This is a genomic window from Janibacter zhangyanbonis (assembly GCF_050507325.1).
Lineage (GTDB): Bacteria > Actinomycetota > Actinomycetes > Actinomycetales > Dermatophilaceae > Janibacter.
In genome coordinates, this window is record NZ_CP191481.1 from 2,356,756 (window position 1) to 3,251,847 (window position 895,092).

The window sequence follows — 895,092 nt, forward strand, 5'->3', positions numbered from 1 at the left end:
GCGCACCGCAGCGGGGTTCATCGAGCCCGACAGCGACTGGGGCCTCGCCGTCGAGGTGCGCTCCACGGGCGTCATCGGCTGGGCCGGCGGGCTCGGCACCATCGGTTACGCCGATCCGGCGACGGGCCGGGCGGCCTTCCTCGCCACGGCGGTCACGGTCGAGTCCCCCGCGACGATCACGGCCTTCGACGGCTTCTGGAGCCTCTTCGGCTGAGCGGCATGGCATCCTTCACAGGCATGGGCCGCGCACTCGTCCTCGTCGACATCCAGAACGACTTCTGCGAAGGGGGCTCCCTCGCCGTGACGGGTGGAGCCGCAGTCGCCGCACGGGCGGCTGAGCGCGTGCTCGACGACTGGCAGGGCCACGACCTCGGGCACCGCGACTACGCGGCCGTGGTCGCCACGGCCGACTGGCACCACGACCCCGGCGAGCACTGGGCCACCGACGGCGAGCCCGACTACGCGACGACCTGGCCGGTCCACTGCGCTGCCGACACCCCGGGCGCCGACTTCCACCCCGCGCTCGAGCCCGCGCTGGCCCACGTCGACGAGGTCTTCCGCAAGGGGATGACGGACGCGGCCTACAGCGGCTTCGAGGGCATCAGCGCCGGCGACGGTCGCACCGGCCTGAGCGCGTGGCTGCGCCACCACGGCATCACCGACCTCGACGTGGCCGGCATCGCGACCGACCACTGCGTGCGGGCCACGGTCCTGGACGCGCTGCGCGAGGGATTCGCCGTGCGGCTGCTCACCGACGCCATCGCCGGCGTCGCCCCCGAGACGACCCGGGCGGCCCTCGCCGAGATGGCGGCCGCCGGGGCCACGACGGACGGCTCGTGAGCGGCCTCCCCCCGGTCATGGCCGGGCGCACCGTCCTGATCACCGCCGACCGCCGCAGCGACGACCTCGCCGATGCCTTCGCCCGGCGGGGCGCAACGATCCACCACGCACCCGCGATGACGATCGTCCACCACAGCGACGACGAGCAGCTCGTCGACGACACCCGCGCCCTGGTCGCCGACCCGCCCGACACCCTCGTCATCACGACGGGTGCGGGTCTGCGTGGCTGGATGGAGGCCGCCGAGGTCGCCGGGCTCGACGAGGACCTGCGCCGGGCCCTGGCCGATGCCTACGTCGTCGCGCGCGGGCCGAAGGCCAAGGGCGCGCTCATCTCCCGCGGTCTGCGCGCCGACTGGGTCGCCGAGTCCGAGACGGCCGCCGAGATCATCGAGCACCTGCTCGAGCGGGGCGTCGCCGGCACGACCGTGGCGGTCCAGCACCACGGCAGCGGCTCCGACGGCATCGACGACGCCCTGGCACAGGCCGGGGCCAAGGTCGCTCCCTTCGTCGTCTACCGCTGGGGTCCCGCGCCGAACCCCGCGGCGGTGACGGCCTCGACCCGGGACGCGGCGGACGGCCGGGTCGACGTCGTGGTCTTCACCTCGGCACCGGCCGTCGCCTCGTGGTGGGCCGCCGCCGAGGAGGCCGGGGTCGCCGACGAGATCGTGCGCCGCACCCGCGAGGAGGATCTGCTCGTCGCGGCCGTCGGTCCGGTCACCGCCGCGCCGCTACGAGCGAAGGGGGTCGAGCCGCTCGTCCCCGAGCGCAGCCGCATGGGCGCGCTGATCCGCGCGGTCCTGCTGCACTACGGCGACGGCGCCGACGCCGCTCAGCGCGGCTGACGCCCCCGCACGACCTGGGTGCCGGCGATCTTGTCGTGCAGCGCCTGCCGACGCGGGTCCCGCAGCGGCCACAGCAGGTCGGCGAGCGTGACGAAGAAGACGAGATAGCTCAGCAGGGGCACCATCGACAGCAGTCCCACGCCCAGGGGCAGCAGCATCCGCATGAAGGCCGTGCCCACCGCGAGGCGCCCGGGCTGGTCGACGCGGCGCACCGACAGCCCGAGCATCATCTTGCCGGGCGTCGCGTTGCGCGCCCTGAGGAAGCCGACGTGGTAGACGCACTGGACCAGGAGCGACAGTCCGGTTGCGATGAAGAAGTAGGTCCAGTCGAACATCGCGGTGAGCTCACCGGGGGTCAGGCCCTCGATGGCGCCCTGGTCGCCGCGCAAGGCGGCGTCGTAGACGAAGTTCCAGTAGTCCGCCAGCCACAGCCACCAGGCCCAGCCGGCGACGAGCAGGTTGAGCACCGCGACGATCAGGCCGTCGACGATGTAGGCGCCGACTCGCGGACCATAGCTCGCCAGCGGCTGCCCGTCGGCCGTCGTCGGCTCGGGCTGGGCGTAGCCGTGGGCAGCGGGCGGGTGGCCACCGTGGCCCGGCCACTGGTGCTGCCCCTGCCGCTGGCCGTGACCCTGCCACTGACCGTGGGTCTCGGTCGGGGTGGGCCGGCCGAAGACGTCGGTCCCGGGTCGAGGCTGCCCGGCCGCCGGGCCGCCCGATGCGCCGGCGTACGGTCCTCCGGCCGGGTCACCACCGGTCGTGGGCTCCGCCGGGGGCCGCGGCTGCCGGGTCTGCTTGGGCTCGGTCCGGTCGCTCCAGATGATGCCGTCGAAGTACCTCAGCCGGGAGTCGTCGTCGGGGTCGTCGTACCAGCCGGCGCGCTCGGGGGTGCTCATGCCCTCACGATCTCATGGCGCTCGACTCGTCCCGCAGCACGCCCGAGTCGGCGGTGTGGGACGAGTCGACGCGATGGCGTCGGCTGCGGGCCCAGACGATCGCGACCACCGCGAGGACGACCGCGACGGCGGCGAGCGTGGCGCCGACCGGCGAGCGGGCCGCAGCCGCGAGCCATGCCCGCGCCGCAGCCAGGCCGATGGTCGCGTAGATCGTCGCCCAGACGATCGACCCGAGGGTCACTGCGGGCAGGTAGCGGCGCAGGGGCATGCGCGTGAAGCCCGCGGTCGCGTTGACCGCGGTCTGGATGCCGACCGTGAAGAAGCACAGGACGACGGCAATCGGGCCCCAGCGGTTGACGAGCTCGCGGGCCTTCCGCCATGCGGGAGCGGCCTCGCGCTCGGCCCCACTCCAGCGGCGGCCACCGGCGGCGGCACCACGTCCGAGCCAGTAGGTGGCATTGGCCCGCAGCATGACGATGACGAAGAGCCCGCCGAAGGTGGGCAGGAACTGAGACCAGGTCACGTGGGGGCACCGGCGGCAGCATGCTCCGGGGCACGCGCCGCACCCAGGTCCGCGAAGACCCGCCGGTTGAGCTCGAAGCTGTCGACCGCCGCGTCGAGGATGCGCCGGCGGGTCGGCTCGTCGACCTCGAGGGAGTCGAGGGCGGCCCGATAGGCGTCCTTGTAGGGCTTGGGCTTGGGGACTTGCTCGAAGTGGTAGAAGTTCAGCCCCTCGGGCGCTATGCCGTAGTGGCGCTGGACCATCCGCGCGATGATCTGCCCGCCCGAGAGGTCACCGAGGTAGCGCACGTAGTGGTGGGCGAGCATCGCCTCCGGGGTGTGCCCCTCACGCAGCCCGGTCGCGTAGTCCGCCGCCGCCGGCACGACGTGGATCTCCCCCGTCGCCAGCCGCGCCTCGAAGCCGTCTCCGGCGAAAAAGCGCATGTCCTGCTCGAGGGAGGGCACGCGGTCGGGGCGGTGGTCCATGACCGGCGACAGCAGGGGGTGGTCGGCGTACTCCGACCAGAGCACCTCCTCCAGCGCGCGGTAGATGACCAGCTGCTGCGCCACCAGGGCGACGAAGGCCGGGCGACAGGCGAGTCCGCCCATGAGCTGCTCGACGAAGGCCGACCCCTCGGCGTCCTCGTGGGCCGACGCGGTCTCGGTCCGCAGGGCCGTCGACAAGGGCTGGTCCATGAGGTCTCCCGGGTGAGGTGAGGGTTACCTCATCATATCCGCGCGGTCTCGGCGACAACAGTGCGGGAGCGGGGGGTGGACCAACCACTCCCCGCTCCCGCACCAGCGACGTCCGGTGACGACTCAGAGGTTGCCGCGCTTGTCCTGCTCGCGCTCGATGGACTCGAAGAGCGCCTTGAAGTTGCCCTTGCCGAAGCCGAGCGAGCCGTGCCGCTCGATGATCTCGAAGAAGACCGTCGGCCGGTCCCCCAGCGGCTTGGTGAAGATCTGCAGCAGGTAGCCGTCCTCGTCGCGGTCGACGAGGATCTTGCGCGCCTTCAGCTCCTCGATCGGCACGCGGACCTCACCGATGCGCGCACGCATCTCGGGGTCGTCGTAGTAGGCGTCGGGGGTGTCGAGGAACTCGACGCCCTCCTTGGTCAGCTCGTCGACCGTGCGCAGGATGTCGTTCGTCGCGAGCGCCAGGTGCTGCGCGCCGGGGCCGGTGTAGAACTCGAGGTACTCGTCGATCTGCGACTTCTTCTTCGCGATCGCGGGCTCGTTGAGGGGGAACTTCACGCGGTGGTTGCCGTTGGCGACGACCTTCGACATCAGCGCCGAGTACTCGGTCGCGATGTCGTCACCGACGAACTCGGCCATGTTCACGAAGCCCATGACCCGGTTGTAGAAGGCGACCCACTCGTCCATCTTGCCCAGCTCGACGTTGCCGACGATGTGGTCGAGGGCCTGGAAGAGCCGCTTGGGGGCGCCATCGCGCTTGACGAAGGCCGAGGAGCGCTCGACGTAGCCCGGCAGGTAGGCCCCGCCGTAGGTCTGGCCGTCGACGGTGCGCTGCACGAGGGTGTGCCGGGTCTCGCCGTAGGTCGCGATCGCGCCGATGCGCACCGAGCCGTGCTCGTCGCTCACCGTCTCGGGCTCCTGCAGGACGGTGGCGCCGGCCGCCTTGGCCTGGGCGATGCACTTGTCGACGTCGGGCACCTCGAGGGAGATGTCGACGACGCCGTCGCCGTGCTTGGCGTGGTGGGCGATGAGCGGGCTGTCGGGGCTGACCGCGCCCTTGACGACGAAGCGGATCGAGCCGGACTTGAGGACGAAGGCCTTGTGGTCGCGGTTGCCGTGCTCGGGGCCGGAGTAGCCGACGAGCTCCATGCCCCAAGCGCTCTGGTAGTAGTGCGCCGTCTGCGTCGCGTTGCCAACGACGAAGACGATCGCGTCCCACCCCGTGACGGGGAAGGGATCGCGCTCCTCGTCGTACTCGACGAGCCCGACGAGCTGCTTGAGCTGGTCGAGGTCGAGCTCGGCCTCGCGCTCCTGCCTGGTGAGTTCAACCGCGGTGTTGGACATGGCGTCAGGATGACGGCGTCGCGGAGGGTGTGCAACGGCACCTCATCCGTCTGCACACGCTGCGCAATATGTTGCTAGTCCACGATGACTCACGGGACAATCTGCACATGAGCACCGTGCCCAGCCCGTCCCGGGTCGTCGACGACCTCGACGCCCGCCTCATCGCCCTGCTGTCCGCGAGCCCGACGATCGGTGTCCTCGGCGCCTCCCGTGAGCTCGGGGTGGCCCGCGGGACGGTCCAGGCCCGTCTCGACCGCCTCAGGACGAAGGGGGTGATCCGCACCCTGGCCCCGACGATCGACCCGGCGGCCCTGGGCTATCCGGTCACCGCCCTGTGCACCCTCGAGATCCGCCAGCGCCTCGGCCACCAGGCCGTGGTCGACCACCTGACGGCGATCCCGGAGGTCCTCGAGATCCACAGCACGACGGGCGTCGGCGACCTCATCATCCGCATCGTCGCGACGGACAACGCCGACCTGGGGCGGGTCATCGACATGATCATCGACGACGTGCATGTCGTGCGGGCGAGCACCTCGATCTGCCTCGTGACCCACATGGAGATGCGCACCGGCCCCCTCGTCGAGGCGGCCGCGCACCGGCAGTGAGCGCGGGCCGGCCGTGGGCTGCGCTCTCTCAGATCTTGTCGGCGAGCAGCATCCAGGCGAGGATGATCGTCCCGACCATCACCCCGATGTGCGCGATCTGCGACAGCCAGGGCCCGCGGGTCCACGAGTCTCCCTGGAAGGCCTCGGAGTGCCGCGAGCCGGTCCGACGCCACCGGCCGAGGAAGCTCAGGCCGATGAGCGAGGCGGTGACCATGCAGATGATGGCCAGCCAGGCCGCGGCCGTCGACGTGTGCACGTCGAGCAGCCGGAGCGAGATGAGCCCCAGGCCGATGAAGAGCGTGATCGAGTGGGCGTTGAGCACCCACCCGGAGAAGTCGGTCATCCCGCGCTCGCCCTTCGAGCGCCGCAGCCGGAGCGGGGTCAGGACGAGCACGAGCACGCCCAGGGCCACGAGGATCCACGCGAAGACGGTCATGTCCCCATGATGCCCGCGCCGCCGCCCGGATAGGGGGACGTCGGGTGGTCAGAAGGACAGGAGGCAGACGACCACGCCGCCGACCATGAGCGCCGCGGGCAGCAGCATCGGCCGGGTCGGGGTGAGGTCCACGTCGCCCCCGGGCGCCGCCCTTCGCGCCCTGCCGATCATCACGACCCACGCGAGGACCCACCCCGCGAAGGCCATCACGGCGCCGCCGAGCATCGTCCAGATCGTGCCCGGCGCCATGAGGGCGATGGCTCCGAAGAGCAGCGGCCCGAACCAGAAGACGCACATGCCCAGGACGAAGGCGAACCCGTGCCGGTCGTCGGCCCACACGCCGCGCCAGAAGCTGCGAGCCGTCATGCCAGCGCGTTCGCCGTCATGAAGGCGGCCCAGATCGAGCCGACGACCAGCGCGATGCCGGCCGCGCTGAGCCATCCCTGGCCGTCGGGCTCGGCCATGCGGTGCCAGCGCACCTGCGCGAGCGTGAGGAGGCCGGTGCCGGCGAGCGCGACCGGCACGCCGGCGAGGAGCCCGGGTATCGCGTTGTCGAGCGCCAGCCAGACGTAGGCCGCGGCGAAGATCGGACCGAGCACGAGGAAGAACCACGTGCCGGCGCGCCCCCTGGCCGCCGGGGTCATGTCAGCGCCGCCCGACGAACCAGCGGCGGATCCGCTCGATCCGCTCGGTCACCTGCTCGCTCGTCGCCTGGGCGAGCTCGGGCCCGCCGCACGCCCGCCGCAGGTCCATGTGGATGTTGGCGTGCGGGGAGCCGGTCTTCGTCGCATAGGCGGCCACCAGCTTGTTGAGCTCCTTGCGCTGGGCCGCGAGCGCCCGGTGGGCAGCGATCGGGGCGTCCTGGTCCTGGCGGGTGCGGCCGGTCTTCTTGGACTGCTTCGTCTGCCGCTCGCTGAGCAGGGCGTGCACCTGGTCGGGCTCGAGCAGCCCGGGCAGCCCGAGGTAGTCCTGCTCGTCCTCGGAGCCGACCTCGGCGTGCAGGCCGAACTGCTGCTTGTCGTAGAGCACGTGGTCGAAGTGCGCGTCCGACTCCAGCGCCTCGAAGCTGCCGAGCAGGTCGTCGCTGGCGCCCTCGTCGCGGTTGGCCGCGGCGAGCATGCCCTCCTCCTCGGACCACAGCGGCGCCTCGTCCTGCGCCGCCTCGGGCCGGTCGAGGGCGTGGTCGCGCTGCTCCTCGAGGGTGCCCGCGTGGGCGAGGATCACCGGAACGCTCGGCAGGAAGACGCTCGCGGTCTCGCCGCGGGCACGGGCCCGCACGAAGCGCCCGACCGCCTGCGCGAAGAAGAGCGGCGTCGACGTCGAGGTCGCGTAGACGCCGACGCACAGCCGGGGCACGTCCACCCCTTCGCTCACCATGCGCACGGCGACCAGCCAGCGCGAGGTGCTCGCGGAGTAGTCCTCGATCTTCTGCGAGGCGCCGTTGTCGTCGGAGAGGACGACGGTCGGCTTCTCCCCCGTGAGCTCGGTGAGGATGCGGGCATAGGCGCGGGCCTGGGTCTGGTTGGTCGCGATGACCATGGCGCCGGCGTCGGGCACGCCGCGGCGGATCTCGGTCAGGCGCTTGTCGGCGGCGGCGAGGACCGAGGGGATCCACTCCCCCTTCGGGTCGAGCGCGGTGCGCCAGGCCTGGGCCACGAGGTCCTTGGTCATCGGCTCGCCGAGCTGTGCGGCCACCTCGTCGCCGGCGCGGGTGCGCCAGCGCATCGCCCCGCCGTAGGCCATGAAGAGCACCGGTCGGACGACGCCGTCGCGCAGCGCGTCGGAGTAGCCGTAGGCGTAGTCGCTGCTGGAGCGCAGGATCCCGTCCTCGCCGTACTCGTAGCCGACGAAGGGGATGGGGTTGGTGTCGGAGCGGAAGGGCGTCCCCGTCAGGGAGAGCCGCCGCGTGGCCGGCTCGAAGGCCTGCCGGATCCCGTCGCCCCACGACTTGTTGTCGCCGCCGTGGTGGATCTCGTCGAGGATGACGAGCGTGCGCTCGGCCTTCGTCCGGTCCTCGTGGACCGAAGGGCGGGACGCCACCTGCGCGTAGGTGACGGCCACGCCGTCGTAGTCGCTCGACGTCACCGCGGTGGTGTTGGAGAACTTCGGGTCGAGGTGGATGCCGACGCGGGCGGCCGCGTCGGCCCACTGGGTCTTGAGGTGCTCGGTCGGTGCCACGACGGTCACGGCGGTGACCTCTCCGGCGGTGAGCAGCTCGGTCGCCACCCGCAGGGCGAAGGTCGTCTTGCCGGCGCCGGGCGTCGCGACGGCGAGGAAGTCGGGTGCGCCCGAGGAGAGGTACTTCTTCAGGGCGTCGGCCTGCCAGGCGCGCAGCGCTCCGGCGGTACCCCACGCGGCCCTCCGGGGGAAGGCGGGTGACAGGTGGGACGCAGCAGACTGACTCATCGCAGGGTCACCTTAGATCGCCGGGGTGACGACCTCCCAAACGGCCGGGGTCAGGACCGCGCGTCCTGGAGCACCATCGTCTGCACCCCGGTGCCCAGGTCACCGTGCTGGTCCGCGAGCGTCGTGTGGACGGTGCCGCCGTGGCCGGGGTTCGCGAGCGCCTGGGAGCTCATGCGCACCCACTCCCCGTCGGGGTCGCGGTCGAGCACGACGTGCAGGTCGCAGTTGATGTAGGTGTGCCGCCGCGGGTCGACGGTCAGGGTGATGCCGCCACCGGAGTCGGCGAGGACGAGGGCCCGCTCCCACGGGCTCGGCTCCTCGTCGGGCAGCAGCGGGACCAGCTGCCGGCCCCAGGCCACGGCGGTGCCGCCGGTGCCCACTCCCCCGGAGACGAAGCGCCACTCGATGGCGCTGAGGTAGCCGTCGGCGTGCATGCCGGGCAGCTCCAGCCGCGAGGAGTCGTCAGTGGCCCCGGGTACCGGCTCGATGCCGCTCTCGCGCAGACCGGTGAGACGCGGGAAGTCGTCGGGGGCCCGCACGATGCGCCAGGCGCGGGCGATCGCCGCGGGTCGACCGTCGGCGCTGGCCGTCGCCTCGAGCAGCTGCATCGAGCGGCCGCCGCGGAGCACGGTGACGTCGACGGTCAGCGGCTCGACCGGGATCGGGCCGAGGATGTCCAGGCGGACGTCCGCGAGCCGCGTCCCCGGCGCGGGCTCGTGGCGCTCCATCGCCCGCGCGAGCAGCGCGGCTGGTGGGCCGGCGTGCTGGGCGTGCGGCGACCACGGACCGGCCGTGGCGCGAAGGGAGTCGAAGGTGCGCTCGTCGACCTGCCGGTAGAAGGAGCCCACGTCGCCGATCAGTCCTCGCCGTCCTGGGGGTCGCGCAGACCGTCGTAGATCTCCTTGCAGATCGGGCAGACGGGGAACTTCTCCGGGTCGCGCCCGGGCACCCACGTCTTGCCGCACAGCGCCTTGACCGGCTCGCCGGAGAGGGCGCTCTCGAGGATCTTCTCCTTGCGCACGTAGTGGCTGAACCGCTCGTGGTCACCCGGCTCGGCCAGCTCCGGCGTCGGCTCGGTGCGCTCGAGGACCGAGGTCGACGTCGAGGGGCCACCGGGCTCGGCGATCGGGCCTCCGGGCTGGCTGGGGTCGGCAGGCGTGCTCATGCCTCCATCGTAGGACGCGCTCCGCTCCACTCCCCCTGCGAGGGCCCTCTCCCGCTGCGCGCGCGTCTCCCGGTCAGCCTGACGGCGTTGGTGTCACCTGGTCCCCCTTATCCGGGCAACCAGGTGGCGCCAAGGCCGACGGGTGACATCAACGCTGCCGAACCGTCCCTGGCCGTCTTCCCCGCTCCCTGAGGAGGTCGCGCAGCGACCGTCTCGAGGGGTCAGTTGAGGTCGGGGTCCGAGGGATAGGTCGAGACCCAGCCGAGCGAGCCACCCTGGCGTCGCAGCACGCGGCGCCACAGCGTGGCCGGCTCGCCGTCGAAGACGTCACCGACCTCGGCGTCGACGACGTACCAGCCGCCGCGCGCCCGCTCGCCGGCGAGCTGGTCGGCGCTCCAGCCGGAGTACCCGGCGAAGATGCGCAGGGCGCTCACCTGCGGCCAGACGATCTCCTGCGGGGAGTCGAGGTCGACGAGCGAGATCGCACCGAAGAGACGCTTCATGCCCGGCGGCGGCTCCTCGTCGCCGGGCAGCCCGGCGATGCCGATCGCCGAGTCGAGCTGGACCGGGCCGCCCTGGAAGACGCGCTGGGGCGCGCTCGCCCCGGCCTGCCAGCCCGGCAGGACGTCGTCGACGGGGGTGTCGAGCGGACGGTTGAGGATGATGCCCTCGGCCGTCTCGTCGTCGTGCTGCAGGACGAGCACGACGCTGCGGGCGAAGAGGTCGTCCGTCAGGTCGGGCGTCGCCACGAGCAGCTTGCCGGCGAGCGAGGAGTCCATGGTCCGACCCTAGTCGCGCGGGCGACCCCGGTGACCACCCTGTCGGCCACCACGACCGCCGCCGGCACCGCCACGTCCTCCGCGGCCGCCGCCACGGTGGTCGCGTGCGCCGCGGGGACCACGGGTGCCCGAGTGGCGACGCGCCGGCTTGGGGTCGACGAGCTTGCGGAAGTCGGCGTCGGAGATCGGCTCGCCGCTGGGCTCGGTGGCACCCATCGCGGTGAGGGACTCGTCGTCGAGCGCGGTCTTCGTGGGCCGCGCCTCGATGCCGGCCTGCTCGGCCATCCGGATGACCTCCTTGCGCTGGTGCGGCAGGACCAGCGTCACGACGACGCCGGCCTCGCCGGCCCGCGCGGTGCGGCCCGCGCGGTGGAGGTAGTCCTTGTGGTCGCCGGGCGGGTCGACCTGCATGACGAGCGACACGTTGTCGACGTGGATGCCGCGCGCGGCGACATCGGTCGCGACGAGCACGGGCAGCGCCCCGGTGCGGAAGGCACCGATCGTCTTGTTGCGCTGCGACTGGCTCAGCCCGCCGTGCAGCGGCGCCGCGGCCACACCGGCGTCGCGCAGCTCGCCGGCGATCCGCTCGCAGCCGAGCTTGGTCCGGGCGAAGATCACCGTGCGGCCGGGGCGCGAGGCGATCCGGGCGGTGATCTGCTTCTTGATGCTCGGCTCGATGAGCAGCAGGTGGTGGTCCATCGTCGAGACACTCGCCGCGGCCTCGTCGGTGCTGTGGGTCACCGGGTCGTCCATGTAGCGCTCGACGAGGTCGCCGACACCACGGTCGAGGGTCGCCGAGAAGAGCAGCCGCTGACCGTCGGGCGCGCAGTCGTCGAGGATGCGGGTGACGTCGGGCAGGAAGCCCATGTCGGCCATGTGGTCGGCCTCGTCGAGCACCGCGACCTCGACCTCGTCGAGGGTCAGGGCGCCGCGGTCGAGCAGGTCGACGAGGCGGCCCGGGGTGGCGATGAGGACGTCGACGCCCTTGTCGAGCGCCGCGGTCTGACCGGTGTAGGACAGGCCACCGGCGACGAGCTTGATCCGCAGCCCGCTCACGTGGACGAGCGGCTCGAGCGAGTCGCTCACCTGCATGGCCAGCTCACGGGTCGGCACGAGGACGAGGCCGCGCGGCTTGCGGCTGCGGGCCCGACCGCCGGCGAGGCGGGCGAGCATCGGCAGGCCGAAGGCGAGCGTCTTGCCCGAGCCGGTCTGGCCACGGCCGAGGACGTCCTTGCCCGCGAGGGCGTCGGGGATCGCAGCGGCCTGGATGGCGAAGGGGGTGGTGATGGCATCGCGGGCGAGCCGCTCCACGAGCACCTCGGGCAGACCGAGCGCGGCGAAGCCGTTGTCCTCGGCGATCGCGACGGGTCCGCTCAGCGAGGTGCGGGCGGACGAGGTCCAGGTGTCGGCCTCCTGGCGCAGCACGTCCGGGTCCTCGACCTGCTCGACGCGCGGCGCGAAGCCGCGACGCTGCTGCTCGCGCTCGAAGCGCGGGGCCGCTCCCCGGCGCCGCTCACCCCGGTCGTCACGACGCTGGTAGCCACCACGGTCATCACGGTCACGACGCTGGAAGCCGCGGTCACCGCGCTCGTCACGACGCTGGTAGCCGCCCCGGTCGTCACGGTCCCGGCGCTGGTAGCCACCGCGGTCATCACGGTCACGACGCTCGAAGCCGCGCTCGCCCCGGTCCTCACGACGCTGGAAGCCGCGGTCACCGCGGTCATCGCGACGCTGGTAGCCGCCCCGGTCGTCTCGCCGACCGCCGCGGTCCTCGCGGCGCTCCCAGGTGCGCTGGCCCCGGTCCTCGGTGCCGTCGCGGCGCACCCGCTTGGGGCGGTCGCCGGCGGGCACGTCGTCGCGGTCGCGCCAGCGGTCCTTGGCCCGGGGGGCCTCGGTCGGGGCCTGGCCGCGGTGATAGGGCTTCTTCGGGCCCTTGGTCACGGCCTTCTTCTTGGCAGCATTCTTCTGGGCAGTGGTCCAGCGGGGCTTCTTCTTCGCAGGCACAGGTCGACTCTCTCGCTCAGGGGGAGGTGGATGGGCGAACACGCAACGCAGGCGCGGGCGACATCCGAGGTCGAGTGCGATCGTGCGAGTTCCTAGAGGCGGCGACGACGCGGTCGCCGAACCACTAATAGTACCCCTATTGAGGCGGCGCCGACGCCGGCGAGATCCGCGGCGACGTCCCCGGAGTCACCGGAGCGGTGCGGCAGCACGACGTGCTGGATGATCTCGCTCACAGGGGCGTGCAGGGCGCACAGCAGCGCGACGAGGGGCCACCACCCCCTTCGTCCCAGACCGGCGACGAGCACCGGCAGGGCGAAGACCAGCGCGTGGACCGCCTTGTCCCCGTGGGGAATCGGCGACGGAGGGCCGGGCGCCTCGGGTGCGTAGAGCACGGCGACCTGCAGGGCGAGGGCGGCCACGAGCATCGCCGGCACGATCAGCCGGCGCGTGGGCGTGGAGGTCATCGGGCCAGCACAGCACACGGCCGATGGGGCCTCGCACGCCGGACCGTCCTACAGTGGAAGTCATGAGCAAGATCACCGATCTGGATCTCGAGAGCTTCCGCTCCGCCGTCACCGGCGAGGGAACGGTCATCGTCGACTTCTGGGCGAGCTGGTGCGGCCCGTGCCGTCAGTTCGCCCCGGTCTTCGAGGCTGCGGCGGACACCCGGGAGGACATCACCTTCGGCAAGGTCGACATCGACGACAACCCGGAGTTGGCCTCGATGGCCAATGTCTCCTCCGTGCCGACCCTCATGGCCTTCCGCGACGGCATCCTGCTGCACCAGAGCGCCGGCGCGCTGCCCAAGGCGCAGTTCGACCAGCTCCTCGACGCCGTCCAGGACGTCGACATGGACGAGGTCAAGGCGCAGGTCGCCGCCCGCGAGACCTCGCAGGGCTGATCCCGCGAGGTCACCTCCCTTCGCCCTGATCCGGCGCGAAGGGGGTGGTGCGCACCCTCGATCTGTGGTGGGCTGGAGGACCACCCACCACATCAGGAGGACGCATGGGCATCGGCGACAAGATCGAGAACGCCAAGGACCAGCTCGTCGGCAAGGCCAAGGGTGCCGCGGGCGACGCCACCGACAACGAGGACCTGCAGGCCGAGGGCCAGGTCCAGGAGAGCAAGGGCGACCTCAAGGCCGCCGGCGAGAAGGTCAAGGACGCCTTCAAGTGACCTGCTGACCACAGACATGACGAAGGGCGGGACCGTGACGGTCCCGCCCTTCGTCATTCCACACGCGTGTGTGATGGATCGAGTCCCGTGCTGAGCGTGCGAAGCACGGGACGTACGTGACGTGCCCAATGTGGTGGAGGTGGCGGGAATCGAACCCGCGTCCACTGGCAGACAAACAGGGCTTCTCCGGGTGCAGTGCGCTATGGATTTTCTCGGCCCCGGGGCTCGCGCGCACACGTTCCCCGACAGGCCCAGTCACGTAGGAGTCCCGCGATGTCCCGTGACCTGACATCGCAGCAAGATCTCTAGCTGACGCTGGGATCTAGGTCGAGATCACACCTAGGCCAACGGACTTCGGGCTCGCTCAGGCGGCGAGGGCGAAGTCGGTGCGCTTGGAATTGGCACCTATTGGGTTTGCACGGGGCGTTGACGAGATGACCGTGCATCCTCGACCCGCTTCCCCTGAAGGACCGGCCAATGTCGAAACCGATCACCCCCATGGGATGGACACGTCACGCTGTTCAGTTGTGGTCACTCAGTATGGACTCAACGGTGGCCGGGTCCAAACACATTCCCTAGCGGCGACGCTTGAACTGGTCGGACATCGCCCGATCGGCCTCGCGGCGATCCTGCCGCTCGCGCAGCGTGTGCCGCTTGTCGTACGCCTTCTTACCCGTCGCAAGGGCGATCTCGACCTTGACCCGGCCGTTCTTGAAGTACAGCGACAGCGGCACGATGGTCCGCCCGCTCCCCTGCGCCTTGACCATGATCTTGTCGAGCTCGGCCCGGTGGAGCAGGAGCTTGCGGCGGCGGCGCGGCGTGTGGTTGGTCCACGTGCCCTGGACGTACTCGGGGATGTGCACGCCCTCGAGCCACAGCTCGTCGCCGTAGAAGATCGCGAAGCCGTCGACGAGGCTGGCCCGGCCCATGCGCAGCGCCTTGACCTCGGTGCCCATGAGGGCGAGACCCGCCTCGTAGGTGTCCTCGATGTGGTAGTCGTGGCGTGCCTTGCGGTTGCGCGCGACGACGAGCTCGCCCTGCTCGGTCTTCTTGGCCATGGTGGTCTCCCCCTTCGCTGCTCGTGGTGGTCGAGGGGTCACGGTACCCCGAGGGGACAACCGGTCCACCACCGGATTTGTGCCCGAAGGGAAGTCAGAGCCAGCCGCGGGGGTCGACCGGGGTGCCGTTGGCCCGGGTCTCGAAGTGCAGGTGGCAGCCGGTGGACGTGCCGGTCGTGCCGACGTAGCCGATGACCTGGCCGCGCGAGACGTGACCGCTGCGGACCGCGAAGGACTGCAGGTGGTTGTAGGTCGTCGCGAGCGAGGTGCCCCGCTTGACGCCGTGGTCGATGACGATCTGGTTGCCGTAGCCACCGGTCGAGCTCGGCGGCAGGGCGGAGATGATCGTGCCGCTGTCGGCGGCGTAGACCGGCGAGCCGCAGGACCCCGCGTAGTCACGGCCCGCGTGCAGGCGCCAGGTCTGGTGGATCGGGTGGAATCGCAGGCCGAACTCCGAGCTCACCGGGGCATTGCTCGGCGCCTGGAGGACGCCGCTGCTCGTCGGGGCCGGCGGGTTGGGGTCGGGCGCGGAGTCGCCCCCGGAGTCGGAGCTCGTGTCGTCGGAGGTCGTGTCGGTCGAGGGTGCCGACCGTGCGGCGCGGGCCCGGGCATCGGCCTCGCGCTGGGCCTGCTCCTCGCGGGCCTTGCGGATCGCGGCCTCGCGGATGCGCTGCTTGCGGGCCCGCTCCTCGAGGATCTTGGTGAGCTTGTCCGACTGCGCCTGGAGGCTGTCGACCTGCCGCTGGTCCTCGCGCTTGGCGTCGCGCAGGTCGGCGGCGGCGCTCGTCTGGTCGCTCTCGAGGGTCTCGAGGGTGCGCTGCTTGCGGTCGGCGCGGTCGCTCGCGGTCCGGGCGGCGGAGAGCTTGCTCTCCTTGGTCGCCTTGGCGTCACTGGTCTTCTTGCGCAGGGCCGACAGCTTGTCGCCGGTCGAGACGAGGTTGGCCCGCGAGGTGCTCAGCTCCTCGAGAGCCGAGCTCTGCGTGTCGCCGACGGACTCGGCCATGATCATCTTGTCGACGAAGGCTCCCGGGTCCTCGCTGCCCACGGCCACCGACATGCTGCCCAGCCCCTGCTGCTGGTAGACCTCGCCGGCGAAGCCGGCGACCGCGCGCCGGGAGCTGGTGATCTTGGAGCTGGTCTCCTTGAGGTCCTTCTCCGCCTTGTCCTCGTTGGCCTTGGCGAGGTCATAGGCGGCGACCGCGTCGTCGTACTCCCCCTTCGCCGTCGTCTCGGCGTCCTCCGCGGCCTTGGCGGCACTGCGGGCGCCGGGCAGCTTGGCCCGGGTCGACTTCAGGCGGGTGTAGGCGCTGACGAGGTCCTGCGAGGTCTCGTGCAGGTCGACGCGGGCGTCGGAGAGCTTGCCGTCGACGGCCTTCTTCTGGTCCTGCGGGTCGGGGTCCGCGGCGAAGGCGTAGCCCGCACCGGACGCGAGGCACACGACGAGGGCCGCACCGGTGAGGGCGCGGGCTCGGCGAGAGACAAGGCGACGGGCAGGGCGAGGCATCGAGGCCAACGGTAGACGCGAAGTCCCCCGGTGAACAGCACCCCGGGGGACCTCGGCGTGGCCCGACTCAGACCTTGAGATAGCGCCAGAGGGTGACGGTCGACGTGCCGACCGCCAGGACGACGACGCCGACGAGCAGGAAGGGGGCGATGACCCAGACGTCGTTGGACGAGATGAACGCCGTCCCGGAGTTCTCCTGCAGGAGATATCTGTCGAAGAGGGCCCAGGCCGACACCCAGAGCAGGCCGATCGCCATCACCGCCCCGATGAGGCCGGACGCGACCGTCTCGATGATGAAGGGTGTGCGGATGGTGCGGTTCGACGCACCCACGAGCTTCATGATCGCGATCTCGCGGCGACGGGTGAAGGCCGCCTGCCGGATGGTCGTCGCCATGAGCAGCACGGCGGAGACGAGGGTCAGTGCCGCGAGCCCGACCATGACGGCGGTGATGATGTTGATCGCCCGGAAGAGCGGGGAGAAGACCTCGCGCAGGTTGGGCACGCTCGCCACACCCGGGGCGCCCTCGAAGGCCGAGGCGACGGTCTCGAACTCCTCCGGGTCGGACAGCTGCACGCGATAGCTCGGCGGGATGTCACCGACGCGGATGTGCCCCGCGAGCGGGGAGTTCTTGTAGTCCTGCTTGAAGCGCTTGTACGCCTCCTCCTCGGACTCGTAGTAGACGTCCTTGACGAGGGGGCGCATCTCCTCGAGCTGGGCGGCGACGGACTCCTTCTGGTCCTGGGTGGCCGCGCCGGTCGAGCAGTTGGGCTGCGCGCTGGTGTCGGTGCACATGTAGACCGAGACCTGCACGCGGTCGTACCAGTAGCCCTTCATCGCATCGACCTGGCGCTGCGCGAGCAGGCCGACGCCGAGGAGGTAGAGCGAGATCATGGTCACGAGGATCACCGACACGGCGATCGACTTGTTGCGCCGCAGGCCCTCCCAGGCGTCGGCGAAGACGGAGGGCTTCATCGCAGCAGGTCCTCCGCGTCGTCGTCCCAGTCGTCCATCGCATGCACCTCACCGATCGGGCGGTCGTCGGGAGGCGGGACCTCCCCTTCGTCGTGGTGGTCGTCGTGGCGCTCGGCCTCACGCTCGTCGCGGTCACGGGAGTCGACGACCTTGGGCACGTAGCTGCCACCCTCCTCGTCGCGGATGATGATCCCGTCCTCGAGCTCGACGACGCGCTTCTGCATCTCGTCGACGATGACGTTGTCGTGCGTGGCCATGACGATCGTCGTGCCGGAGTCGTGGATGCGACGCAGCAGCTTGACGATCTCGAGGCTCGTCGCGGGGTCGAGGTTGCCCGTGGGCTCGTCCGCGAGGAGCACCGGCGGCTTGTTGACCACGGCCCGGGCGATCGCGACGCGCTGCTGCTCACCGCCGGAGAGCTCGTGCGGCATGCGCTTCTCCATCCCGGCGAGGCCGACGAGCTCGAGGGTCTCGGGGACGAGGGCGCGGATCGCTCGGCGCGGGCGGCCGATGACCTGCAGGGCGAAGGCGACGTTTTGCTGCACCGTCTTGTTGGGCAGCAGGCGGAAGTCCTGGAAGATCGTGCCCACCTGGCGGCGCAGCTGCGGCACCTTGCGCTGCGGCATGCGGCGCAGGTCGTGGCCGCCGACGAGCAGACGCCCCGAGCTGACGACCTCCTCGCGGATCGCCAGGCGCATGAGCGTGGACTTGCCCGAGCCGCTGGCACCGACGATGAAGACGAACTCCCCGCGGTCGATGTTGAGATCGATCTCGTCGAGCGCGGGGTGGCTCTGGTTGGGATATCTCTTGGTGACGTTCTCGAAACGGATCATCAGGTGCTCGGGGCCTTACGCGGACGAAGGGGGGCAAACGGCCGCCTGCAGGATATGTCGCTTCGCTGCGAGCCCGTGACACCCGCGTGACCTCGGCGCGTTAGGTGGCGGTCAGGCAGGTCGTGGTCGTCCTGCGGACGTCCGTGCCTCGGTGGGTCAGTCCTCGGACTTGGCCTGCTCGATGCGCCAGCGGATGCCGGCCTCGATGAAGCCGTCGATGTCACCGTCGAAGACGGCGGAGGGGTTGCCGGTCTCGTGCTCGGTCCGCAGGTCCTTGACCATCTGGTAGGGGTTGAGGACGTAGGAGCGCATCTGGTCGCCCCAGCTGGCCTTGACGTCGCCGGCGAGCTCCTTGCGCTCGGCGGCCTCCTCGGCCTTCTTCTGCAGGAGCAGTCGCGACTGCATGACGCGCAGTGCGGCGGCGCGGTTCTGGATCTGCGACTTCTCGTTCTGCATCGACACGACGATGCCCGTCGGGATGTGCGTCATGCGCACGGCGGAGTCGGTCGTGTTGACCGACTGGCCGCCGGGACCGGAGGAGCGGAAGACGTCGATCTTCAGCTCGTTGTCCGGGATCTCGATGGAGTCGGTGCCCTCGATGAGCGGGATGACCTCGACCGCGGCGAAGGAGGTCTGGCGCCGGCCCTGGTTGTCGAAGGGAGAGATGCGCACCAGGCGGTGGGTCCCCCCTTCGACCGAGAGGTTGCCGTAGGCATAGGGGACGTTGACCTCGAAGGTGGCCGACTTCAGGCCCGCCTCCTCGGCGTAGGAGGTGTCCATGACCTTGGTCGGGTATCCGTGGCGCTCGGCCCAGCGCAGGTACATGCGCATGAGCATCTCGGCGAAGTCGGCGGCGTCGACGCCACCGGCGCCGGCGCGGATCGTCACGACGGCCTCGCGCTCGTCGTACTCGCCAGACAGCAGAGTGCGCACCTCGAGCTGGCCGACCGCCTTGGCGACCTTGGCCAACTCACCCTCGGCCTCGGTGAGGGTGTCGGCGTCGCCCTCCTCGGTCCCGAGCTCGACGAGCGCCTCGAGGTCGTCGATGCGCGCGTCCATCGCATTGATCCGGTCGAGCTCGGCGTTCGCCCGGGAGAGCTTGGAGGTGACGACCTGGGCGGACTCGGGGTCGTCCCAGAGGTCGGGGGCGGCGGCCTGCTGCTCGAGCTCGGCGATCTGCGCCTCGAGGGCGGGCACGTCGGACACCTCCCGCACGGACGCCATGGTCGTGCGCAGGTGCTTGATCTCGGTCTCGAAGTCGACAGCCACGACAGGTCACCTTACGGCAGGGGTGGCCCGCTCCCCTACGTCGGCTGGGCGCTGCGTCGCTCGCGCGGGTCGCTGGCGATGAACTGGTTGATCCAGCGGGCCCTGGGGTCGCGATCGATGAGCAGGCTCTTGACCAGCAGGGTGCACGGGATGGCGAGCAGCGCGCCGAGGGCGCCGAAGACGTAGGCCCAGAAGACGAGCGAGAGGAAGGCGGTTGTCGCATTGATTCCGACGGCGTCACCGGTGAACTTCGGCTGGAAGATCGACTGGATGACGAAGTTGACGACGCAGTAGATCGCGATGACCCAGATCATCGTCGACACCCCGCCCGACAGCAGCGCGATGAAGGCCGGTGGGATGAGGCCGAGGACGAAGCCGATGTTGGGGATGTAGTTGGTGACGAAGGCGAGCAGACCGAAGGTCATCGCCAACGGCACCCCCAGCCAGACGAGCGCGAAGTAGTCGATGACGGCGACGATGATGCCGAAGACGGTCGAGACGATCCAGTACTTGCGCACCCGGTAGCCGAAGTCGACGAGGGCGTCGGCGACGTCGGGCTTGTGCCGGTGCATGGCCGACAGGCGCCCCTTGAAGCCGCCGGCGTCCATGACGAGGAAGATCATCACCGTCAGCAGGAAGAGCATCGTCGTCGTCAGGCCGGTGATCGTGTTGGCGAGCGACGTCGCCAGACCGGTGAGGTTGCGCAGGTCGAAGTTCGAGATCGCCTCGTCGATCTCCTGGGCCTCGATGCCCTGCTCGAGCAGCAGATCGCGTCCGTCGCGCACCAGCCCGGTGAAGGTGCTCGTGTACTCCGGCCTGGCCAGCTCGGTCGCGAAGCGGCTCGCCGCCAGGCCGATGGACGCTCCGAGGAAGGCGAGGATCCCGTAGAGCATGACGATGAGCAGCAGCCCGGAGATGATCGAGCCGAGGAAGCGGCGCAGCACCTTGTAGACCGGGTAGACGGCGATGATCAGGGTCATCGCGAGGAAGGTCGGCGCGATGATGCCCGACACCTCCCGCAGACCGGAGATCGCCACGGCTCCGGCGGCCAGGCCGAGCAGGATCGTCAGGGTCGGCGACAGCGACACCCGCACCCGCGACTCCTCCTCGGGCGCCTCGTGCTCATGGGTCGGGTCGGGTGTGCGCGTCTCGGCGACGGGGATGGTCTCGGGGTCGTCGTCGGCCTCGTCGGCCTGCCGCACCTGCCCGTCGGTCGTCTGGACGACCTCCTCCGCGCCATCCCGGTCGCTGAGGAGCTCGCTCTGCGAGTCCCCATCCCGGTCGCTGAGGAGCTCGCTCTGCGAGCGTCTCGAAGCGACATCCGAAGGGGGGTCCGTCACCTTTTCCGGCTCCGGCTCCGCGTCGGGCTCCTCGTGAACGGGCGCCTCGACGACATCGGCCTCGGCACCGTCCGGCTGCGCGTCCTCCCCCGACCGTTCCTGCTCCACGCGTGCATCCTCCTGGACGAGATGGTGCGGTCTGCCCGCCGGCTCATCGTGTCACCTCAAGGTGCGGCGTGGGGGCACGCACCTCAGCCGTCGACGAGCTCCACGAGGTGACCGTGGTCGAGGTACCACCGCACCGGGTGCTCCGCGACGATCATCGCCCCACCACCCGGCTGCCCGAACCACGCGACCGCCGTGCCCTCCCGGGCATCGGGCAACCCGTCGACCACGCGGTAGCGGTGGTACTCCACCCCCACCATGTCCGGCGGCTGCGACCGCATCGCGAAGGGAGTGCCCAGCGCAAACAGCTGCGACCCCGACTCGTGGCCGACCCGGTCCAGGACATCCCCCGGCCCCACACCCGGCTCACCCGCAGTGCCCCGCTGCCGGGTCCGCTCGACGATCCCCTGGCCCGTGACCTGCCCCCGCCGAGCCAGCTCCTGCGGATCAGGAGCCAGCTCGACCGGCCCCCGTCCCTGCACCAACCGCTGCAGCACATCCACCGCCAACCGCGCGTCCTCGAAAGACTCGTAGTGCCGGAACCGGCCCATCGTCATCCCACCCACGTGGAAGGCCCCCTCCGACACGACCACCACCCAGCGCCCCTCGGACGGGATCGGACCGTCCGCTGAGGTCGCCTTGACGACCTCCACAGACTCGGTGAGCCCTCGGTCTGAAAGTTCAAGCCGCAACTCGTCTGCAAGGTGGTCATTGACGAACACCTGCACCGCGGCTCGAAGATTGGGCTGCACCGTCGACGAGGTCTGATTGCCCCGATCCCAGCCGGTCACCTCAACGCGGCCGTCCGACAGTTGCTCGAAAAGGACCGTCCCGTCTGTCATGTAGACGTCGGAGTCACCCCTCCATCCGAAGGTGTACCAATCCCTACCTGCCTCCTTGAGAAAGGTGTGCAAGTCCTCCACACTGGCGACCTCGACGGCCTTCATCGAACCTCCGTCAAATATCCGTTGTCTACATACCATTTGATCGGGCGATCAAATTTGTACTGGACTGCCCCACCGGGTTGCTCGAACCAAGGCTGGATCCTTCCCTCCGTGACCGACTCAGGCAATTCCTTGAGCACCTTGTAGCGGTGGTACTCACGACCCACATCGCTCGGCGGAAGCGCCCTCTGATCGAAGGGCGTTCCGGAGGGGGCAGCGAACTTCCCGTCAGGCCCCCCAAGACGATCGATCACCGCGCCTGGTTGGATGGCGTTCCGGCGAGGCGGCTCGGCGAAACCGTCATCGTATGGAGCACCGTTCTCCTTGCTGGGGTACCGCCAGTTCTTGGTCTCCGGGTCGTACCACTTGTCGTAGAACTCCTGCTTGTCCATGCCGGCGAACCGGTCAAAGTCGGGATCGTAGGCACGCCCCTCGGGCCCGTCCGTCGGGATCGGGTCCTCCTTGACGTGATAGTCCGGGAGCTCGTCGAAGTCCACGTGCTGTCCCGGAGGAAGGGACTTCGACGGCGCGTCCGGAACCGCATCCGGCGTGACGTGCTTGCCGCGATAGCCGTCGTCACCCCACCTGCCGACCTTCGACACCTGGTCGAGGACTTCGTCGGTGGCCTTGGTGGCGGCTTTGCCAAGGAGTCCGGCGGCGGGGATGACCGTGGCAACTGCGCCGGCCTGATCAAGGCCGGAGGCCTGGTCCCACCAGGCTTTGGGGTCATCGAGGATGGCGCTGGTCTCGTTGACGGTGTCTTTGAGGATGGAGAAGGGGACGCCGGGGCCGATCGGTCCCAGATTCGTTTTGGTGAAGGGCGCCATGAACAGGTCTGCGAACTCGAGGCCATCGTTGGCTTTGTGGAGTGCCCAGCGCGTGTGCCTGAGCCCGGGCAGGTTCCTGAGGTGGTCCTTGTAGACGTCGTTGGCCCAGTCGGTGGACTGATCGGCGATGTCAAGGTACTTGTTGCGCCACTTCTCGGGCCACATCCAGGGAACGAAAAGGCCTTCGAACCACGTCAGGTCCGTTTCCCTCCAGCGGTCGTAGGACTCAAGGAGGAGGGGGCCGAGTAGTGGGGCGCCGGGGACGTTCGGGAAGGCGGCACCGGTGCGGATGCCGTTTCGGACGCCCTTCTTCCACCAGTCGATGGGGTTCCCGTCGGGCAGGTCGAGACCGGCGAAGGTCATGCGGGGGTCCGGCCAGAAGGGACCAGGTCGGTCCAAGCCGCGGGGATGGTCGAGCGGCCGGGGCAGGGACGGACGTGGCGGCGTGTTGGTGCCGTTGGAGGCGTTGTCTTGGTGGTCGGCCTGTTCGTGGAGTTGGCGGGCGAAGGTGGTGAGTCGGTCGGCCGCGGTCGCGAGTTGTGGCGCGGCGGTCTGCCAGTCGCCGGCGAACTGGTCGGTGTCTGGTCCGAGCCAGGCGTCGAGAAGGGTGTTGAGCTGGGTGGTGCCGGTTTGCTCGAGGTCGTGGAGATCGCGGGCGGTCTGGGCGAGGGTATCGGCGATGTGCCTCAAGCGTCTGGTGTCAGCGCCGTGGGTGAGCGAGGTGGACACTAGAAGGTCGGTTTCTTCGTGGGGGGTGTGCCGTTGATGACTTGGCTTTCACCGATGGAGATGTCCGCGGTGTCGGTCATCGGGGCGTCGAACGTGCCGGATTGACCTCCGCCGCGCCAGTCGATGACCCAGTGGGCGGTGGCGGTGACGGTGTAGTTGCCGGGCTTCTTGTACGTGTACAGACAGGCGCCCGGGGGTGGCTGGTCGGCGTACTCCTCCTCGAACGGGACCCCCGGGGAGGGGCAGGTGATGGTGTCGCGGGTGCCGCGTTCGCCGAAGTCATAGGTCAAGGACTTCACGCGTGCACTCAGGCGCACGGTCAGGCCTCGTTCGGACGCAGAGGATGTCAGAGGGCCAGTGTGTTTGCTGGTGGCATCGTCGATCCACACCCAGGTGGGGACGCCGACGATGCCCATGCCGTCGGTGGTGGGTGCGGAGGCGATGGTGGGGTGTTTGATGCCGAGGCGGGCGACGAGCCTGCGGGCGAGTTGTTCGGGGTTGATGGGTGCGGCGGGGCCGGCGGGTGGGTTGCGCGACCAGGCGGCATAGGAGGCCTGGTAGCCGTCGGCGCCGTGCGCGGAGACGCCGGGTTCGAGGGTGCAGGTGTAGATCGCGCCCTCTTCATTGCCCTTCCACGCGGGGTCAGACTTGGGCGGTTGGGGGTCGGCGAGCTGGACGCGGCAGTTCCATTCGTCGGACCACCAGCCGTCGGAGTTCTCGCAGGGGACCTTCTTGGAACCTTGGGAGCCGGTGGCGGTGCACACGCGTGGCGCGGCGGGGGTGTCCGAGGCAGGTTGGGTCGCGCCGTCCGACGGGTCACCGGTCGGGTCGCCCGTGGGGTCGCCGGTGGTCGGCTCTTCGGTGTCGTCGGCGGTGGCGATGCACGCGTTGGCGACGTTGTCGAAGAAGGTGCCTTCGGGGCAGTCCTTGGTGCGCGTGGCGGCCGACGAGGTGCCGGTGGCGTGGATGCTGGCGAGCAGTAGGAGCGCGGTTAGCAGTCCGCTCGCTCGTTGGATTCCTCGCTGACGTACCACTTGTCCCCCCACTGCTGCACGGTGTACTTCGCTCGGCTGGTGCGTTTGCCTTCGCCGGTGCGCTTGCCCTTGGCGTCCTTGACGACGAACTTGCTCGCGTCGGCGCACACGTCGACTTCGATCGTGGCGCGGTCCTTACCCTGCACGGACTGCGACGTCAGGTCCCGGTAGGACATCGTGCCTTTGCCGGTCATCCCGTTGCCGCGTGCTGCTTGCATCCGTTGCTTGACCTGCAGGCTGGCAGGGTCCATGGCGACGGCGTCGATGTCGTTGAGGGACTTGTTCGGGTTGGTCCACAGGTCTTCGACGACCTTCTGGTACCGGCTGACGGCTTGTTCGGCCTCGACGAGGTCAGGGTCCTTGGCCGGTGTCGAGGTCTGCGCGGAGCTCGGGGTGCGTTCGGGCTCGACTGTTTCGCTGGGATCGGGGTCATTGCCGCAACCGGCAATGACGAGTGCCGCGGCAGCCCAGACTGCGCATGTTCGCGTCTTCACGCGCTGTTCTCCCATTGTCGTTGGTCAGGTCGCGGGCTCCAGAGCAACACATTTCGTCCAGCACCGCATCTTGAGCGCTGGGAGCCAGGTTCGCGGGGTGATCGTCAGCGCGGTCGCCCTCGGCCCGGGCCGAGGGCGGCGCAACAGGCTCACCATTCTGGGAGCTCGTCCGCCGCCAGAGCCACGGCTCGACCGACATCTCCGAGAGTCGCCTGCTGCGGCACGTGCCGAGCGGACTGGTCGGCGGGCACATCCCATGCTTCCGTGTCCCCGCTGATCGCCTGTGGGTAGATGGTCAAACCATGCCCGACCGCCTCGACGAGGACCTGACGCTCGCCCCCAACGCGTTCGGCCTCGCCTGGCTGTGGGCGGCGCCCCGTGGCCAGGGCCAGGACCTCCACGACGACTCGCCCCAGCTCGTCCGCCGCAGCATCCCGCCGGACGCACTCGACGGTCGAGGACACCTTCCCGGACTGGCCACCGCCACCAGCGTCGATTCGCGCTGTGACCATCCACGATTCACCAGCACGACGGACGGTCACAGCTCCACTTGTGGGCAGTGCCAGAGGAGTGTGCATTTCTGTGCGCCACGAGCCCGCCGGACGAAGAACGCTCGCACTGGCTTCCGCCGCGAGGTCTGCACACTCCCGGACACTCGCGCCAACAATGGCGGCGTCTGTGCCCTCGTTGAGTTCCAGCGTCGCGAGATCCCCGCCGAAGCCCCCACCTGCGCCTTCGGAGACCATGGGCTCCAGCAGCAATCGGCCGCCGCGACGAGTCACGCTGACAAGCACCGTCTCCGTCGACAGCACGGCGTCGGACGGCAGACCCAATCTGGCGGCAACGTACGACCGTCCGGGCTCGCCCTTCGCGCTCAGCCTGGGGTCCAAGACGCCGGACTCGCCCAGGAGCTGCAACACCGCACGCCCCATGGCCTCGTCCGACGGCGCCGACAAGATTTCCGAGATGGAGGTGTCGGTCGACCCCGGGTGGGAGGCGAAGAAGGTGTCGACACCGACGTAGTGCTCCACACCGTGCCGGTAGACGCTCACTCGCTGTTTCATGGCCTTCCTTGACCTCCACCTAGATTCCCGTAGGCCCTCCCCGAGACGGGCAGTCCCTGACCGCCCCGGCTACCCGGGTGTCACCCCTGCCCGAGCCCGGGACTCGACGGTCACCGTCACCGACCCACCCAGCTCCTGCAGGAGCCCGCCGATGAGCGGCAGGTCCGCCTCGCCGGTCAGCCGGACCACGGCCGTCCTCCCGTCGGGGCTACCGGTCCCGTCGGCCACCTGCCAGCTCTCGAGGCCGTGCGGCAGCGGCCGGCTGGCGAGGTGCTCGGCGGCGCTCTCCTGCACGGTCGCGTCGTCGAGTGGCAGGTCGGAGTCGAGGCCGCGCTCGTAGACCAGCTCGGCGCTGTCGTCGGTCGCGCCGAGCGCGGCGGAGTCAGCGGCGTCGAGCAGCCGCATCCGGGAGATGTGGACCGAGGTGACAGCGAGCGCGCCGACGATCAGGGTGAGCGCGATGACGGTCAGCCCCATGATGAGCAGGCTCAGCTGCCCGCTGTCGTCACGAGCCCGGGAGCGAAGGGAGGTCATCGCGCCTCGTACCTGGGCACGGGCGCGGTCTGCGTCGCCGAGACCGGGATCTCGAGCGGGACAACCTCGCGGAAGAAGGCGGGCACGAGCGGCATCGGCACCTGCACCCGGGCACGCGAGGTCACCGACTCCCCCGGGGTCAGGCACGGGGTCGCCGCGCAGTCGACGGCGATCGTCCCCTGCCCCGGGAAGCCCTGGTCCTCGAAGGCGATGTCGGCCGCAGCCCGGGACCGGGCCGTCGCCGAGGCGTCGTCCTCGGCGGTGACGAACGCCCTCGCCGACTCGCGAGCGGCCTGGGTCACGGCGTAGGAGCCGGCCTGCACGCGGGCGAGGCACATGACGAGGTAGATCAGGGGGACGAGGAGCAGGATCGCCAGCCAGACGAACTCGATGACGGCCGTACCCCCTTCGTCCGCCAAGCGGTCTCGCACACCGGGCCGGCCCACCGTGGCTCCCCCGACGGTCACTGGCTCTCCTCGAAGGCCCGCCCGGTCACCTCGAGCTGCTTGCCGGGGCCGAAGGGCCCCACGACGGGCAGCGGCGCCGTGACGTCGACGACGACGACCTCGACGCCTGCGTCGGTGCGATCGACACGCGCGGTGACGTCCTGCGCGAAGCGCCCGGACAGGCTGCGGCCGATGAGGTCACGCGCTCGGCCGGCCCCCTCCTGCGGCGTCGAACCCTCGCGGGCGCCGTAGCGGGCCCCCTCGGACGCGCACGAGATGAGCGTGTTGCGCACGTGGAGAGTCAGCCCGAGCTGGAAGACGCCGAGGAAGACGAAGAGCAGCAGCACGGAGGTCAGCGTGAAGTCGACGACGGCCGATCCCCGGTCGTCGTGCAGCCTCGCGGCTGGGATCAATTGTGGACCTGGTCGGGGCCGGTGACGCCTTCGAGGGCGCTCTTGAACATGGACTGCAGCTGCTCCCCCGCGATCGCCCAGATGCCGGTGACGAGGGCGGCCGTCATCAGGGTGATGAGGACCCACCCGGGCACGTCGCCCGTCTCGTCGTCGAGCCGGGCGGTGGCCCGACGCACGGCGTCGGTGAGGTGGATGTGTGCCTTGACGAGCTGGTCGCTCATGTGTGTCTCCTTCGTGGCGTGCTGGTTGGTCACATCTGGAACTGGAAGAACCCGAGGCCCGGGAAGAGGGCGAAGAGGATGGTGACGGGCAGCACGCCGAAGACGACCGGGACCATCATCGCGATCTCCTTCTTGCCACCCGCCTCCATGATCAGGCGGCGCCCCTCCTCGCGGACGTCCTGCGCCTGGGCGCGCAGGACCTCCGCGAGCGGGGTGCCCCGCTCGACCGCGACGACGATGCCGTCGACGAAGCGCGCGAGCGAGGCAAGACCGGTGCGGTCGGCGAGCCCTTGCAGCGCCGCCGGGAGGCTGGCTCCCGCGCGAGCGTCGGCGAGGCAGCGACCGAGCTCGTCCGACAGCTCGCCGTCGGACAGGCGGACGACCCGCTCGAGGGCACCGGCAGCACCTTCGCCGGCACCCACCGCGAGTGCGAGCAGCTCTGCGACGGTGGGGAACTCGGCGAGCATGCGCGCCTCGCGCCGATCGGCCTCGTGGCTGAGCAGGGTGTCGCGGACGACGACGCCGATGGCGAAGCCGAGCAGGACGAGCACGAGCAGGAAGAGCGGCGAACGCCCCTGCCCCGTCACGTAGACGACACCCAGGACCCCGCCGAGCACCGCGCCGACGAAGCCGTAGACGACCTGCTCGGCGCGGAAGTGGTCGGTGTCGGGAACGCGTCCGGCGCGCAGCAGCCGGCGGCGCACCGACGCCGTCCCGCCGAGGACCCGCTCGACGCGCTGGGCCAGGTCGGTGACGACCGGCCGCAGGACGGCCGGGATGACGGCCGTCAGGGAGACGTCGTCAACCGCGAGCAACCGCGAAGGGCGTGGTGTGTCCCGCAGGTAGGGAGCCAGCCGGTCGTCGAGAGTCGCCCGACGGTGCCGCGGCAGCCCCTGGTGGACCAGGACGAGCCCGAGGGCGAGCACGAGACCGAGCAGCGCCCCGCTGCGGGCCAGGCCGATGTCGTGGAGGAGGTCGGTCATCGCAGCACCCGCTCCTCCTCCGGCAGGCGCCCGATGCGCACCATGACCCGGTAGGCGACGACGGTGGCGACGGCACCGCCGGCGAGGACGAGCACCCCGGTCGCCGTGTTGTAGGCCTGCACGGACTCGGGGCGGGTCGAGAGCATCGCGAGGACGAGCCACGGAGCGGCGACGGCCAGCCGGGCGGCGTTGACCGTCCACGACTGGCGGGTCTCGAGCTCGGCGCGGGTGCGCGCGTCCTCGCGCAGGAAGGTCGACAGGGTCCGCAGCAGCGAGCCGAGGTCGGACCCGCCGACCTCACGGGCGATGCGCAGGGACTCGACGAGCCGGTCCCCCACCGGGTCGGCCAGTCGCGTCTTGAGCCGGTCGAGGCAGTCGTTGAAGCGGCCCGTCGTGCGGTAGTCGCTCGCGAAGTCGGCGAAGGCAGGGCGCAGCTCCTCGGGTCCGCGGACGGACAGCTGGGCGAGCGCCTCGGGCAGGGCGAGCCCGGCCCGCACCGCCGAGGTGACGTTGTCGACCGCGTCGGGCCACAGGTCGCGCAGGTGCGCCCGTCGCGAGCGCGCCCGCACCCGCACGACGGCGACCGGCACCCACCCGGCCATGACGGCGAAGCAGAGGGCGATGGCCGGTACCCCGGTGAGCGCGGTGACCGTCAGGAAAATCAGCAGGAAGGCGATGCCGCACGCGGACAGGAGCAGCCGGGGGCCGATGCCGCGGTAGCCGGCCTGAGCGAGGTCGTCCCCGAGCCGACGCATGACGCGGCTCTCCCGATGGACCCGTTCGCGCTCCTCCCGCGGCCACGCGGACCACCAGATGAGGAAGAGACCGGCGCCGAGGAGGGCACCGAGCAGGACACCGGTCATGCCGTGCCCCCGGCGAGGATCGCGGCCACGTCGTAGCCAGCGCGCTGGAAGCGATCGCGGTGCGGCGGGTAGCCGTCGGCCCGCACGAGCTTGCCGTCGCGGGTGGTGAAGATGTCGCTGATCTCGACGACGTCGTTCTCGATCCGGCCCGGCAGGGCGACGATCTCGCGCACCCGACGCACGCCATCGGACTCCAGGGCGGCGTGCACGACGAGGTCGATGGAGCCGGCGACGGTCGGCACGACGAAGCGCGAGCCGACGTTCTCGCCCGCCAGCAGCGGCAGGGTGCACATCTTCGTCACCGCCTCGCGCGCGGAGTTGGCGTGGATGGTGCACATGCCCGGCAGACCCGAGTTGAGCGCGATGAGCAGGTCGAGGCTCTCGGCCTGACGCACCTCGCCGACGATGATCCGCGAGGGCCGCATCCGCAGCGCCTCCTTGACGAGGCGGCGCAGCGGCACCTCGCCCAGACCCTCGAGGTTGGACTGGCGACACTGCATCGACACGACGTCACGCAGCGGGATCTTCAGCTCGAAGACCTCCTCGCAGGTCACGACCCGCTCTCTCGGCGGGATCGCCGCGGACAGGCAGTTGAGGAGCGTGGTCTTGCCCGCCTGTGTTCCTCCCGCGACCAGGACGTTGAGCCCCGAGGCCACGGCGGCCTGCAGGAAGGTCGCTGCCTCCTTGGTCAGCGTGCCCAGCCGCACGAGGTCGTCGAGGTGGTCGGCCTTGACGACGAACTTGCGGATGTTGACGACCCAGTGTTCCCGGGTGATGTCGGGGATGACGACGTGCAGCCGCGAGCCGTCGGGCAGCGTTGCGTCGACGAAGGGAGAGGACAGGTCGATCCGTCGCCCCGAGGACTTGAGCATCTTCTCCACGAGGTCGCGGACCTCGTCGGAGGTCAGCACCGTCGAGGTCAGCTCGGCAACACCGTTGCGCGCGACGAAGACCTGGCTCGGGCTGTTGATCCAGATCTCCTCGACCTGGGGGTCGTCGAAGTAGCGCTGGAGCGGCCCGAAGCCGGCGACCGTGTCGAGCACGGACTTGACCGCGTCCTCGAGGTTGCCGAGCATCGGCAGCCCGCCGAGGGTGCTGCGCTCGTCGTAGTCGGAGACGGCGGCGCGCACGAGGTCGGCGACCTCGGCCGTCTCGCGGATCGGGTCGAGCCCGGATCGGCGGATGAGCTCGCGGACCTCGGTCTCGACCGTCTTGACAGCATCCATCGGCTGATCCCCCCTTCGTCGTGTGGCGTCGTGCTCGTGAACCTCCCCGGTCCACTGGGCCACGACGGTACTGAAATCAGGGCGATCCGCATCTCGAGAATCCACAGGCCCGCCCGCACCGCTTGCTGAACGGTGTTCAGAAATCGCTCGGAACCGTGCCATGATCGGCGCCGAACCCCGACCGAGAGGCCCACCGTGTCCACCCAGCGCTCCACCGGCCGTGACCTGGCGCAGGTCGCCGTCTTCGCCGGCATCATCGCCGTCCTCGGCCTGATCCCGGCCATCGCCCCCTTCGGCAATGCCGTCCCGATCACCGCGCAGTCGCTGGGCATCATGCTCGCCGGCGCGATCCTCGGCGCCCGCCGCGGCGCCCTGGCCGTCCTCGTCCTGCTCGCCCTCGTCGCCCTCGGCCTGCCGCTGCTCGCCGGTGGCCGCGGCGGACTGGCGGTCTTCGCCGGGCCGAGCGTCGGCTACCTGATCGGCTGGCCGATCGCGGCGTGGGCGGTCGGTGCGATGACCCAGGCGATGGGCACGCCCTATCGCACCGCCGTCGGCATCGGGATCAACGTCCTCGGCGGCGTCCTCCTGCTCAACCTCCTCGGCGTCATCGGCATGGTCCTGCGCGCCGACCTGTCCGTGAGCGCCGCGCTCGTGGCCGCCGCCCCCTTCGTCCCGGGTGACCTCGCCAAGGCCGTCATCGCCGCCGTCGTCGCGAAGGGGGTGCACGCGGCCTACCCGGGTCTGATCCGCGCCCGACGCACGGCCCGAGAGGATGCCGTCGCCTGAGGTCCACGTCCTGGCGGCGGCGGACCCGGTCGCGGCCTTCGTCGAGGCCGACCAGCAGGGGCGGCTCGTCGCCCTGCCGACCTCCGGCACGTCCGGTCGCCCCCGGACCGTCGTGCGGACGACGGCGTCGTGGACCGACTCCTTCGCCTCGCTCGCCGGGCTCACCGGCATCACCGCTGCGAGCCGGGTGTGGGTGCCCGGCCCGGCCACCGCGACGATGAACCTCTTCGCCACCGTCCACGCCCGCTGGGCCGGCGCGCGCCTCGCCCCGAGCCTCGCCGAGGCGACCCATGCGCACCTGACGCCGACCTCCCTTCGTCGGCTGCTGGCGGACGGGGCCGACCTCGCCGGCCGCACCCTCGTCGTCGCCGGTGACCGCGTCGACGAGGCGACCGCCGCGGCGGTGACGACCGCGGGTGGGCGGCTGCACCACTACTACGGGGCGGCGGAGCTGTCCTTCGTCGCGTGGGGCGAGCACGCGGGCGACCTGCGGCCCTTCCCGGGCGTCGACGTGCAGGCGCGCGACGGCGAGCTGTGGGTCCGCTCCCCCTATGTCAGCGCCGGCTACCTCGAGCCGGGCCACGAGCTGCGAGGCGAAGGGGGCTGGGTCACCGTCGGCGACCGCGGCGAGGTCGTCGACGGTCGCGTCGTCGTCCACGGACGTGCCGGCGGGATCACGACGGCCGGTGCCACCGTGCGGGTCGCCGACATCGAGGGCGTGCTGCGTCCCCTGACGCGCGGTGACGTGGTCGTCGTCGGGCTGCCGCACCCCGACCTCGGTGAGGTCGTCGCCGCAGCCGTGACCGATGCTGGTGACGTGCAGCGCCTCACCTCCCTCGCCCGCGAGCACCTCGCTCCCGCCCAGCGGCCGCGCCGCTGGCTGCACCTGCCCGCCCTCCCCCGCACCCGTCACGACAAGGTCGACCGCGACGCCGTCCGCGAGGCTCTGGAGGCGGCCCGATGAGCGCCCCAGTCATCATCGCCGCGGCCCGCTCGGCCATCGGCACCGCCGGGCGCTCACTCGCCGGGGTCACCGCCGACCGGCTCGCCGGCCCCGTCCTCGCCGCGACCCTCGCCCGCTCCGGCCTGGCGCCGGAGGAGATCACCGACGTCGTGCTCGGCAACTGCATGGGCCCCGGGGGCGACGTGGCCCGCTCCGCGTCGCTGGCGGCCGGTCTGCCCGTCACCGTCCCCGCGCTCACCGTCGACCGGCAGTGCGCGAGCGGCCTGGCCGCGATCGACGTCGCCGCCTCGCTCGTGCGCGGGGGCGCCAGCGCCGTGCTCGCGGGCGGCGTGGAGTCGGTGAGCACGGCCCCGTGGCGGCACTGGCCGCCCGTCGACGGTGCCGATCCGGTGCGCTACGAGCGGGCTCCCTTCGCGCCGGCGGGGTGGGATGACCCCGAGATGGGCGTGGCCAACGACCTGCTCGCGCAGGAGGCCTGCGTCACCCGCGAGCGCCAGGACGAGTACGCAGCCCGGTCGCACGCGCGTGCGGTGGCCGCCCGGGATGCGGGGGCCTTCGACGCGGAGGTCGTCGCCGTCGCCGGCGTGACCCGCGACGACCGGCCCAGGGCGACGCTCACGGTCGACAAGCTGGCGCGGCTGCGGCCGGCCTTCCGCGACGAAGGGAGCGTGACCGCCGGCAACTCCTGCGGCATCAGCGACGGCGCCGCCGCCGTCGCGGTCGTCGACGCGGCGACCCACGAACGACTGGGCGTGCCCGGGCTGCGCATCCTCGCCACGGCGACGGCCGGCGTCGAGCCGAGCCGACCCGGCCGCGGGCTCGTCCCCGCGACGCGGGCAGCCCTGCAGCGCAGCGGGATCGGGCTCGACGACCTCGACGCCATCGAGATCAACGAAGCCTTCGCCGGGCAGGTCCTCGCGTGCTGCGACGAGCTGGGGGTCGACCCCCTTCGCGTGTGTGCGCAGGGTGGGGCGCTGGCGCTGGGCCACCCGTGGGGCGCCTCCGGGGCCGTGCTCGTCGTGCGGCTCTTCCACCAGCTGGTGGGATCTTCGTTCCCTGAGGTGCGGAGCCTCGAAGGGCGACTCGGCCTCGCGGCGATCGCCGCCGGCGGCGGGCAGGGAGTGGCGATGGTGGTGCAGGCATGCTGATCGACGTGCGCGACGTGACGCACGGCTTCGACGGCGGCGCGCCGGTGCTGCGCGACGTGACCGTGCGGCTGACCGAGCAGCGGGTCGGGGTCATCGGGGCCAACGGGTCCGGCAAGTCGACCTTCGCCCGGATGCTCAACGGGCTCGTCGTGCCCGAGCAGGGCACGGTTACGCTCGACGGTCTCGACACCGCGCGGCAGGGCAAGGAGGTGCGGCGGCGGGTCGGCTTCTGCTTCACCGACCCCGACGCGCAGATCGTCATGCCGACCGTTGCCGAGGACGTCGCCTTCAGCCTCCGACGAAGGGGGCTGACCCGCGCCGAGGTCGACACCCGGGTCGAGGCCGCCCTGGCCGCCCACGGCCTCGCCGGTCGCGGCGACCACCCGGCGCACCTGCTGAGCGGCGGGCAGAAGCAGCTGCTCGCCCTGGCCGCCGTACTCGTCACCGAGCCCGACCTGCTCGTCATGGACGAGCCGACGACGCTGCTCGACATCCGCAACGCGCGCCGGGTCGCCGACGTCGTGCGGGGCCTGCCCCAGCAGGTCGTCCTCGTGACCCACCACCTCGACCTGCTCGCGGACTTCGACCGGGTGCTCGTCTTCGACCGCAGCCGCCTCGTGCACGACGGCCCGCCCGCCGACGCGATCGCCCACTACCTCGGGCTCATGGACGACGACCGGTGATCGGGCTCTACCGCGAGGGCGACTCCCTCCTGCACCGGCTGCCGGCCGGGGCGAAGCTCCTCGCGCTGCTGCTCGTGGGTGTGGCCTCCCCCTTCGTCCGCTCGCCGCTGGTCACCGGCGGCGCGCTGCTCGTGGTGCTGGTCGGCTACGCCGTGGCGCGGATGCCGGTGCGGGTGCTGCTGCAGATGCTGCGGCCGCTGCTGCTCGTCATGGTGCCGCTGGCGGTCTTCCAGACGGTCGTGGCGGGGTGGCAGCGGGCCGTCGTCATCGTCGGGGTGCTCGTCGCGCTCGTGCTGCTGGCCAACCTCGTGACGCTGACGACCCGCACCACCGACCTCATCGACGTCGTCGTGCGGGCGAGCGGCCCGCTGCGGCGGGTCGGGGTCAACCCCGAGCGGGTGGGCCTGATGCTGCAGCTGGCGATCCGCGCCGTGCCGCAGGTCATCGACCTGGGGCGGCGGGTGCGCGAGGCGCAGCACGCGCGGGGTCTGGCCGCCAGCCCCCGGGCCTTCGCCGTGCCGCTCATCGTCGGCGCGTTGCGGCGGGCGGATGCGATGGGTGATGCGCTGGCCGCGCGGGGCCTCGACGACTGACCCTGTGGACAACTCTCGGCGGCGCTGACCCGGATCGACCTACGGTGCCGTCATGCAGCTGCGGATGACGATCATCGACACCGGCAGCGGGGGGCCCGAGACGATCGACGTGCGCGCCGAGGCGCACCACACGCTCAGCGACCTGCTCGCTGCGACCGGGCACGCCGCCGCGACCGCCACCGTCCGCGGCGAGGCCCTCGCGCCCGATGCTCCGCTCGGGCTGCCACCCCTGCTCGACGGGGCCGAGCTCATCGTCGGCGCCGCGGATCCCGCTGCGGCAGAGGCGAGCCGCTCCCCCCTTCGCCTGGTGTCGGTGAGCGGACCCGACGCCGGACGCACCCTGGAGCTCACGCCCGGGCGGCACACCATCGGCCGGGGCGATGCCGCGACGATGCGGGTCGCCGACGACGCGCTCTCCCGGGAGCACGTCGAGCTGACCGTCGACCGCGACGGCGTCCACGTCCGCGACCTCGGCACGACGAACGGCACCACCGTCGACGACGCGCCCCTGCCCAGCGACGGCGCCCGCGTCCGCTCCGGCAGCCGGGTGGTCGCCGGGCACACGACCTTCGCCGTCGAGGCCCACCGCCCCCGACCCGCCCGACGCACCCCGAGCGGCGACGGGACCCTCGCGGTCAACCCCACGCCCCACCTGCCCCAGCCGACGGCACCCGCGACCATCCGGGTCCCGCTCGAGCCGACCGCCGGCGCGCGCCGCCGCATCCCGTGGCTCATGGTGCTGCTGCCGCTGCCCTTCGCCGGGCTGCTCGCGGTCTTCTTCGGGCCGCGGATGCTGCTCTTCGGCCTGCTCTCACCGCTGCTCGTCCTCGGCTCCACCCTGTCCGACCGCACGACCTCGCGCCGCGAGCACCGCGAGGCCCACGCCCAGTGGGTCCGCGACCGGGCCGTCACGGGTAAGCGCCTCGCCGCCGCCCTGCGCGCCGAACGACGCCACCGCCTGCGGTCGGCACCCGACGCGTCGGCGCTGCTCGACGCAGCCCGCGGGGACTCGGCACGCCTGTGGGAGAGGCGCCCCCAGCACGACGAGCACCTGTGCCTGCGGCTCGGTCTCGGCGCCCTGCCCGCGACGATCGAGGTCGAGCACCGCGCCGGTGCCCGCGAGCACCCCGTGCTCGACGACGTGCCCCTGTGCGTCGACCTCGCCGAGGTCGGCGTGCTCGGCATCGCCGGCCCGCGGGCCACCCGCGACCGGCTCGCCCGGCACCTGCTCGGCCAGCTCACCACGCTCCACTCGCACCACGACGTGCAGGTGAGCGTCGTCGGGGACGACGACGGGTGGTGGTCCCCCTTCGCCGGGCTGGTCCACCTGCGGGCCCACGACGACGTGCCCGGGTCGGCACGCGTCGCCACCGGCCGCGAGTCCGGGGCCGCGCTGCTCGCCGGCCTGGCCCACGTCGCCGCCGAACGTGCCGCCACCGCACCCGAGCGCCGTCGCGAGGGCGACCCGGTGCCCGTGGCCCACGTCGTCGTGGTCGACGGTGTCGGTGACCGGCGCACCGACCCCGGCCTGCGCACGATCATGAGCGAAGGGGGTCCCGCCCGCGTCCTCGTCATCGCCCTCGCCGACACCCTCGACCAGCTGCCGCACGAGGCCCGCGCTGTCGCCGCCCTGGACGGCGACCGGGTGCGGCTGCTCGTCGCCGGTCAGGAGGCGGCGAGCGGTGTCGTCGACGGCACCGGTGATGCGTGGGCACGGCGCCTCGCCGCGGCCCTGACCCCGCTGCGCGACGCCACCCCCGACGCGCAGGGCGGGGCGCTGCCCGGCGGCGCACGGCTGGTCGACCTGCTCGACCTCTCCCCCGACGACGCGGATGCGATTCGAGACAGGTGGCACGGACCCTTCGAGACGGCCGCGGGCGGCCTCCGGGCCCTGAGGAACGAGTCCGCGCAGCGGGCGAGTGTCTCGAAGGGCAGGGAACGACGTGTGGATCTCGAGGTCACCGTCGGGGCGGCGGGCGACGGGGACTTCCGCATCGACCTGCGTCGCGACGGGCCGCACGCGCTCGTCGCGGGCACGACCGGATCGGGCAAGTCCGAGTTCCTCCAGAGCTGGGTCGCCTCCCTCGCGGCGCACCTGTCGCCGCAGGAGATGACCTTCGTCCTCGTCGACTACAAGGGCGGGGCGGCCTTCGCCGAGTGCGCGCGGCTGCCGCACACGGTCGGCATGCTCACCGACCTCGACCCGGCCGCGGCCGAACGCGCCCTGACCAGCCTCGACGCCGAGCTGACCCGCCGCGAGCACGTCCTCGCCGCGTCGGGGGCCAAGGACATCGACGACCACCGGGGCGACCCGCTGCCCCGGCTGATGATCGTCATCGACGAGTTCCGCATGCTCGCCGAGGAGCAGCCCGACGTCATGGCCCACCTCATGCGCATCGCTGCCGTCGGCCGCTCGCTCGGCGTGCACCTCGTGCTCGCCACCCAGCGCCCCGGCGGCATCGTCTCGGCGGACATCAAGGCCAACGTCAACCTGCGCATCGCGCTGCGCGTGCGCGACCGCGCCGACAGCGACGACGTCATCGGTTGCCCCGACGCGGCCGAGATCCCCGAGACTGCCCCCGGCCGGGCCCTGGCGAGTACCGGTGGTGGTCCGCCGCGCGCCTTCCAGACCGGCCGGGTCGCCGGGCACGCCGCCGGTGTCGGCGGTGCGCTGCTCGTGCGCCTCCCCGGCGAGGCCTGGCCTACGCCGCCCGTCGTCGACGACCTCGGGCCGACCGACCTGCAGCGTCTCGTGCGCACGATGACCCGGGTGGCGCAGTCGCTGGCCATCCCGGCACCCCACCGACCCTGGCTGCCGCCGCTGCCGGAGAGCATCGAGGCGGCGCGGCTGCCCGACGACGAGGTGACGGGGGCTCCCTTCGGCCTCGTGGACCTGCCGGCGCAGCAGCGCCAGTCACCGCTGGAGTGGGCGACCACCGACGGTCACTGGATGCTCGTCGGCGGTCCCGGCTCCGGTCGGACCACGGCCCTCGCCTCGCTCGTCACCGCTGCCACGCAACGGTGGTCGGCGGACCGGCTGCAGGTGCAGGTCGTCGGTGACGGGTCCGCGCGGCTGGCCGGGCTGTCCGCCTTGCCGCACGTCGGGAGCATCGTCGACGGGGAGGAGGCGACAGTCGTGGGCCGCTTCCTCGAGCGCCTCGCGTCCGACCTCTCGGCGCGGCGAGCAGCGTTGCGGGCCAGCGGTCACCCGACCCTCGACGCGTGGTGGGCCACCCACGAGCGCGAAGGGGGTCCGCCTCCCCCGCCGCACCTGCTCCTGGCGATCGACGGCTGGGGCCGGGTGACGCGGCCGCGGGGCTCGCTCGACCTCGGTGAGACGGCCGAGACCCTCGAGACGCTCATGCGCGACGGCGTCGCCCTCGGGCTGCGCGTCGTCGTCGCAGGTGGCCGCGAGCTGCTGTCCGGCCGGGTCTCCTCCCTCGTCGGCACCCGCCTCGTGCTGCACCTGAGCGACCGGGGCGATGCCGCCCTGGCCGGACTCACCCGCAACGAGGTCTCGGACCGGCTCGTCCCCGGTCGGGCTCGGCTCCAGCCGGGCGGCGACCTCGTGCAGGTGGCGCTGCCGTCACTTGCCCCCTCTGGAGGGGGCGAAGCGGCCGCACCCCCGTGGGTCGTCGAGGAGCTGCCCGGGTCGGTGCCGCTCGACGTGCTGCCCGCAGCGCCGCGGGAGCGGATCCCGCTCGGGCTCGGCGGCTCCGGTCGCGACCCGGTGGTGTGGCGCACCGACGGCGCGCGGCGGTTCCTCGTCTGCGGCCCGCCGCGCAGCGGTCGCTCGACGGCGCTGTCACTGCTCGCCCGCCAGGTGGTCGCCTCCGGGCAGCCACTCGTCGTCATCGGCTCGGGGGCGATCGCCGACGGGCTCGACTGCCCGGTCCTCGGTGCGGATGACCGGGACGAGCTGATCGCCCTGCGCCAGCAGCACCCCGACCTCGCGGTCATCGCCGACGACCTCGACCGGCTCGAGGGCGCACCCGTCGCCGACGTGCTCAAGGAGATCCTGCGTCGTCTCGACGCCGACCGCGGGCTGGTCATCGGCGCGACGGCCACCCAGACGGCCGTCGGCCAGGTGCGCGGGCTGGTCTCCGACCTCGCGCGCACCCGCACCGGCCTGCTCCTCCAGCCGTCGGCCCGGTCAGACGGCGACGCGCTCGGCCTGCGGGTCCCGCCCCTGCCGCGCGTGGCCGGTCGGGGATACCTCGTCGTCGACGGGCGAGCGGATGAGGTGCAGGTCGCGCTTCCGCGGGTCGAGGTAACAGCGACCGGATAGACGGTCGGGGATACCTCCACCCGCCTGCTAGGGCGCTCGGGGCACCTACCAGTCGAGGTGCCAGCGACCGGATAGACGGTCGGGGATACCTCGACCCACTCAGCCGGGGGCCGGCGCGCTCACTCCAGCCGCGGCGTGCGCGGGGGCTCGGTGCGCCGCTGGCCCGTCGACTCGAAGGCCGCAGCGATCGCCAGCAGGCGGTTGTCGTCCCAGCCGCGACCGGCGAAGGTCAGCCCGATCGGCATGCCGATGTCGCTCATCGTGCCCATCGGCACGGTGACCGTCGGGATCCCGAGGTGACGGGGCACGAGGTTGCCGTTGGCCACCCACACGCCATTGCGCCACGCGAGGTCTGCCGACTCCTCACGCACGTCCGCATCGGCCGGCCCGACATCGGCCACCGCCGGGAAGATCACCGCGTCGAGCCCCAGGTCGTCCATCCACGCCTCGAGGTCGACGCGGCGCGTCTCCTCCAGGCCACGCAGACCCCCTTCGAGCAGGGGCAGGGCCGTGACGTCCTCGACCACCCCTGCCTGCCGCGCCCGGGTGACGTAGTCGGCGAGGTCGAAGTCGAGCTCGCCGTAGCGGTCGGGCAGCGCGCCCTCGGGGTGCGGGAAGATCCGCGGGCCGTCGACGTCGGCGAGCCGGTGCAGGGCGGGGTCGCCGTTGGCCCGCAGGAAGGTCTCCCACCCCCACATCGACTGCTCCCAGATCTCCTCCTCGAGATAGCCCTCCGGCAGCAGCCCACGCGTCGCGATCGTCGGCGCACCGGCACGGTCGCCGTCGTAGTTGGACACCACGGGGAAGTCGGTCTCGACGACCTCCGCCCCCGCCGCCTCGAGATCCGCCCTCGCCGCCGCGAAGAGCTCCAGCGAGCTCGGTCGCGGCACGATCCGCTCGCCGATCGGCCCGCCGAAGCCGACGCCGGTGCCCGCCTCCTCGTCGGTGCCGAGGTACATCCGCGGCACGCCGAGCCGCAGCCCACGCAGCGGCGCGGCACCATCCGCGGCGAGCGCCCGATAGGACGCCGGCCGCACCTGCGAGGCCGCGGGCACCTCGACCCACGGCTGGGTCCGCCACAGGTCACCCGTGGTGTCCGGGTCGTCTGCGACGACGACGTCGAGCACCTCGAGCAGGTCGGCCATCGTGCGCGCGTGCGGCACGACGACGTCCATCGACGGCACGAGCGGCCAGTTGCCCCGCACCGAGATCACGCCCCGCGAGGGCGTGTAGGCGCACAGCGCGTTGTTGCTCGCCGGCGCCCGCCCGGAGGACCAGGTTTCCTCCCCCAGGCCGAAGGCCGCGAAGCTCGCCGCCGTCGCCGTCCCCGAGCCGTTGGAGCTGCCGGAGCCGAAGGCCGCGGTGAGGTAGTCGCCGTTGTAGGGGCTCTCGGCCCGGCCGTAGACCCCGCGCTGCATGCCGCCGTTGGCCATCGGCGGCATGTTCGTCAGGCCGATGAGCACCGCACCGACGCCGCGCAGCCGCTCGATGGTGAAGGCATCGCGCTGAGCGACGAGGTCGGCGAAGGCCGGCGACCCGCTGGCACAGGTGAGCCCGGTGGCCAGGTAGGAGTCCTTGGCCGTGTACGGGATGCCGTCGAGCGGGCCGAGGGTCTCCCCCTGCGCCCGGCGGGCATCGCTGGCGCGGGCATCGTCGAGGGCCGCGGGGTTGGGCACGACGACGGCGTTGAGCCGTGGGCCGGCGGAGTCGTAGGCCTCGATGCGGGCCAGGTAGGCGCGGACGAGCTCCTCGCTCGTCGTCTCCCCCGACTCCAGCGCAGCACGAAGGGAGGCGATGCTCGCCTCGACGACGTCGAAGCCCATCACGCCACCCCGTCCGGCAGGTGCGGCGAGGGCGCCATGAGCGCCGCGACGGCCCCGGCGAGCGCCAGGGCCGCGAGCCCGAGGCCGAACCACAGGCCGTTGGTCTGGGCCAGGGTCCAGGCGGCGGGCAGGAGCAGGACGTTCCACACGATCGTCGGGCTGCGGGGCCACAGCGCGCCCTTGACCCATGCCCCGGCGAGGACGGCGAGCAGGATCGCGAAGATGATCGCGACGACCATCGACATCGACGCGGTGCTCGGGTCCTCGGCCCGCCCGTCGGCCAGCTCGAGCCCGTAGATCGCGGCCGTCGCGAGGAGCAGAAGGGCCTCGACGGCGCTCACCGCGGCGGCGGCGAGGGCAGGTGGTGTGGGGCGCGAAGGGGGGTTGCTCGGGGTCACGTCCTGCAGCGTAGGTGACCCAACACACGCCGTGCGGGAACAAAGCCGTCGTCCCACACTGTTGGCATACGCCGCAGTAGCGTGAACAATGATGTGTGTTTTGGGTCGTGGACGCCCCGGCGGGCATGACCCAACGTCGGCCCCGGCCAGCAACACACAGCGTGCACGACCTCCCCGACGACAAGGAGCACCACCCCCATGGATTGGCGCGACCGCGCAGCGTGTCTCGACGAAGATCCCGAGCTCTTCTTCCCCATCGGCAACACCGGCCCAGCGATCGCGCAGATCGAAGAGGCCAAGAAGGTGTGCCGCCGGTGCGAGGTCGTCGACACCTGCCTGAAGTGGGCCATCGAGTCCGGCCAGGACGCCGGCGTCTGGGGTGGCCTCTCCGAGGACGAGCGCCGCGCGCTCAAGCGTCGCAAGGCCCGCGCCCGCCGCGCCGGCTGACGTCCACCCCCTGACCGCGCCGTCTCCGAGCACCCGCTCGGGGGCGGTTTCGTCATGTCCGCGACGGTGCCAGGTCAGCCGTCGACCGGCCGCAGCCGCGCGCTGAAGCGCACCCGGGTGCCGCGGGGCTCGGCATCGTCCCAGCGAATCTGCCCGCCGAGGTCGTGGACCATCGAGGTGACGATGCGCGTGCCCAGGCCCGCCTTGCTCGGGCGAAATCCCGTCGGCAGACCCTGCCCGTCGTCGACGACGGTGACCCGCAGGATATCGACGTCGCCCTCGGTGCTGCGCTCGGCCTCGACCGAGACCGTTCCGCCCTCGGGCACCCCGTGCTCGACGGCGTTCTGGATCAGCTCGCTGAGGATCAGCCCGACGGCCGTCGCGTCCTCGGCCCGCATCATCCCGAAGGACCCCGCGAAGCGGGAGTCGATCGCCCCCGTCGTGCGCGCCACCTCGACGATCGCACGCAGACCGCGCACCGCGACGTCGTCGAAGTCCAGCGCCTCGGCGAATCCGGTGCTCAGCGCCTCGTAGATCATGGCGATCACCCCGACCCGACGGACCGCCTCGTCCAGGGCCGTGCGGGCGACCCCGTCGGGCACCCGTCGCGACTGCATCCGCAGCAGGGCGGCGACGGTCTGCAGGTTGTTCTTGACCCGGTGGTGGATCTCCCGGATCGTCTGGTCCTTGGTCATCAGCTCGTCGCCGCGCCGCCGCAGCTCGGAGACGTCGCGCGCGAGGACGATCGCGCCGTGCCGCTCGCGGCCGTGCATGAGCGGCACCGCCCGCAGCGCGAGCGCAGCGCCGTTGGCGGCGAGATCGGAGCGCCACGCGGCCCGACCCATGGCGACGAGGGCCAGCCCCTCGTCGAGCTGCCCCGGCTGCCCGGCGACACCGCTGATCACCTGGAGCAGGACCTCGCCCTCGATCGGGCCCTGGTGACCGAGCTTGCGGATCGCGCTGAGCGCATTGGGCGAGGCGTAGTGCACGACACCCGCGACGTCGAGCCGCATGACGCCGTCACCGACGCGGGGTGCGCCCCGGCGGGCAGCGCTCGGTGACCCGGTCGTCGGCCACGTGCCCTCGGCGACCATGAGGAAGAGCTCGTCGCTCATGTGACCGTAGCTCTCCTCGAGGCGCGTCTGCGGCCGACCGCTGTCGAGCTGGTCGTGCACGCTGAGCACGCCGATCATGCGACCGGCCCGACGCACCGGGCGAGCCCGCTCGTGGAGCAGGTCCTGCCCGCGCTCGCGCACGTGCTCGCTCTGCCCGTCGCGCACCGCCCGGCTCACGAGGTCCCCGAAGACCGCCGCCTCACCCTGGCCGACGATGTCCTCGACGAAGACCATCGGGCCGGTCATGGGGCGGGTGTGCGCGGCGGCGACCCACCCCTCCTCGCGCGGGAGCCACAGCACGAGGTCGCTGAAGGACAGGTCGGCGAGCAGGTGCCAGTCCTCGACGAGCAGGTGGAGCCACTCGGTGTCCGCAGCCTCGAGGCCGGGGGTGGTCCGCAGGAAGTCCGACAGTGTCCGCACGTCGCGATCCTAGTGACGTGCGGACACTGCCGGACCGGGTGATCAGCGGGTGACCGAGCGCAGCGTGCGCAGCGCGACCGAGAGCGCGGCGACCCCCGGCGAGGGCAGCTGGCGGATCCCGGCGAGCTGGGTCTGCACGCGCTCGACGGCCTCGTCGTGCTCGCGCGACCACTCCGCGAGCCGGGCCGAGGCGTCGCCGCCCTCACGCTCGAGCACGGCACTCGTCAGCGACTGGAGGGTCGCGTAGAGGTCGTCGCGCAGGGCGCCGCGGGCCATGGCATCCCACTGCTCATCACGGGGCAGGCGGGTGACCATGATGAGCAGCTCGTCGATGCCGAAGGTCTCGGAGACCTGGTAGTAGGTCTCGGCGACCTCGAGCAGCTCGCGGCCGCTCTCGTGCGCCATGTCGACGATGTCGAGCACGGAGTAGAGGTCGAGCAGGATCGCGGTGCGCCGGGCGAGGTCGCTCGGCACGCCCGCGTCGACGAGGTCCTGCGTCTTGCGCCCGAGACGCTCCGCCTGGGAGCCGCGCAGCAGGTCGGGGATCTGCGGCGCCAGCGTCGAGACCGGCTCGCCGAAGCGCTCGATCTCGCCGGTCACGTCGAGCTTGCCCGCGCGGTTGGCGAGGAACCACCGCACCGCGCGGTCCATGAGCCGGCGCAGCTCGAGGTAGAGCCGGGTCTGGGTCTGCGTCGGCACGACGTTGTCGAGCGCCTCGACTCGGGCGACGAAGTCGTCGAGGCCGAAGATCCGCCGGGCCACGAGGAAGGCTCGCGCCACCTGCGCTGACGTCGCGCTCGTCTCCTCGACGGCCCGCTGGACGAAGGTGATGCCGCCCCGGTTGACGAGGTCGTTGGCGACGGCGGTCGTCACGATCTCCCGACGAAGGGGGTGTGCCTGCAGCTCGTCGTGGAAGCGCTCGCGCAGCGGCGTCGGGAAGTAGTCCGTCAGCTGTCGCTCGGTCGCCGGGTCGTCGGGCAGGTCGGAGTCGAGCAGGTCGGACTTGAGCGCCAGCTTCGAGTAGGCGAGCAGGACCGACAGCTCCGGCGAGGACAGGCCCTGACCGGCGTCGAGGCGGTCGTGCACCTCGGAGCTGCTCGGGAGGAACTCCAGCTCGCGGTCGAGCTCGCCCCGCTCGGTGAGGGACTCCATGAGCCGCTCGTGGACGACGAGCATGTCGCCGTGCTGGGCGCGGGCATTGCCGAGCAGCACGTTCTGCTCGTAGTTGTCGCGCAGGACCTGGTCGGCGACCTCGTCGGTCATCGACGCGAGCAGCTCGACGCGGGCGTCCTCGTCGAGGGAGCCGCGGCGGATCGCCTCGCCGAGCAGGATCTTGATGTTGACCTCGTGGTCGGAGGTGTCGACGCCGGCGGAGTTGTCGACGGCGTCGGTGTTGACGCGCACGCCCGCCCCGGCCGCCTCGATCCGGCCGCGCTGGGTGGCACCCAGGTTGCCCCCTTCGCCGATGACGCGGGCACGGACCTGCCCGCCGTCGACGCGGATGGCGTCGTTGGCCCGGTCCCCCACCTCGGCGTGGGACTCGTCGGCGGCCTTGACATAGGTGCCGATGCCGCCGTTCCACAGCAGGTCGACGGGCGCCTGGAGGATGAGGTGGATCAGCTCGGTGGGCGTCATCGACGTCGCCCCGTCGAGTCCGAGCGCGGCCGCTGCCTGCTCGCTCACGGGGATCGCCTTCGCGCTGCGCGACCAGACCCCGCCGCCCTCGCTGATCAGGGAGCGGTCGTAGTCGTCCCACGTGCTGCGCGGCAGGTCGAAGAGCCGGCGGCGCTCGGCGAAGGAGGCCGCCGCGTCGGGCTGCGGGTCGATGAAGACGTGCAGGTGGTTGAAGGCCGCGACGAGGCGGATGTGCTCGGACAGCAGCATGCCGTTGCCGAAGACGTCACCGCTCATGTCGCCGATGCCGACGACGGTGAAGTCCTCGGTCTGCGTGTCGTGGCCGAGCTCGCGGAAGTGCCGCTTGACCGACTCCCACGCGCCGCGCGCGGTGATGCCCATGCCCTTGTGGTCGTAGCCGACCGAGCCGCCGGAGGCGAAGGCGTCGTCGAGCCAGAAGCCGTACTCACGGGCGATCGAGTTGGCCAGGTCGGAGAAGGTCGCCGTGCCCTTGTCGGCGGCGACGACGAGGTAGGAGTCGTCACCGTCGTGCCGCACGACCCGCTCGGGCGGCACGATCGCGCCGTCGACGCGGTTGTCGGTCACGTCGAGCAGGCCGGAGATGAAGGCCCGGTAGGCCGAACGGCCCGCCTCCATCCACGCCTCGCGGTCGACCGACGGGTCGGGCAGCTGCTTGCCGAAGAAGCCGCCCTTGCTGCCCGTCGGGACGATGACGGCATTCTTGACCATCTGCGCCTTGACGAGGCCGAGGACCTCGGTGCGGAAGTCGTCGCGCCGGTCGCTCCAGCGCAGGCCGCCGCGGGCCACCGCGCCGAAGCGCAGGTGGACGCCCTCGACCTGCGGGCTGTGCACCCAGATCTCGAAGGCCGGGTGCGGCTTGGGCATGTCGGGCACGCGGGCCGGCTCGAGCTTGAGCGAGATCCGCGGCAGCGGCTCCCCCTGCGCGTCCCGGACGAAGTAGCTCGTGCGCAGCGTCGCGGCCATGACGCCGACGAAGGCCCGGATGATCCGGTCGTGCTCGAGGGAGGTGACCTCCTCGAGCGCGTCGTGGATGCGCTGGGTCACCTCGGCCTCGGCAGCGGTCCGCTCGTCATCGGCGAGGCCGCCGTAGCGCTCGGGGTCGAAGCGGGTCTCGAAGAGCTCGACGAGGTCGCGGGCGATCTCGTGGTTGTCGACGAGCGCGGCCTCGAGGCTGGTCTGCCCCCAGCTGCCGCCGGCCTGGCGCAGGTAGCGGCCGATGGCCCGCAGCAGCGCCACCTGCCGCCAGGTGAGCCCGGCACGGATGACGAGCGCGTTGAAGCCGTCGGACTCGGTGCGCCCGGCGCGCACGGCGATGACCGTGGACTCGACGAGCTCGCGCAGGTCCTCGTGGCTGCGCGACTCCCACAGGGCGGCGTCGGGCACCCGCAGGCTCATGTCGTAGACGCCGGCGGTGACCCCGTCGGCACGGGTGAGCGTGTAGGGCTCCTCCTCGATGACCTGGGTGCCGAGGTCGCGGAAGATCGGCATGAGGTCGTCGAGGATCAGCTCGTCGAGGCTGAAGAGCTTGATCCGGCGGATGCGCGGGTCCTCGCCGCCGCCGTGGCCGCGACGGGGGTCGTAGAGAGCACAGGCGAAGGGGGTGTCCGTACCGAGGCGGACGAGGTTCTTCAGGTCCGCCACGGCCTGGGCGGCGTCGAAGTCGTCCTCGTAGTCGACGGGGAATCCGCCGGCCCACGGGGCGATGAGCTCGCCCGCGACCTCGGACCCGACGAGCTCGTCGGCGCGCCGCACGAGGCGCTCCTCCCACGTCAGGGTCGCGTCGGCGACCGCACGCTCGAGGTGGCGCTGGGCCTCGCCGATGGGCATGTGGACGCCCTGCGAGCCGCGCAGGATGTAGTAGAGCCGGGCCATCGGCTCCTCGGAGACGTGCGCGGTGAAGCTGACCTCGTCCGCGCCCGTCGCCTCGCGCAGCTCGTCCTCGACGCGGTGCCGCACCGTCGTCGTGTAGCGGTCGCGGGGCAGGTAGATGATCGCGGAGACGAACTGCCTGCCGGTGTCGAGCCGCAGGAAGGTCGCCGTGCGCATCCGGTGGACCATCTTGAGGATCGAGGTGACGACCTGGCTGAGGTGCGCGACCGGCGCCTGGAAGAGCTCGTCGCGGGGGAAGGTCTCGAAGAGGCGCATCGCGAAGGCACCCGAGTGGCTGTCGCGGGCCCAGCCGGAGTCGGCGAGGATCTGCTGCACCTTGTCGGAGATGAGCGGGATCGTCAGCACCGAGCTCGTGTAGGCGGTGGACGCGAAGAGCCCGGCGAGACGGCGTTCGACGAGCCGGCCCTCGGCGTCGCGGAAGCGCACGGCGATGAGGTCGGGGTGGGCGACGCGGTGCACCGGCAGCACGGCGTGCGACTTGCCGATCGCGAGGCAGTCGACGTCCTCGCCGCCGCCCCCGAGCGGCGTGATCGCCTCGGCGGTCGTGTCCTCGCGCAGCACGCCCAGGCCGCTGCCGGCCATGGGAGTGATCTCGCCGCCGTCGATGGTGTGGTCGCGCGAGCCGATGAAGGTGAAGTGGTCGTCGACGAGCCAGCGCAGGAACTCCGCGGCCGCGGTCTGCGACTCGCTGCTGCCGACGCCGCGCCCCTCGTCGAGCGCGGTCACGAGCTCCCCCACCGCCGCCGACATCTGGTCCCAGTCGTCGACCGCGGCGGCGACCGCGTCGACGACCTCGGAGACGCGGTCCTCGACGATCGCCATGTCGCAGCGGTCGGCGAGCTCGATCCGGATCCACGACTCGTCGTGCAGGTCGGCGTCGGGGTGCGGCGTGCGCGGGTCGGCGTCGAGCACCTCGACGAGTCGACCCTCGGCGTCGCGGCGGACGACGAAGAGCGGGTGGATGAGCAGGGAGACCCCGATGCCCTCGGCCCCGAGCTCACCCAGGACCGAGTCGACGAGGAAGGGCCGGTCGGAGGTCACGATGTGCAGCACGCCGTCGGCGGCCCGGACGATCGACTCACCCGGCGCCCGCGTCGCCGCCACCTCACGATGGCTGGTGGCCATCGCCACCAGGTCGTCGACGGAGCGGCCACCCAGGGCCGTCGCGTCGACATGTCGCAGGTACCGCTCGACGAAGGGGGCGTCCGCGCCGGCCGCGGTGGCGGCGTCGGCAAGAGGGCCTTCGGTGTCGGTGGCGGGGTGGGCAGGCAACTGTGCCATGGATGGGCGTCCTCGGTCGCGTCGTCACGTGTCGCGGGACCTCGTCGTCCCGCTCACGACGAGCGTAGCCCCCTATGACACGCGTCACGTGCACCCCCCACAGCGGGTCCGGCAGGGGCGGCGCGCGGCCCCTGTGGACGGCCTCCGACCCCGGGACCACGCCCGTCGCTAGGCTGACCGGACCATGCCCCCTTCGCACCCTCGCCCCGAGGACATCCAGGTGCTCGCCGACGCCCTGTCCGCCACGGGCGAGCACACTGCGGCCGCCGGCGAGCTGCTGCTCGACCACCTCGTGACCGTCGGGGACCACGCGACCCAGCAGGCGCTCGACGCCATGGTCGACGACGCCGTCGACGGCCTCCGCGAGATCTCGGCGGGCTGCCGCGAGCTGGCGCTCTCCCTCGGACCAGTGGCCACCCGGGCCAGCGCCTCCGACCGTGCCACGGGCACCGGGACCCGACCACAGGTGCGGGAGCTGCGATGAGCCACCCCCTGCTGGGCGACCCCGGCTCGCTGAGCGCTCTGGCGGCCTCCCTGCGGAGCCGCGCCGTGGTGCTGCACGCCGATGCGCAGGCCCTGCGCCTGGCTCTGGCCGATGCCTCGGCGGGCTGGCGCGGTCCGACCGCCCTCGAGCGACGCCGGCGGGCCGAGCAGCTCGCCGAGGCCACGTCGGCCACGGCCGACGCCATGGACGCGTGCGGCCGCAGCCTGCACTCGACCGCCACCGAGTTCGCCGAGGCGATCGCCCGCCTGCGGGCGATCGAGGAGGAGGCACAGGCCGCTGGCCTGGCCGTGCGTGACGGCTCGGTCGAGCGTGGCTGGGGCATCGCGGGCGTCGCCGACGCCCGCTCGGTCGAGCAGTCCGAGCGACTGCGCGAGTCCCTGCAGGAGCGCATCCACCAGGTCGTGTCGGTCCTCGGCCGCCACCGCGCGCTGCTCGCTGCCGAGTGCGCTCGGGCGAGCGAGCTGCTGCGCTCGACGAGCACAGCGCTGCGCTCCTGACTCCGGGGCCCGCAGCGCTAGCGTGTGCCCATGAGGATCACCCGTGAGGCCGCCCTGCCCGCCGGCGTCGAGGACGCCTTCGCCGTCGTCGAGTCGCAGGACTACCAGGAGGCCAAGGTCGAGCCGCTCCCCGGATCGACGGCGACGGTGACGCGCACCGGTGACGACGTCGTCGTGCAGACCACCCGGGTGCTGCCGACGGCCGGCATGCCGGGCCCGGTCGTCTCGATGGTCGGCGACACGCTGCGGATCGACGAGCAGCAGACCTGGCACCCGCCGACCGCCGACGGCTCGCGGCGCGCCGACGTCGACCTCACGGTCGCCGGGGTGCCGCTGCGCATGCGCGGCACCATCGACCTCTCCCCCGACGGCGCCGGGTCGCGCCTGGCCTTCGCCGGCGACCTGACCTGCTCGATCCCGCTCATGGGCAAGAAGGTCGAGCAGGCGGCCCAGCCGGCCGTCGTCGACTCGATCGACGCCGAGGTCCGCCTGCTGACCGAGCGCCTCGCCTGACTCGCCCGCGCCACACGATGGCGAAACCCTGCAAGACCCTAGGGTTTTGCAGGGTTTCGCCGTCGCGCGGGGGGCCTACTCGGCGGCGAGGTCGGCGAGCTCGGTGACGTCGTACCAGAGCAGGTCGTCGTAGCCGGCGCCGACCTCCCCTTCGTCCTCCTCGACGTGGAAGCTCACGACGTCGGCGAGGTCGACGACGACGGCCGTGTCGAGCCGGCCGGTGTCACCGGTGCCCGGCGCGTCCGGCAGGTCCGCCGAGGCGACGACGCGACGCCCGGCACCGAGGTCGCGGGCGGCGTCGAGCGCCTGGCACATCGCCTCGAACTCGAGGTCCTCCTCGTCGGCCGTCGGGTCGAGGGCGCGGACCGCGTCCGTCACGGCGAAGGGGGTGCGCTCCGGCAGTCGTCCCGGGGCCGGCACCGCCGCGAGCTCACCAAGGAGCATCGGCACGTAGACGCGCATCAGGCACGCCCCCTCGGGGCCGAGCGCAGCTCGGCGAGCGCGTCGTCGATGGAGCGGGCGAGCACGTCGAGGTCGGCCATCGAGTCACGGTCACCCGTGAGCCCGTAGTAGACCTTGCCGTCGTAGGAGGTCAGGCCGATCGACAGGCCCTGGCCGCGACCGAGCGGCATGACCGGATAGGTCTCGATGAGCTGGCAGCCCTCGACCTCCAGTGACTGCTGGGGGCCGGGGACGTTGGTGATGACGAGGTTGAAGAGCCGTCGGCTCATGGCACTGCCGAGCCGGGCCCCGAGCGTGTGCAGGGTCGGCGGGGCGAAGCCTCCGATGCCGGCCAGCGACGTCGCACCGACCCCCTCGACGGAGGTCGACTCGATCTGCTGGCGCATGGCGAAGGCGATCTGGTGCAGCCGCATCGACGGCGTGTTCTCCCCGATCGGCAGGTCGATGAAGCACGCGGCCATGGCGTTGTCGGTGAGCGGGTCGCCGGACCCGTCGACGATGCTCAGCGGCACCATGACCCGCAGGGTCGTCGTCGCGGTGACCGGCAGACCGCGGGTCTGCATCCAGGCGCGCAGGGCGCCGGTGATCGTCGCGAGGACGACGTCGTTGATCGACACGTCGTCGACGTAGCGGCCGCGGGTGAGGCGGCTGCGGATCTTGCGGTAGTCGTCGAGGTCGGTCTGCACCATGACATAGCGCCGAGCAGCCCCGACGGTGGTGCGCAGCGGTGAGCTCGGGGCGGGACGGGTCCCGACGCGGGCGAGGGTCGAGGCGACCCGGCCGGCCGTCGCGGTGAGGTCCCGACCGGTCTGGGAGACGTCGCGGAGGCCGGAGCCGATGCCGCGCACGACACGTGCGGGGTTGAGGACCGAGCCGAGCAGCGCGTCGGTCACCATGCGCACGTCGGAGGGGGCCTTGCGCGGCTCGCCGGCCCGATCGTCGACGGGCACGGCGTCGGGGTCGATGAGCAGCTGGGCGAGGTCGACCGCGTGGATGCCGTCGACCATCGCCTGGTGCGCCTTCGTCACGACGGCGAAGCGGCCACCCTCGAGGCCCTCGACGAAGTAGGCCTCCCAGAGCGGACGGTCACGGTCGAGCGGTCGGGCCATGATCCGGCCGATGAAGTCCTCGAGGTCGGCCGCGCCACCCGGCGCCGGGATCGCCGAGCGACGCACGTGGTAGCCGATGTCGAAGTGCGCGTCGTCGACCCACACGGGGTTGTCGATCCTCGCCGGCACCTCGCGGATGTGCTGGCGGTAGCGCGAGTGCCCGGCGATGCGGTCCCCGACCACGGCGACGAAGCGGTCGTAGTCGAAGCCCTCGGCGGACGGCTCGAAGACCATGACCGACCCCACGTGCATGGGCAGTGTCGGCTCCTCCAGGTAGAGGAAGGACGCGTCGAGGGCTCCGAGTCTGTTCACCACGGGCTCATCGTGGCACGTGCGCCGCACCGGTGGCAGGCCCGACCACGACGAGTGATCCGCGTCGTGCCCCCGCGCGGCTCGGGCGGACCGACCTCGCGTGCGGCCGCACTCAGGCGCGTCGCAGCAGCCGACGCCGCGGACCGGCGGGGGCCGAGGGTGCCGCGACGCCGAGCAGGTCGGCCGCGAGCCCGGCGATCGCTGCCCGCAGCGGACTGCCCGGGGCGGCCTCGACGAGGGTGTGCCCGGCGAGCACGGCGGCGTCGACCGCCGCCTGGTCGTCGGGCAGGAAGGTGATGTCCTCCAGCCCCGCGAAGCGCTCCATCGACTCGGCGACCCGGCGCCGCGGGTCGGGGCCAACGGATCCGGCGCGCAGCCGGTTGACCACCGGCCGCGGTGTCGGCGAGGCCACCTGACCGACGGCCTGCACGGCCCGCACCATGCGCTGCAGGCCGACCGGGTCGGCGGCACCGACGAGCAGCAGCTCGTCGGCCTCCGCGAGCGCGGTCAGCGTCGTCGCGTTGCGACGTGGCGCGGTGGTGTCGTAGCTGAGCTCCTCGTCGTCCTCGATGCCGAAGCCGCAGTCGAGCACGACGACGGGCGCCAGCGACCGGCACAGCTCGATGATCTGCTCGACCGCCGCGGCCCGCACCTCGGGCCAGCGGCTCGGGGTCGGGATGCCGGTGACGACGCGAAACCGTGGCGAGACCTCGACCGCGAGCCGGGCCAGGGCGGGCAGGTCGAGCGTGCCGAGCTCCGAGGCGCGGGCCGCGGCCGCGATGCCGGGCGCCTCGTCGAGCACGCTGAGCAGCTGGGCGACGGCGGCGCCGTAGGTGTCGAGGTCGACGAGCACGACCGGTCGGCCGAGGGCGGCCAGCTCGCTGGCGAGGTTGACAGCGAGCGTGCTGCGACCGGGTGCCCCGGTCGGCCCCCAGACCGCGACGACGCGGCCGCGCGCGGGCGGCGCCTGCGGGTCGGGCGTCGCGTCGGTGACCGGGGCGATGGGGGCGGTCGGCGGGTCCTCCCCCGGCCAGGTCTCCTGCGCACCACCGGCGAAGGGAGCGCCCGTCACCGCGGCCGAGGTGAGGACGTCGACGAGGTCCTCGCGCGGGGTGCCCACGTGCACGTATCGCTCGATGCCGAGCTGGCGCAGGTGCCGCTCGGGAGCCTCCTGCCCGTCGGGGCCGGCGCCGACGACGGCCACGCCCGCCGCCCGCAGGTGGGCCAGCGCGTCGCGGTCGAGGCCGCGCAGGTCGGCCGAGACGAGGGCGACGTCGCCCAGTCCGGCGGAGGCGGCGGCGAGCAGGTCGGCGAGGTCGACGCAGCGCCGACCGACGGTGACGCCGGGCAGCTGGCCGACGACCTCGACCATGCGGCCCTCCCAGTCGTGGCCGAGGGCGGTGAGGACCGTGGTCGCCATCAGTCGCGGGCCTCGGGGCTGCCGGCCTCGATCGCGAGGCGGATCGGGGTGTCCCGGGTGTCGCGGGAGAGCAGGTCGGTGACCTTGTCCGCCGGCACGACGATGATCACCGACGAGCGCGACCCGCTGCTCATGACGCCGCCGCTGCGCGGCAGCTCGTGGACCGTGGCGCGACGGATGAACTCCTCGTACTCCGGCTCGTCGCTGCCAGCCGGCGCGTCCTCCCCCTTCGCCCGCGGGGTGGCGGTGAAGACGGTCACCCGCGACCCCTTGACGAGGTTGCTCAGGTAGGCGGGGTCGACGTGGACCGCGACCCGCTGCACGTCGAGCTCGGTGGGGTTGACCACCGCCGCGCGCGGCACGAGCTCGCCCTCGCGGACCTCGCGGTCGACGACGGCGCCGTTGGGCAGGCGTTCGTTGGACATCAGGTAGTCGCCCTGGGCGTCGCCGAGCTGGACGTCGACCCGCTGGAGGTCGCTCTCCTCGATCGTCTGGCCGGGGGTGAGCGGACCGGCGGCGGCCCACATGCCGACGCGGTCGTCGGCCGCGCTCATGGCCACGGCGCCGATGACGATCGAGAGCAGCACGAGCAGGATCCCGACGAGCAGGCGGGTGTCCTTCCACGAGGGCTTGGTCAGGCGGCGCGCGGTGGGTGTGGGCAGGGCGCTCACGGTGGTCCTTCGGCTCGGGGTGGCGGGCTGCCAGCATCATGCCCCGGGAGGGCCGACCTCGCCCGTCGGCTGTCCACAGGGGGTGCGGGGAGGTGCGCCTCGGCGGTGGCAGACTGGTCCGCATGCCACGCAAGTTCGTCCCGCTCACCGAGGTCTCCGAGGTCCTCGGGGTCTCCGCCGCACAGGCCTATGCCCTCGTGCGCAGCGGTGAGCTGCCGGCGATCAAGGTCGGTGGCCGCGGGCAGTGGCGGGTCGAGGTCGACGAGCTCGACGCCTACATCGAGCGGATGTACGCGCAGACCCGCGAGTTCGTCGCCAAGGGCGGCCGCGAGGCCTGATCGGTCAGGCCGACCCGACGAGGGCGACGGCCGCGAAGGGGACGACCCGCTCCCCCAGCACGTGCTCGGCCCGCCGCGGGCTGTCCACCGGGTGCTCGGCGATCTCGAAGGCGTCGGCGCCCACCGCATCGATCGTGCCCTGCACGGTGCCACCGTCGACGTCGACGACGACCACCGCACGACGGTCCCGGCTGATCCCCCGCAGCGCGGAGCCGATGCCAAATCGCCGCGCCCGGGTGTCGTCGCGGGGCCGCCCGAGCCCGGAGATGCCCAAGACGGCGCCGGTCGCGACGAGCCTCTGGCGGCCGGTCGGCTCGACGAGCAGCAGCCAGCCGTCACCACTGTCCTCGAGGACCCCGCGGACCACCGTGCCGCCACGCAGCCGCACGACGAGAGCCGATCCGGTGGCACCGACGACCCGCTCGCCGAGGGTGATCTTCGAACGCTCGGTGCGGGTCCGCTCGGCGACCTCGGCGTCGAGCTCGAGCCGCGCCCGGGCAGCCAGCTGCGCCTCGAGGTCGTCGAAGAGCCGGTCCCAGCGCACGCGCCCAATCTAGGTCGCCCTCCGGCGCACCGCAGCCCGACCTGTTGCCAGGTGCCGTTTGCCATGGTTTGCTGTCGTTCGACAGCAAACAACACCAAACGACATCAATGAGCATCGGATGAGACGTTCCGACATCGATGTCGATGACGAAGGGGGACGACCGTGGACGCAGTGCACGGATCGACGGGCACGAGGGCGAGGGGCCCGCGGGCGGGCGTGCCCGGCGACGGGGTGGACGAGGCCGGAGGCAGCCGCGCCGGCAGCGCGCCCGGTGGTGCCCGGGCCGCGGTACGCGGGGTGCTCGGCGCCCTGGTGACGGTTGCCGCGCTGCCGGGCGGCATCACCCTCACCGTCGCCACCTCAACCGGGGGCTGGCGCCTCGTCATCGGGGCGAGCGGCCCCGGCGGTGACCCGGCCGCTGCGATCGCCGGGCTCGCGGCCCTCATCGCCGCGATCATCGCCGGGTGGCTCACCCTCTCGCTCGCGCTCGTCCTGCTGGCCGGCCTGCCCGGTCGCGCCGGCGCCCTGGCCCGCATCGCCCGCGACCGGGTGACCCCGGCGATCGTGCGGCGCTGGGCGGCGATCGTCCTCGGCGCGTCCGTCACGGCGACCGTCGTCCCCGGCACCGCCGTCGCCGCCGTCCGGGTCGTCGAGGCGAGCGAGCCGCCCGCCCCGGGTTGGCGCCCCGCAGCGGCACCGTCGGCGTCATCCACGGCGTCGCCCACGTCGCCGTCCGCCGCGCCTTCCGCCTCGCCTTCCGCGTCGCCGTCCGGGCCGACGGGGACCACGTCCCCCGGGCCCGCCTCCGGGTCGGCCGCGACGGCGCCGACCCCGGGCTGGGCCACGCGTCCGACGGTCATGCCCTCCCCCACGAGCACGGGGGCCACCTCGCCGTCGACGACACCGACGGCCCCGCCGACGACGACCTCGGGCACGCAGGTGACGGTGACACCCCCTTCGCCTGGATGGACCCCGAGCCGACCGCCGACCCGCCAGCGCACCGACCCCACGCTGCTCACGGGGCGACCGCGACCGGCGAGCTCGTCCGAGGTCGTCGTGCGGCGTGGCGACACCCTGTGGAGCATCGTCGCCGCCCGCCTGGGCCCCGGGGCGACAGCTGCCGAGATCGCCGCCACCTGGCCCCGCTGGCACGCGGCCAATGCGGCCGTCATCGGCCCCGACCCGCACCTGCTCCTGCCCGGCGTCCGCCTGGCACCACCGACCGACCACGACGCCCCGGGCACCGTCCCGGCCACCGAGGGGACCCGATGACCACCACCGCCAGCCCGCTGCAGGTACTGCCCGCACCGCGCCACACCCCGCCGGGCGTGCCGCTGCCGACGCACGCGCAGGGCGGCCGGTCCACGCGCACGGCCGCGACGCCGTACGTGCAGGACGCCCTCGCCGTCGACTTCGCGGCGGCGAGCGACGAGCAGGTCTTCGGACCGCAGGTCACCCGCGCGCACGAGCTGCCCGACCCGCGCCTGTGGGCCGCCCACATCGCCCAGGGGCTCGTCGAGGTCATGCACGGCGTGCGCCCGCCGAGCCAGGTGATGCGGTGGACCACGCCCGAGGTCTACGCCGTCGTCGCGCGACGCGGGAGTCGCGCCGCGCGGCGGCGCACCTCGAGCGGTGCCGCCCACCGCACCCGGGTGCTGCGCGTCCACGTGTGCGAGCCCGCCGACGACGTCGTCGAGGCCGCGGTCGTGCTCGTCGACGGCGGTCGGGTGCGCGCCCTCGCCCTGCGTCTCGTCGGACGGGACCACCGCTGGGTCGTCGAGGCGCTGCAGATCGGCTGAGGCGAGGTCACCGCCGGCGGCCCCCACCCCCGAGCACACATGGAGGTGCCCCCGACCGGAGATCCGGTCGGGGGCACCTCCAGGTGTCGCCGCTGGCGTGCGGCGACGGTCAGCGACCCTTCTTGGCCGCCTTCTTCGACTTCTTGGCCGCGGCGCGACGCTCGGCGCGGGTGCCCCCAGTGGGGCTCCCTTCGTCGTGCTCGTCGACCCCGCCGTCCTCCGACGGTGCGGAGTAGTGCAGGTTGCGCTGGCGGGAGCCGTCTTGGAGTCCCTTGGCCGTCACCTGCGGGCGGGCGCCCTCGCTCGGCTCGCCGAACATCTCGGCGGCGCTGCGCGGCTGGGTCGCCGACTGCGGCACCTCCGGCACCTGGACCTCGCTGTTGAAGAGGTAGCCGACCGACTCCTCCTTGATGGCGTCGTTCATCGCCTCGAAGAGCTGGAAGCCCTCGCGCTGGTACTCGACGAGCGGGTCGCGCTGGGCCATCGCGCGCAGACCGATGCCCTCCTTGAGGTAGTCCATCTCGTAGAGGTGCTCGCGCCACTTGCGGTCGAGGACCGACAGCACGACGCGGCGCTCGAGCTCGCGGGCGACCGGCTCGCCGAGCTCGGCCACGCGACGGTCGTAGGCCTCGTGGATGTCGGTGACGACCTCCTCGCGCAGGCCGGCAGCGGTCAGGCCGGCACGCGACCCGGCGCCGTCGATGAGCGCCTCGGGCGTGATCGTCGTCGGGTAGACCGCCTTGAGCGCGGTGAAGAGACGCTCGAGGTCCCAGTCCTCGGAGAAGCCGCCCGCCGTCTCGGCGTCGACGTAGCCGCCGACGACATCGGTCATGAAGTGGCGGATCTGCTCCTCGAGGTCCTCACCCTTGAGCACCCGGCGACGCTCGTCGTAGACGACCGTGCGCTGACGGTTGAGCACGTCGTCGTACTTGAGCACGTTCTTGCGGGTCTCGTAGTTCTGACCCTCGAGCTGGCTCTGCGCGCCCTCGATCGACCGCGTGAGCATCTTGCCGGCGATGGGCGTCTCGTCGTCGATCTTCGCCGTCTGCATGACACGGTCGACGAAGCCGGCGTTGAAGAGGCGCATCAGGCTGTCCTCGAGGGAGAGGTAGAAGCGCGACTCCCCCGGGTCACCCTGACGGCCGGAGCGACCACGCAGCTGGTTGTCGATGCGGCGCGACTCGTGGCGCTCGGTGCCCAGGACGTAGAGACCACCGAGCTCGGTGACCTCCTCGTGCTCGGCCTTGACCGCCTCCTCGGCGGCGGCGAGCGCGTCGTCCCACGCGGCCTCGTACTCCTCCGGGGTCTCCTCGGGGTCCAGGCCTCGCTTGCGCAGCTCGGCGACCGCGCGGAACTCGGGGTTGCCACCGAGCATGATGTCGGTGCCTCGACCGGCCATGTTGGTCGCGACGGTGACCGCGCCCTTGCGACCCGCGTCGGCGACGATCGCGGCCTCGCTCTCGTGGTGCTTGGCGTTGAGCACCGCGTGCTTGATCTTGCGCTTCTTCAGCTCCTGCGAGAGGTACTCGCTCTTCTCGACGCTCGTCGTGCCGACGAGGACCGGCTGGCCGGTCTCGTGACGCTCGGCGATGTCGTCGACGACGGCGTTGAACTTCGCCTTCTCGGTGCGGTAGACGAGGTCGGCCTGGTCCTTGCGGATCATCGGGCGGTTGGTGCGGATCGGCACGACGCCGAGGCCGTAGATGGAGTTGAGCTCGCCCGCCTCGGTCTGGGCCGTACCCGTCATGCCCGAGAGGGTGTCGTACATGCGGAAGTAGTTCTGCAGGGTGATCGTCGCGAGGGTCTGGTTCTCGTTCTTGATCTCCACACCCTCCTTCGCCTCGATCGCCTGGTGCATGCCCTCGTTGTAGCGACGGCCGGCCAGCATGCGGCCGGTGTGCTCGTCGACGATGAGGACCTCGCCGTTCATGACGACGTAGTCCTTGTCGCGGGTGAAGAGCTCCTTGGCCTTGATCGCGTTGTTGAGGTAGCCGATGAGCGGGGTGTTGACGCTCTCGTAGAGGTTGTCGATGCCGAGCAGGTCCTCGATCTTCTCGATGCCCGGCTCGAGGATGCCGACGGTGCGCTTCTTCTCGTCGACCTCGTAGTCGCCCTCGGCCTGGATGCCCTTCATCAGGTCGGCGCCGTGGCCGCGCTCGAGCTTGCGCACCATCTTGGCGAACTCGACGTACCACTTCGTCGGCTGGTCGGCCGGGCCGGAGATGATCAGCGGCGTGCGGGCCTCGTCGATGAGGATCGAGTCGACCTCGTCGACGATCGCGAAGTTGTGGCCGCGCTGGACGAGCTCCTCGGTGTTCCACGCCATGTTGTCGCGCAGGTAGTCGAAGCCGAACTCGTTGTTGGTGCCGTAGGTGATGTCCTTGAGGTACTCGGCACGACGCTGCTCGGGGTTCATCGACGAGAGGATGACGCCCGTCTCCAGACCGAGCGCGCGGTGCACGCGGCCCATGAGCTCGGCCTGGTACTCGGCGAGGTAGTCGTTGACCGTGACGACGTGCACGCCCTTGCCCTCGATGGCGTTGAGGTACGAAGGGAGGGTCGCGACGAGGGTCTTGCCCTCACCGGTCTTCATCTCGGCGACATTGCCCATGTGCAGCGCGGCGCCACCCATGATCTGCACGTCGAAGTGCCGCTTGCCGATGGTGCGACGGCTCGCCTCACGGACCGCGGCGAAGGCCTCGGGGAGGATGTCGTCGAGGGTCTCGCCGTCCTTGAGCCGCTTGCGGAAGACATCGGTCTCGGCCCGCAGCTCGGCGTCGGTGAGCTTCTCGAAGTCCTCCTCGATGGCGTTGACCTGGGCGGCGATGCCTTCGAGCCGCTTGACGGTGCGGCCCTCTCCGGCGCGGAGGATGCGCTCGACGATCTTCACGAACCTGAACTCCTGACGTGGTCGATCCGGGCACGGCACAGCGTCGCCGCCCCGGAGCAGTCTGCCCACAGGCTAATCGTTTGCGGGCCCGATCACGGACCGGGCACTCTGACCCGGTGAACGAGCACCCCGCCGACGAGGTTCCGCACGGCGTCTTCCCCGGCATCGTGCCGGTGCTCGAGGACTCCACCGCGCGGCTGCGCGCGATGACCGCAGCGGACCTCCCCTTCGTCGTGGAGATGTGCGGTGATGCCGAGAGCGCCCGCTGGACCACGGTCCCGCAGCCCTACGGGCTCGCGGACGCGCTCCTTCCTCGAGGAGCACGCCGCGGGCTGGGCGAGAGCCCGTGGTCGGCGCTACTGGGCCATCGAGCCGGTCGACGACGCTGCCGGCCCGCCCTGCGCCGGGGTCCTCGACCTGCGGCCCGGCGAACGGGCGGAGCTGCCGTGGGAGGTCGGTTTCGCCCTGCACCTTGCGGCCCGTGGGCGGGGCATCATGTCGGCCGCGCTGCGGCTGGGCGCCCGGTGGGCCTTCGAGCACGGCGCGCCGAGCCTCTACTGGTACGCCGCCCGCGGCAATCTCGCCTCGTGGCGGGTCGCCCACTCGTGCGGGTTCACCCACCACGGCACCCTCCCCCAGCGGGTGCCGGTACGCCACGGCACGGCCGACGCGTGGTGCGCCTCGCTGCTGCCCGACGACGCGTTGAGCCCCCGGCAGCCGTGGGTCGTGCCGCCCGTCGTCGAGGCCGACGGCCTGCGCCTGCGCCCGCTGCGCGACGACGACACGGCGATCGCCGAGCCGCACGACCACCCGCCGCACCACCTGCCGGCGCGCGCCGTGCCGACCCCCGAGACCTTCGACGACTGGCTGCTGCGCCGCCGAGAGTCGATGTCGATCGGCCGCGGCAGCAACTGGTGCATCGCCGACGCCGACTCCGACGAGCCGCTCGGCGAGGTCCTCGTCTTCGTCCGCGACGGCGGCCTCGCCGTGGGCGGGACGGCCGAGCTCGGCTACTCCGTGCGGCCGAGCGCCCGTGGGCGCGGTGTCGCGGGCCGGGCCGCCCGGCTGGCGGCGGACCTGGCCCTGCGGCCGGTCGACGACGGCGGCTTCGGGCTGCGACGGCTGGTCGCCGAGACGGCGGCCGACAACACCGCGAGCAACCGGGCCCTCGCCGGCGCCGGCTTCACCGAGTGGGGCCGTGAGGCCGCTGCGGACGCCCCCGACGGATCGGTCGGGCCGGCGGTCCACTGGGAGCGGCTGGCCTGACCCGCGACCTCGGACGGCTCAGGCGCCGACGACCTGCGTCAGCCCCAGCCAGGTCGCCATCCGGCCGAGCTCCTCGCCCAGCTCGCGTCGGTCGTCGGCTCCCCCGCGCCCCGGCTCCCAGGTGACCTGCCGGGCGAGCAGGGCGCCGGCGGCGCGGTCGGCCTTGAGGTCGACCCGCCCGACGAGGGCGTCGCCGAGGAGGAAGGGCAGCACGTAGTAGCCGTGGACCCGCTGCTCCGCGGGCGTGTAGATCTCGATGCGGTAGTGGAAGTCGAAGATCCGCTCCACGCGCGGTCGGCACCAGACGAGGCTGTCGAAGGGGGACAACAGAGCCCGCGCGTCGACGGCTCGGGGACGTCGCGCGCCGGCGTGCAGCCACGCTGGCTGCCCCCACCCGCGCACCTCGACCGCCTCGAGCTCGCCGGCGGCGACGAGACGCTCGATCGCGGGGCGCACGTGGACTCGCTTGAGCCTGAAGTAGTCGGCGAGGTCGGCCTCGGTCGCCACACCCGTCGCACGGGCGGAGATGCGCACCAGCTCGGTGTAGGCCGCCTCCTCGGACCGTCGGGCGCTCGGGTCGAGCCACGGGGTGGCCTCGCGGGGAGGGACGACGCGCGCCAGGGCGGCATAACGACGCTCGAACTGCTGGGTCCGGCCCGCCGAGCTGATCGCACCGGCCCAGAAGAGGTGCTCGAGGGCGTGCTTGACGAGCGACCAGTTCCACCCCCAGTGCTCCTTGTCGCCGCTGCGCTCGTGCCCGAGCGCGGCCTCGATCTCGCGGGCGGTGCGCGGGCGTCCGGCCTCGACCTCCTCGCGCACCGCCGCGACGAGCTCGGGGTGCTCGCGCGCCACGCGCTGGATGCCACCCCAGGAGTCGTCGAGCGCCCGGCGCATGCGTGGGTGCTCCATGAGGGGCCAGGTGCTCGGCGGCAGCAGGCTCGCCTCGTGGGCCCAGTACTCGACGAGCCGGCGCGGCGCTCGGTCGCGCATCCGGTCCAGCAGTGCGGGGTCGTAGGGCCCGAGCCGGGAGAAGAAGGGCAGGTAATGGCTGCGGGTCACCACGTTGACGCTGTCGATCTGCACGAGTCCGACCGTGTCGACGACCCGCTGCAGGTCGCGCATCGTCGGGGCCCTCTCGGGACGCGCCCGGCCGAAGCCCTGCGCAGCGAGCGCGATCCGTCGGGCCGCAGCCGGCGTCAGTGTGCGCATCACCCCAGCCTGCCCTACCCCACCGACAGACAGCACGACCCGCACGGCGCGGAGGCCGTGCGGGTCGTGCTCGACGGTGGAGCGTCAGCGGACGGAGACGGGCTCCTCGACGCTGGTGCCGTTGACGGCGGTGCCGTTGACGTCGTCCTGGACGTCGAGGTGGATGACGCCGTAGGACCAGCCGCGTCGGCGGTAGACGACGCTCGGCCGGTCGTTGTCGGAGTCGTGGAAGAGGAAGAAGTCGTGGCCGACGAGCTCCATGCGGCGCACGGCCTCGGCGAGCGGCATCGGGGCGCTCTCGTGGACCTTTTCGCGGACCTCGACCGGGCTGTCGCCGATGGTGCCGAACTGGTCGGTCTCCTCGGCCCCGCTCTCGTTCGTGAGGTCCGTGGCCAGCGGCTCGGTGAGGTCGGCGGTCGCTGCCGCGACGGACGTGCGGCGCCGACCGCGCAGCACGTGCCTCTTGTCGTGGGCTCGGCGCAGGCGCTCGAGCAGCTTGTCGACGGCGAGGTCGACGGCGGCCTGCCGGTCGTCGTGGCAGGCCTCGGCGCGGATGACCGGTCCCTTGGACCGGCACGTGATCTCGACGCGCTCGCTGACCTTCGACTGACGGGGGTTGGGCTCGTGACTCACCATGACCTCGATCCGCTGGACGCGCGGGTCGAGCTGCGGGACCTTCGACAGCTTGCTGTCGAGGTACTCACGCAGTCGATCGGAGACGTTGACATGGCGTCCGGTGATGGCAATTTCCACGGAGTCCTCCTGGGGACGTCGGGTGGTGCTGGGTAGACCGCCTGGCGAGGGCGTCACAGCCGGGGCACCACCTCCCGTCGCGGGCCGAGGTCGTCGTCGGGCCGCCGCCCGAGGACGCGGAAGGCCCCTGCGTCACGCCGGCTGTGCCGGTCGAACGAGGGACCCATGACGACACGTTAGTCCGCGGGCGGACGGAAAGATAGGTGAACGCCCGGCGACCTGCGCGGGGTGACCATCACGGCCGCCATCGTCACCGTCGCGGCCCCCGCCGAGAGCAGCGCGCGCTGCCCCTCGGACAGGGTCGCGCCGGAGGTGAGCACGTCGTCGACGATCAGGCAGTGCCGTCCGACGACCCGGCCCGAGCGGGGCACGACCATCGCCCGCCGCAGATTGGCCAGGCGGCCGAGACGGTCCAGACCGGCCTGGTCGGCGGTCCGTCGCACCATCGAGAGCACCGGAGCCACCTCGACCGCCGGGCCGACGTGACGCGCGGCGTGGCGGGCCAGCAGCAGCATGGGCCGGTCTCCCCGGCGCCGGACCGCCGCTGAGGACGACGGGACCGGCACGAGCAGCACCGGACGCTCCCGGGCGTGGCCGGAGGCGAGCAGGGCGCGGGCGACGGCATCGGCGAGCAGCCGGCCCAGCGGACCGGCGAGGTCTCGGCGCTCCTCGTCCTTGAAGGCCGTCGCCAGCCGCGTCGCGACCCCCTCGTAGCGCACGGTGGCGTGACACCCCGGCCAGCCGGGCGGCACCGGCGACGGCGCCACCGGACCGCGCACACCGAGCGCCAGGCCGGCGAGCTCCGCCCGGCAGCGCAGGCACAGACCGACGTCGGGTGCACCGCAGCCGGCGCAGGCACGGGTGAGGACGAGACCACGTGCCGCCCCGAGTGCTCCGGCCAGACCACGTGTCATGCCGCCAGCCTGGGCGAGCTGGCCACCACGTGGGCCTCACGGCGGCCACCTGTGGACGGTGCGGGTCACCCCCTTCGGGCTGTGGACGAAGGGGGTCGACGTCACGTCCCGCCGGTGGCCACCCCGGTGAGCGCCGGCAGCTCCTGCCAGCGGCCACCGGAGCGCTGGAAGACGCGCTCGCCCTTGGTGATGAGCACGACGTCGCGCTCGTCACCGGTCGTCGTGACGCGGACGGCGCCCGGCCGCTCGGCCATCGTCTCGACGGCACCGCCGACGTGGACGAGATGGGGCTGGAGCACCGACTGCTTGTCCCGTCGGCCGATGACGGCCAGGGTGCTCTGGCCGACCCAGACGGCGTCGACCATCTCGACGAGCGAGGCGCCGATGCGGAAGGTCTGGGGCGAGGTCTTCAGCGGCAGGCCGTTGGCCCGGCGGACGACTCCGGCGACCTCGAGGATGCTGCCCGTGCCGGGGCTCTCCTCGGAGATGACCGCGATCCGGCTGCCCTCCGGGGAGACGACCGCGGACCGCACGTAGCGACGCCCGAGCCACGGGGTCGGCACGTGCTTGGGGGCCGACGCCGTCGCGTCGTCCGTGTCGGCCGTGGCGTTGATCCCCCACAGGCGACGGCCGGCCTCGCGGCCGAGGCCGGAGCCACCGACCCACAGGACACCGAAGTAGTCGTAGCAGGGGCGGGTCAGGTCGGCGGCGAAGGGCGCGACGTCGACGTGCGTGCCGTCGTCGCGGTAGCGGGCGAGCTCGCGCCCGAGCCGGTCGACCACCGCGAGCTCCTTGCCGTCGGCCCGCAGCCCCATGCTCGGGGCGTCCGAGGGCACGGGCGCGAACTGCGTGGCGGCCGCCTCCATGTGCTGCGCCGACACCGACGAGAGCCGGTCGCCGACCCGCACGACCTTGGTCCCGGCGCGGGCGAGGATCTCCGGTTCGCCCTGGCTGCGGTCGACGAAGCCGAGCTGCTCGGGCGACGTGAGCGCCCCGTCGATGCCGAGCTCGAGGGGGTTGCCCGAGAGGGTGATGACCACCTCGGTCACCTGCGGCAGCGACATGAGCGTGGCGACGAGCTGGGCGGCCAGCTGCTTGCGGGTCGTCTGGTCGTCGGCGACCGACTCCGAGTCGAGGTCCACCCGCGCGGCGCCCTCGCGGACCGGGACCGCGTCGACGACCAGTCGCGCGCCGTTGTCCGTCGAGACCGCGTCCTCGAGGTACTCGGGAACCCGGCCGAGCTGGGCGCGCACGAGACGCGTGGCGAGCTGGTCCTGCGGGAACCATCGCTGGTCGACGACGAGGGTGTTCCACCCGATCGCCGGGTAGTGGACCGGGAAGTCGCGGAAGATGTAGCCGACCTCCTGCTCCTGCAGCAGCCGGCCGAAGCCCTCGTCGAGCGTGTCGATGCGCCACTGCCCGTCCTCCCGGGTGACGCGGAACTCGAAGGTCTGCCAGAGGTTGGGCGGCGCGACCGAGTAGCGCCCCTCGCTGTCGATGACCGCCGCGACGTGCACCTTGAGCCGGTAGAGCCGCGGCGTCCCCTTGACCGCGCGCACGCGGGGCTCGGCGTCGTCGTAGATGACCGTGCTGCTGTCGGGGATCCACCCGCGCGCCATGTCGTCGGTCAGGTAGGAGCGGGTGATGTCGAGCCGCTCGCCGCTCGTCGCCCCGGCGTGGAGGAAGCCGAGGATGATCTCCTGCGGCGTGGCGCCGTCCTCGGGGCGGTTGGGGATGCGGTTGAGCGGCGCGGGCGGCTCACCGTCGACGGCGAGGCCCGGTCGGATCGTCGGGTCGGAGCCGAGCCCGCAGCCGGCGAGCGCGCCGGCCGCCGCGATGCCGAGGAAGCCGCGCCGGGTGACGTCGCGTGACGTGCCGCCTCGTGACGTGCCGCCGCGACGGCTCGCACCGTCCGGCTCCCACCCGCGCGAGCTCACCGCGAGCTCCCCGGCAGGTCCCCCTCCCGGGGGGTCAGCGGCAGGGGCGAGGAGCTGAGCGGGCCGCCGGCGGAGCGGGGCACGGTCAGGCGGAAGCGGGATCCCTCACCGGTCTCTCCCCAGGCCTGCAGCCACCCGTGGTGGAGCCGGGCGTCCTCGAGGGCGATGGCCAGCCCGAGGCCGGACCCGCCGGTCGTGCGGGTCCGGGCCGGGTCGGCGCGCCAGAAGCGGTTGAAGACGAGCGAGGCCTCGCCGGCCTTGAGCCCGACGCCGTGGTCCTCGACGAGCACCGCGGCCGCCTCGTCGTCGGCGTCGACCCAGATGTCGACGGGGCGGCCCTCGCCGTGCTCGATGGCATTGACCACGAGGTTGCGCAGGACGCGCTCGATGCGGCGCGCGTCGACCTCGGCGACGGCCGTCTGACCCGGGGACCGGTGGACGGTGACCTCGCTCCCCCGGGCGTCGGCGATCGACGCCGTCGAGTCGACGACCCGGTCGACGATGGCGAAGAGGTCGACGGGGTCCTGCTCGAGCACCGCCGCACCCGCGTCGTAGCGGCTGATCTCGAGCAGGTCGGCGAGCAGCTCCTCGAAGCGGTCGAGCTCGTCGTGGAGGAGCTCCGCGGAGCGCCCGGCGACCGGGTCCATCTCGTCGCGCGAGGAGTGCAGCAGGTCGGCGGCCATGCGGATCGTCGTCAGCGGGGTGCGCAGCTCGTGCGAGACGTCGGAGACGAAGCGCTGCTGAACCCGGGAGAGGCCCTCGAGCTGGCGGATCTGGGTCTGGAGGTTGTCGGCCATGTCGTTGAAGGACTGACCGAGCAGGGCGAGGTCGTCGTGGCCGCGCGCGGACATGCGCTCGTTGAGGTGGCCGGAGGAGAGCCGCTCGGCGGCTGCCGCCGCCCGGCGCACCGGGGTGACGATCATGCTCGTCACGATGTAGGCGATCGCGGAGACCAGGGCGATGAGGAAGAGCGCACCGAGGATGAAGGAGCGCGAGATCGTCGCGAGCGTCGACTGCTCCTGGTCCATCGGGTAGATGAGGTAGATGTCGTAGGGCCCGGCGCTCGGCACCTCGACCTGCGACCCGACGACGACCGCCGGCACGACGTCGGACCGGGGCTGCGCTCCGGGCAGCTCGGAGCCGACCCCGTCCTGGGGGGCGCGCTCGAGGTCGATGGTCATCGTCGACTGCCGGGAGGGGTCTGCGGAGACGGACTGGCGCAGCGAGCTCGGGATCGCCTCGAGCGAGACGTCGTCCGACTCCTCGCTGGGGATGCGCAGGTCGGTCGTGTTGTCGAGGCTGCGGGTGAAGACGACGTAGCGGCTGTCGTCACCGGCCGGCGCCTTGAGCGTCGTGTTGACGACGGTGTTGGCGAAGACCGACAGCTCCGGCGCCGCCGGGGTCCCGGCATAGCTGTTGAAGCGGGACTGGGCGTCGTTGGTCAGGTCGCGCGATTCCGCCTGGGCACGGTCGATCCGGTCGTCGACGAGCCCGTCGGCGATCGAGCGGTACATCGTCAGGCTGATGATCGAGACGACGACGAGACCGAGGATGAGGGTGCTCGTGACGACCCGGAAGCGCAGCGAGCGCCGCCACAGGTCGACGAGCGCGCGCACCCACCGGACCAGCCACCACTCGCCGGGACGGTCGTCCTCGCCGGTCGCCCCGTCGCTGACCGACTCCTGGGCCCCGGCGTCCTCGGTCTCGAGGGCCGAGGTCATCGTCAGGACGGCCCTGCCTTGTAGCCGACGCCGCGGACGGTGACGACGATCTGGGGGTTCTCGGGGTCGTGCTCGATCTTCGAGCGGAGGCGCTGGACGTGGACGTTGACCAGTCGCGTGTCACCGGCGTGCCGGTAGCCCCAGACCTGCTCGAGGAGGACCTCACGGCTGAAGACCTGCCAGGGCTTGCGGGCGAGGGCGACGAGCAGGTCGAACTCGAGCGGGGTCAGGCCGAGGGCCTGGTCGCCCCGCTTGACGGAGTGGCCGGCGACGTCGATCGTCAGGTCGCCGATCGTCAGGCGCTCCGGCTCCGGCTCGTCGCCGCGGCGCAGGCGCGCGCGCAGGCGGGCGATGAGCTCCTGCGGCTTGAAGGGCTTGACGATGTAGTCGTCGGCACCCGACTCGAGGCCGACGACGACGTCGACGGTGTCGGTGCGGGCGGTGAGCATGACGATCGGCACGCCCGACTCCTGGCGCAGGCGGCGGCAGATCTCGATGCCGTCCATCCCGGGGAGCATGACGTCGAGCAGGACGAGGTCGGGTCGTGTCTCGTGGAAGGCGTCGATGGCGCGGGCGCCGTCGGCGACGTGCGCCACGTCGAGACCCTCCTTGCGCAGGACGATCCCGAGCATCTCCGCCAGCGCCTGGTCGTCGTCGACGACGAGGACACGTCCCTTCACGGTCTTGCCTTCCCACGGGGTGTGCAACTGCCCGCTCATCATCACACAGGGACGGTGCGACACCCGGGAGACACCGCGGTTACGCTGGGTGACGAGGCCCCGGTCCGGGGCCTGCGGACGAGGGAGCCGTACCCGCACCACGACAAGACGGACTCATCGGAGGAGTCCCGTGTCCTGGATCGTGCTCATCGTCTCGGGGATGCTCGAGGCCGTCTGGGCGGCAGCCCTGTCCGCGTCGCACGGCTTCACCCGCCTGCGCCCCACCCTGCTCTTCGCCGCGGCGCTCGTCGCCAGCATGGCCGGACTGGCCTGGGCGATGACGACCATCCCGACCGGCACGGCCTATGCGGTGTGGGTCGGCATCGGCGCCAGCCTCACCGTCGTGTGGTCCATGGCGAAGGGGGACGAGGTCGCCTCCCGCAGCCGGATCGCCCTCGTCGTCCTGCTCGTCGCCTGCGTCGCGGGCCTGAAGGCGGTGTCCTGACATGCCCTGGGTCCTGCTCCTCGTCAGTGCCGTCCTCGAGGCCGTGTGGGCGACCGCTCTGGGCCGCTCCGCAGGCCTCACCGACCCCGTGCCGACGATCGTCTTCCTCGTCGCCCTCGCCCTGAGCATGGGCGGCCTCGCCCTCGCCGTGCGCACGATCCCGATCGGCACGGGCTATGCCATCTGGACCGGTGTCGGCGCCGCCCTCACCGTCGTGTGGGCGATGGCGACCGGCGCCGAGCCCTGGTCGCCGGTCAAGGCACTGCTCATCGCGGGCATCGTCGCGGCCGTCGTGGGGCTCAAGCTCCTCCCTTCGCCCGACCCCGACGACGACGCATCTGCCTAAGGTCGTGCGGGTGAGCACTCTCCCCGTCCCGATCAGCCTGCTCGACCGCTCGCGCACGCGTGCCGGCGACGACGCGGGGACCGCTCTGCACGACACGGTGGCGCGGGCGCGGCGGGCCGAGGAGCTCGGCTACCGCCGCATCTGGGTGGCCGAGCACCACGCCGTCCCCGGCATCGCCAGCGGCAGCCCGCCGCTGCTCATGGCGGCGATCGCAGCCCGCACCGAGCGGATCCGGGTGGGCTCCGCCGGGGTCATGCTGCCCAACCACCGACCGATCGTCGTGGCCGAGCAGGCGAAGATGCTCGCGGCCCTCCACCCCGGCCGCATCGACCTCGGCGTGGGCCGGTCGCTCGGCTTCACCGCGCCCGTGCGCGACGCGCTCGGCGTGCACGACTACGGGCCGGAGCACTTCGCCCGCGACCTGGAGGAGCTCACCGCCCTGCTCGCGGGCACCGCGCCCGTCACGGCCATGCCGAAGGGAGTGCCCGCTCCCCCGGTCCTGGTGCTGGCGACCGGCTCCGGGCTGGCCGTCGCGGCCCGCCTCGGCCTGCCGGCGGTCGTCGGTGGCCCCCTCCTGCGCGGCGACCTCGGTCCGCTCGAGGACTACCGCGCGGGCTTCCGCCCGCAGCGCCCCGGCGACGTCCCGCGCGTGCTCGTCAGCGTCGACGTCCTCGTCGCCGACACCCGCGAGCGGGCCCGCGAGCTGGCGCTGCCGGAGGCCTGGGCCATGGTGGAGTCACGGACGACGGGTGCCTTCCCTCCCCTTCGTCCCGAGCCGGCGATGCGCCTCACCGCCCGCCAGCAGGCCCGGGTCGAGGAGCACCTCGCCGCCACGGTCCACGGCACGAGCGAGGACGTCGCCGAGCAGCTCACCGGCCTCGTCGAGCGCACCGGCGCCGACGAGCTCGTCGTCTTCGCCTCCACCCACGACCGCGCCGCCCTCGCCGACAGCGACGCCGCCCTCGCCTCACTCCACCCCTGAGCGGCCGGGGCTCCGAGGCTCCTACGTCGCACCTCAGCCACCGGGGAAGCGTCGGGGACGCAGCGAGGTCCGGAGACCATGGCGGCGCGAGTCAAGGAAAAGCCCGGATCCAGCACCTCTCAGGACGAGCGAGTGCAAGGGTCCGGGCTTTTCCCCAGCGCCGCCGTGGTCCTCCGGACCGCGCGACGACAGGCGAGCGGTGGGCTCACCGCGAAGGGTCAGTAGCGGTAGTGCTCCGGCTTGTACGGCCCGGCGACGTCGACGCCGAGGTACTCGGCCTGACCCTTGGTCAGCTCGGTCAGCTCGACGCCGAGGGCGTCGAGGTGGAGGCGGGCGACCTTCTCGTCGAGGTGCTTGGGCAGCGTGGTGACCGTCGGCTTGCCGTCGTCGTCGACGTAGTCCTCGGCCTTGTCGAAGAGCTCGATCTGGGCGATCGTCTGGTTGGCGAAGGAGTTCGACATGACGAAGCTCGGGTGGCCGGTGGCGTTGCCGAGGTTCATCAGGCGGCCCTCGGACAGCACGATGATCGAGTGACCGTCGGCGAAGGTCCACTCGTGGACCTGCGGCTTGATCTCGGTCTTGGTGATGCCCTCGGTGCGGGCGAGGCCGGCCATGTCGATCTCGTTGTCGAAGTGACCGATGTTGGACACGATCGCCTTGTTCTTCATCGACGACATGTGCTCGGCGGTGATGACGTCGTAGCAGCCGGTCGTCGTGACGAAGATGTCGCCGTAGGTCGCGGCCTTGTCCATCGTCGTGACCTCGAAGCCCTCCATCGCGGCCTGCAGCGCGCAGATGGGGTCGACCTCGGTGACGACGACGCGGGCTCCCTGGCCGGCGAGCGCGCTGGCGACGCCCTTGCCGACGTCGCCGTAGCCCGCGACGACGGCGACCTTGCCGCCGACGAGCACGTCGGTGGCGCGGTTGAGGCCGTCGAGGACGGAGTGGCGGGTGCCGTACTTGTTGTCGAACTTGCTCTTGGTGACCGCGTCGTTGACGTTGATCGCCGGGAAGAGCAGCTCGCCGGCCTCGGCGAGCTGGTAGAGGCGGTGCACGCCGGTCGTGGTCTCCTCGGTGACGCCCTTGATGCCGGCGGCGACCGTGGTCCACTTCTGCGGGTCGGTCTCGAGGGTGCGACGCACGAGCGCCTTGAAGACGCCGAACTCCTCGGAGTCCTCGTCGGTCGTGGGCGGCACCTGACCGGCGGCCTCCCACTCCTTGCCCTTGTGGACGAGCATCGTGGCGTCGCCACCGTCGTCGAGGATCATGTTGGGCCCGCCGTCGGCCCAGGTGAGGATCTGCTCGGTGCAGTCCCAGTACTCCTCGAGGCTCTCACCCTTCCACGCGAAGACCGGGACACCCTTCGGGTCCTCGGGGGTGCCGGCGCCGACGACGATCGCCGCGGCGGCCTCGTCCTGCGTCGAGTAGATGTTGCAGCTGGCCCAGCGGACCTCGGCGCCCAGCGCGGTGAGGGTCTCGATGAGGACGGCGGTCTGCACGGTCATGTGCAGCGAGCCGGCGATGCGCGCGCCCTTGAGCGGCTGCGACTCGCCGAACTCCTCGCGCAGGCTCATCAGGCCGGGCATCTCGTGCTCGGCGAGGCGGATCTGGTGACGGCCGGCCTCGGCGAGGCCCAGGTCGGCGACCTTGTAGTCGAAGGACATGCGTACTCCTGTGACAGGTGTGGGATCGGACCCGGCGCGACCCTTCTGGGTCTGTCGCGGGGTATCACCCACGCCGGCACCCGCCAGTGTAGGCGGCGTGGCCGTCGACGACGGCCCCTGGGGAGTCGGGCGGGGTGGGTCGAAGAAGAATCGCCCGCATCTCCGGGCGCTTCTTCTTCGACCCATCGCCACGCCGCTCAGACCCCTCGAACCATGCGCAGGTCGTCGGCCCCGACCGCATCGTCGTGCTCCGTCACGCCGTCCGGGACGAACCCCAACTTGCGGTAGAAGGAGATGGCCCGGTCGTTGCCCACGAGGACCCACAGGTGAGCGGCCTGCGCGTCCGGGAGTGCCGCTGCCACGAGCGCCAGGGCGATGCCTCGTCCGTGGTGCTCCGCAGCGACGTAGAGGGACCACAGCTCGACGGGTGTGGGGGGCGACGCATCACGTGGGAGCCCGACGGTGGCCCAGCCGATCGGCGCACCTGCCCGGTCGTGCGCGACCAGGGTCCGGCCCCCTTCGCGCGAGACACCCGACTCCTCGTGGGCCCGGGCCCGCTCCTGCCACCGGCGCACGTTGCTCGCGTCGTCCCGCGCGGCAAGGACCTCGGCGGACAGCAGACCCGCGTAGGTGGAGCGCCACAGGGCGTTGTGCAGCCGGCCGAGGACGGCGGCATCGTCGAGCACGAGGGGCGCGATGGTGGTGACCATCAGTGGGCCCCGGCGGTCTCCCCTTCGTCCTTGCCGAAGGGGAGCACGTGCATGACCGCGACGACGATCGCGCCGACGACCAGGCCGAGGATCGCGGAGGCGACGGTGTTGGTCAGCCAGCCGAGGACGCCGCCGAGGGCGCCGGTCGCGTGGTGGACCTGCTCCTCGAGGTGGTGGACGAACTCGTAGGGCTGCGGCAGCCAGCCGGTCTCCTCGAGGCCGACGAGGATGATGTGGCCACCGACCCAGAGCATCGCGGCGACGCCGACGACGGACAGCACGGTGAGCAGCTTGGGCATGCCGGTGACCAGGCCCTGGCCGATGGTCTGCGACAGGCCGGACTCGCGCTTCGACAGGGCCAGGCCGATGTCGTCCATCTTCACGATGAGGCCGACCGTCCCGTAGACGACGAGCGTGATGACGATGGCGACGACGACCATCACCGCGAGCAGGTACCAGAAGGAGTCGTCGAGTCCCTCGTCGAGCACGGCCTTGAGCGAGATGACCATGATCTCGGCGGAGAGGATGAAGTCGGTCGTCACCGCGCCCTTGACGATCGCGTCCTCGTCGCCGACCTGCTCCTCGTCACCGGCGTGGTGGCCGTGCCCAGACACCTTCTCCCAGATCTTCTCGGCTCCCTCGAAGCACAGGTAGGTGCCGCCGAGCATGAGCAGCGGCGACAGCGCCCACGGTAGGAAGGCGTTGAGCAGCAGGATCGCCGGCACGATGAAGACGAGCTTGTTGCGCAGCGACCCGATGGTGATCCGCTTGATGATCGGGAGCTCACGCTTGGGGTCGAGCCCCTCGACGTAGCGCGGGGTCACGGCGGTGTCGTCGACGACGACCCCTGCCGCCTTGACGCTCGCGCGCCCGGAGGCGGCCGCGACGTCGTCGACGGAGGCCGCCGCTGCGCGGGCGAGCACGGAGATGTCGTCGAGGAGCGCGAAGAGGCCGCCACTCATCGCAGGGGCCCGGTGGTCTCGTGGGTCGTCAGCACGGGGACAGCGTATGGGAGCAGGGCGGCCCGTGCGCTCAGGCGAGCGGCGGCGACTCGACGTAGTCCTCGCTGGGGTTGAGGTCGAGGCCGAGCAGGGCATTTTCGACGACCTCGGTCAGCGCCGGGTGGATCCAGTACTGGCCGCGGACCATCTCGGCGATCGGCTGGTCGAAGGCCATCATCTGGATGAGCGGCTGGACGAGGGTGGACGCCTGGGGCCCGAGGAGGTGACCGCCGACGAGGCGACCGGTGGCGCGGTCGGCGATGACCTTGCAGATGCTCGTCGTGTCCTCCATCGCCCAGCCGTAGGCGGTGTCGCCGTACTGCTGCACCTTGACGCGGACGTCGAGCCCCTGCTCGCGGGCCTCCTCCTCGGTGAGGCCGACGGAGGCGATCTGCGGGTGGGTGAAGACCGCGGCCGGCACCGCCGTGTGGGTGAAGGACTGCAGGTCGTCGGGGTGGGCGAGGTTGTGGGCGACGATGCGCGCCTCGTGGTTGGCGACGTGCTTGAGCTGGAAGGGGGAGCTGGCGTCCCCGAGGGACCACACCCCGTCGGCGGTGGTGCGGCCGTGCTCGTCGACGACGACGCGGTCGTCGTCGTGCACCTGCACGCCGGCGAGGTCGAGGCCCATGTCCTGGGTGCTGGGTCGGCGGCCGGTCGCGACGAGCACGACGTCGGTCTCCACGGTCGACCCGTCGGTGAGGGTGGCCGTGATGCCGGTGTCGCCGCGGTGCAGGTCGGTGACCTGCGTGCCGAGCCGCACGTCCCACTGCTCGGTGGCGGCCGTGGTGAAGGCGGCCGAGATGTCGTCGTCGAGGTGGCGCAGGAGCCGGTCGCCGCGGGCGGTGACGACGACCTGCGTGCCGAAGGCCGAGAAGACGTGCGCCATCTCCATGGCGATGTAGCCACCGCCGACGACGAGCATCCGCTCCGGCTGCTCGTCGAGCCGCATGACGGTGTCGGAGGTGTGCAGCGTGATGCCCTCGCGCTGTGCCGCGGCCGCGAGGTCGTCGGGGATGACGGCGTGCGACCCGGTGGCGACGACGACCTGCCCGGCCCGCACCCGCTCGGTGCCGCCGTCGAGCAGGTCGACCTCGAGCTCGCGCGGCCCGGTGAAGCGGGCCCGTCCACGCAGCAGGTGCACCCCCTCGCCGTCGCGCCGGTAGGCCTCGCCGGCGGCGGAGATCGGGTCGATCCGGCCGAAGACGCGGTCACGCACGTCGGTGAAGCGCACCCGCTCGAGCGTGGCGTCAACACCGAGCCGGCCCCCTTCGCGCACGGAGGTGGCCACCTCGGCGACGTGGACGTACATCTTCGTCGGGATGCACCCGACGTTGAGGCACGTGCCGCCGAAGACGGCACCCCCTTCGATCATCGCGAAGGTGCGGTCCGACAGGTCGTCGGTGAGCAGGCTGTTGCCGGATCCGCTGCCGATGACAGCGATGTCGACGTCGATCACTCTGGGGCCTTCCTGGGCAGGTGGAGGTCGGAGATGCCGGGGACGGTCGCGGGGTCGAGCCCGTGGCCGATGGCGAGGTAGGTCGCGGCGAAGTCGGTGAGCGCGACGAGCTCGGCGAGGCGCTCGAGGGGGTGCCCGGGCGAGGCCGTGTGCTCGAGGAGCCGCACGCCGGTGGCCTCGGCGTGGTCGGCGACCGACTGCGCGGTGTTGTGCCGCTCGAGCTCCGCCGGGTCGTCGCCGACCTCCGGCACGGGGTCGCGCAGCAGGAGCAGCCCGAGCTGAGGACCAGCCGGGCCGTCGAGGTAGGGGTCGGCGAAGACGTCGCGCTCGCCGTCGGCGGTCCGCGGCCCCCCGGCCAGGGGGCCGGAGAGGCAGGCGACGACCTGGGCGGCGGCATCGGGCAGCCTCCCCCACGTCGCGGGCGTGCGCGCCGTGCGGGCGAGCATCGCGCTCGTGCGGTGGGCGGCGACCCCGGTGACCGGGCCGTCGCCGAGCGCCACCGGCGCGACCTGCGACAGGTCGAGCGCGAGGGTCTTGGCGGGGTTGACGAAGTACTCGGCGTCGGGGCGGAACCGCTCCGCCTGCTCGTCGAGGCGGTCGGCGACGCCGGCCATCACCTCGGGACGCACGTCGGTGATGCGGGCGGCGCTCGTCGCCAGGACGGCTGCGGTCACCAGACCCCACATGGCGGTGCGCGAGTGACCACCGGGCACCTCGACCGGCAGGTGGACCCCGCGGGCGTGCGCCGCGGCGTCGGCGAGCGGGCTGTCGGGGGCGCCGATCGTCACCAGGCGGGCGCCGCGGCGGCCGGCCTCGCGGGCCTGTCGCACCGGCCCCTCGGCACGCCCCGACAGGGAGACCGCGATGACGAGGTCGAGCGTGCCCACCCAGCCCGGCAGCGGGCCCGAGCCCTCGGCGGAGAGCAGCACGGGGCCGCCCCGGGAGACGAGCATGCGCAGGACCGCGCCGACGGCCTCCGCTCCCCCGACGGCGGCGACGTGCACCGCCCGCGGCCGGTCACGGGTCAGGTCGGTCAGGTCGCTCTCGGCGACCGTCGTGACCGCGCGGCGCACCTGGGCGCCGGCACCGGCGAGCGCACGGAGCATGTCCGTGCTGTCGACGGCGCGGCGCTGCCCCTCGTCGTCGAGCAGCGTCTCGTCGAAGGGGGACATGGTCGCCTCAGGCCCGCGGCCGGGCCTCGTCCACGAGGAGCACGGGGATGCCGTCCTCCACGCGGTAGGCGAGGCCGCAGGTGCCGCTCGTGCACACGAGCTCGGGGCCCGCGGAGCCGGTCTCGTCCCGCAGCTCGCTGCGGCAGGCGGGGCAGCGCAGGATCTCGCGGAGCCAGGGCTCGATCGTGGTGTCGCTCATCTCAGGCCTCTCGGATCGTCGTCAGGACATCGTCGCGCACCCGCGCCATGGTCGCCTCGTCGGCGGCCTCGACGTTGAGCCGCAGCAGCGGCTCGGTGTTGCTCGGGCGCAGGTTGAACCACCACATCGGCGTCGTGTCGTCGCCGGCGTGCGTCAGGGTCAGGCCGTCGAGCTCGTCGACGTCGACCCCGTCGGTCGCCCAGCGCTGCCGGACGACCTCGGTGACGGCCGGGGCGTCCGCGACGGTGGAGTTGATCTCGCCGGAGGCGACGTAGCGCTCGTAGGGCGCCATGACCTCGCTGAGCGGGGCGTCGGTCTCGCCGAGGGCGGCGAGCACGTGCATCGCCGCGAGCATCCCGGTGTCGGCGAACCAGAAGTCGCGGAAGTAGTAGTGCGCGGAGTGCTCGCCGCCGAAGACGGCGTCGTGCTCGCTCATGACCGCCTTGACGTAGGAGTGACCGACGCGGGTGCGCACGGGCCGGGCACCCCCTTCGGCGATGATCTGCGGCACCGCGGCGGAGGTGATGGCGTTGTGCACGATCGCGACCTCGCCGGCGTCGCGCCCGGCGGCGACCTCGCGGTCGATCTCGCGGCGGGCGATCATCGCGGTGATCGCGCTCGGGCTGACCGGCTCGCCCCGCTCGTCGACGACGAAGCAGCGGTCGGCGTCACCGTCGAAGGCGATGCCGATGTCGGCGCCGTGGCTGCGCACCCGCTCCTGCAGGTCGACGAGGTTCTTGGGGTCGAGGGGGTTGGCCTCGTGGTTGGGGAAGGTGCCGTCGAGCTCGAAGTACATCGGGTCGATGGTGAGCGGCAGCTGCGGCAGGCCGCTGCCGGTGCCGAGCACGGCGGGGACGGTGAGCCCACCCATGCCGTTGCCCGCGTCGACCGTGACGCGAAGGGGGCGGCTGCCCGACAGGTCGACGAGGCCGCGGAGGAAGGCCGCGTAGTCGACGAGGACGTCGCGCTGGGTGATCTTGCCGGGGCGCACCCCGTCGAAGGCGGACACTCCTCCGTCGAGGTGGCTCTGGGCCAGGTCGCGGATGTCGGCCAGGCCGCTGTCCTGCCCGACGGGGCGGGCGCCGGCGCGGCAGAATTTGATGCCGTTGTAGCGGGCGGGGTTGTGGCTGGCGGTGAACATCGCGCCGGGCAGGCCGAGCGCGCCGCTCGCGTAGTAGAGCCCGTCGGTGCTCGCGAGACCGATGAGGATCGCGTCGACGCCGCGGGCGGTGATGCCGCGGGCGAGGGCGTCGACGAGCTCGGGCGAGCTGGGCCGCATGTCGTGGCCGATGACGACCGCCGGCGCGCCCTCGGCGAGCGCGATGACCTCGGCGAAGGCGGCCCCCAGGGCGTGGGCGACGTCGATGTTGAGCTGGTCCGGGACGAGGCCGCGGACGTCGTAGGCCTTGACGAAGTCAGAGAGCGTGATGGTCACCGAGCCAGCCTATGCCGCGCAGGGGCGGGCGGCGGATGCGGGATCAGTCGCGGTCGCGGAGCACGCGCAGGTGGCCGCGGCGCCCCGTCTCGGTGATGCTCGTCGGCTCGGGGCGGGCGTTCGTCGCGACGTGGCGGGTGCGCTCTGAGTCGGTCGTCGGCCCGGGCCGGCGACGCACGACCTCGGCGAGCGCGACGAGGTCGTCGTGCGTCGCGGGCGCGGGCTGGTCGGCGGCCAGGCGCACGACGTCCCAGCCGCGCGGGGCGGTGAGGCGGGCGGCGTGGTCGTCGCACAGGTCGTAGGCGTGGGGCTCCGCATAGGTCGCGAGCGGGCCGAGGACCACCGTGGAGTCGGAGTAGACGTAGGTCAGGGTCCGGGCCGCCGGTCGCGGGCACGCGGCACGGGAGCACTGGCGAGAGACGGACACCCGTGCAGGCTAGGCCACGATCGGCCCGATGTGCGACGCCACGCCGTCGCCCGACACCTACGATCGGGAGGGTGAGCCGTCATCGTGATCGTCGTGGCCGGGGCCTGCGCGGGCCCCTGGCCCACCCCGTCGTCCCGGCGATGGCGACCCGCGCCGAGGCCTTCGACGACCTCGTCATCGACACGGCGCAGCGCTTCCGTGGGGTGCTCGGTCGCCGGTGGGGCGATGTCGAGTTCGCCGTCGAGGACATCCCGCCGTCCGACCCGCAGGGCTGGGAGGAAGGTGTCCCGCTCGCCCGGCTGTGGCCCCAGCAGGGCCTGCTGCCGGCGCGCATCGTCGTCTACCGCCGCCCGGTCGAGACGATCTCCCGTGGCGCCGACCAGGCCGAGGTCGTCCACGAGGTGATGGTCGAGCAGGTGGCCCGGCTCCTCGGCGTCGACCCCGATGAGGTCGACCCGCCCCGCTGACCCCGCGGCGGCGGCTGGGTCGATGTATCCGGGTGGGCCCCAGCGCACCCCCATACATCGACCCAGCGCCGAGAGCCGCGGGCGCGCGGGTCAGCGGGCGCGGACGACGGGGACGTCGCGGACGGCGACGCGCGAGGGCAGCAGCGGCACGGACGCCGCGCCGACGGTCTGGGCCCCGGGCGGGCTGAGGTAGAGCACGGCGGCGTGGACCCGGCCTTCGTCCGGCCGCACCCACACGGCGTCCGCGTCACCCAGGGGCAGCGCCTGGCTGTGCGCGTCGTCGAGCTCGAGCTCCTCGGTCGTCACCTCGCCGTCGCGGGAGACGAGCACGTCGACCTGCGCCTGCCCGTCCGCGGCGGTCACCTCGACGAAGCGCCGCGAGACGTCCTCTGGCACCCGGGGCAGGGCCGCCCCGCCGAGCGAGCCGAAGGCCGGTGTCGCCACCGACCAGGCCATGTCCCGGCGCTCTCCCGCACCGGTGGTCTCGGTCCACGCCGCGGCCACGACCGGCTCGTCGGACTCGACGACCCACGAGCGCATGCCGTCGGCGAGCGGCAGCTCGACGTCGACGGCCTCGCCCGCCGGCACCGTCACGACCTTGGCGCTGCGTGCCGGGTCCTCGCTCAGCCGGCGGACCTGCACGACGGCCTCCCGGTCGCCGGGTGCGGCGACGACGATGCCGCGCCCGGAGCCGTTGGCATTGCCCGGCAGGACGAGTCGGCGCGCCGGCGCCGCCGTGGGGCCGACGACGTCGAGCCCCGCCGGCGTCAGGCCGTCGAGGTGGTGGTCGACGATCGCGGGCGAGACGAGCCCGCCCGTGCTCGTCACGTGCACGGCCTGGGGCGCGGCCGTCCCACCGATGCTGTCGAGGAGGACGACGTTGCGTCCGCCCGCGGGGACGACGACGGAGCGGCCGGGACCGTCGGAGCCGCCCCCCTTCGCGCCCACGACGTCGACCTGCACGGTGATGGCATTGCCGCCGGGGTTGGTCAGGACGAGCCGCTCCTGGCGCCCCTTGTCCCCGCCGCCGGCGACGAGCCAGGCGTCGGCGGTCGGCGCGGTGCACGGGAGCGCGGCGAGGCCCTGGACGTCGCCGTCGGTCGCGGTGAGGCTCTGCGTCGCGACGAGCCCGGGCGCCCGCTCGCCGGTGCCACGGACACGAAGGGGGTCGGACCCCAGGTCGTCGTCGGAGACGTCGGTCGGGCCGCTCGTCGAGGAGTCGCGCGGGACGCCGCTGGACGCCTTGGACAGCGGGTCGATGGTGATCCGGCCGGGGTCGTCGGCGGGCCGCACGACGCCCTCGAGCACGTCCGCCGGTGCGGCGTGGGCGTCGACGGACCCGCTGACGTCGACGTCAGGGGTCTCGTCGTCACCACCGGCGAAGGGGTCGCCCGGGCAGTAGCTCGTCGTCAGGGTCGTCGCCGCGCTGGACGCGCCGCCGGACGGTGGGGTGGCGTCCGGCGCGGAGCCGAGTCGGTCGGCGCCGACGACGAGGCCGGCGGCGGCAGCCGCCACGACGACTCCTCGGGCCACGGGGGCGGCCCACGGTCGGGACTCGCTCATCGCTCGTCCTCCTCCTCGGGGTCGGGACGGCGCTCGGTCGGCAGGGCGAGGTAGAGGGCCAGGAGCAGGGCCAGGCCCTGGGCGGCCTTCCACCACGGGTGTCCGGCCCCGACCGCGACGCTCATCTCGTCGGTGCCCTCGGGCAGCTCGTAGGTCGGGACGGCGCTGTGGGTCTGCGCCCGCAGCAGTCGACCATCGGCGCGCACCTGGACCCGGTCGCTCCAGTCGAGCGACTCGGCGACGGTGAGGGTGTCGGCCTTCGGGATCGCGACGTCGCCACCGGTGTCGCCGTGCGGACCCTCGACGGCCACGGCGTCGCTCGTGCGCGCGGTCGTCACGCGCACCCGCGAGGGCACCGACTCGTGGGTGACCTCGGAGCGCACGGCCCAGGTCGTCGTGCCGGCGCTCGAGCCGAGCCGGCTCAGGCCGGGCGAGGCGTCGACGAGGCGGCGCTGGGCCTGCGTCGGGTCCACGACGACGAGGTGCGAGACGGCGTGCTCGGCGAGGACGTCGCTCGCGGCACGCGTGCCCTCCCCCGCGCCCAGGAGCTGGGCCACCGCAGCGGCGACCTCCTCCTCCCCGGGGACCGGTTCGCCGACCACGGGCAGGTCGCGCACGAGGGCGCCGGGCTCGTCGCCGACGAGGCGGTAGACCACGCCCTCGTCGGTCGGCTCGACGACGAGCGCGCGCGACCCGAGCGGCCCCTCGGCGGAGGCGACGGCCACGAGCGGCCGCGGCTCGCGCCACGTGGTCAGGTCGTCGCCGTAGGAGTGCTGGCCGACGACGACACCACTGCCGACGGCGGCGACGAGCAGCGCGAGGGCCGGCAGGGCCAGCCAGGCGCGAGCACCGCTGCCGCGCAGTCGGTCCGGGAGCGTGTCGGAGGCGATGAGCACCGCGACGAGGGCAGCACCGACGAGGACGATCTGCCCGAGGCCGGCCCAGGCGGTGAGCGCTGCGCCCGGGTCGGGTGCCCCAGCCGGGCGGTGGCCGAGGACGAGGTGGGGCGCTCCGAGGGCCCAGCCGAGGCCGAGCAGGCCGACGAGACCCGCGAGCCACGACCCGGCACGACGACCGGGCACGAGCAGGGCGAGCAGGCCGATCGCGAGGACGGCCGCGGTCCACCACGTGGTCGGGGCGCCACCGGACAGCTGGCCCAGGGCCAGGTCGGTCGCGGAGGTGCTCAGCTGCACGTCGGTCATGCCCCACCCGGTGAGCAGCCGGCGCGGCTGCTCCTGCAGGGCGAGCAGCCACGGCCCGGCGAGGGCGAGCGGCACGACGGCGAGCGTGATCCCGCGGGCCCGGCGACGCGAGTCACCGCCGACGAGCAGGACGAGACCGACGGCGACGAGCACCACTCCCACGACCGGGACGACGGTCGCGAGCAGGGTGCCCCACAGGGCGGTGCGCACGGTGTCGCTGTAGGTGGTCGTGCGTCGGCCGGCCCGCACGAGACCGGCCGCGATCCGCGGCAGCAGCACGAGGGCGAGGAGCGCGCCGATCCGCCCTTCGCCCACGGCGAGTGCGGCAGGCGCGGTCGTCACCCAGGCGAGTGCGGCGGCCGCGCGCACCCAGCGGTGCGTCGACCAGGTGCGGCTCGCCGTCCAGGCGGTGGCCGCGGCGAGCGGCAGGGCGGTGACGACGAGGAGAGCCAGCACGACGCCGGCCGGCGAGTGGCTGGCCCCGAGACCGGGGATCCACGACACGAGGCGCGAGAGCAGCGAGAGCACGACGAGCGCGGGGCTCTGCTCCGTGCCGGAGCCCCAGCCCTGGCCGTGCCAGGCCATCCACCAGCTGTCCCACAGCTGACCCGCCGTCGCGCGCCCGCCGAGGAGCTCGCCGCCGACGAGGCCGAAGTCGGTGCGGTGGCGCAGCTCGCCGGTGATGTGCCGTGCCGACCACATCGACAGGCCGCCGGCGAGGAGCACGAGCCACGGGAGGGGGTGGGTCAGCCAGCCGCCCTTGCGCTCGACCTCGAGCGAGCGGGCGTCGACGACGGGGTCGCGGCCGACACCGCTGCGGGCGTCGTCGACGATGCGTCGTCGGGCGTCGGCCGGGGTGACGAAGAGCGCGTCGAGGTCGCTGCGGGAGACCTCGCGGGGGGCCCGCCCACGCAGCCGCGAGCGCAGCGTGCGCAGGTCGAGGGCGGCCGGCAGCGAGGCGAGCTCGTCGGCGCCCATGCCGGGACGCTTGAGCACGACGAGGCCGAGGCCGATGACGAGGCTGGACAGGGCGATCCACAGCGCGAGGAAGGGCGCGGTCGCCACGTGCGCGCGGGTGAGTGCGGCCCGTCGCGCCTGGCGACGGTGCTCGGTCGTCGGGCGGCGCTCCGCGGCAGTCGGTCGCACCGCGACCTTGGCCTCCGGGACGACGACGACTCGTCGACCCGCGCGCTGCGAGCGCCAGCCGAGGTCGAGGTCGCCCCCGAGGTCGCCGAGTGCGGGGTCGTGCCCGTCGAGGCGCTCGTAGGTCTCGCGGTCGAGCAGCAGCCCGTCGAGCGGGGCGGCGATCGCGTCGATGTCGGCGTCGTGCTGACCCTGGTCGGTCGTCCCGGCGACCGGGTGCGGGACGATCCGCCCGGCGCGGGTCACCTGCAGACCCATCCGCACGATGCGGCTCGGGTCGCGCTCGTCGACGAGCTTGGGAGCAGTCATGCCGACCCCTCGGCCGGTCGCCGCGACGAGGCGGCGCAGCGCCTCCGGGTGGGGGCGGGCTCGCGAGGTGAGCACCCAGACGAGGTCACGTCCGATGTCTGCCCTGGGGAGCCGGTCGATCATCGCGGGGAGGATGCGCCGCAGACCGCGGCGGGGGCCCAGCGTCGTCGTCAGGACGTCGATGCCGGCCTCGTCGACCGGAGCGAGGAGGTCGCTCGTGTCACCGAGCCCGTCGATGGCGCCGTCGACGAGGAGGAGTCGGTCCGGCAGTCGGTCCTGGGCGAGGAGGGCGCTCAGGACCTGGCCGGTGGCTTCACGGGTGCGTGCGACGACGACCGCGGTGACGGTCGCCGGTGGGGCCGTCGTCCGCCGAGAGGGGGTGGCGGGGGTTGACGTGGGGCTGGGCTGCGTCACGACCTCGCCGACGGTCAGACCGCGCGCTTCTTGAGCTTGCGGCGCTCTCGCTCCGACAGGCCGCCCCAGATGCCGAAGCGCTCGTCGTGCTCGAGGGCGTACTCGAGGCACTCCTGGCGCACCTCGCACCCGACGCAGACCTTCTTGGCCTCGCGGGTGGAGCCGCCCTTCTCCGGGAAGAAGGCCTCCGGGTCCGTCTGGGCGCAGAGCGAACGCTCCTGCCAGGACAGCTCCGTGGACTCGTCGTCGATGTCACCACCGGTGATCAGCTGAAGTTCGTGCATGGTCCCTCCTCGACCTCGGCACTCGACCCTGTACTTCACGTCACACCGTCTGGCGGCCTGACATGTCTGTAATTACATGCGTGTCATGCGTGCGTCGTCAAGCCGAGCAGGCTATGGAGCGGCGAACGGTCCACCGCTGCACCGGCCTCCGACGCCTGGCTGAGAACATGTCTCCCATGCGCATCACCGTGATCTCCGGCGGGCCCGCCGGCGCCCCGTTCGTCCGCGGCCTCGCCGACCACCTCGCCGCCTCGCCCGGCGCCGACGAGGTGACCGTGGTGGCCAACACCGGCGACGACATCTCGCTCGGCGGGCTGCGCCTGTCCCCCGACGTCGACGGCCTGCTCGCCGCGCTCTCCGACGCCCCGGTGGCCGCGCCCGACACCTCCGTGGTCACCGACGAGCTCGGCGCCCTCGGCGTCCTGCCGGCGTGGTTCCCGGTCGCCGACCGCGAGATCGCCACCCACCTCGCCCGCACCGCCTGGCTGGGCCGGGGCGCCACCCCGAGCGAGGTCACCGCACGCCTGGCCGAGCGGAACGGCCTCCCGGCGAAGGGGGTCCGGCTGCTGCCGATGAGCGACGTCCCCGTCGAGACGCACGTCGTCCTCGACGACGAGGAGGGCCAGAGCGCGGTCCACGTGCAGCAGTGGCGTCACGAGCTCGGCCGCCCCGCCGCCACGCGCTTCGTCGTCGCGGGCATGGACCGCGCCGCCGCGGCCCCCGGCGTCCTCGACGCCGTCCGCGAGGCCGACCTCGTCGTCCTCGCCCCCGGCGACCCCGTGCTGTCGATCGGCATCGTCCTCGGTGTCCCCGGCGTCCGCGATGCCCTGCGCGGCACCTCGGCGAAGATCGTCGGCGTCACCCCCGACCTCACCGACCTCGGCCCCTCCCTCGCCGCCGTCGGTCTGGACCCCACCCCGGCGGCCGTCTCCGGCCTCTACCGCGACCTGCGCGCCACCTGGCTCCCCGCCGACGCCTCGCCCGCCGACGTCCTCACGCACGCCTGACCCGCGGGTGCAGCTGAAGGAGCGGACGACACCGGGGTGGCCCGACTCATGGGCGAAGCCGGCCGACGGACCGACGCACGCTGCGGGGAGACCCGCCGGCTTCGTCCTTAGGGCCACCCCGGTCGTCGTCCGCGACGGAGACCGATCCGACCCGGGCTCAGAAGCGCGTCGGGAGGTGCGTGGGCAGGGAGCGGCGCGGGCCGCGTCGGGGTCGGTGGCCGGCGGTGGCGGTGATGACGACCTGGGCCCGGTAGCGCTGACCGGCGTAGGGCTCGAGGAGCTCGGCCATGCGGGCGTCGTCGCCGACGACGCCGTCGAGGGCGAGGGTGACGTCCTTGGCGACGTGGTAGTCGCCGAAGCTCGGTGAGTCGGCGTCGCCCAGTGCCCGCTGGGCGACCTCCGCAGCGGTCCAGACGCCGACGCCGGGGAGCGAGCGCATCCGCGCGTGGGCCTGCTCCAGCGGCAGGTCGGCGCACTCGTCGAGGCGACCGGCGACCCGCATCGCGGTGACGACGACCCGCGAGCGGGCGCCGTCGACGCCGGCGCGCAGCCACGCCCACGACGGGATCCGGGCCCACTCCGCGGCGGTCGGCGGGCAGACCAGACCGAGCTCCTCCCCCGGCCCGGGCGCCGGCGAGCCGAAGCGCCGCACCAGCTGCCGCTGGCTGCTGAACGCCTCGCGACCGGTGACCTTCTGCTCGAGGACGGAGCACACGAGCATCTGGGCGACGAGCCCGTTGGCCGGGACCCGCCAGGTGCGCAGCCGCGGCCACCCACGCGCGACGAGGTCGTGGTGCGGGACGAAGCCGCTCGGGTCGTCGCGCCCCCCGACGAGGTCCGGCAGCCGGTCGAGGATCCAGTCGGCACCGTCTCCCCACGCCGAGGCGACGACCTCACCCCCTTCGTCGGTCAGGAGCAGGGTCACCGTGCCCGCCGGCGTCGTCCACGCGAACCACCAGTCGCGGCCCGCCCGGTGGCTCGTCGGGTCACCGCCACCCCGGACGAAGGGGGGCAGCACCAGTCCGAGGTCGACGGGCACGGGCGGGCGGTGGCACCGCGTCGTCGGGTCGGGGTGGCTGGTCACGCCGACGATTGTGCCGGTCGCAGGTGACATAGCGTGAGGCCATGCGACCGACCGAGCACGTGCTCGACATGTTCGCGGTGCCGGGCGCCCTCGAGCCCGTGGCCGGCGGGCAGGGCCGCAGCGTGCGTGCCGGGGACCTGCTCCTCACCCCCGGCCGTGATCCGCGCGTGCAGGACCGGCTCAGCCCGCCGCTCGCCCGGCTCGCCGTCGAGCTCGACACCCGGCCCGGGCGGGACCACCGGGACCTGCGGATCGCGATGCCGGTACCCGCGCGGGACGGCAGCTGGGTCGTCGACGGCTGGGCCGCCACACGCTACGAGCCCGGAACCCTCCCGCTCACCGACCTCACGGCCACGCTCGCGGTCGGTGCCGTGCTGCACGCGGAGCTCGCCCGGGCGGTCACCGCGTGGCCACTCGCCGACGAGTCACCGATCGGACGCTGGGCCGTGGCCGAGCGGGTGGCCTTCGGCGAGCGCCCGCTGCCCGACGACGCCCTCGACGCAGGGGGCCGTGACCTGCTCGCCCGCCTGGCCGCGGCCCGTGACGACACCGACCTCGGGCCCGCGCAGCTCGTCCACGGCGACCTCGCAGGCAACGTCCTGCTCGACCCGCAGGGGGCCCCGGTCGTCATCGACGTCGCGCCCTACTGGCGGCCGGCGCTGTGGGCGCAGGCCGTCGCGGTGCTCGACGCGGTCATGTGCTCCCTCGCACCCGCACACGTCATGGACGAGTGGGCCACCGGTCGGCGCGGGCAGGCGATGCTGCGGGCGGCGATCTTCCGCCTCCTCAGCGACCGACCGGCGGACCTGCCCGCCTACGAGTCGGCACTCGGCCCGCTGCTCGCGAGGAGTGCGCGCTGACCTGTGTCACCCCGTGCACGCCCGGGTCACCCCATACGGTGACGCGGGCGCGCAGAGGGTGACACGGGACGGGCTGGTCAGCGCTTGCGGAAGGTCAGCAGGATGAAGGTGTAGTCGAGGTTGACCCTCGACCAGTGCACCGGGCGCTCGCTGTGCGCCAGCGTCGCGTCGTCGACGGTGCCGACGAGCTCGAGACCGTGGCGGTCGGCGAGCGCGACGAGCTCGCGGATCTCCTCCGGCGAGAAGATGTGCACCTGCGAGCCGTAGATGACCTTGCCCGTCGTGTCCGGCGGGTCCTGGTCGTAGTCGGTCGAGACGACGAGCACGCCACCGGGGCGCAGCAGCCGCGCCGACTCGGCGACGAAGCCCTCGAGCGGCACGCCGTGCTCGATGACCGACATGCACGTGATCGCGTCGAGGTGGCCCGTCGGCAGACCCGTGTCGGTGACGTCGCCGTAGCGGAAGGCCACCCCGTCGCGGGTCACCTGCGACCCGAACTCGAGGTTGATGCCGATGAGCGAGCCGGGCGCGGCGCCGAAACCGTAGAGCCGCAGCCACGGCAGCACCGGCGAGTAGCGGGCGCTGCCGGCGTCCATGACCCGCGCGCTGCGGGTGCCGTCGTCGGCGAGGTCGAGGACGGCGGCGACGGCACCGAGGGCGTCCCAGTTCTTCGGCAGGTCACGGTGCAGCGGCAGGCGCAGCCGCTTGGCTTCGGCGACGGCCCGCCGCCACGTCGCGCCGTCGGTGAGCACGGCGGTCGGCGGCACGGTCGTCGGCGCGGGACGAGCCCCCTTCGCCCGGGCCTCGAGCCGTCGCTGGACGGCGACCCGACCCCACAGGAGGTGCTCGGCCCCGCGCTTGGCGACGGCCAGCAGACGCCCGCCGGGGGGCGCCGCGACCTGGCCGGAGGTCGTGGGATCGGACATGGTCAGTCTCCTTGCGGGGAGGGTGTCGGGTCGGGGCCCGCCGTCCCGGGGGACGAAGGGAGCAGATGGTGCGTCTTCGCCCAGAGCCAGCCGATGGCCGCCCACACGACGTCCGCGACGACGGTGAGGAATCGGGCGACGACGACGACGGCCGTCGCCGCGGACACCGGCATCGTCGTCGCCAGCAGCACGACGAGGACGACGTCGCGCACGCCGACGCCGGCGGGCACGACGATGCTGAACATCCCGATCCCGGCCGCGAGCAGGTAGCCCGAGACGGCGACGAGGAGCAGGCGGGAGGCGTCGGCGTCGTCGGGCGCGAGGTTGCGCGCCATGACCCACACCGACAGGCCGCCGACGATCCACGAGGTGGCGAACCACAGGCTCGACAGGCCGACCGCAGCGTGGGTGAGGTCGTGCTCGAGCGGGTCGCGGCGCAGCAGGCGCAGCATCGTGCGGATGCCGAGGTTGAGCACCGGGGGCCACAGCAGCACCCCGAGGACGGCGATGATCGCCAGCAGGACCCACCACGGCACGACCGCGTCGCCGCGGGTGAGCAGCACCGGCAGTGCCGGCAGGCCGAGGATCATGCCGGTGAGCGCGGAGAGGGCGATCGTCAGCAGGCCGACGATCGCCGTGCGTCGCCGGGGCACGCCGAGCCGGTGGGCCATGTCGGTCTGGACGACGACCGACCACACCGAGCCGGGCAGGTACTTGCCGAGCTGGCCGACGAAGAAGACCCCGCTCGCCGGCGCGATGTGCAGCCGTGAGCCGAGGTCGGCGAGCAGCACCCGCCACCCGAGCACCGTGAAGAAGGGCGAGAGCATCGCCAGGCCGGTCGCGGCGAGGAGGGTCACGGGTCCGATGCGCCCGAGGTCGCCGCGCACCTCGGCCCAGTTGCGCCACAGCGCGATGCCGACGGCGACGAGGACGAGGACGAGGAAGCCGATGCGCAGCACGTCGAGCGCGCGCTTGCGCGTCGTGCGCCCGGGCGCCGGGGGCGCCCCCGCCTCGTCGTGGCTCATCGGCGTCGCAGGGTGAGCCGGACGAGGGCGTGCGCGGCGTCGGGGTCGGCGCTCACGCGCGAGGCGTGCCGCAGCCGGGCCGTGAGGTCGCCGTCGACGTCGCCGACGAGGGTGAATCCGACGTCGGCCGCGCGGGCGATGACCGCCCGCAGGTCGGCCGCTCCGCCGATGACGTCGTCGCCCTGACCGCCCACGGGCAGGGTCAGGCACAGCAGGCCGCCGGAGCGCAGCGCCCACCCGGCCTGGGTGAAGGTCTCGTCGATGTCGGCGGCGGACGCGTCGTCGGGGTGCAGCCGGGTGACGACGTCGAGGGTCGCGGTGTCGACGTCGAGCAGCGTCATCGACGAGCGGGCGCCGGTGAGCTCGACCTCGACCGGCGCGTAGCCGGCGGCCCGGGCCCAGCGGCCGAAAGGGGACCCGCTGCCGGATGCGTCGATGATCAGGGCCTCGCGCCGGCCCTCGTCGCGCATGCCGATGAGCACCTCGAGGGCACCGAGCGCGGCCCACTCGCTGATCTCGTCGGCGCCGCGCGGCAGGCCGAGGTCGCGGGCCAGCTCGCGGGCGCGGCGGGCCTCGTCGTCGTGGGCGAGGACGTCGGTGGCGCGCAGCCACGAGGGGAAGTCGCCGGGGGTCAGCTCGAGGCGCGGGCGCCGCCGGTCGCGGGCGAGCCGGGCGAGGGCGACGACGTCCTCGGCGCGGTCGGCGACGCGCCCCAGGCGCGACTGGCGTCGCACGGGCGCGGCGAGCGTCGGGTCGGCGAGGACGTCGGGGGCGCTCAGGGCCTCGAGGGTGCCGACGTAGCGGGCCCAGGGGGCCTGCAGGTCGGGTGGGGTGACCCCGGCGCGCAGGCGGGCGACCTCGTCGGGGTCGCGCAGCCGCTCGAGCACGGCGACGATCGCGTCCTCGTCCTCGGGCGGCACGAGGTGCCCGTCGACGCCGTCGTCGACCTGGTCGCCGAAGGTCCCCACGTCGGAGGCGAGGACGGCCAGCCCGTGCTGGTGCGCGAGCAGGACATTTTGGCTCGCGGTGGCGCTGCGATAGGTGAGGGAGAGCACGTCGTGCTGCGCGAGCAGCGGGGCGATCCGCTCGGCGGGGACGTAGCCGCTGTGGATCTGCACCCGGTCGCGCAGGCTGCGGTGCTCGGCCAGCCGCCGGATCTCGTCGCCGGCGTCGCCCCAGATCTCCCCTGCGACGGTGAGCGTCACGTCGGGCACGCGGAGCATCGCCCGCATGAGGACGTCGATGCCCTTGTAGCCCCGCACGAGGCCGAGGGCGAGCAGCCGGGCCGGGCCGCGGTGCTCGGGGCGCTCGACGGGCTCGCCGCCCGGCAGGTGCGGCGGCAGGTCGGTGACGACGACGTGCTCGGCGTCGAGCTCTCGGGCGAGCCGGGACTGCTCGGCGGAGTGGACGACGACCGCGTCGACCCGGCGGAAGAAGGTGCGCATGAGCGCCGCGTCACCGGGGTGCGGCTCGTGCGGCAGGACGTTGTGCGCGATGACGACGCTGCGCGGCCCGCGCCCGGTCATCGCGGTGCGCCCGACGCCGGCGGCCCGCAGCAGGGTGAGGTGCAGCGGCACGACGGGCGGGATGACGTGCACGACGACGATGATGTCGACGTCGCGCAGCCGCCGCCCGGCCCGCACGAGCGAGTCGGGGCGGGCCCACGACAGCGCCCGCACCGTGCGGGGGAAGGGCGGCACGTCCGGGTCCCCCGAGCTCGGCACGGACTGCTCGCCGGGGTAGAAGAAGCTCGGGTAGAGGTGGCTCCACGACACGAGCGTCACGTCGTGACCGGCCGCCTCGAGCTCGTGGGCGAGGGTCGTCGTGTGCGAGGCGACGCCGCCCTTGTAGGGATGCGTCGGCCCGACGACCGCGATCTTCAACGTGGCGTCATCCATGTCGTGGGCAGCCTATGCGACGGTCCCCCGGGTCACCGGGCGACACGACCCGTCCACACGGTGAGGTGCAGCGGGTCCAGCCGCTCGGGGCGGGTCGTCAGCACGTGGGGGTCCTCCATGAGGGTCGTGTCGAGCACCGTGCGCACGTCCGTCGCGCCGATGTCGTCCAGGCTGGCGCGCTCCCGGTGGGCCACGAGGAGCAGCCGGCCACCCCGCTCGCGCACCCGCTCGTCGAGCCGCTCGGCTGCGGCCCGCACCTGCTGCGGGTCGTCGCGCAGCCGGCCCGTCGTCGCGATGCTCGGCACGCCGCACATGCCGCGGGTGATCTGGGTCCAGTGGTTGACCGCCCAGTCGTCGACGGCGAGGACGACATCGCCCGGCGCGAGGGCGTCACAGTAGGTCCGGGCGGCCGCCAGTCCCCCGTCCTCGACGCGCTCCGTGCGGTGCGGCCAGGTCGCCAGGGCCGTGGGCACGGCGGTGACGGCGAGCGCGACGGCGAGGACCGCGCCGCCGATGGCTCGCCCGTGCCGGGCACCGGCCCACCGTCCGGCCCACACGGCGCCGGCGACGGCCAGGACGATCGCGAGCGGCAGCGCGACGAGCAGGCGCCGGTCCGCCCACGGGTGGTCGGGGGTGATCCCCGGGCGCCACAGCGTGAGCAGCGTCGAGCCGGTCGTGACGACGAGGGCCGGACCCCACGACGGGAGGGGTCCCCCCTTCGCCCACCAGGTGCCGAGGGCACGCCACAGGCCGGCGAGGACGACGAGCGAGATGACCACGGCCGCGGGTCCGACCCACCAGGCGAGCCAGTCGACGGAGTGCTCGGCATAGGTGCGGCCGCCGTCGACGGGCAGGCCCAGCTCGGCCTGCATCCGGGCGACGTACATCGCGCCGGGGTCGCGGGGGTCCTGCCGCACCGTCATGACGAGCGGGCGAAGGGAGAGCCCCACCCCGACGAGGACCACGAGGGCCGGGAGGAGCACCGGCAGGCTCGACGTCACCGCGACCGGCAGCGACCAGCCGCGCCGCGAGCGCCGTAGCAGCCACCAGCACAGCAGGGACATGAGGACGACGAGCCCGACGAGCGGGACGAGGGAGGCGCCGATCTCGCCGAGGTAGCGCCAGCTCATCGCCCCGGCGACGGCGAAGCCGGCGAGCGTCGTGCCGATGGCGCCGACGAGCAGGTGCCGCCCCCAGCCACGCCCACGGGCGAGGAGGGCGGCGGCGACGGGGATGAGCAGCATCGTCTCGCGCAGGGCGTCGATGCGCACGATCGAGGTGCCGCCGACGAGCGCGCCCGCGAGCACCGCCGCTCCGGCCCACGCCCCCGAACCCCGCAAGACCCTAGGGTTTTGCGATGTCGTGGTCCCGGAACGTCGCAAGACCCTGGGGTCTTGCGACGTGTGGGGCTCGTCGGCGGCGCGGGCGAGGAGCGTCAGGGCGAGGAAGCCCGCGGCCAGGGTCAGCCCCGCCAGCGGCTCGGAGTAGGTCGAGCGCGAGGTGTGCAACCACGGGAAGCAGAGCCCGACGAGCACCGCGGCCACCGGCGCCGCCCACGGCGCGACCGTCCGGGCGACGAGCAGCCCGATCGCGAGCAGGGCGAGACCTCCGAGGACGGCCGGCGCCCACAGGGTCGGGGTCGCTCCCCCGGCCCACCACGGCAGCGAGTAGACGAGCGCGGGGCCGGGCATGAACTGCGGCTGGACCGTCGGGTCCTGCGGCGACCCGGTCTCGTAGAAGGCCGGCGACTCCAGGGTCAGCCCCTCGTCGGCGAGCGTCTGCGGTCCGCCGATCGTCTCGGGGTCGATCGCGACCGGCCGCACCCCCGTCTCGGCGAGGTAGATCGTCGCCTGCAGATAGCTCGCGGAGTCGCGCCGCGGCATGACCTGCTCGGAGTGCGTCACGCCGGTCCACACGGTGACGGCGAGCACCCCGACGACGAGGGCCGCGGCCGGCGCAGGACGAAGGGGGGTCCCCCCGGGCCGCGGGAGCAGCGCCGACAGGCGCCAGGCGAGGGCCGCGGCGATGAGCGCGGTGAGCAGGCCCACGAGCGGCACCCAGGCACCCAGCCAGGCGATGACCGCCCCGGCGAAGCCGAGGAGGAGGACCCACAGCGCCGCGGTGACGACGAGACGCTCGAGCGGCGGGGCGAGATCACGCGGGGCGGGGTCCACGGCGGCCACGCTATCCGGCGCGGGTGGGCGCGGTTCGTAGGCTGGGCGCATGCCCACTCCCGCAGAGGTCCTCGCCACCGTCAACCGCACCGACTCCGCCGCCCCGCGGATCACCTGCTACGACGACCAGCCGGGCCCGACGGCCGGAGAGCGGGTCGAGCTGTCGGGCCGCGTGCTCGGCACCTGGGTGAGCAAGGCGGCCAATGCGATGCAGGAGGAGTGGGACCTCGAGCCCGGCTCGGTCGTGCGGCTCGCGATGCGCCCGCACTGGCGCCTCCTCTACTGGGCGTGGGCCGCGTGGTCCGTCGGCGCGGTCGTCGACCTCGAGGGCGCCGGCCCCGCCGACCTCGTCGTCACCGATGACCCCGAGCGGCTGCCCGACGACGCACCCGCAGTGCTCGTGACCCGGGCAGCCCTGGCCCGCCGCGCGGACGCGCCGGTCCCCGACGGGGTGATGGACGAGGCCGCCGACCTCGCGACCCACGGCGACCTCTTCACGCCCTGGGCCGAGCCCGAGGGCGACGACACCGCCCTTCGTCTGGCCGACGAGGAGACCTCCTACGCGGACGTCGTCGACATGGCCCGCTCCGGCTCGACGATCGACGACGGCGCCCGGGTGCAGCTCGTCGACCCCTCGGCCCAGGCCCTGCTCGTCACGGCCCTGGCGGTGTGGTCCGCCGGCGGCTCGCTCGTCGTCCACCTCGGTGCGGTCGACGAGGAGACCCTCGCCCGCCGGGCGCAGACGGAGGGCGTCACCGCCTGAGCGGTGACGCCCTCCGTCGGGGTGCCGTGCCGTGGCTCAGCCGCGACGCGCGCGGACCTCGCGCTCGAGGGCCTGCCACGTGACGGCCCCGACGTAGCCGGTGCGGGAGAGCCCGTGGCGGCCCTGCAGGGCACGCACGGCGTCCTGGGTGGCGGTGCCGAACTTCCCGTCCGCGGGCAGTCCGAGGTAGCGCTGCACGAGCTCGACGGGGTAGCCGGTCGAGCCGGGCTTGAGCACCGTGCGGCGGTAGGAGAGGAAGGGGTACTGCCTCGCCTCGAGGGCTGCCCAGGTGCGCTCCTCGACGATGCCCGTCTCGCGCAGGCCCGCCGACTTCTGGAAGCTGCGGACCGCCCGCTCCGTCCCGCTGCCGAAGGCGCCGTCGACGGCCACGCCGCCGAGAGCGCGCTGCAGCACCTTGACCGCGGCGCCGCGCGCGCCGGTGGCCAGGACCGTCGAGCGCAGGTCGGCGAACTCGGTCCTGGTGACGACGACCGCCGAGGCCGGCGGCGCCGAGCCCTTGGGCGTGGTGATCTTCGGGTGCTCGGTCGTGTCCTCGGTGGCCGGGGGCGTGCCGTTCTTCGTGTAGGGGACGCCGGCGAGCGCCTTCCACACGTTGTTGGTGACGATGCCGTCGACGCGCAGCTGCTTGTCGGTCTGGAAGTTGCGCACGGCCTTCTCCGTCGCGGGCCCGAAGGCGCCGTCGACGGTGATCCGCAGGGTGCGCTGCAGGGCCTTGACCGCCTCGCCCGTCGACCCGAGGCGGATCGAGGTGTTCATGTGCTCCGCGAGGTCGCCGCCCTTGTCGTCGCCGCGGGCGGGGATCTTGCCGAGCAGGACCATGCGGTTCCACGTCGCCTCGTCGAGGACGCCGGTGACGGGCACGCCGTTGGCCTTCTGCCAGGTCTTGAGGGCCGACTCGGTCGCCGGGCCGAAGACACCGTCGGCGGTGACGCCGATGACGCCCTGGGCCAGCTGCACGTCGGGGCCGGAGGCGCCCACCCTCAGGGTCGGGTAGGAGTCCGGGTCGACGACCGGGCCGGCGGGGCCACCCGGGGTCGTCGTCACCCCGGTCCAGGCCTTGCCGGTCCACCACGACGTGCGCTGCATCGCGCCGTCCCAGCTGAAGGAGAAGTGGATGTGGTCGGTGTGCGGGCTGACGCCGTTGTAGGCACGCCAGCCGGCGCTCATGTTGTAGGTCCCCCAGATCTGGCGGTTCCAGATGATGTACATGATCCCGAAGCGGCGCGCCATGGCCGCCGGGCGACCCTCGGCGTCGGGCGCGAGCAGCCAGGTGATGACGCCGTCGGCGACCGCCCGCTCGTGGGGGTCGTAGGCGTTGAGCATCCAGTCGAGGGCACGGCCCTCGGAGTGCTCGGTCAGGCCGTAGTTGCAGGCCCGGGAGATGCCGTAGTTGAACTCGTCGTAGTGGTTGGCCATGAGCCGGGCGAAGGCGGTGACGCCGGGCTTGGGGTCCGGGTCGCACACCGACTGCGGGATGTATGGCGAGGCGACATCCAGCTCCTTCGGCAGGTTGTTGTTGACGGGAGGCTCCGGGACGGCGCTGGTCCGGGCGGTGGCCGCAGTGGCCGCGGGCAGGGTGAAGGCCGGGATGAGAGCGGCACCGACCAGGCGGACGGAACGTGACACGCGGAGGCTCCTTGGGTGGGAAGCGGGCAGGGGAACCCGACGGGCGGTGGCGTGGTGTCTCGTCCCGACCGTCTCGTCACACTCGTCACAGCGATCCCAGACATCACAGCCAGTCACTCTTATTCCACGAGTCACACAAGACACGCCAGCCCCACTGAGCTAATTACGTCCCTGTGGTTTGGGTGCGGCGGCGACCCCGGCCGTCGACGACGAGTGGCGCGGGAGCCCCCTTCGCCCCGGGATCGGTGTGGCGGGGCCCCATCCGTGGCCACGTGGCGAGGGACTACGGTCGGGACCATGGACAAGGTCGTCTCCTCACCAGCCGAGGCCGTCGCGGACATCCCCGACGGTGCCACCCTCGCGGTGGGCGGCTTCGGGCTCTGCGGGATCCCGAGCGTGCTCATCGCCCAGCTGCAGGCGAAGGGGGTGAAGGAGCTCGAGTGCGTCTCCAACAACTGCGGCGTCGACGACTGGGGCCTGGGCCTGCTCCTCCAGGGCGGCCAGATCCGCCGGATGGTCTCCTCCTACGTCGGGGAGAACAAGGAGTTCGCCCGGCAGTACCTCTCCGGTGAGCTCGAGGTCGAGCTGACCCCCCAGGGCACCCTGGCCGAGAAGCTGCGCGCCGGCGGCGCCGGCATCGCCGGCTTCTGGACCCGCACGGGCGTCGGCACCCAGATCGCCGACGGCGGCCTGCCGTGGCGCTACGACGACGCGGGCAACATCGCGATCGCCTCCCCCGCCAAGGAGACCCGCAGCTTCGCCGTCGCCTCGCGTCAGGCCGACGGCACGACGGTGACCGAGGACCACGAGTTCGTCCTCGAGGAGGCCATCGCCACCGACTTCGCCCTCGTGCGCGCCTGGAAGGGCGACCGTCACGGCAACCTCGTCTTCCGGACGACCTCGCGCAACTTCAACCCCCTGTGCGCCATGGCCGGGCGGGTGACGGTCGCCGAGGTCGAGGAGCTCGTCGAGCCGGGCGAGCTCGACCCCGACGCGATCCACCTGCCCGGCATCTACGTCCAGCGGGTCGTGCCCCTGACCCCTGAGCAGGCCGCCGACAAGCGCATCGAGAAGCGCACCGTGACGACGAAGACCGACGCGACGAAGGAAGGTGCCTGACATGGCGCGCACCCGTGAGCAGATGGCCGCCCGCGCCGCCGCGGAGCTGTCCGACGGCGACTACGTCAACCTCGGCATCGGGCTGCCCACGCTCGTGCCCAACTACGTGCCCGACGACGTCGAGATCGTCCTGCAGTCCGAGAACGGGATCCTCGGGGTCGGGGCCTACCCCGCCGACGAGGACGTCGACGCCGACCTCATCAACGCGGGCAAGGAGACGGTGACCCTGCGCAAGGGCGCCTCGATCTTCGACTCCGCCACGAGCTTCGGCATGATCCGCGGCGGCAAGGTCGACGCGGCGATCCTCGGCGCGATGCAGGTGGCCGCCAACGGCGACATCGCCAACTGGATGATCCCCGGCAAGATGGTCAAGGGCATGGGCGGCGCGATGGACCTCGTCCACGGCGCCCGCAAGGTCTTCGTCCTCATGGAGCACGTCGCCAAGGACGGCTCGCACAAGATCCTGCAGGAGTGCGAGCTGCCCCTCACCGGCAAGGGCGTCGTCCAGCGGATCATCACCGACCTCGCCGTCATCGACGTCACGCCCGACGGGCTCGTGCTGCGCGAGGTCGCCGAGGGCGTCACCGTCGACGAGGTCGTCGAGCGCACGGGCGCCCCCCTGCGCATCGAGCTCGACTGACGAGCCACCGACACACCGCGGGTCGCACCCGCACGGCGGGCACGGCCCGCGCCACGCTCACCCGGGTCAGGCATCCCTGACCCGGGTGAGCGTCGTCGATCCCACCCGAGCGCTCGGACCGAAGGCCACGACGGTGGGCCACTGAGGCTGGCGCTGGACGAGGGTGGTGACCGACGCTCCCGGAGCGGTCGTGACGACGAGGACCGGCGCGCGGTAGCCCGCCGCGAGCGCGGCATCGCTCGTGCGGTCCGACGAGGTGCGGGCGAGCACGACGCGGGTGCCGGTGTAGGAGTTGCGGAAGTACTCGGCCAGCTCCGCGGAGACGTCGCCGTGCCCGGCGCCGGCAAAGCGCATGATCCGCAGCCCGTGACCCGTGAGGTCCTGGGCGACCGCGGTGGAGATCCGGCTCGACGGGCCGAGCAGACGCACCGTCGTCACCCCGGCGCGGCGCAGCGCCGCCCGCGACTGCCACCCGACGCGGGTGGCGCCCGCCCACACGACCGGCTCGCGCCGCGGCCCCGCGACGGCGCCGAAGGCTCCGGCAGCCGGCACGCTCGCCTGCGTCGAGACGCCCGCGACGGTGATCGGCCCCTGCTGGCGCATGAGGTCGACGACGGCCGCACCCGTGGCGTCCTTGTCCGCCTGGCCGACCCGGGTGACGGTGATGCCGCGCGCCCGCAGCTGGCTGACGACGGGCGACCCGACGAGGGTCGATCCCCCGACGACGTAGGCGCGGGTGATCCGCGAGCCGCGACGGTCGAGCTCGCGGACCGTCGCCGAGGTCAGCTGCCCCCGCCCCGAGAGCAGGAGCGGCGCCCGCAGGGCACCGGCCAGGGGCCGGGCCATGACGAGGTGGGCGACGTCCTCCTCGTAGGTGCTGGCGATGACGACCGTCGACGCCGTGCTCGGCGCCGCCCGCCCGGTGGCCGCGGCGAGGTCGCTCGCGCTGCTGCCGCCCACCCGCTCGGTCGCCCGGTGGATCGACGAGGAGGACAGGCCGAGCGCCCGGCGCAGCGCCTCACCGCCGAGGCTGCGCACGGCACCGGTCGACGAGGTCGCGACGGCCGTGCGCACGGTCCCTGCCGAGGTGCGCTGGGACAGGTCGAGCCGCACGACGTCGGTCAGCCCGAAGGCCCGGGCGAGCTGGGCCCCGGTCACCGTCGTCGTCCAGCGGCGCCGGGGGTTGTCCGCGGTCGTGCTCCACGGGTCGCTCACCGAGCGCAGGTAGGGCACGGGCGTCGCGCCGGGGAAGGCGTCCTCGTTGTTGACGGTGCGGCCTCCGGAGGAGGACGAGTAGAGCGCCTCGATGAGTTGCCCGCCGTAGCGGGGGACGAAGCCGGTCGTCGCGCTGCCGCCCGCCCGCACCGCCGTCTGCCAGCGGGGCCAGAAGGAGGCCTCGCTGCCCTCGGGCACGGGTCCGTAGACCTGGTCACCGACGCCGTCGACGACGTGGCAGGCGCACTCCGCTCGCACGCCGGCCTGGACCTTGCGCAGGGCATAGCTGCGGGCCGCGGCCGCCTGCGCCTCGAGGGCCGCCTCGGGCCAGGCCCACGGCACCTCGCGCACCTGGTCGAGGTACTCGTCGGCCAGCCGCAGCTGCAGCACACCCTGGATCGTGGCCGCACCCGGTGTCGGCGTGACGACGAAGGGGGCGTGACGGTACCTCCTCGTGCCGAGCCCGAGGTCGGTGCGTGACTGGTCCCAGGTCACCTGCACCGAGGTCCCGCTCACCGAGGTCGTCGAGCAGGTCGAGCACGTGGCGGCGACCGCGCTGCCGCTGCGGCGCAGCGTGACCGACTGGCCCGCGGGCGCGGTGAGCGTGCGCCCGCCGGCGGTGACGGTCAGCTTCCCGCCGTTGGTGCCGGTGGACAGGCCGCTCACGGTCGTCGTCGTCGCCCCGCTGACGATGTTGACGAGGATCGTCTGGGTGTCGGGCACCTGGTCGTAGGTCGTGCCGGTGTAGTAGCTCGCGAGGATCTGCCCTGCACTGCGGCCGGCCTTGGCCTGGGCGAGCGCGCCGTACTGGCTCATGCCGACCCCGTGGCCGAAGCCGCTGCCCGACAGCGTCCAGGACGCGGGGGCCGCCGAGGTCGCGGCGCTCCCGGCAGCAGCCGAGCCGGCCGCGCCGGTCGCGGCACCAGTCGGACGTGCGGAAGCCACGACCGGGGTCGCGAGCACGGCGGTCATCACGAGTGACCCCACCGCCGCGACCACGGAGCGTGCCGTGCGCCGGGCGCCGAGCCTGTCCATGGACCGAGTGTCCTCTCCTCAGGCCCGGGGCGGAAGACCCTCGGACAGGTGCGCGGGGCTCGTGAGGAAGCCGATGCCCCACGACCAGTGCATCGTCGCGATGGCGGCCGGGACCCGCACGCGCACGGCGGGGTCCTCCCCCTTCGAGATGATCCATCCGCCGATGGTCACGGCCGCGGCGTACCCGGCCGGCACGAGCCAGGCGGGACGCCACGCGGCACCGAGCGCCGTCGCCGCGAGGGTGCCGGCGACCATCGTCGGCGGCGCGAGATAGCGGGCACTGGCCGTGCCGGGGTGGCGGCGGGCGACGACCCGGCGCCAGCGGCCGTAGTTGAGGTACTGGTCGGCCAGCCGGCGAAGGGAGGACCGCGGGCGATAGGTGACGACGAGGTCGGGGGTGAACCACACCCGCCCGCCGCTCTCGCGGATGCGGTGGTTCATCTCCCAGTCCTGGGCCCGGGCGAAGTGCGGGTCGTAACCACCCACCCGCTCCAGGGCGGACCGACGGAAGACGCCGAGGTAGACCGTGTCGGCCTCGCCGGCGCCACCGCCGGTGTGGAAGCGCGCTCCCCCGACGCCGAGCGGGCTCTTCATCGCGCAGGCGATCGCCCGCTCGAGCGGGGTGGTGCCGACGGCATCCATGATCCCGCCGACGTTGTCGGCGCCCGTCTCCTCGAGGGCGGCGACAGCCCGGCTCAGGTAGTCGACGGGGATCTCGGCGTGCGCGTCGACCCGGGCGACGACCTCACCGGTCGATACGCCGATCGCCGCGTTGAGCGCGTCCGGGGTGCGGCCACTGGGGTTGGCGACGGTGCGCACCCGCGCATCGGCCGCCGCCAGCCCGGCCGCGACCTCGTCCGTGCGGTCGGAGGAGGGCCCGAGCGCGAGGACGACCTCGAGCTCGCCGGGCCAGTCCTGACCGAGGACCATCCGGACCGAGTCGGCGAGATGACGCTCCTCGTTGAGCACGGGCATGACGACGCTGACTCGGGGGGACACGCGCTCCAGTATGAAGGTCGTCACCGTCGCTTCATCTCGGACTCGCCGCTCTCGTCCGGCGACCTGCCAGCCTTTGCTCCTATCCTCGTCGGCATGCCTGAACGCCCCTCCCGCCCGCGTCGGCCCTCCGGCGACCGCTCGTCCGGCCGTCGGCCCGACGACGACGCGATGACCTTCGACGTCCGTCGCGGCCGTGCCGACGACGAGACCGCGCGGGCCATCCCGACCGGCAAGCGGCGCGCACCCGGCCGCCCCTCCCCCGCCTCCGGCGAGCGCCCCGCCCGCCAGCAGCGCCCCCGCCAGCAGCCGGCTGCCCAGGGACGCCCCCGCCCGGCCGCGGCCTCGTCCCGCCGGCCCGTCGAGGAGCCCCGGACGCGGGTCATGCCCGCCGGCACGCCCCCTTCGCGCCCCGCGGCGGAGCGCCCCCGTCGTCCGGCCAGCGGTGGTCCCGCCGGCCCGAAGGCACCCGGAGGTCCCCGCCGCCCGGCAGCCCGCCCCGCCGACACCGGCGGACCCGGCCGACGGCGCCGCCCGCTGCGCACCCTGGGCATCTGCGTCCTCGTCCTCGCCCTCGTGTGGGGCGGCGCGATGGTCTGGGCGGTCAACAGCGCCTGGTCCAACGTCGCGAAGGTCGACGCCACCCCGCCCGGGCCGCACCCCGACAGCGAGGGGCGCAATGTCCTGCTCGTCGGCAGCGACTCCCGCGCCGGTCTGACCGACGAGGAGCGTCGCGAGCTCGGCACCGGCTCCGACACCGGCGGAGCCCGCACCGACTCGATCCTCGTGCTGCACACCGGCGGCGGGAAGTCGACGCTGCTGTCGATCCCCCGCGACTCCTACGTCGAGATCCCGGGCAACGGCATGAACAAGATCAACGCCGCCTTCAGCATCGGCGGGCCCAAGCTGCTCAGCCAGACCATCGAGCACAACACCGGGCTGAAGATGGACGGCTACATGGAGATCGGCTTCGGGGGCTTCGCGCAGGTCGTCGACGCGGTCGACGGGGTCAACATCTGCGTCAAGAACGACATGGACGACCCCAAGGCGCACATCAACCTCAAGAAGGGCTGCCAGGACATGGACGGCAAGACCGCCCTGGGCTATGTGCGCGCCCGCTACTCCGACCCCGAGGGTGACCTCGGGCGGGCGAAGCGGCAGCGGCAGTTCCTCGGTGCCCTCATGGGCAAGATCGCCACGCCCTCGACGGTGCTGCAGCCGTGGAAGATCCACTCCCTCGGCAAGGACAGCGCCGGCGCCCTCACCGTCGGCGAGGACGACTCGATGTTCGGCACGGCGCGTGCCTTCTGGGCCTTCCGCAGCATCGCCAAGGGCGACGGCAACTCGGTGACCGTGCCGATCTCCAACAACAACCTGCCCACGCCCGTCGGCTCGGCGGTGCAGTGGGACGAGGAGCAGGCGCCGAAGCTCTTCGACGACCTGAAGAACGACCGGTCGATCACCGTCGAGCCCGACGACAGCTGAGCCCACTCGCTCCCTGAGGAGGCCGCCCGCGGCCGTCTCGAAGGGAGACCTCAGTCGCCGACGAGAAGGACGACGAGGGTGCGCGGCCCGTGCACACCCTCGACCCGACTGAGCTCGATGTCGCTGGTGGCGCTCGGCCCGCTGATCCACGTCTGCGGGCGAAGGGGGTCCAGGCGCCGCACGGCGTGGGGCACGTCGGGGACGACCTGGCTGGCGCGCACGATGACGACGTGCCGGTCGGGCAGCAGGGTGAGCGCCCGACGCCCCTGGCCCTCGCCGTGGTCGAGCACGACGGTGCCGGTCGCGGCGATGCCGGCGGCGCACGTCGTGACGACGCTGTCGAAGCCCTCGACGTCGTGGTCGTCGACATCTCCCGTCGACACCGCGTCCTCGCCCAGCCGGCCGACGACCGCCTCACGGACGGCGTCGGGGACCCCGTCGGGGACGAGGACCCGCTCGGCGCCGCGCAACGCGGTGAGCACCTGCACGGGCACGTCGTGGGAGCGGCAGCGCACGACGGTCGCCCGGTAGTCGCTCACCAGCTCGGCGAAGCGGTCGAGCATCTGCCCCGGGTCGGGCGGCGGCAGGGTCGGCTGCGGCTCGGGGGCCTCGACCTGCTCGGCCCCGCGGACCGCGTCACGCACCGCGGCCAGGATCTCCTCACGTGCGCTGCTCATCGCGACCTCCCCTTCCACCACTGCCGGAAGGACTGCCGGGGCGGGACCGGCATGTCCCGTGACTGCGTCCACTTGTGCCCCACCGAGGGCAGCCAGCCGAGCATCGGTCTGCCGGAGGCGTTGTCGCGTCGGCTGACCCGGTCGAGCACCCGGCCGGCGAGCCCGCTCGCGCGCTGCCCGAGCGAGAGCCGGCGAGCATCGGAGAAGGCCCAGGCCGTGGCCTTCATCGCGGCCGCCTCGGGACCCGGGATCCGATCCTCCCGGTGGGCGTCGACGACCTGCGCGCGCAGGTCGACGAGGACGCTCGGGATGTCGATCTTCACCGGGCAGACCTCGTAGCAGGCACCGCACAGGCTGGAGGCGAAGGGGAGGGAGTCCACCTGCTCGCTCTCGCCGACCCCCTTGAGCAGCGGGTTGAGGATCGCGCCGATCGGCCCCGGGTAGACGGAGCCGTAGGCGTGGCCGCCGGTGCGCTCGTAGACGGGGCAGATGTTGAGGCAGGCCGAGCAGCGGATGCAGCGCAGGGCCTGCCGGCCGACCTCGTCGGCGAGCGCCCGGGTGCGGCCGTTGTCGAGCAGCACGACGTGACACTGCTGCGGGCCGTCGCCCTCGGTGACCCCCGACCAGGTCGAGGTGTAGGGGTTCATCCGCTCACCCGTGCTCGAGCGCGGCAGCAGCTGGAGGAAGACGTCGAGGTCGTCCCAGGTGGGCACGACCTTTTCGATCCCCACGACGCTGACGAGGACCTCGGGCAGCGTGAGGCACATCCGTCCGTTGCCCTCGGACTCGACGACGACGAGCGAGCCCGTCTCCGCGACAGCGAAGTTGGCGCCGGAGACGGCGACCTTGGCCCGCAGGAACTTCTCCCGCAGGTGCAGCCGGCTGGCCTCGGCGAGCGCGGCCGGGTCGTCGGTGAGGTCGTCGGGGGCGGGCCGGCCGACCTGCCCCATCTCGCGGGTGAAGATGTCGCGGATCTCGGTGCGGTTGCGGTGGATCGCGGGCACGAGTATGTGGCTCGGCAGGTCGTGCCCGAGCTGGACGATGAGCTCGGCGAGGTCGGTCTCCCAGGCCGAGATCCCGCGGGCCTCGAGGGCTTCGTTGAGCTGGATCTCCTGGGTGGCCATCGACTTGACCTTGACGACCTCGTCGACGCCGTGGCCCTCGGCGATGTCGCCGACGATCCGGCAGGCCTCCTCGGCGTCGCGGGCCCAGTGCACAGTCACCCCGCGCTCGGTGAGCCGCTCCTCGAGCCGCACGAGCTGGGTGTCGAGGTCGTGCAGGGCGCGGTCCTTGAGGCTCGCGGCCCGCGTGCGCAGGCCCTCCCAGTCGTCGAGCTCGCCGATGACGTCGGCGCGCTTGTCACGGATGGTATGGGTGGCCTTGTGCAGGTTGCGCCGCAGCTGGTCGTCGGCCAGCGCGTCGACGGCCGCCTCCGGGAAGGGCGGCATCCCGAGGAAGGTGGCGCTCATGCGGGCACCTCCTCGGTCGCGGCGAGCACCTCGGCGAGGTGCATCGTGCGCACCGGCGACCCCTGACGGGAGAGGATCCCGCCGATCTGCATGAGGCAGGAGGAGTCCCCGGCGACGAGCACCTCGGCGCCGGACTCGATGGCGTGGGCCGCCTTGTCCTGCCCCATGGCGGCGGAGACGTCGGCATTCTTCACGGCGAAGGTGCCGCCGAAGCCGCAGCACTCCCGCTCCTGCGGCAGCTCGCGCAGCTCGAGGCCGCGGACCGCCTCGAGGAGCCGTCGTGGCCGGTCCCCGACCCCGAGCATCCGCAGCGAGTGGCAGGTCGGGTGGTAGGCGACCGAGTGCGGGAAGGACGCTCCGACGTCGGTGACCCCGAGGACGTCGACGAGGAACTCCGACAGCTCGTGGGCACGCGGTCCGTGGCGCTCCACCGCGGCGACGAGCTCCGCGTCGCCGGAGCGCCGCGCGATGATCTCGTGCTGGTGGCGGACGCTTCCGGCGCAGGAGCCCGAAGGGAGGACGACGGCGTCGTAGTCGGCGAAGGTGCTCGCGTAGGAGCGCACGACGGGCTCGGCCTCGTCGAAGTAGCCGGTGTTGATCATCGGCTGGCCGCAGCAGGTCTGCCCCGGTGGCACGTCGACCTCCACTCCCAACCTTTCCAGCAGTCGGACGGTGGCCTTCGCGACGTCCGGGAACATCGTGTCCCCGATGCACGTGGCCATGAGGGCGACTCTCATCTGACCTCCTCGACGGTGGTGACCTCCCCTGCAGGCTATGCCCGGATCCCGGTGGGTGAGGGGTGTCACACACCGGATACCGTGAGCGCATGGACAACACGCTGCAGAAGGTCGGGGTGGTCGGGTGCGGCCTCATGGGTGCCGGCATCGCCGAGGTGTGCGCCCGAGCCGGCTCCGACGTCGTCGTCGTCGAGTCGGACCAGGAGCGGGCGGACGCCGGGCGCGGCCGCCTCGAGAAGTCGCTGCGACGCGCGCAGGAGCGCGGCCGCATCGAGTCGGCCGACGAGGTGCTGGGCCGGATCCGGGTCGTCACCGAGCTCACCGAGCTCGCCGACCGCGAGATGGTCGTCGAGGCGATCCTCGAGGACGAGGCGGCCAAGGTCGAGCTCTTCAAGCAGCTCGACGAGATCGTCTCCTCGCCCGAGGCGATCCTCGCGTCCAACACCAGCTCGATCCCGATCATGAAGCTCGCGACGGTCACCAAGCGCCCGGCCAACGTGCTCGGCGTCCACTTCTTCAACCCCGTGCCGGTCCTCAAGCTCGTCGAGCTCGTGCCCTCGCTCATGACGGCCGACGAGACGGTCGAGCGGGCCCGCGCCTACGTCGACGGTGACCTCGGCAAGCACGCCATCACCTGCCAGGACCGCGCCGGCTTCGTCGTCAACAGCCTGCTCATCCCCTTCATCCTCAGCGCGATCCGCATGTACGAGTCGGGCTTCGCCACCGCCGAGGACATCGACCAGGGCTTCGTGCTCGGTGCCGCGCACCCTCAGGGCCCGCTCGCCCTCGCCGACCTCATCGGTCTCGACACGACGATGGCCGTCGCCCAGTCGCTCTACGAGGAGTTCAAGGAGCCGCTCTACGCTCCCCCGCCGCTCTTGCAGCGCATGGTCGACGCCAACCTCCTCGGCCGCAAGGCCGGTCGCGGCTTCTACACCTACGAAGGCTGAGCCCCGCCCACACCGTCAGACCGACGAAGGCGCGCGGTGGGCAGGCCCTTGAGCAGCTGGCGCGCCATGACGACCCGCTGCACCTGGTTGGTGCCCTCGTAGATCTGGGTGATCTTGGCGTCGCGCATCATCCGCTCGAGCGGGAAGTCGCGGGTGTAGCCCGCCCCGCCGAGCAGCTGGACGGCGTCGGTCGTGACCTTCATGGCGACGTCCGAGGCGAAGCACTTCGCCGCGGCACCGAAGAAGGACAGGTCGGCGTCGTGGCGCTCGGACTTCGCCGCCGCGACGTAGACCATCTGGCGGGCGGCCTCGAGCTCCATCGCCATGTCGGCGAGCATGAACTGGATGCCCTGGAAGTCGGCGATGTGCTTGCCGAACTGCTGACGCTCCTTGACGTAGGCCAGCGCCTCGTCGAGCGCGCCCTGGGCGATGCCGACGGCCTGGGCGCCGATCGTCACGCGGGTGTGGTCGAGGGTGCGCAGGGCGATCTTCAGGCCCTCGCCCTCGGCGCCGACGATGCGGTCGCCGGGGATGCGGCAGTTGTCGAAGTGCAGCTCACGCGTCGGGCTACCCTTGATGCCGAGCTTGCGCTCCTTCTCCGAGAAGCCGAAGCCCTCGTCCGACTTCTCGACGACGAAGGCCGAGATGTTGTTGCCGCGCGGGCCGTCGGGGTCGGTGACCGCGAGGACCGTGTAGAGCTCGGACTCGCCGGCATTGGTGATCCAGGCCTTCTGGCCGTTGAGGATCCAGTCGTCGCCGTCCTTGGTGGCCTTGCACTTCATGCCCGCGGTGTCGGAGCCGGCCTCACGCTCGGAGAGGCCGTAGCTGAAGCCCTCCCCCTTCGCCAGGCGCGGCATGTAGCGGGCGTTGATCTCCTCGGACCCGCCGAGGATCACCGGCATCGAGCCGAGCTTGTTGACCGCGGGGATGAGCGAGGACGACGCACAGACGCGGGCGACCTCCTCGATGATGATGCACACGGCGAGGGCGTCGGCACCGACGCCGCCGTGCTCCTCCGCCACGTGGGCGGCGTGGAAGTCGCTCGCGATGAGGGCCTCGTTGGCCTCCTTCGGGAAGCGGGACTCCTCGTCGACCTCGGCTGCGAAGGGCTTGATCTTCGCCTCCGCGACGGCCCTGACGGCCTCACGGATCGCCTCGTGGTCCTCGGAGGTACGGAACATGTCGAAGTCGGGATTCGCGCTCACGGCCGTGATGCTACCGGCCGCCCGATCGGCCTTGCACAGGTGTTCAACGACAAGACCCACGACGACGTCTGTCGCCTACCCACAACACGCCGACGCCAGTCATGATCAGGCGCAGGCCGAAGGGGGATGGCTGCGCACATCAAGCCGCAGTCAGTCACGCCACCGTGAGGCATGTACGCAACGCAGGACTTCGGCGGGCGCAGCCGTCCCCCCTTCGACCGGAGCAACCGGAGCGAAGGGGGGACGGCGAAACGGCTCAGCTGTCGGTGCCGAAGAGGTCGCGGGTGTAGACCTTGTCGGCGACGTCCTCGAGGTCCGCGGTGCGGCGGTTGGCGATGATGACGTCGGAGACGGACTTGAAGTCCTCGAGGTCGCGGTAGACCTTCGACCCGAAGAACTCGTCCTCCTGCAGGGCGGGCTCGAAGATGACGACCTGCACGCCCTTGCCCTTGAGGCGCTTCATGATCCCCTGGATCGAGGAGGCGCGGAAGTTGTCCGAGCCGGACTTCATGATCAGGCGGTGCACGCCGACGACCTTGGGCTGGCGACGCAGGATGTCCTCGGCGACGAAGTCCTTGCGGGTGCGGTTGGAGTCGACGACCGCCTGCATGAGGTTCTGCGGGACGTCCTGGTAGTTGGCCAGCAGCTGCTTGGTGTCCTTGGGCAGGCAGTAGCCGCCGTAGCCGAAGGACGGGTTGTTGTAGTGCGTGCCGATGCGCGGGTCGTGGCCGACGCCGTCGATGATCTGGCGGGTGTTGAGCCCGTGCGTCGCGGCGAAGGTGTCGAGCTCGTTGAAGTAGGCGACGCGCATCGCGAGGTAGGTGTTGGCGAAGAGCTTGATCGCCTCGGCCTCAGTGGAATCGGTGAGCAGCACCGGGGTGTCGGTGTCCTCGGCGCCCTCGACGAGCAGGTCGGCGAAGCGCTGCGCGCGGTCGCTCACCTCGCCGACGACGATGCGGCTGGGGTAGAGGTTGTCCTCCAGGGCCTTGCCCTCGCGCAGGAACTCCGGGCTGAAGATCAGGTTGTCGGTCCCGAGCCGCTCGCGCAGGCCGGCGGTGAAGCCGACGGGGATCGTCGACTTGACGACCATGACGGCGTCGGGGTTGATCTCCATGACGTCGCGCACGACGCCCTCGACGGAGCCGGTGTTGAAGTAGTTGGTGTCCGGGTCGTAGTCCGTCGGCGTCGCGATGACGACGAAGTCGGCGCCCGCGTAGGCCTGCTCCTTGTCGAGGGTGAAGGTCAGGTCGAGCTCACGGTGGGCGAGGAAGTCGATGATCTTCTCGTCCTGGATCGGGCTGGTGCCGGCATTGAGCATCTCGACGCGGCGGGCGTCGATGTCGAAACCGACCACCTCGTTGTGCTGGGCCAGCAGGACGGCCATGGACAGGCCGACATAACCGGTCCCGACGACGGCGATCTTGGTAGTCACGTGATTCCTCACTGCGCTCGGGTCTGGGGTGTACTCCCGGGCGCATTATGTCCGACCGGCATGACATTCCGCGTCCCGGCGTGGCGTGGGCCGTTGATTCCCCCGGCGCGGGGGCGTTGGATGGGTCACATGAGCCTGACGCACAAGAACGACACGGAGATCATGCGGCGCCTCATCGCGGACCCGGGCACCTGGGTGGTCGTGGGCCTGAGCAGCAACACCGACCGCGATGCCTACCGCGTGGCCCGCTGGCTGAAGTACGAGATGCACAAGGCGATCATCCCCGTGCACCACTCGGCCGAGGCGGTCGACGGCGACCAGGGATATGCCTCGATCTCCGACATCCCCGACGGCGACGTCAAGGTCATCGACCTCTTCGTCAACAGCGGCGAGGTCGGCGCCCTCGTCGACGAGGCGATCGCCAACAAGGACCGCCTCCAGATCGACGCCATCTGGATGCAGCTCGGCGTCGAGGACCCGGCCGCGGCCGACCGCGCCAAGGAGGCCGGCCTGCAGGTCGTCATGAACACCTGCCCCAAGATCGAGTGGCGCCAGCTGCGCAACGAGGGCGCCGCGCGCTGACCGACCCGAGCGAAGGGGGTCAGGCCCGCTCTGGGGTCTCCGGCGCCGTCGCACGAGCGGCGGCCACCCGCTGACGCAGGCGCTCCCCCTTCGCATGGGCCTGGGCCGACAGGTCCGCGGCGAAGTTCGCCAGGGCCGATCGCAGACGCTGCGCCTCCTCGCCCTCGCCGGCGGCGAGGATGCGCACGGCCATCAGCCCCGCGTTGCGGGCTCCCCCGACGGCCATCGTCGCCACGGGGATGCCGGCCGGCATCTGCACGATCGACAGCAGCGAGTCCATGCCGTCGAGGTGCTTGAGGGGCACGGGCACGCCGACGACCGGCAGGGTCGTCACCGACGCGAGCATGCCGGGCAGGTGCGCGGCGCCGCCGGCGCCGGCGATGATCACCCGCAGGCCCCTCCCTTCGGCCTGCTGCCCGTACTCGACCATCTCGGTGGGCATGCGGTGCGCGGAGACGACATCGGCCTCGAAGGCGATGCCGAAGTCCTCGAGCACCTCGGCGGCCGCCTCCATCGTCGGCCAGTCGCTGTCGCTGCCCATGACGAGACCGACGCGCGGGCTGCTGCTGTCACTGGTCATTCGGTGATCACTCCCTGGATGTAGTCGGCCGCGTGACGGGCCCGCTCGCGCAGGTCCGCCAGGTCGGTGCCGCTGACGTTGACGTGGCCGATCTTGCGGCCGGGGCGCACGGCCTTGCCGTAGAGGTGCACCTTGAGCTCCGGGTCGCGGGCCATGAGGTGCCGGTAGGTCGGGTAGAGGTCGGTGGGCTCGCCACCGAGGACATTGCCCATGACGGTCCACGGCTCGCGGGCACGCGGCGAGCCGAGCGGCAGGTCGAGCACGGCCCGCAGGTGCTGCTCGAACTGCCCCGTCACCGCCCCGTCCATGCTCCAGTGGCCGGAGTTGTGCGGGCGCATCGCGAGCTCGTTGACGACGACCGAGCCGTCGGCGAGCTCGAAGAGCTCGACGGCCATGACCCCGGTGACGCCCAGGGCCGCGGCGATGTCGAGCCCGACGAGGGTGGCCGCCTCGGCGGCATCGGCCGGCAGGTCCGGCGCCGGGGCGATGACCTCGGTGCAGATCCCGTCGGTCTGCACGGTCTCGACGACGGGCCAGGCGGCGGCCTGACCGGAGGGGCTGCGGGCGAGGAGCACCGCCAGCTCACGGACGAAGGGGACGGCCTCCTCGAGCAGCAGCTGCTCGCCGCGCTCGGCCGCGGCGGCGAGCCAGTCGCGCACGTCGTCGATGCCGTCGGCGACGAGCACGCCCTTGCCGTCGTAGCCGCCGCGGGGGGTCTTGACGACGACCGGCCAGCCGACCTCCTCCGCGAAGGCGAGGACCTCTCCTTCGCTCTCCGCCGGGGCCCACCGCGGGCAGGGGACGCCGGCGTCGGTGAGAGCCCGCCGCATGACGAGCTTGTCCTGCGCGTGCACGAGGGCCTCGGGGGCCGGGTGGACGGCGACGCCGTCGGCGACGAGGGCCTGCAGCACCGGCGCGGGCACGTGCTCGTGGTCGAAGGTGACCACGTCGCAGTGGCGGGCGAAGTCGCGGACCGTCTCGACGTCGGTGTGGTCCCCGACCGGGGCGAAGGGGGTGACGAGCGCCGCCGAGGCATCGCTCGCCTCGGCGAGGACCGCCAGCGTCACGCCGAGCTCGGCCGCGGGGCCGGCGCACATCCGCGCCAGCTGACCACCACCGATCACACCGACGACGGGGAAACCTCCGGGGGCACGTGGGGGGATCGACACGTGCCGAGGATACGGTGCCGCCAATTGTCACCGTCGCGGATTACCCTGCACGAGATGCCCGACTCCACCCAGGCGGCCCCCGACACCGCGGACGACGTGACCCCGGTACGCCGCCGTGGCGGCCTCGGGCGCCTCGTCGACACGATCTGGCACGAGGTCGCGAAGTTCGGCCTCGTCGGCGCGATCTCCTTCGTCATCGACCTCGGTGGGATGAACCTGCTGACCCACACCGTCCTCGAGGGCAAGCCGACGACGGCCCGCCTCCTCAGCGGCGTCGCGGCGACCCTCTTCGCGTGGTTCGGCAACCGCAGCTGGACCTTCGCGCACCGGCGCTCCCGCCCGGTCCACCACGAGGTGACGCTCTTCTTCGTCGTCAACGGCCTGGCCCTGGTCATCTCGACGGCCTGCCTCGTCATCTCGCACTACGTCCTGGGCTTCGAGACCCGGCTCGCGGACAACATCGCGACGGTCATCGGCATCGGCCTGGGCACGCTCTTCCGCTTCTGGACCTACCGGCGCTTCGTCTTCGCCAACGAACCGATGGACGTCGACACCTCACCCCTCGAGAGCGACGACTCCCCCACCTGACGCCTCTGCAAGACCCTAGGGTTTTGCAGAGTTCACCGGGCCCAACTTCGCAAGACCCTAGGGTTTTGCGGAGTCTTGCGGCTTCGGGCCTGTCAGCGGCTGCCGGGGCCGGAGAGGAAGACGCAGAAGACGGCCGGCTGGGCCTGGACGAGCTCGAGACGGCCACCGTTGCGCTCGGCGAGCTGGCGCGCGAGGCCGAGCCCGAGGCCCGAGCCGTGCGAGGTCACCGAGCGCTCGAAGATGTGCGGCGCGATCGCCGCAGGGATCCCCTCTCCCTCGTCGCTCACCTCGATGACCACGGAGGTCCCCGAGCTGCGGATCTCGATCTCGACCCGACCGGCGCCGTGGGCCAGCGCATTTTCGATCAGGGTCTGCAGGATCTGCGACAGGTCGACCGGCGAGGCGCGCACGGCGAGCCCGGGCGGACCGTCGACGCGCATGGCGCGACGAGCGGCGGTGAAGGCCGGCTGGTACTCGCGCTGCAGGCCGGCGAGGACGGAGTCGAGGGAGATCTCGGGCAGCTGGGCCTCCTCCCCCTTCGACCTCGTGCGCATCGTGTCGACGACGCCGGTGAGGCGCTCGACCTGGGTGACGGCGACGGCCGCCTCGTCGCGGATCGCGGCGAGGTCGTCGGTCTGGCCGATCTCCTCCAGCCGCATGAGCAGTGCCGTCAGCGGCGTGCGCAGCTGGTGCGAGGCGTCGGCGGCGAAGTCGCGGTCGAGGGCCCGCTGCCGCGCCAGCTCGCCGGCGAGCCGGGCGAGGTCGCCGGTGACCTGGTCGATGTCGCGCAGCCCGACGACCGAGCGCGGCAGCGCTCCGTCACCGTCGCGGATCGCCGCCACCTGGCGCTGGATGAAGGCCATGCCCTCCGCCCGGCGCCGCTCGAGGACCCGCAGGACGAGGAAGGCGCCGCCACCGACGGTGACGACCCCGACGAAGGGGGCGACGACCGTCCAGCCGACGAGGTCGAGACCGAGGACGTGCTCGCCCCCGTCACCGGAGACCAGCGCCACGCTCCCGAGCACGAGAGCCGTGACGACAGCGACCCCGATGACCGCCGCGAGGAGGAGCCGACGGGCCTGACCCGCGAAGGTCACGAGTCGAAGCGGAAGCCGACGCCACGCACCGTCGCGATGTGGCGCGGGTCGGCGACGTCGTCACCGAGCTTCCGGCGCAGGACGGAGATGTGCATGTCGAGCGCCTTCGTCGAGCCGTACCACTCGGTCTCCCAGACCTCACCCATGAGCTGCTCACGGGTGACGACCCGGCCGGCCTCCCGGACGAGGACGCTGAGGACCGCGAACTCCTTGGCCGTCAGGGCCAGCTCCTCGCCGTGGAACCACACGCGTCGGCTGTCGACGTCGATGCGCAGCGGACCGGTCGGCTCGACGGTGTCGTCGGAGCGACGACGCAGCAGCGCACGCACCCGCGCCATGAGCTCGGCGAGGCGGAAGGGCTTGGTGACGTAGTCGTCGGCGCCGGCGTCCAGACCCACGACGGTGTCGACCTCGTCGGCCCGCGCGGTGAGGATGAGCACCGGCACGTCGGAGCCGGTGGCGCGCATCCGACGGCACACCTCGAGGCCGTCGAGCGTGGGCAGCCCGAGGTCGAGGACCAGCAGGTCGGGCGGGGTGCCGATCGCCGCATCGAGCGCATCGCGCCCGTCCTCGTGGACCGTCACCTCGTAGCCCTCGCGGACGAGGGCCCGGGCCAAGGGGTCGGAGATGGCAGCGTCGTCCTCGGCCAGCAGCACTCGTGTCATGGGTCGGATCATAGGAACTGCAGCTCAGACGTGCGCGGTGACATGCGCAGGGCCGCGCACACCGGTGACCCGCACGAGCCGGCTCGGGGCGACCTCGCCGATGCCACGCAGCGAGCGCGGGCGGGTCGGCAGGGTCGAAAATCCGCTGAGCGGCTCCAGCAGGCGGGCCAGCGCGTCGTCGACGAAGACACCACCGGGCGGCGCGACCGCGGTGAGCCGGCTGGCGCGGTTGACCGTCGTTCCGAAGACGTCGCCCAGACGCCGCACGACCGGCCCGTGGGCCATGCCGACGCGCGCCGACGGGAGCAGGTCGTCCTCGCTCATCGCCTCGACGAGGTCGAGCGAGATGGCCGCGGCGGGCGCGACCTCGAAGGTCTGGAAGAGCACCTCGTCGCCCACGGTCTTGACGACGCGGCCACCGTGGGCGGTGACGACGTCGGTGCACAGGTCCTCGAAGCGCTGGACCATGCGGGCGAGGTCGCGCTCGGTGAGTCGACGCACGACGGACGTGAAGTTGACCAGGTCGGCGAAGCCGATGACCGAGGCACGGCTGCCGTCCTCCTCGACGGTCAGCAGGCGCTGGATCGTCGCCGTGAGCTGGCGGCGCCACACGTAGACGACGAGCGGCTCGAGCTGGTCGGACAGGTCGGCGAGCCAGGTGGCGGCGGCCTCGGCATCGCGGGTCGACGCGGCGGCCGCACCGAGCGGGGTCGCGTCGTCCTCGGCGTCCGGCGGGGCGAGGCGGTGGCCGTCGTCCTGCTCGTCGTCACCCTGCCGCTGGCGGGCGATCTCCTCGCTGACGAGCTGCCCCTGCCAGGCGGCGAGCCGGTCCATGGTGCGCGCGATCGCCCGGGTCATGGCGAGCGCGAACTCCTCGGGGATGTCGTCCTCGCGGACCATCGTGGCGACCCGGGTGAGCGCCTCGAGATCGGCCTCGGTGAACATCGTGTCGCCCTCCTGGACGACCGGAAAGCCCATGGCGTGCCAGAACTTGCGAGCCGAGCGGATCGAGACGCCCGCCTCGCGGGAGACCTCGCGTCGCCCCATGCTCGCGGGCCGACCGAGCATCGCCCGCTCGAAGGCCTCGAGCGCCGGGTCGTACCCGTCGGCGTGCGCCGCCGCCGCGGCGGTGGGGTCGTCAGTGGGATCGCTCGACACTGCCACCTCCACGCTCCGGGGGACGCGTGACCGGCCCCCGGTCACGGACGAGGCGACGTGCCCGCGGGGCGGATGTGCTGCACGTCACCTGCCGCCACCGTATCCGAGCGCCCGTCGGCGCTGACGACCAGCCTCCCGTCGTCGTCGACACCGGTGGCCGTCGCGGTGACCACAGAGCCGTCGGGCCGGTGGACGTCGACGAGGCGACCGATGGTGCCGCAGGCCTCGCGATAGGCGAGGTGGACCCCCTTCGCCCGCTCGTCGCCTGCCGCGAGGTCGGCATGCAGCCCGCGGAGCCCGCGGAGGACGGAGGCGGCGAGGTCGGTGCGGTCGACCTGCGCACCGACGAGGCGAAGGGAGGTCGCCGTCGCCACGGGCAGCTGGTCGCGCTCGTGGTGCACGTTGATCCCGATGCCGACGACCACGCCGGTGCCGGACGGGAGCATCTGGCACAGGACGCCGCAGACCTTGCGGTCACCGTCGGCGGGCACGAGGACGTCGTTGGGCCACTTGAGCTCGGCGGCCACGCCGACCTCGGTCAGCGCGGAACGCACGGCGAGCCCGGCGGCCAGGGGCAGCCAGCCGGGTGCAGGGACGGTCGGGACGAGCACCGACATCGCCAGCCCGGCACCGGGGACCTCCTGCCAGGCGCGACCGAGACGTCCGCGGCCGGCCGTCTGCAGGTCGGCGAGCACCGGGGACCACGGCACCGCGCGCTCGAGGACGTCGGCATTGGTCGATCCGGTGACCTCGCGGTGCACGACCGCACCCCACCCCTGTGAGGTGGGTAACGCCGTGGTCAGACGCTGGACGTCGATCGGAGGGAGCATGCGCGCAAGGCTAGGCTGCGCGTCATGTCCCAGAGCACCGAGACCACTGACGCTCAGGCGATCGGTGGCACCGACGTCCCCGACGGCATCGACATCCACACGACGGCCGGCAAGCTCGCCGACCTGAAGCGTCGGGTGGCCGAGGTCGCGCATGCCGGATCCGAGCGTGCCATCGAGAAGCAGCACGCCCGCGGCAAGAAGACCGCCCGAGAGCGGATCGCGCTCCTCCTCGACGAGGACAGCTTCGTCGAGATGGACAAGTACGCGCGCCACCGCTCGACCGCCTTCGGCCAGGAGGCCAACCGCCCCTACGGCGACGGCGTCGTCACCGGCTACGGCACGGTCGACGGTCGTCAGGTCGCGGTCTTCGCGCAGGACTTCACGGTCTTCGGCGGGTCCCTCGGTGAGGTCTTCGGCGAGAAGATCACCAAGGTCATGGACTTCGCGATGAAGATCGGCTGCCCCGTCGTCGGGCTCAACGACTCCGGCGGCGCGCGCATCCAGGAGGGTGTCGTCTCCCTCGGTCTCTACGGCGAGATCTTCAAGCGCAACGTGCACGCCTCGGGCGTCATCCCGCAGATCTCGCTCATCATGGGCCCCTGCGCCGGCGGCGCCGTCTACTCCCCCGCCGTCACCGACTTCACCGTCATGGTCGACCAGACCTCGCACATGTTCATCACCGGCCCCGACGTCATCAAGACCGTCACCGGTGAGGACGTGGAGTTCGAGGACCTCGGTGGCGCCCGCTCGCACAACACCAAGTCCGGTGTCGCGCACTACATGGGCACCGACGAGGAGGACGCCATCGACTACGTCAAGGCGCTCCTGTCGTACCTGCCGAGCAACAACCTCGAGACGGCGCCCGTCTTCGGCGGCGAGCTCGACCTCGCGGTCAACGACACCGACCTGGCGCTCGACACGATCATCCCCGACTCGGCGAACATGCCCTACGACATGAAGGCCGTCATCGAGACCGTCGTCGACGACGGCGAGTTCCTCGAGGTGCACCCGCTCTTCGCGCCCAACATCATCTGCGGCTTCGCCCGCGTCGAGGGCCAGTCGGTCGGCATCGTCGCCAACAACCCGATGCAGTTCGCCGGCACCCTCGACATCGACGCCTCGGAGAAGGCCGCCCGCTTCGTGCGCACCTGCGACGCCTTCAACGTCCCGGTCCTCACCTTCGTCGACGTCCCCGGCTTCCTCCCCGGCACCGACCAGGAGTGGAACGGCATCATCCGCCGCGGCGCGAAGCTCATCTACGCCTACGCCGAGGCGACCGTCCCGCTCGTCACGGTCATCACCCGCAAGGCCTACGGCGGCGCCTACGACGTCATGGGCTCCAAGCACCTCGGCGCCGACATCAACCTCGCGTGGCCGACCGCCCAGATCGCCGTCATGGGCGCGCAGGGCGCGGTCAACATCCTCTACCGCAAGCAGATCGCCGCGGCCGAGTCCGAGGGGCGCGACGTCGAGGCGGCCCGGCAGGAGTTCATCACCGCCTACGAGGACGCCCTCGCCAACCCCTACGTCGCCGCCGAGCGTGGCTACATCGACACCGTCATCACGCCGAGCAACACGCGGATGAACGTCTCCAAGGCGCTGCGGGCCCTGCGCACCAAGCGGGAGACCCTGCCGCCCAAGAAGCACGGGAACATTCCGCTGTGATGGCTTCGCAGGAGCAGTCGTCCGAGCAGGGCGAGCAGCCCGAGGCTGCGGCGCCCGCGGGCCCGCGCATCGAGGTCCTCGGCGACGCCTCGCCGGAGCAGGTCGCGGCGCTCGTCGCGGTCCTGTCCGGGCTGGGTGGCGGCGAGGAGGAGGCCCCGGCGGGTCCCCCTTCGCGCTGGTCCTCGCCCGAGCGGCTGGTCCGCCCGGCGGTGCACCCCTCGCGGGGTGGCTGGGCGGCCTCCGCCCTCCCCCGCTGACCTGACACCCGATTCACCCGGGCCGCTGCTGCCCAGGGGCCGCGCATTCGAAGAAGGAACGCCCGCTCGAGCGGGCGTTCCTTCTTCGATTCAGGCACTCCTGCGCGACCGCTCCCTGAGCATCCGGTAGGCCTCAACCACCTGGTCGAGGAACTCCTCGCGGACGACGCGCAGCCCGATCAGACTCATTCGCAGGACGAGGTGGTCATCCATGACCAGCGAGTTCTGCCGCAGATGGTCGTGCGCCACCTCCAGGCCCTCGGTGTGGGCCGCGCCGTCGATCTCGAGCGCCAACCCCACGTCGTCCCAGCACACGTCGAGGTACCTGGTGCGGCCCCCGACCGCACGCACGGACTGCCGGCTGGGCATCGGCAGACCCCGAGCGCGCAGCCACGGCCCGATGTCGAGCTCCCCCAGGGAGTGGGCGCCGTCGGCGATGTCGGCGACGAGGTCGCGGATGACCGCGCACCGGCGCCTGCCCCGGTAGAGCTCCGCGGCGGCGACGAGGTGGCCACCCGTGATGATGCGCTGCTGCACGGGCATCACGAGGAAGAGAGCCGCCTGCCGGTCCGAGGCAGCCCAGCTCGCAGCGCGAACGGCCGCCAGGGCCGGTGGCGTCCGAGGGACACCGGCGCTCACCCCTTCGCCCTCGACCCGTCGGGACACCTTGTGCTGGACGACACCCGCGATCTGCCGCGTCTGGCACAGGTGGTGCAACGAGACGTGGACGGCCTCATCGGTCGGTCCCCGCACACCGGCCAGCTGCAAGCTGGTGACCCCGTCGACGAGGGCATCTCCTCCGCTCTCGTACACGGCCGACCACGCTCGCGCCGTCGTGGAGAGCTCGCCCGTGTGCACGGCCACCGACTGCCGCCCGTGCAGGCGCCACCGCCCGGCGGACACCTCACGCGCCACGCGGTTGCGGTCGATCCCGAGCTCTCGCAGCTGCGCACGCGAGAGCAGCCCGTCGCTGGCGAGGGCAGCATCGCAGGCGGCCGCCCGCAGCGCGGCCGCGGTCTCCGTCCGGCTCGCTGGCTTGTCTCCCACAGCCGCCACGATGGCGCCCCGGCACGCACCGAGTCCTCCACGGGGACCAACCTGTGGATGTCGCCCGGCCCTCGATCCGGGCTGTGGATCCCCCTTCGACCCGGAGGCGAGGTCGGGCCGGGACGGCGACCGCCCGAGACGTAGGCTCCACGGGTGCCCCTCCCCCGCGTCCTGAGCGTCAACGTCGGCCGACCCATGCTCCAGCGCGTGCCGAAGGGGAGGCCCACCGGCATCGGCAAGCAGCCCGTCGACGTCATCACCGTCGCCGACCCCGGGCCCAAGCGCGTCGAGGACGGCGCGGGAGTCTCCGGCGTCGAGGGCGACCACATCGGCGACGGACGCCACCACGGCGGGAGCGACCAGGCCGTCTATGCCTTCGCCCGCGAGGAGCTCGACGCCTGGGCGGCAGCCCTGGGGCGCGAGCTGCCCGACGGCATGTTCGGCGAGAACCTCACGACGAGCGGCCTCGACGTCGACGCGAGCGAGATCGGCGACCGCTGGAACGTGGGCTCCGCCGTGCTCGAGGTGCGCGGGCCCCGCGTGCCCTGCGCGACCTTCGCCGAGCGGATGGGCGAGCGGGGCTGGGTCAAGCGCTTCGCCGCGCACGGCCGCAGCGGCGCCTACCTTCAGGTCGTGCAATCCGGCGAGATCCGACCGGGCGACCAGATCACCGTGACCCCGTCGGGCTCGGGCCTCGACGTGCCGACCCTGCTGCGCGCCTTCCTCGGTGACCGGGACGCCACCCGGCTCGCCATCGACTCCGGCGCCCTCGCCGAACACCGCCGCGAGGAGCTGCTCGGCCGGCTCTGACCCCGGGCCCTCAGAAGAGCGACAGCGGCTCGTCCGGCTCCTGCGCGACGGGCTGGGCCGAGGGAGCCGGCGTCGCAGGACCCGACCCGGCGCCCGGGATGCCGGGGCCGGGCTCGGGGGCAGCCCCCTTCGACCATGCCGCGGCGGCGCTCGTGGCGAGCCGGTCGGCGTGCTCGTTGAGCTCGTGGCCGGCGTGCCCCTTGACCCACTCGAAGCTCACCCGGCGCCCCTGCATCGCCGCGTCGAGCGCCTGCATGATCTCGACGTTGAGGACCGGCTTGCCGTCCTTCTTGCGCCAACCCTTGCGCTTCCAGCCGGGCATCCACTGGGTGATCGAGTTGATGACGTACTTGCTGTCGCAGATGACGTGCAGCTCCTCGTCGAGGTGCGCCGTCTGCTGGAGCAGGTCGAGGACGGCGGTCAGCTCGCCCATGTTGTTGGTGCCGTGCGGCCAGCCGCCGCACGCCCAGCGCTCGTCGTCGATGTACCAGCCCCAGCCAGCGGGGCCGGGGTTGCCGAGGGCGGAGCCGTCAGCGGCGGCGGTGATCGTCATGCAGGCACTCCAGGCGAAGGGGGGTCACGGGCGGCCCCGAGTATCGCACCGGGGTCGTCACCCGGCGGCAGGCACCCGGGCGAGCACCTCACCGTGCACGACGACGAACCAGCCGTCGGGCGAGTGCGTCCACGCCCGCCACCCCTCGACGACGTCGGCGATGCCCCCTTCGTCGGACAGACCCTGCCGGATCACCTCGTCGTGGAAGCCCGACTCGACGGCCCGCCGCTGCCACTGCCCGCCCCACCACTCACGCGCCTCGTCGTCGGCGTAGCACCATACCGAGGCCGTCGCGGTGACGTCGGTGAGGCCGGCGGCGTGCGCCCACCCGAGCAGGTGGCGGCCGGCGTCGGGCTCGGCCCCGGTCCCCCGCGCTGCCGCCCGGTAGAGCTCGAGCCAGCGGGTGAGCCCCGGGTGCGCCGGCGCCCAGGTCATCGCCTCGTAGTCCGCGTCGCGCGCGGCGACGAGACCACCCGGTCGGGTCACCCGCGCCATCTCGCGCAGCAGCCCCACGGGGTCGGCGACGTGCTGGAGCACCTGGTGGGCGTGGACGACGTCGAAGGAGTCGTCCGCCCAGGGCAAGGCCATCGCGTCCGCCACCTCGAAGGTCGTGAGCTCGTCCCCGGCCTCGCGAGCCGCGGCCCGGGCGGCCTCGACCACCTCGGCCGACGCGTCGACGCCGACGACCTCGCCCGGCGCCACCCGCTGCGCGAGGTCGAGGGTGATCGTGCCCGGCCCGCAGCCGACGTCGAGGACCCGCTGGCCCGGCTGCAGGTGCGGCAGGAGGTAGCCGGCGGAGGTCTCGGCGGTGCGGGCCGCGTGCGAGGACACGACCGGAGCGGCATGGCCGTGGAGGTAGCGGGTCATCCAGCGATCGTGGCACCGGTCCGGCGACGGCCCGAGGCGCCGTCGCATCCCGAGACGCCCTCCGGAGGACGACAATGCCTTCGTGGACCTCGCCCTCACCCTCCTCGCCGTCGCCGTCGCCTCCCTGCTGGTCCACGGGTTGGCCTCGCGGCTCGGCGCGCTCTCCCCGCTGCTGCTCCTCGCCGCCGGCGCGGCGGCCTCCTTCGTCCCGTGGGTCCCCGAGGTCACCCTCTCGTCCGAGGTCGTCCTCATCGGGCTGCTGCCCCCGCTGCTCTACGCGACGGCGATCTCGACATCGCTCGTCGACCTCAAGGCGCAGCGGGTGGCGATCGCGGGCCTGTCGGTGGGGCTCGTGCTCTTCACGGCGCTCGGCGTCGCGGTCGTCGCGAGCGCGCTGCTGCCGATCTCCTTCGCCCTGGCCTTCGCGCTCGGCGCGATCGTCGCCCCGCCCGACGCGGTCGCCGCGACGGCGGTCGCCCGGGCGATCGGGCTGCCGCGCCGGGCCGTCACCCTCCTCGAGGGCGAGTCCCTCCTCAACGACGCGACCGCCCTCGTCTCGCTGCGCACCGCGCTGGCCGCCGCCGGCCTGGCCGCGGGCCACGGCAGCCATGGCGCCTTCGAGGTCACGGTGACCTCGGTGGGCATCGACTTCGTGCGCGCCGCCGTCGGCGGCGTGCTCATCGGCATGGTCGCCTACAAGGTCCTCGCCGTCGTGCGCAAGCACGTCAACGCACCGGTGGCCGACACGACGCTGAGCTTCATCGCCCCCTTCGCCGCCTACCTGCCCGCCGAGCTGCTGCACTCCTCCGGGGTCCTGTCGGTCGTCACGACCGGCCTGCTGCTCGGCCACCGCGCCCCGGTCCTGCAGAATGCCCGCTCCCGCCTCGCCGAGCGGTGGAACTGGGCGAGCGTGCAGTTCATCCTCGAAAATGCCGTCTTCCTCGTCATCGGCCTCCAGCTGAGCTCGCTCGTCACCGACGTGCAGGACTCGCAGCTCGGCCTCGGCCGGACCCTCCTCGTGGGCCTGGCGATCCTCGTCACCGTGCTGGTGCTGCGACCCCTGTGGGTCTTTCCCTTCCGCTGGCTGCGCGCCATGGCCTCCCGCCGGGAGCGCGACCGGCTCGCCCCGGCCGGCGAGGGCGCGGTCGTCAGCTGGGCCGGCATGCGAGGGGTCGTCACCCTGGCCGCCGCCCTGCTCCTGCCCCCGGACACCCCGCACCGCCCGACCCTCGTGCTCATCGCCATGGTCGTCACCATCGGCACGCTGCTCATCCAGGGCACGACCCTGCCCGCCCTCGCCCGGGCCCTCGGCGTCAGCGGCCCCGACCCGCGCGAGGACGCGCTGCAGGAGGCCACGGTGACCCAGGCCGCCGTCGGCGCCGGGCTGCGTCGTCTCGACGAGCTGCCCGACGTCGACCGGGACGTCGCCGACCGCCTGCGCGAGCAGGCCCGCATGCGGGTCAACCGGGTGTGGGAACGCCTCGGCCACGGCGACGCGGAGTCGCCGAGCGACACCTATCGGCGGCTGCGGCTGCCGATGCTCCAGGCCGAGCGCGCCGAGCTGCTGCGCATCCGCGACGAGGGGCTCGTCGACCACGAGGTGCTCACGACGGTCCTGGCCGCCCTCGACGTCGAGGAGTCCACCCTCGAGTCGATCGGCGCCCGGGCCGAGGCGCTGCGCGGCACGCAGCTCGTCGCGCCCCCGAGCGTCACCGGCGAGTGCACCCACCAGCAGCAGCTGCCCGAGTGCGTCGTCCCCCGCGAGCCCGAGGGATGCGAGGAGTGCCTGCTCGAGGGCACGACCTGGCTGCACCTGCGGGTGTGCCTCACCTGCGGCCACGTCGGCTGCTGCGACTCCTCGCACGGGCACGCGACGACGCACTTCGAGCGCACCGGGCACCCCGTCATGCGCTCCCTCGAGCCGGGCGAGGCGTGGCGCTGGTGCTTCGTCGACGAGACCCTCGTGCAGTGAGCCCACCCCCGGCCGAAGGGAGGTAGCGTCGCGGTGTGACCGCCGAGACGCACCGCCCGCAGACCGACGTCGACCGCATCGCCGAGGCCCACCTCGACGCGGAGGTGGCCCTCTCCCCCATCTCCGCGACCCACCTCGGGCTGCCCGGCCACGACGCCGACCTCGACGACCTGTCCCCCGACGGCTACGCCGCGCACTCGCGCCTGCGCCGGCAGACCCTCGCCGCCCTCGCCGACGCCACACCCGTCGACGACGTCGACCGGGTGACCGTCGAGGCGATGCAAGAGCGCCTCGGCCTCGCCGAGGAGATCCACGAGGCCGGCCTCGACCTCGGGGAGCTCAACGTCATCGCCTCGCCGCTGCAGGGCGTGCGCGACGTCTTCGACATCATGCCGACGGCGACGACCGACGACTGGGCGACCTTCGCCAGCCGGATGGCCAAGGTGCCCGCCGCCCTCGGGCAGTGGGTGCAGTCGCTCACCGTCGCCGCCGACCGGGGGCAGGTCTCCCCCCTTCGTCAGTACGACCGGTGCATCGAGCAGTGCGCCGACCTCACCGCACCCGACGGCTACTTCGCCGGGGTGCTCGCCGGCGCGAGCGTCGACGGCGCTCCCCTGCCCGAGGCCCTCACCACCGACCTGCGCCGCTCCGTCGAGGCCGCCGCCGGCGCCTACCGCGACCTGGCCACGCAGCTGACGCCCCTGCGGGAGCGGGCGCCCGAGGCCGACGCGTGCGGACGCGAGCACTACCAGCTGTACTCGCGCTCCTTCCTCGGCGCGACGATCGACCTCGAGGAGACCTATGCCTGGGGGCAGGAGGAGCTCGCCCGGATCACCGCCGAGATGGCCGCCGTCGCCGAGCAGGTGCGACCCGGCGCCACCGTCCGCGAGGCGGTCGAGGCCCTCGACGCCGACCCGCGCTACCAGCTGCACGGCACCGACGCGCTGCGCGAGTGGATGCAGGGCAAGGCCGACGAGGCCATCGAGCTGCTCGACGGCCACCTTGACATCCCCGAGCCGGTGCGCACCATCGAGTGCCGCATCGCGCCGACCGAGACCGGCGGCATCTACTACACCGGGCCGAGCGACGACTTCTCCCGGCCCGGGCGCATGTGGTGGTCGGTGCCCAAGGGGGTCACCGACTTCGGCACCTGGCGCGAGCTGACGACCGTCTACCACGAGGGCGTCCCCGGCCACCACCTCCAGATCGGCCAGACCGTCCACCGCAAGGAGCTGCTCAACCGGTGGCGCCGCCTCGCGTCGTGGACCTCCGGACACGGCGAGGGCTGGGCGCTCTACGCGGAGTGGCTCATGGCCGAGCTCGGGCACATGGACGACCCGGGCAACCGCATGGGTCTGCTCGACGGGCAGTCGCTGCGCGCCGCCCGCGTCGTCCTCGACGTCGGCGTCCACTGCGGCTTCGAGGCGCCCGCCGAGGTCGGTGGTGGCGCGTGGACCTACGACAAGGCCTGGGAATTCCTCTCGGCGCACGCCAACATGGACGAGGGCTTCCTGCGCTTCGAGCTCGACCGCTACCTCGGGTGGCCCGGCCAGGCGCCGAGCTACAAGATCGGCGAGCGGCTGTGGCTGCAGCTGCGGGAGGAGACCGCCCGGCGCGAGGGCGCCGACTTCGACCTGCGCGCCTTCCACCGCCGCGCCCTCGACATCGGCGGCGTCGGACTCGACACCCTGCGCGCTGCCGTCCTGCGCTGAGCACGGCTACCCATCCACGAGCCCGCGCGGTGGGCCTACCATGCTTCGCGTGAAGCACATCAGGGGGACCGTGTCCGTCGTCGCCGCCGCGGCGCTGCTCACCGCCTGCTCGTCGGGACCCGACGAGCGCGAGGCGTCCAGCACCGTGACGGTGACCTACTCCAGCTCGACGAGCAATGCACCGACGACCCAGACGGTGACCAGCTCGCCCTCCCCCGGCGGGGGCCGGGGCACCTCGCCCGACGCGGCGAGCACGAGCGGCACGCCCGGCGGCCCATCGGTCACGAGCACCGGCGGGCCCGACGCGCAGCCCGGCGGGCCCGACGCGCAGCCCGGCGGGCCGACGAGCACCGATGCCCCATCCTCCCCGCCCAAGGACATCGGCGCCTATGCCGACACCTTCGTGCGGGCGTGGGGTCGAGGTGACCGGGCCGTCGCCTCGACCTACGGCACCCCCACCGCCGTGAGCTCGCTCTTCGGTCAGCGCTCCTCGGGCGGGGGCGGCTGGCAGCGTCGGGGCATGTCCGGTGACGGCGGCTCGATGGTCGTCACCTACGGCGACGGCTCCGACGTGCTCACCGTGCGGATCGACGCGGGCACCGCCGCCTCCGGCGGCGAGCACGCCGTCACCAGCGCCTCCCTCGACGTGACCGACGGTGGCGAGAACGGCGACGACACCTCCGGCGCCGGGCTGCCGACGTCGACCACCGCCTACGCCGATGCCTTCGTGCGCGCCTGGGGCAAGGGCGACTCGAGCGCGTGGACCTATGCCACCGATGGCGTCGAGTCCGGCTTCGGCGCAGCCCACCCCTCCGGCGGCCCCCGTTGGTCGCGGACCTCGAGCACCGCGACGAGCGCCACCTACACCGACCGCGAGGGCGGCACGCTCGTGCTCACCCTCGACCCGTCACGTGTCTCCTTCGGCGCCGAGGACGGCATCACCGGGGCCTCGCTCACCTGACGGCACGACGAAGGGGGTGGGACCGGTCGACCGGTCCCACCCCCTTCGCCGTGCGTGGCGCTGATCAGAGGCGCCAGCAGCTGCTCGCCTGGTTGAGACCGGCGAAGCGGGCCTCGAAGAAGAGCATCGACTTCTCCACGTGCGGGAGGAAGCCACCGACGTGGGTGGGGGTCACGCCGGCGTTGAAGGAGACGCGGGTGCCCTTGTCGCACCAGTCGCTGGCCAGCTGCTTGCCGACCGCGTAGGGGATGACGTCGTCACCCAGCGAGTGGTTGATCTGCACCGGCGCGTTGGGCTTGCGCTTGCCGATCCGCTGCTCGGCGATCGCCGACTTGAAGGGCTCCTCGTCGAGCAGCTCCGAGAGCTTCTTGCCGCTCGTCGTGTACTTCGAGGAGTCGAGATTGGCGTAGGAGAAGAGGTCGAAGACGCAGGCGCTCTCCACCTTGCTCGCGAGCTCCAGACCCTGCGCGTTGAGGAAGGGCTTGGGGTCGACGTGCTCCGTCGTGGCCACGCCGAGGGTGGCGAAGAGGGCGAAGAGCGAGTAGGTCGTGCCGTCGATGTTGGCCCCGACCTTGGCCAGGTCCGCCGGCGGGGCGCCGATGGCCGAGCCCTTGATGTTCAGCTCCGGAGCGTAGCTCGGCGCCAGCTCGGCCGCAGCAGCCGCGGCGCCGCCACCCTGGGAGTAGCCCATGAGGCCGATCGGGGTCTTGTTGTCGAGGCCGCTGCCCTGCAGGTTCTTGGCGGCGCGAGCCATGTCGAGGGTCGCGCGGCCCTGGGGCTCGCGGGCCATGTAGGTGTGCGAGCCGGGCGTGCCGAGGCCCTGGAAGTCGGTGATGCCGACCGCGTAGCCACGGGCGACGGCCCGGCCGACACCGATGCCCTCGTACTCGAAGAAGCTCTCCATCTGCCGCGACGGGGCGCAGGAGTCGCCCATGCCCTGGGTGCCGGGCGCATAGGAGATCAGGGGGCGCTGGGAGGCGCCGACGTAGCTCGTCTTGGGGACGAAGACCGTGCCCGTGACGGCGATCGGGGTGCCGTCGGCGTCGGTGGAGGAGTACATGATGCGGGTCGCGGTGACGACCGACGAGGACAGGTCGAAGGGGTCGAGCAGCAGCGGGGCCGGCTCGCTGCGGATGATCGTGCCGGGCGTGCTCGGGATCGTCGCCGGCGGCTCGTAGAAGGCGGGGCGAGCGGCCTCGGGGGTGTCGGTCAGGGTCTTGGCCCCAGCGGTGCCCGGGACGTCGTGGGGTCCGGCGACGGCATTGCCGGCCAGCGGGAGGCCGACGGCGACGGCGAGTGCCGCAGCCGCAACGGCACGCTTCTTCTTTGAAAACATGCGAGTCCTGTCGTGGGAAGGGAAGGGACGAGACCTTCCCCAGCCGACGATGGCGCGCCTGACCGGGATGGCCTCGGGTGTGGCGACGACCATGGTTACCTACGAGTCACATCCCGGCAACCGGTGCATGCTGTGGGCATGGTCTCCCTCGTCCTCGCGTCCGCCTCCCCCGCCCGTCTGGGACTCTTGCGTGCCAGCGGCATGGCCCCTGATGTCGTCGTCAGCGATGTCGACGAGCACGCGGTGGAGTCCCTTGCGCGGCAACGGGATCCGCAGCTGTCTCCGGTGCAGCTGGCGCAGCTGCTGGCCGAGGCGAAGGGAGCGGCCGTCGCCTCGCGCCTGGCCGGGCAGACCCCCTTCGTCCTCGCCTGCGACTCGGTCCTCGAGGTCGACGGGCAGGTCCACGGCAAGCCGGGCACGCCCGAGGTCGCCCGCGAGCGGTGGCAGCAGGTGCGTGGCCGCTCGGCGGTGCTGCACACCGGCCACCACCTCGTCGACATGCGGGACGGCCGCACCGCCGGGGCTCCGGCGAGTGCGACCGTCCACTTCGCGTCCGTGAGCGACGCCGAGATCGACGGCTACGTCGCGACGGGCGAGCCGCTCCACGTGGCCGGCGGGTTCACCCTCGACGGGCTGGGCGCTCCCTTCGTCGAGTCGATCGAGGGCCACCCGAGCACCGTCGTCGGGCTGTGCCTGCCCCTGCTGCGTCGGCTGCTCACCGACCTTGGCACCGACTGGTGGTTGGTGGCTCAGTCGCGGGCGTAGGCCACCGCGGCCTCGGCGTCGACGATGCCGCGGCCGTAGAGCGCGCTGTAGCCGCCGCGGGTGCCGAGCAGCGGGTGCCGCGAGGTCGACAGGATCGCCTGCTCGACGTTGGCCATGCTGCGGCCCTGGCCGAAGAGGATCGCGGCGACCCCGGCGACGTGCGGGGTGGCCATCGAGGTGCCGGCGAAGGCCGCGTAGTCCTTGCCCTCACCGCACTCGTCGGTGCCGGTGCCACGCGGCACGGTGGAGATGATGTCCTCGGAGCAGTCGCCGCCGAGGAGTCGGCCGGAGCCACCCGGGGCGGCGACGCCCGTGCCGCTGAGCTTGACAGGCAGCTCGGAGAAGTAGGACTTCATCTCGTTCTTGTCCGTGGCCCCGACGCAGATCGAGTCGCTGCTGAAGGCCGGGTCGTTGCACAGCAGGGTCGAGGTGTTGCCCGCCGCGGCCACCGTGAGGGTGCCCTTGTCGCGGGCGTACTGGATCGCGTCCTTCATCGTCGTGTCGAGACCGAGGATGGAGAAGATCTGGGTGCCCGGCAGGCCACCCAGGCTGAGGTTGATGACGTCGGCACCGTTGTCCGCCGCGTAGCGGATGCCCTCGGCGATGTCCTCGGCGGTGCCCGACCCGTCCTCGAGGACCTTGATCGGCATGACCTTGGCGTCGGGGGCGACACCGGCGACGCCGATCCCGTTGTCAGCGGTGGCGGCGATGGTGCCCGCGACGTGGGTGCCGTGGACGTCGGGGTCCTGGCCCTCGCCGTCCTGGCCCTTCCAGCTGCCGTCGCCGCACGAGCCGGCCTGCTCGCCGCAGACGAAGTCGGCGCCCGGCACGAGCCTGCCCTGCAGGTCGGGGTGACCGAGGTCGACACCGGTATCGACGACGGCGACGACGGTGCCGGCACCGCGGCTGCTCGACCAGGCCTGCTCGGCATGGACCTGGTCCAGCCCGTAGAGCTTGTCGCGCAGCGGATCGTCGGTGGCGGCACCGGCCGAGCCGGCGGTGACGACGAGGCCGACCGCACAGGCAGCGGCGGCGAAGGGGGCGGTCCAGGTCTTCATCGAGGTGTCCTTCGTCAGGGAACGTTGGTTACCCCAAGGTAACGACGAGGGGGCGCCTCCGCAGCGCGAGCGGGGTGGGAGACGGGTCACGCCCCCTTCGCCCCGCCTCGTCCGTCAGACCGGAGGGATCCCCCGACGACGCTCGGAGAAGCGGCGATCGCGACCGCGGGCGTGCCGCAGGCGGGCGAGCAGCTCCTCGCGCAGGGCCTCGGGCTCGATGACCTGGTCGATGACGAGGTCCGCGGCCAGCCGCTCGAGGTCGACGTCCTCGAGGTACTCGGCGCGACGCGCGGCGATGAACTCGTCGCGGGCGGCCTCCCCTTCGTCGGCCTCGATCTGCGCGATCTTGTTGGCGTAGACGGCGTTGACCGCGGCCTCCGGGCCCATGACCGCGACGCGGGCGGTGGGCAGCGCGATCGTCGCGTCGGGGGCGAAGCCGGGCCCGCCCATGGCGTAGAGACCGGCGCCGTAGGCCTTGCGCACGATGACGCAGAACTGCGGGACGGTCGCCGAGGCGACGGCCGAGACCATCTTCGCGCCGTGGCGGATGATCCCGCCGCGCTCGACCTCGGAGCCGATCATGAAGCCCGGGACGTCGGCGAGGTAGATCAGCGGGATCGAGTAGGCATCGCACAGCCAGATGAAGCGCGCGGCCTTGTCGGCACTGTCGGTGAAGAGCACGCCGCCCTTGGCCATCGAGTTGTTGGCGACGATGCCGACGGTCTCCCCCGCCATCCGGCCGAGGCCGACGACCAGCTCGGTCGCGAAGAGCTCCTTGACCTCGAAGAAGGAGTCGTCGTCGACGAGGCCGTCGATGACGTCGTGCACGTCGAAGGGCTGCGACTCGCGCTCGGGGATGGTCGCGGCGGTGAGCGGCGCGGCCGGCTCCTCCGGCTGGTACGAAGGGAGGTCGCTGTGCCAGTTCTGCGGCAGATAGCTCAGCCACAGGCGGGCCGCCTCGATGGCCTCGGTGTCGTCGGCGACGAGCACGTCACCGACACCGCTCACGGTGCAGTGCATGCGGGCGCCGCCCATCTCCTCGAGGGAAACCCGCTCGCCGACGACCATCTCGGCCATGCGCGGGCTGCCGAGGTACATCGACGCATTGCCCTCGACCATGATCACGAGGTCGGTGAAGGAGGGGATGTAGGCGCCGCCGGCGGCGCTCGGGCCGAAGAGGCAGCAGATCTGCGGGACCTTGCCCGACAGGGCGACCTGGTTGTGGAAGATGTGCCCGGCGCCGCGGCGTCCCGGGAACATCTCGACCTGGTCGGTGATGCGCGCGCCCGCGGAGTCGACGAGCCAGAAGACCGGCAGCTCCTCGCGCAGCGCGCTCTCGGTGGCGCGCACGATCTTCTCCACCGTGCGGGCGCCCCACGAGCCGGCCTTGACCGTCGGGTCGTTGGCGATGACGATGACCGGCCGGTCGTCGACGAGCCCGCGGCCGGTGACGACGCCGTCGGCCGGCAGCCCGGGCGCGAGCGCATTGGCATAGCGCCCGTCCTCGACGAAGCTGCCCTCGTCGACGAGCAGTGCGATGCGGTCGCGGACGTAGAGCTTGCCCTGGGACTCGAGCTTCGCCGCGGCCTTGTCGGTCGGGCGCTCGGAGGCCTCGTGTGCCTCACGGATACGGCGGCGGATGTCCTCGACCGCGGGGTCGAGCGGATAGCTGCTCACTGGGACTCTCCTTCGTCCGGGCGGCTCAGACCGGCAGGCCGAGGTGGCGGGCGATGACCATGCGCTGCACCTCGGAGGTGCCCTCGCCGATCTCGAGGATCTTGGCGTCGCGGTAGAAGCGCGCGACGGGGTACTCCTCCATGAAGCCGTTGCCGCCGAAGACCTGCGTGGCGATGCGCGTCGCGCTCACCGCGGCCTCGGAGGTGTAGAGCTTGGCGATCGAGGCGGCCTTGGCGACCTCCTGCGTCGAGCGACGACCGCGGTCGGCCTCGTCCTTGAGCCAGGCGGCCTTGTAGGTGAGCACGCGGGAGGTCTCGGCCATGACGGCGAGGTCGGAGACCTGGAAGCTCACGCCCTGGTTGACGCCGATCGGCCTGCCGAATGCGGTGCGGGTCTGCGCGTAGTCGGTGGCCAGCTCGAGCATCCGCTGGGTCAGGCCGGTGGCGAGCGCCGAGATGGCGATGCGGCCGTCGTCGAGCGTCTTGAGGAACTGACGGAAACCCTGCCCCTCCTGCCCGACGAGGTGGTCGGCGGGGACGCGGCAGCCGGCGAAGCTCAGCCCGTGGGTGTCGGAGATGTTCCACCCGAGCTTGTCGTAGGGCGCCTCGACGGTGAAGCCGGGCGTGCCGCTGGGGACGATGATCGCGGAGATCTGCGGGCGACCCTCCGCGCTCGTGCCGGTGCGGGCGGTCACCGTCACGAGCGAGGTGATGTCGGTGCCGGAGTTGGTGATGAAGGACTTCGCGCCGTCGATGACCCACTCGTCGCCGTCGCGCTTCGCCGTCGTGCGGGTGCCACCGGCGTCGGAGCCGGCGTCGGGCTCGGTGAGACCGAAGCCGGCGAGCGCGCGCCCGGCGACGAGGTCGGGGAGCCAGCGGTCGCGCTGCTCGTCGGTGCCGTAGGTGAGGATCGGGTTGATGCCCAGGCCGACGCCGGCGGAGAGCGTGATGCCGATGGACTGGTCCACGCGGCCGAGCTCCTCGATCGCGACGCACAGGGCGGTGAAGTCGGACTGGACGACGCCGTCGACGGTCTCGGCCGACCCGCCCCAGCGCTCGGGGACGACGAGCCCGAAGAGGCCGAGGTCGCCCATGCGGTGCACGACCTCGAGCGGCAGGTGGTGGTCCTTGTCCCACTGGGCCACGTGCGGCTCCACCTCGCGCTCGGCGAAGTCGCGCACGCTCGCGCGGAAGTCCTCGTGGTCCTGCGACAGCTCGAACATGCCCGACCTCTCCCGGCGCCCCGGGGTCACCGGCAGCACCATTGCTTGACGTTGACGTCAACGTAAAGCATCATCTCGGGTCATGACAAGCCGGACGAAGGGGGCGACTCCCCCGAGCGCGGATGCTCCCGACGAGCACGCGCGGACGTGGACGATCCGCGAGGTCGCCGACGAGTTCGGCATCACCACGCGCACGGTCCGGCACTACGAGGACATCGGGCTCATCTCGCCCGAGCGGCAGGGCACGACGCGCCTCTTCCACCGGCGCGACCGCACCCGGCTGTCTCTGGTGCTGCGCGGCAAGCGGCTCGGCTTCCCGCTCGACGAGATCGCCAAGATCATCGACCTCTACGACGCACCGCGCGGTCGCCGCAGCCAGCTCGAGTACGTGCTCGGCCAGATCGACGAGCGCCGCGCGGACCTGGAGCAGCGGCGGCGTGACATCGACGAGGCGCTCGCCGAGCTCGACACCTTCGAGCAGCGCTGCCGCACCGAGCTCCGCACGCGCTGACCCATCCGTTCCTCCCTTCGCCCCGAACTCCTGCCACGAGGCCTCCGGTCATCCGAGATCGGCCGGCCACGACGAAGGAGTCAGGTATGCACACCCTCACCAAGGCCGCCCTCGCCACCCCGGCCGCGTGCGCGATCCTCCTCGCGGGAGCCAACGGCGCGAGCGCCGACGAGAAGTGGACGATGAAGCTCACCGACACGATGGGCAACGACAGCGGGTCCTCGTCGACCGCACAGCTGTCGCTCGCCGGCGACCAGCTGACGGTCGACATCACGGGCACGGGGTTCACCCCCAACTCGCCCCACGCCCAGCACTTCCACGGGTCCTTCGACGAGAACAAGGACTTCACCTGCCCGACGTCGGCTGCCGACGCGGACGGCGACGGCCAGGTCAACACCGAGGAGGGCCTGCCGACCTACGGCGACATCATGATCTCGCTGACGACGAAGGGGGACACGAGCCCTGACAGCGGTCTCGCCGTCGACCGCATGCCGACCGCCGACGCGAACGGCAACCTGTCGTACTCGCGCACGATCACCCTGCCCGAGGGCGCCGGCGCCAAGCTGAAGAACCTGCACATCGTGCAGCACGGCCTCGACGCCAACGGCAACGACAAGTACGACCTCGACGCGCTCGGCGAGTCGAGCTTCGCGAAGTCCGTCGGGGTCAAGGGCATCCCCGAGGAGGCCACCAACCCGGCGACGTGCGGAACGGTCACCGGCGCGGCCGTCGGCGCTCCGCCCACGGGTGGCGTCGAGACGGGCGGCGGGAGCACCGAGGGTGTCGAGGCGAAGGGCGCCCTGGGCGCCGGCGCCTTCGCCATGGTCGGCGCGGTCGGCCTGCTCGCCTACCGCCGTCGCCTGACGCGGGAGAGCTGAGCCGGTCGTGCGTGAGCGCACCCGAGGCCGCGGCCGTCGCGCGCAGGTCGTGACGGTCGCGGTCGTGGCCCTCGCCGTCGCCGGGGGCGGCCTGACGGCCTTCGGCCTGTCGCAGCAGGAGACCCGCATGCCCCCGCCGGCCGCCGTGTCCGAGGGCGGGCACGCCGGGCACGGCCGCTCGAGCACGAGCTCGTTACCGTCGGCCAGCCCGACCTCCGGGTCCGGCCACGCGGGGCACCACATGGGCCCGGGGACGAGCAGCCCGGCGAGCCCGAGCGCGGCCGCACCGGCCACCACCGCACGGATGGCCCGCTCGCGGCCGACGTCGGTGTCCATCCCCTCGCTGGGGGTCACCAGCTCGGTCATCGACCTCGGCCTGCAACCGGACGACACCATGGAGGTGCCCCAGGACGCCACGAGCACCGGGTGGTTCACCGGCAGCCCCACCCCCGGGGAGCTCGGTCCGGCCGTCCTCGCCGGTCACGTCACGTGGGACAAGCGGCCCGCGGTCTTCTTCGAGCTGGGCTCGATGCGCGACGGGCAGCGGGTCGAGGTCTCCCGCGCGGACGGGTCGACCGCGGTCTTCGAGGTGACCGACGTCGGCCAGTACCCCAAGACGGACTTTCCCACCGACGAGGTCTACGGGGAGGTCGACCACGCCGCACTGCGGCTGATCACCTGCGGCGGTCACTTCGACGGCGAGACGGGTCACCACGTCGACAATGTCGTGGTCTACGCCGAGCTCGTCGACGAGCGCTGAGCCAACGGCGGTCGGGGCCACACCCTCGCGCCGGTCGAGGAGCGTGCGCAGCACGCGTCTCGAGACCCGCGCTCAGCCCCGCTGGGCGAGGTAGGCGTCGATCTCCGCCGCGGTGGGGGCGGTCGTCGGGCCCTTGCGGGTGACCTTGATGGCCCCGGCCGCATTGGCCCGGCGGCAGGCATCGGGCCAGGCCACCCCCTTCGCCACCTCCGCGAGCAGGACTCCGGTGTGGGTGTCGCCGGCGCCATTGGTGTCAACCGGCGTCTCGGGGTACCCGGGCACGACGGTCGTCACGCCGTCGGTGTGCACCGCACACCCCTGCTCACCGTCACGGACGACGGCGACGGCACCCGGCTTCAGCAGTGCGGCCACGGCCTCGGCGGCCGGCCCCATCCCCTTCGCCCCGCCGAAGTCCTCGGACTCCTCGGCGTTGCCGGTCCACACGTCGGTGAGCGCGACGACCCGGGAGCGAAGGGAGGGCTCCAGCTCGGCGAAGACCGCACCGGGGTCGAGGACGACGAGGACCTCGTCGGGCAGCGACTCCAGCCAGGCGAGGAGCGGGTCGCGGGTGCGGCCGACGAGGCTGTAGCCGCTGACGCACACGAGGTCGCCGGCGACCGGTGCGCTCGTCGCGAGCGACTCGACGGTGATGCGCCGCTCGGCCTCCTGCGTCGTGACGAAGGTCCGCTCCGCGGAGGGCTCGACCATGACGATGCAGACACCCGTGTCGAGGTCCTCGACGACGGGGGCCGAGAGCGTGACGCCGTCGGCGGTGAGGGTCTCGCGGACGAGGTCACCGTTCGGGCCGCGCCCGTGGGCCCCCGCATGGACGGCCGCGGCGCCGGAGCGCACGGCCGCGAGCAGGATCGTCACCGCTCCCCCGGCGTAGCGCGCCACGGAGGTGGCCATCGAGTTGCCGCCGCGGCGGGGCAGGTCGGGCACCTCGACGACGACGTCGACGAGCGCCTGTGCGGTGTGGATCACCCTCGGGCTCATGGGGGCACACGCTACCGACGGACGCGGTCCGGCAGACTGCGGGCATGACGCACACCCCCCGCTTCGCCTCGGTCGACGACGTCACGGAGCGCCTGGCCGAGCACGGCTACCTCGCCTCCGACGAGATCGCGACGACCGTCTACCTCGCCGACCAGCTCGGCAAGCCGCTGCTCATCGAGGGTCCGGCGGGTGTCGGCAAGACCGCGCTCTCCGCGGCCGTCTCGGCGGCGACGGACGGCGAGCTCGTGCGCCTGCAGTGCTACGAGGGCGTCGACGAGGCCCGTGCGCTCTACGAGTGGAACCACGCCAAGCAGCTGCTGCGCATCACCGCGGCCGGCGCCCACCACGACTCCGCCGGCGCCGACGAGGCGGACTGGACGTCGGTCAAGGAGGACATCTTCACCGACGAGTTCCTCCTCTCCCGGCCGCTGCTCACCGCGATCCGCAACGAGCACCCGACGGTGCTGCTCATCGACGAGCTCGACAAGGCCGACGTCGAGATCGAGGGGCTGCTGCTCGAGGTGCTCTCCGACTTCCAGGTGACCGTGCCCGAGCTCGGGACGATCCGGGCGAGCCAGACCCCCTTCGTCGTCCTGACCTCCAACGCCACCCGTGAGCTGTCCGAGGCCTTGCGCCGACGCTGCCTCTACCTGCACATCGACTACCCCGAGTCCGACCTCGAGCTGCGGATCGTGCGGCTGACCGTGCCCGACCTCGACGAGACGCTCGCCGCCTCCGTCGTGCGGCTCGTCGGCGCGCTGCGCGAGATGCGGCTGCGCAAGTCACCCTCGGTCGCCGAGACCATCGACTGGGCCCGCACGCTCGTCAGCCTGGGCACCGACGGCGAGCTGCAGCCCGAGCTCGTGCGCTCGACCCTCGGCGTCGTCCTCAAGCACCGCGAGGACATCGAGCTCGCGGTGCAGACCCTGGACCTGGACCGTGCCCTCGCCTGACCCGCTCGGCGAGCGCCTCGTCGACCTCGCCCGGGCGCTGCGCCGGCACGGCGTGACGGTCGGGACCTCAGAGGTGGCCGACGCCGCCTCTGCCGCAAGGGCGCTCGGCCTCGACGACCGCGAGCGCCTGCGCACCGGGCTCGCCGCGACGATGATGCGACGGTCCGCGGACCGGGCCGTCTTCGACCAGCTCTTCGACATCCACTTCCCCCCTGCCGTGGGTCACCGCACCGGCGACGCGGCCGACCTCGCGCCGACGGACACCGCGGGCGCCCGCGAGCGCGCGGCCGCGATCCGCGAGGAGCTCGTCGAGGCCCTCGCGCGCGGTGACCAGCAGGAGCTCGACCGGCTCGCCGCGCGGGCGGTCGGCGAGCTCGGGCGGCTGGCCAACGAGTCGTCGACCGGCGGCTGGTCGGCCAACCAGACCATCGAGCGGCTCGCCCCGCAGACCGCGATCGCGGCGGCCCTGCAGCGGGCCCGCGACGCCGGCGACGTCACCGGCGGGTCCGGCGAGGGCTCGGGCGGATCGGGCGAAGGGAGCGGCGGCGCCACCGGCAGCGGTGGCGGCGGCGCGGGCAGCGCCTGGCGGCCAGAGCAGCTGAGCGACCGCTACGACCGCGACGAGATCCGGCGCCGGGTCGGCGCCTTCCGTCGCAAGATCGAGACCGAGTCGGCGCGACGCAATGCCGAGGTCCGCGGACGGGACCGCATCTCGCGCTACGGCGTGCGAGACCCCTTGGAGCGCAAGGACTTCCTGCTCACCGGCAAGACCGAGGCGGCCGAGCTGCACGCGGTCATCGCTCCCCTGTCGCGCAAGCTCGCGGCCAAGCTCGCCGCCCGCCAGCGGCGGCACTCGCGGGGCACCATCGACATCCGGCGCACCCTGCGCGCGGCGATGTCGACCGGTGGGGTGCCGGTGCGCCCGGCCTACAAGCGCCGCACCCGCAGCCGGGCCGACATCGTCCTGCTGTGCGACATGTCCGGGTCGGTGGCGGGCTTCTCCCGGTTCACGATGCTGCTGCTCCAGTCGCTCGCGGGGACCTTCCGCCGGGTGCGGTTCATCGGCTTCGTCAACACGTGCGACGACATCACCGAGCTGGTGCGCGAGGCGCAGTTCGGCGAGGACATCAGCGAGCGCGTCGCCCGCGAGGCGCAGATGACGCGCTGGCACGGGTCGAGCGACTACGGCGCCGCCTTCGTCGACGCCGTCGACCACCACCTCGACGCCATCGGTCCGCGGTCGACGGTCCTCGTGCTCGGCGACGCCCGGACCAACGGCACCAACCCGCAGGTCGACGCCCTGCGCGAGCTCGTCTCCCGTGCCCGCTACTCCGCCTGGCTCAACCCCGAGTCCGCCCGCATGTGGGACACGGGCGACTCCGTGGCCAGTCGCTACGCCGAGGTCGTCGACATGCACGAGGTGCGCAACATCGAGCAGCTGCGGCAGTTCGTCTCCCGCCTGCCGGTGGGCTGACCTCCCTTCGCACGACCTTGAGGAAATACGAACCGAGCGCGCACGACCTCAGGGAAATGCGATCGGGGGGCGCCGAGATCTGCAGAGGATCTCCAGATCTCCCACCGGGGATCCACCGGTGGGGCTCCCTAGCCTGATCCCATGACCGCTCCCGCACCGTGCGTGCTCGTCGTCGAGGACGACCCGACGATCAACCAGGCCCTGGCCGACCGCTTCACGGCGGAGGGCTTCGAGGTGGTGCAGGCGCACGACGGGCCGGGGGCGGTCGCCGCCCACGCCGAGCACGACCCCGCGGTCGTCGTGCTCGACCTCATGCTGCCCGGCTTCGACGGGCTCGAGGTGTGCCGCCGGATCCAGACCGACCGCCCCGTGCCGGTGCTCATGCTCACCGCCCGCGACGACGAGAGCGACATCATCGTCGGGCTCGGGGTGGGCGCCGACGACTACCTCACCAAGCCATTTCGCATGCGCGAGGTCGTCGCCCGGGTGCGGGCCCTGCTGCGCCGCGTCGAGCGCGCCGCCGAGCTCGGGCGCCCCGACGAGACGATCACCCACCACGCCGGCCTCACCCTCGACGAGCGCACCCGGCGCTGCACCGTCGACGGCCACGCCGTGCACCTCACGCCGACGGAGTTCGACCTGCTCGCCCTGCTCGCCCGCGAGCCCGGCGCGGTGCTGCGCCGCGAGCGGATCGTCGCCGACCTGTGGGGCTGGGACGACGGCCTGGGCCGCCGCAGCCTCGACAGCCACGTGAAATCGCTGCGGGCCAAGGTCGGCAGCCACCGCATCCGCACGGTCCACGGCGTCGGCTACGCCCTCGACGACGGGATCGACCGATGAACCGCTCCGCTCCCCTGCTCGAGCTCACCTCGATCCGCACCCGGCTCGCCGTCCTCGTCGGCGTGAGCGTCGTCGTCGCGGCCGTCGTCGGCACGGTCGGCACCGACGCCGGGGTCCCCCTGTGGCTCGGCCTGCCCGCGACGATCGGCCTCGCCCTCGTCGTCACCCGCTGGCTAGCGACCGGCATGACGACCCCGCTCACCCAGATGACCGATGCCGCACGGCGGATGGCGAAGGGGGACTACGGCGCCCGGATCACGACGTCGAGCCAGGACGAGGTCGGTGAGCTGGCCCGTGCCTTCGCGAGCATGGCCGCCGAGCTGGAGCAGGGCGAGGAGCACCGGCGGCGTCTCGTCGCCACCGTCGCCCACGAGCTGCGCACGCCCCTGTCGGCGCAGCAGGCCCTGCTCGAGAACCTCGCCGACGGCGTCACCACCCCCGACGAGGCGACCCTGCGCGCAGCGCTCGCCCAGTCGGAACGCCTCGGCTCGCTCGTCACCGACCTGCTCGACCTCTCCCGCCCCGACAGCAGAGGAATCCCCCTCTCCCCCAGCCGGATCCGCGTCGGTGACCTGCTCGACGACGCCATCGGCGAGACCACCCTCCAGGGTCGGGACGTCGCACTCGTCGCCGATGTCGAGCCCGCCGACCTCGTCGTCACCGGCGACCGCGCGCGCCTCGCCCAGGTCACCGCCAACCTCCTCGACAACGCGGTGCGGCACAGCCCGAGCGGCGGAACCGTCACCCTCACCGCCCGCGCCACCGACGACGCGTGGACCCTCACCGTCGCCGACGACGGACCCGGTCTGACCCCGGAGCGGGCGGAGCGGCTCTTCCACCGCTTCGGCCCCGGCGCGGACGAAGGGGGTGGCACCGGCCTCGGCCTGGCCATCGCCGCGTGGGTCGCCTCGATGCACGGCGGCACGATCCGGGCGCTGCCCACCCCGCTCCCTGAGGAGCGAGTCCGCGCAGCGGGCGAGCGTCTCGAAGGGTCAGGCGCCCGGCTCCAGCTCCGGCTGCCGCTCACCCCGCCGACCTCCCCTTCGCCCGCACCGCTCACCACGACCACCACCTCGCCCTCCCTTCGAGACGGTCGCTTCGCGACCTCCTCAGGGAGCGTGGACAAGGAGACCGTCATGACTGCTGCAGAATCCGCTCCCTCCCTTCGAGACAGTCGCTTCGCGACTTCCTCAGGGAGCGAAGGAGGCCAGGGAGCGGGGGTGTCGCTGTCGCGGTGGTGGCCCGAGCGGGTCACGCAGGGGCAGCCGCGGCTGCTGCTCGCCGCACTCGCCGTCGGCCTGCTCGCCGCGATCCTGCTGCCGGGCAACGCGATCGGGCTCGGGCTGCTCGTCGTCCTCACCGCCGGTGGTGCGGCCCTGTGGCTCGCCTCGGCTCGCCGGGCGAAGCCGTGGTCGTGGGTCACCGCGGCCCTGGCCCTCCCCCTCGGCCTGACGACGATCCTGCGCGACGACCCGGTGATGAGCTTCTTCGCCGTCGCCGTCGCCGGGGTGCTCGCCGCCGCCGCGTGCACCGACGCGCGCACGGTCACCGGGATGATCGCCTCGGTCATCGCCTGGCCGCTCTCCGCGCTGCGCGGGCTCCCCCTGCTCGACCGGACGATCCGCACGCTCGCCCGTCGCGGCAGCGCGTGGTCGGTGCTGCGCACCGGGGTCGTCAGCCTCGCGCTGCTCCTCGTCTTCGGCGGGCTGCTCTCCTCGGCCGACGCCGTCCTCGGCTCCTGGGCCTCGGCCCTCGTCCCCGACATCAGCGACATGGCGATCTTCCGCGTCTTCGTGCTCGTCTTCTTCGCCGGCGTCACGCTCGCCGGTCTCTACCTCGCGATCAACCCGCCGACCGTCGACGGGGCACGCCTGTCGCCTCGCATCCCGGAGCGCGAGTGGCAGGTCCCGCTCGGCGTCGTCATCGCGATCTTCGTCGCCTTCGTCGTCGCCCAGGCCGCGGCGGTCGTCGGCGGGCACGACTACGTCGTGCGCACGGCGGGCGTGACCTATGCCGAGTCGGCCCGGCAGGGCTTCGGCCAGCTCACCGTCGCCACCGCGCTCGTCCTGCTGCTCGTCGCCGGGGTTCGAGCGCTCGGCCGCACGAGCACCGACCGCGACCGCCGGGTCATGACCGCGATGAACGCGACCCTGTGCGTCCTCACCCTGCTCGTCGTCGCCTCCGCGCTGCGCCGCATGGCGCTCTACCAGGACGCCTACGGCTACACGACGCTGCGGATCAACGCCGACCTCTTCGAGATCTGGCTCGGGCTCGTCGTCCTCGCGGTGCTCGTCTCCCTCGTCACCCCGACCCGGCGCTGGCTCGGCCGCACGGTCCTCGTCGCGGCCGCCGTGCTCACGATCGTCGGCACCGTCGGCAACACGAGCGCCTGGGTCGCCGACCGCAACATCGAGCGGTGGCAGGCCACGGGCAAGCTCGACACCTGGTACCTCAGCAGCCTGCCCGCCGACGCCGTGCCGACCATCGAGTCGAGCGCCCTGCCCGCGCACATCAAGCAGTGCGCGCTGTCGATGCACCAGGTGTACGGCGCGGGCGACGAGGACACCCTCGCCGGATGGAACCTCGCCCGCTCCCGCGCCGACGAGATCCGGCAGCGCTATGACGACCCGACCCAGTGCACCGACTCCCGCGGCTGGTCGAGGTGACGGGCACCCCCTTCGCCTCCGCAGGGGGTGGGCGAAGGGGGTGTGCGGCGCCACGATGCGGGCGACCCGCCGGGGGTGGCAGGCACGCAGTAGTCTGCGGCCCATGGCCATCAGCAAAGTCCTCATCGCGAACCGCGGCGAGATCGCCGTCCGTATCGCCCGTGCCTGCGCCGACGCCGGCATCGGCTCCGTCGCCGTCTACGCCGAGCCCGACCGTGACGCCCTGCACGTCAAGGTCGCCGACGAGGCTTACGCCCTCGGCGGCCAGACGCCCGCCGACAGCTACCTGCTCCAGGACAAGCTCCTGCAGGTCGCCCAGGACGCCGGCGCCGACGCGGTCCACCCGGGCTACGGCTTCCTCGCGGAGAATGCCGACTTCGCCCAGGCCGTCCTCGACGCCGGGCTGATCTGGATCGGCCCCAGCCCCCAGGCCATCGACGCGCTGGGTGACAAGGCCAAGGCCAAGCACATCGCCGTCAAGGCCAACGCGCCCCTCGCCCCCGGCACCAACGACCCGGTCAAGGACGCCGACGAGGTCGTCGCCCTCGCCGAGGAGTTCGGCCTGCCGATCGCCATCAAGGCGGTCTACGGCGGTGGCGGTCGCGGGCTCAAGGTCGCCTACACGATGGAGGAGATCCCCGAGCTCTACGAGTCGGCCGTCCGCGAGGCCGTCACGGCCTTCGGCCGCGGCGAGTGCCTCGTCGAGAAGTTCCTCGACAAGCCGCGCCACGTCGAGACCCAGTGCCTCGCCGACCAGCACGGCAACGTCGTCGTCGTCTCGACGCGTGACTGCTCTCTGCAGCGCCGCAACCAGAAGCTCGTCGAGGAGGCCCCCGCACCCTTCCTCACCGAGGAGCAGCACGCCGAGCTCGTCCGCGCCTCCAAGGCGATCCTCAAGGAGGCCGGCTACGTCGGCGCCGGCACCTGCGAGTACCTGGTCGCCCAGGACGGCACGATCTCCTTCCTCGAGGTCAACACCCGCCTGCAGGTCGAGCACCCCGTGACCGAGGAGGTCACCGGCATCGACCTCGTCCGCGAGATGCTGCGCATCGCCGACGGCGAGGAGCTCGGCTACGACGACCCGATCGCCCGCGGCCACTCCTTCGAGTTCCGCATCAACGGCGAGGACGCCGGGCGCAACTTCATGCCGGCCCCCGGCACCGTGACCAAGATGCGCGTCCCCCACGGCCCCGGTGTCCGCTGGGACGCCGGCATCGAGGAGGGCGACACCGTCGCCGGTGCCTTCGACTCGATGATCGCCAAGCTCATCGTCACCGGCGCCACCCGGCAGCAGGCGCTCGAGCGCTCCCGCCGCGCCCTCGACGAGCTCGTCGTCGACGGCATGCCGACGGTCGTGCCCTTCCACCAGGCGATCGTCCGCGACCCGGCCTTCGCTCCCGAGGGTGACGCGCCCTTCTCCGTCTACACCCGCTGGATCGAGACCGAGTTCGACAACCAGATCGCCCCCTACGGCGGCGAGGTCGGCGAGGCGGCCGAGGACGACGGCGAGCGCCAGAAGATCACCGTCGAGGTCGGCGGCAAGCGCCTCGAGGTCGTCCTGCCCGGTGGCCTCTCGCTCGGTGGCGGCGGTGGCGCCGCGGCCAAGAAGAAGGCCCCCAAGCGCTCCGGCGGGGGTGGCGGCGGCGCCGCGGCCTCCGGCGACAGCCTCACCGCCCCCATGCAGGGCACGATCGTCAAGCTCGCCGTCGAGGAGGGCCAGGAGGTCGCCGAGGGTGACCTCGTCGTCGTCCTCGAGGCGATGAAGATGGAGCAGCCGATCAACGCCCACAAGGCCGGCACGATCACCGGCCTGCAGGCCGAGGTCGGGGCCACCGTGAGCAACGGTGCGGTCCTCGCCGAGATCAAGGACTGATCATCAGCACGGACCTCACCACCGACGCCGCCCCCGGCACGCCCTCCCGGCGTGCCGGGGGCGGCGTCGTCATCGCCGTCCTCGCCCTCTGCGGCACCGTCGTCTCGCTCCAGCAGACGATGGTGCTGCCGCTCGTCCCCGAGCTGCCCGACCTCATCGGCACGACCGCGGGCAATGCCTCGTGGATGGTCACCGCCACGCTCGTCGCCGGGGCGGTCGCGACGCCGGTCATCTCCCGCATGGCCGACATGTACGGCAAGCGACGGATGATCCTCGTGACGCTCGGCATCGTCTCGCTCGGCGCCCTCGTCGGGGCTTTCGCCCCCTCGCTGCCCTTCCTCATCCTCGCCCGCGCCCTGCAAGGCATGGGCATGGCGCTCGTGCCGGTCGGCATCGCCACGATGCGCGACGAGCTCGAGCCGGAGCAGGTGCCGCTCGCCGTCGCCCTGATGAGCGCGACCCTGGCGATCGGCGCCGGCGTCGGGCTGCCGCTCGGCGGCTACCTCGCCGAGGCCTTCGACTGGCACGTCGTGCTCTGGCTGCCCGGTGTCCTCGCGCTGCTGATGATCGCGCTCGTCCTGCTGACGGTCTCGGAGTCGAGCGTGCGCACCGCGGGCGCCTTCGACGTGCGCGGCGCGGTCCTGCTCAGCCTGGCGCTCGTGCTGCTGCTCCTCGCCGTCACCAAGGGGAGCGACTGGGGCTGGCTCGACGTGCGCACGCTCGGCTGCTTCGCCGCGGGTCTGCTGCTGCTCGGCCTCTTCGTCCCGCTCGAGCTGCGCATCCCCAACCCGCTCGTCGACATCCGCACCGCCTCGCAGCCGGTCGTCATCGCGGCCAACACGATCTCGGTCTTCATGGGCTTCGCGATGTTCGTCAACATGCTCGTGTCGACACAGCTGCTGCAGACCCCCGAGGAGACCGGCTACGGACTGGGGCTCGACGCGCTGCACGCCGGGCTGTGGATGGCCCCGTCCGCCGTGGCCTTCGGCCTGCTCGCGCCGCTCTCGGGCTGGGTGATCCGCCGCTTCGGCCCCGAGATGGCGATCGGTGCCGGCGCGGCGATCATGGCGGTCTCCTACCTCGCGCGCATCCCCTTCAGCCACTCGATCGGGCTCGTCGTGCTCGGCACGATCACCGTGACCATCGGCACCGCGCTGGCCTACTCGGCGCTGCCGACCCTCATCATGCGCTCGGTGCCGGTCACCGAGACCGCGGCGGCCAACGGGCTCAACACGCTGCTCCGCTCCGTCGGCACGTCCACGGCGAGTGCGGTGACCACCGCCGTGCTCGCGGCGACGATCACGGCCACCGGGTTCCCGACCTACACCGGCATGGCCACCGTCTTCGGCCTGGCGACGGCCGCCTCGCTCATCAGCCTCGGGCTGATCCTGCCCTTCCTGCGGCAGCGCTCCGCCGAGGCGCCGGCCCGCCCCGACGTCGAGGAGCAGAAGGCCGACCACGTCGTCCACGGCCGGATCACCGACGCGGCCGGGCAGCCGCTCGCCGGGGCCGTCGTCACCGTGCTCGGTGGCCAGGGCTCGCACGTCGACTGGTCGCACACGGACTCGGCCGGCGACTACTCGGTGGCGACGGGCGGCCCGATCAAGCACCTCTTCGTCGTCACCGCACCGGGCTGGGCGCCCGTGAGCGCCTACGTCGACCTGGAGCAGGGCCGGCAGGTGCCGCCCCTCGTCCTGCGCGACCGGATGAGCATCTCGGGCACCGTGACCGGAGTCGACGGGCAGCCCGCGTGCGACGTCTCCGTCGTCGTGACCCGCCGCGCCGGCGGGTCGGTCGACTGGATGCGCACCGGCCCCGACGGGCGCTACGACCTGCCGGTGCCCAAGGAGGGCGCCTATGTCGTCACGGCCGTCGACCGGACGACCAGCGCCATCGTCACCCGGACCGTCGTGGTCGGTGGGTCGGCCGTGCGCACCGATCTGCAGCTGCAGGCGGCGACGGTGACCGCGCCGGCCGACTGACCGGAGCCAGCGCGGCCGGCGCGCCCGTCGGATCAGCCGGGCAGGGCCCCGCCGCTGGTCGAGCCGTCGCCCTGCGGCCCCGCGTCCGCCTTGGGTGCCGGGTCGGCCTTCGGTGCCGGGTCCGCCTTGGGTGCGGCATCCCCCTTCGGCTCCGGGTCGGCCTTGGGGCTGGCGTCGCCCTTGGGCTCCGCCTTCTTCTCCTCCGACAGGCCGAGCTTGTCCTCGACGAAGTCACCAGCCTTGTCGATGATCGACGTGAACTTGCCGCCGGTGCGCTTGTCGACGGCCTCCTGGACCTTGTCGATCGCACCGCGCGCCTGGTCCGGGTGGTCCCGGGCCGCGTCGCGTGCCTTGTCGACGTACTCGCCGCCGTTGAACTGCTGCGGGCTGTTGCTCATCCTCGGCTCCTTCGTCGCGGGCCGCGGATCGGCCCCCTTCGACCCTAGCGGCGGCAGCGCACCGGCGCCCCGGCCGCGCTCACTCCCCGTGCAGGGGGTGCAGCCGTCGGGCTGCCTCGGCGAGGGTGCCGGTGAGCGAGGGGTAGACGGTGAAGGTCGAGGCGACCTGGTCGACGGAGAGCCTGTTCTGCACGGCGATGGCCACGGGGAAGATCAGCTCCGAGGCGCGCGGCGCGACGACGACACCGCCGAGCAGCGTGCCGGTCCCCCGGTAGGCGAAGAGCTTGACGAAGCCCTCCTCGATGCCGAGCATCTTGGCCCGCGGGTTGCGCGAGAGCGGCATCATCACGGCCTCCACGTCGGAGTTGTCGGCCGCGTCGGCGGCGCTCATGCCGACCGTCGCGATCTCGGGATCGGTGAAGACATTGGCCGACACCGCCGAGAGCCGAAGGGGGGTCACCGCGTCGCCCAGAGCGTGCGCCATGGCCGTGCGGCCCTGCATCGCCGCGACGGAGGCGAGCGCGAAGACGCCGGTGCAGTCGCCCGCCGCGTAGATGCCGCGGACCGAGGTCCGCGAGACACGGTCGGTGACGATGTGGCCGGAGTCGCTGAGCTCGACGCCGACCTCCTCGAGACCGATGTCGCGGGTGTTGGGCACGGCGCCGACGGCGATGAGCACGTGGCTGCCCTCGACCTCACGGCCGTCCTCGAGGGTGACGACGACGCCGTCGCCGCGCCGCTCGGCGGAGGCCATGCGCGAGCGGTTGAGCACCGTCATGCCCCGGCGGCGGAAGACGTCCTCGATGACCGCGGCCGCGTCCTGGTCCTCGCCCGGCAGGACGAGCTCGCGCGAGGAGATCAGCGTGACGTCGGTGCCCAGGCCGAGGTAGGCCTGCGCGAGCTCGGCGCCGGTGACGCCCGAGCCGACGACGATGAGCTTGTCGGGGATCTCGGGCAGCTCGTAGATCTGCTGCCAGGTGAGGATCCGCTCGCCGTCGGGCTGCGCCGTCGGCAGCACCCGCGGGGTGGCGCCCGTGCTCAGCAGGACGACGTCGGCGGCGATCGTCTCGGTGCCCCCGTCGGGACCCTCGACGACGACCTCGCTCGGCGAGGCGAGCCGGCCGGTGCCGGGCACGACCCGCACCCCGACCTCCTGCAGCCGGGCGGTGATGTCGGCGGACTGCGCGGCCGCGAGGTTGCGCACCCGGCGGTTGATCGCGTCGAGCTCGGCGACCGTCTCGGTCGCGACGTCGCCCTCGTGGTCCTCGAGGTGCACGCCGAGGTCGGAGGCGGTCTCGATGCCGCCGAGGTAGTCGGCCGTCGCGATGAGGGTCTTGCTCGGGACGCAGTCGGTGAGCACCGCGGCCCCGCCGATGCCGTCCCGGTCGACGACGGTGACCGACGCCCCCAGGTGCGCGGCCACGAGGGCCGCCTCGTAGCCGCCCGGGCCGCCGCCGAGGATCACAACAGAGTTCGTTCGAGTCACGCCTCCCATCCAACCACCCTTGTAGATTGCGCCTGTGACCCAGACCGCTGACACCCAGGACCCCTTCGCCCTCGCCCGCGACGCGGCGGCCGTCATCGCCGAGCGCACCGGCGTCGCGACCCACGACGTCGCCCTCGTCCTCGGCTCCGGCTGGGGCCAGACCGCAGACCGGGTCGGCCGCACCGTCGCCACCGTCGAGCAGGCCGAGGTGCCCGGCTTCACCGCGGCGGCAGTCGCCGGCCACTCCGGGCAGCTGCGCTCCGTCGAGATCGCCGACACCGGCGGGCGGGCGCTCGTCTTCGGCACCCGCACGCACTTCTACGAGGGCCGCGGCGTGCGCGCCGTCGTCCACGCGGTGCGCACGGCGGCGGCCGCCGGCTGCCGCGCGATCGTGCTGACCAACGGCTGCGGCGGCCTGCGGCCGGAGTGGGGCCCGGGCACCCCGGTCCTCATCAGCGACCACATCAACCTCACGGCGACCTCGCCGATCGAGGGCGCCAACTTCGTCGACCTCACCGACCTCTACTCCCCCCGCCTGCGCGAGCTGGCTCGCGAGGTCGACGCCGACCTCGACGAGGGCGTCTACGCGCAGTTCCGCGGACCGCACTACGAGACCCCCGCCGAGGTGCGCATGGCCGGCATCCTCGGCGCCGACCTCGTCGGCATGTCGACGACGCTCGAGGCGATCGCCGCCCGCGAGGCCGGGCTCGAGGTCCTCGGCGTCTCGCTCGTCACCAATGCCGCCGCCGGCATCAGCGAGACCCCGCTGGCGCACGACGAGGTCGTCGCCGCCGGTCAGGCCGCTGCCGAGCGGTGCGGCACCCTCCTCGCCAGCATCGTCGCCAAGATCTGAGGACGCCCATGAGCTACACCTCCCGCCACGCCGCCGACGTCTCCGACGACCTGCTCACCGCCGCGCGCGAGTGGGCTGCCGACGACCCCGACCCGGCGACCCGGGAGGAGCTCCTGGCGGTCGTCGCCGCTGCCGAAGGGGGTGACCCGGCTGCCGTCGCCGACCTCGCCGACCGCTTCGCCGGGCTGCTCCAGTTCGGCACCGCCGGCCTGCGCGGCGCCCTCGGCGCCGGCCCCCACCGCATGAACCGGGCCGTCGTCATCCGCGCCGCCGCGGGCCTCGTGGCCCATCTGCAGGAGGCGAGCGACTCCCCCTTCGTCGTCATCGGCCGCGACGCGCGGTACAACTCCGACGCCTTTGCCATCGACACGGCGGCGGTCGTCACCGCCGCCGGCGGACGGTCGGTGCTGCTGCCGGAGCCGCTGCCGACGCCGGTGCTCGCCTTCGCCATCCGTCACCTCGGTGCCGACGCGGGCGTCATGGTCACCGCCAGCCACAACCCGCCGCAGGACAACGGCTACAAGGTCTACCTCGGCGACGGCAGCCAGATCGTGCCGCCGAGCGACGCGCAGATCGCGGCGAAGATTGACCAGGTCGCGAGCGTCGCGTCGGTGCCGCGCGCCGAGTCCGGCTGGGAGGTCCTCGGCGACGAGGTGCTCGAGGCCTACCTCGACGCCGTCTCGGGAGTCGTCGGCCTCGACACCCCGCGCGATCTCGCCGTGCTGCACACCGCGCTCCACGGGGTCGGCGACACGACGGTTGAGCGGGCCTTCGAGCGGGCCGGCTTCGCCGCGCCGGCGAAGGTCGCCGAGCAGGCCGCGCCGGACCCCGACTTCCCCACCGTCGCCTTCCCCAACCCCGAGGAGGACGGCGCGCTCGACGCCGCCCTGGCGGCTGCCCGCGCGACCTCGCCAGACCTCGTCATCGCCAACGACCCCGATGCCGACCGCTGCGCCGTGGCCGTGCCCGACCCCGCGGTCGACGGCGGCTGGCGGCTGCTGCGCGGCGACGAGCTCGGCGTCCTGCTCGCCTCGCACCTGATCATGCGCGGCGTGCCCGAGGGCCGCCGCATGGCCAACTCGATCGTCAGCTCCCGGCTGCTCGCCGCGATGTGCCGGCTGTCCGGGGTGGCGCACGAGGAGACGCTCACCGGCTTCAAGTGGATCGCCCGGGTCGAGGGGCTGCACTACGGCTACGAGGAGGCACTCGGCTACTGCGTCGCCCCCGACCTGGTGCGCGACAAGGACGGCGTCTCGGCCGCGCTGCTCGTCGCCGAGCTCGCCGCGATCCTCAAGGCCGAGGGGCGCACCCTGCTCGACGTCCTCGACGACCTGCACCGCCAGCTCGGGGTGCACGCGACCGATGCCTTCTCGATTCGCGTCGAGGACCTCGCCGACATCGGGCGGATCATGGACCGGCTGCGCCAGGAGCCGCCCACCGAGGTCGCCGACTCCCCCGTCGCGAGCGCAGAGGACCTCTCGGTCGGCGCCGGGGGGCTGCCCCCGACCGACGGGCTGCGCTACCTGCTCGACGACGACTCGCGGATCATCGTGCGCCCCTCCGGCACCGAGCCGAAGCTCAAGGTCTATCTCGAGGCGATCGAGCCGGTCGCCTCCCCCGACGACCTGTCGGCGGCACGTGAGCGGGCCGCCGAGCGCCTCGGCAGGGTGCGGGCGGCGATGGAGTCGCTCACGGCGCTCTAGGGTCTCGAGGGGTCTCGAGGCTCGTTCCTCGCACCTCGACCAACGGTGGGACCCGCACCTCGACCAACGGAGGGACCCGCACCTCGACCCACGTATTGTTGGCTCTCGTGCCGACGCCAGCCCAGCCCCCTTCGACCGGACGTGTCGTCGTCCTCGCCGGGCCGAGCGGCTCCGGCAAGTCCCGACTCGCCGCCCGCCTGCACCGTGACCACGGCTGGCCGGTCGTGCGGCTCGACGACTTCTACAAGGACCTCGACGCCCCCGACCTGCCCCGCAGCGAAGAGCTCGGGATGGTCGACTGGGACCACCCCGACAGCTGGGACGAGGCGGCGGCCGTCGCCGCGCTGAGCACCCTCCTGGCGACCGGGACGGCGGCGATGCCGATCTATGACATCAGCGTCTCGCGGGCCACGGGCGAGCACACCGTGACCGCGCGGCCGGACGACCTCGTCGTCGCCGAGGGGATCTTCGCGGCCGAGGCAATCCCCGCCCTGCGCGAGGCCGGGCTGCTCCACTCCGCGTGGTGCATCCGTCACCACCGGCTCAAGACCTTCGTCCTGCGGCTGCTCCGCGACCTCAAGGAGCGCCGCAAGCCGCCGCTGACCCTCGTGCGCCGCGGCCTGGTCCTCATGCGGGACGAGCCGCGCGTCGTCGCCCGGCACGTCGAGCTCGGCGCCCGCTGCGCCACCCCGCGCCAGGCCGAGCGCGAGCTCGCCGGCGCCTGAGGTCGGCGATGGCCACGACGTCCTACCTCACCGTCGCCCGCGACGGCGAGGTCGAGATCGAGGTCAAGCGGTCGCGCTTCCTGTGCACCCTCCAGCGGGTCGAGGACGAAGGGAGCGCCCGTGCCGTCGTCGAGCGGCTGCGCAAGCAGCACTGGGACGCCCGGCACCACTGCTCGGCCTTCGTCCTGGGGCCGGACCGCGGGGTGGCCCGCTCGTCGGACGACGGCGAGCCGTCGGGCACGGCCGGCGCCCCGATGCTCGAGGTCCTCACCGGGCACGAGGTGAGCGATGTCGTCGCGGTCGTCACCCGGTGGTTCGGCGGGGTGCTGCTCGGCACCGGCGGTCTCGTGCGGGCCTACGGCGACGCGGTGCGCGCCGGGCTGGAGTCGGTGGGCACGCTGCGGCGCGAGCTCGTCGTCGAGCACGAGCTCGTCGTGTCGCACGTCGAGGCGGGGCGCGTGGACAACGAGCTTCGCTCGCGGGGCGTGCACGTCGTCGACGCCGACTACGCCGCCGAGGTCACCCTGACGCTCGGGGTCCCGGCCACCGAGGTCGACGGGCTCACGCCCCTCGTCGCGGAGCTGACCGCCGGCTCCGGGCGGCTGCGCGAGGTGGGGTCGCGCTGGGTCGACGCCCTAGGCTGAGGACATGACTCGCCGTCCCCCCTTCGCCCCCGGCACGACGCTCACCGTCCAGGACGTCGCCGACCTCGTCGACCACGCGCTGCTCAAGCCGGAGCTGACCCCCGACGAGGTGGCCGCCTCCGTTCGCGAGCTCGCGGCCCAGCGCATCTGGAGCGTCTGCGTGCGCCCGAGCGACGTCGCCCTCGCCGCGGAGACCATCGCGGCGGTCGACGGCAGCCCGACCCGGGTGTGCACGGTCATCGGCTTCCCCCACGGCACGACGTCGACGGCCGCCAAGGTCGCCGAGTCGCGGCAGGCCCTGGCGGACGGCGCGACCGAGCTCGACATGGTGCTCAACATCGGCCGGCTGCGCGGCGGTGACGTCACCGCGGTGCGCGACGACATCGCGGCCGTCGTCGAGGTCGGTCACGAGGCGGGGGCACTGGTCAAGGTCATCTTCGAGACCGCGCTGCTCGACGAGCGGGCCAAGATCGACGCCTGCCGGGCGAGCGCCGACGCGGGGGCCGACTTCACGAAGACGTCCACGGGCTTCGCCGGCGGGGGCGCGACCCTGGCCGACGTCGCGCTCATGCGGGCCAACACCCCCGAGACCATGGAGGTCAAGGCCTCCGGCGGCGTGCGCGACATCCCCACGCTCCTCGCGATGCTCGCCGAGGGCGTCACCCGCATCGGCACCTCGAGCACGGCGGCCCTGCTGGCCGGCGCCGAGCAGGTCGGGCCCGCGGGCCTCGTCGTGCCGCAGCCGGGTCAGACCGCTGACGCGGGCCCGAGCGACACCTACTGAGCCGCGGCGGGTGTCGCTGTGCGCACCCAACGTCGTTGATGCCACCTGGTTGCCCGTCTCGGGGCAGCCAAGTGGCCTCAACGCAACCAGGCGCCGCCGCCGCCGCCCAGCGGACTCAGGCCAGGGCCGCGTAGGCGGGCTTGATCCGCCCCTCGATGAGCTCCAGCCTCTCGTCGAAGGGGAGGAAGGCGGACTTCATCGCGTTCGTCGTCACCCAGCGCAGGTCCTCGAGGTCCCAGCCGGCCTCGGTGACCAGGGCGAGCATCTCCCGGGTCATCGAGGTGTCCGACATCAGCCGGTTGTCGGTGTTGAGCGTGACCCGGTAGCGCAGCCGCGCGAGGAGGGTGATCGGGTGCGCTGCGATCGAGGGCGCCGCGCCGGTCTGCACATTGCTGTGGGGGCACATCTCGAGCGGCACCCGGGTGTCGCGGACATAGGCGGCGAGCCGCCCCAGCCGCAGCTGCGAGGGGTCCTCGCGCGCCGCCTGGTTCGCCGCGAGCGGGTCGTCGGTGACGGTCGCCCCGCGGAAGCCGATGTCGTCGACGATCCGCACCCCGTGCCCGAGCCGGTCGGCGCCGCACCACTGCAGCGCCTCCCAGATGCTCGGCAGGCCGAAGGCCTCGCCGGCGTGGATCGTGAAGTGCGCATTTTCGCGGCGCAGGTACTCGAAGGCGTCGAGGTGCCGACTCGGCGGGTGCCCCGCCTCGGCCCCCGCGATGTCGAATCCGGCCACCCCGCGGTCGCGGTAGCGCACCGCGAGCTCGGCGATCTCCCGGGACTTCGCGGCGTGCCGCATCGCGGTGAGCAGGCCCCGCACGACGATCGGGTGTCCCTCCGCCGCGGCCTCCTCCTCCCCTTCGCGGAAGCCGGCGTCGACCTCCTCGACGACCTGCTCGAGGCTCAGGCCGGCGCCCAGGTGCTGCTCGGGGGCATAGCGCGACTCGGCGTAGACGACGCCGTCGCGGGCGAGGTCGAGGACCGACTCGCGCGCCACGCGGCGCAGCGCGGGTGCCGTCTGCATGACGCCGACGGTGTGCTCGAAGGTCTCGAGGTAGCGCACGAGCGAGCCGGAGTCGGCCGACTCGCGGAACCACCGCGCCAGTCCCTCGGCCGACCGGTCGGCACTGCTCACCGGCAGCTCGTGACCGACCTCGTCGGCGATCTCGAGGACGGTCTGGGGGCGCACGCCGCCGTCGAGGTGGTCGTGAAGGACCACCTTGGGCAGCGCGCGGATGCTCGCCTCGTCGAGGCTCACTCGTCGTCCTCCCGGTGGACCGTCTCGGGGGCGAAGGCGGGCGTGCAGATGGCGACGTACTCGGCGCCGGCGTCCCCGGTCGAGTAGCGCACCCGCTCCCCCGCCCTGGTCACGATGCTCTGGCCGGCGTGCACCTCGGTGGTGCCGCCGTCGTGCTCGACGAGGACCGTCCCCGCGACCACGAGCGTCACCTCGTCGAAGTCGGGCCGCTGGGCCGGCTCGGACCAGCCGGCCGGCGCCTTCATGTGGGCGACCGACATCGCCGCGTTGCCGGTCGCGACCCGGCCGACGTGCTCGGCGATGACCTTGCCGCCCGGCACGTCGATGATCGACGGGGCGTCGTTGAGCTCGGGCACGTCAGGCCTCCTGGGCGGTGATCCGGTCGAGCACGACCTCGCGCGGCGCCGGGGCCGCGTCGCTGATCCGCCAGGCGCCGGTGAGCGACTCCTGGGCCCTCGCGAAGCGCTCGGGGGTGTCGGTGTGCAGCGTCATGAGCGGCTGCCCGGCGGTGACGCGGTCACCGGGCCGGGCGTGCAGCTCGACACCGGCCCCGGCCTGCACCGGGTCCTCCTTGCGGGCGCGCCCGGCGCCGAGGCGCCACGCGGCGACGCCGACCGCGAGCGCGTCGACGTGCTCGAGGTAGCCGTCGGCGTCCGCCGTGACGGTCTCGGTCTCTGCGGCGGTGGGCAGCTCGGCGTCGGGGTCGCCGCCCTGGGCGGAGATCATCCGGCGCCACACGTCCATCGCCCGGCCGTCGCCGAGGGCGGCGCGCAGCTCGTCGGCTCCCACGTCCTTGCCCGCGGCGCGGGTCATCTCGTCGGCGAGGGCGACGGTGAGGTCGACGACGTCCTGCGGACCGCCGCCGGAGAGGACCTCGACCGACTCGCGCACCTCGAGGGCATTGCCCGCCGTCAGGCCGAGCGGGACGGACATGTCGGTGATGAGCGCGACGGTGTTGACCCCCGCGTCGGTCCCGAGGTCGACCATGGTGCGGGCGAGCTCGGTCGCGTCCTCCCGGGTCTTCATGAAGGCACCCGACCCGACCTTGACGTCGAGGACGAGCGCGCCGGTGCCCTCGGCGATCTTCTTGCTCATGATCGAGCTGGCGATGAGCGGAATCGCCTCGACGGTGCCGGTGACGTCGCGCAGGGCGTAGAGCTTCTTGTCCGCGGGGGCCAGCCCGGCACCGGCCGCGCAGATGACCGCCCCGACGTCGTCGAGCTGGGCGAGCATCGCCTCGTTGGTCAGGTCGGCCTGCCAGCCGGGGATCGACTCGAGCTTGTCGAGGGTGCCGCCGGTGTGGCCGAGCCCGCGACCGGAGAGCTGCGGCACGGCGACGTCGAAGACGGCGACGAGGGGCGCGAGCGGCAGCGTGATCTTGTCGCCCACTCCACCCGTCGAGTGCTTGTCGGAGGTCGGCCGGCTCAGCGAGGAGAAATCCATGCGCTCACCGCTGGCGATCATCGCCGCGGTCCACCGGGCGATCTCCGGGCGGGTCATGCCGTTGAGCAGGATCGCCATCGCGAGCGATGACATCTGCTCGTCGGCGACGACCCCGCGGGTGTAGGCGTCGATGACCCAATCGATCTGCTCGGGGCTCAGCTCCCCCCGGTCCCGCTTCGTGCGGATGATGTCGACGGCGTCGTGCTGCTCGGTCACGGTGCTCCCTTCGTCAGGTCGTCGGCACCGAAGGCCTGGGGCAGGATCTCGGCGAGACCCCGCTCGCCCTCCGGCGTCTGGATGCGGCACTGCGCGCCGCCGTGCTCCCACAGCAGCTGGCGGCACCGGCCGCACGGCATGAGCGTCTCACCCCGGGCGTCGACGCACCACACGGCGACGAGCCGGCCGCCCCCGGTGCGCACGAGGTCGCTGATCAGGCCGCACTCGGCGCACAGGCCGACCGCGTACGAGGCATTTTCGACATTGCAGCCGCTCAGCAGGCGCCCGTCGTCGGCGAGGCCGGCGACCCCCACGGGGAAGTGGGAGTAGGGCGCATAGGCCCGCCCCATCGCCTCGACCGCGCTCTCGCGCAAGCGCTCCCAGTCGGCTGCGGCGATGGGGCCGGCCATGTCAGTGCCCCCCGCCTCGTCGGTAGACCTTGCCGTTGGCCGCCGGCATCCGCAGCCGTTGGCTGGCGAAGGCGAGGACGAGCAGCGTCGTCAGGTGCGGGGCGAAGGGGGTGACCTCGCTGGGGACCTGGTCGGAGAGGAACCAGTAGACGACGACGAGGATGCCGACGACGACCGCGAAGGTGCCCTGGACGTAGGCCTGGCGGCGCAGGATCTGCCAGATCCCGATGCCGAGCAGGAGCAGCGCGACGAGCAGGAGCAGCGCGTGCAGCGCCGCGCCACCGCCTCGCAGCTGGAGGGCGTCCATGTAGCCGAAGAGACCCGAGCCCATGAGCACGCCACCGGGGCGCCAGTTGCCGAAGATCATCGCGGCGAGACCGATGTAGCCGCGGCCGCCGGTCTGGCCCTCGCGGTAGGTGTCGGAGGCGACCATCGCGAGGAATCCGCCACCGAGGCCGGCGAGGGCGCCGGAGGTGACGACGGCGATGTACTTGTAGAGGTAGACGTTGACGCCGAGGGTCTCGGCGGCCACCGGCGACTCACCACAGCTGCGCACCCGCAGGCCGAAGGGGGTGCGCCACAGCACCCACCACGTGCCGACGAAGAGCAGCAGGCCGAGGACGGTGAGCGCGGACAGCCCGGTCGTCGCCGCCTTGAGCAGCGCGGCGAGCTCGGAGACGAAGAACCAGTCCTTGTCCTCGATCGTCGCGAGCGGGTCCGCGATGCCGGGGATGCCGATGCTCGGCAGGTGCGGCAGGGCCGGGGACTGCACGTCGCTGCCGCCCTCGAGGCCGCCGAAGAAGCGGGCGGCGAGATAGCTGGCCACACCGACGGCGACGATGTTGAGCGCCACACCGGAGACGATGTGGTCGACGCCGAAGGTCACCGTGGCCAGGGCGTGGACGAGGCCACCGAGGGCGCCGCACACGAGCGCGCCGACGACACCCATCCACGGGCCGCCGTGGAGGGCGCCGAAGGCGGCGCCCCACGTGCCGAGGATCATCATGCCCTCGAGCCCGATGTTGATGACTCCCGCACGCTCTGCCCACAGGCCGCCGAGACCGGCGAGGGCCAGGGGCATCGCCCAGGCGAGGGCCGCGCTGAGCGTGCCGGAGGAGGCGATGTCCCCCTGGCCGGTGACGATGCGGATGACGGACAGGACCACGAGGATCGCGGCGAGCGCGAGCGGCCACACCCAGAAGGGGATGCGGCGGGTGGGCCGCGTGGGGGCGACCTCGGTCTCGGTACCGACGCTGAGGGTCATGCCGAGGCTCCTTCGATGGTGACGCCGGCATCGAGCTCGCGGGCGACCTGCCGCTGCTCCATGCGCTGCTCGATGCGGTGGACGACCTCGTAGGCGATGACGACCGCGAGGAGGATGACGCCCTGGATGATGAAGACGAGGGCGGGCGAGACGTCGGCGCGCAGCTGCAGACCGTCACTCGCCTTCTCCAACCACGACCACAGCAGCGCGGCGAAGGCGATGCCGACCGGGTGGTTGCGCCCGAGGAGCGCGACACCGATGCCGATGAAGCCGACACCGGACTGGAAGTTGAGCCCGTAGGAGTGGTCGGCCCCGAAGAAGGCCGGCATGCCGATGAGGCCAGCGACCGCGCCCGAGAGCACCATCGCGGTCAGCACCATGCGGGGGACCTTGACGCCGCTGGCGACGGCCGCGGACTCGGACTCACCGGTGGCCCGCACGTCGAAGCCGAAGCGGGTGCGGTTGACGATGAACCAGTAGAGCAGCCCGAGCACGACCGCCAGGATCAGCAGGGTGTAGACGCGGTTGGTGGCGTCGGGGACGAGCGAGAGGCCCTCGAGCTGGCTCGAGGCCGGGATCTCCTGCGTGCTGCGGGTGTTGCTGCCCTCGGCCCGCTCGCCCCAGCTGCGCAGCCCCCAGGCGACCAGGCCGCCGGAGATCGCGTTGAGCATGATCGTCGAGATGACCTCGGAGACACCGCGGGTGACCTTGAGCCAGCCGGCGATGCCGGCCCAGACACCACCGACGAGCATGGCGACGAGCAGCGCGAGGACGATGTTGAGCGGGCCCGGGAGCCAGCCGTGACCGGCGATGATCGCCGCGGCGAAGGTCGCGATGCGGTACTGCCCGTCGACACCGATGTTGAAGAGCTTCATCTTGAAGCCGATGGCGACGGCGATCGCGGCGATGTAGTAGGTGATGCCGCTGTTGATGATGTTGACCATCGTGCGCGGCTTCGGCTCCGACAGCAGGGTCTCCCAGACGAGCCCCACCGGGTCGCCGACGGCGATGAGCACCGCAGACGTGACGACGAAGGCCACGAGCACGGCCAGCAGCGGCGCCGCGAGGGTGAGCGCCAGACGGCGCAGGGTCAGCTTCATGATGCGTCCTTCCCGGCGCCGGTCATCGCGCTGCCGAGCTCCTGGCTGGTCACGGAGTCGGGGTCGAACTCGCCGGTGATCCGCCCTCGCAGGATGACCTTGATCGTGTCGGAGAGCCCGATGAGCTCCTCGAGGTCGGCGCTGATGAGCAGCACGGCCAGGCCCTCGCGGCGGGCCTCGCGGATGAGGTCCCAGATCGCCGCCTGGGCGCCGACGTCGACGCCGCGGGTCGGGTGCGAGGCGATGAGCACCTTGGGGTCGTGACTCATCTCGCGGCCGACGATGAGCTTCTGCTGGTTGCCGCCGGAGAGCGAGCCGACGGAGACGTGGATGCTCGGGGTGCGCACGTCGTAGTCGCGCACGATCCGCTCGGTGTCCGCCTTGGCGGCCGACGAGGTGAGCAGACCCCGGCGGGAAGCGGGAGCCTGGGTCTGGTGACCGAGCATCCGGTTCTCCCACAGCGGTGCGTCGAGCAGCAGGCCCTGACGGTGGCGGTCCTCGGGGATGTAGCCGACGCCGGCCTCGCGGATGCGCCGCACGTCCCAGTCGGAGATGTCGTCACCCTCGAGGTGCACCGTGCCGGAGACCGGCTCGATCATGCCCATGATGACCTCGACGAGCTCCGCCTGGCCGTTGCCCTCGACGCCGGCGATGCCGAGGACCTCGCCCGCGTGGATGTCGAGGCTGATGTCCTCGAGGACGCTGCGCCCCGACCCGCCGAGGGTGATGCCGCGCATCGAGAGCACGACCCGGTCGGTGACCGTCGACTCCTCGGTCTCGGGGGTCGGCAGCTCGGAGCCGACCATGAGCTCGGCGAGCTGGCGCGCGGTGACGTCCTGGGGCAGCACGGTGTCGATCGTCGTGCCGCGACGGATCACGGTGACCGTGTCGGCGACGGAGAGCACCTCGTCGAGCTTGTGCGAGATGAAGAGCACGGTGATGCCCTCGCGCTTGAGCTCGCGCAGGTTGTCGAAGAGCTCGTCGACCTCTTGGGGCACGAGGACCGCGGTCGGCTCGTCGAGGATGATCGTGCGGGCACCGCGGTAGAGCACCTTGAGGATCTCGACCCGCTGGCGCGCGCCGACGCCGAGGTCGGCGACGAGCGAGTCCGGGTCGACGTCGAGGCCGTACTCGTCGGAGATGCGGCGGATCTCCGTGCGCGCACCCCCGCCGATGCCGTGGAGCTTCTCGGCGCCGAGCACGACGTTCTCGGCCACGGTGAGGTTGTCGGCGAGCATGAAGTGCTGGAAGACCATGCCGACGCCGTGCTTGATCGCGTCGGAGGGGCTCGACATCGACACGGCCTGCCCGTCGATGCGGATCGTGCCCTCGTCCGGCTTCTGCACGCCGTAGAGCATCTTCATCAGGGTCGACTTGCCGGCGCCGTTCTCCCCGACGATCGCGTGGACCGTGCCGCGGCGCACGCCGAAGGTGACGTCGCGGTTGGCGACGACGCCCGGGAACCTCTTGGTGATGCCCTCGACCTCGACCGCGAGATCGCCCGCCGAGGGGGTCGCCGCGGGAGGGCGGTGCGGATCGGTGCTGCTCATGATTCCTCCGGTGTGCGTCCACGGCCCGTCAGGGCACGCAGGCGAAGACTAACGCCCCGGACGGCCACGAGGCCCGGTCCGCGCGAGGTGCGCGACCGGGCCTCGTGGGTGGGGCTGCGTCACTTGGCGGGAACGGTGATCTTCCCGTCGATGATCTGCTTCTTGTAGTCGTCGAGCTTGTCGGTGATGTCGTCGATCTTGCCGCCGGTCGTCGAGTAGCCGACGCCGTCGTCCTTGAGACCGAAGACGGTCGGGCCGGAGATCGGGTCACCCTCGGTCGCGGACTTGATGTAGTCGAAGACGGCGACGTCGACGTTCTTGACCATCGAGGTGATGATGACGTCGCGGACGCTCGCGTCGGCGGTCTTGGCCTGGTCGGAGTCGACACCGATGGCCATCTTCTTGTCCGCCGCGGCGGCCTTGAAGACGCCGCTGCCGGAGGCGCCGGCGGCGTGGTAGACGACGTCCGCGCCCTTGTCGTACATGCCCTCGGCGGCGGTCTGGCCCTTGGCCGGGTCGGCGAAGCCGGAGCCGTCCTCGGCGAGGTACTTCGTCTGGATGTCGATCTTGGGGTCGACTGCCTTGGCGCCGGCCTTGAAGCCCGCCTCGAACTTGTTGATCAGCGGGACGTCGACGCCACCGATGAAGCCGACCTTGCCGCTCTTCGACTTCAGCGCGGCAGCCGCACCGACGAGGAAGGAGCCCTCCTGCTCGGAGAAGGTCAGCTGGGCGACGTTGTCACCCTTCGAGTCGTCGGAGGCGTCGTCGATGATCGCGAAGCTGATGTCGGGGTTGTCCTTGGCCGCGGCGCCGATCGCCTTGGCGTAGATGTAGCCGACGCCGATGACGTTGGTGCAGCCGGCGTCGACGAGCTGGTTGAGACGGTCCTCGCGGGCCGCGTCGTTCTCGCCCTGGCTGGCCTCGACCTCGTCGGTCTCGATGCCGAGCTCGTCCTTGGCCTGGTCCAGGCCCTTGGCGGCGGAGTCGTTGAACGACTGGTCGCCACGGCCACCCACGTCGTAGGCGAGGCAGGCCTTGACGTCGCTGCCGCCCTCGGCGGACGTGGAGTCGCCACCGGAGTCGCTGCTGCCGCAGGCGGTCAGGGCCAGAGCGGCGACGGACATGATCGATGCGACCTTCACGGTGTGACGCAAGGCGCTCTCCTTCTCAACAGGGGTATCGGGGCACCTTCGTGCCATCGGGGGATGCTACGTCCGAGTAGGGGTGCCCACAGAACCCCGGGCGGCAACTGTTATGAGACCGCGACCGAAGGGGGAAAACCCTCACCCGGGTGCAGGGTCGGTCAGGCGTCCTCGACGCGGGTCCACTCCCCCGCCGCGGCGAGGGTGAGCAGGGCGGTCCCGTTGCGTACCGCGCCCTCGTCGACGACGAGGTCGCCCTGGTGCAGGTCGAAGGTGCGCCCGCCGTGGGTGCGGGTGCCCAGGCGCGCCATGGCGCCCTCGGCCTCGTGGAGCATCCACGCGAAGTCCTCGCCGCCGAGGCTGTGCGGCGTCGGCACCGGGCGCAGGCCCGCGGCCATGCTCGCCCGACCGAGCGCGGCGACCGCGGCGGAGTCGTTGACGACCGGCGGCACGCCACGGATGTGGTCGACGGCGGCCGTCACTCCGTAGGGACGCACGACGTCGGCGACGACCTCGTGGAGCAGCGGGCCGATCTCCTCCCAGAGGCCGACGTCGAGCATGCGCAGCGTGCCCTGCGCGACACCGGTGGAGGGGATGACGTTGATCGCCTCGCCGGCGGAGACCCGGCCCCACACGACGACCAGCCCGGCCCGCGGGTCGACCCGCCGGCTGAGGACCGCGGGCACGTCGGTGACGACCTTGCCCAGGGCATAGGTGAGGTCCTCGGTGAGGAAGGGCCGCGAGGTGTGGCCGCCGCGGCCGCGGAGGGTCACCGTCACCTGGTCGGCGGCCGCCGTGAGCGGCCCCTCGCGCAGGCCGATCTCGCCGACGTCGAGCGAGGGGTCGCAGTGCACGGCGTAGACGGTGTCGACGCCCGACATGACGCCGGCCTTGACGAAGGCGAGCGCGCCGCCGGGCATCTGCTCCTCGGCGGGCTGAAAGATCAGCCGGACGCCGACGTGGCGGGCGGCGAGCTCGTCGGCGACCTCGGCGAGCGCCAGGCCGGCGCCGAGCAGGGCGGTCGTGTGGACGTCGTGCCCGCAGGCGTGGCAGACACCGTCGTTGGTCGAGGTCCAGTCGAGGCCGCTGCGCTCGCGGACCGGCAGCGCGTCGATGTCACCGCGCAGGGCGACGCGGCGGCGCGGCTCGCTCGCGCCGAGGTCGACGACGAGCCCGGTCTCGCTCAGCGACCGCGGCTCGAGCCCGGCGGCCTCGAGCCGCTCGCGCAGCCGCGCGGTCGTGCGATGCTCCTGGAAGGAGATCTCCGGGTGGGCGTGCAGGTCCCGCCGGAAGTCGATCAGCTCGGGCAGCAGCCGGTCGATGACGCGCAGCAGCGTCGGGGCGAGAGGTGCAGTCATGGCGGTGCGACTCTACCGAGGCGACCGCCTGCGGACGTGGAGGCGCCCACCGGATGAACGCTCGACGTCAGACGAGGTCGGTGCGCCCGGCCGCCTTGAGGGCCTCGACGACGAGCTTGACGTCCTGGGCCCGCTCCCGGCTGGCGACGAGCAGGGCGTCGTCGGTCTCGACGACGACGACGTCCTCGAGACCCACGACGGCGACCATGCGGCCGGACTCGGAGACGACGAGGCCGCCGGAGTCGATGGCCTGGACCTGGGCGGGGTCGCCGACGACGGTCATCGCCCCCTCGGCGGGGGGCAGCAGGCAGGAGAGGGACTTGAAGTCGCCGACGTCGTCCCAGTCGAAGCTGCCGGGCACGACGGCCACGAGACCCTCGTCGGCGGCGGGCTCGGCGACGGCGTGGTCGATGGCGATCTTCTCCAGCCCCTCCCAGCGGCTCTCGAGCAGGTCGGGGTCGGCCGCGATCTCGCGCAGCCCGGCGGCCAGGTCTGGGTGCCACTGGGCCAGCAGGTCGAGCAGGGTCGCGGCGCGGACGACGAACATGCCGGCGTTCCAGCGGAACTCGCCAGTCGCCAGGTAGGACGCGGCGCGGCGGGCGTCGGGCTTCTCGACGAACTGGCGGACCCGGGCGGCGCTCGGGTGGGCGCGCAGCCGCGGACCCATCTGGATGTAGCCGAAGCCGGTCGAGGGGAAGGTCGGCTCGATGCCGATCGTCACGACGAGGTCGTCGCGGCGGGCGACGCCGACGGCCTCGACGACGGCGGCGCCGAAGGCCTCCTGGTCGGCAATGACGTGGTCGGCGGCGAAGGACCCGATGATCGCGTCGGGGTCGCGCCGCTCGAGCACGGCCGCGGCGAGGCCGATCGCCGCCATCGAGTCACGCGGCGAGGGCTCGGCGATCAGCAGGTCGTCGGGCAGGTCGGGCACCTGCTCGTGGACCGCGGCGGCGTGCGCGGCGCCGGTGACGACGAGGACCCGCTCTCCGGCGAGGACCCGCAGGCGGTCGACCGTGGCCTGGATGAGGGTGCGGCCGCTGCCGGTCAGGTCGTGGAGGAACTTCGGCGAGCCGGCCCGCGACACCGGCCACAGCCGTGTGCCCGCTCCCCCGGCGGGCACCACGGCCCAGAAGCGGTCGAGATCCCCTGTCGTCGTCATGTCGTGCACCGTACCCGGCACGCCCGAGGAGACCGCCTCGTGACGGGGGGCGGGTCCCCCCTTCGACCAAGTCGTCACCTGATGATCACCGGACACCCCCCTCGACGACACCGAAGGGGGGTGTCCGCACCTCCACATTGGAGACCGTGCGAGTGGCTATTGCGACCGAGTCCTTCCTGCCCAGCCTCAACGGCGTCACGACGAGCGTCTGCCGCGTGGCCGAGAACCTGCGCGAGCAGGGCCACAAGGCGATGATCATCGCCCCCGGCCCCGCGCCGGCCACCTATGCGGGGCACGTCGTGCGGACGCTGCCGGCGGTGCCCGTCCGCGGCTTCCGCGCCGGCCTGCCGACGGGTGCCGTGCGCCGGGCGCTGCGCGACTTCCGGCCCGACGTCGTGCACGTCGCCTCCCCCTTCCTCGTCGGGGCGCGGGGGCTGCACAACGCCGAGACCTTCGACCTGCCGACGGTCGCGATCTACCAGACCGACATGCCCAACTACGTCAAGCAGCACGGCCCCGGAGCCATCGGCCGGGGCGCCTCCTCGCTGACGTGGGAGTGGGTGCGCCGGCTGCACGAGCGGGCCGATCTCACGCTCGCGCCTAGCCGCCCGACGCTCGAGGAGCTGCGCGAGCACCGCATCCCGCGCACCGACCTGTGGGGCCGGGGCGTCGACACCGCGCTCTTCCGCCCGGAGTGGAAGGACGACCCGGAGACGCTCGCCCTCAAGCACGCGCTCGCCCCCAACGGCGAGGTCCTCCTCGGCTACGTCGGCCGGCTCGCGCCGGAGAAGGAGCTGCACCGCCTCGCCGAGCTGGCCCAGCTGCCGGGCACCCGGCTCGTCCTCGTCGGAGAGGGCCCGAGCCGCAACGAGCTCGGTGCGCGGCTCGCCGAGGCCGTCGCCGCGAGCTCCGGCCGACCCAACCTGCCGCCGGCCTTCCTCGGCCCGCGCACGGGTGCCGACCTGGCCCGCGCCTACGCGACCTTCGACGTCTTCGTGCACACGGGGACCAAGGAGACCTTCGGCCAGACGCTGCAGGAGGCCGCGGCCGCCGGGCTGCCGGTCGTCGCCCCCGCCGTCGGCGGCCCGCTCGACCTCGTCGACCACGGCCGCTCGGGATACCTCTTCGACCCGCAGGTGCGCGGCGACCTCGCCCGCTGGGTCGCCGAGCTCGTCGACTCGCCGAGCCTGCGGGCGTCGATGGCCGCCGCCGGTCCCGAGATGGTCGCCCACCGATCGTGGAACAGCCTCACCGAGCAGCTCGTCGGCCACTACGAGCGCGCGGCCTCGGCCCACGCCGCCTGAGGCAGGCCGGGCCCGACCGGTCTCCGGCCGTCCGGTCTGGGAGACTGCGGCCATGGAACCCCGCTGGCTCACCGACGACGAGCTGACGGCGTGGCTGCGCCTCATCGCCCTGGCGGAGCTGCTGCCGTCGCGACTGGACGCCCAGCTGCGCCGCGACGCGGAGCTGACGCACTTCGAGTACCAAGTCCTCGCGATGCTCTCGGAGGCGCCCGAGCGAACCCTGCGCATGTCGTGGCTCGCCCAGCGCACCCAGGCGACGCTCCCCCGGCTCTCGCACGTCGCCCGCCGCCTCGAGGGGCGCGGCCTGCTCGTGCGGCGCCCGAGCCAGACGGACGCGCGGGCCACCGATGCGACGCTCACCGACGCCGGCATGGAGGTCATCGTCGCTGCGGCCCCCGGGCACGTGACGCTCGTGCGCGAGGAGGTCTTCGACGCCCTGACGCCCGAGCAGGTGGGTCAGCTCTCCGAGATCTGCACCGCGGTCCTCGACCGGCTCGACCCGGAGGGGCACCTCACGATGAAGGCCGCAGAGGCTCCCCACTGAGCTCGAAGCCCGTCTGCGGGCGCCACACGCCGTCGGCGCCGTGGTCGTAGAGGTGGAAGCTGGTCACCTCGAAGGACGCGTCGAAGGTCGCCAGGTCGCCGAAGGCGCGGTCGAGCTGGGCGTCGCTCACCTGGTGGGCGATCGTCACGTGCGGGTGGTAGGGGAACTCGAGGTCGCGCACGACCGGACCGCGACGCACGGCCTGCTCCAGCCGCTCGCACATCGGGATGCCCTGGGCGACCTGCACGAAGACGACCGGGCTCACCGGCCGGAAGGTGCCGGTGCCGCGCAGCTGCATCATGAAGGGCCCGTGCGCGGCAGCCACCGACTCGAGGTGGTGGACGAAGACGGGCAGCTCGGCCTCGGGCACCTCCGTCGGCGGCATGAGCGTGACGTGCGGCGGGATCGCCCGCGCCATCGGGTCACCGACGTCCTCCCGCTGCTGCTGCAGCTGCGACCCCCAGGGCTCGGGGATCTCGATGGACACGCCGTGGACGGGCACGATCAGGCCCGGGGGGTGAGCAGGCCGACGCGGTCGTAGACGCGGTCGCGGGTCGCGGAGGCGATCTCGGCGGCGCGGGCCGCGCCCTTGGCGAGGATGCTGTCGAGCTCGGCCGGGTCGGACATCAGCTCGTCCATGCGGCGCTGGTAGGGCTCGATGGCGCTGACGACGACGTCGGCGACCTCCTGCTTGAGGACGCCGTAGCCCTGACCGGCGAAGTGGGCCTCGAGGTCGGCGATCGACGTGCCCGACAGTGCCGAGTGGATCGACAGCAGGTTGGACACCCCCGGCTTGGCGTCGACGTCGTAGCGGATCTCGCCGTCGACGTCGGTGACGGCGGAGCGGATCTTCTTCGCGATGCGCTTGGGGTCGTCGAGCAGCGAGATCAGGCCCTTGTCCGAGGAGCTCGACTTGCTCATCTTGCCGGTGGGCTCCTGCAGGTCCATGATCCGCGCCGACTCCTTGAGGATGTGCGGCTCGGGCACGACGAGGGTGTCGCCGAAGCGGGCGTTGAAGCGCTCGGCGAGGTCGCGGGTGATCTCGAGGTGCTGGCGCTGGTCGTCGCCGACGGGCACGCGGGCCGCGTCGTAGATGAGGATGTCGGCGGCCATGAGGATCGGGTAGGTGAAGAGGCCGACGTTGGCGTTGTGCCCCTTGGCCGTCTTGTCCTTGAACTGCGTCATCCGGCTCGCCTCGCCGAAGGCCGTCTGGCAGGCGAGGACCCACATGAGCTCGGTGTGCTCGCGCACGTGGCTCTGGCAGAAGATCGCCGAGCGCTCGGGGTCGACGCCGCCGGCGATGTACTGAGCGGCGGTCACGCGGCTGCGGCGGGTGATGTCGGCCGGATCGGTCGGCACGGTGAGCGCGTGCAGGTCGGCGACGAAGTAGTAGGCGTCGAAGTCCTCCTGCAGACCGACCCAGTTGACGAGCGCCCCGAGGTAGTTGCCGAGGTGGAGGGAGTCGCTCGTGGGCTGCATCCCGGAGAGGATCCGGGGCCGGTCAGGTGCAGGGCTGGTCATGGGGGTCATGATGCCAGCCGGGCCGCGGCGGCTCGTACGCGCTCGACGAATCGACTGGGAGAGAAGGCCTCCACGTGGGCGCGGATCGCGGTCACGTCCCACGTGGTGTCGCGGTCGGCGACGACGGCGGCCCGGATGGCCTCTGCGGTCGGCTCGTCGAAGAAGACGCCGTTGACCCCGTCGGCGATGGTGTCGAGGTAGCCGCCGGCGCGCAGCGCGAGCGTGGGCCGGCCGAAGGCGCCCGCCTCGAGCGGGGTGAGGCCGAAGTCCTCGTGGCTCGCGGCGACGAGCGCGCGGGCGTGGGCATAGGCCCAGCGCATCTGGGCGTCGGTGAGGTCGGTCGCGATGCGCACGTTGTCCGGCGCGGCGGCCCGCAGCGGCGCGAGCAGCGGGCCGGCGCCGATGACGAGCAGGCGCTCGGGCAGCCCGCGGAATGCCTCGACCACCTGGTCGACGTTTTTGTACGGCAGCAGGCGGGAGACGACGAGGTGGTAGCCCTCGCCCCAGTCGGCGGCCTCGGGCACCGCCTCCTGCTCCCCGGTCGTGTCGACGGCGAAGGGGGGCGGCAGCACCTCGGCGTCGATGCCGTAGGCCTCACCGATGCGCTCGCGCACGACGTGGCTGTTGGCGAGGTAGGCATCGGCGCGGGCGGCGGCACGGCGGTCCCAGCGGCGAAGGGGGGCGCGCAGCGCGAGCAGCGCCAGCCCGGTCGGGGAGCGCCGCGGGTCGCCGCCGAGATAGCGCTCGCTCTGGTAGAGCCAGCGGGCGGGCGCGTGGCAGTAGACGAGGGTGCGGCCGGTCGTGGGGAACCCGTGTGCCCAGCCGCTGCTGCTCGCGACGACGAGGTCGGCGTCGATGCGCAGTGCGCTCGAGGCGAAGGGGAGGAAGGGCAGCGCCGCGCGGTGGTGGCGTCGCAGCAGGCCGACGTGGTTGAGCGGGCTGACTCTGATGTCGACGTCGCGGAACTCGGGAAAGGTGCCCTCGGGGTCGTAGAGCGTCGTGTGGACCGTCGCGTCGGGGAAGGCCTGCAGCAGGGCGAGCACGACCCGCTCCGCTCCCCCGCGCTGGGTGAGGTAGTCGTGGGCGATCGCCACGCGCGGGCGCGGGTGCGTCCTCGTGCCGGGCCGGCCGGCCACCTCGCGCCACACCCCCACGATGGTGTCGGTGCTCGGGCCGATGCCGAGGTCGGTGCGCGCCCGCTGCCAGCCGGCGGCGCCGCGGCGCTCGGCCCCGTCGGGGTCGTCGAAGGCTGCGGTGATGGCGGCGGCCAGGGCGTCGACGTCACCGGGCGGGACGAGCCAGCCGACGGACGCCGGGCCACCGGTGACGATCTCGGGCACTCCCCCGGCGTCGGTCGCGACGACCGGCACCCCGCGGGCCATCGCCTCGGCGACGACCTGGCCGTAGGGCTCGGGCACCGGCGACGCGTGGACGGCCACGGTCATCGCGTCGAGCTCTGCGGCCGGGTCGTCGGTGAAGCCGACGAGCTCGACGTGGTCGTCGAGACCCAGCCGGGCGATCTCGCGACGGACCTCCCCTTCGTGCTCCTCGTGGCCGAACATCGGCGAGCCGATGATGCGGAAGGTCGCCTCCGGGTGGCGGCGCACGACGTGCGCGGCGGCGCGGACGAGCTCGAGCTGGCCCTTCGTGGGGCTGATCCGGCCGAGGAGGCCGACGACCGGCCGCGTCGGCAGCGGGCGCGGCGTGACCCCGATCTGCGCGGGCACGAGCCCGGGGTGGGCGACGGTGACGTCGACGCCCGGCAGCGTCGCGGCCGTGGCGCGGGAGTTGGCGATGACTCGCTGCGGACCCCACGTGGCGACCTGGCGCATGAGGCGCACGAGCGGCCCGGGCAGGTAGTCGGGGGCGATGCGGTCACGGATGTGCCAGACGAGCGGGCGGCGGGCCAGGCGTGCGGCAGGCACCCCGAGCAGGTCGGCCTTCAGGGTCGTGGTGTGGACGACGTCGACGTCGAGCTCGCGCAGCCGTGCCGCCAGCCTCCGGACGAAGGGGGCGGCCCCCACCGCGGACCGTGCTGCAGTGCGCAGCCCCGCCGCCTGCTCACGGGTCGTCGTGCCGATGCCTTCGTCAAGGGGCAGCACCTCGACCGCGTGCCCCCGCTCCCGCAGGCGGCCGACGAGCGGGCCGTCGGCGAAGAGCAGGACGCGCACGTCGACGTCGTCGCGCGTGGCGAGGGTGTCCATGAGGCGCACGAGCGCCAGCTCGACCCCGCCGAGCTGAGCGGTGTGGTCGAGGATCGCGACGCGGACCGGTCTGTGCTGCTCCCCCATGCGGCGGAGTCTATTGACCGGCTCGGACAGTCGTTCCACCGTCGTCCGACCGTTACCTTTCACCCATGACCGCGGGTGGGCCGAGGTGGCCGGGGCTGGACGGGCTGCGCGGCATCGCGGCAGTGGCCGTCCTGTTCTTCCACGCCCAGCTGGGCTTCGCGGACAACGGCTATGTCGGTGTCGACGTCTTCTTCGCCCTCTCCGGCTTCCTCATCACCTCGATCCTGCTGGGTGAGATCGACCGGACCGGCCGGGTCCGCTTTCGACGCTTCTACATCCGCCGCGCGCTGCGGCTGCTCCCAGCGCTCGCTGCCGCCTGCATGGCCGTCTTCCTCATCGGCCTCGCCGCTGGCCGAGCCGGCGAGTTCGGTCGAGGTGCGCTCGCCGCCTTCGTCTACGTCGCGAACTGGTGGATGTACACCGGCCGACCGGCACCGTTGCTCGATCACACCTGGACCCTGGCCATCGAGGAGCACTTCTACGCCGTGTGGCCAGTCCTGCTCGTCGGGCTCTGCGCAGGCCGGCGCTGGACCCGCATCATGACCGCGCTCGTCGCCCTCGCGATCGTCGCGGTCGTCCTCACGCCCTGGCCCGATCCGATCGCTGACGTCCGCGGCACCTACCTGCGAGGCTTCCCCATCATCTGGGGGTCGCTGCTCGCCGCCATGACACGGCGACGGGCCGTCCAGGAGCACGGCCACCTCCTGCACTGGCCCGCGACCGGCGCCCTCGTCGCCCTCCTTGCCGTCTTGTGCGCGCCCTGGCAGCTGCCCGAAGGATGGCTCACCGGACCCACCAGCGCGGCAGGCCTGCTCGCGCTCCTCGTCCTGGGTGGCATCGTCCTGGCGCCCTCGTCACCCGCTGCCGCGCTGCTCTCCGGGCGGGTGATGCGGTGGGCCGGCACCCGCTCCTACGGCCTGTACCTCTACCACTTCCCGATCCTGCAGATCCTGCGCCACCAGGTGGACGTCGGTCCGGAGTGGGCCCGGATGGTCCTCGGGATCTTGCTGAGCATCGCGGTGACGGAGGCATCCTTCCGCTGGCTCGAGTCGCCCTTCCTCCGGCTCAAGGACCACTTGGGTCCGTCAGCGACTGACCGCCCCGCCCGACTCGGCCCAGCTGGATGAGGAGCGCGCCAGCGGCCGCGCACCCCCAAGGCACTAGGGTGACCGGCATGGCGGGGACGGGCGGCAAGGCCATGGGGAACACGGCACATCGAGCGCACTGGGTGACGCTCCACACGGCCGTCCCGATGGGCCAGCAGACCTACGAGTCGAGCATCCAGCAGGCGATCCTCGACCTCGACGAGCCCGGGTGGGACTTCCGCTCGTCGAGCGTGGGCGGAGGTCGCAGCGAGGCGACGGTCCGGGTGCCGCACCGCGTCCTCAACCACGGCGCCGGTGCCACCCTCGTCGGTTCTGCCCTGGCGCTGCGCCACGACCTCGTCCACCGCTTCGACCTGCGGGTCCCCGGCCCACGACGCCCCCACGTGCTCACGATGCACGACCTGCCGCCGGCACGCTTCCCGGACGAAGGGAGCCTGCCGCCCTGGTGCATGAGGCCCCTGCGTGACGACGTGCAGGTGATCTGCCCGTCGGAGTTCGCCGCCAGCGAGGTGACCGAGCTCCTCCACGCCCGCCGGGTGACGGTCATCCCCTACGGCGTGCGGCCGAGCTTCCGCCAGCCGCAGCCGCTGCCGACGCAGGACCTGCAGGACCTCGGGATCACGCGCCCCTTCTTCGTCCACGCCGCGGGTGTCACCCGCCGCAAGAACCTCGAAGGTCTGGCCGACGCCTGGACCAAGGCCGCACCGCAGCTGCCCGACCACGAGCTCGTGCTCCTCGGCCCACCCCACGGCCGCCGCGAGGAGCTCTTCGGCCACCTGCCGCGCGTCGTGCTCGCCGGCAAGGTCGACCTCGACCGGGTCGGTCGGGTCATGGCCGCCGCCGAGGCCGTCGTCGTGCCGAGCATCTACGAGGGCTTCGGCCTGCCGACCCTCGAGGGGATGGCCGTCGGCACCCCGGTCGTCGCCGTCGACCGAGGCGCGACCCCCGAGGTGGCCGACGGCAATGCCCTGATGACCGAGCCCGACGGGGCCTCCATCGCCGAGGCTCTCGTCGCCGTCGGGCGCCGCGAGGTCGACCTCGAGGGCCTCGTGCGCCGCGGCCTCGCGCGGGCCTCGACCTTCGCCTGGGACACCGCGGCCCGGGCGCACCTCGACGTCTATCGCAAGGTCGTCGGATGACCAGCCACGAGCGCCCCCGGCGGATCTGGTTGGCGCCCAGTGCCTTCCACCCCTCACGCGGCGGCGTGGAGGAGCTCACCCTCCAGCTGGCCCGCGAGTACATCGCCCGCGGGCACGACGTCACTGTGGTCGTGCACCGCCACCCCGCGGACCTGCCGGCGACCGATGTCGTCGAAGGTGTGCCGGTGCGACGCGTCGGCTTCGACCTGCCCGGGTCGGACCCGCGACGTCTGGCGGTCTTCCCCTTCGCCCTGCTTCGGCAGCTCCGACAGCTCGACGCCCTCGGACCACGACCCGACGCCGTCCATGTCCAGTGCGCCGCCAACCAGGTGCTCGCTCTCTCCCTGTGGACCGCCCTGAGACGGATCCCTCTGGTGCTCACCACGCAGGGCGAGGTGACCATGGACGCCGGCCGCATCTACCAGCGCAGCGCACAGATCAGGCAGGTGCTGCGGTTGGGCAGTCGCCGCGCCGCCGTGCTCACTGCGTGCTCGCGCCGCGCGGGTGACGACGCCGCAACCGTCGCGAGCCGCTTCGCCGGGTGCACCGTCGTGCCCAACGGCGTCGACCCCGGCCAGTGGAGTGTCACCCCGCTCCCCGACGCCCCGATCTTCGCGGCCTGGGGCCGGCACGTCCCGCAAAAGGGTCTCGACCTGCTCGTCGAGGCCTTCGCGATCGTCCGTGAGCAGCTGCCCGACGCCACCCTGCTCATCGGCGGCGACGGCCCCGAGCACGAACGACTGCGCACGCTCGCCGGTCCCGGTGTCGAGCTGCTCGGCCCACTCGACCGCGACGGCGTGCAGGCGCTGCTGTCGAGTGCCCGGGTCGCGGTCGTCCCCAGCCGGCTCGAGCCCTTCGGCATCGTCGCCGTCGAGGCCATGGCCGCTGGCCGCGGCGTCGTGTGGAGCACCAACGGCGGCCTCGCGGACGCGACGGGTCGACTGGGATTCGGTGCCGATCCCACCGACACCCACGCCCTCGCACAGGCGATGCTCGCCGCGCACCGCGACCCGGTCGACCCGATGGCTGCGCGAGCCCACGCGGAGTCCCTGCGGTGGACGCAGATCGCCGACCGCTACCTCTACCTCTACCCACAGGTGCAGGCGTGAAGGTCCTCATGTGGCTCAACCGGGGCGCCGAGATCCCCGGCGGCCACCGCGTGCAGATGGAGCGGACGGCGGCCGCCCTGCGTGACCTCGGGGTCGAGGTGCAGGAGCACCTGGGCCCGGACGAACCCGAGGGGACCTGGGACGTCGTGCACGGCTTCCAGCTCGGCCCGCACGAGGTCGCGGCGATGCGGGCTCGGGGCATCCCGGTCGTGATCTCGACGATCTACGTGGGCCTGTCGTACACGAGCTCGCACGGTGCCGAGCGCGTGACTGCGCGTGACGCCCTCGGGCGTGGCCGGCGGGGACTGCGTTACCTCGGCGCGAGCCTGCGCGGTCGCGAGGACCTGACCCGCCTCTCCCTGCAGGAGGCCGCCGACGACCTCGACCGCCTCCGCGCGTGGTCCATGGCCGAGATGCTCCTGCCCAATGCCGAAGGGGAAGCCCGTCACGTCCGTGAGGACCTGGGAGTCCTCACCGAGTGCGTCGTCGTCCCCAACGCGATAGTCGTCGACCTCTTCGCTCCCGGTGTCGGCCGACCACGTCCGGCAGGCTCGGTCCTGTGCGTGGGGCGGGTCGAGCCACACAAGAACCAGCTCGGCACGATCCGGGCCCTCGCTGGTGTCCCCGGCGTCACGCTGACCGTCGTCGGTCCGCCGCACCCCCACCACCCCGGTTACCTCGAGGAGTGCCGACGGGCCGCTGCTGAGGCGGGCAATGTCACGCTCCTGCCGGGGGTCGACCACGACGAGCTCCCGGCCCTGTACGCGCGCCACCGCACCCACGTCCTGGCCACCTGGTACGAGACGACCGGTCTCGTCTCGCTCGAGGCTGCTGCATCGGGCTGCACGGTCGTCACCACCGACCGCGGCCACGCCCGCGAGTACTTCGAGGGCGATGCGCGCTACTGCGACCCGGCTGATCCCGAGTCCATCCGGCGGGCCGTTGGCGAGGCCCTGGCGGACCTCCCTTCGGCCGGTCTGCGCGCCCGGATCACCGACCGGTACACCTGGGCAGAGACGGCCCGGCACACCCTCGCTGCCTACGAGCGCGTGCTCGAGCGCCGCGCGCCACGCACGTCGGGCAGTGACGCACGTGGCTGACGCACCCTCCACCGCCGCGCCCCAACAACCACTGGTCACGATCGTCATCCCCACCTACGACGACGACCCCCAGCACCTGCGTGAGGCCGTGGCATCCGCGCTCTCTCAGACTCATCCGCGCGTCGAGGTCATCGTCGTCGACGACGGGTCGAGTCGGCCGGAGACCAGAGCTGCGCTGGACGCGCTCACGTCCGTCACGGTCGTGCGACAGGACAACAGGGGTCCGTCCGCGGCCCGCAACGTCGGCATCGCGGTCGGCCACGGCGACTACGTCATCTGCCTCGACGCCGACGACCGGATCTCGCGCGAGTTCGTCGCGCAGGCCGTCGCAGTCCTCGCCGGCGACGGGCGAGTGCGGGTGGCCTACCCACGGATGGAGCCCTTCGGCAGCGCCTGGGCGGCGTGGCCCACCCGCGGTGAGCTGACGGTGAGGGACTTCGCACAGCGGTCGGCCGTCCCGGGTTGCTCGGCCTTCCACCGCGACGACTGGGCGACAGTGGGCGGCTGTGACGAGGAGATGCGGCTGGGCATGGAGGACCACGAGTGGTGGGTCCGACTCCTTGGCTGCACTGGTGGGGTTGCTGCACCCATGCCGTCAGCCGTACTCCACTATCGGGTGCGCCCCGGCTCACGCTCGCGGACCCGGCCCTATGCCGATGACCTCGCCATCACCCGCCAGCGCATCCTCGCCAACAACCCGCCAGAAGTGCTCACCGAGCTCCTCCGCGGCGCGTGGGAGGCAACCGACGCCGCAGAGGCCGAGGCAGCGCGCACTTGGTCGGACCCGTGGCAGCTTCGGCGATGGGGCAGGGCTCTGCGCCGGCGCGCGGTGCGGGCGACGCGACGCGTGACGGGTCGCTAGCGACGCGCTGCGTCACCTCTCTCGCGCAGTGACCAGACCCAGCACTGCGGAACACCCGCGGCGGCCCCGGGCTGGCATGAAGCCCACGAGAGCGTCCCGATCCGCTGCCAGCAGGCCCACCCCCACCGTGCGCAGCAATACGACATAGGCCACGACGGCCGCTACGGCCCCCAGCGCCCCACGAGCGGCGGGCGATGCATCAACCACCTGACCGAGCCCGAACCACGCGAGGAGGGCCAGGGCGATGGCGACCAGCACGGGCGCCTGGGCAGCGACCATGCGACGCACCCGGATCTGGTGATGACGCATCTCGATGCAGGTCATCAACGACGCTCGCACGACCGTCCCGCACACCATCGACGCCACGGCCCCCCACGCACCTGCCGGCGGGATGAGGGCGAACGCGACCCCCGCCATGACGACCAGCGACGCGAGGTTGACCCACAGATAGGTGCGGCCGCGCAGTCGTGACATGAGCGAGGCGAAGGCACCGGACCCCACGACGACCACTGACGCGGCGCAGGTCATCACGAGGAAGTAGTCGCCGCTGGGGGCGAACTGCGCGCCATAGATCGACGGGACCAGCCCGGCCAGGACGGGCACCGCCAGCACCAGCACTCCGCCGGTCGTCACGGCAGACACCCGGGTCACCCGCAGCAGGCCCTCCCTGGCGGCCTCGGCTCCTCGCTCCTGCAGTGCGGCAAAGGCCGGCAGGAGGGGGCCCACTGCAGCCTGCACCGGCGTCAGCACCTGCGCGGCGAGGCCGAACCCCAGCGCGAAGAGGCCGACGGCCACCGGGTCGCCGAGCCACTGCAGGAAGAAGACCTGCACGCGGTCGGTGACGAGCTGACTCACGAGTGTCGCCAACCCGGTGGGGATCGCGAAGGCCCAGAAGGTCCTAGGCAGACCCCAGGGGGACGTCGGCCGGAGGGCCGGGCGTCGCAAGCGCCTCGGCAGCGCGAGGAAGGGCAGCACCATGAGCGCTCCCGTGACGACGATGCGGGCCACCCACACCGACGTCGCGACCGGGTGGAGGAGCACGGTGACCACGACGGCGGTCTGGATGCCGAGGTTGCTCACCATGGCGAGCTGGGCCGCGCGGTCCGACCGGTGCTCGGTCGACAGCAGGATCGGGCCGGTCTGGAAGGCTGCCGGGGCGAAGACCCCGAAGACGACAGCGAGGGCGAGCAGCGGCCAGGGGACGTCGACGAAGAGGGCGACGGCCAGGGCGACGAGTGGCGCCGCGACGAAGACGTTGTATCCCTGGGCGCCCGAGATCGTCCGCTCGACGTCGGCCCGGCGGCCTGCTTCAGAGGCCTTCGTGACGAACTGCACGAGCGCTGCACCGACGCCCATCGAGGCGGCCGCGGTCGCCAGGCTGAGCACCATGGTGAGGACGGCGAGCTGGCCGTAGTCGACGACCCCCAGCCGCCGGGCGACGACGACATTGACGAGGAAGGCGATGGGCACGGACACGAGGACGTGGAGCACCGTCCACGCCGTCCCGCTGATGAGCCCTTCGCTGACCCGACGTCGTTCCGGCTCGGCCTGCTCGACGCCCTCGCTCACGTCCCGGAGAGCTCGGAGAAGTAGGCGATCGTCTGCTCGAGGCCAGCGCGCAGCTGCGCCTTCGGCTCCCACCCGAGAGTCTCCCGGGCACGCGAGATGTCGGGACGACGACGAGTCGGGTCGTCCTGGGGCAGGGGCCGGTGCTCGATCTGCGAGCTGCTGCCGGTGAGCTCGAGGACGAGCTCGGCGAGCTCGATCATCGTGAACTCCACGGGGTTTCCGATGTTGATCGGCCCGGTGACCTCGTGCGGCGTCGCCATGAGCGCCATGAGCCCGTCGACGAGGTCGTCGACGAAGCAGAAGGAGCGGGTCTGGCTGCCGTCGCCGTAGATGGTCAGCGGCTCCCCGGCGAGGGCCTGGACGATGAAGTTGGAGACCACCCGGCCGTCGTCCGGCTGCATGCGCGGGCCATAGGTGTTGAAGATGCGCGCGACCTTGATCGCGAGGTCGTGCTGGCGGCGGTAGTCGAAGAAGAGCGTCTCCGCGCAGCGCTTGCCCTCGTCGTAGCAGGAGCGGATGCCGATGGGGTTGACGTTGCCCCAGTAGTCCTCGGTCTGCGGGTGCACCTGCGGGTCGCCGTAGACCTCCGACGTCGACGACAGCAGGATCTTCGCCTTGGTCCGCTTGGCCAGACCGAGCATGTTGATCGATCCGTGGACGCTCGTCTTCGTCGTCTGGACGGGGTCACGCTGGTAGAAGATCGGGCTCGCCGGGCAGGCGAGGTGGTAGATCTCGTCGACCTCGACGTAGAGGGGGAAGGTCACGTCGTGGCGCATGACCTCGAGGTTCGGGTGGTCGAGCAGGTGCGTGAGGTTGCGCCGGGTGCTCGAGTAGTAGTTGTCGACGACGAGCACCTCGTGCCCCTGGCCGAGCAGCCGCTCGGTGATGTGCGAGCCGATGAAGCCGGCACCTCCGGTCACCATGACCCGCTTGGGCACCATCGCCTCCACCAGTCCTGCAGTCACTGCGTCTCCTTGTCCGTGGCTCCCCCGCGTGCGGCAGAGCGCCGCCGACGTTTCCCGGGTCAGCGTATCCGTCTGGCCTCGTCCGACCGGGTGGAGACGGAAGTGGGTTCGGGCACCTCGCGGGCGGGGACGGCCAGCACCGTGCCCGCAACGGCTCCGACGAGGAGGACCGATGCCACGACGTCGCTCGGCCGGTGCGCGTACCCGAAGACGCTGCCGACGCATGCCACCCACACGAGCACGAGCCCCACCAGCCCCAGCCATGAAGGACGACGGGTCGGCCACATGATGAGCACGGCCACCACGCAGGCGGCCACGAGCGCCACATGGGTCGAAGGGAGCGTGTTGGCGTCGTAGGAGTAGCCGTGGTCGGGGCGCGGCAGCACGACCCGCAGACCGCGGGCAAGGGCGACGCCCAGGACGACCACGGCGACCGCTCGGCCGACCTGCATCCACCGACGCGCCATCAGTGCCCACACCCCGACACCCGCGACGACGGCCAGCCCCACGACGGGCACGACCTGCCTTCCGAGTGTCGGCAGGATCGGCCGCAGCGGGGCGAAGGGGAGGTCCTGGGCGAGGCCGAAGACCTCGTCGTCCAGCCACTGGCCCGGCACGGTGAGCACGGCCGTCACGTAGACGAGGACCAGCCCGACGACGCACCCCGCGGCAAGCCTCCCCGGGCGCTGCACGACCCCCTCGTCCACGATGTCGCTCCCCTGCGTACCGGTCCCTGGAATCCGACCGTCAGCATATTGCCAATATCACAGGTTCATCAGTAAGGTTTTGGTCAACGTGCGGGGGAGGTCCAACTCCGGCACTTCACACTGAGGGGAACGTCCATGACCGAGGCAACGAGCAAGCCCATCTCGCGCAGGACGGTGGCCAAGGGTGCCGCCTGGACCGCGCCGGTGATCCTCGGCGGTGTCGCCGCACCTGCCTACGCAGCCTCGGGTGGCAAGCCGACCATCGTCCCGGGTTCCGCCTGCAAGCAGCCCGGCAACAGCTGCAACTCCGGCTCCAAGCCCTATGGCATCAACAAGGGCTACGTCATGAAGTTCACCATCACCAACACCAGCGCCAAGGACATCTGGCTCTACACGGGTGGGACCTACCCCAACTACGGCCCGCAGATCACCAACACCGCGGGTCTGCCGCTCGTCTACTCCGGTGGCCGGATCGGCGGCACCTACTACGCGCCGGGCACGCACATCCCGGTGCCCGCGGGCGGCACCGTCATCTTCCTCCTCGGGGTCAGCGGGCAGGACGACAGCGCCAACCTCGTCTTCGACCTCACCGTCCGCTTCCAGTGGGGCCACACCGCGAACCCTGCGGGCGACCGGGAGCACGTCAGCGACCCGCTGGTCTCGACCATCCACATCGACGGCACCATCCCCTGCGACAACTGCAACCCGCCCGCCGACCCGGCTGCGGCCAAGGCGGCCGCCGCCAAGGAAGAGGCGGCCAAGAGCTCCTCCTCGAGCTCGACGTCCTCCTCGTCCACGTCGACGTCGACCACCACGTCGGCCAAGAAGACCGCCACCGCGCCGACGCCCATGGAGACCACCTCGCCCGCTGCGGAGCCGGCCCCCACGTCGACCACCGCACCGTGACCGACTGACGCCACGCACGAAGGGCGCCACCCGAGATTCTCTCGGGTGGCGCCCTTCGTCGTCCGGCGGCGTGGTGACCGGCGCTCCGGCCCGTCAGGAACGGGAGCCGGCCCGCTGGCGCGACTTCCCCCGCGACTTGACCTGCTCGCGCCGTGCGCTGCGCCGGTCCTTGGTGACCTGCTCCTCGTAGGAGTGGTAGCCGTAGCGGTAGTCGCTGCCCTTGCTCACGACGAAGTTGCGCGCAAAGCCGGACACGTGGGCACCGACGGTGCCCAGCTGCTTGAGCGCCGCGGTGAGGTCCTTCTTCTTCGTCCGGTCGACACCGACGACCATGAGCAGGCCGCCGGTGAGGCGCTCGATGACGACCGCGTCGATGACCGGCACGACCGGCGGCGAGTCGATGAGCACGAAGTCGTACTCCTGCACCAGGCGCGTGATCAGCGCCTCCATGGGAGCGGAGCCGAGCAGCTCGCTCGGGTTGGGCGGGATCTGACCTGCGGGCAGCACGTCCATGCCCGCGCTGCCCCACGTCTGGATGACGTCGTGGACGTCGGCGTCGCCGAGAAGCACGGTCGTCAGGCCGACGCTGCCCTCCATGCCGAGGGTCTTGGCGACCGACGGGTTGCGCAGGTCGGCGTCGACGAGCAGGGTGCGGCGGCCGGAGTCGGCCATCGCGAGCGCGAGGTTGACGGCCGTCGTCGTCTTGCCCTCGCCGGGCACCGCCGAGGTGACGACGAAGGAGTGCCGGCCGGTCGTGACGTCGACGAACATCAGGTTGGTCCGCAGGCGGCGCACGGCCTCGGCGTGCCGCCCGTGGGGGTCCTCCTCGACGCTGATCAGGCCGCGCTTGGACCCGCGGCTCTCGAGGGGCAGCCCCGCGAGCATCGGCGCGTCCGAGTGCGCCCGGATGTCCTCCTCCCCGCGGACCTTGGTGTCGAGGGCGTGGCGAATGAAGGCGAGCCCCAGGCCGAGGACGAGCCCGGCGAGCAGGCCGAGGCCGATGTTGCGCACGGGGTCCGGAGAGACCGGTCGCGAGGGCGCGGTCGCCGGCTGGATCGGCGTCGAGACGACCTTCTGCCCCGACGACTTCAGCAGGGTGGAGAACTCGCCGGCGACCTTGCCGAGCTGCGGGCCGACCTCGTTGGCCACGTCCGCAGCCTCCTCCCCGTCGGAGGCGCGCGCGGTGATGTTGAGGATCGACGTCGACCCGGAGGTCTGGGCGCTCACCTGGATCGGGTGGCCGGGCTCGAGGCCGAGCTCCTTGCGCAGCGGGCCGAGGACCGCCGGGGTGTCGAGGATCGAGACATAGGTGTCGAGGTCCTCCGAGGTGAGGACGAAGACGCTGCCGTTGGAGCTCCCGCTCGTGCGCTCGGCGCTCATGTAGATCCGCGCCCGTGCCTCGTAGACGGGGGTGGTCGTGAGGGTCACCGCGACCGCCGCGGCCACGGCGAGCACGACGCAGGCGACGATGAGCCGCCACCGCTGCCTGATGACGCCCAACAACTCGCTGAACTGCACTGTCGACTCCTGACCCGCCGGCGGACGACGTACCCCCTCGGTGCGCCGAAGGTAAGGTCCGATGTGACGTCCCCCACCCGCTGCGAGGAGTGTATAAGGTGCGCGTCCTGCGGATCTCCCACAGCGGTGTCGTGGATGCCTGGCGCGAGCGCGAGCGGGTCGCGCGCCGCCTCGGCCACGAGGTCACGTCGGTCACGGCGCAGGTCTGGGACGAAGGGGGGCGCGACGTCCCCCTCGAGCCCCGTCCGGGCGAGGACGTCGTCGGTGTGCGCACCCTGGGCCGTCACCCCGCCCTCTTCGTCTACGCCCCCCTCCCCCTGTGGCGGCTGCTCGGGCAGGACTGGGACGTGCTCGACCTGCACGAGGAGCCCTTCGCCCTCGCCACGGCCGAGGTCCTGCTGCTGCGGGCCGTGAGGCGGTCACGCGCGCCCTACTGCCTCTACTCGGCGCAGAACATCGACAAGCGCTACCCGATCCCCTTCCGCTGGCTGGAGCGCTGGTCGCTGCGCCACGCCGCCGCGGTGAGCGCCTGCAACTCGCAGGCGGCCGAGATCGTCACCCGCAAGGGGCTCGGCGGTCGTGCCGTCGTCATCGGCCTGGGCATCGACCCCGAGGCCTTCTCCCCCGGACCGGTGCGGCCCCCTTCGCCCACCGGAACCGTCCGGGTCGGCTACGCCGGGCGGCTCGCGGCCCACAAGGGCGTCGACGTGCTGCTCGAGGCTGCCGCTGCCGACGCGCGGCTGCACGTGGCGATCGCGGGCGCGGGCCCTCAGGAGGAGGACCTGCGCCGACGGGCGGCGGCCCCCGACCTCGCGGGCCGCGTCGAGCTGCTCGGTCCGGTCGACAAGGCGGCCCTGCCCGACTTCTACCGCGGGCTCGACGTCCTCGCGGTGCCCTCGCTGACGACCCCGGGCTGGATCGAGCAGTTCGGCCGGGTGGTCGTCGAGGCGATGGCCTGCGGCACGCCGGTCGTCGCCAGCGACAGCGGCGCCCTGCCCGACGTGGTGCGCGGCGCCGGCCTGCTCGTCCCGCCCGGCGACCCGGCGGCCCTGGCCGAGGCCCTCGGACGTGCTGGCACCGACCCCGACCTGTCGGCCACAATGCGCTCGGAGGGGATCGCGCGTGCGCGCGAGTTCGACTGGGACGTGATCGGCGGGGACTACGTGGAGCTGTACGAGGAGATGGCGGCGCGCGGTCCTGACGCGCCCACCGGCCCCCCGGAGGTCGTCGTCGTCGCCTACCACCGGCCCGATCTGGTGCGCGAGAGCCTCACCCAGATCGCGCACCTGCCCGTCACGGTCGTCGACAACTCCTCCGACCCCGAGGTGCGCGCGGTCTGCGAGGACCTCGGCGTGCGCTACCTCGACCCGGGCCGCAACGGTGGCTTCGCAGCCGGCGTCAACCACGCCCTCGCTGACCGTGCCGCGCCCGGGGCCGACGTGCTCCTGCTCAACCCCGACGCGGTGATCGGCGAGACCGGCATCCGCGAGCTGCACACCGCCCTTCGCGCCGACCCGCGGCTGGCCAGTGTCGGCCCGCGACAGGTCGACGGCGAGGGTCGCCCCGGCCGCGTCGCTTGGCCCTTCCCGACCCCGTGGGGCGCGGTCGTCGAGGCCGTCGGTCTAGGCCGGCTCCGGCGGGCCGAGGACTTCGTCATCGGGTCCGTCCTGCTCCTGCGGGCCGAGGCACTGGAGCAGGTCGGTGGCCTCGACGAGTCCTTCTTCCTCTACGCCGAGGAGACCGACTGGGCGAGACGTGCCGCCGACCTCGGGTGGCGCCACGCGCTCGTGCCCACCGTCACCGCCCAGCACCTCGGCGGCGCCACGAGCTCCGACTCGACGCTGCGCGAGACCTACTTCCACGCCTCGCAGGAGCGCTACCACCGCAAGCACTTCGGTGCGTCCGGCTGGGCGGTCACGCGCGCGGCGGTCATCGTCGGCTCGGCCATCCGCTGGCTCGTGCTGCGTAGCCAGCGGGGCCACGACGCCAAGGCGCGGCTCGTGCGCTACGTGCGCGGCCCCCTTCGCCTGGAGCAGTCCGTCCGCCGAGAGCGTGCGTCGTGACCTCCGTACCGGGTCGCCTCGGACGTGGCCTGCCGGTCGTGCTCCTCTACGCAGCGCTGGCGGCCCTTGCCCTCCTCGTCGGAGCGGCGGCCGTGCGCCAGCCCGTGCCCGCCCTGGTCGTCGCCGTCGCCGTGCTCGCCATCGGGCTCAGCGCCCTCCGCCCGATGGTGATCCCGCTGCTGGCCCTGCCCACGCTGCTGGTGGTGGCGCGGCTCGACCTGGGCGGGGTCGACGTGTCCGTGTCCGACGCCGCCCTGGCCGCCGCGGTCCTGCCCGCCGCTCTCCTCGGGGTTCGCCCCTACTCCCCGTCGATGCGCAACCTCATGTGGTTGACCGTGGTCTACCAGGCCAGCACCCTCTTCACGGTCATCGCCAACGCCTACGCCGCCAATCTCGTCGAGTGGGTGCACGCCTGGTTCCTCACCGGCGGAGCCCTCGTCGTCGGATGGGGTGTGGGGCGCGCAGGGTGGGCTCGAACCGCCATGGCGCTCGTCGCGACCGTCGCCAGCCTGATCGGCCTGGCGGTCGTCGTCCAGTTCGTCATCAACGTCGGGCAGGGGTCCTTCGAGGCCGTCTACGTGCAGTGGCCCTACCCCATGCACAAGAACTTCACGGGCACGACCCTCGGCATCGTCGCAGCCGTGGCCTTCGCCGCTCCCCCTTGGCTCATCCCGCGGCGGGCCATCGCCACGGCTCTCTTCTGGTGGTGCACCCTCGCGGTGCTGCTCAGCCAGTCCGGTCAGGCCATCATCGCCCTGGCCGTCGCGGTCGGTGTCATCGTCGTGAGCTCCGGCCAGGCACGACGTCGATCGAAGCTGATCCTGCTCGCCGCAGTGCCCGCGGTCTGGGTCGTCATCTCGCTCGCGCGCAGCGAGCTGGCAAGCGGCAACGTCCACAACTCGACGAGCCAGCGGCTCACCTGGTTTGCGGAGTCCTGGGACCTGTGGTTGAGCAGCCCCATCACGGGCATAGGTCTGCGCTGGTGGTACACCGACCGCGCCGCCGAGCGGTTCCAACCGCCCAATGCCGAGCTGGAGGTCCTCACCTCGGCGGGCCTGCTCGGTCTCGCCGGCTTCATCGTCCTCATGGTCGGGACCCTCGTCATCCTCTGGCGCGTGGAGCCGCTCTACGGCACCGTCGCCTTCGTCGCGGTCCTCAGCCGCTTCGTCCAGGGCCAGTTCGACCTCTTCTGGGTGGCCGTCCAGATCTCCCTCGCCTTCGCCGTCGTCGGGATCTGCCTGGGTGCCAAGGCGTCGGCGGACGCGGAATCCGCCCCACGCGGATCTCTCGTGGGAGAGGACGCACCGGCCGCATGAAGACCATCATCCAGATCGCTCCTGTCATCGAGGAGGGCAGCGGAGTCGCTGCCGTGGCAGCCAACCTCGAGCGGGAGTGGCAGCAGCTCGGCATCGCCACCGAGCGCTTCACGATGACCGAGGCGCACGGGGGCTGGATCCCGACCCCGGAGGGCGGGCTCGCAGCCAAGGTCGCCCACATCGTGCACGTCGTCTGGTTTTCCCTCGTCGGCGCGCTCATGGCCCGCCGAGCGCTCGCCGGCCGCGAGGACGTCGTCACCATCTGCCACAACGACGCGCTCGTGGGCGATGTCTACGTCAACCACGGCATCGTCCACGCGGCCATGGAGGCTCGCGGAGCGAGGTGGTGGCGCACAGTGCGCAACCCGGTCCACCTCTTCACCGGCGCGCGCGACACCCTCCGTTACGGCAGTCGCCACATCCACGCAGCCGTGGTCAACCTCGTCGCTGCCGACGATCGCGACCTGCGCCGGTTCTACCCTCGCGTCATCCCGCCGACCACCATCATCGGCAACGGAGTCGACACCGACCGCTTCACTCCCGCGAACCCCGACGCCAGGGCTCGCGCACGAGCCGACATGGGCCTGACCGACGACGACCTGGCGATCGTCTTCATCGGCCACGAGTACGAGCGCAAGGGCCTGCCCGCACTCCTCGACGCGGTCGCCGCTGGGCCCGATCACTGGCACCTCGTCGTCGTCGGTGGCACGCCCGACATGGTGCGCCGGCTGCGCGACTCGCAGCACGGGCGGGCCCTGGGGCCACGGCTGCACACCGTGGGATCGACACCCGACCCGAGACCGCATCTGGCCGCCGGAGACGTCCTGGCCTTCCCGAGCGCCTACGAGTCCTACGGGCTCGTCGTCCTCGAGGCGCTGGCCTGCGGGCTGCCCGTCGTGGCCACGGCCACGGGGTGCGTCCCGGACGTCGTCACGTCGGGTGTCAACGGCTTCGTCGTCGAGGCCGACCCACGCTCCATCCGCTCGGCGCTGCACGACGCAGACACCGCCGACCGGACGGCGATGTCGCGGGCCGCCCGCAGCACCGCCCTGGAGCACACGTGGAGCGATGTCGCGCGGGCATACCTCGAGCTCTTCGACCGGGTGCGCCCCGTCCCCGAGGGGTGGGCGCCACGATGAGGGTCGTCCACGCCATCAGGTCCGATGGTTTCGCCGGCGTCGAGACGCATGTCGCCAGGCTGGCCGCCGCCCAGCGAGACGAGGGGCACCACGTAGCGGTCATCGGGGGCGACCCGAACCTGATGGCCCGCGCCGTGGACCGGCAGGACATCCCTCTCCTGCCGGCACGGACGACGCTCGAGGTCATGCGCCACCTGCGCCGCCTCGTCTCCGGCGTCGGCCCGACGATCATCCACACGCACATGACCGCCGCCGAGGCTGCTGCCGTCCTGAGCTGGCCAGTGACGCGCGACGTGCCGATCGTGACCACCCGCCACTTCGCCGCCACGCGCGGGAACACCGTGGCCGGGAGGATCGCCAGCCATGCGATCGCGCATCGCGTGGCGGCACAGATCGCTGTGAGCGAGTACATCTCCGCGGTGGTCGATGGTGACTCGACGGTCATCCTCCCTGGGATTCCCGACCGATCGATGCCCCTCCCTCCCTCACAGCGTGACCGAGTGGTGCTCGTCGCCCAGCGCCTCGAGGCGGAGAAGGCCACAGAGGTGGCGCTGTCCGCCTTCGCACAGTCCGGTCTCTCCTCGCGAGGGTGGAGGCTTCTCATCGCTGGCGAGGGATCGCTGCGGGACGCGCTGTCGGCGACGTCCGCGCGCCTGGACATCCAGTCATCTGTCGACCTCCTCGGGCGGCGGAACGACGTCGACGCACTCATGGCGAGGTCCGGCCTCTTCCTGGCCACGGCCACGTCCGAGCCGATGGGGCTGTCGGTGGTCGAGGCCATGGCCAGCGGACTGCCCGTCGTGGCGAGCGCGGCTGGTGGTCATCTCGAGAGCGTCGGCGGGGCGGACGGCGCCGCGCTCTTCGCGCCGGGAGATGCGCGGACCGCCGGCGAGCTCCTGGCACAGCTTGCCGACGACCCCGAGCTGCGTGACACCTATGGGAGCGCGCTCCGGGCAAGACAACGCGAGACCTTCTCGATCACCGCCCAGGTGAGCGCCACCGACGAGGTCTACCGCCACGCTCTCGCCGCCCGCTCCGGGGCCGCGCGAGAGGCCGACCCCACAGGTCGCCACCTCGTCGTCATCTCCCTCGAGCCGTGGGACCGGGTGTGGCGGCGCAACCAGCACCTGGTCCATGGCCTCCTGCAGCAGGACCCCGACCTGCGTGTCCTCTTCGTCGAGCCCGGCCGGGACCCGCTGCACACGGCTCGTCTCGGTGGCCGCCCGGCACCGGGTCGCGGCCTGCGTCGTGGACCTCACCTGCCCGGCATCGATCCCGACGCGCTGTGGCTCCTCGAGCCGACCAAGCTGCTCCCCCGCCGCGTCGACCCCGGGCAGGACGACCGGTGGGCACGTCAGGTCGCCGACACGGCACGACAGCTCGGCATGCCCGCGCCCACGCTCTGGGTCAACGACCCCCGTGGCGCACTCGTCATGGATCGGACCGGGTGGCCGACCCTCTACGACATCACCGACGACTGGCTGCTCGCCGACCGTGACGCCGCGACGTCGGCGCGGCTGGCCGCCCAGGAAGCCGCACTCATGGAGGGCGCCCGCGAGGTCGTCGTCTGCTCCACGGGCTTGGTCACCTCGAAGTCCGCCCAGCGCGAGGTCACCCTCGTGCCCAATGCGGTCGACCTCGCCGCGACCACCCGGCCGACCGCCCGCCCCGACGACCTCCCCGCCGGCCCGGTCGCGCTCTACCTCGGCACGCTCCACTCCGACCGTCTCGACGTCGCCCTCTGCGAGGGCACCGCCCGGGCCCTCGAGGGCACCGGGCACCTCGTGCTCGTCGGACCCGACGCCCTGACCAGCGACGAGGGCGACCGACTCGACGCTGCCGGAGTCGTGCGCCTGGGCGCCAAGGACCGCCGCGTGGTGCCCGCCTACCTCCAGCACGCCGACGTGCTCGTCGTGCCGCACGTCGTCGACGGATTCACCGACAGCCTCGACCCGATCAAGCTCTACGAGTACCGCGCCGTCGGCCGACCCGTCGTGAGCACCCCGGTCGCAGGGTTCCGCGAGGCCGCTGGGGAGCGCTGCCGGGTCGTCCCTGCCGAGGCCTTCGCCGCTGAGGTCGCTCGCTGGCTGCCGGCGAGCGACTCCTTCCCCCACCGCGCCGATCCCGATGTGCCGACGTGGGCGGACCGGGTGAACGAGATGGCTGACGTCATCGGCCGCGTCTCCGGCCACGACGAAGCAGGGCAGGCCCAGATCCCGATCGACATCCGCACGCTCTTCGGTCATGCCGCCATCCAGCGGGTCGCCGACCTGCACCACCTCGACGTGCTCCACATCAAGGGCGACGCACTCGACCCAGCACTCACCCACCCCGACCGGCTCGCCACCGACGCCGACGTGCTCGTGCGCCCCGACCACGTCGACGCGCTGGTGGCGGCCTGCATCGCGGCCGGCTACCGGGCCGAGGGACGCTTTTCGACGAGCTCCCCCTTCGAGCACTCGCAGACCCTGTGGCACGAGCAGTGGGGCTATCTCGACGTGCATCGTCACTACCCCGGCATCGGACTGCCGCCGGGCAAGGCCTTCGACCACCTGTGGGCCGAGCGCGGGTCGCACACGCTGGCCGCGGTGGAGTGCCCGGTTCCCTCCCTCGCCGCCCAGGCCGCGGTGCTCGTCATGCACGCCGGCCGCAACCCCCACGGGGGTCAGGTCGCTGCCGACGTCGAGCACGTCTGGCACCGGGTGGACGCGGCGCGTCAGCGGGAGATCCTCGACGAGGTCGACCGGCTGCACGCCCAGATCGCCTTCGCCGCGGGGACCGGCGACCTCGACGCGCTGCCGCCCTCTGCGGAAAAGGAGCTCTGGCGAGCCGTCACCCACCACGGCCGCCTGCGTGAGTGGCGTGCCCGCATCGCTGCTGCGCCCAGTCGGCGCCAGCGCCTCCAGCTGCTGCTGCGTGCGCCTCTGGTCAACACCGACCACCTCGCCAAGCAGCTGGGTCACCGCCCCTCCCGCCGAGAGGTCGCCGTGGCCTTCGTCGATCGGTCGCGCCGGGGTCTCGTCGAGATGTGGCGACGGGGAGGTGCCCAGTGATCGCCGGGGTCGACTACGCCGTGAGCCCGGGCATCGCCTGGACCGAGGCACGCGACGTGTGGGGGCTGCCCGTGGTCTACGTCGCGCCCGTACCGGCCGGACCGATCTCGGTGCTGCCGGACATGTCGGCACTCATCTGGCTGGCCGTCGCCGAGGGCGCACCCGACGTCGTCGGCGAGGTCGCCCACGTCACCTCGCACCCGCAGGAGGAGGTGCGCGACGACATCGAGGCCTTCGTCGCGGAGCTCGTCGAGCGCGGCCTGGTCCGCCGGATCTGAGGTCCACCAGCACGGTCCCGCCGGGTCCTCAGTAGGCCCCGTCCTTGGAGATCACCGCGTGGAGGGTGCGCCACAGGATGATGAGGTCCTGCGCCACCGACCAGTTCTCCACGTAGTAGAGGTCGAAGCGCACCGACTCCTCCCACGTGAGGTCGCTGCGGCCGTTGATCTGCCACAGGCCGGTCATGCCCGGCTTGACGAGCAGGCGGCGACCGACGTCGCCCTCGTAGCGGGCGACCTCCGAGGGCAGCGGCGGGCGGGGGCCGACGAGGCTCATCTTGCCGGCGAGCACGTCGAAGAGCTGCGGCAGCTCGTCGATCGAGTAGCGGCGGATGAAGCGGCCGATCGACGTGATCCGGGGGTCGTCCTGGCGCTTGAAGAGCACTCCGCGGTCGATCTCGGCGGCGGTGCGCTGCCGCACGTCCTCGAGGCGCTGCTCGGCGTCGACCGTCATCGAGCGAAACTTCGTCATCCGGAAGGTCTCGCCGTGCAGGCCGACCCGCTCCTGCCGGAAGAAGACCGGGCCGCCGTCGGACAGCTTGACCAGGACCGCGACGACGAGCAGCAGGGGCGAGAAGAGGAGCATCAGCAGCAGGGCACCGATCCAGTCGATCGTCGACTTGAGCACCAGCCGCGGGCCGGAGAAGGTCGGCGCCTCGACGTGCAGCAGCGGCAGACCGGCGACCGGGCGGGTGAGCACGCGCGGACCGGCGATCTCGGTGAGCCCCGGCGAGACGACGAGCTCGATGCCACTGCCCTCGAGCGCCCACCCGAGACGCCGCAGGCCACCGGTGCCCAGGGCGTGCGCATCGGCGCAGGCGACGACGTCGACCCCGAGCTCGATGGCGACGCGCGCCCCCTCGCGCTCGGTGCCGAGCACCGGGACCTCGGCGACCTCGTCAGCGCTCGACCCGGTGCACACGCCGATGACGCGGTAGCCGGCCTCGGGCACGCTGGCGAAGCTGTCGACGAGATGACGCACCGTCGCGACGTCACCGACGACGAGGACGTCGTGACTGAGGTCGCCCTGGACCCGGCGGTGCCCCAGCCAGGTGCGCCAGACCCTGCGGGACACCCAGAGCCCGATGATCCCTGCCGGCAGGGCGAGCAGGATGTAGCCGCGCGCCACCTGGACCTGGAGGGCGAAGGCGAGCATCGCGACGAGGGCGAAGACCTGCAGCGAGGCCGTCGTGACGAGGCGGTACTCGGCCGCCCCGTGCCCGAGGATGTGCACGTCGTAGGCACCGTGGAAGCGCAGCGCCAGCCACCAGAGCGCGACGAGCGCGAGGCTGAACCACGTGTAGCTGATCGAGAAGCTGTCAGCGCTCGCCGCGACGTCCGGGCGACCATCGACACCGAAACGCACCACCTGGGCCCCGAAGGTCGCCCACATGATGACGAGCAGGTCGCTGACCGCGAGGAGGATCTGCAGCGGCCGCAGGGCCGCCCGACCAGCGCCGACGTCCGTGGTCAGACGCGCCAGGCCGGCCACCTCAACCCCGCGGGTGGGTCAGGGACGCGGCGACCGGACCATCGGCCAGTCGGATCGCCTCGGCCATCCGTCCCCGGGACACACTCCCTTCGACGGGTCGCCGCCTCAGCTCCTCGAGCCGGGCGGACGGATCGGTGGTGCGCGGCTGCTGCACGGCGTGCCGCCGCGAATGGCGCAGGGCCGCTGCGCTCACCCCGTAGGCCACGACCGGTATCGATGCCCACCCCAGCAACATGAAGGTCTCCACGTGCACTGACTCGCCTCCCCAGCGAAGTGTCGAGGGGCGGTGGTTCCGCCCCGGGATCGTGGGCCTCCCCGGCCACGATCTCGAAAAGGGACATTACCGTTCACTTACCATTCTTGCCATACCTTGACCAAAATCCTTTTTCGTGGCCGCGGTCACGTGCCGCAGATCGTGCGTCGGGGCGCTCGCACGCGTCGACCCGGTGCCGCCAGACCCCCTTCGGATTTGAGATGCTGCGACCACCAGCAGCGACGGCGTCGGAGGCTCAGACCATGAAGGTGATCGTGCAGATCCCCTGCCTCGACGAGGAGACGACCCTCCCGCTCGTCCTCGCCACGATCCCGACGCAGATCCCCGGCGTCGACGTCATCGAGACGCTGGTCATCGACGACGGGTCCAGCGATCGCACGTCGGAGATCGCCCGCGAGCTCGGTGTCACCCACGTCATCCGGCACAGCCGCCCTCTGGGCCTGGCCCGCTCCTTCCGCGACGGTGCCGACTTCGCGCTGCGCCACGACGCCGACATCCTCGTCAACACCGACGGCGACAACCAGTACCCGCAGGAGCGGATCGGCGACCTCGTCGCGCCGATCCTCGCGGGGCGGGCCGACATCGTCGTCGCCGACCGGCAGACGGCGACGATCGCCCATTTCTCCCCCTTCAAGCGCCGGATGCAGGCCTTCGGCTCGGCCGTGGTCAACCGGGCCGCGAGCACCGATCTGCCCGACGCCGCGAGTGGCTTCCGTGCCTACTCCGCCGCCTCGCTCATGCGGCTGAACATCGTCACCGAGTTCAGCTACTGCATGGAGACGATCATCCAGGCCGGCCACAAGCGCCTGGCGATCGAGTCGATCCCCGTCGTGACCAATGCCAAGACCCGCGAGTCCCGCCTCTTCTCGAGCATCTGGCAGCACATGGCCAAGTCGGCGTCGGCGATCATCCGCTCCTTCATCATGTTCAAGCCGCACGCCTTCTTCGGCCTGGTCGGCGCCGTGCTCATGGTCCTGGGGCTCATCCCCTTCGTCCGCTTCCTCGTCCTCGCGGCGATGGGCGACTCGGCCGGCCACATCCAGTCCCTGATCTTCGGCACGGCACTGCTCGTCGGCGCCCTCTTCTCCTTCGCCCTGCTGATCATCGCCGACCTCCAGCGGACCAACCGGGTCCTGCTCGAGGAGACGATCGAGCAGCTGCGCCTCGTCCGCTTCGGCCCACCTCGGATCCCACCGGTCCACGACGACGAAGGGAGGTGACCCCCCTTCGTCGGACCGAAGACCGGGACCGGCCGCGCCCGTGGGAGGATCTGGGGAGACCCACCCCACACCCCACGGAGGGACACACATGACCGCGAAGATCGTCTGGACCAAGATCGACGAGGCGCCGGCACTCGCCACCTACTCGCTGCTCCCGATCGTCCAGGGCTTCACCTCGGGCACCGGTGTGGAGCTGGAGACGAGCGACATCTCGCTCGCCGGCCGCATCCTCGCCCAGTTCCCCGACCGGCTGACCGACGAGCAGCGCGTCGCCGACAACCTCGCCGGTCTCGGCCAGCTGGCCACGACGCCCGAGGCCAACATCATCAAGCTGCCCAACATCTCGGCCTCCGTGCCGCAGCTCAAGGCGGCCATCGCCGAGCTGCAGGGTCAGGGCTACGACCTGCCGGACTACCCGGACAACCCGAGCACCGACGGGGAGCAGCAGGTCGCCGCGGCCTACGCCAACGTCCTCGGCTCCGCGGTCAACCCCGTCCTGCGTGAGGGCAACTCCGACCGCCGCGCCCCGCTCGCGGTCAAGAACTTCACGAAGAAGCACCCGCACAAGCTCGGCCCGTGGACCGCCGACAACAAGGCCCGCGTCGCCTCGATGAGCGAGGGCGACTTCTACGGCAACGAGAAGTCCATCGTCTCCCCCGCCGACGACACCCTGAAGATCACGCTGACGGCGCAGGACGGCACCGAGACCGTCCTCAAGGACTCCGTCCCGGTGACGAAGGGGGAGATCGTCGACGCGACCTTCATGTCGGCCACGGCGCTGCGCGCCTTCTACGACGCGCAGATCGAGGCGGCCAAGGCCGAGGGGCTGCTCCTGTCGCTGCACCTCAAGGCGACGATGATGAAGGTCTCCGACCCGATCCTCTTCGGCCACGGCGTCGCCGCCTGGCTCGGCGACCTCGTCGAGAAGCACGCCGAGTCCTTCCGCGAGGCCGACGTCGACCTGCGCTACGGCCTGGCCTCGCTCTACACCCAGCTCGACACGCTGCCGGCCGAGACCCGCGACGCGATCCGCGCCGACATCGACGCCCTCGCGCAGCAGCGCCCCGCGCTGGCCATGGTCGACTCCGACAAGGGCATCACCAACCTCCACGTCCCGAGCGACGTCATCATCGACGCCTCGATGCCGGTCGTCATCCGCGACTCCGGTCAGATGTGGAATGCCGAGGGTGGCCAGCAGGAGACCCTCGCGATGATCCCCGACCGCTCCTACGGCCCGATGTACGCCGCCGTCTTCGAGGAGCACAAGCGCAACGGCGCCCTCGACCCGGCGACGATCGGCACCGTGCCCAACGTCGGCCTCATGGCGCAGAAGGCGGAGGAGTACGGCTCGCACCCGACGACCTTCGAGATCCCCACGGCCGGCACCGTCACCGTGACCACCTCGGCCGGCGAGGTCGTCCTCGAGCACACCGTCGAGCAGGGCGACATCTGGCGGATGAGCCGGGTCAAGGACATCCCCGTCCAGGACTGGGTCAAGCTGGCCGTCACCCGCGCCCGCGCGACCGGAGCCCCGGCCGTCTTCTTCCTCGACGAGGCCCGCGCCCACGACGCGCAGGTCATCGCCAAGGTCAAGGAGTACCTGCCGCAGCACGACACCGAGGGCCTCGAGATCAAGATCCTCGCGCCCGTCGACGCCGTGACCTTCTGCCTCGAGCAGATCCGCGCCGGCAAGGACGCCATCTCGGTCACGGGCAACGTCCTGCGTGACTACCTCACCGACCTCTTCCCGATTCTCGAGCTGGGCACGAGCGCCAAGATGCTCTCGATCGTCCCGCTGCTCGCGGGCGGCGGTCTCTTCGAGACCGGTGCCGGCGGCTCGGCGCCCAAGCACGTGCAGCAGTTCGTCAAGGAGGACTACCTGCGCTGGGACTCCCTCGGTGAGTTCTCCGCGCTGGGCGCCTCCCTCGAGCACCTCGCCACGCACTTCGACAACCCCAAGGCGCAGGTCCTCGCGGACACCCTCGACACGGCGATCGCCACCTTCCTCGAGGAGAACAAGAGCCCGGCCCGCAAGCTCGGCTCGATCGACAACCGCGGCAGCCACTTCTACCTCGCCCTCTACTGGGCGCAGGCGCTGGCGGCCCAGGACTCCGACGCGGAGCTCAAGGAGCGCTTCACCCAGGTCGCTGCCGACCTCGGCGACAACGAGGCGAAGATCAACGAGGAGCTCATCGGCGCGCAGGGCTCGCCCGTCGACCTCGGTGGCTACTACAAGCCGGACGCCGACAAGGCCTCGGCCGCGATGCGCCCGAGCGCGACGCTCAACGCGATCATCGACGCGCTCTGACCGAGCCCGTCCCCACGAAGGGGGGAGGCCGCACCGACACCGGTGCGGCCTCCCCCCTTCGTCGTGCTGAGCCGACTCGTCATGCGCACGTGACCTGCACTCCCTAGGCTCGTCGGGACGGCCACAGGGGCCGTCACCGACGTCAGGAGCACTGGCCATGCAGCACTCACTCGTCCACCGACTCGGCGCCGAATTCCTCGGCACCTTCTGGCTCGTCCTCGGGGGCTGCGGCTCCGCGATCTTCGCCGCCCAGCACGTCGTCGACGGCAAGGACTCCGGGCTGGGCATCGGCTTCGTCGGTGTCGCCCTCGCCTTCGGCCTGACCGTGCTGACGATGGCCTACGCCGTCGGGCACGTCTCCGGTGGCCACTTCAACCCCGCGGTGACCATCGGTCTGGCGACCGGACGGCGCTTCGACTGGAAGGACGTGCCGGCCTACGTCATCACACAGGTCGTCGCCGGCCTGGTCGCCGGTGGCGTCCTCTACGCCATCGCGAGCGGCAAGGACGGCTTCGACGCCGGCGCCGGCTTCGCGGCCAACGGCTACGGCGCCCACTCCCCCGGCGGCTACACCCTCGCCGCCGTCCTCATCGCCGAGGTCGTGCTCACCGCCTTCTTCCTCTACATCATCCTCGGGGCCACGGACGACCGCGCGCCCGTGGGCTTCGCGCCGATCGCCATCGGTCTCGGGCTGACCCTCATCCACCTGATCTCGATCCCGATCAGCAACACCTCGGTCAACCCCGCCCGCTCGACGGCCGTCGCCTTCTTCCAGGACGGCGCCGCGGGGCAGCTGTGGGCCTTCTGGGTCGCACCGATCGTCGGGGCCGCGATCGCCGGCGCGACCTATGCCGTCATCACCGGCGTCAACCGCGCCGACGTCGACGTCGAGGGCGTCTGACCGGACCATCCGCCGCAGGCGGCGGCACCGAACCCCCTCCATGAGCTCTCGGTCAGCCCTCCCCGCCGCCTGCGGAGTCCTCGCGGCCTGCCTCGGCACGGCGGCCGCCCACCTCGTCGCGGCCCTGACGTCGCCGGCCTCGTCGCCGGTGCTCGCCGTCGGCAGCCAGGTCGTCGACGCGACCCCGACGCCCGTCAAGGAGTGGGCGGTCGGCACCTTCGGCACCGCGGACAAGCCGATCCTCATCGGCTCGGTCGCGGTCGTCGCGCTGCTGCTCGCGGCCGTCGCGGGAGCGGTCCGGCCGCGCTCCCGCCTCGTCTCCACCCTGCTGCTCCTGCTGCTCACCGGGCTCGCCGGCGCCGCGGCCGCGCTCCGGCCCAGCGCCGACCCCCTCGCCTGGCTGCCCGCCGTCGTGGCTGCCGTGGTCGGCGTGCTCACCCTCGACCTGCTCGTCGCGCGGGTGCTGCCCTCCGGCTCCGCCCACGCCGACCCCGCGCAGCCGACCCGCCGCCGGGTCGTCGCCCTCGGCGGCACCGGCGCGGCGGCCCTGCTCATCGGCGGGTCCGGCCAGGCCCTCATCGGTCGCTCCACGCCCCCGACCCTGACCCTGCCCGAGCCGGCCCGGCCCCTGCCACCCCTGCCGAAGGGGGTCGAGGTCGGCACGGCGGGGATCTCCCCCTTCGTCACCCCCAATGCCGACTTCTACCGGATCGACACCGCGCTGCTCGCCCCGCGCGTCGACCCCGGCGAGTGGTCGCTGACGATCGACGGCGACGTGCCGCGCGAGGTCACCCTCGACATCGACGAGCTGCTCGCGACGCCCATGGTCGAGCGCGACATCACGCTCAACTGCGTCTCCAACGAGGTCGGCGGCCCCTACATCGGCACCGCCCGGTGGCTCGGGGTGCCCACCCGCGAGCTGCTCGCCCGCGCCGGTATCGACCGCGACCCGAGGGATCCCGACCTGCAGGTGCTGTCGACGTCGACCGACGGCATGACGATCTCCACCCCGCTGTCCGCGCTGCTCGACGGCCGCGACGCGCTCGTCGCCGTCGGCATGAACGGTGCTCCCCTGCCCCGTGAGCACGGCTTCCCGGCTCGCCTCGTCACCCCGGGGCTCTACGGCTTCGTCGGCGCCACGAAGTGGCTCACCCGCATGACCGTCACCCGCTACGACGCGGCGAGCGCCTACTGGACCGACCGCGACTGGGCGACCGACGGCCGGGTGCGCACCCAGGCGCGGATCGACACCCCCCGAGCCCTGCGCCGCATCGGCCCCGGGCGCACCGTCATCGGCGGCGTGGCCTGGGCGCAGCGACGGGGCATCTCGCGCGTCGAGGTGCGCATCGACGACGGCGACTGGCAGCGCGCCACCCTCGGCACCGAGGCCGACGTCGACTGCTGGCGCCAGTGGTTCCTGCCGTGGGACGCCACCCCCGGTCGGCACGACCTCACCGTGCGCGCCACCGACGGCACCGGCGAGGTGCAGACCCGTCAGGAGGCCACCCCCTTCCCCGCGGGCGCCACCGGCTGGCACTCGATCGCCGTGACCGTGACGGACTGACCCATCCGCACGCCCGACGGCTCCGAATCCCTTGTCGCACAGCCACCCACGATGACCGGAGGCACGACATGTCCCGCATGACCACGACCCGCACCGTCGCCCTGCTCGCCGCAGCCGCGCTCCCCTTCGCCCTGACCGCCTGCGGTGACGACGGCTCGGACGCCGGGGGCTCGGCCTCCTCGTCCACGAGCTCGGAGTCGATGGGGTCCGACGACTCGATGTCCTCGTCCACCGACTCCATGGAGGCGGACGCTCCCTTCGGCGAGGGCTGCGAATCCGTGCCCACCGACGGCAAGGGCTCCTTCGACGGCATGTCGACCGACCCCGTCGCCACGGCCGCGAGCAACAACCCGCTGCTCAAGACCCTCGTCAAGGCCGTGACCGAGGCCGATCTGGCCAAGACCCTCAACTCGGCCGAGGACATCACCGTCTTCGCCCCGACCGACGACGCCTTCGCCGCGATGGACCAGGCCACCCTCGACAAGGCGATGGGCGACCCCAAGGGCCTGCTGACGACCGTGCTCACCCACCACGTCGTCGAGGGCCGCCTGACCCCCGAGGACCTCGCCGGCACCCACGAGACGCTCGCCGGCGACAAGCTCACCGTCAAGGGCTCGGGCGAGGACTTCACCGTCGGCAAGGCATCGGTGATCTGCGGCAACGTCCAGACCGCCAATGCCACGGTCTACATCGTCGACTCGGTGCTCCTGCCGACGGCGAAGTGACCTGACGCGTCATCATGGACCTCGTGCCCCCTCCTCGTGAGCAGGATCCCCCGGACGCCCCCACGGGCGCCCGCGGGGAGTCCGGCCGCGGGGGCGACCAGCTCGCCCACCGCCTCAAGCAGGTGGCGAAGGGGGACGAGGCCGCCTTCGCCGCCGTCTACGACGAGACGGCACCGCGCCTGCACGGTCTCGTGCTGCGGGTCCTGCGCAACCCGGCGCAGTCCGAGGAGGTCACCCAGGAGGTCTTCCTCGAGGTGTGGCGCCGGGCGAGCCACTTCGACCCGCAGCGCGGGTCGGCGATCGGCTGGCTGCTCACCATGGCCCACCGACGCGCGGTCGACCGGGTGCGCTCGAGCCAGGCGTCCGTCGTGCGCGACGACGGGTGGCACGCCCGCTCGCGGGAGGTCGACTTCGACACCACGGCGGAGCACGCGACCGCCCGCATCGAGGCCGCCCGGGTGCGGGCGGCCCTCGAGGGCCTGACCGAGGTCCAGCGCGAGGCCGTGAGCCTGGCCTACCTCGGCGGCTACACCCACACCGAGGTCGCCGGTCTCCTCGACTTGCCCCTCGGCACCGCCAAGACACGTATCCGCGACGGACTCATCCGTCTGAGGGACCAGCTGGGAGTGACCCCATGAGCGACGACCTGCACAGCCTCTCCGGGGCCTACGTCCTCGACGCCCTCGACGACGGCGAGCGCGCCGACTTCGAGGAGCACCTCGCCCGCTGCGCGACCTGCCGCGACGAGGTCGACTCCTTCGGCGCGGTCCCGCCCCTGCTCGCCGAGACCGTCGCCGTCACGCCGCCGCCCGCGCTGCGGGCCGAGGTGCTGCGGCAGGCGGCGCAGACCCGGCAGGACCCCCCGCCGGTGGCAGACGAGCGGCAGGACCCCGGCCGGCGGCACGACGACCGACAGGACGACGAGCGGACGCACTCCGGCCGTGCCGACGAGGCGCGGGTGCTCCCCCTTCGTCAGCGGGCGAGGCGACGCTGGGTCGCCCTGGCCGCGGCCGCCGCCCTCGTCGTCGGCGGCGGGGTCACCTGGCAGGTCGTCGACCGGGCCACGACGAGCATCTCCGAGGAGGTCATGGCCGCCCCCGACGCCCACGGCGAGCAGGTGACCGCCACCGACGGCGGCACCGTGCGGGTCGTGCGCTCGGAGCGGATGGGCAAGGCGGTGCTGCAGGTGACCGGCCTGGCCGACCCCGGCAGCGGACGCGCCTACCAGGCCTGGCTGCAGGACGCGTCGGGCGAGATGACCTCCGCCGGGATGGTCCCGGGCACCGACGGCGAGATGCTCCTCGAGGGCGACGTCGCCACCGCGAAGGGGGTCGGCCTGAGCATCGAGCCCGCCGACGGGTCGCGGCAGCCGACGACGGACCCGGTGGCGCTCGTCGAGCTGGGCTGACGGACACCGCTGACACCGGGTGACCGCCTCGGAGTAGGGTCGATCCCGTACTTGCTCCCCAACCACCGCACGAAGGGGTACGACTTCTCGTGAGCACCACTCCCGTCAAGGTCGCTGTCACCGGCGCCGCCGGCCAGATCGGCTACAGCCTTCTCTTCCGCATCGCCAGCGGGTCGCTCTTCGGCCCGGACACCCCGGTCGAGCTGCGTCTGCTCGAGATCACCCCGGCCCTCAAGGCCCTCGAGGGCGTCGTCATGGAGCTCGACGACTGCGCCTTCCCGACGCTCGCCGGCGTGGAGATCGGCGACGACGCCGAAAAGGTCTTCGACGGTGTCAACCACGCGCTCCTCGTCGGCGCCCGCCCCCGCGGCCCGGGCATGGAGCGCGGTGACCTCCTCGAGGCCAACGGCGGCATCTTCGCCCCGCAGGGCGCGGCGCTCAACAAGGTCGCGGCCGACGACGTCCACGTGACGATCACCGGCAACCCGGCCAACACCAACGCCCTCATCGCGATGAACAACGCGCCCGACATCCCGCGCGAGCGCTTCAGCGCCCTGACGCGTCTGGACCACAACCGCGCCATCAGCCAGCTGTCGGCCAAGCTCGACGTGCCGGTCACCGAGATCAAGAAGATGACGATCTGGGGCAACCACTCGGCGACCCAGTACCCCGACCTCTTCCACGCCGAGGTCTCCGGCAAGAACGCCGCCGAGGCCGTGGGCGACCAGGAGTGGCTGGAGAGCACCTTCATCCCGACCGTCGCCAAGCGTGGCGCCGCGATCATCGAGGCGCGTGGCGCCTCCTCCGCCGCCTCCGCCGCGTCGGCCACCGTCGACCACGCCCGCGACTGGGCCCTCGGCACCCCCGAGGGTGACTGGGTGTCGATGTCGGTCTGCTCCGACGGTTCCTACGGTGTCCCCGAGGGCCTCATCTCCTCCTTCCCCGTCACCGTCAAGGACGGCGCGTGGGAGATCGTCCAGGGCCTCGAGATCGACGACTTCTCGCGCGCCAAGATCGACGCCTCGGTCGCCGAGCTCGCCGAGGAGCGCGACGCCGTCACCAAGCTCGGCCTCATCAAGGGCTGACGCCAGCACCCGCTCGGTGTCGATGTATCAGGGTGAGTCCTGACGCACCCTGATACATCGACCCAGAGCACGAAGGGGGCCCGCCGCACCAGATGGTGCGACGGGTCCCCTTCGTGCTGTCGTCAGTGGCGACGGGCGGCGTTGCGCAGACCCACCGTCACGACGGCGCCACCGGCACCGAGGAGGGCGGCGACTCCGAGGCCGGCCAGCAGGTTGTTGCCACCGTCGGCACCGAGGCCGTCGGTCTGGACGACGCCCGGGGTCGACGGGCCGCCGGGCTCGTCGACCGGCGGCACCGGGGTGTCGCTCGTCGACGTCACCGTCGGCTCGGTCGGCTCGGTCGGCTCGGTCGGCTCGGTCGGCTCGGTCGGCTCGGTCGGCTCGGTCGGCTCAGTCGGCTCAGTGGGCTCGGTCGGCTCGGTCGGCTCAGTCGGCTCGGTCGGCTCAGTCGGCTCGGTCGGCTCAGTCGGCTCAGTCGGCTCAGTCGGCTCAGTCGGCTCGGTCGGCTCAGTCGGCTCGGTCGGCTCAGTCGGCTCGGTCGGCTCAGTGGGCTCGGTCGGCTCCGTGGGCTCGGTCGGCTCAGTGGGCTCGGTCGGCTCGGTGGGCGCCTCGCACTGCGACGCCTCAACCGTGCCCATCGGCTTGCCGTCGGCGTCGACCTCCCAGTTGTCGTTCCAGTTCTGACCCGGGAAGGTGTGGTCGCCGTCCTTGTCGGTGTACGTGAAGGGCGGGATGACATCGGCGGCGTGGCCGTTGTCGTAGTACTCGTGGTTCTTGAAGTCCCAGTTGGCGTGGCCACGCATGACCCCGGTCTCCGACGGGGAGATGACGACGAAGCCGTTGCCGTTGTCGTCGGGGGTGCCCGTGGCGTGGCAGATGGTCGTGTGCTCGGCAGGTGCCGCCGAGGCGGCCGAGACGACGAAGAAGCTGCCTCCCAGGGCCAGGCCGGCGGCCAGGCCCGCCGAGGCGGCGGTGCGGGTGCTCATATGTGCAGACATGCGTTCCCTCCCCGTGGCGTGGTCACCACGTGCGGCGAGGGCGGCCCCCACCGCGCACACGTGCTCCTGCGGGGCGGTGGGGGCCGCCCTGTCCCAGAACCCCCCTTGGGAACCGGTTCCCCGACCTACAAGAACTTACTGTTCCGTGACCCTGCGCACACCAGACGCTGACGAAGTGGCAGGGAATTGCCGGTTCGCTGCCGGTCGGCTCCGGCCAACACCCCGGCGGGACACAGGTCGGCGGCCGCCCCGGATGGGGACGGCCGCCGGACGAAGGGGGCCCCGCGCCCCCGAGGATCAGCGCGCGGTGAGGTCGAGGGTGAAGCCCGAGACGAGCACCGCGGCGCCCAGGACGACGAGGGTGATGACGTCGACGAGCGGCCCGCGCACGGCGATGCCCCCCATGGTCGAACCGCGGACGGTCAGGCGCAGCGCGGCCGCGAGCAGCAGGCTCCCCCCGAGGCAGAGGGTCGCCCTCAGCACGTGGTCGGTCGCGAGGAAGAGCATCGCGACGGCGACCCCGGCCGCCACGACCCACCACGCGGCGAGCGCGGGGACGTCGAGGGGCGGCCTGGCCGGGACCGTCGGCTGCTCGGGCTCGCTCATCGCAGCTGCTGCTCCGCGGCCTCGACGACATTGGTCAGCAGCATCGCGCGGGTCATCGGGCCGACGCCCCCGGGGTTGGGGCTGATCCACCCGGCGACCTCGGCGACGTCGTCGGCCACGTCTCCGGCGATCTTGCCGTCGACCCGGCTGACGCCCACGTCGAGGACCGCGGCGCCGGGCTTGACCATGTCGGCCGTGATGATGCCCGGCACACCGGCCGCGGCGACGACGATGTCGGCCTGCCGCACCTCGGCTGCGAGGTCACGCGTGCCCGTGTGGCAGGAGACGACCGTGGCATTCTCGCTGCGGCGGGTGAGGATCAGGCTGAGCGGGCGCCCGACGGTGATCCCGCGCCCGACGACCGCGACGCGCGCCCCCGCGATCGGCACGTCGTGGCGACGCAGCAGCTCGATGCAGCCCATCGGCGTGCACGGCAGCGGGGCCGGCTTGCCGAGCACGAGCCACCCGAGGTTGGTCGGGTGCAGCCCGTCGACGTCCTTGGCCGGGTCGACCGCCGAGAGGATCGCATTTTCATCCAGGCCGGTCGGCTGCTGCACGAGGAAGCCGGTGCACGCCGGGTCGTCGTTGAGGCCACGCACGACGTCGAGGACCTCCTCGAGCGTCGAGGTCCCGGGCAGGTCCCGCCGGATGCTCGTGATGCCGATCTCGGCGCAGTCCTTGTGCTTCGCGGCGACGTACCAGGAGCTCCCCGGGTCGTCGCCGACGAGCACGGTGCCCAGGCCCGGCGTGATGCCCTGCTCCTTGAGGGCCGCCACGCGAGCGGCCAGCTCCTGCTTGATCGACGCGAGCGCCGCCTTGCCGTCGAGGATCTGTGCGGTCATGAGGTCATCCTTCCGTCTCGTCGGCCGGGCCGGTCAGTGGGCGAAGTGGCGGGTGCCGGTGAAGTACATCGTGATGCCGGCGGCCTGCGCCGCGGCGACGACCTCGTCGTCGCGCACCGACCCACCAGGGGCGACGACGGCGCTGACGCCGGCGTCGAGCAGCACCTGCAGCCCGTCGGCGAAGGGGAAGAAGGCGTCCGAGGCCGCGACGGCCCCCTTCGCCCGCTCCTCGCCGGCCCGGCTCACCGCGAGGTGGCAGGAGTCGACGCGGTTGACCTGGCCCATGCCGATGCCGACCGAGCCCTGGTCCTTGGCCAGGAGGATCGCATTGGACTTCGTCGCGCGGACCGCGCGCCAGGCGAAGGCGAGGTCGGCGAGGGTTGCCTCGTCGGCCGCCTCACCCGTCACGAGCGCCCAGGCGCTCGGGTCGTCGCCGTGGCCCTGGGTGGGCTTGTCGTCCCCCTTCGCCTCGACCACGCCGTCGATGGCATCGCGCTGCTGCACGAGCAGGCCACCGGAGACCGGCCGGGTCTCGACGCCGCCCGGGGCGGGCGTCGCGGCCTTGAGCAGGCGACGGTTCTTCTTCTCGCGGAGGATCTCGAGGGCGTCGGCGTCGAAGTCGGGCGCGACGACGACTTCGGAGAAGGTGTCGTTGAGGGCGCGGGCCATGGCCGCGGTCACCGGACGGTTGGTCGCGACGATGCCGCCGTAGGCGGAGACGGGGTCGCAGGCGTGGGCGCGCTCGTAGGCGACCTCGATGCTCTCCCCCACCGCGATGCCGCACGGGTTGGCGTGCTTGATGATCGCGACGGTCGGCTGGTCGCCGTGGTCGTGGGCGGCGCGCAGCGCGGCGTCACCGTCGATGTAGTTGTTGTACGACATCTCCTTGCCGTGCAGCTGCTCCGCACCGGCGATGCCGCTGCCGGCCTCGGTGACGTAGAGCGCGGCCGACTGGTGCGGGTTCTCGCCGTAGCGCAGGCCCGACTTCTTGACATAGGTGCCGCCGACCCAGCCGGGGAAGGGCGTCTCATCGCTCGGGCTGACCACCGAGCCCATCCACGAGGCGACGGCCACGTCGTAGGTCGCCGTGTGGACGAAGGCATCGGTCGCCAGGCGCTGACGCTGCGCGAGGGTGAAGCCGCCACCGCGCACCGACTCGAGGACGTCGCCGTAGGTCGAGGGGTCGGTGACGATGGCGACGGAGGCGTGGTTCTTCGCCGCGGCGCGCACCATCGTCGGGCCGCCGATGTCGATCTTCTCGATGCAGTCCTGGATGCCGGCACCGGAGGCGACGGTGTCGGCGAAGGGGTAGAGGTTGACGACGACGAGGTCGAAGGGGGCGACCTCCAGCTCCTCGAGCTGGCGCACGTGGTCGGGCAGGCGGGTGTCGGCGAGGATGCCGGCGTGGACGCGCGGGTGCAGCGTCTTGACCCGGCCGTCGAGGCACTCGGGGAAGCCGGTGAGGTCCTCGACCTTGGTCACGGGCAGGCCGAGACCGGCGATCGTCGCGGCGGAGCCGCCGGTGGAGACGAGCTCGACACCCGCGTCGGCGAGACCACGGACGAGGTCCTCCAGGCCGGTCTTGTCGTAGACGGAGACGAGGGCACGGCGGACGGGACGACGGTCTGACACAGGTACTCCTGGAGATCTGCTGCGGTGCGGCGGGTGCACCCAGGCGGGCGATGCACCCCGACTCTCACTCCCCGGTGGTGATCCACCTTCGCCAGTCGTGTGGTCCCGAGTCTAGGGCCTCAGCCGACGTGCACCCGACGGCCCTCGACGCGCCAGCCGCCGGCGGCCATCGCGGTGACGACGTCGACGAGCATCTCCCGCTCGACGACCTTGATCCGCTCGTGGAGGCTCGCCTCGGTGTCGTCGGGAGCGATGGCGACGGTGCGCTGCTCGATGATCGGGCCGGTGTCGACGCCGGCGTCGACGAGGTGGGCGGTCGACCCGGTGACGGTCACGCCGTAGGCCAGGGCGTCACGCACGCCGTGCGCGCCCGGGAAGGCCGGCAGCAGCGCCGGGTGCGTGTTGACGAAGGTCGCGGCGGCGAGCGCCTGCGGGCCGAGGATCTTCATGAACCCGGCGGTGACGACCAGGCCCGGCGCGTGCTCGGCGATGCGGGCGGCGAGCGCCGCGTCCCAGGCGCCTCGGTCGGCGTGGTCGCGCATCGCCTCGACGAAGGTCGCCACCCCGGCGGCGCGCGCCCGCTCGAGGCCGACGCACTCCTGGTCGGCGCCGACGGCGACGACCTGCGCGGGCAGGGTGCCGGCGGTCTGGGCGTCGAGCAGGGCCTGCAGGAGGGTGCCGGAGCCGGAGACGAGGACGACGAGACGAAGGGGGGCGCTCACCCCGCGAGTCTAGGTCGCGTGGGTGAGCGCCCCTTCGTCTGCTCCGGCGAACGTCACCAGGTGGTGTAGGAGGAGTCGTTGATCCGGAAGCCGTGGTCGCCGACCCGGCAGGTCACGCCCGTCGGCCGGCTCTCGCAGCTCGTCATGCTCACGCCGACGCTGTAGTTGTAGGGCAGGATCGCCTCGTCGTTGGCGGTGGCGCCCAGCTCGGGGGTCCACCAGCGGGCCTCCTGGGCCTGCGCGGTCGACTGGAAACCCTGGGGTGTGCGAAGCGGCGGACCACGAACCCTGCACAACCCTAGGGTTTTGCGAAGTTTCGGGCCGCCAACCCTGCAAAACCCTGGGGTTTTGCGAAGTTTCGGACCGCCACCCCTGCCGAACCTTGGGGTGATGCGCGGCGGAGTCGGTCAGCCGTCGACGCGGGCCTGACCCGCCAGCGCGAAGGGGGGTCCGCTCAGCGGCGCAGCTGCCACCAGTCGCGCGCGGCGACGGCCAGGGCGCCGAGGGCGAGCTCGACGAGGAGCGCGAGCAGCAGCGGCAGCGCGGGGGCGCCGATGTCGCTCAGCCGCACCGCGCCGATCGACCCGCCGCCGAGGGCGTCGAGCAGGACGACACCGAGGGCGGCGACGACGACAGCGGCGAGCACGGCGGCGAGCTTGGTCTGGGTGGGCGCCAGGCGCGGCACCTCGGCGAGGGCCCACCGACCGACGAGTCCGCCGACGAGCAGGGGCAACAGCACGAGCAGGTGGGTCACCCACGGCAGGTCGCCCGGCTGCGGTTGGGCGGCGAGCACCGGCACCATCGGCAGCAAGCCGGTCTCCGCCCCCGACCACGTCGTCATCGCCCCGCCCGTCGTCGCGAAGCCGGGCCCCGCAGCGAGGGACAGCGCCCAGATGCCGAGGTTGGGCAGCAGCCCGATCTGGAGGACGACGAGCAGCAGCCCGCCGAAGATCCCGGCGTCGAGCTCGGACTGGATGTGCGCCACCCGGCCGATGTGGATGAGGGTCGCGACGACGACGAGAGCCGCGCCGAGCACGAGGAGGGCCGCCGCCCCCTTCGCCCCGGGAAGCAGGCCACGCCGCAGCGACAGCGGCGCCTGGTCCCAGCGCTCGAGGAGCGGCTCGGGCAGGCCGTGCGCCAGCGCCAGGCCGAGGGCCGGGAGGGCGACGAGGGGCAGCAGCAGGCTGAGCCAGCCGGGGCCGACCGGCGAGAGCAGCCCGAGCAGGGCCGCGAGGAGGCCGACGCCGGCGTAGCCGCCGAGCCAGGCGCCCTGCAGCCGCAGGTCCGGGGCCTCGGGCAGCAGGCGGCGGGCACCGGTGCGGGCCGCGAGGACGAGCAGCAGCGGGCCGAGCAGCGGCGTGAGCGCGAGGACGCCCTCACCGATGTGCAGGCGGGCACCGCCGAGGACGAGCCACAGGAGGCTGCCGGCCCCGAGCACCTCTCCCACGCCGGCGGAGGCCCGCGGGACGGCCAGGCCCGCGAGGAGGACGAGCACGACGGTGACGCACCAGCCGGCGAGCGCGGTCGCCGCGCCGCCGCCCAGAGCCCGCACGTCGGGGCGTCGGGCGGTAGCGTCTTCCCCGGTCGTGGCCGACCGGATCATCTCGATCACCGTCACGCCCCCATCGTCACCGACGACGAGGGGCCGGTGGTGGAGGCAAGCCGGGGGTCACGAAAAGATTTCGGGATCGGGGGCAACCGAGTGCCCCCTTGACGCGTCTGGAGGGGTGAATGAAGGGAGGCAACGCCTCGGCGGAGGCCGAGTTCGACGACTTCTACCGCTCCACGGCACAGCGTGTGGTCCACCTCGTCTATGCATCGACGGGTGACCTCGAGCTGGCGCGGGACTCCACCCAGGAGGCCTTCGCCAGGGCGTGGCAGCGGTGGGACCAGGTCCGCGCCACGGACGAGCCGGGCGCCTGGGTTCGAACCGTGGCCAGACGCATCGCGATCTCTGCATGGCGCAAGGACACCAACCGGTCGAAGGCGATGGAACGCCACGGCGAGACCCCGGCACCAGCCGGTCCCACGGAGGACCGGGTGGCGGTGATCGCTGCCCTGCGGACCCTCGGCCCCGACGTGCGCGAGACGCTCGCGCTCCACTACCTCACCGACATGTCGGTCGAGGAGATCTCCCGACAGACCGGCACCCCGCCGGGCACCATCAAGGCGCGCCTGCACCGCGGGCGCGCGCAGCTCGCCAAGATCCTCGCCGACAAGGAGGCCCACGATGACTGATCGTCACGACCCCACGTGGGACCCCGAGGACGACGAGCTCGTGCGGGCTGCCCTCATGTCGCTCATGGACGACGTGCGCTCCGAGCCGCTGCCGGAGCCGGCCTTCGTCCGCGCCCGCGCCGAGGGCCGTGACGGCGAGCGCCTCACCGGCGGCACCGTCGTGCCGCTGTCCTCGCGTCGTCGCCGCGTCCTCGGCGCGATCGCCGGTGTCGCAGCCGCCGCGGTCGTCGCCACCTCCGTCGCCCTCGTCGTCCGCGACCAGCAGGGCACGGGCACGGCTCCCGCCGGGACGACCACCGTGACCAGCCAGGAGCCGATCCGGATGCTCGGCTCGCGCGACTGGTCCGGCGCGCTCGGGCTCGACGTGACGAGCACCGAGGGAAGCACCGACCCGCAGGGTCAGTGCTTCGAGACGCCCACGACCGGCAGCTGGGACCGCAGCACCGCGACCCTCGCCGCGGGCACCGTCGTCGCCGGCCAGTGGATCGGCACGGCCGACGGCGCCGCGGCGCCGACCGAGGCCGTCGACGAGGCCGTCACCCGGTGCGAGGGCACCTACCACGTCACCCAGACGATCACCCGGCCGAAGTCCGAGGACGTGCGCTACCGCTTCTGGCACCTCTCCGACGACGCCGGCGCGACCTACTGGTGGATCGAGGCCACACGGGGCAGCTCGCTCACCTACATGTCGGTCGCCGAGGTCGAGGGCATGACCTACACGGTCGACGAGATGGAGCGGGTGGCCGACACCGCGCTCGGCCGGGCCGAGGTCGCGACCGACTCGCCGGCCACGTCGACGCCCTGATCGTGCAGACAGCGCCGACCCGGGAGCAGGGGGGATCGACCGGGTCGGCGCTGCGAGTGACAGGTTAGGGCCGCCGCGCGAGCGGCGGTAGCCCCCGGCCCTCACGGTGCGGGTGTGGTGTGCGTCACCCACCCGCACCGGGGTGTCTCACCCGCGCAGGCCGCGCAGGATCCGGGCCGTCGAGACGGCCGCCTCCGCGGCCTCGCGTCCCTTGTCCTCGCGCGAGCCGGGCAGGCCCGCGCGGTCGAGCGCCTGGGCGTCGTCGTCGCAGGTCAGCAGGCCGAATCCCACGGGCGTGCCCGAGTCGATCGCGACCCGGGAGAGCCCGTCGGTCGCGGCGGCGCACACGTAGTCGAAGTGCGGGGTCCCGCCACGGATGACGACGCCGAGGGCGATGACCGCGTCGTGCGTGCGGGCCAGCTCGGCGGCGACGACCGGCAGCTCGAAGCTCCCCGGCACGCGCACGAGCGTCGGCTCGATGCCCGCCTCCGCGAGGGCGCCCTGCGCCCCGGCGACCAGGCCGTCCATCACCTGCGTGTGCCAGCTCGACGCGACCACCGCGACGCTCAGGTCGGCGGCGTCGCCGAGGTCGATCCGTGGTGCTCCGTGCCCGCTCATCGGGTGCTCCCTTCGTCGTGGGTCTCCGGCAGCCACGGGAGGTCGTGACCCATCCGGTCGCGCTTGGTGCGCAGGTAGTGGAGGTTGTCGCTCGTGATGCTCGGCGGCAACGGCTCGCGGCCGGCGACCTCGACGCCCAGGCCGGTGAGGGCCTCGACCTTCGCCGGGTTGTTGCTCAGCAGCCGCACCCGGGTCAGGCCGAGGTCGCGCAGCACCTGGGCGGCGTGGGTGTAGTCGCGGGCGTCGACCGGCAGGCCGAGCTCGGAGTTGGCGTCGACGGTGTCGGCGCCGGCGTCCTGGGCGGCGTAGGCGCGCAGCTTGTCGACGAGCCCGATGCCGCGACCCTCGTGGCCGCGGACGTAGACGATGACGCCGGCCCCGGCCCGCACGACGGCCGACTGGGCCGCCTCGAGTTGCGGGCCGCAGTCGCAGCGCTTGGAGCCGAAGACGTCTCCGGTGAGGCACTCGCTGTGCACCCGCACGAGGGGGGTGCCCTCGCTGATGTCGCCGTGGACGAGCGCGATGTGCTCGCTGCCGTCGACACCGCTGCGGTAGCCGTGGGCGGTGAACTCGCCGTGCACCGTCGGCAGCCGCGTCGAGACGACCCGCTCGACGAGCGCCTCGGTGCGTCGGCGCAGGTCGACGAGGTCGGCGATGCTCACGAGCGGCCAGCCGCGCTCGTCGGCGAGCCGGCGCAGCTGCGGCAGCCGCGACATCGAGCCGTCCTCCTCGACGACCTCGCAGATGACGCCGGCGGGGCGTCGGCCGGCGAGCCGGCAGAGGTCGACGGCCGCCTCGGTGTGCCCGCGCCGCACGAGCACTCCCCCGTCACGCGCCCGCAGGGGGAAGACATGGCCCGGGCGGGCGAGGTCGTGCCGGCCGGTGCCCGGGTCGGCCAGCAGCCGCGCCGTGCGGGCACGGTCGGCGGCGCTGATGCCGGTCGTCACGCCCTCGCGGGCGTCGACGGAGATCGTGTAGGCGGTGCCCTTGGCGTCCTCGTTGATCGCCGTCATCGGCGGCAGCGCGAGACGGTCGAGGTCCTCACCGGTCATGGCGACGCAGATGACGCCGCTGCCCAGGCGCACGGTCGCGCCCATGACCTCGTCGGTCGCCGCGTCGGCGGCGAAGATGATGTCACCCTCATTTTCCCGGTCGGCGTCGTCGACGACGAGGACCGGCTGGCCGGCGGCGATCGCCTCGATCGCCGTCTCGATCGGGTCGAGCAGGGTCTCGTCGTGGCTCATGACTGCTCCTTGGTCCCCAGCGCGAGCGTGCGCTGGACGTACTTGCCGAGGATGTCCACCTCGACGTTGACCCGGTCGCCGACGCCCTTGCGACCCAGGGTCGTCAGCTCCATCGTCGTCGGGATCAGCGCGACCTCGACGTGGTCGTCGCCGACGGTGCTGAGGGTCAGGCTCACCCCGTCGAGGCAGATCGAGCCCTTCTCGACGACGAAGGGAGCCAGCTCGGGTGCGAGCGAGAGCCGCACCTCCTCCCAGCGGTCGCCGGGGCGGCGCTCGAGGATCGTCGCGGTGCCGTCGACGTGGCCCTGCACGAGGTGCCCGTCGAGGCGGGCACCGAGGACCATCGCCCGCTCGAGGTTGACCGCGTCGCCGACGGCGAGGTCGCCGAGGACGGTGCGGCGCAGGCTCTCGGCCATGACGTCGAAGGTGACGACTCCCCCCTTCGCCTCGCGGTCGGTGACGGTGAGGCAGGCGCCGTTGACGGCGATCGACGCGCCGTGGGCGGGGTCGGCCGTCGTGACCGCGCCCCGGACGGTGATGCGGCTGGAGTCGGAGCCCGGCTCGATGGCGACCACCTCCCCGAGCTCCTCGATGATCCCGGTGAACATCAGCGCTCCCTCCTCACGGTGGCGGTGACGGCGACGTCGTCGCCGAGGCGGGCGACGTCGGTGGTGGTGAGGCGCAGCGCCTCGGTCATGGTGGTGATCCCCGCGTCGGCGAGGACCGGCGAGCCGGCCCCGAGCAGCGCGGGGGCGATGTGGGCGACGACCTCGTCGACGAGGTCGGCCGCGACGGCCGAGGCCGCGAGGTGGGCGCCGCCCTCGAGGAGCACGGAGTGCACCCCGCGGGCGTGCAGCGCGGCCAGCAGGACCGCGAGGTCGAGGCCCCGCTCCCCCGCCGGCACGGCGAGGACGTCGACGCCGGCGTCGGTGAGCCGGGCGGCGTCGGTCCCTTCGGCGACGACGACGAGCGTCGGGGCGACGTCGTCGAGGACCCGGGCGGTCAGCGGCACCTCGGCGCGCGGGTCGAGCACGACGCGCAGCGGCTGGGTGACGTCGTCGAGGTCACGCACGGCCAGGTGCGGGTCGTCGGCGCGCAGCGTCCCAGCGCCGACGAGCACGGCGTCGCGCTCGGCGCGCAGCCGGTGGACCGCCTCGCGGGCGGTCGGGCCGGTGATCCACCGGCTCGTGCCGTCGGCAGCGGCGGTGCGGCCGTCGAGGGTCGAGGCGAGCTTCCACGTGACCCACGGCCGGCCCGTGGTCACAGCGTGCAGCCAGGCGCGGTTGCCGTGCTCGGCGGCCTCGCGCCCGACGCCTTCGACGACGTCGATGCCCTTGCGGCGCAACAGGTCTGCTCCCCCACCGGCCGTCTCGGTCGGGTCGGGCACAGCGACGACGACCCGGGTGATGCCGGCCTCGAGCAGCGCGGTCGTGCACGGGCCGGTGCGGCCGGTGTGGCGGCACGGCTCGAGGGTGACGACGGCGGTGCCGCCGCGGGCCGCCTCCCCGGCGTCGGCGAGCGCGACGACCTCGGCGTGCGGGCCTCCGGCGCGGTCGTGCCAGCCCTCGCCCACGACGATGCCGGCTGAGTCGAGCACGACGCACCCGACGACGGGGTTGGGGGCGGTGCGGCCGAGGCCGCGCGCGGCGAGCTCGACGGCACGGGCCATCGCCTGCTCGGTGGTCACCTGCTGCTGCATCTGCCTCTCCGTGGTCCGACGCGGACCACGGAGACGAAGGGAGGCACGCCGATGGCGTGACGACGGCGAGGGCGCACCGGGGTCGCCGGTGACGACCGCAGCCGAGGGACCACCCGGGGAGGGTGACCGCACGGCACGGCCCACGCCGTCGCGTGCTGCCTCCCATCCGGACTTTCACCGTCGGTGCTGGAGTTCCACCAGCTCAACCCGGCCTCGAGAGGACGGGCTCGCGGACTGTCACCGCCGGCTCGGAATTACACCGACCCCGGAGCACGCGTACGACTGACGTCTGTACGAGCCCGAGCCTACCTCCGCCCCACTGCACCGGCACCGTGTGTCTCACCACGCGACGAGGCCCGCACCGCCGGCTGGCGGTGCGGGCCTCGTGGAGGGTTGCGTCAGTTCTTCGCGAAGTAGCGCAGCCGGTCGAGCGATCCGTTCCAGACGTTCTGGTCGATCGGGCTGTCGCTGTACTGCCAGAAGGAGTAGGTGCCCCAGCCCGACGGCAGGGTCCCGGCGCTGCTGGAGTAGCGGGCGATCCACAGCGGCGACTTCGTCGCGAAGGTCGTGTCATGGCCGACGCACTGGTTCCACCAGTAGGTGTTGGTGTAGATCACCGGGTAGCGGCCGGTGCGCGCCTTGTACTGGTTGAGGAAGGAGTTGATCCACGTCTTCATGCTCGCCTGGGTCAGCCCGAAGCAGGTGCTGCCGTAGGGGTTCCACTCGACGTCGAGCGCACCGGGCAGGGTCTTGCCGTCGGCCGACCAGCCGCCGCCGTGGTCGACGAAGTAGTTGGCCTGGGTGGCTCCGGAGGACTTGTTGGGCAGCGCGAAGTGGTAGCTGCCGCGGATCATCCCGACGTTGTAGGAGCCGTTGTACTGCTGGGCGAAGGAGGGGCTGGTGTAGCCGGTGCCCTCGGTCGCCTTGACGTAGGCGAAGCGCTTGCCGAGGTTCCACTGGGCGGTCCAGTCGACGTTGCCCTGCCAGTTGGACACGTCGATGCCCTTGACGCCCGAGGGCGCGGTGACGGCGGTCGTCTCGCTCGTGGCCTTCGACGGGCCGGTCGCCTTCTCCTTCCAGCCCATCTGCGCCTGCCCGGGCTCGGTGATGCCGGCCGCGCGGGCCTCGGGGGTCGGGCGGTCCTGGGTGGGTGCGGCCGAGGCGGTGGCTGCGGACGCGGCGAGGGCGGTGGCGGCGAGCACTGCCGCGGCCACGGTGGTCGTGCGGGGCATGGGGACTCCTGGCGTCGGGGGCGGCCGGCGGGAGATCCGGCCCGCCGGGACGCTAGGCGACGCAGGTGTCCGGCAGCCCACGATCTCCCCCCGGTCCGGTCAGGCCTTCGTCAGGATCTGCCGGGACATGACGAAGGGGAGGGAAGACCTCGCGGTCTCCCCTCCCCTTCGTCGTGGGGTCGGGCTGGTTACTTGCCCAGGCCCTGCATGATCTCGCGCATGAGGTCGGCCGTCTCGGACGGCGTCTTGCCGACCTTGACGCCGGCGGCCTCGAGGGCCTCCTTCTTGGCGGCAGCGGTGCCCGAGGAGCCGGAGACGATGGCGCCGGCGTGGCCCATGGTCTTGCCCTCCGGGGCGGTGAAGCCCGCGACGTAGCCGACGACCGGCTTGGTGACGTGCTCCTTGATGTAGGCCGCGGCCCGCTCCTCGGCGTCGCCACCGATCTCGCCGATCATGACGATCGCGTCGGTCTCGGGGTCGGCCTCGAAGGCCTCGAGGCAGTCGATGTGCGTCGTGCCGATGACCGGGTCGCCACCGATGCCCACGCCCGTGGAGAAGCCGAACTCACGCAGCTCGTACATCATCTGGTAGGTCAGCGTGCCCGACTTGGAGACCAGGCCGATGCGACCGGCGCCGGCGATGTCCGCCGGGATGATGCCGGCATTGGACTTGCCGGGGCTGATCAGGCCGGGGCAGTTGGGGCCGATGAGGCGCGTGGCCTTGCCGACGGAGTAGTTGTAGAACTCCGCGGAGTCCTTGACAGCGATGCCCTCGGTGATGATGACGGCGAGGCCGATCTCGGCGTCGATGGCCTCGACGACGGCGGACTTGGCGAAGGCCGGCGGCACGAAGATGACCGACACGTCGGCGCCGGTCTCCTTGATCGCGTCGGCGACGGAGCCGAAGACGGGGACGGACTGGCCACCCGGGAAGTCGACGCTCTGGCCGGCCTTCTTGGGGTTGACGCCACCCACGACGTTGGTGCCCGAGGCGAGCATGCGCGTCGTGTGCTTCATGCCCTCCGAGCCGGTCATGCCCTGGACGATGACCTTGGAGTCAGCGGTGAGGAAGATTGCCATGTCTGTTTCAGTCGTCCTTTACTTCGCGGCCAGCTCGGCGGCCTTGCGGGCGGCGCCGTCCATGGTGGCCTCGACGGTCACGAGGGGGTGGTTGAACTCGGCGAGGATGCGGCGGCCCTCGTCGACGTTGTTGCCGTCAAGACGCACGACGAGCGGCTTGGTCGCCGAGTCGCCGAGGGTCTTGAGGGCGCCGACGATGCCGTCAGCGACCGCGTCGCACGCGGTGATGCCACCGAAGACGTTGACGAAGACGGACTTGACCTGCTCGTCGCCGAGGATGACGTCGAGGCCGTTGGCCATGACCTCGGCCGAGGCGCCGCCACCGATGTCGAGGAAGTTGGCCGGCTTGGCCTTGCCCCCGGTGAAGTCCTCACCGGCGTAGGCGACGACGTCGAGGGTGCTCATGACGAGCCCGGCGCCGTTGCCGATGATGCCGACGTTGCCGTCGAGCTTGACGTAGTTGAGGCCCTTCTCCTTGGCCTTCGCCTCGAGCGGGTCGGCCGCGGCCTTGTCCTCGAGCTCGGCGTGGGCCGGCTGACGGAAGTCGGCGTTGCCGTCGAGGGTGACCTTGCCGTCGAGGGCGACGATGTCGCCCTGCTCGGTCTTGACGAGGGGGTTGACCTCGACGAGGGTCGCGTCCTCGTCGCGGTAGACGACCCACAGCTTCTTGAGGACGTCGGCGATCTTGGCCTGGTCGGCCTCGTCGAAGCCGGCGGCCTGGACGATCTCGGTGGCCTTGGCGTCGTCGATGCCGACGTTGGGGTCGACCGCGATGCGGGCGAGGGCCTCGGGGCGCTCGACGGCGAGCTGCTCGATCTCCATGCCGCCCTCCTTGGAGCACATGGCGAGGTACGTGCGGTTGGCACGGTCGAGCAGGATCGAGAAGTAGTACTCCTCGGCGATCTGGGCGCCCTGGGCGATCATGACCTTGTGGACCGTGTGGCCCTTGATGTCCATGCCCAGGATGGCCTCGGCGTGCGCCTCGGCCTCGTCCACGGTCTTGGCGACCTTGACGCCGCCGGCCTTGCCGCGGCCACCGGTCTTGACCTGGGCCTTGACGACGGTGACACCGCCGCTCTTGGTGCCGATGGTCTCGGCGGCTGCTCGAGCCTCCTGGGGGGTGGTGGCGACGGCGCCGGCAAGAACCGGGACGCCGTGCTTCTCGAACACGTCGCGTGCTTGGTACTCGAAGAGATCCACGAGGGTGATTCCGTCCTCTGCTGTGGTAACGGGGTGCGGGACGAGACTAGCCCCCGGACGAAGGGGGAGCACGCCCGGTCCGCGCACGGCCGGGGTCACGACCCCGCGCGGCTCCCCCCTTCGCCCTGCCGGAGGAAGTGGTTGAGCCTTTGATCACGGACTCGTCACGACGTCTCGCACGGGACACGTGACCGGGGTTACTGTGAAGTCACCATGGCTTCGCAGCAGCCGTACGACGGCACCACGCAGCACGGCAGCTCGGCACCGGCGCCGACGGGCCGGGGCTTCGGCGTGGTCGACCAGGTCCGCTGCCTCGCGACCCGGCAGGCGATGGTCTTCGCCGCCGTCGAGCTCGTCTGGGCGACGACGCACTTCTCGCTCTACCCCCTCGGCACCCGCGCCCCGCGGCGAGGCGGCCTGCGCCACGGGTATCGCATCGAGCACCTCAACCCCGTGCAGCGCGGCATGCTCGTGGCAGGCCTCGCCGAGAGCGGGACCCCGATCCTTCTGCTGCACGGCTTCGCCGACAACCACTCGATCTTCACCGTGCTGCGCCGCGGCCTGCTGCGTCGAGGCTTCAGCCGGGTCTTCGCCATGAACTACTCCGTGCGCACCAAGGACGTGCGCACCGCGGCCGCCCAGCTGGCCGAGGAGGTCGAGGCGATCGTCGAGGAGACCGGCTACGAGCGGATCCACATCGTCGCGCACAGCCTCGGCGGCGTCGTGGCCCGCTACTACGTGACCCGCCTCGGCGGCGACGAGCGGGTGCACACGCTGGCGACGCTCGGCGCCCCGCACACGGGCACCCTCGCCGCCTACCTGCTGCCCACCTCGCTCACCCGGCAGCTGCGCCCGGGCAGCGGCCTGATGCAGGAGCTCAACCGCCCCGCCCCCGACTGCCGCACCAGGGTCATCGCCTTCTGGTCCGACACCGACGAGGTGATCGTGCCGGCGGTCAACGCATCGCTCCACCAAGAGGGCGTCGACGTGACCAACGTGCGGCTGCGCGGCATCGGTCACCTGTCGCTGCCGATCCTGCCCACGGTGGTGCACAAGATCGCGACGAGCCTCGTGCAGATCGACAGCGAGGGCAACCAGACCGCCTCGGTCACCGACCTTTCCGCATGACGGCCCCCACCGGCCCGCCACGGTGCGGGCGACGCGAGGCTGCGCGCCGTCGGCGTGTGACCGGAGGCACCCCCGGTTATGCATAACGAAACGGTCACGCTAGGGTAACCACGAATTTTTGTCCGTCCCCGCTGCCAGGGGAAGAAGTCCGATCCCCTGCAAGGACGTCATCCACCATGAGCGAGTACTCCGGTCGACACCGGCCGCCCACCCGCGCCGAGCGCCGCGCCCAGCAGCGCCGCACCCGCCTTCCCAAGAGCTTCGGTCCCGCCTACGCGCTGCCGACCGCCGCCGCCGTCACCCTCGTGCTGACGGCTGCTGGTGCGACCGCCGCACAGTCCTCCCCCTTCGCCAGCCAGGCCGCCGACTCGGCCAAGGCGGCCTTCGTGACCGGAGGCTCCCCCGCTGCGAGCGCCACCTCGCTGCTGTCCGACCCCGAGGTCGTCGACACCGCCCGCACCGAGGCCGAAACCGCCACCGACGAGGCCGACGGCCTCGACCAGCGCCGCCAGGCCGCCTCGACCACCGTCGCCGAGAGCCAGGGCCGCACCCAGGAACGCCAGCGGGTCGCCCGCGACAAGGCGCGCAAGGAGGTCGCGGCCGACCGTGCCGCGGCCAAGAAGAAGCGCGCCGCCTCGACGTCCTCGTCCGCCACGACCGGCTCGGCCGCCACGGGCGAGACGACGACCGCCGACGGCGAGTCCGCGACCGAGGTCGGCGCCCAGGGCTGGGTCACGCCGCTCGACAACGCCGTCTTCACCTCTCCCTTCGGCATGCGCTGGGGTCGCCTGCACGCCGGCCAGGACTACGCCGCCGCCGTGGGCACCCCGCTCAAGGCGATGAGCAGCGGCGAGGTCATCGGCGCCGGGCCCATGGACGGTTATGGCATCTACATCGACATCAAGTACTGGGACGGCACCGTCTCGCGCTACGGCCACCTGAGCTCGGTGAGCGCGTCCGTCGGCCAGCAGGTCTCCCCCGGTGACGTCGTCGCCCTCTCGGGCAACACCGGCCGCTCGACCGGCCCGCACCTGCACATGGAGATCCACCCCGGTGGCGGCGGCGCCATCGACCCCTCCGGCTGGCTCGCCGAGCGCGGCCTGAGCTGACCCTCTCCCCCACGTACCCAACCCTGCAAAACCCTAGGGTCCTGCAGGGTTAGCCGGGCCCAGCTCTGCAAAACCCTAGGGTTTTGCAGAGTTGTTGGTCAGACGGGACCTGCGTCCGCCCTGAGGCCGCATTGCCCAACGGTAATGCGGCCTCAGAGCTTTTCGAGCGGGGCGTAGCGGAGCAGCAGGCGCTTGACGCCGTCCTCCCCACCGAAGTCGACGTGGGCCATCGCCTTGTCGCCCTCACCCTCGACCCGGATCACCGTGCCGAGCCCGAAGCTGTCGTGCGTGACCTTGTCACCGTCGGACAGCGCGATGACCGGACGGTTGCCGGGCGAGCGCACGCCGGGGCGGGCCGCGAGGCGGGCGACGGCCGGTGTGCGGGTCGAGCGGGTCGGGCCGACCGGCGGCCCCGTCCGCTCCCACCGCATGAGGTGCTCGGGGATCTCGTCGAGGAAGCGTGACGCAGGGTTGTACTGCGGCGCGCCGAAGGCGCTGCGCACCGCCGCCCGCGACAGGTGCAGCCGCTCGCGGGCGCGGGTGATGCCGACATAGGCCAGCCGCCGCTCCTCCTCGAGCTCGCTCTCCTTGCCCAGGCTGCGCTGGTGCGGGAAGGTGCCGTCCTCCATGCCGGTGAGGAAGACGACGGGGAACTCCAGGCCCTTGGCCGTGTGCAGGGTCATGAGGGTGACGACGCCCTGGTCGTCGGCCTCGTCGTCGGGGATCTCGTCGGCGTCGGCGACGAGGCTCACCTGCTCGAGGAAGTCGTCGAGGCTGATGACCTCGCCGGTCGCCTCACGCGTCGCGTCGAACTCGCGGGCGACCCCGACGAGCTCCTGCAGGTTCTCGAGCCGGGTCTCGTCCTGCGGGTCACGGCTGGCCTGCAGCTCGGCGACGTAGCCGGTGCGCTCGAGGACCGCGGCGAGCAGGTCACCGATGCCGGCCCCCTCCTCCTGCAGCTCGCGCAGGCCCTCCAGGAGGGAGGTGAAGCCGCGCACGGCGGTCACGGAGCGGGTCGCGATGCCGGGCGCGTCCTCGACGCGACCGAGGGCGGCGACGAAGGGGATGCGCTCCCGGTCGGCGAGCTGGGCCACGGCGGCCTGGGCCCGGTCACCGATGCCCCGCTTGGGGACGTTGATGATCCGGCGCAGGTTGACGGTGTCGGCGGGGTTGGCGACGACGTGCAGGTAGGCCAGGGCGTCCTTGACCTCCCTTCGCTCGTAGAAGCGGGTGCCACCGACGACCTTGTAGGGCAGACCGACCCGGACGAAGACCTCCTCGATGGCGCGCGACTGCGCATTGGTCCGGTAGAAGACGGCGACGTCGCCGGGCCGCACACCGTGCTCGTCGTGGAGCGCGTCGATGGTCGTGGCGATGAAGGAGGCCTCGTCGTGCTCGTTGTCACCGACGTAGCCGACGATGGGCTCGCCGGAGCCGGACTCGGTCCACAGGTTCTTCTTGCGGCGCGACTCGTTGCGCTCGATGACGGCATTGGCCGCGGTGAGAATCGTCTGGGTCGAGCGGTAGTTCTGCTCGAGGAGGATCGAGCGCGCGTCGGGGTAGTCCTCCTCGAACTCGATGATGTTGCGGATCGAGGCCCCGCGGAAGGCGTAGATCGACTGGTCGGCGTCACCGACGACGACGAGCTCGCTCGGCTCGACGGCGTGCTCGCCCTGCGCCTGGCCGTCCGCCCCGCCGACGAGCTCGCGCACGAGCTGGTACTGCGCGTGGTTGGTGTCCTGGTACTCGTCGACGAGCACGTGCCGGAAGCGGCGCCGGTAGTGCTCGGCCACGTCGGGGAAGGCCTGCAGGACGTGCACCGTCGTCATGATGATGTCGTCGAAGTCGAGCGCGTTGGCCTGGCGCAGCCGCCGCTGGTACTCGGTGTAGACCTGCGAGAGGGTCTGGTCCTGGTGGGTGCCGCCCGGCTGCTGCGCGTCCTCGTCGGCCGCGACCCGGCGGGCGTACTCCTCCTCGTCGACGAGCTCGTTCTTGAGGTTGCTGATCCGGTGCCCCATGGCCCGCGGCGGGAATCGCTTGGGGTCGAGGTCGAGGTCGCGCATGACGAGGGCGATGAGCCGCTGGCTGTCGGCGGCGTCGTAGATCGAGAAGCTGCTCTTCATGCCGACCTTGGTCGCCTCGCGGCGCAGGATGCGCACGCACGCCGAGTGGAAGGTCATGACCCACATCGCCTTCGCCCGCGGCCCGACGAGGTCCTCGACCCGCTCGCGCATCTCCGCGGCGGCCTTGTTGGTGAAGGTGATCGCGAGGATCTGCCCCGGCTGCGCGCCGCGGGCAGCGAGCAGGTAGGCGATGCGGTGGGTGAGCACCCGGGTCTTGCCCGAGCCGGCGCCGGCGACGATGAGCAGGGGGCCGCCCTCGTGCAGGACGGCCTCGCGCTGGGCGGGGTTGAGCCCCGCCACGAGCTCCTCGGGGTCGCGCTCCGGGGGCCGCTGGTGGGCGCTGTGCGCTGCTCGGGTGGGCCCCTCCTCGGACATCGCCCACGCCGGCACCCCGGCATCGGTCACGTCCGCGGTCCAGTCACCGGGCAGGGCATCGGGAAGGTCGTCGAAGAGGCTGCTCATCTCGCCCTCCAGCGTACGTCGCCGCGGTGACAGGCCCCGCGGACGGGGAGGTCGGGTGACGCGGCGTCAAGCCGAAGTCGTGGACGACGACGCCACCACAGGAGAACGAAGGACTTCGGCAGCGCGTCGCCCGGCCTCCCCGGGAGCCGGGAGGTCGGGTGACGCGGAGTATCTTGCGCCGGTGAGCGGGATGCGCGAGGACCTGAGCCTGCTGCGGGAGCGGCGCTTCGCGGCGCTCTTCGCCGCGCGCACCCTGTCGGTGCTCGGGCTCGCCTTCGCGCCGGTGGCGCTGGCCTTCGGCATCCTGCGTCTGCCCGGCGCCGACGCGGGGACGCTCTCGCTCGTCGTCGCCTCGGAGGCGATCCCGCACGTGCTCGGCCTGCTCCTCGGCGGGGTCGTCGCCGACCGCTACCCGCGGCGGCTCGTGATGTTCACCGGCGAGTGCCTCTCGCTCGTCGCGTGGCTGGGCATCGGCACGATGCTGCTCCTCGGGTGGGCGCCGATCCCGCTCGTGTGCGCCTTCGCCGTCCTCACCGGTCTCGCCGGCGCGGTCGTGTGGCCGGTGCTGTCCGGCATCATCCCCGAGGTCGCCCCGCCCGACCGGCTGCAGTCGGCCAATGCGCTGCTCGCCGTGGGCGCCAACGTCGCTCGCGTCGGCGGGCTCGTCGCCGCGGGCGCGGTCGTCGTCCTCATCGGCCCCGGCTGGGCGCTCGTCACGGCCGCCGCCGTGTACGCCGCTGCCGCCACCTTCGCGTGGCGCATCGGCTCGACCCCACGCCCCGGACGCGAAGGGGGGACCTCCGTCCTCGCCGAGCTGCAGGAGGGGTGGGTCGAGTTCTCCTCCCGCGAGTGGCTGTGGGTGGTCGTCGCGCAGTTCGCCCTGCTCATCCTCGCCTGGCAGGGCGCCCACACGGTCCTCGGCCCGGTGGTCGCCGAGGCCGAGCTCGGCGGGGCCGGTGCGTGGTCGGCGATCCTCACCGGCGAGGCGATCGGCATGCTCGTCGGGGTGCTCGTGGCCCTGCGCCTGCGGCCCCGTCGCCCAATCCTCGTCGGCGTGCTGCTCACCTCGCTCACGGCCCTGCCCTACCTGCTCCTCGGGCTGGGCGCGTCCCTGGCGCTCGTCGTGGTCGCCGGCTTCGCGATGGGCCTGGGCATGGACACCTTCACCGTCCTGTGGCAGACGACGATGCAGCGCGAGGTCCCCGCCGAGGCCCTCTCGCGGGTGGCCTCCTACGACGCCTTCGGGTCGATGCTCTTCGGCCCCGTCGGCGTGCTGCTCGCCGGACCGGCCGCGGTCCACCTCGGCGCGCACACCGCGCTGCTCGTGTGCGCGGGGATCATCCTCGCCTCGTGCCTGCTCGCCCTGCTCTCGCGGGAGGTGCGCACCCTGCGGGCACCGGAGGTGGCCGCCCCGGTGCCCGAGGGCGCCTACCCGACGCCGGTCGACCCGGCGACGCCCTGAACGCGGGTCAGGCGGCGCGCAGCCGGGCGATGGGCAGCCCGAGCTCGCGCCACGCGGCGAAGCCACCGACGACGTCCGTCGCCAGCTCGATCCCGATGGAGCGCAGGGAGTCCGCCGCCAGCGACGAGGTGTAGCCCTCCTGGCAGATGACGATGACGCGGTCACCGAGGGTGACGCCCGGCAAGGACGCCTCCTGCCGCGGGTCGAGCCGCCACTCGAGGACATTGCGCTCGATGACCCACGGGTCGAGGACGCTGGCGACCTCCCCTTCGACCTGCCGTTGCGCCGCCGGACGGATGTCGACGAGGCGGGCGGTGCCGTCGCGCACCTCCCGCCAGGCCTGCACCGGGGAGACGCGGGTGAGCCGGGAGCGGGCGTCGGCGAGGAGGGCGTCGATGCCGTCGTGCTGGGCCGCCATCGCGCTCACCACGCCTGCCGCTGCTCGACGCCGGAGGGCCGCAGCACGCCGTCGACGAGGTCGTAGTGGGTCATCTGCGCGAGCGTCGGGCTGTAGGCGTGCACCGAGATGGACACCTCGCGACCGAGGTTGGTGACGTCGTGGAGGTGGCTGCCGCCGAAGGCGCGCCCCTCCCCTTCGTGCAGCTCGGAGGCCTCGACGGACCGCTCCCGGGTGTGCTCGGTCAGGGTGCCGCGCACGACGGTGAACCCGCCTCGTGCGCCGCCGTGGTCGTGCCAGCCGGTGCCGGCGCCGACGGGCCACCGGATGAGCCAGACCTGCAGGCGCGGGCTGTCGGCGAGCAGCCGCCAGGTGCGTTCGCCGGGTCGGTCCGGGTCCGGCCCGAGGGTGCCGGGCAGGGCCGGGTCGGAGGCGAAGAGCTGGGTCAGGCGCAGCAGCTGGACGGGGGTGAAGGCCTCGACGCCGGGCGTCGGGCGGACAGGGGTGGACTGGGTCGTGTACATGGGTCGGCTCTCTGTGCGGTGGTCTGCGGGCTGCGGTCAGGCGCAGCGGCGACAGAGGGCACCGAGGTGGAGCGCGAGGTCCAGGTGCAGACGACGCACCCCGGCGAAGGGGGTCCAGGTGTGCGTCGAGAGGTCCATGCCGAGAGCCCACCACGTGCGCACTCCTCGCGTCAAACTCCTATTCACATAGTGGGAGATTGGTCGGCCTAGGGTGTCCGTCATGGCCCAGATCGTGCGACCCGACGCCCGCTACCAGCGCTCCTACCTCGAGGCCCTCGACGAGTTCGACGGGGCGCACCGTGACGGCGACGGCATGCTCGAGCTGGCTGCCGACCCGACGACCGGCTTCGCCGGCCACGACTTCACCCGTGAGGGGCTCGAGGACCCCGAGGAGTTCCGCCGTCTCGTGCAGGCCCGCCGCGCCGACGAGCTGCCGGAGACGCCGCGCCCGGCGAACTTCGTCCCGTGCACCTATCTGTGGATCGCCGAGGGCGACACCTATCTCGGGTCGATCTCCTTCCGCCACGAGCTGACCGACTTCCTCCTCGAGCAGGGCGGGCACATCGGCTACTCGGTCCGGCCCTCGGCGCGGCGGCAGGGGCACGCGAGCACCGCCCTTCGTCAGGTCCTGGAGCTCGCCGCCGAGATGGGCCACGAGCGGGTGCTCATCACGTGCGACGAGGACAACGTCGCCTCCCGCGCGACGATCGAGGGCGCCGGCGGGGTCTACGAGGACTCGCGGGTCGGCAAGCGGCGCTACTGGGTGCCGACGGTCACCACGGATCGGCCGGCGGGCGCGCTCATCGGGTAGGCGGGTCCCTTCGAGACGGTCGCTGCGCGACCTCCTCAGGGACCGTCGTGAGTACTGTCGGGGCATGGCCCGCGGCGAGCACGGCGACGACGTCCACCTCGACGTCGGGGGGCGCGATGTGCGCATCTCCTCCCCCGACCGGGTCTACTTCCCCGAGCGCGGTGAGACCAAGCTCGACCTCGCGCACTACTACCTCGCCGTCGGCGACGGGATCCTGCGGGCGCTGCGCGAGCGGCCGACGATGCTGCACCGGTTCCCCAAGGGCGTGAGCGGCGCCAAGGTCCACCAGAAGCGGCTGCCGAAGGGCGCACCCGACTGGGTCGAGACGGTGCGGCTGCACTTCCCGCGGTACGACCTGCACGCCGACGAGCTGTGCCCGACGGAGCTCGGCGCCATCATCTGGGCGGTGCAGATGAGCACCGTCGAGCTGCACCCGTGGAATGTCCGCCGCGCCGACGTCGACCGGCCCGACGAGTGGCGGATCGACCTCGACCCCATGCCGGATGCTCCCTTCGACCGGGTGCGGCGGGTGGCCGGCGTCGTCCACGAGGCCCTCGACGAGCTCGGGGTCGTCGGCTTCCCCAAGACGAGCGGTGGGTCCGGGCTGCACGTCTACGTGCGGGTCGAGCCGCGGTGGGAGTTCGCCGACGTGCGAAGGGCGGCGCTCGCCTTCGCCCGTGAGGTCGAGCGGCGTGCGCCGCAGGACGTGACGACGACGTGGTGGCGCAAGGACCGCGACCCGGCGGCGGTCTTCGTCGACTACAACCAAAATGCCCGCGACCACACGATCGCGGCCGCCTACTCGGTGCGAGGCAACGCGCGCGGGACGGTGTCGACGCCGATCACCTGGGACGAGATCGCCGACGTCGAGCCGCAGGACTGCACGATCGCGACCGTGCCGGAGCGCTTCGCGCGGGTCGGCGACCTGCACGCGAGCATCGACGACGTCGCGCACGACCTGACGCCGCTGCTCGAGTGGGCCGAGCGTGACGAGGCCGCCGGGCACGAACCGCCGGCGGACCCCGGCGACTGATCGCGGCGGGCGCCTACTCCCCGCGTCGCAGGCAGGCGTCGACCCAGTGGGTCAGGCCCGCCTCGTCCGCCACGGCGTCGGGGTGCACGTCCAACCAGCTCGGGCCCATGTCCTTGCCGCCCATATCGGCGACCTGCGCGTAGAGCGGGCCGGCATCGGCGAGCAAGTCCGCGCTCTCAGCAGGGTCGACGCGCGCGAGCAGCCCTCCCCCGCCGCGCACCCCGACGAGGATCGACCCGCCGACCATGAAGATCAGGGAGCCGAACATCCGCTTCTCCAGCCACTCGATGCCGCGGTCGGTGAGGTCCGACCGGACGCGGGTGGCGAGGTGCTCGTCGATGGCCATGACTCCACCCTGCCAGAGCAGGTGGCGCTCGGTATGATTTCGTCATACCCAGGAGGTGGCGTCGATGATGCGCAAGGTGACCGTGACCCTGCCGGACGAGCTCTACGACGTGGTCGAGCGGGCCCGCTCGATCGAGCATCGGAGCCGATCAGAGGTCGTCCAGGAGGCACTGCGCACGCACTTCGGCGAACCCGTCTACCACCCGAGTGACGAGGAGCGCCGCCAGCTGCTGGAGGCGCTCGAGGCCCACCGCGACGACCCCGCAGCCGTTCACGACTGGGAGGCTGTCCGCGAGCAGCTGCACTCCAGTCCGTGACGATCCACCTCACGCAACATGCCGCCGACGACCTGCTGCGTGCCCGTGACCACTACGCCGATGTCAGCGCGCCCCTCCGAGACCGATTCTTGGCGGACGTCGACGTCGCGTTCGAGCGCATCCTGATGTTTCCGTCGGGAGCCCCGCCCGTCGATGGGATGCGCGGTCTTCGCCGCGCCAGGTTGCGCGCCTTCCCCTTCGGTGTGTTCTACCGGGTCGAGAACACCCGCGACATCCTCGTCGTCAGGGTCCTCCACACCCGGCAAGACCGCACCACCGAGATCGCAGACCGATGACCGACGACCCGCTGCTGCCGCACCCGGTGACGGGGACTCCCTTCTCCTCGCCTGTGGAGCCCGGGACCGGCTGGCCGGGTGACGTCGCGAGCGCGGAGACGCCCGTGGCCCGCACGGCTGCTCAGGTGCGACGACTGGCGAAGGGAGCCGCCGGCCAGGAAGACCTCGACGCGCGGATCTCGGTCTGCCGCGCCTGCCCGAGGCTCGTCGCGTGGCGCGAGGAGGTGGCGACGAGCAAGCGCGCGGCCTTCGCCGACCAGCCCTACTGGGGGCGACCGGTGCCGGCGCTCGGCCCGCCCGATGCCCCGGTCGTGGTCGTGGGGCTCGCGCCTGCGGCGCACGGGGCCAACAGGACGGGCCGCAACTTCACCGGTGACCGGTCGGGTGACTGGCTCTTCGCCGCACTGCACCGGGCCGGCTACGCCAGCCAGCCCGAGTCCTGGGCGGCCGGGGACGGACTGACCCTCGACGGCGTGCGGATCATCGCGCCGGTCCGGTGCGCTCCCCCGCAGAACAAGCCCACGACCACTGAGAAGCAGACGTGCGCACCGTGGCTCGACGCGGACCTTGCGAGGAGCGCTCCCTTCGTCCGCTCGATCATGTGCCTGGGTGCGATCGGGTGGGACGCGACCATCGCCGGGGTGCGGCATGCCGGGTGGGAGGTGCCGCGGCCGAAGCCGAAGTTCGGCCACGGCGCCCGCGCGGTGCTGCGCACGCCCGAGGGACGCGAGGTGGAGCTCGTCGGCTGCTACCACGTGAGCCAGCACAACACCCAGACCGGCCGGCTCACCGAGGCGATGCTCGACGAGGTCATCGGGTCGGTGTAGTCCTTAGGCTGGCGTCATGGCCACCATGCGCGCACTCGTCGTCACCCGCCACGGAGGACCCGAGGTCCTCGCCCTCGAGGAGCGGGAGGTGCCCGAGCCGGGGCCGGGCGAAGCGCTCGTCGAGGTGGCCGCCGGCGGCGTCAACTTCATCGACGTCTACCAGCGCGAGGGGATCTACCCGACCGAGCCGCCGTACGTCGCGGGCTTCGAGGCGGCGGGCACGGTGCGCGCGGTCGGCGAGGGCGCATCGGTGGCCGTCGGTGACCGGGTCGCCTGGTCGATGACCTCGGGCCTGCACGCCGAGCTCGTCCTCGCCGACTCCACGCGACTGCTACCCGTGCCCGACGACGTCGACCTCGAGACCGCTTGTGCTGCAACGCTGCAGGGGATGACCGCGCACGCGCTCGTCACCGACTGCGTGCGCGTCGAGGAGGGCACCGTCGCCGTCGTGCACGCCGCGGCCGGTGGCGTCGGGCAGCTGCTGACGCAGATGGTCACGAACCGCGGCGGCACCGTCATCGCGACGGCGGGGTCGGACACCAAGCTCGAGATCGCTCGCTCCCGGGGCGCCTCCGAGGTCATCAACTACGCCCGCAGCGAGGACCTCGCCGCCGACATCGCCGCCGCCGCACGCCGGCTGGGGGCCGACGCGGGTGTCGACGTCGTCTACGACGGGGTGGGCCAGGCGACCTTCGACGCGTCGCTGGCCTCTCTGCGCCTCCGGGGCACGCTCGTGCTCTTCGGCGCGGCGTCGGGGCAGGTGCCCCCCGTCGACCTGCAACGGCTCAACTCGGGCGGCTCGCTCTTCGTCACCCGACCGACGCTGGCCCACTACATCGTCGAGCGCGACGAGCTGCTGATGCGCGGGCGTGAGGTCTTCGCCGACATCGCCGCCGGGCGACTCGACATCGCGATCCACCACGCCTACCCCTTCGCCGAGGCCGCCGAGGCCTACCGCGCGCTCGAGGGACGGCAGACGACGGGCAAGGTCATCCTCGTCCCCTGACGTGGCCCTGTGGAAACTCCCGCGGCCACTCGGGCGGTCTGCGCCAGCCTTGGGTGATGTCAGTCAGCCCCCTGCTCGTGGCCCAGCGCGGCGGCAGCGCCACCCGCGCCGAGCTCCTCGAGGCCACCACACCCTGGGCTCTGCAGAGAGCGCTGGAGGAGGGTGTCGTCCTCCGACACCGCCGCGGCGTCTACGGTCTGCCGCTCGACGGTGACCACCTCCGCGCTGCCGAGCTCGGGGTGCACCTCAGTCACCGGTCCGCTGCTCTGCACCACGGTCTGGGTGTGCTCCACGCACCGACGAGACCGGAGATGGTCACGCGGCGGGACCGCGGCATCAGCGTGCCCGCGGACGTGGCGCTGCGCTTCAGGCCCCTCACATCCGATGACCTCGGGGTGCGCGCGACGACTCCCCTGCGAACGGTCGTCGACTGCGCTCGGGATTTCCCCCTGCCCGAAGCCCTGGCCGTGGCCGACTCGGCCCTGCGGTCGGGTCTGATCAGTCCACGCAAGCTGACCGACGCGGACCTGCCCCGCACGGGGCGCGTTGCGGCCCGCCGGGTGTTCGACCTCGCGTCGGCCAAGGCCGTCAACCCCTTCGAGTCGGGGCTGCGTGGGCTGGCGGTCCAGGCCGACGACCGCGGCTGGGTACCCCAGGTGCCGATCACCCTGCGGGACGGGAGGACCCTGCACGCCGACGTGGGCGACCCGGTGACCCGCGTCGCGCTCGAGGCCGACAGCCACGAGTTCCACAAGAAGCGTGAGGACGTGCGCAGAGACTGCTGGCGCTACGACGAGATGATCCTCGCGGGCTGGGTCGTGCTCCGGTTTGCCTGGGAGCACGTGATGTTCAAGCCCGACTGGGTGCGCGACGTCATCGCCTGGGTCGTGCGACAGCGCGTGTCGTCCTGCAGTTCACTCATCGCATGACGAGGACATGCGGATCCTGAGCGGTCCGGAGGCCGAACTGCAGGACGACACGCGGCCGGTCCGGCCGCGGCGCTTACCAGAGGAAGGCGATGGCGGCGTTGACGACCGCCAGGCCGGCGGCGGCCCAGGCGAGCTTGCTCGCGGCGGCCTCGCCACGCTTGGCCTTGGCATTGCCGATCTCGGCGCAGGCGAGGACGGCGATCATGATGACGAGCTTGGTGCCGATCTTCGCGTGGTTGACCGGGTCGTCGCCCGCCTCGGCGAGGCCGGTGAGGCCCAGCCCGATGAGCAGCTGGAGGCGCGCACCCCACACCTGGACGAGGTGACCGCGGCCGGCAACGGCCGGGCCGACAACGATCGCCAGCATCGCGAGCATGTGGAGGATGTAGAGGATGAGGTGCAGGGCGTCCATGCCCGACAGCGTAGGCGACCGACGGGCCATCTCCTACAGCGGGTAGGAGTCGCCACCCGGCACGTGCGGCCAAGCCAGCCGGACCATCTCGGCCAGCGGCAGTCGCCTCACCTCGCCCAGCTGGACCCATGCCGCAGCACCCGTCGAGCCGTCGGCCTCGACGACGTGCGCGGGTGTCGGTCGCGGACACGTCGCCCGGTGGATCAGTCGCACGGCGTGGAAGTCCTCGTGCCGCTCCCCCGCCGTCACGTCGCCCACCCAGTGACGCGACTGCACCTGCACGAGCTCGTCGACGACGACGTGCTGCCCGGCCTCCTCGTGCACCTCGCGCACGACGCCGTCGACCGGGGACTCGCCCGGGTCGACGCCACCGCCGGGCAGCGTCCACAGCCCGCCGGCGCCGCCCACCCAGTCGGCGAGCTGCGACATGAGCAGCCGCCCCTCGTCGACGACGAGGGCATAGGCGGCGAGCCGCTGCAGGACCGTGGCGCCGGGGCGGCCCGTCACGACGGTCGGCGGAGACACCGGCCCGGGCAGCGCGGCCACCCGCCAGTGCACCTCGACGTCGTCGCCCACGAGGCCGCTGCCCGTCAGCTCCCCCGCCCACCCGTGTGCGGCGAGCAGGTCGGCCGGGTCCTGCCCGTGCCCGAGCGGCCAGCGCCCGACCTCGCCGTCCGGGCCGTCGGCCACGACCACGACGCTCATGCGCCGGCCCGTCGGTACTCGTCGACCGCGAGCGCGACGACGCGGTCCCAGGTCTGGGCGGGCGGGACGCGTCGGTTGTGCGCGGCGATCCGGGTGCGCAGGGTGTCGTCGGCGACGAGCCGCACGAGCGCGTCGGCGAGCCCGGCGTCGTCGGGGGCGAGCAGCCCCGAGATCCCGTCGGTGACCACCTCGCGCACCCCGGAGTCGGCGCGCGCGATGACCGGCAGTCCCGCCGTGCGTGCTTCGAGCGCGGCGATCCCGAAGGCCTCGAGGCGGGTCGGGGACAGGTAGCCGTCGGCGCGAGCCCAGGCGGCCGCGAGCTCCGGGCGGGTGAAGCGGCCACGCAGGCGCACGACGTCGTCGAGCCCGAGCGCACTCACCCGAGCCTCGAGCCACGGCCGCAGCGGTCCTTCGCCGTAGACGTCGAGGGTCATGGCTCCCGGACCGAGTCGACCACGGGCGGCGGCGACGACGGAGAGCAGTGCGCCGACTCGCTTGCGGGGGGCGAGGCGGGTGGCGGTGACGAGGCGGACGGAGTGGGTCTCGAGGCTCGCTGGCGCTCGCACCGCCCACGCGGAACGTGGGACCCAGACCAGCGGGGGTGCCCACAGGCTGGGGTCGATGCCGTTGGGGAGCACGGCGACGGGCTCCCCCTTCGCCGCCCGTCGCACACCCTCCGCAGCGAAGCCGGACACCGCCGAGAGCACCGCTCCGCGGTCTACCCAGCGCCGGATCATCGGGCCGAGCGGGCGCGCGGCCCGGTCGAGGACGCAGTGCCAGGTCAGGGCCGTCGGCAGCCCGAGGTCGGTGGTCAGGTCAGCCATGTCCCAGGCGAAGGGAGAGACCACCCCCATGTGCACGTGCGCCACGTCGAAGCCCCCTGCGGCGAGCACCCGGCGAGCCTCCGGTGGCGCGAGCGGGTTGACCGGCAGGCCCAGCGCGAGCGGTGTGTCCAGCCGGTGCACCTGCACCCCGTCGGGTCTCGAGGCTTCGACCGCGGGCGGCCTCGCACCTCTACCAACGGGCGTCGCCGCCGTCGCGGTGAAGACCTCGACCTCGTGCCCGGCCGCCACCAGCTGCGCCGCGAGGTCCCCCACCTGGGACTCGATGCCGCCGGTGCGCGGCGGGTAGCAGTCGGAGAGCAGGGCCACCTTCACGCGTCCAAGGGTGCCACGGGGCGGTGTGGGAGGGTTTCACCGATGGACTCCGCAGCCCGCACCCTCGTGGTCTTCCACGCGCACCCCGACGACGAGGCGCTGCTCACCGCCGGGACGATGGCGCGCGCTGCGGCCGAGGGTCATCGCGTCGTCCTCGTCGTCGCCACGGACGGCGCGCTCGGGCTCACCGACGAGAGCGCCTTCGGCACGAAGGGAGACGCCCTCGCCGCCACCCGCAGCCGGGAGCTGGCCGCAAGCGCCCGCGCGCTCGGCGTCGCCCGCACGGTCGAGCTCGGCCACGCCGACAGCGGCAGCGGCCCCGAGGTGTGGCCCGACCCGCCGGGTGGCCGACGCTTCGTCCGCGTGCCGGTGGAGGACGCAGCCACCGCCCTGGCCGACGTGCTCGTCGAGGAGCGCGCCGACGTGCTGACGACCTACGACCCGCACGGCGGCTACGGCCACCGCGACCACGTGCGCGTCCACGAGGTCGGCGCCCGGGCCGCCGAGCTGGCCCGCGAGCGCGGCCTGCCGGTGCGGGTGCTGTGGGCGACCGTCCCCCGCGACCTCATCTGCCGCGCCATCGACCTGGTCGCCAAGGTCTACCGCTTCCCACCCGAGTTCGACCGCAGCAGCTTCGACCGGGCCTTCTCCGCGTCGACCGAGATCACCCACCGCATCCCGGTCCGGCGCTTCGCGAAGGCCAAGCGCGCGTCGATGCGCGCCCACGCGAGCCAGGCCGCCGACGCCGGCGGCGGCGACCGCACCCTCGGGATGCTCGTGCGCATCCCCCGCCCGCTCTACGACCTCGTCTTCGGGCGCGAGTGGTTCGTCGACCCCGACGCCGCGCCCGGCACCGCCGCCACCGACGTCTTCGCGGGGCTGGCATGACCGCCGCGACCGAGCCGGCCGACCACGGCCCCGCCCCGGCGACCCAGCGGACCTCTCCCTTCGTCCGGGGGCTGCAGGTGACCCTCGGCCTCGGGCTGGCCGTCGCGATGCTGTGGTGGGGGCTGCCGCACTTCGCGAAGACCTCGTGGAGCGAGGTGTGGCACGTGCTGCGCACCGTGCCGACGTGGAAGGCCGCGCTCTTCATGGGCCTCGTCGTCGCCGGGCTGTACTGCTACACCTTCGTCATGACGGGGGCCATGCAGGGACTGAGCCACCTGCGGGCCCTCATCCTCAACGTCTGCGGGTCGTCGGTGTCCAACCTGCTGCCCGGCGGCGGCGCCGTCGGGCTCGCCGCGACCTACTCGATCGCCAAGTCCTGGGGATTCTCGGCAGCGAGCGTCACGACGATGGCCGTCGTCACCGGGGTGTGGAATGTCCTCGCCCGCGTCGCGCTCCCGATCATCGCGGTGCTCGGGCTCGCCTGGGGCGCAACGGATCTGCCGGCGGCCATGCGCGAAGCCGCGTGGGCCGCGGTGCTCTCCGGCACGGCGGTCATCGTGCTCTTCGCCGTGGCCATCGGCACCGACCGGGGCGCCCGGCAGCTCGGCCGCGGCATCGACCGGCTCATCCGGCTCGTGCGACGTGGCCACGGCAGCACCGTCGAGGACGGCCTGTCGGGGCTGCGGGCCCGCACCGCCGCGACGGTGCGCACGGGGTGGCTGCAGATGACGCTCGGGATGGTCGGGTTCTTCGGCCTCTACTACGTGCTCTTCCTGCTGTGCACGGAGACGACCGGCATCGAGCTGCCCTTCGGCCAGCTCTTCGCCGCCTATGCCATCGGCCGGCTGCTCACCGCCGTCGGCGTGACCCCCGGCGGGCTCGGCGTCACCGAGACCGGCACCGCCGCCGCCCTCGTCGCGTGGGGCGCCGACCCCGCCGCGTCGATGGCCGGGGTCGTGCTCTTCTCGATCTTCACGCACTTCATGGAGATCCCCCTCGGCGCCCTCGGCTGGGTCGCGTGGAGCGTGATGCCCAAGGCCAGCGCTGACGAGCGCGCCGCGACCGACGCCTGAGCGCAGCGCCGCGGCCGGGGCGGGCGGTGCTCAGCCGACGAGCCGGCGCACCTGACGGGAGTGCGCCTGCCGCGCCACCTCGTCGTCGAGCGACGCAGGCTCGAAGTCCCGTCCGGTCGCCAGCTCGGCCGCCCACCCGATGAGCGCATCGGCCAGGCGCGGGTTGGCCGGGAGGATCGGCCCGTGGAGGTAGGAGCCGATGACGTGGCCGGTGACGGCACCCTCGGTGCCGTCGGTGCCGTTGTTGCCCATGCCGTGCCGCACCCGGCCGAAGGGGGCCTGCCCCGCCCCGAGCGTCGTCGAGCCCGAGTGGTTCTCGTAGCCCACGACGTCACCGTGGTCGGTGCTCAGCACGATCGGGCCGATCATCCGCTTCTCGTTGCCCTGGGTGGTGACGTCGAGGATGCCCAGGCCGGGCAGCCGCTCCCCCTGCACGGTGACGAAGGCCTTGCCGAAGAGCTGGTACATGCCGCAGATCATGAGCATCGGGGTGCCGTCGGCGGCGAGCGAGCGCAGCCGGTCGCCGATCCGCTCGAGGTCCTCCTCCACCTTGGACTGCCCCGAGTCCTGGCCGCCACCGCCGACGACGAGGTGCGCCTGCTCGGGGAAGTCCTGCCCCGGGTGGTGCTGGTGGACGACGGGCACGTAGCCATGCCGGCGGATGCGCGCGGCCAGGCAGCGGGTGTTGCCCAGGTCGCCGTAGATGCTCATCTCGCGCGGGTAGAGGTGGACGAGGTGGATCTCGCCCTTGCCCTCGGCACCCGGGTCGGCGGGCAGCGCGGACCCGCTCGGCTCACCGAGGATCGGGACGTCGAGGTCGGCGGCAGTCATCGCTGGGCTCCCTGGGTCTCGTCCGCGTCGACGCCCATCTCGGGCAGGTCGTAGCGCTCGCCGAGCATGCGGCGCAGCGCGAGCATCGCGGTGTAGGTGCAGAAGATGCGCTTCGGCTCGTCACGGTGGTTGGCGAGGAAGCGCTCGAGCGCCTTGGCCAGGTCGACCTCGGTCGCCGCCACGGGCACGTCGTCGTACTGCAGCCGCAGCGCCATGTCCCAGCCGCGCACACCGCTGGTCACGGCAACCCCCTTGTCCCGCAAGGACTCGAAGCTCACGTCGTAGAGCCACGACACGTCGCGGCCGTCGGCATAGTCGTCATTGATCGCGACCATCGTGGCCACCGGCGACGAGCCGTAGGTGCCCAGCGCCACGGTGAACCCCGCGGGGTTCTTGACGAGGACCAGCTCGAGCGGGGTCCCGTCGGCGTCGACGACCTCACCCCGGCCGAAGGGGGGTGCCACCGTCCGCAGCGCCTGCTCGGCCACCTCGGCGCGGAAGCCGTCGCCGAGAAGGGCCCGGGCCGTAGCCGTCGCGGCCGTGGCATTGATCATCGCGGCGAGGCCGCGCTGGCGCAGGGCCACGGGGCCGACGGTCCCCCCTTCGCCCTGCTCGCCGAAGACGACACTCAGCTGCTGCTCGTCGACCGGCCGCAGGAGGGCGTCGCGGGCGGTGAGCGCCGGCGGCTGCCAGGCGTCGCCGCCGCGGGAGTCGTGCTCCTGCAGCTCTCCGAGGCGGTCGGCGATCGAGGCGTCGAGGCCGAACCACGCGATGTCCATGCCGGGCCCGACGGTCGTGGCGATGCGGTTGACGAAGGGGTCGTCGCGGTTGAGCACGACACCCTGCGTCGTCATGCCCGCGAGCTGCGTGAGCAGGCCTGCCGTGTGGTCGATCTCGGCGAAGCGGTCGAGCTGGTCGCGCGCGACGTTGAGCAGCAGCGCGTGCGTCGGCGCGACGGCCCGGGCGAAGTGGAGGGCGTGCGCCTCGTCGAGCTCGAGCACGGCGATGTCGGCCCGGAGCCGACCGCGCTGGAGCGGCTCGGCGAGGAGCGCGGAGATCACGCCGCGGGTGAAGTTGCTGCCCGTGGGGTTGGTGAAGACCGTCTGGCCGTGGGCTCGCAAGAGCGCGACGAGCATCTTGGTCGTCGTCGTCTTGCCGTTGGTGCCCGACACGACGACGATCCCGCCCGGCACGTCGGCGAGCGCGTGCGCGAGGAAGCCGGGGTCGATCTTCTCGGCGACGAGGCCCGGCAGGGCGGACCCGCCGGACCCACCGCCTCGGAGGCGGGCGGCACGGCGAGCGGCCTTGCCGGCGAATGCGGCGACTGCGGTCTTCAGCACCGGGTCAGCGTACCCAGCCGGGTCAGCCCGGCGACGAAGCCTCCGCCGTGTCCAGCTCGACCAGTCGCTCGTCCATCGGCAGGTCGATGACCTCGGAGAGCGGGTCGGGGATGTCGGCCTCGGCCTTCGTGAGGGCCGCTCCGAGGTCTCCCTCGGCGATCCCGGCGAGCGCAGTCGGCGCGTCGGCGCCACCGTCGTGGGCGGTGATCTCGCCATCGACGAGGGGGTAGGCGACCTGGGCGAGGTGGACCGGCGGGTCGGCCGTCGCGCGCTCCGGCTGGGTCAGCAGGACGAGCACCCGGTCACCGGTGCAGATCCGGGCGCTCTCGTCGTCGCTGCTCGTCGCGAGGTAGTCGGCCACGACCTCCCCGTCCGGAGGCGCGGTGCGGGTCGCGGGGTTGCGCCAGACCACGCTGGTGTCGCTCAACGTGACCCGCCCGTCCCGCAGGCCCCGGGCGTCCTCGTCGTCGACGGCCGCAGCAGAGACCGTGCCGACGACCGCGGAGCGCGACAGACCGAGCATCGACGGGAGGCTGCCGTCGATGTAGCGGGACGAGGAGTCGACGGAGTGCGGGCTGACCGCCAGCGCCGCAGCCGGTGCGCACTCCGATCCACCGCCGGTCACGTCGGTGCCGCACCCGGCCAGCGCCAGGACGGTGACCGAAGCGAGCGAAAGACTAGTACATCTGCCGAAGTTGACTCGCATTGAAACTCCCCAGGCCAGTTGGAGTGGAACCACCAATATTTTTCTCCATACAGTGCAACCACGACGCGTAATTGGAAGCGGGCTCGCCAACTTCGTTCGACGAATCCTCGCCGTGCACCAAGCCGACACTATGACCCGTCTCATGACAGGCCAGAGCCTGCAATCGTGGGCTAGTCCGGTACTGATAGGCCCAGCCATTGTCAAAATAAACAACAGCCGTATCACATCGCGAAGAGTTCACCGCAGTCTGACAGTCGTAGTATCCGACGAGGCCGCGACCGGACAAACTATCATCCATGTCATAGTAAAGATCTGTTGCCGTGGACGTCCGCACGAAATCTATGTCTGTGTACGCGTATGAATTCGTCAGCGTTCGCTCGATGGCTGACTCAACATAATTGGGCACATTTCCATGAACGAAATACGAGTGCACGCTCGAATCGGCAAGACAAGGGCCGTTCGGGCACAACCAATCTGTGTTCTTCGTCGGGAAGAGGCTGTCCCAATTATCAGCGCTACTGGCCCGTGCCCCACCCAGCACCAACGCGATCGCCATGATCCCAACCCAAAGCGATCTCCCCAAGATCCCCATGTATTAATGCTAGGAGGCAGGAACCTAGGCGTCAATGGAAACCCGGTCTGCTCAGCAGCCGCTCAGGCGGACCGGTCGGCGAAGTCGGCCGAGCGCTCCTGGGGTGAACGCTCGGCGATCGCGTCCATCACCTCGTCGGTGATCGCGCGCAGCAGCTTGCCCTTGACGTACTGCGCCTCGAGGGCGGCGACGTCGACCGGCGGGGCGAAGCGCACGGTCACCCGGTGCGGGCGGATGCCCCGGGCGTCGATCGGCTGCGCCTTGTCGGTGCCCACGAGCGCGCACGGCACGACCGGTGCCCCGGAGGCGACGGCCAGGCGCCCGACGCCGGTGCGCCCCTTGTGGAGGCGCCCGTCGCGGCTGCGGGTGCCCTCGGGATAGATGCCGAAGGCGCCACCACCGGCGAGGTGCTCCTCGGCGATCTCGATGGAGCGTGCGGCCGCCCGCGCGTCGTCGCGGTCGACGGGGATCATGCCGCCGAACTCGCCGAACCACAGCCGGCTCAGCCAGCCCTTGATCCCGGTGCCGGTGACGTACTCGGCCTTGCCGAGGAAGCCGACCTTGCGCCCGGCCGCGAGCGGGATGACCATCGAGTCGACGAAGCTCAGGTGGTTGCTCGCGATGATGACCGGGCCGGTCGCGGGCACGTGCTCGGCGCCCTCGACCTCGAGCCGCAGCCATGCCTTGAGCGGCGGCCCCACGATGACCCGTCGCAGGAGCCACTCGAGGACGCGCATCGCCGGCTTGCTGCTCACCCGGCCAGCGTAACCAGCGCCCGTGGACCCGACTGGCGCCCGTCCGGCTCATGGGCAAGCATCGGCCCCATGACGATGCCTCCTCCCCCGCACCAGCCCCACGGCCAGCAGCCCGTCATGCCGGTCTCCGGCCCGCAGGCGAGCTTCATGCAGCCGCCGCCGGGTCACGGGGCGCTGCTGCTCACGCTGCAGGGCAACGGCTTCACCGCGGGGCTGACGCCGACGGTCCAGATCGACGGCTACGTCGTGCCGGCCACCTTCGGACCCAACTTCTTCCCCCTTCGCCCGGGGCGGCACCGCGTCGACGTGCACACCCAGTGGATGCGGCGCTACGGGCAGGCCTCGATGGAGGTCGACGTGCAGCAGGGCACGACGGTGCCGGGCTTCTACGCCGTGCCGTGGCACCAGTTCACGACCGGCTCCATCGGGCACGTGCAGCAGTCCCGCAAGGGGCTGGGCGTGATGATCGCGATCATCGTCGCCACCGTGCTGCTCATCTGCGCGTGCGGCCTCGGCGGCGCCCTCCTCGGCTCCTGACGGACGAAGGGAGGGTCACTCCCACTCGATGGTGCCCGGCGGCTTGCTCGTCACGTCGAGCACGACCCGGTTGACCTCTTCGACCTCGTTGGTGATCCGCGTCGAGATCTGGGCGAGGACGTCGCCGGGGACGCGGGTCCAGTCGGCGGTCATCGCGTCCTCCGACGAGACCGGCCGCAGCACGATCGGGTGGCCGTAGGTGCGGCCGTCACCCTGGACGCCGACGGAGCGGACGTCGGCGAGCAGGACGACCGGGCACTGCCAGATCTCCTTGTCGAGGCCGGCTGCGGTGAGCTCCTCTCGGGCGATCGCGTCGGCGCGGCGCAGGATGTCGAGGTTGTGCTCGGTGACCTCGCCGATGATCCGGATGCCCAGGCCCGGCCCGGGGAAGGGCTGGCGGTCGACGATCGGGTCGGGGACGCCGAGCTCGCGCCCGACCTGCCGGACCTCGTCCTTGAAGAGCGCGCGCAGCGGCTCGATGAGCTTGAACTGCAGGTCGTCGGGCAGACCGCCGACGTTGTGGTGCGACTTGATGTTGGCCGCTCCGGTGCCGCCGCCGGACTCGACGACGTCCGGGTAGAGCGTGCCCTGGACGAGCCACTTGACGGGGTGACCGGACTCGTCGCCCTCGCCGACGACGTCGCGGGCCGCCTGCTCGAAGACGCGGATGAACTCGCGACCAATGATCTTGCGCTTCTCCTCGGGGTCGGTGACCCCGGCGAGAGCGCCGAGGAAGCGCTCCTTGGCGTCGACGACGACGAGCTTGACCCCCGTCGCCGCGACGAACTCCTCCTCGACCTGCTCGGCCTCGCCCTGCCGCAGCAGACCGTGGTCGACGAAGACGCAGGTGAGCTGCTCGCCCACGGCGCGCTGGACGAGCGCGGCCGCGACGGAGGAGTCGACACCCCCGGAGAGCGCGCAGAGCACGCGGTCCTCGCCGACGGTCTCGCGGATGAGCTCGACCTGCTCGTCGATGACGTTGTCCGCGGTCCAGTCGGGGCTCAGCCCGGCGCCGCGGACGAGGAAGTTCTCGAGCACCGGCTGGCCGAAGGTCGAGTGCAGCACCTCGGGATGCCACTGCACGCCGTAGAGGCGACGCTCGTCGTCCTCGAAGGCCGCGACGGGCGCGCCGGAGGTGCTCGCGGTGACCCGCATGCCCTCGGGGGCCTCGGTCACCGAGTCGCCGTGGCTCATCCACACCGACTGCTCGGCGGGCTGGCCGTTGAAGAGGGTGGACTCCCGGTCGCTCACCTGCGCGCGGGTCGAGCCGTACTCGCGCAGCCCGGTCCGCTCGACGGTGCCGCCGAGCGCCTGGACCATCGCCTGGAAGCCGTAGCACATGCCGAAGACCGGGACCCCGGCCTCGAGCAGCGTGACGTCGAGCGAGGGGGCGTCCTCGGCGTAGACCGACGAGGGGCCACCGGAGAGGATGACGGCGGCCGGCTCCTTGGCGAGGATCTCGGCGACCGGCATCGTGTGCGGCACGACCTCGCTGTAGATCTTCGCCTCGCGCACGCGGCGGGCGATGAGCTGGGCGTACTGGGCGCCGTAGTCGACGACAAGGACCGGGGAGGTCTTCAGGGATTCCGTCACGCGCACAGGCTACCGGGGCGAGGGCACTCCCCCTTCGTCACCTCAGGTGGTGAGCGGGGTGACCTCGCGGACGACGCGGCGCTCCTCGACGAAGGCGACGAAGGGGATGCACGCGAGCAGCAGGGTGAGGATCATCCGGCCGACGGACCAGCCGACCTTGAAGCCGAGGTTGGCCGTCGCGACGGCGAAGACCATGAAGATCAGGCCGTGGACCGGCGACCACCACGAGAGCGCGTCGTTCTTCGGCGGTCCGTACTTGAGGACCATCTCGAGGATGAGGACGAACATCGCCAGACCGGCGAGGATCGCCGTCACCCGGAAGGCGCCCAGGGCGGTCGCGATCGCCCGCGGGTCGGCGCTCGGGCCCCCCGTGCTCGGGCTCGGTGCCTGGCTCTGCGTCTCGTCGCTCACGTCGACTCCTCCAACTCCCTGGCGGGCTCGCCCGCCTGCTCCCGGCGCGCCTCCTGGCGCACCATCTTCACCCACATCCACACCGCGAAGACCGCGAACATCCACCACTGGAAGGCGTACATCACGTTGCGGAACTGCAGCGAGGTGTCCGGCAGCGGCGGCGGCACCCGCTCGACGTCCTCGGCCGCCGCGCCACCGTCCTCGGTGACCGCGAAGGCGAAGCCGTTGTACATCTCGCCCGGCCACTCGTTGACCAACTGGGCGATGTCGACGGACGTCAGCCGTCCGTCCTCGATGCCCCCGGTCTCGTCGGGGGCCTCCGGTGGCGCCAACGAGCCGACGAGGTCGATGGTTCCCCGCGGGGCCGAAGGGGGGTCCTCCCCCGTCGGCACGAAGCCCCGGACGACGGCGAGGTTGGCACCGGTGCCCTCGACGACGAAGCGGTCGAGGACCCAGTCGACGGCCTGCCCGTCGTAGCGCCGGTCGACGACGACGAGCGGCTCGCCGACAAAGCGACCGGTCGTCGTCACGCGCTGGCCCGACCCCTCGTCGGGGAAGGACTCGTGCGGCGCCATGACGTCCGCGAGCGGCCGCACCGGCCGCTCCTGCACCTCGCGGACCGCGTCGGCCCGGGCCACGTCGTGGGCGACGGACCACTGCCACCGACCGGCGACGATGCCCAGGACCACGAGGGCCAGCGCCACCACGAGCAGCCCCAGCCAGCGGGGTCGAAGGGCGGTCCGGAGCACCCGGTCAGGCTACGTGAGCGATCTGGGCGCCCCGCTCACGCACCCCGCACGGCCGGCATGGGCAGCGACACCTTCGAGCTCGTGTGGGTGAACTCGCGGACCGCGGGCGTCTCGGCCGCCACCGGGTCGAGCCGGCGGTAGGCGTCGCCCTGCGCGGGGCGCACGTCGGCGTCACCGACGTTGGGCCACAGGGAGAAGGCACGCTCGGCCTGCGCGGTGATCGTCAGCGAGGGGTTGACCCCGAGGTTCGCCGAGACGGCCGAGCCGTCGACGACGCTGATGCCCGGGTGGCCCCAGAGACGGTGGTAGGGGTCGATGACGCCGGTGGCCGGCGAGTCGCTGATGGGGGCCCCACCGAGGAAGTGCGCGGTGAGCGGGATGTCGAAGGCCTCGCTCCACGTGCCTCCCGGGTAGAAGGGGCGCCCGATCCGCTCGGCCAGCTTGGCGGCCAGGACCCGGATGCCCTCGTGCCCTGACGCGATGTAGGTCGGGTTCTCCTCGCCGTGGCCCTGCTTCGACGTCAAGCGGCGGCGTCCACCCGGCCCGGTCGCCAGGTAGGTCGTCAGCGAGTTGTCGAGCGACTGCATGACCAGGCCGATGACCGTGCTGTCGGCGAAGTGGGTCCCCGGCGGGAACCACGCCTTGAGCGCCGGCAGGTTGCGCGGCAGGTCGGCGAGCAGCTTGGCCCAGCGCGGCGCGCGGCCGGTGCGCGGGGGCGCGAGCAGGGTCGTGAGCAGACCCATCGCGTCGGAGCCGTGGCCGTAGCGCACGTTTTCGATGTGCGTGTCCGCATCGGGGTGGAAGGAGGAGGTGATGGCCACGCCCTTCGTCAGGTCGTGCTCCCCCTCCGGCGGGCTGTCGGCGAGCGCCCCGACGAGTGCCTCGGAGTTGGTCCGCGTCAACTGACCGAGGAAGTCGCTGATCGCCGGCAGCTCACCGTCGGCCTTCATCTCGTGGAGGAGGTTCTGCGTGCCCCAGGTGCCGGCGGCGACGACGACCTTGCGCGCCGTGGTCACGCGAGCGCTCTTGTCCCCCAACGCATCCGTGGCCTCGTGACGCACCCGGTAGACCTCGTCCGACCCCTGCGTGCCCGGCACGACACCGACGCGGGTGACCGTGCGCATCGGCACGATCTGCACGCCGAGGCCCTCGGCGAGCGCGAGGTAGTTCTTCATCAGGGTGTTCTTGGCGCCGACCCGGCAGCCGACCATGCAGTTGCCGCACTCGGTGCACGTCGTGCGCGCCGGTCCGGCCCCGCCGAAGTAGGGGTCGGCAACGGTGCGGCCCTGCTCCTCGGCGGAGTCGTCGGCGCCGAAGAGCACGCCGACGGGCGTCTTGCGGAAGGTGTCCGCGACACCCATCTCCTGCGCCGCGTCACGCATCGCGTCCTCGACGACGCTCTCGCACGGGTTGGTGACGACGCCGAGCATCGTGCTCGCCATGTCGTAGTGCGGGAGCAGCTCGGCCTGCCAGTCGGTGATGTGCCCCCACTGCCGGTCACGGAAGAAGACCTCCGGCGGCACGTAGAGGGTGTTGGCGTAGTTGAGCGAGCCACCGCCGACGCCCGCGCCGGCGAGGATCATCACGTCCTTGAGCATGTGGATGCGCTGGATGCCGTACATCCCCGCCTTGGGCGCCCAGAGGAAGTTCTTCAGGTCCCAGCTGGTCTCGGCGAAGTCCTCGTCGGCGAAGCGCCGGCCGGCCTCGAGGACCGTCACCCGGTAGCCCTTCTCCGCAAGACGAAGGGCGGCGACCGAGCCTCCGAAACCGGATCCGATGACCAGGACGTCGGTGTCGGTGGTCAACTCTGCGTTCACTTCATCCCTGCCATCTTCATCAGCTTCAGCCCGGCCGTCAGGGCCTTGGCATAGGTCGTGTCGCTCAGGCCCAGTGCCGGGGCGATGGGCAGGAGGTACTGCGCCGCGACGGTCTGCGCCTCCGTGTACTTGAGGATCCCCTCGGCGCCGTGGCGGCGCCCCATGCCGGAGTCCTTCATGCCGCCCATCGGGGCACCCATCGAGCCCCACGCGGCGGCGTAGCACTCGTTGATGTTGACCGTGCCGGTCTTGATCCGCTGGGCGATGCGCCGGCCACGGGCCACGTCCTTGGTCCAGACCGAGGAGTTGAGCCCGTAGGAGGTGTCGTTGGCCAGGCGCACGGCCTCGTCGTCGTCGGCGACGCGGTAGACCGCCACGAGCGGGCCGAAGGTCTCGTCGTCACGGCACTCCATCGCGGCGGTGACGCCCTCGAGGACGGTCGGCTCGTAGACATAGGGCCCGATGTCGGGTCGGTGCAGACCACCGGCGAGGACGGTCGCCCCCTTCGCCACCGCGTCCTCGACGTGCCGGGTGACCGTGTCGAGCTGGCCCTGGCTGACGAGCGAGCCCATGTCGTAGCCGAACTCGAGCCCGGTGCCGATCGTCATCGCGTCGACCGCGGCGACGAAGCGCGGGACGAACTCGTCGGCGATCGCCTCGTGGACGAGGACGCGCTCGGTGGAGATGCACAGCTGACCGGCGCTGGAGAAGCACGCGCGCACGGCGCCCTCGACCGCGCGGTCGAGGTCGGCGTCGTCGGCGATGTAGACGGAGTTCTTGCCGCCGAGCTCGAGGCTGAAGGAGACGAGGCGCTCGGCCGCGGACACGGCGACGCGGCGGCCGGTCGGGGTCGAGCCGGTGTAGCAGACGTAGTCGGCGGTGTCGACGACCGCCTGGCCGGCCTCCTGGCCCGGACCGAGCACGACCTGCAGCACGCCCTCGGGCAGACCGGCCTCGGCGAGCAGCTCGACGGCGGCCAGCGCGGTGACCGAGCCCTGCTGGTCGGGGCGCAGGACGACGGCATTGCCCGCCAGGAGCGCGGGGATGGCGTCGCTGATGGCCAGGCTCAGCGGGTAGTTCCACGGGGAGACGACGCCGACGACGCCCTTGGGCAGGTGGTCGACGCGCGTCTGGGTGAGCATCGGGTAGGCGCCGGCGACCTTGCGGCGGCGCAGGTGCGACTCCGCGGTCCGGGCGTAGTAGCGCGACGCGAGCGCGACATCGATGACCTCCTCGAAGGCCTGCTTGCGCACCTTGCCCGACTCGATCTGGACGAGGTCGAGCAGCTCGACCTGCTTCGCCAGCACGAGGTCGTGGTAGCGCAGGAAGATCCGGCGTCGCTCCTCGTGGGAGGTCGCCGCCCACCGCGGCTGCGCGGCCCGGGCCGCGGTCATGGCACGGGAGACGTCCTGCACGGTGGACTGCGGCAGCACCGCGATCGGACCACCGGTCATCGGCGAGGTCCGGGTGAAGGTCTCGGCCGTCGGCGACGCGACCACCCTGCTCGCCAGCCGCCGGGCCCGCCCCGGGTCGACCGCATATGTGGCGGTGGGGTCGAGGTCAGGGTCAGCGATGATCTCCGAGGTCATTACCCCAAAGTAACCGGGGGCTCCGCGACCCGCCAGAGGTGGCCCGTGGGCGAGACGCACGCCACCCCGGTCCCCGAGACGGAGGCCGCCCGGGCCGACGCCACGCCACGACGCCGTTGCTCCGTACGACGAACCGCATCTCCCCCGCCAGCGCCCTCGGTCGGCGCCGCGCCCTACGCCGTTGCTCCGTACAACGGTCCGCAGCTCACCCCACCCAGCACACCCGGCCGCCGGCCAGCGCTTCGCCGTTGCTCCGTGCTCTGAGCCGCCGCTCACCGTACGGAGCAACGGCGTACGCAGTCATCGCGCCCGACGTTCCGCCCATCGCCGGCATGCGGCTCAGAGTACGGAGCAACGTCAGGGTCTCGAAGGCCGCACGACCTTAAGGAAATGCGAACCCGGTCCGCACGCGCCCTTCGAGACGCTTGCTGCGCAAGCTCCTCAGGGAGCGTCAGACCACCCCGGTCAGCTCGGCTGGTGCGGGGCGACGACGACCTCGATGCGCTGCAGCTCCTTGACCTCGGTGTAGCCCGTGGTCGCCATGGCGCGGCGCAGGGCGCCGATGAGGTTGGTCGTGCCGTCGGCGACCCGGCTGGGGCCGAAGAGGACCTCGTCGAGGGAGGCGACGGAGCCGACCTCGACGCGGGCGCCACGGGGCAGCTCGGGGTGGTGGGCCTCGGCGCCCCAGTGGTAGCCGCGGCCCGGGGCCTCGGCGGCGCGGGCAAGTGCGGCACCGAGCATCACGGCGTCGGCGCCGCAGGCGATCGCCTTGACGATGTCGCCGCTCGTGCCGAGGCCGCCGTCGGCGATGACGTGGACGTAGCGGCCACCCGACTCGTCGAGGTAGTCGCGGCGGGCGGCGGCGACGTCGGCGACGGCGCTGGCCATCGGGGCGTGGATGCCCAGGGCCTGGCGGGTCGTGTGGGCCGCTCCCCCGCCGAAGCCGACGAGCACGCCCGCGGCACCGGTGCGCATGAGGTGCAGGGCCGCGGTGTAGCCGGCCGCGCCACCGACGATGACCGGCACGTCGAGCTCGTAGATGAAGCGCTTGAGGTTGAGCGGCTCGCTGCGGCTGCTCACGTGCTCGGCCGAGACGGTCGTGCCGCGGATGACGAAGAGGTCGACGCCGGCGTCGACGACGGTCTTCCAGTGCTGCTGGGTGTTCTGCGGGCTGAGCGCGCCCGCGACGGTGACGCCGGCGGCGCGCAGCTGACGCAGCCGCTCGGTGATCAGCTCGGGCTGGATCGGCGCGGAGTAGATCTCCTGCATGCGCGCGGTCGCCATCACCGGGTCGAGCGAGGCGATCTCCGCGAGCAGCGGCTCCGGGTCGGAGTAGCGGGTCCACAGCCCCTCGAGGTCGAGCACGGGCAGGCCGCCCGCCTCGCCGAAGGCGATGGCCGTCGCCGGGGACATCACCGAGTCCATCGGGGCCGCGATGACCGGCATCTCGAAGTGGTAGGCGTCGATCTGCCAGTCGAGGGAGACCTCCTCGGGGTCGCGCGTGCGCCGGCTCGGCAGCACCGCGATGTCGTCGAAGGAGTAGGCCCTGCGGCCGCGCTTGCCTCGGCCGATCTCGATCTCGTTCACCCGCCCAGCCTAAAGGGCTTGGCCCTGCGGACCAGAGGGCGCATACTTGCTTGGCCGACGCATGCATCTATCCGCGCGCGGCCAGGGTGGCGACGAGGCCGCCGCCTCCCCCCTTCGCACCATCCCAGGAGACTCCTGTGTCCGTATCCACCCATGACCCCTCGCTGCCACAGGAGTACCCCGACAAGATCGACGCCGCCGTGCTCAAGATCGCCGGTGTCGTGGTGCTCGGCTCGATCATGTCGATCCTCGACATCACGGTCGTCAACGTCGCCCTGCCGCACTTCCAGACCGACCTCGCGACCGGTCCGGAGCCGCTGCACTACTCCACCGTCGCGTGGACCGTGACCGCCTACACGCTGGCCCTGGCCACCGTCATCCCGCTCACCGGGTGGGCCGCCGACCGCTTCGGCACCAAGCGGCTCTACCTCGCCGCCATCGCCTTCTTCGTCGCCGGCTCCGTGCTGTGCGCCTTCGCCCCGTCGATCGGCATGCTCATCGGTGCCCGCGTCGTCCAGGGCCTCGGCGGCGGCATGCTCATGCCGCTCGGCATGACGATCATGACCCGCGCGGCGGGCCCGGACCGGATCGGTCGCCTCATGGCGATCCTCGGCGTCCCGATGCTCCTGGGCCCCATCGGCGGCCCGATCCTCGGTGGCTGGCTCATCGACAACGCCCACTGGCTCGGCCGCCCGAGCTGGACCTGGATCTTCCTGATCAACCTGCCCCTGGGCATCATCGCGCTCGTCTACGCGGCCATCGCGCTGCCCAAGGACCACACCGAGCCGACCGAGTCGCTCGACGTCGTCGGCCTGCTGCTCATGTCGCCCGGCCTCGCGCTCTTCCTCTACGGCGTCTCCTCGATCCCCGAGGAGGGCACGGTCAACTCGCCCAAGGTCTACGGCACCGCCCTCGCCGGCCTCGTGCTGATCCTCGCCTTCGGCTGGTGGTCGATGCGCCCCAAGCACCCGCTGCTCGACCTGCGGCTGCTCGCCAACCGGCAGTTCTCCATCGCGGCCCTGACGATGTTCCTCTTTGCCGCGGCCTTCTTCGGCGGCCTGCTGCTCATGCCCACCTACTTCCAGCAGGTGCGCGGTGAGAGCACGACCATGGCCGGCGTCCTGATGATCCCGCAGGGTCTGGGCGCGCTGCTGACGATGCCGATCGCCGGCATGCTCGTCGACAAGTACCCCGTCGGCCGCATCGTGCCGGTCGGCATCGCCCTGATCACCGGTGGCATGTTCGCCTTCACCCAGCTGTCCGCCGACGCGAGCTACTGGGGCTTCATCATCCCGGCGCTCTTCGTCATGGGCCTGGGCATGGGCGCGACGATGATGCCGCTGATGACGAGCTCGCTCAAGGCGCTCACCGCCCACCAGGTGGCCCGCGGCTCGACCCTGCTCAACATCACCCAGCAGGTCGCGAGCTCCTTCGGCGTCGCCATCGCCTCGGTCGTCCTCACGCGCGGCTTCGAGGACCGCCCGCTCATCGGGCAGGCGCAGGTCTTCGCCGAGGAGAGCGCCAAGGCGAGCAGCCCGGGCGCCGTCCAGCAGCTCCTCGCGAAGCTGCCCGAGGTCGCCCAGATCATGGGCCAGTACGCCTCGGACCCGCAGGCCGGCGCGGCCGCGCTCATGCACGCCGTGCGCGTCGACATGGCCGAGGCCTTCGCCGCGACCTACTGGGTCTCCGCCTTCATGTGCCTCGCGACCCTCGTCGTCGCGGCCTTCCTCCCGCGCAAGCACGAGGAGAGCCACATGCTCGACGAGGAGCCGGGCGAGAGCGCGCCCGTCCTCATGCACTGAGGCTCTGCCCCACCCCAGACGAAGGGGGTCGCTCCCGGTGTCGGGAGCGACCCCCTTCGCCGTGCTCGGAAGTTTTTGTGCCGACCACGCAACCGGCCGCACCCGGCGCACGTCTGGTGACATGACGCGGGCCACAGGGGACCGCAGATCACCAGGGGAGCAAGACATGAAGCACGTGCGCACCACCACGACCGCCATCACCCTCGCGCTGCTCGCCACCGGCTTCGCCGGCTCGGCGCAGGCCTCCACCAGCGGCGCGGCCGCGGGCCCCAATGCCTGCGAGGGCAAGGGCAGCAGCTGCGTGATCGTCAGCCGGGCCGACATCGACGGTGACGGCACGGCCGACTCGGTGAGCCAGACGCACTGGGGCACCACCGCCGAGGGCGGCGACAAGATCACGACCCGGGTGCACACGGCCGACGGGGAGAAGCTCTACGTCGTCACCGAGACGCAGCGCCGCATGGGCAGCTCGGCCTTCTTCGGCGCGGCGAAGATCGACGGGAGGAGCGGCTACGAGCTCGTCACTAAGACCGACCTCGGCGCCCACACCGCCTACTCCCAGGTTCTCACCTACCGCGACGGGAAGCTCTCGACGCTCCAGGACCCCCGCAGCCGCTACCGCTGGGTGACGGACGGGTCCGTCTGGTCCTCCTACGGCTACCGGCGCACGACGACGAGCACCGGATCGGTCAAGGTCATCGCCGCCGAGGCGACCCGGCCGCCCGAGGGCGGCGCCTTCCGACAGACCCTCTACTCCGCGCAGTGGAAGAACGGCGGCTGGCAGCGCCTGGGCCTGCTGACCCGCACGGTGAGCGCGTCCACGGCCGGTGCGTGGAGCGGCTGGAACATCCCCTACCTGCCGCGCGACATCTGATCACCGCCGCCCGGGCCTCCTGGGCGACGACCGGCGGAGGCGCGACGACCGGGGTCCGGAATCCACACCGGGCCCCGGTCGTTGGGCACGATGGAGACACCCACGAGGGAAGGAACCCCCGGATGCGCAAGCTCAAGAACGCCGCCGTCATCATCACCGCCGTCGAGGCCGCCCGCCAGTGGGCGCACAACAACCCCGAGCAGGCAGGGAAGTTCCTCGACGCCGCCTCGGGCTTCGTCGACACCCGCACCAAGGGCAAGTACTCCCGTCAGATCGCCGGCTTCACGGCGACGGCGAAGAAGAACCTCACCGGCACCGACACGGTGCGCGGCTCGACGGTCCACGACCAGGCGCCGCCGAAGCCGCAGGGCTCGAAGCCGACCTTCCCCGACGGCCGCCTCTGACCTAGACCTCCGTGGCCTCGAGGACCCGCAGCACGTTGCCGTGCGCGAGGGCCTCGAGGTCGCTGCGGCTCCAGCCCCGCTCCCCCAGCGCGGCGAGCAGGCGCGGGTAGCTCGCGACGTCCTCGAGCCCGACGGGGGTCTCGTCGACGCCGTCGTAGTCGGCCCCGATGCCCACGTGCTCGACCCCGACGACCTCCCGCAGGTGCTCGAAGTGCGCGACGACGTGCTCGAGGGTCGCGACCGGGTCGGGCACCACGTCGGTGCGGCCGAGGACCTCGTCGGCGCGGGCCTGGTTGACGAACTTCGGCACGACATTGGCCATGACGACCCCGCCGTTGCCGGGGATGCGCTCGAGCACGTCGTCGGGGACGTTGCGCGGGTGATCGCAGATCGCGCGGGCACCCGAGTGGCTGAAGAGCACCGGCAGGCGCGTCGCGTCGAGCGCGTCGTGCATCGTCTCGGCGCTCACGTGGGACAGGTCGACCATGACCCCGAGATGGTTCATCTCCGCCACGACCTCGCGTCCGACGTCGGTCAGCCCACCGTGCACGCGCTCGTCGGTCGCCGAGTCCGCCCACGGCGTGTTGTCGTTGTGCGTGAGCGTCATGTAGCGCGCGCCGCGGTCGGCGAAGTTGGCCAGGTGCTGCAGCGAGCCGTTGATGCTGTGCCCGCCCTCCATGCCGACGAGCGCCGCGTGCTTGCCCTCCGCCCACGCGGCGCGGACCTCGGCAGCCGTGCGCGCCGACACCATCTCGTCGTAGCGGCGGCACATCGCCTCGACGAAGTCGATCTGCTGGTGCGTCGCGACGACTGCGTCCTCACCCTCCATCGAGCACGGCACCCACACCGACCACAGCTGGGCGGCCAGGCCCCCTTCGCGCATCCGCGGCAGGTCCGTGTGCAGGTGCGGCTGGGGCTCGGCGATGTCGCACGCGTCGAGGTCGTAGGCGGCCACCTCGCGGTGGTGCCAGGGCAGGTCGTTGTGGCCGTCGAGGACGCGGATGGGCTCGCTGCTCGTCGTCATCGCTCCAGTCAACCACCGTGCCCCGACCACACGTGCAGGGCCGCCAGCCGACGTCGCTGCGGTGTGGGGCACCACCACATTGCCCGAAGGGGGACGCCTCGCCACGGTGGTCCGCACCAGTGACACCGGCGTCACCGTGGCCGCCGGTGCGAGATCAAGGAGAGCGTCACATGCGTGCACTTCGGGTGGTCATCGGTTCGGTCCTGATGAGCGGGGCGATGGTCGCCGCGTCGGCGACGAGCTCGTCGTCGGCGCCACCCGGGGCGGCGGCGTCCGGGGCGACGGCGTCCGGGGCGACGGCCAGTGCGGCGGGCGCCCTCACCCAGGTGACCGGCTTCGGGACCAACCCCGGCAACCTCGCGATGTACGAGTACGTGCCGGACGGGCTACCCGCCGGGGCGCCCACCGTCGTCGCGCTGCACGGGTGCACCCAGTCGGCCTCGGCCTACCACCAGGGGTCCGGCTGGTCGCAGCTCGCCGACGAGTACGGCTTCGCCGTCGTCTACCCGCAGCAGTCGTCGGGCAACAACGCCAACTCCTGCTTCAACTTCTTCGAGGCCGGCGACACCACGCGCGGTCTGGGCGAGGCCGCCTCGATCGCGCAGATGGTCACCCACGCGCGCTCGTCACACTCCCTCGGCAGCGACAACACCTTCGTCACCGGCCTGTCCGCGGGCGGCGGCATGACGGCGGCGATGCTCGCGACCTACCCCGACCTCTTCGCCGGCGGGTCAGTCGTCGCCGGCCTGCCCTTCCGGTGCGCGACGTCGATGGTCGATGCCTTCGGGTGCATGAACAACCCGCCGGACCGCACGCCGCAGCAGTGGGGCTCGCTGGCGCGCGATGGTCACCCGGGCTACTCCGGGCCCCGGCCCAGGGTCGCGGTCTGGCACGGCACGTCGGACACGACGGTCGTGCCGGCCAATGCGCGCGAGCTCGTCGACCAGTTCACCGATGTCGCCGGTGTCTCGCGCACCGCGACCGAGACGACGACGCTCAGCGGTGGCACGACCCGACGCGCCTACGGCGACGAGGTCGTCGAGTACTCCGTGCAGGGCATGGGTCACGGCACGCCGGTCGACCCCGGCAGCGGTGCCGAGCAGTGCGGCCAGGCGAGCGCCTACTTCCTCGACACGATCTGCTCCGCCCGGCACGACGCGGCCTTCTTCGGCATCAGCACCCCGGTCGACCCGGGTGACCCCGGCGACCCCGGTGACCCGGGCGACCCCGATCCGGAGCCCGGCACGTGCGTCACCGCGAGCAACTACGACCACACCGTGGCCGGCCGCGCCTACCAGTCCGGCGGGATGACCTTCGCCACCGGCTCCGGCGACGCCCTGGGCCTGTGGAACGTCTTCACCACGACCGAGCTCGAGGAGACCGCTCCCGGCTACTGGGAGCTCGGCTGCTGACCCCGCTCCGGGGTGCATGCTGGTGCCATGCGCCCCGGAGCCCACAACGCCATCACCGACGTGCCCGGCGTGCGCGTCGGCCACGCCACCCGTGACGAGCCCGGCTGGCTGACTGGCACGACGGTGGTCGTCCCGCCGGTGGGCACCACGGGTGGGGTCGACGTGCGCGGTGGCGGTCCGGGCACCCGCGAGACCGACCTGCTCGACCCCCGCAACCTCGTCGACGCGGTCGACGCGGTCGTCCTGTCGGGAGGCAGCGCCTTCGGTCTGTCCGCCGCGGACGGCGTGGTCGCCGCGCTCGCCGACGAGGGCCGAGGCTGGCCGGTCGGTCCCGGTCCCGGCGAGGTCGTCCCAATCGTCCCGGCCGCGATCCTCTTCGACCTCGGGCGGGCCGGCTCCTGGCGCCACCACCCCGGCCCTGCCGAGGGGCGCACGGCCTACCTCGCCTCCGCCGACGGACCCGTGGACGAAGGGGGTGTCGGCGCCGGCACCGGAGCGCGCGCCGGTGGCCTGCACGGCGGCATCGGGTCGGCGAGCCTCGTCCTGTCGTCGGGCGTGACGGTCGGCGCGCTCGTCGCGGTCAATGCCGTCGGCTCACCCCTCTCCCCCGACGGTCGACTGCTCGCCGAGCGCCTGCTCGTGCCGGGCGAGGTCGACGTGCCCGAGCCGGATCCCGTTGCGGTGCAGGCTCACTGGGAGCGTCAGGCCGCTGAGGCGCAGGAGCTGCGAGCGGGGACCGCGACGACCCTGGCTGTCATCGCGACGGATGCCCGGCTCAACAAGGCGGGCTGCTCGAAGCTCGCGGGTGTCGCCCACGACGGCTTCGCCCGCGCCCTCTCCCCCGTGCACACGGCCTTCGACGGCGACACGGTCTTCGCGCTGTCGACACCGGGTGAGGTGACACCGACCCCCTTCGACGTCGTGGAGCTGCAGACAGCGGCAGCCGACTGCGTGAGCCGGGCCATCGCCCGGGCGGTACTCGCCGCAGAGTCCGTCGACCGGAGCGAGGACGGCGGGGCCGCGCTGCCGGGCTATCGGGCGACGCTCAGTCGGTGACGAAGCTCAGGTCGACGTCGTGACTGGTGCCGCCACCGCCGCTCGGGCCGTCGGAGATGTGGTGCCGCGCCTCGTGTCGGAAGACCCAGACGCACAGGGCGGCGAGCGGGAAGCTGATGAGCGCGACCCCCAGGGCCTCGTCGCGCATCACGAGGCCGGTGATGCCCACGATGACGAACACCACGACGAGGATGAAGGCCGTGACCATGTGGAAGCCGGCGAGGTCACTGCGGGTCTCCCGGGTACGCAGCCAGCGGTGCCGCAGCAGCAGGGCGGTCCACGAGAGCAGCCACCCGATCGGCAGCAGGAGCAGGGAGAGCAGGGACCACTCGGGGGCGATCGTGTCCTGCAGCTTGCTCAGGACGACGCCGAGCACGACGAGGGCCGGCAGCCAGGCGAGAAGGCAGATGCCGCCGATCGTTCCGAGCAGGTCGACGCCGCGGCCGCTGCCGCGGGTCGACGTCGGGATCCCCGGCCCGACCTCGCGGCGTCGCAGCGCGGCAGCGCGCAGCTCGTCGTCGGTGGGTTCCGGCCGCGGGCGGACCGGGGCGGCCACGTCAGGCCCGTCGGTGGGCTCCGGCCGCGGTCCGGCCGGGGCGGCCACGTCACGCCGGGACGCCCCCTGAGGTCGCGACTGCCCGTCGGCCGTGACCTGCTCGGCGAAGCGCTGCCGCTCGTGCGGCGCGGACCACCGGTCGATGCGCAGTTCGTTGCCGAAGCGGTCGACGTGCACCCGCTCGTCCTTGAGCTCCCGCCACGCGTCGCGGACGACGAGGACGAGGGCGGTCCCGCCGCAGAGCGCGAACCATGCGAGGACGGTCGGCAGGTGGACGTCCGGATCGGTCTGCCCCTCGACGACCATCCGGGTGAGCATGCTCAGGGCGAAGGCCAGGATCGCCATGAGCAGGAGCACCACCGGCAGCCCGAAGACGATCATCAGCCACCACTTCGGCCCGAGGGACTTGGGCTCGAGGTGCTGCTCCCCCTGCGCCGTCATGGTCAGCCCAGGCTGTAGTTGGGCGCCTCGACGATGCCCTGGATGTCGTGCGGGTGGCTCTCCTTGAGGGAGGCGGAGGTGATCCGGACGAACTTCCCCTTCGCCTGGAGCTCGGGGATGGTGCCGGCACCGACGTAGAACATCGACTGCCGTAGGCCGCCGACCATCTGGTGCGCGACCTGGGCGAGGGTGCCGCGGTAGGCCACGCGCCCCTCGATGCCCTCGGGCACGAGCTGGTCGTCGCTCGTGACCTCGGCCTGGAAGTAGCGGTCCTTGCTGAAGGACTTCTTGCCGCGGCTGCTCATCGCGCCGAGGCTGCCCATGCCGCGGTAGGCCTTGAACTGCTTGCCGTTGACGAAGATCAGCTCGCCCGGGCTCTCCTCGCAGCCAGCGAGGAGCGAGCCGACCATGACAGTGTCGGCGCCGGCGACGATCGCCTTGGCGATGTCACCGGAGTACTGCAGACCGCCGTCGGCGATGACCGGGATCCCGGCCGGCTTGGCCGCGAGGGAGGCGTCGTGGACCGCGGTGATCTGCGGGGCGCCGACGCCGGTGACGATGCGCGTGGTGCAGATCGAGCCCGGCCCGACGCCCACCTTGATGCCGTCGACCCCGGCGTCGATGAAGGCCTGGGCGCCCTCGCGGGTCGCGACATTGCCGCCGATGACCTGGACGTGGCGGGTGGCCGGGTCGGACTTGAGCCGCTCGACCATCTCGAGCAGCAGCTTGACGTGGCCGTGGGCGGTGTCGGCGACGAGCACGTCGACACCGGCGTCGATGAGGGTCGTCGCGCGCTCCCACGCGTCGCCGAAGTAGCCGATGGCCGCGCCGACGAGCAGGCGGCCCTGCGCGTCCTTGCTCGCGTTGGGGAACTGCTCGCTCTTGACGAAGTCCTTGACCGTGATGAGCCCGGCGAGACGGCCGGCGTCGTCGACGATCGGCAGCCGCTCGCGCTTGTGCTGACGCAGCAGGAGGGTCGCGTCCTCCTGGGAGATGCCGACCGGCGCGGTGATCAGGGGCATCGGGGTCATGACGTCGCGCACGAGCGTCGTGGCCCACTCGGCGACCGGGGTGAAGCGCAGGTCGCGGTTGGTGATGATGCCGATGAGCACGCCCGCGTCGTCGACGACCGGCAGGCCGGAGACGCGGTACTCGCCGCAGCGCTGGTCGAGGTCGTCGAGGGTCGCGTCGGGCCCGATGACGACGGGGTTGGTGATCATGCCCGTCTGGGTCCGCTTGACGAGGTCGACTTGGTAGGCCTGGTCCTCGATGGAGAGGTTGCGGTGGAGGACGCCGATGCCGCCCTGGCGGGCCATGGCGATCGCCATGCGCGACTCGGTGACGGTGTCCATCGCCGCGGAGATGAGCGGCGTCTTGAGGCTGATCTCGCGGGTCAGTCGACTCGTGGTGTCGAGGTCGCCGGGTGCCAGCTCGCTGTAGCCCGGCAGCAGCAGGACGTCGTCGTAGGTCAGGCCCAGCTTGGCGAAGGGGTCGGGGATCGCGCCCCCGGAGTGGTCACGGGCGGTCGGGTCACCGAAATCCATCTCCCTATCCTAAGCCACCCCCTAGGCGCTCCCGGACCTGACCAATTGCTGACCAAACGGCTGATTCCTAGGGCGAACCCATACCTTTTTGTCGACCTCTGTTTGCGCCGATCTTCTTAGGTTGGCTGGGAAGAGACGGGGGTGCATGCCTCCTCGGCAGCACTTGAGCACGGAGGTAGACATGGCGCACGCAGACAAGGTGCCGGGTCCGGTCGCGGACCACTGGGAGTGGCAGTTCGACGGCGCCTGCCGCGAGACGGGCAGCGAGTCCTTCTACCACCCGGACGGTGAGCGCGGCGCGGCCCGCCGCCTGCGGGACGCCGCCGCGAAGGAGATCTGCGCGAGCTGCCCCGTGATGACCGCGTGCCGCGAGCACGCCCTGGCGATCCGTGAGCCCTTCGGCGTCTGGGGCGGCATGACCGAGGACGAGCGTCAGGTCGCGCTCACCGAGCGCGACATCGCCGCCGCCGGCATCGCCGGCTGAGCCACGTCCCTGCGAAGGGGGCGGAGCGCGCCCCCTTCGCGTCCTAGGCTGGTGGGGTGACCTCCCCCGAAGCCGTCCACATCCGCGACGAGTCCATCCGCCTCGGCCAGCTGCTCAAGCTCGCCGGGCTCGTGGAGGACGGCGTCGTGGCCCGTGAGGTCATCGCCGCCGGTGAGGTGAGCGTCGACGGTCAGGTCGAGACCCGGCGTGGCGCGCAGATCCGCGCGGGCAGCGTCGTGGGCTTCGCCGGTCAGCAGGTCGAGGTCGTCACCGGAGAGGCCGAGATCGACGTCCCCTGGTAGCCCTTCGAGGCGGTTGCTGCGCAACCTTCCTCAGGGACCGGGTGCGAGGCGTCAGCCCTCGGTGAGCATCCAGTCGAGCGCCTGGTCGACGTGGATCGCCGTCGTGTCGTGCAGCGGCACGGGGCAGTCGTCCTCCTCGAGCAGGAGGCCGAGCTCGGTGCCGGCGAGCACGACGCACTCGGCGCCGCGGTCGGTCATCCCCTGCAGAACCGCGCGCAGCGCCCGGCGCGAGGAGTCCTTGATGACCCCGTGCACGAGCTCCTCGTAGATGATCCGGTCGACCTCGGGCCGCTCGGCCTCCTCGGGCAGGATCACCTCGATGCCGCGCTGGGTGAAGGGCGTGGTGTAGAAGTCGCCGGACATCGTCGTCAGGGTCGCGAGCAGGCCGACCTTGCGCTGGCGGGAGGCCTCGACCCGGCGGGCCGTCGCCTCGGCGATGTGGAGGAAGGGCACGTCGACGGCCTCGGCCACCTGGTCCGCCACGACGTGCATCGTGTTGGCGGCGAGGATGATGCCCTCCGCTCCCCCGGCCTGCAGGCTGCGGGCGCCCTCGACGAGCAACCGAGCCATCTCGTCCCAGTCACCCGCGTTCTCGGCATCGTCGACCGGCTGGAAGTCGAGGCTGTGGACGAGGACGCGGGCGCTGTGCAAGCCGCCCAGGCGCGCATCGACCCCTTCGTTGAGACGGCGGTAGTACTCCGCCGTCGCCGACCAACCCATTCCGCCGAGGACACCGAGGAGACGCATGGCCCACACCCTAGCCAGCGGCCCTGTCCCCGTGGGGTCTTCGTTCCGCCCTGTGGTTCGCATCGCGGGCGCCTGCCCGGCCGCACCGGGCCCGGGCATACCCTGCACGCGTGAAGGTGCTGCTGCTCGAAAACATCCATGACGTCGCCCGCGACGCGCTCGTCGACGCCGGCTTCGAGGTCGAGACCCGCTCCGGGGCCCTCGACGAGGCCGAGCTGATCTCCGCCCTCGAGGGGGTTGACCTGCTCGGCATCCGCTCGAAGACCAAGGTCACCCAGGCCGTCATCGCGGCCCGCCCGGAGCTCAAGGCCGTCGGCGCCTTCTGCATCGGCACCAACCAGATCGACCTCGACGCGGCCGCGCAGGCCGGCACGGTCGTCTTCAACGCCCCCTTCTCCAACACGCGCAGCGTCGTCGAGCTGGCCCTCGGCGAGATCATCTCGCTTGCCCGCCACCTGACGGACAAGAACGCCGCGCTCCACGCCGGCGTCTGGGACAAGTCGGCGAAGGGGGCCCACGAGGTCCGCGGCCGCACCCTCGGCATCGTCGGCTACGGCAACATCGGCGCCCAGCTGTCCGTCGTCGCCGAGGCCTTCGGCATGCACGTCTCCTTCTACGACCTCGAGGACAAGCTGCCGCTCGGCAACGCCAAGAAGTGCGACACCCTCGACGAGCTGCTCGAGACCTGCGAGACGATCACGCTCCACGTCGACGGTCGCGCGGGCAATGCCGGCACCTTCGGCGCCGAGCAGTTCGCGAAGATGCGCCCGCGCAGCCTCTTCCTCAACCTCTCCCGCGGCTTCGTCGTCGACCTCGAGGCCCTGCGCGACAACCTCGTCTCCGGGCACATCGCCGGCGCGGCCGTCGACGTCTTCCCGAGCGAGCCCAAGAAGGCGGGCGACCCCTTCGAGAACTGCCTGCAGGGCATCCCCAACGTCATCCTCACCCCGCACGTCGGCGGCTCCACCGAGGAGGCGCAGTACGACATCGGTCGCTACGTCGCCGGCAAGCTGCGCGACTGGGCCGACACCGGTGCGACCTCGATGTCGGTCAACGTCCCCGCCGTCGCCGCCCCCGTCGCCGCGGGCAGCACCCGCATCCTCCACCTGCACAGGAACGTCCCCGGCGTCCTCGCCCGGGTCAACACGATCCTCTCCGAGGGCGACGTCAACATCGACAGCCAGCAGCTGAGCACCAAGGGCGAGTACGGCTACGCCGTCACCGACCTCGCCAGCAACCTGCCCGCCGACACCGAGCAGCGCCTGCGCGACCTGCCCGAGACCGTCGAGGTCCGCGTCATCGTCACGGTCTGATCCGGTTAGTTGCCGTCCCCCAAGTCCCCGGCTCGGGGCCCGACCCGGGGACGAGCACCCATGACCGCGTACTGCGCCAGACCTACGAGCGCCGTGCAGGCTGCGGCGACCTTGAGTTGTTCGCCGAACCTCAGCGAGTAGAGAACGTTGGCGGAGAGCGGGACGACTCCGGGCACAGAAGAGACGGCGACCAATAACGCCGGGGCGATCCACGCGGCGCGGGCTCCGATACTGGCCGCCGCCATCGTCGCCATCCCCGACAGGAGGAGCGAGACCAACATGATGTGCGGAACCGGGAGGTGAGCGTTGCCCGCCACCGCGGCCATCCCCAAGCAGGTCGTCGCCACGAAGACACCGGACCACATGAGGCGGTGCCACACAAGGGAGCGGCAACGAGTGAGCACCGCCGATGGGAGCGCTTCGTCCAATACCCTGGACATCACGGCCAGGGGTACCAAGGCACCCGCGATGGTCAGAGAGTCCACGTAGGTCCCCCGCGGTTCGTGGGGGAACAGCCACGAAGCTGACAGACGCGCGAGCCCCGCAGCGAGGAGTAGGGCCAAGAAGAGGTCGACTGCCAAGCGGCCGTCGAAACCTCGCACCAACCACTGGCCGCCCGGGCTCCTCACCCGAGGTCCTTAAGTGAGATGTCGCCGGCACGCCAAGCCGTGGCGTTGCGCGACAACCACTCACCTCTCGCCCTTGGCCCACGCTGCTGCCACTTCCGCGCCACCCTCGACACCTCCGGATCAGCGAGCATCTGATCGAGGGGTGCCGCTCCCGGGTAGAGGCTGCCGTCGCTAGGAAGCCCTAGGTCTCGCAATGCCTGACGTTCAACGACCCACTGAGCTCGCGAGTCGCCCGCGCCACCAGGACGTACCAGCGACTTGAGCCACAGACCCTCCAGAACGCGACGATCGGGGCGGGTCTGCGCCGACAGGTCCAGTCCGGCGTCAGACAAAGAGATCCTCCGCCCTGACGCCAGGCTGCGGACCACCTCTGCGTGATTCCTGTCGAAGACAGCGCCTTCGTCATCGACGAGGACCACCTGCTCGGGGGCTGCCAATGGCGCGACGTTAACGACTCTGCGGTAGGTCGATGCGATGTCTTCGGCCAGGTAGCTTTTCACTGAGGGCACACACACTTCAACGTGGTGTCGGGTCATGCACACCGTTCGCGCAGCTGCCCAGTCCGGCTGACGTTCGACGTCGGACAGGAGGAAGGACCCCGACAAGCTGATCGAGATGATCCCCGCAGCGATCCAACGGAAGAACCCGAGAATCCCACTGGCCAGACTGATCGGCACCAAGGCTTGGACGAGATAGATCCAGCCCGGCGTGAAAAATAGTGTCATCGAGCGAAAATCGATGGGATGCGCCGCCACGAAGGGCGGCGCCGCCGCTCGAAAAAGCACGAGGACGACAGCCGCGTAACCCAGCACGGCGGACGCGGCAGGGACCCAACGACGAGGCCAACGGCCCCCAACCACGACTCCGAGAACTGAGGAGACGGCGATCCAACCGAGCGCGGGAATGAGCACAAGTGGCTGTGGTCGTCCGTGCGTGGCAGTTCCAGCCGTCAGTGCCCACATCGCTAGAGCCGTGGTCGTCAGTCCCAGAGTCGCGACTGCGGCAACCTCCGCCGCGAAGCGGCGCTCTGCCCTCACTCGCTCGTGCGGCGGGCCGACTGCCAACTGATCAATTCCGCTCCGAGCTCGCGACGCGGCAAGCCAACTCGCTGTCCCCAAGACCACGGGAAGGGCCACGATCAATGTCCGGCCGATCATCGCATCGGTCTCGGTCCACACACCGTGCCAAGTTTCCCGCCGGCCCCAAGCGACCAGTCCCGAGGCGATGGCAGTGGTCAACCCGAGGACGATCGCACTTCGACGATCCAGCATGACGAGCCGAACCCATCGACGATCATGCAATCGCACGCAGGTACCCTTCACGCACGTCCGCTACCTCGGGGGCTGACACACCAGTCAGGCCCGCTGGGGTGCCTTCAAACCGGACCGCGCCATCGTGGATGATGACCAGTCGCTGCGCCACTGCCGCTACGTCCTCGAGAAGGTGCGTCGAAATCACCACCGAGGTGTCCGTAGAAATGCCACGAATTCTACGGTGAAAATCATCGCGCTGCTCCGGGTCGAGACCCACTGTGGGCTCGTCCATGAGAATGCTGCGGGGGTTGCCCACCAGCGCACAGGCGATTCCCACCCTGCGCATCTGACCACCCGAAAGTCGTCCAAAAGGGGATCGAGCGACACCGGCGAGGCCCACGGCCGACAGAACGCGCTCCACATCGACATCGCAGCGTTTCAGCCATGCGGCGTACTGGATAATGCTCGAAACAGTGGCCCGATCCGGCGCGCCGAATGACTGGGGCAACCACCCGAGGTCACCGCGCAAGACTCGCCAGTCGTGGGAAGAGGCTACGGGGCGGCCACCACGGAGAACGCTCCCGCTGTTGATTCTCATATCACCAAGGAGCGCCCGGAAGAGGGTCGTTTTCCCTGCACCGTTGGGGCCCATGAGGACGGTACAACCCGGCGGAAACTCGCAGGTAACGGATCGAAGCACTTCGCGGCCGCCACGGCTCACACTGAGTGCTCGGGTCCCAATACTCACTTTCGGATCGTTGACGACCACGAGCCGCAAGGGTCCGGCGAGTATGGGACGTCACGGCAGATCTGATCGCTCCCGCCCTCGCTCGACGTCGAGATGGCCGTGACGACACATTGATAACCCTGCCGCTTGACAGCGGTCAACGAACTTGTGGCCGGTGTATAACGGCCACACTTATAGTCGGGCTCGTTGTCGAAGACAACCTTTCCGCTGAAGTACACCGGGTCACCGTGGGTTGATTTGAGCGAGCCATTGCGCTCATACCCCTTGGTGAACCACTCCTGGACATAAAAGGTGCCCGAACCATCGTCCGACGACACCGTGACTGCATAGGCCATTGATGGGATGAGCGCCAACCCCACCCCGCCCACCACCGCAATCAACGTGCGCTTCATGGAACCCTCCCCCGTCTTGTGTGATGGCATGAGGCTCCACCTTCTCCCGACTCATGTCAAGGGGTGGTTTCGAGGCTCCTTCGTCGCACCACAACCACCAGAGGGCCATCACACCTCAACCACCGGCGCATGACGAAGGGGGCGGCGCACCGGTTGGTGCGCCGCCCCCCCCTTCGCTCAGGTCAGGACGTCAGTGCGAGTGGCCGTGGCCCTCGTCCTCGTCCTCCTTCTTGTCCACGACGAGCGTGTCGGTGGTCAGGACCATCGACGCGATCGAGGCGGCGTTGACGAGCGCGGAGCGGGTGACCTTGACCGGGTCGATGACGCCCTGGCCGATGAGGTCGCCGTACTCGCCCGTCGCGGCGTTGAGGCCCTGGCCCGGGGTCAGCTCCTGCACCTTGGCGACGGCGACGTAGCCCTCGAGGCCCGCGTTCTCGGCGATCCAGCGCAGCGGCTCGACACCGGCGGTGCGCACGATGTTGGCGCCGACCTGCTCGTCACCCTCGAGCTGCACGGCGTCGAGCGCGGAGACCGCGTGCGCCAGGGCGGAGCCACCGCCGGCGACGATGCCCTCCTCGATGGCCGCGCGGGTCGCGGAGATCGCGTCCTCGATGCGGTGCTTCTTCTCCTTGAGCTCGACCTCGGTGTGCGCGCCGACCTGGATGACGCAGACGCCACCGGCGAGCTTGGCGAGGCGCTCCTGGAGCTTCTCGCGGTCCCAGTCGGAGTCGGTGCGCTCGATCTCGGACTTGATCTGGTTGACCCGACCGGTCACGTCGTCGGCGGCACCCTGGCCGTCGATGATCGTCGTGTTGTCCTTGGTGACGACGATGCGACGGGCCTGGCCGAGGTCCTCGAGACCGACCTGGTCGAGCTTGAGGCCGACCTCCTCGGCGATGACCTGGCCACCGGTGAGGATCGCCATGTCCTGCAGCATCGCCTTGCGGCGGTCGCCGAAGCCGGGGGCCTTGACGGCCGCGACGTTGAAGACGCCCTTGAGCTTGTTGACGACGAGCGTCGAGAGGGCCTCGCCGTCGATGTCCTCGGCGATGACGAGCAGCGGCTTGCCGGACTGCACGACCTTCTCGAGCACCGGGAGGATCTCCTGGATGTTGGAGATCTTGCCCTGGTTGATCAGGACGTAGGCGTCCTCGAGGACACCCTCCATGCGCTCCGGGTCAGTCACGAAGTAGGGGCTGATGTAGCCCTTGTCGAACTGCATGCCCTCGGTGAAGTCGAGCGCGGTCTCGGCCGTCGAGGACTCCTCGACGGTGATGACGCCGTCCTTGCCGACCTTGTCGAAGGCCTCGGCGATGGTCCCGCCGATGCCCTGGTCCTGGGCGGAGAGCGAGGCGACCTGGGCGATCTCGTCCTTACCCTCGACCTCACGGGCGGTCTCGAGCAGGCGGGCCGAGACGGCCTCGACGGCCTTGTCGATGCCGCGCTTGAGGCCGGACGGGGCGGCGCCCGCGGCAACATTGCGCAGGCCCTCCTTGACCATGGCCTGGGCGAGGACGGTCGCGGTCGTCGTGCCGTCACCGGCGACGTCGTTGGTCTTGGTGGCGACCTCCTTGGCGAGCTGGGCGCCGAGGTTCTCGTAGGGGTCCTCGAGCTCGATCTCGCGGGCGATGGTCACGCCGTCGTTGGTGATCGTCGGGGCGCCCCACTGCTTGTCGATGACGACGTTGCGGCCCTTGGGGCCGAGCGTCACCTTGACGGCGTTGGCGAGCTGGTCGACGCCGCGCTGAAGGGCGTCACGGGCGGAGTCGTTGAACTCCAGTTCCTTGGCCATGTCTGTCCTTTGGTTCTAACGAAGGGGGGAAAAGCGACGCCCCGGAGGGCCCGGGAGAGGGCCGCACCCGGGGCGTCAGCTGTGAGTCGTGCGCAGGCTCAGGCGAGGATCGCGAGCACGTCGCGGGCGGAGAGGATGAGGTACTCCTCGCCGCCGTGCTTGATCTCGGTGCCGCCGTACTTGGAGTAGATGACGCGGTCGCCGACGGAGATGTCCATCGGGACGCGCTCGTCACCGTCGTCGTTGAAGCGGCCGGGGCCGACGGCGACGACCTCGCCCTCCTGCGGCTTCTCCTTGGCGGTGTCCGGGATGACGAGGCCGGAGGCGGTGGTCTGCTGCGCCTCGATGCCCTTGACGACGATCCGGTCCTCGAGCGGCTTGATGGAAACCGACACGGTGACTCCTTCTGTGGGGACGAATGTGTGAGTTCTGGGGCGAAGCCGGGCCGGGCGCCGTCGCGGGGGTCGTCCAACCGTGGCATCTGGCACTCGCCAGTGGTGAGTGCCAAGAGCAAATCTAGGCCGCCGTTTGGCACTCGGTCAACCCGAGTGCCAGCGCCCGGTCGGATAGGTCCGCCGTGCCGAGCACGATGCGTGACAATGGCGCACGTGGACCCGACGACCGTGCGCTGGCTGGCCTCCCCCGAGGGGCACGAGTCCCTGCACGGCCTGCCCGAGTACCGCGAGGCGGACGCGGTCGGTCTGGCCTCGCGGCTGCGGGCGGCGGGCCACTCCGCCGAGCGCGTCGCCGCGCTCCTGACGCAGAAGCGTCTGCAGGCTCGCGCGCAGGAGAAGTTCGGCGAGTTCGCCGAGGGCATGCTCTTCACCCCCGACGGGCTCGAGCAGGCCAGCCGCCTCGAGGTCGCCGCCACCCACGCCGGGCGCTACGCGACCGCGAGCCTGGCGACCGTCCACGACCTCGGCTGCGGCATCGGCTCCGACGCGATGGCGATGAGCGCCCTCGGTGTCACCGTCCACGGGGTCGACGCCGACCCGCTCTCTGCCGCCATCGCCGACGTCAACCTGCGCCCCTGGCCCGACAGCCGGGCCCGCACGGGGGTGGCCGAGGACTTTGAGGCACCCCTCGACCCCTTGCACTCGCGCACCGGTGTCTGGCTCGACCCGGCGCGCCGCACGCCCGGCGTCACCGACCGGAGCGGGCGCACGCGACGGGTCTTCCGGCTCGACGAGATCTCGCCGTCGTGGGACTTCGTGCTGTCGGTGGCCCGCGACGTGCCCGCGACCGGCGCCAAGCTCTCCCCTTCGCTCCCCCACGACATCCCGCCGCTCGGCACCGAGGCCCAGTGGACCTCGTGGCAGGGCACCGTCCTGGAGTGCACCGTCTGGTGGGGCCCGCTCGTCAAGGAGGCCGGACGCAGCGCCCGCGTCCTGCGCAAGGGCGCGCCCCCGGTCGAGGTGGACCAGCGCACCTGCGAGGAGGACCCCGCCGCGGCCGCCTCGCTCGCCGAGACGGGGCGATGGCTCTACGAGGCCGACCGAGCCGTCAACCGGGCCGGGCTCATCGGCACGGTCACCGGCGCCGTCAGCGGGATGGAGCTCGAGGCCGGGCTGGGCTACGTCACCAGCGACGAGGCGCTCGACCTCGGCCACGCCCGCCGCTACGAGGTGCTCGAGGCGATGCCCTTCTCGGTCAAGGGGCTGCGCGGCTGGCTGCGCGAGCGCGGCATCACCGGTCTGACGGTCAAGAAGCGGGGCATCCGCCTCGACGAGGACCAGCTGCGCAAGCAGCTGAAGATCGGGCGCGGCGCCGGTGACGGCGAGAGCGCGACCGTCGTGCTCACCCGCGTCGGTGGTGAGCAGGTCGTGCTCGTCGTCGCCCTCACCTGATCACCCTCGGTGTATCTTGACGTCAAGACATATATCTTGATGTCAAGAAAAAGGAGTGCCATGACCACGTGGCTCGCACGCGTCCTGCCCCCGAGTGCCCTCGAGCGCAATCTGGCGCTGCAGTGCGTCCTGTCTGCCTTCGCCACCGGCACCTTCATCACGGGCACCGCCGTCTACTTCACCCAGGTCGTCGGCCTCACCGGGTCGCAGGTCGGACTCGGCATGTCCTTGGCCGCACTCGTGGCACTGGCTCTCCAGCTGCCGATGGGCCGACTCACGGATCGAGTGGGCGCAAAGCCCCTGTGGGTGCTCGCTTCGACCGCCGAGGCCGCCCTCTACTTCGCCTGGCCCCTCATCGGCGGGGTGATCGCCTTCGTCGCCATGCTCTCGGTGCTCGCCGTTGTCGAGACAGCCGGTCGCAATGCCCGCAACGTCTACCGGATCGCGGTCTTCGACCGGGCGACCAGGGTGCGCGCCATGGCGTACATGCGCGCGGCCCGCAACGTCGGCTACACCCTCGGAGCCGGCGCGAGCGGAGTTGCCCTCGGCCTGGGGATCGGTGCGGTGAGGGTCGTCCCCCTGATCACGGCGGGCCTGCTCGTCCTCAACGCGGCGATGATCGCCGGCCTGCTGCCCGCGATCCGACGCACGGTCGAGGCCACGACCGTCGCCGACACCGTCGGTGCCGCACCCGCGGCCTGGCGCAACACGGCTTCGTCCTGCTGGCGATGTGCAACGGCGTGATCTCCTCCAACCAGGTGCTCCTCAACGTCGTCGTGCCACTGTGGCTCGTCGAGCGCACCGACGCTCCCCCGGTGCTCCTCGCCTGGCTCTTCGGCACCAACACGGTGCTGGCGGTCCTCCTGCAGGTCCGCGCCTCCCGGGTGGCCGACTCCGTCGACGGCTCGCTGCGGGCCGTGCGGTGGTCAGGCTGGGCCTTTGTCATCTCGTGCGCCCTGATCGCCGTCACGCACGAGACGATCGGGTGGGTCTCGATCATGCTCATCTGGGCGGGCCACGTCACCATCACCGGCGCGGAGCTGTGGCAGTCGGCCGCCGACTGGGGCCTGACGTCGGAGCTGTCCGACCACCGCCGCCTCGGCGACTACCAGGGCGTGTGGGGCATGGGCTACCAGCTCGAGCCGATCATCTTCCCTGCCCTCTACACCTTCCTCGCGCTCCAGTGGGGCACACCCGGCTGGGTCGTCATCGCCGCCATCGGCGTGTCTGCGGCGGCGCTGGCCCACCCCGCCGCCCGCATGGCGGAGCGCCACCTCGCCCGGGTCGGCGCACCCGTCAGCGCCTGAGCACACCCCTGCCACCGCAGGTAGCCTGCACCCCATGCCGACCCGAGCCAGTCACCTGACCCGCGCCGCTGCAGGCCTCGCCGTCCTCGCCCTCGCGGGGTGCGGCGCCGACTCCGGGGAGGGCAGCTCGACCTCTTCCTCGTCGTCGACCTCGGGTGCGAAGACGTCGAGCTCGACGACCTCGACGTCGGCGACGTCCTCCCCTTCGTCCTCGTCGAAGACGTCGTCCGCGAGCTCCTCCTCGCGCACGACCTCCGCCACCGCCTCCGGCCCCGCCGCGAGCGCCTGCGTCAAGCAGGTGCGCGAGGCGATGACGCCGACCCAGCAGGCCGGACAGCTGCTCATGGCGGCGATGCAGCCGGGCCCCGCGACCGGTCTCGACGGGCCCATCAGGGCCCAGGGTCTGGGCTCGATGCTCTACCTCGGCGGCTGGAAGGACAGCGCGACCGTCGCGGCCGCGAGCCAGCACCTGCAGGACGTCTCCCCGACCGTCGACGGCACGAAGGTCGGCATGCTCGTCGCCGCCGACCAGGAGGGTGGCGAGGTCCAGCAGCTCACCGGCTCCGGCTTCACGTCCATGCCCTCGGGCCTCGAGCAGGCCCAGCTGCCCGACCTGCGCTCCTCTGCCAAGGGGTGGGGCGCCGAGCTCAAGCAGGCCGGCGTCAACGTCAACCTCGCCCCGACCGCCGACACCGTGCCCGCCGAGATCGGCCGGGCCAACGAGCCCATTGGCAAGTGGGGGCGCCAGTACGGCTCGAGCCCGCAGGCCGCGAGCAAGGGCGCGCTCGCCTTCGCCCAGGGGATGCAGGACGCGGGCGTCGAGCCGACGGTCAAGCACTTCCCCGGTCTGGGGCGGATCACGGGCAACACCGACCTGCGCGACACCGGCATCACCGACTCGGTGATGACCCGGGACGACTCGCACCTCACGCCCTTCGCCGATGCCATCGACGGCGGCACCCAGATCGTCATGGTCGGCTCCGCCCACTACTCGCAGATCGACGGCGAGACTCCGGCCCTGTTTTCCTCGAAGATCGTCGACGGCATGCTCCGCGACGACCTGGGCTTCGACGGGGTCGTCATCACCGACGACGTGGGCGCGGCCAAGGCGGTCTCCGCCACCCCCGTCGGCGAGCGGGCCACGAAGTTCATCGCCGCCGGCGGCGACATCGTCCTCACCGCCGACCCGAGCCAGGTCCCGACGATGGTCTCCGCCATCGAGGCCAAGGCGAAGGGGGACCCGGCCTTCGCGAAGCAGGTCACCGCGTCGGTCACCCGGGTGCTCAGGCTCAAGGAGGACATGGGTCTGCTGCGCTGCGGCTGAGCCGAGTGGCCGTGGCGCCGGGTCAGCGGCCGAGTGGCCGGGGCCAGGTGGATGGGCCCCCGCCGTCGCTCCGTACGACGAGCCACGCTCCCGCACGGCCCCGTGCCGCGCGACGCCCTACGCCATTGCTCCGTACGACGAGCCAGTTCCTTCGCCCACTGCCCGGGCCGACCTCGCCCCATACGCCGTTGCTCCGTACGACGAGCCGCGGTTCAGAGCACGGAGCAACGGCGTAGGCAGTCATCCGCACCCCCATCGCCCCGCCGATCCACCCCGCGTCCGGCTCAAAGTACGGAGCAACGGCATGGGCAGCGATCCGGGCCTCGACCGTGGGCTCCGGCTGCACCTGTGTCACCGGGGTGACGCCTGTGTGACCGCATGGAGTGACACGGGCGGGCGGATCGTCACACAGGTGCCGCGCCACCCGCGGCCGGCGCGGCTCACGGCACTCGGTCGCGCCCTCGCCGCTCGCCCTCAGTGCGCGTGGTCGTGGTCGACGTGCACCGGCAGGCCGGTGCGCACGTCGGTCACCGGCAGCGAGCTGTCGGCGGGGAGCGAGAGGTCGCTCGCCGGCCGCCCCTTGAGCATCATCTGGGCCCCGAGGCTGGCGACCATCGCGCCGTTGTCGGTGCACAGCCCCGGCCGCGGGACGCGCAGCTGGATGCCCGCGTCATCGCACCGCTGCTGGGCCATCGCCCGCAGGCGCGAGTTGGCCGCGACCCCGCCACCGACCTGCAGCGCGGCGACATCGTGCTCGGTGCAGGCGAGCACCGCCTTGCGCGTGAGGATGTCGACGACGGCCTCCTGGAAGGACGCGGCCACGTCGGCCACCGGCACGTCGCGCCCGGCGGCCTGCTCGGCCTGGACCCACCTGGTCACAGCCGTCTTGAGCCCGGAGAAGGAGAAGTCGAAGCGGTGCCGCTCCATGTCCTTGCGGCTGGAGAGCCCCCGCGGGAAGTCGATGGTGATCTGCCCGTCGCTCGCCGCCCGGTCGATGTGCGGCCCACCGGGGAAGGGCAGCCCGAGCACCCGCGCCACCTTGTCGAAGGCCTCCCCCGCGGCGTCGTCGATCGTCGACCCGAGGCTGCGGATGTCGTGCGTGACATCGGGGACGAGCAGCAGCGAGGAGTGGCCGCCGCTCACGAGCATCGCCATCGTCGGCTCCGGCAGCGGGCCGTGCTCGACGATGTCGACGGCGACGTGGCTCGCCAGGTGGTTGACGCCGTAGATCGGCAGGCCGAGCGCCACGGCCAGCGCCTTGGCCGAGGCGACCCCGACCATGAGCGGGCCGGCGAGGCCCGGGCCGGAGGTCACGGCGATGCCGTCGAGGTCGGTCAGCGCGACGCCGGCGTCACGGCAGGCCCGCTCGATCGTCGGCACCATCGCCTCGAGGTGGGCACGGGAGGCGACCTCGGGCACCACCCCGCCAAATCGGGCGTGCTCGTCGACGCTCGAGGCGATGGCGTCGACGAGCAGCTCGGTGCCGTGGACGATGCCGACACCGGTCTCGTCGCACGAGGTCTCGATGCCAAGAACGAGGGGTGCATCCGTCATGCCTGCGCCTCCTGCGTCAGGTCGAGAGCGAGGACGAGCGCGTCGACCCCACCCGGGTAGTAGCCGCGCCGGGTCTGCAGCAGCCCGAAGCCGGCCGAGTCGTAGAGCCCCCGCGCCGCGGTGTTGTCGGCGCGCACCTCGAGCAGCAGCCGCTCGGCGCCCGCGGCCCGCGAGCGCGCGACGAGCTCCTCGAGCAACCGCCGACCCAGGCCGGTGCCCCGCACCCGCGGCAGGGTCGCGATGGTCATGACGTCACTCGTGTCGCCCGCCTGGTCGAGGCCCGCATATCCGGCGACGCCCTCGGAGTCCTCGGCGAGCAGGTACTCCCGCCGCGGCCGCCCCGCGAGCTCGCCCCACCAGGACGCGAGGCTCCACGCCTCGGTCCCGAAGAGCTCCTGCTCCAGGTCCGCCAGCACCTCCAGGTCCTGCCAGCGCACCTCCCTCATGACGAAGGGGGTCACCGTCGCCGTGGTCACTGGCTCGCCTCGGCGTCCCGGCCGGCCTGCTCGGCCCGGACGGCCTGCTCGGCCCGCCGCAGGTCGCGCTGCTGCTGACGGGGTGAGGGCTTGAGCGCAGACTTCGGCGCCGTGGACGCGGGCGCGACCGCGTCGGGCCGGCGCAGGTAGAGCGGCTCGATCGGCATGTCGGCCCCGGCGGCGATGCGCCGGGCGGCCAGGCCGGCGAGGACACCGGCGTCGACGTCGAGCAGCCCGTCAGCGTCACCACCGGCGAGCGAGGTCAGCAGGTCCGGGTAGAGCAGCGGCCCGCGGCCGACGGCCGGCAGGGCGCGTACCTCCTCGGGCAGTTCAGAGGGCCGGGTCACCTCGGGCTCGTCGAGGACGGTGATCTCGCCTGCGGCGCAGCGATATCGGGCCCAGTAGACCTCCTTGCGCCGGGCGTCGGTCGCCACGAGCAGCTCACCCTCGTGACCCTGCGCGGCGGCCGCCGCGGCGAGGGCGTCGAGTGAGCAGACGCCGTGGACACCGATCCCCCGCGCGTGGGCGAAGGTCTGCGCGGTCACGAGCCCGACCCGCAGCCCGGTGAAGGGCCCCGGTCCGGTGCCGACGGCCACGTGGGTCACCTCGTCGACGCCGGTGCCGGCCGCCGCGAGGGTCTCGACGAGCATCGGGGCGAGCAGCTCGGTGTGCCGGCGGGCGTCGACGGCACTGCGGCTGGCCAGGACCTGCTCGCCGTCGTGGACGGCGACCGAGATGGCCGAGGTGGCGGTGTCGAGCGCGAGCAGCCTCACGGGGTTCCCCCTTCGTCCGGGGTCGTCGGGGCAGGCGCCCCGGAGCTCGACGCCCCGGCTGCCGCCTGCAGGTGCGCCTCGACGTCGACGTCGGCCCAGCGGGGACCGATGCCGGTGACGGCGAGCGTGCGCTCCTCGGTCTCGGGGTCGGCGACGAGGGTGATCTCGAGGCGGTCGTCGGCCAGCCCCTCGACGAGCCCGGCGCCCCACTCGACGACGGTCACGGCCTCGTCGAGCTCGGAGTCGAGGTCGAGGTCGTCGAGCTCGGCCGAGCCGCCGAGGCGGTAGGCATCGACGTGCACGAGCTCCGGCCCCCCGACGAGTGAGGGGTGCACGCGCGCGATGACGAAGGTCGGGGACGTCACGGCCCCCCGCACGCCGAGCCCCTCGCCCAGCCCGCGGGTGAAGGTCGTCTTGCCGGCCCCCAGCCCGCCGGTCAGCACGACGAGGTCACCGGCACGCAGCAGGTCGGCCAGCCGCCGCCCGGCAGCGACGGTCGTGTCGGCGTCGGTGAGGAGCACGCTCACGCGCTTCGCCCCGTCGCGGGCTCCGCGGCCCCTTCGCTGACGGCGGCTCCGGCCCGCTCGGCGTCGCTCTCGGCGTCCACGCCCCGGCTCCGCTCGAGCAGACCGAGGATGCCGTCGGTGACCGGCCCCGGCCGTTCGAGCTGCAGGAGGTGGCCGACACCGGGGACGACGACGTGCTCGGCCGCCGGCAGGGCGTCGGCGAGCGCCTGGCTGTGCGACGGCGGGGTGAGCACGTCCTTGGACCCGGCGACGATCAGCACGGGGGTGTCGACGAGACCGGGCAGGCTGTCGCGCACGTCGAGCTCGTCGAGCTCGGGCAGGAAGGCGCCGATCGCGTCGAGCCGGGTGCCGAAGATCATCGTCGCGAGCTTGCGCACCATCTCCTTGGGCATCGGCGTGCCGAAGGAGTAGCGCTGGATCGCGCGGTTCTCGACAGCACGTCCGGCGGCGCGCATGCCGCCCCACACGCCGTCGCGGCGGCCCAGCCCACCGAGGAAGCCGGGTCCGAAGCGGGTGATCACGCCGTCGAGCACCTTGCCCAGACCGACGTGCACGAGGCTGTCACCGCCGGCACTGGTCGCGATGAGGGCGACGCCGCGGACCCGGTCGCGGGTCACCTCGGGATAGCGTCCGGCGAAGCTCATGATCGTCATGCCACCCATCGAGTGGCCGACGAGGACGAGCTCCCCCTCGGGCGTCGTCGCGTCGACGACGGCCCGCAGGTCCTTGCCGAGCTGGTCGATGGTGCAGTGCTCGAGGTCGCCGGCCTGCGAGGCGCCGTGGTTGCGCTGGTCGTAGCTGACGACGCGATAGCCGGCGTCGACGAGCGCGCGCCGCTGGAAGACCCAGGAGCTGAGGTTGAGCACGAAGCCGTGGACGAGCACGACGGTCGGCCCGGTCTGCGGGGTCCAGCCCTCGGGCTCGTCGACCTCGACGTGCAGCACGACCCCGTCGTTGGCCGGCACGGCCATGACCTTGTCCGTGGCGAAGGGGAAGACGTGCACCTCGTCGTGGTGGGTCACGGCATAGGCGCGCGAGCGCTTGACCGCGGACCGGCCCGCGTAGCCCGCGCCGGCAATCGCCGCGCCGCCGACGGCCGCGGCCGCCAGACCGATGCCGGTCGCGGCCGCCTTGCCGATGCCGCCGTGCTCGTGCTCGTCCATCACAGGCCTCCGAGGTAGCGGCGGGGCACGCGGGGCCCGAGCCGGGTGACGATCTCGTAGTTGATCGTGTCGATCGCGGCGGCCCAGTCCTGGGCGGTCGGCTCGCCGTCGGCCTCCCGGCCGATGAGCACGACCTCGTCGCCGGAACGGGCCGGGCTGTCGGCGCCCAGGTCGAGCACCATCTGGTCCATGCACACGCGTCCCGCGACGGTGTAGCGGCGGCCGCCGACCTGCATCGGGCCGGCGTTGGAGGCGTGCCGCGGGATGCCGTCGGCATAGCCGAGCGGCACGAGACCGAGGCGGGTGTCCCCCTTCGTCACGTACTGGTGGCCGTAGGAGATGCCCTGGCCGGCCGGGCAGTCCTTGACGTTGATGAGGCGGGCGACGACGCGCATCGCCTCGCGCAGGCCGAAGTGGGTGGGCCCACCGATGTCGGGCACCGGCGACAGGCCGTAGATCGAGACGCCGGGGCGGACCATGTCGAGGTGCGCCGACGGGTTGGTCAGGGTCGCGGCGGAGTTGGCGAGGTGGCGGATGCACGGGCGCAGCCCGGCGCGCTCGGCGTCGGCGAGGATCTCGCCGAAGGTCTCCTGCTGGCCCCGCACCGTTGGGTGATCCGGGGCATCGGCGTAGGCGAAGTGGCTGAAGATGCCCTCGACGTCGAGCACGCCCTCGGCCTCGAGCCGGGCCGCGTCGACGAGCATGCCGGCGAGGTCGTCGCGCCACGCCCCACCGCGCCCGAGGCCGGTGTCGACCTTGAGGTGGACGCGCGCGGTGAGACCGGTCGCCCGGGCCGCCGCGGCGATCTCGGCGAGCGCCCACGGGGCGCCGGCGGACAGGGTCAGGTCGGCCCGCACCGCGGCCGCGAGGTCGGCGCCCGGCGGGAAGAGCCACGTAAGGATCGGCGCGGTGACGCCCGCGGCGCGGGCCGCCATCGCCTCGCCGAGCTGGGCGATGGCCAGGTAGGTCGCGCCGCCGGACAGCGCCGCTCCGGCAACCGGCACGAGGCCGTGGCCGTAGGCGTCGCCCTTGATGACCGCCATGACGTCGGCGTCGCCGGCGAGCTCGCCGAGGCGGGCGACGTTGTCGCGGATCGCGTCGAGGTCGATGTCCGCCCACGCGGACAGGCCGTCGGTCGGGGCATCGCTCGGCAGGACCGAGGGGGTCGCGACGGACGGCAGGGCTGGGTGCGGGGTCGAGATGTCCATGGGCTGGCACCGAGTCTAGATCGGCGAAGGGAGGCAGACTGGCAGGCATGACCTACCGCGCCGACGACTACCAGGCCGACCGCTCCCGCTACGACGCCACGGACTACCGCCGGTGCGGTCGGTCGGGGCTGCTCCTGCCCCCGATCTCGCTGGGCCTGTGGCACAACTTCGGTGACGCGGAGCCCCTCGAGACCCAGCGGGCGGTGCTGCGGCGCGCCTTCGACCGCGGCGTGACGCACATGGACCTGGCCAACAACTACGGCCCGCCCTACGGCGCGGCGGAGCGCAACTTCGGGACGATCTTCGCCCAGGACTTCCGCCCCTACCGCGACGAGCTGATCGTCTCGACCAAGGCCGGCTGGGACATGTGGCCCGGGCCCTACGGGCAGGGCGGCGGCTCGCGCAAGTACCTCCTCGCCTCGCTCGACCAGTCGCTCGAGCGGATGGGCCTCGACTACGTCGACATCTTCTACAGCCACCGCTTCGACCCCGACACGCCGCTCGAGGAGACGATGGGCGCCCTCGACGCCGCCGTCCGGGCGGGCAAGGCGCTCTACGTCGGCATCTCCTCCTACGGCCCGGAGCGCACCCGCGAGGCCCACGCGATCCTGCGCGAGATGGGCACTCCCCTGCTCATCCACCAGCCCTCCTACTCGATGATCAACCGCTGGATCGAGGACGAGCTGCTCGACACCGTCGACGAGCTCGGGGTCGGCACGATCGCCTTCACCCCGCTCGCCCAGGGCCTGCTGACCAACAAGTACCTCGGCGGCATCCCCGAGGACTCGCGCGCCGCGCGCGAGGGCACCGGCATCGCCGACCAGCTGACCGACGACAACATCGCCCGCATCCGCGCGCTCGACGCCATCGCCCAGGAGCGGGGCCAGAGCCTCGCCCAGATGGCCCTCGCCTGGGCCCTGCGTGACGAGCGGGTCACCTCGTTGCTCGTCGGTGCCCGCACCGTCGAGCAGCTCGACAACAGCCTCGACGCGCTGGGCAACATCGACTTCAGCGACGAGGAGCTCGCGCGCATCGACGAGCACGCGGTCGACGGCGGGGTCAACTGGTGGGCGGAGTCGGCCCGGGGCTAGGAACGCAGCAGCGCGGCCACCGTCGGGGCGAGCGCGTGCGCCACGGCGAGCGCACGCACCGGGCCGCCGGGGTTGGCGTCGTGGGCGGCGCGGCCGTGCACGAGCGCGGCGAGCGAGCCCGCCTCGGCCGGCTCCAGCCCGCCCGAGAGCAGGGCGCCGGCGAGCCCCGCGAGGACGTCGCCCGACCCGGCGGTCGCCAGCCATGCCGGGGCGTCGTCCTGCACGTGGACCGGCCCGTCGGCGTCGACGACGAGCGTCGTGGCGCCCTTGAGCAGCACGGTCGCGCCGGTGAGCCCGGCGAGCATCCGGGCGTGCTCGAGCGGTGAGCCCTCGACCTCCTCGCGGGTCAGCTCGGTCGAGCGCTGGCGCAGCCGGGTGATCATCCGCGCGCACTCCCCCGCGTGCGGGGTGAGCAGGGTGGGCGCCTCGCGTCGGCCGGTGACGAGGTCGAGCCCACCGGCGTCGACGAGCACGGGCAGGTCGGAGTCGAGGGCCGCCCGCGCCGCGGCGAGCTGGGCGTCGGCGCCCGGATCGGTCGAGGTCGTGTCGAGGCCGGGCCCGACGACCCAGGCCTGGACCCTCCCTTCGCCGTGGACGGCCTCGGGGACCGCCGCCCGCACGAGCGCGGTCGGCGTCTGCGTCCCGACGTAGCGGACCATGCCCACGCCGGCCGAGACCGCCGCGGTCGTCGTGAGCACTGCTGCGCCCGTGTACTGCTCGCCACCGGCGACGACCCCGAGGACCCCGCGCGAGTACTTGTCGTCGTCGTGCCCGGGCACCGGCCACAGCATCGGCACGTCGTCCGGGGTGATCCGCACGACGGCGGGCGTCGCGTCGGTGAGGTCGAGCCCGATGTCGATGACGGTGAGCACCCCGCAGGCGGCCTCCGTCGGCGGCAGCAGGTGCACCGGCTTGGGCGCGCCGAAGGTCACCGTCTCGTCGGCGAAGACCGCGTCCGCGAGCGCGTCGCCGCCCTCGACCGGCTGCCCGCTCGGGGTGTCGACGGAGATGACCCAGGCCCGGTCACGGATCGCGTCGACCCACGGCCGGGCGAAGGGAGGCAGTCCCGGCCTCCCCCCGATGCCGGTGATGCCGTCGAGGACCACCTCGGCCCGCGAGATCGCCGTAAGCGCCTCGCGGCTGTCGGCGGCGAGCACCGTGGCGCCCCGCTGCCGGGCGAGCTCGGCGGCATCGGTCTGCACCTGCGAGGCCGTGGTGTCGATGCACACCGCCGTCGCCTCGAAGCCCCGCTTGGCCAGCCGGGCGATGGCGTAGAGGGCGTCGGCGCCGTTGTTGCCCGGGCCGACGAGGGCGGTGACGGTGCGGGCGCCGCGCTCGCGCATCCGCCCGGCCGTCACGCGCGCGATGCCCCGGGCCGCCCGCTGCATCAGCTCACCACTCTCGAGGAGCTCGGGCAGGGCCGCCTCGGCGGCGCGGATGGTCGGGGCGGAGTAGCCGGTGATCACGCCGACGACGCTACCGCTCCTCCCTTCGCCGCCCCACCACCCCACAAACTGTGGCTGGCTACACCTTCGCGCGTGGGCCACAGCACGTGCTGCGGCTGACGATCCAAGATGTAGCCAGCCACAGTTTGTGCGATGGGGGGGGTGGACGAAGGGGGTCAGGCGGTCTCGGCGACGACGATCGCCGTCGCGATGCCGCCGTCGTGGCTCAGGGAGATGTGCAGGCGGTCGGCGCCGAGCTCCTCGGCGCGCTCGGCGACCCTGCCGCTGATCGCGAGCACCGGTTCGCCGTGCCGACCCTTGGTGACCTCGACGCCCTGCCAGGGCAGGTCGCCGGGGGTCATCAGGGCCTTGCCGACGGCTTCCTTGGCGGCGAAGCGCGCGGCGAGCGACTGCAGCGGCAGGTCGCGCTCGGCCGCGGTGAAGACGCGGTCGAGCAGCGCGGGGGTGCGCTCGAGCCGCTCGCCGAGGCGGGCGATGTCGACGACGTCGATGCCGACCCCGACGATCACGAGGTCACTCGACCGTGACGGACTTGGCGAGGTTGCGCGGCTGGTCGACGTCCAGCCCCTTGGCCGTCGACAGGTGCAGGGCGAAGACCTGCAGCGGCACGACGGTGAGCAGCGGCTGGAGCAGCGGCGAGGTGTGCGGCACCCGGATCACCTCGTCGGCGAAGGGCAGCACCTCGTCGTCACCCTCCTGGGCGATGACGAGCGTGCGGGCACCGCGGGCGCGGATCTCCTGGATGTTGGAGACGACCTTCTTGTGCAGGTCGTTGGGGGTGTCCGGGCCGGGGACGACGATGAAGACCGGCTGACCGGGCTCGATGAGCGCGATCGGGCCGTGCTTGAGCTCGCCCGCGGCGAAGCCCTCGGCGTGGATGTAGGCGAGCTCCTTGAGCTTGAGCGCGCCCTCCATGGCGATCGGGTACCCCACGTTGCGGCCGAGGAAGAGGACCGAGCGGGTGTCGGCCATGAAGCGGGCGATCTCCTCGACCCGGCCCATCGTGCCGAGCAGGGCCTCGATCTTGGCCGGGACCTCGTGCAGCTCGGCCATGACGGCCTTGGCGTCGTCGGCGTAGGTCTCGCCGCGCAGCTGCGCGAGGTAGAGGCCCAAGACGTAGCAGGCGGTGATCTGCGCGAGGAAGGCCTTCGTCGAGGCGACGGCGATCTCCGGGCCGGCGTGCGTGTAGAGCACGGCGTCGGACTCGCGCGGGATCGTCGCACCGTGCGTGTTGCACACCGAGACGGTGAGCGCGCCCAGCGAGCGGGCGTGGCGCACGGCCATCGCCGTGTCGGCGGTCTCGCCGGACTGGCTGATCGAGACGACGAGGGTGCGCTCGGAGACGATCGGGTCGCAGTAGCGGAACTCGTGCGCGAGGGAGACCTCGACCGGGATGCGGGTCCAGTGCTCGATGGCGTACTTCGCGACCATGCCGGCGTAGGCGGCGGTGCCGCAGGCGACGATGGTGATCCGGTCGACCTGCTTGAGCTGGTCCTCGTCGATGCGCAGCTCGTCGAGGACGAGACGGCCGTGGGCGTCGGTGCGCCCGAGGAGGGTGTCGCCGACCGCGTGCGGCTGGTCGTTGATCTCCTTCTCCATGAAGGTGTCGTAGCCGCCCTTCTCGGCAGCGGCGGCATCCCAGGTCACCTCGTAGGGCTTGCCCTCGGCGGGCGTGCCGTCGAAGTTCATCACCGTGTGCGAGGTCGGGGTGATCGTGACGATCTGGTCCTGGTCGAGCTCGACGGCCTGCTTGGTGTAGCCGATGAAGGCGGCGACGTCGGAGCCGAGGAAGTTCTCGCCCTCGCCCAGACCCACGACGAGCGGGCTGTTGCGACGGGCGGCGACGACGGTGTCCGGGGCGTCGGCGTGGACGGCGAGGAGGGTGAAGGCGCCCTCGAGGCGGTTGACGACCGAGCGCATCGCCTCGGTGAGGTCGCCCGACTCGGCGAAGGCCGCGGCGAGCAGCTGCGCGGCGACCTCGGTGTCGGTCTCGGAGGTGAACTCGATGCCCTGCGCGAGCAGCTCCTGCTTGAGGGCGTGGAAGTTCTCGACGATGCCGTTGTGGACGACGGCGAGCTTGCCGTCCCGGCCACCGCGGTGGGGGTGGGCATTTTCGTCCGTCGGGCCGCCGTGGGTGGCCCAGCGGGTGTGACCGATGGCCGTCGCGGCCGCGGGCACGGTCTCGCCCTCGAGGGCCGAGCGCAGGTTCTCGAGCTTGCCCGCCCGCTTCTCGGTGAAGACCTCGTCACCGGCGACGAGGGCGACACCCGCCGAGTCGTAGCCCCGGTACTCGAGGCGGGCCAGGCCCTCCATGACGACGTCCAGGGGGCGCGCGCCCGCATCGGGGCCGACGTAACCAACGATTCCGCACATGGCGGACAGGCTAACCGCCCGGTGACCGTCTGCTGAAAAGGTGGGACACAATGGGGTGCGTGTCCACCGCCGCCACGACGAGCTTGCCCTCCCCCTTCGTCGAGCTCGACCGCCAGGCCTGGGCACACCTGCGCGAGAACCACCCCCTCAACCTCGACGAGAGCGACCTCGCCCGCCTGCGCGGCCTGAGCGACCCGATCGACCTCGAGGAGGTCCAGGAGGTCTACCTGCCGCTCTCGCGCCTGCTGACCTTCTACGTCTCCGCGACAACCCGGCTGCACCGGATCACCTCGACCTTCCTCGGCGAACGCCCGCCCAAGGCCCCCTTCGTCATCGGGGTCGCAGGCTCCGTGGCCGTCGGCAAGTCGACGACCGCCCGCATCCTGCGCGAGCTGATGCAGCGCTGGCCGGACACGCCCAAGGTCGAGCTCGTGACGACCGACGGCTTCCTGCTGCCCAATGCCGAGCTGGAGCGGCGTGGCCTGCTCCAGCGCAAAGGCTTCCCCGAGGCCTACGACCGGCGGGCGCTGCTGCGCTTCGTCTCCGCGATCAAGGCGGGCCAGCCCGAGGTCACCGCCCCGGTGTACTCGCACCTGACCTACGACATCGTCCCCGACGAGCGCATCGTCGTGCGCCAGCCCGACGTGCTCATCGTCGAGGGGCTCAACGTCCTGCAGCCGCCGGGCATCCGCAGCGACGGGCGCACCGGCCTGGCCGTCAGCGACTTCTTCGACTTCTCCGTCTACGTCGACGCCAACATCGCCGACATCCGGCAGTGGTACGTCGAGCGCTTCCTGCGCCTGCGCAAGACCGCCTTCGCCGACCCCGCGTCCTACTTCCACCGCTACGCCGGGCTCACCGACGAGCAGGCCCGCGCCCGCGCCCTGCACATCTTCGAGACGATCAACGAGCCCAACCTGCTCGACAACGTCCTGCCGACCCGTGGCCGCGCCACCCTCGTCCTGACGAAGGGGGCGGACCACCAGGTCCGTCGCATCCGCCTGCGCAAGCTCTAGCGCCGCCGGGCCACCGAGCCCGCGTGGTCACGCACCCATTGCCGGTCCGGCGGGGTGATGGTGACGTCGGCGGCGACAGCGACGGGCGAAAGATGGTGTCGGCGCACATCAAGCCGAAGTCAGTCACGACAACCGCCGGCCATCGATGAACGAAGGACTTCGGCGGGCGCCGACATCTTCTTTCGTCCGGCGCCATCCAGCCAACGACGAAGCCCCCGCGACCTCGTGGTCGCGGGGGCTTCGTGCTGGGTGGCTCAGTACCAGTGCGGGTCGTTGCTGTCCCAGAAGGCCTTGGCGCCGCAGGGGTCGCCGTAGGAGGTCTTGATGTAGTCCATGCCCCACTCCATCTGGGTGACCGGGTTGGTCTTCCAGTCGGGGCCGGCGGAGGCCATCTTGCTCGCGGGCAGCGACTGCGGGATGCCGTAGGCGCCGGACGAGGAGTTGGTCGCACTGTAGTCCCAGTTGCTCTCGCCGATCCACAGGCTGACGAGGCAGGACCACTGGTCGTCGCCCCAGCCGTACTCGGCGGCGAGCTCCTTGCCGTAGGGGGCAGGGTCGGCCTGGATCGCGGCGATCTCGTCGTCGGTGAACTCGCGCTCGCTGACCGGCTTGGCCTCCTCCTCCTCGGCCTTGCGCTCCGCGGCGGCCTTCTTGTCCGCAGCGGCCTTGCGCTTGGCCTCGGCCTTCTTCTTCGCCTCGGCCTTGGCCTTGGCGGCCTTCTGGGCCTCGGCCTTCTTCTTCGCGGCGGCCGTCGAGAGGCGGTCCTGCTCACGGGAGGCGCTGCGGGAGACGTTGGTCTCGCGGCGGTCGTCCGCCAGGCGCGTGGTGTCGGCCGTCACGGCGTCAACGGCCGGCGCCGACGAGGTCGTCTCGGCGACGGCCTGGGCCGCGGCGTCGTGAGACGGGTCGCCGAGGGCGACGGTCGCGCCGACCGAGCCGAGCATGGCCACCGCGAGGGCCCCGCCCACGACGGGACGGCGAACGGCGGCGCGCAGTCGGGCGCCCTTGCTCTCGGCGCGTGCGGCGCCGTGCCTGGGCGTGTAGTCGGTCGACTTCACGACACCAGCTCCTTCCATGAAACAGCCACTCACGAGGAGTGGCTGCACGCGTGCCGACGTCGTCAGGGGATCGACCCGGCCGTTATCTTTTCGAGACCTTAGCCGATGCTCTCGTGAGCGCGCAAAAGCCGGGGTGTGGATCACACCCCGGCTCCAGCGCGAAGGGGGGTCAGACGTCGAGGCCCTCGAGCAGGTCCGTGACGAGCGCCGCGATCGGGCTGCGCTCGCTGCGGGTGAGGGTCACGTGGGAGAAGAGCGGGTGCCCCTTGAGCGTCTCGATGACCGCCGCGACACCGTCGTGGCGACCGACCCGCAGGTTGTCGCGCTGGGCGACGTCGTGGGTGAGCACGATCTTGGAGTTCTGCCCCATGCGGGACATCACGGTGAGCAGGACGTTGCGCTCGAGGCTCTGCGCCTCGTCGACGATGACGAAGGCGTCGTGGAGGCTGCGGCCGCGGATGTGGGTCAGCGGCAGGACCTCGAGCATCTCGCGGTCGATGATCTCGTCGACGACCTCCTTCGACACGAGCGCGCCGAGGGTGTCGTGCACCGCCTGCGCCCACGGGCCCATCTTTTCCTGCTCGCTGCCGGGCAGGTAGCCCAGCTCCTGGCCACCGACGGCGTAGAGCGGGCGGAAGACGACGACCTTGCGGTGCTGGCGCCGCTCCATGACCGCCTCGAGGCCCGCGCACATCGCCAGGGCGCTCTTGCCGGTGCCGGCCCGCCCGCCGAGGCTGACGATGCCGACGTCGGGGTCGAGGAGCAGGTCGAGCGCGATCCGCTGCTCGGCGGAGCGACCGTGCAGGCCGAAGGCGTCGCGGTCGCCGCGCACGAGCCGCACCTGCTTGTCGGCGCCGACCCGACCGAGGGCGCTTCCCTTGGGCGAGAGGATCTTCAGCCCCGTGTGGCAGGGCAGCTCGGCGGCGGCGAGGTGCTCGACGCGACCGGTCTCGTAGAGGGTGTCGACCTCCTCGGCGCTCATGTCGAGCTCGGCCATGCCGGTCCACCCGGAGTCGGAACGGCTCTGCTCGTGGCGGTACTCCTGGGCGTCGATGCCCACGGCCGAGGCCTTGACCCGCATCGGCAGGTCCTTGGACACGACGGTGACGTCGGCACCCTCGAGGGAGAGGTTCTTGGCGACCGCGAGGATGCGGGTGTCGTTGTCTCCCAGGCGAAACCCGGAGGGCAGCGACATCGGATCGGTGTGGTTGAGCTCGACGCGCAGGGTGCCGCCGTCGTCGCCGACCGGGACGGGAGCATCGAGACGACCGGCGCTGATCCGCAGGTCGTCGAGCAGGCGCAGCGCGGTGCGGGCGAAGTAGCCCAGCTCGGGGTGGTGCCGCTTGCCCTCGAGCTCGGTGACGACGACGACCGGCAGGACGACCTCGTGCTCCTTGAAGCGCAGCATCGCCCGCGGGTCGGACAGCAGGACCGAGGTGTCCAGGACGTAGGTGCGAGGACCTTCGTCGCGCGGCGGGAGCTCCACGGGGTCGGGCGCGCCGTCCGGCTGCGCGGCAGAGGGGGTGACGGTCTGGGTGATCAGGTCGTCCACGTCGGGCTCCTCCTGGGCGCAGCGCCGGCCGGCGCGTGCGCGCCTACTCTCCGTGCTGGTGCCGGGACCGGGCCGGTGGCGTGAGCCGGGGCCGGGTCCGGCCCCTCCTGCTGAGCAGCAGCTCCATACCTGAGGCCTCCCGAACGCGTTGCGGTCTGCAACCCGTCACGGTCAACGTACGACCGCGCCGACGCACGACCGTGCACGTCCGGGGCGTGTCGGGGGCGCGGACGGAGAAGTTCACGCGCCGGAAACCCACGTCCGTCACACCTGCCCCACGCGCCACTTCTCCCCCTTCGCCCCAACCCTGCACAACCCTAGGGTTCTGCGGAGTTGGCCCGAGGTAACCCTGCAAAACCCTAGGGTCCTACGGAGTTGGCCCGAGGTAACCCTGCAAAACCCTGGGTCCTGCGGAGCTGGCAGGCGGCCGAAGGGGAGGTCAGGCGCCGAAGCGGCGGTGCCGGTCCGCGTAGGCGCGCAGCGCGCGCAGGAAGTCGACCCGGCGGAACTCGGGCCAGTAGACCTCGCAGAAGTAGTACTCGCTGTGCGCGGACTGCCACAGCAGGAAGCCGGACAGGCGCTGCTCCCCCGACGTGCGGATGACGAGGTCGGGGTCGGGCTGGCCCTTGGTGTAGAGGTGCGCGCTGATGTCCTCGACGGTCAGCTCGTCGGCCACGTCGGCCAGGCTCGCGCCCTCGGCGGCACGGGTGCGCAGCAGGGAGCGGACGGCGTCGGCGATCTCCTGGCGCCCGCCATAGCCCACGGCGACGTTGACGATCAGCCCCTCGACCTCGGCGGTCTCCTCCTCGGCGCGACGCAGCGCGGCCGCGGTCTGGACCGGGAGCATGTCGAGCGCCCCGGCCGCGTGCAGCTGCCAGCGCCCGGCGGCGGCGAGGTCGGCGACGAGCCCCTCGATGATCCGCAGCAGCTTGTCGAGCTCCTGCGGCGGGCGGGTGAGGTTGTCGGTCGACAGCAGCCACAGCGTGACGACCTCGACACCAGCGTCCTCGCACCACTCGAGGAAGCTGCCGACATTGGCCGCGCCGGCACGATGGCCGTCGTCGGCGTTGCCGCCGCGGGCCTTGGCGAAGCGCCGGTTGCCGTCGACGATCATCCCGACGTGGCGCGGCACCGAGGCCGCGTCGAGCTGGGCCACGAGGCGGCGCTCGTAGGCGGTGTACAGCGGGTTGCGCACTCGCGGGTCCCTTCCTGGCGCGGATCGTCGCGCCCAACCTACCGCCGGTGCGTGTGCCCCCTCACAGGGGCGCTCTCGCGGGGGTCGCGGCATGGTCAACCTACGGCTGCGTAGGTTACCGTCGTCGTCATGGATTCACCCCGCGCGGAGATCAAGGAGCTCGCCGACGACGTCGGCGAGCACGTCGACGCCTTCGTCGAAGCGGTCAAGCCGCACCTGCGCGGATGGCTCCATCTCGTGACCGCTCCCCTCGCCCTCGTCGGCGGCCTCGTCCTCACCTCGATGGCGCCGACCCAGGGCGGGCGCATCGCCGCGATGGTCTTCACCATCACCGCCGGCCTGCTCTTCGGCACCTCCGCGGTCTACCACCGCGGGCGCTGGGGCGGGCGCCTCGCCGGCGCGCTGCGCCGGTGGGACCACGCCAACATCTTCCTCATCATCGCCGGGAGCTACACCCCCTTCGCGCTGATGCTGCCGCGCACCCAGGCGATCACGCTGCTCGTCATCGTCTGGAGCGGCGCGATCATCGGCGTGCTCTTCCGCGTGCTGTGGGTCGGCGCACCGCGCTGGCTCTACGTGCCGGTCTACGTCGCCCTCGGCTGGGTCGCCGTCTTCTACATCAAGCCGCTGCTGACCCACGGCGGCTGGACGATCCTCGCCTTCGTCGTCGCGGGTGGCGCGCTCTACACCGCCGGCGCCGTCGTCTACGGCCTCAAGCGGCCCAACCCGTCACCGCGGTGGTTCGGCTTCCACGAGATCTTCCACGCGCTGACGGTGCTGGCCTTCATCTCACACTTCGTCGCCGCGACGCTCGCCCTCTTCGGGCCGATCGCCAACTCCTGACGGGTCGGCCTCCGCGTCGGCCTCCCCCTCGTCGGACCCGTCGGCCGCGCGCGTCGCCTTCGTCTCCTCCGCCCGACGCCGGGCCTCCTCGGCCCGGTCACGCTCGGCGAGGTTGATCCGCCGCAGCCGGGTGAACATGCTGCGCATGAGCAGCCACAGCGCGAGCGCCAGGACGAAGAAGGCGACGAAGGCCCACCAGCCGGGGCCGACCTCGGTGCTCGGGGTGTTCACTCCCACTCCCTCACGGTCGGGGCGGTCCGGGTGTCGTGCACCGCGGTCAGGTCGTTGCGGGTGGCCAGGGCGTCGGCCTCGGCGAGGCTCGCCGGCACCCCCGCGAAGAGGTCGTCCTCGGGCAGCGAGGTCTCGACGAGGCTGATCGCCAGCTCGTACTCCTCGGTGGGCCACAGGTCGGCCTGCACGTCGTTGGGCACGGCGAAGAAGAAGCCGTCGGGGTCGATCTGCGTCGCGTGCGAGCGCAACGCCTCGTCGCGGGCGTCGAAGAAGTCGGAGCACTGCACCCACGTGGTGAGGGTGCGCTGCGGGCGCCCCTCGGCGCGCTTGATCCAGTCGACGAAGGGGGACTCCTGCCCCTTCGCCACGAGCGCCTCGTGGAAGGCGTGGATCCGGTCGAGGCTGAAGCCGCCGATGTAGTAGAGCTTGAGCGGCTGCCACGGCTCCCCCGCGTGCGGGAAGGCCTCGGGGTCTCCGGCCGCCTCGAAGGCCGCGACGCTCACCCGGTTGGTCATCACGTGGTCGGGGTGCGGGTAGCCGCCGTTCTCGTCATAGGTCGTGATCACGTGCGGGCGGAACCGACGGATCTCGCGCACGAGCGCCTCGGTCGCGACGTCGAGCGGCTCGCGGTAGAAGCACCCGTCGGGCAGGGCCGGCAGCGGGTCGCCCTCGGGCAGGCCGGAGTCGACGAAGCCGAGCCAGGTGTGCTGCACGCCGAGCGCCGCCTGGGCGCGGGCCATCTCCTGGCGGCGCACCTCGACGATGTCGCGCTGGATGTGCGGGTCGTCCTTGAGCCTGGGGTTGAGCACGTCGCCGCGCTCACCACCCGTGCACGTCACGACGAGCACCTCGGCGCCGTCGTGGACATAGCGGGCAGTCGTCGCCGCGCCCTTGCTCGACTCGTCGTCGGGGTGCGCGTGCACGGCCATGAGCCTGAGTGCTTCCACTGCTGGGGTCCTCCCGGGGAGGTGCGCCGCGCGGGCCGGTGTGCCGGCGCGGTCTGGAGTCACGGACAATGGACCCATCCTCTCACCGCGCACCGACTGGTCCGACGACAGCCGGCGCCACCCCCTTCGTCCGCAGGAGCCGTCATGACCACCGCCTCCCCCGAGAGCCAGCCGGCCTGGGACCCGGAGCAGGAGGAGGCCAGCGCCGAGGCCAACCCCGCACGGGGACAGCGGCGCTGGTGGGTCATCGGGATCGTCTTCGTCGTCGTCGCGACGCTGCTCACGGTGTGGTTCGGCGTCTCGAGCACGCGGGGCGCCGTGACGACGACCGACATCGGCTTCGAGCGCACGAGCGAGCGCCAGATCGTCATGATCTTCGAGGTCACCCGGCCCGAGGGCACGGCGCTCTCGTGCACGATCACGGCGATGGACGGCCAGTACGGGCGGGTCGGGACCAAGGAGCAGGCCGTGCCCGCGGCCGACGAGCGGACCACCCGCGTGCGGGCCGCGGTGCGCACGACGACGCGGGCCGTGACGGCCACCGTCCAGGGTTGCACCGCGGTGGACTGACACCTGCATCTGCGTCGACTTGGCGGTACACTGGTCCTTTACCGCAACCGTGGGTCTGGACCGATCGGTCCAGACCTTTGTGCATCACCGGACGATCCGGGGCACCTCGGTTCACCGTCCGTGGGGGTCGAAGCAGATCCTGCACGGCTACACAGCAAGGAGAGATCCGTGACCCAGACCGCGTCCACCGCGTCGTACCTGACCGAGGAGGCGTACGAGCGACTCCAGGCCGAGCTGCGTGAGCTCTCGGGCCCGGGTCGCGTCGAGATCGCCAAGCGCATCGAGGCCGCCCGCGAGGAGGGCGACCTCAAGGAGAACGGTGGCTACCACGCCGCCAAGGAGGAGCAGGGCAAGATGGAGGCCCGCATCCGCCAGCTCAAGCAGATCCTCGACACCGCCATCGTCGGCGAGGCCCCGCCGGACGACGGTGTCGTCGAGCCCGGCATGGTCGTCACCGTCGAGCTCTTCGGCGACGAGGAGACCTTCCTCCTCGGCTCCCGCGAGATCGCCGACGGCAGCGACAGCATCGACGTCTACTCCGAGCAGTCCCCGCTCGGCGGCGCGATCAACGGCAAGAAGGTCGGCGAGACCGCCACCTACGACGCCCCCAACGGCAAGACCATCGAGGTCAAGATCCTGTCGGCGAAGCCCTACCAGGCCTGACGCCACAGGGCTCCGCACGAAGGGGAGGTCCCGACCAGCCGGTCGGGACCTCCCCTTCGTCATGTCGTGGTCAGGGCAGCGGCGGCAGCCACCGGCCCGGGTCGCGCCAGTCGTCCGGCAGCTGCGCCCGGTCGACGTCCCGCGGGTCGAGGGGGACGTCGGAGCGGAGGAAGGCGCCGTTGTTCTCCGCAGGCAGCGGCTCGACCCGCGCCGGCGGCTCGACGGGGAGGTCGGAGCGACGGAAGGCCGGCAACGGCTCGACCCGCGCCGGCGGCTCGAAGCGCGAGCCGCCCGGCGACGTCGGGTCGAGGATCTCGCCGTCATCGACCAGCCCCGGGGGCACGGCGATCGGGTGGATGCGCAGCGGGGCCGGGACCACCGGGGTGGAGCGCTCGAAGGCGAGCCCGCTGTCACCGGAGTGGCCTCGCCCGCGACCACTGCCGCCCCCGGTGAAGATGCCGGAGGCGCGGCGCTGGGTCTCTGCCTCGTCGGCGAGCCGTCGGCTCTGCTGTCGCAGCGCACCCTCGGCGTCGTCGAGGCTGCGGTGCGCGATCCGCCAGTCCTTCGCGAACTTCTCGAAGTCGGGCCCCTCCCAGAGGGCCCGCAGACGCTGGAGCAGGACGGCCCCGCGGTCGCCGACGGCGGCGATGCTCTCGCCCTGCCGTCGCAGGGCCACGGCGGTGTCGTCGAGCTGCTCGACGTCCGCCCCATGGCTGATGTGCCGCACGCGCCGGCCTCCCTTCGCTGTCGGGACCACCCTAGGCAGTCCCGGCGTGCGCCCCCAATGGGGAGGACTCCCCTCAGGTGCGGGTGGGAGGATGTGGGCATGTTCGGTCGTGCGATCCCGCCCATGCCCACCGCCGAGAGTGCCCTGCCGGGCCGCCCGGAGCGCCCCTTCACCGTGCCGACGACGCACGCGGTGCTCGGGACACCCCTCGAGGGTCCGTGGCCCGAGGGCACCGAGGTGCTCCACATCGCGATGGGCTGCTTCTGGGGCGCGGAGCGGATCATGTGGCAGCTGCCGGGCGTCGTGACGACGGCGGCCGGTTACATGGGCGGCTTCACTCCCCACCCGACCTACGAGGAGACGTGCACCGGCCTGACCGGTCACACCGAGAGCGTCCTCGTGGCCTACGACCCCGAGCGCACGCGGCCGGAGCTGCTGCTCAAGGCCTTCTGGGAGAACCACGACCCGACGACGGCGGACCGCCAGGGCAACGACGTCGGCACGCAGTACCGCTCGGCGATCTACTGGACCACCGACGAGCAGCGCGCGGCCGTCGAGGCGACGGCCGCGGCCTTCGGCGAGGAGCTGCGGCGGCACAACCTGCCGCCGGTCGTCACCGAGATGCGTCCCGCGAGCGAGGCCGGCACCTTCTGGTATGCCGAGGACTACCACCAGCAGTACCTGCACAAGAACCCCGGCGGCTACTGCAACCACGGCCCCAACGGTTGCCAACTACCTGCCATCAGGTGAGTGACAGCGGGGGCCTACGTCGAGACAACCGTCGAGACGTGAGCGCCCCCGCAGTGCGCTAACACTCGGGGGCATGACGCCAGACGTGGAGGTCTCGCGCATGTTCACCCTACCCGCGGCAACGGCCGCAGCACAGAACCTCGGTCTTCTCGGCCTGCTCGTGGTCGTCTCGCTCGTCGTCTTCCTCGAGGTGACCCGATGAACCTCACGCAGGCAGTCGCCTTCACCCAGCAGGTCGCCGGTCACCTGCGCGCGTCCCTGCGTCGTGCCGGCCATGACGTCGAGGTCTCCGACAATCCGACGGTGGACGAGCTCGCCGACGCGTGCGACCTGCTCGGCGTGCGCGTTTCGGACTTCGTGACCCAAATCGACGCGCTCACCTGCCCCGCGTGGTGCAGCAGCCACCCAGCCCTCGAGCCGGGGACGCACGTCGGTGAGGTCACCGTCGGTGACGTCGTGCTCGGCCTGTGCCTCGAGCCGGGTGAGGACGTCACCGTTCACCTGCCCGATGACGTCGAGGCGGGTCTCACGCCTGCCCAAGCCAGCGCCCTCGGTGCCGCGCTCGTCGAGGCTGCCCGGATCATCGAGGACGCCCGCTGACCTAGCCCCCCGTCGGGTCTCTCCGGCTCGCACACGGTCTCTCACGGGCCCGTGTGCCTGCCAGGGCCACCCGGCCTGCGCGGCGCTGGAAAGGGCCTCAGCCGCGAACTCAAACGATGCGCCCCCGGTGATGACACCCAGGTCTGAGAACCGGCTCAGACCGCCTGACGGCATGGCAGTGCACGGCCGTCGTCAGGTCTGACTACAGCTCGCCGTCACGTCGACGGCGGGCTATGGGGCGTGGGCGGAAACAACGCGGTGTCGGCTTCTTTGGGGGGGTTTCGCCACAGCCCTATCCCGCGGCAGCGGGTCCGCGCCTTGCATGACCATGCACCTACTGATCGTCGCGCTCGGCCACGAACTCAGCGACCTCGGCAGGCACGGTGAACGTCGGACCTGACTCGCTCGCAGGCCACCAAGCGGCAGCCTGCGGGATGCCTGCATGAGTCAGGGTCCGCAGCATGTCGCTCGGCATCGACTCGCCCACGTGCATCTTGCGGGCGGCTTCCTGCTGCTCGGTCGTCAGCTCGGACCACCATCGGTTCAGTGCATCGTCTCGTCCCATGAATCGACGGTAGCGAACAGCGCCGACAGCACAGGTCGGGAAGGGGGGTCCGGATCGCGGGCCCCGCACGGTCGCCCGACTAGCGCCCGGCAGTCCGCTTGCACACACAGAGGCTCAGGAGGTCTGTGAGCGCCCATGAGCCTCTGTGAAGTCGACCGTCCAAAAATTTTTCCCAGTAGATAGATGCCCGACTGCCGGGAGAGTCAGGCGTCGGCGCGATCCTTCGTGATGCCGACCCCCCTTCCCCAGGGCATGACAACACCCCGCGACTGAAGGAGGGCGGTCGCGGGGTGTTGCCGTTTGGGCGTCGGTCGGACGCCCGCGCTCATCACGCGGTGGTGAGCGTGACCTTGGTCAGCAGCGACGGCCGGATGATCGCCGGCAGAACTCGCTCCTCCACGCGGGTGGTGACCCGGTTGTAGATCCAGTCATCGCCGGTGTAACCCGACTCCACTCGCAGCTCGTCGCGCGTGTAGAACACGCCCAAGCCAGCGGACACGAGGTACGCCTTGCCGGACGCGACCGCGGGCGTGGCGGCCAGCGGCACGCCGTGGATCGCGCTCGGCGCGGCGGCCAGCGGGTCGACGAAGTACGAACCTGCGGTGCTGGCCTTGGCGGTGCGGATCGTGGCGAGGTCGACCGGCGACATGACGATGACACTCGGCGTCACACCGTTGCTCGCCTGCGTCGCACCGATCGCGCCTGCCAGCACGTCGATGGCCGAATCGAGGGTGCCACTGGCGGTCAGCGACCCGGTGGCGGCCTCGAAGGCGGCCACGATCTGCGCGTTTTCTTCCACGAGCACCGCCCGGACCGCCTCGCGCTGCACGTGGTCGACCAGGAACCCGGCGTCACGCACGAGCTCGTCGGTGAACGTGAACGTGGCCGCGATCTTCAGCAACTCGGCGTCGTGCGGCGTGATGCTCGCCCCGAGGTCGGGCTTGAGCGCACCCTCGGCCACAACGTCAGCCGCGCCGGCACCGATGCTGTAGTAGCGCACCAGACCGCTCTCGGCATTCTGGGGCTGCAGCAGCTCGCGCAGCGCGACGACACCCTGACCGATCGGCACGTCGGACACGGTGGTGCCGGTCGCCGGCAGGTTGAGGTCGCCGGCCGTCAGCGCGGCCTTGGTGAACGGCATGTTGAACCCGAAAGGGCTCTTGGACTGCAGCGCGCGGGTGAGTCCATCCTTGACGTGCTCACGGTCGAACGTGGACCGCTCTGGCGCGCCGCCAGGGTCGAGCATGCCCCGGCTCAGGGACTTCAGCCCGTCCATGATCGCGTCGGCCTCCTTCGCCTTCTTGACCCGCTCGGCGGCATCGAGACCACGCGTGATGGTGTCGAGGGTGTCGTCGTCGTAGCGCCCGCTGTCGAGCGCCTTCTGTCCGGCATCCCGGCCAGCCTTCATGGCTGCCAGGTCGTTCTTGAGTGCCTCGTTCATGATGGTTGTGCTCCGAATCTGCCCGCGCCCATGCACGGGCTAGCAGTGATGGTTGAGACCGCTACGGGAGGAACGGACCGGGCATTTGCCGGCTGGCTCTACTCACCGCGCATCGCGGCATCCTCACGGGCTCGGCGGACGGGTTGGTTACCGCTGGCCTCACGCTGCCGAATGTCAGGGCTGGCGATCTTCGTGACTTGGCCCTACGGTCGTCGTCACTTGTCACGGGCTGCTGCTCATCCGGTGATCGGATACCTCAAGTGTACTTCAGGTATGACCCCGTCGTCGCGCTCGCGCACGGGCGACGATTTCTGAGATTTCGTGCAGCGCTTCGTCGCGCATGATGGTGTGAAACTTCAGCTCGACGGCCAGCCCGGCCCGCACGCGCACGATGTCGTCCGGGGTGCACTCGTCGAGGGGTTTGCCGGCGTACTGCCGGCACCGCTCGTTCGCGTCGAGCAGCTCGTCGGGCGTCAGGTCGTGCATCATCGCCCATTCCTCTTCTGCGCCTCGCGGATCATCTTCAGCGCCCAGGTGAGCGCGGCTTCCTCGGACTTCAGGTACTGCAGGTCCGTGCGGTCTCCGTCGTCCAGCAGTCGGCGCAGGTGATCGCGTCGCCTCGTCAGCGTCTTGATTCGCTTGTCCTCCACCTTGCGAACCCAGACGGGCGTGCGGTCGTCGGCCTCGGCGTAATCCATCATCGGTCCTTCCTCGTCGTCTTCTTCGGTGGTCGCACGCCGCGGTCGACGCCGGCCCACACGAAAAGCTCGCCCTCTTCCTCAGCCGCCAAAGCGCATTGCCGCAGGACGGGGCACCCGACGCACAGGGCAGCCGCCCGGGCCCTCTCGTCGGTCTTCTCGCTCGTCCACAGCAGGTGGTCTGCCGGCTCACCGCAGCGCGGTCGACGGCGGTCGGCTGCGAGGTCGAGCAGGGCCCGGTCGAGGACCTCGCGCGCGCTCACGACAGCACCTCGTCGAGGAACCGCTCGAGGTCGTCGCCGCACCGGTTACGGACCCACTCGGCCAGGTCTGGCACGTAGTGCACGCCGTCCTCGGGCACAACCTCGGCGGGCCACCCACCCTCGAGCGACGGCCAATCACGGTCGACGAGTACCTCGAGGTAGGTCTTCCTGTGTGCCCGGATGGTGTGGGGCGGGTCGGGCACTGCGTCGGGGTGGGAGCGCAGGGCTTCCTCGTCGTCCGGCCAGGCTGTCGGCAGGACGCGCTCGAGGCGGACGCGCGACAGGGTGATGACCAGCGCCTCGGGGTCCGGAACCCGCCCGTCAGCGACAGCGATCGCGCGCTTGGCGTCGAGCTCGTCGATGCGGTCAGCGATGGTCGGCGTCAGGTGCTCGACCGCGTGCACACCGCACGTGCAGTCCGGGTGCGGTGCACGGTGGTTGCGCATCAGGCACACAGCGCGCTCGACCCGGTACCAACCACGCGGCAGGCTGTCCTTGCCGTAATACTCCGGCGTACCGGACGCCGGCATCCAGCCCCACGGGGTCAGGTAGTCCCAGCGCCACCCTTCGACGCTCTCACGGTACGTCGCACTCATCGGTCGGTCTCCTTCGTCTGCTCTGGCAGGCCCCACGTGCACGTGAACGTGTGGTGCGGCTTGCGGCCGCAGTCCGGGCACGGCATCGGCCGGCCCGTCGCGTCGGTCGGCAGGGGTCGACGCGCGCCGGGGGCCTGGCGCGAATCTGTGCCAGAAATGTCGGTAGGTGGGCCGCTCTCTGGGGTGGGACGAAACGTGGGTACCCCCTGCGTACTGTCGTCTCCCTCTTCTCTTATCTGGGGGGTTTGGGGGGTTGGTACCCACGTTTCGTCCCACCCCCCGCACCGCCTGTGCTCGCTCAGTACGTCAGCGATGAGCGCCCCGTCCGCGCCGTCGAGAATCCACGTCACAGGGCCCGTCGGCTCTTCCTCGTCGTCGTCCACACGGTCATTGGTCACCACGCCGATGGCGGCCAGCTCCTCGAGCTGGAACCGAGCCACCTTGCGGTCAACGCCGGCCGTCCGCGCCACCTTGGAGGTGTTGAGCGGCTCACCCAAGGACAGTGCCTCAAGCACCGCGCGCCGGGCCTCGGGCATCGAGTCGAGCGCGATCCGACGCGCGACCGCCTGCGCCGCCTGCGTCGGCAGACCGAGCGCCAGCACACCGCGTGCGACGCCCGACAGTTGCTGCACCAGACGCATGGGCTCTTCGACGATCGGCACGCCTTCGATATCGCGCCGGCCGTATCCGTTGCGCGGCACGCTCGCGCGGCCCCACGCGGTGACCAGGGCGGCATCTTCGATGACGTCGGCGGTCTCGTCGTCGAGGTCCGGCAGCGGTGAGGCGACGCCGGCCAGCAGCGCGGCCACGGTGGCACGAGCCTCGGCGCGACGCTCACCCAGCGCAGACCGACGGGCCAGCGCGGCCGCGTGCCGCTTCTCAGCGGTCGACCGCTCCGGTAGCCGGATGTACAGCCACCGCGCCCCGAGCTGGTCAGCGTGGGCGGTGTACCTGTCGATGGCCTGCGTGACGCACCCGACGACGGTCAGACGCCCGGACCACTCGAGCCGATCCGGCGCACCCTCGGCGGGCTTGCCCTGCGGTGAGATGTCGCGGGTGACATGCCCGTCATAGACCCGGCGCAGCAGTCCGAACACAACGTCACGCCCGCCCCGGTCACTGGTCGCCAGCAGCGTGGACAGGTCACCGAACGTGACCAGACCGCGCGGGCCCATCCGTGCCAGTACGCCCGACGGCTTCACGCTCTTGCCCTTGGACCACCCGAGCAGCCCGGCCGGGGTGATCTCGTCCAGGCGCGCGTCTGCGGCGTCGTCGAGCAGCCGGACCGCCTCGGTCTTCCCGCTCGAGGGTGCGGCCACCATGAGCAGCCACGTCGCCTCTCCGGTCTCGTGGCGGGTCGCTGCGGCAGCCAGCGCGGCGATGACGTGCATCGGGTCCGGCAGGTGCTGCCACTCCCGCAGACCGGCCAGCAGCTCGGCCAGCGTGCCGGGCGCGAACGGGTCGACGTCCGGCACGTCCGGGTAGTCCACCCCATAGGTACCCATCACGCACCCCCAAACCGCGCGTCGATCCGCGCACGTCGAGCGGCAGCCTCGGCCCGGTCGACCTCGGGCGTGCGGGTCATCGCCAGCACCACGTCGGCAGCCGCGCGGTGACGAGCAGCGGCCTCGGCGTCGGCCAAGGCACGGCCACGCTCGAGCCCCTCGAGGTAGCCGGCAGACCATCCGGTGCAGTAGTCGTCCCAGCGGCTCGGCGGCCACTCGTCCAGAACGTTCCTCGGCGTCGTCATCGGCCACCACCCCCGAGCTCGTCGAGGTCGACGTGCATCACCGGCACCAGACGCACCAGCTGCAGCGACGCCGACAAGCCACGCTCCCGCGTGCGCCAGACCTTGCGCTCAGCAGCGGCCAGGTCAGCGAACACCTGCGAGGTGACGATGCCGTCCCGACGCTCGGCCAGCACGAGCACACCGTGGTCGTGCCTGCGTGCGCGGGCCGCCAGGTCAGCGGTAATCTTGACGTCGAGACAACGCGCCGTCTGTGTGGTCTTCTGCCCCTCGGTTTCGCCGGCCGGGGGGCGCACTTCTGTCTGGTCGCTCATCCGACACCACCACCCCGCAGCAGGCTGGCCAGACGGTCGCGCTGCTCCACGGTCAGGGGCGGGGCTGTAGCGACCACCTTGGCGATGTGCTCGGCCAGCTTCTCGGCCGCGTGGTCGCGGCGCAGGTCGCTGTGGTCCTCGTTGGGGCGGTGGCGAGATGCGGCCGCCAGCTTGGCTTGAATCGTCCGTGCGGACATGAGAAATGCCTCTCAGCGATGCGTTTCCGCACCTCCGCTGAGAGGCACCTAACTTCGACTCTGATCGGCTGTCGAACCGGCCCGAAGGCTACTGCTGCCAATAGTACCGGCAGCGGCCGACACCTGATATGGAGCGACTTCTTGTCAAGAGGCAGGGTGAGGCGCCCGTCCCCGAATCAGGGGGCGGGCGCCTCATGCTTCGTCGTCGTGGTGCTGGCGAGCGTGTCGTTTCCCGACGCGCGGTCAGACTGATATTCGCGGGTTGGTTACCGCAGGACGGTGCTTTCGGCAGGAGCTGGACCGCGTGTCTAGCAACGAGCGTGGCCAGTCTGGGCTGGCTGCTCATAGGTGTTTCGCGGGTCGCTCCACGCGCTGCCACCAGTACCGGCGCGGCGACGAAGCAGTTCGTGGGGCCTATGGCATGGACGCTCCTTCGAGGACGGCCAGGGACCAGCACCAGCCGGCGAGCTCACGCGCGATGGCGATGTTGGCGACGGTGGGCTTCTTCCTGCGTTCGTTGAACCTCACCCACCGCTCGTGCAGGCGTCGGTTGCCCGCGTCCCCGCGGGACCGGGCAGCAGCGGGTGCCAGGTCCCACCGATCACGCATGGTCTTGCCGATCCGGTAGCGGGGGCGGTGGTGCCAGGCGGCCTCGACCAGCAGTCGACGTACATGGGTGTTGCCGGTCTTGGTGATCGATCCCTGCACGCGCGAGCTGCCGGAGGAGTACTCGCTGGGTACGAGCCCGACGAAGGAACCGATGCTGTTGCCGGTGAACCGGTGCCAGTCGCCGACCGACCTCGACCGCCAAGGCGAACCCGGTCAGGGTGCCCACCCCGCGCAGGCACCCGAGCCGGTGGACCACGTCGGTGAACTCGCCGTCAGCGGCCATCTCCTCGATCGCGACGTTGAGTCGGTCGCGGCGTGCCTGGACCGTCAGCACGGCCTCGTAATCGGAGTCGAAGGCCAGCCGGGTGGCACGACCGGTCAACTGTGACAGTGCCTCTTGGCGCAACCACACGTCATGCTTGCCGGTCCACGCGGCACCGCCGTAGTAGACGACCCCGTGGCGCAGCAACAACTTCGACAGTCGGTGCCGGGCGCGCATCAGGTCACCGCGGCAGTCCTCACGGGCACGGACCAGATCCCGGGCGGCCTCCTGGTCCACGCTCGGGATCGCGACCGAGGTGACTTCGTCCAGGCGCAGCAGCCGAGCCAAGTGGATCGCGTCCTTGGCGTCGGTCTTGACCCGATCACCGGAGGGCTTTTGCAGCTTGCTCGGCGCGGCGACCTCGCACCGGATCCCCGCCGCGGCCAGATGTCGGTACAGGCCGAATCCGGTCGGCCCGGCCTCGTAGGTCACCGCCACTGGTCCCGGCAAGGCTTGGACCCAGGACACGACGTGCTCGTGAGACGGAGTCAGCTTCGATTGGAACAGCTCGCCCGTGACACCATCGATCGCCGCCGCAGCAACAGATCGTGCATGCACGTCGAGCCCAACACTCGTACGCTCGGTAAACACCGGGGCCTCCCACAACTGTCGGACAGGCCGAGCAGGCAGCCCCTACTCGGTAACCCACGAACATGTGTGAGAGAGGCCCCGGCCCGCAACCCCTCGGTCAGCCCGAGTGGTCACCCATACCGTCTAGCGCATCTTGTCGGTGTGTCGCCCGACCTTGAGATTTGCCTCGATGCGATCGCGGACCTTGGACCAGCGCAGGATCACGTCCGCGCCGCACTGGGGGCAGTCACCCCGCACCCGGCCTGAGTCGTCGTCGGCGTCCGGCGACTCCTCGAACCGGACGCCCCTGCTCGTTCCGTACTGCCCGGCATGGGGGCCCGCCAGACTCTTGAGCGCCTTCCCGACGAGATGCCCGTGCGGGCACTCGATATCCACAGCGGCGAACTCATACTGACTGGCTGGCTGCCTGCGACTCATCCCTGCCCCGCCTTCCACTCGATCCTCACACCACGGTCAGCAGGTCTCCTGCCCGTGCCGATCTTCTCCAGGGTCAACGTCATGACGGTGTCGATGACCCGGCGCAACGTGTCCTGTGGCATCCCCTCGATAGCTGCGGTCACATCGTCGGCCGTCACCACCGATGCCATCGCGTCGTCGACAGCCGCGGCCGCGATCTGCCCTTCCACGTCGTCGAGCTCGGCACGCACGCGTCGGGTGCCGGCCGTCATGGCCTGCATGTCGATCCCGCCAGCCGCGAACGCCTCCGCCAGCCCGTCGAGCCGGCCACGCAGCGCGTCCCGCTCCCCCGTGAGTCGCTCGAGGTCGCCACCGCGGCCAGGTCGGGCCAACAGGTCGAGCGCGTCGGGTTGCGACAGCCGCGCGACGAGCACGCCCATCACGTACTCGTCGACACGAGCAGCGTTGCGCGACACGTGGCCCAGGCATCGGTACGTCGGTCCCTTGTGCGCTTCCTTGACCATCGCCCCCGTGATTGGCCCGCCACACACACCGCAGCGCATGACGCCCGACAGCAAGTAGCGCAGCGGCGGTCCCTTCCTCGCGCGGCCAGGGTCGGTGAGGATCGCGTGCACAGCCGTGGCGGTCTGCTCGTCGAGGATCGCCGGCCATGCCGCCTTGCCGATGACCTCGCCACGGTGCCGACGCATCCCGGCGTTGCGCGGGCTCAGCAGTGCGGCCTTGAGCGTCGTCGTCTTCCACTCTCGCCCGGTCGCGGTCTTCACCCCACGGTCGTTGAGGTCGCGCACGAGCGCCGACAGGCTCACGCCACGCAGCACGCCTGCTGCAGCCGCTCGCAGCTCGTCGGCCTCGGTCACGCGCACGGTCATGCCGTCCGGCTCGAACCCGAACGCCCGCTGAGCGGCATAGGGCAACCCAGCCGCGGCCCGCTGGTCGTTGGCGGCGCGCTGCCTCACGGCCTTCTGCTCGGTCTCGTACTGCGACCACGCGGTGATCGTCTTTGCCACGGCCCTGCCGGCCGGGTTGCTCAGGTCGACGTGCCCGGCCTCCACGGCGTGCACGTTCACGCCCAGGTCGATGACCCGCTCGAGGTCGTGCGTCAGGCGCACGAGTCGGTCGATGTGCCAGACGACGATGCGCGGAGGGCGGTCCTCGAGCAGCCTCTCGAACTCAGGACGGCGCGCCCCGCTCGTCGCGCTGCGATCGTTGTCGACGTACTCCCCCGCGACGGTCCAGCCCTTCGTCTCGGCAAACCTTCGGCACAGCTCGAGTTGTCGACCCACGGCCAGCTCGTCGCCGTGCCGGTCGAGACTCTGGCGCGCGTAGATCGCCACCGTTGACTCGCTCATGCACTAAGGGTATATGATCCGAACCACGGCCCCAACGGCCTGACCTGCCAGGTCGGCATCCTGCGTCAGGACGAGGTGCCCAGCCAGGAGTCGGTGCTGGGCCGCGACGCCTGACCCCGGTCACCTGCCGAGGAGCCGGCGCCACCACCGGCGAGGCGAAGGGGGCGGCACCTGGGCCTCCTCCGGCTCCGGGGAGAGCGCCCGCTCCTCGCGCAGCCGGCGCCACGCCGCGACCATCTGCTCGACGTCGACCGTCGGGGCCAGCGGTGGCGCCGTCGGCCCGAAGGTTGGGCGCCGGCGCTCGTCGAGCACGCGCTGGTTGAAGTCGCGCAGCAGCTCGCGCACGTCGGCCTCGTGGCGCTCGTCGACGAGGGACTGCGGGTAGCCGGCGGCCTCGCGTCGCAGCTGCAGCGCGGGCGGCAGCGCGTCGCTGCTGTCGAGCCCCTCGCGGGCCATCATCCCCTTGACCCACCAGTCGGGGTCGCTGCTCTCGATCCCGCGCAGGGGCCGGCCGGCGCCGGGCAGGTCGTCGAACTCCCCGCGCTCGGTGGCCTCACGGATCTGACGCTCGATCCACCCTTCGTACGGCGGTACTCCCATGCCCCCAGTGTGGCCCGGGCTCACTCCCCGCGGGCGGAGACGACCACGACGTCGCGGTCGGCGGCGACCCAGGCGTCGACCTGCCACCCCTCGGGACCGGCGAGGGTCACGGGGTCGAGCTCGGCGCTGTCGACCTCGTCGCGCACCACGTCGACGACGTCCATCTGCGGACCGGGGTCCGACGACGCCTGCGAGCGAAGGGAGTCGGCCACCTCCGGCTCGACGGTCACCGCGGCGTCGATCCAGTAGGTCGAGGGGCCGGGGGCGGTCCGGTCGCCGCCGAGGGTGCCGGACTGCCACGTCGCCGACACCGGGTCACCGAGGTCGGGGAATCGCGATGTCAGCGGCTCGAGGTCGGTGCGGGTGCCGCGCTCGTCGACGCTCTTGGTCGGCTCCGTGGGCGGCTGCGGCCCGCTGCCCCCTCCGCACCCGGCGAGGGCGAGGAGGGCGGCGAGGAGCAGGCCGACGGTGCGCACGTCAGAGGCTGGCGGCCAGCTCGGTGCCCTGGCGGATCGCGCGCTTGGCGTCGAGCTCGGCGGCGACGTCGGCGCCACCGATGACGTGCACGTCGACCCCCTTCGCCTGCAGCGGCTCGACGAGGTCACGCACGGACTCCTGACCGGTGCACACGACGACGTTGTCGACCTCGAGCAGGCGCGGCTTGCCGTCGACGGTGATGTGCAGGCCGTTGTCGTCGATGCGCTCGTAGGCGGCGCCGGTGATCTGGTGGACGCCCTTGGCCTTGATGGCCGCGCGGTGCACCCAGCCGGTCGTCTTGCCCAGGCCGGCGCCGATCTTGCTCTCCTTGCGCTGGACGAGGTAGACGGTGCGCGGCGAGGCGGCGGGGTGGGCCTCCTTGAGCCCACCACGGTCGGCGGACAGCGGGTCGACGCCCCACTCGTCCTGCCACTCCTTGAGGTCCAGCGTCGGCGACTCGACGGTCGTCAGCAGCTCGGTGACGTCGACACCGATGCCGCCGGCGCCGATGACGGCGACCCGCTCGCCGATCTCGCGGGTGCCCAGGACCGCCTCGGGATAGGTGACGACCATCGGGTGGTCGATGCCCTCGATCTCGGGGACGCGCGGCGTCACACCGGTGGCGAGGACGACCTCGTCGAAGCCCGCGAGGTCGTCGGCGCCGACCCGGGTGCCCAGGTGCACGGTCACGTCACGCCGCTCGAGCTCGCCGCGGAAGTAGCGGATCGTCTCGGCGAACTCCTCCTTGCCCGGGATGCGCATGGCGAGCGCGAACTGGCCGCCGATGTCGTCGCCGGCCTCGAAGAGCTCGACCGCGTGGCCCCGCTCGGCCGCGGACACGGCAGCGGACAGACCCGCCGGGCCACCGCCGACGACGGCCACCCGCTTGCGACGGGCGGTGGGCGACAGGACGAGCTCGGTCTCGTGGCCGGCGCGGGGGTTGACCAGGCAGCTGGCGACCTTGCGCTGGAAGGTGTGGTCGAGGCAGGCCTGGTTGCAGGCGATGCACGTGTTGATCCGCTCGCTCTGCCCCGCAGCGGCCTTCGTGCCCCACTGGGGGTCGGCGAGCCACGGGCGCGCCATCTGGACGAGGTCGGCGTGGCCGGCCGCGAGGACCTGCTCGGCCTGGTCGGGCATGTTGATCCGGTTGCTCGTGACGACCGGGATGTCGACGTGCGGGCGCAGCCGCTCGGCGACCTCGGTGAAGGCCATCCGCGGCACCGACGTGACGATCGTCGGCACCCGCGCCTCGTGCCAGCCGATGCCGGTCGACAGGATCGTCGCGCCGGCGGCCTCGATCTCGGTGGCCAGAGCGAGGATCTCCTCCCAGGTCTGGCCGCCCTCGACGAGGTCGAGGATCGACAGGCGGTAGATGACGATGAAGTCCTCCCCCACCGCCGCGCGCACGGCGCGCACGATCTCGGTGGCGATGCGACGTCGGTTGGCCGGCGTGCCGCCCCAGCCGTCGGTGCGTTGGTTGGTCCGCGGCGCGAGGAACTGGTTGATGAAGTAGCCCTCGGAGCCCATGACCTCGACGCCGTCGTAGCCGGCGGAGCGGGCGAGCTCGGCGGCCCGGGCGAAGGCACGGATCTGGCGCCGGACGCCCTTCTCGCTCAGGCCGCGTGCGGCGAAGGGGGTGATCGGCGACTTCCCGGACGAGGCAGACACGGAGTAGGGGTGGTAGGCGTAGCGCCCTGCATGGAGGATCTGCAGCGCGATCTTGCCGCCCTCGCGGTGCACGGCGTCGGTGATCTGGTGGTGGCGCCGGGCCTCGCGGCTCGTCGTGAGCTTCGAGGCGAAGGGGTAGAAGCTGCCCTCGATGTTCGGCGCGAAGCCGCCGGTGACGATGAGCCCGGCTCCCCCCTTCGCCCGCTCGGCGTAGAAGGCCGCGAGCCGCTCGAAGTTGCTCGCCCGGTCCTCGAGGCCGGTGTGCATCGACCCCATGATCGTGCGGTTGCGCAGGGTCGTGAAGCCCAGGTCGAGCGGCGAGAAGAGCGTGGGGTAGTCGGTCATCGTGGTCCTTCGTGCGAGTGCCGTGCGTCGAGCCGACCGTACCCATGACGACGGGGGTGTCGCACCGCTCGTTGGCTTTGTCACCTCGGGATGACACAGTTGGGCCCACGACCGGCCACACGAGGAGAGTCATGGCAGAGCTGGGACGCATCGTCGGCAAGGCCGCGCTGGGGGCCGCTGGCACCGCCGCAGCCAGCGCGACGCTCGCCGGTCTCGGCTACGGCCTGATCCAGGCCGAGGCCAGGATCACCCGCAAGATCGTCGGCAACCCCTTCGACGGAGCGCCCGACGACGACGGCGTCTACGGCGCTGCACCCGGCGAGCCGGTGCAGCTGCTCGTGCTCGGTGACTCGACCGCCGCGGGCATGGGTGCGGACAACCGCTACCAGACGATCGGGGCGATCCTGTCGACCGGTCTCGCCGCGATCATGGGCCGGCCGGTGGAGCTGACCAACGAGGCCGTCGTCGGCGCGGAGTCGTCCGACCTCAGCGCCCAGCTGTCCAGGGCGCTCGCCCGGGTCGACCAGCCCGACGTCGCGGTCATCCTCATCGGCGCCAACGACGTCACCCACCGCATCGACCGGGCGGTGTCCGTGCAGCACCTCGAGCGCACCGTGCGCTACCTGCGCACCCTCGACGTCCCGGTCGTCGTCGCGACCTGCCCCGATCTCGGCACGGTCGAGCCGGTGCCCTTCCCGCTCAACAAGCTGCTGCGCCAGTGGAGCCGCGAGCTCGCCGCCGCCCAGACCGTCGCGGCCGTCGCCGCCGGGGCACGGACCGTGTCGGTCGGCGACCTGCTCGGGCCGGAGTTCGCCGCCAGCCCGTCGATCATGTTCAGCCAGGACCGCTTCCACCCCTCGGCCGCGGGCTATGCCCGGGTCGCCTCGGCGCTGCTGCCGTCGGTGGCCGCCGAGGTCGACGCGTGGCCCGAGGGCGCCACCCACGACTCCGAGCCGGAGGCGGCACGCGGCGAGGGCATCGGCGCCCTCGACGACGCCGCCGAGCGGGCTGCTTCGTCCCCCGGCACCGAGGTCGGCCCCGCCGAGCTGCGTGGCCGCAGCCACGGCCCCCGCGGCCCCTGGGCCATGCTCCGCCGCCGCGGCGAGCACGAGGTCACGGACGTCTGAGCCCGGGTGTGCCTCCGGCTCCCTGATGTCCGCATTTCCTCAAGGAAATGCGGAGGTGTGGGCTGCATTGCCGAACGGCAATGCGCGGACCGGGCCCCTGACGTTCGCATTTCCTTGAGGAAATGCGGAGGTGTGGGCGCGGGTCAGGCCCAGGTCAGGCGAAGGGAGGCGAGCCGCTGCGCGAGGTCAGCGGACTCCCCTTCGGCCCGGCAGACGTCGAAGACGACCACCCGTAGCTGGTCCATGACCACGGCCGGGCCGAGGTCGGGCAGCGGCTCCCCTGCCAGCTCGGCCATGAGCTCGTGCACGCCCGCAACGCGCTCGGCCGCGCGGTCCAGCGGCAGCTGCTGCCACCTGCGGACCACGCGGCCGAGCTCGGTCGCGACGTCGTCGGTCACTCCGAGCGCAGGCGCCCCAGGAGGCGCAGGATCTCGAGGTAGAGCCACACGAGGGTGACGACGAGGCCGATCGCCAGGTGCCAGCCGTAGCTCTGCGGAGCACCCGTGCGGATCGCGGTCTCGATGTTGTCGAAGTCGAGGGCCAGGGTGACCGCGGCCAGACCCGTGGCGAAGAGCGAGATCCCGATGCCGATCACGCCGCTGCCGCCGAAGCCGAAGGGGCCGCCGCCGAAGAAGAGCATGTATCCGAGGTTGATCATCGCGAAGACGAAGTAGCCGACGAGCGCCATCGAGACGATCGCGCGGAACTTCTGGGTCACCTTGATGATCCCGGTCGTGTAGAGCGCGAGCATCGCACCGAAGACGCACAGGGTCGCCAGGACGGCCTGGACGACGATGCCCTCGAAGATCGGGGTGCCCGGCGGGTCGAAGACGACCGCGTAGCTCTGGCTGATCGCTCCGACGAAGAGGCCTTCGAAGACCGCGTAGACGACCGCCAGGGGCGCACTGAGCGGCTTGCGGCGGAACATGATGAACAGGCCCATGCCGAGGGTGCCGACGAGACCGACTCCCCAGGCCGCGGTACCCAGGGCCGGGACCTGGCTGGCCGCGACCCACGCGGCAGCAGCCACGGCGATGAGCACTCCGAAGAGCACACCGGTGCGCACGAGGACGTCGTCGAGGGTCAGCGAGCGACCGCCGCCACCCCAGCCGCCCATGCCCTGGCCGGTGTCGGGCTGGCCGAAGCCGGGCTGCGGCTGGCCGTACTGCTGCGGCTGGCCGTACTGCTGGGGCTGGCCGTAGGGCTGGCCCTGCTGGGACGCGTAGCCCTGGTTGCCGTAGGCCTGCTGGCCGTACTGCTGCTGGGGCGCCTGCCCCGTGTCACGGAAGCCGGCGTAGCCGCGCTGGGCGTCCTGCTCGACCCGGCCGAGGATCGGGTTGCTCATCGTCTGCTCCTGATGGGGCTGGCACGGCACGTCGGCCGCTGAGGTGTCACCAGACTAAGCGGTCGACATGAGGCTGGTGTTCCCGGATCCACAGGCCGTTGCCGGATCGCAAGCGATGCGCCCGGAAGCGCACCCCTGCAGCGAACCCGTCAGGCGGTCGCCTGGTGCTGCATGCCGGTCGGGATGCAGCACCAGACGACCACCTGAGGGTGTGGGGCGGGTCAGCCCAGGCCGTCGAGCGCCTGCTCGAGGTCGGCGAGCAGGTCGGAGACGTCCTCGATGCCGACGGACAGACGCACCAGGTCGTCGGGCACCTCGAGCATCGAGCCGGCGGTCGACGCGTGGGTCATAGCCCCCGGGTGCTCGATGAGCGACTCGATGCCGCCGAGCGACTCGGCGAGGGTGAAGATCTCGGTCCGCGCGCACAGCTGCTGCGCGGCCTCGCGCCCACCGGCCATGCGCACCGAGATCATCCCGCCGAAGCGGGACATCTGACGGGCCGCGACCTCGTGGCCCGGGTGCTCGGGCAGCCCCGGGTAGAGGATCGAGGTGATCTCCGAGCGCGTCGACAGCAGGTCGACGACCGCCTCGGCGTTGTCGCAGTGCCGGTCCATCCGCACGCCGAGCGTCTTGATCCCGCGCATCGTCAGGTAGGCGTCGAAGGGTCCGGGGACGCCGCCGGAGCCGTTCTGCAGGAAGGCGACGTCGGCGTCGATCTGCTCGTCGTCGGTGACGAGCAGGCCACCGACGACATCGCTGTGGCCGCCGAGGTACTTCGTGCTCGAGTGGAGCACCACGTCGGCACCCCGCGAGAGCGGCTGCTGCAGGTAGGGGCTGGCGAAGGTGTTGTCGACGACCAGCCGCGCACCGCCCGCGTGGGCGACCTCGGCGACGGCCTCGATGTCGCCGATGTTGAGCAGCGGGTTGGTCGGCGTCTCGAGCCACACGAGCTTCGTCGTCGGGCGCATCGCCGCGCGGATCGCGTCGACGTCACCGACCGGCGCCGGCGTGTGCTCGATCCCCCACTGGGAGAAGACCTTGTCGATGAGCCGGAAGGTGCCGCCGTAGGCGTCGTCGGGGATGACGAGGTGGTCCCCGGGACGAAGGGAGGCCCGCAGGATCGCGTCGGTCGCGGCCATGCCGGAGGCGAAGGCACGACCGAAGGTGCCGGACTCGATGGACGCGGCATTGGCCTCGAGGGCCTGCCGGGTCGGGTTGCCGGTGCGCGCGTACTCGAAGCCGCCGCGCATGCCGCCGACGCCGTCCTGGGCGAAGGTCGAGCTGGCGTAGATCGGGACGTTGACCGCGCCCGTCAGCGGGTCGGGCTCGTAGCCGGCATGGATCGCCCGGGTGGCGAATCCCTGGGTCGCGTGCGCGTCGGCCGCGCTCTTGCGCTCGGACATGGTCAGCCCTTCGCTCGGTGGGACAGGTGGCCCAGCAGGTCCTGCCGGGTGATGACGCCGAGGGGCTTGCCGCCCTCGACGACGAGCAGCGCGTCGGCCTGCTCGAGCGCCTCGGTCGCGGCCGAGACGGGCTCGGCGGCACCGATCTGCGGCAGCTTGGCGCCCATGTGCGCGCTCACCGGGTCGGCGAGCGAGGCGTGCCCCTCGAAGACCGCGGTGAGCAGGTCGCGCTCGGTGACCGCCCCGGCGACCTCGCCGATGACGACCGGCGGCTCGGCGCCGACGACGGGCATCTGCGAGACGCCGTACTCGCGCAGGATGTCGATGGCCTCGCGGATCGTCTCGTTGGGGTGGGTGTGGACGAGGTCGGGCAGCTCGCCGCCCTTGCCACGGAGCACCTCGCCGACGGTGGCGTCACTCCCTTCGTCGCCGGGCAGGAATCCGTAGGAGGCCATCCAGTCGTCGTCGAAGATCTTGGCCAGGTAGCCGCGACCACCGTCGGGCAGCAGGACGACGATCTTGGCGTCGGGGCCCTCGCGCTCGGCGACGCGCAGCGCGGCGACGACCGCCATGCCGCTGGAGCCACCGACGAGCAGCCCCTCCTCGCGAGCCAGGCGGCGGGTCATGGCGAAGGCTTCGGCGTCGTCGACCGCGATGACCTCGTCGGGCACGGAGGGGTCGTAGGCGCCGGGCCACATGTCCTCGCCGACGCCCTCGACGAGGTAGGGGCGGCCGGTGCCGCCGGAGTAGACCGAGCCCTCGGGGTCGGCGCCGATGATCTTGACCCGTCCCTCGCTGATCTCCTTGAGGTAGCGGCCGGTGCCGGTGATCGTGCCGCCGGTGCCGATGCCGGCGACGAGGTGGGTGATCTGACCGTCGGTCTGCTCCCAGATCTCCGGGCCGGTGCTCTCGTAGTGCGCCTGCGGGCCGTTGAGGTTGAAGAACTGGTTGGGCTTCCACGCACCGTCGATCTCCGCGGTCAGCCGGTCGCTCACCGAGTAGTAGCTGTCGGGGTGGTCGGGCGCGACGGAGGTCGGCACGATCTGCACCTCGGCGCCGTAGGCGCGCAGCACGTCGATCTTGTCCTTGCCGACCTTGTCGGGGCAGACGAAGATGCAGCGGTAACCACGCTCCTGCGCGACGAGCGCCAGCCCCACGCCGGTGTTGCCGGAGGTCGGCTCGACGATGGTCCCGCCGGGCTTGAGCTCACCGGAGGCCTCGGCCGCGTCGATGAGCTTGCGCGCGATGCGGTCCTTGATGCTGCCGCCGGGGTTGAGGTACTCGACCTTGGCCGCGACCAGCCCGGACCCCTCGGGGGCGACGGAGGTGAGCCTGACCAGCGGGGTGTTGCCGATCAGGTCGGAGATGTTGTCTGCGATCTGCATGTCCGCATCGTGGCACGGATCACCAGCACCCGACACCGCGGTCCCCGCCCCCGCCGATCAGTCGATCTGCCCGACCGGCGTCCGCTTCTCCGCCTGGAACGCATCCTCGGTGCGACCGCGCGCCCAGTAGCCCGAGATCGAGATCGCCTCGCGGGGCACGCCCCGGTCCTTGAGGACCCGGCGCACCGCCTTGATCGACTCGCGCTCCCCGTGGGCGAAGACCTGGACGCCGTCGCGCCAGTCGACGCCGTCGACCGCGCGGGCCAGGAAGTCGACGTCGTCGGTGGCCGGGTTGACGAGCCACTGCACGTCGACGTGCTCCGGAGCGCGAAGGGGGATGACGTCCCCCGGGTCCTCCACCTCGAGCAGGGCGACGCCGCTCGCGCCGGCGGGCATCGCCTCGAGCGAGGCCGCGATGGCCGGCACCGCCGAGAGGTCACCGGCGAGCAGGTGCCAGCCGGCCTCCGGGTCGGGGGAGTAGCCGCTGCCCGGCCCCATGAGGACGATGCGGTCTCCCCCCTTCGCCTGCTGGGCCCAGGGACCGGCGTAGCCGACGTCGCCGTGCGTCACGAAGTCGATGGTCAGCAGGCGCGCCTCGCGGTCGACCGCGCGCACGGTGTAGGTGCGGGTGATCGGGTCGCCGTCGGCGTCGGTGAAGCGCAGCTTGACGTAGGCATCGGTGTGCTCCGCCGCGCCGAAGTCCGCGAGCGACTCACCCGTGAGCACGACGCGCACGAGGTGCGGGCCCACCTGCTCGGTCGAGACGACCGTGAGGTCGTGCTGGGGGCGGGGCGGCCGCGTGGGTCGATCGGAGGAAGCCATGAAGTAAGGCTACCCTCACCAGCGCCAAAGGTCGCAGGCGGTCAGGTGCGGTGCAGGCGCGAGAGCCCACCGTGACGCCCATGCGAACAGCCGCTGACCCCATCACCGATTCCCAGTCCCTCGCCGGCCCCGGCCGGAGCATGCTCAACAAGGTCCCGGAGGTGACCGCGTGGTTCTGGATCATCAAGATCCTGTGCACCACGGTCGGCGAAAGCTTCGCCGACTACGTCAACGAGACGCTCGGCTTCGGCCTGACCAACACGATGATCCTCTTCACGGCGGTCTTCGCCGTCGTGCTCACCGTGCAGATGCGCACGCGGCGCTACCGTCCCTTCGCCTACTGGTTGACCGTCGTCGTCGTGAGCGTCGCCGGCACCCTCTACACGGACATGGGCACCGACCGGCTCGGCGTGCCGCTGTGGGTGAGCACGAGCGTCTTCGCCGGACTGCTCGCGGCGGTCTTCGGCGTGTGGTGGCTTCGCGAGCGCACGCTGTCGATCCACGGCATCACGACGACGTCCCGCGAGGGCTTCTACTGGCTCACCGTGCTCGTGACCTTCGCCCTGGGCACCGCGGCGGGTGACTGGACCCTCCAGCTGACGAACTGGTCGCCCGGCCACGCCGTCCTCCTCCCCCTCGCCCTCATCGCCGCGATCGCCGGTCTCTGGCGCGCCGGCGCCAACCCCGTGCTCTCCTTCTGGCTGGCCTACGTCCTCACGCGGCCGCTTGGGGCCAACATCGGCGACTGGCTCGCCCTGCCGCGCACCGCGGCCAACCCCGGCGACCCCACGGGTCTGGGGCTCGGGACCTTCGTGACGAGCCTGATTTTCCTCGCCGCGATCCTCGCGACGGTCGCCTACCTGACCGTGAGCCGCCGCGACGTCACCGAGCGGACCGGCCGGCACCACGTGCCGACGACGGGGCGAAGGGAGCGGCTCGGCCTCGCCGGCTTCGTCGCGGTCACGCTCGTGGCCGCCGGGGTCATGACGTGGGCCCACCGGCAGCCGCACCAGACGTGCGACCCGAGCGGGGCCAGCGAGACCATGCCGGCCTGCGCCCGCCCCGCCTTCACCCCCGCCCAGGCACACTCGGCAGTCGCCGGGTACCTGCACCTGGCACGCACCGCGATCGCCCAGGACCGCGCGGGCGACAGCGCTGCCTCGCACGCGAGCGTGCAGCGGCTGCGCGACCGGTGGGACGCCGACGCGACGTCCCTGCAGGCGGTCGACAGGGCCACGTGGACGACGCTCGACACGAAGCTCGACGAGGTGCTCACGAGCTACGCGATCGACCACGGATCGGTCGCACCGGCGCCCGCGACGCAGCAGGAGCAGCAGCTCGCCGGGTTCGTCACCGACCTGCAGCAGCGCCGCTTCTGACACGGGTGCGCGTGGGCGAGCGGTTCCCGGTTGGTCAGGTTGTCGGCAGGCGCGCGGACCTAGGTTCAGTGACATGACCTCGACCCTGCTCCTTCCCCTCCTGTCCGGCCAGGGGCCGCTCGCCCTCCTCGTGCTGACGCTCGTGATCTTCACGGAGACCGGGCTGCTCGTCGGCTTCTTCCTCCCCGGAGACTCGCTGCTCTTCACCGCGGGCCTGCTCATCGCCTCGCACGTGCTGCCGCTCCCCCTCGGCCTGGTCATCGCGGCGACATGGGTCGCCGGCGCGCTGGGCGACCAGGTCGCCTACCTCATCGGCGGCCGGCTGGGACGGGGCCTCTTCCGCCCCGGTCGGTCGCGGTGGATCTCGAGCCGGCACGTCGCGGCTGCGCAGGAGTTCTTCGAGCGGCACGGGCACAAGGCGGTCATCCTCGCCCGGTTCGTCCCGCTGGCCCGCACCTTCACCCCTGTCGTCGCCGGCGCCGTCGAGATGCCGCGTCGCCGGTTCACCGGCTACAACGTCGTAGGTGGGCTGCTGTGGGTCACGGCGATGCTGCTCGCCGGCTTCTTCCTCGGCGGGGTCCCGCTCGTCGCCCACCACGTCGACGTCGTGACGATCGGCATCGTCGCCCTCTCGCTCGTGCCCGCGGCGATCGCGCTGCTGCGGCGCCGCCGCGCCGCAGCCCGCGAGGGGCGCGAGGAGTCGATACTGGACGAGCGGGTCGCGCCCGACCCGGTCGCACGCTGACAGCGTCGGTTCGACGGGAGGAGGGCACATGGCCACCATCGGGGTCTGCGAGGACCAGCAGTCGATCCGCACCATCGTCGCGCGCGCCGTGCGCGGTGCCGGGCACGAGGTGATCACCGCCCACGACGGTCGCGAGGCGGTGCAGCGCTTCAGCCCGGACCACGCGGTCGACGTCATCGTCATGGACATCGGCCTGCCCGACGCCGACGGCCGCGACGTCGTCCAGGCGCTGAAGTCCGCCGGCCAGCACGCCCCCGTCCTCTTCCTCACGGCGCTCGACGCACCGCACGAGCACCTCGCCGGGTTCGCCACCGGGGCCGACGACTACGTCACCAAGCCCTTCGACCTCAAGGTGCTGCTCGCCCGGCTGGACGTCCTCGTCCGACGCGCACCGGCCGGGGGCGCGAGCGCGCCGGGCCTGCGGCTGGACCCGCTGACCCACTCGATCCGCACCGGTTCCGGCGAGGTGCGGCTCAGCCCGACGGAGTACCGGATGCTCGCCGCGATCACCGCCCGTCCCGGCGAGGTCGTGCGTCGACGCAGCGTCGTCGCCGCGGCCTGGCCCGACGGCGCGATCGTCACGGACAACACCGTCGACTCCTTCATCCGCCGGCTGCGCAGCAAGCTCGAGTCGATCGACTCCCCCACGCGCATCGAGACCGTGCGCGGCGTGGGATTCACCACGACGCAGAAGGCCGACTAGGTGGCCGCCCTCTCCTGGCGTCGGTGGCGCGACCGGCTGAGCCTGCGGGCCCAGCTCGTCCTCCTCGTCACCGCCCTGGCGGTCCTCATCGGGGCGCTCCTCGTGGCGATCGTCCAGGTCTCCCTCGCCGGAGCCGCCCGCGACGCGACGCACTCCGCGCTCGACGAGCGGACGACGGCCACGATCTCCTCGATCGACACGGGCACTGCGGGCTCGACCCCGGCCGTGCCGGAGGCCGACCTCGACCCCGGCGTTGTCGTCTACGACCGTCACGGTCGGGGCATCGCCGGGAGCGTCCCGCCGGCGATGCGCTCGACCTTCGCCGAGCTGTCGACGACGTCGCAGCGCCGGATCGTCGAGTCGGATGGGGAACGCTACGCGGTGATGGGCACGCCCTTCACCACCGCGTCGGGAGCCCGCGGCGTCGTCGTGCTCAGCGAGGCCACCACGCCCTACGAGCGGGGCGAGGACGTCGCCCTCGTCGTCTCCGTCGCCGCTGCCGCCCTGCTCCTGCTCATGGCTGCCGGGTCGGCCTGGTGGATCAGTGGACGTGTGCTCCGACCGGTCGAGGAGATGGCCGAGACCGCGAGCGAGTGGAGCGAGCACGACCTGGAGCGGCGCTTCGCGCTCGGGGCGCCGACCAACGAGATCACGGCCCTCGGTCGTACCCTCGACGGACTCCTCGACAAGGTCGCGGCGGCGATCCGGGCCGAGCAGCGCCTCACCTCCGAGCTGGCGCACGAGCTGCGCACGCCGCTCACGACGATCCGCGGAACCGCCGACCTGCTCGCGATGCGCTCCGACCTCGACGACGAGGCCCGACAGGACGTCGACAGCATCCGAACCACGAGCGAGGCGATGACGACGACGATCGCCGTCCTGCTCGAGGTCACCCGCAGTGGCGCGGGCCGCACCCGCGCGGACCGCACCCGGCTCGAGGACCTCGCCGCCGCGGTCGAGACGATGCCGCTGCCGGCCGGGGACGTCACGGTGGATCTCCCCCCTTCGGTGGTCGTGCGCGCGCCGCGCGAGATCGTGACGCGGGCGCTCGCCCCGCTGCTCGACAACGCGCTGCGTGTCAGCCCCGACGTCACCCTGACCGCGCGCGTGCACGAGCGCAGCGTCGACCTCGTCGTCAGCGATCACGGGCCGGGGATCCCGGACGCGTGGGCCGACACGCTCTTCGAGCCCGGCTGGAGCGGCGACGGCGGATCGGGGCTGGGGCTGGCCCTCGCCCGGCGCGTGGCGATGAGTGGGGGCGGCGACGTGCGACTGCTCGAGGGGCACAACGCCCACGGCGGCGCAAGCTTCGTCGTGCGGTTCCCCGGCGGGCCGGCTCGGTGAGCGTGCCCCCTCGTACCCCCGGCGGGACTCGAACCCGCACCGATCGCCATTTTAAGTGGCGCGCCTCTACCAGTTGGGCCACGGGGGCGAGACGCTCGGATGCTACGCGATCTCCGGCTCGTCCTCGACGGCCTGCCGCTGCACGACCGACATCGCGATGCCGTCGAGGATGTCGTGCTCGGAGACGGTGACGACGAGGTCAGGGCCGTTGGCGCCGCGGGCCCGCTCGAGGACCTCCCACCAGATGAGGGCGCCGGCGCCGATGACGTCGACCCGCCCCGGGTGCATGAAGGGCTGGGCCGCACGCTCGGCGCGGGTGCTGAGGATCAGCCGCTCGCAGGCGACCATCACCTCGTCGACGGGGATCCGCGCCAGGTGGATCGCCTCGCGGTCGTAGGAGGTCAGACCGAGCGCCAGGGCCGCGACGGTCGTTACGGAGCCCGCGAGCCCGACCACGGTCATCACGCCGCCGAGACCCACCTCGGCCTCCGCGACGTCGAGCGCCTCGGCGATGTCGTAGCGCGCCGCGTCGATGACCTCCTGGGTCGGGGGGTCGGTGCGGTGGTGCCGCTCGGTCAGCCGCACGGAACCGATGTCGAGCGAGGCGCCGGCGATGACGTCGTGGGTGCCGCGGACGATCTCGGTCGAGCCGCCGCCGATGTCGGCGACGAGATACGGCCCCTCGAATCCGGCCTCGGCCAGCCCGGAGGTGGCGCCGGCGAAGCTCAGCGAGGCCTCCTCCGCACCCGTGATGACCTCGGGCATGACGTCGAGCTCGCCGAAGGCCTCACGGACCCCGGCGACGAAGTCGTGGGAGTTGTCCGCGTCGCGCGAGGCCGAGGTCGCGACGAAGCGCACCTTGCCCGCGGGCACGCCGTGATCGCGGCACTGCTGTGCGTACTCGCGGCACATCCCGAGGGTGCGCTCGAGCGCCTCGGGGTCGAGCCGGCCGGTGCGGTCCACGCCCTGCCCGAGACGCACGACCTCGGCGCGGCGCAGCACCTCGGTGAGGACCGGAGTCCCCTCGTCCTCGGGCGCGGCCTCCGCGGCGTCCGCGATGAGCAGGCGGATGGAGTTGGTCCCGCAGTCGATCGCTGCGACCCTCATGCGTCGCTCCCTTCGTCCGTGCTGACGCACGGGCTGGCGTGCCACCACTCGGGCAGCAGGTCGAGGGCCTCGTCACCCAGGGGGTTGACCCCGGGGCCGGCGGCCAGTGAGTGGGCGACGAGCACGTGCAGGCACTTGACGCGGGTCGGCATGCCGCCGGCCGAGATGCCGTCGATCTCGGGGACGTCGCCGAGCTCCGCTCGCCGTGAGAGGTAGTCCTCGTGTGCCGCGCGGTAGCGCGCGGCGAGGTCCTCGTCCTCGAGCAGTCGCTGCGACATCTCCGCCATGAGTCCGCTCGACTCGAGCGTCGAGATCGGCCCCGTGAGGCGCGGGCAGGTCGCGTAGTAGGTCGTGGGGAAGGGGGTGCCTCCCGGCAGGCGCGGCTCGGTGCGCAGCACCGTCGGACCGCCGCACGGGCAGCGGTGGGCGACCTCCGCCGTGGCGCGCGCGGGGCGGCCGAGCTGGCGGTGGACGGTCTCGAGGTCCTGCGGGTCGACGCGGTCGAGGTCGTTGCCCAGGTCGTCGCGGCTCACTGCGCCGAGGTGGGGTCGTCGGCCGCGGCCACGGACGAGGCGACCTGCTCGTACCAGGGCTGCGTGGACGGCGCCGTCACGGCGCCGGTCTCGGGGTCGACCGCGGGGTCGTCACCGGCTGGATCGATCACGGTGTAGGTCCTCTCCCCCGGCTTGACGAACTTCAGCCGCTTGCGCGCCTGGGCCTCGACGTACTCGTCGGTCTCCCACAGGTCGCGCTGGCGCTCGAGGTCCTGGACGTTGTCCTCCTGCGCCGCGACCTGCTCCTGCAGGGTCGCGAGGCGCTGACGCTGGTCGTACCAGGACTTGCCGGTCGGCACGAGCATGACGCCGAGGAGCAGGAGCAACGAGCCGACGACGACCCAGCGCTTCGTCGACATGACCGCGCGGCGCTGCTGCGCCTCGCGGCCGGCGCCGCTGCGGGGGCGCGTGCGCCGGTCGCCGCGCCCGGCCGGGCGCGTCGTGCTGGGTCGCCGCGCCGCGCCCTGCACACCGGAGCGTGCGGGGCGACGGCGCGGCGTGCGTGCCATGTCGGTGATCAGCCCTTGAAGCGCGGGAAGGCCCCGGCGCCGGCGTAGACCGCCGCGTCGTCGAGCTCCTCCTCGATGCGCAGGAGCTGGTTGTACTTGGCGACGCGCTCGGAGCGGGCCGGGGCGCCGGTCTTGATCTGGCCGCAGTTGGTCGCGACGGCGAGGTCGGCGATCGTGACGTCCTCGGTCTCGCCGGAGCGGTGGCTCATCATCGAGGTGTAGCCGCTGCGGGTGGCCAGGGCGACGGCGTCCATCGTCTCGGTGAGCGAGCCGATCTGGTTGACCTTGACCAGGAGCGCGTTGGCCGCGCCGTCCTGGATGCCGCGGGCGAGCCGCTCGGGGTTGGTGACGAAGAGGTCGTCGCCGACGAGCTGGACCTTGTCGCCGAGCTGCGTGGTCAGCTCCTGCCAGCCGGCCCAGTCGTCCTCGTCGAGCGGGTCCTCGATGGACACGAGCGGGTAGGCGTCGACGAGCTCGCCGTAGTAGGCCGCCATGTCCTGGGCGGACTTCTGCTGGCCCTCGAAGGTGTAGGTGCCCTTGTCGCAGAACTCGCTGGCGGCGACGTCGAGCGCGAGCGCGATCTGGGTGCCGGGCTCGTAGCCGGCCTGCTGGATCGCGGTGATGATCAGGTCGAGCGCCTCGCGGTTGCTCTCGAGGTTGGGGGCGAAGCCGCCCTCGTCACCGAGGCCGGTCGACAGGCCCTTGTCCTTGAGCACGGCCTTGAGCGAGTGGTAGACCTCGGTGCCCCAGCGCAGCGCCTCGCGGAAGGAGGGCGCCCCGATCGGGGCGATCATGAACTCCTGGATGTCGACGTTGGAGTCCGCGTGGGAGCCGCCGTTGAGGATGTTCATCATCGGCACGGGCAGCACATGGGCGTTGGGGCCGCCGACGTAGCGGAAGAGCGGCAGGCCGGCGGACTCGGCCGCGGCCTTGGCCACGGCGAGGGAGACGCCGAGAATCGCGTTGGCACCGATCGTGCCCTTGTTGTCCGTGCCGTCGATGGCGAGCATCTCGCCGTCGACGAGGCGCTGCTCGCTGGCGTCGAAGCCGACGAGCCGCGGGGTCAGATCGTCCTCGATCGCGCGGACCGCGTCCTCGACGCCCTTGCCCAGGTAGCGGTTCTTGTCGCCGTCACGGCGCTCGACGGCCTCGAAGGCGCCGGTCGACGCCCCGCTCGGCACCGCGGCGCGGGCGATGGTGCCGTCGTCGAGGGCGACCTCGACCTCGACGGTCGGGTTGCCGCGGGAGTCGAGGATCTCGCGGGCGCCAATTGCTTCGATGCTGGCCACTGCCGGCTCCTTGGTGGTGCTCGATACACGGGGAAGGTCGCCACGAGCGTAACGGCTCGGCCACGGCGCTTCGTGCTGCGACCCACCCCGCGGACGCGGGCGAAGGGAGGTCAGCCGGCCGCGAGCAGGTCGGCCAGTCGTCGTTGCTGGACGCCGTCGACGAAGTTGGCCGGCTCCAGCCAGGCATCGTGCGCGGCCCGCACCCGCGGCCAGTCGTCGACGGTCATGGCGAACCACGCGGTGTCGCGGGACCTCCCCTTCGTCACGACGTGCCGGCGGAAGGTGCCCTCGTAGGTGAAGCCGAGCCGCTCGGCAGCCCGTCGGGAGGGGGCGTTGAGGCTGTCGCACTTCCACTCGAGGCGCCGGTAGCCGAGGTCGAAGACGTGCCGGGCGAGCAGCGACATCGCCTCGGTCGCGGCGGTCGTGCGCTGCAGTCGCGGGCCGAGCACGACGTTGCCGATCTCGACGACGCCGTGGGTCCGGTCGATGCGCATGAGGCTCATCACCCCGCAGGCGATCCCGTCTCCGTCGCGGACGAGCACCTCGACGGTGTCGCCGGCGAGCCGGCCGGCGACGTAGGCGGCGACGTCGTCGGGACGCTCCTCCTTGAGATAGGCCCACAAGGTGTCGTGGTCGGGCCCGGCGACCTCCGGCGCCAGCTCGGCGGCGTGCTCGGGCGCGAGCGGCTCGACGGTGCACCAGCGACCGGTGGTCGCCGGCAGGTCGGGTCGAGGCGGCGGGGTCCAGCCGTCGACCGCGGGGCCGATCGGCTGGTCGAAGGGAGTGAGCCGCACCTCGTCGCGGGAGGCCGGCGGCAGCACCGTCTCGCCGATCGGCCCGGGGTTGACCGCGATCTCCCAGCGAAAGCCGTCGGGGTCGGCGAAGTAGCCCGTGTACCCGCCCCAGTCGCGCTGCTGCGCCGGCGCGACCTCGGGCGAGCCCGCGGAGCGGGCCAGCTCGAGGATCGCGTCGACGTCGTCGTGTCGGGCGACGTTGTGCGCCAAGGTGATCGGCGCCAGACCCTCCCCACCACGAAGGGGGCCGACCTCCCCTTCGAACTCGGTGGCGTCCCACAGCGAGAGGATCAGGTGCTCGCCGACGCGGATCATGAGGACCTCGCCGGGCACGTCGAGGTCCGCCCGCCAACCGAGCCCGTCGAGGTAGAAGCGGCGGCTCGCCGCGAGGTCGGCGACGGCGAGGGTGACGAAGCTGATCCGCTGGTCCATGCGCACGAGCCTAGAGACCCTGCAAGACCCTAGGGTTTTGCAGGGTTCCGGGCTCCGAACTCTGCAAAACCCTAGGGTCTTGCAGGGTTGGGTCAGCCCGCGTCGCGCTCCGCGCGCTCCTGCGCCTTGATCGCCTGCCACTGCGCCTCGATCTCCTCGAGGGTCTCGGCCTGCGCGTCGCCGAAGACGTGCGGGTTGCGGCGCACGAGCTTGTCGACGAGCGCGGCGGCGACGTCGTCGACGGTGAAGGGCGCGCCGGCGTGGTCGGCGGCCACCCGGGCGTGGAAGAGCACCTGGAAAAGCAGGTCACCGAGCTCGTCGGTCAGCTCCTCGCGCCGCTCGACGTCGTCGGGGTCGGCGACGACGGCCTCGAGCGCCTCGGTCACCTCGTGCGCCTCCTCCATGACGAAGGGGGCCAGGCTCGCGTGGTCCTGCGCCGCCACCCACGGGCACCCGCCCGGCGAGCGCAGCCGGTCGATGACCGCGACGGCGTCGAGCAGCCGGCCGCCCTCGACGTCCCACGAGCCGACGAGCACCTCGACCTCCGGCGCGTCGTCGAGCCGGGAGACCTCCGCGGCGATGGCGTCGCTCAGCCCGGGGTCACCGTCGGGCGAGCCGACCCACAGCACCACGCCCCTGCGGGCCGCGTCGACGAGCTCTCGGGCGCGCTCGTGCGGCGTCGTCGCGGCGGCCGCGGCGAGCTGCACGCCGTCGTCGACGAGGGCCAGCGGCAGCGCCTCGTCGAAGTCGGCCGCGAGGACGCGGTCGGCCTCGTCGAGGGCCCGCCAGGCGTCACGGCTGAGCAGCCCCGGCGAGACCCGAGGGCTCGTCGCGAGCAGGACCAGGCGACCCACGGTCAGGGCGTCTGCGGCTGGCCGGCGCCGCTCTGCTGCTCCGGCTCGAGCTGCTCGAGCCAGTCGGGCGCCTTGCCGACGGCGCTCGCGTAGCGCGGGCTCTCACCGAGACGTCACCTTCCTGCAGCAGCTGGCTCAGGTCCTGCTGCGCCTGCTCGTCGAGCTTGCTCGCGACGTCGTTGGCCCGCAGGAAGTCGACGGTCATGTCGGACGGGTTGGGCACGAAGGACTCGATCTCCCGGCGCACGGTCCCCTGCGAGGGGACGTCGAGGCCCTCCTCATCGGCGTAGGCGAGCACCGCCGGCGTCTGCACGAGATAGGTGACGACCGTCGAGGCGTCGAGCTGCTGCGGCTGCTGGCCGGAGGCCTGGGCCTGCGCGGCGACGAAGGCCGTGAGCTCACGGGTGCTGCGCTGCACGTCGCCGACGGTGATCTCCTCGTCGCCGACGGTCGCCGCCCGGGCCGAGCTGCCCCCCTTCGCCGCGTCGGTGTCGTCAGATCCGCAGGCCGTCAGGGCGAGCGCCGCCACCGCGGCGAGCGCGGCAGCACGGGCGGGGCGTCGGATGGGGTGACCGAGCACGGGGGTCCTTTCGTCCGGTCCTCAGCGCGAGCGCGAGGTGTCTCGGGGCGCCGTCGCCCCTGGGTCCACGATGACATCATCGAGCATGACCTGACGGACCAGGTCGCTGGCCCAGGTGAGCACGTCCGTGTCGCGAAGGGGGGTGCCCCCGATCCGCGCGGTCGTCGGCTTGGGGACGAGCACCGTCTGCGTGCCCTCCTTGTAGCTCGACCGCGGGTAGAGGCGGCCCAGGCGCAGCTGCTGGCTCTCGCGCAGCTGGACCGGCGCGAAGCGCACGTTGTTGCCCACGGCGACGACGTCGGTGAGGCCGGCGGAGCGCACGATGATCCGCAGGCGGGCGACCTCGACGAGGTTGCGCACCGGCTGCGGCAGCTCGCCGTAGCGGTCGACGAGCTCGCTGATGATGTCGCCGATCTCCTCCTCGGTCGTCGCGGCCGCGAGCTTGCGGTAGGCCTCGAGGCGCAGCCGCTCGCCGGGCACGTAGTCGTGCGGCAGGTGCGCGTCGACGGGCAGCTCGATCTTGACCTCGGCGGGCGCGGTCTCCCCTTCGCCCTTGAAGTCGGCGACGGCCTCGCCGACCATCCGCACGTAGAGGTCGAAGCCGACGCCGGCGATGTGACCGGACTGCTCGCCGCCGAGCAGGTTGCCGGCGCCGCGGATCTCGAGGTCCTTCATCGCCACCTGCATGCCGGCGCCGAGGTCGGTGTTGCTCGCGATCGTCTGCAGCCGGTCGTGGGCGGTCTCGGTCAGGGGCTTGTCCGGCGGGTAGAGGAAATAGGCGTAGGCCCGCTCCCGACCTCGCCCGACGCGACCACGCAGCTGGTGCAGCTGGCTCAGGCCGAAGCGATCGGCCCGGTCGAGGATCAGCGTGTTGGCGTTGGAGATGTCCAGGCCGGTCTCGACGATCGTCGTGCACACGAGGACGTCGAAGCGCCGCTCCCAGAAGTCGAGGACGACCTGCTCGAGACGGTGCTCGCCCATCTTGCCGTGGGCGGTCTCGACCCGGGCGTCGGGGACGAGCTCACGGATGCGGGAGGCGGCCTTCTCGATCGTCCCGACGTTGTTGTGGACGTAGAAGACCTGCCCCTCGCGCATGAGCTCGCGGTGGATGGCGGCGGCCACCTGCTTCTCCTCGTGGGCACCGACGAAGGTCAGGACCGGGTGCCGCTCCTCCGGCGGGGTCGCGAGCGTCGACATCTCGCGGATGCCGGTGACCGCCATCTCGAGGGTGCGCGGGATGGGCGTGGCCGACATGGCGAGCACGTCGACATTGGTCCGCATCGCCTTGAGCTGCTCCTTGTGCTCGACACCGAAGCGCTGCTCCTCGTCGATGATCACGAGCCCGAGGTCCTTGAACTTCACCTCGGTGCCCAGAAGCCGGTGGGTGCCGATGACCAGGTCGACCGCGCCGGAGACCATGCCCTCCATGACCTCCTTGGCCTGGGCATCGGTCTGGAAGCGGCTGAGCGCCTTGACCGTCACGGGGAAGCCGGCGTAGCGCTCGGAGAAGGTGTTGAGGTGCTGCTGGACGAGCAGGGTCGTCGGCACGAGCACGGCGACCTGCTTGCCGTCCTGGATCGCCTTGAAGGCCGCGCGGACCGCGATCTCGGTCTTGCCGTAGCCGACGTCGCCGCAGATGAGGCGGTCCATCGGGACCGTCTTCTCCATGTCGGCCTTGACCTCGTCGATGGTGCTCAGCTGGTCGGGCGTCTCGATGTGGGCGAAGGCGTCCTCGAGCTCGCGCTGCCACGGGGTGTCGGGGCCGAAAGCATGACCGGGGGTGGCCATGCGGGCGCTGTAGAGGCGGATGAGCTCGCCGGCGATCTGCTTGACGTGCCGCTTGGCGCGCGACTTCGTCTTCTGCCAGTCGCTACCGCCCATCTTGTTCAGGGGCGGCGCGTCGCCGCCGACGTAGCGGGTCACCTGGTCGAGCTGGTCGGTCGGCACGAAGAGCCGGTCACCCGGGTGCCCCCGCCGCGAGGGGGCGTACTCGATGACGAGGTACTCGCGCGTCGCGCCCTGGACGGTGCGCTGGATCATCTCGACGAAGGAGCCGACGCCGTGCTGCTCGTGGACGACGTGGTCGCCGGGCCGCAGCTGGAGGGGGTCGACCTGCTTGCGTCGCCGCGACGGCATCCGCCGCATGTCGCGGGTGGATGCGCCGGCGCCGCTCGTGCCGAGCAGGTCGGCCTCGGTGAGCACCGCCAGACGCGCGTCGGGCGCGACGAATCCGGTGCCCAGGCTCGCCCGGGTCAGCGCGACGACGCCGTCGGTCAGCTCGATCTGCTCGTCGGGTCCGGCGGTCTGCGTGGCCACCCCGGCCGTGCCGAGCACCTCGGCGACGCGGGCGACGAGGCCGGGACCGTCGGTCGCGACGAGCACGCGCCAGCCGTCGCGGGTCCAGTCGGTGATCTGGGTGACGGCCGCCTCGGTGTTGCCCCGGAAGTGTGGCGGCTCCTCCGCCGGCGCGCGCAGCCCGACGTGGTCGTGGTCGACCCGGTCGTCCATGGCCGCGAGCTCTTCGTCCACGGCGAAGGGGGTGACCGTCCACCACGGCAGGCCGAGGTCGAGCGCGTGCTCGCGGGCCTCGGCGAGGGTCCAGTGGGAGGCGGTGCCGAGGACACCCTCGAGGTCGATCGGGACGGCATTGCCGGCCGCGGCATTGGCCCAGCTGGCCTGGAGGAACTCCTCGCTCGTCGAGACGAGGTCGTGCGCGCGGGCGCGCACCCGCTCGGGGTCGAGCAGCACGACGCCCGAGCCGTCGGGCAGGACGTCGAGGATCGACTCCATGCCGTCGACGAGGGCCGGGCCCAGCGACTCCATGCCCTCGACGGCGATGCCCTCGGCGACCTTGAGCAGCATGTCGGCGACGCCCGGCAGCTCCTCGGCGAGGGTCGCGGCGCGGCGCCGGACGGCATCGGTGAGCAGGATCTCGCGGCAGGGCGGGGCCCACAGCTCGGGTGCCGGCTCGAGGCTGCGCTGGTCGGCGACCTTGAACCAGCGGATCTCGTCGACGGTGTCGCCGAAGAGCTCGACGCGGACCGGGTGCTCCTCGGTCGGCGGGAAGACGTCGAGGATGCCGCCGCGGACGGCGAACTCGCCGCGCCGCTCGACGAGGTCGGTGCGCACGTAGGCCGCGGCCGCCAGCGCGGCGGTGACCTCCTCGAGCGGGGCCTCGTCACCGACGCGCAGGCGCACGGGCTCGAGGTCGGCCAGGCCCTTGGCGATCGGCTGGAGGACGGCGCGCACCGAGGCGACGACGAAGGCGGGCCGGGCGTGCCCCTCCCCCGTCGGGTCGGGGTGGCGCAGCCGACGCAGGACCGCGAGGCGGCGGCCGACGGTGTCGCTGCGTGGGCTGAGTCGCTCGTGCGGCAGCGTCTCCCAGCTGGGGAAGGTCGCGACCTGCTCGTCCCCGACGAGCTCGCCGAGGGCCGTGGCGATGTCGTCGGCCTCGCGCGCGGTCGACGTGACGACGAGCCGGGGTGCGGCGTCGGGGGCGTCGGGGGCGTCGCCGCCGGCGAGCGCGACGACCGGGGCCCGCAGGCCGGTCGGGGCGACGATGTCGACGACGTCGCTGCTCTCGCGGTGTCGAGGGATGTCCGCGAGCCCGGGCAGGCCGGCGATCGCGCGAAGGAGGGGGGCGAGTGAGGAAGTCATGCTGGGCTCGATTCTGCCGCATGCCACCGACGGTCCACAGCCGCGAGGTGAGGGGCCTCCCCTTCGTCCGTCCGGTGTGGCAACGTACGACCCACAGCCGCCGGTCGGCGGCCCGACACGACACGGACCAGGGGGCCACGTGGCGCGGACCCGCAGCACACTCCACCCGGCACGGCTGCTCGCGGCGGTGCTCGCAGCCATCGGCCTGGTGCTGCTCGGTGGCGGGAGCGCTCTGGCCGATGCCCCCTTCGACGTGCCGGAGCAGATCACCGACCGTGCCGGCGTCCTCGGCGACACCGGCGCCCTGCAGGACGACCTCGACGCGCTCCAGCGCGACCACGACCTGCAGCTCTTCGTCGTCTACGTCGACTCCTTCGACGGGACCGACCCCGAGCAGTGGACCCAGCAGACCTACGAGACCTCGGGCATGGGGAGCAACGACGTGCTCCTCGCCGTCGCCGTCGAGGACCGGCGCTACGGCATGTGGACGACCGAGGACTCCGGGCTGGGCCCCGACGACATCTCCCGCGTGCAGAGCGAGGACGTCGAGCCCGCGCTCGCCGACGACGACTGGGCCGGCGCGGTCACCGCGGCGGCCGAGGGCCTGGGCTCCGGTGGCGGCGGGCTGTCGTCGAGCACGTGGATCTACCTCGTCCTCGGGCTGATCGTCGTCGGCGGCATCGCCCTGCCCCTGCTGATCAGCCGGCTGCGCGGTGGCCAGACCCGGGCGGCGGAGGGCACGCCGCAGCCGGTCATGGCCGGCGTGACGACCGACCAGATGCGGCAGGACGTGGGTCGTGCCCTCGTCGACCTCGACAACGCGATCCGCTCCTCCGGCGAGGAGCTCGCCTTCGCCCAGGCACAGTTCGGCGAGCAGGCGACCCAGCAGTTCACCCGGGCCCTGGAGTCGGCGCGGGGTCGGATCAACGAGGCCTTCCGCATCCAGCAGGAGCTCGACCTCGCCCGCGGCGCCGGGCGGCTCGGCGAGCCCGAGGAGCGGGCCCGGCTCGCCGAGATCCTCGAGCTGACCCGCGCCGCGGACGAGGAGCTCGACGCGCAGGAGGCGGAGTTCTCCCGGCTGCGCGACCTCGAGGCGACCGTCCCGCAGTTCCTCGCGTCGCTGCGCACCCGGGCCACCGAGGTCGAGGCGCGCGTGCCGGTCGCCCGGCAGGAGCTCGCCGGGCTGTCGGCGACCCACCCGCGCGAGGCGCTCGTGACCCTCACGGCCAACATCGACCAGGCGGTGCGGCTCGTCGCCTCGGCGCAGGGGTTCGTCACGACCGGCGAGGGGCACGTCGCCGCCGGCGACCGCCCCTCCGCGGTGGCCGCAGCCCGGGCGGCCGAGGACGCCCTCGGCCAGGCCGACGACCGGCTCGAGAGCGTGCTCACCGCCCGCACCGTCCTCGCCGACGCGACGGCCGCGCTCGACACCGCCCTGGCGTCGATCAGCTCCGACCTCGTGGACGCCGAGCGGCTGCGCGCCAACGACCAGATGACCGTCTCCGCCGTGGGCGAGGCCCGCCGGGCCGTCGAGCTCGGCACCCGGGCGCGCGCCGGCGGCGACGTCATCGGGGCGCTCGGCTCCCTCGAGCGCGCGGAGCACTTCCTCGACCAGGCCCTCGACCGCTACCGCAAGGACGCCGCCCGCGCCGCCGACCGGCTCGCGAAGTTCGACCGCCGGCACGAGCACGTGCGCGCCCGGGTCGCGACCGTCGAGCGCGAGATCGACCGGGCCCGTGGCTGGGTCGACTCCGGCCCGCGCACCCAGATCCGTGAGGCTGCCCGCCTCGTCGACGAGGCCCGCGCCGCCCGCGACACCGACCTCGACCTGGCCGGCGAGCGGCTCGGCGAGGCCGAGGTCCTCGCCGAGCGGGCCCTGAGCGGCATCCAGCGACCCGACGACTTCAGCGGCTTCGGCGGCATGGGCGGCATGGGCGGTCGCCGCAGCGGCATCGACGTCGGCTCGCTCGTCCTCGGCGGCATTCTCTCCGGGGGCTTCAGCGGCCGCGGCGGCGGCTGGGGCGGGTCCGGCGGTGGCTTCGGCGGGGGCTTCGGAGGCGGAGGCCTCGGCGGTGGCGGCGGATTCGGCGGGGGTGGTCGCTTCTGACCGGCGCTCCCCCCTTCGTCACCCGACCCAGCACGTGATCAGCACACCTCGCACCACGACCGGCGGGACCACCGCCAGGAGGACAGCACCATGACCCAGAAGCAGACCATCCTCGGCCGCGTCAGCCAGCTCGCCAAGGCCAACATCAACGCGCTGCTCGACCGCGCCGAGGACCCGGAGAAGATGCTCGACCAGCTCGTCCGGGACTACACCAACTCCATCGCCGAGGCCGAGGAGGCGGTCGCCCAGACGATCGCGCACGTGCGCATGGCCGAGGGCGACCTCAAGGAGGACCGCGACGCCGCCACCGAGTGGGGCAACAAGGCGGCCGCCGCGGCGAAGAAGGCCGACGAGCTCACGGCGGCGGGCGACACCGCCGGCGCGGAGAAGTTCACCAACCTCGCCCGCGTCGCGCTGCAACGCCAGATCCAGCACGAGGGCGAGGCCAAGGAGGCCGAACCGGTGATCCAGGCGCAGAACGCGCAGGTCGAGCAGCTCAAGTCCGGTCTGGTGAGCATGAAGACCAAGCTCGAGGACCTCAAGGCGCGCCGCTCGGCCCTCGTCGCCCGGGCCCGCTCCGCGGAGGCCCAGGCCCGCGTGCAGGACGCCGTCGGCTCGATCGACGTCATGGACCCGACGAGCGAGCTGGGCCGCTTCGAGGACCGCATCCGCCAGCAGGAGGCCCTCGTCCAGGGCCGCGCGGAGGCGCAGTCGGCCACCCTCGAGGACCAGTTCGCCGAGCTCGAGGACCACAGCCAGGACGCCGAGATCGAGGCGCGGCTCGCCGCGCTGCGCGGGCAGGCCTGACCATGTGGTGGCTGGTGGGCGGCTGAGTCCGGCACCCCACCCCTCACCCGATCATCGGGTGAGGGGTGCCGTAGCGGGGACGTCCTCAACAGCCCGTCAGGTTCCCGTCGCGTGGAAGGATGGGCTAACGGTGGATGCTCCGCCGGGTGAGGGGGATGTCATGTGGTGGTTTCTCGGCGGCACAGCAGGGGTCGTTGCGCTCCTCAGCTGGATCATCTCGCGCCGCGGTGGCTCGATGGAACGCATCGACATCGACGGTCACGCACGTGCTGCGGCGGAGCAGATCGGTTCCAAGAACAGCGAGGGCCAGGGCTTCTGAGGCCGCGCCCTCAGGGACGCGGCGCGTGCACGACCTGCTGCGCGTCGGTCAGTCCCTGCTCGATGAGCAGCTCGACGGCATCGGCGGCGTCGTCGACGAGGAAGGGCAGCTCCTTGCGCTCGGTCGAGGAGAAGTCCTTGAGCACGAAGTCCGCGGCATCCATGCGACCCGGCGGACGCCCGATGCCCACGCGCACCCGCAGGTAGTCCTTGGTGCCGAAGCTGCTGGAGATCGACCGGAGACCGTTGTGCCCCCCTTCGCCCCCGCCGAGCTTGAGCCGCACCTCGCCGAAAGGGATGTCGAGCTCGTCGTGCACGACGACCGTGCGCTCCGGCGGGACGGAGAAGAAGCCGGCGAGCGCCTTGGTCGGGCCGCCGGAGAGGTTCATGTAGGAGCTCGGGACCGCGATGATCGCGCGGTTGCCGGGCACCGGCCCCAGCCGGACCGACTCCGCTGCGGCGCCCGCCTTGTGCTTGCGCAGTCGCGCTCCGGCGCGTTCGGCGAGGTGCTCGATGACCATCGCGCCGACGTTGTGCCGGTTGCCGGCGTACTGCGGGCCGGGGTTGCCGAGACCGACCACGAGCCAGGTGTCATCACTCACGGGGCCCCACCCTATGCAATGACGAAGGGAGCACCCGTCACCTCGTCGTCCACAGCCGCGCCCCGCACGTCCTGCCGACCCGGCCGCCCGGTGTCAGGGTGATCGCGGGCGGTGAGGGGCACCGCCGGAAGGGGATCCACGTGACGCAGCACTCGGAGATCGACTCTGCCGAGACCACCCCAGCCGAGAGCGGCGACCGACGGGCCACCATTCGGCTCGAGCGGCGGGCGCGCACCGTCGACGCCTACGTCGCGGGCGTCGACCGGCGCCTCAGCGCCTGGGCCGGAGGGACCACCCCCGAGATCCGCTCGCACGTCTCCCGGGCCGCGCGGCTCGTCGACGAAGCCCGCTCGCGGGGGTCTGCGGACCCCGCACAGGCGACCCGGCGCCTCGACGAGGCGATGGAGCTCGCCAAGGCCGTCCAGGCGGCACTCGACGAAGCCACGCGCACGACGATGCAGCGCTACTACGCCGAGGAGCCCGACCGGTCGAAGTCCCTGGTCGAGCGGATCATCCAAGCCGTGGGCTGGTGGGATCGCCGCTAGCCCCACTCCGGCACGACGAAGGGGCGGGACCTCCGTGGTGGAGGTCCCACCCCTTCGGCGAGATGGCGCGATGCGCCGGCGGGTCACTCCTGCTCGGAGGACTCCTCGCCACCCTCGGTGGACTCGGCGTCGCCCTCGGCAGCCTCGGCGTCGGACTCGTCGTGCTCGATGCCGGCCTCGGCCTCGGCCTCGGCGAGCTCGGCCTCGAGCTCCTCGGCGGAGATCTGCTGGGTGATGTTGACGACGAGCAGCTCGGCGTCGGAGGCGAGCGTCGCCCCGGACGGCATCTCGACCTGGCCGGCGAGGATCTGCGTGCCGACCTCGAGGCCCTCGACGGAGACGACGAGCGCCTCGGGCAGGTTGGTGACGTCGGCCTCGATCTCGAGGGTCGCGTTGTCGACCGTGACGACGGTCTCGGGGGCGGCGTCACCCTCGACGTGGACGGGGACCTCGACGGTGACCTTCTCGCCGCGCTTGACGATGACGAGGTCGACGTGCTCGATGATCGGCTTGATCGGGTCGCGCTGGACGTCCTTGGCCAGGGCCAGCTGGTCGCCCTCGCCCTCGACGGCGATGGTGAGCAGGGCGTTGGGGTTCTTCAGCGCCTGGAAGGTGTCGTGGAAGGGCAGGGCCAGGTGGACCGGGGCCTCGCCGTGGCCGTAGAGGACCGCGGGGACCTTGTCGGCGCGGCGCAGCTTGCGGGCCGCACCCTTGCCGAACTCGGTGCGCTTGTCGGAGACCAGACGGATCTCATCGCTGGACATGTGTTGCTCCTAGGGTCGGGGAATGCCCGCGCTGGGAGCGGGCGTGTCTCGTGGGGCGGTGGCCTCGACGTGGGACGTGGCGCGGACGTGGATGTCGACGCGCGGGCAAGCCCACAGGACGGCACCGCGTCGATCACGGATCGCTGCGACCGTGCAGCGTCCCTCGCCGAGGCAACCCCGAGATACTAGTGGACCCGCTCCGGCTCGGCCAAGTCGGTCCCGTGACCGGCCTCCGGGCCCGACGCGATGGCCGCGTCGACGTCGTCCGCAGGCAGCGGCGCCCCCGGGCGCTCCCCTTCGCCCAGCTTGACCATGACGACGCCGGCGAGGACGGCGACGCCCCCGAGCACCTGCACCGGCGACATCGCCTGGCCGACGATGAGCCACGCGAAGACGATCGCGAAGAGCACCTCGCTCAGCCCGACGAAGGAGGCGATGGTGCCACCGAGCAGGCGGGCGGCGGCGATGCCGGAGGCGTAGGCCACCGCACCCGCGACGATCGCCAGCTCGACGACGGCGACCCACCACGGAGCCGACCAGCCGGCGAGGTCGACCGGGTCCGTCGACGCGGCCATCGGCAGCCAGCCGACGGCGGCCACCGCGAGCAGCCCGACCGCACCGACGGCCAGCCCTCCCCCGGCAAAGCTGATCGGCGGCAGCGCCTCGTCCTCGTCGGCCGCGACGAGGAAGAAGACGACGAGGCCGACCGCGGCGAGCAGGCCCCACAGGACCCCGACGACGTCGAGGCGGGCGCCGGAGGCGACGTCGAGGACGAGGACGAGGCCGAGGACCGCGGCGCCGACGCCGGCAGAGGTCAGCCGGCTCGGCCGGCGCCCGTGGCGGGCCCAGGCCCAGCCGACGATGAGGACGGGAGCGAGGTACTCGAGGAGCAGCGCGACGCCGACCGAGAGGTGGTCGACGGCCATGAAGTAGGCGAACTGGCAGCCCGCGACCGCGAAGACGCCGTAGGCCAGGAGGCGAGGGACGTTGCGCCGCAGCAGGTGCCAGTGCCCCCGCATCGCGATGACGGCGGGCACGGCCATGACGAGCGCAGCCCCGGTGATGCGGGCGGTGACGAGCGCGCCGGGGGTCCAGCCGGCCTCGAGCAGCGCCGCGCCAAAGGTCCCCGACGAGCCGAAGGTCGCCGCGGAGAAGAGGGCGACGAGCAGCCCGAGGGCGAAGGGGGACCGCGCTGCGGTCGTGGAGGGGGCTGGCACTGCTGCTCCTGGCGTCATGAGTCACGTAACCTGTTGGTGATGACGCTAGACCCGCCGATCGTCAGGAGTCAACATGGTCTTCACCCATGACACGGACGTCGCCCTGCAGACCGCGGCGGCGCTCGTCAACACCGCCGAGGGCGCCGGCGGGCAGGACGACGGCGACGCCCTGTCGACGCCCGAGCAGCTGCGCGACTTCTACGTCGGGTGGGGGTGGACCGGGCGCTTCGACGGGGACGCGGCCGAGCTCGAGCAGGCGCAGGCCCTGCGCCCCCGGCTGCGCGCCGTGTGGCAGGCCGCCGACGACCCGGTCGCCACGGTGGCGCTGGTCAACGACCTGCTGCGCACCGGCGACGCCCTCCCCCAGCTCGTCGACCACGACGACTACGGCTGGCACATCCACGCGACCCAGACCGACGCCCCCTTCGCCCGGCGGATGCAGGTGGAGGCCGCGATGGCCTTCGTCGACGTCGTCCGCGCCGGCGAGCTCTCCCGCCTGCGGGTGTGCGCCGCCGACGACTGCGACGCCGTGCTCGTCGACCTCTCGCGCAACCGGAGCAGGCGCTACTGCGACGGCGGCTGCGGCAACCGCCTGGCGGCCGCCGCCTACCGGTCCCGCCGCGCCTGAGCACGACGACGGCCCAGCGCCGCGGTGCGTGCGCTGGGCCGGTCGTCGGGCGATCAGGTGAAGAGGCTGGTGACCGACCCGTCCTCGAAGACCTCACGGATCGCGCGGGAGATGAGCGGCGCGATCGACAGCACGGTCAGCTCGTCGAAGCGCTGGTCGTCGCGCAGCGGCAGGGTGTCGGTGACGATGATCTCCTCGGCGGCGCAGGCCTGCATCCGCTCGACGGCCGGGCCGGAGAAGATCGCGTGCGTCGCGGCGATGATGACGCCGGCGGCGCCGTCCGCCATGAGCGCGTCGGCGGCCTTGGTGATCGTGCCGGCCGTGTCGATCATGTCGTCGACGAGCACGCACCAGCGGCCCTCGACCTCACCGACGACGCGGTTGGCGACCGACTCGTTGGGCCGCTCGATGTTGCGCGTCTTGTGGATGAAGGCCAGCGGCACGTCGCCGAGCTGGCGCGACCACTGCTCGGCGACCTTGATCCGGCCGGCGTCCGGGGAGACGACGGCGAGCTTGCGGTCGCCGTACTTGTCCTTGACGTAGTCGGCGAGGATCGGGCGGGCCATGAGGTGGTCGACCGGCCCGTCGAAGAAGCCCTGGATCTGGTCGGTGTGCAGGTCGACGGCGATGAGCCGGTCGGCGCCCGCGGTCTTGAAGAGGTCGGCCATGAGGCGGGCCGAGATCGGCTCGCGACCCTTGTGCTTCTTGTCCTGGCGGGCGTAGCCGTAGAAGGGCTGCACGACGGTGATCCGCTTGGCGCTGGCGCGCTTGAGCGCGTCGACCATGAGCAGCTGCTCCATGATCGCCTCGTTGATCGGCGTGCTGTGGCTCTGCAGGACGAAGGCGTCGCAGCCGCGCACCGACTCCTCGTAGCGCACGTAGATCTCGCCGTTGGCGAACTCGTAGGCGCTCGACGGCACGAGGTCGGTGCCCAGCTCGGCGGCGACCGCATCGGCCAGCTCGGGGTGTGTGCGCCCCGTGAAGACCATGAGGTTCTTCTCGGTCGTCTTGTTGATGCCGGTCACTGGGAGTCCTCGCTGGTGTCGGTGGGTGCGGTGGGGTCGGACGAAGGGGGTGCCGCCGCGGCCTGCGCAGCGGCCTCGGTGGCGGTGCCGGGGCGCTGCTTGGCGACCCACCCGTCGATGTTGCGCTGGCGGCCGCGGGCGACGGCGAGCTGGCCGGGGCCGACCTCGTCGGTCAGGGCGGAGCCGGCCGCGACGTAGGCGCCGTCGGCGACCGTCACGGGGGCGACGAGGACCGAGTCGGAGCCGACGAAGGAGTGCTTGCCGATGATGGTGCGGTGCTTGTTGACCCCGTCGTAGTTGGCGAAGATCGTGCCGGCGCCGATGTTGGCTCCCTCTCCGATGACCGCGTCACCGCAGTAGGTGAGGTGCGGGACCTTGGCGCCCTCGCCGATCGTGGCGTTCTTCGTCTCGACGAAGCCGCCGATCTTCCCCTTCGCCCCGAGCTCGGTGCCCGGACGCAGGTAGGAGTAGGGGCCGACGGTGGCGCCCGCGCCGATGACGGCGAGGTTGCCCTCGGCCCGCTTGACCTCCGCGCCGTCCCCGACCTCGCAGTCGGTGAGGGTGACCTCGGGCCCGATCGTCGCCTCGGCGCCGATGCTCGTCGCCCCGAGCAGCTGGGTGCCGGGCAGGACCCGGGTGTCCTGGCCGATGGTCACGTCGACGTCGATCCACGTCGTCGCGGGGTCGACGATCGTCACGCCGGCACGCATGTGCCGCTCGCAGGTGCGCCGGTTGAGCTCGCGACCGAGCTCGGCGAGCTGGACGCGGTCGTTGACACCCTCGGTCTGCCAGAGGTCGGACAGGACGTGGGCGGCGACGCGGCCGCCGGCGGCGCGGGCGAGCTGGAGGACGTCGGTGAGGTACTTCTCGCCCTGGGCGTTGTCGCTCGTGACATTGGCCAGCTCGCGGCGCAGGACCTGGGCGTCGAAGGCGTAGATGCCGGAGTTGATCTCGCGGATCTCGCGCTCGGCGTCGCTCGCGTCCTTGAACTCCACGATCCGCTCGACACCGCCCTCGGGGTCTCGGACGATGCGGCCGTAGGACTTGGCGTCCTCGAGGACCGAGGTGATGACGGTGACCGCGGCCTGCGCCTCGACGTGGGCGCGGGTCAGCTCGCTGATCGTCTCGGCCGAGAGCAGCGGCACGTCACCCATGGTGACGACGACGGTGCCGGTGAGGTCGGCGGGCAGGACCTCGAGGCCGCACTCGACCGCGCGGCCGGTGCCCTTGACCTCGTCCTGGTCGGCGGTGCGGCAGCTGATGCTCGAGCGGGTGGCGTAGTCCTCGATGAACTCGGCGACCCGGTCGCGCTGGTGGCGGATGACGACGACGGTCTCCGTGGCACCCGCGCCCGACGCCGCGCGCATCGCGTGCCCGAGGAGCGGGGCCCCACCGATGGGGTGGAGGACCTTGGGGAGGGTCGACTTCATCCGGGTCCCCTCGCCGGCGGCGAGGATGATGACTGCATCTGGACGGATGTCGTTCACGCGGTGTTCTCCGGGGTGTCGGGGTCGCGGCGGACCGTCTTGGCCGCGTCGCCACTGTAGCGGCCACCGCCCGCGGCCCACGACCTCACCCGTCACCGCCGCCCCACCCGCCCGCACGACCTCAAGGAAGTGCGACCTCGGGCTCTGCATTCCCCCGGGGGAATGCAGCCTCAACCCTGCAAAACCCTAGGGTTTTGCAGAGTCAACCCTGCAGGACCCTAGGGTTTTGCAGAGTTGGGCGTCAGGGGCGGGGGGTCAGAGGAGCTCGGCGAGGGCCGGGTCGGCGAGGGCGGCGACGGCTTCGCGGGCCCGCGCTGCGGTCTCGGCCCCGCGGGCGGCCTCGGCGGCCGCCCGGCAGTCAGCGAGCGTGTGGCGCGCCAGGGCCAGCCGGACCATCGGCACCCGGTTCGGGGCCATCGACAGGCTCGTCACGCCGAGTCCGACGAGGACGAGCGCCAGGAGCGGGTCACCGGCCGCCTCCCCGCACACCCCGACCGGGGTGTGCGTCTGCGCTCCCCCGTCGCACGCCGCGGCGACGAGGTCGAGCAGGGCCGGCTGCCAGGGGTCGAGCAGGTCGGCGAGCTCGCCCTGCATCCGGTCGGCGGCGAGGGCGTACTGCGACAGGTCGTTGGTCCCGATGCTCGCGAAGTCGAGGTCGGCGAGCAGGTGCCGCGAGCGCAGCGCTGCGGCCGGCACCTCGATCATCGCGCCGGCGCTGGGCAGCCCGTGCTCGCGCACCCGGGCCGCGAACCAGCGTGCCTCGTCGACGGTTGCGACCATCGGGGCCATGACCCGCAGATCGGCCCCCGTGTCGCGCGCGGCGACGGCGAGCGCCTCGAGCTGCGCGTCGAGCAGGTCTGGTCGGGCCATGGACAGCCGCAGCCCCCGTCGGCCGAGCGCGGGGTTGTCCTCCGGACCGAGGTCGGCGAAGGCGAGCGGCTTGTCCGCCCCCGCGTCGAGGGTGCGCACGACGACGCGCCGGCTGCCGAAGGGGGTGAGCACCCGTCGGTAGACCTCGGCCTGCTCGTCGACGGTCGGGGCGGTCGACGCCGACAGCACGACGAACTCGGTGCGGAAGAGGCCGACCCCCTCGACGTCCTGGGCTGCCGCCGACTCGGCGTCGGTGACGTCGCCGATGTTGGCCAGGAGCGCGACGGCGTGGCCGTCGCTCGTGCTGCCGGGTCCGCTGCTGCCGGCGAGCGCGGCGCGGCGGCGGTCCGCCCGGGCAGACATGTCGGCCACGAGGTCGTCCCCGGGGGCGATCGTCACGACACCGGAGTCGCCGTCGACCGCGACGAGCACGCCGGGGGTCAGGTCGAGGGCACCCTCGCACCGGACGACCGCGGGCAACCCCCGCTGGGCCGCGAGGATCGCGGTGTGGCTCGTGCGTCCGCCCTGGCTGGTGATGATGGCGAGGACGAGCGCGGGGTCGAGCAGTGCGGTCTCCGCGGGAGCGAGGTCCTCGGCGACGAGGACGCTCGGCTCGGTCAGCTCCGGGACCCCCGGGGCGGGCACGCCGAGGACCGCCGCCACCGCGCGCGACCCGACGTCACGCAGGTCGGTGACCCGCTCTGCGAAGTAGCCGCCGAGCGTCTCGAACTTCGTGACGAACTCCTCGACGGCCGCCTCGATCGCGGTGGCCGGGCCACTCCCTCGGTCGACGTGCGCACCGGCGGCCTTGAGCAGACTCTTGTCCCGGGCGATGAGCGCGGTGGCCGAGAGGATCTCCGCGGCGGCGGGCTCGACCCGCGCGGCGCGCGCGTCGAGCTCCGCGGCGACCGCCTCGAGCGCCTGCGCGATGCCCGCGCGGGCGGCCTCGGGGTCGGCGGCCGCCGGCTCCCGCTCGGGTGCCCGCACGGGTGGTGCGACGAGCACCACGGGTCCGTGCGCGGTGCCCGAGGAGACGCCGATGCCCTGCCGGGTGCTGACCTCGTCGGCCATCGCGATCACTCCTGGGAGTCGAGGTCGGTCTCGAGGAGGGTGACGAGCTCGTCGAGGACCGCGTCGGCGCCCTCGCCCTCGGCGCTCACCTCGACCTGCTCGCCGTGCTTGGCCCCGAGCGCCATGACGCCGAGGATGCTCGTCGCGTCGACGGGCTCGTCGCCGGGGCGGCCGATCTGCACGTCGAGCCCGGACTCGGACGCCTTCTGCACGAAGAGCGCTGCGGGTCGCGCGTGCAGGCCGACGGACGAGGCGATGGTGGTGGTGCGACTGGCCATGACGGCTCCTTGCTGTGGACGGTGCGGATGTTCTGGTGATGTGGGTGGTGCTGGTGGGCCGGGTCCCGCGGGTGCGCGACCCAGCCTGTCAGGCGGCGACCCGCTGCGGGTCCCCCTCGGGCTGCGCGGCGCGCGAACCCATGGTCTTGAGGGCGATGACGATGGCGGCCATGACGAGGACGCCGACGGCGAGGGCGACGACGAACATCAGGAAGTTGCCCATGAGGGGCAGCACCCAGACGCCGCCGTGGGGCGCCCGGAGGGTCACCCCACCGGCCATGACGAGGGCGCCGGTGATCGCCGAGCCGACGACCGAGCTGGCCATGACCCGGACCGGGTCGGCGGCGGCGAAGGGGATGGCCCCCTCGGAGATGAAGGAGGCACCGAGCAGCCACGCCGCCCGGCCGTTCTCGCGCTCGGGCTCCGAGAAGAGCCGCGGGCGCACCGTCGTGGCCAGGGCGAGGGCGAGCGGTGCGACCATGCCACCGGCCATGACGGCGGCCATGATCTTCAGCTGGATGGCGTCGGTGGCCGTGCCCGCGACCGTCAGACCGGTCGTGCCGAAGGTGTAGGCCACCTTGTTGACCGGGCCACCGAGGTCGAAGCCCATCATCCCGCCGAGGAGGGCGCCGAGCAGCAGCGCGCTGCCGCCACCCATGCCCTCGAGCCCGGCGGTGAGCGAGTCCATGAGCCAGGTGATCGGGCGGCCGAGCGCGGTGATGAAGAGCCCTGCCGTGATGAGCGTCGACAGGAGCGGGATGACCACGACGGGCATGACGCCGCGCACGCCGGCGTGGACCTTCCAGCCGGCCACCCACCGGGCGACGAAGCCCGCGATGAAACCGGTCGCCAGACCGCCGAGGAAGCCGGCGCCCATCGTCGAGGCGATCCAGCCGCTGACGATGCCGGGCACGAGGCCGGGCCGGTCGGCGATCGCGTAGGCGATGTAGCCCGAGAGGATCGGGACGAGGAAGCCGAAGGCCGCGCCGCCGATGACGAAGAACAACGCCGCCCACGAGGTCAGGCTCAGCGGGCTGAAGCTGTTGGCGATGTTGAGGTCACCCTCGGCCGTCAGCGAGTACTGGGTGATCTCGATGGCGCCCTGCTCGCCCATGGCGATCTGGGCGAGCATGAAGGACAGGGCGATGAGGATCCCACCGGCCGCGACGAAGGGGATCATGTAGCTCACCCCGGTCATCAGCCACTGGCGCACCCTGGTCGCGGTCGACACCTCGGGGTCCTCGTCCCCGGTGCCGTCGGCCAGGTCGGTGGCCGCGGCGGCCGCCGCCGCCCGCTGGGGGTTGGCCGCCCACTGCCCGGCCAGCGTCACGGCACGCTCGACGAGCTCGGGTGCGTCCGAGACCCCCTTCTTGACCCCGACGTCGACGGTCGGGAGGCCAGCGAAGCGGCCCTTGTCCTTGACCTCGAGGTCGTGGGCGAAGATCACCGCGTCGGCACGCTGGATCTCGCTGCGGGACAGCGGGGTCGAGCCCGCGGACCCCTGGGTCTCGACGGTGATCGTGTGGCCCGCCTCCTCGGCGGCCGTCCGCAACGCCTCTGCGGCCATGTACGTGTGGGCGATGCCGGTCGGGCAGGAAGTCACCGCGACGAGGTGCAGGGAATGCGAACCCTCGCCCGCGGTCGTTGCGGAGGCACCGCCCGCGGACGCCTCGTCCGCAGCGCCCTCGTCCGAGGAGTGAGTGGGCTCCGAGGACTGCGTGGAATCGGAGGACTCGACGGCCGGGGGCGCAGCCGAGGCGACGGGTTGCGGGGTGCCCTGCTTCGGCTCGTCGAGGGAGACCCGCTCCTCGACGAGCGCGACGACCTCCGCCTCGGTCGTCGCGGCCTCGAGGGCCGAGCGGAAGGACTGGTCCATGAGCGCCTTGGCGAGCTTGGGCAGCACCTGCATGTGCGCCTCTCCGCCCCCCTCGGGCGCGGCAATGAGGAAGATGAGCGTCGCGGGGCCGTCCTTCGCGCCCCAGTCGATGCCCCGGGTGGCTCGACCGAAGACGAGCGAGGGCTCGGTGATCGCCGCGCTGCGGGCGTGCGGGATGCCGATGCCGCCGGGCAGGCCGGTCGCCATGACCTCCTCCCGGGCCCGCACGTCGTCGAGGAAGGCCTCGACGTCGGTGGTGCGACCGCTCTCGACGAGAGTCTCGGCCAGCCGCCGGGTCGCGGCGTGGGAGTCTGGTGCGCTGAGGTCGAGCACGACCTGCGACGGGGTGATGAGCGGCATTGCTCGGTCCTTCCGGGGGTGGGGCTCAGTCGCGGACGGCGAGGGAGCGGTCAGGGGTCGTGGTGACGGAGACGTCGATGTCGGCGAGGTCGGGCGGCGTGGGGACGCTGCTGCCCGGCAGGGTCACGGCAGCGGCGCCCCACCGGACACCGGTGCACAGCGCCTGCGCGGCGGGGGCCCCGGCGGCGAGGTCGTGGAGCAGGCCGGCGAGCATGCAGTCGCCTGCACCCACCGTCGACACCGGGCGGGCGATGGTCGCCCGGGCGTGGACCACCTCGTCGCCGTCGACGAGCACCGCACCATCGCGGCCGAGGCTGACGGCCACCCGGCCGACCCCTCCGGCGACGAGGTCCCGGGCCGCGTCGACGACCGCCCCGAGCGTCGGCAGGTCGGCACCGACGAGCTCCTCGAGCTCGACCCGGTTGGGCTTGATGAGGTCGGGTCCAGCGGCCACCGCCGGTCGAAGGGGGTCGCCCGAGGAGTCGACGGCCACGCGGGCTCCGGCCCGGCGGCCGGCGGTCACGAGACCGGCGAGCAGGTCGGCCGGCGCGCCGGGCGGCAGCGACCCGCACCCGACGACCCACACCGGCTCGCCTCCCGCCGACCGGACGGCGTCGGCGACGGCCTCGAGGAGGGCACGGACCTCCACTTTGTCCAGGGTCGGGCCGGGCTCGTTGAGCTTGGTCGTCGTGCCGTCGGGCTCGACCGCGGTGACGTTGAGCCGCACCGAACCGGCCACCGGGACCCCACGGCGGCGCACGCCTGCGGCGTCGAGGAGCTCTGCCATGAGGTGGCCCTCGGGCCCGCCCTCGGGGAGCACGGCCAGGGTCGGCGAGCCCTGTGCCGTCAGGGCCCGGGAGACGTTGACCCCCTTGCCGCCGGGGTCGATCCGGCTGGCGGTGGCGCGGTTGACCTGGCCGCGCCGCAGCGCGGCCAGGTCGACGGTGCGGTCGATGCTCGGGTTGGGGGTGAGCGTGATGATCATGCGCGTGCGACCGCCATGCCCTCGGCGCCGAGCTCGGCGGCGGTCTCGTCGTCGAGCCCGTCGTCGGTGACGAGCAGGTCGATCGTCGCCGTGTCGGCGAAGCGGTGGAAGTGGTCGTCGCCCGCCTTCGAGGAGTCGGCGACGACGACGACGAGCCGGGCAGCGGCGACCATGGCCCGCTTGGCATCGGCCTCGGACTGGTCGGGCGTCGTCATGCCGCGGGCGCTCGAGTAGCCGTTGGTGCCGACGAAGGCGACGTCGACGCACACGTCGGCGAGGGCAGAGGTCAGCCAGGTGCCGACCGTCGTCCCGGTGCGACCGCGCACCCGGCCGCCGAGCACGTAGAGCTCGGTGTGCTCGTGCGGCCGGAGGAGGACGGCGACGTCGACGGAGCTCGTGACGACGGTCAGGCCGGGGCGGTCCGGGAGCAGCTGTGCGAGCGCGAGGGTCGTCGACCCGCCGTCGACGAGCACGGTCCCCTCCACGGGGAGCTCGTCGAGGGCGCGGGCGGCGATGCGGCGCTTGACCTGCGAGTGCCGACCGGAGCGGGTGGCCAGCGGCGGCTCGACCTCGAGGCGCTCGACCGGCAGCGCGCCGCCGTGCACCCGACGCAGGCCGCCGCGGCGCTCGAGGGCGGTGAGGTCACGTCGGATGGTCTCGGTCGTCACCGACAGCTCGTCGGCGAGGGCGACGACCTCGACCCGGCCGTGCGTGCGCGCGATCTCGAGGATGCGCTGCTGCCGCTCGGGTGCGTACATCGAGTGGACTCCCTCGTCCTGCCGGGCGCCCCAGGCGCCGGTGCCGGTGGTGAACACGACCCACCGTAGAAGACGAAACAACACAAGTAAAGGGATAGTCACATGTGTTTGTGTTGGGCGCAGCGCACGCCCGCTCGCCGGGCCACCCGGCCGGCGGGACGGGGCTCAGGCGAGACGGAAGAGCAGGTCGCCCGTGACGACCTCGGTCGGCGCGGCGGACAGATCGAGGGAGTCGGCGGGCACGTCGAGGACCACGACCGGGACCTGGCGCGAGATCGCGGAGCCCGCGACCTCGGCCGGCAGGCTCGCCGGATCCCACGTGATCATCGGGTCGCCGGCGGCGACGGTCGCGCCCTGCTCGACGTGGACGGCGAAGCCGGCGCCCTCGAGCTTGACGGTGTTGATCCCGAGGTGGACGAGCACGCCGGCCCCCTCCCCCACGACGACGAAGGCGTGGGGGTGGACCTTCATGACCGTGCCGGCGATCGGGGCGACGACCGTCGTCTCGCCGTCGGGCGGGTCGAGCACGAGCCCGGGCCCGACGAGCTGCTGGGCGAAGACCTCGTCGACGCACGCCGTCATCGGCAGGACGGCACCGGCGCTGGGGGCGAGCACCTCGCTCACATCAGGTCCTCGATGTCCTCGGCCAGGGTGTCGGCCTCGGGACCGACGACGACCTGCACGACCGTGCCCTGGGCCATGACGCCGTGCGCGCCGGCGGCCTTGAGCGCGGCCTGGTCGACCTTCGAGCCGTCGTTGACCTCGGTCCGCAGCCGGGTGATGCACGGCTCGATCTCGACGACGTTGTCCGCGCCGCCGAGGGCGGCGAGGATCTGCTCTGCCTTGCTGGCCATGGGGGTTCCTCTCGTGGGGTGGGTGGGGATCAGTGTGTGTCGGTGCGGGTGACCTTGGCCAGACCGCGGGGGCTGTCGGGGTCGCGCCCGAGGGCGCGCGCGAGGCGCTCGACGAGCAGCTGGGCGGGCACGACGAGCCCGATCGGCGCGAGCGGCTCGGGCAGGTCGGGCCCGGGGACGTGCACGTCGCAGGCCCGGGCGAAGGGGGTGTCCCCACCGATGCCGACGACCCGCGCCCCCCGGCGGCGCAGGTCGTCGGCGACGTCGGTCATGGCCGCGGTCATCGGCCCGTCCTGCGCGGCGACGAGCACCGCCGCGACGTCGGGTCCGACGACGGAGATCGGCCCGTGCCGCAGGTCGGCGTAGGAGTAGCCGCGCACGGGGACCAGGCAGGTCTCCTCGATCTTCAGCGCCGTCTCGAGCGCGGTCGCCAGGCACATGCCGCGGCCGGAGACGACGACGTGCTCGGCCGCCTGCAGCAGCGGCACCGCGGGTTCGACGAGCTCGGCCCGCTCCACGGCGAGCGCGACCTCCTCGGCGACCCGCCTCCACTGGTCGTCGCTCCCCTCCGGGTCCAGCTCCGCCCCGAGCGCGTCCGCGACGACGGCGACCGCGACGAGCTGGGTGAGGTGCGACTTCGTGGCCGGCACGGCCAGCTCCGGCCCGGCCTGCGTGACCAGGGCGAGGTCCGCCCCCTTCGCCAGCAGGGAGCCCTCGACATTGGTGACGGCGACGACGGCGGCCCCGTGCCCACGGGCCCAGTCGGCCGTGGCGACGATCTCCTCGGTGGCGCCGGACTGGGAGATCGCGACCACGAGGGTGTCGGCGAGGTCGAGGTCGGCGCGGTAGTGCGTGGCGATGCTCGGGGCGGCGAGCGAGGCCGGGATGCCGGCGCAGGCCTCGAGGAGGTAGCGGCCGTGGATGGCGGCGTGGTCGCTCGACCCACGGGCGACGAGCAGCACGCGGCGACGGTCGGCGAAGAGCGCGCGCACGTCGGCGCGCAGCGGCAGCAGCGCCTCGAGCGTGCGGCGCACGGCCGCCGGCTGCTCGGCGATCTCGCGGGCCATCACGGTCACGATGCTTGACACCTCCCACCCCGACGTGGATCCTCACTGGTACGTACCAGACCGTACCAACGAAGGTGAGGATCGGGAAGTGTCGCGAGCACCGCTCCACGGGCCCCGTCCCAAGCACGTCCAGATGCGCGAGGCGATCGCCGAGCTGGCCGCCGGCCTGGGACCCGAGGCGGCGATCCCCTCCGAGCGCGAGCTCATGGCGACCTACTCCCTCTCCCGCGCGACGGTCCGCAAGGCGATCGAGTCGCTCATCGCCGACGGCATGCTCCACCGGGTCCACGGCAAGGGCACCTTCGTCGCCCGCCCGCGGCTGGAGAGCCGGCTGCACCTCGCGAGCTTCAGCCAGGACATGCGCCGACGCGGGCTCACCCCGTCGACCCGGCTCCTCGGCGTGCGCCTGGCCGCTCCCCCGAGCGAGGTCACCCAGTGGCTCGGCCCGGGCCGGGCCTGGCGGCTGGACCGGCTGCGCCTGGCCGACGGGCAGCCGATCGCGCTCGAGGAGAGCTGGTACCCCGCCGACCTCGCTCCCGGCCTCGACCGGCACGACCTCGGTGACTCGATCTACGCGCTGCTCGCCGACGAGTACGGCGTCGTCATCGACGCCGCCGAGCAGACCCTGTGGGGCGAGTGCGCCGAGGGCCAGGTCGCCCAGCTGCTCGCCTGCCCCGACCGGGCGCCGCTGCTCGTCTTCCGCCGCCTGTCCACGAGCCTCGGCCGCCCGGTCGAGCACGTCGTCTCCCGATATCGCGGAGACCGCTACCAGCTGCACATGTCGTTGAGCCGGGACGACACCCCACCGCCGGCACCGCCACACGAAGGGAACACGCCGTGACCACTGCAGACGGCTCCATCGCGTCCGGGGACTCCGGGCGCCGCAAGCTCAACCTCGCCCCGCTCCAGAAGTTCGGCCGCAGCCTCATGCTGCCGATCGCCGCGCTGCCCGCCGCAGCCCTGCTGCTGCGCCTGGGCCAGCCCGACCTGCTCGGCGCGGACGGCCTCGGCTGGACGCGGGTCGCGCCGGTCATCGGCGCCGCGGGCGGTGCGCTCTTCGACAACCTGCCGATCCTCTTCGCCGTCGGCATCGCCATCGGCATGGCGAAGAAGGCCGACGGCTCGACGGCCCTCGCGGCCGTCGTCGGCTACCTCGTCTTCAAGGCGGTCGGTGACGCAATGTCCCCCTTCGTCCTCGGGACGCCGGCGAAGGGAGAGGAGCAGGAGCTGATCAACTACGGGGTCTTCGGCGGCATCGCCATGGGCCTGACGGCCGCGTGGCTGTGGCAGCGCTACCACCGGATCAAGCTGCCGGCCTATCTCGCCTTCTTCGGCGGACGGCGCTTCGTGCCGATCGCCACGGCGACCGCCGCGATCGTCATCTCGGTCCTCACGAGCTTCGTCTACCAGTGGTTCGACGCCGGGATCACCGGCCTCGGCGAGTGGGTCGCCGACAACGAGGTCATCGGTGGCTTCGTCTACGGCACGGTCAACCGTCTGCTCATCCCCACCGGCCTGCACCACATCCTCAACAACCCCCCGTGGTTCCTCATCGGCGAGTACACGCCCGAGGGCGGCAAGCCGGTCACCGGTGACATCGCCCGCTTCCTCAACGGCGACCCGACGGCCGGCGCCTTCATGACCGGCTTCTTCCCGATCATGATGTTCGCCCTGCCCGCCGCCGCCCTGGCGATCTACCAGGAGGCCAAGCCGGCGCAGAAGAAGCTCGTCGGCGGCATCATGGGCTCGGCCGCGCTGACCTCCTTCCTCACCGGTGTCACCGAGCCGCTCGAGTTCGCCTTCATGTTCGTCGCGTGGCCGCTCTACGTCATCCACGCGGTGCTCACCGGCACCTCGCTCGCGCTGACCAATGCTCTGGGCATCAAGGACGGCTTCGGCTTCTCCGCCGGCCTCTTCGACTTCGTCCTCAACTACAACATCGCGACGAAGCCGCTGCTCCTCGTCCTCATCGGGCTCGGCTACGCCGTCGTCTACTACGTGCTCTTCCGCTTCGTCATCCGCACGTGGAACCTGCGCACCCCGGGCCGCGAGGACGAGGGCGAGGAGTCGCTCGTCACCGCGGACGACTCGGCGTGATCGTCACCGCCGACCGCGTCCTCACCCCGGGGCGCACGCTCGCCCCGGGGTGGGTGCAGGTCGAGGGCGAGCGCATCGCGCAGGTGGGCGAAGGGGGTCCCCCCACCGCCATCCCGCAGGTCGAGGAGCGCAGGCCGTCCGCGGCCGGAGCCTCGAGACCCCTCCACCTCACGGGCACCCTCGTGCCCGGCTTCGTCGACACCCACTGCCACGGCGGTGGCGGGGCCTCCTTCACCGTCGGCGACCCCGACCAGGCGGCGACCGTCGCGCGGGCCCACCTGGCCCACGGCACGACGAGCCTCGTCGCCAGCCTGGTCACCGACGAGATCGACCGGCTCGACCGGTCGGTTCGGGTGCTCGCCGAGCTCGTCGACGACGGGGTCCTCGCCGGGGTCCACCTCGAGGGGCCGTGGTTGTCCGCGGACTTCTGCGGTGCCCACGAGCCGAGCCTGCTGCGCCCCCCTTCGCCTGCCGACGTGGACCGGCTGCTCGCCGCAGGCGGTGACGCGCTGCGGATGGCGACGATCGCACCCGAGCTCGACGGGGCCCTCGAGGCGGTGCGGCGGGTCGTCGACGCGGGGGTCGTCGTCGGGGTCGGGCACACCGACGCGACGTGGGAGCAGGCCCGGGCGGCGATCGACGCGGGCGCCACCGTGGCCACGCACCTCTTCAACCAGATCCGGGGGCTGCACCACCGCCACCCGGGGCCGATCGCCGCCCTGCTCGAGGACGAGCGCGTGCGCGTGGAGCTGATCTCGGACGGCGTGCACGTGCACCCCGCGATGCTGCGGCTGGCCGAGCGGGCCGCCCACGGACGGATCGTCCTCGTCACCGACGCGATGGGCGCGGCGGCCGCCGACGACGGCGACTACCACCTGGGGCCGATCCACGTGCAGGTGCGCGATGGCGTGGCCCGCACCGCGACCGGTGCCATCGCCGGCTCCACGCTCACCATGGCCGAGGCGGTGCGCCACGCGGTCGCGAGCGGCTTCACCCTCGAGGCCGCGGTGACGGCCGCGACGGCCACCCCCGCTACATCGCTCGGGCTGACCGATGTCGGCCGCATCGAGGCCGGCGCCCGCGCCGACCTCGTCGTGCTCGACGACGACCTGGCGGTCACCCGGGTCGTGCGCGCCGGCTCCTGGATCACCTCGCCCGACGTCGCATTGCCGTAGGGCAATGCGACAGATGGGGGGAGGTCACCGGTCGTCGGCGTCGAGCTCCTCGTCGATCGCCTCGCCCGTGACGTCGTGGGCGCGCACGCTGGCGAGGTGCCCACCGCCGAGCGGGTCGCCGTGCCAGCGCACGAGGTCCCAGCCCTCGCCGGGGCGGCCGTCGAGCATGACCATGCCGGTGTTGTTGATCCACTTCCCCTCGATCGCGTCGGCGTCGAGGCCGGCCGAGAGCGCGGCGTAGACGCGGATCGCGGCTCCGTGGCTGAAGAGCGCCACCGTGTCGCCGCGCCCGTGCCCCTGCGCGATGGCCCGCACCGCGGCGTCGTAGCGCGCCATGAAGTCGTGGCCGTCGGTCCCGCCCGCGAGCGCGTGGTCGAGATCGCCGTGCAACCACGCGGCGAGCCCGCCGAGGTAGGCCGCGACGGCCGCCTGGTCCGACCGCATCTCGAAGTCGCCGGCAGCGATCTCCTGCAGGCCTTCGCGAACGCGCACATCGATCGAACGCTCCTGCGCCAGAGGCGATCCCGTCAGCTGGGTGCGGATCAGCGGTGACGCGTAGACGGCGCTCACGTCCTCGTCGGCCAGCGCCTCCGGGACGGCCGCGGCCTGTCGCTGCCCGAGCTCGGTCAGCCCGGCGCCGGGGAAGGTGGTGTCGAGCGCACCGGTGACGTTGTGAGGGGTCTGGCCGTGACGGATGAGGAGGAGACGCACACCTGCAGGCTACGCAGGTGGGTGCCTCCCCTCGGACGCGGTCCGGGTGACCGGCTCAGCCCTGCGAAGGGGGCGCACCGCCGGGCTGACCGCCACCACCGGCGCCACCACCGCTGGGCTCGGTCGTCGTGTCGACGCCCACGACCAGGGTGACGTCGTACCCCTTCGTCACGCTGCCACTGACGTCCGCGAGCTGACTCGTGCCCCCGTCGTCGCCGAAGACGTTGTCGCTCGTCAGGCTCAGGCTCGACAGGTTGTCCACCGAGGCCTCGTAGCCGTCGGTGGCGTAGACCGTGGTGCACACGTCCTGGGGCAGGGCGACCTGGGAGGTCGCGATGGCATTGGAGGCATCGGTGATGCTCGCCTCGTCGGGGTAGACCTCGAAGTGGATGTGCGGCCACCGACCGGAGTAGCAGGCCGGGAAGATGCTCGTAAAGCTCACCGTGCCGCTGTCGTCGGCGACCTGGACACCGCGCAGGTAGTTCTCGTCCTCGACGCCCTCGGAGTACATCGAGTAGTTGCCGTCGCGGTCGCAGTGCCACACGTAGACCGCGACACCGGCGAAGGCGCCACCACCCTCGGCGAGGTCCTTGATCTTCAGCGTCAGGGTCATCGGGACCCCCTCGGCGGTCGTCGTGCTGCTGCCGAAGCTTGAGCGGATGTCCTGCCGCACGACGCCGCTCTCCTCGAGGACGTCGGGACCGTTGCTGCCGTCCCCGGGGTAGGGGCCGGCGGTCTCGTCGGGGATCTCGGTCAGCGAGCTCGAGCTGCCGCTCGTGCTCGAGCCGGAGCCCGAGCTCGCTGACGTGGCACTGCCGCTCGAGCCCTCGCCGCTCCCGGCACAGGCCGTGAGGCCCAGCACGGTCCCGGCCCCGAGGAGGCCGAGCATCCGGCGGCGCCCGAAGAGCGTGCCGATGTCGAACTGCAGTCCCTGGTCGACGAGCTCCTCGTCCTGCTTCGGCAGCACCCGCCCCTCGTGGGTCCGCGGTGTCGTCATGGCCATCTCCTTCGTTCGCTGCCTCCGGGTCATGGACCTAAGCCAAGCCCCGCAGGTTGTGGGTCCGCTGTGGGGTCGCCATGACGCAGCGATGCCCCGGCGACCCGGGAGACGGCCCCGCACGGTCACCGCCCGACTGCGTCCTCGAGCACCGCGACGAGCGGGGCGGGCGCCCGGTCGAGGTCGAGCGCCTCGACGAAGAGCCGCGCATACCGGGCCTTGCGCCCCGACTGCGAGGTGAGGAACCGGCGCAGCAGGTCCCTGCGCGACCAGCCTCGCTGCGCGGGCATCTGCGTCAGGAGGCGAAGGGAGGGCCCCTCCCCCGCCGCCTCGACGACCGCCTCTGCCGCGGGCAGCCCGAGGGCGCGCAGGAGCTCGTCCTCGAGGTCGGTGACGCACGCGTGCCACCCGAGACCGGCGAGACCACCGACCTCGGTGACGGGCAGCCCCCCGGCGAGCAACCCCCTTCGCACGTGGTGCTCGTCGGCGACGTCGTAGAGGCCGCTGACGTGCAGGCCGGGCGCCTGCCGGCGCCACTGCTGGAGGTGGGCGCGCACATTGGTCACGCCGCCCATGGCGACGACCACGACCCCGGCCGCAGCGAGGTCCACGCCGAGGCGGCGCGCGAGGGCGTGCAGGGCCTCGCGGTCGCTCTCGCCCTCGACGAGGACGACGGCCCGTGTGGTGGTCACCCGACCATTGGGCTCCGGCCGCGCTTGCGGCGCAAGCGGTTTATCGTCCCGACCATGACCGACGCCCATCCCGCGCGCCTCGATGCCGACCGCCTGCGGCGGGTCGTGCTCGTCGTCGCGCTGATCAACTTCGCCTACTTCTTCGTGGAGTTCACCGTCGCCCTCTACGCCGGGTCGGTGTCGCTGCTCGCCGACAGCGTCGACTTCCTCGAGGACACGTCGATCAACCTGCTGATCTTCATCGCGCTGGGGTGGCCGCTCGCCCGCCGCGCCCTCATGGGCAAGGCGATGGCCCTGGTCATCCTCGTGCCGGCGACCGTCGCGGGCGTCGAGGCGGTCCGGCGCTTCGCCGACCCGACGGCGCCCGAGGTGCTGCCCGTCGTCCTCGCCTCGCTCGGCGCCGTCGTCGTCAACGGCACGAGCGGTTGGCTGCTCGCCGGCGTGCGGCACGCGGGCGGCTCGCTCAGCCGCGCGGCCTTCCTCTCGGCGCGCAACGACGTGCTCGTCAACCTCGCGGTCATCGCGATGGCCGTCGTCACGCTGTGGACCGCCTCCGGCTGGCCCGACCTCGTCCTCGGCTGCCTCATCATCCTCATCGCGGTGCACGCCGCGTGGGAGGTCTGGGAGGTGAGCGAGGAGGAGCGCCTCGCGGCGAAGGCCCTTGCGGGAGAAGAGATCGACTGATCCGGCCCCGTCGCACGGCCCCATGCGACCGCGGTCAGTCGCGGCGCCGCACCTCGTCGACACCGACGACCCAGGCATAGGTGCGTGAGGACCGGCTGCGGCGCCTCTCGACGCGCTCGGTGAGGACGGCGAAGCCGTCGGTCGAGACCTCCGCGCCCGGCGACAGACCATCGCCGGTCGTCGCGACGAGGGTCGCCGTGCGGGTGTCGACGATGCGGAACTCGGTGTCCGTGTCGTCGCCGAAGATCTTGTCGGCCGGCCGGTAGAAGACGACGAGCCGACCACGCAGGTCGTTCGTCGAGATCCGGAATCCGTCGGGCATCTCGACGTCGCCGACGACCTCGTCGGCGAGCGCGTCCCTGAAGGTCAGGGTGTCGCCGGCGCGCGAGATCTCGAAGCGGTCGTGCACGACCGATCGTCCGTCGGCGACCTGCTGCGACTCCTCCACCGGAGGGGCGTCGACGGTGACGAAGCGGTCGCCGTCGAGGAGCCGGACGCTGCTGCCGCACCGCACGAGCGGGGTGGCCTCCGCGGCGAGCCGGCCGCCCCAGTCACCGGGGGTGTCGAGCCGCGCCCCGGGGCATGCCGTGCGCGCCACCTCGTCCCCCGAGCGAAGGGAGAGTGCCCGCACCTCGTCACCCTCGCGGGAGACCGCCACGTCCTCGCGCACGATGACCCGCCCACGCGGGGCGTCGCGCCAGGTGCGCGCCACCTTGCCCGTGTCGAGGTCGAGCGCCAGAGTCGTCTCCTCGTCCGGGGTGAGCAGCACGTAACGCTGCTCCGGCAGACCCTCGGGGTAGAGCGTGGCCAGGTCGGCATCGCAGCCGACCTCGGTGTCGTGGCTCCAGGTCACGCTCGCGTCCTCAAGGGCGACACCGGAGACGACGAGCCGCCCGCCGTCGACCTCCTCGCCGAGACGGGCCTCGCCGCCGGGGGACATGCACGAGACGACGGCGGCGTGCCGGGTCGACATCCCGACGAGCTGCGCCTCCTCGCCGGGCCGCAGGCTACGGTCGCCGTGGGCGACGAGCAGGTCGGCACCCCGCGCCTCGAGCTGACGGCCCTCGCGCTCGATGCGCACGTCCCCACCGAGCGTGCTGACGAAGGTGCCGTCCGAGGTCAGGGCGCCGTCGCCGTAGAAGCCCTCGCTGCGCCAGCGGTCACCCGTCGTCGCCTGCTGCACCCAGTCACCGTCGTCGTCGGTGTAGCTGAACCACCCGTGGGGTCCCAGGTGGATGCCGTAGGCGTGGTCCGAGGTCGAGTAGCGGACCTTCCCGTCGACGGAACCTCCGCCGCCCAGACGGCCGAAGAGGACCAGCCCGAATCCGAGGAGCACCGCCGCCGCCACGACGACCGCGACGAGCCGGGTGAGGTCGCCGACCTTGCTCGGCGTGCGGCTCACGGGGTCTCCTTCGTCGCGGCGACCCACAGCCGGGTGCCCTCGAGGTCCTCGTCGTCGGACTCGACGACGATCACGCCGTCGGGCGAGACGTCGGCGCCCGTGCGCATGCCGCCGCTCGTCGACAGGACGAGCTCGCCGGTGCGCGCGTCGAAGGCGCGGTAGGCCGAGGTCGGGCGCTCGCCGCCCGTGTCGACGCTCGCGAAGACGAGGAGCCGGCCCGGCGACGTCCACCCGGCGACCTCGAAGTCCTCCGGCACGTCGAGCCGCCCGATCTCCTTGTCCTCCAGCCCGTCCCGCACGGTGACGACCTTCCCTTCGCGGTGCATGACATGGCGCCCCACGGCCACGTCCCGGCCCTCCGGCAGCCGCCCCTCCCCCAGGCCCAGGGGCTGGGCGTCGATCTCGACCACACGATCACCGTCGAGGACGCGCACGCTGTCCGCGCACTCGACGAAGGGCGTGCCCTCCGGCGGGACCTGCCGCGAGATGTCACCCGTCGAGCCGACGCGGGCGCCGTCGCAGCGCACCCGGGTGATCTCCTTGCCGGTGCGCAGCGATCGCCACGCGACCTCCCCTTCGTCCTCCTCGACGAGGACGCGGTCGCCGTGGATCGCGATCTCGTAGCGGGCCTGACCGGAGCGGCTGAGCACCGTCTCGCCGGTCGCGACGTCGACGACGACGAGGTGGTCCTCGCTCGGCTCGAGGAGCACATAGGGCTGCGCCGGGAGGGTCTTGGGCTTGCCCGGGTGCCAGAAGTCACCGCCGCAGCGCGCACCCACGTCGCGCACCCAGGCGATCGACGCGTCCTCGATCGAGAGACCCGCGAAGACCGCGTGCCCGCCCTCGACCTCGTCGAGCAGGCGCGAGGGACTCGGCGCCAGACAGGTCGCGACGACGACGTGCTCCTCGCCGAAGGCGACGAGATCGACGTTCTCGCCCGGCCACAGATCGTCGTCCCCCTGCTCGTCGGCGATGTCCTTCGTGGTCACCGTGCGGGTCGACCCCTCTCGCTGCACGAGGACCTTCGTGCCGTCGGGTTGCACGACGACGCCCTCATGCGAGATGGACATCTGCGAGGCGAGGTCGCCGATCGTCCACGACGTGCCCGTGCGGACATTGCGCGCCGCGTAGTCGCCCCCGCCAGCAGGGTGGGTCAGCCAGCCGTCGGGCCCGAGCTGGACCGCCAGGTCCTTGCTGTCCCAGACGATGTTGCCCTCGACCTCGGGCGGGCCGCCGCGGCCGAGGACCCCGCCCAGCCCTCCCGGCAGGAAGGAGACGACGCCGGCGACGAACATGGCGACGAGCACGAGCGCCCCGACGATCTTGAGGACACGGGCAGTCGGGCGTGGGCCGGGCTGCGGCGAGAGGTCGTGGGGCGCGGTCACGGCGTCATTGTGTCGGACCCCCGCGGGCCCGCGCGCGCTCGTCCGTGCCTGCGGGAATGCGCGAGGCACCTCCCTTCGTTATGGTGATTGAAGAGTCAACAACACCGCACACCACAGGAGTGAACGCATGAAGATCGGCATCATCGTCGGGTCCGTCCGCCAGGGTCGCGCTGCCAGCGCCGTCGCCCAGTGGGTGAAGTCCGTCGCGGAGCGCACCGAGGACGTGACCTTCGAGGTCGTCGAGCTGTCCGACTTCGACCTGCCGCTGCTCACCTCCCCCACCGTGCCGGGCATGGCGAACCGCGCCTACGACGACGAGCGCGTCGTCCGCTGGGGCCAGGCCATCGACTCCTACGACGGCTTCATCTTCGTCACGCCGGAGTACAACCACTCGATCCCCGGTGCCTTCAAGAACGCCTTCGACTCCCTCGCCCCCGAGTGGATGGGCAAGACCGTCGGCTTCGTCTCCTACGGCGCCGACAACGGTGTGCGCGCGGTCGAGCACTGGCGCACCGTCGTCGCCAACTTCTCGATGCACGCCGTGCGCCAGCAGGTCTCGCTGAGCCTCTTCACCGAGTTCGGCGACAACGGCCTGCAGCTCGAGGAGCGCCGCGAGGGCGAGCTGACCACGCTCGTCGAGCAGCTCACCGACGCGACGCGCAAGTTCGTGCTCGCCGACGAGCTCGCCGGCGCCACGCGCTGACCCTCCCGGCCACGACGACGGCCCCGGACCCGCCACGGGTCCGGGGCCGTCGTCGGGTGACGTCACGCGGCTCCCCGGGTAGGAGTCGAACCTACGTCGCTAGTCCTGATTCAAAGTCAGGCGGGCCCTGCCGGCAGACCAACCGGGGAACGCCGCCGAAGCGGCTCCGGTCAGGGTAGTCGACGCCTGCGCCCCCTTCGTCACGGACAATGGCGGGATGAGCGAGACCCAGACCGGCCCCGACCCGGCACCCCGGCGCACCCGCATGACCGCGGCGGCCCGGCGTGAGCAGCTCGTCGACGTCGGTCGTCGGGTCTTCGCGGCGAAGGGGGTCGACGGCACCTCCGTCGAGGACCTGGCCGCGACGGCCGGGGTGTCCAAGCCGGTGGTCTACGAGCACTTCGGCGGCAAGGAGGGCCTCTACGCCGTCGTCGTCGACCGCGAGCTGCGGGCCCTGACCGATGCCGTGACCGCGTCCCTGACCGCCGGCGGCAGCGACCGCGAGACCATCGAGCGCGCCGCGCTCGCCCTGCTCGACTACATCGAGGACTCGCCCGACGGCTTCCGCATCCTCGTGCGCGATGTCAGCGGCTCGGCGCCGTCCGGAACGTATGCCTCGCTCCTGTCGGACGTGGCCGCCGAGGTGGCCCACCTCCTGTCGGACGCCTTCGAGCAGCGCGAGCTCGAGAGCCGCTACGCGCCGATGTACGCCCAGATGCTCGTCGGCCTGGTCTCGCTCACCGGTCAGTGGTGGCTCGAGACGCGCGAGCCGCCCAAGGAGGTCGTCGCGGCGCACATGGTCAACCTCGCGTGGCACGGCCTGTCCGGCCTCTCCGCCCACCTCGAGCCACCCGCCAACCTTGCAAGACCCTAGGGTCTTGCGGAGTTGGCCCCGCCCAACCCTGCAAAACCCTAGGGTCGTGCGGCTTTGTGGCCCACCGCGAAGACCCGGCGGAAGGCCAGGAGCACGCCGGCGGGCGTGCGCGGGTAGGCAGCGGTGAGCTTGTCGGCATAGGCGGCGAGGAAGGCCTCGCGCTCGTCCTCGTCCTCGAGCACCTCGAGCATCGGGCGCAGCCCGGTGCCGCTCACCCAGTCGAGCACGGGGTTGTCGCTCTCGCCGGCGGGGTCGAGCACGTGCGTGTAGGTCGTCTCCCAGGCGTCGACAGCGAGCCCGTGGGCGGCGAGGACCTGCAGGTAGGTCGCCGGGTCGCCGGCGCCGAAGCGCTTGCTCGCGGCCTCGAGCTCGCCGCTGCGCGGGTGGTCGACCGCCGTCTCGCGCATGAGCGCGTGCGTCGGGGCGTCGTAGTTGCCCGGCACCTGCAGGGCGAACCAGCCGTCGGCGGCGAGCGCCTCGACCCATCCCTCGATGAGCGGCAGGTGACGCGGAACCCATTGCAGCGCAGCATTGCTCACGACGACGTCGGGCGCCGCGCCCAGGCTGGCGATGTCCCAGTCGGCGAGGTCGGCCTCGACCCACTCGACGCGCCCGTCGGTGTCGAGGGCGCGCGCCGCGTCGAGCATCTCGACGCTGCTGTCAACCCCGACGACCCGGGCCTGCGGCCACCGCTCGGCGAGAGAGAGGGTCAGCGGGCCGTTGCCGCAGCCGAGGTCGACGACGAGCCCCGGCTCCCGCGCGTCGACGCGCGCCATGAGATCCACGAAGGGTCGGGAGCGTTCGCTCGAGAACTGGCCGTATCGGGTCGGGTCCCAGGTCACCGTCATGTGTGCGTGCCTCCTCGGTCGGGTCCGTGCAGCCTAACCAACGACAGGCCACATGTCTCGACATCAAGATTCATGACCGCAGGTATTCTTGACGGATGAGCAGCCGCCACGACCCGTCCGACGACGTCGACGCCATCGTCGAGGCCTGGCGCCGCGAGCGTCCCGACCTCGACGTCGAGCCTTTGCACGTCTTCTCACGCGTCTCCCGGCTCGCCCGGCTGCTCGACCTCGATCGCACGAGCGCCTTCGCCCGGCACGAGCTCGAGGGCTGGGAGTTCGACGTGCTCTCCGCGCTGCGCCGCGCCGGCGAGCCCTACCAGCTCTCCCCCGGCCGCCTGGTCCAGGAGACCCTCGTGACCTCGGGGACGATGACCAACCGCATCGACCGCCTCGCCTCGAAGGGCTGGGTCGAGCGCCTCCCCTCACCCACCGACCGCCGCGGCGTCATCGTGCGCCTGACGAAGGGGGGCCAGGCGGCGGTCGACGCCGCGATGGCCGACCTGCTCTCCCGCGAGGGCGAGCTCCTCGACGACATGTCCGCCGACGAGCGCGCCGCGCTCACCCGCGCCCTCAAGCGCCTGCTCGCCCCCTTCGAGGCCTGAGCGGGCGCTCCCTTCGCCCGGCTCAGCCGACGAGCTCGGCGCACTCGAGCCACTCGAGCTCGAGCATCTCCTTCTCCTCCGCGAGCTCCCCGAGCGTGGAGTTGAGCTCCGCCAGCCGGGTGTGGTCGTGCACCGACGCGGCCATCTCGTGGTGCAGCTTGTCCTCACGGGCCGCGAGCTTGGCCAGCTGCTTCTCGATCCGGGCCATCGCCTTGCGCGCCTCACGCTGCGTCGCCGGGTCCACGGTCGGCTCCGCCGATGACGAAGGGGGACCCTCTGCCCCCTTCGCCGCGGTCGCCGTGGCCTGGGCCACCGCGTCACGGGCACCCGTGGTGCCGGCCTGCGCGGCGCGCAGCCGCAGGTACTCGTCGACGCCGCCGGGCACGTGCCGCAGCCGGCCGTCGATGATCGCGTACTGCTGGTCGGTGACCCGCTCGAGCAGGTAGCGGTCGTGGGAGATGACGATGAGCGTGCCCGGCCACGAGTCGAGCAGGTCCTCCATCGCCGCGAGCATGTCGGAGTCGACGTCGTTGGTCGGCTCGTCGAGGGCGATGACATTGGGCTCGTCGAGCAGCAGGAGCAGCAGCTGCAGACGCCGCTTCTGCCCGCCGGAGAGGTCCTCGACGCGCGCCGACAGGTGCTCGCGCGCGAAGCCCAACCGCTCGAGCAGCTGCGCCGGCGTGTGGTCGCGCCCCTCGATCGTGAAGGTCGTCTTCGTCCGGGCGAGCACCTCGCGCACCCGGTCACCGCCGATCGTCGCCAGCTGGGAGAACTGCTGGTCGAGGAAGCCGAACTTCACCGTCTTGCCGCGCTTGACCCGCCCGCTCGTCGGCGCGATCGTGCCGGCGACGAGCCCGAGGAGGGTCGACTTGCCGGCGCCGTTCGCGCCGAGGATGCCGGTGCGCTCGCCGGGCGCGATCCGCCAGGTGATGTTGCGCAGGACGACCCGGTCGCCGAAGGCCACGCCGGCGTCCTCGAGGTCGATGACGTCCTTGCCCAGGCGCGCGACGGCCATCCGCTGCAGCTCGATCGGGTTGCGCACCGGCGGCACGTCCTCGATGAGCTGGTTGGCCGCGTCGATGCGGAACTTCGGCTTCGAGGTGCGGGCGGGCGCGCCCCGGCGCAGCCAGGCGAGCTCCTTGCGCATGAGGTTCTGGCGCTTCTGCTCGGTCGCGGCGGCGATGCGGTCGCGCTCGACCCGCTGCAGGACGTAGGCCGCGTAGCCGCCCTCGAAGGGCTCGACGATGCCATCGTGCACCTCCCAGGTCTCGGTGCACACCTCGTCGAGGAACCACCGGTCGTGGGTGATGACGAGCAGGCCGCCCGTCCCCTTCGGCCAGCGTCCAGAGAGGTGCTGCGCGAGCCAGGCGATGCCCTCGACGTCGAGGTGGTTGGTCGGCTCGTCGAGCGCGATGAGATCCCACTCCCCGACGAGGAGCGCGGCGAGCGCCACCCGGCGGCGCTGACCGCCGGAGAGCTCACCGACGAGCGCGTCCCACGGCACGTCGGCGACGAGGCCGCCGATGACGTCGCGCACGCGCGCGTCGCCGGCCCACTCGTGCTCGGGCCGGTCGCCGACGATGCTGTGGCCGACGGTCGCGGCCGGGCTGAGGTCGTCGGTCTGGTCGAGGACGCCGAAGCGCACCCCGCCGCGACGGGTGATCCGGCCGGACTGCGGCTCGATCGTGCCGGCGAGCATGCCGAGCAGGCTCGACTTGCCGTCGCCGTTGCGCCCGACGAGGCCGATCCGGTCGCCCTCCTCGATGCCGAGGCTGACCGAGTCGAAGACGACGCGCGTGGGGTACTCGAGGTGGAGCGACTCCGCTCCCAGCAGGGGTGTGGCCATCAGGTCGTGCGCGCCGTGGGCAGGACCTGGGCGCCGTGGACGGGCCCGGTGGCCCGCAGCACGTCACCGGCGACGCCGGAGGCCGTCAGGGCGACGGCGAGGTCGATGGCACCCTCCGCCGACTCGGCGAGGATCGCGACCGTCGGGCCCGAGCCGGAGACGATGGCCGCGAGCGCGCCGAAGCCCATCGCGGCCTCGACGACCTCGCCGATCGCCGGCTGCAGCGCGATCGCGTCGGCCTGCAGGTCGTTGTCGAGCACGGGCGCGAGGGCACTCGGGTCACCGGCCCGCAGCGCGCTCATCAGCGCGGCGCTCGGGGTCGGGTCGTCAAGGGCGGAGCCAGCGGTGCGCTGGTCGAAGGCCGAGTAGACCATCGGCGTCGACAGGCCGCTCGCGGCGGAGGGCACGAAGACCCAGTGGTACGTCCCCTTCGCCAGCACGGCCGTGACCACCTCGCCACGGCCGGAGCCGACGGCAGTGCCCCCGTGGAGGAGGAAGGGCACGTCGCTGCCGATGCCGGCCGCGATCTCCTCGAGCTCCTCGCGCGACAGGGCGGTGCCCCACAGCGCGTCGCAGGCGACGAGGGCCGCAGCGGCGTCGGCCGAGCCACCGGCCATCCCGCCGGCGACGGGGATCTCCTTGTGGATCGACAGGTGCACCGGCTCCTGACCGCCCGTGTGCTCCGACAGCGCCAGCGCAGCGCGCAGCGCGAGGTTGGACTCGTCGGTCGGCACCTTGTCGGCGTCGCGACCCCGGACCGAGCAGCCCCAGTCGTCGGCGAGCGAGGCGGTGACCTCGTCGTGCAGGCCGACGGCCTGGTAGACGGTCGAGAGGGCGTGGTAGCCGTCGTCGCGCAGCGGCCCGACGAAGAGCTCCAGGTTGACCTTCGCCGGGGCGCGCACGGTGACGGGCGCGGGCGACTCGAGGACGGAGGTCATGGCGTCACCCTAGCCATGAGTTCCTCGGTGATCCGCGCGAAGGCGAGGACGTCGAGCTGCTCGCCGCGGGTGCGCGGGTCGACACCGGCGGCCAGGAGAGCCGCCTCGGCCACCTCGCCCGACCCCGCGATGGAGCGAAGGGAGGCCCGCAGCGTCTTGCGTCGCTGGGCGAAGGCGGCATCGACGACGGCGAAGACCTGCTCGCGGGTCGCGGCCGTCGTCGGGGGGGCGCGGCGCACGAGGCGCACGAGACCGGAGTCGACATTGGGCACCGGCCAGAAGATCGAGCGGGAGACGCGGCCGGCGAGCGCGACGTCCGTCCACCAGGCGGCCTTGACGCTCGGCACGCCATAGGTCTTGCTGCCCGGGCCCGCGGCGAGGCGCTCGGCGACCTCGAGCTGGACCATGACGAGCACCCGCTCGATGGTCGGGAAGGTCTCGAGGAAGTGCAGGACGACCGGCACCGAGATGTTGTAGGGCAGGTTGGCCACGAGCGCGGTCGGGGGCGGCCCCGGCAGGTCGGTGACCGTCATGGCGTCGGCGTGGACCACCTCGAGGCGCTCCACGGCATGCGGCGCCTCCTCGGCGACGGTCCCGGGCAGGGCGGCGGCGAGCACCGGGTCGACCTCGACGGCCGTGACCCGCCCGGCGGCCTCGAGCAGGGCGAGGGTGAGCGATCCCAGGCCGGGCCCGATCTCGACGACGTGGTCCTGCGCGGTGACCTCGCCGGCGCGCACGATGCGGCGCACGGTGTTGGCGTCGACGACGAAGTTCTGACCCCACTGCTTCGTCGGTCGCACGCCGTGACGCTCGGCGAGCTCGCGGATGCGGGCGGCCCCGAGCAGGCCGGCTGCGCCGCCCTCGGGGTGCGGTGTGGGGTGCTCGCTCGTCATGGGAGTGACTCTATTCATCGAAGGGGGCCGCGCTCGCCACGGCAGCGGTGAGCCCCCGCACCCGGTGTGGGTGGCGGGGGCTCGACCGGCGAGGCGCGATGCTCGCGCCGCGCGGAGGGTGGCTCCGGTCAGGCCGCGTGGGCGCAGCCCCAGGGCTGCAGGCCACGGTCGGCGTAGACGCGGTTGGCCACGGTGATCTGCTGCTCGCGGGAGGCGAGGTCGGGGCGGGAGGCGAAGTCGCCGCCGCCGGCGCCGAGCCAGGTCTGCAGGTCGAACTGCAGGCCGCCGTAGTAGCCGTTGCCGGTGTTGATCGACCAGTTGCCGGTCGACTCGCACTGGGCGATGCGATCCCACATGTCGGCGCGGGAGAGGTCGAGACCCGAGGTGCTCGCGGTCTTCGACGGGGTCGACGTCGGCTCGGGGCTCGGGGTCGAGGGCTTCGGCGTGGACGTCGCGGTCGGCGTCGGCTTCGGCGTGGAGGTCGCCTTGGGCTTCGGCGTGGAGGTCGCCTTGGGCTTCGGCGCCGGCTTGGGGGCCGGGCGGGCCTTGGTGCCCTGCAGGACGATGCGGTCGACGGGCTCGGCCGTGACCTTGACCATCGTCTGGCGCGAGTAGACGACCTCGCCGTTCTTCTTCGACACCCGGTAGGTGATCGTGCGGGAGCCGGCGCGGCCCTCCTGCTGGAGCTTGGTCTGCCCCTCGTAGAGCGAGCTGTCCTTCTTGACCACGGTCTCGTAGGGGATGACCTCGGTCCGGGTGTCGCCGGTGCGGTTGACCCGGTCGAGGCGGATCGTCATGCCGTCGGTGACGCGGGACTTCGCGCCGGGCTTGATGAGGTCGTTGCCGTCGTAGCGGACCTCGGCCTGGGTCAGGGCGTCCTCGACGGTCGTCGCGGTGACGGTCGCGGTCGAGCGCTTGCCACCGACGAGCAGCTTGACCTGCTTCGGGGTGCTCACCCGCAGGTCGAGGCCCTTGCGGCCGATGGTCTGGCTGCGCGAGGCGCTGAGGATGGCGCCGTCGCCGTTGCGGATCCCGAGCTGCTGGAGCGCCTCGCCGACGGTGGAGGCCGTCGTCCAGTACTCGCGCTCCTTGCCGTCGACCGTGACGGTCAGCTTGCGGCCGTACCGCACCACGATGGTCTGGCCGTCGTCCACGGGGCTCTCGGCCGACGGCGTGACGACGTCGTGGGGGCCGAGCTCGACGCCCTGCTTCTCCAGGACGTCACCGACGGTGCCGCCGAAGGCGTGGACGGTGGACTTCTCGCCGTCGACCGACAGGGCGACGGACTTGTCCATGACGACGACGCCAGACACGCCGAGGGCCAAGGCGCCGACGACGCCGGCCTGGGTGATGCGGCGGATCGCAGGTGAACTCACAGTGCTCCGATGTTTGAACTTCCCGGGCACCGGTGGGTCCGCACACGGGGACCCAAGGGATGGCGGGCACCTGTGTCAGCGAAAGAGATCAGGGGAAACCGGCCCCGGCCAACAGCGGACTACCTTGCCTGACGCATCAACCGAAGGTCAAGTTTTGATAACGGCACGCGACGAGCGTCACGCCCAGGGGCCGTAGACGCGCTCGCTGTTGGCCGAGATCGCGGCGCACATCGTCGGCACGTCGACGCCCAGCGTGCGGGCCATGACGCGCACCGTGTGCGGCAGCAGATAGGGGGCATTGGCCCGCCCGCGCTCGGGCGTCGGGGTCAGGTAGGGCGCGTCCGTCTCGGCGAGCACCTGCTCGATCGGCGTGTGGGCCAGCGCTTCGCGCAGCCCGCCGGCGCTCTTGAAGGTGAGCGTCCCGGCGAAGGAGAGCAGGTAGCCGCGCTCGACGCACTCGCGCGCCATCGCGAGGTCCCCGCTGAAGCAGTGCAGCACCGTCGTCTCCGGCGCGCCCTCCTCGGCGAGGATGCGCAGCACGTCGTCGTGGCTGTCGCGGTCGTGGATCTGCAGCGCCTTGCCGGTGCGTTTGGCCAGGTCGATGTGCCAGCGGAAGGACTCCTGCTGCACCGCGTGCCCCTCGGGGCCGGTGCGGAAGTAGTCCAGACCGCTCTCGCCGATCGCCCGCACCCGCGGGTGCGCGGCCAGACGCTCGATCTCGTCCCACGCGGACTGGAGCTCTCCAGCTTCCGCCAGCGCGGGAATCTCGTTGGGGTGCAAGGCAACTGCGCCGAGCATCGACGGGTGCCGGTCGACCTGGTCGACGGTGAAGCGGGCGCTCTCGAGGTCGCAGCCGACCTGCACCACCCGGTCCACGCCCACGGAAGCAGCGCTCGCCAGGGCCGCGGCGACGTCGTCCGTGGACCGCTGCTCGCCCCCTTCGGGAGCGATGGCATCGGCGACGTCACGACGACGGATGTCGAGGTGCGTGTGGTTGTCGACGACCGCGACCGGCAGCGGGTCCGGGTGCGGCGCGACGCCCTCGCGATCCGCCATCAGCCCTCCCCCGACATGGCCGCACGCTCCGTGGCGACGACCTCCTCGGGGTCGAGCTTGACGAAGACCGGGCTCGGCTTGGCGATCGGCGTGCCGACCGTCACCGGCGTGGGCTCCCAGCGCGGGAAGCCCGAGTAGTCGCCGGTGATGACGGGGTAGCCGGGGCCACCGTCGAGGTCCTCGACGTCCTCGACGTGCGGCATGGGGACGAGCTGCCCGTCGCCACCGAGGACCGCGTCGACCCGGTTGGCCGCGTGCGGGAGGAAGGGCGCGAGGAGCAGGTTGCAGTCGCTGACGCACTGGGTGAGCGTGTGCAGCACCGTCGCCAGCCGCTCACGCTGGTCCTCGCCCTTGAGCCGGAAGGGCTCGGTGTCGGTGACGTACTTGTTGACATCGCCGACGACCCGCATGACCTCGCCGAGCGCGGCCTTCTGCCGGTGCCGCTCGAGCAGCCCGCCGACCTCGGCGAAGGCCCCGGCGACCCGCGCGAGCACCGCCCGGTCGACCTCCTCGAGCTCGCCCGGCTGCGGGATCTCGCCGAAGTTCTTGGCGACCATCGACGCAGTGCGGTTGACGAGGTTGCCCCAACCGGCGACGAGCTCGGAGTTGTTGCGCTGGACGAAGTCCGGCCAGGTGAAGTCGGCATCCTGGTTCTCCGGGCCCGCGGCGCAGATGAAGTAGCGCAGCGGGTCGGGGCCGTAGGCCTCGAGGACGTGCCGCACGCCGATGACGTGGCCGCGGCTGGAGGAGAACTGCCGGCTCTCCATCGTGAGGAACTCGCTCGAGACGACCTCGGTCGGGAGGTTGAGCTCACCCATCGGGCCGGGCTCGCCCCCCTTCGCGCCCTTGCCGGAGTACGCGAGCAGCTCCGCGGGCCAGATCTGGCTGTGGAAGGTGATGTTGTCCTTGCCCATGAAGTAGTAGGACAGCGCCTCCGGGTCGTTCCACCACTCGCGCCAGCGCTCCGGCTCGCCCTGGCGGCGCGCCCACTCGATCGACGCCGACAGGTAGCCGATGACGGCGTCGAACCACACGTAGAAGCGCTTCGTCGGGTACTTCGTCGCCAGCTCGCCCGGCAGCGGGATGCCCCAGTCGATGTCACGGGTCATCGCGCGCGGCCGGATGTCGTCGAGGATGTTGAGGCTGAAGCGGATGACATTGGGCCGCCACGTGCCGGTCGCCTCACGACCCTCGAGGTACTCGCGCAGCGCGTCGGCGAGCGCCGGCAGGTCGAGGAAGAAGTGCTCCGTCTCGCCGAACTGCGGCGTCGACCCGTCGATCTTGCTCCGGGGGTCCTTGAGGTCGCTCGGCTCGAGCTGGTTGCCGCAGTTGTCGCACTGGTCGCCGCGGGCGTCCTCGTAGCCGCAGATCGGGCAGGTGCCCTCGATGTAGCGGTCGGGCAGCGTGCGGCCGGTGCGCGCGTCGAGCGCGACCTGCTGGGTCTGCTCGATGAAGTAGCCGTTGGCGCGGCACTGCTCGAAGAGGTCCTGGACGACCTGGTAGTGGTTGCGCGCGGTCGTGCGCGTGTAGAGGTCGTAGGAGCAGCCGAGGTCGGCGAGCTCGTGGGCGATCGTCGCGTGGTGCGCGTCGACGAGCTCGCGGGCGGTCGTGCCCTGCTTGTCGGCGAGCACGAGGATCGGCGTGCCGTGCTCGTCGGAGCCGCTCACCATGAGCACGTCATGCCCCGCCATGCGCATGTACCGGCTGAAGACGTCAGAGGGGACCCCGAAGCCGGCGACGTGGCCGAGGTGGCGGGGACCGTTGGCGTAGGGCCAGGCGACGGCGGAGAGAACCTTCATGCGCCTCATCCTAGGTTCCCCGTCGGCGCCCGCCATCGGCGCTAGCCTGCGCAGGACGAAGGGCGTGACCGTCACGCTGCGAGAGGTGTCGCCGATGATCGCCGCACTCACGGGGATGGGCCTGAGCGCCGCCGCCGGGCTCAACGCCTACATCCCCTTCCTCGTCGTCGCCCTCCTCGCGCGCTTCACCGACGTCTTCACCCTGCCGGTGGGCTTCGAGTGGATGGAGTCGTGGTGGGCCATCGGCATCGGCGCCGTCCTGCTGCTCGCCGAGGTCACCCTCGACAAGGTGCCGGCGATCGACAGCATCAACGACGCGGTCCAGAGCTTCATCCGCCCCGGCATGGGCGGGCTCATGGGCGCGGCCACAGCGGGCGCGAGCAGTCTCGACGAGTCGACGTGGATGCAGGAGCACGCGTGGGTCGGGGTCGTCCTGGGCATCGTCGTCGCCGGTCTCGTCCACTCCGGCAAAGCCGCGGCCCGGCCGGTGATCAACGCCGGCACCGCCGGCATCGGCGCCCCGGTCGTCTCGACCGCGGAGGACGGGGCATCCTTCGGCATCGCGCTCGTCGCGATCTTCGTGCCGGTGCTCGTGATCCTCGTGCTCATCGCCCTGGCGGCGATGCTCATCTGGGTCCTCACCGCGTGGCGACGCCTGCGCCGCCGCCGGCAGGCGCGTCCGGTCACCTGACCCGCGCGCACGACCTCGCGGGCGCGCGACGCCCGGGCTGGCCGGGAGTCAGGCCGGCAGGAAGGCCTCGATGATCCGCCGGCCGACCTCGCGGACAAAGGGCTCACGCTGGTCCACCGGTCGGGTGAGCGCCGCCGTGAGCACGCCCTCCATCGCGGCGATGACCGCCTGGGCGGACGTCTCGACGTCACGGACCCCGGCGAGGGTGAGGATCTGACGGACGATCCCGTCGACCCGGTCGCGCGCGGGCGCCATGGCGGCCGCGATCTCCGGCTGGCGCGAGGCCTCCTGGGTCAGCTCCGCCTTGGCCATCCAGGCCTCCGGCTCGCGCAGCCACGACGCGAAGAGGTCGAGCGCGTGGTCGATGAGCGTCGCGTCGTCCTCCCCCGCCTGCTGCTGGCGGCTCAGCTCCTCGACGCTGTCGATGAGGCCCGCTGCGATGAACTCCGTGAGAGCGGTGACCAGGGCCATCCGGGTGCGCAGGTAGCCCGACGTGCTCCCCTGCGGCAGACCGGCCTCCGCGTCGACCGCCCGGTGGGTCAGCCCCCGCATCCCTCCGGCCGCGACGACTCGCGTCGCCGACTCGAGGATCAGCTGCATGCGGGGCGAGAGCTCCGTCGTGGCGTTGACGCTCATTCGGCTCACGGTACCCGCTCGCCGGGCGACGCCGAGCGGGTGCGGCGACCCGCCGGGACCGACTTGACGAGCCTTTTCTACGGGTGTAGTTTTTCAACTGTCTTCAACAGATGTAGAAGGGATTTGGACACCATGAGCATTGCCACCATCTCCGGCTTCGTCACCGCCGCCCTCGTCCTCGTGGGCATCGCGCTGGCGGTCCTCCTCGTCTCGGTCGGCGTCGCTGCCTTCCAGTTCTTCGCGGAGAACCGCCCCGTCCGCGTCGCCCGCCACGAGAGCATCCCGACGTACTACCGTCACGTCGCCTTCGGCTGATCCGGCTGATCGAAGGGGGACCAGCGCGGCTCCCCCTTCGCCTCCCGTGCCCGCGGTCCACGCCGGCGACGACGCCACGGACCGCGCGCCTACGCTGGGGCCATGGCCCCGGCCCCCGACCTGCTCCCCCGCCGCACGGCGCTCACCGAGACGGCCCTCGTCCTGGGTGTCTCGCTCGGCGCCTCGGCGCTGTGGTCGGCACTGTCGCTGCTGCGCAAGCTCACCGCCGACGAGGGGCTCTCCGGGCAGGTGACCTCGATGAACCAGTCGGTCACCCCCGACCAGCCCTGGCTCGACCTGACCCACCAGCTCGTCGGCATCGGCCTGGCCCTCGTGCCGGTCGCGCTGGCCCTGCACCTGCTGGCTCGGCAGCACCCGCACCCCGCACGTCTCGTCGGCCTCGACGGGCGCGCCCCGGCACGTGACCTCCTCCAGGGCATGGCCCTCGCCGCCACCATCGGCATCCCCGGCCTCGGGCTCTACCTGCTCGCCCGCGCCCTCGACCTCAACACGACGATCGCCGCCTCCGACCTCGGTCAGGCCTGGTGGACGATCCCGGTCCTGGTCCTCGCGGCGGGTCAGAACGCGGTGCTCGAGGAGGTCGTCATGGTCGGCTACCTCTTCACCCGGTGGCGTGAGGCCGGCTGGAGCCCCGTGACGATCGTCGTCGTCAGCGCGCTCGTCCGGGGCAGCTACCACCTCTACCAGGGGCTGGGTGGCTTCGTCGGCAACATCGCGATGGGCCTGCTGCTCGGCGCCGTCTACCTGCGGGTGCGCCGGGTCATGCCCTTGGTCATCGCCCACTGGGTCATCGACGTCGTCGCCTTCGTCGGCTATGCCCTGCTCGTCACCCGCGTCGGGTGGCTGTGACCCTCACAGGTCGCCGTCGTCGAGCTCCTTGACGGACTTCGCCCCGGCGGGTCGCGTGTAGTCCTCGTCGGTCGACCCCCACTTGCTGAACTTCAGCGTCGTGCGGTCCGGGAAGCGGCCGTAGGTCATCTCGAGCAGCTTCGTCGGCGACCCGGTCGTCATGTAGACCTGCCGTTGCCCGGCATTGCTGCCCTGGCTCCCGCTGACCCGGTTGAGCTGGACGAGGTGCACCCACTCCCCGTCGAGGGCGACCGTGCTCGCCGGGCTGTAGCGGGCGTCGATGGGGGTGAGCCCCTCGCCGAAGAAGCTGCTCTTGATCAGCCGATAGGGCTTGAAGATCTCGACCGCGGAGCGCTCCCGCGGGATCTGCACCCATTGGCCGACCCGCTTGCGCATGGGGCTCGCCCGGCGCACCCCCCGGGTGTCGAGCCAGGCCTTGTCGACCTTGACGTAGTGCTCCATCCCGATGACGACGCTCTCGAGCTTGCCGCCGCCCTCAAGGGTCACCGTGCTGTGCGACTTGCCGCCGTCGGCATTCTGCTGCGTGACACCACCGGTCGACCCCTCGGACACGATGCTCATCTGCAGGTCGCGCTCGGCGTCGTGCAGGGTGCCGGTGATCGTGACGCTGGACGACGCACTCGCATAGGAGCGCATCGCGTCGATGAGCGTCTCCGGGCCGGGCGTCGCCGGGCGCGTCCCCGACGGGGTCGCGCCGGCCGCCGTCGTGGTGGCGGTGCTGGGCTCCGTCGTCGAGGTCGTCTCGAGCGGCACCTGGCTCGTGCTCGACGACGAAGGGGAGGCCCCCTCCCCTCCGAGGTCGCACCCGGTCAGGGACAGCGCGACGGCGCCGGCCAGCAGGATGCTGGCCCGGCGCCGTCGGGCGTGGTCACACAGGCTCACAACCAACGATCCCCTCATCGTCGGCGGTCGCGGCTCAGAGAGCGCCGCGGGCCGCCTTGCGCAGGTCGGAGTTGAGCGTGCTGATGACGTCGAGCGGGATCTCCTTGGGGCACGCCGCGGCGCACTCGCCGATGTTGGTGCACCCGCCGAAGCCCTCGAGGTCGTGCGTCTCGAGCATCTTGACGACACGGCCACCACGCTCGGGCTGACCCTGCGGCAGCTCACCCAGGTGGGTGACCTTGGCGCCGAGGAAGAGCATGCCCGAGGCATTGGGGCAGGCAGCGACGCAGGCGCCGCAGCCGATGCACTTGGCCGAGTCGAAGGCCCGGTCCGCGTGGTCCTTGGGGACCGGCACCGAGTGCGCCTCGGGGGCGGCACCCGTGTTGACCGAGATGTAGCCGCCAGACTGGATGATCCGGTCGAAGGCGCTGCGGTCGACGACGAGGTCACGCACGACCGGGAAGGCGTTGGCCCGCCACGGCTCGACGGTGATGGTCTCTCCGCTGCGGAAGGAGCGCATGTGCAGCTGGCAGGTGGTCGTCCGCTCGGGGCCGTGGGCCTCGCCGGAGATCATCAGGCCGCACATGCCGCAGATGCCCTCGCGGCAGTCGCTGTCGAAGGCCACCGGCTCGGTGCCCTCGGCGATGAGCTGCTCGTTGAGGACGTCGAGCATCTCGAGGAAGGACATGTCCGGGGAGATGTCCTTCACCTGGTAGGTGACGAGTTCGCCCTTCGCCGTGGGCCCGGCCTGGCGCCAGATCTTGAGGGTCAGTTCCATGCTCACTTGTAGCTCCGCTGCTTCAGCTCGATGAACTTGTAGTTCAGGTCTTCCTTGTGCAGGACGGGTGCGTCGTCGCCGAACTCCCAGGCGGCGACGTAGGCGAACTCGTCGTCGTGACGCAGCGCCTCGCCGTCCTCGGTCTGCGACTCGGCGCGGAAGTGGCCGCCGCAGGACTCGCGACGGTGCAGCGCGTCGATGCACATGAGCTCACCGAGCTCGAGGAAGTCGGCGACGCGGCCGGCCTTCTCGAGGCTCTGGTTGAGGGTGTCGGCCTCGCCCAGGACCCGGACGTTGGTCCAGAACTCCTGCTTGAGGTCACGGATGAGGCCGATGGCCTTGCGCAGACCGGCGTCGGTCCGCTCCATGCCGCAGTACTCCCACATGATGCGGCCGAGCTCGCGGTGGAAGGAGTCGACGCTGCGCTCACCGTTGATCGAGAGGAACTTCTCGATCCGGTCGGTCACCGCTGCCTTGGCCTCGACGACGGCCGGGTGGTCCTCGGAGATCTTGTCGAAGGGGCCCTTGGCGAGGTAGCTGCGCACCGTGTTGGGCAGGACGAAGTAGCCGTCAGCGAGGCACTGCATGAGCGACGACGCGCCCAGGCGGTTGGCGCCGTGGTCGGAGAAGTTGGCCTCACCGATCGCGTACAGGCCCGGGATCGAGGTCTGCAGGTCGTAGTCGACCCACAGGCCACCCATCGTGTAGTGCACGGCGGGGTAGATGCGCATCGGCACCTCGTAGGGGTTCTCCCCCGTGATCCGCGCGTACATGTCGAAGAGGTTGCCGTACTTCTCCTCGACGGTCTCGCGGCCCATGCGCTCGATGGCGGCGGCGAAGTCGAGGTAGACACCGCGGCGCATCTGGCGCTTGTTGCCGTCCTGGTCGACCTCGTCGACGAGCGGGCCGACGCCGCGGCCCTCGTCGCACATGTTCTTCGCCTGGCGGGACGCGATGTCACGGGGCACGAGGTTGCCGAAAGCCGGGTAGATCCGCTCCAGGTAGTAGTCGCGGTCCGCCTCGGGGATCTCGCGCGGGTCCTTGTCGCAGTCCTCGGCCTTCTTGGGCACCCAGATGCGACCGTCGTTGCGCAGCGACTCCGACATCAGGGTCAGCTTCGACTGGTGGTCGCCGGAGACCGGGATGCACGTCGGGTGGATCTGCGTGTAGCAGGGGTTGCCGAAGTAGGCGCCCTTGCGGTGGGCCCGCCACGCGGCGGTGACGTTGCAGCCCATCGCGTTGGTGGAGAGGAAGAAGACGTTGCCGTAGCCACCCGTCGCGAGGACGACGACGTCGGCGAGGTGGGTCTCGATCTCGCCGGTGACCATGTCGCGCGCGATGATGCCGCGGGCGACGCCCTCGACGAGGACGACCTCGAGCATCTCGTGGCGGCTGTACTCCGTGACGGTGCCCTTGGCGACCTGGCGCTCCATGGCCTGGTAGGCACCGATGAGCAGCTGCTGGCCGGTCTGGCCCGCGGCGTAGAAGGTGCGGGCGACCTGGACGCCACCGAAGGAGCGGTTGTCGAGCAGACCGCCGTACTCACGGGCGAAGGGGACACCCTGCGCCACGCACTGGTCGATGATGTTGGTGCTCACCTCGGCCAGTCGGTAGACGTTGGTCTCGCGGCTGCGGTAGTCACCGCCCTTGACCGTGTCGTAGAAGAGTCGGTAGGTCGAGTCGCCGTCGTCGTTGTAGTTCTTCGCGGCGTTGATGCCACCCTGCGCGGCGATCGAGTGCGCGCGGCGGGCGCTGTCCTGGTAGAAGAAGCTCTTGACGTTGTAGCCGGCCTCTCCCATCGTCGCGGCGGCCGAGGCACCCGCGAGGCCGGTGCCGACGATGATGACGTCGAGCTTGCGACGGTTGGCGGGGTTGACCAGCGCGTTGTCGAACTTGTGCTGGGTCCACATCGTCTCGATGGGCTGGTCGGGCGCCTTGGCGTCCGCGATCGGGGCGCCCTCGGTGAAGTACTCGCTGAGCGTGTCAGTCATGTGTTCGTTGCTCCTGCTCAGAGGCTGTCGATGAAGATGTAGACCGGCGGGATCAGGAAGCCGACGACGATGACCGCCGCGAGCACCGTCCCGATCGCACGGGCGCGGGCGCGGGCGACCGCGGTGCCGTTGAGGCCCAGCGTCTGCGACGCGCTGTAGACGCCGTGGTAGAGGTGCATCCCCAGTGCCACCATCGCCAGGACGTAGATGAGCAGGACCCACCACATCGCGAAGGCCGCGCTGATCATCACGTAGGGCGACTCCTTGATCGCCTCCGCGCTCGTGCCTGACCCGTAGAGGTTCGGCTTGACGATCGTGAACTGGATGAGGTGGAAGATCACGAAGATGAAGAGCGCCAGACCGCCCCAGCGCATCGTGCGCGAGGCCATGGTCGACGACAGGTTCTTCTTCACCTGGTACTTGACCGGCCGGGCGGCGTTGTTGCGACCGATGAGCTTGAGCGCCGCGTAGACGTGGCCGACGAGCGCGAGGATCAGCACGACCCGAATGACCCACAGCAGACCCGAGTACGGGAGCATCGGCTCACCGAAGGTGCGCAGGTGGTGGGCGTACTCGTCGAACGCCTCCTGCCCGGCCAGCGCCTTGAGGTTGCCGTACATGTGCAACAGGACGTACAGGAGGAAGATGACGCCGGTGCCCGCCATGAGGAACTTCAGCCCGATGGAGGAGGACGCCACCCCCTTCTTCTTCGCGGGGAGGGTCGTAGTAGCCACGGGCTCAAGGTACCGCCTTGTGAGCGCCGACACGCACCCGGGTACGCCTCTCGCGGTGTGATGTTGCCCCGGTTACCGTCACGTAATAGACAACAGAAATGTCCCGGAATTCCGGGCCTGAGCGAGAGGTGGACCCATGGACGACGCACCCCCGCAGACCCTCGTGTCCGCGACGACCCCGCGCGGTGAGATCGCGCTTCGGGAGCGTCCGCACCCGGACGGCAGCGGGTCGCTCGTCCACGAGCTCGTCGTCGCCGGCGTCTTCGCGATGGACAGCCTCGACACCTCGACCGAGGCGGCTCTCGCGCTCGAGTCCCTCGCCCGCACCGACTCCCCCGAGCGGGTGCTCGTCGGCGGGCTCGGGCTGGGCTTCACGACGTGGCAGGTCCTCAAGGACAAGCGCGTGCGCCACGTCGACGTCGTCGAGATCGAGACCGACCTCGTCGAGTGGGCCCGCCTCGGCCTCGCGCCGACGCTCGGCCTCGTGGCCAGACACCCCCGGGTGAGCGTCCACGCCGGCGACGTCGCACCGGTCCTGCGTGGGCAGGCGACTCCCGTCGGCCCGTGGGACCTCGTGCTGCTCGACGTCGACAACGGCCCGAGCTTCCTCGTCCACGAGGGCAACGAGCGCATCTACTCCCCCGACGCCCTGCGCGCCGCCCTCGACCAGGTCTGCCCCGGCGGCACCCTCGCCATCTGGGCGGCCCAGCGCGAGCCCGACCTCCGCGCAGCGCTGGAGCCCCTCGGCACCACCGAGGAGGTCCTCCTCGACGTCGAGCGCGAAGGGCGCACCCTCACCTACGCCCTCTACCTCACCCGCCCCTGACCTGACCCCGCTGGCTGGATGGCCGGGAAGAGCTGACGTGGCCGGGATCAACGGACGTGGCCGGGCAATTGCGCGGTCATCTCCAGACATCTCGGCCCGTTCAAGGATGTCCGGCCATCAGCAGGTTTCCCGGCCAACTCCCTTCGCACGATGCACGCGTCCCCCGACAGCGTTGATGTCACCTGGCAGCGTTGGCGCCAGTCGGTTGCCCGGAGAAGGGGGACCAGGTGACACCAACGCCGTCAGGCGGGCAGAGACCTCGTCGAGGCGGGCGCCGCGCGACCTTCCTCAGGAGGCGTTGGGAGACGACGCCGGGACGAGAGGTGGGGTCCGGCCCAGCCCAGCGCCGGGCCGCACCTGCCGGCACCCAACCCGACGCATCAGCCGGCAGCGGCCGCCTTGGCAGCGGCGGGCAGCGCGGCGCGGATGACGTCGAGGGCCTCGGCGTCGAGGGCGTCGGAGACGAACCACACCTCGAAGGCGCTCGGCGGCAGGTGCACGCCGCCATCGAGCATCGCGTGGAAGAAGCGCCCGTAGGCGGTCGTGTCCTGGTCCTGCGCGTCGGCGAAGGAGCGCACCGGCTCGTCGCGGAAGAAGATCGAGAACATCGAGCCGGCCCACTGGACGGTGTGCGCGACGCCTTCGACGGACAGGGCGGCGGAGGCGGCGTCGGCGATGGTGCGGGCCGTCGTCTCGAGCCGGGGGTAGAGCTCCTCGGTGCACGCGCGCAGGGTCGCCAGGCCGGCGGCGGTCGCGACGGGGTTACCCGACAGGGTGCCGGCCTGGTAGACGGGACCGTCGGGCGCGAGCCGCGCCATGAGGTCGGCGCGGCCGCCGAAGGCCGCGGCCGGGAAGCCGCCGCCCATGACCTTGCCGAAGGTGAAGAGGTCGGGGGCGCCGCTCGGGTAGCCACCGGGGTGGGCGCCCTGCGCCGACGTCTCGAGGCCGTACCAGCCGGAGCGGCTCGCGCGGAACCCGGTCATCACCTCGTCGCTGATGAGCAGCGCACCGTGCGTCGCGGTGATCTTGCGCAGGGCCTCGGTGAACCCGGGCGCTGGCGGCACGACGCCCATGTTGCCCGGGGATGCCTCGGTGATGACCGCCGCGATCTCCTCGCCGCGCACCGCGAAGAGCTCCTCGAGGGCGCCGAGGTCGTTGTAGGGCAGGACGACCGTCTCACCGGCGGCCGAGGCCGGCACCCCTGCCGAGTCGGGCAGGGCGAAGGTCGCGACGCCCGAACCGGCCTGTGCGAGAAGGGCGTCCACGTGGCCGTGGTAGCAGCCGGCGAACTTCACGACGACCGATCGTCCGGTCGCACCACGTGCCAGGCGAAGGGCGGACATCGTCGCCTCGGTCCCCGAGGAGACGAGCCGCACCTGCTCCAGCGGGGCGACCCGGTCGACGATCTCCTCGGCGAGGGCCACCTCGTTCTCGCTCGGGGTGCCGAAGGAGAAGCCCTTGACCGCCGCCTGCGTCACCGCGTCGAGGACGTCGGGGTGGGCGTGACCGAGGATCATCGGGCCCCACGAGCAGATGAGGTCGACGTAGCGGTTGCCGTCGACGTCGGTGAGCCAGGCTCCCTTCGCCTGGTCGATGAAGCGCGGCACCCCGCCGACGCCGCGGAAGGCCCGGACCGGCGAGTTGACCCCACCCGGGATCACCTCTCGCGCGCGGTCGAAGAGTGCCTGGGATGCGGTCGTGGAGGACGTCATGCGCCCAGTCTCCCAAACCCCACCCGCACGCTCCCGGACGAGGTAGCGCGCCACCACCCCCGCGTTCCCTGAGGAGGTTGCGCAGCAACCGTCTCGAAGGCTCAGTCGTCGAGCCCGATCTCGTGGTGCTGCGGCGCCATCTGATCGCGCAGCGCGGCCATGGCGCCCCCGAGAGCGGCGAACTGCTCGGGCGTCAGGACGTCGACGAGGTGACGGCGCACCGAAGCGACGTGCTGCTCGGCGATGCTCTCGAGGGCCTCGCGCCCCGCGTCGGTCAGCGAGATCTCGACGCCACGACCGTCGTCGGTCGACCGGCACCGCTCGACCCAGCCACGCTTCTCGAGGCGGGCCGCGGTGTGCGTCACGCGCGAGCGCGACTGGATGATGTCGTCGGCCAGGCGCGACATGCGAGTGCGCTGGTCGGGCGACTCCGAGAGCATCGACAGCAGCTCGTACTCGGTGAGCTGGATCCCGAGCGGCGCGAGGTCGTCGACGAGCGCCCGCTCGAGCAGACGCGAACCGCGCAGGTAGGCACGCCAGTGCTTCTGCTGGTCGTCGTCGAGCCAGACCTCGTCCATCACAGCCGCCCGGCGAGCTCGAGGGCGAAGTACGTGAGGACGATCTGGGCGCCCGCCCGCTTGATGTGCAGCACCGACTCCATGACCGCGGCATCGCGGTCGATCCAGCCACGCTCGACGGCCGCGACGATCTGCGCGTACTCGCCGGAGATCTGGTAGGCCGCGACGGGCACCGGCGAGACCTCGGCGGCCGCGGCGATGACGTCGAGGTGCGGCTGCGCCGGCTTGACCATGATGATGTCGGCGCCCTCGGCGAGGTCGAGCTCGATCTCGCGCAGCGCCTCGGTCGCATTGGCCGGGTCCTGCTGGTAGGTCGCGCGGTCGCCGCTCAGCGAGGACTGCACCGCCTCGCGGAAGGGTCCGTAGAGCGCCGAGGTGTACTTCGCCGCATAGGCCAGCACGAGGGTGTCGGTGTGGCCGGCCGCATCGAGCGCGGCGCGGACGTGGGCGACCTGGCCGTCCATCATCCCGGACAGGCCGAGGACGTGGGAGCCGGCCTCCGCCTGGGCGAGCGCCATGTCGGCGTAGCGCTCGAGGGTCGCGTCGTTGTCGACGACGCTGCGCCCGTCGAGGGTCGTCGTGAGCACGCCGCAGTGACCGTGGTCGGTGAACTCGTCCAGGCACAGGTCGGTCATGACGACGAGCCGGTCGCCGACGGCATCGACGACGGCGCGGGTGGCGATGTTGAGGATCCCCTGCGGGTCGTCGGCGCCGGAACCGCGGGCGTCCTTGGCCTCCGGCACGCCGAAGAGCATGATCCCGCCGATGCCCGCTTCGACGCAGGCGCGGGCCTCGTCGACGAGCGACTCGAGGGTGTGCTGGACGACGCCCGGCATCGAGGTGATCTCCACCGGCGCGTCGATGCCCTCGCGGACGAAGACCGGCAGGACGAGGTCGGCCGGGTGCACCCGGGTCTGCGCCACGAGACGACGAAGGGGGATGCTCCCCCGCAGTCGTCGCGGCCGGACGACGGGCCCGGTCACCCCTTCGCCTTCCGCCGGGCGGTGGACTTCTTGCGCCGCTGGCTGGGTCGCATGGGCTCCTCGCCGGACTCGGCCGCCGCAGCGGCGAGCTCGCGGCCGTGCTCGGCCAGGGCCTCGACGAGGCTGTCGCCGGTGGCCTCGGGGGCGAGGACGTCGACCCGCAGGCCGGCCTCCTCGGCGGTCTTGGCCGTGGCCGGCCCGATGCAGGCGATGACCGTCGACGGGTGCGGCTTGCCGGCGATGCCGACGAGGTTGCGCACCGTCGAGGAGGAGGTGAAGACGACGGCGTCGAAGGCGCCCTGCTTGATGGCGTCGCGCACCGGCGCCGGCGGCGGGGTCGCCCGGACGGTGCGGTAGGCGGTGACGTCGTCGACCTGCCAGCCCATGTCCTGCAGACCGGCGACGAGGGTGTCGGTCGCGATGTCGGCGCGGGGCAGGAAGACGCGGTCGATGGGGTCGAGGACCTCGTCGTAGGGCGGCCACTCCTCGAGGAGGCCGCGGGCGGACATCTCGCCGGTCGGCACGAGGTCGGGCTCCAGGCCCCACTCGCGCAGGGCGTCGGCCGTCACGCCACCGACGGCGGCGATCTTGAGGCCGGAGAAGGCGCGGGCGTCGAGGCCGAACTCCTCGAACTTCTCCCGGATCGCCTTGACCGCGTTGACCGAGGTGAAGCCGATCCACTGGTAGCGACCGGTGACGAGGCCGCGGACGGCCCGCTCCACGGCCTGCGGGGTGCGCGGCGGCTCGACGCTGATCGTCGGGACGACCTCGCTCGTCGCGCCGTGGCCGAGCAGCTGCTTGGTCATCGGGCCGGCCTGGTCCTTGGTGCGCGGGATGAGCACGCGCCAGCCGTAGAGCGGCTTGGTCTCGAACCACGAGAGGGCCTCGCGCATGGCGACGGTCGAGCCGATGACCGCGAGGATCGGCTCCTCGAGATCGTGCAGCGCGTCGGCGGCCTCCTCGAGCGTCGTCTGGCGGGTGGCCTGCTGCGTCGTCGTGCCGCCCCGGGTCAGCGCGACGGGGGTGTCGGCGGCGCGGCCGGCGGCGACGAGCTCGCCGAAGGCGGGCCCGAGGTGCTCGGGCAGCCCGAGGAGCACGAGGGTGATGTCGTCGGAGACCGAGGCCGACAGGTCGGCACGCTTCGCACCGCTCAGGCTGATGACGTGCAGGGCACCGGTCCCCCGCGCCGTGAGGGGCACTCCGGCGTAGGTCGGCACGGCGCTCACCGAGGAGACGCCCGGCACGACGTCGAAGTCGATGCCCGCCTTGACCAGGGCCTGCGCCTCCTCGGCGAGGCCGTTGAAGGTCGCCGGGTCGCCGTCCATGAGTCGCACGACGAGCCCGCCCTTGTGCGCCTTGGCCGTCTTGACGACGAGCTTGGCGCGCGAGGCGTGGGTCAGCTGCTGACCGTGTTCGCCGTGGCTGGCGTCGACGACCTCGACCTCGTCGGTCGTCATCGAGGCGACGATCGCCTCGTTGGTCAGCTGGTCGGTGATCACCGCGTCCGCGCGCCCGAGCAGGTCGACGGCGGCGACGGTCATGAGTGACGCGTCACCCGGTCCGGCGCCGACGAAGGCGACGCGGGCCGGCCGGCGAGCGGCGGTGGTGGCGGCGGTGGCAGTGCGCTGGGGGGTCACTGGGCATGCTCCGAAGCGGTCGTGGGGTGGGTGGCGGACAGGTCGGCGATGGCGGGCGCGCCATCGGCGACGAGGGTGCGGGCGAGGCTGCGGCCGAGGTCCTCGGCCTGCTCGAGGGGGCCGGTTACCGACCGACGCAGGTCGGCGGTGCCGTCAGTCGCGGCGACGACGGCCCGCAGCGAGAGCACCGGGCCGTCGACGTCGTCGACGACCTCGGCGAGAGCACCGACGGGCGCGGCGCAGCCGGCCTCGAGCTCGGCGAGGATCGCCCGCTCGGCGGTGACGGCGGCGCGGGTGTCGGCGTGGTCGAGCGGACGAAGGGCGGCGAGCACCGCCTCGTCGTCCTCCCGGCACTCGACGGCCAGGGCGCCCTGGCCGGGCGCGGGCAGCATCTGGATCGGGTCGAGCACCTCGGTGACCCGCTCGCGCAGGGCGAGCCGGGTCAGGCCGGCGTGGGCGAGCACGATCGCGTCGAGCTGCTCGTCGCCGGGGCCGACCATGTCGAGGCGGGTGCCGAGGTTGCCGCGGATGTCGCGGAACTCGAGCCCGAGGCCGAGGGCGGCGAGCTGCGCCCGCCGGCGCGGCGAGCCGGTGCCGACGACGGCTCCCTCGCCGAGCTCGCCGAGGGTGAGCCCGTCGCGGGCGCAGAGGGCGTCGCGGGGGTCGACCCGGGCCGGGATCGCGGCGATGACCAGCCCCGGCTCGGGGGCCGTCGGCAGGTCCTTGAGCGAGTGGACGGCCAGGTCGATCTCGCCGTCGTGGAGGGCCTGGCGCAGGGCACTGGCGAAGACGCCGGTGCCGCCCATGCTCGCGAGCGAGGCGCGGTTGGTGTCGCCCTCGGTGACGATCTCGACGAGCTCGACGTCGTGGCCGGCGGCCCGCAGGGCGTCAGCGACGTGGCCGGACTGGGTCGTGGCCAGGGCGGAGCGGCGGGTGCCGAGGCGAAGGGAGGTCACAGCGCACCTCCGTCGGAGTGCAGGTCGAAGAGCTGGCGCAGGGCGTCCTGGTACTCGCCGAGACGACCGTCGACGGCCAGCTCCTTGGCGCGCACCGTCGGCTGGTGGAGCAGCTTGTCGACGATGCGGTGCACGGCGCGGTCGACCTCTGCCCGGTGCTCGGGGGTCATGTCGGGGGCCCGCTGGTCGAGCCGGGCGAGCTCGCGCTCGACGACCTGCTGGGCCGCGGCCCGCAGGGCGCGCACGGTGGGGGCGGCCTCGTGGGCGGCCCGGGCCCCCAGGTGCTTGGTCACGGCGTCGCCGACGAGCGAGCGGGCCTGCTCGACCTCGGGCACGGCGCCACCGGAGCCGAGCAGCCCACCGAGCTCGGCCAGCCCCAGCCGGACGACGCCCGTGAGGCCGGCGACCTCGTGGGCGATGTCGTGCGGGAGCGCGAGGTCGATGTAGGCCTGGCGGCGACCGCCACGCGAGACCTGGGCGTCGGCGACCTCGGCGAGCGAGATCGCCAGGCCGGTCGAGCCGGTGCACGAGATGACGATGTCGGCGTCCGCGAGCGCCTCGGCGAGCTCGTCGAGCGGCCGGGCGGTGCCCTCGAGCCGCTCGGCGAGGGCGAGACCGCGCTCGTGGGTGCGGTTGACGACGGTGAGGCGCTCGACGCCGCGGCGCACGCTGCTCGTCGCCGCGAGGGCGCTCATCGCGCCGGCGCCGACGACGAGGACGTGGGCCTGCGCGAGCGGGCCGACGTGCTGCTCGGCGGCATCGAGACCGACGCCGACGAGCGACCGGGAGACCTCGTCGATGCCCGTCTCGGAGTGCACCTGCTTGCCGGTGCGCAGGGCCTGCTGGACGAGCGAGTTGATGCTCGGGCCCACGTGACCGCCCGCCTGGCCGCGGGCGAGCGCGTCCCGCAGCTGGCCGAGGATCTGCGACTCACCGACGGCCATCGAGTCGAGACCCGCGGCGACGTTGAAGACGTGGGCGACGGCGGCATCCCCGTAGTGCAGGTCGAGGTGCTCCTTGAGGTCGTCGTGCGTGATGCCCGTCGAGGTCGTCATGGCGTCGGTGAGGTCGGCGACCGCGCCGTGGAACCCGCTGACCTCGGCATAGATCTCGGTGCGGTTGCACGTCGCGACGACGAGGTGCTCCGAGATGTCGGGGCTGGCCTCGGCGGCGGAGAGGATCCGGTCGAGGCTCACCTCGTCGAGCGCGGCCTTCTCCAGCACGGAGATGGGCGCACGTCGGTGGTTGAGCCCGAAGGCGAGCAGACTCATCGGCCGGCCGCCTCCTCGATGAGCTCGTCCGCGACGCCCACGCGCTGCTGCTCGTGGAAGGCGAGGATCTGCAGCTCGGTGGACAGGTCGACCTTGCGCATGTGCACCCCTTCGGGAACCTGGATGGCCGTCGCGGCGAAGTTGAGGATGGAGCTGACCCCGGCGTCGACGAGCAGGTCGGCGACCGCCTGGGCCGAGGAGGCCGGCGTCGCGATGACCCCGATGCACGCCTCGCCCGGGGTGACGAGCGCAGACAGCGCCGCCATCGGCTGGATGACGAGGTCGTCGAGGCTCTCGCCGACGATCTGCTCGTCGCGGTCGAGCAGGGCCACGACCTTGAAGCCCTTCGTCGCGAAGCCACCGTAGGAGGCGAGAGCGCGCCCGAGGTTGCCCATGCCGACGATGACGACGGGCCAGTCGTGGGTCAGGCCGAGGGCCCGCGAGATCTGGTAGGTCAGGTGGGCGACGTCGTAGCCGACGCCCCGCACGCCGTAGGAGCCGAGGTGGCTGAGGTCCTTGCGCAGCTTGGCGGAGGAGACCCCGGCGCTGTGCGCGAGCTCCTCGGACGAGACCGACTGGACGTCCTGGGCGGTCAGCTGACCCAGCGCCCGAAGGTATCCGGGAAGTCGCGCGACCGTTGCGTCGGGAATCTCCCGCTTGGCGGCCTGATCGACGGACACGGCTGGGCTCGACTCCTCTCGCGGTCGTGGGGCGAGCGGCGCCGAACGACCGAACGGCCCCGACATTACGCTCTTGTGAACAAATGCACAAAGTCGTCGCGGTCCGTGGACGGACCGCCGGCGACCACCCCCGGATCAGCGCTGCAGGGCCGCGCGCAGCCGCCCTTCGTCTACTCGCCAGTAGTCGTGCTGGCGGCCGTCGACGAAGGTCACCGGCACCTCCTCGGTGTAGCGCGCGAGCTGCGGGTCGGCATCGATGTCGACCTCGGCGAAGCTGTCGCCGGTCTCGGCGACGACGCGCGCGATGACCGCGCGGGCCTCGTCGCACAGGTGGCAGCCCACGCGGCCGACCATGACGACGCGGGCATCGGGCAGTGCGGGCACCGGACCTCCTAGAAGAAGACGGAGCGGCGGGTGACGAGCACCGAGTAGAGCGTCTGCTGGATCGTCTCGCGCACCTGGTCGGTGAGCTCGAAGACGAGCATCGGGTCCTCGGCCGCCGCCGGGCCGAGCGATGCCGCGTCGACCGGCTCGCCGAACTCGATGATCCACTTGCTCGGCAGCGGGATCAGACCCAGCGGGCCGAGCAGCGGGAAGAAGGGTGTGATCGGCGCATAGGGGGCGCCGAGCAGACGGGCCACCGTCTTCATGTTGCCGATCATCGGGTAGACCTCCTCGGCCCCGACGACGGAGCACGGGATGATCGGCACCTCGGAGCGGATCGCCGCGGAGACGAAGCCACCCCGACCGAAGCGCTGCAGCTTGTAGCGCTCGCGGAAGGGCTTGCCGACACCCTTGAAGCCCTCGGGCCACACACCGACGAGCTCGCCGCCGCGCAGCAGCCGCTCCGCGTCGGCATTGGACGCCAGGGTCGCACCCGTCTTGCGGGCGACGTCACCGACGACCGGCAGCTGGAAGACGAGGTCGGCTCCGAGCATGCGCAGGAAGCGCTGCTGCGGGTGGGCGTCGTGGATCGCCAGCTGGGTGATGACCGAGTCGATCGCGACGGTGCCCGAGTGGTTGGACACGAGCAGGGCACCGCTGTCGGCCGGGATGTTCTCGATGCCCCGGACCTCGACGCGGAACCACTTGTCCTTGAGCAGCCGCAGCACCGGGAAGACGGTGTGCGTCGTGAAGTCGCGGTCGAAGCCGAAGTCGTCGACGGCGTAGTCGCCCTTGACCCGGCGCTGGAGGAAGTGGAGCGTCTCCGCGAAGCGCCGCTCCCAGTCCTCCCCCGCCGCCGCGCCGGCGGCCTGGCCGAGCGTGCGCGAGGTCATCTGACCGGCGGACAGGAGCACGGACAGCAGCTCCGCGAGCCCCGGCACGAGAGCCTGCCCGCTCTCCGGGGTGCCCGGGGTCGACGTCGGCTGGACCGGCTGCACCGCGGGCGCCACGGGTCGACGACCCGACGTCGCGGTGCGAGAGCCGCGCGAGCCGGCAGTCGACGAGGCGGTGCGGGTCGCGGCCGTGCGGGTCGAGGTGCTCCGCCGGGCCGGCGGACGACGTCGCGACGTCGTCGGCGTGGCCGCCGGAGGCGCGCCGTCGGGGCCGGGCACGACGGTCAGGCGCGGCGTGCGCGGCGTCGACGACTTCTTCGGCCGGGAGGTCGCGGAGCGCGAGGAGGTGACGGACTCCCCCTTCGCGCTGGTGGTCGTGGGGACCTGGGCGGAGGGTCCGGTGAGCAGCGGGGTCGTGCGCCGGCGAGCGCGCTCGCCGCCGGCCCGGTCCGCCGCCGCGGCCACGGCGCTGGCCTTCTTGGCCGCAGGCTTCTTCGTGGCGGTCTTCTTCGCAGCGGTGGACTTCTTGGCCGGCGTCGTCTTCTTCGCGGCCGACGTCTTCGCCGGAGTGGCCTTCTTCGTGGCCGTCGACGTCTTCGCCGCGGTGCTCTTCTTCTTCGCGCCGGGGGCGGGGGTGCTGTCGGCCATCACTTCTCACTCTCGGGGGCGGACACGGAGCGCATCGCGGCCTCGGCGGCCTTGACCGCCGACCAGCCGGGCTGCGCGAAGGGGAGGCGGTCCAGGACCCGACCCTTGGTCGCCCGCGCGAAGTCCTCGTAGGCGGCGCGCGTCGTGTAGGCGGGCTCGAAGCCCAGGTCCTCACGCATGCGGGTCGTGTCGAGACCACGACCGAAGGTGAGGAAGTCGAGCTGGTCGGAGCCGATGTCGACGAGGCCGAACTTGCGGGCCACGTCGGTCAGGGCACCGGTCGTCGCCTTGGGCACGAGGACGAAGGGGCGGCCGGCGAGGTTGGCCGCCTGGCTGGCGGTGATGATCCCCTCGCCGGCGACGTTGACCGAGCCGATGCCGGGGATCGTCACGGCCCGGGCGATCGCGTCGACGCAGTCGTCCTCGTGGACGAACTGCAGCCGCGCGTCGTAGCCGAGCGGGATCGGGATGACCGGCAGGCTGAAGTGGTCGGTGAAGGCGGTGCGGATGCGGGGGCCGATGACATTGGCGAAGCGCAGCGTCGTGATCTCGATGTCGGGTCGCCGGCGCGAGAGGCCGCGCACGTAGCCCTCGACCTCGACGCTGTCGCGGGCCCAGCCCGAGCGCGGCATCTGCTTCGCCGACATGTCCTCGGTGAACATCGCAGGGTCGCGCGGGCTCGACCCGTAGACGCCCGCGGTGGACTTCACGACGAGCTTGGTCACCGACTCGGCGCGCTGGCAGGCGGCCAGCAGCTGCATCGTGCCGATGACGTTGACCTCCTTCTGCGTCGCGCGCCCGCCGCCGGCACGTGGCGTGGCGATGACGCCCATGTGCACGACGGTGTCGACGTCGTTGCCGGAGATGATCCGGCTGATGAGGGGGCTGCGGATGTCGGCCCGCATGAACTCGGCCCGGCCGATCCCGTGACGCGGCGGGACGACGTCGACGCCGATGATCCGGCCGATCGACTCGTCACGGCTGAGACGGCGGGCGAAGGCTCCGCCGAGGTGGCGGGAGACTCCTGCGACGAGCACGGTCTCGGGCACCGGGGACACCTTCCTGTGGGCACCGGCCACAGTGGACGTGGCCTGGTCGGCAGCCTAGTCACGCCTGCCGGTCTGCGGCGGCTCGTCCGGGGAGACGGCCATCACGGGACGAGCGTCACGGCACGACGAAGGGGGCCGGACCGGATCGTGCCGGTCGGGCCCCCTTCGTACGGGTCACTTCTTGTTGCGGCGCTGGTGGCGCGTCTTGCGCAGCAGCTTGCGGTGCTTCTTCTTCGCCATCCGCTTGCGTCGCTTCTTGATGACAGAACCCATGCGATGTCCTTCGCTGTCGTGGTCGATGTGGTCGGTGGTGGCTCGAGCGATGCCGATCCTGCACGGGCAGGCCCCACCGAGCTACGAGTCAGACGACAGAGTCTATCCGCTCCCGCGGGCGTCTCGTGCCGCGGGGCGCTGCGACGACGATCAGGCGGTCTCGATGAACGAGGTCTCGAGGTAGGTGTGCACCGCATCCTCCGGGACGCGGAAGCTGCGACCGACCCGCACGGCCGGAAGGTCACCGTTGTGGACCATGCGGTAGACGGTCATCTTCGACACCCGCATGATCGACGCGACCTCCGCCACGGTGAGGAAGCGCACCTCACCCAGTCGATCGTTCGACATGATCACCTCGATCTCCGCGGAGTCGCACAGCCGACCCCTGTCGGCTGGACGTCTACGAGCCCCGCAGGTGACCACCATAGGGGCAGATGTGACAACTGTGAAGACGAAGGGGGGATTTCCCCACTCACGTCCACCCGACACGCCGTGATGGGGCGAAGAATCCGCTAGTCGTACCAGACGTCGAGCCCGTGCAGCGGGAAGATCGCCTCCCGGGCGGCCATGATCGCCCGGTCGACGCCGCTGTGCGGGTTGTAGCCCATCGCCCACGGCTGCACCCAGATCGGCAGCTCGCTGTCGGGCAGGTCGCCCATGGTCTCCGGCCCCGGCTGCCCCGAGACGAGGTCGACGTGCTCGCGCCAGGCGGCCGGGATCTCGGTCGCCGCCGGGATCGGCCGGTGCGCGGCGATCGCCGTGAGGTGGGTCCACGTGCGCGGGACGGCGCCGCACACGTCGTAGCCCCCGCCACCGAAGGCCACCCAGCGCCCGTCGCACACCTCGTGGGAGAGCCGGTGGAGGTTGACCGCGGCTTGGCGCTGCGCGTCGACGGTCAGGGCCATGTGGGCCAGCGGGTCCTCGCGGTGGGTGTCGCACCCGTGCTGGGTGAGCAGCACCTGCGGCTCGAAGGCCCGCACGACCGGCATGGCGACGGACGTGATCGCCCGCAGCCAGGGCCCGTCGGTGACGCCCGGCGGGAGGGCGACGTTGACCGCGGTGCCCTCGGCCCCGGGGCCACCGGTCTCGGCGGGCCAGCCCGTGCCGGGGAAGAGCGTGCGGCCCGACTCGTGGACCGAGACGGTGAGCACCCTCGGGTCGTCGTAGAAGATCGACTGCACTCCGTCGCCGTGGTGCACGTCGACGTCGACGTAGGCCACCCGCTCGACGCCGTGGTCGAGCAGCCAGCGGATCGCGGCCGCGATGTCGTTGTAGATGCAGAAGCCGGCGGCACGGTCACGCATCGCATGGTGCATGCCGCCGGTGAAGTTGACCCCGTGCTCGGCCTCGCCGGTCCAGACCCGCCGGGCGACCTCGACCGACCCGGCGACCAGCCGTGCGCTCGCCTCGTGGATCCCGGCGAAGGCGGGGACGTCGTCCGTCCCGATGCCCCAGGTGCCGTCGGCGGTGGTGGGGTCGGCGGAGATCGCCCTGACCGCCTCGACGTAGGCACGGTCGTGGACCCCTGCGAGCACCTCGTCGGCGGCCACGTCGGCGTCGACGACGTCGACGTCGTCGAAGACACCGAGCTCGCGGCACAGTCGCGCGGTCAGATCCAGGCGCACGGGGGCCATGGGGTGACCGGGCCCGAAGTCGTACTTCATGAAGTCCTCGCCCCAGATGGCGCACGCCTGAGAGCTCATGCACGGGACGCTACCCCGGCTAGGGTCTGTCACGACCCACCATCCGAGGATCGGAGACACCGTGACGCGCATGCGCCTGCACAACGAGGACGTCCTCGTCATCGGCCTCGGCCGCTTCGGCGGGGCGGTGGCCACCGAGCTGCACCGCCTGGGCAACCGCGTCACCGCACTCGAGCTCGACCCCCGGCTCGCCGAGAGCTATCTGGGCCGCGTCGGCCGCATCGTCCAGGGCGACGCGACGTCGGTGACGACGATCGAGGAGATCAAGCCGCACACCTTCTCCGCGAGCGTCCTGGCCATCGGCTCGTCGATCGAGGCGAGCGTCCTCGCCGCGGTCAACCTCATCGACGGGGAGTCGCCGAAGGTCTGGGCCAAGGCGGTCAGCCCGGAGCACGCCCGCATCCTCAACCGGATCGGCGTGCACCACGTCCTCTCCCCCGAGATCGAGTCCGGCAAGCGCCTGGCCCACCTCATCGGCAGCCGCCTCATGGACTACATCGAGTTCGACGACGGCTTCGCGATCGTCAAGATGACGCCGCCGCAGGAGGCCGTGGGCTTCACCCTCGAGCAGTCGTCGATCCGCAGCAAGTACGGCGTGACGGTCGTCGGCGTGAAGTCACCCGGCCAGGACTTCACCTATGCCCGCCCGGAGACCAAGGTGCGCAGCGGCGACCTCATCATCGTCAGCGGCCCGACCGCGCTCATCGAGCGGATGGCGGCCCGGCCCTAGCTCCGCTCCCCCCGGGCACGACGGCGCCCCTGCTCCCTTCGGACGAAGGGGGCAGGGGCGCCGGTGCGTCGTGGAGTGCGCTCAGGCGCGGTCCTCGCCGAGGGCCATGACGAGAGCGATCTCCTCCTCGGCCTCGCCGTCCACGCCGGCGACCCGCATCGGGCGGCGGTCGTCGGTGGGGCGGAAGCCGAAGCTCGAGGCGAAGGCGACGGCGCGGCCGTTGTCCGAGCCGACCCAGTAGTAGAGGTGGCGCAGGCCCTGGTCGGCGGCGATGCGGGCACCCTGGCGCACGAGATTGGCGGCGACGCTGCGGCCGCGCCACTGGGGGTTGACCCAGAGGCCGAAGAGCTGGCCGGCGGTCTCGCCCTTGTCCTCGCTCACGGAGCCGATGCTGACGACGCCGACCTGCTCGCCCTCGGTCTCGGCGACGAGGCGGACGCTGCGTTCCATGCGGGCGCGCCAGAATTCCTCGGGCTCGGCGGCCTCGGTGTCGTGGTCGGCGACGAAGGCCTCGGGAGATTCCTGCAGCGCTTCCAGCCGAAGGGTGCGGTAGGTCTCCCACTCGTCCTCGGTCAGTGCGCGCACGGTGATCTCACTCATGGCGTGAGTCTCTCATCTCGGGCCGCGGAATGCTCCCCCGGGTCATGGAGAATTCACCTCCTCCGGTGTGCCACGGGCCAGTTCGCGCCGCGAGGCGTCAACCGCGAGCGGGCGGATCAGGACAGGGCCCGGCTCATCCGGTCGCACCGCGGAGCGTCTCCGCTGGCTCCGTCGAAGGCGAACCCGGACCGCTCGTAGAAGGCGAGTGCTCGCGGGTTGTCGAGCATGACGTGCAGCCGCACCTCCGCCGCTCCCCCGGCTGCTGCCTCGGTCACGGCAGCGTCGACGAGGGCATCGGCGATCCCCCGGCCGCGCGCGTGGCCGGCGACCCACATGGCGACGATCTCGGGGACGTCGGCGGGGTCGAGCCGCAGGAGCGTCGCGGCGCCGAGCGGCAGCCCGTCGCCGCTCTCGGCAAGGAAGATCGCCTGCCCGAAGAGCGAGCACCACCTCTCCTCGTCGTAGGCGACCTCCCGGGCGAAGCTGCTGCCGTAGGCCGCCGGCTCGTCGAGGAGCATCGCCAGTCGCACGGCGCGGTAGAGCTGCCAGTCCTCGCCGGTGAGGCGACGGACCGACCAGTCGGCTGCCATCAGCCCGCCCGGTCGGCGCAGGCCGCGACGGCGTCGGCGAGCGCGTGCCGCACCCCGTGGGCCTCGAGGCGGGCGAGCGCCGCGGCGGTCGAGCCCCCCGGCGAGGTGACCTGGGCGCGCAGCAGCGCGGCCTCCTCGCCGGTCTCGACGAGCATCGCGCCCGCCCCGCGGGCCGCCTGCCCGGCGAGGGCGAGGGCGTCGGCGCGCGTGAGTCCCTGCGCGACGCCGGCGTCGACCATCGCCTCGACGACGAGGTAGAAGTAGGCCGGCGCCGACCCGGACAGGGCCGTGGCCGCGCCCTGCTGCGCCTCGGGGAGGACGAGGGTGCCGCCGGTCGGCGCCAGCACGTCGCGCACGAGCTGCAGCTGCTCGTCGCTGACGTCGGCGGCAGGGCTGAGCACGGTCATCCCCTGGCCGACGCGGGCCGGGGTGTTGGGCATGCCCCGGACAGCGGCGGCCCCGTCCGGCAGGGCTGCGGCGAGGTCGGCGAGGGAGACGCCGAGTGCGAGGGAGACGACGACCGAGCCGGGGCGAAGGGAGTCGCGCACCTGCGCGAGCAGGTCCGCCACGGCATAGGGCTTGACGACGACGAGGTGGACGTCGGCGCGGGCCGCGGCCGCCGTCGCGTCGACGACCTCGACCGCGGGCCGGTCGGCGTAGTGCTCGCGCATCTCGGCGGCGCGCTCGGGGGTGCGCGCGACGGCGAGGACCTCCCCTTCGCCGTGTGCGGTGAGGCCGTCGAGGATGGCGCCACCCATCGCTCCGACTCCGTAGATCGCGGTGGTGGTCATCCGTGCTCCTGTCGTCATGGGTGTGGTCAGGACCGACCGGTGAGCGTCTCGGCGAGACGGCGCAGCCCCGAGGGACGCCGGGCCAGGTCGTGCAGGTGCTCGAGCCACATCGGGCCGTAGGGCACGAGGATGCGCACCCGGTGGCCGGCGTCGGCGGTGCGCAGCTGCAGCTGCGGGTCGGCGCCGAGGAAGAACTGGTACTCCAGCCCCTCGGGGCCCCGACCGGACTGGTCCGCGAGCCCGTCGGCGAGGTCGAGCAGCACCGGCTCGTGGGTGGCGACGACCGTGTGGACGCCGCTGCCGAGCAGGGTCGCCAGGCAGCGCGCGAAGGCGAGGTCCACCTCGTGCGGGTCCTGCCAGCTGCTGACCTGCGGCTCCCCGGTGCCACCGCGCACGAGGCGCACCCGTGCGCCGGTGGCGGCGAGCATCGCGGCGTCGGCCTCGGAGCGGTGACGGCGCGCGACGAGCGAGGTCGTCAGGCGCGGGTGCTCCAGGCGCACCCGCTGGACGAGGTCGAGCAGGGCGTCCATCGCGTGGTCGGGGCCGGAGCGCAGGGTCACGTCGACACGGTGGTCGTCACCGGCCGTGCAGATCCGGCGCAGGGCCTGCTCGGCGCGTGCGGCGTCCTGCCCCAGGCCGAGGTGCTCGGGCGCGAGATAGAGCTCGGAGTGGTAGTCACCGCCGGCGGTGACGGGGGCGATGCGCTCGATGGCCGTCGTCGCCTCGGTGACCGTCGCCTCGACACCCGCGGCGTCGGTCGCGGCCGGAAGGAGCGGGTGGAGGGCCGCCAGGCGGTTGGTACGGCGCAGCCAGGCCGCCGTGGCGACGGCGTCGTCGACGCCCTCGCCGGCGACGAACCGCTCCCGGGCGGCCTGGACCAGCCGCGATCGCTCGGTGCGCTGACGGGCCCCCGGGGCGACGAGCGCGTCGAGCAGGCGCGTGCGCAGGTGGTCGGGGTTGAGGGCACTCACGTGGTCTCCTCCGGGGTGTGCAGGCGGTAGGCCTCGGGCACGACCCGCCAGGTCCGCTCCCTGGCCGGGTCGAGCTCCTCGCCGTCGGCGTTGGCGGCGAAGCGGTGGTTGACCCCGCGGACGCTGACGGTCTTGGCCCGGCGGGTGACGACGTCGTCGAGCTCGGTGTGCGTCCCGCGGCTGAGGTGCAGGGCGTAGCGCAGCCGACGCATCGGGGCGACGGCGAAGGAGACGACGACCTCGGCGCGGCCGTCGCCCGGCTCGGCGTCGGGGGCGATCGTCGAGCCACCACCGACGCTCGTGCCGATCGTCGCCGCGACCTGCAGCACGCGCCGGCTGGCGTCGGCGATGACCTCGTCGTCGGCGATCACCTCGAGGTGACGTCCCTGCTGCCCGACGCCGGCCGAGATGCCGCCGATGGCATAGCCGAGGATCCCCAGGTGCACCTTGCCCAGGCGCTCCTTCCACGGGGCGGCGATGCGACCGGCCTCCTCGCCCACGCCGATGTGCACGGCATTGGCCACGAGGTTGTCGTCGTCGTCGATGAGGACGTCCACCGGGCGCACCGGGCTGGCCAGGACGATGCGAGCCGCCTCGGCGGGGTCCTTGGGCAGGCCCGTCGCACGAGCGAAGTCGTTGCCCGTCCCCATGGGGAGCAGGCCGACGGTCGGCGGGTCCTCGCCGAGGTCTCCGGTGCGGCACAGTGCGGTGACGAAGGCGTGCAGCGACCCGTCTCCCCCGGCGACGACGACCTCGCGGCCGTCGCGCGCGGCGATCGCCTCGGTGAGGTCGTCGATCGACTCGGTCTCGACGACCTCGACGTCGCCGCCCTCGCGCAGCACGGCCAGCGCGGCCTCCTGGGCCTCCCGGTCGGAGCTGCCCGCAGAGGCATTGGCGATGAAGAGCAGTCGTCTCACGACCGTCAGCCTACGGTCCTGCGCTCACCCGGTCCGGCGGCGCAGGGTGAGGCTCCCGAGGGCGAGGGCCACGACGATCCAGCCGGCGATGACGAGCAGCGGGGTGACGAGGTCGCCGCCCGGGTCGGGCTGCCGCGCGACCGAGGTCGCCGCGTCGACGACGTAGGACAGCGGCAGGACGTCGGAGACGAGCTCGAGCGCGCGCGGCAGCCGGTCGCGCGGCACGAGCAGCCCGCAGAGGAGGAACTGCGGCAGCACCGTGGCCGGCATGAGCTGGACGGCCTGGAACTCGGTGGCCGCGAAGGCCGACGCGAGCAGTCCGAGCGAGGTCCCGAGGACCCCGCTCGCGACGACGACGAGCACGAGCCAGGCCGACGTCGCGGCGGTGTCGAGCCCGAGGAGCCACACCGAGACGGCCGTGACGACCGCCCCCTGGACGACGGCGAGCAGGCCGAAGGCGAGCGCGTAGCCGAGGACGAGGTCGGCCTTGCCCAGGGGCGTGGTGAGCAGCCGTTCGAGGGTGCCGCTCGTGCGCTCGCGCAGCGTGGCGACGCTCGTCACGACGAACATGACGACGAAGGGGAAGACCGTGAGCAGCACCGGCCCGACCCGCTCGAAGAGCACTCCGTCGGCGTAGATCCACGCGAGCAGGCACATGAGGACGACCGGCACGACGAGCAGGAGACCGAGCGTGCGGTGGTCGCGGGTGAGCTGCCGCAGCACCCGGGCGACGGTGACGAGGGTCAGTCGCGGGCTCATGCCGCCACCTCGTCCACGAGCGCGAGGAAGGCGCCCTCCGCGTCGGCGGCGCCGGTGCGCTCGAGGAGCCCGGCCGGGGTGTCGTCGGCGAGGACCTCCCCTTCGCGCAGCAGGACGAGCCGGTCACACCGGGAGGCCTCGTCCATGACGTGGCTGGAGACGAGAAGGGTCACGCCGTCGTCGGCGAGCCCGCGGAAGAGGTCCCACAGGTCGCGCCGCAGGACGGGGTCGAGCCCGACGGTCGGCTCGTCGAGCACGAGCAGCTCGGGAGAGCCGACGAGGGCCGCTGCGAGGCTGACCCGGCTGCGCTGCCCACCCGAGAGGGCATCGGTGCGCGCGTCGACGTGGCTCGTCAGGTCGACTCGGGCGATCGCCTCCCGCGCCGCGCTGCGCGGGTCCCGCACGCCGACGAGCCGGGCGAGGTGGGAGACGTTCTCCCCCACCGTGAGGTCGCCGTAGACGCTCGGCGCCTGGGTGACGTAGCCGACCCGGTGCCGCAGCTCGGGGTGCCCGGCCGGCCGGCCGAGGACCTCGACCCGGCCCCCATCGACCCGCTGCACCCGACGACCGCACGCATGACGGTGGACTTGCCCCCGCCGCTCGGCCCGAGGAGGCCGACGATCTCTCCCTTCGGCACACGGAGGGAGAGATCGGGGATGACGCGGCGACCACCGCGGGTCACCTGCAGCCCGTCGATCTGGATCGCGTGCGCGCCGACGAAGGGAGCCCGCTCGCCGCCCCGACGACCGCGGGCCGACATCACGACGCCGACTCGGCGTGGGCGGGGCTCGGCTCGTCCGCGAGCTGCCCGAGGTGCCGTCGGGCGAAGTCGAGCGACTCGCGCAGGTCGGCCTCGCGCTCGTGGGGCTTCTTGCGGGTGCCGACCTCGAGGACGACGGCGCCGTCGAAGCCGCTCGTCGTCAGGTGCTGCAGCACCTCGGCGCAGGGCTGGGTGCCGCGGCCCGGGACGAGGTGGTCGTCCTTGAGCGTCGTGAGCATGCCGTCGGCGAGGTGGATGTGGGAGAGGCGCCCACCGAGGTCGAGGACCATCTGCATCGCGTCGCTGCGCGCTGTCGCGGTGTGCGACAGGTCGATCGTCACGTGGTCGTAGGGCTGCGGCACGGGGTCCCAGTGCGGCAGGTAGGCCTGCACCTGCCGGCCGCGGGCGGCCCACGGGAACATGTTCTCCACCGCGAGGGTGATGCCGGAGGCGTGCTCGCGCTCGGCGACGCCCTCGGCGAAGCCGCGGGCGTACTCCTTCTGCCAGCGGAAGGGCGGGTGGAGCACGACCGTCGGCGCACCGACCTCCTGCGCGAGCTCGATCGACCCGTCGACCTTGCCCCACGGGTCGGCGCTGAGGACGCGCTGCGTGAGCAGCAGGGTCGGCGCGTGGATCGAGAGGATGTCGAGCCCGTGGTGGTCGGCGAGCGCCCTCAGCGCACCGGCGCTCTGCGAGATCGGGTCGGCCCAGACCATGACCTCGACGCCGTCGTAGCCCAGGTCCGCCGCCATCTCGAAGGCCGCGGCGGCGCCCTCCGGGTAGACCGAGGCGGTGGACAGGCCCACCGGGATGTGCGGGTGACGTGAAGCCATGCGTCGAGCGTAGACCCGGGGCGAGGCGCTGGCGGGTGGCTCGCGAGCTCGCACCTCGACCAGCGGGGTCGGGTCAGCTCATCAGGTCGAGGTAGCGCAGCAGCACTCCCTCGCGCAGCGCCCAGGGGCAGATCGTCAGCTCCGGCACGCCGAGCAGGTCCATCGCGGCCTCGGCGACGATGCCGCCGGCGAGCAGCTGGTGGGCGCGCGAGGCGGAGACGCCCGGCAGCCCGACGCGCTCGTGCGCGGTCATCGTCGAGATCCGGGCAATCGTCGCGGTGACGTCCTCCAGGCGCAGCCGCCGGTCGACGTAGGGCCCGTCGGCGCTCGGCGCGGCGCCCGCGATGCGGGCCAGGGAGCGCATCGTCTTGCTCGTGCCGAGGACGGTGTCGGGCGAGCTCGCCTTGGCGTAGGGCCGGATCTCCTTGGCCAGGGTGGCGCGGACCGCGCGGCGGGCGGCCTTGATCTCCTGCGCCGAAGGGGGGTCGCCCGCCAGCAGGTCACGGGTGACCCGCCCGGCACCCAGGAGGAGCGACTTGGCGATGTCGGGGTCCTCGTCGTCGCCGAGGGTCAGCTCGAGCGAGCCGCCGCCGATGTCGATGACGAGCAGGCGCCCGGCGGACCAGCCGGCCCAGCGGCGGGCTGCGAGGAAGGTCAGGCGCGCCTCGTCCTCACCGCTGAGCACCCGCAGGTCGACGCCCGTGTCGCCACGAACCCGGGCGAGCACTTCGTCGCCGTTGGGCGCCTCGCGCACCGCGCTCGTGGCGAAGGGGAGGATCTCCTCGACCCCGTGGTCCTCGGCGACCTCGAGGCACTCGGCGACGAAGCGCGAGAGGTCGGCCGCGCCCGTGGCGTCGATGCGGCCGGCGTCGTCGACGTGCTCGGACAGCCGCAGCAGGATCTTGTGGGAGGTCGCAGGGATCGGCGCCGCACCGTGGTGGGCGTCGACGATGAGCAGATGGACGGTGTTGGAACCGACGTCGATGACACCCAGGCGCACGGGGGCAACAGTAGACGCAGATCCACCGGCGACCAGAAGCGGACGGGGCATAGGGTGGCGCGCGTGAGCGACGACCACCCCGTGCACCCAGGCGAGACCGACCTGCAGACCGCACGCACCTGGGTCGAGTTCGACGACCCGGCCGACGAGGGCCAGCGCTTCCGCTGCGACCTGACCTGGCTCACCTCGTCGTGGACCTGCGTCTTCGGCTCCGGCTGCCACGGCATCGACGCCGACCAGCCCGACTTCGGCTGCTGCGTCCTCGGAGCGCACTTCACCGACAAGGACGACGTCGCCCGGGTCAAGGCGGTCGTCGACGAGCTCGGCGAGGACGAGTGGGAGCTGCACCCCGGCACAACCCGCACGTCGGCGTGGACGGAGAAGGAGGACGGCGACCTCAAGACGAAGGTCGTCGACGGCGCCTGCATCTTCTTGAACCGCCCGGGCTTCCCCGCCGGCGCCGGCTGCTCGCTGCACCAGCACGCCATGCTCACCGGGGTCGAGCCGCACACGGTCAAGCCGGACGTGTGCTGGCAGCTGCCGATCCGCCGCACCTATCGCACCGTCGAGCTGCCCGACGGGAGCAGCCATCTCGAGGTGAGCATCGGCGAGTACGACCGCCGCGGCTGGGGCCCGGGCGGCCACGAGCTCGACTGGTACTGCTCCGGCAGCCCCGACGCCCACGTCGCCGCCGACCCGGTCTACGTCACCGAGCGACCGGGCCTGATCGAGCTCATGGGGCAGTCCGGCTACGACGAGCTCGCGGCCCGCTGCGAGGCCCACCTCGAGCTCGTGGCCGCGGCCACCGCGACGACGCGAGACGGACGCCCTTCGCCCTCGGGCCGGGCACTGCTGCCCCTGCTCGTCCACCCGGCCACGCTGGCCGCACGCGAGGAGCGGACGTGACCCCCTTCGACCTCACGGAGCTCGCCGACGAGCTCGGCGACGGCGTGCTCGTCACCGACGCCGACGTCGTGGGGTCCTACTCCACGGACCAGGCGCTCTTCTGCCCCGCCGACGGCGCGGTCGCCCTCGTGCGGGCACGCACGGTCGCCGACGTGCAGGCGACGATGCGCTTCGCGACGCGGCACCGGGTGCCGGTCGTGCCGCAGGGCACCCGGACCGGGCTGTCCGGCGGGGCCAATGCCGTGCCCGGCTGCATCCTGCTCTCGCTGGAGCGCATGGACCGGGTGCTCGAGGTCGACGCCGCCGAGCGCACCGTCACCGTCGAGCCGGGGATCATCAACCAGGACCTCAAGGACGTGCTCGCGCCGCACGGCCTGTCCTACCCGCCGGATCCCGGGTCTGTCGCGATCTCGTCGATCGGCGGCAACGTCGCGACCAACGCCGGCGGGCTGTGCTGCGTGCGCTACGGCGTCACCCGCGACTACGTGCGCCGGCTGCGCGTCGTCCTCGCCGACGGCACCCTCACCACCCTCGGCACGACGACGGCGAAGGGGGTCGCCGGCCTCGACCTTCGCGGCCTCTTCGTCGGGTCGGAGGGCACGCTCGGGGTCGTCGTCGAGGTGACGCTGCGGCTCGTGCCGACACTGCCGGAGCCGCTCACCGCGGTGGCGACCTTCGCCGACATCCGTTCTGCCGCAGCGACGGTCGCCGACCTCATGGCCTCGGGGGCGCAGCCCTGCCTCGTCGAGTCGATGGACCGCACGACCCTGGAGATGCTCCGCGAGACGGGGCACACCGACCTCGACGCGCAGGCCGGCGCCATGCTGCTCGTGCAGTCCGACGGCGGTGGCAGCCGCGATGCCGCGCAGGCGGAGGTCGAGGCGCTGGGGCGCTTCGCGCAGGAGCACGGGGCCCTCGACGTCGCCGTCTCCGACGACCCCGCCGACAGCGCCGCGCTCGTCGCGATGCGGCGGATGGCCCAGCCCTCCTTCGAGCGGTGGGCGCAGGCGCACGGCGGCGGGCAGCTCCTCGACGACGTCTGCCTGCCGCGCACCCGGCTGCCCGAGTTCTACGACCGGCTCGAGACGATCCGGCAGGAGTCGGGGCTGACGATCGCGGTCGTCGCGCACGCCGGCGACGGCAACACCCACCCCTCGGTCTTCTTCGACACGAGCGACCCCGACAGCGTCGCCCGGGCCGATGCGGCCTTCGACGCGATCATGGAGCTCGGCCTCGAGCTCGGCGGCACGATCACCGGCGAGCACGGCGTCGGCCACCTCAAGCGCCGCTGGCTGGCCCGCGAGCTCGACGAGGGCTCCCGGCGGGTGCACCTGGCGGTCAAGGCGGCGCTCGACCCGCTGGGCATCCTCAACCCCGGCAAGATGCTCGCCGAGCTCTGACCCCCTTCGCATCTCCTTGAGGTCGTGAAGGGGGTGTCGGGGGCGGCACGTAGGTTGGCGGCCATGGCGACGAAGAAGGGCGGACCGACCTACCGCTGCAGCGAGTGCGGCTGGACCACGGTCAAGTGGGTCGGGCGATGCGGCGAGTGCCAGGCGTGGGGCAGCGTCGACGAGGTCGGCGGCGCGACGACGCGCACCCTCGCGGCCGCCCGGGTGCAGCGCCCGGCCGTGCCGATCCGCGAGATCGACGGCGAGCAGGCGACCCACCGCTCGACCGGCGTCCCGGAGTTCGACCGGGTGCTCGGCGGCGGGCTCGTCCCCGGGTCGGTCGTCCTCGTGGCCGGTGAGCCCGGCATCGGCAAGTCGACCCTGCTCCTCGACGTGTCCGCCCGTGTCGGCGAGGGGCGGCGCGTCCTCTACATCACCGGCGAGGAGTCGGCCGCGCAGGTGCGCGGGCGCGCGGAGCGCATCGGGGCCGTGACCGACGGGCTCTACCTCGCCGCCGAGACCGACCTGGCGACCGCCCTCGCGCAGATCGAGCAGGTGCGGCCCGACCTCGTCGTCATCGACTCGGTGCAGACGATCGCCTCGACCGAGGTCGACGGTGCTGCGGGCAATGTCAGCCAGGTCCGCGAGGTCGCCGGGTCACTCATCCAGGCGGCCAAGGAGGGTGGCTTCGCGATCCTGCTCGTCGGCCACGTGACCAAGGACGGCTCGATCGCCGGACCCCGCGTCCTCGAACACCTCGTCGACGTCGTCGTGCAGTTCGAGGGTGACCGGCACACCCGGCTGCGCCTGGTCCGCGCGGTGAAGAACCGCTTCGGCCCGACCGACGAGGTCGGGTGCTTCGACCTCACCGACGCCGGGATCATCGGCCTGTCCGACCCCAGCGGCCTCTTCCTCTCCAGCCGCCACATCAACGTCCCGGGCACGTGCGCGACCGTCACGCTCGAAGGGCGGCGACCGCTCGTCGTCGAGGTGCAGTCGCTCGTCTCGCCGTCGCAGATCCCGACCCCGCGCCGCGCCAACGTCGGTCTCGACAGCGGCCGGCTCGCCATGGTCATCGCCGTCCTCGACAAGCGGGCCGGGGCGCCCATCGGCACCCAGGACACCTACGTCTCGACGGTCGGCGGCGTCAAGATCACCGAGCCCTCCAGCGACCTCGCCGTCGCCATCGCCATCGCCAGCGCCGTCCTCGACGAGCCGGTGCCGCACACCCTGCTCGCGCTCGGCGAGATCGGCCTGAGCGGCGAGGTGCGGCCGGCCGTGGGTGTCGCCCGGCGGCTCACGGAAGCGGCCCGGCTCGGGTTCCGCACCGCGCTCGTCCCCGTCGGGGCGCTCGCCGACGCCGCTCCCCCGGCCGGCATGGACGTCGTCGAGGTGACCGACGTCGGGCAGGCGATCTCCGAGATGCGGCAGCGGCACACCGGAGGGACCGTCCACCGACTCCCCTCGTCATAGACTCGCCGGGTGGCCGACCCAGACGACGACCTCTTCCGGACGACCCTCGCCGCGGTCGCGCCGGGCACCGTGCTGCGCGACGGGCTCGAGCGGATCCTGCGGGGCAACACCGGCGCCCTCGTGGTGCTCGGGCACGACAGGCTCGTCGAGAGCCTGTGCACCGGGGGCTTCGACCTCAACATCGAGTTCTCCGCGACCCGCCTGCGCGAGCTGGCGAAGATGGACGGAGCCGTCGTCGTCGACTCCGGCGTCTCGAAGATCCTCAAGGCCGCGGTCCAGCTCGTCCCCGACCCGAGCATCGAGACCCTCGAGAGCGGCACCCGGCACCGCACGGCCGAGCGGGTCGCCCGGCAGACCGGGCACCCCGTCGTCTCGGTGAGCCAGTCGATGCACATCATCGCCCTCTACGTCGACGGCCGACGGCACGTCCTGCGCACGACGCCCGAGCTCGTCTCCCAGGCCAACCAGGCGATGCAGACGCTCGAGCGCTACACGACCCGGCTCAACGAGGTCACCGGCTCGCTGTCGGCCCTCGAGATCGAGGACCTCGTCACCGTCCGGGACGTCGCCGTCGTCCTCCAGCGCCTCGAGATGGTCCGCCGCATCCACGCCGAGATCGCCGAGTACGTCCTCGAGCTCGGCATCGACGGCCGCTTGCTCACCCTCCAGCTCGAGGAGCTGACGGCTGGCCTCGACGACGACCTCAACGCGGTCATCCTCGACTACCTCGACCCCAAGGGGCCGGTCGCCGACGCCCAAGGGGTCATGGACAACCTCTCGGCGCTCGACGCCACCGAGCTGCTCGACCTCGGCCACGTCGCCAAGTCGCTCGGCTTCGCGATCGTGGGAGAGTCGCTCGACGCGTCGGTCAGCCCACGCGGACTGCGCATCCTCGGCAAGATCCCGCGCCTGCCGGGCGCCATCGTCGACCGGCTCGTCCTCCACTTCGGCTCGCTGCAACGACTGCTCGCGGCCGGCATCGACGACCTGATGGCCGTCGAGGGGGTCGGCGAGCTGCGCGCCCGCACCGTCCGCGAGGGTCTGTCACGACTCGCGGAGAGCTCGATCCTCGAGCGGTACGTCTGACGTGCTCCGATTCCTGGTCTCGCTGCTCGCCGGCGGGCTGGTGATCGGTGGCGCGTGGTTCGGATGGACCCGCAGCGCCGACATCGACGCGGCGATGGAGAGCGCAGCCGACCGGGCGGGCGCGCCCACCCCGACGAGGCAACGGACTCCCCCTTCGCCCACACCGACGGCGACCGCCCTGTCCACGCGTGGCACCGAACCGGGGCGCCCCTGCGACCTGCCTTCACCGACCGACGCCGCAGGGATGAACACGCTCATGACCCAGCTCGACGGCGAGCCGCGGCTGCAGGGCGCCGACCACGGCGGCTCGGTCATGCTGTCCGACGGCCGACGGCTCTTCGTCTACGGCGACACGGTGCGGGACACGGACGTCGTCGGCCCCTTCATGGTGCGCAACTCGGTGCTCGTCGCCAACGGCGGCTGCCTCAAGGCCATGCGCGTCGAAGGCGACGGTGCGGTCATCCCCGACACCGGCGATCTCGGCCACTGGCCGATGTCGTTGCGCGCCGACCCCGTGCCCGGGGGCACCCGGGTGCAGGTGCTCACCGCGACCGTGCACGACCTCGGCGGGCGCGACTTCGAGACGATCGGGACCGGCCTGGCGACCTTCGAGGTCCCGACCAACCGGATGCCGCGGCTCGTGTCGCACCGGGCGGTCACCGCACGCAGCACCGACCCGCGGGTGCCGACGTGGGGCGCCGCGATGTGGGACGAGGGTCCGTGGACCTATGTCTTCGGCACCGCGAGCGACGAGGGCAAGACGACGGCAGGATGGTCGCTGCATGTCGCCCGCACCCCGACCGGTTCGCTCGCCTCCGCGCGCACCTGGGAGTACTGGGACGGCAGCTCGTGGGTCGCCGGTGACCCTGCGGCCGCCCAGACCCCCGCGGCCCAGCTCGTCGGCGCCGACCAGGGCGTCTCGCACGTCCTCGGGGTCTTCGAGCGCGACGGCTCGTGGTTCGCGGTGAGCAAGGAGGGCGACTTCCAAGGAGACCAGCTCGCCGTGTGGAAGGCGCCGTCGGTCACCGGGCCGTGGACGAAGCACCGCGTGCGACCGCTCGGCAACGACGCGTCGACGGTGCGCTACACCGTGCTCTCCCACCCGGACCTCACGACCCCGCCGGGCACGGTCCTCGTCTCGTGGAGCGAGGCACCGACGAGCGAGCCCGACTTCCACACCCACCCGCAGCGTTACCGTCCGCGCTTCGCCGAGATCGAGCTGCCATGACTCTGCCCGACACCACTCGAGGCGCGGGCGAGGCCGCGAGCGCCCAGCTGCGCACCGCCGTGCTCGCGTGGTTCGACGAGCACGGTCGTGACCTGCCCTGGCGTGACCCCCGGTGCTCCGCCTGGGGTGTCTACCTCTCGGAGGTGATGTCGCAGCAGACGCCCGTCGCCCGGGTGCTGCCGGTCTGGGAGCGCTGGCTCGAGCGGTGGCCGACGCCGGCCGACCTGGCCGCGTACTCCCCCGGCGAGGCGGTGCGCATGTGGGACCGCCTGGGTTACCCACGTCGGGCGCTGCGGCTGTGGGAGTCGGCCGCGGCGATGGTCGAGCGCCACGACGGCGAGGTCCCGCGCGACCACGACGACCTGCTCGCCCTGCCCGGCGTCGGCCCCTACACCGCTGCCGCCGTCGCGTCCTTCGCCTTCGGGGACCCGCGCACCGTCGTCGACACCAACGTCCGCCGGGTCCTCGCCCGCACGGTGAGCGGCACGCAGCACGCGGCACCGGCACTCACCGCTGCCGAGATGCGCCTGGCCGATGCCTCGATGCCGGCCGACCGGGACGAGGCCAACCGGTGGAATGCCGCGTCGATGGAGCTGGGCGCCCTCGTCTGCACGGCCCGCTCGCCGCGCTGCGACGAGTGCCCGGTCAGCCACCTGTGCGCCTGGCAGCTCGCCGGCCGCCCGGAGCACGAGGGGCCGCTACGGCGCGGTCAGGCCTGGCACGGCACCGACCGCCAGGTGCGCGGCCGCATCGTGCAGCTGCTGCGCGAGAGCGCGGACCCGGTCTCGCGCCGCGACGTCGACGCCACGTGGCCGGACGACCCGGCGAAGGTCGAGCGATGCCTCGCCGGGCTCGTCGAGGACGGTCTCGTCGAGCCGGTGGCCGGCGGATACGCCCTGCCCGGGTGAGGGACACCCCCCTTCGAGGCTCCTGCGTCGCACCTCCCACGCGGGACGTGGGACCCAAGGACGGCGCCTTCGTCCGTCAGAGCTGGCGCAGCATCCGGGTGTTGCCGAGGGTGTTGGGCTTGACCCGCTCGAGGTCGAGGAACTCGGCCACGCCCTCGTCGTAGGAGCGCAGCAGCTCGACGTAGACGTCGGGGTCGACGGCCTGGCCCTCGATCTCGGTGAAGCCGTGCCGGGTGAAGAAGTCGACCTCGAAGGTCAGGCAGAAGAGCCGCTCGACCCCCAGCTCGACGGCGTCCTCGGCGAGCGCCTCGAGCAGGGCGCCTCCGACACCGTGCCCCAGGTGCTCGGCGGAGACGGCGAGGGTGCGGATCTCGGCGAGGTCGTCCCACATGACGTGCAACGCACCGCAGCCGACGACCTGACCGTCGATCTCGGCGACGCGGAACTCCTGCAGCCCCTCGAAGTAGGCGACGGTGTCCTTGCTGACGAGGACCCGCCGCTCGGCCAGGGGCGCGACGAGGGCACGGATGTCGCGCACGTCGCGGGTGCGGGCGCGGCGGATGGTCACGGTCACCGGACAAACCTACGCCCCCGCCACGAGGGCGAGGGCGCAGGTCGGTCCGCTCGGCGAGCGGCGGTGCGAAGGGGGGTCAGCGCACCGTGTACTCCGGCTGGGACTGGACGTTGAGCTCGCCCATCCGGATCGTGTCGGCCCGCTTGGTGGCGGGGTCGTTGAACTTCAGCACGTCGAAGCCGCGGGCGATGTCCGAGGAGTAGACGTGGCCGTTGTAGTAGTACGTCGACCACGTGCCACCGATGCCCTCGTCGGCCGGCAGCGGACCGCGCTCGAAGTAGCCGAGCTCCTTGGGCTTGCTCGAGTCGGTGAAGTCCCAGACGCTCACGCCACCCTGGTACCAGGACTGGACCATGAGGTCCCTGCCCTTGACCGGGATGATCGAGCCGTTGTGCGCGACGCAGTTCTCCGTCTCGGTCTGGTGTCGCTGGATCTTGTAGTACGAGCGGAAGGTCAGCTGACCGGTCTCGGACAGGTCGTAGATCGCGTTGGCGCCGCGGTTGGGCCCGATGTCGGCGGTGCACGTCGGGGCGCCGCCACCGCCGAGCTCGTCGGTGAAGACGACCTTGCTCGCGTCGGCGTTGAAGGTCGCCGAGTGCCAGAAGGCGAAGTTCTCGTCGTCCCGGACCTGCTCGATGACCTGGGGGGCCTCCGGGTCCTTGATGTCCATGATGATGCCGTCACCCATGCACGCGCCCGCCGCGAGGTCCTTGCTCGGCAGGGCGGTGATGTCGTGGCAGCCGGTGGTCGCCGAGCGACCCGCGATCGGCGTGGGGCCGGGGCCACCGGGGTTGCCGCCGTCGGGGAAGAGGTTGGGCGTGGCGATGACCGACGCGTCGGTCGGCGCGGCCTTGTCGACCTTGACGATCGAGATCAGGTCGTGCGGCGTCTGGCAGTCCGGGTACTCGGCGCGCGGCGAGTAGCTCGACACGTAGAGGTAGTCGGTGCCCTTGTTGGCGCCCTTGCCCGGCACGAGCGTGTGGGTGTGCGAGCCGCAGGCCGTCTCGACGGACTTGATGTACTGCGGGTTGCGCAGGTCGGAGATGTCGAAGATCTTGATCCCCTCCCAGCTCTCCTTGACCGTGGCCGACTGCGAGGTCGAGGCGCACGAGTCGTCGCTGCGGGAGGAATCGGTCGACAGGTAGAGCAGGTCGCCGGAGACGGAGATGTCGTTCTGGCTGCCCGGGCACTTCACCTGGACGATCGTCTTGGGCTGGCGCGGGTTCTTGACGTCGATGATCGAGAAGCCGTCGTAGTTGCCGACGAAGGCCTTGTCGTCCTGGAAGGCGATGTCGGTGCCGATGCCCTCGGCGAGCGCACCGGACGGCGCGATGTTGGCCAGGTGCTGGACATTCTTGCTGCGACCGATCTCGTCGGTCCCCAGGTCGGTGCCGGAGACTCCGATCCGGTCACCGGGTCCGTCGGCGAGGGCGCTGGTGGCGCCCGCCCCCGACATGACCAGTGCGGTGGCCGCGACGACGGCCAGGGTGGATCTGCGCATGATTCCTCCACGGGGTGGCGTCCGCCGGGGCGGGGTGTGCCCCGCGCGGGATCCGCCAAGGCTTCCGTGCCAGCACCGCCCCCCGGCCCCGCGTCAGGTCGGGGTTTGGTCAGGATCTGGTCAGGATCACCCGCGGCCGACCCGTGACGGCCCACCACGGACGAAGGGGGGTTACCGTCGCCCTCGTGAGCCCACGCCTGACCCCCTTCGTCCTCGCCGTCGCCCTCGTGCTCGGCGGGTGCTCGGGCAGCGGCGACGACGCCTCGACCTCGGCCACCTCGCCCGATGCACCGGTCCTGCAGCCGGGCACGCCCGGCGAGTCGAACTCGTCGCTGACCGGCGACGACGCCGTCGCGACGCCGTCGTCGAGCCACAACGACGCGGACGTGACCTTCTTGCAGGACATGATCCGCCACCACGCGCAGGCCGTCGTCATGGGCGACATCGTCAAGGGGCGCCTGACCGACGCCAAGGTGCGCTCTCTGGCCAGCCGGATCAGCGACGAGCAGAAGCCCGAGATGAAGGGCATGGCCTCGACCCTGCGCTCGTGGGGCGAGAAGGTGCCGATCGAGGCGAGCAACCCGAGCGGCAGCGGCCACGGCAGCCACGACGACCACAGTGACATGCCCGGCATGGCCACGCCGGCACAGCTGAGCGACCTGCGCACGGCGAAGGGGGCGGACGTCGACCGGCTCTACCTCGACCTGATGATCGCGCACCACGAGGGCGCTCTCGAGATGTGCACGACCTTGGGAGACAAGGGCGCCGACGAGCGCACCGGCGAGCTCGGCGACGACATCTCGGTCACCCAGACCAAGCAGATCGACCAGATGAAGGGCATGCAGCGCCGTCTCTGACGCGCACCCCCGGCGCGGGCCTGATCGCCACTCCCCTCCCCTTCCCTCTCCTGCAGCACCCCTTGACCCGGCACGTCGACCGGCCTACCGTCGTATTCAACCTATTGGTTGATTAAGGAGCACGCGATGGAGGACCACCCCGAGGAGCGACTCTCCCGGGCCTTCGCCGCGCTCTCCGATCCGGTCCGGCGGGACATCATCACCCGCCTCACGGTCGGTGACGCCACCGTCAACGATCTCGCAGCCCCCTACGACATCAGCCTCCAGGCCGTGAGCAAGCACCTCAAGGTCCTCGAGGAAGCCGGCCTCGTCAGCCGGCGCAGGGAGGCCCAACGCCGTCCGGTCCACCTCGAGGCCGATGTCCTGGCCACGATGACCGGCTGGATCGAGCGGCACCAGCAGCGAGCCGAGCAACGCATGTCCCGGCTCGAGGAGGTCATCGGCGACCTCCCTTCGCCCGACCCGGGCACCACGAGCACAGGAGCAGACCGATGAGCACCCAGCCCAGCACCGACCACATCACGACCGCGACGATCGAGGCCGACCCAGAGGTCCCCGTCGTGCGGATCACCCGCGACTTCAAGGCGACCGCGGCGCAGCTGCACCGCGCGCACACCGACCCCGAGCTCTACAAGCGGTGGGTCGGGCCCGACGAGCTCGACACGATCATCGACCACTGGGACGCGCGCACTGGTGGCAGCTACCGCTTCACCAATGTCGCGAAGGAGGGCAGCGAGCGGCGCGTGCAGGGCGACACCCAGGAGTTCCACTTCTTCGGCAGCTTCCACGAGGTGCGCCCCGACCGGATCGTCCAGACCTTCACCTTCGAGGGCTTCCCCGACGGGGTCTCGCTCGACACGATGACCTTCGAGGACCTCGGTGACGGGTGGACGCGCGTCCACGGCCACTCGGTCCTGCCGACCTTCGAGGCGCGCGAGATGATGCTCGCCTCCGGCATGGAGATCGGCATCAACGAGGGCTATGCAGCACTCGACGCGATGCTCGATGCCGGGGAGGTCGCGTGACCTCGTTGTCGTCGCTGTCCGTCGCCGACCGCTACCGGTCGGCGTCGGACGGCTTCGCGCGACGGGTCGCCGGCACGACCGACTGGGACGCGCCGACACCGGTGGCGCAGTGGCGGGCCCGCGACGTCGTCGGTCACCTGACGACCTGGCTGCCGGCACTCGTGGCGTCCGGCTGCGAGGTGCGCCTGGACCCCGTGCCGTCCGCCGAGGAGGACCCGGTCGGCGCGTGGGCCGGTCTCGACGCGCAGCTTCGATCGCTGCTCGACGACCCGGCGACCGAGGAGGTCGTCTTCGAGCACGAGCACATCGGCCGGATGCCGCTGCCGCAGATGCTCGACCAGTTCTTCACGAGCGACGTCGTCTTCCACACCTGGGACCTCGCCCGCGCCACCGGGCAGGACGACCGGCTCGACGAGGACTACCTCGCCGAGGCCCTGGCGGGGATGGAGGCCCAGGCCGAGATGATCCGGGCGTCCGGGCAGTTCGGCGAGCAGCAGCCGGTGCCCGAGGACGCGAGCGTCCAGGAGCGATTCTTCGCCTTCATCGGGCGGGACCCGCGCTGGGCGCCGCCGGCGGGCTGAGCCCGGACCGCCCTCGATCTCCGCAAGAACCTGGGGTTTTGCGGAGACAGGGGGCATGACGAAGGGCGCCGTTGTCACCTGGCAGCGGTGACGCCACGTGGTGGCGTTGGTGTCACCTGGCTGCCCGGAGAAGGGGGACCAGGTGACACCGACGCAACCAGCCGGATGACGAAGGGCGCCGCCGGCGGGCTGAGCCCGGACCGCCCTCGATCTCCGCAAGACCCTGGGGTTTTGCGGAGATAGGGGGGATGGCGAAGGGGAGGTGGCCAGTGATCTGGCCACCTCCCCTTCGTCTGCAGGGTCCGCGCTGGGTCAGTCGGCGGAACCGTCGCCCGCCTCGACGAGCGGGACGTCCAGCTCGCCGACCTTGGGCGCACCCTTGAAGGTGAACTCGGCGTCCTTGCCCTCGCCGGTCGCGTCGACCGCGACGATCTCGCCGGAGACGAGCTCGCCGAAGAGGATCTTCTCCGACAGCACGTCCTCGATCTCGCGCTGGATCGTGCGCTTGAGCGGGCGGGCACCGAGGACCGGGTCGTAGCCGCGCTTGGCGAGCAGCGCCTTGGCCGCGGGCGTGAGCTCGATGCCCATGTCCTTGTCCTTGAGGCGCTTGTCGAGCTTGGCGACCTCGAGGTCGACGATCTCGACGAGCTCGTCCTGGCTCAGCTGCGGGAAGACGATCGTGTCGTCGACGCGGTTGAGGAACTCGGGGCGGAAGTGGTTCTTCAGCTCGTCGGTGACCTTGGCCTTCATGCGCTCGTAGTCCGTGCGCTGGTCGGTGCTCGAGGTGAAGCCCATGGCGCCCTTGGAGATGTCCCGCGTGCCGAGGTTGGTCGTCATGATGATGACCGTGTTCTTGAAGTCGACCATCCGACCCTGCGAGTCGGTGAGGCGGCCGTCCTCGAGCACCTGCAGCAGCGAGTTGAAGATCTCCGGGTGGGCCTTCTCGACCTCGTCGAAGAGGACCACGGAGAAGGGCTTGCGGCGCACCTTCTCGGTGAGCTGGCCACCCTCGTCGTAGCCGACGTAGCCGGGGGGCGAGCCGAAGAGGCGGCTGACCGTGTGCTTCTCGGAGAACTCCGACATGTCGAGGGTGATGAGGCTGTCCTCGTCGCCGAAGAGGAACTCCGCGAGGGCCTTGGCCAGCTCGGTCTTGCCGACACCGGTGGGGCCGGCGAAGATGAACGAGCCGCCGGGGCGACGCGGGTCCTTGAGGCCGGCGCGGGTGCGTCGGATGGCCTGCGAGAGCGCCTTGATCGCGTCGTCGTTGCCGACGACCCGCTTGTGCAGCTCGCCCTCCATGTTGAGCAGTCGCGTCGACTCCTCCTCGGAGAGCTTGAAGACGGGGATGCCGGTCGAGGCGGCGAGCACCTCGGCGATGAGCTCCTCGTCGACCTCGGCGACGACGTCCATGTCGCCGGCCTTCCACTCCTCCTCGCGGCGGGCCTTCTCCGCGAGCAGGTTCTTCTCGTCGTCACGCAGACCGGCGGCCTTCTCGAAGTCCTGGCCGTCGATGGCCGACTCCTTCTCGAGGCGCACCTTGGCGATCTTGTCGTCGAACTCCTTGAGGTCGGCGGGGGCCGTCATCCGACGGATGCGCAGGCGCGCGCCCGCCTCGTCGATGAGGTCGATCGCCTTGTCGGGGAGGAAGCGGTCGTTGACGTAGCGGTCGGCCATCGTCACGGCAGCCACGATCGCCGGGTCGGTGATCGTCACCTTGTGGTGGGCCTCGTAGCGGTCACGCAGGCCCTTGAGCATCTCGATGGCGTGGGCCAGCGAGGGCTCGGCGACCTGGATCGGCTGGAAGCGGCGCTCGAGGGCCGAGTCCTTCTCGATGTGCTTGCGGTACTCCTCGAGCGTCGTCGCGCCGATGGTCTGCAGCTCACCGCGGGCGAGCATCGGCTTGAGGATGCTCGCGGCGTCGATCGCGCCCTCGGCGGCACCCGCACCCACGAGGGTGTGGATCTCGTCGATGAAGAGGATGATGTCGCCGCGCGTCTTGATCTCCTTGAGCACCTTCTTCAGGCGCTCCTCGAAGTCACCGCGGTAGCGGCTGCCGGCGACGAGCGAGCCGAGGTCGAGCGTGTAGAGCTGCTTGTCCTTGAGCGGCTCGGGGACGTCCTCGTTGACGATGTCCTGGGCCAGGCCCTCGACGACGGCCGACTTGCCGACACCGGGCTCACCGATGAGGACGGGGTTGTTCTTCGTGCGGCGCGAGAGCACCTGCATGACGCGCTCGATCTCCTGCTCACGCCCGATGACCGGGTCGAGCTGGCCCTCACGCGCGGCCTGGGTGAGGTTTCGACCGAACTGGTCGAGCACGAGCGAGCCCGCGGGCTGCCCCTCGGCCGGGCCCGTGCCGGCGCCGACGCCAGCGGCCTGGCCCTCCTTGCCACCCTGGTAGCCCGAGATGAGCTGGATGACGGTCTGGCGGACACGACCGAGGTCGGCGCCCAGCTTGACGAGGACCTGGGCGGCGACGCCCTCGCCCTCGCGGATCAGGCCGAGGAGGATGTGCTCGGTGCCGATGTAGTTGTGCCCCAGCTGCAGCGCCTCGCGCAGGGACAGCTCGAGGACCTTCTTGGCCCGCGGGGTGAAGGGGATGTGACCCGACGGAGCCTGCTGGCCGGGACCGATGATGTCCTGGACCTGCTCGCGGACGGCGTCGAGGGAGACGCCGAGCGACTCCAGCGCCTTGCTGGCGACACCCTCGCCCTCGTGGATGAGGCCGAGGAGGATGTGCTCGGTGCCGATGTAGTTGTGGTTGAGGAGGCGTGCCTCCTCCTGGGCGAGGACGACGACCCGGCGGGCCCGGTCGGTGAACCGTTCGAACATGGGATCTACCCCTTCACGTGGTGCTCAGACCTCGATGCTAACCGTGCTCGCTCCCTGAGCCGGGGGGCGAGCCTCTCACGGGGTCACAACGCCGCTCCCCCCGACCCTGTTCCACGAGACGAAGGGGGTGCGGCCGTGTTCGCTCTCAGCGGACGCCGGCCATCGCGGACCGCTCGACGGCGGCCGCCGTGGCCCGCCGCACGACCAGGATCCAGCCGGGCAGCGCCAGCACCATGACGACCGCGGCGACGCAGTGACCGATGACCCACCGCTCGATGTCCTGCGCCGACATCAGGTCACCACCGAGGGCCTGCCCCGCGTTCATGCCGAAGAAGGCAAGCAGCCACGTGACCCACCAGATGGCCAGCAGGCCGCGCGCACGCACGCCGAGCGCGCTCATCGCGTCGCCGACCGCCTGCAGCGGGAACCACAGGTTGACGACCGGCACACCCCAGCCGAGGACCGACCACACCACGGAGCGTCGGTGCCAGTGCCCGGGAGCGACCGCCTCGGCGACGCGGCGCAGCCCGTAGAGCCAGATCGCCCCCGCGGCCCACGCGGTCGGCATGCACAGCGTCGCGGCGCCGGCACAGCCCAGGAGCAGCACGAAACCGGCGCTGTCGCCACCGGTCCCCTCGGCCCAGGCCTGCATGTCCCCCTTCGCCACGAGGGCGATGACCGCGGTCACGACCATGACGAGGGTCCAGACGACGGCGACGACCACGGTCACACGCGCGCTCGTCACGGGCGGTCCGGGCGGAGTCGGCGGGCTGGGCTGGGCAGGGGTCGACGGGACGGGAGATGTCGTCAGCTGGCTCATGTCCTCGAACCTAGGAACGCGAGCGGCCGCCCGCCCGACGAGCTGCGCCCGCCTGTGGACAACTCGACGCGCTGCCTAGGCTGACGCCATGCGCACGGTCTTCGACCCCACCGACCCGGACACGAATGCCTACGACCTGCTGACGAGCATCGTCGTGCCGCGGCCGATCGCGTGGATCACGAGCGTCGGAGCCGACGGGGTCGGCAACCTCGCGCCGCACTCCTTCTTCAACGTCGCGTGCGCGCGACCGCCGATGATCAGCTTCACCTCCGTCGGCCGCAAGGACACCCTGCGCAATGTCCTCGCGACGGAGCACTTCGTCGTCAACCTCGTCTCGGAGGACCTCGCCGAGCTCGCCAACGCGAGCAGCGCCCCCTTCGACCCGGAGGTGGACGAGGCGCAGGCCCTCGGCGTGCGGCTCGAGCCCAGCGAGGTCGTGCCCGTGCCGCGGGTCGCGGACTCGGCGACCTCGATCGAGTGCCGGCTGCACTCGAGCACCGAGCTCGGCGACAGCCACCTCGTCATCGGCGAGGTCGTGGCGATCACCGTGCGCAGCGACGCCCTGACCGACGGGCGCCCGACGATCGACGCGCTGCGTCCGGTCTCCCGGCTCGGGCGCGACGAGTGGGGGCACTCGCCCGAGGTCTTCCGCCTGACGCGGCCGCGCCGCCCCTGACGGCGCGACCGCCGGGCGGTCAGTCGCAGAAGGTGGGGTTGAACCACACCTCGTCGACGCGGGTGCCGGCCTTGTTCATGAACCAGAAGACCTTGCCCCGGCTGTAGATGCGGCCGTCGTTGAAGACGCTCGAGTCGTCGACGCGCATCCACCCGACGCGCGCCTTGAGATAGGTCGTGGAGTTGCCCACCCCGACCTTGTAGGGCAGGTCGATCTGACGCGAGGCAGCGGCGGTGAAGACGCCGTAGCTGTCGAGCCGGACCGGCTTGGTCTGCGACACCCCGCGCACGACGACGCCGTCGTTCCAGAAGATCGCCGAGTAGTAGTGGGTGCTGCCGGTGATGTCGCTCAGGCAGCCGTCGACCCGGTCGGTACTCGTCTCGTCGGACCAGCCGAAGGTGGGGTTGACGGAGTTCTTGACGCTCCACACCGACGCCGGGAACCACGCGGTCCCGATGCGTCGTTCGGTGAAGTCGAGTCGGTCGTCAGAGGCGACCGAGGCCGCGTCGGCCCCGGTGTCGGACGTCGGTGCGGCGCTCGCGGCGGGCACGAGAGCCGCCGCCAGTGCGACGGCGGCGACGGTGGCGGACAGCGTGCGGTAGTGCGTGATCATGTGATCCCCCGATCCCTGATGTGGTCCGGACCACGCTAGTGGCGCCGAGGGGCGCGGGGGAAGGCCCGATCGGCCAGCGGCTCGACGCGCCGCTCAGCTGCGGCGCTGGCAGTTGGCGCACCAGTAGAGGGTTCGGCCGGCGACGTCCTTCGAGCGCACCTTCGACCCGCAGACCACGCAGGCCTCGCCGGTGCGCTTGTAGACATAGCTCGTCCGCTCCGTCAGGTGCACGTCCTCCCCCTTCGCCAGGGCGGCCTCGACCTGCTCGACCTGGTCGTCGACGGTGACGATCCGGCTCGTGGCCACTCCGAGCGGCAGCAGCCGCCGCAGGTCCGCCCAGACGAGGTCCCACGACGCCCGCTTGAGCCGCTCCCCCGGCGTCGCGGGGTTGATCCGGTGCCGGTAGAGGACCTCGCAGCGGTAGACGTTGCCGACGCCCGCGAGCACGTCCTGCTCCATGAGCAGGGCCGCGATCGACTTGCGGGAGCGTCGGATCCGCTCCCACGCAGGCCCACCGTCGGTGTCCCGCAAGGGATCCGGCCCGAGCTTCGCGTGCACCGCGTCCTCCTGCTCGGGGGTGATGACCGCGCAGGTCATCGGTCCGCGCAGGTCGGCCACGTGCTCGTCGGTCGCGATGCGGCAGCGCACCTGCCCGATGACCGGCCGCTCACCGACATAGGCGGCCTCGTCGATGGTGAAGGTCCCGATGAGCCCGAGGTGGACGTGCAGGATGCGGTCGCCGGCGAGCTCGACGAAGAGGTGCTTGCCGTGGGCGCGCGCCTCGAGCAGCTCGTGACCGGTGAGCAGCGCCGCGCCGGCGGCGAAGCGCCCCTGCGGGGACGACACCTCGACGACCTGGCCGGCAAAGGTGGCGTGCAGGTCGCGGGCGATGCGGTGGAGGGTGTGGCCTTCGGGCATGACGAAGGGGGCTCAGCTCGCCTTCTTCTTCGCAGCGGCCTTCTTGGCCGTCGTCTTCTTGGCGGCAGCCTTCTTGGTCGTCGCCTTCTTCGCCGTCGACTTCTTGGCGGCGGCCTTCTTCGTCGTGGCCTTCGAGGCGGAGGTCTTCGCCGGCGCCTTCTTCGCCGTCGAGGTGCTCTCGCCACGCGCGGTCTTCGCCTTCTCGACGGACCTGGCCAGCGCCGCGAGCAGGTCGACGACCTCGCCCGACTCGTCCTCGTCGGCCTCGACCTGCTGGACCTCTCCGCCGTCGACCTTGGCCTTGACGAGGGCCTCGACGGCCAGGGCGTAGTCGTCCTCGAACTCGTCGGGCTCGTAGTCGCCGGCGAGCTCGTCGATGAGCATGCGCGCCATCGACATCTCCTTGTCCGACAGCTCCTGGTCCTCGATGGTGGCGAAGTCGGCCGCGCGGATCTCGTCGGGCCACAGCATCGTCTGCATGACGATGACGCCGTCGCGCACGCGCAGCACGGCCATCGTCATCCGGCTGCGGATCGAGACGGTGACGATCGCCATCCGGCCCTGGGCCTCGAGCGCCTCGCGCAGCAGGACATAGGGCTTGGTCGCCGTCTTGTCCGGCTCGAGGTAGTAGCTCTTGTCGAGGAGCATCGGGTCGATCTGGTCCTCGGGCACGAACTTCTCGACGCTGATCTCCTTGTTGCTGCGCGTCGGCAGGTCGGCCATGTCCTCGTCGGTGAGGATGATCATCTGACCGTCCTCGGTCTCGTAGCCCTTGGCGATGTCGTCGTAGGCCACCTCGTCGCCGTCGATGCTGCAGAAGCGCTTGTAGCGGATGCGCCCGCCGTCGGTGCGGTGCACCTGACGGAACTGCACGTCGTGGTTCTCGGTCGCGGAGTACAGGCGGACGGGGACGTTGACGAGGCCGAAGGAGACGGCACCCTTCCAGATCGCGCGCATGCGGCCAGCCTACGCGGGTGGGGGCCCCTCCCACGGTCCTCGAGGAGGGCGCTCCGGAGCCGCCGCGAGCGGACTGCGGCGCTCCTCTAGGATCGCGCCGTGGCCAGGGGGCCACCTCGCCACGACACCAGGGGAAAAGATCACGATGTCCCGCCGCATCTCCGCCGCGCTCGCCGTCGCCGCACTCACGTGCACGACCGCGGCCGTCGCCGCCACTCCCGCCTCGGCCGCCGCACCCAACGTGCCCACGAGCTGCCGGGCCCACTGGGGCGCCAGCACCAGCACCGGCGCCTACTACTGGTACACCTACGCCAACCAGCGCGCCACCGCCACCCGCGTCAGCACCAACAGCATCGGATGGCGGCCGACGGCCGAGGTCCAGGTGGGCGCCTACGGCGACACGGGCTCCTTCACCAACGAGCAGGTGGCCACCTCGCAGGGCGGCAAGCTCATGACGATCACGCGCAAGGGCGTCGAGCGCAACGGCGTGTGGGCCGTCTCCCAGAGCACGCGCACCGTCAAGTCCTCCGGGTGGACGGGGACCCGAGCCCTCGCGACCGACGGGCGCTACCTCTACCGGCTGCACGGCGGCTACCTCACCCGTTACCCCATCTCCTGGACCTCGACGGGCTCGCTGAAGGTCGGCAGCGCGACCCGCATCGGCTCGGGCTACGGCAACATGCGATCGATCGTCTACGAGCGCTCCGGAACCGTCAGCGGCAAGACCATCGACGTGCTGCTCCACAACCTCTCCAGCGGCGCACTGCGCGAGCTGCGCGTCCCGCGCTCGGCACCGACCCAGCGCACCTACGCGACGCTGCGCTGGACGGGCTTCCAGAACTTCCGCTCGCTGACGACCGCCCCGTGCGGGAGCAAGGGCCGATCCATCGGTGGCCTCACCGACGGCGACCGCATGTACGTCTACTACGACCCCACGGCCGCCGACAGCCGCGGCACCGACATCCGCGGCGGGTGGACCGGCAAGGGCGGCTTCGCGCTCCAGGCCTACGGCCAGTGACGTCTGCCCGGGCTCTGCACCTGAGGTCAGCGCCCGCCGCGCCGCGCCAGCGCCTCACCCACGACGTGCTCGGCGATCGCGAGCGCCGAGGTGGCGCCGGGTGACGGCGCATTGCGCACCATGACGACACGGTCGGTGCCGGTGATGACGAAGTCGTCGACGAGCTGGCCGTCGGAACCCATGGCCTGCGCGCGCACGCCCCGCGTGCCACGCACCGCCCCCGAGGTGTCGAGGCTCGGCACGTAGCGCTGCGCCTCCGCGACGAAGTTGCGTGAGCTGAGCGCGGTGCGCGACTCCCGCACGGCCGCGGGCAGGTTGGCCGCGGCGAAGCGCCAGAAGCCGGCAAAACCCACGACGTCGAGCACGTCGGCGGGCACGGGCAGCGAGCGCCGGTAGGACTCCCGCCCCAGGGAGAGGAAGGCATTGGGCCCGAGCGTCAGCACCCCGTCGACGCGTGGGGTCACGTGCACCCCGAGGAAGGGGTAGCGCGGGTCCGGCACCGGGTAGACCATGCCCCGCACGACATCGCGCTGCTCCCTCGGGAGCACGAAGTAGTCGCCGTAGAAGGGCACGATCCGCGGGGCACGGTCCTCGCCGAGCAGGCCGGCCACCCGGTCGCTCTGCAGCCCGGCGCAGACGATGACCAGGTCGAAGGCGCCGGTGTCGCGCGCCCCGCGCGCCACCGTCGACACCCGCACCTCGGTGCCCTGCTCCTCCAGCCCGACGACCTCGTGCCCGAGGCGGACCTGCCCGCCGGCGGCGGTGAGCTCGCCGCCCAGGGCTCGGGTGACGGCCGGGTAGTCGACGATCGCCGTCTGCGGGGAGTGCAACGCGCGCACCCCCGTGGCGGCCGGCTCGATCTCGCGCAGCCCGTCGGCGTCGACGAGCCGGGCACCGGGCACGCCGTTGGCCACGGCGCGCGCATGGAGGTCGTCGAGCCGCCCCGCCTGCACGTCGTCGAGGGCGACGACGACCTTGCCGCACTCCTCGTAGGCGATGTCGTGCCGCTGCACGAAGTCCTGCAGCAGGCCCACGCCCCGTCGGCACAGCGTCGCCTTGAGGCTGCCCGGCTCGTAGTAGAGCCCCGCGTGGACGACCCCGCTGTTGTGGCCCGTCTGGTGGCCGGCGAGGTGCTCCTCCTTGTCGAGCAGCGTCACCTGCGCGTCGTGCTCGGCGGCGAGGTGCCGCGCGACGGCAGCCCCGATGATGCCGCCGCCGACGACGGCCGCGCGCAGGCTCATGCCCCCTCCCCCGGCACGACGAAGGGGGGCGGCGCCGTGCGATAGGTGGCCGGGGTGCGGGCCAGGGTGATCGGGTGGGCGATGGTGGCCACCCGTCCGCCTGCGGCGGAAGGGATCTCGTGCACCGGCTCGAGCCCGAGCCTGCGGGCCAGCTCGAAGGCCTGGCCGAGGTCGTTGATCGGTCCGCAGGGCACCCCCTTCGCCGACAGCACGTCGAACCAGTGGTCCGCGCCGTGCTCCGCCAGGGCGTCCTCGAGCTCCGCCGCGAGGACCGACCGGTGCGCGACCCGGTCGGCATTGCTCCCGAAGCGGGGGTCCTCGGCCAGCCCGGGCCGGTCGACGCCCTGCGCGAGCAGGCGGAAGAGCTTGTCGTTGGCCGCCGCGATCGCCAGCGGGCGGTCGGCGGTGGCGAGCACCTCGTAGGGCGCGATGCTCGGGTGCAGGTTGCCCATCGGCCCCGGCACCGCGCCGGTGACGGCGTGCGTGGACGACTGGTTCGACAGCGCCGACAGCAGCGACGAGAGCAGGTTGACCTCCACCCGCTGCCCCTCGCCGGTGCGGTCACGGTGACGCAGCGCCGCGAGGACGCCGATCGCCGCGTGCAGGCCGGTGATGACGTCGACGAGCGCGACGCCCGACTTCATCGGGCCCGACTCGGTCGACCCGGTGACCGACATCAGGCCGCCGACCGCCTGGGCGACGAGGTCGTAGCCGGGCAGGTCGGCGCCCGCGCCGGAGCCGAATCCGGTCACCGAGCAGTAGACGAGCCCGGGGTGCCGGGCGGACAGCTCGTCGTAGCCGAGGCCGAGCCGATCCATCGTGCCGCTGCGGAAGTTCTCCACCACGACATCACACCCCGCGACGAGGTCGAGCGCCACCTGGCGGTCGGCCTCGTCGCGCAGGTCGAGCACCCGGGAGGTCTTGTTGCGGTTGACCGAGAGGAAGTACGTCGACTCCCCTTCGTCCGACCACGGCGGGCCCCAGGCACGGGTCTCGTCGCCGCCGTCCGGGCGCTCGACCTTGATCACCTCCGCCCCGAGGTCGGCCATGAGCATGGTCGCGTAGGGCGCCGCCAGCACTCGGCTGAAGTCGGCGACCCGCACGCCCTCGAGGGCACCGGGGGTGATCAACGGAAGGCGGCCTCTCCGGTCAGGGCTCGCCCGATGACGAGCTGGTGGACCTCGCTCGTGCCCTCGTAGGTCAGGACCGACTCGAGGTTGTTGGCATGCCGCATGATCGGGTGCTCCAGCGTGATGCCGGCGGCACCGAGGATCGTGCGCGACTCCCGCGCGATGGCGATCGCCTCGCGGACGTTGTTGAGCTTGCCCAGCGACACCTGCTCCGGGCGGATCCTCCCTTCGTCCTTGATGCGGGCGATCTGCAGGGCGAGCAGCATGCCCTTGCCGAGCTCGAGCGACATGTCCGCCAGCTTGGCCTGCGTGAGCTGGTAGGCCGCCAGCGGCTTGTCGAAGATCTCCCGCTCCCGCGAGTAGGTGATCGCCGTCTCGAGACAGTCACGGGCCGCGCCGAGCGCACCGAAGACGATGCCGAAGCGCGCCTCGTTGAGGCACGACAGCGGCCCCGAGAGCCCGGCCACCTCCGGCAGCACCGCCTCCGCCGGCAGCCGCACGTCGTCGAGCACGAGCTCGGAGGTCACCGACGCGCGCAGCGACACCTTGCGCTTGATCTCAGGGGCCGAGAAGCCCGGGGTGTCCGTCGGCACGACGAAGCCGCGGACCTTGTCCTCGGTCTGCGCCCACACGACGGCCACGTCGGCGACGGAGCCGTTGGTGATCCACATCTTGCTGCCGTTGAGCACCCAGTCGTCACCATCACGTCGGGCGCGGGTACGCATGCCCGCCGGGTTGGACCCGAAGTCCGGCTCGGTCAGCCCGAAACACCCGATCGCCTCCCCGGCAGCCATCCGCGGCAGCCACTCCTGCTTCTGCTCCTCGCTGCCGTGCTTCCAGATGGCAAACATCGCCAGCGACCCCTGCACCGACACGAGCGAGCGCAGCCCGGAGTCACCCGCCTCGAGCTCCATGCACGCCAACCCGTAGGCCGTCGCGGAGGTCCCGGCACAGCCGTAACCCTCCAGATGCATCCCGAGCACCCCGAGCCGGCCGAGTTCGGGCGCCAGCTCCCGCACGGGGAAGGAACCCTCCTCGTACCAGCCGGCGATCCCCGGACGGATCCGGTCGTCGACGAAGCGCCGCACCGTGTCCCGGATCGCGCGCTCCTCCTCACCGATCAGCTCGTCGGTCGCGAAGAGCCCGAGCGGGCTCTGGGCGGCGTTGCTCACTTGGCCTCCTCGAGGGCGCGCTCCGAACCCGCGTGCAGCGGGATCGGGCCGGTCTCGGTCATCGTCTTGACGTCGATCTCCTCAGCGGCCGGGTGCACCTTCACGAGGGCGTCCTTCTCGTCGATCATGAGCTTCGTCAGGGCGCAGGCGACGTTGTCCTCCATGTCCTCGCGCACGACGATGACGTTGGGCACCGCGATCGTCGGCACGTCGGCGTCGAGGTCGTAGGTGTCGGCGGGGATCGTCGACTCCTCGTAGACCTCGTTGACCTTCTGCATGTCGCCGAGCTGGTCGGTGATGTCGATGAACTCGACGTCGTCACCCATCGAGGTGAAGAGGTCGGTGATGGCCGGCGTCGGCAGACCGCCCGACCACACGAGCCCGTCGATGGACCCGTCCTTCATCCCGTCGACGGTCTTCGTCAGGTCGAGCCGCTGGCGCTTGACGTCCTTGAGGTCGAGGCCGGAGGTCTCGATGAGCCGGTTGGCGATGACCTCGGTCCCCGACTTCGGCGAGCCGGTCGAGATCGTCTTGCCCTTGAAGTCCGAGATCGAGTCGATGCCGGACTTCTTGCGCACGACGACCTGCGTGTAGTTGGAGTAGATCCGGCCGAGCGTGCGGATGTCCTGCTTATCGGTGAAGGAGCCCGAGCCGTTGACCGCGTCGGCGGCGGTGTCGGCGAGGGAGAAGCCGGCGTCGTAGTCGCCGGCGACGACCTGCTGGATGTTCTGCACCGAGGCGCCGGTCTCGGCGGAGGTCGCCTGCAGGTCGGTCTTGTCGTTGACGATCTTGGCCAGGCCGCCGCCGATGACGTAGTAGACGCCGGTCGAGTTGCCGGTCGCGATGTTGAGCCGGCCCTGGCCGGTCTCGCAGCTGTCGGCGGCGGCGCCGGAGTCTCCGCTGCGGTCCTGCTGCCCGCCGCAGGCGGACAGGGTCAGGGCGGCGGCCAGGGTCAGTCCGGTGAGGGTGGTGGTACGGCGCATCATCGAGCCTTTCTGAGGGGGTGGGTGTGGCGGGGTCGAAGGGAGGTCAGGTGGCGGGTGTCGGGGTGGAGCCGCCCGCGACCCGTCGTCGCACGAGGTGCAGCACGATGGCGAGGGCGAAGACGGCGAAGCCCAGGGCGATGGACAGCGGGACGAGGTAGAGCAGGAGCAGTGCGGCGGGCACGCACAGCGCCCGCTCGAGCCGGCTTGTCGGGCCGAACATCCAGCCGGTTGTCGCGACGGCCAGGGCCGCGACCGCGGTGCCGGCGACGAGGAAGGCCCACACGATGTCGACGAAGCCGCCCTCGGCGAGCAGGAAGGCTCCGTTGTCCGTGACGACGAAGGCCATCGGGGCGAGGAAGGCGGGCAGCGTGTACTTGCAGGCCTGCATCATCGTCGGGATGACCTTGCCGCCGGTGATCGCCGCGGAGGCGACGGCCGCGAGCGCGGTCGGCGGCGACACCTCCGACAGGACCGCGTAGTAGAAGATGAACATCGCGACCTGCGGCGACTCGACGCCGAGCGCGATGAGCGCCGGCCCGATGATCACCCAGCTGAGGATGAAGGACGCCGTGACCGGGACGGCCAGGCCGAGGATGAGGATCGCGACGGCGGAGAAGAGCGCCGAGAGGATGATGAGCGAGGCGTCGTTGAAGGCGATGGCATCGGCCGCCTTGACGAGCACGTCGGAGAGGATCTGGCCCAGGCCCGTCTTGGCGATGACCGAGGTGATGATGCCGGCCGCGGCGCAGACCGCGATGACCGGCAGCGCGGAGCGGATGCCCGAGCTGAGCGCCGTGTAGAGGCGCACGCCGAAGTCCTTGAGCGAGGCCCCGAGCTCGAGCCGCTCGGGCTCGCCGTCGACCTCGTCGAAGCCGCTGACGACGCGCCGGCGCGAGAGCACCGCCTCGGCGAGGCCGAAGAGGGCGGCCACGGCCGTCGCGTAGACGACCGCCTTGAAGGGCGGGACGTCGATGGCGAGGAAGAAGACGATGACGCCGAGGCTGATGAAGTGGTAGCCGGAGCGCACGAGCAGGCGAAGGGGGTTGACGATCGCCAGCTCGACGCGGCTGGCCCCGAAGCGGCGGGCGTCGATCTCGACGGCGAAGAAGATGCCGAGGTAGTAGAGCAGCGTCGGCACGATCGCCCAGATGAGCACCTCGACGTAGGAGACGCCGAGGTACTCGGCGATGATGAAGGCCGCGGCGCCCATCGTCGGCGGCGAGAGGATCGCGCCGATGCCGGCGGCGGCGAGCATGCCGCCCGCCGCCTCCTTCGGGTAGCCGGCCCGCTTGAGGATCGGCCAGGCGAAGGAGCCGAGGGTCACGGCGGTCGCCGTGCCCGACCCGGAGACGGTGCCGAGCAGGAAGCCGGAGAGGGCCGTCGTGCGGCCCGGGGCCGAGGCGGACTTGCGGAAGAGGGAGAAGCTGAACTCGACGAAGAAGCGACCGGCGCCCATGCGGTCGAGCACCGCGCCGTACATCGTGAAGAGGACGATGTAGGTCGCCGCGACGTCGAGCGGGACGCCGAAGAAGCCGGACGCCTCGTTGTAGAGCGCGTTGACGATCTGCTCGATGTTGAGCCCGAGGTGGCTGATCGACCAGCCGACGGGCAGGAAGCCGCCGTAGTAGGCGTAGGCGAAGAAGACGACGCAGACGACGGGCAGGACGAGGCCGGTCGTGCGCCGGGTGGCCTCGAGGACGAGGACCATGAGGATCAGGCCGGCGACGATGTCCATCGTCAGCAGCGAGCCCTGCCGGTCGAGGAAGCCCTCGTAGCCACCGAAGCCGAGCTCGTTGAGCGGGATCGGCAGCAGCGGGTAGAGCCCGACGAGCATCGCGACGGTCGCGAGCACCCAGTCGAGGATCCCCGGGTCGTCCTTCTGCGGCACCCGACCCACGGTGTCGGTGCCGGGGTCGATGTCCGCAGCCCGCTCCCTTCGCCCGCGCATCCGGTAGGTGAGGAAGACCAAGGGCAGGGTCACCGCGAGGAAGAGGACGAGGTAGTACTGGCTCCCCTGCTCGACCGGGTCGAAGACCTGCTTGAGGACGAAGAGGGCGACGAGGAAGCACCACACCCCGACGAGGAGGTCGAGGCGCGGCGAGAGCTGCCGCGAGGGCTTCTCCTCGTCGTAGTCGGCGACGATCGTGTCGACGTCGACGGGCTCGGGGGTGAGCTGCTGCTCACGGGCGACGCTGTCCGTTGGCATGCCGGGTAAGTTAGGTGCGATCCGGGTCACACCCGGGCCGGAGCCGCACGGACTTTACATACATCTGACCTTGGGCCCCGGCACGACTGCACCACTGCTCAACGGAGAGACATGCGAGTCCTGCTCGTCGAGGACGACGACCGCGTGGTGGCGGCCCTGACCCCCGCCCTGCGCCGAGCCCATCTCACGGTGACCCGCGCCGGCACCGCCGCGGAGGCCCTCTCGGCCGTGCCGGGGGCCGACCTCGTGCTCCTCGACATGGGGCTGCCCGACCAGGACGGCCTGTCGGTGTGCCGACGCATCCGCGCAGAGGGTGACGTCCCGATCATCGCCGTCACCGCCCGCCGCGACGAGCCCTCGGTCGTCTCCGCCCTGCGCGCCGGGGTCGACGACTACGTCACCAAGCCCTATCGCCTCGCCGAGCTCATGGCGCGCATCGACGCCGTCATGCGCCGCTCCGGCCACGGCGTCCCCGAGTCGCTCGACCACGTCGCCGACGTGCGCCTCGACCTCGGCGCCCGCCGCGTGTGGGCAGGCGAGGTGGAGGTGACGCTGACCCGCAAGGAATTCGACCTGCTGTCGACCCTCATCGACGCCGGCGGCGACGCCGTCACCCGCGAGTCGCTCATGGAGTCCATCTGGGACACCTCGTGGGTCGGCGCCTCGCGCACCCTCGACGTGCACGTGTCCGCGCTGCGCACCAAGCTCGACCGACCCCGGCTCATCGAGACCGTGCGCGGCGTCGGCTACCGGATCAACGCGCAGGGGTGAGCGGTGCGACGACGGATGCTCGTCATCGCCCTGCCGCTGCTGACGATGCTGCTGCTGGCGCTCATGGTGCCGCTGCTCGCGGCCCACGCCGCCGACCGCACGCAGGACCAGTTCGTCGGCCGCCTGGGTGACGTCGCGCGCTTCGCCGTGCTCGCCGAGAGCGCCATCGAGACCGACGAGACGGCAACGCTCGAGAGCGAGCTGCAGCGCTACACGGAGGTCTACGGCGGCTCGGTCCTCGTCGTCGACGCCAACCGCGAGGTGGTGGTGGCTGCCGGTGACGCCGGCGGTGCAGGCACCGACGCGGCCACCGACGAGGCCGTCACGCGCGCTCTCACCGGAGCGACGACCGTGCCGCCCGGCACCGCGTGGCCGTGGCGCGACGAACCGATGCTCGTCGGCTCCCCGGTCGGGCGCGACGCGCAGGTCCTCGGGGCCGTCGTCGTCACCGCCCCGACCGACGGTGTCCGCAGCGACGTGACGGTGCGCCTGGCGCTCATGGGTGCGCTCGCCCTGGCAACGCTGCTGCTGACCGTCTTCGGAGTCATCCGGCCGCTCGTCGGGTGGGTGCTGCGGCCGGTGCACGCGCTCGACCGCACGGCGACCCGGCTCAGCTCGGGCGACATGGGGGCACGGGCGAGCGAGACCGGCCCGCCCGAGCTGCGCGAGCTGGCCCGGTCCTTCAACGACATGGCCGACAGCGTCGAGGCCTCGCAGGCGCAGCAGCGCGAGCTCGTCGCCGACGCCGCACACCAGCTCGGCAACCCCCTGACGGCGCTGCGGCTGCGCGTCGAGGGCCTGGCCTCCGACGGGGTCGACCGCGACCAGGTCGAGCCGGTCCTCGAGGAGACCGACCGGCTGAGCGCGACCGTCGAGTCGCTGCTGCACCTCAGCCAGGTCGGGGCGACGCAGGTGGTCGCCGAGCCCGTCGACGTCGCCGCCCTCGTGCGCCACCGCTGCCAGATGTGGGACCCGGTCTTCGCCGCGCTCGAGGTGCGTACTCCCCCGTCGGCGATCGCCCTGGCCAGCGCCGAGGTCGTCGACACCGCGATGGACGCGCTGCTCGACAATGCCGCGAAGTTCGCCCCCGGTTCCCCCGTCCTCGTCAGCGTGCAGGTCGCCCCGGCCCCCGCAGGCGAAGGGGGCGTGCCCACGGTCCGAGTGCGGGTCGCCGACGGCGGGCCCGGTCTGCACCCGGACGACGTCGCCAAGGTCGGCGCGCGCTTCTTCCGCGGCCGGGCCCACCAGAACGTGCCGGGCACCGGCCTCGGCCTCGCCATCGTCCGCGCCCGCCTCGCCGACTGCGGTGGCGACCTCGAGGTGGGCCCGGCCTCGTCGCCCGGCGCGAACCTCGCCGACGCGAACCCCACCGGCGGGCTCGCCGTGACGCTCGTGCTCCCGGCGGCGTAGCCCGGGGCGGGGCCACCCGGCACGACGAGCAGTGCCGGCGGATGGGCCACTACGCCGTTGCTCCGTACTCCGAGCACGACCACCCGGCACGACGCCACTGGTCGAGCGAAATGGCCACTACGCCGTTGCTCCGTACCCCGAGCACGGCATCACCGCCCGCCACACGCGGAGCCGCGGACGTGCTGCCGGTCTGGGCCGGACCCGATGCACCTGGCTCACCGCGGGTGAGGACCGGATGCTCACCGTACGGAGCAACGGCGCAGGCAACGCCAGCACGCCCCAGCGCTTTCCAGACATCCGATGCTCACCGTACGGAGCAACGACGTAGTGCCCAGCACTTCCCCACGCTCGCCCGAGCCCGGCAGCCGCGCTCACCGTACGGAGCAACGGCACAGCCGGCGAGGCGATCGAGCTAGTCGCGCTGCTCCCGGTAGTAGCGCAGCGCGCCCGGGTGCAGCGGCAGCGGCGAGGTGTAGATGGCGGTGCCGATGTTGGGCTGACGCACGCCGTGGGCGAGCTCGTCGACACGGGGCTGCGCCTCGAAGAGCACGCGGGTGAGGGCGTGGACGAGGCGTTCGTCGAGGTCGCGGCGCACGAGCAGGTAGTTCTGCACGCTGACGGTGTCGACGGCCCGGTCGAGGTCGTAGGTCGAGGCAGGGATCGACGACCGGGAGAACTCGCTGCCGTGCTGCCGCACCAGCCGCGGCACGAGGTGGCCGAGCGGCACGAGCCGGATGTCCTGCGCCTGCGACAGGTGCAGCACAGCGGTGTTGGGCAGGCCGCTGACGAAGAAGAAGGCGTCGAGCCGGTCCGCCGCGAGCGCATCGGCCGACCGCTGCAGCGTCTCCGCGACGGGCCGGAACTCATCACTCGTCAGGCCTGCCGCGCGCATGCACCGCCACGCGATCCCGCGCGTCCCCGACCCGCTCGCGCCCAGGCTCACGCGGCGCCCGGCGAGGTCGGTCACGGCACGCACGTCCGAGTCGGCGCGCACGACGAGGTGGACGAAGCTGTCGTAGGCACGGGCGAGCGCCCACAGGTCGACCGGCTCGTTCCACACCCCACGACCCCGCCGGGCATCGGCGGCGGTGTCGGCGAGGCTGAAGCCCACGTCGCTCACCCCGGAGGCGACCTCGCGCACGTTGTCGACCGAGGCATTGGTCCCCCGCGTGTGCACGGTGATGCCCGGCAGTCGTTCCTGCCAGGCCTTCGCCAGGGCCTCGCCGTATCGGTGGAAGACCCCACCCGGGTTGCCCGTGGCGAGCGTCAGCTCCGCCGGCTCGAGGTCATCCCACGACCGGCGCCCGCACGCGCCAAGCAGCGGCCCGGCCCCGCCGATCGCCCCCACCGCGGCACCGGCCGCGAGCAGCATCCGGCGGGTCGGGTGGGTCGGCATGCGCGACAGCATCCCACGCGGCTCGACGCCACGGACCGGGCAGGATGGACCCATGCGTCCGATGCTCGCCACCCTCGCCGACGCGGTGCCGCGCGGCCCCGAGTGGGCGCACGAGGTCAAGTGGGACGGCATGCGCGTCCTCGCCGACGTCCGCGGCGGTGGCCTCACCCTGACGAGCCGGTCAGGTCGCGACGTGACGGTCTCCTTCCCCGAGCTCGTCCCGCTCGCCGACCTCTACGACGACATGCTCCTCGACGGCGAGGTCGTCTCCCTCGTCGACGGGCGGCCCAGCTTCGGCGCCCTGGCCGAGCGGATGCACATCGGCGACGCGCGCCGCGCGGCCCGGGCGGCGGTCGCGCACCCGGTGACCTTCGTCGTCTTCGACGTCGTGCGCCTCCTCGGCCAGGACCTCACCCGTCAGCCGTGGTCGGCCCGTCGCGCCCTGCTCGAGCAGCTCGAGCTCGACGGCCCGCGCGTGCACGTCCCACCCGTCCACGACGACGGCGAAGGTCTGCTCGCTGCGACCGCCGAGCAGGGCCTCGAGGGCATCGTCTCCAAGCGCCGCACCTCGCCCTACTCCCCCGGCCGGCGCTCCCCCGACTGGCTCAAGCTGCCCCACCGCGACAGCATCTCGGTCGTCGTCGGCGGCTGGCGCCCCGAGACCGACAGCACCCGCTTGGGTGCCGTGCTCGTCGGGCTGCCGGGTGCCGACGGGTGGGACTTCGTCGGTCGCGTCGGTTCCGGGCTCGCCGGACGAGCCGGCGCCGCCCTGCTGGCGCAGCTGCGACCGCTCGAGGTGACGGACTCCCCATTCGTCACGGAGGTGCCGCGCGAGGACGCTGCCGGAACCACCTGGGTGACCCCGCAGCTCGTCGTCGACGTCGCGAGCCTGGGCCGCAGCAGCGGGGGGCGGCTGCGGCAGCCGTCCTTCCAGCGGGTGCGCGCCGACCTCACCGCCACCGACCTGCAGGAGACCGCCGATGGCTGACCCCAAGGGCACCGTCACCCGCGTCGAGGTCGGCGGCCGCACCATGCGCCTCACCTCGCTCGACAAGGTCATGTACCCCGCGACGGAGACGACGAAGGGGGAGATCCTCAGCTACTACGCCCGCGCCGGCGAGACCGTCCTCGCGCACCTCGCGGGCCGCCCCGTGACGCGGGTGCGCTGGCCGCACGGGACGGGCGGGGAGAGCTTCTTCGAGAAGAACCTGCCCTCCGGCGCCCCGAGCTGGCTGCCGCGGGTGCGCGTCCACGACGTCACCTACCCGCTCGTCGAGGACCTCGCCCAGCTGACCTACCTCGTCAACCTCAACAGCATCGAGCTGCACGTGCCCCAGTGGCGCGTCGACGACGAGGGCACGCCGCTCAACCCCGACCGCCTCGTCATCGACCTCGACCCGGGCAAGCCCGCCGGGCTGCACGAGTGCGCCCGGGTGGCGCTCCTGCTGCGCGATCGGCTCGGCGGGCTCGGGCTCGACCTGCACCCCGTGACCTCGGGCAGCAAGGGGATGCAGCTCTACGCGCGGCTCGGCGGCGACCTCACGAGTGACCAGGTGCGCGACCTGACCCAGCAGCTCGCGCAGGAGATGACGCGCAAGCACCCCGACCTCGTGCTGTGGAAGATGACCAAGACGCTGCGCCCGGGCAAGGTCTTCCTCGACTGGAGCCAGAATGTCGCGGCCAAGACGACCGTGTGCCCCTACTCGATGCGCGGACGGGACGATCCGTGGGTCGCGGCGCCGCGCACCTGGGACGAGGTCGAGGCCGGGGCCGAGGACCCCGAGGCGCTCGAGCAGCTCGACATCGAGCAGGTGCTCGACCGCCTCGACGAGCACGGTGACCTGCTCGCGCCGCTGCTCGACGACTGAGCCGGCCGACGCGGCCCCTGCCGGCCTCACGTCTGCCCGGCCTCCCTCTCCCGGGCGCTACCCCTGCTCGGCGAAGCGCCGCCGCACGAAGCTCTCGTGCGCCATCCGGATGTGCGCCGCCATGAGCTCGCCCGCGAGCTCGGCGCGCCCCTCACCGATGGCTCGGGCGATGAGCCGGTGGACGTCCAGGCTGCGCGCGATGTCCTCGTCGTCGTAGTCGAAGAAGGTCCCCTGCGTCGGCGAGCTGCGCGCGAGCGAGGTGACGATGCGCTGCTGCCGCGGCGAGGCGGCCGCCTCGAGGACGAGCTCGTGGAAGTCACGGTTGTTGCGGTGCAGGGCGTCCCGGTCGTGCGTCGGCAGCGCCGCCATCTCGTCCACGAGCCGCCCGAGCCCGGCCACCTGCTCGTCCGTGCGGTGCGCCGCCGCCCGCTGCGCGGCCCGGCTCTCCAGCAGCCGCCGCAGCTCGAAGACCTCGTCGACGTCGGCGCGGGTGAAGTCGGCGACGAAGGCGCCCCGCCGGGCCCGCACGACGACCAGCCCCTCGTCGGCGAGGCGCTGCAGGGCGGCTCGCACCGGCGTGCGGCTGACCCCGAGGGTCTCGGTCAGGGACTCCTCGGGCACGTGACTTCCCGCCGCCCGCTCCCCGGAGAGGATCTGCGCGCGCAGCGTCTCGTAGACCTCGTCGCTGCGGGCCATCTCAGAGCGCGGCGCGCGGGTCGTGGCGCGCGAGCCGCTCGAGCAGGTGGTCGACCTCGGCCCGCGCCGTCGCCGACAGCCCCCGAGCCGGGGTGCGCTGGGCGTCGTGCGCGAGGATCCCGCGGCGCTGCAGCACGTGCTTGCGCACGGCGAGCCCGACGCCGGGCTGCTGCTCGTAGCGGATGAGCGGCAGGTGCGCGTCGAAGAGGTCGTGCGCGGCCTCGCCCTCCCCCGCCCGCGACATCCGCACGACGTCGACGAGCAGGTCGGGGAAGCAGTAGCCGGTCATCGCGCCGTCCGCGCCGCGCTCCATCTCGTAGTCGAGGAAGAGCCCGCCGTTGCCGGTGAGGATCGACAGCCGCGGCATCTCCCCCTTCGCCTCGAGCTCGCGCAGCGCGCTGATCTTGTCCAGCCCGGGCCAGTCCTCGTGCTTGAGCATGACGGCGCCCGGGGTGTCCCGCGCGATGCGCGCGATGACGCCCGGGGTCATCTGCACGTCGAAGGTCAGCGGGTAGTCCTGGATGACGAAGGGGACGTCCGTCCCGATGGCGTCGGCGGCCCCGGCGTAGTAGCCGACGACCTGGTCGTCGGTACGCAGGGTCCGCGGCGGAGCGATCATCACGCCGGCGGCACCGGCGTCCATGACCGCGGCCGTCAGCGAGCGCATCGCGGCGAAGCCGGGCGAGCTCACCCCGACGACGACCGGCACGTCGGTGCGGGCGATGACCCGGCGGGCGATGTCGACGGCCTCGTCCTGATCGAGCTTCGGCGCCTCGCCGAGCTGGCCGAGCACGGTCAGCCCGTCGACGCCGACCTCGCCGTAGAAGTCGACGAGCCGGTCCAGGCTCGTGAGGTCGACGGTGCCGTCGGGCTCGAAGGGGGTCGGCGCGATGGCGTAGACGCCGCTCGTCTCGCGGGTGATGGTCGCGCGGGTGGTGGTCATGTCTGCTCCTGCTCAGATCGCCGCGACGAGGCCGCCGTCGACGCGCACGACCGACCCGGTGACGTAGGCGGCCGGCACGCTCGCGAGGAAGGCGACCGTCTGGCCGTACTCGTGCGGCTCGCCGTAGCGACCCGCAGGGATGGTCGCGCGGCTCTCGGCCGCGACCTCCTCGACCGGGCGCCCTTCGCGCTGCGCCCGGCTCTCGTCGAGGAAGGCCGTGCGCTCGGTCGTGATCCGGCCCGGGACGACGACATTGGCCGTCACACCGTCGCCGGCGACCTGGCCGGCGAGGGTCTTGGACCAGCCGACGAGGGCGCTGCGCAGCGCATTCGACAGGCCGAGCCCGGGGATCGGCGCGACGACGCCCGAGCTCGTCGACGTGACGACCCGGCCCCAGCCGCGCTCGCGCATGCCGGGCACGACCCGGTCCGTGATCGCGATGACCGACAGCACCATCGAGCGGAACTGCGTCTCCCACACCTGCTGCTCGTGCCCGAGGACGCCACCGGGCGGCGGGCCCCCGGTGTTGTTCACGAGGATGTCGATGCCGCCGCCGGCGAGCTCCTCGGCGGCGCGGACCCGCTCGTCGACGACGTCGAGCTCGGCGAGGTCCCAGGCCAGCGCGTGCGCGCGGCCGCCGGCGGCGGTGATGTCGGCGGCGGTCGCCTCGACCTTCGCGAGGGTGCGGCCGGCGACGACGACGGTGACCCCCTCCTGCGCGAGCGCGTGCGCGATCGCCTCGCCGAGGCCGCTGCCGGCCCCGAGGACGAGGGCGGTCCGTCCGGTGATCCCGAGGTCCATGAGTGCTCCTGTCGGTGGTGGGTCAGGTGGCGTCGACGGTCGCGGCGAAGCGCGCCTCGACGGCGTCGACGAGTGCGGAGGGTCGGCCGAGGTCGGCGAGCTGCCGGCCGGCACGGTGCACCTCGTGGCGCCGACGCTCGGCGTGCTGCGGGTGGGTGCGCACGACCGCCTCGACGAAGGGGGTCAGCCCCCCGGCGTCGATGTCGGCGAGGACGACGGGCAGCTCCTCGCGCACCCCGAGCGCCTCTGCGGCGGCGAGGCACTCGACCCCGAGGGCCTCGATCCCCTTCGTCAGGATGCTGCGCAGCAGCTTGAGGGCCGCGGCATCGCCGGGTCCGGCACCGGGCAGCACCCGCACGGGGGCGCCGATCGCGGCGAGCTCGGTGGTCGCGGCCGACGCCTCCGGGCCGGCCGCCAGGAGCGGGGTGGCGACGCCGCCCATGGCGATGGCGCCCATGATGACGACGTCGACATAGGTCGCGTGGTCGGCCAGGAGCGCGGCGGAGCGACGCTTGTCGTCGGGCGAGGCGGTCGTCAGGTCGAGCACCCGCGCGCCGGGCCGCAACCACGGGCGCAGCCCGGCGATCACCTCGTGGGCGATGTCGCCGGCGACGCACAGCCACACGACGTCGGCACCGGTCAGCGCTTCACCCGGCTCGGCGAGCAGGGTCGGCCCGCCGGCGGCGACGATCTCGCGGAGCGGGTCGCGGGGTGCCGGATCGACGACGACCACGTCGTGCTCGCCGTGCTCGGCGAGGGCGCGCAGATAGGTCGTCCCGACCTCGCCGCAGCCGACGATCGCGATGCGCACAGCAGCCTCCATGGATGCAGCTCGACGTACAGATCCAGCGCTCACGGACGTTCTGTCGCCCGCTTGCGCTCAGAATGTACCCCAGATCGTACATTCGGGACGCGGCCCCTCCTCCGCCGAGACAGCGCCGACGGATGCAGGTGTGTTGAACCGGTAGTCCTGCGCGCCAGCGACGCTCCTCAGCGCGCGCCGGCCCGCTGAGCTACCAGTTGCACACACAACCTTGGGCCCGCACACGCGGAAGCCGCCGCCTCTTCAGCGCAGGCGTGGGCAGCCCGCGCACGGGGCGCATCCGGGCAGCGCGTAGATCAGGCAGCACGAGCGCCGCTGCGGCGGAGGCTCGCCCGCGACCCTGGCGAGGGCCATCTGCCAGAGGTCCTCGGCCATGCCGAGGCGCTGCCGGCTGCTCATCCGGGTCGGCGTCGGCAGCCGCGTCGCGATGTCGGTGGCCGTCGCGAGGTAGCCGGCCCGGGCGACCTCGAGCCGCTCCTCCCGGTCGACGAGGAGCCGGTCGTCCGCCGCACGCAGCTGGACGGCGACCGGGTAGAGATAGATCGGGTCGAGCCCGATCGACCACCGGCCGGCATCCGCGTCGAGCGCGACGTGACTGACCGCGGCGGCCGTGGCGATCGTCGACGCGATCGGGTCGAGCAGGTACTGCAGGACGAAGGCCGCGGGCATCCCCGCCGGCGCGCTGCCGGACTGCGCGATCGTCAGGTCGCGATAGGTCTCGATCCACCGCGGCGCGATGTCGACGGCGGCCGAGAGGGACACACCGAGGTCCGGGTCACCGGTGTCGGCGACCCGGACCTCGAGGACGGCGAGATGCCGGGAGAGCTGCACGGCCAGGGCCTGCAGCTCGTCGGTCGTGAGCGCGCTCAGCCGTTGGCCTTGGCGTAGGCGTCGCGCACCTTCTGGCTGATGCGACCGCGGTCGGAGACCTCGTGGCCGTTGGCCCGAGCCCACTCGCGGATCTTGGCCAGCTCGGAGCTGCTCGTGCGCGACCCGGAGCCGGACCCGGTCGAGCGGCGGCCCGACACGCGACGGCCGGCACCGACATAGGGGGCGACGGCGTCGCGCAGGGCGGCGGCGTTGCGGTCGTTGAGGTCGATCTCGTAGGTCACACCGTCGAGAGCGAAGGTGACGGTCTCGCTCGCATCGCCGCCGTCGATGTCATCTTCGAGGATGACCTGGACGCGCTGTGCCATGGGAATTCTCCGTTCGTGGGGAAATGTCATTCCCACGATAGTCATTCATGACGTGAATGACTATTTCAGTCGCCGTCCTTTGTGGACTCTTCGGCATTCTTCCGGTGCTCGGCATTCCATTCTGCAAGCGCCTTCCTTTCGCGCCGGTCCGCCTCGAGCATGTATCGGATGATCCAGTAGAAGAGGAAGGCGACGCCGACGGTCGGCAACAATGCCGCCGCATAGGGCCACCAGTCGTTGATGAAGTCCATGATCAGGCCTCGGGCTTGAGGTGCGGGAAGAGGATGGTCTCGCGGATTCCGACACCGGTGAAGAACATGACCATCCGATCGATGCCGATGCCGATACCGCCCATCGGCGGGGCGCCGTACTCGAGGGCCCGCAGGAAGTCCTCGTCGAGCTGCATCGCCTCGGGGTCACCCGCCGCGGCGGCGAGCGACTGCTCCGTGAGCACCTCGCGCTGGACCACCGGGTCGACGAGCTCGGTGAAGCCGGTCGCCCGCTCGACGCCGGCGATGATGAGGTCCCAGGCCTCGATGAGGCGCGGGTCCTCGTCGTGGCGCCGGGCCAGCGGCTGGGCCTCTGCGGGGTAGTCGCAGACGAAGGTCGGCTGCAGCAGCGTCGGCTCGACGAGCTCCTCGAAGAGCTCCATGACGAGCTTGCCCTGCGGCAGCGCGGCGTCGACCTCGATCTCGCGCTCGGCGGCGATCGCGAGCAGCTCGTCAACAGGGGTGTCGGGAGTGATCTCGCGACCGACGGCCTCGGACAGGCCGGTGTGGACGGGCAGCCAGCGCCACTCACCATCGAGGTCGACGCTGCCCTGCGGGGTCTCGACGACCCGCGAGCCGATGGCGTCGGCGACCGCGAGGTAGATGCGCCGGGTCAGCTCACCGATGGTGCGCTGGTCGCCATAGGCCTCATAGGCCTCGAGCATCGTGAACTCCGGGCTGTGCGTGGAGTCGACGCCTTCGTTGCGGAAGATGCGGCCCATCTCGTAGACCTTGTCGACGCCACCGACGACGGCCTTCTTGAGATTGAGCTCCAGCGCGATCCGCAGCGACATGTCCTGCGAGAAGGCATTCATGTGCGTGCCAAAGGGACGCGCCGCGGCACCGCCGTGCACGAGCTGCAGCACGGGCGTCTCGACCTCGATGAATCCCTCGCCGTCCAGCGTCGAACGCACCGCACGCAGCGCCGCGGCCTTGGTGCGCACCATGTCGCGCGCCTCCTGGCGCACGACGAGGTCGGCATAGCGCTGGCGCACGCGGCTCTCCTCGGAGAGCTCCTTGTGCAGCACCGGCAGCGGGCGCAGCGCCTTGGAGGCCAGCTCCCAGCTCGTCGCCATGACCGACAGCTCGCCGCGACGGGAGCGGATGACCCGGCCGGTGACGGTGACGTGGTCACCGAGGTCGACATCGGCCTTCCACGTCGCGAGGGCCTCCTCGCCGACCTCGGCGAGCGAGAGCATGACCTGCAGGCGGGTGCCGATGCCCTCCTGGAGCGCGGCGAAGGCGAGCTTGCCGGTGTTGCGGACGAACATCACGCGGCCGGCGACGGTGACGACGTCCTGCGTCTCCTCACCGGTCTCGAGGTGCTCCCAGCCCTGCGCCACCTCGGCGAGGGTGTGGGTGCGGGCGACGCCGGCCGGGTAGGCCTGTCGGCCGCTGGCGAGCATCCGGTCCCGCTTCTCGCGGCGGATGCGCATCTGCTCCGGCAGCTCGTCGTCGGCAGGGGTCTCGATGGGGGCGTCGCTCACGGTGGTCCACGATATCCGCGCGCCCCGCCCTTCCCCGAATCCCGGCCCCGCGCCGGCAGTCAGTCCCGCGGGCGCAGCAGCTGCCAGGCGAGCAGGCCGGCGGTGGCAGCCACGGCGAGCAGCCCCGCCCCCGTGGCGTGGGCGGCGAGGACCGCGAGGCCGACGGCGATCGCGAGGTCGGGGCCGTGGACGACCGAGCGCACGAGTCCGCTCGACAGCGGCCCGGCGGGCGTGGCGAGGACGACCCCGAGCTCCGCGGGCGGCGGCTCGGTGGCCCGGACCGCGGCGGCCGTCACCCCGAGGGCCAGGGCCGCCGGTGCCCACCAGGGAAGGCCCAGCGGGAGGAGCGCCGTCGCCCCGACCACCCCGATGACGAAGGGAGGGACCGCCAGGACCGCAGCCACGGCCGCGGGGTGGGCCGGGACGGCCCGGCGCAGCCCCGGCGACGACACCCAGGTCGACAGGCCACCGCCGACCGCCCGGACGAGGGCGAGGACGGCGACGGCGGTGACGACCACGCCGGCGAGCCGGCCGAGGAGGAGCCCGACGACGAGCGCGGCGAGGCACCCGGCGAGCGCGACGAGGCAGCGGACCCATCGGCGCAGCACCGCCCGGCACTCGTGGACGAGCATCCCGGTGAGCGCTCCCCCGGCACCGCCACGACTGGCGAAGCTCCCCCGACGGGCCAGCCGCCGGCGGGTGCCGAGCACCTCGAGCGCGGCACCGTCGAGCATGACGGTTGCTGCGCCGACGGCCCCGGTGACCTCGCCGGCACGCAGCAGGTCGACATCGGCCACGCCACGCACGGCAGCGGCGAGCGGACGCCCACGCCCCTGCCGGGCGAGCGTCACCGCGGTGAGCAGCACGGCGAGCCCGGCGCCGACGGCCGCGGACCCGACGATCGTCGGCACGGGCACCCCCGCGCGCCCCAGCCCGACGGCCAGGGCGAAGCCCGTGAGGACACCCCACGCGCCCGTGGCGACGACCGCGACGAAGCCGACCCGCAGCACCCCGCCGCGCAGGAGCACGCCGCGGTCGGCCGGGGTCGAGGCCAGCCAGGCCATCCGCCCCCGGTCGGCCCACGCCGGCCCGGCGGCCCGCAGCGCGACGAAGGTCGCGACGGCACCGAGCAGCGCCATGCCCCCCGCGAGCCAGAGGTGGTCGCCGCGACCGAGACAGGTCGTCGTCGCGCACTCCGGCCGCAGGATCGAGGGCCCGGTCGCGGCGAAGACCATCGTGAGCAGCGTGCCGGCGACGAAGAGGCCGACGTACCAGTCCTGCAGCACCTGCCCCCAGCTCGCCGCGTGCTCGCCACCACGCAGGGCCCGCAGCGCGACCCGGGCCGCGGCGCGGTCACCGACGAGCCCGGGACCTCCCTTCGCCTCAGGCATCGCCCTGCAGGGTGACGACGCGAGCACCGCTGCGCCGCACCACCTCCGGGTCGTGGCTGGCCACGAGCACGGCACGCCCGGTCGCCGCGTGACGGGCCAGCCAGTCACCCAGCCAGGCGCGGCCGGCGTCGTCGAGACGCTGCTCGGGCTCGTCGGCGAGCAGCAGCGCCCACGGCCGCACCATCGCCGAGGCGAGCGCGAAGCGCTGGGCCTGACCCGACGACAGGGTGCTCGGCAGCTGGTCGGCGACGTGCTCGATGCGGGCCTCGTCGAGGGCCCCGGCGACGACCTGCGCGACCCCGTCGACGCCGTGCGCGCGGGCGAGCAGGTCGAGGTGCTCGGCGACGGTGAGGTCGGGCAGGACCCCGAGGTCGCCGAGCACGGTGCACAGCGCCCGGCGGGTCTGCGGCACCCGGGTGTCGAGGCGGGCCTCGCCGAGGTCCACCTCCCCGGCGTCGGGCGACTCGGTCCCGACGATGCAGCGCAGCGCGGTCGACTTGCCGACGCCGTTGGGTCCGACGAGGGAGACGACCTCACCGGCCGCCACGTCGAGGTCGAGGCCGTCGAGGACGGTCCGCCCGCCATAGGCCTTGGTCAGTCCACGGACGCGCAGCACGTCAGACGAGGTCGAGCGCCAGGTCGACGATCGGCGAGGAGTGGGTGAGGCCACCGACGCTCATCCAGTCGATGCCGGTGGCGCCGTAGTCGGCGGCGACCTCGAGGGTCAGCCCGCCCGTGGCCTCGATCTCGACGCTCTCGCTGCGCGCCGCAGCCCACTCGCGCGCGGCGGCGACCGTCGTGCGCAGCAGGTCGACGGACATGTTGTCGCACATGAGGAAGCGCGATCCGGCCTCGAGCGCCTCGATCGCCTCGGCGGTCGTGGTCACCTCGACCTCGATCGTCACGTCGGGGAACTGCTCGCGGATCGCGGCATAGGCCGCACCCACTCCCCCGGCCGCGATCTTGTGGTTGTCCTTGACCATGGCGACGTCGTAGAGCCCCATGCGCTTGTTGGTGCCACCGCCGCAGCGGACGGCGTACTTCTCGAGGGCACGCAGGCCGGGCGTCGTCTTGCGGGTGTCGAGGACGGTGCAGCCGGTGCCGGCGAGCGCGTCGGTCCACCGCCGCGTGTGGGTGGCGACGCCGGAGGCGCGGGAGAGGATGTTGAGCACGGTCCGCTCGGCCATGAGCACCTGGCGCACCGGGCCGCGCAGCTCGGCGACGACATCGCCCCGCTCCATCAGGGTCCCGTCGGCGATCCGCAGGTCGAGCTCGGGACGGGAGGCGAAGGGGGTGGCCCCCTCCGTGCGCGCCGCCACCTCGTCGAGCACGAGCGCGATCGCCGGGCCACCGGCGAGCACCCCCGGCGCGCGGGCGACGACGTGCGCGACGCCCTGCTGGTCGGCCGGGATCGTCGCGGTGCTCGTCACGTCGAGCGACTGCGGGCCCAGGTCCTCGTCGAGCGCCGTCGCGACGACCCGTCGCACGGCCTCATGCGGGAAGTGCTCGTCGATCACTGCTCGCCCTCCTGCTCCTCGTCGCGGTCGGCGTCCTCGTCGTCCTGCGGCCACGCCAGCTCGACATCGAGCTTGATGACCGCCAGCTCCCCGTCGTGCGGGTCGCGCACGTGCAGCAGGTGCGCAGCCCAGGTCTCGTCGTCGTGGTGCGGGTGGTCGCGGCGCACGTGGCCACCGCGGGTCTCCTCGCGAAGGTGCGCAGCCGTCGCGAGCGCCTGCCCGAGGTGGAGCAGGTTGCTCGTCTCCCAGGTCTGCGGGCCGGGCTCGGCGTCGGTCGTCGGGCGGGCGGCGAGCTCCGCGAGCCCGGCGAGCGCGCCCGCGGTCGACTCGGCGGAGCGCAGCGGGCCGACGCCACGGGTCATCACCTGCTGCACCTCGCGGCGGTGGGCGGCGTCGAGGAGGCCGGAGGCGCCCTTCGTCGTGGTGGGGTCCTCGGGCTCCAGCAGCGGCAGCTCGCCCGCGGCCAGCCGCGTGGTGAGGTCCTCGGCGATGCGGTGGGCGAAGACGAGGCCCTCGAGCAGGGAGTTGCTCGCGAGCCGGTTGGCGCCGTGGACCCCGGTGCACGAGGTCTCGCCGCAGGCGTAGAGGCCGGGCAGGTTGGTGCGACCGCGCAGGTCGGTGCGCACGCCGCCGGACGCGTAGTGCTGCGCCGGCGCGACCGGGATCGGCTCGGTCGCCGGGTCGATCCCGAGCTCGCGGCAGCGGGCGACGATCGTGGGGAACCGGCGCTCGAGGAAGTCGCCGCCCAGGTGACGCGCGTCGAGGAGGACGTGGTCGGTGCCGGTCGCCTCCATGCGCTCGAGGATCGCCCGGGCGACGACATCGCGCGGGGCCAGGTCGGCCATCGGGTGCACGCCGGCCATGAAGGCCTCGCCCGACGCGTCGATGAGGACGGCGCCCTCACCGCGCACGGCCTCGGACACGAGCGGCTGCTGGCCGGTCGCGCCCTCGCCCAGGTGCATGACGGTGGGGTGGAACTGCACGAACTCGAGGTCGGCGAGCGCTGCACCGGCACGCAGGGCGGCCGCCATGCCGTCGCCCGTGGCGACGGAGGGGTTGGTCGTCGCGGAGTAGATCTGGCCGAGCCCGCCGGTCGCGAGGACGACGGCCCGGGCGCGGGCGGCGCCGACACCGTCGATCTCGCCCTCGCCGATGACGTGCACGGTCGCACCGCACACGCTGCCGTCGGTCGCGGTGAGCAGGTCGACGACGAGGGCGTGCTCGATGACCTCGATACCGGGGTCGGCCTGCACGGCCTCGAGCTGGGCGATGAGCGCCCGGGAGATCTCGGCGCCGGTGGCGTCGCCACCGGCGTGCGCGATGCGATCGCGGTGGTGACCCCCTTCGCGCGTCAGGGTGATCTCGCCGGCGGCGTCCCGGTCGAACTGTGCGCCGAGGTCGATGAGCTCCCGCACCCGGGCGGGGCCCTCGGTGACGAGGACCTCGACGGCGTCCTCGTCGCACAGGCCGACGCCCGCGACGAGCGTGTCGTCGAGGTGCTCGCCCGGGGAGTCCTCGGGGGCGAGGGCCGCGGCGATGCCGCCCTGGGCCCACGCCGTCGAGCCCTCCGACAGGCGGGTCTTGGTGACGAGCAGGACGCGGTCGACGTGCTCGCGCAGCCGTAGCGCGCAGGTCAGTCCGGCGATGCCGGAGCCCACGACGAGCACATCGGCCTGGGTCGTCCACCCCGGCTCGGGGGCGCCGAGGCGGCGGGGGACGACGACGGGCGCGGGGGCGCCCGCGGTCTCAGGCACGGTCGTCGCGGTGGGTGACGGCCGAGGTCTTCAGCCCGTAGCCGTCGGGCACGTCGCCGGCGTCGTGGTACTGCTCGACGATCTTGTTGTCGCCGTCGACGAAGACGACGTTGGGCTCGAAGGTGCGCGCCTCGTCGTCGTCCATCGCCGCGTAGGCGATGATGATGACGAGGTCGCCGGGCGAGACGAGCCGGGCGGCCGCGCCGTTGATGCACACGATGCCGCTGCCGCGCTCGCCCTCGATCGCATAGGTCGTCAGACGGTTGCCGTTGTCGATGTCGACGACGTCGACCTGCTGGCCCGGGAGCATGCCCGCGGCGTCCATGAGGTCCATGTCGATCGTCAGCGAGCCGACGTAGTGCAGGTCGGCCTGGGTGACGGTGGCGCGGTGGATCTTGCTGTGGAGCATGAAGCGCTGCACGCGAGTGTCCTTCGTCTGTGGCGGCGGGTGAGCGTTCCCCAGTCTCTCACTGTCGCGCGCGTGCCCCTCGCCGCGCACCGGTTCCGCATTTCCTCGAGGTCGTGCGCCCTTCGAGACGGTCGGCCGCGGGCGGCCTCCCTCCTCAGGGACCGGGATCAGCCGGCGGACGTCTCCGCGAAGGTCTCCCGCGCACCACCTCCGGGACCGACGAGCACCGGGACGTTGTCGATGAGGCGGGTCGTGCCGACCCGGGCGGCGACGGCGAGCAGGGCCTCGCCCTTGTACCACTCGGGCACGTCCTCGAGCGTCGTCGGGTGGACGAGCACGAGGTAGTCGACGAGCGCGAGCGGCTCCTCGATGAGCACCTCGCGCGCGGCCCGTCGGATCGCCGAGGGGCCCTCGACCGCCTGCGCCGCGCCGGCCCGCAGCGCTCGGGAGAGCGCGAGCGCGGTCTCGCGGTCGCTCGGCGAGAGATAGGTGTTGCGGCTGCTCATCGCCAGGCCGTCCTCCTCACGGACGGTGGGGACGGCGATGACGCTGCCGGGGAAGTCGATGTCGCGGACCATGCGCTTGATGAGCAGCAGCTGCTGCGCGTCCTTCTGCCCGTAGTAGAAGAGGTCGCCGCGGGTGAGGTGCATGAGCTTGGCGACGACGGTGAGCATGCCGTCGAAGTGCCCCGGGCGCGACTGCCCCTCGAGGACGTCGCCGAGCGGGCCGGCCGAGATGCGCACGCCGGGGTCGCCCTCGGGGTAGATGACGTCGGGCGTGGGGGCGAAGACGACGTCGACGCCCTCGCGCGTGCAGATCTCGAGGTCGGAGTCGAAGGTCCGCGGGTAGCGCGACAGGTCCTCCTTGGGCCCGAACTGCAGCGGGTTGAGGAAGATCGTCACGAGCACGTGCCGCGCCCGCTCGCGGGCGGTGCGGATCAGCCGCGCGTGGCCCTCGTGGAGGGCGCCCATGGTCATGACGACCGCGACGTCGCCGTCGGTGAGGGCGGCGCGGGCCGGGACGAGCTCGTCGCGCGTGCGGGCGACGACGGGGGCGGTGGTCATCGGGTCTCCTCGTCGAGGGTGGTCAGGATGCTCTCGGCGGCGTCGGCCCGCAGGCGGCCGCTCCGCTCGGCGCGCAGCGCGGTGGCCCGGGCCTGCGCGCGGTAGGCGGCGGCGACGTCGTCCGGCAGGTCGGCGAGCTCCGTCAGGTGCGCGGCCACGGTACCGGCATCGCCGCGGGCGACCGGCCCGGTGAGGGCGGCGTCACCGGAGGACAGGGCGTTGTCGAGGCTCGCCTGCAGCAGCGGGCGCAACACCCGGTCGGCGGGGTCGATGCCCGCCGAGCGCAGGATCTCCATGGCCTGGGCGACGAGCGTGACGAGGTGGTTGCTGCCGTGGGCCAGGGCAGCGTGGTAGCGACCGCGGGCCTCCTCGGGCACCCACACCGGCTCCCCGCCCATCTCGACGACGAGGGCCTCGGCCACGGGTCGCAGCGCCTCGGGCGTCGTGATGCCGAAGCAGCACTCGGCGAGCCGGGCGAGGTCGAGGCTGGTGCCGGTGAAGGTCATCGCGGGGTGGATGGCCATCGGCACCACCGTGTCCGCGACAGGGGCGAAGGGGGCCAGACCGTGCCGGCCCGAGGTGTGGACGACGAGCTGCCCGGGGCGCCACGCGCCGGTCGCGTGCAGCCCGGCGACGAGGTCGGTCAGGGCGTCGTCGGGCACGGCGAGCAGCACGAGCTGGGCGGCCGCGACGACCTCGGGCACCGGCAGCACCGGCACCCCGGGCAGCAGGGCCTCGGCCCGCTCACGGGAGTCCTCGGAGACGGCGGAGACGGCGACCACCTCGTGGCCGGCGGCGCGCAGCGCGGCCCCGAGGGCGGCACCGACCCGTCCGGCACCGACGACACCGACCCGCAGGGTCGGCCGAGCGGGCGCGGGCGATCGGCCGGAGGGCAGGTCAGGGAGGCTCACCTGCCCGACGCTACCCGCGCCCCATCTCCCCTTCGCATCTGCTTGAGGTCGTGCGCACCCCCGGCCGCATTTCCTTAAGGTCGTGCGCATGGACCCGACGTGGGAGCAGGCCTGGCACGCGGCGCTCTACGGCCCCGAGGGCTTCTACCGGCGGCCGGAGGGGCCGGCGGGCCACTTCGCCACCTCCGCGCAGGGCGCGGCCGCCGAGCTGTTCGCCGGAGCCCTCCTCGAGCTGGCGCGAAGGGAGGGCCTCACCACCGTCGTCGATGTCGCCTGCGGCCGCGGCGAGCTGCTGAGCGCCCTTGCCGCACAGGCGGATCCGTCGATCCGCCTCGTCGGCGTCGATGTCGTGCCCCGCCCCGACGACCTGCCCGCGCGAGTCGAGTGGGTCGTCTCCCCGGGAGGAGCGGACCTGCCCGACCTCGGCTCCCCCACCGCGGCGCTGATCCTCGCGCACGAGTGGCTCGACGTCGTCCCGTGCCCCATCGCGGAGGTCGACGACGAGGGCGTCCTGCGGGTCGTCCACGTCGCGCCCGACGGCAGCGAGTCGCTCGGCGACCCGCTGGCAGGGCCGGACCGTGACTGGTGCGACCGCTGGCGGCCCGGGCCCGGCTCCCCCGGCGACCGGGTCGAGGTGGGACGAGCTCGCGACGAGGCCTTCGAGGACCTCGTGCGGCGCACCGGGTCCGGCCTCGTCGTCGCCGTCGACTACGGCCACGTGCTCGGCGACCGTCCACCTGCGGGGAGCCTCGTCGGTTTCGTCGACGGGTCGGTCTGCACGCCGGTGCCCGACGGTGGCTGCGACCTCACCGCGCATGTGGCCATGGACTCCCTTCGGCCCGACCGGCTGCTCACCCAGCGCGAGGCGCTGCGCGAGCTGGGGGTCGACGGGGCGCGGCCACCGCTCGACCTGGCCCGCAGCGACCCCGCGGGCTACCTCGCCGCGCTCTCCCGCGCCTCTCAGGCGGCCGCCCTGACGTCAGGGGGTCCCGGAGGATTCCTCTGGGCGCTGCGCCGGGTCGGCTGACGACGTGCCCGAGGTGCTGGAAGGGGTCGCCGACCCCGACGTCGTCGGGGTGCCGTCACCGGGCGGCACGAGCACCTCGGTCAGCACGTCCGCGATGAGCGGCTGCCCCTGCTCCGACGGGTGCAGTCCGTCGCGGAAGTAGCGCGACGACGGGTCGGCCGCCGGCAGCACGGGCGACAGGTCGATGAAGCTGACGCCCTCGCGCCGGGTGAGCCCCTGCATGACGCGCAGGTACCCGGTCCAGGACGCCTGACCCCGGACCGGCGCGGGGGTGAACCACCCGACGAGCAGGATCGGGCCGTCGTAGCCGTACTCCCTCGCCTGGCTGATGACGCTGTCGAGGCTCTCGCCGAAGTCACGTGCGCTCGACCCGGTCCGGCGGTCGTTGAAGCCCAGCGGCACGAGGAGCAGGTCGGGCTCGAGCGAGAGGGAGTCGCGCAGGTAGCCCGGCGTCTGCGAGATGGTGCGCGCCGAGACCCCCGAGCGCGAGGCGTCGAGGACGTGGACGCAGCGGTCGCGGTCGCCGCGATAGGGCATGAGGTCGGTGATGACCGCGCGCCGGGCGGTGCTGCCCTTGACGTCGTTGCGCACGGTGATCGTGTGGGTGCCGGGGCCGAGGTCACCGGAGGACCACGTGCGCCGCTCGGCGCCGCCGTCGGCGTCCGTGGGGACGGCGAGCCCGTCGTAGGGGATCTCGCCGTCGATGCGCACCTCGAAGGGGCCGCCGCCGAAGCGGGTGCGGTACCCGATGTCGACCGACTCGGCCCGGACCTTCCACGTGATGCTGGCCCCCGGCTCGAGGGCCATGCCCCGCCCGCCCGGCCCGAGGTCGGGCGTCAGGGTGGTCATGCCACGCACCTGCGGGTCGGGCAACGACGAGGCCTGGTAGTACGCCGGCACGAGCGAGGTCGTGCCCTGCCACCCGCCCGGCGTCGTCGGGCAGTCGGGCGTGCCCGAGCGCTCGCGCAGCTGCGCCTGGAGGCGGTCGACCCACCGCCGCTCGAGGTGGTCGCGCAGCCCCGAGCCCTCGCTCACCGAGTCGCCGAGGACGACGACGTCGGCCGCGTCGTCCGCGTCGCCGCGCACGGCCTCGAACCACGGGTCGAGCACGGCCTCGCCCTCGACGGCGGCCGTCCCGGACGGGGTGTAGGGCTCCTCGGGCTCGCCGATGCAGCCGGCGAGGGTCGCCGCGGCGAGCGCGAGGGCCACGAGCCCCGCGCCCGCTCGTCGCACACGTCGGGTCGGCACCCGTCCATGGTGCCAAAGGGCCACGGCCGCACCGGCTGGCGCATACTGGCGGGCATGACGAGCAGCCCGGGCACGCGCGGCACGCGGACCCTCGACGTCGGTGTGGGCGACGGGTCGCTGGCCAGCGCCGACATGGTGCTCAACATCGGCCCCCAGCACCCCGCGACCCACGGCGTGCTGCGGCTGCGGGTCGTCCTCGACGGCGAGCGCATCGTCTCCGCCGACCCCGTCGTCGGCTACATGCACCGGGGTGCCGAAAAGCTCTTCGAGGTCCGCGACTACCGGCAGATCACCGTCCTGGCCAACCGCCACGACTGGCTCTCGGCCTTCGGCAACGAGCTGGGCGTCGTCCTCGGCGTCGAGGCGATGCTCGGCATGGAGGTCCCCGAGCGGGCGACGTGGGCGCGCACCCTGCTCGCGGAGCTCAACCGCGTGCTCAACCACCTGATGTTCCTCGGCTCCTATCCCCTCGAGCTCGGGGCGATGACGCCGATCTTCTACTCCTTCCGCGAGCGCGAGGAGATCCAGGCCGTCATGGAGGAGATCTCCGGCGGCCGGATGCACTTCATGTTCAACCGCGTCGGCGGGCTCAAGGAGGACCTGCCAGCGGGCTGGCTCGACCGCGTCACCGCCGCCGTCGCCGCGGTGCGCGGCCGGATGCCGCAGCTCGAGGCGCTGCTCGTCGGCAACGAGATCCTCGAGGCCCGCACCCGCGGGATCGGGGTGCTCCCCCCTTCGCTCGCCGAGGCCTACGGCGTCTCCGGCCCCATCGCCCGTGCCAGCGGGGTCGACCTCGACCTGCGGCGCGACGCGCCCTATCTCGCCTACGGCGAGCTCTTCGACGAGGGCGGCCCGGGGCGGGTCGTCACGCGCACCGCGGGTGACTCGCTGGCCCGCCTCGAGGTGCTCCTCGAACAGACCCACGTGAGCCTCGACCTCGCCGACGCATGCGCCGAGCGACTGCGCTCGCTCCCCCGCGGTCCGGTCAACCAGCGCCTGCCCAAGGTACTCAAGGTGCCCGAGGGCGAGCGCTACACCGCGACCGAAAATCCGTTGGGGCTCAACGGCTACCACCTCGTCTCCCGGGGTGAGAAGACGCCCTGGCGGCTCAAGCTGCGCTCGGCCTCCTTCAACAACGTGCAGGTCCTCGGCGAGCTGCTCCCGGGGTGCCTCGTGGCCGACATGGTCTCGGTCCTGGGCTCGATGTTCTTCGTCGTCGGCGACATCGACAAGTAGTCCCCGCGGCACCGCCGGCGCACGACGTGAGCCGGGCCACAGCCACTCCCTTCGTCCGGCACTCCTTGCTACCCGCAGGTAGGTTGCAGGGACGACCGCGCCCTCGGTCTCGGGGGCACGACCATCGGAGATTGGAAGTTCCATGACCAGCCTCAGGACCCGCGCGTCCGCCGGTGCCGCCCTCGTCACGGGCCTCGGGATGATCGGGATCGCCGCCGCGACGCCCGCCTCGGCCGAGGTCAAGGGGAGCCTCGACTACTCGTGCAAGGAGACCGGGCAGAACATCACCTTCACCGACCCGTGGACCGTCGACCTCACCCTCGACGTCCCGGAGACCGTCGAGCAGGGCGAGACGATCCCGGCCGGCGCGATCAAGGCCACGGTCACCCCCGGCGCCGACGCCACGCAGACGATGCAGGGCCTGGGGGTCAAGACCCTCGAGGGCACCGCCGCCACGACCTACACCTTCGGCGAAGGGGGCGAGGCCCGCGACGTGGCCCTCACCGTCCCGAAGACCGACGTGCCGGCGACCGGCACCGTGTCCGTCGACGCCACTGGCGAGAGCACCGAGGAGACCGCCCCCGCCGAGGACGTCAACGTCCCGATCACGGCTGGCGACTTCACCGCGGAGCTGGCCAACCAGGACGGCTTCATCTTCAAGATCGAGTGCACCGCGCCCGAGGACGCCACGGTCGGCACCGTCGCCGTCGGCGACGCCGAGCCGCCCGCCGAGGAGCCGGAGCCCCCGGCCGACGGCGGCGACGACCCGGCCACCGACGACCCGGCCACGGACGACGGCGCCGGCTCCGGGGATGCCCCGGCCGAGGAGCCTGCGGGCGACGCCCCCGCCGGCGAGCCCGAGGTGCCGGGTGTCGTCCAGACCGACGACGCGGTCCAGTCCGCGACGAGCCCCACCGCCATCGCGCTCGGCGGCCTCCTGCTCGCCGCTGCCGGCGCGTCGACGGTCGTCGTCGCGCGTCGCCGCACGCAGGGCTGAGCACGCCGGGCAGCCGCACGCGGCTCCACGACGAGGCGCTCCGGGGATCTGCCCGGGGCGCCTCGTCGCGTCCGCCGGGTCCGATTTCCGCGCGTCCGCCGGGGCCCAACTCCGCAAGACCATAGGGTCCTGCAGAGTTCGACACCGGGTCCGAATGTTTGCCGCCCGACCTGCCACACCTGCCTGACCGACGGGTGAAACGTGGCTGGGAAAGGGTTGTGAGGCCACCTACGGATCGGTAAGTTGCCGCGCGGAGGCGTCTTCAAGGGGATGGCGCCGCAACTCGGGGAGACATTTCACATGGCCAAGCGCCTCACCGCCCGCCTGTCGGCCGGCGCCGCACTCGTCACCGGGCTGGGGTTGGCGGGCATCGCCGTCAGCCTCCCGGCCCAGGCAGACTCCACCGACCTCGTGTACAAGTGCACGACGCCGCTCGGTGAGCAGAACTTCTCCATCTCGCTCAGCGCGACCGACACCGACTCCGCCACGGTCGGCGACACGGTGACGCTGACGCCCAGCGGCACCCTGACGCTGAACAACAACGTCTCCAACGGCATGGCCGGCTTCCTCGGGTGGCACTACGTCGAGGGCGAGGCCCCCGGGATCGAGGCCACCGTCTCGGACGGGACGGACACCTCGACCATCTCGACCGACCTGTCGATCACCCGCACGCACATCTGGGACGGGTCCACGTGGGTCCAGGACGACACCCCGGAGCTGCCCATCACCGGCACCGGCGGTGAGGTCGTCGCCGACCGGGCCGGCACCTACACCGTGAGCGCACCCGACACCTTCGACGCGACCTTCCGCGGCTACGACGCGGACGAGCAGGCGAAGGGCGACCCGGTCGACTCCACCTGCACCTATGTCGAGGGCGACAAGGTCATCGACACCCTGACCGTCACCGAGGCCACGGAGCCGACGACGTCCGAGCCGACCACGTCGGAGCCCACGACCTCCGAGCCCACGACGTCCGAGCCGACCACCTCGGAGCCGACCACGTCCGAGCCCACCACCTCGACCCCGGCTCCCGAGGTCAACGACTGGTTCACCGAGCCCACCAGCCTGCCGATCACCTCCGACGGCAAGAGCTTCACCGTCAAGGGCACCGCGGACCAGGCGGGTGTCGTCACGGTCGTCCTGCTCGACGGCGACAAGAAGGTCCTGCGCACCATCGAGTGGAACGTGACGGAGGGCAGCAACACCCGCGACTTCCCCTTCGCCGAGGGCACTGACTACGTGCGTCTGGTCTCCGAGGACTGCGTCGACGCCAACGGCAACGACGGCTCGGTCGCCGGCGGCTGCAACGTCGAGTACTACGCCCCCTGGGTCAACCCCGACTCCGACGACGACTCCGGCGACGACGACGGTGCGGGCACCGGCTCCTCCGGCCCCGAGACCCCGGGCGTCGTCCAGACCGACGGCTTCAGCCGGGTCGCGGAGCCCGAGGGCGACAACACCGCCGCCTTCCTGCTCGGCGGTGCGCTGCTCGCCGGTGCGGGCGCCGGCTCGGTCGTCCTCGTCCGCCGCCGTCAGGCCGCACAGCACTGAGGTACCACCGGCCACGGTCGGTGATCGTGGCCACGGGCCGTCGGGTCGGGAGCACCTCCCACCCGGCGGCCCGTACCGTTGTCACCAGGGGGAACCACCGGCACTCCCCCGTCGTTGACCACGACACGCCGACACATGTACTTGGGAGGACCGTGTGACGACCCCGCCGACGCGACGACAGAAGGGCCGCGAGCGCGCGCTCTACCGCCGCACGACGTGGCTCATCGCGGCAGCCGTCGCGCTCGTCATCGGCGGCGGAGCCGCGGCCGGTGCGTGGTGGACCCAGCGCGAGGACGACCAGGCCTCCCTGCCGGTCGGCACCTATGTCCCGCCGAGCGAGATCACCGAGCCCTCCTACCAGCCGACGAGCTCCTCGACGACGCGCAAGCGCTCGTCCACCTCGTCGTCGACCTCCTCGAAGTCCTCGAGCACGACGACGCCCTCGTCCACCCCCTCTGCCGCCCAGCGCAGTCAGCCCACGTCCGCCGAGGCCCCCGCCGGCGAGCCCACCCGGGTCCAGGTCCGCTCCGGCGGACGCGACATCGTCGACGCCTCGCTCCAGGCGACGCGGCTCGACGCGCAGAAGGTGCTGGCTCCCCCCTTCGGCACGGCTGGCTGGTACGCCGAGCCGGGCTGGCCCAAACCGGGCTACACCGGTGCGAGCATCCTCGTCGGCCACATCAACCACGGCGGCAACCCCGACGTCTTCTGGAACCTGCCGCGGGTGCGCATCGGTGACGTCGTCACCGTGACCTACGGGTCCGGGCGGACGGTGAAGTTCAAGATCACCCGCTCCGAGGCCGCGTCGAAGAAGGGCGTGCCGCAGGACGACTCGATCTGGGACTGGGACAACCCGCAGCCGGTGCTGCGCCTGATCACCTGCGACCCCGACACCCCGATCAACGCCGGTCACTACGAGGGCAACTGGGTCGTCTGGGCCGACCAGATGGTCAGCTGACCGACGACTCCTCGTCGTCCTCCCGGTCGTCGTCGACGCGGCACCACGACTGCACGAGCAGACCGGCGCCGGTGAGCAGGAGCGCGGCCAGCCCCGCGACGGCCCACACGAGGGCCAGGTGGCCGCGACCGGCATAGCCGATGTCCGGCGCGAGGGTGACCGCCTGACCGAGGTAGAGACCGCCGATGACGGCGCCGGTGAGGGCACTCGCCTGCGACAGGCGCAGGATGCGCTCGGCGACGATCGGCGGCACGTGGGCGCGGCCGCGGCGCATCCGCCACATCCGTCGGCCTGCGGCGACGACGATCGCGGCCATGCCGACGAGCAGCACGGCGGTGAGCCAGCCGATGCGCAGCGGCGCATGACCGCCGGCGACCCACCAGCGACCGAAGCCCCAGCTGAGCACACCCGCCAGGGCCAGTGCCGCGAGGACGGTGTGGAGGCGCAGGCCGCGGTCGAGCATCACAGGTCCTCGATGTCGCTCGTGTCGAGGGCGGCGAGCAGGTCGCCGACCGGCGTCGCCGCGTCACCGACGCGCAGCACGGCGTCGGGGTCGACCCGCGACCACGGCTGCAGGACGAAGCCCCGCTCGTGCGCCCGCGGGTGCGGCAGCGTCAGGGCGGGGTCGTCACTCACGACGTCGTCTCCGGTGACCGGGTCGCCGTACTGGACGAGGTCGAGGTCGATGGTGCGGGCACCCCAGCGCACCTCGCGCACGCGGCCGTGGCGGGCCTCGACGGCGTGCAGCCGCGCGAGCAGCTCGGCGGGGCCCAGCGAGGTCGTCGCGACGACCACGGAGTTGGTGTAGCGCGGCTGCTCGGGTCCGCCCACCGGATCCGTCGTGACGAAGGGGGCCCGCCGCACGTCGTGCAGGGCGTCGCCGAGGTCGTCGAGGGCGGCGTCGAGGGTGCGGGCGGCGTCGCCGAGATTGGCTCCGAGCGCGATGACGACGGGCACCTCACGACGGCGGCTCACGGTCACCGACACGTCGCCGAAGGGCACGCCCACGGGCGCGGAGGGCTTGTGCACGGTGACGTCGACGGCCCGGACGAGCGGTCGGGCCAGCGCGTCGGCGGCGATCTGCTCGGCGAGGGTCTCGATGAGGTCGAGGGAGGGGCCCTCGATGCGCGCGACGACGTCCGCGCCGACCTCGGCATAGCTGACGGTGCGCTCGAGGTCGTCGCTCGTGCCCGCAGGCGCGAGATCGAGGTGGAGCACGACGTCGACGACGAAGTCCTGGCCGTCCCGCTTCTCGTCGGCCAGGACGCCGTGGAAGCCCCGCGCCCGCACGCCGAGGAGGCTGATCCGGTCGGTCATCGGCGCTCTCCCTGACCGCTCTCCCCGTTCCCTGAGGAGGTCGCGCAGCGACCGTCTCGAAGGGACCGGACCTCCCCCAGCGCGGCAGCGACGTCGATGGCGTCGACCGTCGCGACGACGTCGTGCACCCGCACGCACCACACCCCCGCGCGGGCGGCGCGGGCGCTCGTGGCGGCGGTGACGACGGCGCGGGCGTCGAGGGCGCGCTCCTGCCCCTCGGCGCGGCCGACCTTGCCGAGGAATCCCTTGCGCGAGGTGCCGAGCAGCACCGGGTAGCCGAGGTCGACGACCTGCTCGAGGCCGGCGAGGAGCTGCCAGTTGTGCTCCGCGGTCTTGGCGAAGCCGATGCCCGGGTCGAGGACGAGCTGCTCCCGGTCGGCGCCCGCGGCGAGCAGGGCGTCGACGCGCTCGGTCAGCTCGGAGCACACCTCGCCGACGACGTCGTCGTAGTGGGCCCTGGTCTGCATGTCGTGGGCGTGGCCGCGCCAGTGCATGACGACGAAGGGAGCACCGCTGCGGGCCACGAGGTCGGGCATCTGCGGGTCGGCCAGTCCGCCGCTCACGTCGTTGATGATCGCGCCACCGGCCGCCAGGGCCGCCTCGGCGACCTCGGCGCGCATCGTGTCGACGGAGACGACGACGCCCTCGGCCGCGAGGGCCTCGACGACGGGCACGACGCGGCGCAGCTCTTCGTCGGTGGAGGGGCGGGTGGCGCCGGGCCGGGTGGACTCACCGCCGACGTCGACGACCAGCGCGCCGTCGCCGGCGAGCTGCCGGCCGTGGGCGACGGCCGCGTCGCTCTCGATCCAGCGGCCGCCGTCGCTGAAGGAGTCGGGCGTGACGTTGACGACCCCCATGACGACCGGCCCGGGCCGGTCGGCGGTCGCCGCGAGCTGCGCGAGGACCGGGTGGGTCACCGGGCGGCCCCGGTGAGCAGGGCCATCGCCTCGGCCCGGGTCGTCGAGTCGCGCAGCTGGCCACGCACGGCGGAGGTGATCGTGCGGGCGCCGGGCTTGCGCACCCCGCGCATCGACATGCACAGGTGCTCGGCCTCGACGACGACGATGACGCCGCCGACGTCGAGGTGCTCGACGAGGGCGTCGGCGATCTGCGAGGTGAGCCGCTCCTGCACCTGGGGACGCTTGGCGAAGAGGTCGACGAGACGCGCGATCTTCGACAGGCCGGTCACCTTGCCGCTGCCACCGGGCAGGTAGCCGACGTGGGCCACGCCGTGGAAGGGCACGAGGTGGTGCTCGCACGTCGAGTACAGCGGGATGTCGCGCACGAGGACGAGCTCGTCGTGGTCGATGTCGAAGGTCGTGGCGAGCAGCTCGGCGGGGTCGGCCCGCAGCCCCGAGAAGGTCTCCGCGTAGGCCCGCGCCACCCGGGCGGGGGTGTCGACGAGCCCGTCACGATCGGGGTCCTCCCCCACGGCGACGAGGATCTCGCGGACGGCTGCCTCGATGCGCGGCAGGTCGACGTCGGTCATGGCTCAGGCGTACCCGTCGCCGTCGACCTGCTCGCCCGGGGGCACCTCGCGCACCTCGGTCGTCGGGTGCTCCTGCGGGTAGAGGCTCGCACCCTCCTCGGCGGCCCGGTCGATCGCCTCGGTGACCGTGCTGTCGCCGGCAGGCGTCTGCTCGGCCTCGCGCGCCGCGACGGCCTCCCGCTCGGCCGGGGTGAGCACCGGGGGGATCGTCGAGATCGTGCGGTGCTCGCTGCTCAACCAGGTCGGGCGCTTGGGGCGCTTGACGACATCGGCGAAGATCTCGGCGAGCTCCTTCGCGTTGAGCGTCTCGTGCTCGAGCAGGTCGAGGACGAGCCGGTCGAGGATGTCGCGGTTGTCGTTGAGCGCGTGCCAGGCCTCGTCGTGGGCGTCCTCGATGAAGCGGCGCACCTCCTCGTCGACGATGCCGGCGATGGTCTCGGAGTAGTCGCGCTGGTGGCCCATGTCGCGGCCGAGGAAGACCTCACCCTGCGACTGGCCGAGCTTGACCGCGCCGATGCGCTCGCTCATGCCGAACTCGGTGACCATCTTGCGGGCCATCGACGTGGCCTTCTCGATGTCGTTGGACGCGCCGGTCGACGGGTCGTGGAAGATGATCTCCTCCGCGACGCGGCCACCGAGGGCATACGCCAGCTGGTCGAGGATCTCGTTGCGCGTCGTCGAGTACTTGTCGTCGACGGGCAGCACCATCGTGTAGCCGAGGGCCCGACCGCGCGGCAGGATCGTGATCTTGGTGACGGGGTCGGTGTGGTTCATCGCCGCGGCGACGAGCGCGTGACCGCCCTCGTGGTAGGCGGTGATCTTGCGCTCCTGGGCGCTCATGATCCGGGTGCGCTTCTGCGGGCCGGCGATGACGCGGTCGATCGCCTCGTCGAGGGTCGCGTCGTCGATGAACTGCTTGTCCGAGCGGGCCGTGAGCAGCGCCGCCTCGTTGAGCACGTTGGCCAGGTCGGCACCGGTCATGCCCGGGGTGCGGCGGGCGACGGCCAGCAGGTCGACGCCCGGGGCCATCGGCTTGCCCGCGGCGTGCACCTCGAGGATGCGGTGCCGGCCGAGCATGTCGGGGTTCTCGACGGCGATCTGCCGGTCGAAGCGGCCCGGGCGCAGCAGCGCCGGGTCGAGGATGTCGGGGCGGTTGGTCGCCGCGATGAGGATGACATTGGTCTTGACGTCGAAGCCGTCCATCTCGACGAGCAGCTGGTTGAGCGTCTGCTCCCGCTCGTCGTGGCCACCGCCGAGGCCGGCGCCGCGGTGGCGACCGACGGCGTCGATCTCGTCGACGAAGATGATCGCCGGCTGGTTGGCCTTGGCCTGCTCGAAGAGGTCGCGCACACGGCTGGCACCGACACCGACGAACATCTCGACGAAGTCCGAGCCGGAGATCGAGTAGAAGGGCACGCCCGCCTCGCCGGCGACGGCGCGCGCGAGCAGCGTCTTGCCGGTACCGGGCTGGCCGTAGAGCAGCACGCCCTTGGGGATCTTGGCGCCGACCGCGAGGAACTTGCCGGAGTCACGGAGGAACTCGACGATCTCGTGCAGCTCCTCGACGGCCTCGTCGGCGCCGGCCACGTCGGCGAAGGTCACCTTGGGGGTGTCCTTGCTCGCGAGCTTGGCCTTGGACTTGCCGAACTGCATGACCTTGGAGCCGCCGCCCTGGGCCTGGCTGATGATGAACCAGAAGAGACCGACGAGCAGCAGCAGCGGCAGCAGCGACAGGAGCAGGCTGGACCAGACGCTCGGCTGCTCGACGGTGTCGTTCTGCACGCCGTCGACGTTGTCGTCGACGACCTTGAGCATGTGGGCCGCGCGGGCGTCGATGAACTCGGTCTCGACCTTGTCGGCGTCCTTGACCGCCTCGCCGTCCGAGTAGGTCTCGCCCTTCTTGAGGTCGAGCTGCAGGAGGTTGTCCGTCGTGAAGTGGGCCTTGTCCACCTTGCCGTCGGTGACCAGCTTTTCCGCCGCGGAGGTGTCCACGCGCGCGTAGTCGCCGCCACCGCGGGTGGTGAACATCAGGACGAAGACTGCGATGAGCAGCAGCGCCCAGAAGGCGGGGGCACGGAAGATCTTCTTGGCGTTCATACGGGTACGGGGGCTTCCCGGACTTCCTGGCTCGACGACGTGGCGGCCACCGGCAGGGCCGGGGCGATCAGGACGAAACTACCTGAACACCGCCATTCGGCGGCCATCTGGTCAACGACCACTCGGAGCGCGGTGTTCCCGCACGACCGCCCCGTGGCCCACCCCCGTTCCACCCCCGCTCCCGCAGGAGCGAGGAACGAGCGTGTCGAAGGGCCTCAGGAGTAGACGTGCGGCGCGAGCGTCGCGACGTCGCGCAGGTTGCGATAGCCCTCGGCGAAGTCGAGGCCGTAGCCGACGACGAACTCGTTGGGGATGTCGAAGCCGACCCAGCGGGTGTCGATCTCGACCTTCGCCGCGTCGGGCTTGCGCAGCAGGGTGAGGATCTCGACCGAGGCCGGCGAGCGCGACTCGAGGTTGGCGCGGATCCACGACAGCGTCAGGCCGGAGTCGATGATGTCCTCGACGATGAGCACGTGCTTGTCGGTGATGTCGGCGTCGAGGTCCTTGAGGATGCGCACGACACCGGAGGACTTGGTGCCGGAGCCGTAGGAGCTCACCGCCATCCAGTCCATCGGGGCAGAGCCGGGCAGGTGGCGCATGAAGTCGGCCATGACCATGACCGCGCCCTTGAGCACGCCGACGAGGAGCACGTCCTTGCCCTCGTAGTGCTCCCACACCTCGGCGGCGAGCTCGCCGAGTCGGGTCTGGATCTGCTCTTCGGTGAGGAGCACCTCGACGAGGTCGTCCTGGATGTCCTGGGAGTCCACAGCTCTCCTTGCTCGGGTCGGGCGGATCTCATTGTCCACCAGGCGCACGTGCGATGTGCACCCGGTCGCGGTCACGGCGCACCCGCAGGTCGCCCGGCAGGTGGAGCGGACCCTGCCCGTGCCAGTCGGTGACGAGCCGATCGCAGGCGGCGACGTGACCGGCGGTGAGGTCCCCGGCGGGGGCGCCGGCCCGCAGCAGCAGGCGACGCCACACCCGCGAGCGAAGGGCGGGGGCCAGGTCCCCGAGGTCGGCGACGGCCACGCCGTCGGCCGGGTCGCCGTCGGGGGTGGCCTGCGCGGCCAGGTCGTCGAGCAGGTCGGCGTCGTCACGCAGCAGATCAGCGCTGCGGGCCAGCGCCTCCGCGAGGCCGGGCCCGAGGTCGCCCTCGAGGTCGGCGAGCGCCTGGCGCGCGCGGACCCGGGCATGGGCCCGGTCGGAGTTCATCGGGTCCTCCCAGGGCATCAGGCCCCACTCCTCGCAGGCCCGCCGGGTCGTGGCCCGCGGCAGGTGCAGCAGCGGCCGGGCGAAGGGAGTCCCCTCCCGGACCACGAGCACGGCCATGCCGGCGAGGGAGCGTGCACCGGAGCCCCGGGCCAGGCCGAGCAGCACCTGCTCGGCCTGGTCGTCGCGGGTGTGCCCGAGCAGGACGAGGTGGGCGGGGTGACCCTCACCCATCGCGGCGGCGGTCTCGGCGAGGGCTGCGTAGCGGGCCTCGCGGGCGGCGGCCTCGAGCCCCTCGCCGCTCGCGGTGACGAGGGTCGGCACGACGGCGACCGGCGCCAGCCCGAGGTCGGCGCAGTGCTGCGCGGCGAGCAGCGCGACGTCGGCGGACTCCTCCTGCAGCTGGTGGTCGACGATGATCGCGCCCGCCGTCACGTCGTGCGCCGGGGCCTCGGCGGCGAGGGCCGCGGCGAGGGCGAGGGAGTCGGCTCCCCCGCTCACCGCGGCGAGCGCCAGCGAGCCGGCCGGCAGACCTGCGAGAGCCGCGCGGACCCCCCTTCGGCAGTCGGCCTGGGAGGGGTGGCCGGCGCCCACGTCAGCCGTGGACCCGCCGCACCCAGGCGGCGGGGTCGGTGATCTCGAGGGCGGTGGGCAGGGTCTCGGGCGAGGTCCAGACGGCGTTGAAGCCGTCGACGCCGACCTGCTCCTGGACCGCGCGGACAAAGGCGGCTCCGTCGCGGTACTGGCGCATCTTCGCCTCGAGGCCGAGGAGCCGGCGCAGCAGGCGGTCGGCGGCGCCGGCGCCCTTGCGGCGCTTGGTGAATCGTTCGCGGATCGAGGCGACGGTCGGCACGTGCTCGGGGCCGACGTCGTCCATGACGACGTCGGCGTGGCCCTCGAGCAGCGACATCACGGCGGTGACGTCGGCGAGGCGCTCGCGCTGGGCCGGGGTGATGACGAGCTCGGTGAGGCCCTGGCTGTCGCCGGAGAAGAGGCGCGGCAGTTGGGTCGCCATCTGCTCGAGGCGGGCGCGCAGCGCCTCGCCGTCGGGCATGAGGTCGCTCGTCAGCGCGCGAGCGCTGTCGATGACGTGCTCGCGCAGCCACGGCACGCCTTCGAACTGCACCCGGTGGGTCTCCTCGTGCAGGCACACCCACAGGCGGAAGTCGCGGGGCACGGCCTCGATGTCGCGCTCGGTCGCGACGATGTTGGGCGCGACGAGCAGCAGCGCGGGGTCGCCGTCGGGGGCGAGGTCGTACTGACCGAGGACCTTCGTCGAGAGGAAGGCGAGCATGCCGCCGGCCTCGGCCCCGGTGATCTTGGAGCCGACGGCCTGGGCGGCCGCCGAGGGCTCCTTGCCCTTGCGCCGGTTGGCCGCCTCGAGGGCCGGGTCGAGCATGCCCGACATCGACGTCGCGTTGACGTCGATCCACGTGCGCCGGTCGACGACGAGTGGTGCGCGGGCCGCGTCGGGCGCGCGCAGTCGGGCGGTCGTGGCGACCGGCTCGACGGCCGAGGCCGCGAGGGCCCGGATCTCCTCGACGACCTCGACGGCCTCGTCGGGGGTGACGTCCGGGCCGGGCGGGACGAGCCGGGCACCGGCCGATGCGGCGAACTTCCAGTCGACGTAGTTGGTCACGAGGTCACCCTACGGACTGGCCCCGTGGACGCTGCGGGCTCAGCGGCAGCCGCAGGCGGTGATGTCGGCGACGATCGCGTCGAGCGCGGCGCGGGCGCCGAGCGTGCCGGTCGTCGAGGGCACCCGGTCGGCGACGAGCACGAAGGTGAGCAGCCGCCCGTCCTGCGTCGTCGTCGTGCCGGCGAGCGCCGAGGTCCCGGTGAGCGTGCCGGTCTTGGCCCGGGCGATGCCGGAGGCGCCGCGCGAGTCGTCGACGAGGAAGCGGTCGTGGAGGGTGCCGGTCAGCCCGGCGATCGGCAGGTCGGAGAGCACGCGGGTCATGCTCCGGGCACTGCCGGTGATGCCGAGCTGCATGACGTCGGAGGTCACCCTGGCCGGGATCACCTGGCCGGAGCTGAGCCCGCAGTTGTCCTTGAGCTTCACGCCCGTCATGTCGACGCCCGCGTCCCGCAGGGTCGAGTGCACCCACCGGCTCACCTCGGCGAAGCTCGTCCCCGCGCCGTCGGCGAGCGCGGCCTGGCGGGCGACATTTTCGGTCAGGGCGTTGTCGGAGTCGTCGAGCGCGAGGGCGAGCACGTCGCCGAGCGGCGCCGACTCGACGGCGCCGAGCTCCTCGGCGCCCTGCGGCGCGGCCTGCTGCCAGGTGCGCGAGGAGTCGTCGACGGTGACCTTGACGCCGGCCTTCTTCAGCTGGCTGGCGAACGCCTTGAGCACGGTCCGCTCGGGCACCGCGGGTGAGGGCTTGAAGGGCTCCGGCCGGTCGCCGGCGAGCCCGATCATCGACACGCCCTGGGTGTAGCCGGCGGCGACGTCGGCCATGTTCCACGTCGGGGCATAGCGCTCCCCGGCCGCATAGGTGGCATCGAGGCGAAGGGAGTGCCTCCCCTTCGCGTCCGACCCCAGGGACGTCGCGACCTGCTCGGCGAGGTCGGCCAGACCCGCGCGGCCCTCGACCGCGGTCGGGTCGCCGGCCCCCTTCGCCAGCATCGTGTCGCCCGAGGCGACGAGGACGATCTCGTCGCCCTCGCCCTGCACGACGCGGGTCTTCATCGTCGTCGACAGGTCGGTGGTCTCGGAGACGGCGGCGGCGGTGAGCAGCTTCGCCGTCGAGGCCGGGGTCTGCGGGCGGTCCTCGTCCTGGGACCACAGGGTGTCGCCGGTCAGCGCATCGCGGACGACGACCCCGACGCGGGGGCCGAGGGCCGAGGCGCCGACGTCGTCACGGACCGTGCGGGCCAGACCGGACGCGGTCGGGACCGGCGCCTGCTTCGAGGCGGCGGGCAGGACCGCGGTGGGCTCACGCGGGGCGGGGGTCTGCTCGGTGACCGGCTCGTCGATGGTGAGGACGCCCGGCACGCGGTCGTAGGCATCGGCCACGCCGTAACCGACGGCGAGTGCTGCGACCGACGTCACGGCGATCAGAGTGCGTCGCACGCGCGGCCCCCTGCGGTGTTTTGTCGGTGGTGGTGGAACACTGTGCCCGAGAATAGTTCACCCGTCACAGACAAGAGGTACGACTGTGGAGTTCGACGTCACCATCGAGATCCCGAAGGGCCAGAAGAACAAGTACGAGGTCGACCACGAGACCGGTCGCATCCGCCTCGACCGCATGCTCTTCACCTCCATGGCCTACCCGAGCGACTACGGGTACGTCGAGGACAGCCTCGGCGAGGACGGCGACCCGCTCGACGCGCTCGTGCTCCTCGACGAGCCGACCTGGCCCGGCTGCCTCGTGCGGGCGCGGCCGATCGGCATGTTCCACATGCGCGACGAGGCCGGCGGCGACGACAAGGTCCTGTGCGTCCCCGCGGGCGACCCGCGCAAGGAGGGCATCAAGGACCTCGAGGACATCAGCGAGTTCTGGCGCCTGGAGATCCAGCACTTCTTCGAGACCTACAAGGACCTCGAGCCCGGCAAGTCCGTCGAGGGCGCCCACTGGGTCGGCCGCGAGGAGGCCGAGAAGACGGTCACCGAGGCCATCGAGCGCGCCAAGGCCGCCGGCGTGAGCACCGCCCGCTGGACGATGCCGAGCTCGAGCCACTCGCAGGCCCACCCCGACGCCTCGCACTCGCCGGAGGACATCGAGGCCGCGTCCGCCCGCGCCCACGAGGAGCTGGCCACCAAGGACAAGCCGCTCAGCGACGGCGAGTGAGATAGCGCGCCAACCCGCTGCGGCCCTGCCGCATCATCCACGCGTGGTTGGCGCGCAGCACGGCAGGAGCGAGGGTCGCCGCCCGGGACAACCGGGCGGCGACCCTCACCTCTTGGTCGAAGGTCGCCCGCACCCCGCCCCGCGGGTCGTCCACGACCGTCCACCCGGCCCACCCGTCGAGGTCACCGTCCAGGCGGACCCGCAGGTGACCCCCTTCGCGGTCCTCGATCTCGCGGGTGAGCACGAGGTGCAGGGTCATCGGCAGCGCGCTGCGGATCCGCGCACGACCCGAGGTCTCGTCGAGGCGCTCGACGCCGCGCACCTGCGCCCACCACCGCGGATAGCCCTCGGGGTCCGCGAGCGCCGCGACCACCGCCTCCCGCGGCGCATCGAGCACCCACTCGTGGTGGAAGGTGAAATGCGGTGCGGTCACGCTCCCATCCTGCTCCCCGCCCGGGCACGTCAACTACGTTGGCCCCGTGCGCTACTACTCCCGCGACGGACTGACCTTCGACATCGACGACCTCGGCCCGCAGGAGGGTGACGTCGTCGTCCTGCTCCACGGCTGGCCGCAGGACCGCACGGCGTGGCACTCCGTCGCGCCGCGCCTGGCCGACGCCGGGCTGCGGGTGCTGGCGCCCGACCTGCGCGGCTACTCCCCCGGCGCCCGCCCGGGCAACCACCTCGACTACGTGATCACCGAGATCGTCGGCGACGTCATCGCCCTGCTCGACGAGGTCGGGGCGCAGCGGGCGCACATCGTCGGCCACGACTGGGGCGGGGCGCTCGCCTGGGCCGTCGCCGCCCGCGAGCCCGACCGCGTCGAGACGCTCACCGTGCTGTCGACGCCCAGCCCGGCCGGGATGGCGGCCGGCATGCGGGCCGGCGACCAGCTCAAGCACTCCTGGTACATGGCGCTCTTCGCCCTGCCGGTGCTGCCGGTGCTCTTCTTCCGGCTCTTCGCCCAGCAGGTCCTCGAGCGGATCGGCATGCCCCGCGACCGCGCCGCCCACGACGCCCGCCGGCTCAAGACGCCGGGTGCCGCGGAGGGCACCTTCGCGTGGTACCGGGCCGCCCTCTCCCCCACCCTCATCTGGCGCAAGCGCCGGTCGAAGGGGGGTCCCCGCCGCAGCGTGCACCGCCGGGTCATCCCGACCGCCTACGTCTGGGGGACGAAGGACCCGGCCTTCGGCGAGGTCGCGACCGAGCGCACCGTCGAGCAGCTGCGCCGCCGTGCCGGCGACCAGCCCGAGCTGGCGATCATCCGGCCGCTCGAGACCGGCCACTGGCTCATGGAGACCCACCCCGAGGTCATCGCCGACGTCGTCCTCGAGCGGGTCGGCGCCCGGCGCTCCGAGGCCCTCGCGGGCTGATGCGCGCCACGCGCCGGGCCGTCCTCGTGGGCGGGCTCGCCCTGTCGCTCGCGGCGTGCGGCCGTCGCAGCGACGTGGGTGCGGTGCGGGCGGCGCTGCAGTCCGCCGTCGAGGCCCTGCCCGTGTACGTCGACGGCCAGGTCCAGTACCAGGACTCGGCCTCGGCGGGGACGACGATCAGCGGGGTGCTGACCCTGCAGGGCGCCGATCGCACGGCCGTCGCCGCGTCGCTCGAGGGGGTGCTCGAGGCGGTCGCCCGCACCTACCGTGACCAGGCCGACGTGCGCTCGGCCTTCGTTCGCCTGGAAGCCCATCCCGCTGGCGACTCGGCCACGCGGGTGCTCACCACCGAGGTCGTCGCGCCGTCCTCGGGAGCCAACACGACGACCGACGACCTCGACGCTCACTTCGACCTCTGAGCCGATTACGCGCCACGGGCACTCATCCGTATACTCGTGCCTCGCGTCCACGGGCGCATGCCGCCTTAGCTCAGTCGGCTAGAGCGTCTCACTCGTAATGAGAAGGTCGTCGGTTCGATTCCGACAGGCGGCTCCACGCAAGCCCCCCGGTAACTCGGGGGGCTTCGTCGATTCTGCGGCCAATGCGCTCACGACGGGTCCCCGTTCGCCTCGACGTTGGTACCCCCCTGGTACCCCCACTCGAGATTCAGGCGGTCGAGGCCCGCGCGATCAGCTGCCGTTCCGAGGAAGTGCAGGTACCGGTTCGTGGTGGCCGCCGACTCGTGCCCCATCCATGCCTGAACCGTCCCGAGGTCGACTCCTCGAGCGAGCCACAGGCAGGCCGCCGTGTGCCTCAGGTCGTGCAGACGTCGCCCGTGCCCGGTTATCTTCCAGTCGAGCGTGCGGATCACTGCCGTACGGTTCAAGAGTCCCTCCACGTCGCTGGGCTTCAGGTCGCTGCGGGTGTCGAGGCTGGCGCGAATGCGACTAGCGAGTGACTGCACCGTCGCGTCTCAGCCATAGACCACCTTCTCGAGTTGGACAGGGTCACCGTCGATAGTTACGGCGAGCGGGCCTTCAGGATCAATCCACTATCGCGTACCCAGGCCTCCCAAGCACTTCAGGAACGCGACGCTAGAGCAGCAAGGGCCCCTCGAGAGCCGTCCACAGGGTGCCGGCAACGATCCCGAGGGTCAGGCTTGCGGTGGCGGCGACACCGGCGGTGGCGGCAGCCCAGGCGTCCCCGCCCGTGCGGCGACGGGTCGCGGATTCATGGGTGGGGCGGGCGAAGACAGGACCGAACCAGCGGAGGTAGTAGAAGAGGCTGAGCAGGCTGTTGAGCATCACGAGCAGGGCCAGCCAGCTGTGTCCACCGTCCCAAGCGGCGGTGGCGGTGGTGAGCTTGCCGACGAACACGGCCGTCGGTGGGGTGCCCACTAGGCCGAGCAGTGCGACGAGCAGGGCGAGTGCGAGCCCGGGGCGTTCGTGGACCAGCCCACGGTAGGCGGTCAGGTCTCGGTGCTCGGGAAGGGCCGCGGTGACCGCGAAGGCAGCCACGTTGGTCAGGGCGTAGGCGGCGAGATAGAACAGCAGTGAGGGCAGGGCGAGGTCACTGCGGCCGGCGATCCACGAGTGCGCCCAGACGTGCACCGCCTGTGCCGACGCCTGCCTGAGTGAGGACACAGTCGCTGATCTCACCAAATGCATCCGCGCCAATCTCGATTGCGCGGACATCTGCACAACGACCGGCTCAGCGCTTTCGCGCCACACCGGTTACGACGCCAACGTCACGCGGGCTTTCCTCGAGGCGTGTGCGACAGCCTGCAAGTCGTGCGGTGACAGCTGTGAGGAGCATGCCTCGATGCATGAGCACTGCCGCGTCTGTGCCGAGGCGTGCCGGCGGTGCGAGCAGGCCTGCCGCGAGTTGATCACCTCGCTCACCTGACCGATTATCGGGCTGCGGGTCGCGCGCCACCCGTGATCCGGGCCGGCCGAGCTCGCCAAGGGCATGCCGCGCTCAGAGTTCGCGTTGCATGGCCTTGATCTCGGCCTTCTGGGCCTTGACGATGCTCTTGGCCGTTCTCTTGACTGCGTTGTCCTCGGTCGTGGTGAGAACTTGCTCTGCCATGGTTACGGCGCCTTGATGGTGCTTGATCATGAGGGTGAGCCACTGCTTGTCGAACTTGGCGCCAGTGGCCGACTCGAGTTTGGACATCTCATCCTGCGTCATCATCCCGGACCCGTGGTCCATGCCGGAAGAGCTTGGGGTGGGGGCGTCCCAGTCCTTGAGCCAACCTTCCATCATCTGGATTTCTGGGTCTTGGGCGTCCTTGATGTCCTTGGCGAAGTCATGGACTTGCCCTGATGCCTTGGCGGAAGGGTCGAGAGCGAGGTCGGCCATCGTGATCGCTTGCTCGTGGTGGGGGATCATCATCTGGGCGAACATGATGTCACCTTGCCGGCCATCCGCCGCCGTGGACGTGTCGCTGGTGCTCATCGGTGTCTTGTCATGGTCCATCCCGGACATGGATCCGTCCGAGCCGCTGGAGCAGGCAGCCAAGGTGCCTGCGGTGAGGGTTGTCGCGACCACGAGAGCAGCGCGCCGTGCAAGTCGGGTCATGGGGACTCCTTCGCCAAATGTTTTGCGGACACATCCACCCTCACGTCGCGAGATGATGATTCGACCCCGCTCTCGTTGAGGTTCGATGAAGGCCACCCGCTGATGCACAGGGACGGCGACGACGGGTCACTGAACCAACGTCTGGGTGGTAGTTCCTGCATCCTTGGTGCTGATCACCTGCCCTTCGACAGACGCGATGATCTCCACCTGCCCGTCACTGGTACGGCCCGCCCACAGCGCTTCGGCCACCCCGATGCTCCTGGGGTGAAGGGTCCAGGTTTGGCCGACGTCGCTGCTGATTGCGAGTCTTCCTGCGGCCGACGAGATCACGATGGTCTCCTCGTCGGCCCAGGCGGCGAGCACGGCCGTCTCTGGGGGATCGAGGGAGGCCCAGGTGGCGCCCTCGTCCTGGCTCATGAGCAGGCCGGCGCTGGTGGTGGCCAGCAACTTCCCGGACGTGGGAGAAGCGGCCAGTACCCGGGGTGGCGAAGGGATGTCCCGCGTGGTCCAGATCTTGGTGTCGCTGGTGTGTCGAAGCGTTCCGTCGAACCCGATGACCCCGTTCGGGCCGGTGGTCAGAGCGTGGAAGTCCGAGCGCCCGCCGAGTGAGGCGACTTGCCAAGTACGACCCGTGTCCTGCGACGTGATGAGACCTACTGGCTGGGGGAGGTCGGTGCCGGGCGCTGGGTGACCGGAGGCGTAGAGAGTGCCGTCGACGCCGATGGCGAAGCCCATCAGGTCGATGGCAGGACCCTTGCGGACGAGCTCGCCGTCGACCTGATGGAACAAGCCTTGGTGGGTGGCCACCAGCAGGTCGCCGGTACGTGGGTGACGAGCGACCCCATGAACATGAATCAGAGGGATAGCTTGCTCGGCCGCCTCGCCCGCTGCTGCGCTCGTCGATGACCCGACGCCGGTGGACTCCTCAGGTTTCCCGGTCTCCGATATGGAAGAACAGCCGGCCAACAGCGCCACTGCGATTACGGCAGCGACACCTCGGCCAGCACGTCGTCGGGACATCATGCCGTGTACTCCAGGGCGATCATCATGCCGGCCTCTGCGTGGTAGGTGTTGTGGCAGTGGATCATCCAGTCACCCTCGTTGTCGGCGTCGAGATCGATGGAAAATGACTGCATGGGGGCCACGAGGACAGTGTCCTTCCTGAGCCCGGACGGCAGGGCAAAGGTGTGGCCGTGCACGTGCAGCGGGTGAGTCATCATCGTCATGTTGGTGGCGTTGATCCGCAACCGTCGTCCGGCTTGGACGTTCAAGGGTTCGTTCTTGCCGAACGGGGCTCCGTTCATCCCCCACTCGTAGGGCTGCATCGACCCAGTGAGGGTGAGCTGCGTGGTCGCATCGGGTGTCCTGCTCGGCAGCTTGGCTGCCGGGGCGGGGCTCAGGTCAGAGCCGATGAGGATCCGTCCGGTCAGTTCTCGTGGGTTGGCGTCCTCGTCGGGTGCGGCCCCGCTTCCGGTACGGACCAGGGCCATGGCCTGACCGCCGCTGGTCTTGCCGACCGGCTTGGCCACCAAGGGAAAGACTCCGTCGTCGAGGGTGACAATTGCGTCGTAACGTTCGCCCATCCCGATGTAGAACGCGTCCGTCTCGGTCAGCTCGACCGGGAACCCATCGCTGTGCGTGATCGTCATCCGGTGTCCCCCGAGAGCGACGGTGAAGATGGTGTCGGAGGCGGCGTTGATGATTCTCAAGCGAACCTTCTGCCCGGGCTTGGCATTGAGCGTCTCGGGGTCCGCTGGCGGCCGTCCGTTGATGAGGAAGTACGGGTAGGCCACGTCTCCGGCGTCACCCCACGGCTCGGCCTCGTCCATGGCGCCCTGGTTCATCCCACCCATCTCGCCGTGGTCCATGCCACCCATGCCTCCGGATCGGGAGTCATTGGCCAAGAGCTTCTCCAGGACCTGCTTGGGCGTGGTGCCCGTTCCGTCGATCCAGTCATCGAGGACAAGGACCCACTCGGTGTCGTAGTCGCCTGGCTCGTTCGGGTCGTCGATGATCAACGGGGCGTACAGTCCCCGGTCGAGCTGGACGCCGACGTGGGGGTGGAAGAAGTACGTGCCCGGGTCGGGCGCGGTGAACTCGTAGACGTAGGGGGTCTCCGGCTTCACCGGGTCCTGCGTCATGCCGGGGACGCCATCGGCCGAGTTGCGCAGACGAATACCGTGCCAGTGGATGGTGGTCTCGTCCGGAAGTTGGTTGTCGAGGGTGACGCGCAGGAAATCGCCGGCGGTGGCCCGCACAAGTGGACCAGGCACGGTGTCGCCGTATCCCCAGGTCGAGACGGTGCGGCCCGCCAGATCGATGGTGATCGGCTTGGCGGTCAACATCTTGGTCACCACCGTCTGCCCAGGGTCAGGTGAGACAGGCGTCGGAGCGCCGAAGGTGCCCCTCGGCGCACGTGCACCCGATCCTTGGGTGGCGGCATAGGCTCCCAAGCCCGCTGCGCCAGCGGCACCGAGACCGCCGATCAGCAGGCCACGGCGAGTGATGGTGTTCATAATTTCCCTTCCAAACGTCGATGTACCGACGCACGTCAGCGGCCGTGAATGATCAGGTGACGTCGCTTCTCGTACTCATCGACGCTCAGGTCACCGCGGGCCAGTCCTTCGTCGAGAAGCGTCAGCGCGTTGGTTCGGGTAGTGCCTGTGGCGGTGCTTCTCTGGCCGGGAAACAGTGCGCGCACGGCGAGCACGACGATCACCCAGAAGGCGAGGATCCCTGCGGCCATGCCCAGCCACATCATGTCGCAGCCGTGGTTCCACATCATCAGAGACTCCTTCCTGAAGCCGACCTTCCGGCATGCATACATGCTCCGGCGCAAAGGTCATGGGTGGGTGATCGCCGCGTTGAGGTTTGACGAAGATCCTCATCGATTCACCGCTGACGTCGGCCGTGGTGCGGCCCTCGGGTGAGACTGTCTGTCGTGAGTACACGAAGCCCCGTCGAGCCGTTGGCGAAAGTGCTCATCATCGAGGACGAGAAGACGCTGGCGGAGATGATCGCCGCCTATCTCGCCCGCAGCGGGTATCAGACCGCCGTCGAGCACGACGGCGTCGCCGGAGTACACGCAGCACGAGAGCAGTCCCCAGACGTGGTGATCCTCGACCTGGGACTGCCCGGACTGGACGGCATCGAGGTCTGCCGCCAGATCCGCACCTTCAGCGACTGCTACGTCATCGTCGCAACCGCCCGGACGGACGAGATAGACACCCTGATCGGCCTGTCCGTGGGCGCCGACGACTACGTCACCAAACCCTTCAGCGTGCGCGAACTGGTGGCACGCGTGCAGACGGTCCTGCGTCGCCCACGGGGCGGGAACCCCGGCAACTCCACCGCTGCCGCAACCCCATGGGTATTCGGCGATCTTCAGGTGGACCCGCTCGGGCAGCAGGTCCACCTGATGGGGGAACCAGTTCCGCTGACACCTACCGAACGAGATCTGCTGATGACCTTGGCCCAACGGCCCTCGATGGCCTTCTCCCGCACGCAACTCATCGAGGAGGTCTGGGGGGGCGGCTGGGTCGGGGACGAGCACCTGGTCGACGTCCACATCGCTCACCTGCGACGCAAGCTCGGAGACAACCCCGATCTCGCTCGCTACATCACCACGGTGCGCGGCATCGGTTACCGGATGGGGCCTGGATGAACAAGCGCGTCAACAAGCTCTCCAAGGGTCTGGCACCTCGATTATTGGCGGGCCAGATCCTGGTACTCCTTGCGGGAGCACTGACAGCCGGGCTCGTCGCCGCCGTTATCGGTCCCCCGATCTTCCACGACCACCTCCTCCAAGCAGGGCACCAGGAGAACGCGCCCGAACTGGTCCACATCGAGATGGCCTTTCGGGACGCTTCGCTCATCGCCCTGGGCGTGAGCCTGCTCATCTCTCTGACTGGCGCGACTGCGGTGGCTTGGTTCCTCGCCCGACGACTGCGCCAACCGCTGGCGCAGATGACCTATGCCGCGCGCGAACTGAGCCGTGGCCATTACTCCACCCGCGTACCTCATGTCGGTGCGGGGACTGAGCTCGAGACCCTCGCCGGAGCATTCAACGTGATGGCGGCCCGCTTGGAAGGAGTCGAGGACACCCGACGGCGGATGCTTTCCGACCTCGCCCACGAACTTCGCACGCCGATCGCGACCTTGAGCGCCTACCACGAGGGACTGCACGACGGCGTAGTGACCCTGGGTGATGACTCTCGTCTCGCATTGACCGCCCAGACGGAACGGCTGGCGCGACTGGCCGAGGACATCAATGAGGTCTCCACGGCCGAAGAAGGACACCTCGCCCTCGACATCCAGCGCCACAAGGTGGCCGACTTGTTGCGGGCGGCCTACGGGGGCATGCGTGACAGCTACTCGGAGAAGGGCATCAACCTGGTCCTGGACGTTGACGAGGCGACAGGACTCGAGATCCTGGCCGATGCCGTCCGATTCGCCCAAGTCATGGCCAACCTCCTCACCAACGCACACCGGCACACCCCTGCAGGCGGAACAGTCACCCTGACGGCCACCCGTGAAGACGATGAGGCCATCATCACCGTCACCGACACCGGCGACGGCATGACCCCCGAGCAGGTACAGCACGCATTCGAACGCTTCTACCGCGGGGACTCGGCCCGCACCAACGACCAACGAGGATCTGGCATCGGCCTGACCATCAGCAAGGCCATCATCGACGCGCATCACGGAGGACTCACCGCATCCAGCCCCGGTCCGGGGAAGGGCTCGTGCTTCACAATCTCCCTGTCGCTTGGGCGCTGAGGAGCAAAGGCATCCTGGGAGCCAGTCCGTTGCCTATCGTCACCGCACGGCCCTGTGTGGCTCAGAACATGACGTCACTGAGCCGACGTCACTGAGCCGAGGGTAATGCGGTGACGATCGTCTACCGGTTCGCCACCGGACCTGACCGATCTTGTTCATTGCTAGAGACCAAACGCTCCGCCGGTGACGAGGATGACGATGCCGAGGCCGATGAGGACGATGGGGAACAGGATGTGTTCCCAGCGTTCGAGGATTTCAGCGATGGGTGGGCGGGTGGCGACGAATTTGGCGAGTGCGACCAAGACGGCGACCAGCGCGAGGAAGACGATGCAGTAGGCGACCACCGCTAGGGGGTCCACGCTGAGGAAGACGGGGGTGTAGACGCCGATGTTGTCTCCGCCGTTGGCGAAGGTGACACCTGCGACGGTCCACGCGCCGATCTTCTTGCCAGCGACCTTCGCGTCGTCGTCGTCATCGTCGCCGCGCCAGGCGTTCCATGCAGCCCAGAGCCCGAGGGCTAGAGGGATGAGCCCGAAGTAGGGAATGGCCCCGGAGGGCAGGAAGGCGCCTGCGCCAACGGTCACCAGCACTGCCGCGCCGAGAATGCCGGCGAACCCGAGGTACTGGCCGACCAGGATGCGGGTGGTGGTGCCGCGCTGGCCCGCGCCTCGAGCGAAGAAGAGTGACAGCACGATGATGTCGTCGATGTTGGTGGCCATGAACAGGCCGATGGCCTGGACTGTCGTGGTGAGCATCAGGCATCCACCTCTCCTGCGCAGCAGCCCGGGACCAAGCAGCCTGGATCGATGCATGGGGCGCTTTCGTCGACGGCCAGGGTGGCGTCGACCAGTGCCGCCAGTGCCTGTGCGAGATGTGAGTCGACGATTTCATAGCGCGTCCTGCGGCCCTCGTGCTCGGCAATGACGATGCCGCAGTCGCGCAGGCAGGCCAAGTGGTTGGACACGTTCGAGCGAGTCAGGTCCAGGTCCCGGGCCAGCTCTGCCGGGTAGGCCGGGCTGTCGAGCAGGGTCAGGAGGATCCGGGATCTGGTCGGATCGGCCAGCGCGCGGCCCAGACGATGCATCACGTCCAGTCGAGAAATAATGGTCAGCACCTAGTGAATAGTACAGCATCGGCTGAACCATTCCGCCCAAAGCGGAGGGGGAGCGCGCTGTGCGGTGTCGAATCGTCATGTTCAGGCGCGAGCCGTGCGTTCAACGCTGACATGTGGCGATTGACGAGTGTCATCGCACGCGGACGAAGCCCGATGAGATCCTTGTCTACGTGTGGCGCTACACCCTCCGGGATCTCCTCCCGAACGACGACCCCGAGGCGTGGGCACTTGCTCTAGCGGCCGAAGGGTGGCGGCTGTGGCCAAAGGGCACGGGCGTGCTCATCACGATCGACGGACGAGAGATGCGGCGCTACAGCCTGCGACGTTGGGCCGGCGACGGGCCGCCACCGGAGCCTGTCGAAGGCCAATAGGCGACATCAGTGGGCCACGCTCCTTCACATCAGAGGGGCACTTCCCAGTCGCTGATGAGTTTGGTTTGCAGCGGCTGGACGATCGCATCCCAGCCGCCGGTGAGCAGGAGTGCCCCAACGATGATCAGCAGGGTTGCGCCGGCGATCTGGATCCTGCGCTGATGACGAAGCAGCCAGTTCGAGACCGGAGCCCAGCGCTCGTAGGCCGCGGCGATGAGGACGAAGGGCAGTCCCAGCCCGAGGCAGTAGGCCACGGCCAGAACGACAGCTCGGGTGATCGATGCGTCGCCGGCGAGATTGAGCGCGAGGACCGCGGCGAGTGTCGGACCCATGCAGGGCGCCCAGCCCAGACCGAAGACGGCCCCGAGGACAGGGGCCCCGGCCAGGCCGGTGGCGGGCTTGATCGGCAGTCGGAAGGTCCGCTGCGACCCGGCGCCGACGAAGACAAGCGCCATGAGAATCACCACGACGCCACCGATGCGCATCAGCAGCTCTCGGTGCTCCACGAGCGCGCGGCCGGCGGTGGCCACGAACATCGAGGCAAGAACGAAAACGAGGGTGAAGCCGAGGATGAACAGCAGCGCGCCCAAGACCATCCTGCCGCGGCTGCGCCTCTCCAGTGCTACGTCGGACAGGCCGGTGACGTAGCCCAGATAGCCCGGTACGAGGGGCAGCACGCAGGGCGTGGCGAAGGAGACGAGCCCCGCGAGGATCGCGACGAGCACCGCGATCGGCAGAGCCCCACTGGCGACCTGGTCACTGAGCCCGGTCGTGAAGGAGACGATCATCGGCCCCCCTCGGCAAGGGTGTCCTCGATCAAGCCTCGGAGGGTCGACTGCGTGGTCGCTCCGAGGACAACCGCAGCGATACGACCCTGGCGGTCGAGGACAGCGGTGGAGGGCTGGGTGGTCATCTTGCCTTGCATGGCGATCGAGGTGATTCCGGACTTGTCGTAGATCGAGGGCCAGGTGAAGCCCCACGTCTTGGCTTGTGCTCTGCCGGTCGCCACGGAGGACTCTCGGAAGTTGATCCCGACGAGCTGCACGTCCTCCCCCTTCATCTCCTTGTTGAGCGCGACGAGGTGTGGGGCCTCTTTGGCGCAGGGTCCGCACCAGCTGGCCCAGACGTTGACGACGACGACCTGGCCACGGTGATCGGCGCTGTCCCACGTCTGGCCGTCAAGCGTTTCACCAGCCAGTTCAACCGGTTCGCCCCGCTGGGACTCGTCGAAGGCGGTCACGCTGCCGTCCCCGGATCGATAGCCGAGGTCTTGGTCATCCTCGGCGCCGGATGAGGAGCACGCGGCGAGAGCACCGGTGGCAGCGATGGCACCTGCCGCGGTGAGGAGACTTCGGCGGGATGGACGACGTGCGGTCATTCGGGTCTCATGCTCCTGAGGTTGTCGGCGCGTGTGCGTGGATGCGCGGCGAGGTATCGGGGTCGTCGTTCGTCAGAACCGAGGTGGTTGGAGGATGCCGCTCGGCCTCTCGGCGTGATGGCGATTCGGTCCACGGGTCAGTGATCACAGGATCGTGACCCAGTAGTTCCAGAACCTGATGGCGATGAGCACGATGATCACGAGGTACCAGGCGGTCAAGACCGCTGCGCGGTACTCGATGAGCACTGATACCACCCGGGGTACGTGCCGAGCCGTGGTGGCTCGCCAACGCTGGAGGTTGTGGATGGTGGTGTGCCAGAAGACGGCGATGGTCACGACCCACACGATCATGCAGTAGGGGCACAGGGCTCCGATGACGTACAGGCTCTGGAAGATCAGCCAGTGGATGAACACCACCGCGAGGCTCACCACGGCCTGGGTCGCCACCCACAACCATGCACGAAGGCTCGTGGCACTGACCAGGACTGCTCCGAGCATGGCGAGGGCTGCGAACCCGGTGACTCCGATGAGCGGGTTGGGGATACCGAAGGCGTCTGCCTGCGGGGTGACCATGACCGAGCCGCAGGACAGGATCGGGTTGATGCTGCACGAGGGGACGTAGTCCGGGTTCTTGAGCAGCTCGATCTTTTCCACGAGCAGCACGACGGCGCAGAGCAGCCCGATCAGGCCCCCGACGAGGTACAGCCAGCCCAGTCCACGCGCGTTGACCGCAGCCGCCGGAGTGACAGCGGTCGGGTCAGTCTTCGATTGCGGCATCAAGCTTGGTCTCGAAGTCGGCGATGGTGGTCGGCTCGATCTTTTTGCCGTCGAGGAAGAACGTGGGTGTGCCGGTGACGCCCAGTGTCTGGGCATCCTTCGTGCTCTGCTCGATGCGCTTCGCGGCGGCGGGGTCCTTCAGGCTGGCGCGGTACTGCTTCATGTCCAGCCCCAGCTCCTGGGCGTATCCCTCGAAGGTCTTCTCCTTGGACGACTCAGAGTGGCTCCACTCGGCCTGCGTCTCGAAGAGCTTGTCGTGCATCTCCTCGAACTTGTCCTGTTCACGGGCGGCCTCGGCAGCTAGTGCCGCGTTCATCGAGTTTCCGTGGAGGGGGAGGTAGCGCACCACGAAGGTCACGTCGTTGCCGTACTTCTCTCGCAGGTCCGTCATGACGGGGTGGGCTGCGCCGCACGCTTCGCACTCGAAGTCGAGGTACTCCACGAACACCGCCTTCTTGCCGGAGGTCAGGCGGGGGCTGTCATCGCGCACCAAGGGCGCGGACGCCCCGCTTCCGGACCCCGTAGGTGCCGCTTCTTCACCGGCCCGGCTGAACGTCACCGCAGCGACCAATGCCACCAGGACCGCCACGATCATGGCCATGGACAGTTTCAGGCTCTTGCTCATCGGGATCCAATCATCGAAGGGCGCTGCTGGCGCGCAGAGTAGTCATCGCTTCTGTCTTCAGGCTGGGAACGGCGCTGGCTGCGGATGGCTCGCAAACCATTGGCGATGACGATGACCTCGGCGACCTCATGGACCAGCACGACCGCAGCCAGACCCAGCACGCCGAACAGAGCGAGCGGGAAGAGGACCGCGATCAGGGCAACGGACAGGACGACGTTCTGGGTCATGATCGCTCGTCCGCGGCGGGCATGTGCGAGGGCCTGCGGCAGCAGCCGGAGGTCGTGGCCAGTGAAGGCAACGTCCGCGGACTCAACCGCGGCGGCGGAACCGCCGGCACCCATCGCGATACCGACGGTGGCAGTCGCCAGTGCGGGCGCGTCGTTGATGCCATCGCCGATCATCGCCGTCGGGGCCGTAGCCATCGAGGCGCGGATGTGGTCGGCCTTGTCCTGGGGCAGGGACTCCGCGTGAACCTGTCGGATGCCGGCTTCACCGGCGATGGCCTGCGCGGTGCGTGTGTTGTCACCGGTGAGCATCACGGTGGACACGCCCTGCCGGTGCAGGGCGGCGATGGCCTGGGCTGCCTCGGGGCGCAGCTCGTCGCGGATGCCGATCACGCCGCACGCTTGATCGTCGACCTCGACCACCATCAGGCTCATGCCTTGGCCGGCCATGGTGTCGGCCTGCTCGCTCAGATCGTTCGGGGCGACCCAGCGAGGGCTGCCCACGCGTACCCGGTGTCCGTCCACCAACCCGGTGACGCCGTGTCCGGCGTGCTCGTGGACATCGCTCGCCGCCGGATGATCTGGTGAGGCAGCGACCACCGCCGCCGCCAGGGGATGGGTGCTGGTGGCCTCCACTGCTGCTGCCAAGGAGAGCACCTCAGCGTCGGTGTGGCCCTTGGCCGCGTGAGTGGCCACCACCCGGGGCTCGTTGCGAGTCAGGGTGCCTGTCTTGTCGAAGGCGACCGTGCGGATGGTCCCCAGCTGCTCGAAGGCTGCTCCGGACTTGATGATCACCCCGAACTTGCTGGCCGAGCCGATCGCTGAGATCACCGTGACCGGGACCGCGATCGCCAAGGCGCAGGGTGAGGCCGCGACCAGCACCACCAGCGCACGCTCGATCCACGTCTGTGGGTCGCCCACGACGAACCCGTACGCCGCGATCGCAGTAGCGGCCAGCAGCACCAACGGGACGAGTGGTCGGGCGATGCGGTCAGCCAGGCGCGCACGCTCGCCCTTGTCCGCGTGAGCCTGCTCGACGAGCTCGACCATCTGGGTCAGGGAGTTGTCGCGCCCGTCGGCGACTGCTGTGATGCGCAACGTGCCCGACGTGTTGACCGATCCGGCCGCGATCTCGTCGCCGGGTGCGACCTCGACGGGGATCGACTCCCCGGTGATCGCAGAGGTGTCCATCCACGAGTGGCCTACCTCGACGACGCCGTCCGTGCTGACTCGGTCGCCAGCGCCGACGAGGAGGACATCGCCGCGCCGGACCTGCTCGGCGGGGATCCGCTCGTCCGTTTCTGCTCGTGACACGAGGGCGGTCTCCGGGATCAGGGACAACAACGCCCGCAGCCCGTGACGGGCCCGGTCCATAGCGCGGTCCTCAAGTGCCTCGGCAATCGAGAACAGGAAGGCCAAAGCAGCAGCCTCACCCACGTGCCCTAGAAGCACAGCGCCGGTGCCGGCGATCGTCATCAACAGGCCCACACCCAGCCGGCCACTCCCCCGCCCCGTGACCAGGCGGCGCACCGCGCTCGGGGCGAACGTCCAGGCCCCGGCCGCCACACCGACCGCGTAGATGACCACGGCGGGGACCTCGGCGCCGGCGAACTCCAGGAGCAAGCCACTCAGCCAGAAAACGCCCGCGATGGCCGGCAGGGCCAGGCCTCGGTCGCGCCACCACGGCACCAGGTCATCGGGTGCCGTCTCGTCAGAGTCTCCACAGCATGCATCGCTCATCGCGCAACCTCATTCGTCTCTTCGAGGATGAGTGGAGGCGTGGCCCCGCAGCACAGCGGTACATCGCAGTCCGCATCCATGCAGGGGACGCCGTCGTCGACCGCCAAGACCACGTCCATCAAGGTCTCCAACGCCCGAGTCAGATGCGCGTCGGCGATCTCGTACCGGGTGCGACGTCCCTCCGGTGCGGTGGTCACGATCCCGCAGCCGCGCAGACAGGCCAGATGATTCGAGACGTTCGTGCGGCTCAGTCCTAGATCCTTAGCCAACTGCGCTGGATAACTCGCGTCCTGCAACAACGACACCAAGATCCGCGCTCGAGTCGGATCCGCCATCGCTCTACCCAAACGATTGAGCACGTCCAGTCGAGCGGCACTAGTCAGCATCCAGTGACCATACATTGACGACTGACCTGTATGCCAGCCGGGGTACTGGGCGCCAATTGATCGCTCCGCGACGGTAGCATCGCTCTATGACGATCAATAGCCAGCATGAAGATCCAGTCGCGATGGAGGTGTCTGACGCCTGCGCTGCCTTGTTCCATGCCTTGGCCGAGCCGACGCGCCTGGCGCTCCTGAAGCACCTCTCCAGTGGGGAGCATCGGGTCCGCGACTTGGTCGACCACATGCACCTTGCTCAGTCGACGGTGAGCAAGCACTTGGCGTGCCTGCGGGACTGTGGGCTGGTGAGGGTGCGGACCGAGGGCCGCGCGTCGTGGTTCTCGTTAACCGATTCGTCCCGACTGTGTGCCCTGTTCGAAAGCGCGGATGCGCTACTGGCAGCGTCGGGCGCGTCGTTGTCCCTGCGCGAGCACCGTGACCACGACCAACTTACGACCGAGGAGGTCTGATGGGATCCGACCACCACCACCGCCCGACACATGGGCAAGCGGGCAGTGGCTTGCGCAACCGCCTTCTGATTGCCTTTGGCATCACCTCGTTCATCGTCATCGCGCAGGCGATCGGAAGCGTCATCACCGGCAGCCTGGCGCTGCTGACGGACACTGCCCACGCTCTATCGGACTCCACCGGCCTGCTGGTCGCGGTTATCGCAGCCACCATGATGCTGCGGCCCCCCAGCAGCCAGCGCACGTGGGGTTTTGCGCGCATCGAGATCGTCGCTGCACTGGGCCAAGCGGCGTTGCTGCTGCTGGTGGGTTCTTACGCGGCCATCGAAGGGGTCCGCCGACTGGTTGAGCCCACGCAGGTCCAAGCCAGGGAACTGCTGCTCTTCGGCATCATCGGACTTATAGCCAACATCGGCGCGATGGCGGTCCTGTCCTCCAGTCGCGACGCGAACTTCAACATGCGCGCGGCATTCCTCGAAGTGCTCAACGACGCCTTGGGGTCCCTCGGGGTGATCGTGGCCGCCATCGTGATCGCCACCACAGGGTTCCAACGAGCGGACACCATCGCCGGGCTGTTCATCGCGGCCCTAATCCTCCCCCGCGCATACAAGCTCTTGCGCGAGACCGTGCGGGTGCTGATGGAGTTCACCCCGAAGGACGTCGACCTGGACGCCGTGCGGACACACATCCTTGAGCTGGAGCATGTTCGCGAGGTCCACGACCTGCACGCCTCCACGATCGGCACTGGCCTGCCCGTCATCTCCGCGCACGTCGTGATAGATGACGAGTGCTTCGAATCGGGCCACGCACCACAGATTCTGGAGCAGCTCATTTCGTGTGTGAAGGAGCACTTTCCCGTTTCCTTCGAGCATGCCACCATCCAGCTGGAGACGACCGCAGTACGAGAGCGAGCATGCACCTCGGTTCAACACACGTAGAGCGAACCACCACCCTTCGGGGGGTGAATTGGAACCCTTCGCACTCTTGTAGTTCGTCCGACGACGCGGCGTCACCAGAACCCGCCCTCCAGCACCTGGTGTGATGACTTTCCCTACTGACTCAAGGCGGGCCTTCGGCCCGCGCGCACGCCTCCGGCGCGCGCTCCGGTAGGGACCCCCGCGCTCCGGGCTCGTTCCTCGCCCTACGCGCACCCCCACCTACGCACGCTTGTCGGCGGCGCAGGTGGGGGCTGTCACTCTCGTCCGATCCATCTCCCCGGCGGGCGACGATCCGACCTCTTCGAGAACTGGTCAAGGCCCAGCTCGGTTGCATGGTCCAGGTATGTCCTCCCGAACATGCGGTGGGCAGCATCGCGAAGAAGGGACCTTGACCGAACCTCTACGAGCTCTTCTCTGCTCCGCTATCGGGGCGATGGACCTCCGCGGGAGTTGGTACCCCCGTGGTACCCCCTCAGCGCACAACGGGGTGTAGAACTCACGAAACGCACCGACTGCACTGCCCGCAATCGGGCCGCACTGCGCACCCTTCGTGCTCGTAATGAGAAGGTCGTCGGTTCGATTCCGACAGGCGGCTCCACACGAAACCCTCGAGAAATCGGGGGTTTTCGTCATTTCCGGGGCCAGACACAGCCCTGCTGCGAGCCCGGCGTCGTTGGTGCCACCTGGTCCCCCTTCTCCGGGCAACCGAGTGACATCAACGACGCCAGGCGACGCCGGGACCCGCGGCGAAGGGGTCAGCGGGTCTCCCACATCTGCCGGGCGTGCCCGATCTCCTCGCGGATCGCCGCCATGATCGCGTCGGTGACCTCTCTGGCCGCGGCGTCGTCGGTCCGCCCCGCCCACGCCGACAGGTCGACCGGATCACCCACGGACAGGCAGGCGGTGTGCCGGTGCCACAGGTGCCGGTGGCCCTGCTGCGGCCCCCACGTCCCGACCGGGACGACCGGGGCCTCGGGGTGACGCAGGGCGAGCCGCGCAGCCCCGGTGCGTGCCGGGCCGGGCATCTTGTCGGGCTCGGTCGTGAGGCGCCCCTCGGGGTAGAGCGCGACGAGCTGCCCCTGGACGAGCCGGTCGGAGGCCGCGTCGAGCGCTCCGGCCGCGGACGCCGAGCCGCGTGCGACGGGGATCTGGCCGGTGGCCCGGGCGAGGGCACCGACGACCGGCCAGCCGAAGACCTCCTGCATCGCCAGGAAGTGCGGGAAGCGCCGGTGCCCGATCGCCACCCGCGCCACGGCCAGCGGGTCGGACATCGTCAGGTGGTTGGCCACGAGGATCACCGGCCCCCTGCGCGGCACGGCCCCCGCGGTGCGGAAGCGCACCCGGTGGGCCAGCTTCGCCACCGCCCAGACCAGCGCGAAGCCGGTGGCGTTCTTCAGGAGCTGCCGTGGAGTGGTCACCTCCGCATTGTGGGCCCCACCCCGCAAGTCCTCCCGGAGTACTCGTACCCAGGCTCCTCCCTTCGCACGACCTCGACCCAGGACGAAGGGGGCGCATCCCCCTGTGCCGCAACGGGTCCGGCTCGTCCTGCAGGGCCGTCCACCCGCGGCTAGCGTGGGCCGGGCCCATCGGACCCAAACCCCCTGCGAGGTGTCCCCGTGAGCTCCCTTCGTCGTGCTCTGCCCTGCCTGACCACCGCCGCGCTCGCGGCCTCCCTGATGGGCTCGGCGCCAGCCTCTGCCGCCCCCGGCCCCGTTGCGGCGCAACGCGACTCGATCCCGATCCGGGGCGTGGACCGAGCCGCCCTGTCGGCCGCGCCGACGGTCCCCTCCGCCGGCCGCTCCGGCGACCGTGTGGTCGGCATGACCGATGCGGTGGCGACGCAGGACTTCCGCGTCGCGGGGGTCACGTGGAGCGGCGAACGCTCCGACGTCGAGGCCTTCGTGCGCACGCGTGACGCCGAGACCGGACGGTGGAGCGGCTGGAGCCTGCTGCAGGCCGAGTCCGGGCCCGATGCGGGCACGAGCGAGGCGGCCGCCTCCCGCGGCGGGACGCAGCCGCTCATCGCGGACTCTTCCGACGGCATCCAGGTGCGCGTCGAGTCGGCCGGCGGCGCTCCCGACGACCTCGAGGTCGACCTCGTCGAGCCCGGCACGTCGAGCGCCGACAGCACCGCGTCGACGAGCTCGACGACCAGCGCCAACCCCCAGGCCAAGCCGACCGTCCACAGCCGGGCCGAGTGGGGCGCGGACGAGTCGATCCGCAAGGGCGACCCCGAGTACGGCCAGGTGCGGGGCGCGGTCGTCCACCACACCGCCGGGGTCAACGGCTACTCCGCCGAGGAGGTCCCGGCGATCCTTCGGGGCATCTACGACTTCCACGTCAACGGCCGCGGGTGGAATGACATCGGCTACAACGTGCTCGTCGACCGCTTCGGCCGCCTGTGGGAGGGACGCGCGGGTGGTCTGGACAAGGCCGTCATCGGCGCGCACGCGCAGGGCGTCAACAGCCAGACCTTCGGCATCTCCGCGATGGGCGACTACGACGTCGTCGCCGCGCCGGACGACATGGAGACGAGCATCGAGCGGTTCACGGCGTGGAAGCTCGCCCGCCACCACGTCGACCCGACCGCCAAGGCGACGATCGGTGGCGTGTGGCGCCCGACGGTGCTCGGGCACCGCAACGTCGGCCAGACGGACTGCCCCGGGCAGTACCTCTACGCCCGGCTGGGCGAGATCCGCGCCGGCGCCCGCGAGCGTCAGGGCACCGCGATCTACAAGCCGAGCACCAGCCCCCGCAGGATCGAGCGGGGCACCGGCGGGTCGACCCTGCGTGCCCAGACGACCGGCGACATCACCTGGCGGGTGCGGGTGAGCAGCGACGAGCACGGCGTCGTCGCCGACTCCACCGGCACGCGCACCGATGACGGCACGCTCGAGGTGCCGTGGGACGGCCGGCTGCCCGACGGCAGCTGGGCCACGCCCGGCAGCTACGAGGTCGTGCTCAGCGGACGCGACACGAGCTCGGGCGCGTGGCTGCCGAGCTGGCGCGACACGGTGACCGTCACCAGCTGACCCTTCGAGACGGTCGCTTCCCGACCTCCTCAGGGACCGGGAAGCTCACTCCTTGCAGGTGAGCTCGCCACCATCGGGCAGTGCGCCCGTCAGCCAGTACTGGTCCACGGCCTTGTCGACGCACGAGTTCTGCCGCATGTAGGCGGTGTGCCCGTCGCCCTCGTGGGTGACGAGCGCGGAGTCGGCGAGCTGCTCGTGCAGCCGCTTCGCCCACTCGTAGGGCGTCGCCGGGTCGCGGGTGGTGCCGACGACGAGGATCGGGTCGGCTCCCTTCGCCTCGACCTCGTGCGGCGTGTTGGTGGCCTTGACCGGCCACTGCGCGCACGGTGACTCGGAGGCGAGCGCGCGGCCCCAGATGGGCGCTTCCTTCTCTGCGCGGGCCACGAGGTCGTCGGGGTCGCCGGGTCCGTCCGGGGTGTCGAGGCAGGAGACGGCGGGCAGGGCCTCGAGCATGTTGTTCTGGTAGACGCCGCCGGCGTCACGACCGGCATAGCTGCGGCCGAGCTCGCTCAGCGGACCACCGTCGCCGTCCTTCGCCGCGACGAGCGCGTCGGTCAGCTGCGACCACATGCCCTGGTCGTACATCGCCTGCGCGATGCCCCACGTCGCCCACCCCTCGGTGAGCTTGATCCCGGCGCTCGCGGGCAGCGGCTTGGCGTCGAGCGCCTCGAGCTGGTCCTGCACGTGCTCGACGACCTCGTCGGCGCTCGACCCGAGCGGGCAGTCGTCGTCGACGCAGTCCTGCGCCCACGCCCGGGTCGCGGTGTCGAAGCCCTTGGCCTGACCGATCGCGACCTCTTCCGATGTCGCGTCGGGCGGCAGCACGCCGTCGAGCACGAGCCGGCCCACGCGGTCGGGGAAGAGGTCGGCATAGGTCGCACCGAGATAGGTGCCGTAGGACTTGCCGAGGTAGGTGAGCTTGCCGTCGCCGAGCACGGCCCGCAGCACGTCCATGTCGCGGGCGGCGTCGGCGGTCGAGACGTGGCCGAGCAGCTCGCCGCTCTTGGCCTCGCAGCCGTCGGCAAAGTCCTGCTGTGCCCGCTCCCCCGCCGCCTTCTCCTCCGGGGTGTCGGGCGTCGGGTCCTTGGCGAGGTAGTCGTCCATCTCGGCATCGCTCAGGCAGTCGATCGGCTCGGAGCGCCCGACGCCTCGCGGGTCGAAGCCGACGACGTCGAAGTGCCGCCGGATCTGGTCGCTGACGATGAAGTCGGCCGCGGCCGCGTAGTCCACGCCCGAGCCGCCCGGGCCGCCGGGGTTGACGACGACAGAGCCCGCGGCCTCGTCCTTCGCCGGGACCCGGAGCACCGCGATCTCGAGGGTGCGGCCGTCGGGCTGCTCGTAGTCCATGGGCACCTCGAGCTCGGCGCACTCACCGTCGCCGCGCTCGCAGGGACCCCAGTCGAGCTGCTGCTCGTAGAAGCGCTCGAGCCCCGTGGTGCCCGCCGGCGGCGCGGTGTTGCCGGGGCCGAGCCCGGTGGGCTGGGTGTCGGGCTCGAGCAGCGAGCAGCCCGCCACCGGCAGGAGCAGCGCCGCCGCGGCAGCCAGGACACGGACGGGGCGACGGGCACGACTCATGGCGCAGACGCTACCTTTCGCCCCTGATGTCGCTCAGCGGGTCGGCAGCTGCAGCGAGATCGCCATCGCCTCGAGCGCGAGCAGCGGGGCGACGTTGGCCGCGATGCGCTCGCGGGCCGTGGCGATGGCCTCCATCGCCACGAGCAGACCCTCGCCGCCGAAGGCCCGCGCGACCTCCTCGACGACCGGTCGGGCGTCCTCGTTGACCAGGGCGACGGGCGAGCCGGCGTGCAGGACGAGCGCGTCGCGGTAGACCGACAGCAGGTCGACGAGGGCGCGGTCGATCATGTCGCGGGTGAACCGGGTGGCGCGGGTCTTCTGCTCCTTTTCCAAGGAGGTGATCTGGGCGCGCACGTGCGGCGGTTGGGTCCGGGCGCTCGGGTCGGCGCCGAGGGTCTCGAGGAGGCGCTCCCGCTCCGCCGCGGCGCGCGCCTCGAGCGTGCGGTCACGCTCCTGCTCGGCGATCTGCAGCAGGTCGGCGGCGGCACCGACGGCATCGGAGACGCCGCGGATGCGCCCGGCCATCGCGATCGTGTCACGGCGACGGATGCGCGCGCCCTCGTCGGTGGCCAGCCGCTTGGCCAGCCCGATGTGACTCTGCGCGGCGCGCGCTGCATAGGTGGCCATGCCGATGTCGACACCGTCGCGGCGCTCGAGCAGGCGGGCCACCTCGGGCACGGGCGGCGTGCGCAACCGCACGTGCCGCGAGCGTGAGCGGACGGTGATGAGCACGTCCTCGAGGCTCGGCGCGCAGAGCAGCCAGACCGTGCGTGGTGTCGGCTCCTCGAGCGCCTTGAGCAGGGCATTGCCCGACTGCTCGGTGAGCCGGTCGGCGTCCTCGACGAGGATGATCCGGTAGCGCCCGACGCTCGGGGAGCGGCCGGCGAGCTGGACGAGGTCGCGGGTCGCGGCGACGCCGATCGACAGCGCCTCGGTCGCGAGCACGTCGACGTCGGCGTGCGTGCCGTCGAGCGCGGTGCGGCACTCACGGCACTCGCCGCAGCCACCGGTCGGGCACAGCAGCGCCCCGGCGAAGGCCCTGGCCGCGGTCGAGCGCCCCGACCCGGGCGGTCCCGTGAAGAGCCATGCGTGGGTCATGGCCGCCGGATCGGCGACGGCCCGCTCGAGGGTCGCGATCGTCTCGGCCTGGCCGACGACGTCGCGCCAGATCGGCGCCTGGCCGGACCCGGCCACCGCGGTCACAGCAGGCCCTCGTGCGCCAGCCGGGCTCGGACGGCGGCCGCGATCTCGTCGGCGGGGGCGCCGCCGTCGACGACGAGATAGCGCTCGGGCGCCGCTGCCGCCATGGCGAGGAAGTGCTCGCGCACCGCCGCGTGGAATCCGTCGGCCTCGGACTCCATCCGGTCGTGGGTGCCGCCGCGTCGGGCCCGTCCGGTCGCGGGGTCGACGTCGACGAGGACCGTGAGGTCGGGGGCGAGCCCGCCGACGGCCCAGGTCTGCAGGTCGGCGACCTCCTGGGCCCCGAGGGAGCGGCCGGCGCCCTGGTAGGCGACCGAGGAGTCGGTGTAGCGGTCGGTGACGACCACCGCTCCGCGGGCGAGCGAAGGGAGGATCACCTCCTGCACGTGCTGGGCCTTGTCGGCGGCGAAGATCAGCGCCTCCGCCCTCGGGGTGATCGCCTCGCCGTGGAGCACGAGATCGCGCAGCGCGGCGCCGAGGGAGGTCCCCCCGGGCTGGCGGGTCACGACGACCTCACGGCCCGCAGCCTCGAGCGCCTCGACGAGGTGGCCGACCTGCGTCGACTTGCCTGCCCCGTCGCCGCCCTCGAAGGCGATGAAGTACCCGTGCTCGCTCACGCCGTCGACCCTAAGGCACCGTGCCGACACGCCAGTCCGGGCGCCGGGCAGGGTGTGTGCAAAGGTCACAAGTCGGTCGCGAAGGGCCGCTGGGCTGCACGCCCCGCACCCTCCCGGGGTTGAGTGGACGACTGGTCCCGAGAGTCGGGGCCGAGGAGAGGATGCCCGTGGGTGATTTCGTCGCAGACAAGTGGCAGGACATCCTCTTCCGCTCCTTCCAGCACCTCTCGCTGGTGGTGCAGTCCGTCCTCCTCGCGACGATCATCGCCATCGCCCTCGCGGTGCTCGTCACCCGGGTGCCGCGGCTGAAGCCCGCGGCCAACATGATCAGCGCCGTCGGCCTGACGATCCCCTCCTTCGCCCTCCTCGGCCTGCTCCTGCCCCTCTTCGGCATCGGGCCCGTGTCGCCCTTCATCGCCGTCACCTTCTACGCGACGCTGCCGATCCTGCGCAACGCCGTCGTGGGCCTCGCCGGGGTCAGCCCCACCCTGCTGGAGTCGGCGAAGGGGATGGGGATGGGGTCGACGGCCCGCTTCCTGCGCGTGCAGCTGCCGATGGCCTGGCCGGTGATCATGGCCGGCCTGCGGGTGTCCGCGCAGATGTCCATGGGTGTGGCCGCGATCGCGGCATACACCCTCGGCCCCGGTCTCGGCGGCTACATCTTCACCGGCCTGGCCCAGCTGGGCGGGGCCAACGCCCTCAACTACGCCCTCGTCGGGACCCTCGGGGTGGTCGTCCTCGCCCTGGTCCTCGACGCCGCCCTGCTGCTCGTCAGCCGACTCACCACCTCGAAGGGGATCCGCGCCTGATGTCCACCACCGCAGACCAGCAGCCCGCACCCGAACACCACGCAGCCGACCGGGGGGTGAGCGGCGCCGAGATCGTCTTCGACAACGTCACCAAGACCTACGCGGGGCAGAAGGTGCCGGCCGTCGACGGCCTGTCCCTCACCGTGCCCGCCGGCGAGATCGTCATGTTCATCGGCCCCTCGGGCTGCGGCAAGACGACGACCCTGAAGATGATCAACCGTCTCCACGAGCCGACCTCGGGGACGATCACCATCGGCGGCGAGGACATCCGCAGCAAGAACGCGACCGAGCTGCGCCGCACCATCGGCTACGTCATCCAGGGCGGCTCGCTCTTCCCCCACATGACGGTCGCCGACAACATCGCCCTCGTCCCGGGCCTGCTCAAGTGGGACAAGCGCCGCATCACCGAGCGCGTCGACGACCTGCTCGAGCTCGTCGGGCTCGACCCCAAGCGCTACCGCGACCGCTACCCCAAGGAGCTCTCCGGCGGGCAGCAGCAGCGGGTGGGCGTCGCCCGCGGCCTCGCGGCGGACCCGCCGGTGCTCCTCATGGACGAGCCCTTCGGCGCGGTCGACCCGATCACCCGGCAGCGGCTCCAGGACGAGCTGATGAGCATCCAGGAGGAGCTGCAGAAGACGATCGTCTGCGTCACCCACGACATCGACGAGGCGGTCAAGCTCGGCGACCGGATCCTCCTGCTGCGCGAGGGCGCGCAGATCGCGCAGTACGACACCCCGACCACCCTCCTGGCCAACCCCGCCGACGAGTTCGTCGAGGACTTCATCGGTGCCGGGTCCTCGCTCAAGCAGCTGAGCCTCTCGCGCGTCGACGAGCTCGAGCTGCAGAGCCCGGTCCTCGCCGCGGTCGGTGACGAAGGGAAGGCAGCCGCCGACGCCGCCCGCGCCGGCGGGCAGAACGACGTCATCGTGCTCGACTCCCGACGGCGGCCGGTCGGCTGGTACAGCCTCAAGGAGGCCGCCAGGATGGCCCGCCTGCCCGACCACACCGAGCAGGACATCTCGGTCATCGACCGGCGCTCGACGATCAACGACGCCCTCGACTCGATGCTCGCGAGCACCCACGGCGGCGTCCTCGTCACCGGCCGCCGCGACGAGTTCCTCGGCGTCGTGACCTTCGAGGCGGTCACCGACCACATCCGCGCCGCGTCCGACCCGGACACGCAGGAGGCCACGTCATGACCGACGTGAGGACCTCCCCTTCGACCGCCGACACCGGGGTCGAGGACCGCCGCACGACGATCGGGCTGCTCGTCGGCCTGCCGCTGCTCTGCGCGGCGATCCTCGGCGGCTGGGCGATCTGGCGGCAGACCGCCGACCTCGACGACATCGAGGCCCGCCAGCTGGCGTGGGGCACGATCCTCACGCTGACCCGCGAGCACATCACGCTCACCCTCATCACGACCGCCGTCGTGCTCGTCACCGCGATCCCCATCGGCATCCTGCTCACCCGCGGCCCGGCCCGCCGCTTCTCCGGGCCGATCACGGCCGTCGCCAACGCCGGCCAGGCCGCGCCGGTCATCGGCCTCATCGTGCTCCTGGCGATGTGGCTCGGCTTCGGCGTGCGCACCGCCGTCATCTCCCTGGCGATCTACGGATTCCTGCCGGTGCTGCGCAACACGATCGTCGGCCTCCAGCAGGTCGACCAGACCCTCGTCGAGGCCGCCCGCGGCATGGGCATGTCCCCCGTCGACGTCCTGCGCCGGGTCGAGCTGCCGCTCGCCATGCCGGTGATCATGGCCGGTGTGCGCACCGCGCTCGTGCTCGTCGTCGGCGCCGCGAGCTTCGCGACCTTCGTCAACGCCGGCGGTCTGGGCGCGCTCATCGTCACGGGCATCACGCTCTTCCGCTACCCCATCCTCGTCAGCGGCGCCGTGATCATCGCGGTCGTCGCGCTGCTCATCGACTGGGCGGGCCGGGTGCTCGAGCTCCTCCTCACTCCCAAGGGGACCTCATGACGACGCGACGTGACCTCCCTTCGACCGAGCTGACCCGACGCACCCTGCTCCTGGGCGGAGCCGGCACGCTCGGCCTCGCCCTCGCCGGGTGCGGCCTGGGCACGAGCGGTGGCTTCGTGCCCTCCGGGGAGCCGGCCGGGCCGATCGCCGACGTCGACCTGTCGGGCGCCTCGATCGGGGTGGGGTCGAAGAACTTCACCGAGCAGCTCATCCTGGGCAAGATGGCCGTCATCCTGCTGCGCGCGACCGGCGCCGAGGCGGCGGACCTGACCAACATCCCCGGCTCGTCCAGCGCCCGCCAGGCGATGATCGAGGACCAGGTCCAGATGCAGTGGGAGTACACGGGCACCGCCTGGATCGCCTATCTCGGCGAGACCACCCCGATCCCCGACGAGCGCAAGCAGTACGAAGCCGTCCGCGACCGCGACCTCGAGGAGCACCAGCTCGTCTGGCTCGACCCGGCGCCGATGAACAACACCTACGGCTTCGCCGGGCCGACCGAGACGATCAAGAAGCTCGGCATCACCAAGCTCTCCGAGCTGGCGAAGGTCCCCAAGGCCGAGCTGACCTTCTGCGTCGAGTCCGAGTTCAACAACCGCAACGACGGCTTCGACCCGATGCTCAAGAAGTACGGGCTCGCCAAGGGCACGAGCTTCCCCGAGAGCAACGTCAAGGTCCTCGACACCGGCGCCATCTACCAGGCCACCGACAAGGGCACGTGCACCTTCGGCGAGGTCTTCACCACCGACGGGCGGATCAAGGCGCTCGACCTGACCGTGCTCGAGGACGACAAGGCCTTCTTCCCGAAGTACAACGTCGCGCCGGTGCTCACCGAGGCGGTCGTCGAGGAGCACCCTGCGGTCCGGGACCTCTTCGACCCGGTCGTCAAGAAGCTCACCGACGACGTGCTCATCGACCTCAACGCCCGGGTCGACGTCGACGGCGAGGACCCGGCGGACGTCGCCATCGCGTGGCTGCGGGAGGCCGGCTTCATCAAGGCCTGACCCGCGACCCGGTGACAGGGGGCGTCCACGGGTCTAGCCTGCGGGCATGAGCCTCGGGGGACGCAGGGGGCGGCTGCTCGTCACCGCCACGATCACGACGGTCCTGGCTGCGGCCGTGACCACCGGCACCGCCACGGCGAAGGGGGCCGCACCCGCCGCGTCGTCGGCGGCGGCTCCTGCGACGACCAGCGGCACGACCGGGCGCACCGACCGCCTGTCCGTCCTCATGAGCGGCGACGTCCTCGTCCACACGACCCTCGTCGCCCAGGCGAAGCGCGACGCGGTGGCCGGCGGCCCGAGCCTCAACTTCGACCGGATGCTCGCCGCGCAGAAGCCGCGCATCAGCACCGCCGACCTCGCGATCTGCCACCTCGAGACGCCGATCGCCCCTGCCGGCGGGCCCTACACCGGCTACCCCCTCTTCAAGGCGCCCGCGCACGTCGTCACCAGCCTGCGTCGCGTCGGCTACGACGCGTGCACGACGGCCTCCAACCACTCGCTCGACGACGGCCAGCGCGGCATCACGCGCACGCTCGACGTCCTCGACTCCAACAAGCTCGGGCACACCGGCACCGCCCGCACCTCGACCGAGCGCAACCGGCCGCTCGTCCGCACGGTCCAGGGCGTCAAGGTCGGCATCGTCTCGACGACCTTCTCCACCAACGGCATCCCCGTGCCGCGGGACAGGCGGTGGTCGGTCAACACCCTCGACCGCACCGCCCTCGTCGAGGACGTCAAGCGCACCAAGGCCGCCGGCGCCGAGATCGTCGTCGTCGCCGTGCACGCGGGCACCGAGTACAGCCACGTGCCCAACGCGCAGCAGGAGCAGATCCGCTCGTGGCTGCACGCGACGCGACTCGTCGACGCCGTCTACTTCCACCACGCGCACGTCGTCGAGCCGGTCGAGAAGGTCGACTACCGCTGGGTGGCGTGGGGCCTGGGCAACACCTTCGCCACGAGCACGACGAAGTACAACAAGAGCACCGGCGAGCAGGTGATGACCCGCTTCAACTTCGAGCGGCAGTACGGCACGACGTGGCGGGTGCGCTCGGTCGCCGTCATCCCCGGCTACTCCCCGAACGTCGCGCCCTATCGCTGGGTCGACCTCGTCACCGCCGCGCAGGACCCCTCGCTGTCGTCGTCGGCCCGCAGCTCCTACGCGGCCCGAGCCCGCCACGTCCGCTCGATCGTCGGCGCCCGCGGCGGCTTCGGCGACGGTGTCTACCAGGCCTCCCCCGTGCGCTGACGACGCCGCCCGAGCCGCATCCCCCTTCGCACCTCCCTATGGTCGTGTCATGACCTTCAGCTCCGAGACCGACCGCGCCCTCACGACCCGCGCCCTCACCGCGCAGACCGAAGGGAGGGTCCCCGGGCTCGTCGCCGGCGTCGCCCGCGACGGCCGGCTGGAGTGGTCCGCGGGGATCGGCACGGTCGACGTCACGACGCCGGGCGAGGCGCCCGACGACGAGACGCAGTACCCCGTGGCGAGCAACTCCAAGACCTTCACCGCCGTCGCCGTCATGGCGCTGCGCGACGAGGGCCGGCTCGACCTCGACGACACCGTCGAGCAGCACCTCACCGACAGCACCCATGCCTCCGTCACGATCCGCCAGCTGCTGTCGCACACCTCCGGCATGCAGCGCGAACCCGTCGGCGACGTCTTCGACACCATGGTCATGCCCTCCCGCGAGGACCTGCTCGCCGGCTGGTCGCAGGCCGAGCGCGTCGGCCGGCCCCACGACCGCTGGCACTACTCCAACCTCGCCTACGGCGTCCTCGGGGAGATCATCGGCCGCCTCGACGGGTGCACCTGGGAGGAGTCGATCCGTCGCCGCATCCTCGACCCGCTCGAGCTGACCCGCACCGGCACCGCGCCCTCCGGCCGCCGGGCGAAGGGGTACTACGTCCCGCCCTTCGCCGACGTCCCCCGGGAGGAGCCGGTCATCGACGCGGCGGCCCTCGACCCGGCCGGCGGGCTGCGGTCGACGGCCACCGACCTGGCCCGGTGGGGTGGCTTCGTCGCCAACCCGGTCGAGGAGGTCCTCTCCCCCGACACGCTCGAGGAGATGTGCCAGCCGCAGGTGATGGCCGACCTCACTTCGTGGACCTCCGCCTGGGGGCTGGGCTTCCAGCTCGTGCGGCACGAGGGGCGCACCTGGGTGGGCCACACCGGCGGCTGGCCCGGCTCGATCACCGGCGTCTTCACCGAGCGCTCTTCTGCCACGACGGGGCTGATCCTGATGAACAACTCCGCTCCCGTCCCGCCCGCCGCGGCCGCCATCGAACTCGGGACGATCGCCATCGAGCGCGAGCCCGTGCAGCCCGAGCCCTGGCAGCCCGGGACCGAGCTGCCCGAGGACCTCGTCCCGCTGCTCGGGCACTGGTACTCCGAGGGCACCCACTGGGTGCTGTCGGTGCGGGAGGGCGCCCTGGAGGCCCGCATCGCCGGCCAGCGCAAGGAGCTACCCCCCGCGGTCTTCACCGCCGAGGGCGCCGACCGCTACCGCACCGTCTCCGGCCACGAGCGCGGTGAGCTGCTGCGGGTCACCCGCGACGCCTCCGGCACCGTCACCCACCTCAACTGGGCCACCTACCGCTTCACCCGCGAGCCCCTGGCTTTCGGCCAGTGGCTCTGACCCCCCTTCGCCCGCCGGATCGATGTATCCGGGTGCGTTCCAACTCACCCGGATACATCGACCCGGAGCAGGCGAAGGGCGGGGGTCAGGCGAAGTGCTTGCGCAGCTCCCGGTTGAGGATCTTGCCGGTGGCATTGCGGGGCAGCTCGTCCATGAAGACGACCTCGCGGGGGATGCAGTGCCGGGCGCGGTGCGCGCGGACGTGCTCCTTGATCTCGTCGGCGGTCAGCTCGTGGCCCTCGGTGAGTGCGACGAAGGCGGCGAGCCGCTGCCCGAAGTCGGGGTCGGGGACACCGATCACGGAGACCTCGCGGACCGCGGGGTGCTCGGCGAGCAGCCCCTCAACCTCGATGGGGTACACGTTCTCCCCGCCGCTGACGATCATGTCGTCATCGCGACCGTCGACGAAGTAGAGCCCGTCCTCGACGTGCCCCATGTCGCCGGTCGAGACGAGCCCGTCGACGAAGTCCTTGGTGTTGCCGTTGGTGTAGCCGTCGAAGACGAGCTCGTTGCCGCAGAAGATCCGGCCGGTCTGCCCCGTCGGCACCTCCTTGCCGTCGTCGTCGAGGATCTTGACGACCGTGCCGAGCGGCGGGGTGCCGGCGGTGTTGGGGTGGCGGCGCATGTCGGCGGGCGTGGCGATGCACACCCACGACGCCTCGGTCGAGCCGTAGAGGTTGTAGAGCACGTCGCCGTACTCGTCCATGAACTTCGTCGTGAAGCCCGAGGGGTAGGCCGACCCGGAGGTCGCGACCACCCGCAGCTTGCGGCGGCTGCGTGCAGCCGGGTCGCTCGGCAGCTCCATCATCCGCTGGAGCATCACGGGGATGGCGAACATCGCGTCCGGCTGCAGCTCCTCGAGCGCCGCCCGGGCTGCCTCGGGCTTGAAGCGACGCTGCAGCACGATCGTCGCGCGCAGCGCGAGCGACAGCTGCATCGCCGCGTAGCCCCAGGTGTGGAAGATCGGGGCCGAGATGAGGATGCGGTCGTGGGCCCGCAGCGGGATCCGGTCGATGATCGAGATGAGCGGGCCGAAGCCGCCCGGCGTCTTGCGTGCCGCGCCCTTGGGCGTGCCCGTCGTGCCGGAGGTCAGGATGATCGTGCGGCCCCCCTTCGCCGGGACGGGAAGGGAGTGCGGCCGCGGCGTGGTCTCGATGCGGCGGGCGAGCTCGGTCTCGGTCATCCGTGGCAGGTCCTGCGGCAGGTGCGCGACGACCTCGGCGAACTCGTCGTCGTGGATGATCCCGCGGATCCCCTGCTGCTCGGCGACGACCGCGAACTGCGGGCCGGCGAGGCCGGTGTTGCCCAGGACGAGGTCGATGCCGATCGCGGAGGTCGCGGTCATGACCTCGATGGCCTGGACGTGGTTGCGGGCGAGCAGACCGACCCGGTCACCGGGGCCGAAGCCGAGCTCGCGCAGGACGACGGCGATCTTCTCGGAGTTGGCGAGCAGCTCCGCATAGGTGGTCGCCCCACGGGTCTCGTCGATGACGGCGACCGCCTTGGGCGAGCGGTTGGCGGCCTGCCGCAGCTCGCCCGCGAGACCGAAGCCCCACTTCTTCAGTGCGGCCAGCTGCTTGACCTGGGCGGCCGGCGGCCCGGGGTTGAGCATCCCCCGCTTGGCCATGGTCGTGGCGATGGTGAGTGGGTTCATGGAGGGCATCAGGCCTTGGGGATGTCGAAGAGGCTGGGGAACTTCGCGGCCAGGGCGATGTCGCCCTTGACCTTGATCTTGCCGCGCATGACGAGCATCGTCGGGTTGCCCCGACCCGTCGCCATCTTGACGAACTCCGGCGGCGCCATCATCAGCGAGGCGTCGTAGTCCGAGCCGGGCTCCGGCGAGACGGTGCAGGTGCCGTCGCCGACGACGATCTCGTAGGTGTCGTGCGGCTGCTCCTCGGGACCACCGGTGATGCGGAACTGCACCGTGCCGGACGCCCCCTTCGCCTTGTCGGGCCGGAAGAGCTCGGGGAAGCGGGCGAAGACCGCACCGAGGATCGCGCCCCGGTGCTCGCCGCGCATGACCTCGGAGACCTCCTTGTCGGACATCTGCGCGACGGTCTTCGCAAACTCCTGCGGACTCATCGTGTCGAACGTGGACGGGTCGAGGTCCATGGCGGCATCTCCTTCGGCGCGGCTGTTGCCCCGGACGATACGCACGGGTAACCACAGCGGCAACGGCAGGGCGCTGTGCCCCTCACCACCCCGCCCGGCTCAGGCCTTCTTGGCCGCTGCCTTCTTCGTCGCCGTGGAGGCCGCCTTCTTGGCCGTCTTCTTCGTGGCCTTCTTCGCGGTCTTCTTGGCCGTCTTCTTCGCCGACTTCTTGCGGGTCGTCGGGCCCTTGGCGCGCTTCTCGGCGATGAGCTCGTAGGCCCGCTCCGCGGTGAGCGTCTCGGGCTCGTCGCCGCGGCGCAGGGTCGCATTCGTCTCGCCGTCGGTGACATAGGGGCCGAAGCGCCCGTCCTTGACGACGACCTTCTTGCCGCTCACCGGGTCCTCGCCGAACTCCGCCAGCGGCGGCTTGGCCGCGGCGCGGCCACGCTGCTTGGGCTGGGCGTAGATCGCGACGGCCTCCTCGAGGGTCATCGTGAAGAGCTGCTCCTCGGTCTCGATCGAGCGCGAGTCGGTGCCCTTCTTCAGGTACGGCCCGTAGCGACCGTTCTGCGCGGTGATCGGCACCTCGACCGACTTCTCCGTGCCGTCCTCGGCGGTCGTCGTCTCGGTGACCGTGCCGAGGGTGCGCGGCAGAGAGAGGAGCTTGAGCGCCTGCTCGAGGTCGACCGTCGAGGGGTCCATGCTCTTGAAGAGCGAGGCCGTGCGCGGCTTGACCTTGGCCTTGCCGCGCTTGGGCTTGTCGTCGGCCGACTCCTCGAGGACCTCGGTGACGTAGGGGCCGTAGCGGCCGTTCTTCACGACGACGTCGCGCCCGGTCTCGGGGTCCTGACCGAGGACCCGGCCGTCGTCGGCGGCCGCCGCGAGGAACTCGCGCGCCATCGCCGGCGTCAGCTCGTCGGGGGCCACGTCGTCGGTGATCGTCGCCCGCTTGGGCGCCGGCGTCGTCTTCGTCTCGTCGGTGACCTCACCGGTCGCGGGGTCGACCCCCTTCGGCACGACCTCCTCGACATAGGGGCCGTAGCGACCGACCCGCACGACGACACCGTCGCCGATCTCGATCGTCGAGATGGCCCGGGCGTCGATGTCGCCGAGGTCGGCGACGAGGCCGGACAGGCCCGGGCCGCTGCCCTCGTCGCCGTAGTAGAAGCGCTGCAGCCAGGCGACGCGGTCGGCGTCACCGGCGGCGATCTCGTCGAGGTCGACCTCCATCGAGGCGGTGAAGTCGTAGTCGACGAGACGGCTGAAGTGCACCTCCATCAGGCGGGTCACGGCGAAGGCGAGCCAGGTCGGGACGAGGGCGGTGCCCTTCTTGCGGACGTAGCCGCGGTCCTGGATCGTGCTGATCGTCGAGGCATAGGTGGAGGGGCGGCCGATGCCGAGCTCCTCCATCTTCTTCACGAGCGAGGCCTCGGTGTAGCGCGCCGGCGGGGAGGTCTCGTGGCCGGACGCGACGGCGTCGACGACGTCGAGGCTCGCGCCCTCCTCGACCTTCGGCAGGCGGGCCTCGCCGTCCTTGGCCGGCTGTGCCGGCTCGTCGGTGCCCTCCTCGTAGGCGGCGAGGAAGCCGCGGAAGGTGATGACGGTGCCCGAGGCGGAGTACTCGGCGACCTCGCCGGCCTCGCAGCCGGTGAGGTCGGCGCGCATGCGGATCGTCGCCGTCGAGCCCTTGGCGTCGGCCATCTGCGACGCGACGGTGCGCTTCCAGATCAGCTCGTAGAGCCGGAACTCGTCGCCCCGCAGCTCACCGGCCACCTGCGCCGGGGTGCGGAAGCGGTCACCGGCGGGGCGGATCGCCTCGTGCGCCTCCTGGGCATTCTTCGACTTCTTGCCGTAGACGCGCGGCGCCTCGGGCACGAAGTCGGCGCCGTACATGTCGCGGGCCTGGCCGCGGGCGGCCGACACCGCCGAGCTCGACAGGTTGGTGCTGTCGGTTCGCATGTAGGTGATGTAGCCGTTCTCGTACAGCTTCTGCGCCACACCCATCGCCGCCTTGGAGCCGAGGCCGAGCTTGCGGCCGGCCTCCTGCTGCAGCGTCGACGTGGTGAAGGGGGCGTACGGGCGCCTCGTGTAGGGCTTCTCGGAGACCGAGCTGACGACGACCGGGGCCGCGATGGTCGCCTCGGCGACCTGGGTCGCGGCGCGCTGGTCGAGCGCGCGGGCGTCCTTCTTCACCGCACCGGTGTCGTCGAAGTCGGAGCCGGTGGCGACCTTGCGTCCGTCGAGGGTCGCGAGGCGGGCGGCGAAGGGGGCGGTGCCGGCGGAGAAGGAACCCTCCACGCTCCAGTAGGAGGCGACCTTGAAGGCCATCCGCTCGCGCTCGCGCTCGACGACGATGCGGGTCGCCACGGACTGCACGCGGCCGGCGGACAGACCCGCCTTGACCTTGCGCCACAGCACCGGCGAGACCTCGTAGCCGTAGAGGCGGTCGAGGATGCGGCGCGACTCCTGCGCGTTGACCAGGTCGAGGTCGAGCTCGCGGGTGTCCTCGACGGCGCGCTGGATCGCCTCCTTGGTGATCTCGTGGAAGACCATGCGCTGCACCGGGATCTTCGGCTTGAGCGTCTCGAGCAGGTGCCAGGCGATCGCCTCGCCCTCGCGGTCCTCATCGGTGGCCAGGTAGAGGGTGTCGGCGTCCTTGAGCAGGCGCTTGAGCTCGGTGACCTTCTTCTTCTTGTCCGGGTCGACGACGTAGAAGGGCTCGAAGCCCTCCTCGATGTTGACCCCGAAGCGGCCGAAGGGGCCCTTCTTCATGTCGGCCGGCATCTCCGACGGGGTCGGGATGTCGCGGATGTGCCCGACCGATGCCTCGACCGCGTAGTCGGGGCCCAGGTAGCCCGCGATGGTCTTGGCCTTGGCGGGCGACTCGACGATGACGAGCTTGCTGGCCATGTGCGCCTCATCTCTCGACCCCACGTGCAGCGGATTCGTCGCTGCCTCGACGAGGGGTCATCTCGGGGCGACCGTACTACGCCGCCCGGGGTGCTCCCTTCGCCCATCTGCCGGGGGGCTAGATTTTTGTTGAAAATACAAGTATCGTTGGGGCCATGAGCACTCCTCCCGTCCTCTACCTCTCCCACGGCGCCCCGCCGCTGGCCGACGACGCCCGGTGGACCGCCGAGCTCGCCCGCTGGTCCGGCTCCTTCGACAAGCCCAAGAACGTCCTCATGGTCTCCGCCCACTGGGAGGACGCCCCCGTCACGGTGAGCCCGGTCGAGCACAAGGTCCCGCTCACGTACGACTTCTGGGGCTTCCCCCAGCACTACTACGACGTCACCTACGACGCGCCCCTCGCCCCGGAGCTCGCGGCGGAGGTCTCCGCCCTGCTCAAGCCGAAGGGGGTCGAGGTCCGCCACGACGAGACCCGTGGCCTCGACCACGGCGCCTACGTCCCCCTCGTCGAGATGTACCCCGACGCCGACGTGCCGGTCCTGCAGATGTCGATGCCGACGCTCGACCCGCACCAGCTCGTCGAGCTCGGCCGCGCGCTGGCGCCGCTGCGCGACCAGGGCACCCTGATCGTCGGGTCCGGCTTCACGACGCACAACCTGCGCTGGTTCAACCCCCGCGCCGGGGCCGACGCCGCCCCGCCGACGGCCTCGAGCGAGTTCGACCACTGGGCCGCCGAGACCGTCGACGCCGGCGACATCGACTCCCTCGAGCGGATGCTCGAGATCGCCCCCGCCGGGCACGAGGCGCACCCGCGCACCGAGCACTGGGCACCGCTCTACATCGCGATGGGCGCAGCCGACGCCTCCGGCGCGACGCAGCGCGACGTCGCCGTCGACGGCTTCTGGTTCGGCCTGTCGAAGCGGTCCTGGCAGTTCAGCTGAGCGTCCACGGGCAGTCCTCCCCATCGCACGAGTGATGTGGGGTCGTTAGGGTCCTGCGTGAGGGGGCGACCACACCGCCCGCACCACGACAGGGAGATCACCATGAAGAAGCTCGTCACGCTGGCCGTCGCCGGCACCTTCGCGCTCGGCCTGACGGCCTGCGGCAGCGACAACGGCCCGGAGAAGGCGGTCGAGGACTTCGTCGCGGCGGCCAAGGACAAGGACTACGCCGCGCTGTGCGACGCCTTCGACCCCGAGATCATCAAGACGCTCGAGGACGCCGACCCGGGCAAGGACTGCGCGACGATCTTCAAGGAGAACGAGAAGGACCTCAACATCCCCGACGACCCGAAGGTCGAGATCCTCGGCTCCGAGATCGCCGACGACGAGAAGACCGCCACCGTCCAGGTGAAGAACGAGGACGGCAAGGAAGACGAGATCGAGCTCAAGAAGGTCGACGACGAGTGGAAGATCACCACCACCAGCTGATCACGCACAGCGCGAGGGCGGCCCGGTCACCGGGCCGCCCTTCGTCGTCCCCGGGCCCACACGTTGGTCTGGGTCCCACGTTCCGCGTGGGCGGTGCGAGCGCCAGCGAGCCTCGAGACCCCGCTCCCGTCGGGAAGACCCGGCGCGCTGCCGACCTCCGGTCCCTGAGGAGGTCGCTCAGCGACCGTCTCGAAGGGACGGTCGCGACGGCCTCGACAGCGTGCACGTCGAGAAGACCCGGCGTGGCGTCAAGCCGAAGTCGAGAACGACGACGTGACCACACGTCGACGAAGGACTTCGGCAGCGCGCCGGGTCTTCTCGGCGTGCGCGCCACCCCGCCCCGAGTGCGGCGACGACCTACTCCGGCAGGAGCAGCCCGTCTGCGGCGAGCCGGCGCACGAGGGCGGAGCCGGCGCCGAGCGCCTCGCCGGTGGGTAGGTCGAGCAGGGCGCTGATCGCGGTGAGCGCCTGTCGCGCCGTGAGGTCGCCGTCGCACACGGACACGAGCGCGGCGTCGAGGGTGTCGAGGCGCACCGAGCGGGCCAGCCCGCCGCCCTGACGCAGGACGATGACGTTGGGGTCGCTGGCGCCGGGCGCCGCGTGCGTCTCGGTCGTCACGTCGCGGGCGCAGCGCCACGCGGTGTCGAGCAGGGCGTCGTCGTCGAGGCCGGCGAGCCGGTCGCGGGCGACGAGGCCGGCGGCCACGGCGGGGCCCATGGGCGACGCCACCGGTCCGGTCGCCTCGACGAGATCGACGAGGGGAGCCCGCTCCCCCGTCGGCCGGTGCAGCGTGATGATGCCGAAGCCGATCTGGGCGATGTCCCGCGAGGCGAAGTCGTCGAGCCACGCGCCGACGAGGGCGTCGTGCTCGCTCGTGCCGGGCAGGTGCCCGCCGTCGCGGGTCCACAGCTCGGCGTACTCGGCCGGGTCCTGCACGTCGCGCTGCACGACCCATGCATCGAGCCCGCTGTCGGCGACCCACGCACCGACCCGTTCGCGCCAGTCCTGGCCGGCGACGGTCTCCCAGTTGCCGAGGAGCTGGGCGACGCCCCCGGGCGCCAGGTGGGCCCCGATCCCGCGGGTGAGCGCCGCGACGACGTCGTCACCGGCGGCCCCGCCGTCGCGGTACTCGTAGAGCGGCACCTGCCCGCTGCGCGGCGTGATGACGAAGGGGGGATTGCTCACGACGAGGTCGAAGGCCTCGCCGGCCACGGGCTCGAGGAAGGACCCCTCGCGCAGGTCCCAGTCGAGCTCGTTGAGCGCCGCGTTGAAGGCCGCGTAGCCGAGGGCCCGGCGGGAGAGGTCGGTCGCGACGACGGCGTCGGCGTGCGTCGACAGGTGCAGCGCCTGCACGCCGCAGCCGGTGCCGAGGTCGAGCGCGCGGGTGACATGGGAGCGCGGGGTCCACGACGCCAGGGTCGTCGAGGCGCCGCCGATGCCGAGCACGTGGTCGACCGGCAGCGGCTCGCTGCGCGCGTGCTCGGTCGGGTCGGAGGCGACCCACCACGCGTGGTCGGCGTCGTCGCCGTAGGGCCTCAGGTCGCACCGGGCGACGACGTGCGCGCCGTGCGGCTCGACGATGCCCAGGGTCACGGCGCCGGTGACGCCGGTGCGCGGCAGGGCCCGCGCGAGGTCGTCGGCGGCCGTGGGCAGCCCGAGCCCGAAGCACCCGATGAGCACACCGAGCGGGTCACGGGCCCCTGCGACCGCCCGCCGGGCCGGCAGGACCTGCTCACGTCCGAGGGCGCTGGCGGCGAGGTCGCCGAGGCGCTCACGGACCGCGTCGACGCCGAAGGGCGCGGCAGCGAGGTCCTCCCGCAGGGCGGCGAGCAGCTCGGGGTCGGTGCGGGGCGTGGTGCTGGAGGTCACCCGCCGAGCCTAGTGCGCCCCCTTCGTCCCACCCGGAGGGTCAGACCCGGTCGACGGCCGGCTCGCCCTCGACGTCGGCCATCGCGACGTCGTCACGCTTGGTGACGACGAGGGCGACGGCGATGACGAGCAGGGCGACCGCGGCGATGGCCCAGCGGATCGTCTGGTCGGTGCCCGAGCCGAGGTAGAGGGTGACGACGGCGGGAGCGATGAGGACGGCGACGAGGTTCATCACCTTGATGAGCGGGTTGATCGCCGGACCGGCGGTGTCCTTGAAGGGGTCGCCGACCGTGTCGCCGATGACCGCCGCCTCGTGGCCGGGCGAGCCCTTGCCGCCGTGGTTGCCGTCCTCGACGATCTTCTTCGCGTTGTCCCAGGCGCCACCGGAGTCAGCGAGGAAGACCGCCATGAGCGCACCGCAGGCGATGGCTCCCGCGAGGAAGCCCGCGAGCGCCCCGATGCCCAGGCCGAAGCCGACGACGATCGGCGTGAGCGCGGCGAGCAGACCGGGCGTCGCGAGCTTCGCGAGCGAGTCACGGGTGCAGATGTCGACGACCCGGGCGTACTCGGGCTTCTCCGTGCCGGCCATGATCCCCGGGTGCTCGCGGAACTGCCGGCGCACCTCGTGGACGATCGAGCCGGCCGCGACGGTCACGGCGTTGACCGCGAGCCCGGAGAAGAGGAAGACGACCGCGGCGCCGACGAGGACGCCGACGAGCACGCTCGGCGAGACGATCTGCGTGTTGACCATCTGCTCGAAGGAGCTCACCCGGTCGGGGCTGACCGAGGCCTCGTCGATGCCGCGCACCGTCGAGGTCCACGCATCGGTGTAGCTGCCGAAGAGCGCCGTCGCGGCGAGCACCGCCGTGGCGATCGCGATGCCCTTGGTGATCGCCTTGGTCGTGTTGCCGACAGCGTCGAGCTCGGTGAGCACCTGGGCCGCCTCGCCGTCGACGTCACCCGACATCTCCGCGATGCCCTGCGCGTTGTCGGACACCGGGCCGAAGGTGTCCATCGCCACGATGACGCCGACCGTCGTCAGCAGGCCGCAGCCGGCGAGCGCGATGAAGAAGAGCCCGAGGACGACCGACGACCCGCCGAGGAGGAAGGCGAGGTAGATGACGACGGCGATCGTCAGGACCTTGTAGACCGCCGACTCCAGGCCGAGAGAGATGCCCGAGAGGATGACGGTCGCCGCACCGGTCTCGGTCGTGCGGGCCACGTCCATGGTCGGACGTTTGTCGGTGCCCGTGTAGTAGCCGGTCATCCGCAGGATGACGGCGGCGAGGATGATCCCGAGGACGACGGCGAGCAGGGCCGCGCGGCGCGGGTCGCCGACGAGCTGGGCGACGCCGTCGTCGGGGGACGACAGACCGGCATAGGTCGAGGGCAGGTAGAGGTAGGCGGCGCCCGCGCAGAGCACGGCGGAGACGACGGCCGAGATGTAGAAGCCGCGGTTGATGGCGTCGAGGGCCGACTCGCCCCCCTTCGCCCGGGTGATGAAGATGCCGATCATCGCGGTGAGGGCACCGATCGCGGGGATGAGAAGGGGGAAGACCAGGCCGTAGGAGCCGAAGGCCGCGGAGCCCAGGATCAGGGCGGCCACGAGCATGACGGCATAGGACTCGAAGAGGTCGGCCGCCATGCCGGCGCAGTCGCCGACGTTGTCTCCGACGTTGTCGGCGATCGTCGCGGCATTGCGCGGGTCGTCCTCGGGGATGCCGGCCTCGACCTTGCCCACGAGGTCGGCGCCCACGTCGGCCGCCTTGGTGAAGATGCCGCCGCCGACGCGCATGAACATCGCGAGCAGCGCGGCGCCGAAGCCGAAGCCCTCGAGGACCTTCGGCGCATCACCGCGGTAGGCGAGCACGACGATGGCCGCACCGAGCAGACCGAGGCCGACGGTGAACATGCCGACGGTCCCGCCGGTGCGGAAGGCGATGCGCATGCCGTCGTCGCGTCCGGTGGAGCGCGCCGCCTCGGCGACGCGGACATTGGCCTTGACCGCCAGCGACATGCCCAGGTAGCCGATGGCGGCGGAGAAGGCGGCGCCGAGGACGAAGAAGCCCGAGCGCCCCCATCGCACGCCGGCCGAGTCGGCCGGGAGGAAGAGCAGCAGCACGAAGACGAGGGCCACGAAGACCACGAGGGTGCGGAACTGCCGTCTCAGGTAGGCGTGCGCGCCCTCCTCGACCGCGCCGGCGATCTCCTGCATGCGCGGGGTCCCGGCGTCGGCGGCGACGACCTGCCGACGCAGGACCACGCCGAGAGCCAGGGCCACGACCCCGATGACGGCCACACCGCCCACGAGGCCCAGGTTGGTGCTGTCGAGGTCGATCGACGACGCAGTGGACAGGGTCGCGAGCGTGACTGCCATGCCATCCTCCTTGATGGACGCGGGTCACGGCCGGTCCGTCGTGGCGGGCACAGCCGATGGCTCACCCTACTGCCGGGTCGCCTCCGCTGCCCGGACCGCGCTCTCGAGATCCGGGTGGATCTGCAGCAGCTGGTCCAGGCCCGTGATGGTGAAGACGCGCACGACCCGCTCGTGGGCGGCCGCGACGGTCAGCGTGCCGCCGTGGCGGGTCAGCCGCTTGAGCCGGCCGACGACGATGCCCAGACCCGTCGAGTCCATGAAGGTGACGTCGGTGAGGTCGAGCGTCAGGCACCGGTGGCCGTCGGCGATGAGGGCCTCGAGGGCGTCGCGCAGGACGGCCGCCGAGGTCACGTCGATCTCCCCGGCCACGTGGACGACGTGGACGGGACCGGACTCGCTGGTCGTGACGGCGGTGGGCACCGGCCTACCGTAGACGACATGTCACGTCAGGTCCCAGAGGCTGGAGAGCTGCTCGCCGGCCTCGCCTCCGGTCGCGAGGACCGGGTGCGGCACGTCGAGCGGATCCCGGCCCGCGCCGCGGACCACGTCGACCTGCCCGACTGGGTCGCCCCGCCGCTGCGCGCGGCACTCGCCGGCGCCGGCATCGACCGGCTGTGGTCCCACCAGGCGCGCGCGGCCCAGGCCGCGCGCGACGGGAGGCACGTCGTGCTGGCCACCGGCACGGCCTCGGGCAAGTCACTGGGCTATCTCCTCCCTTCGCTCACGGCGGTGCTCGAAGGGAGGGCAGCCGCCAACGGCCGCGGGGCCACCGCCCTCTACCTCTCCCCCACCAAGGCGCTGGCCGCCGACCAGCTCGCCCGGATCCAGTCGTGGGCCGTGCCGGGCGTGCGCGCCGCGACCTACGACGGCGACACCCCCACCGACGAGCGGCGCTGGATCCGTGACCACGCCGACGTCATCCTCACCAACCCCGACCTCGTCCACCACTCCCTGCTGCCGGGGCACGAGCACTGGGCGCACGTGCTGCGGCGGCTGCGCTACGTCGTCATCGACGAGTGCCATGTCTACCGGGGCGTCTTCGGCTCGCACGTCGCGCTGCTGCTGCGGCGGCTGCGGCGCGTGGCTCGGCGCTACGGCGCCGACCCGATCTTCGTCCTCGCGTCCGCGACCGTCGGCGACCCCGGCGGCCTGGCCTCGCGGCTCGTCGGTGACGACGTGCTCGCGGTGACCGAGGACGGGTCGCCGCGCGGTGCGATGACCTTCGCCCTGTGGCAGCCGCCCGAGGACGACGAGGGGGCACGCCGCTCCCCCACGACCGAGGCCGCCGACCTCATGGCGCACCTCGTGGGCCGCGACGTGCAGACGCTCGCCTTCGCCCGCTCCCGGGCCGGTGTCGAGGCCCTCGCCTCGGCCGCCTCCCGCCAGGTGAGCATCACGGACGAAGGGAGGATCGCCGCCTATCGCGGCGGCTACCTGCCCGAGGAGCGTCGGGTCATCGAGCGTCGGCTGCGGGAGCGCGACCTGCTCGGGCTGGCCGCGACGAATGCCCTGGAGCTCGGCATCGACATCGCCGGCCTCGACGCCGTCCTCATGGCCGGGTGGCCGGGCCGGCTCGCCTCCGTGTGGCAGCAGGCCGGGCGCGCCGGGCGTGACGGCCAGGACGCGCTCGCCGTGCTCGTCGCCGCCGACGACCCGCTCGACACGTGGGTGGTCGAGCACCCGGAGGCGATCTTCGACGCGCCGGTCGAGACGAGCGTGCTCGACCCGGGCAACGTGCACGTCCTCGTGCCGCACGTCGCCTGCGCGGCGGCGGAGCTGCCGGTGACGCGCGACGACGAGCAGTGGTTCGGCCCGGGGCTGGAGGGTGTCCTCGAGGTGCTCGTGGCGCGGGGGCTGCTGCGCAAGCGGCCAGGTGGCTGGTTCTGGACCCGCCCGGACCGACCCGGCGAGCACGTCTCGCTGCGCGGCATCGGCGAGGTGGTGAGCATCGTCGAGGGCCGGTCCGGCCGGGTCATCGGCACGGTCGACGAGTCGTCGGCGCACTCGCAGGTCCACACCGGGGCCGTCCACGTCCACCAGGGGCGGCCCTACGTCGTCACCGAGCTCGACCTCGAGCAGGCCACCGCCACCGTCGTGCCCGGCGACCCCGGCTGGTCGACGCACGCCCAGTCGGTGTCCTCCTTCGACATCGTCGCGGAGGAGTCCGGCGTCGACCACGGGCCGGTGCGGGTCTCCTTCGGCCGGGTCGACGTGCGGCACCAGGTCACGGGGTTCCTCCGCCGGCTGCCGGGCGGCGAGGTCATCGGCCAGCACCCGCTCGACCTGCCGGAGCGCACCCTGTCGACCCGGGCGGTCTGGTGGACGATGACGCCCGAGGCTCTTGCCGCCGCCGGCGTCGCCGACGTCGACGTGCCGGGGGCGGCCCACGCCGCCGAGCACGCGGTGATCGGCATGCTCCCGCTGCTCGCGACGTGCGACCGGTGGGACATCGGCGGGGTGTCGACCGACCTGCACCCCGACACCGGGCTGCCGACGATCATGGTCTACGACGGGCAGCCCGGCGGGGCGGGCTTCGCGGCCCGGGCGCACGAGCAGATCGGAGCGTGGCTGGCGATGACCCGCGAGACGATCGCCGGCTGCGGGTGCGCCGGCCGGGGCTGCCCGGCCTGCGTCGTCTCCCCCAAGTGCGGCAACGGCAACGAACCCCTCGACGCGCGCGGCGCGGTCGCCCTGCTCGACCTGCTCCTGACCTCGCTCGGCCATAAGGTGGAGAACCGCCAGTCGTCGCGCTCGCGCTGACCTCCCCGAAAGGACCCCCATGGTCATCCTCGGCCTCATCCTCGTGCTCGTCGCCGTCGCCATCGGCGCGGCCCTGCTGCTCGGCACCCAGGCCCCAGAGGTCTCGGGGCAGGAGGTCGACATCCGCCTCTTCGACGCCGTGACGATCAACCTCAACCCGCTGACCCTGGTCATCGCCGGCATGCTGACGATGCTTCTCCTCTGGCTGGGTCTGGTCATGATCAAGGCAGCGCTGACCCGCAAGGCCAAGCAGCGCCGCCTGCGCAAGGAGCAGGAGGCCGAGTCCAAGCGACGCCTCGCCGAGCAGGAGGCCGCCCACCAGGAGGAGCTGCGCGAGCGCGAGCGCGCCCTCGACGACCAGCGCGTCTCGACCGACATCGCCCGCGAGCGGGCTGCGGTCGCGGAGCGCCACGACCCGACGCTCGACGCGCCGACCGAGCGGATCAGCACCCGTGACGCCGCTCGCGGCGCTCCCGCGGACGACGCCACCCGCCCGATCGCGCGCGACGGTGGACCGGTCGACGACGCGACCCGCCCCATCCGTCGCGATCCCCGCCCCTGACGGGCTCGCGATGATCCTCGTCGGCCTGGTGCTCTCAGCACTCGCGGCCGCCCTTCACGTCTTCATCTGGTACCTCGAGTCCTTCGCGTGGACGACCCGCGCCCGGGCCGTCTTCGGCACGAGCGCCGAGGAGGCCGAGGCCACGCGTGAGCTCGCCTTCAACCAGGGCTTCTACAACCTCTTCCTCGCGGTCGCCGTCATCATCGGGATCGTCGTCCACGCCCTGGGCCATGACGCCGTCGGCCTGACGCTCGTGCTCACCGGCACGGTCTCGATGCTCGCCGCGAGCCTGGTGCTGCTCCTCTCGAGCCCCGACAAGGCCGCTGCCGCCGTCAAGCAGGGCGCCCTGCCGGCGATGGGCATCGTCCTGGTCGTCGCCGGCCTCGTCCTCTGAGGCCTGCTCGGGCCCGGCCCGAGCGGTCCCCTCGGCCGTCTCCGGCCCCGCCCCACCGAGGCGAAGGGGGATGCTCGCCGCCACCGTCACCGTCACGTCTCCCCCGCCGGCGACCCGGCACGAGCGGACGGCCGTGCCGTGGAGGCCCGCGACCCGACCGGCCTCCGCACACGCCGCGGCGGGATCGGAGCGCTCCTGGTAGTCGATCGCCCCGGCGAGGGCCGCGAGGTCTGCGGCGGACCGGGCGACGTGCGCGGCCCGGACCGCGCTCAGCACGGCGAGCGCGGCGACGGTCACCGTGAGCACGACGGCGATGACGCCGAGCGACAGCACGGTCGAGCTGCCCGCATCGTCATGACGGCGCATCGGCGGACTCCACCCGTGCCGTCGACGAGCACGTGCTGTCGTCGGTGACGAAGCCCAAGCCGGCAGGCGCCGGGCTGGTCACCGTGACCGATACGTCCTGACCGGAGCGGGACACGTCGATCGCGGCCCCCTCGGGGGCGGTGCGCTCGGCGAGCCCGAGGGCCCGGTCGGTGCTCTCGCCGCGGGCGATCTCGCGCACGGCCACCCGCGCGGCGTCGACGCAGCGCACCCGGTCGACGCCCCAGGACAGTGCCGAGAGGCAGATGACGAGGACGAGGACGACCGCGGGGAGGGTGAGGGCGAGCTCCGCCGTCACCATCCCCGCGTCGCCGACGCCCCTAGCGGATGCCGAGCGCCTCGAGGATGACACCCGACAGCCCCGACTTGATGCCCCCGGACTTCACCACGGCCAGCAGCACGATGGCGAAGGTGCACGCAGCGAGCGTGCCGACGGCGTACTCCGCCGTGGTCATCCCCGCCTCGCAGGCCACACGTGCCCGGTGGCGCCAACGGATGATGGATCTCTGCATGGGACGCTCCTCCCCTCGTGCGGCACGGGATGCGCCGCGGTGAGGACCACCCTTCACCGTGGCGGGCGCCAGAGGGAGGCGTCCTCCGAGGTTGTGCCCGGGAGACGTCGTGGCCTCGAGCATGTGGAAAGGTCAGCCCACGACCAACTCCGCCAGCGGTTCCGGATGCGTGACCGAGGCTGCGCTAGACACTGCCCTTGCGTTCGATGACGAGGATCCTGGCTTCCGGCGCTGGTACGGCGACGTGCTCGTCACCGACCTCGGCATAGCAGACCCGACCAGGTGAGAGACGTTCGACGTGCTCCTGTCCGTCGTGGCGGTAGTGCATGTCGACGGAGCCGTCGAGCACGACGAACACCTCAGAGCCATCGTTGACGTGCCAGACGTAGGGCTGGTCCGTCCAGTGCAGGCGCACAGTCGCGTCGTCGATCTCCGCAATGTCCAGCGCGCCCCACGGGTGATCGGCAGTGAAATCCTTGGCATCGAAGAACTTCATGATCACGTCCTCTCCAGAGCGATGAGCCGTTGGCCATTCATCCCGTCGATGGTCACATAGGCTGTGTAGGCCACTCCCCCGTCCCTGCCGGGAAGCCACAGCGTCTTGGCTCGACCGTCGTGGACCTCTCGGGCCTCCCACGCGTCGACGAACTCCGAGCTGCGATCCAGCAGGGCCCCTACGAACTCCTCTCCACGAGAGTCCCCGACGAGAGCACGACGTGCCACGGCGGCGCGCAGCTCACCGGCCTGGGCCCGCGAGTAGGGTCGACGCTCCGTCTCGGGGAAGACAGCGCGCACGGCCGGGTCGAGGAACCACAGCTCGTAGACGTTGGCCACGGCGAGACCGCGTTCGCCCACCCAGGTAAAGAGCCGGTGGCCGGCCTCGTTCTGGTCCAGGACGAAGCCGAGGTCGTCCACCACCTGAGCCGGCGTCCCCTCCAGCGCCCCGAGGAGGAAGGACAAAGACTCCGAGGTCTCGTCCCCGGCGTGCTCCGGCGCGCTCCGCCCGGTCAGTCGGTACAGATGGGCGCCCTCTGCCCTGGTGAGGTCGAAGGCTGAGGCCAGCCCGTCGATGACCTGCGGGGTGGGCATGGATCCCGCACGCCCCTGCTCCAGCCGGGTGTAGTAGTCGACCGAGATGTTGGCCAGCAGCGCCACTTCTTCCCTCCGTAGGCCCGGAGTGCGACGGTGACCACCGCTTGTGGGAGGACTCGACGAACGGCGGCAGTCCTGGAGGAAGTCGGCCAGCTCTCGCCGACTCTGCTGTGATCGCGCCATGAGTCCAACCTAGGCGAGCACATCCGCTGACTCACTGCTGTCGGCCGGCATGCGGTCCGCCCACGTGCGCAGGCAGGCCTGCGCTGCCAGAGACAACGCGCAGATGACCGCTGCCAGAACAATGGCACCGTCCACGCCGACCAGATCGACGAGCATGCCGCCGGCCAGCGCCCCGAGGGCGAGGGAGGTGTTGTACGCCAGAGTGTTGATCGACATGGCCGCCTCGAAGGCCGACGGAGCCGCCGTGAGCACGACCTTGACCTCGGCGACGTTGCTCGCCCCGAACGCGAACCCCCAGAGAGTGAGCACAAGAACGACCAGCCACAGCGACCACGACACGGTGGGCAGCAGCAGCACTGCCAAGAGCACACCTCCCGAAGCAACGGCGAAGAACCATCCCGGACGCTTCTCAGCCAGGCGCCCGCCGACGATGTTCCCCACCGCGCCGCCAACACCGAACACGATCAGAACGATGACGATGAATGTGGGCGTCGCCATCGTGGACTCCTCAAGCCAAGGACGCGCGTACGTGTAGGCCGCGAAGTGTCCCAGCACCAGCAAGAACATGGCGATGACCACGCGTCTGAGCAGGGTGTTCCGCACTGGCAACGCCAGGACCTGAGCGACCGCGAATCCACCCTGGCTGGGGAGCCGTGGCAGAGTCGCCAGAACCGCGAGCAGCGACAGCAAGCTCAGGCCACCCCATGCCAGGAAGGCTGCCCGCCAGCCCGTCACGTTGCCCATCAGCGTCCCCAGCGGGACTCCGGCGACCGCAGCTATCGAGATCCCGGACAAGACGATCGCCGAGGCACGTCCGGCCAGCTGACCGGGAACCAGTCGCACCGCGGTGCCCACACCGATGGCCCAGAAGAGGCCGTTGGCGAACCCCATGCACAGCCGCGCCAGAAGAACGAGCGGGTAGGCATCCACGAGAGCCGTGAGGACATTGCCAACCATGAGCACCGCCAGCAGGCAAGCCAGCAGGATTCGCCGATCCATCCGACTCGTCCACGACATCAGGAAGGGGGCACCAAGCCCCGCAGCCAGCCCGTAGAGGGAGCGAGGTCGCGGCTTCAACCATGTGAAAGGGCGCGCTCACAGCCATTTCCGCAAGCGGGTGGGACTGCTGCACCGATAGGTGACATCTGATCTGTGGTGTCGTGGGCTTTGGACAGGCGCGGACTGTAGCTCACCCGGTCTCCTTTCGCGCCTGTTTCCACGCGGCGTACTTCTCCGGCAGGCACGCACCGCAGGGGCGGAAGCCTGCGGCGATAGCGGCGGCCTCATCGGCGAAGAACACCCGGTTCTTCACGTAACCGCCGTTCGCGATCGCCCTCAGTGCCGCCGGGCAGTTCATGCGCCCGTAGATGCGTCCGCCGCGATGCCCGCCGAGCGTGCCCGGAATCGTGTTCTCGTACGGCTTGCGGTCCGCGCCCAGCAGCGTGTAGGTCTTCTCGGTCATCGCGCCCTCACGCGGCGTCGTGGAAAACCAGCGCGAGGGTGAACCGTTCTCCCGTACGGATTGCGGAGACACCGTGCCGAACCGGAGCCGCGGACCAGCCGCGCTTGGACTCCACGGGCCGGTCGCGGGTGGTGAACACGTAGCCGTGGCCCTGGGGTAGCAGGAACGCAGAGCCTCGCGACTGGGCCCTGGGTCGCTGTTCGAGCAGCAGGAACTCCCCACCAGTGTGATCCACACCGGGGTTGTTGAGGTTGATGACCACCTGCAGGGGGAACACCAGATCCCCGTAGAGATCGCGGTGCAGCGCGTTCCAGTCCTTCTCGCCGTACTTCAGCAGGATCGCAGTTGACTTGTCTTGCCCGGCCTCGTGGCACATCTGAAGCCACTCGTCCAGGGTGTCCGGCCAGATCGCTTCACGGGCGAGTTTGCCCCACCAGTCGCGAGCGATCGGCAGCAGACGCGGGTAGAGGGCTTGCTTCAGGCGCTCGATCGGCTCCGGATAGGGTGCGTGGAAATACTTGTACTGGCCCTCGCCGAAACGCACGCGCCCCATGTTGACCGTCTGCCGGAACGCGTCGTCGACGTCGTAGAGGTCGCGGATTTCCTCGGCCTCGGCCGGGGTGAGCAACTGCGGCAGCAGTGCGCCGCCGTACTCGTTGACCTCCTCCGTGATGGATTCCCAGTCGCCGGAGTCCACGCGCTGCGCGTAGACATCCGGTTCGGTCTTCGTGTTCATGCTGCCTTCTCAAGTGTCAGTAGCGCCGTCTTCGCGTCCAGACCACCGATGTATCCGCCGAGGCTGCCGTCGGCGCGCAGCACACGGTGGCAGGGAACAACGACCGGGAGCGGGTTGGTTGCGCATGCCGTGCCGACGGCGCGCACAGCCTTCGGGCTGCCGACGAGTTCGGCGACCTCCTTGTATGACTGCGTGTGCCCGTAGCCGATGTGCGGCAGGTAGCGCTGCACGATCTGGCGGAAGCCCGAGGACATCAAGTAGCCGAGGGGCAAGTCGAAGACGTGCCGCTTGCCGTTGAAGTACTCGTCGATCTCAGCGGCCACTGCATCCAGACGGCGTGGGTCCTCAAGTACGCGGGGGCTGATCTTCTGCGCCAGCGACTCCAGCACCGTGTCGAAGTTTTCACGCTCGAAGGCGACGCGCACGAGGCCCCTCTCAGTCGCGGCCAGCAGCAGCGGGCCGATAGGAGTATCGATCGTGCGGTAGGCGACATGCAGCAGACCTTGCTCACTGGCGAGTGCAGCCAGTCGCGTGTTCAGGTCGGCCATCTTGTCGGGCTCAATCGGGAGGATGGCGGCGTGCTCAGCTCCCTTGCCGTCATCGGTCGGACGACTGATCCCAACTGGCGTGATGTCGGTCATCGGGATGCTCCTTTCGTGTGCTCGCCCGCGTGATCGGTCTGTCTCAAACTCTGGATCCCGTCGGCTGCCGCACGACGCACCGCTTCCGTACTGCCGCCGATCAGCGCGGCCGTCTCAGCGTGCGGTAGCCCGCCGAGATGGTGATAGGCGACAGCGAGGCGCTGTCGCTCCGGAAGTGCGCACACCCCCGCCCATACCCCGTGCTCGTCACTGCCTGGGTTACCCAGCGACGAGGTCTGTTCGGGGAGGTCGTCGGTGGGAATCGCATGGCGTGCGTGGGCTCGTATGATGTCGATCGCCTTCCGGTGAGCAACACGCACCAGCCACGCCTCAACGTTCGTGTCCTCGGGCAATTCTGGCCACGCTTGCAACGCGGCTAGGAACGTCTCCGACCAGGCGTCTTTAGCGTCCAGGTTTGGCCCGAGTACGGCCCGACACACCCGAAGCACGGTTTCTACGTGCTCCTTCACGACCAGCTCGAACGGATACTTCATCTTCACCCCAAAGGTAGACGCAGATGCCGGGAGAAGCGTGAGCCCAGCAGTCTTGGGTCGCTCACGGCGACGAGACTCCGCCGCTGACCTCCACTGGGTGGCCGTCAAGCGGATGGAGAGCGGTCGCCCGCGTCTGAGCTCGGCCTGGGCGACCGTCGATGCTCACCAGGGAACGGTGCCGTTGCTGTCGATGAAGGTGCCCGAGGGCGCGTCGTCGGGCAAGGTGGCGGCGGCGACGACGACTTCGGCGGCCTGCGTCGCCGTCAACGGTGCCTGCTCCCGGTTCATGGGAGTTAGGTCGGTCTGCACGAAGCCTGGGCAAACCGAGGTGACCTTGATCGAGGTGTCGGCCAGCGCCTTGGCGAGCGCGATCGTGATGTTGTTGAGAGCCGCCTTCGAACTCTGGTAAGCGGGCACGATCATGCCGTAGTAGGCCGAGCTCGGGTCGGTCTGGTCGGCGAGCGATCCCATCGTGGTCGACACGTTCACGATCCGGCCCTGCGAGGACTTCCGCAGTTCAGGAAGGAATGTCTCCAGCACCGCGATGGGCCCGAAGACGTTGGTGGCGTACGTCTGCTGGAACAGGTCGAGGTTCACGGCCTCAGCAGACTGACTCGTTGCTTCGGGAAGCACACCGGCGTTGTTAATCAGAACGTCCAGCCCGCCGTGGTGCTCCTGGATCCAGGCGGCTGCTTGACCGATGGATGCTGGGTCGGTCACGTCGAGCTGAACGGAGGTCGCCCCGCCTCCGATCTGGCGCGCGGCCTCGACACCGTCGCTAGCTTGACGAGCGCCTACGACGACGGTCATACCACGCTCGACAAGCTCCTCGGCAACAGCGCGACCCAAGCCGCGGTTCCCGCCGGTGATCAAGACTGTGGTCATGGTTCCTCCTGATGCGTTGTTTGATGTGCGCGCGTCATATGCGCCCACACCATGTAGTCGTGGGAGGACCCTGAAACGTGAGATGAGACTTGAAGGAGAGTTCACGTCCGTGGCACGACTCTGACCCGCTGAACGATCGACGTCATCGCCAAGGGCACCCTGCCGCGAGGTACAAAGAGTTCGTCTGCCGTGGCGTACCCACCAGCAGTACGTCCGGAAGGGGTGTCTGCGACTGACCTCCCTGATGCGCTGGGCCAGTTCTGGACTGCCCCGTCTCACTCCTGACTGATGACACGCCCATCCAGGGGATGGAGATGACGTGCGTGAACCACCGTCGCCGTCGTTCGGAAGCGAGCGCGGCCACCATGCAACGTATCGAGACGCTGACCCAGTTCTTGGTAGGGAGCGAACGCTCTGAGTGACTGGCCAGGGTCGGTTCAGGAGGAGATGAGGATGACGGCGGCTGCGGCGAGGACCAAGCCGGTGGCCCGTGGGCGGGTGAGGCGTTCGTGGAGGATGGTCAGAGCGAGGAGGACGGGAGATGACCGGGTAGAGCGAGGTCAGGACGACGGCGATGGCCTGTCACACCCTCCGCGAGAACCTTCTCGTCCTGCGCTCTTGGACCGTTCCCTGGACGAGTGGGCGCATATCGTCCGCGACCTTGGCGCCGACGACCCCGAGCGCTGAGTCCTCCACGTGGCCCCAACGTCGCGCGCCAAGCCCCTGCCCCGCCGGGGAGGTCCGTGACGAGCGCACTGGAGCGCGGCGGGGAGACTCGAGGCCCACGCTGACCATGCCCACGTGCGCATGACCAATTACTGACGAACTGTTTGTGCGATGTTTCTGCGCCCGTCGTGAGCCGACAGGGCACCGGCACTTACAGTGGAATTCGCCAGCCGAGGGGCCCGCCACGCTCCCTGCCGGCGCCTTGGAAATTCAGTTCGATCGGATCTCACAATGACGCCTAACCTCTTTTCGCATGCCTTAGCGAGTACCCTCGCAAGAGACTCCGGCCACCTTATTCCACGAGCCTGTTCGACCCAGACGCTCACCGAAATTCAGGGTTGGGTCGTGGTCAAGTGAAGAGCGGGACAGCCGTCGATCAGGATGCGTCGGCCGTAGACACCAGCGACAACTGGTCAGCATTCTGGAAACTGTGGACAGGAAGCACTGCCACACTCTACGTGGAGCAGTTCATCTCTTTCGCCATCCCGCTGCTCCTAGTGACCCAGGCGGGCGCGTCTGTGGCATTCGGCCAGTTCGTCACCTTTCTGTACTTCGTCCCGTACCTGCTGATCGGGTTGAACGCCGGAGTTTGGCTGGAGGGTCGTTCGCACTTCCGCTCTCTCAGCCTGGTGGCTGTGGCGCAAACCGGGCTGTTGGCGGTGCTCATGACGACGGAGGCGGCGGACCAGAGCTCAATGTTCGTCTACATCGCCTTCGTCCTGGTGTCTGGGTTTATAGCAGTCTTCTTCCAGATCTCCTTCCAGAGCTCCCTCCCGCAGATCCTCACTCGGGGGCAGAGCCTCTACCTCGCCAACTCGCGTTTGGCCCTGTCCGATTCCGTCACTCGTGTCATCGGCCCGGCGTCAGCGGGCGTGTTCATCGCCTACCTACAGCCGACGGGCAGCGTCCTCGTTGTCGTGGTGCTGTCGGCGCTGGCCGCTTGCGCCTTCCTTCTGATCAAGGCGCCGGAGGTCGCGCAGCCGCCAGCCGCGAAGACCCGGGACGCGACCACCGGGACCCTCATCCGCGAGGGCTTGACCTATGTGCGCGACCACAAGTGGCTCAATCCCATCATCTCGTGCGGCGCCTACTACATCATCTTCGTGACCGCCATCAAGGCCACCGTCGCGCTGTATCTCGTCGACTCGGGGAAAGCCTCGAGCGCAGTCGCCGGACTCGTCATCTCGGCGATCGCGGCTGGGTACGGCGTCGGCAGCGTCGCGGGCCGCAAGATGGCCGGCGCGAAGGGGGCGCGCCGGACGCTGCAGGTAGCGGCGCTCATCTCCACCATCGGCGCGTCGGCAGCCTCCGCTACAGCGCTGCTCGTCACCGACAGCGCAGTCGTTGCCTGGGTATGCAGTCTGGGCATGCTCGTCCACGGAATCGGCGACGGGATGTTTGCCCCCACCGCCCTGTCCGTGAGGCAAATCGCAACACCAGATCATTTCATGTCCCGAGTGACCTCAGTGCACCGATTTTTCATCTGGGGAGGCATGTCATTGGGGGGACTGGCCGCCGCGGTGGTCACATTCCTTGCCAACCCATCCGTGACGCTCGCAGCCATGGCAATTGGCGTGTGGGGAACCCTGCCGGTTCTTTACCGGAGAAACCTTTCAGTTCGCACCCACAAGGGGGAAGTTGGTTATGAGTGTGATCCCTAACTGGCACTTTTCGATGCTCAACGATAATTCGCGGAACGAGGCATTCCAGAGAGCCATCAAAGGGCGGGTGAACCCGCGGCACAGCGTGCTGGACATCGGGGCGGGCACCGGCCTGCTGAGCATCATCGCCGATGACGCTGGCGCCAGGACCGTCGACGCGTTCGAGGCACACCCCGCCATGGCGCAGGTCGCCACGCAGATCCTTGATCGGCACGGCAGCGACAGCATCAGCTTGCACAAGACGCACTCGACCAATATCCAGTTCCGCCCTGGGGAGCGGAAGAACTTTCTGGTGACAGAGACGGTCGACTGCGCGCTCATCGGGGAAGGACTTATCCCCACCCTGCGGCACGCCCGGCGACACCTGCTGACCGAGTCCTACGACGCCGTCCCGGTGCAAGCCACGCTCCACGGAAGGCTCATGTCATCGCCGCAAGTGCGCAGCCTCAACGAGGCCAGCAAGGCAGCCGGCATCGACGTCTCCGACATCAACGAGCTGCAGACCCAGGGACACTTCCCGGTCCGGCTCGACACGTGGCCCCACACGTTCGTCAGCGACGAGTTCGGGATCCTGACGCTGTCCCTGCTGCAGGACCCCCCAGACGAGCAGACGTTCACCGTCCACACCACGGCAACCCACGATGCGATCGTCGACGGCATCGTCGCCTGGTTCGACATGGACCTCGGCGACGGAGAGAGCATCACCACCAGGCCCGGCGCTTCCTCCACCCACTGGATGCAGGCCTACATACCGTTCTCGGCTCCCACGGAGGTCCACGCCGGCGGCGGCGTCAACGTGAACCTGCGTGTGGTCGACGACGTGTCGCTGGTGGCAGAGAGCGTGGTCAAGACAGCCGGGGATGCACAGCGAACCGCACTCGAACAGTCGATCTGAACATAGATAGCCAAAGGGGAAGCATCATGAACTCGTACGACGCCAACACGACTCTCCACGCCTACGCCAGCCAGAGCTTGTTCCTCGACGCCTCGACGTGGGAGATGACCAAGCGGCCTTACCACCGTTCCCTCCGCCCTCAGGCGCTCGGCCCGGTCGACCTGAACGCTCCGCTGACAGCTGACGCCTTCATGAACTACGAGGCCCTGGCGGCACAGCGCATCCTCACGACCGTGTACGAGCAGGACATGGTCCTGCTCCCGAAATCGCCCTACGACAACTGGCGTCAGGACTTCGACCTTTTCTACTCGCCGGAGGCGCGCAAGCTCGCCGGCATGGTGCGGCAGGACCTTGAGCGATACGTCTTCGGCTACCTCGAGGAGACGGTCGAGGTCTCCAGCGGGTGGACCCGAGAGGCGTTCCTCGACTTCCTGTCCACCAAGACCGCCCGCACGGGGGATGTGCCGCGATGGGCGAAGACGATCCAAGGCAGTCGCGATCGGGTCAGGGCCGCCAAGATGTGGCTGGTCCAGTTCGCCCCGGACTTCCTCTCCGAGGCATCGCCGATGCTCAAGAACGTCCTCGGCAACTACGGACCCATCCAGTCGGAGTGGTTCAAGGTCATCATCGACGAGTACGGCTACGGCGTTCACGAGAAGAAGCACTCGACTCTGTTCGAGCGGACCCTCGAAAGCGTCGATCTCGACTCCGAGCTGCACTACTACTGGCAGTACTACCTCGCCAGTGCTCTCGCCGCCAACAACTTCTTCCACTACCTCGGCTCGGAGCACCGGAACTTCTTCCGGTACGCCGGCGCGCTGGTCATGACCGAATCGACCCTCGTGGAGTTCTGCGAGCACGCCTGCGACGTCCTGAACGACGTCTTCGACAACCAGTGCGACGTCGAGTACTTCTCCGAGCACTGCCACATCGACCAGCACCACGGACGAATGGCGCGAGAGAAGATCTGCCTCGCGCTAATCGACCACTACGGCGAGGCGATCATCCCGGACATGGTGTGGGGGATGCTCGCCTACGAGCGGCTCATGGACGACTTCGACGAGCAGTTCGCCATCCAGATCGAGTGGATGGACACCCAGGAGGACATGTTCAGCCTCCACAAGCAGATCGCGCCAAAGGTGTTGGCCGACGACAGCGTCCCCGTCGCAGACCTCGACGAGCACTTCAACGAGCTGTCGAACTCCCACTGCCACAACGGCGACGAGCTCTGCCACATCGAGGCCGGAGAGATGTACTTCTTCTCCGGACTCGACTCGCAACTGATCCTCGGGCCCGGCGACGGGGTCGTCATCCGGAACCGCCGCCAGCACGGCGCCGATATCCTGTCCGACTCCTGCCAGTACAAGATCTACACGATCGGGGACGTGGCCGCATGGCAGTGACGCTGCTTCCCAAGAAGCATAACGGGTTCCGCGCCGAGGGAAGCCGCGAGTTCGTGGTCCGTCGCCACGACGACGGGCAGACGATCATCCACGGGCTGCAGTGCCCGCACCGCGGCGGTCCCCTGTGGCTGGGTGCCTTCGAGGACACGTTCATCCGCTGCCCCTGGCACGGCATGAAGACCCGGATCCCCAACCCGGGATCACCACGGGCACCCTTCTGCCTAGCCCGTTCAGGAGAAGACATCTACGTGATCGGTCTGCAGGTCGAGAACACTTTCCGCGTATCCCCGCTCGACAACGGAGGGTGCTGATGATGCGGCAAATACTGATCGTCGACCCGGTGAGCAGCGGCGAGCTGTTCCTCGAGCGGCTGCACCAGAATCCGGACGTCGCGCTCTCGATCTACCTGACCGAGCCCGTGCCCGCAGCCTTCGCAGCGCAAGCCGCGGCGTTGGCGGACCGATACCCGGACGTGCCTCAACAGACGGCGCCCCGGGTCCCGGCTGCATGGTCCGAGTCACAGGAGCGGAACCTCCTCGCGCAGGAGTGGTCCTACGTCCTGTGCGCCGGCGAGCCGGCCGTCGAGGCCGTGGATGTCATCCGTGAACGTGGTGGCGTCCAACCACGCAACGCCACCGAGACCGCGGGCGCGCGTATCGACAAGTTCTTGGCGCAGGACACGCTGCGACAGGCGGGACTGAACCACATCCGCTCCTGGTCCCTCCAGGACAGCTCAGACCTGGCCGAGATTCCCGTCCCGTGCATCGTGAAGCCAGCCAACAGTGCGGGATCTGACGGGGTCAGCCTGATCCACACCCGTGAGCAGCTGACTGCTCGCATGACGGCGCTCCTGGAATCCACCAACGCCATGGGTGTCGAAACTTCACGGGTCGTCGCACAAGAGGTCATCCACGGCACCGAGTATGTGGTCGACGGGTACGTCAGCACGGGCACGCCGCACGTCGCGTCCGTCTGCCGGTACGAGAAGCAGATGCAGTCGGACAGTCCGGCCTACCGGTCGCTGACCTGGCTGCCGCCCACCGAGGTCCCGCGGTTCGACGAGCTCATGACCTACGTGCAGGACTGCCTCTCCGCTCTCGGGGTCGAGGTCGGGTGCTTCCACTTCGAGGTCTTCGACACCGGGACGACGTGGGTCATGGTCGAGGTGGGGCTGCGCCCACACGGCGGCGGCCACCCAAGATTCACCGAGGCCGTCAATCGGGGCGTCTCGCAGGTGACGTTGGAGTGCGACTCCGTCGCTGGAAACGCACCCCAAGGGCATCAGGTCGACCTTGAGCTGCGGGGCCGCGTCGTGTTCCTCGCCGTCGACCGCGACGCCGTGTTCATCACCGACCCGGGGGCGGCCCTCCGGGAGGTTCCGGGCGTGCAGAAGGCGGTCCTCGCGGTGACCACAGGGGACCGGGCGTCACCGCCGCAAAATCTGTTCGACACGTTCAAGATTGGGTTCGTCTTCGCGGTGGCAAGCTCGTTCGGCGAACTGAACGCGCTCGAGCAGCGCGTCCGGGAGCGCTTCCGTGAGACGCACACCGATGTCGCCCAGGACGAGCGTGCGACAGCGCAGGCCCCGGCGGGCAACTCCTGACCCAGCATCGTCAGGCGACCACGGCCACGGTGGTGACGCTCCCCGGGAGCGTCACCACCACCCGCCGGCTGTCACGGCCGTGCACCAGCCATCCGCGGGAACATCGGCAACTGCCGAGCCCGGTGGCGCCAACGGAGGTGATCCCGTCGGTGGTCACATTGGCCATGCAGGTGACTCCTCCGTTCTTGCCGGGGAGCCACAGCGTATTGGCGCGGCTGTCGTGGGCCTCTCAGGCCTTCCACACGCCTGAACGCGCTATCACCGTTCATGCGAGTGGAGCAACGCACGAAGCGGAGGGATGCTCAGCGGAGGGACATCTCGTCCCCGCGCTCGTGCTTGGATCGAGCGCCAAGGATTCGCCGGTCTGCCTCCGAGATTCGCACGTCGTTGATGCTGGCCTCGCGCCGCTCCATCAGGCCGTCTGGGGTGAACTGCCACAGCTCGTTGCCGTAGCTGCGCCACCACTGGCCGTGTCGGTCGCGGCACTCGTACTGGAAGCGGACGGCGATCCGGCTCCCGTGGAAGCTCCAGAGGCTCTTGCGGAGTGCGTAGTCGAGCTCGCGCTCCCACTTGCCGGTCAGGAACTCGACGATCTCCTCTCGGCCGGTGACGAAGGTGTCGCGGTTTCGCCACACCGAGTCAGGTGTGTATGCCATGGCGACGCGCTGCGGATCCCGAGTGTTCCAGGCGTCCTCAGCCGCCTGGACCTTCATAAGGGCCGACTCTTCGGTGAAGGGCGGGAACGGCGGACGTGCTTCGGTCATTAGCGGCCTCTCCATTGTCGAGAACGAACGTTCTCCATTGCGTGTCAGGTAGCGTAGGGAACGCTCGTTCTCGACGTCAAGGGAGGACAAGGACCGGCATGCCCGCACCGATCAGCGCAGAGCAGAAGACCCGTGACCGTGCCGCGCTGCTCGACGCCGCCGAGGCGCTCTTCTACGCGCGCGGCATCCAGACGGTCGGCATGGATGCCGTCCGCGCCGCCGCGGAGATGCCGTTGAAGCGCATCTACGGGCAGTTCCCGACGAAGGAAGAGCTCGTCGTCGCCGTACTGCACAGGAGAGATCAGCGGTGGCGAGCGAGTTTGGCCGAGTACGTGGAGCGGCACGGCGACCCCCGTGAGCGGGTGCTGGCGATCTTCGACTGGCTCGAGCGGTGGTTCACCGAACCCGACTTTCGCGGCTGCGCCTGGATCAACGCCTACGGCGAGCTCGGCTCCACCTCGCCCGCCATCCTCGCCGAGGTGCGCGCCCACAAGCAGGCCTTCCACGATCAGATCGCAGCCTGGGTGCAGGCCGCCGCACCAGTCCCCGCTGAGCCCGTCACGCTCCTGGCGGAAGGCGCGATCGTCACCGCCGCGATCACCGGCGACCCAACGGCCGTCCGCCCAGCCCGGAATGCGGCCAAGAGTCTCATCGACGACGCGACGAACAGAGACCCCGAAGACGACGGCAGGTAACATCACGCAGGGAACGTCGGCTCCCCTGCACCAGGTCCCAACACGGCGCAGGTACCGGGCAGCTTCTCCCAAGGGATATGTTCAGTTCATGGCATCAGGGTGCCCACCGCGTACTCCGCCGTCGTCATGCCCGCCTCGCACGCCAGCCGGGCCCGGTGCCCCCACCGGACGATGGACCTCTTCATGGGACTCTCCTCCCGTCGGCGGCACCGTGTGTGCCGCGGTGGTTCCACCCTTCGCCCGGCGGCGCTCCCACGGGAGGGTCATCGGGAGTCTGTGGACTGCGCCCGTCGGTGGGTGTGGCCTGGGGACAACGGGTGGAGGTGGTCCCGACCGGATCATCGGCACGCAATCACCTCGACACAGGCTGCTCCGTCGCGGTCGGTCACATGCACCGACCGACCTACCCGCGGCGCGAAGCCCGGCGCGCAGGCTCAACCGAGCTGGGTGCCGACGAGCACGACGACGACCGGCACGACGGCCGTGGCGATGAAGGCGGGCAGGAAGCACAGCCCGAGCGGCAGCACGAGCATGACCGCGGCCCGGCCTCCCGCCGCCTCGAGACGACGCGCCTCGGTGTCGCGCAGGGTCGCGGCCGCGTCGAGCAGCACCGATGCCGACGGCGCTCCCACGGCATCGGCGACGACGAAGGCCGTGGCCGTCGGCCCCCACACCCGGCGTGCGTAGCCCCACGCCCGGCCCATCGGGCGCCCCCAGCGAAGGGCGGCCGCCACCTTGCGCAGATCGGCGGCGGCTCCCTCGGCCGCCACGTCGGCGACCTCTTCGAGGGCCTGGACGAGACCTCGACCGGACTGCAGGGCCAGGGCGAGCAGGACGCTCGCGTCGGCCACGTCGTCGACGGTCAGGGGCTGCGGCGGGTCCTGCGCGGATGCCCGGTCCACCTCGCGACGGCGCACGTCGACCAGCCGCGACCGCGACGGCCACAGCACGACCGCCGCGACGACGAGAAGCAGCACCGGGAGCGTCATCGCTCGTCCCGCGGGGCGACGGCGCGTGCGAGCAGCCACCGGCAGACCAGCCACCCGGCGACCGTCAGGCCCAGCCCCACGACCGCGCTGATCACCGTCAGGGCGCTGTGCCCGTAGACCTCCCACGGGGTCAGGCCGAAGGCGAGCCCGGCGAGCAGACCGACGAGGGGCAGCAGGGTGAGCAGGTGCATCGTCGAGCGGGCTCCTGCCGTCGCTGCGTCGAGCCGTCTGCGGGCCTGCACGCGGGCGCGCAGCACCTGTGCGCTCGTCGCCATGGAGGGCGCGAGCGCGACCCCGAGGCCCTCGCTGAGCGACCAGGCGCCGGCGACGGGGCGCAGCTCCGGGTGGTGCAGGGCGTGGCGTCGCCACACCCCGCCCGCGGCTCCCCCGGCAGCCAGCTCGTCGCCGACCTCCGCGAGCACCCCGTGCCACGGGTCCGGCGCCTCGCCGACGACGGCGGCGACCGCCGTGACCGGCGTGGCTCCCGAGCGCAGGGCCATGGCGAGCAGGTCGGCGACGGCGGCCATCGACTCCAGGTCCGCCAGCCGTCCAGTCGCTCGCCGTCGTGCGCGCCACGGCGGCGAGCCAGCGCCCCGACCGACCGCCCCGCTCAGCGACGCGGGCTGCTGACGCCCCGGCCACAGGAGGGCGGCCGCGAGCACGAGACCGATGACGGCGAGCGTCATGCGCCCACCCCCGGCAGCGGACCGATGGAGTCGACGACCCGGCGTCCGCCCACCCGTCGCAGGTGGACGACGATCTCCAGCGCGCTGGCCATCTGGGCGCGCACGGCCTCGCGGCCCATGCCGGCGAGCGCGCCGAGTGCCTCGATCCGGCTCGGTACATCCTCGGCACGGTTGGCGTGCAGCGTGCCGCAGCCGCCCTCGTGGCCGGTGTTGAGCGCGAGCAGCAGGTCGCGCACCTCTGCTCCGCGCACCTCGCCGACGACGAGCCGGTCCGGGCGCATGCGCAGGGCCTGCCTCACGAGGTCGACCATCGTCACCTCGCCGGCGCCCTCGGTGTTGGCCGAGCGCGCCTGCAGCCGCACGACGTGCGGATGGCCGACCTGGATCTCGCCGACGTCCTCGACGACGACCAGTCGCTCGGCCGCAGGCACCTCGGCGAGCAGGGCTGCCAGGAGGGTGGTCTTGCCCGTGCCCGTCCCCCCGGTGACGACGTAGGCCCGCCGCTCGGCGACCACATCGCGCAGCTGGTCGGCCTGCTGCGGGGTGGCCATGCCCAGGTCGACGAGCGCGTCGAGCCCACCGCCGCGGTGACGCGGGATCCGCAGGCTGAGGTGGGCGCCGCCGGCCACCAGTGGCGGCAGCACCGCGTGCAGGCGGATCCCTCGCGGTAGCAGACCGTCCACCCAGGGCTGGGCGTCGTCGAGCCTCCTGCCGGCCGTCGCCGAGAGCCGGGTCGCCAGCCGTCGCACCGCGTCGGCGTCACCGACGTCGAGGTCGGCCCGGGTCACGCCCTCTCCCCGGTCGACCCACACCGACCCGTCGCCGTTGACGAGGACGTCGGTCACCCGCTCGTCCTCGACGAGCGGGTCGAGCACCCCCAGACCCATGAGATCGGCGCGCAGCTCCCCCGACCGCCGCCGGGCGCCGCCGCTGCCGAGCCGCACCGCCTCGCTGCGGGCGACCTCGTCGATGACGCCCGGGTCGGGAGCGCGCCCCGCCTCGACCTGGGCGTCGATGGCGCTCGACCACCTCATGACGCGAGTCCGAGCACCCGCTCGGCCAGCGGCGCCGACGACGCCGGCAGCGCCGCCGCGAGCGACCGGGCGACCTCGCCGACCGCGCCCCGGGGCCGCGGCGCGCGACCGTGGGCCTCGTCGCGCAACACTCCCGGGTCGTCGGCCAGGTGGTCGAGCAGGGGCACCCCGAGATGCTCCGCAGCCCGATCGGCAACCCGCTCGGCACGACGGGGCCCTCGAGTGACGAGCAGGGCGCACTCGGCGAGACCGCCGAGCGTCCCGACGAGGGCCTCGCCGTCGCGCAGCCACCGGGGGCGCAGCCCGACGACGACCACGAGGGTGTCGGCGAGCTCCTTCCACACGGGCGGCACCCGCCCGCTGCACGGCAGGTCGACGACGACCGGACCGCCCGCCGCCAGTCCCCGCACGACATCGGTGACCGCCCGCGGCGAGGGGCGTCGACCCCGCGCCGCGAGCACCGGGACCGGCCCCTGGGGCAGCGCCCGGCGCAGTCGACCGACGTCGACCTCCCCTTCGTGCTCGGCGAGGTCCGCCCAGCGCAGACCGTCCTCGTGCTCGACGGCAACGGTCGCGTCGAGACCGCCCGCGCCGAAGGCCGCGTCGACGAGCACGGGCGAGCCGTCACGGGCAAGGACGGTCGCGGTGACGGCCGCGAGGGTGGAGACGCCCAGCCCGCCGGAGGCGCCGGTGACGATGACGATCGGGTGCATGCCTTCGACCCTGCCGCGCGAGCAGGTGCGGGGAGTCCCCCTTCGTCAGCCTGTGGACGGACCGACCGGAGCCCGCGAGCCTGTGGACGACGAGCGATGACACCGTGCCCGGAAAAGGGGACGGCCCCGGCGGGGGAGCGCCGGGGCCGTCAACGCGCGGGCTCCGGGGGGGAGGGAGCCGTGCGTTGGCCGCTCAACCCGAAGGGAGCAGCTGAGAACAAGAGTAACTCGCGTGAGCAGAAAGGCAATTCGGATGCGCCACGACGCGCCGAGCGGCCCTAGCCCAGGCGGCCGGCCCGCACCGAGTCGGCCACGCGCCACCCCTCCTCCGCACCGGCGACGAGCGAGTCGCCGCAGTGCGTGAGCCACAGGACGACTCCGGGCTGACCACCGTGGACATAGCCGTTGAGCGAGCCGAGATAGGCGGGGCCGCCCTCGTGGCCGTGCCCGGCCTCGGGCACCGCGACCCCCGTCGGGTCGAGGCCGGTCGCCGCGATGAGCGCCCGCTCGACGGCCCGGGCGACGAGGCCGTTGCCCACGACGAATGGCCGGGTCGCCGCGATCTCCGCGTGGACGATCGAGGCGACGACCAGGGCCGGGGCCTCGCTGGCATTGCGCATCAGCTCGATGATCCCGTCGAGCCGCGCCCGCAGCTCGCCACCCGTCGGAGCCGGCCCGAGGTCGCTGAACTCCTCGCACCCCTCCCCCTCGACCCGCGGCCGCCCGAGCTGGTCGCGGTCGGTGACCAGCTGCGCCGCGGCCGCGGTGTGCAGCCGGGCGAGCGCCTGCCCGGGGGAGCGGGTCACGAGGTCGCGCAGGTGCTCCGTCTCGGCGGTCGCGGCGATCGCGCCGTGGATGACCCGCTCGGCCGGGTCCGGCTCGGGGTTGCGCTCCCGGGCGCCGCGCATGAGGTCGCGCACGATCGTCGCCGTCGAGCGCGCCCCGTCGAGCTCGGCACTCGCCCACGCCCCGCGGACCCGCGACTCCGCGGAGGCCTCGGGGATGCGGCGACGCAGCGCCTCGTGCCAGCGGAGGTTGGTGCACACCTCACGTGCCCGCTCGGACGCGGCGGCCACGTCGGGCAGGTCGGCGAGCTGGGTCAGGGCGGTGACGAGCGGGCTGGAGTCTGGCACCCCGACAGCGTAGGCGGGACTAGGGTGCGCGCATGGACGCCGGCCTGCACCTGCCCACCGTGGCGGTCGTCACCAGCGTCTTCGCCGCCGTGGCCCTCGTCGTCACCCTCGTGCGCTGGCGACGGGCCCGCCCAGGCTTCATCTCCGTCACCGACCACGCCACCTACGAGACCCTCCACACGGCGTCCCTCGCGGCGCGGCACCTCGCCGACGGGTTCACCGACGACGGGTGCGAGCGGGCGGCGCCCTACCTGCGGGCGATGCTCGCCACGCCGGGCCTGGCCGTCTGCGACACCTCCGCCGTCGTCGTCTGGGAGGGCGAAGGGAGACACCACCTGCCTGCCGTGATGGACCAGGCCGCGGCGGTCCTCACCTCTGGTCAGCCAGTCGTGCTCGGCCCAGACGTCGTCACGTGCACCTCGACGGAGTGCCCGATCCGGGCGGCGGTCATCGCCCCGGTGACGGTCGACGACCGGGTCATCGGCGCCATCGCCGGCTACGGTCCGACGGTCTCGGCAGGTCTGGCCCGCGCGGCCGGCGAGGTCGCGGCCTGGGTCGCGACGCAGGTCGAGCTCGCCGACCTGTCCTACGAGCGCACCCGGGCCATGGAGGCCGAGCTGCGCGCCCTGCGGGCGCAGATCTCCCCGCACTTCATCTACAACTCGCTGACGGCCATCGCCTCCTTCGTGCGGACCGACCCGGCGCGGGCCCGCGAGCTGCTCCTCGAGTTCGCCGACTTCACCCGCTACGCGCTGCGCCGCGACGGGGCCTTCACGACGGTGAGCGAGGAACTGCGCAATGTCGAGCGCTACCTCGTCCTCGAGCAGGCGCGCTTCGGCGAGCGCCTGGGCATCACCCTCAAGATCGCGCCCGAGGTGCTGCCGGTGCGCGTTCCCTACCTCGCCATCCAGCCGCTGGTCGAAAATGCCGTCCGCCACGGCCTCGCGCCCAAGGAGGGCCCGGGGCACGTGACACTCAGCGCGACGGACCACGGTTCGGTCGCGGAGTTCAGCGTCGACGACGACGGGGTCGGTGCCCACCCCGAGACGATCCGCAAGGTGCTCGACGGCCAGTCCCGCGCCGACTCGGTCGGCCTGGGCAATGTCGACGCCCGCCTGCGCCAGGTCTACGGCGAGGAGTACGGACTGGTCGTCGACACCGCTCCGGGGGCCGGGATGCGTGTCTCCTTCCGGGTGCCCAAGTACTCCCCTGCCCTCGAGGATCCGGCCTAGTGTGGTGCCCATGCCGCCCCGCCCCACCGCGCTGACCGTCCTCGTCGTCGACGACGAGGCCCCGGCGCGCAACGAGGTCGCCTGGTTGCTCGACCAGGACGAGCGCGTCGGGCGCGTGCTCACCGCCTCGAGCGGCACGACCGCCCTCGCGGCCCTCGAGCGCGAGCACGTCGACGTCGTCTTCAGCGACATCTCGATGCCGGGCCTCGACGGCATGCAGCTGGCCCGGGTCATCCGCCGCTTCAGCGAGCGCCCCCAGGTCGTCTTCGTCACCGCCCACGACTCCCACGCCGTCGACGCCTTCGACCTCGACGCCGTCGACTACCTCATGAAGCCGGTGCGCCCCGAGCGCATCGGCGAGGCGGTGCGCCGCTGCCTCGCCGCGACCGAGCTCCGAGAGGAGGAGCCCGCGGCGCCGGGCGAGGACGACGAGACGATCCCCGTCGAGCTCGGTGGGGTCACCCGGTTCGTCCGGCGCAGCGAGATCCGGTGGGTGCAGGCGCAGGGCGACTACGCGCGGCTGCACACCCCGACCGGGTCGCACCTCGTGCGCATCCCCCTGGCGACCCTCGAGGAGCGCTGGGCCGAGGCCGGCTTCGTACGCATCCACCGCTCCACGCTCGTGTCGACCCGGCACATCAGCGAGATCCACAACGACGGCGGCCGCTGCACGGTCCTCGTCGACGGGACCGAGCTGCAGGTCAGCCGTCGGCACACGCGCCACCTGCGCGGCACCCTCCTGCGGCCCCGGCCGACGACGGATTGACGTGAGCACCCCGCCGCAGCGGGTGCGCGTCACTCGGTCCCGCCGCCCCGTCCGCTCCGCCCGTCGTCGCACGGTCCGCGAGGAGATCGTCGACGAGTCGCGACTGGGCTCCACCTATGTCAACTCGCTGCGCCGGGCCCAGCTCCACCTCTCCCTCGGCACCATCGCGGTCGGCCTGGTGACGATCGGGGCCCTGCCCCTCCTCTTCGCCCTCGTCCCCGCGCTGCGCGGCACCGGCGTGATGGGCCTGCCCTTCGCCTGGGTCGTCCTCGGCCTGCTCGTCTACCCCGCCGTCGTGCTCACCGCGCGCTGGTACGTCCGGGCCACCGAGCGTCTCGAGGCCGACTTCAGCGAGCTCGTCAGCCGCCGATGAGCCAGCCGCTCAGCGTCCTCGCGATCCTCCTCGTCTGCCTCACGACGCTCACCCTCGGCGCCCTCGGGCTGCGTCTGGCGAAGGGGACGAGCGACTTCTACGTCGCCGGCCGCACGGTCACCCCGTGGCGCAATGCCAGCGCCATCGGCGGCGAGTACCTCTCCGCCGCGAGCTATCTCGGGGTCGCCGGCCTCGTCTACGACCGCGGCGTCGACATGCTGTGGATGCCGGTCGGCTACACCGTCGGCTACCTTGTCCTGCTCATCCTCGTCGCCGCCCCCCTTCGCCGCTCCGGGGCCTACACGCTCCCCGACTTCGCCGAGACCCGGCTCGAGTCGGCCACGCTGCGTCGGGGGTGCGCGCTGCTCGTCGTCGGCATCGGCTGGCTCTACCTGCTCCCGCAGATGCAGGGGGCCGGCCTCGCGCTGCGGCACGTCAGCGGGGCGCCCACGTGGGTCGGTGCCGGCGTGCTGACGGTCATCGTGACGCTCAACGTCGTCGCCGGCGGCATGCGCTCGGTGACGCTCGTGCAGTCCGTGCAGTACTGGATCAAGCTGTCGGCGATCGCCGTCCCCGCCTTCGTCCTGCTCGCCGTGTGGCACCGCAGCGGTGCCCCGGCACCGCAGGCCGACACCTCCTGGTGGGAGCCGCTCACCGGTGACGCGCCGGGTCGCACCCTCTTCACGACCTACAGCACCCTCGCCGCGTTGTGCCTGGGCACGATGGGCCTGCCGCACATCGCGGTGCGCTTCTACACCAACCCCGACGGCGTCGCCGCCCGCCGCACGACCGTCTCCGTGCTCGCGCTGCTGTCGCTCTTCTACCTCTTCCCGCCGATCTACGGCTTCCTCGGCCGCGCCTACCTCGACCCGTCGGAGATCTCGGACGACCCGAGCCGCACGGTCGTGCTCGCCCTGCCGGGCGCGATGCTGCCCGGCCTCGACGGCCAGCTGCTCACCGCGCTGGCCGCCGGCGGCGCCTTCGCCGCCTTCCTCGCGACGGCCTCCGGCGTGACGATGTCGGTCGCGGGAGCCATCGACCAGGACGTCCTGCGACCGCTCGCCGCCCGTGTGACGCACGGCGACGCCAGCCCCTCGGCCTCCTTCCGCATCGCCGCCGCGACCGGGGTCCTCGCCCCCTTCGTCGTCGCCATCACCGCCGCCCCCATCGGCATCTCGTCGGCCGTCGGCCATGCCTTCGCCATCGCCGCGGCGACCTTCGCCCCGCTGCTGATCCTCGGCGTCTGGTGGCCACGACTCACGGCGAAGGGAGCGGCCGCGGGCATCACCGTCGGTGGCGTCACGACCCTCTTCGCCGCCCTCGTGTCCGTCACCGACCTCGCCCCGGGCGGCTGGCCGGGCGCGCTGCTCGCGGCTCCCACCGCGTGGGCCACACCCCTGGCCTTCGCCGTGACGATGCTCGTCTCGCTCGTCACGCCGCGGCCGCGCCGGTGGGCCCGCACGATGAGCCGGCTGCACGCGCCCGAGGACGTCCTCGCCGAGGCCTGACCGCTCGTCGCGCTCACGGCGCCGCTCACCGCACGGGGCGCGCCCGCACGGCGACGTCAGCACCCGCCGACCGCCGCACGGCCCGTCGCACCGCCGGCCGGGGTGTGCGCTGCGCCACTCTGGCGGCGTTCGGTCACCGATGCCCGGACCCACCCACGACCCGGAGGTGAGCCATGAGCAACGACGCTCAGTCGCTCGGCGAGAGATACATCGCCGTCCAGGAGTCGGAGGAGTTCGGCCAGCTGCGCCGGACCTTCCGCCGCTTCGTCTTCCCCATCACCGCGTTCTTCCTCGCGTGGTACTTCCTCTACGTCCTGCTGTCGATGTACGCGCCCGGCTTCATGGGCACCAAGGTCCTCGGCAACATCAACATCGGCCTGCTGCTCGGCCTCGGGCAGTTCGTCACGACCTTCGCGATCACCATCGCCTACATCCGCTGGGCCGGCCGGGTCTTCGACCCCGCCGCCGAGGCCCTCGCGGCGCAGGTCGGATCGCACGAGACCCCGGAGGTGGACGGATGACCGCCCTCGTCCCCGCGGCCACGGCCACGGGCTCCCCGGCCCTGAACATCACGATCTTCGTCGTCTTCGTCGTCGCGACCCTCGCGATCGTCATCAAGGTGGCGGCCGGCCACAAGACGGCGAGCCAGATGTACACGGGTGGTGCCGCCTTCTCCGGTCGGCAAAATGGTCTAGCCATCGCCGGCGACTATCTGTCGGCGGCGAGCTTCCTCGGCATCGCCGGCGCCATCGCCCTGCAGGGCTACGACGGCTTCCTCTACTCGATCGGCTTCCTCGTCGCGTGGCTCGTCGCGCTGCTGCTCGTCGCCGAGCTCTTCCGCAACACGGGCCGCTTCACCCTCGCCGACGTGCTCTCCTACCGACTGCAGCAGCGGCCGATCCGCATCGCGACGTCGAGCTCGGTGCTCGCGGTGTCCTTCTTCTACCTGCTTGCGCAGATGGCCGGCGCCGGCGGCCTCGTCTCGCTGCTCCTGGGCGTCGACGGTGCCTTTGCGCAGAACGTCGTCATCGCGGTCGTCGGCATCGTCATGGTCGCCTACGTGATGATCGGCGGCATGAAGGGCACCACCTGGGTGCAGATGATCAAGGCCGTCCTGCTGATCTTCGCCACGGCCATCATGACCGTGTGGGTGCTCGGCAAGTTCGGGCTCAACTTCTCCTCGCTCATGCAGCAGGCCGTCGAGCGCAACCCCGCGGCCGGCGAAAAGCTCCTCGAGCCCGGCCTGAAGTACGGCCTCACCCACACGACGAAGATCGACTTCATCTCGCTCTCGCTCGCCCTCGTCCTCGGCACGGCCGGCCTGCCGCACGTGCTGCAGCGCTTCTACACCGTCCCGACGGCCAAGCAGGCCCGCAAGTCGGTCGAGTGGGCCATCTGGCTCATCGGTGGCTTCTACCTGCTGACCCTCGTCATCGGCTACGGCGCCGGCGCCCTCGTCGGCCCGGAGACGATCAACGCTGCCCCGGGCAAGGCCAATGCCGCCGCCCCGCTGCTCGCCTACGAGCTCGGCGGCTCGTGGCTGCTCGGCATCGTCTCCGGCATCGCCTTCGCGACGATCCTCGCGGTCGTGGCCGGTCTGACGATCACGGCCAGTGCGAGCTTCGCCCACGACCTGTACAACCAGGTCTTCAAGCGGGGTCAGGCCACCCAGGAGGAGGAGGTCAAGGTCTCGCGCTACGCGGCGATCGGGACCGGCGTCGTCGCGATCCTCGGCGGCATGCTCGCCAAGGACCAGAACATCGCCTTCCTCGTGGCGCTGGCCTTCGCCGTCGCGGCGAGCGCCAACCTCCCGACGATCCTCTACAGCCTCTTCTGGCGTCGCTTCAACACCCGCGGTGCCCTGTGGTCGATCTACGGCGGTCTCGCCTCGGCCCTGCTGCTCATCATCTTCTCGCCCGTGGTGTCCGGCAAGCCGGTCGACCCCGCGACGGGCAAGAGCGGCTCGATGCTCCAGGGCGTCGACTTCCACTGGTTCCCGCTGGACAACCCGGGCCTGGTCTCGATCCCGCTCGGCTTCTTCCTCGGGTGGCTGGGCACGGTGACGAGCAAGGAGTTCAACCGCGCGAAGTACGCCGAGATGGAGGTGCGCAGCCTCACCGGTCACGGGGTGGCCGAGGTCATCGACCACTGACCGCCCGGTCGTCGCACCCTCGCCGACGACGCAGGACGAAGGGGGGAGAGCTGCGGCTCTCCCCCCTTCGTCCTGTCCTCAGGCGTTGGCCGGGACGCTCGTGCCGGCTCCGCGGCGCCGGATGGCCGGCGCGGTCCCCGCCGCGCCGACGCTCGCCGGATCGTCGGCACCGAGGACGGTGAACCCGTGGTCGGCGATGAGCGTCAGGTCGTCCTCGGCGCTCTGCCCTTCGGCGGTGAGGTAGTCACCGAGGAAGAGCGAGTTGGCCACCTGCAGCGCCATGCCCTGCAGGCTCCGCAGGTGCATCTCGCGACCGGCGGCCATCCGCAGCTCGGCGGCAGGCGAGATCAGCCGGGCGGCGGCGAGGATGCGCAGGCAGCGCAGCGGGGTCAGCTCCCAGGTCTCCTGCTTGGGCGTCCCGTCGAAGGGGATGAGGAAGTTGACCGGCACCGAGTCCGAGCCCATATCCCGCAGCGCGACGAGCGCCTCGACGAGCTGCTCGTCGCTCTCCCCCAGGCCGGCGATCAGGCCGCTGCACGCGGACAGGCCCGCGCCCTGCGCCATCGCGACGGTGCGCACCCGGTCCTCGTAGGTGTGCGTGGTGACGATCGACTCGTGGTGCGACTCGGCGGTGTTGATGTTGTGGTTGTAGGCGTCGACGCCGGCCTCGCGCAGCCGGTCGGCCTGGCCGTCGCGCAGCAGGCCGAGGCAGGCGCAGACCTCGACCTCGGGGTTCTCCTCCTTGATCGCGCCGACCATGCCCGCGACTCGCTCGATGTCTCGGTCGGTCGGGCCACGGCCACTGGCGACCATGCACACGCGCGAGGCGCCACCGCGCACGCCGGCGCGGGCCTGGTCGAGGGCCTCGTCCTCCTTGAGCCAGGTGTACTTGAGGATCTCGCTCGTGGACCCCAGCGCCTGCGAGCAGTAGCCGCAGTCCTCCGGGCAGAGTCCGGACTTGAGGTTGACGAGGTAGTTGACCTTGACGGTCATGCCGAAGTGCGCGCGGCGCAGCCGGGCGATGGCCGCGACCGCGTCGAAGACGTCCTCGTCCGGGCAGCGCAGGATCGTCAGCGCGTCCTCGGGGGTGGCCTCGGCTCCTGCGAGGACCCCCTCGACGATCTCGTCATAGGTGGTCATGGTCATCCCTTCATCCGTGTCTTCCAGACTGGTCGTCGCCCACACCCCGGGCATGGAGCGCCTCCCCCCGCAGCCGCGCGTCACGCACGACCCGCACGACGAAGGGGGTGAGGATCGCCCTGGGGTTGCGCTCCAGGCCGCGCGCCCGCGCCGCGTCCCTCGTCTCGGTCGCCACCTCCGCGGTGGCGGGCACGGCCCGGAGCGCGAGCGAGATCGCCAGCGCGACGCGGTCGGCGCGCACGCCGAACCTGCGGAGCGGGCGCATGGCCCGCTCCACGGCGTCGAGCATGTCGTCGACCCGGGTCGTCGTCGTGACGAGGCTCGCGAGCAGGACCAGCGCCAGGAGGTCACCGACGGTCTCGCCGGCACGGGGCCAGCCCGCCTGCCAGGTGAGCCAGACCCCCAGGGCGACCGTCACGAGGACGGGCCCGCGCAGGGCGGCCACGAGGACCCGCAGGGGCGTGCCGGCGACGACGAGCAGGGCGAGGGCAGTGCCCGCGGCGAGGCCAGCCGACGGCCAGCCATCCGCGAGGGCCAGCCCGACGCCGGCGGCGGCGAGCAGGCTGAGCTTGGCGCCCGCCGGGAGCCGGTGGACGAGCGAGGTCCCGGGGCGGTGGGCCGTCAGCAGCATGCCGCCACCCGGGCGCGGTAGTGGTGGACGACGTCGGCCGCGGGACCATCGGCCACGACCCGGCCCCCGTCGACGAGGACCGCCCGGTCGCACCGGCCGGCGAGCTCGAGGTCGTGGGTGACGAGCACGACCTGCTGCGGCAGCCCCATGAGCAGGTCACCGACGCGTCGGGAGGCTGCCAGGTCGAGCAGCGTCGTCGGCTCGTCGGCGACGAGGACGTCCGGACCGGTGGCAAGGGCGCTCGCCAGGGCGAGCAGCTGGGCCTGCCCACCGGAGAGGGCGTGGACGCTGCGGTGGGCCAGGTCGGCCAGACCGTGCTGCTCGAGCACCTCGGCCACGGCCGCGTCGCGGCCCCGCCGGTCGGGCCGTGCGGCCCTCAGCGACAAGGCAACGTCCTCGGCGACCGTCGGCATGACGAGCTGTGCGTGCGGGTCGGTGAAGGTGAAGGCCACCCGACGCCGGACCTCGCGGCCGCGGCGCGCGACATCGACACCGTCGACGTGCACGGCACCCGTCGTGGCGGTGACGAGACCGTTGACGAGGCGGGCCAGGGTCGACTTCCCGGCGCCGTTGGGACCGATGAGCGCCACACGCGCCTCGCTGACGAGCAGGCTCGTCTCGTCGAGCACGAGCAGGTCGCCGGTCGCCGTGGGCCGGCGGACCGTGACCCGGTCGAGCTCGATGCGCGCCATCAGGCGCGGCGACGCAGCAGGTCGGGGAAGGCGCGGTGCACCGCGCCCGCGACGAGGACGGTCGCGGCCAGCTTGATCAGGTCGCCGATCCAGAAGGCACCGTCGACGGTCGCGGCCGCATGCCACCCGAGTCCCGCGCGCAGGTGCAGGCCGACGATGCCGGCGGCGTGGACGACCACGAGCGCGAGCAGCCCTCCCGCTGTGAGCACCCACGCCGTCCCGCGGCCGGCGCGTCGGACGGCGACCGTGGCCACGGTCCCGATGATCGCCGCCCCGACGACGAAACCGAGGATGTACCCACCGGTCGGGCCGACGAGCACCGGCAGCCCGGCCTTGCCATTGGCGAAGACGGGGAGTCCGATCATCCCGATGAGGATCCACAGGAGGACAGCGAGAGCGCCGCGCCGGGCTCCGAGGACGGCGCCCGCGAGGAGCACCCCGAAGGTCTGCAAGGTGATCGGCGCGAAGACCGAGAGGTTGACAGCGGGCAGGATCGAGCACACCGCGATCAGAGCGGCGAGGGAGGAGACGAGGGCCAGGTCGGTGCTCGCCGTGGCGGCCCGGGTGGCCGGAGCCGTGGTCATGTTGCCGAATCCCCTCGTTGGATGAACGCCGTTCACTCAGGTGAACGGCGTTCAGGTTAGTGGCGCCGACGACGTGTGGTCAACTGGACCCCCGATCTCGACCCGCTTCGAAGGGAGCGCCCGTGCCGCCCACGCGACGGACCCGCCAGGAGCCGCTCTCGCACGAACGGATCGTCGCCACGGCCCTGAGCCTGCTCTCCCGGGTCGGCCTGCCCGACCTGACGATGCGCGCCATCGGAACCGAGCTCGGGGTGCAGCAGAGCGCGCTCTACCACCACTTCGCCAACAAACAGGCGGTGCTCGGGGCCGTCGCTGACGAGATCATCGCGCGCGCGCCCCGCCCACCGACAGCGGGCGACGCTCCCTGGCAGGAGCGGGTACAGGAGCGCTGCGCGCAGCTGCACGCCGCGGTCACCGCCTACCCCGACGGGGCGGACCTGGTGATGAGCATGTGGGCCTTCGGGATGGGCGGGCAGGCGCCCTTCGACGAGCTGTGCCTGCTGCTGCGCGATGCCGGCATCTCCCCGGCCGTGGCACCGACCGCCGCACGCACGCTGCTGCACTTCGTCTACGGGCACGCCTACGACGAGCAGTCGCACGAGCAGGCCGCGCGCTCTGGGATCCTCACCGCCGAGCGCGAGCCGACTGACTTCGGCACCGGTCTGCGCATCCTCGTCTCAGGCATCGAGGCACACGGCGGCACCGGCTGACCGGTCACGTGGCGGCCTGCACGAGTCCCCGCTGCTCGGCCGCTCGCCGCAGCGCGGCGGCCTTCTCGTCGTCGACGGTCACGAAGAAGTCGCCGACGACGTCCTCGAGATGGTCCATCGAGCGGGCCGCGAAGAGCACCGGCTGGTAGGCCGTGATGTCGTAGTTGAGCGTGCCCATGTCGGCCAGGTCGAGCTCGCGGATCTCCATGTGGCCGAACTCCTGGATCTCACCGAAGCTCGACAGGATCCCGGCACCGTAGGCCTTGAGGTCGCTCCCCTCGTGCATCACCCCGAACTCGATCGAGAACCAGAAGACGTCCGCCACGAGCTTCATGGCCTCGTCGGTCTGCAGGCGCAGCGAGGCCTGGCCCGCGGCCTCGGTGATCGCCGCCAGTCGCGTGCTGGCGAGCTGGTTGGCGTGGCCGATGACCTCGTGGATGATGTCCGGCTCCGGCGTGTAGAGCGGCTGCGAGTCGTGCCGCAGGTACTGCGTGGAGTTGAAGGTGCGGGACCCGAGGTCAGCATAGAAGTCACGAAGGGGGACCAGCCCCGGCGCACAGACGTAGGACCAGCCGGTGAGCGGTACGAGTCGCTCGCTCACCTCGGCGAGCTGGGGCACGTGGTCGGTCGGCAGGTCGAGGCGGGCCTTGGCCTCGAGGTACTCACGGTGGGCATGACGCTCGTGCAGCGGGGCCAGCTCGGCGCTCACCCGACGCCAGATCTCGTGCTCGGCCTCGGTGTAGGCGATGGTCGGGACGGGGTCGCGTCCTCGGTCCCAGCCCAGCGCGGCGCCGGCGATCTCCCCCCTTCGCCGCAGGTACTCGCGGTCCTCGCGACCCGGGTGCGTGTCGGCCAGGTGGACCTCGACGGTCCCGTCCTCGTGCTCGGTGACAGGTGAGTACAGCTGTCCCTCGGTGAACACGTCAACCACCTCCTTGTGATCAGCCAACCGTCGCAGACCTGCGCTGTCTGCACCACAGATCGCCAACACGCTGGGCAGACTGCCCAGAATCGAACCGCCTAGGTCCGCCGCGTCCTGAGCACTGTGCCCACCTGCTGCGTGAGCCGCTCGTCGGCAGGTGGCCGCAGTCGGACCGCTCGTCGTGCCCCTCCCCTCGCCCGGCGATGCACCACCCCCCGCCGTTGTGCTCGTCGCCACGGCGGGAGAAGGTAGGAGGTGGACACAGGTCCGCGCGAGGGCGCGCGGACCCACTCAACGAGGAGGACATGTGACGGACTACGCCCCCACCCCCGAGTTCACCGAGCAGGCCGTGGGCAAGGCCTCGCTCTACGACGAGGCCGAGGACCACGAGGCCTTCTGGGCCGCGAGGGCCCGGGAGTACGTCACGTGGAGCACGGACTTCGACACCACGCTCGACTGGAGCGATGCTCCCTTCGCCAAGTGGTTCATCGGCGGTGAGCTCAACGCCGCCTACAACTGCGTCGACCGCCACGTCGAGGCCGGCAACGGCGATCGCGTCGCGCTGCACGTCGTCGGCGCCAACGGCGACGACCGCACCATCACCTATGCCGACCTCCAGCGAGAGGTGTGCAAGGCGGCCAATGCCCTCACCTCCCTCGGTGTGGCGAAGGGGGACCGCGTCGCCATCTACATGCCGATGATCGCCGAGGCCGTCATCGCGATGCTCGCCTGCGCTCGCATCGGCGCGCCGCACTCCGTCGTCTTCGGCGGCTTCTCCTCCGACGCCCTCAAGGCGCGCATCGAGGACGGTGAGGCGAAGGTCGTCATCACCTCCGACGGCCAGTTCCGCAAGGGCAAGGCCATGCCGCTCAAGGACGCCGTCGACCGCGCGGTCCCCGGCACGACCGCGGGCAAGGTCCTCGTCGTCCAGCGCACCGGCATCGACGTCACCTGGGACGACGAGCGTGACGTGTGGTGGCACGACGTCGTGGACTCCGCGTCCGACGAGCACGAGGCGCAGCCGCACGACAGCGAGCACCCGCTCTTCATCCTCTACACCTCCGGCACGACCGGTAAGCCGAAGGGGATCCTGCACACGACCGGCGGCTACCTCACCCAGGCGGCCTACACCAATGCCGTCGTCCACGACGTGCACCCCGAGACCGACGTCTACTGGTGCACGGCCGACATCGGCTGGGTGACCGGTCACAGCTACATCGTCTACGGTCCGCTGGCCAACGGCGCGACCCAGGTGCTCTTCGAGGGCACCCCCGACAGCCCGCACCAGGGCATCTTCTGGGAGATCATCCAGAAGTACGGCGTCAGCATCCTCTACACCGCCCCGACGGCGATCCGCACCTTCATGAAGTGGGGCGCGGACATCCCGGAGAAGTACAACCTGTCGTCCATCCGCGTGCTCGGCTCGGTCGGCGAGCCGATCAACCCGGAGGCCTGGCGCTGGTACCGGGACAACATCGGCGGGGGCAGCGCCCCGATCGTCGACACGTGGTGGCAGACGGAGACCGGCGCGATCATGAACTCGCCGCTCCCCGGCGTCACGACCCTCGAGCCCGGCAGCTCCCAGCACCCCATCCCGGGCATCAGCGCCGAGATCCTCGACGACGAGGGCCAACCGCTCACCGAGCCCGAGAAGGTCGGCTACCTCGTGCTCACCAAGCCCTGGCCGTCGATGCTGCGTGGCATCTGGGGCGACCCGGAGCGCTACAAGGACACCTACTGGAGCCGCTTCGGTCCCGAGTACTACTTCGCCGGCGACGGCGCGAAGTACGACGACAAGGGCAACATCTGGATCCTCGGTCGGGTCGACGACGTCATGAACGTCTCCGGCCACCGGCTCTCGACCGCCGAGATCGAGTCGGCCCTCGTCTCCCACCCCAGGGTGGCCGAGGCCGCGGTCGTGGGCGCGAGCGACGAGACGACCGGTCAGGCCGTCGTCGCCTTCGTCATCCTGCGCCAGGACGGCGACGACGCTGGCGGGGCCGAGGGTGACGACCTCGCGCAGGAGCTGCGTGCGCACGTCGGTGAGCAGATCGGCCCGATCGCCAAGCCGCGTCAGGTGATGATCGTCGACGAGCTGCCCAAGACGCGCTCGGGCAAGATCATGCGCCGCCTGCTCAAGGACGTGGCAGAGAACCGCGAGATCGGTGATGTCACCACCCTCGCCGACTCGTCCGTCATGAACCTCATCAAGGACGGGATGGCCAAGCCGGCATCTGACTGACCACCACCGACGAAGGGGGCCCGCCAGCTCGGCGGGCCCCCTTCGTCATGTGTGCACTCCCCCAGGAATGACCGTGCCCGGGGAGGAATGCGCGCTCTCCCCGGGAATGCAAGAAGCCCCCCAGCGACTCGCTGGGGGGCTTCTTGTGAATGTTTGTCCGGCTGCGTCCTACTCTCCCACACCGTCACCAGTGCAGTACCATCGGCGCTGAAGGGCTTAGCTTCCGGGTTCGGAATGGGACCGGGCGTTTCCCCTTCGCTATGACAGCCGAAACTCTATGGAAATACAGTGGACGTGCATTGTGTCCCGACCGTATCTCGGGAACTGCACAGTGGACGCGAACATCGTTCTTTTTTACGCAACACGAAGGTTGTGTGTGTATCAAGTTATCGGCTTATTAGTACCAGTCAGCTACATGCATTGCTGCACTTCCACATCTGGCCTATCAACCCAGTCGTCTACTGGGAGCCTCTCGGAGCTAAGCTCCATGGAAACCTCATCTTGAGACATGCTTCCCGCTTAGATGCTTTCAGCGGTTATCACTCCCGAACGTAGCTAATGAGCGGTGCCCTTGGCAGAACAACTCACACACCAGAGGTTCGTCCAACCCGGTCCTCTCGTACTAAGGTCAGCCTCTCTCAAGTTTCCTACGCGCACAGCGGATAGGGACCGAACTGTCTCACGACGTTCTAAACCCAGCTCGCGTGCCGCTTTAATGGGCGAACAGCCCAACCCTTGGGAGCTACTCCACCCCCAGGATGCGACGAGCCGACATCGAGGTGCCAAACCATCCCGTCGATATGGACTCTTGGGGAAGATCAGCCTGTTATCCCCGGGGTACCTTTTATCCGTTGAGCGACGGCGCTTCCACAAGCCACCGTCGGGTCACTAGTTCCGACTTTCGTCCCTGCTCGACATGTCTGTCTCGCAGTCAAGCTCCCTTGTACACTTGCACTCGCCACCTGATTGCCAACCAGGCTGAGGGAACCTTTGAGCGCCTCCGTTACATTTTAGGAGGCAACCGCCCCAGTTAAACTACCCACCAGGCAATGTCCCTGATCCGGATCACGGACCGAGGTTAGATAACCAGAACGACCAGAGTGGTATTTCAACGATGACTCCACACACACTGGCGTGCATGCTTCACAGTCTCCCACCTATCCTACACAAGCCGTCCCGATCACCAATACCAAGCTATAGTGAAGGTCCCGGGGTCTTTCCGTCCTGCTGCGCGTAACGAGCATCTTTACTCGTAGTGCAATTTCGCCGAGTTCGCGGTTGAGACAGTGGAGAAGTCGTTACGCCATTCGTGCAGGTCGGAACTTACCCGACAAGGAATTTCGCTACCTTAGGATGGTTATAGTTACCACCGCCGTTTACTGGGGCTTAAATTCTCAGCTTCGCCCACAAGGGGCTAACCGGTCCTCTTAACCTTCCAGCACCGGGCAGGCGTCAGTCCGTATACATCGTCTTGCGACTTCGCACGGACCTGTGTTTTTAGTAAACAGTCGCTTCTCCCTGGTCTCTGCGGCCCTTTCCCCTAGCCCGTAAAGAGCTTCAGGGTCCGGGCCCCCCTTCTCCCGAAGTTACGGGGGCATTTTGCCGAATTCCTTAACCACGATTCACTCGATCGCCTTGGTATTCTCTACCTAACCACCTGAGTCGGTTTGGGGTACGGGCGGCTCGAACCTCGCTAGAGGATTTTCTCGGCAGCATAGGATCACCCTGCTTCCCTCAAAAGAGGTCACCATCAGGCCTTGGGAACATGCCAGGCGGATTTGCCTACCTGACTCCCTACACCCTTGGACGTGGACAACCATCGCCACGCGGAGGCTACCTTCCTGCGTCTCCCCATCACTTGACTACTACCAGCTCGGGTCGCGCGTTCCACTCACCAGCGCAACCCCGAAGGGTCACTAACGATGAGCTTCAGGCGCTTAGCATCACTGGATTCATCATGGGCGGTTCTTCGCCGGTTCCGGAATATCAACCGGATGTCCATCGACTACGCCTGTCGGCCTCGCCTTAGGTCCCGACTTACCCAGGGCAGATTAGCTTGACCCTGGAACCCTTGGTTATTCGGCGGACGGGTTTCTCACCCGTCATTCGCTACTCATGCCTGCATTCTCACTCGTGTGGCATCCACGACTGGATCACTCCGCCGCTTCACTCGCCACACGACGCTCCCCTACCCATCAACACGCCTGGACACCACAAGGGTGCCGAGCAGTGTGTCAATGCCACAGCTTCGGTGGTGTGCTTGAGCCCCGCTACATTGTCGGCGCGGAATCACTTGACCAGTGAGCTATTACGCACTCTTTAAAGGGTGGCTGCTTCTAAGCCAACCTCCTGGTTGTCACGGCAACTCCACATCCTTTTCCACTTAGCACACGCTTAGGGACCTTAGCTGGTGATCTGGGCTGTTTCCCTCTCGACTACGGAGCTTATCCCCCGCAGTCTCACTGCCACGCTCTCACTTACCGGCATTCGGAGTTTGGCTAACGTCAGTAACCTGGTGAGGCCCATTAGCTATCCAGTAGCTCTACCTCCGGTAAGAAACACGTGACGCTGCACCTAAATGCATTTCGGGGAGAACCAGCTATCACGGAGTTTGATTGGCCTTTCACCCCTACCCACAGCTCATCCCCTCAGTTTTCAACCTAAGTGGGTTCGGTCCTCCACGACGTCTTACCGTCGCTTCAACCTGGCCATGGGTAGATCACTCCGCTTCGGGTCTAGACCCAGCGACTAAACGCCCTATTCGGACTCGCTTTCGCTACGGCTTCCCCACACGGGTTAACCTCGCCACTGAGCACTAACTCGCAGGCTCATTCTTCAAAAGGCACGCCGTCACCCCACAAGGAGGCTCCGACGGATTGTAAGCGCACGGTTTCAGGATCTATTTCACTCCCCTCCCGGGGTACTTTTCACCTTTCCCTCACGGTACTTGTCCGCTATCGGTCACCAGGGAATATTTAGGCTTAACGGGTGGTCCCGCCAGATTCACACGGGATTTCTCGGGCCCCGTGCTACTTGGGAAAAATCATCCGGAGTCCACACCATTTCGTCTACGGGGGTCGCACCCTCTGTGCCGAGCCATTCAAGACTCTTCGACTATGACGTGAATTTCTTACTCCAGCCCAGAATGTCAGTCCTGAGACAGAAAATCCCACAACCCCGAACCTGCAACGCCTGACAGCTATCACACAAGCTCGGTTTGGCCTCATCCGCTTTCGCTCGCCACTACTCACGGAATCACTATTGTTTTCTCTTCCTGCGGGTACTGAGATGTTTCACTTCCCCGCGTTCCCTCTACCTGCCCTATATATTCAGACAGGAGTGACTGGACTTGCCTCCAGCCGGGTTTCCCCATTCGGAAATCCTCGGATCAAAGTCTGGTTATCGACTCCCCGAGGCTTATCGCAGATTCCTACGTCCTTCTTCGGTTCCTGGTGCCAAGGCATCCACCGTGCGCCCTTAAAAACTTGAGCCACAAAGATAAAGATGCTCGCGTCCACTGTGTAGTTCTCAACATACGGGCGGCAACCCCACCAGATGATCACACCCACACCCACAACGAGCGCGGTATACGACCAGGCAAGGCCCACAACCCAACCCCAACAACCGTAATCATCGGGGTCGTGGTCCATGAAGCTTCACTCGCGTGAACCCTCAGGACCCAACAACGTGTCAGACACCCACCCAGGCAGCTCATGCGTTCCACTGTCACCACTCCAAAAGGAGCAGGTGATCGGTACTAACAACAGCCACACCAGGCAAGCGTCAAATAATCGATGTTCCACCCGAGCACCTACTGCCAGACACTCGCCGGCAGCTAGGCTCTGGACCACCAAACGGTGGCCAGTGCTCCTTAGAAAGGAGGTGATCCAGCCGCACCTTCCGGTACGGCTACCTTGTTACGACTTAGTCCCAATCGCCAGTCCCACCTTCGACGGCTCCCCCCACAAGGGTTGGGCCACCGGCTTCGGGTGTTACCGACCGACTTTCGTGACTTGACGGGCGGTGTGTACAAGGCCCGGGAACGTATTCACCGCAGCGTTGCTGATCTGCGATTACTAGCGACTCCGACTTCATGGGGTCGAGTTGCAGACCCCAATCCGAACTGAGACCGGTTTTTTGGGATTCGCTCCACCTTGCGGTATCGCAGCCCTTTGTACCGGCCATTGTAGCATGCGTGAAGCCCAAGACATAAGGGGCATGATGATTTGACGTCATCCCCACCTTCCTCCGAGTTGACCCCGGCAGTCTTCCATGAGTCCCCACCATGACGTGCTGGCAACATAGAACGAGGGTTGCGCTCGTTGCGGGACTTAACCCAACATCTCACGACACGAGCTGACGACAACCATGCACCACCTGTATACCGACCCAAAGGGGGCAACCATCTCTGGAAGTTTCCGGTATATGTCAAGCCTTGGTAAGGTTCTTCGCGTTGCATCGAATTAATCCGCATGCTCCGCCGCTTGTGCGGGCCCCCGTCAATTCCTTTGAGTTTTAGCCTTGCGGCCGTACTCCCCAGGCGGGGCGCTTAATGCGTTAGCTGCGGCACGGAACTCGTGGAATGAGTCCCACACCTAGCGCCCAACGTTTACGGCATGGACTACCAGGGTATCTAATCCTGTTCGCTCCCCATGCTTTCGCTTCTCAGCGTCAGTAGTGGCCCAGAGACCTGCCTTCGCCATCGGTGTTCCTCCTGATATCTGCGCATTTCACCGCTACACCAGGAATTCCAGTCTCCCCTACCACACTCTAGTCTGCCCGTACCCACTGCAAGTCCGGGGTTGAGCCCCGGATTTTCACAGCAGACGCGACAAACCGCCTACAAGCTCTTTACGCCCAATAATTCCGGACAACGCTCGCACCCTACGTATTACCGCGGCTGCTGGCACGTAGTTAGCCGGTGCTTCTTCTGCAGGTACCGTCACTTTCGCTTCTTCCCTGCTGAAAGAGGTTTACAACCCGAAGGCCGTCATCCCTCACGCGGCGTCGCTGCATCAGGCTTTCGCCCATTGTGCAATATTCCCCACTGCTGCCTCCCGTAGGAGTCTGGGCCGTGTCTCAGTCCCAGTGTGGCCGGTCGCCCTCTCAGGCCGGCTACCCGTCGTCGCCTTGGTGAGCCATTACCTCACCAACAAGCTGATAGGCCGCGAGCCCATCCCAAACCGAAAAACTTTCCAGACCATAACCATGCGGCTTGATCTCGTATCCAGTATTAGACGCCGTTTCCAGCGCTTATTCCAGAGTCTGGGGCAGGTTGCTCACGTGTTACTCACCCGTTCGCCACTGATCCACTCCAGCAAGCTGGAGCTTCACCGTTCGACTTGCATGTGTTAAGCACGCCGCCAGCGTTCGTCCTGAGCCAGGATCAAACTCTCCGTTGATGATTAAAAACCCCAACACCCACCGAAGCGAGCATCAGAGCCAATCAGTAACCCAACAAAGGGCTGAACCATGACTGAGCAAGAACAACCAGCGCAATCGCTGAGTTCATTCATTGTCAACCAAAGGAAAAAATTCATCCGACCAATCACACCCAACCCCACGAACGCAGGACCAGGCACAACCAGCCAAGACGAGGTATTGGCATCGATTTTTGACACGCTGTTGAGTTCTCAAGATTCACACGCACACCCATCACCACCCACCGTCTCCGGCCAGATGCTTCAAGGGGCAACTTCTCTAACTTACCACTGTCCATGCTTGGGCGCCAACTTCGTGATCCGCTCTTGGAGCGGCCGTTGTTGATCGCGCTTGGATCTTCAGCGGTGGCCCACCGTAGCAGCGGGGCTGCTCGGTTCCAAATCCGCGGTTCCGACCTGATCGACCGGATCCGAGTAACTCGGATGAGGGCTGTCAGCTCGCGGGACCGGCCTGCCTGGGGTGACTTCTCGAGTCACCGCTTGGTGTCCGTTCCTCCCTCTCGGGCTGACGTCGAGAACATTAGATCACCGATGCCGCAGACGCCAAATCGCCTCTGCCGGAGGCCCTCAGACCCCTCATCGGGGCCCAGGTCCCGCGCTGGATCATCACCGTGCGGAGCACATCCGGCCGGTCGGTGATGATCCCGTCGACCCCCATGTCGAGCAGCTCGTGCATCAGCCGGGGCTCGTCGACGGTCCACACGACGACGCGCACCCCCAGCCGGTGAGCCCGGCGCACGAGCGAGGCGGAGTGGATCGGCAGCCGGCCCAGCTGGACGGGGACGTGGGCGAAGCGCCCGCGCACCACGGCCGCCGGTGGCTGCAGTCCCGCCTTGGATGCGGAGATGAGGGCGGTGAGCGATCGCCATCCCAGTGCCGTGCGCACGTGCGGTGCCTGCGAGGCGAGCAGGTGCAGCCACCCGTCCCAGGCGCCGGCGACGCACACCCGCTCTGCGTAGTCACGTCGCTGGAGCAACCGCGCCATCGGCGCGATCGCCGCCCGGTCCTTGAGGTCGACGGTGAAGCAGGCGTCCGGGAAGCTCCGCAGCGCCTCCTCGAGGGTGGGGATCGGCTCGGTCCCACCCACACGCACGTGACGATCGAGGTCGGCCAGGGTGTGGGCGCCGACGCGCCCGGTCCCCGTGGTGACCCGGTCGAGGGTGTCGTCGTGGAAGCAGACGAGCTGACCGTCGGCCGTGAGCTTGACGTCCGACTCGAGGTAGCGCAGGCCCAGAGCCGTGGAGATGGCGAAGGCAGCCAAGGTGTTCTCGGGCGCCAGGTGGGCCCCACCGCGGTGCGCGATCGCGAGCGGCTCCGTCTCCTCGCCGTAGCTCATACCCCGATGGTGGACCCCCTTCGCCCCTCGTGCCGACCACAACGGGGGTGTGGTGCACAGGGTTCACCATGACTTCCCCGGGACGTTGCCGTCGCGTCGACGAAGGGAGGATGCCGGGCGCGCGGGAAACTCGTGGGTAGGCTGGGCGACCGAAGACGCCACCCCTGTGGCAGGTCACGTCGACACGAGCAGGAGCAGCATGAGCAACGATCACGCCCGCACCGGCAGCACCGACCCCGTCACCCGACGACTCGTCGGTCAGCCCGCACCCGGCGAGACCGAGCGCACCGTCGGTCAGCTCGTCTCCGACGCCACGCACGACATCTCGGCCCTCGTGCAGAGCGAGATCCAGCTGGCCAAGGCCGAGGTCACCAAGGGCCTGTCCTTCGGCGGCAAGGGCGCGGGCCTGCTCGCCGTCGCCGGCTTCCTCGCGCTGCTCGGCCTGATCTTCCTCTTCCACACGCTGGCCAGGGTCATCGCCATCTGGCTGCCCGTGTGGGCGGGCTACCTCATCATCACGGTCGTCCTCTTCCTCATCGCCGCTGGTCTGGGCTTCGTCGGCCTCAAGGCGCTGAAGAAGGCCAAGGAGAACACCGTCCCGCAGAAGGCGATCCGCAACGCCCAGGACACGGTCGCCGCGATCAAGCCGGGCAGCTGAACCCGCCCGACGCCGCGGCCGCCCTCGTCGACGGCCCGTGGGAGCACCGCTTCGTCTCGGCGAACGGCGCACGCTTCCACGTGGCCGTCACCGGGAGCGGGCCCCTCGTCCTCTTCGTCCACGGCTACCCGCAGTTCTGGTGGGCCTGGCGCCACCAGCTGCCGGCCGTCGCCGCACAGGGCTACCGGGCCGCCGCTGTGGACCTGCGCGGCTTCGGGGCCAGTGACAAGCCGCCCGCCGGCTACGACCTGGCGACGGCTTGCGACGACCTCGCCGCGATCGTCCGCAGCCTCGGCGCGGACGACGCGGCGCTCGTCGGTCTCGGTCTCGGCGGCTGGGTCGTGTGGAGCATGCCGACCCACCAGCCGGGCGTGACCCGGGCGATCGCCCCCTTCGGCGTCCCCCATCCCGCGGTCTTCCACCGCGCCATGTGGCGCCACCCCCTGCAGTGGCGGGCCAACCAGTACCTGCGCGCGATGCAGGCCCCCTTCGCCTCCGAGCGTCAGCCGCTCACCGTCTCCCGCCGGCTGAACGCCTGGTCCGGCAGCGACACCTCGTGGATCACCGACGAGGTCACCGAGCGCTACACCGAGGCGATGTCCGTCCCCTTCGCCGGGCAGGCCGCCGCCGAGTACCACCGCTGGTTCTACCGCTGCCGGCTCACGCCGAGCGGGGTGCGCTACCTGCACAAGCTGCAGGGCCGCATCGACGTGCCCGTGCTGCAGCTGCACGGCGCCGAGGACCACACCTCGCTGCCGGTGCTCGCCGCCGAGAGCTCTCGGTTCGTCGAGGGGCCGCTGGCCCGAGCCAGCGTGGCCGGCGCCGGGCACTTCGTGCCCGAGGAGGCTCCCGAGGAGGTCACCGACGCGCTCAGCGCGTGGTTGACCGCCGCACACCCTGCGTGAGGTAGGGCTTGACGTAGCGCCACGGGAGGCGACGCCGCCTCCCTTCGTCCCAGGGCTCGGTGAGCTTCGCCGCGTCGAGCAGGACACTCACCAGCTGGGCCGTGAAGCCCCACACGAAGAGGCCCGCGACCTCGAAGGCCGGCCCGACGTAACCGCTCGGCCCCTTGACCATGAAGCGGTTGGCGGGATCGACGAGATCCGCCACGGGGATGCGCTCCACGCGCGCCACCTCGCCGGGGTCGACGACGCGAAGGGGGCCCGGCTCCGGCGACCAGCCGAGCACCGGCGTGACGGCATTGCTGCTCGGGCTCAACCACAGGTCGGGGAAGGACCCGATGATCTCGATGCCGGCGGGATCGGCCCCGACCTCCTCCCACGTCTCGCGCAGGGCCGCCTCGACGGGGGTCTCGCCCGGGTCGAGCTTGCCGCCCGGGAAGGAGACCTGACCGGCATGGCTGCGCAGGTGGCCGGAACGCTCGGTGAGGACGATGTCGTGGCCGCTCTCCCCCGGCGAGACGAGCATCAGGACGGCGGAGCGGCGCTGCGGGTCCGGCGGCGGGGCGAAGTCGGTGAACCACGACGGGAGGTCGGCACGCAGGGCGGCCTCGGCCTCCAGCAGCCAGGTCGGCGGCGCCGGCGTCGCCGTCATCGTGCGGCTCCGGGGGCGAGCTCGTACTTGAGCAGCTTCGCCGCCTCGTCCGGGTCCGTCTCGCCCGCGCCGTATGACGGGCAGAGCCGGGCCACGGGGCAGGCGCCGCACGCGGGTCGGCGGGCGTGGCAGGTGCGCCGGCCGTGGAAGATCACCACGTGGCTGAGCATCGTCCACTCCTTGCGCGGGATGAGCGCACCGACGGCGTGCTCGACCTTGACCGGGTCCTCCTCGTCGGTCCAGCCCATGCGCCGGGAGAGCCGGCCGAAGTGGGTGTCGACGGTGATGCCCGGGACGTCGAAGGCATTGCCGAGGACGACATTGGCCGTCTTGCGACCGACGCCGGGGAGCTTGACGAGGTCCTGCAGACGGGGCGGGACCTCCCCTTCGTGCTCCTCGACGATCGCCGCAGCCAGCTTGAGGACGGAGTTGGTCTTCGCGCGGTAGAAGCCGGTGGGCCGCAGGACCTCCTCCATCTCCGTGCGGTCGGCGGCGGCCAGGTCGGCCGCCGTGGGCCACCGGGCGAAGAGGGTCGGCGTCACCTTGTTGACCATGACGTCGGTCGTCTGCGCGGACAGCACCGTGGCGACGAGGAGCTGGAGCGGGGTGTCGAAGTCGAGCTCGCAGTGGGCGTAGGGGTAGCGCTCGTGCAGCAGCCGGTACATCCGTCGGGCGCGGCGGGTCAGGGCGAGCGGGGACTCGACTCGATCGGCAGACACCCCCGCAGCCTAGGCCCCCTCGCGCGCGGCATCGTGGCACACTGCCCGGTGTGAACCTCGATGTCGTACGCCGCGCCCCGCTCTTCGCGACCCTTGACGACGCCGATGCCGCGCAGGTGATGGCGTCCATGACGCCTGTGCGCATGGAGCGCGGCGACGTCCTCTTCAACGAAGGGGACCAGGGTGACCGGCTCTACGTGATCACCGAGGGCAAGATCAAGCTCGGCCGCTCCTCCACCGACGGCCGCGAGAACCTGCTCGCGATCCTCGGCCCCTCCGAGATGCTCGGCGAGCTCAGCCTCTTCGACCCCGGTCCGCGCACCGCGACCGCGACCGCCGTCGCCGAGACCCAGCTCATCGGCCTGGGCAACGAGCAGCTGAGCCAGCTGCTCGGCGCGCACCCCCGCATCGCCGGCACGCTGCTCGCCGCGCTCGCGCGTCGGCTGCGCCGCACCAACGAAAACCTCGCCGACCTCGTCTTCACCGACGTCCCGGGTCGCGTCGCCAAGGCCCTGCTCGAGCTGAGCCAGCGCTTCGGCCGCCCGGTCGAGGACGGCGTCATGGTCGCCCACGACCTCACCCAGGAGGAGCTCGCCCAGCTCGTCGGCGCCTCCCGCGAGACGGTCAACAAGGCCCTCGCCGACTTCGCCTCGCGCGGTTGGCTGCGCCTCGAGGCCCGCGCGGTGCTCCTCACCGACGTCGAGCGCCTCCAGCGTCGCGCTCGCTGACCCGCACCCCTCTCGAAGGGCCCGGCCGCCTTTGGCGCCGGGCCCTTCGTGCGTGCCGTGGCGCCAGGTGACCCGCGGGTACGACGACCACTCGCGGGCCCGGCAGACTCCAGCGCCCGCAACACCGGGCATGTCGCCGTCCCCAGTGCCAGGAGTGATCGTCGTACCCGCGAGTCACCACCACCGGGCCCGCCGGTCCGACGCGGTCGAAGGGCAGGGTGGCCCGACCACGGGCGAGAGGCGGAAGCGGACGAATAGCGGGGGTGACCCGACCACGGGCGAGAGGCGGAAGCGGACGAAGGGCGGGGGTGACCCGACTCATGAAGAAGTCCGGCCGCATCACCGTGGTGAGCGGTCAGGACAAGCAGCCGGACTTCTTCTTAGGGCCACCCCCGCCCTTCGGGAGCGCACCCAGCCGCACCCGGAGTGCGGCGAGCGCCGGGGAGGCAGCAGCCGAGGCTCAGGCCGACTCGAGGTAGCGCAGCTGCGCGAGGACCGACATCCTGGCGGCCGGCCACACGGAGCGGTCGACGTCGGCGTACACGGTCGAGACGACCGCGTCGGCGTCGGTCGCGCCGTCGGCGACGGCGGCGCGCACCTGGTCGAGGCGTTCGCGGCGGTGCGTGCGGTAGAAGTCGACCATCGCGCTCGCGTCGGGGACGGTCGGGCCGTGGCCGGGCAGGATCGTGGCCACTCCCCCGTCGCCGGTGAGCGCCTTGATCCGCTCGAGCGAGTCGAGATAGGCGGCCAGCTCGCCGTCGGGGTGGGCGACGACGGTCGTGCCGCGCCCGAGGACGGTGTCGCCGGTGAGCAGGGCGTGGTCGGCGGCGAGCGCGAAGGAGACCGAGTCCGCCGTGTGCCCGGGGGTGGCGACGACCCGCACCTCGAGGTCGCCGGCCCGCAGGACGTCTCCGTCGGCGAGGTCGTCGTGGCCGCGCCCGACCGCCTGGACCGGAGCACCGGTCAGACGGGCGAGACGAGGCGCCCCCTCGCTGTGGTCGTGGTGCCCGTGGGTGAGCACGATGCGCGCGACCCGGGCACCGAGGGCGGCGACGTGGTCGACGACCCGCTGCTGGTGAGCAGCCTCGTCCTCACCCGGATCGATGACGATGGCCTCGCTCCCGCCGGGCGACAGGAGCACCCACGTGTTGGTGCCGTCGAGGGTCATGGGGCCGGGGTTGCCCTGAAGCAGGCAGTGCGCGTGCTCGGTGATCTGCCCCCCGGTCCACTGGCCGAAGGGGGCGGACGGCGCCGGGGCGACGGCGCTCACGGCAGGTCCGCCCGCATCGCCGGGCCGGCGTCGGTGTCGACGAGCCGGGGCATGATCGGCGCGATCGGCAGGTCCTGACCGAGGGCGCCACTCACGGTGGAGACCTCGGCGAGCTGCTCGAGGCAGACGAGGGTCGGCGGCATGAGCATGAGGTCGCCGTCCTCGAAGGCACCCAGCACGTCGCGCGGGTGCACCCACTCGGACAGGTCGGCCTCGCTCGTCTCGCCGTCGGGCTCCTGCCCCGGGGGCACGGCCGCGACGAAGAACCGGGTGTCGTAGCGACGCGGCTCGGCCTCGGGGGTGATCCAGTGCGCGCGGTAGCGCAGCAGGTCGCTGCGCAGGACGAGGTGGTGCTCGAGGAGCACCTGGCCGAAGCCGATCTCGTGGGCGACGAGCCGGGCACGCAGATCGCCGGCGACCTCGGGGTCGAGGAGCGGCGCCTCGTCCGCGCCGGCAGCGGTGCCGTCGCCCTCGGCGGACGCGGGCGAGGCGAGGAGCACGCCCGTCTCCTCGAAGATCTCGCGCACGGCCGCGGCGACGAGCATGCGCGCGCTCGCCTCGTCGGTGCCGAAGACCTCGGCCCACTCCTCGACGGAGGGCCCGGCCCAGGGCAGCTCGTCCTCGGCGTCACGGACGTCGACTCCCCCACCGGGGAAGACGTGCATCGAGGGCGCGAAGGCCATCGACGAGACCCGGCGCAGCATGAAGACCTCGAGCGGCCCCTCGTCGTCGCGCACGAGCATGACGGTCGACGCGAGCTTGGTCGGGGCCGGATCCGTCACCTCGGGACGGCTCCCGTCGAGACCGAGGAGGGACTCGCGCAGCGGCCCGAGGACGAAGTCGCGCTGGCCCATCAGTCGCGGAGCCTGACCGTCACCTCGACCTCGACCGGGGTCCCGAGCGGCAGCGCGGCCACCCCGACGGCAGAGCGGGCGTGCTCACCGGCGGCGCCGAAGACCTCGCCGAGGAGCTCGCTCGCGCCGTTGATGACTCCCGGCTGGCCGGTGAAGTCGGGGGCACTGGAGACGAAGCCGACGACCTTGACGACCTGCTCGATCCGGTCGAGGTCGCCGACGGCCGCACGGATCGCGGCGAGCGCGTTGATCGCGCACTGCCGGGCCGCGGCCTTGGCCTGCTCGGGGTCGACCTCGGCGCCGACGTGGCCGGTGACGGGCAGCTCACCGTCGACGAAGGGCAGCTGCCCGGAGGTCAGCACGTGGGTGCCGTCGACGATGGCCGGCACGTAGGCCCCGGCCGGGGCGGGCGGGTCCGTCAGCGTGATGGACAGCTCGGCGAGCCGCTCGTCGATGCGTCCCATCAGGCGCCCTTGGGTCGCTTGAGGTAGGCCACGAGGTTGCCCCCGTCGCCCTGCAGGACCTGGACGAGCTCCCAGCCGTCCTCGCCCCACTGGTCGAGGATCTGCTTGGTCGCGTGGACGATGAGCGGCACGGTGACGTACTCCCACTGGGTCATGTCGGCACCCTACTCGTAGGCTGATCGCGTGACCGGCCCCTCCTCCTCCCCCGTCCGGCTGCACGTCGTCACCGGCAAGGGCGGCACCGGCAAGACCACGGTCGCCACGGCCATGGCCCTGGCGCTGGCGTCCCGCGGGCAGCGGGTGCTGCTCGCCGAGGTCGAGGGCCGCCAGGGCCTCTCGCAGGTCCTCGACGTCGCCCCGCTGGGCACCGAGGAGCGCACCCTGGTGACCGACCCCTCCGGCGGCGAGGTCGTCGGGCTGTCGGTCGACGCCAAGACCGCCCTGCTCGAGTACCTGCAGAAGTTCTACAAGCTCGGCCGCGCCGGCTCCGTGCTCGAGAAGGTCGGGGCCGTGGACTTCGCGACGACGATCGCCCCCGGCGTGCGCGACGTCCTGCTCATCGGCCGCGTCTACGAGGCGGTCGGACGGGTGACGAAGGGGGCGAAGAAGCGCCCCGTCTTCGACGCCGTCGTCCTCGACGCCCCGCCGACCGGACGGATCGGTCGCTTCCTCAACGTCAACTCCGAGGTCTCGGAGGTGGCGAAGGTCGGACCCGTGCGCAACCAGGCCGACTCGATCACCCGGCTGCTCCAGAGCCCGACGACGGCCGTGCACCTCGTGACGCTCCTCGAGGAGATGCCCGTGCAGGAGACCATCGACGCCATCGACGAGCTGGGCGGGCTCTCCCTTCGCATCGGGTCCGTCATCGCCAACGGCGTGCGCCAGCCGCTCGTCGCCGACGCGGACGCTTCGGCCGTCGCCGACCGGGACCCGGCGGTGCGCGAGGCCCTCGAGGCCGCGCTCGCGGCCGTCGACGTCAGGACCGGGCCGGCGCTGCTCGCCGGGCTGCTCGAGGAGGGCGCCGACCACGTCGACCGGGCCCGGCTGCAGGCGCAGCAGCGCGAGGTGCTGCGCGAGCTCCCCGTGCCGGTGCGGGTCCTGCCGCACCTCGCCGACGGCGTGGAGTCGGGCGCCCTGCGCCTGCTCGCCGACCACCTCGACGAGCAGGGGGCGATCTGATGGCGACCGACGTGGGACTCGACCTCGACGCCGTCATCGGCGACCCCGAGCGACGGATCATCGTCTGCTGCGGCTCCGGCGGCGTGGGCAAGACGACGACGGCGGCCGCCCTCGCGGTGCGGGCGGCCGAGCAGGGCCGGCGGGTCGTCGTGCTGACGATCGACCCCGCCCGGCGGCTCGCCCAGTCGCTCGGGCTCGACGAGCTCGACAACACCCCGCGGCCGGTCGCCGACATCGACACGAGCGCCGGTGGCTCGCTCGACGCGATGATGCTCGACATGAAGCGGACCTTCGACGAGGTCGTCGAGGCCCACGCCACCCCCGACAAGGCCGCGCAGATCCTCGCCAACCCCTTCTACATCGCCGTCTCGAGCTCCTTCGCCGGGACGCAGGAGTACATGGCGATGGAAAAGCTGGGCCAGCTGCGTGCCCAGATGGCCGACGGCTCCCGCGACTGGGACCTCGTGGTCGTCGACACCCCACCCTCGCGCTCGGCGCTCGACTTCCTCGACGCCCCGAAGCGACTCGGCTCCTTCCTCGACGGCCGCTTCATCCGGCTGCTCACCGCTCCGGCGAAGGTCGGCGGCCGCGCCTCGCTCAAGGTCTTCAGCGCGGGCGTCTCCCTCGCGAGCGGCATCATGACGAAGCTGCTCGGCGGGGACTTCCTGCGCGACGTGCAGACCTTCGTCGCCGCGATGGACACGATGTTCGGCGGGTTCCGCCAGCGCGCCGACGAGACCTATGCCCTGCTCTCCCGGCCGGAGACGGCCTTCGTCGTCGTCGCGGCCCCCGAGCGGGACGCGATGCGTGAGGCGGGCTTCTTCATCGAGCGTCTGGCGACCGACCGGATGCCGCTCGCCGGCGTGCTCGTCAACCGGGTGCACACGGCGGCGGCCAAGCAGCTCGGCGCGGGCCGCGCCGAGGATGCCGCCGCGGCCCTCGAGGAGATCGGCGGGCACGACCTCGCCGTCGCCCTGCTGCGGGTGCACGTCGAGGTCGCCGAGACGGCCGCCCGCCACCGGGCGATGATCACCCGCTTCCGCACCTCGCACCCCGGGGTGCCGACCGGCGCCGTGCCCGCGCAGTCGCTCGACATCCACGATCTGGCCGGTCTGCGGGAGATCGGCGCGGCGCTGGGCGGTCGCTGACCGGGGGCGGACCCCCCCTTCGTCCGTCTCGTCACCCGCCGCGCGGGCTCCCGGGGACGTACAGGTAGCCCGGTTACCCTGTCGAGCATGTCTGACTCCGGGATGCCGCACCTCTTCCGACTGCTCGGCGCCTTCGTCGCCGTGGCCGTCGGCATCGGCCTCGTGGGCGCCGGCCTGGTCATCCCGCTCGCAGGGGCGACCGGCGGGGCGGCCCAGGCCACTGCCAACGGCTTCAACTCGCTCGACAGCGAGTTCACGGCCACCTCGCTGGCCCAGCAGTCGAAGATCTACTCGGCGGACAACAAGCTGCTCGCGACGCCCTACGACGCCAACCGCATCGTCGTGCCGCTGAGCAAGATCTCGCCGACGATGCGCAAGGCGCAGATCGCCATCGAGGACAGCCGCTTCTACGAGCACGGCGGCATCGACGTGCGCGGCACCGCCCGCGCCCTCGTGTCCAACGTCAGCTCGGGCGAGACCCAGGGTGGCTCCTCGATCACCCAGCAGTACGTCAAGCTCATGCTCCAGGAGAAGGCGGTTCGCGAGGACGACAAGGAAGCCGCCCAGCGCGCCGTCGAGCAGACCTACAGCCGCAAGCTGCAGGAGCTGAAGTACGCGCTCAACGTCGAGAAGACGCACACCAAGGACCAGATCCTCGGCGGCTACCTCAACCTCGCGCTCTACGGCGACCAGGCCTACGGCGTCGAGGCCGCGGCCAAGCACTTCTTCAGCAAGCACGCCTCCGAGCTCGACCTGGCCGAGTCGGCCACGCTCGCCGGCGTCGTGCAGTCGCCCAGCCGGCTCAACCCCCGGACCAACCCCGAGGAGGTCCAGGAGCGGCGCGACCTCGTCATCAACCGCATGCAGCAGCTCGGCATGGTGACCAAGGCGCAGGCCGACGCGGCGAAGAAGCAGAGCGTCAAGAGCACGCTCAAGATCAAGGAGAACGAGGGCGGCACCTGCTCCAAGGCGGTCGACCCGTACTTCTGCAACTACGTCATCCAGTACCTGCGCCAGATGCCCGAGCTCGGGCCCGACCCGGACGCGCGCATGCAGGCGATCAACACCGGCGGCTTCACCATCAAGACGACGCTGCGCCGCGACTGGCAGAAGAAGATGCGCAGCGAGCTCACCGAGCGCGTGCCCGAAGGCACCGAGCGCTTCGGCGCGGCCGGCGCGATGATCGAGCCGGGCACCGGCAAGGTCCGTGCCATCGCCCAGACCTCGCAGTACAAGATCGGCCTCAAAAAGGCCTCGACCCGCTACTCCGAGCAGGCGTGGACCGTCCCCGCCCAGTACGGCGGCACCAACGGCTTCGCCATCGGCTCGACGGCGAAGATGTATGCCCTCGTCGCGGCCCTCGAGAAGGGCAAGCCGCTCACCTCGACGGTCGACGCCCCCACCGCCGGCGTGAAGACCCCGCACAACTTCCACCCGAGCGACTTCCAGAAGAACTGCACGACGACGGACCCGGTCTGGGCGGTCTCCAACGACTACACGGTCGGCGGTCGCATGACCCTGGCCGAGGCGACGAAGAAGTCGATCAACACCGCCTTCGCCCAGCTCGCCTCCGACGTCGGCTCGTGCAACATCCCCAAGGTCATGTCGAAGATGGGCCTGACCGACGGCTACGGCCTGCCCTACGGCCTGAGCTACGCCGGCGGCCAGAAGGTCAAGGACGACTACGCGATCTCCAACATCGTCCTCGGCTCCGACTCGACCTCCCCGCTGCAGCTCGCCTCGAGCTACGCGACCCTCGCCGCGGATGGCAAGTACTGCCCGCCCAACCCGATCGAGTCGATCACGACGGCCAACGGCACGAAGATGAAGATCAAGCCGCCGGCCTGCAAGCAGGTCATGGAGAAGGGCGTGGCCCGCGGCGTCACGCAGCTGCTCCTCGGCCCTCTCCAGGAGGGCGGCACCGCGGCCGGCAACAGCCTCGCCGACGGCCGTCAGGCAGCCGGCAAGACGGGCACGACCGACAACCACAAGCAGTCGTGGTTCGCCGGCTACACCCCGCAGCTGTCCACGGCCATCTGGGTCGGCTCGCCGATCCGTGAGTACGACATGGACGGCATCACCCTCGGCGGCCGCTTCTACGACCAGGTCTTCGGTGGCACGATCGCCGCGCCGATCTGGAAGGACGTCATGAACGCGGCGTCCGACGACATGAAGAAGCGCTCCTTCACCAAGCCGGGCAAGAAGGTCCTCAACGGCGACCTGCGGAGCATCCCCGACGTCACCGGCATGGGGCCGACGCAGGCGAAGGAGAAGATCGAGAAGGCCGGCTTCAAGGTCAAGGAGGGCAGCGTCGTCGACTCCACGGCCCAGGCCGGCGGCATCGCCTACACGCAGCCGTCCGGTCAGGCCCTCAAGGGCACGACGGTGACGATGTACATCTCCAGCGGTGTCGCGCCGTACACCCCGCCGCCGGCGCCGTCGACGACGGTCGCCCCCGCGCCCACGACCACGCAGGCGCCGCAGCCGTCGAGCTCCTCCTCCGCGCGGCCGAGCTCGACCTCGCGCACGAGCAGCAGCTCGTCGAGCCGCCCGTCGTCGACGTCGTCGCGCACGAGCTCCTCACGGCCGAGCTCCTCACGGCCGAGCTCCTCACGGCCGAGCTCCTCCCGGCCGAGCTCGTCACCGAAGACGACCGGCAACCGCCGGACCGGCAACAACGGCAACGGCAACGGCTGACGCCGCAGCAGCACGAAGGGGGGCGCTCACCTCGCGAGGTGAGCGCCCCCCTTCGTCATGCCGGGGCTGGGGTCAGCCGGCGAGCCGGGCCTTGACCTTGGCAGCCACGGCGCCGCCATCGGCACGGCCGGCGATCTCGGCCTGGGCGACCTTCATGACCTGCCCCATCTGCGCCATCGACGTCGCGCCGACCTGCTCGACCGCACGGTCGACGATCGCGGTGAGCTCGTCGTCGCCCAGCTGGGCCGGCAGGTAGGCCTCGAGCACGACGAGCTCGGCCTCCTCACGCTCGGCCAGCTCGGGGCGGCCGGCGTCGCGGTAGGCGGTCGCCGACTCCTTGCGCTTCTTGGCCTCCTTGGCCACGACCTTGAGCGTCTCGTCGTCGCTGAGCTCGCGCGCCGACTCCCCCGCCACCTCGGCGTTGCTGATGGCGGTGAGCGTCATGCGCAGGGTGGCGACGCGCACCTGCTCACGGGCACGCATGGCGTCGTGCAGGTCGTGCTGGAGGGTGGCCTTGAGGGAGTCGGTCATGACCCGATTGTCTCAGCCGGACCGCACCACGTCGCCCACCTTTTGCGAAGATGACCCCGTGACCTCCTCCCCCGTCGCCCGCCTCGCTGCCGGCACGGCCGCCGCCGGGGCCGCCGCGCTCGCGTGGGGCACCCTCGTCGAGCCGCGCCTCTTCGCCCTGCGCCGCTATGCCGTGCCGGTCCTGCCGGCCGACGCGCTGCCCGTGCGGATCCTGCAGGTGAGCGACCTGCACATGGTCCCGGGGCAGCGGGCCAAGGCCCAGTGGGTGCGCGAGCTCTCCGCCCTCGAACCCGACCTCGTCGTCGACACCGGCGACAACCTCAGCCACCTCGAGGCCGTGCCGACCGTGCTCGACGCGCTCGCGCCGCTGCTCGAGCGCCCCGGCGCCTTTGTCATGGGGTCCAACGACTACCACGCGCCGGTGCCCAAGAACCCCGCCCGGTACCTGACCAAGGACCACGCCAAGGTCGTCGGTCGCCGCGTCGAGCTGCCGACCGAGCAGCTGCGCGCGGGTCTGGCCTCGGGTGGCTGGGTCGATCTCGACAACGCACGCACGAGCCTGTCGGTCGCGGGCAGCCGACTCGACCTCGTCGGCGTCGACGACCCGCACATCCACCGCGACGACTACGCCTCGGTGGCCGCGCCGGCCGACCCGGCGGCGACGACCCTGGGCATCACCCACGCCCCCTACCAGCGCGTCCTCGACGCCATGACCGCCGACGGCGCGCGCGTGGTCATCGCCGGGCACACGCACGGCGGCCAGCTCTGCGTGCCCGGGGTGGGCGCCCTCGTCACCAACTGCGACCTCGACCGCCGACGGGCGAAGGGGGTCTCCCGCTGGTGGCCGGGGGCCGGAGCCGGCGGCCCGGAGCCCGCCGACGCAGCGTGGCTGCACGTCTCCGCCGGGCTGGGCGCCTCGCGCTTCGCTCCGGTGCGCTTCGCCTGCCGCCCCGAGGCCACGCTGCTCACCCTCGTCCCGGCCGGGTCAGTCCGATGAACCTGCGCGAGGCCGCGACCCTGGCCGCCGCCCTCGTCTTCGCCGGCGGCACCTCGTCGTGGGCGCTGGCGAGCGCGAAGCCCGCGGTCGACGTACCGCCCGCCCCGACGCTGACGACGAGCACGCCGTCGTCCACGTCGTCGTCGACCTCGCGCACGAGGACGCGGACGAAGACCTCGACGAGCTCGAGCACGTCGTCGAGCACCTCGAGCACGACGTCGAGCACCTCGACGCCGGAGCCCGAGCCGACGACGACGGACGAGGTGGTCCCCGAGCCGACGAGCACGTCGACACCGGTCCCGACCGACACCTACGTCCCCGAGTCGACCTCGACCTCCACCCCGCCGACCTACGTGCCTCCCCCGGAGCAGCCGACCGAACAGCTCCCCCCGCCACCCGAGGACACCGAGGTCCCGAGCACCCCGACCACGGACACCCCGCCGGCGGACACGATCACCGACACCCTCCCCTTCGACCCGACGTCGGAGACGCTGGGCACTCCATGACCCCGATTGTCGATCCGGGTGGGGACTGGGTTATCCTTCCTTGGCGCCGATCGGAGACGAGAGGCGCAGGCACCACGGGGTGTGGCGCAGCTTGGTAGCGCGCGTCGTTCGGGACGACGAGGCCGCAGGTTCAAATCCTGTCACCCCGACCCGGTGAAACCGGCTCAGGTCCGCAGCACTGCGGACCTGAGCCGGTTTTTTTGTACCTGTGGTGCGGCCCGGCGTCGTTGGTGATCACGAACCGGTCGACGTTGCATACAACTCCTCCAGTTGTATACATTTGCCAAACCCGCCCCGAGGAGGACCCTTTCCATGACCGCACGCCCCTGCTTCCACCTGGCCATCCCCGTCGACGACATCACGAAGGCCCGCGAGTTCTACGGCGGCGTCCTCGGCCTCGAGGAGGGCCGCTCGGACACCCTCTGGGTCGACTGGAACTTCTACGGCCACCAGGTCGTCACCCACCAGACCGCCGACGGCTCCCCCGGCCCGGCCGGCCACAACCCCGTCGACGACCACCAGGTGCCGGTCCCGCACTTCGGCGCGGTGCTCTCCTACGACGACTTCCACGACCTCGCGGGCAAGATGAAGGCCGCTGGCGCGACCTTCGTCATCGAGCCCTACCTGCGCTTCGAGGGTCAGGCCGGCGAGCAGTGGACGATGTTCTTCCTCGACCCGGCTGGCAATGCCATGGAGTTCAAGGCCTTCGCCGACGAGTCGCAGATCTTCGCCAAGTAAGGACCATCGTGACGACCACCCCCTCGACCGAGACGAAGGCCGGGCGCCTGCACGCCGCCCTGCGCGACGAGATCCTCAGCGGGCAGCTCGCCGCCGGGTCCCCGGTCGACGAGGTGGCCATGGCGCAGGCGCACGGCGTCTCCCGCACCCCCGTACGGGAGGCGCTGCGCGCCCTGCGCAGCGAGGGGCTGCTCGTCCCCGGCGCCCGCCGCCAGCTGCACGTCGTCGACGTCTCCCCCGAGCACCGGCAGGAGATCGCGACCGTCCGCGCCGCGCTCGAGACGGCCGCCGCCCGCGTCGCTGCCTCGACCCGCTCGTCGGGCGACGTCGACTCCCTTCGCCTCATGGTGCTGCGGCAGCGGCGCTATGCCCGCGCCGGCGACAGTGGTGCCTTCATGGAGGCCGACGAGGACTTCCACCGGGCGCTCGCCCAGGTCGCCGCGATGCCGACGCTCGACCGCCTCCTCGACCAGCTGGGGGCCTTCGTCCGGCTCGCCCGCCTCGGCGAGCCCACGCCACGCACGCACATGATGGCCCTCACGCGGGAGCACGACCGCCTGCTCGACCTGCTCGAGGAGGGCGACGGCGACGCCCTCGCCGAGACCCTCTCCGGCCACATCCTCAGCACCGCCTCCCGCCGGTGAGGCCCGGCAGCGCCTGACTACGCTGCCACCATGAGCGCCGATCCCTGCCCCTGCGGCTCCGGCTCCCCCTTCGCCTCCTGCTGCGGCCCGCTGCTCGCCAGCGAACGCCAGGCGGAGACCGCCGAGGAGCTCATGCGCAGCCGCTACACGGCCCACGTCTACGGCAATGCCGAGCACCTGTGGCGCACGTGGGACGGCCGCACCCGCCCCGAGCAGGTGCACCTCGACGACACCCGCTGGCTCGGGCTCGACGTCCGCGAGGTCGTCGCCGGCGGCCCCGACGACACGACCGGCATCGTCGACTTCGTCGCCAGGTTCGACGGGGGTGAGCTCGCCGAGCGCAGCGAGTTCACCCGACGAGGTGGCCGGTGGTTCTACACGAAGGAGATCCCGTGACCGAGGTCCGCTACGCCGTCGCCGACGGCATCGCCACGATCACCCTCGACGCCCCCGACCGGCGCAATGCCCTGTCGGTGGAGATGTCGAGGGAGCTCATCGACGCCGCCCGCACCGCCGAGGCCGACCGCGAGGTCGGGGCCGTCGTCGTCACCGGCGGGGCCCACTTCTGCGCCGGCGCCGTGCGCGAGGTGCTCGCCGACGTCGGGCGCGACCCGGTCGAGGACTCCGCCTACCGCAACCTCGAGACGGTCTACGAGGCCTTCACGACCATCGGCACCATCGACCTGCCGACGATCGCCGCCGTGCGCGGCGCCGCTGTCGGCGCCGGGCTCAACCTCGCGCTGGCCACCGACCTGCGCATCGTCTCGTCGACCGCACGCCTGCTCCCCGGCTTCGCCCAGATCGGCATCCACCCCGGCGGCGGGCACCTGTCGCTGCTGCACCGCACGGCCGGGCGCGAGACGGCCGCGGCCATGGGGCTGTTCGGCGAGGAGGTCCGCGGCGCCCGCGCCGTCGAGCTCGGCCTCGCGTGGGCCGTGCACGAGGACGAGGAGGTCGAGCAGGCCGCCCGCGACGTCGCCGCGCGCGTCGCCGCCGACCCCGAGCTCGCCCGACGCCTCGTGCGCAGCTTCCGCCGCGAGACGGCCCCCGGCGGCATCCCCTGGGAGGTCGCCGTCGAGCTCGAGCGCTCCCCGCAGATGTGGTCGCTGCGCCGCAAGCACAACTGACGCTGCGGCCCTGCTGCGCGGGTGCAGGCTCCTGCGCCGTCCGCCGGCGCAGGGTTGGGGGTGGCCCTAAGAAGAAGTCCGGCCGCTTGGAATGACGTCTCACGTGATGCGGGGAGCCGGACTTCTTCATGAGTCGGGCCGACCCCCAACCCTGCGCCCGCTCCTGACGTGCCCCTCCCCCAGCCCTGCGCCCGCGCAGCCACACCCACGACTGGCGGCGCAGCGTCAGGCCTGGCCGATGTCGTGGAGCAGGTCGGTGAACCAGGGGGTGGTGGGGTCGAAGGCGCCGCCGCCGGCGATGCGGTCGTGCTCGATGACCCGCAGCTCGTCGCCGCGCTCGCGGTCCTGGCCGACGACGCCCGAGCGGCCGTCGAGGGCGGCGTCGACCGCGAGGTTCGTGCAGCGCGCGATGAGCTCGAGGTCCTCGGCATTGGGCGCGGCCGAGCGGGCGAAGTAGCCGGACTTCCACACCTTCGACTTGTCGGCACCCAGCCGCTCGGCGAAGGCGGAGGCGAGGTAGTCGCCGGGGTTGATCTCGTCGAGGCGCACGTGGCCGAAGGCGTCGCGCGGCACCTGCTCGCCGCGCTCCTCCATGGCCGCGACGATGTCGTCGACGCCGGCACCCTCGGCGACGAAGAGGTTGACGCAACCCAGCTCGTCCATGACCGCGGCCAGGCGCCTGCCTTCGGCCTCGAGGTCGAGGGGCAGCTCCGGCAGGTAGACACCGTGGACGTCCCAGCGCCGCGGGTCGTTGCCCAGCGCCGGGGCGAAGTCACGCCCGGCGAGGTCGGCCCGGTAGCGCCGGGCGGTCTCGGCGGTCAGCCACCCGCTGTGCCGACCCATGACCTCGTGGACGACGAGCATGCGGGGGTTGGACGAGTGCTCACCGATGACATTGCGCGCGAAGAGCGCGCCCTGCTCGGCGGCCGTCCACGCGCCGAGGCTCTGCCGGATCGGGACGATGTCGTTGTCGATCGTCTTGGGCAGGCCGATGACCCGCAGGTCGCGACCGGTGTCGGCGAGGTGGCGGGCCAGGTCGGCGGCCGTCGTGTTGGTGTCGTCGCCGCCGATCGTGTGCAGCACGTCGACGCCGTCGGCGGCCAGCTGCTCCGCGGCGACACGAAGGGGGTCCTCCCCCGCCTGCACGAGGCCACGCCGCACGCAGTCCTGCGCATTCGTCAGCTTGACCCGGGAGTTGCCGAGCGGTGACCCGCCAAAGGCATGGAGCCGACCGGCTTGGGCGCGGCCCTCGGGCGTGATCTCGACGCTGCGGCCGGTGAGCAGGCCCGCGTAGCCGTCGAGGTAGCCGATGATCCGGGTCCCGGGAGCGAGCTGCGTGTAGCGCTCGATCAGCCCGCCGACGGCCGAGGAGAGGCACGGCGCGATCCCACCGGCGGTGAGGATCGCGACCGTGCCGACGTTCACTTCTTCTCGCCGCAGGGCACCTGGATCGTCTCTGCGGGCCGGACGTAGGGCTTGACCTGGGGCACCGAGGACTCGGGCTTGAGGCCCTTCCACTTGTTGCCGATGACGAGGTCGACCTTGGCGCTCGTGCGGTCGTCCTTCTGCAGCTGGGCGCCGGAGATCTGCTGCGCGAGACGCTTGGCCGCACGCTGCCCCTCGGGGCCGAAGCGGATGACGGCGACCTCCTTCTCCAGGAAGGACATCTGCGGGTCGTTGCCCGTCGAGCGGATCTTGAACTTGCGGTCCTTGAGCTCGCCGGCGACGTCGGAGGCCAGACCCTCCTGCCACGTCGTGTTGTAGACGTTGAGGGTGATCTCGGAGGGCGCGGGCAGCGGCGGGTCGGGCTCCTTGACGAGCTTGTCGTAGCCGTAGCCGAGGACGAGCTGGACGCTGTCGCCGGGGCGGGCGTCGTTCCACGTCTTGGAGCCGGGGATCTGCTTCTGCAGCAGCAGCGCGTTGTCACGCCCGTCGGGGCCGTAGTAGATCGTCGCGGCGCCCTTGACGTAGACCGAGCTGTCGGCATTGCCCACGGAGGCGATCTTGAAGTCACGCAGCGTCAGCTCGCGGGCGACATCACTGCCGAGGCCGTTGGTGTCGTTGCTGTTGAGCAGGGTGATGTCGAAGGAGTCGCGCTCGGGGGCCGGCTTGCTCACCGAGGTGCAGGCCGGCTGCGACTGACCGCCGACGAGACCGGTGCCGTAGGCCGTGGCCACCGTCGCGGTGCCGAGCAGGAGACCGGGAAGCGTGACGAAGAGCAGCAGTCGGCGCCGCCGCTGCCGACGGTAGTGCTGGGCGGCCGAGCCCTCGAGCTCGTCGAATCCCACAACCCGGTACGAGGCCGGCCCCTGATCCTGCGGTTCCACTCCCTGCTGCCTTTCCTTTCTCATCTACAGCTCCCCTGCGGTCCAGTATAGGTGGTGACATCTTTCACTTTGACCCCACCAGTCACACAAGTCACAGCTGCGGATCGTTCTCCGACCGAGACCGAAGGGGAGACCCGCAGCGGCCGTCGTCGGCCGTCACCATGGTTGACGCCCGGGGTGACCGCAGGGTTGCGTGCGGGTCACCAGTCGGCGACGACGTGCGGTGGGTGGGGGTCCGCTGCGGTGCGGCCAGCGCGGTGACCGTCGGCGTCAGCCGGAGATCTGCGCGGCGACGAGCTCGGCGACGCTGAGCATCGCGGAGGCACCGCGCCGGGTGGTGTCGGCACTGACGAACATGTCGACGTGGTGACCGGCCCCCTTCGGCTGCCGGATCCGACCGACGAAGCGCGGGTCGATGCCGACGCTGTCCACCGGGGTCGGCACCTCCCCCGTCTCCTCGTCGAGGTGGACCAGCGACGGGGCCGCGACGCAGGCCGCGCGCACCTTGTCGATCGCCACCGGCCGCGCGCAGCGGGCGTGCAGTGCCATGGAGTGCGCGAGCACGACCGGCACCTGGACGAGGGTCGCGACGACCGGGACCGACTCGGCGAGCCCGAGGATCTTGCGCACCTCGTCACCCACGGACAGCTCGGCGGAGGTGAATCCCCCTTCGCCGGGCTGGCCGACCCAGGGGATGACGTTGAGCGCCAGCGGCGCCGGGAAGGGCGAGCCGACCGGCAGGTCGGAGACCGCGGCCCGCACGTCGCCGGGGTGCTGACCGATCGTCGGCTCGCCGGCGACCGTGTGCAGCTCCTCGCGCAGGCGGGCGACGCCGCGGTCGGACTTCGAGACCGCCGCGATGAGGCCGGTGACGACGAGGTGCTGCAGCTCCCAGCCCTGGTGCAGGACGTGGGCGGCGTCGATCAGACCCCAGGTGACCGGGCCCGGCAGGGCGACGATGCCCTTGGGGCGCTCGGCGACGAGCTGGGTGTTGATGCCCGGCACGACGAGCGGGACCTCGGGGTCGGAGCGGAAGGCCGCGCTCGCGTCGACGACCACGGCCCCGGCCGCAACGGCTCGCGCCGCCCACTCGGGGGTGATCTCGGGCGCGAGGTTGAAGAGAGCGACGTCCACGCCCTCGAAGGAGTCCTCGTGCAGGGACTCGATGGTCTGCTCCTGCCCGCGGATGCTCAGCGTCCGCGTGCTCACGCCCGGCGCGAGGAGACGCATCTCGCCCCAAGGGTCGGCCCGCAGGGCGAGGGCGGAGGCGAGGGCCTCCGCGAAGCGTCCCGTCGCCCCCACCAGGGCCAGCGTGGGCCCGGTGGACGGCGACGGGAGCGGGGTCACCGGCCGGTGCCCCCGTAGACGATCGCTTCGCCGTCCTCGGAGTCGAGGCCGAAGGCGGTGTGCAGCGCCGCGAGCGCGTCGTCGAGCTGGTCGGCGCGGGTGACGACCGAGATGCGGATCTCGGAGGTGGAGATCATCTCGATGTTGATCCCCGCGTCGGCGAGCGCCCGGAAGAAGGTCGCGGAGACACCGGGGTTGGTCCGCATGCCGGCACCGACGAGCGAGAGCTTGCCGATCTGGTCGTCGTACTGGATCGAGGAGAAGCCGACCTCGTCCTTCGTCCCCATGAGCGCCTGGACGGCGCTCTGGCCGTCGGTCATCGGCAGCGTGAAGGAGATGTCGGTGCGGCCGGTGTCGGCCTCCGAGACGTTCTGCACGATCATGTCGATGTTGACCTGGGCCTCGGCGACCGTGGTGAAGATCTGGCCCGCGCGACCCGGCTCGTCGGGCACGCCGACGACGGTGATCTTGGCCTCGCTGCGGTCGTGGGCAACACCCGCGATGATCGGTTCTTCCATGTCCTCGGCTCCTTCGGCGTCGGGGGGCAGGACCCACGTGCCCTCCTTCGAGGAGAAGGACGAACGCACGTGGATGGGCATGTTGGAGCGGCGCGCGTACTCGACGCACCGCAGGTGCAGCACCTTGGCACCGCTGGCAGCCATCTCGAGCATCTCGTCGTGCGAGATGCGGTCGATCTTGTGGGCCTTGGGCACGATGCGCGGGTCGGCGGTGAAGATGCCGTCGACATCGGTGTAGATCTCGCACACGTCGGCCTCGAGCGCGGCGGCCAGGGCGACCGCCGTCGTGTCGGAGCCGCCGCGACCGAGGGTGGTGATCTCCTTGGTCCCCTGGCTGACGCCCTGGAACCCGGCGACGATGACGATGTGCTTGTCGCCGAGGGCCTCGGTGATGCGGCCGGGGGTGACGTCGATGATCTTCGCCTTGCCGTGGGAGGTGTCGGTGATGACACCCGCCTGGCTGCCGGTGAAGGAGCGCACGCTGTGCCCGAGGTCGGCGATCGCCATGGCGACCAGCGCCATCGAGATGCGCTCACCGGCGGTCAGCAGCATGTCCATCTCGCGCGGCGGCGGGACGGGGCTGACCTCCTCGGCAAGATCGAGCAGCTCGTCGGTCGTGTCACCCATGGCGGAGACGACGACGCACACGTCGTTGCCCGCCTTCTTCGTCTCGACGATGCGGTGGGCGACGCGCTTGATGCTCTCGGCATCAGCGAGCGACGAACCGCCGTACTTCTGGACAACCAGGCTCAAGAGAACTCCGTGGGGATCTCGCGGGTCCGGCCCGGGGGCGGACCGGCACGACCCCCCGAGGATAACGACCCCGACGCCCTCACCCGAGTCGAGTCCACGCCGCAGACCGGTGCGCACACTAGGTTGTGGCCATGACCACACAGGGGATCGTCGTCGAGCACGCCCGACGTGCCTTCGGCCCGGTCCTCGCCGTCGACGACATCTCGCTCGTCGCCCGCCCCGGTGAGGTGACGGCGCTCATCGGGCCCAACGGCTCCGGCAAGACGACGCTCATGCTCATGCTCGCGAGCCTGCTCGTGCCCGACCACGGCTCGATCCGGGTCGACGGCTTCGACCCGGTGACGCAGCCCACCGAGGTGCGCCGGGCGCTGGGCTGGATGCCCGACGGCTTCGGCACGTGGGACACGCTGCGGGTCCGCGAAGTGCTCGAGATCGTCGCCTCGGCCTACCGCATCCCCGCCGGCACCGCCCGGGAGCGCATCGCCTCGCTCCTGCGGCTGGTCCACCTCGACGACCTCGCCGAACGGCCGGCCCGGGTGCTCAGCCGCGGGCAGAAGCAGCGTCTGGGCCTGGCCCGGGCCCTCATCCACGACCCGAGCGTGCTCGTGCTCGACGAGCCCGCCTCCGGGCTCGACCCCCGCTCCCGCATCGAGCTGCGCGACATCATGCGTGACCTGGCCGGGCAGGGGCGCACGGTCCTCGTGAGCAGCCACATCCTCACCGAGCTGCAGGAGATCGCCGACAACGCCGTCATCGTCGCCGGCGGCCGCAGCATCCAGAGCCAGGGCATCGCGGCGCCCGCAGGCGTGCTGACCTATCGCATCACGGCGGGCAGCCTCGAGGTCCTCGAGCGGGCGCTGCTCGACCTCGGCCACCGGCCCACCCGGGCCAACCGCGCGCTCGAGGTGACCCTGGCCGACGAGATCGCCGCGACCGACCTGCTGCGCGCCCTCGTCACGGCCAACGTGCCGGTCACGGCCTTCGCCCCGGCCCAGGGATCCCTCGAAGCCGCCTACCTCGCTGTGACGGAGGACCGCCAGTGACCATCTCGGGAGTCCTCACCGTCGCTCGGCTCGAGCTCATGCAGCGATTCCGCGGCGCCCGGTGGTACATCGCCTTCGTCCTGTGGTTCGCCGGCATCGCGGGCATCGCCATGCTCACCTGGCTCGCGCTCGCCGACTCCGAGACGGCCGTCGGGTCGATCACCTTCGACGTCGTCCTCTTCTTCGTGCTCGGGCTCAGCCTGCTGATCATGCCGGCGCTGACCGCCACGTCGGTCAACGGCGACCGTGATGCCGGCGTGCTCGCGACCCTGCAGACCACCCTGCTGACGGCCACGGACATCATCCTCGGCAAGCTGCTCGCCTCGCTCGTGATGGCGGCGACCTTCCTCGCCCTCGCGGCACCCTTCCTCGTCCTCGCACTCTTCCAGGGCGGCGTCGGCCTGCTCGGCGCGGCCCGGGTGCTCCTCGTCCTCGGCATCATCCTGCTGACGGTCTGCGCCCTCGGCCTGATGTACTCCACCCTCGTCGCCCGACCCGTCGGCTCGGCGGTGCTCACCTATCTCACCGTCGCCGGGCTGAGCTTCCTCACGCTCATCCTCTTCGCGATGTCCACCCCCTTCGTCAGCGACCAGGAGCCGGCGCGGATCCACGGGCAGCGCTACGACGTCTCGGCCCCGACCGGCCCGCCCCGGTGCGAGGACTACACCGAGCTGCGCCACGTGGTCCACACCGAGCGCACGTGGTGGCTGCTCGGGGTCAACCCCTTCGTCATCGTCGCCGACGCGGCGCCGCACGACCTGGGCGACGACTCGGCGAGCGGCTTCACCCCGCTGCGCTGGATCTCCTACGGCACCCGCCTGGCCAAGGCCGGACCGCCCGAGGTGCGCGACGAGTGCTACCTCGACGGCGACTCGACGACGGACGGCGAGGCCCGGGTTGCCGACGAGTTCCCGGCGTGGCCAGTGGGTCTGGCGATCTACGTGCTCGCCGCGGCGGGCGCGACGGCCATCGCGATCCGGCGGGTGCGCACCCCGATCCGGCGCCTGCCGAGCGGGACGCGCGTGGCCTGAGCGCCGTGCCTGAACGCCGTGCCTCGGCGACGGGGCCACGGCGGCACCCCGCGCGGTCAGGAGTGCAGGGCGTCGAACTCCGCCTCGCCGACCACGTCGGCGTCGGCGTCCAGGCGCAGGTGCGCGAGCAGGGTCTGCAGGACTCGCACCGCCATGGCCGCGCGGTCGCCCCAGTCGGCGAGATAGCTGTACTGCCACCACCACAGGGCCTCGACCGGACGACCCGCGTCGTGGTGGGCCAACCCGTGGGCGAGCGCAGCGGCCACGACGGCGAGGTCGTTGCTCAGGGACCCGCCCGCCGTCTCGGTCGAGGTGACCGGGTCGACGACGTCGGCGTACTCGTCGACCCCGTCGAGCAGCTGGGCCAGACCGGCGCGCAGCGGGTCCATCTCGGTGTCGGGCCCGGGGTCACGCTCGAAGCGCTCCTCGAGGACGACGTCGGCGATCGCCCCCAGGCGGGCGCCGACGAGCTGGACCTGGCTCGTCGTGAGCAACAGCAGCGGGATGGCGCTCTCGGGTGCGGCACCGGAGGCGATGTCGGCGAGCGTCCCGAGCCAAGCTCGCGCCTCGGCGGCGCACTCGTCGGCCAGGAGCGTGGTGTCGTCAGGCATTGAGCAGCTTCCTCCCCTCGAAGGCACGCCCCAGCGTGACCTCGTCGGCGTACTCGAGATCGCCGCCGACCGGCAGGCCGGAGGCGAGGCGGGTGACCCGGATGTCGAAGGGGGTGAGCAGGCGCGCCGTGTAGGAGGCCGTGGCCTCGCCCTCGAGGTTGGGGTCGGTGGCGATGATGACCTCGCGCACGGTCCCGTCGGACAGACGGGACATGAGCTCGGTGAAGCGCAGGTCGTCGGGGCCGACGCCGTCCATCGGGCTGATCGCCCCGCCGAGGACGTGGTAGCGACCACGGAACTCGCGGGTCCGCTCGATCGCGACGACGTCCTTGGGCTCCTCGACGACGCAGATAGCGCTGGCGTCGCGGCGCGGGTCGGCGCAGATCCGGCACTGAGTGCCCTCGGCGACGTTGCCGCAGGTCTCGCAGAAGGCGACCTTGTCCTTGACCTCGCTGAGGGTCTGGACGAGTCGCTGCACGTCCTGCGGGTCGGCCTGCAGCAGGTGGAAGGCGATGCGCTGGGCACTCTTGGGGCCGACCCCGGGGAGTCGCCCGAGCTCGTCGATCAGGTCCTGGACCACGCCTTCGTACACCCCTCGACCCTACGCCCCGCGAGGGACAGCGCGGGACACCGAGGGCGGTGCGCCGCGGTCTACTCCTCGCGGATGACGGTGCCGCCGAGGATGCGCTCGATGACCGCAGGGCCGGCCGTGCCCGCCTCGACGATGTCCTCGTCGTCGTCGCTCACGGACGAGTCGTCGGGCTCACGCGGCTCCGGCTCCGGCTCGACGGGGTCGGGAGCGGGCGCCGTGGCCCACGCCGGTGCGGCCGAGGCCGTCGCCTGGCTGCCCCAGTCGGCGCCGGCAGGGCCACCGGTGGGCGCGGCCACGCCGATGTCGGCCGCCGGTGCCGCCGGCCCGGGTGCCGAGTCAGCGGCGGGCGGGGGTGCACCACCCGCGGAGGCGCCGGAGGACGCCGGCATCGTCGCCTGCGCTCCGCCGCCGCGCTGCGGCGCGCTGCCGGAGTCGTGGGGCACGCCCTCGACGCGGGCGTCGACGCCGATCGTGTCGATGAGCGCCTGCCGCACGACCTCGGCGTGCGAGCCGTTGCGGAAGGCATTGGCCAGGCCGACCGTCGCGATGCCCAGCACGAGTCGCTGCCCGTCATAGGTGAGCACCTGGGCGTGCTCGGACAGGAAGGTCCACGTCGCCCGCCGCATCTGGTAGATCCGCCCGAGGACGTCGGGCCAGCTGCGCCGCAGCGCCTCGACGTCGATCCCCCCGGAGGACGAAGGGGGCGCCGCTGCGCCTCCCGCAGCCCCAGCCGCGGGCGACGCCTCGGGTGCCGACGGCTGCGGCGCCGTCGGCTCTGGCGCCGTGGGCTGCGCGGCCGGCTCGGGCTGCACTGCCGACGGCTGCGGTGCGGACGGCTCGGACGGCGCTGCCGGGGTCTGCGGCTCCGCCTGCCCACCGGGGGTGGACGCGGACTGCGCCGGCGCGGACGGGTCGGGCTGGGGCGAACGAGCCGCAACGGGCTCGGAAGTCGGCCCCTGGGTCGGGCCCTCGTGGGCAGGCACGGGCACCGCGGGCGCGGACGGGACCGACGCAGCGGGCGCAGGCGGGACCGACGCAGCAGGTGCAGCCACCGCAGCAGCAGGCGCTGCAGGCGACGGCGCGGAGAGAGCACCCGCGCTCGTGTGCCCACCCGACGCATCCACCGCGGGACCGCCACCGGTCGGCACTCCCCCGACCTCGAGACGCCGCTCGATGCGGTCCAGGCGAGCGCCGTAGCCCGACTCGCCGGCCGCGGCGGGCAGCAGCACGCGCGCGGCGATGATCTCGAGCTGCACGCGGGGCGAGGTGGCCCCCGTCATCTCGGTGAGGCCGGCGTTGATGATGTCGGCGGCACGCGACAGGGACGCGGGACCGAAGACCGACGCCTGCTGGCGCATCCGGTCGATCTGGTCACCCGGCAGACCACGCAGGATCGCCGCCGCCCCGTCGGGCGCCGCGGACACGACGATGAGGTCGCGGAACCGCTCGAGCAGGTCCTCGACGAAGCGCCGCGGGTCGAGGCCCGTCTCGATGACCGAGTCGATGACCTTGAAGACGCCACCGGCGTCCCCCGCGCCGAAGGCGGTCACGGCACTGTCGAGCAGCTCGCCGTCGGTGAAGCCGAGCAGCGCGGCGGCCCGCTCGTAGGTCAGCCCCCGGTCGTCGCTGCCGGCGATGAGCTGGTCGAGCACGGAGAGCGAGTCACGCACCGATCCACCACCGGCGCGGACGACGAAGGAGAGGACCCCCGGCTCGACCTGCACGCCCTCGGCATCGCAGAGCTGCTGCATGTAGTCCTGCAGACGGGCCGGCGGAACGAGCCGGAAGGGGTAGTGGTGGGTGCGCGAGCGGATCGTGCCGATGACCTTTTCGGGCTCGGTCGTCGCGAAGACGAACTTCACGTGCTCCGGCGGCTCCTCGACGATCTTGAGCAGGGCGTTGAAGCCCTGCGGCGTCACCATGTGCGCCTCGTCGATGATGTAGATCTTGAAGCGGCTCTGCGCCGGCCCGAAGGAGGCCCGCTCCCGCAGGTCGCGGGCGTCGTCGACACCACCGTGGCTCGCGGCGTCGATCTCGATGACGTCGACCGTGCCGGGACCACCGCGGGCCAGCGCCACGCACGAGTCGCACTCGCCGCACGGGGTAGGCGTCGGCCCCTGCTCGCAGTTGAGGCACCGCGCGAGGATGCGCGCGCTCGTCGTCTTGCCGCAGCCGCGCGGCCCGGAGAAGAGGTAGGCGTGGTTGACCCGGCCGGAGCGCAGCGCCTGCATGAGCGGCTCGGTCACGTGCTCCTGCCCGATGACGTCGGCGAAGCTCTCGGGGCGGTAGCGGCGGTACAGGGCGGTGCTCACGGGCACGAGCCTACGTGCGGACGACGACAGCGGCCTCCCCCGTGGGGAGGCCGCTGTGGATCGGCCCGTCGACGCCGGCCGACGACGTGGTGACGACGCGTCAGGGACGAAGGGAGGCGGTCGCCTCCGCGAGCCGCGTCAGCTGCTTGAGGACATTGCCCAGCTCCTTGGCCCGGCGCTCGGCGGGGGCGAAGACGTCGCCGTCCTCCCCCTTCGTCACCTCGAGCATGGTCGAGAAGGAGACCTGGCCGCGCACGACGTGCATCTGCGGGTTGGCGAGGATCGTGCGCCAGTGCTCGACGGCCCGCACGCCGCCGTCGGCGCCGTAGGAGACCAGGGCCGCGGCCTTGTGGACCCACTCGGGGTAGAGCACGTCGAAGGCATTCTTCAGCGCCGCGGGGACGCCGTGGTTGTACTCGGGCGTGACGAAGACGTAGGCGTCGAACTCGTCGATCTTCGCGCCCCACCGGCGGGTCTTGGGGTTGTCGTACTGCCGCTTGGCGGCCCCGGGGACGGTCGGCTCGTTGAGCAGGTCGAGGTCGTAGTCCGCGAGGTCGACCAGCTCGTACTCGGCGTCGTCACGGTCGGCGACCTGGGCGACGACCCAGTCGGCGACCTGGGCGCCGAAGCGTCCGGGGCGGGTGCTGCCGAGGATGATGGCGATCTTCACGAGGGTCCTCTCGGTCGGGGCGTGGCGAGGGCCCGCCATCCGTGGTGGATGGCGGGCCCAGCCGGTGGTCAGCTGCGGCGACGGTCGTCGCGCACTTCGTCGACCTTATCGCGCACCTTGTCGAAGAAGCCCTTGCTCTGCTCGGGCTGGGGCCGCTCCTCCGGTGCGAGACGGTCGCGGGCGGGGTCCTCGTCGAGCGGCGGCGCCGCCGGCGGGGGCACGTCGCCCCGACCCGCGTCGGCCGGCGGCACGTCGGCGCCCGGGCGGGCGTCGGCCGGCGGCACAGCGGTGGACGAAGGGGGGTTCCCCTGCGCCGTCGGGTCGGCACCCGGGGCAGGCGGCGCCTGACGGGGCGTCTCCGCACCGAAGCCGTCCTGACGGGGCGCCTCCGCACCCAGACCGTCCTGACGCAGACCGTCCTGACGCGGAGCGTCGGAACCGAAGCCGTCCTGACGCGGTGCGTCCGCGCCGACCCGGTCGACGGGCTCTGCTGTCGCGCCGGTGGGCGCGACACCACCCTGGGCGGGAACGGTGTCCGGGCGGCTCGGGTCCGAGGACTCCCAGCCGCGGGCCGGGTCGTCGATGTCCGAGCCGGCGGGCTCGCCGCCGAGGCGGGTGTCGTCGGCGACGGGCTCGGCGCCCGCGTGACGGCCGACCGGCTCGTCGACCGGCTGGGTACCGGCCGGCGGGAGCGGCTCGTCCACACCGGCGTGGCGGCCGGCTGCGCCGGGCTCACCGACGGCGCCTGCCGCACCCGGCTGCTGGGCGCCTGCTGCACCCGGCTGGTCGAGGCGGCCGGGCTGGGCCGGCTCGGCGACCGGCGTCGCGCCAGCGGTGGCAGCGTCGTCGGGAGTCCGGCCCGTGGCGCCCGCAGTGCCGGCCGTGTACGAGTCCTCCGCGTAGGGGTCCTCGGACTCGATGACGCCGTCGCGGTAGCCGTCACGGTTGTCGTCGACGAATCCGTCCTGGCCGCCGACCGGCTGGTCCACACCGCGCTCGTCGGCAACCCGCTGGTCGGTCACACGCTGGTCCGCGCCCTGGTCGGCGACACGCGGGTCGGCGCCACGGTCGTCGTGGGTCGCCGCCGCACCAGCGGCGAGGCCACCGGCTCCGACTGCGGCACCACCGGCGGCGGCCCCGGCACCGGGACCACGACGGTCGTCGTCCACGCGACGGCCCTCCTCGTCGGTGGGGACGTCGGGGTCCTTGGCGTCGGCCTCGCGCACCTTCTCGTCGTAGGCCTGCTGGTCGCGCTGGGCAGCCTCGGCCCGCGTCGCGGCGTGCTGCTGCTTCTGCTCGGCCTCGATGCGCTGCTTCTCCGCCTCGGCCGCCTGACGCTCCGCCTCGGCGGACTGCCGGTCGGCCTCGGCCTGCGCTGCTCGGGCATCTGCGTCGCTGGCCCGGGCGGCGGCCTGGCTCTCGCGGTGGCGCTGCTCGCGCTCCGCAGCCTCCTGGCGCAGCTGCTCGGCCTCGGCACGCTCCCGCTCGAGGCGCTTGGCCTTCGAACCCCGGGTGAGGGCGATGACCAGCCCGATGACGAGGAGCACGAGCAGGATCCCGATGATGATCCAGATCCAGTTGTTGTCCATGGTCTGCCTCCTGACGTGAGGGTCGATCGCCGCGGCGATCGCTTGGTCACCAACCTAGGGGGATCTGGGCGGACCGCCAGTCGAAAGCGATCGCACATCTGCGATCCACCGCGCCATGTCAGCGTCGTGAGGGCACAAAAAAGGACACCCCGCGTACCTGGAAGAGCTCTCCTACCCTTGCTGCATTCCTGCCCTGGGGGAGTTCGGAGAGGTACCACCACACGGGGTGCCGATCGCCGAGTCTACGTGGCCCGGGCCCCGGACCAAAGTCGGGGGTTTCACCCGTGGCAACGCAGAAGCCCCGGTCGTGGCGACCGGGGCTTCGCTCTGGCGGAGGATAGGGGATTCGAACCCCTGAGAGCTTTCACTCAACGCGCTTTCCAAGCGCGCGCACTAGGCCACTATGCGAATCCTCCGCGGGAGAGATTACCTGAGCAGTCGGCTACCTCGAAATCGGGCGGATTTCACCCCTTCGTCACCCGTCAGCGACGATGGGTGCCATGTCGTTGCCCTCTCCCCGCCGCCTCTTCACGACCGTCGCGACCGCCGAGGCGGTGACGTGGACCCTGCTGCTCATCGGCATGTTCCTCAAGTACGTCACCAAGACGACCGAGCTCGGCGTGCGGATCGGGGGCATGCTCCACGGCATCGTCTTCATCGCCTACGTCATCGTCACGATCGTGGTGTGGATCGACCAGCGCTGGGGCGCCAAGCGCGGCGTCATCGCGCTCGCCTGCGCGATCCCGCCCTTGGTGACGCTGTGGGCGGAGCGCTGGCTCCTGCGTGACGGTCAGCTCGGCGATGCGTGGCGACTGCGGACGAAGGGGGCCGCCACCACCCCCGTCGAGGGTGTCGTCTCCGGCGCGCTGCGCCGACCGGGTCTCGCCGCGCTCGCCCTCGTCGTGGCCGTCGCGGTCCTCACCGCGGTCGCGCTGGCGGTCGGCCCGCCGGTCGGCTGACGACCGCGCGTCGTCCTGCAGTTGGGGGTCGCGCCCCCGGCAGATCGTTGATTTCTCGTCAGTCCGGAGACGAACTGCCGCGCGACGCGCCGTGACCGGTCAGCGACGGCGGCGGCTGGTGCCGAAGATCGAGCGGGTGATCTCGCGGCCGATGACCGTGCCGGCCGAGCGCAGCGCGGACTTGAAGGCGGAGCTGCCCACGACCTTCTCGACCATGCCCTCCTCCTCCTTGGGCTGCCGGGGGGCCTTCGGTGCCTTCGACGGGGCCGGCGGGGCCTCCCCCTTCGCCTCGTCCTCCCCGGGCGCCGGGGCGGCCTCGAGCCGCGCCGAGAGCTTTTCGTAGGCGGACTCGCGATCGAGGGCCTCGGAGTACTTCGGGGCGAGGGGCGACGCGGTGGTGGTCTGCTCGAGCAGCTCGGGCGCCGAGGGCGCCATGAGCGACTGGGGCGCGCGCATCATCGTGTGCGCCACCGGGGTCGGCGTGCCCTTGTCGCCGAGGACCGTGACGACGGCCTCGCCGGTGCCGAGCTGGGTGAGCAGCTCCTCGAGGTCGTAGTCGGTGTGCGGATAGGTCTTGACCGCCGCCTTGATCGCCTTGGCGTCCTCGGGGGTGAAGGCTCGCAGCTGGTGCTGGACGCGGTTGCCGAGCTGGGCGAGCACGTCGGCCGGCACGTCCTTGGGGCTCTGGGTCACGAAGAAGACGCCGACCCCCTTCGACCGGATGAGGCGGACGGTCTGCTCGATGGCGTCCTGGAAGGGCTTGCTCGCCTCGTCGAAGAGCAGGTGCGCCTCGTCGAAGAAGAAGACGAGCTTCGGCTTGTCGACGTCACCGACCTCGGGCAGGTCGTGGAAGAGGTCGGCGAGCAGCCACATGAGGAAGGTCGAGAAGAGCTGCGGTCGCTGCTGGACGGCGGGCAGCTCGAGGCAGGTGACGACGCCGCGGCCGTCGTCGGCCACCCGCATGAGGTCGGCCGTGTCGAACTCCGGCTCGCCGAAGAAGACGTCGGCGCCCTGGTCCTCGAAGGCGATCAGCTGACGCAGGATCACGCCGGCCGTCGCGCTCGAGAGCCCGCCGAGGGCCTTGAGCTCGGCCTTGCCCTCGTCGGAGAGCAGGTGCTGGATCACCGCACGCAGGTCCTTGAGGTCGAGCAGCGCCAGACCCTGCTTGTCGGCGAAGTGGAAGATCAACCCCAGGCTCGACTCCTGGGTCGCGTTGAGGCCCAGGACCTTGCTCAGCAGGGTTGGACCGAAGCTCGTGATCGTCGTGCGGATCGGCACCCCCGTGCCCTGGCCACCGAGGGTGAGGAACTCCGTCGGGTAGCCCGCGGCCTGCCAGTCCTGACCGACGGAGGCACTGCGCGCGGTGAGCTTCTCGCCCCCTTCGCCCGGGGTGGCGATGCCCGAGAGGTCACCCTTGATGTCCGCCAGGAAGACGGGTACACCCTGCGCGGACAGCTGCTCGGCCATCACCTGCAGGCTCTTGGTCTTGCCGGTACCCGTCGCGCCGGCGACGAGACCGTGCTTGGTCAGGCTCGCGAGCGGCACCCGCACGGGGGCATCGGGGTGGGGCTGGCCGTCGACGACGGTGGCGCCGAGCTCGACCGCCGGCGACTCGAAGGCATAGCCGGCGCGGATGGTGTCCAGGAGTGAAGAGTCGGTCACAAGCCCGAGCCTAGTGCGACCGCCCGCAGCCCTCGCTCTTATCGTGTCCGGGTGATCTTCCAGTCCGTCGGTGACACCCGCCCCTACCCCGCCCACGGGCGCAAGAGCCCCCGCGACTGGGCCGATGTCCCGCCGCGCGCGGTCCGCCTGGAGCAGCTGACGACGACGAAGAGCGCGCTCAACCTCCACGACCTGCTCGCCGACGACTCGACCTTCTACGGCGACCTCTTCCCGCACGTCGTGCTCTGGCGCGGCCGCCACTACCTCGAGGACGGCCTGCACCGTGCCCTGCGCGCCGCGCTCCAGCAGCGCTCGACCCTGCACGCCCGGGTGCTCGAGATCGCGGGCTGAGGACCTGCGGTGAGCGAGGACGCCTACTACGGGAGCGGCAGCGGGGCGCGGTCGCGTCGCCGCCGAGCGGTCGTCACCGTGCTCGTCGTCCTCCTGCTGCTCTTCTTCGCCCTCTGGTACGCGATGTCCTACATCCGCGCCGACCAGGGTGCGGGCGCGACGAGCGCGTCGGTGCCGGCGCGGCCGGCGTGCACCAGCTCACCGCAGCAGGTGCAGGTCAACGTCTACAACGCGACCAACCGCGACGGCCTCGCCGCCCGGGTCGCCGCCCAGCTCAAGGACCGCGGCTTCGTCGTCAAGACCGTGGCCAACGACCCGAAGAAGCGCACGGTCACCGGGCGCGGCGAGCTGCGCTACGGCACCGGCAGCTTCGCCGATGCCCAGCTCGTGCTGCGGCACACCGGCAGCTTCCAGCGGATCAAGGACAGTCGTCAGCGGCGCACCGTCGACGTCGTCGTCGGCCCGGACTTTACCCGGCTCGTGGCGGAGGACAAGGTCACCACCTGCTGATCCGCCCGGGCGGACCGGCCGGCGGGTCCCCCTTCGTCCATGCCCGTCAGGGGCGGGTCGACGTCAGCTCGACCTTGTCATCGCCGACGGAGTCGCAGGTGATGGTCGTGTCGGAGACCTGGAAGCTCTCGCCCTGCGTGCAGCGGTTGTCGGCGCCACCGGCCTGGATGACCGCCTCACCGCCCTGCTTCGCCGAGACGAGGCGGATGCGGTCGTGGTGCTTCAGGTCCTTGCCCGAGGTGTAGGACTTCGGGAAGTCGTAGAAGTCGTTGCCCTGGATCGAGATCTTGCACGTGTTGTCGGTGTCGCACTTCGCGCTCCACGAGTCGCAGCCAGCGAGGGGCAGGACCGCCACGGCGACGGCGAGGGGGGCGAGGGCTCGAAGGGGGTGGCGCATGGCGTCCATGGAACCAGACGCTCGAGGACGGCGCCGGTCGGGGGCGCGCCCGCCGGGGGCGGATGCTTGGGGCGGACGCACGAAGGTCCCGCCCGGGCGTACCGGACGGGACCTTCGATCAGCTGGCGGTGGCGGTGGGATTTGAACCCACGGTCGGCGTCAACCGACAAACGCTTTCGAGGCGTTCTCCTTAGGCCGCTCGGACACGCCACCGCGGAGCACAATACAAGGTGAGCGGGCGGGCCCGAAATCGTCGCCGGAGCCGACCATCCGGCACCCCGAGGACGAAGGGAGCCTCAGGCCGGGTCGACATCGGCGCGGCGACCGCCGAAGAAGTCCAGGAGCAGGTGCGCGGCCTCCCCTTCGCGCACCCCGCCGACGACCTCGGCCCGGTGGACCGACCGGCGGTCGCGCACGACGTCCCACACCGACCCGCAGGCGCCCATCTTGGGGTCCCACGCGCCGAGGACCACGCGCGGGACGCGGCTGGCGACGACAGCGCCGGCGCACATCGGGCACGGCTCGAGGGTGACGACGAGGGTGCACTCCGTCAGGCGCCACTCCCCCTTCGCCTCGGCTGCGGCGCGCAGCGCGACGACCTCCGCATGACCGGTCGGGTCCCCGTCCCGCTCCCGCGTGTTGCGACCCTCGCCGATGATCACGCCGGAGGCGTCGACGACGACGGCACCGACCGGGATGTCGCCGTCGGCCGCCGCCTCGCGGGCCAGCTCGAGGGCACGGTCCATCCACGCCTCCTCGACGAGGCGCTGCGGACGGGTGGGGTCGGGACTCACGGGGACAGTCTCGCGCACGGTAGTTTCGGCACCATGCGCGTCATCGTCGCGGACCACCCGCTCATCGCCCACAAGCTGACCTACCTGCGGCACAAGGGCACCGACAGCCCGACCTTCCGTCGGCTCGCCGACGAGCTGGTCACCCTGCTCGCCTACGAGGCGACGCGTGAGGTGCGCACCGAGCCCTTCGAGATCGAGACGCCGGTGAGCGCGACGACGGGCATCAAGCTGTCGACGCCCAAGCCGCTCGTCGTGCCGATCCTGCGCGCGGGCCTGGGCATGCTCGAGGGCATGGTGCGGCTGCTGCCGACCGCCGAGGTGGGCTTCCTCGGCATGCTGCGCAACGAGGAGACCCTCGAGGCGGTCACCTATGCCAACCGCCTCCCCGACGACCTGTCGGGCCGTCAGTGCTACGTCATCGACCCGATGCTCGCCACGGGCGGCACCCTCGCGATGTCGATCCAGTACCTCGTCGACCGCGGCGCCGACGACATCACGGCCGTCACGCTGCTCGCCGCCCCCGAGGGCATCGCGGCGGTCGAGCGCGAGCTGGCCGACCTCGACGTGCCGGTGACCCTCGTGACCGGGGCGATCGACGAGCGGCTCAACGAGCAGGGCTACATCGTCCCTGGCCTCGGCGACGCCGGTGACCGGCTCTACGGCGTGGTCTGACCCGTCACACCCGTCACATCTGCAACACTGGGCGGGTTCCACGCCCGACCCGGGCCACCCGCTGCCCGCAGACGACGCAGGAGTACGACCATGAACACGCCGCCGATCAAGAAGATCGTCCTTTGGCTGCTCACGATCTTCCTGCTCTACGCGATCCTCACCTCGCCCAACGAGGCAGCCAACATCGTCGGCTCCGCCTGGGACGTCGTCGCCAACGGCGTGCGCAACATCGGCCGCTTCTTCGACTCGCTGATCGCCAGGTAACCATGGCACCGGAGGTCACCCGCGTGGCCCACCGGGGGCTGCGCAAGTACCTCCTCCCCGGCGAGACCCCGGTCGCGGAGATCCGCCACCACCGGATCGTGCTCGCCAAGCCCTTCGGCATCGCGCTCGCCGTCCTCGCGCTCGTCGTCTGGCTCGACGTGTCGGTGAGCGACGCCAATGCCGGCATCCTCGGCTACGCGTGGTGGATCTGGTTCGCCGTCGTCGGCTGGGCCGCCTGGAAGTGGATCGAGTGGCGCCACACCCGGGTCGTGGCGACGACGAAGCGGATCGTCCTCTTCGAGGGGTGGATCAACCACAAGGTCTCGATGATGCCCCTGAAGAAGGTCACCGACATGGCCTACGAGCGCTCCGTCCTCGGGCGCATCCTCGGCTACGGCACCTTCGTCCTCGAGAGCGCCGGGCAGGACCAGGCCCTCTCGAGCATCGAGTTCGTCCCCGACCCCGACGACAACTACCGGGCGATCTGCTCCGTGGTCTTCGGCATGGGCCCCCTCGACGACGAGGACGAAGGGGCGTCCGCCGACGAGGAGCAGGCCTGGGAGACCTCGCAGGACTTCGCCACCCGCCTCGGCGTCGTCGACGGCGTCTACGTCGGTGGCCCGCCGACCGACGGCTACGAGGACCCACCGGTCATCTCCCACGGAGCGTCGATCTACCGCAGCCGCGACCTCGTCCGGCGCGACCACGACGACGACACCGGCGAGCTGCCGCCGTACGACCCCGACGCCTACTGACCCTCCCCCTTCGTCCCCGTAACTCTGCAAAACCCTAGGGTCCTGCAGAGTTACGGGGCTCCGAACTGTGCAAAACGCTAGGGTTCTGCACAGTTCGGAGCCGGGTTCAGCGGCGCCCGGGATCAGGCGGGGTCGGTGCCGCGCAGGCGGCGCAGGGCGGTGACCGCCTCCCAGCCGCAGATGACGGCGATGCCGACGGCCACGGCCGGCAGCGAGATGCTCCAGTCATCGCTCCACCCGAAGGTCGCGTTGAACTCCGCGGGCAGGTCGGTCAGCAGCCGGTCGGTGAGCAGCAGCCACACGAGCACCACCCCCGAGACGACCGCGCTCACCAGGCTCACGACCGCGAGCGGGGTGGACCAGCCGCCGCGCGCCCACGCCGCCACGGTCACGAGCACGTCGACGGCGAGGAAGCCGATGATGACCGCCTGCCAGCCCAGACCCAGCGTCGGGTCGAGGACCTGCACCGCGTGCTCGCCGACTCCTCCCCACTGCCACAGGCACAGACCGATCACGACGAGGGTCGAGACGACCTCGAAGAGCATCTCCGCCATGCTGGCCCGACGCGCACGGTCGGCCGGGTCGGCGAGCTCGTCCGGGTTCCACGTGCCGACGAGGCCCTGCTGCTCACCCGGGCTGCCGTAGCGCTCGGCGACCGCGAAGACGAGCGTGGTCCAGAAGACGACGTGCACCGCCACCTGGAAGGCGAGCGCCGCCCCCTCCCCCACGATCTCGCCGAAGCCCGCGTCGCTGCCCACGGCGTGCCCGACGATCGAGCCCACGAGCGACAGCGGGACGAGGATGGCCAGGAGCACCTTGACCAGGCGCACCCACGCGGGGAAGAAGGCCGGACCGACGAGGTGGTTGGGCCGCCCGCCGTACTCACGGGCGAGGACGTCCGGGTCGCCGAGCCCGACGATGGTCTCGCGCTCGGCGGCGACCGGGTCCTCACCGGCGGCGACCCTCCCTTCGACCGTCTCCTCGATCGTGCCGCGCAGCTCGCGGGCGATGTCGGGCCCGGTCTCCGGCGGGAGCTGGCGGGTCACGGTCCACACGTATCGGTCGGTCAGGCTCGTGCTGCTCATGACTGGTCTCCGTCCAGTGCGGCGATCGCGGTGTCGAGAGATCGCCATTCGGTCATCAGGTGGGCGCGCAGGTCGGCGCCGGCCGGGCTCGTGCGGTAGAACTTCCGCGGCCTGGCCTCGTCGGTGTTCCACTCGCTCGTCAGCAGGCCCTGCTTCTCGAGGCGCCGCAGGAGCGGGTAGAGCGTGTTGCCGTCCACCGCGAAGCCCGCGGCGTCGAGCGTCTCGAGCAGCGCATAGCCGTAGCGCGGTTCCTCGAGGGTGGCGAGGGCGGCGAGCACGACGGTCCCCCGCCTCAGCTCCTGCAGGTGCCCTGCGAGCAGTTCTTCGTCCATGCGTCACACCATAGTGTGTGTCGCACACTATTGTCCATGGGCCACTATCCATCTCTGCAAAACCCTAGGGTCTTGCAGAGTCGGGAGCTGGGCGGGAGCGGGCAGGCATGACGAAGGGCGGCGCCCACCCCATCGGGTGAGCGCCGCCCTTCGCTGCGGTCGGCCGGTGCCTCAGAGGGCCTTGAGGATCTCGCCGACCTTGTCCTTGGCGTCGCCGAAGAGCATCTGCGTGTTGTCCCGGAAGAAGAGCGGGTTCTGCACGCCGGCGTAGCCGGTGGCCATGGAGCGCTTGAAGACGATGACGTCCTTGGCGTTCCACACCTCGAGGACCGGCATGCCCGCGATGGGGCTGCTGGGGTCCTCGGCGGCGGCGGGGTTGACCGTGTCGTTGGCACCGATGACCAGGACGACATCCGTCTCCGGAAAATCGTCGTTGATCTCGTCCATCTCGAGCACGACGTCGTAGGGCACCTTGGCCTCGGCCAGCAGGACGTTCATGTGACCGGGGAGGCGACCGGCGACGGGGTGGATGCCGAAGCGGACGTCGACCCCCTTCGCCCGCAGCTGCGCGGTGAGGTCCGCGACGGGGTACTGCGCCTGCGCCACGGCCATGCCGTAGCCCGGGGCGATGACGACCGAGGAGGCCTCGGAGAGCAGCTCGGCGACCTGCTCCGCCTGGATCTCGCGGTGCTCGCCGTAGTCCTTGTCCTCGCCCGTCACCTGGCCGTCGGAGCCGAAACCACCGGCGATGACGGAGACGAAGGAGCGGTTCATCGCCTTGCACATGATGTAGGACAGGAAGGCACCCGAGGAGCCGACGAGCGCACCGGTGACGATGAGCAGGTCGTTGGAGAGCATGAAGCCCGCCGCGGCCGCGGCCCAGCCCGAGTAGCTGTTGAGCATCGACACGACGACCGGCATGTCGCCGCCGCCGATGGAGGCCACGAGGTGCCAGCCGAAGAGCAGCGCGATGACCGTCATGATCGCCAGCGGCAGGATCGACGGGGAGATGACGAACCAGACGCACAGCCCGACCGAGACGAGCACGGCGAGCAGGTTGAGCCAGTGGCGCGCGGGCAGCACGAGCGGCGAGGACTTCATCTTCGCGCTGAGCTTGAGGTAGGCGACGATCGAGCCGGTGAAGGTGACGGCACCGATGAAGACACCGATGAAGACCTCGCCGTTGTGGATGCCGACCATGTCGATCGCCTCGAGCCGCTTGTGCTCGGCGACCGCCTCCGGGCTGTCACCGTGCGAGGCGAGGAAGGTGTTGTAGCCGACGAGCACGGCGGCCAGACCGACGAAGGAGTGCATCATCGCGATGAGCTCCGGCATGCCGGTCATCTCGACCCGGCGGGCGATGCGGATGCCGATGAGGCCACCCAGGGCCATGGTGACGACGAGGACGCCCAGGCCCCACTTGCCGGCGTCGGTGGCCTCGCCGTCGCCGTAGACCCCGTCGATGACGAGGGCGACCGTGGCGAGCAGGGCGATGGCCATGCCGGCCATGCCGAACCAGTTGCCGTGCTTGGCCGACTCGTGCTTGCTCAGGCCGGCGAGGGAAAGGATGAAGAGGAGCGCCGCGACGATGTAGGCGGCGGTGACGACGGTGGACAGCACGACTCAGCCCTTCCGGAACATGTTGAGCATCCGGTTCGTCACGGTGAAGCCACCGAAGACGTTGATGCTGGCGAAGAAGATGGCAGCTGCGGCGATGACCTGGATCGCGATGTCGGGCGAGGTCACCTGCAGCAGGGCGCCGACGACGATGATCCCGGAGATCGCATTGGTCACCGACATCAGCGGCGTGTGCAGCGCGTGGTGCACGTTGCCGATGACGTAGAAGCCGATGACCACGGCCAGCGCGAAGACGATGAAGTGCGACAGGAAGGCCGCGGGCATGAAGGCGGCTGCGATGAGGAAGAGCAGCGCGGCACCGCCGATGTACCAGAACTTGCGGTTCGGGTCGTGCGGCTTCTCCGGCTCCGGCTCGGGCGCCGGCGTCGCGGCGGCCGGCGCGGACTGCGCCGCCGAGACCTGCACGGGCGGCGGCGGCCACAGGGTCTCCTCGCCCTGGGTGACCGTCATGCCGCGCACGACGGTGTCCTCCATGTCGAGGACCGGCTGGCCGTCCTTGTCCGGGGTGACCAGCTTGAGCAGGTTGACGATGTTGGTGCCGTAGAGCTGGCTGGCCTGCGTGGGCAGGCGGCCGGCGAGGTCGGTGTAGCCGATGATCCGCACACCGTTGTCGGTGACGACGCGCTCGTCGGCGACCGATCCGGCGACATTGCCACCGGAGCCGGCGGCCATGTCGACGATGACCGAGCCGGGCTTCATCGAAGCGACCATCTCCTCCGTGATCAGCCGCGGCGCGGGGCGTCCCGGGATGAGGGCCGTCGTGATGATGATGTCGACGTCCTTGGCCTGCTCGGCGTAGAGCTCGGCGGCCTTGCGGTTGAAGTCCTCACCGGTCTCCTTGGCATAGCCGTCGGACGAGATCTCCTGCTCGACGTCGATCTGCAGGAACTCCGCACCCATCGACTCGACCTGCTCGGCCACCTCGGGCCGCACGTCGAAGGCCCGCACGATCGCACCGAGCGAACCGGCCGCGCCGATCGCGGCCAGACCGGCCACGCCGGCGCCGCAGACGAGCACCTTGGCCGGCGGCACCTTGCCCGCGGCCGTCACCTGACCGGTGAAGAGACCGCCGAACTCGTGCGCCGACTCGACGACCGCGCGGTAGCCGGCGATGTTGGCCATCGACGACAGGACATCGAGCGACTGGGCTCGCGAGATACGCGGCACCGCGTCCATCGCCAGGGCGGTCACGCCCTGCGCGCGCAGCGCCTCGACCTTGTCGGGGTTGAGCGCCGGAGCCAGCAGCGAGGCGAGGATCGCCCCGGAGCGCAGCCGCGGAACCTCCTCGTCGGTGGGGGCGTTGACCTTGGCGACGATGTCGCTGGCCCACACCTGCTCCGCACTCTCGAGGCTCGCTCCGGCGTCGACGTAGGCCTGGTCCGGGTAGGCGGACGCCTCACCGGCCCCGGCCTCGACGACGACGTCGTATCCGAGCTTGATCAGCTGCTCCACGGTCTTCGGGGTCGCCGCGACGCGGGTTTCGCCGCGCTTGACCTCCTTGGGCACGCCAAGTCGCATCGTCACTCCTGTGATGAGGGGTGGTGGTGGATGTGGTTGGTCCGCAACCTAGGGCACACGACGCGCGGGCCGCTCGCTTTGTGACGGGGACGATGGTCACACCTCCACACCGTGAGACGGCAGGTCGCGACGCGGGACGAAGGGGGTACCCCCCCTTCGCCTCTTGCCGACGGGGAGGTCGCGGCGGGAGGATCTGCGGATGAGGATCGGCGTGCCCAAGGAGATCAAGAACCGCGAGTACCGGGTGGCGCTCACGCCGGTCGGCGTCCACGAGCTCGTCGAGCGCGGTCACGAGGTCGTCGTCGAGCGCGACGCCGGGGCCGGCTCGCAGATCACCGATGACGACATGCGGGCCGCCGGCGCAACCGTGCTCGACTCGGCGGACGACGTGTGGGGCACGGCGGAGATGGTGCTCAAGGTCAAGGAGCCGATCGCCGAGGAGTACCCGCGGATGCGGCCCGGGCAGGTCCTCTTCACCTATCTGCACCTGGCGGCCAACGCGGAGCTGACCGAGGAGCTGCTGCAGCGCGAGGTCACGGCGATCGCCTACGAGACGGTCCAGCTGCCGTCCGGCGCGCTCCCCCTGCTCTACCCGATGTCCGAGGTCGCCGGCTGCCTGGCGCCGCAGGTCGGGGCGCACGCCCTGATGAAGGCGCAGGGTGGCCGCGGCGTCCTCATGGGTGGCGTCGGCGGCGTGGCCAACGCCAAGGTCGTCATCATCGGCGCCGGCGTCTCGGGGCAGAACGCCGCGAACATCGCCCTCGGCATGGGAGCCGACGTCACCCTGCTCGACACCGATCTCGACAAGCTGCGGATGTCCTTCTGGCGCTACGCCAACCGCGTGCACGGGCTGGCGTCGTCGCGGCTGACGGTCGAGCGACAGGTCATGGAGGCCGACCTCGTCATCGGCGCGGTGCTCGTGCCGGGCGCTGCGGCCCCCCGTCTCGTGAGCAACGACCTCGTCTCACGGATGAAGCCCGGCTCGGTGCTCGTCGACATCGCGATCGACCAGGGCGGGTGCTTCGAGGACAGCCGGCCGACGACGCACGACGACCCGACCTTCCAGGTCCACGACTCGACCTTCTACTGCGTCGCCAACATGCCCGGCGCCGTGCCCAACACCTCGACCTATGCCCTGACCAACGCGACCCTGCCCTACGTCACGGCGCTCGCCGACCGGGGCTGGCGGCAGGCCCTGCTCGCGGACCACAGCCTCGCGCTCGGCCTCAGCACGCACGCGGGGCAGCTGACCAACGCGCCCGTCGGCGAGGCCACCGGGATCGCGAGCATCCCGGTCGCACAGGCGCTCGACGCATAGCCCCCGGGCGAAGGGGGGTGGCTGAGAGCGACCACCGGCAGGTGGTCGCTCGTCGATCAGCTGTCGGTCGGCGCGGGATCGCCGTCGGCGGCGTCCTCGGCGTCGTCCTCCTCGAGGCCGGCGTCGTGGAGGGCGGCCTCGCGGGCCTCCTCCTCGTCCTCCCACACCGTGTGCGATGGCTCGGTCATGTGCTCGAGCGTAGTGGCCGAGCCCTGCGGCGAGACGGCGCGCACGCTCGCGCACCAGCCTGAGAGACTGCGACCCATGCGCCAGATCCGCCAGAGCCGCAAGCTGAAGGACGTCCGCTACGACGTGCGGGGCCCGATCCTCGTCGAGGCCCAGCGCCTCGAGGCCGAGGGCCACAAGATCCTCAAGCTCAACATCGGCAACACCGCCCCCTTCGGCTTCGAGGCCCCGGAGGCGATCGTCGCCGACATGACGCGGCACCTGCCGGACGCCCAGGGCTATGTCGACAGCAAGGGCATCTACTCGGCGCGCACCGCCGTCGCGCAGTACTACCAGTCCCGCGGGCTCAAGGAGACGAGCGTCGAGGACGTCTACATCGGCAACGGCGTCTCCGAGCTGATCTCGATGGTGCTGCAGGCCTTCGTCGACGACGGCAACGAGATCCTCGTGCCCGCCCCCGACTACCCGCTGTGGACCGGAGCGGTCTCGCTCGCCGGTGGTACCCCCGTGCACTACCGGTGCGACGAGGACAACGGGTGGAACCCCGACCTGGCCGACATCGAGTCGAAGATCACCGAGCACACCCAGGCGCTCGTCATCATCAACCCCAACAACCCGACCGGCGCGGTCTACTCGCCCGAGATCGTCCGCGGCCTCATCGACATCGCCCGGCGCCACGACCTCGTCGTCATGGCCGACGAGATCTACGAGAAGATCGTCTTCGACGACGCGGTCCACCACCACGCGGCCGAGTACGCCGGCGACGACGTGCTCTGCCTGACCTTCTCCGGGCTGTCCAAGGCCTACCGGGTCTGCGGCTACCGCGCCGGCTGGGTGATGATCTCCGGGCCCAAGCACGAGGCGGCCGACTTCCTCGAGGGCCTGACGCTCCTGTCCAACATGCGCATGTGCGCCAATGTCCCCGCGCAGCACGCGATCCAGACCGCGCTCGGTGGCTACCAGTCGATCAACGAGCTCATCGTCCCCGGCGGTCGCTACCACGACCAGATCAAGCTCGCCTCGCGCCTGCTCAACGAGATCCCCGGCGTCAGCTGTGTCGAGCCGCGCGGGGCGCTCTACTGCTTCCCGCGGCTCGACCCCGAGGTCTACCCGATCGAGGACGACGAGGCCTTCGTCATCGACCTGCTGCGCGCCAAGAAGATCCTCGTCACCCACGGCACCGGCTTCAACTGGCCCGACACCGACCACTTCCGGCTCGTGACGCTGCCCGACGAGGACGTGCTCACCGAGGCGATCGGCCGGATCGCGGAGCACCTCGAGTCGATCCGCGCATGAGCCAGGGCGTCGCCCCGGGGCACGACGCAGGAGCCTCGAAGGGGGCCACCCTCGCCGCCGTCGCCGCCGTCGCCGCCGGCGGGGTCGTCGGGTCGCTCGGCCGGTGGGGCGTCGGTCTGGCGTCCGGCGGGTCGCACTGGGCGACGCTCCTGGTCAACGTCACCGGCGCCTTCGCGATGGGGCTGCTCGTCGCGTGGCTCGCGGCGGGGCCACAGCACCCGCTGGCGCGCCCCTTCCTCACCGTCGGGCTGCTCGGCGGGTGGACCACCTACTCGAGCTTCGCGCTCGACACGCATGCCCTGGCCGGCGACGGTCTCGGGGGGCTGCTCGGCTACCTCGTCCTGACGATCGGGCTCGGCGTCGGCGCTGCCGTCGCGGGGCTGGTCGTCGGCGACCGTATCTGGGGCAGTGACGCTCTCGCCGACGAGGCCGTCGCCGAGGAGGAGCTGTGACCGCGCTGCTCGTCGCCGTCGGGGCCGCTCTGGGCGCACTGTGCCGGCACCTCGTCGTCGAGCGGCTGCGCGACGCGGGCGCCACGACCGCCGGAGCGGTCCTCGTCGTCAACGCCACCGGGTCGCTGGTGCTGGGCCTGGCCGCGGGGCACGCCTCCGGCGCCGCCCCGGGGTGGCTGCTGCCGCTCGTCGGCATCGGCTTCTGCGGGGCCTACACGACCTTCGCCACGCACGCGGTCGAGGTGGCGAGTGCCCTGCGGACCGGCCGGACCCGCCACGCGCTGACCGACCTCGGGCTCAACCTCGCCCTGGGCCTCGCGCTCGTCTCGCTCGGCTGGGCCGTCACCGCGTGAGGTGCGGGGCCTCCCCTTCGCACGACCTCAAGGACATGCGGCCGGACATGGCTGTGCCCGGGCCCCTGACGGGACCCGGGCACAGTGCCGGAGGTGGTCAGGCCTTGGTGGCCTTCTCCAGGCGCGCGGAGACGTCGTTCCAGTTGACGATGTCCCAGAGCTTCTCGATGTAGTCCGGCTTCACGTTCTTGTACTGCAGGTAGTAAGCGTGCTCCCAGGCGTCGAAGGCCAGGAGCGGCGTCATGCCGGCAGCGACGTTGCCGTGGTGGTCGTAGACCTGCGTGACGAGGAGACGCTTGCCGATCGGCTCCCAGGCGAGGACGCCCCAGCCGGAGCCCTGCGTCGTCTGCGTCGCGGCGGTCAGCTGCGCGCGGAACTTGTCGAAGGAGCCGAAGTGCTCGTCGATCGCGGTGCCGAGGGCGCCGTCGGGCTTGTCGCCACCGTCCGGGGAGAGGTTCTCCCAGAAGATCGAGTGCAGCACGTGACCGGAGACGTTGAAGGCCAGGGTCTTCTCGAGGCCGACGATGCCGGAGAGGTCACCCTTGTCACGCGCCTCGGCGATCTTCTCGGTGGTGTCGTTGGCGCCCTTGACGTAGGTCGCGTGGTGCTTGTCGTGGTGCAGCTCGAGGATCTCGCCGCTCATGGCGGGCTCGAGGGCGCCGTAGTCGTAGGGAAGATCGGGAAGGGTGTACATGAGGCCTCCGATGCGTGCGGATGTGCTTGCCCTGCCTACCCTTCCATGTCGTCTGGAACGAGTCCATGAAAGGGCACCCTCACCCGTCACCGGCCTAGGATCGGGGCCCATGACCGATCGCGACCCCATCGCCGCCGCCCACGACCAGTGGGTGACGCACGGGTGGACCGACGCGGCGGACGGCATGGCCCTGATCACCTCGGTGGTCCGCGCGCAGCAGCTGGTGCACGAGCGGGTCGAGGCGGTGCTGCGACCGCACGACCTGACCTTCGCGCGCTTCGAGATCCTGCGGCTGCTCGCCTTCAGCCGGCGCCGCGAGATGCCGATGAGCCGGCTCGGGTCGCTGCTGCAGGTGCACGCGACGAGCGTGACGAGCGCCGTGGTCCGGCTCGAGAAGCAGGGTCTGGTCGAGCGCCGGCAGAGCCCCGACGACGGTCGCGTCGTCCTGGCCTCGATCACGGCGAAGGGGGGCGCCGTCGTCGAGGACGCGACGAAGGACCTCAACGCACAGGTCTTCTCCTCTCCCGGCCTGGCGGAGGCGGAGGTGCGGCAGGCGACGGCGCTGCTGTCCTCCCTTCGCGCCGCGCACGGGGACACGGTGGGCTGACCCGACGTCAGCAGGCGACCTCGTGCAGCGCCGGCCAGACCGGCTGACCGGCGTTGCCGTGGAGCAGGACCACGGCGCTCGGCCCCGTCCACCGGACCGAGTACTCCCCCAGGCTCGCCGGTCGACCACCGTCGTCGGCCGTGTAGTCCGACTGGAGACGGACCGGCCCGAGCCGCCCCGCGACACCCACGCGGCCGGAGCCGAGCACGAGGAAGCTCGACCCCTCGACGACGACCCGACACCCGGACGGTCCCTCGGGCGCGAGCACGACGTAGGAGGTGCCGAGACCGAGGACGGCTCGCCCGCCGACGAAGAGCACGACGGCGAGCACCGCGAGCGGTCGTCCAGCGCGTGGACGTCGAGCGGGTTTCCCAAAAATACTTGGATGTCCTAGCATTTGGGTGAACCCGCACTTCGACGACGAGGTAGGACATGTCCACGCCCGAGCTGCACACCCCGACCCACCCGGTCCGGTTCGTCACCGCCTCCGCGCTTTTCGACGGCCACGACGCGTCGATCAACATCATGCGCCGGATCATGCAGAGCCAGGGCGCCGAGGTGGTCCACCTCGGGCACAACCGCTCCGTCCAGGAGGTCGTCGACGCGGCGATCGACGAGGACGTGCAGGGCGTCGCCGTCTCGTCCTACCAGGGCGGGCACGTCGAGTACTTCGAGTACCTCACCCAGCTGCTGCGGGAGCAGGGCGCCGGCCACGTCAAGGTCTTCGGCGGTGGCGGCGGCGTCATCGTCCCCGAGGAGATCGCCCGGTTGCGCGAGGCCGGCGTGACGATCTTCTCCCCCGAGGACGGCCAGCGACTCGGCCTGCCCGGGATGATCAACCAGCTGATCTCCGACTGCGACACCGACGTGTGGGAGGGCGGCCCGGTCGCCCTCGAGCCCGTGCTCGCCGGCGAGCGCGCCGCGGTCGCCCGCGCGATCTCCGGGGCGGAGCTCGGTCACCTCGACGAGACCTTCCTCGCCGGCATCGCCGAGGCGGCGCAGAAGTCCCACGCCCCCGTCCTCGGCCTCACCGGCACCGGCGGCTCTGGCAAGTCCTCGCTCACCGACGAGCTCGTGCGCCGATTCCGCGTCGACCAGCAGGACAAGCTGCGCATCGCCGTCATCGCCGTCGACCCGACCCGGCGCAAGGGCGGCGGCGCGCTGCTCGGCGACCGCATCCGGATGAACTCCCTGGGCGAGAGCACCTCCGGCGCCTCCCCCGTCTTCTTCCGCTCGCTGGCCACCCGTGGCGACCGCGAGGTGCCCGAGGCCCTGTCGACGGTCATCGACATCGCGAAGGCGGCGGGCTTCGACCTCGTCGTCGTGGAGACGCCCGGCATCGGTCAGGGCGACGCCGCGATCGTCCCCTTCGTCGACGTGCCGATATACGTCATGACGCCGGAGTTCGGCGCGGCCAGCCAGCTCGAGAAGATCGACATGCTCGACTTCGCCGAGGTCGTGGCGATCAACAAGTTCGAGCGTCGCGGTGCCGCCGACGCGCTGCGCGACGTCGGCCGCCAGCTCGTGCGCAACCGTGAGGCCTTCGGCCAGCGTCCCGAGGACATGCCGGTCTTCGGCACCTCCGCCGCGACCTTCAACGACGACGGCGTGACCGGTCTCTACCAGCACCTGCGCGACCTGCTCGCGGCCAAGGGGCTGCCCGTCGACGAGGGCCAGCTCGCGCCCGTCGACACGAAGCAGTCCACCCGCTTCGGCCAGGTCGTCCCGGCCACCCGGGTGCGCTACCTCGCCGAGATCACCGAGACGGTCCGCGGCTACCACCAGCGCACCGAGGAGCTCGCCGCGAGCGCCCGCCGCGTGCAGCGCCTGGCCGCCGTCGACGACGAGCTGACCGCTGCAGGCAAGGACGGCCACGGCGTCGACGAGCTGCTCGACGCCGCCCGCAAGGAGCTGCCGACCGAGGTCGCCGACCAGATCGAGCGCTGGCCGTCGGTCGTCGAGTCCTACTCCGGCGACGAGCAGGTCGTGACGATCCGCGGCAAGGAGCTGCACACCAAGCTGACCAAGGAGTCGCTCTCGGGCAACAAGATCCCGCGCGTCGCCCTGCCCAAGCACACCGACCACGGCGACCTCGTGACCTTCTGGCGGTCGGAGAACCTCCCGGGCTCCTTCCCGTACACCGCCGGCGTCTTCCCCTTCAAGCGCGACAACGAGGACCCGGCGCGCATGTTCGCCGGCGAGGGCGACCCCTTCCGCACCAACCGCCGCTTCAAGCTGCTGTCGCAGGGTCAGCCGGCCACCCGCCTGTCCACCGCCTTCGACTCCGTGACGCTCTACGGGCGCGACCCCGGCGAGCGCCCGGACATCTACGGCAAGGTCGGCACCTCGGGCGTCTCCGTCGCCACTCTCGACGACATGAAGGCGCTCTACTCCGGCTTCGATCTCGTCTCGCCGACGACGAGCGTCTCGATGACGATCAACGGCCCCGCCCCGACCGTCCTCGCCTTCTTCCTCAACACCGCGATCGACCAGCAGCTCGACGCCTTCCGCGAGCGCGAGGGCCGCGAGCCCTCCGGCGCCGAGGCCGAGGAGCTGCGCGCCCATGCGCTCGCCAACGTCCGCGGCACGGTCCAGGCCGACATCCTCAAGGAGGACCAGGGACAGAACACCTGCCTCTTCTCCACGGAGTTCAGCCTGCGGATGATGGCCGACATCCAGGAGTGGTTCATCGAGCAGCAGGTGCGCAACTTCTACTCGGTGAGCATCTCCGGCTACCACATCGCCGAGGCCGGGGCGAACCCCATCAGCCAGCTCGCCTTCACGCTGGCCAACGGCTTCACCTACGTCGAGGCCTACCTCGCGCGGGGCATGGACATCAACGACTTCGCCCCCAACCTGTCCTTCTTCTTCTCCTCGGGCATGGACCCCGAGTACTCCGTGCTCGGCCGCGTCGCCCGCCGCATCTGGGCGGTCGCCATGAAGGAGAAGTACGGCGCCAACGACCGCAGCCAGAAGCTGAAGTACCACATCCAGACCAGCGGCCGGTCGCTGCACGCGCAGGAGATGGACTTCAACGACATCCGCACGACGCTGCAGGCGCTCAACGCCCTCTACGACAACGCCAACAGCCTGCACACCAATGCCTATGACGAGGCCGTGACGACCCCGTCGACCGAGTCGGTGCGCCGGGCCCTGGCGATCCAGCTCATCATCAGCCGCGAGTGGGGCCTGTCGATGAACGAGAACCCGCTCCAGGGGTCCTTCATCATCGACGAGCTCACCGACCTCGTCGAGGAGGCCGTGCTCACCGAGTTCGACCGGATCAACGACCGCGGCGGCGTCCTCGGCGCCATGGAGACCGGCTACCAGCGCGGCCGCATCCAGGACGAGTCGCTGCTCTACGAGCACCGCAAGCACGACGGGTCCCTGCCGATCGTCGGCGTCAACACCTTCCTGCGTGAGGACGGCGCGAAGGGAGAGCCCGACGAGATCGAGCTCGCCCGCGCCACCGAGGACGAGAAGGTCTCGCAGCTGCAGCGGGTGCGCTCCTACCAGGAGACCCACCGCGAGGAGGCCGAGGAGGCGATCGCGCGTCTCAAGGAGGCCGCGACGACCGACGCCAATGTCTTCGCCGTGCTCATGGACGCCGCCCGGGTGTGCACCCTGCAGCAGGTCACGGACGCCTTCTTCGAGGTGGGCGGCCAGTACCGCCGCAACGTGTGAGTCCCGAGCGCCTCGGTAGCCTGCGACCGTGAGCTCTGATCGCTGGCCGGGATACGTCTACGGCGAAGGGGAGGACCCGGACTACCGCTTCTCCCTCGCCAACGAGCGCACCTTCCTCGCCTGGCTGCGCACGACCTTGGCGCTGCTGGCTGCCGGGGTGGCCGTCGACGTCATCGACCTCGGGGTCCCCTCGGCGGTCACCCGCGGCCTCGCCGCCATGCTCCTCACCCTCGGCGTGCTGTGCCCGCTGCTCGCCTTCGCCCGGTGGGCGATGGCCGAGCGGGCCATGCGACGGGAGGAGCCGCTCCCTTCGCTCGGGGTGTCGGCGGCGATCATCACCGGCATCGTCCTCGCCGCCTCGGCCGTCCTCGCCGTCGTCGTCGCGGGCCGCTGACGATGAGCGAGCTCGCGCGCGCGACACCGCAGGGCGCCCAGCCCGAGCGGACCGCCCTGTCGTGGCAGCGCACCTCGCTGACGACCGTCGCCGGCGCCGCGGTCATCGCCCGGCACACCACTGACCAGATGGGACCGGCCGCGCTGGTCATCATGATCGCCACGCTCACGCTGGCGGGCGCGGCCTTCGTGCTCGGGCGCACCCGCTACTCGACGCAGCCCGAGCCCTCCCGACGACGGGACGGCCGGGCTCCCTTCGCCCTGGCCGTGGCGATCGCCGGCATGGCGGCCACTGAGCTGCTCGCCCTCGTGGTGCCGTGATGCCGCTCGACGACCTGGGTGCGACCGCCGACCTGACCGCTCCCCCGCGGCGGGTCGTCTCGCTCGTGCCGAGCCTCACCGAGGCGATCGCGACGAGCTGCCGCGACCTGCTCGTCGGCGCGACCGACTGGTGCACCCACCCCGCCGACCTCGACGTCGCCCGGGTCCGCGGCACGAAGAACCCCGACCTCACCGCCGTCGCCGACCTCTCGCCCGACCTCGTCGTCGCCAACAAGGAGGAAAACCGGGAGCTCGACGTGCGGCGCCTGCGCGAGCGCGGCGTCACCGTCTGGGTCACCGACATCGAGGACGTGCCGTCGGCGCTGACGTCGATGCGCCGGCTGTGGGTCGAGGGCCTGCAGCAGCCGGTCCCCGACTGGCTGGAGCGCGCCGAGCACCTCTGGGGCGCACCGGCGCCCGCCGCCCGCGGCACCGTCGTCGTGCCCATCTGGCGCGACCCGTGGATGGCCGTGGGTCCGCGCACCTACACGAGCGACCTGCTGACGCGGATCGGCTGGACCAATGCCCTCGCCGGCCCCGACGCCGACCCGGACGACCGCTACCCGCACGTCGACCTCGCCGACCTCGACCGCCCCGGCGTCGACCTCGCGCTCCTGCCCGACGAGCCCTACGAGTTCACCGCCGACGACGGGCCGGAGGCCTTCACCCGGGTCCCGACCCGGCTCGTCAGCGGCCGGCTGCTCACCTGGTACGGGCCGGCGATGGTCGAGGCCCACGAGGTCCTGGCCCCATGACGAAGGGGGGCCGGTCACCTCGCGGTGACCGACCCCCCTTCGCGTGAAATGCGCTCGTCAGAGCTTCTTGGCGGCGACGGCGGCGTAGGCATCGATGATGCCGTCGCCGTAGAAGCCGTTGAAGTCCTCGTCACCGACGCAGGTGGCGGTGTAGTCCGCCGGGAGGCCGGGGTAGACGAAGGTACGCGGCTCGGGGCAGGCCTTGTCGCGGGCCGTGCCCATGAGCACCTCACGGGTGGTGTCGGCCGAGAGACCGAAGCCGGCCTTGCCGTCGGTCTTGCCGTAGCGCGAGACGATCAGGGAGGCGACACCCGCCGCGTGCGGCGAGGCCATCGACGTGCCCTGGTAGTACTCGTAGTAGCCGCACTGCTCCGTGCCCTTGACGACACCGCAGTCCTTGAAGACGTAGCCCTCGCCGTCCTCGGTGATGTTGCCGTCCTCGTCGACCGAGCCCTCGGACTTGACGACGTTCTCCGGCACGGAGGAGAGGATCAGGTTGGCGGGGTTGCGGTAGTCCGGAGTGCCGAAGTACTCGCGGGAGTCACCACCGGGGGCGCTGACCTCGATCTCGTCGGAGGTCAGGTCGGTCGTGTAGTTGGAGAAGTAGGACTTGCGCTCCGACGGGCCGACGGAGGAGACACCAATGACGTGCGGGCCCTCGACGGGCAGGTCCTTGCAGCTCGAGTTGTCGATGGTGCGGTCGTGGGCGTTGCCCTCGGGGTAGTTGGGGCTCTCCGAGTCGGTCCCGGGGTTGGCCAGGTCCGTCGCGGAGTTGCCCAGGGCGCCAACCATCGTGACGTTCTTGGAGTGCGCGTAGTTGAGCGCACGCGACATCGACTCGATGATCATGTCCTGCTCGGCGGCCTCCTCGGGGCTGTCCTCGGGGGCACCGCCCTGGCAGTAGTAGGCCCACGGGTCGACGTAGAAGCTCATGTTGACGACGTCGAGCCCGGCGTCGGCCGAGTAGGTGAGGGCGTTGACCGTGGGGCCGACGAAGAAGTAGCCCGCGTCCTGACCGGCGCGCACGTTGACGATCGAGACGTCCGGCGCGACACCGGAGACGCCGATGCCGTTCTTCGCCGCGGCGATGGTGCCGGCGACGTGCGTGCCGTGGCCACCGTTGTCGACGTCCGCCGGGTCGACGCAGGACTCGACCTCGCAGGGCCCGTCGATGTCGGGGATGTCGGTCGTGAAGTTGCGCGAGAGCTTGTGGTCGAAGTTCGGCGCGATGTCCGGGTGGCTCGCGTCGACGCCGGTGTCGATGACACCGACCTTGACCCGCTTGTCGCCGGCCGTGATCTTCTGCGCCTCGGCGGCACGGATCATGTCCATGCCCCAGAGCTTGTCGTCGAGCGGGTCAGAGCCCTTCTTGCCGTTGCCCTTGCCCGCGGCGGAGGAGCGCATGCCCTCGGCCTTGGCCTGGGCGCGCGGCCGCTCGGTGTCGGACTTCTTCACCCGGTCCTGCGGGGCGCGGCCGACGATGCCCTCCTCGGCGGCGCCGAAGACGCCCTTCATCGCGCGCGCCTTGGCGGCGAAGGCGGTGTCGGTCGAGGTCACGGTGACCATCCCGACCTTGTCGTTGACGGAGACGATCTTCGCGCCGCCCGCCTCGAGCTTCGACGCCATGGCCTTGGCGCTGCCGCCGCGCTCGGCGAGCACGACGTAGCTGGTCTCGGCACCGGTGGTCGACGCGGTCGCGCCGGTCGATGCGGTGGGGGCTGCGGTGGCGCTCGCAGTCATGGTCAGCCCGGTCGTGCCGAGCGCGAGGGCGCCCAGGACCGCGGCCATGCGGTGGTGTCGCATGTGGTTCCTCCCGGAGATGGATGGCGGCGGGGACCCGCCACCGGGCACCTTATGACCTGGATCACCCTGATGGGTCGAAGAGCAGGTGGTCATTTGGCCGGACACCTGACGGGCGACTCTCGGCCCACGCCGGTCTCGTGGATCGGCTGCGAACGGCCTCAGGCGCGCTGACGGCGCGCCGCCCGCAGGGCGTGCGCGAGGATGCCGTCGAAGAGGGCCGCGACCTCGCGGGCCCCGGGGTTGCGCAGGGCGTGGATCGGCACGAGGGCGCCCTGCGCCCGCTGCACGGAGGTGCGCTCGGGGATGCGCTGGGTGAGCACGAGCGGCCCGAAGAGCGAGGTCAGCTCCTCGACCCGGTAGCGGTGCTCGCCGATGTTGGACCGCACCCGGTTGACGACGATGCCGAGCGGCTGCAGCCGCGGGTTGAGCGTCGAGCGCACCTCGTGCACCGCCCGCAGCGCGCGGTCGGCCGCCGCGATGGCGAAGACCCCCGGCTCGGTGACGATGATCGCCCGGTCGGCGGCCGTCAGCCCGATGCGGGTCAGCCCGCCGAGCGAGGGCGGGCAGTCGACGAGGACGAGGTCGTGGTCCGCCTCGACCTTCGCCAGCACCGTGCGAAGAGAGGTCAGCCGCCGCGACGAGAGGTCGGTGCGGTCCATGCGGGCCAGGTCGTCGCCGCCGACGACGACGTCGATGGGGGCGTGGTCACCGTCGCTCCAGTGGCTGCGGAGCGTGGCGGCACGCAGGTTGCGCCGGCGCGGCTCCTCGACGACCAGTGCGCTGGTCGAGGCGACCTCTCCGTCGACGTCGAGACCGGTCGTCGAGTCGCCCTGCGGGTCGAGGTCGACGACAAGGGTGCGCAGGCCCGCGTGCCGCGCTGCCGCCGCGAGCCCCAGGGTCACGGAGGTCTTGCCCACTCCCCCCTTGAGGCTGCACACCGCGATGACGACCACGTCCCGATGATAAATGCCGCGCCCCCTTCGTCCGGGGTGGGACGAAGGGGGCGCGGCTGCATTGCCCTACGGCAATGAGATTACTTGAGCTCCTTGCTGGAGTAGCCGAGGATCCGGCGGGCGACGACGAGCAGCTGGATCTGCTGCGTCCCCTCGAAGATGTCGAGGATCTTGGAGTCGCGGGCCCACTTCTCGAGCAGGTGCGTCTCGGCGTAGCCGGTGGCACCGGCCAGCTCGACGCACGCGAGCGAGACGTTGACGCAGGTGCGCCCCGCCTTCGCCTTGGCCATCGAGGCCTCCATCGAGTTGGGCTTGCCGTTGTCGGCCATCCACGCCGCGCGCAGGGTGAGCAGGTAGGCGCTCTGGTAGTCGGCCTCGAGCTCGATGAGCTTCGCCGCCGCGGCGGACTGCACGTTGGCCGGCCGGTCCCAGTCGACCTCGATGCCCGACTCCTTGAGCAGCTCGGTGGTCGTGTCGAGCGACGCCCGGGTCAGGCCCAGGGCCATCGACGCAACGAGCGGGCGCGTGTTGTCGAAGGTCTGCATGGCGCCGCCGAAGCCGCCCTCGATCTTGATCTCCGGGTCCCCCAGGAGGTCCTCCGCCGGCACGCGGCAGTTGTCGAGGACGAAGGCCGCGGTGTCGGAGGCCCGGATGCCGAGCTTGTGCTCGAGGCGGGCCAGCTGCAGACCGGGGTTGTCACGGCGCACGACGAAGGACTTGATCGCCGTCTTGCCGAGGCTGCGGTCGAGGGTCGCCCAGACGACGACGAGCTCGGCCCGCTCACCGGAGGTGACGAAGATCTTCTCGCCGTTGAGGACGTACTCGTCGCCGTCCTTGACCGCGGTCGTGCGGATGGCGCCGGAGTCCGAGCCGACATCGGGCTCGGTAATGGCCATCGCGGCCCACTTGCCGGCGTAGCGCGCCTTCTGCTCGTCGTTGGCGACGGCGGCGATGGCGGCATTGCCCAGGCCCTGGCGCGGGATCGACAGGGTCAGGCCCACGTCACCGCGGCAGGTCTCGAGGATCGAGAGCACCGAAGAGAGGTTGGAGCCGTTCTTGTTGTCCTTGGGGCCCTTCTTCGAGCTGCGGCCGGAGCCGACGGCTGCGACGTCGCCCTCCTCCGCGCCGTCGTCCTTGGCTCGGGTCGAGGAGGACGCACCGGCACCCTGGCCGGCGCCCCCGTCGGACATGCCGTCGATGACGGCCGAGACGAGGTCGAGCTCGGCGGGGTACTCGTGCTCCGCGCGGTCGTACTTGCGGGAGATGGGCCAGAAGACCTCCTCGGCCATACCGCGGGCCTGGGAGATGAGCGGGCGGAACTTCTTGGGAACCTCGAGGTCGATCATGATCGTGTCCTTCGTGTCAGGTAGATAAGAGGAAGGGGGGCGCGGCTCAGACGAGCAGCGTGCCCTCGAGGACTCCGGCGCCCCGCAGGTCGCGGTACCAGCGCTCGTTGTCGAACTCCTTGACGAAGCCGTGGCCACCGAGCAGCTGCACGCCGCTCGAGCCGATCCAGGTCGCGTGACGCGAGACGAGGTTGCGCGCCTGGGCGATCTCGGCGGAGGCGTCCTCGCCGCGGTCGAGCCGGGCGGCGGCCTTCCACACGACGAGGCGCAGGCCGGCGAGCTCGATGGCGATGTCGGAGACCGTGAAGGCGACGGCCTGGCGGTAGCCGATCGGCTCGCCGAAGGCCTTGCGCTCCTTGACGTACTCGCTCACGTGGTCGAGGACGGCCTGCGAGGTGCCGACGGCAGCGGCCGCCCAGGCCAGACGGGCGCGACGCACGGCGTCGGCGTGATCCTCGGCCGTGCCGAGCAGGTCGGCCTTGGCGACGCGGACACCCTCGAGGTGGAGGCGGGCGGTCTTCGCCGCGCGGACACCCATGGCCGGGTCGTCCTCGGTCTTCACGCCCTCGGTGCCCGGCTTGACGATGACGAGCCGCGACTGGCCGTCGATCGCCGCCGAGACGATGAAGAGGTCGGCCTCCTGCGCGCCCGGGACGATCGCCTTGACGCCGTCGAGGACGATCACGTCGCCCTCGACCTTGCCCGTGGTGCGCAGGGCGAAGGGGTCGAAGAGCGGCTGGGGCTCGTGCAGGGCCAGGGCCGCGGTCGGCGGGGTCTCGCCGGTGAACTCCGGCAGGTAGGTGGCCTGCTGGTCGGCGTCGCCGTAGGCGGCGATGGCGGTGGCGACGGCGGCCGGCGCCATGATCGACGCGGCGATGCCCATGTCGCCGCGGGCGAGCTCCTCGAGGACGATCGCCGCCGTGACGGCGGAGCGCTCCTCGGCGATGCCCTCGAGCTCGGCGGGGACGCCGACGAGGTGCAGGCCCATGTCGGCGGCCGCGGAGCGGACCTCGGCGGGGACGGTGCGCTCGGCGTCGGCGGTGGCGGCGGCGGGGCGGATGACCTCGTCGGCCAGCTCGCGCGCGACCCCCTGGATCATCTGCTGGTCCTCGGAGGGCGTGAGGTCGAAGAGCGGCTTGGGCTTGGCCGTCGCCGCGCGGGCCGGGTCGCCCGAGCCCTTCTTCTTGTCGAAGGCGCGCCCGGCGGCCGTCTGCGCCTTGAAGCCGGTGACGGCGCCCCTGTAGAGGTAGCGCTCGACCTTGGCCCGCACCTCCTTGTCCTTGAGCCCCGGAAGACCGCCGGCCTTGGCGATGAGCCGCAGACCGAGCCGCTGGCCCTTGTCGGCCAAGGACGTCGTTTCGCTGGAAGCCATGTGGGAGAACCCTTCGCGACGTTGCTGAAACACGGAAAAGTGTGCGATACGGAGAGTACCTGCTACACCGCGTATCGGTAAACTGGCGAGTCACTTCACACGCCGGCACCAACGCGCCCACCGGCCGCACGAAGGGGCGACTCCCGCCCCCTTCGTCCCGCAGGTGGGTCACATCACGCCCCGCCGGGCCGGACCTCCCCGCCGCGACCAGCCGCCGGACGGTAGCCTGCCCGCAACCGGGAGAACCCGCGAGGGACCGCCCGCACACCAAGCACGTGAGAGGGAAACTGAGCATGGTCGACGTCGACGCCGCGCTTGACGCGTCAGGTCTCACCAACGAGGCCGTTCGCGAGTACGTGAAGCACTGGGCCGAGATCACCCAGCCGGACCGGATCGAGGTGGTGGGCGCCGACGACGACGACCGCCTGATCGCCGAGGCCGTCGAGGCGGGTGAGCTCCTCCCCGCAGGCGAGGGCCGCTACTACTCCCGCTCCTACTCCAAGGACACCGCGCGCTCCGAGGAGCGCACGATCGTCGCGACCAACGACGAGAAGGACAAGGGCGTCTACAACAACTGGCGCCCCGCCGCGGAGATGAAGGAGAAGCTGACCGAGCTCATGCGCGGTCAGTCCAAGGGCAAGACGATGTACGTCCTGCCATACCTCATGTCCCCCAAGGGCAACGAGCTCGCCCAGTGGGCCACCGGCGTCGAGCTGACCGACTCCCGCCCCGTCGTGCTGCACATGATCCGCATGTCGCGCGTCGGCGTCGAGCACGTCAACGACCTGCCGGTCCAGGACGACTTCGTCCGCGCCGTCCACGTCACCGGTGACCTCGAGAACCTCGGCCAGGGCACCCCCGACGACAAGCGCTACTTCGTGACCGTCGCCGACGAGCGCACGATCCTGCACTTCGGCTCGTCCTACGGCGGTAACGCGCTGCTCGGCAAGATCGCCCACGGCCTGCGCCAGGGCGCCTACGACGGCTGGGCGACGAAGAAGTTCCTCGCCGAGCAGTACATGCTCATCGGCATCACCGACAAGGAGACCGGCAAGCGGTACCACATCACCGGTGGCTTCCCGAGCGCCTCGGGCAAGACCAACCTCGCGATGATGCTCCCGCCGGACGCCCTCGGCGACCGCTACCAGGTCGACTTCTACGGCGACGACATCGCGTGGCTGTGGGTCGACGAGTCCACCGGCAAGCTCATGGGCATGAACCCGGAGTACGGCGTCTTCGGTGTCGCCAAGGACACCAACGAGTCGACCAACCCGACGGCCCTGCACTCGGTCGACCCGGGCACCAAGGTCATCTTCACCAACATCGCCTACAACCCGAAGACCGAGGAGGTCTGGTGGGAGGGCCGCACGCCCGAGCCGCCGGCCGACGTCGACGGGTGGCTGGACTGGAAGGGCGACGCGATCGCCGACCGCGAGCCCGGCGACACCTCGCCGTGGGCGCACCCCAACAGCCGCTTCACGACGACGCTGGCCAACGTGCCCAACGCCGCCCCCGACTTCGACGAGGCTGCGGGTGTCGAGATCGACGCGATCATCTTCGGTGGGCGCACGCGTGACCGTGAGCCGCTGATCCGTGCGATCACCGACCTGCCCGAGGGCGTCTACGACGGCCTGACCCTGGGCGCCGAGGCCACCGCCGCGGCCGAGGGCGTCGAGGGCCAGCTGCGCTACGACCCGATGTCCAACCGGCCCTTCATGGCCTACGGCGAGGGCGACTACGCGCGCCACTACCTCGACATCGTCGGCGCCGCGAAGGACAAGCCGCTCTTCGCGCACGTCAACTGGTTCCAGAAGGACCCGGAGGACGGTCACTACCTGTGGCCCGGCTACCGCGAGAACCTGCGTCCGCTCCTGTGGCTCATGCAGCTCAAGGCGGGCGAGGTCACCGGTCGCCAGACCCCGGTCGGCATCATCCCGACGCAGGAGGAGCTCGAGCTCACCGGCCTCGACCTGCCGCAGGAGGACCTCGACCGGATCCTCGACATCGACGTGGCCCGCTGGCAGCAGGAGATGGGCTTCCGCGAGGAGCACCTCAAGGCCTTCGACCGCCTGCCCGAGGAGATCTGGGAGGCCCACCGCCGCGTGGCCGCCGACCTGGACGCTCAGGCCTGATCGAGCAGAGCACGACGAAGGGCGTCACCCCGATGGGGTGACGCCCTTCGTCGTGCTCGGGGGTGCGCCCGGCGCACCGACCTCCAACTCTGCAGGACCCCAGGGTCCTGCAGAGTTGCAGTCGGGTCAGCGCGCGCCGAGCTCGCCGGCGGCGACGAGGTGGTCGCGGCGGCCGTGCCAGGGCTTGTCCCAGGACATCTCCTCGGGCACGAGGGGCTGGCCGCAGGCGCTGCAGACCTCGCCCCGGGTGGTCTCCTCACCGCACGCCTCGTGGATCAGCGCCATGTGGCCACCGCCCCGGGGGGTCGCCGTGTGCCGCTCCCCCCACAGGGCGAGCTGCTGCAGCACCGGGAGCAGCTCCGCGGCTGCCTGCGTCGCGGCATAGCCCTGCCGCGTGCGGCCGCCGTCGTCGTAGTCGACCCGCTCGAGCAGCCCGGCCTCGACCATCGCGCGCAGCCGGCGGCTGAGCACGGCATCGGAGATGCCCAGGCCGTCGCGCAGCGTGTCGAAGCGCCCACGCCCGTGGAGGACCTCACGGATGATGAGCAGCACCCAACCGTCGCCGAGCACGTCGAGGGAGCGGCGGATCGGGCACAGGTCGTCGGACCAGTCGGAACGAAGCGGCATGAGTGGCCTCCGGGGGTCGTGGGCTGCGTCCCAGTCTAACTTCCCCGAAGAAAGTTGAGGCCGTCGAGGCGCCCCGAGCACGAGTCAGGCCCCGGTCGCCAGTGGCGATCGGGGCCTGTCCGTCTGTCTCAACACAGAGCGCGCCCGTAGGGATTCGAACCCCAAACCTTCTGATCCGTAGGCTCGTTCACGGGCGGGTCGGCGCACGCCATACACCGAGAACTCAGGCGTGGCAGCAGCGATTGTCTCGACCTGACGCGATGGCGGGCGCCCCGGTTGCTGTCATCGCTGCTGTCAGGTCGGGCGGAGGGAGCCGGCGACCCGATAGCGGAGCAGAGCCGGCCGGAGCGGGTGCGGGGCAAGCGGCCAGGAGGCTCGGTCAGGTGTGGTGCGCAGGCGCGGAGCGCGTCCCTGTTGCGGTGGGTGCGGGCCGCTTGAGCCGTGGTCGCGGAGGTCGGATGGTGTAGCGGCGGGTCGGCGGTTCACAGGTGAGGGCACTCGGCGTGGGGAGCACCCGGGTGTCCTTGCTCGTGGTCGGCCGGCGGCGAAGGGCGCGCAGGTGGGGGTGCGCGTAGGGCGAGGCACGAGCCCGGAGCGCGGGGGTCCCCACCGGAACGGCCGAAGTCGGCCGGCCGGGTGCGGGCCGAAGGCCCGCCTTGAGTCAGTAGAGAAAGTTCTCACGCGCTTTGATCCGGGCAAGAATCTGAGCAAGCAGTTGAGTCCCCGATAGTGGTGTAGCGCGGTTGCCGAGTTCATCACCGTGATGGACATAGGCGCGGCCACCGCGTGATCCTTCGAGCGAACGTCTCACAGCACTCTCGAACGGAGTCATCACGATGACCGCACCACACATTGTCGACCCTGCAGGCCTCCTGGGTGAAGCCCTGTCCGAAGCATCACCGGACATGATGCGATCGCTGCTGCAGACCATGATCAACGCCCTGTTGTCCGCGGACGCCGATGCGGTGATCGGCGCGGAGTACGGCCGGCCCACCCCAGGTCGGTCGGCGCAGCGCAACGGCTACCGCCACCGCGACCTCGACACTCGCGTCGGCACCGTCGACGTCGCCGTCCCGAAGCTGCGCACCGGCAGTTACTTCCCCGAATGGCTCCTCGAACGCCGCAAACGCGCGGAGTCCGCGTTGATCACTGTCGTGGCCGACTGCTACCTCGCCGGCGTGTCCACCCGCCGCATGGACAAGCTCGTCAAGACCTTGGGGATCGACTCCCTGAGCAAGTCCCAAGTCAGTCGCATGGCCGCTGACCTCGACCAGATCGTCGACGAGTTCCGCCACCGCCCCTTGGCCGAGGCAGGACCGTTCACGTTCGTCGCCGCGGACGCGCTCACGATGAAGGTCCGCGAGGGCGGACGCGTGATCAACGCCGTCGCGCTGGTCGCGGTCGGCGTCAACGGCGATGGCCACCGCGAAGTCCTCGGACTGCGCGTGGCGACCTCGGAAACCGGAGCGGCGTGGAACGAGTTCTTCGCCGACCTCACTGCACGCGGCCTGACCGGCGTCCGGCTCGTGACCAGCGACGCCCACAAGGGCTTGGTCGAGGCCATCGCGGCGAACCTGCCCGGCGCGGCCTGGCAACGCTGCCGCACCCACTACAGCGCGAACCTCATGAGCGTCACACCCAAGTCGATGTGGCCGGCCGTGAAAGCGATGTTGCACTCGGTGTACGACCAGCCCGACAAGGACGCCGTGCAGGCGCAGTTCGACCGGCTGCTGGACTACGTCGACGGCAAGCTTCCCGACGTCCACGAACACCTCGACGCCGCCCGAGCGGACATCCTGGCCTTCACCGCTTTCCCCAAAGACGTGTGGACCCAGATCTGGTCGAACAACCCCGCCGAACGCCTCAACCGCGAAATCCGACGCCGCACCGACTCCGTTGGAATCTTCCCCAACCGCGCCGCGATCGTGCGCCTGGTCGGAGCCGTCCTGGCCGAACAAACCGACGAATGGGCCGAAGGACGGCGCTACCTCGGCCTCGACGTCCTCGCCAGATGCCGCGTCAACATCGTGCCCGCCCTCGACCCCGAGATCGGAGGCGACAACCTGCCCGCATTGACCGCCTGAACCACCAGAAGGAACACGCAGGCGCTACACCACTACCCGGGGCTTGACCGAGCAAGCTGCGCAGTTCAGGGACTGTGGAACACGAACTGATCCAGAGCAGCGTCCTAGCCTCGACGTCGCCTGGAGGTCCGGGTCACCCGCACGACGTCGATGATCCACACGACGAGAAAAGCAGCCCAAACAGTGCCGATGATCGCCAACCACGTTGGTTCGCCCGAGAGGGCGACAACTCCGACGAGAAACAGAAGAGCGGCGAGTGTTAGTACGGCAAAGCGAACGAGGAGCCGAGCGCCCCGATCCGCCACCCTTGGTCGCGGCGATGGCGCTTGCTCACCGTCGAGCACAACCTCCAGAAAGTCTTCCTTCCGAACCATTCCCCCGATCAGGTCCAGCGGTCGAACCACAACTTGGAGCGGTTCAGGACCGAGTTCATTCCTCCACGCCGCTGACCCAGTCCAATCAATCCTCGCCTGGATCGTCACTGGGCCGTCGGGCGCGGTCAGGGTCGCCTCACCCCTCCAGCGAAGTTTTGCGCGTTGCTCACCATTGACGAGGATGCGATAGCGGCGAAGCAGCATCGCGTCGCCCGCACGTCGAACCACGATTGTCCCCATGGCCGCAGGGTAGCGCCAGTTGAGTCCCCGATAGTGGTGTAGCGCGGTTGCCGAGTTCATCACCGTGATGGACATAGGCGCGGCCACCGCGTGATCCTTCGAGCGAACGTCTCACAGCACTCTCGAACGGAGTCATCACGATGACCGCACCACACATTGTCGACCCTGCAGGCCTCCTGGGTGAAGCCCTGTCCGAAGCATCACCGGACATGATGCGATCGCTGCTGCAGACCATGATCAACGCCCTGTTGTCCGCGGACGCCGATGCGGTGATCGGCGCGGAGTACGGCCGGCCCACCCCAGGTCGGTCGGCGCAGCGCAACGGCTACCGCCACCGCGACCTCGACACTCGCGTCGGCACCGTCGACGTCGCCGTCCCGAAGCTGCGCACCGGCAGTTACTTCCCCGAATGGCTCCTCGAACGCCGCAAACGCGCGGAGTCCGCGTTGATCACTGTCGTGGCCGACTGCTACCTCGCCGGCGTGTCCACCCGCCGCATGGACAAGCTCGTCAAGACCTTGGGGATCGACTCCCTGAGCAAGTCCCAAGTCAGTCGCATGGCCGCTGACCTCGACCAGATCGTCGACGAGTTCCGCCACCGCCCCTTGGCCGAGGCAGGACCGTTCACGTTCGTCGCCGCGGACGCGCTCACGATGAAGGTCCGCGAGGGCGGACGCGTGATCAACGCCGTCGCGCTGGTCGCGGTCGGCGTCAACGGCGATGGCCACCGCGAAGTCCTCGGACTGCGCGTGGCGACCTCGGAAACCGGAGCGGCGTGGAACGAGTTCTTCGCCGACCTCACTGCACGCGGCCTGACCGGCGTCCGGCTCGTGACCAGCGACGCCCACAAGGGCTTGGTCGAGGCCATCGCGGCGAACCTGCCCGGCGCGGCCTGGCAACGCTGCCGCACCCACTACAGCGCGAACCTCATGAGCGTCACACCCAAGTCGATGTGGCCGGCCGTGAAAGCGATGTTGCACTCGGTGTACGACCAGCCCGACAAGGACGCCGTGCAGGCGCAGTTCGACCGGCTGCTGGACTACGTCGACGGCAAGCTTCCCGACGTCCACGAACACCTCACGCGCCGCCCGAGCGGACATCCTGGCCTTCACCGCTTTCCCCAAAGACGTGTGGACCCAGATCTGGTCGAACAACCCCGCCGAACGCCTCAACCGCGAAATCCGACGCCGCACCGACTCCGTTGGAATCTTCCCCAACCGCGCCGCGATCGTGCGCCTGGTCGGAGCCGTCCTGGCCGAACAAACCGACGAATGGGCCGAAGGACGGCGCTACCTCGGCCTCGACGTCCTCGCCAGATGCCGCGTCAACATCGTGCCCGCCCTCGACCCCGAGATCGGAGGCGACAACCTGCCCGCATTGACCGCCTGAACCACCAGAAGGAACACGCAGGCGCTACACCACTACCCGGGGCTTGACCGTAGCGCCGCCGAGCCGGGCCGGGATCCCTAGCCCTCCGGGCCCTGGCAATCAGCGCAGCAGTCTTCGGGGCAGTTGATCTCACCCTTGCGAGAGGCGCTCACGCCGTGCTCAGTGAGCATGGCGTGAGCGGCCTCGGCCCTGGTCAAGTACGGCTTGGTCGTGTACCCGCAGAAGCAGAGGGCGCGGGCTCTTTCGGGTTTCATCCCGAATTGGGTGTACCCGCTGAAGCTGTGTTCTTCCACGACCGGAGCCTAGCCACGGGTGTCACGACAACGAGCGTGATCCGCATGGGCTCAGTCATTGCGCAGGACGACGACTTCCGCACCTTGCGACAGCGACTTCCACAACTCAGCCCTGTAGGGCTGGGTTCCGGGGGCATCAGCCGGAGGCCGCCACCCCATGACGTCCTCGAAGTCCGCTTGGGCGTCGGCCCACTGGGCGGCCGCGCGGTCGCTGCTGCACCAATGCACGCCCTGACCGCATTCGTGGACCGCGACGGGCATCCCGGTGCTGTTGAGCAGTCGGGTGACGTCCGCACGGCGCAGCCCCGCTCGTGACAGCTCGTACTCGAGGCCGGCCGGGTCGAAAAGCCGTGCGCCCCGGTCAAGCCCCGGGTAGTGGTGTAGCGCCTGCGTGTTCCTTCTGGTGGTTCAGGCGGTCAATGCGGGCAGGTTGTCGCCTCCGATCTCGGGGTCGAGGGCGGGCACGATGTTGACGCGGCATCTGGCGAGGACGTCGAGGCCGAGGTAGCGCCGTCCTTCGGCCCATTCGTCGGTTTGTTCGGCCAGGACGGCTCCGACCAGGCGCACGATCGCGGCGCGGTTGGGGAAGATTCCAACGGAGTCGGTGCGGCGTCGGATTTCGCGGTTGAGGCGTTCGGCGGGGTTGTTCGACCAGATCTGGGTCCACACGTCTTTGGGGAAAGCGGTGAAGGCCAGGATGTCCGCTCGGGCGGCGTCGAGGTGTTCGTGGACGTCGGGAAGCTTGCCGTCGACGTAGTCCAGCAGCCGGTCGAACTGCGCCTGCACGGCGTCCTTGTCGGGCTGGTCGTACACCGAGTGCAACATCGCTTTCACGGCCGGCCACATCGACTTGGGTGTGACGCTCATGAGGTTCGCGCTGTAGTGGGTGCGGCAGGTTGCCAGGCCGCGCCGGGCAGGTTCGCCGCGATGGCCTCGACCAAGCCCTTGTGGGCGTCGCTGGTCACGAGCCGGACGCCGGTCAGGCCGCGTGCAGTGAGGTCGGCGAAGAACTCGTTCCACGCCGCTCCGGTTTCCGAGGTCGCCACGCGCAGTCCGAGGACTTCGCGGTGGCCATCGCCGTTGACGCCGACCGCGACCAGCGCGACGGCGTTGATCACGCGTCCGCCCTCGCGGACCTTCATCGTGAGCGCGTCCGCGGCGACGAACGTGAACGGTCCTGCCTCGGCCAAGGGGCGGTGGCGGAACTCGTCGACGATCTGGTCGAGGTCAGCGGCCATGCGACTGACTTGGGACTTGCTCAGGGAGTCGATCCCCAAGGTCTTGACGAGCTTGTCCATGCGGCGGGTGGACACGCCGGCGAGGTAGCAGTCGGCCACGACAGTGATCAACGCGGACTCCGCGCGTTTGCGGCGTTCGAGGAGCCATTCGGGGAAGGTAACTGCCGGTGCGCAGCTTCGGGACGGCGACGTCGACGGTGCCGACGCGAGTGTCGAGGTCGCGGTGGCGGTAGCCGTTGCGCTGCGCCGACCGACCTGGGGTGGGCCGGCCGTACTCCGCGCCGATCACCGCATCGGCGTCCGCGGACAACAGGGCGTTGATCATGGTCTGCAGCAGCGATCGCATCATGTCCGGTGATGCTTCGGACAGGGCTTCACCCAGGAGGCCTGCAGGGTCGACAATGTGTGGTGCGGTCATCGTGATGACTCCGTTCGAGAGTGCTGTGAGACGTTCGCTCGAAGGATCACGCGGTGGCCGCGCCTATGTCCATCACGGTGATGAACTCGGCAACCGCGCTACACCACTATCGGGGACTCAACTTGCGCCCCTGGGCTGCGACAGCCACCTCGCACCGCTTCTCGCGGAGCCACCACGCCGTTTACCCATGTCGGGATGATGGCATGTCCCCGGCCCGCTGAGCGAGGTCCGCGGCCCCTCGGGAAGGGGCGTCTCGGGAAGGGGCGTCTCAAGGTCCTCCGGGCGGACCGAGAGCAGCTCGATCCACAGAAACTTGCTCTGAAAGATGCGCGAGCCTTTTCGGGGCGGCAGAGTTGTTGGTGCGGATCGACATTCACACACACGGGATATTTCCCTTGGGGGTCGGCTCCCCAGCCTCGGGCCCAGTGCGCTCGCATGACAGATGGCCGTTACACACATTCGACTGATCCGCGCGTGCACCCGCCCCCATGCGGCCGGTGCGTCCGGCGTTGAGCGGCCTTGCGGCGCCGGAAGATTCGACTTCTTCCCTTGCCGCACTCCCCACAGTCCGGGTGTGCCGCGTGAACCCAGGGCCAGCATCACCGTTCACGCGGCACACCCTTCTGGTTGGGAGGGACCGTGCACACCGACACCACGCCCGTCCCTGCCGCCACGGACCGCTTCCCCGGCTTCAGCGAAGACGTCCCGCTCGACGTGCCAGCCCTCACCCGCGCCGGCACCCCCGAGCTGCTCTCCTCACGCATCGCCGACGGCACCATGGACGCCTTCTTCGACGCCCTGGCCGGCACCGGCAACTGCGCCCACCCCATCCGCCTGGCCGGCTCCACGACCACGGTCGACACCACCACCAGACAAGTCCTCTCCACCTTCGACACCCGCGACCTGCCCTTCGGCGTCCTGCACCGCCCCTGCGGCAACCGCCGCGCCTCGGCCTGCCCCGCCTGCTCCCGCGTCTACGCCAGAGACACCTACGCCCTGATCCACGCCGGCATCAACGGCGGCAAGACCGTCCCCGCACACGTGCGGGACAACCCCCTGCTCTTCGTCACCCTCACCGCCCCATCCTTCGGGCCCGTCCACGGGCACCGCCACGGTCGCGCCTGCCGCCCACGACGCCGCGACGACCAGACACGCTGCCCCCACGGCCGGCCCACGTGGTGCGGGCTCGTCCACGACGAAGACGACCACGCCAACGGGTCCCCGCTGTGCTCCGACTGCCACGACACCGCCTCGGCCGTGATGTGGCAATGGCACGCCCCCGAGCTGTGGCGACGCTTCACCATCGCGCTACGCCGCAGCATCGCCCACCACCTGCACGTCCCTGAGGTCCGCCTGAGCGAGCACGCATCCGTGCAGTACGCCAAGGTCGCCGAGTACCAGACCCGCGGACTGATCCACTTCCACGCCCTCATCCGACTCGATGGGCCCGCCACCGCAGGCACCGGCTCCCCCGCCCCGGCCGCCCTCACCGGCCACGACCTCGCCGACCTCGTCCGCGACGTCGTCCCGACCGTGACCGTCCTGGCCGAACCCGTCGACCACGACGACACCCCACGCGTCCTCGCGTTCGGGGCCCAGGTCGACGTGCGCACCGTGCGCGCCGGGACCCGCACCGACGACCCCACCGGCCCACTGACCCCCGACCAAGTCGCCGGATACCTCGCCAAGTACTCCACCAAGGACTCCAGCACCCTGCACGGCCACGGGCAAAACCGGCCCCACATCATCGCCCTGCAACACCAGTGCCGCCAGGTGGCCCAGCGAGCCGCAGCCTTCCACGCCCCCGAGCACGACTACCGGCACATGCACAAATGGGTGCGTTGCCTCGGCTTCCGCGGACACTTCGGCACCAAGTCCCGCCGCTACTCCATCACCCTCGGAGCACGGCTCTGTTGCAAAAATCGTGAAGCTTGAGCATGCTTGGCGGAGATTGGACGGACGGAACGATGACGGATTTCAAGTGGCGCCATTTCCAGGGTGATGTGATCCTGTGGGCGGTGCGCTGGTATTGTCGCTATCCGATCAGCTATCGCGACCTTGAGGAAATGCTGGCGGAACGCGGCATTTCGGTCGACCATACGACGATCTATCGCTGGGTCCAGTGCTACGCCCCGGAGATGGAGAAGCGGCTGCGCTGGTTCTGGCGGCGTGGCTTTGATCCGAGCTGGCGCCTGGATGAAACCTACGTCAAGGTGCGGGGCAAGTGGACCTACCTGTACCGGGCAGTCGACAAGCGGGGCGACACGATCGATTTCTACCTGTCGCCGACCCGCAGCGCCAAGGCAGCGAAGCGGTTCCTGGGCAAGGCCCTGCGAGGCCTGAAGCACTGGGAAAAGCCTGCCACGCTCAATACCGACAAAGCGCCGAGCTATGGTGCAGCGATCACCGAATTGAAGCGCGAAGGAAAGCTGGACCGGGAGACGGCCCACCGGCAGGTGAAGTATCTCAATAACGTGATCGAGGCCGATCACGGAAAGCTCAAGATACTGATCAAGCCGGTGCGCGGTTTCAAATCGATCCCCACGGCCTATGCCACGATCAAGGGATTCGAAGTCATGCGAGCCCTGCGCAAAGGACAGGCTCGCCCCTGGTGCCTGCAGCCCGGCATCAGGGGCGAGGTGCGCCTTGTGGAGAGAGCTTTTGGCATTGGGCCCTCGGCGCTGACGGAGGCCATGGGCATGCTCAACCACCATTTCGCAGCAGCCGCCTGATCGGCGCAGAGCGACAGCCTACCTCTGACTGCCGCCAATCTTTGCAACAGAGCCGATCATCTGACATTCGGTCATCTCCACCCGGCCGAGCGGCACGGGGAATCCGAGCTCCGGTGCGTCGAACTCGAGTTCGACTTCTCCGACCCGGATCTCGCCCGCGAACGGGTGGGTGTTGCCGAATCCGCGCTGAGTGGAGTATCCGAGAGCGAGAAGGAACCCTTCATCGCCGCGCGCCAGCCCCTGCAGGCGCTCGGCGCGGCTCATCGGGTAGACCGTCGGCTCGCGAGTGAGGTCGGCGGGCTCGGGGTCGTTCCAGTCGGCCGGGTGGTCCGGTTCCAGCAGGGCGTCGGCGCCCAGCAGGTCGGAGACCCTGGGCATCGGCGTGTGCTGCTCATCTCCCAGCGCGGGTCCCGCGGTTCCCGGCTCAGCGAAGAGCCGATGCGTGTAGTCGAAGGTGGCACCGAGCTGCTGTCCACCGGGGATGTCCTTGAACGTTGCTGACACCCGTCGTTGAGGGGTGAGTGCCGCCGTGTCGACGGGCTCCGAGTAGCCGAACCGAGGAAGGGTGGTGCGATAGGAGCGGACCAGAGTGACGGCCTCGACGACGTCGCCCTGGCACTGGATGATCGCGCGGGCGGCGAGGGACGGGTCGTACAGCGACCCCTCCGTCATCACCCGCGATACCAGCACGGGCAGCTGGCCGGCGACAGCGTCCTTGGTGATGCGAGGAATGTCGTGACTGCCACGGCCCTCTTTGGCGAGGAGAGCGTGAGCGTTGGCGATGGCCTTCTCCCCGCCCTTGACTGCGACGTACATCAGGCCTCCGATCCAGGGATGGATGCGGCGATAAGCCGCGTGGTGCGGGGAAGAGCGACAACCGAGTTGTCATCGACGACCAGCAGGTCGACACCGCGGGGGAAGAGCGACGCGTTCTTCGCCCAGACGTCTGCGAATCCCGTGGGCACCCATGGAGCATCGATCTCGACGATGCCGTCAATACCCGGGCCCACGCCCGTGAACCGATCACCCTCCCCGCGGGCGCGAGCGTCGAGGATGATGGTCGCCGAGCGATGGGGCGCTTCGTCGCTTCCGTGAGCGAGCGCCTCCAGGTCCGGGAAGGAGTCCGGGGTGGCGAAGACGAAGTCAGCGGCACCGATGGAGGTGGCGAGACGTGCACCCGTGTGGAACGACAAGTAGTGCACTGCGGAAGCGTCGTGAGCGAGCGCCTCATGGAGGGCGACCGGAGACTGCTCGTCCAGGATCGTCATCGCGACGGCCGCCAGGCCCGGGCCCAGAGAGGCAGGCGCCTTGGCCGGGCCTTGGATGGAGTATCGCTGGCCCGGGTGAGCCAGCGCGTCGAGGATCGCCCGGAAAACGCTCTGCGCCTCGCGGGTCGGGTCAGCGAAGCCCGGGGCAGGGGCGGCCGTGCCGCTCTCCGATGAGGTGATCATGCGTGCTCCCTTGCGACGGTGAAGAAGTCGACCTTGGTGCTGCGCGCGTCGGCCGCCCGCGCGTCGTCTTCGCGCCGCTGCGCCTGAGCCAGCGGGGTGATGACGTCGGCAAGGACTCGCTCTCGCTGCCCTGCGTCCTGGAGGAGTCCGTCGAAGGCGGCAGCGAACCACGCGTGGTCGACGTCGGTTCCCAGCGCGTAGGACGTGCCGACTCGCTCGTGCTCGAGCGGCGCTCCGTGCACGCGGAGAGTCGCGCGGACGACAGTGGCTTCGCCGAGGTTGAATCGGTCCCCGCCGGCGCCGGCACGGCCGCGCACCATGACGAGCCCCGCCTCCGGCCCGCGGACCGTGTCCACCTTCGGTGTGATCGGCTGGGCCGCCCAGGCATCGGAGAGCTGAGAGGTGCTAGCGAGTGCGAGTACTCGCATCCACCTCTGTCGCTCCGCGACGTGATCAGTTGGACTCGTCACTACTGCCTCCTTGGTTGTCCAGGTTTCTGGATGATTCGAGCCTAGAAGCGACACCGCAATGTTGTCTAGTTTTCTAGATGACCAGTAGATGTCCGAAACATGAATGTCAGTGGTACGGATCGGAAGCGAGCGATGCGGACGGTAATGTACGGAGACGATGACCATCTCTCACCGCTCTTCGACCGGATACGCGACGTGGCGCCTGATCGCCGATCAGCTGCGCAGCGAGATCCTCGACGGCACCCTGTCACCGGACGCTCGACTGCCAACTGAGGCCGAGATGGCCGCACGTTTCGGCGTGAACCGCAATACCGTGCGCCAGGCGCTGTCGACCCTCGCCGGCGAAGAGCTGATCGTGACGAGACAAGGCGTCGGCACGTTCGTCGTGCCTCACACCGTCCTCGTCCACCGGATCCGCCTGCGCACCAGGCTCAGTGAGAGCATCGGCGACCACGATGTCTCCACGCGGAGACTCCTTGCCGCAGAGCTGGTGCGCGAGGTTCCGGACGACGCTCGCGAGCGACTTCGGCTCGGCGCGGGAGGGGCCCTGCGCGTCGACGCGGCGACCGATCTCCGAGGAAGCACCATCGCCCGCTCAACAGCGTGGATGGCGCCCGGCCTGGTCCCAGGATTCGAGACACAGCTCGCCTCCACCGGTTCGGTGACCCGCGCCCTGAGGGCCGTCGGCGTCGACGACTACGTCCGCTCCTGGAGCCGCGTCAGCGCTCGAGTCGCGACAGGCGCGGAAAACACGGATCTCGGCCTCCCTCCCGGGTCGACGGTCCTCGTCGTCCGTTCGCTCGACACGCTTCCGGATGGGACGCCGCTGCAGTACAGCCTCGCGCGCTTCCGCGCTGACCGTGTGGAACTCGACGTGCAGGCCGACCTGCATGCGGAGGATTGACGCAACTTCCACTGTTCACTTCGATGTGGAACTTCGTTCACGGATGATGGTTAGCGTGGAAGCATGACCGACACCATGAATCTCCGCGTGCTCACCCTGAACATCTGGATGGACCCGCGTGATCGCGCCGAACGCGACGCACTCCTGCTCCAGGGCCTCGAGGAGCACGACGCCGACATCGTCTTCCTGGGGGAGGTCCTGCGCACCCCGGAGCGTGACGCCTACCAGATCGTTAAGGACAGCTCCCCCCTGCACTGGCACCACGCCTCGGACTACCGCGAGATCGGTTGGCTCCCCTGGGGCACCGCCGTCGGCACACGGTGGGAGCCGAAGAGCGTCGACATCCACACGCTCCCGGCAGCGAACGGACCGCACGTCTGGGAGATGGTGCTCCCGCTCCCCATCGGCGTCGACATGCTCTTCCTCGGCGCACGTCCGAGCTGGAAGTTCACCGATGAGGCAGCCCGCGTCGAGCAGGCGCTATTCGTGACAGAGCTCGAAGAGCGCCGCCGCCAGGTCGCGCCGACCATCCTCGCCGGCGACTTCGACGCGGCGCCCGACCAGGACTGCATCCGCTTCTACACAGGGAAGTCCGCGGTCAACGGCCGCAGTGCCGCGTTCCGCGACACCTTCGCCATCGCGGGCGACGGCACTCCCGGCTACACCTGGACCACGGACAACCCGTGGGTCGCACGCACCGTCGTCGACGGCCAGGGCATCGTCCCGAACTACTTTGTGCAGGAACCGCACCACCGCCGTATCGACTACGTCTTCGCCGGGTCGACCGAGAATCACGGACTCGTGGAGAGTGTGATCACGAACAGCAAGGTGGTGTTCGCGGAGTACCCCACCGCGAGCGACCACTACGGCGTCCTCAGCGACATCAGCCTCAAAGCACTGTCAGAGCCGACCGCCGTCTTACCCTGAGGCCCCACGCATCCCGCATGACAGAAGCGGCGCAACCTTCGGGTTGCGCCGCTTCTGTCATGCGGGGAATCCGTTGGCCCGCACCGCGATTACACCCCGTGGATCTGCTTCGCCTTGGCCGACAACTCCGAACCACGTCGCGTCCGACCGGGGTCTTCCGCCGCGAGCGCCGAGCACAGAGCATCCAGCACCGCGAGATGGATGAACCGGCTCATCGTCGCTTCGAGCTGGAACCGCGTCTCTCCGGAGCCTGCCACGAGAGAGATCATCGCCTCGCCCACTAGCGGGTGTCAATGGCCAATAGGAACTGCCCGTGGGCGGCCAGCAGAAATGCCCGCTGGTGGCCACGGAAACTGCCCACTCATGGCCAACAGATCTGCCCACCAGGGTGTTGGTGGCGTTGGCCATGTCGAGGGCGTCGTCGTTTAGTTCATCGCGGTGACTCCTTTCCCGGCGAGGGCCTGGGTCAGCCGGATGGAGTCGCCCGATGTCTGGCAGACGTGCGCGTGGTGCAACAGCCGGTCGACGGTCGCCGTCGCGAGGGTCTTGGGCATGAGTTCGTCGAACCCAGCGGGGTGCAGGTTCGAGGACACCGCGATGGAACGTTTCTCGTAGGCGGCATCGACGAGTCGATAGAGGCCCTCGGCGGCGTCCGCACCGACTTCGAGTAGCCCGATGTCATCGACGACGATCAGATCCGCGCGGAGGATCCGGGCCACGACCCGGCTGACGGAGTCATCGGAGCGGTGCGCGCGGACCAACGCGCCGAGATCCTCGAGCCGGAACCACGCGACCCGCATCCCGGCCTCGACAACCTGTTGCCCGAGGGCCTCGAGGAAGAACGTCTTCCCCGTGCCCGATGGCCCGCAGACGACGACGTTCTCCTTCCGGCCGATCCATTCCAGGGTCCGCAGTGCCTGTTGCGTCGGGACCGGGATCGAGGACGCGGACTCGTCCCAGGTGTCGAAGGTCTTCCCGGTCGGGAACCCGGCGGCCTTGCGCCTCGTGGCGAGCATGGACCGGGCCCGGCCGGTGACCTCCTCGACGAAGAGGGCCTTGATGACCTCGGCCGGTTCCCACCGCTGGGACTTCGCGGTCGCGATCAGCTCCGGCGCCAACGCGCGAGCGTAGGGCATCTTTAACTGCCGCATCAACGCTTCGAGGTCAGCGGGGAGGACGGGCGCGGCAGCCTGGGTGACGCTCACGCGCTCTCCTCCAGATCATCCGTGACGGCAAGGTCGACCCCGGGCGTGACGGGCTGCCCGATCGCCGCCCAGCCGGCGGTGCCCTGCGCCAGCGACGCTTTCTCATCGGCTCGGTGCGCCTTGCCCTTGGAGACGGCCGCGTTGAGGATCGACGCGAGGTCACCGGTCGCGAACCGCCCGTAGGTGGCCGCCTCACCCAACGCAGCGTCGACCTGGGCTGTGCCGCTGATCTTCGCCACCGCGACCGCTTCGGCCATCTTCACGTTCATCCGCGCCGTGCCCACCGCGGCCGCTTCCAGCAGCCAGGCGTGAGCGCCGGCGCCGATGCCGAGGAACTCGGCCTCCGCGGCGCTCCTGGCCTTGATCGTGTAATCGCCCGGGACCTTCTCCCGATGGTCGGGGAAGTGCGCGTCATCGATCGCGGGACTGCCCGGCCGGGCCCGGTTATGCCGCGCGACTTCGACGGGGCCGTCGGAGCCGACGTGCACGACGATGACCTGCTCGTCGGTGCCGACACCGTGGGAGCGGACGAACACGCGGCCGCCGAGCAGGTGAGCGGGGACGGAGTACTGGCCATTCTCGAACGTGACCATCGGGGTGTTGTCCGGGACGCTGCGCGAGAGCCCGAACGCGACCGTGTGCGCGGTGTCGGGGACCCGGTGCAGCCGGAGCTGTTCTTCCTCGAGCATCGCCGCGGGCTTCCGCCGGGTGGCGCGGTGTTCCCGGTTGTTGACGTGGTCCATGAACGCGTCGCACGCCGCTTCCACCTCGGCGAACGAGGCGTACTCGGGTAACAGGTTCGTGTCCTTGGGGACGATGTCGGCCTTGGCGAGCTTCACCGAGGACTCCACCCCGCCCTTGGACGCCGGATCCGCCGGCTGACAGGTCAACACTGTCACCCCGTAGTGGCGGGCGAAGTCCACCGTCTGCTGGTTCCGCACCGGGACCCCGGCGATGTGCGACACGGTGACCGTTTTCTCGTTGTCGGTCAGCACATAGGTCGGGGCGCCGCCAGCGGTCCTAAACGTGCGATCCAACGCCGCGAACACGCTCGGCGCGGTCCGGTCCCGCAGCGGAATGACGATCCGGAACCGACACCACGCCAACCACGCCACGAACAACACCGTCTTCTTCCCGTCGATCACCGGGCCGTCGCCAAAGTCGTACTGTAACCACATCCCCGGCTCCGTTATCCAGGGGCGGTGCACCCGGACGTGGCCGAGCCGGTAAGCGGCGCGGACCTGCGCGACCGCCCGGCGGGTCGAGCGTTCAGAGCCCTCATAGCCCAGCGCGACGAGCCTGTCGTGAGCCTTATCAGCCCGGATCTTGCCCAGAGACTTCTCGACCCATTCCTCGATCTTAGGCAGGAACGGGTCCGTGACCCGGCCCCGGAACGCCGGCTCGGCGATCGGTCTCCCGGCATCGCGAGCGGCAACATGCCGCGCAACGGTGTGGTGCGAGCAACCGGTCAGCTCCGCGGTCGCGCGCAACGATCCAGTCAGATCGTATGCCTCAAGTATTTCCATGACTTCTCCGTCTAACTTCATTACAGGACCTCTTCCTGGGTGACTTTGGTGCGTCTAGACACCGCAATCAAACCCCGGGAAGAGGCTCCCGCCGCATAACCGGGCGGGGTTCCGAAAAGGAAGTGGGCAGATCGGCTCTGTTGCAAAAATCGTGAAGCTTGAGCATGCTTGGCGGAGATTGGACGGACGGAACGATGACGGATTTCAAGTGGCGCCATTTCCAGGGTGATGTGATCCTGTGGGCGGTGCGCTGGTATTGTCGCTATCCGATCAGCTATCGCGACCTTGAGGAAATGCTGGCGGAACGCGGCATTTCGGTCGACCATACGACGATCTATCGCTGGGTCCAGTGCTACGCCCCGGAGATGGAGAAGCGGCTGCGCTGGTTCTGGCGGCGTGGCTTTGATCCGAGCTGGCGCCTGGATGAAACCTACGTCAAGGTGCGGGGCAAGTGGACCTACCTGTACCGGGCAGTCGACAAGCGGGGCGACACGATCGATTTCTACCTGTCGCCGACCCGCAGCGCCAAGGCAGCGAAGCGGTTCCTGGGCAAGGCCCTGCGAGGCCTGAAGCACTGGGAAAAGCCTGCCACGCTCAATACCGACAAAGCGCCGAGCTATGGTGCAGCGATCACCGAATTGAAGCGCGAAGGAAAGCTGGACCGGGAGACGGCCCACCGGCAGGTGAAGTATCTCAATAACGTGATCGAGGCCGATCACGGAAAGCTCAAGATACTGATCAAGCCGGTGCGCGGTTTCAAATCGATCCCCACGGCCTATGCCACGATCAAGGGATTCGAAGTCATGCGAGCCCTGCGCAAAGGACAGGCTCGCCCCTGGTGCCTGCAGCCCGGCATCAGGGGCGAGGTGCGCCTTGTGGAGAGAGCTTTTGGCATTGGGCCCTCGGCGCTGACGGAGGCCATGGGCATGCTCAACCACCATTTCGCAGCAGCCGCCTGATCGGCGCAGAGCGACAGCCTACCTCTGACTGCCGCCAATCTTTGCAACAGAGCCCTCATGAGGTCCTTTGGTCGGCAGAGGACTTCTGGCGTGTAGAAGACCGTTCGAAATCGGTTCGCGAGGGCGTAGTGCTTCGCGTCGTGCTCCCCACGCGGACCCCACTCGTTGATGTACGCCTCGAGCGCGTCCCAATTCGCGTACCGACGAGCGGAGTTGGTCTTTCCCACGCCTGCAGCGCCGTGGCAGATCCCGATGGTCTTCTCTTTCCGCACGGCGTTGGCGAACTCGGTGAAACGTCGGTGTTCTTTGGTGACGATAAATGCTTGGTTCATCACTCGTCCTCTTCGTAGGTGCGCAGCTTCGGCCGCCGCTTTGTGGGTTCGGGGATGCGAGGTTCCTCACGGGTGGCAACGGTCGGGATGCGGTCGTTGATGGCTCGCCGCAGCTGCTTGCGACGGGCGCGGCGAGCCGTTTCGATGTCGCGAAGACTGAGGCGCAGGTTGGGGTGGGCTTCATCGATAGCGGTACAGATGAACGTGTCCCGGTCATAGACCCGGATCTCGGAGATGTCGCGGGGGTCGTACCGGATCGTGATGGTGTGGCCGACGAACGGGGCAAGAGTGGGGGCGAGGTAGCGCTGGCCTTGGAAGTGGATACCGTCGCGTTGCACGACTCGGTTCTTCGGAACAGTGAGGAGAAGTCCGTCGAGCTCTTGGAAGCTGTCGGGCATCCGTGGCAGCCATCCGTCTGCAACCCAAGCGTCCCGCGGCGAGATCCCCAGCTCACTATGGGGCCGGTCGTTGTAGGTGCCAATAAACTGGCCGATAGCACGATCGAGACCGGCAAGGTCGAGGACAGGCGTAGGTGCCCGACTGCCGGGTCCAAGGTAGCCAGGTAGTGCGCTCAGGAGTTCCGTGTTGATCGTGCCGAAGAACCTCTCGATCTTGCCGCGCCCCTGAGGCCTGCCGACGGTTGAGTGGATGATCCTGACATGCAGGGCGATCGCGGTTCGTTCGAGGTGGTGGCTGATGAAGTCGGAGCCGTGGTCGACGTGCAGGATGTCGGGGATGCCGCACATCGCCCACGCGGGGTCGGTCTTCCGCCAGATCGCCTGCCGGAGGGCGAGGGCTGTGTTGATAGCTGAGGGTGCACCGCTGAACACCATGAACCCGCAGATCGCACGGGAGTAGTCGTCCATCACGGTCGTCAGCCACGGCCGGTCAGGTTTACCGTCAGCGCCGACGATGAGGATGTCGAGTTCAGTGTGGTCGGACTGCCAAGTTTGGTTCGGGTGTTCAGCACGGCGCCGGAAGACGAGCTCGTGCTTGTCTCGGTACGAGGCCGGCCCCTCCAGCGCCAAAGTGACAAGAGCCGGATCGAGGGCCTGGACGATCTGCCGCACGGTCGCATAGCTCGGAGCCCGCAGCTCACGCGCCTGCGCATCAGTGACGGCGAGACGATGCAGCGTGGCGACACTCGGGCGCGGCCGAGTGAGTGCCAGCTGTTCGATGAACGCGACCGTCTCTGCTGAGGTTCGGCGGACACCTTTGTCCATACGCGCATGAGGGTCGAGGGATGCGACGCCGCCTGCTCGATAGAGCTGGTTCCAACGCTGCAGAGTCCGAGCGGAGATCCCTGTTTCCCGAGCGAGGACGGCGAGCGGGATCTGGTCTTCGACATGCAGCCGAAGAACACGCCACCGCTCGGCCGCATCCACGAGTCACCTACACGGTGGTGCTCTCGCGGGCCGCAGAGGCTTGCTGATGCCGGTACAAAGTGGCTCGGCTCCACCCGACGAGCTTTGCCGCATCCTCCGCGGTGCGGCCCTTCGCCCGGGCCTCGGAGACGAGCTTGAGTTTGTCCGCTACAACCACAGGATCGGACAAAGGCCGACCAAACTTGGTGCCCCCATTTCGAGCGGCTGTGATTCCTGCGTTCACACGCTCGGTGATCAGCTCGCGTTCATACTCGGCCAAGGTGGCAAGCATGTTCAGCATCAGCCGGCCCGACGTCGTCGACGGGTCAATCCCATCCGAGATGCTCTTCACCTGTATGTCACGCCCTCGGAGCAGCTTCACCGTGTTCAGCACATCGATCAAGGATCTTCCGAGGCGATCGACTCGCCACACGACGACGGTGTCGCCGGGCTGGGCGTGCTCGAGGAGCTTCTTCATCCCGGGGCGTGAGATCGCGGTCCGACTGCCCGAGGTGACGTCGGCAAAAATGTCCCGCTCCTGCACGCCCGATTTGACCAGAGCCTCAACCTGCAACTTTGCGTCTTGGCTTCTGGTGCTGACCCGCGTATATCCAAGATGTCTCACGGCTCCATTCTGCCTTGGAAATAGCTAGAAACGTCGACGCAAAGACACTTCGCGGTGAGACATGTTTCCAAGACAAATGTGACCCGGAATTCCACCGTTAGTTCCTGAGGCTCGAGGGAGGCTTCGCGTGTCTCGAAAAGCTTTTGATTGTCAACGCATGTCGATGTCCGTCATGCCTTGGATCCCGGACATTCGGGGGTGTGGTGCAGGAAAGCTGGGGAGGCGAGAAGCACCCGGAAAGCGGCGGTTGACGCGTCGCACTGGATGAAATTTCCATCACAGTTTTGGCGTGGAGTGTTCATCCACGGTTTGGTCGGACGCCACCGATGCGACATCTGGTCCTCCTAATTTGGGCGACGTGACCAGAACCGATCTTTCATCCTCACGCCTTTGGCGCGGCGACGGACAACCTCTGCTCGAGCAGATCCGCCTTGCAAGTGCATCGTTCTCCGAATCGGAGAAGCGAGTTGCGCGCTCGATCCACGCCGATCCGCGTGTCGTCATGACGAGCTCCGTGACGGAGTTCGCCCAGATATCTGGAACGTCGGTCGGGTCAGTTGTGCGGTTCTGCCAGAGGTTCGGTCTGCATGGCTTCCAAGAGTTCAAGCTCCTACTCTCGCGCGAAACCCCGCCCGATAGCCCGGGCCCGACCGATGCAGAGGATCCACTCATGAGCACTGTGCGGGGGACTCTGCGTGAAAGCGCGGACGCACTGGAAGCAACCGCCACTCACATCGACCTCAGCGACGTGACGACCATCGTCGACGCCCTAGCATCGGCCCGACGCATTCGGTTCGTAGCAGTGGGCACGTCCGCTCCGCTTGCCTCAGACGCAGCCTATCGACTTACGGCCCTCGGACTCGACGCGACGTTCACCCCCGACTTCATCGCCCAACACGTCGCCGTCCAGGGCCTTGATGAGCGCGACGTCTGCTTTGTCATCAGCCACACGGGATCGACGAAAACGACGCTCGAGGCGGCGCGCACCGCTGCCAATTCAGGAGCGAAAGTCATCGGCATCACGAGCTTCCTCACATCCCCGCTCACAGAGATCGCACACGCGCTGATCGTCGCGGGGAGCTCGGAGACGCGGCATCGAGTGGAGGCGATGACCAGCAGAATCGTGCATCTCTCACTTCTCGATGCCATCTACAGCGTGCTCACGATCCGAGTCAGCGGCGCGACGGAACGGCGTGACGAGGCCGAGAAACTCGTCAACTCCCACCGGATCTGATCCGGCTCGAGCCCCATAGACAGAGAGCGAAGATCGTGAACGGACAGGTCACCGACACCGACGGCAACCCGCTGGCGGACATCCGGGTAAGCGACGGGAACACCGTCGTGCATACTGCGGCCGACGGGAGGTTCCAGCTGGAGACGGACGCGCGTTTCGTGTTTGTGGTGCGTCCGGTGGGTTGGCGATGCAACCAATGGTACTTCGACGGTCGCGAATCCGAGGTGACCTTCACCCTGCAGGCGTCCCCAGTAACGCTTCCGCTTCGCTTCGCTCATCTCACGGACACGCACATCGGTGATGGCGGCAACTATCCGCAGCCCGCGGAACTTGGCACGGGTGAACGTTTGTCTACATTGCTGACCAAGATCGTCGAAGACCAACCGGACCTGCATTCCGCGATCATCACCGGTGACCTGACCGACCACGGCCTCCGCGAGCAATACCGCGAGTTCCGCGAAGCAATTTTCGACACACCAATCCCCGTGCATGTAATTCCCGGCAACCACGATCACATGACGGAACAGACGAGCGATGTCGTCAGCCGCAACGGCTACGCAATCCACTCCGGAGAACCGCGCCACTACGAAGCATTTCTCGGCCCGCGGTGGTATTCGTACGATCTTCCCGCACTGCACGTCGTCGCCATCGACTGGTTCACGCACGAGCTCGGCCGGGATCACGAACAGCAGAATGCCTGGCTGAGGGCCGACCTCGAAGCACTCGACGAGGACATTCCCTGGATCCTACTGTCGCATGATCAGCCAGGCTCCTCGATTCTCTCTGGGCTCCCGAGGCCCCCCATCGCTACATTCTCGGGGCATCGCCATACGTCGCGGGTCGTACGTACTGCGGACACGCTGCACGTCAACACTCCACCTGCGCTCTTCGGTGGCGTCGATCTTTCTCCGGCGACCTACCGCCTTATCACGTGGGACGGCGTAACGATCGGCGTCGAGACGCTCCCTACCGATCCGGATCCTGCCCAGACCCCCGCGGTACTCCTCCCAGCCGCGGCCGAAGCGGCGCGCTGGCGCCGGAGCGTCGGGACGCCCGGCCAGCGTGCCCCTTTCGCGATCGCCAAGGGCGTCATCGTTCTTCCCCTCGCCGATGACGACCACGCTTCGGGGGGTCTCTTCGCGGTCGACGCCGCGACGGGCGGGCTGCTCTGGCACGCCGACCTTGATGCTCCCGTGCGTTCGGCCCCCGTGGTGCACGGCGCGAGCGGCACGGTCCTGTGCACATCGGTATCCGGAACGACAGCGGCGTTCGAAATCTCCACGGGGCGACAGCTATGGCGGAAGCACACCCCCGACCCACTCAGGCTCTTCGGGTTCACTCCGCCAGCAATTCACGAGAATCTCGTCCTCGTGGGCGATCACTCCACCTTGCGCGCGCTCGACATCGACGACGGACACACGATCTGGGAGCGACGGGACATAGCGCCGTACCAGATCTTCGCCCTCCTCGCCGCGCCCGTCTTCTGGGAGCGACGGGCAGCCGACGACGCGTCGGCTCTCATCGTCTGGAGCGGATTCCCTGAGCCGCGAGTCCCTGTCCTCCTGGATCCGGAGACGGGCGAAACGTTCGGGGACCGACTTGCGGAGAGCAACACAGATCTCCTCGAATCGTTGCGCGGTTCGTCCCCCCTCCCGATCCGCACGCCGCTCATCGAACCTGCTACGGGTGATCTGATTGCGACCGGGATCACTGGAGTGTTCCGACGTCCCACGAACAACGACGCGGTGAGCTGGTTCCAAGCGAGCTCGATTCCGTGGAACCCGACGCCGCCGTACTGGACGCTGGAAGGAGTTCTGTTCTCCGACGCGGGAGGCAGCGTCTATCTCAGAGACGCGGCGAGCGGCGAGACACGCTGGCACGCAGAGGTCGCGGCTCGAAGTAATGCCTGCCTACTCACGTACAGGCGCACTCCTCATCCGCTCTTCGCGGCGCCGACGATCTTGGACAAGCAGGTCATCCTCCCAGCCCTCGACGGTGACATCATCACCCTCGATCTCGGTGATGGCGCCCTGCGCTCACGGTTCGCCACCGGCATCCCAATCCTCGTCTCCGTGCAGCGCTTCGAGGATACGACCGTCGTGCTCCACGCCGACGGCACACTCTGCGCCTACCCGAGCGCAATCGTGCAGGGGGAGGAGTCGTGAAGCACCGGAGTATCGGTTGGGTGCTCGTAGCACCCGCGCTCGCACTCATCGGATTGTTCGTGCTCTTGCCGGGCGTGCTTGCGCTCGTCGGCAGCCTCTTCCGCATCGATCTCGGCGACCGCACCGTATGGACCTGGGCCGGTATCGCGAACTACACGGCGATCCTCACCGACCCTGCGGTACAGCAGGCACTGTGGAACACGGTCGTCTACTCAGTCCTCACCATTGTTCCCAGCCTCGTGCTCGGACTCGGCACCGCCATGCTTGCGCACTCGTTTACTCGAGGTCGACCCGCGCTCCAAGTTCTGCTCTTTCTCCCCTTCGCCACCAATATGGTCGCGATGGCCGTCGTCTTCCGCTGGATCTTCGCGTCGAGAGGAGGCTTCGTCAACGAGGTCTTCGCCGTCGTCGGCATCGGACCCGTCAACTTCCTCGGCGATACCTCGACGGCGCTGTTCACTGTGGCTCTGGTGGGCATCTGGCGCCTGACATCCTTCGTGATGATCTTCTATCTCGCCGGCCTAACAAGTATTCCAACGGCGTTGCACGAGGCCGCCGCCGCCGACGGACTGGGCTCGTGGGCGAAGTTCCGACGGGTCACCCTTCCCCTGCTGCGCCCCATGACCGTGTTCGCGACGGTTATGGCCGTCCTGCAGTCGGTCCAGGTGTTCGACACCATCCACGTCATGACGGAAGGTGGCCCGCTCGGTTCCACCGAGACGGTGCTCACGATGACCTGGCGGCTTGGGTTCGTCTACTTCGACCTCGGCCAGGCGGCGGCGCTCGCATCAATGCTCCTTGTCGTCCTGGTTCTCATCGGAGTGATTCGGCGACGGGCATTTACTGGAGATAAGGAAACCGTATGACCACCAAAATCTCGCTCCGCCGCTCCCTGTCCCATTCTCTTCGGTGGCTGCTGGCTCTCGTTGCCATCACGATCTCGGTTTTCCCAGTGCTGTGGATGCTTCGCTTGTCGCTGTCTCCGGCTGACGAAGCAGTACTCGACGGTATCCAGCTCCTGCCGAGTTCTTTGGACTGGGGCAACTACGCACGAGCGTGGGAGAGTGCGGATCTCGGCCACGCAATGCTCAACGGAGCGCTGGTCACGGGCAGCATCCTGATCATCCAGATCATCACCGTGATCCCCGCGGGCTATGCGTTCGCAAAGCTCCGATTCCGAGGTCGCGACGCAGCCTTCGCTGTCATCCTCGCGTGTCTTCTGGTGCCGACGCAGGCTACAGCGCTGCCGTTGTACCTGGGCATCGGCTCCATCGGACTTGCGAATACCTTTGCGGCCTTGGTGCTCCCGTTCATGACCAGCGCGATCGGGATCTTTATGCTCCGTCAGCACATGATCACGATTCCCGACTCGCTCCTTGAGGCCGCGAAGGCGGACGGCCTCGGCACCCTCCGCACGCTCGTGCACGTCGTCGTCCCGTCGTCGATGCCGACGATCGCCGCGTTCGCAGTTTTGTCCGTCTTCACGCACTGGAACGACTATTTGTGGCCGCTACTAGTCGCCCGCGACCCTTCGCTGTACACACCGCCGCTGGCTCTTTCGATCTTCCAGCAGGCGGAGACCGGCACCGCGTACGGCGAGCTCGCTGCCGCAGCCATGCTCGTCACCCTCCCCATCGTGGTGCTGTTCATCGTCGCTCAACGCAAGTTCGTCACGGGCATCGCCGGTGGCGAACTGCCCGGGTGATGACAGTCAACCCGACTCCACAGTTTCACCTCCTCAATCCCACTTCCTATCTACGAAGGCGAAATCATGTCCCACTCACGCATCACACGAATGAGCGCATTGGGCGCCGGCCTCATCAGCTCCGTGCTCCTGCTCTCCGGGTGTTCCGCTCCCGCGGAAGAAGCTGCGCCTGCGACGCAGGCTGACATCGGGGAATGCTCACCGGACGGCGTCACCATCACCGCTCAGTACGCCAACCAGGGCCAAGCCGCGGCTGAGCTCGGCAAGAAGTCGATGGAGGAGACGTACCCCGGCCTCACAGTTGACCTCAAGGCCGCTCCCGAGGGAACGAGCTATGACGAGCTCACTCAGCAGATCGTCGCAGATATCGCTGCGGGATCCCGCCCGGACGTCATCATGCTAGGGCTCGATCAACTCCGATTCTGGGTCGAGAAATACAGCCCTCGCGAAATCGACCGGTCCTCGCTAAGAGACACCTACATCGACGACTACCTGGATGTCGGCACGCTCAACGGGAAAACTTACGTCGCACCCTTCCAGATCTCTGTTCCTGTGCTTTATACGAACACGACGCTCACGGAATCTGCGGGCGTCTCCGAGCTCCCGACCACGCATTCTGAGGTGCTCGACGGCGCTCGGCAGGTCCAAGAGAAGACAGATGTGACGACGCCGATCCAGATTCCTCGCGACAACATTGCCTGGTGGTTCGTGCAGGCTTTCGTCGGCAGCGGCGGGGCCGAGTACGCAAACGAGGATGGCACCGCTGGCTTTGACAACGAGGAGGGTTACGAGGCGCTGAAGATCTACGAAACCATCGGTGCAGAGAAGCTTCAAGACCCTGTGAGCTGGCAGGACTCGATCTCAGTCTTCTCCCGTGGAGAAGCTGCCTACTTCTTCGGCACACCCGCCGTGGGGGCCACCGTGGACGCCGCCGTCGGCGACTCCTTCGAGTGGACCATTTCCGACATGCCGATCCCCGATGGCGGAAGTGCTGTGCTCCCCGCTGGGGGTAACGGGTGGATGACCCTGTCCGACGATGAGTGCCGCTCGGCATACGCCGGAGAGCTCATCGGCGCGATGTTGGACCCCACGGTCATCGTGGAGAGCTCGAAAGCAAACAGCTATATCCCTGTGGATGTCGCCGCGAAGACCGAGCTGCTGGAGCTGGCGGAAGCACAGGGACCGCTCGGATACGCATGGCGCTATGAGGGAGTTCCTGTTGCCGGAGGCGGTTGGCCCGGAGAGAGCCTCGCGCGCACGAATCAATACTTGCAGGACATGGTGCAGGGGATGATCGACCAGGCTCAGCCTTCCAAAGAGATCGTTCCCGAAACCGTCAGCCGCATCGACGCACTGTCGAACTAGCCAGGGAAGAAGCTCCGTCATGTCTGCTGAAGTATCCCTCCGGCATCTGTCTAAGCGTTTCGGCGACGTCACCGCCATCGGCGATATCCATCTGGACGTCGCCGCGGGCGAATCGCTTGTCGTCCTCGGCCCTTCCGGCTCGGGGAAGTCGACCCTCTTGAGGATCGTTGCGGGGCTCGATTCGCTGGACACCGGAGAAGTCGTCATCGGGGGCACACCGCAGCAAGACTTGCCTCCCCACAGAAGAGACGTCGCGATCGTCTTCCAACACTTCGCGCTTTATCCCCATCTCAGTGCGCTTGAGAACATCACGCTCGGCCTGCGACACGGCCTGCGCCTCACCCGCGAAGAGGCACGGGCGCGGGCAATCGACCTGGCGCGGCGCATGGGTATTGGAGAGCTGCTGTCCCGGAAGCCGCGACAGATGTCCGGCGGACAGCGTCAGCGTGTTGCACTCGCGCGGGCGCTCGCGCGCAACGCGCGCGTCGTTCTGCTCGACGAGCCGCTCTCGGGACTTGACGCCCAGCTCCACGTCGCGCTGCGCCAGGAAATCGCCGATCTGATGCGCGCGACCGGTGCGACGTCCATCCACGTCACCCATGATCAGAGCGACGCGATGGCGCTGGCCGATCGCATTGCTGTCATCCGCGCGGGTCGAATCGAGCAGATAGGTACTCCGGAAGAGATTTACCACGATCCCGCGACGTCATTCGTCGCTGGTTTCATCGGGTCGCCACCCATGAACCTCTTTGACGGAGAGCGCAGGGACGGGGGGTATCGCACCGTCTTCGGTGTGATCGCCTCACCGCCCGCCTCCCGCAGCGTCCTGGTCGGAGTGCGGCCGGAGCGTCTTCGCCTCCGAGAGGCCGCAGATTACCGAGCGACCGGCCTCGTCCATACGGTGATCTTCGAGGGAGAGACGCAGGTCCTTGAAATCACGGTGGATGGCGTCCCCGCCGCGGTTCGCACGGATCGCGGCGTCTCGGTTCATCGCGGCGAGTCCGTATCGATTGGCTTCAACGCATCGGACATTCTGCTGTTCGACGCCGAGACGGGTGCCCGATTGCCACGCGACGGTGCTCATGCCGAGTAGGGGCGGCGCCGTCCTGTGGGATCTCGATGGCACGCTCATCGACAGCGAGGCGAGCTGGGCGCACGCGTGCGCCCAGCTCTCGCGCGAGCTTGGAGCGCATCCCTGGGATCCTGAACCGGCAGAGATCTCGGGCATCTCCATTCCTGGTCTTGCGGATCTCCTCCGTGAGCGTGGAGCTCGTAGTGAACGCCGTGTGGTCGTGAAACTGCTGGCGGAACGAATGGAGGATCTCAATCGTCGCGACGGAGTCTTGTGGCGCCCGGGGGCGCTCGACCTGCTGGAGACCCTGCAGCGTGCGGGCGTTTGCCAAGGACTCGTCACGATGTCCCCCTCGCGCACCGCAGCCACCGTCCTCGAACAGCTACCTCACCCATACTTCGCCGACGTAACGACGGCAGATATGGTCACCCGTCCAAAACCCGACCCAGAGGCCTACCGGACAGCTCTCCGCAACTTACGCGTCTCTGGCTCGCAATCCGTGGCAATAGAAGACTCCACCGTTGGGGTGCAGAGCGCGCGAGGCGCGGGTCTCCGCGTGATCGCCGTACGGGGCTCCCAACCCGTCGAGGCACAGGATGGCATCCAGGTATGGGAGTCGTTCCGTCATCGCGGGATCGATGACGTGATCGCGGCGGGCTTGCGACTCTGAGGCGTCTCTGGATCGAAAGCAGTGCCAGTACCCCTGCGCGTTGCACTGGAAACAAGCTCGCGAAACCCATGAATCTAGAGATATCTCACCGGCCGCACTGACTCGACTAGTCCCCGGGGAGCGTCCTCTCGTCTTGCCCGCCCGCCAGCTGACGGTAGCTTCACGTACCCCGGTTCGTCTGGAGCGGGGTGGCGGAGGCGCTCGAACAGGGCATACCGTCCATCCACCAGACGCGATCTACGTCGCTATCGTCGGACCACTTGCGCATCCTCAGCGCGACGAAAGCTACATAGCTGATGTACAGCGGAAGGCAGATGAAGCTAACCAGGATGATCCATCCGTCCGGTATGCCCCAGCACTAAACGCTCCACTTCACCAGAAATATGAAGACTGGGAGTGGTGCCAAGAGTGCCGCAACGGCCAGCGCGGACCCCTTTGACACCAACCGCGCTTGCCTAGACGCCTCAGGTGTCGTCTCCATGCGGCGGCGGTAACACACCCCATGCGCGTAGGGGCAGTGGAACCGACCATCTAACCGGTTCGCGAAACCCATGGGTTATGCGACAGGGAGGTTACGAGACACATGCGCCCGGTCGGGGACTCACCGAGGACGGCGAGCAGATTCGAGGCGCGGCCGGTTCAGTACAGCATCCCCATCACCGCTCGTACCTCGTCGAGAGTGCTCTGTGCGATCGATTGGGCACGGGCGTTGCCCTCGCGGAGCGCCGTTGCAGCGTCGGCGTACGTGAGGGCAGCGCGGCGTGCTCGGTGTTCCCGCAAGAACTCGTTCACCGCCTCGATCGTGAACTCCTTCAACGCGCCCGCACCAGCACTTCCGATCTCGGCGGCGATGTCCTCCGGAGTTCGGCTGAGCACGATCGCCGCTGTTGAGAGAAGGCCAGCAACCTCGGGCCGGTTCTCGGGATCGTAGGCAATGGTGCGTTCAGAATCGGTGCGGGCACGTTTGATTACTGTTGCTGTTTCGTCCGCCGTCATACCTAGTGCGATCGCATTGCCGTAGCTTTTGGACATCTTGCGGCCGTCGAGTCCCGGCAGCTCGGGCACATCGGTGATGAGCGCGACTGGCTCTGGGAAGACCTCGCCATATCGGGCTCTTCACCGATGAGTGTGGGGTGAGCGCGACGCGCCGGGGCGTGGGGTAAGGGTGGAAAGGGTCGAGGCCCTCGAAGATCAGAGGACTCTTACCTCTCCTGATCGCAAGGACCTCGACGATGCCCGAGCCTACGTTGTGCTGCCGTGTGCGCGGCGGCTACTGCGACCGTTGCGACGTGCTCGTCGGACTACCCGGGCTGCATGTGATCGCTGTCGAGCAGCACGGTGACGACCGGTTGGTCGTGACGGTGGAGTCGGCTCCGGAGCCGATGGGATGCCGCTCCTGCGGGGTCATCGCCCGCGGCCACGGACGGGTGGAGGTGCGCCTGGTCGACGCGCCGGCGTTTGGCCGGCCGGTGCGGATCATCTGGCGCAAGCGCCGCTGGCTGTGCCTGGAGCCCGCGTGCGGGGCGGCTCGTTCGTGGAGCAGGACGACGCTGTCGCGACGCCTCGCGGGTTGTTGACGGCCCGGGCGTGCCGGTGGGCGATCGAGCAGATCCGCCGCGAGCACGCCAGCGTCAACGGGGTACGGCGCCAGCTCGGGACAGGGTGGCGGACCGTGTGGGAGTCGATCCGGCCGCTGCTGCAGGCCGCAGCCGACGACGTGTCGCGCTTCGAGGGGGTCGCGATCCTCGGGGTCGATGAACATGTGTGGCATCACGTCTCGACCAAGCCGATCGAGGACGGCGGACGCGGCCCGAAGGAGCTGACCGGGATGGTCGACCTGACCCGTGATGCGGGCGGGCGCACCAGGGCCCGGCTGCTCGACCTCGTCCCGGGTCGCTCCGGCGCCGTGTACAAGGACTGGCTCGACCAGCGCGGCCAGGCCTTCCGAGCCCGGGTCGAGGTGGCCACGCTGGACCCGTTCCACGGGTACAAGAACGCGATCGACGACCAGCTCGAGGACGCCGCTCGGTCCTGGACGCCTTCCACGTCGTCAAGCTCGCCACCGCCGTCGTCGACGACGTCCGCCGACGTGTCCAGCAGCAGATCCACGGCCACCGAGGCCGCAAGAACGACCCGCTGTACCGGATCCGCAACATCCTGCGCGCCGGCGCCGAGAACCTCACCGAGCGACAACGCGCCCGGCTCGAGGCGGCGTGGGCTGCCGACGAACGCCACCTCGAGGTCGAGGTCGCCTGGGTGTGCGCCCAGCAGGTCCGCTCCGCCTACCACCAGGCCACTCATGCTGCCGGGCGAGCGGTCGCCGAGAAGATCCTCGACACCTTCGCCTCATGCCCGATCCCCGAGGTCGCCCGCCTGGGCAAGACCCTGAACACCTGGCGCCGCGAGTTCCTCGGCTACTTCGACACCAACGGCGCCAACAACGGCGGCACCGAAGCCATCAACGGCCTCATTGAGCTCCACCGCCGCGTAGCCCGCGGCTTTCGCAACCGCGACAACTACCGCCTCCGCATGCTCCTCATCGGCGGCGGCCTCAACCTACGACCCCACACTCATCGGTGAAGAGCCCCATATCGTTCGTTGAATCGGCGCGCGATCGTTCGCGTGACCTCGACATGCGGAAGGTTGTCTTTCCCTACTGGCACGAGGTTGCCCTTGCAGAAAAGGATGTCCGCAGCCTGGTGGACCGGGTAGGTGAGAAGTAGCCCACTCAGCGCGCGGCCTGAGGCTGAAAGCTCAGCCTTGACCGTCGGGTTGCGATGCAACTCGGCCTCCGTGACCAGGCTCAGAAACGGGAGCAGAAGCTGATTGAGCGCCGGTACCGCTGAGTGAGTGAAGATCGTTGTCGATTGTGAATCCAGGCCCGCTGCTAAATAATCAAGGACCGCTCCGTAGACATTCTCACGAACGTTGCCCGCAGACTCTCGATCGGTGATGACCTGATAGTCAGCCAGGATGACGAAAGTCTCAACTCCGGCGATCTGCAGCCGCACTCGTTCTCTGATTGTCCCGAAGTAGTGACCGAGATGAAGCTGTCCAGTGGGTCGTTCGCCCGTAAGGACCCGATAATGCTCGGGGTGCGCCGAGATTGAGGCGCGCAACTCCGGCATGCGTTCGGCGGTGGCGGTGAATGAGTCCATGTCTGCTCCGATACTCAGGGAGCTACACGGACGTTAGTACCGCGAATTTCGCGGGCTGCCGTGCAGCCCGCGCGTGTGCGTTACGGCTGCTTGTGCAGCCACCACCAGGACGAAACGGCGAAACGCATGGAAAGAGCATAGCGTGACCCGCTTGTCGCCGCTAAGAACGCGGTTACCCCATGGCGAAGATGCCGCGCGCCCGATGTGCGCCACGGCCGATGTCTCATAACCCTAGGGATACGAGACGTCTCATCTGCCTGAGTGTTGAGGACTTCGGACACTGACATGGTTCGCGAGTTTCCCAGGCTCGGCGATTCTCACAACTATGTCTCACAAGTGATTGACAAGATACGAGTACACACCCATAGTTGCGAGACACCTGGAGAACCCTGAAATGGCAAAGCTGATCGGCTACGCACGAGTGTCCACCCGCCAGCAGTCGGCGGATCGCCAAGAAGTGGACCTTCTGGCTGCGGGCGTCCGCCGAGATGATCTGTACACCGATCACGGAGTCTCCGGTGCCCGCGCATCTCGCCCCCAATTCGATCGCGCGATCGAAGCAATCGAAACCGGCGACACCCTCGTCATCACCACACTGGATCGGTTGGGCCGATCGACACAGAACATGCTCGCCTTCGCAGACGAGCTCCACGCTCGAGGCGCAGGATTGCGCGTGCTGAACCTGGGAGGCGGCGACGTCGACACGTCCACGCCGATGGGGTCGATGCTGTTCACCGTCATGGCAGCACTCGCGCAGATGGAACACCAAATCAAGCGCGAGCGCATCGTTGACTCGATCAGCAAACGACGCATCGCCGGCAAGGATCTCGGCGGACGCCGACAGCGAGTCACGGACAGCCAGATCCGCAACGCCCTCCACCTCGTACAAAGCGGCCAGCCAACAGCACAGGTCGCCCGCGACCTCGGAATGTCCCGCGCAACCTTCTACCGCCGGTCAAGAGCACTCACCGATTAGCACTCGACCGCAAAGTGTCGGTTTGTGCACACCAGTACAGATCGGGCGTTGTCCACAGTCCCCAGCACAATGCCCGGATTACTAGGGCCAGCTGTGCCGACGACTTCGGACAATGACACATCTGGTCGTCGACGTCGACGAGGCTGCCGAAAACGATCGTTATCGCCTGCCTGTACAAGTACGTGGCGATGTCTCCACGTTCAATCGTTCAGCACGTCAAGACCCTCGGCCTCTAGCTCGAACCGGAGTTGGACTCGACCCGACCAATAGGGAGAAAGCTCCTTGAGACGAGTCTGCGCGTGACGGGAGTCAGACGCCGTGGGCGGCGAGGAACTGGCTGACGTTCGCATGACGGAAGGCACCCAAGTTCTCCCGGATCTTGTCGTGATCCCAGTCCCACCACGCCAGCGCGATGAGGCGTTCCGCGATGTCGTCAGGCTGTCGACGGCGAATTACGGTCGCGGGTACGCCTGCAACGATGGCGTAGGGAGGCACGTCCTTGGTCACGACAGCACCTGCCGCGACGACTGCCCCGTCGCCGACGATGACCCCAGGCTTGATCTGAGCTCCGTGGCCGATCCACGTGTCGTTGCCGATCACGGTCCGACGCGCGGCGCGGGCCGAGAAAACTTCGTCATCATCATCAGCGTCGCCCCAATACTTACTGCTCCGGTAGAGGAAATGGTGCAAAGACGCACGGTCGAGCGGGTGGTCGACCGCACCCACCCTCACGAAGCTCGCGATGTTCGAGAAGCGACCGACAGTCGTGTTCGCGAGATCGGCGTAGCGGTCGCAGTAGCTGTAGTCACCCAGTTCGCTCGCTGATACGCGCGACCCCTCTCCGACCTCGGTGTACCTGCCGATCACGCTGTCGGTGATGACGGCTCCGCCGTGCACGATCCCTTGTGGCGGCAGGGGGTTTCCGTGGCCGGCGGCAAGGTCCCCACCCAGGTGCTCCGCCGCCGGCCCTTCCACGAGACACTCAATCGTGAGGGCAAGGAGATCTCCGCCCTCCGTGATGGTGCCGTGGTTCTCGATGACGGCGTCTTCCGCCCAGTGCGGGGCAGGGTCGGCGCGTCGAAGGCGTTGCTCGATGTCATCTCCCGCTTCTCTCCCGCGCTCGCGAAGCCGAGAGGCTCTCACCTCATCGCTCACGGTTATCCGGATGACTACGAGCGATCTGTATCTTTTCTTCAAGGCCCCGAGGACGGAGCGCGATACGTTCACCACCACTGAGCGTCCGGCGCTCAGGTGCTCGTCGATCTCCGTGGTGAGCCCGTAGCGCAGTCCGTGCGCTGCCCACTCGACCGCGAACTGCCCTCGCGCCGAGAGCACATCGAAGTCCGTGTCAGACAGCGGAAGGTGGTCCTCACCAGCGCCCGGTGGGCGGGTGATGCAACGGCGGGGATAGACGAGGTCTGCGCGTGCGCGCGCACGAGCTCGGGCGATCAGCGAGTCTTTGCCTGAACCGCTCGCACCGATGATGGCGACGAACGTGCCAGCGATCATGTCGGCCCCGGTCATGCGACGCGTACACCTTCGCGATAGACACTGCGCACGACCGGCACGGACGCTCCACCGTCGAAGCGGTGGTCTCGAACGCGGATGACGTCGGCGCGGGTGCCGGCCTCGATGCGCCCTCGGTCGTCGAGGCCGATGGCTGCTGCAGCGTTTCCACTGAAGAGCATCGCGCCCTGGGAGAGCGTGATCGAGCCGGCCGCTACGAGCTTGAACACTGCCTGCAGCGGACTGAACGGAACGTAGTCGGACGAGAGGATGTGCAGCAGCCCGCGTTTCAGCAGTTCCGCTGCCGCGACATTGCCGGACTGGCTCCCGCCGCGAACGATGTTGGGGGCGCCCATGACCGTGAGCATGCCGTGTTCCAGGGACGCTTCGGCTGCCGCGACGGTCGTCGGGAACTCCGCGATCTTCACACCGAACGCCGCCGACTCTTCCACCTGCTCGCGTGTCGAGTCGTCGTGGGCGGCGAGTGTGATTCCGCGCACCGCAGCGATCCCAGCAGCGTTTTTGCGATTCCGGTAGGAGTGCAGCGCGGCCTGCTCGATCATGCCGGCGATGTAGGCGTCAATCTCCCCCTCGCCGACGATCCCCTTGCCGAGGTAATACTTGCGGAACTCTGCCACGTCCTCGAACTGCCGCTGCCCCGGGGTGTGATCCATCAGCGAGATGACCCGAACGTCCTTGTGCGATGCGAACTCCTCGACGCGATCCGAGCAGTCTTCCGCTGAGACCTCGCAGCGCAGGTGGATCGCATGGTCGGCCCGGAGCAGTCCTGCGCTGCTGGCCGTGGTGATTGCGTTCGCGAGCTCTCGGGCGGTGCGGGCGAGAGATTCACGGTTGGAGGGCTCGGAACCGAGTCGGATCGCATCCAGGACGGTGGTGGTGCCGGCTGCGGTCATCTGGGCGTCGTGGGCGAGCAGGGCGGGGAGTGCTTCCCAGTGGACCCCCGGACGGGGCCGGAGGTGATGTTCGACGTGGTCGGTGTGCAGTTCGACACCACCAGGCATGAGGATGTCGCCTTCGAGGTCGATACCTCGCTCGGATGGGCCTGCGCTGATGTCGGCGATGCGTCCGTCGCGGACGAGGAGCGATCCGTGAAGAACCTCTCGCTCAAGCACGATGCGCGCGTTGGTGAAGACGAGATCGGTGGTCATCGGAGGCCTTCCAGGGGGTGGATGGAGTGAAGAAGGAATGGTGCGCCCGGTTTGGGTTCATGCACTACAGCGAGGGCGTCGAGTTGGACATCAGCGCCGAGCCAGTCCGCGAACCAGGTCTCGAGCACCGCCCGCGGCAGGTCATGAGCATCAAGGGCAATGCCGTCGGTGAGGGTGAAGTGAAACCGGAATTCGTCGAGAACATAGGGGTAGCCGAAGTCGACAAGCAGCGAGCGCTGACGCAGCGTCAGGGTCTCGGGTCGCCGCCGCGCGATCTCCTCAGGCGTCGTCGAGGCGCGCACGTGGTCGACCTCACGAACGACACGCGAAGCGAGTGCGTTGAGTGCGGGCGAGGGCGTTCCGGGTACGAGGGCCAGGAACCGCCCGATCCGGTCGACGGTCAGCGCCGGGATAGTCACCGGTCGGGCGGTAACCGCCAGCTCGGCAACTGCGTCGTTGAGAGCCTCGACAGCCCTTCCTGGCGCGAGTCGGAACGGGGCTTTCAGCGTCGCGTGGAACCCGTAGCGCCGCGGCTCCGTAGTGATCGAGTCGGCCGCCTCCCGGGCCAAGTGAGGCGAATGGAATTCCGAGATCGGAGAATCGTCGATGCTGCGGCCAAGCCATCCTTCGGCGTGTGATCTCAGCGCGATATCTCGTGGCGCGGCGTCACCGAGCCCGGGTATCGCGTACACCGCGTAGCGTTCGGTCATGCTGCTGCCGCTGCGGGGATGAAGTTCTCGACGGGGACGACGTGGTCTGCGACCGCGTCGCGGACTTCGGCGTCGTGGAAGATTCCGAGGATGGCGGTTCCCACCCCGAGCTTCTCGGCGATGAGCTCGACGACCACACGACGGTTGCGTGCGTCGAGCGAGGCTGTCGGCTCGTCCAGCAGCAGCATCGGCAGGTCGGCGATGAAGCCGCGGGCGATGTTCACGCGCTGCTGCTCTCCGCCGGAGAATGTGGCCGGCGGCAAGGTCCACAGACGGGTCGGGATGCCGAGGCGCCCAAGCAGGTCGCCTGCACGCTCGAGCGCCTCCTCGGCGCCGGTTCCGCGTTCGATGAGAGGCTCGGCAACCACCTCGAGCGCGGGAACTCGGGGAACACATCGGAGGAACTGGCTGACGTATCCCATCGCGTCACGCCGTGCGGCGAGGACCTCGCGAGGATCGGCCGTCGCGATGTCGAGGTCGGTCGACGCCGCACGGAGCCGAATGGCCCCGGCGTTCACGGCGTAGTTGCCGTAGACCATCTTCAGGATGGAGCTCTTCCCCGCTCCGGAGGCGCCGCCGAGAACAACGCAGTCGCCCGCGTGGACGTCGAAGCTCAGCCCGCGCAGGACCGCGAGCTCCTGGCCTCCTTGCAGGTGCATGGTGAAGGTCTTATCTAGATCGGAGACGGAGAGAACGGGAGGGGCGGTGTTCATGGTCATCCTTGCAGGATCGAGGAAACGAGCAGTTGCGTGTAGGGAGCCTGCGGATCGTCCAGCACCCGGTCGGTGAGTCCCGACTCGATTACGCGCCCGTCCTTCATCACCACGGTGCGGTGTGAGATCAGTCGCGCCACGGCGAGGTCGTGCGTCACGATGATGATGGAGAGTCCGAGTTCACTCACCAGCGAGCGGATGAGGTCGAGCAGGCGGGCCTGCACGGAGACATCCAGTCCGCTGGTGGGCTCGTCCATGAAGACCAGCCTCGGCGAGACGACAAGGTTGCGGGCGATCTGGAGCCGCTGCCTCATGCCACCGGAGAACGCGGCGGGCGGATCGTCGATCCGGTCGCGGGGGATCTCGACCCGTTCCAGCCAGTTCGAGGCCTCGCCACGAATCTGACGGTAGTTCCGCCACCCGTTCGCCATCAACGGCTCGCCGACGTTGCCGCCGGCGCTGACGTGCATCCGCAGTCCGTCGGCGGCGTTCTGGTGCACGAATCCCCACTCGCTGCGCCACAGTCGACGCACCCCGCTCTCGGAGAGCTGGCCGAGGTCGGTTACGTCCCGGTCTGCGCGGCGGTAGCGGATGCTGCCTTCGCTGGCTTCGAGCCGCTGCGACAGCGTGTTGAGGAGCGTCGACTTCCCGCTTCCCGATTCACCGACGATGGCGAGGACCTCACCGGGCCACAGGTCGAAGTCGACGCCGCGGCAGCCGAAGCGGTCGCCGTAGCGATGGCCGAGGTCTCGGACCTCGAGGAGGGGGCCCTGCAGGCTCATGCGGATACCTCGTGCTCGTGAGTGAGTGCGCTGACGCGCTCGCAGTGGTCGCTGTCGGAGCAGGCAAACATTGCCCCGCCGGCGTCGTCGGTGATGATCTGGTCCAGGTAAACACCGGTCGATCCGCAGATCGCGCACGGCTGCTCGAATCGCTGTGGTTCGAACGGGAAGTCTTCGAAGCCGAGGCTCTCCACGTCGGTGAAAGGCGGGATGGCGTAGATCCGCTTCTCCCGGCCGGCCCCATACAGGTGGAGCGCCGCGCTCTGGTGGAGCTTCGGGTTGTCGAAGCTCGGTGTCGGCGACGGCGCCATGAGGTAGCGACCGTTCACCATGACCGGGTAGTCATACGTCTTCGCGATATGGCCGTACTTCGCGATGTCCTCGTAGAGCTTCACGTACATCAGGCCGTACTCGTTCAGCGCGTGCATTCGGCGAGTCTCCGTCTCACGCGCTTCGAGGAAGCGGAGCGGCTCAGGAATGGGTACCTGGTAGATCATGATCTGCCCTTCGACGAGGGGCGTCTCCGGGATCCGATGGCGGGTCTGGATGACGGTCGCCTCGTCGGTTCGTGTAGTAGTAGCTACGCCCGTCACCGTGTTGAAGAAGGCGCGGATGGAGACGGCGTTCGTGGTGTCGTCCGCCCCCTGGTCAATGACCTTCAACACATCGTCAGAGCCGATGATCGCCGCGGTTAGTTGGACGCCGCCAGTGCCCCACCCGCGTGGGAGAGGAACTTCACGGGACGCGAACGGGACCTGGAATCCGGGGATCGCCACAGCTTTCAGTAGCACCCGTCGGATCATCCGTTTCGTCTGCTCGTCCAGGTAGCCGACGTTGTACTCGATGTCGTCCGCGCTCATGCGGGGGTCTCCTGACCGGTCTCGGTGTCGGCGCCGTGTTCACGACGCAGTTGCGTGATGAGGTGCAGCTCCGCTTGGAAGTCGACGTAGTGCGGCAGCTTGAGGTGCTCGACGAAACCCGCGGCCTGCACGTTGTCGGCGTGACTCAGCACGAACTCTTCGTCCTGAGCGGGGGCGACGACCCGTTCCGTGAACTCGTCCGCGCGCAGTGAGCGGTCGACGAGGGACATGGCCATGGCCTTGCGCTCTCCGCGCCCGAACACGAGTCCGTATCCGCGGGTGAACTGCGCGGGGGTGTCGGCGTTGCCGGTGAACTGGTTGATCATCTGGCTCTGTTGCAAAAATCGTGAAGCTTGAGCATGCTTGGCGGAGATTGGACGGACGGAACGATGACGGATTTCAAGTGGCGCCATTTCCAGGGTGATGTGATCCTGTGGGCGGTGCGCTGGTATTGTCGCTATCCGATCAGCTATCGCGACCTTGAGGAAATGCTGGCGGAACGCGGCATTTCGGTCGACCATACGACGATCTATCGCTGGGTCCAGTGCTACGCCCCGGAGATGGAGAAGCGGCTGCGCTGGTTCTGGCGGCGTGGCTTTGATCCGAGCTGGCGCCTGGATGAAACCTACGTCAAGGTGCGGGGCAAGTGGACCTACCTGTACCGGGCAGTCGACAAGCGGGGCGACACGATCGATTTCTACCTGTCGCCGACCCGCAGCGCCAAGGCAGCGAAGCGGTTCCTGGGCAAGGCCCTGCGAGGCCTGAAGCACTGGGAAAAGCCTGCCACGCTCAATACCGACAAAGCGCCGAGCTATGGTGCAGCGATCACCGAATTGAAGCGCGAAGGAAAGCTGGACCGGGAGACGGCCCACCGGCAGGTGAAGTATCTCAATAACGTGATCGAGGCCGATCACGGAAAGCTCAAGATACTGATCAAGCCGGTGCGCGGTTTCAAATCGATCCCCACGGCCTATGCCACGATCAAGGGATTCGAAGTCATGCGAGCCCTGCGCAAAGGACAGGCTCGCCCCTGGTGCCTGCAGCCCGGCATCAGGGGCGAGGTGCGCCTTGTGGAGAGAGCTTTTGGCATTGGGCCCTCGGCGCTGACGGAGGCCATGGGCATGCTCAACCACCATTTCGCAGCAGCCGCCTGATCGGCGCAGAGCGACAGCCTACCTCTGACTGCCGCCAATCTTTGCAACAGAGCCCGGAGCACTACGCCGCGCGCGATCACGCTGGCAAGAACTCGCCGCGCAGTCCCGACGCACCGGCACCCCTTTCGACACACGCGACCTCGAAGCCCGCCTCCTGGCCGACGACGCCGACACCACCACCCAAGTCATCGGGTCCTGGACCTACGCCGGCACCGGCTGGCGCGACGACACCGAAGAAGCCCTCGCCCTCGCCACCGCCGCCCGCTCCCGCGAATACGACCTGTGGAAAGCCCAACGACGCACCACCCGAAGTGGACTAGAGAAAAGGACATGACGATGGCAGAGAAGTTGCTGATGACGGTGGCCGAAGCCGCTGAGGCGTTGAACGTCGGGAAGTCCGCGGTCTACGACCTCATCCGGATGAACCGCCTGCCCAGCGTGAAGATCGGTCGACTGCGTCGCATCCCGGTCTCCGCCGTTCGCGAGTACGTGGCGGCGGTCAGCGATGAATGGTCTCCGGCATGAGTCGCCGGGCCAACGGCGAAGGGTCCATCTACCAGCGCAAGGACGGACGCTGGACCGGCGCCGTCTACGTGCTGAACCGCGACGGCGGCCGGCAGCGGCGGCAGGTCTACGGCAAGACCCGCGCTGAGGTGGCCGGCAAGGTGGCTGACCTGCTCAGCCTGAACCGGAAGCACATCCCGGCCGCGCCGGTGGAGGTGACCGTGCAGCAGTACGCGCAGTCCTGGCTCGAGCGGCTCGGGGCGTCGGGGCTCAAGCCCGCAACGGTCAGCAACTATCGCTGGGTCCTCGACCGGCATGTCCTGCCGCACATCGGGCGTCAGCGGCTGGTCGCGCTGTCTCCTCAGCACGTGCGCAGCCTGCTGCTCGCCGTCTCGGAGTCCGGTGTCTCGCCCCGCACGGTGCAGCTGAGCCGAGCCGTGCTGCGCTCGATGCTCGCGGATGCCGAGCGCGATCAGCTGATCCACCGCAACGTCGCGGCGCTGGTCAAGGGACCGCGCGTCGAGAAGGAGGAGGTCGTTCCATGGACCGCGGACGAGGCGGGCACATTCCTCGACTCGCTGGAGGGGCACCGATTGCGCCCGCTGTTCGCCGTGGGAGTGGCCCTCGGCCTTCGCAAGGGCGAGCTGCTCGCCCTGAGATGGCAGGACGTCGACCTCGACGTGGGTGTGCTGCGCGTGCGGTCGACGGTCCAGCGGCTCGGAAAGGGCGTGGGGTTGGTGACGGGATCGCCCAAGACGGCCCGAAGTCGACGCACCCTGCCCCTGCCCCAGGTGCTGATCGACACCCTTCGCGAGCACCGAGCATCCCAGGAGCTGGAGCGTGAGGAGGCATCGTCGTGGCACGACTCCGGTCTGGTCTTCACGACGTCGAAGGGGACGATGATCGAGCCACGCAACCTCAACCGCTTCCTCGACGAGGCCATCGAGCGAGCCGGGCTGAGGCGGATCCGCTTCCACGACCTGCGCCACACGTGCGCATCGCTGCTGCTGGCGCAAGGCGTCTCACCTCGCGTGGTGATGGAGGTCCTCGGTCACTCCCAGATGAGCATGACCACCGACCTCTACGGTCACGTCATGCCGTCGTCGCTTCGGTCGGCGGCAGACGCTCTCGACGGGGTGTTCGGGTGATGGTCAGGTGGGCTCGAGCCGCCCGGTTGCTGTCACGGCTGCTGTCAGTGGCCGTCGCCGTCGTGCTGCGCAGGACCCCGAGGAACGAGTCAGGCCCTGCCGCGTTGCCGCTGGCAGGGCCTGTTCCGTCTGTCTCAACACAGAGCGCGCCCGTAGGGATTCGAACCCCAAACCTTCTGATCCGTAGTCAGATGCTCTATCCGTTGAGCTACGGGCGCTCGCCGCCCAGCGCTGCTCGGCGACAAGTGAAGAGAGTACCTGCTCGTGGCCGCGCGGCGAAATCGAGTCCTGTCAGTGGGTCGCGGAGCCCGTGGCGCCCCCGCTCTGGCCACCCGTCTGCCCGCCCGGAGCGGTGCCGGGCTGCCCCTGCTGGGTCTGGCCGGGCGCCTGCTGCCCGGTCCCACCCTGCTGGTTCGTCCCGCCCTGCTGGTTCATCCCGCCCTGCGGTGCCTGGCCGCCGGGGAAGCCCTGGCCACCGCCGGGGCCACCCCCTTCGCGTCCCGTGCTGCCCTGCTCGACCGTGGCCGCAGCGGCGACGGCACCGGCCGAGCTCAGCCCGATGGCCAGGGCGGCGGCGACGGCCGTCTTGCGGCCACGCCAGCGCGGCGGGTTGATGGCCGGAGCCGTCTTGGGCGACATCGGCTGCGCCGCGAAGGTCTGCGTCGCGTACTGCGGGGTGGGCTGGGTCGTGGGGTCCTGCGGAGGTGTCGTCATGCCGTCAACGCTCGGGCGCCCGGCTGTGGTGGACCTGTGCCGCAGCCGTCACGTGCCTACGGAGGGCTTCACAGGTGACGCACAGCGGACACATGGCGGAGCGCGGGGCGAAGGGGGTTGACTATCGCCATGGCCCAGCGCACCGCACTCCCCCCACTCGCCCGCCCGGACGGCTCGCCCGTGCGCGTGCTCGTCGTCGACGACGAGCCCAACCTCACCGAGCTCGTCTCCATGGCGCTGCGCTACGAGGGCTGGGAGGTGCGCTCCGCCGGCGCGGGTGCCGAGGCCGTGCGCACGGCACGGGAGTTCGGCCCGGACGCGGTGGTGCTCGACATGATGCTGCCCGACATCGACGGCCTCGAGGTGCTGCGCCGCATGCGCGCCGACGAGCCCGAGGTGCCGGTGCTCTTCCTCACCGCCCGCGACGCCGTCGAGGACCGCATCGCCGGCCTGACAGCGGGCGGCGACGACTACGTCACCAAGCCCTTCAGCCTCGAGGAGGTCGTCGCGCGGGTCCGGGCACTGCTGCGTCGCACCGCGGTCGTCGCGCAGGAGGCCTCCTCGCTGCTCGTCGTCGGCGACCTCACCCTCGACGAGGACAGCCACGAGGTCGTGCGCGGCGGTGACGAGATCACCCTGACAGCCACCGAGTTCGAGCTGCTGCGCTATCTCATGCGCAACCCGCGCCGTGTGCTGTCGAAGGCCCAGATCCTCGACCGGGTGTGGCACTACGACTTCGGCGGCCAGGCCAATGTCGTCGAGCTCTACATCTCCTACCTGCGCAAGAAGGTCGACGCCGGCCGCGAGCCGATGATCCACACCATGCGCGGCGCCGGCTACGTCCTCAAGCCCGCGAGATGACCTCCCTTCGCCGTCCGTCGACGTGGACGCTGCGGGCCAAGCTCGTCGCGTCGGTGCTCCTGCTCTTCCTCGCAGTCACCGCGCTCACCGGGACGCTCACGAGCATCGCCGCGCACCAGTACCTCACCCAGCAGGTCGACGACGATCTCGTCAACGCGTCCGACCGCTTCGTCGCGACGATCGACGGCACCGATCCCGACGGGCCCGGCGGGCCCCGCGGCGGACCACCCGCGGGCAGCAGCAATGCCGTGCTCCACCTCGTCCTGCTCGACGGCGAGGTCGCCATCGACCGGCGCACCGGCGAGCCCTTCAACTACGCGGTCAACGCCGCCGGCCACAACGACCGGCTGACGGACGCCCAGGTCGAGCAGCTCGACGACGCGGGCCTCGGCACCACGCCGCGCACGATCGATCTCGGCTCCACGATCGGCAGCTATCGCCTCGTCTCGGTGCGCACCGCCGACGGCTGGACCGCGATCACCGGCGTGCCCGTCGACCCGATCGAGAGCACCGTGACCGCGATCGTGCTCATCGTCGTCGGCTCCAGCCTCGTCGGCCTGGTCGGCGTGTGGGCCGGCGGCACCTATCTCGTGCGCCGCAACCTGCAGCCCCTGGAGCGGGTCGCCGGCACCGCGCGCCGGGTCTCCGAGCTCGAGCTCGACTCCGGTGACGTCGCCCTCGCCGAGCGCGTCCCCGACGTCGATCCCGGCACCGAGGTCGGGCAGGTCGGTCTGGCGCTCAACAGCATGCTCGACAACGTCGACGGAGCGCTGCGTGCCCGGCAGGAGTCGGAGACCCGGGTGCGCCAGTTCGTCGCCGACGCCAGCCACGAGCTGCGCACGCCGCTCGCATCGATCCGCGGCTACGCCGAGCTCTCTCGCCGCGAGCCCGATCCCGTGCCCCCGGGGGTCACCCACGCCCTCTCCCGGGTCGAGTCCGAGGCGCTGCGCATGCAGGACCTCGTCGAGGACCTGCTGCTCCTCGCCCGCCTCGACACCGGCCGCCCCCTCGAGCGCGAACCCGTCGACCTGACGATGCTCGCCATCGACGTCACCGGGGACGCCAGGGCCGCCGCCCCCGACCACCGCTGGGAGCTCGACCTGCCCCCCGAGCCGGTCGAGGTCGTCGGCGACCGCGCCCGCCTCCACCAGGTCCTCGCCAACCTCCTGGCCAATGCCCGCACGCACACGCCGGCAGGGACGACGGTGCGGACCTCCCTTCGCCTCGACGAAGGGGGCCGGCGTGCCGTCCTCGCGGTGCAGGACGACGGACCCGGGATCCCAGCAGCCTTGCTGCCCAACGTCTTCGAGCGGTTCACCCGCGGCGACGGGTCGCGCCAGCGCGCCTCCGGCAGCACCGGCCTCGGCCTGTCGATCGTCTCCGCGGTCACCCGCGCCCACGCTGGGGAGGTCGACGTGGAGTCGACCCCGGGCCGCACGGTCTTCACAGTGACGCTGCCGGTGGGGTGAGGTGCGGGCGGTCTCGAGGCTCGCTGGCGCTCGCACCTCGACCAGCGGGGGCGGCTCACACGCCGACCAACGGGTGACCACAGCAGGCGCACAGGGCCGGGCCGGAGCGTGGCGGTCATGGACACGATGACCTTCACCCCGCCCCCAGCGGTCGCGGCGGCGCCCCGCAGCGCGACGTCACCGCCGACCCGCCTGGCCCGCCTGTGGCGCGGCCCCGACACCGACCCGCGCTGGGCCCGACCGGCCCTGCTCGGTCTGCTCCTCGTCACGGCGCTCGCCTACCTGTGGAACCTCAGCGCCAACGGCTGGGCCAACTCCTTCTACTCCGCTGCGGTGCAGGCGGGGTCGCAGAGCTGGAGCGCGCTCTTCTACGGCGCCTCCGACGCGGCCGGGTCGATCACCGTCGACAAGCCGCCGGCCTCGCTGTGGGTCATGGCCCTGTCGGTGCGCCTCTTCGGCCTCAGCTCGTGGTCGATCCTCGTGCCGCAGGTGCTCATGGGGGTCGCGAGCGTCGGGCTCGTCCACGCCAGCGTCAAGCGGCACTGGGGCGCCGGGGCCGGCCTGCTCGCCGGCGCGGTCCTCGCGCTCACGCCGGTCGCCGTGCTGATGTTCCGCTTCAACAACCCCGACGCGCTCCTCGTGCTCCTCATGACGGCCGCCGCCTGGGCGACCGTGCACGCGATCGAGCGGGGATCGGTCCGCTGGTTCGCCCTCGTCGGCGCGCTCGTCGGCCTGGGCTTCCTCACCAAGACCCTGCAGGTCCTGCTCGTCGTGCCCTTCCTCGGCATCGCCTTCCTCGTCGCGGCCGACACCACCCTGCGCCGCCGTGCCGTCGGCTCGCTCGTCGGCGTCGCCACGATGCTTCTCACGGCTGGCTGGTGGGTCGCGATCGTCGAGCTCGTGCCCGCGAGCATGCGGCCCTACATCGGCGGCAGCCAGACCAACTCCTTCCTCGAGCTGACCTTCGGCTACAACGGCCTCGGCCGGATCAACGGCAACGAGACCGGCTCCGTCGGGGGCGGCAACGGCTGGGGCCAGACGGGCCTGCTGCGGATGTTCGAGTCCGGCTCCGGCGGCCAGATCTCCTGGCTCATCCCGAGCGCCCTCGTGCTGCTCGCCGTCGGTCTGTGGTTGCGCGGCCGCGCGCCGCGCACCGACGTGCGTCGCGCCGCCTACCTCGTCTGGGGCGGCTGGCTCCTCGTGACGATGCTCGTCTTCTCCTTCATGGCCGGCATCTTCCACGACTACTACACCGTGGCCCTGGCCCCGGCGGTCGCCGTTCTCGTCGGCGCCGGTGCCGCCGAGGCCTGGGAGCGAAGGGAGGACTCCGTCGGCTCCGTGGCCCTCGCCGTGGCGAGCGCCGCCGCAGGCGTGTGGGGCTTCATCCTGCTCAGTCGCACGACCGACTACGGCTGGTTGCGCGTGGCCGTCCTCGCCGCCGGCCTGGCCGCGGCCCTCATGCTCCTCGTCATCGCCCGGGTCCACCACCGAGCCGTCCCGGTCATCGCCGCCGTGGCGATCATCGCCGGTCTCGCGGGACCGGCCGCCTACTCGGCGACGACGCTCTCGCAGGGCTACTCCGGCTCGATCATCACGGCCGGCCCGTCCACCGGTGGCCCCGGCGGCGGGGGCGCTCCCGGTGGCGGCTCCCTTCGGGCAGGCGCCGGCGCGCCGCCCCAGGCAGCGGGAGGCACCGGAACCGGCGCGCCCTCTCAGGGAACGGGCGGCACGGGAGCCACCGCGCCCTCGCAGGGCGGAACCACCGCGCCCAACAGGACGGGAGGCGGCGGCATGGGCGGCCTGCTCGACGCGAGCACGCCGAGCACCGAGGTCGTCGCGGCCCTGTCGGCCGACGCCGACTCCTACACCTGGGTCGCCGCCGCCATCGGCTCGCAGAACGCGGCCGGCCTCCAGCTCGGCACCGAGCTGCCGGTCATGGCCATCGGCGGCTTCAACGGCTCCGACCCCTCCCCCACCCTCGAGCAGTTCCAGCAGTACGTCGAGGACGGCGAGATCCACTACTTCGCCGCCGGTGGCGGCATGGGCGGTGGCATGGGTGGCTCGGGCACGGGCTCGCAGATCTCCACCTGGGTGCAGGAGAACTTCACCGAGGTGACGATCGACGGCTCGACCTTCTACGACCTCACCCAGCCGGCCTCCTCCTCGACGACCACGACCACCGACGGGGCGAGCAATGTCTGACGCGCCCGTGCTCGACGTCGTCGTCCCGGTGTACAACGAGGAGCACACGCTCGGCGCCAGCGTGCACCGGCTGCACGAGCACCTCCGGCAGACCTTCCCCTACCCCTTCCGCATCACGGTGGCCGACAACGCGAGCACCGACACCACCCCGCTCGTGGCCGCCGAGCTCACGCGGCAGCTGCCCGGCGTGGTCCTCGTGCGGCTGGAGCAGAAGGGTCGTGGCCGCGCGCTCAAGCAGGTGTGGCTCGCGTCGCCGGCACCGGTGCTCGCCTACATGGACGTCGACCTGTCGACCGACCTCGACGCCCTGTGGCCACTCGTCGCCCCGCTCATGTCGGGTCACTCCGACCTGGCGATCGGCACCCGGCTGCACCAGGACAGCCGGGTCGTGCGCGGCGTGAAGCGCGAGCTCATCTCCCGCTCCTACAACCTCGTGCTCCGTGCCGCCCTCGGCGCCCGGTTCTCGGACGCCCAGTGCGGCTTCAAGGCGATCCGCGGTGACGTCGCGCGAGTGGTGCTGCCGCTCGTCGAGGACCCCACGTGGTTCTTCGACACCGAGCTGCTGACGATCGCGGAGCGCTGCGGCCTGCGCATCCACGAGGTGCCCGTCGACTGGTGGGACGACCCCGACAGCCGCGTCGACGTCATCGGCACCGCCCGGGACGACCTGCGTGGCGTGCGGCGGATGCAGCGCTCCTTCGCGGCCGGGCTGCTGCCCACGGAGGCGATCCGGCAGGAGATGGGGCGGGTCCCCCCTTCGTCGGGGGTGGGGGCGCACGTCGTGCGCTTCGGCGCGGTGGGCGTGGCCTCGACCCTGCTGCACCTCGGCCTCTTCGCCGGATTGGCCACGGTGGTCGGGCTCGGCTCGCAGACGGCCAATGTCACCGCCCTGCTGCTCGCGACGATCGCCAACACCTGGGCCAACCGGCGGTGGACTTTCGGGATCAGAGGGAGCGAAGGGAGCCTGCGTCACCAGGCGCAGGGCCTGCTCGTCTTCGCGGTGACGTGGGCGATGACCTCCGGCGCCCTCGGAGTGGTCCAGACGGTCTGGCCGGGCGCGCCCGTCGCCGTCGAGACGATCGTCATCGGTGTCGCCAACGTCGTGGCGACGGTCGCGAAGTTCGTCGCGATGCGCTCGTGGATCTTCGCCGACCGCGGTGGGAGCGAGCCGGCGACACCGGACCCGGTGGTCGAGGAGGTCCGTGAGATGGAGGGCGCTCGCTGACCCGGGGCCCCGGACGTGACAGGACCCCGGCCGCGTGGCGACCGGGGTCCTGCCTGCTGGCGGAGGCGGAGGGATTTGAACCCTCGATGGGCGGTTAGCCCAAACCGCATTAGCAGTGCGGCGCCATAGACCGGACTAGGCGACGCCTCCAGACAACCCGGACAGAGTATCTGCCGGGTGGGCGGGCATCCAACTCGGGGCCGTGCGGACCACCGGAGAGGGTCGATCAGCCGCAGATGTCCTCGTCGGCGGTGCGGCTCTCGACGGCGGTCGGGGCCGGTGGGGCCGTGACCGTCGCGGTCGGCAGCGGCTCGGAGCCCTGGCGGTTGGGCACCTCGCGGGCGGTGTCCGCACCCGAGCCGAGGACGACCTGGACGGTGCCCGCGGTGAGGCCCTCGTCGACGACGAACTTCGCGCCGGGGTAGGCGGCCGCGACGGTGCGGGCCGCCTCGGTGTCGCCCTGCGCGTGGCGCACGATGACCCCCTTCGTCGCCGAGGTGGGGGCCACGTCCGCGACCGTGGCGGTGAACCCCTGGACCTGCAGGGCCGCCATCTCCTGGCTCGCCAGACCGCTGGTGCCGGTGTCGTTGACGACGCTCACCGCGATGTCCGACGGGGCGACGGTGAGGGCGCGCTGCTTGATCTTCTTCTTCGGCTCCTGGCCGGGCAGCGGGGTGTCGTTGCGCACCGCGGTCCACAGCTCGTCGGCGGCCTCCTCGCGCCACTGCACGCGGTTGACGTCGGCGGGATAGGCCTCGGTGGGCACGGTGACGAAGACGATCTTGTCGGTGCCGATCCCCTTGAGGCTCGAGGCGATCGACATCATCCGACGCAGGCCGAGGTCGTCGTCCGCGGTCATCGACTTCGTCGCCGCGTCGAGGAACTTGTAGAGCCGGTCGGGGCGCAGCAGGAGCGAGGTCTTCGTCGCCTCCTGGGCCATCGACGACATGAAGGCCTGCTGCCGCTTGATCCGCTGCAGGTCGGAGCCGTCACCCAGCGTCTTGCGCATCCGGACGTAGCCGAGCGCCTCCTTGCCCTGCAGCCGCTGCCGTCCCGCCTCGAGGCTGATCTGCGCGTCCTCGTCGTGGACCGCCTCCGGCAGGCAGACCTCGACGCCGCCGAGGCCGTCGACCATCGACTGGAAGCCGCCGAAGTCGATGACGGCGACGTGGTCGACGTAGATGCCGGTGAGCCCCTCGAGGGTCTTGACCGTGCACGCCGGCCCGCCCTGGTTGAAGTTGTCGTTCCATCGACGGACCTCGCCGTTGGCGACCGTCGAGGTCGGGTCCGCGCAGTCGGTCGGCGCTTTGGTCATCGAGTCGCGCGGGATCGAGACGACGTACGTGGACTTGCGGTCGGCCGAGATGTGCACGAGCAGGTTGGTGTCGGAGCGCGGACCGCCCTCGGCGGTGCCGACGCCGTACTCGGTCGTCCCGAGCCCCTCGCGGGTGTCGGAGCCGATGACGAGGATGTTGAGCGCACCGTCGACGTCGTCGGGCCGCTGCGTGGAGCCGTGCCCGATGTCCACCCGCGAGATGTTGTCGTCGAGGTGCATGGCGACACCGAGCCCCACCGAGGTCGCGAGCGCGACGGCCGCTCCACCGGCGACGAGGGCACGGCGACGCCGGGTGGCTCGCCTGCCCTCGCGGTGCTCACGCAGCGTCGTGCGCGTGTGGTGGGTCCCGAGCCCGGCGGCGTGCTCCCGACGCGCGGCGCGGGAGCCGAAGGCGGGCTCGGACGTGGACTCGTCACGACCGCGCGGAGGGGAGCGACGACTGCGCTCGAGCTCTCGCTCGCGCTGTCGTCGTGCGGCGCGCGTCTCCGCAGGGCCGTCGTCCTCGGTGGTCATCGCGGGCACGATACAGGCAGGCACTGGGAGGCGGCGGCGTCATCGCAGGCGGACAACGACGAAAGCCCCCGCCTTCAGGCCGGGGGCCTCGCAGCCGGACAACGACGAAGGCCCCCGCCGTCAGGCGGGGGCCTTCGTATGGAAGCGGTGGGATCACCGCATCAGGTGTGCGTCGTCTCAGACGGGACGGACGCGCTCAGCCTGGGGGCCCTTGGGGCCCTGGGTGATCTCGAACTCGACGCGCTGCGCCTCGTCGAGGGACCGGTAGCCGGTCGTGTCGATAGCGGAGTAGTGAACGAACACGTCGGGGCCGCCGCCGTCCTGGGCGATGAAACCAAAGCCCTTCTCAGCGTTGAACCACTTAACGGTGCCCTGTGCCATGGGGTGAATCTCTTTCGTGTTGAACTATCCGGGCCCGCAGGTCGCGGTCCCTTGCCAGCTGCAAGCGCCCCTCGGCAGGGGGTACACGCCCCTGGAAACACTGTGGGCTCGACGTGGCGTCGGACCCGTTCGCATCATGCGAGAAGTTCTGTACTGCAACTACGCGGTGGACGCTACCAGCAAATACCCCGCGGAGCGCGATTGCGTCACATTGCCCGGAACGCTCCGCGCGCCTGCCCGGGCCGTACGCTCCGGGTCGGGAGCACCGCGACCCGTCGGTCAGGCGTGCCGGCGGACCGCGTCGATGGCCTCGGCATAGCCCGGCACGCCCCGGCCGACGATGACCTCGGCGGCCACGTCGGAGATGTAGGAGTGGTGGCGAAACTCCTCGCGGGCGTGCACGTCGGAGATGTGCACCTCGATGACCGGGCACCGCACGGCGGCGAGCGCGTCGCGGATCGCCACCGAGGTGTGGGTCCAGCCGCCGGCGTTGACGACCACACCGACCGCCCTCGTGCGCACCTCGTGGATCGCGTCGATCATGACGCCCTCGTGGTTGGTCTGCCGGAAGTCCAGGCTCCAGCCGAGCTCGTCGGTGCGGGCACGGCACAGGGCCTCGACATCGGCGAGCGTCTCGTGCCCGTAGACGTCGGGCTCGCGCTCGCCGAGGAGGTTGAGGTTGGGGCCGTTGAGGACCACGAGGACGGGTCGATCGCTCACCCCGGCAGCCTAGTGCGAAGGGAGTCTCAGCCCTCCCGCCGCAGGGTCCGCTCGAAGAGCCGTCGGGTCGCGCGCGGCAGCACCGACTCGGCGACCTGCACGTCGAGCGCGGGCCGCTCGCAGCTCACGCCGTAGCAGAAGGCGTCCGGCCGCGGCGTCCCTTCGTCGGCGAGGCGCGGCAGCTGCGGCCCCTCGAGGAGCGAGCGGAAGGCGCGCGCGTCGGGCGGGGGGAGCTCGCCGAGCCGGAGCTCCCGGGTGCGGGTCATGCCGCCGACCCCTCCGGTCCGGGTGAGCCGCAGCGCGGCGTCCTCGTCGGCCGGCTCAGGCGGCGCAGTCCGCTCCTTGGAAGGCGCGGGGGCTCCCCCTTCGCCGGCGGGGGTGACGCCCACCTGCTGCCAGGCGTCGACCACGGCTGCTGCCTGTGTGGAGCCCTCGCCGTAGCGGGCACCTGCGGCCGCGACGGTGAGGGCGGCGAAGGTCGCGAAGTCGCAGTCGGCGCTGATGTCGCCCAGGAGCACGTCGCGCCAGATGAGGCCGGGTGCCTGCCACGCGGGGCCGCCGATCGCGGTCGCCGCCAGGTGGAAGGCCTTGTTGGGGATGCCGGAGTTGATGTGAACGCCGCCGTTGTCGTCGCTCGTGCGCACGAAGTCGTCCATGTGCGCCGGCTGCGGGTCGCGACCCAGCCGGGGGTCGTCGTAGGCGGTGCCCGGCGCCGCCATCGACCGCAGCGCGCGGCCCTGCACCCCGGGCAGCAGCAGCTCGGCGCCGATGAGCCAGTCGGCCTCGTCGGCGGACTGGTCGAGGTGGCGCTGCTTGACGAGGACCCCGAAGACGTCGGAGACGTGCTCGTTGAGCGCCCCGGACTGACCGCGGTAGAGCAGCCCCGCCGTGTGCTCGGTGACCCCGTGCGCGAGCTCGTGCCCGATGACGTCGAGGCTGGCGGTGAAGCGGCCGAAGGTCTCGCCGTCACCGTCGCCGAAGACCATCTGCTCGCCGTTCCAGAAGGCGTTGTCGTACTGCTCGGCGTAGTGCACCGTCGCGACGAGCGGCATCCCCGCCCCGTCGAGCGAGTCGCGGCCGTACTCCTGCGCCCACAGCTGCCAGGTCAGGCCGAGCCCGTCGTGGGCCTCGTCGGCTGCCGGGTCACCCGTCGGCGGGTCGCCCTCGGCGCGCACGACGTCGCCGGGCAGGTCCTCGCCCCCGCGCGCGTCGTGGATGGTGCGGCGCGGCCCGGCCTCACCCGACCGGTCCGGCGGCACGGCGGTGGTGCGGGACCCGACAGGGGGCCGCTCATGACGCAGCGAGGCATCGATGGCCAGCGTGCGGGCGGCGACGAGCGCCGGGCCCGGCTGGTCGGAGCGGGCGAGCGCGGCGAGGACGTGCGGGGGGACGATGCTGCACCGGGTCATCCACCCAGTGAACTCCTCACCCCCGACAACCGCACCCGGTCGCGTCCGGCCTCCGGAGGAGCAGCGGAGGGCGTGGGATTCGAACCCACGATGACGTTGCCGCCATAGCGGTTTTCAAGACCGCCGCACTAGGCCACTATGCGAGCCCTCCTGGCCCGCCGGGAGGCGGGCGAGTCCACGGTAGGCCATGCCTGTCGCAGGTAGTGTCGAGGGCAGAAGTCACCGCAGAGCGAAAGGACCACACGATGTCGAAGATCTCCTTCGTCCTCGGCGCCGCCGTCGGCTACGTGCTCGGTGCACGAGCTGGCCGCCAGCGCTACGAGCAGATCCGATCCGGCGCCGCCAAGGCGTGGCAGTCGCAGCCGGTGCAGCAGCAGGTGGCGACCGCGAAGCACGCCGCCAAGACCAAGGCCGCCCCCGCCGCGCTCGACGCCGTGAGCACCGCCGCCTCTGTCGCGGGCGACAAGATGCGCGAGGGCGCCAGCAAGATCAAGGGCGACCCGTCGCGCGACGTCCCGGGCGGTGTCGCCGCCGACACCCAGGGCCCGTCGACCTACCCGCTGGGTGACGGCCCGACACCGGCCTGACCCGCGACGTGACGAAGGGGGGTGCCCCACCGATGACCGGTGGGGCACCCCCTTCGCCATGCGGCCTCAGATGAAGAGCGCCGGGTCCGCGTAGAGCAGCTCCTGCGGGGAGAGGGCGTCGCGGCCCTCGAGCGCCGGGAAGCGGTACTGCGCCGGGATGCCCGTGGCGACGGCGCCGGTCGGCACGTCCTTGACGACGACCGAGTTGGCGCCGACCTTGACGTTGTTGCCGACGTGGACGTCGCCGAGGATCTTCGCCCCCGCGCCGACCATGACGTGGTCGCCGAGGGTGGGGTGGCGCTTGACCCGCCGACCCGAGGTGCCGCCGAGCGTCACGCCGTGGAAGAGCATGACGTCGTCGCCGACGACCGCCGTCTCGCCGATGACGACACCCATCCCGTGGTCGATGAAGAAGCGGCGCCCGATGTGGGCACCCGGGTGGATCTCGATCCCGGTGAAGGAGCGCGAGAGATAGGCGAGCACGCGCGCGGGCCACTTCCCGCCGGGGCGCATCCACCAGCGGTGGCCGATGCGGTGCAGCCAGATGGCGTGCAGCCCGGCGGAGGTCAGGAGCACGACCCACCGCGAGGTCGCGGCGGGGTCGCGCTCCATGGCCGCGGCGAGATCCTCACGGATCGTGGCCCGGATCGACAGGTGGGAGGCCACGGTCAGTCGAGCAGGCCCTCGAAGAGCGGGGTGGAGAGGTAACGCTCGCCGAAGCTCGGGATGATGACGACGATCGTCTTGCCGGCGTTCTCCGGCCGGCGGGCCACCTGGTCCGCCGCCGCGAAGGCGGCGCCGGAGGAGATGCCGACGAGCAGACCCTCGTCGGTGGCCGATCGACGCGCCCAGTCCATCGCCGTCGGGGCGTCGATGTCGATGACCTCGTCGTAGATCTCGGTGTCGAGGATCTCGGGCACGAAGTTGGCACCCAGGCCCTGGATCTTGTGCGGGCCGGGGGCGCCACCGTTGAGGATCGGGGACTCGGCCGGCTCGACCGCGATGATCTGGATGTCCGACTTCTGCGAGCGCAGGTAGCGGCCGGCGCCGGTGATGGTGCCGCCGGTGCCGATGCCGGAGATGAGGATGTCGACCTCACCGTCGGTGTCCTCCCAGATCTCCGGACCAGTGGTCTTCTCGTGGATGGCCGGGTTGGCCGCGTTGGCGAACTGGCGAGCCTGGACCGCGCCCCGCTCGACAGCGATCTCCTCGGCCTTCTCGACCGCGCCCTTCATCCCCTTGGCGCCCTCGGTGAGGACGAGTTCCGCCCCGTAGGCCCGCAGCAGCGCCCGGCGCTCCTTGGACATGGTCTCCGGCATGGCGAGAACGACCTTGTAGCCGCGGGCCGCACCGACCATGGCCAGGGCGATACCCGTGTTGCCCGAGGTCGCCTCGACGATCGTGCCGCCGGGCTCAAGGTCACCGGAGGCCTCCGCCGCGTCGATGATCGCGGCACCGATACGGTCCTTGACCGAGCTGGCGGGGTTGTAGAACTCGAGCTTCGCGGCGACCGTGGCCTCGGAGTCGATGATGCGGTTGATCCGCACCAGCGGGGTCCGGCCGACGAGCTTGGTGGCGTCTTCGTAGATGGGCAACGCGGTTCCTTCCATCGGGGCTGACTGGGTGCCGCGGTGCGCGGCGGCTCGCCCGCGACAACGAACGAGATGTTATGGATATTCCAACACCGCGTTATCTATTGCCGCAAGCGGGTCTCACCGCCACGAGGCGAAGGGGGCCGGGCCCTCCCTTCGCCCGTCGTCCGGTGCTGGTGAGGGTCGGCTTGGGTGACGAGTGCCGCACCTCCATCAGGCTGTCGGGGCAGGGCTCGAGACCTAGACTCGACCCCATGTCTGCCCTCCAGATCGTCGCGATCATCCTCGGGGTCGGGATCACCATCGTCGGATGGGGCCTGCTCGCTCGAGCCGTCAAGCACTTCGTCACCGTCTTCAAGCTCGGAGCGTCGACGCCGGCCAAGGAGCGCACGGGTCAGCCCGGCGCCCGCACGGCGACGCTGCTGCGGGAGTTCCTCGGACACACCCGGATGTCGCGACTGCCCATCGTGGCGATCGCGCACTGGGTCACGATGATCTCCTTCGGGGTCCTCTTCCTGACCCTGGTGCAGGCGACGGTCCAGCTCTTCGACGCTCACTTCGTGCTGCCGCTCATCGGCCACTTCTTCCTCTACGAGTGGATCACCGAGCTCTTCGCGATGACCGGCATCATCACGATCGTCATGCTGATGGTCATCCGGCAGAAGAACCACCCGCGCTCGGCCGCCGGCGACGAGGGCCGCAAGTCCCGCTTCTTCGGCTCGACCTTCTGGCAGGCCTACTACGTCGAGCTGACGATCCTCGGCGTGGGCATCTGCATCGCCCTGCTGCGCGGCCTGGAGCGCGCGCTCCTGCTCAACACCGGCGAGGCCGACCACGCCTCGCTCCTGCACTTCCCGCTCACGGGCTGGCTGGGCTCGCTCTTCACCGGCATGTCGGTCGAGGCCCTCGAGGCGGGCATCGTGATCGTCGCGCTCATCAAGCTGCTGATCTCCTACGCCTGGATGATCACCATCTCGATCAACCCGACGATGGGTGTCGCCTGGCACCGCTTCCTCGCCTTCTTCAACATCTACTTCAAGCGTCACGCCGACGGCCGCACCTCCCTGGGTGAGCTGCAGCCGATGCTCGTCGACGGCAAGCCCTTCTCCATGGAGGTCATGGAGGAGATGGAGGAGGACTCCACCCTCGGCGTCGGCAAGGTCGAGGACTTCACGTGGAAGGGCCTGCTCGACTTCAGCACCTGCACCGAGTGCGGTCGCTGCCAGAGCCAGTGCCCCGCGTGGAACACCGAGAAGCCCCTCTCCCCCAAGCTGCTCATGATGACGCTGCGCGACCACGCGCACGCCAAGGCTCCGTACCTCGCTGCGGCACAGGGCGTCTCGGGCGTCTACACCCCCGCGAGCGCCGCCAAGGGCCAGACCGCCGACGGTGCCGTCGCCTTCGGTGGCGCCGAGGCCGGGCAGGCCGAGGGCGCGGTCGCGACGGCCGAGCCGTACGCGATCAACTGGGGCGAGATGTCCCTCGTCGGCCAGACCGGCTACGACATCGACCACCCGCTGTCGGCCTACAACCCGCACGGCCCCGACGCGGTCATCGACGAGGACGTCCTGTGGTCGTGCACCACCTGTGGCGCCTGCGTCGAGCAGTGCCCCGTCGACATCGAGCACGTCGACCACATCGTCGACATGCGCCGCTACCAGAACCTCATCGAGTCGGCCTTCCCGAGCGAGCTCGGGGGCCTGTTTAAGAAGCTGGAGTCCAAGGGCAACCCCTGGGGCATGGGCGCCAAGGCGCGCATGGACTGGGCGAAGGACCTCCCCTTCGCCGTCAAGGTGCTCGGCGAGGACGTCGAGTCCGCCGACGACGTCGACTACCTCTTCTGGGTCGGCTGCGCCGGCGCCTACGAGGACCGCGCGAAGAAGACGACCCGCGCCGTGGCCGAGCTCTTCGACCACGCCGGCGTGAGCTTCGCCGTCCTGGGCAACGGCGAGACCTGCACCGGTGACTCCGCTCGCCGTGCGGGCAACGAGGTCCTCTTCCAGATGCTCGCTGAGCAGAACGTCGAGACCCTCAACGAGCTCGGCGCGACGAAGATCGTCGTCACCTGCGCGCACTGCTTCAACACGATCAAGAACGAGTACCCGCAGCTCGGCGGCAAGTACGAGGTGCTGCACCACACGCAGCTGCTCAACCGTCTCGTCCGCGAGAAGAAGATCGTCCCGGTCAACCGCCCGGAGGGTCCGCGCAAGTCGAGCAACAAGGACGTCGCCTCCTCGGCTCCGTCCGTGACCTACCACGACCCCTGCTACCTGGGTCGCCACAACAACGTCTACGCCCCGCCGCGTGAGCTCATCTCGGCCCTGCCGGGTGTCGAGCTCAAGGAGATGGAGCGGTCGAAGGAGAAGTCCTTCTGCTGTGGCGCCGGTGGTGCCCGCATGTGGATGGAGGAGCAGCTCGGCTCCCGCATCAACCTCAACCGCACCGAGGAGGCCATCGCGACCGGCGCCGACCGGATCGCCGTGGGCTGCCCCTTCTGCCGCGTCATGCTGAGCGACGGCCTCACGGCCAAGCAGTCCGAGGGTGCCTCCGAGGACATCGAGGTCGTCGACGTCGCGCAGATGCTGCTCGCGTCGGTCAAGGAGGCCGCTCCGGCCCCGGCGAAGGCCGCGCCTGCCGCCGCCGAGACCGAGGAGTCCACCGAGGCCGCCCCGACGGCGGAGGCCACGCAGGCCCCGGCCGAGGCGAAGGGGGCGCAGGCTCCGGGTGACGAGGAGACGAAGACCGAGGCGCCTGCCACCGAGGCCACCGCCGCGGACAAGAACGCCGCACCCTCGTGGGAGACGGGCGCCGCCGCTGGTGGCGCTGCTGCTGCCGCGGGCACCGCGGCCGCCGCTACCTCGGCTGCGGACAAGAACGCGGCTCCTTCGTGGGAGACCGGCTCGGCTGCGGACAAGAACGCGGCTCCTTCGTGGGAGACCGGCTCGGCTGCCGAGAAGAACGCGGCCCCGTCCTGGGAGACCGGTGCTGCCGCGCCGGCCGCCGAGGAGCCGAAGGCCGAGGCGCCCGCCGCCGACGCCAGCGCTGCGGACAAGAACGCCGCACCCTCGTGGGAGACCGGCTCGGCTGCCGAGAAGAACGCCGCCCCGTCCTGGGAGACCGGTGCCACCGCGCCGGCCGCCGAGGAGGCGAAGACCGAGGCGCCCGCCGCCGAGGCCACCGCTGCGGACAAGAACGCCGCCCCGTCCTGGGAGACCGGTGCCACCGCGCCGGCCGCCGAGGAGGCGAAGACCGAGGCGCCCGCCGCCGAGGCCACCGCCACTCCGGCTGCTGACGACTCGGTCGCAGCGAAGAACGCGGCTCCCTCCTGGGAGACCGGTTCGGCTCCTACCGCGCCGGCTGCGGGCACCACGGCTGACGAGGCGAAGAGCGAGGAGACCTCGGCCGAGGCACCCGCCGCCGAGGTCACCGAGGCACCCGCCGCCGAGGCCACCGAGGCACCCGCTGCCGAGGCGCCCGCGGCGGACGACTCCCTTGCCGCCAAGAACGCCACCCCGTCCTGGGAGACCGGCGCTCCGGCTGCGGCCCCTGCCGTTGCGGAGACCGAGGCCCCCGCGGCCGAGGAGACGGTGACCGAGGCTCCGGTGCAGGAGGCTCCGGCCGAGGAGACGGTGACCGAGGCTCCGGTGCAGGAGGCTCCGGCCGAGGAGTCCGCTCCCCAGGCCGAGACCGCGCCCGCCGCAGCTGCCAGCCCGGCAGCCACTGGTGACAGCGACCTCGCCGCCAAGAACGCCGCCCCCTCCTGGGAGACCGGCTTCGCCGCCGCCCCGGCCGCGGCCGCCCCGGCCGCCGAGACCGAGGCTCCCTCCAGCGAGGCCGAGGCTCCCTCCAGCGAGGCCGAGGCTTCGACTGAGGAGCCGGTGTCCGAGGCTCCGGCGGAGGCGGAGGAATCCGCTCCCTCCGCCGAGGTCACCGAGCCGGTCGCCGAGGAGCCGGCCGCGGCGCCGGAGGCAACCGAGGCGGCACCTGCACCCGCAGGCGACAGCGACCACCTGTCGGAGCTGGCGAAGAAGAACGCCAACCCCTCCTGGGAGTGACCTCGGGACTCCCCACCAGACGAAGGGGGCTGCGCACCACGGTGCGCAGCCCCCTCCGTCATGGGGTGGGCCGGACGCCGTCCTGACCCGGCGTCGTTGGTGTCACCTGGTTGCCCGGAGAGGGGCAACCACGTGACATCAACGCCGTCAGGCACACCCGCCCGGCGCCCCACCCCCACCGGACATGCGTCGGCCCCGGCCGAGTGACCGGGGCCGACGTCAGGCGAGGGTCGCTCAGAGCAGCGGACCGGTGATCGTCAGGCCGAGCTCGGGGACCAGGGCGAAGAGCGCGAAGAGCGCGAGGGCGCCACCGGCCAGCGAGAGGGTCTTGTTGAACTGGATCTGCTCGTTCATGCGGGCCTCACCGTCGGCCTTCCAGAACTGGTGCATGAGGAAGGCGATCGGCGCGACCGCGACGAGGATCATCAACGAGCCGAGGTCGCCCCAGACGCCGAGGATGATCGAGAGGGAGCCGACGACCATGAGCACGCCGGAGACGATGACGCTCAGCTTGGCCGCCGGGACGCCCACGGACTTGGCGTAGCCCGCCATCGCCTCGGTCTGGGTCAGGTGGCCGATGCCGGACGCGACGAAGATCGCGGCGAACAGGATGCGGGCGATGAAGACGATGATGTCCACGGGGGAACCTCCGAATTAGTTGTTTGTTTAACTATCGAAGGTCTCAAGCGTCAGTAGCGCCGACTTCTTCCCGGGCCCACATGTGACCTCGGCCACAGTTGCCCGGTCAGTCGAGCCCCTCCTCCTTGAGGAAGTCCGCGGCCACCTTGTCCGGGTCCTCCTTGTCGATGTCGGTCCGCTTGAGCAGCTCCTGCAGCTTTTCGGTCGTCAGCTTCGCGGAGACCTCGTCGAGCGTCTCGGCCACCTGCTCCTGCGAGTCCTCGCGCACCAGCGGCACGACGTTCTGGCTGCCGAAGAGCTTCTTGGTGTCCTCGAGGACGACGAAGTCGTTCTCGACGATCGCCGGGTCGGTGCTGAAGATGTTGGCCGCGTCGATCTGCCCGTTCTTCAGCGCACCGTTGGTGGCCTGCCCGGGCTTGAGCGGACGGAAGCTCTGGAACTCGATGTCGTAGGTGCTCTTCAGCCCGGGGATGCCCTGCGCCCGCGTCTTGAACTCCGACGGCGCACCGAGCGTCATCTCCCCGGCCGCGTCGGTGAGGTCCTCGAGCGTCTTCAGGTCCTGCGAGTCCGCGGTCTCCTTCGTGACGACGATGGAGTCGTTGTCCTCGGCCTCGGACTTGTCCAGGACCGCCAGCCCGTCAGGCAGCACCTCGGTGAGCCCGTCGTAGGTCTTGTCGGGGTCGGTCTCGGCGAACTTCTTGTCGTAGTAGAGCGCGAGGTTGCCGGTGTACTCCGGCACGACGTCGACGGAGCCCTCCTCGAGCGCCTTGAGGTAGACCTCGCGGGAGCCGATGCCGGTCTTGGTCGAGGCCTCCACGCCGTCGGCCTCGAGCGCGCCGGCGTAGATGTGGGCGAGCAGGATCGACTCGGAGAAGTCCGCGGACCCCACGACGACGCCACCGCCGGCGTCACCCCCTTCGCCCGACGACGAGGAGCTGGCGAGCGGGTCGCCGCCGCCACCGCACGCGGTCAGCCCGAGGGCTCCGACCATGGTCAGGGACAGCGCGGCGACGCGGGCACGACGGGGCACGCGGATGGTCGGGGTCATGGGGTTCCTCCAGCGGTGATGGGGTCGGACGAGGGACGAAGGGAGCGGGTGCGGCCGGTGAGTCCCGGCGAGACGACGACCCGGCCCAGCAGGGCGAAGGGAGCGTCCAGCGCCAGCGCGAGGAGGGCCACGAGGTTCGCGCCGCCGGCGGTCATCGCGTAGTCCTGCGTGGCCAGCCCGTCGATGAGGAAGCGGCCGAGGCCGCCCAGGCCGACGTAGGCGGCGACGGTCGCCGTGGCGACGACCTGGAGCACCGCGGCCCGCAGGCCGGACAGGAGCAGGGGCAGGGCGATGGGCAGCTCGACCTTCCACAGCACCTGGCTGCCGGTCATGCCGATGCCGCGGGCGGCGTCGCGGGCGGCGGGGTCGACGGCCTCGACCCCGGCGTAGGTGCCGGAGAGGATCGCAGGGATCGCCAGGAGCACGAGGACGATGACGCTCGGGACGAGGAAGGCGGCGTCGCCCGGCAGGCGGGGCAGCAGGACGAGGGTGAGGGCGAAGAGCAGGCCGAGGGTCGGCACGGCGCGCAGGGCGTTGGCCGCGGTGACGAGCCACCGGCCACGGCCGGAGTGCCCGATCCACAGGCCGACGGGGATGGCGATGGCCGCGGCGATGACGAGCACGAGCAGGGTGTAGCCCACGTGCTCGAGCAGCCGCGCGAGGATCCCGTCGGCTCCCGACCACGCGTCGGCACTCGTCAGCCACTCGAGGATGGACCCGATCATGCCTCGCTCCCCTCCCGCGCCCGCCGCCACGGGGTGAGCGCACGCTCGAGGAGCCGGATCGCGATGTCGAGGACGAGGGCGAGCAGGATGCACCCGGCGATGCCGGCGAGCAGCTCGCCGCCGATCGCCCGGTTGTAGCCGTCGACGAGCAGGTCACCGAGCTGGCTGACGCCGATGAGCGAGGCGATCGAGACGATCGAGACATTGCTGACCGCGGCGACCCGCAGGCCGGCCGCGATGACCGGCACGGCGAGGGGCAGCTCGACGCCGAAGAACCGGCGCACCGGCGTGTAGCCCATCGCCGTCGCCGACCGCTCGACCTCCTCGGGCACCGAGCCCAGGCCGTCGACGACCGAGCGCACGAGCAGCGCGACGGTGTAGATCGTCATGGCGACGACGACATTGATCGGGTCGAGGATGCCGGTGCCCAGCACGAGCGGCATGAGGACGAAGAGCGCCAACGACGGCACGGTGTAGAGCAGCCCCGCCGCGACGATGACGCCACCACGCAGGCGTGGGCTGCGGTGCGCCAGCCAGCCAAGAGGCAGCGCGACGAGCAGGCCGAGCAGCAGGGGCAGACCGGCGAGCCACGTGTGCCGCAGGGTGAGCGCGAGGACGTCGTCGAGGTGGTCGAGGATCCAGCTCATGGTGTCGCGCCGCCCGGGTCATGGGGCCGCTCCTGGGCCTCGATGACGGAGAGGACCTCGGTGGCCCGGCAGGTGCCGGCGAGGGCACCGTCGCCGTCGACGACGACCCCGCGGCGGCTCGGCGAGGACAACGCCGCGTCGAGGGCGGCGCGCAGTGGCCCGTCGACCCGGGCGAGCGTGCCACCCAGGGCGAGCGAGGTCTCGTCGACCACCCCGTCACCGAGGTCGGCCGGTCGCGCCCAGCCCTGGGGGTGGCGTCGGTCGTCGACGACGAGCACCCACCCGTCGCTGCCGGCGCGGGCGGCCGCGTCGCCGACACCCGAGCCCAGCGCCACGGTCGGCTCGTCGTGCAGCGGGATGCTCGCCCGCTCGAAGCCCAGCGCGCGGTACCCGCGGTCGCGTCCCAGGAAGTCGGCGACGAAGCCGTCGGCCGGGTGGGCGAGCAGCTCGTGCGGTCGGGCCAGCTGGGCGATCCGCCCACCGACACGCAGCACGGCGACGTGGTCGCCGAGCTTGATCGCCTCGTCGATGTCGTGGGTGACCATGACGATCGTCTTGCCGAGCTCGCCCTGCAGCCGCAGGAACTCGTCCTGCAGCTGCTCGCGGACCACGGGGTCGACGGCGCTGAAGGGTTCGTCCATGAGCATGACCGGCGGGTCGGCGGCGAGCGCGCGGGCGACCCCGACGCGCTGCTGCTGGCCGCCCGACAACTGGCTGGGGTAGCGCCGGCCGAGGACCGGGTCGAGACCGACGAGCTCGAGCAGCTCACGGGCCCGGGAGATCGCGGTCTTCTTCGCGGTGCCGAGCAGGAGCGGGACGGCCGCGACATTGCGCTCGACCGTGTGGTGCGGGAAGAGGCCACCGTGCTGGATGACGTAGCCGATGCCCCGGCGCAGCTGCGCGGCGTCCATCGCCAGGACGTCCTGGCCGTCGATCGTCACCGACCCCGCGGTCGGCTCGATCATTCGGTTGATCATCCGCAGGGTGGTGGTCTTGCCGCACCCGGAGGGGCCGACGAGGACGGTGATCGCCCGGTCCGGCGCGGTGAGGCTCAGGTCGTCGACGGCGACCGTGCCGTCGGGGTACTGCTTGGTGACGCCGTCCAGCCGAATCATCCGGCACCAGTCCCATCGATCGTGTAGGAGATCATCCTACGGACGGGACAAACCTAACCCGAGAAGACGTCCAGCACCTGGGAGCGCGGCACCTCCGCGACGGACGCGTGCTCCCACCGCGGCTGCCGGTCGCGGTCGACGAGCTGGGCGCGCACCCCTTCGCTGAAGTCGGGCCGGGCGAGCATCCCGCGGGCGATGACGGTGTCCGTCGCGAGCACCTCGCGCACGGAGCCCGCGTCGGCGGCCCGGCGCAGCGCCTCCAGCGTCACGGCCACCGACAGCGGGGAGCGAAGGGAGATCTCCTCACCGGCAGCACGGGCCGCCGGGTCCGGGTGCGCGCGGAGTCGCTCGACGACGGCCGCGGCGTCGTCGCCGGCATAGCACTCGTCGATCCACGGCTGGGCGGAGCGGATCGCCGAGCCGTCCCCCTTCGTCGCACCGGAGGGGACCGGCTCGACCGGGCCACCGGCAGCGACGGCCGCGAGCAGCTCGGGGACCCGCGCCGACTCGACGACCGCATCCGCGAGGCCGAGGTGGACGGCGTCGGCGCCCGTCACGGTCGTGCCGGTGAGCGCGACGTGCGTGCCCGTCTCGCCCGGGGCGCGCGAGAGCAGGTAGGTCGCGGCGACGTCGGGGAAGAAGCCGATGACGGTCTCGGGCATCGCGATCCGCGACCGCGCGGTGGCCCAGCGCGCCGTGGCAAACATCGAGATGCCGAGCCCGCCGCCCATGACGATGCCGTCCATGACGGCGATGACGGGCTTGGGGTACTCGGCGATCTGCGCGTCGAGCGAGTACTCGTCGGCCCAGAAGTCCACCCCCCCACTGGTGCCCGCGAGGTGCGCCTCCCGCACCTGGCGCACGTCGCCGCCCGCACACAGCCCGCGCTCGCCCGCGCCCTCGAGGGAGACCGCGGCGACGGCGTCGTCGTCGGCCCACGCCACGAGCCGCTCGGACATCGCGCGCACCATGTCGCGGGTCAGCGAGTTGATGGCCCGAGGGCGGTTGAGCAGCACCCTGCCGAGGGACCCCTCGACGGCGAAGAGCACCTCGTCGGTGCCGGTGGGCCCGGGAGCGAAGTCAGACATGGGCGACACCTTGGCACAGGCCCGCCCGGTCGATCTCGACCGGGTCAGCTCCTGGCCGGCGCGGCCGCGGTGGACGCCCGGACGACGAGCTCGGGCTTGAACATGTACTCCTTGGCCGGGATCGGCTCGCCACCGATCGCGTCGGAGAGGGCGGCGACCGCCGCCGCGCCGAGCCCCTGGACCGGTTGCCGGACGGTCGTGAGCGGAGGGTCGAGGAAGCCGACCATCGTCGAGTCGTCGAAGCCGACGACCGAGACGTCCTCGGGGACCGAGAGGCCCATGTCGCGCACCTCGCGGATGGCGCCGATCGCCATGAGGTCGGAGGCGCACACGAGCCCGGTGGCGCCGCGCTCGACGAGGCTCCGGGCGGCGGCGGCGCCGCCCTCGACGGTGAAGAGTCCCTCGTCGACCCACTCGGAGGCCTCCTCCGCGGACAGTCCGAGGTGCCGCTGCAGAGCGCCGGTGAAGCCGGCGAGCTTGCGGATCGAGGGCACGAAGCGCCGCGGCCCCGTAGCGAGCCCGATGCGACGGTGCCCGAGCTGCGCGAGGTGCGCGACCGCGAGCGCCATCGCGTCCTCGTCGTCGGTCGAGAAGAAGGGGACGTCGATGTCGTCGACGAAGCCGTTGATGAAGGCGACGGGCATCCCGCGCGCGACGAGGCTGCGGTAGCGCTCGTGGTCGGCCGTCGTGTCCGCGTGCCGCCCCGAGACGAAGATGATGCCGGCGACGCCGTGGTCGAGGAGCGACTCGACGTACTCGTCCTCCGAGATGCCGCCGGGCGACTGGGTGCAGAGCACGGGCGTGTACCGGCGCCGGGCGAGGCCGTCCTCGATGACCTGGGCGAAGGCGGGGAAGACCGGGTTGTCGAGCTCCGGGACGACGAGCCCGACGAGGCCACCGCTCCTGCGACGCAGCTTGGCCGGCCGCTCGAAGCCGAGGATGTCGAGCGCGGTGAGCACCGACTGCCGCGACGACTCGCTCACCCCCGACTTGTCGTTGAGCACGCGACTGACGGTTGCCTCGCTGACGCCGGCCTGAGCGGCGATGTTCGACAGGGTGCCCATGGGTGCATCGAACATCTCTTTCACGACTTGCGCAAGGTCTTCCAAATCATGCAAGACCTTGCCAGGTTCCGATAACGCCCTTCACGGGTTCACCCTTCGCCACCTCTCCAAGGAGCACGCCATGCGTCGTTCGTTGCCCGGCATCACCGCTGCTGCCGGCGCTCTCGCCCTCGCCCTCACCGCCTGCGGTGGGAGCGGCACCAGCGGGAGCGACTCGTCGTCGAAGAGCCAGGCCGAGGTCGACCCGGCCACGCTCAAGGCCGAGCTGACGTGGTGGGACACCTCAGACCCCACCAACGAGGCGCCGGTCTTCAAGGACCTCATCAAGCGCTTCAACAAGAAGTACCCGAACGTCAAGATCAAGTACCAGTCCGTCCCCTTCGCCGACGCGCAGAACAAGTTCAAGACCGCGGCCGAGGCCGGGGAGGGCGCACCGGACGTCATGCGGGCCGAGGTCGCCTGGGTCCCGGAGTTCGCCGCCGCCGGCCACCTCTACGCCCTCGACGGCACCTCCCTGCTCGAGGACAAGGACTTCCTCGAGACGCCGCTGTCCTCGAACGTCTACAAGGGCAAGACCTACGGCGTCCCCCAGGTCACCGACACGCTCGGCCTCATGTACAACAAGAAGCTCTTCAAGGAGGCGGGCATCAACAAGCCCCCGACCACCTGGCAGGAGGTCGAGGAGGCCTCGAAGAAGCTCAAGGACAAGGCCGGTGTCGACGGCATCTACCTCAACAGCGCCGGGTACTTCGTGCTCCCCTTCATGTACGGCGAAGGGGGTGACCTCGTCGACGAGAAGAAGCAGATCCTCGTGGGGTCGGACGAGAACAAGGCGGGCATCAAGACCGCCGTCGACCTCATCGACTCCGGCGCGGCGCCGAAGCCGGACGCCAACGACGCCTACGGGACGATGATGACCCTCTTCAAGGAGGGCAAGGTCGGGATGATCATGAACGGTCCGTGGGAGGTCGCGAACATCACCAAGGACCCGGGCTTCGGAGGCACGAAGAACCTCGGCATCGCCCCGGTCCCGGCTGGCTCGAAGGGGGCCGGCTCCCCCGTGGGCGGTCACAACTACGTCGTCTACTCGGGCCTGGACGAGAAGAAGGCCGACGCGGCCACCGCCTTCATCGAGTACATGAGCTCGCCGGAGTCGCAGGCCTACATCGCCGACGAGCTCGGCCTGCTGCCGACGAGCGAGAAGGCCTACGAGCTCGTCAAGGACAACGCGCAGGTGACGGCATGGGAGGAGCCGCTCAAGGTCTCCAAGCCCCGCCCGTGGATCCCCGAGGGCGGCCTCTTCTTCACGCCGCTCGACGCGATGGCGACGAAGACCCTCGTCAAGGGCGACGACGTCTCGAGCACGCTCGACGCGACGGCGAAGACGTACAAGTCCGACGTCGTCCCGGAGTACGAGCTGCCGTGACCTCGTCGATCACCGCGGAGCCCGACCTCGAGTCGGGCTCCGCCCCTCGGGGCCGGGTCCGTCAGCTCCTCGACAAGCACTGGTACGCGTGGGCGATGGTCCTGCCCACCGTCCTCGTTCTCGGGGTGCTCGTCATCGCCCCGCTGCTGCAGGGCATCTACCAGTCCTTCACGAACCTCAACGAGTCCAACAACCGCGACGTCGTCTGCACGAAGACGCTCGGCGGCGGCCAGGAGTGCGTCGACAACCCTGACGGGGCGCACTGGGTCGGTCTGCACAACTACGTCGAGCTCCTCACCGGCGGCCACGGCAACTTCTGGATGCTCTTCGTCAACACCGTCGTGTGGACCGCCTCGTGCGTCGCCCTGCACTACCTCGTCGGACTCGGTCTCGCCGTCCTGCTCAACCGCAACTTCCGCGGGCGCTCGCTCTACCGCGTGCTGCTCATCGTCCCGTGGGCCGTGCCCGCCTTCGTCAGCGCCTTCGCGTGGAAGTTCCTCTTCAACCCGCGCTTCGGGATCATCAACTCCACGCTGAGCGGCATCGGGCTCGACCCCGTCGACTGGTTCAACTGTGAGACTGCTCAGGCGTCCGCTGGCCAGGGTCTGACCCCTGGTTACAACTGACTCGTCCATGGACGGTGTCCTTCGAGTGGACCTGTCGGCCCTGAGCCAGCGGATGCGTCCCGGTGATCAGACCGGCCGGGCAGTGACCTGATAGAAGCCTGATCTGACCAGGTCTCGTCACAGTTCTGTCCCGCTCCGGCCGGTCCGTTCGCTGTCCCGCACCGATCAGTGGAGGCCAGCAGTGAGCATCATGACGAATCCGACCCCATCACGTCCACGCCACAACGAGGCACGGCGCCTCATCGTCGGCGTCGACACACACAAGGACTTCCACGTCGCGGCAGCCCTTGATGATCGCGGTGCTCTGCTCGAGATCGCTCGCTTCACCGCCACACGGGCCGGATACACCAGCCTCGCGCTGTGGGCCGAGGGCCTGCGCCGACAGGTCACTGGACAGCCTGCTGACACGGACCTCACGTACGCCATCGAAGGCACCAGTTCGTATGGGGCCGGACTGGTCGCGGCCCTGCGGTCCTCGGGCGTCACGATCCATGAAGTCGCCCGCCCCAACCGGCGAGACCGTCGCCTGCGCGGCAAGACGGACGCCTTCGACGCCGAGAACGCCGCACGAGCCGTGCTCGCGGGGACCGCCACAGGAACCGCGAAAACCGCGGACGGTCACGTCGAGATGATCCGCGTGATCAAGTGCGCCAAGCACACCGCCGTCAAGGCGCGAGCGGCCACCATGATCAGCCTGCGCCATCTGATCGTCACCGCCCCCGCCGACCTGCGCGAGCAGCTCGAGCCGCTGACCAAGATGGCCCTGCTACGACGCTGCGCCGCACTTCGCCCTGGCGAGGTCCACGACCCCACCGTCGCAACGAAGTACGCGCTGCGCGCGATGGCCCGCCGCTGGCTCCACCTCAGCGAGGAGATCGCCGAGCACGAAGCACACCTGGACCGGTTGACCACCGCGACAGCTCCCCAGCTCCGCGAGGGTTGCGGCATCGGTCCCGACGCGGCCGCCGAGCTGCTCACCGTCATCGGCGACAACTTTGCCAGGGTTACCAGCGAAGCCGCCCTGGCCAAGCTGTGCGGCGTCAACCCCATCCCTGCCTCCTCCGGCCGGACCAATCGTCACCGACTCAATAGGGGCGGACACCGGCAGGCCAACGCGGCCCTCTACCGCATCGTCATCGTCCGCATGCGGCTGGACGAGCGCACCAAGGCCTACGTAGCCAGGCGGATGGCCGAGGGCAAGACCAAGTCCGAGATCATCAGATGCCTCAAACGACACCTCATCCGGGAAATCTGGCGCAACACGCGACACCTACGACAGCAGGCGCCAACCGCGCGAGCCGCGGTCCAGTCCGCCGCTTGACTGATATAGAAGCGTCCACCGCTGGACCGCGATGTTCGCCGCCATCGTCACCAATGTCTGGCTCGGTGTCCCCTTCATGATGGTCGCCCTGCTCGGCGGGCTGCAGTCCATCCCCGCCGACCTCTACGAGGCGGCCGAGATGGACGGAGCCACGCCGTGGCAGCGCTTCCGCCACGTGACCCTGCCCGGCCTGCGACCCGTCAGCTCGACGGTCGTCCTGCTCGGCACCATCTGGACCTTCAACATGTTCCCGATCATCTTCTTCGTCACCGGTGGAGAGCCCGCCGGCGAGACCGAGATCCTCGTGACCGGGGCCTTCCGCGCGGCCTTCGAGGGCCTGCGCAACTACTCGCTCGCGGCGACCTATGGCGTGCTCATCCTCTCGATGCTCATCGTCTACGCCGGCATCTACCGCCGCATCCTCAGCAAGAAGGGAGAGGTCTGGTGAGTCGTCGTCCCCGCGGTCGCGGGCAGCGGAGCGTCGGTATATCGATCGCGCTGCACGCCACCCTCATCACCGCCACCGTCATCGCGCTCTTCCCCGTCGTCTGGGTCTTCCTGTCCTCGCTCAAGCCGAGGAGCGCCATCCAGTCGAGCCGGATCACCCTCTTCGACCAGCCGAGCCTCGACAACTACCGCCGCGTGCTCCTCGAGACGAGCTTCCCGACGTGGTTCCTCAACTCGATCGTCGTGGCCGGGCTGACGATGGTCTTCGGCATGGCGATGTCCGCCACCGCCGGGTACGCGTTGAGCCGCTTCAACTTCCCCGGCAAGCGCGGGCTCATGTGGCTCTTCCTCGTGACGCAGATGTTCCCCGTCGCGATTCTCATCGTGCCGATCTACACGATCATGGCCAACCTCGGGCTCATCGACACCAAGCTGTCGCTCGTCATCGCCTACTGCTCGGTCGCCGTCCCCTTCTGCACCTGGATGCTCCGGGGGTACTTCGACACGATCCCCCGCGACCTCGACGAGGCAGCGGCTCTCGACGGCCTGGGCCCCTTCGCGACCTTCTGGCACGTCGTCCTGCCGCTCGCCAGGCCGGGGCTGGCCGTGACCGCCTTCTACACCTTCCTCACCGCGTGGGGCGAGGTGGCCTACGCCATCGCCTTCACGCTGAGCGACTCGAAGCTGACCCTCGGTGCGGGGCTCCAGCAGTTCGTGCCGCAGTACAACCCGCAGTGGGACCTGCTCACCGCTGGAGCGGTGCTCATCATGGTCCCCGCGTCGCTCGTCTTCTACTTCGCCCAGAAACACCTTGTCGCCGGCCTCACCGCTGGTGGGACCAAGGGATAGGAGCCCCGATGTCCACCCCCGTCCTCTTCGACTCCGCCAGCCGGGTCTACCCCGGCTCGACCACGCCCGCCGTCGACGCTCTCCACCTCGACATCGACCCCGGTGAGTTCCTCGTCCTCGTCGGCCCCTCCGGGTGCGGCAAGTCCACGAGCCTGCGCATGCTCGCCGGGCTCGAGGACGTGACCTCCGGCTCGATCCACGTCGGTGGTCGGGACGTGACGCACCTGCCGCCGAAGGACCGCGACATCGCCATGGTCTTCCAGAGCTATGCGCTCTACCCGCACCTCACCGTCGGGGAGAACATGGGCTTCGCCCTGAAGATCGCTCGCGTGTCGAAGTCCGAGATCCGCTCGCGCGTCGCCGAGGCCGCAAAGGTGCTCGACCTCGAGCCCCTGCTCGACCGCAAGCCGGCCGCCCTCTCCGGCGGTCAGCGCCAGCGCGTCGCGATGGGCCGGGCGATCGTCCGCGAGCCGCAGGTCTTCCTCATGGACGAGCCGCTGTCGAACCTCGACGCCAAGCTTCGCGTCCAGACCCGCACGCAGATCGCGGCGCTCCAGCAGCGCCTCGGCGTCACGACCGTCTACGTCACGCACGACCAGGTCGAGGCGATGACGATGGGCGACCGCGTCGCGGTGCTCAAGGACGGCGTCCTGCAGCAGGCGGCCTCGCCGCTCGAGCTCTACGACCGTCCGACCAATGCCTTCGTCGCCGGCTTCATCGGGTCCCCGGCGATGAACCTCGGGACCTTCCGCGTCACCGACGGCGCGGCGGTCGTGGGAGGCGCCAGGGTCCCGCTGTCCCGCGCGACCATCGCGGCCCTCACCGAGGACGAGGTCGTGCTCGGCTTCCGCCCCGAGGCCGTCGAGGTGGTGAGCCAGGGCACCGAGGGCGCGCTGGCCATCGAGGTGCTCGTCGCCGAGGAGCTGGGCTCCGAGGCCTTCCTCTACGGCAACCTCGTGGGCGGCGAGCTCCACGCGCCGCACCTCGTCGCCAAGGTCCCGCCGCGCAGCGTCCCGGAGAAGGGCAGCCTGGTCCACCTGCGGATCCAGCAGGACCGGCTGCACCTCTTCTCCGCGAGCACGGGCGAGGCGCTGCCCTCCTGACCCGATCGAGCGGCCCGGACCGGCTCGGAGGTCAGCGCGGGGTGGGACAGCGTCGGTCGAAGTCGTCCTTCAGCAGCTGCGGCTGGAAGTCCGGGTTGTCCTTGGACCAGAAGTAGACCTCGATGGTGGAGGAGTCCCGCTCCATGACCTCCGAGACCTTCATCGTCGTGTCGGCCGCGGCCCGCGCCTGGGTCCACCGCTCCCGCTTGCCGGACGCGGAGTCGGTCTCCGGGAGCGTGTAGACGACCTTGAGGTCGGTCGTCGCGAGCTTGCGGGCGACCTCGCCGAGCGGCTCGTCGTGCAGGGCCATGCAGTGCAGCGGCTGCCCCTCGGCGAAGAGCCCCTCGGGCGCGGGGACCACCGGCGTGGCCTTGGACGTCGACCGGGTTGTCGTCGACGTGGACGTCGAGGCAGGCGCGGCCGGCACCGTCGCGGGCCCGCTGGGCCCGCCGTCGGACGCGGCCCACAGGGCGACCCCGACGAGGGAGGCCGCGACCCCGGCCGCCGCCAGTCCGGCGATCAGCCGCAGGGGTCGCCCCGTCCTGCTGCGGCCGGATCCGGTCGCGGACCCCAGCGGTCGGTCGGCACCGTCCAGCGCGGCGAGCCGCTCGCGGGCCGCGGCCACCTGCGTGTCGTCGACGCCGGTCAGGTCGGCGCGGTGGCCCTGCACCGCCACGAGGTCGTGGTCGTCGTGGTTGATCTCGTCGTGCTCGAGCACATCCCTGCTCATGGGTGACCCCCCTCGGTGTCGTGGTCGGTGCCGTCGTGGTCGGTGAGCGCCGCGCGGACCCGGGCGCGTGCCCGGTGCAGCCGTGAGCGCACGGTGCCGATGGGCAGGTTGAGCGCCTCCGCCACCTCCGCGTAGCTCATCTGGGCGTGGGCGACGAGCAGCAGCACGTCACGCTCGTCGTCGCGCAGGTCGGCCAGCGCGCCGGCGAGGGCCCGCCCGCGGGCCTGCGCATCGACCCGGGCGTCGATGTCGCCGAGGCCGGTGCACCCCTCGACGAGCGGGTCCGCACCGAGTCGCGCGTGGGCCCGGTAGCCGCGAACCTCGCTGCGCCGGTGCTTGGCGAGGAGGTTGGTCGCGATGCCGAAGAGCCAGGCGCGATGACCTCCCTTCGTCGGGTCGAAGCGGTCGCTGTGCTCCAGCGCGCGGACGAAGGTCTCGCTCGCGAGGTCCTCGGCCGTGTGGGCGTCCACCCGTCGCGCGAGGTACCCGTGGACGTCCCGGTAGTGCTGGTCGAAGACGTCGAGCAGCGTGACCGGGCGCGAGGTCGCCCCCTGCGCGGCCTCATGCCCGGTCATCACTGCTCCCTTCGTCGCCCATGTCGCCATGGTGCTCTCCGTCGCGCTCACACCTGTTCTTCCCCGCACGTCGCGGATCGGTTCCCGCCCCCGCTCGACGGGCCGCGACCGGCTGGCACACTGGGCTCGCGATGACGGAGCACCGGGCGGGGAGACGCTGGAGGACGCTGCTGGCGTGGGCCGGCTTCGGCGTCCTCGTCCTGTGCGTGCTCGCCGTCGCCGCCATGTACCTGCGCGGTGGCCGCACGAGCATCGGGGTCGTCATCGCCGCCGCCCTGCCCGTCGTCGTCGGGGTCGCCCTGGTGGCCGCGCTCGTGTCGTGGCGCCACCTGCGCTGGTGGCGGCTCGCCCTCGTCGCCGCCCTGCTGCTCAGCCAGGCACCGCTGCTCGACCACGTCGTCGCCGACCCGCGGCCCGCGGCCGAGGACGGGCCGACGATCACGGTCGCGACGCTCAACACGGCGTGGGCGGGCCCAACCGACGCGGAGCTCGTCGACCTCGCCGACGGCGCCGACGTGCTCGCCCTGCAGGAGTGGGACCCCGGACGCACCGATGGCCTGGGTCGCGCCCTCGGCCCGCAGTGGCGGCTCGCCGCCAGCGACCACGACGACTACATCGGGAACGACGTCGACGTCTGGGTGCGCAGCCCGTGGACGGTCGCCTCGTCCACCCCGCTCGCCGGTCGGCAGCCCGGAAGTGCACTGCGGCTGCGCCGGGGTGGCACGGAAGTCACCGTCGTCGGCACGCGCCTGCAGAACCCCGCCTTCCTCGCGGCCGACCGCTGGGGCGAGGGGCTGGACTCCCTTCGTCTGGCGGCCGAAGGGAGTGACGGTCCGGTCATCGTCCTCGGCGACCTCAACGCACCGCCCAGCGCGGTCGCCTACCGGCGGTGGGTGAAGCGAACAGGCTTGCGGGACTGCACCGCTCAGCTCGGGTCCGGGTTCCCCGGCACGTGGGGGCGGACGCGCGGAGCCGCCTACGGGCCGGTGCCGATCGACCACGTGACGACCCGCGGGGCCGCGTGCACCGCGCTCGAGGTCACCCGCGAGCGCGGCAGCGACCACCGCGCGCTGACCGCGACGGTCGCGCTGCCCTGATCAGCCGAGCCGGGCGAAGGGGGCCGCCGCCTCCAGCTCGAAGGCGAGCTCGAGGAGCAGCCGCTCCTGCCCCCTTCGCGCGGAGAGCATGACGCCGATCGGGCGACCGTCGTCGGTGCGACCGAGCGGGAGCGAGATCGACGGCTGCCCGCTCGCATTGTGCAGCGGGGTGAAGCCGACGTAGTCCGGCAGGCGCGCGAAGTGCGTCTCGAAGTCGAGGTCACCGGACAGGTAGCCGATGCGCGGGGTGGTGTGCGCGAGCGTCGGCGTGAGGATGACGTCGACCGCCGGGAAGTTGCGCTGCGCCACCGGACCGACCGCGGCGAGTCGGGCGAGGTAGAGCGGGGCGCGGTACAGCCGCTTGGTGGCGCGCTTGGCCAGGCCGAGGGTGAAGGGGTCGAGCTGCGCGGCGTCGAAGCCTTCGCCGTAGACCCGGCGGCCCTGCTTGGCGGAAGCGAGGGCGAGCAGCCCCCAGTAGTCCTCGAAGTCGGTCTTGAAGAAGGCCGGCACCGGCACCTCGACGTCGTCGACGTCGTGGCCGAGCCCGTCGAGCAGCCGGGCCGCCCCCTCGACGGCCTCACGGGTCTGGGAGTCGGTCGGGGGGACGAGCGGCGAGTCGATCATCACGCCGACCCTCCGGCGGCGGGATGACGGGCCCTCGACGAGGCCGACGGGCGGCAGCTTGCGTGCCGGCTGGTGCTGCTCGGCCGCGGCGACGAAGGCCGCGGTGTCGCGCACGGTGCGGGTGAGCACGCCGTTGACGACGATCGGGATCGGCGTCTGGTCGGTGCTCGGGTCACCCTGCAGCCGGCCGCGGCTCACCTTGAGACCGACGAGCCCGCAGGCCGCGGCGGGGATGCGGATCGACCCGCCGCCGTCGTTGCCGTGGGCGATCGGCAGAGCCCCGGAGGCGACGAGTGCCGCGGACCCGCCGGAGGAGCCGCCCGAGGAGTAGCCGGTGGCCCAGGGGTTACGGGTGATCCGGCCGCCCGGCCGCTCGGTCGTCGCCGTCCAGCCGAAGGGAGGACAGGTCGTCGTCGCCACCGGCACCACGCCCGTGGACAGGTACTGCCGGACGAAGGTCCCGTCCTCGGTCGCGGGCCGGTCCGGCAGCGCGTCGGACCCCATGCGCACGGGCAGCCCGGCCACGTGGACGTTGTCCTTGAAGGCCGTCGGCACCCCGGCGAAGGGGGCCCGCGCCCCGGCCCCCTTGGCGTCGGGAGCGATCGCGGCGGCCCGCTCGCGGGCGCGGTCGGTGTCGAGGACGGTCGTCGCACCCAGCTCCGGGTCGACGGCGGCGACGCGGGCGATGGCGGCTTCGACGGCCTCGGTCGCGCTGATCCGGCCGGCCCGGATCTCCTCGGCGACGCCCGTCGCGTCGAGGGAGCCGAGTGCGTCGTCGCGGTAGGCCGACACCCGTCGGGACTCGTGGTCCTCGCGGACCTGCTCGTAGGGCACGGTGGGGCGGGTGTCGGCGCTCATGTGCCCGATGTTACCCGCGGGTCACCGTTGCGGCCCCTGAGGAGGGAGGCCGCCCGCGGCCGACCGTCTCGAAGGGACGGCCTACACCTGCGACCGGTGGAAGCCCGCGAACGAGCGACTCGCCGTCGGCCCCCGTTGGCCCTGGTAGTGCGACCCGTAGGTCGCCGACCCGTAGGGGTGCTCGGCAGGCGAGGAGAGGCGGAAGAAGCACAGCTGTCCGACCTTCATGCCCGGCCAGAGGCGGATCGGCAGGGTGGCGACATTGCTCAGCTCGAGCGTCACGTGCCCCGAGAAGCCCGGGTCGACGAAGCCTGCCGTCGCGTGGGTCAGCAGCCCGAGGCGACCGAGCGAGGACTTGCCCTCGACGCGGGCGGCGAGGTCGTCGGGCAGGGTGACAGTCTCGAGGGTGGAGCCGAGGACGAACTCACCCGGGTGGAGGACGAAGCCCTCGTCGGGCTCGACCTCGATGAGCCGGGTGAGCTCGGGCTGGTCCTGGGCCGGGTCGATGACCGGGTACTTGTGGTTGTCGAAGAGCCGGAAGAACTTGTCCAGCCGCACGTCCACGCTGCTCGGCTGGACCATCGTCGGGTCCCACGGGTCGAGCACGACCCGCCCACCGTCGATCTCGGCCCGGATGTCCCTGTCGGAGAGCAGCATGCTCCGACCCTAGAGCGGGAGGGGCCTCACTGGGTGAAGTTGATGTCGACCGGCACGGTCGGGACGTGGTCGAAGACGACCGCGGCCACCGGGGAGTCCTTGCCGCCCGAGCGCTCGAAGGTGACGCCATCCGACGGATAGGGCTCCCCCGGCTCCGCCGCCATGTCGACGCCGTCCTCGGGGTCGATGGTCATGGTCCCGCCGATCTCCCAGGCATTCGTCGTCCCGGAGACCGCCCAGAAACGCACCGGGATGCCCTCGGCATTGGTCGCCTTGGTCATCGCCTCCCAGTTCATCGTCTCGGGGATCTCGATGCGTACGCCCCCCTCGGGCGTGAGGGCGATGTCCTTGCGGTACCTCTCGATGACCTTGCGCTCGCTCGCGTCCACGGGCTCCCACACGCTGCCGGTGACGAAGGGAGTGGGGTTGGGGTTGGGGTTGGTCGGGGCGGCCGAGGAGCTCTGGTCCGAGCTGGTGGCCGGGGGTGCCGACTCGGGGCCGCCCGTGGCGACCACGACTCCCCCGACGACGACGGCGGCGGCCACGGCGGCCGCGCCGGCCAGCAGCCAGGAGCGGCCGCCCTTCCTGCTCTGCGGCTCGGCGTGGGAGCGGGCCCCCTGCACGCGCTCCCACGCGACCCGTCGCTGCGCCTGGGTCGGCCCGGGCACGTCGGCCCGCAGCTCGCGCAGCGCGTCCATCTCCGGCCCGTCGAGCAGGCCGATCTCGTCAGTGGTCATCGTGGCTCCCTTGGTGTCGTCGAGCGCGGCCCGCACGATGCGGCGGGCGCGGTTGAGCCGGGAGCGCACGGTCCCGACCGGCAGGTCGAGGGCCTGGGCGACCTCGGCGTAGGTGAGTCCTGCGTGGGCGACGAGCAGCAGCACGTCCCGGTCGCCGTCGGAGAGGTCGGCAAGGGCGGTGACGAGAGCCGGCCCGCGTGACTGCGAGTCGACCCGGTCGATGGCTCGATCGGTCTCGTCGCCCGCGGTCACCAGCGGGTCGACGCCAGTGCGGGCCCAGGCCCGGTAGGCGCGGACCTCTTCGCGGTGGTGGCGGGAGAGCAGGTTGCTCGCGATGCCGAAGATCCACCCCCGCAGCGCCCCCCGCTCCGGGTCGAAGGTGTGCCCTCGGGTCACCGCCTGGACGAAGGTCTCGCTCGCGAGGTCCTCCGCGACGTCGGCCGGCACGCGCCGGGCGAGGTAGCGGTAGACGTCGGCGTGGTGCCGGTCGAAGACCTCGTCGATCGGTACCCCGCCGACGCTCGGCGACCGCCGCAGCGCCCTGACCTGCCCCATCGGCGGCCTCCCCGTGTCCGTCCCCAGTGTGCTCACACCTGTACTTGCCCGCAGGGCGAAGGGGGGTTCACGCCCACTCCTCGTCGCCGATCGATGTGCGTGGGTGAACCCCAGCGCACCCAGATACATCGACCCCAGCGACGTCCCGACTGACGAAAAGCTGGACAACGCGAAACTTTTCGCCAAGCTCCCCCCGGTTACTACCAAGTAACGCGCCAGAGTGCGACCAAGCTGAACCTGTCGCCGACGACCTTCAACAACACCGGGTCCGAGTCGATCGAGGGGCTGACCATCACCTTCGTCGTGGACAACGGCCAGACGATCACCGGCATCACCATCTTCGGCAGCGACATCAAGAACCTCGTCCCGGGGTCCACGACCAGCGGCTACGGCACCGACACCGTCGTCCTGACGCTCCCCCCGAACACCACCAGTGGCGTCGGTCAGGTCAGCATCGCCCCGGGCGGCAGCTACACCGCGCCGCTCGGCCAGGATCTCGGCCTGAGCAGCCCGACCGCCTTCACCATCTCGGTCACGGTGAAGGCCACCAATGAGCTCGCGGGGGACGTGCCTTACACGTCGACCAACCCCGTCCCTGCCGCCTGAGCGACACACCTGACGACGGGGCCGCACCCGCCCGGGTGCGGCCCTTCGTCATGCCCAGCCTCTCCCCTTCGCCGGTCGATGTATGTGGGTGACCTCCAGCGCACCCAGATACATCAACCCAGCCCCTCGCGCGCACAAAGCCCTCGGCCGCGACACCGGGCAGGTGTTGCGGCCGAGGGCTGTCCGAGCCGGTGACGGGAATCGAACCCGCGTGTCCAGCTTGGGAAGCTGGCGCTCTACCATTGAGCTACACCGGCGCGCGAGGCGCAGGCGACATGCTAACCCACGGTCAGCGGCTCGCCGGCACCGACTCCCCCTTCGTCGTCGTGGGTGCACAGAGGCCCCGCGGGATGTTTGGATGACCGGATGAGCACCGAGTGGGACGAGCGCACCGAGGCGTCGATCGTCGAGGCCGCGAGCTTCGCCGAGGCGCCGCTGCCGGAGGCCGGAGAGCGGCAGCTGACCCGGCTGACCCACCCGGACGACCCGCGACTGACGGTCGAGACCCTCCTGCTGCGGCGCGACCACCCCGACCTGGTCGTCGTGCTCCACGGCGCCCTCGTGCGCAAGGACACGACCCTGCCGCGCTTCGAGTGGCTGCGCACGCTGCGCGACCGCCCCGAGAACCTCCTCTTCGTCTCCGACCCGTCGCTCGCGGTCGACCAGGCGATCCCGCTGGCCTGGTACATCGGGCCACAGGAGCACGACGTCACCGCGCGCCTCGCCGACGAGGTCGCCGCGCTCGCCGGTCGCCTCGGCACGGCCCGCACCGTCTTCACCGGCAGCAGCGGTGGCGGCTACGCCTCGCTGGCCCTCGCGGCCCGAACGCCGGCGTCGCTCGCGGTCTCCTTCTCCCCGCAGACCCGCGTCTCCCGCTACGAGCACATGCCGGTGAAGATCTTCCGCACCCGGCTCTTCCCCGAACACGCCGACATGGACTCGGTCGAGGCCGCGCACCGCGACCGCGTCGACCTCACCCACCGGTGGGCGGCCGGACCGGACCAGCCCGATGCCTTCGTGCGTCTCGTGCACAACAGCGGCGACCCGGGGCACCTCGAGGACCACGTGCGCCCCTTCCTGCGCGCCGCGGGCGTCGACCCCGACGCCGCCGACGGGCCCCGCTTCTCCCTCGTCTTCGACGACTTCGCGCAGGGGCACTCGCCGCCGCGGCCGGCCCAGATGCGCGACCAGCTCGACGCGGCCCTGGCCTGGCACGACTCCGTGCGCTGAGCCGGCCACCTCGGCAGGTGAGCTCACCCCCTTCGTCGTGGCGAAGGGGGTGAGCCGCGTTGTGCGTCAGGTCACCCGCCATTTGCTTGCCCCAGCAAGCGCACCGGGGAGAGGATGAACCGAATGGACAGTAAGCGCTTGCTTACTGTCTTGTCCCCAGCGTCGGGCAGGCCCGGCGCACGACACGACCAGGAGACGCCTGCATGGGTCACTACAAGAGCAACCTGCGCGACATCGAGTTCAACCTCTTCGAGGTCTTCGGTCGCGACGAGATCCTGGGCCAGGGCCCCTACGAGGCCGTCGACGCCGACACCGCGCGCGAGATGCTCAAGGAGTACGCGCGTCTGGCCGAGAACGAGCTCGCCGAGTCCTTCGCCGACGCCGACCGCAACCCCCCGGTCTTCGACCCCGAGACCTCGTCCGTGGCGATGCCCGAGTCCTTCAAGAAGTCGTACAAGGCATTCCAGGACGCCGGCTTCTGGTCGCTCGACCTGCCCGAGGAGCTCGACGGCACCGTCGCTCCCCCGTCGCTGCGCTGGGCGATGAACGAGCTCGTCCTCGGCGCCAACCCGGCCATCGGCATGTTCGGCGCGAGCTACTCCTTCGCCAAGCTGCTCTTCCTGCTCGGCAACGACGAGCAGAAGAAGCTCGCGAAGTGGATCGCGGAGAAGGGCTGGCACTGCACCATGGTGCTCACCGAGCCCGACGCCGGTTCCGACGTCGGCGCCGGCCGGACCAAGGCCACCGACAACGGTGACGGCACCTGGAACATCGAGGGCGTCAAGCGCTTCATCACCTCGGCCGAGTCGGACATGACCGACAACGTCGTCCACTTCGTCCTCGCCCGCCCCGAGGGCGCCGGCCCGGGCACCAAGGGCCTGAGCCTCTTCATCCTCACCAAGTACGCGGTCGACCTCGAGACCGGCGAGCTCGGCGAGCGCAACGGCGTCTACGTCACCAACGTCGAGAAGAAGATGGGCCTGAAGGTCTCGACGACCTGCGAGGTCACCTTCGGCGAGAAGCACGCAGCCGTCGGCACCCTCTTCGGCGACGTCCACGACGGCATCGCGCAGATGTTCCGCGTCATCGAGAACGCCCGGATGATGGTCGGCACCAAGGCCATCGCCACCCTCTCGACCGGCTACCTCAACGCGCTCGAGTACGCCAAGGAGCGCGTCCAGGGCGCCGACCTGACGACGCCGGCCAAGGACGCCCCGCGCGTGACGATCACCCACCACCCCGACGTGCGCCGCAGCCTCATGCTGCAGAAGGCCTATGCCGAGGGCCTGCGAGCGCTCGTCACGCTCACCTCGAGCCAGCAGGACACCGTCGACCTCGAGCAGCTCGCCACGGGCAGCGAGGCGATCGCCGACGACTCCCCCGCCGCGATGGCCAACCGGGTCAACGACCTGCTCCTGCCGATCGTCAAGGGCCTGGGCTCCGAGCGGGCATGGACCCTCCTCGGCACCGAGTCGCTGCAGACCTTCGGTGGCTCCGGCTTCCTGCAGGAGTACCCGATCGAGCAGTACGTCCGCGACGCGAAGATCGACACCCTCTACGAGGGCACGACGGCCATCCAGGGCCAGGACTTCTTCTTCCGCAAGATCGTGCGTGACAACGGCCAGGCGCTGGGTCACATCGCGATGCAGATCCAGGAGTTCGCCCAGGACGTCGACGCGCAGGGCGGCGCGCTCAAGCACGAGCGCGAGCTGCTCGGCCAGGGCCTGGAGAACGTCCAGGGCATCCTCGGCGCGATGTTCCAGGCGCTCATGGCCTCCGACCCCAAGCAGGAGGGCTCTGACGTCACCAACATCTACAAGGTCGGCCAGAACACCTCGCGTCTGCTGCTCGGTGCCGGTGACCTCGTCGTCGGCTGGCTGCTGCTGCGCCAGGCCGCCGTCGCCACCGAGGCCCTCGAGGCCGGCGCGGAGGGCAAGGACAAGGACTTCTACACGGGCAAGGTCGCCGCGGCGAGCTTCTTCGCCAAGAACGTCCTGCCGCTTCTCGCCGGCGAGCGCGCCATCGCGGAGGCCACGGACAACACCCTGATGGACGTGCCCGAGACGGCCTTCTGAGTCACCTCTCCCCAAGGAGATTCACCCCAGAGCGAAGGGGGCTTCCCGCCAGCTGGCGGGAAGCCCCCTTCGGGCGTGTCCGGGGCGGTCAGTAGCGACGGTCGTCGCGCACGACCGTCTCGCGACGGCGGTTGGTGAAGAGGAAGCTGAGGATGATCGCCAGGGCGCCCAGGGCGATGGCGATCCAGCCGATGGCGTTGAGGTCCAGACCCGCGATGGACATGTCGCCGTTGTAGGCGAAGACGATGACCAGACCCACGAGCAGCAGGAAGATGCCGGCTCCGATGTACATGTGCGTTTCTCCTTGTCCCCGGCTCAGAGCCGGCTGTCGGTCTCGGTGATGTCGACCCGCTCGGCCGGCTGGTGCCGGCCGCGAGGGTCCGCCGGGTCGGTGCGGACCGACAGGCGGGTCGGCACGTCGCGGCGGCGACGGGGTCGGTCGACGAGGTAGAAGCCCACGAGCATGAGCAGGCTGAAGACCACGATGAAGATCCAGAACAGGGCTTCGCCACCCATGGGGCCCACTCCCTTCGATCGGCGTTTCAGCCCAGACTAGCGCCGGGGACGGGGCACACTCGGAGGTGACGCCACGCGTCACACCCGCACCACCCGTCACTGATGGATGTCACCGCCTCGCCCCTGGAGTCCCCCATGCGCCCGAGCACCCGCCGCGCGATGATCCTCACCGCCACCACTGCCCTGACCGTCTCGCTCGCCCCCGCGGCGAGCAGCACCGCCGCCCCGACCGCGGCGCCGGCCGCCGACACCGCGGCGACCGCGAAGCGCGACGTCGGTCTCAACCTCACCGTGGAGCCGCTGTGGAGCGGGACCAACGAGAGCCTGACGACCGTCGGCGAGGTCTTCGATGCCTCGACCTACCGACCGCTCACCGGCCGGCGCATCTCGATCCAGGCCCGCAACGTCGGCTCGACAACGTGGCGTACCGTCGCCACCCCGGAGAGCAACTCCAACGGCGCCTTCCTCGTGCGCCTCACGGCCGACCGGTCCAAGACCTATCGCGCGGTCTACGCGGGCAATGCCTGGTACAGCTACAAGCAGAGCAACTGGGAGCGCCAGACGGCCAAGCCCGGGACCAAGGTGCGCACGAGCGTCAAGCTCAAGGCGACGAGCAACGGCGGCAGCAAGGTCACCGGCCGGGTCACCCAGCTGTGGAGCAACCCGGTCCGCCCGCTCAAGGGCGTGAGCGTCTACATCCAGGCCCGGCAGGCCTACGGCTCCTACTGGTTCGACGCCGGCTCGACGCGGACCAACAGCCTCGGCTACTACAACTGGAACACCTCGGTGAAGCCGAGCGCCTGCTACCGCTACCGCGCCATCTACAAGGGCAACTCCAACGGCTGGGCCGCCAAGAGCGCGACCGGCGAGTGGACCAGCTGCGGCTGACCTCCCCTTCGGCCCCTCGCTCAGTCCTCGCGACCGAGCTGGGCGAGGTGCCGGTTGTAGGCCTCGAGCTCGGCGTCGCCGTCCCGGTCGGCAGCCCGGTCACGACGGCGCGACTCGCGGTCGTCGCTGCGCATCCACTGCCAGGCGACGGCCACGGCGAGCACGAGGGTCGGGGCCTCGCCGACGCCCCACGCGATGGCGCCTCCGGTGCGCTGGTCGGCGACCGGGTCGGTCATCCAGGGCAGGTCGAGCCGTCCGAAGAAGCCCGGGGCGAGCAGCTCGGTGGACTGGGTGAGGATCACCCCGAAGAAGGCGTGGAAGCTGATCGTCGCGAAGAGCACGACGAGCAGCGCGAGCGGCGACCAGCGCTTCGGGCCCGGGTCGACGCCGATGAGCACCCACGTGAACATGTACCCGGTCAGCAGGAAGTGCAGCATCATCAGCACGTGCCCGGTGTGGGTGACCATCGCCAGCTCGAAGAGCGGGCTGTAGTAGAAGATCGCCAGGCTGAAGAAGAAGAGCGACGCCGCGACGGCGGGGTTGGCCAGCACCCGCAGATAGCTCGAGTGGACCGTCGCGAGGATGACCTCGCGCGGACCGAGGGTCTTGTCCCGGCGCGCCGGCAGCGCGCGCAGCGCGAGGGTGATCGGGGCGCCGGGGACGAGCAGCAGCGGCGCGATCATCGCGACGCCCATGTGCTCGACCATGTGCCAGGAAAAGAGGATCTTGCCGTAGACGGCCGGGCCGCCCGAGGTGAAGTAGACGAAGACCGCCCAGCCGAGGACCCAGCTGATCGTGCGCAGCACCGACCAGTGGTCCCCCCGGGCGCGCAGGCGCAGGGCCCACCGCACGTAGACGACGACCGCGATGACCGCGACGGCCAGCCACAGCCAGTCGGTCTGCCACGAGGCGATCCAGCTCGTCGAGGTCGGCGCCCCCGGGTCGGGGTAGCCCGACAGGTCGTAGACGATCGAGTTGCCGGGTGCGAGCTGCGCCGACTCGGGCGTCGGCGTGCGGCCGACGGCAACACCCAGACCCATCGCCGTGGCCATGACGATGACCTCGCCGACGGCCAGACGGACGAAGGCGCCGCCCCCGGTCGGGGCACCGGAGGTCGAGGCGCTGGACCCCGCACCGGCCTCCAGGGCGGCGATGACCCGGTGGCGGTGCCACCAGCCGGCGATGCCGAGCAGGACCACCGCGAGCGCCTTGAGCAGGAGCAGCACGCCGTAGCGCGAGGCGAGCCCCGACAGGCCGCCGATGTTGACCCAGGTGGCGAGCACGCCGGAGCCGACGAGCAGTGCGTAGCACCAGCCCGCGATGCTCGAGTAGCGCCGGGTGGTCACGGCGAGGTGCTGGCCGAGCGCTGGGCGGATGACGAGGAGCGCGACGAGCCCGCCGACCCAGACGGTCGCGGAGACGAGGTGGAAGGCCAGCGCGTTGACCCCGCTCATGTGGTCGAGACTCGCGGCGGAGTGGCCGGCGAGGGCGAGCGGCAGGAGGGCGAGGACCGAGCCGGCGGAGAGCCAGGCGAGCGCGCCCTTGCTCCGGGCGAGCGGCGCGCAGACGGCGACGACAGCGACGATCGCCGAGGAGATGACGGCGGTGCGGGTCGAGTCGAGCTCCCAGACGAAGGCGAGCAGCTGCGACAGGTAGGTCGGCGCGCTGAGCGGGAGCCCCGCGAGCGAGGCGAAGTCGCAGAGCATCCGGCCGATGCCGGCGAGGAACCACACGATCGCCGCACCACCGGCCAGCCGGGCGAGGCTGTCGCGCCGCGAGGTGCGGGTCGTCTCCGGCACGAGGAAGGCGGCAAGCACGAGGGCGCCGACGGTCACCGCCGCCGCCGCGTCGTGGACGACGCGCAGCACGGGCAGCGCCCACCGGACGAAGGCGCCGGGGTCGCCGAGCTCGAGCGGCGCGGCCCCGCCGCCGAAGGCCGTCGCCGCGACGACGACCACCACCGAGACGACGCCGAGGACCCCGAGCGGGAGGGATGTGGTGCGGGTGGCGCCCGGGCGTGCAGACATGCCCTCTAATCTAGGCAACGAGTCCGGGGACCACCGCATCGCGTCCTGTCAGGGACAACGATCGAAGGGAGTGCCCGTGACCACGTCGTCCACCGAGCTGAGCACCAGCGTCATCCGCATGATGAGGATGCTGCACGCCACCCGAGCCCGGGCCCCGCGGGTGCACCCCGCGGTCGAGCCGAGCCACCACTCGGTCCTCGTCGCCGTGCGCGAGTCCCCGAGCCGGGTCGGCGACATCGCCGAGCGCAACCTCTCCGACGCCTCGACCGTCAGCCGTCAGGTGAGCCACCTGACGGCTCTCGGCCTGCTGCACAAGGTCCCCGACCCCGAGGACGGTCGCGCCCAGCTCGTGGCCCTCACCGACGAGGGCGTCGCCCTGCTCGACGACCTCGTCAAGCACCGCGAGGCCTGGTTCGCCGAGCTGCTCGCCGACTGGAGCGAGCAGGACATCGCGGCCTTCATCGGCTACGTCGACCGCTTCTGCGATGCCGTGGCCGACGACCCGCGCCACCGGGGCTGACCCCCCTTCGTCCCCTGCCGGAGGCAACCCTGCGGGCCGCTGGGGCGTCTGTCAGGATGACCGATGTCACTGGCCACAGACCGGGGGGACCCACCATGTCGCACCGCCGAGCAGTACTCACCGCGCTCGTCCTGACCACGTCGGGGGCACTCGTCGGCACGTCCGCCGGCGCCGCGCCCGCCGCACCCACCAGCACGGGCATCGACGTCATCTGCGACGGGATCGGGGCCGACACCGTCACCGTCACCGGCGAGCTCGCCTCCGGCGGCACCGCGGAGATCACCCGCGGGCCGCTGACCGTCGTCGGCCGCCCCGGGTTCACCGGCGAGGACGCGAGCGGCCACCAGGTCGAGGTCGCGCCCACCGGTCAGGGGGCCGTGTGCACCGCCGACGAGACGACCACGGCCGACGACATCGCGCAGGTGCTGCCCGCCGTCCAGGCGGTCAAGGCGCCGACGAACGGCGAGGTGAGCGGCCGGCTGACCTTCACCGTCGAGGTCGACACGACGACGACCGCGGCCGCGAAGTCCGCCGCCGCGCAGAGTGACGCCCAGTCGACGGCTGCGGCGCTGCCCTTCGAGTCCGAGCTGCGCACCTACCTCGCCTCGCGGCCGGGCGCCGTGGGTGTGGCCGTGCGCCTGCCGGGCAAGAACACGTCCTGGACCTACACCAAGGTCTCCTCGCGCAATGTCACGGCGAGCATCGTCAAGGTGCAGATCATGTCGGCCGTGATGATGAAGGCCCAGGCCGAGGGGCGCGCCCTCTCGAGCTGGGAGAAGTCGAAGATCTCGCCGATGATCCGCAACAGCGACAACGACGCGACGACGGCGCTCTTCAACCACATCGGCGGCCGCGCCGCCATCGACAGCAGCGCCGACCGGCTCGGCATGAGCGGCACCGTCGCCGACCCCTACAACCACTGGGGCCTGACGAGCACGACCGCCGCCGACCAGGCCAGGCTGATGGAGCACTACGCGCGCACCTCCTCGGTGCTCAGCGCGACCAACCGGATGTACGGCCTGAGCCTGATGCGCCAGATCAACTCCAGCCAGGACTGGGGCGTGACCGCCGGCCCGCCGGCCGGGACGGTCGCGCTGAAGAACGGCTGGCTGCCGCGCACCGACGGCTGGCACGTCAACTCCATCGGCTGGGTCAAGTCCTATGCGCCCGACTACACGATCGCCGTGCTCACCCACGACAACCCGGGCGCGATGAGCACCCAGGTCTCGACGATCGAGGGCGTCTCGCGGATCGTGTGGAAGAACCGCAGCAAGCTCGTCGACTCGACGACCCCCACGCCCACCCCGAAGCGCGCGATGCGCGGTGACTGGGACGGCGACGGCAAGGCCGACCTGTGGGGCCTGTCGGCGAGCGGCCGGGTCTACGTCATGAAGAGCAGCGGCACCAACGTCGGCGCCAAGAAGGTCGTCAAGTCCGGCCTCTCGGACGCCACGTGGATCGGCAGCGCCGGCGACGTCAACCGCGACGGTCGCGCCGACGTCCTCGTGCGTCGCGGCGACGGTCGCCTGCAGCTGATGCGCACGACGAGCAGCGGGGCCCTCGGCACCCTGTCGACGATCGGCACCGGCTGGGGCTCCTACACCGACATCGCGGCCGGCGGGGACGTCGACGGCAATGGCCGGCTCGACATCCTCGTGCGCAAGGTCGGCGGCTACGTCGACCTCTACGACGTGACCGACAAGGGCAGCCTGCGACGGGTGCGCGCGATGGGCCGCCCGGCCGTCTACTACTCCAACATCATGCTCGTGAACGACGTCAACGGGGACGGCAAGGACGACATGCGAGGCGTCTCCAGCGGCGGCCGGATGCGCACCTGGACCTCGACGGGCACGAGCTGGAAGCAGACGACCGCGACGAGCACGGGGTGGAACACCTATCGCTCGGTCGTCTCCCCCGGGGACCTCAACGCCTCCTCGACGAAGCAGGACGACGTCGTCGCCGTCACCTCCTCCGGCGCCGGCCGCCTGATGTACGGCGCCACCGGCGGTGGCATGGGCAACGGCTACCGCACCCTGGCGGAGTACCTCGGCGGACTGCCGATGGTCTTCTGACCCCGGACACGCCTGTGGGGCTGTCCCTCCTCTCGGAGGGGCAGCCCCACAGGCATGTCGAAGGGGGTGCCCTCAGGCCCAGAGGAAGGCGGTGCCGGGGTCGTGGAGCAGGGCCGCGACGTCGGCGAGCAGCTTGGAGCCGAGCTCACCGTCGATCAGCCGGTGGTCGAAGGAGAGCGCGAGCTGGGTGACCCAGCGCGGCTCGATCGACTCGCTGCCGTCGGCCGCGGTGACGACCCACGGCATGCGCCGCACGGCACCGAAGGCGAGGATCGCCGCCTCGCCGGGGTTGAGGATCGGGGTGCCGGTGTCGACGCCGAAGACGCCGACGTTGGTGATCGTCGCCGTGCCACCGGACAGGTCGGCGGGCTGGGTGCGCCCGTCGCGCGCCGTGGCGACGAGGTCGCCGAGGGCACCGGCCAGGTCGTGCAGCGAGAGCTGGTCGGCGGCCTTGATGTTGGGCACGAGCAGCCCGCGCGGGGTGGCCGCGGCGATGCCGAGGTTGACCTGCGGGTGCAGCACGATCTCCTGCGCGCCCTGGTCCCAGCTCGCGTTGGCCTCGCGGTGCCGTCGCAGGGCGAGGCAGAAGGCCTTGGCGACGAGCAGCAGCGGCGTGATCTTGACGTCGGCGAAGGCCCGGTCCCGCTTGAGCCGGTCGACCAGCTCCATCATCGCGGTGACGTCGGCGGTGACGAACTCGGTGACGTGCGGTGCGGTGAAGGCCGAGGCGACCATCGCCTCCGCCGTCGCCTTGCGCACGCCCTTGATCGGCACGCGCACCTCTTCGCGCTGGTCGAGGTGCGAGGAACGAGCCTCGAGACCACTCCCCGAGGCCGCGCCCTCGACATCCGCCCGGGTGACGATCCCCCCTTCGCCCGTGGGGGCCACGGACTGCAGGTCGACGCCGAGGTCCTTGGCCAGCTTGCGCACCGGCGGCTTGGCCAGGGCGCGGGTCTGCGCGCCCGTGAGCGGCTGGGCCGGGGCCGAAGGGGGTGCCGCGGGGGCGGCCGGAGCGGGCGCGGGGGCGGGGGCCGCCGGAGCGGGGGCCACGTCGGCACCGCCCTTGCGGGCACGCCGACGGGTGCTGCCCGCCTTGGCGCCGTAGCCGACGAGGTTGGGCCCGGAGGCCTCCTCGGCCTCGCCGCCGGCCGGGGCGGCCGGCTCCGGGTCGGAGCCGGCGACCTCGACGGTGATGATCGGGGCGCCGACGTCGACGGTGTCGCCTTCGGCGACGAGCAGCTCGACGACGGTGCCGGCGAAGGGGATGGGCAGCTCGACGAGCGACTTCGCGGTCTCGACCTCGATGACGATGTCGTTGACGGCGACGGTGTCGCCGACCTTGACCTTCCAGGTCGTCACCTCGGCCTCGGTGAGGCCCTCGCCGGGGTCGGGCAGGTTGAACTTCTTGACGGCCACAGTGACTCCTGTCAGTGCGCGAGCGAGCGGTCGACGGCGTCGAGGACCCGGTCGAGGGTCGGGAGGAACTCCTCCTCGAAGCGGCTGGGCGGGTAGGGGATGTTGTAGCCGCCGACCCGCAGCACGGGCGCCTCGAGGTGGTAGAAGCACTCCTCCTGGACCCGGGCGGCGATCTCCGCGCCGAGCCCGGCGAAGGTCTGCGCCTCGTGGACGATGACGGCGCGACCGGTCTTCTTCACCGAGTCGGTGATCGTCGGCAGGTCGAGCGGGCTGAGCGAGCGCAGGTCGACGACCTCGAGGTCGCGGCCCTCCTCGCGCGCGGCCTCGGCCGCCTGCAGGCAGGTCTTGACCATCGGGCCGTAGCACAGGAGGGTCGCGTCACGACCCTCCCGGACCACGCGGGCGTCGTAGAGACCGAGGTCAGGGGCGCCCCCTTCGTCGATCTCGGTCTCGCCGCGCTCGTGGTAGCGACGCTTGGGCTCGAAGAAGATCACCGGGTCGTCGGTCTCGATCGCCTGCTGGATCATCCAGTAGGCGTCGGCCGCATTGCTGCACGAGACGACCCGCAGGCCGGCGGTGTGCGCGAAGTAGGCCTCGTTGGACTCGCTGTGGTGCTCGACGGCACCGATGCCACCACCGCAGGGGATGCGGATGACCATCGGCACCTTGAGGTGACCGAGGGATCGGGCGTGCATCTTGGCGACCTGGCTGACGATCTGGTCGAAGGCCGGGTAGACGAAGCCGTCGAACTGGATCTCGACGACGGGCCGGTAGCCGCGCAGGGCCAGGCCGACGGCGGTGCCGACGATGCCCGACTCCGCGAGCGGGGTGTCGAGGACACGGTGCTCGCCGAAGTCCTTCTGCAGGCCCTCGGTGATGCGGAAGACGCCGCCGAGCTTGCCGACGTCCTCACCCATGAGGACGACCTTGGGGTCCTTGTCCATGGCCTTGCGCAGGCCGGCGTTGAGGCCCTTGGCGAGGGAGAGGCGCTGGCCGCTCATCGGGGGTCTCCTTCCTCGGCGAAGCCGGCGTGGTAGGCGAGGAACTCCTCGCGCTCGGCGTCGACGACGGGGTGGGGCTCGGTGTACTGGTGGTCGAACATCGTCGGCAGCTCCGGGTCCGGCATCTCCTGGCAGGCCTTGCGGATGCGCTCGGCGACCTGCCCGGCCTCGACGTCGACGGCGTCGAAGAAGGCCTGGTCGGCGTGACCGCGCTCCTCCATGAATCCGCGCATGCGCTTGATCGGGTCCTTGTGCTTCCAGATCTCGACCTCGGCGTCGCTGCGGTACTTCGTCGGGTCGTCGGAGGTCGTGTGCGCGCCCATCCGGTAGGTGTAGGCCTCGATGAGCGTCGGGCCCTGGCCGCTGCGCGCCTTGTCGAGCGCGTCCTTGGCGACGGCATAGGTCGCGAGCGGGTCGTTGCCGTCGACGAGCACGCCGGGGAAGCCGAAGCCGCGGGCACGCTGGTAGGGCGGGATGATGAACTGCTTGTCGTTGGGCTCGGAGATCGCCCACTGGTTGTTCTGGACGAAGAAGACGACCGGGGCATTGGTCACCGCGGCGAAGACGAGGGCCTCGTTGAAGTCGCCCTGGCTGGTGCCGCCGTCGCCGGTGAAGGCCATGACCGCGCTGTCGCGCTCGGGGTCGCCGGTGCCCATCGCACCGTCGGCCGTGATGCCCATGGCGTAGCCGACCGCGTGGAGCATCTGGTTGCCGATGACGATCGTGTAGAGGTGGAAGTTGTTCTCGTTGGAGTCCCACCCGCCGTGGTTGACCCCGCGGAACATCCCGAAGAGGCTCACCGGGTCGACGCCCCGGCACCACGCGACACCGTGCTCGCGGTAGCCCGGGAAGGCGTAGTCGTGGGGGCGCAGCGCGCGGCCGGCGCCGACCTGCGCGGCCTCCTGGCCGAAGAGGCTCGGCCACAGGCCGAGCTCGCCCTGGCGTTGGAGGGCGAAGCCCTCGGCGTCGATGCGGCGGACGAGGACGAGGTCGCGGTAGATCGTGCGCGCGTCCTCGCTCGTCATGTCCTCGACGATCTGGGCGTAGGGCGCGTTGGTCGCATTGGTCTCGAGGCGGGTGCCCTCGGCGTCGACGAACTGCACCATCTCGGGGTTGTCGTCGGAGAAGTGCCCGCTGATCTGCGATGGCGGCTTCGGCCCCATCTCCGGCGAGGGCTCGAAGGCCCCTGCCACATGTCCTCGGGTGCCGGCCTGGCCGGCGACGTCGTTGTCGCTCACGATGTGCTCCCTTCGGCCCGGCCCGGGGGTCACCCGGCCGCGGCCCCGAGGGCGTCGGCTGCGACGCCCCGAACGGCTGCGGTGGGCTTGTGACCCGAACCACAGTTCACTGGCTGGGGCCAACCTAGCGTCTCAGCAGGTGGACGCCCAAACCGGCTCCGACCCACTGCGCCGCCCTCGTCACCGCCCCCCGGAACCAGCCCATCCCAACTCCGCAAAACCCTAGGGTCTTGCAGGGTTGAGCCACTCCAACTCCGCAGGACCCTAGGGTTTTGCAGGGTTGAGGCCTGGCCTGTGGATAACGGCGGCGCCGGGTGCCGCCGCTCGGCCACGGTGGGGGCATGCCCGGACCTCCTGCTCGCCACCGAGACATCTCCGCCCTGCGTGACCTGCCGCTCTTCACCAGCAGAGAAGCGCGCGAAGCGCGCCTGTCCGGGCACGACCTGGCGATCTTGGCCCGGCGCCAGCTCGTCTTGCGGGTCGCCCGCGGGTGGTACTCCTGCCTCGTCGACGCCTCGGAGGAAGAGCTCCACGTCCTCAGGACGGTCGCCAACCTGCGCCTCCTCGACGGCAGCGCGGCGGCGTCCGGTATATCCGCCGCCCTGGTCCACGGGCTGCCGCTCGCCAGGTGTGACCTGTCCACCGTCGAGATCGCCACCGAAGGGGTCGGCCACGGCCGAACCCGGCAGGGTGTGCGCGTCAGCGAGCACGCGACGAAGGGGGCGCAGCGACTGGCCGTCCACGTGCCGCTCGTGGGCACGAGCGTCCCCGTCGTCGACCCCGCGAGCGCGATCGTCGGGACGGCGCTGTCCGGGGCCACGTCCGCGGCCCTCGTCGCCGCCGACCACGCGGTCCGCCACGAGGTGTGCACCTCCGAGCAGATCCAACAGGCACTGGCGGCTCGACACGGCTTCCGTGGGATTGCCCGGGCCCGCACCGCCCTCGAAATCGTCGATGGCAAGCACGAGTCACCCGGCGAAACCTTGACCGCGATGATCCTGCGCGAAGGGCCGTGGGACTTCGAGCCCCAACTGCGGGTGAGCGCGCGCGGCCGCAACTTTCGGCTCGACTTCGCGCTGCGTGAGCACAAGGTCGCCATCGAGTTCGACGGCGAGGGCAAGTACACCGGTCCCGAGGTGATGGAGGACCAGCTGGCTCGGCAGGCAGCACTCGAGGCCGAAGGGTGGGTCTTCGTGCGACTGGGCTGGGCCGACCTGGACGATCCTTCGACGCTCCTGCGACGGATCGCCGACGCTGTCGCCATCGCCGACGCGCGCTGATCTCCCCTTCGCCGCCGGTCCACCGCTGACGACGACCCGGCATGACAGAACCCTGCAAGACCCTAGGGTTTTGCAGGGTTCTAGGGCCGTCAGCTGCGCAGGACCCTAGGGTTTTGCAGGGTTCTAGGGCCGTCAACTGCGCAGGACCCTAGGGTCTTGCGAAGTTGCGGGCCAGAGGTAGGTGGCAGGTCAGGCCGGGCCGAAGGCCCGGGCCACCGCGATCAGGCGGTCGTTGGCCTCGGGCTCGCCGATGGTCACCCGCACGCCGTCGGTGCCGTAGGGGCGCACGGACAGGCCGGCCTCCGTGCAGGCGGCGACGAAGTCGGCCGTGCGCTCGCCGAGCGGGAACCACACGAAGTTGGCCTGACTCGGGGTCATCTGCCAGCCGGCCTCGGCGAGGGCGGCGAGGACCCGCTCGCGCTCGGCGACGATCTCCTTGACCCGCACGTCGAGCTCGTCCTTCGCCTCGAGCGAGGCGACCGCCGCGGCCTGGGCGAGCAGGTTGACGCCGAAGGGGGTCGCGGTCTTGCGCAGCGCCTCGGCCACCGGCTCCGGCGCGACGGCGTAGCCGACCCGCAGCCCGGCAAGACCGTAGGCCTTGGAAAAGGTGCGCAGGAGCATGACGTTGTCGTGCTCGCGCCGCAGGGAGAGGCCGTCGACCTCCCCTTCGCCCTCCACGAACTCGAGGTAGGCCTCGTCGACGACGACGAGGACGTCACGCGGCACCTTGGCGATGAAGGCTTCGAGCTCCGCGTGGGTCACCGACGGACCGGTCGGGTTGTTGGGGGTGCACACGAGCACGACGCGGGTGCGGTCGGTGATCGCGGCGGCCATCGCGTCGAGGTCGTGGCGCTGGTCGGCGGTCAGCGGCACCTGGACCGACACGGCGCCGGCGATGGCCACGACGATCGGGTAGGCCTCGAAGGAGCGCCACGCGTAGACGACCTCGTCACCCGGGTCGCACGTCGACTGGATGATCTGCGCGAGCACGCCCACCGACCCGGTACCGGTCGCGATCTGCTCGCGCGGCACGTCGAGGTGCGCGGCGAGGGCGTCGGTGAGGGCCGTGACCCCCATGTCGGGGTAGCGGTTGACCCCGGCGGCGGCCTGCGTGATGACGTCGACGACCGAAGGGAGGGGAGGGTACGGATTCTCGTTGGAAGAGACCTTGTAGACCGTCACTCCGTCACGCGGGGCGGGCGGCTTGCCGGCCACGTAGGCGGGGACCTGGTCGAGGGCGGAGCGCAGCCGGGGTGACGTCATGCCCGGCACCCTAGTGGCCGCCTCTCCACGGGACGCCACAACCCTGCAGGACCCTAGGGTCTTGCAGGGTTGGAAGGCCGGAACTCTGCAGGACCCTAGGGTCTTGCAGAGTTCCGGGGCGCAGAGCTGGGCTGCAGAGGCTCTGGGTCAGCGGTCGAGGTCCTCCTTCTCCGGCAGCACCCAGTTGAGGATCATCGAGACGATGGTGATGACGAGGGCGCCGATGACCGCGTCCCACCAGAACTTCGTGATCTCGAAGTCGAGGCCCAGCGGCGAGGCGATCCACTCGGTCAGCTGCAGGAGGAAGGCGTTGACGACGAAGGTGAACAGGCCCAGCGTCAGGACGATCGCGGGGAAGGCGAGCACCTTGGCGATCGGCTTCACGATCGCGTTGACGACACCGAAGATCAGGGCGACGAGGACGATCGTGGCGAACTTCGAGGCGAAGGTCGCGCTGCCGTCGGCGAGGTGGATGCCGTCGATGAGCCACGCGCAGACCCACAGCGCCACGGCGTTGACACCGGTCCGGATCAGGAAGTTGGTCATGGCCCCAGCATGGCAGCCCGACGTGATCGTGGGCACGTGACGGTCCGCGCCGGGCCACCCGAGGTCACCCGTGGTCCATACTTGACCGGCCGGTAGCGACGGAGTATCGGCGATGGAGGACAGCACGGATGAGCGACGGACGCCCGGGACGACGACACGACCTGTGGGACGACGACGAGCAGGAGACCTCGCGCGCGACCTCCGCGAGCGAGCGGACCGGCTCCGCGGCGAGGTCGAAGGGGGCGGCCGCGGCTGCCGCAGGCCCCGCACCTTCGCGCCGGTCGCGACGTGAGCAGGAGTCGAGCAAGCGTCGCTGGCTGGTTCCGGTCGCGATCCTGCTCGTCCTCGCCCTCTGCGGCGGCGGCGCCTGGGCGGCCCTCGGTGGCGGCGGTGACGACACCGCCTGCGAGGGCGACCCGCTGACCGTGGCGGCCACCCCCGAGATCGCCGATGCGCTCGAGGACGCCCTGGCCAAGGTGCGCGAGAGCGACTCCTGCGCCAACTTCGACATCTCGTCGACCTCCGCCGCCGACGCGGCGAAGAACATCAACGACGGCAACGGCCCGGACATCTGGGTCCCCGACAGCTCGACCTGGATCGACGCGGTCGACCCGACGAAGACGACCGGTCAGTGGCTCGAGGGCAGCTCGATCGCCTCCTCCCCCGTCGTCCTCGCGTCGAGCCGGGAGCAGAAGGACGCGGTGAGCAGCTTCAGCTCCTGGGCCAACCTCGTCAACCAGGACGGCGGGCTGCGGATGGCCAACCCCGACTCCGACACCGCCAGCCGCCTTGCGTACCACGCCAGCCGCATCGGCCAGCCGGGCAAGATCGGCCTCGACACCGGCAAGCGGCTGATCTTCATGTCGCGCTTCGCCGCGAGCTCGCTCCCCCAGCTCTTCGACGGCTACGCCAACGACCCGGCGAAGAGCCAGCCCTTCCCGGCCTCGGAGCAGCAGATCGCCGCGTGGAACACGGACAACGGCGACGCCACCCCCCTTCGCGCCGTGATGCCGGACAAGGGCACCCTGACGCTCGACTACCCGTGGATCACCAACCCGACCCTCGCCGGCGACGACCTCAAGGCCGCCGAGAGCGCGCGCAAGGAGCTCGGCTCGCTCGAGGTGCGCCAGGCCCTCACCGACGCCGGCTTCCGCGACTCCAAGGGTGGCGGCGGGCCGAAGATCGACGGCAAGGCCCCGGCCAAGCTCACCGCCCTCTCACCGCTCGACCGCAACGAGCGGATCGCCGCCGTCGAGCAGTGGGACGTCATGCGCACGGACATGCGGATGCTCGCCCTCATCGACGCCTCCGGCTCGATGAAGTGGGACAGCCCGACGCCCGGCCAGACGCGCTGGGACGTGACGAAGGGAGCGCTGCTCCAGGGCGCCGAGATGCTCCCCGCGGGCAGCCAGGTCGGCGCATGGGCCTTCAGCAGCGACCCTGCCAAGGGCAAGGACTACGAGGAGATCGCCCCGGTCAAGCGGCTCGACGCCGCCGTCGGCACGGGCAGCCACCGCGACCGCCTGCTCCGGCTCATCAACGGCTCGGACAAGCTCATCGAGGGCGACACCGCGCTCTACGACTCGATCTGGGCCGCCCACCAGCAGATGGTCAAGGACTACGACCCCGACTACGTCAACTCGATCGTCGTCTTCACCGACGGGGAGAACGACGACCCCAACGGCGGGCTCGCGCTCAACCAGCTGCTCAAGAAGCTCGACGAGAGCTACGACCCGAAGCGCCCCGTGCGCGTCGTGACGATCGGCATGGGCGAGGCCGACCCGACGGCCCTGCAGAAGATCGCCGACGAGACCGGCGGCACCAGCTACATCGCCGAGACCCCCGACGACATCGAGCGCGTCTTCGTCCAGGCGCTGCTCGCGCGCACGCGCGACTGAGCAGCGGTCACGACACGGTGAAGGTCGCGGCGGGGGTGTCCCCGCCGCGACCGGCACGGTGGCACCATGGCCCGACAACCGGGCACATCCCCACGTGCCCCACTGCATCTGGAGGACACACCATGCGCCGTGCACACGTCGCTCTCTTCGCCTCGCTCGCCCTCGGTGCGGGCGCCCTGACCGCGTGCGGGTCGGACTCGCTCGACGGGACCGACGCCGGCGGGGGTGGCGAGACCTCGGCCAAGGAGGTCAAGGTCGACGACGCCGTCGCGAAGCTCGTGCCCGAGGACGTCAAGAGCAAGGGCACGCTCAACATCGGCTCCGACGCCTCCTACGCGCCCAACGAGTTCCTCGGTGACGACGGCAAGACCGTCGAGGGCATGGACGTCGAGCTCTTCGACGCCGCCGCCGCCAAGATGGGCCTGAAGACGTCGTGGAAGAACGCCTCCTTCGACTCGCTGATCCTCGGCGTCAGCTCCGACAAGTACGACGTCGCGGTCAGCTCCTTCACGATCAACGACGAGCGCAAGAAGCAGGTCAACATGATCAGCTACTTCGACGCCGGCACCCAGTGGGTCACCGCCAAGGGCAACCCGGGCAAGGTCGACCCCAAGGACCCGTGCGGCGCGACCGTCGGCGTGCAGAAGGGCACCGTACAGTTCGACGAGCTCGAGGCGCTCAACAAGAAGTGCGACGACAAGATCAAGATCGTCGTCGAGCAGGAGCAGTCCAAGGTGACCGCGAGCCTCGTCTCCGGCAAGACCGAGGCCATGGCGGCCGACTCCCCGATCAGCCTCTACGCCGTCAAGCAGCAGGGCGAGGAGCTCGAGGCCCTCGGTGACATCTACGACTCGGCCCCCTACGGCATCGTCGTCCCGAAGGACCAGAAGGAGTTCGGCGAGGCCATCGCCGCCGCCTTCGAGTCCATGAAGAAGGACGGCACCTACGAGCAGATCCTCAAGGACTGGGGCAACGAGTCCGGCGGCATCGACGAGTTCTCCGTCAACCCCTGATGTCCGGCACGAGCAGCGCGGCGGTCCCCCCTTCGGCAGGCGAAGGGGGGACCGCCCCCGCGTCCGAGGACGCCGGCCCCATCAACGCCGTCCCGGTCCGTCACCCCGGCCGGTGGGTGGCGCTCGTGGTCATCGCGGTGATCTTCGCGATGATCATCAGCAGCTTCGTCACGAACCCGCGGTGGGACTGGCCCTTCGCCTTCCAGGTGATGAACTACTCCCCGGTCCTCGAGGGACTGCTCAAGGGCACGATCCTCGCGACGATCGGGTCCATGGTCATCGGCGTCACCCTCGGCATCGTCATCGGCGTCATGAGGCTCTCCGACAACCCGGTGCTGAAGTTCGTCGGCTTCCTCTACACCTGGTTCTTCCGCGGGATCCCGCGCCTGGTGCTCGTCGTCCTCTTCGGCACGGGCATCGGCTACCTCTACCCGCGCTTCGACATCGGGCCCTTCCCCTTCAGCCAGCAGCTCGCCGGCTGGCTGGGCCTGAGCAGCGACCTGACGCTCTTCACCTTCAACGTCAACCAGATCAGCAGCTCGCTCATCTGGGGCATCATCGCCATGGGCCTGTCGGAGGCCGCCTACATGGCCGAGATCGCCCGCGCCGGCATCATGTCGGTCGACGAGGGCCAGCGTGAGGCCGCCGCCGCGCTCGGCATGAAGCCGAGCCTGTCGATGCGGCGCGTCATCCTGCCGCAAGCGATGCGCGTCATCATCCCGCCGACGGGCAACGAGACGATCGCGATGCTCAAGGACACCTCGCTGCTCATGGCGCTGCCGCTGAGCACCGAGCTCTTCTTCCAGGCGCAGGCCATCGGCAACCGGACGCTGAAGATCATGCCGACGCTCATGGCCGCCTGCCTCTGGTACCTCATCATCACGTCGGTCCTCATGGTCGGGCAGTACTTCCTTGAGCGGCACTTCGGTCGCGGCTACGGCAACACGCGCACCCAGACCAGGACCGAGACCACCCGCACCCGCCTCATGGGCCTGACGATCGGAGGCGGCAAGTGAGCCAGCCACTCGTGCGCGCGGTGCAGGTGCACAAGTCCTATGGCAGCAACGAGGTGCTCAAGGGCATCGACATGGAGGTCTCCCCCGGCGAGGTCGTCTGCCTGCTCGGGCCCTCGGGCTCGGGCAAGACGACCTTCCTGCGGTGCATCAACCAGCTCGAGGACATCCAGGCCGGGCGGATCTTCGTCGACGGCGAACTCATGGGCTACAAGCTCAAGGGCGAGCGCCTGCACCGGCTGAAGGACAAGGAGATCGCCGCCCAGCGCCGGGAGATCGGCATGGTCTTCCAGCGGTTCAACCTCTTCCCGCACATGACGGCCATCGACAATGTCATGGAGGCGCCGGTCCGCGTGCAGGGTCGGTCGAAGGCCGAGGTGCGCGCCGAGGCGCTCGAGCTGCTCGACAAGGTGGGTCTCGGTGACAAGTCGAGCGCATACCCCGGTCAGCTCTCCGGTGGGCAGCAGCAGCGGGTCGCCATCGCCCGGGCCCTCGCGATGAAGCCCAAGCTCATGCTCTTCGACGAGCCGACCTCGGCCCTCGACCCCGAGCTCGTCGGCGAGGTCCTCGAGGTCATGCGCGACCTCGCCGGCCAGGGCATGACGATGATCGTCGTCACCCACGAGATGGCCTTCGCTCGCGACGTCGCCGACCGGGTCGTCTTCATGGACGGCGGGGTCGTCGTCGAGCAGGGCACCCCGAGCGAGGTCATCAGCAACCCGCAGCACGCGCGGACCAAGGACTTCCTGCGGCGGCTGCGTGCCGAGCACGAGAAGGTTGCCGAGGCGGTCGCCGACCTGGGGTGAGCAACCGCCTCGGCGAAGCTCACCCGAGGTGGTGCACCGGCGCCAGGGCGTGGACCGGGGTGTCGAGCCCGACGTGCCGGGCCTTGAGCTGCAGGGCGAGGTAGAGCGAGTAGTGCCGCGACTGGTGCAGGTTGCCGCCGTGGAACCACAGGTTCTCCTGCTGCGTCGGCTTCCACATGTTGCGCTGCTCGCCCTCCCAGGGGCCCGGGTCCTTGGTCGTGTCCGAGCCGAGACCCCAGACCTTGCCGACCTTGTCCGCGACCTCCTGGCTGATGAGGTCGGCAGCCCAGCCGTTCATCGAGCCGTAGCCCGTCGCGTAGACGACGAGGTCGGCCTCGAGCTCGGTGCCGTCGGCGAGGACCACCGCGTCCTCGGTGAGGTGGTCGAGCTGGCCCTTGACGAGCTTGACGCTGCCGTCGGCGACGAGCTCGGCCGCGCCGACGTCGATGTAGTAGCCGGACCCGCGCCGCAGGTACTTGAGGAAGAGCCCCGAGCCGTCGTCACCGAAGTCGAGGTCGAAGCCGGCCGCCTCGAGCCGCGCGTAGAAGTCGGCGTCGACCTGCTTCATCTTGTCGTAGAGCGGGATCTGGAACTCGTGCATGATCCGGTAGGGCAGTGACGCGAAGACGAGGTCGGCCTTCTCCGTCGTCATCCCCGCCGCGAGCGCCCGCTCGGAGTAGAGGTCACCGAGACCGATCTCCATGAGACTCGCGCTCTTGACGATGTGCGTCGACGAGCGCTGCACCATCGTCACGTCGGCTCCGTGCTCCCACAGCGCGCCGCAGATGTCGAAGGCGGAGTTGTTGGACCCGATGACGACGACCTTCTTGCCGGTGTACCGGTCCGGTCCCGTGTGCTGCGACGAATGGTGCTGCTCGCCGCGGAAGATGTCCTGACCGGGCACGGTCGGCACGTTGGGCTTGCCCGACATGCCGGTCGCGAGGACGAGCTGCGTCGGCCGGAGGGTCATCGCCTGACCGTCGCGGTCGATCTCGACGGTCCACTCCCCCTTCGCCTCGTCGTAGCTGGCGCTCTTGACCGTCGTGGAGCCCCAGTAGGGCACCTCCATGATCTTCGTGTAGCTCTCCAGCCAGTCGCCGATCTTGTCCTTGGGGGCGAAGACCGGCCAGTTGTCGGGGAACTTCAGGTACGGCAGGTGGTCGTACCAGACCGGGTCGTGCAGGCAGAGGGACTTGTAGCGCTGCCGCCACTGGTCGCCGGGTCGCTCGTTGCGGTCGAGCACGAGCGAGGGCACCCCGAGCTGGCGCAGCCGGGCGCCGAGGGCGATGCCGCCCTGTCCGCCGCCGACGACGAGGACGTAGGGCTGGGTGCTCACGCCCATCGCCGCGTCCTCGGCCTCGCGCTTCTCCTTCCAGCTGAGGCGCTGTGGGTCGACGCCGTGCTCGGCCCCCTTCGGCCGGTACTCGCCGCGCGGCTCCTCGTGGCCCTTGAGCTCGTAGAGGGTGGTGAGGAAGGTCCAGGCGCGGTCCTCGCCGTCCTCGGTGACGAGCCGGGCGAGCCCGCGGCCGCGGCCGACCGCGGTCTCGAAGGTGAACCAGGCGGTGATCACCCCGTCCTCCTCGGTCGCCTCCTCCGAGATGGCGAAACTGCGAGCCGCGGTCGCACGCGCCGTGCTCTCGAGCAGCTCGCTCACCCCCTCCCGGTGCTCGACGGTGGTGAGGTTCCACGAGAAGGCGACGAGATCTCGCCAATAGCTCTCGGTGGCGAAGAGATCTGCGGCAGCCGCCACGTCCTGCGCCGTGAGGGCCGCCTCGAGGGCGCCGAACCAGGCCGTTGCCCGCTCGGTCGCCGTCGTCGTCTGCTGCTCGGTCATCTGGGTCACGATCCGCTCCTTTGCGTTGTACCGTGACCCACACAACTCCGGCAGCGGCGCCGGGCGACAGGGTTGCATGACGTTGCATCCCTCCCGCTCCCCCGCCGTCGGGTGAGGAGCGAGCCATGGACCCGAGCGAGCGGGAGCGTGCGCGGCGGCGCGACGCCCACCTCGGCGCGTGCTCGAAGGGCGATCCCCCCGGCCGCGCGGACGTCATCGCGTCGTGGCGAAGGGTGAGCGCCGCGGGGGTCGACCCCGGCGGACGGCCCCGCATCGCGCCCCTCGACGAGGCCGAGGTGCAGCGCCGCCGCACCCACCACGGGCTCGACCGCATCACCTCCGAGCTCACCCCCTACCTCCAGTCGGTCGTCGACGGCGGCCACCTCGTCGTCGTCACCGACGCCGACGGGCACGTGCTGTGGCGGATGGGCCGCCCCGGGGTGCGCCGCTTCGCCGACGACCTCGGCTTCGTCCCCGGCTCCGAGTGGACCGAGGGCAATGTCGGGACCAATGCCATCGGCACCGCCCTCGTCCTCGGCGAACCGGTGCACATCCAGGGCTCGGAGCACTTCGTCGAGTCACACGCCCGGTGGGGGTGCTCCGCCGCTCCGCTGCGCGACCCGTGGACCGACGAGGTCGTCGGGGTCGTCGACATCAGCGGTCCGCGCACGGCGATGCACCCGAGCGTGCTCGCGACCGCGGCCATGGCCTCCCGGCTCGCCTCGATGGAGCTGCTCGAGCGGCACCGCCGCTCCCTCGACGAGCTGCGCACCGGGTCGGGCCACGTCCTCACCCGCGTCAGGAGCCCCGCCGCCGTCGTCGACCGCGCCGGGCACGTCGCCGCGACCTCCGGCCTGCTGACCCAGCGGCGGGTCGCCCTGCCCGACGACCTCCAGCCCGGCGTCGTCCACCTCGCCGGGCTCGGCGACGTCGTCGTCGAGCCGTTGCCCGGCGGCTGGCTCCTGCGCGGCGGGCCCGCCGAGCGCCCGCTCGCGCCGCGGGCCGTGCTCGACCTCACCGCCGAGCCGAACATCGAGGTGGTCGCCGAGTCCGGCGCGTGGACGCGGCGGCTCACGCCCCGCCACGCCGAGCTGCTCCTCGCGCTCGTCGGCGCGGGCGACACGGGGCTGACCGCCGCGGCCCTCGCCGACGAGGTCTTCGCCGACCCGAGCAGGGTCGTCACGGTCCGCGCCGAGATGTCCCGGCTGCGGCGGGTGCTCGGCGGGCTGCTGCTCGCGCGCCCCTACCGAGTCGCCCCGACCGTCGACCTCGAGGTCCGGTGGCCGCCGAGCGGGACGCAGTTGCTGCCCGGAGCCAGCGCCCCCGTCGTCATCCGTGCGCGGGGGGCGCTGGCGCGGGCGTAGGGTGACGCGGTGCGCCGCCTCCGGGGCCTGCTGGCCGACACCCGCCCCCTGCAGGTGCCGGCATACCGCCGCCTCTTCACCGCCCAGATCATCACGGTCATCGGGGCTCAGCTGACGGTCGTCACCGTCCCGGCGCAGATCTACTCGATGACCGGGTCGAGCGCCTACGTCGGGCTGACCGGCATCTTCGGGCTCGTGCCGCTCGTCGTCTTCGGCCTCTACGGCGGCTCGCTGGCCGACCACTTCGACCGGCGTCGGATCCTCACCGTGACGACATGGGGCCTGATCATCACCTCGGCCCTGTTCTTCGTGCAGGCTGCGCTCGGCAACACCAACGTCTGGCTGCTGCTCGCGATCTTCTCCCTGCAGCAGGCCTTCTTCGCGGTCAACCAGCCGACCCGCTCGGCGGTCTACCCACGCATCCTCCCGCCCGAGCTGCTGCCCGCCGCCAACACGCTCGGGATGACCGTCTTCACTGGCGGCGCCATCGCCGGCCCGCTCGTCGGTGGCGCGCTCATCCCGCTGCTCGGCTTCTCCTGGCTCTACCTCGTCGACACGATCTGCCTCTTCGCGACGCTGTGGGCGGTCATCTCGCTGCCGCCGCTGCCGGTCGAGGCGGTCGCCGGGTCGACCCCGGGGCTGCGCTCGGTGCTCGACGGGTTCGTCTACCTCGCCGGGCACCCGGTGCTGCTCATGTCCTTCGTCGTCGACCTCATCGCGATGATCTTCGGCATGCCGCGAGCGCTCATCCCCGAGATGGCGCACCTCGACTTCGGCGGGCCGGTCGACGGTGGACTGGCCTTCGCGGTGCTCTTCGCCGCCATGCCCGCCGGCGCCTTCCTCGGCGGGGTGATGTCCGGGTGGGTCTCGCGGGTGGAGCGGCACGGCCTGGCCGTCGTCGTCGCGATCCTCGTGTGGGGTGGCGCGATCACCGGCTTCGGCACCGCGGTCGCCCTCGCCGACGGGTCGGCCGGCCTCTGGCTCGCGGTCGCCGTCGTCTTCTTCGCTGCGGGCGGAGCTGCCGACGTCGCTTCCGCGGCCTTCCGCTCGACGATGCTGCAGAGCTCGGCCACCGACGCGATGCGCGGTCGCCTGCAGGGTGTCTTCATCGTCGTCGTCGCCGGCGGCCCTCGCGTTGCCGACGTGCTCCACGGGCTCGTCGCCGGGCAGATCGGCGCGGCCACGACGACCATCGTCGGCGGCCTGCTCGTCATCGTCCTGACGCTGCTCGCCTCGGCGCTCGTGCCGGCCTTCGTGAGGTATCGGGTGCCGCGGGCCTGACGCCGGTGGTCTCGAGGCTCGCAAGCTCGCACCTCGACCAACGGGGCGGATCTCGGGGGGTCTCGAGGCTCGCGAGCTCGCACCTCGACCAGCGAAGGGGGCCGCTCCTCGACCAGCGTCGGGGAGGAGCCTGACCAAAGGCTGACCGGACCTTCATGCACGGACCACGCTGCGGGGCAGGCGGGTTCACCCAAGTCGGCGGACGGGTTCACCCGACGACGACAGGCTGCGGGCCATGAGCCTCAGCCGTCGCCACGTCCTCGCCGGTGGTCTCGCCGCCGGCACCGCCACGATCATCGCCACGCCCGCCTCCGCCAGCACCCTCACCGCTGCGGGACCGGTGCGGACCTCCCCCTTCGCCCTGGGTGTCGCCTCGGGTGACCCGACCCCGACCGGCGTCGTCCTGTGGACCCGGCTGGCGGTCGACCCGCTCGCCCCCGACGGCAAGGGCGGCATGCCCGGCCGGGACATCACGGTGCAGTGGGAGGTCGCCGACAACGACCGGATGCACCGTCCCGTCGCCCGCGGCGCGGTCCCCGCTCGGGCCGCCGACGCGCACAGCGTGCACGTCGAGGTCGAGGGTCTGCGGTCCGGCCGCGAGTACTGGTACCGCTTCCGCGTCGACGGTCACCTCAGCCCCGTCGGCCGCACCCGCACCGCCCCGCGGCGCGACGAGATGCCGGCATCGCTCGCGATGTCCGCGGCCAGCTGCGCCAACTGGGAGGCGGGATTCTTCACCGCCTATCGCTACCTCGCAGACGACGTGCCGGACCTCGTGCTCCACCTCGGCGACTACCAGTACGAGGGCAGGGGCACCACCAACCCGGCCGCGCCGCGGGTCCACGCGGGCGACGAGACCGTGACGCTCGAGGGCTACCGCCTGCGGCACGCGCAGTACAAGACCGACCCCGACCTGCAGACCGCCCACGCGATCGCCCCCTGGCTCGTCGTCTGGGACGACCACGAGGTCGACAACAACTGGGCCGGCGGCGTCCCCCAGGACACCAAGGCGCCGGAGTGGAACGACACCCCCGAGCGCTTCCTCGCCCGGCGGGCCAATGCCTTCCGCGCCTACTACGAGAACATGCCGCTGCGCCGCTCCTCGATCCCCCGCGGCTCCGACATGCAGATCTACCGGCGCCTCGGCTGGGGCCGGCTGGCGAGCTTCCACATGCTCGACACGCGGCAGTACCGCGACGACCAGGCGTGCGACGACGGCTGGGACACCAACTGCGAGGCGGCACTCGACCCGAGCCGCACGATCACCGGCGCCGCGCAGGAGCAGTGGCTGCGAGAGGGCCTCTCCCGCAGCGGTGCTCGCTGGGACTTCCTCGGCCAGCAGGTCTTCTTCGCGCAGCGCGACGGCAAGGTCGAGCAGGACCTGCTCCATACGAGCAACGACGCGTGGGACGGCTACGTCGGCTCGCGCGACCGCGTCACCCGCGCGTGGGTGGACGCCGGTGTGCGCAACCCCGTCGTCCTCACCGGTGACGTCCACAAGCACTGGGCCGCCGACATCAGGACCGACTACGCCGACCCCGACTCCCCCGTCGTCGGCACCGAGCTCGTCGCCTCGTCGATCACCTCGGGCGGCAACGGCAATGCCACGTGGTCGGACCCGATCATGGCGTGGAACCCGCACCTGAAGTTCTCCGGCGACCAGCGCGGCTACGTGCGCACGACGGTGACGCCGGCGGGGATGCGCGCGGACTTCCGCTCGGTCGACCGGGTGACGACGCGCGGTGGTGCCGCCTACACGCAGGTGAGCTTCGAGGTCGCGGACGGGCAGCGAGGGCTGCAGCGCGTGGGGTGACCCGTGGGGCGAAGGGAGGCCCCGCCGCGTGATCTGCGGCGGGGCCTCCCTTCGTCCGGGTGTAGCATCTACTACGTCATGTCGTACTCATCGACGTAGTAGAAGGAACCGGGATGGACGTCCTCGACCTCGCGCGGTGGCAGTTCGCGATCACCACCGTGTACCACTTCTTCTTCGTGCCGATCACGATCGGGCTCTCCGCGATCGTCGCCTGGTACCACTCGCGGTGGATCCGCACGCGGGACGAGTCCCACCTGCGGATGGCGAAGTTCCTCGGCAAGCTCTTCACGATCAACTTCGCCCTCGGCCTGGTCACCGGCATCGTCCAGGAGTTCCAGTTCGGCATGAACTGGAGCACCTACAGCCGCTTCGTCGGTGACATCTTCGGCGCGCCGCTGGCGCTCGAGGCGCTGCTCGCCTTCTTCCTCGAGTCGACCTTCCTCGGCCTGTGGATCTTCGGCTGGGGCCGCATCCCCGAGCGGCTGCACGCGGCCTGCATGTGGATCGTGCACATCGGCACCCTGCTGTCGGCCTACTTCATCCTCGCGGCCAACTCCTTCATGCAGCACCCCGTCGGCTACCGGATCAACCCCGAGACCGGTCGCGCCGAGATGGCCGACTTCGTCGCGATCCTCACCAACGAGGTCCAGCTCGTCGCCTTCCCCCACGTGATCACCGCCTGCTACCTCGTCGGTGGCGCCCTGGTCCTGGCCGTGGGCCTGCACAAGCTGCGCCAGACCGTGACGAAGGGGGGACCCGACACCGATCGCAGGATGTACCGCCACGCGGCCCGCCTCGGTGCGGTCGTCGTCCTCGTCTCCGGTCTGGGTGTGGCCATCAGCGGTGACCTCCAGGGCAAGGTGATGACCGAGGTCCAGCCGATGAAGATGGCTGCGGCAGAGGCCCTTTACGACACCCCGCCCGAGGGCCAGTGCGCTCCCTTCTCCGTGCTGACCGTCGCCGGCCTCGGCGGCGAGGACCCCACGCACGTCATCGAGATCCCCTGCCTGCTCTCCTTCCTCGGCACCGGGAGCTTCGACGGGGAGGTCCGCGGCATCGCCGACCTCGAGGCCGAGTACCGGGCGAGCTTCGGCGACGACGAGCTGACGCAGGCCGACACCTACGTCCCACCGATCGCCATGACCTACTGGAACTTCCGCCTGATGATGGCCACCGGGTTCTTCGCCATGGCCGTCGGGGCCTGGGTCCTGTGGGCCACGCGCAAGGACCGGGTGCCGATGCAGCGGTGGGTCTTCCCGATCATCGTGCTCACCCCCCTCGCCACCGTCCTCGGGCACAGCTTCGGCTGGATCTTCACCGAGGTCGGCCGCCAGCCGTGGGTCGTCTTCGGCGAGATGGCCACGCACACGGCCGTCTCCCCTTCGGTCGGCGCCTCCGACGTGTGGACGTCGATGATCGTCTTCACCCTGCTCTACGGAGGCCTGGCCGTCGTCGAGGTCCGACTCCTCCTCTCCTACATCCGCGCGGGCGCCGAGCCCTTCGAGCAGCCACGCCTCGTCGAGGACGACGAGCCGCTCGAGTTCGCCTACTGACCGGGAGCACTGACATGGATCTCATCACCATCTGGTTCGTCCTGCTGGCGGTCCTGTGGACCGGCTACCTCGTCACCGAGGGCTTCGACTTCGGTGTCGGCATGCTCCTGCCCGTGCTCGACAAGGGTGGGGAGGAGCGGGAGACGCGGCGGCGCACGATGCTCACGACCATCGGCCCCCACTGGGACGGCAACGAGGTGTGGCTGCTCACCGCGGGCGGCGCGACCTTCGCGGCCTTCCCGCACTGGTACGCGACGATGTTTTCCGGCATGTACCTCGCCCTGCTGCTCCTGCTCGTCACGCTCATCCTGCGCAACATGGGGCTGGAGTACCGGCACAAGCGGCACGACCGTGAGTGGGTGCGCCGCTGGGACCTGGCGATCGTCGCCGGCTCCTACATCGCCCCCTTCGTCGTAGGTGTGGCCCTGACCAACCTCGTCGCCGGCCTGCCGATGACCGAGCACACGATGGGCAGCACCGCCTACACGGAGTTCGACGGCACCCTGCTCAGCCTCTTCACGCCGGTCGCGGTCCTCGGCGGGCTCACCGTCGTCGCCGCCTGCCTCACCCACGGCGCGCACTTCCTCGCGCTCAAGACCGACGGCCCGATCCGCCAGCAGGCGCGCTCGGTCGCCACCCGCGGTGGCCTCGTCACGGCGGTGCTCGCCGTCGCGCTCTTCGTGTGGCTCGGCGCGCAGCGCGGCACCGCCGTCTCGTGGGTCGTGTCCGGCGTCGCCGCGGTGGCGCTGCTCGCCGCGATCGCGGCCAATGCGAAGGGGAGGGAGGGCTGGGCCTTCGTCGGCACCTCCGTGACGATCGGCCTGACGGTCGTCAGCTACTTCGTCATGCTGGCGCCCAATGCCATCAACGGCCGCGGCGACAGCCCCGACCTCACCCTCGATGCCGCCGCGAGCTCGCCGATGACCCTGGAGATCATGACCTGGGCGGCCGTGGTCTTCACCCCGATCATGATCGGCTACACGGTGTGGACCTACTGGGTCTTCCGGCGGCGGCTGCGGGTCGAGCACATGCCCGAGCACGAGCCGGCGGGCGCGGGGGCGCACTGACGATGCGGCCCTTCGACCCACGCCTGCTGCGGGCGGTCCCGGCGACCCGCCGGCCGGTCGCCGCCCTGGCAGCCATCGGCATCGCGCAGGGCATCGCGACGATCGCGACGGCCTTCGCCCTCGCGTCCCTCGTCGTCGCGGTCGTGCGTGGGTCTGACCTGCTCGCACCGCTGGCGTGGACGGGTGGGCTCTTCGCCGCCCGCGCCCTGCTCGGGGCCCTGTCGGAGACCGTCGCGGCGCGGGCCGGCGCCGCGGTGGCGACCGGACTGCGGGAGCAGCTGATCGCGGCCTGGGCTGCGCGTGGTGAGCGTGGACTCCCTTCGCGCACAGGGGCGTTGACGCTCGCGGTGCAGGGCACGAGCACCGTCGAGCCCTATGTCGCGAGGTACCTGCCCGCCCTCGTCGGTGCCGCCGTCGTGCCGGCCCTCGCCATCGCCTGCCTCGTCGTCGTCGACTGGCCGAGCGCGGCGATCGTCGTCGGCACGGTGTGGCTGCTGCCGCTCTTCGCGGCGCTCATCGGTGCGACGACGCAGGCCGACACGGAGCGCCGGTGGGGTGCGCTCGCCGACCTGTCGGGGCACTTCCTCGACGTCGTGCGCGGGCTGCCGACGCTCGTCGCCTACGGGCGCGCCGAGCGGCAGACCGCGACGATCGCCGAGGTGAGTCAGCGGCACCGGCGGGCGACGATGCGCACGCTGCGGCTGGCCTTCATGTCCGCCGCGGCGCTCGAGCTGCTCGCGACGATCTCGGTGGCGATCGTCGCCGTCGTCGTCGGCCTGCGCCTGACGCACGGGTCGATGGACCTGCTCGTCGGGCTCACGGCGATCCTCCTCGCACCCGAGGCCTACTGGCCGATTCGTCGGGTCGGCACGGAGTTCCACGCCGCCGCCGACGGTGCCGCCGTCCTCGACGAGATCCTCGCCGAGCTGGCGCCCTCTGACCCCACAACTTCGCAAAACCCTAGGGTCCTGCAGGGTTCGGGGGGCGCAACGTCGCAGGACCCTAGGGTTTTGCAGAGTTCCGGCGGCGGGTCTGCGACGGGCGAGGTCGTCTCGGTCACGGGCGTCGACTACACCCACCCCGGGGCGAAGGGGGCGACCCTCACCGGTGTCGACCTCGTCGCCGGTCGCGGCCTCACCGTCGTCACCGGGCCCTCTGGGTGCGGCAAGACGACGCTGCTCGAGGTCATCGCCGGCACCCGCACCGCCGACCGCGGCGAGGTCGTCGCCGGACCGGTGCACATGGTGACGCAGCGCCCCTTCCTCGGCGCGGGCACGCTGCGCGACAACCTGACCATCGGTGGCCCGCAGGAGTCCGCGGACCTGTGGCAGGTGCTGCGCGAGGTCGGCCTGGACGGCGTCGTCGCCGGGCTGCCCGACGGGCTCGAGACCCGGATCGGCGATGACGGCTTTGGGCTGTCGGCCGGGCAGCGCGCCCGACTCGTGCTCGCCCGCGCGATCCTCTCCCCCGCACCCGTGCTGCTGCTCGACGAGGTCACCGCGCACGTCGACGCCGACTCCGTCGCCACCCTCGGCGAGGTCATCGCCCGGCTCGCGAAGGAGCGCACGGTCATCGCCGTGACCCACCAGCCCGACCTCGTCGCCCGCGCCGACGAGCACGTCGCCCTGCGCCAGCCGGAGGTGGCCCGATGACCCGATGCACTCCCCCTTCGCCATCGGTCGCGGACACCCGTCGACCCGCTGCCGGCCGCCTGCTGCACCTGAGCCGCGGGCTCGTCGTCGCCGGGCTGCTCGGTGGGGTCGCCACCGCCGCCGGCATCGCCCTGACGACGACGTCCGGGTGGCTCATCGTCCGCGCCGACCAGCGGCCGCAGATCATGCTGCTGCTCACGGCGATCGTCGCGGTCCGCACCTTCGGCCTGGCGCGGCCGGTCTTCCGCTACTGGGAGCGGCTGCGCAGCCACGACACCGCGCTCGCCGATCTCGCCGACGCGCGGACGAGCACCTATGCCGCGCTCATCCCGCTCACGCCCGCGCGACTGGGCCGGCGCGGTCGGGCCGAGGTGCTCACCGGCGTCGTCGACGACTTGACCGACGTCGTCGAGGCCTCGGTGCGGGTCACCGTACCGGCCCTGTCGGCCCTGCTCGCCGGGGTTCTCGCCGCCGCCCTCACCGCCCTCGTCGACCCGTGGGTCGGGCTCGTGCTCGCCGCGATGCTCCTCGCCGTCGCCGGGGTGGCCGTGGTCGCCGACCGGCTCGAGTCGCGCTCCCAGACGCAGGTGCTCGCCGCCCGCGCCGAGGTCGCCCGGGTCGCGCAGCTGACCGCCGGGCAGGCCGACGAGCTGCGCGTCGTCGGCGGCACCGAGACCGCCGCCGGCTGGCTGCGCGCGGCCCACGCCGAGCTGCGGGAGAGCGTCGCCCGCCAGTCGCGGGGCCGATCGCTCTCTGCCGCAGCGGTGCTCGTCATCACCAGCCTCGCCACCCTGGCCGCCGCCGCCCTCGCAAGCACCTCCGGCGCGGACACCCCCGTGCGAGCCCTGCTCGTCCTCGCCCCCGTCGCCACGGGTGAAGCCCTCGGCGTGCTCACCGATGCCACCCGTGCCCTCGCCCGGGCCCGCGCCTGCGCCGCCCGGCTCGACGAGCTGCTCGACCAGGAGCCGGCCGTCGTGCCGCCGCCAACCCTGCAAAACCCTAGGGTCTTGCAGGGTTCGGGGTCGCGCGGGGAGCCGCGGGCCCCGCGGGCGCCGCGGATCGAGCTGCGCGGGCTGACCGCGGGCTGGATCGACGGCCGCACCGACCTCGGGCCGGTCGACCTGACCGTCGAACCGGGCGAGCACATCGCCATCACCGGGCCCAACGGCAGCGGCAAGTCGACCCTGCTCGCCGTGCTCGCCCGCCACCTCGATCCGGCGACCGGCAGCTACACCGTCGACGGCACCGATGCCACGACCGCGCCCCTCGACGACGTGCGGGCGCTCATGGCGATCGTCGACGACGAGCCGCACGTCTTCGCCGGCACCCTGCGGGCCAACCTGGCGCTCGCCGCACCCGAGGCGGACGACGAGGCGCTCGTCGACTCCCTTCGTCGGGCCGGTCTCGGCTGGTGGCTCGACGGCCTCGCAGACGGCCTCGACACGCGGGTCGGTGCCGGGGGCCGCGGCATCTCCGGCGGGGAGCGGGCGCGGCTGTCGATCGCCCGCGCCATCGCCAGCGGGCGGCCGGTCATCCTGCTCGACGAGCCCGTCGCCCACCTCGACCACCCGACCGCCGACGCCGTCATCGCGGACCTGCTGCAGCACGCCGGCGACCGGTCGGTGATCATGGTGACCCACCACGGTGTCGGCCTCGACCGCATGGACCGCACCATCACCATCGCCAGGGAAGGAGCCACCCGTGGCCAGGAATGCATCCCTCGGTGACCTCGAGCAGGCGATCATGGACGTCCTCTGGGGCGCCGACGTCGACACCGGTCTCACCGTCCGCGAGGTCCTCGCGCGCCTCACCGGCCGGGATCTCGCCTACACGACCGTCATGACGGTCCTCTCCCGCCTCGAGGCGAAGGGAGTGACCGCCCGCGAGCGCGACGGCCGCGCCTGGCGCTACCGCCCGGCCGCCAGCCGGGAGTCGCTCACCGCGGAGGCCATGCGCAGCCCGCTGCACGACCTGAGCGACCGGGAGCGGCAGGCGGCGATCCTGCACTTTCTGTCGGAGGCGAGCGCCGACGACCTGGCCGCCGTGCGCGAGGCGATGGCCGAGGTGGAGGCACGCGGCGACCGGCCACGACGGCGACGCGGCCGGGGTGCGGCAGACTCGCACGGGTGATCGCTGCCCTGCTGCTGCTCTGCGCAGCGGCACTCCTCACCGCACCGCGCCTGCTCGCGCGGATCGAGCGGCTGCGCACCAGCCCCCGCGCTGCACTCCTCGTCTGGCAGTCGCTCTCCCTCTCCGCCGTGCTCTGCCTGCTCACCGCGGCCCCGCTGGCTCTCGTGCACCACGGACCGCGCTGGTCCACCCCCGAGGTCGTCGTCCTCGTCGTCGCCGCAGTCGCCGGGCTCGGTGTCCTCGTGCGCCTGCTGGTCAACGGGCACGACGTCGGCACCCGCATCCGCGCCGCGCGCGCCCAGCACCGCCAGCTCGTCGACCTCGTCGGCCGGCACGAGGGCGATCACACCCGGGTGCTGCCCTCGCAGCGCCCCTCGGCCTACTGCCTCCCGGGCGCCGGCTCGCGCCTGGTGCTCACCGAAGCCGCGCAGGCGCTGCCCGACGACCAGCTCGCCGCCGTCGTCGCCCACGAGGAGGCGCACCTGCGCTGGCGGCACGACCTCGTGCTCGAGTTCTTCACCGTGCTGCACACCGCGACCCCGCCGCTGCTGCGCACCGACGCCGCGCTGCGCGAGGTCGCCCTGCTCGTCGAGGTGCTCGCCGACCGGGCGGCCCGCGAGGAGGTCGGCGAGGTCGCACTCGGTCACGCGCTCGTCTCCCTCGCCGAGGCCGCCGGCAGCGACCTCACCCCCGGCGCCTCCCCCGGCGCCGGTGCGGCGGCCGCCCGGATCCGGCTGCTCGCCGCCGACGACCCGGCCCCGTGGCAGACCTGGGTGCTCTACGGCATCTGCGTGGCGGCCTTCGTCACGCCTCCCGTGCTCGCGGTGATGGTCGGGGTCTGGGCGCCTGCCCCGGGCCACCAACCCTGCAGGACCCTAGGGTTTTGCGGAGTTGGGCTCGGGTCCTTTGCGGGCCTGGCTAGTCCTGGTCGGGGCGCACCGGCCGCCAGCGGGCCGGGCCGGTCTCGTCGACCTGGGGCGGACCCCACGTGCCGCCCGTCGTCGGGTGCGAGGGCGGCGGGGGCGGAGGGACGCTCCCCCGCGGCTGGCTGAGGAAGTCGCCGTGCCGGCCGGCCCGCTCCGGCGGGGGCTGCGGGATGCCGTCGGACCCCCCTTCGCGCTCCGGTGCCGGCGGGACGCCGGCCGGCGCACCACCGCTCGTGCGCAGCTCGAAGTCGCGGATCGCACCGCGCTGCTCGAGCGCCTGCAGCACCTCGACCAGGCGCTGCTGCGTGCCGGCGTCGACGGGGCGGCCGGTCGCCGCGAGATAGGCGAGGACCCCGAGGTCGCGGTAGTGCTGGTCGATGTCGCCGAGGTCCCGGCTCGACGTCGCCTGGTCGAAGGCGGAGTCCGCCCGTCCGGCGAGGTTGTCGTAGCCGGCGCGTGCTCGCTCGAAGAAGCTCATCGACCGTCCTTGCGTAGGGGGGAGGCCGCCAGGGCCTGCAGGGGGTCAACACCCTAGAGGGCCGGCGCCATTCGCTCTACAGTTGCCGACGAGTGGCGCCGCAGGGGACGCCCCGGACCAGGAAGACACCGTCATGCCGATCCACGGATCCTTGTTCCACGACTTCCGCGAGGAGTCGTCCACCGACCAGTTCGCACTGCAGAACAAGAAGCTGCTCAAGATCCAGATGGGCCACGGCCCGGTCATGGCGCGGACCGGCTCGATGGTCGCCTACCAGGGCGACATCCGCTTCGAGAACAAGGGCTCGGGCGGCGTCGGCAAGTTCCTCAAGCAGGCCGCCACGGGCGAGGGCGTCAAGATGATGACCTGCTCCGGCCAGGGCGAGCTCTTCGTCGCCAACGAGGCCCAGGAGATCCAGGTGATCTACCTCGAGAACGACATGATCTCGGTCAACGGCAACAACATCCTCGCCTTCAGCGCCTCCATCGAGTGGGACATCCACCGGATCCAGGCGCGCGGCGCCGCGATGACCGGCGGCCTCTACAACGTCACCCTCCGCGGCAGCGGCTACGTCGCCCTCACGACGAAGGGAGAGCCCGTCGCCCTCGACGTCGCGAGCGCCCCGACCTTCGGCGACGCGCAGGCCGTCGTCATGTGGACCGGTGGCGTCCGGATGGACATCAAGGTCGACACCGGCGGCCTGAAGTCGATGGTCCGCGGGGGCACCGGCGAGACCTTCCAGATGGCCTTCGGCGGGCAGGGGTACGTCCTCGTCCAGCCCGCGGAGTCGGTGACCGACGGGGGTCACCAGAGCTCCGGCGGCGGAGGCGGCGGGCTGAGCGACCTGCTCGGTGGCTGACCGCGTGCGGCGCTGGCCGGCGGCGCTCGGCGGATGTGCCGCCGGCGCCGCCGGCCTGCTGCTCGTGGTCGGCGCCGTCGGCCTTGCCGAGTCCGTGCTCGTCGGCGGGCAGACGCGGGAGTGGTGCGAGGAGCTCACTGACGACCCGACGGTCACCGTGCAGGAGCGGTGCGTCCGCGAGCGCGACAACGTCAACATCGTCGCGTCCGACGAGCACCTCGTGGAGTTCTACTACCGCCACACCGGCGGCGTGCGCCACGAGCCGCACCCCTGGCCGCTCTCCGGCGAGGTGGAGGTGGAGTTCGGCGACGGCGAGGTGACCCTGCGCAACGACGCGGGGATGGCGGCGACCTACCCCGACGAGGTCTTCCACGACGCGCGCTGAGCGCACTATCTGGGCAAAACCCTAGGGTTCTGTGCAGTTGGTGCGCTCAACGCACGATGACGGTCGACCCGACCGGCATGAGGTCCTCGCTCCAGATGAGGTCCATCGCCGCATTGCTCACCCGCGCGCACCCGTGCGAGGCGGGGTAGCCGGGGATCGACGCGGCACCGTGGACGGCATAGCCGCCGTAGAAGTAGCGCGGGCTGTAGAGCGTGCCGAGCGGCGCGACCTCGTTGCCGCGGTGCGTGCGGCCGACGGTGAAGGTCCCCGTCGGCGTCACCGCGACCGCCGGTCGTCCGTGCGACATGTAGGTCTCTCCCGAGGCGGTGCTCGTGTTGATGACGTAGCGGATCGAGCCGCCGCGCACGACGAGCAGCACCTGCCGCTCGAGGTCGATCTCGATGCGGTCGGCCGCCCCCTTCGGCAGCGGCGGCAGGGTGCCGGAGGCCAGGGCGTCGAGGGTCTTGCGGCCGGCGATACCGTCGCGCCCCAGACCGGCGGACTTCTGCAGCGCGAGGACGGCCTGCTCGGTGAGGTGCCCGTAGGTGCCGTCGGCGCGGCCGTTCCAGTAGCCGGCCTCGGTGAGGTCGCGCTGCAGCCGGCGCACCTGCGGTCCGCGGTCCCCCGGACGAAGGGGGTCGCTCGCGTCCCCCTTCGCCCCCGCCGTGCTCGTGGGCGACGTGCTCGCCGGCGCGCTCGCCGTGGACGTGCTCGACGAGGTGGTGCTCGGCGACGTCGTACTCGACGAGGACGTCGGCCGGTCGACCGGCGCCGTGACGGTGATCGGCTGCTGCGCCACCTGGGTGCCGCAGCCGGCGAGAGTCGCCCCGGCGAGCAACGCCACGAGCGCTGCGCGTGCGTGAGTCATAGGTCCATCCCCTGCTGTGCGGCCGGACGCCCCCTGCGCCCGGACTCGTCATGATGGACGCACCGGGGGCCGAGACGGTTGCGTGGTGTCCGGGACGTGACCGACACGTGACCGGCGCGATGCACGAGGGGTCTGGTGAGGGGTCGTGGTGAGGCATGGGACACAATCGGTGCCATGAGTGACCTCCCCACCGCCGGCGACTCCGGGTGGAGCGACCCCGACACCCTCGGCGCCATCCCCCCTGTCGTCGCGGTCACCTACTGCGGCCACTGCGGCAAGTCCGCCAACAAGGGCAACCACGTCCGCTGCCGCACGGAGCTCGACGCCCACGGCCCGACCTACTGCACGACCTGTCGACGAACCCTCACGGTGGAGCGGGCGGGCGACACCTGGACCGCGACCTGCAAGAAGCACGGCGAGGCCACCGGCACCCTCACCGGCGCCTGACCCGGCCCTGACCGCGGGGCCGGTCAGCAGCTCGCGTCGCCCAGCAGGTCGGTGAGGGCCTGGCGAAGGGAGGCGACCTGCGCCTGGCCGATGCGCTCGGCCCACTCCTGCTCGACCTCGCCGAAGAGTCGGTGGACGACCGCCTGGGCGCACTCCCCCTTCGCCGTGAGGCTGACGATGCGTGCCCGCTGGTCCTCGTCGTCGCGACCGACGTCCACGTAGCCGTTGCGCTCGAGGTGGGCGATCTGCTGACTGACCGCCTGCTTCGTCACGCCGCAGCGGTCGACGATCTCGCGGGCTCGGCGCGGGCCCTCGCCGAGGTGGCGCAGGACATTGGTCGAGTGCGCGAGGGACAGGCCCTCGATCTCGGAGGCGCGCAGCCGCGCCTCGAAGTCAGCGATGAAGGCCGCCTGCGCGCGGGCGATGAGGTTGACGAGCGGCGGCTGCCCGTCGCCACCGGCGCACGGGCCGGCCAGCGGGGAGGACAGGTCGGGAGTCATGAGCCCATGGTAAGCCATTGGTCAAGGACTTGACTTTGATCGTGGCGGACGCCCACCATGGTCAAGCACTTGACCAAACCTCCCCCCTGGAGTCCCCATGAACGTCCTCGTCCTGCTCGGCTCGCTCCGCGACGGCTCGACCAACCGCACCCTCGCCGAGGCCGCCGTCGCCCACCTGCCCGAGGGCGCGACCGCGACCTTCTTCAACAGCGGCGCCGACCTGCCCCACTACTCCGAGGACCTCGACGTCGAGGACCGCATCCCGCAGGTCGCCACCGAGCTCCGCGAGGCCGTGGCCGCCGCCGACGCCCTCATCGTCGTCACCCCCGAGTACAACGGCACGCTCTCGAGCGTCGTCAAGAACACCATCGACTGGGCCTCCCGCCCCCGCGAGGCCGCGAGCATCCACGGCAAGCAGGCCATCGTCCTCGCCGCCTCGGGCGCCCCCTACGGTGCCGAGTGGGCCCGCAAGGACGCCGTCCGCACCCTGCAGATCGCCGGCGCGCAGGTCGTCGAGGACACCTTCGGCATCGGCGCCTCCTACGAGGCCTTCGCCGACGGCCGACTCGTCGACGGCGACGCCGACAGCCAGCTCCAGGCCCTCGTCGCGCGCCTCGCCACGCCCGTCGCCGCCTGACCCACGCCTGACCCGAAGGGGGTCGACCTCCAGCCGGAGGTCGACCCCCTTCGGCGTACCCGCGGGCGGACCCTGCCAGTGGAAGGCGGACGGGGAGGGCGGTCTGGCGCGGCGTCAAGCCGATGTCGGGAACGACAACGCGACGACACGACGACGAAGGACATCGGCAGCGCGCCAGGCCGCCCTCCCCGGGAGCGGGGTCTCGAGGCTCGCTGGCGCTCGCACCTCGACCTGCGTGAGGAGGATTTTGCACGAAGGGAGCGAAAGTGCAAGACTGCACTTCGTGACCGAAAGTGCAACCACCCCCAGGAGCGACCGCCGCGCGGCGATCATCGCTGCGGCACAACGACTCTCGGTGGGGTGCGGGTACTCCGGCTTCACCCTTGACGACCTCGCGCAGGCCGTCGGGGTCTCCCGGCGCACGCTCTTCAACCACGTCTCCTCCAAGGAGGAGGCCGTGCTCGGCATGCTTCCGGTCCTCACCGACGAGCAGGCGCAGACCCTGCGGGCCGGCGGGCCGACCGGGCACCTCGTCGACGACGTGCTCACCGTCGTCCTCGACTGCCTCGGCGCCGACACCGGCACCACGGCCGACTACCAGCAGCTCCACGACGTCATCGAGCGCAACCCCGAGCTCTTCGTCCGGGTCAAGGCGCACGTCGAGGAGCTCACCGAGCAGCTCGTGACCCACCTGTCCGAGCGTGAGGACGCCGACGACTCCCGAGCCCGCATGGCGCTGGCGATCGTCGGCGGCGTCGTGCAGCACTCGGTGGTCGAGTGCCTCGCCACGCCCTCGCTCGGCCCGCTCTCCGACCGGGCCCGCACCAACCTCACCATCGCCCGGGAGATCCTCGCCGACCCGGCGTGACCTCCCTTCGCCCCACCCGTCACCACCGACTCCGCACCTCCGGCCCCGACGACGCGGTCACCCACCCCCGCCCCTCGAAAGGCATCCCATGGCCCACGCCCTCTACCGTCTCGGACGGCTGGCGCACCGACGCTGGCCGGCCTTCCTCATCGGTTGGCTCGTCGTGCTCGTCGCCATCGGCGGCGCCGCGTCGACGCTGTCGCAGCCGATGAGCGACAAGTTCTCCATCCCCGGCATCGAGTCCGAGCAGGCACAGACCCTGCAGCAGGAGCTCTTCCCGCAGACGCAGGACGCCTTCGACCAGGCCACCGGCACGGTCGTCGTCCAGGCGCCCGCCGGCGAAAAGCTCTCGGACCGGGCGAACTCCGCCGCCGTCGACGACCTGCTCACCGAGCTGCGTGACGTGCCGCAGGTCGGGTCGGCGGACCAGTTCGTCAACCCCGTCACCGCGGCGAAGGGGGTCGAGCAGCAGCTGCTCGAGCAGGCCGAGAAGTCCGGCCAGCCGGAGGCCGTTGCCCGGGCCAATGCCGCGGCCGTCTCCCCGCTGACCGAGGACGGCCGCACCGGGCTGATCCAGTGGACCTTCGACGTCGACACCGTCACCGACGTCGAGCAGAGCACCCGTGACGACGTCACCGCCGCGGTCGACCACGCCCGCGACTCCGGCCTGACCGTCGAGGTCACCGGCACCGGCATGCAGGGCATGCCCGAGATGGGCATGACGAGCGAGCTCATCGGCATCGCCGTCGCGCTGCTCGTCCTCGTGCTCACCTTCGGCTCGCTCGTCGCCGCCGGCCTGCCGATCATCACCGCACTCGTCGGCGTCGGCACCGGCATCCTCGGCATCACCGCCGCGACCGCCTTCTTCGACCTCGGCACGACGACCCCGATCCTCGCCTCGATGCTCGGCCTCGCCGTCGGCATCGACTACGCCCTCTTCATCCTCAGCCGCTACCGCACCGAGCTGCGGCACACCGACGACCGCAGCCACGCGATCGGCCTGGCCGTGGGCCGCGCCGGCTCCGCCGTCGTCTTCGCCGGCCTGACGGTGATCATCGCGCTCGCCGCGCTCGCCGTCGTCCAGATCCCCTTCCTCACCGCGATGGGCCTGGCGGCCGCCGGCACCGTCCTCGTCGCCGTGCTCGTCGCGCTCACCCTGCTGCCGGCGATCCTCGGCGCCCTCGGCCGACGTGCCTTCGCCGGTCAGCTCCGCAAGGACAAGGGGGTCGACGAGGGCCAGCACGTCGACAACGGCGGCACCCGCTGGGCGCGCGCCATCGGCGCCCGCCCGGTCCTCGCGGCCCTGGTCGCCGTCCTCGCGCTCGGCGCCCTGGCGATCCCGGCCAAGGACCTGCACCTGACCCTGCCGACCGACTCCACCGCCGCGGCCGACACCCCGCAGCGGCGCGCCGCCGACCTCATCACCGACGGCTTCGGCGCCGGCCAGGAGGCCCGGATGATCGTCGTCGTCGACGCCCGCGAGGTCGACGACCCGCGGCAGGCGCCGGCCGCCTACGGCAAGGTCGTCGAGTGGCTGAGCGGCTTCGACGGTGTCGCCAACGCGCAGGTGATGGCGATGAACAAGGAGGGCACCGGCGCCCAGGTCCTCGTCACCCCGACGACCGGCGCCACGGACCCCGCGACCGAGGACCTGCTCGGCGACATCCGTGCCGGCCAGGGCCAGGTCGAGAGCACCACCGGCACGACGATCGGCGTCACCGGGCTCACCGCGATCCAGACCGACGTGTCGAAGAAGCTGCAGGGTGCGCTCATCCCCTACCTCGCGGTCGTCGTCGGGCTCGCCTTCGTCCTGCTGATGCTCGTCTTCCGCTCGGTGCTCGTGCCGCTCACGGCGACGCTCGGCTTCATCCTGTCGACGCTCGCGACGCTCGGCGCCACGGTGCTGATCTTCCAGGAGGGCACCTTCGGTCTCGTCGACGGCGCCCCGCTCGTGAGCTTCCTGCCGATCCTCATGATCGGCATCGTCTTCGGGCTGGCGATGGACTACCAGGTCTTCCTCGTCACCCGGATGCGTGAGGCCTACGTCCACGGGGACACCGCCCGCGAGGCCGTCGTCGACGGCTTCCGCCACGGCGCCCGGGTCGTCACCGCGGCCGCGCTCATCATGATCTCGGTCTTCGCCGCCTTCATGCTGCAGCCCGACAACCTCATCAAGTCGATGGGCTTCGCGCTCGCGGCGGCCGTCCTGCTCGACGCCTTCGTCGTGCGCATGGTCCTCATCCCCGCGCTCATGTACCTCATGGGCGACCGGGCCTGGGCCATGCCGCGCTGGCTGGACCGGATCCTGCCCAACGTCGACGTCGAAGGGGAGGCCCTGACCCAGCACACCGCGGCCGGTGAGACCTCCGGTCGGGACGGCGACGACGACAACGCCGGCGGCCGGCACGGCCGCGGCTCGGGAGACCTCGTCGCGGCGGGCTGATCCCCCCTTCGCCCGTCGGCCCGTGCCCCCGCACCACCGGGGGCACGGGCCGTCGGCATGCTGCGTGACGGGGAGCTCGCCCTCCCTCCCGGGGTCACACATGCACGGTGACTAGGATCGGGCCACACCGGCCCGGAGCCGGACCCGTCCGGGCAAGGAGTGACGACGTGAAGCGCACGAAGGTGGCCGTCATGGGGGCCGGCAGCATCGGGTGCTACCTGGCAGGGTGGCTCGCTGCAGCCGCCGACGTCACGCTCGTCGGCCGACCGGCCCTCGTCGATGCCATCGGGCGCGAGGGACTCACGGTCACCGACCTCGCCGGCCGCACCCGCACCGTCCCGCCGCAGTCGCTCACCCTGGCCACGGAGCCGAGCGCCGTCGTCGGCGCCGACTACGTCCTGCTGACGACGAAGACCGTCGCCCTGACGGCGGCCACCCAGCAGATCGCGCCCTACCTGCAGCACGACTCGGTCGTCATCTCCTTCCAGAACGGCCTGCGCAATGCCAGCGCGATCGACGAGGCGCTCGCCGGCGCCTTCCCGAGTCGGGCCTCACGGCCGCTCGTGCTCTCCGGCATGGTGCCCTTCAACGTCGTGCGCACCGCTGACGCGCACTGGACCCAGACGACCTCGGGCCGACCTGTGGCCAAGGACCACCCGCGGATCGACCCCTTCGTCCGGGTCGCGCAGGGCGGCGGGCTGCGGGTCGAGGTCGACCCCGACATGCGGGCGGTGCTCTTCGGCAAGCTGCTGCTCAACCTCAACAACGCGGTCAACGCGCTCACCGGGCTGCCCCTGGCCGTCGAGCTGCGCGATCGCGACTGCCGGCACGTCCTCGCCGCCTGTCAGGACGAGGCGCTCACCCTCGCCCGCCGCGTCGGCGTGACGCCCAAGCGCATGACGCCGCTGCCCGCCGCCGCGATGCCGACGCTGCTGCGCTCGCCGACCCCCGTCTTCACCAACCTCGCCCGCGCCACGCTCAAGGTCGCGCCGACGGCGCGCTCGTCGATGGCCGACGACCTCGACGCCGGGCGACCCACCGAGATCGACGAGCTGCAGGGCTTCGTCGTCCAGCTCGGCACCGACCACGGCGCCGCCGCGCCGGTGTCCGCACGCATCGTCGACCTCGTCCGGGAGGCCGAGGCCGCCGGGCCCGACCGACAGCGCTGGACGGGCGCGCAGCTGCGCCGGGCGGTGGGCCTGTGACCCCCGTCGGAGAGGATGCCGCCATGGACCCCTACCGCGTCACCGTCGTGTGCACGGGCAACATCTGCCGCTCCCCCATGGCCGAGTGGCTGCTGCGTGAGGCCTTCGAGCAGGCGGGTCTGGGCGAGCGGGTCCTCGTCGACTCGGCCGGCACCACCGCGTGGGAGAAGGGCAACCCCGCCGACCCGCGCACCATCGCCGCGATGCACCGCCACGGTCACACCGGCGACTACTCCGGGCACCGCGCCCGGGTCTTCGACAAGCGATGGTTCGACGAGGTCGACCTCGTGCTCGCCGCCGACCACGGCCACTACACGGTGCTGCGCCGGCTCGCGGGCGACCGCGCCGCCAAGGACGGCATCCGGATGATCCGCGCCTTCGACCCCGCGGGGCTCAAGGGCGACGACCTGGCGATCGACGACCCCTGGTACGGCGACGACAGCGACTTCGACCGCACCTACGAGGAGATCTCGGCAGCGGTCGACGGCATCGTCGAGCACGTCCGCGGCCAGCTGGGCGACGCTCCCTGAGGTGCGACGCAGGAGCCTCGAAGGGCGGCACGCAGACATGGGCGACGGGCGCCGACTCCCCTGAAGAGCCGACGCCCGCCACGTGTGTGCGGCGCTCGTCAGGCGCCGGGCCGGTGCTGCTCAGGCACCGTTGGTCGCGGTCAGACCCGCCTTGACCGAGCACACGGGCCAGGCGCCCGGGCCCTGCTCGGCGAGGACCTTCTGCGCGATCTCGACCTGCTGCTCCGGCGTGGCCTGGTCTGCCGTCGGGGCGTACTGGTCGCCGCCGTAGGCCAGCCACGTGTCGGGGCTGAACTGCAGCCCGCCGTAGTAGCCGTTGCCGGTGTTGATGCTCCAGTCACCGCCGGACTCGCACTCGGCGACCGCGTCCCACACGGACGGGTAGCTGCCGGCGGTCGTGCCGTCGGTGTCCGTCGTGGTGTCGGTCGTAGTGGTGTCGGTGGTCGTGGTGTCGGCGGTCGTGTCCGTCGTGGTGTCGACGGTCTCGACCGGGGCCTCCTCGACCGGGGCCTCCTCGGCGGGTGCCTCGCGGAGGAGCGCGCTGTTGTCGGAGGCGTGCTCGAGGGCCTGGTCGGAGGCGTGCTCCGCGCCCTGGCCCTGGGTGGCGGGCAGGCCGGTGTGGCCGTGCGCCTCACCGGCGGGCTGGGCCTGCTCGCTGGCGTGTCCGGCGTTGGGGCCCTGGGCGGCCATGGCGGTGCCGGTGCCGGCCACGGTCAGCAGGCCGGCGGCGGCGAGCGCCTGGGCGGCGCGGCGGGTGGTGCTGTGACGGGTGGTGGCCATGGTGATGACTCCTCCTCGTCTCGGGACGCGGCCCCGTCGAGGGCCACGAGCGGTCAGGTGACCGCATCGGTCGTGCCGGCGGACGGTGCCCGCCGGGCCGTCGCACACCGTAGACACAGACGGGGGGAAGATCTCAAATCGGTAACGGCGCCGCTCGGGGTGACGAAGGGGGTGCCCGGCCCCTGGTCGAGGTGACGGGCACCCCCTTCGCCTCTGGGAGGATGGGGGCCATGCAGAGCCTCGCTGACGCCACGCCCCAGATCGCCCTCGGCGCGCTCGACGGCCGCTACCGGCCCGCCGTCTCGCCCCTCATCGACCACCTGAGCGAGCCCGCGCTCAACCGCATGCGGGTGCACGTGGAGGTGGAGTGGCTCATCCACCTGACCTCGCAGCAGGTCGTGCCCGGCGTGCGCGCCCTCACCGAGGACGAGCAGGCGGCGCTGCGGCAGGTCGTCGAGGACTTCGGCCCCGAGGACATCGCCGAGCTCGGCGCGACCGAGAAGGTCACCCAGCACGACGTCAAGGCCGTCGAGTACTTCCTCAAGGAGCGCCTGCGCAAGATCGCGCCGGCTCCCGAGGACGCCGGCCTGTCGGAGCTCATCCACTTCTGCTGCACGAGCGAGGACATCAACAACCTCGCCTACGCCCTCATGGTCCAGGGGGCCGTCGAGGAGGTCTGGCTGCCGCGCGCCGACGCCCTCGCCGAGGCCGTCGCGGCGATGGCCGTCGACCTGCGCGACGTGCCGATCCTCTCGCACACCCACGGCCAGCCGGCGACCCCGACGACGATGGGCAAGGAGCTCGCCGTCCTCGCGCACCGCCTGATGCGCCAGCTGCGGCGAATCCAGCACGACGAGTACCTCGGCAAGATCAACGGCGCGACCGGCACCTTCGGCGCCCACCTGGCCGCCGTGCCCGAGGCCGACTGGCTGGAGATCTCGCGCACCTTCGTCGAGGGCCTGGGCCTGACGTGGAACCCCCTGACGACGCAGATCGAGTCGCACGACTGGCAGGCCGAGGTCTACGCCGACATCGCCCGCTTCAACCGCGTGCTGCACAACCTGTGCACCGACGTGTGGACCTACATCTCGATGGGCTACTTCGCCCAGGTCCGCGGTCAGGGCACCGTCGGGTCGAGCACGATGCCGCACAAGGTCAACCCGATCCGCTTCGAAAATGCGGAGGCCAACCTCGAGGTGAGCAATGCGCTCCTCGACGTGCTCGCCTCCACGCTCGTCACCTCGCGCCTGCAGCGCGACCTCACCGACAGCTCGATGCAGCGCAACATCGGCACCGCCCTGGGCCACTCGCTGCTCGCGATCGACAACGCCGGCCGCGGCCTCGCCGGGCTCGACGCCGTGCCCGAGGCGATGGCCGCCGACCTCGACGGCAACTGGGAGGTGCTCGGCGAGCCGATCCAGTCGGTCATGCGGGCCCTCGGCGCGCAGGGCGTGCCCGGCATGGAGGAGCCCTACGAGCGGCTCAAGGAGCTCACCCGCGGTCAGCGCATCGGCCAGCCCGAGCTCGTCGAGTTCGTCCGCGGGCTCGGCCTGCCGGCCGAGGTCGAGGAGCGGGTCGCGGCGATGACCCCGGCGACCTACATCGGCATCGCACCGCAGCTGGTCGACCTGCTCGACTGAGCTGCTCTCTCCCGACGCACCCACACGGCGGGGCCCACCACCACACCCTGCAGGACCCTGGGGTCCTGCAGGGTGTGTGCGTGTCCGCGCGGACCCTGGGGCGCGGGCCGTGGTGACCCCCGGGTACGACGACCACTACGGCGCCAGCGAAGGGCGAAGAGCCCCGGTACGACGGGAGCCGGCCGCCGTCACGCGTGGCGAGTGGTCGTCATACCCGCGAGTCACGACGCTGCGGGCGGGCCGGCGAGAACCCTCAGCCCCTCTCCTCGTCGTCGGCCATCCGCCCGGACCCGGGCCACCAGATGCGGTTGCCCAGGTCGGTGGCGAGCGCCGGCACGAGGACCGAGCGGGTGACGAGGGTGTCGAGCAGCACGCCGAAGGCGACGATGAAGGCGATCTGCGCGAGGAAGAGCAGCGGGATCACCCACAGGGCGGAGAAGGTCGCGGCGAGGACGACGCCGGCGCTGGTGATGACCCCGCCCGTGACCGCGACGGCCCGGCGCACCCCACGGCGGGTCCCGACGTGCAGCGACTCCTCCCGCGCACGCGTCATGAGGAAGATCGAGTAGTCGACAGCGAGGGCGACGAGGAAGACGAACCCGAGCACGGGTGTCGAGGGGTCGGCGCCCGGCTGGTCGAGGACGCGGGTGAAGAGCACCGCCGAGACCCCGAGGGTCGCGGCGAAGGTCAGCACGTTGACCACGACGAGCAGCACCGCCGCCGCGACCGACCGCAGCAGGGCCATGAGGACGAGGGTGACGACGAGCAGGATCGCGGGCACGACGACGCGGTAGTCGCGGATGCTCGCGTCGTCGGTGTCGACCGCGGTCGCGGTCGCGCCCCCGACGATGATGTCGGGGTCGACGTCGTGGAGCTCGCCCCGCAGGTCGCGGACGACGTCGCGCGCCTCGGGCGACTCGGACCCGACGGTCAGGGTTGCCGAGAGCAGGGTCGACCCCGACCCCGTCGTCGACTCCTGCGAGCGGACCTGCCCCGAGACGTCGTCGTGGTCGGCGAGGACCCCCTTCGCCTCGCGGACGGCCGCGTCGGGGACGACGACCTGCACGGGCCGCTGGTCTCCCCCGTCGAAGTGCCGGTCGAGGACGCGCTGACCGTCGACGGACTCCACGTCGGTCGTGAAGAACTGTGCCTGCGTGATGCCCTGGGTCGGGAAGGTGAGCGCCGCAGCCGCGGCGACGAGCAGCACGGCGGTCGTCACGACCCAGGTGATGCGGGGACGGGACGTCACGCGACGCGCCACACCGGACCAGAGCCGGTGCTGCGGGCGCGTGCCGCGTCGGGGCACGGACGGCCAGAAGGCGGCCCGGCCCAGCAGCGCGAGGGCCGCGGGGAGCAGGGTGAGCGAGGCGGTCATCGCCCCGGCGATGCCGAGGGCACCGACCGGCCCGAGGCCGGCGATGTTGCCGAGGTCGGACAAGAGCAGGCAGAGCAGGCCCGCGATGACGGTGCCGCCACTGGCCGCGACCGGCCCCAGGGTCTGGCGCCACGCGATGCGCAGGGCCGGCAGCGGGTCGGCCGCGTGCAGCTCCTCGCGGTAGCGCGCGACGAGCAGCAGCGAGTAGTCGGTCGCGGCGCCGACGACGAGGATGAAGAGGATGCCCTGGCTCTGGCCCGAGAGCTGGATCCAGTCGGCGGCGGCCATCGGGTGGATGAGCAGTGCCGCGAGCGCGAGCCCGAAGATGCTCGTGAGGAGCACGACGAAGGGGAGGACCGGGCTGCGGTAGACGACGAGCAGGATGACGAGCACGACGGCGAGCGTGACGAGGAGCAGCAGTCCGTCGATGCCGGCGAAGGCCTCGCCGAGGTCGGCGGCGAAGCCCGCCGGGCCGGTCACCGCCACCGTGGCATTGTCGACGTCCGGGGCCAGGCTGCCCCGCAGGTCGTCGACGAGCAGGTCGGAGATGCTCGTCTCGTCGACGGTCTTCTCGACGGCCGCTGCGTCGAGGCTGAGGACGACGATCGCCGCGTCACCGTCCTCCGACGGGATCACCGGGATCCGTTGGGCGGCAAGGTAGTCCGCCACCGTCCCCGGCGCGGAGTCCAGCTGCTGCTGCGGCAGCCGCTCGGCCCAGTCGCCCAGCTCGGCGAGCTGGTCACGCCCCAGCCCACCCTCGGCCTCCACGGCCACGATGAGCGGCAGCGTGGAATCGGCCTCGAAGTCCGGGAGCTGCTCGGCCACGCGGGTCGACTCGGCGGACTGCGGGAGGAAGGAGGCCTGGTCGTTGTCCTGCACGCTCGACAGCTGGCCGACGAGCGGCCCGCCCACCGCCCCCACGGCGAACCAGAGCACGATGACGAGGCCGGCGAGGAGGCGGGGCAGCACGCTGGGGCGCGAGAGGGAGGGCATGCCCAAACCTTAGACGAACATTGGACACAGCTCTACGGTCGACCCAACCCTGCAAGACCCCAGGGTCCTGCGCTCCGAACCCTGCAAGACCCTAGGGTTTTGCAGGGTTCGGAGCGGAGGCGCAAGGGCGGCTGCGGCGCGCCTCAGCGCATGGCCGCGCTCAGCGCCGACGCCGAGGCGGTGTAGCCCTCGACCGTCGGGTGCACCCACTCGGGCAGCTCACGCCCGGGGGCGAGGACGGGCACGAGCCAGGCCTGGGTGTTGTCTGGGACGGAGCGCGGGTCGAGCCCGTGCGCCATGCCGCCCCACGCGGGCTTGACGTCGACGAAGGTGAACCCACCCCGACCCTTCGCGCTCGCGTCGAGCTCGGCGACCCCTTCGCGCTGGAGCTCGTCGCCGCGGCGCTGCAGCTCGTCGAGCGCGGCGCCGGCATCGTAGGTCGGTGCGGCCTCGGGGATGCCGTAGCTGTCGGTGTTGAGCAGGTGGGGGTAGCCGAGGAGGTAGACGTGCGCATTGCCCCGCGACTTCTCCCGGATCGCGGCGAGCGCCTCGGCCGTGTCGTCCTTCAGCGCGGGCAGGGTCGCGTTGGCCGCGTCCATCGTCGTGCGGCAGCCGCTCGGGGAGCGCAGCACCATGCACTGCAGGACGATCGTGCTGAAGCCGATGTCGTTGCCGCCGACGGTCAGGAAGACCGCATCGGTCTGCGGGGTCACCGACTCGACCTGGGGCGCGGCCGTCAGCTGGCAGCTGACCGTCGCGGTGAGCTGCCGGCCCGTCGGTGCGCTGCTCGTGACGGTCTGCTCGTAGTACCAGTCCGGCTGGGCGGGCGTGCCGCACAGGGCGTCGGCCTCGGCCCGCTGCAGCCACTTGCGCTGCTGGACGGCCGCCGTGCCGCTCACCTCGTAGGTCGCCGTCCGCACGAAGGGGGACCCCAGGGCGCGCGGCTGCGTGATGTCGGCGACGACGCCACCGCTGCACGCGGCATTGGTCAGGTTCGCACCGTCCTGCGCGGCCACCTTGGCCGCGTAGTTGTCGGGCGAGCGCCAGCAGGTGCGCTCGGTGTAGGTGCCCGCGCCGTTGCCGGCCGAGTATGAGTCACCGAGCACGACGTAGTCGGGCGAAGGGGGCTTCGCACCGGCCGGGAGGGCCGTCCCGATGCCCGCCGCGAGGGCGGCGAGAGCGGTGGCGATGGACAGGGTGCGACGACGTCGGCGCATGGTGACCTCCTGGTGGCCGCTCCCCGTCGAGCGGCTGGTGACTCGAGAGTAATCGCCGGGGCGGGCCGGCAGTGGCTAGAGCCCCCCGGCCCCGAAGAGGCTCTGCACCATGCGGATGCCACCGGGCCCGATGATGACGACGAAGAGCGCCGGGAAAATGCACACGAGCAGGGGGAAGAGGATCTTGACGGTGACCTTCTGCGCCTTCTCCTCGCCCTTCTGCCGGCGGGTCACGCGCATCGCGGAGGTCTGCTCGCGCAGCACCTTGGCGATCGGGATGCCGAGCCGGTCGGCCTGGACGACGGCGGAGACGAAGTTGCGCACCTCGGGCAGGGACATGCGCTCGCCCATGGCCGAGAAGGCCTCACCACGGGTCTTGCCGAGCTGGATCTCGGAGAGCACCCGGGCGAACTCCCCCGCCATCGGCCCGTCGCTCGTGCGGGCCACCCGTAGCAGCGCCGAGTCGAAGCCCTGCCCTGCCTCGACGCACACGGTGAGCACGTCGAGGGTGTCGGCGAGGTCCTTGGACGTGCGCTCCTGCCGTCGCAGCGCGACGTTGTAGAGCAGCAGGTCGGGCAGGAAGAAGAAGGCCGCCGCGAGCGCGATGCACAGCACGAGGCCGGTCAGGCTCAGGCCGCCCCACAGCAGACCGAAGGCCGCGCCGAGGAGCAGGCAGGCTCCCTTCGTCCCCATGATCCGGTCGACGGTCCAGGGCGAGGGGTTGCCGGCCCGGTCGAGGCTGCGGGCCAGCCGCTCCTCGGCGCCAGAGGGCGAGAGGCGCAGCGCGAGCCGACGGGTCGCGTCGAGCACCGGCTCGACGAGGCGGTCGCGCGCCGCCAGCTCGCTGCGCGGCACGCCGTCCTGACCGACCGTGCCCTCGATGAGGGCGAGGCTGCGGGCCACCCCGGTCGGGCCGGAGGTGCCGACCCCGAGGGCCAGGACGAGGACGAGGAGGATCACGGCAGCCGCGACGAGGGCGACCCCGAGCAGCAGGAGGGACATGTCAGACCTCGATCCGGACGACGCGGCGCATCCAGAAGATGCCGATGACGATGAGGACGACGGCGCCGAAGCTCATGACGACGCCGGGGACGGTCGTCCACAGCAAGGAGATGTAGTCGTAGTTGACGAGCGTCATGTAGAAGAAGACGCCGATCGGCAGGGCGATGAGGATCTGCGCCGACAGCCGCCCCTCGGCCGAGAGGGTCGCGATCTGCTGGAGCAGCATCTGCCGCTCGCGCAGGGTGTGCGCCGTGGTCTCGAGGGTCTCGGCGAGGTTGCCGCCGACCTCGCGCTGGATGCGGATGGCGAGCACGGCCATGTGCATCGAGTCGCTGCCCATGCGGTCGGCCATGTGCTCGAGGGCGTCGGCGATGTCGGTGCCGATGCGGGTCTCGGCGAGGGCCCGGCTGAACTCCTTGTCCACCGGCGCCGCCGCGTCCTGGGCGACGGCGGCGAGCGCCTGCGGCAGGCCGAAGCCGCTCCTGAGCGTCGTCGCGACGAGCACGAGCGCCTGCGGCAGCACCCGCTCGAAGGCCTTGGCTCGGCGCGCGGCGAGGAAGCGCAGCACCTGCCGCGGCAGGAAGAGCCCGAGCGCGAGGCCGACGACGATGCCCAGCAGGGCCGGCCCGGGCACGACGACGAGGCCGAGCACGACGCCGACGACGATGGCGAGGACGGTCAGGACGTACCACTCCCCCGCGCGCAGCGGCAGGTCGGCGCGCTGGATGAGCAGCATCGTGCCCGCCGTCGAGCTGCGCCGGGCCATGCGTCGCTCGCCGAGCTCGACCATCCGCTGGGTGAGCGGGGTCGCCTGCTGGCCGTGGACGTCGGCGCGGCGCTGCATCCCGGGCGCGACGTAGGTGTCGATGGCGGCCAGCCGCCGCTCACGAGGCGTGAGCGTCGGGGTGAGCATCGCGTGCGCCAGCAGGAAGAGCGAGAGCCCGAGGGCCAGCGCCCCGAGCCAGGGCCACGGGGTGGCGGTGAGCGAGAGCCCGCCGACGGGCGCGATCGCCGAGTCGGCGACACCGCGGGTCGGCGCCGGTGCGGGGGCCACGCCGGCGCCGCCGAGGTCGACGGTGCGCTCCACGGCGAAGGGGGTGCCGCCGGCGGTCCCCTCGAGCCGCACCGTGTGCCGGCCGGTCAGCCGGCTCGGTGTCGTGACCTCGAAGTGCGCCTGCGAGCGCAGCGCCCGGGCGGAGGTGCGGAAGGCCGCGCCGACCGAGTCGGCGTCGGCGGCCGAGATGACGGATCCACCTCCGGCAGAAGCGAACCCGCGCAGGGCCGAGGTCGCATCGGGGTCGTCGGTCTTGAACTGGACGACGTCGACGCGGATGCCGCGGGTGCGCACCTCGCGGGTCGCCGTCGCGCGGTGGGCCGCCCGGGCCGTGCTGATCGTGTCGGCGCCGTCGCTGAGAAGCACCATGCTGCGGTCGCCCTGGGTGCCCAGCGCCTTGGCCGCGGCGCTCACGCCGGCGTAGAGACTCGTGTCGCCCCGAGAGACGAGCCCGTCGACGACGCGCTGGACCTTGGCCCGGTCGGCCGTCGGGGCGAGGTCGACGCCGGCGGTGTTGGCGAAGGCCGCCACCCCGACCCGGACGTCGTCGGGCACCTCGGCGAGATAGGTGCGGGTCGCCTGGCGCACCGTCGCCATGCCGTCGGCGCCCATCGACCCGCTCGTGTCGATGACGAGCATCGACGTCCGCTCGCTGCTCGTCGACGACGAGGCGGTCGCCGGGCGCTCCTGCCCGTCGACCTCGGCGCGCAAGCTGTCGGTGTCGACCTGCACGACGTCGGGGCTGCGGAAGGTGAGCACGCCCGTGAGCGAGGAACCGCTGGAGCGGACATCGCTCATCGAGACCGACAGGGCACTGCGGGAGGCGGGGGCCGCCCCCTTCGCCCCGGCCGGAGGCACGACGACGGCCAGCAGCGCGACGACGAGGGCGAGGAGCGCGGCGGCGCGCCCACGGAGGGCGCTCACATCGGGACCCGGGCGAAGAGGTGCATCGGCAGGTCGACCCCGAGGTCGGACAGGTCGGAGGCGAAGGCCGGCCGGATGCCCGTGGGGATCATCGTGCCCAGGTAGCGGCCGTCGTGGTCGCGGCCCGCGGCGTAGTCGAAGGTGAAGAGGTCCTGCAGGGTGATCATCTCGCCCTCCATCCCGATGACCTCGGTGATGGCGACGATGCGGCGGGAGCCGTCCTTGAGCCGGGACTGCTGGACGATGAGGTCGACGGCGCCGGCCACCTGCTCGCGGATCGCGCGCACCGGCAGCTCGATGCCGGCCATGAGCACCATCGTCTCGAGGCGGGCGAGGCTGTCGCGCGGCGAGTTGGCGTGGATCGTCGTCAGGGACCCGTCGTGGCCGGTGTTCATCGCCTGGAGCATGTCGAGCGCGGCGCCGTCGCGGACCTCGCCGACGATGATCCGGTCGGGGCGCATGCGCAGCGAGTTGCGCACGAGGTCGCGGATCGAGATCTCGCCGCGCGCCTCGATGTTGGGCGGGCGCGACTCCATGCGCAGCACGTGCCGCTGGTGCAGCTGCAGCTCGGCGGCGTCCTCGATCGTGACGATGCGCTCCTCCTCGGGGAGGAAGGCGCTGACGACGTTGAGCGTCGTCGTCTTCCCCGAGCCGGTGCCGCCGGAGATGATGATGTTGCGCCGGCCCTCGACGCAGGCGGCAAGGAAGTCGCGCACCGGGCGCGACATCGTGCCCATGGCGATGAGGTCCTCGTCGGTGAAGGGGTCCGCGGCGAACTTGCGGATCGTGAGCATCGACCCGTCGATGGCGACCGGCGGCAGCACCGCGTTGACCCGGGAGCCGTCGGGCAGACGGGCGTCGACCATCGGGCTCGACTCGTCGACACGGCGGCCGACACGGGAGACGATCTTGTCGATCGTGCGCCGCAGGTGGCCGTCGTCGACGAAGCGCGCCGGTGCGGGCTCGATGCGCCCGCCGCGCTCGATGAAGATGTCTTCCGGCCCGTTGACCATGATCTCGGTGACGTCCGGGTCGCGGAGGTAGGGCTCGAGCGGGCCGTGGCCGAGGATGTCGTCGGAGACGTCCTGGGCGATCTTCGTCCGGTCGGCCTGGGTGAGCGGGGTCTCCTCGGAGTCGATGACCGTCTGCAGGGTCGCTCGCACCTGCGCGGCCAGCTCGGCCTCGGTGAGGTTGGGGTCGTAGAGGCGCGGGCCGAGCGACTCGAGGAGCGCCTGGTGGACGCGGCCCTTCACCCCGGCGAAGGGGTCCTCTCGTCGGCGGGCGCCCGGGGACACCCGCGAGCGGGCCTGCTGCTGGGCGGTCGGCGCTGCGGCCTCCCGGGCCTGGCGGACCCGGTCGAGACGGTCGGCGAGGTTGCTCATACCTTGCTCCTGCGTCGTCCGAAGCGCTGCTTGCCGGTCGACTCGACGAGGTCGCCGAAGCGGGCCCGGACCTGGCGGTCGGCGAGCTCGCGCAGGGCCACCGAGGCGGCGTCACGCGGGTCGTGGGAGACGAGCGGCACGCCCTTGTTGGTCGCGGCCGGCACGCTCAGACTGTGCGGGATGCTCACGGCGATCGCCTGCTTGAGCGCGGTCTCGACCTCGTCGGAGTCGAGGCCGACCTTCAGGCCCGAGCGGTTGAGCACGACGACCCGGTTGTCCTTGGACCCGCCGAGGGTGTCGAGGGTGTTCATCGCGACGCGCAGGTTCTTCACCGCCGGGATGTCGAGGGTGGTGATGAGGACGGCGAGGTCGCTGACGTCGAGTGCCGTGAGCACGTGCTCCGTGAAGGCCGGGGGCGTGTCGACGAGGACGTAGTCGTAGTGGGCGCGAGCGGTGCGCAGCAGCTCGAGGACGACGTCAGCGGGGATCCGCTCGGCGTCGCCCGGGTCGCTCGACGGCGCGATGATGTCGAGGCCGGTGGGCTCGTGCCGCACGACGACGGACTCCAGGCCAGCCTGGTCGAGGTGACCGCGCATGGCCACGAGGTCGGTGACCGTGCCCGAAGGGATGAGCTGCAGGCTGATCGCGACGTCACCGAACATCAGGTCGAGGTCGACGAGCAGGGTGCGGGCGCCGCTGGACGCCAGGTGGGCGGCGAGGTTGGTGGAGACGGTCGTCTTGCCGACGCCCCCCTTCGCGCTGAAGACGGTGACGACCTTGCCGCGGGCCACGCGGCCGGTGTCGCCGAGGAGCTGGGCGGCCAGCTGCTCGTTGCGCCGCACCGCGTCGGCGAGAGCCGTCTGGTCGTCGGCCTGGACGACCTCGCGGATGCCGCTGCGCAGGGCCTGGCCCATGACGGTGACGTCGAGGCGGTGGCGCAGGAGCAGCACGCCGACCTCGGGGCGGGCAACGCGCAGGTGCTCGGCGAGCTGGCAGGCGGAGTCGACGGGCACGTCGGGGCCGATGACGACGAGCCGGTGCCGGCCCTCCTCGAGGGCGCGGACGATGCGCGGCCCGTGGGCGTGCACCTCGACGTGGTCGCCGAGGGCGAAGGCATAGGTCGCGTGGGCGCGGGGGTCGAGGTCCCAGAGGATCGTCACGGCTTCACGTCCTTGAGCAGGTCGGACGGCTGCCCGTCGAAGATCGACAGGTCGTTGGCGTCGTCACCCTCGGCGATCTTGGCGTCGGGGCCGCGCAGGCCGGCGTAGAGGGTGTACTGGCTGACGCCGTGGGCGAGCCGGGGCGCGTCGGCGGGGTCGACGGCGACGGTGACGAGGAACTTCACGTCGTTGCTCTGCGAGCCGCTGGCGGTGCTGTCCTCGGAGTCACTGTCGCTCTTGGCGGTGTCGGGCGCGGCGAGGGGGTCGGTGCCCATCGCGATGACCTGGACCTTGGGCAGAAGGACCGTCGTGCCGTGCAGGTCGAGCTCGTTGATCTGCTTCGTCTTGTCGTCGTCACCGACGAGCTTGATCTTGTGCGTCGCATAGATCGCGATCTCGGAGCCGGGGGTGACGAACTCGCCGACGCGCGCCGGGTCGGAGAGCTGGACGGACATCGCGACCTTGCCCGGGGGCACCTCAATCGCCTTCTCCCCCACCGGGGTCGCGCCGAAGCGGGAGGCCATGAGGAACTCGCCCGGCTGCACGTCCGACAGCGCCAGCTGCGCGTTGTTGTCAGGGCCGATCCACTCGATCGCGCCCGCCGGACGGGCCCCCTGGGCGACCTTCGTCCGGCTGACGAGCTCGGTCCGCTCGGCGTCCTTGAGCGTCGTGCCGGCGGGCACGAGCTCGTCGGCGACGTAGACGTAGACCGGCTGCGCGTCGGCCACCGCTCGAGAGTCGGCACCCTTGACGTAGACGAGGATGAGCCCCGCCCCCGCGATGGCGAGGACGACGGCGGCGACGATGGCAATGACGCGACGCTTCATGGTGAGGTGCTTTCTGCTGGGTCAGCCGGCTGGCTTGATGACGTAGGTGCCGAAGTCGTCGGGTCCCCCCGGGGCGCCGACGCTGCTCGGGGTGGCGGAGAGCTCACCGGTGAGGAACCAGCCAGCGATGCACTTGGCGCCGCTGATCCCGCAGGACGTGTGACCGCCGGGGACCAGGCCCCACTTCGTGACTCCGGGGACGTCCATCCCCGACACGTAGAACTTGGCCCAGCCGGCGATGTGGTACCAGACGTTGTTGCCCCCGGCCTGGGGGTTGGTGGGGTTGCACTCGCTGGGTGCTGGCACCGTGGCACCGGGATTGGTCTTCGACCCCTTCACGCAGTCGAAGACCGGGACCTCCACGACGGTGCCGACGAGGTTGCCCAACTCGACGTTGCCGCACGATGCGCTGGCTCCGGGGTCGACCTGCACCCAGTGCTGCTCGTCCGAGACGGTCGCATTGCACGTCTTGGTCACGGTGCCGAGCCAGCCGAAGCCGCCGGGGAAGTCCTTGCCGTTCCACGTGCACTTCGAGTCGGTCTTCTTCGGGTCGTGGAGGACGATGACGATCTCCTTCGACCCGGCCGGCCACGCGGGCTGGCCGGCTCCGCCGTATCCCGGCTTCGCGCCCGAGGGCGCCTCGTCGACGTAGTCGGTCCCGCCATTGGTCTGGTCGCGCCACTCGCAGTCGTTGATCGTCACGGGCAACGACGCGGTGTATCCGCGGGGCACACCCCAGGCAGCGCGGGCGCACGCCGTGGTCCCGGCATCACCGCTCGCGCCGCCGGCCAGCACCCGGGAGAAGGGGAGGAAGAGCTTCGTGCCGCCGTCGGTGGTCTCGGTCGCGGCATAGGTCTCGACATAGGGGATGTTCGCGCCCTCACCCGTCGTGAGCCACTCGGGCAGTGGCGGGCACTCGCGCAGGTCGGTGATCGCTCCGTCACTGGAGCAGGGGTGGGTCGAGAGCGGCCCGACCTGGGTCGCCGTGCCACGCGCGCAGGCACCGTCGGGCGCGTCGTTGCGGGTGTCGTAGCGATGGGCCGCGTCGTGGGCGTTGGCGTCGAGCAGGTCGTCGACCGTGGCGGGGACGCAGGTCGTCTTGACCGCTCCGGAGCCGGCGCACTCCTGCGCGAGGGCGAGCGAGGTGGCGTCGGCCGCATTTTGCACCTGGCGGCGCTCGTAGGTGAGGTTGCCGAGGTCGACGCTCACGGCGAGCAGGCCCATGAAGGCCATGCCGGCGAAGAGGACGGCGACGATCGTCGCCACGGCCCCGCGCTCGGCGGTGGTCCGGTGGCGGCGCGCGCCGGTCGCGGTCAGCCGCCGCATCTCATCACCGCCTCCGCCTTGACCTCGGTGGGCAGGGAGTTCGCGGCGCCACCGGGGACGAGGCTCATCGCGGGCTTGAGGATGATCCAGTCGAAGGGAGCGGTGGCCCGGACCTTCGCGTCGGTGCCCGGGCAGACGCCCGGGGTGGTGGTCACCAGGCCCGCGACGGCCGGGGCCGCGGTCTGCACCCGCTGGATGGTCTCGGCGGAGTCCTCGCTGATGACCATGACCCGGGCTCCCTCACGGACGGCATTGGTCAGCTGGACCTCGGCGAGGAAGTAACGGCCGAAGTCGATGATGCCGCCGAGGACGAGGAGCAGCAGCGGCAGGACGATGGCCATCTCGACCGCGGCGGCGCCGCGGTCACGGGCCGTCCGGAGGCCGGAGGGTGCTCGCATGGTCCACCGCCTCGGTCGTCGGGTTGGGGTCGGTACTGGCTTCGAGACGCTCGTCCCTCGCTCCTCAGCCAGCGGGAGCGGGCAGCCAGCGTTGGGAGGATCCGTGGCGGGGGCGCGGGGGGAGGAAGAGCCCCCGCCACGGAAGTACGCGACCTATCAGGGGGTGACGTCGTCGATCTTGCCGGCGATGTAGGTGAACAGGGCGGACAGGTTCGTGCCCAGCGCGGTGACGGCGACGATGATCGCCAGGGCGATGAGGGCGACCATGAGGCCGTACTCGACGGCGGTCGCTCCCTTCTCCGCCTTGACGGTGAGCAGGGACTGCAGACGGACGTAGAGGTCGAGCATGGGATGTCTCCTTGAGTGAGGGGTCGCCGAGGCACCCGGGCACACGGACATGGCCCGTCGGCAGGGTGGGGCAGGGTGAATGAAGAGGTGCTGCACGGTGACCCGCAAGGACGGGTCACCAGTCCGGGTGAAGGTGCCCGGGGTGCGCCGGATGGCTGTGGAGCCCTGGCGGGAAGCATCCCCCCAGGACCGCGAAACGCACTGCGCGGCAGCGAGATGAAGCGTGGCGTGCTGCCGGTACAACACCTGGCAGGCAGCCCCCCGAAGACGTTGTCGTGGAAGGGCTCATCTCCAGACACCAGGACAGTAAGCCTTTGGTAAGCATTTGACCAGAGGTTGTCCAGTAAAATTTTCACTCACTTCTCGACGGGCCCGTTAGATTGCCTGCGTGCCCGCCACGACCCCCTTCGTCATCGCCACCGTCGGCGCCCTCGTCGGCCTGCTCCTGCAGCTGCGACTGAGGACGCTGGGCTACCGGATGCCCGACGAGATCTCGCTGCCCCGGCCCGCCTCGTGGTGGGTCGTGCCGGTGACCGCGGTCGCGAGCGGCCTCGTCTGGTGGGCGGTCTCGCCAGGCCACCCGTGGCTCGTCCCGGCCGTCTACGTCCTCGCCGTCTGGGTCATGGTCGCCCTCGCCTGGGTCGACCTCGACGTGCACCGCCTGCCCGACCGCATCCAGCTGCCCGCGGCGCCCGCGCTCGTCGTGCTCCTCGCCGGCTGCAGCCTCGCCACGGACACGTGGTCCCCCTTCGTCCGGGCACTCGTCGCCGGGGTGGTCCTCTTCGTCGTCTACCTCGTCCTCGCCCTGATGCCCGGGGGCGGCATCGGCTTCGGCGACGTCAAGCTCGCCGGCCTGCTCGGCATGCTCCTCGGGTGGCTGTCGTGGGCCCAGGTGTGGTGGGCGACGCTCGCGACATTCCTCATCGGTGGGGTCGTCGCGGTGGCGCTGCTTGCGTTGCGGCGCAAGGGTGCTGGCGACGAGTTCGCCTACGGGCCGGCGATGCTGCTCGGCGCCGTGGGCGCGCTCGTCGCACCCGCGGTCATCGCGCTTGTCGCCCGCTGACTCACCGCATCGCGTCGGCGAGTGCCAGCGCGCTCGCACCCCAACCCGCGGCCGTCGGGTGGACGAACTCCTTGAGCTCGCGCCCCGGCGAGAGGACCGGGACGAGCCAGGCATCGCTGTTGTCCGCGACGACGTGCGGGTCGATCCCGTGCGTGTAGCCACCCCAGTCACGCTTGACGTCGACGAAGGTGAACCCACCCCGGCCACCGTTGGCGCGGGACAGCTCCGCCATCGCCGCCCGCTGCAGGGTGTCGCCGCGCAGCTGCATCCGCGAGAGCTCATTCCCTGCGTCATAGGTCGAGCCCAGGCGGAAGTTGTCGGTGTTGATCAGGTGCGGGTAGCCCAGCAGGTAGACGTGCGCGCGACCGCCGGAGCGGTCGTGGACCGCCTGCAGCGTCTCCTTGGTCTCCTGCTTCAGCGACGTCAGCTGGGCGTTCGCCGCGTCGATGCGCGCCTTGCAGCTGCCCGCGGAGCGCAGCACGAGGCAGTCGATGACGATCGAGGTGAAGCGCACGTCGTTGCCGCCCGTCGTGACGAAGACGGCGTCCGTCGAGCGGTCGACCGCGTCGATCTGCGGTGCGGCCTGCAGCTGGCAGCGGACCGCCGCGGTGTAGAGATCGCCGGCCGACGCGCTCGAGCTGACGGTGTAGACGTAGGAGAAGTCCGACTGGGCCGGGGTGCCGCAGAGCTGGTCGGCCTTCGCCTTCGCCAGCCACTGGGCTCGGGCGTCGACCGCGCCCGCCGGGATCCGATAGGTGCGCGTGCGCCACGAGGGAGAGCCGAGATCGCGCGGCTCGAGGATGTCAGCGGTCACACCGCCGCTGCATGCCGCATTGGTGTAGGTCGCGCCCTTGAGCTGGGCGACCCGGGCGCCGTAGTTGTTCGGCGAGCGCCAGCAGGTCTTCTCCACGTAGCTGCCCGCGCCATTGCCCGAGGAGAAGGAGTCGCCGAGCTGGACGAAGTGCTGCGGCGACTCGACCGAGCCGCCGGGGGCGGCGTTCGAGGGGCTCGCTCCGACGGTGGCCACCACGGCGGCGACGGCGGTGACGACGGACAGAGCGCGAACGCGCATGACTTCCTCCCGGGCCGGGCCGGTCGTCGACGACCAGCAGTTACTCGACGGTAACTACGGCTCGGGTGACGTGCATGACGAGGCGCGCGGCGTCTCGGGATGCGGGAAGGTGCGGGTCGGCCCCCTTCGTCCGGGGCCGTGGGATCAGGCCAGGCGCACGAGCGCGGAGGGGTCCTCCTGCGGGAGCCGGCCCTCGGTGAGCGTGGCGGTGACGACCTGACGGTTGAAGGTCGTGCGGCCACCGCGCGTGGTGAGGAAGGCGGTGTCGGCCGCGTCGCGGCCGGTGGCGATGCGGACCATCGCCTCGCGGGGGGCCAGTCGGGTCGCGTCGACGATGTGCCACGCGTCGTCGACCCAGGCCTCGGCCACGGCGTGGAAGTCCATCGGCTGCAGACCCGGCGCATAGACCGAGACGAGCCGCGCGGGGGTGCCCAGCGCCCGCAGCAGCGCGACGACGACGTGCGCGAAGTCGCGGCACACGCCCGAGGCCTGGAGGATCGAGTCGACGGCACCGTCGGTGCCCCGGCTCGACCCGGAGATGTAGGCCATGTGCGTGTTGACCCACTCGCCGACGGCATTGACCCGCTCGATCCCGGACTGGCTCGGGAAGAGCCGAGCAGCCATGGGGGCCAGTCGATCCGACTCGGCGTAGCGGCTCGGACGGGTGAAGACCCAGCGGTCGAAGTCGATCTCACGCCCCACCTGGTCACCGGTCGGCCTGGTGATGTCGACAACCGCGCGATAGGTCACCTCGAGCCAGCCGTCGCCCACCTCGTCGACGACGTGCAGCCGAGTGCCGTGGTTGCCGGCAAGCTCTCGCGCCTCGACCTGCTTGCCACCCGCGTGGATGAGGATCTCCTCCTCGAGGATGTCGTGCGCAGTGGACACGGCGAAGGAGAGGAGCGCCTCGCGGACTCCGGTCGTGCCGTAGGCGAACTTCGTCCCCACGGTGGCGGTGAGCGGCGTGGGGTCGGCGTCGACGATCGCGAGGTCGGTCATGGACCCATGGGACCGCGCCGGGGCGGCTGGCGTCAAAGCGAAGGGGGCGGGGGGCTCAGCCGGCAGGGGCGACCGCGAGCAGGGTCGACAGGGCGCCGAGGGCCTCGGGGTTGATCCAGTAGTAGACGAAGGTGCCGCGGCGCTCGCAGTCGACGAGCCCGGCCTCGCGCAGCAGCTTGAGGTGGTGCGAGATCGTGCCCGACGACAGGTCGAAGGCCGGGGTGATCTCGCAGACGCACAGCTCGGGCTGCGCGGCGATCATCGAGACCATGCGCAGCCGGACCGGGTCGCCGAGCGCCTTGAAGACCGGCGCCAGACGGGCCGCGTCGGCCTCGGTGACGGGCGAGGTCGCCAGCCCGCAGCAGGTCACGGCCTGCTCACCGGGGACCGACTCGAGGATGCTCATCGCCCTATCTTGACATGTCTCAAATCAACGGACCATGCTGGCCGCAGCAGTTGATTCGACATCCATCGAAGCAGGAGCTTCTCGTGATCCCCACGACCCCCACCCGCGACGCCGTGCGCGAGCGCTATGCCGCTGCCGCCCGGTCCCACCTCACGGGAGACGCCAGCCCGTGCTGCAGCGGGTCCAGCCCCGGGGGCGAACCCGACCCGATCACCGTCGGTCTCTACGAGGGGACGGACTCCCCTTCGGACGCGGCACTCGCAGCCTCGCTCGGGTGCGGCAACCCGACGGCCCTCGCCGACCTCTCCCCCGGCGAGGACGTCCTCGACCTGGGCTCCGGCGGCGGTCTCGACGTGCTGCTCTCCGCGCGCCGCGTCGGCCCCACCGGCACCGCGACCGGGCTCGACATGACTGACGAGATGCTCGAGCTCGCCCGCCGCAACCAGGCCGAGGCCGGCGTGACCAATGCGCGCTTCGTCCGTGGCCGGATCGAGGCCATCCCGCTCGATGACGCGAGCGTCGACGTCGTCATCTCCAACTGCGTCATCAACCTCAGCGCGGACAAGGACGCCGTGATCGGTGAGGCGCACCGCGTGCTGCGGCCGGGCGGACGCTTCGCCGTCGCCGACGTCGTCCTCCTCCGCGGGATCCCCGATGCGCTGCGCGGCATCGTCGGTCTGTGGACCGGCTGCATCTCCGGAGCCCTGCTCGACACCGACTACGTCGAGCGGCTCACGGCGGTGGGCTTCACCGACGCCTCCGTGGAGATCACGCGCACCTACGGCCGCGACGACCTGCACCGCCTGTCCGGCCTCGTGGGCGACCAGCTGCCGCACGGCTGGACGCTCGAGCAGGTCGTCGACGCCCTCGACGGGTCCTTCGCCAGCGCCTTCGTCCGCGCGAGCAAGGCCGCCCCGCAGTGAGCGTCGACACCGCACCAGCGCAGGCGCCCGCCCGCCTGTCGACCCTCGACCGGTGGCTGCCGGCGTGGATCGGGCTGGCCATGGTCGCCGGACTCCTCCTCGGCCGGCTCGTCCCCGGCCTCGGTGACCTGCTGAGCGCCATCGAGGTCGACGGGATCTCACTGCCGATCGCCCTCGGCCTGCTCGTGATGATGTACCCGGTGCTGGCCAAGGTCCGCTACGACCGGCTCGACACCGTGACGAGCGACCGGCGGCTGCTCGGGTCCTCGCTGCTGCTCAACTGGGTCGTCGGGCCGGCGCTGATGTTCGCCCTCGCCTGGCTGCTCCTCCCCGACCTGCCGGAGTACCGCACCGGCCTGATCATCGTCGGGCTCGCCCGCTGCATCGCCATGGTCATCATCTGGAACGACCTGGCCTGCGGCGACCGCGACGCCGCCGCCGTCCTCGTGGCGCTCAACTCGCTCTTCCAGGTCGTCGCCTTCGCCGGGCTCGGCTGGTTCTACCTGTCGGTCCTACCCGGCTGGCTCGGCCTCGAGCAGGCCGACCTCGACGTCTCCGCCTGGCAGATCGCGAAGTCCGTGATGATCTTCCTCGGCATCCCCCTGCTCGCCGGTTACCTCTCCCGACGCATCGGCGAGCGCCGTTGGGGGAGAAGGGAGTACGAGCAGACCTTCCTGCCGAAGGTCGGGCCGTGGGCCCTCTACGGGTTGCTCTTCACGATCGTCGTCCTCTTCGCCCTGCAGGGTGAGGCGATCACCTCACGGCCCCTAGACGTCGCCCGGATCGCGCTGCCGCTGCTCGCCTACTTCGCCCTCATGTGGGGCGCGGGCTATCTGCTCGGGCGGGCGCTCGGCATGGGCTACGAGCGCACGACGACGCTCGCCTTCACCGCGGCGGGCAACAACTTCGAGCTGGCCATCGCCGTCGCCATCGCGACCTTCGGCGCGACGAGCGGCCAGGCCCTCGCCGGCGTCGTCGGCCCGCTCATCGAGGTCCCCGTCCTCGTCGGCCTCGTCTACGTCAGCCTCGCCCTGCGCCGACGTCTCCCCTCCCCTTCGTCCCTGCAGGAGTCCCGATGACCGCCTCCGTCCTCTATGTCTGCGTGCACAACGCCGGCCGCTCGCAGATGGCCGCGGCCTACACACGGGCCCTGTCCGGAGGTGCCGTCGAGGTGCGCTCCGCCGGCTCCGCGCCCGCCGACTCGATCAACCCCGCCGTCCACGCAGCGATGCTCGAGGAGGGCATCGACCTGTCCACCGAGCGGCCCAAGGTGCTGACCACCGACGCCGTGCAGGCCAGCGACGTCGTCATCACGATGGGGTGCGGCGACGCCTGCCCGATCTTCCCCGGCAAGCGCTACGAGGACTGGCAGCTCGACGACCCCGCCGGGCAGGGCGTCGAGGCGGTGCGGCCGATCCGCGACGAGATCAAGGGCCGGGTACGGGAGCTGCTCGAGTCGCTCGGGTAGGTGGCTTCGAGGCTCGCTGGCGCTCGCACCTCAGCCAGCGGGGGCGGGCAGCGCCAGGGCGAGGACCTCCGCGGTCGGCAGCGCCGCGAGCTCGGCGGCGTCGACGAGCAGCTTGGAGCCGCGCACCCCCGACCCGATGACGACCTCGCCGGCAGCGACGACCGCCTCGTCGACGAGTACCGGCCACGCCTCGGGCAGCCCCACGGGGGTGATGCCGCCGTACTCCATGCCGGTGATCTCCACCGCCTCGCCCATCGGGGCGAAGGAGATCTTGCGCGCGTCGACGTGCCGGCGCACGACGCCGTTGATGTCCGCCCGGTCCGTCGCGAGGACGAGGACGGCGGCGTGCCGGGTCTCCCCTCCCCTTCGGCCCGCGACGACGACGCAGTTGGCGGACAACTGCGGCGGCGACGCATAGGCCTCGCAGAAGGCGGCGGTGTCCGCCAGCTCGGGGTCGATCTCGGCCACGCGGGCCGAGGGGACCGCCGCGATCGCGGCGGCGACGGGGGCGGCGAGCAGGTCGGGCCGCTCGGCCGCCGGGGTCCACATCAGGGTGCCGGCTGCGGTGCTCATCCCTCGACCCTAGGCCCCGCTCCGGCCTACGCTGACGGGGACCACGAGGAGGTGGCCGATGGTGGAGTCCAGTCGACGGCGCACGCTGGAGCGCGCCTGGGAGCACTGGCGCGAGGGCAGCGCGCCCGAGCAGGTGCGCCCCGAGATCCTGTCGTCGTGGCGCCGGTCCGCGGAGCACCTGCCTGCGACCGTCGAGGCCGCTCCGCTGGCGGACGAAGGGGAGACCGCCAGCCTCTTCGCGGAGTCACCGCTGTCGGCCGCGGTCGCCCGGCTCGAGGGCGCGCTGCGCTCCGCTGCCGAGGACGGCGACCTCGTCGTCGCGGTCACCGACCCCCAGACCCGGATTCTGTGGACCTATGGCGGGCGGGTCATGCGCAGCGCCGCCGAGCAGGTCAACTTCGTCGCCGGCGGCCGGTGGGACGAGGGCAGCGTCGGGACCAATGCGCTCAACCTCGCGCTGCGCACCGACTCCGTCTCGACGGTCTTCGCCGCCGAGCACTACGCCCCGATCGTGCACAGCTGGGTCTGCTGGGCCGCGCCCGTGCACGACCCGGTGACCGGCGCCCAGCTCGGGGTCCTCGACCTGTCGACGACGTGGGACCGCAGCCACCCGATCGGCGCCGCGACCGCGCAGGCGCTCGCCCGGCTGCTCGAGACCGCGATCCCCGCCTCGTCCCTCGCCTCGACGCTGACCGTGCCCGCGCACCAGGGGCTGCACCTGCGGTTGCTCGGCGCGAGCGAGGTCCACCTCGACGGATCGCGCCTGCTGCTCACCCGCCGCCAGGTCGAGATCCTCGCGATCCTCGCGCTGCACCCCGACGGGCTCTCGCTCGGCGAGCTGCACGCCCACCTCTACGGCGACGAGCGGGTGTCGACGAGCACCCTGAAGTCCGAGGTCAGCCAGCTGCGCTCCGCCCTCGGCGGCCGCCTGGCCTCCCGGCCCTATCGGCTCGACCTGCCCGTGACGAGCGATGTCGACGCGGTGCGAGCGGCGGTGCGTCGCAGCGATGCCCGCGCCGCCGTCGACGCCTACGGCGGCGACCTCGTCCCCGGGACCAGCTCGCCGCTGCTCACCGAGACCGCCGACTACCTCGCCGTCGCCGTCCGCGAGTGCCTGCTCACCGACCCCGATCCCTCGGCCGTGCTCGCCTACAGCGAGGTCGTCGCCGACGCCGAGGTGCTCCAGCGGGCGCTCGACGAGCTCGGCGAGGCCCGCCACCCGGCCACGGCGCCGCTCACCGCGCGGTTGGCGGCGGTGCTGCGGTAGGGCGGTAGCGTCGGGCCATGAGCGCAGCCGCCGACCGAGCGGGCCAGCCCGCACTGCCCGAGGACCTCATCGACGTCAGCCACGTCGTCACCGCCTACTACGCCGTGCAGCCCGACCCTGAGGACGTCGACCAGCAGGTCGCCTTCGGCACGAGCGGGCACCGGGGCTCCTCGCTGACCGCGTCCTTCAACGAAGCCCACATCCTCGCCACCACCCAGGCGATCGTCGACCACCGCCGCGCAGCCGGCATCGACGGCCCGCTCTTCCTCGGCCGCGACACCCACGCCCTCTCCGAGCCGGCGTGGACCACCGCCCTCGAGGTCCTCGTCGCCGGCGGCGTCACCGTCCTCGTCGACTCCCGCGACGGCTACACCCCGACCCCGGCGATCTCGCACGCGATCCTCACCGCCAACCGGGGCAAGGACCTCACGGCGAAGGGGGGCGGCCTCGCCGACGGCATCGTCGTCACCCCTTCGCACAACCCCCCGAGCGACGGCGGCTTCAAGTACAACCCGCCGCACGGTGGCCCCGCCGACACCGACGTCACAAGCGCCATCGCCGACGCGGCCAACGCGCACCTGCGTGACGGCCTGCGGCAGGTGCGGCGGACCCCCTTCGCCCGGGCCCGGGCCGCCGCGACCGATCACGACTACCTCGCCGCCTATGTCACCGATCTGCCGAGCGTCGTTGACCTGCAACGGATCCGGGACGCCGGCGTGCGGATCGGCGCCGACCCGATGGGCGGCGCGGCCGTGCACTACTGGGGCGAGATCGGCGAGCGCCACGGCCTCGACCTGACGGTGGTCAACCCGCTCGTCGACCCGACGTGGCGCTTCATGACCCTCGACAAGGACGGCAGGATCCGGATGGACTGCAGCTCCCCTGCGGCCATGGCCAGCCTTGTCGCTCAACGGGATCGGTACGACATCGCGACCGGCAACGACGCGGACTCCGACCGGCACGGCATCGTCACCCCCGACGTCGGGCTGATGAACCCCAACCACTACCTCGCGGTGGCGATCCAGTACCTGCACGGCGGGGCGCGGCCGGGCTGGTCGAGCCGGCGGATCGGCAAGACGCTCGTGTCGAGCTCGATGATCGACCGCGTCGCCGCGGACCTCGGGATGGACCTGTGGGAGGTGCCGGTCGGCTTCAAGTGGTTCGTCCCCGGGCTGCTCGACGGGTCGGTCGGCTTCGGTGGCGAGGAGTCGGCGGGGGCGAGCTTCCTGCGGCACGACGGGTCGGTGTGGACGGCCGACAAGGACGGGATCATCCTCGCGCTGCTCGCCTCCGAGATCCTCGCGACCACCGGTCGCTCTCCCAGCGAGCACTACGCCGACCTCGTCGCGCGGCACGGCGAGCCCGCCTACGCCCGCGTCGACGCGCCCGCGACCCGTGAGCAGAAGGCTGCCCTCAAGGCCCTCACCCCGGCCGCTGTCTCCGCGGACTCCCTTGCAGGAGAGGCGATCACGGCCAAGGTCACCGAGGCCCCCGGCAACGGCGCGGCCATCGGTGGGCTCAAGGTCACCACCGAGTCGGCGTGGTGCGCCGCCCGCCCGTCGGGCACCGAGGACGTCTACAAGATCTACGCCGAGTCCTTCCGCGGGCCCGAGCACCTGGCGCAGGTGCAGGCGGACGCCAGGGCCATCGTGGACGCGGCACTGGGCGGCGCCTGACCACCCGCCTGACCGACCCGGGCAGGCCACGGACTACCCGTTAGGGCAGTTACGGCCGTCCTCTCACGTCACTAACTTGGGCCGAACCAGACAGCGACGTCGGAAGGACAACACCATGGCAGACGAGCAGCACGACGGTCTCGAGCAAGACGCTCAGGTCGACGCAGTCGCCGATGACCTCGTGGAAGAGGTCTCCATCGACGGCATGTGCGGCGTCTACTGATCCGCGCCTCGACCAGAGATCGATGATCGCGATGAACGCGGAAACGCCACGGATGCTGATGCGGCCCTGGGAGCTGTCGGCATCCGTGGCGCTTCGCCCCGAACCCTTCGGGGCCCTGGCCTACAACTTCCACAACCGCAAGCTGTCCTTCCTCAAGCGACCGGAGCTCGTCCGCGTCGTGGAGCACCTCGCCGACCACCCGGACGTGCAGAGCACCCTGGTCGCCGAGGGCATCCCGCAGGAGCAGCACGACGGGTACCTGCGTGCGCTGCAGGGTCTTGCCGCCAACGGCATGATCCGCCCACGCACCGACTCCTGAGGAGCCAGCATGACCCTCACCACCGACCGACCCGCGGCCCGGCAGGCACCAGCCCGCCCCGAGGGCGGCACCCTCGTCGAGCAGTTCGAGTTCGGCCTCGACGCCCCGATCTGCCTGACCTGGGAGCTGACCTACGCCTGCAACCTCGAGTGCGCCCACTGCCTCTCCAGCTCGGGTCGGCGAGACCCGCGCGAGTTGAGCACCGAGCAGTGCAAGGCCGTCATCGACGAGTTGCAGCGGATGCAGGTCTTCTACGTCAACATCGGCGGTGGTGAGCCGACGATCCGCCCCGACTTCTGGGAGCTGCTCGAGTACGCGGTCGCCCACGACGTGGGCGTGAAGTTCTCGACGAACGGCGCCCGGATCACCCCCGAGCGCGCGGCCTTCCTCGCCGCGACCGACTACGTCGACGTACAGATCTCCCTCGACGGCGCGACCGCCGAGGTCAACGACTACGTCCGCGGCCCCGGCTCCTACGACATGGCGCTGCGTGCCCTCGACAACCTGCAGGCCGCCGGGTTCGGTGACGCCAAGATCTCCGTCGTCTGCACCCGACAGAACATCAGCCAGCTCGACGACTTCAAGGCCATCGCCGACCGCTACGGCGCCACGCTGCGCCTGACCCGGCTGCGTCCCTCGGGCCGCGGCGCCGACGTGTGGGACGAACTGCACCCGTTGCCGGAGCAGCAGCGGGTGCTCTACGACTGGCTCATGGCTCACGGAGAGGACGTGCTCACCGGCGACTCCTTCTTCCACCTTGCGGCCTTCGGCGAGTCCCTGCCCGGGCTCAACCTCTGCGGCGCCGGCCGCGTCGTCTGCCTCATCGACCCCGTCGGTGACGTCTACGCGTGCCCCTTCGCGATCCACGACCAGTTCCACGCCGGGAACCTGCTCACCGACGGCGGCTTCGGCGGGGTGTGGCGCGACTCCGAGCTCTTCCGCGAGCTGCGCTCCCCTCAGACCGGTGGCGCCTGCTCGAAGTGCGCCCACTTCGACAGCTGCCGCGGCGGCTGCATGGCCGCGAAGTTCTTCACCGGCCTGCCGCTCGACGGCCCCGACCCGGAGTGCGTCCAGGGCTACGGCGAGTCCGCCCTCTCGGGCGAGCGCACCGTGCCCGCCGCCAGCCAGGACCACTCCAAGGCCAACCCCACCCGCAACGAGCCCGTGATGCTCAAGCTCATGCGCCGCCGGCCCGAAGGGGAGACCGCTGCCCCGCCGCGTCCGGTCTCGCCGTGCGCCGAGAGCCCGCTCGCTGGCTTCGACCCTCGATGACGAGGACGAGACGATGAACAAGCCCGAGTGGCTCACCAACCCCTGGAAGCAGAACCCCTGGTTCGAGTCCGTCGCCGTCGCCCAGGAGCGCGCCCGCAAAAAGCTGCCCGCTCCCGTCTACGGCGCACTCGTCGCCGGGTCGGAGCGCGGCCAGAGTCGCGACGACAACCAGAGCGCCTTCGCCGAGATCGGCTTGGCTCCGCACGTCGTCGGCCAGCAGCCCGAGCGTGACCAGTCGACGACCGTCTTCGGCCAGCAGATCGGCTCGCCGGTCATCATCAGCCCCACCGGCGTCCAGGCGGTCCACCCCGACGGCGAGGTCGCCGTCGCCCGGGCCGCCGCGGCCCGCGGCACGATCATGGGCCTGTCCAACTTCGCCTCGAAGTCCGTCGAGGAGGTCTGCGACACCGGAGCGACGACCTTCTTCCAGATGTACTGGACCGGCGACCGCGACACGATGATCCAGCGGATGACCCGCGCCCACGAGGCCGGCGCCAAGGGCCTCATCGCCACCCTCGACTGGTCCTTCTCCATCGGCCGTGACTGGGGCAGCCCGGAGATCCCCGAGAAGGTCGACCTCAAGGCGATGATCCGGCTCGCCCCGCAGGTCGCGACGAAGCCTCGCTGGCTCGTCGACTTCGGCCGCCAGTTCATCGACACCGGCAAGCTGCCCGACCTCACCGCGCCCAACCTCACCCCGCCCGGAGGGGAGGCGCCGACCTTCTTCGGTGCCTACTACGAGTGGATGACCACGCCGCCGCCCTCCTGGCAGGACGTCGCGTGGATGCGGGAGCAGTGGTCGCAGATCAGCGGCACCCCCTTCGTCCTCAAGGGCGTCTCCCGCGTCGACGACGCACTGCGCGCGGTCGACGTCGGTGTCGCCGGCATCTCGGTGTCCAACCACGGAGGCAACAACCTCGACGGCACCCCCGCCGCGATCCGCATGGTCCACCCGATCTCACAGCGGGTTGGCCACCAGGTCGACGTCGTCATGGACGGCGGCATCCGCCGCGGCTCCGACGTCGTCAAGGCCCTCGCCCTCGGCGCCAAGGCCGTCCTCATCGGCCGGGCCTACCTCTGGGGGCTCGCCGCCAACGGCCAGGCCGGGGTGGAAAACGTCCTCGACCTGCTCAACGGCGGCGTCGACTCCGCGCTGCGCGGCCTCGCCCTCTCCTCCGTCGCCGAGCTGGGCCCCGAGCACCTGCTCGTCCCCGAGGGTTTCCACCGCGAGCTCGGTGTGCCCGCGGCCGCGACGACGCGCTGACGGGCATGCCCTCCCCCGACCGGCCGCGCGAGCTGGCCCACCTTGCCTCCGCGGAGGCCGAAGGGGTGGACCTCCTCGTCGTGCCGGTCGGGTCGCTCGAGCAGCACGGCCCGCACCTGCCGCTCGACACCGACGCGCTCATCGCCACCGCCGTCGCCCAGGGCGTGGCCGAGCGGCTCACCGCCGCGGGGACGACGGCGTGGGTCGCGCCCGTCGTCGCGCTCGGGTCGAGCGGCGAGCACCAGCACTTCCCCGGGACCATCTCGATCGGCACCGAAGTCCTGCGCCAGGTCGTCGTCGAGCTCGTCCGCTCGGCCCGCACCTGGGCCCCACGGGTGCTGCTCGTCAACGGGCACGGCGGCAACAGCCAGGCGCTGACCGCCGCCGTGGGGCAGCTCGTCGACGAGGGCCACGACGTCGACTGGGCCGCGTGCGCCACCGAGAGCGTGGACCTGCACGCCGGGCGGACCGAGACCTCGCTTCTGCTCCACCTGCGCCCCGAGTCCGTCCGTCTCGACCGCGCCGAGCCCGGCGACTGCCGGCCCCTCGCCGAGATCCTGCCCGCGATGATGTCCGGCGGGGTCATCGCCGTCTCGCCCAACGGCGTGCTCGGCGACCCGACCGGAGCGAGCGCCGCCGAGGGTAATTCGGTCCTCACCGCGATGGTCGACGACGTCGTCGAGCAGGCCCTGGAGCCCACGGTGGAACCGTCGTCATGAACCGGGTCGCGCTCGTCACCGGGGCCGCCCGCGGCATGGGGGCGGCGACCGCCCTTCGTCTCGCGGAGGAGGGCTACGACGTCCTCGCGCTCGACGCGTGCGCCGGCCCCACCGCCCACCCCTACCCGATGCCGACGGTCGACGACCTCGAGTCGGTCGCCGCCGACCCGCGAGCCGGCGGCCGGGTCGTCACCCGGGTCGCCGACGTGCGCGACCCCGCGGCCGTGGCCGACGCGGTCGTCGACGCCGTCGAGCGGTGGGGGCGGCTCGACGCCGCGGTCGCCGCCGCCGGGATCGTCGCCGGAGGCCAACCCCTCTGGGAGACACCGACCGACCAGCTCGACCTGCTCTGGCAGGTCGACGCGCTCGGCGTCTGGCACACCGCGGCCGCCGCCGTCCCCGCGATGCTCGCTGGGCCGGACCCCTCGGGCGGCCGGTTCGTCGCCATCGCCTCCGCGGCCGGAGGGCGCGGCCTCTTCCACCTCGCCGCCTACAACGCCGCCAAGCACGCCGTCGTCGGCATGGTGCGCGGGCTCGCCGCCGACCTCGTCGGCACCGGCGTCACCGCCGTCGCCGTGAGCCCCGGCGGCACCGACACCCCGATGCTCGCGGCGACGGCCGCCCTCTACGGCACGACGAGCGAGCACCTCGCCGAGCACCAGCTGCTCCGCCGCCCCCTCGACCCCGACGAGATCGCCGCCACCGTGAGCCTGTGCTGCTCCCCCGCCGGAGCCGCGCTCAACGGCGGCGTCGTCGCCGCCGACGGGGGGTTCAGCGGATGACCGCCCGGTTTGCCCCCGGCTACGAGGCCCGGATCCGCCACGACGTGCGGGCCTACGACGACGGCCTGCTCGTCGGCGGCTCCCCGCTGCGGGCCGTGCGCCTGGGCGCCGCCGCCCGCGAGCGCGTCGTCGACGGTCGCCTCGTCGTGCGCGGCCCCGCCGACGAGCCCCTCGTCGCCCGCCTCGTCGACGGCAACCTCGCCGACCCCGTGCTCCACGGCGCCGGCCCCGACCCGTCGGAGATCACCGTCGTCATCCCGATCCGCGACCGGCCCGAGCAGCTCGCACGAGCCCTCGACGCCCTCGACGGGTTGCGCTGCATCGTCGTCGACGATGCATCGCACGACCCCGACGCGGTCGCCCGGGTCGCCGCCGACCACGGCGCGCGGGTCATCTCCCTGCCCGTCAACCTCGGCCCCGCCGGGGCCCGCAACGCCGGCGTTCTCGCGGTGGAGACCCCCTTCGTCGCGCTCGTCGACTCCGACGTCCAGGCCGACGCTGCGATGCTGCGCCGGCTGGCCCGACACTTCGCCGACGACCAGGTAGCGCTCGTCGGGCCCCTCGTGCGCAGCCGGGCCCGCGCCGACGACCCCGCGTGGTTCGAGCGCTACGACGAGCAGGTCTCCTCGCTCGCCCTCGGACGCCGCGCCTGCTCCGTACGGCCGGGAGCCGCCGTCGGGTGGCTGCCCAGCGCCTGCCTCGTGGCACGCGTCGAGCGGCTGCGCGCCGCCGGCGGCTTCGCCGAGGACATGCGCGTCGGCGAGGACGTCGACCTCGTCTGGCGGCTCGTCGACGCCGGCCAGACCGTGCGCTACGACCCCGACGAGATCGCCTGGCACGACACCCGCGCCACCGTCGGCGGCTGGCTCGGCCGCAAGTTCCTCTACGGCACCGGCGGCGCCGGCCTCGCCGCCCGCCACGGGCGCAAGGGCGCCCCCGCCGTCATGTCCGCGACGATGGCCGTCACCGCCGCGGCCGTGCTCGCCCGCCGCCGCTGGTCGCTGCCCGTGGCCGGCTTCGGCCTGCTCTGGGGCGTGCGCTCGCTCGACCGACGACTGCCCGAGGGGCCGCAGCGGCGCGAGCTCGCCGTGCGCCTCGGCGCCCAGGGCCTGGGCTGGGCCGTCCGGCAGGAGACCGCGCTGCTGCTGCGCCACTGGTGGCCGCTCGCCGCCGTCGCCGCGACCCGCAGCAGCACCGTGCGTCGAGCCCTCGTCACCTCGCTGCTCGTCGACGTCGTCGTCGCCCGGACCGACCACCCCGAGGCGACCTACGACCCGATCAGCCGCCGCCTCGACGACCTCGCCTACGGCGCCGGCCTCTGGGTCGGCGCCGCGCGAGCCCGGTCCCTCGGAGCCCTCCTGCCCCGCCGTCCCGGCGGCTGACGGCGGCCCTCCCTTCGCCCCACGAGCCGAGCCGGCACCGCGGGGCGATGACCCACGTCCGGGCGCTCTGCAGGGCCCTGCCCGATCGGGCAGGTGGGTACCTGCCACGGGGGTGGGGATCTGGACTCTGGACTGTCCGGCCGGTGCACCGCCGCCCTAGGTTCCGAGAGCAACCCACCCCCGGTCAAAGGAGACCCGCCATGCAGGTTGATGATCTGCTCAAGCCATTCCCGATCAAGGAGTTCCACCCCTTCCCGCGCGCCATGATGGGTCCCGGCGCCTGGGAGATGATCGGTCCGGAGGCCCTCAAGCTCGGCTTCCGCAAGACGCTCGTCATGACGACCGGCCTGCGCGGCACGGACATCGTCAAGAACATCGTCGAGTCGATGAGGTACCACGGCCTCGAGGTCGTCGTCTACGACAAGGTCGAGTCCAACCCCAAGGACTACAACGTCATGGACTCCGTGGCGCTGTACCAGGAAAACGCCTGCGACTCCTTCGTCTCCATCGGCGGCGGCTCCGCGCACGACGCCTGCAAGGGCGCGCGCATCTCCGTCGCGCACGACGGTCGCAATGTCAACGAGTTCGAGGGCTTCAACATGTCCGAGAACCCGAAGAACCCGCCGCACATCGCGGTCTCCACCACGGCCGGCACCGGCTCCGAGACCTCGTGGGCCTACGTCATCACCGACACGACGACCGACCCGGACAACCCCCACAAGTACGTCGCCTTCGACGACGCGTCCGTCGCCAGCCTCGCCGTCGACGACCCGGTGCTCTACTACGACTGCCCGATCGACTACACCGCCCAGTGCGGGTTCGACGTCCTCGCGCACGCCTCCGAGCCCTACGTCTCGCGGCTGAACTTCGAGCCCTCGCTCGGCAACGCGATCCGCGCCATCAAGCTCACCTCCGAGAACCTGCGCGAGGCGGTCTGGAACGGTCAGGACCTCAAGGGCCGCGAGGGCATGATGTACGCCCAGTACATCGCCGCCCAGGCCTTCAACTCCGGTGGCCTCGGCATCATCCACTCGATCAGCCACGCGGTGAGCGCCTTCTACGACACGCACCACGGGCTCAACAACGCCATCGCCCTGCCGCGCGTGTGGGCCTTCAACATGCCCGCCTGCTACGGCCGCTTCGCCGACATCGCGGAGGCCATGGGCATCGACACCCACGGCATGACCAAGGTGCAGGCCGCCGACGCCGCGCTCGAGGCGTCGATCCGGCTGCTGCGCGACGTGGGCATCCCCGAGCGCTTCGTCGACGTCACCCAGGACAGCTACTCCAAGAACCGCCTGGGCACCGGGCCGACGGAGTACTACAAGAACTCCCCGGAGATCAAGGGTGACGCCGCGGACGTCGACCGCATCACCAACCACGTCCTCGGCGACGCCTGCACCCCGGGCAACGCCAAGGAGTGCACCTTCGAGACCGTGCGCCCCGTCGTCGAGCACTGCATGACCGGTGACCTCGACGACCTCATCAGCTGACGCACCTCACCAAGCCGCGGCGGTCCCCCTTCGTCCCCACCGGGTAGGAGGACGAAGGGGGACCGCCGCACCCCCGGACGAACCACCGACAGGAGCGCCATGTCCACCACCACGACGGACGCCGTGCCCGCCCTCGCGAGCGTCGAGGACACCATCGAGAAGTTCCGCGAGCACGGGTACCTCGCCGACCGCAAGCTCGCGACCACCGTCTTCCTCCAGACCCGCCTGGAGAAGCCAGTCCTCCTCGAGGGGCCGGCCGGCGTGGGCAAGACGCAGCTGGCCCAGAGCCTCGCCGAGGTGACCGGACGCCGCCTCATCCGCCTGCAGTGCTACGAGGGCCAGGACGAGTCGAAGGCCCTCTACGAGTGGGACTACGGCAAGCAGCTGCTCTACACGCAGATCCTGCGGGAGAAGATCGGGCAGATCGTCTCCGACGCCGCCGACCTCACCGAGGCCGTCGACCGGATCTCGGCGCACGACAGCATCTTCTTCTCCGAGCGCTTCCTCGCCGCCCGCCCGCTCCTCGAGGCGATCACGAGCGAGGAGCCCGTCGTGCTGCTCATCGACGAGGTCGACCGCGCCGACGAGGCCCTCGAGGCGGTCCTGCTCGAGCTGCTCTCCGAGTTCCAGATCTCCATCCCCGAGATCGGGACGATCGAGGCGACGCACCTGCCGCTCGTCGTGCTGACCTCCAACAACACCCGCGACCTGTCGGCCGCGCTCAAGCGCCGCTGCCTGCACCTCTTCCTCGACTACCCGAGCCCCGAGCGCGAGCTGGACATCCTGCGCTCCAAGGAGACCGGGCTGCAGGACGCGCTCGCCGCGCGCCTCGTCGAGATCGTCCGCGGCCTGCGCGAGCTCGAGCTGCGCAAGGCGCCGAGCATCTCCGAGACCATCGACTGGGCGCGCACGCTCGCCGTCCTCGGGGTCGACGAGCTCGACGCGACCCTGCTGTCGGACACGCTGAGCGTCGTCGTCAAGTACGACCGCGATTTGCGCCGTGCCGGCGAGGCGCTGCCCAAGCTCGTCGACCCCAATGCCGTCGTCCCCGAGGGGCACGACCACGGGCACGGGCACGACCACACGCACGACCACCCTCATCCCCACGGCTCCGACCACGGGGACGACGACGTCGACGGGCGCGAGGCCCGCAAGGCGAAGGACGCCCCCGGCCGCCACGACACCGACTACTACGGAGCACCCGGGGGTCTCGGGACCTCCCGCAAGGTGACACCGGGTCAGGGCGACCGCTCCTTCGCCGGTCGGGGCGCGCGCAAGCGCCCCCTGTGAGGAGGGAGCGACGATGGAGACCACCCTCCACCGCTTCGTGCGGATCCTGCGGCTGCGCGGTGTCCCGGCGAGCGTCGCCGAGGCCATCGACGGGCTGAAAGCCGCCGCGCAGCCGGGCGTCCTGGAGGACCGCGAGGTCCTCCGGGCCGCCCTCGCGGTCAGCCTCATCAAGGACCGCCGGGACATGCCGGTCTTCGACGAGACCTTCGACCGCTTCTTCTCGCTGCGGCCGGTGCTCACCCAGGACCCCGAGCACGGGCACAGCCACGACGACCTCTCCGACGACGGCGAGCTCACCGAGTTCTCCCTGTCAGAGGAGCCGGGCGACATGCCTCAGGACGGTCACTCCCACGGCAAGCCGATCGATCTGCACGACTTCTTCCGGCCCGAGGACATGGCCCAGCAGTACAACCTGCACCAGGAGGCCAACCGCCTCGACATGGCCAACCTCACCGACGAGATCGTCCTGTCCGACGGGACCCAGGCCGGCCCCGACGAGGCCGCGCGCGTGCAGATCAGCACCTCGCGGCTGCACAACCCGGGGGCGCCCGGCGATCTCGCCCGCCGGCCGGGCATGCAGGTCGACGCCGAGCTGAGCGTCGCGCAGGAGATGGCCCTGCTCGCGTGGCTCGACGAGTCCTCCGACCTGCCCGAGGGCGACGAGGACGAGGGACCGGAGATGGCGGCGCTGCGCGAGGCGCTGCAGCCCTTCCTCGACGCGCTGCCCGAGCGGCTCAAGGGGTTCCTCGAGGAGCTCATGGCCCGCGAGGCCGAGCTGGAGATGCGCGAGATCGAGGCGGCCCAGGCCGAGACCGTCGACGAGGCCGACCGGGCCGCGCTCGAGGACTCGATCCGCCGGCTGCTGCGCTCGCTGCACGGCGCGCCCCGCCCCCGGCGGCACACCGCGGCCCGCGGGACGATCGACGGCCGGCTGACGATGCGCCGCAACATGCGCTACGACGGCGTGCCCTTCCGCCCCGTCACGGTGAGCAAGGTCGAGGACCGGCCGCGGCTGCTCGTGCTGTGCGACGTCTCGCTGTCGGTGCGGCAGACCTCGCGCTTCATGCTCCACCTCGTCCACTCGCTGCAGTCCGTCGCGGCCAAGGTGCGCTCCTTCGCCTTCGTCCAGGACTGCGTCGAGATCACCGACCTCTTCGCCGACCACCCCGTCGAGGAGGCGCTGTCGCTCGTCATGTCCGGCCTGCCCGCGGGTGGGGTGCTCGACGTCGACGCCGACTCCGACTTCGGGTCCGCCTTCGAGGTCTTCCTCGAGCAGTACGGCGGCGCGCTCAACCGGCGCACGACGGTCATCGTCCTCGGCGACGGGCGCAACAACGGCAACGACCCGCGGATCGAGGTCTTCGAGGAGATCGCCCGGCGGGTGCGCTCGGTCATCTGGCTCACGCCCGAGCCGCGCTACTCGTGGGGCCTCGGCAGCTGCGACCTGCCCCTCTACGCCGAGTCGTGCGACCGCGTGCAGGTGGTGCGCAGCCTCGGCGGGCTCGAGCGTGTGTCCGCCGCGACCGTGGGGGCGGGGACGTGATCCCCGTCGTCGCGAGCGCCGAGCCGCGGCCCATCGACCCGCTCGCCCCCGGGCGGCCCGCCTACGTCGACGACCTCGTCCGGGTCGTGCGCACCGACGGCGAGCTGCCGCGGCGCACCCTGCGGACCGTGCGGACCGAGCACTTCGACATCAGCCACGAAGGGGGCCGGGTCGCCATCGCGCACCGCGTCCCCCTCGAGGAGGTGCACGCCGGTCTCGCGGAGCTGCTCTCCCGGGAGATCTTCGGCCCCGGGTGGCTGCGCGGCGCCGACGTCTTCGAGCGGATCATGACGGGCATCGTCCTGACGTCCGCCGGAGACCCGCTGAGCGCGTGGGAGCACTTCTACCGCACGAGCCTGCGCACGATCGAGGCCGCGACCGACCTCGCCGACTCGCCCTCCGCGGGGATGCATGGCGCGGTCGCCGGATACGCCCCCGTCTACGCGCGCGCCGAGGAGGTGCTCGTCGGCGACTCGGTCGTCGAGCTGGGCTCGTGCTTCGGCTTCTTCTCCCTGCGCCAGGCCGGGACCCGCGAGGTGACGGCCATCGACGTCTCCGCAGGGTCGATCCGCCTGCTCGAGCAGGTCTCGGCGCAACTCGGCACGCCAGTGGAGGCGCTCACCGCGGACGCCGCCCACGTGCCGCTGCCCGACGGGTGCGCCGACACCGTCGTCGCGCTCCACCTGCTCGAGCACCTCGAGCCGCAGCACGGCTGGCGGGTCGTCACCGAGGCGGTCCGCCTCGCCCGCCGCCGCGTCGTCATCGCCGTTCCCTACGAGGACGAGCCCGAGGAGCTGTGGGGTCACGTGCGCACCCTCACCCGCGAGGACCTGGCCGCCTACGGCCTGCGCACCGGCCTCCCCTTCGCCGTCGAGGAGCACCACGGGGGCTGGCTCGTGCTCGACCTCGCCTGAGCGAAGGGGGTCAGAGCAGGCCGGCCTTGGAGGCCGCGTACACGGCCTCGGCCCGGCGCGAGACGCCGAGCTTGCGCAGGATGTTGCCGACGTGGAACTTCGCGGTCGTCTCGGAGATGAAGAGCTCGGCGCCGATCTTGCTGTTGGACAGGCCCGACGCGAGCAGCCGCAGGACCTCGAGCTCGCGGCTCGTCAGCTCCTTGTGCTGCTCCTCCTCCGCCCCGTGCAGCCCGCGGACCATCGCGGCCGCCGACCGGGCATCGAAGGCGCTGCCCCCGCGGCTCACGTCACGGATCGCCCGGACGAGGCCCGAGGTGTCGACGTCCTTGACGACGTAGCCACGCGCGCCGGCCCGGATCGCCCGCAGCACGAGCCGCTCGTCGAGGAAGGTCGTCAGCACGAGCACCGCGATGTCGGGGTGGAGCGTCGTGAGCTCCTCGCACAGGGCGATGCCCTCGCTGTCGGAGGAGGTCGAGAGCTTGAGGTCGAGGCAGACCATCTGCGGGGAGAGCTCGGCCACGAGCTCCTTGGCCCGGGCCGCGTCCTCGGCCTCGCCGACGACCCGGATGCCCTCCTCGCGCTGGAGCACCGAGCGCAGGCCCTGGCGCACGATGGCGTGGTCGTCGACGAGGAGCAGCCGGATCTCGTCCTCGTCGGTGGTGCTCGTCGCTGTCGTCATGCTCGTCCCCTCTCACCGGTCCGGTCACCCTGCGCGAGCTGCTCGATGAGGCTGTGCCGCTCGCCGTCCGACGGGACGGGCACCCGGATCTCGACCCGCACTCCCCCGATGCGGGCGCGGCGGAACCGCACCCGCCCGCCGAGGTCGGCCACCCGCGCCTCGATGTTGGCCAGGCCGCGGTGGCTGCCGTCGGTGCTGCGACGCTCGACGCGCAGCAGCCGCCCGAGCACGACCGGGTCGCCGCAGCCGTCGTCGGCCACCGACGCGACGACCTCGTCGGGCCGGTAGTGCAGGCGCACCACCGCCCGCGTCGCCTGCGCGTGGAGCGCGACGTTGAACATCGCCTCGCCGACCGCCCGGGCGATGTCGTGCTCGGCGTCGACGCCCAGCGGCACGGCCTCGCCCGCGACGCGGACCTTGACCTGCAGGTGGCTGCGGTGGTGCTCGGCGACCTCGCGGACGAGGTCGGGCAGCGAGGCGAGGGTCTCGCCCTGGGAGCGGCTCAGCGCGTAGATCGCCCGGCGCAGCTGGCTCACGGCCTGCTGGGTGAGGTCCTTGGCGGTGACGAGCTGCTCGTGCATCGGGTCGGCGGTCCCCGACCGTGCCTCGACCTCGCCCCGCGCGATCTCGACCGCCATGCCGGCCGAGAGGACGTACTGCGTCACCGAGTCGTGCAGCTCGCGGGCGATCCGGCCGCGCTCGGTGTCGATGAGCTCGCGCTGCCGGGCCAACTCGAGCCTCTTTTCGAGGCGGTGCAGCTCGTGGGTGCGCTGGTCGAGGTCGCGGGCCTGCGCCTGCACCTCGTCGTAGAGGCTCTGCGCCCGGCGGTGCTGGCGCTGGCCCTCGAGATACTGCTCTGACGTGTGCAGCGAGACGGCGGCCTGGTTGGCGAGGATCCGCAGCACCGCGAGGTCGCCGGGCTCGGGGTCCGCGGCCAGGCCGTGCAGCCCGGCGAGCGCGCCGACGGGGGTCCCGGCGAGCACGACCGGCACCCGCACCCACGGCCCCTCGTCGGCCGTGCGCACCGCGAGACCCGCACGGATCGCGCCCAGCTCGCGGCGCACCATCGGCGGCAGCTGCTCCTCGTCGTCGACGGGGGTGGTCTCCCCCTTCGCCAGGGCGAGGACGCGGGGCCGGGCCCCGATGAGCCGGCCGTCGGCGATCGCGAGGATCATCCACTGCGCCTCGAGGTGGGACGCCGCCGCGCGCACGACCTCTTCGAGGAGTCCTCGCGGACCCTCGTGGGTGCGCACGAGCGCCCGGGAGATCGAGTCCATCGCCCGCACGGCCCGCTGGGTGCGCTCGTCGGAGCGGACGTAGGCGCGGTAGTAGGACCCCTTGCCCGAGCGGACACCGGTGAGCGCCTCGAGGTCGGGGGCCGACCGCGGGGTGCTCACAGCGCGCCCCGGAAGAGCGCCCGGATGTCGTCCTGGTCGGCCGCCCGCGGGTTGGTCGTCAGGCAGGCGTCCTCCAGGGTGGTCGCCGAGAGGGAGTCGAGGTCCTCCTCCCGCACGCCGAGGTCGCGCAGGCCCCGCGGGACGCCGACGTCGTCGGCCAGCCGGCGCACGTGGTCGGCGAGCAGCTCGGCGGCCTCGTCGCCCGGCACGTCGCCGACGGTCAGCCCGGCCGAGCGCGCCAGCCCGACGAAGCGGTCGGGCGCCGCACGGGCGTTGTAGCGGATGACGTGCGGCAGCAGCACGCCGTTGATCACCCCGTGGGGTGCGTCGAGGAGGCCGCCGACCTGGTGGCTCATCGCGTGCGTCGCGCCGAGGATCGCGTTGGTGAAGGCCATGCCGGCCTGCAGGCTCGCCTGCGCCATCTTGCCCCGTGCCCCGAGGTCGAGGGGGTGGTCCATCGTCTCGCGCAGGTGGCCGCAGACGAGCCCCACGGCGCTCAGCGCCTGACCGTCGGCGATCGGGTTGTGCGCCCGGGAGACGTACGACTCGACGGCATGGGTCAGCGCGTCGAGACCGGTCGCGGCGTTGAGGTCCTCGGGCATCGTCGTGAGCAGCCGCGGGTCGGTGATCGAGATGTCCGGGACGAGGGCGCGGCCCATGATCGTCAGCTTCACCCGGCGGTCGGTGTCGGTGACGATGCAGAACTGCGAGACGTCGGCGCCCGTGCCCGAGGTGCTCGGGATGATGAGCACCGGCGGGATCGGCGCGTCGACCTTGTCGATACCCGCATAGTCGCGGATGTCGCCGCCGTTGCCCGCAAGGACCGCGACCCCCTTCGCCGCGTCGGCACAGGAACCCCCTCCGATGGCGACGATGACGTCACCACCCACCTCGAGGTAGCGCTCGTAGGCGGCGGCGATCTCGTGGTCCTTGGGGTTGGGAGTCACCGAGGTCCACACCGTCGGCTGGAGACCCTCGGCCCGGAGGAGCAGGACGAGCTCGTCGACCCAGCCCGCCTCGACGATGCCCGGGTCCGAGACGACGAATGGACGCTGCGCGCCCAATCGCGCTGCGGCACGGCCGGATTCGTCGAGCGAGCCGGGGCCGAAGAGGATCTCCGGGGCGTGGAACTTCAGGAGGAAGGGGCCGTCGGACGGACCGGTCACCTCGGACGCGGACTCCGGGTCCGCGTGTCGGTGTCGGCTCGTCGTCGTCGACGTGATCCCTCCCGGTCTCATCCGGTCACCGTAGCCCCACGTCGGGGTGCACGGTAGGTCGACGGAGCAGACCTACCCGATCGGGTAGGTGGGTGCGCACGCGACCAACCTTCGACCAACCTCCCCCGTCCTACGGTCGGCCCAGGACGACTTCGCAACGGTGCGTCGTCGATTGACCCCAGGAGGCAGACATGGCCGTCTACAGCCCGCCCGGCAGCTCGGACTCGACCATCGAGGTCAAGGAGCAGTACGACAACTTCATCGGTGGCGAGTGGGTCGCCCCGGTGAACGGCGAGTACTTCGACAACATCACCCCGGTGACCGGTCAGGTCTTCACCCGGGTCGCCCGTAGCACCGCCGAGGACATCGACAAGGCGCTGGACGCCGCGCACGCCGCCAAGGACGCGTGGGGCCGCACCTCGACCACCGACCGCTCCAACATCCTGCTCAAGATCGCCGACACCATCGAGGCCAACCTCGAGGACATCGCGGTCATCGAGACCTGGGACAACGGCAAGGCCGTGCGCGAGACGCTCGCCGCCGACATCCCGCTCGCGGTCGACCACTTCCGCTACTTCGCCGGCGCGATCCGTGCCCAGGAAGGCAGCATCTCGGAGATCGACCACAACACGATGGCGTACCACTTCCACGAGCCGCTCGGCGTCGTCGGTCAGATCATCCCGTGGAACTTCCCGATCCTCATGGGCGTGTGGAAGATCGCCCCGGCACTGGCCGCCGGCAACTGCATCGTCCTCAAGCCGGCCGAGCAGACCCCGTGGTCGATCCTCAAGGTCGTCGAGCTCATCGCCGACCTGCTGCCCCCGGGCGTGCTCAACGTCGTCAACGGCTTCGGCGTCGAGGCCGGCAAGCCGCTCGCCTCCAGTCCCCGCATCGCCAAGATCGCCTTCACCGGCGAGACGACGACCGGCCGGCTGATCATGCAGTACGCCAGCCAGAACATCATCCCCGTCACCCTCGAGCTCGGCGGCAAGTCGCCCAACGTCTTCTTCGACGACGTCGCGGCCGAGCAGGACGCCTTCTACGACAAGGCGCTCGAGGGCTTCACGATGTTCGCCCTCAACCAGGGCGAGATCTGCACCTGCCCCTCCCGCGCGCTCGTGCAGCAGGGCATGTACGAGCAGTTCGTCGGCGACGCCGTCAAGCGCGTCGAGGCGATCACGCAGGGCAACCCGCTCGACACCGAGACGACGATGGGCGCCCAGGCGAGCAACGACCAGTTCGAGAAGATCAAGAGCTACCTGGCGATCGGCCGCGAGGAGGGCGCCAAGGTGCTCACCGGTGGCGAGTCGGTCGACCTCGGCGGCGACCTGTCCGGCGGCTACTACATCGCGCCGACGGTCTTCGAGGGCAAGAACTCGATGCGGATCTTCCAGGAGGAGATCTTCGGACCGGTCGTCTCGCTGACCTCCTTCGCCGACGAGGCCGAGGCGCTGCAGATCGCCAACGACACCCTCTACGGCCTCGGCGCCGGTGTCTGGTCGCGCAGCGCACACACGACCTTCGCCATGGGGCGCGGGATCCAGGCCGGTCGCGTGTGGACCAACTGCTACCACCAGTACCCGGCCCACGCGGCCTTCGGCGGCTACAAGCAGTCGGGCATCGGGCGCGAGAACCACAAGATGATGCTCGAGCACTACCAGCAGACGAAGAACCTGCTCGTCAGCTACGACCAGAACAAGCTCGGCTTCTTCTGATCGAGCCGGACCGAAGGGAGTCCCCCGCCATGGGTGCACGCGTCGACCTCACCGACGAGGCAGGAGCGCTGCTCGCGAAGCTCGAGCAGCGCCACGGCCCGCTGATGTTTCACCAGAGCGGCGGCTGCTGCGACGGGTCGTCGCCGATGTGCTACCCGGCGGGGGACTTCCTGACCAGCGAGGCCGACATCAACCTCGGCACGCTCACCGGCGAGGGCTTCACCCCGATCGAGTTCTGGATGAGCGTGTCGCAGTACGAGTACTGGAAGCACACCCACCTCACGGTCGACGTCGTCCCGGGGCGCGGTTCCGGCTTCTCGGTCGAGGCACCCGAGGGCGTGCGCTTCCTCATCCGGTCGCGCCTGATGACCGAGGACGAGCTGCGGGAGTTCGACCTGCTGTAGTCGGGTGAGCACAACCGGTCGTCCTGCTGCATCTCGTGCCGCCCAGAGGGCACGAAGGACCACATCCACGACCTGTTGTGCTCGCTCTGACACACCTCGACGCAGGGCGGCCGGTCGCGACTACGGTGGACGGGTGACCGCCCCGCTCCTCACCGCTGCCGCCGTCGACGCGGCGGCAGCACTGCTCGCCGACGTCCTGCCGCCCACCCCGCTGCACCGCAGCGAGCGCCTCTCCGCCGCGACCGGCGCCGAGGTCTGGCTCAAGCGCGAGGACCTGCAGCCCGTGCGGTCCTACAAGCTGCGGGGCGCCTTCACCTTCATCGCCAACCTCAGCGACGAGCAGCGGGCGAAGGGAGTCGTCGCCGCCTCCGCGGGCAACCACGCGCAGGGCGTTGCCTTCGCCGGGCAGCACCTGGGCGTCAAGGCGCGGATCTACCTGCCGCGCAACACTCCTCGGCAGAAGCGTGACCGCGTCGCGGCCCTCGGTGGCGACATGGTCGACGTCATCGTCACCGGCGAGGTCTACGACGACGCGGCGAGCGCCGCGGCAGCTGGCGCCGCCCGGTCCGGTGCGGTCGTCGTGCCCGCCTTCGACGCGCTCGACACCATGGCCGGTCAGGGCACCGTCGCCGCCGAGATCGTCGACCAGCTCGGCCGCACTCCCGACCTGGTCACCGTGCCGGTCGGCGGTGGCGGGCTGCTCGGCGGCATGGCGACGTGGATGGCCGCCCACTCCTCCTCGACCCGCCTCGTCGGGGTCGAGCCCGAGGGCGCCGCCTCGATGGCCGCCGCCCTGGCCGCCGGGGCTCCGGTCGACCTCGAGACGGTCTCCCCCTTCGTCGACGGGGCGGCGGTGCGGCGGGTCGGCGACCTGACCCACGCGGCCGTGGACTCCACCGGCACCGAGCTGACGTCGGTCGCCGAGGGCGCCATCTGCGTCGAGATGCTCGCGATGTACCAGACCGACGGGATCATCGCCGAGCCCGCCGGTGCCATGGCGACCACGGTCCTCGCCGACCTCGACATCACGCCCGGGTCGACCGTCGTCGCCGTCGTCTCGGGCGGCAACAACGACGTCTCGCGCTACGCCGAGATCGTCGAGCGGGCGCTCATCCACGAGGGCCGCAAGCACTACTTCCTCGTCGACTTCCCGCAGGAGCCGGGCGCGCTGCGGCGCTTCCTCGACGAGGTGCTCGGGCCGGACGACGACATCGCCTACTTCGAGTACGTCAAGCGGAGCAACCGCGAGACGGGGCCAGCGCTCGTCGGCCTCGAGCTCGGCCACCCCCGCGACCTGCTGCCGCTGCTCGCCCGCATGGAGACCTCGCCACTCACGATCGAGCGGGTCGACCCGGGCAGCCCGCTCTTCCGCTTCATCGGCTGAGGGCCTTCGGCGGAATACCCCCCGGGGGGTATCCTGTTGGCCAGTGCACGACCCCCAGGAGGATCACATGGCCGGCTACAGCGGCAGCAAGGACGACTACCTCAAGCGGCTGCGCCGCGTCGAGGGGCAGATCCGCGGCATCTCGCGGATGGTCGAGGAGGACACCTACTGCATCGACATCCTCACCCAGGTCTCGGCGGCGACCAAGGCGCTGCAGGCCGTGAGCCTGGGCCTGCTCGAGGACCACGTCGGGCACTGCGTCGTCGACGCCGCGAAGGAGTCCGACGAGGCCGCAGCCGAGAAGGTGGCCGAGGCCAGCGCCGCCATCGCCCGCCTCGTCCGCTCCTGAGCGGCGACGCGCCCCCTTCGCCTCCCTGACCCTCCAGACCCGACCCGGGACAATGAGCCGCATGAGCACCACCACCGCGTCCGACCCCGTCGCCGAGCCCGAGGCGTCCGACCGCAGCGTCGACCTGGCGATCACCGGCATGACCTGCGCGTCGTGCAGCGCCCGCATCGAGCGCAACCTCGGCAAGATCGACGGCGTCACGGCCACGGTCAACCTCGCCACCGAGCGGGCGAACGTGACCCACCCGGCCGACGTCCCGGTGGACGAGCTCATCAAGACCGTCGAGGCCTCCGGCTACGGCGCCTCGGTCCTCGAGCGCGAGTCGCGCCTCACTCCCCCGACGCACACCCCGGTCGAACGCGACGACCTCAAGCGGCGCGCGGTGGTCGCCGGCGGACTGGCCCTCGTCGTCCTCGTGCTCGCGATGGGTCCCTGGGACTTCGCCGCCAACCCGTGGATCCAGTGGCTGCTCGCCACGCCGGTCGTCGCGTGGGCGGCCTGGCCCTTCCACAAGGCCGCATATCTCAACGCGCGCCAGCTCGCCTCGACGATGGACACCCTCGTCAGCCTCGGTGTGAGCGCCGCCTACGTGTGGTCGACGGTCACCCTCCTCACGGGCGCCGGAACCGACGGGCACTACTACTTCGAGACCGCGGCGGTCATCACCGCCTTCCTGCTCATCGGGCGCTGGCTGGAGGCCCGCAGCCGCGACGAGGGGCGCTCCGCCCTCACCGAGCTCATGGACCTCGGGTCGAAGGGGGTCGCCGTCCAGCGGATCGACTCCCGCAGCCGGGCGACGACCGAGGTGATCCTGCCCCTCGACGAGCTGCAGGTGGGCGACCACTTCATCGTGCGCCCGGGTGAGAAGGTCGCCACCGACGGTCGCATCGTCGACGGGTCGAGCTCCATCGACACCTCCCTCGTCACCGGCGAGTCGGTGCCGGTCGACGTGCGCTCCGGCGACCACGTCGACGCCGGCACGGTCAACACCTCCGGGCGGCTCGTCGTCGAGGCGACCGCCGTCGGGGCGGACACGACCTATGCGCAGATCGTGCGGCTGGTCGAGCAGGCCCAGACGGGCAAGGCCGACGTCCAGCGGCTGGCGGACCGGGTCTCCTCGGTCTTCGTGCCGGTCGTCCTCGGGCTCGCGCTGCTCACCTTCGTCGGGTGGTGGATCGGCTCGGGCTCGGCGACGACCGCCCTCGGGGTCGCCGTCTCGGTCTTGATCATCGCCTGCCCCTGCGCGCTCGGCCTCGCGACGCCGATGGCGCTGCTCGTCGGCACGAGCCGCGGCGCGCAGCGCGGCGTGCTCATCAAGGGCGCCCAGGTGCTCGAGGACACGCGCAGCGTCGACACCCTCGTGCTCGACAAGACCGGCACGATCACGACCGGCGTCGCCCAGGTCACCGACCTCGCCGCCGCGCCGGGGCTGCACCCGGCGGCCGTGCTGACCGCTGCCGCGGCCGTCGAGACGGGCAGCGAGCACCCGATCGCCCGGGCCATCGTGCGTCGGGCCCAGGACAAGGGCATCAAGATCCCGGCGATCCGCGACTTCGAGGCGCTGCCCGGGTCGGGCGCCGTGGCGACGATCAAGGACACGCGGGTCACCGTCGGGCGCGCCGACCTCTTCGACGAGGTGCCGGCCGAGCTCGCGACCCTCGAACGTCCCGGCACGACGGTCTTCGTCGGCTGGGACGGCATCGCCCGCGGAGCGCTGACGGTGGCCGACGAGATCCGCGAGACCTCTGGCGACGCGATCCGCGCGCTGCGGGCCGAGGGGCTCGAGGTGTGGCTGCTCAGCGGCGACAACGAGCACAACGCGACGACCATCGCGACCCAGGTCGGCATCGAGCCCGAGCACGTCGTCGCGGACGTGCGGCCGCAGGACAAGCACGACGTCATCGCCGACCTGCAGGAGCAGGGGCGGGTCGTGGCCATGGTCGGCGACGGGGTCAACGACGCCGCCGCGATCGTCAAGGCCGACCTCGGCATGGCGATGGGTACCGGCACCGACGTCGCGATGGAGTCGGCCGACATCGTCCTCGTGCACGCCGACCTCGAATCGGTCCCCCGCGCCATGCAGCTCTCCCGAGAGACGCTCGCGACCATCAAGCAGAACCTCGGCTGGGCCTTCGGCTACAACATCGTGGCGATCCCGCTGGCGATGGCCGGGCTGCTCAACCCGATGATCGCCGGCGCCGCCATGGCCCTGAGCTCGATCCTCGTCGTGCTCAACTCCCTTCGCCTGCGCCGCTCGATCTCGGACTGAGCCAGCCCACGAGGTGCCGGGCTGCGGACCAGCCGGTCCCATACGCCGCTGCTCCGTGCTGTGAGCCGCCCCGACGCCCGGAGTGCCACCCAGCCGGGGCCAGGCCATACGCCGCTGCTCCAGAGTACGAGCCAGCCCACGAGGTGCGGGCGTGGCGACCCAGCCAGGCCGTACGCCGCTGCTCCAGAGTACGAGCCGCGCGAACCCTGACTCGCCGTACGGAGCAACGGCGTAGCCCGTCCCGAGGCTCCCCACCCCCGTCACCCGGCCACCACTCCCGGCCCGAAGTACGGAGCAACGGCGTCGTCACTCCCCCGCGCCCCCGGGGGTCCCGCGCAATGCCGCCCGCCCGCCCGCGGGCAGACGATCGGCCGGGCACCACCCCTGACAGGGTGCCCGGCCGATCGAGTTCGGGGCCGCCGGCGCCGCGCTGCGGCGCCGACGGCAGGTGCTCACAGCTCGGCGTTCCACGCCTCCTTGTAGGTGAGCTTGCCGCCCGTCTGCATCAGGGCGCGGCGGTAGATGCGCTCGGCGACGAGGATGACGCCGGCGGTGACCACCGCGAGGATCCCCAGGCTGATCAGGGCCTGCCACCACTGCGACTCGCCCGACACCAGGCGCATCGGCTGCAGGACCGCCGAGAAGGGCGGGATCCACGCGAGGACCTCGACGACGCGGCCGGTGGCAAACATCGCGCCGAAGAACATGAACATCAGCAGCATCGTCACGGGCATCGACGTCGACTGGATGTCCTCCTGGCACGAGGCGAGCGCGCCGGCCACCGCGTAGAGCGCGGCGATCATCGTGAAGCCCGCGATGAAGAAGACGACGAACCACGCCAACCCGCTCGTGAAGCTCGGCAGCATGTCACCCCAGTCGGTGAAGCTCACCCCGACGACCGCCACGGCCGCGCAGAGCAGCAGCTGGGCCACAGCGAGCACGACGGCCGCGATGAGCTTGCCGAAGAGCAGGTGCCGCAGCGGGATCGACGTCGCGATGATCTCGACGATGCGCGACTGCTTCTCCTCGGTGACGCTCATCGCGAGGTACATCCCGAAGATCACCGCGGACATGTAGAAGAGGATCGCCATGCCGAAGCCCACCGCCTTGGCGATGCCCTGCTGCTCGGCGTCACCATCGAGGATGTCGGTCGTGACGGCGGTCCCCTGTTGGAGCGTCGCGACGTCGGTGCCGGCCTTCTCGGCATTGGCGGCGAGCACGGTGCTGCTCACCGTCTCGGTGGAGATGTCCCGCAGCCCAGAGCTGACCTCCGAGCGGCCGACGAGCTCCCAGCCGTCGTCGGTGGGGTGCAGCCAGGCGTCGGCGGACTCGTCCATGACGGCGGCCTTGGCGGCCTTCGCGTCGTCGACCTCGACGAGCGTGATCGTCACCTTGTCGTCGATGTCGGGAGCGGCCGCGACGATCGACTCCCCCATCTGCTGCGACTGGGTGGTGACGGCGAGGTCGTAGGTGACCTCCTTGTTGGCATTCCACGCCTGGAATCCGAAGACCGCGACGAGGATGACGAGCGACAGCAGGGTCGACCCGATGAAGGTCTTGTCCCGCAGCCGCACCGACAGCTCACGCTGGGCGACGAGGGCCCAGGCACTGCGGGTCGAGGTGGACTCGGTGCCCGACCCCGTCGAGGTGGGCGAAGGGGAGGTCGTCACGGTGCTCATGCCGTCACCTCCCGATAGACCTCGGACAGCGGCGGCACGATCGGCGTCAGCTCCGTGACGCCCCCGCGGCGCAGCCCCTCGGCGAGGACCTCGCCGAGGACCCGCTGGCCCTCGGCCTCGGCGTCGGCCGAGAGGTCGAGGATGGCCGTCGGGCCGTCCACGTCGAGCGCGGTGACCCCGGCGACGTCACGCACCCAGCCGGCGTCGCGCACCGCGACGAGCTTGTGCCGTCGCGGGGCGCCGCCCCGCAGCTCGGTGGGCGTGCCGGTGGCGCGCACCGTCCCCTTCGCGAGGATGACGAGCTGGTCGCACAGCCGGTCGACGAGGTCGAGCTGGTGGCTGGAGAAGAGCACCGGCACGCCGCGCGCCGTGTGCTCGCGCAGCAGGTCGGCCATCGAGTCCACGGCATCGGGGTCGAGGCCGGAGAAGGGCTCGTCGAGGATGAGCGCCGCCGGCTCGATCATCAGCGCGGCGGCGATCTGCACCCGCTGCTGGTTGCCGAGCGAGAGCGACTCGACGGTGTCGTCGGTGCGCTCGCCGAGGCCGAGGCGCTCGAGGAGGGTCATGACCGACTCCCGCGAGCGCCGGGCGCTCAGGCCGCGCAGCTGGCCGAGGTAGATCAGCTGGTCGGCGACCTTCTGCTTCGGGTAGAGCCCGCGCTCCTCCGGCATGTAGCCGATGGTGCGCTGGTCGGCGGCGGTGATCGGCCGGTCGCCCCAGAGGACCCGCCCCTCGGAGATCGTGAGGACGCCCATGATCATGCGCATCGTCGTCGTCTTGCCGGCGCCGTTGCCCCCGACGAACCCGGTCATCTGCCCCTGCGGCACCGTGAAGTCGACGTGGTCGACGGCGGTGAAGTCACCGAACCGTCGCGTCAGCCCCTCCACTGTGATCGTCTGCGGTGTCCTGTCCATGCCCCCAACGCTAGGGAGCACGGCGCGTCAGCAGATCAGCCACGGGGATGATCTTGGGACGAAGGGGGTCTCCCCCCACGGGTGGAGCGCTCAGCCCGCGATGCCCGCCTCGTGCGCGAGGATCACCGCGCCGACGCGATCCCGCACCTGCAGCTTGGCGAAGATGCTCGACACGTGCGTCTTGACCGTCGCGGCGCCGATGACGAGGTCGGCGGCGATCTCGGAGTTGGACCGGCCGGCGCCGATCAGGCGCAGCACCTCCAGCTCACGCTCGGTGAGCTGGCCGAGCAGGTCGGCGTGCCGGCCCGGCCCGCTGCCGGCGGCGGGCGCGGTCATCTGCGCGATGACCCGCTGGGTCACCTCGGGGGCGAGCAGCGCGTGCCCGTGCCCGACGGCGCGCAGGGCGTCGACGAGCTGGTCGGCCTCGGCGTTCTTGAGCAGGAACCCGCTCGCCCCGGCCTCGAGCGCGTCGAAGAGGTAGCTGTCGGCGTCGAAGGTCGTCAGGATGATGACCCGCCCGAGCCCCGAGGCGACGATCTCCCGGGTTGCGGCGATGCCGTCCATGACCGGCATCTGCACGTCCATGACGATGACATCGGGCCGCTGCTCCCGCGCCATCTCGACCGCCTGGCGACCGTCCGACGCCTCGCCCACGACCTCGAGGTCGTCCTCGACCGAGAGCATCATCGCGAAGCCCGACCGGATGATCGGCTGGTCGTCGACGAGCAGCACCCGCAGCCGCCCGCCGGTCCCGCCCCCTGCGGGCGGAGGCAAGCTCATCGCGCACCCTCGGAGCGAAGGGGGATCCGCGCCCGGACCCGATAGCCACCCAGCGGTCGCGGCCCGATCTCGACGCTCCCGTGGTGCGACTGGACCCGCTCGCGGATACCGAGCTGGCCCATGCCGGTGCCGGAGGTGCCCGGGAGCGGCCGGCCGTCGTCGGTGACCTCGACCTCGGCGTGCTCGCCGTCGACGCGCACGGTCACGCGCGCGGTGCGGGCGGTCGAGTGCTTCGTGACATTGGTCAGCGCCTCCTGGGCGGTGCGGTAGAGGGAGTGCCCGATCGATGCCGGCACGGCGTCGACGTCACCATCGCGGGCCTCGACGACCTCGTGGACCACGGTCAGACCCGACCCGCTGCGGGCCTGCGCCATCTCGGCGATGTCGCCGAGCGTCGGCTCCGGCGCGTGGTCGTCCGCGGCGGCCGGGGACTCACGCATCCGCAGCGTACCGAGGAGCCCACGCATCTGCGTGACGGCATCGCGGCTGCCACCCTCGATCCGGGCGAGCGCCCCCTTCGCCGCCTCGGGGTCACGGTCCATGACCCGACGGGCCGCGGCCGCCTGCACCCCGATCCCGGAGACGTGGTGGGCGACGACGTCGTGCAGCTCGCGGGCGATGCGCAGGCGTTCGTCGATGACGGCCGCCTCGCGCAGCTGCTCGGTCTGCTCGCTGATCGTGACGGTCTGCTGCTCGAGGTGCGCCCGCTGCCGTGCGGATCGCCAGGCGACCTGCCCGCCGAGGACGGCCCCGCCGAAGTACAGGACGTTGATGGCCCCGAGCATGAGCGGGGCGGCGACGGTCGCCGGGACCCACGCGTCGGGGTCGCTCGCCTCCACCATGTCGCTGAGGACCTGGCCGACGGCGATCCCCCAGACGAGCCAGAGACCCATCGCGAAGATGATCACCGAGTAGACGAGGGCCATCGCGCGACGGTTCCTCGCCCACGCGACGCCACCGAGGACGACGAGGAAGTAGGCGATCTGCGTCGACAGCAGGCTCGCCATGAGCGGCTCGAGCGTCGAGATCGCCCAGTAGGCGACGGAGCCGCCGATGACGGTGGCGAGCGGGAAGCGTCGCCGGGTGAGCAGGAAGAGCGCGGGGACCGCGGTGTAGAGCCACTGCTGCCAGCGCGGGGCGTCGATCTCGACGAGCCCGCCGAGCGCGCGCATCAGCTCGAGGACGAAGAGCGAGGCCGCGACGACCGCGAGGGTGAAGAGGAGGTCCCCGCGACTGATCGTGCCGCCGGGGCGGACCCAGTCGTCGTCGAGGGCGAAGAAGTCGCCGACGCGCTCCGACCAGGCCATGGGGTGCCGGTCAGAGGGTGACCGGGCCACCCGGGGTGTTGAAGGTGACCGACATCAGGCCGGGCGTGCCGTGCGGCGCGACGAAGTCGAAGGTGATGACCGACGAGGTCTCCTCCGGCGTGCGCCCACCGAGCCAGTCGGTGACGCGGGCCGGGTCGCCGGCGATCATGAGCGAGGCGATGGTGACGTCGGTCGACGCCTCCTGCGACGGGTGCGGCGAGCCCTCGCCCCACTTGACGAAGAAGGGCAGCTGCGGGTCGGCGAGGGTGCCCTTGATGCCGATCTGCTTCCAGAGGAACTCGCGACCGTCGGAGAGGCGACGGTTGCCGTCGACGGCCTTGCGGTCGAGGCGCTCCTCGACCTTCTCGATCTCGTCGTCGACCCGGATGACCCAGCCCATCCAGCCGCCGCCGGCCTCGGAGCGGGCGCGCACGACCTGGCCGAAGGGGGCCTTGTCGGAGCTGGGGTGGTCGAGGACCTCGACGATCTCGACGTAGCGCTCGTGGGCGAGCGGCAGGATCATGTTGCGCGTGCCGAAGCGCGGGTGGATGCCCCCGTCGACGGGAGTGACGCCCAGGGCATCGCCGAGGCGCTCGGCCGTGGCCTTGACACCGGACTGGTCTGCAGCATAGGAGACGTGGTCAACGCGCATGCAGGCATCGTGGCACAGGGCAGCGCCCGCCCCGTAATCGGGGTGGCACGGGGGTGCGACGAGCGTGCCGAAGGGGGGGCGGCCCGGGCCGCGTCAGCCGGCCCGCCGCTGGCGCACGGCCTCGTAGACGACGATCGCCGCCGAGGTGGCGACGTTGAGCGAGTTCGCCTGTCCCACCATGGGGATCCGTACGCGGTGCTGGGCCCGCGCGAGCGCGGCGTCGGTCAGGCCGTACTTCTCCGAGCCGACCGCGACGGCCACGGCACCGGTGAGATCGGCGTCGGTGTGCTCGACGTCGGTGTCGGGGGTCGTCGCGACGACCGCGACCCCGTGCTCGGCAAGCCAGGCCCACGCCTCGTCGGTGCTCGCGGCCGCGACCGGCACCGAGAAGACCGTGCCCTTGCTCGAGCGGATGACGTTGGGGTTGCCCCAGTCGGTCACCGGGTCGGCCGAGAGCACGAGCGCGACACCCGCCGCGTCGGCGGTGCGCAGCATGGCGCCGAGGTTGCCCGGCTTCTCCACCCCTTCGCACAGCAGGACGAGGGCGTCGTCCGGCAGGTCGACCTCGTCGAGGCCCAGCCCGGGGGTGGGCACCTTGGCGAGGATGCCGTCGGGCCCCTCGCGGTAGGCGACCTTGTCGAAGGCGGTGCGCCCGAGCTCGACGACCTCGGCCCCGAGGCCGCGGGCGCGCTCGACGAGCGCCGCCCCGACGTCGGGGTCGAGCATGAGCTCGGGGCAGTGGAAGACCGTGAAGGGGCGGACACCGGCGTCGAGCGCGAGGGTGGTCTCCTCGAGCCCCTCGACGAGGGTGGTCCCGGTGGTCTCGCGGGCGCGACGGCGACGCAGGGTCACGAGGTCCTTGAGGCGCTGGTTGGCCGGCGAGGTGATGACGAGATCGGACATGGCGGATCCAGCATGCCGCACAATCGCTGGATGCCGACCGACCGCCACGTGTCCCCCCTTCGCGTCGTCGTGGCGGTGGCCGTGATGGTCGCCGTCATGCTGCTCGTCGCTGCGCTGGGCGAGTGGGTGATCATCCCCTCGTCGGCGCTGCGCGAGCTGGACGAAGGGAGTGCCTCCCGGGCCGTCGCCCTGCTCGCCGACCACGACGGCCTGGCCGAGGCGGCGCGCGTGTGGTCCGACCTCAGCGGACCGTGGGTGGTGCACCCGATCGTGGCGATCGCCGCCGGCGCACTCGTGCTGCGGCGCCGGATCACCGCCCGGGCCGGGGTGGTCGTCATGGCGATCGGCCTCGTCGGGTGGGCGCTCGGTGCGGTGGCCAAGGAGATCGTCGAGCGACCACGACCGGCGCAGGCGGTGCTCGAGGTCGGCAGCTTCAGCTATCCGAGCGGGCACGCGACCAACATCGCGCTCGGCGCGGTGCTGCTCATCGCCCTCGCCCGGGCCGCCGAGCGGGCCTGGATCCGCTGGGGCACAGCGCTGCTCGCGCTGCTCGCCGTCATCCTCACCGCCGCCGACCGGATCCTGCTCGGCGTCCACTACGTCACCGACGTCGCCATGGGGCTGGGCTTCGGCGCCGCGGCTGCGACCCTCGCCCTGGCCTGCCTCCCCCTTCGCCCCAACTCTGCAAAACCCTAGGGTCTTGCAGATTTGGCAGCCCCTAACTCTGCAAAACCCTAGGGTCCTGCAGGGTCAGGGGCGACGTCGGCGAGCCGGCCGTCGCGAATCTCCCAGCGGCGGGTGAGACCGAGCCGGCCGAGGAAGTCCTCGTCGTGGCTGACGACGAGGAGCGCGCCCTCGTAGGCCGCGAGGGCGTCGACGAGCTGGTCGACGCTGTCGACGTCGAGACTGTTGGTCGGTTCGTCGAGCACGACGAGCTGCGGCGCCGGGTCCGCGAGCAGCACGCTGGCCAGCGCCACGCGGAAGCGTTCGCCGCCGGACAGGCCCGCGACCCGCCGCTCCGCGAGCGCGCCCCGGAAGAGGAAGCGCGCCAACGACGCCCGCACCTGCTGCGGCGGCACCGTCGGCGCAGCCGCCCGGACCGTCTCGAGGATCGTCAGCTCGTCGTCGAGCTCGATCCGCTGCGGCAGGTGACCGACCTCGTCGATGCGCCCGACGCACCTCGCCACCGGCTCCACCGCCACGGGCAGGCCGAGGACTTCTCGCAGCAGGGTGGTCTTGCCGGCGCCGTTGGGCCCGGTCAGGGCGATTCGCTCCGGCCCGCGGACCACGACGGGGCGAAGGGAGTCCCCCGCACCTGCTCCCGGCACCGCCGCGTCGGGCGCGACGGGCTGCAGGGTGAGCACGGTGCGCCCTGCCGGCACCCGCGTCGCGGGCAGCTCGATGCGCACCGACCGGTCCTCGCGGACCCGTGCCTCGGCGTCCGCGAGCGATGACTCGGCACGCTGCAGCCGGTCGTCGTGGATGTCGCGGTGCTTGGCGGCGGACTTCTCCGCCTGCATGCCCCACGTCTTCATGACGATCTTCGGCGCCCGCTTGCTCGCGTAGTCACGGTCGGCGATGCGCTGCCGACCGGCGAGCTTGAGCTCGGCCTCGATGCGGTCGCGCTTCTGCCGACGCAGGTCCTGCTCGGCGGCCTGCACCGCGTCGGCGGCCGCCTGCTGCTCGGCGTCGATCGCCGCGCGGTAGACCGACCACGGCCCGTCGAAGCTCCGCAGCTCCCGCCCGTGCACCTCGACGATGCGGTCGACGTGCTCGAGCAGCTCCGTGTCGTGGCTGACGACGACGAGCGACCGCTGCGTCGGCCAGGCGTCGATCGCCGCGACCAGCCGGTCGCGGGCGGCCCGGTCGAGGTTGTTGGTCGGCTCGTCGAGCAGCGCGACATCGGCCCGCTGCAGCTGGAGGGCGGCGAGCCCGACGGTGACGACCTCACCTCCCGAGAGCGTGCCGAGCCGACGGTCGAGCAGGTCGGGCCCTGCGGGCAGGCCGAGGGCGGCGAGCGTCGACATGGCCTCGGCCTCTATGCCCCAGCGGCCTTCTGCCACATCAAAGTTCGCCTGGTCGAGCGACCCGGCCTCGATGGCGCCGATCGCCGCCAGCACGGGCGCGATGCCGAGCGCCTCGGCCGCGGTGCGCGTGGTGTCGAGGCCGAGCTGCTGCGGCAACGTGGCGACCGTGCCCGCGACGTGCACGGCGCCGGAGGTCGGGGCGAGCTCGCCGGCCATGAGGCGCAGCAGGGTCGTCTTGCCGGAGCCGTTGCGCCCGACGAGGCCGGTGCGGCCGTGGCCGAAGGACCCGCTGACGTCGTCGAGGGCACGGGTGCCGTCGGGCCAGTCGAGGGTGAGGTGGGTGAGGGTGACGAGGGCGTCGGCCCCGGTGGTGGGTGCTGACATGGGTGATCTCCTGCCGTGGCGGCGAGCGCACGCCGACGGGACTCGCGGTGCGTGGGCCGCGGTCGGTCGCGCTGGTCAGTCGCGGGAGATCTGGTGCCGCATCAGGCGGGTCATCACCTCTGGTCGGGGGGACCGGGCGCTGTCACCGACCGGTCGGACCCGACAAGGGTAGGGACTCCCCCTTCGCCCCGGCAACCGGTTTGCCGAACCCAGCTCTGCACAACCCTAGGGTCCTGCACGGTCACGGCCGCCAAACTCTGCACAACCCTAGGGTCTTGCAGAGTTCGCGGGGGACGAAGGGGAGGTCAGATCCGCTGGTGACGTGCCCGGGAGAAGCAGTAGAGGCCGAAGGCCACGAGACCGGCTGCGACGACGGTGAGCAGCGCGGGGCCGAAGGGCTCGTCGCGCAGGGACTTCAGGGCGCCGTCGAGACCGTCGGCCTCCGAGGACTGGTGCTGGACGGCGGCGATGACGAAGAAGGCACCGACGAGGGCGAGGACGCCTCCCTTCGCCGGGTAGCCGACCATGCCGGCCACCGTCGCGAGGCGCCCGGGGCGCTCCTCGAGGTCGTCGAGGAACGTGCGGGTCACGCCCTTGTAGACGTGGTAGCCGCCGACGGCGATGACCGCGACACCCACCGCACCGACGAGGACCTGGCCGGCGGGCGCCTTCATCAGGGTCGCGGTGACGTCCTGGGAGGACTGCTCCGAGGAGGACGACGAGCCGGAGCCGACGGCGAACTGCGCTGCGGTCCAGGCGATCGCGGCGTAGACGAGCGCCTTGCCGACGGCCTTCACCCGGTCGGCCGCACCGCTCTCGCCGACGCTGGGACCGACCGCGACGGTCAGCTGCCACAGCACGAGAGCGGCGAGCCCGACGACGATGACCCACATGAGGACGGTGCCCGCGGGGTTGCTCGCGAGGGTCGCCAGCGCGCCGGACTGGTCGGCCTGGCCACCGCCGCCCCAGCCGACACGACCGGCGGTCCACCCGAGGACGATGTGCAGGAGCCCCGAGACGACGAAACCGACGCGGGCCAGCGTCTCGAGGGCGGGGTGGTCGCCGACCTTGCGGGCGGCATCGGTGGCGGCGTCACGGGCGTCGCCGAGATCAGGAGAGTGGCTCACGGGGACATGATGCCCCCGCCGGGGCCCTCCTCAGTGGAGCGGAGCGAGGGCGTCTGCGAGACCGTCGTCGTCGACCGACCCGGTCGTCTCGTCGGCGGCCGCGACGACCTCCGGCGGGGCGCCACCCATGGCGACGCCGCGGGCGGCCCAGCGGAGCATCTCGAGGTCGTTGCGCTGGTCGCCGGCGGCGAAGGTGCGCGAGGGTTCGATGCCGAGCTTGCGCCGGACGAGCTCGAGGGCCGAGCCCTTCGACACGCCCTCGGGGGCGAGGTCGAGCCACGCGGTGTAGCCGACGGCATAGCTCACGCCGTGCAGGCCGATCCGCTCGACGAGCTCGAGGAAGTCCTCGCTCTGGCCCTCGGGGTCGTGGAAGCTCACACGGGTGGTCGGCCGGGCGACGAGCTCCTCGAAGGGGACGACGACCTGCTCGCCCTGCAGCACGCCCTCGGGGTAGGGCCGGGCGACCTTGAAGCCGACGCCGACCTCCTCGACCGCGACGAGGATGTGCGGCGCGTGCTCCATGACGAGCGTCAGCGCCTGCCGCGGGTCGAAGGTCACCGTCTCCTCGACGAGGTATCCGTCGGGGGCCGTCGGGTCGAGCCGCACGGTCACGGCGCCGTTGGAGCACACGGCGAACCCGTGGCTGAGATCGAGCGCCCGCAGGATCGGCAGGGTCGCGACGATCGAGCGGCCGGTCGCGATGACGACCTCGTGCCCGGCGTCGGAGACGGCGCGGATCGCGTCGCGCGTGCGCTCCCCGAGCTCTCCGGCGTGGGTGACGATCGTGCCGTCGACATCCAGGGCGACGAGGTGCGGCTCCATGGTCGCCACGCTATCTGCCGTGCCCCTTCCGGTCCCTGAGTGGGTCCCACGCTCCGCGTGGGCGGTCGCGAAGCGACCGTCTCGAAGTGCTGTCAGGTGGGCGGGGTCAGCCGCGGGCGGCGCCGAGCTTCCAGTAGCCGGAGAAGGTGATGGCCCGCTTGTCCATCCCGACCTCCTGCACGAGGTGACGACGAAGGGAGGTCGCCAGCCCCGACTCCCCGCACAGCCACGCGTAGTCCAGGTCGGCGGTCAGGTCCGGGGCGGTCGCGAGGGCCGCCAGCACGGCGGTGCCGGGCGCGGCGTCGCCCCGCTCGTGGACGGTCACCGCGGCCGGGAGCTCGAGCCCGTCGAGCACCACGCGGGAGCCGACTTCGACATGCGCCTCGATGCCCTCGCCGAGACCCGGCAGGCCCCGGCGGAAGCGCTCCTCGAGGATCGCGAGCAGCGCGGGCACGGCCGTCTCGTCCGCCACGATCAGCTGACGGGGCGCGTCCCACGTCGAGTACAGCGCGCCACCGGAGCGGAAGCCGGCGGTGTCGCCCACGGCGGCCGTCGTCGCCCACGCCGAACCCGGCCCGGAGTCACCGTGGGTGACGATGTCGACGTCGAGCTCCCCTTCGTCACGACGCAGCGCGCGCACGGTGTACCAGCGCAGGCCCGGCTGCTCGCTCTCGGGCATGTCGGCGATGGCGGTGCGCACATTGGTCCGCTCGGGGTCGGGCAGGTGCAGCCGGCCGTCGGCGCCGGGCATGAGCAGGCCGAAGTACTCGTCCGGGCCGAGCAGCTCGTAGCGGGTCAGCTCCGGCGCGCTCAGGGTGATCCGGCGCATGACCGGGTTGAGGTCGACGACCCGCGACACCGTGACGGTGAACTGCGACTCCTCCGGACGCTCCGCGTAGTCGGCCATCGTGCGGCGCGCGTAGGCGCGGGCGGCGCCGAGGACGACGCGGTCCTTGAGCTCGGCGATCTTCATGACTCTCCTGGTGCCGGAATCGACTGACTTAGGAGAGCCTAACCTCTTCGGCCTGCTTTCCCCAGACCGGAGCGACGTGCGGGCTCAGGCGAGCCCGAGCTCCTCGAGCCCGAAGACGTGGCGGTACTCGAGGCCCGCCTCGGCGAACTTCTCCGCCGCACCGGTCGCCCGGTCGGCGATCGTCGCGACGGCGACGACCTCGGCGCCCGCCTCGCGGGCGGCATTGGCGGCCTCGAGCGGCGAGTTGCCCGTCGTCGAGGTGTCCTCGACGATCAGGACGCGGCGACCGGAGATCGACGGGCCCTCGATGCGCTGCTGCAGGCCGTGCGCCTTGCCCGCCTTGCGCACCACGAAGGCGTCCAGCCGCTCCCCCTTCGCCGCGGTGGCGTGGAGCATCGACGTGGCGACCGGGTCGGCGCCGAGGGTCAGCCCGCCGACGGCATCGAAGTCCAGGTCGGAGACCAGGTCGAGCATGACGCGGCCGACGAGCGGGGAGGCCTCGCCGTCGAGGGTGATGCGGCGCAGGTCGACGTAGTAGTCGGCCTCCTTGCCGGAGGAGAGGGTCACGCGTCCGTGGACGATGGCCTTGTCCTTGACGATCTCGAGCAGGCGGGCGCGGTCGGCGGCGATGTCAGTCACGCCCGCAGTCTATGGACTACGTTGGCGCCAGCGTCGCGTGCCGGTGGCAGACCGTGCCAGGCATGGAGGCGCCGCACCCGAAGGAGGACGCGCGATGCGCGCACCCCACCCTTCGCCCTCGCATGACTGAGGGCGAGCACATCCGGATCATCGCCTGGGCACACGAGCTGCGGGCGGTCCACCGCCGCCTCCGCGAGGCCCTCGAGCTCGTGCGCACGGCCGGGACCGACCCCGCCGCCGCCCGTGACCTGCTGCTGTACTGCCGCGGGTTCTGCACGGCCCTCACCCGCCATCACGAAGGGGAGGACCGTCACCTCTTCCCCGCGGTCGCCGCCACGCACCCCGAGCTCGCCGAGACGCTGCGCAAGCTCACCCAGGACCACTCGATGATGAGTCACCTCATCGGCGGCCTCGAGGCGGCGCTCGACCGCGACGCCCCACCCGACGTGGTGCGCTCGCACGTCGACGGGCTCGGCGCGATCATGGAGTCGCACTTCCGCTTCGAGGAGCGGGCGCTGCTCGAGGTCCTCGAGACGCTCGACCTGCCGACCGACCCCGCCGCCGTCCTCGGCCCCCTCTGGACTCTGCACAACCCTAGGGTTCTGCAGAGTTCAGAACGCAAAACCCTAGGGTTTTGCAGGGTTGGGCTGGGCCCCGTCACTGCGGTCTCCGGCGAAGGGGAGGTCAGTCCGGCTTGCGGTGCAGCGCCGTGATGCGCGGGTTGCGCACGATGGCGCGCGGCAGGTGCCGGGCCACGGCGACGATCGCCTTGTACTGCGCGCTGGGCACGGACACGACCCGGCCGCGCTCGGAGTCGGCGAGGGCCTGGCGCACGAGGTCGCCCGCGTCGAGCCAGAAGGGCCCCGACCGCTCCCCCTTGTCGATGCCCGCCCGCTCGTGGAACTCGGTGCGCACGTAGCCCGGCAGCAACGCCATGACCTGCACCCCGGTGCCGGCGAGCTGCCCGGAGAGGGACTCGGTGAAGGTCGTGACATAGGACTTCGCCGCGGCATAGGTCCCGCTCGCGCTCAGGCCGGCGACCGACGAGACGTTGATGATCCGTCCGCTCCCCCGCCCGACCATCGCGGTCGCCGCCGCGTGGCTGAGGACGAGCACGGCCCGCACGAGCACGTCGAGCAGCTGCTCCTCGGCCTCGACGGCGCTGTCGACGAAGCGCGAGTTGAGCGAGTAGCCGGCGTTGTTGACGAGCACGTCGACCGGCCGGGACGCGTCACGCAGCCGCTCGGCGACCCGCTCGAGCTGCGCCCGGTCGGCCAGGTCGGCCGGCAGGATGTCGACGGCCACACCGTGCCGTCCCGAGAGCTCGCCGGCCACGGCCGCGAGCCGGCCCTCGTCGCGGGCGACGAGGACGAGGTCGGCCCCCTGCGCCGCGAGCTGCTCGGCGAACTCGCGCCCGATGCCGGCGGTCGCGCCGGTGACCAGTGCCGTGCTCATGCGCCCAGGGTCCGGTCGAAGAGCTCGCGCAGCTCGCGCCAGTGCCGGTCCTCGCCGGCCTGCTGGTGGCTCGCGGTGTCGGTCATCGTGTAGCCGTGCGGCGCGTCGGGGTAGACGGCGGTCGTCGCGGTGAGCCCGTGCTCGGCGAGCGTGCGGTCGAGCAGCGCGGCGCTCTCGGGCGGCATCGACTGGTCCTTGTCGGCGTGCCCGTAGACGAACTCCGCTGTGGCAGAGGCGAGTCGCAGGTGCGGGCTGTCCGGTTCGTCGGTGGCCAGACGTGCACCGTGGAAGCCGCCGCACGCCGCGATGCTCTGCTCGAGGCCGGCGACGCGGGTCGAGAACTTCGCCCCCATGCAGTAGCCGGTGACGCCGATCGGCCCGTCGGTCACGCCGTCGAGCGCCCGCAGCGCGGCGACGTAGTGCGGGGTGTCCCGCTCCATCGCCGGCCCGTCGAGCGCGGCGAGATAGGGCGCGGCGACCGCGCCGTAGGCGGCCCGCTCCTCGGGGATCCGCAGGTCGGTACGGGGCGTCGTCTCGGCGGCCGTGCCGGAGCGGTACATCGTGTTGGGCGCGAGGACGATGTAGCCCCACGACGCGATGCGGTCGGCCATCTCCTCGATGCGGGCCCGCAGCCCGAGCGCGTCGATGCACAGCAGGACGCCGGGGTGCGGCTGGTCGTCGGGCCGGGCGACGACGGCCTCGGCCGTCCCGTCCGCAGCCGGGATCTCGATGAAGGGGCGCATGCTCCGCACGCTAACGACCCCCCTTCCCCGTGGCCAGCCGCCGGTCCCGCGTCGTGAATGCGACGCGCAGAGCGGACCCGAGCATCACGGCGGGCAGCGCCGCGCCGCCCAGCCCCGGCCCGGGCCGACGCCCCAGCAGAGCGTGACGTGGCGTCGATGCCGGCGGTGGCGGTGGCGGGAGCAGGGGTCTCGTCAGGCCTCACCAGCACGCCACCGTCCGCCCGTAGCGGCCGGGAGGACATCCCCTCGCCGGCGGTGGCTAGGGTGGCGCCCGTGCGTATCGCGACCTGGAACGTCAACTCCATCCGCTCCCGCGTCGACCGCGTCGAGGCCTGGCTGCAGCGCAGCGACGTCGACGTGCTCGCCATCCAGGAGACCAAGGCCAAGGAGGAGCAGTTCCCCTTCGACCGCTTCCGCGACCTCGGCTACGAGGTGGCCCACCACGGCATCAACCAGTGGAACGGCGTGGCGATCCTCTCCCGCGTCGGCCTTGAGGACGTGGCCATCGGCTTCGACGGCGACCCCGGCTTCGGCGATCCCGTGGCGCCCGAGGCGCGCTCGATCGGCGCGACCTGTGGCGGCGTGCGGGTCTGGTCCCTCTACGTGCCCAACGGCCGCACCCTCGACGACCCGCACATGGCCTACAAGCTCGAGTGGCTGGCCCGGCTGCGTGACCGCGCCGTCGAGTGGGCCGCCGACGGCACCCCCGTCGCCCTCTGCGGCGACTGGAACGTCGCGCCCCAGGACGAGGACGTGTGGTCGATGGAGTACTTCGCCGACAAGACCCACGTCTCCCCGCCGGAGCGGGCCGCCTTCCACGCCTTCCTCGACGCGGGCTTCACCGACGTCGTGCGCCCGCACGCCCCCGGCCCCGGCACCTACACCTACTGGGACTACCAGCAGCTCGCCTTCCCCAAGCGGCGCGGCATGCGCATCGACTTCGTCCTCGGGTCGGCGTCCTTCGCCGAGCGGGTGAGCGGCGCGGCGATCGACCGCGAGGAGCGCAAGGGCAAGGGCGCGAGCGACCACGCGCCGGTCATCGTCGGTCTCGACGGCGACGACGGCGCGGCCGTGGACAAGCCGGTCGAAGGGGGCCCCGCCCGGTGAGTGCCGACCCGCGCCTGAGCACGGTCCTCGCCCCGGACGGAGCCCGCATCGCGGTCCGTGAGCACGCGGCTCCTGCCGGCACCGCCGAGGGCCCGACCCTCGTCCTCGCCCACGGCTGGTGCCTCGCCGCCGAGACCTGGGACCGGGTCGTCGCGGAGCTGCAGGCCCGGCGCCCGCACCTGCGGGTCATCACCTACGACCAACCCGGGCACGGGCTCTCCACGCCCGGCCACGACCGGCAGGTCAGCCTGCTCGACCTCGGCGCCACCCTGCGCGAGGTCATCGCCGAGACGGCTCCCGAGGGTGATGTCGTCCTCGGAGGTCACTCGATGGGCGGCATGACCGTCATGGCGCTCGCACAGGTCGCGCCCGAGCTCTTCGCCGAGCGGGTGCGCGGCGCCGCGCTCGTCGGCACGGCCTCGTGGCTCGGCACTCGGCGCCCGATCCCCGGCGAGGGCATCGCCATGGCCGTGCTCGGCCGTCTCCCCGCGGGCACCCGCGGCCTGCCGACGACCCCGCGCCTCACCGCGGCCAACCTCTTCGGCACCGACCCCGACCCGCAGGCCGTGCGCGCGACCGGTCGGCTGACGAGCCGCACCCGGGCCAATGTCGTCGCCGACTGGCACCGCGCGATCGGTGAGCTCGACTTCCGTGACCACCTCGCCCCCTTCGCCGGGGTCCGCACGGTCGTGCTCACCGGCGCCCGCGACCGGCTGACGCCCGTCTCCGCAGGTCGGCGGCTGGCCGCGGGGATCCCCGGTGCCGACTTCTGGTCGGTGCCCCGGGTCGGCCACATGATCACCTACGAGGCGCCGCGGCTCGTCGCCGACAAGATCGAGCTACTCCTCGACGCCCCAGCTGCGAGCGATCGAGCCTGAGCCCTCGCGGCGCCGCACGCCCAGGCAGACCAGGGCGAGCAGCGCGCCGAGCGCGGCGGAGCCCGCTGCGCCGATGAAGACGGTGTGCACCTGCAGCAGCGCCGCGTCGAGCAGCGCCTGCGCGTCGGTCTGCTGCTCGCGCGGCAGCGCGTCGACCGCCTCGTAGTAGCGGTGCAGGCCGAGCCCGGTGAGCAGGGCGAGGCCGACGACCATCCCCACCATCCGGCTGACGACGACGAGGCTGCTCGCCGTGCCGTGCGCGTGCTGCGGGGCGTCGGCGAGCGCGGCGTCGTTGACCGGCGCGAGCGCCATGCCCAGGCCGAAGCCGACGACCGCGAGCGTCACCGTCGCGGAGACCTGGGCGAGCGAGTCGTGCCCCCAGCCAGACATGACGAGCAGACCGACGGCGGCCAGGGCCAGCCCGACGCCGGCGGACAGGCCGTCGCCGACCCACCGCAGCACCCAGCCGCCGACGAGCGCCCCGACGGGCACGGCGACGAGGAACTTCACCAGCTCCATCGCCGCGTCGGTCTGCGTCCCGTCGGTCGTCAGCCGGGAGAAGAGCGGGACGTCGACGACGACCGCGACGAGCGCGACGCCGACGAGCAGCGAGATCGCCAGTGCCCAGCCGGTGCGGCCGCGCACCGTGCCGCGCGGCACGAGCGGCGAGGGCGCGGTGCGGTGGCGCCAGACGTAGAGCAGCAGCGCGACGACGGCTACGGGCAGCAGGGCGTAGCCGAGCGGCCCGACGACCTCGCTCTCGGGATCGGCGGAGCTGAAGGTCAGCACGACGCAGCCCAGGGCGGTGCCGAGCAGGAGCGCGCCGGGCAGGTCGCTCTCGCGCAGCGGCGGCCACCAGCTGCGCACCGTGAGCACCCCGACGAGCAGCGCGAGCGCGAGGGTCACGAGCCCGATCGGCGTGGCCAGCCGGCTGTCCCCGGCGAAGGGGACGAAGGGCAGCCCGAGGTAGACGTCGGTCGCCAGCGCCCGCGGCGCGGCGAGGGTGAGCCAGAGCAGGCCGACCGTGACGACCCCCAGCCCCGTGGTCACCAGCCGAGGACGAAGGGGGCGAGTCTCCCCCTTCGCGCTGCGGGTCTCAGCCGCGATGGCCACCCACAGCAGCACGCCGAGGACGACGTTGAGCCAGAAGATCGCCCGCCAGTCGGCGACGAGCAGGACCGCCGCGCCGAGGAGCGGGCCGAGCACCGAGCCGAGCTCCTGGACCGCGCCGACGACACCGAGCGGCATCCCCCTTCGCCCCGGCGGCCACAGGTCGGCGACGAGGGCGAGCGTGGCGGGCACGAGCCCGCCGCCGCCGACGCCCTGGACGATGCGCCCGGCGACGAGGATGTCGAGGTCGACGGCCAGGGCGGTGATGCCCGAGCCGACGACGAAGACGACGAGGCAGCCGAGGAGGATGCGCGACCGGGAGACGAGGTCGGCGAGTCGGCCGATGAGCGGCAGGACCGCGATGTAGCCGAGCAGGAAGCCGGAGATGATCGGCGCCGCGCGCTGGAGGTTGTCCAGGCCCAGGCCGACGCCGCTCATCATGTCGGTGAGCGCGAGCACGACGACATAGGTGTCGGCCGCGGCGAGCGCGACCGCGGTGGAGGCGAGGGCGAGCAGGACCCGCGGGTTGGTGCGGGCGGCGCTGGTGACGGGCGTCGTCACGTCAGGAGGAGGGCTTGGTGATCTCGACGTCCTTGCCGTAGTCCGAGAGCTCGAGCGTGTAGGTCGTCTCCGACTCCTTGTAGAAGTCACCGGTGATCTCGACCTGGCGCAGCTCGCCGCTGTCGGGCTCGATGCCGTAGGTGACGTCGAAGTCCTCGCCCCCCTCCGCGAGCCCGAAGAGCCGCTCGATGTCGGCCTTGGGCACGGTGCCGGTGTACTCCTGCAGCACGGTGTCGCCGTCGCGGGTCTTCTCGCCCGCCTTGGCGCCCTCGGTGTGCTCGAGGATCTGGTCGACACCGCTGCCGGTGCGGAAGAACTCAGCGGGGTTGGGGGCGCCGAGGTCCTTCATGTCCACGGGGTTGAAGTCCTTGGTGAAGAAGGACATCCACGTCTTGTCGTCGATGGCGATGATCTCGACGCCCGCGGAGGCGCCGTCGATGACGCCGGTGACCTGGCCCTGGAACTTCGGGGTCGTCGTGTCGACGATGCCCGAGCCGTTGGCCGCCGAGACGCCGTTGCGCCCCTTGGGGATCGCCGAGGACTTCAGGTCGAAGGCCACCGTCCCCGAGTCGACAAAGGTCGTGCGGGCCGCGTCGAGGGCTTCCTGGGGCGGGGTCGCCTCCTCGAAGGCCGAGCACCCCGCGGTCAGGGTGAGCACGAGGGGCACGGCGGCAAGCACTGATCGTCGTCGCATGGCCGTCAACCTAACCGCTGGGTCGCCCACGGGGCGAGGACCGTGACATACCTCCCCGGTCACGCGGCGTCGGCTCACCAGAGCCGGCTCGTGGCCACGCGCAGCGCGGGCAGGGAGGCCGCCCGCAGCACCTGACCGCGCAGGTGGCGACGACGGGCGAAGGCGCGGGGCGCTCCCTTCGTCCCGTGGCGGTGGACCGCGTCGGCCAGCGCCACGGCGTCAGCGAGCGCCTCGTTGGCCCCGCGCCCGAGGTTGGGGCCCATGGCGTGGGCCGCGTCGCCGATGACGACGAGGGCGTCGTCGACCGGGGTCCGCAGCGGCGGGGCGAGCAGGACGCGCTGGGCGTCGGCTGCGTCACCGACGGCCGCGAGGACCTCGCCGACACGCCTGTCCCAGTCGGCGAGACGACCGCGGACCAGGGCGACGGCGTCGTCGCGATCGACCTTGACGCCCCGGTGGTCGCCGCGCACGGCGGCGAACCACGCCGCGCCCTGCGGGCCGGGCGTCACCCCGAAGAGCCCGCCGCGCCCCCACCACTCGGTGGCGGTCGTGACGGGTGGGCCCGGCAGGTGACCGCGCAGCGCGATCCAGTCGGTGACGACGGGCGCCGACCCGGCCCACGTGTGCTGGCGCACGGCCGAGCGCACGCCGTCGGCGCCGACGACGAGGTCGGCACCGGTGCTGCTGGCCAGGGCCCGAGGGTCGGTGACCAGCTCGGTGAGCCGGGTGACCGAAGGGGGGATCGCCGCCTCGAGCGCCACCACGAGATCCGGGCGTGGGACGAACCACAGACGCGGCGCACCGTGCCCGGCCGACTGCAGCTCGTGGATCGGCCGGCCGTCGGAGCGGCGCAGGGCGCCCCCGGTGACCGGCAGGGAGGTCCGGCGGGTCGCCTCGCCGACACCGATCGCGTCGAGGGCATCGCGGCCCCCGCGCCAGAGGGCGAGGACGGTGCCGGCGCCGGCCCGCTCGGGCCGTTCCTCGACGAGGGTCACGTGGACCCGGCGGGGGTCGAGGGCGGCGGCGAGGGCCAGACCGGCGATGCCGCCACCGACGACGAGGACGTGTTCGCGAGCTCGCACGCCCCCAGCCTGCCAGCCGGGAGGCGCCCCCTGCCGACAACCCTGCACAACCCTAGGGTCTTGCAGGGTTGCCTTCCCGCAACTGTGCAAGACCCCAGGGTTTTGCACAGTTGCGGGACCGGGTCAGCGAAGGGAGAGCCCGCCACCCTCCTCGTCGCGGTCGACGACGACGGTCGAGCCGTCGCGCACGTCGCCGGCGAGCAGGGCGGTGGCCAGCCGGTCACCGATCTCGCGCTGCACCAGGCGCCGCAGCGGGCGGGCACCGTAGGCCGGGTCGTAGCCGCTCTCGGCGAGCCACTCGCGGGCGGCCGGGGTGACCTCGAGGTCGATCCGCCGGTCGGCGAGGCGGCCGGCGAGCTCGTGCACCTGCAGCTCGACGATGTGGCCGAGCTCGTCACGGCTCAGCGCATCGAAGATGACGACCTCGTCGAGCCGGTTGAGGAACTCCGGCTTGAAGGCCTGCCGCACGACGCCCATGACCGACTCGCGCCGAGCCTCCCCTTCGAGCAGCGGGTCCGTGAGGAACTGGCTGCCGAGGTTGGAGGTCATCACGAGGATGACGTTGCGGAAGTCGACCGTGCGGCCCTGCCCGTCCGTCAGGCGCCCGTCGTCGAGCACCTGCAGGAGGATGTCGAAGGTCTCCGGGTGCGCCTTCTCCACCTCGTCGAGCAGGACGACCGAGTAGGGACGCCGGCGCACCGCCTCGGTGAGCTGGCCACCCTCCTCGTAGCCGACATAACCCGGAGGCGCACCGATGAGACGCGCGACCGCGTGCCGCTCGGCGTACTCCGACATGTCGATGCGCACCATCGCGCGCTCGTCGTCGAAGAGGAAGTCGGCCAGCGACTTCGCCAGCTCGGTCTTGCCGACACCCGTCGGGCCGAGGAAGAGGAAGGACCCGGTCGGCCGGTCAGGGTCGGCGATGCCGGCCCGCGAGCGTCGCACCGCGTCGGAGACGGCGCGCACGGCGTCGGTCTGGCCGATGAGCCGCGAGCCGATGATCGACTCCATGCTCAGCAGCTTTTCGCTCTCGCCCTGCAGCAGCCGGCCGGCGGGGATGCCGGTCCAGGCCGAGATGACCTCGGCGATGTCGTCGCTGCCGACGCGGTCCTTGACCATCGGCGAGCCCTCGCTCGACTCGACCTCGGACTCCTGCGCCTGGGCGGCGGCCAGCTCCTGCTCGGCGGCGGGGATGTCGCCGTAGAGCAGCTTGGACGCGCCCTCGTAGTCGCCCTCGCGCTGCAGCCGGTCGGCCTGCGTGCGCAGCTCGTCGACGCGCGCCTTGAGGTCACCGACGCGGTTGAGGCCGGACTTCTCCGCCTCCCACCGCGCGGTGAGCGCCGCCAGCTCCTCGGACTTGTCGGCGAGGTCGGCGCGCAGCCGCTCGAGCCGGTCGACGGAGGCTGCGTCCGACTCCTTGGCCAGGTGCAGCTCCTCCATCTTCAGCCGGTCGACGGCACGGCGCAGCTCGTCGATCTCGACCGGGCTGGAGTCGATCTCCATGCGCAGTCGCGACGCTGCCTCGTCGACGAGGTCGATCGCCTTGTCGGGCAGCTGCCGGCCGGTGATGTAGCGGTCGGACAGCGAGGCCGCCGCGACGAGCGCGGTGTCCTCGATCTCGACCTTGTGGTGCGCCTCGTAGCGCTCCTTGAGGCCGCGCAGGATCGCGATCGTGTCCTCGACGCTCGGCTCACCGACGAAGACCTGCTGGAAGCGGCGCTCGAGCGCCGGGTCCTTCTCGATGTGCTCGCGGAACTCGTCGAGCGTCGTCGCACCCACGAGCCGCAGCTCGCCACGGGCGAGCATCGGCTTGAGCATGTTGCCCGCGTCCATGGCGCCCTCGCCGGACGCGCCGGCACCGACGACCGTGTGGAGCTCGTCGATGAAGGTGACGACCTCCCCTTCGCTCGCCTTGATCTCCTCGAGCACCGCCTTGAGCCGCTCCTCGAACTCGCCGCGGTACTTCGCGCCGGCGACCATCGCGCCGAGGTCGAGGCTCACGAGCCGCTTGTCGCGCAGCGACTCGGGCACGTCGCCGTCGACGATGCGCTGGGCCAGCCCCTCGACGACGGCGGTCTTGCCGACGCCGGGCTCGCCGATGAGGACGGGGTTGTTCTTCGTGCGGCGGGAGAGCACCTGGACGACCCGACGGATCTCGGCGTCGCGGCCGATGACCGGGTCGAGCTTGCCGTCGCGCGCCGCCTGGGTGAGGTCGGTGCCGTACTGCGCCAGCGACTCGCCGCCGTCGGCGGGCGTCTCGGAGGTGACCCGGCGGCCGCCGCGCAGCTCGTCGATCTTCGTCTCCATGTCACGGGCGCCGCGCTTCTCGACGGCCGCGAGGTGGCCGGTCTCGGCGAGGGCGAGCAGGAGCAGGTCGAGGGCGAGGTGGGTGTCCCCCTTCGCCCGCATGAGGGTGTCGCCCTGCTGGAGCACGGCGAGCAGGCTGCGTCCGAGCGAAGGGGAGCTCGCCGCACCACTCGTGGTCGGCAGCGCCCGAACGGCCGCGTCGGCCTGCGCGAGGACGTGGCCCGCGCCGGTCCCGGCGGCCTGCAGGAGGGTGTCGCACTGCGGGGTGTCGAGCTGCACGAGGGCGCTCACGAGGTGGTCGGGCGTGACCTCGGGGTGCCCCTCGGTCTGGGCCGAACGCTGGGCCAGGGCGAGCGCCTCGGCCACCTTGGTGGTGGGCTGGAAGTCCATGGGTCTCCTCTACGACTGGCGGGTGGTCTCTGCTCTGACCAACCTCCCCAGAGTTGAGTCTATTCCGCTCAACTCTGTCGCCGCGCAATTCTATCGCCCCACCCGCACCCGCTCCCACCTCCGGACGAAGGGGGACGGCTGTGCCCCACCCCGCTCCCGGCGAGGAGGGTCGGCGCGCTGCCGAAGTCCTTCGTTGTCGTGTGGCCGAGTTGTCGTTCTCGACTTCGGCTTGACGCCACGCCAACCCTCCTCACCGTCCGCTGACCCGGTTGGCGCCACGGCGACGCCCGGGAGCCGCAGGCCGAAGGGGGATGGCTGCGCACATCTAGCCGAAGTCAGGCACGACAACGCGACGCGCCCACGAGTCGAAGGACTTCGGCGGGCGCAGCCGTCCCCCTTCGTCCGGAGGCGCCTGCAGCCGACCGGTCCGCAAAGCCTTGACATCGAGAGAGTGCATTGCCGTTGGGCAATGCAGAGTCTCGGGGTCAGCAGGTGGCGGTGATGTCGCTGAGCTCGTCGCCGTTGGTCGTCGAGGTGGACGAGGGCTCGGTCGTCGAGGTCGACGGGGTGCTCGAGGTCTTCGTCTTGGGCGCCGGGGGCGGCGGGTTGATCGCGTCCTGAACCATCTCGTGGATCTCGACGTAGTCGGGGTTGTTGACGTCGATGTTCTTGTTGGTCAGGGGCAGCGACTTGATCTTGCCGCCGTCCTGGATCCGCAGGACGAGCTCGGACCACGCCTTGAGGTCCTGCTGCGGGATGTCGACCTTGACGTTGTCCTCGAGCGTCTTCGCGAGCTTGGGGTAGCGCACGAGCATCGAGGTCGGGTTCACCTGGTTGAGCAGCGCGCCCACCATGCAGCGCTGGCGGCGCATCCGCGAGAAGTCACCGTCACTCGACTCGGCCCGGGAGCGCGAGTACCAGAGGGCGTGGTAGCCGTCGAGCTTCTGCACGCCCGGCTCGATGTAGCCGGTCGTGCCGACGACGACGCCGCCCTCGATCTTGCAGCCGATGCACACCCGCTCCTTGACGTCGATCGTCACGCCGCCCATCGCGTCGACGAGCTGGGTGAAGCCCTGCAGGTCGATGACGGTGGTGTAGTCGATGTCGAGGCCGAGGATCTGCGAGGCAGCATCCTTCGTGACGGTCAGGCCGGGGTTGTCGTCGCCGGGGAAGAGCTCGGCGTTGTCCCGACCGAGGGTCCAGACGTACTCCATGAGGCACTGGTCGCCGCAGTTGAACCCCTCGGGGTACTGCTCCGACAGCGGGTTGTCCTCGGAGAAGGGGATGTTCTGCAGGTTGCGCGGGATGCCGAAGAGCACGGTCTCGCCGGTCTGCGTGTCGACGCTCGCGACCATGACGGAGTCGGGGCGGATGCCGTCGCGGTCCTCGCCCGCGTCGGAGCCGACGAGCATGACGTTGACCCGGTCGGTGCCGGCCCACGGGTCGTCACCATCGCCCGGCGCGGCCGCGCCGGCGGGGCGCAGCTGGTCGAAGACCGAGCCGATGAGCGAGCGCTGGATGACGGCATAGCGCACCGACTGCGCGGCAGGCGCGAAGATCAGCAGGGCCGCGAGCGCGGCGAAGACGACCATCGCGACCTTCGGCCGGCCGTGGCTGCCCTCGGGCATGTTGTCGCGAGCGGTGATGACGATGCCCCAGATCCACACGAGGGCGCCGACGAGGATGACCGGGATGAGGACCATCAGGGCGCTGCGGCTGACGCCGACGCTGATGACCGAGGAGGTCACCCCCTTCGCCAGACCCCACGCGCAGACGGCGAGGATCGTGAGGAAGAAGCCCGCGACCAGGGCGATGCCGGTGCGGCGCCGGGTGTGGATCAGACCCAGCCCCGGGATGATCGTGCTGGCGGCCGTCAGCGTGTAGAAGCGACGCGTCTGGCGGGCGTTGCGGCGCGAGGCCATGCCACGCTCGCCGAGGGCGCGATGGCGCCCGACGGGCTCAGACCCATATGCCACGGGGCAACCTCCGGTTGTCGGGGACCCGTGGACTCCGTGGGGCAGGACCGTCCGTGGGCAAGTTCGTCACCGTATCGTGACACAGGGCGGGCGCGTCGCCGAAAATCGTGCGGGATCATTCTCCCTTCGCCCGGCGCCAGCGCGAAGGGGAGCCGGCAGGATCAGGCGCGCGGCTCCGGGTCGTACCAGCCGTCGTGGTCCTCGGCGAGCTTCGCGAAGCGCTCACGCAGGCCCTTGGCGACGGCCCCGGACTCGTCGGCGACCATCTCCTCGGTGACGTGGACGGCCCACTCGTGGTCCTCGCTGTCGTCCTCACCGGCCAGGGCCTCGCGCACGACGCGGACCTCGGTGAAGCCCTCGTCGCGCAGGTCCTCGGCGATGCGGTCGGCGTCGTCACGGTCGGGGAAGACCATCAGGTGCTCGGACATGGCACCAGCCTGTCACGACCACGGGGGTGGACATCGGACGGCACGCGTGGTGTCGTCGAAGGCATGGCACAGGAGCAGAAGATCACTGTCCAGCGCACCATCGACGCGCCCGCCAAGGACGTCTTCGAGGTGCTCACCAACCCCGAGCGGCACGCCGAGCTCGACGGCTCCGGCTTCGTCCGGTCGGACGAGAAGACCGACCGGATCCAGGCCGTCGGCGACGTCTTCACGATGAACATGTCCGGCGACCACATGGGCGGCGAGTACCAGACGGACAACCACGTCACCGCCTACGACCCCCACAAGATGGTCGGCTGGAAGACCGCGCCCGCCGGCACCGAGCCGCCCGGGTGGGAGTGGCTGTGGGAGCTCGAGCCACAGGGTCCTGACAGCACCCTCGTCACCCACACCTACGACTGGAGCAAGGTCACCGACCAGGCCCTGCTCGAGAAGGTCGGCTTCCCACTCGTGCAGGAGTCTCAGCTCGAGGACTCGCTGGCCCGGCTCGCGGCCGCGGTGAGCTGACCCCCTTCCCCGTCGGCGACGTCGGTGGGCATGATCACGACATGTCCGTCGACGTCGCCGCACTCCGCGCCCGCTTCCCCTCCCTTCGCTCCGGCATCGCCCACTTCGACGGGCCGGGCGGCACCCAGGCCCCGGCCGAGGTCGGTGAGGCGATCGCCGCGACGCTCACCGGGCCGCTGTCCAACCGCGGCTCCTCGGTGGCGAGCGAGCGCAACGCCGAGGCAGCCATCGCCGGCTTCCGCTCCGCGATGGCCGACCTGCTCGGGGCCTCCCCCGACGGGATCGTCTACGGCCGCAGCGCTACCCAGCTCACCTACGACATCTCGCGGGCGCTGGCGAAGGGGTGGGGGCCGGGTGACGAGGTCGTCGTCACCGAGCTCGACCACGACTGCAACGTGCGGCCGTGGGTCCAGGCCGCCGAGGCCGTCGGGGCGAGCGTGCGGTGGCTGCGACTCGACCGCGCGACGGCCGAGCTGGACCTCACCGACCTCGACGAGGTCGTCACCGAGCGCACGCGACTCGTCGCGGTGACGGGTGCGTCGAACCTGCTCGGCACTCGTCCGCCGGTGGCCCGCATCGCCGAGCGGGCGCACGCGGTCGGGGCGCTCGTGCACGTCGACGGCGTGCACCTGACGGCGCACGCGCACATCGACGTCGCGGCGCTCGGCGCCGACCTCTACGTGTGCTCGCCGTACAAGTTCTTCGGCCCGCACTGCGCGGCGCTGGCGGCGGATCCGACTCTCCTGCACGGCCTTCGGCCCGACAAGCTGCTGCCCTCGACCGATGTGGTGCCAGAGCGATTCGAGCTCGGGACGCTGCCCTACGAGATCATGGCGGGCGCCACCGCTGCGGTCGACGTCATCGCATCACTGGCCCCGCAAGGGCCGTCACGCCGGGAGCGGCTCGCGGCCGCGCACGACCTCGTCCACGTGCACGAGACCCGGCTGCGCCGGCGGATCGAGGCGGCGCTCGCCGACTTCGGCGACCGGGTCGTGCTCCACTCGCGGGCCGCCGAGCGCACCCCGACGCTCTTCTTCACCCTGCCGGGTGGTGACGCCCGTGCCGTCGCCGCTCGGCTCGCCGCGGCGGACGTGCTCGCGCCGGCCGGCACCTTCTACGCGCACGAGCCCTTCCGCGCGCTCGGCCTCGACGTCGACTCCGGAATCCGGGTCGGCGTCGCGCCGTACACCGATGACTCCGACGTCGACCGGCTGCTCACCGGGCTGGGCGAGGCGCTCGCCTGACCCGGGTCGTCCCCCTTCGCCCGACCGCGACCCCGGCAGCGTTGGCACCACCCGGCGTCGTTTGTGTCACCTGGTTGCCCCTCTCCGAGGGACCAGGTGACATCAACGCCGACAGGCCGCCGGCTGCTCGCCGGTTGGAAGCGGCGCTGCGGCAAGGGCCTTCGAGACGGCCGCGGGCGGCCTCCTCAGCCAGCGTGGGCGCGCGGGTCGCGGCCGGTCAGGCCGATGACCCGGTCCTGACGCGAGGCGTCGGGGCCGACCTCGACGGCGGGGCCGCAGACGCCGGCGCCTCGGATGTGCTCGCCGAAGCCGGCGATCGCCTCCTCGACCTGGTCGAGCTCGCGGTCCGTCAGCTCGACGGGGACGCCCGCGGACGCGCCGATGTCCCAGCGGTGGACGAGCAGATCGAAGCCGTAGAAGCGGTCGAAGGCGGCGCCCACGGTCGTCGGGCCGAAGGGGGTCTCGTAGGGCCGCTCCGCGAGGGTGTCGTCGGCGAGCTGGCGGGCGACGCCCTCGGCGTGGGTGCGCCACGCGGTCGCGGGCCCGAGCGCGGCGACGGTCGGGGCCGGGTCGGGCAGGTCGGCGCCCGCCTTGAGCAGGAAGTCGCGCTGCGTGTCGATGAGGTGCTGCACGACGTCGAAGCCCGACCACCCCTCGCACGGGCTGGGGCCGGCGAGGGCCCGCGGGTCGGTGGCGTCGACGAGCCGCATGAGCGGGGTGTTCTTGCGGTCGAAGACCGAGGCGGCGTCCTGGGGAAGTGGCATGCGTTCACCCTCCCACCCCCGGGTGACAGCCGTCACCCCGCGGCGCCGTCGAGGGCGAGCCGGATGGCGACGACGGTGTCGAGAGCGGCGTTGACGCTCGCCCCGAGGTCCTCCGCGGGCCAGTGCTCGCCCTCGTGGCTGACGGCGGGCGCGTCGGCGTGACCGGCCCAGCCCCGACCGGCCCCTTCGTTGACCATCGGGGTCACCCACCAGGTGCCCTTCTTGATCCAGACGACCACGTGCGCCGCGCCGGCGGCGAGCAGGGCATTTTCGGTCTCGTAGCCCAGGGCGAGGGAGGCCGGCGTCGCCCCGGTGCCACCGAGCGGAGGGAGGTCCTCGAAGGTGATCGTGCCCCCGTGCTCCAGGCCGGCGAGGACGGCCTCGCCCACCTCGGCCGCGCTCCAGGCATCCTCGGGCAGGACCGTGGTCCATCCGTCCATGAAGAACCCTCGCTGCGGTACGAAGGAGACCGAGGCCACGACGAGCCCCGTCTGCGTGCGGAAGAGCCGGACTTCCTGCCTCACGGGTGCCACGCCCCTCGATGTCGACGACCTGGACAGCAGCACCCTGCCCGTGCGGCAAGCACGACGTCCATGGGGAGGGCTGCCCACGGCAGGCGACGTGAACCCCCTTCGTCCTCGTGGTGACGGCCGGTGGCGCGTCGGCGAACGCTCGGCCAACCCCCTTGCCCCCGAGCCCATCGACCGGGTGACATGACCACGACATGAGTGGGCTCTTCGTCGCGGTCGGCGACTCCTTCACCGAGGGCGTGGGCGACCCGCACGTCCACTACCCCAACCAGGTGCGGGGCTGGGCGGACCGGTTCGCCCGTCAGCTCGGCCGGGCCGACCCCGCGTGGCGCTATGCCAACCTCGCGATCCGCAGCAAGTTCCTCGACCAGGTCGTCGCCGACCAGCTCGACCTCGCGATCGCCATGCGGCCGACGCACATCTCCTTCGCTGCCGGGGGCAACGACCTGCTCTCGCTGCGTGCCGACGTCGACGGCATCGCGACCCGCTACGAGGCCGCGCTGCGGCGGCTCGTCGACACCGGCGCCGAGATCGTCGTCTTCACGACCTTCGTCCCGCAGGCCTCCGGCCTGCTCAAGCCGCTCGTGCGGCGGGTCGAGGCCTTCAACTCCGCGATCGGCGACCTCGCGGCGACGCACGACGCGACGCTCGTCGACCAGGCGAGGATGGGTGAGTACGACCAGCGGGCGCTGTGGGCCATGGACCGGATCCACATGTCGCGGCCGGGGCACAAGCGGATGGCCGCGGCCGTCGCGGAGCGGATCGGGGTGCGGCACACGCTCAAGCTGAGCAACTTCGTGCCCAACGAGCCCTCGGGCTGGCGCGCGGCGATCGAGGCGGAGGCGAGGTTCGTCCGCGGCGAGGTCGTTCCGCTCGTGCGCCGCCGTCTGCGTGGGGAGTACGAAGGGGACACCACGCGCCCCAAGTGGCCGGACCCGATCCACCCGGCCGACGGCCTCAAGCGGCTGGCCGCCGAGCAGGCCGCCGTCGAGCGGCGCCTGAAGGCGTGGGGCGAGGCGCTCGAGCAGGTCTGAAACCCGCGCCCAAACTCTGCACGACCCTAGGGTTTTGCAGAGTTAGGGGGCCGGAACTGCGCAAGACCCTAGGGTTTTGCGCAGTTGGGGCCGGACGTCGAGGGCGCGGGGTCAGGCGCGGCCGCGCGGCTGCCAGACGACGAGCGCCTGCCCGCCGGTCTGCTGTCGCGGGCGCTGCCCGTGACGCAGGGCGACGATGTCCCCCTGCGAGCCGACGGCGAAGAAGCGCCGCCCCTGCCCGAGCTGCTCGCGCGCCGCGTCGAGCTCGTCGTCGAGCTCGGCGACCCGGGCGCGCAGCGCCTCGACCTGGTGCTCGAGGTCGAAGATGCGCTGGATCGCGCCGAGCGAGACGCCCTCCTCCTGGGAGAGGCGCTGCACCTCGCGCAGCCGGGTGACGTCGGCGGCGCTGTAGCGCCGGCCGCCGCCCCGGGTGCGCGAGGGGGTGACGAGCCCGATCCGGTCGTACTGGCGCAGGGTCTGCGCGTGCATGCCGGCGAGCTCGGCGGCGACGGAGATGACGAAGACGGGCGTGCGGTCGTCACCACTCATGCCGGAGATCCGTGCCACCACGCCCACCTCCTGTCGTCATCGGTGCGTCACCAGTGTCGCGGTCAGGCGCTCGCGGCGGCGACCAGCGCGGCGCGTGGGTCGTCGGTGCGGGCATCGCGCAGGACCTCGACGGCCTCGCGCTCGGCCTCGCTGAGCTCGGTCGGCACGATGATCTGGACCTTGGCGAGCAGATCGCCGGTGGCCCCCTTCGTCGCGATGCCGCGTCCCTTGAGCCGCAGGACGCGGCCGCTCGGGGTCCCCGGCGCGATCCTGACCTTGACCTGCGACCCGTCGAGGGTCGGCACGGCGACCGTGGCACCGAGGGCGGCCTCGGCGAAGGTCACCGGCAGGTCGAGGGTCAGGTTGTCGCCGTCGCGGCCGTAGACCGGGTGCTTGCCCACCGACACGGTGAGGATGAGGTCACCGCGGGGCCCGCCCTGGTCGCCGTGACCTCCCTTGCCGCGCAGGCGGATCTTCTGGCCGTCCTTGACGCCGGCAGGGATCTTGGCGTTGACCTTCTCGCCGTTGACGGTCAGGGCGATGGTGCGCCCCTCGACCGCGTCGCGGAAGGACAGCTCGGTGCGGGCGGTGAGGTCCTGGCCCTTGACCGGGCCCCGCGGGGCGCGGAAGCCCGCACCCTGCCCGCCGAAGCCGGCGCCGCCGCCCCCGCCGAACATCGACAGGATGTCCTCGAGGTCGGGCTCGCCCGCCCCACCCCCGGCGAAGGGGGAGCCGCCGCCGGTGCTGTAGCGCATCCGCGAGCCGCCCCCTCCCCCGCCGAAGGCGGAGAAGATGTCCTCGAAGCCCGCGCCCCCGCCCGGGCCGCCGGCGGTGAATCGCGCACCGCCGCCGGCCATCGAGCGGATGGCGTCATACTCCTGCCGCTCCTTGGGGTCGGAGAGCACGGCGTGCGCCTCACCGACGTCCTTGAACTTCTGCTCGGCGGCGTCGTCCCCGGCATTGCGGTCGGGGTGGTACTGCTTGGCGAGCTTGCGGTAGGCCTTCTTGATCTCCGCGGTGTCAGCGTCCTTGGCGACGCCGAGGACCGCGTAGAAGTCCTTGTCCAACCAGTCCTGACTGGCCATGTCTCCTCCTCTCGGGTGGTGGGGTTACGACGGGTCGGCGACCGCGACGCGGGCGGCGCGCAGGACGCGCTCGCCGGCGCGGTAGCCGGGCTGGAGCACGGTGACGACCGTCGTGGCCGTCGCGTCGCTCGGCAGCTCCGGGTCGGACGCGTCCCAGGCGCCGTGCATGAGGGCCTCGTGCACGTTGGGGTCGAAGACCTCGCCCTTGACGCCCACGCGCTCCAGCCCCTGCTTGGTGAGGACCTGCTCGAGCTTGTCGGCGATCGCGCGGAAGGGGCTGCCCTCCGGCAGGTCACCGTGCTGCTCGGCGAGGTGGATCTCGTCGAGGACCGGCAGGAGCGACTCGAGCACGTCGTGGGCGGCGCGGGTCTTGTGCACCGGGAGGTCCCGGTCGACGCGCCGCTTGTAGTTGACGTACTCGGCCTGCAGGCGCAGGTAGTCGTCCTGGAGCTGGTCGGCGCGGGCCGTGTCGGGGTGGACCTCGGCGTCGCCGGCGGCCTCCCCTTCGCCCGGGGCCGGGGTGGCCTCGTCGGCGCCGGTGGCCCCGTCGGCCGGGGTGGCCGACTCGGGCGCAGCGGCGGCTGCGTCCTCGTCGACCACCTCGGCCTCGACGACCTGCTCCTCGGCCCCCTGGTCGGTGGCCGGCTGCGCCTGGGCGTCAGCGGTCACCTCGGGGTCGATCGGCTGGTTGGGGTCGGTCACTTCTTCTCCTCGTCGTCGTCGACGACCTCGGCGTCGACGATGTCGTCGTCACCCTCGGGGGCGGGCTGCTCGGCACCGGCGTCGCCACCGGGGGCCTCGCCCTCGCCCTGCTCCGCGGAGGCCGCGTAGAGGGCAGCGCCCATCTTCTGCGACTCCTCGTTGAGGGTGTCGACCTTCTTGGTCAGCTCCTCGGCGCTCACGCCGGACTCCGGCTTGAGGGCCTCCTTGAGGTCGGCGAGCGCGTCGTCGACGGGCTTGCGCTGCTCGTCGGTCAGCTTGTCACCGGACTCGGAGAGGAACTTGTCCGTGGAGTAGACGAGGTTCTCCGCGTTGTTGCGGGCCTCGGTCTCCTCGCGGCGGGCCTTGTCCTCGTCGGCGTGCGCCTCGGCCTCCTTGACCATGCGCTCGATCTCCTCCTTCGACAGCGCGGAGCCGCCGGAGATGGTGATCTTCTGCTCCTGGCCGGTGCCCCGGTCCTTGGCCGTCACGTGGACGATGCCGTTGGCGTCGATGTCGAAGGTGACCTCGACCTGCGGCACGCCACGCGGCGCCGGCGCGATGCCGGAGAGCTCGAAGGTGCCGAGGTTCTTGTTCTGCTGCGCGATCTCGCGCTCACCCTGGAAGACCTGGATCAGCACGGAGGGCTGGTTGTCCTCGGCGGTGGAGAAGACCTCGGAGCGCTTCGTCGGGATGGCGGTGTTGCGCTCGATGAGCTTGGTGAAGAGGCCACCCTTGGTCTCGATGCCGAGGGAGAGCGGCGTGACGTCGATGAGCAGGACGTCCTTGCGCTCGCCCTTGAGGACACCGGCCTGCAGGGCCGCGCCGAGCGCGACGACCTCGTCCGGGTTGACGCCTTTGTTGGGCTCCTTGCCGCCGGTGAGCTCCTTGACGAGCGAGCTGACGGCCGGCATGCGGGTGGAACCACCGACGAGGACCACGTGGTCGATGTCGGAGAGCTGGACGCCCGCGTCCTTGATGACGTTCTCGAAGGGGGTCTTGGTCCGGTCGAGCAGGTCCTTGGTCATCTGCTCGAAGTTCGCGCGGGAGAGCGACTCGTCGAGGTGGATGGGGCCGTTCTCGCCCATGGACAGGTACTGCAGGTTGATCGACGTGGTCGACGAGGAGGAGAGCTCCTTCTTCGCCTGCTCCGCCGCGTCGCGCAGACGCTGCATGGCGATCTTGTCGCCGGAGAGGTCGACGCCGGTGTTGTTCTTGACCTGGGTGAGCAGGTGCTTGACGATCCGCTCGTCCCAGTCGTCACCACCGAGCTGGTTGTCACCGGAGGTCGCGCGGACCTGGATGGTGGGAGAAGCCGTCCTCGGGGGTCCTTGCCGACCTCGAGCAGGGAGACGTCGAAGGTGCCGCCACCGAGGTCGAAGACGAGGATGAGCTTCGTCCTCCTTGCCCTTGTCGAGGCCGTAGGCCAGGGCGGCCGCGGTGGGCTCGTTGACGATGCGCAGGACGTTGAGGCCCGCGATCTCGCCGGCCTCCTTGGTGGCCTGGCGCTCGGCGTCGTCGAAGTAGGCGGGGACGGTGATGACCGCGTCGGTGACGTCCTCACCGAGGTAGGACTCGGCGTCGCGCTTGAGCTTCTGCAGCGTGCGGGCGCTGATCTCCTGGGCGGTGTACTTCTTGGCCGTCGATGTCCTCGGTGGTCCAGTCGGTGCCCATGTGGCGCTTGACGGAGCGGAGGGGTGCGGTCGGCGTTGGTGACCGCCTGACGCTTGGCGATGTCGCCGACCAGGACCTCGCCGCCCTTGGAGAAGGCGACGACGGACGGGGTGGTGCGACCGCCCTCGGCGTTCGCGATGATCGTGGCTCGCCACCCTCGAGGACGGCGACGGCAGAGTTGGTGGTTCCGAGGTCGATGCCAACGGCACGGGCCATGAGGCGCTCCTTTGTTCGGGTGGTCGAGGTGGTCACCCCGACGCGAGTTGAGTTGCTGTCGCTCAACTTAGGAGCCAGTCCGCGACCTGCGCAAATCCGTGGCCCAAAAGTTGAGTTCACTTGGCTCAACTACGAGCGAAGGGGGTTCATTCCCACCCCGCCCGCATCGCCCTTCGTGCCTGAGAGGGCCCGTCTGGCCGGGAAGTCCTGATCTGGCCGGGACAACCGGACGTGGCCGCGCAATTGCGCGGCCACGTCCGCGCTTCCCGGTCATCCGCAGCCTTCCCGGCCAGGCCCCTGCGTCCATGAGCGATGCGACCTACGAGCTGGTCGTCGCACCACCTGCGGTACGTGCCATCCGCGACGACCTGCCCGAGAGCGTCGCGGCCGCCGTCATCGAGTTCATCACCGGCGCCCTGATCGCCCACCCCCGGCGGGTCGGGAAGCCGCTGCGCGCGGACCTGGCCGGCATCCACTCCGCACGACGTGGCACCTACCGGGCCCTGTACCGGATCAACGACTCGGCGCAGGAGGTCCTCGTCCTACGGATCGACCACCGCCGGGACGTCTACCGACCCGGCTGACGACTCAGACCGCGACGTAGACGGTGTTGCTCGACTGCCCGCCGGTGAGGAAGTTGTCGAAGGCGACGACGTGCGCCTCGACCTCGTCGAAGACCTGCTCGAGCAGCGCGCAGAAGTCGGCGTCCGGCGGGTCGTCGGACCACATGGCGAAGACGCCGCCCGGACGCAGGTGCGCCCGCAGCCGCCGCAAACCCTCGACGGAGTAGAAGGGGGCGTGGTCGGGGTGGAGCAGGTGGTGCGGCGTGTGGTCGATGTCGAGGAGCACGGCGTCGTGCAGCCGGCCGGGCTCGTTCGGGTCGAAGCCCTCCTCGGACGCCGCGAGCTCGAAGAAGTTGCCGAGGAGCAGGCGCGTGCGCTCGTCGCGCACGACGACGGGCGCGTCCGGCAGCAGCTCGCGCTCGTGCCAGTCGATGACCTCGGGCATGGCGTCGACGACGAGCACCGAGCGCACTCGCGGGTCCTCCAACGCCGCCTTGGCGGTGCACCCCAGGCCCAGGCCGCCGACGACGACGTCGAGCTGGTCCTCCCCTTCGCCCTGGCCAGACCGAAGGCGGGCCAGCTCGATCTCGGCGACCGTGAAGAGGCTCGACATGAGGAACTCGTCGCCGAGCTTGACCTCGTAGACGTCGACCTTGAGCGTCGGCTCGATCCGCCGGCGCAGGCTGATCTCACCCCTGGGGGTCTCGCTCCAGGCGAGCTCTTCGAAGCGGCGCATCCGCCCAGTCTGCCCTGACGCCCTTCGAGACGGTCGCTGCGCGACGTCCTCATGGACCGGGAGAGCGACGTCTGCGCCGAGGAGGAGTAGCGTCCTGCGGCGTGGGTCAGGACGCGCCGAGCGCACATCTGCTGAACCGTCTCGTGGCGAACCCGGCCCGCACGGTCATGCTGGGCTTCGCGGCGACGATCGCGCTAGGCACGCTCGTGCTCATGACCCCTTCGCGGCCGAGAGCCGGGAGGGTCGACCGACGCGCTGACCGCACTCTTCACCGCCACCTCGGCCACCTGCGTCACCGGGCTCGTCACGGTCGACACCGGCGGCCACTGGTCGACCTTCGGCGAGCTCGTCATCCTCGCGCTCATCCAGATCGGCGGACTCGGCGTCATGTCCGTGGCGACCCTGCTCGTCATGCTCATCGGACGCCGACTCAGCGCTCCCGCAGGGGTGCTCACCGGCGCGGAGGCCCGCTCGCTCACCCAGCGCACGCCCGGGCAGGTGCTCGTCGGCGTGCTGCGCTTCACCCTCGCCGTCGAGGTCGTGTCCGCCGTGGTCCTCGCCGTCCGGCTGCGGATCGCCTACCACGACGGATGGGGCGAGGCGATCTACTCGGGCGTCTTCCACTCCGTCTCGGCCTTCAACAACGCCGGCTTCGGACTGCTGCCGGACAGCGCGGTCCAGTGGGCGCAGGACCCGTGGATGTGCCTGCCGCTGATGATCTCGGTGATGGTCGGCGGTCTCGGCTTCCCCGTTTGGTGGGAGCTCTTCAAGCACTGGCGCGAGCCCTATCGCCGGTGGACGATCCACGCGACGATCACCATCGGGGGCTCGGTCGTGCTGTGGGTCGTCGGCACCCTGCTCTTCGCCGTCGTCGAGTGGGACAACGAGCGCACCCTCGGCCCGATGGGCACGGGCGGCAAGATCCTCGCCGCCGCCTTCCAGTCCGTCGTCGCCCGCACCGCTGGCTTCAACAGCGTCGACATCGGGGCCGTGCGCCAGGAGAGCCTGCTCCTGCTCGACGGTCTGATGTTCGTCGGCGGCGGCAGCGCCGGCACCGCCGGCGGCATCAAGGTCGCGACCTTCGCCATCCTCGGCTTCGTCATCTGGGCCGAGCTGCGCGGCGAGCCCACCGTGCGCGTGCTCACCCGCCGCCTCTCCCCCGCCAACCTGCGTCAGGCGCTCACCGTCGCCCTGCTCGGCACCGGCCTCGTCGCCGCCTCGACCGGCGCGCTGCTCGTCCTCACCCCCTTCCGCCTCGACGTCGTGCTCTTCGAGGCGATCTCGGCCTTCGGCACCGTCGGGATGTCCACCGGCATCACCGCTGACATCCCGCCGGCCGGGCAGCTGATCCTCGTGGCGATGATGTTCCTCGGCCGGCTCGGGCCGATCACCCTCGGCGCCGCCCTGGCGCTGCGCAACCGACCTCGGCGCTTCGAGGTCCCGGAGGAGAGGATCCTCGTTGGCTAGGTACGACGTCGCCGTCATCGGGCTCGGCCGGTTCGGCTCCGCCCTCGCCCTGCGTCTCGTCGAGGAGGGGCGCGAGGTCCTCGGCGTCGACGTCGACGAGGCCGCGGTCGACGCCCTCGCCGACCGGATCGACCACCTCGCGATCGCCGAGGCCCGCGACGAGGAGACCCTGCGGCAGCTCGACATCCGCCCCGACACCCTCGTCGTCCTCGGCATGACCCACGTCGCCGCCTCGCTCATGACCGCCACCGCGCTCAACGAGCTCGGCGTCCGCGAGATCTGGGCCAAGGCCGGCTCGCGTCAGCACGTCGAGGCCCTCACCCGCCTCGGGGTCAGCCGGATCATCCAGCCCGAGCACGAGGCCGGCCTGGCCATGGCGAGCGAGATCCTCCACCGCTGACACCCCTCCCCCCTTCGCATCTCCTTGAGGAGATACGAAGGGGGTCTGCATTGCCGTTGGGCAATGCGCACCACGGCGTGCATTGCCGTTGGGCAATGCGAAGGGGATGGGGCGGGGCTAGCCGGCGAACTCCCACCGGATCCCGTGGACGCCGACCGCGGCGCGTCGTGCTGGGCGAGGTGCACCCGGTCGCCGTGCTCGAGGGCCAGCTCGTGCGAGCGCAGGTCGGGGCCGTCGGCGTGGGCCCGGTGGAAGGCGTCGACCCGCGTCGGCAGCTGGGCCCGGTCGAAGGAGACCTCGGTGACCAAGAGCGCGGTCTCCTGGGCCGACCAGCGGTAGTAGCCCTCGGAGACAAGGGAGTTGGCGTCGTCGATCTGCACGTCGTAGACGACGGTGTCCCCCGGCGCGAGCCACCGGTCGAAGTGGATCTCGACGGCGACCACCTCCGCCTCGCGGTCGCACAGCACCCGCCCCAGCCGGCACCCATCGAGCGCGCTCACCGTCACCAGGTCGACGTCGCCACAGGTCTCGACGCCGTGCGCGACGACGTGGCGGTCGGTCCCGGAGACCGCGCGCATCGTCATCGTCGTGCGCCGCTGGACCATCGCCCCCTTCGCGTCGATCTGCAGGCGGTCGTGGGCACCGAGCGGGACGAGGGCCCGGCGGCGCGACGGGTCGAGCTGCTCGACGAGCCGGCCGAAGGCCTCGTCGTAGGAGACGACCGGGGCGCACGACGCGCGGCCCGCCGACGCGTCCTCGTCGAGCAGGGCCCGCAGCGTGCCCGCAGGCACCCGCAGCACCCGCTCGAGCTCGTCGACGACGGCGAAGGACCGGGGGGAGGCGGGCACCCTTCGCCCGTGCTGCCACTGGCTCAGCGTGCTCAGCGCGACCGGGTGCCCGGCGGCGCCGAGGTGCGCCTGCACCCGCCCGAGCGACAGGCCGCGGTTGGCCACCGCGACACGCAGGGCCTCACCGAATGCGACTCGACCACTCTCCACGTCGTCTCCTCTGACCGTGAATCTTCACGCCCAGGGGGCGTGCCTCCCGCGGGGCCTCGGGAACCTTGCCCGTGAAGGGATTTCACACCGTCACGGGCGGTGACGCTCGCCCTGCCGAGGGGCCCCGCCGTCCCTAGTGTTGCGGCACTCGCCACGCATTTCTCCCCGAGGAGGACCCGTGCACCGCCCCCGCCACACCCTCGCGGCACCGCTCGCCACGCTGAGCGCCGCCGCCGTCGCCCTCTCCATGACCGCCGCGGCCACCCCGGCCGCAGCCCTGACCGCCACGCCATCGGCCGCCGCACGCTCGTCCGCCGGCCCCATCCACTACGACGACGGCGCGGTCGCCCTGCCGATCAGCCCTCAGGCCCAGGAGCAGTCCAACTGGTGCTGGGCCGCGACCGGCGGCACGATCGCCGCCTACGCCGGGCGCTCGGTCAACCAGAACACCTTCTGCAACCTCGCCTTCGGCCGCTCGACCGGCACCCAGTGCCCCAACTCGCAGGCCACCCTGGCCAACGACCAGCAGGCCTTCTCCGCCCTCGGGATCCGCCCCGGCAGCTACATCAACGGGCGCCTGAGCTACTCCGGCATCTCGTCGGAGATCCAGGGCAACCGCCCCGTCCTCACGCGCATCTAGTGGAGCTCCGGCGGCGGCCACATGATGGTCATCAGCGGTTATCGCCCGAGCGACTCGACGATCGAGTGGTACGACCCGTGGCCGAGCAGCCAGCGGCTCAACGTCGGCGCGTACTCCTACTACCTCGACAACTGGAACTTCTCGTGGACGCACTCGCTCTCGCGGATCGGAGCCTGACGATGACCCCCTTCGTCCGCCTGATGACCGCCGGCGCCGCTGCAGGCGTCCTCCTCACCCTCGGGGTCCCGGCCGCGCACGCCGACGGCTCCGAGCCCACCCCCCTGCGCGCCGCGGACCGAGCGGCCGCGACCCGGGCGGCCGGCAGCGACTCGGGCCTGGACCTGGCCCGACGCGTCGCCACGCTCGAGCGGGGGCAGACCGCGCCACACACCGGCGCCGGTCGCGTGCCGGCGGCGGGCGGGGCCACCCCCCGCGTCGTCGCCGGCACCACCACCGAGGTGCACGTGCTCGCCCGCGACTTCGTCGCCGAGGGCACCGGCCCGGTCGGCGACCTCGGCTACGTCGCGACGACGGCCCGGGTCGACGAGCAGCTCGTCTCGGTGTGGACCACCCGGACGAAGGGAGGTGCCTGGCGAGCCGTCAACGCCGCGACCGGCGACGTCGAGGCGAGCATGGCCCGCCGGGCCGGGTCCGCCGCGCTGCTCAGCGAGCCGCAGGTCGGTGCCTGGTACGCGGTGACCAACGACCGGGTCCGCCCGCTCAACGGCGAAGCACGCAAGGTCGTCGGCGGCGGGATGAGCCTCGAGGACTACCAGCAGGTCGTCCACGAGCGCTATGCCGACAAGCTGCCGGGCAGCGACTACGACGAGTCAGGCGCCGCAGGGGGATTCGAGCCCGCGTCGGCCCCGGTGACCACTCCCGGGGACGACGCGCCCCCACGGTCCGGGGTGCTCGCCGGCATCGGCGGGATCGGGCTGCTCGCAGCCGGCCTGCTCGTCCGTCGTCGGCGGTCGCACACCTGAGCCCAGACCCTCCCTCTTCGCATCTGCTGAAGGAAATGCGACGGGGGTGCGCACGACCTTAAGCAGATGCGAAGGGGGGTGCGCATCTCCTCAAGGTCGTGCGCCCCGGAGGGTCGCGTGGCCCGATGACCACCTCACGCGCCCGCGCTGGAGGAATACCTATGGGGGGTATATGGTTGGACCGTCAGATACCCCCTAGAGGTACACCGAAGAGAGGAACCCACGATGAGCGCGACCACCACCGAGTACCAGGTGACCGGCATGACCTGCGGCCACTGCGAGATGTCCGTCCGCGAAGAGGTCAGCGAGATCCCCGGCGCCGAGGTCGTCGAGGTGAGCTCCGCGACCGGCAAGCTCGTCGTCTCCGGTGACGTCGACGACGCGGCCGTCATCGCCGCCGTCACCGAGGCCGGCTACACGGCCGCCAAGGCCTGACGATGAACGCCCCGACCCGTCTCGGTCTCTTCGGTCTCGTCCTCGCGGTCGTCTTCGCGCTCGCCGCGGTCACGGCCCGCGCGGTCGTGCCCGAGGAGACCGCGCCGGGCTGGGCGCAGGAGAGCACCACCCACGGCGGCGAGCACGCCTCCCCTTCGGACGACGGCACCGGTGACGCCGACGACGAGCACTCCGCCCACGACGGCGCCGCCGCGCCCGCGGGCCTGTCGCTGGAGCAGGACGGCTACCGCCTCACCGACGTCTCCGCCCCGACCGAGGTCGACGAGCGCGGCCGCCTCGAGCTGACGGTCACCGACGCCGACGGCGACCCGGTCACCGACTACTCCGTCGAGCACGAGGAGGAGCTGCACCTGATCGTCGTGCGCAGCGACGGCCAGCACTTCCGCCACGTCCATCCGCAGCGCGCCGCCGACGGCACGTGGTCGCTGCCGTGGACCTGGCAGGCGGCGGGCACCTACCGCCTCTACGCCGACACCACCCCGTCCGACGCCGACGAAGGGGTGACCCTCACCTCCACGGTCGACGTCGCCGGCGACGTCACCCCCACCGCGTCGCAGCCGACCCGCTCCGCGAGCGTCGACGGCCTCGACGTCAGCGTCGAGGGCGACCTCGTGCCCGGCGAGGAGTCGCGGCTGACCCTGCGGGTCGAGCGCGACGGCGAGCCCGTGACGACGATCGAGCCCTACCTCGGCGCCGCCGGCCACCTCGTCGCCCTGCGCGAGGGCGACCTGGCCTACCTCCACGTCCACCCCGAGGGCGAGGCACCCACGGCCGCCGAGCGCGGCGGTCCCGAGATCGACTTCGTCACCACGGCCCCGACGCCCGGGCGCTACCTGCTCTACCTCGACGTCAAGGTCGACGGCCGGGTCCACACCGCACCCCTCGTCCTCGACACGGCGGGCAGCAGCCCCGAGGGCAGCACCGCCACCCCCAGCACCGCGACGCCCAGCACCTCGCACGGAGGCACCGACCATGACCACTGAGACCGACCCGGTCACCACCTCGACCGTCGAGCTGCAGATCGGCGGCATGACCTGCGCGTCGTGCGCCAACCGCATCGAGCGCAAGCTCAACAAGCTCGACGACGTCACCGCGAGCGTCAACTACGCGACGGAGAAGGCGACCGTCACCGCCCCCTTCGGCACCGACCCGCAGGACCTCATCACGGTCGTCGAGCAGACCGGCTACACCGCGACGCTCCCGGCGGCGGAGCCCCCTTCGTCCGAGGAGGAGGCGCCGCAGGACCGTGAGCTGACCGCCCTGCGCCAGCGACTCATCGGCTCGGCCGTGCTCGCCGTCCCGGTCATCCTGCTGGCGATGGTCCCGGCCCTGCAGTTCGACTACTGGGGCTTCGCCTCGCTCGTGCTGGCGACGCCGGTCGTCTTCTGGGCCGGCTGGCCCTTCCACCGAGCGACGTGGACCAACCTGCGCCACGGCGCCGCGACGATGGACACGCTCATCTCCGTCGGCACGCTGTCGGCCTGGCTGTGGTCGGTCGTCGCCCTCTTCTTCGGCACCGCCGGCGACCGCGGGATGACGCACGCCTTCGAGCTGACGATCTCGCGCACCGACGGCCTCGGCAGCATCTACCTCGAGGTCGCGGCGGGTGTCATCACCTTCATCCTCATGGGGCGCTACTTCGAGAAGCGGTCCAAGCGGCGCGCCGGCGACGCCCTGCGCGCCCTGCTCGAGCTGGGCGCCAAGGAGGTCGCCGTCCTGCGCGGTGGCGCCGAGGTGCGCATCCCGGTCGAAGAGCTCTCGGTCGGCGACGAGTTCGTCGTGCGCCCGGGTGAGAAGGTCGCGACCGACGGCGTCATCACCTCGGGCACGAGCGCGATCGACGCCTCGATGCTCACCGGCGAGTCCGTCCCGGTCGAGGTCGGCGAGGGCGATGCCGTGACCGGCGCGACAGTCAACGAGGGCGGCCGGCTCGTCGTGCGCGCCACCCGGGTCGGCTCCGACACGCAGCTGGCGCAGATGGCCCGGCTCGTCGAGGACGCGCAGTCCGGTAAGGCCGAGGTACAGCGCCTCGCCGACACGGTCTCGGGGGTCTTCGTCCCCGTCGCCATCGCGATCGCCGTCGCCACTCTCGGCGCCTGGCTCGGCGCGGGCTTCCCCGTGAGCGCCGCCTTCACCGCAGCCGTCGCGGTCCTGATCATCGCCTGCCCGTGCGCGCTCGGCCTGGCGACGCCCACCGCCCTGCTCGTCGGCACCGGTCGCGGCGCGCAGATGGGCGTGCTCATCAAGGGCCCCGAGGTCCTGGAGTCCACGCGCACGGTCGACACAATCGTCCTCGACAAGACCGGCACGGTCACCTCCGGCGCCATGACCCTCGTCGACTCCGTCCCGGCGAAGGGGGTCGACCGCACCGATCTCCTCCGGTTGGCCGGTGCCCTCGAGCACGCCTCGGAGCACCCCATCGCCCAGGCCATCGCGAAGGGAGCCGCCGCCGAGGTCGGCGGCCTGCCGGCCGTCGAGGGCTTCGACAACGTGCAGGGCCAGGGCGTCACCGGCGTCGTCGACGGACACGCGGTCGTCGCCGGCCGTGAGTCGCTGCTCGCGGACTGGTCGATGGCGCTCGACGATGAGCTGGCCGCGGCCAAGGCGGCCGCCGAGGCCGAGGGCCGCACGGCGATCGCCGTCGGCTGGGACGGGCAGGCGCGTGGCGTGCTCGTCGTCTCCGACACGGTCAAGCCGACGAGCGCCGAGGCCATCGCCGGGCTGAAGAAGCTCGGCCTCACCCCCGTCCTGCTCACCGGGGACAACCGCGCGGTCGCCGAGCAGGTCGCCGCCGAGGTCGGCATCGACGAGGTCATCGCCGAGGTCATGCCCGCCGACAAGGTCGACGTCGTCACGCGGCTGCAGGGCGAGGGCAAGGTCGTCGCCATGGTCGGCGACGGGGTCAACGACGCACCCGCGCTCGCGCAGGCCGACCTCGGCCTGGCGATGGGCACGGGCACCGACGTGGCGATCGAGGCCGCCGACATCACCCTCGTGCGAGGGGACCTGCGGGCTGCGGTCGACGCGATCCGCCTCTCACGCAAGACCCTCGGCACGATCAAGGCCAACCTCTTCTGGGCCTTCGCCTACAACACCGCGGCGATCCCGCTCGCTGCGCTCGGCCTGCTCAACCCGATGCTCGCGGGTGCCGCGATGGCCCTGTCCAGCGTCTTCGTCGTGAGCAACAGCCTGCGGCTGCGGGCCTTCCGCGCGAGCGCCTGAGCCCCCCCTTCGCCGGGTCGATGTATGTGGGTGCGCTGGGACTCACCCGCATACATCGACCCGCGCCCCCTGCCCTGGGTTGATGTATTCGCGAGCGCTGGGACTCACCCGCACACATCGACCCGGGCCCGATCTAGGGTGACGGGCATGCCGAGTGCCCGCCGCAGCTTCACCCGTGCCGAGCTGGAGTCCTTCCGCGACGCCGAGGTCCCCGACCTCCTGCCGGGCCGCGGCCAGGAGCTGCGGCTGCTCTTCGTCGGGATCAACCCCGGGCTGTGGACCGCGGCGACGCAGACCCACTTCGCGCACCCGGGCAACCGCTTCTACCCGGCCCTGCTGCGAGCAGGCATCCTCACCCGCGCCGTCGACCCCGCCGCCGGCATGACCGACGAGGACCGCGAGCACCTGCGCGAGCGCGGCATCGGCATCACCAACCTCGTGCGCCGGGCCACCGCCCGCGCCGACGAGCTCACGGCCGAAGAACTGCGCGAGGGCGGCGAGCGCCTGCTGGCCACCATCGCCAGCACCCGCCCGGCAGTCGTCGCCGTCGCCGGGATCACCGCCTATCGCCAGGCCTTCGGGGTGCGCAAGGCGCAGACGGGCGAGCAGCCCGAGCCCGTCGAGGGCGCCCGGCTGTGGGTCGTGCCCAACCCGAGCGGGCTCAACGCCCACGAGACGGTCGACTCGCTGGCGGTCGCCTACGCCGAGCCCGCCCGCGCCGCCGGCCTCCTCGACTGAGCAGCCCGCCACCTCGACTGAGCAGCCAGCAGCGCGTCGTCCTGCAGTTCGCCCCGCCCCGACAGCGCCGCCCCCAGAATTCCGGGCCACACCCCGCGCAGCCGGCGAACTGCAGGACGACATGCCGCTCGTCAGTCCGTCACCGTCACGTCGACGTGCGCGAAGCCGCCCGCCAGCTCGCGCAGCCGGTCTGCGTCGAGTCGACCACCGGGCGGGAGCACGAAGGCCACGGTCGTCCCCGGGCGCTGACGGTCCTCGACCTCCCGCAGGTCCGAGTCCGGCACGCCGTGGCGGTAGGCCTGGGTCCACGCCCCCTCCGACCGGCGGTTGGTGTGCCGCAGGAGGGGCGAGCTGGCGGAGACGATGCTCATCCCCCGTCGCGGCAGCCCGTCCGGCAGGCGCGGAGCGTCCGGGGCGTCGAAGAACCGGACATCGCGGGTCGCCATGACCGGCTTGCGCACGACCTGCCCCGTCTCGTCACGCCGGGTGTCGGTGCCCCGACCGTCGTCGTCGACCTCGACCAGGTCGCCCTGCACGACGACCCTCACCACACCTCTGCGACGCATGGCCTGCCCCTCGTCGTCGGCATAGGCGATGACCTCGAGCGCGAGGTGCAGGGCGAGCGCGTCACCAAGGGACGCCGCCACCCGCCGCGCCTCGACCAGGTGCTCGGCGTCCACCTCGCGCGACCAGTCGTGCGTCGTCACGCGCCAGGTGTCACGCGACATCAGCCCTGGGCCATCCCGGCGGGCATGAGCACGGCGACGACCTTCCCCTTCGCCACGAGGGTCTCCCCGGCGCGCACGGTCTCGGCGACGACGACCTTGCGCTCGGTGACCTCCTCGATGACACCCCGCAGCTCGAGCTCGACGCCCATCGGCGTCGGCGCGAGGTAGTCGACGTGCAGCGAGGCGGTGACGTAGCGCAGCGCCGGCTCGGTGCCCATCTCGCGACCCTGCGCGCGGTGCCCTGCGGCGGCGGCGCTGCCCGTGCCGTGGCAGTCGACGAGCGAGGCGATGAGCCCGCCGTAGACGTAGCCGGGCATCGCCGTGTGCTCGGGCCGCGGGGTGAAGCGCGCGACGGTCTCCTCGCCGTCCCAGTGCGACTTCAGCTGGTGGCCGGCGGGGTTCTGCGTGCCGCACCCGTAGCAGTGCGCGACGTCGTCGGGGTAGGTGTCCTGGAAGGCGGTGCTCATGTCCGCACGCTAGCCCCACCCCTGCGCGCCGGTCAGCCGACGGCCATCCGCTCCCGCTGGGGCTCGACGACGGGCTCACGCCGCACGGCGAAGGACAGCACGGAGGCGATGACGCAGAGCATCGCGCCGCCCCACCACGCCCACGTGTAGGCGCCGAAGGTGTCGCGGATGACCCCGGCCCCGAAGGCCGCGAGCGCCGCCCCGATCTGGTGCGCGGCGAAGACCCAGCCGAAGACGATCGTCCCCTGCTCCCCGAAGATCTCCCGGCACAGCGCGGCCGTCGGCGGCACGGTCGCCACCCAGTCCAGGCCGTAGACGATGATGAAGAGCAGCATGCTCGGGTGCACGGCGTCCGACAGGAGCAGCGGCAGCACGAGCAGCCCCACCCCGCGGAAGAAGTAGTAGGCGACGAGCAGCCAGCGCGGGTCGAAGACGTCGGTGAGCCACCCCGAGGCGATGGTCCCGACGATGTCGAAGATGCCCACGAGCGCCAGCAGTCCGGCAGCTGTCGTCTGCGACATGCCGTGGTCGTGCGCCGACGGGATGAAGTGGATGCCGATGAGTCCGTTGGTCGTCGCGCCGCAGATCGCGAAGGCGAGCGCGAGCGCCCAGAAGGCCTTGTGCCGCACCGCGAAGCGCAGCCCGTCGATCGCCCGACCCATGGCGCCGCCGGTCACCTCTGCCGGCGGGACCCAGGTCTGCGGATCAGCGCCGAAGGGGAGGACGCCCCGGTCGTGCGGGTGGTCCCGCATGATGAGCCAGGCGATGGGCGCGACGGCGAGTGCTGCGACCGCGATGACGAGCGAGGCGGGTCGCCAACCGACGTCCTCCGCCAGGGCCGCGACCGGCGGCAGGAAGATCAGCTGCCCCGTGGCGGAGCCGGCGGTGAGGACGCCCATGACCAACCCCCTTCGCGCCACGAACCACCGGTTGGCGACGGTCGCGGCGAGCACGAGGGCCATCGATCCGGTGCCGGTCCCGATGAGCACGCCCCAGAAGATGTGCAGCTGCCACGACGCCGTCATGAGCGTGCTGCCGCCGGCGCCGAGCGCGACGAGGGTGAGCGCGCCGGCGATGATCTGCCGCATGCCGAAGCGGTCCATCAGGGCCGCGGCGAAGGGGGCGACGAGACCGTAGAGCAGGAGGTTGATCCCGACCGAGAGCGACATCGTGCTCATCGACCAGCCGAACTCCTCGTGGAGCGGCACCATGAGCGCGCCCGGGGCCGCGCGGAAGCCGGCCGCGCCGAGCAGCGCGAGGAAGGCGACGGCCGCGACCCACCACGCGGGGTGGATGCGGTGAGGCGTCGAGGTGGCCGGCTCGGTCATCGGGTCTCACTTCGCTCAAGAAAGTTTGCTCGAGCAGCCTAGCCCACGCCACCGACTCCTGAGGAGCCCTGCTCAGGTCCCGGTCTGCCGCCCGGCCACGCGTCGGGCCTCCTCCTCGCGTGCGGTCCGGGTCACGAAGCTCTCCCGCCGGGTGAGGACGGAGACGGTCGCGACCGCCAGCAGGGCGAGGCCGACGAGCGAAGGGAGGGTCAGCGCGACCCCCTCGACCCGACCCGCGTCGGTCGCCTCGTCCGCGCCGGCGGTGCGCGGCGGCAGCACCCCCGCCGGGTCGGTGAGGACGGTCGCCCGAGTGCCGGGCGCGGGCACGATGTAGCTGGAGTGGGGCCTCGAGCTCATCGCCGTGCTATAGCCACGCTCCCGACTGCCGTCCTCGAGCTCGAAGAGCACCGACGGTGGCTGGCTCCCCCGACTGCGCGCCTCGACGACCGTTGCCTCGCTCCGCTGCATGGCGAACTGGCCGTACCCCGACAGGACCCCCATCGTGACGAACCCGGGCAGGAGGACGAGGGCCATGAAGATGATGCCGATGACGACGGGCCGCCAGCGGTGGCTCACCTGGATGAGCAGGGCGACGAGCAGCACGAGCCACACGCCCCCGAGCACGACGGCGAGCGGGTTGACGTCGAGGATCCCCGCGTCGAGCCCGGGGAAGACCAGGGCCGCGCTCGCGCCGAGCAGCACCGCCCAGGTCAGCACGACGAGGAGCACCCGGCTGCGCAGGCGCATGCCCGAGATGTAGGGCAGGTCGTCCCCCGAGGTGTCCACCATGCCGATGATCATCCCCCGCCCGGCCCGTCGAGGCTCCTCGAGGTCAGGACGACGGTGCTCGTCGCACGCGCCCGGTCGCCGGGTCGCGCTCGGTGAGGCAGTAGACCTGCCCGTCGGGCGCCCGCAGGACGGTCCACCACGGGAAGACACCCTCGACCTCGGCGCCGAGCGCGACGTGCCGTCGGGTCTCCTCGGCGCGGTCCGCGACGGCGAAGTCCGGGTGGGCCCGGACCTCACCGGACACGTCGTCGAGCCGCTGGAGGAGGACGCGCAGGGCGGCCCCGCCGTCGAGGAAGGCGAACTCGGGCTCCCTCCCCTTCGTCAGCGGCCGCTGCAGCAGCTCGGCCCAGAAGGCGGTCTCGGACTCCCAGAGCCGGGCGGGGATGTCGATGCACACCTGGTCGAGGACGCGAAGGGGGTCACCCCGGTCGATCCGCCCCGGCGCCTCGACGGTGTGGCAGAAGAACAGCCCACCCGGCGAGCGCATCACCGGCACGCCCTCGTACTCCCACTGGGGACTCGCCCCAAGGCAGACCGAGCGCCGCGTCGCGCCGGCGCGGTCCGGGTCGTCGAGGTCGAGATGCAGCCGTGGCGGACCGTCGACTGCCTGGAGCTTGACCCACCCCGGGCCGTCGGCCGGCACGAGCGTGACGAACTGCCCGCGCTCGCCTCGAGGCTCGCTCGCCGCCCACCCGGTCGCGGCCGTCCAGAAGTCCACCGACCTCTCCCAGATCTCGCGCGGGACATCGATGAAGAGCTGGATCCAAGGACCGTCGGAGACCATGGACCCAGCGTGCCGCAAGATGGTCCCGTGCCCCTCGTCATCCGCCCCCGCACCGACGCCGACCTGCCTGCGCTGGGTCGCGCCCTCGTCGAGCAGCAGGCCGCGTCCGGCTACCCGCACCGCGAGCCCCTGCCGATGGCGCCGGAGGACTTCGTGGCCCGGTCCGGCGCACTGGCGACGTGGACCGCCCTCCTCTTCGACGAACCCGTCGGCCACGTCGCGGTGCTGCCGGTCCGCGACCCCGAGGTGAGCCTGGAGCCGGCGCTCTCCCGCCTGTGGATGGCCGGCCACGGCCTGCCGGCCGACCGGCTCGCCGAGATCGGCGTGTACTTCACCGCGACCCACGTGCGCGGCCGGGGCGTCGGCGCCGCCCTCATGCGCACCGCCCTCGACCACCTCGCCGCGCACGAACTCGCCCCGTGCCTCGACGTCATCCCCACCGGCTCGGCCGTCGACCTCTACCGCCGCACCGGCTGGCGCGAGGTCGGCCGCACCCGCCCCGCCTGGCTCGACGCCGACGCCCCCGACGTCGTCGCGATGGTCCTGCCGACCGGCTCCTGAGCGGGGGCAGACCCCCCTTCGCCCGGGGCGGTGTCTCCATGGCCCCACCGGTCCGCGGTCGCGAGGCTGGAGCCATGACACAGGGATGGCAGGACAGGGAACCGCAGGCATGGGCACGAGCAGCGGCATGGGGGGTGCTCGCGTGCGCGCTGCCGTCGGCGGTGTGGCGGCTGCTGATGATCGCCGGCTGGATGCCGGGCACGGAGTCGCTCCGCGCGCTCCACGAGGGCGAAGGGGGCTACGTCCTCGGTCTGTCGATCGCCCAGGTCCTCGCCGCCGTCCTCGTCGTCGGACTGGTGCGCCCGTGGGGTGAGCGCTTCGTCGGCATCGGGATCAACCGCTGGGTGCCCATCGTGCTCGGCACACTCGGCGGCACGGTGATGACGTGGCTCTTCACCATCGAGCTGTGGCTCGGGGTGCTCGCCGGGCGCCGACCCGACCAGGGCGCCCTCGACGGCATCCCGCTCGCGATCATGGTGTGGGTCTACGCGCCGATGATGCTTTTCGGGCCGCTGACGCTGGCCGCGGTCGTCGGCTACGCGATGCGACGTGCGCCCCGCACCGCCTCGACCACGCCTCGGGGGAGCAGACTGGCCGCATGACCGCACCCCGCGCCGTCCTCGTCACCGGAGCCTCCCGCGGCATCGGCCGCGCGATCGCGACCGCCTTTGCGCAGCAAGGAGATCGGGTCGCCGTGCACGTCCGCTCCGCGGTGGACGAAGGGGAGGCCACGCGCGACTCCCTCCCCGGGGACGGGCACGCCTTGGTCGTCGCCGACCTGGGCGACGCGGACCAGGCAGCACGCCTGCCGGCGGCGGCCGAGGAGGCCCTGGGCAGGCCGGTCACGGTGCTCGTCAACAACGCCGGGATCGCGACGACACCGGCACTCGCCCATCCGCCCGCGACGACCGATCCCGTTGCGTGGCAACGCAGCTGGGAGGACTACCTGCGGATCAACACCCTCGGCACGGCGATGGTCACGCACGCGATGACCCGCCGCTCGTCGAGCTCGGGCTGCCGGGGCGGGTCATCACCATCGGCACGCGGGGCGTCCACCGCGGCGAGCCCGACTACCCGGCCTACGCCGCGTCCAAGGCGGCGCTGCACTCGATGGACGCCTCGCTCGCGGTCGCGCTCGCCCCGCACGGCATCGCGGTCGCGACCGTGGCGCCCGGCTTCGTCGAGACCGAGCGGGTCGCCGACCGGCTGGACTCCCCTGCCGGAGAAGCGATCCGGGCGGACTCCCCCTTCGGCAGGGTGGGGCGTCCGGAGGAGGTGGCGTCGGCCGTGGTCTGGCTCGCCTCGCCCGACGCGCAGTGGGCGTCCGGGGCGACGCTCGACCTCAACGGCGCCTCGCACCTGCGGCCATGACCCGCTACGTCGCACTGCTGCGCGGGATCGCGCCGGCACTGCCGCACAACTCCAATGCCGAGCTGCAGGCGGTCCACGAGGGGCTCGGCCTGGAGCGGGTCGGGTCGGTGCTCGCGAGCGGCAACATCGTCTTCGAGACCGACGAGACCGACGTGCCGGAGCTGGAGCGGAGGATCCAGGAGGCGCTCGTCGCGGAGCTGGGCATCGGCGGCGGCACGATCATCCGCTCGCTGGAGGAGCTGCGGGCACTGCTCGAGCGCGACCCCTTCGACGGACTGACGCACGGGCGCGGGACCTATCTCGTCGCGACCTTCCTCAAGGACGGCACCGCCCCCGGCGACGTGCCCGACGACCCCGACCCGCTCGTGCGGGTCGTCGGCTTCGACGAGGCGGCGCGGGCCTATCTCGCCGTCATCGACAACGGCGACCCGGGCAAGACGCCGGACTTCATGCGCTGGCTCGACCGGACCCACGGCAAGGACATCACGACCCGCACATGGCTCACCGTGCAGCGGATCGTGCGCAAGCTCGAGTCGCTCTGAGAGCAGGGGCGGGCGCGGGGCGCCGCCCGGTGCGAGGATCGACGACGTGCCCGAGACGCTGACGACCGACCGGCTGACCCTGCGGACCCTTCCGCGACGACGACGCGGACGCGCTCTTCGACCTGCACTCACGGCCCGAGGTGCAGCGGTGGATCGGCGACGGGCAGCCCATGACCGACGTCGCCGAGGCGAGAGCTTCGATCCCACGTCGCCGCGACGTGCCCTACCCGCCGCCGCAGGGCATCTGGGCGATCGACCTCCACGAGCGCTTCGTCGGGACGCTGCTGCTCAAACCGATCCCGATCAGCGGCTCGCCCCTCGCGGCCGACCCGCGCGACCCCGACCTCGCGCTCGACAGCCCCGAGGTCGAGATCGGCTGGCACCTGCACCCCGACGTGTGGGGTCGCGGCATCGCGACCGAGGCCGCGACCCGCGTCCTCGACCACGCCACCTCGCTCACGCGCGTCGTGGCCGTCACCCATCCCGACAACGCGCCCTCTCAGCGGGTGGCCCGGCGGCTGGGCATGCGCGACGAAGGTCTGACGGATCGCTACTACGACGAGACGACCCGGCTCTTCGTCCTCGAGCGCTGACCCCGGTCCTGCTCGTGCGAGGCTCGACGCCATGACCGACCTCGACCTGCGCGCGATCGGCGAGGGGCTCCCCTTCGCCGAAGCGCTCGACGCACTGCGCACGGCGGTGACCACCCGCGGGGTCGCGGTCGTCCAGGCCCCGCCCGGGTCGGGCAAGACGACGCTCGCTCCCCCGCTCGTCGCCGACTGCGTCGAGGGCCGGGTCGTCGTCACGGGCCCCCGGCGGGTCACCGTGCGCGCTGCGGCGCGGCGCCTCGCGCAGCTCACCGGGACCGAGGTCGGTGACCTCGTCGGCCACACGGTGCGCGGCGAGCGACGGGTCGGGCCACGCACGCGGGTGGAGTTCGTGACGCCGGGGGTGCTCGTGCGCCGCCTCCTCGCCGACCCCGAGCTGGCCGGCACCGCAGCCGTCGTCCTCGACGAGGTCCACGAGCGCGCCCTCGACACCGACCTGCTGCTCGGCATGCTCGCCGAGGTCCGTCAGCTGAGGGAGCCCCCCGTCGTCGCGATGTCGGCCACCCTCGACGCGCCGGGCATCGCCACGCTGCTCGGCGACGACTCCGGTCCTGCCCCCCTCGTCGACAGCGAGGGCGCGCTGCACCCGCTCGAGGTGCTCTGGGAACCGGCACCGGGCCCGCGGACCGATGCGCGGGGCGTCACCCGGGACTTCCTCGAGCACGTCGCGCGGGTGACCGCACAGCACCACGACCCGGACCACCACACCCTCGTCTTCGTCCCGGGAGCCCGCGAGGTCGACCGCGTCGTCGAGCTGCTCGCCCGTCTCGTCCCCGGCGCCGAGGTCCTCCCGCTCCACGGTCGCCTCTCCCCGCGCGAGCAGGACCTCGCGATCGGCGGCAGCCCCTCCCCAACCGGTGGCCGCATCGTCGTCTCCACCGATCTCGCCGAGTCCTCGCTGACCGTTCCCGGCGTGCGCCTGGTCGTCGACGCGGCCCTCTCCCGCGAACCCCGCCGTGACGCCGCCCGCGACATGTCCGGCCTCGTCACGGTGCAGGCCTCGCGGGCCTCGATGACCCAGCGCGCCGGCCGGGCCGCGCGCCTGGGGCCCGGCCGCGCCGTGCGACTCGTCGAGGAGTCGGCGTGGTCGCGCGCACCCGAGCACGTGACCCCGCAGATCACGACGGCCGACCTCACCGAGACGGCCCTGACCCTCGCGGCCTGGGGCTCGCCCCGCGGCGAGGGCATGGCGCTGCTGACACACCACCCCCGGCGGCCGGCATCGCCGCGGCCGAGACCACCCTGCGCGGGCTCGGCCTCGTCGACGACGACGGACGGATCACCGACGACGGGCTCGCCGCGACGCGCATCCCCGCCGACCCACGGCTCGCCCGCGCCCTGCTCGACGGCGCCGACCTCGTCGGCGCCACCGCGGCGGCCGAAGTCGTCGCGACCCTCGCCGACGACCTGCGCAGCGACGACGGCGACCTCGACCGGCTGCTCGCCGACCTGCGCTCCGGGCGCTCCCGCGACGCCAGCCGCTGGCGCCGCGAGGCCGACCGTCTCGCGCGGCTGGTCCCCACCGACGGGGACGAACGCCCCGGCAGCGGTGCCCGTGCCGGCGACCGGCACGTCTCCGGCGCCGGACTGGTCACCGCCCTCGCCCACCCCGGCCGGATCGCGCGCCGCGTCGGCGACGGCCCCACCTATCTCCTCGCCTCGGGCACCCGAGCGGCCCTGCCCTCCGGCAGCCCGATGCGCCACCACGAGTGGCTCGTCGTCGCCGACGTCGCCCGTGTCGACGGCCGCGTCGCGGCCGGCACCGGCGCGGTCATCCGGCTCGCTGCGACCCTCACCCGGGACGAGGCGGAGACCGCCGGCACCGGGCTGCGGGTACGCGAGGTCCGCGCCGACCTGGGCGCAGGCGAGGCAGGCGCCGCGAAGGGGAGGATCACCGCCCGTGAGGTCGACGCCATCGGCGCCATCGAGCTGAGCTCCACCCCGGTCCGGCCGGACCCGGCGACCGGCGCCGACGCCGTACGTCGCGCCCTCGCCACCCGCGGTCTCGACCTGCTCACGTGGTCGCCCGCCGCCGACACCCTGCGTCGACGCCTCGCCGTGCTTCACCACCACCTCGGCGACCCGTGGCCCGACGTGTCCGACGAGGCGCTGGCCGCCAGGCTCGACGAGTGGCTCGGCCCCGAGCTGCAGCGCGTGGCGACGGGCACTCCCTTCGCCCGCCTCGACCTGACGGACCCGCTGCGTCGCCTGCTCCCCTGGCCCGAGGCGACCCGACTCGACGAGCTCGCCCCCGAGCGGCTGCCCGTCCCCAGCGGTTCGGCGGCAGCCATCACCTGGCCTCCGCACGACGGGCCCTCTGCCGCACCGGTGCTCGCGGTCAAGCTGCAGGAGTGCTTCGGTCTCGCCGAGACGCCTCGACTCGTCGACGGGAGGGTGCCGGTGCTCTTCCACCTGCTCTCCCCGGCTCGTCGCCCGCTCGCCGTCACCGACGACCTGGCGTCCTTCTGGTCCGGGCCCTATGCCCAGGTGCGCGCCGAGATGCGCGGCCGCTACCCCAAGCACCCGTGGCCGGAGGACCCGTGGACCGCCCCGGCGACGGCCCGCACGAAGCGCCGAGCCTGAGCGGGCGTCAGCGCCGGTCGGTGATCCGCAGGTAGTAGCCGTCGGGGTCGTGCACCCGGACGTCGGTCAGCCCCCACGGACGATCCGTGAGGTCCTCGGCGAGATCGATGCCCGCGGCCACGAGCCGGTCGCGCTCGGCCTGCACGTCGTCGACGACGAGCACGATCTCGGTCCCGCTCGGCACGTGCCGGTGCTCCGCCGGGCGGGCCGGCGACTCGACCATCCCGATCCGCACCTCGTCCCGCCCGACCGAGGCATAGGGCGGGTCGTCCTTGCGGCCGAGCACCTCGAAGCCCAACTATTCGTAGAAGCCCACGGCACGTCGATGTCCGCGGGGAAGATCTCGATCCTCAGCGTCGCTCCCATGCCGCCATCGTCACCGGCCCGGCGGGCTCACGCCAGCAACGTCCCGCTCGCCTGCGGCCAGGCCGTGCACAACCGGTAGCGGAATGGGCCCCTATCCCTTGGCGAACGGCGCGACATGCACCAGGACGACCTCTTGTGCTCGCCACCGGCCGGTCGGCTCACGCCAGCAAGGTCCGGATCGCCCGCCGATAACCGGGCGCCATGACCCGGGCAGCGAGCGCTTCGATCCACCGCAGCGGTCGCGGCAGCCAGGGCAGACGCACCGTCTGGCGCCAGGTGACGCGCGAGCCGTGACGAAGGGAGGCGACCGTCACCTCGATCCGGCCGCCGACGACCCGGCCGACCTTGTCGACGACCGCACGGCCGCTAGCTGGGTCGGACGGGGGCGACCACTCGACGACCCGCATGACGTCGTCGAAGCCGAGCGACCCCAGCGCGGTCCTGCCGGTGAAGCCGACGCCCGCCCCCAGCCGGGTCGCCGGCGGGTGGGGCGTCACCGTCGTCAGCGGGATGACGGCCGTGTGCCGATCGAGGTCCCCCACAGCCGTCGCCACGTCTCCTCGGGAGACTTCTCGGTCTCGACCTTGGTGCAGAACTCGCTCACGCGACCACAGTACGCAGCACCTCCGGCGCCCGACGCACGATCACGCGCTGCCCCCAGCCGAGGGTGAGGCGGTCCTCCTCCATCCCGTCGCCGAAGACAACGAGCCCCTCGGACTCGACGCCGAGCTCGAGGGCCGCGTCCGGCGCGAGTGCACCGGCGACGAGTTCGGCGCCGGTGCTCGGCGAGGGCCACGGCTCACGGACGAACCAGGTCAGCCGCGGCGACGTCGCCTCCGGCAGGTCCATCCCCGGCGCCTGGATCCGCTGCAGCGAGGCGCACCAACCCGTCGAGCCGGTCCCGGTGCCCACGATGACGCCCGAGGACGACTGCCGCTCGCGCCGGCCACCGACCGTGAGGGTGTAGCGCGCCGACTGGTGACCGGCCTGCCCGACGAAGATCTCGTTGAGCGCCAGCAGCCGCTGGCGTCGTCGTCGGCCACGGCCTCGACCATCGTCCGGTCGAGGGTACGGGCCGCGCCCCGCGCCACGGCGGTCAGCAGGCCGGCCACGTCGGACGCCCGGTGCGTCACGAGGACGCCGGCGTTGACACCGACCCGCGGGTCGACGCCGATGACCGGCTGTCCGTCGAGGTACTTCGCGAGGTTGGCGACGAGGCCGTCGGGCCCGACGGCGACGACGATGTCGCCCGGCTCCATGACGAAGCGGGCCAGGTCGGCCCGCTCCACCCGGGCCCGCCGCCAGTCGGCCGGGATCGCCGCGGCGACGGTGGCCAGGGCGGCGTGCAGCGCCTCGTGGCCTGCGTCGACCTCGGCGAGGTCGCGCCCACGGGTGCCGAGGACGAAGCCGACCTGACCGCGCGTGCCGTGCCGGGCGATGAGCTCCTCGTACTCGCTCGCCCGGTGGGCGACGACGACCCGGGGCGTGGCCACCGCTCAGCCCTCCCCGGTCTGACCGGCGAGGCGGGCGAGCACGCTGCTCACGACATCGGGCGTCAGGACCAGCTGGTCGATCTGCGGCAGGTTGCGCGCGAGCTCCGCCATCGCCATGGCCATGAGGACCTCGGGCGCCACGCCCGCGTGGGCTGCCAGGCGGGCCCGCTCGGCCTCTGCGTCGGCCGCGCCCATCGCCTGCCGGGCCTCGGCCTCGGCGACGCCCATGGCCTGCGTGGCCTCGGCGCTCGCCCGGGCCAGGGCCGTCGTCCGCTCCCCCTCCGCGGCGACCGCGACCCGGTCGGCATCCGCCGTGTCCCGGGCCTCGCGCACCGCGTTGGCACCGCGCTGGGCGATGAGCTCCTCCTGCCGCCGGGCGAGCTCGATCTGGTTGGTCAGCTCGTTGTCCCCGATCGCCGCCTCCCGCTCGACGGCAACCGCCCGCCGCTCGAAGGTCGCCTTGTCGGCCTCCTGCTGGATCTGCTCGCGCGAGGGCAGCTGGAGGGCACGCTCGACGTCCGGGTCGGGTCGGCGCGCAGCACGTCGAAGCGAACACCCACGACAGCGATGCCGACGTCGGCCAGCCTGGGGTCGGCGACGAGGCGCTCCCTGACCTGCGCCGCGAGCTGCGCCGGGTCGCTCATGAGGATCTGGGCCAGCGGGCGCCCGGTGAGCGCGGCCGTCACCGCGTCGGCGGCCGCTCCGTGGACGGTCGCGCCGACGACCTCGAGGGGACGGGCGAGCCAGGTGCCGCTGCGGACGTCGATGCCGAAGTCCACGCGCTCGGCGGCGGTCGCGGGCTGGGCGATCCGGTAGGTGACGACGCCGGGCACGTTGACCTCCTGCAGGTCGCTCGCGCGCACCTTGACGAGCACGGGCTGCTCCCGGTCGTCGACGGGCACCTCGCTGAGCACGGCGGGCAGCCGGCGGAACCAGAAGGAGGCCCCGACCCCCTCGTGCTTGAGGTCGCCGTGGGCGAGGTGCTGGACGTAGGTCGTCGCGGGGGTCCGCAGGTGGGTGATGAAGGGGTAGCCGGTGATGGTGGCCATGACGCGCCTCCTCGGGTTGTTTGCGTCAGTTTGACGATATTGACCCATCCGGCAATGCGTCAAATTGACGATAAGGACGCTAGGCTGGCGCCATGCACCCCTCCCCGATGGCCGTCACCGTGGACCTGGCGATCCTCACCGTCCGGTCGGCGCAGCTGCAGGTCCTGCTCGTGCGAAGGGGGGAACCCGCCGCTGGCGACGACGGCGCCGCCCCCGAGGGGACGGCCTTCGCCGGCGACTGGGCGCTGCCCGGGGGCTACGTGCGGCTCGAGGAGGACCTCCTCGCCGCCGCCGAGCGCGAGCTCGCCGAAGAGACCGGGTTGACCGGGGTCCACCTGGAGCAGCTGGCGACCTACGGAGCCCCTGACCGCGACCCGCGGGCCCGCACCGTGACCGTCGCGCACCTCGCGCTGACCCCCGACGCGGGCACCCCCGAGGCGGGGACCGATGCCGCCGAGGCCCGGTGGTGGCCGGTCGCCGAGGCCCTGTCGCAGGCCCTGGCCTTCGACCATGAGGTGATCCTGCGCGACGCCGTCGAGCGGGCCCGCGCCAAGCTCGAGTACAGCTCGCTGGGGGCGGCCTTCTGCCCTCCGGAGTTCACGGTGAGCCAGCTCCGCGAGGTCTACGAGGCCGTGTGGGGAGAGCGGCTCGACCCGCGCAACTTCCACCGCAAGGTGACCAAGACGCCCGGCTTCCTCGAGGAGACCGAACGCACGTCGAGCGCCGAGCCCGGGCGCCCCGCGCGGCTCTACCGCCGGGGTCCGGTGGAGCAGCTCAACCCACCGATCACGCGGTGAGCAGCCCCCGGAGGTACGCCGCCTGCCCGACGTGCTGGGTGTCGTCGTCGACGACGCTCACCAGCCGCACCCCGAGCGTGACCGGCGGATCCCACGAGGTGTCGACGACGCGGTCGAGGTCGGCCTCGTCCAGCCCGGCGACCCACGTCACCGTCTGGTCGTGCACGGCCTCGACGTAGCGGGCGAGCAGCTCGGCACTCGCCACGACCTTGCCCACCTGCGCACTCGTGTGCCCGTAGCCGGTGTCGTCCTCGTCGAGGTCGAGGTCGAAGAACTCGATGAATCCCCGTGCGGCCCAGACCTGCTGGAGACCGGCGACGTCGGACACGTGGTCGTCCTGGACGCGATAGGCGTGCCAGACCAGCCACGCGATCGAGTTGGCATCGGGCGTGACGCGGTGCGTCAACTCCTCCTCGGTCAGACCGTCGATGGCGGCCAACGCGCTCTCGCGCACCCGGCCGAAGCAGTCGATGAGCAGCTGTGCAGGAGTCATGCCCCCGACGCTACGCCCGGGTCGCGGCGCTCAGCAGCCGTCGGGCCCGCAGACGTCCCCGGACTGCACGACCTGCACGGCCGGGGTCCGCTCGGCGAGCGCCTTGTCGACGACCTCGCGGAAGAGCTCGGGTGGCTGGGCGCCGGAGACGGCGTACTTCATGTCGACGACGACGAAGGGGACGCCCGTCACCCCGATCTGGCGAGCCATGTCGATGTCGGCCGCGACCGCGGCCTTGTAGCGGCCGTCCGCGAGGGCCGAGCGGACCTCCCCTTCGTCCAGACCGGCGTCGACGCCGACCCGCACGAGGGAGTCGACGTCGCCGATGTCGAGGCCGTGCTCGAAGTGCCCGGAGAGCAGGGCCTCCTTGACGGCGTCGGCGACACCACGGTCCTTGGCCAGGTGGAGCAGCTCGTGGGCGCGGGCGGAGTTGGCGACGACGAGCCGGTCGAAGTCGTAGGCCAGCCCCGCACCGGCGGCCTGCTCGGCGACGTGGCCGAACATCTCGCGCACCTGCTCGACGGGCATCCCCTTGCGCGAGGCGAGGTAGTCGGCCTCGGTGCCCTCGTAGTGCTCCGGCAGCGTCGGGTCGAGCTGGTAGCTGTGCCAGGTGACCTGGAGGTCGTCGCGCTGCGGGTGGTCGGCGAGGGCGGTCTCGAGACGGCGCTTGCCGATGTAGCACCACGGGCAGGCGATGTCGGACCAGATGTCGATCTGCATGCTCCCGGGAACGCTGCCCGCGGCGGGAATCATCCCGGGTGGGTCATGAGGGTCTCGCGGGCCTGCAGCCACGGGAGGATCGCGAGCGCCGAGACGAGCCCGCTCAGGGCGAAGGCCCACTGCCAGCCCCACAGGTCCGCGACCGCCCCGATGACGACGGGACCGCCGATGCCGCCGGCGTCCTGGCACATCTGGAAGGCCGCGAGGACCTTGCCCCCGGACCGGCCGTTGCCGACGACGTCGGCGACGGTCGCCTGCTGCGCGGGGTTGAGCAGCCCGGCGCCGACGGACAGCACCGTCGTGAGGGCGATGATCGCGACGAGGCCACCGGCCAGACCCATCGCCCCCATGCCGACCGCGCTGAGCACCAGCCCGACGAGGATCGGTCGGCGTCGGCCGAGGGTGTCGGCGACCCGGCCGGAGAACTGCAGGGTCACGGCCGTCGCGGCAGCCCCGGCCGCGAGCACGACGCCCGCCGCCCACGTCTCGCCGACGACCGCGACGGCGAAGAGCGGCAGGATCGCCACGCGCACGCCGAAGTTGGTCCAGCCGTTGGCGAAGGCGGACACCATCGCCGACCGGTAGGCGCTGTCCTGCACCGCCTCGGCGACGGTCATCGGCGGCAGGGCGCCCTGCGTCGGGTCGGCGCGAAGGGGGGTCCCCCGCAGCATGACCGCGACGAGGGCCGCGGCGATGAGCAGCGCGACGCCGTAGACGACGAAGGGGACGCGCATCCCGAGCTCGCCGAGGGCACCGCCGATCACTGGTCCGATGACGCCACCGATGAGGAAGGCGCTGCCGTACATCGAGGAGACCCGGCCACGGATCAGGGGCGGCGCCAGCCGCACGAGCAGCGCCATCGCCGAGACGGTGAACATCGTCGAGCCGATGCCGCCGAGGGAGCGGAAGACGAGCAGCTGCCAGTAGCTCTGGGCGAAGGCCGAGGCGCCCGTCGACAGCGCGACGATGACCAGACCGGTGATGTAGACGGGCCGCTCACCGAGCCGCGCGACGAGCGAGCCGCCGGCGGGGGCGAAGAGCAGCCGGAAGAAGGCGAAGGCCGAGACGATGACCGACGCGGCCGTCACCCCGACGTCGAAGCTGCGCGCGAACTGCGGCAGGACCGGCGAGATCAGGCCGAAGCCGACGGCGATGACGAAGGCCGCGACGACGAGGACCTTGATCTCGATCGGGATGCTCGCCCGCTGGGCGGTCGACGCTGCCGGGGTGCTCACCCGCCGTACTGTGCCACCCCGCGCCGACGACCCTCGGCGAGGGCCTGCCCGACGGCCCACGTCGCGAGGTAGGAGACGAGCAGGCCGGCGGTCATCGCGAGGGCGAACTGCACGAGGAAGGGGTTGCCCAGCGGGTCGGCGAGCCGGTAGCCGACGACCTCGACGAGGCCGTGCGGGTTGGTGAGCACGTCCCAGGAGTTGAAGCGCGGGAAGCGCCCGAGGTAGACGCCGATCGACGACAGGGCGAGCGAGCCGACGGCGAGCACCCACCCGGCGACCGCGCCGAGGCGACGCGCGACGACGTGGTGGACGAGCAGCAGGGAGGCCAGCCCGAGGAGCAGCCCGGTCGCGGCGAAGGACCCGATGAGCAGCACGTCGAACCACTGCGGAGCACCGGGGATCGCCCCGACGTGGATGAAGTCGGTGAGGATGTAGGGCGCATTGGGCAGGAAGAGCAGCCACACGACACCCACACCGGCCAGCAGCCAACCTGGCGCCCGGAGCCGATCGAGCCCGGTCATGACGAGCGCGAGGACGTAGGGGACCCAGGCGAGGAAGAGGTTCCAGAAGAGGAAGCGGAAGACCGGCGCACCGGTCCGGTCGGCGCGCACGTCCTGCAGCCCGGCCGCCACGGCGGTGCCGGCGAGCAGGAGCAGGGTCAGCCCCGTCAGCCAGCGCGCGGGGTGCGAGATGTGTGCCATTCGATGCACCGTAGGCCGGGCACCTTGGGAGACGCTGGACACTACCCCCGCGCCGGCTGAGGCGGTCTTCCGCTCCCGACGAGGAGGGTGGGCGCGCTGCACCCCAGCGGACGGCGGGGAGGTCCGGCGCAGCGTCAAGTCGAAGTCGAGAACGACAACGTGCCCACACGACGACGAAGGACTTCGGCAGCGCGCCGGGCCTCCCCGCCGGGAGCCACCGGGAGCGACCGCTTCGCCCACCTCCGTGTCGGCCCCGGTGCCAGACTCGACTCATGGCCGACCTCAAGACCGTCCTCCACGACATGCTCAAGACACAGCGAGCGGCGCTGCTGCTCAAGCTCGACGGGCTCGACGAGTACGAGGCGCGGCGGCCGCGGACGCCGACGGGGACCAACGTGCTCGGCCTGCTCAAGCACTCCGCGGCGTGCGAGCTGGGCTACTTCGGCGAGACCTTCGGTCGGCCGAGCGCGCTCGTCCTGCCGTGGGAGGTCGAGGGGGTCGACCCCGACGACAACGAGGACATGTTCGCCACCGAGGACGAGTCGATGGCCGACGTGCTCGCGTGGTGCCGGGCCTGCTTCGACCACGCCGACGCGACGATCGAGGCCCTCTCCCTCGACACCGAGGGCCGGGTGGCGTGGTGGCCCGAGGAGCGCAGCACCGTGACACTCGGGCAGATCATCGCCCACATGGCCCTCGACGAGGCCCGTCACGCCGGCCACGCCGACATCCTGCGCGAGCAGCTCGACGGCTCGGTGGGCCTGCGCTCCGAGGGCAACAACCTCCCCGGCTGGGACGAGCAGCGCTGGGCCGACTACGTCGCGCGCCTCACCCGCATCGCCGAGGCCACGCGCACCTCCTGACAGGATCGTCACCATGGACCTCACGGCGGCGGTGGACGAGCTCTACGGGGTGGCCCCGGCCGACTTCGTCGCGACCCGCACCCGGCTGGTCCAGACGGCGAAGGGGGACGACCCGGACCTGGCCGCGCAGGTCAAGGCCCTGCGCAAGCCCACCCAGTCGGCCTGGCTGCTCAACCGCGTCGCCCGTGACGAACCACAGGTCGTCGCGGACCTGACGGCCCTCGGCGAGCGCATGCGCACGGCCCAGTCCCGGGGCGACGGCGCCGCCCTCGCCGCCGCCCGTCCCGAGCGCCGGGCGGCCATCGACGCCCTCGTCGCGGCGGCCGGACGGTGCGCCGAAGCCGCCGGGGCGCGCCTGTCCCCCACCGGCGCCGACGAGGTCGAGGCGACGGCGGTCGCCGTCCTCGCCGACGAGCAGAGCGGCCGGGCGCTGCGCTCGGGCAGCCTGCTGCGGCCGCTGTCGTACGCAGGATTCGGCGAGGTCGAGCTCGACGACGCGGTGGCGACCCCCCTTCGCCTGCTGCCGCCACTGCCCGACGACGCCCCGGAGGAGCCGACCGCCCCCGACGAGACGGAGCGTGCCCTGACGCAGGCCCACGACGACCTGCGCGACGCGGAGCGCGAGCTCTCGGCAGCCCGCCTCGAGGAGTCGCGGCTGCGCTCCGAGCTCGTCGCCGCACGAGACCGGACGGCGACTGCTGAGGCCCGTGTGACGAGTGTGACTCACATCATCACCGACCTCGAGACACGCCGGGCGCGATGAATTTGCGCTAGATCCCTGCTACGGCGCGGGATCATGGGCCCATGAGCACGGCACGCACCACCTCCGACCGCACTGCCCCCACCGATCTGCCCACGTGGGCGATCCAGGCGGAGGACCTCGAGGCCATGCTGGCGACCAACGACGACGAGGTCGACACCGCGGCCATCCCGCGACTGGCCTTCCGTGACGCCGTCGAGGAGGCCGCCGCCCCCGGCTCCACCACCGTCGCGCCGGTCGAGGAGGCACCCGAGGCCACCCCGGAGCCCGCCGCGGCGCCGGTCGGCCACAACCTGCGCCACCGCCACGCCAGCCCGGAGTCGGTCGCCGCGATCCGTCGCAACCTCATCGCCGTCGCCTGTGTGCTCACCGCCGTCGTCCTCATCGGTGCGGCCGCGACCTGGCTCGCCGGCTGGATCGCCCTCGGCGTCTGGACCCTCTGCGTCGTCGCCGGCGCCGTCGCCCTGCGCCGCGCCAACTCGCGCTACACCGCGCGGCACAGCCGCTACAGCGCCCGCCACGCCTGATCGCCCAGCAGCGCGAAGGGGGTCCCGCCCGTCGGCGGGACCCCCTTCGTCGTGCCCGGGTCAGGTGAGCAGGGCCGCCAAGGTGCCGCCGAGCTCGGTCGCCGACTCGAGCGCGGCGTCGTCGACGTCGCCGACGACCTCGAGGACCGGCGCCGACTGCCGCCAGTCGAGGGCCTGGACGATCGAGGTCACGGCCCGCACGGCACCGGTGACGTCGTAGCGACCGTGGACCCACAGGCCGTAGGGCCGCTTGGCGGTCGTGCCGCCGCCCGGGTCGCCGGCGCCGCCGGAGTCGTCGAGGGCGCCCCCGACCTGCAGGAAGGTCGAGTCGAAGAAGTGCTTGAGGGCGCCCGACATGTAGCCGAAGTTGGCCGGCGTGCCCAGCAGGTAGCCGTCGGCGGCGAGGACGTCGTCGGCGGTGGCCTCGAGCGCCGGGACCACGTCGACGTCCACGCCGGCGATGTCGGGATGCCTCGCCCCGGCCAGCGCTGCCTCGAGCAGCGCCTGCGTGGAGCGGGTCGGGCTGTGGTGGACGACGAGAAGACGTGCCATGTCCCCATCCTGCCCCCGAAGCCCCTGATCGCACCCGGAGGGCCGGCGTGCCTTAGCCTGAACCCCGGACATCGGGGAGCGTCTGCACGAGCGCACCCCTTCGGGTACGACGCACAGGGAGTAGCACCCATGACCGCCCCCACCGCCGAGCCGCCGCCGGACGAGCAGACCTCCCGCCGCAAGCGCAAGGGCGAGAGCGCCCCGACGCCCGGTGCTGCTCCGGAGCCGCCCAAGCTGCGGCGCCGGCCGATGCTCGTCGCCGTGTCGGTGCTGCTCACCGCGCTCGGTGCGCTGCTCGGCGCCTTCCTCCTGTCGACCTTCTCCGGCACCGACGACTACATCGCCGTCTCGTCCGGCATCGAGCGGGGCGACCGCATCACCGAGCAGGACCTCGCCCGCACCCAGATGCGCAAGGACACCAACGTCTCGCCGATCCGGTGGGACCAGCGCCGGGCGGTCGTCGGCACCTATGCGAAGAACGACATGGCGAAGGGGTCGATCGTCACCCAGGACTCCATCGCGGCCGAGATCAGCCCCAAGGAGGGCTACTCGATCGTGGGTCTGGCCCTCACGCCGGGCCAGGGCGTGAGCGGTGAGCTGCGGGTCGGCCAGTCGGTCCAGGTCGTCCTCGTGCCCGCGAGTGCCGAGGTCGGCGCCCAGCCCGAGAAGGTCGCGGGCGAGGTCTCGGCGGTCAAGCTCTCCGACGACGGCTCGACGAAGCTCGTCGACGTGCAGGTGGACAGCGGCAACGGCCCGAAGGTCGCGGCCTCGGCCGCGCGCCAGGAGGCCTCGCTCGTCGTCGTCGGCGACACCGAGGAGGGCGACGTCCCGCTCACCCCGTCGGGCGAGGGCGACTCGTCGACCCCGACCTCCGAGAGCAGCACGAGCAACTGATGGCGGTCGTCACCCTCTTCTCCGCCTCCGGGTCCCCGGGGGTCACCGTCTCCGCCCTCGGCATGGCCCTGGCCTGGCAGCGCCACGTCATGCTCGTCGACGCCGACCCGACCGGGTCCTCCTCGATCCTCGCCGGCTACCTGCAGGGCCAGACCGCCCACGACCGCGGCCTGCTCGACCTCGCCGTGGCCAACCGCGTCGGCAACCTCGGCCAGGCCATCGCCACCGTGTCGATGACCCTGCCCGGCTCGACGGTCGAGTTCGTCCCCGGGATCCGTTCGCACCAGCAGGCCCCCTCGATGCGCAACCTCTGGGAGCCGCTGTCGGGCGTCCTGCGCGGCATGGAGCAGCGCGGGGTCGACGTCGTCGTCGACGCCGGCCGCCTCGGCCTGGAGCAGTCCCCGATGCCGCTCGTGCGCGGCAGCGACCTGTCCCTGCTCGTCGTGCGCAGCGACCTGCCGGCTGTCTCCGGTGCGCGGGCATGGGCCCGCAGCCTGCGCGACCAGCTGACCTCCGTCGGCGCCGCGCACCAGCTCGGCGTGCTCCTCGTCGGCCCCGGACGGCCTTACTCCGCGCGCGAGATCCGCTCGGTACTCGGCCTGCCCGTCGTCGCCGAGCTGCCCTGGGACCCGGAGTCGGCCGAGGTCTACTACGCCGGCCGCCGCCCGAAGAAGAGCTTCGCCGGGGGCCCGCTCAACCGCGCCCTGCGCGCGACCGTCAGCTCCTCGCAGGGCCTGATCGCCAACAACCGTGAGCGCCTGGGCACCCAGACCCACCGCGCCACCCAGGAGGCTGGACAGCCGTGAGCGACTCCTCAGGGGGCGCCCCCTTCGACCCGACGTCGCTGCCGCTCTTCGCGCAGGACGACGACCTGCCCGACCAGACCCAGCCCCGCGACGACGTCTCGCAGCGTCTCGCCGCGGGCGCAGGCAGCGTCTCTCCCCACGACCGCTACGCGGCACCGACCCAGACCCCGCCGCCGCCCACGTGGGGCGCGGGGACCCCGAGCCCGCCGCCGGCCCCGCCCGCGCAGCAGACCCCGGCCCCGCCGTCCTTCTCCGAGGGGTCCGGCTTCACGACGGTCGCGGCCCAGCGGCTGAGCGGCGACATCGCCCACGACACGAGCATCGACTGGACCCAGGTCGCCGAGCTGCGCACCCAGGCCTCGGAGATGCTCACCGGCGCGCTGCAGGACCGCTCGCACCTCGAGCCGCACCAGCAGCGCGAGCTCGGCCGCTCGATCATCGTCGAGCTGCTGCAGACCACGGCGGCCAACAACCTCGCCGTCGGCCGCCGTGCGTGGTCGATGGACGAGCAGGACCGCATCGGGCAGGCCGTCTTCGACGCACTCTTCGGCCTCGGCCGGCTGCAGCCGCTCGTCGACGACGAGCAGGTCGAGAACATCGAGATCACCGGGTGCGACCAGGTGCTCCTCGAGTACACCGACGGCACCCTGCGTCCCGGCCCGGCCGTCGCCGAGAGCGACCAAGAGCTCATCGACTTCCTCGTCTTCCTCGCCAGCCGCTCCGAGGTCAACGCGCGCCCCTTCTCCGAGGCCCAGCCCCGGCTGCACATGCGCCTCGACGGCGGCGCGCGCCTCGCCGCGACCGCGTGGGTCACCCCGCGGCCCTCGATGGTCATCCGACGCCACCGGCTGCGGGAGATCACGCTCGAGGAGCTGTCCGAGCGCGGCATGCTCGACGCCGTCGCGGTCTCCTTCCTGCGGGCCGCGGTCAAGGCGAAGAAGAGCATCGTCGTCGCCGGCGCCCAGGGCGCCGGCAAGACGACCATGGTCCGCGCGCTGTGCGCCGAGCTCGACCCGTGGGAGCGCATCGGCACCTTCGAGACCGAGTACGAGCTGCACCTGCACGAGCTGCCGGAGAAGCACCGCCGCATCGTCGCGTGGGAGTCCCGCCCGGGCTCCGGCGAGGTGGGCGCCGACGGCCGTCAGGCCGGCGAGATCCCGCTCGACGACCTGCTCTACGACTCCTTCCGATTCAACCTCTCCCGCCAGATCGTCGGTGAGGTCCGCGGGCGCGAGGTGCTCGCCATGATCAAGGCGATGCAGTCCGGCTCCGGCTCGATCAGCACGACCCACTCGGCCAATGCTGTCGGCGCGATCCGCAAGCTCATCACCTGTGCCATGGAGGCCGGCTCCCACGTCACCGAGGCCTACGCCGAGCGGGCCGTCGCCGAGCACATCGACGTCATCGTCCAGCTGCAGCTCGACACGGCGCCCACCTCCGACGGCGAGGCCCGTCGCGAGCGCTATGTCAGCGAGATCATCGCGATCCACCCCGGCGAGGACGGGCCGGCGACGACGCACGTCTTCCAGCCCAACCCGCAGGGCGGGCCCCCGATCCCGGGCATCCTGCCCGACGACTACCGCTCCCTCGAGCGCTGGGGCTTCGACCTCGACGGCTACTTCGCCCGGGCGGCGCCGTGAGCCCCTGGATGGGCGGCGCCCTCCTCGGCGGGATCCTGGTCCTGGCCGTCATCACCTTCGTCGAGGGCATGCGCAGGGTCCCGGCGGCGACCCGCCGCACCAAGGTGCGCCTCGCTGCGGGTGACCGCGACGGTTGGTGGGACAAGCTCCCCCGCCGCACCCGGCAGCTGGTGATCCTCGGGGTCGTCGGAGGTGTCGTCTTCGCCCTCTTCACCGGCTGGGTCATCATGATCGTGCTCATCCCCGCGGCGATCATCGGCCTGCCCTGGCTGCTCAGCGCCGGCGACGCCGAGGCGAGCATCGAGCGGCTCGAGGCCATGGAGGAGTGGACCCGCTCGCTCGCCGGCGTGCTCACCGTCGGCGTCGGCCTCGAGCAGGCGATCGTCGCCACCCTTCGCTCGGCCCCGAAGGAGATCCAGCCGGAGGTCAACCTGCTCGCGGCGCGGCTGCGGGCCCGCTGGCCCACGGCCGAGGCCCTGCGCGCCTTCGCCGACGACCTCGACGACTCGACCGGCGACCTGCTCGCGGCCAACCTGCTCCTCGGCGCCCAGCGCCGCGGCGCCGGCCTCGCGAGCGTCCTGGAGTCCGTTGCCGTCTCCGTCGGTGAGGACGTGCGCGCCCGACGGATGATCGAGGCCGACCGGGCCAAGCCGCGGGCCACCGCCCGCTGGGTCACGATCATCACGCTCGTCGTGCTCTTCTTCCTCTTCTTCTTCTCGACGATGTTCGAGCCCTACCGCACCGGCGTCGGCCAGCTCATCCTCGCCGCGCTGCTCACCGCCTACGTCGGCGCACTCATCTGGATGAAGTCGATGGCCAAGGGCAAGAAGCTGCCCCGCTTCATCGGCAACGAGGTCGCCGAGGAGGCGCGCCGATGACCACCTCCCTGCAGCTCGCTCTCATCGCCGGGGCGCTCATCGGGCTCGGCCTGTCGATGCTCGTCTGGCGCTTCCGCCCGGCGCAGGTCGACCTCGCGACCGCCCTCGACCGGCTCTCCCCCGACCGGTCGCTCGCCCGGCCCGACGAGGAGGGCGACCTCGACGCAAGCGGTGACAGCACCGACCGACTCGGCCGCTGGGCCATGCGGGCCCTGCCGCTCGACTCGCTCGGCGCCCCGCCCTACCGGGAGCTGGCGCTCATGCGCATCCCGGTGCACCGCTTCTACGGTGAGAAGGTCGTCTTCGCCATCCTCGGCGCGATCATGCCGGTGCTCCTCATGCTGGTCGCATCCTTCTTCGGGCTGGGGCTGCCGTGGATCTTCACGCCGGTGCTCGCCGTCGCCGGCGCGGTCGGCATGTTCTTCCTGCCGGACTACAACGTCAAGGACGACGCCAAGGCGGCCCGCAAGGAGTTCGGCCGGGCCCTGGCGTCCTACATCGACCTCGTCGCGCTCGAGCGCAATTCCGGCTCGGGGCCGCGCCAGGCCATGGAGATCGCCGCCAACATCGGCGACTCCTGGGTCTTCCGCCGGCTGGCCGAGGAGCTCTCCCGCTCCCGCTGGTCGGGGCTGCCGCCGTGGGACGCCCTGCGCAAGCTCTCCGACGAGCTCGGCCTGCCCGAGCTCGCCGACCTCGCCGACATCATGCGGCTGTCCGGCGAGGAGGGGGCGCAGGTCTACCAGACCCTGCGCTCGCGCTCGCAGAGCATGCGCACCGCGGAGCTCAACTCCGCACTCGCCGAGGCCAATGCCACCGGTGAGCGGATGTCGATCCCGATGTCAGCCCTCGGACTGATCTTCATGGCGATCCTCGTCACGCCGTCGGTGCTGCAGATCATCGGCGCCTGAGGGCGCTCGCCCCGGATCGGCGGGTGAACACCCGGTGGCCCGGGCCGGAGGGCAGTCCTCCCCTTAGCGCTACGGGGCCGCCTTCGATAGCCTGTCGCTCGTCCGGGGGGACCACCCGCCTCCCGGGATCACCCTCGTCTTCGGGAGCATCCCAGTCATGATCCAGTTCTACGCCGCCCTGCAGGTGCTGGGCGCTCACGTCAGCAACTACTTCGGCAACCAGGCCGACACGATCTCCCGTGCGCGCGACGAGCGCGGTTCGGTGACCATCGAGCAGGTGCTGTGGGCCGTCGCCGTCATCGCCATCGCGGTCATCGTCATCGGCGCGATCCGCACCTTCGTCAGCAGCAAGTCGCAGGAGATCAAGGCTCCCTGATGCCGGGGTCGCAGGGGCTGCACACGAGGTCGGGGCACTGGCGCTCCGACCGCGGTGCGCTGTCCATGGAGATGGTCGTGCTCCTGCCCCTGGCCCTGAGCCTGCTCTTCCTCGCCGTCCAGGGCGCGGTCTACTACCAGGGCCGCACCGTAGCCCTGGCCTCCGCGCAGGAGGGCGCCCGTGATGCTGCGGGCTTCAAGGGCACCGACGCCCAGGGGCGCACCTCCGCCATCGACTTCGCCTCGCGGGCCGGCGGTTCCGGGCTGCTCGAGGACCCCGACGTCGCCGTCCGTCGTGATCCCACCGCAGGCACGGTCACCGTGCAGGTCACCGGGACGACGATGTCGCTCGTGCCCGGCTGGGACCCCACGGTGTCGATGTCAGCGACGCGCAACATCGAGGAGTTCACCGCGCCCGAGGACTTCATCGTCCGAGGCACCGAGGGGCAGGAGGACTGATGACGACCGCTCCACGGCGACTGCTCGCCGCGCGGCGCCCACGCCTCGGGGCGCGGGGGCGGCTGCTCGGCGAGCGCGGCTCGGCGAGCATCGAAATGGTCATCCTCGCCCCGGCCTTCGGCCTGCTCATCGCCATGCTCGTCATGGGCGGCCGGATCGCGATCGCCCAGCAGAGCATCCAGTCGGCAGCCGGCGAGGCCGCCCGAGCTGCCTCGCTCGAGCGCGGTGACGACGCCCGGGACCGGGGCCTGAGCGCCGCCCGGACCTTCCTCGCCGAGCAGGACATGACCTGCCGCAACCTCGACGTCCAGCTCGACGCCTCCGGCAAGCAGACCGACCCCGGTGTCGCCGACCAGATCGTCAGCGCGACCGTCAGCTGCGAGGTCCCCCTCGGCGACCTCGCACTCCCGGGCATCGGCGGCGGTCACACCGTCAGCGCGACAGCGGCCAGCCCCGTCGACACCTACCGGGAGCGCTGATGTCCGCCCTTCGCTCCGGCATCCGGCGCCTGCGCGACGAGCGCGGCTCGCTGAGCACCTACTTCGTCTCCGCCGTCTTCGCCGTCGTGCCGCTCGTCGGTCTCGTCGTCGACGGCGGCGGCCAGGTCCGGGCCATGCAGCAGGCCAACGACCTCGCGGACGAGACCGCCCGCTTCGCCGGGCAGCAGATCGAGACCGGCTGCGCGATCAAGGGCGCTGAGGTCGTCGTCTACCTGCCGCGCGCTCGCCAGGCCGCGCAGCGCTTCATCGACGCCAGCCCGAGCGGCGCCTCCCTCCAGGAGGTCACGGTGGGGTCCGACGGCCACACGGTCAACGTGCGCACGAGCCTGACCTACGAGCCGATCTTCCTCGGGATGATCGGCGTCGGACCTCGCGAGGTCGAGGGCACCGGCTCGGCCTACCAGTACCGGACCAACGAGCAGGGTAAGGAGTACGACGCCGATGAGGGCAGCTACGGCACGTGCGGCGGCTGGTAGGGCGCGCGGACTGATCGCCCTCCTCGGGATCGTCGCACTCCTCGTCGGCGTCCCGTGGCTCCTGCTGCACATCGGCGCCGGCCCGATCCCCGACCAGTGGGCCACCCCCGCCGAGATCTGGGACGCCGTCACCTCCCCCGACGACGGCACCGCGCTGCTCGTCATCTTCCGCTACGCCGCATGGCTCGCGTGGTTCTTCATCGCCGCCTCGATCGTCATCGAGGTCGGCGCCCGGCTGCTCGGCACCGACGTGCCCCAGCTGCCCGGACTCTCGCTGCCCCAGGGGATCGCCCGCTACGTCGTCGGCACGGCCGCGCTGCTCTTCATCACCGTCCCCACGGTCGCCACGTGGGCCGGCACCGCCCAGGCCGCGACCACCGGCTCCACCGATCTCGCGACGACCACCGCCGTCACCGGCGGCGTCTCTGCCGCCGCGGCGGCCGACGCGGTCGCCGCGCACTCCGCCGACCGGGCGCACCACGCGGGCGCCGACCGGCAGGACGCCCCCACGCTCACCCACGAGGTCGCCCAGGGCGAGAGCCTGTGGTCGATCGCCGAGCAGCGCCTCGGGGACGGCACCCGCTACACCGAGATCCTCGACCTCAACCGCGACTCGATCCCGGCCTCGCACTGGATCGCACCCGGCCAGCAGCTCCAGCTGCCGGGCGACGCCACCGGCGCCGATGACTCCGCCGACGCCGGCCCCGGCGGTACTCACACCGTCGAGCAGGGCGACACCCTGTGGGAGATCGCCGAGGACGAGCTCGGCGACGGCAGCCGCTACACCGAGATCGTCGCCGAGACCGGCTCCGCCGAGCAGCCCGACGGCGACCGGCTCACCGACCCCGACCTCATCCGGCCCGGCTGGCAGCTGCAGCTGCCGGGCGACGAGACCGCCGCCGACTCCCCGAGCGCCACTCTCGGCACCCCCCAGACCGCGGCCGACGCCGCGCACGGGGCGTCCACCCCCTTCGGCACGACCCCCGCGGACCAGGCTCCCGCCGACCAGCCGGCCAGCGCGCAGACCCCGGCCGTCTCCGGGGCGGCTTCCGGCACCGCCGGGGCAGCCGCATCGACCGCGAGCGCCGAGGAGGGCTCCGCCGACCCGGTGCTCGTCGGCGACCCGGCCGACGAGTGGGGCAGCACGGTCCTCGGGCTGTCCGGCATCACCGCCGCCGGCCTGCTGACCCTCGTCGAGCGGGCCCGCCGCCGACGCGCTGCCCGCCTGACCCGCCCCACCGACGAGGCGGTCACCGACCTCGAGCGCGAGCTCGCGCTCGTCGCCGACGTCCACACGGTCGACACCGTCGACATCGCCCTGCGGCACATCTCCGTCGCCGCCCGTGAGGCCGGCCGCGCGCTGCCCGGTCTGCGCTCGGTGCGCATCGGTCGCCAGCAGCTCGACGTCCAGCTCGCCGACCCGATGCGCCTGCCCGCGCCCTGGACCTCCACCGCCGACCCGCGACTGTGGACCCTCGCCGTGGACCGCGCCATGACGCTCGACCCGCAGATGCTCGTCACCGAGCCGGCCCCCTTCCCCGCCCTCGTCGCCATCGGGCAGGACGACGAGGAGGCGCACGTGCTCGTCAACCTCGCCGACGTGCGCACCTTCGCCGTCGTGGGCGACCCGGCCCGCACCCGCGACACCCTCGCGGCGATGACCCTCTCGCTCGCCTCCGCCCCCTGGGCCGACGCGACGACCGTGACCGTCATCGGCGGGCACCCCGAGCTCACCCGGGCGATCGACTCCCCGCGGGTGCGCTCGGTGCCCGACATGGCGGCCTACACCCTCTCGGTGCAGGTGCAGATCGACCCGACCGCCCGTGAGGTCATCGTCGTCAGCGGCGAGCTCGACGCCCGCGACCGGCGGCGCCTCGACAAGGCGGTCGCCTCCTCTCCGCGCGTCGCGCTCGCCCACGCCGCGAGCTCGGTCGCCGACGGCGCCGATGCCCTGACGATTGCCGACGACACCGACGCCGCGGTCCTCTCCCCCGCCTACCTGCAGGTGCGGCCGGAGCGGCTGACGAGCGCCGACGCCGCCCGCATCGGCTTCCTCTTCGACCTGCTCGCCCCGGCCGAGGACGTGTGGGCACCCGCCGCGGGCGAGCCCGACGCGGCAGCGCTCGCAGGGGTCCCGACCGCCGCCGAGGTCACCCTCGACCCGGCCGACGACCTCGTCGACGACGCGCCCACGATCCGTCGTTCGCAGGTGGCCGACGAGGCGACCAACCCCACACCGGTCCGCTGGAACACGCCGGTCAACACCCCGGCGGGGCAGACCCCCTTCGAGCCCGGGGAGGACGTCGCGACCGTGCGCCGCACCGCCGGTCTCGACCTCACCTCGCTCGGCACGACACCCGGGTGGCTCTCCAACCAGATCACCCCGACGCCGGGCACGCCGCTGCCGCCGGTCATCGCCTTCCCCGAGCGGGTGCGCGAGCTCGCCGCGCCCACCGACGAGCCCGTGCTGCGCCTGCTCGGCCCGGTCGACATCGACAACGTCGGCGAGGTCGCCGCAGCCCACCGCATGCGCCTCACCGAGCTCGCGGCCTACGTCAGCACGCACCCGCACGCCACCGCCACCGAGATCGACGACGCGATGTGGCCCAACCGCGCGATGCACGACCACTCCCGCGTGCGTGACCGTTCGCTCGCCGGGCTCGGCGCGTGGCTCGGGCCGGAGGAGACCCCGGCCGGTGGCCTCGACGCGGCCCGCGGCATCACGAGCGACTGGCGGCTCTGGCAGGGCCTCGTGCCCGCCGACCCCTCGCACGCCGGCACCGAGCACCTCGAGCAGGCCCTCGGCCTGGTGCGCGGGCGCCCCTTCGCCGGGGTCCACCCCCGCCACTACGTGTGGGCGCAGGCCCTGCGCGCGCAGATGATCTTCGCGATCACCACCGCCGCCACCGAGCTCGCCCGCCGCCGCCTCATGGAGGGGCGCTGGGCCGCGGCCTACGACGCGACGGTCGTCGGCCTGACCGTCGAGCCCGGTGTCGAGGCCCTGTGGCGCCTGCAGGTCCTCGCCACCCACGAGCTCGGCGACGCCGACGCCCGCGACGCTGCTGCGGTCGGCCTCGCCGACTGCGGCCGACTCGCCGACCGCGACCTCGAGCCCGCATCCCGCGACCTGCTCGCGAGCCTGCCGGAGCTCACCGCGTCGCAGACCCCGACGACCACCCACCACGCCGTCTGATGGAGGCCCGCCGATGACGACCCTGACCCGACTGCTCCCGTGGGAGCGCGTCGTCGCCGTACTCGGCGTGACGGCGCTCGTGCTCGTCGCCTCGCTCGCCACGGCGCCGCGCAGCGAGGCCGACATCTGCGAGAACTTCAACCTCAGCGCCCGCTGCCGGATCGTCTTCGGCGGGGAGAAGGGCGACGGCAAGGGCGGCGGCAGCGACGGCCCGAAGCGGCCCCCGTGCAACCTCGGCGCGCCCGACTACGAAGGTGTGGCGTGCGACAACCCGGTCGCCGGGTCGTGGAGCAACGAGCGACAGTGCTACATCATCGAGGCCTCCGACCAGCCCACGCCGGACGACCCGGAGTGGCGGCCCAAGGGCAAGCTCTACCAGTGCACGGGCTTCGACTCCGACGGCACGACACTCATCCTCAAGGACCCCTTCTGGTCCGTGACCCCGCCGAACACGAGCAACCCCGACGACCTCATCGCCGACCTCGAGACCGCAGTCGGCACCAAGTTCCGGGCGATGTACCCCGGCCTGGCGCCCAACCCCATCGCGGACGGCCAGGACGAGACCGGCTCGCGCATGGCCCCTGTCGGCCTGTGGGTGTGGATGTGGCCCCGGACGATGTGGAAGACGCAGTGGGGACCGATCGAGGCCGAGGCCGAGGGCACGCCCTACTGGGTCAAGGCCGGCGTGACCCACGTGAAGTGGCAGATGGGTGACGGCTCGACGGTCGTCTGCCAGAAGAGCCCGCCCTTCGCCCCGTGGATGCGCGACCGCACCCCCGAGTGCGGCCACAAGTACAAGAAGCCAGGCAAGTACCGCGTCAACGTCACGACCTACTGGCACATCACCTATGTCGACGCCAACGGCCCCGGCGAGCAGAACATCGAGTTCAACCAGTCGCTGTATGTGCGCATCGGGGAGAACCAGGTGGTCAACAAGTGACCCGAGCCTCCCGGATCACCCCGATCGCCCTCGCCGCGGTCGTGGCGCTCGCCCTCGCCGCCTGCGGCGGTGACGACGACGGCGGGCTCACCCCCGACCTCGTCGACCAGCGCCAGACCACGACGACCGACCCCGACGAGGCAGCCACCGAGGGGGCCCGCACCCGCGTCGTCCAGTGGGTCGACGGGCGCAACACGATCCTCGCCTCGCCCGAGAGCTATCGGAGCACGGCATCCATCGGCTTCGCCGAGGGGCGCGCCTCCTCCGCGCTCATCGCGGAGGCCGGGCGTCTCGACATCAAGGGTCAGCGCCGCGAGGGCAGGACCGAGATCGTCGGCGAGCTCCAGGTGACGAAGATCGAGCTCGAGCCGAAGCCGAAGAACGGCGTGGCGATCTCCCCCTTCGTCGAGATGCGCGCCTGCCTCGACGAGAGCGCGACGAGCCTCGTCAAGGAGAGTGGCGGCACGGTCGCCGGCTCTAAGGGCCGGGGGCCGCGGCCGATGAAGTTCCACGTGAGCAACCGCAGCTACCCAAACCCCGACTCGTGGATGGTCTCGTGGACCCAGGAGGTCAAGGGGCACTGCTGACCGGTCGTCACCGGCGCGCGAGCAGCACCACGACGACGGTGACGAGCGAGGCGAGCACGACGAGCGTGTCCGCCCGTCGCCAGGGCGCAGGCTCCGCCCAGGTGCGCCGACCGGCCGAGGCGAAGCCTCGCGCGTCCATCGCGACGGCGAGTGTCGCGGCCATGCCGAGCGAGCGCAGCAGCATGCCGAAGGTCGACGCCCACAGGTGCGCCACGACCCCGGCCGGCCGGCGCCAGGTCACGCCCTGGCCCCGCAGCCGCCGCGCCCAGCCCACCTCGGACCACGCCGCCCCGAAGGACTGGACCCGCTGCAGGGCGGCGCCCAGCGCGACGACCGGTCGGGCGGGCAGGTGCAGCCGCTGACCGAGGTGGTCGGCGAAGTCGTCCGGGTCGACGAAACCGAGCAGGATCGCCGACGGCACGACGATGACGAGCAGCCGCAGCGCCGCCGAGACGGCGACCTCGACGTCGTGGGTGCCGAGCAGCCACGTCGACCAGCCCACGCCGAGGGCGCCGACGAGGGCAGGCACGAGCCGCAGGGCCAGCCCCCGCCAGCGACGCGCGGTGGTCCAGCCTGGTCCGGTGCCGGGCAGCGTCGACAGGCCGACGACGGCGCCGACGGCGAGCAGGGCGAGGACGACGAGCGAGACCTGCCAGCCCGGCGAGAGGACCGCGGCGACCATCGGGACGACGGCCGCGGCGAAGAGCGAGAGCGGCCCGCACGCGGAGAGCACCGCACGAGGAGCCGGCGGGGGCGGGTCGGCCGGAGGGCGCCGGACCGCGCGGACCTCGTCGACGAGGGCCACGAGGTCGGGGTCGTGGGTGGCGGCGACGACGCCGCCACCCCGGGCACGGTGCGCAGCGAGCAGGCCGGCGACGGCCGCCCAGGTGCCTCGGTCCTGGCCGACGGTCGGCTCGTCGGCGAGGACGGCAGCCGGGCCGTGCGCGAGGGCCGCGGCGACGGCGAGACGACGCTGCTCCCCACCCGAGAGGGTCTGCGGGTCGGCGCGCTCGAGGTGCGCCAGGCCGAGCACGTCGAGCAGGTGCCGGGCCGCGTCCTCGTCGGCCGTGCCGAGGGTGCGGCCGGTGAGCAGGACCTCGTCGAGGACCGTGCGAGCGAGCAGCGCGCTCGAGCTCCACTGCGGCACCCAGCCGAGCAGCTGCGCCACCTCGTCGGCCGGCAGGTCCGCCACCTCGGGAGCATCGGCTCCCGCGTCGTCGCCGACCACCACCCGCCCCGACGAAGGGGGCACCAGTCCAGCCATCGTGGCCAGCCACGTGCTCTTGCCCCCACCGCTGGGTCCGACGAGCGCCGTGGCCCGGCCCGCGGCGACGGTCAGCGGGGCCTGCGTGACGAGCGCGGTCGTCAGCTCGCTGCGCCCGTCGAGGTGGTTGCGCCGCCGCTCGACCCGCAGCGGCTCGGCGGTGAGCACCGGCGCGCCGGGTGCGGGTGCGCCGCGTGCGGGCGCCGGAGGGCGGACCAGGGGACCGAGGTCGACGTCGAGCGGCTCAGGAGCCGGCACGCCCGGCACCCAGATGCCGTCGGCCGCCAGGCTCTCGCCGTGCTCGGCGAGGACCCTCCGCGGGTCACCGTCGTGGCGGATGCGCCCGTCGCGGCCGAGCACGAGCACCCGGTCGACGTGCTCGAGCCAGGGCTCGAGGCGGTGCTCGACGACGACCGTCGTCAGCCCGGCCGCCGCGGTGACGACGGCATCGCGCACCTGCGCGGCGCTGTCGGCGTCGAGCATCGCGGTCGGCTCGTCGAGCAGGAGCAGCCCCGGTCGCAGGGCGAGGGCCCCGGCGAGCGCGAGTCGCTGGGTCTGGCCGCCCGACAGGGCGTGGGTCGGGGTGTCGAGGGGCAGGTGTCCCAGGCCGACGGCGTCGAGGCAGGACGCGACGACGGCCGGCATCTCGGCGGGGGGCCGGCCGATGTTTTCCAGCCCGAAGGCCACGTCGCGACCGACCGTCGCCGCCACGGTGCCCGACCCGGGTTCCTGGAGGAGGAGCCCGACCGCACCCGCCCGCTCGCCGGGCGCCACGCCGTCGACGGTGACCTCACCGGCGAGGTCGCCGGAGTCGACGGTGAGCAGCAGGCCGGCGAGGGCCCGGAGCAGGGTCGACTTGCCCGACCCGCTCGGCCCCACGAGCAGCACCCGCTCGCCGGGCCGCAGGCTCAGGTCGACGTCCGTGAGGACCGGCTCCCGCCGACCTGCGGGACGCCAGGTCAGCCCGTGGACCTCGACGGCGCCACGGGCACCCCCTTCGACCTCCGACACCGCTGGGATCAGACGGCCCTGCGCTCGAGCTGCTCCTGCCCCGGGGGGAAGGGGTTGAGCGCACCGGCCGCGGCGAGCGCCCGGGTGAGGGCCCAGCCGCCGAGGCCGGCGATGACGATGCCGGAGACGACCATGAGGGGCAGGTAGGCGAGCTTCCACGTCCAGGTCCAGTCGGCGAAGTACCAGACGATCTCGTAGACCCACTCGAGCGGGGCGGACAGGGCGCCGGCGAGCAGCGCGACGGCCGGGCCGAAGGCCTTGTAGGCGAAGATCGCGAAGGCGAGCTCGGCGCCGATGCCCTGCGCGAGGCCGGAGAGGATCGTCGTCGCGCCCCACTGGTTGCCGAAGAGCGCCGAGACGACCGCGGCGATGAGCTCGCACGCGACGGCCGCGCCGGGGCGGCGCACGACGAGCCCACCGACGACGCCGGCGATGAACCAGAAGCCGACGACGAGGCCCATCGCGGGCTGGAAGGCGGAGCCGACGACCGAGAGCGGCCCGGCGTAGACGAGGTTGTAGCCCCAGTAGGCGACGCCGAAGGCCACGCCGAGGAAGGCGACGGTCAGCAGGTCGACGGTGCGCCAGCCCATGAGGGGGCGGGTCGCGAGGACGGTGCCGGCGCGGGACGCGGCCGGCGTCTTGGTGGTGGTCATGCTGATGCTTCTCCTGTGTGGGTTCCACAGGGAGGGATGGGCGCCGTCACCCGGCCACGGGCCGTGCGTCGACGACGTTCCCTGAGACTCGACTCCCTACGCCGGTGCTAGCCGGATCAGGTACGAGGGTCTGCGGTCACCCGCACTCTCAGCGCTGCTGCGCTCCCCTGTCGTGCCCGGCCAGCATAGCCGCGCGGGTGGACGGGCGGTCCGCCGTGCCCGTCCTGTGGCAGGGTTGGAGACGTACCGGGTGGCGGCGACCGTCGCCACCTCCGCAGCGTGTGTGTACGAAAGGACGTCTCGTGGGCAACATGGTCTGGAAGGTGCTGGGCACCGGCTCGGCGATCATCGCCGGCATCGTCGCCAACAAGGTCATCTCCATCGCGTGGTCGCGCCTCGGCAAGGGCGAGACGATCGACCCCAACAACCCCGAGAACCCCATCGGCGAGGCCATCGCCTTCGCCGCCCTCGCCGGTCTGGCGATGGGCCTGGCCCGCACCATGGCCACGCGCCAGGCGGCGAGCTTCTACAAGAAGTCCGCGGGTCACCTGCCCGAGGCCATGCAGTCCGTCCAGGGAGAGCTGGACAAGGTCTCCTGATGCGCGGCGTCTCCATCACCGAGCCCGGTGACGCCGACGTCCTGCAGGTCACCGAGGTCGAGGCCCCCACGGCCGGCCCGGGCGACGTCGTCGTCGACATGGTGGCCGCCGGGGTCAACCGCGCCGACGTCATGCAGCGGCTCGGGCACTACCCGCCGCCCGCGGGCGCCTCGCCACTGCCGGGCCTCGAGGTCTCGGGCACGATCCGCGAGGTCGGTCCCGGTGTCGAGGGCTGGTCCGTGGGCGACGAGGTCTGCGCCCTCGTCGACGGTGGCGGCTATGCGGAGCAGGTCCGGGTGCCTGCGGCACAGCTCCTCCCCGTGCCGAAGGGAGTGAGCCTCACCGAGGCCGCGGGGTTGCCCGAGGTCGCGTGCACGGTCTGGTCCAACGTCTTCATGACGGCCAACCTCCAGCCCGGCGAGGTCTTCCTCGTCCACGGCGGGTCGTCGGGCATCGGCACGATGGCGATCCAGCTCGCCACGGCCGCCGGAGCGCGGGTGGCGGTGACTGCCGGCTCGCAGGACAAGCTCGACGTCTGCCGCGACCTCGGCGCGCAGATCCTCGTCAACTACCGAGAGCAGGACTTCGTCGAGGAGGTGCGCGCGGCGACCGACGGTCACGGGGCCGACGTCGTCCTCGACCTCATGGGCGCCAAGTACCTGCCCCGCAATGTCGACCTGCTGGCGACGTCGGGCCGGCTCGTCGTCATCGGCCTCATGGGCGGCCGCAAGGGCGAGCTCGACCTCGGCAAGCTGCTGAGCAAGCGCGCCGCGGTCATCGCGACCTCGCTGCGGGCCCGCCCCGCTGCGGAAAAGGCGGCGATCGTCGCCGCGGTCCGCGAGCACGTGTGGCCGCTCGTCGAGGACGGTGCCGTGCGCCCGATCGTCCAGGGCACCTACCCGCTCGAGCGCGCCGCCGACGCCCACCGCGAGCTCGAGGCGAGCGGTCACATCGGCAAGATCCTGCTCACCGCCTGAGCCACCCCCTTCGCCCGGCCCCCCAACCCTGCAAAACCCTAGGGTCCTGCAGAGTTGCCCGGCCCCAACCCTGCAAAACCCTAGGGTCTTGCAGAGTCAGGGGGTCGGGGTGAGGCGGCCGTCGTCGAGGTGCCAGCGGGCGGGGGCGATCTCGGCGACCTCGGGGTCGTGCGTCGCCAGGAGCACCGTCGCGCCGCGGCGGGCGAGGTCCTCGAGCAGCACCACGACCCGCTCGCGGGTGTCGTGGTCGAGCTCGGAGGTGGGTTCGTCGGCGAGCAGCACCGCCGCCCCCGCCCCCAGGCGAAGGGAGGCCAGCGCCAGTCCCCGAGCCACGGCCACGCGCTGCCGCTGACCGCCGGAGAGCTCTTCGGCGAGGTGGTCGCCGTGCTCGTCGAGCCCGACGGAGGCGAGCGCGTGGTCGGCCTGGGCGAGCGCGTCCCCGCCGGGCACACCGGCTGCGACGAGTGGCACCGCGACGTTGTCGCGGGCGGTGAGGGCCTCGGCGAGGGCGCTGCCCTGCGGGATGAGCACGGCACCGGCGGCGCGCGAGGTCGCCTCCTCGCCGATCTCGGTGTCCCCCAGCGTGATCGAGCCGCTCGCCTGCCCCGGCGCGAGCAGCCCGCCGACCGCCCACAGCAGCGAGGTCTTGCCCGCCCCGGAGTGACCGGTGACGGCGGTGACCTCTCCCGGGCGGGCTGTGGCACTCGCGCCGTCGACCGCGATGATCTCTCCGTAGCGCACGCTCACGTCGTCGAGGACGAGGGCCCCTCCGGTCCGGTCCGGGGCGTTCGTCGTGGCGGGGCTGCCCGGGCTCATGCGCCCTCCTCATCGGTGATCAGCTGCCAGGTGCCGTCGTCGGCCCGGTGGACGCGCACGAGGGTGCCGGGCGGGAAGGCGTCGAGCGCCGGCGGGGGCAGCGGCAGCGACCCGTCGGCGGCGACGACGGAGTACTCCTCGCCGCTGCGCCCCTCGCCACCGACCCGCCCGTCGCGGATCGTCACGGTCCGGGGAAATGCTGCGGCCACGTCGGGGTCGTGGGTGACGACGACGATCGTCGTGCCGAGGGTGCGCCCGACCTCGGCCATGGCCTCGAGGACGACGTCGCGGGAGTCGTGGTCGAGCTGGCTCGTCGGCTCGTCGCCGAGGAGCAGCCCCGGCCCGGAGGCGAGCGCGACCGCGAGTGCGGCGAGCTGGAGGGCGCCCGGGGTGAGCCCGTCGAGCGGGGCGTCGGCGACGTCGGTGAGCCCGAGCAGCTCGAGCAGGTCGTCGACCTCGGGCACGGTGCGCCCTGAGCGGCGGGCCGAGCGCTGGGCGAAGTCGATGTTGCCCCGCACCGACAGCCACGGCAGGTGGTTGCGCGCGGCGCCCTGCAGGACGATGCCGACCTCCTGCGCGCGGAAGGCGTCGACCTGCGCCTCGGACATCACCGACAGCTCGTGGTCGCCGACGTGGATGCGGCCGGCGCTCGGGCGCAGCAGGCCGCCGAAGAGTGCGAGGAGCGTCGACTTGCCCGCACCGCTCGGCCCGAGCAGCGCGATGCGCTCGCCCGCCGCGACGGTGAGGTCGACGCCCGAGAGGGCGGCGACGTCGTGCCCCTCGGTGCGGTAGATGTGCACGAGCCCGTGGGTGCGCACCGGCAGACCGGTCACGTCGGCTCCCCCCTCGCGGCCGAGAGGGTGACCCGACGGCGCACGCCGGCCGCGAGCAGCAGGGCGACGACGAGCAGGACGACGGCGACCCCGACCGTCGCGGCGAGCACCGCGACCCAGGCGGGCGAGTGGTCGAGTGCGGGCACCGCTGCGCGCGAGGTGAAGAGCGGCAGCGCCGGCAGCGCGATCCACGACCCGGCGAGCGCGCACAGCGCGCCGAGCAGGACGCCGACGGCGACGCTCGTCAGGTGCTCGGTGCGCAGGGCGCGACCGATGTCCTTCGCCGCCACACCGCTGACCCGCAGGGCGGCGAGGTCGCGCACGGTAGCCCGCCAGCCGGTGACGGCGAGGATGAGCAGGACGAGCGCCGCGAGGACGACGGCGAGCGCCCCACCGATGAGCGCGAGCTGCAGCCCCCACCCGGACGCCGACTGGTCGAAGACCCGGTCGGCCTGCTCGGTCGTGCGCACCGAGCGCACGGCGACGCCCTCGTCGGCGAGCGCCTCCTGCGCCCGCTCGAGGGTGCCCGGCGACGCGTCGGCGAGCCACAGCTCGCGGTCGGTGCGGGTGGTGTCGAGCTCGCCCGTCACCCGCGCCAGGGCGCGAAGGGAGACGAGCACCCCGGCGTCGGTCGCGGCCGGCAGCGCCGCGACGTGCTGGGCGGCGACGACGTCGGTCTGACCGCCGGCGACGTCGAGCACCTGCACCGTGTCGCCCTTCTCCGCGACCTCTCCCGAGACGATCGCGGGCACCGGTCGCGGCACGTCGGTGACGTGGGCGGCGACGTCGGCGCCGTCGGCGGCTGCGACCCCGAGGGTGAGGGACTTCCCCTTCGCCGTGAGGGTCAGGCCGGTGCCGTCACCGGCCTTCTCGTCCTCCCACGTGCTCTGGCTGCCCACGGGCAGCGGGCGGCCGGCGACGGACAGGTCGGTGACGGTGACCGTGCCGCGCACACTGCTGCCGGTGACGCCCGAGGTCCCGACCCGGATGCCGGCGAGGCGGCAGCCCGCCGAGCAGAAGAGCGGGGAGTCGACCGTGACCTGGCCCGTGCCCTTGGGCCCGAGGGTCGCGATCTCCGCCGAGCGGGCATCCCCCTCGCGGGTCGTCATGTCGAGCAGGAGCGTCGGGGGTTCGGCGTCGCCGAGCCCGCGCAGGTCCCAGGTCACCCGCGCGGTCACGTCGCCGGCCGGCAGCCGGACGGGCTCCTGCTCGGGCAGGGCCAGGGCGTCGACGTCGAGACCGCTCACGGCCTCGGGGTGGGCGACGCGCACGAGCGCCTCGGGGTCGACCGCCATCGTCGCGCCGGCGGTGTCGGCCTTGGGCCGGATGAGGGCCACGGGCGCGGCATCGATGTCGTGCTCGTCGAGGGTGGTCGCGGCGTCGAGGAGCGCCGGCGCGGTGGGCGAGTCCACCGACAGCACGGCAGGGGAGCCGGTCTCCAGCTCGGCGCGGGCGAGCCGGTTGCGATCGGCGACGACGACCGCATTGGCCCCGAAGACGGCGACCGCGGTGGCCACGGTCGTGACGACGAGGACCCGTCGGGCCGCCGGGCGGCGGCCGATGCCGTGCCCGGCGATGGCCGCGGCGACGCGTCCCCGACGCATCGCCGAGGTCGCCCGGCGGGCGGCGAGCCACGGCACGAGGCGGGCGGCGAGCACGCCGACGGCGATGGCGAGCAGGGTCGGGGTGGCGAGGGCGGCCGGCCCGCTGAGCGCGCCGGTCGCGAGCCCGACGACCCCGACGGCAGCGAGGACCACGACGACGATCTCGACGACGGCGGAGCCACCCGCACCGGTCGGCCGCACCGAGCGCAGCAGGTCGTTGACCGGCTCGCGCAGCACGGGTCGCGAGGCGAGGTGCACGGCGAGCACCGACAACAGCAGCGCCCCGAGCGTCCACGGGACGACCGCGAGCGGGATCTCGAAGGGGATGCCCCCCGGCAGCATGAGCGCCCGCACCCCGAGGGCGAGCAGCATGGCGGCGACGACGCCGAGGGGCAGTCCGAGCAGGACCGGCACGACGAGCTCGCCGAGCAGCAGTCGCCGGGCGCCCGAGCGTGAGCGTCCGCGCAGCCGGGCGAGGGCGACGTCGTGGCGCCGCTGGTCGACGGCGGACTGGGCGACGAGGAAGAGCACGAGCACCGACAGCAGCGCCAGCTGCACCATGACGAAGGGGACGATGACCGCGGTCTGCGAGCGTCCGGTCTCGATGCCGGAGACGATCGTCCCGGCGGAATCGCTCACGGTGATCTCGGGGTGCTCCTCGCCGAGATCCTCGACGGCGGCCGCAGCACGGGGCAGCGAGTCGAGGGTGGCCTTGGAGGTGTCGAGCGGCAGGTCGACGCTGACGGAGGCAGTCGGCAGTGCGTCGGCGAAGGTCGCGTCGACGGTGAAGAGGTCGTCGAGCCCCGGGAGGTTGTCGAGGTCGGGGTGCGGGACGCCGGACTTGCCGTCCGGCCGGTTGCCCAGCCAGTAGTCGGCGTCCTCGTCGGGCACGGAGTAGATGCCGACGACCTCGAGCGGCACGTCGGGCTCGTCGGGGTCGAAGCGCGAGTACTTCGCCTGCGGGATGAGCAGCTCGGTGCCCTGCCTCCACCCCCAGGCCTTGGCGTCCGCCGCGGAGACGACGACCTCACCGCCCTGCTGCGGGCAGCGCCCCTCGATCTCGACGTGGTCACACAGGCCGGAGCGGGTGCGCAGCAGGGCCGGCGAGGCCTTGCGGCCCTTCGCCGGGCTGAGGTTGGTCGCGTAGCGCAGCCCGGTGATGGGCTCGCCCGAGACGGCCTGCAGACCGGCGGGCACCTCGTCGGCGAGGGTCTGCGGCATGAGGGTGCGCTCGGTCGAGGTGCGCGGACGGGTCATCGTCGTGGCCGTCGTCGCCCGGTCGGCCTCGGTGAGGTGCACCCGCAGCAGCCCCTGGTCGATGCTCCGCGCGAAGACGGGCGCGAAGACCGCGCAGGTCGTCACGAGGGCGGAGACGAGGGCAAGCGCGATGACCTGCCCCCTGCGGTACCGCAACGCTGCCCACATGCAGCGGTCCCCCTTCTGTCGTGACCGCCGTCACCCTATGCCCCGGTGTGGTCCCGTGCGGGCTGGATCAGTCGCCGATCTCCTCGGCCATGGCGCGACCCGCCGTGCGCCCGGAGAAGATGCAGCCGCCGAGGAAGGTCCCCTCGAGGGCGCGGTAGCCGTGCAGGCCGCCACCGCCGAAGCCCGCCGCCTCACCGGCGGCGTAGAGGCCCGGCACGGGCGCCCCGTCGTGACCGAGCACCCGCGAGGACAGGTCGGTCTCGAAGCCACCGAGCGTCTTGCGGGAGAGCACGTGCAGCCTGACGCCGACGAGCGGGCCCTTCTTCGGGTCCTGCAGCTTGTGCGGCGGGTAGGCGCGCTTGGAGATCTTGTCGCCGCGGTAGGCGCGGGCGACCCGCATCGCGGCGATCTGCGCGTCCTTGCCATAGGGGTTGTCGAGCTGGGCGTCGCGCTCGTCGAGCTGCCGCTTGACGTGGGCGACGTCGAGCCGCGGCTCGCCCTCCTCGACGAGCTCGTTCATCTTCGCGACGAGCTCCTCGACGGTGTCGGCCAGGACGAAGTCGGCGCCCTTGTCGAGGAAGGCCTGCATCGACGGCGTGACGTCGGCGAGCGAGCGCTTGCGCAGGACCCCGGCGACGTCTTTGCCGGTGAGGTCCTCGTTCTGCTCGGAGCCCGAGAGGGCGAACTCCTTGCCCGCGACGGACCGGTTGGTGACGAACCACGAGTGGTCGTGACCGGTGGCGCGCAGGTGCTCGAGCGTGCCGAGGGTGTCGTAGCCGGGCAGCAGCGGCGCGGGCAGCCGGTTGCCCTCGGCGTCGAGCCACATCGAGCTCGGCCCGGGCAGGATCCGGATGCCGTGACCGGCCCAGATCGGCGAGTGGTTGCGGATCCCCTCGACGTAGTGCCACATCCGGTCGCGGTTGATGAGGTTGCCGCCGGCGGCCTCGGTGATGGCGATCATCCGACCGTCGACGTGCGCCGGCACGCCGGTCACCATGTGCTTCGGCGGCGTGCCGAGGCGCTCGGGCCAGTTGGCGCGCACGAGGTCGTGGTTGCCGCCGATGCCGCCCGAGGCGACGAGGACGACGGGGGCCCGCAGCTCGAAGCCACCGATGCTGTCGCGGTTGGTCGCCACGCCACGCTCGGCGTCGTCGGGCGCGAGCTCGACCCCACGGACACCGGTGACGGCACCCCCTTCGACGATGATCTCGTCCACGCGGTGCCGGTGGGCATAGGTCACCAGCCCACGCTCACGGGCCTCTTCGACCCTGCGGATGAAGGGAGCGGCAACCCCGGGACCGGTCCCCCACGTGATGTGGAAGCGGGGCACGGAGTTGCCGTGGCCGTGGGCCGAGCCGTCGCCGCGCTCGGCCCAGCCGACGATGGGGAACCAGCGCATGCCCTGCTCGTGAAGCCAGGCCCGCTTCTCCCCGCCCGCGAAGTCGAGGTAGGCCTGCGCCCACTGCCGCGGCCAGTGGTCCTCCTCGCGGTCGAAGCCCGCGGTGTTCATCCAGTCGCCGTGGGCCAGCTCGGCCGAGTCCTTGATGCCCATGCGCCGCTGCTCGGGGCTGTCGACGAAGAAGAGCCCGCCGAAGGACCAGTGCGCCTGACCGCCGATGTTGGCGACGCTCTCCTGGTCGACGAGAAGGACCTTGCGGCCGGCATCCGCCAGCTCCGCGGTCGCGACGAGTCCGGCCAGCCCGTGGCCCACGACGATGGCATCAGCATCCATGGGGCTGACCCTAAACCGTATTACTCGTCAGTAGCAACTGGGGTTCAGGTCGACTCTGCCTACAGTGGGCCGCATGTCCTGGACCGCCCGCCTGCGCCTCGTCGCGGCGACCCTGGCGCTCGTCGCCGCGGTCGTCACCGGCGGGCTCGTCACCGCCTCGCTGTGGCCCGTGACCGTCGAGACCGACTACTACGCCGCGGACGTGCGCCTGTCCCCGAGCTGGACGGACCGGTCGCACATCGGCACCGACACGGTCGTCGGCAGCGTGTCCGCGCAGTTCGCCGGCATCGCCCCCGGCGTGCAGGTCTCGCCGCGGGTCAAGCCCTCGATCACCGACCTCGTCGCCTCGGGCAACCTCGACGCCGCGAGCCTCGACGTCAGCCCGCAGGAGCGCACCCGGGTCATCACCGACGCCGCGACCGGGGTCGGGCTGCGCTTCGCCGCCGGTGGCGTGCTCGGTCTGCTCCTGTGCCTCGGCGTGGTCCGGCTGCGCCGTCGCACGCTCCCGCACCGCCGGACCGTCGTCGGCGCGAGCCTCGTCACCGCGGTCACCCTGTCGACCCTGGGCCTGTCGGCCTGGCGCACCTACGACCCAGACCGCCTCGTCGAGCTGCGCTCGAGCGGGCTGCTCCAGCTGGCCATCGCCAACCGCGACCTCCTCGACGACGTCGAGCAGCGGGCCGACCAGGCCACGCCCTACCTGCGCAACCTCCTCGCGCTGTCGACGGCGATGCAGCAGGAGTACGCACCCGAGGCCGAGGACGACTCCGCCGCGCTCAAGGTGCTGCTCGTCTCCGACGTGCACGCCTCCAACCAGTACGCGCTCATGCGCACGATCGTGCGCGAGCAGGACATCGACGTCGTCATCGACTCCGGCGACCTGATCAACTTCGGTCGGGTGCAGGAGGCCGGGCTGAGCAACCTCTACCGGTCGATCTCCTCGCTCGGGGTCCCCTATGTCTTCGTCTCCGGCAACCACGACCGCAGCGCCGTCGACGACACCCAGCTGCTCGACGACCTCGCCGGCACCGACGGCGTGACGCTCCTCGAGCCGGGCTCGGGCGAGTACCAGGAGATCGAGGTCGGCGGCCTGCGGATCGCGGGCTTCAACGACCCGCGCTACTACGGCGACGCCGACGACGGCAGCACCGACGAGCAGGTCGCGGCGCGCGAGCGGTGGGTCGAGGCCCTCGGCGAGACCGAGGCGCCGGACATCACCGTCTCCCACGAGGAGCCCGCGCTCGACGACGCTCCCGGCCGGCTGCGCGTCCACGGCCACGGGCACGTGCCGCAGGTGAGCGGCAACCGGCTGCAGGTCGGCACCTTCACCGGCGGCGGCACCCTCTCGCACTTCGTCGGCGGTCCCGATGCCGAGCTCGTCGGCCAGCCGAGCAGCTTCGACGTGCTGACCTTCGACGACCGGTGCCGGGCCCAGCGCCTGACCCGCTACGAGTACCGCTCGGTCATCGAGGGGCGGCCGAGCTTCGACTCGCTCTCCGTGCTCAACGCCGCCCGGATCGTCGACGCCCCCGAGGAGGGGCGCACCTGCGGCGGGGACAAGGCGACGGTCCGCCCCCTTCGGCCGTAGCCGGGGACGGACCGTCGCTCGCCTCGATCAGACTGCCGGGAAGGCCGGCGGGTGGACCTGCGCCATCTCCTCGAGCACGCGCACGACCTGGCAGGAGTAGCCGAACTCGTTGTCGTACCAGACGTAGAGGACGACCCGGTCGCCCGAGGTGATCGTCGCGCGGCCGTCGACGATGCCGGCGTGACGGTTGCCGACGAAGTCGGTCGAGACGACCTCGGGGCTGTCGATGTAGTCGAGCTGCTTGTGCAGGTCGCCGTAGAGCGAGGCCTGACGCAGGAAGTCGTTGAGCTCCTCGCGCTCGACGCTCTTCTCCAGCGTGAGGTTGAGGATCGCCATCGACACGTCGGGGGTCGGCACGCGCACCGAGTTACCGGTGAGCTTGCCCTCGAGCTCGGGCAGCGCCTTGGCCACGGCCTTGGCGGCGCCGGTCTCGGTGAGCACCATGTTGAGCGCCGCCGAGCGGCCACGCCGCTCGCCCTTGTGGAAGTTGTCAATAAGGTTCTGGTCGTTGGTGAAGGAGTGGACCGTCTCGATGTGGCCACCGACGACGCCGTACTCGTCGTTGACGACCTTGAGCGCCGGGACGATCGCGTTGGTCGTGCACGAGGCGGCAGTGACGACCTTGCTGTCGCCGATCATCGCGTCGTTGATGCCGCTGACGATGTTGGGCAGGCCGCCCTTGCCCGGGGCGGTGAGCAGCACGCGGGAGACGCCGGGGCAGGCGAGGTGCTTGGACAGGCCCTCCTCGTCGCGCCACTTACCGGTGTTGTCGACGACGATCGCGTCGTTGATGCCGTACTGCGTGTAGTCGACGCTCGACGGGTCGTCGGAGTAGATGACCTGGATGAGGGTGCCGTTGGCGAGGATCGTGCTGGCCTCCTCGTCGACGGTGATCGTGCCGGCGAAGGAGCCGTGGACCGAGTCGCGGCGCAGCAGGCTGGCGCGCTTGGACAGGTCGTTGTCGGCGCCCTTGCGCACGACGATAGCGCGCAGGCGCAGGCCGTGACCGGTGCCGGCGTGCTCGATGAGGATGCGCGCGAGCAGGCGGCCGATGCGGCCGAAGCCGTAGAGGACGACGTCGGTGCTCGGCAGCTCGCCCTCGCCGTGCTTGCCGACGACGTCAGCGAGCTCGGAGCGCAGGAAGTCCTCGAGCGCGACGCCATCGCCGGCCTCGAGGCGGCGACGGTGCAGGCGGGCGACGTCGATGGAGGCCGGGCCGGGCTGGAGGGCGGTGAGCGCCTCGAGCATCGGCAGGGTGTCGTCGACGGTCAGCTCGATGTCGACGCGACGGGCGAAGCGGTGCGCCTTGAGCACGTCGGTCGAGGACTGGCCGAGGAGGGCGCGGCCGTGGATCGAGGTCACGACCCCGAACTCGCGGTAGAGGCGGCCCACGACGGGGATCATCGCCTCCGCCTTGGCCTGGCGGTCGGCCCACTCGGAGAGGTGGTCGTCGGCTGCGTTGCTCGTCTGCGGCGTCGTCGTCATGGGCCCAGATCGTAGCCGCTGACGCCTCGGGGACGAGCCTCGCACCGGCCTGCGACGACGGATCTCACACCGGTCAGCCCGGTGTCACGTCGAAGAGCGCCTGCACCTTGGGCGCCCCTCCGCAGGTGAGCTGGTGGGGCGCGCTCATCGTGCGCACGACATGACGAAGGGAGGACCGCCCACCGTGGTCGAGGTGGACCAGCCAGGCGTCCTCGCCGGCGGCCTCGAGGCGCGGCGGTGCGAGGTCGGGCAGGCGCACGGAGGGGTCGGTGCGCAGCAGGTCGTGGGCCGCGGCCTGCGCCGCCGGGTGCCAGGAGCAACGGCCACGCCAGCGGTCGAGGTCGACCCGACCGTCGAGGTGGTCGAGGACGACCCGGGGCGCGGTGTCGCCGGTGAGCCGGCCGTACATCGACCCCTCAGGGAGGATCACGACGTTGCCGGCGAAGCGGTCGCCGCCGAGGTGGGTCGTCTCCCAGACGGCACCGGGCAGGGCGTCGTCGAGGACCGCGGCGACGACCCGCCCCTCGACCGCGCAGCAGACGTCCTTGCGCCCGTGGGCGCACACGAGGAAGAGCGGTTCGCTCGTCGGGTCGGGCAGGTCGTCGAAGCGCCCCGCGAGCGCGACGAGGTCCTCGGGCCGCTCCCAGCGGGCGCGGCCGACGAGCCCGCGCCGCACGTCGACGAGGAAGACCTGCTGCAGCCCCTCGGCCTCGACCTGGTCGCCCTCGAGCCGGCCGTGCCGGCGGATGAGCTGGAGCCGGGCACCGAAGCGCCCCAGGGCCGCGTCGAGGTCCGCGCGGACGTCGGCGATGTCGGGCGCCGCGATCGGCTTGGCCGGCCACGGGCCGGGGTGACCGACGAGCATCCAGTAGCGCGCGGGCACGGCGGTGCCGACCGGCACGTCGCCGCGCTCGAGGGCGGCGAGCGAGCACCGGGTGGGCCTCGCGGAGGGGGTCGTGCTCACGCTCGCGACCCTACGCGGGGCGCTCGGCGGCGGGCACCGCCACCCCGGCGACGACGAGCCGCCGGGCGAGGTCGGGGTCGAGCACGGCGGGCACCGCGCCGGCGAGCCAGGCCGTCACCGCCGCCGCGTCGTCGTCGGTGAGGGGCAGCCGCCCGGCCCGGCTGACGAGGACCGCGCCCTCGGCGCCGGTCTCGAGCGAAGCCTGCAGGTGGGCGCGGGGCGCGATGGGGAGGTCGTCGAGCCCGTCGGCGAGGGCCTCGACGGTCCCGACCGGGTCCACCGGCGCCGGCCGCTGGGCCGCGCGCTGGCGGGCGGCGAGCCGTGCGGCGACGGCGCTCGCGTCGACGTCGGCGACGGCCTGCAGCAGCGCCTCGCGGACGGCGGCGAGGTCGTCGGCGATGGCCTCGGGGTCGGCGACGTCCACCCCGGGGCGAAGGGAGGTGCGCTGCGACTCCTGCGCAGCCAGCCCCCTTCGCGCGGCGTCGAGGACGGCCTCGGCGAGGTGTCCGCGGTGCCACACGTGGATGCCGACGGTCAGGTGCGTGCTCACGCCGCCGAGGGCGGTCGCCGAGTGCAGCCAGCCACGGGGCACGTAGAGCACGTCGCCGGGCCGAAGCGTGATCTCGAGGTGCGGCTCGCCGGCGGCCGCCAGCTCGACGGCCGGGCGTCGGTCCTGCCACGGCTGGTCACGCAGCGGGTGCGGCTGGACGGGAGCATGCAGGCGCCAGCGCTTCTCCCCCGCGGTCTGCAGGACGAAGACGTCGTGAACGTCGTAGTGGGCGGCGAAGCCGCGGCTGCTCGGCGGGGTGACATAGGCATTGACCTGCACGGGGTGGCCGAGGTCGGCGGCGAGGTCCTGAGCGAGCTCGAGCACCGGCGGGTGGGTGCGGTGCAGACCCTGCAGGACGAGGGTGTGCCCCTCGGCGAAGAGGCGCAGCAGTTCGGTGTCGTCGAGCTGGTCGGTCACGCCCGCGCCGACGCCACCGCCACGGGTGAAGTCGGCGTCGGCGAGCGTGTGCCCGTCGCGGGCCACGCGCAGGAAGGGCGTGCGCAGGCCGCGCTGCGAGAGCAGGTCGTCGACGTCACGGGTCGTCAGCAGGTCGCCGAAGGGGGTCGGCAGCGCCGCCGCGGTCACGTGCCGGGGCTCTCGACCCCAGGAGCGCTCGAGCTCCTCGGGGCCGAGGTCGGTGACGCGGGCGAGGCCGGTGCACCGCGCGGGTGCACCGGCCTCGTGGGCGTCGGTCACTCAGGCTCCGCCGTCGGCGCCACCGTCACCGGCAGCGCCGTCGCCAGCGGCTCCGTCCGCGCCACCGTCACCAGCGGCTCCGTCCGCGCCACCGTCACCAGCGGCACCGTCCGCGCCACCGTCACCAGCGGCACCGTCCGCGCCACCGTCACCAGCGGCTCCGTCCGCGCCACCGTCACCAGCGGCGCCGTCGGCGCCGCCGTCACCAGCGGCGCCGTCCGCACCGCCGTCACCGGCGGTCGGGGCCTCGACGGGCACGCCGCCGATGGCCTCCTCGGGCAGGTCAGGGGTCTCGTTCGGAGGCTGCGTCATGGTGCTACTCCTTCACAGTCGAGAGGAGGGACGGCATCGTCCCCGGGCTCCCTGTCTATCGGAGAGTGCCCCGCAGGGGAAGGGGGCGAGTCGGTTGAACATGAAACAGGTTGGGGCACAACGGGTTAGTGTCGAATCATGACTGCACCCACCGCTGCCCGCGACCTCGACGTCGTGCTTGTCGGAGCCACCGGCTTCGTCGGTCGACTCACCGCGGCGCACCTGCGCGACCACGCCCCCGACGGCCTGCGCGTCGCCCTCGCCGGACGCTCGCGGGACAAGCTCGACGCCCTCGCCGCCGAGCTCGGTGGCGCCGCCGCCACCTGGCCGCGGGTCGTCGTCGACGTCTCCGACCCCGCCGCCTGCGCGGACCTCGCCGCCCGCACGCGCGTCCTCGTGACCACGGTCGGGCCGTATGCCGCCTACGGGCGAGAGCTCGTCAAGGCCTGCGCCGTCGCCGGCACGCACTACGCCGACCTCACCGGCGAGGTGCTCTTCGTCCGTGACTCCGCCGAGGCCTTCCACGAGGTGGCCCAGCGCTCCGGCACCCGGGTCGTCCACTCGTGCGGCTTCGACTCGATCCCCTCCGACATCGGCGTCTGGGAGACCGCCCGGGTCGCCCGCGAGGAGGGTGCCGGCGAGCTGACCGACACGGTGCTCTTCGTGCGCCGCCTGCGCGGCGGACTCTCCGGCGGCACGATCGACTCGATGCGCCGGCAGACGATCGCCGCGCGCGAGTCCGTCGAGGACCGGCGCGTCATCAACGACCCCTACGGCCTGAGCCCCGACCGCGCCGCCGAGCCGACGAGCGCCGACCGGGCCGAGGTCGCCCCGACGACCACCGAGCACTCGCGGGTGCGCTCGGCGCTCGGCAAGGTCGGCTCCCGGCTGCCGGTGCGCCGCACCGCCGACGGTCACTGGACCGGCCCCTTCATCATGGCGTCGTACAACACGCGCATCGTGCGCCGGAGCAATGCCCTGCTCGGCTGGGCCTACGGCCGTGCCTTCCGCTACCACGAGGTGACCGACTTCGGCAGCCGCGCGAAGTCCCCCTTCGCCGCCACCGGCATGACCGCCGGCCTGCTCGGTCTCGTCGCCGGCCTGTCCTTCGCGCCGACCCGTCGGGTCGTCGACCGCTTCCTGCCCGAGCCGGGCGAGGGTCCGGACGAGCAGACGCGGGTCAACGGGCGCTTCACGATGGAGGTCGTCGCCTCCACGACCGGTGGCGCGCAGTACGCGACGACGGTCGCGGCCAAGGCCGACCCCGGCTACAACGGCACGGCGATCATGCTCGGCGAGGCCGCGCTGTGCCTCGCCCAGGACGACCTGACGAGCGAAGGGGGCGTGCTCACCCCCGCGGTCGCGATGGCCGCCCCGCTCATCGAGCGCCTGCGGGCGCAGGACTTCACCATCGAGACCCGGCGCATCGACGCCTGACGCTCCCCGGACTCCGCATTGCCCAACGGCAATGCAGCAGGGCAGCGACCTGAGGCCGCATTGCCGTTGGGCAATGCGGCCTCAGGTCGTGCGAAAGGGGAAGCTCAGGACTCGTCGAGGCGGGCCTGCGGCACCGGGGCGTCGGTGCCCTCGGCACGCACGTCGCGGTGCCAGGACTCGGTGCGATAGCGGGTGACCCAGCCCATCGACGCATAGATCCCGTCGGCGCCGGTCGGGCTGTCGGCGTCGACCTCGAGCGAGACGCGGTTGCGGCCGCGGCGAGCGGTGTCGGCGATGACGGCGTGGAGCAGCGACTTGGCCACCCCGCGACCGCGGGCCAGGCGGTGGACGCCGATGTAGTCGATGTAGGTGCCCTCGTGGCCGTCGGCGTCCTCGGGCAGCACCGCTGCGGCCACGGCGCCGCCGGGCACCCACTGGCCCTCGATCTCGATGTCGGCGATCCACCAGTGGTCCCACCGGTGGCCGGGCGCCTCGCGCAGCCGCGAGAGGAACTCCGGGAAGGACTCGCGATAGGAGTTGAAGTGGTCGGCGAAGGACTCCTCGATCATCCGGTAGACCGCCTGCAGGTCCGCCGCGACCGGGGTGCCGTCCTCGCGGCGCGCGACCTGGCGCACGACGACGCCCTCGCGGGTCTCGGCGAGCTCGGCGTCGCCGGGACCGATAGGCCGGCTCATCTGCAGCCACCGACGCGCTCGGGTGAAGCCGGCCGGCTCGAGCATGCTGCGCAGGCGGTCGTCGTCCTCGTGCACCGACACGTCGAGCCGGGTGCCTCCGAGCCCGCGCCCGCGGGAGATGCGCAGCGCGACCGCCTCGGCCCAGGCGAGCAGCGAGGCCGCGAGCGCCTGACCGTCCTCGCGACCGAGCGCCGGGTCAGCGGTCAGGTCGACGTTGGACCGGCCGGCCGCCCGGTCGTGCACCCGGGCCCACACCCGGATCGCACCCTGCGGATCAGCGACGACGACCTGACGCCGGGTCCACGAGCCCTCACCGACGGCCTCGCCGGCGACGAGCTCGGCCTCGACGGCACCGGAGCCGTCGACCGCCCGCTTGGCCGACGAGACGAGCGCGATGAGCTCGTCGACGTCGGTCTCGTCGGGCACCCGGGTCGTCCAGCCCTCGGGCAGGTCCTCCGGGACGATCGGGAGGAAGCCGGTCTGGTTGCGGGGGCCGCCGCTCACGGGACCATCCGTCGCTGACGGGGCAGGAAGTCGGGGGACTCCTTGCGGGCATTGGCCGCTCGTGCCCGAGCGGCGTTGGGCCCGAAGAGCAGGGGCAGCTGCTCCCTTCGCTCACGGGAGAAGGTGTAGCGCGGGCTGCGGTTCCACGTGCCGTCGAAGAGCCGCTTGGTCGCGGCGAGCGCGTCCGGCGAACGGGTCGCCAGCTGCTGCGCGAGCTCGGTGGCCGCGGCCACGGGGTCGGCGGCGACCTCGGTCGCGAGCCCGAGCTCGTGCGCCCGGGTCCCCGAGATCTTGTCGGCGGTCATCGTCAGCTTCTTCGCCACGTCGATGCCGACGAGCTCCGAGAGGGCCTGCACGCCGGACATGTCGGGGATGATCCCCCAGCGGCCCTCGAGCACCGACCACGTCGCCTCGGGATGGGTGATGCGGAAGTCGGCAGCAAGCGCGATCTGCAGCCCGCCACCGAGGCAGTGCCCGCTCACGGCCGCGATGACCGGCACGGGCAGGCGGCGCAGCGCCCACGGCGCCTCCTGGAAGGTGTTGGTCCCCCGCCACGGCCGCGGGACGAAGCGCGACGCGATCGCCGACGGCTTCTTCATCGCCGAGCCGAAGTCGAGCCCGGCGCAGAAGGAGTCCCCCTCCCCCGAGACGACGACGGCCCGCAGCCGTCGGTCGGAGCGCAGCCCGTGGGCCGCCGCGGCGAGGTCGTCGAGCATGTCGAGCGTCAGCGCGTTGAGCTTGTCGGGCCGGGACAGGCGCACGTGTCCGATGCCGTCCTGGATGGTCGTCGTGATGTGCCGGGGCATGGCCCCAAGACTAGGTGGGTCCGGGGACGACGGAAGGGCCCCGTCCGAGGACGGGACCCTTCCGGTCGTGGCGGGGGCGCGGGTGCGCCGCCGCGTGGGCGGGGTGCTCCCGGGTCAGACCGCCTTGAGGAGCTGGTCGAGGATGCCCGAGACCTCCGAGGCGGACTTCGACGTCGCCGAGGTCACCAGGTAGGTCGTGCCACCCGCCTCGCCGGCGCACTGCGTCGTCGAGGAGAGCTTGCCGCAGTGGTTGTCGCCGACCTTTTCGTCGCCGTCCCAGATGGCCTCGAAGTCGGCCGGCTTGACGCCCTCGCCGATGACGACGGAGATCGTGTCCGAGCCCTTGGTGTAGACGGCCGTCTGCTGGCCGCTGTTGTCGCTCGTCGTGCCACGCTTCCAGCCGTCGAACTCCTCGGGGAACTCAGCGGTGCCGCCACCAGCGGTGGAGGAGGACGAGGTCTCGGAGGTCGACTCGCTCGTCGTCTCGGAGGTCGGCTCCGTGGTCGAGGACTCGGTGCTGCTCTCGCTCGTCGACTCGCTGGTCGACTCGCTCGTCGTGGTCGACGAGCTCGACTCGTCGTCGTCACGGTTGGCGATGACGAAGCCACCGATGCAGCACAGGACCACGACGAGGGCGATGACGCCGGCGATGGCGGCGATCAGGCCCTTGCTGCGGCTCTTCTTCGGCGGCTCACCCGGGCCACCGGACATGCCGTAGGGCTGGCCGGGGCCACCGGGACCAGCAGGACCACCGGGGCCGCCGCCGTAGCCCTGGCCGGGCTGGCCCTGACCGAACTGCCCGGAGGGCGGCTGGGTCTGGCCGAAGGAACCGCCCGGGGGCGGAGGGACGTTCGGGCCGCTCGGACCCCCTGCTGGTGTGGACATGAGCCAATCGGGCTCTTCACCGATGAGTGTGGGGTGAGCGCGACGCGCCGGGGCGTGGGGTAAGGGTGGAAAGGGTCGAGGCCCTCGAAGATCAGAGGACTCTTACCTCTCCTGATCGCAAGGACCTCGACGATGCCCGAGCCTACGTTGTGCTGCCGTGTGCGCGGCGGCTACTGCGACCGTTGCGACGTGCTCGTCGGACTACCCGGGCTGCATGTGATCGCTGTCGAGCAGCACGGTGACGACCGGTTGGTCGTGACGGTGGAGTCGGCTCCGGAGCCGATGGGATGCCGCTCCTGCGGGGTCATCGCCCGCGGCCACGGACGGGTGGAGGTGCGCCTGGTCGACGCGCCGGCGTTTGGCCGGCCGGTGCGGATCATCTGGCGCAAGCGCCGCTGGCTGTGCCTGGAGCCCGCGTGCGGGGTCGGCTCGTTCGTGGAGCAGGACGACGCTGTCGCGACGCCTCGCGGGTTGTTGACGGCCCGGGCGTGCCGGTGGGCGATCGAGCAGATCCGCCGCGAGCACGCCAGCGTCAACGGGGTACGGCGCCAGCTCGGGACAGGGTGGCGGACCGTGTGGGAGTCGATCCGGCCGCTGCTGCAGGCCGCAGCCGACGACGTGTCGCGCTTCGAGGGGGTCGCGATCCTCGGGGTCGATGAACATGTGTGGCATCACGTCTCGACCAAGCCGATCGAGGACGGCGGACGCGGCCCGAAGGAGCTGACCGGGATGGTCGACCTGACCCGTGATGCGGGCGGGCGCACCAGGGCCGGCTGCTCGACCTCGTCCCGGGTCGCTCCGGCGCCGTGTACAAGGACTGGCTCGACCAGCGCGGCCAGGCCTTCCGAGCCCGGGTCGAGGTGGCCACGCTGGACCCGTTCCACGGGTACAAGAACGCGATCGACGACCAGCTCGAGGACGCCCGCTCGGTCCTGGACGCCTTCCACGTCGTCAAGCTCGCCACCGCCGTCGTCGACGACGTCCGCCGACGTGTCCAGCAGCAGATCCACGGCCACCGAGGCCGCAAGAACGACCCGCTGTACCGGATCCGCAACATCCTGCGCGCCGGCGCCGAGAACCTCACCGAGCGACAACGCGCCCGGCTCGAGGCGGCGTGGGCTGCCGACGAACGCCACCTCGAGGTCGAGGTCGCCTGGGTGTGCGCCCAGCAGGTCCGCTCCGCCTACCACCAGGCCACTCATGCTGCCGGGCGAGCGGTCGCCGAGAAGATCCTCGACACCTTCGCCTCATGCCCGATCCCCGAGGTCGCCCGCCTGGGCAAGACCCTGAACACCTGGCGCCGCGAGTTCCTCGGCTACTTCGACACCAACGGCGCCAACAACGGCGGCACCGAAGCCATCAACGGCCTCATTGAGCTCCACCGCCGCGTAGCCCGCGGCTTTCGCAACCGCGACAACTACCGCCTCCGCATGCTCCTCATCGGCGGCGGCCTCAACCTACGACCCCACACTCATCGGTGAAGAGCCGCCAATCGTGGCACAGCCGGTGCGCACGACGCGGCGAAGGGCGGAACTCCCCCTGTCGAGTTCCGCCCTTCGCGTCGGTCCGGAACCCCCCTGCAGGCTCCGGACCGGTGTCGGGGGTGGCGTCCCCTGTGCCCTTCCGACACCGACAAACCTATGGATGTGCTGGGAACCGGTCGATGGGGAGAAGTACCCATCCGACCCGGGGGCTGGCCCCCGGGCGCCTCATCGGGCGAAGGGAGGCTGCCTCGAGTCAAAGACACAGCGCGTGAGCGAACACGCGCTGTGTCTGTGTCCGAGGGGGGGCGTCGGTGGGCGGAGGGCCAAGGGAGCCGCAGGACGAAGGGGGATGGCTGCGCACATCAAGCCGAAGTCAGGCACGACAACCGCCGGCGAAGAGGAGAACGAAGGACTTCGGCGGGCGCAGCCGCCCCCCTTCGTCCGGAGGCCAGCAGCCGTCCCCCGTCGCCCGGAGGGACGCACCTCAGCCGGAGGGACGCACCTCAGCGCGCCTCGAGCAGCTCCTTGAGCCGGCGCAGGGTGACGGCCATGCCCGCCTCCATCTCGCGGTCGAAGTCGGAGACGCCACCGAGCACCTTGTCCTGCAGGGTGCGCGAGATCTGCGTCGTGCCCTGCGGGGCCTCGCGGCGGTGGGTCACGGTCGTGCCACCCGCGGCCGAGGGCGCGAGCTCGAAGGACCAGATCGTCGCGTTGTCCTTGACCCGGAAGGCGTAGTCGCGCGCGCGCTCGAAGCGCACGACCTTGGCGCGGGTCGGCCAGAGCAGCGGACCGCGACGGTTGATGTTGATCGTGCGCGTGCCGAGCCCGACGGGGGCCGTACCCACGACGTGGGTGCGCACCACCTGATCGGACAGTCCGCCGAGGGCTCGCGGATCGGTGATGACCGCCCAGACCTGCTCGGGCGTGGCATCGATGTCGGTCGTGGACTCCAGGAGCGGGGCGTTCTGCGTCGTCGTCATGCGACCCGACCCTATGAGCCGCTGACGGGCTCCGCTGTGGCCGAGGTCTCCCCCTTCGTCACCGGACCCTGCTCCAGGGCGGTGCCCTCGACGTCGAGGTCCGGCAGGATCCGGTCGAGCCAGCGGGGCATCCACCAGGCGCCCTCACCGAGCAGGTGCATCACCGCAGGAGTGAGGGTCATCCGCACGAGGAGCGCGTCGACGAGGACTCCGACGGCGAGCGCAAAGCCGATCGGCCGGATCATCGTCAGGTGGGCGAAGATGAAGCCCGCGAAGACCGCCGCCATGATCAGGGCCGCGGCGAGCACGACCTTGGCGCCGTGGGTGAAGCCGTGCCGCACCGCAGCGCGGGCGTCGGCGCCGTGGGCGTGCGCCTCCTTCATCCCGGACACGAGGAACATCTGGTAGTCCATCGCCAGGCCGAAGAGGACGCCGATGAGCATGATCGGCATGAAGCTGAGCATCGGCCCGGGGGTGTCGACACCGAGGATCGAGCCGAGCCAGCCCCACTGGTAGACCGCGACGGCGGCACCGAAGGACGCGGCGACGGACAGCAGGAAGCCGGCGGTCGCGACGAGCGGCACGAGGATGCTGCGGAAGACGATGGTGAGCAGGACGAGCGAGAGCCCGATGACGATCGCCAGGTAGGGAGGAAGCGCGGCGGCGAGCTGCTCGGAGATCTCGATGTTGGCGACGGTCTGGCCGGTGAGGCCGATCTCGGAGTGCGTCGCCGTGCCGATCGGTCCGGCGCTCGCCTTGAGGAGGCGGACGGTGTCGCTCGTCTCCTTGTCCGCCGGGCCGCCTACGGTGACGACCTGGAAGGCGAGCGTGGTCCGGTCGTCACTGACCCCGAAGGGGATGACCGCCTTGACGCCGTCGACGCTGCGCAGCTCCTTGACGAGGTGGCTCTGCTCGACGAGGACCGCGTCCGTGTCCTTCGCCGGCTCGTCGAGGGTTGCGACGGCGATGATCGGACCGTTGGCCCCGGCGCCGAAGTTGTCCTCGACCTCGACGTAGGTCTGGTGGGCGGTGGACTCAAGCGGCTCACTCGACCCGTCCGGCAGCCCGAGGCGAAGGGAGAGCGCCGGCACCGCGATGATCCCGCACAGGGCGATGACAGCGAGCACGACGAGCGCGGGGCGCTTCGTCACGCCGTCGACGTAGCGCGACCCGAAGACCTGGTCGGTGTCGGGCCGGGCGGCATGCTTGGCCCACGCGCGCTTCGAGATGACCCGGCGGCCGACGACGTGGAGCAGGGCCGGGGTGAGCGTCAGGGCGACGCACACGGCGACGACGACGGTCGCGGCGGCGACGAGTCCCATCTGGCCGAGGAGCGGCACGGGGGTGATGACGAGTGCGGTGAGCGCGATGGCGACGGTCGTGCCGGCGACGACGACGGCGCTGCCCGCGGTGCCGACGGCGTGCGCGATGGAGTCGGTCATATCGCGCCCGTCGAGCAGCTGGGTGCGGTGCCGGTTGACGATGAAGAGCGCGTAGTCGATGCCGACGGCGAGGCCGAGCATGAGCGCGAGCGCCGGGGTCATCGCGTGCATGTCGAAGAAGTGCGTCGCGGTCATGGCCCCGGCGAGGCCGACGCCGACACCGAGGAGGGCACCGGAGATCGGCAGTCCCGCAGCGATGAGCGAGCCGAGGGCGAGGGTGAGCACGATGGCAGCGATGACCAGGCCGACGACCTCTCCGGGGCCGACGAGGGTGTTCTCCTGGGTGATCTCGACGCTGTACTGCGTCTGGATCCCTTCGTCGTCGAGCTGCTTCCCGATCTCGACGATCGCCTCCTTGACCTCGGGGTCGACGGAGTTGGTGTTGGTGTCGAACTGGATCTGGGTCAGCGCGTAGCCGTCGTCGGTGACAAATCGTGTGTCCGCGGCCCCGTGGGCGACGATCGTCCCGGCGTCGTACTGGGTCCGGCCGGTCTTGAGCTTGCGCTCCCCCTTGGCGTAGTCCTTCTTGGCCTTGGCCATCTTCTTCTCGCCGTCCTTGACCTGCTGGCGGATCTCGGCGAGGTGCGGGCTGTCGGGGTCGTTCTTCTCGAAGTAGTCGATCCACGCGTTGCCGTAGTCGAGCTGGCCCTGGGCCTTGGAGATCTTGACCCAGGCCTTGTCGAGGTCCTTCTGACCCTTGTCGAGGTCCTTCTTCGCCTCCGTCAGGTCGGTGCGCGAGTCGTCGAGGGTCCGCTGGTTGTCGAAGGGGTTGATGACCCGCTTGACGCTCGGCTGGTCCTCCCACTCGCCGTAGACCTTGTCGATCGCCGTGCGCTGCTCGGAGGTGAATGCGCCGTCCTCGGTGTGGAGCACCACCGTGCCGAAGCCGCCTGCTGCGTCGGGGATCTCGGTCTGCAGGTTGTCCAGCACCTCCTCGAACTCGCTCCCGGGCACCGACACCTCGTTGGTCAGGGGGCGACCGAAGGCGGCGGCGCCGGATCCGGCCAGTACGAGGACGACGAGCCAGGCCGCGAGCACGCTCTTGGCGTGGGTGGCGCACCAGCGGCCGAGGCGGTAGAGGCGAAGTGCCATGCGAGTGATCTCCTGGTCGAGTCTTCTACTTCCGTAGAACAGTCATCTACAAATGTAGAGGCAATGTCGTTGAGAGGTCAAACGGTGGGAGAGAATGGATCGGTGATACCCCCTTCGCCCCCCACGGTTGCACGCTCGTCCACCGATGGTCGGGTGGGGACAGCCCTCGCCGCCCTGGTGCTCGGGGGCGTCGGCATCGGCGTCACCGAGTTCGTGACGATGGGACTGCTCCCGGAGATCGCCGGGGGCATCGGGACAACGATCCCACAGGCCGGGCACACGATCTCGGCGTACGCGCTCGGCGTCGTCGTCGGCGCACCGACGATCGCGATCTTCGGCAACCGGCTCCCCCGCCGTGAGCTGCTGGTCGCGCTCATGGTCCTCTTCGCCGTGGGCAACGCCCTGAGCGCGGTCGCCACGAGCTACCCGCTGCTCATGCTCGCCCGGCTCGTCGCCGGCATCCCGCACGGCGCCTTCTTCGGCATCGCCTCGATCGTCGCCTTCGACATCGTCGCGCCGGGGCGCGGCGGCTGGGCGGTCAGCCGGATCATGCTCGGCATCCCCATCGCCAACGTCGCCGGCGTCCCACTCGCGACCTGGCTGGGCCAGCAGGCCGGCTGGCGCTCCGCGTACTGGCTCGTCGCCGCGATCGGTGTCCTCACCGCCGTGCTCGTCAGCATCGTCGTCCCGCACCAGCCCGCCGACACAGAGGCCGACGTGCGCAGCGAGCTGTCCGCCTTCGCCGACTCGCAGGTCTGGCTCACACTGCTCGTCGGGTCGATCGGCTTCGGCGGCGTCTTTGCGATGTACTCCTACATCTCGCCGATCCTGCGCAACCAGACCGGCCTGCCCGCCGACGCGGTGCCGATCTACCTCTTCGTCTACGGCGTCGGTGGCCTGCTCGGCACGATGATCGCCGGGCGGCTCGTCGACCTGTCGGTGCTGCGCACGCTCGTCGGGTCGACGATCGCGACCGGGGCCAGCCTCGCCCTCTTCGCCTGGGCGGCCGACTGGGCGATCCCGGCCGGCGTCGCCCTGCTCCTCGTGTGCATCTCCGTCTCGGCCTTCGTCCTCGCCCTCCAGCTGCGGCTCATGGAGGTCGCCGGACGCGCCCGCACCCTCGGCGCCGCCGGCAATCACGCCGCCCTCAACGTCGCCAACGCCCTCGGCGCCTGGCTCGGCGGCCTCGTCCTCGCCGCTGGATGGGGGTGGCAGGCGCCCTCGCTCGTCGGCGCCGGCCTGTCCCTCGCCGGCCTCGTGACGCTGCTGATCTCCCTTCGCATCCACCGCGGTCGCACGACGCTGGACTGACCGTCACCCTTCGCCCTTGGCCCCTTCGAGACGCTTGCTGCGCAAGCTACTCAGGGACCGGAGGGCATATCGTCGGCCCCATGGCGCACCCCGACATCCGCCCGGCCTCGCCGGAGGACCTGCCCGACCTGATCCGTCTGGTCAAGGACCTGGCGACGTACGAGAAGGAGCCGGACGCGGCCGTCGCCACCGAGGACGACTTCCGCGCCGCGCTCTTCCCCACGGTCAAGGGCGCGACGCCGATGGCCTGGTGCCACGTCGCCGAGGCGGGCGAAGGGAGGGACCGCCAGGTCGTCGGGATGGCGCTGTGGTTCCTCACCTTCTCCACCTGGACCGGCCGGCACGGCATCCACCTCGAGGACCTCTACGTCGAGCCGCGGCACCGCGGGTCGGGCCTGGGCAAGGCGCTGCTCGAGACCCTCGCGCAGGAGTGCCGCGAGCGCGGGTACAAGCGGCTGGAGTGGTCCGTGCTGCGGTGGAATGCACCGTCGATCGCCTTCTACGACTCGCTCGACGCGACCCCGCAGGACGAGTGGCTGACCTACCGGCTCGACGGTGACGCTCTCGAGGCGCTCGGTCGCGACGACGACTGAGCGGACTCCCCCTTCGCCCCCGCCCGTCCGGCCACGTGGAACCGGACGTGGAGATCCGGGTCACGCCTGCCATAGTGGGCGGGTTCCACGCACGCATTTGGGAGGCACCCGGTGATTCAGTACGTCCACATGTTCAGCGAGGGCGATCGCGACCAGAAGGATCTGCTCGGCGGCAAGGGGGCCAACCTCGCCGAGATGGTCAAGCTGGGCCTGCCCGTCCCGCCGGGCTTCACGATCACCACCGAGGCCTGCCGCGCCTACCTCTCCGAGGGACGCGTGCCGCCGGAGGTGCGCGTCGAGGTGACCCAGCGCCTGCGTGACGTCGAGGACCTCATCGGCCGCACGCTCGGTGACTCCGAGGAGCCGCTGCTGCTGTCCGTGCGCTCCGGGGCGAAGTTCTCCATGCCCGGGATGATGGAGACGGTGCTCAACGTCGGGCTCAACGACGACACCGTGCACTCGCTGGCCTCCTTCGCCGGCGACGAGCGCTTCGCGTGGGACTCCTACCGGCGCCTCATCCAGATGTTCGGCAAGACGGTGCTCGACATCGACTCCGAGCGCTTCAGCGACGTGCTCGACGCGCACAAGGAGCAGGCCGGGGTCCAGGCGGACGTCGACCTGACCGCCGACCACCTCAAGGAGGTCGTCGCGGAGTTCAAGCAGATCGTGCTCGACGAGACGGGCAACCCCTTCCCGCAGACGCCGCGCCGCCAGGTCGACATGGCGATCGAGGCGGTCTTCCGCAGCTGGAACACCGAGCGCGCCCAGCTCTACCGCCGCCGCGAGCGCATCGCCGACGACCTCGGCACCGCGGTCAACGTGCAGGCGATGGTCTTCGGCAACCTCGGCGAGACCTCGGGCACGGGCGTGTGCTTCACCCGCGACCCCTCCTCCGGCCACTCCGGCGTCTACGGCGACTACCTGCCCAATGCGCAGGGCGAGGACGTCGTCGCCGGCATCCGCAACACCCTCGCGCTCACCGACCTCGAGCAGCGCGACCCCGAGGCCTACAAGGAGCTGCGCGCCGCGATGCGCCGGCTCGAGACCCACTACCGCGACCTGTGCGACATCGAGTTCACCATCGAGCGCGGCAAGCTGTGGATGCTGCAGACCCGCGTCGGCAAGCGCACCGCCGGTGCCGCCTTCCGCATCGCGACCCAGCTCGTCGACGAGGCCCTGATCACGATGGACGAGGCGCTCGAGCGGGTCACCGGCGAGCAGCTGAGCCAGCTGCTCTTCCCGCAGTTCGACCGCGAGGCCGAGCGCACCCTCATCGCGACCGGCATGGGCGCCTCCCCCGGCGCGGCCGTCGGCGCCGTCGCCTTCGACAACGCGAGCGCCGAGGCCAAGCAGGCCGAGGGCAGCTCGGTGATCCTCGTGCGTCGCGAGACCTCCCCCGAGGACCTGCCCGGCATGATCGCCGCCGCGGGCATCCTCACCGCGCGCGGTGGCAAGACCTCGCACGCGGCCGTTGTCGCCCGCGGCATGGGCAAGTGCGCCGTCGTCGGCGCCGAGGACCTCGTCGTCGACGTGGCGAGCAAGGAGATCCGGGTCGGCGAGCACGTCGTGCGCGAGGGCGACACCATCGCCATCGACGGCAAGACCGGCGAGGTCTTCCTCGGCGACGTCCACGTCGTCGACTCCCCCGTGATGACCTACATCTCCGAGGGCATCGAGGCCGCCCGCGCGATCTCCGACGGTCAGGAGACGACCGAGCTCATCGAGGCCGTCGACCGGCTGCTCACCCACGCCGACGCCCGTCGCCGACTCAAGGTGCGCGCCAACGCCGACACCGGCGAGGACGCCCAGCGCGCCCGCGACCGCGGCGCCGAGGGGATCGGCCTGTGCCGCACCGAGCACCAGTTCCTCGGCGAGCGACGCCAGCAGATCGAGCGGGTCGTCCTCGCGGAAACCGACGAGGAGCGCGATGCCGCCCTCGCCGAGCTGCTGCCGGCGCAGATCGAGGACTTCGCCCAGCTGCTCTCCGCGATGGACGGGCTGCCGACGACGATCCGGCTCATCGACCCGCCGCTGCACGAGTTCCTCCCCGACCTCACCGACCTGACCGTCGAGGTCGCCCTGGCGGAGGAGCGCGGCGAGAGCGGCCCCGAGGTCGAGCGGGCGCGCGCGCTGCGCGACGCGGTGCGGGCGATCCACGAGTCCAACCCGATGCTCGGCCTGCGCGGCGTGCGCCTCGGGCTGAAGATCCCCGGCCTCTTCGGCCTGCAGATCCGCGCCATCGCCGAGGCCGTCGTGCGGTTGCGTGAGGAGGGCAAGGACCCCCAGCCGGAGATCATGGTCCCGCTCATCGGCTCCAACCGTGAGCTCGTCATCGTGCGGGCCCAGGCGGAGGAGATCATCGCCGAGGTCGCCGAGGCGCACAACCAGTCGATCGACCTGCCGATCGGCTGCATGATCGAGCTGCCGCGCGCGGCCCTCACGGCCAACCGCATCGCGCAGACCGCCGACTTCTTCTCCTTCGGCACCAACGACCTGACCCAGACGACGTGGGGCTTCTCCCGCGACGACGTGGAGACGGCCTTCTTCCCGAAGTACCTGGAGAACGGCGTCCTGACGATCTCCCCCTTCGAGACCCTCGACGCACTCGGCGTCGGCGAGCTCGTGCGGATCGGCGTCGACAAGGGCCGGAGCACGCAGCCGGGCCTGAAGACCGGCGTCTGCGGCGAGCACGGCGGCGACCCGGAGTCGATCCACTTCTTCAACGAGGCCGGCCTCGACTACGTGAGCTGCTCCCCCTTCCGCGTCCCGGTGGCGCGCTTGGAGGCCGGCCGCGCGGTCGTGCTCACCGACGACGTCGGCACCCGCTGACCGGACCTCGCCCGGGCACGTCCGGGCCTCGAGACCGCACAGGGCGGGACTCCCGACGAGGGGGTCCCGCCCTTCGTCATGCTGGCCCGGTATTGAACCGGTAGCCCCGGGAGCCGGCGGGCCCCTTGGACTGCTGCCGGCTTCCAGGGCTACCGGTTCAACACACAACCTTCATGACGCATGGGCGTCAGTACCTCGTCCGGGCACGACGAAGGCCCCGCACCACATGGTGCGGGGCCTTCGTCACGTCCGGGCTGGATTCGCCCCCGGACGGTCGCGCTCAGCGCGTGGAGAGGACCGGGTGGAAGCGGTCGCTCATCCGGTTGTCGTAGGGCGCGTGGTAGCCCGGCGCGGACGTGGCCGAGGAGATGAGGTCCTGCTTGGACGTGCGGGTCTCGTCCTGGGACATGGCGGCCAGCTCGGCGGCCATGCGGGTGTGGTCGGAGTCCGGGCCGGCACCCCAGTGGCGGTTGGCGGCGGGACGAAGGGCGTTGATGTAGGTCATCCAGAGCTTCTCCATGGCCACAATGATGTCAGCGTCAACTATCCGTGACCAATGCAGTTTTGTGGCAAATCATGCAGGTTTGCTTCATTATCGGCTACTCTTCCGGGCATGGTCGACGCCCACCGACTCCGGACCTTCTTGTCCGTCATGGCCTCCGGCTCGGTCAACGCCGCCGCCGGGCACCTCGGCTACTCACCGTCGGCGGTGAGCCAGCAGATCGCCGCGCTGCAGAAGGAGACCGGGCTCACACTCTTCACCCGCCACGGGCGCGGGATCGAGCCCACACCGGCGGCCCACACGCTCGCAGCGGAGTCCGAGCAGCTCATGACGGAGCTCAAGCGGGTCGATGCCGTCGTCGACGACCTGCGCGAAGGGAGCACCGGCTCGCTGGCGATCGGGTACTTCGCCTCGGCGGGCTATCGGTGGATGCCGCAGCTGGCCAAGCGCCTGCAGGCGAAGATGCCCGAGCTGACGCTGCAGATGGTCCTCACCGAGGGCTACCCGCGCGGCGAGGCTCCGATCGTCGACATCGACGTCGTGCCCGCCGACCCCACCACCTCGGTCCGTGCCGGCCACCTCGTCACTCCCCTGATGACCGACCACTTCGTCGCGCTCGTGCCGGCCGACCACAAGCTCGCCGGGCGGCGCCGGGTCGAGATGGCCGAGCTCGCCGACAGCTCGTGGATCAGCAACGACATCTCCGCCGGCATCACCCAGGACATGGTCGACCGCGCCTGCCGCGCAGCGGGGTTCCGACCCCGATACACGGTCGAGGCGCAGGACCACTACACGGCCACGGCCTTCGTCGCGGCGGGTGTGGGCATCACGGTCCTGCCCGACCTCGCCAGCCGCTCGATCCCCAAGTCGGTGCGCCGCCTGCGCCTGACCAACCCCAACCCGGTGCGTGACATCGTCGCCCTCACCGCGCCCGTGGCCCGGTCCAACGAGGCGGCGAAGCTCGCCGTCGACCTGCTGCAGCAGATCGCCGCCGCCTCTGCCCGGCGCCGGTGACGCCCCCTTCGGCTCAGGGCCACTCCTCGCGCAGGATCCCGTAGGTGTAGCCGTCGACCCAGCCGAGCTCGGCGTGCCACGAGTCCCGGACTCCGTGCTGCTCCCTGCGCATGCCGATGCGCTCCATGACCCGCCACGACGGGGTGTTGTCGGCGAAGCAGCCGGCGGTCACCCGGTGCAGTCCGAGCTCGTCGAAGGCGATCGACAGCAGGCCGCGCGCCAGGTGTGTGCCGTGGCCGCGACCGGCGTGCGCGGGGTCGATGGTGTAGCCGAGACTGCCCTGGGCCCAGCTCCAGATGTCGTGGCCGGCGTGGACCTGACCCATGGCGTCCCCGATGGACAGCGAGCCGGTCCCCACGAGCTGACCGTCGACGTGTGCGGCCACGCCGAGGCTGTCGGGGTCGTCCTCGAGCCAGTCGCGTGTGTACGTCTGCGGGTCGACGGCCGTCAGCAGCAGCCACCGCGTGACCTCGGGGCTGTTGCGCCAGGTGAGTGCCTGCGCGATGTCGTCCGGTGTCGGCGGGCGAAGGGAGAGTGGCCCGGCCTGTCGTGGCCAGGCGAGGTCGGCGACCTTCACTCGCCGGACCCCGCCCAGGACCGCTCGACGAGCTCGCGCAGGACGTCGGCGTCGACGTCCTGCAGACGCTTGATGTAGACGCAGCCCTTGCCGGCGGTGTGCGTGCCGAGGCGGTCGAGCAGGTCCTCGTTGGACCCGTAGAAGGTCAGTCCGTAGAGCGTGAGCGCTGCCTTGCGCGGGGCGAGGCCGATGCGGAACCACTCGTGCTCCTTGCCGTCGGCCGTCGTGTAGGGCTGGGTGCCGAAGCCGATCATCGACGGCCCCCACACGACCGGCTCGGCCCCGGAGACCTCGCGCATGAGGTCGAGCGCGGCCTGCGCGTCCGCGCGGCGGCGCTCGTCGGTCACGGCGCCGAGCACCTCGTCGGGGGAGGTGTCGGTGGGCTTCGTCTTGCGGTCGCTGGCCATGGACCGAGGCTAGTCCGGTTGCGGGGTGGGCTCAGGGCGGCTGTGCTGGTCGCATGGACCTCGACTCCAACGAACCCACCCACGCACCGTCGAGCGAAGGGGTGGGACGCCGGCGACTGCTCGCGGCCGGCCTCGGGGTGGGAGGCTCCGTCCTCGCCGCACCCGCGATCGCCGGGGCGGCGCCCCCTTCGCCCTCATCACGAACCGCCTCGGCGCGGTCGCTGCGCTGGAGGAGCGACTCGACAGCCGGATCGGTCTCCACGCCCGCAACGTGGGCACCGGGGCCACCCTGGCGCACCGGGCCGACGACCGCGAAGCGATGTGCTCGACCTTCAAGGCGCTGGCTGCGGCCACCGTCCTGCGCCGAGGGATCGACCTCGACCGGGTCGTCCGCTACTCCACGAGCGACCTCGTCGAGTACTCGCCGATCACAGGTGAGCGCCGACGCATGACCGTCGGCGAGCTCTGCGACGCCGCGATCCGCTACTCCGACAACACCGCTGGCAACCTTCTCCTCGGACTCATCGGCGGGCCGCGGGGACTGACGCGCGACCTGCGTCGGCTCGGGGACCGTGTGACCCGCCTCGACCGGTGGGAGACCGAGCTCAACACCGCCATCCCCGGGGACCCGCGCGACACGAGCACGCCGCGTGCGCTGGCGACGACGTATCGCCGGCTGACCCTCGGCGACGGCCTGACGGGCACCGACCGGTGGGCGCTGCGCGGGTGGCTCGAGGCGAACACGACGAGCGTCAAGACCTTCCGGGCCGGTCTCCCGCAGGGGTGGTGGAGCGCCGACAAGACCGGCTCCGGCAGCTACGGCGTGACGAACTGCGCGGGGCTGGTCTCTGCGCCGGACGGCACCCAGATCGTCTTCGCCGCGCTGACCCGCCGGTCGGACACTGACCCCGAGGCCACCGGGCACCCCGACCTGATGCGCTCGATCGCGGAGCTCGTCGTCGCCGAGGTCGGCTGACCTCGGCGACGCTCAGGGCGCAGAGGGGGCGGGCCTCAGGTCGTGGTGGACCCAGACGTTGGGCTCGACGTAGACCGCGTGGTCGTTGGCCAAGTCGACATGGACGGGGGCGAGGCCCCCTTCGACCTCGACGGACCCGTCAACGTCGAAGGGCAGGCCGGTCCACTCCCGCCACTGGGCCAGCGTCCCGGGGATCGTCATCGACAGCGGCGCCACCTGAACGATCCGGCCACCGAGCCGCACGTGGGCCCGCAGCCACGGGTCGACCGGCAGCCCGTCCTCGCGGACCCGACGCGCGTACTCGTCTGCGGCGGTGCGGGGTTCAAGCCACTTGCGCGTCGGGCGCACCGGGCCGAAGAGGTCGCGGCACCCCAGCGCCGCGTAGCGCCGACGCGCCTCGGCGAGGAGTGCACCGCTCAGGCCCTCGCCCCGCCGGTCCACCGCGACCCGCGCCTCGATGAGGCTGACCGTCGACAGGTCCGGGGCCTCCCCCTTCGCCGCCAGCCACTCGGCCTCCTGCATCGCGGCGTCCCAACCCCGCGCCGGCAGGTCCGCCAGACCGTGGCCGAAGGGCACCGCGTGCAGCCGCGCGACCGCCGCCGCACCCTCCATGACGACGAGGTGCAGCTGCGGGAAGGCGTCGACCGCCGCCTCGTAGGCCCGGTCCGAGGTCGGGTCCTGGAGCATGAAGGTCGGCCAGTCCCCCGCGATCGACCAGAACGCGTCGACGAGGTCCGGCCGCTCGGCGAGTGAGTGCGTCTCCATCGCCCCATCCAAGACGAAGGGAGCCGCCCCGACCAGTGGGTTTCGTCCCTTCGAGACGGTCGCTGGCGTCCTCCTCAGGGACCGGGGCGTGGCCTTTCGAAGAAGGAACGCTCGCTCGAGCGAGCGTTCCTTCTTCGAATGAGCCGCACCAGGTCTCGAGGCTCGCTGGCGCTCGCACCTCGAGCGGACGGCGAGGAGGCCCGGCGCAGCGTCAAGCCGACGTCGAGAAGGACAACGCGACCACACGACGACGAAGGACTTCGGCAGCGCGCCGGGCCTCCTCGCCGGGAGCAACCGGGCAGGGGCCATAGGCTCGGGGCATGACGGATCGCGACTTCCGCAACCTCTACCGCCACGGCTTCGCGCGGGTGGCGGCGTGCACGCTGCCGGTGACCATGGCGGACCCGCGGGCCAATGCCGCGGCGATCCTCGAGCGGGCCCGGCACGTGGGCGACCAGGGGGCGGCGGTCGCGCTCTTCCCCGAGCTGAGCCTCACCGGCTATGCCATCGACGACCTGCTCCTGCAGGACGTGCTGCTCCGCGAGGTCGAGGCGGCCCTCGTCGACCTCACCCGGGCCACCGCCGACCTGCTGCCGCTCGTCGTCGTGGGTGCCCCCCTTCGCCACCGCAACAGGCTCTACAACTGCGCGGTCCTCATCCACCGCGGCGAGATCATCGGCATCGCACCCAAGGCCTACCTGCCCAACTACCGCGAGTTCTACGAGAAGCGGCACTTCGCCGCCGGCGCCGGCATCGTCGACGAGTGGTTCCGGCCGACCTTCGCCCAGGGCGAGGACGCCGCGGTGCTCGACGGCGTCCCCTTCGGCACCGACCTGCTCGTCCACGTCGACGACGTGCCGGGCCTCGTGGTCCACGTCGAGGTCTGCGAGGACATGTGGGTGCCGGTCCCGCCGAGCGCCCACGCCGCCCTCGCCGGCGCGACCGTCCTGCTCAACCTCTCCGCCTCCCCCATCACCGTCGCCCGGGCAGAGGACCGGCACCTGCTCGCCCGCTCCGCCTCGGCCCGGTGCAATGCCGCCTACGTCTACGCCGCCGCGAGCGAAGGGGAGTCCACCACCGACCTGTCGTGGGACGGCCAGACGATGGTCTACGAAGGGGGCGACCTCCTCGGCGAGTCCGAGCGCTTCCCCTCCGGTCCCCGCGAGACCCTCGTCGACGTCGACGTCGACCGGCTGCGCCAGGAGCGGCTGCGGCAGGGCAGCTTCGACGACAACGGCGTGGCCCTGGGCATCGCCCGCGCCGACGGCGTCCCGACCACCGCCTACCGCGACCTGCACGTCGAGCTCGAGGCGCCCACCGGCGACCTCGGGCTGCTCCGCCCGCTCGACCGCTTCCCCTTCGTCCCCGACGACGAGGCCCGCCTCGCCCAGGACTGCTACGAGGCCTACAACATCCAGGTCTCCGCGGTGGAGCAGCGGCTGCGTGCCATCGGCGGCGCCGACTGGCAGCCCAAGATCGTCATTGGCGTGAGCGGCGGGCTCGACTCGACCCACGCGCTGCTCGTCGCGGCCAAGGCGATGGACCGGCTCGAGCGGCCGCGCACCGACATCATCGGCATCACGATGCCCGGCTTCGCCACGAGCGACCACACGAAGACCAATGCCGTCGCCCTCATGGAGTCGCTCGGCATCACGTGGGAGGAGCTCGACATCCGGCCCACCGCGACGCAGATGCTGCGCGACATGGGCCACCCCTACGGGCTCGACCCCGAGGCCGACCATCCCGACGAGGTCTACGACGTGACCTTCGAGAACGTCCAGGCCGGGCTGCGCACCGACTACCTCTTCCGCATCGCCAACCAGCGCGGCGGCATCGTCCTGGGCACCGGCGACCTGTCCGAGCTGGCCCTCGGCTGGTGCACCTACGGCGTCGGCGACCAGATGAGCCACTACGGGGTCAACGCCGGCGTGCCCAAGACGCTCATGCAGCACCTCGTGCACTGGGTCGCCGACACCGGCCAGCTGCCGGAGGTCTCCGAGACGCTGCGCTCGGTCCTCGCGACCGAGATCTCCCCCGAGCTCGTCCCGAGCAAGGACGCCGACCGGCCGCAGTCGACGCAGGACAAGATCGGGCCCTACGCGCTGCAGGACTTCACGCTCTTCCACGTGCTCCGGCGCGGGGACCGGCCGAGCAAGATCGCCTTCCTCGCGGAGCAGACGTGGTCGGACGCGACGAAGGGAGAGTGGCCCAGCTCCGTCGCCGAGGAGGACCGCGGCGCCTACGACCTCGCCGAGATCAGGAAGTGGCTCGTCGTCTTCGTGCAGCGCTTCTTCGACAACCAGTTCAAGCGGTCGGCGCTGCCCAACGGGCCCAAGGTGCTGCCGGGGGGCGCGGTCTCACCGCGAGGCGACTGGCGGATGCCCAGCGACGCGGCCGCCACCCGCTGGCTCGCCGACATCGAGGACAACGTCCCGGCGGGGTGAGCCGCCGGGGGCGGTCTGCCGCGAGCGGACCGCCAGGGCGGCGCAGAGGATGACGGCGATCCCGCCCACCAGCGTGAGCACGGTGACCTGCTCGTGGAGGAAGAGCGCCGCCCACGCGATCGTCATGACCGGCTGGGTCAGCTGGACCTGGCTCACCCGAGCCATCGGCCCGATGGCCAGACCGCGGTACCACGCGAAGAACCCGAGCCACATGCTGACGACGGCGAGGTAGCCGAAGGCCGCCCACTCCACGGGGCCGGCCTGCGGGGGCGCAGCGACCCACGCGCTCGCCGTGAGCACGGCCATGACCGGGCTGCTCACGACGAGTGCCCACGAGACGGTCTGCCAGGCCCCGAGCTCACGAGCGAGCAGGCCCCCTTCGGCATATCCCACGGCGGCGGCCACGACCGCGCCGAAGAGCAGGATGTCGGGCGCACCCACGCCACCCAGACCGCCGCCCTGGACGACGGCGAAGCCCACGGCGACCACGGCACCCACGATCGACGCGATCCAGAAGGTGCGCGGCGGCCGCTCACCGACCCGAAGCACCGCGGCCACGGCCGTCGCTGCCGGCAGCAGGGCGATGACGACGGCACCGTGCGCCGCCTCGGTGCGGGTGAGGGCGAAGGAGGTGAGGAGCGGGAAGCCGACGACGACCCCGCCGGCGACGAGCACCAGTCGCCACCACTGCGCGCCCTGCGGCAGACGCTGCCGGGTCCAGGCCAGCGCTGCGGCGGCCAGACCGGCCGCCACGACGGCTCGCCCTGCCCCCACGAGGAGGGGTGAGAGCGCACCCCCGCCCACGGCGACCCGGGTGAAGGGCACGGTGAAGGAGAAGGCGAGGACGCCGAGCAGTCCCCAGACCGGGCCGGAGGCGAGTATCGGAGTTGATCTCGAGGCGATAGCGCTACTGTGTTCTCTCATGAACGACGATAGCAGTTCACGGATCGTCGACGAGCTCCGCACGTGGATCGCCACGGCTGCACCGGGGGCCCGCCTGCCCTCGACCCGCACGCTCGTCCGGCAGCACGAGGTCAGCCCACTCACCGTGCAGAAGGCCCTGCGCTCCCTCGTCGCCCTCGGGCTCGTCGAGACCCGCCCCGGGGTGGGCACCTTCGTCCGGGCGCCGCGGACCAGTCGCCCGCACGACTTCGGTTGGCAGACCGCGGCGCTCGGCGCCCCCCGTCGGCAGATCCCCGGGCAGTCCCGGGCCCTGCAACCGGTGCGGCACGACGCGATCGCCTTCCACTCCGGCTACCCGGATCGCGACCTCCTCCCCGAGCGGCTCGTCCGGTCCGCCTTCGCCCGGGTCGCCCGCACCGACGCGGCCATCGCCCGCCCACCGTCGGCGGGACTGCCCGAACTCCAGTCGTGGTTCGCGGCCGAGCTCGCCGCCATGACGCCCGCCTCCGTGTCGGCGCCCGGGCCGCAGGACGTCATCGTCGTGCCCGGCAACCAGGGCGGCCTCACCGCCTGCCTGCACGCGCTCGTCGGAGCCGGACGCCCCCTCGTCATCGAGTCACCGACCTACTGGGGCGCGATCCACGCCGCGGCGCAGGCGGGCGTCGAGCTGGTCCCCATCCCCAGCGGGCCGCTCGGCCCCGATCCCGACGTGCTCGCGCAGGCCCTCGCACGGTCCGGGGCGCAAGCCTTCTACGCCCAGCCGACCCACGCCAACCCGACCGGAGCACGGTGGTCGACCCAGCGCGCTGACGCGGTCCTCGCGGCGGTCCGGGAGCACGGCGCCTTCCTCATCGAGGACGACTGGGCGAGTGACTTCACGCTGACGGGCGAGGCCACGCCCCTCGCCGCCCGCGACGACGGGGGCCATGTCGTCCACCTGCGGTCGCTGACCAAGAGCGTCGCGCCATCCGTGCGGGTCGCCGCCGTCACGGCCCGCGGGCCGGCGCACGAACGCATCCTCACCGAGGTCCGCGCGGCCAACATGTACGTGAGCGGCGCACTGCAGGCCGTGGCCCTCGACGTCGTCACGCAGCCTGGATGGCGCACTCACCTGCGCTCGATGCGGCGTGAGCTCGCCGACCGGCGCGACCTGCTCGTCGCGGCGGTGTCGGAGCACCTGCCGTCCGCCCACCTGAGCGCCATCCCCACGGGCGGTCTGAACCTCTGGATCCGGTTACCGGACGGGACCGATCTGGGGCGCCTGACGAGCGGCTGCGAGGCGAAGGGGGTGCTCGTCGCCCCGGGCGACGAGTGGTTCCCGGCCGAGCCGGTCGGTGCGCACCTGAGGTTGAACTACTCCGGCCCCAACCCCGGGGCCTTCGTCGAGGGCGTGCGCCTCATCGGCGCCACCCTCGACGAGATCACTTGATGCCGACCGACGCGCTGTCGGTGGCGGTGTCACCCTTGCCGTAGGTGTAGGAGCCCAGGCCCATCTTCGACATGACGACACCGACGACGATGGTCAGCACGGCGAGCACGGCCGCGACGACACCGAGCATCGGGCTGAGGACGACGACCGCCCACGTGCCCACGGCGCCAGCGATGATCCCGAGCGTCATGACGGTCCACCACGCGGGGTTCTGGGACTCCCCGAGGTCCTCGACGGCGTGCGGGCCGGTCGGGGGGTGCGAGAGACGCTGGTGCTTGTGCTTGCTCATGGCGCACATCATCCCATGCGGGCCGCGCCGATCGGCAAGGGCCGATCCCTCGCCATGCCGTCCGGCGAGGTCTACCGTGAGTCGGGTCACTACACCTGACGAAAGGACCCGGCACCGTGGCCGTGACCGACACCCTCGTGGACCATCCCCCGACGACCGGGATGGGGTGGGCGGACCACGACTTCCCGCACCCGCCGGGTCGTCGTCGGGTGCTGGGTGACGCCTTCCGCAAGGGCATGGACCCGACCCAGCCGGTGCAGAACATGCTGCGGCTCGGGGCCGATCTCGGGCCGATGTTCGAGATGCTCGCGCTGGGCCGCAAGTTCGTCTTCGCCCGCGGTGTCGACCTCGTCGGCGAGCTGTGCGACGACCACCGCTTCACCAAGGCGCTCGCCCCGGGCGTCGAGGACCTGCGGATGTTCGTCGGCGACGGCCTCTTCACCGCTCACAGCCACGAGCCCAACTGGCGGCTGGCCCACGACCTGCTCATGCCGGCCTTCAGCAAGTCGGCGATGCGCGGCTACCACGACGTCATGGTCGAGGCCACGGACGAGCTGATCGGGGTGTGGGACACGGCAGCAGGCGAAGGGAGGACCGTCGACGTCTCCCCGTGGCTGACCAAGCTCACCCTCGAGACCATCGGCCGGGCCGCCTTCAGCCACACCTTCCGCAGCTTCGAGACCGAGGAGGTCGACCCCTTCGTCACGACCTTCGTCGCGGACATGTCGCACGCGGCCTCCCGGTCCAACCTGGCGGGCCTGCCCTTCGCCCGTCGGTGGGTGCGTCGCCGGGACGCCCGCGCGCTGGAGCGTCACGCCCACATCGACCGGCTCCTGCGCGGAATCGTCGCCGAGCGGGAGGCGAGCGGCGACCGCCGCGAGGACCTGCTCGGCCGGATGATGCACGTGCCCGTCGACGACTCGGGCGACCTGCTCGAGGCGACGAACGTGCGCCACCAGATCCTCACCCTGCTCGTCGCCGGCCACGAGACGACCTCCGGCGCACTCTCCTTCGCCCTCTACCACCTGGCCCGCGAGCCCGAGGTGCTCGCGCGGGTGCGGGCCGAGCTCGACGAGGTCCTCGGCACCGACCCCACCGCGACCCCGACCTTCGAGCAGGTGCCCAAGCTGCGCTACCTGCGCCGGGTCGTCGACGAGACCCTGCGCCTGTGGCCGACGGCACCGGGCTTCGCCCGCTCGCCGCGGCAGACGACGACGATCGGGGCCGACGGCTCGGCCGGCGTGCCCGGCGGCCTGCGGATGACGCCGCAGGACAAGGTGCTCGTCTTCATCCCGCTGCTGCACCGCGACCCCGACGTGTGGCCGGACCCGGAGCGCTTCGACCCCGACAGGTTCCTGCCGGAGCACATCCGGGCCCGGCCGGCCCACGCCTACAAGCCCTTCGGCACCGGCGAGCGCGCCTGCATCGGCCGCCAGTTCGCGCTGCACGAGTCCGTCATCGTCCTGGCCAAGCTGCTGCACCGCTTCGACCTGACGCCCGAGCCCGGCTACGACCTGAAGATCACCGAGCGGCTGACGCTCATGCCGGTGGGGTTCCGGGTGGGCCTGACCCGGCGCTGACCATCAGCCGAGGGTGCCGTCGATCTCATTGGGCACCACCGGCAGGGCGCCGCTGCTGATGACCTCGCCGGAGTGCAGGTCGACGAGGTGCAGCTCCTTGCTCGCCGGGTCGGTGACATAGGCGGTGCCGTCCTGGACGTGCACCGTCGGCCGGGGCTGCTGCCAGTCGGTCGGCTCGGTCCACTCGTCGACGACGTCGACGGAGCGGCTCACCTCTCCCTTCGCCATGTCGATGAGGTGGAGCCTGCCGTCGGTGCCGAGAACGACGCCCTCGCCGTCGGGTCCGCGCTCGAGCGAGCGGAAGGAGTAGCTGGCCGGCAGGTCGACGAGTCGGAGCGACCCGTCGCGGGTGTCCGTGATGCTCACCCGCGTCGGCCGCTCGAGCTCGGCATCGGGGTCGGTCTTGTAGTCACCCAGGACGAAGGGGGACTCCTCGCTGCCCGCCTGGTTGCCGATGCGCCCGTAGTCGTCCGGGGCGTCGATCTTGGTGATGTCGTCGTCCTTGACGAGCAGCAGCCCGTCCTCGCAGCCGAAGACGAGGGCGCCACCCTGCGCGGCCGCCTCGCCGTGGACTCCGGGGCACTCGTCGGACGAAGCGACCCTCGCTCCCTTCGCGTCGCGGATGACGATGCCGGAGCGCTCCTCCGCCGTGCCGACCGTCGTGACGATCGACCCGTCCTCGCGCTCGACGGCCACGCCGTGGTGCGGCGTGCGCTCGGCCCGTGTCGTCACCTCGGGCTTCGCGGTGGCGCCGTCCCGCAGGGCGTCGGAGTCGAAGGAGCGGATGGAGCCGTCCCCGTCGCCGTAGAGCACGGTGCGCCCGTCGTGGACGACGACGTGACCGGGGTGCTTGGCGGGGAAGGTCATGTCGGTGAGCGTCGGCCGGGTCGAGTGGTGGTGGTCGTGGTCGCCGTGCGGCAGGGACCAGCCCCCGAGGTCGAGGACGCGGAAGCCCTCGCCCTCGGTGACCATGAGGTGCCGCCCGTCGCCGACGGGGTTGAGCCGGGTGAATCCGGAGAGCGGGAACTCCCCGAGCAGCTCGAGCGAAACCGCGTCGAGGACGATGACGCCCGCGTCGTGGGTGATCGCCAGGCGCGCCGCCCGGCTGCCCTCCTCGACGGTCTTGCCCGAGGGCTCACCGACCGAGGTGGAGACGTCGGCGGCGCGCGGGATCGCCGAGGCGGAGGGGGCGGCCGAGCTCGTGGCGGAGTCCGTCGTCGTCCCGGTGCCGCACGCAGTGAGGCCGAGGGCGAGCAGGGTCGCGACGGAGAGGATCTGGGTGTGGCGTCGTGTCGTTCGCATAAGTGAGAACGATTATCGTTTTAGATATAAGGGTCAAGTCGAGGCAGATTCCTTGACAGGCATATGCTTTGAGAGGAATATTCATCGCATGGCCACGCGCGACGTCTTCACCCTCCTCGCCGACCCGACCCGACGGCGGATCCTCGAGGAGCTGTGTGCGGGCGAGCGCACCGTGGGCCAGCTCGTCACCGCGCTCGGCACGCCCCAACCCAGCGTGTCGAAGCACCTCAAGCAGCTCGGCGAGGCCGACCTCGTCCGCGCTCGCGTCGACGGGCCTCGACGGCACTACGCCGTGCAGGCCGACCAGCTGCTGGTCCTCGACCTGTGGCTTGCGCCCTTCCGCAGGGCCTGGGCCGATCGGCTCGACGACCTCGAGCGCCACCTCGACACCATGGACGACCACCAGGAGCAGTCATGACCCAGTCCACCAGCACCCCGCTCGGCACCGTGACCCGCGACGGCGCCGCCGTCGTCCTCACCTACGACCGCCACCTCGCGCACGCCCCGGAGAAGGTGTGGCGCGCGCTCACCGAGTCAGAGCACCTGCACGATTGGTTCCCTGCCGACATCGTCGGCGAGCGGGCGAAGGGAGCCCAGGTCACCCTGCCCTTCTGGCCGGAGGCGGACGAGCAGCCGGAGGACACCCCCACCCTGACCGGCGAGATCCTCGAGTGGGACCCGCCGCGGACCTTCGCCTTCATGTGGGACAGCGAGAAGATCCACTTCGAGCTCACGCCCAGCGACGAGGGCACCCGGCTCGTGACGCGGGTCCACGTCGTCGACCCGGCCGAGCGCGGCTGGCCCAGCAATGCCGCGGGGTACCACATGTGCCTCGACGCGCTCGCTGCCTCGCTCGACGGGCAGCGGATCGCGATCTTCGAGCAGGTCGGCATCCCCGAGCTCGAGGCCGCCTACACCGCGCGCGGCTGAGCCTCAGCCCAGGTCGCGCCGCACCACCTTGCCGTTGGCCGTGCGGGGCAGCGCGTCGGCGAAGCGCACCTCGCGCGGTCGCTTGTAGGCAGCCAACCGCTCGGCCGCTCGCTCGACCACCTTGTCCCGCAAGGCATCTCGGTCGGTGACGTCCGGCGTCGGCACGACCCAGGCGCACACGATGCTCACCCCGTCGCCGACGTCGAGGGCGGCGACGGCCACCTCGGCGACGCCCGGCACCCCGGCGAGCGCCTCCTCGACCTCGACCGGGGAGACCCGGTAGCCCATCGCATTCATGACGTCGTCAGCACGGCCGTGATAGGTCAGGTAGCCGTCGGCGTCGACCTCCGCGAGATCGCCAGTGACGAACCACTCGCCCCGCATGACCTCGGCCGTCTCGTCGGGCCGCTGCCAGTAGCCGAGCATGAGGCCGGGGTCCTCTCGGTGGACCGCCAGACGGCCGACCTCGCCGACCGAGAGCTCTACGGGCGAGGACTGCGGGTCCTCGAGCACCTCGGGGTCGAGGACCCCGATGCGCCGGCCCGGCTGCGCCCGCCCCGGGCTGCCGGGCCGCACCGGCATGCCTGGCCCGGTCGAGACGAAGGTCGAGATCTCGCTCATGCCGAGCGACTCGTGCAGCGGCACCCCGGTCGCGGCGCCCCACTCCTCGAGCAGTGCCGTGGGCAGCGCCTCCCCGGCGACGAGCGCGGCCCGCAGGGAGCTCAGATCCCACTCCCCCGGGTCGCCGTGGCGCAGCAGGTGACGGTAGACCCCGGGGACGGCCGCGAGATGGGTCGCCTGGTGCGCGTGGACGATTCGCGGCCAGACGAGCCCGTCGCGCGGGCCGTCGTGGACGATGGCGGTCGCGGCGTTGGCCCACGGGTCGGTGAGCCCGACCCCGAGCGTGTAGGTCCAGTTGAGCGCCCCGGCGTGGAGCATGACGTCGCCCTCGCCGAGGCCGTACCAGCCGCGGTACATCGGGCGGCGGCCCCAGGCGCTGCGATGGGCGTGGACGACCCCCTTCGGCCGTCCGGTCGTGCCGGAGGTGTAGGTGATGAAGGCGGGGCGGTCGGGGTCACCGAGGTCGTGCTCGGCCCGCTCGCCGCCGGCCACCCACCGGTCGACATCGTCGGAGGTGACGACCGAGATGCCTTGCGGCACAGCGAGATCGAGGTCGGGATCGAGGGCCACGGCCCGGGCGCCGCTGTCTGCGAGCAGCCCGGCGGCCTCGTCGGCGGTCAGCTGCGCGCTCGTCGGCACGGCGACGAGCCCGGCCGCGATGGCCCCGAAGAAGACGAAGGGGAACTCCGCCCGGTTGCCCATGCGCAGCAGCACCCGGTCGCCCGGGTCCAACCCCAGCCCGAGGAACCCGGCGGCCACCGCACGCACCACGTCGTCGACCTGCGCGAAGGTCCAGCGCGAGTCCTCGTCGTCACCGTGGACGACGACGAGCGCGTCGCGCCCCGGTGCACGAGCGGCGGGGTCGGCGACGCAGTAGGCCGACATGCCGAAGGGGGACGGCACCGCCTCTCCCGGCACGGGCCGGACCGGCCAGCGCTGGCCGCTCACATCTCCTCGTGGCGGTCCGGGTCGGCGTCGAAGAGGCGCCCGTCGGGACGGCCGAGCGCGGTGATCGCCTCGGTCTCGGCCTCGGAGAGGTCGAAGCCGAGGACCTCGAGGTTGGTCCGCTGGCGCTCCGGGTCGCCGGACTTCGGCAGCGGGAGCGACCCGAGGTGCAGGTGCCAGCGCAGGACGACCTGGGCGGGCGTGACGTCGTGGGCCCGGGCGGCGGCCACCACGGGAGCCGCCTCGAAGATCTCGCCCCGGCCGATCGGGCTCCACGCCTGCGTCGTGATGCCCCGCTCGGCGTCGGCGGCCCGCTGCTCCGTTTGCGGGAAGGCGGGGTGCATCTCGACCTGGTTGCTCGCCGGAGTCACGCCGGTCGCCTCGATGATCTCGTCGAGGTGGGCGGGCGTGAAGTTGCTGACGCCGATCGAGCGGACCAGCCCCGCCTCGCGCGCCTCGACGAGCCCCTGCCAGGCCTGCACGTAGTGCCCCTGCGAGGGGTTGGGCCAGTGGATGAGCACGCTGTCGAGGTACTCGAGGTCCATGACCTGCAGCGAGGTCTCGATGCTCTTGCGGGCGCTCTCGTGGTCGCGACCGGGCACCTTGGTCTGGACGAAGACATCGCCGCGGTCGACGCCGCTCGCCCGGATCGCCTCGGTCACCTCGCGCTCGTTGCGGTAGTTGACCGCCGTGTCGATGAGTCGATAGCCCACCTCGAGCGCCGACGCGATGGCGCGCACGCCGTCGTCCCCGCGCAGGGGGTAGGTACCGAATCCGAGGACCGGCACCGACGTGCCGTCCCCGAGGACGCGAGTGGGGATCTCAGCCATGCCCTCCACGCTAGCCCCGCGGTCCACCGGGACGAAGGGGGGTTCCGCACCCGCTCACGGCGGGTCTTCGACGCCAGCCAGCGGACGACGGGGACGGTATGGCCCGACTCATGAAGAAGTCCGGTCGCCAACTCTGCAAGACCCTAAGGTCTTGCAGAGTTGGCGACCGGACTTCTTCTGAGGGCCACGCCGTCCCCGTCGGGAGCCGAGCAGCACGGAGCCGGCCGAGGGATCAGGTCGCCGATCCGCCTACTCGCCGAGGACCGCGAGCAGCTCCCCCTTCGCCTGGGTGTACTCGGCCTCGAGCTGGTCGACGAGCTCGGCCACAGGGACGACGGAGTCGATGCCGGCGACGGACTGGCCGGCGCTCCAGATCTCCTTCCAGGCCTTGGGCGCGGTCGTCGAGGTCGTGCTCGGCGGCTCCTCGGCGTGCGGGTTGGTGACGTGGCCGAGGTCGACCCGCTCGGGCACCGGCAGGTGGTCGGGGTCGAGGCCGGCGGCGACGATGCTCTCGCGCAGGAAGTTCGCCGGGATGGTGCTGATCGACGGGGTGTAGACGATCTGCTCGGCGCTGTGCCCGACGAGCATGTCGCGGTACTCCTGCGACACGAGCGACTCGCTCGTCGCGAGGAACCGCGTGCCCATGTAGGCCAGGTCGGCACCGGCGGCCTGGGCGGCGAGCACGTCGCGGCCGGTCGACAGGGCACCACTGAGGATGAGCGGCCCGTCCCAGACCGCGCGCACCTCGCTGATCAGGGCGAAGGGGTTGAGCCCGCCGGCATGCCCACCGGCACCGGCGGCGACGAGGATGATCCCGTCGACCCCCGCGGCAGCGGCCTTGGCCGCGTGCTTGGCATTGGTGACGTCGTGGAAGACGAGCCCGCCGTAGGAGTGGACCGCGTCGACGACCTCCTTGGCCGCGCCGAGGCTGGTGATGACGAGCGGCACCTCGTGGGCGACGATCCGCTCCAGGTCGGCCTCGATGCGCTTGTTGCTGCTGTGCACGATGAAGTTGACGCCGTAGGGCGCCGGCTGCCGATCGCCGGGCTCGGCGAGCGCGTCCTCGATCTGGGTCAGCCAGCCGTCGAAGTCCTCGGTCGTGCGCAGGTTGAGCGCGGGGAAGGTCCCGAGGACCCCCGCGCGGCAGGCACCGACGACGAGGTCGACACCCGACCCGAGGAACATCGGCGCGGAGATGATCGGCAGGCGCAGTCGGCCCTGGAGCTGCTGGGGCATCGTCATGGCCCCATGGTGGCAGTCGCTACTGGCGCTTCGCCGCGAGGGCCATCCCTCGACCCATGAGCGACCAGTAGCGCGCGGGCAGCAGCCGGGCGACGGCGTCGAGCGCGCGGGCGTCGTTGCCGATGAGCAACCGGGGGCGCCGGGCGACGGCGGCCTCGATGATCTCCTCGGCGGCCCGGTCGGCCGGGTAGCGCAGCACCTTGTCGAAGGCCGCCCGTCCGCGCTCGGCCTCGTCGGGGTCGGTCCCCGCGGCGATCCGGGCGTTCTTGGCGATGCCGGTGCGGATGCCGCCCGGGTGCACGCTCGTGACCCCCACCGGCTGGTCCTCCACCTCGAGCTCGCTGCGCAGCGACTCGCTGAACCCGCGCAGCCCGAACTTGCTCGTCGAGTAGGCCGACTGCCCGGGCGGGCCGATGAGCCCGAAGAGGCTCGAGGTGTTGACCACCTGCCCCTGACCGTTGGCGAGCATGAGCGGCAGCAGCGCCCGGGTGAGCCGGATCGGCACGAGCAGGTTGATCTCGAGCAGCCAGTCGAAGTCCTGTGCCGAGACGTCGACGAACCGGCCACCGACCGCGACGCCGGCGTTGTTGAAGAGCATCGTCACGCCGGCGTGCTCGTCGCGGATGCGGGCGATCACCTCGTCGGCAGCGGCCCGGTCCGACAGGTCGACGACGAAGGGGGTGACCCTCGCCCCGGGCGTCTCCCGGCCGATCTCCGCGACGACCCGCTCGAGGCCGGCGGCATCGCGGTCGAGGACGACGAGGTCGGCCCCGCGTCGGGCCAGCCCCTTGGCCAGGTGCTCGCCCATGCCACCGGCGGCACCGGTGACGACGGCCGTGCCGCCGGCGACGACGAGCTCTGGCCGGCTCACCGGACGATCTCCGCCGGCACCTCGGTGGCCGCATCCGTGGTCGGGCCCGCCGGCGAGCCCTCTGCAGTCGCGCCCTGACCGGCGCCGGCAGGCACCTCGACGACGTCGCCGACGGACCCGTCGACATTGCTCGAGCTGCCCGGCAGCGGCAGCTGCGCCGGGGCCGCGGCTCCCTGGGGCAGGGACACTCCCTTCGCCCCGAGCGGAGCGAAGAACATGTCCTCGGTGACGTCGGCGCGGCCGAAGGCGATCTTGTCCTTGACGTAGCTCTGCGGCATCGTCCACGGGGCGCGGTCGCCGACCTTGGGGAAGGCCGAGACGATGCGCTGCACGTAGCCCGAGGTGAGGTCGAGGATCGGCCCGGCGGTCATGCCGTCGGGCGCGACCGGCACGGCGACGCCGAGGCCGTGGTCACGCAGGTGCACGAGCAGGCGGGCGACGTAGCGGCTGACGAGGTCGGCCCGCAGCGTCCACGACGCGTTGACGTAGCCGACGGTCATCGTGAGGTTGGGGACCCCGGCGAGCATGAGGCCGCGGTAGGCATAGGCCCGCTCCTGGGCGACCGGCTCGCCGTCGACCGACAGGCTCGCGCCGCCGAGCAGCTGCAGCCGCAGGCCCGTCGCCGTGACGACGATGTCGGCCTCGACGACGCGACCGTCGGTGAGACGGACCCCCTCGGGGACGAAGCGCTCGATGTGGCCGGTGACGACCTCGGCGCGACCGCGGCGGATCGCCGCGTAGAGGTCCCCGTCGGGGACGGCGCACAGGCGCTGGTCCCACACGTCGTAGGGCGGGGTGAAGTGCTCGTCGACGACCTCCTTGGGCAGGAAGGCACGCGCCTGGCCGAGGACGATCGCATTGGCCGCCCGCGGGCGCTTGCGCGAGAGCTCGTAGAGGAAGGTCTGCAGTCCGAGGTTCTTGATCCGGGTCAGGGTCTGGACCCGCTGCGGGCTGAGCCGCTTGCGCAGGACCTGGACGAAGGGGTCGACCCCAGGCTGCGAGAAGACATAGCTCGGCGTGCGCTGCAGCATCGTCACGTGCGCCGCGGTCTGCGCCATCGCCGGCACGACGGTGACGGCGGTCGCGCCGGAGCCGATGACGACGACCCGCTGCCCGGCGTGGTCGAGGTCCTCCGGCCAGAACTGCGGGTGCACGACGGTGCCGCGGAAGTCCTCCACACCGACGAAGCCCGGGTCGTGAGCCTGCTCGTAGTCGTAGTAGCCGCTGCCGAGGTGCACCCAGGCCGCGCGCACCTCGCGCCGCCCGGCGGCGGTGTCGACCTGCACCGTCCACTCCTGGGCCTGCGTCGACCAGTCGAGCGAGACGACGCGGCAGCCGGTGTGGGTCCGCTCGTCGAGGCCGCCCTCGCGGGCGGTCTCGCGGACGTAGTCGCGGATGTCGCCGCCGTCGGCGATCGCCTTGCGCCCCTGCCACGGGCGGAAGGGGAAGGACAGGGTGAACATGTCGGAGTCCGACCGCACTCCCGGGTAGCGGAAGAGGTCCCACGTGCCGCCGGTGCGCTCGCGCGCCTCGACGATCACGAGGTCGACGCCGGGGTCGGCCTCCAGGATGCGGTGGGCGGCGCCGATCCCGGAGATGCCGGCGCCGACGACGAGGACGTCGACGTGCTCCGGCAGGTCCCGGACAGCGGTGTCCTCGGGCGCGGTGGTCATGCGGTGCCTTCCTGCGGTGCGGCTAGTTGCCTCACCAGTAACCTACGCGTCGCGCGGCGGCCCCGCCAACACCTCGTTGAGCGCCTCGACCGACGAGGGGTGCGTCCAGATGCCGTCGCGCAGCTCGCTCGCGGTCACCCCGGCGCGCATCGCCAGCGCCACGAGGTTGATGAGCTCCTGGGCGTCGACCGTGTGCAGCGCGGCCCCGAGGACGAGGTCGGTCTCGGGGTCGACGCAGAACTTGATCAGCCCGTGGGTCTCGCCGAGGACCTTCGGCCGCGGCATCGCGGCGATCTTCGCCACCGGCTTCGCGTGGACGGCGACGTCGACCCCCTTCGCCCGCAGCTCCTCCTCGCTCGCGCCGACCCGGCCGAAGGGAGGAGTGGCGAAGGTCGTCGTCGGGACGGCCACGCGGTCGGCCGTGCTGCGCCGGCCCTCACCGGTGAGCTGGTCGAGGATGATGCGGTGGTCGTCGTAGGAGACGTAGGTCTGCTGCGGGCCGCCGTTGACGTCGCCGACGGCGAAGACGCCCTCGACGCTGGTGCGCAGGTGCTCGTCGACGACGATCGCGCCGGAGTCATCGGTCTCGATGCCGGCGGCCTCGAGACCGAGCCCCTCGGTCGCGGGGACCCGGCCGACGGCGACGAGCACGGCGTCGGCAACGAGCGAGCCACCCTCCCAGCCGACGGTGACGGCCGAGCCGTCGTCCTCGAAGCCGCTCACGGCGACGCCGGTGCGCACCTCGACACCGCGGTCGGTGAGGGCCGTGGTCACGGACTCGGCGACGTCGGCGTCCTCGCGGGCGAGGATCCGCTCGCCGCGCTCGAGGACGGTGACCTGCGAGCCGAAGTCGGCGAACATGCTCGCGAACCCGAGGGAGATCGGCCCGCCGCCGACGATCGCCAGGCGCTGCGGGAAGGGGCTGACGTGCTGGATCGACGTCGAGTCGTGGATGCGCGGGCCGTCGGCGCCGGGGACGTCGAGCGGGCGCGCACGGCGCCGGTGTTGATGATGACCGTCTCGGCGGTGATGTCGAGCTCGTCCGCCCCGCCGGTGACGTGGACGGTCCGGGGGCCGGTGAAGCTCGCCCGGCCGCCGACGACGACGCGCACCGCGTCGACGTCCTCGAGCATCTGACGGTTGGCGGCGTTGAGCTTGGTGATGAGGGCATCGCGCGCGTCGACCGCCCGACCGAACCACGCGGCCGGGTCGTCCTCGGGCCGTCGCTCCTCGGCCTGGTGGACCAAGGCCTTGGTCGGGACGCAGCCGATGTTGATGCAGGTGCCGCCGACCATGTCGGCGGACTGCTCGACGATCGTCACGCTGCGGCCGGCCCGGCCGAGGGCACCGGCGAGGGCCTTGCCGGCCTTGCCCCAGCCGATGACGAGGACGTCGGTCTGCCCGGTCGTGGCCTGGGCTGCGCTCTGGGTCATGCACCGACGCTATCGATCGGCGGGCACCCGCAGGAGGCAGGCGCCCGGCTCGGCGAAGGGGGTCAGCTCGATGGGCGGGTCCTCCTCCCTTCGGCCGAGGGTGCCGGCCACGAGGCCCAGGTGGACCTGGCAGATGACCTCGGGGTGCTCGAGCGCCGCCTCGAGGAGGGGGCAGGTCGTCAGGCGCACGACCTCCCCCTCGCGGACCGGGCCGAAGCCGAGGTCGGCGAGGGTCGCATCGAGGCGCGCGGACGCGTCGCCATCAGCCGTGCGCATCTGCTCACCCCAGGCGCGGCCGATGGAGCGGGCCCGCGTGCGCACCTCGGGCCCGTCGCCGTGGGCGATGAGGTCGGCGGCGAAGGCGCTGGTGAGCGCCCGGTACTCCGCGGTGCGCGCGCCGGGGCGGGGGCCGGCCTCGTAGAGCGTCGCGGGGCGGCCGCGCCCCTGGGCCGGAGCGGTCGTCGCGGTCGCGAGGCGCCGCTCGACGAGCTGGGCGAGGTGGGTGCGGACCGTGTTGTCGTGCGTGCCCATCCGCTCGGCGACGTCACTGACGCGAAGGGAGCCACCCGCCTCCCGGAGCACGTCGAGCACCGCACGCGCAGCCGCGCCGAGGTCGACGGGGTCGCCCTCGGGGGCAGGCGCAGGGCCGGCGGCGGTATTTTTCACAGTCATGAATGTAGTAATTTGAAGAGGGGTCGGGCAAGCACCGCCCGATCCTGACACCCGACGACGAAGGGACCACCACCATGCCTGCGAACCTCCCCGTGGCCGACACCGACATCCCCGCCCTCGACGTGCGCCCGGTCCCCCACTCCATCCGCCACGCGACGGTCATCGGTGCGCTCTCCGCGATCCGCCCGGGCCGCTCCCTCGACCTCGTCGCCCCGCACGACCCGCAGCCGCTGCTGCGCCAGATCGAGGGCCTGGAGCCCGGCGTCTGGTCGGTCGAGTACCTCGAGCGCGGCCCGGAGGCGTGGACCCTGCGCCTCACCCGCGCCGCCTCCTGACCGACCGTGTGCTCCTACTGCGGCTGCCAGTCGATCGGGGTCATCGGGCGCTTCACCGCCGAGCACGAGCAGATCATCAACGCCAGCGGACTGCTGCGACGCGCAGCGCAGGCCGGGCGCACCGATGAGGTCGTCGAGCTCGTCGACGAGGTGGCCGCACTGCTCACCCCGCACACCGACGCCGAGGAGGTCGGCCTGTTCACCGTGCTGCGGCGCGACGAGGACTTCACCGAGTACGTCGACGCGCTCTGCGGCGAGCACGTCACCCTCGACGAGCTGCTGGAGCGCATCCGCGCCGGCGAGAGCGACCTGGCCGACCGCTTCTACAAGGAGCTGCGGTCGCACATCGAGCGTGAGGAGGACGGCCTCTTCCCCGCCTCGCTCACGACCCTGCGCGGCGACGACTGGACCGAGGTCGACGAGCTGACCGCCGCGGCCTTCGCCGTCTCGCCCCTCGCGCCGCAGTGACCGCACGACCGGCCGGACCACCCCGAGGGCAGTCCGGAGTGTGGGCGATGCGCGACCGACCGGGCGTGCTGTGGCTCGTCGCCGCCGCCCTCACAGCGCTCGTGCACCCCTTCGTCCCCGACTCGACGTGGCTGATGGTGCACATGGTCGCCCTCGGCGCCATCACGCACTCGATCATGGTGTGGAGCTCGCACTTCGCGACGACGCTCCTCAAGCACCGACCCGACATCGACGTCCGCGCGACGCACAACCGGCGCCTGGTCCTGCTGCACCTGGGGATCATCGCCGTCCTCGTCGGTGTGCCGACGGCGTGGTGGTGGCTGACCCTCGTCGGCGCGACCGCCGTCGGCGTCGCCGTCATCTGGCACGCGTGGCAACTGAGGCGCCGGCTGCGCGGCGCACTGCCCGGACGATTTCGCATCGTCGTCCACCACTACCTGGCCTCGGCCGCCTTCCTGCCCGTGGGCGCGACCCTGGGCGTGCTCCTCGCTCGTGGCCAGACCGACGAGATGCACGCCCGGCTGCTCCTGGCGCACTCCCTGGTCAACCTGCTCGGCTGGGTGGGCATCACCGTCACCGGCACGCTCATCACCCTGTGGCCGACGATCCTGCGCGCCCGTATGGACGACGCGTCCGAGCGCCGCGCCCGCCAGGCGCTGCCGGGTCTCGTCCTCGGTCTCGCGCTCGCGTGCACCGGCGCCCTGGCCGGATGGCGCTGGCTGCTCCTCGCCGGCGTGGCCGGCTACCTCGTCGCACTGCTGTGGTCCGCCCGCTCCCTCGTCGCGCCCACCCGGCAGAAGCCACCCCGCCACTTCGCCGCATGGTCCGTCATGGCCGGCGCCGTCTGGTTCCTCGTCGGCATCGGCATGGTCGGCTGGCGGGTGGCGACCGCGGACGACTTCGCCGCCATGGCCTCCGGCTACGGGCGGGTCGCCGCGGTGCTCGTCGTCGGTTTCGGCCTGCAGGTGCTCACCGGCGCGCTCAGCCACCTCGTCCCGGCCGTCATCGGTGGTGGCCCACGGGTCGTGCGGGTCGGCATCGAGAGCTTCGATCGCATCGGCATGACCCGCATCGTCATCATCAACGTGCCGTTGGCGCTGTCGCTCCTGCCCGTCCCCTCCGGCACCCGCGTCGTGCTGACCACCCTCGTCCTCATCGGGCTGGTCGCCTTCATCCCGATCATGCTCACGTCGATCAAGCGGCTCGTCGCGGCCCGCAGGGAGGCCGCGCTGGCCACCCCCGAAGACCGTCGCGCAGGTCTGGAGCAGGGTCGGGCCGACGCTGCGCGGGTCCTCGATCCTCCCTTCCCCCGTACCCAGGTCATGGCGGGCGTGACACTCGTGGCCCTCGCCCTGGCCGCCGGCCCCGCACTCCAACCGGCCCTCGACGGCGGGAGCGTCGACGCCGCCCCTGCAGCAGCCGTCACGCCCACTGGCGAGACGACCGAGGTGACCGTCACCGCGCGGGCCGACATGACCTTCAGCCCCTCCCGCATCGAGGTGCCCGCCGGGGACCGCCTCGTCATCACGCTGACCAACGAGGACGGCAGCACCGTCCACGACCTCTACCTCGACGACGAGACGCACACGCCCCGCCTGGCGAAGGGAGAGTCAGCCACCCTCGACGTCGGTGTCGTCGGCGCCGACCGCCAGGGGTGGTGCACGGTGACCGGGCACAAGCGGATGGGCATGACGTTGACGATCGACGTCACGGGCGCACCCCAGGCCGCCCCCTCCGACGCGCCGTCCCATGACGGCCACGACAACGAGGACACCCCCTTCGACCTCACCACGGGCGCGACGTGGCCGGACGGCTTCGAGCCCGACGACGCCTCTCTCCCACCACTGCCCGACGCGCGTACCCACCGGGTGACGCTGCGCGTGCAGGAGGTGGAGGTCAAGGTGGCGCCGGGTGTGACCCGGACCCGCTGGACCTTCGGTGGCACCGCGCCCGGCCCGACCCTGCACGGCCGGGTCGGTGACCGCTTCGTCATCACGCTGGTCAACGACGGCAGCATCGGGCACTCGATCGACTTCCACGCCGGCTCGCTCGCGCCGGACCGGCCGATGCGCACGATCACGCCCGGGCAGCGGCTGACCTACACCTTCACCGCTGAGCGCGCGGGCATCTGGATGTACCACTGCTCGACGATGCCGATGGCGACGCACATCGCCCAGGGCATGTTTGGCGCGGTCGTCATCGAGCCGGAGGGACTGCCCGAGGTCGACCGCTCCTACGTGGTGACCGCGTCGGAGCTCTATGCCGGCGAGGAACCCGACGGCGACCCGGCGGCGACCGCCTTCAACGGCCGCGCCTTCCAGTACGAGGCGGACCCGCTCACCGCGAGGGTCGGCGAGCGGGTGCGCTTCTGGGTCCTCGACGCCGGACCGGACCGGCCGGTCTCCTTCCACGTCGTCGGCGGGCAGTTCGACACCGTCTGGAGCGAGGGCGCCTACCGCACCGGGGGACCGGACGCCGTGGGTGGCCCGGCGGCCGGCTCCCAGGCGCTGGGCCTGATGCCCGCCCAGGGCGGCTTCGTCGAGCTGACCTTCCCCGAGGCCGGTCACTACCCCTTCGTCAACCACGTGATGAGCGACGGGGACAAGGGGGCGCGCGGCACCATCCGGGTGCGCTGAGACGTACAGCGACCGGACGCGTCCGCGACGCGTCCGGTCGGTGTTGTGATCAGATCGGCTCGACCTCGCCGACCTTGCCGTAGAGCACCGGCTCGTCCCCACCACCGGTCATCCACAGGGTGCCCCCGCCACCGATCGGGGTGGCCGATCCGCCACCACCACGCCCGCTGGGCTTCGGCGGCTCGGGGTCACGCTCGTTGCGGGTGCAGTCCGTGCGCGTGGCCCCCCCCTGAAGCGGTCCACGTCCCAGGTCTCGCGCTGGTAGTAGTCGGCGCCGAAGGTCTCGTAGACCTGTGTCGACCAGAGCGGGATCGTGCCCTCCGGGCCCCGCTCGTCGGAGATCTTGCGCACCCCCCGGTAGTTGCCCGCGGAGTCGATCCACGTGTTCGGCGAGGGCGGGCTCGTCGCCGGAGGGCACTGCCTCGGTGGCGTCTGCGCGTGCGCCGGTGCTGCGGTGAGGGCGGCTCCGGCCGCGGCGAGCGAGCCGGCCGTGAGCAGGGTGGCGATGGTCGTGCGGATGCGTGCGCGTCGAGCGGACATGTCAGTTCCTCCTGATCGCCGGGGACCGGACCCGGTGCCCGGTCCCCGGCGGCCTGCGCCGCCGGGACCGAGCCTCGTCGCGTCACGACGAGGTGACCCGCGCATCAGTACTCATCCCGTGGAGGTGACGGTGAGTACTCGCACCGATGACGGGCCCGGCGCTCAGGCGGCCGGCAGCGTCGAGTCGGCGCGCGCGAAGGTCGCGGTCGCGACGTCGACGACGAGCTCGGGGTGGTCGACCTGCGGGCAGTGGCCGCAGTCCGGCAGCGGCACGTGGGTCGCCTCGGGCAGCCGCTCGCGGGCGGCGCGGGCCTCCGAGGGCAGCAGCAACCGGTCGCCGTCGCCCCAGGCGATGGTCGTCGGGACGACGAGGTGGCGGGTCGTGCGCAGGAAGGTCGCGCGGACGAAGTGCGGCCAGAAGCCCTTGGCCCGACGCAGGTTGAGGGTGTCGCCGACCGCGTCCTCGAGGGTGACCTTGTCGGGGTGCGTGTAGAGGGAGCGGAAGGCGAGCTTGCGGAAGCACGGGTAGGAATTGAGCTGGCGGTGGACGGCCTCGGGCAGGTGGCTTCCGACCTTCATGAAGAGCAGGTTGGCCGCGATGTTGGGCAGGTGCCACGGCGGGAAGAACCCGGCCGGCGACAGCGCGGTCGCGCTCCTGACGACGCCCTCACGGGCGGCCATCTCGAGGACCATCGCGCCACCGAGGGAGTTGCCGATCACGTGCGGCCGGTCGATGCCCAGCTCGCGGAAGAACCGCTCGAACTGCTCCGCGTGGCTGCCCATCGACCAGCCGTCGGGGCGGGTCGGCCTCGGCGACTCGCCGTGGCCGGGCAGGTCGACGACGTAGACGTCGTGACCGCGCGCCGCGAGCATCTCCGGGACCTCACCCCAGGCCTGCCGCCGGTGGCCGATGCCGTGGATGAGGACGACGGGCTCCCCGGAGCCCTCGTGGCGGGTGTACTCGATGCGACTCTGCATGAGCGGAGGTTACTGAGGGGTCACCTCGGGCGCCAGACCGACGACGAAGGGTGGGACGCACGTCACGTGCGCCCCACCCTTCGTCGGTGGATCAGTGCTCGTTGGGGTCCGCGTCCTGGTCGGCCTTGGTGGCGTGGACCGTGCCGTGCACGTGCTCCGGCGGGCCGTAGAGGGAGTAGACCTTGAGCGGCACGTCGCCGATGTTGGTGACGTTGTGCCACTGACCCGCCGGCACCATGATGATGTCGTCGTCGCCGACCTCGCGGTCGAACGAGAGGTCGTCCTCGGCCGGCCCCATCTGGGCGCGGCCACGGCCCTCCTCGACCCGCAGGAACTGGTCGTGGTCCTCGTGGACCTCGAGGCCGATGTCGTCACCGGGGGCGATCGCCATGACGGTCAGCTGCAGGTTGGTGCCGGTCCACAGCGTGGAGCGGTAGTTCGTGTTCTGCAGGGTGGCCGACTCGATGTCGACGACATAGGGGGCGGGTCCGTGGTCGGAGAGGTCGATCTGCTCACTCATGCGCACTCCTGGTGTGGTCGAAGGGGGATGAGGGTGACGGTAGCGACCGGTCAGGCCGAGGCGCCGACCGAGTCGGGCACGTCGATCTGGTCGCCGGCCTCGAGCGGCCCGTCGGCGGCCTTGGTGCCGGCGATGGCGGCCTCCTCGTCGGGGGCGCTCGTGCGGATGAGGTGGTCGAAGGCGCTCAGCGAGGCCGTCGAGCCGGCACCCAGCGCGGTGACAATCTGCTTGTAGGGCTCGACCGTGCAGTCGCCCGCGGCGAAGACGCCCGGCAGGTTGGTCCGGCCGACGCCGTCGATGACGATCTCGCCGCGCTCGGAGAGCTCGACCGCGTCACCGAGCCACTCGGTGTTGGGCAGCAGGCCGATCTGGACGAAGACACCCTCCAGGGCGAGGGTCTGCCCTTCGCCGCCGTCGCGGGGCTCGACGACGATGCCGGTGACCTTGCCACCGTCGCCGACGACCTCGGTCGTCTTCGTGCCGAGGCGGATGTCGACGTTGGGCAGCGAGCGCAGCTTGCGCTGGAGCACCTCGTCGGCGCGCATCTCGTCCATGAACTCGACGAGCGTCACGTGACCGACGATGCCCGCGAGGTCGATCGCAGCCTCGACGCCGGAGTTGCCGCCGCCGATGACGGCGATGCGCTTGCCCTTGAAGAGCGGACCGTCGCAGTGCGGGCAGAAGGTGACGCCCTTGTTGCGGTACTCCTCCTCGCCGGGGACGCCCATGGTGCGCCAGCGGGCACCGGTCGCGAGGACGACGGTCTTGCCCTTGAGCGAGGCGCCGCCCACGAGGTCGACGACCGTCAGCCCGTCGTCGCCGGCGGACAGGCCGGCCGCGGCCTGGCTGCGGATCATGTCGACCTCGTACTCGCCCACGTGGCGCTCCAGGTCTGCCGCGAGCTTCGGGCCCTCGGTGTGCGGGACGGAGACGAGGTTCTCGATCGCCATGGTGTCGAGGACCTGACCGCCGAAGCGCTCGGCGAGCAGACCCGTGCGGATCCCCTTGCGCGCCGCGTAGATCGCCGCGGAGGCGCCGGCGGGACCGCCGCCGACGACGAGGACGTCGTAGGGCTCGCGGGCCGACAGCTCCTCGGCGGCGCGGGCCGCGGAGTCTCCACCGGCCAGCTCGTCGACCTTGGCGACGATCTCGGCGAGCTCCATGCGGCCGGAGCCGAAGGACTCGCCGTCCACGAAGACGGTCGGCACGGCGAGCACGCCGCGGCGCTCGGCCTCCTCGGGGAAGACGGCGCCGTCGATGGCGGTGTGGGTGATGCCGGGGTTGAGCACGCTCATGAGGTTGAGGGCCTGGACGACGTCCGGGCAGTTCTGGCAGCTGAGCGAGAAGAAGGTCTCGAAGTGGTGCTCACCGGCCAGACCCTTGATCTGCTCGATGACGTCCTGCGCGGCCTTGCTCGGGTGCCCGCCGACCTGGAGCAGCGCCAGGACGAGGGAGGTGAACTCGTGGCCCATCGGGATGCCGGCGAAGCGGACGGACACCTGCGGGTCGGACACGCGGGTGATCGCGAAGGACGGGACGCGCTCGTCGAGGTCGCTCCCTTCGGCCACCCGGCGGGTGATGAGGTCGCTCATCCCCTCGATCTCGACGATCAGCTCGTCGAGCTCACGGGACTTGGGGCCCTCGTCGAGGCTCACGACGAGCTCGATCGGCTCGCGGAGGTTGTCGAGGTAGGCCTTGAGCTGGGTGGCGAGGTTCTGGTCGAGGGCCATGGTGCGAGCGACTCCTGCAGGGACGAAGGGGGTGTGGCTGGGGGTGGGTGGGGGCGGCGGCGAGCGCCGCCCCCACCAGAGATGCACCGTGCGTGACGGCGATCAGATCGAGCGGAGAGGCTCGATCAGATCTTGCCGACGAGGTCCAGCGAGGGGGCGAGGGTCTCGGCGCCCTCTTCCCACTTGGCCGGGCAGACCTCGCCGGGGTTGTTGCGGACGTACTGCGCGGCCTTGACCTTGCGGACGAGCTCCTTGGCGTTGCGGCCGATGCCCTCGGCGGTGATCTCGAGGAACTGGATGACACCGTCGGGGTCGACGAGGAAGGTGCCGCGGTTGGCCAGGCCCTCGTCCTCGCGCAGGATGTCGAAGTTGCGCGAGATGGTGGCGGTCGGGTCGCCGAGCATCGGGTAGGTCACCTTGCCGACGGCGTCGGAGGTCTCGTGCCACGCCTTGTGCGTGAAGTGCGTGTCGGTCGAGACGGAGAAGACCTCGACGCCCAGGCCCTTGAGCTCCGCGTCGTACTCGGCCGCGAGGTCCTCGAGCTCCGTCGGGCAGACGAAGGTGAAGTCGGCCGGGTAGAAGAAGAAGATCGCCCACTTGCCGGCGATGTCGGCCTCGGAGAAGTCCTTGAACTCGCCGTTGATGTAGCCGGTCGCCTGGAAGGGCTTGATCTGGGTGTTGATGAGGGACATGCGTGGGTCTCCTGTGCATCTCTCGGGATCAGGTCGCTCCATCCGGTGCGGACTGGACCGCCCCGTCGATTGGAACGATTCCAGATTAGCGAGGGACTCCCCTTCGACGCAAATCGGGGCGGTGACATCGACGTGAACCTTGCGTGTGAAGGGTGCGAACGGCCCCGGCAAGAGTCAGGAGGGCCCGCCCGGTCGGTCGGGATATCGCCAGCCGGCCCCGTATTCGGTCAGGTGGCGTGGCGTGGGTCACGGCCGCCCGCCACCTTCGTCTCACCGGCCGGACACCCCCGGCTCGCCACCGAAGGAGTACCCATGACCTTGCGCAGCACCCTCACCCTCACGGCCGCCCTCGCCGGCGCCGGCGCCCTCCTCGCCCCGGCCGCCACGGCCGCCCCCGTGCCCGACGGAGGGGTCTCCACCCAGGACCCGATGACCTCCTACGTCATGGAGCGTGACGGCAAGACCCGCGCGCAGGCCCGCGCCTACCTGGCGACCAAGGACCGCAAGCAGGCCACCTTGCGGTCCCTGGAGTCGAAGGGGGTCACGACCGATGGTGCGTGGTTCGACGGCACCCAGCTCGTCGTCGGCGTCGACTCCGCGGCCGACGCCGCGAAGGTCCGCTCCGCCGGGCTGCGCCCGAGCACGACTGTGGGACAACGGGATCTGGACCGCGTCGCGGCCAAGGTGCTCCGTCAGGCAGGCGCGTCGACGCACGTCGTCACCGTCGGGCCGGACCTGCAGCAGGGTGTCGTCGAGGTGCGGATCGCCGCGGACGCGCCCAAGGGTCTGCGGGACAAGATCTCGCGCATGGACCAGGTCACCGTCACCACCGCGGACGAGCTGACCACCCAGGCCGACGTCGTCCCGGGCCGGATCATGGACCTCTCCCCCGGCACCAACTGCTCGCTCGGCTACCCGGGCAAGACGTCCAGCGGCAACAACGTCCTGCTCACCGCCGGCCACTGCGTCGAGGGGCTGCCCCACATCCTCGACGCCAACGGCACGCACATCGGCAAGGGGACGCACAGCCGCTTCCGCGAGGGGTACAGCAGCGTCGACATGGGCCTGATGGACATCGACTCCGAGGACGTCGGCCAGCCCTACGTCGACAGCCGCGGCCACTCGGGCTACTACCCGGTCAAGGGCGCGAGCAAGAACGCGGTCGGCTCCGAGATCTGCAAGGCCGGCAACACCACCGGCTGGACCTGCGGGACGATCAAGGCCTACAACCGCACCGTCAACTACGGCGGCACCGTCGTCTCCGGTCTCGCCGAGGCCAGCGTGTGCACCGAGGGCGGCGACTCCGGTGGTGCCTACATCGGCGTGGGCAACCTCGCCCAGGGCATGACCTCGGGCGGCCCCGTCGGCGCCGAGTGCGGCTACAACCAGGGCTACAACGCCGGGTCGTACAGCTTCTACCAGCCGGTCGTCGACGCCGCGAACTACTACGGCGTGCGGATCGACACCGCCAGCTGACCCGGACCTGACGGCGTTGGTGTCACCCGGTCCCCCTTCTCCGGGCCACCGGGTGACACCAACGACGACAGGTGACATCAACGACGACAGGTGGAGGTGCGCGGCGGCCCGAGGGCTGGGTCCCACGTTCCGCGTGGGCGTCTCGACACCACGGAACCTCCCGCCGGCCCACCACGTCACAGGCGCATGAAGCCCTTCGCCCTCGCCGCTGCGCTGCTGCTCACCTCCGCCTGCGGGCTGGTCGAGTCGGCCGACGACCCCGAGCTCGACCCGGCCACGGTCGTGGTGGAGGTCAGCTGGGTCCCGCCCTCGACGCCCGACCGCTACCAGGACACCCGCTCGCTCCGGCTCTCGCAGGACGAGGTCGTCGAGACGGTCAAGGGCGACGAGACGACGCGCCCGATGGACGCCGACCGGTGGGAGGACTTCGTCGCCGAGCTGCCGGCTCGCCTCGACGAGATCGACAGCCAGGACACCCCCTGCGTCGGTGCGGATGGCACCAACCTCACCGTGACCGGCGCCGGCAGCGCCGACCGTGAGATCGTCACGACCGTCTGCGGCGGCGAGCCGCACCCCTCGGCCGCGAAGATCGACGCGCTCGTCGAGGACTGGTGATCGTCAGCCCGTGGAGGCACGGATCCGACGCAGGGTGAGCGGCCGGCTGGTCCGCTCGGCGAGCTCGGCGATCTGCGCGAGGTAGAGCTCGGCGCAGCCGAGGGCATCAGCGAGCGGGTCGTGCGGCTGATAGCGCGGGAGGCCGTAGCGCTCCCGCGAGGCCCACAGCCGCAGCTCGCCGGGCCGCGGTTCGAGCCCGGTGCCCAGGGCCCCGGCGAGGACCCGGCGCTGCAGGTCCAGGGTGTCCACGCTCGGGCCGACGAAGGGGGTGACCCCTCGCCCCTCGCAGGCAGCCGCGAGGAAGCCGGCCTCGATGGAGACGTGGTGGGCCAGCAGGACCCGACCGTCGAGGGCCGCGAGGAGCTCGTCGAGCGCCGTGTCGAGAGGGACCCCCGTGGCCACGGTGTCGTCGGTGAGCCCGTGGACGGTCGCCGACTCCCCCACCTCGCCCTCGCCGGCGACGACGAGCTGCCGCGCCCCTGACAGGGTGATGGCCAGCCCGTCGACCGGCACCCAGGCGATGGCGACGACCCGGTCGCGCCGAGGGTCGAGCCCGGTCGTCTCGACGTCGACCGCGAGGAGTCTCAGGTCGCTGACCGGCGTGTCCGGGACCCGCCGCCGCCCCCACCTCATGAGAAATGCATGCTCGGGTGCCGCTGGGCCAGGGCGCGCTGGGCGTCACGCACGACCTGGAAGGCCTCGCGCAGGCTCCGTCGCTCGAAGGTCGACAGCTCTCCCGGCGCCAGCCACGAGTCGGGCGCCAGACCGGCCCCGTGCTGGCGCGACTGGTGAGCCAGCCGCACGTGGGAGATGAAGTCGAGGGCGTCGATCAGGCCCTCGGCGGTCTCCGGGGAGAGCGCACCCGACCCGGCCGCGGCGCGCAGCCGACCGCGGGTGTTGACGACCTCGAGCCCGGCACCGAGGGCGTGCACGCGCGCCAGGTCCACGACCGCCCCGACGCCGCCCCGCTTGAGGTCGAGCGTGTCCTTGTGCTCGCCGCTGCGGGCGAGGACGAGTCCGCGGAAGAACCCCAGCGGAGGCTCGTTGTCCACCGCCTGCCGGGTCAGGTGCCCGAGGAGGTTGGTGGCCTGCGGGACGCGTGCGGCGACCTCCCCGACCAGCGTCGTGTGCAGGTCGTGGTTGCCGGCGATCGGGCGCGAGTCGAAGAAGATGCTCGCGCCGAGCACCGCGTCGGGCGTCGGCTCGTCGAGCCACTGCCGAAACTCCCTGCGCCACCCCGACAGGCGCTGGTGCCAGCGCGGGTTGGTGGCCATGACGTCGCCCGGGCAGCGAGGGTGACCGGCGGCCTCGAGCCCGGCGACGACCTGCTCGGCGAGGGCCGCGATGTAGCGCTCGGCGCCCTCGGGCGCGTCGTCGGCGAGGATCACCGCGTGGTCCTGGTCGCTGCCGAGGGCCTGCTCGTGGCGCGCCCGGGAGCCGAGGACCATCCAGCACATGTCGGGGGCGGGACCGAGCCCTCGGGCAGCGAGGTCGTCGTGGGCGAGCGCGATGAGGCGGCGTTCGACCGCGTCACCGACCGTCGTGACGATCCGGACGATGTCGTCGGCGCTCACGTCCTGCTCGATGAGCTGGCGCACGAGGATCGGGACGCGGTGGGCGGCGGCCACCACGCCGGCGACGTCGGGCTGCTTGGTGATCTCGCCGACGATGTGCACCGCATTGGCCCGCTCCAGCCGCATGAGGTCGGTGGAGGTCACGACGCCGAGGGGGCGCCCCCCTTCGACGATCGGGAGGTGGTGGACATTGGCCTCGGTCATCGTCAGGAGCATCTCCAGGGCCGACGCCTCGGCGGGCGCGACGATCGGGCCGGCCGTCATCGCGACCGTCACCGGCTGCGTCGGGTCGACCCCGGCCGCGACGACCCGGCGGCGCAGGTCACGGTCGGTGAGGATCCCGACGAGGTCGCCGTCGTCGACGATCAGGAGGCTGGAGACCCCTTCGTCGGTCATGACCTCGGCCGCCCGCGCGATCGTCGCGTCCACGCCGGTGGTGATCGGGGCGCGGTGCACGAGCTCACGGGCGGAGGTGCGCATGATGGGCTCACCGTGGCTGCCGGTCGCGACGGCCTGCGCGGCCGCCCGCAGGATGCCTGCTCGCGTCGCGTCGAAGTGGTCCGCGAGCTGTGGGTGCGCGGCGCTCAGCGTGTGGAAGTCCTCGGCGGACAGGTGCAGCCCGAGCGTGTCCTCGATCGCGACGACGTCGAACCGCGACGGGTGCCCGCCGACGAGCGTCGTGGACCCGACGGCGGTGCCCTCGGCGCCGCGGCTGACGAGCAGCCCCTCCGCGTCGCGGGTCTCGACGGCGCCGGAGCGGACGACGACGAGCTCGGCGTGCGGCCTCCCGACGCTCATGAGGTGGGTGCCGCGGCGGTGGTAGCGGACCGTCATGCGGCGCGCGAGGTCGCGCAGCTCACGCTCGGGCAGCACGTCGAAGGGGGCATGCTGCGCGAGGAAGTCGACGACCTCCCTGAGCTCCGGCTCGGCCATGGGCCCATCGTGGCAGGCCGCGTGCCCCGTCAGGCGGAGTGCGTGAGCCTGCCGCCGACGAAGGTCGCCAGCACCCGCGTCGAGCGCAGCCGGTCCGCCTCCTCCGCGGTACCGGACAGCCCTGCGGGGCAAGGGTCCTCGGCGAGGAGGGCGATGTCCGCCGGCCCCCCGACGGCGAGTTCGGTGACCCCGTCGGTCGAGGCGAGCAGCGCCTCGGTCGGTGTGATGGCCTGCTCCGGAGCCCATGGTTCGCGCTCGTCGGCGCTGCGGTGGACCGCCGCTGCCATCGCGAGCCACGGGTCGAGCGGGGCGACGGGAGCGTCCGACCCCAGACGAAGGGAGATCCCCGCCGCCGCCATCGAGCGCAGGGCGAAGCACCGGTCGAGCCGGTCGGGCCACAGCACCTCGGTCGAGTCGCGGTCGTCGAGCAGGTGCGCCGGCTGGACGCTGGCGACGAGCCCGAGGTCGGCGAAGCGACCCAGCGCCTCCATCCGCACCAGCTGCGCGTGCTCGATCGTGCCGCGCGCCCCGCTGGCCGCGTAGGCATCGAGCGCGTCGAGGAGGGCCTGGTCGCCGATCGCGTGGACTGCGCCGGCCAGGCCGTGCGCGTGCGCGCGCCGCAGCAGCTGGGTGAGCTCCTCGGGGCCGACGGTGCTCTTGCCGTGCGGGTCGCCGAGGTCGTCGTCGGTGACGAAGGGTTCGCAGCACCAGGCGGTGCGGGTGTTGAGCGAGCCGTCGGTGATGACCTTGAGCGGGCCCATCGTCACGAGACCGGTCTCGTCGAGCACGTCGCCGGTCCGCACGCCGGCAGCGATCGTCTCCTCGAGACCCTCGGGGTAGGTCGCCGGACGCACCCGCAGCAGGTCGAGGCCGTCGGCGGTGCGCCGCGGCCACTCGAGCCGCCCTGCCTCGAACTCCATGTCGGCGACGCCGACGACACCCTTCGCCGCGGCGGCACGCATCGCGGAGTCGAGGCTGGCGCGCACGACGGCCGGGTCCTCCGGCAGGTCGGCCAGGTGCTGGTAGATGGGGAACCACTCGTCCTCGTCGAGGTGCCCCTCGTGCACGGGCAGGCCGAGCGCGCGGAACGCCGCGCTGCTCAACCACCCCGCGTGGCAGTCGCCGCTGATGAGGATGACCGGCCGGTCACCGGCGACGGCGTCGAGCTCTGCCGTGCTCGGCAGCCGGTCCCAGCCGGCGACGCGCCAGCCGAAGCCCTGCACGACGGTCCCCGGCGCCGGCCGCTCCACGGCGAGGTGGCGCGCGACCCGGGACGTGACCTCCTCGGGGCTCGCGGTGTCGGCGACGTCGACCCTTCGGCTCATCGCGGCCCACTGGCCGAAGTGCACGTGCGCGTCCCACAGACCCGGTACCGCGAGGGCGCCACCGGCGTCGTGGACCTCGGCCCCTGCGGTGGTGAGGTGCTCGCCGATCTCGGCGATCCTCCCTTCGCGCAGACGGAGGTCCACGGGCGCCGCACCGGGTCGCAGGCGGGCGCCACGGATCAGCGCATGCGGGGCGAAGGGGGCCATGCTCGGCACGATACGACGGATACGGTGGCGCCATGCACCTGCTCGTCGTCGCCGCGATCCGGGCCGAGGCGGCCCACGTCCCCGAGGGCCTCGAGGTCCTCGTCACCGGGGTCGGCAAGACCCTCGCCGCCGTGCAGGTCACCCGCGCGATCTGCGAGCACCCGCGCCGCGACGAGCTCGTCGTCGTCAACATCGGGACGGCCGGCGCGCTGCGCCCCGGCGTCGACGGGCTGCACGAGATCGGAACCGTCCTCAACCACGACCTGTCGGCCGAGCCGATCCGGCAGCTCGGCATCGACCCGCGCGAGAGGCTCGTGCTCGACCCCGCGCAGCAGACGGTGCTGGCGAGCGGCGACCTCTTCGTCACCGACCCGGCCGTGCGCGACGCGCTGGCGACCCGCGCCGACCTCGTCGACATGGAGGGCTACGCGATCGCCCTGGCCTGCACCGAGCTCGGCGTGCCCGTCCACCTCGTCAAGCGGGTGAGCGACAACGCCGACGAGACGGCGCACGACTGGTCGGCCGCCGTCGACGGCTGCGCCCGGGACCTGGGCGCGTGGGTGGCGGACTTCGTCCGGCTCGACCGCGTGCGCTGACCCCGAGCCGCAAACTCCGCAAGACCCTGGGGTCCTGCAGGGTTAGGGCCGCTCAACTGCGCAAGACCCTAGGGTCCTGCAGAGTTGGGTGGGAATGGTTCTCACCCGCCGCGGGTTGAGGACGGCATGACCACCACGACGCGCGAGCTGTACGGCTTCGAGCGCTACGAGCGCGCGAAGCACGCCTTCGACGATGCCCGCTACACGGAAGCGGCAACCGACCTCGAGGACTTCTTCACGGATCTCGCGGCCGCCCGCGCCGAGAGCGACGCCGACCCGGTCGGGCACGGCACGGCCGAGATCCACCTGCTGCTGGCGCGCTGCTACTTCCACTCCGCGCAGCTCGGGCGGGCCGAGGCCGCGGCCCGCGAGGTCATCGCCGAGGCGCCCGACGACGCCTACGCGCACCTGCTCCTGGGCCGCACCCTGCAGCGGGCCGGCCGGGCCGACGAGGCGCGCGGCCCCCTTCGCCTGGCGGAGCTGCTCGGTGGCTACGGCGCCGCTGCCGGCCCCGCGGCCAAGGTCGCCGACGAGGGCTTCTGACCGACCCGCGCCGATGACGAAGGGGAGGGGAGACGATGCGTCTCCCCTCCCCTTCGCTCGCAGATCAGGCGCTCGGGTGCGTCATGTCGACCGGGACCACCCAGGCGTCGAAGTCCTCGCCGGAGATGTCACCGGAGGCGACGGCCGCCTCGCGCAGGCTCGTGCCCTCCTTGTGCGCCTTCTTGGCGATCGCCGCGGCCTTGTCGTAGCCGATGTGGCGGTTGAGCGCGGTGACGAGCATGAGGTTGCGCGAGAGGTTCTCGTCGATCTTCTCGCGGACCGGCTCGATGCCGACGGCACAGTTGGTGTCGAAGGAGACGCACGCGTCGGAGATGAGCCGGATCGACTCGATGACGGCGTGCGCCATGACCGGCTTGTAGACGTTGAGCTGGAAGTTGCCCTGGCTGCCGGCGAAGCCGACCGTCGCGTCGTTGCCGAAGACCCGGGTGGCGACCATCGTCATCGCCTCGGCCTGGGTGGGGTTGACCTTGCCCGGCATGATCGACGAGCCCGGCTCGTTCTCCGGGATCGCGAGCTCGCCGATGCCGTTGCGGGGGCCGGAGGCGTACCAGCGCACGTCGTTGGCGATCTTCATCAGGGCGCCGGCGAGGGTGCGAAGGGAGCCGCTCACCTCGACGAGCGCGTCGTGGGCCGAGAGGCTGGCGAAGAGGTTGGGCGCCTGGACGAAGTCGTGGCCGGCCTCGGCGCTGATCTTCGCGGCGCACAGCTTGCCGAACTCGGGGTGGGCGTTCAGGCCCGTGCCGACGGCGGTGCCGCCGATGGCCAGCTCGCGGGCGCGCTCGTCGGCGTGCTTGACCGCGTCGAGGGCGAAGTCGATCTGCGCGACCCAGCCGTCGATGACCTGGCCGAGGGTGACCGGGGTGGCGTCCTGCAGGTGGGTGCGGCCGACCATGACGATGTCGGCGTACTCCTTCGCCTTGGCCGCGAGGGTCTCGCGCAGCTGCGTGACGGAGGGGTAGAGGCGCTCGGCGAGGTCGAGGACGATCGCGATGTGCATCGCGGTGGGGAAGGTGTCGTTGCTCGACTGGCCGCGGTTGACGTGGTCGTTGGGGTGGACCGGGGTCTTGGAGCCCATCTCGCCGCCGGCGATCTCGATGCCGCGGTTGGAGATGACCTCGTTGGAGTTCATGTTGGACTGCGTGCCCGAGCCGGTCTGGAAGACGACGAGCGGGAAGTGCTCGTCGAGGTCGCCGGCGATGACCTCGTCGGCGGCCCGGGTCACGAGGTCGGCGACGTCCTGCGGCAGCTCGCCGAGCTCCGCGTTGGCCAGGGCGGCGGACTTCTTGAGGATGCCGAGGGCGCGGATCATTGAGCGGCCCCAGACGAAGGTGTCGCGACCGATGTCGAAGTTGCCGAGCGAGCGCTGGGTCTGCGCCCCCCAGTACTTGTCCGCGGCCACCTCGATGGTGCCCATGCTGTCCTTCTCCGCACGCGTCTGAGTCATGAGGGCAACGCTACTCGGCAGCGATCGACGGCCCGCGCAATACCCCGGAAACATCCGCGCAGCAGTCGGGAAATCCTTGCGGCGCACCATCTCTCGCATGCAGCGCCACACCCGCACCGTCCGCCGCCTGACCGCCCCCGAGCTCACCCGCCCCGCGCAGGGTCCGCGCATCGTCGCCTACCGGTGCGGTGTGCACGAGACCTTCCGGATCCTGTGGCCGGAGGTCGACGCGCCTCTGGTCCACCCGTGCCCGGAGTGCGCTGGCTCCTCCCTTCGCCTCATCGGTATCCGCCCCGACGCGGCCTGACGAAGGGGAGTCAGGTCACCGAGCGCAGTATGCGGGTGCCGGTGCCGCGCGCCTCGAGGCCGGCGAGCGCGGAGTCGAGGTCGGGCGCGACGACGACGTCGTCGAGGCTCGCCTGCGACATGAAGCCGGCCTGCGAGATGCCGCGAAGGGAGTCGAGCAGCGGGGTCCAGAAGCCGTCGGCGTCGAGGAAGCCGACCGGCTTGTCGAGCAGGCCGATCTGCCGCCAGGTCCACACCTCGAAGACCTCCTCGAGCGTGCCCATGCCGCCCGGCAGCGCGAGGAAGGCGCTCGTCAGGTCTGCCATGAGCGCCTTGCGCTCGTGCATCGTCTCGACGACGTGGACTTCGGTGAGGTCGTCGCGGCCCCACTCCCGCTCGATCATGAAGGTGGGGATGACGCCGACGACCTCGCCCCCTTCGTCCAGCGCACCCTGGGCGAGGGCGCCCATCAGGCCGCCACCGCCCGCGCCGTAGACGACCCCGATCCCGCGCCGGGCGAGGTCGCGTCCGACGGAGTGGGCCAGCTCGACCCACCTCAGGTCGTGGCCGGGGGTCGATCCGCAAAAGACCGTCAGTCGCTCGATCACGGCCTCGACCCTATGCGCGCACCCACCGGCGCCGGGCATCTCCCCTCACCGGGCGACGAGCCGGCGCAGCGCGAGGGACGCGATCGGGGCGTACGAGAGCGCCAGCAGTCGCGGCGCCGCGATCTCGACCCAGGCACTGCTGCCCTCCGGGTGCGCGTCGACCCCGTGCCGCATGCGGATCGCGACCGGCCCGATCCTCGGACACCACCCCCAGCGCCTCGCCTGGTCGTCCACCGCCTCCACGACGAAGGGGACGTCCAGACCCAGCGGTCCGCGCACCGTTCCCCGTCCACCGGCTCGGATCCGGCTGGGCGGGTGCTCCACCGCCCTAATCTGCGGCGCCCACCCGGACCAGAGGCCGGGCGTGGTGTACCGCAGCCACACCTCGTCGACGTCCGCCGGCCCGGCGGCGACCACGCGAAGGGGGGTGCGCGCCGGCGTCATCGCCGCGCGGCCGTGCGAGAGGTCATGCGTCGACGATACGGGCCACGCCGGTGCCGGCGGACCACGTCGACGTGGTTGTCTGTGCGACATGCAACGGCGCTGGTACCTGCTCGTCACGCTGACCCTGGCCAACATCGTCAACTTCTACGACCGAACGATCCCGGCGGTCATCGTCGAGCCGCTCAAGGACGAGTTCGGGTTGAGCGACACCCTCATCGGAGTGCTCGGCGGGTCCTTCACCGTCGTCTACGCGATCGCCGGGGTGCTCCTCGGGCGCCTCGCCGACCGGGTCCCGCGCCGCTACGTCATGGCCGGCGGGCTGGTCGTGTGGAGCCTGTTCACGGGCGCGAGCGGCTTCGTCCAGGGCTTCCTGTTCCTCTTCCTCTTCCGCCTCGGCGTCGGGATCGGTGAGGCGAGCTACGGGCCGGCGTCCAACGCGCTGCTCATCGACGCCTACGAGCCCAAGCGGCGCAGCCGCGCCATCAGCATGGTCTCGCTCGGCATCCCCATCGGGCTGCTCCTCGCCTTCCTCACCGTCGGCGTCATCGTCGAGTCGACCGGGACCTGGCGGGCTCCCTTCGTCATCGCGGCGGTGCCCGGACTCCTGCTCGCCGTCGCCATGCTCTTCGTCAAGGAACCTCCCCGCGGGGCCTCCGACACCGTCGAGCTGCACACCGCCGACGAGCAGACCCATCCGTATCGCGCGGTGCTGCGGATCCGCACCATCACCTGGCTCATGGTCGCCGGCATCGGACTGCAGATCCCGACCTACGGCGTCGCGACCTTCATCGTCCCGCTGCTGCAGCGCTACTTCGGACTGTCGATCGGCACCGCGTCGATCGGGGCCGGCGTGATCCTCGGGCTCGCCGGCATCGTCGGCCTGCTCCTCGGCGGGCGTCTGGCCGACCGCGCCTCCGACCGGCACCCGTCAGGACGGCTCGTCGTCGCGGCAGCCGGTTTCGCCGCCGCGATCCCCCTGACCCTCGCCGCGCTGCTGCTCGGCCCAGGCCGTGCCGTCGCCTTCGTCGCGCTCTTCGCCATCGGCTGGACGGGCACCCAGTTCCTCTCCGCCGCAGCGTCGCCCGCGATCGCCGACGTCACCCCGCCCACCATGCGGGCGACCGCGATCGCGGTGTACTTCGCGTCCTTCAACCTCGTCGGCGCGACGATCGGACCGATCCTCGTCGGGGCCCTGTCGGACGCTCTCGCCACCCCGGTCGGCGGGCTGAGCGCCGACGCCGTCGGGCTGCACCGGGCCTTGCTCGTCATCGTCCCGATCGGGCTGGTCATCGCCGTCCTCGGCTCCTGGCGGGCCAGTCGCGCCCTCCCCGCCGACCGGGAGGCGATGACGCCCTTCGAGACGGCTCGTCCCTCGCCTCCTCAGGGACCGGGCCGGGTCACCCCCGCAGCGTGACCACGGCCAGCAGGCGGGTGAGCCGCTGCGCCATCTGCTCCGCGGTGTGGTCGTCGTGCTCCTGCCACCACGCGACCGCGGCCTCGACGATCGACTCCCAGATGTGGTCGAGCAGGTCGTGGTCGAGCGGGTCGGCGAGCCCGGCCGCTTCGAGGACGTCTCGGGTGCCGACGGTCCCCATCGAGTGCAGCTGTGCGCGGTAGCCCTGTGCCAGCTCGGCAGCCGCCGACCCCTCGGGCAGGGTCTCGTCCTTGACGAGCGCCCACGCATAGCGGTGCTCGGCCATCGCCGAGAAGATCGCGGTGAAGGTGTCGAGGGCGCGCTCACCGGGATCGGTCGCCGTCTGGGCCTGGGCGATCGTGGCGACGAGGCGCGGTCCGACCTCCTCGAGGCAGGCCTGCGCGAGGTCGGCCTTGGACCCGAAGACGTTGTGCACCATGGCCTTCGAGACACCGGCGCGCGCGGCGACGTCGGCCATCGAGGCGCGGGCATAGCCCTGGCTTCCCAGCTCCTCGACGGCCTCGTGCACGAGCTGCTGCCTGCGCTCGGCGCGGGCCACGCCCTTCGTCCCGATGCCACTCACGGGTGCCTCCTCTGTGATGGGCACATCTTGTCAGGCACGACAACTGACTCTATGGTCAGTTGAGCTCGTCCCCGGCAAAGGAGCCCCCATGGCACGCCCTGACCTGACCGTCCTCGCGATCCCTGCCTTCGTGGGCGCCATGGGTGCGGAGTACTGGTGGATGCACCACAAGCGCCCGGCCGCACCCGACGAGGACCGGTCAGGGGACTACGAGCTCAACGACACCATCGCCAGCCTCAGCATGGGGATCGGCAGTCTCATCGCCCCCTTCGTCACGGGACCGCTCGTGCGTCGTCTGGCGCCCGGGACCACGCGGGCGGGCACCGCGCTCATGGCCGTCGGCGCTGCCGCGGCCGTCGTGACGACCGTCGGAGACGTGCTGCGCCAGCGCCGCGCCCACGGGGGCGAGCTGCCCGAGGCCGGCACCCTCCCCTCGGACGCCCCGCAGCCGACGACCGTCCGCTCGCGCGTCGACGCCCTCGGCCTGCTCACCTCGGGCTCCGCCGTCGCCGCCGTCGGCTCGACCGCGGTCGCCGCGGCCTCGGTGTGGGCGCTGCAGACCTCCGCGACGCGGCTCGCCGCGATCAGTCCCTTCCGCCAGCGTACGGGGGCCGTCCCCTACCTGCTCGCCATCGCCGGCTGGGACTTCATCTACTACTGGAACCACCGCACGGCCCACGAGTCGCGCTGGATGTGGGCTGTGCACGTCGTCCACCACAGCAGCGAGCGCTACAACCTCTCGACGGCGCTGCGGCAGCCGGTCGCCGACGGCTTCACCCTGTCGGCGCCCTATGGGGTGCTCGCGCTGCTCGGGATCCCGCCGCGCTACATCGAGGACGCACGGGCGCTCAACCTCATCTACCAGTTCTGGATCCACACCGAGGCCGTGCGCTCCATCGGCTGGCTGGAGAAGGTGCTCAACACCCCGAGCCACCACCGGGCCCACCACGGCAGCCAGCGGCAGTACCTCGACATCAACCACGGCTCGATCCTCATCCTGTGGGACAAGCTCTTCGGCACCTTCGAGCCGGAGGTCGAGCGGGTGCGCTACGGCCTGACCCGCAACATCGACAGCTTCAACCTCGGGACGATCGCGACCCACGAGTGGCGCGACATCGCCAAGGACATCGCGACGGCGCCGACCTGGTCGGACCGCTTCGGGTTCCTCCTGCGGGGTCCCGGGTGGGCCTACGAGCGAAGGGAGCAGCTCGCCCCGCCGTCGGGCGCCCCGGTCGCCGCCGAGCACGTCTCGGAGCCGGTCTCGGGCTGAGCGTCAGTCGATCGACTGGCCGAGCACCCCGAGCAGCCGGTCGAGCAGCGCCTCGTCCCCCTCCATCTCGACCGGGTAGGCCGGCCCGCGGTGCCACAGCCACAGGTCGAGCGCCGCGGCGTCGGCGGTGATCGTCACGTCGGCCTCGGCATGCCCGTGGACGGAGCGGTCGAGCACCTGCAGCTCGGTCTGGTCGATCTCGTCACCGGTGCGCGGGTTGCGGCCAGTCACCCGGCCGAGGCCGACGAGGACGCGGTGGCCGGTGTCGGCCGCGTGGACGAGGACCCGCGACCCGTCGTGCTCCCAGCCGGCCCAGCCGGGGAGGTTGCCGTACATCCACTCGAGGCACTCGAGCACGCCGTCGCTCGCGAGCTGCGAGTCGAGCGGCGTCACCTCGCCGACCGTCAGCTCGGCGTCGACGCGGTGGATCAGCGCCTCGTGGGCCTGGCGTCGGACGGTGAAACCGACCGTGTGCAGCGCCGGGTCGCCGACCCACGACCACGCGGCGTCGGCCGGGTCGGCATTGCGCAGGCCGAGCATGAGCTGCTCGTGGGCGTGGTCGAGGTGGGCGAGCAGCCCGGCCCGGTCGGCGGGCCGCTCCGGCTCCTCGTAGGCCTCCGGCACCTCGGGACGGTGCGCGATGACCCAGGCCCAGAAGTCCTGCACCTCTCCCCCGAGGTGCCACAGCAGGTCGTCGGCGGTCCAGTCGGGGCAGGTCGGCACCCGCAGGCCCGGGTCGGCGTCGGCGAGGCACTCGCGGAAGCGGCGGGTCTCCCGCTCGATGGCGGCGAGGTAGGTGTCCACGGGGAGCCCGGCGGCCCCGGGGTCAGGTGTCATGGGTGGAGACTTCCCCCCTTCGCCCGCCTCGGCAAGCGAGTTGTCGGCGCGCCGGTGCACGATGTCCTCGTGACGACCACCGTCTTCTTCCATGCCCACCCCGACGACGAGGCCAGCGGGACCTCCGGGTCGATGGCCCTCACCTCCCGCGCCGGCGGCCGGGTGGTCGTCGCCTACGCCACCGGCGGCGAGCACGGCAGCGTCCCCGACGACCTGGGCGAAGGGAGGACCCTCGCCGACCATCGTCGGCAGGAGGCCGAGGCCTCGGCGGCCGTCACGGGCACCGCCCGCGTCGCCTGGCTCGGCTACGTCGACTCCGGCATGACCGGCTGGGAGCACAACGCCTGGGACGGGTCCTTCCACGGCGCCGACCTCGACGAGGCCGCCGGCCGCCTGGCCGCGATCCTCGACGAGGAGGACGCGGACATCCTCGTCGGCTACGACTGGCACGGCGGCTACGGCCACCCCGACCACGTCAAGGTGCACCACGTCGCCCACCGCGCGGCCGAGCTGGCGACCCGGCGCCCCCGCGTGCTGGAGAACACGATGAACCGCGACCGCATGCGCGAGCAGGTCGAGCAGGCGAAGGCGATGGGCATCGACCCCGGCTTCTCCCCCGATGACCCGATGGACGACGGCAACCCGATGGGCCTGCCGCAGAGCGAGATCCACCACGCCGTCGACGTCACCGAGGTCATCGACGTCAAGCGCGCAGCCCTCGCCTGCCACGCCTCGCAGGGTGACGTGCAGCAGATGCTGCAGATGCCGCCCGAGGTCTTCGCCGCGGCCTTCGGCGTCGAGCACTACGCGGAGCCCGGGCGCCCCGAGGGGATGAGCAGAACGCTCCCCTTCGTCTGAGCGGGCACCATGGGGGGCGGCGCCACCTCGACCCCGACCTCGGAGACCTCGATGACGAGCACGACACCCCCTTCGGACCGGCAGGACGCGGCGGTCGCAGACCTGGCGAAGCGTCTGGGCATCGACCCTGCCGACGTCGAG

General features: G+C 71.6%; 866 protein-coding genes, 10 tRNA genes, 3 rRNA genes, 2 other RNA genes, 17 pseudogenes and 4 riboswitches (2 of these 902 cut by a window edge). Of the genes and pseudogenes, 368 read left to right on the plus strand and 530 right to left on the minus strand.

Annotated features, from left to right (window positions below):
• The 3 genes in view from ACQBJO_RS11520 to ACQBJO_RS11530 are tightly spaced (at most 23 nt apart) and all read left to right on the plus strand, a layout consistent with a single transcriptional unit that may run on beyond the window.
• Positions 1 to 214, plus strand: partial view of a serine hydrolase domain-containing protein gene (locus tag ACQBJO_RS11520; RefSeq protein WP_421007404.1) — the final stretch only. 881 nt of this gene lie to the left of the window's left edge; the window shows 214 of its 1,095 coding nt (coding positions 882-1,095); its start codon lies off the left edge, out of view; the stop codon is at positions 212 to 214.
• Positions 215 to 237: 23 nt separating this feature from the next.
• Positions 238 to 840 (plus strand): isochorismatase family protein, encoded by a 603-nt coding sequence (locus ACQBJO_RS11525; RefSeq protein WP_421007631.1) that lies wholly within the window; start codon positions 238 to 240, stop codon positions 838 to 840.
• Positions 837 to 1,682: a uroporphyrinogen-III synthase gene (locus tag ACQBJO_RS11530; RefSeq protein WP_421007405.1), complete on the plus strand. Its 846-nt coding sequence runs from the start codon at positions 837 to 839 to the stop codon at positions 1,680 to 1,682. Before ACQBJO_RS11525 ends, ACQBJO_RS11530 begins: the two co-directional genes overlap by 4 nt.
• On the opposite strand, the gene ACQBJO_RS11535 is transcribed toward ACQBJO_RS11530, so the two are convergent.
• From ACQBJO_RS11535 to hppD, 4 genes are all read right to left on the minus strand, one after another.
• Complete coding sequence (locus ACQBJO_RS11535) at positions 1,670 to 2,578, minus strand: RDD family protein (RefSeq protein WP_421007406.1); 909 nt, start codon at positions 2,576 to 2,578, stop codon at positions 1,670 to 1,672. The genes ACQBJO_RS11530 and ACQBJO_RS11535 overlap by 13 nt on opposite strands.
• 4 nt (positions 2,579 to 2,582) lie before the next feature.
• The gene (locus ACQBJO_RS11540) at positions 2,583 to 3,101 is read right to left on the minus strand and encodes a DedA family protein (RefSeq protein ID WP_421007407.1); all 519 of its coding nucleotides are present in this window, start codon (positions 3,099 to 3,101) and stop codon (positions 2,583 to 2,585) included.
• Positions 3,098 to 3,775, minus strand: coding sequence for a heme oxygenase (biliverdin-producing) (locus ACQBJO_RS11545; RefSeq protein WP_421007408.1), 678 nt, complete (start codon positions 3,773 to 3,775; stop codon positions 3,098 to 3,100). The genes ACQBJO_RS11540 and ACQBJO_RS11545 overlap by 4 nt, the downstream gene beginning before the upstream one ends.
• A 123-nt stretch (positions 3,776 to 3,898) precedes the next feature.
• Positions 3,899 to 5,119: a 4-hydroxyphenylpyruvate dioxygenase gene (gene hppD, locus ACQBJO_RS11550; RefSeq protein WP_421007409.1), complete on the minus strand. Its 1,221-nt coding sequence runs from the start codon at positions 5,117 to 5,119 to the stop codon at positions 3,899 to 3,901.
• A 107-nt stretch (positions 5,120 to 5,226) separates the two neighbouring features.
• Here hppD and ACQBJO_RS11555 point away from each other — a divergent pair, with 107 nt between their 5' ends.
• Positions 5,227 to 5,724, plus strand: a complete 498-nt coding sequence (locus ACQBJO_RS11555; RefSeq protein WP_421007410.1) for an Lrp/AsnC family transcriptional regulator — start codon at positions 5,227 to 5,229, stop codon at positions 5,722 to 5,724.
• 28 nt (positions 5,725 to 5,752) lie between these two features.
• Here the strand turns inward: ACQBJO_RS11555 and ACQBJO_RS11560 are convergent, their stop codons facing one another.
• From ACQBJO_RS11560 to ACQBJO_RS11600, 9 genes are all read right to left on the minus strand, one after another.
• Entirely contained in the window at positions 5,753 to 6,160 is a 408-nt protein-coding gene (locus tag ACQBJO_RS11560; RefSeq protein WP_421007411.1) for a hypothetical protein, read from the minus strand.
• A 48-nt stretch (positions 6,161 to 6,208) separates the two neighbouring features.
• A complete protein-coding gene (locus ACQBJO_RS11565) occupies positions 6,209 to 6,526 on the minus strand; it encodes a hypothetical protein (protein ID WP_255183945.1) in 318 nt (105 codons plus the stop codon).
• Positions 6,523 to 6,804 carry a hypothetical protein gene (locus tag ACQBJO_RS11570; RefSeq protein WP_421007412.1) on the minus strand — a complete coding sequence of 94 codons (282 nt, stop codon included), beginning with the start codon at positions 6,802 to 6,804 and terminating at the stop codon, positions 6,523 to 6,525. The genes ACQBJO_RS11565 and ACQBJO_RS11570 overlap by 4 nt, the downstream gene beginning before the upstream one ends.
• A 1-nt stretch (position 6,805) precedes the next feature.
• Positions 6,806 to 8,566, minus strand: a complete 1,761-nt coding sequence (locus ACQBJO_RS11575) for a DEAD/DEAH box helicase (protein WP_421007413.1) — start codon at positions 8,564 to 8,566, stop codon at positions 6,806 to 6,808.
• A gap of 50 nt (positions 8,567 to 8,616) precedes the next feature.
• On the minus strand, positions 8,617 to 9,414 hold the full coding sequence (locus tag ACQBJO_RS11580) for a thioesterase family protein (protein ID WP_421007414.1): 798 nt from the start codon (positions 9,412 to 9,414) through the stop codon (positions 8,617 to 8,619).
• Between the two features lie 8 nt (positions 9,415 to 9,422).
• Positions 9,423 to 9,731, minus strand: coding sequence for a DUF3039 domain-containing protein (locus tag ACQBJO_RS11585; protein ID WP_421007415.1), 309 nt, complete (start codon positions 9,729 to 9,731; stop codon positions 9,423 to 9,425).
• A gap of 221 nt (positions 9,732 to 9,952) precedes the next feature.
• On the minus strand, positions 9,953 to 10,510 hold the full coding sequence (locus tag ACQBJO_RS11590) for a YqgE/AlgH family protein (protein ID WP_255183950.1): 558 nt from the start codon (positions 10,508 to 10,510) through the stop codon (positions 9,953 to 9,955).
• A gap of 9 nt (positions 10,511 to 10,519) precedes the next feature.
• Complete coding sequence (locus ACQBJO_RS11595) at positions 10,520 to 12,514, minus strand: DEAD/DEAH box helicase (RefSeq protein ID WP_421007416.1); 1,995 nt, start codon at positions 12,512 to 12,514, stop codon at positions 10,520 to 10,522.
• A 92-nt stretch (positions 12,515 to 12,606) separates the two neighbouring features.
• Positions 12,607 to 12,978 (minus strand): VanZ family protein, encoded by a 372-nt coding sequence (locus ACQBJO_RS11600; RefSeq protein WP_421007417.1) that lies wholly within the window; start codon positions 12,976 to 12,978, stop codon positions 12,607 to 12,609.
• Between the two features lie 62 nt (positions 12,979 to 13,040).
• Here ACQBJO_RS11600 and trxA point away from each other — a divergent pair, with 62 nt between their 5' ends.
• Positions 13,041 to 13,415, plus strand: a complete 375-nt coding sequence (trxA, locus tag ACQBJO_RS11605; RefSeq protein ID WP_255183953.1) for a thioredoxin — start codon at positions 13,041 to 13,043, stop codon at positions 13,413 to 13,415.
• A gap of 104 nt (positions 13,416 to 13,519) precedes the next feature.
• Positions 13,520 to 13,690 carry a CsbD family protein gene (locus tag ACQBJO_RS11610; RefSeq protein ID WP_421007418.1) on the plus strand — a complete coding sequence of 57 codons (171 nt, stop codon included), beginning with the start codon at positions 13,520 to 13,522 and terminating at the stop codon, positions 13,688 to 13,690.
• Positions 13,691 to 13,821: 131 nt separating this feature from the next.
• Here the strand turns inward: ACQBJO_RS11610 and ssrA are convergent.
• The 19 genes from ssrA to ACQBJO_RS11705 form a co-directional block, all read right to left on the minus strand.
• Positions 13,822 to 14,188: a transfer-messenger RNA gene (gene ssrA, locus ACQBJO_RS11615) on the minus strand.
• A 77-nt stretch (positions 14,189 to 14,265) separates the two neighbouring features.
• Positions 14,266 to 14,748 (minus strand): SsrA-binding protein SmpB, encoded by a 483-nt coding sequence (gene smpB / locus ACQBJO_RS11620; protein ID WP_421007419.1) that lies wholly within the window; start codon positions 14,746 to 14,748, stop codon positions 14,266 to 14,268.
• Positions 14,749 to 14,842: 94 nt separating this feature from the next.
• A complete protein-coding gene (locus tag ACQBJO_RS11625; RefSeq protein WP_421007420.1) occupies positions 14,843 to 16,252 on the minus strand; it encodes a peptidoglycan DD-metalloendopeptidase family protein in 1,410 nt (469 codons plus the stop codon).
• Positions 16,253 to 16,319: 67 nt separating this feature from the next.
• Positions 16,320 to 17,225 carry a permease-like cell division protein FtsX gene (gene ftsX, locus ACQBJO_RS11630; RefSeq protein ID WP_421007421.1) on the minus strand — a complete coding sequence of 302 codons (906 nt, stop codon included), beginning with the start codon at positions 17,223 to 17,225 and terminating at the stop codon, positions 16,320 to 16,322.
• Entirely contained in the window at positions 17,222 to 18,058 is an 837-nt protein-coding gene (ftsE, locus tag ACQBJO_RS11635) for a cell division ATP-binding protein FtsE (RefSeq protein WP_421007422.1), read from the minus strand. Before ftsE ends, ftsX begins: the two co-directional genes overlap by 4 nt.
• 156 nt (positions 18,059 to 18,214) lie before the next feature.
• Positions 18,215 to 19,327, minus strand: a complete 1,113-nt coding sequence (prfB, locus tag ACQBJO_RS11640) for a peptide chain release factor 2 (protein WP_421007423.1) — start codon at positions 19,325 to 19,327, stop codon at positions 18,215 to 18,217.
• A 35-nt stretch (positions 19,328 to 19,362) separates the two neighbouring features.
• A complete protein-coding gene (locus ACQBJO_RS11645) occupies positions 19,363 to 20,775 on the minus strand; it encodes an AI-2E family transporter (RefSeq protein ID WP_421007424.1) in 1,413 nt (470 codons plus the stop codon).
• Positions 20,776 to 20,858: 83 nt separating this feature from the next.
• On the minus strand, positions 20,859 to 21,719 hold the full coding sequence (locus ACQBJO_RS11650; protein ID WP_421007425.1) for a TNT domain-containing protein: 861 nt from the start codon (positions 21,717 to 21,719) through the stop codon (positions 20,859 to 20,861).
• Complete coding sequence (locus tag ACQBJO_RS11655; RefSeq protein ID WP_421007426.1) at positions 21,716 to 23,233, minus strand: glycohydrolase toxin TNT-related protein; 1,518 nt, start codon at positions 23,231 to 23,233, stop codon at positions 21,716 to 21,718. The genes ACQBJO_RS11650 and ACQBJO_RS11655 overlap by 4 nt, the downstream gene beginning before the upstream one ends.
• Before the next feature lie 38 nt (positions 23,234 to 23,271).
• Entirely contained in the window at positions 23,272 to 24,306 is a 1,035-nt protein-coding gene (locus ACQBJO_RS11660; RefSeq protein WP_421007427.1) for a hypothetical protein, read from the minus strand.
• Positions 24,264 to 24,800, minus strand: coding sequence for an IMS domain-containing protein (locus ACQBJO_RS11665; RefSeq protein ID WP_421007428.1), 537 nt, complete (start codon positions 24,798 to 24,800; stop codon positions 24,264 to 24,266). Before ACQBJO_RS11665 ends, ACQBJO_RS11660 begins: the two co-directional genes overlap by 43 nt.
• Before the next feature lie 149 nt (positions 24,801 to 24,949).
• Positions 24,950 to 25,831 (minus strand): hypothetical protein, encoded by an 882-nt coding sequence (locus ACQBJO_RS11670; RefSeq protein WP_430407104.1) that lies wholly within the window; start codon positions 25,829 to 25,831, stop codon positions 24,950 to 24,952.
• Positions 25,832 to 25,933: 102 nt separating this feature from the next.
• Positions 25,934 to 26,398, minus strand: a complete 465-nt coding sequence (locus tag ACQBJO_RS11675) for a pilus assembly protein TadG-related protein (RefSeq protein ID WP_421007430.1) — start codon at positions 26,396 to 26,398, stop codon at positions 25,934 to 25,936.
• Entirely contained in the window at positions 26,395 to 26,865 is a 471-nt protein-coding gene (locus tag ACQBJO_RS11680) for a pilus assembly protein (RefSeq protein ID WP_421007431.1), read from the minus strand. Before ACQBJO_RS11680 ends, ACQBJO_RS11675 begins: the two co-directional genes overlap by 4 nt.
• A complete protein-coding gene (locus ACQBJO_RS11685; protein WP_421007432.1) occupies positions 26,862 to 27,257 on the minus strand; it encodes a TadE family protein in 396 nt (131 codons plus the stop codon). The genes ACQBJO_RS11680 and ACQBJO_RS11685 overlap by 4 nt, the downstream gene beginning before the upstream one ends.
• Positions 27,254 to 27,478, minus strand: a complete 225-nt coding sequence (locus tag ACQBJO_RS11690) for a hypothetical protein (protein WP_421007433.1) — start codon at positions 27,476 to 27,478, stop codon at positions 27,254 to 27,256. Before ACQBJO_RS11690 ends, ACQBJO_RS11685 begins: the two co-directional genes overlap by 4 nt.
• A 29-nt stretch (positions 27,479 to 27,507) precedes the next feature.
• Positions 27,508 to 28,461 carry a type II secretion system F family protein gene (locus ACQBJO_RS11695; RefSeq protein ID WP_421007434.1) on the minus strand — a complete coding sequence of 318 codons (954 nt, stop codon included), beginning with the start codon at positions 28,459 to 28,461 and terminating at the stop codon, positions 27,508 to 27,510.
• Positions 28,458 to 29,324 (minus strand): type II secretion system F family protein, encoded by an 867-nt coding sequence (locus tag ACQBJO_RS11700; RefSeq protein ID WP_421007435.1) that lies wholly within the window; start codon positions 29,322 to 29,324, stop codon positions 28,458 to 28,460. Before ACQBJO_RS11700 ends, ACQBJO_RS11695 begins: the two co-directional genes overlap by 4 nt.
• Entirely contained in the window at positions 29,321 to 30,550 is a 1,230-nt protein-coding gene (locus ACQBJO_RS11705) for a CpaF family protein (RefSeq protein ID WP_421007436.1), read from the minus strand. The genes ACQBJO_RS11700 and ACQBJO_RS11705 overlap by 4 nt, the downstream gene beginning before the upstream one ends.
• 195 nt (positions 30,551 to 30,745) lie before the next feature.
• Here ACQBJO_RS11705 and ACQBJO_RS11710 point away from each other — a divergent pair, with 195 nt between their 5' ends.
• Genes ACQBJO_RS11710 through ACQBJO_RS11735 form a run of 6 tightly spaced genes read left to right on the plus strand, consistent with a single transcriptional unit; the run spans position 30,746 to position 39,012 of the window.
• The gene (locus tag ACQBJO_RS11710) at positions 30,746 to 31,336 is read left to right on the plus strand and encodes a biotin transporter BioY (protein ID WP_421007437.1); all 591 of its coding nucleotides are present in this window, start codon (positions 30,746 to 30,748) and stop codon (positions 31,334 to 31,336) included.
• Positions 31,323 to 32,300: an AMP-binding protein gene (locus ACQBJO_RS11715; protein ID WP_421007438.1), complete on the plus strand. Its 978-nt coding sequence runs from the start codon at positions 31,323 to 31,325 to the stop codon at positions 32,298 to 32,300. Before ACQBJO_RS11710 ends, ACQBJO_RS11715 begins: the two co-directional genes overlap by 14 nt.
• The gene (locus tag ACQBJO_RS11720) at positions 32,297 to 33,448 is read left to right on the plus strand and encodes a thiolase family protein (protein WP_421007439.1); all 1,152 of its coding nucleotides are present in this window, start codon (positions 32,297 to 32,299) and stop codon (positions 33,446 to 33,448) included. The genes ACQBJO_RS11715 and ACQBJO_RS11720 overlap by 4 nt, the downstream gene beginning before the upstream one ends.
• Positions 33,442 to 34,131 (plus strand): energy-coupling factor ABC transporter ATP-binding protein, encoded by a 690-nt coding sequence (locus ACQBJO_RS11725; protein WP_421007440.1) that lies wholly within the window; start codon positions 33,442 to 33,444, stop codon positions 34,129 to 34,131. The genes ACQBJO_RS11720 and ACQBJO_RS11725 overlap by 7 nt, the downstream gene beginning before the upstream one ends.
• Complete coding sequence (locus ACQBJO_RS11730; protein WP_421007441.1) at positions 34,128 to 34,724, plus strand: energy-coupling factor transporter transmembrane component T family protein; 597 nt, start codon at positions 34,128 to 34,130, stop codon at positions 34,722 to 34,724. Before ACQBJO_RS11725 ends, ACQBJO_RS11730 begins: the two co-directional genes overlap by 4 nt.
• 52 nt (positions 34,725 to 34,776) lie before the next feature.
• Positions 34,777 to 39,012: an FtsK/SpoIIIE domain-containing protein gene (locus tag ACQBJO_RS11735; RefSeq protein WP_421007442.1), complete on the plus strand. Its 4,236-nt coding sequence runs from the start codon at positions 34,777 to 34,779 to the stop codon at positions 39,010 to 39,012.
• A 119-nt stretch (positions 39,013 to 39,131) separates the two neighbouring features.
• Here ACQBJO_RS11735 and ACQBJO_RS11740 read toward each other — a convergent pair whose 3' ends face one another.
• Complete coding sequence (locus ACQBJO_RS11740) at positions 39,132 to 40,835, minus strand: amidase (protein ID WP_421007443.1); 1,704 nt, start codon at positions 40,833 to 40,835, stop codon at positions 39,132 to 39,134.
• Positions 40,835 to 41,233, minus strand: coding sequence for a hypothetical protein (locus ACQBJO_RS11745; protein ID WP_255183989.1), 399 nt, complete (start codon positions 41,231 to 41,233; stop codon positions 40,835 to 40,837). The genes ACQBJO_RS11740 and ACQBJO_RS11745 overlap by 1 nt, the downstream gene beginning before the upstream one ends.
• A gap of 198 nt (positions 41,234 to 41,431) precedes the next feature.
• Between ACQBJO_RS11745 and ACQBJO_RS11750 the strand changes: the two genes are divergently transcribed.
• Positions 41,432 to 41,680, plus strand: a complete 249-nt coding sequence (locus ACQBJO_RS11750; RefSeq protein ID WP_007925026.1) for a WhiB family transcriptional regulator — start codon at positions 41,432 to 41,434, stop codon at positions 41,678 to 41,680.
• Between the two features lie 74 nt (positions 41,681 to 41,754).
• Here the strand turns inward: ACQBJO_RS11750 and ACQBJO_RS11755 are convergent, their stop codons facing one another.
• Complete coding sequence (locus tag ACQBJO_RS11755) at positions 41,755 to 43,215, minus strand: sensor histidine kinase (protein WP_421007444.1); 1,461 nt, start codon at positions 43,213 to 43,215, stop codon at positions 41,755 to 41,757.
• Between the two features lie 42 nt (positions 43,216 to 43,257).
• Complete coding sequence (locus ACQBJO_RS11760; RefSeq protein ID WP_421007445.1) at positions 43,258 to 48,042, minus strand: NAD-glutamate dehydrogenase; 4,785 nt, start codon at positions 48,040 to 48,042, stop codon at positions 43,258 to 43,260.
• Between the two features lie 184 nt (positions 48,043 to 48,226).
• Here ACQBJO_RS11760 and ACQBJO_RS11765 point away from each other — a divergent pair, with 184 nt between their 5' ends.
• From ACQBJO_RS11765 to ACQBJO_RS11775, 3 genes are read left to right on the plus strand one after another with little or no spacing between them, the layout of a single operon-like run.
• Positions 48,227 to 48,526, plus strand: coding sequence for a hypothetical protein (locus ACQBJO_RS11765; RefSeq protein WP_421007446.1), 300 nt, complete (start codon positions 48,227 to 48,229; stop codon positions 48,524 to 48,526).
• On the plus strand, positions 48,523 to 49,044 hold the full coding sequence (locus tag ACQBJO_RS11770) for a WXG100 family type VII secretion target (RefSeq protein WP_421007447.1): 522 nt from the start codon (positions 48,523 to 48,525) through the stop codon (positions 49,042 to 49,044). The genes ACQBJO_RS11765 and ACQBJO_RS11770 overlap by 4 nt, the downstream gene beginning before the upstream one ends.
• Positions 49,045 to 49,074: 30 nt before the next feature.
• Positions 49,075 to 49,557 (plus strand): DUF2505 domain-containing protein, encoded by a 483-nt coding sequence (locus tag ACQBJO_RS11775; protein ID WP_421007448.1) that lies wholly within the window; start codon positions 49,075 to 49,077, stop codon positions 49,555 to 49,557.
• Between the two features lie 75 nt (positions 49,558 to 49,632).
• On the opposite strand, the gene ACQBJO_RS11780 is transcribed toward ACQBJO_RS11775, so the two are convergent.
• From ACQBJO_RS11780 to ACQBJO_RS11795, 4 genes are all read right to left on the minus strand, one after another.
• Positions 49,633 to 50,019: a DUF6912 family protein gene (locus tag ACQBJO_RS11780; RefSeq protein ID WP_421007449.1), complete on the minus strand. Its 387-nt coding sequence runs from the start codon at positions 50,017 to 50,019 to the stop codon at positions 49,633 to 49,635.
• A complete protein-coding gene (locus ACQBJO_RS11785; protein ID WP_421007450.1) occupies positions 50,019 to 51,440 on the minus strand; it encodes a WS/DGAT/MGAT family O-acyltransferase in 1,422 nt (473 codons plus the stop codon). The genes ACQBJO_RS11780 and ACQBJO_RS11785 overlap by 1 nt, the downstream gene beginning before the upstream one ends.
• A 112-nt stretch (positions 51,441 to 51,552) precedes the next feature.
• Positions 51,553 to 52,860: an AAA family ATPase gene (locus ACQBJO_RS11790; protein ID WP_421007451.1), complete on the minus strand. Its 1,308-nt coding sequence runs from the start codon at positions 52,858 to 52,860 to the stop codon at positions 51,553 to 51,555.
• The gene (locus ACQBJO_RS11795; protein WP_421007452.1) at positions 52,860 to 53,531 is read right to left on the minus strand and encodes an SAF domain-containing protein; all 672 of its coding nucleotides are present in this window, start codon (positions 53,529 to 53,531) and stop codon (positions 52,860 to 52,862) included. The genes ACQBJO_RS11790 and ACQBJO_RS11795 overlap by 1 nt, the downstream gene beginning before the upstream one ends.
• Positions 53,532 to 53,653: 122 nt before the next feature.
• Here ACQBJO_RS11795 and ACQBJO_RS11800 point away from each other — a divergent pair, with 122 nt between their 5' ends.
• Positions 53,654 to 53,869 carry a helix-turn-helix domain-containing protein gene (locus ACQBJO_RS11800; protein WP_255183999.1) on the plus strand — a complete coding sequence of 72 codons (216 nt, stop codon included), beginning with the start codon at positions 53,654 to 53,656 and terminating at the stop codon, positions 53,867 to 53,869.
• A 4-nt stretch (positions 53,870 to 53,873) separates the two neighbouring features.
• On the opposite strand, the gene ACQBJO_RS11805 is transcribed toward ACQBJO_RS11800, so the two are convergent.
• Positions 53,874 to 54,413 carry a hypothetical protein gene (locus ACQBJO_RS11805; protein WP_421007453.1) on the minus strand — a complete coding sequence of 180 codons (540 nt, stop codon included), beginning with the start codon at positions 54,411 to 54,413 and terminating at the stop codon, positions 53,874 to 53,876.
• Between the two features lie 162 nt (positions 54,414 to 54,575).
• On the opposite strand from ACQBJO_RS11805, the gene ACQBJO_RS11810 reads away from it, so the two are divergent.
• Both ACQBJO_RS11810 and ACQBJO_RS11815 read left to right on the plus strand, forming a co-directional pair.
• Positions 54,576 to 55,685: a LysM peptidoglycan-binding domain-containing protein gene (locus ACQBJO_RS11810; protein ID WP_421007454.1), complete on the plus strand. Its 1,110-nt coding sequence runs from the start codon at positions 54,576 to 54,578 to the stop codon at positions 55,683 to 55,685.
• On the plus strand, positions 55,682 to 56,212 hold the full coding sequence (locus ACQBJO_RS11815) for an Rv3235 family protein (protein ID WP_421007455.1): 531 nt from the start codon (positions 55,682 to 55,684) through the stop codon (positions 56,210 to 56,212). The genes ACQBJO_RS11810 and ACQBJO_RS11815 overlap by 4 nt, the downstream gene beginning before the upstream one ends.
• 109 nt (positions 56,213 to 56,321) lie before the next feature.
• Here the strand turns inward: ACQBJO_RS11815 and secA are convergent, their stop codons facing one another.
• Positions 56,322 to 59,102: a preprotein translocase subunit SecA gene (gene secA / locus ACQBJO_RS11820; protein WP_421007456.1), complete on the minus strand. Its 2,781-nt coding sequence runs from the start codon at positions 59,100 to 59,102 to the stop codon at positions 56,322 to 56,324.
• Between the two features lie 249 nt (positions 59,103 to 59,351).
• Here secA and ACQBJO_RS11825 point away from each other — a divergent pair, with 249 nt between their 5' ends.
• Positions 59,352 to 60,368, plus strand: coding sequence for a GNAT family N-acetyltransferase (locus ACQBJO_RS11825; RefSeq protein WP_421007457.1), 1,017 nt, complete (start codon positions 59,352 to 59,354; stop codon positions 60,366 to 60,368).
• Positions 60,369 to 60,386: 18 nt separating this feature from the next.
• Here ACQBJO_RS11825 and ACQBJO_RS11830 read toward each other — a convergent pair whose 3' ends face one another.
• From ACQBJO_RS11830 to mtrA, 6 genes are all read right to left on the minus strand, one after another.
• Positions 60,387 to 61,577: a winged helix-turn-helix domain-containing protein gene (locus tag ACQBJO_RS11830; RefSeq protein ID WP_421007458.1), complete on the minus strand. Its 1,191-nt coding sequence runs from the start codon at positions 61,575 to 61,577 to the stop codon at positions 60,387 to 60,389.
• Positions 61,578 to 61,661: 84 nt separating this feature from the next.
• Positions 61,662 to 62,330 carry a ribosome hibernation-promoting factor, HPF/YfiA family gene (gene hpf / locus ACQBJO_RS11835; protein ID WP_421007459.1) on the minus strand — a complete coding sequence of 223 codons (669 nt, stop codon included), beginning with the start codon at positions 62,328 to 62,330 and terminating at the stop codon, positions 61,662 to 61,664.
• A 176-nt stretch (positions 62,331 to 62,506) separates the two neighbouring features.
• Positions 62,507 to 63,244 carry a ComF family protein gene (locus ACQBJO_RS11840; RefSeq protein ID WP_421007460.1) on the minus strand — a complete coding sequence of 246 codons (738 nt, stop codon included), beginning with the start codon at positions 63,242 to 63,244 and terminating at the stop codon, positions 62,507 to 62,509.
• Between the two features lie 101 nt (positions 63,245 to 63,345).
• A complete protein-coding gene (locus tag ACQBJO_RS11845; protein WP_421007461.1) occupies positions 63,346 to 65,181 on the minus strand; it encodes a GerMN domain-containing protein in 1,836 nt (611 codons plus the stop codon).
• Positions 65,178 to 66,902 (minus strand): MtrAB system histidine kinase MtrB, encoded by a 1,725-nt coding sequence (mtrB, locus tag ACQBJO_RS11850; RefSeq protein ID WP_421007462.1) that lies wholly within the window; start codon positions 66,900 to 66,902, stop codon positions 65,178 to 65,180. Before mtrB ends, ACQBJO_RS11845 begins: the two co-directional genes overlap by 4 nt.
• Before the next feature lie 2 nt (positions 66,903 to 66,904).
• Positions 66,905 to 67,582, minus strand: a complete 678-nt coding sequence (mtrA, locus tag ACQBJO_RS11855) for an MtrAB system response regulator MtrA (RefSeq protein WP_421007463.1) — start codon at positions 67,580 to 67,582, stop codon at positions 66,905 to 66,907.
• Between the two features lie 91 nt (positions 67,583 to 67,673).
• Positions 67,674 to 67,740, plus strand: a riboswitch (guanidine-III (ykkC-III) riboswitch).
• Between the two features lie 11 nt (positions 67,741 to 67,751).
• On the opposite strand from mtrA, the gene ACQBJO_RS11860 reads away from it, so the two are divergent.
• Genes ACQBJO_RS11860 through ACQBJO_RS11870 form a run of 3 tightly spaced genes read left to right on the plus strand, consistent with a single transcriptional unit; the run spans position 67,752 to position 69,394 of the window.
• Complete coding sequence (locus ACQBJO_RS11860) at positions 67,752 to 68,066, plus strand: DMT family transporter (protein WP_255184011.1); 315 nt, start codon at positions 67,752 to 67,754, stop codon at positions 68,064 to 68,066.
• Between the two features lies 1 nt (position 68,067).
• A complete protein-coding gene (locus ACQBJO_RS11865) occupies positions 68,068 to 68,412 on the plus strand; it encodes a DMT family transporter (RefSeq protein ID WP_255184012.1) in 345 nt (114 codons plus the stop codon).
• A 10-nt stretch (positions 68,413 to 68,422) separates the two neighbouring features.
• On the plus strand, positions 68,423 to 69,394 hold the full coding sequence (locus tag ACQBJO_RS11870; protein WP_421007464.1) for an MsnO8 family LLM class oxidoreductase: 972 nt from the start codon (positions 68,423 to 68,425) through the stop codon (positions 69,392 to 69,394).
• A 218-nt stretch (positions 69,395 to 69,612) separates the two neighbouring features.
• Here the strand turns inward: ACQBJO_RS11870 and ahcY are convergent, their stop codons facing one another.
• From ahcY to ACQBJO_RS11910, 8 genes are all read right to left on the minus strand, one after another.
• Positions 69,613 to 71,058: an adenosylhomocysteinase gene (gene ahcY, locus ACQBJO_RS11875; protein WP_255184014.1), complete on the minus strand. Its 1,446-nt coding sequence runs from the start codon at positions 71,056 to 71,058 to the stop codon at positions 69,613 to 69,615.
• Between the two features lie 197 nt (positions 71,059 to 71,255).
• Positions 71,256 to 71,768 (minus strand): GNAT family N-acetyltransferase, encoded by a 513-nt coding sequence (locus ACQBJO_RS11880; RefSeq protein WP_421007465.1) that lies wholly within the window; start codon positions 71,766 to 71,768, stop codon positions 71,256 to 71,258.
• On the minus strand, positions 71,768 to 72,730 hold the full coding sequence (locus ACQBJO_RS11885) for a DUF808 domain-containing protein (protein WP_421007466.1): 963 nt from the start codon (positions 72,728 to 72,730) through the stop codon (positions 71,768 to 71,770). Before ACQBJO_RS11885 ends, ACQBJO_RS11880 begins: the two co-directional genes overlap by 1 nt.
• Before the next feature lie 70 nt (positions 72,731 to 72,800).
• The gene (locus tag ACQBJO_RS11890) at positions 72,801 to 74,225 is read right to left on the minus strand and encodes a mycothione reductase (protein ID WP_421007467.1); all 1,425 of its coding nucleotides are present in this window, start codon (positions 74,223 to 74,225) and stop codon (positions 72,801 to 72,803) included.
• On the minus strand, positions 74,222 to 75,397 hold the full coding sequence (locus ACQBJO_RS11895) for an SIS domain-containing protein (protein ID WP_421007468.1): 1,176 nt from the start codon (positions 75,395 to 75,397) through the stop codon (positions 74,222 to 74,224). The genes ACQBJO_RS11890 and ACQBJO_RS11895 overlap by 4 nt, the downstream gene beginning before the upstream one ends.
• A gap of 7 nt (positions 75,398 to 75,404) precedes the next feature.
• Positions 75,405 to 75,596, minus strand: a complete 192-nt coding sequence (locus tag ACQBJO_RS11900) for a Trm112 family protein (protein WP_255184019.1) — start codon at positions 75,594 to 75,596, stop codon at positions 75,405 to 75,407.
• A 1-nt stretch (position 75,597) separates the two neighbouring features.
• Entirely contained in the window at positions 75,598 to 77,031 is a 1,434-nt protein-coding gene (locus ACQBJO_RS11905) for a phosphomannomutase/phosphoglucomutase (RefSeq protein WP_255184020.1), read from the minus strand.
• Positions 77,032 to 77,074: 43 nt separating this feature from the next.
• Positions 77,075 to 77,458, minus strand: a complete 384-nt coding sequence (locus ACQBJO_RS11910) for a DUF3499 domain-containing protein (RefSeq protein ID WP_421007469.1) — start codon at positions 77,456 to 77,458, stop codon at positions 77,075 to 77,077.
• 71 nt (positions 77,459 to 77,529) lie between these two features.
• Between ACQBJO_RS11910 and ACQBJO_RS11915 the strand changes: the two genes are divergently transcribed.
• Positions 77,530 to 77,925 (plus strand): metallopeptidase family protein, encoded by a 396-nt coding sequence (locus ACQBJO_RS11915; protein ID WP_255184022.1) that lies wholly within the window; start codon positions 77,530 to 77,532, stop codon positions 77,923 to 77,925.
• A gap of 90 nt (positions 77,926 to 78,015) precedes the next feature.
• Here ACQBJO_RS11915 and ACQBJO_RS11920 read toward each other — a convergent pair whose 3' ends face one another.
• The 3 genes from ACQBJO_RS11920 to ACQBJO_RS11930 are packed head-to-tail and all read right to left on the minus strand — an operon-like array spanning position 78,016 to position 82,840.
• Positions 78,016 to 79,488 (minus strand): DUF5719 family protein, encoded by a 1,473-nt coding sequence (locus tag ACQBJO_RS11920; RefSeq protein ID WP_421007470.1) that lies wholly within the window; start codon positions 79,486 to 79,488, stop codon positions 78,016 to 78,018.
• Entirely contained in the window at positions 79,485 to 82,556 is a 3,072-nt protein-coding gene (locus tag ACQBJO_RS11925) for a glycosyltransferase (protein WP_421007471.1), read from the minus strand. The genes ACQBJO_RS11920 and ACQBJO_RS11925 overlap by 4 nt, the downstream gene beginning before the upstream one ends.
• A gap of 14 nt (positions 82,557 to 82,570) precedes the next feature.
• The gene (locus ACQBJO_RS11930; protein WP_255184025.1) at positions 82,571 to 82,840 is read right to left on the minus strand and encodes a WhiB family transcriptional regulator; all 270 of its coding nucleotides are present in this window, start codon (positions 82,838 to 82,840) and stop codon (positions 82,571 to 82,573) included.
• Positions 82,841 to 83,016: 176 nt separating this feature from the next.
• On the opposite strand from ACQBJO_RS11930, the gene ACQBJO_RS11935 reads away from it, so the two are divergent.
• On the plus strand, positions 83,017 to 83,847 hold the full coding sequence (locus tag ACQBJO_RS11935; RefSeq protein ID WP_421007472.1) for a 2-phospho-L-lactate transferase CofD family protein: 831 nt from the start codon (positions 83,017 to 83,019) through the stop codon (positions 83,845 to 83,847).
• A gap of 157 nt (positions 83,848 to 84,004) precedes the next feature.
• Here the strand turns inward: ACQBJO_RS11935 and ACQBJO_RS11940 are convergent, their stop codons facing one another.
• Complete coding sequence (locus ACQBJO_RS11940) at positions 84,005 to 84,931, minus strand: DNA-3-methyladenine glycosylase family protein (RefSeq protein ID WP_421007473.1); 927 nt, start codon at positions 84,929 to 84,931, stop codon at positions 84,005 to 84,007.
• Positions 84,932 to 84,972: 41 nt separating this feature from the next.
• Between ACQBJO_RS11940 and ACQBJO_RS11945 the strand changes: the two genes are divergently transcribed.
• Positions 84,973 to 85,791 (plus strand): aminoglycoside phosphotransferase, encoded by an 819-nt coding sequence (locus tag ACQBJO_RS11945; RefSeq protein WP_421007474.1) that lies wholly within the window; start codon positions 84,973 to 84,975, stop codon positions 85,789 to 85,791.
• Positions 85,792 to 85,868: 77 nt separating this feature from the next.
• On the opposite strand, the gene ACQBJO_RS11950 is transcribed toward ACQBJO_RS11945, so the two are convergent.
• The 4 genes from ACQBJO_RS11950 to ACQBJO_RS11965 are packed head-to-tail and all read right to left on the minus strand — an operon-like array spanning position 85,869 to position 91,814.
• Entirely contained in the window at positions 85,869 to 86,717 is an 849-nt protein-coding gene (locus tag ACQBJO_RS11950) for a class I SAM-dependent methyltransferase (RefSeq protein WP_421007475.1), read from the minus strand.
• A gap of 2 nt (positions 86,718 to 86,719) precedes the next feature.
• Positions 86,720 to 87,742 (minus strand): lysylphosphatidylglycerol synthase domain-containing protein, encoded by a 1,023-nt coding sequence (locus tag ACQBJO_RS11955; RefSeq protein ID WP_421007476.1) that lies wholly within the window; start codon positions 87,740 to 87,742, stop codon positions 86,720 to 86,722.
• A complete protein-coding gene (locus tag ACQBJO_RS11960) occupies positions 87,739 to 89,640 on the minus strand; it encodes a glycosyltransferase (RefSeq protein ID WP_421007477.1) in 1,902 nt (633 codons plus the stop codon). The genes ACQBJO_RS11955 and ACQBJO_RS11960 overlap by 4 nt, the downstream gene beginning before the upstream one ends.
• 32 nt (positions 89,641 to 89,672) lie before the next feature.
• Positions 89,673 to 91,814 (minus strand): hypothetical protein, encoded by a 2,142-nt coding sequence (locus tag ACQBJO_RS11965; RefSeq protein WP_421007478.1) that lies wholly within the window; start codon positions 91,812 to 91,814, stop codon positions 89,673 to 89,675.
• 49 nt (positions 91,815 to 91,863) lie between these two features.
• Between ACQBJO_RS11965 and ACQBJO_RS11970 the strand changes: the two genes are divergently transcribed.
• Positions 91,864 to 92,577, plus strand: coding sequence for a TIGR03089 family protein (locus ACQBJO_RS11970; protein WP_255184032.1), 714 nt, complete (start codon positions 91,864 to 91,866; stop codon positions 92,575 to 92,577).
• A 36-nt stretch (positions 92,578 to 92,613) separates the two neighbouring features.
• On the opposite strand, the gene ACQBJO_RS11975 is transcribed toward ACQBJO_RS11970, so the two are convergent.
• Positions 92,614 to 94,224, minus strand: a complete 1,611-nt coding sequence (locus ACQBJO_RS11975) for a peptidoglycan-binding domain-containing protein (RefSeq protein WP_255184033.1) — start codon at positions 94,222 to 94,224, stop codon at positions 92,614 to 92,616.
• A gap of 297 nt (positions 94,225 to 94,521) precedes the next feature.
• Here ACQBJO_RS11975 and ACQBJO_RS11980 point away from each other — a divergent pair, with 297 nt between their 5' ends.
• Both ACQBJO_RS11980 and ACQBJO_RS11985 read left to right on the plus strand, forming a co-directional pair.
• Positions 94,522 to 95,343: a CoA transferase subunit A gene (locus tag ACQBJO_RS11980; protein ID WP_421007479.1), complete on the plus strand. Its 822-nt coding sequence runs from the start codon at positions 94,522 to 94,524 to the stop codon at positions 95,341 to 95,343.
• 1 nt (position 95,344) lies between these two features.
• Positions 95,345 to 95,983, plus strand: a complete 639-nt coding sequence (locus tag ACQBJO_RS11985) for a CoA transferase subunit B (protein WP_255184035.1) — start codon at positions 95,345 to 95,347, stop codon at positions 95,981 to 95,983.
• Positions 95,984 to 96,049: 66 nt separating this feature from the next.
• Here the strand turns inward: ACQBJO_RS11985 and ACQBJO_RS11990 are convergent, their stop codons facing one another.
• Together ACQBJO_RS11990 and ACQBJO_RS11995 are read right to left on the minus strand one after the other, a co-directional pair.
• On the minus strand, positions 96,050 to 98,233 hold the full coding sequence (locus ACQBJO_RS11990) for a SpoIID/LytB domain-containing protein (protein WP_421007480.1): 2,184 nt from the start codon (positions 98,231 to 98,233) through the stop codon (positions 96,050 to 96,052).
• Positions 98,234 to 98,251: 18 nt separating this feature from the next.
• On the minus strand, positions 98,252 to 99,208 hold the full coding sequence (locus ACQBJO_RS11995) for a glycosyltransferase family 2 protein (RefSeq protein ID WP_430407181.1): 957 nt from the start codon (positions 99,206 to 99,208) through the stop codon (positions 98,252 to 98,254).
• 117 nt (positions 99,209 to 99,325) lie between these two features.
• On the opposite strand from ACQBJO_RS11995, the gene ACQBJO_RS12000 reads away from it, so the two are divergent.
• Positions 99,326 to 100,714 (plus strand): LCP family protein, encoded by a 1,389-nt coding sequence (locus tag ACQBJO_RS12000; protein WP_421007482.1) that lies wholly within the window; start codon positions 99,326 to 99,328, stop codon positions 100,712 to 100,714.
• Between the two features lie 50 nt (positions 100,715 to 100,764).
• On the opposite strand, the gene ACQBJO_RS12005 is transcribed toward ACQBJO_RS12000, so the two are convergent.
• The 3 genes from ACQBJO_RS12005 to ACQBJO_RS12015 are packed head-to-tail and all read right to left on the minus strand — an operon-like array spanning position 100,765 to position 103,597.
• Positions 100,765 to 101,391 carry a LutC/YkgG family protein gene (locus tag ACQBJO_RS12005; protein WP_255184039.1) on the minus strand — a complete coding sequence of 209 codons (627 nt, stop codon included), beginning with the start codon at positions 101,389 to 101,391 and terminating at the stop codon, positions 100,765 to 100,767.
• Positions 101,388 to 102,860, minus strand: coding sequence for a lactate utilization protein B (locus ACQBJO_RS12010; RefSeq protein WP_255184040.1), 1,473 nt, complete (start codon positions 102,858 to 102,860; stop codon positions 101,388 to 101,390). The genes ACQBJO_RS12005 and ACQBJO_RS12010 overlap by 4 nt, the downstream gene beginning before the upstream one ends.
• The gene (locus ACQBJO_RS12015; RefSeq protein WP_255184041.1) at positions 102,857 to 103,597 is read right to left on the minus strand and encodes a (Fe-S)-binding protein; all 741 of its coding nucleotides are present in this window, start codon (positions 103,595 to 103,597) and stop codon (positions 102,857 to 102,859) included. Before ACQBJO_RS12015 ends, ACQBJO_RS12010 begins: the two co-directional genes overlap by 4 nt.
• Before the next feature lie 89 nt (positions 103,598 to 103,686).
• On the opposite strand from ACQBJO_RS12015, the gene ACQBJO_RS12020 reads away from it, so the two are divergent.
• Complete coding sequence (locus ACQBJO_RS12020; protein ID WP_421007483.1) at positions 103,687 to 104,547, plus strand: 3-hydroxybutyryl-CoA dehydrogenase; 861 nt, start codon at positions 103,687 to 103,689, stop codon at positions 104,545 to 104,547.
• Here the strand turns inward: ACQBJO_RS12020 and ACQBJO_RS12025 are convergent.
• Entirely contained in the window at positions 104,535 to 105,752 is a 1,218-nt protein-coding gene (locus ACQBJO_RS12025) for an acyl-CoA dehydrogenase family protein (RefSeq protein WP_421007484.1), read from the minus strand. The genes ACQBJO_RS12020 and ACQBJO_RS12025 overlap by 13 nt on opposite strands.
• A gap of 256 nt (positions 105,753 to 106,008) precedes the next feature.
• On the minus strand, positions 106,009 to 107,136 hold the full coding sequence (locus ACQBJO_RS12030; protein ID WP_430407182.1) for a nucleotide sugar dehydrogenase: 1,128 nt from the start codon (positions 107,134 to 107,136) through the stop codon (positions 106,009 to 106,011).
• A gap of 177 nt (positions 107,137 to 107,313) precedes the next feature.
• On the opposite strand from ACQBJO_RS12030, the gene ACQBJO_RS12035 reads away from it, so the two are divergent.
• Positions 107,314 to 107,766 (plus strand): CoA-binding protein, encoded by a 453-nt coding sequence (locus ACQBJO_RS12035; protein WP_369694812.1) that lies wholly within the window; start codon positions 107,314 to 107,316, stop codon positions 107,764 to 107,766.
• Positions 107,767 to 107,785: 19 nt separating this feature from the next.
• Here the strand turns inward: ACQBJO_RS12035 and purE are convergent, their stop codons facing one another.
• Positions 107,786 to 108,346, minus strand: a complete 561-nt coding sequence (gene purE / locus ACQBJO_RS12040; RefSeq protein WP_421007486.1) for a 5-(carboxyamino)imidazole ribonucleotide mutase — start codon at positions 108,344 to 108,346, stop codon at positions 107,786 to 107,788.
• Complete coding sequence (locus ACQBJO_RS12045) at positions 108,343 to 109,515, minus strand: 5-(carboxyamino)imidazole ribonucleotide synthase (RefSeq protein ID WP_421007487.1); 1,173 nt, start codon at positions 109,513 to 109,515, stop codon at positions 108,343 to 108,345. Before ACQBJO_RS12045 ends, purE begins: the two co-directional genes overlap by 4 nt.
• 54 nt (positions 109,516 to 109,569) lie before the next feature.
• On the opposite strand from ACQBJO_RS12045, the gene ACQBJO_RS12050 reads away from it, so the two are divergent.
• Positions 109,570 to 110,103 (plus strand): GtrA family protein, encoded by a 534-nt coding sequence (locus tag ACQBJO_RS12050; RefSeq protein ID WP_421007488.1) that lies wholly within the window; start codon positions 109,570 to 109,572, stop codon positions 110,101 to 110,103.
• Positions 110,104 to 110,195: 92 nt separating this feature from the next.
• Here the strand turns inward: ACQBJO_RS12050 and ACQBJO_RS12055 are convergent, their stop codons facing one another.
• From ACQBJO_RS12055 to ACQBJO_RS12070, 4 genes are read right to left on the minus strand one after another with little or no spacing between them, the layout of a single operon-like run.
• Positions 110,196 to 111,200 (minus strand): sensor histidine kinase, encoded by a 1,005-nt coding sequence (locus tag ACQBJO_RS12055; RefSeq protein ID WP_421007489.1) that lies wholly within the window; start codon positions 111,198 to 111,200, stop codon positions 110,196 to 110,198.
• Positions 111,197 to 111,865, minus strand: a complete 669-nt coding sequence (locus ACQBJO_RS12060; protein ID WP_255184050.1) for a response regulator transcription factor — start codon at positions 111,863 to 111,865, stop codon at positions 111,197 to 111,199. The genes ACQBJO_RS12055 and ACQBJO_RS12060 overlap by 4 nt, the downstream gene beginning before the upstream one ends.
• 24 nt (positions 111,866 to 111,889) lie before the next feature.
• On the minus strand, positions 111,890 to 113,023 hold the full coding sequence (locus ACQBJO_RS12065) for an adenylate/guanylate cyclase domain-containing protein (RefSeq protein ID WP_421007490.1): 1,134 nt from the start codon (positions 113,021 to 113,023) through the stop codon (positions 111,890 to 111,892).
• A 41-nt stretch (positions 113,024 to 113,064) separates the two neighbouring features.
• Complete coding sequence (locus tag ACQBJO_RS12070) at positions 113,065 to 113,853, minus strand: biotin--[acetyl-CoA-carboxylase] ligase (protein WP_421007491.1); 789 nt, start codon at positions 113,851 to 113,853, stop codon at positions 113,065 to 113,067.
• A 24-nt stretch (positions 113,854 to 113,877) separates the two neighbouring features.
• On the opposite strand from ACQBJO_RS12070, the gene ACQBJO_RS12075 reads away from it, so the two are divergent.
• Together ACQBJO_RS12075 and ACQBJO_RS12080 are read left to right on the plus strand one after the other, a co-directional pair.
• Positions 113,878 to 115,518, plus strand: a complete 1,641-nt coding sequence (locus tag ACQBJO_RS12075; RefSeq protein WP_421007492.1) for an acyl-CoA carboxylase subunit beta — start codon at positions 113,878 to 113,880, stop codon at positions 115,516 to 115,518.
• A complete protein-coding gene (locus tag ACQBJO_RS12080) occupies positions 115,518 to 115,775 on the plus strand; it encodes an acyl-CoA carboxylase subunit epsilon (RefSeq protein WP_255184054.1) in 258 nt (85 codons plus the stop codon). Before ACQBJO_RS12075 ends, ACQBJO_RS12080 begins: the two co-directional genes overlap by 1 nt.
• A 90-nt stretch (positions 115,776 to 115,865) precedes the next feature.
• Here the strand turns inward: ACQBJO_RS12080 and ACQBJO_RS12085 are convergent, their stop codons facing one another.
• On the minus strand, positions 115,866 to 116,822 hold the full coding sequence (locus ACQBJO_RS12085; protein WP_421007493.1) for a hypothetical protein: 957 nt from the start codon (positions 116,820 to 116,822) through the stop codon (positions 115,866 to 115,868).
• A 153-nt stretch (positions 116,823 to 116,975) separates the two neighbouring features.
• Between ACQBJO_RS12085 and ACQBJO_RS12090 the strand changes: the two genes are divergently transcribed.
• On the plus strand, positions 116,976 to 117,632 hold the full coding sequence (locus tag ACQBJO_RS12090; protein ID WP_421007494.1) for an MOSC domain-containing protein: 657 nt from the start codon (positions 116,976 to 116,978) through the stop codon (positions 117,630 to 117,632).
• A 10-nt stretch (positions 117,633 to 117,642) separates the two neighbouring features.
• On the opposite strand, the gene ACQBJO_RS12095 is transcribed toward ACQBJO_RS12090, so the two are convergent.
• Complete coding sequence (locus tag ACQBJO_RS12095) at positions 117,643 to 118,185, minus strand: ribonuclease H family protein (RefSeq protein WP_421007495.1); 543 nt, start codon at positions 118,183 to 118,185, stop codon at positions 117,643 to 117,645.
• A 57-nt stretch (positions 118,186 to 118,242) separates the two neighbouring features.
• Positions 118,243 to 119,052: a methyltransferase domain-containing protein gene (locus tag ACQBJO_RS12100; RefSeq protein WP_421007496.1), complete on the minus strand. Its 810-nt coding sequence runs from the start codon at positions 119,050 to 119,052 to the stop codon at positions 118,243 to 118,245.
• Positions 119,053 to 119,134: 82 nt separating this feature from the next.
• On the opposite strand from ACQBJO_RS12100, the gene ACQBJO_RS12105 reads away from it, so the two are divergent.
• The 3 genes from ACQBJO_RS12105 to ACQBJO_RS12115 are packed head-to-tail and all read left to right on the plus strand — an operon-like array spanning position 119,135 to position 123,697.
• A complete protein-coding gene (locus ACQBJO_RS12105; protein ID WP_421007497.1) occupies positions 119,135 to 121,024 on the plus strand; it encodes a cation:proton antiporter in 1,890 nt (629 codons plus the stop codon).
• A 35-nt stretch (positions 121,025 to 121,059) separates the two neighbouring features.
• Positions 121,060 to 122,736 (plus strand): DUF885 domain-containing protein, encoded by a 1,677-nt coding sequence (locus tag ACQBJO_RS12110; protein ID WP_421007498.1) that lies wholly within the window; start codon positions 121,060 to 121,062, stop codon positions 122,734 to 122,736.
• Between the two features lie 49 nt (positions 122,737 to 122,785).
• On the plus strand, positions 122,786 to 123,697 hold the full coding sequence (locus tag ACQBJO_RS12115; protein WP_421007499.1) for a hypothetical protein: 912 nt from the start codon (positions 122,786 to 122,788) through the stop codon (positions 123,695 to 123,697).
• A gap of 64 nt (positions 123,698 to 123,761) precedes the next feature.
• Here ACQBJO_RS12115 and ACQBJO_RS12120 read toward each other — a convergent pair whose 3' ends face one another.
• Entirely contained in the window at positions 123,762 to 125,033 is a 1,272-nt protein-coding gene (locus ACQBJO_RS12120) for a lipase family protein (RefSeq protein ID WP_421007500.1), read from the minus strand.
• A 138-nt stretch (positions 125,034 to 125,171) separates the two neighbouring features.
• On the opposite strand from ACQBJO_RS12120, the gene ACQBJO_RS12125 reads away from it, so the two are divergent.
• Entirely contained in the window at positions 125,172 to 125,798 is a 627-nt protein-coding gene (locus ACQBJO_RS12125) for a Maf family protein (protein ID WP_421007501.1), read from the plus strand.
• Here ACQBJO_RS12125 and ACQBJO_RS12130 read toward each other — a convergent pair.
• From ACQBJO_RS12130 to ACQBJO_RS12140, 3 genes are all read right to left on the minus strand, one after another.
• Entirely contained in the window at positions 125,783 to 126,856 is a 1,074-nt protein-coding gene (locus ACQBJO_RS12130; protein ID WP_421007502.1) for a S8 family serine peptidase, read from the minus strand. The genes ACQBJO_RS12125 and ACQBJO_RS12130 overlap by 16 nt on opposite strands.
• Before the next feature lie 114 nt (positions 126,857 to 126,970).
• Positions 126,971 to 128,533 carry an acyl-CoA carboxylase subunit beta gene (locus ACQBJO_RS12135; RefSeq protein WP_421007503.1) on the minus strand — a complete coding sequence of 521 codons (1,563 nt, stop codon included), beginning with the start codon at positions 128,531 to 128,533 and terminating at the stop codon, positions 126,971 to 126,973.
• A 25-nt stretch (positions 128,534 to 128,558) separates the two neighbouring features.
• Complete coding sequence (locus ACQBJO_RS12140; RefSeq protein ID WP_421007504.1) at positions 128,559 to 129,755, minus strand: acyl-CoA dehydrogenase family protein; 1,197 nt, start codon at positions 129,753 to 129,755, stop codon at positions 128,559 to 128,561.
• An 82-nt stretch (positions 129,756 to 129,837) separates the two neighbouring features.
• Here ACQBJO_RS12140 and ACQBJO_RS12145 point away from each other — a divergent pair, with 82 nt between their 5' ends.
• The 3 genes from ACQBJO_RS12145 (at position 129,838) to ACQBJO_RS12155 (ending at position 131,904) form a co-directional block, all read left to right on the plus strand.
• Positions 129,838 to 130,266 (plus strand): MerR family transcriptional regulator, encoded by a 429-nt coding sequence (locus tag ACQBJO_RS12145; RefSeq protein WP_421007505.1) that lies wholly within the window; start codon positions 129,838 to 129,840, stop codon positions 130,264 to 130,266.
• 86 nt (positions 130,267 to 130,352) lie between these two features.
• Positions 130,353 to 131,144 carry a hypothetical protein gene (locus ACQBJO_RS12150; RefSeq protein ID WP_255184067.1) on the plus strand — a complete coding sequence of 264 codons (792 nt, stop codon included), beginning with the start codon at positions 130,353 to 130,355 and terminating at the stop codon, positions 131,142 to 131,144.
• Positions 131,145 to 131,151: 7 nt separating this feature from the next.
• Entirely contained in the window at positions 131,152 to 131,904 is a 753-nt protein-coding gene (locus ACQBJO_RS12155; protein WP_421007506.1) for a class F sortase, read from the plus strand.
• Between the two features lie 72 nt (positions 131,905 to 131,976).
• Here ACQBJO_RS12155 and ACQBJO_RS12160 read toward each other — a convergent pair whose 3' ends face one another.
• On the minus strand, positions 131,977 to 132,900 hold the full coding sequence (locus ACQBJO_RS12160) for a PfkB family carbohydrate kinase (protein WP_421007507.1): 924 nt from the start codon (positions 132,898 to 132,900) through the stop codon (positions 131,977 to 131,979).
• A 44-nt stretch (positions 132,901 to 132,944) separates the two neighbouring features.
• Here ACQBJO_RS12160 and ACQBJO_RS12165 point away from each other — a divergent pair, with 44 nt between their 5' ends.
• From ACQBJO_RS12165 to ACQBJO_RS12190, 6 genes are all read left to right on the plus strand, one after another.
• A complete protein-coding gene (locus ACQBJO_RS12165) occupies positions 132,945 to 133,853 on the plus strand; it encodes an AAA family ATPase (RefSeq protein WP_255184070.1) in 909 nt (302 codons plus the stop codon).
• Entirely contained in the window at positions 133,840 to 135,327 is a 1,488-nt protein-coding gene (locus ACQBJO_RS12170) for a VWA domain-containing protein (protein WP_421007508.1), read from the plus strand. Before ACQBJO_RS12165 ends, ACQBJO_RS12170 begins: the two co-directional genes overlap by 14 nt.
• Before the next feature lie 141 nt (positions 135,328 to 135,468).
• Positions 135,469 to 136,167, plus strand: a complete 699-nt coding sequence (locus ACQBJO_RS12175; RefSeq protein ID WP_421007509.1) for a response regulator transcription factor — start codon at positions 135,469 to 135,471, stop codon at positions 136,165 to 136,167.
• Positions 136,164 to 138,833 carry a DUF4153 domain-containing protein gene (locus tag ACQBJO_RS12180; RefSeq protein WP_421007510.1) on the plus strand — a complete coding sequence of 890 codons (2,670 nt, stop codon included), beginning with the start codon at positions 136,164 to 136,166 and terminating at the stop codon, positions 138,831 to 138,833. Before ACQBJO_RS12175 ends, ACQBJO_RS12180 begins: the two co-directional genes overlap by 4 nt.
• 103 nt (positions 138,834 to 138,936) lie before the next feature.
• Positions 138,937 to 140,706 carry an acetyl/propionyl/methylcrotonyl-CoA carboxylase subunit alpha gene (locus ACQBJO_RS12185; RefSeq protein ID WP_421007511.1) on the plus strand — a complete coding sequence of 590 codons (1,770 nt, stop codon included), beginning with the start codon at positions 138,937 to 138,939 and terminating at the stop codon, positions 140,704 to 140,706.
• Between the two features lie 122 nt (positions 140,707 to 140,828).
• Complete coding sequence (locus ACQBJO_RS12190; protein ID WP_430407105.1) at positions 140,829 to 142,688, plus strand: MFS transporter; 1,860 nt, start codon at positions 140,829 to 140,831, stop codon at positions 142,686 to 142,688.
• 32 nt (positions 142,689 to 142,720) lie between these two features.
• Here ACQBJO_RS12190 and ACQBJO_RS12195 read toward each other — a convergent pair whose 3' ends face one another.
• Positions 142,721 to 143,086 carry an antitoxin gene (locus ACQBJO_RS12195; protein WP_421007512.1) on the minus strand — a complete coding sequence of 122 codons (366 nt, stop codon included), beginning with the start codon at positions 143,084 to 143,086 and terminating at the stop codon, positions 142,721 to 142,723.
• 79 nt (positions 143,087 to 143,165) lie between these two features.
• Entirely contained in the window at positions 143,166 to 144,581 is a 1,416-nt protein-coding gene (locus tag ACQBJO_RS12200) for an NAD(P)H-quinone dehydrogenase (RefSeq protein ID WP_255184077.1), read from the minus strand.
• 25 nt (positions 144,582 to 144,606) lie between these two features.
• On the opposite strand from ACQBJO_RS12200, the gene ACQBJO_RS12205 reads away from it, so the two are divergent.
• The 5 genes from ACQBJO_RS12205 (at position 144,607) to deoC (ending at position 149,281) form a co-directional block, all read left to right on the plus strand.
• A complete protein-coding gene (locus tag ACQBJO_RS12205; RefSeq protein WP_421007513.1) occupies positions 144,607 to 145,425 on the plus strand; it encodes a purine-nucleoside phosphorylase in 819 nt (272 codons plus the stop codon).
• A gap of 8 nt (positions 145,426 to 145,433) precedes the next feature.
• Positions 145,434 to 147,128, plus strand: coding sequence for a phospho-sugar mutase (locus tag ACQBJO_RS12210; protein ID WP_421007514.1), 1,695 nt, complete (start codon positions 145,434 to 145,436; stop codon positions 147,126 to 147,128).
• A 107-nt stretch (positions 147,129 to 147,235) separates the two neighbouring features.
• Positions 147,236 to 147,853, plus strand: a complete 618-nt coding sequence (locus ACQBJO_RS12215) for a uridine kinase family protein (protein WP_421007515.1) — start codon at positions 147,236 to 147,238, stop codon at positions 147,851 to 147,853.
• Positions 147,854 to 147,861: 8 nt separating this feature from the next.
• Positions 147,862 to 148,497, plus strand: a complete 636-nt coding sequence (locus ACQBJO_RS12220) for a YigZ family protein (RefSeq protein ID WP_421007516.1) — start codon at positions 147,862 to 147,864, stop codon at positions 148,495 to 148,497.
• A gap of 4 nt (positions 148,498 to 148,501) precedes the next feature.
• Positions 148,502 to 149,281, plus strand: coding sequence for a deoxyribose-phosphate aldolase (gene deoC, locus ACQBJO_RS12225; RefSeq protein ID WP_421007517.1), 780 nt, complete (start codon positions 148,502 to 148,504; stop codon positions 149,279 to 149,281).
• A gap of 115 nt (positions 149,282 to 149,396) precedes the next feature.
• Here deoC and ACQBJO_RS12230 read toward each other — a convergent pair whose 3' ends face one another.
• The 10 genes from ACQBJO_RS12230 to ACQBJO_RS12275 all read right to left on the minus strand — a co-directional run bounded on the left by ACQBJO_RS12230 (position 149,397) and on the right by ACQBJO_RS12275 (position 160,178).
• Positions 149,397 to 150,536, minus strand: coding sequence for an adenosine deaminase (locus ACQBJO_RS12230; RefSeq protein ID WP_421007518.1), 1,140 nt, complete (start codon positions 150,534 to 150,536; stop codon positions 149,397 to 149,399).
• Positions 150,533 to 150,892 (minus strand): cupin domain-containing protein, encoded by a 360-nt coding sequence (locus ACQBJO_RS12235; protein ID WP_421007519.1) that lies wholly within the window; start codon positions 150,890 to 150,892, stop codon positions 150,533 to 150,535. Before ACQBJO_RS12235 ends, ACQBJO_RS12230 begins: the two co-directional genes overlap by 4 nt.
• A gap of 1 nt (position 150,893) precedes the next feature.
• A complete protein-coding gene (locus tag ACQBJO_RS12240; protein WP_421007520.1) occupies positions 150,894 to 152,195 on the minus strand; it encodes a thymidine phosphorylase in 1,302 nt (433 codons plus the stop codon).
• Positions 152,192 to 152,605: a cytidine deaminase gene (locus tag ACQBJO_RS12245; RefSeq protein WP_421007521.1), complete on the minus strand. Its 414-nt coding sequence runs from the start codon at positions 152,603 to 152,605 to the stop codon at positions 152,192 to 152,194. Before ACQBJO_RS12245 ends, ACQBJO_RS12240 begins: the two co-directional genes overlap by 4 nt.
• A 1-nt stretch (position 152,606) precedes the next feature.
• Positions 152,607 to 153,869: an ABC transporter permease gene (locus tag ACQBJO_RS12250; protein WP_421007522.1), complete on the minus strand. Its 1,263-nt coding sequence runs from the start codon at positions 153,867 to 153,869 to the stop codon at positions 152,607 to 152,609.
• Positions 153,866 to 154,969: an ABC transporter permease gene (locus ACQBJO_RS12255; protein ID WP_255184088.1), complete on the minus strand. Its 1,104-nt coding sequence runs from the start codon at positions 154,967 to 154,969 to the stop codon at positions 153,866 to 153,868. Before ACQBJO_RS12255 ends, ACQBJO_RS12250 begins: the two co-directional genes overlap by 4 nt.
• Positions 154,966 to 156,519, minus strand: coding sequence for an ABC transporter ATP-binding protein (locus ACQBJO_RS12260; protein ID WP_421007523.1), 1,554 nt, complete (start codon positions 156,517 to 156,519; stop codon positions 154,966 to 154,968). The genes ACQBJO_RS12255 and ACQBJO_RS12260 overlap by 4 nt, the downstream gene beginning before the upstream one ends.
• Positions 156,520 to 156,638: 119 nt before the next feature.
• A complete protein-coding gene (locus ACQBJO_RS12265) occupies positions 156,639 to 157,673 on the minus strand; it encodes a BMP family lipoprotein (RefSeq protein WP_255184090.1) in 1,035 nt (344 codons plus the stop codon).
• Between the two features lie 149 nt (positions 157,674 to 157,822).
• Entirely contained in the window at positions 157,823 to 159,019 is a 1,197-nt protein-coding gene (locus tag ACQBJO_RS12270) for an amidohydrolase (protein WP_255184091.1), read from the minus strand.
• 67 nt (positions 159,020 to 159,086) lie between these two features.
• Positions 159,087 to 160,178: a mannose-1-phosphate guanylyltransferase gene (locus ACQBJO_RS12275; protein ID WP_255184092.1), complete on the minus strand. Its 1,092-nt coding sequence runs from the start codon at positions 160,176 to 160,178 to the stop codon at positions 159,087 to 159,089.
• A 146-nt stretch (positions 160,179 to 160,324) separates the two neighbouring features.
• On the opposite strand from ACQBJO_RS12275, the gene ACQBJO_RS12280 reads away from it, so the two are divergent.
• A complete protein-coding gene (locus tag ACQBJO_RS12280; RefSeq protein WP_421007524.1) occupies positions 160,325 to 161,482 on the plus strand; it encodes a glycosyltransferase family 4 protein in 1,158 nt (385 codons plus the stop codon).
• A 52-nt stretch (positions 161,483 to 161,534) separates the two neighbouring features.
• A complete protein-coding gene (locus ACQBJO_RS12285; protein ID WP_255184094.1) occupies positions 161,535 to 162,026 on the plus strand; it encodes a MarR family winged helix-turn-helix transcriptional regulator in 492 nt (163 codons plus the stop codon).
• On the opposite strand, the gene ACQBJO_RS12290 is transcribed toward ACQBJO_RS12285, so the two are convergent.
• The 3 genes from ACQBJO_RS12290 to ACQBJO_RS12300 are packed head-to-tail and all read right to left on the minus strand — an operon-like array spanning position 161,995 to position 165,838.
• Positions 161,995 to 162,513: a 2'-5' RNA ligase family protein gene (locus ACQBJO_RS12290; RefSeq protein ID WP_255184095.1), complete on the minus strand. Its 519-nt coding sequence runs from the start codon at positions 162,511 to 162,513 to the stop codon at positions 161,995 to 161,997. The genes ACQBJO_RS12285 and ACQBJO_RS12290 overlap by 32 nt on opposite strands.
• Positions 162,514 to 162,530: 17 nt before the next feature.
• A complete protein-coding gene (gene trpS / locus ACQBJO_RS12295) occupies positions 162,531 to 163,556 on the minus strand; it encodes a tryptophan--tRNA ligase (protein WP_421007525.1) in 1,026 nt (341 codons plus the stop codon).
• Complete coding sequence (locus ACQBJO_RS12300; RefSeq protein WP_421007526.1) at positions 163,553 to 165,838, minus strand: glycosyltransferase; 2,286 nt, start codon at positions 165,836 to 165,838, stop codon at positions 163,553 to 163,555. Before ACQBJO_RS12300 ends, trpS begins: the two co-directional genes overlap by 4 nt.
• 65 nt (positions 165,839 to 165,903) lie before the next feature.
• Here ACQBJO_RS12300 and ACQBJO_RS12305 point away from each other — a divergent pair, with 65 nt between their 5' ends.
• The 5 genes from ACQBJO_RS12305 (at position 165,904) to ACQBJO_RS12325 (ending at position 171,154) form a co-directional block, all read left to right on the plus strand.
• A complete protein-coding gene (locus ACQBJO_RS12305; RefSeq protein ID WP_421007527.1) occupies positions 165,904 to 166,965 on the plus strand; it encodes an acyltransferase family protein in 1,062 nt (353 codons plus the stop codon).
• A 101-nt stretch (positions 166,966 to 167,066) separates the two neighbouring features.
• A complete protein-coding gene (locus tag ACQBJO_RS12310) occupies positions 167,067 to 168,083 on the plus strand; it encodes a glycosyltransferase (RefSeq protein WP_421007528.1) in 1,017 nt (338 codons plus the stop codon).
• Positions 168,080 to 169,192, plus strand: a complete 1,113-nt coding sequence (locus tag ACQBJO_RS12315) for a glycosyltransferase family 4 protein (protein WP_421007529.1) — start codon at positions 168,080 to 168,082, stop codon at positions 169,190 to 169,192. The genes ACQBJO_RS12310 and ACQBJO_RS12315 overlap by 4 nt, the downstream gene beginning before the upstream one ends.
• A complete protein-coding gene (locus tag ACQBJO_RS12320; RefSeq protein WP_421007530.1) occupies positions 169,189 to 170,292 on the plus strand; it encodes a glycosyltransferase family 4 protein in 1,104 nt (367 codons plus the stop codon). Before ACQBJO_RS12315 ends, ACQBJO_RS12320 begins: the two co-directional genes overlap by 4 nt.
• A complete protein-coding gene (locus ACQBJO_RS12325) occupies positions 170,285 to 171,154 on the plus strand; it encodes a glycosyltransferase family 2 protein (protein ID WP_421007531.1) in 870 nt (289 codons plus the stop codon). The genes ACQBJO_RS12320 and ACQBJO_RS12325 overlap by 8 nt, the downstream gene beginning before the upstream one ends.
• Before the next feature lie 12 nt (positions 171,155 to 171,166).
• Here ACQBJO_RS12325 and ACQBJO_RS12330 read toward each other — a convergent pair whose 3' ends face one another.
• Genes ACQBJO_RS12330 through ACQBJO_RS12340 form a run of 3 tightly spaced genes read right to left on the minus strand, consistent with a single transcriptional unit; the run spans position 171,167 to position 174,395 of the window.
• Positions 171,167 to 172,723: a lipopolysaccharide biosynthesis protein gene (locus tag ACQBJO_RS12330; protein WP_421007532.1), complete on the minus strand. Its 1,557-nt coding sequence runs from the start codon at positions 172,721 to 172,723 to the stop codon at positions 171,167 to 171,169.
• On the minus strand, positions 172,720 to 173,688 hold the full coding sequence (locus ACQBJO_RS12335) for a UDP-glucuronic acid decarboxylase family protein (protein WP_421007533.1): 969 nt from the start codon (positions 173,686 to 173,688) through the stop codon (positions 172,720 to 172,722). Before ACQBJO_RS12335 ends, ACQBJO_RS12330 begins: the two co-directional genes overlap by 4 nt.
• Before the next feature lie 59 nt (positions 173,689 to 173,747).
• Positions 173,748 to 174,395: a phosphatase PAP2 family protein gene (locus ACQBJO_RS12340; RefSeq protein WP_421007534.1), complete on the minus strand. Its 648-nt coding sequence runs from the start codon at positions 174,393 to 174,395 to the stop codon at positions 173,748 to 173,750.
• A 135-nt stretch (positions 174,396 to 174,530) separates the two neighbouring features.
• On the opposite strand from ACQBJO_RS12340, the gene ACQBJO_RS12345 reads away from it, so the two are divergent.
• The gene (locus ACQBJO_RS12345; RefSeq protein ID WP_421007535.1) at positions 174,531 to 175,301 is read left to right on the plus strand and encodes a hypothetical protein; all 771 of its coding nucleotides are present in this window, start codon (positions 174,531 to 174,533) and stop codon (positions 175,299 to 175,301) included.
• Between the two features lie 93 nt (positions 175,302 to 175,394).
• Here the strand turns inward: ACQBJO_RS12345 and ACQBJO_RS12350 are convergent, their stop codons facing one another.
• Positions 175,395 to 176,819, minus strand: a complete 1,425-nt coding sequence (locus ACQBJO_RS12350; protein WP_421007536.1) for a polysaccharide biosynthesis tyrosine autokinase — start codon at positions 176,817 to 176,819, stop codon at positions 175,395 to 175,397.
• 98 nt (positions 176,820 to 176,917) lie between these two features.
• Here ACQBJO_RS12350 and ACQBJO_RS12355 point away from each other — a divergent pair, with 98 nt between their 5' ends.
• The 5 genes from ACQBJO_RS12355 to ACQBJO_RS12375 are packed head-to-tail and all read left to right on the plus strand — an operon-like array spanning position 176,918 to position 184,668.
• Positions 176,918 to 178,882: a glycosyltransferase gene (locus ACQBJO_RS12355; RefSeq protein WP_421007537.1), complete on the plus strand. Its 1,965-nt coding sequence runs from the start codon at positions 176,918 to 176,920 to the stop codon at positions 178,880 to 178,882.
• Positions 178,879 to 180,198, plus strand: coding sequence for an O-antigen ligase family protein (locus ACQBJO_RS12360; RefSeq protein ID WP_421007538.1), 1,320 nt, complete (start codon positions 178,879 to 178,881; stop codon positions 180,196 to 180,198). Before ACQBJO_RS12355 ends, ACQBJO_RS12360 begins: the two co-directional genes overlap by 4 nt.
• Positions 180,195 to 181,337, plus strand: coding sequence for a glycosyltransferase family 4 protein (locus ACQBJO_RS12365; protein ID WP_421007539.1), 1,143 nt, complete (start codon positions 180,195 to 180,197; stop codon positions 181,335 to 181,337). Before ACQBJO_RS12360 ends, ACQBJO_RS12365 begins: the two co-directional genes overlap by 4 nt.
• Positions 181,334 to 184,390: a glycosyltransferase gene (locus tag ACQBJO_RS12370; protein WP_421007540.1), complete on the plus strand. Its 3,057-nt coding sequence runs from the start codon at positions 181,334 to 181,336 to the stop codon at positions 184,388 to 184,390. The genes ACQBJO_RS12365 and ACQBJO_RS12370 overlap by 4 nt, the downstream gene beginning before the upstream one ends.
• Positions 184,387 to 184,668 (plus strand): PqqD family protein, encoded by a 282-nt coding sequence (locus ACQBJO_RS12375; protein ID WP_421007541.1) that lies wholly within the window; start codon positions 184,387 to 184,389, stop codon positions 184,666 to 184,668. Before ACQBJO_RS12370 ends, ACQBJO_RS12375 begins: the two co-directional genes overlap by 4 nt.
• 28 nt (positions 184,669 to 184,696) lie before the next feature.
• On the opposite strand, the gene ACQBJO_RS12380 is transcribed toward ACQBJO_RS12375, so the two are convergent.
• Entirely contained in the window at positions 184,697 to 186,160 is a 1,464-nt protein-coding gene (locus ACQBJO_RS12380) for a sugar transferase (protein WP_421007542.1), read from the minus strand.
• Between the two features lie 516 nt (positions 186,161 to 186,676).
• On the opposite strand from ACQBJO_RS12380, the gene ACQBJO_RS12385 reads away from it, so the two are divergent.
• The 8 genes from ACQBJO_RS12385 (at position 186,677) to ACQBJO_RS12420 (ending at position 195,645) form a co-directional block, all read left to right on the plus strand.
• Positions 186,677 to 187,654, plus strand: coding sequence for a glycosyltransferase (locus ACQBJO_RS12385; RefSeq protein WP_255184115.1), 978 nt, complete (start codon positions 186,677 to 186,679; stop codon positions 187,652 to 187,654).
• Positions 187,655 to 187,742: 88 nt separating this feature from the next.
• On the plus strand, positions 187,743 to 189,962 hold the full coding sequence (locus tag ACQBJO_RS12390) for an NADP-dependent isocitrate dehydrogenase (protein ID WP_421007544.1): 2,220 nt from the start codon (positions 187,743 to 187,745) through the stop codon (positions 189,960 to 189,962).
• A 157-nt stretch (positions 189,963 to 190,119) separates the two neighbouring features.
• The gene (aqpZ, locus tag ACQBJO_RS12395; RefSeq protein WP_421007545.1) at positions 190,120 to 190,863 is read left to right on the plus strand and encodes an aquaporin Z; all 744 of its coding nucleotides are present in this window, start codon (positions 190,120 to 190,122) and stop codon (positions 190,861 to 190,863) included.
• 40 nt (positions 190,864 to 190,903) lie between these two features.
• The gene (locus ACQBJO_RS12400; protein WP_421007546.1) at positions 190,904 to 192,427 is read left to right on the plus strand and encodes a molybdopterin-dependent oxidoreductase; all 1,524 of its coding nucleotides are present in this window, start codon (positions 190,904 to 190,906) and stop codon (positions 192,425 to 192,427) included.
• Positions 192,428 to 192,495: 68 nt separating this feature from the next.
• A complete protein-coding gene (locus ACQBJO_RS12405) occupies positions 192,496 to 193,152 on the plus strand; it encodes a fasciclin domain-containing protein (RefSeq protein ID WP_430407106.1) in 657 nt (218 codons plus the stop codon).
• Between the two features lie 14 nt (positions 193,153 to 193,166).
• On the plus strand, positions 193,167 to 193,790 hold the full coding sequence (gene sigK / locus ACQBJO_RS12410; protein ID WP_421007548.1) for an ECF RNA polymerase sigma factor SigK: 624 nt from the start codon (positions 193,167 to 193,169) through the stop codon (positions 193,788 to 193,790).
• Positions 193,787 to 194,560 (plus strand): anti-sigma factor, encoded by a 774-nt coding sequence (locus tag ACQBJO_RS12415; protein ID WP_421007549.1) that lies wholly within the window; start codon positions 193,787 to 193,789, stop codon positions 194,558 to 194,560. The genes sigK and ACQBJO_RS12415 overlap by 4 nt, the downstream gene beginning before the upstream one ends.
• Positions 194,561 to 194,649: 89 nt before the next feature.
• Positions 194,650 to 195,645 carry a malate dehydrogenase gene (locus tag ACQBJO_RS12420; RefSeq protein ID WP_421007550.1) on the plus strand — a complete coding sequence of 332 codons (996 nt, stop codon included), beginning with the start codon at positions 194,650 to 194,652 and terminating at the stop codon, positions 195,643 to 195,645.
• A gap of 122 nt (positions 195,646 to 195,767) precedes the next feature.
• Here the strand turns inward: ACQBJO_RS12420 and ACQBJO_RS12425 are convergent, their stop codons facing one another.
• The 7 genes from ACQBJO_RS12425 to ACQBJO_RS12455 form a co-directional block, all read right to left on the minus strand.
• Positions 195,768 to 196,631: a hypothetical protein gene (locus tag ACQBJO_RS12425; protein ID WP_430407107.1), complete on the minus strand. Its 864-nt coding sequence runs from the start codon at positions 196,629 to 196,631 to the stop codon at positions 195,768 to 195,770.
• 309 nt (positions 196,632 to 196,940) lie between these two features.
• On the minus strand, positions 196,941 to 197,249 hold the full coding sequence (locus ACQBJO_RS12430) for a DUF3017 domain-containing protein (RefSeq protein ID WP_255184124.1): 309 nt from the start codon (positions 197,247 to 197,249) through the stop codon (positions 196,941 to 196,943).
• Positions 197,246 to 198,091, minus strand: a complete 846-nt coding sequence (locus tag ACQBJO_RS12435) for a bifunctional methylenetetrahydrofolate dehydrogenase/methenyltetrahydrofolate cyclohydrolase (RefSeq protein ID WP_421007552.1) — start codon at positions 198,089 to 198,091, stop codon at positions 197,246 to 197,248. The genes ACQBJO_RS12430 and ACQBJO_RS12435 overlap by 4 nt, the downstream gene beginning before the upstream one ends.
• 33 nt (positions 198,092 to 198,124) lie before the next feature.
• Positions 198,125 to 199,723, minus strand: a complete 1,599-nt coding sequence (gene purH, locus ACQBJO_RS12440; RefSeq protein ID WP_421007553.1) for a bifunctional phosphoribosylaminoimidazolecarboxamide formyltransferase/IMP cyclohydrolase — start codon at positions 199,721 to 199,723, stop codon at positions 198,125 to 198,127.
• Positions 199,724 to 199,753: 30 nt separating this feature from the next.
• Positions 199,754 to 199,832, minus strand: a riboswitch (ZMP/ZTP riboswitch).
• A 10-nt stretch (positions 199,833 to 199,842) separates the two neighbouring features.
• Positions 199,843 to 200,445 (minus strand): phosphoribosylglycinamide formyltransferase, encoded by a 603-nt coding sequence (purN, locus tag ACQBJO_RS12445; RefSeq protein ID WP_430407108.1) that lies wholly within the window; start codon positions 200,443 to 200,445, stop codon positions 199,843 to 199,845.
• A 53-nt stretch (positions 200,446 to 200,498) separates the two neighbouring features.
• Entirely contained in the window at positions 200,499 to 200,741 is a 243-nt protein-coding gene (locus ACQBJO_RS12450) for a hypothetical protein (RefSeq protein ID WP_421007554.1), read from the minus strand.
• A 158-nt stretch (positions 200,742 to 200,899) separates the two neighbouring features.
• Positions 200,900 to 202,063, minus strand: a complete 1,164-nt coding sequence (locus ACQBJO_RS12455; RefSeq protein ID WP_421007555.1) for a cell division protein PerM — start codon at positions 202,061 to 202,063, stop codon at positions 200,900 to 200,902.
• Positions 202,064 to 202,176: 113 nt separating this feature from the next.
• Between ACQBJO_RS12455 and ACQBJO_RS12460 the strand changes: the two genes are divergently transcribed.
• Positions 202,177 to 202,683 carry an RNA polymerase sigma factor gene (locus tag ACQBJO_RS12460; RefSeq protein ID WP_421007556.1) on the plus strand — a complete coding sequence of 169 codons (507 nt, stop codon included), beginning with the start codon at positions 202,177 to 202,179 and terminating at the stop codon, positions 202,681 to 202,683.
• Positions 202,676 to 203,488 carry a hypothetical protein gene (locus ACQBJO_RS12465; RefSeq protein WP_421007557.1) on the plus strand — a complete coding sequence of 271 codons (813 nt, stop codon included), beginning with the start codon at positions 202,676 to 202,678 and terminating at the stop codon, positions 203,486 to 203,488. The genes ACQBJO_RS12460 and ACQBJO_RS12465 overlap by 8 nt, the downstream gene beginning before the upstream one ends.
• Positions 203,489 to 203,635: 147 nt before the next feature.
• Here the strand turns inward: ACQBJO_RS12465 and ribH are convergent, their stop codons facing one another.
• The 7 genes from ribH to sucC form a co-directional block, all read right to left on the minus strand.
• Positions 203,636 to 204,106: a 6,7-dimethyl-8-ribityllumazine synthase gene (ribH, locus tag ACQBJO_RS12470; RefSeq protein WP_255184132.1), complete on the minus strand. Its 471-nt coding sequence runs from the start codon at positions 204,104 to 204,106 to the stop codon at positions 203,636 to 203,638.
• Positions 204,103 to 205,350, minus strand: coding sequence for a bifunctional 3,4-dihydroxy-2-butanone-4-phosphate synthase/GTP cyclohydrolase II (locus tag ACQBJO_RS12475; RefSeq protein WP_421007558.1), 1,248 nt, complete (start codon positions 205,348 to 205,350; stop codon positions 204,103 to 204,105). The genes ribH and ACQBJO_RS12475 overlap by 4 nt, the downstream gene beginning before the upstream one ends.
• The gene (locus ACQBJO_RS12480) at positions 205,347 to 205,958 is read right to left on the minus strand and encodes a riboflavin synthase (RefSeq protein WP_421007559.1); all 612 of its coding nucleotides are present in this window, start codon (positions 205,956 to 205,958) and stop codon (positions 205,347 to 205,349) included. Before ACQBJO_RS12480 ends, ACQBJO_RS12475 begins: the two co-directional genes overlap by 4 nt.
• Positions 205,958 to 207,049 carry a bifunctional diaminohydroxyphosphoribosylaminopyrimidine deaminase/5-amino-6-(5-phosphoribosylamino)uracil reductase RibD gene (gene ribD / locus ACQBJO_RS12485; RefSeq protein WP_421007560.1) on the minus strand — a complete coding sequence of 364 codons (1,092 nt, stop codon included), beginning with the start codon at positions 207,047 to 207,049 and terminating at the stop codon, positions 205,958 to 205,960. Before ribD ends, ACQBJO_RS12480 begins: the two co-directional genes overlap by 1 nt.
• Positions 207,050 to 207,197: 148 nt before the next feature.
• A riboswitch (FMN riboswitch) is annotated at positions 207,198 to 207,327 on the minus strand.
• Between the two features lie 120 nt (positions 207,328 to 207,447).
• On the minus strand, positions 207,448 to 208,281 hold the full coding sequence (locus tag ACQBJO_RS12490) for a lysozyme (RefSeq protein WP_421007561.1): 834 nt from the start codon (positions 208,279 to 208,281) through the stop codon (positions 207,448 to 207,450).
• A 188-nt stretch (positions 208,282 to 208,469) separates the two neighbouring features.
• The gene (gene sucD, locus ACQBJO_RS12495) at positions 208,470 to 209,360 is read right to left on the minus strand and encodes a succinate--CoA ligase subunit alpha (protein WP_255184136.1); all 891 of its coding nucleotides are present in this window, start codon (positions 209,358 to 209,360) and stop codon (positions 208,470 to 208,472) included.
• Between the two features lie 18 nt (positions 209,361 to 209,378).
• Positions 209,379 to 210,560: an ADP-forming succinate--CoA ligase subunit beta gene (gene sucC, locus ACQBJO_RS12500; RefSeq protein ID WP_255184137.1), complete on the minus strand. Its 1,182-nt coding sequence runs from the start codon at positions 210,558 to 210,560 to the stop codon at positions 209,379 to 209,381.
• Positions 210,561 to 210,773: 213 nt separating this feature from the next.
• Here sucC and ACQBJO_RS12505 point away from each other — a divergent pair, with 213 nt between their 5' ends.
• Positions 210,774 to 211,688: an esterase/lipase family protein gene (locus ACQBJO_RS12505; RefSeq protein ID WP_421007562.1), complete on the plus strand. Its 915-nt coding sequence runs from the start codon at positions 210,774 to 210,776 to the stop codon at positions 211,686 to 211,688.
• A gap of 176 nt (positions 211,689 to 211,864) precedes the next feature.
• Positions 211,865 to 212,797, plus strand: a complete 933-nt coding sequence (locus ACQBJO_RS12510) for a M23 family metallopeptidase (protein WP_421007563.1) — start codon at positions 211,865 to 211,867, stop codon at positions 212,795 to 212,797.
• A 152-nt stretch (positions 212,798 to 212,949) separates the two neighbouring features.
• On the opposite strand, the gene pcrA is transcribed toward ACQBJO_RS12510, so the two are convergent.
• Positions 212,950 to 215,382 (minus strand): DNA helicase PcrA, encoded by a 2,433-nt coding sequence (pcrA, locus tag ACQBJO_RS12515; RefSeq protein ID WP_421007564.1) that lies wholly within the window; start codon positions 215,380 to 215,382, stop codon positions 212,950 to 212,952.
• Positions 215,383 to 215,572: 190 nt separating this feature from the next.
• On the opposite strand from pcrA, the gene ACQBJO_RS12520 reads away from it, so the two are divergent.
• Positions 215,573 to 216,844, plus strand: coding sequence for an MFS transporter (locus ACQBJO_RS12520; RefSeq protein WP_421007633.1), 1,272 nt, complete (start codon positions 215,573 to 215,575; stop codon positions 216,842 to 216,844).
• Positions 216,845 to 216,851: 7 nt separating this feature from the next.
• Here ACQBJO_RS12520 and ACQBJO_RS12525 read toward each other — a convergent pair whose 3' ends face one another.
• A complete protein-coding gene (locus ACQBJO_RS12525) occupies positions 216,852 to 217,262 on the minus strand; it encodes a rhodanese-like domain-containing protein (RefSeq protein WP_421007565.1) in 411 nt (136 codons plus the stop codon).
• Positions 217,263 to 217,267: 5 nt separating this feature from the next.
• The gene (locus tag ACQBJO_RS12530; protein ID WP_421007566.1) at positions 217,268 to 217,765 is read right to left on the minus strand and encodes a cysteine dioxygenase; all 498 of its coding nucleotides are present in this window, start codon (positions 217,763 to 217,765) and stop codon (positions 217,268 to 217,270) included.
• A 220-nt stretch (positions 217,766 to 217,985) separates the two neighbouring features.
• On the opposite strand from ACQBJO_RS12530, the gene ACQBJO_RS12535 reads away from it, so the two are divergent.
• Together ACQBJO_RS12535 and ligD (ACQBJO_RS12540) are read left to right on the plus strand one after the other, a co-directional pair.
• Complete coding sequence (locus tag ACQBJO_RS12535) at positions 217,986 to 218,576, plus strand: GNAT family N-acetyltransferase (RefSeq protein WP_421007567.1); 591 nt, start codon at positions 217,986 to 217,988, stop codon at positions 218,574 to 218,576.
• Between the two features lie 64 nt (positions 218,577 to 218,640).
• The gene (gene ligD / locus ACQBJO_RS12540; RefSeq protein ID WP_421007568.1) at positions 218,641 to 219,609 is read left to right on the plus strand and encodes a non-homologous end-joining DNA ligase; all 969 of its coding nucleotides are present in this window, start codon (positions 218,641 to 218,643) and stop codon (positions 219,607 to 219,609) included.
• Positions 219,610 to 219,622: 13 nt separating this feature from the next.
• On the opposite strand, the gene ACQBJO_RS12545 is transcribed toward ligD (ACQBJO_RS12540), so the two are convergent.
• Complete coding sequence (locus ACQBJO_RS12545) at positions 219,623 to 219,955, minus strand: TfoX/Sxy family protein (protein ID WP_421007569.1); 333 nt, start codon at positions 219,953 to 219,955, stop codon at positions 219,623 to 219,625.
• 64 nt (positions 219,956 to 220,019) lie between these two features.
• Here ACQBJO_RS12545 and ACQBJO_RS12550 point away from each other — a divergent pair, with 64 nt between their 5' ends.
• The 5 genes from ACQBJO_RS12550 to ACQBJO_RS12570 are packed head-to-tail and all read left to right on the plus strand — an operon-like array spanning position 220,020 to position 223,329.
• Complete coding sequence (locus ACQBJO_RS12550) at positions 220,020 to 220,271, plus strand: ribbon-helix-helix protein, CopG family (protein ID WP_255184146.1); 252 nt, start codon at positions 220,020 to 220,022, stop codon at positions 220,269 to 220,271.
• On the plus strand, positions 220,268 to 220,567 hold the full coding sequence (locus ACQBJO_RS12555; RefSeq protein WP_421007570.1) for a type II toxin-antitoxin system RelE/ParE family toxin: 300 nt from the start codon (positions 220,268 to 220,270) through the stop codon (positions 220,565 to 220,567). The genes ACQBJO_RS12550 and ACQBJO_RS12555 overlap by 4 nt, the downstream gene beginning before the upstream one ends.
• Entirely contained in the window at positions 220,564 to 221,394 is an 831-nt protein-coding gene (locus ACQBJO_RS12560; RefSeq protein WP_421007571.1) for a uracil-DNA glycosylase, read from the plus strand. Before ACQBJO_RS12555 ends, ACQBJO_RS12560 begins: the two co-directional genes overlap by 4 nt.
• A 16-nt stretch (positions 221,395 to 221,410) precedes the next feature.
• The gene (locus tag ACQBJO_RS12565; RefSeq protein WP_421007572.1) at positions 221,411 to 222,400 is read left to right on the plus strand and encodes a quinone oxidoreductase family protein; all 990 of its coding nucleotides are present in this window, start codon (positions 221,411 to 221,413) and stop codon (positions 222,398 to 222,400) included.
• Positions 222,401 to 222,456: 56 nt separating this feature from the next.
• On the plus strand, positions 222,457 to 223,329 hold the full coding sequence (locus ACQBJO_RS12570) for a hypothetical protein (RefSeq protein WP_421007573.1): 873 nt from the start codon (positions 222,457 to 222,459) through the stop codon (positions 223,327 to 223,329).
• A 73-nt stretch (positions 223,330 to 223,402) separates the two neighbouring features.
• Here the strand turns inward: ACQBJO_RS12570 and ACQBJO_RS12575 are convergent, their stop codons facing one another.
• Genes ACQBJO_RS12575 through ACQBJO_RS12585 form a run of 3 tightly spaced genes read right to left on the minus strand, consistent with a single transcriptional unit; the run spans position 223,403 to position 225,603 of the window.
• The gene (locus ACQBJO_RS12575) at positions 223,403 to 223,741 is read right to left on the minus strand and encodes a hypothetical protein (RefSeq protein ID WP_421007574.1); all 339 of its coding nucleotides are present in this window, start codon (positions 223,739 to 223,741) and stop codon (positions 223,403 to 223,405) included.
• Between the two features lie 33 nt (positions 223,742 to 223,774).
• Positions 223,775 to 224,446, minus strand: a complete 672-nt coding sequence (locus tag ACQBJO_RS12580) for an NUDIX hydrolase (RefSeq protein WP_421007575.1) — start codon at positions 224,444 to 224,446, stop codon at positions 223,775 to 223,777.
• Entirely contained in the window at positions 224,443 to 225,603 is a 1,161-nt protein-coding gene (locus tag ACQBJO_RS12585; protein WP_421007576.1) for a glycosyltransferase family 4 protein, read from the minus strand. The genes ACQBJO_RS12580 and ACQBJO_RS12585 overlap by 4 nt, the downstream gene beginning before the upstream one ends.
• A 42-nt stretch (positions 225,604 to 225,645) precedes the next feature.
• Here ACQBJO_RS12585 and ACQBJO_RS12590 point away from each other — a divergent pair, with 42 nt between their 5' ends.
• Positions 225,646 to 226,491, plus strand: a complete 846-nt coding sequence (locus tag ACQBJO_RS12590) for a PIG-L deacetylase family protein (RefSeq protein WP_421007577.1) — start codon at positions 225,646 to 225,648, stop codon at positions 226,489 to 226,491.
• Positions 226,488 to 227,564: a lysylphosphatidylglycerol synthase transmembrane domain-containing protein gene (locus ACQBJO_RS12595; protein ID WP_421007578.1), complete on the plus strand. Its 1,077-nt coding sequence runs from the start codon at positions 226,488 to 226,490 to the stop codon at positions 227,562 to 227,564. Before ACQBJO_RS12590 ends, ACQBJO_RS12595 begins: the two co-directional genes overlap by 4 nt.
• Positions 227,565 to 227,594: 30 nt before the next feature.
• Here ACQBJO_RS12595 and ACQBJO_RS12600 read toward each other — a convergent pair whose 3' ends face one another.
• The 4 genes from ACQBJO_RS12600 to ACQBJO_RS12615 form a co-directional block, all read right to left on the minus strand.
• Entirely contained in the window at positions 227,595 to 228,395 is an 801-nt protein-coding gene (locus ACQBJO_RS12600) for a type 1 glutamine amidotransferase (RefSeq protein WP_421007579.1), read from the minus strand.
• Positions 228,392 to 229,735: a MurT ligase domain-containing protein gene (locus ACQBJO_RS12605; RefSeq protein WP_421007580.1), complete on the minus strand. Its 1,344-nt coding sequence runs from the start codon at positions 229,733 to 229,735 to the stop codon at positions 228,392 to 228,394. The genes ACQBJO_RS12600 and ACQBJO_RS12605 overlap by 4 nt, the downstream gene beginning before the upstream one ends.
• A gap of 22 nt (positions 229,736 to 229,757) precedes the next feature.
• Positions 229,758 to 230,441 (minus strand): hypothetical protein, encoded by a 684-nt coding sequence (locus ACQBJO_RS12610; protein ID WP_421007581.1) that lies wholly within the window; start codon positions 230,439 to 230,441, stop codon positions 229,758 to 229,760.
• A 654-nt stretch (positions 230,442 to 231,095) separates the two neighbouring features.
• A complete protein-coding gene (locus ACQBJO_RS12615; protein ID WP_421007582.1) occupies positions 231,096 to 231,788 on the minus strand; it encodes a lysophospholipid acyltransferase family protein in 693 nt (230 codons plus the stop codon).
• 69 nt (positions 231,789 to 231,857) lie between these two features.
• Here ACQBJO_RS12615 and ACQBJO_RS12620 point away from each other — a divergent pair, with 69 nt between their 5' ends.
• Positions 231,858 to 232,325: a hypothetical protein gene (locus tag ACQBJO_RS12620; RefSeq protein WP_255184159.1), complete on the plus strand. Its 468-nt coding sequence runs from the start codon at positions 231,858 to 231,860 to the stop codon at positions 232,323 to 232,325.
• Positions 232,326 to 232,340: 15 nt separating this feature from the next.
• On the opposite strand, the gene guaA is transcribed toward ACQBJO_RS12620, so the two are convergent.
• The 6 genes from guaA to ACQBJO_RS12650 form a co-directional block, all read right to left on the minus strand.
• Positions 232,341 to 233,918: a glutamine-hydrolyzing GMP synthase gene (guaA, locus tag ACQBJO_RS12625; protein ID WP_192910702.1), complete on the minus strand. Its 1,578-nt coding sequence runs from the start codon at positions 233,916 to 233,918 to the stop codon at positions 232,341 to 232,343.
• Positions 233,919 to 233,960: 42 nt separating this feature from the next.
• A complete protein-coding gene (locus ACQBJO_RS12630) occupies positions 233,961 to 234,329 on the minus strand; it encodes a DUF3817 domain-containing protein (protein ID WP_421007583.1) in 369 nt (122 codons plus the stop codon).
• The gene (locus tag ACQBJO_RS12635; protein ID WP_421007584.1) at positions 234,326 to 235,078 is read right to left on the minus strand and encodes an SURF1 family protein; all 753 of its coding nucleotides are present in this window, start codon (positions 235,076 to 235,078) and stop codon (positions 234,326 to 234,328) included. The genes ACQBJO_RS12630 and ACQBJO_RS12635 overlap by 4 nt, the downstream gene beginning before the upstream one ends.
• 35 nt (positions 235,079 to 235,113) lie before the next feature.
• Positions 235,114 to 236,883, minus strand: a complete 1,770-nt coding sequence (locus tag ACQBJO_RS12640) for an FAD-dependent oxidoreductase (RefSeq protein WP_430407109.1) — start codon at positions 236,881 to 236,883, stop codon at positions 235,114 to 235,116.
• 8 nt (positions 236,884 to 236,891) lie between these two features.
• On the minus strand, positions 236,892 to 238,484 hold the full coding sequence (locus ACQBJO_RS12645; RefSeq protein WP_421007586.1) for a succinic semialdehyde dehydrogenase: 1,593 nt from the start codon (positions 238,482 to 238,484) through the stop codon (positions 236,892 to 236,894).
• Positions 238,485 to 238,949: 465 nt separating this feature from the next.
• Positions 238,950 to 240,071 (minus strand): GuaB3 family IMP dehydrogenase-related protein, encoded by a 1,122-nt coding sequence (locus ACQBJO_RS12650; protein ID WP_255184163.1) that lies wholly within the window; start codon positions 240,069 to 240,071, stop codon positions 238,950 to 238,952.
• A 137-nt stretch (positions 240,072 to 240,208) separates the two neighbouring features.
• On the opposite strand from ACQBJO_RS12650, the gene ACQBJO_RS12655 reads away from it, so the two are divergent.
• The 3 genes from ACQBJO_RS12655 to ACQBJO_RS12665 all read left to right on the plus strand — a co-directional run bounded on the left by ACQBJO_RS12655 (position 240,209) and on the right by ACQBJO_RS12665 (position 243,151).
• Positions 240,209 to 241,873, plus strand: a complete 1,665-nt coding sequence (locus tag ACQBJO_RS12655; RefSeq protein WP_255184164.1) for a DHA2 family efflux MFS transporter permease subunit — start codon at positions 240,209 to 240,211, stop codon at positions 241,871 to 241,873.
• Between the two features lie 166 nt (positions 241,874 to 242,039).
• Complete coding sequence (locus tag ACQBJO_RS12660) at positions 242,040 to 242,747, plus strand: hypothetical protein (protein WP_421007587.1); 708 nt, start codon at positions 242,040 to 242,042, stop codon at positions 242,745 to 242,747.
• A 122-nt stretch (positions 242,748 to 242,869) separates the two neighbouring features.
• The gene (locus tag ACQBJO_RS12665; RefSeq protein ID WP_421007588.1) at positions 242,870 to 243,151 is read left to right on the plus strand and encodes an antitoxin; all 282 of its coding nucleotides are present in this window, start codon (positions 242,870 to 242,872) and stop codon (positions 243,149 to 243,151) included.
• 1 nt (position 243,152) lies between these two features.
• On the opposite strand, the gene ACQBJO_RS12670 is transcribed toward ACQBJO_RS12665, so the two are convergent.
• Positions 243,153 to 244,175, minus strand: coding sequence for a dipeptidase (locus ACQBJO_RS12670; RefSeq protein WP_421007589.1), 1,023 nt, complete (start codon positions 244,173 to 244,175; stop codon positions 243,153 to 243,155).
• 170 nt (positions 244,176 to 244,345) lie between these two features.
• Here ACQBJO_RS12670 and ACQBJO_RS12675 point away from each other — a divergent pair, with 170 nt between their 5' ends.
• Together ACQBJO_RS12675 and ACQBJO_RS12680 are read left to right on the plus strand one after the other, a co-directional pair.
• Entirely contained in the window at positions 244,346 to 245,587 is a 1,242-nt protein-coding gene (locus tag ACQBJO_RS12675; RefSeq protein ID WP_421007590.1) for an extracellular catalytic domain type 1 short-chain-length polyhydroxyalkanoate depolymerase, read from the plus strand.
• A 27-nt stretch (positions 245,588 to 245,614) separates the two neighbouring features.
• Positions 245,615 to 246,643 (plus strand): P1 family peptidase, encoded by a 1,029-nt coding sequence (locus ACQBJO_RS12680; protein ID WP_421007591.1) that lies wholly within the window; start codon positions 245,615 to 245,617, stop codon positions 246,641 to 246,643.
• Here ACQBJO_RS12680 and ACQBJO_RS12685 read toward each other — a convergent pair.
• Together ACQBJO_RS12685 and guaB are read right to left on the minus strand one after the other, a co-directional pair.
• Entirely contained in the window at positions 246,633 to 247,640 is a 1,008-nt protein-coding gene (locus ACQBJO_RS12685; protein ID WP_421007592.1) for a hypothetical protein, read from the minus strand. The two genes, ACQBJO_RS12680 and ACQBJO_RS12685, sit on opposite strands and share 11 nt — an antisense overlap.
• A 2-nt stretch (positions 247,641 to 247,642) precedes the next feature.
• The gene (gene guaB / locus ACQBJO_RS12690; protein ID WP_421007593.1) at positions 247,643 to 249,184 is read right to left on the minus strand and encodes an IMP dehydrogenase; all 1,542 of its coding nucleotides are present in this window, start codon (positions 249,182 to 249,184) and stop codon (positions 247,643 to 247,645) included.
• Between the two features lie 181 nt (positions 249,185 to 249,365).
• On the opposite strand from guaB, the gene ACQBJO_RS12695 reads away from it, so the two are divergent.
• Complete coding sequence (locus ACQBJO_RS12695; RefSeq protein ID WP_421007594.1) at positions 249,366 to 249,668, plus strand: WhiB family transcriptional regulator; 303 nt, start codon at positions 249,366 to 249,368, stop codon at positions 249,666 to 249,668.
• Positions 249,669 to 249,724: 56 nt separating this feature from the next.
• Positions 249,725 to 249,970, plus strand: coding sequence for an RNA-binding S4 domain-containing protein (locus ACQBJO_RS12700; RefSeq protein ID WP_421007595.1), 246 nt, complete (start codon positions 249,725 to 249,727; stop codon positions 249,968 to 249,970).
• A 51-nt stretch (positions 249,971 to 250,021) separates the two neighbouring features.
• On the opposite strand, the gene ACQBJO_RS12705 is transcribed toward ACQBJO_RS12700, so the two are convergent.
• Positions 250,022 to 250,717: an aspartate/glutamate racemase family protein gene (locus tag ACQBJO_RS12705; RefSeq protein ID WP_421007596.1), complete on the minus strand. Its 696-nt coding sequence runs from the start codon at positions 250,715 to 250,717 to the stop codon at positions 250,022 to 250,024.
• Positions 250,718 to 250,827: 110 nt separating this feature from the next.
• On the opposite strand from ACQBJO_RS12705, the gene serA reads away from it, so the two are divergent.
• Positions 250,828 to 252,030 (plus strand): phosphoglycerate dehydrogenase, encoded by a 1,203-nt coding sequence (gene serA, locus ACQBJO_RS12710; protein WP_421007597.1) that lies wholly within the window; start codon positions 250,828 to 250,830, stop codon positions 252,028 to 252,030.
• 5 nt (positions 252,031 to 252,035) lie between these two features.
• Here the strand turns inward: serA and ACQBJO_RS12715 are convergent, their stop codons facing one another.
• The 6 genes from ACQBJO_RS12715 to groES all read right to left on the minus strand — a co-directional run bounded on the left by ACQBJO_RS12715 (position 252,036) and on the right by groES (position 257,239).
• A complete protein-coding gene (locus ACQBJO_RS12715; protein WP_421007598.1) occupies positions 252,036 to 252,275 on the minus strand; it encodes a hypothetical protein in 240 nt (79 codons plus the stop codon).
• A 380-nt stretch (positions 252,276 to 252,655) separates the two neighbouring features.
• A complete protein-coding gene (locus ACQBJO_RS12720; protein WP_255184176.1) occupies positions 252,656 to 253,471 on the minus strand; it encodes a hypothetical protein in 816 nt (271 codons plus the stop codon).
• Between the two features lie 481 nt (positions 253,472 to 253,952).
• On the minus strand, positions 253,953 to 254,681 hold the full coding sequence (locus tag ACQBJO_RS12725) for an ATP-binding cassette domain-containing protein (RefSeq protein ID WP_369694814.1): 729 nt from the start codon (positions 254,679 to 254,681) through the stop codon (positions 253,953 to 253,955).
• Positions 254,657 to 255,052 (minus strand): hypothetical protein, encoded by a 396-nt coding sequence (locus ACQBJO_RS12730; RefSeq protein WP_255184177.1) that lies wholly within the window; start codon positions 255,050 to 255,052, stop codon positions 254,657 to 254,659. Before ACQBJO_RS12730 ends, ACQBJO_RS12725 begins: the two co-directional genes overlap by 25 nt.
• A 190-nt stretch (positions 255,053 to 255,242) precedes the next feature.
• Positions 255,243 to 256,844, minus strand: a complete 1,602-nt coding sequence (gene groL, locus ACQBJO_RS12735; RefSeq protein WP_421007599.1) for a chaperonin GroEL — start codon at positions 256,842 to 256,844, stop codon at positions 255,243 to 255,245.
• Positions 256,845 to 256,942: 98 nt separating this feature from the next.
• A complete protein-coding gene (gene groES, locus ACQBJO_RS12740) occupies positions 256,943 to 257,239 on the minus strand; it encodes a co-chaperone GroES (RefSeq protein ID WP_007924339.1) in 297 nt (98 codons plus the stop codon).
• A gap of 213 nt (positions 257,240 to 257,452) precedes the next feature.
• Between groES and ACQBJO_RS12745 the strand changes: the two genes are divergently transcribed.
• The 3 genes from ACQBJO_RS12745 to ACQBJO_RS12755 are packed head-to-tail and all read left to right on the plus strand — an operon-like array spanning position 257,453 to position 259,998.
• Positions 257,453 to 258,691, plus strand: a complete 1,239-nt coding sequence (locus tag ACQBJO_RS12745; RefSeq protein WP_421007600.1) for a class I SAM-dependent methyltransferase — start codon at positions 257,453 to 257,455, stop codon at positions 258,689 to 258,691.
• 60 nt (positions 258,692 to 258,751) lie between these two features.
• Complete coding sequence (locus ACQBJO_RS12750) at positions 258,752 to 259,435, plus strand: MFS transporter (protein ID WP_421007601.1); 684 nt, start codon at positions 258,752 to 258,754, stop codon at positions 259,433 to 259,435.
• On the plus strand, positions 259,432 to 259,998 hold the full coding sequence (locus ACQBJO_RS12755; RefSeq protein WP_421007602.1) for a hypothetical protein: 567 nt from the start codon (positions 259,432 to 259,434) through the stop codon (positions 259,996 to 259,998). Before ACQBJO_RS12750 ends, ACQBJO_RS12755 begins: the two co-directional genes overlap by 4 nt.
• Positions 259,999 to 260,049: 51 nt before the next feature.
• Here ACQBJO_RS12755 and ACQBJO_RS12760 read toward each other — a convergent pair whose 3' ends face one another.
• Entirely contained in the window at positions 260,050 to 260,343 is a 294-nt protein-coding gene (locus ACQBJO_RS12760; RefSeq protein WP_427801359.1) for a hypothetical protein, read from the minus strand.
• On the opposite strand from ACQBJO_RS12760, the gene ACQBJO_RS12765 reads away from it, so the two are divergent.
• Positions 260,309 to 261,322: a glycoside hydrolase family 3 N-terminal domain-containing protein gene (locus tag ACQBJO_RS12765; RefSeq protein WP_427801360.1), complete on the plus strand. Its 1,014-nt coding sequence runs from the start codon at positions 260,309 to 260,311 to the stop codon at positions 261,320 to 261,322. The genes ACQBJO_RS12760 and ACQBJO_RS12765 overlap by 35 nt on opposite strands.
• A 474-nt stretch (positions 261,323 to 261,796) precedes the next feature.
• Here ACQBJO_RS12765 and tsaD read toward each other — a convergent pair whose 3' ends face one another.
• The 6 genes from tsaD to alr are packed head-to-tail and all read right to left on the minus strand — an operon-like array spanning position 261,797 to position 267,023.
• The gene (gene tsaD / locus ACQBJO_RS12770) at positions 261,797 to 262,876 is read right to left on the minus strand and encodes a tRNA (adenosine(37)-N6)-threonylcarbamoyltransferase complex transferase subunit TsaD (protein WP_255184182.1); all 1,080 of its coding nucleotides are present in this window, start codon (positions 262,874 to 262,876) and stop codon (positions 261,797 to 261,799) included.
• The gene (gene rimI, locus ACQBJO_RS12775) at positions 262,873 to 263,352 is read right to left on the minus strand and encodes a ribosomal protein S18-alanine N-acetyltransferase (protein WP_421007604.1); all 480 of its coding nucleotides are present in this window, start codon (positions 263,350 to 263,352) and stop codon (positions 262,873 to 262,875) included. The genes tsaD and rimI overlap by 4 nt, the downstream gene beginning before the upstream one ends.
• Positions 263,349 to 264,125 carry a tRNA (adenosine(37)-N6)-threonylcarbamoyltransferase complex dimerization subunit type 1 TsaB gene (gene tsaB / locus ACQBJO_RS12780; RefSeq protein ID WP_421007605.1) on the minus strand — a complete coding sequence of 259 codons (777 nt, stop codon included), beginning with the start codon at positions 264,123 to 264,125 and terminating at the stop codon, positions 263,349 to 263,351. The genes rimI and tsaB overlap by 4 nt, the downstream gene beginning before the upstream one ends.
• Positions 264,122 to 264,652, minus strand: a complete 531-nt coding sequence (gene tsaE, locus ACQBJO_RS12785; protein WP_421007606.1) for a tRNA (adenosine(37)-N6)-threonylcarbamoyltransferase complex ATPase subunit type 1 TsaE — start codon at positions 264,650 to 264,652, stop codon at positions 264,122 to 264,124. The genes tsaB and tsaE overlap by 4 nt, the downstream gene beginning before the upstream one ends.
• Positions 264,649 to 265,815: an alpha/beta fold hydrolase gene (locus ACQBJO_RS12790; protein WP_421007607.1), complete on the minus strand. Its 1,167-nt coding sequence runs from the start codon at positions 265,813 to 265,815 to the stop codon at positions 264,649 to 264,651. Before ACQBJO_RS12790 ends, tsaE begins: the two co-directional genes overlap by 4 nt.
• Positions 265,815 to 267,023, minus strand: coding sequence for an alanine racemase (alr, locus tag ACQBJO_RS12795; RefSeq protein ID WP_421007608.1), 1,209 nt, complete (start codon positions 267,021 to 267,023; stop codon positions 265,815 to 265,817). Before alr ends, ACQBJO_RS12790 begins: the two co-directional genes overlap by 1 nt.
• 47 nt (positions 267,024 to 267,070) lie before the next feature.
• On the opposite strand from alr, the gene mgrA reads away from it, so the two are divergent.
• On the plus strand, positions 267,071 to 268,114 hold the full coding sequence (gene mgrA / locus ACQBJO_RS12800; RefSeq protein ID WP_421007609.1) for an L-glyceraldehyde 3-phosphate reductase: 1,044 nt from the start codon (positions 267,071 to 267,073) through the stop codon (positions 268,112 to 268,114).
• Here mgrA and ACQBJO_RS12805 read toward each other — a convergent pair.
• From ACQBJO_RS12805 to glmS, 3 genes are all read right to left on the minus strand, one after another.
• Positions 268,111 to 269,580: a bifunctional ADP-dependent NAD(P)H-hydrate dehydratase/NAD(P)H-hydrate epimerase gene (locus ACQBJO_RS12805; RefSeq protein ID WP_421007610.1), complete on the minus strand. Its 1,470-nt coding sequence runs from the start codon at positions 269,578 to 269,580 to the stop codon at positions 268,111 to 268,113. The genes mgrA and ACQBJO_RS12805 overlap by 4 nt on opposite strands.
• A gap of 155 nt (positions 269,581 to 269,735) precedes the next feature.
• Complete coding sequence (locus tag ACQBJO_RS12810; RefSeq protein WP_255184190.1) at positions 269,736 to 270,089, minus strand: holo-ACP synthase; 354 nt, start codon at positions 270,087 to 270,089, stop codon at positions 269,736 to 269,738.
• A 4-nt stretch (positions 270,090 to 270,093) separates the two neighbouring features.
• Positions 270,094 to 271,953, minus strand: a complete 1,860-nt coding sequence (glmS, locus tag ACQBJO_RS12815; RefSeq protein WP_421007611.1) for a glutamine--fructose-6-phosphate transaminase (isomerizing) — start codon at positions 271,951 to 271,953, stop codon at positions 270,094 to 270,096.
• Between the two features lie 50 nt (positions 271,954 to 272,003).
• Here glmS and coaA point away from each other — a divergent pair, with 50 nt between their 5' ends.
• On the plus strand, positions 272,004 to 272,969 hold the full coding sequence (coaA, locus tag ACQBJO_RS12820) for a type I pantothenate kinase (RefSeq protein ID WP_255184192.1): 966 nt from the start codon (positions 272,004 to 272,006) through the stop codon (positions 272,967 to 272,969).
• Positions 272,970 to 273,223: 254 nt separating this feature from the next.
• Here coaA and ACQBJO_RS12825 read toward each other — a convergent pair whose 3' ends face one another.
• From ACQBJO_RS12825 to ACQBJO_RS12835, 3 genes are all read right to left on the minus strand, one after another.
• Positions 273,224 to 274,027 carry a hypothetical protein gene (locus ACQBJO_RS12825; protein ID WP_421007612.1) on the minus strand — a complete coding sequence of 268 codons (804 nt, stop codon included), beginning with the start codon at positions 274,025 to 274,027 and terminating at the stop codon, positions 273,224 to 273,226.
• 169 nt (positions 274,028 to 274,196) lie between these two features.
• Positions 274,197 to 275,435, minus strand: coding sequence for a PhoH family protein (locus tag ACQBJO_RS12830; protein WP_421007634.1), 1,239 nt, complete (start codon positions 275,433 to 275,435; stop codon positions 274,197 to 274,199).
• Between the two features lie 583 nt (positions 275,436 to 276,018).
• On the minus strand, positions 276,019 to 276,774 hold the full coding sequence (locus ACQBJO_RS12835) for an isoprenyl transferase (RefSeq protein ID WP_255184194.1): 756 nt from the start codon (positions 276,772 to 276,774) through the stop codon (positions 276,019 to 276,021).
• Positions 276,775 to 276,903: 129 nt separating this feature from the next.
• On the opposite strand from ACQBJO_RS12835, the gene trhA reads away from it, so the two are divergent.
• Positions 276,904 to 277,617, plus strand: a complete 714-nt coding sequence (trhA, locus tag ACQBJO_RS12840; protein ID WP_255184195.1) for a PAQR family membrane homeostasis protein TrhA — start codon at positions 276,904 to 276,906, stop codon at positions 277,615 to 277,617.
• Here the strand turns inward: trhA and ACQBJO_RS12845 are convergent.
• Together ACQBJO_RS12845 and mca are read right to left on the minus strand one after the other, a co-directional pair.
• Positions 277,564 to 277,848: a hypothetical protein gene (locus ACQBJO_RS12845; RefSeq protein ID WP_255184196.1), complete on the minus strand. Its 285-nt coding sequence runs from the start codon at positions 277,846 to 277,848 to the stop codon at positions 277,564 to 277,566. The genes trhA and ACQBJO_RS12845 overlap by 54 nt on opposite strands.
• A complete protein-coding gene (gene mca / locus ACQBJO_RS12850; RefSeq protein WP_421007635.1) occupies positions 277,845 to 278,777 on the minus strand; it encodes a mycothiol conjugate amidase Mca in 933 nt (310 codons plus the stop codon). The genes ACQBJO_RS12845 and mca overlap by 4 nt, the downstream gene beginning before the upstream one ends.
• A 162-nt stretch (positions 278,778 to 278,939) precedes the next feature.
• Here mca and ACQBJO_RS12855 point away from each other — a divergent pair, with 162 nt between their 5' ends.
• Both ACQBJO_RS12855 and greA read left to right on the plus strand, forming a co-directional pair.
• Positions 278,940 to 279,365, plus strand: a complete 426-nt coding sequence (locus ACQBJO_RS12855) for a DUF4307 domain-containing protein (RefSeq protein WP_255184197.1) — start codon at positions 278,940 to 278,942, stop codon at positions 279,363 to 279,365.
• Between the two features lie 168 nt (positions 279,366 to 279,533).
• A complete protein-coding gene (greA, locus tag ACQBJO_RS12860) occupies positions 279,534 to 280,028 on the plus strand; it encodes a transcription elongation factor GreA (protein ID WP_421007613.1) in 495 nt (164 codons plus the stop codon).
• 70 nt (positions 280,029 to 280,098) lie between these two features.
• Here the strand turns inward: greA and ACQBJO_RS12865 are convergent, their stop codons facing one another.
• Positions 280,099 to 280,755, minus strand: coding sequence for a WXG100 family type VII secretion target (locus ACQBJO_RS12865; protein ID WP_421007614.1), 657 nt, complete (start codon positions 280,753 to 280,755; stop codon positions 280,099 to 280,101).
• 99 nt (positions 280,756 to 280,854) lie between these two features.
• On the opposite strand from ACQBJO_RS12865, the gene msrA reads away from it, so the two are divergent.
• The 3 genes from msrA to ACQBJO_RS12880 all read left to right on the plus strand — a co-directional run bounded on the left by msrA (position 280,855) and on the right by ACQBJO_RS12880 (position 282,105).
• Positions 280,855 to 281,505 carry a peptide-methionine (S)-S-oxide reductase MsrA gene (gene msrA / locus ACQBJO_RS12870; protein ID WP_421007615.1) on the plus strand — a complete coding sequence of 217 codons (651 nt, stop codon included), beginning with the start codon at positions 280,855 to 280,857 and terminating at the stop codon, positions 281,503 to 281,505.
• A gap of 73 nt (positions 281,506 to 281,578) precedes the next feature.
• A complete protein-coding gene (locus ACQBJO_RS12875; protein ID WP_421007616.1) occupies positions 281,579 to 281,707 on the plus strand; it encodes a hypothetical protein in 129 nt (42 codons plus the stop codon).
• Complete coding sequence (locus ACQBJO_RS12880) at positions 281,704 to 282,105, plus strand: hypothetical protein (RefSeq protein ID WP_421007617.1); 402 nt, start codon at positions 281,704 to 281,706, stop codon at positions 282,103 to 282,105. Before ACQBJO_RS12875 ends, ACQBJO_RS12880 begins: the two co-directional genes overlap by 4 nt.
• Before the next feature lie 334 nt (positions 282,106 to 282,439).
• On the opposite strand, the gene ACQBJO_RS12885 is transcribed toward ACQBJO_RS12880, so the two are convergent.
• The 18 genes and pseudogenes from ACQBJO_RS12885 to ACQBJO_RS12970 form a co-directional block, all read right to left on the minus strand.
• Positions 282,440 to 282,670 (minus strand): hypothetical protein, encoded by a 231-nt coding sequence (locus tag ACQBJO_RS12885; RefSeq protein ID WP_421007618.1) that lies wholly within the window; start codon positions 282,668 to 282,670, stop codon positions 282,440 to 282,442.
• A 328-nt stretch (positions 282,671 to 282,998) separates the two neighbouring features.
• Positions 282,999 to 284,111, minus strand: coding sequence for a hypothetical protein (locus tag ACQBJO_RS12890; protein WP_421007619.1), 1,113 nt, complete (start codon positions 284,109 to 284,111; stop codon positions 282,999 to 283,001).
• A 267-nt stretch (positions 284,112 to 284,378) separates the two neighbouring features.
• The gene (locus tag ACQBJO_RS12895; RefSeq protein ID WP_421007620.1) at positions 284,379 to 284,600 is read right to left on the minus strand and encodes a hypothetical protein; all 222 of its coding nucleotides are present in this window, start codon (positions 284,598 to 284,600) and stop codon (positions 284,379 to 284,381) included.
• On the minus strand, positions 284,597 to 284,812 hold the full coding sequence (locus ACQBJO_RS12900; protein WP_421007621.1) for a hypothetical protein: 216 nt from the start codon (positions 284,810 to 284,812) through the stop codon (positions 284,597 to 284,599). Before ACQBJO_RS12900 ends, ACQBJO_RS12895 begins: the two co-directional genes overlap by 4 nt.
• Positions 284,809 to 285,072, minus strand: a complete 264-nt coding sequence (locus ACQBJO_RS12905) for a WhiB family transcriptional regulator (RefSeq protein ID WP_421007622.1) — start codon at positions 285,070 to 285,072, stop codon at positions 284,809 to 284,811. The genes ACQBJO_RS12900 and ACQBJO_RS12905 overlap by 4 nt, the downstream gene beginning before the upstream one ends.
• Positions 285,069 to 285,668, minus strand: a complete 600-nt coding sequence (locus ACQBJO_RS12910) for a hypothetical protein (RefSeq protein ID WP_421007623.1) — start codon at positions 285,666 to 285,668, stop codon at positions 285,069 to 285,071. The genes ACQBJO_RS12905 and ACQBJO_RS12910 overlap by 4 nt, the downstream gene beginning before the upstream one ends.
• Complete coding sequence (locus ACQBJO_RS12915) at positions 285,665 to 287,173, minus strand: hypothetical protein (protein ID WP_421007624.1); 1,509 nt, start codon at positions 287,171 to 287,173, stop codon at positions 285,665 to 285,667. The genes ACQBJO_RS12910 and ACQBJO_RS12915 overlap by 4 nt, the downstream gene beginning before the upstream one ends.
• The gene (locus ACQBJO_RS12920; protein ID WP_421007625.1) at positions 287,173 to 287,418 is read right to left on the minus strand and encodes a hypothetical protein; all 246 of its coding nucleotides are present in this window, start codon (positions 287,416 to 287,418) and stop codon (positions 287,173 to 287,175) included. The genes ACQBJO_RS12915 and ACQBJO_RS12920 overlap by 1 nt, the downstream gene beginning before the upstream one ends.
• Entirely contained in the window at positions 287,415 to 287,729 is a 315-nt protein-coding gene (locus tag ACQBJO_RS12925) for a hypothetical protein (RefSeq protein WP_421007626.1), read from the minus strand. Before ACQBJO_RS12925 ends, ACQBJO_RS12920 begins: the two co-directional genes overlap by 4 nt.
• Positions 287,726 to 287,926, minus strand: a complete 201-nt coding sequence (locus ACQBJO_RS12930; protein WP_421007627.1) for a hypothetical protein — start codon at positions 287,924 to 287,926, stop codon at positions 287,726 to 287,728. Before ACQBJO_RS12930 ends, ACQBJO_RS12925 begins: the two co-directional genes overlap by 4 nt.
• 414 nt (positions 287,927 to 288,340) lie before the next feature.
• Complete coding sequence (locus tag ACQBJO_RS12935; RefSeq protein WP_430407110.1) at positions 288,341 to 288,535, minus strand: transposase; 195 nt, start codon at positions 288,533 to 288,535, stop codon at positions 288,341 to 288,343.
• Positions 288,536 to 288,607: 72 nt separating this feature from the next.
• A pseudogene (locus tag ACQBJO_RS12940) lies at positions 288,608 to 288,688 on the minus strand (transposase); the annotation flags it as partial.
• 370 nt (positions 288,689 to 289,058) lie between these two features.
• Positions 289,059 to 289,448 (minus strand): annotated as a pseudogene (locus tag ACQBJO_RS12945) (IS110 family transposase); the annotation flags it as partial.
• A 123-nt stretch (positions 289,449 to 289,571) separates the two neighbouring features.
• Entirely contained in the window at positions 289,572 to 289,865 is a 294-nt protein-coding gene (locus ACQBJO_RS12950; protein WP_421008630.1) for a hypothetical protein, read from the minus strand.
• Positions 289,862 to 291,214: a recombinase family protein gene (locus tag ACQBJO_RS12955; protein WP_421008631.1), complete on the minus strand. Its 1,353-nt coding sequence runs from the start codon at positions 291,212 to 291,214 to the stop codon at positions 289,862 to 289,864. The genes ACQBJO_RS12950 and ACQBJO_RS12955 overlap by 4 nt, the downstream gene beginning before the upstream one ends.
• 120 nt (positions 291,215 to 291,334) lie before the next feature.
• Positions 291,335 to 291,814 carry a DUF1992 domain-containing protein gene (locus ACQBJO_RS12960; RefSeq protein WP_255184201.1) on the minus strand — a complete coding sequence of 160 codons (480 nt, stop codon included), beginning with the start codon at positions 291,812 to 291,814 and terminating at the stop codon, positions 291,335 to 291,337.
• Positions 291,815 to 291,834: 20 nt separating this feature from the next.
• Complete coding sequence (locus ACQBJO_RS12965; protein ID WP_255184202.1) at positions 291,835 to 292,290, minus strand: hypothetical protein; 456 nt, start codon at positions 292,288 to 292,290, stop codon at positions 291,835 to 291,837.
• Position 292,291: 1 nt separating this feature from the next.
• Positions 292,292 to 294,304: an FAD-dependent oxidoreductase gene (locus ACQBJO_RS12970; RefSeq protein ID WP_421008632.1), complete on the minus strand. Its 2,013-nt coding sequence runs from the start codon at positions 294,302 to 294,304 to the stop codon at positions 292,292 to 292,294.
• Between the two features lie 131 nt (positions 294,305 to 294,435).
• Between ACQBJO_RS12970 and ACQBJO_RS12975 the strand changes: the two genes are divergently transcribed.
• The gene (locus ACQBJO_RS12975; protein WP_255184204.1) at positions 294,436 to 295,431 is read left to right on the plus strand and encodes an SGNH/GDSL hydrolase family protein; all 996 of its coding nucleotides are present in this window, start codon (positions 294,436 to 294,438) and stop codon (positions 295,429 to 295,431) included.
• A 143-nt stretch (positions 295,432 to 295,574) separates the two neighbouring features.
• Here the strand turns inward: ACQBJO_RS12975 and ACQBJO_RS12980 are convergent, their stop codons facing one another.
• The 5 genes from ACQBJO_RS12980 to ACQBJO_RS13000 form a co-directional block, all read right to left on the minus strand.
• Positions 295,575 to 295,829, minus strand: a complete 255-nt coding sequence (locus ACQBJO_RS12980; protein WP_421008633.1) for a hypothetical protein — start codon at positions 295,827 to 295,829, stop codon at positions 295,575 to 295,577.
• The gene (locus tag ACQBJO_RS12985; protein ID WP_421008634.1) at positions 295,826 to 296,776 is read right to left on the minus strand and encodes a Bax inhibitor-1/YccA family protein; all 951 of its coding nucleotides are present in this window, start codon (positions 296,774 to 296,776) and stop codon (positions 295,826 to 295,828) included. The genes ACQBJO_RS12980 and ACQBJO_RS12985 overlap by 4 nt, the downstream gene beginning before the upstream one ends.
• A gap of 221 nt (positions 296,777 to 296,997) precedes the next feature.
• Positions 296,998 to 298,179 (minus strand): cystathionine gamma-synthase, encoded by a 1,182-nt coding sequence (locus tag ACQBJO_RS12990; RefSeq protein WP_421008635.1) that lies wholly within the window; start codon positions 298,177 to 298,179, stop codon positions 296,998 to 297,000.
• 2 nt (positions 298,180 to 298,181) lie between these two features.
• On the minus strand, positions 298,182 to 299,564 hold the full coding sequence (locus ACQBJO_RS12995) for a cystathionine beta-synthase (protein ID WP_421008636.1): 1,383 nt from the start codon (positions 299,562 to 299,564) through the stop codon (positions 298,182 to 298,184).
• 57 nt (positions 299,565 to 299,621) lie between these two features.
• Complete coding sequence (locus tag ACQBJO_RS13000; protein WP_421008637.1) at positions 299,622 to 300,386, minus strand: siderophore-interacting protein; 765 nt, start codon at positions 300,384 to 300,386, stop codon at positions 299,622 to 299,624.
• 80 nt (positions 300,387 to 300,466) lie between these two features.
• Here ACQBJO_RS13000 and ACQBJO_RS13005 point away from each other — a divergent pair, with 80 nt between their 5' ends.
• From ACQBJO_RS13005 to ACQBJO_RS13020, 4 genes are all read left to right on the plus strand, one after another.
• The gene (locus tag ACQBJO_RS13005; RefSeq protein WP_421008638.1) at positions 300,467 to 301,765 is read left to right on the plus strand and encodes a COG4705 family protein; all 1,299 of its coding nucleotides are present in this window, start codon (positions 300,467 to 300,469) and stop codon (positions 301,763 to 301,765) included.
• Positions 301,766 to 301,838: 73 nt separating this feature from the next.
• Positions 301,839 to 302,510, plus strand: coding sequence for a DedA family protein (locus ACQBJO_RS13010; RefSeq protein ID WP_421008639.1), 672 nt, complete (start codon positions 301,839 to 301,841; stop codon positions 302,508 to 302,510).
• 28 nt (positions 302,511 to 302,538) lie between these two features.
• Positions 302,539 to 303,213 carry a response regulator transcription factor gene (locus tag ACQBJO_RS13015; RefSeq protein WP_421008640.1) on the plus strand — a complete coding sequence of 225 codons (675 nt, stop codon included), beginning with the start codon at positions 302,539 to 302,541 and terminating at the stop codon, positions 303,211 to 303,213.
• On the plus strand, positions 303,214 to 304,557 hold the full coding sequence (locus ACQBJO_RS13020; RefSeq protein WP_421008641.1) for a sensor histidine kinase: 1,344 nt from the start codon (positions 303,214 to 303,216) through the stop codon (positions 304,555 to 304,557).
• Positions 304,558 to 304,570: 13 nt separating this feature from the next.
• On the opposite strand, the gene ACQBJO_RS13025 is transcribed toward ACQBJO_RS13020, so the two are convergent.
• From ACQBJO_RS13025 to mfd, 9 genes are all read right to left on the minus strand, one after another.
• A tRNA-Leu gene (locus ACQBJO_RS13025) sits at positions 304,571 to 304,645 on the minus strand.
• A 14-nt stretch (positions 304,646 to 304,659) separates the two neighbouring features.
• Positions 304,660 to 305,664, minus strand: a complete 1,005-nt coding sequence (locus ACQBJO_RS13030) for an exopolyphosphatase (protein ID WP_421008642.1) — start codon at positions 305,662 to 305,664, stop codon at positions 304,660 to 304,662.
• Positions 305,661 to 306,197: a DUF501 domain-containing protein gene (locus tag ACQBJO_RS13035; RefSeq protein WP_421008643.1), complete on the minus strand. Its 537-nt coding sequence runs from the start codon at positions 306,195 to 306,197 to the stop codon at positions 305,661 to 305,663. Before ACQBJO_RS13035 ends, ACQBJO_RS13030 begins: the two co-directional genes overlap by 4 nt.
• On the minus strand, positions 306,194 to 306,727 hold the full coding sequence (locus ACQBJO_RS13040) for an FtsB family cell division protein (RefSeq protein WP_421008644.1): 534 nt from the start codon (positions 306,725 to 306,727) through the stop codon (positions 306,194 to 306,196). Before ACQBJO_RS13040 ends, ACQBJO_RS13035 begins: the two co-directional genes overlap by 4 nt.
• 8 nt (positions 306,728 to 306,735) lie before the next feature.
• Entirely contained in the window at positions 306,736 to 308,016 is a 1,281-nt protein-coding gene (eno, locus tag ACQBJO_RS13045; protein WP_421008645.1) for a phosphopyruvate hydratase, read from the minus strand.
• 110 nt (positions 308,017 to 308,126) lie between these two features.
• The gene (locus tag ACQBJO_RS13050) at positions 308,127 to 309,242 is read right to left on the minus strand and encodes a GNAT family N-acetyltransferase (RefSeq protein WP_421008646.1); all 1,116 of its coding nucleotides are present in this window, start codon (positions 309,240 to 309,242) and stop codon (positions 308,127 to 308,129) included.
• A gap of 92 nt (positions 309,243 to 309,334) precedes the next feature.
• Positions 309,335 to 310,096, minus strand: a complete 762-nt coding sequence (locus tag ACQBJO_RS13055; RefSeq protein ID WP_421008647.1) for a MazG nucleotide pyrophosphohydrolase domain-containing protein — start codon at positions 310,094 to 310,096, stop codon at positions 309,335 to 309,337.
• On the minus strand, positions 310,035 to 310,676 hold the full coding sequence (locus ACQBJO_RS13060; RefSeq protein WP_430407111.1) for a SurA N-terminal domain-containing protein: 642 nt from the start codon (positions 310,674 to 310,676) through the stop codon (positions 310,035 to 310,037). Before ACQBJO_RS13060 ends, ACQBJO_RS13055 begins: the two co-directional genes overlap by 62 nt.
• Before the next feature lie 21 nt (positions 310,677 to 310,697).
• Complete coding sequence (gene mfd / locus ACQBJO_RS13065) at positions 310,698 to 314,333, minus strand: transcription-repair coupling factor (RefSeq protein ID WP_421008649.1); 3,636 nt, start codon at positions 314,331 to 314,333, stop codon at positions 310,698 to 310,700.
• A 139-nt stretch (positions 314,334 to 314,472) separates the two neighbouring features.
• Between mfd and ACQBJO_RS13070 the strand changes: the two genes are divergently transcribed.
• From ACQBJO_RS13070 to ACQBJO_RS13080, 3 genes are all read left to right on the plus strand, one after another.
• Positions 314,473 to 316,440, plus strand: coding sequence for a TPM domain-containing protein (locus ACQBJO_RS13070; protein ID WP_421008650.1), 1,968 nt, complete (start codon positions 314,473 to 314,475; stop codon positions 316,438 to 316,440).
• A gap of 90 nt (positions 316,441 to 316,530) precedes the next feature.
• Positions 316,531 to 317,247, plus strand: coding sequence for a PspA/IM30 family protein (locus ACQBJO_RS13075; protein ID WP_421008651.1), 717 nt, complete (start codon positions 316,531 to 316,533; stop codon positions 317,245 to 317,247).
• Between the two features lie 130 nt (positions 317,248 to 317,377).
• Entirely contained in the window at positions 317,378 to 317,566 is a 189-nt protein-coding gene (locus ACQBJO_RS13080) for a hypothetical protein (protein ID WP_421008652.1), read from the plus strand.
• Between the two features lie 10 nt (positions 317,567 to 317,576).
• On the opposite strand, the gene pth is transcribed toward ACQBJO_RS13080, so the two are convergent.
• The gene (gene pth / locus ACQBJO_RS13085; RefSeq protein WP_421008653.1) at positions 317,577 to 318,167 is read right to left on the minus strand and encodes an aminoacyl-tRNA hydrolase; all 591 of its coding nucleotides are present in this window, start codon (positions 318,165 to 318,167) and stop codon (positions 317,577 to 317,579) included.
• A 140-nt stretch (positions 318,168 to 318,307) separates the two neighbouring features.
• Between pth and ACQBJO_RS13090 the strand changes: the two genes are divergently transcribed.
• Positions 318,308 to 318,712, plus strand: coding sequence for a hypothetical protein (locus ACQBJO_RS13090; protein WP_421008654.1), 405 nt, complete (start codon positions 318,308 to 318,310; stop codon positions 318,710 to 318,712).
• An 83-nt stretch (positions 318,713 to 318,795) separates the two neighbouring features.
• Here the strand turns inward: ACQBJO_RS13090 and ACQBJO_RS13095 are convergent, their stop codons facing one another.
• Positions 318,796 to 319,476, minus strand: a complete 681-nt coding sequence (locus tag ACQBJO_RS13095; RefSeq protein ID WP_421008655.1) for a 50S ribosomal protein L25/general stress protein Ctc — start codon at positions 319,474 to 319,476, stop codon at positions 318,796 to 318,798.
• 185 nt (positions 319,477 to 319,661) lie between these two features.
• Positions 319,662 to 320,693 carry an EamA family transporter gene (locus tag ACQBJO_RS13100; protein WP_421008656.1) on the minus strand — a complete coding sequence of 344 codons (1,032 nt, stop codon included), beginning with the start codon at positions 320,691 to 320,693 and terminating at the stop codon, positions 319,662 to 319,664.
• Between the two features lie 73 nt (positions 320,694 to 320,766).
• On the opposite strand from ACQBJO_RS13100, the gene ACQBJO_RS13105 reads away from it, so the two are divergent.
• On the plus strand, positions 320,767 to 321,321 hold the full coding sequence (locus tag ACQBJO_RS13105) for a CGNR zinc finger domain-containing protein (RefSeq protein ID WP_421008657.1): 555 nt from the start codon (positions 320,767 to 320,769) through the stop codon (positions 321,319 to 321,321).
• Positions 321,322 to 321,374: 53 nt separating this feature from the next.
• On the opposite strand, the gene ACQBJO_RS13110 is transcribed toward ACQBJO_RS13105, so the two are convergent.
• The 10 genes from ACQBJO_RS13110 to ACQBJO_RS13155 form a co-directional block, all read right to left on the minus strand.
• Positions 321,375 to 322,346, minus strand: a complete 972-nt coding sequence (locus tag ACQBJO_RS13110; protein WP_255184225.1) for a ribose-phosphate diphosphokinase — start codon at positions 322,344 to 322,346, stop codon at positions 321,375 to 321,377.
• A complete protein-coding gene (gene glmU / locus ACQBJO_RS13115; protein WP_430407183.1) occupies positions 322,343 to 323,776 on the minus strand; it encodes a bifunctional UDP-N-acetylglucosamine diphosphorylase/glucosamine-1-phosphate N-acetyltransferase GlmU in 1,434 nt (477 codons plus the stop codon). Before glmU ends, ACQBJO_RS13110 begins: the two co-directional genes overlap by 4 nt.
• 312 nt (positions 323,777 to 324,088) lie before the next feature.
• Complete coding sequence (gene ptsP / locus ACQBJO_RS13120; RefSeq protein WP_421008659.1) at positions 324,089 to 325,774, minus strand: phosphoenolpyruvate--protein phosphotransferase; 1,686 nt, start codon at positions 325,772 to 325,774, stop codon at positions 324,089 to 324,091.
• 5 nt (positions 325,775 to 325,779) lie between these two features.
• The gene (locus ACQBJO_RS13125; protein ID WP_421008660.1) at positions 325,780 to 326,052 is read right to left on the minus strand and encodes an HPr family phosphocarrier protein; all 273 of its coding nucleotides are present in this window, start codon (positions 326,050 to 326,052) and stop codon (positions 325,780 to 325,782) included.
• An 88-nt stretch (positions 326,053 to 326,140) separates the two neighbouring features.
• Entirely contained in the window at positions 326,141 to 328,288 is a 2,148-nt protein-coding gene (locus ACQBJO_RS13130; protein ID WP_421008661.1) for a PTS fructose transporter subunit IIABC, read from the minus strand.
• 25 nt (positions 328,289 to 328,313) lie between these two features.
• Positions 328,314 to 329,273 carry a 1-phosphofructokinase gene (pfkB, locus tag ACQBJO_RS13135; RefSeq protein ID WP_421008662.1) on the minus strand — a complete coding sequence of 320 codons (960 nt, stop codon included), beginning with the start codon at positions 329,271 to 329,273 and terminating at the stop codon, positions 328,314 to 328,316.
• Positions 329,270 to 330,088 carry a DeoR/GlpR family DNA-binding transcription regulator gene (locus tag ACQBJO_RS13140; protein ID WP_427801391.1) on the minus strand — a complete coding sequence of 273 codons (819 nt, stop codon included), beginning with the start codon at positions 330,086 to 330,088 and terminating at the stop codon, positions 329,270 to 329,272. The genes pfkB and ACQBJO_RS13140 overlap by 4 nt, the downstream gene beginning before the upstream one ends.
• 108 nt (positions 330,089 to 330,196) lie before the next feature.
• Positions 330,197 to 330,655 (minus strand): PTS sugar transporter subunit IIA, encoded by a 459-nt coding sequence (locus ACQBJO_RS13145; protein ID WP_421008663.1) that lies wholly within the window; start codon positions 330,653 to 330,655, stop codon positions 330,197 to 330,199.
• Positions 330,652 to 330,885: a glucose PTS transporter subunit EIIB gene (locus tag ACQBJO_RS13150; protein WP_255184232.1), complete on the minus strand. Its 234-nt coding sequence runs from the start codon at positions 330,883 to 330,885 to the stop codon at positions 330,652 to 330,654. The genes ACQBJO_RS13145 and ACQBJO_RS13150 overlap by 4 nt, the downstream gene beginning before the upstream one ends.
• A gap of 29 nt (positions 330,886 to 330,914) precedes the next feature.
• Positions 330,915 to 331,952: an SIS domain-containing protein gene (locus ACQBJO_RS13155; RefSeq protein ID WP_421008664.1), complete on the minus strand. Its 1,038-nt coding sequence runs from the start codon at positions 331,950 to 331,952 to the stop codon at positions 330,915 to 330,917.
• 133 nt (positions 331,953 to 332,085) lie between these two features.
• Between ACQBJO_RS13155 and ACQBJO_RS13160 the strand changes: the two genes are divergently transcribed.
• The 3 genes from ACQBJO_RS13160 to nagA are packed head-to-tail and all read left to right on the plus strand — an operon-like array spanning position 332,086 to position 335,224.
• Complete coding sequence (locus ACQBJO_RS13160; RefSeq protein WP_421008665.1) at positions 332,086 to 332,793, plus strand: GntR family transcriptional regulator; 708 nt, start codon at positions 332,086 to 332,088, stop codon at positions 332,791 to 332,793.
• The gene (locus ACQBJO_RS13165) at positions 332,790 to 334,049 is read left to right on the plus strand and encodes a PTS transporter subunit EIIC (protein WP_421008666.1); all 1,260 of its coding nucleotides are present in this window, start codon (positions 332,790 to 332,792) and stop codon (positions 334,047 to 334,049) included. Before ACQBJO_RS13160 ends, ACQBJO_RS13165 begins: the two co-directional genes overlap by 4 nt.
• A complete protein-coding gene (gene nagA, locus ACQBJO_RS13170) occupies positions 334,046 to 335,224 on the plus strand; it encodes an N-acetylglucosamine-6-phosphate deacetylase (RefSeq protein WP_421008667.1) in 1,179 nt (392 codons plus the stop codon). Before ACQBJO_RS13165 ends, nagA begins: the two co-directional genes overlap by 4 nt.
• Before the next feature lie 24 nt (positions 335,225 to 335,248).
• On the opposite strand, the gene ACQBJO_RS13175 is transcribed toward nagA, so the two are convergent.
• The 3 genes from ACQBJO_RS13175 to ACQBJO_RS13185 form a co-directional block, all read right to left on the minus strand.
• Positions 335,249 to 335,935, minus strand: a complete 687-nt coding sequence (locus ACQBJO_RS13175; protein ID WP_421008668.1) for a histidine phosphatase family protein — start codon at positions 335,933 to 335,935, stop codon at positions 335,249 to 335,251.
• A 55-nt stretch (positions 335,936 to 335,990) separates the two neighbouring features.
• Positions 335,991 to 336,932, minus strand: a complete 942-nt coding sequence (locus ACQBJO_RS13180; RefSeq protein WP_421008669.1) for an intradiol ring-cleavage dioxygenase — start codon at positions 336,930 to 336,932, stop codon at positions 335,991 to 335,993.
• A gap of 125 nt (positions 336,933 to 337,057) precedes the next feature.
• Positions 337,058 to 337,624, minus strand: a complete 567-nt coding sequence (locus ACQBJO_RS13185; RefSeq protein WP_421008670.1) for a TOPRIM nucleotidyl transferase/hydrolase domain-containing protein — start codon at positions 337,622 to 337,624, stop codon at positions 337,058 to 337,060.
• 54 nt (positions 337,625 to 337,678) lie between these two features.
• Between ACQBJO_RS13185 and ACQBJO_RS13190 the strand changes: the two genes are divergently transcribed.
• The gene (locus ACQBJO_RS13190) at positions 337,679 to 338,308 is read left to right on the plus strand and encodes a cation transporter (RefSeq protein WP_421008671.1); all 630 of its coding nucleotides are present in this window, start codon (positions 337,679 to 337,681) and stop codon (positions 338,306 to 338,308) included.
• A gap of 34 nt (positions 338,309 to 338,342) precedes the next feature.
• Here ACQBJO_RS13190 and ACQBJO_RS13195 read toward each other — a convergent pair whose 3' ends face one another.
• Positions 338,343 to 339,710: a hypothetical protein gene (locus ACQBJO_RS13195; protein WP_421008672.1), complete on the minus strand. Its 1,368-nt coding sequence runs from the start codon at positions 339,708 to 339,710 to the stop codon at positions 338,343 to 338,345.
• On the minus strand, positions 339,707 to 341,095 hold the full coding sequence (locus tag ACQBJO_RS13200) for a hypothetical protein (RefSeq protein WP_421008673.1): 1,389 nt from the start codon (positions 341,093 to 341,095) through the stop codon (positions 339,707 to 339,709). Before ACQBJO_RS13200 ends, ACQBJO_RS13195 begins: the two co-directional genes overlap by 4 nt.
• A 127-nt stretch (positions 341,096 to 341,222) precedes the next feature.
• Here ACQBJO_RS13200 and ACQBJO_RS13205 point away from each other — a divergent pair, with 127 nt between their 5' ends.
• On the plus strand, positions 341,223 to 341,798 hold the full coding sequence (locus tag ACQBJO_RS13205; RefSeq protein WP_255184243.1) for an NADPH-dependent FMN reductase: 576 nt from the start codon (positions 341,223 to 341,225) through the stop codon (positions 341,796 to 341,798).
• Positions 341,799 to 341,868: 70 nt separating this feature from the next.
• Here ACQBJO_RS13205 and ACQBJO_RS13210 read toward each other — a convergent pair.
• Positions 341,869 to 341,947, minus strand: a tRNA-Gln gene (locus ACQBJO_RS13210).
• Positions 341,948 to 342,015: 68 nt separating this feature from the next.
• Between ACQBJO_RS13210 and ACQBJO_RS13215 the strand changes: the two genes are divergently transcribed.
• Positions 342,016 to 342,672 carry a TetR/AcrR family transcriptional regulator gene (locus ACQBJO_RS13215; protein WP_421008674.1) on the plus strand — a complete coding sequence of 219 codons (657 nt, stop codon included), beginning with the start codon at positions 342,016 to 342,018 and terminating at the stop codon, positions 342,670 to 342,672.
• A 38-nt stretch (positions 342,673 to 342,710) separates the two neighbouring features.
• On the opposite strand, the gene ACQBJO_RS13220 is transcribed toward ACQBJO_RS13215, so the two are convergent.
• On the minus strand, positions 342,711 to 343,520 hold the full coding sequence (locus tag ACQBJO_RS13220; RefSeq protein WP_421008675.1) for a methyltransferase domain-containing protein: 810 nt from the start codon (positions 343,518 to 343,520) through the stop codon (positions 342,711 to 342,713).
• Positions 343,521 to 343,615: 95 nt separating this feature from the next.
• Between ACQBJO_RS13220 and ACQBJO_RS13225 the strand changes: the two genes are divergently transcribed.
• Complete coding sequence (locus ACQBJO_RS13225; RefSeq protein ID WP_421008676.1) at positions 343,616 to 344,122, plus strand: MarR family winged helix-turn-helix transcriptional regulator; 507 nt, start codon at positions 343,616 to 343,618, stop codon at positions 344,120 to 344,122.
• A 22-nt stretch (positions 344,123 to 344,144) separates the two neighbouring features.
• Here the strand turns inward: ACQBJO_RS13225 and ACQBJO_RS13230 are convergent, their stop codons facing one another.
• From ACQBJO_RS13230 to metG, 6 genes are all read right to left on the minus strand, one after another.
• The gene (locus tag ACQBJO_RS13230; protein ID WP_421008677.1) at positions 344,145 to 345,968 is read right to left on the minus strand and encodes an ABC-F family ATP-binding cassette domain-containing protein; all 1,824 of its coding nucleotides are present in this window, start codon (positions 345,966 to 345,968) and stop codon (positions 344,145 to 344,147) included.
• Positions 345,968 to 346,906, minus strand: a complete 939-nt coding sequence (locus ACQBJO_RS13235; RefSeq protein WP_421008678.1) for a 4-(cytidine 5'-diphospho)-2-C-methyl-D-erythritol kinase — start codon at positions 346,904 to 346,906, stop codon at positions 345,968 to 345,970. The genes ACQBJO_RS13230 and ACQBJO_RS13235 overlap by 1 nt, the downstream gene beginning before the upstream one ends.
• A complete protein-coding gene (rsmA, locus tag ACQBJO_RS13240) occupies positions 346,903 to 347,799 on the minus strand; it encodes a 16S rRNA (adenine(1518)-N(6)/adenine(1519)-N(6))-dimethyltransferase RsmA (protein WP_421008679.1) in 897 nt (298 codons plus the stop codon). Before rsmA ends, ACQBJO_RS13235 begins: the two co-directional genes overlap by 4 nt.
• A 128-nt stretch (positions 347,800 to 347,927) precedes the next feature.
• Complete coding sequence (locus ACQBJO_RS13245; protein ID WP_421008680.1) at positions 347,928 to 349,175, minus strand: ubiquitin-like domain-containing protein; 1,248 nt, start codon at positions 349,173 to 349,175, stop codon at positions 347,928 to 347,930.
• Between the two features lie 177 nt (positions 349,176 to 349,352).
• Positions 349,353 to 350,231 carry a TatD family hydrolase gene (locus tag ACQBJO_RS13250; RefSeq protein ID WP_255184249.1) on the minus strand — a complete coding sequence of 293 codons (879 nt, stop codon included), beginning with the start codon at positions 350,229 to 350,231 and terminating at the stop codon, positions 349,353 to 349,355.
• A complete protein-coding gene (metG, locus tag ACQBJO_RS13255; RefSeq protein WP_255184250.1) occupies positions 350,231 to 352,030 on the minus strand; it encodes a methionine--tRNA ligase in 1,800 nt (599 codons plus the stop codon). The genes ACQBJO_RS13250 and metG overlap by 1 nt, the downstream gene beginning before the upstream one ends.
• Before the next feature lie 94 nt (positions 352,031 to 352,124).
• Here metG and ACQBJO_RS13260 point away from each other — a divergent pair, with 94 nt between their 5' ends.
• Positions 352,125 to 352,721, plus strand: a complete 597-nt coding sequence (locus ACQBJO_RS13260) for a DUF4126 domain-containing protein (protein WP_421008681.1) — start codon at positions 352,125 to 352,127, stop codon at positions 352,719 to 352,721.
• 48 nt (positions 352,722 to 352,769) lie between these two features.
• On the opposite strand, the gene ACQBJO_RS13265 is transcribed toward ACQBJO_RS13260, so the two are convergent.
• Complete coding sequence (locus ACQBJO_RS13265; RefSeq protein WP_421008682.1) at positions 352,770 to 353,357, minus strand: TetR/AcrR family transcriptional regulator; 588 nt, start codon at positions 353,355 to 353,357, stop codon at positions 352,770 to 352,772.
• 132 nt (positions 353,358 to 353,489) lie between these two features.
• On the opposite strand from ACQBJO_RS13265, the gene ACQBJO_RS13270 reads away from it, so the two are divergent.
• A complete protein-coding gene (locus tag ACQBJO_RS13270) occupies positions 353,490 to 353,672 on the plus strand; it encodes a hypothetical protein (RefSeq protein ID WP_255184253.1) in 183 nt (60 codons plus the stop codon).
• Positions 353,673 to 353,774: 102 nt separating this feature from the next.
• The gene (locus ACQBJO_RS13275; protein ID WP_421008683.1) at positions 353,775 to 354,542 is read left to right on the plus strand and encodes a CPBP family intramembrane glutamic endopeptidase; all 768 of its coding nucleotides are present in this window, start codon (positions 353,775 to 353,777) and stop codon (positions 354,540 to 354,542) included.
• Positions 354,543 to 354,545: 3 nt separating this feature from the next.
• Here the strand turns inward: ACQBJO_RS13275 and ACQBJO_RS13280 are convergent, their stop codons facing one another.
• Genes ACQBJO_RS13280 through ACQBJO_RS13295 form a run of 4 tightly spaced genes read right to left on the minus strand, consistent with a single transcriptional unit; the run spans position 354,546 to position 358,948 of the window.
• Positions 354,546 to 355,445, minus strand: coding sequence for a hypothetical protein (locus ACQBJO_RS13280; protein WP_421008684.1), 900 nt, complete (start codon positions 355,443 to 355,445; stop codon positions 354,546 to 354,548).
• 34 nt (positions 355,446 to 355,479) lie between these two features.
• Positions 355,480 to 356,223: a succinate dehydrogenase/fumarate reductase iron-sulfur subunit gene (locus tag ACQBJO_RS13285; RefSeq protein WP_255184256.1), complete on the minus strand. Its 744-nt coding sequence runs from the start codon at positions 356,221 to 356,223 to the stop codon at positions 355,480 to 355,482.
• A 2-nt stretch (positions 356,224 to 356,225) separates the two neighbouring features.
• Complete coding sequence (locus tag ACQBJO_RS13290; RefSeq protein ID WP_421008685.1) at positions 356,226 to 358,214, minus strand: fumarate reductase/succinate dehydrogenase flavoprotein subunit; 1,989 nt, start codon at positions 358,212 to 358,214, stop codon at positions 356,226 to 356,228.
• 17 nt (positions 358,215 to 358,231) lie between these two features.
• Positions 358,232 to 358,948: a succinate dehydrogenase cytochrome b subunit gene (locus tag ACQBJO_RS13295; protein ID WP_255184258.1), complete on the minus strand. Its 717-nt coding sequence runs from the start codon at positions 358,946 to 358,948 to the stop codon at positions 358,232 to 358,234.
• Positions 358,949 to 359,084: 136 nt separating this feature from the next.
• Here ACQBJO_RS13295 and ACQBJO_RS13300 point away from each other — a divergent pair, with 136 nt between their 5' ends.
• Positions 359,085 to 359,774 (plus strand): hypothetical protein, encoded by a 690-nt coding sequence (locus ACQBJO_RS13300; RefSeq protein ID WP_421008686.1) that lies wholly within the window; start codon positions 359,085 to 359,087, stop codon positions 359,772 to 359,774.
• A gap of 380 nt (positions 359,775 to 360,154) precedes the next feature.
• Here the strand turns inward: ACQBJO_RS13300 and hemL are convergent, their stop codons facing one another.
• From hemL to ACQBJO_RS13365, 13 genes are all read right to left on the minus strand, one after another.
• Positions 360,155 to 361,486 (minus strand): glutamate-1-semialdehyde 2,1-aminomutase, encoded by a 1,332-nt coding sequence (gene hemL / locus ACQBJO_RS13305; protein WP_421008687.1) that lies wholly within the window; start codon positions 361,484 to 361,486, stop codon positions 360,155 to 360,157.
• A gap of 101 nt (positions 361,487 to 361,587) precedes the next feature.
• Positions 361,588 to 362,064: a MarR family winged helix-turn-helix transcriptional regulator gene (locus tag ACQBJO_RS13310; protein WP_255184261.1), complete on the minus strand. Its 477-nt coding sequence runs from the start codon at positions 362,062 to 362,064 to the stop codon at positions 361,588 to 361,590.
• Positions 362,064 to 363,047, minus strand: coding sequence for a porphobilinogen synthase (gene hemB / locus ACQBJO_RS13315; protein WP_421008688.1), 984 nt, complete (start codon positions 363,045 to 363,047; stop codon positions 362,064 to 362,066). The genes ACQBJO_RS13310 and hemB overlap by 1 nt, the downstream gene beginning before the upstream one ends.
• Positions 363,044 to 364,588 carry a uroporphyrinogen-III synthase gene (locus ACQBJO_RS13320; RefSeq protein WP_421008807.1) on the minus strand — a complete coding sequence of 515 codons (1,545 nt, stop codon included), beginning with the start codon at positions 364,586 to 364,588 and terminating at the stop codon, positions 363,044 to 363,046. The genes hemB and ACQBJO_RS13320 overlap by 4 nt, the downstream gene beginning before the upstream one ends.
• Before the next feature lie 92 nt (positions 364,589 to 364,680).
• Positions 364,681 to 365,640 (minus strand): hydroxymethylbilane synthase, encoded by a 960-nt coding sequence (gene hemC, locus ACQBJO_RS13325; protein ID WP_421008689.1) that lies wholly within the window; start codon positions 365,638 to 365,640, stop codon positions 364,681 to 364,683.
• The gene (locus ACQBJO_RS13330; protein ID WP_421008690.1) at positions 365,637 to 366,911 is read right to left on the minus strand and encodes a glutamyl-tRNA reductase; all 1,275 of its coding nucleotides are present in this window, start codon (positions 366,909 to 366,911) and stop codon (positions 365,637 to 365,639) included. The genes hemC and ACQBJO_RS13330 overlap by 4 nt, the downstream gene beginning before the upstream one ends.
• Complete coding sequence (locus tag ACQBJO_RS13335; RefSeq protein ID WP_255184266.1) at positions 366,908 to 367,591, minus strand: redox-sensing transcriptional repressor Rex; 684 nt, start codon at positions 367,589 to 367,591, stop codon at positions 366,908 to 366,910. Before ACQBJO_RS13335 ends, ACQBJO_RS13330 begins: the two co-directional genes overlap by 4 nt.
• 135 nt (positions 367,592 to 367,726) lie before the next feature.
• Positions 367,727 to 367,975 carry a glutaredoxin family protein gene (locus ACQBJO_RS13340; RefSeq protein ID WP_421008691.1) on the minus strand — a complete coding sequence of 83 codons (249 nt, stop codon included), beginning with the start codon at positions 367,973 to 367,975 and terminating at the stop codon, positions 367,727 to 367,729.
• A gap of 8 nt (positions 367,976 to 367,983) precedes the next feature.
• Entirely contained in the window at positions 367,984 to 369,516 is a 1,533-nt protein-coding gene (locus ACQBJO_RS13345) for a 1-acyl-sn-glycerol-3-phosphate acyltransferase (RefSeq protein ID WP_430407112.1), read from the minus strand.
• Positions 369,516 to 370,565 carry an NAD-dependent epimerase/dehydratase family protein gene (locus ACQBJO_RS13350; protein ID WP_255184268.1) on the minus strand — a complete coding sequence of 350 codons (1,050 nt, stop codon included), beginning with the start codon at positions 370,563 to 370,565 and terminating at the stop codon, positions 369,516 to 369,518. Before ACQBJO_RS13350 ends, ACQBJO_RS13345 begins: the two co-directional genes overlap by 1 nt.
• A 174-nt stretch (positions 370,566 to 370,739) precedes the next feature.
• Complete coding sequence (locus ACQBJO_RS13355; RefSeq protein ID WP_003792170.1) at positions 370,740 to 370,838, minus strand: 30S ribosomal protein bS22; 99 nt, start codon at positions 370,836 to 370,838, stop codon at positions 370,740 to 370,742.
• A 150-nt stretch (positions 370,839 to 370,988) separates the two neighbouring features.
• On the minus strand, positions 370,989 to 371,186 hold the full coding sequence (locus ACQBJO_RS13360; RefSeq protein ID WP_255184269.1) for a helix-turn-helix domain-containing protein: 198 nt from the start codon (positions 371,184 to 371,186) through the stop codon (positions 370,989 to 370,991).
• Positions 371,187 to 371,350: 164 nt separating this feature from the next.
• Complete coding sequence (locus ACQBJO_RS13365) at positions 371,351 to 372,541, minus strand: acetoin utilization protein AcuC (protein ID WP_421008693.1); 1,191 nt, start codon at positions 372,539 to 372,541, stop codon at positions 371,351 to 371,353.
• 61 nt (positions 372,542 to 372,602) lie between these two features.
• Between ACQBJO_RS13365 and ACQBJO_RS13370 the strand changes: the two genes are divergently transcribed.
• Entirely contained in the window at positions 372,603 to 373,271 is a 669-nt protein-coding gene (locus ACQBJO_RS13370) for a potassium channel family protein (protein WP_255184271.1), read from the plus strand.
• 81 nt (positions 373,272 to 373,352) lie between these two features.
• Here ACQBJO_RS13370 and ACQBJO_RS13375 read toward each other — a convergent pair whose 3' ends face one another.
• The 9 genes and pseudogenes from ACQBJO_RS13375 to ACQBJO_RS13415 all read right to left on the minus strand — a co-directional run bounded on the left by ACQBJO_RS13375 (position 373,353) and on the right by ACQBJO_RS13415 (position 380,492).
• The gene (locus ACQBJO_RS13375) at positions 373,353 to 373,871 is read right to left on the minus strand and encodes a GNAT family N-acetyltransferase (RefSeq protein WP_421008694.1); all 519 of its coding nucleotides are present in this window, start codon (positions 373,869 to 373,871) and stop codon (positions 373,353 to 373,355) included.
• A 116-nt stretch (positions 373,872 to 373,987) separates the two neighbouring features.
• Positions 373,988 to 374,461, minus strand: coding sequence for a GNAT family N-acetyltransferase (locus ACQBJO_RS13380; RefSeq protein WP_421008695.1), 474 nt, complete (start codon positions 374,459 to 374,461; stop codon positions 373,988 to 373,990).
• Entirely contained in the window at positions 374,461 to 375,252 is a 792-nt protein-coding gene (proC, locus tag ACQBJO_RS13385; protein WP_421008696.1) for a pyrroline-5-carboxylate reductase, read from the minus strand. The genes ACQBJO_RS13380 and proC overlap by 1 nt, the downstream gene beginning before the upstream one ends.
• 26 nt (positions 375,253 to 375,278) lie before the next feature.
• The gene (locus tag ACQBJO_RS13390) at positions 375,279 to 376,223 is read right to left on the minus strand and encodes a hypothetical protein (protein WP_421008697.1); all 945 of its coding nucleotides are present in this window, start codon (positions 376,221 to 376,223) and stop codon (positions 375,279 to 375,281) included.
• Positions 376,220 to 377,140, minus strand: a complete 921-nt coding sequence (locus ACQBJO_RS13395) for a diacylglycerol/lipid kinase family protein (RefSeq protein WP_421008698.1) — start codon at positions 377,138 to 377,140, stop codon at positions 376,220 to 376,222. Before ACQBJO_RS13395 ends, ACQBJO_RS13390 begins: the two co-directional genes overlap by 4 nt.
• Before the next feature lie 24 nt (positions 377,141 to 377,164).
• Positions 377,165 to 377,899, minus strand: a complete 735-nt coding sequence (locus ACQBJO_RS13400; protein WP_421008699.1) for an ABC transporter permease — start codon at positions 377,897 to 377,899, stop codon at positions 377,165 to 377,167.
• A pseudogene (locus ACQBJO_RS13405) lies at positions 377,899 to 378,659 on the minus strand (ABC transporter ATP-binding protein); the annotation flags it as partial. The pseudogene ACQBJO_RS13405 and the gene ACQBJO_RS13400, both read right to left, overlap by 1 nt.
• Positions 378,659 to 379,492, minus strand: a complete 834-nt coding sequence (locus ACQBJO_RS13410) for a sugar phosphate isomerase/epimerase family protein (RefSeq protein ID WP_255184278.1) — start codon at positions 379,490 to 379,492, stop codon at positions 378,659 to 378,661. The pseudogene ACQBJO_RS13405 and the gene ACQBJO_RS13410, both read right to left, overlap by 1 nt.
• A 73-nt stretch (positions 379,493 to 379,565) precedes the next feature.
• Complete coding sequence (locus tag ACQBJO_RS13415) at positions 379,566 to 380,492, minus strand: Ppx/GppA family phosphatase (protein WP_421008700.1); 927 nt, start codon at positions 380,490 to 380,492, stop codon at positions 379,566 to 379,568.
• A 63-nt stretch (positions 380,493 to 380,555) separates the two neighbouring features.
• Between ACQBJO_RS13415 and ACQBJO_RS13420 the strand changes: the two genes are divergently transcribed.
• The 6 genes from ACQBJO_RS13420 to ACQBJO_RS13445 all read left to right on the plus strand — a co-directional run bounded on the left by ACQBJO_RS13420 (position 380,556) and on the right by ACQBJO_RS13445 (position 387,481).
• The gene (locus tag ACQBJO_RS13420; RefSeq protein ID WP_421008701.1) at positions 380,556 to 381,398 is read left to right on the plus strand and encodes a hypothetical protein; all 843 of its coding nucleotides are present in this window, start codon (positions 380,556 to 380,558) and stop codon (positions 381,396 to 381,398) included.
• Entirely contained in the window at positions 381,395 to 382,798 is a 1,404-nt protein-coding gene (locus tag ACQBJO_RS13425) for an FAD-binding oxidoreductase (RefSeq protein ID WP_421008702.1), read from the plus strand. Before ACQBJO_RS13420 ends, ACQBJO_RS13425 begins: the two co-directional genes overlap by 4 nt.
• A 63-nt stretch (positions 382,799 to 382,861) precedes the next feature.
• Positions 382,862 to 384,259, plus strand: coding sequence for a DNA repair protein RadA (gene radA / locus ACQBJO_RS13430; RefSeq protein ID WP_255184282.1), 1,398 nt, complete (start codon positions 382,862 to 382,864; stop codon positions 384,257 to 384,259).
• A gap of 9 nt (positions 384,260 to 384,268) precedes the next feature.
• On the plus strand, positions 384,269 to 385,345 hold the full coding sequence (disA, locus tag ACQBJO_RS13435; protein ID WP_255184283.1) for a DNA integrity scanning diadenylate cyclase DisA: 1,077 nt from the start codon (positions 384,269 to 384,271) through the stop codon (positions 385,343 to 385,345).
• A gap of 1 nt (position 385,346) precedes the next feature.
• Positions 385,347 to 386,573, plus strand: a complete 1,227-nt coding sequence (locus ACQBJO_RS13440; RefSeq protein WP_421008703.1) for a hypothetical protein — start codon at positions 385,347 to 385,349, stop codon at positions 386,571 to 386,573.
• Positions 386,570 to 387,481, plus strand: coding sequence for an A/G-specific adenine glycosylase (locus ACQBJO_RS13445; protein ID WP_421008704.1), 912 nt, complete (start codon positions 386,570 to 386,572; stop codon positions 387,479 to 387,481). Before ACQBJO_RS13440 ends, ACQBJO_RS13445 begins: the two co-directional genes overlap by 4 nt.
• A gap of 76 nt (positions 387,482 to 387,557) precedes the next feature.
• On the opposite strand, the gene ACQBJO_RS13450 is transcribed toward ACQBJO_RS13445, so the two are convergent.
• Both ACQBJO_RS13450 and ACQBJO_RS13455 read right to left on the minus strand, forming a co-directional pair.
• A complete protein-coding gene (locus tag ACQBJO_RS13450; protein WP_255184286.1) occupies positions 387,558 to 388,055 on the minus strand; it encodes an amino-acid N-acetyltransferase in 498 nt (165 codons plus the stop codon).
• Positions 388,056 to 388,131: 76 nt separating this feature from the next.
• Complete coding sequence (locus ACQBJO_RS13455) at positions 388,132 to 389,556, minus strand: LVIVD repeat-containing protein (protein WP_421008705.1); 1,425 nt, start codon at positions 389,554 to 389,556, stop codon at positions 388,132 to 388,134.
• Between the two features lie 185 nt (positions 389,557 to 389,741).
• On the opposite strand from ACQBJO_RS13455, the gene ACQBJO_RS13460 reads away from it, so the two are divergent.
• The 4 genes from ACQBJO_RS13460 to ACQBJO_RS13475 all read left to right on the plus strand — a co-directional run bounded on the left by ACQBJO_RS13460 (position 389,742) and on the right by ACQBJO_RS13475 (position 392,019).
• Complete coding sequence (locus tag ACQBJO_RS13460; protein WP_421008706.1) at positions 389,742 to 390,413, plus strand: DUF305 domain-containing protein; 672 nt, start codon at positions 389,742 to 389,744, stop codon at positions 390,411 to 390,413.
• A 126-nt stretch (positions 390,414 to 390,539) separates the two neighbouring features.
• Entirely contained in the window at positions 390,540 to 390,908 is a 369-nt protein-coding gene (locus ACQBJO_RS13465) for an ArsR/SmtB family transcription factor (protein ID WP_421008707.1), read from the plus strand.
• Positions 390,905 to 391,438 (plus strand): SRPBCC family protein, encoded by a 534-nt coding sequence (locus ACQBJO_RS13470; RefSeq protein ID WP_421008708.1) that lies wholly within the window; start codon positions 390,905 to 390,907, stop codon positions 391,436 to 391,438. Before ACQBJO_RS13465 ends, ACQBJO_RS13470 begins: the two co-directional genes overlap by 4 nt.
• A complete protein-coding gene (locus tag ACQBJO_RS13475) occupies positions 391,435 to 392,019 on the plus strand; it encodes a TIGR03086 family metal-binding protein (protein WP_421008709.1) in 585 nt (194 codons plus the stop codon). The genes ACQBJO_RS13470 and ACQBJO_RS13475 overlap by 4 nt, the downstream gene beginning before the upstream one ends.
• A 312-nt stretch (positions 392,020 to 392,331) precedes the next feature.
• Here the strand turns inward: ACQBJO_RS13475 and ACQBJO_RS13480 are convergent, their stop codons facing one another.
• Complete coding sequence (locus ACQBJO_RS13480; protein WP_255184292.1) at positions 392,332 to 394,851, minus strand: ATP-dependent Clp protease ATP-binding subunit; 2,520 nt, start codon at positions 394,849 to 394,851, stop codon at positions 392,332 to 392,334.
• Positions 394,852 to 394,996: 145 nt separating this feature from the next.
• The gene (locus ACQBJO_RS13485; RefSeq protein WP_421008710.1) at positions 394,997 to 395,671 is read right to left on the minus strand and encodes a DUF4328 domain-containing protein; all 675 of its coding nucleotides are present in this window, start codon (positions 395,669 to 395,671) and stop codon (positions 394,997 to 394,999) included.
• Positions 395,672 to 395,759: 88 nt separating this feature from the next.
• Between ACQBJO_RS13485 and ACQBJO_RS13490 the strand changes: the two genes are divergently transcribed.
• On the plus strand, positions 395,760 to 396,347 hold the full coding sequence (locus ACQBJO_RS13490; RefSeq protein ID WP_421008711.1) for a flavin reductase family protein: 588 nt from the start codon (positions 395,760 to 395,762) through the stop codon (positions 396,345 to 396,347).
• Between the two features lie 19 nt (positions 396,348 to 396,366).
• On the opposite strand, the gene ACQBJO_RS13495 is transcribed toward ACQBJO_RS13490, so the two are convergent.
• The 3 genes from ACQBJO_RS13495 to ACQBJO_RS13505 all read right to left on the minus strand — a co-directional run bounded on the left by ACQBJO_RS13495 (position 396,367) and on the right by ACQBJO_RS13505 (position 398,835).
• Complete coding sequence (locus tag ACQBJO_RS13495) at positions 396,367 to 396,960, minus strand: hypothetical protein (protein WP_421008712.1); 594 nt, start codon at positions 396,958 to 396,960, stop codon at positions 396,367 to 396,369.
• 93 nt (positions 396,961 to 397,053) lie between these two features.
• A complete protein-coding gene (locus ACQBJO_RS13500) occupies positions 397,054 to 397,878 on the minus strand; it encodes an Fpg/Nei family DNA glycosylase (protein ID WP_421008713.1) in 825 nt (274 codons plus the stop codon).
• A gap of 12 nt (positions 397,879 to 397,890) precedes the next feature.
• Positions 397,891 to 398,835: a Ku protein gene (locus ACQBJO_RS13505; protein WP_421008714.1), complete on the minus strand. Its 945-nt coding sequence runs from the start codon at positions 398,833 to 398,835 to the stop codon at positions 397,891 to 397,893.
• A 145-nt stretch (positions 398,836 to 398,980) separates the two neighbouring features.
• On the opposite strand from ACQBJO_RS13505, the gene ACQBJO_RS13510 reads away from it, so the two are divergent.
• Positions 398,981 to 399,853 (plus strand): hypothetical protein, encoded by an 873-nt coding sequence (locus ACQBJO_RS13510; RefSeq protein WP_421008715.1) that lies wholly within the window; start codon positions 398,981 to 398,983, stop codon positions 399,851 to 399,853.
• 26 nt (positions 399,854 to 399,879) lie between these two features.
• Here ACQBJO_RS13510 and lhgO read toward each other — a convergent pair whose 3' ends face one another.
• The 5 genes from lhgO to ACQBJO_RS13535 are packed head-to-tail and all read right to left on the minus strand — an operon-like array spanning position 399,880 to position 406,588.
• Positions 399,880 to 401,094: an L-2-hydroxyglutarate oxidase gene (gene lhgO, locus ACQBJO_RS13515; protein WP_421008716.1), complete on the minus strand. Its 1,215-nt coding sequence runs from the start codon at positions 401,092 to 401,094 to the stop codon at positions 399,880 to 399,882.
• Complete coding sequence (locus tag ACQBJO_RS13520; RefSeq protein WP_421008717.1) at positions 401,091 to 402,224, minus strand: CaiB/BaiF CoA transferase family protein; 1,134 nt, start codon at positions 402,222 to 402,224, stop codon at positions 401,091 to 401,093. The genes lhgO and ACQBJO_RS13520 overlap by 4 nt, the downstream gene beginning before the upstream one ends.
• A complete protein-coding gene (locus tag ACQBJO_RS13525) occupies positions 402,221 to 403,396 on the minus strand; it encodes an acyl-CoA dehydrogenase family protein (protein ID WP_255184301.1) in 1,176 nt (391 codons plus the stop codon). Before ACQBJO_RS13525 ends, ACQBJO_RS13520 begins: the two co-directional genes overlap by 4 nt.
• Positions 403,393 to 404,382, minus strand: a complete 990-nt coding sequence (locus ACQBJO_RS13530; RefSeq protein WP_421008718.1) for a TAXI family TRAP transporter solute-binding subunit — start codon at positions 404,380 to 404,382, stop codon at positions 403,393 to 403,395. The genes ACQBJO_RS13525 and ACQBJO_RS13530 overlap by 4 nt, the downstream gene beginning before the upstream one ends.
• A gap of 43 nt (positions 404,383 to 404,425) precedes the next feature.
• Positions 404,426 to 406,588, minus strand: a complete 2,163-nt coding sequence (locus ACQBJO_RS13535; RefSeq protein WP_421008719.1) for a TRAP transporter permease — start codon at positions 406,586 to 406,588, stop codon at positions 404,426 to 404,428.
• 111 nt (positions 406,589 to 406,699) lie between these two features.
• Here ACQBJO_RS13535 and ACQBJO_RS13540 point away from each other — a divergent pair, with 111 nt between their 5' ends.
• Together ACQBJO_RS13540 and ACQBJO_RS13545 are read left to right on the plus strand one after the other, a co-directional pair.
• Positions 406,700 to 407,359: a response regulator transcription factor gene (locus tag ACQBJO_RS13540; RefSeq protein ID WP_255184304.1), complete on the plus strand. Its 660-nt coding sequence runs from the start codon at positions 406,700 to 406,702 to the stop codon at positions 407,357 to 407,359.
• Between the two features lie 3 nt (positions 407,360 to 407,362).
• Positions 407,363 to 408,769 carry a sensor histidine kinase gene (locus ACQBJO_RS13545; protein ID WP_421008720.1) on the plus strand — a complete coding sequence of 469 codons (1,407 nt, stop codon included), beginning with the start codon at positions 407,363 to 407,365 and terminating at the stop codon, positions 408,767 to 408,769.
• 412 nt (positions 408,770 to 409,181) lie between these two features.
• On the opposite strand, the gene ACQBJO_RS13550 is transcribed toward ACQBJO_RS13545, so the two are convergent.
• Positions 409,182 to 410,165 (minus strand): TAXI family TRAP transporter solute-binding subunit, encoded by a 984-nt coding sequence (locus tag ACQBJO_RS13550; protein WP_421008721.1) that lies wholly within the window; start codon positions 410,163 to 410,165, stop codon positions 409,182 to 409,184.
• A 52-nt stretch (positions 410,166 to 410,217) separates the two neighbouring features.
• Between ACQBJO_RS13550 and ligD (ACQBJO_RS13555) the strand changes: the two genes are divergently transcribed.
• Together ligD (ACQBJO_RS13555) and ligD (ACQBJO_RS13560) are read left to right on the plus strand one after the other, a co-directional pair.
• Positions 410,218 to 411,153, plus strand: coding sequence for a non-homologous end-joining DNA ligase (gene ligD, locus ACQBJO_RS13555; protein ID WP_421008722.1), 936 nt, complete (start codon positions 410,218 to 410,220; stop codon positions 411,151 to 411,153).
• Positions 411,146 to 412,033: a non-homologous end-joining DNA ligase gene (gene ligD / locus ACQBJO_RS13560; RefSeq protein ID WP_255184308.1), complete on the plus strand. Its 888-nt coding sequence runs from the start codon at positions 411,146 to 411,148 to the stop codon at positions 412,031 to 412,033. The genes ligD (ACQBJO_RS13555) and ligD (ACQBJO_RS13560) overlap by 8 nt, the downstream gene beginning before the upstream one ends.
• A gap of 57 nt (positions 412,034 to 412,090) precedes the next feature.
• Here ligD (ACQBJO_RS13560) and ACQBJO_RS13565 read toward each other — a convergent pair whose 3' ends face one another.
• The 15 genes from ACQBJO_RS13565 to ACQBJO_RS13635 all read right to left on the minus strand — a co-directional run bounded on the left by ACQBJO_RS13565 (position 412,091) and on the right by ACQBJO_RS13635 (position 425,294).
• Complete coding sequence (locus tag ACQBJO_RS13565; RefSeq protein WP_421008723.1) at positions 412,091 to 412,729, minus strand: GntR family transcriptional regulator; 639 nt, start codon at positions 412,727 to 412,729, stop codon at positions 412,091 to 412,093.
• A gap of 1 nt (position 412,730) precedes the next feature.
• Positions 412,731 to 413,672, minus strand: a complete 942-nt coding sequence (locus tag ACQBJO_RS13570; protein WP_421008724.1) for a dihydrodipicolinate synthase family protein — start codon at positions 413,670 to 413,672, stop codon at positions 412,731 to 412,733.
• 12 nt (positions 413,673 to 413,684) lie between these two features.
• On the minus strand, positions 413,685 to 414,473 hold the full coding sequence (locus tag ACQBJO_RS13575) for an SDR family oxidoreductase (protein WP_421008725.1): 789 nt from the start codon (positions 414,471 to 414,473) through the stop codon (positions 413,685 to 413,687).
• 22 nt (positions 414,474 to 414,495) lie between these two features.
• Positions 414,496 to 415,296 carry an NAD(P)-binding domain-containing protein gene (locus ACQBJO_RS13580; RefSeq protein WP_421008726.1) on the minus strand — a complete coding sequence of 267 codons (801 nt, stop codon included), beginning with the start codon at positions 415,294 to 415,296 and terminating at the stop codon, positions 414,496 to 414,498.
• A gap of 243 nt (positions 415,297 to 415,539) precedes the next feature.
• Positions 415,540 to 416,127: a (2Fe-2S)-binding protein gene (locus tag ACQBJO_RS13585; RefSeq protein ID WP_421008727.1), complete on the minus strand. Its 588-nt coding sequence runs from the start codon at positions 416,125 to 416,127 to the stop codon at positions 415,540 to 415,542.
• Positions 416,128 to 416,162: 35 nt separating this feature from the next.
• On the minus strand, positions 416,163 to 416,492 hold the full coding sequence (locus ACQBJO_RS13590; protein WP_421008728.1) for a histone-like nucleoid-structuring protein Lsr2: 330 nt from the start codon (positions 416,490 to 416,492) through the stop codon (positions 416,163 to 416,165).
• Positions 416,493 to 416,557: 65 nt separating this feature from the next.
• A complete protein-coding gene (locus ACQBJO_RS13595) occupies positions 416,558 to 416,743 on the minus strand; it encodes a lysyl-tRNA synthetase (RefSeq protein ID WP_421008729.1) in 186 nt (61 codons plus the stop codon).
• Between the two features lie 2 nt (positions 416,744 to 416,745).
• On the minus strand, positions 416,746 to 418,197 hold the full coding sequence (gene lysS, locus ACQBJO_RS13600) for a lysine--tRNA ligase (RefSeq protein WP_421008808.1): 1,452 nt from the start codon (positions 418,195 to 418,197) through the stop codon (positions 416,746 to 416,748).
• A 110-nt stretch (positions 418,198 to 418,307) separates the two neighbouring features.
• Positions 418,308 to 419,639 carry a hypothetical protein gene (locus tag ACQBJO_RS13605; RefSeq protein WP_421008730.1) on the minus strand — a complete coding sequence of 444 codons (1,332 nt, stop codon included), beginning with the start codon at positions 419,637 to 419,639 and terminating at the stop codon, positions 418,308 to 418,310.
• A complete protein-coding gene (locus ACQBJO_RS13610; RefSeq protein ID WP_421008731.1) occupies positions 419,632 to 420,255 on the minus strand; it encodes an ABC transporter ATP-binding protein in 624 nt (207 codons plus the stop codon). The genes ACQBJO_RS13605 and ACQBJO_RS13610 overlap by 8 nt, the downstream gene beginning before the upstream one ends.
• Position 420,256: 1 nt before the next feature.
• Positions 420,257 to 421,156, minus strand: coding sequence for a carboxylating nicotinate-nucleotide diphosphorylase (nadC, locus tag ACQBJO_RS13615; protein ID WP_421008732.1), 900 nt, complete (start codon positions 421,154 to 421,156; stop codon positions 420,257 to 420,259).
• Positions 421,153 to 422,910 carry an L-aspartate oxidase gene (locus ACQBJO_RS13620; protein WP_421008733.1) on the minus strand — a complete coding sequence of 586 codons (1,758 nt, stop codon included), beginning with the start codon at positions 422,908 to 422,910 and terminating at the stop codon, positions 421,153 to 421,155. The genes nadC and ACQBJO_RS13620 overlap by 4 nt, the downstream gene beginning before the upstream one ends.
• Complete coding sequence (gene panD / locus ACQBJO_RS13625) at positions 422,903 to 423,331, minus strand: aspartate 1-decarboxylase (RefSeq protein ID WP_255184320.1); 429 nt, start codon at positions 423,329 to 423,331, stop codon at positions 422,903 to 422,905. The genes ACQBJO_RS13620 and panD overlap by 8 nt, the downstream gene beginning before the upstream one ends.
• A 155-nt stretch (positions 423,332 to 423,486) precedes the next feature.
• Positions 423,487 to 424,383 (minus strand): pantoate--beta-alanine ligase, encoded by an 897-nt coding sequence (panC, locus tag ACQBJO_RS13630; RefSeq protein WP_421008734.1) that lies wholly within the window; start codon positions 424,381 to 424,383, stop codon positions 423,487 to 423,489.
• A complete protein-coding gene (locus ACQBJO_RS13635) occupies positions 424,380 to 425,294 on the minus strand; it encodes a Rossmann-like and DUF2520 domain-containing protein (RefSeq protein ID WP_421008735.1) in 915 nt (304 codons plus the stop codon). Before ACQBJO_RS13635 ends, panC begins: the two co-directional genes overlap by 4 nt.
• An 88-nt stretch (positions 425,295 to 425,382) precedes the next feature.
• Between ACQBJO_RS13635 and ACQBJO_RS13640 the strand changes: the two genes are divergently transcribed.
• Positions 425,383 to 426,321, plus strand: coding sequence for an SAM-dependent methyltransferase (locus ACQBJO_RS13640; protein WP_421008736.1), 939 nt, complete (start codon positions 425,383 to 425,385; stop codon positions 426,319 to 426,321).
• Here the strand turns inward: ACQBJO_RS13640 and ACQBJO_RS13645 are convergent.
• Complete coding sequence (locus tag ACQBJO_RS13645) at positions 426,274 to 427,569, minus strand: SGNH/GDSL hydrolase family protein (RefSeq protein ID WP_255184324.1); 1,296 nt, start codon at positions 427,567 to 427,569, stop codon at positions 426,274 to 426,276. The two genes, ACQBJO_RS13640 and ACQBJO_RS13645, sit on opposite strands and share 48 nt — an antisense overlap.
• 54 nt (positions 427,570 to 427,623) lie before the next feature.
• Here ACQBJO_RS13645 and ACQBJO_RS13650 point away from each other — a divergent pair, with 54 nt between their 5' ends.
• The 4 genes from ACQBJO_RS13650 (at position 427,624) to ACQBJO_RS13665 (ending at position 432,311) form a co-directional block, all read left to right on the plus strand.
• Entirely contained in the window at positions 427,624 to 428,805 is a 1,182-nt protein-coding gene (locus ACQBJO_RS13650) for an NADH-quinone oxidoreductase subunit D (RefSeq protein ID WP_421008737.1), read from the plus strand.
• Positions 428,806 to 428,947: 142 nt separating this feature from the next.
• On the plus strand, positions 428,948 to 429,802 hold the full coding sequence (locus tag ACQBJO_RS13655; RefSeq protein WP_421008738.1) for a DUF6801 domain-containing protein: 855 nt from the start codon (positions 428,948 to 428,950) through the stop codon (positions 429,800 to 429,802).
• Positions 429,803 to 430,102: 300 nt separating this feature from the next.
• On the plus strand, positions 430,103 to 431,353 hold the full coding sequence (locus ACQBJO_RS13660; RefSeq protein ID WP_421008739.1) for a hypothetical protein: 1,251 nt from the start codon (positions 430,103 to 430,105) through the stop codon (positions 431,351 to 431,353).
• A gap of 154 nt (positions 431,354 to 431,507) precedes the next feature.
• On the plus strand, positions 431,508 to 432,311 hold the full coding sequence (locus ACQBJO_RS13665; RefSeq protein WP_255184328.1) for a class F sortase: 804 nt from the start codon (positions 431,508 to 431,510) through the stop codon (positions 432,309 to 432,311).
• Here the strand turns inward: ACQBJO_RS13665 and ACQBJO_RS13670 are convergent.
• From ACQBJO_RS13670 to ACQBJO_RS13710, 9 genes are all read right to left on the minus strand, one after another.
• Positions 432,304 to 432,774 (minus strand): DUF3180 family protein, encoded by a 471-nt coding sequence (locus ACQBJO_RS13670; protein ID WP_421008740.1) that lies wholly within the window; start codon positions 432,772 to 432,774, stop codon positions 432,304 to 432,306. The genes ACQBJO_RS13665 and ACQBJO_RS13670 overlap by 8 nt on opposite strands.
• On the minus strand, positions 432,774 to 433,628 hold the full coding sequence (folK, locus tag ACQBJO_RS13675) for a 2-amino-4-hydroxy-6-hydroxymethyldihydropteridine diphosphokinase (RefSeq protein ID WP_421008741.1): 855 nt from the start codon (positions 433,626 to 433,628) through the stop codon (positions 432,774 to 432,776). The genes ACQBJO_RS13670 and folK overlap by 1 nt, the downstream gene beginning before the upstream one ends.
• A complete protein-coding gene (gene folP / locus ACQBJO_RS13680; RefSeq protein WP_421008742.1) occupies positions 433,625 to 434,545 on the minus strand; it encodes a dihydropteroate synthase in 921 nt (306 codons plus the stop codon). The genes folK and folP overlap by 4 nt, the downstream gene beginning before the upstream one ends.
• A complete protein-coding gene (gene folE, locus ACQBJO_RS13685) occupies positions 434,542 to 435,117 on the minus strand; it encodes a GTP cyclohydrolase I FolE (protein WP_255184332.1) in 576 nt (191 codons plus the stop codon). The genes folP and folE overlap by 4 nt, the downstream gene beginning before the upstream one ends.
• A 3-nt stretch (positions 435,118 to 435,120) precedes the next feature.
• Positions 435,121 to 437,214, minus strand: coding sequence for an ATP-dependent zinc metalloprotease FtsH (ftsH, locus tag ACQBJO_RS13690; RefSeq protein ID WP_421008743.1), 2,094 nt, complete (start codon positions 437,212 to 437,214; stop codon positions 435,121 to 435,123).
• A gap of 215 nt (positions 437,215 to 437,429) precedes the next feature.
• Positions 437,430 to 437,981, minus strand: a complete 552-nt coding sequence (hpt, locus tag ACQBJO_RS13695; protein WP_255184334.1) for a hypoxanthine phosphoribosyltransferase — start codon at positions 437,979 to 437,981, stop codon at positions 437,430 to 437,432.
• A gap of 28 nt (positions 437,982 to 438,009) precedes the next feature.
• Positions 438,010 to 439,017 (minus strand): tRNA lysidine(34) synthetase TilS, encoded by a 1,008-nt coding sequence (gene tilS / locus ACQBJO_RS13700; RefSeq protein ID WP_421008744.1) that lies wholly within the window; start codon positions 439,015 to 439,017, stop codon positions 438,010 to 438,012.
• Position 439,018: 1 nt separating this feature from the next.
• Positions 439,019 to 440,062 carry a zinc-dependent metalloprotease gene (locus tag ACQBJO_RS13705; RefSeq protein ID WP_255184336.1) on the minus strand — a complete coding sequence of 348 codons (1,044 nt, stop codon included), beginning with the start codon at positions 440,060 to 440,062 and terminating at the stop codon, positions 439,019 to 439,021.
• A gap of 39 nt (positions 440,063 to 440,101) precedes the next feature.
• Complete coding sequence (locus ACQBJO_RS13710; RefSeq protein WP_421008745.1) at positions 440,102 to 441,496, minus strand: D-alanyl-D-alanine carboxypeptidase/D-alanyl-D-alanine-endopeptidase; 1,395 nt, start codon at positions 441,494 to 441,496, stop codon at positions 440,102 to 440,104.
• Positions 441,497 to 441,581: 85 nt separating this feature from the next.
• Between ACQBJO_RS13710 and ACQBJO_RS13715 the strand changes: the two genes are divergently transcribed.
• Positions 441,582 to 442,214, plus strand: a complete 633-nt coding sequence (locus ACQBJO_RS13715; RefSeq protein WP_421008746.1) for an inorganic diphosphatase — start codon at positions 441,582 to 441,584, stop codon at positions 442,212 to 442,214.
• Here the strand turns inward: ACQBJO_RS13715 and ACQBJO_RS13720 are convergent.
• Positions 442,198 to 442,647: an SRPBCC family protein gene (locus ACQBJO_RS13720; RefSeq protein ID WP_427801455.1), complete on the minus strand. Its 450-nt coding sequence runs from the start codon at positions 442,645 to 442,647 to the stop codon at positions 442,198 to 442,200. The two genes, ACQBJO_RS13715 and ACQBJO_RS13720, sit on opposite strands and share 17 nt — an antisense overlap.
• Before the next feature lie 46 nt (positions 442,648 to 442,693).
• Here ACQBJO_RS13720 and ACQBJO_RS13725 point away from each other — a divergent pair, with 46 nt between their 5' ends.
• The 3 genes from ACQBJO_RS13725 to ACQBJO_RS13735 all read left to right on the plus strand — a co-directional run bounded on the left by ACQBJO_RS13725 (position 442,694) and on the right by ACQBJO_RS13735 (position 444,142).
• Positions 442,694 to 443,587: an alpha/beta fold hydrolase gene (locus ACQBJO_RS13725; protein WP_255184340.1), complete on the plus strand. Its 894-nt coding sequence runs from the start codon at positions 442,694 to 442,696 to the stop codon at positions 443,585 to 443,587.
• Positions 443,587 to 444,006, plus strand: coding sequence for a hypothetical protein (locus ACQBJO_RS13730; protein ID WP_421008747.1), 420 nt, complete (start codon positions 443,587 to 443,589; stop codon positions 444,004 to 444,006). Before ACQBJO_RS13725 ends, ACQBJO_RS13730 begins: the two co-directional genes overlap by 1 nt.
• A 59-nt stretch (positions 444,007 to 444,065) precedes the next feature.
• Positions 444,066 to 444,142 (plus strand) — tRNA-Thr (locus ACQBJO_RS13735).
• A gap of 52 nt (positions 444,143 to 444,194) precedes the next feature.
• Here the strand turns inward: ACQBJO_RS13735 and ACQBJO_RS13740 are convergent.
• Both ACQBJO_RS13740 and ACQBJO_RS13745 read right to left on the minus strand, forming a co-directional pair.
• Positions 444,195 to 444,458 carry a tyrosine-type recombinase/integrase gene (locus ACQBJO_RS13740; protein WP_421008748.1) on the minus strand — a complete coding sequence of 88 codons (264 nt, stop codon included), beginning with the start codon at positions 444,456 to 444,458 and terminating at the stop codon, positions 444,195 to 444,197.
• Positions 444,459 to 444,681: 223 nt separating this feature from the next.
• A complete protein-coding gene (locus tag ACQBJO_RS13745; protein ID WP_421008809.1) occupies positions 444,682 to 445,281 on the minus strand; it encodes a proton-conducting transporter membrane subunit in 600 nt (199 codons plus the stop codon).
• Here ACQBJO_RS13745 and ACQBJO_RS13750 point away from each other — a divergent pair.
• A pseudogene (locus tag ACQBJO_RS13750) lies at positions 445,169 to 445,492 on the plus strand (four-helix bundle copper-binding protein); the annotation flags it as partial. The gene ACQBJO_RS13745 and the pseudogene ACQBJO_RS13750 sit on opposite strands and share 113 nt — an antisense overlap.
• Before the next feature lie 72 nt (positions 445,493 to 445,564).
• On the opposite strand, the gene ACQBJO_RS13755 reads toward ACQBJO_RS13750, so the two are convergent.
• The 4 genes from ACQBJO_RS13755 to ACQBJO_RS13770 form a co-directional block, all read right to left on the minus strand.
• Positions 445,565 to 446,167 (minus strand): DUF305 domain-containing protein, encoded by a 603-nt coding sequence (locus ACQBJO_RS13755; RefSeq protein WP_421008749.1) that lies wholly within the window; start codon positions 446,165 to 446,167, stop codon positions 445,565 to 445,567.
• 126 nt (positions 446,168 to 446,293) lie between these two features.
• Positions 446,294 to 447,142: a F510_1955 family glycosylhydrolase gene (locus ACQBJO_RS13760; RefSeq protein ID WP_421008750.1), complete on the minus strand. Its 849-nt coding sequence runs from the start codon at positions 447,140 to 447,142 to the stop codon at positions 446,294 to 446,296.
• 44 nt (positions 447,143 to 447,186) lie between these two features.
• Entirely contained in the window at positions 447,187 to 448,683 is a 1,497-nt protein-coding gene (locus ACQBJO_RS13765) for a multicopper oxidase family protein (RefSeq protein ID WP_421008751.1), read from the minus strand.
• Positions 448,684 to 448,718: 35 nt separating this feature from the next.
• On the minus strand, positions 448,719 to 448,952 hold the full coding sequence (locus ACQBJO_RS13770) for an SHOCT domain-containing protein (RefSeq protein WP_421008752.1): 234 nt from the start codon (positions 448,950 to 448,952) through the stop codon (positions 448,719 to 448,721).
• 183 nt (positions 448,953 to 449,135) lie between these two features.
• Between ACQBJO_RS13770 and ACQBJO_RS13775 the strand changes: the two genes are divergently transcribed.
• Both ACQBJO_RS13775 and ACQBJO_RS13780 read left to right on the plus strand, forming a co-directional pair.
• Positions 449,136 to 449,831 (plus strand): response regulator, encoded by a 696-nt coding sequence (locus tag ACQBJO_RS13775; RefSeq protein ID WP_421008810.1) that lies wholly within the window; start codon positions 449,136 to 449,138, stop codon positions 449,829 to 449,831.
• Positions 449,828 to 450,946: a sensor histidine kinase gene (locus tag ACQBJO_RS13780; protein WP_421008753.1), complete on the plus strand. Its 1,119-nt coding sequence runs from the start codon at positions 449,828 to 449,830 to the stop codon at positions 450,944 to 450,946. Before ACQBJO_RS13775 ends, ACQBJO_RS13780 begins: the two co-directional genes overlap by 4 nt.
• Positions 450,947 to 451,107: 161 nt before the next feature.
• On the opposite strand, the gene ACQBJO_RS13785 is transcribed toward ACQBJO_RS13780, so the two are convergent.
• From ACQBJO_RS13785 to cmtR (ACQBJO_RS13820), 8 genes are all read right to left on the minus strand, one after another.
• The gene (locus ACQBJO_RS13785; RefSeq protein WP_421008754.1) at positions 451,108 to 451,701 is read right to left on the minus strand and encodes a cadmium resistance transporter; all 594 of its coding nucleotides are present in this window, start codon (positions 451,699 to 451,701) and stop codon (positions 451,108 to 451,110) included.
• Positions 451,701 to 452,060, minus strand: coding sequence for a Cd(II)/Pb(II)-sensing metalloregulatory transcriptional regulator CmtR (gene cmtR, locus ACQBJO_RS13790; protein WP_421008755.1), 360 nt, complete (start codon positions 452,058 to 452,060; stop codon positions 451,701 to 451,703). The genes ACQBJO_RS13785 and cmtR (ACQBJO_RS13790) overlap by 1 nt, the downstream gene beginning before the upstream one ends.
• A gap of 400 nt (positions 452,061 to 452,460) precedes the next feature.
• On the minus strand, positions 452,461 to 453,219 hold the full coding sequence (locus tag ACQBJO_RS13795; RefSeq protein WP_421008756.1) for a cytochrome c biogenesis CcdA family protein: 759 nt from the start codon (positions 453,217 to 453,219) through the stop codon (positions 452,461 to 452,463).
• Complete coding sequence (locus ACQBJO_RS13800; RefSeq protein WP_421008757.1) at positions 453,216 to 453,671, minus strand: TlpA disulfide reductase family protein; 456 nt, start codon at positions 453,669 to 453,671, stop codon at positions 453,216 to 453,218. Before ACQBJO_RS13800 ends, ACQBJO_RS13795 begins: the two co-directional genes overlap by 4 nt.
• Positions 453,672 to 453,953: 282 nt before the next feature.
• Positions 453,954 to 454,586, minus strand: a complete 633-nt coding sequence (locus ACQBJO_RS13805) for a vitamin K epoxide reductase family protein (RefSeq protein WP_421008758.1) — start codon at positions 454,584 to 454,586, stop codon at positions 453,954 to 453,956.
• Entirely contained in the window at positions 454,567 to 455,211 is a 645-nt protein-coding gene (locus ACQBJO_RS13810; protein WP_421008759.1) for a DsbA family protein, read from the minus strand. Before ACQBJO_RS13810 ends, ACQBJO_RS13805 begins: the two co-directional genes overlap by 20 nt.
• The gene (locus ACQBJO_RS13815) at positions 455,208 to 457,175 is read right to left on the minus strand and encodes a heavy metal translocating P-type ATPase (RefSeq protein ID WP_421008760.1); all 1,968 of its coding nucleotides are present in this window, start codon (positions 457,173 to 457,175) and stop codon (positions 455,208 to 455,210) included. Before ACQBJO_RS13815 ends, ACQBJO_RS13810 begins: the two co-directional genes overlap by 4 nt.
• Positions 457,172 to 457,561 (minus strand): Cd(II)/Pb(II)-sensing metalloregulatory transcriptional regulator CmtR, encoded by a 390-nt coding sequence (gene cmtR / locus ACQBJO_RS13820; protein ID WP_055994351.1) that lies wholly within the window; start codon positions 457,559 to 457,561, stop codon positions 457,172 to 457,174. Before cmtR (ACQBJO_RS13820) ends, ACQBJO_RS13815 begins: the two co-directional genes overlap by 4 nt.
• Positions 457,562 to 457,647: 86 nt before the next feature.
• On the opposite strand from cmtR (ACQBJO_RS13820), the gene ACQBJO_RS13825 reads away from it, so the two are divergent.
• Entirely contained in the window at positions 457,648 to 458,025 is a 378-nt protein-coding gene (locus tag ACQBJO_RS13825) for an ArsR/SmtB family transcription factor (protein ID WP_055992843.1), read from the plus strand.
• Positions 458,025 to 458,960 (plus strand): cation diffusion facilitator family transporter, encoded by a 936-nt coding sequence (locus tag ACQBJO_RS13830; protein WP_055992840.1) that lies wholly within the window; start codon positions 458,025 to 458,027, stop codon positions 458,958 to 458,960. Before ACQBJO_RS13825 ends, ACQBJO_RS13830 begins: the two co-directional genes overlap by 1 nt.
• Before the next feature lie 755 nt (positions 458,961 to 459,715).
• Here ACQBJO_RS13830 and ACQBJO_RS13835 read toward each other — a convergent pair.
• Positions 459,716 to 460,378 carry a lysophospholipid acyltransferase family protein gene (locus tag ACQBJO_RS13835; protein ID WP_421008761.1) on the minus strand — a complete coding sequence of 221 codons (663 nt, stop codon included), beginning with the start codon at positions 460,376 to 460,378 and terminating at the stop codon, positions 459,716 to 459,718.
• A gap of 198 nt (positions 460,379 to 460,576) precedes the next feature.
• Here ACQBJO_RS13835 and ACQBJO_RS13840 point away from each other — a divergent pair, with 198 nt between their 5' ends.
• Positions 460,577 to 461,992 carry a peptidoglycan recognition protein family protein gene (locus ACQBJO_RS13840; RefSeq protein ID WP_421008762.1) on the plus strand — a complete coding sequence of 472 codons (1,416 nt, stop codon included), beginning with the start codon at positions 460,577 to 460,579 and terminating at the stop codon, positions 461,990 to 461,992.
• A 45-nt stretch (positions 461,993 to 462,037) separates the two neighbouring features.
• Here ACQBJO_RS13840 and ACQBJO_RS13845 read toward each other — a convergent pair whose 3' ends face one another.
• The 3 genes from ACQBJO_RS13845 to tmk are packed head-to-tail and all read right to left on the minus strand — an operon-like array spanning position 462,038 to position 465,384.
• A complete protein-coding gene (locus ACQBJO_RS13845) occupies positions 462,038 to 463,567 on the minus strand; it encodes an alpha/beta hydrolase (protein WP_255184344.1) in 1,530 nt (509 codons plus the stop codon).
• 33 nt (positions 463,568 to 463,600) lie between these two features.
• Entirely contained in the window at positions 463,601 to 464,770 is a 1,170-nt protein-coding gene (locus tag ACQBJO_RS13850; protein ID WP_421008763.1) for a DNA polymerase III subunit delta', read from the minus strand.
• A complete protein-coding gene (gene tmk / locus ACQBJO_RS13855; protein WP_421008764.1) occupies positions 464,767 to 465,384 on the minus strand; it encodes a dTMP kinase in 618 nt (205 codons plus the stop codon). The genes ACQBJO_RS13850 and tmk overlap by 4 nt, the downstream gene beginning before the upstream one ends.
• 167 nt (positions 465,385 to 465,551) lie before the next feature.
• Here tmk and ACQBJO_RS13860 point away from each other — a divergent pair, with 167 nt between their 5' ends.
• From ACQBJO_RS13860 to ACQBJO_RS13885, 6 genes are read left to right on the plus strand one after another with little or no spacing between them, the layout of a single operon-like run.
• A complete protein-coding gene (locus tag ACQBJO_RS13860) occupies positions 465,552 to 466,193 on the plus strand; it encodes an ABC transporter permease (protein WP_421008765.1) in 642 nt (213 codons plus the stop codon).
• Positions 466,193 to 467,392: an ABC transporter ATP-binding protein gene (locus tag ACQBJO_RS13865; protein WP_421008766.1), complete on the plus strand. Its 1,200-nt coding sequence runs from the start codon at positions 466,193 to 466,195 to the stop codon at positions 467,390 to 467,392. Before ACQBJO_RS13860 ends, ACQBJO_RS13865 begins: the two co-directional genes overlap by 1 nt.
• Positions 467,389 to 468,168: an ABC transporter permease gene (locus tag ACQBJO_RS13870; protein WP_255184349.1), complete on the plus strand. Its 780-nt coding sequence runs from the start codon at positions 467,389 to 467,391 to the stop codon at positions 468,166 to 468,168. The genes ACQBJO_RS13865 and ACQBJO_RS13870 overlap by 4 nt, the downstream gene beginning before the upstream one ends.
• The gene (locus ACQBJO_RS13875) at positions 468,165 to 469,172 is read left to right on the plus strand and encodes a glycine betaine ABC transporter substrate-binding protein (protein WP_255184350.1); all 1,008 of its coding nucleotides are present in this window, start codon (positions 468,165 to 468,167) and stop codon (positions 469,170 to 469,172) included. The genes ACQBJO_RS13870 and ACQBJO_RS13875 overlap by 4 nt, the downstream gene beginning before the upstream one ends.
• Positions 469,173 to 469,218: 46 nt before the next feature.
• Positions 469,219 to 470,418, plus strand: coding sequence for a CapA family protein (locus tag ACQBJO_RS13880; protein ID WP_421008767.1), 1,200 nt, complete (start codon positions 469,219 to 469,221; stop codon positions 470,416 to 470,418).
• Positions 470,419 to 470,467: 49 nt separating this feature from the next.
• Entirely contained in the window at positions 470,468 to 471,808 is a 1,341-nt protein-coding gene (locus ACQBJO_RS13885; protein WP_421008768.1) for a serine hydrolase domain-containing protein, read from the plus strand.
• An 85-nt stretch (positions 471,809 to 471,893) separates the two neighbouring features.
• On the opposite strand, the gene ACQBJO_RS13890 is transcribed toward ACQBJO_RS13885, so the two are convergent.
• The 3 genes from ACQBJO_RS13890 to topA all read right to left on the minus strand — a co-directional run bounded on the left by ACQBJO_RS13890 (position 471,894) and on the right by topA (position 476,812).
• Positions 471,894 to 473,462, minus strand: coding sequence for an AMP-binding protein (locus ACQBJO_RS13890; RefSeq protein WP_421008769.1), 1,569 nt, complete (start codon positions 473,460 to 473,462; stop codon positions 471,894 to 471,896).
• Positions 473,463 to 473,470: 8 nt separating this feature from the next.
• Positions 473,471 to 473,923 carry an SCP2 sterol-binding domain-containing protein gene (locus ACQBJO_RS13895; RefSeq protein ID WP_421008770.1) on the minus strand — a complete coding sequence of 151 codons (453 nt, stop codon included), beginning with the start codon at positions 473,921 to 473,923 and terminating at the stop codon, positions 473,471 to 473,473.
• 99 nt (positions 473,924 to 474,022) lie between these two features.
• Positions 474,023 to 476,812 carry a type I DNA topoisomerase gene (gene topA / locus ACQBJO_RS13900; protein WP_421008771.1) on the minus strand — a complete coding sequence of 930 codons (2,790 nt, stop codon included), beginning with the start codon at positions 476,810 to 476,812 and terminating at the stop codon, positions 474,023 to 474,025.
• A gap of 155 nt (positions 476,813 to 476,967) precedes the next feature.
• On the opposite strand from topA, the gene ACQBJO_RS13905 reads away from it, so the two are divergent.
• Positions 476,968 to 477,753: a dioxygenase family protein gene (locus tag ACQBJO_RS13905; RefSeq protein WP_255184356.1), complete on the plus strand. Its 786-nt coding sequence runs from the start codon at positions 476,968 to 476,970 to the stop codon at positions 477,751 to 477,753.
• Between the two features lie 102 nt (positions 477,754 to 477,855).
• Positions 477,856 to 478,242 (plus strand): DUF4878 domain-containing protein, encoded by a 387-nt coding sequence (locus ACQBJO_RS13910; protein WP_255184357.1) that lies wholly within the window; start codon positions 477,856 to 477,858, stop codon positions 478,240 to 478,242.
• Between the two features lie 357 nt (positions 478,243 to 478,599).
• On the opposite strand, the gene ACQBJO_RS13915 is transcribed toward ACQBJO_RS13910, so the two are convergent.
• The 3 genes from ACQBJO_RS13915 to ACQBJO_RS13925 form a co-directional block, all read right to left on the minus strand.
• On the minus strand, positions 478,600 to 480,111 hold the full coding sequence (locus tag ACQBJO_RS13915) for a DUF7059 domain-containing protein (RefSeq protein WP_421008772.1): 1,512 nt from the start codon (positions 480,109 to 480,111) through the stop codon (positions 478,600 to 478,602).
• Positions 480,112 to 480,151: 40 nt separating this feature from the next.
• Positions 480,152 to 482,488, minus strand: a complete 2,337-nt coding sequence (locus tag ACQBJO_RS13920; protein ID WP_421008773.1) for a sodium-translocating pyrophosphatase — start codon at positions 482,486 to 482,488, stop codon at positions 480,152 to 480,154.
• A 66-nt stretch (positions 482,489 to 482,554) separates the two neighbouring features.
• Positions 482,555 to 482,908 carry an STAS domain-containing protein gene (locus ACQBJO_RS13925; protein WP_255184360.1) on the minus strand — a complete coding sequence of 118 codons (354 nt, stop codon included), beginning with the start codon at positions 482,906 to 482,908 and terminating at the stop codon, positions 482,555 to 482,557.
• 18 nt (positions 482,909 to 482,926) lie between these two features.
• On the opposite strand from ACQBJO_RS13925, the gene ACQBJO_RS13930 reads away from it, so the two are divergent.
• From ACQBJO_RS13930 to ACQBJO_RS13940, 3 genes are read left to right on the plus strand one after another with little or no spacing between them, the layout of a single operon-like run.
• The gene (locus tag ACQBJO_RS13930; protein ID WP_430407113.1) at positions 482,927 to 485,248 is read left to right on the plus strand and encodes a DEAD/DEAH box helicase; all 2,322 of its coding nucleotides are present in this window, start codon (positions 482,927 to 482,929) and stop codon (positions 485,246 to 485,248) included.
• Positions 485,249 to 485,267: 19 nt separating this feature from the next.
• A complete protein-coding gene (locus ACQBJO_RS13935) occupies positions 485,268 to 485,810 on the plus strand; it encodes a hypothetical protein (RefSeq protein ID WP_421008775.1) in 543 nt (180 codons plus the stop codon).
• 10 nt (positions 485,811 to 485,820) lie between these two features.
• A complete protein-coding gene (locus tag ACQBJO_RS13940) occupies positions 485,821 to 486,204 on the plus strand; it encodes a DUF1304 domain-containing protein (protein WP_421008776.1) in 384 nt (127 codons plus the stop codon).
• 69 nt (positions 486,205 to 486,273) lie between these two features.
• On the opposite strand, the pseudogene ACQBJO_RS13945 reads toward ACQBJO_RS13940, so the two are convergent.
• From ACQBJO_RS13945 to ACQBJO_RS13995, 11 genes and pseudogenes are all read right to left on the minus strand, one after another.
• Positions 486,274 to 486,570, minus strand: a pseudogene (locus ACQBJO_RS13945) (Rv3654c family TadE-like protein); the annotation flags it as partial.
• Positions 486,557 to 486,889 carry a TadE family type IV pilus minor pilin gene (locus ACQBJO_RS13950; protein WP_421008777.1) on the minus strand — a complete coding sequence of 111 codons (333 nt, stop codon included), beginning with the start codon at positions 486,887 to 486,889 and terminating at the stop codon, positions 486,557 to 486,559. The pseudogene ACQBJO_RS13945 and the gene ACQBJO_RS13950, both read right to left, overlap by 14 nt.
• Before the next feature lie 19 nt (positions 486,890 to 486,908).
• The gene (locus ACQBJO_RS13955) at positions 486,909 to 487,100 is read right to left on the minus strand and encodes a DUF4244 domain-containing protein (RefSeq protein ID WP_421008778.1); all 192 of its coding nucleotides are present in this window, start codon (positions 487,098 to 487,100) and stop codon (positions 486,909 to 486,911) included.
• Positions 487,101 to 487,284: 184 nt separating this feature from the next.
• Entirely contained in the window at positions 487,285 to 487,596 is a 312-nt protein-coding gene (locus ACQBJO_RS13960) for a cupin (RefSeq protein ID WP_421008779.1), read from the minus strand.
• Between the two features lie 2 nt (positions 487,597 to 487,598).
• Complete coding sequence (locus ACQBJO_RS13965) at positions 487,599 to 488,375, minus strand: helix-turn-helix domain-containing protein (RefSeq protein ID WP_421008780.1); 777 nt, start codon at positions 488,373 to 488,375, stop codon at positions 487,599 to 487,601.
• 9 nt (positions 488,376 to 488,384) lie between these two features.
• A complete protein-coding gene (locus ACQBJO_RS13970; protein ID WP_430407114.1) occupies positions 488,385 to 489,374 on the minus strand; it encodes an MFS transporter in 990 nt (329 codons plus the stop codon).
• 190 nt (positions 489,375 to 489,564) lie between these two features.
• Positions 489,565 to 489,837: an Ada metal-binding domain-containing protein gene (locus ACQBJO_RS13975; RefSeq protein WP_421008782.1), complete on the minus strand. Its 273-nt coding sequence runs from the start codon at positions 489,835 to 489,837 to the stop codon at positions 489,565 to 489,567.
• A gap of 7 nt (positions 489,838 to 489,844) precedes the next feature.
• The gene (locus ACQBJO_RS13980) at positions 489,845 to 490,573 is read right to left on the minus strand and encodes a 2OG-Fe(II) oxygenase (RefSeq protein WP_421008783.1); all 729 of its coding nucleotides are present in this window, start codon (positions 490,571 to 490,573) and stop codon (positions 489,845 to 489,847) included.
• Complete coding sequence (locus tag ACQBJO_RS13985) at positions 490,570 to 491,214, minus strand: methylated-DNA--[protein]-cysteine S-methyltransferase (protein WP_421008784.1); 645 nt, start codon at positions 491,212 to 491,214, stop codon at positions 490,570 to 490,572. The genes ACQBJO_RS13980 and ACQBJO_RS13985 overlap by 4 nt, the downstream gene beginning before the upstream one ends.
• Positions 491,211 to 491,708: an RNA polymerase sigma factor gene (locus ACQBJO_RS13990; RefSeq protein WP_421008785.1), complete on the minus strand. Its 498-nt coding sequence runs from the start codon at positions 491,706 to 491,708 to the stop codon at positions 491,211 to 491,213. Before ACQBJO_RS13990 ends, ACQBJO_RS13985 begins: the two co-directional genes overlap by 4 nt.
• Positions 491,709 to 491,870: 162 nt before the next feature.
• The gene (locus ACQBJO_RS13995) at positions 491,871 to 492,593 is read right to left on the minus strand and encodes an SDR family NAD(P)-dependent oxidoreductase (RefSeq protein WP_421008786.1); all 723 of its coding nucleotides are present in this window, start codon (positions 492,591 to 492,593) and stop codon (positions 491,871 to 491,873) included.
• 1,079 nt (positions 492,594 to 493,672) lie between these two features.
• Between ACQBJO_RS13995 and ACQBJO_RS14000 the strand changes: the two genes are divergently transcribed.
• The 5 genes from ACQBJO_RS14000 to ACQBJO_RS14020 are packed head-to-tail and all read left to right on the plus strand — an operon-like array spanning position 493,673 to position 498,881.
• Complete coding sequence (locus tag ACQBJO_RS14000; RefSeq protein WP_421008787.1) at positions 493,673 to 494,980, plus strand: MFS transporter; 1,308 nt, start codon at positions 493,673 to 493,675, stop codon at positions 494,978 to 494,980.
• Entirely contained in the window at positions 494,964 to 495,875 is a 912-nt protein-coding gene (locus ACQBJO_RS14005; protein WP_421008788.1) for a hypothetical protein, read from the plus strand. Before ACQBJO_RS14000 ends, ACQBJO_RS14005 begins: the two co-directional genes overlap by 17 nt.
• Positions 495,876 to 495,901: 26 nt before the next feature.
• Complete coding sequence (locus tag ACQBJO_RS14010) at positions 495,902 to 497,278, plus strand: iron-containing redox enzyme family protein (protein ID WP_421008789.1); 1,377 nt, start codon at positions 495,902 to 495,904, stop codon at positions 497,276 to 497,278.
• Complete coding sequence (locus ACQBJO_RS14015; protein ID WP_421008790.1) at positions 497,269 to 497,589, plus strand: Rieske (2Fe-2S) protein; 321 nt, start codon at positions 497,269 to 497,271, stop codon at positions 497,587 to 497,589. Before ACQBJO_RS14010 ends, ACQBJO_RS14015 begins: the two co-directional genes overlap by 10 nt.
• A 29-nt stretch (positions 497,590 to 497,618) precedes the next feature.
• Positions 497,619 to 498,881: an ATP-grasp domain-containing protein gene (locus ACQBJO_RS14020; protein ID WP_421008791.1), complete on the plus strand. Its 1,263-nt coding sequence runs from the start codon at positions 497,619 to 497,621 to the stop codon at positions 498,879 to 498,881.
• 10 nt (positions 498,882 to 498,891) lie between these two features.
• Here ACQBJO_RS14020 and ACQBJO_RS14025 read toward each other — a convergent pair whose 3' ends face one another.
• Both ACQBJO_RS14025 and ACQBJO_RS14030 read right to left on the minus strand, forming a co-directional pair.
• Complete coding sequence (locus ACQBJO_RS14025; RefSeq protein WP_427802983.1) at positions 498,892 to 499,047, minus strand: hypothetical protein; 156 nt, start codon at positions 499,045 to 499,047, stop codon at positions 498,892 to 498,894.
• A gap of 136 nt (positions 499,048 to 499,183) precedes the next feature.
• Complete coding sequence (locus tag ACQBJO_RS14030) at positions 499,184 to 499,660, minus strand: nuclear transport factor 2 family protein (protein WP_421008811.1); 477 nt, start codon at positions 499,658 to 499,660, stop codon at positions 499,184 to 499,186.
• Positions 499,661 to 499,743: 83 nt separating this feature from the next.
• Between ACQBJO_RS14030 and ACQBJO_RS14035 the strand changes: the two genes are divergently transcribed.
• The gene (locus ACQBJO_RS14035) at positions 499,744 to 500,340 is read left to right on the plus strand and encodes a TetR/AcrR family transcriptional regulator (RefSeq protein WP_421008792.1); all 597 of its coding nucleotides are present in this window, start codon (positions 499,744 to 499,746) and stop codon (positions 500,338 to 500,340) included.
• A gap of 86 nt (positions 500,341 to 500,426) precedes the next feature.
• Here ACQBJO_RS14035 and ACQBJO_RS14040 read toward each other — a convergent pair whose 3' ends face one another.
• From ACQBJO_RS14040 to ACQBJO_RS14065, 6 genes are all read right to left on the minus strand, one after another.
• Positions 500,427 to 500,525: a DUF4244 domain-containing protein gene (locus ACQBJO_RS14040; protein ID WP_421008793.1), complete on the minus strand. Its 99-nt coding sequence runs from the start codon at positions 500,523 to 500,525 to the stop codon at positions 500,427 to 500,429.
• Positions 500,526 to 500,774: 249 nt separating this feature from the next.
• Positions 500,775 to 501,329, minus strand: coding sequence for a type II secretion system F family protein (locus ACQBJO_RS14045; RefSeq protein ID WP_255184366.1), 555 nt, complete (start codon positions 501,327 to 501,329; stop codon positions 500,775 to 500,777).
• On the minus strand, positions 501,326 to 502,015 hold the full coding sequence (locus ACQBJO_RS14050; RefSeq protein WP_421008794.1) for a type II secretion system F family protein: 690 nt from the start codon (positions 502,013 to 502,015) through the stop codon (positions 501,326 to 501,328). Before ACQBJO_RS14050 ends, ACQBJO_RS14045 begins: the two co-directional genes overlap by 4 nt.
• Positions 502,012 to 503,049 carry a TadA family conjugal transfer-associated ATPase gene (locus tag ACQBJO_RS14055; protein ID WP_421008795.1) on the minus strand — a complete coding sequence of 346 codons (1,038 nt, stop codon included), beginning with the start codon at positions 503,047 to 503,049 and terminating at the stop codon, positions 502,012 to 502,014. The genes ACQBJO_RS14050 and ACQBJO_RS14055 overlap by 4 nt, the downstream gene beginning before the upstream one ends.
• Positions 503,046 to 503,762: a hypothetical protein gene (locus ACQBJO_RS14060; RefSeq protein WP_421008796.1), complete on the minus strand. Its 717-nt coding sequence runs from the start codon at positions 503,760 to 503,762 to the stop codon at positions 503,046 to 503,048. The genes ACQBJO_RS14055 and ACQBJO_RS14060 overlap by 4 nt, the downstream gene beginning before the upstream one ends.
• Positions 503,763 to 504,040: 278 nt before the next feature.
• On the minus strand, positions 504,041 to 504,895 hold the full coding sequence (locus ACQBJO_RS14065; RefSeq protein ID WP_421008797.1) for a hypothetical protein: 855 nt from the start codon (positions 504,893 to 504,895) through the stop codon (positions 504,041 to 504,043).
• A 32-nt stretch (positions 504,896 to 504,927) separates the two neighbouring features.
• Here ACQBJO_RS14065 and ACQBJO_RS14070 point away from each other — a divergent pair, with 32 nt between their 5' ends.
• The 6 genes from ACQBJO_RS14070 to ACQBJO_RS14095 all read left to right on the plus strand — a co-directional run bounded on the left by ACQBJO_RS14070 (position 504,928) and on the right by ACQBJO_RS14095 (position 510,926).
• Positions 504,928 to 506,127: a sensor histidine kinase gene (locus ACQBJO_RS14070; protein ID WP_421008798.1), complete on the plus strand. Its 1,200-nt coding sequence runs from the start codon at positions 504,928 to 504,930 to the stop codon at positions 506,125 to 506,127.
• 10 nt (positions 506,128 to 506,137) lie between these two features.
• Entirely contained in the window at positions 506,138 to 506,893 is a 756-nt protein-coding gene (locus ACQBJO_RS14075) for a LytR/AlgR family response regulator transcription factor (protein ID WP_421008799.1), read from the plus strand.
• A gap of 1 nt (position 506,894) precedes the next feature.
• Complete coding sequence (locus ACQBJO_RS14080; RefSeq protein WP_421008800.1) at positions 506,895 to 507,266, plus strand: hypothetical protein; 372 nt, start codon at positions 506,895 to 506,897, stop codon at positions 507,264 to 507,266.
• Positions 507,263 to 508,774 carry a cation acetate symporter gene (locus tag ACQBJO_RS14085; protein WP_421008801.1) on the plus strand — a complete coding sequence of 504 codons (1,512 nt, stop codon included), beginning with the start codon at positions 507,263 to 507,265 and terminating at the stop codon, positions 508,772 to 508,774. Before ACQBJO_RS14080 ends, ACQBJO_RS14085 begins: the two co-directional genes overlap by 4 nt.
• A gap of 173 nt (positions 508,775 to 508,947) precedes the next feature.
• Positions 508,948 to 509,295 (plus strand): DUF485 domain-containing protein, encoded by a 348-nt coding sequence (locus ACQBJO_RS14090; protein ID WP_255184375.1) that lies wholly within the window; start codon positions 508,948 to 508,950, stop codon positions 509,293 to 509,295.
• A complete protein-coding gene (locus ACQBJO_RS14095) occupies positions 509,292 to 510,926 on the plus strand; it encodes a solute symporter family protein (protein WP_255184376.1) in 1,635 nt (544 codons plus the stop codon). The genes ACQBJO_RS14090 and ACQBJO_RS14095 overlap by 4 nt, the downstream gene beginning before the upstream one ends.
• A 78-nt stretch (positions 510,927 to 511,004) precedes the next feature.
• Here the strand turns inward: ACQBJO_RS14095 and bioB are convergent, their stop codons facing one another.
• From bioB to ACQBJO_RS14115, 4 genes are read right to left on the minus strand one after another with little or no spacing between them, the layout of a single operon-like run.
• Positions 511,005 to 512,066, minus strand: coding sequence for a biotin synthase BioB (gene bioB / locus ACQBJO_RS14100; RefSeq protein ID WP_421008802.1), 1,062 nt, complete (start codon positions 512,064 to 512,066; stop codon positions 511,005 to 511,007).
• A 10-nt stretch (positions 512,067 to 512,076) separates the two neighbouring features.
• Positions 512,077 to 512,697 (minus strand): energy-coupling factor transporter transmembrane component T, encoded by a 621-nt coding sequence (locus ACQBJO_RS14105; protein WP_421008803.1) that lies wholly within the window; start codon positions 512,695 to 512,697, stop codon positions 512,077 to 512,079.
• Positions 512,688 to 513,389 carry an energy-coupling factor ABC transporter ATP-binding protein gene (locus ACQBJO_RS14110; RefSeq protein WP_255184378.1) on the minus strand — a complete coding sequence of 234 codons (702 nt, stop codon included), beginning with the start codon at positions 513,387 to 513,389 and terminating at the stop codon, positions 512,688 to 512,690. Before ACQBJO_RS14110 ends, ACQBJO_RS14105 begins: the two co-directional genes overlap by 10 nt.
• Positions 513,389 to 513,973 (minus strand): biotin transporter BioY, encoded by a 585-nt coding sequence (locus tag ACQBJO_RS14115; protein ID WP_255184379.1) that lies wholly within the window; start codon positions 513,971 to 513,973, stop codon positions 513,389 to 513,391. Before ACQBJO_RS14115 ends, ACQBJO_RS14110 begins: the two co-directional genes overlap by 1 nt.
• Before the next feature lie 122 nt (positions 513,974 to 514,095).
• Between ACQBJO_RS14115 and ACQBJO_RS14120 the strand changes: the two genes are divergently transcribed.
• Positions 514,096 to 514,683: a TetR/AcrR family transcriptional regulator C-terminal domain-containing protein gene (locus tag ACQBJO_RS14120; RefSeq protein ID WP_421008804.1), complete on the plus strand. Its 588-nt coding sequence runs from the start codon at positions 514,096 to 514,098 to the stop codon at positions 514,681 to 514,683.
• A 4-nt stretch (positions 514,684 to 514,687) separates the two neighbouring features.
• Here ACQBJO_RS14120 and ACQBJO_RS14125 read toward each other — a convergent pair whose 3' ends face one another.
• Positions 514,688 to 515,605, minus strand: a complete 918-nt coding sequence (locus ACQBJO_RS14125) for a phenylalanine 4-monooxygenase (RefSeq protein WP_421008805.1) — start codon at positions 515,603 to 515,605, stop codon at positions 514,688 to 514,690.
• Between the two features lie 307 nt (positions 515,606 to 515,912).
• Here ACQBJO_RS14125 and acs point away from each other — a divergent pair, with 307 nt between their 5' ends.
• Positions 515,913 to 517,847 (plus strand): acetate--CoA ligase, encoded by a 1,935-nt coding sequence (gene acs, locus ACQBJO_RS14130; protein ID WP_421008806.1) that lies wholly within the window; start codon positions 515,913 to 515,915, stop codon positions 517,845 to 517,847.
• Between the two features lie 155 nt (positions 517,848 to 518,002).
• On the opposite strand, the gene rrf is transcribed toward acs, so the two are convergent.
• From rrf to ACQBJO_RS14150, 4 genes are all read right to left on the minus strand, one after another.
• Positions 518,003 to 518,119: ribosomal RNA gene (rrf, locus tag ACQBJO_RS14135) — 5S ribosomal RNA — on the minus strand.
• A gap of 105 nt (positions 518,120 to 518,224) precedes the next feature.
• Positions 518,225 to 521,338, minus strand: a 23S ribosomal RNA gene (locus ACQBJO_RS14140).
• Between the two features lie 384 nt (positions 521,339 to 521,722).
• Positions 521,723 to 523,249, minus strand: a 16S ribosomal RNA gene (locus tag ACQBJO_RS14145).
• The 16S, 23S and 5S rRNA genes sit together here, the layout of an rRNA operon.
• A 559-nt stretch (positions 523,250 to 523,808) precedes the next feature.
• The gene (locus ACQBJO_RS14150) at positions 523,809 to 524,624 is read right to left on the minus strand and encodes a glycerophosphodiester phosphodiesterase family protein (RefSeq protein WP_255184383.1); all 816 of its coding nucleotides are present in this window, start codon (positions 524,622 to 524,624) and stop codon (positions 523,809 to 523,811) included.
• Between the two features lie 199 nt (positions 524,625 to 524,823).
• Here ACQBJO_RS14150 and ACQBJO_RS14155 point away from each other — a divergent pair, with 199 nt between their 5' ends.
• Together ACQBJO_RS14155 and ACQBJO_RS14160 are read left to right on the plus strand one after the other, a co-directional pair.
• Entirely contained in the window at positions 524,824 to 525,282 is a 459-nt protein-coding gene (locus ACQBJO_RS14155; protein ID WP_255184384.1) for a phage holin family protein, read from the plus strand.
• A gap of 80 nt (positions 525,283 to 525,362) precedes the next feature.
• Positions 525,363 to 526,187 carry an alpha/beta fold hydrolase gene (locus ACQBJO_RS14160; RefSeq protein ID WP_421009123.1) on the plus strand — a complete coding sequence of 275 codons (825 nt, stop codon included), beginning with the start codon at positions 525,363 to 525,365 and terminating at the stop codon, positions 526,185 to 526,187.
• Here the strand turns inward: ACQBJO_RS14160 and ACQBJO_RS14165 are convergent.
• Together ACQBJO_RS14165 and nth are read right to left on the minus strand one after the other, a co-directional pair.
• Complete coding sequence (locus ACQBJO_RS14165; protein ID WP_421009124.1) at positions 526,153 to 526,836, minus strand: NUDIX hydrolase; 684 nt, start codon at positions 526,834 to 526,836, stop codon at positions 526,153 to 526,155. The genes ACQBJO_RS14160 and ACQBJO_RS14165 overlap by 35 nt on opposite strands.
• Entirely contained in the window at positions 526,833 to 527,501 is a 669-nt protein-coding gene (gene nth, locus ACQBJO_RS14170) for an endonuclease III (protein ID WP_421009155.1), read from the minus strand. Before nth ends, ACQBJO_RS14165 begins: the two co-directional genes overlap by 4 nt.
• A 104-nt stretch (positions 527,502 to 527,605) precedes the next feature.
• Here nth and ACQBJO_RS14175 point away from each other — a divergent pair, with 104 nt between their 5' ends.
• Positions 527,606 to 528,283, plus strand: coding sequence for a Crp/Fnr family transcriptional regulator (locus ACQBJO_RS14175; protein WP_421009125.1), 678 nt, complete (start codon positions 527,606 to 527,608; stop codon positions 528,281 to 528,283).
• Between the two features lie 460 nt (positions 528,284 to 528,743).
• On the opposite strand, the gene ACQBJO_RS14180 is transcribed toward ACQBJO_RS14175, so the two are convergent.
• Genes ACQBJO_RS14180 through ACQBJO_RS14195 form a run of 4 tightly spaced genes read right to left on the minus strand, consistent with a single transcriptional unit; the run spans position 528,744 to position 531,026 of the window.
• On the minus strand, positions 528,744 to 529,553 hold the full coding sequence (locus ACQBJO_RS14180; RefSeq protein ID WP_421009126.1) for an MBL fold metallo-hydrolase: 810 nt from the start codon (positions 529,551 to 529,553) through the stop codon (positions 528,744 to 528,746).
• Positions 529,550 to 530,407, minus strand: a complete 858-nt coding sequence (locus ACQBJO_RS14185; protein ID WP_421009127.1) for an NUDIX hydrolase — start codon at positions 530,405 to 530,407, stop codon at positions 529,550 to 529,552. Before ACQBJO_RS14185 ends, ACQBJO_RS14180 begins: the two co-directional genes overlap by 4 nt.
• A complete protein-coding gene (locus ACQBJO_RS14190) occupies positions 530,407 to 530,871 on the minus strand; it encodes a RidA family protein (protein WP_255184389.1) in 465 nt (154 codons plus the stop codon). The genes ACQBJO_RS14185 and ACQBJO_RS14190 overlap by 1 nt, the downstream gene beginning before the upstream one ends.
• Positions 530,871 to 531,026 carry a DUF4177 domain-containing protein gene (locus ACQBJO_RS14195; RefSeq protein ID WP_130628263.1) on the minus strand — a complete coding sequence of 52 codons (156 nt, stop codon included), beginning with the start codon at positions 531,024 to 531,026 and terminating at the stop codon, positions 530,871 to 530,873. Before ACQBJO_RS14195 ends, ACQBJO_RS14190 begins: the two co-directional genes overlap by 1 nt.
• A gap of 28 nt (positions 531,027 to 531,054) precedes the next feature.
• Between ACQBJO_RS14195 and ACQBJO_RS14200 the strand changes: the two genes are divergently transcribed.
• The 3 genes from ACQBJO_RS14200 to ACQBJO_RS14210 all read left to right on the plus strand — a co-directional run bounded on the left by ACQBJO_RS14200 (position 531,055) and on the right by ACQBJO_RS14210 (position 535,895).
• Positions 531,055 to 532,050, plus strand: a complete 996-nt coding sequence (locus tag ACQBJO_RS14200; protein WP_421009128.1) for an ArsA-related P-loop ATPase — start codon at positions 531,055 to 531,057, stop codon at positions 532,048 to 532,050.
• A complete protein-coding gene (locus ACQBJO_RS14205; RefSeq protein WP_421009129.1) occupies positions 532,050 to 533,198 on the plus strand; it encodes an ArsA family ATPase in 1,149 nt (382 codons plus the stop codon). Before ACQBJO_RS14200 ends, ACQBJO_RS14205 begins: the two co-directional genes overlap by 1 nt.
• An 87-nt stretch (positions 533,199 to 533,285) precedes the next feature.
• Complete coding sequence (locus tag ACQBJO_RS14210) at positions 533,286 to 535,895, plus strand: transglycosylase domain-containing protein (RefSeq protein ID WP_421009130.1); 2,610 nt, start codon at positions 533,286 to 533,288, stop codon at positions 535,893 to 535,895.
• Positions 535,896 to 535,967: 72 nt separating this feature from the next.
• On the opposite strand, the gene ACQBJO_RS14215 is transcribed toward ACQBJO_RS14210, so the two are convergent.
• Positions 535,968 to 536,426, minus strand: a complete 459-nt coding sequence (locus ACQBJO_RS14215; RefSeq protein WP_255184394.1) for a GatB/YqeY domain-containing protein — start codon at positions 536,424 to 536,426, stop codon at positions 535,968 to 535,970.
• Positions 536,427 to 536,484: 58 nt separating this feature from the next.
• Here ACQBJO_RS14215 and ACQBJO_RS14220 point away from each other — a divergent pair, with 58 nt between their 5' ends.
• Entirely contained in the window at positions 536,485 to 537,423 is a 939-nt protein-coding gene (locus tag ACQBJO_RS14220) for a metallophosphoesterase (protein ID WP_421009131.1), read from the plus strand.
• Here ACQBJO_RS14220 and ACQBJO_RS14225 read toward each other — a convergent pair.
• On the minus strand, positions 537,392 to 537,733 hold the full coding sequence (locus tag ACQBJO_RS14225) for a hypothetical protein (RefSeq protein WP_421009132.1): 342 nt from the start codon (positions 537,731 to 537,733) through the stop codon (positions 537,392 to 537,394). The genes ACQBJO_RS14220 and ACQBJO_RS14225 overlap by 32 nt on opposite strands.
• 271 nt (positions 537,734 to 538,004) lie before the next feature.
• Between ACQBJO_RS14225 and ACQBJO_RS14230 the strand changes: the two genes are divergently transcribed.
• The 5 genes from ACQBJO_RS14230 to ACQBJO_RS14250 all read left to right on the plus strand — a co-directional run bounded on the left by ACQBJO_RS14230 (position 538,005) and on the right by ACQBJO_RS14250 (position 540,438).
• Positions 538,005 to 538,078, plus strand: a tRNA-Pro gene (locus tag ACQBJO_RS14230).
• A gap of 163 nt (positions 538,079 to 538,241) precedes the next feature.
• The gene (locus ACQBJO_RS14235; RefSeq protein WP_255184397.1) at positions 538,242 to 538,667 is read left to right on the plus strand and encodes a VOC family protein; all 426 of its coding nucleotides are present in this window, start codon (positions 538,242 to 538,244) and stop codon (positions 538,665 to 538,667) included.
• Positions 538,668 to 538,675: 8 nt separating this feature from the next.
• Positions 538,676 to 539,311, plus strand: coding sequence for a GntR family transcriptional regulator (locus tag ACQBJO_RS14240; RefSeq protein ID WP_421009133.1), 636 nt, complete (start codon positions 538,676 to 538,678; stop codon positions 539,309 to 539,311).
• 30 nt (positions 539,312 to 539,341) lie between these two features.
• Positions 539,342 to 539,707, plus strand: a complete 366-nt coding sequence (locus ACQBJO_RS14245) for a YchJ family protein (protein WP_421009134.1) — start codon at positions 539,342 to 539,344, stop codon at positions 539,705 to 539,707.
• On the plus strand, positions 539,704 to 540,438 hold the full coding sequence (locus tag ACQBJO_RS14250; RefSeq protein WP_421009135.1) for an enoyl-CoA hydratase-related protein: 735 nt from the start codon (positions 539,704 to 539,706) through the stop codon (positions 540,436 to 540,438). Before ACQBJO_RS14245 ends, ACQBJO_RS14250 begins: the two co-directional genes overlap by 4 nt.
• A gap of 225 nt (positions 540,439 to 540,663) precedes the next feature.
• Here the strand turns inward: ACQBJO_RS14250 and ACQBJO_RS14255 are convergent, their stop codons facing one another.
• The 4 genes from ACQBJO_RS14255 to ACQBJO_RS14270 all read right to left on the minus strand — a co-directional run bounded on the left by ACQBJO_RS14255 (position 540,664) and on the right by ACQBJO_RS14270 (position 545,383).
• Positions 540,664 to 541,863, minus strand: coding sequence for a pyrophosphate--fructose-6-phosphate 1-phosphotransferase (locus ACQBJO_RS14255; protein ID WP_421009136.1), 1,200 nt, complete (start codon positions 541,861 to 541,863; stop codon positions 540,664 to 540,666).
• On the minus strand, positions 541,860 to 542,726 hold the full coding sequence (locus ACQBJO_RS14260) for a LytR C-terminal domain-containing protein (RefSeq protein WP_421009137.1): 867 nt from the start codon (positions 542,724 to 542,726) through the stop codon (positions 541,860 to 541,862). Before ACQBJO_RS14260 ends, ACQBJO_RS14255 begins: the two co-directional genes overlap by 4 nt.
• Before the next feature lie 309 nt (positions 542,727 to 543,035).
• Positions 543,036 to 544,067 (minus strand): aspartate-semialdehyde dehydrogenase, encoded by a 1,032-nt coding sequence (locus ACQBJO_RS14265; protein ID WP_421009138.1) that lies wholly within the window; start codon positions 544,065 to 544,067, stop codon positions 543,036 to 543,038.
• Between the two features lie 41 nt (positions 544,068 to 544,108).
• Positions 544,109 to 545,383, minus strand: a complete 1,275-nt coding sequence (locus ACQBJO_RS14270; RefSeq protein ID WP_255184404.1) for an aspartate kinase — start codon at positions 545,381 to 545,383, stop codon at positions 544,109 to 544,111.
• A 131-nt stretch (positions 545,384 to 545,514) separates the two neighbouring features.
• On the opposite strand from ACQBJO_RS14270, the gene ACQBJO_RS14275 reads away from it, so the two are divergent.
• Positions 545,515 to 546,426, plus strand: coding sequence for an ABC transporter ATP-binding protein (locus ACQBJO_RS14275; protein ID WP_421009139.1), 912 nt, complete (start codon positions 545,515 to 545,517; stop codon positions 546,424 to 546,426).
• A complete protein-coding gene (locus tag ACQBJO_RS14280; RefSeq protein WP_421009140.1) occupies positions 546,423 to 547,457 on the plus strand; it encodes an ABC transporter permease in 1,035 nt (344 codons plus the stop codon). The genes ACQBJO_RS14275 and ACQBJO_RS14280 overlap by 4 nt, the downstream gene beginning before the upstream one ends.
• Positions 547,458 to 547,513: 56 nt before the next feature.
• On the opposite strand, the gene ACQBJO_RS14285 is transcribed toward ACQBJO_RS14280, so the two are convergent.
• From ACQBJO_RS14285 to ACQBJO_RS14315, 7 genes are all read right to left on the minus strand, one after another.
• On the minus strand, positions 547,514 to 548,068 hold the full coding sequence (locus tag ACQBJO_RS14285; protein WP_255184407.1) for a DUF5063 domain-containing protein: 555 nt from the start codon (positions 548,066 to 548,068) through the stop codon (positions 547,514 to 547,516).
• On the minus strand, positions 548,061 to 548,660 hold the full coding sequence (recR, locus tag ACQBJO_RS14290; protein WP_255184408.1) for a recombination mediator RecR: 600 nt from the start codon (positions 548,658 to 548,660) through the stop codon (positions 548,061 to 548,063). Before recR ends, ACQBJO_RS14285 begins: the two co-directional genes overlap by 8 nt.
• A 59-nt stretch (positions 548,661 to 548,719) precedes the next feature.
• Entirely contained in the window at positions 548,720 to 550,972 is a 2,253-nt protein-coding gene (locus ACQBJO_RS14295) for a DNA polymerase III subunit gamma and tau (RefSeq protein ID WP_421009141.1), read from the minus strand.
• A gap of 100 nt (positions 550,973 to 551,072) precedes the next feature.
• Positions 551,073 to 551,642 (minus strand): NADPH-dependent FMN reductase, encoded by a 570-nt coding sequence (locus tag ACQBJO_RS14300; protein WP_255184410.1) that lies wholly within the window; start codon positions 551,640 to 551,642, stop codon positions 551,073 to 551,075.
• 68 nt (positions 551,643 to 551,710) lie between these two features.
• Complete coding sequence (locus tag ACQBJO_RS14305; RefSeq protein ID WP_421009142.1) at positions 551,711 to 553,231, minus strand: hypothetical protein; 1,521 nt, start codon at positions 553,229 to 553,231, stop codon at positions 551,711 to 551,713.
• 137 nt (positions 553,232 to 553,368) lie between these two features.
• Positions 553,369 to 553,465, minus strand: an RNA gene (gene ffs / locus ACQBJO_RS14310) — signal recognition particle sRNA small type.
• A gap of 94 nt (positions 553,466 to 553,559) precedes the next feature.
• Positions 553,560 to 553,647: transfer RNA gene (locus ACQBJO_RS14315), tRNA-Ser, on the minus strand.
• An 84-nt stretch (positions 553,648 to 553,731) separates the two neighbouring features.
• Here ACQBJO_RS14315 and ACQBJO_RS14320 point away from each other — a divergent pair.
• Positions 553,732 to 554,190 (plus strand): DUF3817 domain-containing protein, encoded by a 459-nt coding sequence (locus tag ACQBJO_RS14320; protein ID WP_255184412.1) that lies wholly within the window; start codon positions 553,732 to 553,734, stop codon positions 554,188 to 554,190.
• A gap of 99 nt (positions 554,191 to 554,289) precedes the next feature.
• On the opposite strand, the gene ACQBJO_RS14325 is transcribed toward ACQBJO_RS14320, so the two are convergent.
• Positions 554,290 to 555,852 carry a helicase HerA-like domain-containing protein gene (locus ACQBJO_RS14325; RefSeq protein WP_421009143.1) on the minus strand — a complete coding sequence of 521 codons (1,563 nt, stop codon included), beginning with the start codon at positions 555,850 to 555,852 and terminating at the stop codon, positions 554,290 to 554,292.
• Between the two features lie 51 nt (positions 555,853 to 555,903).
• Here ACQBJO_RS14325 and ACQBJO_RS14330 point away from each other — a divergent pair, with 51 nt between their 5' ends.
• Positions 555,904 to 556,203: a type II toxin-antitoxin system VapB family antitoxin gene (locus ACQBJO_RS14330; protein WP_421009144.1), complete on the plus strand. Its 300-nt coding sequence runs from the start codon at positions 555,904 to 555,906 to the stop codon at positions 556,201 to 556,203.
• 9 nt (positions 556,204 to 556,212) lie between these two features.
• The gene (locus tag ACQBJO_RS14335; RefSeq protein ID WP_421009145.1) at positions 556,213 to 556,713 is read left to right on the plus strand and encodes a LytR C-terminal domain-containing protein; all 501 of its coding nucleotides are present in this window, start codon (positions 556,213 to 556,215) and stop codon (positions 556,711 to 556,713) included.
• 46 nt (positions 556,714 to 556,759) lie between these two features.
• Here ACQBJO_RS14335 and ACQBJO_RS14340 read toward each other — a convergent pair whose 3' ends face one another.
• The 3 genes from ACQBJO_RS14340 to ACQBJO_RS14350 form a co-directional block, all read right to left on the minus strand.
• A complete protein-coding gene (locus ACQBJO_RS14340) occupies positions 556,760 to 557,119 on the minus strand; it encodes a hypothetical protein (RefSeq protein WP_421009146.1) in 360 nt (119 codons plus the stop codon).
• Positions 557,120 to 557,233: 114 nt separating this feature from the next.
• Positions 557,234 to 557,323, minus strand: a tRNA-Ser gene (locus ACQBJO_RS14345).
• Between the two features lie 83 nt (positions 557,324 to 557,406).
• The gene (locus ACQBJO_RS14350) at positions 557,407 to 557,856 is read right to left on the minus strand and encodes a nucleoside deaminase (RefSeq protein WP_421009156.1); all 450 of its coding nucleotides are present in this window, start codon (positions 557,854 to 557,856) and stop codon (positions 557,407 to 557,409) included.
• Between the two features lie 81 nt (positions 557,857 to 557,937).
• On the opposite strand from ACQBJO_RS14350, the gene upp reads away from it, so the two are divergent.
• From upp to ACQBJO_RS14365, 3 genes are all read left to right on the plus strand, one after another.
• Positions 557,938 to 558,576 carry a uracil phosphoribosyltransferase gene (gene upp / locus ACQBJO_RS14355; protein WP_255184417.1) on the plus strand — a complete coding sequence of 213 codons (639 nt, stop codon included), beginning with the start codon at positions 557,938 to 557,940 and terminating at the stop codon, positions 558,574 to 558,576.
• Between the two features lie 90 nt (positions 558,577 to 558,666).
• Positions 558,667 to 558,840 carry a hypothetical protein gene (locus ACQBJO_RS14360; RefSeq protein ID WP_255184418.1) on the plus strand — a complete coding sequence of 58 codons (174 nt, stop codon included), beginning with the start codon at positions 558,667 to 558,669 and terminating at the stop codon, positions 558,838 to 558,840.
• 2 nt (positions 558,841 to 558,842) lie between these two features.
• On the plus strand, positions 558,843 to 559,595 hold the full coding sequence (locus ACQBJO_RS14365) for a PH domain-containing protein (protein ID WP_421009147.1): 753 nt from the start codon (positions 558,843 to 558,845) through the stop codon (positions 559,593 to 559,595).
• 122 nt (positions 559,596 to 559,717) lie between these two features.
• Here the strand turns inward: ACQBJO_RS14365 and ACQBJO_RS14370 are convergent, their stop codons facing one another.
• The 4 genes from ACQBJO_RS14370 to ACQBJO_RS14385 form a co-directional block, all read right to left on the minus strand.
• Positions 559,718 to 560,680 carry a permease prefix domain 1-containing protein gene (locus tag ACQBJO_RS14370; RefSeq protein ID WP_421009148.1) on the minus strand — a complete coding sequence of 321 codons (963 nt, stop codon included), beginning with the start codon at positions 560,678 to 560,680 and terminating at the stop codon, positions 559,718 to 559,720.
• On the minus strand, positions 560,677 to 561,012 hold the full coding sequence (locus ACQBJO_RS14375) for a PadR family transcriptional regulator (protein ID WP_341012398.1): 336 nt from the start codon (positions 561,010 to 561,012) through the stop codon (positions 560,677 to 560,679). The genes ACQBJO_RS14370 and ACQBJO_RS14375 overlap by 4 nt, the downstream gene beginning before the upstream one ends.
• A gap of 171 nt (positions 561,013 to 561,183) precedes the next feature.
• Positions 561,184 to 562,632, minus strand: a complete 1,449-nt coding sequence (pntB, locus tag ACQBJO_RS14380; protein ID WP_255184422.1) for a Re/Si-specific NAD(P)(+) transhydrogenase subunit beta — start codon at positions 562,630 to 562,632, stop codon at positions 561,184 to 561,186.
• Between the two features lie 3 nt (positions 562,633 to 562,635).
• The gene (locus ACQBJO_RS14385; protein WP_421009149.1) at positions 562,636 to 564,168 is read right to left on the minus strand and encodes a Re/Si-specific NAD(P)(+) transhydrogenase subunit alpha; all 1,533 of its coding nucleotides are present in this window, start codon (positions 564,166 to 564,168) and stop codon (positions 562,636 to 562,638) included.
• A gap of 199 nt (positions 564,169 to 564,367) precedes the next feature.
• On the opposite strand from ACQBJO_RS14385, the gene ald reads away from it, so the two are divergent.
• Positions 564,368 to 565,486 carry an alanine dehydrogenase gene (gene ald, locus ACQBJO_RS14390; RefSeq protein ID WP_421009150.1) on the plus strand — a complete coding sequence of 373 codons (1,119 nt, stop codon included), beginning with the start codon at positions 564,368 to 564,370 and terminating at the stop codon, positions 565,484 to 565,486.
• 56 nt (positions 565,487 to 565,542) lie between these two features.
• On the opposite strand, the gene ACQBJO_RS14395 is transcribed toward ald, so the two are convergent.
• Positions 565,543 to 565,674, minus strand: coding sequence for a hypothetical protein (locus ACQBJO_RS14395; RefSeq protein WP_421009151.1), 132 nt, complete (start codon positions 565,672 to 565,674; stop codon positions 565,543 to 565,545).
• 76 nt (positions 565,675 to 565,750) lie between these two features.
• Between ACQBJO_RS14395 and ACQBJO_RS14400 the strand changes: the two genes are divergently transcribed.
• Genes ACQBJO_RS14400 through ACQBJO_RS14410 form a run of 3 tightly spaced genes read left to right on the plus strand, consistent with a single transcriptional unit; the run spans position 565,751 to position 567,773 of the window.
• Complete coding sequence (locus tag ACQBJO_RS14400; protein ID WP_421009152.1) at positions 565,751 to 566,968, plus strand: pyridoxal phosphate-dependent aminotransferase; 1,218 nt, start codon at positions 565,751 to 565,753, stop codon at positions 566,966 to 566,968.
• The gene (locus ACQBJO_RS14405; protein ID WP_421009153.1) at positions 566,965 to 567,420 is read left to right on the plus strand and encodes a fluoride efflux transporter FluC; all 456 of its coding nucleotides are present in this window, start codon (positions 566,965 to 566,967) and stop codon (positions 567,418 to 567,420) included. Before ACQBJO_RS14400 ends, ACQBJO_RS14405 begins: the two co-directional genes overlap by 4 nt.
• On the plus strand, positions 567,417 to 567,773 hold the full coding sequence (locus ACQBJO_RS14410) for a fluoride efflux transporter FluC (protein ID WP_421009154.1): 357 nt from the start codon (positions 567,417 to 567,419) through the stop codon (positions 567,771 to 567,773). The genes ACQBJO_RS14405 and ACQBJO_RS14410 overlap by 4 nt, the downstream gene beginning before the upstream one ends.
• A 97-nt stretch (positions 567,774 to 567,870) precedes the next feature.
• Here ACQBJO_RS14410 and ACQBJO_RS14415 read toward each other — a convergent pair whose 3' ends face one another.
• A complete protein-coding gene (locus ACQBJO_RS14415) occupies positions 567,871 to 568,467 on the minus strand; it encodes a superoxide dismutase (RefSeq protein WP_255184429.1) in 597 nt (198 codons plus the stop codon).
• 109 nt (positions 568,468 to 568,576) lie between these two features.
• Between ACQBJO_RS14415 and ACQBJO_RS14420 the strand changes: the two genes are divergently transcribed.
• Positions 568,577 to 569,074 carry a MarR family winged helix-turn-helix transcriptional regulator gene (locus tag ACQBJO_RS14420; RefSeq protein ID WP_421009263.1) on the plus strand — a complete coding sequence of 166 codons (498 nt, stop codon included), beginning with the start codon at positions 568,577 to 568,579 and terminating at the stop codon, positions 569,072 to 569,074.
• A 7-nt stretch (positions 569,075 to 569,081) separates the two neighbouring features.
• On the opposite strand, the gene ACQBJO_RS14425 is transcribed toward ACQBJO_RS14420, so the two are convergent.
• On the minus strand, positions 569,082 to 569,405 hold the full coding sequence (locus ACQBJO_RS14425) for a hypothetical protein (protein ID WP_421009264.1): 324 nt from the start codon (positions 569,403 to 569,405) through the stop codon (positions 569,082 to 569,084).
• A gap of 101 nt (positions 569,406 to 569,506) precedes the next feature.
• Here ACQBJO_RS14425 and icmF point away from each other — a divergent pair, with 101 nt between their 5' ends.
• The 4 genes from icmF to ACQBJO_RS14445 are packed head-to-tail and all read left to right on the plus strand — an operon-like array spanning position 569,507 to position 574,227.
• Positions 569,507 to 572,758 carry a fused isobutyryl-CoA mutase/GTPase IcmF gene (gene icmF / locus ACQBJO_RS14430; RefSeq protein WP_421009265.1) on the plus strand — a complete coding sequence of 1,084 codons (3,252 nt, stop codon included), beginning with the start codon at positions 569,507 to 569,509 and terminating at the stop codon, positions 572,756 to 572,758.
• Positions 572,759 to 572,786: 28 nt separating this feature from the next.
• Positions 572,787 to 573,152 (plus strand): YidH family protein, encoded by a 366-nt coding sequence (locus ACQBJO_RS14435; protein ID WP_421009266.1) that lies wholly within the window; start codon positions 572,787 to 572,789, stop codon positions 573,150 to 573,152.
• Positions 573,153 to 573,154: 2 nt separating this feature from the next.
• Complete coding sequence (locus tag ACQBJO_RS14440; RefSeq protein ID WP_421009267.1) at positions 573,155 to 573,472, plus strand: DUF202 domain-containing protein; 318 nt, start codon at positions 573,155 to 573,157, stop codon at positions 573,470 to 573,472.
• Entirely contained in the window at positions 573,472 to 574,227 is a 756-nt protein-coding gene (locus ACQBJO_RS14445; RefSeq protein WP_421009268.1) for a helical backbone metal receptor, read from the plus strand. Before ACQBJO_RS14440 ends, ACQBJO_RS14445 begins: the two co-directional genes overlap by 1 nt.
• Positions 574,228 to 574,284: 57 nt before the next feature.
• On the opposite strand, the gene ACQBJO_RS14450 is transcribed toward ACQBJO_RS14445, so the two are convergent.
• From ACQBJO_RS14450 to ACQBJO_RS14465, 4 genes are all read right to left on the minus strand, one after another.
• The gene (locus tag ACQBJO_RS14450; protein ID WP_421009269.1) at positions 574,285 to 576,030 is read right to left on the minus strand and encodes a S8 family serine peptidase; all 1,746 of its coding nucleotides are present in this window, start codon (positions 576,028 to 576,030) and stop codon (positions 574,285 to 574,287) included.
• A 158-nt stretch (positions 576,031 to 576,188) separates the two neighbouring features.
• Complete coding sequence (locus ACQBJO_RS14455; RefSeq protein WP_421009270.1) at positions 576,189 to 576,983, minus strand: ParA family protein; 795 nt, start codon at positions 576,981 to 576,983, stop codon at positions 576,189 to 576,191.
• 80 nt (positions 576,984 to 577,063) lie between these two features.
• Positions 577,064 to 578,329 (minus strand): acyl-CoA dehydrogenase family protein, encoded by a 1,266-nt coding sequence (locus ACQBJO_RS14460; protein WP_421009271.1) that lies wholly within the window; start codon positions 578,327 to 578,329, stop codon positions 577,064 to 577,066.
• 46 nt (positions 578,330 to 578,375) lie between these two features.
• Positions 578,376 to 579,701, minus strand: a complete 1,326-nt coding sequence (locus tag ACQBJO_RS14465) for an acyl-CoA dehydrogenase family protein (protein WP_421009272.1) — start codon at positions 579,699 to 579,701, stop codon at positions 578,376 to 578,378.
• Between the two features lie 293 nt (positions 579,702 to 579,994).
• Between ACQBJO_RS14465 and ACQBJO_RS14470 the strand changes: the two genes are divergently transcribed.
• On the plus strand, positions 579,995 to 581,833 hold the full coding sequence (locus ACQBJO_RS14470; protein WP_421009273.1) for a phosphoenolpyruvate carboxykinase (GTP): 1,839 nt from the start codon (positions 579,995 to 579,997) through the stop codon (positions 581,831 to 581,833).
• Positions 581,834 to 581,959: 126 nt separating this feature from the next.
• Here ACQBJO_RS14470 and ACQBJO_RS14475 read toward each other — a convergent pair whose 3' ends face one another.
• Positions 581,960 to 582,460, minus strand: coding sequence for a winged helix-turn-helix transcriptional regulator (locus tag ACQBJO_RS14475; protein ID WP_255184441.1), 501 nt, complete (start codon positions 582,458 to 582,460; stop codon positions 581,960 to 581,962).
• Positions 582,461 to 583,296: 836 nt separating this feature from the next.
• Here ACQBJO_RS14475 and ACQBJO_RS14480 point away from each other — a divergent pair.
• Entirely contained in the window at positions 583,297 to 584,544 is a 1,248-nt protein-coding gene (locus tag ACQBJO_RS14480) for an IS256 family transposase (RefSeq protein ID WP_421008218.1), read from the plus strand.
• Between the two features lie 104 nt (positions 584,545 to 584,648).
• On the opposite strand, the gene ACQBJO_RS14485 is transcribed toward ACQBJO_RS14480, so the two are convergent.
• Positions 584,649 to 585,158 carry a hypothetical protein gene (locus ACQBJO_RS14485; RefSeq protein WP_427801506.1) on the minus strand — a complete coding sequence of 170 codons (510 nt, stop codon included), beginning with the start codon at positions 585,156 to 585,158 and terminating at the stop codon, positions 584,649 to 584,651.
• Between the two features lie 140 nt (positions 585,159 to 585,298).
• Here ACQBJO_RS14485 and ACQBJO_RS14490 point away from each other — a divergent pair.
• Positions 585,299 to 586,547 (plus strand): annotated as a pseudogene (locus tag ACQBJO_RS14490) (IS256 family transposase).
• 701 nt (positions 586,548 to 587,248) lie between these two features.
• Here ACQBJO_RS14490 and ACQBJO_RS14495 read toward each other — a convergent pair.
• A pseudogene (locus ACQBJO_RS14495) lies at positions 587,249 to 588,496 on the minus strand (IS256 family transposase).
• Between the two features lie 639 nt (positions 588,497 to 589,135).
• On the opposite strand from ACQBJO_RS14495, the gene ACQBJO_RS14500 reads away from it, so the two are divergent.
• Complete coding sequence (locus tag ACQBJO_RS14500) at positions 589,136 to 590,431, plus strand: replication initiator (protein WP_421009288.1); 1,296 nt, start codon at positions 589,136 to 589,138, stop codon at positions 590,429 to 590,431.
• 32 nt (positions 590,432 to 590,463) lie between these two features.
• Positions 590,464 to 591,228: an IS6-like element IS6100 family transposase gene (locus ACQBJO_RS14505; protein WP_001389365.1), complete on the plus strand. Its 765-nt coding sequence runs from the start codon at positions 590,464 to 590,466 to the stop codon at positions 591,226 to 591,228.
• An 18-nt stretch (positions 591,229 to 591,246) separates the two neighbouring features.
• On the opposite strand, the gene ACQBJO_RS14510 is transcribed toward ACQBJO_RS14505, so the two are convergent.
• From ACQBJO_RS14510 to phnG, 3 genes are read right to left on the minus strand one after another with little or no spacing between them, the layout of a single operon-like run.
• Entirely contained in the window at positions 591,247 to 592,044 is a 798-nt protein-coding gene (locus ACQBJO_RS14510) for a carbon-phosphorus lyase complex subunit PhnI (RefSeq protein ID WP_329864222.1), read from the minus strand.
• Positions 592,044 to 592,679, minus strand: coding sequence for a phosphonate C-P lyase system protein PhnH (gene phnH / locus ACQBJO_RS14515; protein ID WP_071330051.1), 636 nt, complete (start codon positions 592,677 to 592,679; stop codon positions 592,044 to 592,046). Before phnH ends, ACQBJO_RS14510 begins: the two co-directional genes overlap by 1 nt.
• Positions 592,676 to 593,314 (minus strand): phosphonate C-P lyase system protein PhnG, encoded by a 639-nt coding sequence (gene phnG, locus ACQBJO_RS14520; protein WP_083391846.1) that lies wholly within the window; start codon positions 593,312 to 593,314, stop codon positions 592,676 to 592,678. Before phnG ends, phnH begins: the two co-directional genes overlap by 4 nt.
• Between phnG and phnF the strand changes: the two genes are divergently transcribed.
• Together phnF and ACQBJO_RS14530 are read left to right on the plus strand one after the other, a co-directional pair.
• Entirely contained in the window at positions 593,307 to 594,053 is a 747-nt protein-coding gene (gene phnF / locus ACQBJO_RS14525) for a phosphonate metabolism transcriptional regulator PhnF (protein ID WP_071330049.1), read from the plus strand. The genes phnG and phnF overlap by 8 nt on opposite strands.
• A gap of 63 nt (positions 594,054 to 594,116) precedes the next feature.
• The gene (locus ACQBJO_RS14530; protein WP_330194010.1) at positions 594,117 to 594,980 is read left to right on the plus strand and encodes an endonuclease/exonuclease/phosphatase family protein; all 864 of its coding nucleotides are present in this window, start codon (positions 594,117 to 594,119) and stop codon (positions 594,978 to 594,980) included.
• A 425-nt stretch (positions 594,981 to 595,405) separates the two neighbouring features.
• Here ACQBJO_RS14530 and istB read toward each other — a convergent pair whose 3' ends face one another.
• Together istB and istA are read right to left on the minus strand one after the other, a co-directional pair.
• On the minus strand, positions 595,406 to 596,185 hold the full coding sequence (gene istB, locus ACQBJO_RS14535; protein ID WP_033105166.1) for an IS21-like element helper ATPase IstB: 780 nt from the start codon (positions 596,183 to 596,185) through the stop codon (positions 595,406 to 595,408).
• Entirely contained in the window at positions 596,182 to 597,732 is a 1,551-nt protein-coding gene (gene istA, locus ACQBJO_RS14540) for an IS21 family transposase (protein WP_052166742.1), read from the minus strand. Before istA ends, istB begins: the two co-directional genes overlap by 4 nt.
• A 173-nt stretch (positions 597,733 to 597,905) precedes the next feature.
• On the opposite strand from istA, the gene ACQBJO_RS14545 reads away from it, so the two are divergent.
• Positions 597,906 to 598,670 (plus strand): IS6-like element IS6100 family transposase, encoded by a 765-nt coding sequence (locus ACQBJO_RS14545; RefSeq protein ID WP_001389365.1) that lies wholly within the window; start codon positions 597,906 to 597,908, stop codon positions 598,668 to 598,670.
• 86 nt (positions 598,671 to 598,756) lie between these two features.
• Here the strand turns inward: ACQBJO_RS14545 and ACQBJO_RS14550 are convergent.
• The 3 genes and pseudogenes from ACQBJO_RS14550 to ACQBJO_RS14560 form a co-directional block, all read right to left on the minus strand.
• Positions 598,757 to 599,002, minus strand: a pseudogene (locus ACQBJO_RS14550) (AAA family ATPase); the annotation flags it as partial.
• Entirely contained in the window at positions 599,002 to 600,387 is a 1,386-nt protein-coding gene (locus ACQBJO_RS14555) for a Mu transposase C-terminal domain-containing protein (RefSeq protein WP_329747759.1), read from the minus strand. The gene ACQBJO_RS14555 and the pseudogene ACQBJO_RS14550, both read right to left, overlap by 1 nt.
• 7 nt (positions 600,388 to 600,394) lie before the next feature.
• Entirely contained in the window at positions 600,395 to 600,991 is a 597-nt protein-coding gene (locus ACQBJO_RS14560; RefSeq protein WP_329747760.1) for a recombinase family protein, read from the minus strand.
• A 358-nt stretch (positions 600,992 to 601,349) separates the two neighbouring features.
• On the opposite strand from ACQBJO_RS14560, the gene ACQBJO_RS14565 reads away from it, so the two are divergent.
• From ACQBJO_RS14565 to ACQBJO_RS14595, 7 genes are all read left to right on the plus strand, one after another.
• On the plus strand, positions 601,350 to 602,225 hold the full coding sequence (locus ACQBJO_RS14565; RefSeq protein WP_167492488.1) for an SIS domain-containing protein: 876 nt from the start codon (positions 601,350 to 601,352) through the stop codon (positions 602,223 to 602,225).
• A gap of 35 nt (positions 602,226 to 602,260) precedes the next feature.
• Complete coding sequence (locus tag ACQBJO_RS14570) at positions 602,261 to 604,390, plus strand: PQQ-binding-like beta-propeller repeat protein (RefSeq protein WP_069388522.1); 2,130 nt, start codon at positions 602,261 to 602,263, stop codon at positions 604,388 to 604,390.
• A complete protein-coding gene (locus ACQBJO_RS14575; RefSeq protein WP_421009274.1) occupies positions 604,387 to 605,256 on the plus strand; it encodes a carbohydrate ABC transporter permease in 870 nt (289 codons plus the stop codon). Before ACQBJO_RS14570 ends, ACQBJO_RS14575 begins: the two co-directional genes overlap by 4 nt.
• Positions 605,253 to 606,095 carry a carbohydrate ABC transporter permease gene (locus ACQBJO_RS14580; RefSeq protein WP_069388521.1) on the plus strand — a complete coding sequence of 281 codons (843 nt, stop codon included), beginning with the start codon at positions 605,253 to 605,255 and terminating at the stop codon, positions 606,093 to 606,095. Before ACQBJO_RS14575 ends, ACQBJO_RS14580 begins: the two co-directional genes overlap by 4 nt.
• 66 nt (positions 606,096 to 606,161) lie before the next feature.
• A complete protein-coding gene (locus tag ACQBJO_RS14585) occupies positions 606,162 to 607,460 on the plus strand; it encodes an ABC transporter substrate-binding protein (RefSeq protein ID WP_217987208.1) in 1,299 nt (432 codons plus the stop codon).
• Between the two features lie 19 nt (positions 607,461 to 607,479).
• Positions 607,480 to 608,553: an ABC transporter ATP-binding protein gene (locus ACQBJO_RS14590; protein WP_069388519.1), complete on the plus strand. Its 1,074-nt coding sequence runs from the start codon at positions 607,480 to 607,482 to the stop codon at positions 608,551 to 608,553.
• Entirely contained in the window at positions 608,516 to 609,202 is a 687-nt protein-coding gene (locus ACQBJO_RS14595) for an HAD family hydrolase (protein WP_390466914.1), read from the plus strand. The genes ACQBJO_RS14590 and ACQBJO_RS14595 overlap by 38 nt, the downstream gene beginning before the upstream one ends.
• A 639-nt stretch (positions 609,203 to 609,841) precedes the next feature.
• Here the strand turns inward: ACQBJO_RS14595 and ACQBJO_RS14600 are convergent.
• Positions 609,842 to 610,267, minus strand: coding sequence for a hypothetical protein (locus tag ACQBJO_RS14600; protein ID WP_430407115.1), 426 nt, complete (start codon positions 610,265 to 610,267; stop codon positions 609,842 to 609,844).
• 167 nt (positions 610,268 to 610,434) lie between these two features.
• On the opposite strand from ACQBJO_RS14600, the pseudogene ACQBJO_RS14605 reads away from it, so the two are divergent.
• Positions 610,435 to 611,782: pseudogene (locus ACQBJO_RS14605) on the plus strand (ISL3 family transposase).
• Positions 611,783 to 611,787: 5 nt separating this feature from the next.
• On the opposite strand, the pseudogene ACQBJO_RS14610 reads toward ACQBJO_RS14605, so the two are convergent.
• Positions 611,788 to 612,360: pseudogene (locus ACQBJO_RS14610) on the minus strand (tryptophan--tRNA ligase); the annotation flags it as partial.
• Positions 612,361 to 612,754: 394 nt separating this feature from the next.
• Here ACQBJO_RS14610 and ACQBJO_RS14615 point away from each other — a divergent pair.
• Entirely contained in the window at positions 612,755 to 613,336 is a 582-nt protein-coding gene (locus tag ACQBJO_RS14615) for a recombinase family protein (RefSeq protein WP_330194025.1), read from the plus strand.
• A gap of 309 nt (positions 613,337 to 613,645) precedes the next feature.
• On the opposite strand, the gene phnN is transcribed toward ACQBJO_RS14615, so the two are convergent.
• Genes phnN through ACQBJO_RS14650 form a run of 7 tightly spaced genes read right to left on the minus strand, consistent with a single transcriptional unit; the run spans position 613,646 to position 619,402 of the window.
• On the minus strand, positions 613,646 to 614,860 hold the full coding sequence (phnN, locus tag ACQBJO_RS14620; protein WP_329864283.1) for a phosphonate metabolism protein/1,5-bisphosphokinase (PRPP-forming) PhnN: 1,215 nt from the start codon (positions 614,858 to 614,860) through the stop codon (positions 613,646 to 613,648).
• Positions 614,857 to 616,011: an alpha-D-ribose 1-methylphosphonate 5-triphosphate diphosphatase gene (locus ACQBJO_RS14625; RefSeq protein ID WP_421009279.1), complete on the minus strand. Its 1,155-nt coding sequence runs from the start codon at positions 616,009 to 616,011 to the stop codon at positions 614,857 to 614,859. Before ACQBJO_RS14625 ends, phnN begins: the two co-directional genes overlap by 4 nt.
• Positions 616,008 to 616,721, minus strand: a complete 714-nt coding sequence (locus ACQBJO_RS14630; protein ID WP_329864234.1) for a DUF1045 domain-containing protein — start codon at positions 616,719 to 616,721, stop codon at positions 616,008 to 616,010. The genes ACQBJO_RS14625 and ACQBJO_RS14630 overlap by 4 nt, the downstream gene beginning before the upstream one ends.
• The gene (gene phnL, locus ACQBJO_RS14635) at positions 616,718 to 617,440 is read right to left on the minus strand and encodes a phosphonate C-P lyase system protein PhnL (RefSeq protein WP_421009280.1); all 723 of its coding nucleotides are present in this window, start codon (positions 617,438 to 617,440) and stop codon (positions 616,718 to 616,720) included. Before phnL ends, ACQBJO_RS14630 begins: the two co-directional genes overlap by 4 nt.
• On the minus strand, positions 617,437 to 618,216 hold the full coding sequence (gene phnK / locus ACQBJO_RS14640) for a phosphonate C-P lyase system protein PhnK (protein ID WP_329864236.1): 780 nt from the start codon (positions 618,214 to 618,216) through the stop codon (positions 617,437 to 617,439). The genes phnL and phnK overlap by 4 nt, the downstream gene beginning before the upstream one ends.
• Positions 618,213 to 619,076: an alpha-D-ribose 1-methylphosphonate 5-phosphate C-P-lyase PhnJ gene (locus tag ACQBJO_RS14645; RefSeq protein ID WP_329864237.1), complete on the minus strand. Its 864-nt coding sequence runs from the start codon at positions 619,074 to 619,076 to the stop codon at positions 618,213 to 618,215. Before ACQBJO_RS14645 ends, phnK begins: the two co-directional genes overlap by 4 nt.
• Complete coding sequence (locus ACQBJO_RS14650; protein ID WP_430407116.1) at positions 619,073 to 619,402, minus strand: carbon-phosphorus lyase complex subunit PhnI; 330 nt, start codon at positions 619,400 to 619,402, stop codon at positions 619,073 to 619,075. The genes ACQBJO_RS14645 and ACQBJO_RS14650 overlap by 4 nt, the downstream gene beginning before the upstream one ends.
• A 63-nt stretch (positions 619,403 to 619,465) precedes the next feature.
• On the opposite strand from ACQBJO_RS14650, the gene ACQBJO_RS14655 reads away from it, so the two are divergent.
• From ACQBJO_RS14655 to ACQBJO_RS14665, 3 genes are all read left to right on the plus strand, one after another.
• Positions 619,466 to 620,230 (plus strand): IS6-like element IS6100 family transposase, encoded by a 765-nt coding sequence (locus ACQBJO_RS14655; RefSeq protein ID WP_001389365.1) that lies wholly within the window; start codon positions 619,466 to 619,468, stop codon positions 620,228 to 620,230.
• A gap of 330 nt (positions 620,231 to 620,560) precedes the next feature.
• A complete protein-coding gene (locus ACQBJO_RS14660; protein ID WP_192910948.1) occupies positions 620,561 to 620,755 on the plus strand; it encodes a helix-turn-helix domain-containing protein in 195 nt (64 codons plus the stop codon).
• Between the two features lie 128 nt (positions 620,756 to 620,883).
• Positions 620,884 to 621,882: a tyrosine-type recombinase/integrase gene (locus tag ACQBJO_RS14665; protein ID WP_430407117.1), complete on the plus strand. Its 999-nt coding sequence runs from the start codon at positions 620,884 to 620,886 to the stop codon at positions 621,880 to 621,882.
• 145 nt (positions 621,883 to 622,027) lie between these two features.
• On the opposite strand, the gene ACQBJO_RS14670 is transcribed toward ACQBJO_RS14665, so the two are convergent.
• A tRNA-Arg gene (locus ACQBJO_RS14670) sits at positions 622,028 to 622,100 on the minus strand.
• A 73-nt stretch (positions 622,101 to 622,173) separates the two neighbouring features.
• Entirely contained in the window at positions 622,174 to 622,596 is a 423-nt protein-coding gene (locus tag ACQBJO_RS14675; RefSeq protein ID WP_255184442.1) for a hypothetical protein, read from the minus strand.
• A gap of 129 nt (positions 622,597 to 622,725) precedes the next feature.
• Here ACQBJO_RS14675 and ACQBJO_RS14680 point away from each other — a divergent pair, with 129 nt between their 5' ends.
• The 4 genes from ACQBJO_RS14680 (at position 622,726) to ACQBJO_RS14695 (ending at position 628,353) form a co-directional block, all read left to right on the plus strand.
• Positions 622,726 to 623,457 (plus strand): response regulator transcription factor, encoded by a 732-nt coding sequence (locus ACQBJO_RS14680; RefSeq protein ID WP_255184443.1) that lies wholly within the window; start codon positions 622,726 to 622,728, stop codon positions 623,455 to 623,457.
• Positions 623,454 to 624,926 (plus strand): sensor histidine kinase, encoded by a 1,473-nt coding sequence (locus ACQBJO_RS14685; protein WP_421009233.1) that lies wholly within the window; start codon positions 623,454 to 623,456, stop codon positions 624,924 to 624,926. Before ACQBJO_RS14680 ends, ACQBJO_RS14685 begins: the two co-directional genes overlap by 4 nt.
• A gap of 117 nt (positions 624,927 to 625,043) precedes the next feature.
• Entirely contained in the window at positions 625,044 to 627,128 is a 2,085-nt protein-coding gene (locus tag ACQBJO_RS14690; protein WP_255184445.1) for an ArnT family glycosyltransferase, read from the plus strand.
• A complete protein-coding gene (locus tag ACQBJO_RS14695) occupies positions 627,121 to 628,353 on the plus strand; it encodes a glycosyltransferase (protein ID WP_421009232.1) in 1,233 nt (410 codons plus the stop codon). Before ACQBJO_RS14690 ends, ACQBJO_RS14695 begins: the two co-directional genes overlap by 8 nt.
• A 57-nt stretch (positions 628,354 to 628,410) precedes the next feature.
• On the opposite strand, the gene ACQBJO_RS14700 is transcribed toward ACQBJO_RS14695, so the two are convergent.
• The 6 genes from ACQBJO_RS14700 to ACQBJO_RS14725 form a co-directional block, all read right to left on the minus strand.
• A tRNA-Ser gene (locus tag ACQBJO_RS14700) sits at positions 628,411 to 628,503 on the minus strand.
• 76 nt (positions 628,504 to 628,579) lie between these two features.
• Positions 628,580 to 630,202: an LCP family protein gene (locus tag ACQBJO_RS14705; RefSeq protein ID WP_421009231.1), complete on the minus strand. Its 1,623-nt coding sequence runs from the start codon at positions 630,200 to 630,202 to the stop codon at positions 628,580 to 628,582.
• 177 nt (positions 630,203 to 630,379) lie between these two features.
• The gene (locus tag ACQBJO_RS14710; protein ID WP_007927749.1) at positions 630,380 to 630,583 is read right to left on the minus strand and encodes a cold-shock protein; all 204 of its coding nucleotides are present in this window, start codon (positions 630,581 to 630,583) and stop codon (positions 630,380 to 630,382) included.
• A 279-nt stretch (positions 630,584 to 630,862) separates the two neighbouring features.
• Positions 630,863 to 631,303, minus strand: coding sequence for a type II 3-dehydroquinate dehydratase (aroQ, locus tag ACQBJO_RS14715; RefSeq protein WP_421009230.1), 441 nt, complete (start codon positions 631,301 to 631,303; stop codon positions 630,863 to 630,865).
• A gap of 26 nt (positions 631,304 to 631,329) precedes the next feature.
• Positions 631,330 to 632,712 carry a protealysin inhibitor emfourin gene (locus ACQBJO_RS14720; RefSeq protein WP_421009229.1) on the minus strand — a complete coding sequence of 461 codons (1,383 nt, stop codon included), beginning with the start codon at positions 632,710 to 632,712 and terminating at the stop codon, positions 631,330 to 631,332.
• A gap of 64 nt (positions 632,713 to 632,776) precedes the next feature.
• Positions 632,777 to 632,863: transfer RNA gene (locus tag ACQBJO_RS14725), tRNA-Ser, on the minus strand.
• 94 nt (positions 632,864 to 632,957) lie between these two features.
• On the opposite strand from ACQBJO_RS14725, the gene ACQBJO_RS14730 reads away from it, so the two are divergent.
• Positions 632,958 to 633,299 carry a protoporphyrinogen oxidase gene (locus ACQBJO_RS14730; RefSeq protein ID WP_421009228.1) on the plus strand — a complete coding sequence of 114 codons (342 nt, stop codon included), beginning with the start codon at positions 632,958 to 632,960 and terminating at the stop codon, positions 633,297 to 633,299.
• Between the two features lie 66 nt (positions 633,300 to 633,365).
• Here the strand turns inward: ACQBJO_RS14730 and cysE are convergent, their stop codons facing one another.
• Positions 633,366 to 633,965, minus strand: a complete 600-nt coding sequence (gene cysE / locus ACQBJO_RS14735) for a serine O-acetyltransferase (protein WP_421009227.1) — start codon at positions 633,963 to 633,965, stop codon at positions 633,366 to 633,368.
• 2 nt (positions 633,966 to 633,967) lie between these two features.
• Entirely contained in the window at positions 633,968 to 634,894 is a 927-nt protein-coding gene (gene cysK / locus ACQBJO_RS14740) for a cysteine synthase A (RefSeq protein WP_427801516.1), read from the minus strand.
• 251 nt (positions 634,895 to 635,145) lie between these two features.
• Between cysK and ACQBJO_RS14745 the strand changes: the two are divergent.
• Positions 635,146 to 637,515 (plus strand): annotated as a pseudogene (locus ACQBJO_RS14745) ((Fe-S)-binding protein); the annotation flags it as partial.
• A 1,665-nt stretch (positions 637,516 to 639,180) separates the two neighbouring features.
• Here ACQBJO_RS14745 and ACQBJO_RS14750 read toward each other — a convergent pair.
• The 7 genes from ACQBJO_RS14750 to ACQBJO_RS14780 form a co-directional block, all read right to left on the minus strand.
• Entirely contained in the window at positions 639,181 to 639,585 is a 405-nt protein-coding gene (locus tag ACQBJO_RS14750) for a DoxX family protein (RefSeq protein ID WP_421009225.1), read from the minus strand.
• 106 nt (positions 639,586 to 639,691) lie between these two features.
• Positions 639,692 to 640,633, minus strand: a complete 942-nt coding sequence (locus ACQBJO_RS14755; RefSeq protein WP_185220918.1) for an ABC transporter substrate-binding protein — start codon at positions 640,631 to 640,633, stop codon at positions 639,692 to 639,694.
• On the minus strand, positions 640,630 to 641,358 hold the full coding sequence (locus ACQBJO_RS14760; protein ID WP_421009224.1) for an ABC transporter permease: 729 nt from the start codon (positions 641,356 to 641,358) through the stop codon (positions 640,630 to 640,632). The genes ACQBJO_RS14755 and ACQBJO_RS14760 overlap by 4 nt, the downstream gene beginning before the upstream one ends.
• Positions 641,355 to 642,005, minus strand: coding sequence for an ABC transporter permease (locus ACQBJO_RS14765; RefSeq protein WP_421009223.1), 651 nt, complete (start codon positions 642,003 to 642,005; stop codon positions 641,355 to 641,357). Before ACQBJO_RS14765 ends, ACQBJO_RS14760 begins: the two co-directional genes overlap by 4 nt.
• Positions 642,002 to 643,120, minus strand: coding sequence for an ABC transporter ATP-binding protein (locus ACQBJO_RS14770; protein ID WP_421009222.1), 1,119 nt, complete (start codon positions 643,118 to 643,120; stop codon positions 642,002 to 642,004). Before ACQBJO_RS14770 ends, ACQBJO_RS14765 begins: the two co-directional genes overlap by 4 nt.
• Positions 643,121 to 643,173: 53 nt before the next feature.
• Positions 643,174 to 644,208 (minus strand): 3-hydroxyisobutyryl-CoA hydrolase, encoded by a 1,035-nt coding sequence (locus ACQBJO_RS14775; RefSeq protein WP_421009221.1) that lies wholly within the window; start codon positions 644,206 to 644,208, stop codon positions 643,174 to 643,176.
• Positions 644,209 to 644,252: 44 nt separating this feature from the next.
• Positions 644,253 to 645,272, minus strand: coding sequence for a LacI family DNA-binding transcriptional regulator (locus ACQBJO_RS14780; protein ID WP_427801519.1), 1,020 nt, complete (start codon positions 645,270 to 645,272; stop codon positions 644,253 to 644,255).
• 121 nt (positions 645,273 to 645,393) lie between these two features.
• On the opposite strand from ACQBJO_RS14780, the gene ACQBJO_RS14785 reads away from it, so the two are divergent.
• From ACQBJO_RS14785 to ACQBJO_RS14810, 6 genes are all read left to right on the plus strand, one after another.
• Positions 645,394 to 646,698: an extracellular solute-binding protein gene (locus tag ACQBJO_RS14785; RefSeq protein ID WP_421009219.1), complete on the plus strand. Its 1,305-nt coding sequence runs from the start codon at positions 645,394 to 645,396 to the stop codon at positions 646,696 to 646,698.
• Positions 646,695 to 647,324 (plus strand): carbohydrate ABC transporter permease, encoded by a 630-nt coding sequence (locus ACQBJO_RS14790; RefSeq protein ID WP_421009218.1) that lies wholly within the window; start codon positions 646,695 to 646,697, stop codon positions 647,322 to 647,324. Before ACQBJO_RS14785 ends, ACQBJO_RS14790 begins: the two co-directional genes overlap by 4 nt.
• A 190-nt stretch (positions 647,325 to 647,514) precedes the next feature.
• Entirely contained in the window at positions 647,515 to 648,645 is a 1,131-nt protein-coding gene (locus tag ACQBJO_RS14795) for an IS110 family transposase (RefSeq protein ID WP_421008812.1), read from the plus strand.
• A 31-nt stretch (positions 648,646 to 648,676) separates the two neighbouring features.
• A complete protein-coding gene (locus ACQBJO_RS14800; RefSeq protein ID WP_421008813.1) occupies positions 648,677 to 649,093 on the plus strand; it encodes a carbohydrate ABC transporter permease in 417 nt (138 codons plus the stop codon).
• A complete protein-coding gene (locus ACQBJO_RS14805) occupies positions 649,090 to 649,941 on the plus strand; it encodes a sugar ABC transporter permease (RefSeq protein ID WP_421008814.1) in 852 nt (283 codons plus the stop codon). The genes ACQBJO_RS14800 and ACQBJO_RS14805 overlap by 4 nt, the downstream gene beginning before the upstream one ends.
• An 8-nt stretch (positions 649,942 to 649,949) precedes the next feature.
• Positions 649,950 to 651,044, plus strand: a complete 1,095-nt coding sequence (locus ACQBJO_RS14810; RefSeq protein ID WP_068318986.1) for an ABC transporter ATP-binding protein — start codon at positions 649,950 to 649,952, stop codon at positions 651,042 to 651,044.
• A gap of 31 nt (positions 651,045 to 651,075) precedes the next feature.
• Here ACQBJO_RS14810 and ACQBJO_RS14815 read toward each other — a convergent pair whose 3' ends face one another.
• Both ACQBJO_RS14815 and ACQBJO_RS14820 read right to left on the minus strand, forming a co-directional pair.
• Positions 651,076 to 651,774, minus strand: a complete 699-nt coding sequence (locus tag ACQBJO_RS14815) for a hypothetical protein (protein WP_421008815.1) — start codon at positions 651,772 to 651,774, stop codon at positions 651,076 to 651,078.
• Positions 651,771 to 652,349, minus strand: coding sequence for an RNA polymerase sigma factor (locus tag ACQBJO_RS14820; RefSeq protein WP_421008816.1), 579 nt, complete (start codon positions 652,347 to 652,349; stop codon positions 651,771 to 651,773). Before ACQBJO_RS14820 ends, ACQBJO_RS14815 begins: the two co-directional genes overlap by 4 nt.
• A gap of 131 nt (positions 652,350 to 652,480) precedes the next feature.
• Between ACQBJO_RS14820 and ACQBJO_RS14825 the strand changes: the two genes are divergently transcribed.
• Complete coding sequence (locus ACQBJO_RS14825; protein WP_421008817.1) at positions 652,481 to 653,446, plus strand: endonuclease/exonuclease/phosphatase family protein; 966 nt, start codon at positions 652,481 to 652,483, stop codon at positions 653,444 to 653,446.
• Here the strand turns inward: ACQBJO_RS14825 and ACQBJO_RS14830 are convergent, their stop codons facing one another.
• The 3 genes from ACQBJO_RS14830 to ACQBJO_RS14840 form a co-directional block, all read right to left on the minus strand.
• Positions 653,447 to 654,928: an amidase gene (locus ACQBJO_RS14830; RefSeq protein ID WP_421008818.1), complete on the minus strand. Its 1,482-nt coding sequence runs from the start codon at positions 654,926 to 654,928 to the stop codon at positions 653,447 to 653,449.
• Between the two features lie 81 nt (positions 654,929 to 655,009).
• Positions 655,010 to 655,585 (minus strand): dCTP deaminase, encoded by a 576-nt coding sequence (gene dcd / locus ACQBJO_RS14835; protein ID WP_421008819.1) that lies wholly within the window; start codon positions 655,583 to 655,585, stop codon positions 655,010 to 655,012.
• Positions 655,586 to 655,611: 26 nt separating this feature from the next.
• Positions 655,612 to 656,877, minus strand: a complete 1,266-nt coding sequence (locus ACQBJO_RS14840) for an RNA polymerase sigma factor (RefSeq protein ID WP_421008820.1) — start codon at positions 656,875 to 656,877, stop codon at positions 655,612 to 655,614.
• Positions 656,878 to 657,180: 303 nt separating this feature from the next.
• On the opposite strand from ACQBJO_RS14840, the gene ACQBJO_RS14845 reads away from it, so the two are divergent.
• On the plus strand, positions 657,181 to 657,483 hold the full coding sequence (locus tag ACQBJO_RS14845) for a hypothetical protein (protein ID WP_421008821.1): 303 nt from the start codon (positions 657,181 to 657,183) through the stop codon (positions 657,481 to 657,483).
• 186 nt (positions 657,484 to 657,669) lie between these two features.
• On the opposite strand, the gene ACQBJO_RS14850 is transcribed toward ACQBJO_RS14845, so the two are convergent.
• A tRNA-Gly gene (locus ACQBJO_RS14850) sits at positions 657,670 to 657,740 on the minus strand.
• A gap of 109 nt (positions 657,741 to 657,849) precedes the next feature.
• On the opposite strand from ACQBJO_RS14850, the gene ACQBJO_RS14855 reads away from it, so the two are divergent.
• Together ACQBJO_RS14855 and ACQBJO_RS14860 are read left to right on the plus strand one after the other, a co-directional pair.
• Entirely contained in the window at positions 657,850 to 658,713 is an 864-nt protein-coding gene (locus tag ACQBJO_RS14855; protein WP_421008822.1) for a hypothetical protein, read from the plus strand.
• Positions 658,714 to 658,916: 203 nt separating this feature from the next.
• A complete protein-coding gene (locus ACQBJO_RS14860) occupies positions 658,917 to 660,788 on the plus strand; it encodes an acyl-CoA dehydrogenase (protein ID WP_421008823.1) in 1,872 nt (623 codons plus the stop codon).
• 88 nt (positions 660,789 to 660,876) lie between these two features.
• Here ACQBJO_RS14860 and ACQBJO_RS14865 read toward each other — a convergent pair whose 3' ends face one another.
• A complete protein-coding gene (locus ACQBJO_RS14865) occupies positions 660,877 to 661,080 on the minus strand; it encodes a DUF6458 family protein (RefSeq protein ID WP_255184473.1) in 204 nt (67 codons plus the stop codon).
• A gap of 23 nt (positions 661,081 to 661,103) precedes the next feature.
• A complete protein-coding gene (locus ACQBJO_RS14870; protein ID WP_255184474.1) occupies positions 661,104 to 661,304 on the minus strand; it encodes a hypothetical protein in 201 nt (66 codons plus the stop codon).
• A gap of 135 nt (positions 661,305 to 661,439) precedes the next feature.
• Here ACQBJO_RS14870 and ACQBJO_RS14875 point away from each other — a divergent pair, with 135 nt between their 5' ends.
• Positions 661,440 to 662,192 (plus strand): hypothetical protein, encoded by a 753-nt coding sequence (locus tag ACQBJO_RS14875; RefSeq protein WP_421008824.1) that lies wholly within the window; start codon positions 661,440 to 661,442, stop codon positions 662,190 to 662,192.
• A 20-nt stretch (positions 662,193 to 662,212) separates the two neighbouring features.
• Here the strand turns inward: ACQBJO_RS14875 and ACQBJO_RS14880 are convergent, their stop codons facing one another.
• The gene (locus tag ACQBJO_RS14880; protein WP_421008825.1) at positions 662,213 to 664,219 is read right to left on the minus strand and encodes a cytochrome c oxidase assembly protein; all 2,007 of its coding nucleotides are present in this window, start codon (positions 664,217 to 664,219) and stop codon (positions 662,213 to 662,215) included.
• Between the two features lie 76 nt (positions 664,220 to 664,295).
• On the opposite strand from ACQBJO_RS14880, the gene ACQBJO_RS14885 reads away from it, so the two are divergent.
• Both ACQBJO_RS14885 and ACQBJO_RS14890 read left to right on the plus strand, forming a co-directional pair.
• Positions 664,296 to 664,739: a MarR family winged helix-turn-helix transcriptional regulator gene (locus tag ACQBJO_RS14885; protein WP_255184477.1), complete on the plus strand. Its 444-nt coding sequence runs from the start codon at positions 664,296 to 664,298 to the stop codon at positions 664,737 to 664,739.
• 95 nt (positions 664,740 to 664,834) lie between these two features.
• Positions 664,835 to 666,811 (plus strand): FG-GAP-like repeat-containing protein, encoded by a 1,977-nt coding sequence (locus ACQBJO_RS14890; RefSeq protein WP_421008826.1) that lies wholly within the window; start codon positions 664,835 to 664,837, stop codon positions 666,809 to 666,811.
• 72 nt (positions 666,812 to 666,883) lie between these two features.
• Here ACQBJO_RS14890 and ACQBJO_RS14895 read toward each other — a convergent pair whose 3' ends face one another.
• The 3 genes from ACQBJO_RS14895 to pdhA are packed head-to-tail and all read right to left on the minus strand — an operon-like array spanning position 666,884 to position 670,466.
• Positions 666,884 to 668,227, minus strand: a complete 1,344-nt coding sequence (locus ACQBJO_RS14895; RefSeq protein WP_421008827.1) for a dihydrolipoamide acetyltransferase family protein — start codon at positions 668,225 to 668,227, stop codon at positions 666,884 to 666,886.
• An 11-nt stretch (positions 668,228 to 668,238) separates the two neighbouring features.
• The gene (locus tag ACQBJO_RS14900; RefSeq protein WP_072625654.1) at positions 668,239 to 669,228 is read right to left on the minus strand and encodes an alpha-ketoacid dehydrogenase subunit beta; all 990 of its coding nucleotides are present in this window, start codon (positions 669,226 to 669,228) and stop codon (positions 668,239 to 668,241) included.
• Positions 669,225 to 670,466, minus strand: coding sequence for a pyruvate dehydrogenase (acetyl-transferring) E1 component subunit alpha (gene pdhA, locus ACQBJO_RS14905; RefSeq protein WP_421008828.1), 1,242 nt, complete (start codon positions 670,464 to 670,466; stop codon positions 669,225 to 669,227). The genes ACQBJO_RS14900 and pdhA overlap by 4 nt, the downstream gene beginning before the upstream one ends.
• A 341-nt stretch (positions 670,467 to 670,807) precedes the next feature.
• On the opposite strand from pdhA, the gene ACQBJO_RS14910 reads away from it, so the two are divergent.
• Complete coding sequence (locus tag ACQBJO_RS14910; protein ID WP_421008829.1) at positions 670,808 to 671,746, plus strand: endonuclease domain-containing protein; 939 nt, start codon at positions 670,808 to 670,810, stop codon at positions 671,744 to 671,746.
• Between the two features lie 189 nt (positions 671,747 to 671,935).
• On the opposite strand, the gene hisC is transcribed toward ACQBJO_RS14910, so the two are convergent.
• Positions 671,936 to 673,009, minus strand: coding sequence for a histidinol-phosphate transaminase (gene hisC / locus ACQBJO_RS14915; RefSeq protein ID WP_421008830.1), 1,074 nt, complete (start codon positions 673,007 to 673,009; stop codon positions 671,936 to 671,938).
• A 147-nt stretch (positions 673,010 to 673,156) separates the two neighbouring features.
• Positions 673,157 to 673,555 (minus strand): phage holin family protein, encoded by a 399-nt coding sequence (locus ACQBJO_RS14920; RefSeq protein WP_255184483.1) that lies wholly within the window; start codon positions 673,553 to 673,555, stop codon positions 673,157 to 673,159.
• Between the two features lie 128 nt (positions 673,556 to 673,683).
• Between ACQBJO_RS14920 and ACQBJO_RS14925 the strand changes: the two genes are divergently transcribed.
• From ACQBJO_RS14925 to ACQBJO_RS14940, 4 genes are all read left to right on the plus strand, one after another.
• Positions 673,684 to 675,453 carry a substrate-binding and VWA domain-containing protein gene (locus tag ACQBJO_RS14925; RefSeq protein ID WP_421008831.1) on the plus strand — a complete coding sequence of 590 codons (1,770 nt, stop codon included), beginning with the start codon at positions 673,684 to 673,686 and terminating at the stop codon, positions 675,451 to 675,453.
• A gap of 122 nt (positions 675,454 to 675,575) precedes the next feature.
• Entirely contained in the window at positions 675,576 to 676,466 is an 891-nt protein-coding gene (locus tag ACQBJO_RS14930) for an ABC transporter substrate-binding protein (protein ID WP_255184485.1), read from the plus strand.
• Positions 676,466 to 677,482, plus strand: a complete 1,017-nt coding sequence (locus tag ACQBJO_RS14935) for an amino acid ABC transporter permease (protein ID WP_427801547.1) — start codon at positions 676,466 to 676,468, stop codon at positions 677,480 to 677,482. Before ACQBJO_RS14930 ends, ACQBJO_RS14935 begins: the two co-directional genes overlap by 1 nt.
• The gene (locus ACQBJO_RS14940) at positions 677,479 to 678,285 is read left to right on the plus strand and encodes an amino acid ABC transporter ATP-binding protein (RefSeq protein ID WP_421008833.1); all 807 of its coding nucleotides are present in this window, start codon (positions 677,479 to 677,481) and stop codon (positions 678,283 to 678,285) included. Before ACQBJO_RS14935 ends, ACQBJO_RS14940 begins: the two co-directional genes overlap by 4 nt.
• A 19-nt stretch (positions 678,286 to 678,304) precedes the next feature.
• Here ACQBJO_RS14940 and ACQBJO_RS14945 read toward each other — a convergent pair whose 3' ends face one another.
• On the minus strand, positions 678,305 to 680,119 hold the full coding sequence (locus ACQBJO_RS14945) for an NAD(P)/FAD-dependent oxidoreductase (protein ID WP_421008952.1): 1,815 nt from the start codon (positions 680,117 to 680,119) through the stop codon (positions 678,305 to 678,307).
• 125 nt (positions 680,120 to 680,244) lie between these two features.
• Here ACQBJO_RS14945 and ACQBJO_RS14950 point away from each other — a divergent pair, with 125 nt between their 5' ends.
• From ACQBJO_RS14950 to ACQBJO_RS15000, 11 genes are all read left to right on the plus strand, one after another.
• Positions 680,245 to 681,483 carry a GAF domain-containing protein gene (locus ACQBJO_RS14950; protein ID WP_421008834.1) on the plus strand — a complete coding sequence of 413 codons (1,239 nt, stop codon included), beginning with the start codon at positions 680,245 to 680,247 and terminating at the stop codon, positions 681,481 to 681,483.
• A 9-nt stretch (positions 681,484 to 681,492) separates the two neighbouring features.
• Positions 681,493 to 682,764 (plus strand): MFS transporter, encoded by a 1,272-nt coding sequence (locus ACQBJO_RS14955; RefSeq protein WP_421008835.1) that lies wholly within the window; start codon positions 681,493 to 681,495, stop codon positions 682,762 to 682,764.
• Positions 682,765 to 682,999: 235 nt separating this feature from the next.
• Complete coding sequence (locus ACQBJO_RS14960; RefSeq protein ID WP_421008836.1) at positions 683,000 to 684,577, plus strand: alkaline phosphatase D family protein; 1,578 nt, start codon at positions 683,000 to 683,002, stop codon at positions 684,575 to 684,577.
• 113 nt (positions 684,578 to 684,690) lie between these two features.
• Positions 684,691 to 686,130 carry a cytochrome ubiquinol oxidase subunit I gene (locus ACQBJO_RS14965; protein WP_421008837.1) on the plus strand — a complete coding sequence of 480 codons (1,440 nt, stop codon included), beginning with the start codon at positions 684,691 to 684,693 and terminating at the stop codon, positions 686,128 to 686,130.
• A gap of 14 nt (positions 686,131 to 686,144) precedes the next feature.
• A complete protein-coding gene (gene cydB, locus ACQBJO_RS14970; protein WP_421008838.1) occupies positions 686,145 to 687,197 on the plus strand; it encodes a cytochrome d ubiquinol oxidase subunit II in 1,053 nt (350 codons plus the stop codon).
• Positions 687,198 to 687,199: 2 nt separating this feature from the next.
• Positions 687,200 to 688,849 carry a thiol reductant ABC exporter subunit CydD gene (gene cydD, locus ACQBJO_RS14975; protein ID WP_421008839.1) on the plus strand — a complete coding sequence of 550 codons (1,650 nt, stop codon included), beginning with the start codon at positions 687,200 to 687,202 and terminating at the stop codon, positions 688,847 to 688,849.
• On the plus strand, positions 688,846 to 690,576 hold the full coding sequence (cydC, locus tag ACQBJO_RS14980) for a thiol reductant ABC exporter subunit CydC (protein ID WP_421008840.1): 1,731 nt from the start codon (positions 688,846 to 688,848) through the stop codon (positions 690,574 to 690,576). The genes cydD and cydC overlap by 4 nt, the downstream gene beginning before the upstream one ends.
• Positions 690,551 to 690,979 carry a BlaI/MecI/CopY family transcriptional regulator gene (locus ACQBJO_RS14985; protein WP_255184495.1) on the plus strand — a complete coding sequence of 143 codons (429 nt, stop codon included), beginning with the start codon at positions 690,551 to 690,553 and terminating at the stop codon, positions 690,977 to 690,979. The genes cydC and ACQBJO_RS14985 overlap by 26 nt, the downstream gene beginning before the upstream one ends.
• Entirely contained in the window at positions 690,976 to 692,031 is a 1,056-nt protein-coding gene (locus tag ACQBJO_RS14990; RefSeq protein ID WP_421008841.1) for a M56 family metallopeptidase, read from the plus strand. The genes ACQBJO_RS14985 and ACQBJO_RS14990 overlap by 4 nt, the downstream gene beginning before the upstream one ends.
• Positions 692,032 to 692,516: 485 nt before the next feature.
• The gene (locus ACQBJO_RS14995) at positions 692,517 to 693,242 is read left to right on the plus strand and encodes an AIM24 family protein (protein ID WP_255184498.1); all 726 of its coding nucleotides are present in this window, start codon (positions 692,517 to 692,519) and stop codon (positions 693,240 to 693,242) included.
• A complete protein-coding gene (locus tag ACQBJO_RS15000) occupies positions 693,235 to 693,627 on the plus strand; it encodes a hypothetical protein (protein WP_421008842.1) in 393 nt (130 codons plus the stop codon). Before ACQBJO_RS14995 ends, ACQBJO_RS15000 begins: the two co-directional genes overlap by 8 nt.
• Before the next feature lie 46 nt (positions 693,628 to 693,673).
• On the opposite strand, the gene ACQBJO_RS15005 is transcribed toward ACQBJO_RS15000, so the two are convergent.
• The gene (locus ACQBJO_RS15005; RefSeq protein WP_421008843.1) at positions 693,674 to 694,495 is read right to left on the minus strand and encodes a L,D-transpeptidase family protein; all 822 of its coding nucleotides are present in this window, start codon (positions 694,493 to 694,495) and stop codon (positions 693,674 to 693,676) included.
• 174 nt (positions 694,496 to 694,669) lie between these two features.
• On the opposite strand from ACQBJO_RS15005, the gene ACQBJO_RS15010 reads away from it, so the two are divergent.
• Positions 694,670 to 694,942 carry a hypothetical protein gene (locus tag ACQBJO_RS15010; protein ID WP_421008844.1) on the plus strand — a complete coding sequence of 91 codons (273 nt, stop codon included), beginning with the start codon at positions 694,670 to 694,672 and terminating at the stop codon, positions 694,940 to 694,942.
• Positions 694,943 to 694,965: 23 nt separating this feature from the next.
• Here ACQBJO_RS15010 and ACQBJO_RS15015 read toward each other — a convergent pair whose 3' ends face one another.
• Complete coding sequence (locus ACQBJO_RS15015) at positions 694,966 to 695,442, minus strand: MarR family winged helix-turn-helix transcriptional regulator (protein WP_421008845.1); 477 nt, start codon at positions 695,440 to 695,442, stop codon at positions 694,966 to 694,968.
• Positions 695,443 to 695,539: 97 nt separating this feature from the next.
• On the opposite strand from ACQBJO_RS15015, the gene ACQBJO_RS15020 reads away from it, so the two are divergent.
• From ACQBJO_RS15020 to ACQBJO_RS15040, 5 genes are all read left to right on the plus strand, one after another.
• Positions 695,540 to 696,079, plus strand: coding sequence for an NADPH-dependent FMN reductase (locus tag ACQBJO_RS15020; RefSeq protein ID WP_421008846.1), 540 nt, complete (start codon positions 695,540 to 695,542; stop codon positions 696,077 to 696,079).
• A gap of 283 nt (positions 696,080 to 696,362) precedes the next feature.
• Positions 696,363 to 696,947, plus strand: coding sequence for a TetR/AcrR family transcriptional regulator (locus tag ACQBJO_RS15025; RefSeq protein WP_255184504.1), 585 nt, complete (start codon positions 696,363 to 696,365; stop codon positions 696,945 to 696,947).
• Between the two features lie 88 nt (positions 696,948 to 697,035).
• Positions 697,036 to 699,390: an MMPL family transporter gene (locus ACQBJO_RS15030; protein WP_421008847.1), complete on the plus strand. Its 2,355-nt coding sequence runs from the start codon at positions 697,036 to 697,038 to the stop codon at positions 699,388 to 699,390.
• Between the two features lie 167 nt (positions 699,391 to 699,557).
• Complete coding sequence (locus tag ACQBJO_RS15035) at positions 699,558 to 700,595, plus strand: 2-dehydropantoate 2-reductase (protein WP_421008848.1); 1,038 nt, start codon at positions 699,558 to 699,560, stop codon at positions 700,593 to 700,595.
• Positions 700,596 to 700,618: 23 nt separating this feature from the next.
• Positions 700,619 to 701,125, plus strand: a complete 507-nt coding sequence (locus tag ACQBJO_RS15040) for a low molecular weight protein-tyrosine-phosphatase (protein WP_421008849.1) — start codon at positions 700,619 to 700,621, stop codon at positions 701,123 to 701,125.
• Between the two features lie 120 nt (positions 701,126 to 701,245).
• Here ACQBJO_RS15040 and ACQBJO_RS15045 read toward each other — a convergent pair whose 3' ends face one another.
• Positions 701,246 to 701,905 carry a transglycosylase family protein gene (locus tag ACQBJO_RS15045; RefSeq protein WP_421008850.1) on the minus strand — a complete coding sequence of 220 codons (660 nt, stop codon included), beginning with the start codon at positions 701,903 to 701,905 and terminating at the stop codon, positions 701,246 to 701,248.
• A gap of 230 nt (positions 701,906 to 702,135) precedes the next feature.
• On the opposite strand from ACQBJO_RS15045, the gene purB reads away from it, so the two are divergent.
• Positions 702,136 to 703,545: an adenylosuccinate lyase gene (purB, locus tag ACQBJO_RS15050; RefSeq protein WP_421008851.1), complete on the plus strand. Its 1,410-nt coding sequence runs from the start codon at positions 702,136 to 702,138 to the stop codon at positions 703,543 to 703,545.
• A gap of 253 nt (positions 703,546 to 703,798) precedes the next feature.
• On the opposite strand, the gene ACQBJO_RS15055 is transcribed toward purB, so the two are convergent.
• The 10 genes from ACQBJO_RS15055 to ACQBJO_RS15100 form a co-directional block, all read right to left on the minus strand.
• On the minus strand, positions 703,799 to 705,913 hold the full coding sequence (locus ACQBJO_RS15055) for an MMPL family transporter (RefSeq protein ID WP_421008852.1): 2,115 nt from the start codon (positions 705,911 to 705,913) through the stop codon (positions 703,799 to 703,801).
• 143 nt (positions 705,914 to 706,056) lie between these two features.
• Positions 706,057 to 707,130: a GDSL-type esterase/lipase family protein gene (locus ACQBJO_RS15060; protein WP_421008853.1), complete on the minus strand. Its 1,074-nt coding sequence runs from the start codon at positions 707,128 to 707,130 to the stop codon at positions 706,057 to 706,059.
• 75 nt (positions 707,131 to 707,205) lie between these two features.
• A complete protein-coding gene (locus tag ACQBJO_RS15065; RefSeq protein ID WP_421008854.1) occupies positions 707,206 to 708,132 on the minus strand; it encodes a type II secretion system F family protein in 927 nt (308 codons plus the stop codon).
• A 1-nt stretch (position 708,133) separates the two neighbouring features.
• A complete protein-coding gene (locus ACQBJO_RS15070; protein WP_421008855.1) occupies positions 708,134 to 710,110 on the minus strand; it encodes a type II secretion system F family protein in 1,977 nt (658 codons plus the stop codon).
• The gene (locus ACQBJO_RS15075; RefSeq protein ID WP_421008856.1) at positions 710,107 to 711,492 is read right to left on the minus strand and encodes a CpaF family protein; all 1,386 of its coding nucleotides are present in this window, start codon (positions 711,490 to 711,492) and stop codon (positions 710,107 to 710,109) included. Before ACQBJO_RS15075 ends, ACQBJO_RS15070 begins: the two co-directional genes overlap by 4 nt.
• Positions 711,489 to 712,652, minus strand: a complete 1,164-nt coding sequence (locus ACQBJO_RS15080) for an AAA family ATPase (protein ID WP_421008857.1) — start codon at positions 712,650 to 712,652, stop codon at positions 711,489 to 711,491. Before ACQBJO_RS15080 ends, ACQBJO_RS15075 begins: the two co-directional genes overlap by 4 nt.
• Complete coding sequence (gene cpaB, locus ACQBJO_RS15085; protein WP_421008858.1) at positions 712,649 to 713,479, minus strand: Flp pilus assembly protein CpaB; 831 nt, start codon at positions 713,477 to 713,479, stop codon at positions 712,649 to 712,651. Before cpaB ends, ACQBJO_RS15080 begins: the two co-directional genes overlap by 4 nt.
• A 21-nt stretch (positions 713,480 to 713,500) precedes the next feature.
• Positions 713,501 to 714,805 (minus strand): TadE/TadG family type IV pilus assembly protein, encoded by a 1,305-nt coding sequence (locus tag ACQBJO_RS15090; protein WP_421008859.1) that lies wholly within the window; start codon positions 714,803 to 714,805, stop codon positions 713,501 to 713,503.
• Positions 714,793 to 715,203, minus strand: a complete 411-nt coding sequence (locus ACQBJO_RS15095; RefSeq protein WP_421008860.1) for a TadE/TadG family type IV pilus assembly protein — start codon at positions 715,201 to 715,203, stop codon at positions 714,793 to 714,795. Before ACQBJO_RS15095 ends, ACQBJO_RS15090 begins: the two co-directional genes overlap by 13 nt.
• A 156-nt stretch (positions 715,204 to 715,359) precedes the next feature.
• Positions 715,360 to 715,551: a Flp family type IVb pilin gene (locus ACQBJO_RS15100; protein ID WP_421008861.1), complete on the minus strand. Its 192-nt coding sequence runs from the start codon at positions 715,549 to 715,551 to the stop codon at positions 715,360 to 715,362.
• A gap of 388 nt (positions 715,552 to 715,939) precedes the next feature.
• Between ACQBJO_RS15100 and ACQBJO_RS15105 the strand changes: the two genes are divergently transcribed.
• Complete coding sequence (locus ACQBJO_RS15105) at positions 715,940 to 716,614, plus strand: prepilin peptidase (protein ID WP_421008862.1); 675 nt, start codon at positions 715,940 to 715,942, stop codon at positions 716,612 to 716,614.
• A 1-nt stretch (position 716,615) separates the two neighbouring features.
• Here the strand turns inward: ACQBJO_RS15105 and ACQBJO_RS15110 are convergent, their stop codons facing one another.
• The 3 genes from ACQBJO_RS15110 to ACQBJO_RS15120 all read right to left on the minus strand — a co-directional run bounded on the left by ACQBJO_RS15110 (position 716,616) and on the right by ACQBJO_RS15120 (position 719,091).
• Positions 716,616 to 717,686, minus strand: coding sequence for an SGNH/GDSL hydrolase family protein (locus ACQBJO_RS15110; RefSeq protein ID WP_421008863.1), 1,071 nt, complete (start codon positions 717,684 to 717,686; stop codon positions 716,616 to 716,618).
• 144 nt (positions 717,687 to 717,830) lie between these two features.
• Positions 717,831 to 718,685, minus strand: coding sequence for a transglutaminase-like domain-containing protein (locus ACQBJO_RS15115; protein WP_421008864.1), 855 nt, complete (start codon positions 718,683 to 718,685; stop codon positions 717,831 to 717,833).
• A gap of 55 nt (positions 718,686 to 718,740) precedes the next feature.
• Positions 718,741 to 719,091: an ArsR/SmtB family transcription factor gene (locus ACQBJO_RS15120; RefSeq protein ID WP_084449803.1), complete on the minus strand. Its 351-nt coding sequence runs from the start codon at positions 719,089 to 719,091 to the stop codon at positions 718,741 to 718,743.
• An 83-nt stretch (positions 719,092 to 719,174) separates the two neighbouring features.
• On the opposite strand from ACQBJO_RS15120, the gene arsM reads away from it, so the two are divergent.
• The 3 genes from arsM to ACQBJO_RS15135 all read left to right on the plus strand — a co-directional run bounded on the left by arsM (position 719,175) and on the right by ACQBJO_RS15135 (position 721,482).
• Positions 719,175 to 720,014 (plus strand): arsenite methyltransferase, encoded by an 840-nt coding sequence (gene arsM / locus ACQBJO_RS15125; RefSeq protein ID WP_421008865.1) that lies wholly within the window; start codon positions 719,175 to 719,177, stop codon positions 720,012 to 720,014.
• A gap of 80 nt (positions 720,015 to 720,094) precedes the next feature.
• Positions 720,095 to 721,093 (plus strand): ACR3 family arsenite efflux transporter, encoded by a 999-nt coding sequence (gene arsB, locus ACQBJO_RS15130; protein WP_430407184.1) that lies wholly within the window; start codon positions 720,095 to 720,097, stop codon positions 721,091 to 721,093.
• Complete coding sequence (locus ACQBJO_RS15135) at positions 721,090 to 721,482, plus strand: arsenate reductase ArsC (RefSeq protein WP_421008866.1); 393 nt, start codon at positions 721,090 to 721,092, stop codon at positions 721,480 to 721,482. Before arsB ends, ACQBJO_RS15135 begins: the two co-directional genes overlap by 4 nt.
• Positions 721,483 to 721,512: 30 nt before the next feature.
• Here ACQBJO_RS15135 and ACQBJO_RS15140 read toward each other — a convergent pair whose 3' ends face one another.
• On the minus strand, positions 721,513 to 722,055 hold the full coding sequence (locus ACQBJO_RS15140) for a YbaK/EbsC family protein (protein ID WP_421008867.1): 543 nt from the start codon (positions 722,053 to 722,055) through the stop codon (positions 721,513 to 721,515).
• Positions 722,056 to 722,113: 58 nt separating this feature from the next.
• Here ACQBJO_RS15140 and ACQBJO_RS15145 point away from each other — a divergent pair, with 58 nt between their 5' ends.
• The 13 genes from ACQBJO_RS15145 (at position 722,114) to mftM (ending at position 736,199) form a co-directional block, all read left to right on the plus strand.
• Positions 722,114 to 723,322: a transcriptional regulator gene (locus ACQBJO_RS15145; protein WP_421008868.1), complete on the plus strand. Its 1,209-nt coding sequence runs from the start codon at positions 722,114 to 722,116 to the stop codon at positions 723,320 to 723,322.
• 17 nt (positions 723,323 to 723,339) lie between these two features.
• Complete coding sequence (gene pgm, locus ACQBJO_RS15150) at positions 723,340 to 724,998, plus strand: phosphoglucomutase (alpha-D-glucose-1,6-bisphosphate-dependent) (protein WP_421008869.1); 1,659 nt, start codon at positions 723,340 to 723,342, stop codon at positions 724,996 to 724,998.
• Positions 724,999 to 725,113: 115 nt separating this feature from the next.
• A complete protein-coding gene (gene mftA / locus ACQBJO_RS15155) occupies positions 725,114 to 725,221 on the plus strand; it encodes a mycofactocin precursor MftA (protein WP_082807721.1) in 108 nt (35 codons plus the stop codon).
• An 85-nt stretch (positions 725,222 to 725,306) separates the two neighbouring features.
• Positions 725,307 to 725,540, plus strand: coding sequence for a mycofactocin biosynthesis chaperone MftB (gene mftB, locus ACQBJO_RS15160; protein WP_245634791.1), 234 nt, complete (start codon positions 725,307 to 725,309; stop codon positions 725,538 to 725,540).
• A gap of 9 nt (positions 725,541 to 725,549) precedes the next feature.
• Positions 725,550 to 726,812, plus strand: coding sequence for a mycofactocin radical SAM maturase (gene mftC, locus ACQBJO_RS15165; protein WP_068328741.1), 1,263 nt, complete (start codon positions 725,550 to 725,552; stop codon positions 726,810 to 726,812).
• 13 nt (positions 726,813 to 726,825) lie between these two features.
• Positions 726,826 to 728,076: a pre-mycofactocin synthase MftD gene (mftD, locus tag ACQBJO_RS15170; RefSeq protein ID WP_084449797.1), complete on the plus strand. Its 1,251-nt coding sequence runs from the start codon at positions 726,826 to 726,828 to the stop codon at positions 728,074 to 728,076.
• Between the two features lie 5 nt (positions 728,077 to 728,081).
• Positions 728,082 to 728,795: a mycofactocin biosynthesis peptidyl-dipeptidase MftE gene (gene mftE, locus ACQBJO_RS15175; protein ID WP_255184519.1), complete on the plus strand. Its 714-nt coding sequence runs from the start codon at positions 728,082 to 728,084 to the stop codon at positions 728,793 to 728,795.
• On the plus strand, positions 728,792 to 729,577 hold the full coding sequence (locus ACQBJO_RS15180) for a mycofactocin-coupled SDR family oxidoreductase (protein WP_084449795.1): 786 nt from the start codon (positions 728,792 to 728,794) through the stop codon (positions 729,575 to 729,577). The genes mftE and ACQBJO_RS15180 overlap by 4 nt, the downstream gene beginning before the upstream one ends.
• Entirely contained in the window at positions 729,574 to 730,959 is a 1,386-nt protein-coding gene (gene mftF / locus ACQBJO_RS15185; protein WP_421008870.1) for a mycofactocin biosynthesis glycosyltransferase MftF, read from the plus strand. Before ACQBJO_RS15180 ends, mftF begins: the two co-directional genes overlap by 4 nt.
• Before the next feature lie 200 nt (positions 730,960 to 731,159).
• Positions 731,160 to 732,452 carry an NDMA-dependent methanol dehydrogenase gene (mdo, locus tag ACQBJO_RS15190; RefSeq protein WP_255184521.1) on the plus strand — a complete coding sequence of 431 codons (1,293 nt, stop codon included), beginning with the start codon at positions 731,160 to 731,162 and terminating at the stop codon, positions 732,450 to 732,452.
• A 99-nt stretch (positions 732,453 to 732,551) separates the two neighbouring features.
• Positions 732,552 to 733,742, plus strand: a complete 1,191-nt coding sequence (locus tag ACQBJO_RS15195; protein ID WP_255184522.1) for an AAA family ATPase — start codon at positions 732,552 to 732,554, stop codon at positions 733,740 to 733,742.
• Positions 733,743 to 733,755: 13 nt separating this feature from the next.
• Positions 733,756 to 735,285 (plus strand): VWA domain-containing protein, encoded by a 1,530-nt coding sequence (locus ACQBJO_RS15200; protein WP_421008871.1) that lies wholly within the window; start codon positions 733,756 to 733,758, stop codon positions 735,283 to 735,285.
• Positions 735,282 to 736,199: a mycofactocin oligosaccharide methyltransferase MftM gene (gene mftM, locus ACQBJO_RS15205; RefSeq protein ID WP_421008872.1), complete on the plus strand. Its 918-nt coding sequence runs from the start codon at positions 735,282 to 735,284 to the stop codon at positions 736,197 to 736,199. The genes ACQBJO_RS15200 and mftM overlap by 4 nt, the downstream gene beginning before the upstream one ends.
• A 10-nt stretch (positions 736,200 to 736,209) precedes the next feature.
• Here the strand turns inward: mftM and ACQBJO_RS15210 are convergent, their stop codons facing one another.
• Genes ACQBJO_RS15210 through ACQBJO_RS15220 form a run of 3 tightly spaced genes read right to left on the minus strand, consistent with a single transcriptional unit; the run spans position 736,210 to position 739,513 of the window.
• On the minus strand, positions 736,210 to 736,878 hold the full coding sequence (locus tag ACQBJO_RS15210) for a MadR family response regulator transcription factor (RefSeq protein WP_421008873.1): 669 nt from the start codon (positions 736,876 to 736,878) through the stop codon (positions 736,210 to 736,212).
• Positions 736,875 to 738,275, minus strand: coding sequence for a MadS family sensor histidine kinase (locus ACQBJO_RS15215; RefSeq protein ID WP_421008874.1), 1,401 nt, complete (start codon positions 738,273 to 738,275; stop codon positions 736,875 to 736,877). The genes ACQBJO_RS15210 and ACQBJO_RS15215 overlap by 4 nt, the downstream gene beginning before the upstream one ends.
• A complete protein-coding gene (locus ACQBJO_RS15220; protein ID WP_255184527.1) occupies positions 738,272 to 739,513 on the minus strand; it encodes an iron-containing alcohol dehydrogenase in 1,242 nt (413 codons plus the stop codon). The genes ACQBJO_RS15215 and ACQBJO_RS15220 overlap by 4 nt, the downstream gene beginning before the upstream one ends.
• A 170-nt stretch (positions 739,514 to 739,683) precedes the next feature.
• On the opposite strand from ACQBJO_RS15220, the gene exaC reads away from it, so the two are divergent.
• From exaC to ACQBJO_RS15245, 5 genes are all read left to right on the plus strand, one after another.
• Positions 739,684 to 741,207 (plus strand): acetaldehyde dehydrogenase ExaC, encoded by a 1,524-nt coding sequence (gene exaC, locus ACQBJO_RS15225; protein WP_255184528.1) that lies wholly within the window; start codon positions 739,684 to 739,686, stop codon positions 741,205 to 741,207.
• Between the two features lie 29 nt (positions 741,208 to 741,236).
• Positions 741,237 to 741,611 carry a DUF779 domain-containing protein gene (locus ACQBJO_RS15230; RefSeq protein ID WP_255184529.1) on the plus strand — a complete coding sequence of 125 codons (375 nt, stop codon included), beginning with the start codon at positions 741,237 to 741,239 and terminating at the stop codon, positions 741,609 to 741,611.
• A 133-nt stretch (positions 741,612 to 741,744) separates the two neighbouring features.
• Complete coding sequence (gene ilvA / locus ACQBJO_RS15235) at positions 741,745 to 742,995, plus strand: threonine ammonia-lyase IlvA (protein ID WP_421008875.1); 1,251 nt, start codon at positions 741,745 to 741,747, stop codon at positions 742,993 to 742,995.
• Between the two features lie 67 nt (positions 742,996 to 743,062).
• A complete protein-coding gene (locus ACQBJO_RS15240; RefSeq protein WP_072625692.1) occupies positions 743,063 to 743,344 on the plus strand; it encodes a metal-sensitive transcriptional regulator in 282 nt (93 codons plus the stop codon).
• A gap of 61 nt (positions 743,345 to 743,405) precedes the next feature.
• Positions 743,406 to 745,613, plus strand: coding sequence for a heavy metal translocating P-type ATPase (locus tag ACQBJO_RS15245; RefSeq protein WP_421008876.1), 2,208 nt, complete (start codon positions 743,406 to 743,408; stop codon positions 745,611 to 745,613).
• A gap of 452 nt (positions 745,614 to 746,065) precedes the next feature.
• On the opposite strand, the gene ACQBJO_RS15250 is transcribed toward ACQBJO_RS15245, so the two are convergent.
• The 6 genes from ACQBJO_RS15250 to ACQBJO_RS15275 form a co-directional block, all read right to left on the minus strand.
• A complete protein-coding gene (locus ACQBJO_RS15250) occupies positions 746,066 to 747,292 on the minus strand; it encodes an ABC transporter permease (RefSeq protein ID WP_421008877.1) in 1,227 nt (408 codons plus the stop codon).
• Positions 747,289 to 748,206 (minus strand): ABC transporter ATP-binding protein, encoded by a 918-nt coding sequence (locus ACQBJO_RS15255; RefSeq protein WP_421008878.1) that lies wholly within the window; start codon positions 748,204 to 748,206, stop codon positions 747,289 to 747,291. The genes ACQBJO_RS15250 and ACQBJO_RS15255 overlap by 4 nt, the downstream gene beginning before the upstream one ends.
• Positions 748,207 to 748,296: 90 nt before the next feature.
• Positions 748,297 to 748,986, minus strand: coding sequence for a response regulator (locus ACQBJO_RS15260; protein WP_421008879.1), 690 nt, complete (start codon positions 748,984 to 748,986; stop codon positions 748,297 to 748,299).
• Complete coding sequence (locus ACQBJO_RS15265) at positions 748,983 to 750,293, minus strand: sensor histidine kinase (RefSeq protein WP_421008880.1); 1,311 nt, start codon at positions 750,291 to 750,293, stop codon at positions 748,983 to 748,985. Before ACQBJO_RS15265 ends, ACQBJO_RS15260 begins: the two co-directional genes overlap by 4 nt.
• Before the next feature lie 10 nt (positions 750,294 to 750,303).
• Entirely contained in the window at positions 750,304 to 750,945 is a 642-nt protein-coding gene (locus ACQBJO_RS15270; protein WP_255184536.1) for a VOC family protein, read from the minus strand.
• A gap of 93 nt (positions 750,946 to 751,038) precedes the next feature.
• On the minus strand, positions 751,039 to 751,848 hold the full coding sequence (locus ACQBJO_RS15275) for a TrmH family RNA methyltransferase (RefSeq protein WP_255184537.1): 810 nt from the start codon (positions 751,846 to 751,848) through the stop codon (positions 751,039 to 751,041).
• Between the two features lie 30 nt (positions 751,849 to 751,878).
• Between ACQBJO_RS15275 and ACQBJO_RS15280 the strand changes: the two genes are divergently transcribed.
• The gene (locus ACQBJO_RS15280) at positions 751,879 to 752,544 is read left to right on the plus strand and encodes a phosphatase PAP2 family protein (RefSeq protein WP_421008881.1); all 666 of its coding nucleotides are present in this window, start codon (positions 751,879 to 751,881) and stop codon (positions 752,542 to 752,544) included.
• Between the two features lie 38 nt (positions 752,545 to 752,582).
• Here the strand turns inward: ACQBJO_RS15280 and ACQBJO_RS15285 are convergent, their stop codons facing one another.
• From ACQBJO_RS15285 to pyrE, 5 genes are all read right to left on the minus strand, one after another.
• On the minus strand, positions 752,583 to 754,259 hold the full coding sequence (locus ACQBJO_RS15285) for an ABC-F family ATP-binding cassette domain-containing protein (protein WP_421008882.1): 1,677 nt from the start codon (positions 754,257 to 754,259) through the stop codon (positions 752,583 to 752,585).
• A gap of 305 nt (positions 754,260 to 754,564) precedes the next feature.
• On the minus strand, positions 754,565 to 755,386 hold the full coding sequence (locus tag ACQBJO_RS15290) for a DUF1206 domain-containing protein (protein ID WP_421008883.1): 822 nt from the start codon (positions 755,384 to 755,386) through the stop codon (positions 754,565 to 754,567).
• A gap of 30 nt (positions 755,387 to 755,416) precedes the next feature.
• Positions 755,417 to 756,208, minus strand: coding sequence for an HAD family hydrolase (locus tag ACQBJO_RS15295; RefSeq protein WP_421008884.1), 792 nt, complete (start codon positions 756,206 to 756,208; stop codon positions 755,417 to 755,419).
• A gap of 106 nt (positions 756,209 to 756,314) precedes the next feature.
• Complete coding sequence (locus tag ACQBJO_RS15300) at positions 756,315 to 757,181, minus strand: siderophore-interacting protein (protein WP_421008885.1); 867 nt, start codon at positions 757,179 to 757,181, stop codon at positions 756,315 to 756,317.
• Positions 757,182 to 757,265: 84 nt separating this feature from the next.
• Complete coding sequence (pyrE, locus tag ACQBJO_RS15305; protein WP_255184543.1) at positions 757,266 to 757,820, minus strand: orotate phosphoribosyltransferase; 555 nt, start codon at positions 757,818 to 757,820, stop codon at positions 757,266 to 757,268.
• 122 nt (positions 757,821 to 757,942) lie between these two features.
• Here pyrE and ACQBJO_RS15310 point away from each other — a divergent pair, with 122 nt between their 5' ends.
• Positions 757,943 to 758,533 carry a hemerythrin domain-containing protein gene (locus ACQBJO_RS15310; protein ID WP_421008886.1) on the plus strand — a complete coding sequence of 197 codons (591 nt, stop codon included), beginning with the start codon at positions 757,943 to 757,945 and terminating at the stop codon, positions 758,531 to 758,533.
• Here the strand turns inward: ACQBJO_RS15310 and ACQBJO_RS15315 are convergent.
• Both ACQBJO_RS15315 and ACQBJO_RS15320 read right to left on the minus strand, forming a co-directional pair.
• Positions 758,505 to 759,275, minus strand: a complete 771-nt coding sequence (locus tag ACQBJO_RS15315; protein ID WP_421008887.1) for an SDR family NAD(P)-dependent oxidoreductase — start codon at positions 759,273 to 759,275, stop codon at positions 758,505 to 758,507. The two genes, ACQBJO_RS15310 and ACQBJO_RS15315, sit on opposite strands and share 29 nt — an antisense overlap.
• Positions 759,272 to 760,018 (minus strand): dienelactone hydrolase family protein, encoded by a 747-nt coding sequence (locus ACQBJO_RS15320; RefSeq protein ID WP_421008888.1) that lies wholly within the window; start codon positions 760,016 to 760,018, stop codon positions 759,272 to 759,274. The genes ACQBJO_RS15315 and ACQBJO_RS15320 overlap by 4 nt, the downstream gene beginning before the upstream one ends.
• Before the next feature lie 273 nt (positions 760,019 to 760,291).
• On the opposite strand from ACQBJO_RS15320, the gene ACQBJO_RS15325 reads away from it, so the two are divergent.
• Both ACQBJO_RS15325 and ACQBJO_RS15330 read left to right on the plus strand, forming a co-directional pair.
• Positions 760,292 to 761,125, plus strand: a complete 834-nt coding sequence (locus ACQBJO_RS15325; protein WP_255184547.1) for an exodeoxyribonuclease III — start codon at positions 760,292 to 760,294, stop codon at positions 761,123 to 761,125.
• Positions 761,122 to 762,003: an alpha/beta fold hydrolase gene (locus ACQBJO_RS15330; protein WP_255184548.1), complete on the plus strand. Its 882-nt coding sequence runs from the start codon at positions 761,122 to 761,124 to the stop codon at positions 762,001 to 762,003. Before ACQBJO_RS15325 ends, ACQBJO_RS15330 begins: the two co-directional genes overlap by 4 nt.
• Here ACQBJO_RS15330 and ACQBJO_RS15335 read toward each other — a convergent pair.
• From ACQBJO_RS15335 to ACQBJO_RS15360, 6 genes are all read right to left on the minus strand, one after another.
• On the minus strand, positions 761,965 to 763,674 hold the full coding sequence (locus ACQBJO_RS15335) for an MFS transporter (RefSeq protein WP_421008889.1): 1,710 nt from the start codon (positions 763,672 to 763,674) through the stop codon (positions 761,965 to 761,967). The genes ACQBJO_RS15330 and ACQBJO_RS15335 overlap by 39 nt on opposite strands.
• Before the next feature lies 1 nt (position 763,675).
• Complete coding sequence (locus ACQBJO_RS15340; RefSeq protein ID WP_421008890.1) at positions 763,676 to 764,368, minus strand: LppX_LprAFG lipoprotein; 693 nt, start codon at positions 764,366 to 764,368, stop codon at positions 763,676 to 763,678.
• Positions 764,369 to 764,442: 74 nt separating this feature from the next.
• Positions 764,443 to 765,450 carry an FAD-dependent monooxygenase gene (locus ACQBJO_RS15345; protein WP_421008891.1) on the minus strand — a complete coding sequence of 336 codons (1,008 nt, stop codon included), beginning with the start codon at positions 765,448 to 765,450 and terminating at the stop codon, positions 764,443 to 764,445.
• A 123-nt stretch (positions 765,451 to 765,573) separates the two neighbouring features.
• Positions 765,574 to 768,147 (minus strand): ATP-dependent chaperone ClpB, encoded by a 2,574-nt coding sequence (clpB, locus tag ACQBJO_RS15350; RefSeq protein WP_255184553.1) that lies wholly within the window; start codon positions 768,145 to 768,147, stop codon positions 765,574 to 765,576.
• A gap of 485 nt (positions 768,148 to 768,632) precedes the next feature.
• Positions 768,633 to 770,123: an LCP family protein gene (locus ACQBJO_RS15355; RefSeq protein WP_421008892.1), complete on the minus strand. Its 1,491-nt coding sequence runs from the start codon at positions 770,121 to 770,123 to the stop codon at positions 768,633 to 768,635.
• 161 nt (positions 770,124 to 770,284) lie between these two features.
• Positions 770,285 to 770,551 carry a ribonuclease E inhibitor RraB gene (locus ACQBJO_RS15360; protein ID WP_421008893.1) on the minus strand — a complete coding sequence of 89 codons (267 nt, stop codon included), beginning with the start codon at positions 770,549 to 770,551 and terminating at the stop codon, positions 770,285 to 770,287.
• 63 nt (positions 770,552 to 770,614) lie between these two features.
• On the opposite strand from ACQBJO_RS15360, the gene ACQBJO_RS15365 reads away from it, so the two are divergent.
• Positions 770,615 to 771,076 (plus strand): SRPBCC family protein, encoded by a 462-nt coding sequence (locus tag ACQBJO_RS15365; RefSeq protein WP_421008894.1) that lies wholly within the window; start codon positions 770,615 to 770,617, stop codon positions 771,074 to 771,076.
• Positions 771,077 to 771,117: 41 nt separating this feature from the next.
• The gene (locus tag ACQBJO_RS15370; protein ID WP_421008895.1) at positions 771,118 to 772,320 is read left to right on the plus strand and encodes a cysteine desulfurase-like protein; all 1,203 of its coding nucleotides are present in this window, start codon (positions 771,118 to 771,120) and stop codon (positions 772,318 to 772,320) included.
• Positions 772,321 to 772,505: 185 nt separating this feature from the next.
• On the opposite strand, the gene ACQBJO_RS15375 is transcribed toward ACQBJO_RS15370, so the two are convergent.
• A complete protein-coding gene (locus tag ACQBJO_RS15375) occupies positions 772,506 to 773,084 on the minus strand; it encodes a maleylpyruvate isomerase family mycothiol-dependent enzyme (protein WP_421008896.1) in 579 nt (192 codons plus the stop codon).
• A gap of 32 nt (positions 773,085 to 773,116) precedes the next feature.
• Positions 773,117 to 773,608: a hypothetical protein gene (locus tag ACQBJO_RS15380; RefSeq protein WP_255184559.1), complete on the minus strand. Its 492-nt coding sequence runs from the start codon at positions 773,606 to 773,608 to the stop codon at positions 773,117 to 773,119.
• A 200-nt stretch (positions 773,609 to 773,808) separates the two neighbouring features.
• Here ACQBJO_RS15380 and ACQBJO_RS15385 point away from each other — a divergent pair, with 200 nt between their 5' ends.
• Complete coding sequence (locus tag ACQBJO_RS15385) at positions 773,809 to 774,648, plus strand: SGNH/GDSL hydrolase family protein (RefSeq protein ID WP_421008897.1); 840 nt, start codon at positions 773,809 to 773,811, stop codon at positions 774,646 to 774,648.
• A 111-nt stretch (positions 774,649 to 774,759) separates the two neighbouring features.
• Here the strand turns inward: ACQBJO_RS15385 and ACQBJO_RS15390 are convergent, their stop codons facing one another.
• From ACQBJO_RS15390 to dnaK, 4 genes and pseudogenes are all read right to left on the minus strand, one after another.
• Positions 774,760 to 775,197, minus strand: coding sequence for a heat shock protein transcriptional repressor HspR (locus ACQBJO_RS15390; RefSeq protein ID WP_421008953.1), 438 nt, complete (start codon positions 775,195 to 775,197; stop codon positions 774,760 to 774,762).
• A gap of 62 nt (positions 775,198 to 775,259) precedes the next feature.
• Complete coding sequence (locus ACQBJO_RS15395) at positions 775,260 to 776,282, minus strand: DnaJ C-terminal domain-containing protein (RefSeq protein ID WP_421008898.1); 1,023 nt, start codon at positions 776,280 to 776,282, stop codon at positions 775,260 to 775,262.
• Positions 776,283 to 776,306: 24 nt separating this feature from the next.
• Positions 776,307 to 776,984 carry a nucleotide exchange factor GrpE gene (locus ACQBJO_RS15400; protein WP_421008899.1) on the minus strand — a complete coding sequence of 226 codons (678 nt, stop codon included), beginning with the start codon at positions 776,982 to 776,984 and terminating at the stop codon, positions 776,307 to 776,309.
• A pseudogene (dnaK, locus tag ACQBJO_RS15405) lies at positions 776,981 to 778,871 on the minus strand (molecular chaperone DnaK). Before dnaK ends, ACQBJO_RS15400 begins: the two are co-directional and overlap by 4 nt.
• A gap of 305 nt (positions 778,872 to 779,176) precedes the next feature.
• Between dnaK and ACQBJO_RS15410 the strand changes: the two are divergent.
• Positions 779,177 to 779,455 carry a type II toxin-antitoxin system RelE family toxin gene (locus tag ACQBJO_RS15410; RefSeq protein ID WP_421008900.1) on the plus strand — a complete coding sequence of 93 codons (279 nt, stop codon included), beginning with the start codon at positions 779,177 to 779,179 and terminating at the stop codon, positions 779,453 to 779,455.
• 4 nt (positions 779,456 to 779,459) lie between these two features.
• On the opposite strand, the gene ACQBJO_RS15415 is transcribed toward ACQBJO_RS15410, so the two are convergent.
• Positions 779,460 to 780,170: a spermidine synthase gene (locus ACQBJO_RS15415; protein ID WP_430407118.1), complete on the minus strand. Its 711-nt coding sequence runs from the start codon at positions 780,168 to 780,170 to the stop codon at positions 779,460 to 779,462.
• Between the two features lie 255 nt (positions 780,171 to 780,425).
• Between ACQBJO_RS15415 and ACQBJO_RS15420 the strand changes: the two genes are divergently transcribed.
• Together ACQBJO_RS15420 and ACQBJO_RS15425 are read left to right on the plus strand one after the other, a co-directional pair.
• Positions 780,426 to 781,637 carry a TrkH family potassium uptake protein gene (locus ACQBJO_RS15420; RefSeq protein WP_430407185.1) on the plus strand — a complete coding sequence of 404 codons (1,212 nt, stop codon included), beginning with the start codon at positions 780,426 to 780,428 and terminating at the stop codon, positions 781,635 to 781,637.
• Positions 781,630 to 782,037: a potassium channel family protein gene (locus ACQBJO_RS15425; protein ID WP_255184571.1), complete on the plus strand. Its 408-nt coding sequence runs from the start codon at positions 781,630 to 781,632 to the stop codon at positions 782,035 to 782,037. The genes ACQBJO_RS15420 and ACQBJO_RS15425 overlap by 8 nt, the downstream gene beginning before the upstream one ends.
• Here ACQBJO_RS15425 and ACQBJO_RS15430 read toward each other — a convergent pair.
• Entirely contained in the window at positions 781,938 to 783,035 is a 1,098-nt protein-coding gene (locus tag ACQBJO_RS15430; protein ID WP_430407119.1) for a helix-turn-helix domain-containing protein, read from the minus strand. The genes ACQBJO_RS15425 and ACQBJO_RS15430 overlap by 100 nt on opposite strands.
• A gap of 178 nt (positions 783,036 to 783,213) precedes the next feature.
• On the opposite strand from ACQBJO_RS15430, the gene ACQBJO_RS15435 reads away from it, so the two are divergent.
• The 7 genes from ACQBJO_RS15435 (at position 783,214) to ACQBJO_RS15465 (ending at position 789,074) form a co-directional block, all read left to right on the plus strand.
• Positions 783,214 to 783,675 carry a papain-like cysteine protease family protein gene (locus ACQBJO_RS15435; protein WP_421008904.1) on the plus strand — a complete coding sequence of 154 codons (462 nt, stop codon included), beginning with the start codon at positions 783,214 to 783,216 and terminating at the stop codon, positions 783,673 to 783,675.
• 21 nt (positions 783,676 to 783,696) lie between these two features.
• Positions 783,697 to 783,852, plus strand: a complete 156-nt coding sequence (locus ACQBJO_RS15440; RefSeq protein ID WP_421008905.1) for a hypothetical protein — start codon at positions 783,697 to 783,699, stop codon at positions 783,850 to 783,852.
• Positions 783,819 to 784,658 (plus strand): hypothetical protein, encoded by an 840-nt coding sequence (locus ACQBJO_RS15445; protein ID WP_421008906.1) that lies wholly within the window; start codon positions 783,819 to 783,821, stop codon positions 784,656 to 784,658. Before ACQBJO_RS15440 ends, ACQBJO_RS15445 begins: the two co-directional genes overlap by 34 nt.
• 225 nt (positions 784,659 to 784,883) lie before the next feature.
• A complete protein-coding gene (locus ACQBJO_RS15450) occupies positions 784,884 to 785,093 on the plus strand; it encodes a heavy-metal-associated domain-containing protein (RefSeq protein ID WP_084449761.1) in 210 nt (69 codons plus the stop codon).
• Between the two features lie 2 nt (positions 785,094 to 785,095).
• Positions 785,096 to 786,097: a heavy-metal-associated domain-containing protein gene (locus tag ACQBJO_RS15455; protein WP_421008907.1), complete on the plus strand. Its 1,002-nt coding sequence runs from the start codon at positions 785,096 to 785,098 to the stop codon at positions 786,095 to 786,097.
• Complete coding sequence (locus tag ACQBJO_RS15460; protein ID WP_421008908.1) at positions 786,087 to 788,336, plus strand: heavy metal translocating P-type ATPase; 2,250 nt, start codon at positions 786,087 to 786,089, stop codon at positions 788,334 to 788,336. The genes ACQBJO_RS15455 and ACQBJO_RS15460 overlap by 11 nt, the downstream gene beginning before the upstream one ends.
• 147 nt (positions 788,337 to 788,483) lie before the next feature.
• On the plus strand, positions 788,484 to 789,074 hold the full coding sequence (locus ACQBJO_RS15465) for a mismatch-specific DNA-glycosylase (RefSeq protein ID WP_421008909.1): 591 nt from the start codon (positions 788,484 to 788,486) through the stop codon (positions 789,072 to 789,074).
• A gap of 131 nt (positions 789,075 to 789,205) precedes the next feature.
• On the opposite strand, the gene ACQBJO_RS15470 is transcribed toward ACQBJO_RS15465, so the two are convergent.
• The 5 genes from ACQBJO_RS15470 to ACQBJO_RS15490 all read right to left on the minus strand — a co-directional run bounded on the left by ACQBJO_RS15470 (position 789,206) and on the right by ACQBJO_RS15490 (position 793,170).
• Positions 789,206 to 789,802, minus strand: a complete 597-nt coding sequence (locus tag ACQBJO_RS15470) for an ATP-binding protein (RefSeq protein WP_255184583.1) — start codon at positions 789,800 to 789,802, stop codon at positions 789,206 to 789,208.
• Entirely contained in the window at positions 789,802 to 790,269 is a 468-nt protein-coding gene (locus tag ACQBJO_RS15475) for a PaaI family thioesterase (RefSeq protein ID WP_255184584.1), read from the minus strand. Before ACQBJO_RS15475 ends, ACQBJO_RS15470 begins: the two co-directional genes overlap by 1 nt.
• Before the next feature lie 32 nt (positions 790,270 to 790,301).
• Entirely contained in the window at positions 790,302 to 791,597 is a 1,296-nt protein-coding gene (locus tag ACQBJO_RS15480) for an MFS transporter (RefSeq protein WP_421008910.1), read from the minus strand.
• A 72-nt stretch (positions 791,598 to 791,669) separates the two neighbouring features.
• Complete coding sequence (locus ACQBJO_RS15485) at positions 791,670 to 792,386, minus strand: hypothetical protein (RefSeq protein ID WP_421008911.1); 717 nt, start codon at positions 792,384 to 792,386, stop codon at positions 791,670 to 791,672.
• A 43-nt stretch (positions 792,387 to 792,429) separates the two neighbouring features.
• Positions 792,430 to 793,170, minus strand: coding sequence for a VOC family protein (locus tag ACQBJO_RS15490; RefSeq protein WP_421008912.1), 741 nt, complete (start codon positions 793,168 to 793,170; stop codon positions 792,430 to 792,432).
• Positions 793,171 to 793,197: 27 nt separating this feature from the next.
• Here ACQBJO_RS15490 and ACQBJO_RS15495 point away from each other — a divergent pair, with 27 nt between their 5' ends.
• The 7 genes and pseudogenes from ACQBJO_RS15495 to hrpB all read left to right on the plus strand — a co-directional run bounded on the left by ACQBJO_RS15495 (position 793,198) and on the right by hrpB (position 798,835).
• Positions 793,198 to 793,731 carry a GNAT family N-acetyltransferase gene (locus ACQBJO_RS15495; RefSeq protein ID WP_255184588.1) on the plus strand — a complete coding sequence of 178 codons (534 nt, stop codon included), beginning with the start codon at positions 793,198 to 793,200 and terminating at the stop codon, positions 793,729 to 793,731.
• A gap of 74 nt (positions 793,732 to 793,805) precedes the next feature.
• On the plus strand, positions 793,806 to 794,333 hold the full coding sequence (locus tag ACQBJO_RS15500) for a hypothetical protein (protein ID WP_421008913.1): 528 nt from the start codon (positions 793,806 to 793,808) through the stop codon (positions 794,331 to 794,333).
• Positions 794,330 to 794,671 (plus strand): annotated as a pseudogene (locus tag ACQBJO_RS15505) (SDR family NAD(P)-dependent oxidoreductase); the annotation flags it as partial. The gene ACQBJO_RS15500 and the pseudogene ACQBJO_RS15505, both read left to right, overlap by 4 nt.
• Positions 794,653 to 795,102 carry an SDR family NAD(P)-dependent oxidoreductase gene (locus ACQBJO_RS15510; protein ID WP_430407120.1) on the plus strand — a complete coding sequence of 150 codons (450 nt, stop codon included), beginning with the start codon at positions 794,653 to 794,655 and terminating at the stop codon, positions 795,100 to 795,102. The pseudogene ACQBJO_RS15505 and the gene ACQBJO_RS15510, both read left to right, overlap by 19 nt.
• Positions 795,099 to 795,644, plus strand: coding sequence for a DUF1697 domain-containing protein (locus ACQBJO_RS15515; protein ID WP_421008915.1), 546 nt, complete (start codon positions 795,099 to 795,101; stop codon positions 795,642 to 795,644). The genes ACQBJO_RS15510 and ACQBJO_RS15515 overlap by 4 nt, the downstream gene beginning before the upstream one ends.
• Before the next feature lie 140 nt (positions 795,645 to 795,784).
• The gene (locus ACQBJO_RS15520) at positions 795,785 to 796,237 is read left to right on the plus strand and encodes a GNAT family N-acetyltransferase (RefSeq protein ID WP_430407121.1); all 453 of its coding nucleotides are present in this window, start codon (positions 795,785 to 795,787) and stop codon (positions 796,235 to 796,237) included.
• Between the two features lie 31 nt (positions 796,238 to 796,268).
• Positions 796,269 to 798,835, plus strand: a pseudogene (gene hrpB / locus ACQBJO_RS15525) (ATP-dependent helicase HrpB).
• Positions 798,836 to 798,842: 7 nt separating this feature from the next.
• Here hrpB and ACQBJO_RS15530 read toward each other — a convergent pair.
• From ACQBJO_RS15530 to ACQBJO_RS15555, 6 genes are all read right to left on the minus strand, one after another.
• Positions 798,843 to 799,133: a VOC family protein gene (locus ACQBJO_RS15530; protein ID WP_421008918.1), complete on the minus strand. Its 291-nt coding sequence runs from the start codon at positions 799,131 to 799,133 to the stop codon at positions 798,843 to 798,845.
• A 226-nt stretch (positions 799,134 to 799,359) separates the two neighbouring features.
• Entirely contained in the window at positions 799,360 to 799,755 is a 396-nt protein-coding gene (locus ACQBJO_RS15535) for an SRPBCC family protein (protein ID WP_430407122.1), read from the minus strand.
• A 46-nt stretch (positions 799,756 to 799,801) separates the two neighbouring features.
• Positions 799,802 to 800,050 carry a hypothetical protein gene (locus ACQBJO_RS15540; protein WP_430407123.1) on the minus strand — a complete coding sequence of 83 codons (249 nt, stop codon included), beginning with the start codon at positions 800,048 to 800,050 and terminating at the stop codon, positions 799,802 to 799,804.
• Complete coding sequence (locus tag ACQBJO_RS15545) at positions 800,017 to 800,694, minus strand: hypothetical protein (RefSeq protein ID WP_430407124.1); 678 nt, start codon at positions 800,692 to 800,694, stop codon at positions 800,017 to 800,019. Before ACQBJO_RS15545 ends, ACQBJO_RS15540 begins: the two co-directional genes overlap by 34 nt.
• Positions 800,695 to 800,697: 3 nt before the next feature.
• Entirely contained in the window at positions 800,698 to 801,027 is a 330-nt protein-coding gene (locus ACQBJO_RS15550; RefSeq protein WP_430407125.1) for a hypothetical protein, read from the minus strand.
• Positions 801,028 to 801,089: 62 nt separating this feature from the next.
• A complete protein-coding gene (locus ACQBJO_RS15555) occupies positions 801,090 to 801,743 on the minus strand; it encodes an SPFH domain-containing protein (RefSeq protein ID WP_430407126.1) in 654 nt (217 codons plus the stop codon).
• 92 nt (positions 801,744 to 801,835) lie between these two features.
• Here ACQBJO_RS15555 and ACQBJO_RS15560 point away from each other — a divergent pair, with 92 nt between their 5' ends.
• A complete protein-coding gene (locus ACQBJO_RS15560) occupies positions 801,836 to 802,540 on the plus strand; it encodes an NUDIX hydrolase (RefSeq protein ID WP_421008921.1) in 705 nt (234 codons plus the stop codon).
• Here the strand turns inward: ACQBJO_RS15560 and ACQBJO_RS15565 are convergent.
• Genes ACQBJO_RS15565 through ACQBJO_RS15580 form a run of 4 tightly spaced genes read right to left on the minus strand, consistent with a single transcriptional unit; the run spans position 802,530 to position 805,689 of the window.
• Positions 802,530 to 803,033, minus strand: coding sequence for a mycothiol transferase (locus ACQBJO_RS15565; protein ID WP_421008922.1), 504 nt, complete (start codon positions 803,031 to 803,033; stop codon positions 802,530 to 802,532). The genes ACQBJO_RS15560 and ACQBJO_RS15565 overlap by 11 nt on opposite strands.
• A gap of 30 nt (positions 803,034 to 803,063) precedes the next feature.
• A complete protein-coding gene (locus ACQBJO_RS15570; protein ID WP_421008923.1) occupies positions 803,064 to 803,753 on the minus strand; it encodes a DsbA family oxidoreductase in 690 nt (229 codons plus the stop codon).
• Between the two features lie 29 nt (positions 803,754 to 803,782).
• Entirely contained in the window at positions 803,783 to 804,988 is a 1,206-nt protein-coding gene (locus ACQBJO_RS15575; protein WP_421008924.1) for an MFS transporter, read from the minus strand.
• Complete coding sequence (locus ACQBJO_RS15580) at positions 804,985 to 805,689, minus strand: DUF1361 domain-containing protein (RefSeq protein WP_421008925.1); 705 nt, start codon at positions 805,687 to 805,689, stop codon at positions 804,985 to 804,987. The genes ACQBJO_RS15575 and ACQBJO_RS15580 overlap by 4 nt, the downstream gene beginning before the upstream one ends.
• 272 nt (positions 805,690 to 805,961) lie before the next feature.
• On the opposite strand from ACQBJO_RS15580, the gene ACQBJO_RS15585 reads away from it, so the two are divergent.
• Genes ACQBJO_RS15585 through ACQBJO_RS15595 form a run of 3 tightly spaced genes read left to right on the plus strand, consistent with a single transcriptional unit; the run spans position 805,962 to position 807,839 of the window.
• Positions 805,962 to 806,552 (plus strand): DinB family protein, encoded by a 591-nt coding sequence (locus ACQBJO_RS15585; RefSeq protein WP_421008926.1) that lies wholly within the window; start codon positions 805,962 to 805,964, stop codon positions 806,550 to 806,552.
• Between the two features lie 13 nt (positions 806,553 to 806,565).
• On the plus strand, positions 806,566 to 807,315 hold the full coding sequence (locus ACQBJO_RS15590) for a hypothetical protein (RefSeq protein ID WP_421008927.1): 750 nt from the start codon (positions 806,566 to 806,568) through the stop codon (positions 807,313 to 807,315).
• A gap of 41 nt (positions 807,316 to 807,356) precedes the next feature.
• Positions 807,357 to 807,839, plus strand: coding sequence for a hypothetical protein (locus ACQBJO_RS15595; protein WP_421008928.1), 483 nt, complete (start codon positions 807,357 to 807,359; stop codon positions 807,837 to 807,839).
• A gap of 60 nt (positions 807,840 to 807,899) precedes the next feature.
• Here ACQBJO_RS15595 and ACQBJO_RS15600 read toward each other — a convergent pair whose 3' ends face one another.
• Positions 807,900 to 808,391 carry a flavodoxin family protein gene (locus ACQBJO_RS15600; RefSeq protein ID WP_255184611.1) on the minus strand — a complete coding sequence of 164 codons (492 nt, stop codon included), beginning with the start codon at positions 808,389 to 808,391 and terminating at the stop codon, positions 807,900 to 807,902.
• 129 nt (positions 808,392 to 808,520) lie between these two features.
• Here ACQBJO_RS15600 and ACQBJO_RS15605 point away from each other — a divergent pair, with 129 nt between their 5' ends.
• The 12 genes from ACQBJO_RS15605 to ACQBJO_RS15660 all read left to right on the plus strand — a co-directional run bounded on the left by ACQBJO_RS15605 (position 808,521) and on the right by ACQBJO_RS15660 (position 820,047).
• Complete coding sequence (locus ACQBJO_RS15605) at positions 808,521 to 809,285, plus strand: SAF domain-containing protein (RefSeq protein ID WP_421008929.1); 765 nt, start codon at positions 808,521 to 808,523, stop codon at positions 809,283 to 809,285.
• A complete protein-coding gene (locus ACQBJO_RS15610; RefSeq protein ID WP_255184613.1) occupies positions 809,285 to 810,091 on the plus strand; it encodes a MinD/ParA family ATP-binding protein in 807 nt (268 codons plus the stop codon). Before ACQBJO_RS15605 ends, ACQBJO_RS15610 begins: the two co-directional genes overlap by 1 nt.
• Entirely contained in the window at positions 810,088 to 811,731 is a 1,644-nt protein-coding gene (locus tag ACQBJO_RS15615) for a CpaF family protein (RefSeq protein ID WP_421008930.1), read from the plus strand. Before ACQBJO_RS15610 ends, ACQBJO_RS15615 begins: the two co-directional genes overlap by 4 nt.
• On the plus strand, positions 811,728 to 812,609 hold the full coding sequence (locus tag ACQBJO_RS15620) for a type II secretion system F family protein (RefSeq protein ID WP_421008931.1): 882 nt from the start codon (positions 811,728 to 811,730) through the stop codon (positions 812,607 to 812,609). Before ACQBJO_RS15615 ends, ACQBJO_RS15620 begins: the two co-directional genes overlap by 4 nt.
• The gene (locus ACQBJO_RS15625; RefSeq protein ID WP_421008932.1) at positions 812,606 to 813,517 is read left to right on the plus strand and encodes a type II secretion system F family protein; all 912 of its coding nucleotides are present in this window, start codon (positions 812,606 to 812,608) and stop codon (positions 813,515 to 813,517) included. The genes ACQBJO_RS15620 and ACQBJO_RS15625 overlap by 4 nt, the downstream gene beginning before the upstream one ends.
• Positions 813,518 to 813,674: 157 nt before the next feature.
• Positions 813,675 to 813,893, plus strand: a complete 219-nt coding sequence (locus tag ACQBJO_RS15630) for a hypothetical protein (protein ID WP_421008933.1) — start codon at positions 813,675 to 813,677, stop codon at positions 813,891 to 813,893.
• Positions 813,893 to 814,351: a TadE/TadG family type IV pilus assembly protein gene (locus ACQBJO_RS15635; protein ID WP_421008934.1), complete on the plus strand. Its 459-nt coding sequence runs from the start codon at positions 813,893 to 813,895 to the stop codon at positions 814,349 to 814,351. Before ACQBJO_RS15630 ends, ACQBJO_RS15635 begins: the two co-directional genes overlap by 1 nt.
• Positions 814,351 to 814,830: a TadE family protein gene (locus ACQBJO_RS15640; protein ID WP_421008935.1), complete on the plus strand. Its 480-nt coding sequence runs from the start codon at positions 814,351 to 814,353 to the stop codon at positions 814,828 to 814,830. The genes ACQBJO_RS15635 and ACQBJO_RS15640 overlap by 1 nt, the downstream gene beginning before the upstream one ends.
• Entirely contained in the window at positions 814,830 to 815,327 is a 498-nt protein-coding gene (locus ACQBJO_RS15645) for a pilus assembly protein TadG-related protein (protein WP_421008936.1), read from the plus strand. The genes ACQBJO_RS15640 and ACQBJO_RS15645 overlap by 1 nt, the downstream gene beginning before the upstream one ends.
• Positions 815,293 to 818,520: a LysM peptidoglycan-binding domain-containing protein gene (locus tag ACQBJO_RS15650; protein ID WP_421008937.1), complete on the plus strand. Its 3,228-nt coding sequence runs from the start codon at positions 815,293 to 815,295 to the stop codon at positions 818,518 to 818,520. The genes ACQBJO_RS15645 and ACQBJO_RS15650 overlap by 35 nt, the downstream gene beginning before the upstream one ends.
• Before the next feature lie 13 nt (positions 818,521 to 818,533).
• Positions 818,534 to 819,460 (plus strand): hypothetical protein, encoded by a 927-nt coding sequence (locus tag ACQBJO_RS15655; protein ID WP_421008938.1) that lies wholly within the window; start codon positions 818,534 to 818,536, stop codon positions 819,458 to 819,460.
• On the plus strand, positions 819,457 to 820,047 hold the full coding sequence (locus ACQBJO_RS15660) for a hypothetical protein (RefSeq protein WP_421008939.1): 591 nt from the start codon (positions 819,457 to 819,459) through the stop codon (positions 820,045 to 820,047). Before ACQBJO_RS15655 ends, ACQBJO_RS15660 begins: the two co-directional genes overlap by 4 nt.
• A 7-nt stretch (positions 820,048 to 820,054) precedes the next feature.
• Here the strand turns inward: ACQBJO_RS15660 and ACQBJO_RS15665 are convergent, their stop codons facing one another.
• Both ACQBJO_RS15665 and ACQBJO_RS15670 read right to left on the minus strand, forming a co-directional pair.
• Positions 820,055 to 822,322 carry an ATP-binding cassette domain-containing protein gene (locus ACQBJO_RS15665; protein WP_421008940.1) on the minus strand — a complete coding sequence of 756 codons (2,268 nt, stop codon included), beginning with the start codon at positions 822,320 to 822,322 and terminating at the stop codon, positions 820,055 to 820,057.
• An 8-nt stretch (positions 822,323 to 822,330) separates the two neighbouring features.
• Complete coding sequence (locus ACQBJO_RS15670) at positions 822,331 to 822,975, minus strand: ECF transporter S component (RefSeq protein WP_255184625.1); 645 nt, start codon at positions 822,973 to 822,975, stop codon at positions 822,331 to 822,333.
• 76 nt (positions 822,976 to 823,051) lie between these two features.
• Positions 823,052 to 823,154, minus strand: a riboswitch (TPP riboswitch).
• A gap of 132 nt (positions 823,155 to 823,286) precedes the next feature.
• Here ACQBJO_RS15670 and ACQBJO_RS15675 point away from each other — a divergent pair.
• Both ACQBJO_RS15675 and ACQBJO_RS15680 read left to right on the plus strand, forming a co-directional pair.
• Positions 823,287 to 823,574 carry a DUF4235 domain-containing protein gene (locus ACQBJO_RS15675; protein ID WP_255186383.1) on the plus strand — a complete coding sequence of 96 codons (288 nt, stop codon included), beginning with the start codon at positions 823,287 to 823,289 and terminating at the stop codon, positions 823,572 to 823,574.
• Positions 823,574 to 824,551, plus strand: coding sequence for an NAD(P)H-quinone oxidoreductase (locus ACQBJO_RS15680; RefSeq protein WP_255184626.1), 978 nt, complete (start codon positions 823,574 to 823,576; stop codon positions 824,549 to 824,551). The genes ACQBJO_RS15675 and ACQBJO_RS15680 overlap by 1 nt, the downstream gene beginning before the upstream one ends.
• 96 nt (positions 824,552 to 824,647) lie before the next feature.
• Here the strand turns inward: ACQBJO_RS15680 and ACQBJO_RS15685 are convergent, their stop codons facing one another.
• The 4 genes from ACQBJO_RS15685 to ACQBJO_RS15700 all read right to left on the minus strand — a co-directional run bounded on the left by ACQBJO_RS15685 (position 824,648) and on the right by ACQBJO_RS15700 (position 830,961).
• Positions 824,648 to 825,367 carry an ABC transporter ATP-binding protein gene (locus ACQBJO_RS15685; RefSeq protein ID WP_421008941.1) on the minus strand — a complete coding sequence of 240 codons (720 nt, stop codon included), beginning with the start codon at positions 825,365 to 825,367 and terminating at the stop codon, positions 824,648 to 824,650.
• Positions 825,364 to 826,200 (minus strand): ABC transporter ATP-binding protein, encoded by an 837-nt coding sequence (locus ACQBJO_RS15690; protein WP_421008942.1) that lies wholly within the window; start codon positions 826,198 to 826,200, stop codon positions 825,364 to 825,366. Before ACQBJO_RS15690 ends, ACQBJO_RS15685 begins: the two co-directional genes overlap by 4 nt.
• Entirely contained in the window at positions 826,197 to 829,229 is a 3,033-nt protein-coding gene (locus ACQBJO_RS15695) for an FtsX-like permease family protein (RefSeq protein ID WP_421008943.1), read from the minus strand. The genes ACQBJO_RS15690 and ACQBJO_RS15695 overlap by 4 nt, the downstream gene beginning before the upstream one ends.
• Positions 829,230 to 829,296: 67 nt before the next feature.
• The gene (locus tag ACQBJO_RS15700; RefSeq protein WP_421008944.1) at positions 829,297 to 830,961 is read right to left on the minus strand and encodes an FAD-binding dehydrogenase; all 1,665 of its coding nucleotides are present in this window, start codon (positions 830,959 to 830,961) and stop codon (positions 829,297 to 829,299) included.
• Positions 830,962 to 831,034: 73 nt separating this feature from the next.
• On the opposite strand from ACQBJO_RS15700, the gene ACQBJO_RS15705 reads away from it, so the two are divergent.
• Entirely contained in the window at positions 831,035 to 832,549 is a 1,515-nt protein-coding gene (locus ACQBJO_RS15705) for a metallophosphoesterase family protein (RefSeq protein WP_421008945.1), read from the plus strand.
• 27 nt (positions 832,550 to 832,576) lie between these two features.
• Here the strand turns inward: ACQBJO_RS15705 and ACQBJO_RS15710 are convergent, their stop codons facing one another.
• The 4 genes from ACQBJO_RS15710 to ACQBJO_RS15725 all read right to left on the minus strand — a co-directional run bounded on the left by ACQBJO_RS15710 (position 832,577) and on the right by ACQBJO_RS15725 (position 836,556).
• Positions 832,577 to 834,034: a glyceraldehyde-3-phosphate dehydrogenase gene (locus ACQBJO_RS15710; RefSeq protein ID WP_255184632.1), complete on the minus strand. Its 1,458-nt coding sequence runs from the start codon at positions 834,032 to 834,034 to the stop codon at positions 832,577 to 832,579.
• A 73-nt stretch (positions 834,035 to 834,107) separates the two neighbouring features.
• Complete coding sequence (locus ACQBJO_RS15715) at positions 834,108 to 834,998, minus strand: sucrase ferredoxin (protein ID WP_421008946.1); 891 nt, start codon at positions 834,996 to 834,998, stop codon at positions 834,108 to 834,110.
• 10 nt (positions 834,999 to 835,008) lie between these two features.
• On the minus strand, positions 835,009 to 836,244 hold the full coding sequence (locus ACQBJO_RS15720) for a cupin domain-containing protein (RefSeq protein ID WP_421008947.1): 1,236 nt from the start codon (positions 836,242 to 836,244) through the stop codon (positions 835,009 to 835,011).
• Positions 836,245 to 836,556 (minus strand): hypothetical protein, encoded by a 312-nt coding sequence (locus ACQBJO_RS15725; RefSeq protein ID WP_421008948.1) that lies wholly within the window; start codon positions 836,554 to 836,556, stop codon positions 836,245 to 836,247.
• Positions 836,557 to 836,694: 138 nt separating this feature from the next.
• On the opposite strand from ACQBJO_RS15725, the gene ACQBJO_RS15730 reads away from it, so the two are divergent.
• The gene (locus ACQBJO_RS15730) at positions 836,695 to 837,993 is read left to right on the plus strand and encodes a saccharopine dehydrogenase family protein (protein WP_421008949.1); all 1,299 of its coding nucleotides are present in this window, start codon (positions 836,695 to 836,697) and stop codon (positions 837,991 to 837,993) included.
• 104 nt (positions 837,994 to 838,097) lie between these two features.
• Here the strand turns inward: ACQBJO_RS15730 and ACQBJO_RS15735 are convergent, their stop codons facing one another.
• The 3 genes from ACQBJO_RS15735 to ACQBJO_RS15745 form a co-directional block, all read right to left on the minus strand.
• A complete protein-coding gene (locus tag ACQBJO_RS15735; protein WP_255184637.1) occupies positions 838,098 to 839,192 on the minus strand; it encodes a GNAT family N-acetyltransferase in 1,095 nt (364 codons plus the stop codon).
• On the minus strand, positions 839,189 to 839,998 hold the full coding sequence (locus ACQBJO_RS15740) for a crotonase/enoyl-CoA hydratase family protein (protein WP_421008950.1): 810 nt from the start codon (positions 839,996 to 839,998) through the stop codon (positions 839,189 to 839,191). The genes ACQBJO_RS15735 and ACQBJO_RS15740 overlap by 4 nt, the downstream gene beginning before the upstream one ends.
• A 114-nt stretch (positions 839,999 to 840,112) precedes the next feature.
• Entirely contained in the window at positions 840,113 to 840,883 is a 771-nt protein-coding gene (locus ACQBJO_RS15745) for a hypothetical protein (RefSeq protein WP_421008951.1), read from the minus strand.
• Positions 840,884 to 841,015: 132 nt separating this feature from the next.
• Here ACQBJO_RS15745 and ACQBJO_RS15750 point away from each other — a divergent pair.
• Positions 841,016 to 842,364: pseudogene (locus ACQBJO_RS15750) on the plus strand (ISL3 family transposase).
• Positions 842,365 to 842,870: 506 nt separating this feature from the next.
• Here ACQBJO_RS15750 and ACQBJO_RS15755 read toward each other — a convergent pair.
• On the minus strand, positions 842,871 to 843,347 hold the full coding sequence (locus tag ACQBJO_RS15755; protein WP_421007941.1) for an SRPBCC family protein: 477 nt from the start codon (positions 843,345 to 843,347) through the stop codon (positions 842,871 to 842,873).
• Positions 843,348 to 843,358: 11 nt separating this feature from the next.
• Positions 843,359 to 845,881: an MMPL family transporter gene (locus ACQBJO_RS15760; protein ID WP_421007940.1), complete on the minus strand. Its 2,523-nt coding sequence runs from the start codon at positions 845,879 to 845,881 to the stop codon at positions 843,359 to 843,361.
• 153 nt (positions 845,882 to 846,034) lie between these two features.
• On the opposite strand from ACQBJO_RS15760, the gene ACQBJO_RS15765 reads away from it, so the two are divergent.
• From ACQBJO_RS15765 to ppdK, 3 genes are all read left to right on the plus strand, one after another.
• Entirely contained in the window at positions 846,035 to 847,192 is a 1,158-nt protein-coding gene (locus ACQBJO_RS15765; protein ID WP_421007939.1) for an MFS transporter, read from the plus strand.
• Between the two features lie 80 nt (positions 847,193 to 847,272).
• Positions 847,273 to 847,785 (plus strand): GNAT family N-acetyltransferase, encoded by a 513-nt coding sequence (locus ACQBJO_RS15770; RefSeq protein ID WP_421007938.1) that lies wholly within the window; start codon positions 847,273 to 847,275, stop codon positions 847,783 to 847,785.
• 111 nt (positions 847,786 to 847,896) lie between these two features.
• Positions 847,897 to 850,614: a pyruvate, phosphate dikinase gene (gene ppdK / locus ACQBJO_RS15775; protein ID WP_421007937.1), complete on the plus strand. Its 2,718-nt coding sequence runs from the start codon at positions 847,897 to 847,899 to the stop codon at positions 850,612 to 850,614.
• A 280-nt stretch (positions 850,615 to 850,894) separates the two neighbouring features.
• On the opposite strand, the gene ACQBJO_RS15780 is transcribed toward ppdK, so the two are convergent.
• Positions 850,895 to 851,134 (minus strand): hypothetical protein, encoded by a 240-nt coding sequence (locus ACQBJO_RS15780; RefSeq protein WP_255184644.1) that lies wholly within the window; start codon positions 851,132 to 851,134, stop codon positions 850,895 to 850,897.
• 93 nt (positions 851,135 to 851,227) lie between these two features.
• Here ACQBJO_RS15780 and ACQBJO_RS15785 point away from each other — a divergent pair, with 93 nt between their 5' ends.
• Positions 851,228 to 852,130, plus strand: a complete 903-nt coding sequence (locus tag ACQBJO_RS15785; RefSeq protein WP_421007936.1) for a LysR family transcriptional regulator — start codon at positions 851,228 to 851,230, stop codon at positions 852,128 to 852,130.
• Between the two features lie 13 nt (positions 852,131 to 852,143).
• Here the strand turns inward: ACQBJO_RS15785 and ACQBJO_RS15790 are convergent, their stop codons facing one another.
• Both ACQBJO_RS15790 and ACQBJO_RS15795 read right to left on the minus strand, forming a co-directional pair.
• Positions 852,144 to 852,707: a GNAT family N-acetyltransferase gene (locus ACQBJO_RS15790; protein WP_421007935.1), complete on the minus strand. Its 564-nt coding sequence runs from the start codon at positions 852,705 to 852,707 to the stop codon at positions 852,144 to 852,146.
• On the minus strand, positions 852,704 to 853,114 hold the full coding sequence (locus tag ACQBJO_RS15795; protein WP_421007934.1) for a DUF1801 domain-containing protein: 411 nt from the start codon (positions 853,112 to 853,114) through the stop codon (positions 852,704 to 852,706). Before ACQBJO_RS15795 ends, ACQBJO_RS15790 begins: the two co-directional genes overlap by 4 nt.
• 116 nt (positions 853,115 to 853,230) lie before the next feature.
• Between ACQBJO_RS15795 and bla the strand changes: the two are divergent.
• Positions 853,231 to 854,090: pseudogene (bla, locus tag ACQBJO_RS15800) on the plus strand (class A beta-lactamase).
• Between the two features lie 12 nt (positions 854,091 to 854,102).
• Here bla and ACQBJO_RS15805 read toward each other — a convergent pair.
• The gene (locus tag ACQBJO_RS15805; RefSeq protein WP_421007932.1) at positions 854,103 to 854,855 is read right to left on the minus strand and encodes an N-acetyltransferase; all 753 of its coding nucleotides are present in this window, start codon (positions 854,853 to 854,855) and stop codon (positions 854,103 to 854,105) included.
• Between the two features lie 320 nt (positions 854,856 to 855,175).
• Between ACQBJO_RS15805 and ACQBJO_RS15810 the strand changes: the two genes are divergently transcribed.
• A complete protein-coding gene (locus ACQBJO_RS15810) occupies positions 855,176 to 857,299 on the plus strand; it encodes an NAD(+) synthase (RefSeq protein ID WP_421007931.1) in 2,124 nt (707 codons plus the stop codon).
• Here ACQBJO_RS15810 and ACQBJO_RS15815 read toward each other — a convergent pair.
• On the minus strand, positions 857,213 to 858,223 hold the full coding sequence (locus ACQBJO_RS15815; protein ID WP_421007930.1) for a DMT family transporter: 1,011 nt from the start codon (positions 858,221 to 858,223) through the stop codon (positions 857,213 to 857,215). The two genes, ACQBJO_RS15810 and ACQBJO_RS15815, sit on opposite strands and share 87 nt — an antisense overlap.
• Between ACQBJO_RS15815 and ACQBJO_RS15820 the strand changes: the two genes are divergently transcribed.
• Positions 858,222 to 859,631 (plus strand): PLP-dependent aminotransferase family protein, encoded by a 1,410-nt coding sequence (locus ACQBJO_RS15820; RefSeq protein ID WP_421007929.1) that lies wholly within the window; start codon positions 858,222 to 858,224, stop codon positions 859,629 to 859,631. The genes ACQBJO_RS15815 and ACQBJO_RS15820 overlap by 2 nt on opposite strands.
• On the opposite strand, the gene ACQBJO_RS15825 is transcribed toward ACQBJO_RS15820, so the two are convergent.
• On the minus strand, positions 859,624 to 859,920 hold the full coding sequence (locus ACQBJO_RS15825; protein ID WP_255184655.1) for a hypothetical protein: 297 nt from the start codon (positions 859,918 to 859,920) through the stop codon (positions 859,624 to 859,626). The genes ACQBJO_RS15820 and ACQBJO_RS15825 overlap by 8 nt on opposite strands.
• 116 nt (positions 859,921 to 860,036) lie before the next feature.
• Here ACQBJO_RS15825 and ACQBJO_RS15830 point away from each other — a divergent pair, with 116 nt between their 5' ends.
• Positions 860,037 to 861,500 carry a cytochrome P450 gene (locus ACQBJO_RS15830; protein ID WP_421007928.1) on the plus strand — a complete coding sequence of 488 codons (1,464 nt, stop codon included), beginning with the start codon at positions 860,037 to 860,039 and terminating at the stop codon, positions 861,498 to 861,500.
• 3 nt (positions 861,501 to 861,503) lie between these two features.
• Here the strand turns inward: ACQBJO_RS15830 and aztD are convergent, their stop codons facing one another.
• Positions 861,504 to 862,802 carry a zinc metallochaperone AztD gene (gene aztD / locus ACQBJO_RS15835; RefSeq protein ID WP_421007927.1) on the minus strand — a complete coding sequence of 433 codons (1,299 nt, stop codon included), beginning with the start codon at positions 862,800 to 862,802 and terminating at the stop codon, positions 861,504 to 861,506.
• A gap of 88 nt (positions 862,803 to 862,890) precedes the next feature.
• Here aztD and ACQBJO_RS15840 point away from each other — a divergent pair, with 88 nt between their 5' ends.
• Positions 862,891 to 863,220, plus strand: a complete 330-nt coding sequence (locus ACQBJO_RS15840) for an ArsR/SmtB family transcription factor (RefSeq protein WP_255184658.1) — start codon at positions 862,891 to 862,893, stop codon at positions 863,218 to 863,220.
• The gene (locus ACQBJO_RS15845) at positions 863,217 to 863,732 is read left to right on the plus strand and encodes an SRPBCC family protein (RefSeq protein ID WP_421007926.1); all 516 of its coding nucleotides are present in this window, start codon (positions 863,217 to 863,219) and stop codon (positions 863,730 to 863,732) included. The genes ACQBJO_RS15840 and ACQBJO_RS15845 overlap by 4 nt, the downstream gene beginning before the upstream one ends.
• Before the next feature lie 3 nt (positions 863,733 to 863,735).
• On the opposite strand, the gene ACQBJO_RS15850 is transcribed toward ACQBJO_RS15845, so the two are convergent.
• The 8 genes and pseudogenes from ACQBJO_RS15850 to ACQBJO_RS15885 form a co-directional block, all read right to left on the minus strand.
• Positions 863,736 to 865,301 (minus strand): acyl-CoA synthetase, encoded by a 1,566-nt coding sequence (locus ACQBJO_RS15850; RefSeq protein WP_421007925.1) that lies wholly within the window; start codon positions 865,299 to 865,301, stop codon positions 863,736 to 863,738.
• Positions 865,298 to 866,128: an aldo/keto reductase gene (locus ACQBJO_RS15855; protein WP_255184661.1), complete on the minus strand. Its 831-nt coding sequence runs from the start codon at positions 866,126 to 866,128 to the stop codon at positions 865,298 to 865,300. Before ACQBJO_RS15855 ends, ACQBJO_RS15850 begins: the two co-directional genes overlap by 4 nt.
• 249 nt (positions 866,129 to 866,377) lie before the next feature.
• Positions 866,378 to 867,370, minus strand: a complete 993-nt coding sequence (locus ACQBJO_RS15860; protein ID WP_421007924.1) for an NAD(P)H-dependent flavin oxidoreductase — start codon at positions 867,368 to 867,370, stop codon at positions 866,378 to 866,380.
• A gap of 19 nt (positions 867,371 to 867,389) precedes the next feature.
• Positions 867,390 to 868,241 (minus strand): SDR family NAD(P)-dependent oxidoreductase, encoded by an 852-nt coding sequence (locus ACQBJO_RS15865; RefSeq protein ID WP_421007923.1) that lies wholly within the window; start codon positions 868,239 to 868,241, stop codon positions 867,390 to 867,392.
• Complete coding sequence (locus tag ACQBJO_RS15870; protein ID WP_421007922.1) at positions 868,238 to 869,914, minus strand: flavin-containing monooxygenase; 1,677 nt, start codon at positions 869,912 to 869,914, stop codon at positions 868,238 to 868,240. The genes ACQBJO_RS15865 and ACQBJO_RS15870 overlap by 4 nt, the downstream gene beginning before the upstream one ends.
• Before the next feature lie 42 nt (positions 869,915 to 869,956).
• Positions 869,957 to 870,325, minus strand: coding sequence for a hypothetical protein (locus ACQBJO_RS15875; RefSeq protein WP_421007952.1), 369 nt, complete (start codon positions 870,323 to 870,325; stop codon positions 869,957 to 869,959).
• A gap of 123 nt (positions 870,326 to 870,448) precedes the next feature.
• Positions 870,449 to 871,347, minus strand: a pseudogene (locus ACQBJO_RS15880) (FAD-dependent oxidoreductase); the annotation flags it as partial.
• A 9-nt stretch (positions 871,348 to 871,356) separates the two neighbouring features.
• Complete coding sequence (locus tag ACQBJO_RS15885) at positions 871,357 to 872,019, minus strand: helix-turn-helix transcriptional regulator (protein ID WP_421007921.1); 663 nt, start codon at positions 872,017 to 872,019, stop codon at positions 871,357 to 871,359.
• Positions 872,020 to 872,093: 74 nt separating this feature from the next.
• On the opposite strand from ACQBJO_RS15885, the gene ACQBJO_RS15890 reads away from it, so the two are divergent.
• Genes ACQBJO_RS15890 through ACQBJO_RS15900 form a run of 3 tightly spaced genes read left to right on the plus strand, consistent with a single transcriptional unit; the run spans position 872,094 to position 875,458 of the window.
• Positions 872,094 to 872,354, plus strand: a complete 261-nt coding sequence (locus ACQBJO_RS15890; RefSeq protein WP_421007920.1) for a DUF2249 domain-containing protein — start codon at positions 872,094 to 872,096, stop codon at positions 872,352 to 872,354.
• Between the two features lie 6 nt (positions 872,355 to 872,360).
• Positions 872,361 to 872,822, plus strand: coding sequence for a hemerythrin domain-containing protein (locus tag ACQBJO_RS15895; protein ID WP_421007919.1), 462 nt, complete (start codon positions 872,361 to 872,363; stop codon positions 872,820 to 872,822).
• A 47-nt stretch (positions 872,823 to 872,869) separates the two neighbouring features.
• Complete coding sequence (locus ACQBJO_RS15900) at positions 872,870 to 875,458, plus strand: multicopper oxidase domain-containing protein (RefSeq protein WP_421007918.1); 2,589 nt, start codon at positions 872,870 to 872,872, stop codon at positions 875,456 to 875,458.
• Positions 875,459 to 876,160: 702 nt separating this feature from the next.
• Here ACQBJO_RS15900 and ACQBJO_RS15905 read toward each other — a convergent pair.
• The 4 genes from ACQBJO_RS15905 to ahpC form a co-directional block, all read right to left on the minus strand.
• On the minus strand, positions 876,161 to 876,976 hold the full coding sequence (locus tag ACQBJO_RS15905; protein WP_421007917.1) for an alpha/beta fold hydrolase: 816 nt from the start codon (positions 876,974 to 876,976) through the stop codon (positions 876,161 to 876,163).
• A 91-nt stretch (positions 876,977 to 877,067) separates the two neighbouring features.
• Positions 877,068 to 877,496: a cupin domain-containing protein gene (locus ACQBJO_RS15910; protein WP_421007916.1), complete on the minus strand. Its 429-nt coding sequence runs from the start codon at positions 877,494 to 877,496 to the stop codon at positions 877,068 to 877,070.
• A 50-nt stretch (positions 877,497 to 877,546) separates the two neighbouring features.
• Positions 877,547 to 879,226, minus strand: coding sequence for an alkyl hydroperoxide reductase subunit F (gene ahpF, locus ACQBJO_RS15915; protein ID WP_421007915.1), 1,680 nt, complete (start codon positions 879,224 to 879,226; stop codon positions 877,547 to 877,549).
• Between the two features lie 125 nt (positions 879,227 to 879,351).
• A complete protein-coding gene (ahpC, locus tag ACQBJO_RS15920; RefSeq protein WP_068312120.1) occupies positions 879,352 to 879,918 on the minus strand; it encodes an alkyl hydroperoxide reductase subunit C in 567 nt (188 codons plus the stop codon).
• Between the two features lie 312 nt (positions 879,919 to 880,230).
• Here ahpC and ACQBJO_RS15925 point away from each other — a divergent pair, with 312 nt between their 5' ends.
• Both ACQBJO_RS15925 and ACQBJO_RS15930 read left to right on the plus strand, forming a co-directional pair.
• Positions 880,231 to 881,394: a S1 family peptidase gene (locus ACQBJO_RS15925; RefSeq protein WP_421007914.1), complete on the plus strand. Its 1,164-nt coding sequence runs from the start codon at positions 880,231 to 880,233 to the stop codon at positions 881,392 to 881,394.
• A 186-nt stretch (positions 881,395 to 881,580) separates the two neighbouring features.
• Positions 881,581 to 882,009, plus strand: a complete 429-nt coding sequence (locus ACQBJO_RS15930; RefSeq protein ID WP_421007913.1) for a hypothetical protein — start codon at positions 881,581 to 881,583, stop codon at positions 882,007 to 882,009.
• Between the two features lie 3 nt (positions 882,010 to 882,012).
• Here ACQBJO_RS15930 and ACQBJO_RS15935 read toward each other — a convergent pair whose 3' ends face one another.
• Genes ACQBJO_RS15935 through ACQBJO_RS15945 form a run of 3 tightly spaced genes read right to left on the minus strand, consistent with a single transcriptional unit; the run spans position 882,013 to position 886,048 of the window.
• Positions 882,013 to 882,642 (minus strand): exonuclease domain-containing protein, encoded by a 630-nt coding sequence (locus ACQBJO_RS15935; protein WP_421007912.1) that lies wholly within the window; start codon positions 882,640 to 882,642, stop codon positions 882,013 to 882,015.
• On the minus strand, positions 882,639 to 884,516 hold the full coding sequence (locus ACQBJO_RS15940) for a DUF294 nucleotidyltransferase-like domain-containing protein (RefSeq protein ID WP_421007911.1): 1,878 nt from the start codon (positions 884,514 to 884,516) through the stop codon (positions 882,639 to 882,641). The genes ACQBJO_RS15935 and ACQBJO_RS15940 overlap by 4 nt, the downstream gene beginning before the upstream one ends.
• A gap of 29 nt (positions 884,517 to 884,545) precedes the next feature.
• Positions 884,546 to 886,048, minus strand: a complete 1,503-nt coding sequence (locus ACQBJO_RS15945) for an amidohydrolase (RefSeq protein ID WP_421007910.1) — start codon at positions 886,046 to 886,048, stop codon at positions 884,546 to 884,548.
• A 32-nt stretch (positions 886,049 to 886,080) separates the two neighbouring features.
• Here ACQBJO_RS15945 and ACQBJO_RS15950 point away from each other — a divergent pair, with 32 nt between their 5' ends.
• The gene (locus ACQBJO_RS15950; protein WP_421007909.1) at positions 886,081 to 886,644 is read left to right on the plus strand and encodes a nucleosidase; all 564 of its coding nucleotides are present in this window, start codon (positions 886,081 to 886,083) and stop codon (positions 886,642 to 886,644) included.
• A gap of 126 nt (positions 886,645 to 886,770) precedes the next feature.
• The gene (locus ACQBJO_RS15955) at positions 886,771 to 887,187 is read left to right on the plus strand and encodes a tetratricopeptide repeat protein (protein WP_421007908.1); all 417 of its coding nucleotides are present in this window, start codon (positions 886,771 to 886,773) and stop codon (positions 887,185 to 887,187) included.
• A gap of 64 nt (positions 887,188 to 887,251) precedes the next feature.
• On the opposite strand, the gene fumC is transcribed toward ACQBJO_RS15955, so the two are convergent.
• Positions 887,252 to 888,652, minus strand: coding sequence for a class II fumarate hydratase (gene fumC, locus ACQBJO_RS15960; RefSeq protein WP_255184679.1), 1,401 nt, complete (start codon positions 888,650 to 888,652; stop codon positions 887,252 to 887,254).
• A 97-nt stretch (positions 888,653 to 888,749) separates the two neighbouring features.
• Here fumC and ACQBJO_RS15965 point away from each other — a divergent pair, with 97 nt between their 5' ends.
• Positions 888,750 to 888,959: a hypothetical protein gene (locus tag ACQBJO_RS15965; protein ID WP_084449688.1), complete on the plus strand. Its 210-nt coding sequence runs from the start codon at positions 888,750 to 888,752 to the stop codon at positions 888,957 to 888,959.
• 10 nt (positions 888,960 to 888,969) lie between these two features.
• Here ACQBJO_RS15965 and ACQBJO_RS15970 read toward each other — a convergent pair whose 3' ends face one another.
• Both ACQBJO_RS15970 and ACQBJO_RS15975 read right to left on the minus strand, forming a co-directional pair.
• A complete protein-coding gene (locus ACQBJO_RS15970) occupies positions 888,970 to 889,545 on the minus strand; it encodes a TIGR00730 family Rossman fold protein (RefSeq protein WP_255184680.1) in 576 nt (191 codons plus the stop codon).
• Between the two features lie 45 nt (positions 889,546 to 889,590).
• Positions 889,591 to 889,989, minus strand: a complete 399-nt coding sequence (locus ACQBJO_RS15975) for a hypothetical protein (RefSeq protein ID WP_255184681.1) — start codon at positions 889,987 to 889,989, stop codon at positions 889,591 to 889,593.
• Positions 889,990 to 890,077: 88 nt separating this feature from the next.
• On the opposite strand from ACQBJO_RS15975, the gene ACQBJO_RS15980 reads away from it, so the two are divergent.
• On the plus strand, positions 890,078 to 891,403 hold the full coding sequence (locus ACQBJO_RS15980; RefSeq protein ID WP_421007907.1) for a spinster family MFS transporter: 1,326 nt from the start codon (positions 890,078 to 890,080) through the stop codon (positions 891,401 to 891,403).
• Here the strand turns inward: ACQBJO_RS15980 and ACQBJO_RS15985 are convergent.
• Complete coding sequence (locus tag ACQBJO_RS15985; RefSeq protein WP_421007906.1) at positions 891,387 to 891,986, minus strand: TetR/AcrR family transcriptional regulator; 600 nt, start codon at positions 891,984 to 891,986, stop codon at positions 891,387 to 891,389. The two genes, ACQBJO_RS15980 and ACQBJO_RS15985, sit on opposite strands and share 17 nt — an antisense overlap.
• A gap of 88 nt (positions 891,987 to 892,074) precedes the next feature.
• Here ACQBJO_RS15985 and ACQBJO_RS15990 point away from each other — a divergent pair, with 88 nt between their 5' ends.
• The gene (locus ACQBJO_RS15990; protein WP_421007905.1) at positions 892,075 to 893,256 is read left to right on the plus strand and encodes a sterol desaturase family protein; all 1,182 of its coding nucleotides are present in this window, start codon (positions 892,075 to 892,077) and stop codon (positions 893,254 to 893,256) included.
• A 3-nt stretch (positions 893,257 to 893,259) separates the two neighbouring features.
• On the opposite strand, the gene ACQBJO_RS15995 is transcribed toward ACQBJO_RS15990, so the two are convergent.
• Positions 893,260 to 894,093: a maleylpyruvate isomerase N-terminal domain-containing protein gene (locus tag ACQBJO_RS15995; protein ID WP_421007904.1), complete on the minus strand. Its 834-nt coding sequence runs from the start codon at positions 894,091 to 894,093 to the stop codon at positions 893,260 to 893,262.
• A gap of 69 nt (positions 894,094 to 894,162) precedes the next feature.
• Here ACQBJO_RS15995 and ACQBJO_RS16000 point away from each other — a divergent pair, with 69 nt between their 5' ends.
• Entirely contained in the window at positions 894,163 to 894,951 is a 789-nt protein-coding gene (locus ACQBJO_RS16000; protein WP_421007903.1) for a PIG-L deacetylase family protein, read from the plus strand.
• A gap of 51 nt (positions 894,952 to 895,002) precedes the next feature.
• On the plus strand, positions 895,003 to 895,092 hold the beginning of the coding sequence (locus tag ACQBJO_RS16005) for a hypothetical protein (protein WP_255184687.1). 198 nt of this gene lie beyond the right edge of the window; 90 of the gene's 288 nt are visible here — the first part of the coding sequence; it begins with the start codon at positions 895,003 to 895,005; its stop codon lies off the right edge, out of view.

Coding starts and splice junctions, on each gene's coding strand:
- ACQBJO_RS14910 (WP_421008829.1), top strand. CDS start 670,808: ATGCCCGGACCTCCTGCTCGCCACCGAGACATCTCCGCCCTGCGTGAC.
- ACQBJO_RS12550 (WP_255184146.1), top strand. CDS start 220,020: ATGATGCGCAAGGTGACCGTGACCCTGCCGGACGAGCTCTACGACGTG.
- ACQBJO_RS14510 (WP_329864222.1), bottom strand. CDS start 592,044: ATGTACGTCGCAGTCAAGGGCGGGGAGAAGGCCATCGCCAACGCTCAC.
- msrA (WP_421007615.1), top strand. CDS start 280,855: ATGTTCGGTCGTGCGATCCCGCCCATGCCCACCGCCGAGAGTGCCCTG.
- ACQBJO_RS14875 (WP_421008824.1), top strand. CDS start 661,440: ATGCGCCCGAGCACCCGCCGCGCGATGATCCTCACCGCCACCACTGCC.
- ftsX (WP_421007421.1), bottom strand. CDS start 17,225: ATGAAGCCCTCCGTCTTCGCCGACGCCTGGGAGGGCCTGCGGCGCAAC.
- ACQBJO_RS12535 (WP_421007567.1), top strand. CDS start 217,986: ATGGCCCAGATCGTGCGACCCGACGCCCGCTACCAGCGCTCCTACCTC.
- ACQBJO_RS12570 (WP_421007573.1), top strand. CDS start 222,457: ATGTCAGTCAGCCCCCTGCTCGTGGCCCAGCGCGGCGGCAGCGCCACC.
- ACQBJO_RS13320 (WP_421008807.1), bottom strand. CDS start 364,588: ATGACCGTCGCCGCCGTCGACCTGCTCGGGCGCGCGGACGCGGTGATC.
- ACQBJO_RS14400 (WP_421009152.1), top strand. CDS start 565,751: ATGCGCCAGATCCGCCAGAGCCGCAAGCTGAAGGACGTCCGCTACGAC.
- ACQBJO_RS15100 (WP_421008861.1), bottom strand. CDS start 715,551: ATGCTCGACCTCTACGTCCGTCTGCAGTCCCTGCTCACCGTCAAGGCG.
- ACQBJO_RS11895 (WP_421007468.1), bottom strand. CDS start 75,397: ATGTCCCCCTTCGACGAGACGCTGCTCGACGACGAGGGGCAGCGCCGC.
- ACQBJO_RS14920 (WP_255184483.1), bottom strand. CDS start 673,555: ATGACCAACTTCCTGATCCGGACCGGTGTCAACGCCGTGGCGCTGTGG.
- ahcY (WP_255184014.1), bottom strand. CDS start 71,058: ATGTCCTTCGACTACAAGGTCGCCGACCTGGGCCTCGCCGAGGCCGGC.
- ACQBJO_RS15480 (WP_421008910.1), bottom strand. CDS start 791,597: ATGACCGAGCCGGCCACCTCGACGCCTCACCGCATCCACCCCGCGTGG.
- ACQBJO_RS15265 (WP_421008880.1), bottom strand. CDS start 750,293: ATGGCCTGGTCGGAGCGCGTCGGCGACTTCTTCGCCCTCGACGACGAC.
- ACQBJO_RS14810 (WP_068318986.1), top strand. CDS start 649,950: ATGTCCACCCCCGTCCTCTTCGACTCCGCCAGCCGGGTCTACCCCGGC.
- aqpZ (WP_421007545.1), top strand. CDS start 190,120: ATGCAGCACTCACTCGTCCACCGACTCGGCGCCGAATTCCTCGGCACC.
- ACQBJO_RS11920 (WP_421007470.1), bottom strand. CDS start 79,488: ATGAGCGAGTCCCGACCGTGGGCCGCCCCCGTGGCCCGAGGAGTCGTC.
- ACQBJO_RS11525 (WP_421007631.1), top strand. CDS start 238: ATGGGCCGCGCACTCGTCCTCGTCGACATCCAGAACGACTTCTGCGAA.
- ACQBJO_RS15460 (WP_421008908.1), top strand. CDS start 786,087: ATGACCACTGAGACCGACCCGGTCACCACCTCGACCGTCGAGCTGCAG.
- ACQBJO_RS14650 (WP_430407116.1), bottom strand. CDS start 619,402: ATGATCAACCAGTTCACCGGCAACGCCGACACCCCCGCGCAGTTCACC.
- ACQBJO_RS12095 (WP_421007495.1), bottom strand. CDS start 118,185: ATGACGATCACCGCCGCCGCTGACGGCTCCGCCCTCGGCAACCCCGGC.
- ACQBJO_RS14030 (WP_421008811.1), bottom strand. CDS start 499,660: ATGGAGAGGCCGCTAATGACCGAAGCACGTCCGCCGTTCCCGCCCTTC.
- ACQBJO_RS14580 (WP_069388521.1), top strand. CDS start 605,253: ATGACCACCAAAATCTCGCTCCGCCGCTCCCTGTCCCATTCTCTTCGG.
- ACQBJO_RS13030 (WP_421008642.1), bottom strand. CDS start 305,664: ATGAGGGTCGCAGCGATCGACTGCGGGACCAACTCCATCCGCCTGCTC.
- ACQBJO_RS13490 (WP_421008711.1), top strand. CDS start 395,760: ATGCGCACGGTCTTCGACCCCACCGACCCGGACACGAATGCCTACGAC.
- ACQBJO_RS13015 (WP_421008640.1), top strand. CDS start 302,539: ATGGCCACCATCGGGGTCTGCGAGGACCAGCAGTCGATCCGCACCATC.
- ACQBJO_RS11740 (WP_421007443.1), bottom strand. CDS start 40,835: ATGGGCTTCGACGTCGTCGAGGCGAGCATCGCCTCCCTTCGTGCTGCG.
- ACQBJO_RS14865 (WP_255184473.1), bottom strand. CDS start 661,080: ATGTACATCGGAGCCGGCATCTTCCTGCTGCTCGTGGGTCTGGTCATC.
- ACQBJO_RS15055 (WP_421008852.1), bottom strand. CDS start 705,913: ATGCCCTCCCTCTCGCGCCCCAGCGTGCTGCCCCGCCTCCTCGCCGGC.
- ACQBJO_RS15110 (WP_421008863.1), bottom strand. CDS start 717,686: ATGCGCGTTCGCGCTCTGTCCGTCGTCACCGCCGTCGCCGCCGTGGTG.
- ACQBJO_RS14860 (WP_421008823.1), top strand. CDS start 658,917: ATGGGTCACTACAAGAGCAACCTGCGCGACATCGAGTTCAACCTCTTC.
- ACQBJO_RS14705 (WP_421009231.1), bottom strand. CDS start 630,202: ATGACCACCGAGGACGACGGCCCTGCGGAGACGCGCGCCGCACGACGA.
- hppD (WP_421007409.1), bottom strand. CDS start 5,119: ATGTCCAACACCGCGGTTGAACTCACCAGGCAGGAGCGCGAGGCCGAG.
- ACQBJO_RS14185 (WP_421009127.1), bottom strand. CDS start 530,407: ATGGGCCAGCGCGACTTCGTCCTCGGGCCGCTGCGCGAGTCCCTCCTC.
- phnG (WP_083391846.1), bottom strand. CDS start 593,314: ATGGTCATCGTCTCCGTACATTACCGTCCGCATCGCTCGCTTCCGATC.
- ACQBJO_RS13180 (WP_421008669.1), bottom strand. CDS start 336,932: ATGACGACACCGCGGACCCACGAGGGGCGGGTGCTGCCGAAGCAGGAC.
- ACQBJO_RS15640 (WP_421008935.1), top strand. CDS start 814,351: ATGACGACCGCTCCACGGCGACTGCTCGCCGCGCGGCGCCCACGCCTC.
- ACQBJO_RS14880 (WP_421008825.1), bottom strand. CDS start 664,219: ATGTCTGCACGCCCGGGCGCCACCCGCACCACATCCCTCCCGCTCGGG.
- ACQBJO_RS15610 (WP_255184613.1), top strand. CDS start 809,285: ATGGCGGTCGTCACCCTCTTCTCCGCCTCCGGGTCCCCGGGGGTCACC.
- ACQBJO_RS14695 (WP_421009232.1), top strand. CDS start 627,121: ATGTCTGACGCGCCCGTGCTCGACGTCGTCGTCCCGGTGTACAACGAG.
- ACQBJO_RS14395 (WP_421009151.1), bottom strand. CDS start 565,674: ATGACCGAGCCATCGCACACGGTGTGGGAGGACGAGGAGGAGGCCCGC.
- ACQBJO_RS15955 (WP_421007908.1), top strand. CDS start 886,771: ATGACCACCACGACGCGCGAGCTGTACGGCTTCGAGCGCTACGAGCGC.
- ACQBJO_RS14760 (WP_421009224.1), bottom strand. CDS start 641,358: ATGATCGGGTCCATCCTCGAGTGGCTGACGAGTGCCGACGCGTGGTCG.
- ACQBJO_RS12180 (WP_421007510.1), top strand. CDS start 136,164: ATGAACCGCTCCGCTCCCCTGCTCGAGCTCACCTCGATCCGCACCCGG.
- ACQBJO_RS12390 (WP_421007544.1), top strand. CDS start 187,743: ATGACCGCGAAGATCGTCTGGACCAAGATCGACGAGGCGCCGGCACTC.
- ACQBJO_RS12030 (WP_430407182.1), bottom strand. CDS start 107,136: ATGGCCGTCCTGCTGGCCCAGCACAACGAGGTGGTCGGTTTCGACATC.
- ACQBJO_RS15560 (WP_421008921.1), top strand. CDS start 801,836: ATGCACCCCTCCCCGATGGCCGTCACCGTGGACCTGGCGATCCTCACC.
- ACQBJO_RS11750 (WP_007925026.1), top strand. CDS start 41,432: ATGGATTGGCGCGACCGCGCAGCGTGTCTCGACGAAGATCCCGAGCTC.
- ACQBJO_RS15210 (WP_421008873.1), bottom strand. CDS start 736,878: ATGACGACAGCGACGAGCACCACCGACGAGGACGAGATCCGGCTGCTC.
- ACQBJO_RS14375 (WP_341012398.1), bottom strand. CDS start 561,012: ATGGACGAAGAACTGCTCGCAGGGCACCTGCAGGAGCTGAGGCGGGGG.
- ACQBJO_RS15655 (WP_421008938.1), top strand. CDS start 818,534: ATGACGACCCTGACCCGACTGCTCCCGTGGGAGCGCGTCGTCGCCGTA.
- ACQBJO_RS15730 (WP_421008949.1), top strand. CDS start 836,695: ATGACTGCACCCACCGCTGCCCGCGACCTCGACGTCGTGCTTGTCGGA.
- ACQBJO_RS13010 (WP_421008639.1), top strand. CDS start 301,839: ATGACCTCGACCCTGCTCCTTCCCCTCCTGTCCGGCCAGGGGCCGCTC.
- ACQBJO_RS13205 (WP_255184243.1), top strand. CDS start 341,223: ATGAAGATCGGCATCATCGTCGGGTCCGTCCGCCAGGGTCGCGCTGCC.
- smpB (WP_421007419.1), bottom strand. CDS start 14,748: ATGGCCAAGAAGACCGAGCAGGGCGAGCTCGTCGTCGCGCGCAACCGC.
- ACQBJO_RS14025 (WP_427802983.1), bottom strand. CDS start 499,047: ATGGCCAATGTGACCACCGACGGGATCACCTCCGTTGGCGCCACCGGG.
- ACQBJO_RS12260 (WP_421007523.1), bottom strand. CDS start 156,519: ATGAGCAGCACCGATCCGCACCGCCCTCCCGCGGCGACCCCCTCGGCG.
- ACQBJO_RS13765 (WP_421008751.1), bottom strand. CDS start 448,683: ATGAACACCATCACTCGCCGTGGCCTGCTGATCGGCGGTCTCGGTGCC.
- ACQBJO_RS12035 (WP_369694812.1), top strand. CDS start 107,314: ATGAGCCTGACGCACAAGAACGACACGGAGATCATGCGGCGCCTCATC.
- ACQBJO_RS15010 (WP_421008844.1), top strand. CDS start 694,670: ATGAGTGACCTCCCCACCGCCGGCGACTCCGGGTGGAGCGACCCCGAC.
- ACQBJO_RS11985 (WP_255184035.1), top strand. CDS start 95,345: ATGGCGCGCACCCGTGAGCAGATGGCCGCCCGCGCCGCCGCGGAGCTG.
- ACQBJO_RS12530 (WP_421007566.1), bottom strand. CDS start 217,765: ATGTACACGACCCAGTCCACCCCTGTCCGCCCGACGCCCGGCGTCGAG.
- ACQBJO_RS15280 (WP_421008881.1), top strand. CDS start 751,879: ATGCCGACCGACCGCCACGTGTCCCCCCTTCGCGTCGTCGTGGCGGTG.
- ACQBJO_RS13845 (WP_255184344.1), bottom strand. CDS start 463,567: ATGAGTCGTGCCCGTCGCCCCGTCCGTGTCCTGGCTGCCGCGGCGGCG.
- ACQBJO_RS14720 (WP_421009229.1), bottom strand. CDS start 632,712: ATGACCCGGTGCAGCATCGTCCCCCCGCACGTCCTCGCCGCGCTCGCC.
- mfd (WP_421008649.1), bottom strand. CDS start 314,333: ATGACTTCCTCACTCGCCCCCCTCCTTCGCGCGATCGCCGGCCTGCCC.
- ACQBJO_RS15515 (WP_421008915.1), top strand. CDS start 795,099: ATGACCCGCTACGTCGCACTGCTGCGCGGGATCGCGCCGGCACTGCCG.
- trxA (WP_255183953.1), top strand. CDS start 13,041: ATGAGCAAGATCACCGATCTGGATCTCGAGAGCTTCCGCTCCGCCGTC.
- ACQBJO_RS13265 (WP_421008682.1), bottom strand. CDS start 353,357: ATGAGCGTCAACGCCACGACGGAGCTCTCGCCCCGCATGCAGCTGATC.
- ACQBJO_RS14155 (WP_255184384.1), top strand. CDS start 524,824: ATGAGCAACGATCACGCCCGCACCGGCAGCACCGACCCCGTCACCCGA.
- ACQBJO_RS14190 (WP_255184389.1), bottom strand. CDS start 530,871: ATGGGACGCATCGACGAGCGGCTCGCCGAGCTGTCCATCACGCTGACG.
- ACQBJO_RS14730 (WP_421009228.1), top strand. CDS start 632,958: ATGTCGAAGATCTCCTTCGTCCTCGGCGCCGCCGTCGGCTACGTGCTC.
- ACQBJO_RS12150 (WP_255184067.1), top strand. CDS start 130,353: ATGCACACCCTCACCAAGGCCGCCCTCGCCACCCCGGCCGCGTGCGCG.
- ACQBJO_RS11735 (WP_421007442.1), top strand. CDS start 34,777: ATGCAGCTGCGGATGACGATCATCGACACCGGCAGCGGGGGGCCCGAG.
- ACQBJO_RS12160 (WP_421007507.1), bottom strand. CDS start 132,900: ATGAGCCCGAGGGTGATCCACACCGCACAGGCGCTCGTCGACGTCGTC.
- ACQBJO_RS13640 (WP_421008736.1), top strand. CDS start 425,383: ATGGACCCGACGTGGGAGCAGGCCTGGCACGCGGCGCTCTACGGCCCC.
- ACQBJO_RS15935 (WP_421007912.1), bottom strand. CDS start 882,642: ATGAGGTGGGGGCGGCGGCGGGTCCCGGACACGCCGGTCAGCGACCTG.
- ACQBJO_RS11570 (WP_421007412.1), bottom strand. CDS start 6,804: ATGACCCCGGCGGCCAGGGGGCGCGCCGGCACGTGGTTCTTCCTCGTG.
- ACQBJO_RS15905 (WP_421007917.1), bottom strand. CDS start 876,976: ATGCAGAGTCGCATCGAGTACACCCGCCACGAGGGCTCCGGGGAGCCC.
- ACQBJO_RS11690 (WP_421007433.1), bottom strand. CDS start 27,478: ATGAGCGACCAGCTCGTCAAGGCACACATCCACCTCACCGACGCCGTG.
- ACQBJO_RS13075 (WP_421008651.1), top strand. CDS start 316,531: ATGACCCAGAAGCAGACCATCCTCGGCCGCGTCAGCCAGCTCGCCAAG.
- ACQBJO_RS11675 (WP_421007430.1), bottom strand. CDS start 26,398: ATGACCTCCCTTCGCTCCCGGGCTCGTGACGACAGCGGGCAGCTGAGC.
- ACQBJO_RS11880 (WP_421007465.1), bottom strand. CDS start 71,768: ATGGTCACCACCATCGCGCCCCTCGTGCTCGACGATGCCGCCGTCCTC.
- ACQBJO_RS13285 (WP_255184256.1), bottom strand. CDS start 356,223: ATGGAACTGACCCTCAAGATCTGGCGCCAGGCCGGGCCCACGGCGAAG.
- ACQBJO_RS14040 (WP_421008793.1), bottom strand. CDS start 500,525: ATGAAGAGGTCCATCGTCCGGTGGGGGCACCGGGCCCGGCTGGCGTGC.
- ACQBJO_RS13910 (WP_255184357.1), top strand. CDS start 477,856: ATGAAGAAGCTCGTCACGCTGGCCGTCGCCGGCACCTTCGCGCTCGGC.
- ACQBJO_RS13400 (WP_421008699.1), bottom strand. CDS start 377,899: ATGAGCCCGCGACTGACCCTCGTCACCGTCGCCCGGGTGCTGCGGCAG.
- ACQBJO_RS14505 (WP_001389365.1), top strand. CDS start 590,464: ATGACGGATTTCAAGTGGCGCCATTTCCAGGGTGATGTGATCCTGTGG.
- ACQBJO_RS11590 (WP_255183950.1), bottom strand. CDS start 10,510: ATGGACTCCTCGCTCGCCGGCAAGCTGCTCGTGGCGACGCCCGACCTG.
- ACQBJO_RS13975 (WP_421008782.1), bottom strand. CDS start 489,837: ATGACCGAGAAGACCTACACGCTGCTGGGCGCGGACCGCAAGCCGTAC.
- ACQBJO_RS14645 (WP_329864237.1), bottom strand. CDS start 619,076: ATGAGCGCGGACGACATCGAGTACAACGTCGGCTACCTGGACGAGCAG.
- panC (WP_421008734.1), bottom strand. CDS start 424,383: ATGACCACCGCCCCCGTCGTCGCCCGCACGCGCGACGAGCTCGTCCCG.
- ACQBJO_RS12200 (WP_255184077.1), bottom strand. CDS start 144,581: ATGGGAGGCGTGACTCGAACGAACTCTGTTGTGATCCTCGGCGGCGGC.
- ACQBJO_RS12175 (WP_421007509.1), top strand. CDS start 135,469: ATGACCGCTCCCGCACCGTGCGTGCTCGTCGTCGAGGACGACCCGACG.
- ACQBJO_RS13355 (WP_003792170.1), bottom strand. CDS start 370,838: ATGGGTTCTGTCATCAAGAAGCGACGCAAGCGGATGGCGAAGAAGAAG.
- ACQBJO_RS13330 (WP_421008690.1), bottom strand. CDS start 366,911: ATGAGTCTGCTCGCCTTCGGGCTCAACCACCGACGTGCGCCCATCTCC.
- ACQBJO_RS11960 (WP_421007477.1), bottom strand. CDS start 89,640: ATGGATGACGCCACGTTGAAGATCGCGGTCGTCGGGCCGACGCATCCC.
- lhgO (WP_421008716.1), bottom strand. CDS start 401,094: ATGAGCCTGCGCGCGGCCGTCGTCGGCGGCGGCATCATCGGGGCTGCC.
- ACQBJO_RS12250 (WP_421007522.1), bottom strand. CDS start 153,869: ATGACCCTCAGCGTCGGTACCGAGACCGAGGTCGCCCCCACGCGGCCC.
- ftsH (WP_421008743.1), bottom strand. CDS start 437,214: ATGAACGCCAAGAAGATCTTCCGTGCCCCCGCCTTCTGGGCGCTGCTG.
- ACQBJO_RS15045 (WP_421008850.1), bottom strand. CDS start 701,905: ATGGCCACCACCCGTCACAGCACCACCCGCCGCGCCGCCCAGGCGCTC.
- ACQBJO_RS12995 (WP_421008636.1), bottom strand. CDS start 299,564: ATGCAGATCGCAGACAACATCTCCGACCTGATCGGCAACACCCCGCTG.
- ACQBJO_RS13310 (WP_255184261.1), bottom strand. CDS start 362,064: ATGGACGAGGTCTGGCTCGACGACGACCAGCAGAAGCACTGGCGTGCC.
- ACQBJO_RS13755 (WP_421008749.1), bottom strand. CDS start 446,167: ATGACCCGACTTGCACGGCGCGCTGCTCTCGTGGTCGCGACAACCCTC.
- ACQBJO_RS12185 (WP_421007511.1), top strand. CDS start 138,937: ATGGCCATCAGCAAAGTCCTCATCGCGAACCGCGGCGAGATCGCCGTC.
- ACQBJO_RS15140 (WP_421008867.1), bottom strand. CDS start 722,055: ATGAGCACCGCAGCCGGCACCCTGATGTGGACCCCGGCGGCCGAGCGG.
- ACQBJO_RS13480 (WP_255184292.1), bottom strand. CDS start 394,851: ATGTTCGAACGGTTCACCGACCGGGCCCGCCGGGTCGTCGTCCTCGCC.
- ACQBJO_RS12080 (WP_255184054.1), top strand. CDS start 115,518: ATGGCTTCGCAGGAGCAGTCGTCCGAGCAGGGCGAGCAGCCCGAGGCT.
- ACQBJO_RS13995 (WP_421008786.1), bottom strand. CDS start 492,593: ATGACCACAGTCTTGATCACCGGCGGGAACCGCGGCTTGGGTCGCGCT.
- ACQBJO_RS14320 (WP_255184412.1), top strand. CDS start 553,732: ATGTCGTTGCCCTCTCCCCGCCGCCTCTTCACGACCGTCGCGACCGCC.
- ACQBJO_RS13465 (WP_421008707.1), top strand. CDS start 390,540: ATGGAGGACCACCCCGAGGAGCGACTCTCCCGGGCCTTCGCCGCGCTC.
- phnK (WP_329864236.1), bottom strand. CDS start 618,216: ATGAGCCTGCAGGGCCCCCTCCTCGAGGTCCGAGACCTCGGCCATCGC.
- ACQBJO_RS13870 (WP_255184349.1), top strand. CDS start 467,389: ATGACCGACGTGAGGACCTCCCCTTCGACCGCCGACACCGGGGTCGAG.
- ACQBJO_RS14945 (WP_421008952.1), bottom strand. CDS start 680,119: ATGACCGAGCAGCAGACGACGACGGCGACCGAGCGGGCAACGGCCTGG.
- ACQBJO_RS13730 (WP_421008747.1), top strand. CDS start 443,587: ATGCGCGCCACGCGCCGGGCCGTCCTCGTGGGCGGGCTCGCCCTGTCG.
- ACQBJO_RS14245 (WP_421009134.1), top strand. CDS start 539,342: ATGAGCGCCGATCCCTGCCCCTGCGGCTCCGGCTCCCCCTTCGCCTCC.
- ACQBJO_RS12705 (WP_421007596.1), bottom strand. CDS start 250,717: ATGCGTCTCCTCGGTGTCCTCGGCGGAATGGGTTGGTCGGCGACGGCG.
- cpaB (WP_421008858.1), bottom strand. CDS start 713,479: ATGAAGCGTCGCGTCATTGCCATCGTCGCCGCCGTCGTCCTCGCCATC.
- ACQBJO_RS13890 (WP_421008769.1), bottom strand. CDS start 473,462: ATGAACCCACTCACCATCGCCACGACCATGGCCAAGCGGGGGATGCTC.
- ACQBJO_RS11720 (WP_421007439.1), top strand. CDS start 32,297: ATGAGCGCCCCAGTCATCATCGCCGCGGCCCGCTCGGCCATCGGCACC.
- ACQBJO_RS13655 (WP_421008738.1), top strand. CDS start 428,948: ATGACCAGCCTCAGGACCCGCGCGTCCGCCGGTGCCGCCCTCGTCACG.
- ACQBJO_RS14780 (WP_427801519.1), bottom strand. CDS start 645,272: ATGGGCACCCTGTCGAACATCGCCGCTCAGGCCGGCGTCAGCGAGGCA.
- ACQBJO_RS13155 (WP_421008664.1), bottom strand. CDS start 331,952: ATGGCCCGCGAGATCGCCGAGCAGCCGGCGGCCGTGCGCCGCACGCTC.
- ACQBJO_RS15415 (WP_430407118.1), bottom strand. CDS start 780,170: ATGCGCCGCTTCGAAGAGCTCGCCTGGAGCGAGACCCCCAGGGGTGAG.
- ACQBJO_RS12955 (WP_421008631.1), bottom strand. CDS start 291,214: ATGAGCGAGTCAACGGTGGCGATCTACGCGCGCCAGAGTCTCGACCGG.
- ACQBJO_RS11885 (WP_421007466.1), bottom strand. CDS start 72,730: ATGAGTGGCGGCCTCTTCGCGCTCCTCGACGACATCTCCGTGCTCGCC.
- ACQBJO_RS15300 (WP_421008885.1), bottom strand. CDS start 757,181: ATGAAGATCGCCGAGCTCAAGGACCGCGTCGTCCTCGGCGCCGCCCGC.
- ACQBJO_RS13470 (WP_421008708.1), top strand. CDS start 390,905: ATGAGCACCCAGCCCAGCACCGACCACATCACGACCGCGACGATCGAG.
- ACQBJO_RS12985 (WP_421008634.1), bottom strand. CDS start 296,776: ATGAGCAACCCGATCCTCGGCCGGGTCGAGCAGGACGCCCAGCGCGGC.
- ACQBJO_RS13875 (WP_255184350.1), top strand. CDS start 468,165: ATGACGACGCGACGTGACCTCCCTTCGACCGAGCTGACCCGACGCACC.
- ACQBJO_RS15845 (WP_421007926.1), top strand. CDS start 863,217: ATGACCCAGTCCACCAGCACCCCGCTCGGCACCGTGACCCGCGACGGC.
- ahpC (WP_068312120.1), bottom strand. CDS start 879,918: ATGTCCCTCATCAACACCCAGATCAAGCCCTTCCAGGCGACCGGCTAC.
- ACQBJO_RS12575 (WP_421007574.1), bottom strand. CDS start 223,741: ATGGACGCCCTGCACCTCATCCTCTACATCCTCCACATGCTCGCGATG.
- ACQBJO_RS14680 (WP_255184443.1), top strand. CDS start 622,726: ATGGCCCAGCGCACCGCACTCCCCCCACTCGCCCGCCCGGACGGCTCG.
- ACQBJO_RS15780 (WP_255184644.1), bottom strand. CDS start 851,134: ATGGAGAAGCTCTGGATGACCTACATCAACGCCCTTCGTCCCGCCGCC.
- ACQBJO_RS15580 (WP_421008925.1), bottom strand. CDS start 805,689: ATGGCACACATCTCGCACCCCGCGCGCTGGCTGACGGGGCTGACCCTG.
- ACQBJO_RS13530 (WP_421008718.1), bottom strand. CDS start 404,382: ATGATGCGCCGTACCACCACCCTCACCGGACTGACCCTGGCCGCCGCC.
- ACQBJO_RS15065 (WP_421008854.1), bottom strand. CDS start 708,132: ATGTCCCTCCTGCTGCTCGGGGTCGCCCTCGTCGCGGCTGCCGTGATC.
- ACQBJO_RS15320 (WP_421008888.1), bottom strand. CDS start 760,018: ATGCGCCCCTTCATCGAGATCCCGGCTGCGGACGGGACGGCCGAGGCC.
- ACQBJO_RS13050 (WP_421008646.1), bottom strand. CDS start 309,242: ATGGACCAGCGGATCAGCTTCGTCACCCTCGCCGTCGCCGACCTCGCG.
- ACQBJO_RS13605 (WP_421008730.1), bottom strand. CDS start 419,639: ATGCCTGAGGCGAAGGGAGGTCCCGGGCTCGTCGGTGACCGCGCCGCG.
- ACQBJO_RS14165 (WP_421009124.1), bottom strand. CDS start 526,836: ATGACGGCGACGCCGGCGCCGCCGACCTGGCTGCTGGAGGCCGAGGCC.
- ACQBJO_RS11990 (WP_421007480.1), bottom strand. CDS start 98,233: ATGGACAGGCTCGGCGCCCGGCGCACGGCACGCTCCGTGGTCGCGGCG.
- sucD (WP_255184136.1), bottom strand. CDS start 209,360: ATGGCAATCTTCCTCACCGCTGACTCCAAGGTCATCGTCCAGGGCATG.
- ACQBJO_RS14035 (WP_421008792.1), top strand. CDS start 499,744: ATGCCCGCACCGATCAGCGCAGAGCAGAAGACCCGTGACCGTGCCGCG.
- ACQBJO_RS15315 (WP_421008887.1), bottom strand. CDS start 759,275: ATGAGCACGGCACTGGTCACCGGCGCGACCGCCGGCATCGGGCGCGAG.
- ACQBJO_RS14950 (WP_421008834.1), top strand. CDS start 680,245: ATGGACCCGAGCGAGCGGGAGCGTGCGCGGCGGCGCGACGCCCACCTC.
- ACQBJO_RS15250 (WP_421008877.1), bottom strand. CDS start 747,292: ATGAGCACCGTGACGACCTCCCCTTCGCCCACCTCGACGGGGTCGGGC.
- istA (WP_052166742.1), bottom strand. CDS start 597,732: ATGAAGTTAGACGGAGAAGTCATGGAAATACTTGAGGCATACGATCTG.
- ACQBJO_RS15795 (WP_421007934.1), bottom strand. CDS start 853,114: ATGGCCAGCGACCGCAAGACGAAGCCCACCGACACCTCCCCCGACGAG.
- ACQBJO_RS12005 (WP_255184039.1), bottom strand. CDS start 101,391: ATGAGCAGCGCACGTGAGGAGATCCTGGCCGCGGTGCGTGACGCGGTC.
- ACQBJO_RS15365 (WP_421008894.1), top strand. CDS start 770,615: ATGGCACAGGAGCAGAAGATCACTGTCCAGCGCACCATCGACGCGCCC.
- ACQBJO_RS13215 (WP_421008674.1), top strand. CDS start 342,016: ATGAGCGAGACCCAGACCGGCCCCGACCCGGCACCCCGGCGCACCCGC.
- bioB (WP_421008802.1), bottom strand. CDS start 512,066: ATGACCACCTATGACGAGATCGTCGAGGGGGTCCTCGCAGGAGCCGAG.
- ACQBJO_RS13445 (WP_421008704.1), top strand. CDS start 386,570: ATGACTCTGCCCGACACCACTCGAGGCGCGGGCGAGGCCGCGAGCGCC.
- ACQBJO_RS12855 (WP_255184197.1), top strand. CDS start 278,940: ATGACCACCGCCTCCCCCGAGAGCCAGCCGGCCTGGGACCCGGAGCAG.
- ACQBJO_RS11535 (WP_421007406.1), bottom strand. CDS start 2,578: ATGAGCACCCCCGAGCGCGCCGGCTGGTACGACGACCCCGACGACGAC.
- ACQBJO_RS15245 (WP_421008876.1), top strand. CDS start 743,406: ATGAGCACCACCACCGCGTCCGACCCCGTCGCCGAGCCCGAGGCGTCC.
- fumC (WP_255184679.1), bottom strand. CDS start 888,652: ATGACTCAGACGCGTGCGGAGAAGGACAGCATGGGCACCATCGAGGTG.
- ACQBJO_RS13955 (WP_421008778.1), bottom strand. CDS start 487,100: ATGCAGAGATCCATCATCCGTTGGCGCCACCGGGCACGTGTGGCCTGC.
- mftE (WP_255184519.1), top strand. CDS start 728,082: ATGCCCTCCCCCGACCGGCCGCGCGAGCTGGCCCACCTTGCCTCCGCG.
- ACQBJO_RS12010 (WP_255184040.1), bottom strand. CDS start 102,860: ATGAGCGCCACCTTCCTCGGGATGCCGCCCTTCCCGGAGGCGGCCGTC.
- lysS (WP_421008808.1), bottom strand. CDS start 418,197: ATGCGCATCCGCCGCGAGAAGCGGGACCGGATGCTCGCCAGCGGCCGA.
- ACQBJO_RS15585 (WP_421008926.1), top strand. CDS start 805,962: ATGGCCGACCTCAAGACCGTCCTCCACGACATGCTCAAGACACAGCGA.
- ACQBJO_RS15725 (WP_421008948.1), bottom strand. CDS start 836,556: ATGACGCAGCCTCCGAACGAGACCCCTGACCTGCCCGAGGAGGCCATC.
- ACQBJO_RS15220 (WP_255184527.1), bottom strand. CDS start 739,513: ATGAGACCGGGAGGGATCACGTCGACGACGACGAGCCGACACCGACAC.
- ACQBJO_RS13580 (WP_421008726.1), bottom strand. CDS start 415,296: ATGGAGGCTGCTGTGCGCATCGCGATCGTCGGCTGCGGCGAGGTCGGG.
- icmF (WP_421009265.1), top strand. CDS start 569,507: ATGTCCACGCCCGAGCTGCACACCCCGACCCACCCGGTCCGGTTCGTC.
- ACQBJO_RS13130 (WP_421008661.1), bottom strand. CDS start 328,288: ATGCCGCTCATCACCCCGTCGCAGGTCGTGCTCGACCTCAGCGCACCA.
- ACQBJO_RS14475 (WP_255184441.1), bottom strand. CDS start 582,460: ATGCCGCTTCGTTCCGACTGGTCCGACGACCTGTGCCCGATCCGCCGC.
- ACQBJO_RS12875 (WP_421007616.1), top strand. CDS start 281,579: ATGACGCCAGACGTGGAGGTCTCGCGCATGTTCACCCTACCCGCGGCA.
- nth (WP_421009155.1), bottom strand. CDS start 527,501: ATGTACCGGCTGCTGCACGAGCGCTACCCCTACGCCCACTGCGAGCTC.
- ACQBJO_RS13985 (WP_421008784.1), bottom strand. CDS start 491,214: ATGACCGACATCACGCCAGTTGGGATCAGTCGTCCGACCGATGACGGC.
- ligD (WP_255184308.1), top strand. CDS start 411,146: ATGGCTGACCCCAAGGGCACCGTCACCCGCGTCGAGGTCGGCGGCCGC.
- ACQBJO_RS15670 (WP_255184625.1), bottom strand. CDS start 822,975: ATGACCACCACCAAGACGCCGGCCGCGTCCCGCGCCGGCACCGTCCTC.
- ACQBJO_RS11935 (WP_421007472.1), top strand. CDS start 83,017: ATGCGCATCACCGTGATCTCCGGCGGGCCCGCCGGCGCCCCGTTCGTC.
- ftsE (WP_421007422.1), bottom strand. CDS start 18,058: ATGATCCGTTTCGAGAACGTCACCAAGAGATATCCCAACCAGAGCCAC.
- ACQBJO_RS12275 (WP_255184092.1), bottom strand. CDS start 160,178: ATGACGACGACAGGGGATCTCGACCGCTTCTGGGCCGTGGTGCCCGCC.
- ACQBJO_RS13150 (WP_255184232.1), bottom strand. CDS start 330,885: ATGGCCAGCAAGGCAGAGCAGATCCTCGCCGCCCTCGGCGGCGCGGAC.
- ACQBJO_RS15860 (WP_421007924.1), bottom strand. CDS start 867,370: ATGACGATGCCCCAGCAGCTCCAGGGCCGACTGCGCCTGCCGATCATC.
- cydB (WP_421008838.1), top strand. CDS start 686,145: ATGGATCTCATCACCATCTGGTTCGTCCTGCTGGCGGTCCTGTGGACC.
- ACQBJO_RS13920 (WP_421008773.1), bottom strand. CDS start 482,488: ATGGCAGTCACGCTCGCGACCCTGTCCACTGCGTCGTCGATCGACCTC.
- ACQBJO_RS14450 (WP_421009269.1), bottom strand. CDS start 576,030: ATGCGACACCACCGCATGGCCGCGGTCCTGGGCGCCCTCGCGCTCGGC.
- ACQBJO_RS14925 (WP_421008831.1), top strand. CDS start 673,684: ATGAGCGACGGACGCCCGGGACGACGACACGACCTGTGGGACGACGAC.
- ACQBJO_RS15440 (WP_421008905.1), top strand. CDS start 783,697: ATGATGGTCATCAGCGGTTATCGCCCGAGCGACTCGACGATCGAGTGG.
- ACQBJO_RS11600 (WP_421007417.1), bottom strand. CDS start 12,978: ATGACCTCCACGCCCACGCGCCGGCTGATCGTGCCGGCGATGCTCGTG.
- ACQBJO_RS15200 (WP_421008871.1), top strand. CDS start 733,756: ATGGAGACCACCCTCCACCGCTTCGTGCGGATCCTGCGGCTGCGCGGT.
- ACQBJO_RS13670 (WP_421008740.1), bottom strand. CDS start 432,774: ATGCTCGACCGCGGCCTGCGCCTCCACACCGTCCTCGCGGCACTGGCC.
- ACQBJO_RS13590 (WP_421008728.1), bottom strand. CDS start 416,492: ATGGCACAGCGCGTCCAGGTCATCCTCGAAGATGACATCGACGGCGGC.
- ACQBJO_RS15470 (WP_255184583.1), bottom strand. CDS start 789,802: ATGTCGCGTGACACCTGGCGCGTGACGACGCACGACTGGTCGCGCGAG.
- ACQBJO_RS11970 (WP_255184032.1), top strand. CDS start 91,864: ATGCCCACTCCCGCAGAGGTCCTCGCCACCGTCAACCGCACCGACTCC.
- ACQBJO_RS13805 (WP_421008758.1), bottom strand. CDS start 454,586: ATGCCGCAATCGAAGACTGACCCGACCGCTGTCACTCCGGCGGCTGCG.
- ACQBJO_RS14005 (WP_421008788.1), top strand. CDS start 494,964: ATGAGTGTGATCCCTAACTGGCACTTTTCGATGCTCAACGATAATTCG.
- ACQBJO_RS15450 (WP_084449761.1), top strand. CDS start 784,884: ATGAGCGCGACCACCACCGAGTACCAGGTGACCGGCATGACCTGCGGC.
- ACQBJO_RS15635 (WP_421008934.1), top strand. CDS start 813,893: ATGCCGGGGTCGCAGGGGCTGCACACGAGGTCGGGGCACTGGCGCTCC.
- phnN (WP_329864283.1), bottom strand. CDS start 614,860: ATGACCGGGGCCGACATGATCGCTGGCACGTTCGTCGCCATCATCGGT.
- ACQBJO_RS13485 (WP_421008710.1), bottom strand. CDS start 395,671: ATGAGCCAGCTGACGACATCTCCCGTCCCGTCGACCCCTGCCCAGCCC.
- ACQBJO_RS13960 (WP_421008779.1), bottom strand. CDS start 487,596: ATGAAGTTCTTCGATGCCAAGGATTTCACTGCCGATCACCCGTGGGGC.
- ACQBJO_RS14585 (WP_217987208.1), top strand. CDS start 606,162: ATGTCCCACTCACGCATCACACGAATGAGCGCATTGGGCGCCGGCCTC.
- ACQBJO_RS15260 (WP_421008879.1), bottom strand. CDS start 748,986: ATGAGCTTGCCTCCGCCCGCAGGGGGCGGGACCGGCGGGCGGCTGCGG.
- ACQBJO_RS14710 (WP_007927749.1), bottom strand. CDS start 630,583: ATGGCACAGGGCACCGTTAAGTGGTTCAACGCTGAGAAGGGCTTTGGT.
- ACQBJO_RS12465 (WP_421007557.1), top strand. CDS start 202,676: ATGACTGATCGTCACGACCCCACGTGGGACCCCGAGGACGACGAGCTC.
- ACQBJO_RS12895 (WP_421007620.1), bottom strand. CDS start 284,600: ATGATGCACGACCTGACGCCCGACGAGCTGCTCGACGCGAACGAGCGG.
- glmU (WP_430407183.1), bottom strand. CDS start 323,776: ATGAAGTCGACCCTCCCCAAGGTCCTCCACCCCATCGGTGGGGCCCCG.
- ACQBJO_RS12415 (WP_421007549.1), top strand. CDS start 193,787: ATGAGCGACGACCTGCACAGCCTCTCCGGGGCCTACGTCCTCGACGCC.
- ACQBJO_RS15965 (WP_084449688.1), top strand. CDS start 888,750: ATGCAGCGCCACACCCGCACCGTCCGCCGCCTGACCGCCCCCGAGCTC.
- ACQBJO_RS13660 (WP_421008739.1), top strand. CDS start 430,103: ATGGCCAAGCGCCTCACCGCCCGCCTGTCGGCCGGCGCCGCACTCGTC.
- ACQBJO_RS14285 (WP_255184407.1), bottom strand. CDS start 548,068: ATGCCTGACGACACCACGCTCCTGGCCGACGAGTGCGCCGCCGAGGCG.
- ACQBJO_RS13105 (WP_421008657.1), top strand. CDS start 320,767: ATGGTCTTCACCCATGACACGGACGTCGCCCTGCAGACCGCGGCGGCG.
- ACQBJO_RS12060 (WP_255184050.1), bottom strand. CDS start 111,865: ATGACACGAGTGCTGCTGGCCGAGGACGACGCTGCCATCTCCGACCCC.
- ACQBJO_RS12730 (WP_255184177.1), bottom strand. CDS start 255,052: ATGAAGCGCACGTTGATTGCGGTGGTGGGCGGGGTGGGGTTGGCGCTC.
- ACQBJO_RS15840 (WP_255184658.1), top strand. CDS start 862,891: ATGGCCACGCGCGACGTCTTCACCCTCCTCGCCGACCCGACCCGACGG.
- ACQBJO_RS11830 (WP_421007458.1), bottom strand. CDS start 61,577: ATGCGCACACTGACGCCGGCTGCGGCCCGACGGATCGCGCTCGCTGCG.
- ACQBJO_RS14235 (WP_255184397.1), top strand. CDS start 538,242: ATGACCGCACGCCCCTGCTTCCACCTGGCCATCCCCGTCGACGACATC.
- ACQBJO_RS12525 (WP_421007565.1), bottom strand. CDS start 217,262: ATGGCGGCCCAGCACGACGGCATCGACGCCCTCCTCGCCGACGCCCGC.
- ACQBJO_RS15030 (WP_421008847.1), top strand. CDS start 697,036: ATGGCCCACGCCCTCTACCGTCTCGGACGGCTGGCGCACCGACGCTGG.
- ACQBJO_RS15645 (WP_421008936.1), top strand. CDS start 814,830: ATGTCCGCCCTTCGCTCCGGCATCCGGCGCCTGCGCGACGAGCGCGGC.
- ACQBJO_RS14010 (WP_421008789.1), top strand. CDS start 495,902: ATGAACTCGTACGACGCCAACACGACTCTCCACGCCTACGCCAGCCAG.
- ACQBJO_RS14685 (WP_421009233.1), top strand. CDS start 623,454: ATGACCTCCCTTCGCCGTCCGTCGACGTGGACGCTGCGGGCCAAGCTC.
- ACQBJO_RS13905 (WP_255184356.1), top strand. CDS start 476,968: ATGAGCACTCCTCCCGTCCTCTACCTCTCCCACGGCGCCCCGCCGCTG.
- purB (WP_421008851.1), top strand. CDS start 702,136: ATGCAGAGCCTCGCTGACGCCACGCCCCAGATCGCCCTCGGCGCGCTC.
- ACQBJO_RS15695 (WP_421008943.1), bottom strand. CDS start 829,229: ATGTGGGCAGCGTTGCGGTACCGCAGGGGGCAGGTCATCGCGCTTGCC.
- ACQBJO_RS14995 (WP_255184498.1), top strand. CDS start 692,517: ATGCCGATCCACGGATCCTTGTTCCACGACTTCCGCGAGGAGTCGTCC.
- ACQBJO_RS13290 (WP_421008685.1), bottom strand. CDS start 358,214: ATGACTGACACGCTCAGCGAGTACTTCACCGAGGGCGCCCCGATCGCG.
- ACQBJO_RS14690 (WP_255184445.1), top strand. CDS start 625,044: ATGGACACGATGACCTTCACCCCGCCCCCAGCGGTCGCGGCGGCGCCC.
- dcd (WP_421008819.1), bottom strand. CDS start 655,585: ATGCTGCTCTCCGACAGGGACATCCGGGCCGAGATCGACGGTGGGCGG.
- ACQBJO_RS15040 (WP_421008849.1), top strand. CDS start 700,619: ATGGACCCCTACCGCGTCACCGTCGTGTGCACGGGCAACATCTGCCGC.
- ACQBJO_RS14340 (WP_421009146.1), bottom strand. CDS start 557,119: ATGGACGCCATGCGCCACCCCCTTCGAGCCCTCGCCCCCCTCGCCGTC.
- ACQBJO_RS13190 (WP_421008671.1), top strand. CDS start 337,679: ATGACCGACGCCCATCCCGCGCGCCTCGATGCCGACCGCCTGCGGCGG.
- ACQBJO_RS12715 (WP_421007598.1), bottom strand. CDS start 252,275: ATGGCGGCGGCCAGTATCGGAGCCCGCGCCGCGTGGATCGCCCCGGCG.
- ACQBJO_RS15385 (WP_421008897.1), top strand. CDS start 773,809: ATGAGTGGGCTCTTCGTCGCGGTCGGCGACTCCTTCACCGAGGGCGTG.
- ACQBJO_RS15675 (WP_255186383.1), top strand. CDS start 823,287: ATGGTCTGGAAGGTGCTGGGCACCGGCTCGGCGATCATCGCCGGCATC.
- mftC (WP_068328741.1), top strand. CDS start 725,550: ATGACCCTCACCACCGACCGACCCGCGGCCCGGCAGGCACCAGCCCGC.
- ACQBJO_RS12900 (WP_421007621.1), bottom strand. CDS start 284,812: ATGATGGATTACGCCGAGGCCGACGACCGCACGCCCGTCTGGGTTCGC.
- ACQBJO_RS15700 (WP_421008944.1), bottom strand. CDS start 830,961: ATGGATGCTGATGCCATCGTCGTGGGCCACGGGCTGGCCGGACTCGTC.
- ACQBJO_RS12565 (WP_421007572.1), top strand. CDS start 221,411: ATGGCCACCATGCGCGCACTCGTCGTCACCCGCCACGGAGGACCCGAG.
- ACQBJO_RS13935 (WP_421008775.1), top strand. CDS start 485,268: ATGGTCATCCTCGGCCTCATCCTCGTGCTCGTCGCCGTCGCCATCGGC.
- ACQBJO_RS12670 (WP_421007589.1), bottom strand. CDS start 244,175: ATGACGACGAGCAGCGAGCCCATCCGCGTCCTCGACGGCCACAACGAC.
- ACQBJO_RS12765 (WP_427801360.1), top strand. CDS start 260,309: ATGACGCCGACCCAGCAGGCCGGACAGCTGCTCATGGCGGCGATGCAG.
- ACQBJO_RS13225 (WP_421008676.1), top strand. CDS start 343,616: ATGAGCAGCCGCCACGACCCGTCCGACGACGTCGACGCCATCGTCGAG.
- ACQBJO_RS15930 (WP_421007913.1), top strand. CDS start 881,581: ATGAAGCCCTTCGCCCTCGCCGCTGCGCTGCTGCTCACCTCCGCCTGC.
- ACQBJO_RS11815 (WP_421007455.1), top strand. CDS start 55,682: ATGACCACCACCGCCAGCCCGCTGCAGGTACTGCCCGCACCGCGCCAC.
- ACQBJO_RS13575 (WP_421008725.1), bottom strand. CDS start 414,473: ATGGACCTCGGGATCACCGGACGGACCGCCCTCGTCCTCGGGGCCGGC.
- ACQBJO_RS15820 (WP_421007929.1), top strand. CDS start 858,222: ATGAACGACGATAGCAGTTCACGGATCGTCGACGAGCTCCGCACGTGG.
- ACQBJO_RS15745 (WP_421008951.1), bottom strand. CDS start 840,883: ATGTCCACACCAGCAGGGGGTCCGAGCGGCCCGAACGTCCCTCCGCCC.
- ACQBJO_RS14070 (WP_421008798.1), top strand. CDS start 504,928: ATGGACGCCGGCCTGCACCTGCCCACCGTGGCGGTCGTCACCAGCGTC.
- ACQBJO_RS15945 (WP_421007910.1), bottom strand. CDS start 886,048: ATGGCCCCCTTCGCCCCGCATGCGCTGATCCGTGGCGCCCGCCTGCGA.
- ACQBJO_RS14855 (WP_421008822.1), top strand. CDS start 657,850: ATGAGCACCGAGTGGGACGAGCGCACCGAGGCGTCGATCGTCGAGGCC.
- ACQBJO_RS15275 (WP_255184537.1), bottom strand. CDS start 751,848: ATGTCCGATCTCGTCATCACCTCGCCGGCCAACCAGCGCCTCAAGGAC.
- ACQBJO_RS14060 (WP_421008796.1), bottom strand. CDS start 503,762: ATGCACCCGATCGTCATCGTCACCGGCGCCTCCGGCGGGCTGGGCGTC.
- ACQBJO_RS14015 (WP_421008790.1), top strand. CDS start 497,269: ATGGCAGTGACGCTGCTTCCCAAGAAGCATAACGGGTTCCGCGCCGAG.
- ACQBJO_RS13880 (WP_421008767.1), top strand. CDS start 469,219: ATGAGCCTCGGGGGACGCAGGGGGCGGCTGCTCGTCACCGCCACGATC.
- ACQBJO_RS12305 (WP_421007527.1), top strand. CDS start 165,904: ATGACCGCGGGTGGGCCGAGGTGGCCGGGGCTGGACGGGCTGCGCGGC.
- ACQBJO_RS12480 (WP_421007559.1), bottom strand. CDS start 205,958: ATGTTCACCGGGATCATCGAGGAGCTCGGGGAGGTGGTCGCCATCGAG.
- ACQBJO_RS13595 (WP_421008729.1), bottom strand. CDS start 416,743: ATGGACTTCATCAACGACTGGTGGCCCTATGCGGCGGCATTGTTGCCG.
- ACQBJO_RS15120 (WP_084449803.1), bottom strand. CDS start 719,091: ATGAGCATCCTCGAGTCGGTCCCCGGTGAGCAGGCCGTGACCTGCTGC.
- ACQBJO_RS13495 (WP_421008712.1), bottom strand. CDS start 396,960: ATGATCACGCACTACCGCACGCTGTCCGCCACCGTCGCCGCCGTCGCA.
- ACQBJO_RS12505 (WP_421007562.1), top strand. CDS start 210,774: ATGGCTTCGCAGCAGCCGTACGACGGCACCACGCAGCACGGCAGCTCG.
- ACQBJO_RS15785 (WP_421007936.1), top strand. CDS start 851,228: ATGGTCGACGCCCACCGACTCCGGACCTTCTTGTCCGTCATGGCCTCC.
- ACQBJO_RS15890 (WP_421007920.1), top strand. CDS start 872,094: ATGCCTGCGAACCTCCCCGTGGCCGACACCGACATCCCCGCCCTCGAC.
- ACQBJO_RS12210 (WP_421007514.1), top strand. CDS start 145,434: ATGAGCTACACCTCCCGCCACGCCGCCGACGTCTCCGACGACCTGCTC.
- ACQBJO_RS12125 (WP_421007501.1), top strand. CDS start 125,172: ATGGTCTCCCTCGTCCTCGCGTCCGCCTCCCCCGCCCGTCTGGGACTC.
- ACQBJO_RS12560 (WP_421007571.1), top strand. CDS start 220,564: ATGACCGACGACCCGCTGCTGCCGCACCCGGTGACGGGGACTCCCTTC.
- glmS (WP_421007611.1), bottom strand. CDS start 271,953: ATGTGCGGAATCGTTGGTTACGTCGGCCCCGATGCGGGCGCGCGCCCC.
- ACQBJO_RS11610 (WP_421007418.1), top strand. CDS start 13,520: ATGGGCATCGGCGACAAGATCGAGAACGCCAAGGACCAGCTCGTCGGC.
- ACQBJO_RS13270 (WP_255184253.1), top strand. CDS start 353,490: ATGAGCATTGCCACCATCTCCGGCTTCGTCACCGCCGCCCTCGTCCTC.
- ACQBJO_RS15740 (WP_421008950.1), bottom strand. CDS start 839,998: ATGCCCCGGCACATCACGACGACCATCCAGGACGGCATCGGACACGTG.
- ACQBJO_RS15650 (WP_421008937.1), top strand. CDS start 815,293: ATGAGGGCAGCTACGGCACGTGCGGCGGCTGGTAGGGCGCGCGGACTG.
- ACQBJO_RS13300 (WP_421008686.1), top strand. CDS start 359,085: ATGGACGACGCACCCCCGCAGACCCTCGTGTCCGCGACGACCCCGCGC.
- ACQBJO_RS14800 (WP_421008813.1), top strand. CDS start 648,677: ATGTTCGCCGCCATCGTCACCAATGTCTGGCTCGGTGTCCCCTTCATG.
- ACQBJO_RS11900 (WP_255184019.1), bottom strand. CDS start 75,596: ATGAGCGACACCACGATCGAGCCCTGGCTCCGCGAGATCCTGCGCTGC.
- ACQBJO_RS12665 (WP_421007588.1), top strand. CDS start 242,870: ATGCGCAAGCTCAAGAACGCCGCCGTCATCATCACCGCCGTCGAGGCC.
- ACQBJO_RS11800 (WP_255183999.1), top strand. CDS start 53,654: ATGCCACGCAAGTTCGTCCCGCTCACCGAGGTCTCCGAGGTCCTCGGG.
- folK (WP_421008741.1), bottom strand. CDS start 433,628: ATGACCGACCGGATCAGCCTCCTCGGCGTGCGGGCGCGGGGCTTCCAC.
- ACQBJO_RS15500 (WP_421008913.1), top strand. CDS start 793,806: ATGACACAGGGATGGCAGGACAGGGAACCGCAGGCATGGGCACGAGCA.
- ACQBJO_RS11955 (WP_421007476.1), bottom strand. CDS start 87,742: ATGAGCCACGACGAGGCGGGGGCGCCCCCGGCGCCCGGGCGCACGACG.
- ACQBJO_RS14590 (WP_069388519.1), top strand. CDS start 607,480: ATGTCTGCTGAAGTATCCCTCCGGCATCTGTCTAAGCGTTTCGGCGAC.
- mftA (WP_082807721.1), top strand. CDS start 725,114: ATGGCAGACGAGCAGCACGACGGTCTCGAGCAAGACGCTCAGGTCGAC.
- ACQBJO_RS14075 (WP_421008799.1), top strand. CDS start 506,138: ATGCCGCCCCGCCCCACCGCGCTGACCGTCCTCGTCGTCGACGACGAG.
- ACQBJO_RS15095 (WP_421008860.1), bottom strand. CDS start 715,203: ATGCGAGCACCCTCCGGCCTCCGGACGGCCCGTGACCGCGGCGCCGCC.
- ACQBJO_RS13745 (WP_421008809.1), bottom strand. CDS start 445,281: ATGTCCGCGCAATCGAGATTGGCGCGGATGCATTTGGTGAGATCAGCG.
- hisC (WP_421008830.1), bottom strand. CDS start 673,009: ATGACGTCACCCCGGCTGCGCTCCGCCCTCGACCAGGTCCCCGCCTAC.
- ACQBJO_RS12925 (WP_421007626.1), bottom strand. CDS start 287,729: ATGAGCGACCAGACAGAAGTGCGCCCCCCGGCCGGCGAAACCGAGGGG.
- ACQBJO_RS11950 (WP_421007475.1), bottom strand. CDS start 86,717: ATGTCCGATCCCACGACCTCCGGCCAGGTCGCGGCGCCCCCCGGCGGG.
- ACQBJO_RS15940 (WP_421007911.1), bottom strand. CDS start 884,516: ATGGCCGAGCCGGAGCTCAGGGAGGTCGTCGACTTCCTCGCGCAGCAT.
- ACQBJO_RS13540 (WP_255184304.1), top strand. CDS start 406,700: ATGCGAGTCCTGCTCGTCGAGGACGACGACCGCGTGGTGGCGGCCCTG.
- ACQBJO_RS12405 (WP_430407106.1), top strand. CDS start 192,496: ATGTCCCGCATGACCACGACCCGCACCGTCGCCCTGCTCGCCGCAGCC.
- ACQBJO_RS13785 (WP_421008754.1), bottom strand. CDS start 451,701: ATGCTCACCACGACAGTCCAGGCCATCGGCCTGTTCATGGCCACCAAC.
- ACQBJO_RS11725 (WP_421007440.1), top strand. CDS start 33,442: ATGCTGATCGACGTGCGCGACGTGACGCACGGCTTCGACGGCGGCGCG.
- ACQBJO_RS11545 (WP_421007408.1), bottom strand. CDS start 3,775: ATGGACCAGCCCTTGTCGACGGCCCTGCGGACCGAGACCGCGTCGGCC.
- ACQBJO_RS12145 (WP_421007505.1), top strand. CDS start 129,838: ATGACAAGCCGGACGAAGGGGGCGACTCCCCCGAGCGCGGATGCTCCC.
- guaB (WP_421007593.1), bottom strand. CDS start 249,184: ATGGATTTCGGTGACCCGACCGCCCGTGACCACTCCGGGGGCGCGATC.
- ACQBJO_RS12365 (WP_421007539.1), top strand. CDS start 180,195: ATGAAGACCATCATCCAGATCGCTCCTGTCATCGAGGAGGGCAGCGGA.
- ACQBJO_RS11840 (WP_421007460.1), bottom strand. CDS start 63,244: ATGACACGTGGTCTGGCCGGAGCACTCGGGGCGGCACGTGGTCTCGTC.
- ACQBJO_RS12975 (WP_255184204.1), top strand. CDS start 294,436: ATGGCAGAGCTGGGACGCATCGTCGGCAAGGCCGCGCTGGGGGCCGCT.
- ACQBJO_RS14965 (WP_421008837.1), top strand. CDS start 684,691: ATGGACGTCCTCGACCTCGCGCGGTGGCAGTTCGCGATCACCACCGTG.
- ACQBJO_RS15600 (WP_255184611.1), bottom strand. CDS start 808,391: ATGGCACGTCTTCTCGTCGTCCACCACAGCCCGACCCGCTCCACGCAG.
- ACQBJO_RS14405 (WP_421009153.1), top strand. CDS start 566,965: ATGAGCCAGGGCGTCGCCCCGGGGCACGACGCAGGAGCCTCGAAGGGG.
- ACQBJO_RS12950 (WP_421008630.1), bottom strand. CDS start 289,865: ATGAGTCGCAGGCAGCCAGCCAGTCAGTATGAGTTCGCCGCTGTGGAT.
- ACQBJO_RS12760 (WP_427801359.1), bottom strand. CDS start 260,343: ATGAGCAGCTGTCCGGCCTGCTGGGTCGGCGTCATCGCCTCGCGCACC.
- ACQBJO_RS14210 (WP_421009130.1), top strand. CDS start 533,286: ATGTCTGACTCCGGGATGCCGCACCTCTTCCGACTGCTCGGCGCCTTC.
- ACQBJO_RS15805 (WP_421007932.1), bottom strand. CDS start 854,855: ATGGAGACGCACTCACTCGCCGAGCGGCCGGACCTCGTCGACGCGTTC.
- ACQBJO_RS14085 (WP_421008801.1), top strand. CDS start 507,263: ATGAGCCAGCCGCTCAGCGTCCTCGCGATCCTCCTCGTCTGCCTCACG.
- ACQBJO_RS14615 (WP_330194025.1), top strand. CDS start 612,755: ATGGCAAAGCTGATCGGCTACGCACGAGTGTCCACCCGCCAGCAGTCG.
- ACQBJO_RS11700 (WP_421007435.1), bottom strand. CDS start 29,324: ATGACCGGTGTCCTGCTCGGTGCCCTCCTCGGCGCCGGTCTCTTCCTC.
- ACQBJO_RS13410 (WP_255184278.1), bottom strand. CDS start 379,492: ATGGCTTCACGTCACCCGCACATCCCGGTGGGCCTGTCCACCGCCTCG.
- ACQBJO_RS13005 (WP_421008638.1), top strand. CDS start 300,467: ATGCGAACAGCCGCTGACCCCATCACCGATTCCCAGTCCCTCGCCGGC.
- ACQBJO_RS12885 (WP_421007618.1), bottom strand. CDS start 282,670: ATGGGACGAGACGATGCACTGAACCGATGGTGGTCCGAGCTGACGACC.
- ACQBJO_RS15980 (WP_421007907.1), top strand. CDS start 890,078: ATGCAACGGCGCTGGTACCTGCTCGTCACGCTGACCCTGGCCAACATC.
- ACQBJO_RS14045 (WP_255184366.1), bottom strand. CDS start 501,329: ATGACGCTCCCGGTGCTGCTTCTCGTCGTCGCGGCGGTCGTGCTGTGG.
- ACQBJO_RS15340 (WP_421008890.1), bottom strand. CDS start 764,368: ATGCGACGACGATCAGTGCTTGCCGCCGTGCCCCTCGTGCTCACCCTG.
- ACQBJO_RS13230 (WP_421008677.1), bottom strand. CDS start 345,968: ATGGCCACACCCCTGCTGGGAGCGGAGTCGCTCCACCTCGAGTACCCC.
- ACQBJO_RS12910 (WP_421007623.1), bottom strand. CDS start 285,668: ATGAGTGCGACGTACCGTGAGAGCGTCGAAGGGTGGCGCTGGGACTAC.
- ACQBJO_RS11625 (WP_421007420.1), bottom strand. CDS start 16,252: ATGCCTCGCCCTGCCCGTCGCCTTGTCTCTCGCCGAGCCCGCGCCCTC.
- ACQBJO_RS11790 (WP_421007451.1), bottom strand. CDS start 52,860: ATGGCGACCACGGTCCTCACCGCCCTCGGCCACGACTGGGAGGGCCGC.
- ACQBJO_RS15285 (WP_421008882.1), bottom strand. CDS start 754,259: ATGTCAGCACCCACCACCGGGGCCGACGCCCTCGTCACCCTCACCCAC.
- groL (WP_421007599.1), bottom strand. CDS start 256,844: ATGGCCAAGGAACTGGAGTTCAACGACTCCGCCCGTGACGCCCTTCAG.
- mftF (WP_421008870.1), top strand. CDS start 729,574: ATGACCGCCCGGTTTGCCCCCGGCTACGAGGCCCGGATCCGCCACGAC.
- ribD (WP_421007560.1), bottom strand. CDS start 207,049: ATGCAGCAGCAGGTGACCACCGAGCAGGCGATGGCCCGTGCCGTCGAG.
- ACQBJO_RS13000 (WP_421008637.1), bottom strand. CDS start 300,386: ATGGCTTCCTCCGATCGACCCACGCGGCCGCCCCGCCCCCAGCACGAC.
- ACQBJO_RS14530 (WP_330194010.1), top strand. CDS start 594,117: ATGACCGACACCATGAATCTCCGCGTGCTCACCCTGAACATCTGGATG.
- ACQBJO_RS13780 (WP_421008753.1), top strand. CDS start 449,828: ATGAACAAGCGCGTCAACAAGCTCTCCAAGGGTCTGGCACCTCGATTA.
- ACQBJO_RS15605 (WP_421008929.1), top strand. CDS start 808,521: ATGACCGCCCCCACCGCCGAGCCGCCGCCGGACGAGCAGACCTCCCGC.
- ACQBJO_RS14820 (WP_421008816.1), bottom strand. CDS start 652,349: ATGACCGGGCATGAGGCCGCGCAGGGGGCGACCTCGCGCCCGGTCACG.
- ACQBJO_RS15490 (WP_421008912.1), bottom strand. CDS start 793,170: ATGGTCTCCGACGGTCCTTGGATCCAGCTCTTCATCGATGTCCCGCGC.
- ACQBJO_RS15565 (WP_421008922.1), bottom strand. CDS start 803,033: ATGACTCCTGCACAGCTGCTCATCGACTGCTTCGGCCGGGTGCGCGAG.
- ACQBJO_RS15240 (WP_072625692.1), top strand. CDS start 743,063: ATGGCCGGCTACAGCGGCAGCAAGGACGACTACCTCAAGCGGCTGCGC.
- ACQBJO_RS13345 (WP_430407112.1), bottom strand. CDS start 369,516: ATGGCCGACAGCACCCCCGCCCCCGGCGCGAAGAAGAAGAGCACCGCG.
- ACQBJO_RS12195 (WP_421007512.1), bottom strand. CDS start 143,086: ATGAGCAACAGCCCGCAGCAGTTCAACGGCGGCGAGTACGTCGACAAG.
- ACQBJO_RS12920 (WP_421007625.1), bottom strand. CDS start 287,418: ATGACGACGCCGAGGAACGTTCTGGACGAGTGGCCGCCGAGCCGCTGG.
- ACQBJO_RS14625 (WP_421009279.1), bottom strand. CDS start 616,011: ATGACCACCGATCTCGTCTTCACCAACGCGCGCATCGTGCTTGAGCGA.
- ACQBJO_RS13940 (WP_421008776.1), top strand. CDS start 485,821: ATGATCCTCGTCGGCCTGGTGCTCTCAGCACTCGCGGCCGCCCTTCAC.
- ACQBJO_RS15555 (WP_430407126.1), bottom strand. CDS start 801,743: ATGGCCACCATCACCGGCTACCCCTTCATCACCCACCTGCGGACCCCC.
- ACQBJO_RS14930 (WP_255184485.1), top strand. CDS start 675,576: ATGCGCCGTGCACACGTCGCTCTCTTCGCCTCGCTCGCCCTCGGTGCG.
- ACQBJO_RS12750 (WP_421007601.1), top strand. CDS start 258,752: ATGACCACGTGGCTCGCACGCGTCCTGCCCCCGAGTGCCCTCGAGCGC.
- ald (WP_421009150.1), top strand. CDS start 564,368: ATGAGGATCGGCGTGCCCAAGGAGATCAAGAACCGCGAGTACCGGGTG.
- ACQBJO_RS15395 (WP_421008898.1), bottom strand. CDS start 776,282: ATGGCCAGTCAGGACTGGTTGGACAAGGACTTCTACGCGGTCCTCGGC.
- clpB (WP_255184553.1), bottom strand. CDS start 768,147: ATGGACTTCCAGCCCACCACCAAGGTGGCCGAGGCGCTCGCCCTGGCC.
- ACQBJO_RS13825 (WP_055992843.1), top strand. CDS start 457,648: ATGACGATCAATAGCCAGCATGAAGATCCAGTCGCGATGGAGGTGTCT.
- ACQBJO_RS15255 (WP_421008878.1), bottom strand. CDS start 748,206: ATGGACAGGACACCGCAGACGATCACAGTGGAGGGGCTGACGCGACGG.
- ribH (WP_255184132.1), bottom strand. CDS start 204,106: ATGAGCGGGCACGGAGCACCACGGATCGACCTCGGCGACGCCGCCGAC.
- ACQBJO_RS15145 (WP_421008868.1), top strand. CDS start 722,114: ATGGTGGAGTCCAGTCGACGGCGCACGCTGGAGCGCGCCTGGGAGCAC.
- ACQBJO_RS15060 (WP_421008853.1), bottom strand. CDS start 707,130: ATGCGCCGACGTCGTCGCACCCTGTCCATCGCCACCGCTCTCGCCGCC.
- ACQBJO_RS15990 (WP_421007905.1), top strand. CDS start 892,075: ATGGCACGCCCTGACCTGACCGTCCTCGCGATCCCTGCCTTCGTGGGC.
- ACQBJO_RS12915 (WP_421007624.1), bottom strand. CDS start 287,173: ATGGGTACCTATGGGGTGGACTACCCGGACGTGCCGGACGTCGACCCG.
- ACQBJO_RS14795 (WP_421008812.1), top strand. CDS start 647,515: ATGACGAATCCGACCCCATCACGTCCACGCCACAACGAGGCACGGCGC.
- ACQBJO_RS14840 (WP_421008820.1), bottom strand. CDS start 656,877: ATGGGGCAGGTCAGGGCGCTGCGGCGGTCGCCGAGCGTCGGCGGGGTA.
- ACQBJO_RS12370 (WP_421007540.1), top strand. CDS start 181,334: ATGAGGGTCGTCCACGCCATCAGGTCCGATGGTTTCGCCGGCGTCGAG.
- ACQBJO_RS14545 (WP_001389365.1), top strand. CDS start 597,906: ATGACGGATTTCAAGTGGCGCCATTTCCAGGGTGATGTGATCCTGTGG.
- coaA (WP_255184192.1), top strand. CDS start 272,004: ATGGGGTGCGTGTCCACCGCCGCCACGACGAGCTTGCCCTCCCCCTTC.
- ACQBJO_RS14890 (WP_421008826.1), top strand. CDS start 664,835: ATGTCGCACCGCCGAGCAGTACTCACCGCGCTCGTCCTGACCACGTCG.
- ACQBJO_RS15005 (WP_421008843.1), bottom strand. CDS start 694,495: ATGACTCACGCACGCGCAGCGCTCGTGGCGTTGCTCGCCGGGGCGACT.
- ACQBJO_RS15950 (WP_421007909.1), top strand. CDS start 886,081: ATGCACCTGCTCGTCGTCGCCGCGATCCGGGCCGAGGCGGCCCACGTC.
- ACQBJO_RS14360 (WP_255184418.1), top strand. CDS start 558,667: ATGAACACGCCGCCGATCAAGAAGATCGTCCTTTGGCTGCTCACGATC.
- ACQBJO_RS15995 (WP_421007904.1), bottom strand. CDS start 894,093: ATGACACCTGACCCCGGGGCCGCCGGGCTCCCCGTGGACACCTACCTC.
- ACQBJO_RS13535 (WP_421008719.1), bottom strand. CDS start 406,588: ATGCCAACGGACAGCGTCGCCCGTGAGCAGCAGCTCACCCCCGAGCCC.
- ACQBJO_RS11695 (WP_421007434.1), bottom strand. CDS start 28,461: ATGACCGACCTCCTCCACGACATCGGCCTGGCCCGCAGCGGGGCGCTG.
- ACQBJO_RS12245 (WP_421007521.1), bottom strand. CDS start 152,605: ATGGCCGGCCCCATCGCCGCAGCCGACTGGGAGCGCTTGCGCGAGAGC.
- ACQBJO_RS11555 (WP_421007410.1), top strand. CDS start 5,227: ATGAGCACCGTGCCCAGCCCGTCCCGGGTCGTCGACGACCTCGACGCC.
- ACQBJO_RS14755 (WP_185220918.1), bottom strand. CDS start 640,633: ATGACCCCGACCATCCGCGTGCCCCGTCGTGCCCGCGTCGCCGCGCTG.
- ACQBJO_RS12075 (WP_421007492.1), top strand. CDS start 113,878: ATGTCCCAGAGCACCGAGACCACTGACGCTCAGGCGATCGGTGGCACC.
- ACQBJO_RS12220 (WP_421007516.1), top strand. CDS start 147,862: ATGGCCACGACGTCCTACCTCACCGTCGCCCGCGACGGCGAGGTCGAG.
- ACQBJO_RS15370 (WP_421008895.1), top strand. CDS start 771,118: ATGTCCGTCGACGTCGCCGCACTCCGCGCCCGCTTCCCCTCCCTTCGC.
- upp (WP_255184417.1), top strand. CDS start 557,938: ATGCGCGTCATCGTCGCGGACCACCCGCTCATCGCCCACAAGCTGACC.
- ACQBJO_RS15855 (WP_255184661.1), bottom strand. CDS start 866,128: ATGGCTGAGATCCCCACTCGCGTCCTCGGGGACGGCACGTCGGTGCCG.
- ACQBJO_RS14370 (WP_421009148.1), bottom strand. CDS start 560,680: ATGAGCAGCACGAGCCTGACCGACCGATACGTGTGGACCGTGACCCGC.
- ACQBJO_RS12255 (WP_255184088.1), bottom strand. CDS start 154,969: ATGAAGCTGACCCTGCGCCGTCTGGCGCTCACCCTCGCGGCGCCGCTG.
- ACQBJO_RS13980 (WP_421008783.1), bottom strand. CDS start 490,573: ATGAACACGAAGACCGAACCGGATGTCTACGCGCAGCGCGTGGACTCC.
- ACQBJO_RS13125 (WP_421008660.1), bottom strand. CDS start 326,052: ATGGCCAGTCGCACCACCACCATCGCCTCGTCCGTCGGCCTGCACGCG.
- ACQBJO_RS12430 (WP_255184124.1), bottom strand. CDS start 197,249: ATGAGCGAGCCCGAGCAGCCGACGGTCCCGGCCAGGCCGCCCCTCGAC.
- ligD (WP_421007568.1), top strand. CDS start 218,641: ATGGCCCGCGGCGAGCACGGCGACGACGTCCACCTCGACGTCGGGGGG.
- ACQBJO_RS11705 (WP_421007436.1), bottom strand. CDS start 30,550: ATGGATGCTGTCAAGACGGTCGAGACCGAGGTCCGCGAGCTCATCCGC.
- ACQBJO_RS14485 (WP_427801506.1), bottom strand. CDS start 585,158: ATGGGGACAATCGTGGTTCGACGTGCGGGCGACGCGATGCTGCTTCGC.
- ACQBJO_RS13095 (WP_421008655.1), bottom strand. CDS start 319,476: ATGTCCAGCGATGAGATCCGTCTGGTCTCCGACAAGCGCACCGAGTTC.
- ACQBJO_RS12520 (WP_421007633.1), top strand. CDS start 215,573: ATGCGCGAGGACCTGAGCCTGCTGCGGGAGCGGCGCTTCGCGGCGCTC.
- ACQBJO_RS13235 (WP_421008678.1), bottom strand. CDS start 346,906: ATGACCTCCGTCCTCGAGTCGCCCGCGCCCGTCACCGTGCGCGCCCCG.
- ACQBJO_RS11770 (WP_421007447.1), top strand. CDS start 48,523: ATGAGCCACCCCCTGCTGGGCGACCCCGGCTCGCTGAGCGCTCTGGCG.
- ACQBJO_RS11760 (WP_421007445.1), bottom strand. CDS start 48,042: ATGGCACAGTTGCCTGCCCACCCCGCCACCGACACCGAAGGCCCTCTT.
- metG (WP_255184250.1), bottom strand. CDS start 352,030: ATGAAGGTTCTCTCCGCCGTCGCCTGGCCCTACGCCAACGGTCCCCGC.
- arsB (WP_430407184.1), top strand. CDS start 720,095: ATGGTCGCCGGACTCCTCCTCGGCCGGCTCGTCCCCGGCCTCGGTGAC.
- ACQBJO_RS13565 (WP_421008723.1), bottom strand. CDS start 412,729: ATGGCCCGCAGCGACGAGGTCTACGAGACGCTGCGCGCGCAGATCCTC.
- ACQBJO_RS15475 (WP_255184584.1), bottom strand. CDS start 790,269: ATGAGCACCGCCTTCCAGGACACCTACCCCGACGACGTCGCGCACTGC.
- ACQBJO_RS12580 (WP_421007575.1), bottom strand. CDS start 224,446: ATGAGCGTCGTGGTCGTGGCCGACGGCCCGGACGGCGAGGTCGGGCGC.
- ACQBJO_RS12100 (WP_421007496.1), bottom strand. CDS start 119,052: ATGACCCGCTACCTCCACGGCCATGCCGCTCCGGTCGTGTCCTCGCAC.
- ACQBJO_RS14765 (WP_421009223.1), bottom strand. CDS start 642,005: ATGAGCTGGATCCTCGACCACCTCGACGACGTCCTCGCGCTCACCCTG.
- sigK (WP_421007548.1), top strand. CDS start 193,167: ATGGACCTCGTGCCCCCTCCTCGTGAGCAGGATCCCCCGGACGCCCCC.
- ACQBJO_RS13865 (WP_421008766.1), top strand. CDS start 466,193: ATGTCCACCACCGCAGACCAGCAGCCCGCACCCGAACACCACGCAGCC.
- ACQBJO_RS11560 (WP_421007411.1), bottom strand. CDS start 6,160: ATGACCGTCTTCGCGTGGATCCTCGTGGCCCTGGGCGTGCTCGTGCTC.
- ACQBJO_RS11825 (WP_421007457.1), top strand. CDS start 59,352: ATGCCGAGAGCGCCCGCTGGACCACGGTCCCGCAGCCCTACGGGCTCG.
- ACQBJO_RS12490 (WP_421007561.1), bottom strand. CDS start 208,281: ATGCCCCGCACGACCACCGTGGCCGCGGCAGTGCTCGCCGCCACCGCC.
- ACQBJO_RS13365 (WP_421008693.1), bottom strand. CDS start 372,541: ATGAGCTCTCAGGCGTGCGCCATCTGGGGCGAGGACTTCATGAAGTAC.
- ACQBJO_RS14655 (WP_001389365.1), top strand. CDS start 619,466: ATGACGGATTTCAAGTGGCGCCATTTCCAGGGTGATGTGATCCTGTGG.
- ACQBJO_RS12270 (WP_255184091.1), bottom strand. CDS start 159,019: ATGACTGCACCTCTCGCCCCGACGCTGCTGCGCGTCATCGACCGGCTG.
- ACQBJO_RS11650 (WP_421007425.1), bottom strand. CDS start 21,719: ATGAAGGCCGTCGAGGTCGCCAGTGTGGAGGACTTGCACACCTTTCTC.
- ACQBJO_RS12790 (WP_421007607.1), bottom strand. CDS start 265,815: ATGGACGAGCACGAGCACGGCGGCATCGGCAAGGCGGCCGCGACCGGC.
- ACQBJO_RS15090 (WP_421008859.1), bottom strand. CDS start 714,805: ATGCGGCGGCTGACCGCGACCGGCGCGCGCCGCCACCGGACCACCGCC.
- ACQBJO_RS13970 (WP_430407114.1), bottom strand. CDS start 489,374: ATGGATCGGCGAATCCTGCTGGCTTGCCTGCTGGCGGTGCTCATGGTT.
- ACQBJO_RS12020 (WP_421007483.1), top strand. CDS start 103,687: ATGGACAACACGCTGCAGAAGGTCGGGGTGGTCGGGTGCGGCCTCATG.
- ACQBJO_RS12595 (WP_421007578.1), top strand. CDS start 226,488: ATGACCGCCGCGACCGAGCCGGCCGACCACGGCCCCGCCCCGGCGACC.
- ACQBJO_RS11865 (WP_255184012.1), top strand. CDS start 68,068: ATGCCCTGGGTCCTGCTCCTCGTCAGTGCCGTCCTCGAGGCCGTGTGG.
- ACQBJO_RS15180 (WP_084449795.1), top strand. CDS start 728,792: ATGAACCGGGTCGCGCTCGTCACCGGGGCCGCCCGCGGCATGGGGGCG.
- rsmA (WP_421008679.1), bottom strand. CDS start 347,799: ATGACGAGCGAGCACCCCACACCGCACCCCGAGGGCGGCGCAGCCGGC.
- ACQBJO_RS15195 (WP_255184522.1), top strand. CDS start 732,552: ATGTCCACCACCACGACGGACGCCGTGCCCGCCCTCGCGAGCGTCGAG.
- ACQBJO_RS13500 (WP_421008713.1), bottom strand. CDS start 397,878: ATGCCCGAAGGCCACACCCTCCACCGCATCGCCCGCGACCTGCACGCC.
- topA (WP_421008771.1), bottom strand. CDS start 476,812: ATGGCCAGCAAGCTCGTCATCGTCGAGTCGCCCGCCAAGGCCAAGACC.
- ACQBJO_RS14675 (WP_255184442.1), bottom strand. CDS start 622,596: ATGACGACACCTCCGCAGGACCCCACGACCCAGCCCACCCCGCAGTAC.
- folE (WP_255184332.1), bottom strand. CDS start 435,117: ATGACCGACGTCGACCTGCCGCGCATCGAGGCAGCCGTCCGCGAGATC.
- ACQBJO_RS12285 (WP_255184094.1), top strand. CDS start 161,535: ATGGAACCCCGCTGGCTCACCGACGACGAGCTGACGGCGTGGCTGCGC.
- ACQBJO_RS12120 (WP_421007500.1), bottom strand. CDS start 125,033: ATGTTTTCAAAGAAGAAGCGTGCCGTTGCGGCTGCGGCACTCGCCGTC.
- aztD (WP_421007927.1), bottom strand. CDS start 862,802: ATGCGAACGACACGACGCCACACCCAGATCCTCTCCGTCGCGACCCTG.
- hemL (WP_421008687.1), bottom strand. CDS start 361,486: ATGACGTCCTCCACGACCGCATCCCAGGCACTCTTCGACCGCGCGCGA.
- cmtR (WP_055994351.1), bottom strand. CDS start 457,561: ATGCTGACTAGTGCCGCTCGACTGGACGTGCTCAATCGTTTGGGTAGA.
- ACQBJO_RS12590 (WP_421007577.1), top strand. CDS start 225,646: ATGGACTCCGCAGCCCGCACCCTCGTGGTCTTCCACGCGCACCCCGAC.
- ACQBJO_RS13550 (WP_421008721.1), bottom strand. CDS start 410,165: ATGCCGACCCACCCGACCCGCCGGATGCTGCTCGCGGCCGGTGCCGCG.
- ACQBJO_RS12970 (WP_421008632.1), bottom strand. CDS start 294,304: ATGACCGACTACCCCACGCTCTTCTCGCCGCTCGACCTGGGCTTCACG.
- ACQBJO_RS14205 (WP_421009129.1), top strand. CDS start 532,050: ATGGCGACCGACGTGGGACTCGACCTCGACGCCGTCATCGGCGACCCC.
- ACQBJO_RS13275 (WP_421008683.1), top strand. CDS start 353,775: ATGGCCCCGGCCCCCGACCTGCTCCCCCGCCGCACGGCGCTCACCGAG.
- ACQBJO_RS12830 (WP_421007634.1), bottom strand. CDS start 275,435: ATGCTGCGCTTCAAGGAGCACGAGGTCGTCCTGCCGGTCGTCGTCGTC.
- ACQBJO_RS13570 (WP_421008724.1), bottom strand. CDS start 413,672: ATGACCACCACCCGCGCGACCATCACCCGCGAGACGAGCGGCGTCTAC.
- ACQBJO_RS15295 (WP_421008884.1), bottom strand. CDS start 756,208: ATGGAGCCGCACCTCGTCGCCCTGGATGTCGACGGCACGATCGTCACC.
- ACQBJO_RS13815 (WP_421008760.1), bottom strand. CDS start 457,175: ATGAGCGATGCATGCTGTGGAGACTCTGACGAGACGGCACCCGATGAC.
- ACQBJO_RS15825 (WP_255184655.1), bottom strand. CDS start 859,920: ATGAGCAAGCACAAGCACCAGCGTCTCTCGCACCCCCCGACCGGCCCG.
- phnH (WP_071330051.1), bottom strand. CDS start 592,679: ATGATCACCTCATCGGAGAGCGGCACGGCCGCCCCTGCCCCGGGCTTC.
- ACQBJO_RS14105 (WP_421008803.1), bottom strand. CDS start 512,697: ATGCTGCTGACGGCCCACCGCCCCGGGACCTCGCTCGTCCACCGGCTC.
- ACQBJO_RS15075 (WP_421008856.1), bottom strand. CDS start 711,492: ATGAGCAACCTCGCCGACCGTCTCGACCGGGTCCGCCAGGCCCGGGAG.
- ACQBJO_RS15540 (WP_430407123.1), bottom strand. CDS start 800,050: ATGGACCTGCCGGAGGCGACGTCGCCGCGGCTGACCTGGTTCGTCCGT.
- ACQBJO_RS12935 (WP_430407110.1), bottom strand. CDS start 288,535: ATGCGTGATCGGTGGGACCTGGCACCCGCTGCTGCCCGGTCCCGCGGG.
- ACQBJO_RS12645 (WP_421007586.1), bottom strand. CDS start 238,484: ATGACCTCGGAGATCATCGCTGACCCTGACCTCGACCCCACCGCCACA.
- ACQBJO_RS11575 (WP_421007413.1), bottom strand. CDS start 8,566: ATGAGTCAGTCTGCTGCGTCCCACCTGTCACCCGCCTTCCCCCGGAGG.
- ACQBJO_RS12385 (WP_255184115.1), top strand. CDS start 186,677: ATGAAGGTGATCGTGCAGATCCCCTGCCTCGACGAGGAGACGACCCTC.
- ACQBJO_RS12140 (WP_421007504.1), bottom strand. CDS start 129,755: ATGTTCGAGCTGTCGCAGGACCACGAGGACTTCCGCGCGAGCGTGCGC.
- ACQBJO_RS15870 (WP_421007922.1), bottom strand. CDS start 869,914: ATGACCACCGCGCCCGAGGACACCGCTGTCCGGGACCTGCCGGAGCAC.
- ACQBJO_RS12070 (WP_421007491.1), bottom strand. CDS start 113,853: ATGCTCCCTCCGATCGACGTCCAGCGTCTGACCACGGCGTTACCCACC.
- ACQBJO_RS15015 (WP_421008845.1), bottom strand. CDS start 695,442: ATGACTCCCGACCTGTCCTCCCCGCTGGCCGGCCCGTGCGCCGGTGGC.
- ACQBJO_RS12000 (WP_421007482.1), top strand. CDS start 99,326: ATGCCTGAACGCCCCTCCCGCCCGCGTCGGCCCTCCGGCGACCGCTCG.
- ACQBJO_RS15810 (WP_421007931.1), top strand. CDS start 855,176: ATGACGGATCGCGACTTCCGCAACCTCTACCGCCACGGCTTCGCGCGG.
- ACQBJO_RS15465 (WP_421008909.1), top strand. CDS start 788,484: ATGCCGAGTGCCCGCCGCAGCTTCACCCGTGCCGAGCTGGAGTCCTTC.
- ACQBJO_RS14275 (WP_421009139.1), top strand. CDS start 545,515: ATGACCACACAGGGGATCGTCGTCGAGCACGCCCGACGTGCCTTCGGC.
- ACQBJO_RS13885 (WP_421008768.1), top strand. CDS start 470,468: ATGACCTTCAGCTCCGAGACCGACCGCGCCCTCACGACCCGCGCCCTC.
- proC (WP_421008696.1), bottom strand. CDS start 375,252: ATGACCACCACCGCGATCTACGGAGTCGGAGCGATGGGTGGCGCCATC.
- ACQBJO_RS14095 (WP_255184376.1), top strand. CDS start 509,292: ATGACCGCCCTCGTCCCCGCGGCCACGGCCACGGGCTCCCCGGCCCTG.
- ACQBJO_RS12425 (WP_430407107.1), bottom strand. CDS start 196,631: ATGAGCACCCGCACCGCCGCCTCGGCGGGCCTGGCCGCCGGCCTGGCC.
- radA (WP_255184282.1), top strand. CDS start 382,862: ATGGCGACGAAGAAGGGCGGACCGACCTACCGCTGCAGCGAGTGCGGC.
- ACQBJO_RS13930 (WP_430407113.1), top strand. CDS start 482,927: ATGTCACGTCAGGTCCCAGAGGCTGGAGAGCTGCTCGCCGGCCTCGCC.
- trpS (WP_421007525.1), bottom strand. CDS start 163,556: ATGACCCCCATGACCAGCCCTGCACCTGACCGGCCCCGGATCCTCTCC.
- ACQBJO_RS13990 (WP_421008785.1), bottom strand. CDS start 491,708: ATGAAGTATCCGTTCGAGCTGGTCGTGAAGGAGCACGTAGAAACCGTG.
- exaC (WP_255184528.1), top strand. CDS start 739,684: ATGGCCGTCTACAGCCCGCCCGGCAGCTCGGACTCGACCATCGAGGTC.
- ACQBJO_RS14215 (WP_255184394.1), bottom strand. CDS start 536,426: ATGACCGACTCCCTCAAGGCCACCCTCCAGCACGACCTGCACGACGCC.
- ACQBJO_RS14480 (WP_421008218.1), top strand. CDS start 583,297: ATGACCGCACCACACATTGTCGACCCTGCAGGCCTCCTGGGTGAAGCC.
- ACQBJO_RS13810 (WP_421008759.1), bottom strand. CDS start 455,211: ATGAGCAAGAGCCTGAAACTGTCCATGGCCATGATCGTGGCGGTCCTG.
- ACQBJO_RS14440 (WP_421009267.1), top strand. CDS start 573,155: ATGAGCGAGCTCGCGCGCGCGACACCGCAGGGCGCCCAGCCCGAGCGG.
- ACQBJO_RS14815 (WP_421008815.1), bottom strand. CDS start 651,774: ATGAGCAGGGATGTGCTCGAGCACGACGAGATCAACCACGACGACCAC.
- ACQBJO_RS12890 (WP_421007619.1), bottom strand. CDS start 284,111: ATGAACGAGGCACTCAAGAACGACCTGGCAGCCATGAAGGCTGGCCGG.
- ACQBJO_RS12600 (WP_421007579.1), bottom strand. CDS start 228,395: ATGACTGCCGCCGACCTCGACGTCCCGATCCTCGGTGAGCCGAGCGGG.
- ACQBJO_RS14630 (WP_329864234.1), bottom strand. CDS start 616,721: ATGACCGAACGCTACGCGGTGTACGCGATACCCGGGCTCGGTGACGCC.
- ACQBJO_RS13895 (WP_421008770.1), bottom strand. CDS start 473,923: ATGGACCTCGACCCGTCCACGTTCGACACGATGAGTCCGCAGGAGTTT.
- ACQBJO_RS13830 (WP_055992840.1), top strand. CDS start 458,025: ATGGGATCCGACCACCACCACCGCCCGACACATGGGCAAGCGGGCAGT.
- ACQBJO_RS15910 (WP_421007916.1), bottom strand. CDS start 877,496: ATGAGTGAGCAGATCGACCTCTCCGACCACGGACCCGCCCCCTATGTC.
- ACQBJO_RS14350 (WP_421009156.1), bottom strand. CDS start 557,856: ATGGACCGTGCCCTCGAGCTGGCCCGCGAGGCGGCGGCCGACGGCGAC.
- ACQBJO_RS13360 (WP_255184269.1), bottom strand. CDS start 371,186: ATGTCGAACGATCGACTGGGTGAGGTGCGCTTCCTCACCGTGGCGGAG.
- ACQBJO_RS13950 (WP_421008777.1), bottom strand. CDS start 486,889: ATGGTGACGGCGGAGCTCGCCCTCACCCTCCCCGCGGTCGTCCTCGTC.
- pgm (WP_421008869.1), top strand. CDS start 723,340: ATGAGCGCAGCCGCCGACCGAGCGGGCCAGCCCGCACTGCCCGAGGAC.
- ACQBJO_RS14420 (WP_421009263.1), top strand. CDS start 568,577: ATGACCGATCGCGACCCCATCGCCGCCGCCCACGACCAGTGGGTGACG.
- ACQBJO_RS11980 (WP_421007479.1), top strand. CDS start 94,522: ATGGACAAGGTCGTCTCCTCACCAGCCGAGGCCGTCGCGGACATCCCC.
- ACQBJO_RS14460 (WP_421009271.1), bottom strand. CDS start 578,329: ATGATCGACCTCGAGGTTCCCAAGAAGTTCCGCCCGCTCATCTCCCAG.
- ACQBJO_RS14825 (WP_421008817.1), top strand. CDS start 652,481: ATGACGGAGCACCGGGCGGGGAGACGCTGGAGGACGCTGCTGGCGTGG.
- ACQBJO_RS14050 (WP_421008794.1), bottom strand. CDS start 502,015: ATGACGCTCGCCGTCATCGGTCTCGTGCTCGCGGCCGCCCTCCTGTGG.
- ACQBJO_RS15410 (WP_421008900.1), top strand. CDS start 779,177: ATGAGCGATGCGACCTACGAGCTGGTCGTCGCACCACCTGCGGTACGT.
- ACQBJO_RS12015 (WP_255184041.1), bottom strand. CDS start 103,597: ATGAGAGTCGCCCTCATGGCCACGTGCATCGGGGACACGATGTTCCCG.
- ACQBJO_RS14305 (WP_421009142.1), bottom strand. CDS start 553,231: ATGGACAACAACTGGATCTGGATCATCATCGGGATCCTGCTCGTGCTC.
- ACQBJO_RS13380 (WP_421008695.1), bottom strand. CDS start 374,461: ATGGCAGCCGACTGGTCGGTCCGTCGCCTCACCGGCGAGGACTGGCAG.
- ACQBJO_RS11945 (WP_421007474.1), top strand. CDS start 84,973: ATGCGACCGACCGAGCACGTGCTCGACATGTTCGCGGTGCCGGGCGCC.
- ACQBJO_RS12960 (WP_255184201.1), bottom strand. CDS start 291,814: ATGGGAGTACCGCCGTACGAAGGGTGGATCGAGCGTCAGATCCGTGAG.
- ACQBJO_RS15375 (WP_421008896.1), bottom strand. CDS start 773,084: ATGCCACTTCCCCAGGACGCCGCCTCGGTCTTCGACCGCAAGAACACC.
- ACQBJO_RS11775 (WP_421007448.1), top strand. CDS start 49,075: ATGAGGATCACCCGTGAGGCCGCCCTGCCCGCCGGCGTCGAGGACGCC.
- ACQBJO_RS14195 (WP_130628263.1), bottom strand. CDS start 531,026: ATGACCCAGTGGGAGTACGTCACCGTGCCGCTCATCGTCCACGCGACC.
- mftD (WP_084449797.1), top strand. CDS start 726,826: ATGAACAAGCCCGAGTGGCTCACCAACCCCTGGAAGCAGAACCCCTGG.
- ACQBJO_RS12460 (WP_421007556.1), top strand. CDS start 202,177: ATGAAGGGAGGCAACGCCTCGGCGGAGGCCGAGTTCGACGACTTCTAC.
- phnL (WP_421009280.1), bottom strand. CDS start 617,440: ATGACCATGAACACCGCCCCTCCCGTTCTCTCCGTCTCCGATCTAGAT.
- ACQBJO_RS15485 (WP_421008911.1), bottom strand. CDS start 792,386: ATGGTGGACACCTCGGGGGACGACCTGCCCTACATCTCGGGCATGCGC.
- ACQBJO_RS15135 (WP_421008866.1), top strand. CDS start 721,090: ATGACCGCCTCCGTCCTCTATGTCTGCGTGCACAACGCCGGCCGCTCG.
- ACQBJO_RS15815 (WP_421007930.1), bottom strand. CDS start 858,223: ATGAGAGAACACAGTAGCGCTATCGCCTCGAGATCAACTCCGATACTC.
- ACQBJO_RS14785 (WP_421009219.1), top strand. CDS start 645,394: ATGCGTCGTTCGTTGCCCGGCATCACCGCTGCTGCCGGCGCTCTCGCC.
- ptsP (WP_421008659.1), bottom strand. CDS start 325,774: ATGGCCGACGAGGTCAGCACCCGGCAGGGCATCGGCGTCTCCTCGGGC.
- ACQBJO_RS12345 (WP_421007535.1), top strand. CDS start 174,531: ATGACCGAGGCAACGAGCAAGCCCATCTCGCGCAGGACGGTGGCCAAG.
- phnF (WP_071330049.1), top strand. CDS start 593,307: ATGACCATCTCTCACCGCTCTTCGACCGGATACGCGACGTGGCGCCTG.
- ACQBJO_RS14465 (WP_421009272.1), bottom strand. CDS start 579,701: ATGGCTTCCAGCGAAACGACGTCCTTGGCCGACAAGGGCCAGCGGCTC.
- ACQBJO_RS13770 (WP_421008752.1), bottom strand. CDS start 448,952: ATGATGTGGAACCACGGCTGCGACATGATGTGGCTGGGCATGGCCGCA.
- ACQBJO_RS12685 (WP_421007592.1), bottom strand. CDS start 247,640: ATGACGGCGCAGGGGGAGCAGCACCTCGAGCCCAAGTCCCTCGGGCCG.
- ACQBJO_RS12130 (WP_421007502.1), bottom strand. CDS start 126,856: ATGAAGACCTGGACCGCCCCCTTCGCCGCCGCTGCCTGTGCGGTCGGC.
- mtrB (WP_421007462.1), bottom strand. CDS start 66,902: ATGACCTCGGCCCTCGAGACCGAGGACGCCGGGGCCCAGGAGTCGGTC.
- ACQBJO_RS15685 (WP_421008941.1), bottom strand. CDS start 825,367: ATGAGCCCGGGCAGCCCCGCCACGACGAACGCCCCGGACCGGACCGGA.
- ACQBJO_RS13650 (WP_421008737.1), top strand. CDS start 427,624: ATGACGAGCAGCCCGGGCACGCGCGGCACGCGGACCCTCGACGTCGGT.
- ACQBJO_RS13795 (WP_421008756.1), bottom strand. CDS start 453,219: ATGATCGTCTCCTTCACGACCGGGCTCAGTGACCAGGTCGCCAGTGGG.
- trhA (WP_255184195.1), top strand. CDS start 276,904: ATGGATTCACCCCGCGCGGAGATCAAGGAGCTCGCCGACGACGTCGGC.
- ACQBJO_RS15595 (WP_421008928.1), top strand. CDS start 807,357: ATGAGCACGGCACGCACCACCTCCGACCGCACTGCCCCCACCGATCTG.
- ACQBJO_RS15755 (WP_421007941.1), bottom strand. CDS start 843,347: ATGACGACGACGCAGAACGCCCCGCTCCTGGAGTCCACGACCGACATC.
- ACQBJO_RS14830 (WP_421008818.1), bottom strand. CDS start 654,928: ATGAGCGCCGACACCCGCCCCACCGTGCCCTACGAGCAGGTCCGCGAG.
- ACQBJO_RS14960 (WP_421008836.1), top strand. CDS start 683,000: ATGAGCCTCAGCCGTCGCCACGTCCTCGCCGGTGGTCTCGCCGCCGGC.
- ACQBJO_RS14870 (WP_255184474.1), bottom strand. CDS start 661,304: ATGGGTGGCGAAGCCCTGTTCTGGATCTTCATCGTGGTCTTCAGCCTG.
- ACQBJO_RS14775 (WP_421009221.1), bottom strand. CDS start 644,208: ATGTCTGACTTCGCTCCCGGGCCCACCGGCACCGACGAGGTGCTCTTC.
- ACQBJO_RS14770 (WP_421009222.1), bottom strand. CDS start 643,120: ATGATTCGGCTGGACGGCGTCACCAAGCAGTACCCCGACGGCACGGTC.
- ACQBJO_RS15975 (WP_255184681.1), bottom strand. CDS start 889,989: ATGACGCCGGCGCGCACCCCCCTTCGCGTGGTCGCCGCCGGGCCGGCG.
- ACQBJO_RS14415 (WP_255184429.1), bottom strand. CDS start 568,467: ATGTACACCCTTCCCGATCTTCCCTACGACTACGGCGCCCTCGAGCCC.
- ACQBJO_RS14090 (WP_255184375.1), top strand. CDS start 508,948: ATGAGCAACGACGCTCAGTCGCTCGGCGAGAGATACATCGCCGTCCAG.
- ACQBJO_RS14660 (WP_192910948.1), top strand. CDS start 620,561: ATGACGATGGCAGAGAAGTTGCTGATGACGGTGGCCGAAGCCGCTGAG.
- mgrA (WP_421007609.1), top strand. CDS start 267,071: ATGACCTACCGCGCCGACGACTACCAGGCCGACCGCTCCCGCTACGAC.
- ACQBJO_RS15710 (WP_255184632.1), bottom strand. CDS start 834,034: ATGACGACGACGCCGCAGACGAGCAACGCAGCCGACGACCACCTCTCC.
- ACQBJO_RS13250 (WP_255184249.1), bottom strand. CDS start 350,231: ATGGCGGATCGCGAGGGCGTCGCGCCGCACCCGGACCCGCTGCCGGTC.
- ACQBJO_RS12435 (WP_421007552.1), bottom strand. CDS start 198,091: ATGACCGCACAGATCCTCGACGGCAAGGCGGCGCTCGCGTCGATCAAG.
- ACQBJO_RS15760 (WP_421007940.1), bottom strand. CDS start 845,881: ATGGCACTTCGCCTCTACCGCCTCGGCCGCTGGTGCGCCACCCACGCC.
- ACQBJO_RS11765 (WP_421007446.1), top strand. CDS start 48,227: ATGCCCCCTTCGCACCCTCGCCCCGAGGACATCCAGGTGCTCGCCGAC.
- ACQBJO_RS14110 (WP_255184378.1), bottom strand. CDS start 513,389: ATGGCGCGCATCGAGCTCGACCGGGTCACGGTCCGCCGGCCCACGGCG.
- ACQBJO_RS12680 (WP_421007591.1), top strand. CDS start 245,615: ATGCGCCCCGGAGCCCACAACGCCATCACCGACGTGCCCGGCGTGCGC.
- ACQBJO_RS12475 (WP_421007558.1), bottom strand. CDS start 205,350: ATGAGCCACGACGAGACCCTGCTCGACCCGATCGAGACGGCGATCGAG.
- ACQBJO_RS15770 (WP_421007938.1), top strand. CDS start 847,273: ATGGCGCACCCCGACATCCGCCCGGCCTCGCCGGAGGACCTGCCCGAC.
- ACQBJO_RS12300 (WP_421007526.1), bottom strand. CDS start 165,838: ATGGGGGAGCAGCACAGACCGGTCCGCGTCGCGATCCTCGACCACACC.
- pfkB (WP_421008662.1), bottom strand. CDS start 329,273: ATGATCATCACGCTCACCCCCAACCCGAGCATCGACCGCACCGTCGAC.
- ACQBJO_RS14445 (WP_421009268.1), top strand. CDS start 573,472: ATGCCGCTCGACGACCTGGGTGCGACCGCCGACCTGACCGCTCCCCCG.
- ACQBJO_RS12695 (WP_421007594.1), top strand. CDS start 249,366: ATGGCGCACGCAGACAAGGTGCCGGGTCCGGTCGCGGACCACTGGGAG.
- ACQBJO_RS12930 (WP_421007627.1), bottom strand. CDS start 287,926: ATGTCCGCACGGACGATTCAAGCCAAGCTGGCGGCCGCATCTCGCCAC.
- ACQBJO_RS14150 (WP_255184383.1), bottom strand. CDS start 524,624: ATGAGCTACGGCGAGGAGACGGAGCCGCTCGCGATCGCGCACCGCGGT.
- ACQBJO_RS14365 (WP_421009147.1), top strand. CDS start 558,843: ATGGCACCGGAGGTCACCCGCGTGGCCCACCGGGGGCTGCGCAAGTAC.
- ACQBJO_RS14385 (WP_421009149.1), bottom strand. CDS start 564,168: ATGCGACTTGGCGTGCCCAAGGAGGTCAAGCGCGGCGAAACCCGCGTC.
- deoC (WP_421007517.1), top strand. CDS start 148,502: ATGACTCGCCGTCCCCCCTTCGCCCCCGGCACGACGCTCACCGTCCAG.
- ACQBJO_RS15625 (WP_421008932.1), top strand. CDS start 812,606: ATGACCACCTCCCTGCAGCTCGCTCTCATCGCCGGGGCGCTCATCGGG.
- purE (WP_421007486.1), bottom strand. CDS start 108,346: ATGACCAGTGACAGCAGCAGCCCGCGCGTCGGTCTCGTCATGGGCAGC.
- ACQBJO_RS13965 (WP_421008780.1), bottom strand. CDS start 488,375: ATGGCGCGATCACAGCAGAGTCGGCGAGAGCTGGCCGACTTCCTCCAG.
- mca (WP_421007635.1), bottom strand. CDS start 278,777: ATGGCCGTGCACGCGCACCCCGACGACGAGTCGAGCAAGGGCGCGGCG.
- ACQBJO_RS15310 (WP_421008886.1), top strand. CDS start 757,943: ATGACTGAGGGCGAGCACATCCGGATCATCGCCTGGGCACACGAGCTG.
- tsaD (WP_255184182.1), bottom strand. CDS start 262,876: ATGACGGATGCACCCCTCGTTCTTGGCATCGAGACCTCGTGCGACGAG.
- ACQBJO_RS13220 (WP_421008675.1), bottom strand. CDS start 343,520: ATGACGGTGACCTGGGACCCGACCCGATACGGCCAGTTCTCGAGCGAA.
- ACQBJO_RS15590 (WP_421008927.1), top strand. CDS start 806,566: ATGGACCTCACGGCGGCGGTGGACGAGCTCTACGGGGTGGCCCCGGCC.
- cydC (WP_421008840.1), top strand. CDS start 688,846: ATGACCCGATGCACTCCCCCTTCGCCATCGGTCGCGGACACCCGTCGA.
- ACQBJO_RS15630 (WP_421008933.1), top strand. CDS start 813,675: ATGATCCAGTTCTACGCCGCCCTGCAGGTGCTGGGCGCTCACGTCAGC.
- ACQBJO_RS13455 (WP_421008705.1), bottom strand. CDS start 389,556: ATGCGCAGATCCACCCTGGCCGTCGTCGCGGCCACCGCACTGGTCATG.
- ACQBJO_RS14470 (WP_421009273.1), top strand. CDS start 579,995: ATGGTCGACGTCGACGCCGCGCTTGACGCGTCAGGTCTCACCAACGAG.
- mdo (WP_255184521.1), top strand. CDS start 731,160: ATGCAGGTTGATGATCTGCTCAAGCCATTCCCGATCAAGGAGTTCCAC.
- ACQBJO_RS12050 (WP_421007488.1), top strand. CDS start 109,570: ATGCCCGACTCCACCCAGGCGGCCCCCGACACCGCGGACGACGTGACC.
- ACQBJO_RS15705 (WP_421008945.1), top strand. CDS start 831,035: ATGTCCTGGACCGCCCGCCTGCGCCTCGTCGCGGCGACCCTGGCGCTC.
- ACQBJO_RS15230 (WP_255184529.1), top strand. CDS start 741,237: ATGGGTGCACGCGTCGACCTCACCGACGAGGCAGGAGCGCTGCTCGCG.
- ACQBJO_RS15270 (WP_255184536.1), bottom strand. CDS start 750,945: ATGCGCGTTGACCACGTCTCCTATGCTGCAGACCAGTCCGGTGTCAAG.
- ACQBJO_RS12610 (WP_421007581.1), bottom strand. CDS start 230,441: ATGCGAGTCAACTTCGGCAGATGTACTAGTCTTTCGCTCGCTTCGGTC.
- ACQBJO_RS15900 (WP_421007918.1), top strand. CDS start 872,870: ATGCGCGACCGACCGGGCGTGCTGTGGCTCGTCGCCGCCGCCCTCACA.
- ACQBJO_RS13375 (WP_421008694.1), bottom strand. CDS start 373,871: ATGAGTGAGATCACCGTGCGCGCACTGACCGAGGACGAGTGGGAGACC.
- ACQBJO_RS11780 (WP_421007449.1), bottom strand. CDS start 50,019: ATGCGCGTCTACGTGCCGATGCTCCTTGGTGAGCTCGCGGCGGTGCCG.
- ACQBJO_RS12315 (WP_421007529.1), top strand. CDS start 168,080: ATGACCAGCCACGAGCGCCCCCGGCGGATCTGGTTGGCGCCCAGTGCC.
- ACQBJO_RS12620 (WP_255184159.1), top strand. CDS start 231,858: ATGACGATGCCTCCTCCCCCGCACCAGCCCCACGGCCAGCAGCCCGTC.
- alr (WP_421007608.1), bottom strand. CDS start 267,023: ATGGACATCTCGACCCCGCACCCAGCCCTGCCGTCCGTCGCGACCCCC.
- ACQBJO_RS11930 (WP_255184025.1), bottom strand. CDS start 82,840: ATGCACGAACTTCAGCTGATCACCGGTGGTGACATCGACGACGAGTCC.
- ACQBJO_RS15680 (WP_255184626.1), top strand. CDS start 823,574: ATGCGCGGCGTCTCCATCACCGAGCCCGGTGACGCCGACGTCCTGCAG.
- ACQBJO_RS15885 (WP_421007921.1), bottom strand. CDS start 872,019: ATGACTGTGAAAAATACCGCCGCCGGCCCTGCGCCTGCCCCCGAGGGC.
- ACQBJO_RS15925 (WP_421007914.1), top strand. CDS start 880,231: ATGACCTTGCGCAGCACCCTCACCCTCACGGCCGCCCTCGCCGGCGCC.
- ACQBJO_RS15390 (WP_421008953.1), bottom strand. CDS start 775,197: ATGAGTGGTGACGACCGCACGCCCGTCTTCGTCATCTCCGTCGCCGCC.
- ACQBJO_RS11585 (WP_421007415.1), bottom strand. CDS start 9,731: ATGAGCACGCCTGCCGACCCCAGCCAGCCCGGAGGCCCGATCGCCGAG.
- ACQBJO_RS13160 (WP_421008665.1), top strand. CDS start 332,086: ATGCGCGAGGCGATCGCCGAGCTGGCCGCCGGCCTGGGACCCGAGGCG.
- ACQBJO_RS11565 (WP_255183945.1), bottom strand. CDS start 6,526: ATGACGGCTCGCAGCTTCTGGCGCGGCGTGTGGGCCGACGACCGGCAC.
- ACQBJO_RS15570 (WP_421008923.1), bottom strand. CDS start 803,753: ATGCAGATCGACATCTGGTCCGACATCGCCTGCCCGTGGTGCTACATC.
- ACQBJO_RS15020 (WP_421008846.1), top strand. CDS start 695,540: ATGAACGTCCTCGTCCTGCTCGGCTCGCTCCGCGACGGCTCGACCAAC.
- ACQBJO_RS12990 (WP_421008635.1), bottom strand. CDS start 298,179: ATGTCCGAGCGCAAGAGCGCGGCCGACGCGCACGCGACCCAGGGATTC.
- ahpF (WP_421007915.1), bottom strand. CDS start 879,226: ATGGCCCTCGACCAGAACCTCGCCACCCAGCTCAAGGCCTACCTCGAC.
- ACQBJO_RS13040 (WP_421008644.1), bottom strand. CDS start 306,727: ATGGCACGCACGCCGCGCCGTCGCCCCGCACGCTCCGGTGTGCAGGGC.
- ACQBJO_RS14055 (WP_421008795.1), bottom strand. CDS start 503,049: ATGAGGTGGTCGAGCGCCATCGACGCCCAGGTCGAGGCGGGGCGCGCT.
- ACQBJO_RS15455 (WP_421008907.1), top strand. CDS start 785,096: ATGAACGCCCCGACCCGTCTCGGTCTCTTCGGTCTCGTCCTCGCGGTC.
- ACQBJO_RS13260 (WP_421008681.1), top strand. CDS start 352,125: ATGATCGCCGCACTCACGGGGATGGGCCTGAGCGCCGCCGCCGGGCTC.
- ACQBJO_RS14900 (WP_072625654.1), bottom strand. CDS start 669,228: ATGAGCGGCCAGCGCCTCTCCCTCGCCAAGGGCCTCAACGCCGGCCTG.
- ACQBJO_RS14935 (WP_427801547.1), top strand. CDS start 676,466: ATGTCCGGCACGAGCAGCGCGGCGGTCCCCCCTTCGGCAGGCGAAGGG.
- ACQBJO_RS11995 (WP_430407181.1), bottom strand. CDS start 99,208: ATGCCCGTGCTCAACGAGGAGCGTCATCTCGCCGACTCGGTCCGGATG.
- ACQBJO_RS15115 (WP_421008864.1), bottom strand. CDS start 718,685: ATGACCGACCTCGCGATCGTCGACGCCGACCCCACGCCGCTCACCGCC.
- ACQBJO_RS12510 (WP_421007563.1), top strand. CDS start 211,865: ATGAGCGAGTACTCCGGTCGACACCGGCCGCCCACCCGCGCCGAGCGC.
- ACQBJO_RS13505 (WP_421008714.1), bottom strand. CDS start 398,835: ATGCGCGCGATCTGGAAGGGTGCCGTCTCCTTCGGCCTCGTCAACGTC.
- ACQBJO_RS12675 (WP_421007590.1), top strand. CDS start 244,346: ATGCGTGCACTTCGGGTGGTCATCGGTTCGGTCCTGATGAGCGGGGCG.
- ACQBJO_RS15360 (WP_421008893.1), bottom strand. CDS start 770,551: ATGTCCGAGCACCTGATGGTCTTCCCCGACCGTGACGACGCCGACCGC.
- ligD (WP_421008722.1), top strand. CDS start 410,218: ATGCGTCCGATGCTCGCCACCCTCGCCGACGCGGTGCCGCGCGGCCCC.
- cydD (WP_421008839.1), top strand. CDS start 687,200: ATGCGGCCCTTCGACCCACGCCTGCTGCGGGCGGTCCCGGCGACCCGC.
- ACQBJO_RS12660 (WP_421007587.1), top strand. CDS start 242,040: ATGAAGCACGTGCGCACCACCACGACCGCCATCACCCTCGCGCTGCTC.
- ACQBJO_RS12880 (WP_421007617.1), top strand. CDS start 281,704: ATGAACCTCACGCAGGCAGTCGCCTTCACCCAGCAGGTCGCCGGTCAC.
- pcrA (WP_421007564.1), bottom strand. CDS start 215,382: ATGAGCAGCCTCTTCGACGACCTTCCCGATGCCCTGCCCGGTGACTGG.
- ACQBJO_RS14115 (WP_255184379.1), bottom strand. CDS start 513,973: ATGACCACGGCTCCGGCCACCCGGGCCGCCACGGCGAGCACCGACCTG.
- ACQBJO_RS12165 (WP_255184070.1), top strand. CDS start 132,945: ATGACGCACACCCCCCGCTTCGCCTCGGTCGACGACGTCACGGAGCGC.
- ACQBJO_RS13510 (WP_421008715.1), top strand. CDS start 398,981: ATGTCCCGCCGCATCTCCGCCGCGCTCGCCGTCGCCGCACTCACGTGC.
- ACQBJO_RS11715 (WP_421007438.1), top strand. CDS start 31,323: ATGCCGTCGCCTGAGGTCCACGTCCTGGCGGCGGCGGACCCGGTCGCG.
- ACQBJO_RS12545 (WP_421007569.1), bottom strand. CDS start 219,955: ATGGCCATCGACGAGCACCTCGCCACCCGCGTCCGGTCGGACCTCACC.
- ACQBJO_RS12400 (WP_421007546.1), top strand. CDS start 190,904: ATGAGCTCTCGGTCAGCCCTCCCCGCCGCCTGCGGAGTCCTCGCGGCC.